This is a genomic window from Citrobacter sp. TBCP-5362, from assembly GCF_005406305.1.
Lineage (GTDB): Bacteria > Pseudomonadota > Gammaproteobacteria > Enterobacterales > Enterobacteriaceae > Citrobacter_B > Citrobacter_B koseri.
This window is the reverse complement of record NZ_CP040234.1, coordinates 2,362,264-3,285,009: the sequence shown is the minus strand read 5'-3', so window position 1 is coordinate 3,285,009 and position 922,746 is coordinate 2,362,264. Positions and strand designations below refer to the sequence as shown.

General features: G+C 54.0%; 858 protein-coding genes, 18 tRNA genes, 1 other RNA gene, 5 pseudogenes, 2 CRISPR repeat arrays, 1 riboswitch and 1 other annotated feature (2 of these 886 cut by a window edge). Of the genes and pseudogenes, 485 read left to right on the top strand and 397 right to left on the bottom strand.

Annotation, left to right across the window (positions count from 1 at the left end; all coding sequences use genetic code 11):
• Together sfbB and FD428_RS15680 are read left to right on the top strand one after the other, a co-directional pair.
• On the top strand, positions 1-732 hold the 3' portion of the coding sequence (gene sfbB / locus FD428_RS15685) for a virulence-associated ABC transporter ATP-binding protein SfbB (protein WP_012133465.1). Its footprint begins 285 nt before the window's first position; 732 of the gene's 1,017 nt are visible here — the last part of the coding sequence; the start codon falls outside the window, past its left edge; the stop codon is at positions 730-732.
• Positions 725-1,384, top strand: coding sequence for a methionine ABC transporter permease (locus tag FD428_RS15680; RefSeq protein WP_012133464.1), 660 nt, complete (start codon positions 725-727; stop codon positions 1,382-1,384). The genes sfbB and FD428_RS15680 overlap by 8 nt, the downstream gene beginning before the upstream one ends.
• Positions 1,385-1,445: 61 nt before the next feature.
• On the opposite strand, the gene mnmH is transcribed toward FD428_RS15680, so the two are convergent.
• The 5 genes from mnmH to ppiB form a co-directional block, all read right to left on the bottom strand.
• Positions 1,446-2,528, bottom strand: coding sequence for a tRNA 2-selenouridine(34) synthase MnmH (gene mnmH / locus FD428_RS15675; RefSeq protein WP_114847730.1), 1,083 nt, complete (start codon positions 2,526-2,528; stop codon positions 1,446-1,448).
• A 99-nt stretch (positions 2,529-2,627) separates the two neighbouring features.
• The gene (gene purK / locus FD428_RS15670; protein WP_012133462.1) at positions 2,628-3,695 is read right to left on the bottom strand and encodes a 5-(carboxyamino)imidazole ribonucleotide synthase; all 1,068 of its coding nucleotides are present in this window, start codon (positions 3,693-3,695) and stop codon (positions 2,628-2,630) included.
• Complete coding sequence (gene purE / locus FD428_RS15665) at positions 3,692-4,201, bottom strand: 5-(carboxyamino)imidazole ribonucleotide mutase (protein ID WP_049011469.1); 510 nt, start codon at positions 4,199-4,201, stop codon at positions 3,692-3,694. The genes purK and purE overlap by 4 nt, the downstream gene beginning before the upstream one ends.
• A 118-nt stretch (positions 4,202-4,319) precedes the next feature.
• Positions 4,320-5,042 carry a UDP-2,3-diacylglucosamine diphosphatase gene (gene lpxH / locus FD428_RS15660; protein WP_114847731.1) on the bottom strand — a complete coding sequence of 241 codons (723 nt, stop codon included), beginning with the start codon at positions 5,040-5,042 and terminating at the stop codon, positions 4,320-4,322.
• Between the two features lie 2 nt (positions 5,043-5,044).
• A complete protein-coding gene (ppiB, locus tag FD428_RS15655; RefSeq protein WP_003021875.1) occupies positions 5,045-5,539 on the bottom strand; it encodes a peptidylprolyl isomerase B in 495 nt (164 codons plus the stop codon).
• 173 nt (positions 5,540-5,712) lie between these two features.
• Between ppiB and cysS the strand changes: the two genes are divergently transcribed.
• A complete protein-coding gene (gene cysS, locus FD428_RS15650; protein WP_058668726.1) occupies positions 5,713-7,098 on the top strand; it encodes a cysteine--tRNA ligase in 1,386 nt (461 codons plus the stop codon).
• Positions 7,099-7,196: 98 nt separating this feature from the next.
• On the opposite strand, the gene ybcJ is transcribed toward cysS, so the two are convergent.
• Positions 7,197-7,409: a ribosome-associated protein YbcJ gene (gene ybcJ / locus FD428_RS15645; RefSeq protein WP_047458327.1), complete on the bottom strand. Its 213-nt coding sequence runs from the start codon at positions 7,407-7,409 to the stop codon at positions 7,197-7,199.
• A 1-nt stretch (position 7,410) separates the two neighbouring features.
• Positions 7,411-8,277 carry a bifunctional methylenetetrahydrofolate dehydrogenase/methenyltetrahydrofolate cyclohydrolase FolD gene (gene folD, locus FD428_RS15640; protein WP_012133456.1) on the bottom strand — a complete coding sequence of 289 codons (867 nt, stop codon included), beginning with the start codon at positions 8,275-8,277 and terminating at the stop codon, positions 7,411-7,413.
• A 576-nt stretch (positions 8,278-8,853) separates the two neighbouring features.
• Here folD and fimA point away from each other — a divergent pair.
• The 6 genes from fimA (at position 8,854) to sfmF (ending at position 14,944) form a co-directional block, all read left to right on the top strand.
• On the top strand, positions 8,854-9,405 hold the full coding sequence (fimA, locus tag FD428_RS15635; RefSeq protein ID WP_024130577.1) for a type 1 fimbrial major subunit FimA: 552 nt from the start codon (positions 8,854-8,856) through the stop codon (positions 9,403-9,405).
• A gap of 75 nt (positions 9,406-9,480) precedes the next feature.
• On the top strand, positions 9,481-10,014 hold the full coding sequence (gene fimI / locus FD428_RS15630) for a type 1 fimbrial protein subunit FimI (RefSeq protein WP_071260125.1): 534 nt from the start codon (positions 9,481-9,483) through the stop codon (positions 10,012-10,014).
• A 44-nt stretch (positions 10,015-10,058) separates the two neighbouring features.
• Positions 10,059-10,751 (top strand): type 1 fimbria chaperone FimC, encoded by a 693-nt coding sequence (gene fimC, locus FD428_RS15625; RefSeq protein ID WP_012133453.1) that lies wholly within the window; start codon positions 10,059-10,061, stop codon positions 10,749-10,751.
• 31 nt (positions 10,752-10,782) lie between these two features.
• Complete coding sequence (locus FD428_RS15620; RefSeq protein ID WP_114847732.1) at positions 10,783-13,395, top strand: fimbrial biogenesis usher protein; 2,613 nt, start codon at positions 10,783-10,785, stop codon at positions 13,393-13,395.
• A gap of 13 nt (positions 13,396-13,408) precedes the next feature.
• Positions 13,409-14,416, top strand: coding sequence for a type 1 fimbria D-mannose specific adhesin FimH (fimH, locus tag FD428_RS15615; protein ID WP_104868971.1), 1,008 nt, complete (start codon positions 13,409-13,411; stop codon positions 14,414-14,416).
• 15 nt (positions 14,417-14,431) lie between these two features.
• The gene (sfmF, locus tag FD428_RS15610) at positions 14,432-14,944 is read left to right on the top strand and encodes a fimbria assembly protein (protein WP_012133450.1); all 513 of its coding nucleotides are present in this window, start codon (positions 14,432-14,434) and stop codon (positions 14,942-14,944) included.
• A gap of 55 nt (positions 14,945-14,999) precedes the next feature.
• On the opposite strand, the gene fimZ is transcribed toward sfmF, so the two are convergent.
• The 4 genes from fimZ to fimW form a co-directional block, all read right to left on the bottom strand.
• Positions 15,000-15,632 (bottom strand): fimbria biosynthesis transcriptional regulator FimZ, encoded by a 633-nt coding sequence (gene fimZ / locus FD428_RS15605; RefSeq protein ID WP_012133449.1) that lies wholly within the window; start codon positions 15,630-15,632, stop codon positions 15,000-15,002.
• A gap of 602 nt (positions 15,633-16,234) precedes the next feature.
• Positions 16,235-16,957 carry a fimbriae Y protein gene (locus tag FD428_RS15600; protein WP_114847733.1) on the bottom strand — a complete coding sequence of 241 codons (723 nt, stop codon included), beginning with the start codon at positions 16,955-16,957 and terminating at the stop codon, positions 16,235-16,237.
• Positions 16,958-16,976: 19 nt separating this feature from the next.
• Positions 16,977-17,702, bottom strand: a complete 726-nt coding sequence (locus FD428_RS15595) for an EAL domain-containing protein (RefSeq protein ID WP_223849118.1) — start codon at positions 17,700-17,702, stop codon at positions 16,977-16,979.
• A 178-nt stretch (positions 17,703-17,880) separates the two neighbouring features.
• Positions 17,881-18,474: a fimbria biosynthesis transcriptional regulator FimW gene (gene fimW, locus FD428_RS15590; RefSeq protein ID WP_047458307.1), complete on the bottom strand. Its 594-nt coding sequence runs from the start codon at positions 18,472-18,474 to the stop codon at positions 17,881-17,883.
• Positions 18,475-18,729: 255 nt separating this feature from the next.
• On the opposite strand from fimW, the gene FD428_RS15580 reads away from it, so the two are divergent.
• Positions 18,730-18,806 (top strand) — tRNA-Arg (locus tag FD428_RS15580).
• Positions 18,807-18,863: 57 nt separating this feature from the next.
• Here the strand turns inward: FD428_RS15580 and FD428_RS15575 are convergent.
• Together FD428_RS15575 and cusR are read right to left on the bottom strand one after the other, a co-directional pair.
• Entirely contained in the window at positions 18,864-20,315 is a 1,452-nt protein-coding gene (locus tag FD428_RS15575; RefSeq protein ID WP_114847735.1) for a Cu(+)/Ag(+) sensor histidine kinase, read from the bottom strand.
• Positions 20,305-20,988: a copper response regulator transcription factor CusR gene (gene cusR / locus FD428_RS15570; protein WP_024130574.1), complete on the bottom strand. Its 684-nt coding sequence runs from the start codon at positions 20,986-20,988 to the stop codon at positions 20,305-20,307. The genes FD428_RS15575 and cusR overlap by 11 nt, the downstream gene beginning before the upstream one ends.
• Positions 20,989-21,182: 194 nt before the next feature.
• On the opposite strand from cusR, the gene FD428_RS15565 reads away from it, so the two are divergent.
• The 5 genes from FD428_RS15565 (at position 21,183) to FD428_RS15545 (ending at position 28,795) form a co-directional block, all read left to right on the top strand.
• Entirely contained in the window at positions 21,183-22,565 is a 1,383-nt protein-coding gene (locus tag FD428_RS15565; protein ID WP_114847736.1) for an efflux transporter outer membrane subunit, read from the top strand.
• A 31-nt stretch (positions 22,566-22,596) separates the two neighbouring features.
• On the top strand, positions 22,597-22,944 hold the full coding sequence (gene cusF / locus FD428_RS15560) for a cation efflux system protein CusF (RefSeq protein ID WP_049011847.1): 348 nt from the start codon (positions 22,597-22,599) through the stop codon (positions 22,942-22,944).
• A gap of 98 nt (positions 22,945-23,042) precedes the next feature.
• Entirely contained in the window at positions 23,043-24,314 is a 1,272-nt protein-coding gene (locus tag FD428_RS15555) for an efflux RND transporter periplasmic adaptor subunit (protein ID WP_123907527.1), read from the top strand.
• A gap of 11 nt (positions 24,315-24,325) precedes the next feature.
• Complete coding sequence (locus tag FD428_RS15550) at positions 24,326-27,472, top strand: CusA/CzcA family heavy metal efflux RND transporter (RefSeq protein ID WP_114847737.1); 3,147 nt, start codon at positions 24,326-24,328, stop codon at positions 27,470-27,472.
• 627 nt (positions 27,473-28,099) lie between these two features.
• On the top strand, positions 28,100-28,795 hold the full coding sequence (locus tag FD428_RS15545) for a flagellar brake protein (protein ID WP_012133436.1): 696 nt from the start codon (positions 28,100-28,102) through the stop codon (positions 28,793-28,795).
• A 64-nt stretch (positions 28,796-28,859) separates the two neighbouring features.
• Here FD428_RS15545 and FD428_RS15540 read toward each other — a convergent pair whose 3' ends face one another.
• Positions 28,860-30,035 (bottom strand): DnaJ family molecular chaperone, encoded by a 1,176-nt coding sequence (locus FD428_RS15540; RefSeq protein WP_114847738.1) that lies wholly within the window; start codon positions 30,033-30,035, stop codon positions 28,860-28,862.
• Positions 30,036-30,442: 407 nt separating this feature from the next.
• On the opposite strand from FD428_RS15540, the gene FD428_RS15535 reads away from it, so the two are divergent.
• The 6 genes from FD428_RS15535 (at position 30,443) to FD428_RS15510 (ending at position 37,738) form a co-directional block, all read left to right on the top strand.
• The gene (locus FD428_RS15535) at positions 30,443-31,528 is read left to right on the top strand and encodes a YncE family protein (protein ID WP_114847739.1); all 1,086 of its coding nucleotides are present in this window, start codon (positions 30,443-30,445) and stop codon (positions 31,526-31,528) included.
• 125 nt (positions 31,529-31,653) lie between these two features.
• On the top strand, positions 31,654-33,048 hold the full coding sequence (pheP, locus tag FD428_RS15530) for a phenylalanine transporter (RefSeq protein WP_049010305.1): 1,395 nt from the start codon (positions 31,654-31,656) through the stop codon (positions 33,046-33,048).
• A gap of 198 nt (positions 33,049-33,246) precedes the next feature.
• Positions 33,247-34,488, top strand: a complete 1,242-nt coding sequence (locus tag FD428_RS15525) for an MFS transporter (RefSeq protein WP_049010302.1) — start codon at positions 33,247-33,249, stop codon at positions 34,486-34,488.
• Positions 34,489-34,503: 15 nt separating this feature from the next.
• Positions 34,504-35,532 (top strand): sugar phosphate isomerase/epimerase, encoded by a 1,029-nt coding sequence (locus FD428_RS15520; protein ID WP_114847740.1) that lies wholly within the window; start codon positions 34,504-34,506, stop codon positions 35,530-35,532.
• Complete coding sequence (locus FD428_RS15515) at positions 35,529-36,680, top strand: Gfo/Idh/MocA family protein (RefSeq protein WP_114847741.1); 1,152 nt, start codon at positions 35,529-35,531, stop codon at positions 36,678-36,680. The genes FD428_RS15520 and FD428_RS15515 overlap by 4 nt, the downstream gene beginning before the upstream one ends.
• Positions 36,681-36,757: 77 nt before the next feature.
• Positions 36,758-37,738: a LacI family DNA-binding transcriptional regulator gene (locus tag FD428_RS15510; RefSeq protein WP_114847742.1), complete on the top strand. Its 981-nt coding sequence runs from the start codon at positions 36,758-36,760 to the stop codon at positions 37,736-37,738.
• Between the two features lie 2 nt (positions 37,739-37,740).
• Here FD428_RS15510 and FD428_RS15505 read toward each other — a convergent pair whose 3' ends face one another.
• The gene (locus tag FD428_RS15505) at positions 37,741-38,985 is read right to left on the bottom strand and encodes a mechanosensitive ion channel family protein (RefSeq protein WP_114847743.1); all 1,245 of its coding nucleotides are present in this window, start codon (positions 38,983-38,985) and stop codon (positions 37,741-37,743) included.
• 74 nt (positions 38,986-39,059) lie between these two features.
• Positions 39,060-40,496 (bottom strand): MFS transporter, encoded by a 1,437-nt coding sequence (locus FD428_RS15500; protein ID WP_114847744.1) that lies wholly within the window; start codon positions 40,494-40,496, stop codon positions 39,060-39,062.
• A gap of 107 nt (positions 40,497-40,603) precedes the next feature.
• Between FD428_RS15500 and FD428_RS15495 the strand changes: the two genes are divergently transcribed.
• Entirely contained in the window at positions 40,604-41,470 is an 867-nt protein-coding gene (locus tag FD428_RS15495; RefSeq protein WP_049010291.1) for a helix-turn-helix transcriptional regulator, read from the top strand.
• A gap of 223 nt (positions 41,471-41,693) precedes the next feature.
• Here FD428_RS15495 and nfsB read toward each other — a convergent pair whose 3' ends face one another.
• The 3 genes from nfsB to FD428_RS15480 form a co-directional block, all read right to left on the bottom strand.
• A complete protein-coding gene (nfsB, locus tag FD428_RS15490) occupies positions 41,694-42,347 on the bottom strand; it encodes an oxygen-insensitive NAD(P)H nitroreductase (RefSeq protein WP_047458272.1) in 654 nt (217 codons plus the stop codon).
• A 120-nt stretch (positions 42,348-42,467) separates the two neighbouring features.
• Positions 42,468-42,836, bottom strand: coding sequence for an MmcQ/YjbR family DNA-binding protein (locus tag FD428_RS15485; protein ID WP_047458270.1), 369 nt, complete (start codon positions 42,834-42,836; stop codon positions 42,468-42,470).
• Positions 42,836-43,417, bottom strand: a complete 582-nt coding sequence (locus FD428_RS15480; RefSeq protein WP_012133421.1) for a TetR/AcrR family transcriptional regulator — start codon at positions 43,415-43,417, stop codon at positions 42,836-42,838. The genes FD428_RS15485 and FD428_RS15480 overlap by 1 nt, the downstream gene beginning before the upstream one ends.
• A 190-nt stretch (positions 43,418-43,607) precedes the next feature.
• On the opposite strand from FD428_RS15480, the gene FD428_RS15475 reads away from it, so the two are divergent.
• Both FD428_RS15475 and FD428_RS15470 read left to right on the top strand, forming a co-directional pair.
• A complete protein-coding gene (locus tag FD428_RS15475) occupies positions 43,608-44,708 on the top strand; it encodes an MBL fold metallo-hydrolase (RefSeq protein ID WP_012133420.1) in 1,101 nt (366 codons plus the stop codon).
• 29 nt (positions 44,709-44,737) lie between these two features.
• The gene (locus tag FD428_RS15470) at positions 44,738-45,079 is read left to right on the top strand and encodes a RamA family antibiotic efflux transcriptional regulator (RefSeq protein WP_024130566.1); all 342 of its coding nucleotides are present in this window, start codon (positions 44,738-44,740) and stop codon (positions 45,077-45,079) included.
• A gap of 36 nt (positions 45,080-45,115) precedes the next feature.
• Here the strand turns inward: FD428_RS15470 and FD428_RS15465 are convergent, their stop codons facing one another.
• Complete coding sequence (locus FD428_RS15465; protein ID WP_114847776.1) at positions 45,116-47,260, bottom strand: TonB-dependent siderophore receptor; 2,145 nt, start codon at positions 47,258-47,260, stop codon at positions 45,116-45,118.
• Between the two features lie 157 nt (positions 47,261-47,417).
• Here FD428_RS15465 and FD428_RS15460 point away from each other — a divergent pair, with 157 nt between their 5' ends.
• Complete coding sequence (locus FD428_RS15460; RefSeq protein ID WP_114847746.1) at positions 47,418-49,043, top strand: alpha/beta hydrolase-fold protein; 1,626 nt, start codon at positions 47,418-47,420, stop codon at positions 49,041-49,043.
• Here FD428_RS15460 and FD428_RS15455 read toward each other — a convergent pair.
• The 5 genes from FD428_RS15455 to betI form a co-directional block, all read right to left on the bottom strand.
• Positions 48,972-49,220: a DUF1158 domain-containing protein gene (locus FD428_RS15455; protein ID WP_114847747.1), complete on the bottom strand. Its 249-nt coding sequence runs from the start codon at positions 49,218-49,220 to the stop codon at positions 48,972-48,974. The genes FD428_RS15460 and FD428_RS15455 overlap by 72 nt on opposite strands.
• A gap of 65 nt (positions 49,221-49,285) precedes the next feature.
• Positions 49,286-50,404, bottom strand: a complete 1,119-nt coding sequence (locus FD428_RS15450; protein WP_110494557.1) for a YbdK family carboxylate-amine ligase — start codon at positions 50,402-50,404, stop codon at positions 49,286-49,288.
• A 106-nt stretch (positions 50,405-50,510) separates the two neighbouring features.
• A complete protein-coding gene (betA, locus tag FD428_RS15445) occupies positions 50,511-52,187 on the bottom strand; it encodes a choline dehydrogenase (protein ID WP_114847748.1) in 1,677 nt (558 codons plus the stop codon).
• A 13-nt stretch (positions 52,188-52,200) separates the two neighbouring features.
• Positions 52,201-53,673 carry a betaine-aldehyde dehydrogenase gene (betB, locus tag FD428_RS15440; RefSeq protein WP_114847749.1) on the bottom strand — a complete coding sequence of 491 codons (1,473 nt, stop codon included), beginning with the start codon at positions 53,671-53,673 and terminating at the stop codon, positions 52,201-52,203.
• A 13-nt stretch (positions 53,674-53,686) separates the two neighbouring features.
• The gene (gene betI / locus FD428_RS15435; protein WP_024130562.1) at positions 53,687-54,280 is read right to left on the bottom strand and encodes a transcriptional regulator BetI; all 594 of its coding nucleotides are present in this window, start codon (positions 54,278-54,280) and stop codon (positions 53,687-53,689) included.
• Positions 54,281-54,562: 282 nt separating this feature from the next.
• Between betI and FD428_RS15430 the strand changes: the two genes are divergently transcribed.
• Positions 54,563-56,596 (top strand): choline transporter, encoded by a 2,034-nt coding sequence (locus FD428_RS15430; RefSeq protein WP_047458253.1) that lies wholly within the window; start codon positions 54,563-54,565, stop codon positions 56,594-56,596.
• 169 nt (positions 56,597-56,765) lie between these two features.
• Here FD428_RS15430 and entD read toward each other — a convergent pair whose 3' ends face one another.
• Positions 56,766-57,419, bottom strand: a complete 654-nt coding sequence (gene entD, locus FD428_RS15425) for an enterobactin synthase subunit EntD (protein ID WP_114847750.1) — start codon at positions 57,417-57,419, stop codon at positions 56,766-56,768.
• Positions 57,420-57,467: 48 nt separating this feature from the next.
• Entirely contained in the window at positions 57,468-59,711 is a 2,244-nt protein-coding gene (locus tag FD428_RS15420) for a TonB-dependent siderophore receptor (protein ID WP_114847751.1), read from the bottom strand.
• A gap of 305 nt (positions 59,712-60,016) precedes the next feature.
• Between FD428_RS15420 and fes the strand changes: the two genes are divergently transcribed.
• The 4 genes from fes to wzz(fepE) all read left to right on the top strand — a co-directional run bounded on the left by fes (position 60,017) and on the right by wzz(fepE) (position 66,749).
• A complete protein-coding gene (gene fes / locus FD428_RS15415) occupies positions 60,017-61,231 on the top strand; it encodes an enterochelin esterase (RefSeq protein ID WP_123907524.1) in 1,215 nt (404 codons plus the stop codon).
• A 29-nt stretch (positions 61,232-61,260) separates the two neighbouring features.
• Positions 61,261-61,479: an MbtH family protein gene (locus tag FD428_RS15410; protein ID WP_058668745.1), complete on the top strand. Its 219-nt coding sequence runs from the start codon at positions 61,261-61,263 to the stop codon at positions 61,477-61,479.
• The gene (gene entF, locus FD428_RS15405) at positions 61,476-65,360 is read left to right on the top strand and encodes an enterobactin non-ribosomal peptide synthetase EntF (RefSeq protein ID WP_114847752.1); all 3,885 of its coding nucleotides are present in this window, start codon (positions 61,476-61,478) and stop codon (positions 65,358-65,360) included. The genes FD428_RS15410 and entF overlap by 4 nt, the downstream gene beginning before the upstream one ends.
• A gap of 252 nt (positions 65,361-65,612) precedes the next feature.
• Positions 65,613-66,749, top strand: coding sequence for an LPS O-antigen length regulator Wzz(fepE) (gene wzz(fepE) / locus FD428_RS15400; RefSeq protein ID WP_047458238.1), 1,137 nt, complete (start codon positions 65,613-65,615; stop codon positions 66,747-66,749).
• A 72-nt stretch (positions 66,750-66,821) separates the two neighbouring features.
• On the opposite strand, the gene fepC is transcribed toward wzz(fepE), so the two are convergent.
• From fepC to fepD, 3 genes are read right to left on the bottom strand one after another with little or no spacing between them, the layout of a single operon-like run.
• Positions 66,822-67,619 carry an iron-enterobactin ABC transporter ATP-binding protein gene (fepC, locus tag FD428_RS15395; protein WP_047458235.1) on the bottom strand — a complete coding sequence of 266 codons (798 nt, stop codon included), beginning with the start codon at positions 67,617-67,619 and terminating at the stop codon, positions 66,822-66,824.
• Entirely contained in the window at positions 67,616-68,608 is a 993-nt protein-coding gene (fepG, locus tag FD428_RS15390; RefSeq protein ID WP_114847753.1) for an iron-enterobactin ABC transporter permease, read from the bottom strand. The genes fepC and fepG overlap by 4 nt, the downstream gene beginning before the upstream one ends.
• On the bottom strand, positions 68,605-69,612 hold the full coding sequence (gene fepD, locus FD428_RS15385; protein WP_012133399.1) for a Fe(3+)-siderophore ABC transporter permease: 1,008 nt from the start codon (positions 69,610-69,612) through the stop codon (positions 68,605-68,607). Before fepD ends, fepG begins: the two co-directional genes overlap by 4 nt.
• A gap of 111 nt (positions 69,613-69,723) precedes the next feature.
• Here fepD and entS point away from each other — a divergent pair, with 111 nt between their 5' ends.
• Positions 69,724-70,974 carry an enterobactin transporter EntS gene (gene entS, locus FD428_RS15380; protein ID WP_071259793.1) on the top strand — a complete coding sequence of 417 codons (1,251 nt, stop codon included), beginning with the start codon at positions 69,724-69,726 and terminating at the stop codon, positions 70,972-70,974.
• A 43-nt stretch (positions 70,975-71,017) separates the two neighbouring features.
• Here the strand turns inward: entS and fepB are convergent, their stop codons facing one another.
• Complete coding sequence (gene fepB / locus FD428_RS15375) at positions 71,018-71,974, bottom strand: Fe2+-enterobactin ABC transporter substrate-binding protein (RefSeq protein ID WP_047458230.1); 957 nt, start codon at positions 71,972-71,974, stop codon at positions 71,018-71,020.
• Between the two features lie 187 nt (positions 71,975-72,161).
• On the opposite strand from fepB, the gene entC reads away from it, so the two are divergent.
• The 7 genes from entC to FD428_RS15340 all read left to right on the top strand — a co-directional run bounded on the left by entC (position 72,162) and on the right by FD428_RS15340 (position 79,538).
• Positions 72,162-73,337, top strand: a complete 1,176-nt coding sequence (gene entC, locus FD428_RS15370; protein ID WP_060815865.1) for an isochorismate synthase EntC — start codon at positions 72,162-72,164, stop codon at positions 73,335-73,337.
• Positions 73,338-73,346: 9 nt separating this feature from the next.
• Positions 73,347-74,957, top strand: coding sequence for a (2,3-dihydroxybenzoyl)adenylate synthase EntE (entE, locus tag FD428_RS15365; protein WP_071259787.1), 1,611 nt, complete (start codon positions 73,347-73,349; stop codon positions 74,955-74,957).
• A 13-nt stretch (positions 74,958-74,970) separates the two neighbouring features.
• Positions 74,971-75,828, top strand: a complete 858-nt coding sequence (locus tag FD428_RS15360; RefSeq protein WP_012133394.1) for an isochorismatase — start codon at positions 74,971-74,973, stop codon at positions 75,826-75,828.
• A complete protein-coding gene (gene entA / locus FD428_RS15355; RefSeq protein WP_012133393.1) occupies positions 75,828-76,583 on the top strand; it encodes a 2,3-dihydro-2,3-dihydroxybenzoate dehydrogenase EntA in 756 nt (251 codons plus the stop codon). The genes FD428_RS15360 and entA overlap by 1 nt, the downstream gene beginning before the upstream one ends.
• Before the next feature lie 2 nt (positions 76,584-76,585).
• Complete coding sequence (gene entH / locus FD428_RS15350; protein WP_012133392.1) at positions 76,586-76,999, top strand: proofreading thioesterase EntH; 414 nt, start codon at positions 76,586-76,588, stop codon at positions 76,997-76,999.
• 175 nt (positions 77,000-77,174) lie between these two features.
• Positions 77,175-79,280 (top strand): pyruvate/proton symporter CstA, encoded by a 2,106-nt coding sequence (gene cstA, locus FD428_RS15345; RefSeq protein WP_012133391.1) that lies wholly within the window; start codon positions 77,175-77,177, stop codon positions 79,278-79,280.
• A gap of 60 nt (positions 79,281-79,340) precedes the next feature.
• Positions 79,341-79,538: a YbdD/YjiX family protein gene (locus tag FD428_RS15340; protein ID WP_012133390.1), complete on the top strand. Its 198-nt coding sequence runs from the start codon at positions 79,341-79,343 to the stop codon at positions 79,536-79,538.
• Between the two features lie 183 nt (positions 79,539-79,721).
• Here FD428_RS15340 and FD428_RS15335 read toward each other — a convergent pair whose 3' ends face one another.
• Positions 79,722-80,810 carry an oxidoreductase gene (locus tag FD428_RS15335; protein ID WP_114847754.1) on the bottom strand — a complete coding sequence of 363 codons (1,089 nt, stop codon included), beginning with the start codon at positions 80,808-80,810 and terminating at the stop codon, positions 79,722-79,724.
• A gap of 130 nt (positions 80,811-80,940) precedes the next feature.
• On the opposite strand from FD428_RS15335, the gene FD428_RS15330 reads away from it, so the two are divergent.
• Positions 80,941-82,101, top strand: coding sequence for a pyridoxal phosphate-dependent aminotransferase (locus tag FD428_RS15330; RefSeq protein WP_024130556.1), 1,161 nt, complete (start codon positions 80,941-80,943; stop codon positions 82,099-82,101).
• Here FD428_RS15330 and FD428_RS15325 read toward each other — a convergent pair whose 3' ends face one another.
• From FD428_RS15325 to dsbG, 4 genes are all read right to left on the bottom strand, one after another.
• Positions 82,102-82,719: a ParB/RepB/Spo0J family partition protein gene (locus FD428_RS15325; protein WP_012133386.1), complete on the bottom strand. Its 618-nt coding sequence runs from the start codon at positions 82,717-82,719 to the stop codon at positions 82,102-82,104.
• Positions 82,692-83,927 carry a phosphoadenosine phosphosulfate reductase gene (locus FD428_RS15320; protein ID WP_071259778.1) on the bottom strand — a complete coding sequence of 412 codons (1,236 nt, stop codon included), beginning with the start codon at positions 83,925-83,927 and terminating at the stop codon, positions 82,692-82,694. Before FD428_RS15320 ends, FD428_RS15325 begins: the two co-directional genes overlap by 28 nt.
• Before the next feature lie 184 nt (positions 83,928-84,111).
• Complete coding sequence (locus tag FD428_RS15315) at positions 84,112-85,014, bottom strand: LysR family transcriptional regulator (protein ID WP_049011612.1); 903 nt, start codon at positions 85,012-85,014, stop codon at positions 84,112-84,114.
• A 213-nt stretch (positions 85,015-85,227) separates the two neighbouring features.
• Positions 85,228-85,974 (bottom strand): thiol:disulfide interchange protein DsbG, encoded by a 747-nt coding sequence (gene dsbG, locus FD428_RS15310; RefSeq protein ID WP_104868933.1) that lies wholly within the window; start codon positions 85,972-85,974, stop codon positions 85,228-85,230.
• 374 nt (positions 85,975-86,348) lie between these two features.
• Between dsbG and ahpC the strand changes: the two genes are divergently transcribed.
• On the top strand, positions 86,349-86,912 hold the full coding sequence (gene ahpC / locus FD428_RS15305) for an alkyl hydroperoxide reductase subunit C (protein WP_012133381.1): 564 nt from the start codon (positions 86,349-86,351) through the stop codon (positions 86,910-86,912).
• Between the two features lie 239 nt (positions 86,913-87,151).
• Positions 87,152-88,717 (top strand): alkyl hydroperoxide reductase subunit F, encoded by a 1,566-nt coding sequence (ahpF, locus tag FD428_RS15300; protein ID WP_012133379.1) that lies wholly within the window; start codon positions 87,152-87,154, stop codon positions 88,715-88,717.
• A 76-nt stretch (positions 88,718-88,793) separates the two neighbouring features.
• On the opposite strand, the gene uspG is transcribed toward ahpF, so the two are convergent.
• The 11 genes and pseudogenes from uspG to citC form a co-directional block, all read right to left on the bottom strand.
• Positions 88,794-89,222: a universal stress protein UspG gene (uspG, locus tag FD428_RS15295; protein WP_024130553.1), complete on the bottom strand. Its 429-nt coding sequence runs from the start codon at positions 89,220-89,222 to the stop codon at positions 88,794-88,796.
• Positions 89,223-89,350: 128 nt separating this feature from the next.
• Positions 89,351-89,440: a small membrane protein YldA gene (gene yldA, locus FD428_RS21925; RefSeq protein WP_272917174.1), complete on the bottom strand. Its 90-nt coding sequence runs from the start codon at positions 89,438-89,440 to the stop codon at positions 89,351-89,353.
• 137 nt (positions 89,441-89,577) lie between these two features.
• Positions 89,578-89,988, bottom strand: coding sequence for a nucleoside diphosphate kinase regulator (gene rnk, locus FD428_RS15290; protein ID WP_012133377.1), 411 nt, complete (start codon positions 89,986-89,988; stop codon positions 89,578-89,580).
• A gap of 218 nt (positions 89,989-90,206) precedes the next feature.
• On the bottom strand, positions 90,207-91,013 hold the full coding sequence (gene rna / locus FD428_RS15285) for a ribonuclease I (protein WP_012133376.1): 807 nt from the start codon (positions 91,011-91,013) through the stop codon (positions 90,207-90,209).
• Between the two features lie 128 nt (positions 91,014-91,141).
• Entirely contained in the window at positions 91,142-92,605 is a 1,464-nt protein-coding gene (citT, locus tag FD428_RS15280) for a citrate/succinate antiporter CitT (RefSeq protein WP_012133375.1), read from the bottom strand.
• A 24-nt stretch (positions 92,606-92,629) separates the two neighbouring features.
• The gene (gene citG / locus FD428_RS15275; protein ID WP_114847755.1) at positions 92,630-93,538 is read right to left on the bottom strand and encodes a triphosphoribosyl-dephospho-CoA synthase CitG; all 909 of its coding nucleotides are present in this window, start codon (positions 93,536-93,538) and stop codon (positions 92,630-92,632) included.
• Positions 93,510-94,061, bottom strand: a complete 552-nt coding sequence (citX, locus tag FD428_RS15270) for a citrate lyase holo-[acyl-carrier protein] synthase (protein WP_012133373.1) — start codon at positions 94,059-94,061, stop codon at positions 93,510-93,512. Before citX ends, citG begins: the two co-directional genes overlap by 29 nt.
• Positions 94,062-94,064: 3 nt before the next feature.
• Positions 94,065-95,597, bottom strand: coding sequence for a citrate lyase subunit alpha (citF, locus tag FD428_RS15265; RefSeq protein ID WP_012133372.1), 1,533 nt, complete (start codon positions 95,595-95,597; stop codon positions 94,065-94,067).
• Positions 95,598-95,606: 9 nt separating this feature from the next.
• Entirely contained in the window at positions 95,607-96,515 is a 909-nt protein-coding gene (locus tag FD428_RS15260; RefSeq protein ID WP_024130551.1) for an aldolase/citrate lyase family protein, read from the bottom strand.
• Positions 96,512-96,808, bottom strand: coding sequence for a citrate lyase acyl carrier protein (gene citD, locus FD428_RS15255; RefSeq protein WP_012133370.1), 297 nt, complete (start codon positions 96,806-96,808; stop codon positions 96,512-96,514). Before citD ends, FD428_RS15260 begins: the two co-directional genes overlap by 4 nt.
• A pseudogene (gene citC / locus FD428_RS15250) lies at positions 96,805-97,880 on the bottom strand ([citrate (pro-3S)-lyase] ligase). Before citC ends, citD begins: the two are co-directional and overlap by 4 nt.
• Before the next feature lie 386 nt (positions 97,881-98,266).
• On the opposite strand from citC, the gene dpiB reads away from it, so the two are divergent.
• A complete protein-coding gene (gene dpiB / locus FD428_RS15245) occupies positions 98,267-99,928 on the top strand; it encodes a sensor histidine kinase DpiB (protein WP_012133368.1) in 1,662 nt (553 codons plus the stop codon).
• Positions 99,897-100,574: a two-component response regulator DpiA gene (gene dpiA, locus FD428_RS15240; protein ID WP_114847756.1), complete on the top strand. Its 678-nt coding sequence runs from the start codon at positions 99,897-99,899 to the stop codon at positions 100,572-100,574. Before dpiB ends, dpiA begins: the two co-directional genes overlap by 32 nt.
• A gap of 276 nt (positions 100,575-100,850) precedes the next feature.
• Here dpiA and dcuC read toward each other — a convergent pair whose 3' ends face one another.
• A complete protein-coding gene (gene dcuC, locus FD428_RS15235; RefSeq protein WP_012133365.1) occupies positions 100,851-102,236 on the bottom strand; it encodes an anaerobic C4-dicarboxylate transporter DcuC in 1,386 nt (461 codons plus the stop codon).
• 459 nt (positions 102,237-102,695) lie between these two features.
• Between dcuC and pagP the strand changes: the two genes are divergently transcribed.
• Both pagP and cspE read left to right on the top strand, forming a co-directional pair.
• Positions 102,696-103,259: a lipid IV(A) palmitoyltransferase PagP gene (gene pagP / locus FD428_RS15230; protein WP_012133363.1), complete on the top strand. Its 564-nt coding sequence runs from the start codon at positions 102,696-102,698 to the stop codon at positions 103,257-103,259.
• Between the two features lie 187 nt (positions 103,260-103,446).
• Positions 103,447-103,656: a transcription antiterminator/RNA stability regulator CspE gene (gene cspE, locus FD428_RS15225; protein WP_000034825.1), complete on the top strand. Its 210-nt coding sequence runs from the start codon at positions 103,447-103,449 to the stop codon at positions 103,654-103,656.
• A 54-nt stretch (positions 103,657-103,710) separates the two neighbouring features.
• On the opposite strand, the gene crcB is transcribed toward cspE, so the two are convergent.
• On the bottom strand, positions 103,711-104,094 hold the full coding sequence (crcB, locus tag FD428_RS15220) for a fluoride efflux transporter CrcB (RefSeq protein WP_024130549.1): 384 nt from the start codon (positions 104,092-104,094) through the stop codon (positions 103,711-103,713).
• A 91-nt stretch (positions 104,095-104,185) separates the two neighbouring features.
• On the opposite strand from crcB, the gene FD428_RS15215 reads away from it, so the two are divergent.
• Positions 104,186-104,974 carry a deaminated glutathione amidase gene (locus tag FD428_RS15215; RefSeq protein WP_071259767.1) on the top strand — a complete coding sequence of 263 codons (789 nt, stop codon included), beginning with the start codon at positions 104,186-104,188 and terminating at the stop codon, positions 104,972-104,974.
• A 129-nt stretch (positions 104,975-105,103) separates the two neighbouring features.
• Complete coding sequence (tatE, locus tag FD428_RS15210) at positions 105,104-105,307, top strand: twin-arginine translocase subunit TatE (RefSeq protein WP_012133359.1); 204 nt, start codon at positions 105,104-105,106, stop codon at positions 105,305-105,307.
• Between the two features lie 100 nt (positions 105,308-105,407).
• On the opposite strand, the gene lipA is transcribed toward tatE, so the two are convergent.
• The 11 genes from lipA to FD428_RS15155 all read right to left on the bottom strand — a co-directional run bounded on the left by lipA (position 105,408) and on the right by FD428_RS15155 (position 116,136).
• The gene (gene lipA, locus FD428_RS15205; RefSeq protein WP_012133358.1) at positions 105,408-106,373 is read right to left on the bottom strand and encodes a lipoyl synthase; all 966 of its coding nucleotides are present in this window, start codon (positions 106,371-106,373) and stop codon (positions 105,408-105,410) included.
• Between the two features lie 187 nt (positions 106,374-106,560).
• On the bottom strand, positions 106,561-107,535 hold the full coding sequence (locus FD428_RS15200; protein WP_047458193.1) for a YbeF family transcriptional regulator: 975 nt from the start codon (positions 107,533-107,535) through the stop codon (positions 106,561-106,563).
• 300 nt (positions 107,536-107,835) lie between these two features.
• A complete protein-coding gene (lipB, locus tag FD428_RS15195; RefSeq protein ID WP_047458192.1) occupies positions 107,836-108,477 on the bottom strand; it encodes a lipoyl(octanoyl) transferase LipB in 642 nt (213 codons plus the stop codon).
• Between the two features lie 97 nt (positions 108,478-108,574).
• Positions 108,575-108,838, bottom strand: coding sequence for a DUF493 family protein YbeD (ybeD, locus tag FD428_RS15190; RefSeq protein WP_000850547.1), 264 nt, complete (start codon positions 108,836-108,838; stop codon positions 108,575-108,577).
• Positions 108,839-108,944: 106 nt separating this feature from the next.
• A complete protein-coding gene (dacA, locus tag FD428_RS15185) occupies positions 108,945-110,156 on the bottom strand; it encodes a D-alanyl-D-alanine carboxypeptidase DacA (protein WP_012133355.1) in 1,212 nt (403 codons plus the stop codon).
• Between the two features lie 139 nt (positions 110,157-110,295).
• Positions 110,296-111,420, bottom strand: a complete 1,125-nt coding sequence (rlpA, locus tag FD428_RS15180) for an endolytic peptidoglycan transglycosylase RlpA (RefSeq protein ID WP_112002164.1) — start codon at positions 111,418-111,420, stop codon at positions 110,296-110,298.
• Positions 111,421-111,430: 10 nt separating this feature from the next.
• Positions 111,431-112,543 carry a peptidoglycan glycosyltransferase MrdB gene (gene mrdB / locus FD428_RS15175; RefSeq protein ID WP_012133352.1) on the bottom strand — a complete coding sequence of 371 codons (1,113 nt, stop codon included), beginning with the start codon at positions 112,541-112,543 and terminating at the stop codon, positions 111,431-111,433.
• Between the two features lie 2 nt (positions 112,544-112,545).
• Positions 112,546-114,447 (bottom strand): peptidoglycan DD-transpeptidase MrdA, encoded by a 1,902-nt coding sequence (gene mrdA, locus FD428_RS15170; protein ID WP_071259763.1) that lies wholly within the window; start codon positions 114,445-114,447, stop codon positions 112,546-112,548.
• A gap of 30 nt (positions 114,448-114,477) precedes the next feature.
• Positions 114,478-114,945 (bottom strand): 23S rRNA (pseudouridine(1915)-N(3))-methyltransferase RlmH, encoded by a 468-nt coding sequence (gene rlmH, locus FD428_RS15165; RefSeq protein ID WP_003022725.1) that lies wholly within the window; start codon positions 114,943-114,945, stop codon positions 114,478-114,480.
• A gap of 3 nt (positions 114,946-114,948) precedes the next feature.
• Positions 114,949-115,266: a ribosome silencing factor gene (gene rsfS, locus FD428_RS15160; protein WP_012133350.1), complete on the bottom strand. Its 318-nt coding sequence runs from the start codon at positions 115,264-115,266 to the stop codon at positions 114,949-114,951.
• A 258-nt stretch (positions 115,267-115,524) separates the two neighbouring features.
• Positions 115,525-116,136, bottom strand: coding sequence for an adenosylcobalamin/alpha-ribazole phosphatase (locus tag FD428_RS15155; RefSeq protein WP_114847757.1), 612 nt, complete (start codon positions 116,134-116,136; stop codon positions 115,525-115,527).
• 94 nt (positions 116,137-116,230) lie between these two features.
• Between FD428_RS15155 and cobD the strand changes: the two genes are divergently transcribed.
• A complete protein-coding gene (gene cobD / locus FD428_RS15150; RefSeq protein ID WP_114847758.1) occupies positions 116,231-117,325 on the top strand; it encodes a threonine-phosphate decarboxylase CobD in 1,095 nt (364 codons plus the stop codon).
• Here cobD and nadD read toward each other — a convergent pair.
• From nadD to leuS, 4 genes are read right to left on the bottom strand one after another with little or no spacing between them, the layout of a single operon-like run.
• Positions 117,300-117,941, bottom strand: a complete 642-nt coding sequence (nadD, locus tag FD428_RS15145) for a nicotinate-nucleotide adenylyltransferase (RefSeq protein WP_114847778.1) — start codon at positions 117,939-117,941, stop codon at positions 117,300-117,302. The two genes, cobD and nadD, sit on opposite strands and share 26 nt — an antisense overlap.
• A gap of 1 nt (position 117,942) precedes the next feature.
• Complete coding sequence (gene holA / locus FD428_RS15140) at positions 117,943-118,974, bottom strand: DNA polymerase III subunit delta (protein ID WP_012133346.1); 1,032 nt, start codon at positions 118,972-118,974, stop codon at positions 117,943-117,945.
• On the bottom strand, positions 118,974-119,567 hold the full coding sequence (lptE, locus tag FD428_RS15135) for an LPS assembly lipoprotein LptE (protein WP_024130546.1): 594 nt from the start codon (positions 119,565-119,567) through the stop codon (positions 118,974-118,976). Before lptE ends, holA begins: the two co-directional genes overlap by 1 nt.
• A gap of 14 nt (positions 119,568-119,581) precedes the next feature.
• Positions 119,582-122,164 (bottom strand): leucine--tRNA ligase, encoded by a 2,583-nt coding sequence (leuS, locus tag FD428_RS15130; protein ID WP_024130545.1) that lies wholly within the window; start codon positions 122,162-122,164, stop codon positions 119,582-119,584.
• 235 nt (positions 122,165-122,399) lie between these two features.
• Here leuS and FD428_RS15125 point away from each other — a divergent pair, with 235 nt between their 5' ends.
• A complete protein-coding gene (locus FD428_RS15125) occupies positions 122,400-122,882 on the top strand; it encodes a zinc ribbon-containing protein (RefSeq protein ID WP_012133343.1) in 483 nt (160 codons plus the stop codon).
• A 93-nt stretch (positions 122,883-122,975) separates the two neighbouring features.
• Here the strand turns inward: FD428_RS15125 and rihA are convergent, their stop codons facing one another.
• The 10 genes from rihA to miaB all read right to left on the bottom strand — a co-directional run bounded on the left by rihA (position 122,976) and on the right by miaB (position 133,306).
• The gene (gene rihA, locus FD428_RS15120; RefSeq protein ID WP_049012057.1) at positions 122,976-123,914 is read right to left on the bottom strand and encodes a pyrimidine-specific ribonucleoside hydrolase RihA; all 939 of its coding nucleotides are present in this window, start codon (positions 123,912-123,914) and stop codon (positions 122,976-122,978) included.
• Positions 123,915-124,030: 116 nt separating this feature from the next.
• Complete coding sequence (gltL, locus tag FD428_RS15115) at positions 124,031-124,756, bottom strand: glutamate/aspartate ABC transporter ATP-binding protein GltL (RefSeq protein ID WP_012133341.1); 726 nt, start codon at positions 124,754-124,756, stop codon at positions 124,031-124,033.
• Entirely contained in the window at positions 124,756-125,430 is a 675-nt protein-coding gene (gene gltK / locus FD428_RS15110) for a glutamate/aspartate ABC transporter permease GltK (protein WP_012133340.1), read from the bottom strand. Before gltK ends, gltL begins: the two co-directional genes overlap by 1 nt.
• Positions 125,430-126,170, bottom strand: a complete 741-nt coding sequence (gene gltJ, locus FD428_RS15105) for a glutamate/aspartate ABC transporter permease GltJ (protein ID WP_012133339.1) — start codon at positions 126,168-126,170, stop codon at positions 125,430-125,432. The genes gltK and gltJ overlap by 1 nt, the downstream gene beginning before the upstream one ends.
• 162 nt (positions 126,171-126,332) lie before the next feature.
• A complete protein-coding gene (locus FD428_RS15100; RefSeq protein WP_047458175.1) occupies positions 126,333-127,241 on the bottom strand; it encodes an amino acid ABC transporter substrate-binding protein in 909 nt (302 codons plus the stop codon).
• Between the two features lie 360 nt (positions 127,242-127,601).
• Positions 127,602-129,140, bottom strand: coding sequence for an apolipoprotein N-acyltransferase (gene lnt, locus FD428_RS15095; RefSeq protein WP_110494537.1), 1,539 nt, complete (start codon positions 129,138-129,140; stop codon positions 127,602-127,604).
• 24 nt (positions 129,141-129,164) lie between these two features.
• Complete coding sequence (corC, locus tag FD428_RS15090; RefSeq protein ID WP_114847779.1) at positions 129,165-130,043, bottom strand: CNNM family magnesium/cobalt transport protein CorC; 879 nt, start codon at positions 130,041-130,043, stop codon at positions 129,165-129,167.
• Positions 130,044-130,127: 84 nt separating this feature from the next.
• On the bottom strand, positions 130,128-130,595 hold the full coding sequence (gene ybeY / locus FD428_RS15085; protein WP_012133335.1) for an rRNA maturation RNase YbeY: 468 nt from the start codon (positions 130,593-130,595) through the stop codon (positions 130,128-130,130).
• Positions 130,592-131,638 (bottom strand): PhoH family protein, encoded by a 1,047-nt coding sequence (locus FD428_RS15080; RefSeq protein WP_012133334.1) that lies wholly within the window; start codon positions 131,636-131,638, stop codon positions 130,592-130,594. The genes ybeY and FD428_RS15080 overlap by 4 nt, the downstream gene beginning before the upstream one ends.
• Positions 131,639-131,881: 243 nt before the next feature.
• Complete coding sequence (gene miaB / locus FD428_RS15075; RefSeq protein WP_024130541.1) at positions 131,882-133,306, bottom strand: tRNA (N6-isopentenyl adenosine(37)-C2)-methylthiotransferase MiaB; 1,425 nt, start codon at positions 133,304-133,306, stop codon at positions 131,882-131,884.
• Positions 133,307-133,451: 145 nt separating this feature from the next.
• Between miaB and ubiF the strand changes: the two genes are divergently transcribed.
• Positions 133,452-134,627: a 3-demethoxyubiquinol 3-hydroxylase gene (gene ubiF, locus FD428_RS15070; RefSeq protein ID WP_114847759.1), complete on the top strand. Its 1,176-nt coding sequence runs from the start codon at positions 133,452-133,454 to the stop codon at positions 134,625-134,627.
• 101 nt (positions 134,628-134,728) lie between these two features.
• Here ubiF and FD428_RS15065 read toward each other — a convergent pair.
• The 12 genes from FD428_RS15065 to nagB all read right to left on the bottom strand — a co-directional run bounded on the left by FD428_RS15065 (position 134,729) and on the right by nagB (position 141,601).
• Positions 134,729-134,803 (bottom strand) — tRNA-Gln (locus tag FD428_RS15065).
• A 43-nt stretch (positions 134,804-134,846) separates the two neighbouring features.
• Positions 134,847-134,921: transfer RNA gene (locus FD428_RS15060), tRNA-Gln, on the bottom strand.
• 6 nt (positions 134,922-134,927) lie between these two features.
• Positions 134,928-135,004 (bottom strand) — tRNA-Met (locus FD428_RS15055).
• A gap of 16 nt (positions 135,005-135,020) precedes the next feature.
• Positions 135,021-135,095, bottom strand: a tRNA-Gln gene (locus FD428_RS15050).
• A 36-nt stretch (positions 135,096-135,131) separates the two neighbouring features.
• A tRNA-Gln gene (locus FD428_RS15045) sits at positions 135,132-135,206 on the bottom strand.
• Positions 135,207-135,229: 23 nt separating this feature from the next.
• A tRNA-Leu gene (locus FD428_RS15040) sits at positions 135,230-135,314 on the bottom strand.
• 8 nt (positions 135,315-135,322) lie between these two features.
• Positions 135,323-135,399 (bottom strand) — tRNA-Met (locus FD428_RS15035).
• 222 nt (positions 135,400-135,621) lie between these two features.
• Entirely contained in the window at positions 135,622-137,286 is a 1,665-nt protein-coding gene (asnB, locus tag FD428_RS15030; protein WP_047458165.1) for an asparagine synthase B, read from the bottom strand.
• A gap of 279 nt (positions 137,287-137,565) precedes the next feature.
• Positions 137,566-138,318 carry a ribonucleotide monophosphatase NagD gene (gene nagD, locus FD428_RS15025; RefSeq protein ID WP_012133329.1) on the bottom strand — a complete coding sequence of 251 codons (753 nt, stop codon included), beginning with the start codon at positions 138,316-138,318 and terminating at the stop codon, positions 137,566-137,568.
• Positions 138,319-138,364: 46 nt separating this feature from the next.
• On the bottom strand, positions 138,365-139,585 hold the full coding sequence (gene nagC, locus FD428_RS15020) for a DNA-binding transcriptional regulator NagC (RefSeq protein ID WP_058668765.1): 1,221 nt from the start codon (positions 139,583-139,585) through the stop codon (positions 138,365-138,367).
• A gap of 8 nt (positions 139,586-139,593) precedes the next feature.
• Positions 139,594-140,742: an N-acetylglucosamine-6-phosphate deacetylase gene (gene nagA, locus FD428_RS15015; protein ID WP_112002170.1), complete on the bottom strand. Its 1,149-nt coding sequence runs from the start codon at positions 140,740-140,742 to the stop codon at positions 139,594-139,596.
• 58 nt (positions 140,743-140,800) lie between these two features.
• Complete coding sequence (gene nagB / locus FD428_RS15010) at positions 140,801-141,601, bottom strand: glucosamine-6-phosphate deaminase (protein ID WP_012133326.1); 801 nt, start codon at positions 141,599-141,601, stop codon at positions 140,801-140,803.
• Between the two features lie 343 nt (positions 141,602-141,944).
• Here nagB and nagE point away from each other — a divergent pair, with 343 nt between their 5' ends.
• The 4 genes from nagE to chiQ all read left to right on the top strand — a co-directional run bounded on the left by nagE (position 141,945) and on the right by chiQ (position 148,116).
• Positions 141,945-143,894 carry a PTS N-acetyl glucosamine transporter subunit IIABC gene (gene nagE / locus FD428_RS15005; RefSeq protein ID WP_012133325.1) on the top strand — a complete coding sequence of 650 codons (1,950 nt, stop codon included), beginning with the start codon at positions 141,945-141,947 and terminating at the stop codon, positions 143,892-143,894.
• Between the two features lie 322 nt (positions 143,895-144,216).
• Positions 144,217-145,884 carry a glutamine--tRNA ligase gene (gene glnS, locus FD428_RS15000; protein ID WP_012133322.1) on the top strand — a complete coding sequence of 556 codons (1,668 nt, stop codon included), beginning with the start codon at positions 144,217-144,219 and terminating at the stop codon, positions 145,882-145,884.
• Positions 145,885-146,327: 443 nt separating this feature from the next.
• A complete protein-coding gene (gene chiP, locus FD428_RS14995; protein WP_012133319.1) occupies positions 146,328-147,734 on the top strand; it encodes a chitoporin in 1,407 nt (468 codons plus the stop codon).
• A gap of 49 nt (positions 147,735-147,783) precedes the next feature.
• Positions 147,784-148,116 (top strand): ChiQ/YbfN family lipoprotein, encoded by a 333-nt coding sequence (gene chiQ / locus FD428_RS14990; protein ID WP_047458156.1) that lies wholly within the window; start codon positions 147,784-147,786, stop codon positions 148,114-148,116.
• 123 nt (positions 148,117-148,239) lie between these two features.
• Here the strand turns inward: chiQ and fur are convergent, their stop codons facing one another.
• From fur to ybfF, 4 genes are all read right to left on the bottom strand, one after another.
• Positions 148,240-148,686 carry a ferric iron uptake transcriptional regulator gene (fur, locus tag FD428_RS14985; RefSeq protein ID WP_007373881.1) on the bottom strand — a complete coding sequence of 149 codons (447 nt, stop codon included), beginning with the start codon at positions 148,684-148,686 and terminating at the stop codon, positions 148,240-148,242.
• A 289-nt stretch (positions 148,687-148,975) separates the two neighbouring features.
• Positions 148,976-149,506 carry a flavodoxin FldA gene (fldA, locus tag FD428_RS14975; protein ID WP_047458152.1) on the bottom strand — a complete coding sequence of 177 codons (531 nt, stop codon included), beginning with the start codon at positions 149,504-149,506 and terminating at the stop codon, positions 148,976-148,978.
• Positions 149,507-149,656: 150 nt separating this feature from the next.
• Complete coding sequence (ybfE, locus tag FD428_RS14970) at positions 149,657-149,950, bottom strand: LexA regulated protein (RefSeq protein WP_012133315.1); 294 nt, start codon at positions 149,948-149,950, stop codon at positions 149,657-149,659.
• A 128-nt stretch (positions 149,951-150,078) separates the two neighbouring features.
• On the bottom strand, positions 150,079-150,852 hold the full coding sequence (gene ybfF, locus FD428_RS14965; RefSeq protein ID WP_049009846.1) for an esterase: 774 nt from the start codon (positions 150,850-150,852) through the stop codon (positions 150,079-150,081).
• A gap of 197 nt (positions 150,853-151,049) precedes the next feature.
• Here ybfF and seqA point away from each other — a divergent pair, with 197 nt between their 5' ends.
• Both seqA and pgm read left to right on the top strand, forming a co-directional pair.
• Complete coding sequence (gene seqA / locus FD428_RS14960; RefSeq protein WP_047458147.1) at positions 151,050-151,595, top strand: replication initiation negative regulator SeqA; 546 nt, start codon at positions 151,050-151,052, stop codon at positions 151,593-151,595.
• Positions 151,596-151,619: 24 nt separating this feature from the next.
• Positions 151,620-153,260, top strand: a complete 1,641-nt coding sequence (gene pgm / locus FD428_RS14955) for a phosphoglucomutase (alpha-D-glucose-1,6-bisphosphate-dependent) (RefSeq protein WP_058668768.1) — start codon at positions 151,620-151,622, stop codon at positions 153,258-153,260.
• 90 nt (positions 153,261-153,350) lie between these two features.
• Here the strand turns inward: pgm and potE are convergent, their stop codons facing one another.
• The 9 genes from potE to kdpF all read right to left on the bottom strand — a co-directional run bounded on the left by potE (position 153,351) and on the right by kdpF (position 165,278).
• Entirely contained in the window at positions 153,351-154,670 is a 1,320-nt protein-coding gene (gene potE / locus FD428_RS14950) for a putrescine-ornithine antiporter (protein WP_058668769.1), read from the bottom strand.
• On the bottom strand, positions 154,667-156,865 hold the full coding sequence (gene speF, locus FD428_RS14945) for an ornithine decarboxylase SpeF (RefSeq protein ID WP_049009856.1): 2,199 nt from the start codon (positions 156,863-156,865) through the stop codon (positions 154,667-154,669). The genes potE and speF overlap by 4 nt, the downstream gene beginning before the upstream one ends.
• Positions 156,866-157,121: 256 nt before the next feature.
• Entirely contained in the window at positions 157,122-157,226 is a 105-nt protein-coding gene (speFL, locus tag FD428_RS14940) for a leader peptide SpeFL (RefSeq protein ID WP_114149115.1), read from the bottom strand.
• Positions 157,227-157,504: 278 nt separating this feature from the next.
• Positions 157,505-158,182: a two-component system response regulator KdpE gene (kdpE, locus tag FD428_RS14930; RefSeq protein WP_012133308.1), complete on the bottom strand. Its 678-nt coding sequence runs from the start codon at positions 158,180-158,182 to the stop codon at positions 157,505-157,507.
• Positions 158,179-160,866, bottom strand: a complete 2,688-nt coding sequence (kdpD, locus tag FD428_RS14925; RefSeq protein ID WP_058668770.1) for a two-component system sensor histidine kinase KdpD — start codon at positions 160,864-160,866, stop codon at positions 158,179-158,181. Before kdpD ends, kdpE begins: the two co-directional genes overlap by 4 nt.
• The gene (gene kdpC / locus FD428_RS14920; RefSeq protein WP_071259733.1) at positions 160,866-161,432 is read right to left on the bottom strand and encodes a potassium-transporting ATPase subunit KdpC; all 567 of its coding nucleotides are present in this window, start codon (positions 161,430-161,432) and stop codon (positions 160,866-160,868) included. Before kdpC ends, kdpD begins: the two co-directional genes overlap by 1 nt.
• 8 nt (positions 161,433-161,440) lie before the next feature.
• Positions 161,441-163,489, bottom strand: a complete 2,049-nt coding sequence (gene kdpB, locus FD428_RS14915) for a potassium-transporting ATPase subunit KdpB (RefSeq protein WP_024130536.1) — start codon at positions 163,487-163,489, stop codon at positions 161,441-161,443.
• A 20-nt stretch (positions 163,490-163,509) separates the two neighbouring features.
• The gene (kdpA, locus tag FD428_RS14910; protein WP_114847760.1) at positions 163,510-165,189 is read right to left on the bottom strand and encodes a potassium-transporting ATPase subunit KdpA; all 1,680 of its coding nucleotides are present in this window, start codon (positions 165,187-165,189) and stop codon (positions 163,510-163,512) included.
• Positions 165,189-165,278 (bottom strand): K(+)-transporting ATPase subunit F, encoded by a 90-nt coding sequence (kdpF, locus tag FD428_RS14905; RefSeq protein ID WP_047458128.1) that lies wholly within the window; start codon positions 165,276-165,278, stop codon positions 165,189-165,191. Before kdpF ends, kdpA begins: the two co-directional genes overlap by 1 nt.
• A 309-nt stretch (positions 165,279-165,587) precedes the next feature.
• On the opposite strand from kdpF, the gene FD428_RS14900 reads away from it, so the two are divergent.
• On the top strand, positions 165,588-165,794 hold the full coding sequence (locus FD428_RS14900; RefSeq protein ID WP_024130535.1) for a YbfA family protein: 207 nt from the start codon (positions 165,588-165,590) through the stop codon (positions 165,792-165,794).
• A 568-nt stretch (positions 165,795-166,362) separates the two neighbouring features.
• Here the strand turns inward: FD428_RS14900 and FD428_RS14895 are convergent.
• Positions 166,363-167,844 (bottom strand): MFS transporter, encoded by a 1,482-nt coding sequence (locus FD428_RS14895; RefSeq protein ID WP_114847761.1) that lies wholly within the window; start codon positions 167,842-167,844, stop codon positions 166,363-166,365.
• Between the two features lie 266 nt (positions 167,845-168,110).
• On the opposite strand from FD428_RS14895, the gene ybgI reads away from it, so the two are divergent.
• The 8 genes from ybgI (at position 168,111) to nei (ending at position 174,443) form a co-directional block, all read left to right on the top strand.
• The gene (gene ybgI / locus FD428_RS14890; RefSeq protein WP_024130534.1) at positions 168,111-168,854 is read left to right on the top strand and encodes a radiation resistance protein YbgI; all 744 of its coding nucleotides are present in this window, start codon (positions 168,111-168,113) and stop codon (positions 168,852-168,854) included.
• 25 nt (positions 168,855-168,879) lie between these two features.
• Positions 168,880-169,536 carry a 5-oxoprolinase subunit PxpB gene (pxpB, locus tag FD428_RS14885; protein ID WP_047458123.1) on the top strand — a complete coding sequence of 219 codons (657 nt, stop codon included), beginning with the start codon at positions 168,880-168,882 and terminating at the stop codon, positions 169,534-169,536.
• Positions 169,530-170,462, top strand: coding sequence for a 5-oxoprolinase subunit PxpC (gene pxpC / locus FD428_RS14880; protein WP_012133297.1), 933 nt, complete (start codon positions 169,530-169,532; stop codon positions 170,460-170,462). The genes pxpB and pxpC overlap by 7 nt, the downstream gene beginning before the upstream one ends.
• Positions 170,452-171,186 carry a 5-oxoprolinase subunit PxpA gene (gene pxpA / locus FD428_RS14875; RefSeq protein ID WP_047458118.1) on the top strand — a complete coding sequence of 245 codons (735 nt, stop codon included), beginning with the start codon at positions 170,452-170,454 and terminating at the stop codon, positions 171,184-171,186. The genes pxpC and pxpA overlap by 11 nt, the downstream gene beginning before the upstream one ends.
• 79 nt (positions 171,187-171,265) lie before the next feature.
• A complete protein-coding gene (locus tag FD428_RS14870; protein ID WP_012133295.1) occupies positions 171,266-171,991 on the top strand; it encodes a DUF969 domain-containing protein in 726 nt (241 codons plus the stop codon).
• Positions 171,988-172,983 (top strand): DUF979 domain-containing protein, encoded by a 996-nt coding sequence (locus tag FD428_RS14865; protein WP_012133294.1) that lies wholly within the window; start codon positions 171,988-171,990, stop codon positions 172,981-172,983. The genes FD428_RS14870 and FD428_RS14865 overlap by 4 nt, the downstream gene beginning before the upstream one ends.
• A gap of 9 nt (positions 172,984-172,992) precedes the next feature.
• Positions 172,993-173,637: a pyroglutamyl-peptidase I gene (gene pcp / locus FD428_RS14860; RefSeq protein WP_114847762.1), complete on the top strand. Its 645-nt coding sequence runs from the start codon at positions 172,993-172,995 to the stop codon at positions 173,635-173,637.
• A gap of 14 nt (positions 173,638-173,651) precedes the next feature.
• Positions 173,652-174,443, top strand: a complete 792-nt coding sequence (nei, locus tag FD428_RS14855) for an endonuclease VIII (protein ID WP_114847763.1) — start codon at positions 173,652-173,654, stop codon at positions 174,441-174,443.
• 67 nt (positions 174,444-174,510) lie between these two features.
• Here the strand turns inward: nei and FD428_RS14850 are convergent, their stop codons facing one another.
• Positions 174,511-175,359 (bottom strand): AraC family transcriptional regulator, encoded by an 849-nt coding sequence (locus FD428_RS14850; RefSeq protein ID WP_058668776.1) that lies wholly within the window; start codon positions 175,357-175,359, stop codon positions 174,511-174,513.
• A gap of 193 nt (positions 175,360-175,552) precedes the next feature.
• On the opposite strand from FD428_RS14850, the gene FD428_RS14845 reads away from it, so the two are divergent.
• From FD428_RS14845 to FD428_RS14830, 4 genes are all read left to right on the top strand, one after another.
• A complete protein-coding gene (locus tag FD428_RS14845; RefSeq protein ID WP_223849119.1) occupies positions 175,553-177,334 on the top strand; it encodes a DUF2264 domain-containing protein in 1,782 nt (593 codons plus the stop codon).
• A gap of 23 nt (positions 177,335-177,357) precedes the next feature.
• Positions 177,358-178,623 carry an oligosaccharide MFS transporter gene (locus FD428_RS14840; protein WP_172958465.1) on the top strand — a complete coding sequence of 422 codons (1,266 nt, stop codon included), beginning with the start codon at positions 177,358-177,360 and terminating at the stop codon, positions 178,621-178,623.
• A 21-nt stretch (positions 178,624-178,644) separates the two neighbouring features.
• Positions 178,645-179,835, top strand: a complete 1,191-nt coding sequence (locus FD428_RS14835; RefSeq protein ID WP_114847765.1) for a glycoside hydrolase family 88 protein — start codon at positions 178,645-178,647, stop codon at positions 179,833-179,835.
• A gap of 81 nt (positions 179,836-179,916) precedes the next feature.
• Positions 179,917-180,708, top strand: a complete 792-nt coding sequence (locus FD428_RS14830) for an oligogalacturonate-specific porin KdgM family protein (protein WP_114847766.1) — start codon at positions 179,917-179,919, stop codon at positions 180,706-180,708.
• A gap of 5 nt (positions 180,709-180,713) precedes the next feature.
• Here FD428_RS14830 and FD428_RS14825 read toward each other — a convergent pair whose 3' ends face one another.
• Together FD428_RS14825 and FD428_RS14820 are read right to left on the bottom strand one after the other, a co-directional pair.
• Positions 180,714-181,763, bottom strand: a complete 1,050-nt coding sequence (locus tag FD428_RS14825; protein ID WP_114847767.1) for an AbrB family transcriptional regulator — start codon at positions 181,761-181,763, stop codon at positions 180,714-180,716.
• A gap of 185 nt (positions 181,764-181,948) precedes the next feature.
• Positions 181,949-183,232 (bottom strand): citrate synthase, encoded by a 1,284-nt coding sequence (locus FD428_RS14820; RefSeq protein WP_012133280.1) that lies wholly within the window; start codon positions 183,230-183,232, stop codon positions 181,949-181,951.
• Positions 183,233-183,928: 696 nt separating this feature from the next.
• Between FD428_RS14820 and sdhC the strand changes: the two genes are divergently transcribed.
• From sdhC to FD428_RS14775, 9 genes are all read left to right on the top strand, one after another.
• The gene (gene sdhC, locus FD428_RS14815) at positions 183,929-184,333 is read left to right on the top strand and encodes a succinate dehydrogenase cytochrome b556 subunit (RefSeq protein ID WP_047458089.1); all 405 of its coding nucleotides are present in this window, start codon (positions 183,929-183,931) and stop codon (positions 184,331-184,333) included.
• Positions 184,327-184,674 (top strand): succinate dehydrogenase membrane anchor subunit, encoded by a 348-nt coding sequence (sdhD, locus tag FD428_RS14810; RefSeq protein WP_012133278.1) that lies wholly within the window; start codon positions 184,327-184,329, stop codon positions 184,672-184,674. Before sdhC ends, sdhD begins: the two co-directional genes overlap by 7 nt.
• Entirely contained in the window at positions 184,674-186,440 is a 1,767-nt protein-coding gene (sdhA, locus tag FD428_RS14805; RefSeq protein WP_012133277.1) for a succinate dehydrogenase flavoprotein subunit, read from the top strand. The genes sdhD and sdhA overlap by 1 nt, the downstream gene beginning before the upstream one ends.
• Before the next feature lie 15 nt (positions 186,441-186,455).
• Positions 186,456-187,172 (top strand): succinate dehydrogenase iron-sulfur subunit SdhB, encoded by a 717-nt coding sequence (gene sdhB / locus FD428_RS14800; protein WP_012133276.1) that lies wholly within the window; start codon positions 186,456-186,458, stop codon positions 187,170-187,172.
• Between the two features lie 293 nt (positions 187,173-187,465).
• Positions 187,466-190,267 carry a 2-oxoglutarate dehydrogenase E1 component gene (gene sucA, locus FD428_RS14795; RefSeq protein ID WP_012133275.1) on the top strand — a complete coding sequence of 934 codons (2,802 nt, stop codon included), beginning with the start codon at positions 187,466-187,468 and terminating at the stop codon, positions 190,265-190,267.
• 14 nt (positions 190,268-190,281) lie between these two features.
• On the top strand, positions 190,282-191,502 hold the full coding sequence (gene odhB / locus FD428_RS14790) for a 2-oxoglutarate dehydrogenase complex dihydrolipoyllysine-residue succinyltransferase (RefSeq protein WP_047458082.1): 1,221 nt from the start codon (positions 190,282-190,284) through the stop codon (positions 191,500-191,502).
• Positions 191,503-191,631: 129 nt separating this feature from the next.
• Positions 191,632-192,798 carry an ADP-forming succinate--CoA ligase subunit beta gene (gene sucC / locus FD428_RS14785; RefSeq protein WP_012133271.1) on the top strand — a complete coding sequence of 389 codons (1,167 nt, stop codon included), beginning with the start codon at positions 191,632-191,634 and terminating at the stop codon, positions 192,796-192,798.
• On the top strand, positions 192,798-193,667 hold the full coding sequence (gene sucD / locus FD428_RS14780; RefSeq protein ID WP_114847768.1) for a succinate--CoA ligase subunit alpha: 870 nt from the start codon (positions 192,798-192,800) through the stop codon (positions 193,665-193,667). The genes sucC and sucD overlap by 1 nt, the downstream gene beginning before the upstream one ends.
• Positions 193,668-194,256: 589 nt before the next feature.
• Positions 194,257-195,165: a LysR family transcriptional regulator gene (locus FD428_RS14775; RefSeq protein WP_024130527.1), complete on the top strand. Its 909-nt coding sequence runs from the start codon at positions 194,257-194,259 to the stop codon at positions 195,163-195,165.
• Between the two features lie 129 nt (positions 195,166-195,294).
• Here FD428_RS14775 and cobO read toward each other — a convergent pair whose 3' ends face one another.
• The 10 genes from cobO to FD428_RS14725 all read right to left on the bottom strand — a co-directional run bounded on the left by cobO (position 195,295) and on the right by FD428_RS14725 (position 206,583).
• Positions 195,295-195,897: a cob(I)yrinic acid a,c-diamide adenosyltransferase gene (gene cobO / locus FD428_RS14770; RefSeq protein WP_012133266.1), complete on the bottom strand. Its 603-nt coding sequence runs from the start codon at positions 195,895-195,897 to the stop codon at positions 195,295-195,297.
• A gap of 9 nt (positions 195,898-195,906) precedes the next feature.
• Positions 195,907-197,559, bottom strand: coding sequence for a class I fumarate hydratase (locus FD428_RS14765; RefSeq protein WP_071259700.1), 1,653 nt, complete (start codon positions 197,557-197,559; stop codon positions 195,907-195,909).
• A gap of 108 nt (positions 197,560-197,667) precedes the next feature.
• Positions 197,668-198,975: a dicarboxylate/amino acid:cation symporter gene (locus tag FD428_RS14760; protein WP_012133264.1), complete on the bottom strand. Its 1,308-nt coding sequence runs from the start codon at positions 198,973-198,975 to the stop codon at positions 197,668-197,670.
• Positions 198,976-199,142: 167 nt separating this feature from the next.
• The gene (locus tag FD428_RS14755; RefSeq protein ID WP_012133262.1) at positions 199,143-199,460 is read right to left on the bottom strand and encodes a DUF4387 domain-containing protein; all 318 of its coding nucleotides are present in this window, start codon (positions 199,458-199,460) and stop codon (positions 199,143-199,145) included.
• Positions 199,457-200,827 carry an acyclic terpene utilization AtuA family protein gene (locus FD428_RS14750; RefSeq protein WP_012133261.1) on the bottom strand — a complete coding sequence of 457 codons (1,371 nt, stop codon included), beginning with the start codon at positions 200,825-200,827 and terminating at the stop codon, positions 199,457-199,459. The genes FD428_RS14755 and FD428_RS14750 overlap by 4 nt, the downstream gene beginning before the upstream one ends.
• A gap of 3 nt (positions 200,828-200,830) precedes the next feature.
• Positions 200,831-202,072 (bottom strand): methylaspartate ammonia-lyase, encoded by a 1,242-nt coding sequence (locus FD428_RS14745; RefSeq protein WP_114847769.1) that lies wholly within the window; start codon positions 202,070-202,072, stop codon positions 200,831-200,833.
• Positions 202,072-203,517: a methylaspartate mutase subunit E gene (locus FD428_RS14740; protein ID WP_012133259.1), complete on the bottom strand. Its 1,446-nt coding sequence runs from the start codon at positions 203,515-203,517 to the stop codon at positions 202,072-202,074. The genes FD428_RS14745 and FD428_RS14740 overlap by 1 nt, the downstream gene beginning before the upstream one ends.
• An 18-nt stretch (positions 203,518-203,535) precedes the next feature.
• Positions 203,536-204,924 (bottom strand): methylaspartate mutase accessory protein GlmL, encoded by a 1,389-nt coding sequence (gene glmL / locus FD428_RS14735; protein WP_112002185.1) that lies wholly within the window; start codon positions 204,922-204,924, stop codon positions 203,536-203,538.
• Positions 204,924-205,373 (bottom strand): methylaspartate mutase subunit S, encoded by a 450-nt coding sequence (gene glmS, locus FD428_RS14730; protein WP_012133257.1) that lies wholly within the window; start codon positions 205,371-205,373, stop codon positions 204,924-204,926. The genes glmL and glmS overlap by 1 nt, the downstream gene beginning before the upstream one ends.
• Positions 205,374-205,863: 490 nt before the next feature.
• On the bottom strand, positions 205,864-206,583 hold the full coding sequence (locus FD428_RS14725; RefSeq protein ID WP_049008346.1) for a GntR family transcriptional regulator: 720 nt from the start codon (positions 206,581-206,583) through the stop codon (positions 205,864-205,866).
• Positions 206,584-206,760: 177 nt separating this feature from the next.
• Between FD428_RS14725 and mngA the strand changes: the two genes are divergently transcribed.
• The 20 genes from mngA (at position 206,761) to pnuC (ending at position 223,939) form a co-directional block, all read left to right on the top strand.
• A complete protein-coding gene (gene mngA / locus FD428_RS14720; protein WP_058669157.1) occupies positions 206,761-208,677 on the top strand; it encodes a PTS 2-O-a-mannosyl-D-glycerate transporter subunit IIABC in 1,917 nt (638 codons plus the stop codon).
• 21 nt (positions 208,678-208,698) lie between these two features.
• A complete protein-coding gene (mngB, locus tag FD428_RS14715) occupies positions 208,699-211,332 on the top strand; it encodes a mannosylglycerate hydrolase (protein ID WP_114847770.1) in 2,634 nt (877 codons plus the stop codon).
• Positions 211,333-212,014: 682 nt separating this feature from the next.
• Entirely contained in the window at positions 212,015-213,583 is a 1,569-nt protein-coding gene (gene cydA, locus FD428_RS14710; RefSeq protein ID WP_024130525.1) for a cytochrome ubiquinol oxidase subunit I, read from the top strand.
• A gap of 15 nt (positions 213,584-213,598) precedes the next feature.
• Positions 213,599-214,738: a cytochrome d ubiquinol oxidase subunit II gene (gene cydB / locus FD428_RS14705; protein ID WP_012133250.1), complete on the top strand. Its 1,140-nt coding sequence runs from the start codon at positions 213,599-213,601 to the stop codon at positions 214,736-214,738.
• A gap of 14 nt (positions 214,739-214,752) precedes the next feature.
• Positions 214,753-214,866 carry a cytochrome bd-I oxidase subunit CydX gene (cydX, locus tag FD428_RS14700; RefSeq protein ID WP_003022970.1) on the top strand — a complete coding sequence of 38 codons (114 nt, stop codon included), beginning with the start codon at positions 214,753-214,755 and terminating at the stop codon, positions 214,864-214,866.
• Positions 214,866-215,159, top strand: coding sequence for a cyd operon protein YbgE (gene ybgE, locus FD428_RS14695; protein WP_012133248.1), 294 nt, complete (start codon positions 214,866-214,868; stop codon positions 215,157-215,159). Before cydX ends, ybgE begins: the two co-directional genes overlap by 1 nt.
• 149 nt (positions 215,160-215,308) lie before the next feature.
• Positions 215,309-215,707: a tol-pal system-associated acyl-CoA thioesterase gene (ybgC, locus tag FD428_RS14690; RefSeq protein ID WP_012133247.1), complete on the top strand. Its 399-nt coding sequence runs from the start codon at positions 215,309-215,311 to the stop codon at positions 215,705-215,707.
• Complete coding sequence (tolQ, locus tag FD428_RS14685) at positions 215,704-216,396, top strand: Tol-Pal system protein TolQ (protein ID WP_024130524.1); 693 nt, start codon at positions 215,704-215,706, stop codon at positions 216,394-216,396. The genes ybgC and tolQ overlap by 4 nt, the downstream gene beginning before the upstream one ends.
• Positions 216,397-216,399: 3 nt before the next feature.
• A complete protein-coding gene (gene tolR / locus FD428_RS14680) occupies positions 216,400-216,828 on the top strand; it encodes a colicin uptake protein TolR (RefSeq protein WP_012133245.1) in 429 nt (142 codons plus the stop codon).
• Between the two features lie 63 nt (positions 216,829-216,891).
• Complete coding sequence (tolA, locus tag FD428_RS14675; protein WP_114847771.1) at positions 216,892-218,118, top strand: cell envelope integrity protein TolA; 1,227 nt, start codon at positions 216,892-216,894, stop codon at positions 218,116-218,118.
• A gap of 132 nt (positions 218,119-218,250) precedes the next feature.
• Positions 218,251-219,543 (top strand): Tol-Pal system beta propeller repeat protein TolB, encoded by a 1,293-nt coding sequence (gene tolB / locus FD428_RS14670; protein ID WP_024130523.1) that lies wholly within the window; start codon positions 218,251-218,253, stop codon positions 219,541-219,543.
• A 34-nt stretch (positions 219,544-219,577) separates the two neighbouring features.
• Positions 219,578-220,096 (top strand): peptidoglycan-associated lipoprotein Pal, encoded by a 519-nt coding sequence (gene pal / locus FD428_RS14665; RefSeq protein ID WP_003022983.1) that lies wholly within the window; start codon positions 219,578-219,580, stop codon positions 220,094-220,096.
• Positions 220,097-220,105: 9 nt separating this feature from the next.
• Complete coding sequence (gene cpoB / locus FD428_RS14660; RefSeq protein WP_012133241.1) at positions 220,106-220,894, top strand: cell division protein CpoB; 789 nt, start codon at positions 220,106-220,108, stop codon at positions 220,892-220,894.
• Between the two features lie 164 nt (positions 220,895-221,058).
• A tRNA-Lys gene (locus FD428_RS14655) sits at positions 221,059-221,134 on the top strand.
• 35 nt (positions 221,135-221,169) lie between these two features.
• Positions 221,170-221,245, top strand: a tRNA-Val gene (locus FD428_RS14650).
• Positions 221,246-221,248: 3 nt separating this feature from the next.
• Positions 221,249-221,324, top strand: a tRNA-Lys gene (locus FD428_RS14645).
• Between the two features lie 146 nt (positions 221,325-221,470).
• A tRNA-Lys gene (locus FD428_RS14640) sits at positions 221,471-221,546 on the top strand.
• Between the two features lie 132 nt (positions 221,547-221,678).
• Positions 221,679-221,754, top strand: a tRNA-Lys gene (locus FD428_RS14635).
• A 397-nt stretch (positions 221,755-222,151) separates the two neighbouring features.
• The gene (gene nadA / locus FD428_RS14630; protein WP_024130522.1) at positions 222,152-223,195 is read left to right on the top strand and encodes a quinolinate synthase NadA; all 1,044 of its coding nucleotides are present in this window, start codon (positions 222,152-222,154) and stop codon (positions 223,193-223,195) included.
• A gap of 24 nt (positions 223,196-223,219) precedes the next feature.
• Complete coding sequence (gene pnuC, locus FD428_RS14625; protein WP_047458055.1) at positions 223,220-223,939, top strand: nicotinamide riboside transporter PnuC; 720 nt, start codon at positions 223,220-223,222, stop codon at positions 223,937-223,939.
• Here pnuC and zitB read toward each other — a convergent pair.
• Positions 223,936-224,877 carry a CDF family zinc transporter ZitB gene (gene zitB / locus FD428_RS14620; RefSeq protein ID WP_114848501.1) on the bottom strand — a complete coding sequence of 314 codons (942 nt, stop codon included), beginning with the start codon at positions 224,875-224,877 and terminating at the stop codon, positions 223,936-223,938. The genes pnuC and zitB overlap by 4 nt on opposite strands.
• Before the next feature lie 112 nt (positions 224,878-224,989).
• Positions 224,990-225,364: a YbgS-like family protein gene (locus FD428_RS14615; protein WP_110494523.1), complete on the bottom strand. Its 375-nt coding sequence runs from the start codon at positions 225,362-225,364 to the stop codon at positions 224,990-224,992.
• Positions 225,365-225,679: 315 nt separating this feature from the next.
• On the opposite strand from FD428_RS14615, the gene aroG reads away from it, so the two are divergent.
• The 5 genes from aroG (at position 225,680) to FD428_RS14590 (ending at position 231,934) form a co-directional block, all read left to right on the top strand.
• A complete protein-coding gene (gene aroG, locus FD428_RS14610; protein ID WP_012133235.1) occupies positions 225,680-226,732 on the top strand; it encodes a 3-deoxy-7-phosphoheptulonate synthase AroG in 1,053 nt (350 codons plus the stop codon).
• Between the two features lie 183 nt (positions 226,733-226,915).
• Positions 226,916-229,084 carry a TonB-dependent siderophore receptor gene (locus FD428_RS14605; RefSeq protein WP_114848500.1) on the top strand — a complete coding sequence of 723 codons (2,169 nt, stop codon included), beginning with the start codon at positions 226,916-226,918 and terminating at the stop codon, positions 229,082-229,084.
• Between the two features lie 11 nt (positions 229,085-229,095).
• A complete protein-coding gene (locus tag FD428_RS14600; protein ID WP_114848499.1) occupies positions 229,096-230,082 on the top strand; it encodes an ABC transporter substrate-binding protein in 987 nt (328 codons plus the stop codon).
• Complete coding sequence (locus tag FD428_RS14595) at positions 230,079-231,161, top strand: iron ABC transporter permease (protein WP_052194398.1); 1,083 nt, start codon at positions 230,079-230,081, stop codon at positions 231,159-231,161. The genes FD428_RS14600 and FD428_RS14595 overlap by 4 nt, the downstream gene beginning before the upstream one ends.
• The gene (locus tag FD428_RS14590; RefSeq protein ID WP_058668799.1) at positions 231,158-231,934 is read left to right on the top strand and encodes an ABC transporter ATP-binding protein; all 777 of its coding nucleotides are present in this window, start codon (positions 231,158-231,160) and stop codon (positions 231,932-231,934) included. Before FD428_RS14595 ends, FD428_RS14590 begins: the two co-directional genes overlap by 4 nt.
• A 102-nt stretch (positions 231,935-232,036) precedes the next feature.
• On the opposite strand, the gene gpmA is transcribed toward FD428_RS14590, so the two are convergent.
• From gpmA to modE, 7 genes are all read right to left on the bottom strand, one after another.
• Complete coding sequence (gpmA, locus tag FD428_RS14580; RefSeq protein ID WP_012133230.1) at positions 232,037-232,789, bottom strand: 2,3-diphosphoglycerate-dependent phosphoglycerate mutase; 753 nt, start codon at positions 232,787-232,789, stop codon at positions 232,037-232,039.
• 221 nt (positions 232,790-233,010) lie between these two features.
• On the bottom strand, positions 233,011-234,051 hold the full coding sequence (gene galM, locus FD428_RS14575) for a galactose-1-epimerase (protein ID WP_060815868.1): 1,041 nt from the start codon (positions 234,049-234,051) through the stop codon (positions 233,011-233,013).
• A complete protein-coding gene (gene galK / locus FD428_RS14570; RefSeq protein WP_047458033.1) occupies positions 234,045-235,193 on the bottom strand; it encodes a galactokinase in 1,149 nt (382 codons plus the stop codon). Before galK ends, galM begins: the two co-directional genes overlap by 7 nt.
• A 3-nt stretch (positions 235,194-235,196) precedes the next feature.
• Positions 235,197-236,243 (bottom strand): galactose-1-phosphate uridylyltransferase, encoded by a 1,047-nt coding sequence (gene galT, locus FD428_RS14565; protein ID WP_104868901.1) that lies wholly within the window; start codon positions 236,241-236,243, stop codon positions 235,197-235,199.
• A gap of 9 nt (positions 236,244-236,252) precedes the next feature.
• Complete coding sequence (gene galE, locus FD428_RS14560) at positions 236,253-237,269, bottom strand: UDP-glucose 4-epimerase GalE (protein ID WP_114848498.1); 1,017 nt, start codon at positions 237,267-237,269, stop codon at positions 236,253-236,255.
• 218 nt (positions 237,270-237,487) lie between these two features.
• Positions 237,488-238,960 carry a molybdate ABC transporter ATP-binding protein ModF gene (gene modF, locus FD428_RS14555; protein ID WP_114848497.1) on the bottom strand — a complete coding sequence of 491 codons (1,473 nt, stop codon included), beginning with the start codon at positions 238,958-238,960 and terminating at the stop codon, positions 237,488-237,490.
• 67 nt (positions 238,961-239,027) lie between these two features.
• Positions 239,028-239,816 (bottom strand): molybdenum-dependent transcriptional regulator, encoded by a 789-nt coding sequence (gene modE / locus FD428_RS14550; protein ID WP_012133223.1) that lies wholly within the window; start codon positions 239,814-239,816, stop codon positions 239,028-239,030.
• A gap of 128 nt (positions 239,817-239,944) precedes the next feature.
• On the opposite strand from modE, the gene FD428_RS14545 reads away from it, so the two are divergent.
• From FD428_RS14545 to modC, 4 genes are all read left to right on the top strand, one after another.
• Positions 239,945-240,094, top strand: coding sequence for an AcrZ family multidrug efflux pump-associated protein (locus FD428_RS14545; protein ID WP_024130518.1), 150 nt, complete (start codon positions 239,945-239,947; stop codon positions 240,092-240,094).
• 240 nt (positions 240,095-240,334) lie between these two features.
• Positions 240,335-241,108 (top strand): molybdate ABC transporter substrate-binding protein, encoded by a 774-nt coding sequence (modA, locus tag FD428_RS14540; RefSeq protein ID WP_012133221.1) that lies wholly within the window; start codon positions 240,335-240,337, stop codon positions 241,106-241,108.
• On the top strand, positions 241,108-241,797 hold the full coding sequence (gene modB / locus FD428_RS14535) for a molybdate ABC transporter permease subunit (RefSeq protein WP_012133220.1): 690 nt from the start codon (positions 241,108-241,110) through the stop codon (positions 241,795-241,797). The genes modA and modB overlap by 1 nt, the downstream gene beginning before the upstream one ends.
• A gap of 2 nt (positions 241,798-241,799) precedes the next feature.
• Positions 241,800-242,858 carry a molybdenum ABC transporter ATP-binding protein ModC gene (modC, locus tag FD428_RS14530; protein WP_012133219.1) on the top strand — a complete coding sequence of 353 codons (1,059 nt, stop codon included), beginning with the start codon at positions 241,800-241,802 and terminating at the stop codon, positions 242,856-242,858.
• Here the strand turns inward: modC and FD428_RS14525 are convergent, their stop codons facing one another.
• Entirely contained in the window at positions 242,859-243,677 is an 819-nt protein-coding gene (locus FD428_RS14525; RefSeq protein WP_012133218.1) for a pyridoxal phosphatase, read from the bottom strand.
• Positions 243,678-243,840: 163 nt separating this feature from the next.
• Between FD428_RS14525 and pgl the strand changes: the two genes are divergently transcribed.
• Positions 243,841-244,836, top strand: coding sequence for a 6-phosphogluconolactonase (gene pgl, locus FD428_RS14520; RefSeq protein WP_024130516.1), 996 nt, complete (start codon positions 243,841-243,843; stop codon positions 244,834-244,836).
• Between the two features lie 59 nt (positions 244,837-244,895).
• On the opposite strand, the gene FD428_RS14515 is transcribed toward pgl, so the two are convergent.
• Positions 244,896-245,834: a LysR family transcriptional regulator gene (locus FD428_RS14515; protein WP_047458020.1), complete on the bottom strand. Its 939-nt coding sequence runs from the start codon at positions 245,832-245,834 to the stop codon at positions 244,896-244,898.
• Positions 245,835-246,032: 198 nt separating this feature from the next.
• On the opposite strand from FD428_RS14515, the gene FD428_RS14510 reads away from it, so the two are divergent.
• The 3 genes from FD428_RS14510 (at position 246,033) to FD428_RS14500 (ending at position 250,950) form a co-directional block, all read left to right on the top strand.
• Positions 246,033-247,088 (top strand): 4-oxalomesaconate tautomerase, encoded by a 1,056-nt coding sequence (locus tag FD428_RS14510; RefSeq protein WP_114848496.1) that lies wholly within the window; start codon positions 246,033-246,035, stop codon positions 247,086-247,088.
• Positions 247,089-247,173: 85 nt separating this feature from the next.
• Positions 247,174-248,607: an anion permease gene (locus tag FD428_RS14505; RefSeq protein ID WP_114848495.1), complete on the top strand. Its 1,434-nt coding sequence runs from the start codon at positions 247,174-247,176 to the stop codon at positions 248,605-248,607.
• Positions 248,608-248,691: 84 nt separating this feature from the next.
• Positions 248,692-250,950 (top strand): hydratase, encoded by a 2,259-nt coding sequence (locus FD428_RS14500; protein WP_114848494.1) that lies wholly within the window; start codon positions 248,692-248,694, stop codon positions 250,948-250,950.
• 72 nt (positions 250,951-251,022) lie between these two features.
• Here FD428_RS14500 and FD428_RS14495 read toward each other — a convergent pair whose 3' ends face one another.
• Positions 251,023-252,306: a putative acyl-CoA thioester hydrolase gene (locus tag FD428_RS14495; protein WP_012133211.1), complete on the bottom strand. Its 1,284-nt coding sequence runs from the start codon at positions 252,304-252,306 to the stop codon at positions 251,023-251,025.
• 231 nt (positions 252,307-252,537) lie between these two features.
• On the opposite strand from FD428_RS14495, the gene hutI reads away from it, so the two are divergent.
• The 5 genes from hutI (at position 252,538) to hutH (ending at position 258,854) form a co-directional block, all read left to right on the top strand.
• Positions 252,538-253,761, top strand: a complete 1,224-nt coding sequence (gene hutI, locus FD428_RS14490) for an imidazolonepropionase (RefSeq protein WP_047463727.1) — start codon at positions 252,538-252,540, stop codon at positions 253,759-253,761.
• On the top strand, positions 253,758-254,699 hold the full coding sequence (gene hutG / locus FD428_RS14485) for a formimidoylglutamase (RefSeq protein ID WP_012133208.1): 942 nt from the start codon (positions 253,758-253,760) through the stop codon (positions 254,697-254,699). The genes hutI and hutG overlap by 4 nt, the downstream gene beginning before the upstream one ends.
• Before the next feature lie 88 nt (positions 254,700-254,787).
• Positions 254,788-255,507, top strand: coding sequence for a histidine utilization repressor (locus FD428_RS14480; RefSeq protein WP_114848493.1), 720 nt, complete (start codon positions 254,788-254,790; stop codon positions 255,505-255,507).
• A gap of 139 nt (positions 255,508-255,646) precedes the next feature.
• Positions 255,647-257,332, top strand: a complete 1,686-nt coding sequence (gene hutU / locus FD428_RS14475) for a urocanate hydratase (RefSeq protein ID WP_012133206.1) — start codon at positions 255,647-255,649, stop codon at positions 257,330-257,332.
• A 1-nt stretch (position 257,333) separates the two neighbouring features.
• Complete coding sequence (gene hutH, locus FD428_RS14470; protein ID WP_012133205.1) at positions 257,334-258,854, top strand: histidine ammonia-lyase; 1,521 nt, start codon at positions 257,334-257,336, stop codon at positions 258,852-258,854.
• Positions 258,855-258,959: 105 nt separating this feature from the next.
• Here the strand turns inward: hutH and FD428_RS14465 are convergent, their stop codons facing one another.
• Together FD428_RS14465 and bioA are read right to left on the bottom strand one after the other, a co-directional pair.
• Positions 258,960-259,436, bottom strand: a complete 477-nt coding sequence (locus FD428_RS14465) for a kinase inhibitor (RefSeq protein ID WP_049010068.1) — start codon at positions 259,434-259,436, stop codon at positions 258,960-258,962.
• Between the two features lie 65 nt (positions 259,437-259,501).
• Positions 259,502-260,791, bottom strand: coding sequence for an adenosylmethionine--8-amino-7-oxononanoate transaminase (gene bioA, locus FD428_RS14460; RefSeq protein WP_114848492.1), 1,290 nt, complete (start codon positions 260,789-260,791; stop codon positions 259,502-259,504).
• Between the two features lie 86 nt (positions 260,792-260,877).
• Here bioA and bioB point away from each other — a divergent pair, with 86 nt between their 5' ends.
• The 5 genes from bioB (at position 260,878) to uvrB (ending at position 267,079) form a co-directional block, all read left to right on the top strand.
• Positions 260,878-261,918 (top strand): biotin synthase BioB, encoded by a 1,041-nt coding sequence (bioB, locus tag FD428_RS14455; protein WP_012133202.1) that lies wholly within the window; start codon positions 260,878-260,880, stop codon positions 261,916-261,918.
• Positions 261,915-263,069 carry an 8-amino-7-oxononanoate synthase gene (gene bioF, locus FD428_RS14450; protein ID WP_012133201.1) on the top strand — a complete coding sequence of 385 codons (1,155 nt, stop codon included), beginning with the start codon at positions 261,915-261,917 and terminating at the stop codon, positions 263,067-263,069. The genes bioB and bioF overlap by 4 nt, the downstream gene beginning before the upstream one ends.
• Entirely contained in the window at positions 263,056-263,811 is a 756-nt protein-coding gene (bioC, locus tag FD428_RS14445; RefSeq protein ID WP_012133200.1) for a malonyl-ACP O-methyltransferase BioC, read from the top strand. The genes bioF and bioC overlap by 14 nt, the downstream gene beginning before the upstream one ends.
• Complete coding sequence (gene bioD / locus FD428_RS14440; RefSeq protein ID WP_012133199.1) at positions 263,804-264,490, top strand: dethiobiotin synthase; 687 nt, start codon at positions 263,804-263,806, stop codon at positions 264,488-264,490. The genes bioC and bioD (FD428_RS14440) overlap by 8 nt, the downstream gene beginning before the upstream one ends.
• Before the next feature lie 567 nt (positions 264,491-265,057).
• Positions 265,058-267,079, top strand: coding sequence for an excinuclease ABC subunit UvrB (uvrB, locus tag FD428_RS14435; RefSeq protein WP_047457991.1), 2,022 nt, complete (start codon positions 265,058-265,060; stop codon positions 267,077-267,079).
• A gap of 104 nt (positions 267,080-267,183) precedes the next feature.
• Here the strand turns inward: uvrB and yvcK are convergent, their stop codons facing one another.
• The gene (gene yvcK, locus FD428_RS14430) at positions 267,184-268,092 is read right to left on the bottom strand and encodes a uridine diphosphate-N-acetylglucosamine-binding protein YvcK (protein ID WP_024130513.1); all 909 of its coding nucleotides are present in this window, start codon (positions 268,090-268,092) and stop codon (positions 267,184-267,186) included.
• Positions 268,093-268,378: 286 nt separating this feature from the next.
• Positions 268,379-268,525: riboswitch (molybdenum cofactor riboswitch) on the top strand.
• Between yvcK and moaA the strand changes: the two genes are divergently transcribed.
• The 6 genes from moaA (at position 268,513) to FD428_RS14400 (ending at position 271,975) form a co-directional block, all read left to right on the top strand.
• Positions 268,513-269,502, top strand: a complete 990-nt coding sequence (gene moaA, locus FD428_RS14425; protein WP_024130512.1) for a GTP 3',8-cyclase MoaA — start codon at positions 268,513-268,515, stop codon at positions 269,500-269,502. Its footprint overlaps the riboswitch before it by 13 nt.
• 24 nt (positions 269,503-269,526) lie before the next feature.
• Complete coding sequence (gene moaB / locus FD428_RS14420) at positions 269,527-270,039, top strand: molybdenum cofactor biosynthesis protein B (RefSeq protein ID WP_047457988.1); 513 nt, start codon at positions 269,527-269,529, stop codon at positions 270,037-270,039.
• A gap of 2 nt (positions 270,040-270,041) precedes the next feature.
• A complete protein-coding gene (gene moaC / locus FD428_RS14415; protein ID WP_012133192.1) occupies positions 270,042-270,527 on the top strand; it encodes a cyclic pyranopterin monophosphate synthase MoaC in 486 nt (161 codons plus the stop codon).
• Positions 270,520-270,765: a molybdopterin synthase sulfur carrier subunit gene (gene moaD, locus FD428_RS14410; protein ID WP_012133191.1), complete on the top strand. Its 246-nt coding sequence runs from the start codon at positions 270,520-270,522 to the stop codon at positions 270,763-270,765. The genes moaC and moaD overlap by 8 nt, the downstream gene beginning before the upstream one ends.
• A gap of 1 nt (position 270,766) precedes the next feature.
• Positions 270,767-271,219: a molybdopterin synthase catalytic subunit MoaE gene (gene moaE, locus FD428_RS14405; RefSeq protein ID WP_058668823.1), complete on the top strand. Its 453-nt coding sequence runs from the start codon at positions 270,767-270,769 to the stop codon at positions 271,217-271,219.
• A 51-nt stretch (positions 271,220-271,270) separates the two neighbouring features.
• Positions 271,271-271,975, top strand: coding sequence for a Bax inhibitor-1/YccA family protein (locus FD428_RS14400; protein WP_024130511.1), 705 nt, complete (start codon positions 271,271-271,273; stop codon positions 271,973-271,975).
• Between the two features lie 79 nt (positions 271,976-272,054).
• Here the strand turns inward: FD428_RS14400 and FD428_RS14395 are convergent, their stop codons facing one another.
• The 3 genes from FD428_RS14395 to FD428_RS14385 are packed head-to-tail and all read right to left on the bottom strand — an operon-like array spanning position 272,055 to position 275,016.
• The gene (locus tag FD428_RS14395; RefSeq protein WP_047457979.1) at positions 272,055-273,017 is read right to left on the bottom strand and encodes a YbhN family protein; all 963 of its coding nucleotides are present in this window, start codon (positions 273,015-273,017) and stop codon (positions 272,055-272,057) included.
• On the bottom strand, positions 273,017-274,258 hold the full coding sequence (gene clsB / locus FD428_RS14390) for a cardiolipin synthase ClsB (RefSeq protein ID WP_012133187.1): 1,242 nt from the start codon (positions 274,256-274,258) through the stop codon (positions 273,017-273,019). Before clsB ends, FD428_RS14395 begins: the two co-directional genes overlap by 1 nt.
• Positions 274,255-275,016, bottom strand: a complete 762-nt coding sequence (locus tag FD428_RS14385; protein WP_114848491.1) for an endonuclease/exonuclease/phosphatase family protein — start codon at positions 275,014-275,016, stop codon at positions 274,255-274,257. Before FD428_RS14385 ends, clsB begins: the two co-directional genes overlap by 4 nt.
• Before the next feature lie 133 nt (positions 275,017-275,149).
• On the opposite strand from FD428_RS14385, the gene FD428_RS14380 reads away from it, so the two are divergent.
• The gene (locus FD428_RS14380) at positions 275,150-275,560 is read left to right on the top strand and encodes a YbhQ family protein (RefSeq protein WP_114848490.1); all 411 of its coding nucleotides are present in this window, start codon (positions 275,150-275,152) and stop codon (positions 275,558-275,560) included.
• On the opposite strand, the gene FD428_RS14375 is transcribed toward FD428_RS14380, so the two are convergent.
• From FD428_RS14375 to cecR, 5 genes are all read right to left on the bottom strand, one after another.
• Positions 275,522-276,628, bottom strand: coding sequence for an ABC transporter permease (locus FD428_RS14375; protein ID WP_104868887.1), 1,107 nt, complete (start codon positions 276,626-276,628; stop codon positions 275,522-275,524). The two genes, FD428_RS14380 and FD428_RS14375, sit on opposite strands and share 39 nt — an antisense overlap.
• Positions 276,629-276,930: 302 nt before the next feature.
• Positions 276,931-278,064, bottom strand: a complete 1,134-nt coding sequence (locus FD428_RS14370) for an ABC transporter permease (protein WP_012133183.1) — start codon at positions 278,062-278,064, stop codon at positions 276,931-276,933.
• A complete protein-coding gene (locus FD428_RS14365; protein WP_012133182.1) occupies positions 278,057-279,793 on the bottom strand; it encodes an ATP-binding cassette domain-containing protein in 1,737 nt (578 codons plus the stop codon). The genes FD428_RS14370 and FD428_RS14365 overlap by 8 nt, the downstream gene beginning before the upstream one ends.
• Entirely contained in the window at positions 279,786-280,781 is a 996-nt protein-coding gene (gene hlyD / locus FD428_RS14360; RefSeq protein WP_012133181.1) for a secretion protein HlyD, read from the bottom strand. The genes FD428_RS14365 and hlyD overlap by 8 nt, the downstream gene beginning before the upstream one ends.
• A complete protein-coding gene (cecR, locus tag FD428_RS14355; RefSeq protein ID WP_071259642.1) occupies positions 280,778-281,455 on the bottom strand; it encodes a transcriptional regulator CecR in 678 nt (225 codons plus the stop codon). The genes hlyD and cecR overlap by 4 nt, the downstream gene beginning before the upstream one ends.
• 229 nt (positions 281,456-281,684) lie before the next feature.
• Between cecR and rhlE the strand changes: the two genes are divergently transcribed.
• Together rhlE and dinG are read left to right on the top strand one after the other, a co-directional pair.
• Entirely contained in the window at positions 281,685-283,043 is a 1,359-nt protein-coding gene (gene rhlE / locus FD428_RS14350; RefSeq protein WP_047457973.1) for an ATP-dependent RNA helicase RhlE, read from the top strand.
• 96 nt (positions 283,044-283,139) lie between these two features.
• The gene (gene dinG / locus FD428_RS14345) at positions 283,140-285,317 is read left to right on the top strand and encodes an ATP-dependent DNA helicase DinG (RefSeq protein ID WP_114848489.1); all 2,178 of its coding nucleotides are present in this window, start codon (positions 283,140-283,142) and stop codon (positions 285,315-285,317) included.
• Here the strand turns inward: dinG and FD428_RS14340 are convergent.
• The 5 genes from FD428_RS14340 to FD428_RS14320 form a co-directional block, all read right to left on the bottom strand.
• Positions 285,304-285,807, bottom strand: coding sequence for a fimbrial protein (locus FD428_RS14340; protein WP_114848504.1), 504 nt, complete (start codon positions 285,805-285,807; stop codon positions 285,304-285,306). The two genes, dinG and FD428_RS14340, sit on opposite strands and share 14 nt — an antisense overlap.
• A 5-nt stretch (positions 285,808-285,812) precedes the next feature.
• Positions 285,813-286,802 carry a fimbrial protein gene (locus FD428_RS14335; RefSeq protein WP_049011137.1) on the bottom strand — a complete coding sequence of 330 codons (990 nt, stop codon included), beginning with the start codon at positions 286,800-286,802 and terminating at the stop codon, positions 285,813-285,815.
• Positions 286,803-286,824: 22 nt separating this feature from the next.
• Positions 286,825-289,368 carry a fimbria/pilus outer membrane usher protein gene (locus FD428_RS14330; RefSeq protein ID WP_114848488.1) on the bottom strand — a complete coding sequence of 848 codons (2,544 nt, stop codon included), beginning with the start codon at positions 289,366-289,368 and terminating at the stop codon, positions 286,825-286,827.
• 30 nt (positions 289,369-289,398) lie between these two features.
• The gene (locus tag FD428_RS14325) at positions 289,399-290,073 is read right to left on the bottom strand and encodes a molecular chaperone (RefSeq protein WP_114848487.1); all 675 of its coding nucleotides are present in this window, start codon (positions 290,071-290,073) and stop codon (positions 289,399-289,401) included.
• Positions 290,074-290,142: 69 nt separating this feature from the next.
• Positions 290,143-290,679, bottom strand: coding sequence for a fimbrial protein (locus FD428_RS14320; RefSeq protein ID WP_047457960.1), 537 nt, complete (start codon positions 290,677-290,679; stop codon positions 290,143-290,145).
• A 253-nt stretch (positions 290,680-290,932) separates the two neighbouring features.
• On the opposite strand from FD428_RS14320, the gene ybiB reads away from it, so the two are divergent.
• Positions 290,933-291,901 (top strand): DNA-binding protein YbiB, encoded by a 969-nt coding sequence (gene ybiB, locus FD428_RS14315; protein ID WP_012133171.1) that lies wholly within the window; start codon positions 290,933-290,935, stop codon positions 291,899-291,901.
• Positions 291,902-292,022: 121 nt separating this feature from the next.
• On the opposite strand, the gene ybiJ is transcribed toward ybiB, so the two are convergent.
• The 3 genes from ybiJ to mcbA form a co-directional block, all read right to left on the bottom strand.
• Positions 292,023-292,283: a DUF1471 family protein YbiJ gene (ybiJ, locus tag FD428_RS14310; RefSeq protein ID WP_012133170.1), complete on the bottom strand. Its 261-nt coding sequence runs from the start codon at positions 292,281-292,283 to the stop codon at positions 292,023-292,025.
• Positions 292,284-292,570: 287 nt separating this feature from the next.
• Positions 292,571-292,837 carry a DksA/TraR family C4-type zinc finger protein gene (locus FD428_RS14305; RefSeq protein WP_047457957.1) on the bottom strand — a complete coding sequence of 89 codons (267 nt, stop codon included), beginning with the start codon at positions 292,835-292,837 and terminating at the stop codon, positions 292,571-292,573.
• Between the two features lie 191 nt (positions 292,838-293,028).
• The gene (mcbA, locus tag FD428_RS14300) at positions 293,029-293,289 is read right to left on the bottom strand and encodes a DUF1471 family periplasmic protein McbA (protein ID WP_012133167.1); all 261 of its coding nucleotides are present in this window, start codon (positions 293,287-293,289) and stop codon (positions 293,029-293,031) included.
• Between the two features lie 287 nt (positions 293,290-293,576).
• On the opposite strand from mcbA, the gene rlmF reads away from it, so the two are divergent.
• The gene (gene rlmF, locus FD428_RS14295) at positions 293,577-294,503 is read left to right on the top strand and encodes a 23S rRNA (adenine(1618)-N(6))-methyltransferase RlmF (protein ID WP_047457955.1); all 927 of its coding nucleotides are present in this window, start codon (positions 293,577-293,579) and stop codon (positions 294,501-294,503) included.
• On the opposite strand, the gene ybiO is transcribed toward rlmF, so the two are convergent.
• The 6 genes from ybiO to rhtA form a co-directional block, all read right to left on the bottom strand.
• Positions 294,500-296,734 carry a mechanosensitive channel protein gene (gene ybiO / locus FD428_RS14290; protein ID WP_071259631.1) on the bottom strand — a complete coding sequence of 745 codons (2,235 nt, stop codon included), beginning with the start codon at positions 296,732-296,734 and terminating at the stop codon, positions 294,500-294,502. The genes rlmF and ybiO overlap by 4 nt on opposite strands.
• Positions 296,735-296,852: 118 nt before the next feature.
• Positions 296,853-297,575: a glutamine ABC transporter ATP-binding protein GlnQ gene (glnQ, locus tag FD428_RS14285; RefSeq protein ID WP_012133163.1), complete on the bottom strand. Its 723-nt coding sequence runs from the start codon at positions 297,573-297,575 to the stop codon at positions 296,853-296,855.
• Positions 297,572-298,231 carry a glutamine ABC transporter permease GlnP gene (gene glnP, locus FD428_RS14280; protein WP_012133162.1) on the bottom strand — a complete coding sequence of 220 codons (660 nt, stop codon included), beginning with the start codon at positions 298,229-298,231 and terminating at the stop codon, positions 297,572-297,574. The genes glnQ and glnP overlap by 4 nt, the downstream gene beginning before the upstream one ends.
• Before the next feature lie 95 nt (positions 298,232-298,326).
• The gene (gene glnH, locus FD428_RS14275) at positions 298,327-299,073 is read right to left on the bottom strand and encodes a glutamine ABC transporter substrate-binding protein GlnH (protein WP_012133160.1); all 747 of its coding nucleotides are present in this window, start codon (positions 299,071-299,073) and stop codon (positions 298,327-298,329) included.
• Positions 299,074-299,437: 364 nt separating this feature from the next.
• On the bottom strand, positions 299,438-299,941 hold the full coding sequence (dps, locus tag FD428_RS14270) for a DNA starvation/stationary phase protection protein Dps (RefSeq protein ID WP_012133159.1): 504 nt from the start codon (positions 299,939-299,941) through the stop codon (positions 299,438-299,440).
• A 305-nt stretch (positions 299,942-300,246) separates the two neighbouring features.
• Positions 300,247-301,131, bottom strand: coding sequence for a threonine/homoserine exporter RhtA (gene rhtA / locus FD428_RS14265; RefSeq protein WP_012133156.1), 885 nt, complete (start codon positions 301,129-301,131; stop codon positions 300,247-300,249).
• 353 nt (positions 301,132-301,484) lie between these two features.
• On the opposite strand from rhtA, the gene ompX reads away from it, so the two are divergent.
• Complete coding sequence (gene ompX / locus FD428_RS14260; RefSeq protein ID WP_012133153.1) at positions 301,485-302,000, top strand: outer membrane protein OmpX; 516 nt, start codon at positions 301,485-301,487, stop codon at positions 301,998-302,000.
• Between the two features lie 151 nt (positions 302,001-302,151).
• Here ompX and FD428_RS14255 read toward each other — a convergent pair whose 3' ends face one another.
• Together FD428_RS14255 and mntS are read right to left on the bottom strand one after the other, a co-directional pair.
• Positions 302,152-303,738 (bottom strand): phosphoethanolamine transferase, encoded by a 1,587-nt coding sequence (locus FD428_RS14255; RefSeq protein ID WP_114848486.1) that lies wholly within the window; start codon positions 303,736-303,738, stop codon positions 302,152-302,154.
• Positions 303,739-304,027: 289 nt separating this feature from the next.
• Complete coding sequence (mntS, locus tag FD428_RS14250) at positions 304,028-304,156, bottom strand: manganase accumulation protein MntS (RefSeq protein ID WP_047457949.1); 129 nt, start codon at positions 304,154-304,156, stop codon at positions 304,028-304,030.
• Between the two features lie 186 nt (positions 304,157-304,342).
• Between mntS and mntR the strand changes: the two genes are divergently transcribed.
• Both mntR and FD428_RS14240 read left to right on the top strand, forming a co-directional pair.
• Positions 304,343-304,816 (top strand): manganese-binding transcriptional regulator MntR, encoded by a 474-nt coding sequence (mntR, locus tag FD428_RS14245; protein ID WP_012133150.1) that lies wholly within the window; start codon positions 304,343-304,345, stop codon positions 304,814-304,816.
• Complete coding sequence (locus FD428_RS14240) at positions 304,813-305,922, top strand: anion transporter (protein ID WP_114848485.1); 1,110 nt, start codon at positions 304,813-304,815, stop codon at positions 305,920-305,922. Before mntR ends, FD428_RS14240 begins: the two co-directional genes overlap by 4 nt.
• Before the next feature lie 80 nt (positions 305,923-306,002).
• On the opposite strand, the gene ldtB is transcribed toward FD428_RS14240, so the two are convergent.
• The gene (gene ldtB, locus FD428_RS14235) at positions 306,003-306,923 is read right to left on the bottom strand and encodes a L,D-transpeptidase (RefSeq protein WP_114848484.1); all 921 of its coding nucleotides are present in this window, start codon (positions 306,921-306,923) and stop codon (positions 306,003-306,005) included.
• 218 nt (positions 306,924-307,141) lie between these two features.
• Between ldtB and FD428_RS14230 the strand changes: the two genes are divergently transcribed.
• Complete coding sequence (locus FD428_RS14230; protein ID WP_047457942.1) at positions 307,142-308,737, top strand: ABC-F family ATPase; 1,596 nt, start codon at positions 307,142-307,144, stop codon at positions 308,735-308,737.
• An 83-nt stretch (positions 308,738-308,820) separates the two neighbouring features.
• On the opposite strand, the gene FD428_RS14220 is transcribed toward FD428_RS14230, so the two are convergent.
• Entirely contained in the window at positions 308,821-311,184 is a 2,364-nt protein-coding gene (locus tag FD428_RS14220; protein WP_137675739.1) for a TIM-barrel domain-containing protein, read from the bottom strand.
• A 17-nt stretch (positions 311,185-311,201) separates the two neighbouring features.
• Entirely contained in the window at positions 311,202-312,503 is a 1,302-nt protein-coding gene (locus FD428_RS14215) for an MFS transporter (RefSeq protein WP_012133145.1), read from the bottom strand.
• A 292-nt stretch (positions 312,504-312,795) separates the two neighbouring features.
• Between FD428_RS14215 and FD428_RS14210 the strand changes: the two genes are divergently transcribed.
• On the top strand, positions 312,796-313,869 hold the full coding sequence (locus FD428_RS14210; protein WP_024130506.1) for a LacI family DNA-binding transcriptional regulator: 1,074 nt from the start codon (positions 312,796-312,798) through the stop codon (positions 313,867-313,869).
• On the opposite strand, the gene FD428_RS14205 is transcribed toward FD428_RS14210, so the two are convergent.
• The 4 genes from FD428_RS14205 to FD428_RS14185 form a co-directional block, all read right to left on the bottom strand.
• On the bottom strand, positions 313,866-315,128 hold the full coding sequence (locus FD428_RS14205) for a DUF1479 domain-containing protein (RefSeq protein ID WP_047457936.1): 1,263 nt from the start codon (positions 315,126-315,128) through the stop codon (positions 313,866-313,868). The two genes, FD428_RS14210 and FD428_RS14205, sit on opposite strands and share 4 nt — an antisense overlap.
• 150 nt (positions 315,129-315,278) lie before the next feature.
• On the bottom strand, positions 315,279-316,094 hold the full coding sequence (locus tag FD428_RS14200) for a Cof-type HAD-IIB family hydrolase (RefSeq protein ID WP_110494504.1): 816 nt from the start codon (positions 316,092-316,094) through the stop codon (positions 315,279-315,281).
• Between the two features lie 165 nt (positions 316,095-316,259).
• Complete coding sequence (locus FD428_RS14190; protein ID WP_114848482.1) at positions 316,260-318,692, bottom strand: glycyl radical protein; 2,433 nt, start codon at positions 318,690-318,692, stop codon at positions 316,260-316,262.
• Positions 318,693-318,696: 4 nt separating this feature from the next.
• A complete protein-coding gene (locus FD428_RS14185) occupies positions 318,697-319,596 on the bottom strand; it encodes a glycyl-radical enzyme activating protein (RefSeq protein ID WP_114848481.1) in 900 nt (299 codons plus the stop codon).
• Between the two features lie 135 nt (positions 319,597-319,731).
• Between FD428_RS14185 and fsa the strand changes: the two genes are divergently transcribed.
• On the top strand, positions 319,732-320,394 hold the full coding sequence (gene fsa, locus FD428_RS14180; protein WP_024130504.1) for a fructose-6-phosphate aldolase: 663 nt from the start codon (positions 319,732-319,734) through the stop codon (positions 320,392-320,394).
• Positions 320,395-320,460: 66 nt separating this feature from the next.
• On the opposite strand, the gene moeB is transcribed toward fsa, so the two are convergent.
• Complete coding sequence (gene moeB / locus FD428_RS14175; RefSeq protein ID WP_012133132.1) at positions 320,461-321,228, bottom strand: molybdopterin-synthase adenylyltransferase MoeB; 768 nt, start codon at positions 321,226-321,228, stop codon at positions 320,461-320,463.
• Positions 321,228-322,463, bottom strand: coding sequence for a molybdopterin molybdotransferase MoeA (gene moeA, locus FD428_RS14170; protein ID WP_012133131.1), 1,236 nt, complete (start codon positions 322,461-322,463; stop codon positions 321,228-321,230). Before moeA ends, moeB begins: the two co-directional genes overlap by 1 nt.
• Positions 322,464-322,668: 205 nt before the next feature.
• On the opposite strand from moeA, the gene iaaA reads away from it, so the two are divergent.
• The 5 genes from iaaA to gsiD all read left to right on the top strand — a co-directional run bounded on the left by iaaA (position 322,669) and on the right by gsiD (position 329,006).
• The gene (gene iaaA, locus FD428_RS14165) at positions 322,669-323,610 is read left to right on the top strand and encodes a beta-aspartyl-peptidase (RefSeq protein ID WP_012133130.1); all 942 of its coding nucleotides are present in this window, start codon (positions 322,669-322,671) and stop codon (positions 323,608-323,610) included.
• A 10-nt stretch (positions 323,611-323,620) separates the two neighbouring features.
• Positions 323,621-325,492, top strand: a complete 1,872-nt coding sequence (gsiA, locus tag FD428_RS14160; RefSeq protein WP_024130503.1) for a glutathione ABC transporter ATP-binding protein GsiA — start codon at positions 323,621-323,623, stop codon at positions 325,490-325,492.
• A 35-nt stretch (positions 325,493-325,527) separates the two neighbouring features.
• On the top strand, positions 325,528-327,066 hold the full coding sequence (gene gsiB, locus FD428_RS14155; protein WP_047457921.1) for a glutathione ABC transporter substrate-binding protein GsiB: 1,539 nt from the start codon (positions 325,528-325,530) through the stop codon (positions 327,064-327,066).
• A gap of 105 nt (positions 327,067-327,171) precedes the next feature.
• Positions 327,172-328,092, top strand: a complete 921-nt coding sequence (gene gsiC / locus FD428_RS14150; RefSeq protein WP_049010826.1) for a glutathione ABC transporter permease GsiC — start codon at positions 327,172-327,174, stop codon at positions 328,090-328,092.
• 2 nt (positions 328,093-328,094) lie between these two features.
• A complete protein-coding gene (gene gsiD, locus FD428_RS14145) occupies positions 328,095-329,006 on the top strand; it encodes a glutathione ABC transporter permease GsiD (protein WP_114848480.1) in 912 nt (303 codons plus the stop codon).
• Positions 329,007-329,116: 110 nt separating this feature from the next.
• Here gsiD and rimO read toward each other — a convergent pair whose 3' ends face one another.
• Positions 329,117-330,442: a 30S ribosomal protein S12 methylthiotransferase RimO gene (gene rimO, locus FD428_RS14140; protein WP_024130502.1), complete on the bottom strand. Its 1,326-nt coding sequence runs from the start codon at positions 330,440-330,442 to the stop codon at positions 329,117-329,119.
• A 231-nt stretch (positions 330,443-330,673) separates the two neighbouring features.
• Here rimO and bssR point away from each other — a divergent pair, with 231 nt between their 5' ends.
• Positions 330,674-331,057: a biofilm formation regulator BssR gene (gene bssR, locus FD428_RS14135; RefSeq protein WP_024130501.1), complete on the top strand. Its 384-nt coding sequence runs from the start codon at positions 330,674-330,676 to the stop codon at positions 331,055-331,057.
• A gap of 103 nt (positions 331,058-331,160) precedes the next feature.
• Positions 331,161-332,276 (top strand): PQQ-dependent sugar dehydrogenase, encoded by a 1,116-nt coding sequence (locus tag FD428_RS14130; RefSeq protein WP_114848479.1) that lies wholly within the window; start codon positions 331,161-331,163, stop codon positions 332,274-332,276.
• Here FD428_RS14130 and FD428_RS14125 read toward each other — a convergent pair.
• The gene (locus FD428_RS14125; protein WP_049008548.1) at positions 332,273-332,899 is read right to left on the bottom strand and encodes a glutathione S-transferase family protein; all 627 of its coding nucleotides are present in this window, start codon (positions 332,897-332,899) and stop codon (positions 332,273-332,275) included. The two genes, FD428_RS14130 and FD428_RS14125, sit on opposite strands and share 4 nt — an antisense overlap.
• Positions 332,900-333,143: 244 nt before the next feature.
• Between FD428_RS14125 and dacC the strand changes: the two genes are divergently transcribed.
• Positions 333,144-334,346: a serine-type D-Ala-D-Ala carboxypeptidase gene (dacC, locus tag FD428_RS14120; protein WP_024130500.1), complete on the top strand. Its 1,203-nt coding sequence runs from the start codon at positions 333,144-333,146 to the stop codon at positions 334,344-334,346.
• A gap of 106 nt (positions 334,347-334,452) precedes the next feature.
• Here dacC and deoR read toward each other — a convergent pair whose 3' ends face one another.
• Both deoR and ybjG read right to left on the bottom strand, forming a co-directional pair.
• A complete protein-coding gene (gene deoR / locus FD428_RS14115) occupies positions 334,453-335,211 on the bottom strand; it encodes a DNA-binding transcriptional repressor DeoR (protein ID WP_058668858.1) in 759 nt (252 codons plus the stop codon).
• A 71-nt stretch (positions 335,212-335,282) separates the two neighbouring features.
• The gene (ybjG, locus tag FD428_RS14110) at positions 335,283-335,891 is read right to left on the bottom strand and encodes an undecaprenyl-diphosphate phosphatase (protein WP_114848478.1); all 609 of its coding nucleotides are present in this window, start codon (positions 335,889-335,891) and stop codon (positions 335,283-335,285) included.
• A 312-nt stretch (positions 335,892-336,203) separates the two neighbouring features.
• On the opposite strand from ybjG, the gene FD428_RS14105 reads away from it, so the two are divergent.
• Positions 336,204-337,436, top strand: a complete 1,233-nt coding sequence (locus FD428_RS14105) for an MFS transporter (RefSeq protein WP_112002218.1) — start codon at positions 336,204-336,206, stop codon at positions 337,434-337,436.
• 38 nt (positions 337,437-337,474) lie between these two features.
• Here the strand turns inward: FD428_RS14105 and FD428_RS14100 are convergent, their stop codons facing one another.
• Both FD428_RS14100 and FD428_RS14095 read right to left on the bottom strand, forming a co-directional pair.
• Positions 337,475-338,290: a Cof-type HAD-IIB family hydrolase gene (locus FD428_RS14100; RefSeq protein WP_012133115.1), complete on the bottom strand. Its 816-nt coding sequence runs from the start codon at positions 338,288-338,290 to the stop codon at positions 337,475-337,477.
• Positions 338,290-339,498 carry an MFS transporter gene (locus FD428_RS14095; protein ID WP_024130499.1) on the bottom strand — a complete coding sequence of 403 codons (1,209 nt, stop codon included), beginning with the start codon at positions 339,496-339,498 and terminating at the stop codon, positions 338,290-338,292. The genes FD428_RS14100 and FD428_RS14095 overlap by 1 nt, the downstream gene beginning before the upstream one ends.
• Positions 339,499-339,584: 86 nt before the next feature.
• Between FD428_RS14095 and FD428_RS14090 the strand changes: the two genes are divergently transcribed.
• Positions 339,585-340,127 carry a TetR/AcrR family transcriptional regulator gene (locus FD428_RS14090; RefSeq protein ID WP_112002220.1) on the top strand — a complete coding sequence of 181 codons (543 nt, stop codon included), beginning with the start codon at positions 339,585-339,587 and terminating at the stop codon, positions 340,125-340,127.
• Positions 340,128-340,294: 167 nt separating this feature from the next.
• Here FD428_RS14090 and FD428_RS14085 read toward each other — a convergent pair whose 3' ends face one another.
• Entirely contained in the window at positions 340,295-341,980 is a 1,686-nt protein-coding gene (locus FD428_RS14085) for an aspartate:alanine antiporter (RefSeq protein ID WP_012133110.1), read from the bottom strand.
• Positions 341,981-342,250: 270 nt separating this feature from the next.
• Here FD428_RS14085 and FD428_RS14080 point away from each other — a divergent pair, with 270 nt between their 5' ends.
• On the top strand, positions 342,251-342,628 hold the full coding sequence (locus FD428_RS14080) for an inner membrane protein YbjM (protein WP_024130498.1): 378 nt from the start codon (positions 342,251-342,253) through the stop codon (positions 342,626-342,628).
• Positions 342,629-342,658: 30 nt separating this feature from the next.
• Here the strand turns inward: FD428_RS14080 and FD428_RS14075 are convergent, their stop codons facing one another.
• On the bottom strand, positions 342,659-342,922 hold the full coding sequence (locus tag FD428_RS14075) for a GrxA family glutaredoxin (protein WP_024130497.1): 264 nt from the start codon (positions 342,920-342,922) through the stop codon (positions 342,659-342,661).
• Positions 342,923-343,093: 171 nt separating this feature from the next.
• On the opposite strand from FD428_RS14075, the gene FD428_RS14070 reads away from it, so the two are divergent.
• From FD428_RS14070 to FD428_RS14015, 12 genes are all read left to right on the top strand, one after another.
• Complete coding sequence (locus FD428_RS14070) at positions 343,094-343,384, top strand: YbjC family protein (RefSeq protein ID WP_104868866.1); 291 nt, start codon at positions 343,094-343,096, stop codon at positions 343,382-343,384.
• Entirely contained in the window at positions 343,368-344,090 is a 723-nt protein-coding gene (nfsA, locus tag FD428_RS14065) for a nitroreductase NfsA (RefSeq protein ID WP_071259591.1), read from the top strand. The genes FD428_RS14070 and nfsA overlap by 17 nt, the downstream gene beginning before the upstream one ends.
• Positions 344,091-344,142: 52 nt before the next feature.
• On the top strand, positions 344,143-345,045 hold the full coding sequence (gene rimK, locus FD428_RS14060; RefSeq protein ID WP_024130496.1) for a 30S ribosomal protein S6--L-glutamate ligase: 903 nt from the start codon (positions 344,143-344,145) through the stop codon (positions 345,043-345,045).
• An 89-nt stretch (positions 345,046-345,134) separates the two neighbouring features.
• Positions 345,135-345,611 carry a YbjN domain-containing protein gene (locus FD428_RS14055; protein WP_047457888.1) on the top strand — a complete coding sequence of 159 codons (477 nt, stop codon included), beginning with the start codon at positions 345,135-345,137 and terminating at the stop codon, positions 345,609-345,611.
• A gap of 417 nt (positions 345,612-346,028) precedes the next feature.
• A complete protein-coding gene (potF, locus tag FD428_RS14050) occupies positions 346,029-347,141 on the top strand; it encodes a spermidine/putrescine ABC transporter substrate-binding protein PotF (protein WP_012133103.1) in 1,113 nt (370 codons plus the stop codon).
• A gap of 97 nt (positions 347,142-347,238) precedes the next feature.
• Entirely contained in the window at positions 347,239-348,372 is a 1,134-nt protein-coding gene (gene potG / locus FD428_RS14045) for a putrescine ABC transporter ATP-binding subunit PotG (RefSeq protein ID WP_114848477.1), read from the top strand.
• Positions 348,373-348,381: 9 nt separating this feature from the next.
• The gene (gene potH, locus FD428_RS14040) at positions 348,382-349,335 is read left to right on the top strand and encodes a putrescine ABC transporter permease PotH (protein ID WP_012133101.1); all 954 of its coding nucleotides are present in this window, start codon (positions 348,382-348,384) and stop codon (positions 349,333-349,335) included.
• Positions 349,332-350,177 (top strand): putrescine ABC transporter permease PotI, encoded by an 846-nt coding sequence (gene potI / locus FD428_RS14035; RefSeq protein ID WP_012133100.1) that lies wholly within the window; start codon positions 349,332-349,334, stop codon positions 350,175-350,177. The genes potH and potI overlap by 4 nt, the downstream gene beginning before the upstream one ends.
• A gap of 60 nt (positions 350,178-350,237) precedes the next feature.
• A complete protein-coding gene (locus tag FD428_RS14030; protein WP_071260108.1) occupies positions 350,238-350,726 on the top strand; it encodes a YbjO family protein in 489 nt (162 codons plus the stop codon).
• 40 nt (positions 350,727-350,766) lie between these two features.
• Complete coding sequence (gene rlmC, locus FD428_RS14025; RefSeq protein WP_114848476.1) at positions 350,767-351,897, top strand: 23S rRNA (uracil(747)-C(5))-methyltransferase RlmC; 1,131 nt, start codon at positions 350,767-350,769, stop codon at positions 351,895-351,897.
• A gap of 132 nt (positions 351,898-352,029) precedes the next feature.
• Positions 352,030-352,737, top strand: coding sequence for a response regulator transcription factor (locus tag FD428_RS14020; protein ID WP_047457883.1), 708 nt, complete (start codon positions 352,030-352,032; stop codon positions 352,735-352,737).
• Complete coding sequence (locus FD428_RS14015) at positions 352,721-354,190, top strand: sensor histidine kinase KdpD (protein WP_114848475.1); 1,470 nt, start codon at positions 352,721-352,723, stop codon at positions 354,188-354,190. Before FD428_RS14020 ends, FD428_RS14015 begins: the two co-directional genes overlap by 17 nt.
• A 37-nt stretch (positions 354,191-354,227) precedes the next feature.
• Here the strand turns inward: FD428_RS14015 and artJ are convergent, their stop codons facing one another.
• The 6 genes from artJ to FD428_RS13985 all read right to left on the bottom strand — a co-directional run bounded on the left by artJ (position 354,228) and on the right by FD428_RS13985 (position 358,999).
• Complete coding sequence (gene artJ / locus FD428_RS14010) at positions 354,228-354,959, bottom strand: arginine ABC transporter substrate-binding protein ArtJ (RefSeq protein ID WP_012133094.1); 732 nt, start codon at positions 354,957-354,959, stop codon at positions 354,228-354,230.
• 263 nt (positions 354,960-355,222) lie between these two features.
• Positions 355,223-355,891 carry an arginine ABC transporter permease ArtM gene (gene artM, locus FD428_RS14005; RefSeq protein ID WP_012133092.1) on the bottom strand — a complete coding sequence of 223 codons (669 nt, stop codon included), beginning with the start codon at positions 355,889-355,891 and terminating at the stop codon, positions 355,223-355,225.
• Positions 355,891-356,607, bottom strand: coding sequence for an arginine ABC transporter permease ArtQ (gene artQ, locus FD428_RS14000; protein ID WP_049009773.1), 717 nt, complete (start codon positions 356,605-356,607; stop codon positions 355,891-355,893). Before artQ ends, artM begins: the two co-directional genes overlap by 1 nt.
• A gap of 6 nt (positions 356,608-356,613) precedes the next feature.
• Positions 356,614-357,345 carry an arginine ABC transporter substrate-binding protein ArtI gene (gene artI, locus FD428_RS13995; RefSeq protein WP_024130494.1) on the bottom strand — a complete coding sequence of 244 codons (732 nt, stop codon included), beginning with the start codon at positions 357,343-357,345 and terminating at the stop codon, positions 356,614-356,616.
• 17 nt (positions 357,346-357,362) lie between these two features.
• A complete protein-coding gene (gene artP / locus FD428_RS13990) occupies positions 357,363-358,091 on the bottom strand; it encodes an arginine ABC transporter ATP-binding protein ArtP (protein WP_024130493.1) in 729 nt (242 codons plus the stop codon).
• Between the two features lie 392 nt (positions 358,092-358,483).
• On the bottom strand, positions 358,484-358,999 hold the full coding sequence (locus FD428_RS13985) for a lipoprotein (protein ID WP_012133088.1): 516 nt from the start codon (positions 358,997-358,999) through the stop codon (positions 358,484-358,486).
• A gap of 127 nt (positions 359,000-359,126) precedes the next feature.
• Here FD428_RS13985 and FD428_RS13980 point away from each other — a divergent pair, with 127 nt between their 5' ends.
• The 3 genes from FD428_RS13980 (at position 359,127) to FD428_RS13970 (ending at position 361,193) form a co-directional block, all read left to right on the top strand.
• The gene (locus FD428_RS13980) at positions 359,127-359,450 is read left to right on the top strand and encodes a heavy metal-binding domain-containing protein (RefSeq protein WP_012133087.1); all 324 of its coding nucleotides are present in this window, start codon (positions 359,127-359,129) and stop codon (positions 359,448-359,450) included.
• Positions 359,447-360,277 (top strand): N-acetylmuramoyl-L-alanine amidase, encoded by an 831-nt coding sequence (locus FD428_RS13975; RefSeq protein WP_114848474.1) that lies wholly within the window; start codon positions 359,447-359,449, stop codon positions 360,275-360,277. The genes FD428_RS13980 and FD428_RS13975 overlap by 4 nt, the downstream gene beginning before the upstream one ends.
• A 292-nt stretch (positions 360,278-360,569) precedes the next feature.
• Positions 360,570-361,193 (top strand): helix-turn-helix domain-containing protein, encoded by a 624-nt coding sequence (locus FD428_RS13970; RefSeq protein ID WP_012133085.1) that lies wholly within the window; start codon positions 360,570-360,572, stop codon positions 361,191-361,193.
• Between the two features lie 85 nt (positions 361,194-361,278).
• Here the strand turns inward: FD428_RS13970 and FD428_RS13965 are convergent, their stop codons facing one another.
• Together FD428_RS13965 and FD428_RS13960 are read right to left on the bottom strand one after the other, a co-directional pair.
• Positions 361,279-361,779: a hypothetical protein gene (locus tag FD428_RS13965; RefSeq protein ID WP_114848473.1), complete on the bottom strand. Its 501-nt coding sequence runs from the start codon at positions 361,777-361,779 to the stop codon at positions 361,279-361,281.
• Entirely contained in the window at positions 361,779-363,356 is a 1,578-nt protein-coding gene (locus FD428_RS13960; RefSeq protein ID WP_114848472.1) for a peptidoglycan-binding domain-containing protein, read from the bottom strand. The genes FD428_RS13965 and FD428_RS13960 overlap by 1 nt, the downstream gene beginning before the upstream one ends.
• Positions 363,357-363,656: 300 nt before the next feature.
• On the opposite strand from FD428_RS13960, the gene gspC reads away from it, so the two are divergent.
• The 15 genes from gspC (at position 363,657) to FD428_RS13885 (ending at position 379,963) form a co-directional block, all read left to right on the top strand.
• Positions 363,657-364,388, top strand: a complete 732-nt coding sequence (gspC, locus tag FD428_RS13955) for a type II secretion system protein GspC (RefSeq protein ID WP_114848471.1) — start codon at positions 363,657-363,659, stop codon at positions 364,386-364,388.
• Positions 364,389-364,401: 13 nt separating this feature from the next.
• Complete coding sequence (gspD, locus tag FD428_RS13950; protein ID WP_114848470.1) at positions 364,402-366,324, top strand: type II secretion system secretin GspD; 1,923 nt, start codon at positions 364,402-364,404, stop codon at positions 366,322-366,324.
• A 14-nt stretch (positions 366,325-366,338) separates the two neighbouring features.
• Positions 366,339-367,817: a type II secretion system ATPase GspE gene (gene gspE / locus FD428_RS13945; RefSeq protein ID WP_114848469.1), complete on the top strand. Its 1,479-nt coding sequence runs from the start codon at positions 366,339-366,341 to the stop codon at positions 367,815-367,817.
• Positions 367,817-369,025, top strand: a complete 1,209-nt coding sequence (gspF, locus tag FD428_RS13940; RefSeq protein WP_104868859.1) for a type II secretion system inner membrane protein GspF — start codon at positions 367,817-367,819, stop codon at positions 369,023-369,025. Before gspE ends, gspF begins: the two co-directional genes overlap by 1 nt.
• Positions 369,026-369,027: 2 nt before the next feature.
• Positions 369,028-369,477: a type II secretion system major pseudopilin GspG gene (gene gspG, locus FD428_RS13935; protein WP_114848468.1), complete on the top strand. Its 450-nt coding sequence runs from the start codon at positions 369,028-369,030 to the stop codon at positions 369,475-369,477.
• Positions 369,477-369,962: a type II secretion system minor pseudopilin GspH gene (gspH, locus tag FD428_RS13930; RefSeq protein WP_012133074.1), complete on the top strand. Its 486-nt coding sequence runs from the start codon at positions 369,477-369,479 to the stop codon at positions 369,960-369,962. The genes gspG and gspH overlap by 1 nt, the downstream gene beginning before the upstream one ends.
• Positions 369,955-370,335: a type II secretion system minor pseudopilin GspI gene (gene gspI, locus FD428_RS13925; RefSeq protein WP_104868858.1), complete on the top strand. Its 381-nt coding sequence runs from the start codon at positions 369,955-369,957 to the stop codon at positions 370,333-370,335. The genes gspH and gspI overlap by 8 nt, the downstream gene beginning before the upstream one ends.
• Positions 370,332-370,997: a type II secretion system minor pseudopilin GspJ gene (gene gspJ / locus FD428_RS13920; protein WP_114848467.1), complete on the top strand. Its 666-nt coding sequence runs from the start codon at positions 370,332-370,334 to the stop codon at positions 370,995-370,997. Before gspI ends, gspJ begins: the two co-directional genes overlap by 4 nt.
• Positions 370,994-372,010, top strand: coding sequence for a type II secretion system minor pseudopilin GspK (gene gspK, locus FD428_RS13915; protein WP_114848466.1), 1,017 nt, complete (start codon positions 370,994-370,996; stop codon positions 372,008-372,010). The genes gspJ and gspK overlap by 4 nt, the downstream gene beginning before the upstream one ends.
• Before the next feature lie 15 nt (positions 372,011-372,025).
• Entirely contained in the window at positions 372,026-373,171 is a 1,146-nt protein-coding gene (gspL, locus tag FD428_RS13910; protein ID WP_114848465.1) for a type II secretion system protein GspL, read from the top strand.
• Entirely contained in the window at positions 373,168-373,653 is a 486-nt protein-coding gene (locus tag FD428_RS13905; RefSeq protein ID WP_012133069.1) for a type II secretion system protein M, read from the top strand. The genes gspL and FD428_RS13905 overlap by 4 nt, the downstream gene beginning before the upstream one ends.
• Positions 373,650-374,447, top strand: a complete 798-nt coding sequence (locus FD428_RS13900) for an A24 family peptidase (RefSeq protein ID WP_114848464.1) — start codon at positions 373,650-373,652, stop codon at positions 374,445-374,447. The genes FD428_RS13905 and FD428_RS13900 overlap by 4 nt, the downstream gene beginning before the upstream one ends.
• A 264-nt stretch (positions 374,448-374,711) precedes the next feature.
• On the top strand, positions 374,712-377,420 hold the full coding sequence (locus tag FD428_RS13895) for a glycosyl hydrolase family 18 protein (RefSeq protein WP_071259541.1): 2,709 nt from the start codon (positions 374,712-374,714) through the stop codon (positions 377,418-377,420).
• A gap of 133 nt (positions 377,421-377,553) precedes the next feature.
• Positions 377,554-377,997, top strand: coding sequence for a type III secretion system invasion protein IagB (gene iagB / locus FD428_RS13890; protein WP_012133066.1), 444 nt, complete (start codon positions 377,554-377,556; stop codon positions 377,995-377,997).
• A gap of 145 nt (positions 377,998-378,142) precedes the next feature.
• Entirely contained in the window at positions 378,143-379,963 is a 1,821-nt protein-coding gene (locus FD428_RS13885; protein ID WP_114848503.1) for a glycoside hydrolase family 19 protein, read from the top strand.
• Between the two features lie 147 nt (positions 379,964-380,110).
• Here the strand turns inward: FD428_RS13885 and FD428_RS13880 are convergent, their stop codons facing one another.
• From FD428_RS13880 to poxB, 4 genes are all read right to left on the bottom strand, one after another.
• Positions 380,111-381,124 carry an NAD(P)-dependent oxidoreductase gene (locus FD428_RS13880; protein ID WP_114848463.1) on the bottom strand — a complete coding sequence of 338 codons (1,014 nt, stop codon included), beginning with the start codon at positions 381,122-381,124 and terminating at the stop codon, positions 380,111-380,113.
• A gap of 98 nt (positions 381,125-381,222) precedes the next feature.
• Positions 381,223-382,653 carry an SDR family oxidoreductase gene (locus tag FD428_RS13875; RefSeq protein WP_114848462.1) on the bottom strand — a complete coding sequence of 477 codons (1,431 nt, stop codon included), beginning with the start codon at positions 382,651-382,653 and terminating at the stop codon, positions 381,223-381,225.
• 10 nt (positions 382,654-382,663) lie between these two features.
• Complete coding sequence (gene ltaE, locus FD428_RS13870) at positions 382,664-383,665, bottom strand: low-specificity L-threonine aldolase (protein ID WP_058668943.1); 1,002 nt, start codon at positions 383,663-383,665, stop codon at positions 382,664-382,666.
• Between the two features lie 38 nt (positions 383,666-383,703).
• Positions 383,704-385,422 carry a ubiquinone-dependent pyruvate dehydrogenase gene (poxB, locus tag FD428_RS13865; protein WP_114848461.1) on the bottom strand — a complete coding sequence of 573 codons (1,719 nt, stop codon included), beginning with the start codon at positions 385,420-385,422 and terminating at the stop codon, positions 383,704-383,706.
• 153 nt (positions 385,423-385,575) lie between these two features.
• Between poxB and FD428_RS13860 the strand changes: the two genes are divergently transcribed.
• A complete protein-coding gene (locus FD428_RS13860; protein WP_024130489.1) occupies positions 385,576-386,010 on the top strand; it encodes a DoxX family protein in 435 nt (144 codons plus the stop codon).
• 89 nt (positions 386,011-386,099) lie between these two features.
• On the opposite strand, the gene hcr is transcribed toward FD428_RS13860, so the two are convergent.
• From hcr to aqpZ, 4 genes are all read right to left on the bottom strand, one after another.
• Complete coding sequence (gene hcr, locus FD428_RS13855) at positions 386,100-387,068, bottom strand: NADH oxidoreductase (RefSeq protein ID WP_114848460.1); 969 nt, start codon at positions 387,066-387,068, stop codon at positions 386,100-386,102.
• An 11-nt stretch (positions 387,069-387,079) separates the two neighbouring features.
• Complete coding sequence (hcp, locus tag FD428_RS13850) at positions 387,080-388,732, bottom strand: hydroxylamine reductase (protein WP_024130487.1); 1,653 nt, start codon at positions 388,730-388,732, stop codon at positions 387,080-387,082.
• A 145-nt stretch (positions 388,733-388,877) separates the two neighbouring features.
• A complete protein-coding gene (locus FD428_RS13845; RefSeq protein WP_012133055.1) occupies positions 388,878-389,777 on the bottom strand; it encodes a lysine exporter LysO family protein in 900 nt (299 codons plus the stop codon).
• 175 nt (positions 389,778-389,952) lie between these two features.
• Positions 389,953-390,648, bottom strand: coding sequence for an aquaporin Z (gene aqpZ, locus FD428_RS13840; protein ID WP_024130486.1), 696 nt, complete (start codon positions 390,646-390,648; stop codon positions 389,953-389,955).
• Positions 390,649-390,938: 290 nt separating this feature from the next.
• Here aqpZ and FD428_RS13835 point away from each other — a divergent pair, with 290 nt between their 5' ends.
• The 3 genes from FD428_RS13835 to macB all read left to right on the top strand — a co-directional run bounded on the left by FD428_RS13835 (position 390,939) and on the right by macB (position 395,804).
• The gene (locus FD428_RS13835; RefSeq protein ID WP_114848459.1) at positions 390,939-392,597 is read left to right on the top strand and encodes an ATP-dependent endonuclease; all 1,659 of its coding nucleotides are present in this window, start codon (positions 390,939-390,941) and stop codon (positions 392,595-392,597) included.
• A 166-nt stretch (positions 392,598-392,763) separates the two neighbouring features.
• Positions 392,764-393,861, top strand: a complete 1,098-nt coding sequence (gene macA / locus FD428_RS13830; protein ID WP_371417097.1) for a macrolide transporter subunit MacA — start codon at positions 392,764-392,766, stop codon at positions 393,859-393,861.
• Positions 393,858-395,804 carry a macrolide ABC transporter ATP-binding protein/permease MacB gene (gene macB, locus FD428_RS13825; RefSeq protein ID WP_047457825.1) on the top strand — a complete coding sequence of 649 codons (1,947 nt, stop codon included), beginning with the start codon at positions 393,858-393,860 and terminating at the stop codon, positions 395,802-395,804. Before macA ends, macB begins: the two co-directional genes overlap by 4 nt.
• 136 nt (positions 395,805-395,940) lie before the next feature.
• On the opposite strand, the gene cspD is transcribed toward macB, so the two are convergent.
• Positions 395,941-396,162 carry a cold shock-like protein CspD gene (gene cspD, locus FD428_RS13820; protein ID WP_000447499.1) on the bottom strand — a complete coding sequence of 74 codons (222 nt, stop codon included), beginning with the start codon at positions 396,160-396,162 and terminating at the stop codon, positions 395,941-395,943.
• A gap of 150 nt (positions 396,163-396,312) precedes the next feature.
• On the opposite strand from cspD, the gene FD428_RS21860 reads away from it, so the two are divergent.
• The 9 genes from FD428_RS21860 to cas6f all read left to right on the top strand — a co-directional run bounded on the left by FD428_RS21860 (position 396,313) and on the right by cas6f (position 409,164).
• Positions 396,313-396,387, top strand: a complete 75-nt coding sequence (locus tag FD428_RS21860) for a hypothetical protein (RefSeq protein WP_213164981.1) — start codon at positions 396,313-396,315, stop codon at positions 396,385-396,387.
• Between the two features lie 98 nt (positions 396,388-396,485).
• Positions 396,486-396,806: an ATP-dependent Clp protease adapter ClpS gene (gene clpS / locus FD428_RS13815; RefSeq protein WP_012133050.1), complete on the top strand. Its 321-nt coding sequence runs from the start codon at positions 396,486-396,488 to the stop codon at positions 396,804-396,806.
• 30 nt (positions 396,807-396,836) lie between these two features.
• Positions 396,837-399,113, top strand: a complete 2,277-nt coding sequence (clpA, locus tag FD428_RS13810) for an ATP-dependent Clp protease ATP-binding subunit ClpA (protein WP_012133049.1) — start codon at positions 396,837-396,839, stop codon at positions 399,111-399,113.
• Positions 399,114-399,354: 241 nt separating this feature from the next.
• A CRISPR array of direct repeats spans positions 399,355-401,007; the repeat unit is 28 nt; unit sequence GTTCACTGCCGTACAGGCAGCTTAGAAA.
• 113 nt (positions 401,008-401,120) lie between these two features.
• Positions 401,121-402,098 carry a type I-F CRISPR-associated endonuclease Cas1f gene (gene cas1f / locus FD428_RS13805; protein ID WP_114848458.1) on the top strand — a complete coding sequence of 326 codons (978 nt, stop codon included), beginning with the start codon at positions 401,121-401,123 and terminating at the stop codon, positions 402,096-402,098.
• Positions 402,095-405,325 carry a type I-F CRISPR-associated helicase Cas3f gene (cas3f, locus tag FD428_RS13800; protein ID WP_114848457.1) on the top strand — a complete coding sequence of 1,077 codons (3,231 nt, stop codon included), beginning with the start codon at positions 402,095-402,097 and terminating at the stop codon, positions 405,323-405,325. Before cas1f ends, cas3f begins: the two co-directional genes overlap by 4 nt.
• 17 nt (positions 405,326-405,342) lie before the next feature.
• Positions 405,343-406,665, top strand: coding sequence for a type I-F CRISPR-associated protein Csy1 (gene csy1 / locus FD428_RS13795; protein WP_114848456.1), 1,323 nt, complete (start codon positions 405,343-405,345; stop codon positions 406,663-406,665).
• Entirely contained in the window at positions 406,653-407,588 is a 936-nt protein-coding gene (csy2, locus tag FD428_RS13790) for a type I-F CRISPR-associated protein Csy2 (protein ID WP_114848455.1), read from the top strand. Before csy1 ends, csy2 begins: the two co-directional genes overlap by 13 nt.
• 10 nt (positions 407,589-407,598) lie before the next feature.
• A complete protein-coding gene (csy3, locus tag FD428_RS13785) occupies positions 407,599-408,600 on the top strand; it encodes a type I-F CRISPR-associated protein Csy3 (protein WP_058668949.1) in 1,002 nt (333 codons plus the stop codon).
• A 9-nt stretch (positions 408,601-408,609) separates the two neighbouring features.
• On the top strand, positions 408,610-409,164 hold the full coding sequence (gene cas6f / locus FD428_RS13780) for a type I-F CRISPR-associated endoribonuclease Cas6/Csy4 (protein WP_049011447.1): 555 nt from the start codon (positions 408,610-408,612) through the stop codon (positions 409,162-409,164).
• Positions 409,165-409,350: 186 nt separating this feature from the next.
• Here the strand turns inward: cas6f and FD428_RS13775 are convergent.
• The 3 genes from FD428_RS13775 to FD428_RS13765 all read right to left on the bottom strand — a co-directional run bounded on the left by FD428_RS13775 (position 409,351) and on the right by FD428_RS13765 (position 411,151).
• Positions 409,351-409,438 (bottom strand) — tRNA-Ser (locus tag FD428_RS13775).
• 147 nt (positions 409,439-409,585) lie between these two features.
• A complete protein-coding gene (locus tag FD428_RS13770) occupies positions 409,586-410,263 on the bottom strand; it encodes an isochorismatase family protein (RefSeq protein ID WP_049011452.1) in 678 nt (225 codons plus the stop codon).
• 21 nt (positions 410,264-410,284) lie between these two features.
• On the bottom strand, positions 410,285-411,151 hold the full coding sequence (locus tag FD428_RS13765; protein WP_114848454.1) for a pirin family protein: 867 nt from the start codon (positions 411,149-411,151) through the stop codon (positions 410,285-410,287).
• 108 nt (positions 411,152-411,259) lie between these two features.
• Between FD428_RS13765 and FD428_RS13760 the strand changes: the two genes are divergently transcribed.
• A complete protein-coding gene (locus FD428_RS13760) occupies positions 411,260-412,171 on the top strand; it encodes a LysR family transcriptional regulator (protein ID WP_058668952.1) in 912 nt (303 codons plus the stop codon).
• 145 nt (positions 412,172-412,316) lie between these two features.
• Positions 412,317-412,644: a CRISPR direct-repeat array (repeat unit 28 nt; unit sequence GTTCACTGCCGTACAGGCAGCTTAGAAA).
• Between the two features lie 140 nt (positions 412,645-412,784).
• Here the strand turns inward: FD428_RS13760 and infA are convergent.
• The 6 genes and pseudogenes from infA to trxB form a co-directional block, all read right to left on the bottom strand.
• Positions 412,785-413,003: a translation initiation factor IF-1 gene (infA, locus tag FD428_RS13755; protein ID WP_001040187.1), complete on the bottom strand. Its 219-nt coding sequence runs from the start codon at positions 413,001-413,003 to the stop codon at positions 412,785-412,787.
• A pseudogene (locus tag FD428_RS13750) lies at positions 412,931-413,287 on the bottom strand (hypothetical protein). Before FD428_RS13750 ends, infA begins: the two are co-directional and overlap by 73 nt.
• Entirely contained in the window at positions 413,288-413,992 is a 705-nt protein-coding gene (gene aat / locus FD428_RS13745) for a leucyl/phenylalanyl-tRNA--protein transferase (protein WP_012133041.1), read from the bottom strand.
• A gap of 44 nt (positions 413,993-414,036) precedes the next feature.
• Positions 414,037-415,758: a cysteine/glutathione ABC transporter ATP-binding protein/permease CydC gene (gene cydC, locus FD428_RS13740; RefSeq protein ID WP_058668953.1), complete on the bottom strand. Its 1,722-nt coding sequence runs from the start codon at positions 415,756-415,758 to the stop codon at positions 414,037-414,039.
• Complete coding sequence (gene cydD, locus FD428_RS13735) at positions 415,759-417,525, bottom strand: cysteine/glutathione ABC transporter permease/ATP-binding protein CydD (protein ID WP_071259507.1); 1,767 nt, start codon at positions 417,523-417,525, stop codon at positions 415,759-415,761. It lies immediately after the preceding gene.
• Between the two features lie 113 nt (positions 417,526-417,638).
• Complete coding sequence (trxB, locus tag FD428_RS13730) at positions 417,639-418,607, bottom strand: thioredoxin-disulfide reductase (RefSeq protein ID WP_049011457.1); 969 nt, start codon at positions 418,605-418,607, stop codon at positions 417,639-417,641.
• 547 nt (positions 418,608-419,154) lie between these two features.
• On the opposite strand from trxB, the gene lrp reads away from it, so the two are divergent.
• From lrp to FD428_RS13690, 8 genes are all read left to right on the top strand, one after another.
• Positions 419,155-419,649: a leucine-responsive transcriptional regulator Lrp gene (gene lrp, locus FD428_RS13725; RefSeq protein WP_000228469.1), complete on the top strand. Its 495-nt coding sequence runs from the start codon at positions 419,155-419,157 to the stop codon at positions 419,647-419,649.
• Positions 419,650-419,726: 77 nt separating this feature from the next.
• Complete coding sequence (ftsK, locus tag FD428_RS13720) at positions 419,727-423,704, top strand: DNA translocase FtsK (RefSeq protein ID WP_371417096.1); 3,978 nt, start codon at positions 419,727-419,729, stop codon at positions 423,702-423,704.
• 122 nt (positions 423,705-423,826) lie between these two features.
• Positions 423,827-424,438 carry an outer membrane lipoprotein chaperone LolA gene (lolA, locus tag FD428_RS13715; RefSeq protein ID WP_024130482.1) on the top strand — a complete coding sequence of 204 codons (612 nt, stop codon included), beginning with the start codon at positions 423,827-423,829 and terminating at the stop codon, positions 424,436-424,438.
• Between the two features lie 10 nt (positions 424,439-424,448).
• Positions 424,449-425,792 carry a replication-associated recombination protein RarA gene (gene rarA, locus FD428_RS13710; RefSeq protein WP_024130481.1) on the top strand — a complete coding sequence of 448 codons (1,344 nt, stop codon included), beginning with the start codon at positions 424,449-424,451 and terminating at the stop codon, positions 425,790-425,792.
• 91 nt (positions 425,793-425,883) lie between these two features.
• On the top strand, positions 425,884-427,176 hold the full coding sequence (gene serS, locus FD428_RS13705; protein WP_012133033.1) for a serine--tRNA ligase: 1,293 nt from the start codon (positions 425,884-425,886) through the stop codon (positions 427,174-427,176).
• Positions 427,177-427,417: 241 nt separating this feature from the next.
• Positions 427,418-429,862 (top strand): dimethylsulfoxide reductase subunit A, encoded by a 2,445-nt coding sequence (gene dmsA, locus FD428_RS13700; protein WP_114848452.1) that lies wholly within the window; start codon positions 427,418-427,420, stop codon positions 429,860-429,862.
• Positions 429,863-429,872: 10 nt separating this feature from the next.
• Positions 429,873-430,490: a dimethylsulfoxide reductase iron-sulfur subunit DmsB gene (dmsB, locus tag FD428_RS13695; protein ID WP_114848451.1), complete on the top strand. Its 618-nt coding sequence runs from the start codon at positions 429,873-429,875 to the stop codon at positions 430,488-430,490.
• A 1-nt stretch (position 430,491) separates the two neighbouring features.
• Positions 430,492-431,355: a dimethyl sulfoxide reductase anchor subunit family protein gene (locus FD428_RS13690; RefSeq protein WP_114848450.1), complete on the top strand. Its 864-nt coding sequence runs from the start codon at positions 430,492-430,494 to the stop codon at positions 431,353-431,355.
• Positions 431,356-431,452: 97 nt separating this feature from the next.
• On the opposite strand, the gene ycaC is transcribed toward FD428_RS13690, so the two are convergent.
• Positions 431,453-432,079 carry an isochorismate family cysteine hydrolase YcaC gene (gene ycaC, locus FD428_RS13685; protein WP_012133028.1) on the bottom strand — a complete coding sequence of 209 codons (627 nt, stop codon included), beginning with the start codon at positions 432,077-432,079 and terminating at the stop codon, positions 431,453-431,455.
• Positions 432,080-432,392: 313 nt separating this feature from the next.
• Between ycaC and FD428_RS13680 the strand changes: the two genes are divergently transcribed.
• The gene (locus FD428_RS13680; RefSeq protein WP_012133025.1) at positions 432,393-433,541 is read left to right on the top strand and encodes an MFS transporter; all 1,149 of its coding nucleotides are present in this window, start codon (positions 432,393-432,395) and stop codon (positions 433,539-433,541) included.
• A 78-nt stretch (positions 433,542-433,619) separates the two neighbouring features.
• Here FD428_RS13680 and pflA read toward each other — a convergent pair whose 3' ends face one another.
• The 3 genes from pflA to FD428_RS13665 form a co-directional block, all read right to left on the bottom strand.
• Entirely contained in the window at positions 433,620-434,417 is a 798-nt protein-coding gene (gene pflA / locus FD428_RS13675) for a pyruvate formate lyase 1-activating protein (protein WP_114647457.1), read from the bottom strand.
• 31 nt (positions 434,418-434,448) lie between these two features.
• The gene (locus FD428_RS13670; protein ID WP_114848449.1) at positions 434,449-435,444 is read right to left on the bottom strand and encodes a tyrosine-type recombinase/integrase; all 996 of its coding nucleotides are present in this window, start codon (positions 435,442-435,444) and stop codon (positions 434,449-434,451) included.
• Positions 435,445-435,510: 66 nt separating this feature from the next.
• On the bottom strand, positions 435,511-435,810 hold the full coding sequence (locus FD428_RS13665) for a helix-turn-helix transcriptional regulator (protein ID WP_114848448.1): 300 nt from the start codon (positions 435,808-435,810) through the stop codon (positions 435,511-435,513).
• 107 nt (positions 435,811-435,917) lie between these two features.
• Between FD428_RS13665 and FD428_RS13660 the strand changes: the two genes are divergently transcribed.
• From FD428_RS13660 to FD428_RS13630, 6 genes are all read left to right on the top strand, one after another.
• A complete protein-coding gene (locus FD428_RS13660) occupies positions 435,918-436,265 on the top strand; it encodes a Cox family DNA-binding protein (protein ID WP_114848447.1) in 348 nt (115 codons plus the stop codon).
• 15 nt (positions 436,266-436,280) lie between these two features.
• The gene (locus FD428_RS13655) at positions 436,281-436,616 is read left to right on the top strand and encodes a hypothetical protein (RefSeq protein WP_114647453.1); all 336 of its coding nucleotides are present in this window, start codon (positions 436,281-436,283) and stop codon (positions 436,614-436,616) included.
• A gap of 9 nt (positions 436,617-436,625) precedes the next feature.
• Positions 436,626-437,195 (top strand): 3'-5' exonuclease, encoded by a 570-nt coding sequence (locus FD428_RS13650; protein ID WP_114848446.1) that lies wholly within the window; start codon positions 436,626-436,628, stop codon positions 437,193-437,195.
• Between the two features lie 259 nt (positions 437,196-437,454).
• Entirely contained in the window at positions 437,455-440,112 is a 2,658-nt protein-coding gene (locus FD428_RS13640) for a toprim domain-containing protein (protein ID WP_114848445.1), read from the top strand.
• Between the two features lie 13 nt (positions 440,113-440,125).
• On the top strand, positions 440,126-440,383 hold the full coding sequence (locus tag FD428_RS13635) for a hypothetical protein (protein WP_114848444.1): 258 nt from the start codon (positions 440,126-440,128) through the stop codon (positions 440,381-440,383).
• A 352-nt stretch (positions 440,384-440,735) separates the two neighbouring features.
• Positions 440,736-440,975, top strand: a complete 240-nt coding sequence (locus tag FD428_RS13630; RefSeq protein WP_114848443.1) for a hypothetical protein — start codon at positions 440,736-440,738, stop codon at positions 440,973-440,975.
• A gap of 91 nt (positions 440,976-441,066) precedes the next feature.
• On the opposite strand, the gene FD428_RS13625 is transcribed toward FD428_RS13630, so the two are convergent.
• From FD428_RS13625 to FD428_RS13615, 3 genes are read right to left on the bottom strand one after another with little or no spacing between them, the layout of a single operon-like run.
• Positions 441,067-441,336 carry an ogr/Delta-like zinc finger family protein gene (locus FD428_RS13625; protein WP_134769555.1) on the bottom strand — a complete coding sequence of 90 codons (270 nt, stop codon included), beginning with the start codon at positions 441,334-441,336 and terminating at the stop codon, positions 441,067-441,069.
• Between the two features lie 53 nt (positions 441,337-441,389).
• A complete protein-coding gene (locus FD428_RS13620) occupies positions 441,390-442,409 on the bottom strand; it encodes a phage portal protein (protein ID WP_114848442.1) in 1,020 nt (339 codons plus the stop codon).
• Positions 442,406-444,190: a terminase large subunit domain-containing protein gene (locus FD428_RS13615; protein WP_114848441.1), complete on the bottom strand. Its 1,785-nt coding sequence runs from the start codon at positions 444,188-444,190 to the stop codon at positions 442,406-442,408. The genes FD428_RS13620 and FD428_RS13615 overlap by 4 nt, the downstream gene beginning before the upstream one ends.
• Before the next feature lie 202 nt (positions 444,191-444,392).
• Between FD428_RS13615 and FD428_RS13610 the strand changes: the two genes are divergently transcribed.
• From FD428_RS13610 to FD428_RS13500, 24 genes are all read left to right on the top strand, one after another.
• A complete protein-coding gene (locus tag FD428_RS13610) occupies positions 444,393-445,229 on the top strand; it encodes a GPO family capsid scaffolding protein (protein WP_114647445.1) in 837 nt (278 codons plus the stop codon).
• A 34-nt stretch (positions 445,230-445,263) separates the two neighbouring features.
• Positions 445,264-446,292, top strand: coding sequence for a phage major capsid protein, P2 family (locus tag FD428_RS13605; RefSeq protein ID WP_114848440.1), 1,029 nt, complete (start codon positions 445,264-445,266; stop codon positions 446,290-446,292).
• A gap of 10 nt (positions 446,293-446,302) precedes the next feature.
• Positions 446,303-447,016 (top strand): phage terminase small subunit, encoded by a 714-nt coding sequence (gene gpM / locus FD428_RS13600; protein WP_114848439.1) that lies wholly within the window; start codon positions 446,303-446,305, stop codon positions 447,014-447,016.
• A gap of 1 nt (position 447,017) precedes the next feature.
• Positions 447,018-447,209, top strand: a complete 192-nt coding sequence (locus FD428_RS13595) for a hypothetical protein (RefSeq protein WP_114848438.1) — start codon at positions 447,018-447,020, stop codon at positions 447,207-447,209.
• 93 nt (positions 447,210-447,302) lie between these two features.
• A complete protein-coding gene (locus tag FD428_RS13590; RefSeq protein ID WP_114647442.1) occupies positions 447,303-447,755 on the top strand; it encodes a head completion/stabilization protein in 453 nt (150 codons plus the stop codon).
• On the top strand, positions 447,752-448,234 hold the full coding sequence (locus FD428_RS13585) for a phage tail protein (protein WP_114848437.1): 483 nt from the start codon (positions 447,752-447,754) through the stop codon (positions 448,232-448,234). The genes FD428_RS13590 and FD428_RS13585 overlap by 4 nt, the downstream gene beginning before the upstream one ends.
• Complete coding sequence (locus FD428_RS13580) at positions 448,231-448,935, top strand: hypothetical protein (protein WP_114848436.1); 705 nt, start codon at positions 448,231-448,233, stop codon at positions 448,933-448,935. Before FD428_RS13585 ends, FD428_RS13580 begins: the two co-directional genes overlap by 4 nt.
• Positions 448,932-450,059, top strand: a complete 1,128-nt coding sequence (locus tag FD428_RS13575; protein WP_114848435.1) for a DUF2586 domain-containing protein — start codon at positions 448,932-448,934, stop codon at positions 450,057-450,059. The genes FD428_RS13580 and FD428_RS13575 overlap by 4 nt, the downstream gene beginning before the upstream one ends.
• Positions 450,056-450,511 carry a phage protein gene (locus tag FD428_RS13570; RefSeq protein WP_114647438.1) on the top strand — a complete coding sequence of 152 codons (456 nt, stop codon included), beginning with the start codon at positions 450,056-450,058 and terminating at the stop codon, positions 450,509-450,511. The genes FD428_RS13575 and FD428_RS13570 overlap by 4 nt, the downstream gene beginning before the upstream one ends.
• 9 nt (positions 450,512-450,520) lie before the next feature.
• Positions 450,521-450,817 (top strand): phage holin family protein, encoded by a 297-nt coding sequence (locus FD428_RS13565; RefSeq protein WP_114647437.1) that lies wholly within the window; start codon positions 450,521-450,523, stop codon positions 450,815-450,817.
• On the top strand, positions 450,814-451,155 hold the full coding sequence (locus tag FD428_RS13560) for a M15 family metallopeptidase (protein ID WP_000175564.1): 342 nt from the start codon (positions 450,814-450,816) through the stop codon (positions 451,153-451,155). The genes FD428_RS13565 and FD428_RS13560 overlap by 4 nt, the downstream gene beginning before the upstream one ends.
• Positions 451,155-451,487, top strand: coding sequence for a hypothetical protein (locus FD428_RS13555; RefSeq protein WP_114647436.1), 333 nt, complete (start codon positions 451,155-451,157; stop codon positions 451,485-451,487). Before FD428_RS13560 ends, FD428_RS13555 begins: the two co-directional genes overlap by 1 nt.
• Positions 451,459-451,647: a hypothetical protein gene (locus FD428_RS21855; RefSeq protein ID WP_114848434.1), complete on the top strand. Its 189-nt coding sequence runs from the start codon at positions 451,459-451,461 to the stop codon at positions 451,645-451,647. Before FD428_RS13555 ends, FD428_RS21855 begins: the two co-directional genes overlap by 29 nt.
• Entirely contained in the window at positions 451,634-451,891 is a 258-nt protein-coding gene (locus FD428_RS13545; protein ID WP_137675738.1) for a putative phage tail assembly chaperone, read from the top strand. Before FD428_RS21855 ends, FD428_RS13545 begins: the two co-directional genes overlap by 14 nt.
• A gap of 50 nt (positions 451,892-451,941) precedes the next feature.
• Entirely contained in the window at positions 451,942-452,082 is a 141-nt protein-coding gene (locus FD428_RS21960; protein WP_371417094.1) for a hypothetical protein, read from the top strand.
• Complete coding sequence (locus tag FD428_RS13540) at positions 452,079-454,043, top strand: phage tail tape measure protein (RefSeq protein WP_114848432.1); 1,965 nt, start codon at positions 452,079-452,081, stop codon at positions 454,041-454,043. Before FD428_RS21960 ends, FD428_RS13540 begins: the two co-directional genes overlap by 4 nt.
• Positions 454,043-454,372, top strand: coding sequence for a DUF2590 family protein (locus FD428_RS13535; protein WP_114647432.1), 330 nt, complete (start codon positions 454,043-454,045; stop codon positions 454,370-454,372). The genes FD428_RS13540 and FD428_RS13535 overlap by 1 nt, the downstream gene beginning before the upstream one ends.
• Positions 454,369-455,553 carry a baseplate J/gp47 family protein gene (locus FD428_RS13530; protein ID WP_114647431.1) on the top strand — a complete coding sequence of 395 codons (1,185 nt, stop codon included), beginning with the start codon at positions 454,369-454,371 and terminating at the stop codon, positions 455,551-455,553. Before FD428_RS13535 ends, FD428_RS13530 begins: the two co-directional genes overlap by 4 nt.
• The gene (locus tag FD428_RS13525; protein WP_114848431.1) at positions 455,546-456,142 is read left to right on the top strand and encodes a phage tail protein; all 597 of its coding nucleotides are present in this window, start codon (positions 455,546-455,548) and stop codon (positions 456,140-456,142) included. Before FD428_RS13530 ends, FD428_RS13525 begins: the two co-directional genes overlap by 8 nt.
• Positions 456,143-456,147: 5 nt before the next feature.
• Positions 456,148-458,028 (top strand): phage tail protein, encoded by a 1,881-nt coding sequence (locus FD428_RS13520; protein ID WP_114848430.1) that lies wholly within the window; start codon positions 456,148-456,150, stop codon positions 458,026-458,028.
• A 13-nt stretch (positions 458,029-458,041) separates the two neighbouring features.
• Complete coding sequence (locus FD428_RS13515; RefSeq protein ID WP_114848429.1) at positions 458,042-458,587, top strand: tail fiber assembly protein; 546 nt, start codon at positions 458,042-458,044, stop codon at positions 458,585-458,587.
• Positions 458,577-459,302 (top strand): hypothetical protein, encoded by a 726-nt coding sequence (locus FD428_RS13510; protein WP_114848428.1) that lies wholly within the window; start codon positions 458,577-458,579, stop codon positions 459,300-459,302. Before FD428_RS13515 ends, FD428_RS13510 begins: the two co-directional genes overlap by 11 nt.
• On the top strand, positions 459,274-459,813 hold the full coding sequence (locus tag FD428_RS13505; RefSeq protein ID WP_114848427.1) for a hypothetical protein: 540 nt from the start codon (positions 459,274-459,276) through the stop codon (positions 459,811-459,813). Before FD428_RS13510 ends, FD428_RS13505 begins: the two co-directional genes overlap by 29 nt.
• A gap of 2 nt (positions 459,814-459,815) precedes the next feature.
• Positions 459,816-461,495: a hypothetical protein gene (locus tag FD428_RS13500; protein WP_114848426.1), complete on the top strand. Its 1,680-nt coding sequence runs from the start codon at positions 459,816-459,818 to the stop codon at positions 461,493-461,495.
• A gap of 1,860 nt (positions 461,496-463,355) precedes the next feature.
• Here the strand turns inward: FD428_RS13500 and pflB are convergent.
• From pflB to ycaO, 3 genes are all read right to left on the bottom strand, one after another.
• Positions 463,356-465,638, bottom strand: coding sequence for a formate C-acetyltransferase (pflB, locus tag FD428_RS13495; RefSeq protein WP_012133023.1), 2,283 nt, complete (start codon positions 465,636-465,638; stop codon positions 463,356-463,358).
• A 51-nt stretch (positions 465,639-465,689) separates the two neighbouring features.
• Positions 465,690-466,550 (bottom strand): formate transporter FocA, encoded by an 861-nt coding sequence (gene focA, locus FD428_RS13490; RefSeq protein ID WP_024130478.1) that lies wholly within the window; start codon positions 466,548-466,550, stop codon positions 465,690-465,692.
• Positions 466,551-466,955: 405 nt separating this feature from the next.
• Positions 466,956-468,716, bottom strand: a complete 1,761-nt coding sequence (gene ycaO, locus FD428_RS13485; protein WP_114848424.1) for a 30S ribosomal protein S12 methylthiotransferase accessory factor YcaO — start codon at positions 468,714-468,716, stop codon at positions 466,956-466,958.
• Positions 468,717-469,125: 409 nt separating this feature from the next.
• On the opposite strand from ycaO, the gene serC reads away from it, so the two are divergent.
• From serC to FD428_RS13425, 12 genes are all read left to right on the top strand, one after another.
• Positions 469,126-470,214 carry a 3-phosphoserine/phosphohydroxythreonine transaminase gene (gene serC / locus FD428_RS13480; RefSeq protein ID WP_012133020.1) on the top strand — a complete coding sequence of 363 codons (1,089 nt, stop codon included), beginning with the start codon at positions 469,126-469,128 and terminating at the stop codon, positions 470,212-470,214.
• A 70-nt stretch (positions 470,215-470,284) separates the two neighbouring features.
• Entirely contained in the window at positions 470,285-471,568 is a 1,284-nt protein-coding gene (gene aroA / locus FD428_RS13475) for a 3-phosphoshikimate 1-carboxyvinyltransferase (protein ID WP_110494422.1), read from the top strand.
• Between the two features lie 181 nt (positions 471,569-471,749).
• Positions 471,750-472,433, top strand: a complete 684-nt coding sequence (cmk, locus tag FD428_RS13470; protein ID WP_012133018.1) for a (d)CMP kinase — start codon at positions 471,750-471,752, stop codon at positions 472,431-472,433.
• A 113-nt stretch (positions 472,434-472,546) separates the two neighbouring features.
• Positions 472,547-474,220, top strand: coding sequence for a 30S ribosomal protein S1 (gene rpsA, locus FD428_RS13465; RefSeq protein ID WP_012133016.1), 1,674 nt, complete (start codon positions 472,547-472,549; stop codon positions 474,218-474,220).
• 157 nt (positions 474,221-474,377) lie between these two features.
• Positions 474,378-474,662, top strand: coding sequence for an integration host factor subunit beta (ihfB, locus tag FD428_RS13460; protein WP_000167332.1), 285 nt, complete (start codon positions 474,378-474,380; stop codon positions 474,660-474,662).
• A 394-nt stretch (positions 474,663-475,056) separates the two neighbouring features.
• A complete protein-coding gene (locus tag FD428_RS13455) occupies positions 475,057-477,321 on the top strand; it encodes a ComEC family protein (RefSeq protein WP_114848423.1) in 2,265 nt (754 codons plus the stop codon).
• A gap of 36 nt (positions 477,322-477,357) precedes the next feature.
• The gene (gene msbA, locus FD428_RS13450; protein WP_012133012.1) at positions 477,358-479,106 is read left to right on the top strand and encodes a lipid A ABC transporter ATP-binding protein/permease MsbA; all 1,749 of its coding nucleotides are present in this window, start codon (positions 477,358-477,360) and stop codon (positions 479,104-479,106) included.
• Entirely contained in the window at positions 479,103-480,080 is a 978-nt protein-coding gene (lpxK, locus tag FD428_RS13445) for a tetraacyldisaccharide 4'-kinase (protein ID WP_114848422.1), read from the top strand. Before msbA ends, lpxK begins: the two co-directional genes overlap by 4 nt.
• A 43-nt stretch (positions 480,081-480,123) precedes the next feature.
• Positions 480,124-481,356 carry a winged helix-turn-helix domain-containing protein gene (locus FD428_RS13440; RefSeq protein WP_114848421.1) on the top strand — a complete coding sequence of 411 codons (1,233 nt, stop codon included), beginning with the start codon at positions 480,124-480,126 and terminating at the stop codon, positions 481,354-481,356.
• 51 nt (positions 481,357-481,407) lie between these two features.
• A complete protein-coding gene (gene ycaR, locus FD428_RS13435; RefSeq protein ID WP_012133009.1) occupies positions 481,408-481,590 on the top strand; it encodes a protein YcaR in 183 nt (60 codons plus the stop codon).
• Complete coding sequence (gene kdsB / locus FD428_RS13430) at positions 481,587-482,333, top strand: 3-deoxy-manno-octulosonate cytidylyltransferase (protein WP_114848420.1); 747 nt, start codon at positions 481,587-481,589, stop codon at positions 482,331-482,333. The genes ycaR and kdsB overlap by 4 nt, the downstream gene beginning before the upstream one ends.
• A 154-nt stretch (positions 482,334-482,487) precedes the next feature.
• A complete protein-coding gene (locus FD428_RS13425) occupies positions 482,488-483,381 on the top strand; it encodes a YcbJ family phosphotransferase (RefSeq protein WP_012133006.1) in 894 nt (297 codons plus the stop codon).
• On the opposite strand, the gene elyC is transcribed toward FD428_RS13425, so the two are convergent.
• On the bottom strand, positions 483,358-484,137 hold the full coding sequence (gene elyC, locus FD428_RS13420; protein ID WP_114848419.1) for an envelope biogenesis factor ElyC: 780 nt from the start codon (positions 484,135-484,137) through the stop codon (positions 483,358-483,360). The two genes, FD428_RS13425 and elyC, sit on opposite strands and share 24 nt — an antisense overlap.
• 135 nt (positions 484,138-484,272) lie before the next feature.
• Between elyC and cmoM the strand changes: the two genes are divergently transcribed.
• The 7 genes from cmoM to FD428_RS13385 all read left to right on the top strand — a co-directional run bounded on the left by cmoM (position 484,273) and on the right by FD428_RS13385 (position 495,072).
• Positions 484,273-485,052 (top strand): tRNA uridine 5-oxyacetic acid(34) methyltransferase CmoM, encoded by a 780-nt coding sequence (cmoM, locus tag FD428_RS13415; protein ID WP_114848418.1) that lies wholly within the window; start codon positions 484,273-484,275, stop codon positions 485,050-485,052.
• Positions 485,053-485,055: 3 nt separating this feature from the next.
• Positions 485,056-486,378, top strand: a complete 1,323-nt coding sequence (gene mukF / locus FD428_RS13410; RefSeq protein ID WP_012133002.1) for a chromosome partition protein MukF — start codon at positions 485,056-485,058, stop codon at positions 486,376-486,378.
• Positions 486,359-487,063 carry a chromosome partition protein MukE gene (gene mukE, locus FD428_RS13405; RefSeq protein WP_024130476.1) on the top strand — a complete coding sequence of 235 codons (705 nt, stop codon included), beginning with the start codon at positions 486,359-486,361 and terminating at the stop codon, positions 487,061-487,063. The genes mukF and mukE overlap by 20 nt, the downstream gene beginning before the upstream one ends.
• Positions 487,063-491,532 carry a chromosome partition protein MukB gene (mukB, locus tag FD428_RS13400; RefSeq protein WP_114848417.1) on the top strand — a complete coding sequence of 1,490 codons (4,470 nt, stop codon included), beginning with the start codon at positions 487,063-487,065 and terminating at the stop codon, positions 491,530-491,532. Before mukE ends, mukB begins: the two co-directional genes overlap by 1 nt.
• Before the next feature lie 272 nt (positions 491,533-491,804).
• Entirely contained in the window at positions 491,805-493,667 is a 1,863-nt protein-coding gene (ldtD, locus tag FD428_RS13395) for a L,D-transpeptidase (protein ID WP_012132999.1), read from the top strand.
• 180 nt (positions 493,668-493,847) lie between these two features.
• Positions 493,848-494,396, top strand: a complete 549-nt coding sequence (locus FD428_RS13390; RefSeq protein ID WP_012132998.1) for a YcbK family protein — start codon at positions 493,848-493,850, stop codon at positions 494,394-494,396.
• Between the two features lie 28 nt (positions 494,397-494,424).
• Positions 494,425-495,072 (top strand): MBL fold metallo-hydrolase, encoded by a 648-nt coding sequence (locus FD428_RS13385; protein WP_114848416.1) that lies wholly within the window; start codon positions 494,425-494,427, stop codon positions 495,070-495,072.
• Between the two features lie 74 nt (positions 495,073-495,146).
• On the opposite strand, the gene aspC is transcribed toward FD428_RS13385, so the two are convergent.
• From aspC to pncB, 4 genes are all read right to left on the bottom strand, one after another.
• On the bottom strand, positions 495,147-496,337 hold the full coding sequence (gene aspC, locus FD428_RS13380; RefSeq protein WP_049009177.1) for an aspartate transaminase: 1,191 nt from the start codon (positions 496,335-496,337) through the stop codon (positions 495,147-495,149).
• Positions 496,338-496,521: 184 nt separating this feature from the next.
• Positions 496,522-497,640 carry a porin OmpF gene (gene ompF / locus FD428_RS13375; protein ID WP_047457749.1) on the bottom strand — a complete coding sequence of 373 codons (1,119 nt, stop codon included), beginning with the start codon at positions 497,638-497,640 and terminating at the stop codon, positions 496,522-496,524.
• 595 nt (positions 497,641-498,235) lie between these two features.
• Positions 498,236-499,636 (bottom strand): asparagine--tRNA ligase, encoded by a 1,401-nt coding sequence (gene asnS, locus FD428_RS13370; protein ID WP_114848414.1) that lies wholly within the window; start codon positions 499,634-499,636, stop codon positions 498,236-498,238.
• Between the two features lie 215 nt (positions 499,637-499,851).
• Positions 499,852-501,054 (bottom strand): nicotinate phosphoribosyltransferase, encoded by a 1,203-nt coding sequence (gene pncB / locus FD428_RS13365; RefSeq protein WP_071258278.1) that lies wholly within the window; start codon positions 501,052-501,054, stop codon positions 499,852-499,854.
• A 685-nt stretch (positions 501,055-501,739) separates the two neighbouring features.
• Here pncB and FD428_RS13360 point away from each other — a divergent pair.
• Both FD428_RS13360 and pepN read left to right on the top strand, forming a co-directional pair.
• The gene (locus FD428_RS13360) at positions 501,740-502,747 is read left to right on the top strand and encodes a Stealth CR1 domain-containing protein (RefSeq protein WP_012132987.1); all 1,008 of its coding nucleotides are present in this window, start codon (positions 501,740-501,742) and stop codon (positions 502,745-502,747) included.
• A gap of 214 nt (positions 502,748-502,961) precedes the next feature.
• On the top strand, positions 502,962-505,574 hold the full coding sequence (gene pepN / locus FD428_RS13355; RefSeq protein ID WP_058668969.1) for an aminopeptidase N: 2,613 nt from the start codon (positions 502,962-502,964) through the stop codon (positions 505,572-505,574).
• A gap of 72 nt (positions 505,575-505,646) precedes the next feature.
• Here the strand turns inward: pepN and ssuB are convergent, their stop codons facing one another.
• From ssuB to ssuE, 5 genes are read right to left on the bottom strand one after another with little or no spacing between them, the layout of a single operon-like run.
• On the bottom strand, positions 505,647-506,414 hold the full coding sequence (gene ssuB / locus FD428_RS13350) for an aliphatic sulfonates ABC transporter ATP-binding protein (RefSeq protein WP_104868832.1): 768 nt from the start codon (positions 506,412-506,414) through the stop codon (positions 505,647-505,649).
• Positions 506,411-507,202, bottom strand: coding sequence for an aliphatic sulfonate ABC transporter permease SsuC (gene ssuC / locus FD428_RS13345; protein ID WP_012132983.1), 792 nt, complete (start codon positions 507,200-507,202; stop codon positions 506,411-506,413). The genes ssuB and ssuC overlap by 4 nt, the downstream gene beginning before the upstream one ends.
• A gap of 11 nt (positions 507,203-507,213) precedes the next feature.
• Positions 507,214-508,359, bottom strand: a complete 1,146-nt coding sequence (gene ssuD, locus FD428_RS13340; RefSeq protein ID WP_114848413.1) for an FMNH2-dependent alkanesulfonate monooxygenase — start codon at positions 508,357-508,359, stop codon at positions 507,214-507,216.
• A complete protein-coding gene (locus tag FD428_RS13335) occupies positions 508,356-509,330 on the bottom strand; it encodes a sulfonate ABC transporter substrate-binding protein (RefSeq protein ID WP_012132981.1) in 975 nt (324 codons plus the stop codon). The genes ssuD and FD428_RS13335 overlap by 4 nt, the downstream gene beginning before the upstream one ends.
• On the bottom strand, positions 509,323-509,898 hold the full coding sequence (ssuE, locus tag FD428_RS13330) for an NADPH-dependent FMN reductase (RefSeq protein ID WP_012132980.1): 576 nt from the start codon (positions 509,896-509,898) through the stop codon (positions 509,323-509,325). The genes FD428_RS13335 and ssuE overlap by 8 nt, the downstream gene beginning before the upstream one ends.
• Positions 509,899-510,141: 243 nt before the next feature.
• On the opposite strand from ssuE, the gene pyrD reads away from it, so the two are divergent.
• Entirely contained in the window at positions 510,142-511,152 is a 1,011-nt protein-coding gene (gene pyrD, locus FD428_RS13320; protein WP_047457733.1) for a quinone-dependent dihydroorotate dehydrogenase, read from the top strand.
• 170 nt (positions 511,153-511,322) lie between these two features.
• Positions 511,323-511,865, top strand: coding sequence for a cell division protein ZapC (gene zapC / locus FD428_RS13315; protein WP_024130474.1), 543 nt, complete (start codon positions 511,323-511,325; stop codon positions 511,863-511,865).
• Here zapC and FD428_RS13310 read toward each other — a convergent pair.
• Positions 511,862-512,971, bottom strand: coding sequence for a YcbX family protein (locus FD428_RS13310; protein ID WP_049009867.1), 1,110 nt, complete (start codon positions 512,969-512,971; stop codon positions 511,862-511,864). The genes zapC and FD428_RS13310 overlap by 4 nt on opposite strands.
• Positions 512,972-513,124: 153 nt before the next feature.
• Between FD428_RS13310 and rlmKL the strand changes: the two genes are divergently transcribed.
• The 6 genes from rlmKL to rmf all read left to right on the top strand — a co-directional run bounded on the left by rlmKL (position 513,125) and on the right by rmf (position 521,050).
• Positions 513,125-515,233 carry a bifunctional 23S rRNA (guanine(2069)-N(7))-methyltransferase RlmK/23S rRNA (guanine(2445)-N(2))-methyltransferase RlmL gene (gene rlmKL, locus FD428_RS13305; RefSeq protein WP_047457726.1) on the top strand — a complete coding sequence of 703 codons (2,109 nt, stop codon included), beginning with the start codon at positions 513,125-513,127 and terminating at the stop codon, positions 515,231-515,233.
• Positions 515,234-515,245: 12 nt separating this feature from the next.
• Positions 515,246-517,153, top strand: a complete 1,908-nt coding sequence (locus FD428_RS13300; RefSeq protein ID WP_024130472.1) for an ABC transporter ATP-binding protein — start codon at positions 515,246-515,248, stop codon at positions 517,151-517,153.
• A gap of 14 nt (positions 517,154-517,167) precedes the next feature.
• On the top strand, positions 517,168-518,421 hold the full coding sequence (gene pqiA, locus FD428_RS13295) for a membrane integrity-associated transporter subunit PqiA (RefSeq protein WP_024130471.1): 1,254 nt from the start codon (positions 517,168-517,170) through the stop codon (positions 518,419-518,421).
• A 4-nt stretch (positions 518,422-518,425) separates the two neighbouring features.
• On the top strand, positions 518,426-520,066 hold the full coding sequence (gene pqiB, locus FD428_RS13290) for an intermembrane transport protein PqiB (protein ID WP_047457720.1): 1,641 nt from the start codon (positions 518,426-518,428) through the stop codon (positions 520,064-520,066).
• Positions 520,063-520,626: a membrane integrity-associated transporter subunit PqiC gene (gene pqiC, locus FD428_RS13285; RefSeq protein WP_012132972.1), complete on the top strand. Its 564-nt coding sequence runs from the start codon at positions 520,063-520,065 to the stop codon at positions 520,624-520,626. The genes pqiB and pqiC overlap by 4 nt, the downstream gene beginning before the upstream one ends.
• A gap of 256 nt (positions 520,627-520,882) precedes the next feature.
• Positions 520,883-521,050, top strand: coding sequence for a ribosome modulation factor (rmf, locus tag FD428_RS13280; RefSeq protein ID WP_012905338.1), 168 nt, complete (start codon positions 520,883-520,885; stop codon positions 521,048-521,050).
• 138 nt (positions 521,051-521,188) lie between these two features.
• Here rmf and fabA read toward each other — a convergent pair whose 3' ends face one another.
• Together fabA and FD428_RS13270 are read right to left on the bottom strand one after the other, a co-directional pair.
• On the bottom strand, positions 521,189-521,707 hold the full coding sequence (fabA, locus tag FD428_RS13275) for a bifunctional 3-hydroxydecanoyl-ACP dehydratase/trans-2-decenoyl-ACP isomerase (protein WP_012132970.1): 519 nt from the start codon (positions 521,705-521,707) through the stop codon (positions 521,189-521,191).
• Positions 521,708-521,775: 68 nt separating this feature from the next.
• A complete protein-coding gene (locus FD428_RS13270) occupies positions 521,776-523,536 on the bottom strand; it encodes a Lon protease family protein (RefSeq protein WP_114848412.1) in 1,761 nt (586 codons plus the stop codon).
• 185 nt (positions 523,537-523,721) lie between these two features.
• Here FD428_RS13270 and matP point away from each other — a divergent pair, with 185 nt between their 5' ends.
• A complete protein-coding gene (gene matP / locus FD428_RS13265) occupies positions 523,722-524,174 on the top strand; it encodes a macrodomain Ter protein MatP (RefSeq protein WP_012132968.1) in 453 nt (150 codons plus the stop codon).
• Positions 524,175-524,248: 74 nt separating this feature from the next.
• Here matP and ompA read toward each other — a convergent pair whose 3' ends face one another.
• Positions 524,249-525,295, bottom strand: coding sequence for a porin OmpA (ompA, locus tag FD428_RS13260; RefSeq protein ID WP_047463714.1), 1,047 nt, complete (start codon positions 525,293-525,295; stop codon positions 524,249-524,251).
• A gap of 355 nt (positions 525,296-525,650) precedes the next feature.
• Entirely contained in the window at positions 525,651-526,160 is a 510-nt protein-coding gene (sulA, locus tag FD428_RS13255) for an SOS-induced cell division inhibitor SulA (RefSeq protein ID WP_012132966.1), read from the bottom strand.
• A 216-nt stretch (positions 526,161-526,376) separates the two neighbouring features.
• On the opposite strand from sulA, the gene FD428_RS13250 reads away from it, so the two are divergent.
• Positions 526,377-527,000: a TfoX/Sxy family DNA transformation protein gene (locus FD428_RS13250; RefSeq protein WP_114848411.1), complete on the top strand. Its 624-nt coding sequence runs from the start codon at positions 526,377-526,379 to the stop codon at positions 526,998-527,000.
• Here FD428_RS13250 and yccS read toward each other — a convergent pair.
• Together yccS and FD428_RS13240 are read right to left on the bottom strand one after the other, a co-directional pair.
• On the bottom strand, positions 526,969-529,116 hold the full coding sequence (yccS, locus tag FD428_RS13245; protein WP_114848502.1) for a YccS family putative transporter: 2,148 nt from the start codon (positions 529,114-529,116) through the stop codon (positions 526,969-526,971). The genes FD428_RS13250 and yccS overlap by 32 nt on opposite strands.
• An 18-nt stretch (positions 529,117-529,134) precedes the next feature.
• Positions 529,135-529,581 (bottom strand): YccF domain-containing protein, encoded by a 447-nt coding sequence (locus tag FD428_RS13240; RefSeq protein ID WP_012132963.1) that lies wholly within the window; start codon positions 529,579-529,581, stop codon positions 529,135-529,137.
• 123 nt (positions 529,582-529,704) lie between these two features.
• Here FD428_RS13240 and helD point away from each other — a divergent pair, with 123 nt between their 5' ends.
• Positions 529,705-531,759, top strand: coding sequence for a DNA helicase IV (gene helD, locus FD428_RS13235; protein WP_114848410.1), 2,055 nt, complete (start codon positions 529,705-529,707; stop codon positions 531,757-531,759).
• Between the two features lie 31 nt (positions 531,760-531,790).
• Here helD and mgsA read toward each other — a convergent pair whose 3' ends face one another.
• Positions 531,791-532,249, bottom strand: coding sequence for a methylglyoxal synthase (mgsA, locus tag FD428_RS13230; RefSeq protein WP_012132960.1), 459 nt, complete (start codon positions 532,247-532,249; stop codon positions 531,791-531,793).
• Between the two features lie 115 nt (positions 532,250-532,364).
• A complete protein-coding gene (locus FD428_RS13225) occupies positions 532,365-533,027 on the bottom strand; it encodes a DUF2057 family protein (protein ID WP_012132958.1) in 663 nt (220 codons plus the stop codon).
• 173 nt (positions 533,028-533,200) lie between these two features.
• Between FD428_RS13225 and FD428_RS13220 the strand changes: the two genes are divergently transcribed.
• Positions 533,201-533,614 (top strand): CoA-binding protein, encoded by a 414-nt coding sequence (locus FD428_RS13220; protein WP_049008447.1) that lies wholly within the window; start codon positions 533,201-533,203, stop codon positions 533,612-533,614.
• Positions 533,615-533,674: 60 nt separating this feature from the next.
• On the opposite strand, the gene hspQ is transcribed toward FD428_RS13220, so the two are convergent.
• Both hspQ and rlmI read right to left on the bottom strand, forming a co-directional pair.
• A complete protein-coding gene (gene hspQ, locus FD428_RS13215) occupies positions 533,675-533,992 on the bottom strand; it encodes a heat shock protein HspQ (protein ID WP_012132956.1) in 318 nt (105 codons plus the stop codon).
• Positions 533,993-534,049: 57 nt separating this feature from the next.
• A complete protein-coding gene (gene rlmI / locus FD428_RS13210; protein ID WP_114848409.1) occupies positions 534,050-535,240 on the bottom strand; it encodes a 23S rRNA (cytosine(1962)-C(5))-methyltransferase RlmI in 1,191 nt (396 codons plus the stop codon).
• A gap of 94 nt (positions 535,241-535,334) precedes the next feature.
• Here rlmI and yccX point away from each other — a divergent pair, with 94 nt between their 5' ends.
• Positions 535,335-535,616, top strand: coding sequence for an acylphosphatase (yccX, locus tag FD428_RS13205; RefSeq protein WP_012132954.1), 282 nt, complete (start codon positions 535,335-535,337; stop codon positions 535,614-535,616).
• On the opposite strand, the gene tusE is transcribed toward yccX, so the two are convergent.
• Positions 535,613-535,942, bottom strand: a complete 330-nt coding sequence (gene tusE, locus FD428_RS13200) for a sulfurtransferase TusE (RefSeq protein WP_012132953.1) — start codon at positions 535,940-535,942, stop codon at positions 535,613-535,615. The two genes, yccX and tusE, sit on opposite strands and share 4 nt — an antisense overlap.
• A gap of 90 nt (positions 535,943-536,032) precedes the next feature.
• The gene (gene yccA, locus FD428_RS13195; RefSeq protein ID WP_012132952.1) at positions 536,033-536,692 is read right to left on the bottom strand and encodes an FtsH protease modulator YccA; all 660 of its coding nucleotides are present in this window, start codon (positions 536,690-536,692) and stop codon (positions 536,033-536,035) included.
• A 369-nt stretch (positions 536,693-537,061) separates the two neighbouring features.
• On the opposite strand from yccA, the gene FD428_RS13190 reads away from it, so the two are divergent.
• Positions 537,062-537,149: transfer RNA gene (locus tag FD428_RS13190), tRNA-Ser, on the top strand.
• 135 nt (positions 537,150-537,284) lie between these two features.
• Here the strand turns inward: FD428_RS13190 and pgtP are convergent.
• Entirely contained in the window at positions 537,285-538,676 is a 1,392-nt protein-coding gene (gene pgtP, locus FD428_RS13185) for a phosphoglycerate transporter PgtP (protein ID WP_104868823.1), read from the bottom strand.
• A 394-nt stretch (positions 538,677-539,070) separates the two neighbouring features.
• Here pgtP and pgtC point away from each other — a divergent pair, with 394 nt between their 5' ends.
• The 7 genes from pgtC (at position 539,071) to FD428_RS13150 (ending at position 548,181) form a co-directional block, all read left to right on the top strand.
• Positions 539,071-540,303 carry a phosphoglycerate transport regulator PgtC gene (gene pgtC, locus FD428_RS13180; protein WP_162790486.1) on the top strand — a complete coding sequence of 411 codons (1,233 nt, stop codon included), beginning with the start codon at positions 539,071-539,073 and terminating at the stop codon, positions 540,301-540,303.
• Positions 540,304-540,314: 11 nt separating this feature from the next.
• Positions 540,315-542,309 (top strand): two-component system sensor histidine kinase PgtB, encoded by a 1,995-nt coding sequence (gene pgtB / locus FD428_RS13175; RefSeq protein WP_371320446.1) that lies wholly within the window; start codon positions 540,315-540,317, stop codon positions 542,307-542,309.
• Positions 542,299-543,546, top strand: coding sequence for a two-component system response regulator PgtA (gene pgtA / locus FD428_RS13170; protein ID WP_047457699.1), 1,248 nt, complete (start codon positions 542,299-542,301; stop codon positions 543,544-543,546). Before pgtB ends, pgtA begins: the two co-directional genes overlap by 11 nt.
• 124 nt (positions 543,547-543,670) lie before the next feature.
• Positions 543,671-544,111: a DUF2946 domain-containing protein gene (locus FD428_RS13165; RefSeq protein WP_114848407.1), complete on the top strand. Its 441-nt coding sequence runs from the start codon at positions 543,671-543,673 to the stop codon at positions 544,109-544,111.
• An 84-nt stretch (positions 544,112-544,195) separates the two neighbouring features.
• A complete protein-coding gene (locus FD428_RS13160) occupies positions 544,196-546,238 on the top strand; it encodes a TonB-dependent copper receptor (RefSeq protein WP_114848406.1) in 2,043 nt (680 codons plus the stop codon).
• 164 nt (positions 546,239-546,402) lie between these two features.
• A complete protein-coding gene (locus tag FD428_RS13155; RefSeq protein ID WP_047457696.1) occupies positions 546,403-546,981 on the top strand; it encodes a PhoP regulatory network YrbL family protein in 579 nt (192 codons plus the stop codon).
• Between the two features lie 93 nt (positions 546,982-547,074).
• Positions 547,075-548,181 carry an acyltransferase gene (locus FD428_RS13150; protein WP_012132941.1) on the top strand — a complete coding sequence of 369 codons (1,107 nt, stop codon included), beginning with the start codon at positions 547,075-547,077 and terminating at the stop codon, positions 548,179-548,181.
• Positions 548,182-548,236: 55 nt separating this feature from the next.
• Here FD428_RS13150 and FD428_RS13145 read toward each other — a convergent pair whose 3' ends face one another.
• The 3 genes from FD428_RS13145 to FD428_RS13135 are packed head-to-tail and all read right to left on the bottom strand — an operon-like array spanning position 548,237 to position 550,946.
• A complete protein-coding gene (locus FD428_RS13145; RefSeq protein ID WP_114848405.1) occupies positions 548,237-549,103 on the bottom strand; it encodes an ABC transporter permease in 867 nt (288 codons plus the stop codon).
• The gene (locus FD428_RS13140) at positions 549,075-549,917 is read right to left on the bottom strand and encodes an ABC transporter ATP-binding protein (RefSeq protein WP_101744364.1); all 843 of its coding nucleotides are present in this window, start codon (positions 549,915-549,917) and stop codon (positions 549,075-549,077) included. Before FD428_RS13140 ends, FD428_RS13145 begins: the two co-directional genes overlap by 29 nt.
• A 21-nt stretch (positions 549,918-549,938) precedes the next feature.
• Positions 549,939-550,946 (bottom strand): ABC transporter substrate-binding protein, encoded by a 1,008-nt coding sequence (locus FD428_RS13135; RefSeq protein ID WP_114848404.1) that lies wholly within the window; start codon positions 550,944-550,946, stop codon positions 549,939-549,941.
• Between the two features lie 242 nt (positions 550,947-551,188).
• Between FD428_RS13135 and FD428_RS13130 the strand changes: the two genes are divergently transcribed.
• The 6 genes from FD428_RS13130 to FD428_RS13105 all read left to right on the top strand — a co-directional run bounded on the left by FD428_RS13130 (position 551,189) and on the right by FD428_RS13105 (position 556,773).
• Positions 551,189-552,211, top strand: a complete 1,023-nt coding sequence (locus tag FD428_RS13130; protein WP_114848403.1) for a malate/lactate/ureidoglycolate dehydrogenase — start codon at positions 551,189-551,191, stop codon at positions 552,209-552,211.
• A 253-nt stretch (positions 552,212-552,464) separates the two neighbouring features.
• Positions 552,465-553,478, top strand: a complete 1,014-nt coding sequence (locus FD428_RS13125; protein WP_114848402.1) for a D-cysteine desulfhydrase — start codon at positions 552,465-552,467, stop codon at positions 553,476-553,478.
• Positions 553,475-554,194: an aspartate/glutamate racemase family protein gene (locus tag FD428_RS13120; RefSeq protein ID WP_012132933.1), complete on the top strand. Its 720-nt coding sequence runs from the start codon at positions 553,475-553,477 to the stop codon at positions 554,192-554,194. The genes FD428_RS13125 and FD428_RS13120 overlap by 4 nt, the downstream gene beginning before the upstream one ends.
• Before the next feature lie 28 nt (positions 554,195-554,222).
• The gene (locus FD428_RS13115) at positions 554,223-555,230 is read left to right on the top strand and encodes a glycine betaine ABC transporter substrate-binding protein (RefSeq protein ID WP_049009338.1); all 1,008 of its coding nucleotides are present in this window, start codon (positions 554,223-554,225) and stop codon (positions 555,228-555,230) included.
• Positions 555,227-555,997: an ABC transporter permease gene (locus FD428_RS13110; RefSeq protein ID WP_047457674.1), complete on the top strand. Its 771-nt coding sequence runs from the start codon at positions 555,227-555,229 to the stop codon at positions 555,995-555,997. The genes FD428_RS13115 and FD428_RS13110 overlap by 4 nt, the downstream gene beginning before the upstream one ends.
• The gene (locus FD428_RS13105; RefSeq protein WP_114848401.1) at positions 555,997-556,773 is read left to right on the top strand and encodes an ABC transporter ATP-binding protein; all 777 of its coding nucleotides are present in this window, start codon (positions 555,997-555,999) and stop codon (positions 556,771-556,773) included. The genes FD428_RS13110 and FD428_RS13105 overlap by 1 nt, the downstream gene beginning before the upstream one ends.
• Positions 556,774-556,806: 33 nt before the next feature.
• Here the strand turns inward: FD428_RS13105 and FD428_RS13100 are convergent, their stop codons facing one another.
• The 3 genes from FD428_RS13100 to cbpA all read right to left on the bottom strand — a co-directional run bounded on the left by FD428_RS13100 (position 556,807) and on the right by cbpA (position 559,371).
• On the bottom strand, positions 556,807-557,913 hold the full coding sequence (locus tag FD428_RS13100) for a 4Fe-4S binding protein (protein ID WP_114848400.1): 1,107 nt from the start codon (positions 557,911-557,913) through the stop codon (positions 556,807-556,809).
• Positions 557,914-558,145: 232 nt separating this feature from the next.
• A complete protein-coding gene (cbpM, locus tag FD428_RS13095) occupies positions 558,146-558,451 on the bottom strand; it encodes a chaperone modulator CbpM (RefSeq protein ID WP_047457663.1) in 306 nt (101 codons plus the stop codon).
• On the bottom strand, positions 558,451-559,371 hold the full coding sequence (cbpA, locus tag FD428_RS13090) for a curved DNA-binding protein (protein ID WP_047457661.1): 921 nt from the start codon (positions 559,369-559,371) through the stop codon (positions 558,451-558,453). The genes cbpM and cbpA overlap by 1 nt, the downstream gene beginning before the upstream one ends.
• Positions 559,372-559,600: 229 nt before the next feature.
• Between cbpA and FD428_RS13085 the strand changes: the two genes are divergently transcribed.
• The 14 genes from FD428_RS13085 to agp all read left to right on the top strand — a co-directional run bounded on the left by FD428_RS13085 (position 559,601) and on the right by agp (position 573,753).
• The gene (locus tag FD428_RS13085) at positions 559,601-559,966 is read left to right on the top strand and encodes a hypothetical protein (protein WP_047457658.1); all 366 of its coding nucleotides are present in this window, start codon (positions 559,601-559,603) and stop codon (positions 559,964-559,966) included.
• A gap of 48 nt (positions 559,967-560,014) precedes the next feature.
• The gene (locus tag FD428_RS13080; RefSeq protein ID WP_114848399.1) at positions 560,015-561,901 is read left to right on the top strand and encodes a protein-disulfide reductase DsbD; all 1,887 of its coding nucleotides are present in this window, start codon (positions 560,015-560,017) and stop codon (positions 561,899-561,901) included.
• Positions 561,898-562,521, top strand: a complete 624-nt coding sequence (locus tag FD428_RS13075; protein WP_114848398.1) for a DsbA family protein — start codon at positions 561,898-561,900, stop codon at positions 562,519-562,521. Before FD428_RS13080 ends, FD428_RS13075 begins: the two co-directional genes overlap by 4 nt.
• Positions 562,511-563,017, top strand: coding sequence for a protein disulfide oxidoreductase (locus FD428_RS13070; protein ID WP_012132917.1), 507 nt, complete (start codon positions 562,511-562,513; stop codon positions 563,015-563,017). Before FD428_RS13075 ends, FD428_RS13070 begins: the two co-directional genes overlap by 11 nt.
• 182 nt (positions 563,018-563,199) lie before the next feature.
• Positions 563,200-564,015 (top strand): Na(+)-translocating NADH-quinone reductase subunit C, encoded by an 816-nt coding sequence (locus tag FD428_RS13065; protein WP_114848397.1) that lies wholly within the window; start codon positions 563,200-563,202, stop codon positions 564,013-564,015.
• A 349-nt stretch (positions 564,016-564,364) separates the two neighbouring features.
• On the top strand, positions 564,365-566,251 hold the full coding sequence (locus FD428_RS13055) for an FTR1 family protein (RefSeq protein ID WP_012132915.1): 1,887 nt from the start codon (positions 564,365-564,367) through the stop codon (positions 566,249-566,251).
• Positions 566,252-566,291: 40 nt separating this feature from the next.
• The gene (locus FD428_RS13050; RefSeq protein ID WP_012132914.1) at positions 566,292-566,819 is read left to right on the top strand and encodes an iron transporter; all 528 of its coding nucleotides are present in this window, start codon (positions 566,292-566,294) and stop codon (positions 566,817-566,819) included.
• Positions 566,820-566,922: 103 nt separating this feature from the next.
• A complete protein-coding gene (locus tag FD428_RS13045) occupies positions 566,923-568,302 on the top strand; it encodes a Fe-S-containing protein (protein WP_000119836.1) in 1,380 nt (459 codons plus the stop codon).
• Between the two features lie 2 nt (positions 568,303-568,304).
• Complete coding sequence (locus FD428_RS13040; protein ID WP_012132913.1) at positions 568,305-569,588, top strand: ABC transporter permease; 1,284 nt, start codon at positions 568,305-568,307, stop codon at positions 569,586-569,588.
• Positions 569,578-570,708 carry an ABC transporter permease gene (locus FD428_RS13035; protein ID WP_012132912.1) on the top strand — a complete coding sequence of 377 codons (1,131 nt, stop codon included), beginning with the start codon at positions 569,578-569,580 and terminating at the stop codon, positions 570,706-570,708. The genes FD428_RS13040 and FD428_RS13035 overlap by 11 nt, the downstream gene beginning before the upstream one ends.
• 4 nt (positions 570,709-570,712) lie before the next feature.
• Positions 570,713-571,408: an ABC transporter ATP-binding protein gene (locus tag FD428_RS13030; RefSeq protein WP_000117262.1), complete on the top strand. Its 696-nt coding sequence runs from the start codon at positions 570,713-570,715 to the stop codon at positions 571,406-571,408.
• Positions 571,395-571,880 carry a TlpA disulfide reductase family protein gene (locus tag FD428_RS13025; protein ID WP_123907509.1) on the top strand — a complete coding sequence of 162 codons (486 nt, stop codon included), beginning with the start codon at positions 571,395-571,397 and terminating at the stop codon, positions 571,878-571,880. The genes FD428_RS13030 and FD428_RS13025 overlap by 14 nt, the downstream gene beginning before the upstream one ends.
• A 24-nt stretch (positions 571,881-571,904) precedes the next feature.
• Positions 571,905-572,390, top strand: a complete 486-nt coding sequence (locus tag FD428_RS13020; RefSeq protein WP_000874189.1) for a hypothetical protein — start codon at positions 571,905-571,907, stop codon at positions 572,388-572,390.
• A 121-nt stretch (positions 572,391-572,511) separates the two neighbouring features.
• Positions 572,512-573,753, top strand: a complete 1,242-nt coding sequence (gene agp / locus FD428_RS13015; RefSeq protein WP_114848394.1) for a bifunctional glucose-1-phosphatase/inositol phosphatase — start codon at positions 572,512-572,514, stop codon at positions 573,751-573,753.
• A gap of 36 nt (positions 573,754-573,789) precedes the next feature.
• Here agp and FD428_RS13010 read toward each other — a convergent pair whose 3' ends face one another.
• Together FD428_RS13010 and wrbA are read right to left on the bottom strand one after the other, a co-directional pair.
• Positions 573,790-574,017 carry a YccJ family protein gene (locus FD428_RS13010; protein WP_047457633.1) on the bottom strand — a complete coding sequence of 76 codons (228 nt, stop codon included), beginning with the start codon at positions 574,015-574,017 and terminating at the stop codon, positions 573,790-573,792.
• Positions 574,018-574,037: 20 nt separating this feature from the next.
• Positions 574,038-574,634, bottom strand: coding sequence for an NAD(P)H:quinone oxidoreductase (gene wrbA, locus FD428_RS13005; RefSeq protein ID WP_047457630.1), 597 nt, complete (start codon positions 574,632-574,634; stop codon positions 574,038-574,040).
• Between the two features lie 385 nt (positions 574,635-575,019).
• On the opposite strand from wrbA, the gene FD428_RS13000 reads away from it, so the two are divergent.
• The gene (locus FD428_RS13000) at positions 575,020-575,193 is read left to right on the top strand and encodes a general stress protein (protein WP_012132907.1); all 174 of its coding nucleotides are present in this window, start codon (positions 575,020-575,022) and stop codon (positions 575,191-575,193) included.
• A 201-nt stretch (positions 575,194-575,394) separates the two neighbouring features.
• Positions 575,395-576,033, top strand: a complete 639-nt coding sequence (rutR, locus tag FD428_RS12995) for an HTH-type transcriptional regulator RutR (RefSeq protein ID WP_012132906.1) — start codon at positions 575,395-575,397, stop codon at positions 576,031-576,033.
• On the opposite strand, the gene FD428_RS12990 is transcribed toward rutR, so the two are convergent.
• Positions 576,030-576,425 (bottom strand): lysozyme inhibitor LprI family protein, encoded by a 396-nt coding sequence (locus FD428_RS12990; protein WP_071258246.1) that lies wholly within the window; start codon positions 576,423-576,425, stop codon positions 576,030-576,032. The genes rutR and FD428_RS12990 overlap by 4 nt on opposite strands.
• Positions 576,426-576,552: 127 nt before the next feature.
• A complete protein-coding gene (putA, locus tag FD428_RS12985) occupies positions 576,553-580,515 on the bottom strand; it encodes a trifunctional transcriptional regulator/proline dehydrogenase/L-glutamate gamma-semialdehyde dehydrogenase (protein ID WP_114848393.1) in 3,963 nt (1,320 codons plus the stop codon).
• Between putA and FD428_RS12980 the strand changes: the two genes are divergently transcribed.
• The 3 genes from FD428_RS12980 to phoH all read left to right on the top strand — a co-directional run bounded on the left by FD428_RS12980 (position 580,514) and on the right by phoH (position 583,797).
• Positions 580,514-580,780 carry a hypothetical protein gene (locus FD428_RS12980; protein ID WP_123907508.1) on the top strand — a complete coding sequence of 89 codons (267 nt, stop codon included), beginning with the start codon at positions 580,514-580,516 and terminating at the stop codon, positions 580,778-580,780. The two genes, putA and FD428_RS12980, sit on opposite strands and share 2 nt — an antisense overlap.
• A 157-nt stretch (positions 580,781-580,937) precedes the next feature.
• Positions 580,938-582,446: a sodium/proline symporter PutP gene (gene putP, locus FD428_RS12975; RefSeq protein WP_114848392.1), complete on the top strand. Its 1,509-nt coding sequence runs from the start codon at positions 580,938-580,940 to the stop codon at positions 582,444-582,446.
• A gap of 562 nt (positions 582,447-583,008) precedes the next feature.
• Positions 583,009-583,797: a phosphate starvation-inducible protein PhoH gene (gene phoH / locus FD428_RS12970; RefSeq protein WP_047457616.1), complete on the top strand. Its 789-nt coding sequence runs from the start codon at positions 583,009-583,011 to the stop codon at positions 583,795-583,797.
• Positions 583,798-584,898: 1,101 nt separating this feature from the next.
• Here the strand turns inward: phoH and FD428_RS12965 are convergent.
• Positions 584,899-584,986: transfer RNA gene (locus FD428_RS12965), tRNA-Ser, on the bottom strand.
• Positions 584,987-585,221: 235 nt separating this feature from the next.
• Between FD428_RS12965 and ghrA the strand changes: the two genes are divergently transcribed.
• From ghrA to FD428_RS12945, 4 genes are all read left to right on the top strand, one after another.
• Complete coding sequence (gene ghrA, locus FD428_RS12960; RefSeq protein ID WP_114848581.1) at positions 585,222-586,160, top strand: glyoxylate/hydroxypyruvate reductase GhrA; 939 nt, start codon at positions 585,222-585,224, stop codon at positions 586,158-586,160.
• 86 nt (positions 586,161-586,246) lie between these two features.
• Entirely contained in the window at positions 586,247-586,984 is a 738-nt protein-coding gene (locus tag FD428_RS12955; protein ID WP_012132897.1) for a phosphatase, read from the top strand.
• A gap of 23 nt (positions 586,985-587,007) precedes the next feature.
• A complete protein-coding gene (locus FD428_RS12950; protein ID WP_012132896.1) occupies positions 587,008-587,562 on the top strand; it encodes a molecular chaperone in 555 nt (184 codons plus the stop codon).
• Between the two features lie 101 nt (positions 587,563-587,663).
• Positions 587,664-588,146 (top strand): DUF1097 domain-containing protein, encoded by a 483-nt coding sequence (locus FD428_RS12945; RefSeq protein WP_114848580.1) that lies wholly within the window; start codon positions 587,664-587,666, stop codon positions 588,144-588,146.
• Between the two features lie 117 nt (positions 588,147-588,263).
• On the opposite strand, the gene csgG is transcribed toward FD428_RS12945, so the two are convergent.
• The 4 genes from csgG to csgD are packed head-to-tail and all read right to left on the bottom strand — an operon-like array spanning position 588,264 to position 590,616.
• Positions 588,264-589,097 carry a curli production assembly/transport protein CsgG gene (gene csgG, locus FD428_RS12940; protein WP_024130452.1) on the bottom strand — a complete coding sequence of 278 codons (834 nt, stop codon included), beginning with the start codon at positions 589,095-589,097 and terminating at the stop codon, positions 588,264-588,266.
• Positions 589,098-589,123: 26 nt separating this feature from the next.
• Positions 589,124-589,540, bottom strand: coding sequence for a curli production assembly/transport protein CsgF (csgF, locus tag FD428_RS12935; RefSeq protein ID WP_012132893.1), 417 nt, complete (start codon positions 589,538-589,540; stop codon positions 589,124-589,126).
• A gap of 25 nt (positions 589,541-589,565) precedes the next feature.
• Positions 589,566-589,961, bottom strand: coding sequence for a curli production assembly/transport protein CsgE (gene csgE / locus FD428_RS12930; protein ID WP_012132892.1), 396 nt, complete (start codon positions 589,959-589,961; stop codon positions 589,566-589,568).
• Between the two features lie 4 nt (positions 589,962-589,965).
• The gene (csgD, locus tag FD428_RS12925; protein ID WP_012132891.1) at positions 589,966-590,616 is read right to left on the bottom strand and encodes a biofilm master transcriptional regulator CsgD; all 651 of its coding nucleotides are present in this window, start codon (positions 590,614-590,616) and stop codon (positions 589,966-589,968) included.
• Between the two features lie 769 nt (positions 590,617-591,385).
• Between csgD and csgB the strand changes: the two genes are divergently transcribed.
• The 6 genes from csgB to FD428_RS12895 all read left to right on the top strand — a co-directional run bounded on the left by csgB (position 591,386) and on the right by FD428_RS12895 (position 595,264).
• Positions 591,386-591,841, top strand: a complete 456-nt coding sequence (csgB, locus tag FD428_RS12920) for a curli minor subunit CsgB (protein WP_047457584.1) — start codon at positions 591,386-591,388, stop codon at positions 591,839-591,841.
• A 40-nt stretch (positions 591,842-591,881) separates the two neighbouring features.
• The gene (gene csgA / locus FD428_RS12915; RefSeq protein ID WP_114848579.1) at positions 591,882-592,337 is read left to right on the top strand and encodes a curli major subunit CsgA; all 456 of its coding nucleotides are present in this window, start codon (positions 591,882-591,884) and stop codon (positions 592,335-592,337) included.
• Between the two features lie 60 nt (positions 592,338-592,397).
• Positions 592,398-592,730 (top strand): curli assembly chaperone CsgC, encoded by a 333-nt coding sequence (gene csgC / locus FD428_RS12910; RefSeq protein WP_024130449.1) that lies wholly within the window; start codon positions 592,398-592,400, stop codon positions 592,728-592,730.
• A 156-nt stretch (positions 592,731-592,886) separates the two neighbouring features.
• Positions 592,887-593,210 (top strand): type 1 fimbrial protein, encoded by a 324-nt coding sequence (locus tag FD428_RS12905; RefSeq protein ID WP_047457582.1) that lies wholly within the window; start codon positions 592,887-592,889, stop codon positions 593,208-593,210.
• Positions 593,211-593,307: 97 nt separating this feature from the next.
• Positions 593,308-593,841, top strand: coding sequence for an O-acetyl-ADP-ribose deacetylase (gene ymdB, locus FD428_RS12900; RefSeq protein ID WP_047457580.1), 534 nt, complete (start codon positions 593,308-593,310; stop codon positions 593,839-593,841).
• Positions 593,834-595,264: a phospholipase D family protein gene (locus FD428_RS12895; protein ID WP_080975442.1), complete on the top strand. Its 1,431-nt coding sequence runs from the start codon at positions 593,834-593,836 to the stop codon at positions 595,262-595,264. Before ymdB ends, FD428_RS12895 begins: the two co-directional genes overlap by 8 nt.
• A gap of 18 nt (positions 595,265-595,282) precedes the next feature.
• Here the strand turns inward: FD428_RS12895 and mdoC are convergent, their stop codons facing one another.
• Complete coding sequence (gene mdoC, locus FD428_RS12890; RefSeq protein ID WP_114848578.1) at positions 595,283-596,443, bottom strand: glucans biosynthesis protein MdoC; 1,161 nt, start codon at positions 596,441-596,443, stop codon at positions 595,283-595,285.
• Between the two features lie 271 nt (positions 596,444-596,714).
• On the opposite strand from mdoC, the gene mdoG reads away from it, so the two are divergent.
• From mdoG to FD428_RS12875, 3 genes are all read left to right on the top strand, one after another.
• Positions 596,715-598,250 (top strand): glucans biosynthesis protein MdoG, encoded by a 1,536-nt coding sequence (gene mdoG, locus FD428_RS12885; RefSeq protein ID WP_077956924.1) that lies wholly within the window; start codon positions 596,715-596,717, stop codon positions 598,248-598,250.
• On the top strand, positions 598,243-600,771 hold the full coding sequence (gene mdoH, locus FD428_RS12880) for a glucans biosynthesis glucosyltransferase MdoH (protein WP_060815905.1): 2,529 nt from the start codon (positions 598,243-598,245) through the stop codon (positions 600,769-600,771). The genes mdoG and mdoH overlap by 8 nt, the downstream gene beginning before the upstream one ends.
• A gap of 124 nt (positions 600,772-600,895) precedes the next feature.
• The gene (locus tag FD428_RS12875; RefSeq protein ID WP_024130446.1) at positions 600,896-601,123 is read left to right on the top strand and encodes a YceK/YidQ family lipoprotein; all 228 of its coding nucleotides are present in this window, start codon (positions 600,896-600,898) and stop codon (positions 601,121-601,123) included.
• Here FD428_RS12875 and FD428_RS12870 read toward each other — a convergent pair whose 3' ends face one another.
• The 3 genes from FD428_RS12870 to FD428_RS12860 form a co-directional block, all read right to left on the bottom strand.
• Entirely contained in the window at positions 601,124-601,498 is a 375-nt protein-coding gene (locus FD428_RS12870) for a MysB family protein (RefSeq protein ID WP_012132878.1), read from the bottom strand.
• An 81-nt stretch (positions 601,499-601,579) separates the two neighbouring features.
• Complete coding sequence (gene mdtG, locus FD428_RS12865) at positions 601,580-602,800, bottom strand: multidrug efflux MFS transporter MdtG (RefSeq protein WP_071258243.1); 1,221 nt, start codon at positions 602,798-602,800, stop codon at positions 601,580-601,582.
• Between the two features lie 163 nt (positions 602,801-602,963).
• Positions 602,964-603,884 (bottom strand): Kdo(2)-lipid IV(A) acyltransferase, encoded by a 921-nt coding sequence (locus FD428_RS12860; RefSeq protein WP_047457570.1) that lies wholly within the window; start codon positions 603,882-603,884, stop codon positions 602,964-602,966.
• Positions 603,885-604,102: 218 nt separating this feature from the next.
• Here FD428_RS12860 and FD428_RS12855 point away from each other — a divergent pair, with 218 nt between their 5' ends.
• On the top strand, positions 604,103-605,155 hold the full coding sequence (locus FD428_RS12855) for a rhodanese-related sulfurtransferase (protein WP_114848577.1): 1,053 nt from the start codon (positions 604,103-604,105) through the stop codon (positions 605,153-605,155).
• A 436-nt stretch (positions 605,156-605,591) separates the two neighbouring features.
• Here the strand turns inward: FD428_RS12855 and FD428_RS12850 are convergent, their stop codons facing one another.
• The 10 genes from FD428_RS12850 to mdtH form a co-directional block, all read right to left on the bottom strand.
• Positions 605,592-606,167, bottom strand: a complete 576-nt coding sequence (locus tag FD428_RS12850; RefSeq protein WP_012132872.1) for a YceI family protein — start codon at positions 606,165-606,167, stop codon at positions 605,592-605,594.
• Positions 606,164-606,736 carry a cytochrome b gene (locus FD428_RS12845; protein ID WP_012132871.1) on the bottom strand — a complete coding sequence of 191 codons (573 nt, stop codon included), beginning with the start codon at positions 606,734-606,736 and terminating at the stop codon, positions 606,164-606,166. The genes FD428_RS12850 and FD428_RS12845 overlap by 4 nt, the downstream gene beginning before the upstream one ends.
• Before the next feature lie 262 nt (positions 606,737-606,998).
• Positions 606,999-607,112 carry a YceO family protein gene (locus tag FD428_RS12840; RefSeq protein ID WP_047457560.1) on the bottom strand — a complete coding sequence of 38 codons (114 nt, stop codon included), beginning with the start codon at positions 607,110-607,112 and terminating at the stop codon, positions 606,999-607,001.
• A gap of 50 nt (positions 607,113-607,162) precedes the next feature.
• Entirely contained in the window at positions 607,163-608,281 is a 1,119-nt protein-coding gene (gene solA, locus FD428_RS12835; protein WP_114848576.1) for an N-methyl-L-tryptophan oxidase, read from the bottom strand.
• A 194-nt stretch (positions 608,282-608,475) separates the two neighbouring features.
• Positions 608,476-608,730, bottom strand: a complete 255-nt coding sequence (gene bssS / locus FD428_RS12830) for a biofilm formation regulator BssS (protein ID WP_012132867.1) — start codon at positions 608,728-608,730, stop codon at positions 608,476-608,478.
• 289 nt (positions 608,731-609,019) lie between these two features.
• Positions 609,020-609,265: a DNA damage-inducible protein I gene (gene dinI / locus FD428_RS12825; protein ID WP_012132864.1), complete on the bottom strand. Its 246-nt coding sequence runs from the start codon at positions 609,263-609,265 to the stop codon at positions 609,020-609,022.
• A gap of 78 nt (positions 609,266-609,343) precedes the next feature.
• Positions 609,344-610,387, bottom strand: coding sequence for a dihydroorotase (pyrC, locus tag FD428_RS12820; RefSeq protein ID WP_058668995.1), 1,044 nt, complete (start codon positions 610,385-610,387; stop codon positions 609,344-609,346).
• A 104-nt stretch (positions 610,388-610,491) separates the two neighbouring features.
• Positions 610,492-611,052: a lipoprotein gene (locus FD428_RS12815; RefSeq protein ID WP_024130445.1), complete on the bottom strand. Its 561-nt coding sequence runs from the start codon at positions 611,050-611,052 to the stop codon at positions 610,492-610,494.
• 122 nt (positions 611,053-611,174) lie between these two features.
• On the bottom strand, positions 611,175-611,822 hold the full coding sequence (gene grxB, locus FD428_RS12810) for a glutaredoxin 2 (RefSeq protein ID WP_024130444.1): 648 nt from the start codon (positions 611,820-611,822) through the stop codon (positions 611,175-611,177).
• 63 nt (positions 611,823-611,885) lie between these two features.
• Entirely contained in the window at positions 611,886-613,094 is a 1,209-nt protein-coding gene (gene mdtH / locus FD428_RS12805; RefSeq protein ID WP_114848575.1) for a multidrug efflux MFS transporter MdtH, read from the bottom strand.
• A 360-nt stretch (positions 613,095-613,454) separates the two neighbouring features.
• On the opposite strand from mdtH, the gene rimJ reads away from it, so the two are divergent.
• From rimJ to murJ, 4 genes are all read left to right on the top strand, one after another.
• A complete protein-coding gene (gene rimJ / locus FD428_RS12800) occupies positions 613,455-614,039 on the top strand; it encodes a ribosomal protein S5-alanine N-acetyltransferase (protein ID WP_024130443.1) in 585 nt (194 codons plus the stop codon).
• Positions 614,040-614,049: 10 nt separating this feature from the next.
• Positions 614,050-614,697 carry a YceH family protein gene (locus FD428_RS12795; protein WP_071258235.1) on the top strand — a complete coding sequence of 216 codons (648 nt, stop codon included), beginning with the start codon at positions 614,050-614,052 and terminating at the stop codon, positions 614,695-614,697.
• A 1-nt stretch (position 614,698) separates the two neighbouring features.
• On the top strand, positions 614,699-615,622 hold the full coding sequence (locus FD428_RS12790) for a Gfo/Idh/MocA family protein (RefSeq protein ID WP_071258234.1): 924 nt from the start codon (positions 614,699-614,701) through the stop codon (positions 615,620-615,622).
• Positions 615,623-615,862: 240 nt separating this feature from the next.
• Positions 615,863-617,398 (top strand): murein biosynthesis integral membrane protein MurJ, encoded by a 1,536-nt coding sequence (murJ, locus tag FD428_RS12785; RefSeq protein ID WP_024130442.1) that lies wholly within the window; start codon positions 615,863-615,865, stop codon positions 617,396-617,398.
• Positions 617,399-617,500: 102 nt separating this feature from the next.
• Here murJ and flgN read toward each other — a convergent pair whose 3' ends face one another.
• The 3 genes from flgN to flgA form a co-directional block, all read right to left on the bottom strand.
• The gene (flgN, locus tag FD428_RS12780) at positions 617,501-617,923 is read right to left on the bottom strand and encodes a flagella biosynthesis chaperone FlgN (protein ID WP_012132851.1); all 423 of its coding nucleotides are present in this window, start codon (positions 617,921-617,923) and stop codon (positions 617,501-617,503) included.
• A 4-nt stretch (positions 617,924-617,927) separates the two neighbouring features.
• Positions 617,928-618,221 carry a flagellar biosynthesis anti-sigma factor FlgM gene (gene flgM, locus FD428_RS12775; protein WP_047457540.1) on the bottom strand — a complete coding sequence of 98 codons (294 nt, stop codon included), beginning with the start codon at positions 618,219-618,221 and terminating at the stop codon, positions 617,928-617,930.
• A 92-nt stretch (positions 618,222-618,313) separates the two neighbouring features.
• The gene (gene flgA, locus FD428_RS12770; RefSeq protein ID WP_012132849.1) at positions 618,314-618,973 is read right to left on the bottom strand and encodes a flagellar basal body P-ring formation chaperone FlgA; all 660 of its coding nucleotides are present in this window, start codon (positions 618,971-618,973) and stop codon (positions 618,314-618,316) included.
• 157 nt (positions 618,974-619,130) lie between these two features.
• On the opposite strand from flgA, the gene flgB reads away from it, so the two are divergent.
• The 11 genes from flgB (at position 619,131) to flgL (ending at position 628,950) form a co-directional block, all read left to right on the top strand.
• Positions 619,131-619,547, top strand: coding sequence for a flagellar basal body rod protein FlgB (gene flgB, locus FD428_RS12765; RefSeq protein WP_012132848.1), 417 nt, complete (start codon positions 619,131-619,133; stop codon positions 619,545-619,547).
• 3 nt (positions 619,548-619,550) lie between these two features.
• Positions 619,551-619,955 (top strand): flagellar basal body rod protein FlgC, encoded by a 405-nt coding sequence (flgC, locus tag FD428_RS12760; RefSeq protein WP_114848574.1) that lies wholly within the window; start codon positions 619,551-619,553, stop codon positions 619,953-619,955.
• Positions 619,956-619,966: 11 nt separating this feature from the next.
• Positions 619,967-620,665: a flagellar hook assembly protein FlgD gene (gene flgD, locus FD428_RS12755; protein ID WP_012132846.1), complete on the top strand. Its 699-nt coding sequence runs from the start codon at positions 619,967-619,969 to the stop codon at positions 620,663-620,665.
• 26 nt (positions 620,666-620,691) lie between these two features.
• On the top strand, positions 620,692-621,897 hold the full coding sequence (gene flgE, locus FD428_RS12750) for a flagellar hook protein FlgE (RefSeq protein ID WP_012132845.1): 1,206 nt from the start codon (positions 620,692-620,694) through the stop codon (positions 621,895-621,897).
• Between the two features lie 20 nt (positions 621,898-621,917).
• Positions 621,918-622,673 carry a flagellar basal-body rod protein FlgF gene (gene flgF / locus FD428_RS12745; protein ID WP_012132844.1) on the top strand — a complete coding sequence of 252 codons (756 nt, stop codon included), beginning with the start codon at positions 621,918-621,920 and terminating at the stop codon, positions 622,671-622,673.
• A gap of 13 nt (positions 622,674-622,686) precedes the next feature.
• On the top strand, positions 622,687-623,469 hold the full coding sequence (flgG, locus tag FD428_RS12740; protein WP_012132843.1) for a flagellar basal-body rod protein FlgG: 783 nt from the start codon (positions 622,687-622,689) through the stop codon (positions 623,467-623,469).
• Positions 623,470-623,523: 54 nt separating this feature from the next.
• Positions 623,524-624,222 carry a flagellar basal body L-ring protein FlgH gene (gene flgH, locus FD428_RS12735; RefSeq protein WP_024130441.1) on the top strand — a complete coding sequence of 233 codons (699 nt, stop codon included), beginning with the start codon at positions 623,524-623,526 and terminating at the stop codon, positions 624,220-624,222.
• 12 nt (positions 624,223-624,234) lie between these two features.
• Positions 624,235-625,332 carry a flagellar basal body P-ring protein FlgI gene (locus FD428_RS12730; RefSeq protein WP_012132841.1) on the top strand — a complete coding sequence of 366 codons (1,098 nt, stop codon included), beginning with the start codon at positions 624,235-624,237 and terminating at the stop codon, positions 625,330-625,332.
• On the top strand, positions 625,332-626,282 hold the full coding sequence (gene flgJ / locus FD428_RS12725) for a flagellar assembly peptidoglycan hydrolase FlgJ (protein ID WP_047457531.1): 951 nt from the start codon (positions 625,332-625,334) through the stop codon (positions 626,280-626,282). Before FD428_RS12730 ends, flgJ begins: the two co-directional genes overlap by 1 nt.
• Before the next feature lie 64 nt (positions 626,283-626,346).
• Positions 626,347-627,981, top strand: a complete 1,635-nt coding sequence (flgK, locus tag FD428_RS12720) for a flagellar hook-associated protein FlgK (RefSeq protein ID WP_047457529.1) — start codon at positions 626,347-626,349, stop codon at positions 627,979-627,981.
• A gap of 15 nt (positions 627,982-627,996) precedes the next feature.
• Entirely contained in the window at positions 627,997-628,950 is a 954-nt protein-coding gene (gene flgL, locus FD428_RS12715; RefSeq protein WP_114848573.1) for a flagellar hook-associated protein FlgL, read from the top strand.
• 163 nt (positions 628,951-629,113) lie between these two features.
• Here the strand turns inward: flgL and rne are convergent, their stop codons facing one another.
• Positions 629,114-632,311, bottom strand: coding sequence for a ribonuclease E (gene rne, locus FD428_RS12710; protein ID WP_114848572.1), 3,198 nt, complete (start codon positions 632,309-632,311; stop codon positions 629,114-629,116).
• A gap of 687 nt (positions 632,312-632,998) precedes the next feature.
• On the opposite strand from rne, the gene rluC reads away from it, so the two are divergent.
• Complete coding sequence (gene rluC / locus FD428_RS12705; RefSeq protein WP_012132836.1) at positions 632,999-633,952, top strand: 23S rRNA pseudouridine(955/2504/2580) synthase RluC; 954 nt, start codon at positions 632,999-633,001, stop codon at positions 633,950-633,952.
• A gap of 162 nt (positions 633,953-634,114) precedes the next feature.
• Here rluC and FD428_RS12700 read toward each other — a convergent pair whose 3' ends face one another.
• On the bottom strand, positions 634,115-634,699 hold the full coding sequence (locus FD428_RS12700) for a nucleoside triphosphate pyrophosphatase (protein ID WP_012132833.1): 585 nt from the start codon (positions 634,697-634,699) through the stop codon (positions 634,115-634,117).
• 198 nt (positions 634,700-634,897) lie between these two features.
• Between FD428_RS12700 and yceD the strand changes: the two genes are divergently transcribed.
• From yceD to ptsG, 14 genes are all read left to right on the top strand, one after another.
• Positions 634,898-635,419, top strand: a complete 522-nt coding sequence (yceD, locus tag FD428_RS12695) for a 23S rRNA accumulation protein YceD (RefSeq protein ID WP_012132832.1) — start codon at positions 634,898-634,900, stop codon at positions 635,417-635,419.
• 16 nt (positions 635,420-635,435) lie between these two features.
• Positions 635,436-635,609, top strand: a complete 174-nt coding sequence (rpmF, locus tag FD428_RS12690) for a 50S ribosomal protein L32 (protein WP_000290727.1) — start codon at positions 635,436-635,438, stop codon at positions 635,607-635,609.
• 79 nt (positions 635,610-635,688) lie between these two features.
• Complete coding sequence (gene plsX / locus FD428_RS12685; protein ID WP_071818860.1) at positions 635,689-636,768, top strand: phosphate acyltransferase PlsX; 1,080 nt, start codon at positions 635,689-635,691, stop codon at positions 636,766-636,768.
• 76 nt (positions 636,769-636,844) lie between these two features.
• Positions 636,845-637,798, top strand: a complete 954-nt coding sequence (gene fabH / locus FD428_RS12680) for a beta-ketoacyl-ACP synthase III (RefSeq protein WP_012132830.1) — start codon at positions 636,845-636,847, stop codon at positions 637,796-637,798.
• Positions 637,799-637,813: 15 nt separating this feature from the next.
• Entirely contained in the window at positions 637,814-638,743 is a 930-nt protein-coding gene (fabD, locus tag FD428_RS12675) for an ACP S-malonyltransferase (RefSeq protein ID WP_114848571.1), read from the top strand.
• 12 nt (positions 638,744-638,755) lie between these two features.
• Positions 638,756-639,490 (top strand): 3-oxoacyl-ACP reductase FabG, encoded by a 735-nt coding sequence (fabG, locus tag FD428_RS12670; protein WP_012132828.1) that lies wholly within the window; start codon positions 638,756-638,758, stop codon positions 639,488-639,490.
• Between the two features lie 151 nt (positions 639,491-639,641).
• The gene (gene acpP / locus FD428_RS12665; protein WP_000103754.1) at positions 639,642-639,878 is read left to right on the top strand and encodes an acyl carrier protein; all 237 of its coding nucleotides are present in this window, start codon (positions 639,642-639,644) and stop codon (positions 639,876-639,878) included.
• 85 nt (positions 639,879-639,963) lie between these two features.
• Positions 639,964-641,205 carry a beta-ketoacyl-ACP synthase II gene (fabF, locus tag FD428_RS12660; RefSeq protein ID WP_058669004.1) on the top strand — a complete coding sequence of 414 codons (1,242 nt, stop codon included), beginning with the start codon at positions 639,964-639,966 and terminating at the stop codon, positions 641,203-641,205.
• A 116-nt stretch (positions 641,206-641,321) separates the two neighbouring features.
• Positions 641,322-642,131, top strand: coding sequence for an aminodeoxychorismate lyase (gene pabC / locus FD428_RS12655; protein ID WP_114848570.1), 810 nt, complete (start codon positions 641,322-641,324; stop codon positions 642,129-642,131).
• Between the two features lie 2 nt (positions 642,132-642,133).
• On the top strand, positions 642,134-643,156 hold the full coding sequence (yceG, locus tag FD428_RS12650) for a cell division protein YceG (protein ID WP_058669006.1): 1,023 nt from the start codon (positions 642,134-642,136) through the stop codon (positions 643,154-643,156).
• Positions 643,146-643,787 (top strand): dTMP kinase, encoded by a 642-nt coding sequence (gene tmk, locus FD428_RS12645; protein ID WP_012132824.1) that lies wholly within the window; start codon positions 643,146-643,148, stop codon positions 643,785-643,787. Before yceG ends, tmk begins: the two co-directional genes overlap by 11 nt.
• Entirely contained in the window at positions 643,784-644,788 is a 1,005-nt protein-coding gene (gene holB, locus FD428_RS12640) for a DNA polymerase III subunit delta' (RefSeq protein WP_114848569.1), read from the top strand. The genes tmk and holB overlap by 4 nt, the downstream gene beginning before the upstream one ends.
• Positions 644,789-644,798: 10 nt before the next feature.
• Positions 644,799-645,596, top strand: a complete 798-nt coding sequence (locus FD428_RS12635; protein WP_114848568.1) for a metal-dependent hydrolase — start codon at positions 644,799-644,801, stop codon at positions 645,594-645,596.
• A 416-nt stretch (positions 645,597-646,012) separates the two neighbouring features.
• On the top strand, positions 646,013-647,446 hold the full coding sequence (ptsG, locus tag FD428_RS12630; RefSeq protein ID WP_114848567.1) for a PTS glucose transporter subunit IIBC: 1,434 nt from the start codon (positions 646,013-646,015) through the stop codon (positions 647,444-647,446).
• 191 nt (positions 647,447-647,637) lie between these two features.
• On the opposite strand, the gene fhuE is transcribed toward ptsG, so the two are convergent.
• Positions 647,638-649,836 (bottom strand): ferric-rhodotorulic acid/ferric-coprogen receptor FhuE, encoded by a 2,199-nt coding sequence (gene fhuE / locus FD428_RS12625; RefSeq protein ID WP_114848585.1) that lies wholly within the window; start codon positions 649,834-649,836, stop codon positions 647,638-647,640.
• 354 nt (positions 649,837-650,190) lie between these two features.
• Here fhuE and hinT point away from each other — a divergent pair, with 354 nt between their 5' ends.
• From hinT to FD428_RS12585, 8 genes are all read left to right on the top strand, one after another.
• Positions 650,191-650,550, top strand: coding sequence for a purine nucleoside phosphoramidase (hinT, locus tag FD428_RS12620; protein WP_047463701.1), 360 nt, complete (start codon positions 650,191-650,193; stop codon positions 650,548-650,550).
• A gap of 2 nt (positions 650,551-650,552) precedes the next feature.
• Entirely contained in the window at positions 650,553-650,927 is a 375-nt protein-coding gene (locus FD428_RS12615) for a YcfL family protein (RefSeq protein WP_049008937.1), read from the top strand.
• Positions 650,928-650,940: 13 nt separating this feature from the next.
• Positions 650,941-651,582, top strand: coding sequence for a penicillin-binding protein activator LpoB (gene lpoB, locus FD428_RS12610; RefSeq protein ID WP_114848566.1), 642 nt, complete (start codon positions 650,941-650,943; stop codon positions 651,580-651,582).
• Complete coding sequence (gene thiK, locus FD428_RS12605) at positions 651,563-652,387, top strand: thiamine kinase (protein ID WP_114848565.1); 825 nt, start codon at positions 651,563-651,565, stop codon at positions 652,385-652,387. The genes lpoB and thiK overlap by 20 nt, the downstream gene beginning before the upstream one ends.
• A 10-nt stretch (positions 652,388-652,397) precedes the next feature.
• The gene (gene nagZ / locus FD428_RS12600) at positions 652,398-653,423 is read left to right on the top strand and encodes a beta-N-acetylhexosaminidase (RefSeq protein ID WP_024130435.1); all 1,026 of its coding nucleotides are present in this window, start codon (positions 652,398-652,400) and stop codon (positions 653,421-653,423) included.
• Between the two features lie 23 nt (positions 653,424-653,446).
• The gene (ycfP, locus tag FD428_RS12595; RefSeq protein WP_012132812.1) at positions 653,447-653,989 is read left to right on the top strand and encodes an alpha/beta hydrolase YcfP; all 543 of its coding nucleotides are present in this window, start codon (positions 653,447-653,449) and stop codon (positions 653,987-653,989) included.
• 247 nt (positions 653,990-654,236) lie between these two features.
• Positions 654,237-655,541, top strand: coding sequence for an NADH-quinone dehydrogenase (gene ndh, locus FD428_RS12590; protein ID WP_024130434.1), 1,305 nt, complete (start codon positions 654,237-654,239; stop codon positions 655,539-655,541).
• A gap of 286 nt (positions 655,542-655,827) precedes the next feature.
• On the top strand, positions 655,828-656,367 hold the full coding sequence (locus FD428_RS12585; RefSeq protein ID WP_024130433.1) for a glycine zipper 2TM domain-containing protein: 540 nt from the start codon (positions 655,828-655,830) through the stop codon (positions 656,365-656,367).
• Between the two features lie 73 nt (positions 656,368-656,440).
• Here the strand turns inward: FD428_RS12585 and comR are convergent, their stop codons facing one another.
• Positions 656,441-657,076 (bottom strand): TetR family copper-responsive transcriptional repressor ComR, encoded by a 636-nt coding sequence (comR, locus tag FD428_RS12580; protein ID WP_114848564.1) that lies wholly within the window; start codon positions 657,074-657,076, stop codon positions 656,441-656,443.
• A 240-nt stretch (positions 657,077-657,316) separates the two neighbouring features.
• Here comR and bhsA point away from each other — a divergent pair, with 240 nt between their 5' ends.
• Positions 657,317-657,574: a multiple stress resistance protein BhsA gene (gene bhsA / locus FD428_RS12575; RefSeq protein ID WP_047457498.1), complete on the top strand. Its 258-nt coding sequence runs from the start codon at positions 657,317-657,319 to the stop codon at positions 657,572-657,574.
• A gap of 79 nt (positions 657,575-657,653) precedes the next feature.
• On the opposite strand, the gene FD428_RS12570 is transcribed toward bhsA, so the two are convergent.
• The 3 genes from FD428_RS12570 to FD428_RS12560 form a co-directional block, all read right to left on the bottom strand.
• On the bottom strand, positions 657,654-658,619 hold the full coding sequence (locus tag FD428_RS12570; RefSeq protein WP_024130431.1) for a L,D-transpeptidase family protein: 966 nt from the start codon (positions 658,617-658,619) through the stop codon (positions 657,654-657,656).
• Positions 658,620-658,908: 289 nt separating this feature from the next.
• Positions 658,909-662,355 (bottom strand): transcription-repair coupling factor, encoded by a 3,447-nt coding sequence (mfd, locus tag FD428_RS12565; protein WP_114848563.1) that lies wholly within the window; start codon positions 662,353-662,355, stop codon positions 658,909-658,911.
• 129 nt (positions 662,356-662,484) lie between these two features.
• On the bottom strand, positions 662,485-663,558 hold the full coding sequence (locus FD428_RS12560; protein ID WP_012132800.1) for an acyltransferase family protein: 1,074 nt from the start codon (positions 663,556-663,558) through the stop codon (positions 662,485-662,487).
• Between the two features lie 261 nt (positions 663,559-663,819).
• Between FD428_RS12560 and lolC the strand changes: the two genes are divergently transcribed.
• The 5 genes from lolC to cobB are packed head-to-tail and all read left to right on the top strand — an operon-like array spanning position 663,820 to position 668,738.
• Entirely contained in the window at positions 663,820-665,019 is a 1,200-nt protein-coding gene (lolC, locus tag FD428_RS12555) for a lipoprotein-releasing ABC transporter permease subunit LolC (RefSeq protein WP_024130430.1), read from the top strand.
• A complete protein-coding gene (gene lolD, locus FD428_RS12550) occupies positions 665,012-665,713 on the top strand; it encodes a lipoprotein-releasing ABC transporter ATP-binding protein LolD (RefSeq protein ID WP_012132798.1) in 702 nt (233 codons plus the stop codon). The genes lolC and lolD overlap by 8 nt, the downstream gene beginning before the upstream one ends.
• A complete protein-coding gene (gene lolE, locus FD428_RS12545; RefSeq protein WP_024130429.1) occupies positions 665,713-666,957 on the top strand; it encodes a lipoprotein-releasing ABC transporter permease subunit LolE in 1,245 nt (414 codons plus the stop codon). Before lolD ends, lolE begins: the two co-directional genes overlap by 1 nt.
• 32 nt (positions 666,958-666,989) lie before the next feature.
• The gene (gene nagK / locus FD428_RS12540) at positions 666,990-667,901 is read left to right on the top strand and encodes an N-acetylglucosamine kinase (RefSeq protein WP_110494339.1); all 912 of its coding nucleotides are present in this window, start codon (positions 666,990-666,992) and stop codon (positions 667,899-667,901) included.
• Positions 667,902-667,916: 15 nt separating this feature from the next.
• A complete protein-coding gene (gene cobB, locus FD428_RS12535) occupies positions 667,917-668,738 on the top strand; it encodes a Sir2 family NAD+-dependent deacetylase (protein WP_047457485.1) in 822 nt (273 codons plus the stop codon).
• Between the two features lie 101 nt (positions 668,739-668,839).
• Here cobB and potD read toward each other — a convergent pair whose 3' ends face one another.
• Genes potD through potA form a run of 4 tightly spaced genes read right to left on the bottom strand, consistent with a single transcriptional unit; the run spans position 668,840 to position 672,664 of the window.
• The gene (gene potD, locus FD428_RS12530; RefSeq protein ID WP_114848562.1) at positions 668,840-669,886 is read right to left on the bottom strand and encodes a spermidine/putrescine ABC transporter substrate-binding protein PotD; all 1,047 of its coding nucleotides are present in this window, start codon (positions 669,884-669,886) and stop codon (positions 668,840-668,842) included.
• 24 nt (positions 669,887-669,910) lie between these two features.
• Complete coding sequence (gene potC / locus FD428_RS12525) at positions 669,911-670,690, bottom strand: spermidine/putrescine ABC transporter permease PotC (protein WP_012132793.1); 780 nt, start codon at positions 670,688-670,690, stop codon at positions 669,911-669,913.
• Complete coding sequence (gene potB, locus FD428_RS12520) at positions 670,687-671,544, bottom strand: spermidine/putrescine ABC transporter permease PotB (RefSeq protein ID WP_047457478.1); 858 nt, start codon at positions 671,542-671,544, stop codon at positions 670,687-670,689. The genes potC and potB overlap by 4 nt, the downstream gene beginning before the upstream one ends.
• Positions 671,528-672,664, bottom strand: coding sequence for a spermidine/putrescine ABC transporter ATP-binding protein PotA (potA, locus tag FD428_RS12515; RefSeq protein WP_012132791.1), 1,137 nt, complete (start codon positions 672,662-672,664; stop codon positions 671,528-671,530). Before potA ends, potB begins: the two co-directional genes overlap by 17 nt.
• A gap of 250 nt (positions 672,665-672,914) precedes the next feature.
• Here potA and pepT point away from each other — a divergent pair, with 250 nt between their 5' ends.
• The gene (pepT, locus tag FD428_RS12510) at positions 672,915-674,141 is read left to right on the top strand and encodes a peptidase T (protein WP_047457474.1); all 1,227 of its coding nucleotides are present in this window, start codon (positions 672,915-672,917) and stop codon (positions 674,139-674,141) included.
• 109 nt (positions 674,142-674,250) lie between these two features.
• On the opposite strand, the gene roxA is transcribed toward pepT, so the two are convergent.
• From roxA to rluE, 8 genes are all read right to left on the bottom strand, one after another.
• Positions 674,251-675,372 carry a [50S ribosomal protein L16]-arginine 3-hydroxylase gene (roxA, locus tag FD428_RS12505; RefSeq protein WP_047457471.1) on the bottom strand — a complete coding sequence of 374 codons (1,122 nt, stop codon included), beginning with the start codon at positions 675,370-675,372 and terminating at the stop codon, positions 674,251-674,253.
• Positions 675,373-675,464: 92 nt separating this feature from the next.
• Positions 675,465-676,928, bottom strand: a complete 1,464-nt coding sequence (gene phoQ, locus FD428_RS12500; protein ID WP_012132787.1) for a two-component system sensor histidine kinase PhoQ — start codon at positions 676,926-676,928, stop codon at positions 675,465-675,467.
• Entirely contained in the window at positions 676,928-677,599 is a 672-nt protein-coding gene (gene phoP, locus FD428_RS12495; RefSeq protein WP_024130426.1) for a two-component system response regulator PhoP, read from the bottom strand. Before phoP ends, phoQ begins: the two co-directional genes overlap by 1 nt.
• A 171-nt stretch (positions 677,600-677,770) precedes the next feature.
• Complete coding sequence (gene purB / locus FD428_RS12490; RefSeq protein WP_012132704.1) at positions 677,771-679,141, bottom strand: adenylosuccinate lyase; 1,371 nt, start codon at positions 679,139-679,141, stop codon at positions 677,771-677,773.
• A 3-nt stretch (positions 679,142-679,144) separates the two neighbouring features.
• Positions 679,145-679,786 carry a high frequency lysogenization protein HflD gene (gene hflD, locus FD428_RS12485; RefSeq protein WP_024130407.1) on the bottom strand — a complete coding sequence of 214 codons (642 nt, stop codon included), beginning with the start codon at positions 679,784-679,786 and terminating at the stop codon, positions 679,145-679,147.
• A gap of 35 nt (positions 679,787-679,821) precedes the next feature.
• The gene (gene mnmA, locus FD428_RS12480) at positions 679,822-680,928 is read right to left on the bottom strand and encodes a tRNA 2-thiouridine(34) synthase MnmA (protein WP_024130406.1); all 1,107 of its coding nucleotides are present in this window, start codon (positions 680,926-680,928) and stop codon (positions 679,822-679,824) included.
• A 54-nt stretch (positions 680,929-680,982) separates the two neighbouring features.
• Positions 680,983-681,444 (bottom strand): NUDIX hydrolase, encoded by a 462-nt coding sequence (locus tag FD428_RS12475; protein WP_047457463.1) that lies wholly within the window; start codon positions 681,442-681,444, stop codon positions 680,983-680,985.
• Positions 681,445-681,453: 9 nt separating this feature from the next.
• Positions 681,454-682,107 (bottom strand): 23S rRNA pseudouridine(2457) synthase RluE, encoded by a 654-nt coding sequence (gene rluE, locus FD428_RS12470; RefSeq protein ID WP_047457460.1) that lies wholly within the window; start codon positions 682,105-682,107, stop codon positions 681,454-681,456.
• A gap of 172 nt (positions 682,108-682,279) precedes the next feature.
• Between rluE and icd the strand changes: the two genes are divergently transcribed.
• The 3 genes from icd to FD428_RS21905 all read left to right on the top strand — a co-directional run bounded on the left by icd (position 682,280) and on the right by FD428_RS21905 (position 685,448).
• Positions 682,280-683,530: an NADP-dependent isocitrate dehydrogenase gene (gene icd, locus FD428_RS12465; protein WP_047457457.1), complete on the top strand. Its 1,251-nt coding sequence runs from the start codon at positions 682,280-682,282 to the stop codon at positions 683,528-683,530.
• 703 nt (positions 683,531-684,233) lie between these two features.
• Positions 684,234-685,193 (top strand): Kdo(2)-lipid IV(A) acyltransferase, encoded by a 960-nt coding sequence (locus FD428_RS12455; protein ID WP_114848561.1) that lies wholly within the window; start codon positions 684,234-684,236, stop codon positions 685,191-685,193.
• 123 nt (positions 685,194-685,316) lie between these two features.
• Complete coding sequence (locus FD428_RS21905) at positions 685,317-685,448, top strand: hypothetical protein (protein ID WP_012132696.1); 132 nt, start codon at positions 685,317-685,319, stop codon at positions 685,446-685,448.
• 666 nt (positions 685,449-686,114) lie between these two features.
• On the opposite strand, the gene uspF is transcribed toward FD428_RS21905, so the two are convergent.
• On the bottom strand, positions 686,115-686,543 hold the full coding sequence (uspF, locus tag FD428_RS12450; RefSeq protein ID WP_012132695.1) for a universal stress protein UspF: 429 nt from the start codon (positions 686,541-686,543) through the stop codon (positions 686,115-686,117).
• A gap of 531 nt (positions 686,544-687,074) precedes the next feature.
• Between uspF and FD428_RS12445 the strand changes: the two genes are divergently transcribed.
• The 7 genes from FD428_RS12445 to FD428_RS12415 all read left to right on the top strand — a co-directional run bounded on the left by FD428_RS12445 (position 687,075) and on the right by FD428_RS12415 (position 693,884).
• Entirely contained in the window at positions 687,075-688,169 is a 1,095-nt protein-coding gene (locus tag FD428_RS12445) for a NapC/NirT family cytochrome c (RefSeq protein WP_114848560.1), read from the top strand.
• 20 nt (positions 688,170-688,189) lie between these two features.
• Positions 688,190-690,634: a trimethylamine-N-oxide reductase 2 gene (locus FD428_RS12440; protein ID WP_114848559.1), complete on the top strand. Its 2,445-nt coding sequence runs from the start codon at positions 688,190-688,192 to the stop codon at positions 690,632-690,634.
• A gap of 136 nt (positions 690,635-690,770) precedes the next feature.
• Positions 690,771-691,421, top strand: coding sequence for a metal-binding protein ZinT (zinT, locus tag FD428_RS12435; protein ID WP_024130401.1), 651 nt, complete (start codon positions 690,771-690,773; stop codon positions 691,419-691,421).
• A gap of 209 nt (positions 691,422-691,630) precedes the next feature.
• Positions 691,631-692,269 carry a leucine efflux protein LeuE gene (gene leuE, locus FD428_RS12430; protein WP_012132690.1) on the top strand — a complete coding sequence of 213 codons (639 nt, stop codon included), beginning with the start codon at positions 691,631-691,633 and terminating at the stop codon, positions 692,267-692,269.
• Positions 692,270-692,455: 186 nt separating this feature from the next.
• Positions 692,456-692,818, top strand: a complete 363-nt coding sequence (yeaR, locus tag FD428_RS12425; protein ID WP_024130400.1) for a DUF1971 domain-containing protein YeaR — start codon at positions 692,456-692,458, stop codon at positions 692,816-692,818.
• A gap of 3 nt (positions 692,819-692,821) precedes the next feature.
• A complete protein-coding gene (locus tag FD428_RS12420; RefSeq protein WP_012132688.1) occupies positions 692,822-693,004 on the top strand; it encodes a DUF1869 domain-containing protein in 183 nt (60 codons plus the stop codon).
• A gap of 232 nt (positions 693,005-693,236) precedes the next feature.
• On the top strand, positions 693,237-693,884 hold the full coding sequence (locus FD428_RS12415) for a hypothetical protein (protein WP_058669016.1): 648 nt from the start codon (positions 693,237-693,239) through the stop codon (positions 693,882-693,884).
• 63 nt (positions 693,885-693,947) lie between these two features.
• Here FD428_RS12415 and fdhF read toward each other — a convergent pair whose 3' ends face one another.
• Positions 693,948-696,095, bottom strand: a complete 2,148-nt coding sequence (fdhF, locus tag FD428_RS12410; protein WP_012132686.1) for a formate dehydrogenase subunit alpha — start codon at positions 696,093-696,095, stop codon at positions 693,948-693,950.
• Positions 696,096-696,561: 466 nt separating this feature from the next.
• On the opposite strand from fdhF, the gene FD428_RS12405 reads away from it, so the two are divergent.
• Positions 696,562-696,810, top strand: coding sequence for a GlsB/YeaQ/YmgE family stress response membrane protein (locus FD428_RS12405; RefSeq protein ID WP_012132684.1), 249 nt, complete (start codon positions 696,562-696,564; stop codon positions 696,808-696,810).
• Positions 696,811-696,949: 139 nt separating this feature from the next.
• Here the strand turns inward: FD428_RS12405 and FD428_RS12395 are convergent, their stop codons facing one another.
• Positions 696,950-697,048, bottom strand: coding sequence for a YoaK family small membrane protein (locus FD428_RS12395; protein WP_024130398.1), 99 nt, complete (start codon positions 697,046-697,048; stop codon positions 696,950-696,952).
• A 170-nt stretch (positions 697,049-697,218) separates the two neighbouring features.
• On the opposite strand from FD428_RS12395, the gene FD428_RS12390 reads away from it, so the two are divergent.
• Positions 697,219-697,473 (top strand): DUF333 domain-containing protein, encoded by a 255-nt coding sequence (locus tag FD428_RS12390; RefSeq protein ID WP_114848558.1) that lies wholly within the window; start codon positions 697,219-697,221, stop codon positions 697,471-697,473.
• Positions 697,474-697,528: 55 nt separating this feature from the next.
• Here FD428_RS12390 and FD428_RS12385 read toward each other — a convergent pair whose 3' ends face one another.
• Positions 697,529-697,876 carry a DUF488 domain-containing protein gene (locus FD428_RS12385; RefSeq protein WP_114848557.1) on the bottom strand — a complete coding sequence of 116 codons (348 nt, stop codon included), beginning with the start codon at positions 697,874-697,876 and terminating at the stop codon, positions 697,529-697,531.
• Positions 697,877-698,093: 217 nt separating this feature from the next.
• Here FD428_RS12385 and FD428_RS12380 point away from each other — a divergent pair, with 217 nt between their 5' ends.
• Positions 698,094-698,801: a CTP synthase gene (locus tag FD428_RS12380; protein ID WP_012132680.1), complete on the top strand. Its 708-nt coding sequence runs from the start codon at positions 698,094-698,096 to the stop codon at positions 698,799-698,801.
• Positions 698,802-698,833: 32 nt separating this feature from the next.
• Here the strand turns inward: FD428_RS12380 and FD428_RS12375 are convergent, their stop codons facing one another.
• A complete protein-coding gene (locus tag FD428_RS12375; RefSeq protein WP_047457440.1) occupies positions 698,834-700,021 on the bottom strand; it encodes a CynX/NimT family MFS transporter in 1,188 nt (395 codons plus the stop codon).
• A 99-nt stretch (positions 700,022-700,120) separates the two neighbouring features.
• Between FD428_RS12375 and FD428_RS12370 the strand changes: the two are divergent.
• Positions 700,121-700,910: pseudogene (locus tag FD428_RS12370) on the top strand (helix-turn-helix transcriptional regulator); the annotation flags it as partial.
• Here FD428_RS12370 and FD428_RS12365 read toward each other — a convergent pair.
• On the bottom strand, positions 700,893-701,339 hold the full coding sequence (locus FD428_RS12365; RefSeq protein ID WP_101744274.1) for a DUF441 domain-containing protein: 447 nt from the start codon (positions 701,337-701,339) through the stop codon (positions 700,893-700,895). The pseudogene FD428_RS12370 and the gene FD428_RS12365 overlap by 18 nt on opposite strands.
• A 209-nt stretch (positions 701,340-701,548) precedes the next feature.
• Here FD428_RS12365 and yoaI point away from each other — a divergent pair, with 209 nt between their 5' ends.
• Complete coding sequence (gene yoaI / locus FD428_RS12360) at positions 701,549-701,653, top strand: small membrane protein YoaI (protein WP_096753847.1); 105 nt, start codon at positions 701,549-701,551, stop codon at positions 701,651-701,653.
• A gap of 4 nt (positions 701,654-701,657) precedes the next feature.
• Here yoaI and FD428_RS12355 read toward each other — a convergent pair whose 3' ends face one another.
• Both FD428_RS12355 and dgcJ read right to left on the bottom strand, forming a co-directional pair.
• Positions 701,658-702,161, bottom strand: coding sequence for a YbaK/prolyl-tRNA synthetase associated domain-containing protein (locus FD428_RS12355; RefSeq protein WP_114848584.1), 504 nt, complete (start codon positions 702,159-702,161; stop codon positions 701,658-701,660).
• Between the two features lie 45 nt (positions 702,162-702,206).
• Complete coding sequence (gene dgcJ / locus FD428_RS12350; RefSeq protein WP_114848556.1) at positions 702,207-703,694, bottom strand: diguanylate cyclase DgcJ; 1,488 nt, start codon at positions 703,692-703,694, stop codon at positions 702,207-702,209.
• A 170-nt stretch (positions 703,695-703,864) separates the two neighbouring features.
• Here dgcJ and FD428_RS12345 point away from each other — a divergent pair, with 170 nt between their 5' ends.
• Positions 703,865-704,635, top strand: coding sequence for a class I SAM-dependent methyltransferase (locus FD428_RS12345; protein ID WP_049008788.1), 771 nt, complete (start codon positions 703,865-703,867; stop codon positions 704,633-704,635).
• A 51-nt stretch (positions 704,636-704,686) separates the two neighbouring features.
• Here the strand turns inward: FD428_RS12345 and FD428_RS12340 are convergent, their stop codons facing one another.
• Both FD428_RS12340 and yeaG read right to left on the bottom strand, forming a co-directional pair.
• The gene (locus FD428_RS12340; RefSeq protein WP_058669020.1) at positions 704,687-705,970 is read right to left on the bottom strand and encodes a YeaH/YhbH family protein; all 1,284 of its coding nucleotides are present in this window, start codon (positions 705,968-705,970) and stop codon (positions 704,687-704,689) included.
• Between the two features lie 204 nt (positions 705,971-706,174).
• Complete coding sequence (gene yeaG / locus FD428_RS12335; RefSeq protein WP_012132672.1) at positions 706,175-708,109, bottom strand: protein kinase YeaG; 1,935 nt, start codon at positions 708,107-708,109, stop codon at positions 706,175-706,177.
• A 432-nt stretch (positions 708,110-708,541) separates the two neighbouring features.
• Here yeaG and FD428_RS12330 point away from each other — a divergent pair, with 432 nt between their 5' ends.
• On the top strand, positions 708,542-709,288 hold the full coding sequence (locus FD428_RS12330) for a MipA/OmpV family protein (protein WP_012132670.1): 747 nt from the start codon (positions 708,542-708,544) through the stop codon (positions 709,286-709,288).
• A gap of 209 nt (positions 709,289-709,497) precedes the next feature.
• Here FD428_RS12330 and FD428_RS12325 read toward each other — a convergent pair whose 3' ends face one another.
• Together FD428_RS12325 and gapA are read right to left on the bottom strand one after the other, a co-directional pair.
• Positions 709,498-710,382, bottom strand: coding sequence for a D-hexose-6-phosphate mutarotase (locus FD428_RS12325; RefSeq protein WP_047457434.1), 885 nt, complete (start codon positions 710,380-710,382; stop codon positions 709,498-709,500).
• An 84-nt stretch (positions 710,383-710,466) separates the two neighbouring features.
• Complete coding sequence (gene gapA / locus FD428_RS12320; protein WP_012132666.1) at positions 710,467-711,462, bottom strand: glyceraldehyde-3-phosphate dehydrogenase; 996 nt, start codon at positions 711,460-711,462, stop codon at positions 710,467-710,469.
• A 341-nt stretch (positions 711,463-711,803) separates the two neighbouring features.
• On the opposite strand from gapA, the gene msrB reads away from it, so the two are divergent.
• Together msrB and FD428_RS12305 are read left to right on the top strand one after the other, a co-directional pair.
• Positions 711,804-712,217: a peptide-methionine (R)-S-oxide reductase MsrB gene (msrB, locus tag FD428_RS12315; RefSeq protein WP_047457431.1), complete on the top strand. Its 414-nt coding sequence runs from the start codon at positions 711,804-711,806 to the stop codon at positions 712,215-712,217.
• A gap of 41 nt (positions 712,218-712,258) precedes the next feature.
• Entirely contained in the window at positions 712,259-712,534 is a 276-nt protein-coding gene (locus FD428_RS12305; RefSeq protein WP_012132664.1) for a YeaC family protein, read from the top strand.
• 103 nt (positions 712,535-712,637) lie between these two features.
• Here FD428_RS12305 and pncA read toward each other — a convergent pair whose 3' ends face one another.
• From pncA to sppA, 3 genes are all read right to left on the bottom strand, one after another.
• Positions 712,638-713,279, bottom strand: coding sequence for a bifunctional nicotinamidase/pyrazinamidase (pncA, locus tag FD428_RS12300; RefSeq protein WP_114848555.1), 642 nt, complete (start codon positions 713,277-713,279; stop codon positions 712,638-712,640).
• A gap of 10 nt (positions 713,280-713,289) precedes the next feature.
• Positions 713,290-714,306 carry an asparaginase gene (ansA, locus tag FD428_RS12295; RefSeq protein WP_071258205.1) on the bottom strand — a complete coding sequence of 339 codons (1,017 nt, stop codon included), beginning with the start codon at positions 714,304-714,306 and terminating at the stop codon, positions 713,290-713,292.
• A 127-nt stretch (positions 714,307-714,433) separates the two neighbouring features.
• The gene (gene sppA / locus FD428_RS12290; protein WP_012132659.1) at positions 714,434-716,290 is read right to left on the bottom strand and encodes a signal peptide peptidase SppA; all 1,857 of its coding nucleotides are present in this window, start codon (positions 716,288-716,290) and stop codon (positions 714,434-714,436) included.
• A 180-nt stretch (positions 716,291-716,470) separates the two neighbouring features.
• On the opposite strand from sppA, the gene FD428_RS12285 reads away from it, so the two are divergent.
• From FD428_RS12285 to topB, 3 genes are all read left to right on the top strand, one after another.
• Positions 716,471-717,022, top strand: a complete 552-nt coding sequence (locus FD428_RS12285; protein WP_012132658.1) for an NAD(P)H nitroreductase — start codon at positions 716,471-716,473, stop codon at positions 717,020-717,022.
• A 160-nt stretch (positions 717,023-717,182) separates the two neighbouring features.
• Positions 717,183-718,226: a selenide, water dikinase SelD gene (gene selD / locus FD428_RS12280; protein ID WP_114848554.1), complete on the top strand. Its 1,044-nt coding sequence runs from the start codon at positions 717,183-717,185 to the stop codon at positions 718,224-718,226.
• Between the two features lie 4 nt (positions 718,227-718,230).
• The gene (gene topB, locus FD428_RS12275) at positions 718,231-720,174 is read left to right on the top strand and encodes a DNA topoisomerase III (protein ID WP_071258202.1); all 1,944 of its coding nucleotides are present in this window, start codon (positions 718,231-718,233) and stop codon (positions 720,172-720,174) included.
• Between the two features lie 102 nt (positions 720,175-720,276).
• Here topB and gdhA read toward each other — a convergent pair whose 3' ends face one another.
• A complete protein-coding gene (gene gdhA / locus FD428_RS12270; protein ID WP_012132655.1) occupies positions 720,277-721,620 on the bottom strand; it encodes an NADP-specific glutamate dehydrogenase in 1,344 nt (447 codons plus the stop codon).
• Between the two features lie 269 nt (positions 721,621-721,889).
• Between gdhA and FD428_RS12265 the strand changes: the two genes are divergently transcribed.
• Positions 721,890-722,132 carry a YnjH family protein gene (locus tag FD428_RS12265; RefSeq protein ID WP_172773950.1) on the top strand — a complete coding sequence of 81 codons (243 nt, stop codon included), beginning with the start codon at positions 721,890-721,892 and terminating at the stop codon, positions 722,130-722,132.
• Here FD428_RS12265 and FD428_RS12260 read toward each other — a convergent pair.
• Positions 722,092-722,505: a pyrimidine (deoxy)nucleoside triphosphate diphosphatase gene (locus FD428_RS12260; protein ID WP_114848583.1), complete on the bottom strand. Its 414-nt coding sequence runs from the start codon at positions 722,503-722,505 to the stop codon at positions 722,092-722,094. The two genes, FD428_RS12265 and FD428_RS12260, sit on opposite strands and share 41 nt — an antisense overlap.
• Before the next feature lie 79 nt (positions 722,506-722,584).
• Between FD428_RS12260 and FD428_RS12255 the strand changes: the two genes are divergently transcribed.
• Positions 722,585-723,154, top strand: a complete 570-nt coding sequence (locus FD428_RS12255; protein ID WP_114848553.1) for a carboxymuconolactone decarboxylase family protein — start codon at positions 722,585-722,587, stop codon at positions 723,152-723,154.
• Positions 723,147-723,782: a CDP-alcohol phosphatidyltransferase family protein gene (locus FD428_RS12250; protein ID WP_012132650.1), complete on the top strand. Its 636-nt coding sequence runs from the start codon at positions 723,147-723,149 to the stop codon at positions 723,780-723,782. The genes FD428_RS12255 and FD428_RS12250 overlap by 8 nt, the downstream gene beginning before the upstream one ends.
• Positions 723,783-723,925: 143 nt before the next feature.
• Here the strand turns inward: FD428_RS12250 and FD428_RS12245 are convergent, their stop codons facing one another.
• The 6 genes from FD428_RS12245 to xthA form a co-directional block, all read right to left on the bottom strand.
• Positions 723,926-725,233, bottom strand: a complete 1,308-nt coding sequence (locus FD428_RS12245) for a sulfurtransferase (RefSeq protein ID WP_114848552.1) — start codon at positions 725,231-725,233, stop codon at positions 723,926-723,928.
• Between the two features lie 87 nt (positions 725,234-725,320).
• Positions 725,321-725,953 carry an ATP-binding cassette domain-containing protein gene (locus tag FD428_RS12240; RefSeq protein ID WP_114848551.1) on the bottom strand — a complete coding sequence of 211 codons (633 nt, stop codon included), beginning with the start codon at positions 725,951-725,953 and terminating at the stop codon, positions 725,321-725,323.
• Positions 725,953-727,488, bottom strand: coding sequence for an ABC transporter permease subunit (locus FD428_RS12235; RefSeq protein WP_114848550.1), 1,536 nt, complete (start codon positions 727,486-727,488; stop codon positions 725,953-725,955). The genes FD428_RS12240 and FD428_RS12235 overlap by 1 nt, the downstream gene beginning before the upstream one ends.
• Positions 727,461-728,624 (bottom strand): ABC transporter substrate-binding protein, encoded by a 1,164-nt coding sequence (locus tag FD428_RS12230; protein ID WP_114848549.1) that lies wholly within the window; start codon positions 728,622-728,624, stop codon positions 727,461-727,463. The genes FD428_RS12235 and FD428_RS12230 overlap by 28 nt, the downstream gene beginning before the upstream one ends.
• Positions 728,625-728,638: 14 nt before the next feature.
• Complete coding sequence (locus FD428_RS12225; protein WP_012132644.1) at positions 728,639-729,313, bottom strand: TVP38/TMEM64 family protein; 675 nt, start codon at positions 729,311-729,313, stop codon at positions 728,639-728,641.
• A gap of 9 nt (positions 729,314-729,322) precedes the next feature.
• Entirely contained in the window at positions 729,323-730,129 is an 807-nt protein-coding gene (gene xthA / locus FD428_RS12220) for an exodeoxyribonuclease III (RefSeq protein ID WP_012132643.1), read from the bottom strand.
• Between the two features lie 445 nt (positions 730,130-730,574).
• Between xthA and FD428_RS12215 the strand changes: the two genes are divergently transcribed.
• From FD428_RS12215 to ves, 7 genes are all read left to right on the top strand, one after another.
• Complete coding sequence (locus FD428_RS12215; protein WP_012132640.1) at positions 730,575-731,795, top strand: aspartate aminotransferase family protein; 1,221 nt, start codon at positions 730,575-730,577, stop codon at positions 731,793-731,795.
• Positions 731,792-732,826: an arginine N-succinyltransferase gene (gene astA, locus FD428_RS12210; RefSeq protein ID WP_012132639.1), complete on the top strand. Its 1,035-nt coding sequence runs from the start codon at positions 731,792-731,794 to the stop codon at positions 732,824-732,826. Before FD428_RS12215 ends, astA begins: the two co-directional genes overlap by 4 nt.
• The gene (gene astD / locus FD428_RS12205) at positions 732,823-734,301 is read left to right on the top strand and encodes a succinylglutamate-semialdehyde dehydrogenase (protein ID WP_071258196.1); all 1,479 of its coding nucleotides are present in this window, start codon (positions 732,823-732,825) and stop codon (positions 734,299-734,301) included. The genes astA and astD overlap by 4 nt, the downstream gene beginning before the upstream one ends.
• Entirely contained in the window at positions 734,298-735,641 is a 1,344-nt protein-coding gene (astB, locus tag FD428_RS12200) for an N-succinylarginine dihydrolase (RefSeq protein ID WP_012132637.1), read from the top strand. The genes astD and astB overlap by 4 nt, the downstream gene beginning before the upstream one ends.
• Positions 735,634-736,602: a succinylglutamate desuccinylase gene (gene astE, locus FD428_RS12195; RefSeq protein WP_114848548.1), complete on the top strand. Its 969-nt coding sequence runs from the start codon at positions 735,634-735,636 to the stop codon at positions 736,600-736,602. The genes astB and astE overlap by 8 nt, the downstream gene beginning before the upstream one ends.
• Before the next feature lie 324 nt (positions 736,603-736,926).
• Positions 736,927-737,415, top strand: coding sequence for an ATP-independent periplasmic protein-refolding chaperone Spy (gene spy, locus FD428_RS12190; protein WP_047457387.1), 489 nt, complete (start codon positions 736,927-736,929; stop codon positions 737,413-737,415).
• Positions 737,416-737,587: 172 nt separating this feature from the next.
• A complete protein-coding gene (gene ves, locus FD428_RS12185) occupies positions 737,588-738,163 on the top strand; it encodes an environmental stress-induced protein Ves (RefSeq protein WP_047457383.1) in 576 nt (191 codons plus the stop codon).
• Between the two features lie 98 nt (positions 738,164-738,261).
• On the opposite strand, the gene nadE is transcribed toward ves, so the two are convergent.
• The gene (gene nadE, locus FD428_RS12180; RefSeq protein WP_114848547.1) at positions 738,262-739,092 is read right to left on the bottom strand and encodes an ammonia-dependent NAD(+) synthetase; all 831 of its coding nucleotides are present in this window, start codon (positions 739,090-739,092) and stop codon (positions 738,262-738,264) included.
• Positions 739,093-739,320: 228 nt separating this feature from the next.
• Here nadE and osmE point away from each other — a divergent pair, with 228 nt between their 5' ends.
• The 8 genes from osmE to cedA all read left to right on the top strand — a co-directional run bounded on the left by osmE (position 739,321) and on the right by cedA (position 745,669).
• The gene (gene osmE, locus FD428_RS12175) at positions 739,321-739,662 is read left to right on the top strand and encodes an osmotically-inducible lipoprotein OsmE (RefSeq protein WP_012132630.1); all 342 of its coding nucleotides are present in this window, start codon (positions 739,321-739,323) and stop codon (positions 739,660-739,662) included.
• 300 nt (positions 739,663-739,962) lie between these two features.
• A complete protein-coding gene (gene chbB, locus FD428_RS12165) occupies positions 739,963-740,283 on the top strand; it encodes a PTS N,N'-diacetylchitobiose transporter subunit IIB (protein ID WP_114848546.1) in 321 nt (106 codons plus the stop codon).
• A gap of 86 nt (positions 740,284-740,369) precedes the next feature.
• Complete coding sequence (chbC, locus tag FD428_RS12160) at positions 740,370-741,728, top strand: PTS N,N'-diacetylchitobiose transporter subunit IIC (protein WP_114848545.1); 1,359 nt, start codon at positions 740,370-740,372, stop codon at positions 741,726-741,728.
• Between the two features lie 50 nt (positions 741,729-741,778).
• Positions 741,779-742,129 carry a PTS N,N'-diacetylchitobiose transporter subunit IIA gene (chbA, locus tag FD428_RS12155; RefSeq protein ID WP_012132627.1) on the top strand — a complete coding sequence of 117 codons (351 nt, stop codon included), beginning with the start codon at positions 741,779-741,781 and terminating at the stop codon, positions 742,127-742,129.
• 7 nt (positions 742,130-742,136) lie between these two features.
• A complete protein-coding gene (gene chbR, locus FD428_RS12150) occupies positions 742,137-742,979 on the top strand; it encodes a transcriptional regulator ChbR (protein ID WP_012132626.1) in 843 nt (280 codons plus the stop codon).
• Between the two features lie 123 nt (positions 742,980-743,102).
• On the top strand, positions 743,103-744,458 hold the full coding sequence (locus FD428_RS12145) for a 6-phospho-beta-glucosidase (RefSeq protein ID WP_114848544.1): 1,356 nt from the start codon (positions 743,103-743,105) through the stop codon (positions 744,456-744,458).
• 12 nt (positions 744,459-744,470) lie between these two features.
• The gene (gene chbG / locus FD428_RS12140) at positions 744,471-745,229 is read left to right on the top strand and encodes a chitin disaccharide deacetylase (protein WP_114848543.1); all 759 of its coding nucleotides are present in this window, start codon (positions 744,471-744,473) and stop codon (positions 745,227-745,229) included.
• Positions 745,230-745,405: 176 nt separating this feature from the next.
• Complete coding sequence (cedA, locus tag FD428_RS12135) at positions 745,406-745,669, top strand: cell division activator CedA (protein ID WP_196050445.1); 264 nt, start codon at positions 745,406-745,408, stop codon at positions 745,667-745,669.
• Positions 745,670-745,718: 49 nt separating this feature from the next.
• Here cedA and tcyP read toward each other — a convergent pair whose 3' ends face one another.
• The 4 genes from tcyP to hxpB all read right to left on the bottom strand — a co-directional run bounded on the left by tcyP (position 745,719) and on the right by hxpB (position 749,509).
• Complete coding sequence (tcyP, locus tag FD428_RS12130) at positions 745,719-747,110, bottom strand: cystine/sulfocysteine:cation symporter (protein ID WP_047457375.1); 1,392 nt, start codon at positions 747,108-747,110, stop codon at positions 745,719-745,721.
• A 132-nt stretch (positions 747,111-747,242) separates the two neighbouring features.
• On the bottom strand, positions 747,243-747,845 hold the full coding sequence (locus FD428_RS12125) for a metal-dependent hydrolase (RefSeq protein WP_077956894.1): 603 nt from the start codon (positions 747,843-747,845) through the stop codon (positions 747,243-747,245).
• Positions 747,846-747,930: 85 nt separating this feature from the next.
• Positions 747,931-748,692, bottom strand: a complete 762-nt coding sequence (gene kduD, locus FD428_RS12120) for a 2-dehydro-3-deoxy-D-gluconate 5-dehydrogenase KduD (RefSeq protein ID WP_047457368.1) — start codon at positions 748,690-748,692, stop codon at positions 747,931-747,933.
• A gap of 148 nt (positions 748,693-748,840) precedes the next feature.
• The gene (gene hxpB / locus FD428_RS12115; protein ID WP_012132618.1) at positions 748,841-749,509 is read right to left on the bottom strand and encodes a hexitol phosphatase HxpB; all 669 of its coding nucleotides are present in this window, start codon (positions 749,507-749,509) and stop codon (positions 748,841-748,843) included.
• Between the two features lie 148 nt (positions 749,510-749,657).
• Between hxpB and FD428_RS12110 the strand changes: the two genes are divergently transcribed.
• On the top strand, positions 749,658-750,194 hold the full coding sequence (locus tag FD428_RS12110; protein WP_012132617.1) for a YniB family protein: 537 nt from the start codon (positions 749,658-749,660) through the stop codon (positions 750,192-750,194).
• A gap of 79 nt (positions 750,195-750,273) precedes the next feature.
• Here the strand turns inward: FD428_RS12110 and FD428_RS12105 are convergent, their stop codons facing one another.
• From FD428_RS12105 to pfkB, 3 genes are all read right to left on the bottom strand, one after another.
• Positions 750,274-751,134 (bottom strand): fructosamine kinase family protein, encoded by an 861-nt coding sequence (locus tag FD428_RS12105; RefSeq protein WP_024130386.1) that lies wholly within the window; start codon positions 751,132-751,134, stop codon positions 750,274-750,276.
• Between the two features lie 110 nt (positions 751,135-751,244).
• Complete coding sequence (gene ghoS, locus FD428_RS12100) at positions 751,245-751,532, bottom strand: type V toxin-antitoxin system endoribonuclease antitoxin GhoS (RefSeq protein ID WP_012132615.1); 288 nt, start codon at positions 751,530-751,532, stop codon at positions 751,245-751,247.
• A gap of 106 nt (positions 751,533-751,638) precedes the next feature.
• Positions 751,639-752,568, bottom strand: coding sequence for a 6-phosphofructokinase II (gene pfkB / locus FD428_RS12095; RefSeq protein WP_049008572.1), 930 nt, complete (start codon positions 752,566-752,568; stop codon positions 751,639-751,641).
• A 287-nt stretch (positions 752,569-752,855) separates the two neighbouring features.
• Between pfkB and FD428_RS12090 the strand changes: the two genes are divergently transcribed.
• Complete coding sequence (locus tag FD428_RS12090) at positions 752,856-753,614, top strand: YdiY family protein (protein ID WP_071258191.1); 759 nt, start codon at positions 752,856-752,858, stop codon at positions 753,612-753,614.
• Between the two features lie 189 nt (positions 753,615-753,803).
• On the opposite strand, the gene yniD is transcribed toward FD428_RS12090, so the two are convergent.
• The gene (gene yniD, locus FD428_RS12085) at positions 753,804-753,911 is read right to left on the bottom strand and encodes a small membrane protein YniD (protein ID WP_096753848.1); all 108 of its coding nucleotides are present in this window, start codon (positions 753,909-753,911) and stop codon (positions 753,804-753,806) included.
• A 304-nt stretch (positions 753,912-754,215) separates the two neighbouring features.
• Between yniD and thrS the strand changes: the two genes are divergently transcribed.
• From thrS to selO, 16 genes are all read left to right on the top strand, one after another.
• Positions 754,216-756,144 (top strand): threonine--tRNA ligase, encoded by a 1,929-nt coding sequence (gene thrS / locus FD428_RS12080; RefSeq protein WP_060816194.1) that lies wholly within the window; start codon positions 754,216-754,218, stop codon positions 756,142-756,144.
• Between the two features lie 3 nt (positions 756,145-756,147).
• Positions 756,148-756,690 carry a translation initiation factor IF-3 gene (gene infC / locus FD428_RS12075; protein WP_047457361.1) on the top strand — a complete coding sequence of 181 codons (543 nt, stop codon included), beginning with the start codon at positions 756,148-756,150 and terminating at the stop codon, positions 756,688-756,690.
• A gap of 96 nt (positions 756,691-756,786) precedes the next feature.
• Positions 756,787-756,984 carry a 50S ribosomal protein L35 gene (gene rpmI, locus FD428_RS12070; protein ID WP_001124225.1) on the top strand — a complete coding sequence of 66 codons (198 nt, stop codon included), beginning with the start codon at positions 756,787-756,789 and terminating at the stop codon, positions 756,982-756,984.
• Positions 756,985-757,102: 118 nt separating this feature from the next.
• Positions 757,103-757,459 (top strand): 50S ribosomal protein L20, encoded by a 357-nt coding sequence (rplT, locus tag FD428_RS12065; RefSeq protein WP_000124850.1) that lies wholly within the window; start codon positions 757,103-757,105, stop codon positions 757,457-757,459.
• Between the two features lie 119 nt (positions 757,460-757,578).
• Positions 757,579-757,702 (top strand) — a sequence feature (Phe leader region).
• A complete protein-coding gene (pheM, locus tag FD428_RS12060; protein WP_001386830.1) occupies positions 757,584-757,628 on the top strand; it encodes a pheST operon leader peptide PheM in 45 nt (14 codons plus the stop codon). Its footprint overlaps the feature before it by 45 nt.
• 62 nt (positions 757,703-757,764) lie before the next feature.
• Entirely contained in the window at positions 757,765-758,748 is a 984-nt protein-coding gene (gene pheS, locus FD428_RS12055; RefSeq protein ID WP_024130384.1) for a phenylalanine--tRNA ligase subunit alpha, read from the top strand.
• Between the two features lie 15 nt (positions 758,749-758,763).
• Positions 758,764-761,151, top strand: coding sequence for a phenylalanine--tRNA ligase subunit beta (gene pheT, locus FD428_RS12050; protein ID WP_104868726.1), 2,388 nt, complete (start codon positions 758,764-758,766; stop codon positions 761,149-761,151).
• Between the two features lie 4 nt (positions 761,152-761,155).
• Positions 761,156-761,455, top strand: a complete 300-nt coding sequence (gene ihfA / locus FD428_RS12045) for an integration host factor subunit alpha (RefSeq protein ID WP_001229266.1) — start codon at positions 761,156-761,158, stop codon at positions 761,453-761,455.
• Positions 761,456-761,555: 100 nt separating this feature from the next.
• Positions 761,556-762,536, top strand: a complete 981-nt coding sequence (gene btuC, locus FD428_RS12040) for a vitamin B12 ABC transporter permease BtuC (protein ID WP_114848542.1) — start codon at positions 761,556-761,558, stop codon at positions 762,534-762,536.
• A gap of 29 nt (positions 762,537-762,565) precedes the next feature.
• A complete protein-coding gene (bla, locus tag FD428_RS12035) occupies positions 762,566-763,444 on the top strand; it encodes a class A beta-lactamase (protein ID WP_048902390.1) in 879 nt (292 codons plus the stop codon).
• A gap of 47 nt (positions 763,445-763,491) precedes the next feature.
• The gene (locus tag FD428_RS12030; protein ID WP_024130381.1) at positions 763,492-764,043 is read left to right on the top strand and encodes a glutathione peroxidase; all 552 of its coding nucleotides are present in this window, start codon (positions 763,492-763,494) and stop codon (positions 764,041-764,043) included.
• Positions 764,043-764,792, top strand: coding sequence for a vitamin B12 ABC transporter ATP-binding protein BtuD (gene btuD, locus FD428_RS12025; protein WP_114848541.1), 750 nt, complete (start codon positions 764,043-764,045; stop codon positions 764,790-764,792). The genes FD428_RS12030 and btuD overlap by 1 nt, the downstream gene beginning before the upstream one ends.
• Before the next feature lie 78 nt (positions 764,793-764,870).
• Positions 764,871-765,335 carry a C40 family peptidase gene (locus tag FD428_RS12020; RefSeq protein ID WP_012132602.1) on the top strand — a complete coding sequence of 155 codons (465 nt, stop codon included), beginning with the start codon at positions 764,871-764,873 and terminating at the stop codon, positions 765,333-765,335.
• Positions 765,336-765,507: 172 nt separating this feature from the next.
• A complete protein-coding gene (locus FD428_RS21735; RefSeq protein ID WP_153257548.1) occupies positions 765,508-765,678 on the top strand; it encodes a hypothetical protein in 171 nt (56 codons plus the stop codon).
• Positions 765,675-766,388, top strand: a complete 714-nt coding sequence (locus tag FD428_RS12015; RefSeq protein ID WP_012132600.1) for an EAL domain-containing protein — start codon at positions 765,675-765,677, stop codon at positions 766,386-766,388. The genes FD428_RS21735 and FD428_RS12015 overlap by 4 nt, the downstream gene beginning before the upstream one ends.
• Before the next feature lie 61 nt (positions 766,389-766,449).
• On the top strand, positions 766,450-767,892 hold the full coding sequence (selO, locus tag FD428_RS12010) for a protein adenylyltransferase SelO (protein WP_114848540.1): 1,443 nt from the start codon (positions 766,450-766,452) through the stop codon (positions 767,890-767,892).
• Positions 767,893-767,895: 3 nt separating this feature from the next.
• On the opposite strand, the gene hemP is transcribed toward selO, so the two are convergent.
• The 3 genes from hemP to ppsR form a co-directional block, all read right to left on the bottom strand.
• Complete coding sequence (hemP, locus tag FD428_RS12005) at positions 767,896-768,087, bottom strand: hemin uptake protein HemP (RefSeq protein ID WP_012132598.1); 192 nt, start codon at positions 768,085-768,087, stop codon at positions 767,896-767,898.
• Positions 768,088-768,240: 153 nt separating this feature from the next.
• Positions 768,241-769,287, bottom strand: a complete 1,047-nt coding sequence (gene aroH / locus FD428_RS12000) for a 3-deoxy-7-phosphoheptulonate synthase AroH (protein ID WP_012132596.1) — start codon at positions 769,285-769,287, stop codon at positions 768,241-768,243.
• A gap of 165 nt (positions 769,288-769,452) precedes the next feature.
• A complete protein-coding gene (ppsR, locus tag FD428_RS11995; RefSeq protein ID WP_012132595.1) occupies positions 769,453-770,286 on the bottom strand; it encodes a posphoenolpyruvate synthetase regulatory kinase/phosphorylase PpsR in 834 nt (277 codons plus the stop codon).
• Positions 770,287-770,621: 335 nt separating this feature from the next.
• Between ppsR and ppsA the strand changes: the two genes are divergently transcribed.
• A complete protein-coding gene (gene ppsA, locus FD428_RS11990) occupies positions 770,622-773,000 on the top strand; it encodes a phosphoenolpyruvate synthase (RefSeq protein WP_012132593.1) in 2,379 nt (792 codons plus the stop codon).
• A gap of 141 nt (positions 773,001-773,141) precedes the next feature.
• Here ppsA and rprA read toward each other — a convergent pair.
• Together rprA and ydiK are read right to left on the bottom strand one after the other, a co-directional pair.
• Positions 773,142-773,249: antisense sRNA RprA (gene rprA / locus FD428_RS11985), an RNA gene on the bottom strand.
• A 191-nt stretch (positions 773,250-773,440) separates the two neighbouring features.
• The gene (ydiK, locus tag FD428_RS11980) at positions 773,441-774,553 is read right to left on the bottom strand and encodes an AI-2E family transporter YdiK (protein WP_047457341.1); all 1,113 of its coding nucleotides are present in this window, start codon (positions 774,551-774,553) and stop codon (positions 773,441-773,443) included.
• Positions 774,554-774,766: 213 nt separating this feature from the next.
• Here ydiK and FD428_RS11975 point away from each other — a divergent pair, with 213 nt between their 5' ends.
• The 3 genes from FD428_RS11975 to FD428_RS11965 all read left to right on the top strand — a co-directional run bounded on the left by FD428_RS11975 (position 774,767) and on the right by FD428_RS11965 (position 778,518).
• Complete coding sequence (locus FD428_RS11975) at positions 774,767-777,823, top strand: FAD-binding and (Fe-S)-binding domain-containing protein (RefSeq protein WP_114848539.1); 3,057 nt, start codon at positions 774,767-774,769, stop codon at positions 777,821-777,823.
• On the top strand, positions 777,820-778,230 hold the full coding sequence (gene menI / locus FD428_RS11970; RefSeq protein ID WP_012132590.1) for a 1,4-dihydroxy-2-naphthoyl-CoA hydrolase: 411 nt from the start codon (positions 777,820-777,822) through the stop codon (positions 778,228-778,230). Before FD428_RS11975 ends, menI begins: the two co-directional genes overlap by 4 nt.
• 99 nt (positions 778,231-778,329) lie before the next feature.
• Positions 778,330-778,518, top strand: a complete 189-nt coding sequence (locus tag FD428_RS11965) for a YdiH family protein (RefSeq protein ID WP_024130379.1) — start codon at positions 778,330-778,332, stop codon at positions 778,516-778,518.
• Between the two features lie 91 nt (positions 778,519-778,609).
• Here the strand turns inward: FD428_RS11965 and FD428_RS11960 are convergent, their stop codons facing one another.
• The gene (locus FD428_RS11960; protein ID WP_012132588.1) at positions 778,610-779,461 is read right to left on the bottom strand and encodes a Vmh family MBL fold metallo-hydrolase; all 852 of its coding nucleotides are present in this window, start codon (positions 779,459-779,461) and stop codon (positions 778,610-778,612) included.
• 125 nt (positions 779,462-779,586) lie between these two features.
• Between FD428_RS11960 and FD428_RS11955 the strand changes: the two genes are divergently transcribed.
• The 8 genes from FD428_RS11955 to FD428_RS11920 all read left to right on the top strand — a co-directional run bounded on the left by FD428_RS11955 (position 779,587) and on the right by FD428_RS11920 (position 787,668).
• A complete protein-coding gene (locus FD428_RS11955) occupies positions 779,587-780,480 on the top strand; it encodes a LysR family transcriptional regulator (RefSeq protein ID WP_114848538.1) in 894 nt (297 codons plus the stop codon).
• Between the two features lie 562 nt (positions 780,481-781,042).
• Positions 781,043-781,411, top strand: coding sequence for a Fe-S cluster assembly scaffold SufA (sufA, locus tag FD428_RS11950; RefSeq protein WP_012132586.1), 369 nt, complete (start codon positions 781,043-781,045; stop codon positions 781,409-781,411).
• Between the two features lie 8 nt (positions 781,412-781,419).
• The gene (gene sufB, locus FD428_RS11945) at positions 781,420-782,907 is read left to right on the top strand and encodes a Fe-S cluster assembly protein SufB (protein WP_012132585.1); all 1,488 of its coding nucleotides are present in this window, start codon (positions 781,420-781,422) and stop codon (positions 782,905-782,907) included.
• Between the two features lie 16 nt (positions 782,908-782,923).
• A complete protein-coding gene (gene sufC, locus FD428_RS11940; RefSeq protein WP_012132584.1) occupies positions 782,924-783,670 on the top strand; it encodes a Fe-S cluster assembly ATPase SufC in 747 nt (248 codons plus the stop codon).
• Entirely contained in the window at positions 783,645-784,916 is a 1,272-nt protein-coding gene (gene sufD / locus FD428_RS11935) for a Fe-S cluster assembly protein SufD (RefSeq protein ID WP_114848537.1), read from the top strand. The genes sufC and sufD overlap by 26 nt, the downstream gene beginning before the upstream one ends.
• Positions 784,913-786,133, top strand: a complete 1,221-nt coding sequence (gene sufS, locus FD428_RS11930; RefSeq protein ID WP_012132582.1) for a cysteine desulfurase SufS — start codon at positions 784,913-784,915, stop codon at positions 786,131-786,133. The genes sufD and sufS overlap by 4 nt, the downstream gene beginning before the upstream one ends.
• A gap of 12 nt (positions 786,134-786,145) precedes the next feature.
• On the top strand, positions 786,146-786,562 hold the full coding sequence (gene sufE, locus FD428_RS11925; protein ID WP_049011812.1) for a cysteine desulfuration protein SufE: 417 nt from the start codon (positions 786,146-786,148) through the stop codon (positions 786,560-786,562).
• A gap of 101 nt (positions 786,563-786,663) precedes the next feature.
• Positions 786,664-787,668, top strand: a complete 1,005-nt coding sequence (locus tag FD428_RS11920; protein WP_114848536.1) for a L,D-transpeptidase family protein — start codon at positions 786,664-786,666, stop codon at positions 787,666-787,668.
• A 68-nt stretch (positions 787,669-787,736) separates the two neighbouring features.
• On the opposite strand, the gene lpp is transcribed toward FD428_RS11920, so the two are convergent.
• The 5 genes from lpp to FD428_RS11900 form a co-directional block, all read right to left on the bottom strand.
• Positions 787,737-787,973 carry a murein lipoprotein Lpp gene (lpp, locus tag FD428_RS11915; protein ID WP_001082307.1) on the bottom strand — a complete coding sequence of 79 codons (237 nt, stop codon included), beginning with the start codon at positions 787,971-787,973 and terminating at the stop codon, positions 787,737-787,739.
• 311 nt (positions 787,974-788,284) lie between these two features.
• Positions 788,285-789,697, bottom strand: coding sequence for a pyruvate kinase PykF (pykF, locus tag FD428_RS11910; protein ID WP_012132579.1), 1,413 nt, complete (start codon positions 789,695-789,697; stop codon positions 788,285-788,287).
• A gap of 7 nt (positions 789,698-789,704) precedes the next feature.
• Positions 789,705-789,899, bottom strand: a complete 195-nt coding sequence (locus FD428_RS21850; RefSeq protein ID WP_244264181.1) for a hypothetical protein — start codon at positions 789,897-789,899, stop codon at positions 789,705-789,707.
• A 174-nt stretch (positions 789,900-790,073) separates the two neighbouring features.
• On the bottom strand, positions 790,074-791,219 hold the full coding sequence (locus tag FD428_RS11905) for a PLP-dependent aspartate aminotransferase family protein (protein ID WP_012132577.1): 1,146 nt from the start codon (positions 791,217-791,219) through the stop codon (positions 790,074-790,076).
• Between the two features lie 9 nt (positions 791,220-791,228).
• On the bottom strand, positions 791,229-792,599 hold the full coding sequence (locus FD428_RS11900) for a cystathionine beta-synthase (protein WP_114848535.1): 1,371 nt from the start codon (positions 792,597-792,599) through the stop codon (positions 791,229-791,231).
• 423 nt (positions 792,600-793,022) lie between these two features.
• Here FD428_RS11900 and FD428_RS11895 point away from each other — a divergent pair, with 423 nt between their 5' ends.
• The 10 genes from FD428_RS11895 to ydhT all read left to right on the top strand — a co-directional run bounded on the left by FD428_RS11895 (position 793,023) and on the right by ydhT (position 802,095).
• Entirely contained in the window at positions 793,023-794,045 is a 1,023-nt protein-coding gene (locus tag FD428_RS11895) for a methionine ABC transporter ATP-binding protein (RefSeq protein ID WP_047457318.1), read from the top strand.
• Positions 794,038-794,706: a methionine ABC transporter permease gene (locus FD428_RS11890; RefSeq protein ID WP_012132573.1), complete on the top strand. Its 669-nt coding sequence runs from the start codon at positions 794,038-794,040 to the stop codon at positions 794,704-794,706. Before FD428_RS11895 ends, FD428_RS11890 begins: the two co-directional genes overlap by 8 nt.
• Positions 794,707-794,727: 21 nt before the next feature.
• Positions 794,728-795,540, top strand: a complete 813-nt coding sequence (locus FD428_RS11885; RefSeq protein WP_114848534.1) for a MetQ/NlpA family ABC transporter substrate-binding protein — start codon at positions 794,728-794,730, stop codon at positions 795,538-795,540.
• A gap of 203 nt (positions 795,541-795,743) precedes the next feature.
• A complete protein-coding gene (gene fumD / locus FD428_RS11880; RefSeq protein ID WP_012132570.1) occupies positions 795,744-795,953 on the top strand; it encodes a fumarate hydratase FumD in 210 nt (69 codons plus the stop codon).
• Positions 795,954-796,360: 407 nt separating this feature from the next.
• The gene (locus tag FD428_RS11875) at positions 796,361-796,987 is read left to right on the top strand and encodes a ferredoxin-like protein (protein ID WP_012132569.1); all 627 of its coding nucleotides are present in this window, start codon (positions 796,361-796,363) and stop codon (positions 796,985-796,987) included.
• 20 nt (positions 796,988-797,007) lie between these two features.
• The gene (locus FD428_RS11870; protein WP_047457312.1) at positions 797,008-799,110 is read left to right on the top strand and encodes an aldehyde ferredoxin oxidoreductase; all 2,103 of its coding nucleotides are present in this window, start codon (positions 797,008-797,010) and stop codon (positions 799,108-799,110) included.
• A 10-nt stretch (positions 799,111-799,120) separates the two neighbouring features.
• A complete protein-coding gene (locus FD428_RS11865) occupies positions 799,121-799,765 on the top strand; it encodes a YdhW family putative oxidoreductase system protein (protein WP_104868717.1) in 645 nt (214 codons plus the stop codon).
• Positions 799,766-799,828: 63 nt separating this feature from the next.
• Entirely contained in the window at positions 799,829-800,497 is a 669-nt protein-coding gene (locus tag FD428_RS11860) for a 4Fe-4S dicluster domain-containing protein (RefSeq protein WP_070518460.1), read from the top strand.
• Positions 800,494-801,279, top strand: coding sequence for a thiosulfate reductase cytochrome B subunit (gene phsC / locus FD428_RS11855; protein ID WP_071258170.1), 786 nt, complete (start codon positions 800,494-800,496; stop codon positions 801,277-801,279). The genes FD428_RS11860 and phsC overlap by 4 nt, the downstream gene beginning before the upstream one ends.
• 3 nt (positions 801,280-801,282) lie before the next feature.
• Positions 801,283-802,095, top strand: coding sequence for a protein YdhT (ydhT, locus tag FD428_RS11850; RefSeq protein ID WP_114848533.1), 813 nt, complete (start codon positions 801,283-801,285; stop codon positions 802,093-802,095).
• Positions 802,096-802,100: 5 nt separating this feature from the next.
• On the opposite strand, the gene FD428_RS11845 is transcribed toward ydhT, so the two are convergent.
• From FD428_RS11845 to FD428_RS11830, 4 genes are read right to left on the bottom strand one after another with little or no spacing between them, the layout of a single operon-like run.
• Complete coding sequence (locus FD428_RS11845; RefSeq protein ID WP_012132563.1) at positions 802,101-802,778, bottom strand: amino acid ABC transporter permease; 678 nt, start codon at positions 802,776-802,778, stop codon at positions 802,101-802,103.
• Positions 802,768-803,547 (bottom strand): amino acid ABC transporter permease, encoded by a 780-nt coding sequence (locus FD428_RS11840; RefSeq protein WP_114848532.1) that lies wholly within the window; start codon positions 803,545-803,547, stop codon positions 802,768-802,770. The genes FD428_RS11845 and FD428_RS11840 overlap by 11 nt, the downstream gene beginning before the upstream one ends.
• The gene (locus FD428_RS11835; protein ID WP_112002403.1) at positions 803,547-804,365 is read right to left on the bottom strand and encodes an amino acid ABC transporter ATP-binding protein; all 819 of its coding nucleotides are present in this window, start codon (positions 804,363-804,365) and stop codon (positions 803,547-803,549) included. Before FD428_RS11835 ends, FD428_RS11840 begins: the two co-directional genes overlap by 1 nt.
• 1 nt (position 804,366) lies before the next feature.
• Positions 804,367-805,200, bottom strand: coding sequence for an ABC transporter substrate-binding protein (locus FD428_RS11830; protein WP_104868715.1), 834 nt, complete (start codon positions 805,198-805,200; stop codon positions 804,367-804,369).
• 304 nt (positions 805,201-805,504) lie between these two features.
• On the opposite strand from FD428_RS11830, the gene FD428_RS11825 reads away from it, so the two are divergent.
• The gene (locus tag FD428_RS11825; protein ID WP_024130375.1) at positions 805,505-805,684 is read left to right on the top strand and encodes a hypothetical protein; all 180 of its coding nucleotides are present in this window, start codon (positions 805,505-805,507) and stop codon (positions 805,682-805,684) included.
• Positions 805,685-805,780: 96 nt separating this feature from the next.
• Here FD428_RS11825 and FD428_RS11820 read toward each other — a convergent pair whose 3' ends face one another.
• On the bottom strand, positions 805,781-805,921 hold the full coding sequence (locus tag FD428_RS11820) for a hypothetical protein (RefSeq protein ID WP_096753850.1): 141 nt from the start codon (positions 805,919-805,921) through the stop codon (positions 805,781-805,783).
• A 135-nt stretch (positions 805,922-806,056) separates the two neighbouring features.
• The gene (locus FD428_RS11815) at positions 806,057-806,959 is read right to left on the bottom strand and encodes an endonuclease/exonuclease/phosphatase family protein (protein WP_110494299.1); all 903 of its coding nucleotides are present in this window, start codon (positions 806,957-806,959) and stop codon (positions 806,057-806,059) included.
• 243 nt (positions 806,960-807,202) lie between these two features.
• On the opposite strand from FD428_RS11815, the gene FD428_RS11810 reads away from it, so the two are divergent.
• Positions 807,203-808,141 (top strand): alpha/beta hydrolase, encoded by a 939-nt coding sequence (locus FD428_RS11810; RefSeq protein ID WP_114848531.1) that lies wholly within the window; start codon positions 807,203-807,205, stop codon positions 808,139-808,141.
• 72 nt (positions 808,142-808,213) lie between these two features.
• Here FD428_RS11810 and FD428_RS11805 read toward each other — a convergent pair whose 3' ends face one another.
• The 4 genes from FD428_RS11805 to mdtK form a co-directional block, all read right to left on the bottom strand.
• Positions 808,214-810,514, bottom strand: coding sequence for a TonB-dependent siderophore receptor (locus tag FD428_RS11805; protein ID WP_049010736.1), 2,301 nt, complete (start codon positions 810,512-810,514; stop codon positions 808,214-808,216).
• Between the two features lie 298 nt (positions 810,515-810,812).
• Positions 810,813-810,889: transfer RNA gene (locus tag FD428_RS11800), tRNA-Val, on the bottom strand.
• 4 nt (positions 810,890-810,893) lie between these two features.
• Positions 810,894-810,970 (bottom strand) — tRNA-Val (locus FD428_RS11795).
• Positions 810,971-811,121: 151 nt separating this feature from the next.
• Entirely contained in the window at positions 811,122-812,495 is a 1,374-nt protein-coding gene (gene mdtK / locus FD428_RS11790; protein WP_047457282.1) for a multidrug efflux MATE transporter MdtK, read from the bottom strand.
• A 217-nt stretch (positions 812,496-812,712) separates the two neighbouring features.
• On the opposite strand from mdtK, the gene FD428_RS11785 reads away from it, so the two are divergent.
• The gene (locus FD428_RS11785) at positions 812,713-813,354 is read left to right on the top strand and encodes a riboflavin synthase (protein ID WP_012132549.1); all 642 of its coding nucleotides are present in this window, start codon (positions 812,713-812,715) and stop codon (positions 813,352-813,354) included.
• 39 nt (positions 813,355-813,393) lie between these two features.
• On the opposite strand, the gene cfa is transcribed toward FD428_RS11785, so the two are convergent.
• On the bottom strand, positions 813,394-814,542 hold the full coding sequence (gene cfa / locus FD428_RS11780) for a cyclopropane fatty acyl phospholipid synthase (protein ID WP_012132548.1): 1,149 nt from the start codon (positions 814,540-814,542) through the stop codon (positions 813,394-813,396).
• Positions 814,543-814,832: 290 nt separating this feature from the next.
• Entirely contained in the window at positions 814,833-816,038 is a 1,206-nt protein-coding gene (punC, locus tag FD428_RS11775) for a purine nucleoside transporter PunC (protein ID WP_114848529.1), read from the bottom strand.
• A gap of 112 nt (positions 816,039-816,150) precedes the next feature.
• Between punC and punR the strand changes: the two genes are divergently transcribed.
• A complete protein-coding gene (gene punR, locus FD428_RS11770) occupies positions 816,151-817,083 on the top strand; it encodes a DNA-binding transcriptional activator PunR (RefSeq protein ID WP_012132545.1) in 933 nt (310 codons plus the stop codon).
• Here the strand turns inward: punR and purR are convergent.
• The gene (gene purR, locus FD428_RS11765; protein WP_012132544.1) at positions 817,080-818,105 is read right to left on the bottom strand and encodes an HTH-type transcriptional repressor PurR; all 1,026 of its coding nucleotides are present in this window, start codon (positions 818,103-818,105) and stop codon (positions 817,080-817,082) included. The two genes, punR and purR, sit on opposite strands and share 4 nt — an antisense overlap.
• A gap of 297 nt (positions 818,106-818,402) precedes the next feature.
• Here purR and FD428_RS11760 point away from each other — a divergent pair, with 297 nt between their 5' ends.
• Positions 818,403-818,492 carry a cytochrome bd-I accessory subunit CydH gene (locus tag FD428_RS11760; RefSeq protein ID WP_096753851.1) on the top strand — a complete coding sequence of 30 codons (90 nt, stop codon included), beginning with the start codon at positions 818,403-818,405 and terminating at the stop codon, positions 818,490-818,492.
• A 174-nt stretch (positions 818,493-818,666) separates the two neighbouring features.
• Positions 818,667-819,833 (top strand): MFS transporter, encoded by a 1,167-nt coding sequence (locus FD428_RS11755; RefSeq protein WP_012132541.1) that lies wholly within the window; start codon positions 818,667-818,669, stop codon positions 819,831-819,833.
• 46 nt (positions 819,834-819,879) lie between these two features.
• Here FD428_RS11755 and sodB read toward each other — a convergent pair whose 3' ends face one another.
• Together sodB and FD428_RS11745 are read right to left on the bottom strand one after the other, a co-directional pair.
• Entirely contained in the window at positions 819,880-820,461 is a 582-nt protein-coding gene (gene sodB / locus FD428_RS11750; protein ID WP_058669061.1) for a superoxide dismutase [Fe], read from the bottom strand.
• A gap of 125 nt (positions 820,462-820,586) precedes the next feature.
• Complete coding sequence (locus FD428_RS11745) at positions 820,587-821,399, bottom strand: C40 family peptidase (RefSeq protein WP_024130372.1); 813 nt, start codon at positions 821,397-821,399, stop codon at positions 820,587-820,589.
• Between the two features lie 337 nt (positions 821,400-821,736).
• On the opposite strand from FD428_RS11745, the gene grxD reads away from it, so the two are divergent.
• On the top strand, positions 821,737-822,084 hold the full coding sequence (grxD, locus tag FD428_RS11740; RefSeq protein ID WP_003832760.1) for a monothiol glutaredoxin 4: 348 nt from the start codon (positions 821,737-821,739) through the stop codon (positions 822,082-822,084).
• A 110-nt stretch (positions 822,085-822,194) separates the two neighbouring features.
• Here grxD and rnt read toward each other — a convergent pair whose 3' ends face one another.
• From rnt to FD428_RS11720, 4 genes are all read right to left on the bottom strand, one after another.
• Positions 822,195-822,842 carry a ribonuclease T gene (rnt, locus tag FD428_RS11735; RefSeq protein WP_047457270.1) on the bottom strand — a complete coding sequence of 216 codons (648 nt, stop codon included), beginning with the start codon at positions 822,840-822,842 and terminating at the stop codon, positions 822,195-822,197.
• A gap of 102 nt (positions 822,843-822,944) precedes the next feature.
• Positions 822,945-823,352 carry a lactoylglutathione lyase gene (gene gloA, locus FD428_RS11730; RefSeq protein WP_024130371.1) on the bottom strand — a complete coding sequence of 136 codons (408 nt, stop codon included), beginning with the start codon at positions 823,350-823,352 and terminating at the stop codon, positions 822,945-822,947.
• Between the two features lie 88 nt (positions 823,353-823,440).
• Positions 823,441-824,538, bottom strand: a complete 1,098-nt coding sequence (locus FD428_RS11725; protein WP_114848528.1) for an alkene reductase — start codon at positions 824,536-824,538, stop codon at positions 823,441-823,443.
• Positions 824,539-824,596: 58 nt separating this feature from the next.
• On the bottom strand, positions 824,597-825,196 hold the full coding sequence (locus FD428_RS11720; protein ID WP_047457263.1) for a TetR/AcrR family transcriptional regulator: 600 nt from the start codon (positions 825,194-825,196) through the stop codon (positions 824,597-824,599).
• A 101-nt stretch (positions 825,197-825,297) separates the two neighbouring features.
• On the opposite strand from FD428_RS11720, the gene FD428_RS11715 reads away from it, so the two are divergent.
• From FD428_RS11715 to sodC, 3 genes are all read left to right on the top strand, one after another.
• Entirely contained in the window at positions 825,298-825,537 is a 240-nt protein-coding gene (locus tag FD428_RS11715; protein WP_114848527.1) for a DUF1289 domain-containing protein, read from the top strand.
• Positions 825,538-825,586: 49 nt separating this feature from the next.
• Positions 825,587-826,483, top strand: coding sequence for an aldo/keto reductase family oxidoreductase (locus tag FD428_RS11710; protein ID WP_012132531.1), 897 nt, complete (start codon positions 825,587-825,589; stop codon positions 826,481-826,483).
• Between the two features lie 79 nt (positions 826,484-826,562).
• Positions 826,563-827,084, top strand: a complete 522-nt coding sequence (gene sodC / locus FD428_RS11705; RefSeq protein ID WP_012132530.1) for a superoxide dismutase [Cu-Zn] SodC — start codon at positions 826,563-826,565, stop codon at positions 827,082-827,084.
• Here sodC and FD428_RS11700 read toward each other — a convergent pair.
• The 3 genes and pseudogenes from FD428_RS11700 to FD428_RS11690 form a co-directional block, all read right to left on the bottom strand.
• A pseudogene (locus FD428_RS11700) lies at positions 827,060-829,100 on the bottom strand (FUSC family protein). The gene sodC and the pseudogene FD428_RS11700 sit on opposite strands and share 25 nt — an antisense overlap.
• A complete protein-coding gene (locus tag FD428_RS11695; protein WP_112002410.1) occupies positions 829,100-829,960 on the bottom strand; it encodes an HlyD family secretion protein in 861 nt (286 codons plus the stop codon). Before FD428_RS11695 ends, FD428_RS11700 begins: the two are co-directional and overlap by 1 nt.
• Before the next feature lie 2 nt (positions 829,961-829,962).
• Positions 829,963-830,199, bottom strand: coding sequence for a DUF1656 domain-containing protein (locus FD428_RS11690; RefSeq protein WP_114848525.1), 237 nt, complete (start codon positions 830,197-830,199; stop codon positions 829,963-829,965).
• Between the two features lie 194 nt (positions 830,200-830,393).
• Here FD428_RS11690 and slyA point away from each other — a divergent pair, with 194 nt between their 5' ends.
• On the top strand, positions 830,394-830,834 hold the full coding sequence (gene slyA, locus FD428_RS11685; RefSeq protein ID WP_012132526.1) for a transcriptional regulator SlyA: 441 nt from the start codon (positions 830,394-830,396) through the stop codon (positions 830,832-830,834).
• Between the two features lie 48 nt (positions 830,835-830,882).
• Here slyA and slyB read toward each other — a convergent pair whose 3' ends face one another.
• Positions 830,883-831,350, bottom strand: a complete 468-nt coding sequence (gene slyB, locus FD428_RS11680) for an outer membrane lipoprotein SlyB (RefSeq protein ID WP_012132525.1) — start codon at positions 831,348-831,350, stop codon at positions 830,883-830,885.
• A 283-nt stretch (positions 831,351-831,633) separates the two neighbouring features.
• On the opposite strand from slyB, the gene anmK reads away from it, so the two are divergent.
• The 5 genes from anmK (at position 831,634) to pdxY (ending at position 836,209) form a co-directional block, all read left to right on the top strand.
• On the top strand, positions 831,634-832,755 hold the full coding sequence (gene anmK, locus FD428_RS11675) for an anhydro-N-acetylmuramic acid kinase (protein WP_058669075.1): 1,122 nt from the start codon (positions 831,634-831,636) through the stop codon (positions 832,753-832,755).
• Between the two features lie 86 nt (positions 832,756-832,841).
• Positions 832,842-833,171: a C-type lysozyme inhibitor gene (mliC, locus tag FD428_RS11670; protein ID WP_012132523.1), complete on the top strand. Its 330-nt coding sequence runs from the start codon at positions 832,842-832,844 to the stop codon at positions 833,169-833,171.
• Between the two features lie 58 nt (positions 833,172-833,229).
• Entirely contained in the window at positions 833,230-833,886 is a 657-nt protein-coding gene (pdxH, locus tag FD428_RS11665; protein WP_049011113.1) for a pyridoxamine 5'-phosphate oxidase, read from the top strand.
• A 126-nt stretch (positions 833,887-834,012) separates the two neighbouring features.
• Positions 834,013-835,287, top strand: a complete 1,275-nt coding sequence (gene tyrS / locus FD428_RS11660; protein WP_114848524.1) for a tyrosine--tRNA ligase — start codon at positions 834,013-834,015, stop codon at positions 835,285-835,287.
• 61 nt (positions 835,288-835,348) lie between these two features.
• Positions 835,349-836,209, top strand: a complete 861-nt coding sequence (gene pdxY, locus FD428_RS11655; protein WP_114848523.1) for a pyridoxal kinase PdxY — start codon at positions 835,349-835,351, stop codon at positions 836,207-836,209.
• A 96-nt stretch (positions 836,210-836,305) separates the two neighbouring features.
• On the opposite strand, the gene gstA is transcribed toward pdxY, so the two are convergent.
• The 12 genes from gstA to blr all read right to left on the bottom strand — a co-directional run bounded on the left by gstA (position 836,306) and on the right by blr (position 846,571).
• Positions 836,306-836,911: a glutathione transferase GstA gene (gene gstA / locus FD428_RS11650; protein ID WP_114848522.1), complete on the bottom strand. Its 606-nt coding sequence runs from the start codon at positions 836,909-836,911 to the stop codon at positions 836,306-836,308.
• A gap of 104 nt (positions 836,912-837,015) precedes the next feature.
• Positions 837,016-838,521, bottom strand: a complete 1,506-nt coding sequence (dtpA, locus tag FD428_RS11645; RefSeq protein WP_047457245.1) for a dipeptide/tripeptide permease DtpA — start codon at positions 838,519-838,521, stop codon at positions 837,016-837,018.
• A gap of 611 nt (positions 838,522-839,132) precedes the next feature.
• Positions 839,133-839,768 (bottom strand): endonuclease III, encoded by a 636-nt coding sequence (gene nth, locus FD428_RS11640; RefSeq protein ID WP_049008478.1) that lies wholly within the window; start codon positions 839,766-839,768, stop codon positions 839,133-839,135.
• Positions 839,768-840,460, bottom strand: a complete 693-nt coding sequence (locus tag FD428_RS11635; RefSeq protein WP_012132516.1) for an electron transport complex subunit E — start codon at positions 840,458-840,460, stop codon at positions 839,768-839,770. The genes nth and FD428_RS11635 overlap by 1 nt, the downstream gene beginning before the upstream one ends.
• 3 nt (positions 840,461-840,463) lie before the next feature.
• Entirely contained in the window at positions 840,464-841,084 is a 621-nt protein-coding gene (gene rsxG, locus FD428_RS11630) for an electron transport complex subunit RsxG (protein ID WP_047457242.1), read from the bottom strand.
• A gap of 9 nt (positions 841,085-841,093) precedes the next feature.
• Complete coding sequence (gene rsxD / locus FD428_RS11625; protein WP_114848521.1) at positions 841,094-842,146, bottom strand: electron transport complex subunit RsxD; 1,053 nt, start codon at positions 842,144-842,146, stop codon at positions 841,094-841,096.
• Positions 842,147-844,165 (bottom strand): electron transport complex subunit RsxC, encoded by a 2,019-nt coding sequence (rsxC, locus tag FD428_RS11620; RefSeq protein WP_114848520.1) that lies wholly within the window; start codon positions 844,163-844,165, stop codon positions 842,147-842,149.
• Complete coding sequence (rsxB, locus tag FD428_RS11615) at positions 844,158-844,736, bottom strand: electron transport complex subunit RsxB (protein WP_012132512.1); 579 nt, start codon at positions 844,734-844,736, stop codon at positions 844,158-844,160. The genes rsxC and rsxB overlap by 8 nt, the downstream gene beginning before the upstream one ends.
• The gene (rsxA, locus tag FD428_RS11610) at positions 844,736-845,317 is read right to left on the bottom strand and encodes an electron transport complex subunit RsxA (RefSeq protein WP_005121199.1); all 582 of its coding nucleotides are present in this window, start codon (positions 845,315-845,317) and stop codon (positions 844,736-844,738) included. The genes rsxB and rsxA overlap by 1 nt, the downstream gene beginning before the upstream one ends.
• A gap of 76 nt (positions 845,318-845,393) precedes the next feature.
• The gene (locus tag FD428_RS11605) at positions 845,394-845,834 is read right to left on the bottom strand and encodes a DUF2569 domain-containing protein (RefSeq protein ID WP_012132511.1); all 441 of its coding nucleotides are present in this window, start codon (positions 845,832-845,834) and stop codon (positions 845,394-845,396) included.
• A gap of 89 nt (positions 845,835-845,923) precedes the next feature.
• Positions 845,924-846,139: a transcription modulator YdgT gene (ydgT, locus tag FD428_RS11600; protein ID WP_024130361.1), complete on the bottom strand. Its 216-nt coding sequence runs from the start codon at positions 846,137-846,139 to the stop codon at positions 845,924-845,926.
• A 306-nt stretch (positions 846,140-846,445) separates the two neighbouring features.
• Positions 846,446-846,571: a division septum protein Blr gene (gene blr, locus FD428_RS11595; RefSeq protein ID WP_048902389.1), complete on the bottom strand. Its 126-nt coding sequence runs from the start codon at positions 846,569-846,571 to the stop codon at positions 846,446-846,448.
• A 245-nt stretch (positions 846,572-846,816) separates the two neighbouring features.
• Between blr and FD428_RS11590 the strand changes: the two genes are divergently transcribed.
• Positions 846,817-847,857: an oxidoreductase gene (locus FD428_RS11590; RefSeq protein ID WP_114848519.1), complete on the top strand. Its 1,041-nt coding sequence runs from the start codon at positions 846,817-846,819 to the stop codon at positions 847,855-847,857.
• Between the two features lie 289 nt (positions 847,858-848,146).
• Here FD428_RS11590 and add read toward each other — a convergent pair whose 3' ends face one another.
• The 3 genes from add to malX form a co-directional block, all read right to left on the bottom strand.
• Positions 848,147-849,148 (bottom strand): adenosine deaminase, encoded by a 1,002-nt coding sequence (gene add / locus FD428_RS11580; RefSeq protein WP_024130358.1) that lies wholly within the window; start codon positions 849,146-849,148, stop codon positions 848,147-848,149.
• A 100-nt stretch (positions 849,149-849,248) separates the two neighbouring features.
• Positions 849,249-850,421: a MalY/PatB family protein gene (locus FD428_RS11575; protein WP_114848517.1), complete on the bottom strand. Its 1,173-nt coding sequence runs from the start codon at positions 850,419-850,421 to the stop codon at positions 849,249-849,251.
• Positions 850,422-850,431: 10 nt separating this feature from the next.
• Positions 850,432-852,024 (bottom strand): maltose/glucose-specific PTS transporter subunit IIBC, encoded by a 1,593-nt coding sequence (gene malX / locus FD428_RS11570; protein WP_012132501.1) that lies wholly within the window; start codon positions 852,022-852,024, stop codon positions 850,432-850,434.
• 176 nt (positions 852,025-852,200) lie between these two features.
• On the opposite strand from malX, the gene FD428_RS11565 reads away from it, so the two are divergent.
• The gene (locus FD428_RS11565; protein WP_012132499.1) at positions 852,201-853,229 is read left to right on the top strand and encodes a Mal regulon transcriptional regulator MalI; all 1,029 of its coding nucleotides are present in this window, start codon (positions 852,201-852,203) and stop codon (positions 853,227-853,229) included.
• 70 nt (positions 853,230-853,299) lie between these two features.
• Here the strand turns inward: FD428_RS11565 and FD428_RS11560 are convergent, their stop codons facing one another.
• Both FD428_RS11560 and manA read right to left on the bottom strand, forming a co-directional pair.
• On the bottom strand, positions 853,300-854,808 hold the full coding sequence (locus FD428_RS11560) for a YdgA family protein (protein WP_114848516.1): 1,509 nt from the start codon (positions 854,806-854,808) through the stop codon (positions 853,300-853,302).
• 102 nt (positions 854,809-854,910) lie between these two features.
• Positions 854,911-856,086 (bottom strand): mannose-6-phosphate isomerase, encoded by a 1,176-nt coding sequence (manA, locus tag FD428_RS11555; protein WP_114848515.1) that lies wholly within the window; start codon positions 856,084-856,086, stop codon positions 854,911-854,913.
• A gap of 261 nt (positions 856,087-856,347) precedes the next feature.
• Here manA and fumB point away from each other — a divergent pair, with 261 nt between their 5' ends.
• Both fumB and fumC read left to right on the top strand, forming a co-directional pair.
• A complete protein-coding gene (gene fumB / locus FD428_RS11550) occupies positions 856,348-857,994 on the top strand; it encodes a class I fumarate hydratase (RefSeq protein WP_012132495.1) in 1,647 nt (548 codons plus the stop codon).
• A gap of 159 nt (positions 857,995-858,153) precedes the next feature.
• Entirely contained in the window at positions 858,154-859,557 is a 1,404-nt protein-coding gene (gene fumC / locus FD428_RS11545) for a class II fumarate hydratase (RefSeq protein ID WP_047457217.1), read from the top strand.
• Here the strand turns inward: fumC and tus are convergent.
• The 3 genes from tus to rstA all read right to left on the bottom strand — a co-directional run bounded on the left by tus (position 859,554) and on the right by rstA (position 862,629).
• Positions 859,554-860,483, bottom strand: coding sequence for a DNA replication terminus site-binding protein (tus, locus tag FD428_RS11540; RefSeq protein WP_049009311.1), 930 nt, complete (start codon positions 860,481-860,483; stop codon positions 859,554-859,556). The two genes, fumC and tus, sit on opposite strands and share 4 nt — an antisense overlap.
• 97 nt (positions 860,484-860,580) lie before the next feature.
• Positions 860,581-861,882 carry a two-component system sensor histidine kinase RstB gene (rstB, locus tag FD428_RS11535; protein ID WP_114848514.1) on the bottom strand — a complete coding sequence of 434 codons (1,302 nt, stop codon included), beginning with the start codon at positions 861,880-861,882 and terminating at the stop codon, positions 860,581-860,583.
• A gap of 12 nt (positions 861,883-861,894) precedes the next feature.
• Positions 861,895-862,629: a two-component system response regulator RstA gene (rstA, locus tag FD428_RS11530; RefSeq protein WP_047463690.1), complete on the bottom strand. Its 735-nt coding sequence runs from the start codon at positions 862,627-862,629 to the stop codon at positions 861,895-861,897.
• Positions 862,630-862,756: 127 nt separating this feature from the next.
• Between rstA and FD428_RS11525 the strand changes: the two genes are divergently transcribed.
• Positions 862,757-863,092, top strand: a complete 336-nt coding sequence (locus FD428_RS11525; protein ID WP_114848513.1) for a GlpM family protein — start codon at positions 862,757-862,759, stop codon at positions 863,090-863,092.
• Here the strand turns inward: FD428_RS11525 and folM are convergent.
• The 3 genes from folM to ydgH form a co-directional block, all read right to left on the bottom strand.
• Positions 863,089-863,811, bottom strand: coding sequence for a dihydromonapterin reductase (gene folM, locus FD428_RS11520; protein WP_047457214.1), 723 nt, complete (start codon positions 863,809-863,811; stop codon positions 863,089-863,091). The genes FD428_RS11525 and folM overlap by 4 nt on opposite strands.
• A gap of 36 nt (positions 863,812-863,847) precedes the next feature.
• On the bottom strand, positions 863,848-865,230 hold the full coding sequence (locus FD428_RS11515; protein WP_012132487.1) for an amino acid permease: 1,383 nt from the start codon (positions 865,228-865,230) through the stop codon (positions 863,848-863,850).
• A gap of 289 nt (positions 865,231-865,519) precedes the next feature.
• Positions 865,520-866,464 carry a DUF1471 family protein YdgH gene (gene ydgH / locus FD428_RS11510; protein ID WP_012132486.1) on the bottom strand — a complete coding sequence of 315 codons (945 nt, stop codon included), beginning with the start codon at positions 866,462-866,464 and terminating at the stop codon, positions 865,520-865,522.
• Between the two features lie 525 nt (positions 866,465-866,989).
• On the opposite strand from ydgH, the gene pntA reads away from it, so the two are divergent.
• Together pntA and pntB are read left to right on the top strand one after the other, a co-directional pair.
• Positions 866,990-868,519 carry a Re/Si-specific NAD(P)(+) transhydrogenase subunit alpha gene (gene pntA / locus FD428_RS11500; protein ID WP_058669169.1) on the top strand — a complete coding sequence of 510 codons (1,530 nt, stop codon included), beginning with the start codon at positions 866,990-866,992 and terminating at the stop codon, positions 868,517-868,519.
• Between the two features lie 10 nt (positions 868,520-868,529).
• Positions 868,530-869,918, top strand: coding sequence for a Re/Si-specific NAD(P)(+) transhydrogenase subunit beta (gene pntB, locus FD428_RS11495; protein ID WP_012132483.1), 1,389 nt, complete (start codon positions 868,530-868,532; stop codon positions 869,916-869,918).
• Between the two features lie 60 nt (positions 869,919-869,978).
• On the opposite strand, the gene FD428_RS11490 is transcribed toward pntB, so the two are convergent.
• Positions 869,979-871,013, bottom strand: a complete 1,035-nt coding sequence (locus tag FD428_RS11490; protein WP_047457210.1) for an AI-2E family transporter — start codon at positions 871,011-871,013, stop codon at positions 869,979-869,981.
• A 421-nt stretch (positions 871,014-871,434) separates the two neighbouring features.
• On the opposite strand from FD428_RS11490, the gene mdtJ reads away from it, so the two are divergent.
• Together mdtJ and mdtI are read left to right on the top strand one after the other, a co-directional pair.
• Positions 871,435-871,797: a multidrug/spermidine efflux SMR transporter subunit MdtJ gene (gene mdtJ, locus FD428_RS11480; protein ID WP_114848512.1), complete on the top strand. Its 363-nt coding sequence runs from the start codon at positions 871,435-871,437 to the stop codon at positions 871,795-871,797.
• On the top strand, positions 871,784-872,113 hold the full coding sequence (gene mdtI, locus FD428_RS11475; RefSeq protein WP_012132478.1) for a multidrug/spermidine efflux SMR transporter subunit MdtI: 330 nt from the start codon (positions 871,784-871,786) through the stop codon (positions 872,111-872,113). The genes mdtJ and mdtI overlap by 14 nt, the downstream gene beginning before the upstream one ends.
• 45 nt (positions 872,114-872,158) lie before the next feature.
• On the opposite strand, the gene FD428_RS11470 is transcribed toward mdtI, so the two are convergent.
• The 3 genes from FD428_RS11470 to FD428_RS11460 all read right to left on the bottom strand — a co-directional run bounded on the left by FD428_RS11470 (position 872,159) and on the right by FD428_RS11460 (position 875,153).
• Positions 872,159-872,977 (bottom strand): serine protease, encoded by an 819-nt coding sequence (locus FD428_RS11470; RefSeq protein WP_114848511.1) that lies wholly within the window; start codon positions 872,975-872,977, stop codon positions 872,159-872,161.
• 270 nt (positions 872,978-873,247) lie between these two features.
• Positions 873,248-873,502 (bottom strand): acid resistance repetitive basic protein Asr, encoded by a 255-nt coding sequence (asr, locus tag FD428_RS11465; protein WP_114848510.1) that lies wholly within the window; start codon positions 873,500-873,502, stop codon positions 873,248-873,250.
• 160 nt (positions 873,503-873,662) lie between these two features.
• Positions 873,663-875,153, bottom strand: a complete 1,491-nt coding sequence (locus FD428_RS11460) for a carboxypeptidase M32 (RefSeq protein WP_114848509.1) — start codon at positions 875,151-875,153, stop codon at positions 873,663-873,665.
• A 175-nt stretch (positions 875,154-875,328) separates the two neighbouring features.
• On the opposite strand from FD428_RS11460, the gene FD428_RS11455 reads away from it, so the two are divergent.
• Positions 875,329-876,018 (top strand): CPBP family intramembrane glutamic endopeptidase, encoded by a 690-nt coding sequence (locus tag FD428_RS11455; RefSeq protein ID WP_114848508.1) that lies wholly within the window; start codon positions 875,329-875,331, stop codon positions 876,016-876,018.
• A 130-nt stretch (positions 876,019-876,148) separates the two neighbouring features.
• On the top strand, positions 876,149-876,244 hold the full coding sequence (locus tag FD428_RS21755; protein ID WP_233609019.1) for a KPN_01571 family protein: 96 nt from the start codon (positions 876,149-876,151) through the stop codon (positions 876,242-876,244).
• A gap of 57 nt (positions 876,245-876,301) precedes the next feature.
• Here FD428_RS21755 and FD428_RS11450 read toward each other — a convergent pair whose 3' ends face one another.
• Entirely contained in the window at positions 876,302-877,555 is a 1,254-nt protein-coding gene (locus FD428_RS11450; protein WP_058669086.1) for an MFS transporter, read from the bottom strand.
• 120 nt (positions 877,556-877,675) lie between these two features.
• Between FD428_RS11450 and FD428_RS11445 the strand changes: the two genes are divergently transcribed.
• The 3 genes from FD428_RS11445 (at position 877,676) to bioD (FD428_RS11435) (ending at position 880,745) form a co-directional block, all read left to right on the top strand.
• A complete protein-coding gene (locus tag FD428_RS11445) occupies positions 877,676-878,575 on the top strand; it encodes a LysR family transcriptional regulator (protein WP_012132468.1) in 900 nt (299 codons plus the stop codon).
• Between the two features lie 128 nt (positions 878,576-878,703).
• The gene (gene mlc / locus FD428_RS11440; protein ID WP_012132466.1) at positions 878,704-879,924 is read left to right on the top strand and encodes a sugar metabolism global transcriptional regulator Mlc; all 1,221 of its coding nucleotides are present in this window, start codon (positions 878,704-878,706) and stop codon (positions 879,922-879,924) included.
• A gap of 125 nt (positions 879,925-880,049) precedes the next feature.
• Positions 880,050-880,745 (top strand): dethiobiotin synthase, encoded by a 696-nt coding sequence (gene bioD, locus FD428_RS11435; protein ID WP_024130350.1) that lies wholly within the window; start codon positions 880,050-880,052, stop codon positions 880,743-880,745.
• Here bioD (FD428_RS11435) and clcB read toward each other — a convergent pair.
• The 11 genes and pseudogenes from clcB to FD428_RS11380 form a co-directional block, all read right to left on the bottom strand.
• Entirely contained in the window at positions 880,701-881,990 is a 1,290-nt protein-coding gene (gene clcB, locus FD428_RS11430) for a voltage-gated ClC-type chloride channel ClcB (protein ID WP_048902388.1), read from the bottom strand. The genes bioD (FD428_RS11435) and clcB overlap by 45 nt on opposite strands.
• Positions 881,991-882,154: 164 nt before the next feature.
• On the bottom strand, positions 882,155-883,303 hold the full coding sequence (gene osmV, locus FD428_RS11425) for an osmoprotectant ABC transporter ATP-binding protein OsmV (protein ID WP_047457187.1): 1,149 nt from the start codon (positions 883,301-883,303) through the stop codon (positions 882,155-882,157).
• Positions 883,303-883,950, bottom strand: coding sequence for an osmoprotectant ABC transporter permease OsmW (osmW, locus tag FD428_RS11420; RefSeq protein WP_012132461.1), 648 nt, complete (start codon positions 883,948-883,950; stop codon positions 883,303-883,305). Before osmW ends, osmV begins: the two co-directional genes overlap by 1 nt.
• Positions 883,951-883,959: 9 nt before the next feature.
• Positions 883,960-884,862 (bottom strand): osmoprotectant ABC transporter substrate-binding protein OsmX, encoded by a 903-nt coding sequence (gene osmX, locus FD428_RS11415; RefSeq protein ID WP_012132460.1) that lies wholly within the window; start codon positions 884,860-884,862, stop codon positions 883,960-883,962.
• Between the two features lie 27 nt (positions 884,863-884,889).
• The gene (osmY, locus tag FD428_RS11410; RefSeq protein WP_012132459.1) at positions 884,890-885,600 is read right to left on the bottom strand and encodes an osmoprotectant ABC transporter permease OsmY; all 711 of its coding nucleotides are present in this window, start codon (positions 885,598-885,600) and stop codon (positions 884,890-884,892) included.
• Between the two features lie 305 nt (positions 885,601-885,905).
• Positions 885,906-886,520 (bottom strand): Tat proofreading chaperone DmsD, encoded by a 615-nt coding sequence (gene dmsD / locus FD428_RS11405; RefSeq protein ID WP_024130349.1) that lies wholly within the window; start codon positions 886,518-886,520, stop codon positions 885,906-885,908.
• Between the two features lie 41 nt (positions 886,521-886,561).
• The gene (locus tag FD428_RS11400; RefSeq protein ID WP_114848507.1) at positions 886,562-887,419 is read right to left on the bottom strand and encodes a dimethyl sulfoxide reductase anchor subunit family protein; all 858 of its coding nucleotides are present in this window, start codon (positions 887,417-887,419) and stop codon (positions 886,562-886,564) included.
• A gap of 1 nt (position 887,420) precedes the next feature.
• Positions 887,421-888,038: a dimethylsulfoxide reductase iron-sulfur subunit DmsB gene (gene dmsB, locus FD428_RS11395; RefSeq protein WP_012132456.1), complete on the bottom strand. Its 618-nt coding sequence runs from the start codon at positions 888,036-888,038 to the stop codon at positions 887,421-887,423.
• Between the two features lie 10 nt (positions 888,039-888,048).
• Positions 888,049-890,484: a selenate/tellurate reductase subunit YnfF gene (gene ynfF / locus FD428_RS11390; protein WP_114848506.1), complete on the bottom strand. Its 2,436-nt coding sequence runs from the start codon at positions 890,482-890,484 to the stop codon at positions 888,049-888,051.
• A gap of 142 nt (positions 890,485-890,626) precedes the next feature.
• Positions 890,627-893,065, bottom strand: a pseudogene (ynfE, locus tag FD428_RS11385) (selenate/tellurate reductase subunit YnfE).
• Positions 893,066-893,236: 171 nt separating this feature from the next.
• Positions 893,237-893,545 (bottom strand): DUF1161 domain-containing protein, encoded by a 309-nt coding sequence (locus tag FD428_RS11380; RefSeq protein WP_012132453.1) that lies wholly within the window; start codon positions 893,543-893,545, stop codon positions 893,237-893,239.
• A gap of 103 nt (positions 893,546-893,648) precedes the next feature.
• Between FD428_RS11380 and FD428_RS11375 the strand changes: the two genes are divergently transcribed.
• Positions 893,649-894,383, top strand: a complete 735-nt coding sequence (locus FD428_RS11375) for a YnfC family lipoprotein (RefSeq protein ID WP_024130347.1) — start codon at positions 893,649-893,651, stop codon at positions 894,381-894,383.
• Positions 894,384-894,387: 4 nt separating this feature from the next.
• Here the strand turns inward: FD428_RS11375 and speG are convergent, their stop codons facing one another.
• Complete coding sequence (gene speG, locus FD428_RS11370; RefSeq protein ID WP_012132451.1) at positions 894,388-894,948, bottom strand: spermidine N1-acetyltransferase; 561 nt, start codon at positions 894,946-894,948, stop codon at positions 894,388-894,390.
• A gap of 34 nt (positions 894,949-894,982) precedes the next feature.
• A complete protein-coding gene (locus FD428_RS11365; RefSeq protein WP_012132450.1) occupies positions 894,983-895,324 on the bottom strand; it encodes a DUF1283 family protein in 342 nt (113 codons plus the stop codon).
• Between the two features lie 145 nt (positions 895,325-895,469).
• Here FD428_RS11365 and FD428_RS11360 point away from each other — a divergent pair, with 145 nt between their 5' ends.
• The 5 genes from FD428_RS11360 (at position 895,470) to FD428_RS11340 (ending at position 901,234) form a co-directional block, all read left to right on the top strand.
• The gene (locus FD428_RS11360) at positions 895,470-895,796 is read left to right on the top strand and encodes a YnfA family protein (protein WP_024130346.1); all 327 of its coding nucleotides are present in this window, start codon (positions 895,470-895,472) and stop codon (positions 895,794-895,796) included.
• Between the two features lie 109 nt (positions 895,797-895,905).
• Positions 895,906-897,120, top strand: a complete 1,215-nt coding sequence (gene rspA / locus FD428_RS11355) for a starvation-sensing protein RspA (protein ID WP_112002428.1) — start codon at positions 895,906-895,908, stop codon at positions 897,118-897,120.
• Positions 897,121-897,133: 13 nt separating this feature from the next.
• Positions 897,134-898,153, top strand: a complete 1,020-nt coding sequence (locus FD428_RS11350) for a Zn-dependent oxidoreductase (protein WP_114848505.1) — start codon at positions 897,134-897,136, stop codon at positions 898,151-898,153.
• Positions 898,154-898,206: 53 nt separating this feature from the next.
• On the top strand, positions 898,207-899,586 hold the full coding sequence (locus tag FD428_RS11345; protein ID WP_012132446.1) for an MFS transporter: 1,380 nt from the start codon (positions 898,207-898,209) through the stop codon (positions 899,584-899,586).
• Between the two features lie 175 nt (positions 899,587-899,761).
• The gene (locus FD428_RS11340) at positions 899,762-901,234 is read left to right on the top strand and encodes a mannitol dehydrogenase family protein (RefSeq protein WP_114847920.1); all 1,473 of its coding nucleotides are present in this window, start codon (positions 899,762-899,764) and stop codon (positions 901,232-901,234) included.
• A 107-nt stretch (positions 901,235-901,341) separates the two neighbouring features.
• Here FD428_RS11340 and FD428_RS11335 read toward each other — a convergent pair whose 3' ends face one another.
• Both FD428_RS11335 and ydfG read right to left on the bottom strand, forming a co-directional pair.
• Positions 901,342-902,028: a GntR family transcriptional regulator gene (locus FD428_RS11335; RefSeq protein ID WP_012132443.1), complete on the bottom strand. Its 687-nt coding sequence runs from the start codon at positions 902,026-902,028 to the stop codon at positions 901,342-901,344.
• 87 nt (positions 902,029-902,115) lie between these two features.
• Positions 902,116-902,862, bottom strand: a complete 747-nt coding sequence (gene ydfG / locus FD428_RS11330; protein ID WP_024130344.1) for a bifunctional NADP-dependent 3-hydroxy acid dehydrogenase/3-hydroxypropionate dehydrogenase YdfG — start codon at positions 902,860-902,862, stop codon at positions 902,116-902,118.
• Positions 902,863-902,999: 137 nt separating this feature from the next.
• On the opposite strand from ydfG, the gene dcp reads away from it, so the two are divergent.
• The 3 genes from dcp (at position 903,000) to FD428_RS11315 (ending at position 907,497) form a co-directional block, all read left to right on the top strand.
• Positions 903,000-905,045 carry a peptidyl-dipeptidase Dcp gene (gene dcp / locus FD428_RS11325; RefSeq protein WP_058669095.1) on the top strand — a complete coding sequence of 682 codons (2,046 nt, stop codon included), beginning with the start codon at positions 903,000-903,002 and terminating at the stop codon, positions 905,043-905,045.
• A 200-nt stretch (positions 905,046-905,245) separates the two neighbouring features.
• Complete coding sequence (locus FD428_RS11320) at positions 905,246-906,424, top strand: serine hydrolase (RefSeq protein WP_060815908.1); 1,179 nt, start codon at positions 905,246-905,248, stop codon at positions 906,422-906,424.
• 182 nt (positions 906,425-906,606) lie between these two features.
• Entirely contained in the window at positions 906,607-907,497 is an 891-nt protein-coding gene (locus FD428_RS11315) for a diguanylate cyclase (protein ID WP_024130343.1), read from the top strand.
• A gap of 332 nt (positions 907,498-907,829) precedes the next feature.
• Here the strand turns inward: FD428_RS11315 and mgtS are convergent, their stop codons facing one another.
• Positions 907,830-907,925, bottom strand: a complete 96-nt coding sequence (gene mgtS / locus FD428_RS11310) for a protein MgtS (RefSeq protein WP_000901367.1) — start codon at positions 907,923-907,925, stop codon at positions 907,830-907,832.
• A gap of 329 nt (positions 907,926-908,254) precedes the next feature.
• On the opposite strand from mgtS, the gene FD428_RS11305 reads away from it, so the two are divergent.
• The 6 genes from FD428_RS11305 to urtE all read left to right on the top strand — a co-directional run bounded on the left by FD428_RS11305 (position 908,255) and on the right by urtE (position 915,090).
• On the top strand, positions 908,255-909,358 hold the full coding sequence (locus tag FD428_RS11305; RefSeq protein WP_114847919.1) for a cobalamin-independent methionine synthase II family protein: 1,104 nt from the start codon (positions 908,255-908,257) through the stop codon (positions 909,356-909,358).
• A 263-nt stretch (positions 909,359-909,621) separates the two neighbouring features.
• Positions 909,622-910,893 (top strand): urea ABC transporter substrate-binding protein, encoded by a 1,272-nt coding sequence (urtA, locus tag FD428_RS11300; protein WP_049009976.1) that lies wholly within the window; start codon positions 909,622-909,624, stop codon positions 910,891-910,893.
• A 44-nt stretch (positions 910,894-910,937) separates the two neighbouring features.
• Positions 910,938-912,512 (top strand): urea ABC transporter permease subunit UrtB, encoded by a 1,575-nt coding sequence (gene urtB, locus FD428_RS11295; RefSeq protein ID WP_114847918.1) that lies wholly within the window; start codon positions 910,938-910,940, stop codon positions 912,510-912,512.
• A complete protein-coding gene (gene urtC, locus FD428_RS11290) occupies positions 912,512-913,585 on the top strand; it encodes an urea ABC transporter permease subunit UrtC (RefSeq protein WP_114847917.1) in 1,074 nt (357 codons plus the stop codon). The genes urtB and urtC overlap by 1 nt, the downstream gene beginning before the upstream one ends.
• A complete protein-coding gene (gene urtD, locus FD428_RS11285) occupies positions 913,585-914,382 on the top strand; it encodes an urea ABC transporter ATP-binding protein UrtD (RefSeq protein WP_024130341.1) in 798 nt (265 codons plus the stop codon). Before urtC ends, urtD begins: the two co-directional genes overlap by 1 nt.
• Before the next feature lie 9 nt (positions 914,383-914,391).
• Complete coding sequence (urtE, locus tag FD428_RS11280) at positions 914,392-915,090, top strand: urea ABC transporter ATP-binding subunit UrtE (protein ID WP_012132431.1); 699 nt, start codon at positions 914,392-914,394, stop codon at positions 915,088-915,090.
• Positions 915,091-915,136: 46 nt separating this feature from the next.
• Here the strand turns inward: urtE and ydeE are convergent, their stop codons facing one another.
• Positions 915,137-916,324: an efflux MFS transporter YdeE gene (gene ydeE / locus FD428_RS11275; RefSeq protein WP_114847916.1), complete on the bottom strand. Its 1,188-nt coding sequence runs from the start codon at positions 916,322-916,324 to the stop codon at positions 915,137-915,139.
• Between the two features lie 195 nt (positions 916,325-916,519).
• Here ydeE and eamA point away from each other — a divergent pair, with 195 nt between their 5' ends.
• Complete coding sequence (gene eamA / locus FD428_RS11270) at positions 916,520-917,419, top strand: O-acetylserine/cysteine exporter (protein WP_114847915.1); 900 nt, start codon at positions 916,520-916,522, stop codon at positions 917,417-917,419.
• Between the two features lie 32 nt (positions 917,420-917,451).
• On the opposite strand, the gene marB is transcribed toward eamA, so the two are convergent.
• From marB to marR, 3 genes are read right to left on the bottom strand one after another with little or no spacing between them, the layout of a single operon-like run.
• Positions 917,452-917,670: a multiple antibiotic resistance protein MarB gene (marB, locus tag FD428_RS11265; RefSeq protein WP_071258310.1), complete on the bottom strand. Its 219-nt coding sequence runs from the start codon at positions 917,668-917,670 to the stop codon at positions 917,452-917,454.
• A gap of 30 nt (positions 917,671-917,700) precedes the next feature.
• A complete protein-coding gene (gene marA, locus FD428_RS11260) occupies positions 917,701-918,084 on the bottom strand; it encodes an MDR efflux pump AcrAB transcriptional activator MarA (protein ID WP_024130339.1) in 384 nt (127 codons plus the stop codon).
• An 18-nt stretch (positions 918,085-918,102) separates the two neighbouring features.
• Positions 918,103-918,537, bottom strand: coding sequence for a multiple antibiotic resistance transcriptional regulator MarR (gene marR / locus FD428_RS11255; protein WP_012132424.1), 435 nt, complete (start codon positions 918,535-918,537; stop codon positions 918,103-918,105).
• A gap of 250 nt (positions 918,538-918,787) precedes the next feature.
• Here marR and FD428_RS11250 point away from each other — a divergent pair, with 250 nt between their 5' ends.
• Positions 918,788-919,453 (top strand): MarC family NAAT transporter, encoded by a 666-nt coding sequence (locus FD428_RS11250; RefSeq protein ID WP_012132423.1) that lies wholly within the window; start codon positions 918,788-918,790, stop codon positions 919,451-919,453.
• Positions 919,454-920,111: 658 nt separating this feature from the next.
• On the opposite strand, the gene FD428_RS11245 is transcribed toward FD428_RS11250, so the two are convergent.
• The 3 genes from FD428_RS11245 to FD428_RS11235 form a co-directional block, all read right to left on the bottom strand.
• Positions 920,112-921,305, bottom strand: coding sequence for a sugar transporter (locus FD428_RS11245; RefSeq protein ID WP_012132421.1), 1,194 nt, complete (start codon positions 921,303-921,305; stop codon positions 920,112-920,114).
• Positions 921,306-921,469: 164 nt separating this feature from the next.
• Positions 921,470-922,414, bottom strand: a complete 945-nt coding sequence (locus tag FD428_RS11240) for an L-lactate dehydrogenase (RefSeq protein WP_024130338.1) — start codon at positions 922,412-922,414, stop codon at positions 921,470-921,472.
• 81 nt (positions 922,415-922,495) lie between these two features.
• On the bottom strand, positions 922,496-922,746 hold the 3' portion of the coding sequence (locus FD428_RS11235) for a LysR family transcriptional regulator (protein WP_047457132.1). It continues 616 nt past the right edge of the window; the window shows 251 of its 867 coding nt (coding positions 617-867); its start codon lies off the right edge, out of view; its stop codon occupies positions 922,496-922,498.

The following is a 922,746-nucleotide window of genomic DNA, read 5'->3' as shown; positions in this document are numbered from 1 at the left end:
CATACCCGCACGGTGGCGCAAAACGTCGCTTTCAGCCTGAAATCCGCCGGATGGGAGCGCAGCAAGATCGCCCCGCGCGTCGCCGAAATTCTGGCGCTGGTCGGGCTGGCGGATAAGGCGAACCGCTTTCCGGTACAGCTTAGCGGCGGTCAAAAGCAGCGAGTGGGGATTGCCCGCGCGATCGCCAACCATCCAGATGTACTGCTCTGCGACGAACCAACTTCCGCGCTGGATCTGGAAACGTCAGCGACCATTCTGGCGCTGCTCAAACAGATTAACGAACAGCTGGGGATCACGATCGTGCTGATCACCCACGAGATGAATGTGATCAAGTCCATCTGCGATCGCGTGGCGGTGATGTCCGGCGGCAAAGTGGTGGAGTCGGGCGACGTGTTTGATGTTTTCGCGCATCCGCAGCACGCCTTCACACAGCAACTGGTGTCGCACACCCTCAATCTGACGTTACCGGAACGTCTGCGCCAGCATCTGCCCGGTCAGTTACTGAAAATTCTGTTTATCGGTGATTCGGCGGAGCAGCCGGTGTTGTCTGATGTGGCGGTGAAGTTCGGCGTAGCGGTGAACATTCTGCACGGCAAAATTGAATATATCGGCGAACGCGCGCTGGGGATTTTAGTGGTGCAACTGACTGCGCCGCACAACCCGTCAGCGGTGGATGCCGCGGTAGCGCATATTCGGCAACGTACTGCGCAGGTGGAGGTGATTCGTGGATGATTTACTGCCGGATTTAACGCTGGCGTTCAATGAAACCTTTCAAATGCTGAGCATTTCAACGGTGCTGGCGGTTGTCGGCGGGCTGCCGCTCGGCTTCCTTATCTTTGTCACCGACCGGAATCTGTTCTGGCAGAATCGCTTCGTGTATCTGGTGAGTTCGGTTCTGGTGAACATTATCCGCTCGGTGCCGTTCGTGATTTTGCTGGTGCTGCTGTTGCCGCTCACGCAATTTTTGCTCGGCAATACCATCGGGCCGATTGCCGCCTCCGTCCCTCTCTCTGTTGCGGCGATAGCGTTCTATGCGCGTCTGGTCGATAGCGCGCTGCGTGAGGTGGATAAAGGGATTATCGAAGCGGCAGAAGCGTTCGGCGCCAGCCCGATGCGCATTATCTGCACCGTACTGCTGCCAGAGGCCAGCGCCGGTCTGCTACGCGGGCTGACCATCACGCTGGTGAGTCTGATTGGCTATTCCGCGATGGCCGGGATTGTCGGTGGCGGCGGGGTCGGCGACCTGGCGATTCGCTACGGTTATTACCGCTACGAAACCCAGGTGATGATTGTCACCGTGGTCGCGTTGATTATTCTGGTGCAGGTTGTACAGATGCTCGGCGACTGGCTGGCGAAACGCGCCGATAAACGCGACAGACATTAGGGCATAATATTTGTAGGCCGGATAAGGCGTTAGCCGCCATCCGGCAGAATGCCCGCAATCGCTAGTTTTGAAGCCACTGTGCAACGTCCTGCCATATGCCGCGAAAGACGATTTTCGCGGCTTTCTTTTCCAGTTGATAGCGATACATCGGATCGTAGTATTCGTTTAGGAGCGGCACCAGCCAGGCCAGATGCCCGTCGGTACTGCCGCTGGCCTGCTGCATGGCCAGCGCAGCGTCTAGTTTTACCGTCAGCTCTTTAAAACGCTGCAAACCAAGGCGGCGCTGAATGGCGGAAAGCCCATGATGCAGATAGTCGCTGTACGCCAGCCAGCCGTCTTCTTCCCCGCAGGCATGGGTGAAGTCGCGATGCATGCGGATAAAATACTCATCGCGCAGCCGCTCCAGACGCAGCTCGAACGGATCGTCCACAACCGCAATGGGTGCCTGCGCCATGCGTTCGCGCAGACATTCGGGCAGATGATTTGCGCCAATCATCCGGCCTTCGTCTTCCAGCACCCACATCTGTAACTCCTGACGGGCGTCGGTTTTCAACATCTCCACGGCGAGGTGGTTTTCAAAACTGGCCTGACTCAGCTGCGGCTTCAGCGTGCGGCCGAATGACGAACCGCGATGATGCGCCAGTCCTTCCAGATCCACGCCGTTCGGCTGCTGTCGAACCAGCTGTGTTTTTCCACTGCCGGTACAGCCGCCAATTAAGATCATGGGTTTTTGTACCAGCGTGTCGGTGATGTGCATGGCCGCCTGGCGGAGCGCTTTGTAGCCGCCCTGGATCAGCGGATAATCCACGCCGGACTCATGTAGCCACTGTTGTACGATATGCGAACGCTGACCGCCGCGCGCGCAGCAGAGATAACCCCGTGGATGTTGAATACAGGCTTTTCGCCAGGCCTCCAGCCGCCGTTGACGCTCGTCGCCGGCAACGAGTTTATGGCCCAACGCCAGTGCCGCTTCCGGCCCCTGGCGTTTGTAACAGGTGCCGACTGCCGCGCGTTCTTCATTATTCATTAAGGGCAGGTTAATCGCAGTGGGCATGGCGCCCTGCGTAAATTCTATCGGCGCGCGAACGTCGATTAAAGGCGTATCGGCCGCCAGAATGGCGCGATAGTCCGTCCCATCGTTCATTGTGGAATCCTGAAAAAAAACAAACGGCAATGACGGGGATTTTACGCGCTGAAGGAGGAGCCGGAAAAGGATAAGATTCCTTTCCCGGCATTTTATGTATTACTTAAGCTTACTTTGCGCCCAGATGATGCCGCTGGCGTATTCCGGCGGCAGCAAGGGAACTAAGGCTTCCAGCGTTGCGCTTAAGCGATCGGTATCGCTGTCGGTCAGGTTCAGGTGGCCCACTTTACGCCCCTCGCGAACCTCTTTGTCGTACCAGTGCAGATGCACCAGCGGCAGTTTCAGCCAGTCGTAATTCAGAGCGCTGCCAATCAGGTTCACCATCACGGACGGGCTGTCCACGACCGGTGACGGTAACGGCAGGCCGGTAATCGCGCGCAGATGCAGCTCAAACTGGCTGATGCTGGCGCCGTTTTGCGTCCAGTGCCCGCTGTTGTGTACCCGCGGCGCCAGTTCGTTGATGAGCAACCCTTCCGGCGTGATAAAACACTCCATCGCCATGACGCCGACATAACCCAGTTCATGCATGATGGCGGAGAGCATGGCTTCCGCCTGTTCCTGCTGTTTCGCGTTGGCCTGCGGGAACGCTACGCTGGTGCGCAGAATCCCGTCCTGGTGCAGGTTGTGCGTCAGCGGGTAGAACACGGTGCTGCCGTCATGGGCGCGTGCGCCGACTAACGACACTTCGCCAGAGAAGTTAATGCCCTGTTCAACAATGCACTCGCCGTAACCGTCGTCCGGGAACTGAGCGGTTTCATCCGCGCGTAAACGCCACTGCCCACGGCCGTCGTAACCGCCAACGCGCCGTTTGACGATAGCCAGTTCGCCCAGACGCGCAAATACGGCGGGCCACTCGTCCCGGCTTGCCAGCAACTGCCAGGGCGCCGTCGCCAGCGAGAGTTTGTCAAAAAGCTGCTTTTGCGTCAGGCGGTCGGCAATAATCGGGAAAACGTCGCGGTTGACGAAAGCCGGGTGGCGCGCCAGTTCGCGGGTCAGCGCGGTTTCCGGCCAGCGTTCGATTTCCGCTGTGATCACGCTTTGTTGAACCGGGACGGCGGTAGGTTCCGCGTCCAGCCCGACAGGCCAGACGGTGATGCCCAACGGTTCGCCCGCCTGACGCAGCATCCGTCCTAACTGGCCGTTACCCAGTACGCAGACCTGCTTCATGCCGCACCTCGTGGGTCGGGATTCTCAAGCACCTCATCGGTCTGGGCTTTACGCCAGTCCGCCAGACGTTGGCGCAGGTCTTTATCGTGTGTCGCCAGAATTTGCGCTGCCAGCAGCGCCGCGTTTGCCGCGCCAGCTTTGCCGATCGCCAGCGTGCCAACCGGAATGCCGCGCGGCATCTGGACGATAGAGTAGAGGCTGTCCACGCCGCTCAGCGCAGCGCTTTGCACCGGCACGCCCAGTACCGGCACCAGCGTTTTTGCCGCAATCATTCCCGGCAGATGCGCCGCGCCGCCAGCACCGGCAATAATCACCTGATAACCTTTCTCTTCGGCGCTTTCGGCGAAGCTGAACAGCTTATCGGGGGTGCGGTGTGCGGAAACCACTTCAACGTGGTGTGGAACGTTCAGGATATCGAAGATTTCGGCGGCAAACTGCATGGTAGCCCAGTCGCTTTTGGACCCCATCACGATGGCGACACGCGCCGGATTATTGCGGGAAGACATGCGTCTTAAAACTCCTGTGGTGCACAACTCTCGGCTTTTGAGGGCACAGAGAATAGCACGGAAATACGACAAGGAAAACGGTTGCGTACCTTATGACGTCGTCAATTCACGGGAGAGGTTAAAACGGGAAATGGAGAAGCTCAACGTCATCCGGCGTGACTTTGACCATCGACCCTTCGCTATGCCAGGCGCCTAAAACAACGCGGAACGCGGGTTTGCCGTTAGCGCTCAGTTCGTGAACGTCCGGGCGATGAGTATGACCATGAATCAGCCATTGCACATGGTGTTTTTCCATTTCGGCCACCACGGCATGTGGATTAACGTCCATGATCTCCAGTGACTTGCTGCTGTTGGCGGCTTTGCTGCCTGCGCGCATTCTGGCGGCAATACGATTGCGGATAAACAGCGGCAGGGCGAGGAACAGCGTCTGTAGCCAGGGTTTGTGAACTTTGGCGCGAAACGCCTGGTAACCGGCATCGTCGGTGCAGAGCGTGTCGCCGTGCATAATCAATACGCGACGACCATAGAGGTCGAGCACCTTTTCCTGCGGCAATAGCGTCATTCCGCTTTCACGGGCAAAGCGTTTGCCGATCAAAAAATCACGGTTGCCGTGAATAAAGAAGCAGGGTACGCCGGAATCTACAACGGCTTTAATGGCTGCGGCCATTTCGCGGTGCAGCGGGTTGGGATCGTCGTCGCCTATCCAGGCTTCGAAAAGGTCGCCAAGAATGTACAGCGCATCGGCCTGGCGCGCGTCACCGGCTAAAAAACGCAGAAAACCGGCGGTGATCGCCGGTTCTTCCGTGCAGAGGTGAAGATCTGCAATAAACAGTGTCGCCACGATTACTCGCTGACGGTCACGTTTTCGATGATAACGTCTTCTTTCGGCACGTCCTGATGCATACCGCTGCGGCCTGTTGATACGCCTTTGATTTTATCAACCACGTCCATGCCTTCCACGACTTCAGCGAATACGCAGTAGCCCCAGCCCTGCATGCTTTCGCCAGAGAAGTTCAGGAAGTCGTTGTCGGCCACGTTGATGAAGAACTGCGCCGTTGCGGAGTGTGGAGCCTGAGTACGCGCCATTGCCAGCGTGCCACGGGTGTTTTTCAGACCGTTGTTGGCTTCGTTTTTGATCGCTTCTTTGGTCGCTTTCTGCTTCATGCCAGGTTCAAAACCGCCGCCCTGAATCATGAAACCGTTAATAACACGGTGGAAAATGGTGTTGTTGTAAAAACCTTCGCGGCAGTAGTCCAGGAAGTTTTTAACTGTTTCAGGCGCTTTGTCATCAAACGTTTTGATTACGATATCGCCGTGATTAGTGTGGAAAGTAACCATTTTTGCATCCTGTTCCGATATAGTGGTGCTTCGACCCCGGTAAGGGTCACATATAGGGGGGTGTTATAGCATAACCGCACGCTGCGATCACCTCGCAAAGTGTGCTGCTTCGATTACGAATAATATGTATCATACGGATATTATTACCCACACACGTCTATACGGAATCTTCGATGTTAAAAATCTTTAATACACTGACGCGCCAAAAAGAGGAATTCAAACCTATTCATGCCGGGGAAGTCGGCATGTACGTGTGTGGTATTACCGTTTACGACCTCTGTCATATCGGTCACGGGCGTACGTTTGTCGCCTTCGACGTCGTCGCGCGCTATTTGCGTTTCCTCGGTTATACGCTGAAGTACGTGCGTAACATTACCGATATCGACGACAAGATCATTAAACGGGCGAACGAAAACGGTGAAAGCTTTGTCGCGCTGGTCGATCGTATGATTGCGGAGATGCACAAAGATTTTGACGCGCTGAATATTCTGCGCCCGGATCTGGAGCCGCGTGCAACGCACCATATCGCCGAAATTATTGAGATCACCGAACAGCTGATCGCCAAAGGTCACGCTTATGTGGCGGACAATGGCGACGTGATGTTCGACGTGCCGACCGACCCGAACTACGGTCAGCTGTCGCGCCAGGATCTGGAACAGCTACAGGCGGGCGCTCGCGTTGACGTCGTTGACGTAAAACACAACCCGATGGATTTCGTGCTGTGGAAGATGTCCAAAGAGGGCGAACCGAGCTGGCCGTCGCCGTGGGGCGCGGGTCGTCCAGGCTGGCACATTGAATGTTCCGCCATGAACTGCAAACAGCTGGGTAACCATTTTGATATTCATGGCGGCGGTTCCGACCTGATGTTCCCGCACCATGAGAACGAAATCGCCCAGTCTACCTGCGCGCACGACGGTGAGTATGTGAACTACTGGATGCACTCCGGCATGGTGATGGTGGATCGTGAGAAGATGTCGAAATCGCTGGGCAACTTCTTTACCGTGCGCGATGTGCTGAAATACTACGACGCGGAAACCGTTCGCTACTTCCTGATGTCCGGCCACTATCGTAGCCAGCTCAACTACAGCGAAGAGAACCTCAAGCAGGCGCGTTCCGCCCTGGAGCGTCTGTACACCGCGCTGCGCGGAACAGACAAAACCGTTGCGCCTGCGGGCGGCGAAGCGTTTGAAGCGCGTTTTGTGGAGGCAATGAACGACGATTTCAACACGCCGGAAGCCTACTCTGTGCTGTTTGATATGGCGCGTGAGGTGAACCGTCTGAAGAGTGAGGATATGGCTGCCGCGAATGCGATGGCGTCACATCTGCGTAAAATTTCCGGCGTGCTGGGGCTGCTGGAGCAGGAGCCGGAAGCGTTCCTGCAAAGCGGAGCGCAGGCGGATGACGGCGAAGTGGCTGAAATCAAAGCGTTAATTCAACAGCGTCTGGATGCGCGTAAAGCCAAAGACTGGGCGGCGGCGGATGCGGCGCGTGACCGTCTGAATGAGATGGGCATCGTGCTGGAAGATGGTCCGCAAGGGACAACCTGGCGCCGTAAATAACGTCATTGCCGGATGGCGGCTAACGCCTTATCCGGCCTACACTGGCATAACCAGTAGGCCGGATAAGACGCGATAGCGTCGCCATCCGGCACTCTGAATCAGGCGACGACGTTAACGCTTTGTCCTGCGAAGCTGACGGTTTGTCCGGCAACAATTTTGCAGCGTTTGCGGGTTTCAACCGCGCCATCAACCTTCACTAAACCTTCTGCAATGGCAATTTTCGCCTGGGCGCCGCTTTCGCTCCAGCCTTCCAGTTTGAGCAGGTCGCACAACTCAACGTGCGGGTGCTTGCCTAAAGAGAATGTTGCCATGTTATTTACCTTGTGGATCGTGATATTCAACGCACGCCTGTAGCGTGTTTTCGATAAGTGTTGCGACCGTCATCGGACCGACGCCGCCCGGCACCGGGGTGATATAGGATGCGCGCGCGGCAGCGTCTTCAAAGACCACATCGCCGACCACTTTACCATTTTCCAGTCGGTTGATTCCGACATCAATCACGATGGCGCCTTCTTTAATCCACTCGCCGGGAATAAATCCGGGTTTGCCGACGGCGACAATCAGCAGATCGGCGTGTTCAACATGGCGACGCAGATCTTTGGTGAAGCGGTGAGTCACGGTCGTTGTGCAGCCTGCCAGCAGCAGTTCCATGCTCATCGGGCGACCGACGATATTCGAGGCGCCGATGACGACGGCATTCAGTCCGAAGGTATCGATGTTGTAACGCTCCAGCAGCGTGACGATGCCGCGCGGCGTACAGGGGCGCAGACGCGGCGCGCGCTGGCACAGACGGCCTACGTTGTAGGGATGGAAACCGTCTACGTCTTTGTCCGGCGCAATGCGTTCCAGCACTTTGACGTTATCGATGCCCGCCGGTAGCGGCAACTGCACCAGAATACCGTCGATAGTGTTGTCGGCGTTAAGCGTATCAATCAGTTCCAGCAGTTCTGCTTCGCTGGTGGTTTCGGGCAGGTCATAGGAGCGGGAGACGAATCCCACCTCTTCACAGGCTTTGCGCTTACTCGCCACATAAATCTGCGAAGCCGGGTTGCTGCCTACCAATACAACGGCCAACCCTGGGGCGCGAAGTCCGGCCGCGACACGCGCCTGAACTTTTTGAGCAACCTCAGAGCGCACCTGCTGCGCAATCGTTTTACCGTCAATAATCTTTGCTGCCATCAGAGAGAGGATTCCGTCTGTTACATTAAGTCGAAGGGGATGTGGCTATTTTGTCAGAAGCGGGGCGCGCTGTCAGTTATCGTTTGCGTCTTTACGTGTGATCGGTGCAGTGACCACTGCGATACGGGCTGCGGCGAGGGGCAAAATCCTGTGGGCAATTAATGAGCAACCTAATCAAAATTAACCTAAAAGAAACAATTCATCACCCTGCTAAAATTAGGGGGAATGCCGCGAAAAACGTGGCGTTAAGTGTGATATTGAACACTTTTATATAAAAAAGGCTTAGACCTGTCCTATATCCCAATAAGAATTTACCTGGGCTAATTAAAGAGATTGAAGGTATTTTTCACTTATTGAAATGTTTAATTTATCCCTGTGACGAATTGTCATATTCGTAAAGATTAATTAGTGAATCTAATGCTCAGGAGAGTTGGGGTAAAAAGGTTAGCTAATTCTCTTTCGATATATATCTTTACAGGATGCAGAGATAATTAGCCTGACATTATTATGTCGATTTTGATTCAAACGGTTCCCGCAGGAAACTGGAGCCGAATGTGCGTAATTCAAGGGAAATCCATGAAACTTAAATTAATGACCTCTTCCGTTATTGCTGGCCTGATGTTTGCTGCTGGTGCGGCTCATGCCGATCCGGTAAGCGTTAGCGGCGGTACGGTTCACTTTGAAGGTGAGCTGGTCAATGCTGCGTGTGCCGTTAGCACGAAATCTGCCGATCAGACCGTGACCCTGGGCCAGTATCGTACCGCCAGCTTTACCGCTGTTGGCGATACCAGCGCACAGATTCCGTTCACCATTGTACTGAATGACTGCGATCCGAGCGTAGCAGCGACCGCTGCCGTTGCGTTCTCTGGTCAGGCTGACGGTACAAACGACAGCCTGCTGGCAGTCGTGTCTGGTGACAATGGCACCACGGCAGGCGGCGTAGGGATCGAAATTCTTGATAACACCTCTTCTCCGCTGAAGCCAGACGGCGCGACCTTCTCTACGGCTCAGGCGCTGGTAGAAGGTAGCAACACGCTGCGTTTCACCGCGCGTTATAAAGCGACTGCTGCGGACACCACGCCGGGTCAGGCTAACGCCGACGCAACCTTCATCATGAAGTACGAATAAACCCACCAGGGATTCAGGGATGTGGCAAGCCTCAATGGATGAGGCGCTATCCGGGGACGATAAGTGATACAGCAGATGATTAGCAAAGGCGTGGCGCTGGTGGGGCTGATTTGCGCGATGCCCGCATTCGCGCATACGGTGATACTGGAGAGCGGTAATCTTCACCTGCGAGGCCAGCTGGTAAACGGCGCCTGCGCGGTGAATTCCGAAAGCCAGGATCTCCGTGTACAGATGGGGCAATACCGCACCAATGTCTTTTCTGGCACCGGGAGTTTCGCCCCGACCAGCATTCCTTTCGTGCTGCGATTAACCGATTGTAGTTCAGAGGTTTATAGCCATGTTGGGATCGCTTTTTCCGGTGTGACTCCCGCAGAAGATCCGCAGGTATTCCTGGCGCGCAGCGACACGGCGGCGACCTCCGGTATTGGTCTGGCATTATTTGATGAAGAACAACGGCAAATCATACCCAATTCCTTGCCGCTTCATTATGCCCCTATTTTAACGCAAGAAATGACATTTCATTTCACGGCTCGCTATCGGGCAATCTCGGAAAATATGACGCCGGGAAGTATTCATTCAGATGTGTGGTTTACGCTGGTTTACCCCTGATTTGTTTTCCGGGCGTTGATAAAACGCAAAAGGTATTTTTTGCCATGCTTAATTATATAAAATCAGGCCTTATTATTTTTATTGCCTTATGGACTTCAATGAGTGCGCAGGCGGCCGGGGGAATTGCATTAGGCGCCACCCGCGTTATTTATCCGGCAGACGCCAAACAGACCTCGCTGGCAATTAGCAACAGCGCATCGAAAGAGCGTTATCTGGTTAATTCATGGATTGAGAACAGCGCCGGCGTCAAAGAAAAATCGTTCGTTGTTACACCGCCGCTGTTTGTCAGCGAACCCAAAAGTGAAAACACGCTGCGTATTATTTATGCCGGACAACCCCTGCCTGCCGATCGGGAGTCTTTGTTCTGGATGAACGTGAAAGCGATACCGTCGGTGGATAAAAACAGCCTTGAAGGCAAAAACGTCCTGCAACTGGCGATCCTGTCGCGCATTAAGCTGTTTGTTCGCCCTGCCAATCTGCCGCAGGTGCAGGAAGACGCGCCAGGAATGCTGCAATTCTCCCGTTCCGGGAACCACCTGAAAATCACCAATCCGTCTGCTTACTATCTCACGCTGGTCAATCTCAAAGTGGGAAATCAGAAGGTTGATAACGTCATGGTCGCGCCGAAGAACAATACCCAGATTCTGCTTCCGGCAGGCGCGCAGGGAAGTGTGACGTTCCAGACGGTAAATGATTACGGTGCGCTGACACCGGCGAAAACGGTTAGCTTGCGCTGATCGGAACGTGTGAAGCCACACTGAGAAAACGATGAAGAAGATAACGTATCTTCCCGGTTCACTGCCGGGGTATACGCCACATCTGACGGGGGTGGCGTTGTCCATATTGGCGGCGCTCTATCCGGCGATAAGTCATGGCGAAAGTTACTTTAACCCGGCTTTTTTGTCGGCAGATGCTGCGTCCGTGGCAGATTTGTCACGTTTTGAGAAAGGCAATCACCAGCCCCCGGGCATCTATCGGGTGGATATCTGGCGCAACGATGAGTTCGTCGCGACCCAGGATATTCGCTTTGAAACCTCGTCGACGAAAACCGGTGAAAAATCAGGCGGATTAATGCCCTGTTTTGATCTGGCGTGGATCAAAAGGCTGGGGGTAAATACCACCGCCTTTCCTGCGCTTGGGCAAAGCCAGGAGGAGACCTGCATCAATTTGCCAGAGGCGATTCCCGGCGCTGAAATCGCTTTTGATTTTTCCTCAATGCGTTTAAATATCAGTCTTCCGCAGGCGTCAATGCTGAACAGCGCGCGCGGGTATATCCCGCCGGAAGAGTGGGATGAAGGGATTCCCGCCGCGCTTATCAACTACAGTTTTACCGGCAGTCGCGGGACGAACAGCGACAGCTATTTTTTAAGCCTGATGAGCGGCCTGAACTATGGCCCGTGGCGGTTGCGTAACAACGGCGCGTGGAGCTATTCCAAAGGCGACGGATACCACTCGCAAAGCTGGAAAAACATCGGCACCTGGGTACAACGCGCCATCATCCCGTTGAAAAGCGAACTGGTGATGGGGGACAGCAACACCGGCAACGACGTGTTTGACAGCGTGGGCTTTCGCGGGGCGCGGCTCTACTCTTCCGACAATATGTACCCTGATAGCCTGCAAGGCTATGCGCCGACCGTGCGTGGGATCGCCCGTACCGCCGCAAAACTGACTATCCGCCAGAACGGCTATGTGATCTATCAGAGCTATGTCTCACCGGGCGCTTTCGCGATCACCGACCTCAACCCAACGTCTTCAAGCGGCGACCTGGACGTGACGGTTGATGAGAAAGACGGCAGTCAGCAGCGCTATACGGTGCCGTACTCCACCGTTCCGCTGTTGCAGCGCGAAGGACGTATGAAGTTCGACCTGGTGGCGGGGGATTTCCGCAGCGGCAATAGCCAGCAATCTTCGCCATTCTTCTTCCAGGGAACGCTGATCGCCGGTCTGCCTGAAGGGTATACCGCTTATGGCGGCACGCAACTGGCTTCGCGCTACAGCTCGGTGGTGCTGGGGGCCGGACGGAACCTGGGCGACTGGGGCGCGGTTTCGGTAGACGTCACCCACGCCCGCAGCCAACTGGCGGATGACAGCACCCACCAGGGGCAGTCGCTGCGTTTCCTGTACGCCAAGTCGTTGAACAACTACGGCACTAACTTCCAGTTACTGGGCTATCGCTATTCCACGCGCGGATTCTACACGCTTGACGATGTGGCGTACCGCAGTATGGAAGGGTACGAGTATGAATATGACAGCGAAGGTAAGCGTCATAAAGTGCCGGTAGTGCAGAGCTATCACAACCTGAACTACAGCAAAAAAGGCCGATTCCAGGTCAACATTTCACAGAATCTGGGGGATTACGGCTCGCTGTATATCTCCGGCAGTCAGCAAACATACTGGAACACGTCGGATGCCAATACCTGGTATCAACTGGGATATGCCAGCGGCTGGCAAGGGATCAGCTACTCCCTTTCCTGGTCGTGGAATGAATCCGTAGGGATTTCCGGCACCGATCGCATTCTGGCATTCAACATGTCGGTTCCGTTCAGCGTGCTCACCGGGCGACGCTACTCGCGCGACAATGCCCTGGATCGCACCTACGCCACCTTTAACGCGAACCGGAACAGCAATGGACAGAACAGCTGGCAGACCGGCATCGGCGGGACATTGTTAGACGGGCGTAACCTGAGCTACAGCGTGAACCAGGGACACAGCAGCACCAATGGCTACAGCGGCAGCGCCAGCGCGAACTGGCAGGCGGCTTACGGGACGCTCGGCGTGGGGTACAACTACGATCGAGACCAGCATGACTACAACTGGCAGCTGTCTGGCGGCGTGGTCGGTCATGCGGACGGCATCACGCTCAGTCAGCCTTTAGGCGATACCAATGTCCTGATTAAAGCGCCAGGCGCCGAAGGGGTGCATATAGAAAACCAGACCGGGGTGCAAACCGACTGGCGCGGATATGCGGTCATGCCTTACGCCACCGTATATCGCTATAACCGTGTCGCGCTGGATACCAACTCAATGGATAACCACACCGATGTGGAGAATAACGTCAGCAGCGTGGTGCCGACGCAAGGGGCGCTGGTACGCGCTGCCTTTGACACGCGAATCGGCGTGCGCGCAATTGTCACCGCAAAACAGGGCGATCGCCCGGTGCCGTTTGGCTCAATTGTGCGCGAAACCGCCAGCGGCGTCACCAGTATGGCGGGCGAGGACGGGCAAATTTATCTGAGCGGACTGCCGCTGAAAGGGGAACTGTTGATTCAGTGGGGAGAGGGAGCGAACGCCCGCTGCGTGGCGCATTATTCCCTGCCTGAAGAGAGCCTGAAGCAGGCGGTGACGCTGCTTAATGCGACCTGTAAACGTCCGTCGTCATGAAAGGTAAGAAAAGATGAAAATGAAATCAGGGTTGTTGCCGGGCGCCATCGCATTATTGCTGGCGAATCCGGCATGGGCGACGGTCTGCCATAACTCGAACGGTACGCCGACCGATGTGTTTTACGATCTGTCGAATGTTTTTACCAGCAGCAATAATCAGGTAGGACAGGTGGTGACGCTGCCGGAGAAATCGGGCTGGGTTGGCGTACAGGCGACGTGTCCTGCTGGTACGAATGTGGATTATACCTTTCGAAGCTATGTGACTGAACTTCCCGTGCAAAGTACGGAAGGGGGATTCCAGTATCTCAAGCTCAATGACTACCTGCTGGGGGCGATGAGTATCACCGACAGCGCTGCCGGATTATTTTATCCGCCCCGTAATTATATTCGCATGGGGACGCACCCCAATGTACCGAAACAAAAGCCCTTCGGCGTGATGGACTCTAAGCTGATCTTTAAACTCAAAGTGATACGGCCTTTTATCAACATGGTGCCGATTCCCCGGCAGACCATGTTCTCGGTGTATGTCACCACCAGCACCGGCGATGCTCTGAGCACGCCGGTTTATACCATCAGCTACAGCGGTAAAGTCGAGGTTCCGCAAAGCTGTGAAGTGAATGCCGGGCAGGTTGTGGAATTTGATTTTGGCGATATCGGCGCCGCGCTGTTCAGCAAAGCCGGGGCGGGAAATCGCCCGGAAGGGGTGACGCCGCAGACAAAAACGGTCGCCATAAAATGTACGAACGTCGCGGCGCAGGCCTATTTGTCGATGCGTCTGGAGGCGGAGAAAATCTCCGGGCAGGCGATGGTCTCTGATAATCCCGACTTAGGCTTTATCGTTTCCGACAGCGGCGGCGTGCCGCTGACGCCTAACAATCTGGCCAGCAAAATTCCATTCCGTCTGGATGACAGCGCCGCCGCCAGCGTGGGGATCCGCGCATGGCCGGTAAGCATCACGGGGAGTAAACCGACGGAAGGGCCTTTTACCGCTCGTGGGTATCTGCGTGTGGATTACGACTAAGGGGAACGCACAGCCATGAGACTTTTGCTGGCTATTTTTTGCAGCGTGTTGCTGAGCCCGCTTTGCCGGGCTGACACCGCTCTGGGCGAGATTAATATTGAACTGCGCGGTAATGTTGTGGACTTCACCTGCACCGCAGTGACCGGTGACAGTAACAAAACGGTTGAGCTGGGCACCTGGCCCACGAAGCAGTTGAAAACCAGCGGCGATACCACCCAGCCCGTGCCTTTCAGTATCAAACTTGAGGGCTGCCCGCCGGGCGCGGCGTCGATGACCTTTTCAGGAACGCCAGCGGCGGGGACGTCGCTGCTGGCGCTGGATGATGCGGTCATGGCGCAAAAAGTGGCCATTGAGATCCGCGACAGCGATCGCAGCAGATTACCGCTTGAGCAAGCCAGCCAGTCGGTAAGCGTTGATGAAAACGGTAATGCTACGCTGACGTTTTATGCGAATTACATTGCGTTGGCCGATGGCGTTCAGCCAGGAGTCGCAAAGGCGGATGCGACTTTTATGATCAATTACAACTGAAGCCCGATCCCGATAACGTACTCCCGAACGATTTCTCGTCGGGAGTCAGCCACGATCACAGCAAGTCGTGTACCTTCGCGTAATCAATAAGCTCAACAATGGTATGCAGGCCGAGTTTCGAAAATATGTTCGCTTTATGCGCGCTGATGGTTTTGTTACTCAGCAAGAGCTGCTCTGCGATTTCTTTATTCGATAAACCGTTGGCGAGATAGCGCAGTACCGTAACCTCCCTGTTTGAGAGCGGCATATCATTGTGCTCACCTTTTCGTGAACTGGTATTACTGATAAAATTTAGCGTCTCTGAAGGAAAAAAAGAATATCCTGATAAGATCATTTTCACTGCGTTATAAATATCATTGAGATCCTTTCTTTTACTGACAAATCCGTTTGCGCCTGCCCGGATAGCTCTCCCGGCATAAAAAGATTCAGATTTAGACGACAAGAAAAGAATTTTGGTATTTTCTTGTATTGATTTGATTCGTTTAAGCAGTGTAAATCCATCTGTACCCGGCAGCTCTATATCCAGGATGACCAGATCCACAGGATATGTGCGCAGATAATCTACCGCGGTACGATTGTCATCGGTTTTCAGGACAACCTGGATATTACTATTCTTTTCGAGAAGCACTTCTATCGACATTCTGACAATAGGGTGTTCGTCCATAATGATAACGGATGCAGGTTTCATTGTTGTATGCCTCAGACTGTTTGCGCGTCTTCCGTTTGCGGATAAGCGTCAGACACTATTAATTATCAAATAGCCAGAATATACCTCACGAACCTGGGAAGTGGTGAAGGTAATACCATCCTTGTTAACTGACTATTTTGCGTAAGAGCAATAAGCGTGGGGAATATCCATTTCGCACCAACAAAAAAGAAAATTCTGATTAACTAAGAATAGGGAGGATTATACCTGGTCTATTTTTTCGGAAAAGGCTTACGGTACACAAATCGGTGCTGGCTGTTAGGATGTTCTGCATGTTTTAGACTGTTTAATAGCGTTTGGTTTTATTCTCTGTTGAATCAATGTTCTGTGGCTAAAAGTATTTTTTTTAAATATAAAAACAACACAAAAGACCAATTGTTTAGTTTCTGTTATGTGATTTTTGGGCGAATTTTCAACGATGAGGCCGTGAGAGCCCGTCAATTGAAGGATTATAGAGAAAGAGGGATTTTCCTATGATACCAGGAATAGTTGTAAATATTAATTTTATGTAAAAAATTTACATTTAGTCAGGCGTTAAAATAAGTAATTTCTTAAAAAATCTTATAGCTTAAGAGGTTAGCGTGTTAAATTAAGTGAAGAGAAGTGACGCTAAGGCGGTGTATCAGATACAGCAAACTGTGTCGATGCGGCAGATCCAACTGAGTAATAAGTTGATTGAGTCGATAGATCACCCGGTGATAAGGCGTATTGAGTAAAAGCGCGATTTCCTTTAAAGACATACCCTGAGATAACGCGGAAATGATCTTCCAGTCAGTATGGCTAAAGGTGCCATCAGTATTTTGAACGGTGGAGGGAGATAATAAGGCGTTACGTAATGATGAGAGATTCTGGCGACGTTGCAGAATATAAAACTTACCGGCTTTTTGCATAAAACGCGTCAGACTAACATCCTTATCCGGCACCAGTAAGTAAACCTGGATATCGCTTCGCTCTCGGATAAGCAGGCGTAATCGCTCAAGCGTTTCGTAGCAGGAGACCGCCAGTCCAGCCATATCAACAATCAATTGTCTGATGCCCGTCTCTTCCAGCCTGCGTGAGGGTGATTCCAGAGAGCTGAACACCGCCGTGCGTTTTCCAGAAAATAAATAGCGATTCAGTGTATATCCGAGATAGTTATCCGTCGTGATAATAACCTGAGAGATTGTATTGTCCGGTAGGGCATAATTGAGACGTTGGGTCAGATATTCCAGACGATCAAATACCTGTGGTTCAAGGTGATGGTAGTGGTGAGTGCAATCGGTATTTCTTAAACGGCGATGTCTTTCTTTGCGAAGTGCGCTGCGCATCCTTTCCCTTTCCGTTTTTCTACTCTTTGTTTTGCAAAAGCGCGGGCCATAAGTATCCCTGGCCTAATTGGGCGCCAGAATGAAAAGCAATTTCTTTTTGCGCATGATTTTCAATACCTTCAATGAGTATGACATCTGCAATGTTATACCCCATAAAAATCACCTGGCGCAGTTTCTGAGGATGCAGAATTAGATCCCAGAACGCATTTTTATCCAGTTTCAGACCACTAAAACGCCAGCGGGCGGCAGCCACTTCTTTGATCAAATTTTCATCGACATCATCCAGCCAGACGGGAATTCCGATAGACTCAACCTGTTTTATTTTTTCATAGAGTTGGGAACGCTGGCGGCTATTAAGTGAAAAAAGCGTTTCTGGGTCCTGGATTTCAAGGATCAGATTGGATGGGCAGGGGGTTACTCCTGAATTAAAAAAATCCAGGTGTAAAAATACCTTCAGCGGTAAATTAAGAAAATAATGTACGCCTTTGGGATAATGCGTAATAGTGGCGACTTGCTGATAAAAATTCGCCACTATTTTTTCTGACGAGAGGTGGCGAAAAAAATGCTCAGTATTGACATGAAAAGGAACCTGAGTCAGAACTTCATAGCCAAAGGTGCGGGCAGAAGATAAATGGACTATCGGCTCAAGCTTTAAAGGATATTCCCAACAAAAAGGACGTTCCTTTTGAGTGCGCAATGTTGCAGAGTCAAGAATATTTCCCTGTAATACCGGGCGAGTTGCCACAAAAACACTCCTGTAGGCATAAAAAATGCCGCCGAATATTTTCGGTTCCTGACGGTTGTGCAATCAGGAAATATGATAAGTGTCATTGTGGCAGTATGCGAAAAATCGCTGTAGATGACGTTACTTAATCATCTGTGAGATATTTCTCAACATGATGGATGGAAAATTGAGAATATGTCTATTCTTGCAGAAAACCCAGGTTAACTCTGATGTAATTTAAGAACTGCTGTTCATTTTTTACGTGCAGTTTCTTCATGATGCTGCGGCGAATTGATTTGGTTTGTTCTTCGCTCAGCGAAAGGAGTACGGCAATTTCGCTTAACCGGTGCCCGCGGGCGACCATCTTTAAAAACTGGCGTTCCAGAATGGAGAAATGGCGAGTCGTACAGTAATGGCAAACAGAAGGGGGAACGCTGCGGCGAAGTGCCCGTTTATGCAGGATAAGCACCATCTTTTTGGTTATCTCATCAACATCGTCCTCCCGATAAATATGCGGCAGCATATAGAGACACGGCCTGAACATAAGTTTGTCTTTATCGTATTCATTACAAATAATGACTCTCTGCTGGTGCCGGGTATGTACCGGTATCTGATAACATCCGGCACTAAACCAGTCTTCATCCAGCGATAAAAATGCGATATCCGCTTTGTCTATATCATCAGCAGGTAGAAATTGAATTTTCTGATGCCACTGATGAGTCAGACGAGTCATGATGATTTTAAGACCGTGTTCGAAATGGCTATTTTGTTCTTTTATGGCGACACTCAGCATAAAAAATATCCTGAACAGCTGGGAAGTGGGGAGGAAATAGTAAGTAAACGCATTAATTTTCTAAATACATTTATCCTTAAAATGCCACTTTATGCAGGCCGAGTTCTTACCAGGTGATTTCCTGGATAGTTGCGTAGCGCCAGAAAAAAATATTCGTACACTTCCTCAGCAACCAGAACAAAAGCCATTGACTCAGCAGGCGCTCACCGTATAATTCACGCGTTTCATCCGCATGAAGCCATCGCTTCACACAGTGCGCCCTTAGCTCAGTTGGATAGAGCAACGGCCTTCTAAGCCGTGGGTCGCAGGTTCGAATCCTGCAGGGCGCGCCAGTCTTTATTCTCGCCTTTCTGTCAGACCCCATTTCGCTGCGTCGTTATCACTGCATTTCAATCGCCATGTTTCGGCAATGTCAGAATAAAGCGCGTTGCGCGCAGATCGGACGTTACGGACACGGTTCCCTGATGGGCGATGACAATTGATTTGACAATCGCCAGCCCAATTCCGCTGCCTTCGCCCTTACGCTGTCGGGAAGGGTCAACCCGGTAGAAGCGGTCAAACAGGCGCGGTAAATGTTCTGGCGCAATGGGGGCGCCGGGGTTTTCAACGGTAATCTGTGCCTGTCTGTCCATTTCTTTGAGCCGCACGGTGACGGCTTCGCCTTTCGGGGTGTAGCGCATGGCGTTAGACAGCAAGTTGCTGAGCGCTCTGCGTAACATGATGGGATCGCCGGATACCCAACACGCGCGTCCTTCAAAATGCAAACGCACTTCGCGTTCTTCTGCCCAGGCTTCAAAAAAGTCGAACACCTTGTGGACTTCATCCGCCAGGTCGAGCGCCTTTTTCTCCGGGATGAGCTGGTTATTGTCGGCCTGAGCCAGAAACAGCATGTCGCTTACCATCTTCGACATACGGCCAAACTCTTCGAGGTTGGAGTAGAGTACGTCTTCCAGCTCTTTTTGGCTGCGGGTCTGGCTTAGCGCAATCTCTGTTTGCGTCACCAGGTTCGTAATCGGGGTGCGAATTTCATGGGCGATATCCGCAGAGAAATTCGACTGGCGGGTAAAAACATCCTCAATGCGTTCAAGCATATGGTTAAACGAGAGCACCAGCCGCTCCAGCTCAATCGGAACGGCCTGCGGGTCAAGACGCACATCAAGGTCTTTCGACGTAATATTTTGAATCCGGCGGCTGACGCTGCGAATCGGTTCATGGCCTTTGTAGACGGCGAACAGCACAATAAAAATGATCATCATGCTAATCAACGAGGCCGTCATAATCAGCTTATTTTTCAGATCGTTAATATAGTGCAGATGGAAGTCGATCGATAACGCCATATAGAGCGTGTAGGCTGGTTGCCCGTCCGCGAGTTGCCCGACCGGCAGGCGAATCATGCGCCATGCGGAATGAGCACCGTGCCCGTTAGCGTGCCTCTTGCTTTGTAAGTCCGGGCTGGACAACAAAAAGACATCGCCGTTACGCGCGCTGCTATCCGGCGTGGCTTTGGCGATAAACTGGCGAAGATCAGGTGAACCGGGAGAGTGAAAAATCGCCCGCTGGTTGGCATCTTCCAGCGAAATGATGACGTTCGAGTAACCGGCGGCAACGTTTTTTAGGATTTCCAGCCGACGCGCTTCCGGTTCGTCGGGATGCGTGAGGATTCGCTCCAGCGTCGCGCTGATCTCTTTCAGGTCATTGATATCCTGCTCGGCAAAATGCACTTTTACGGAGTGAATCATGATCCAGGCAAACGCGAAAAAAGAGGCAATGGTGGCGAGGCTGATGAAAAATGTCAGGCGCGTCGCCAGCGAGAAAGGGCGCTGAAAGCGTTTAGTCACCATCCGGTACCTCAAGCACATAGCCCACGCCACGCACGGTCTGGATGAGTTTCGGTTCGAACTCGTTATCGATTTTCGCGCGCAGCCGTTTAACGGCAACGTCAATCGCGTTGGTATCGCTGTCAAAGTTCATATCCCAGACCTGGGAAGCGATCAGCGAGCGGGGCAAGACTTCTCCCTGGTGGCGGACGAAAAACTCCAGTAGCGTAAACTCTTTACTGGTGAGCGTGATGCGCATGCCGTTGCGGGTCACTTTTCTGCTGACCAGATCGAGCGTCAAATCCGCGACCTGAAACTGACTTTCGACCATCACCGCCGCGCCGCGACGCAGCAGCGTTCTGACGCGAGCCAGTAATTCAGCGAAAGCGAACGGTTTAACCAGATAGTCGTCAGCCCCCAGCTCCAGACCTTTTACCCGGTGTTCAATGGTGCCCAGCGCGGTAAGAAGAAGGATTGGCATGCCTTTGTTGGCGGTGCGCAGCATACGGACAATATCCCAGCCATTCACATCCGGCAGCATGATGTCGAGGATCAGCAGATCGTAATCTCCCGTCATCGCCAGGTGATACCCGTTAAGCCCGTTATCCGCCAGGTCCACCACGAAGCCCGCTTCCGTCAGACCTTTGGTCAGGTATTCACCGGTTTTTTTCTCGTCTTCGACTATCAGAATCTTCATCACGTCTTCCTTCACGCAAAGGTTGGGCGGGTTTTCAATTCTAGAGGAGCAGGATCGGATAGCAATCGGTTATTGGGAAAATGACAACTTTGTCATTTTCCTGTCACGGGCCGAACAGAGTCACTTCGTTAAGGTACAGGGCATAAATTCACATTCACTATATGGTTATCAGTCCCGTTGGGACGAGAAACGCTATGCGCAAATTTAAGCTTCTTACCCTCAGCGTGATGCTTGTTCTGACGGGCTGTTCGCTGGCGCCGGACTATCAGCGGCCCGCGTTGCCGGTGCCGCAACAATTCTCCCTGAGCCAGAATGCGCTGGTTTCTGCGCCTGCGGGGTATCAGGAGACCGGCTGGCGAACCTTTTTTGTTGATGAGCAAGTAAAGTCGCTGATCGGTGAGGCGTTACGCAATAACCGTGACTTGCGCATGGCGACGCTGAAAGTGCAGGAAGCCAGAGCGCAATACCGGGTGACGGATGCCGATCGTTATCCGCAGCTTAATTCCGATGCCAGCGGAAGCTGGGAAGGAAAATTAAAGGGTGACAGCAGCAGTACCCGCGAATATGAAGCCGGGCTGAATCTGAGTTTTGATCTGGACTTTTTTGGCCGGCTGAAAAACATGAGTGAGGCTGACCGACAGAACTATTTTGCCAGCGAAGAAGCGCGCCGGGCAGTGCATATCTTATTAATCTCAAACGTGGCGCAAAGTTATTTTAATCAACGGCTGGCGTACGCGCAGTTGCAAATCGCACAAGAAACGCTGGAAAACTATACACGCTCTTACGCATTTGTAGAAAAGCAGTTGCTGACCGGCAGCACGACCGTTCTGGCGCTGGAACAGGCGCGGGGCGTGATTGAAAGCACCCGCAGCGATATTGCGAAACGACAGGGCGAGCTGGCGCAGGCTAATAATGCGCTGCAATTGCTGTTGGGCACTTATTCTGTGCTGCCGGATGACAGGGCGCGCGATAGCGGAGATATTAAAAACGTGACGCTCCCGCCGTCGCTTTCCTCGCAAATCTTGTTGCAGCGCCCGGATATTATGGAAGCTGAACATTCGTTGATGGCGGCGAATGCCAATATTGGCGCGGCGCGCGCGGCCTTTTTTCCCTCCATTACCCTGACCAGCGGGGTGTCCGGCAGCAGCAGCGATCTCTCCCGTTTATTTAATGCCGCGAGCGGGATGTGGAATTTTATCCCGAAAGTGGAACTGCCGATTTTTAACGCCGGACGTAATCAGGCCAACCTCGATCTGGCGGAAATTCGCCAGCAGCAATCGGTTGTGAATTATGAACAGAAGATCCAGACCGCGTTTAAAGAGGTGGCGGATGCGCTGGCTTTGCGCCAGAGCCTGGCCGACCAGATAACCGCGCAACAGCGTTATCTGAGCTCGCTGCGTATTACGCTGCAACGCGCCAGAGCGCTCTATCAGCATGGCGCGGTCAGCTATATCGAAGTGCTGGATGCGGAGCGCTCTCTGTTTTCAACCCAGCAAACGTTACTCGATCTGAATTACGCCCGACAGGCTAATGAAATTACGCTGTTCACCGCGCTGGGCGGCGGTTGGGTGGAATAAAAATTTATCGTTATTTTCAGGAGAAAGCATGATGAACAATACAGTAAAAGCGGCGATTTTGGGTCTGTTCTCCGCCGTGGTATTTAACGTTCAGGCGAATGAACACCACCACGGCGAGATGATGAATAACGCATCAGCGGCGCAGCCGGAGCAGGTGATTCATTCAACCGGCGTGGTTAAAGCCATCGACAAAGACACGAAAAAAGTGACTATCGATCATGAACCTATTCCGGCGGTCAACTGGCCTGCGATGACGATGCGCTTTACCCTGACCCCGGAAACCCGTTCCGGTGACATTAAACCCGGCGACAAAGTGGCGTTTACTTTCGTTCAGCAGGGCAATCTCTCTTTATTACGCGATATTCAGGTCAGCCAGTAAAGCGTATTCGCTGTCTCTTTGTTCTTGCCCGGGTTTACAGAAGCGCGGGCATATCTCCCGCGTAACTGATCCAGAAAATGGATCGAATGGAAGTCACTATGGCGTCTTTAAAAATAAAAACTACCGCGCTTATTCTCGGCAGTATGATCGTCGGAGGGATTATCTCGGTCGGCGTTTACGCTTATTTTGCGTCTGCGCATCAGCCTGTCGATACTGCGCCTGCCTCCGAAAAGGAGGCCCGTAAGGTTCTGTTCTGGTATGACCCCATGTATCCGAATACGCGCTTTGATAAGCCCGGTAAATCGCCGTTTATGGATATGGATCTGGTGGCGAAATACGCTGACGAAGAGTCAGACACGACCTCTGCGCCAGGCGTGCGTATCGATCCGGTACAGACGCAGAATTTAGGGTTAAAGACGGAGGCTGTCCGCCGTGGGCCGCTGCGCTACGCGCAAACTTTTCCGGCTAACGTCAGTTTCAATGAATACCAGTTTGTGATTATGCAGGCGCGTTCCGCTGGCTTTATCGATAAAGTCTGGCCGCTGACGGTGGGGGATAAAATTAAGAAAGGAACGCCGCTGATCGACCTGACCATTCCTGACTGGGTTGAAGCCCAGAGTGAATATTTACTGCTGCGGGAAACGGGTGGTACGGCAACGCAGGTGGAAGGCATTCTTGAACGACTGCGTCTGGCCGGGATGCCGGAAGAGGATATCCGCCGCTTAGTCTCGACCCGTAAAATTCAAACCCGCTTTACCCTGAAAGCGCCTATTGATGGGGTGATCACCGCGTTCGATCTGCGCGCCGGGATGAATATCGCCAAAGATAACGTGGTGGCGAAAATCCAGGGGATGGACCCGGTGTGGATCAGCGCGGCCGTTCCTGAATCCATCGCATGGCTGATTAAAGATGCCTCGCAGTTCGATATTACCGTGCCCGCGTGGCCGGATAAACGCTTCACCATCAGTAAATGGGCGATTCTGCCAAGCGTGGACGCCACCACCCGTACCCTCCAGTTGCGCTTACAGGTTGATAACCCTGATGAAGCGCTCAAGCCCGGAATGAATGCGTACCTGAAGCTGAAAACGCAAAGCGAACCGATGCTGTTAATCCCGTCTAAAGCATTGATTGATAATGGAACGGAACAGCGGGTGATCGCCGTCGACAACGACGGTCGCTTTGTGCCGAAACAGGTCTCGGTGTTCCATGAATCACAAGGCGTGACGGCGATTCGCGGCGGGCTTGCCGAAGGTGAAAAAGTGGTCTCCAGCGGACTGTTCCTGATTGACTCCGAAGCCAATATCTCCGGCGCGCTGGATCGTATGCGGGCGCAATCTGCTGCGCCCGATCATGCGGCCCATTCACATTGAGGGAATGACAAATGATTGAATGGATTATCCGCCGCTCCGTAGCGAACCGTTTTCTGGTTGTGATGGGGGCGCTGTTCCTCAGCATCTGGGGAACCTGGACCATCATTAACACGCCGGTTGATGCGCTACCTGACCTGTCTGACGTGCAGGTAATTGTGAAAACCAGCTATCCGGGACAGGCGCCGCAGATTGTTGAAAATCAGGTGACCTATCCATTGACGACCACCATGCTGTCAGTGCCAGGCGCGAAGACGGTGCGCGGTTTCTCGCAGTTTGGCGATTCTTACGTGTACGTCATTTTTGAAGATGGCACCGATCCCTACTGGGCGCGTTCTCGCGTGCTGGAGTACCTCAATCAGGTGCAGGGGAAACTGCCTGCGGGCGTCAGCGCGGAAATGGGGCCAGACGCCACCGGCGTCGGCTGGATATTTGAATATGCGCTGGTGGATCGCAGCGGTAAACACGATCTGGCGGAACTGCGCTCTTTACAGGACTGGTTTTTAAAGTATGAGCTGAAAACCATTCCGAATGTGGCGGAAGTGGCCTCGGTCGGCGGCGTGGTGAAAGAGTACCAGGTCGTTATCGACCCGATGAAACTCACGCAGTATGGCATCAGCCTTGCGCAGGTGAAGTCGGCTCTGGATATGTCCAACCAGGAGGCGGGGGGCTCCTCCGTCGAATTGTCAGAAGCGGAATACATGGTGCGCGCCAGCGGCTATTTGCAGACCCTCGATGACTTCAACAACATTGTGCTGAAATCCGGTGAGAACGGCGTTCCGGTGTACCTTCGCGATGTCGCCCGCGTACAGATTGGCCCGGAAATGCGCCGGGGCATTGCTGAACTGAACGGCGAAGGCGAAGTGGCGGGCGGGGTGGTGATCCTGCGTTCCGGTAAAAACGCCCGGGACGTTATTTCCGCCGTGAAGACGAAGCTGGAAACGCTGAAAAGCAGTCTGCCGGAAGGCGTTGACGTCGTGACAACCTACGATCGCAGCCAGCTGATTGACCGCGCTATTGATAACCTCAGCTACAAATTGCTCGAAGAGTTTATTGTGGTTGCGCTGGTCTGCGCGCTGTTCCTGTGGCATGTCCGCTCTGCGCTGGTGGCGATCATTTCGTTGCCGCTGGGCCTCTGTATTGCCTTTATCGTGATGCATTTTCAGGGGCTGAACGCCAATATTATGTCGCTCGGCGGGATCGCCATTGCGGTAGGGGCAATGGTGGATGCCGCGATTGTGATGATCGAAAACGCGCATAAACGGCTGGAGGAGTGGGGGCACCAGCATCCCGGCGACTCGCTGGATAACGAAACGCGCTGGAAGGTTATCACGAACGCCTCGGTGGAAGTGGGCCCGGCGCTGTTTATCAGTCTGCTGATTATTACCCTGTCGTTCATCCCGATTTTTACCCTCGAAGGGCAGGAAGGACGCCTGTTCGGCCCGCTGGCATTCACTAAAACCTATGCGATGGCAGGGGCAGCCTTCCTGGCGATCGTGGTGATCCCGATCCTGATGGGCTACTGGATTCGCGGCAAGATCCCGGCAGAGAGCAGTAATCCGCTTAACCGCTTTTTGATCCGCATTTATCACCCGCTGCTGTTGAAAGTGCTGCACTGGCCGAAGACCACGCTGCTGGTGGCGGTACTTTCGATCCTGACGGTCATCTGGCCGCTTAATAAAGTGGGCGGGGAGTTCTTACCGCAAATTAACGAGGGCGATCTGCTGTATATGCCTTCCACGCTACCGGGGATTTCGGCGGCGCAGGCGGCGGATATGCTGCAAAAAACCGATAAACTGATCATGACGGTGCCGGAAGTGGCGCGCGTGTTCGGCAAAACCGGCAAGGCGGAAACGGCCACCGACTCTGCGCCGCTGGAGATGGTGGAAACGACGATCCAACTGAAACCGCAGGATCAGTGGCGACCGGGAATGACGATGGACAAAATCATCGAAGAACTGGATAAAACGGTGCGCTTACCGGGGCTGGCGAATCTGTGGGTGCCGCCAATCCGTAACCGAATCGACATGTTGTCTACCGGGATAAAAAGCCCGATCGGTATTAAAGTGTCCGGCACCGTGCTGGCTGATATTGATGCCACGGCGGAGCAGATCGAAGAGGTTGCCAGAACCGTACCGGGCGTTGCGTCGGCGCTGGCGGAACGGCTGGAAGGAGGCCGTTACCTCAATATCGACATTCATCGTGAAAAAGCCGCTCGTTACGGGATGACCGTCGGTGATGTACAACTGTTTATTACCTCCGCAGTCGGTGGGGCGATGGTAAGCGAAACCGTGGAGGGGATTGCGCGTTATCCCATTAACCTGCGCTACCCGCAACGCTATCGCGACAGCCCGGAAACCTTACGTCAACTGCCGATTCTGACGCCAATGCAGCAGCAAATTACCCTGGCGGATGTGGCGGACGTGAAGATCGCGCCAGGACCGTCGATGTTAAAAACCGAAAATGCCCGACCTGCAAGCTGGATCTATATTGATGCGCGCGATCGTGACATGGTGTCGGTAGTTAACGATCTGAAAAAAGCGATCGCGGAAAAGGTGCAGTTGAAACCGGGAACCAGCGTGGCGTTTTCCGGGCAGTTTGAGCTGCTTGAACGCGCCAGCCATAAGCTGAAGCTGATGGTGCCGATGACGCTGATGATTATTTTCGTTCTGCTGTATCTGGCGTTTCGTCGGGTGGGAGAAGCGCTGCTGATCATTACCAGCGTTCCTTTCGCCCTGGTCGGCGGGATCTGGTTCCTGTACTGGATGGGCTTTCATTTGTCCGTTGCCACCGGAACAGGATTCATCGCGCTGGCAGGCGTCGCCGCAGAGTTTGGCGTGGTCATGCTGATGTACCTGCGTCATGCGATTGAAGCGGAGCCGTCTCTGGATAATCCACAAACCTTTACGGCAGAGAAACTTGATGAGGCGCTGTACCACGGTGCGGTTCTTCGCGTGCGGCCAAAGGCCATGACCGTGGCGGTGATTATCGCCGGTCTGTTGCCTATTTTATGGGGAACCGGGGCGGGTTCAGAAGTGATGAGCCGTATTGCCGCGCCGATGATTGGCGGTATGATCACCGCGCCGCTGCTGTCGCTATTTATCATTCCGGCGGCGTATAAACTGATGTGGTTGCGCACGCATCAACATAAGCGCTCATAACGTTATACCTGCTGCGCCAGTCGTCCGGCTCGTGGAGTACGCTTCATGGGCCGGATGAGATGCCATAGCGTATTGAACGGTGAATTATGTTTATCTTTTAAAATCAAGTTATTACTGTTGCGTGGTGAATATTTTGTCTTTATCGCCGCAAAGAAAGTAAGCCTTAACAGGTTAATTTATTTTAAGTGTTTCTGCTCAGGTTCATTATTATTTTTTCCCTCCTGACGTTACATTTTTGTTCTCCAGATCTTCTTCAATATTAAAGACGATGCCGCAGTGTAAATTCCACGCATAATGAAAAAATCCGACAGTCTACTCCTTTAGTTTATATTGCAATCCCTCTTTTTTTATTTCAGAATCGCGGCGCGAGCAGCGATGTTATTCCAAATTGTTATAATTTTGAGTTAAATTTGTATTGTGTAGCACATAAGTTACGCTAACTTTAATCATTTATGAATGTTTTTATGTATCAATAAAACGGCAAAAATAGTTAAAAACTTAATTTCTCACGAATTATTTGATCTGGAATCCATTATGGTAATCAAAAGCTAGGGATGGGGGACGATTTTGCGTTTTTCACATAAACGAGAATGAGATGTATCTCGAATAAAAAATAAGGACTTGCTGATGAGTTTTGGATTGATGAAGGATAACAAGTTTGAAATTATCGCTGTTTTCCGTGAAGAGCTACTAAAGAAGACTAAACTAGAGCTTAAATATGCCAACACTAGTGTGGTCACGCAGCTGGAAAAAGTTGATTTTGAACATTTTGTTATCCCTCACCATAAGGATATTGTCACCAAAAAGATCCAAACGTTTATTCTTCACAGTGAAAATGGAATTATAAAATTTAACGCCAGAATTGATCAGGAAATGTCAGACGGCATGGAGAATGCGCTGGCGTATTTCATTCCCGAGATGGTCTTTCTTATACAACGACGCCAGCATCAGCGCTTCTCCTTCCTGAAGGGACACAGTTTCAACTGCTTTGGACGATATAAAAATGGAGAGAATTATTCTTTCAAAATTAAAAATATGTCCAGGGGGGGATGTGCATTAATTGCGCAGGATGCGAATACGCGTTTTCTCTATAAAGATGCCGTCATAAAAGGCGCGTCTCTGGATTTTGAGCAATTCGGCTATTTGCAACTCGACTTAAAAGTGGTGGATGTGGTGATGGTCAATGAATTTGATGCAGAGAATCAGCTGTATTCCTGTTATCAGGTCTCCTGTCGTTTTGATTTTAAAAATTCGCGTGAAGAAGCAGAGATCGAAAGAATCATCATTAGTTTTTTAATGGGCAATAAAGTTCGACGGCTATAAAGGGTAAAGGGTGGTCATGATGATGTTGTGAGCAACGGTATCCCTGCCTCCCTGACGCTCCGCCTTACCCTGCGAGGATCTCTTGTTCCGCATGTTTTACCTGAACTTCCAGCGTATCGCGAATTTCCGCTAATGCGCGCTCCTGCTCGGCAAAGTACGCTTCTTTGTCGGTTACGGATGTGGCAAGACGCCAGGCGTTCTCCGTTTCCAGCTCGCTTATCTCTTTGAGCAGGGCGTTAATTTGCGTTCTGAGTTGCTCTATCTTACTGCGCAGATGGGCAAGATTGTTCAGCCTGTCGCTCGCCAGCATCGGCTCCAGACCGCTTTGCAACTGGGTAAGTAGCGAACGGATCGTGGCCAGGTCGGCATTCTGCCTGGCCTGGTTAAGTTGAACCATCATCTGGTGCGCTTTTTCTTTCAGCTCATCGGCGACCACGTCCGGGTGGCAGAGTCGGCTGGCCTGGCGCCACAGGCGTTTAAGCTCATTACGTTCATCAGCAGAGAGGCGCTGATCGCGCGCATAGCGGTGCTGCGCATCCTGATGCTGCTCCTGATATTCCTCATATTCGTGATCGGCCTCTTCACGCGCCTGTCGGGTTGCGCTGTCATCCTGACGTGAGAAATCATTCTCCAGCTCGCGAATTTCCGCCAGCAGGGAGGTGATAAGTTCCGTCTGCTGCTGAATACGCTCTCTGGTTTCCACCGCTTCCCGGGAGGTTGAGCTAAGGCTTACCCAGTGCTGTTTAAGCTTCACTAACTGATCGATAGCCTGAGAAATATACTGCTGGCAGGACTGATAGTCCTTTTCACGTCGTCTGAGTTCGGCCTCTTGCCTACGCTGCGCGCTGGCGGCCAGCTGTTTGCGCAGCTCCAGAATACGGCCCATGAGCGGGCCAAGGCGCAAGTGATACAAATCGTTGAAGTCGTCGAGGATCTGGATGCGGGCATTGCGTTTGTCGATCAGCTCGCGTAGCTGCGTTTCGAGCGCCTTCAGTTCCAGCTTGCTGGCGGCGATGCCGGGGTCCTGCCACGTCGAGACGGCGCGCTGGGACTGTAACCAGGCGGCAATTTCACGCATCGCGTCGCCGAAACGTCGCTCCTCGATCGCCAGGGCAATGGTGCCGATGGCCACATCCAGAGAGGCGTCTTTCAGGTGCGCAAGTTGCTGATGGATGATCTCCTCATCCTCAAGTTCGATGGCGCTTTTGACGATCTCTAACCGTTTAATGATTTTATTCATGACAGCCGATGCCCGACGTGACTCAAAAACGAGTGACAGATAGTAGATCCGACTCACGCGTTTGAAAATATAGAAAAAAAATTAAAACATATTCTGTGGTGTGTGAAGCCTTTTCGTCCAGAACAATTCATGAAAATTATACGACGTGCCCTGGTATGCCCATCTGGCTTGTACTTCAAACCACCGTTTTGAAATTTCGTCTTTCGGGTGAATTATTCTTGCTTCGCTAAAGAGAATAAGTATAGTTCTCATTCTCTTTATTATTTAATGGCCTGGCGGCGAATGCGCTTACGGTTCGTAAGACTTTCCCTCTCTACACGGATGGTTCATCACGTCACTGCCGCGTGCAAAGGACGTTATCAGGCTTTTTTCACATGGTTCACATTACCCAGGTAAGGATTTCCAAAATGAAAAAGACAACATCCGCGTTGGCCCTGCTGATTGCCGTTGCATTAAGTGGTTGTGCGGCCACTTCCGGTTCTTCAACCCCCGTTGCGCCGCAGGTAACGTCGACGGCGCCAGCCGTTGCGACCGATGTTCAGAAACGTGATTTAGCCGATGGACTGTATGAAATGGCGTTAAGCCCGTCAGGCGATGCGCTTTACGTTGCCAGCGCCGAAGGTTTTAAAGATGTGCAGGGCGGGGTGGTCTACAAACTGGACCCGAAGACGCTGAAAACCATTGGCGCCAGCCACACTGACCTGAAAAACTTCGGTATGGCGATTTCGCCGGACGGTAAAACCGTCTATGTCACCAATTCGCTGGATGGCGGCGTGAGCGCGCTGAATACCGCCGACGGCAAAGTGAAAAACCGTGTGCTCTTCCCGGAACGTAACCCGGAAGGATTCCCGTACGGCGCGCGTCAGGTTCTGCTGCATAACGGCCTGCTGTATATCGGCGCCGTTGCCGATCCGGCGGTGATCTGGGTCGTCGATGCCGACACCCTGAAGTTGAAAACCCGCATCAAAAATACCGGTAAATGGATGACCGGTCTGCACTATTCTGACAGCACGCAGCGTATCTATGCCGCGAATGGCGGCGGTGAAATTCTGGTTATCAATCCTCGCACGCAGCGCGTAGAAAAACGCTGGAAACCGCTGGGTGATAAACCGGCGCTGCTACTGAATATGGCGGAAGATACGCAAACCGGTCGCCTGTTTGTTACCGACAACTCCAAAGCGAAAACCACGCTGGTGCTGGATATCCATACGGGCAAACTCATCAAACAGCTGGATGTGGGTGATTCCTTATCGGTGAAATTCAACCCGAAACGCAATGAACTTTATATTTCTCAGCGTGAGTCCGGGAAGTTGCTCAGCCTCAACGCGACGGATTACAGCGTGAAGAAATCCTGGGATCTGCCGCCGAATCCAAACAGCCTGCTGCTGTCCACCGATGGCCAGACGCTGTATGTCACGGTGAAACAGAAATTCAATAAAGATCACTCGACTGATGCGCCAGACAGCGTGGTGCGTATTGATCTGAACAAATAATAAATAGCGTCGCCTCGGGGCGTCAGGCAGGGATGCCTGGCGCATCCCTGAGGATTGTGCCTTGCGGCAACTATAGCGAAATGTTAAAAGGTGCCCCTTCAATAAAAACGATACAGGGGTAGGGCGTGAAAAACGCGTCAACTGCATCTGGCAACAGTTTGCCTGATGCTGCGTCGAACGGAGAGCCGACGCTTCAACGGGGGTTGCAAAACCGCCATATTCAATTGATTGCGCTGGGCGGCGCAATTGGTACAGGTCTGTTTCTGGGGATTGGCCCCGCCATTCAAATGGCTGGCCCGGCGGTTCTGCTGGGTTACGGCGTCGCCGGAATTATCGCTTTCCTCATCATGCGCCAGCTGGGTGAAATGGTGGTTGAAGAACCCGTTTCCGGCTCTTTCGCGCACTTTGCATACAAATACTGGGGCCCCTTCGCCGGTTTTCTTTCCGGCTGGAACTACTGGGTCATGTTCGTACTGGTCGGAATGGCGGAGCTGACTGCCGCCGGTATCTATATGCAATACTGGCTTCCCGATGTTCCAACCTGGATCTGGGCCGCCGCGTTCTTCATTATCATCAACGCCGTTAACCTCGTGAACGTGCGCCTGTACGGTGAAACGGAGTTCTGGTTTGCGCTAATCAAAGTGCTGGCGATTATCGGCATGATCGGCTTTGGCCTGTGGATGCTCTTTTCTGGTAACGGGGGAGAACATGCCAGTATCGAGAATCTCTGGCGCTACAACGGCTTTTTCGCTACCGGCTGGAACGGGCTGATCCTCTCTCTGGCGGTGATCATGTTCTCTTTCGGCGGGCTTGAGCTTATTGGGATCACCGCCGCTGAAGCGCGCGATCCGCATAAAAGCATTCCAAAAGCGGTGAATCAGGTGGTTTACCGTATTCTGCTGTTTTATATCGGTTCGCTGGTGGTGCTGTTAGCGCTTTATCCGTGGGTGGAAGTGCAATCCAACAGCAGCCCGTTCGTGATGATTTTCCATAATCTCGACAGTAACGTGGTGGCTTCTGCGCTGAACTTTGTCATTCTGGTGGCCTCGCTGTCGGTTTATAACAGTGGCGTCTATTCCAACAGCCGTATGCTGTTCGGTCTTTCCGTTCAGGGAAATGCGCCGAAGTTTTTAACCCGCGTCAGTCGCCGTGGCGTACCGGTGAACTCGTTGGTGCTCTCTGGCGCTATCACCTCGCTGGTGGTACTCATCAACTATCTGCTGCCGCAGAAAGCCTTTGGCTTACTGATGGCGCTGGTGGTCGCCACGCTGCTGCTGAACTGGATTATGATCTGCCTGGCGCACCTGCGTTTTCGCGCGGCGATGCGGCGCAAAGGTCGCGACACGCAGTTCAGGGCGTTGCTGTACCCTGCCGGGAACTACCTGTGCATTGCTTTTCTGGCGATGATTCTGGTTCTGATGTGTACCATTGACGATATGCGCATGTCGGCGATATTGCTGCCGGTATGGATACTGTTCCTGTTCGTTGCCTTTAAATTACTGCGCCGTAAAACCCGTTAATCCTGCTGCCCGGTGGCGTTGCGCTTACCGGGCCTGCACAGCCGCCACCCGCAACATCGTGCGCCGCGCCACGCTTCACCTTTATCGTGACTCTCCTCGCAATTCTTATTTGATCCGCAGGATCTTTGTTTTGTAATCGATTACTTTTCATTTTGAGTTTATTTGTAATCGATTACTTTTTAAAGGTGAGGCAAAAAAATGGTGTCGACAACCGAAAGTAGTGGAAAACAGACCGTACAGTACCGGCTGCTGGTGCCGAGACTGTCGTTAATGATGTTCTTACAGTTCTTCATCTGGGGGAGCTGGTCGGTGACGCTGGGGCTGGTGATGACCCAGTACAACATGTCGCTGCTGATTGGCGATGCGTTTTCCGCCGGGCCGATCGCCTCCATCCTGTCGCCGTTTGTACTGGGGATGCTGGTGGATCGCTTCTTTGCGTCGCAAAAAGTGATGGCGGTGATGCATGTGGCGGGGGCGGCGATTCTGTGGTTTGTGCCGCAGGCGCTGGTGGCGCAAAACGGGGCATTGCTCATCGGGCTGCTGTTTGGCTATACGCTGTGCTACATGCCAACGCTGGCGCTGACCAACAACATCGCCTTTCATAGCCTGTCAGATAAAGATAAAACCTTCCCGGTTGTACGCGTGTTCGGCACGATTGGCTGGATTGTGGCCGGTATTTTTATCGGCGTGACGGGGATTTCCGACACCACCGGGATCTTCACGCTTGCCGCGCTCTGCTCTGTGATTCTGGCGCTCTACAGCCTGACGCTGCCGCACACCCCTGCGCCAGCGAAGGGGTTGCCGGTGAAGATACGCGATCTTTTTTGCGCTGATGCGTTTGCATTACTCAAGACCCGCCACTTCTTTGTGTTCTCGCTTTGCGCGACGTTAATCTCCGTGCCGCTGGGAACTTACTACGCCTATACCGCCTCGTTCCTGGCGGATGCTGGCGTGGGCGATGTCAGCACCGCGATGTCATTCGGCCAGATGTCCGAAATCGTCTTTATGCTGGTGATCCCCTTCCTGTTCCGCCGTCTGGGGGTGAAATACATGCTGCTGATCGGGATGTGCGCCTGGTTTGTCCGTTATGCCTTCTTTGCGCTCGGCATCAGCGAAGAGGGGCGCTTCCTGCTCTATCTCGGTATTTTGCTTCATGGCGTGTGCTATGACTTTTTCTTTGTCGTGGGTTTTATCTATACCGACCGCATTGCCGGAGAAAAGGTGAAGGGGCAGGCGCAAAGTATGATCGTCATGTTTACCTATGGCATCGGTATGCTGCTCGGCTCGCAGATTTCAGGCGCGCTGTACAACCGCCTGGTGGCGGGGCAGGCGGTTCCCCAGGCCTGGGTGACGTTCTGGTGGCTCCCGGCAGTGGCCGCTGCGGTGATTGCCGCGATTTTCCTTTTCGCTTTCAAGTATGACGAGAAAGAGCAGGCGTAATTTTCAGGAGGGGTTATGAGAACCATTAAGGGACCGGGTATTTTTCTGGCGCAGTTTATCGGCAGGCAACCCCCGTTTAATACGCTGGAAGGGCTGGCCGGTTGGGCGGCAGGGCTGGGTTATAAGGCCTTGCAGATCCCCTGCAATCATAAAGCGTTGTTTGATGTTGAACAGGCCGCCGTGAGCCAGACCTACTGTGATGATATTCGCGGGATGCTGGCGGATCACGGCCTGGTCATCAGTGAATTATCGACCCATCTTGAAGGTCAACTGATTGCGGTACACCCGGCCTATGATGAGGCGTTTGCCGGTTTTGCGCCGCCGTCGGTGCGCGGAAACCCGCAGGCGCGACAGGCATGGGCGACGCAGACGTTGCAACAGGCTGCCGCCGCTTCGCAAAAACTGGGGCTGACCGCACATGCCACCTTCTCCGGTTCGCTCGCCTGGCCCTATTTTTACCCCTGGCCGCCGCATAATCGTCAGCGTTTTGACGAGGCGTTCAGCGAACTGGCGCGCCGCTGGCGACCGATTCTCGACTGCTTTGATGAGCATGGCGTGGACGTGTGTTATGAGATTCACCCCAGCGAGGATTTGCACGATGGCGTCACGTTCGAGCGTTTTTTAGCGCTGGTCGACGATCATGCGCGTTGCCATATTCTGTACGATCCCAGCCACCTGCTGCTGCAACAGATGGATTATCTGGGTTTTGTGGATGTGTACCACTCGCGCATTAAAGCGTTTCATGTGAAAGATGCCGAGTATCGCGCCAGCAGCCGTAGCGGCGTATACGGCGGGTATCAACCCTGGATTGAGCGGGCCGGGCGGTTTCGTTCGCCGGGCGACGGACAGGTGGATTTCAAAACGCTGTTCAGCAAGTTCGCCCAATATGATTACCCCGGCTGGGCGGTACTGGAGTGGGAGTGCTGCCTGAAAGAAGCCGCCACCGGCGCGCGTGAGGGCAGTGAATTTATTCGCCGTCATATTATTCCGGTTTCTGAGCATGCGTTTGATGATTTCGCTGCGGGTGATGAGGTACGTAAATGATTCAGGTTGGCATTATCGGAACCGGGTTTATTGGCCCTGCGCATATTGAAGCCTTGCGCCGACCGGGAAACGTATCGGTGGTTGCGCTTTGTGACAGTTCGCTGGAGAAGGCGCAGGAGAAAGCCCGGGCGCTAAACGTTCCGCATGCTTACGGCAGCGTGGAGGCATTACTGGCGCATCCGGGATTGCAGGTGGTACACAATTGCACGCCGAACTATCTTCATGCCGACATTAATCGCCAGGCGTTGCGGGCGGGGTTGTCTGTGTTCTCCGAAAAACCGCTCTGCATGACGCCGGATGAAGCGCGTGAACTGGCCGCACTGGCGGAGCAGGCGGGGGTGGTGCATGGCGTGAGTTTTGTCTACCGGCAGTTTGCGATGGTGCAGCAGGCTGCCAGCATGGTACGCGCCGGGAGCATTGGGCGGCAGTTTTCCGTGCAGGGCAGTTATTTGCAGGACTGGATGCTGCTGGAAACCGACTATAACTGGCGCGTAGACCCCGCGCTTGGCGGGGGCTCACGCGCGGTGGCGGATATCGGTTCACACTGGTGCGACACGGTGCAGTTTGTTACCGGAAATCGGATTGTGGAGGTGATGGCGGATCTTGCCACGGTCTGGCCAACGCGTAAGGCCAGCGTGGAAGGAAACTCGACGTTTACTCAGCCGCTCACGGAACGCCAGTGGGTAGATAAACCGGTCAGCACGGAAGACAGAGGCGCGGTGCTGGTACGTTTTGATGACGGTAGCAAAGGCTGTTTCAGCGTTTCACAGGTGAGCGCCGGGCGGAAAAACCAGCTGACATTTGAGATTAACGGCAGTCACTGTTCGCTGGCCTGGGATCAGGAAGTGCCGCAGCAGCTGTGGATCGGCCACCGGCAGCAGGCGAATCAGATCCTGACGGACGACCCCGGATTAATGAACGCGGATGTGGCTGGCAGCGCGCACTTTCCCGGTGGGCATATTGAGGGCTGGCCGGATGCCTTTAAAAACATGATGCAGCAGTTTTATCTTGCGGTGCAGGCAGGAAAAATGCCCGCGCCGGAGGTGCGTCGTTTTGCCTCGTTCGCGGACGGTGCTGACGTGATGTATATCATTGACGCCATTGTGAAAAGCCATCAACACCAGCGGTGGGTGAGCGTGATGCGGTAAACCTTCGCCCGGTTCGCCGGAGGGCGATTTTATGGTAGCCTCAACACAAAGCGCAAACCGCAGGATGTGTCGCCGTTATGTCTATTCAAAAAATCGCCCAGCTCGCCGGTGTGTCGGTGGCGACGGTATCACGCGTGCTCAATAACAGTGATACCGTCAAAGCCAAAAACCGCGAGCGCGTGCTGCAAGCCATCAAGGAAAGTAACTATCAGCCCAACCTGCTGGCGCGCCAGCTTCGCACCGCGCGCAGCTCAATGATTCTGGTGATGGTTTCAAATATTGCGAACCCTTTTTGCGCTGAAGTGGTGAAGGGCATTGAAGAAGAGGCGGAGAAAAACGGGTATCGCATTCTGCTGTGTAATTCAGGCTCGGATATGGCGCGTTCAAAATCGGCGCTGAAACTGCTCTCGGGGAAAATTGTCGATGGCATTATCACTATGGATGCGTTTTCAAAATTACCGGAGCTGACCACCATGATCGGCGATGCGCCGTGGGTGCAGTGCGCGGAATACGCCGATAAAGGCGCGGTCTCCTGTGTGGGGATCAATGACGTTGATGCCGCACAGTCGGTCATCTTCCATCTGGTCGAAAAGGGGTATCAGCGGATTGCGCTGATCAACCATGATTTAAGCTATAAATATGCGCGTCTGAGGGAGCGGGGGTATAAGGCGGCGCTTCATGCCTGGTCTCTGGATTATCAGGCGGTAGAGTATGCCAGCGAACTGAGTTCCAGCGCCGGAATGGCGGCGATGGACGTTTTGCTGGCGGCAGAAACGCGCCCGGATGCGGTTTTTGCGGTATCGGATACCCTGGCGGCAGGCGCCATGCGCGCCATTGCCAACGCCGGATTGCGCATCCCGCAGGATATCGCCGTCGTGGGTTTTGACGGTACGGAGCTGGCGGAGATGGTCTCCCCGCAACTGACCACTATCGAGCAGCCTTCCCGCGATATTGGCCGTAAAGCGGTCGGGCTGCTGCTGAACCGGATTGAACACCCGGATGCGTCAACCGAAAGGGTGATGATGGACTGGCGCTATATTTCCCGCGCCAGTACCTGATATTAGCGCTGAAACGCCCCGGACAGCGCGCGAATATCGTTTCCTGTAGGGGACTGGTGAATCCGTAAGCCAAACTCTTCGACCACGGCAAAAATGTGGTCGAAAATATCGGCCTGAATACTTTCATATTCCAGCCACACCACGGTATTGGTAAACGCGTAAATCTCAATGGGTAAACCCTGATCGTCCGGCGCAAGCTGGCGTACCATCATGGTCATATCTTTGCGGATACGCGGATGGTGGCGTAAATATTCATTCAGGTAGGCGCGGAAAGTGCCAATATTGGTCATCCGACGATGATTGAGTACGGATTCCGGCGCAGTCTGCTGTTGGTTCCATTCCTGGATTTCCTGATGACGGGTGGTTAAATAGGGCTTTAACAAATGCGCTTTATATAAACGCTGCTGCTCATCCTCATCAAGAAAATGAATGCTGGTGGCGTCGATACTGATGCTGCGTTTAATTCGGCGACCGCCAGAGGCGGACATGCCGCTCCAGTTTTTGAAAGAGTCCGAAACCAGGGACCAGGTGGGGATGGTGGTAATGGTATTATCCCAGTTACGCACTTTCACGGTGGTTAAGCCGATATCGATCACCGCGCCGTCCGCGCCGTATTTCGGCATTTCCAGCCAGTCGCCCAGCTTCAGCATATCGTTCGCTGAAAGCTGTATACCCGCGACCAGACCGAGAATGGGGTCTTTAAACACCAGCATTAAGACGGCGGCCATCGCACCGAGACTGCTAATGAGAATGGCCGGAGACTGACCTATCAGCAGGGAGATCATCAGAATACCGATGATAATGGCGCCGATGAGTTTGATGCCCTGGAATATCCCTTTCAGCGGAAGCTGAGACGCCGCCGGGAATTTTTGCGACAGGTTGAGAATAACATCCAGTAACGAAAAGACGGACAACAGGGCATACATCATGATCCACAGCTGTGCGCAGGTGGTTAATATCTCAGCCGCCTCAGTCCCCTTTTGTAGCCAGAGCACAGCCTGAATATTGACGATAATCCCCTGGAGCGTAAATGCCAGGCGGTGAAATAATTTATTCTGGGTAATGATTTGCAGCCACAGGCGTGAACTGGCGCTGGCGCGCTTTTCAAAGGCTCGCAGCACCACCCAATGCAAAATAATATGCACAATGATGGCAGTGAGAAAAATAATGCCAAAAATCATCACCAGCGAAGTGGTGTGATTCATTTCGATCCCGAGTTCTTCTACCTGAGATATTAATTCCTGCATAACGTCTCCTTTATAAACAGCGGTCTATGATGACCGCTGTGCGGATATTATGCAAATTGCACGATGCAGGTTTGTTATTTTGACACCATACAGGGGCGGGTTGCATTGATATTCAATGCGCGGCGAAACCATAATGTCGCCAGAACCAGACTGAGCATCATGGCAGCTTCGACGGCCAGAAAACCGATCACCGACTGCGTATAATCGCCGTGACTATTGTGTTGCAGATGCAAAAATAACGCCCCCAGCACCGCCGGGCCAAGCCCCAATGTGGCTTGCTGCAACGTGCTTAAAATGGCGCTTCCGGCTCCGGCATCCTGCGTGCTGATATCGCGCATGCCGATACGATAAAAGCTGTTCACGATCAGCGCCTGTCCATAACCTATCAGGGCCGTTGCCGGCGCCAGCGCGAAGGTGGATGTTTGCATACCCGAATGCCAGAAGGTCATCATTAACCCGGCTAAGCCGACTATCTGAATCGCCAGACCCATCAACAGAATACGCCCCATGCTGTAGCGCGCAATCAATCGCGGTGCGTAGCAGGCCGAGATGAAATAGGCCGCGCCGAGGGCGATAAAGCTGTTACCGGATTCCCACGGCGCCATCCCCAGACCCATTTGCAGAGTCAGCGCCATACAGAACATAAAACCTGACCATGCGCTAAAAAACAGCAATGCGATCAGAATGCCGAAGCGGATGCTGGTCAGCCGTAACAGGCGCGGCGGCAGAAGCGGGTGCTGGTGGCGCAGCTCCTGCCGGAGCGCATTTTTACGCATCCACCATCCCAGCGGGAGAATGGCAAATAGCGCCGCCTGAGCCTGCCAGGGCCAGCCGGTTTCTGGCCCCAGCGCCATAGGAAAAAGCAGGCAGCAGAGGATGGCGGCCAGACAGACGGTGCCCAACCAGTCGATGTCGGCGCGGGTTTCGCTGGCCGTTTCGGGAACGTGGCGGCGGCTGAATGCCAGTACCAGAAGGCAGACCGGGACATTAATAAAAAATGCGTTGCGCCAGCCAAGCCCGGCGATATCCGCCGAGACCAGCCAGCCACCGCCCATTTGACCGACGATAAAGGCAATGCCGCCAATACCGCCATACAAACTGATGGCCTTTGCGTGCGCGCTTCCTTTTAGCGTGACGTGAAGCGTGGCGAGAATTTGCGGCACGATCAACGCCGCGCCAGCCCCCTGCAAAATACGGGCGCCCAGCAGCATGTGAATAGAATTCGCCAGACCGCAGAGCAGGGAGGCGACGCCAAAGAATGCGACTCCCCACATAAACAGGCGGCGGCGACCGTAGTTATCGCCGAGCTTGCTCCCCAACGCCAGACAGACCGCGAACGTAATCCCATAGAGGGCGACAATTAACTCCAGTTGCGTCGTTGTCGCCTGTAAAGACCGGGTAATGGATTCCAGGGCGACGTTGGTAATCGATGTATCAATAAGCGGCAGCATTTGGCCTGTCAGCAAGAGCGATAGCCCGGTGCGACTGAGTGAAACGGCTGACGTATTCATGGTAACTCCATTGCGTCATTCAACAGATGGACGTAGCATTACTGAAGAATTAAACGGGTACCAGTTCCTGGTTATACTGGTATTGGTACTACCATGCTGGAGGTAATATGACGGTGATGACGCGACGTGAGCCCACGGTGATGCAACCCGCAGACAACCGGAAGCAGCTCGGCGCATTTTTACGCGCCCGGCGGGAAAGCCTCGATCCGCAACGTATGGGGCTGCCGCGCGTCGGTCGGCGGCGAACGCCCGGTCTGCGCCGCGAAGAGGTGGCGATGCTGGCGGAAGTTGGCGTGACCTGGTACACCTGGCTGGAACAGGGGCGGGAGGTGAATCCCTCTGAGTCGGTACTGGTTGGCGTTGCGAATGCGCTGCAATGCAGCCCGCTGGAAACCCGACACCTGTTTGTACTGGCCGGGCTGACGCCGCCGGAATCGACGCAGATCACCGTGTGCGAGGGGATCAGCGCGGGAACCCGCCGTATGCTTGACAGCCTGATGCCGCAGCCAGCCAGCATTCAGAAACCTAATTTTGATATTGTGGCGTGGAATGAGAGTTTTTGTCGGCTGATGGGCGTGGATTTTGCCACGATCCCGGATGACGATCGCAACTGTATTTACCTCTACCTCACCAACGAAACCTGGCGCAGTCGCATAGAAAACCGCGACGTGCTGCCGACGTTTGTCTCTTATTTCCGTGCGGCAATGGCGGAACACCGTGGCGATCCGGGGTGGGAAAATAAACTGGCGCGCTTTTTCGCCGCATCTTCCGAGTTTGAAGCGTTATGGCATCAGCGTTATGAGGTGCGTGGCGTGGAAAACCAGGTGAAGAATTTTCTCCATCCCCGGTTAGGGCGTTTTAGTTTGCAGCAGATGTACTGGTATTCCGCACCGCGTAACGGCTCCCGGTTGTTGGTGTATTTACCGATGGATGAGGCCGGAGAACAGGCGCTGGCGTGGCTGGATAAGCAGTAAAATGCCCGGTGGCGCTATGCTTACCGGGCCTACAACAACGTGTGCTCCGTAGGCCGGATAAGGCGATATGCCCGGTGGCGCTGCGCTTACCGGGCCTACAATAACGTGTGCTCCGTAGGCCGGATAAGGCGATATGCCCGGTGGCGCTGCGCTTACCGGGCCTACAATAGCGTATGCTCCGTAGGCCGGATAAGGCGCAGCCGCCATCCGGCATAACAAGAAATCAGACTTCCGTCAGGGTGGTTTCCTGCGGCAGGCGGGATTTCGGCAGCGCAGCGTTAAAATCTTCTACGCTGTGATGGCCGACAGGCACCACGACCAGGCTGGTATAACCTTTCTCTTTCAGGCCAAATTCAGCGTCAAGAACCGCGGCGTCGAAGCCTTCAATCGGTACGGCGTCCAGACCCATCGCGGCGACGCCCAGCAGGAAGTTGCCAACGTTCAGGTATACCTGTTTCGCCATCCACTGATCGTCATCTTTCAGGTCGCGGCGGTGCAGATCCGCGAAAAAGCGACGGCCTTTGTTATTTGCCGCTTTGGCTTCCGGCGTGGCAAAACGGCCATCGGCATCTTCCTGATCGACAACGCGATCCAGCCAGGCGTCGTCCATTGCGGTTTTTGCGCAAAACACGACGACATGGGAAGCATCCAGCATTTTGCGCTCGTTAAACACGAAATTACCGGCGGCGGATTTCGCAACGCGCGCTTTCCCTTCTTCGGTACTGGCGACGATGAAATGCCACGGCTGAGAGTTGGTGCTGGAAGGGCTATATTGCAGCAATGTTTTGAGTTTTTCCGCTTCGTCTGCGGTCAGTTGTTTGCTGGGATCGAACGCCTTAGTGGAGTAGCGTTTTAAGGCGACAGAAACGATATCCATAAATACTCCTGATGTTTTTTAATACCCTGCGGGTGCGTTTTCGTGCCAGCAGGGTACAGGGTTAGCGCATAAAAGATAAGAGAGAAAAGTGCGAAAACACTTATCGATATCAACGATAAATCAGGCGGGGCGCAGACGTTTTTGATCTTTTTTAGCCAGACCATCCACCACCAGATTCCAGGAGTCGCCGATCAGGTCGGCAAGCAGCGACGGTGTGATATCGTCTCCTGCGTAAACGGAAATCCAGTGTTTTTTGTTCATGTGGTAACCGGGTTCAATACTGCGGTAAATCTGCTGATTTAACAGGGATTTCTGTGGATCGGATTTCAGGTTCACAAATCGACGGCCGCGTTGTTCTGAAACGATCATGAATATCTTGCCGCCGACTTTAAAGACATCGAACTCCGGGCCGAACGGCCAGCAGTGTTCGGTGAAAGGCAGTTCGAGCGCGATGCGTTTCGCACAACGGTGCAGCGTCTGGCCGTCCATTATTTTTCCTCGCGGGTGAGGGCGCGCCACATCGCTTCAAAACCCAGCGAGATGTACTCATTTGCGTGGGCCGGATCGCGGGCGGCAAATTCCATCGTGGTTTCCGCCAGGGTGAGGAACAGGGCATCGCCAAAGGCACGGTATTCGTCAGACATGAAAATGGGCAGAACCGAGCGATGGCAGAGATCGCGCAGTTCCGGGAACATATCGTCTGCCAGTTGCTCGGTTTCTTTCGTGATTTTCTCACTAACCGCAAGCTGGCGGATGGTGCGGTGCCCGTTAGTGTTGTTCAGGCCCCAGTTGATGTAGCTGTTCCAGATGAAGTGCGTCATGGTTCTGGTGTCGGTGATTGAACGGTCCAGATTCGCCATCATCGACTGGCAGAGATCCTGCTTCAAATGCAGATAAAGCTCGTTGATTAAGTCATCTTTTGTCGCGAAATAGCGAAACAATGTTCCCTCAGCAACACCTGCGTTGCGAGCAATGACGGCGGTGGAGGCGGCAATGCCGGATTGCGCGATCGCTTTTGTTGCGGCTTCCAGTAACGCCAGTTTTTTGTCTTCACTCTTCGGACGAGCCACTACACTTTACCCTTAATGATGTAAAAAACACGATTGAAACACGCTCTTTGCAGCGCCGCAACGGTGAATGTCAAAGATTGAAAATCATCTTGACGAGATTCCTTCGCTTTCTATAATGAGTGCTTACTCACTCATAATCAAGTGACAGTCGCGCAAACCAGCGGAAAGGGGCGCGTTTTCGGATCAGGATATGAAGCGTCTCACAATTTGTGTGGTTGTTATTATGCTTATTGCTTCTACAGCGAGTCTGCCGTTTGTCCTTAACGCCGGGTTTGGTCAGGTGCCGCAGGGCGCTCAACTGAGCCTGGTGGAACAGTCTCCACACTATCGTGATGGACAGTTTCATAATCAATTACCCACTCCCGGTTACACCGGGGATAAGGGGATGCTCGCCGCATGGTGGGAGTTTCTGGTCGCTAAACGTGAAAACGCGCGGCCTGCCCAGCCGTTGCCGCTGGTAAACACCGATCTCGCCAGCGTACCGCGCGATCGGGACACGCTCATCTGGCTGGGCCATTCCTCCTGGTATCTGCAACTGGCGGGAAAACGCATTCTGATCGACCCGGTATTCAGCAGCTATGCGGCGCCGTTTTCGTTTCTGAATAAAGCCTTTGCCGGAGACTACCCCTGGACGGCGCAAAATATGCCGGAGATCGACCTGCTGATCATCTCGCACGATCACTATGACCATCTGGACTACGCCACCATCAAAGCGCTGATGCCGAAGATTAAGCGGGTCATTACGCCGCTGGGTGTGGGATCGCATTTGCGCTACTGGGGCATGAATGGCGGGATTATCGACGAGCGCGACTGGAACCAGTCCGTCAGGATCGATGACGCGCTGCTGATCCACGTCCTGCCCGCGCGCCATTTTTCTGGTCGGGGGCTCAAACGTAACCAGACGCTGTGGGCGAGTTTTATGTTTGAGACGCCTGAGCAGAAGGTTTATTACAGCGGGGACTCCGGTTACGGGCCGCATTTTAAGGCGATTGGAGAACAGTTCGGCTCAGTCGATCTGGCCATCATGGAAAACGGTCAGTACGACCGGGACTGGCGATACATTCACATGATGCCGGAAGAGACCGCGCAGGCGGCGCAGGACCTGCGCGCAAAAGCGATTTTACCCGGTCATGCCGGGCGTTTTGTCCTGGCGAAACACAGTTGGGACGATCCGTATAAACGTCTGGCGCTGGCGAGTCGTCATAAACGCTACCGTCTGCTGACGCCGACGCTGGGTGAACCGGTGATGTTGGCCGATCCGACCCAGCAGTTTACGGCCTGGTGGGAATAAGCGACCATTTTTCGGAGGGGGAGAGCACGATGACCATTTCCGCTCAGGTAATCGACACTATTGTCGAGTGGATTGATGATAATTTAAATCAACCGTTGCGCATTGATGATATTGCCCGCCACGCCGGGTACTCCAAATGGCATCTGCAACGCCTGTTTATGCAGTACAAAGGGGAGAGTCTGGGGCGCTATATCCGGGAGCGTAAGCTGCGGCTGGCGGCGCGTGATTTACGCGATACTGACCAAAGGGTGTATGACATCTGCCTGAAGTACGGTTTTGATTCGCAGCAGACCTTTACGCGGATCTTCACCCGAACCTTTAATCAGCCGCCGGGCGCCTACCGTAAAGAGAATCACAGCCGTACGCACTGAGTTTCCCCGGCAGCGCCTGGCTGCCGGGAATCTTTCTTACCAGGAATAGCTCACTGTTGCCGTAACCGTGCGACCTACGCCATAGAAGCAGGCGGTGTCGCTGGCGCAAGAGGCCACGTATTTCGTATCGGCGATATTATTGACATTAAACTGTACGGCTGCGCCTTTCAGGCTGCTGTTCAGTTCTCCCAGTTCGTAGCTCACCATCGCGTCATACAGATCCACCGCCGGCACTTTAAAGGTGTTTTTCGCATCGCCGTAGCTGGTGCCGATGTAGCGCACGCCCACGCCGGTCGTCAGGCTTTTCAGCGGGCCGCCGGGGAAGGTATAACTGGCGAAGGCGGAAGCCATGTGGGCAGGAATACGGGCAGGCGTTTTCCCTTCCGTACCCGCTACCGTGGTGTTGACGGTTTCCGCATCCGTGTAGGTATACGAGCCAATCAGGTTGACGCTATCCCACAGTGAAGAGTGAATTTCCGCTTCCACGCCTTTGGAACGCACTTCCCCCGCGTTTTCGAACCAGCCCAGCGTGCTGTTGTAAGTGGACACATTGCTCTGTTTGAGATCGTATAACGCCAGCGACATCAGCGTGTTATCCACCGGCTGATACTTCACGCCCACTTCGGTTTGTTTACCGGTAGTGGGTTTAAACGGCGCGCTGCCCGGCGCGCGGTTGGTTTGCAGATTAGGTTCATACGAGGTGCTGTAGCTGATGTACGGCGAGAGGCCGAAATCAAAGGCATACAGCAAGCCGGTACGCCAGGTGAACTTGTTGTCGTTCTGCTGCGTTTTCTCACTGTTGATGTAATCGGTGGTGCGAACTTCCGTCCAGTCATAGCGCCCGGAGAGCAGCAGCTCCCAGTTGTTCCAGCTCATCTGATCCTGCAAATAGAGGCCCATCTGATCGAGGTTCTGCTGTTCGTGGCTGGCGGTGCTGAAGGTGCTTTCATCGACGTTTACGCCATAAACCGGGTGCGTCCAGTCCATATCGTACTGCGAGCCGGAACCGCGCATTAACAGTTGCTTGTCGTTGCTGGACTTGTAATCCAGCCCGCCGAGCAGCGTATGGTTCATCTGCGCGGTCGCAAACTGTGCTTCCAGTTGGTTATCAATGCCAAACTCATTGGTCGTGCGCTCCTCATGCTGGGCGCGACGGCTGAGCAGCGTGCTTTCCGGTTTGCTGTTGAAGTAAACCAGATAGCGGTATTTTTGCTTGATGCTGGCATAGCGGGCGTTCTGGCGGAAGGTCATCATGTCATTGAACTGATGTTCAAACTCATAACCCACCATCGTCTGCTCACGCCATGACTGATCGTAATCAGGATCGCTGACGTTAAAATCGAGCGGAATATATTTTCCGTTAGCGCTGGTGACGGTGCCATAAGCAGGCAGGAAGTTACGGTAGCCCGCATCGGGATCTTTCTGGTAGCTGGTCAGCAGCGTGAAACGGGTCTGATCGTTTGGATACCAGGTGATAGCCGGAGCAATCGCGACGCGCGAATCTTTATAGTCTTCAACCTGGTTATGTTGAGTGCGGGCGATCCCGTTCAGGCGATACAGTACCCGGCCGTCATCGCTCAGCGGGCCGCCGAAATCAAATGCGCCTTCCGCCAGATCGCGATTACCGGTGCTGAACTGAACCTTATGAATCGGTTCGCTGGTGGGGCGTTTGCTGGTCATGCTGATAAGCCCGCCGGGGTTCACCTGGCCAAACAGAACCGAAGCCGGGCCGCGCACCAGCTCTACCCGCTCCAGCAGCCACGGATCAACGGTGCCGGTTTGCGATGACGCCGTTGCGCCAAAGCTCAAACCATCAAGGAATTTAGGAACGTAGCTGAAGCCGCGTACAAACACTTCATCGTTACGGTTGGATGAGCCGCGATACTCCGTAAATGCCCCGGCGGTGTAGCGTAGCGCCTGGGAGACGGAGGTGGCGTCCAGCGCGTCCATCTGGTCGCGGGTAACGACGGAGACGGACTGCGGCGTTTTCACCAGCTCCGCGGAGGTTTTGGTTGCCGACAGGGTTTTGGTCGCCACCATTCCCTTCACCGGCGCAGTGGGTTCCTGGCTGACGCCTTGCGTCACCAGAATGGTCTCCTCCTGCGTTTTGGCAAACGTCGTCGTACTGACGGTCGCCAGGCTGAGAACCCAGAGCTGCATTATCTTGTTATTTTTAAATATCATTTAGCATCCTTTTCTATGCCATACCTGAAATTGTCCGGTCGTCCTGTCAGACAAATGCCGGACTGCCATCCTCATTAAACGCGACAGATGTTATTGCAAATCATTACCATTTGCATTAGCGTTGTTAACAAATTTCATCAGGAAAGCACCGTTAATGAAGATGGCATGGAGTGGTTTGGTGATTGGGCTGGGGACGATGTCGGCTCAGGCGATGCCGTGTTCGACGCCCTCCGTTCAGGGAGAGCAGCAGGGGAAATTTGATGCCAGCGGCGAGATCTGCTTTGTGCTTCCCGCGCTGAGTGAAAATTATGTTTCGGCCACCCTGTCGGGGATTACCGATGCTCGTTTGCTGGACGGTCAGAACCGTCGCATCCGTACTTTACTGGAAGGTGGCCCGGCCGATGGCGAGCATCAGCTGTTGTTTTCGTTGCCGGTACAACAGGCCACCTCGCTGGTGTTGCACGGTAATGAGGGCGCTCGCTGGCGGTTTACATGGCAGATGAAAGAAACCACGCCGCTGCCGAAAATACAGCGCGTCGCTCCCGTCAGCCCAACCTTGCAGCAACTGGAAAAAGCGCTGGCGGTAGGCGCCGGAACCGCCCATTTCTGGCAGGATCTACAGCGCAACGGCACGCCGCTGGTGGAGCCGGTTGACGACAGCCATAAGCGGGTTACGTTTCTGTGGCGCGGTGCGAAGCAGAACGTTTTTATTCTCGGTTCTCCGGCAGGCGATCACGATCCCCTGTTCCGCCTGGGCGATTCCGACGTCTGGTTCCGCAGCTATGTGGTGCCTGCGGATACGGTAATGCAGTACAAACTGGCGCCGGATGTTCCGCTGGTGAACGGTTCGCCGCGCGATCAGCGGCGGGCGATTCTGGTCAGCGCGCAGAGAGATCCGCTTAACCCGCTGACGCTTGGCGAGAAGTATGCCGATCGCTGGAATCAGTTTTCCCTTCTCGATCTGAGTCCCGTGCGGTTTTGCTCTGCGCAAGCTACCGCGCAGCCTGTTCGTTACGGTTCGCTTACGCGCAAAACATTGTTCAGCGAACGTCTGGGCAACAGTCGTGAAATTGCGATTTATCGCCCACACAGCGCGCAACCGGCACGCTGGACGCTGATGCTGTTTGACGGCAAAACGTATCTTGATGATTACCATATCGATCGCGTGCTGGATGGGCTGATCGCGCGCCATCAACTGCCGCCGATAAACGTGGTGTTTATTGATACGCTCGATCACGCCAGACGGGCGAAAGAGCTGCCGCCGAACCCTGATTTTGCCGACTTTATGGCGCATGAATTATTGCCCTGGCTGCGTCAGCAGGGGGTGACCACGCAACGACAAAAAACGGTGCTGGCGGGCTCCAGCTATGGCGGGCTGGCGTCATCCTGGGTCGCGTTGCGCTATCCGCGTCTGTTCGGTAACGTGCTGAGTTTATCCGGTTCGTACTGGTGGGCGCCAAAAGACGAGGAGGCCAGCTGGCTGACGCGTCAGTACCAGAATTCGCCGCGTTATCCTGTCCGCTTCTGGTTGCAGGCCGGCCGCTTTGAAACCAAAGGCCCGGACGGCGGTATTTATCGCAACACGCTGGAATTTGCGCAGGTACTACGTGAAAAAGGCTATCCGGTGAGTTTTCATCCGTGGTCAAGCGGGCACGATTACGCCGCGTGGTGTGAAGCGCTGGTTCACGGTATGCGGGATTTCACCGGCTTAGTCAGCCAGCGAAAACCAGCAACGCCAGATAAAGCGGATCACGAAATATTCGAGAGCGCCAAGCGTTAAAAACCACAGGCAAAACAGCAGGGTGTAAAGCTGGTTGAGATCCATTAAATGGAAGGTCGCAACCAGCTTTTGCGCCAGCACCATGCCCGGCGAGGGCACAGGCAGCAGCAGACAGGAGAGAAAAGCCATCAGCAGGATGCCAGCAGCGGTCATCAACGATTCAAGCGGGTGTTTCATGGCATTGTTAAACTTGAGTTAAAAAGCCATTGTCCGGGATATCGCCGGGTAACGCAAATCGTCGCCTACTGACCCGCCCAGATCTCGCAATGTTTTTTCACCAGCCCAATCAGCGAACCGCCATCCGTCACAAACTCCCGCATCTGCCGCGCTTCATTCAGCCCGTTTTTCACCTGTAGGCGCAGAGCGTTAATGGCGCTGGCGGCGCCGACGTTATCTGCGGAGGAGGCAACATTCTCCAGCAGGCGCAGCGTGTCATCAGACAGCAGGTGATGGTCGCCGGTGTGGACATCGGTCAATGTTCCCTCCAGGCCATACCGACAAGCCTGAAAGCGGTTGAATTTGTACAGCAGATAATCCCGCTCCTGATGCCTGAACGGGCGCTCGGTCAGCAGCCAGTGGGCCGTCGCCTGAATCAGCCCCGCGATATTGACCGCATGAGCAAGGGTCAGAGGCGTATCCATTACCCGAACTTCTACCGTGCCGAAGTGAGGGCTGGGACGGATATCCCAGTGCAGATCTTTGATGCTGTCGATCATGCTGGTGTACGCGAGGCGGCGGAACAGCCCTTCACATTCCTGCCAGTTGCTGGCCCACGGCATCGGGCCGTTATCAGGAAAGCTTGAGAAGATATTCAGCCGGGCGCTGGAAAAACGGGTATCTGACCCTTGCATATACGGCGATGCCGCCGCCAGCGCAATAAAGTGAGGAACAAAGCGCGACAGACCATGCAGGAGGTAGATAGCGTCATCACCGTTCGCGCATCCAATATGGACGTGCTGACCAAATACCGTCGCCTGCTGAATCAGATAACCGAAGTTTTCCAGCGTACGCTGGTAGCGCGCATTGTCGCACACCTCCTGGCGCTGCCACTTTTGAAAAGGGTGCGTGCCCCCGCCGCAGATTTCAAGATGATGGTCTGCGGCAGCCTGCAAAATCACCTGCTGCATGGCGGAGAACTGCGCCGCCGCCTGGTCAATGTTGCGGCAGACTCCCGTCGCCATCTCAAGCATGCTTTCGGTGATATCGTGCTTCACTTCTCCGGCGGTGAGTTGGGATTTGACGGCGTCAATCAGGGTGGAAGAGTCCTGGCTTAAATCGTAACCCGGCGGATTGACCACCTGCATTTCCAGTTCAATTCCCAGCGTAAACGGTTCGGAAACGTGAAAATCGGGTAGCGGCATAACGTTCTCTTTTGTCAGGGCGTTGCGTTGAGTATAGATGTCAGGGAGGAGGAGGGGGGGCGTGGTCTTTTCCCGCTCAGCAGCAGAGCGGGAAAAAGAGGTGGGATTAACGCAGCGGCGGCTGATGCACGGGCGCATCACCTGCGACGTAATAGCTTGCGGTGCTCTTTGCCAGCGGTTCGCGGCCACGAATCGCATCGGCCATCTTCTCGCCGATCATAATGGTGGTGGCGTTCAGGTTGCCGGTGATAATTTGCGGCATAATGGAGGCGTCCACCACGCGCAGATTTTCCACGCCGTGAACCCGGCCTTCGCCGTCGACTACCGCCATTTCGTCGTAACCCATTTTGCAGGTGCCGCAAGGATGAAACGCGGTCTCCGCATGGTCGCGCACAAACGCATCCAGCTGTTCGTCGGTCTGGCACGTAATGCCAGGGCTGATTTCTCGTCCACGGTATTTGTCCAGCGCAGGCTGGTTGATGATTTCACGCGTGATGCGTATGGCATCGCGGAACTCCTGCCAGTCCTGCCCGGTAGACATATAGTTAAACAGAATGGCCGGATGCTCGCGCGGATCGCGCGATTTAATGTGCACATGCCCACGGCTGGGTGAGCGCATCGAACCGACATGGCACTGAAAACCGTGTTCTTTCACCGCATTCGAGCCGTTGTAATTAATCGCCACCGGCAGGAAGTGATACTGAATATTCGGCCAGCTAAACGCTTCGCTGCTGCGGATAAATCCACCTGCCTCAAAATGGTTGCTGGCGCCCACGCCGGTGCCGCCAAATAACCACTCAGCGCCAATTTTCGGCTGGTTCCACCATTGCAACGCCGGGTAGAGAGAGACGGGTTCTTTGCACTCATACTGTAGATACATCTCCAGATGGTCCTGCAAGTTTTCACCCACGCCCGGCAGGTGGTGCACCAGCGGAATATCAAACGCTTTCAGTAGCGATGCGTCACCCACGCCGGAGCGTTGCAGGATTTGCGGCGACGCAATGGCGCCCGCGCACAGCAACACCTCTTTACGCGCCATCGCCCGGGTCGGGATGGTGCTGTCGCCTTCCAGCCACTCAACGCCTGACGCTTTTTTACCTTCGAATAGAATATGGTCGGTCAGCGCATGGGTGATGATGGTCAGATTCGGCCGACCTTTGGCCTGATCGAGATACCCGCGTGCCGTACTGGCGCGTCGTCCTTGCGGCGTCACGGTTCTGTCCATCGGCCCAAACCCCTCCTGCTGATAGCCGTTGAGGTCGTCGGTACGTGGATATCCCGCCTGGACGCCCGCTTCTATCATCGCATGGAACAATGGGTTGTTATTGTGCTTTGGCGTGGCGACGCTTACCGGGCCGTCGCCGCCGTGGTAGTCGTTGGGGCCGATATCACGGGTTTCCGCCTTGCGGTAATAGGGCAGGCAGTTGAGGTAACTCCAGTGTTCGAGGCCTGGCTCCTGCGCCCAGTTGTCGAGATCCATCGCGTTGCCGCGAATGTAACACATGCCGTTAATCAGCGATGAGCCGCCCAGCCCTTTACCACGGCCGCACTCCATGCGGCGGTAGTTCATATGCGGCTCCGGTTCGGTCTCATACGCCCAGTTATAACGTTTACCCTGTAGCGGAAACGCCAGCGCGGCAGGCATCTGGGTGCGGAAATCCGCACGGTAGTCCGGGCCGCCCGCTTCCAGCAGCAACACGGTGGTGTCGCTGTCTTCAGTCAGCCGTGTTGCCAGTACGTTGCCCGCCGAACCGGCGCCAATAATGATGTAGTCAAAATGCAAACAAACCTCCTGGTTAAAATATGGATTGAAACTGACCCATCTCAACCTGGATGGACTTCACCTGGGTGTAGCTTTGCAGCGTCATGATGCCGTTCTCGCGACCAATACCGGAATGCTTGTAGCCGCCGACCGGCATTTCAGCAGGAGATTCCCCCCAGGTATTGATCCAGCAGATCCCCGCTTCAAGCTGGTGGATTGCGCGATGAGCGCGGTTGAGATCGGCTGTCACTACCCCGGCGGCCAGTCCGTAATCGGTGTTATTGGCGCGGCGGATCGCCTCTTCTTCGTTTTCGTAGGTCAGAATGGACATCACCGGGCCGAAAATTTCTTCGCGTACGATGGTCATCTCATCCCGGCAGTCGGTGAATACGGTGGGGGCGACCCAGGCGCCGTTATCAAACGCTTCGCCTTTTAATACGTCGCCGCCGCAAAGCAGCGTTGCGCCTTCCGCTTTTCCGCTGGCGATATAGCGCAGAACGTTGTCGCGATGAGGGAAGCTCACCAGTGGGCCAAAATTGGTTGCCGGGTCAGACAGATCGCCTGCGCGAATGCGGCTTACGCGCGCCAGAATTTTTTGCTCGAAGGCGCTTTTCATGTGCGCCGGAATGAATACGCGCGTGCCGTTGGTGCAGACCTGGCCGGAGCTGAAGAAGTTCGCCATCATGGCGATATCCGCCGCGAGGTCGGGGTCCGCGTCGTCAAAGATAATCAGCGGTGATTTGCCGCCCAGCTCCATCGTCACCTCTTTCAGCGATGAAGCCGCTGAATTGGCCATCACTTTCTTGCCGCTGGCGACGCCGCCGGTGAAGGAGATTTTGGCGATATCAGGATGTTCCGTCAGGAACTGCCCTGTTTCCGCGCCGGTGCCTGGCAGCACGTTGAACACGCCGTCCGGGAGACCGGCTTCGCTGTAGATTTCCGCCAGTTTTAACGCGGTTAGCGGCGTGACTTCACTGGGTTTGAAGATCATGGCATTGCCTGCCGCCAGCGCCGGAGCGGATTTCCACAGGGCGATTTGAATGGGGTAGTTCCATGCGCCGATCCCGGCCACCACGCCCAGCGGCTCGCGACGGGTGTAGACGAATGACGTCTCGCGTAGCGGGATCTGGCTGCCTTCCAGGGCAGGGATCAGCCCGGCGTAATACTCAAGCACGTCAGCGCCGGTGGCGATGTCTACGCTGGCGGTTTCGCTCAGTGGTTTACCGGTATCGAGCGTTTCCAGTTGCGCCAGCTCGTCATTGCGTTCACGCAGAATATCAACTGCCCGACGCAGGATTCGCGAGCGCGCCATTGCGCTCATCGCGGCCCATATTTTTTGCCCGCGCTGCGCGCTTTTCACGGCGCGATCGACATCGTCGCGGCCTGCGGCCTGTACGGTAGCCAGTACCTCGCCGTTAGCGGGATTGATCGTCTCAAAGGTGCGACCGCTGGTAGCGGCAGTATATGCGCCGTCAATATAAAGCTGTTGTTCTGCCATTCGGGGCATGGGTTCTCCTCGGTTAGTCAGTGGCGTTCGGCAAATGCTGACTGATGAAATGGGTGGTCAGCGCCTGAGCGAGACTGAGATTAAACGGTTTTCCGCTCAGCGCGGCGCGTAGCCACAGCCCATCGATAAGCGCCGCCAGGCCATAGCCGGCCTGTTGAGCCTGCTGGCGCGGAAGTTCGCGCCTGAATTCATACACAATGTTTGACAGTAGCCGCTTGCTGGCGACCTGTTGCAGGCGGTAGAGCATCGGCTGATGCATGCTGCTTGCCCAGAATGCGAGCCAGGCTTTCATCGCGGCCTGGCTTATCTGGCTGTCGTCAAAGTTGCCCGCTACGATGGCGCGCAAACGCAATTCTGCGCTGGCCTCTGGAAGGGCATGCAACCGACGCAGGACGGCATAGCGAAGCTGGCTGGTGATGTCGCGCATCGTCGCTTCCAGCAATCCATTTTTATCCTTGAAATAGTGACTGATGATGCCGGTCGACACGCCTGCTCGTCGGGCTATTTGCGCAATGGTCGCGTCATGCATCCCGACTTCATTAATGGCCTCCAGGGTGGCGTCAATCAGTTGCCTGCGACGAAGGGTTTGCATCCCCACTTTGGGCATTTTTATCGCTCCAGTCATCAGTTATGGTTATGTATTAAACCGTTTTTTGATTGGACGTTCAATATAAAATGTGTCTTAATTGTTATCAATTTGGCGGTTAACAGGTAAGGGGAATGTAATGGGATATTAGATAAAATTAATAAAAACAATAGATTGAAAATATCATCATTTCTGTTAATAAGGCTATTTTTGCAAATCTGTTAAAAATGCCATCGCCTTACAGAATCTCAAAAAGTTAGCTGCTCGACAGAGTAGTCACCGTTACTTAATCAGAGGTAATCGATGACGAACCTTGCTCAGAACAGAGAAAAGGACAAAATCAATCCCGTTGTGTTTTATACGTCTGCCGGACTGATTTTGTTGTTTTCCCTGACGACCATTTTTTTTAGTGATTTCTCCGCAGTCTGGATCGGCCGCACGCTGAACTGGGTCTCCAGAACGTTTGGCTGGTACTATCTGCTGGCCGCCACGCTCTATATCGTTTTTGTCATATTCATTGCCTGCTCGCGTTTCGGTTCCGTCAAGCTTGGGCCTGAGCAGTCAAAGCCGGAATTTAGTCTGCTAAGCTGGGCGGCAATGCTTTTCGCCGCCGGGATTGGCATCGACCTGATGTTCTTCTCGGTGGCGGAGCCCGTCACCCAATATATGCAGCCGCCGGAAGGGGCAGGGCAGACCATTGAAGCCGCCCGCCAGTCGATGGTCTGGACGCTGTTTCACTACGGCCTGACCGGTTGGTCGATGTATGCGTTAATGGGGATGGCGCTTGGCTACTTTAGCTATCGCTATAACCTGCCGCTGACCATTCGCTCAGCGCTCTATCCGATCTTCGGTAAGCGCATCAACGGGCCGATTGGGCATAGCGTGGATATTGCCGCGGTTATCGGCACCATCTTTGGTATCGCCACGACGCTGGGGATTGGTGTGGTGCAGCTCAATTACGGTCTGAGCGTGCTGTTTGATATCCCGGATTCAATGGCGGCCAAAGCGGCGCTGATTGTGCTGTCGGTGGTGATCGCCACGATCTCGGTGACTTCTGGCGTGGACAAAGGCATTCGGGTTCTGTCGGAGCTGAATGTGCTGCTGGCGCTGGGGTTGATCCTCTTTGTGCTGTTTATGGGGGACACCTCATTCCTGCTCAATGCGCTGGTGCTGAATGTGGGCGACTACGTTAACCGCTTTATGGGGATGACGTTGAACAGCTTTGCGTTCGACAGGCCGGTTGAGTGGATGAACAACTGGACGCTCTTTTTCTGGGCGTGGTGGGTTGCGTGGTCGCCGTTTGTCGGGTTGTTCCTGGCGCGTATTTCGCGTGGCCGCACCATTCGCCAGTTTGTCTTCGGTACGTTGATTATCCCGTTCACTTTCACCCTGCTGTGGCTGTCGGTGTTTGGCAATAGCGCGCTGTATGAAATCATTCATGGCGATGCCGGTTTTGCCGAGGAAGCGATGGCGCACCCTGAGCGCGGCTTTTATAGCCTGCTGGCGCAGTATCCGGCCTTCACCTTCAGCGCGTCTGTCGCCACAATCACCGGTCTGTTGTTCTACGTGACATCGGCGGACTCCGGTGCGCTGGTGCTGGGCAATTTCACCTCAAAACTGAAAGACATCAACAGCGATGCGCCAGCCTGGCTGCGTGTTTTCTGGTCGGTAGCGATTGGCCTGCTGACGCTGGGGATGCTGATGACCAACGGGATTTCAGCGCTGCAAAACACGACGGTAATCATGGGGCTGCCGTTTAGTTTTGTGATCTTCTTCATTATGGCGGGATTGTATAAATCATTGAAAGTTGAAGATTATCGTCGGGAAAGCGCCAGTCGTCATACCGCGCCGCGTCCGATGGGCGTGCAGGACCGGCTGAGCTGGAAAAAACGACTGTCGCGCCTGATGAACTACCCGGGAACACGCTATACCCGCGAAATGATGGAGAAGGTATGTTTCCCGGCAATGGAAGAGGTCGCCCATGAACTGCAACTGCGCGGCGCATCGGTGGAGCTGAAAAGTATGCCGCCGCAGGAAGGGGAAAACCTTGGTCATCTGGATCTACGGGTTCACATGGGCGATGAGCGCAACTTTATCTATCAGATCTGGCCGCAGCAGTACGCAATCCCCGGCTTTACCTACCGGGCGCGTAGCGGCAAGTCGAGCTATTACCGGCTGGAAACGTTCCTGCTGGAAGGAAGCCAGGGAAATGACCTGATGGACTACAGCAAAGAGCAGGTGATTACGGACATTCTCGATCAGTATGAACGTCATCTGAACTTTATTCATCTGGATCGTGAAGCGCCTGGCAACGGGGTGTTGTTCCCGGGAATGTAAGCGGATCTCACGTTTTCTGAAAATAGTTCCGTCAACCTTGAGGCTAACAACCCGAACACGACAATTCGGCTTGTTAGTCTCTTCTTCGCATGGAGGCGATATATGCTGACGAAATACGCTTTTATGGCAATTTTTGTGCTCCGCAGTCAGCAATGGCTGCGGGCAAATTCTACAGGACGGACGCGCAGAGCGTAATGACCTGACCGTCGTACTCACGCCACGAAATATCCACTGTGCAATCAGCAAGCTGCGGCGAAAACGCCGACGTCATTTGCATGGTTAGATGTGTTTTCGTCACTGAAACGATCCTGGCACTGGCAAAACCCGGTAACGTTGCCGCGCGATCGGAGAACGCTTTATAGACGCTCTCTTTGGCGGAAAACGCCAGGGTTAACGCGAGCGGAAAAGGGAGAGGGCTGCGCTGTAAAACGCGTTGTTCATCGTTATCGACGATACTGCTGGTGAGTTCTGCCGTCGTTTGAGGCGTGAAGATTGCTTCGATATCAACCCCTACCGGAGTGAGGGAGACGACTGCCAGCGCCGTGGCGGCGCTGTGGCTGATACTGCCGAACAGACCTTCCGGCCACAAGGGCTGCCGTTTATCGCCGATAGCGGGTACGGTTTTGTGCCCATATTCAGTCAGAGCATGAAACGCGGCGAGACGTCCCGCTAAATGTTCAGCCTGACGTTTTCGCCCGGCGGGAAGCAGCTGCGCATGGTGCGGCAACCAGAGCAGATCGTGTTCGTGGAAGCTATCGATATCGAACCCGATAAGATGAAGTTTGTGGCGGGAAAAAGAGAGGGGGGTGTAAGTGGTTCGCATGGTTTCTCATAAAAACCCTCTCCCCGTTCAGGGAGAGGGTGGTCGTTATCAGAAGCGCGTGTTAACGCCCATGTACCATGTACGACCCGGCTCGTTGTAGGTGTAAGCACCTGCACCGTACATATAAGCGCCGGTCGTGTCGTTACCCGTGGTCTGGGCATTCCCCGCACGCCATTGACGCTTGTCGAAGACGTTATCCACGCCGCCGGTCAGGCTGACGTTTTTGGTTACGTCCCAGGTCGCGCTCAGGCCGACAATGCTGTACGGGCTAACTTCATCTTTCTCAGAGCCGGTAGCAGGCTGGCCCTTATAGTTGTATTTCTTCGGCTGCTGCTTGCCGTACCAGGTGAAGGTTGACTGCACTGACACATCCTGGTGTACCTGCCAGCTCAGGGTTGAGTTCAGCGTGTACTCCGGGATGATCGACAGACGATCGCCGGTTGTTTTGTTCTTGCTCTGTAGCATGTAGGTAATGTTGTTGGTCCAGTTTATCGCATCGCTGACCGGAATATTCAACGATCCTTCCAGACCTTCTACCACGGCCTTCGGCACGTTTTCCCACTGGTAGATATCGGTTTGCACTTTACCTGAAGAGGTATGGCCGACTGGCGCATAGCCCGCTTCAATCTTATCGCGGTAGTCGTTACGGAACCAGGTCACACCGGCCTGCCAGCCGTCGTGTTTCCACTCAAGACCAATCTCTTTGTTGACGCTGGTTTCCGCTTTCAGGTCATCGTTACCCATCATGTAGCAACCGACGCCATCGGAGCTTGCATAGCAACCCTGGCCTTTGCTGTACAGCAGGTAGTTCGGGTTGGTCTGATAGAGGCTCGGTGCTTTATAGGCACGGGCGATACCCATCTTCAGGGTGAAATCATCGCCCAGCGCCTGCGACAGGTTCAGGGACGGGCTCCAGTTGTTGCCGACGATAGTGTGGTGATCAAAGCGCAGCGCCGGGGTCAGCATGGTGCTGTCAGTTATCTCCATGTTGTTCTCGGCAAACAGGGAGAAGATTTCTGCGGATGAGTACGGACTGCGATCGTCGCTCATGCCTGGAATGGCTCCGCCCTGTTGAGCCTGAGTATTCGAGGCGGAATCCTTCATACGCTGCTGGTTCCACTCAGTACCCAGCGTCAGGTTTTGATTAACGATGAAATCAAGCGGCAGGTTAATTTCACTGTGCAACATCACGTCGGCCAGGTCGGTGTCGGTGAATTCGTCGCTGTTGAACAACCCTTCGAGACCGCCCGCCAGCCCTTCGCCCAGACGCGAGTTGCGGGTGTGCTCATACTGTGCCCAGTTGCTGGTGGTGATACCGTTATCCCAGCCGCCGTTCCAGGTCACTGCGAAGTTCTGGCGATAAATACGGTTAGTCTCTTTACCGTAGTTTTTCTTCACCAGGGCATTGTCGTTATTGGTGTTTTGGGTGTCACCCGCGTAAAGGTTGTTCTGGCGGCTGTAGCCTGCTTCAAACTCCAGCGCCTGCATTGGCGCGAAATCCCAACGTACGACACCATTAATATCTTTGTTTTCAACCCCTTCGCGACCAGCTGGCAGGGTGTTGGCGTAGGCGCCGGTACGCTCAGACTGGTGGCCCTGGTTGATGTCCCAGGCGTCGGCCTGAGTTTTATCCAGGTTGCCGTACATGCGGAAGCTGAATTCGCCGCCCAGCGGGCCGCTCAGGCTAAAGTTGGTGCGCTTGGTGGAACCTTCGTCTTTGTGTTCCGGCGCATTCAGATAGGTGTTCCACGAACCGTGCCACTGATCGTCGAATTTCTTGGTGATGATGTTTACCACGCCGCCCGCTGCGCCGTTGCCGTAACGTGCCGCCGCAGGGCCACGAATCACATCAATGCGTTCGATCATCTCTGGCGGCACCCAACCGGTATCGCCACGGGTGTCACGCTCGCCGCGCCAGCCCAGACGGATGGAGTTGCGGCTGGTCACCGGTTTGCCGTCGATCAGAATCAGGGTGTTTTCCGGGCCCATGCCGCGAATGTCGATCTGGCGGTTGTTGCCGCGCTGGCCGCTGGTTGAGTTACCGGTCAGGTTCACGCCCGGCATGGTGCGGATGATTTCGGCAACGTCGCGAGCGGGAGGATTTTTACGGATTTCGTCGGCGGTGATGGTCGATACGCCCGGTGCCTGGAGGTTCTGCTGGGCGGCGGTGACCACGATGGTGTCTTCATGAAGCGCTGCGCTATCAGTGGTCTCCTCCGCCATAACAGGCAGAGCGACCCCATAAATTCCCAGATTGACCAGTAAGGCCAGGGAATGAATCTTATTGTTCATTGTGTTTCCTGCTTATCTTTATTTAGCCACATGCGCCAAACTCTCGTGGTGAGGTGTTTAGCCTGATGTCGCCCGCATCTGCGAAAGCCATACATTCCAGAAAAAGCACGCAGTGCAGGTTTCAGGTTGTGTTTCTCATTTGAACGTGGCGTCAATGCACGAATGAGAGACCCAGCCTGGGTGGTGAAATAATGTTCGCGCTTCCCACGGCGCGACAATACGCTATTGCAAATGAAAATAGTTATCAATAATATTATCAATATATTTCATCATTAAATAAAAAATTACACAATAAACATGAGGTTATGACGGTGACGGCGTTAACGACAGGAAGTGAGACCTGGTGGCAGTCAAAACACGGTCCCGAATGGGAGCGTGAAACAGACGAAAAATATCGGGTGACTTTCTGGTGGCGCGATCCGCAGGGGACGGAAAGCCGCTCTTCAATTCGCCGCGTATGGGTCTACATTACGGGCGTCACCGACCATCATCAGAATGCGGTTCCGCAATCCATGCAGCGTATTGCGGGCACGGATGTCTGGCGATGGAGCACGACATTAAGCGCCGACTGGCGTGGCAGTTACTGTTTCATCCCTTCTGAACGCGATGATATTTTTGCTTCTCTGGCAGTAGACGAAACGCCTGACAGAACCACGCTGCGTGAAGGCTGGCGTCAGTTATTGCCGCAGGCGATTGCCGATCCTCTTAACCCGGTGAGCTGGAAGGGGGGGCGGGGCCATGCGGTTTCCGCGCTGGAAATGCCTGGCGCGCCAGCACAACCCGGCTGGGATAAGACTGAAAATCCGTCAGCTCCCCCGGTATGTTTGCAATGGCGCAGCGAGCGGCTGGGCAATACGCGTCGCGTGTGGGTGTTCACGACCGGCGACGCCCGGCCTGAACGTCCGCTAGCGATTCTGCTCGACGGGCAGTTTTGGGCGGAAAGCATGCCCGTCTGGCCCGCGCTCACCTCACTGACCCGGCGGCGTCAGCTCCCTCCTGCGGTCTACCTGCTGATTGATGCCATTGATACCCCCCACCGTAGCCGTGAACTGCCCTGCAATGCCGATTTCTGGCTGGCGGTACAACAAGAACTCCTGCCGCTGGTGAAAACCGTTGCGCCATTCAGCGATTGTGCAAAAAGGACGATCGTCGCCGGGCAGAGTTTTGGCGGGCTCTCCTCGCTGTATGCCGGTCTGAACTGGCCTGAACGCTTTGGCTGCGTACTGAGCCAGTCGGGATCGTTCTGGTGGCCGCAGCGCGGCGCAGATCGGGAAGGCGAGATTATTGAACAGCTGAAGGCGGGCACATTGACCGCCAGAGGGTTGCGCATCGTGCTGGAGGCCGGTATCAGAGAGCCGCTTATTTTCCGGGCGAATCAGGCGCTTTACAGCCAACTACACACTACGCAGCAGTCGGTTTTCTGGCGTCAGGTTGACGGCGGACATGATGCGCTTTGCTGGCGTGGCGGATTAATGCAGGGGTTGATGACCCTCTGGCAACCGTTAACCGACACGCTGTAGCTGGCGATTTTCCACGACAGGAGTTGAGTATGGAATTCAGTAATCCCTTCGATAACCCGCAGGGACAATTTTACATTCTGCAAAACCCGCAGCGTCAATTTAGCCTCTGGCCACAGCAGTGTTCTCTCCCTGCGGGCTGGCAGGTGGTGTGCGAACCGCAATCGCAGGCGCTTTGCCAGCAGTGGCTGGATGCGCACTGGACCACGCTAACTCCCGCCCATTACGCCGCTGCGCAGGAGGCTCAATGACCACGCGTTTACCGTTAGTGGCCGCCCAGCCAGGGATCTGGATGGCGGAAAAACTCTCTACGCTGCCTTCCGCCTGGAGCGTGGCGCACTATGTGGAATTACACGGCACGCTGAATGCCCCTCTGCTGGCGCAGGCGGTAGTAACCGGTATGGCGCAAGCGGATACCCTCCGTATGCGATTTACTGAAGATAACGGCGAGGTCTGGCAGTGGGTGGACCCGGCATTCACGTTTGCACAACCCGAGCTTATCGATCTGCGTGACGAGCCCGATCCGCATGCGGCGGCGCTGGCGCGGATGCAGGCCGATCTGCGACAAAATTTACGCGTTGATGGCGGCAAACCGCTGGCGTTCCACCAGTTGATTCAGGTCGATGATACCCGTTGGTACTGGTATCAGCGTTATCACCATCTACTGGTGGATGGCTTCAGTTTCCCGGCGATAACCCGTCAGATCGCGGCGATTTACCGCGCCTGGCAGTGTAACGCCCAGACGCCCGACTCGCCGTTTACGCCATTTGCTGACGTGGTGGAGGAGTATCAGCGTTACCGTGAGAGCGAGGCTTATCAACGCGATGGCGCCTTCTGGGCGGAGCAGCGTCGCCAGTTGCCGCCTCCCGCTTCGCTGTCGGCTGCGCCGCTTCCCGGGCGGGCGGCCAGCGCCGATATTTTGCGTATGAAACTGGATGTGCCCGACGGTGTTTTCCGTCAGCTGGCGGCACGCATGTCTGATATTCAACGTGCGGATTTAGCGCTGGCGCTGGTGGCGCTATGGCTGGGCCGCCTGTGCGGCCGGATGGACTATGCTGCCGGATTTATATTCATGCGGCGTATGGGCTCGGCGGCGTTAACGGCGACCGGCCCGGTACTGAACGTCCTGCCGTTAGGGGTAAGCATTAATGCGGCGGAAACGCTGCCGGAACTGGCGACGCGTCTTGCCGGGCAGATGAAAAAAATGCGTCGCCATCAGCGTTATGACGCCGAACAGATCGTTCGCGACAGCGGCCGCGCGGCGGGTGAAGAACCGCTGTTTGGCCCGGTACTGAACGTGAAGGTCTTTGATTATCAACTGGATATTCCCGGTGTACAGGCGCAAACCCATACGCTGGCGACCGGCCCGGTTAACGATCTTGAACTGGCGCTGTTCCCGGATGAAGAGGGCGGCCTGAGCATTGAAATCTTAGCCAACAAACAGCGCTATGATGAGGCGACGTTATCCTGCCATGCGTCGCGGCTGACGGCGCTGATACGCCAGTTTGCGGGCAATCCGGCGCTGCGCTGCGGCGATGCCGAAATGCTCCTGCCTGCCGAATATGCGCAACTGGCGCAGATTAATGATACGGCGGTAAGCATACCGCTCACGACGCTCAGCGCGCTGGTTGACGAACAGACACGCAAAACGCCGGACGCGCCCGCGCTGGCTGATGCGCGCCATCAGCTCAGTTATCAGGAGATGCGCGAGCAGGTGATCGCCCTGGCGCACCTGCTGCGTGAACGTGGCGTTAAACCGGGCGACAGCGTCGCGGTGGCGTTGCCGCGCTCGGTTTTCCTGACGCTGGCGCTGCACGGCATTGTGGAGGCCGGAGCCGCCTGGCTGCCGTTAGATACGGGGTATCCAGACGATCGTCTGCGAATGATGCTCGAAGACGCGCAGCCGAAATTACTGATCACAACCGCAGAACAACTGCCGCGATTTAACGATATCCCCGGCGTAGAAAGCCTGTGCTACAACGCGCTGCTGCCGACGAACGGCGCTGAATCGCTGGCGTTGTCGTTGCCGCACCATACGGCATACATCATCTTTACATCCGGTTCGACCGGCAGGCCGAAAGGGGTAATGGTCGGGCAAACCGCGATCGTGAATCGCCTGCTGTGGATGCAGGATCACTATCCGTTAACGGCAGAGGATGTGGTCGCACAAAAAACGCCGTGCAGTTTCGATGTTTCGGTGTGGGAGTTCTTCTGGCCGTTTATTGCCGGGGCGAAGCTGGTGATGGCGGAGCCGGACGCGCACCGCGATCCGATTGCCATGCAGCATTTCTTTGCGAAGTATGGTGTGACCACCACCCACTTTGTCCCGTCAATGCTGGCGGCGTTCGTCGCCTCGCTCACCCCTGAATCCGCTCATGAAAGCTGCGCTACGCTACAGCGCGTATTTTGTAGCGGCGAGGCGCTGCCCACCGGGCTGTGCCGCGAGTGGGAACAGTTGACCGGCGCGCCGCTGCACAATCTGTACGGGCCGACGGAAGCGGCGGTGGATGTCAGCTGGTATCCCGCCTGCGGCAAAGAACTGGCGGATGTCACCGGAAACAGCGTGCCGATTGGCTATCCGGTCTGGAATACCGGGCTGCGCATTCTTGATGCGATGATGCGCCCGGTGCCGCCGGGCACCGCGGGTGATTTATACCTGACCGGCATCCAGCTGGCGCAGGGGTATCTGGGGCGCCCGGATCTGACGGCGAGTCGCTTTATTGCCGATCCGTTTATGCCGGGCGAACGCATGTATCGCACCGGAGACGTGGCGCGCTGGCTGGAAAATGGCGCGGTAGAGTACCTTGGCCGCAGCGACGATCAGCTAAAAATTCGTGGTCAGCGCATTGAACTGGGCGAGATTGATCGGGTTATGCAAACGCTGCCGGACGTCGAGCACGCCGTGGCTCACGCCTGCGTGTTTAACCAGGCGGCCGCGACAGGAGGCGATGCCCGCCAACTGGTAGGCTATCTGGTGTCACAATCCGGCTTACCGCTGGATATTCCGGCGCTTCAGGAACGGTTACGCGAGACATTACCGCCGCATATGGTGCCTGTGGTTCTGCTACAGCTTGTGGAACTGCCGCTCAGCGCAAACGGGAAACTGGATCGTAAAGCGCTGCCGATGCCGCAACTGACGCAACGTACGCCGGGGCGCGCGCCCTTACCAGGGACCGAAAAAACGGTGGCTGACGCCTTTGCCGACCTGCTGGGTTGTGAGGTCAATGATGTGGAGGCCGACTTCTTTGCGCTGGGCGGGCATTCGTTACTGGCGATGAAACTCGCCGCGCAGTTGAGCCGCGCGTCCGGGCGTCAGGTGACGCCGGGGCAGGTGATGGTGGCGTCAACCGTTGGTCAGCTTAGCGCGTTGCTGGATTCCGCCGATGACGAGCAATCTCAGCGTCTGGGCTTTGAAACGCTCCTGCCGCTGCGTGAAAGCAGTGGACCAACGTTATTCTGCTTCCATCCGGCGTCCGGTTTTGCCTGGCAGTTTAGCGTGCTGGCTCGTTATCTCAGCCTACACTGGTCGATTACGGGGATTCAGTCGCCAAGGCCTGATGGACCGATGCAAACGGCCACGAATCTGGATGAGGTGTGTGAGCGTCATCTGGAAACGCTGCTGGCGCAGCAGCCGCACGGGCCTTACTACCTGCTGGGGTATTCGCTGGGCGGAACGCTGGCCCAGGGCATTGCGGCGCGCTTGCGTGCGCGTGGCGAAACGGTTGCCTTCCTCGGGCTGCTGGATACCTGGCCGCCGGAAACGCAAAACTGGCAGGAAAAAGAGGCCAATGGTCTGGACCCTGAAGTGTTAGCGGAGATCGCGCGTGAACGCGAAGCGTTCCTTGCTGCGCAACAGGGAAATGCCTCCGGGGAGTTATTCAGCACCATCGAAGGAAACTACGCCGATGCCGTGCGGCTTCTGACAACCGCGCATAGCGTACCGTTCGATGGACGCGCAACGCTGTTTGTCGCGGAGCGTACCCTGCCGGAAGGAATAAGTCCTGAACGCAGCTGGGCGCCGTGGATGGCAGAACTGGATATCTATCGCCAGGATTGCGCCCACGTCGATATTATTTCACCTGCCGCGTTTGAGAATATCGGGCCGATTATTCGCGCATTGCTCGACCAGTAAGCGAAGCGTTCTGACGCCTTTAAAAATCTAATTCTACTGATGCCCATAATAGCTACCAATTATTATGGGCTTTTTATTTGTCTTCAGCATTGATTTAACATAAGTGAAACATAATCAGACGGTTAGTGAAATTCCGAAAGTTGCATGCTACCTGTGGGAACAGGCAAAGAACGTTTCGGATAATTCTGAGATGCTGTTAGAATATTAGAAAGGATGTTTTTATTCATTGGACTCAATGTCAGGTTACACAACATGTCATCACTCAATGTTAAGCAGGAAAAAGATTCGGAATTTACTGGCTATCCGTTAGCGCCGTCAAACAGTAATGAAATTGATTTGTTAAGCCTTGTTGATGTTTTATGGCGGGCGAAAAATCGCATTATTGCGACTGTTTTTGCGTTTGCGCTGGCAGGTATTCTGCTGTCCTTTATTCTGCCGCAGAAATGGACCAGTCGGGCGATTGTCACCCCGGCAGAGGCCGTACAGTGGCAGGAACTGGAAAAAACGCTGACCACATTGCGTGTGCTGAACCTCGACATTAATTTGCAGCGAGACGCCGTCTTTACGCTTTTCATTAAGAAGTTCAGCTCAACATCGCTGCTGGATGAATATCTTCGCGCCTCCCCGTATGTGATGGATCAATTGAAAGGGGCGGATATTGATGAAATGGAACTGCATCGGGCGATTGTTGCGCTCAGTGAAAAGATGAACGCGGTGGATACCAACGCCGGTAAGAAAAACGAGACGTCGTTATTTACCTCGTGGACATTGAGTTTTACTGCGCCAACGAAAGAAGAGGCGCAGAAGGTGCTGGCCGGCTATATCCAGTATGTGTCGGACATCGTCGTGAAAGAGACGCTGGAGAATATTCGTAACCAGTTGGACACCAGAACGCATTTCGAGAAAGAAAAACTGGCGATGGACCGGGTGAGATTGCGCAACCAGCTTGATGCGAACATTCAGCGACTTAATTATTCCCTGGAGATTGCCAACGCCGCCGGGATTAAGAAGCCGGTCTACAGTAATGGTCAGGCGGTAAAAGACGACCCGGATTTCTCTATTTCTCTGGGCGCCGACGGTATTGCGCAAAAATTGCAAATTGAAAAGTCCGTCACGGACGTTGCGGAAATTAACGCTGAAATACGCAATCGCCAGTATTACGTAGAGCAACTGACCGCGATGAATATCAATGATGTGAAATTTATGCCGTTTAAATATCAGCTATCGCCTTCGCTGCCAGTGAAAAAAGACGGCCCGGGCAAAGCGTTGATCGTGATTCTGGCTGCGTTGTTGGGCGGTATGATCGCGTGCGGCGGTGTTCTGCTGCGTCATGCCATGCTGTCCCGTAAACTGGATGATGCGATTCAACTGGAAGAACGGTTAGTCTAAGCACTATCCGGCAAATCGCCCGGTGGCGCTGTCGCTGACCGGGCCTGTATTGTTACCCCTCCGCCATTGAGATTACTTCGGACGACCCAGCGGCACAACCAGCGGCGTTCCGGCGATCGGATCGTCGATGATCGTGCAACGTAATCCATAAATTTTCTCAATAAGATCCGCTGTCACAATCTCCTTTGGCGCTCCCTCTGCGACGATCTTGCCTTCACGTAACGCGATTAAATGCGTGGCGTACCGGCAGGCCTGGTTAAGGTCGTGCAGAACCGCAGCGAGGGTGTAACCTTTCTCGCGATTCAGCTCGCTCAACAGCTCCAGCAGATCGATCTGGTGGCTGATATCCAGCCAGGTCGTCGGTTCATCCAGCAACATGATGGATGTTTCCTGCGCCAGCACCATTGCTATCCATGCTCGCTGCCGCTGCCCGCCTGAAAGCGTGTCCACGCTTTGCGTCGCCAGGTGGGTAATCCCCGTGGCGCGCATCGCACCGGCGACGGCGTCTTCGTCTTCTTTGCGCCAGCGGGTAAACAAAGGCTGATGCGGATAGCGGCCCCGGGCAACCAGCTCCTGTACGGTGATATCGCCCGGCGTGGTGGCGTTTTGCGCCAGCAGGCCGATTCGTCGCGCCACCTCTTTACTGGCGTAGTGCTGAATATGCTCGCCGTCGAGCCAGACGTGGCCATGTACGGGCGACATCAGACGGCTTAGCGTACGCAATAACGTTGATTTGCCGCAGCCATTCGGCCCAATAATGGCAGTGAAGTGACCATCCGGGATAGAAACATTCAGATTCTCCGCGACGGTATACTTGCCATAACCCAACGTTAACTGGTCGCCACGCAAACGGGCTACTGATTCGGTCATTTTTTGCGGGACTCCTGAATTAACAAGACGATAAGGTAAATACCGCCGAGGCTTACGGTGACAACGCCTACCGGAAGCTGGTAAGGCATAAACAGTTGTTGGGCGCACAGGTCGGCGGCCAGCAGCAATAGCGCGCCGCACAATGCGGACTGGGTTAACCCCCAGCGTGCCGTGCCGCTAAGGCGCCGCGCGATGTGCGGCGCAACCAGCGCAATGAAAGATATCGGGCCTGCGAGCGCCGTCGCGGCGGCGGTCAGCACCACGGCGACCAGCATCATCATTAACCGGGAACGTTCAACGCTGACGCCAAGCGCGCAGGCGCTGTCATCACCCATTTCCAGCAAGCGCAGACGACGTACCAGCAATGCGGCACACGCCAGCATCAGAACGATCAGCGGTGCCGAGGGCCACGTTTTGGCCCAGGTCAGTCCGTTGAGCGACCCGGCGTTCCACAATCCGGCGGAGAGGGCCGTTTCTAACGACGCCTGCAACAGCAGCCAGGTGTTGAACGCCACCAGCATGGCGCGCACGCCGATGCCGATAATAATCAGCCGGAAGGTCTCAATGCCGTTGCGCCAGGCAAGCAGCCAGACGATCAGCGAGGTGAGAATCCCGCCAGCCATCGCCGCCATCGCGATCGCCGTCAGGTTCTGGCCAAACAGCACCATTGCCACCAGCACGCCGCTCCAGGCCCCGGTGTTAAAACCCATTACGTCCGGGCTACCCAGCGGGTTGCGCATCAACGACTGAAAAATCGCCCCGCTGACGCCCAACGCGGCGCCAATCAGCAGCGCCATCAGCACACGAGGCAGACGCCATTCGGTCACCACAAGGGTAATGCTGCGCGGGGCGTCTCCCAGTAGCGCATTGATGATTTGCGAGATTTCCAGCGTAACGGCGCCGCTGCGCAGGCTCCACAAGCCGACAGCGATACAGCCGAGCACCAGCAACAGACAACTTATGATCAGGCGGCGGGAAAGGTGCATCATACGGCACCTCCGCGCTGCTTGCGCCGCACGAGGAAAATAAGCACTGGCGCGCCGAGAAAGGCGCTGACAACCGAAACGCGCAATTCACCGGGAACGATGAGTCGCCCGATAATATCGGCAAACAGCAGCAGGGTCGGGGTCGCCAGCAACGTGACCGGCAGCGACCAGCGGTGATCCGCCCCCACCAGCCAGCGGGCCATGTGCGGCATCATCAGACCGATAAACGCGATGGGGCCAACAACCGCCGTCGCGCTGCCGCATAACACGGTAATCACCAGCAGGCCGATGAGCTGGGTACGCGCCACTTTGCTGCCCAGCGCGGTGGCAGTATCGCTACCGAGACTCAGGCTGTTCAGCGCGCGGCTGAGAAACAGCGCGGTAGCACCGGCAATCAACACCGGCACGACAATAACCTTGAGCGTTTGCAGACTGCGAATGTCCAGCGAGCCGGCCTGCCAGAAACGGAGCTGATCGTACACATCCGGGTTCAGCAACGCGATACCGTTGGAAAGCCCCTCCAGCACTGCGCCGAGCGCGACACCCGCCAGCGTGAGGCGAACCGGGCTTAACTGCCCGGCGCCTTGGCTGCCGGTAAAGGCGACAATCAGCGAGGCGACCAGCGCCCCGGCAAACGCCATCAGCAACTGTTCCTGTGGAGAGGAAAAACCAAACAGCGCCGCGCCGAGTACGATCGCGAAACTGGCGCCGGAATTGACGCCGAGAATGCCCGGGTCGGCAAGCGGGTTGCGGGTGAGCGTTTGCATTAACGCCCCGGCGAGCCCCAGTGCGCCGCCAGCCAGCAGGCCAGCCAGCGTGCGCGGCAATCGCGCGTCCAGCACGATGGTGCAGTCAGCGCTTTGGCAGGTGCCGGTAATTGCTTCAAGTACGACGGACGCAGGCAGTGATTTTGCGCCGATAGCCAGACTTAATGCCGTGGCGAGAATAAGTAATAACAACAAGCCGGGCACGGCGATGGCGCGTGCCACGGAAACAGAGCATGACATATCAACTTCCCTGATAATGATAGTAATTATCGTTATCGATCTTATTCGGTTATGTTAGCATGTGCAGCCATTGAATGGATATTTAAAAAAAGTTCGCATTAAGGCGTTGTAATGAATCGACAATCCTGGCTGCTGAATCTCAGCCTGTTGAAGACGCACCCTGCATTTCGCGCTGTCTTCCTCGCCCGTTTTATCTCTATTGTCTCGCTGGGTCTGCTGGGCGTAGCGGTGCCGGTACAGATCCAGATGATGACCCACTCGACGTGGCAGGTTGGTCTGTCGGTGACGCTGACCGGCAGCGCGATGTTTGTTGGCCTGATGGTCGGCGGCGTGCTGGCGGATCGTTATGAACGTAAAAAGGTGATCCTGCTGGCGCGCGGCACCTGCGGTATTGGCTTTATTGGCCTGTGTCTGAACGCGCTGTTGCCGGAACCTTCGCTGCTGGCAATCTATCTGCTCGGTCTGTGGGATGGCTTTTTTGCCTCGCTGGGGGTCACGGCGCTACTGGCGGCGACGCCTGCGCTGGTAGGGCGAGAAAACCTTATGCAGGCCGGGGCGATTACGATGCTGACGGTGCGTCTGGGATCGGTGATTTCACCGATGCTGGGTGGCGTATTGCTGGCTACCGGCGGCGTGGCCTGGAACTACGGTCTGGCGGCGGCAGGAACATTTATCACGCTGCTGCCGTTGCTGAGCCTTCCGGCGCTCCCGCCGCCGCCGCAACCGCGTGAGCATCCGTTGAAATCACTGTTGGCGGCGTTCCGTTTCTTGCTCTCCAGCCCACTCATTGGCGGCATTGCGTTGCTTGGCGGACTTTTGACGATGGCAAGTGCGGTGCGTGTGCTTTATCCGGCGCTGGCGATTAACTGGCACATGTCCGCCGCGCAAATCGGTTTACTTTATGCCGCTATCCCATTGGGGGCGGCTGTTGGCGCGTTAACCAGCGGGCAACTGGCGCACAGCGTTCGCCCTGGACTGTTGATGCTGGCTTCCACCGTAGGGTCGTTCCTGGCGATTGGGTTGTTTGGGCTGATGCCTGTCTGGCTGCTCGGGGTGATCTGTCTGGCGCTGTTCGGCTGGCTCAGCGCGATTAGCTCGTTACTGCAATACACCCTGTTGCAGACGCAAACGCCGGAAGCCATGCTCGGGCGAATCAACGGCCTGTGGACGGCGCAAAACGTGACCGGCGACGCCATCGGCGCAGCGCTGTTGGGCGGGCTGGGCGCCATGATGACGCCGGTTGCGTCAGCGAGCGTGAGCGGGTTTGGGCTGGTGATTGTTGGGTTGTTGTTAATGCTGCTGCTGGGCGAGTTGCGCCGTTTTCGCCAGCCGCCGCCGGTGCCAGATGGCGCACCGCTTTAAAATGCAGGCCGGACAGGGCATTGGCCGCTATCCGGCAAGTAAGTTAAAACAGCGCGGCGAGACGGTTAAGCAGTAACGTTGCGCTGTAGTAGTCCAGACGGAACGTTTCGGTGCCCAGCGCATAAACGCGCTTGTTTTGCACGGCAGGCAGGTGAGCAAGCAGTGGGTTGGCGTAAATAGCGTCGGCATCTTTGCTATCACCGGCAAACAGGAACAGCGCTTCGCCGTTCAGACCTGCCGCCAGGTTTTCCCCGCCAAGCTGGATGATGTCATGACGTTTGCCCTGGCTTTTACTGGTTTGCAGTCCGGCAGGGAGGGGCGCCAGCGTAAAGCCTAACTGTTCCATCAGCTTGCCCTGGGCTGAATCCTGCGTCCACAGGTTGGCGCTGTGTGCGGCAGCGGTGTAGACCAGCGCGCTGACCGGTTGCGGCGGTAATGTGAGCTGTTGTTTAACGGTCGCCAGTTGTTTATCAAATTCCGCGATGCGCACAGCGGCCTGTTTTTCCTGGCCGGTGATCTCGCCCAGTTGCGTCAGCAGAGACTGCCAGCTTTTATCGTCGTAATTGATGATAAGCGTAGGGGCAATAGTAGAAAGCTGATCGTACAGCGCCAGCGCAGAGTCGCCGCCGGTTGCGCTAATCAGAATAAGGTCCGGCATTTGTGCGGCAACGGCTTCAGCGCTTGGTTCGCCGATGTACAGGCGCGCCAGCTTGCGCGCTTTCGCAACGTCGCTCCATTGACGCAGAAATCCCCGATCGTCGGCAAAGCGGTTATTAGGGGTGGTCGCTCCGCTGGCGACAACGGGAGCATCAATCGCCAGCAGCGAGCCCGTCAGGGTCACGCTGGTAGAGACGATACGTTCAGGTTTATGGTCCAGCGTATGCGTGCCGCGGCTGTCGGTGATCTGGCGCGGCCAGTCAGCGGCATGACCTAAAGAAATTCCTGAAATGAAAAGCCCAACCAGTATCAGGGATGTTCTGCAAAGCAGGGGAAGTCTCACGAATCAGCGTCCTGTTATTAATGGAGTTAATGCTTCTCATTTTCATTGTTAGCGGGAAGGGATGCAAGTCTAAGTCGCACATTGTGCTACCCCAAGAGTTGACATGCTGTCTGTTTACTTTTAGGTTAGCGCCCGAAAATATAAATGATAATCATTATTAAAGCCTTTATCATTTTTGGAGGATGATATGGATACGTCACTGGCCGAGGAAGTTCAGCAGAAAATGGCAACGCTCACCCCCGATCGCTTTTTCTTTATGTCGCCGTATCGCAGCTTTACGACGTCAGGATGCTTCGCCCGTTTCGCTGAACCAGCGGTTGACGGGGATTCGTTAGACAGCCCCTTCCAACAAAAATTACAGCAAGCCTTTGCCGACGCCAGAGCGCAGGGTATCGCAAATCCTGTTATGGTCGGCGCTATCCCCTTCGATACCCGCCAGCCATCCTCGCTGTTCATTCCTGAGTCCTGGCAGACCTTCTCCCGACCGGCAAAGCAACAATCCTCGCGTTACTTTACCGGGCATCAGGCACTGAATGTTGTTGATCGTAAAAGTATCCCTGAACAGGAAACGTTTGAAGCGATGGTGGCGCGCGCGGCAGCGCTGACGGCGACGCCTGAAGTCGACAAAGTGGTTCTGTCACGCCTGATTGATATTACGACCGATGCCACCATTGACAGCGGCGCGCTGCTGGAGCGGCTGGTGGCGCAGAATCCGGTGAGTTACAACTTCCATGTGCCTCTGGAGGATGGCGGCGTGCTGCTTGGCGCCAGCCCGGAATTGCTGCTGCGTAAAGAGGGCGAGCGCTTTAGTTCGCTGCCGTTGGCCGGGTCGGCGCGTCGCCAGCCTGATGATGTGCTGGATCGTGAAGCGGGCAACCGACTGCTGGCTTCTGAAAAAGACAGACACGAACATGAGCTGGTCACTCAGGCCATGAAGACGGTGCTGCGCGACCGCAGCAGTGAATTACAGCTGCCCGCATCTCCACAATTGATCACCACCCCGACGTTATGGCATCTCGGTACGCCGTTCGAAGGTAAGGCGAATGCGGAAGAAAATGCCCTGACGCTGGCGTGTCTGCTGCATCCGACGCCTGCGTTGAGCGGTTTCCCGCATCAGGTGGCGAAAAAATTAATTGCTGAACTGGAGCCATTCGATCGTGAACTGTTCGGCGGCATCGTCGGCTGGTGTGACGCTGAAGGAAACGGCGAGTGGGTCGTGACGATTCGTTGCGCGAAGCTGCGACAAAACCAGGTTCGCCTGTTCGCGGGCGCCGGGATTGTGCCTGCTTCCTCTCCGGTCGCGGAGTGGCGCGAGACCGGCGTGAAGCTTTCTACTATGTTGAACGTTTTTGGACTGCATTAAGGAGCGATGATGACCATTCCTTTCACCCGTTGGCCGGAGGAGTTTGCCCGCCGCTATCGTGAAAAAGGGTACTGGCAGGATCTGCCGCTGACCGATATTTTAACCCGCCACGCAGACAGCGATAAAACGGCGGTGATTGATGGCGATCGACACCTGAGCTATCGCGAACTGAACCAGGCGGCGGATAATCTGGCCTGTAGCCTGCGTCGTCAGGGGATCAAACCCGGCGAAACCGCGCTGGTGCAACTGGGCAACGTGGCGGAGCTGTATATCACTTTCTTCGCCCTGCTGAAGCTTGGCGTCGCACCGGTTCTGGCGCTGTTCAGCCATCAACGGACGGAACTTAACGCTTACGCGAAGCAAATTGAACCGGCGCTGGTGATTGCTGACCGCCAGCACGCGCTGTTCACCGGGGACGATTTCCTCAATACGTTTATTGCCGAACACAATTCCGTGCGTGTGGTGCTGTTGCTCAACGATGCGGGTGAACACAACCTGCAAACGGCGATTGACCAGCCTGCGGTTGATTTTACCGCCACGCCATCACCTGCCGATGAGGTGGCTTATTTCCAGCTTTCCGGTGGTACAACCGGAACGCCGAAGCTGATCCCGCGCACCCATAATGATTATTACTACAGCGTGCGCCGCAGCAATGAAATTTGCCACTTTACCGAAGCCACGCGTTTCTTATGCGCGATTCCGGCTGCGCATAACTACGCCATGAGTTCGCCGGGATCGCTGGGCGTCTTTCTGGCCCAGGGAACGGTGGTGCTGGCGGCTGACCCGAGTGCTACGCTCTGTTTCCCGTTAATTGAAAAGCATCAGATTAATTCAACGGCGCTGGTGCCGCCTGCGGTGAGCCTGTGGTTGCAGGCGATTCAGGAGTGGGGCAGCAACGCGCAACTGGCCTCGTTGAAACTGTTGCAGGTAGGCGGCGCGCGGCTTTCAGCGACGCTTGCCGCGCGTATTCCGGCGGAAATCGGCTGTCAGTTGCAGCAGGTATTCGGCATGGCGGAAGGACTGGTGAATTACACCCGTCTGGACGACAGCCCGGAGCGCATCATCAATACTCAGGGTTGCCCGATGTGCCCGGACGATGAGGTCTGGGTGGCTGACGCTGACGGCAATCCGCTGCCGCAGGGGGAAACGGGACGCCTGATGACGCGCGGGCCGTACACGTTTCGCGGCTATTTTAAAAGCCCGGAGCATAACGCCAGCGCGTTTGATGCCAACGGCTTTTACTGCTCCGGCGATCTGATCTCCATTGATCCAGATGGCTATATCACCGTGCAGGGTCGTGAAAAAGATCAGATCAATCGCGGCGGGGAGAAGATCGCCGCTGAAGAGATTGAAAACCTGTTACTGCGCCACCCGGCCGTAATCCATGCCGCGCTGGTCAGCATGGAAGATGAGCTGATGGGGGAAAAAAGCTGCGCCTGGCTGGTGGTGAAAGAGCCGCTTCGCGCGGTACAGGTACGCCGCTTCCTGCGTGAGCAGGGGGTCGCCGAATTCAAATTGCCGGATCGCGTGGAGTGCGTCGAGGCGTTGCCTCTGACCCCGGTCGGTAAAGTCGATAAAAAACAATTACGTCAGTGGCTGGCGTCACGTTCACTGACCTGAAGGAGAAAGAGAGATGGCAATTCCGAAATTGCAGGCGTACGCGCTGCCTGGCGCGCTCGATATTCCGCCCAATAAAGTGAACTGGGCCTTTGAACCTGAACGCGCTGCGCTGTTGATCCACGATATGCAGGATTATTTTGTCAGCTTCTGGGGCGACAACTGCCCGATGATGAAACAGGTGATCGCGAATATCGCCGCCCTGCGTCAGTACTGCAAAGAGCACAACATTCCGGTCTATTACACCGCTCAGCCGAAAGATCAGAGCGATGAAGATCGCGCCCTGTTGAACGATATGTGGGGGCCGGGCCTGACGCGTTCTCCCGAGCAGCAAAAGATTGTCGATGCGCTGGCGCCGGACGAGGCGGACACCGTGCTGGTGAAATGGCGCTACAGCGCGTTTCACCGTTCGCCGCTGGAGCAGATGTTAAAAGAAACCGGGCGTAATCAGCTGATTATCACGGGTGTGTATGCGCACATTGGCTGTATGACTACGGCGACCGACGCTTTCATGCGCGATATCAAGCCGTTTATGGTGGCGGATGCGCTGGCCGATTTCAGCCGTGAAGAACATGTGATGTCGCTTAACTATGTTGCCGGTCGCTCCGGTCGCGTGGTGATGACGCAGGAACTGCTGCCGACGCCGGTTCCGGCGAGCAAAGCGGAGCTGCGGGCGCTGATCCTGCCGCTGCTGGATGAATCCGACGAGCCGCTGGATGATGAAAACCTGATTGATTACGGGCTGGACTCTGTACGTATGATGGCGCTGGCGGCTCGCTGGCGTAAAGTGCATGGCGATATCGACTTCGTGATGCTGGCGAAAAACCCGACGATCGATGCCTGGTGGACGCTGCTTTCCCGTGAGGTGAAGTGATGGCCGGATTGGATTTTAACGGCAAAACCGTCTGGGTGACCGGCGCGGGAAAAGGGATTGGTTATACCACGGCGCTGGCGTTTGTTGCGGCTGGCGCGCAGGTGACGGGATTCGATCGCGAGTTCACGCAGGATGCGTATCCCTTTGCGACCGAAGTGCTGGATGTCGCAGACGCCGCGCAGGTCGCTCAGGTTTGCCAGCGCGTGCTGGCGCAAACCGAACGGCTGGATGTGCTGGTGAATGCCGCCGGGATTTTACGGATGGGGGCGACCGATGCGCTAAGCGCCGAGGACTGGCAGCAGACGTTCGCCGTCAACGTCGGCGGCGCGTTTAACCTCTTCCAGCAGACGATGGCGCAATTTCGTCAGCAGCAGGGCGGGGCGATTGTTACCGTCGCGTCTGATGCGGCGCACACGCCGCGCATTGGCATGAGCGCCTATGGCGCGTCCAAAGCGGCGCTGAAAAGCCTGGCGCTGACCGTTGGGCTGGAGCTGGCGGGCAGCGGCGTTCGCTGTAACGTTGTCTCTCCGGGCTCTACCGATACCGATATGCAGCGCACGCTGTGGGTGAGCGATGATGCGGAACAACAGCGTATTCGTGGCTTTGGCGAACAGTTTAAGCTTGGCATTCCGCTGGGTAAAATCGCGCGTCCGCAGGAAATCGCGAATACCATTTTATTCCTCGCGTCCGATCTGGCCAGCCACATTACGCTACAGGACATTGTGGTTGACGGCGGCTCAACCCTGGGAGCGTAACGATGATCTGGAAACGCCATTTAACGCTTGATGAGCTGAACGCCACCAGTCTGAACACGATGGTGGCGCATCTGGCGATCGTCTATACCCGTCTGGGTGATGACGTGCTGGAGGCGGAAATGCCCGTCGATGCGCGAACGCATCAGCCTTTCGGCTTGTTACACGGCGGCGCTTCGGCGGCGCTGGCGGAGACCCTGGGGTCAATGGCCGGGTATCTGATGACCCGTGACGGCCAGTGCGTGGTGGGAACCGAGCTGAATGCCACGCATCATCGCGCCGTGTCGCAGGGGAAGGTGCGCGGCGTTTGCCAGCCGCTGCATCTGGGCCGGCAAAGCCAGAGCTGGGAAATTGTGATTTTTGACGAGCAGGGACGACGTTGCTGTACCTGCCGCCTGGGGACGGCGGTGATGGGCTAGGCCCAACAAAATGCAATGATGTTGCAGCGTTGACCGGCCAATGAAGTGATCCAGTTAACAATGCAATGTAAATAATCAGTTTTATAGCGTTGTCAGGTTGTTAAAACCAGCAGAGGTGTTATAGAAACAAAATGTAACATCTCTCTGGAACACAACACGCAAACGGACAACAACTATGAACAAATCAGGGAAATACCTCGTCTGGACATTGCTCTCCGTTATGGGAGCATTTGCCCTGGGATATATTGCGTTAAACCGTGGGGAACAGATCAACGCGCTATGGATCGTCGTGGCGTCAGTTTGTGTCTACCTCATTGCCTACCGTTTTTATGGTCTGTATATCGCCAAAAATGTGCTGGCGGTTGACCCGACGCGCATGACGCCTGCGGTGCGTCATAACGATGGTCTGGACTACGTACCTACCGATAAGAAAGTGCTGTTCGGTCACCATTTTGCGGCGATTGCCGGGGCAGGGCCGTTGGTTGGGCCGGTGCTGGCGGCGCAGATGGGGTATCTGCCCGGTATGATCTGGCTGCTTGCCGGGGTTGTGCTGGCAGGCGCGGTGCAGGACTTTATGGTGCTGTTCGTTTCTACCCGTCGTGACGGTCGTTCGCTGGGTGAACTGGTTAAAGAAGAGATGGGCCCAACGGCTGGCGTGATCGCGCTGGTGGCCTGTTTCATGATCATGGTGATTATCCTTGCGGTACTGGCGATGATCGTCGTGAAAGCCCTGACCCACAGCCCGTGGGGGACGTACACCGTTGCGTTCACCATTCCGTTGGCCATTTTTATGGGCGTCTACCTGCGTTACCTGCGTCCGGGACGTATTGGCGAGGTGTCTGTTATTGGTCTGGTGTTCCTTGTCTTTGCCATCATCTCCGGTGGGTGGGTGGCGGAAAGCCCAACCTGGGCGCCGTATTTTGACTTTACCGGCGTACAGTTGACCTGGATGCTGGTGGGCTACGGTTTTGTGGCGGCGGTTCTGCCGGTATGGCTGCTGCTGGCGCCGCGTGATTACCTCTCAACCTTCCTGAAGATTGGTACGATTGTCGGTCTGGCCGTCGGCATTCTGATTATGCGTCCGACGCTGACGATGCCTGCGCTGACCAAATTTGTGGATGGCACCGGCCCGGTGTGGACCGGTAACCTGTTCCCGTTCTTGTTCATCACCATTGCCTGTGGCGCGGTGTCTGGCTTCCATGCGCTGATCTCTTCCGGCACCACGCCGAAGATGCTGGCGAACGAAGGGCAGGCCTGCTTTATCGGCTACGGCGGGATGTTGATGGAATCCTTTGTGGCGATTATGGCGCTGGTTTCCGCATGTATCATCGATCCGGGCGTTTACTTCGCCATGAACAGCCCAATGGCCGTACTGGCGCCAGCCGGAACCGCTGATGTGGTTGCTTCTGCTGCGCAGGTGGTCAGTAGCTGGGGCTTTGCGATTACGCCTGATACGCTGCATCAGATTGCCAACGAAGTGGGCGAACAATCCATTATTTCTCGTGCCGGTGGCGCGCCAACGCTGGCGGTGGGGATGGCCTACATCCTGCACGGGGCGCTGGGCGGTATGATGGATGTGGCGTTCTGGTATCACTTCGCGATTCTGTTTGAAGCCCTGTTCATTCTGACGGCGGTTGATGCCGGTACGCGTGCGGCGCGCTTTATGTTGCAGGATCTGCTGGGCGTGGTCTCTCCGGGTCTGAAACGTACGGATTCACTGCCTGCGAACCTGTTAGCGACGGCGCTGTGCGTGCTGGCGTGGGGATACTTCCTGCACCAGGGTGTGGTGGACCCGTTAGGAGGGATCAACACCCTGTGGCCGCTGTTTGGTATCGCGAACCAGATGCTGGCGGGTATGGCGCTGATGCTCTGCGCGGTTGTACTGTTCAAGATGAAACGTCAGCGTTACGCATGGGTGGCGCTGGTGCCTACCGCCTGGCTGCTGATCTGTACGCTGACCGCAGGCTGGCAGAAAGCGTTTAGCCCGGATACCAAAATTGGTTTCCTGGCGATCGCCAATAAATTCCAGGCGATGATCGACAGTGGCGATATTCCTGCGCAGTACACGCAGTCTCAGCTGGCGCAGCTGGTGTTCAACAACCGTCTGGATGCCGGTCTGACCATCTTCTTCATGGTTGTGGTGGTGGTTCTGGCCCTGTTCTCAATCAAAACTGCGCTGGCAGCGCTGAAAGAGGACAAACCGACGGCGAAAGAAACGCCGTATGAAGCCATGCCGGAAAACGTTGAAGAGATTGTGGCGCAGGCGAAAGGCGCGCACTGATTTTTAAATAAGCGGCCCTCTTCTTAACGGGAGAGGGCATTTGCGTCACAGGTGGTAACGATGTTTGATACGCTTTCTAAGGCCGGGAAATATCTGGGTCAGGCGGCAAAACTGATGATTGGCGTGCCGGACTATGACAACTACGTTGAGCATATGCGCGTGACGCACCCGGATCAGACGCCAATGACTTACGAAGAATTTTTTCGTGAGCGGCAGGATGCGCGTTATGGCGGGAAAGGCGGCGCACGTTGCTGCTGATGTTTTGTGTTGCCCGGTGGCGCTACGCTTACCGGGCCTACGCTGAGTTTTGTGTTGCCCGGTGGCGCTATGCTTACCGGGCCTACGCTGATGTTTTGTGTTGCCCGATGGCGCTATGCTTACCGGGCCTACGGGGTATTTTACAGGCCGGATAAGGCGCAGCCGCCATCCGGCAAGCCGCCGCTAAACCGTAAACGACTCTACCTTTTCAAACGCGGCGCGTAATGTGGCTGGCGTTAACGTCACCGGCAGAAAGTGGATGGATTCGACCGGGCGCAGGGTGTGGGCAATCACGTTATCAATCTCCGCCTGGTTCTGGATATCGACATCCAGCGCCGCCAGCGTGGTGGGCAGACTAAAGCGCTGATAAGCGGCGACAAGCTGCGCCAGTACCTCATCCTGACCCAGCAATGCGCTTTGCACCAGAATGCCATAGGCCACTTTGGTGCCGTGCAGAAACTTCTCGGTTTGCGGCAATACGGTGAGCCCATTATGGACGGCGTGTGCCGCCGCCACACGGGTATAACGCTCGCCAAGACCGCCGACCATGCCGCCCCCGGCAATAATAGCATCCACCACATCGCGAAATGCCTGGGTGAGTTCTCCACGCTCTTTGTCCGCCAGCGCCTGTTCGCTGCTTTCCAGTAGCACATCACGGATCGCCAGCGCGCCGTTAATGCCCAGACGCACGGTAAGCGGTAAGGTTTCTGGCTGTGGCGCTAATACAACGGCTTCGTACCATTTTGCCAGCGTGTCGCCGATGCCGGCCAGCAGATAGGCCTCTGGCGCGCGGAGAATGATTTCCGGTTCTACCAGCACCAGATAATTGGCGTCGTCAAAAATTTCAAAGTGCAGCGCCTGACCGGCATCGTTGTACCAGACCGACAGCGGTGTCCAGGCCGCGCAGGTGGCCGCGATAGTCGGGATCGCCACGAAGGGGAGTTGTAGCCGACGGGCAAGGGCTTTGGCGGTATCAAGCAGCGTGCCGCCGCCGATACCGATCACTACGCGGCGGTCGTCGCCTGCTTTCACGGCCAGTTGTTTCACATCGCTTTCGCTGCAATGGCCGGTAAACGGCAGGTGTCTGGCTCCCGGAAGATCAAACGCATCCGGCAGGTAAGGGCGGGCGGCGGCAATCGCACGTTCGCCATACACCCATACTGCGGCGGAGAGTTGCCCGGCGCTGAAAAAATCCTTCAGTCGGGAGAGGCTGCCGGTATGGGAAAAGTAGTTAGCCGGGCCGGTAACGACGCGGATGTCAGTGTTGCTCATGGTGTGTTGTCCTTGTGGCTGTGCTGTCCGGGAGTTGTTTTTATTTAGACGTCTAAGCGTCTTGATTGCCAAATGCTAACATCGTGTTATAGTGGTTTCAACATCGACATCACCCTCGGGTATGATAACTATGAGTAATAACCCACTGATTCCGCAAAGCAAACTGCCTAATTTAGGCACCACAATCTTTACACAAATGAGCGCCCTGGCGCAGGAGCATCAGGCGATTAACCTGTCGCAGGGATTTCCTGATTTCGATGGCCCGCGCTATCTACAGGAACGTCTGGCCTGGCATGTTGCACAAGGGGCGAATCAATATGCGCCAATGACCGGCGTGCCTGCATTACGCGAAGCCATTGCGGAAAAAACGGCGGCGTTATACGGCTATAAGGCTGATGCCGGGAGCGAGGTGACGGTAACGGCGGGGGCAACGGAAGCGTTGTATGCCGCTATCACCGCGTTGGTTCGTGCGGGAGATGAGGTGATCTGCTTCGATCCCAGCTATGACAGCTACGCGCCAGCCGTTGAACTGTCCGGCGGCGTGCTGAAACGTCTGGCGCTTCAGCCGCCGCAGTTTCGCGTTGACTGGCAGGCATTTGCTGCGTTACTGAGCGAACGTACCCGGCTGGTGATCCTCAATACGCCGCATAACCCGAGCGCGACCGTCTGGCGCAAAGCCGACTTTGAAGCGCTGTGGCAGGCGATTGGCGATCGCGAAATCTATGTATTAAGCGATGAAGTGTATGAGCATATCTGCTTTGCGCCAGAAGGCCATGCCAGCGTACTGGCGCATCCGCAGCTACGTGAGCGTGCTGTCGCGGTCTCGTCATTCGGTAAAACCTTTCATATGACCGGCTGGAAGGTGGGGTACTGCGTAGCGCCAGCGGCGATCAGCGCGGAATTGCGTAAAGTGCATCAGTATCTGACGTTCTGCGTCAACACACCGGCGCAACTGGCGCTGGCCGATATGCTGCGTGCTGAACCGGAACATTACCGCGATTTACCCGCATTTTACCGGAAGAAGCGTGACGTTCTGGTTAATGCCCTGCGTGACAGTCGTCTGGAAATCCTGCCCTGCGAAGGCACCTATTTTCTGCTGGTGGATTACAGTGCGGTATCAGACCTCAATGACGTGGATTTCTGCCAGTGGCTGACCCGGGAAATCGGCGTTGCGGCGATTCCGCTGTCGGTATTTTGCGCCGATCCTTTCCCACATAAACTTATCCGTTTATGTTTTGCCAAGCAGGAATCCACGCTGCTGGCGGCCGCAGAACGCCTGTGTAAATTGTAATTACTTTACGGTCCAGGCTTTGGAGAATCGACGGTCGGCAAAGAGTTCCTGTAGGCCGTTGATTTGTTTCAGACGCAGGACTTCATCTTTATCCATGCCCAGCTCTTTTCCGATTCGCGTCTCGTCCCAGCCCAACAGGGAGAGTTCTCGCACAATTTCCGACATCGCGTGAATCTGATGACGACCTCGGGCGCGGTTGTGACGAATGGTCGCCGCAATTCGTTCATGGCGATTGCGTTCCAGACAGGTGACGGGAAGATAGCCTTTTAACTTTGAGCGTAATGTGGATTTCCCTTTACCGAGTTCGTGACGGTGAAAGCCATCCACGATTTCATATTTTTCTGCCGCCGTTTCTGCAACGACAATAGGCTGCGTGAAGCCATCTACCTCAATAGACTTCAGCAGGAGCCTTTTCTCCGGGGGCGCCACATTGTTTGGGTTGTAATCATTAGGTTCGATTTGTTCGTTTTTTACCCATTGCACGCAGTCTACCGGCTGATCACGAAAGGGGCTGACGCGGTGGATCGCCATCCTGAATTCGTTGATTGCCGCAATTCTCTCTTCTTCGTTCAGCGTGGAGAGAAAGTCGGTTATTTGTTGGGTGAGTCGCTGTTGCATAAAATCCCCCATTCTTTGCGCTTTGCTTTCATGCGTTCATTGTAGCGCTGGTAGTGTTTAGGCTTTGTCGGGCTGAATGAGAGCGCCCGACACCAGTAATCATTGTTCAATAGCACCTTGCAGATACGTCGCCATGAGGGGATATCTTTGGAGCCGATATCGCCTTCCTGCGTTTGTGGAATGTTCTCCATTCCTTTCTTTTTATACCATTGCAGGTAGACCGCGATTTTGTTGCGGTAATGCTCGGCGCTCTGTTCCGGCATGCTGTCCAACAGCAGCATGGCGTAGCTTTGCCAGCTATGGTGCTCGGGTTTCAGTATTTTTCGATGGCCGTAAAAATGGTTATCCTGGCCTGCATATATCCCTCCGCTGCGCACGCCGCTTACCCTGGCGCACATTGCTGCCCAGCGTTCGGGTTCAATGACATGATAGAGCCACAATCCCTGACGTTGCTCCGGGCCGAAAGGTTCGCAGATGCGCATATACCGGAGCGGCACGTTGGCCTGGTACATCAGGTTATAAAGCGGGTTGCAAGGCTGCTTCGTTTTTGCGAACCATGTCCAGATGTCTGCCGTTTTCCAGTCATACATCGGGTAAATATACCAGGTGTGCCCGCCCTGAGCGGCGGTCGTCCAGGGTTTGTCGTCCGCAAAACGCTGTTTGCTCAGGGAGGCGATAGCGACAAACCGATTGTAAGACTCGTCAGCGCGGATGCCGATCAGCATCGCCGCAGGACGCTTTTCTGAAAACCACTCGGCAAAGTCGCGAACAAATTGTTCGAAGGTCATGCCTGGCTGATAAAAAGGAAAGTAAGCCGGATCGGTAATGGCGTCGGCAGGCGGTTGACGCACCCATTCAGCATTCGGGTCCCAGCATTGCCATTCGGGTTGGTATTGCGACAGCGAATTTTGTGTGGTGAGCGGCAGAGCAACCCAGTAAAAATGTTCAATGACATCGGAATATTGTTCGCGTAATGACTGAACATAGTCAATTGTGCAGGAGAATTGCACTTCCCAGTCAATAAATATTACGCAGATCTTCTTCTTTAACTTACGCGCGATTCCGGCGGTAAGGTGCAGCATCAACCCTGAGTCTTTCCCCCCGGAAAATGACACGCAAATACGCGGTAAGGTGGTGAGTGTCCATGTAATGCGCTCTTCCGCAGCTTCCAAAACATTTTGGTCAAGTGGGATTTTATAAACAGACATAATGAGTTCATACCTGAACGGAAAATGGCTATGTGTAGAATACAGAAAAATAATTATATATATTATATGATATAATCAACAGAATGTGCAAGGTTTAAAAAAGCATCCAAAACTTAAATTAATTTTATATTAATTATTTTAATTTTGAATGCTTGTGTCGGCGATGGCCCCGGATGTTTTCGTTTCAGCTATTTTCCGTCATTTTGTTAATGATACTCGTAAAACCTTTGTTATTCAGTGACGTTCGATTATATACCAGGTATAACTGAACTGAAGGTAAATCCTGATCAATATTAACCCGTTGCAGTTTAAGGGTGGAGTGAAAGAAGTCATATATGACTTCAGGAACGATGCCAATTATGTTGGTTTCAGCAATAGTATTAATGATTGCAACCATCGAGTCACTGCGAAACCCAATTTTCCGGCTGGCAAGAAGGGAGTTGACCAGCGACTGGTATTCTTTAACGCCTGGCTCCTCTCCCTGGTATGAGGTAAACGGTTCTTCTAGTATTTGCGCTAATGTACTGGCGTCACTGATTCTGGGGTGATCGGCACGACACACCAGTACGCTTTTGATTGTTTTAAAAGGCGTACAGACAACCGAATGGTTGTTCAGCGGCGTGGTGGTGATCACCATGTCCGCCTTGCGGTATGCCAGCAGGTCTTCTGCTGATTCCGCAGACATCAGGATATCATGATGCTCAATTTCAACGGAAGAATCTTCCATAATAAAATTAATCAGCTTTATTACGTTCATTGCAGTAAGTAGCTGAGGGCTGTAAATGATAAATTTTTTCTTAAGGCTGGAACTATGCATAATATTAATTGTTTGTTCCAGACTATTGAGGTTTTCCTCAAGATGATGATGCAGATTTATACCGGTGACGGTCGGCGTGATGCCTTTTCCTGAACGAATAAATAAAGGATCGTTGAATTGAGTTCGTAATCGTTGCAGAGATTGACTCACGGCTGACGGGGTGATGTACAGCGTTTCCGCCGCTTTACTAATGCTTAAATTCTGGTAGATACACTCAAAAATAATCAGTAAGTTGAGATCGAATTTTTTGAGATCGTAGAGATTAGCCATGTTTTTTTCTTCCTGTTTTGTGACTATTGTCATAACTATATTTGTTATAGTTATGCAACACATCCAATGCTTTACAATAGTGATGTTTGCTAAGCTTAAATTCTCTTTCAATAATACTAAAATAGCATAGCTCAGAATATCTTTGCGAGCGATTTATAATGGAAAAGGAGATTGACAGAAAAACAATGACAATCTCCCCCCTTTAATTTAGGTTTAATGTTCACCCATCATAATGTCCAGCTGCGCTTTTTCCGGTAACCCGACGACCTGCTGTAACATATTTTCTTTATTCATATAGTAAATGGCTGGCGTTGCATTCGCCCCCAGATCGTCCATGAGTTTCTGATGAATATTCAGCATTTTCATCTTATCTTCTGGCAGCGGTGAAGGGATCGCCAGATTGAGTTTACCGCCTGACGCTTCATAGTCATGCCAGGTTTTTGCCGGATCGCGGGTGGATAAGATAGCGGCAGCCGTTGCCGGGCTTTCGGGTTTGATCACGCCCACCAGTAGCGTCCGCAGTTGTACTTTGCCGGATTCGACCCAGGGGCGCGCCTGCTGCCAGAACTGTTTGCAGTAAGGGCAGAAAGGGTCCGCAAAGACATAAAGAATCACCGGCGCCTCTTTTTTGCCGTCCAGAATCCACGACGCTTTTTCCATCCGCTGCCACATTTCTCTGCCGACCGGGGCGTAGATCTCTTTTTCTATCAGCGCATTACTGAGGTTTGCGCCTTTTTCGTCGTACATGTAGCCGGAAATCGCGTGTTTCCCGTCAGGCGTGAGGTAGATGGTCACGCCCATATCCTGGTATTTGCCCAGATAGCCTTTCATTCCGCCGGGGGCGTCAAAAGACTTCAGGATCGTAATTCCCTGTTTTTCTATCGCTTTAACCGGGGCAGGCAGTTCTTCAGCAAAGGCGATGAGCGGGAGCAACGTCAGCAGCAATGTTCGTTTTATCATTATATTTCCTTAAAAATCAGTGCAAAAGGAACATTGACGGCAAAACCTATCACAGTCATAGGTAAGGTCTGCCGTCGGAAGATTGCCCTTTCTTTGGTAGGGTGATGTAATCCTTTCGCTGTTACAGCCTTTGTTAAGGTAATGTAGAGCGCAACACATAGCCAGTTTCACTGGCGCTGAAGTTACCTACGGGTAGTTCAGGTAATGGGGCCGCCTGTAAAGGGGGCCTTTTTACTTTTTGTCGCTAAACGTTCACAACGTTGTCTTGTGTGAGTTGTTAGGTATCGCTGATTGATTTGATAATGCAAACGCATTAGCCCAATCACGGAAAGTTGGTTACTTTACATCTCAACGAAAACACGGAGGAAGTATAGATGTCCTTGATTAATACCAAAATTAAACCTTTCAAAAACCAGGCGTTCAAAAACGGTGAATTCATCGAAGTAACCGAGAAAGATACCGAAGGCCGCTGGAGCGTCTTCTTCTTCTACCCGGCTGACTTCACTTTCGTATGCCCGACCGAACTGGGCGACGTTGCAGATCATTACGATGAATTGCAGAAACTGGGCGTAGACGTTTACTCTGTTTCTACCGACACCCACTTTACTCACAAAGCATGGCACAGCAGCTCTGAAACCATCGCAAAAATCAAATATGCGATGATCGGTGACCCGACTGGCGCCCTGACCCGTAACTTCGACAACATGCGTGAAGACGAAGGTCTGGCTGACCGTGCGACTTTCGTTGTTGACCCGCAGGGTATCATCCAGGCTATCGAAGTTACCGCTGAAGGTATCGGCCGTGACGCATCTGACCTGCTGCGTAAAATCAAAGCGGCTCAGTATGTTGCTGCTCACCCAGGCGAAGTTTGCCCGGCTAAATGGAAAGAAGGCGAAGCGACTCTGGCTCCGTCCCTGGACCTGGTCGGCAAAATCTAAAATTCGCTGCGCCTTTCGCGCTACAGGTGCGTTGGCTGCGCTTTCTCACCCCGGTCACTTACTGATGTAAGCTCCCGGGGATTCATAAGCTTGCCGCCTTCCTGTAACACGAAATACTGGCGAATTAATCCTTAAGCGGGTGCGTCGCACCCGTTTTTTCCAGCACCATCATGCAAGTCGCATTCAGGCTGCCGGTATAAGGCAACTTGCATGATGATGTTTTTAGAGAGGGAAGAATAATGCTCGACACTAACATGAAAACTCAGCTCAAAGCGTATCTTGAGAAACTGACCAGGCCTGTTGAGCTGATTGCCACGCTGGACGACAGCGCTAAATCGGCAGAAATCAAGGAACTGCTGGCTGAAATCGCTGAACTGTCAGAGAAAGTCACATTTAAAGAAGATAACAGCCTGCCGGTGCGCAAGCCTTCTTTCTTGATAGCAAACCCGGGTTCTGACCAGGGGCCGCGCTTTGCGGGTTCTCCGCTGGGGCATGAATTTACCTCGCTGGTGCTGGCGCTGTTGTGGACTGGCGGCCATCCGTCGAAAGAGGCGCAGTCTCTGCTGGAGCAGATCCGCGATATCGACGGCGATTTCGAGTTTGAAACTTATTACTCGCTCTCCTGCCACAACTGCCCTGACGTCGTACAGGCGCTGAACCTGATGGCGGTGCTGAACCCGCGTATCAAACATACCGCGATTGACGGCGGCACATTCCAGAATGAAATCACCGATCGTAATGTGATGGGCGTTCCGGCTGTGTACCTGAACGGTAACGAATTCGGTCAGGGACGTATGACGCTGACGGAAATCGTCGCCAAAGTGGATACCGGCGCAGAAAAACGGGCGGCGGAAGAGCTGAATAAGCGTGACGCTTACGACGTACTGATTGTCGGTTCCGGCCCGGCGGGGGCGGCAGCGGCAGTTTACTCCGCACGTAAAGGCATTCGTACCGGTCTGATGGGCGAGCGTTTTGGCGGTCAGGTGCTGGATACCGTTGATATCGAGAACTATATTTCCGTGCCAAAAACGGAAGGGCAGAAGCTGGCTGGCGCGCTGAAAGCGCACGTTGATGATTACGATGTTGACGTGATCGACAGCCAGAGCGCGAGCAAACTGCTTCCGGCGGCAACGGAAGGGGGCCTGCATCAGATTGAGACCGCTTCCGGCGCGGTGCTGAAAGCCCGCAGCATTATCATTGCCACCGGTGCCAAATGGCGCAACATGAACGTGCCGGGCGAAGATCAGTACCGCACGAAAGGCGTAACCTATTGCCCGCACTGCGACGGCCCGCTGTTTAAAGGCAAACGCGTTGCGGTAATCGGCGGAGGGAACTCCGGCGTGGAAGCGGCGATTGACCTCGCGGGGATCGTTGAGCACGTTACGCTGCTGGAATTTGCGCCAGAAATGAAAGCCGACCAGGTTCTGCAAGATAAAGTGCGTAGCCTGAAAAACGTCGACATTATTCTGAACGCGCAGACAACGGAAGTGAAAGGCGACGGCAGTAAAGTGACGGGGCTGGAATATCGCGATCGCGTAAGCGGCGACATCCACAACGTTGCGCTGTCTGGGATCTTCGTACAGATTGGCTTGCTGCCAAACACCAACTGGCTGGAAGGCGCGATTGAGCGTAACCGTATGGGCGAAATCATCATTGATGGCCGGTGCGAAACCAGCGTGAAGGGCGTATTCGCCGCAGGCGACTGCACCACGGTTCCTTACAAACAGATCATCATCGCGACGGGCGAAGGCGCGAAAGCCTCTCTGAGCGCATTTGATTATCTGATCCGCAGTAAGACGGCATAAAAAGAAAGTAAGACTACACCTGCAATGCAAGAGGCTGCCAATGGCAGCCTCTTTTTTTACGCAACAGCCTTGCGATTTACCGCACAACCAGCACCGGCAACGTAGCATGGCGGACAACGCTGGAGGCGTTAGAACCCAGCAAATGCGTGGTGATAGACGGATTGCGGGAGCCAATGACCACGACGTCCGCATTCAGCTCTTCGCCCAGTTCGTTCACCACATCCCGCACGTTACCAAAGCGGACGTGCTGCTTAATCCGGGAAGGGTCGATACTGAAATGACTCACCATCGTTTGCAGGCGAGTCTCCGCTTCGTGCTGCAAATGCTCCTCAAAACGACGAACGTCGGCGGCAAAGCGGTGCAGACTCAGGCTGGCGGAGCCCGGAAGAACATGCAACAGATGAATGACGCCATCCTGTTGCGCCAGAAACTCTGCGTGGCGCACGGCCTTGTCGCTAAGTTCCATTTCGAAAACATCAACCGGCATAATGATTGTCTTATACATACCCGTTTCTCCCTGTTAACTAATACTGAATTCATTCAAACATATAATAATATTTCTTTCTGGTATCTGCCCGGCACTTTTCATATCACAACGTTTCTTTACGACTGATTGATGCTTATGACCAGAAGCTACCAGCGTCGCTCAAGGTAAAGCACGGCCACGACGATAATCGCCATCATAATAAGAAATGCCAGCGTGATGAAAAGAGCCTCATTCATGACCGTACTCGCGGCAATGAAACGGATTAATTCTGGATGACGGGGAATGGGGGTGAACCAGGAGGAATGGGTGATTTTCGGAAAGAGGATGCAGGGAGCATCCTCTGTGTAAACGGGTGAACGCTTATCCAGATGGTTTAGCGCAGGTAGTCGCCCGCTGCTTCAGGCTGATATTCAAGTTCCAGCACTTCAAGGTGAGTGGACGCCCCGCCAGGCAGGTCCCAGTGAATGGTATCGCCGACGCGCAGGCCCAGCAATGCCGCGCCCACCGGCGCCATTACGGAAAGCTGCGTATTGCTGTCGGTCATATTCGCCGGATACACCAGCGTGCGCACGCGAATCTCGCCATCGCTGAGATTGCGGAATTTCACCCGACTGTTCATGGTGACGACGTCGTGCGGCATGGCTTCCGGCGAGCACATCTGGGCGCGATCCAGCTCCGCATTTAATGCGTCAGCAATGGGTAAACCAGCAAACGCAGGCTGCTCCAACAGGCGGTCGATGCGTTCGGCGTCGAGGTCGTTGATGATAATAGTTGGTCTGGACATTTGTTACTCCATGTCGTCGATGCTGCGAGTGCCGCAGGTAAATAATCCCAAAAGAAAACCCTCACCGTCAGGCGGCGAGGGTTTAGCTTTCATGATAATACTGAGACTTCCCCCTTCTTTGAAGTGATTTAGCTCACATTCGGGGAAATCCTCAATACGGTTGTCTTTGCGTAAATTTTAGTCGCAAGCCGTGATGGTTCTCAAGTTTGTATACCGCCTCAGTAACCCGCTTTGTCAATCACAAACCGCTTCCCGCAATTGCCCGGATGGGGTTGCGATATAAACGAGGAAGCGGAAAGCGGATCGTTAATCCTGGCGGCGTTGAGCGAGAACTGTATTTCTGTCAGATAAGCCGGGTTCCCGTGGCAACTCAGTTTCACCGCCTTCACGTTTTCTTTCCCCCAGCTTTGGGCGACGGCGGCGTCAAACGCGGCGCGGCTGACCCTTTTCCCGTAATTTGCGGCCAGAAAATCGCCCAGCGCGCTGTGTTTTATCTCATGGTTCAGCCGTACCATTGTGCCGAAATAAACGTCTGGATCAAATCCAAAGCAGGCACCGTGCTTGGCGTATTCATAACGTTCCAGGCAGGATTTTCCACCGGCTCCGGGCATGACCGCGCTGAGTTTTGCCGCGCTCTCCAGTGAAAGGCCGGTTTCAGGCGCGGCGCATTTACGGCTGGCGCGCGCTTCCGGCAGATTGGGGATCGGACGAGTCGCGCAGCCAAACCGCATCCAGCGGCGCTCGTCCACGCCACGCGCGGCAACCGATCCCGGCAGACCTGGCCACAGACCGTGGACAGTCAGAAAATCAGCTTTGTTGGGAATCTCTTTCTGCTGACGGCACTCTTCGGGTTCCCGATGATCGCGCTCATGCTGACTTTGACAAAAACCGGTTTGCCAGGAGAGCGCCAGCACATAGCGGTCAAAATCAGCGTACTGTTTTGCCTGAAGTGGCTCAGCGTTAACGTTGAAGAGGGGAAGCAGGAATACCGCCAGGAGAGAACCATAACGCCATGTTGATTTCATGATGGATGCTGAAACTCATACAAATATTGAATACCACCTATTTAACCATAAAAAAAGCCAGTCAGGTTTATCTGACTGGCATGAGAGGGATAACGCGTTAGCCGTCATCCGGCATTATGTGCCGATGTTTAGTTCCACAGCGCCAGAATCGGCCAGCCAACCACCAGCAGCATGGTGATGTAGATAACCCCAAAGATCGCGCCGAGACGCCAGTAATCTTTGGATTTTACATAGCCGCAGCCGTAGATGATGACCCCCGGCCCTGTTGCATACGGCGTCAGGCAGCCCATGATACCGATAGACAGCACCAGCAGAATACAAAGTTGCTCCATCGGAACGCCTGGAATACCTTTACCTATCGCCAGAATGACCGGCAGCATGGTTGCGGTATGTGCGGACAGGCTGGCGAACAGGTAGTGAGCAAAGTAGAACACCAGTACCAGCACAATCACCGTTGCGTTAGGTGAGAAGCCTTCCAGATGGGCGCTCATTGTGGTAGCAAACCAGTCGATAAAGCCCGAACGGGTTAAACCGTTGGCCATGACAACCAGCGTCGCGAGGTTAACAAGGGTGTTCCACGCACTGTTATAACGCGTGATGTCTTTCCACGGCACAACGTGCAGCGCCAGCATCAGGGATACCGCCAGCAGACCGACAGCGGTGGCATCAATCACTTCACCGCCAAATACCCACAGTCCGAGGCTGAGCAACACCAGACCGATCAGCGTCATCTCTTTGCGGGTCAGCGTGCCCATCGTTTTTAACTCTTCGCCAGCCCATGCCGCAACTTCGGCGCTGTGGGTCACTTCGGGTTTGTAGAGTACGTAAGAGAGCCACGGTGCGACGATCAGCAGAATGATCCCTACCGGTAAGAAGCCCAGGAACCACTGCAACCAGCTGATCTGAATACCGGCAATTTTGCTGACAAATTCCAGACCCAGAACGTTAGGCGCCGCGCCGGTCACGAACATGGAAGAACTGAGGCTGGTACTGATGACCATCATCCACATCAAATAACCGCCAATGCGGCGCGCGGAAGGATCGTTTGGAAACGACTTAAACAGCGGCGGCAGGTTCTTGATTACCGGGAATACCGTACCGCCGGTACGCGCGGTGTTGGACGGCGTAAACGGCGCCAGCAGAATATCGATGATGACAATGGCATAACCCAGCGTCAGGGTGCGTTTACCCATGAATTTCACCAGGAAGAGCGCAATACGGCGGCCCAGACCGGTGACTTCATAGCCCAGCGCGAAAATGAATGCGCCGAACACCAGCCAGACGGTGGTGCTGGAGAAGCCCGCCAGCCCCCATTTCAGCGCCTGTTTGCCTGCGTTAAAGGCCGGGTCGGCCAGCTCTGAGGCATCAAATAACAGATAGTTGCTGCCGATAACGCAAATGGTCACCGCGATAAAACTGATTGCGGTGGCCGGAATCGGCTCCAGTATCATCCCGACGATCATCGCCACGAAAACGGCGAAGTAGTGCCATGCCTGAGGGGGCATGCCGTCCGGGACGGGGATCAAAAACATGATGCCCATAACGACTAATGGGGCCAATAACTTCCATATATTATCTTTAGATAAAGACATAAGTGATTCTCCGAAAAGGATCTTTCAATAATTATGTAAATGATTAACTTGCGAAATTTGTGCTAAAAACCAGGTGACGATCAGCAAGTCGGCGCTGCCGCCAGGGCTGAGGTTGCGTGCAATGCACTGCTGATCGAACCGGTGGAGATGTTCAAGATCGGCAGGAGAACGAATGCCTCCTTGCCGTAATAATGTTGTCGCCTGCTGTTGTATCCAGCGCAGGCCTTCCGCGCCGCCGCGTGATGCGACGTTGGTGTCGCCGTTCATTGAGATCAGCAGCAGCAGGGTGTCGAGCAGCGCCAGCTCGGGGTCGTGCCCCTGCGCCAGCAATGCGCGGTAGTGTGGTAAAGCATGGCGGATCACTAACGGGTAACCCGCTTCGGCTTCGCCGCGCGCGCCAGTTAACCCCAGCTGTTGGTACAAGCGTTGACCTGCGGTGAGTTGTTGATTGTTCTGTCGCAGTTCACGCTCGGTCAGACCCCGGCAAAATGTTGCGGCGGTCGAGCAGATGTTTGCAGGTGTGATCGGGGAATGCTGCTGGTGCAGGCGTCCGATGGCGGCGCACAGCAGTCCCAGGGAAAATATGCTGCCTTTATGCGTGTTAACGCCGGCAGTGGCGCGAAACATGTCGGCTTCGCAGGCCATACCTAATGGACGTAGCCCTTTCAGTACATCGTCTGACGGCAGCTGCGCGCAACTCGCGCCATATTCGATAAAACGCGGCAGCCAGCCCTGAATGGCCAGCGCGCTGCGATGGAAATCTTCCAGCGCCATGTCTTTGTGCGCGCCGCAGTTAATGCGATCGACCAGACCCGGCTTGGGAGATAAATTCACCTCAGTCAGCATGGCGCGCCACGCCAGCAGGGCGTACGCGTCAAGCAGCGTCTGAGGAATGGCGGCGGAATCAGTTGATGTGGCTGGAATCGGCATCATGCAGCAGCGCCTCCATGCGAATAAGTAAGTCGGAAAGCGCGTGGGTTTTCCCCCGGGCGCATTCAGCGGCGCTTTGCTCGCACAACAGGCAGCGGCGGGCAGGAAGCGAAAAATGACGGCGGGACAGAATGTCGCCTTCCGGCGTCAGCACATCGATATCCCATAAACGTCCCAGCGGGTGCTGATGCTCAAGCTCGATCGTGGCGAGCTTGAGATCGCGGGCCGGCGCCTCAATGGCGAGGAACCCTTCCGGCCCACTGGCTGAGGCCAGTGCAGCCTGCTCCCTGACAGACCAACCTGCTTTTTTCGCCACGGCGAGCAGGGCGGTTACGCCGTGATTGAAGATTCGGCGAGTAAGCTCGCTGTCTTTAATCGGGCCGGGCGCCACCACGGTAAAGGAGACCAGTGGAGTGAGATGGCGCGTCAGCCAGGCGTGTTGCCGCGCTTGTCTCTCATCACGGCTGACGAGCAGCTCGGGAATGGAAACCGCATGGCGAGTGGCCTGTTCAGGGAGCAGGTGCATGGCTTATTCCTTCACCTGATGAACAACGTCAATGACCGAACCGTCGCGGTAACGCACTACGGCGATGACGCGATCGGTATATTCAATGGCGCGAGGTTGGCCGGTGAGCAACTGCGCACGTTCACGCAGCCATTCAATGGAGACCACTTTCATTCCCGCTTCTTTCAGGCGTTCCGCCAGCTCCGGGCGCGCCGGGTTGACGGCGATGCCGTGGTCGGTCACCAGAATGTCGACGCTGGAGCCAGGCGTTACGCAGGTGAGCACGTTATCGACCAGCGTCGGGATGCGGCCGCGAACCAGCGGTGCGACGATGATTGACAGCGCGGCGGCAACGGCGGTATCGCAGTGACCACCTGACGCGCCGCGCAGTACGCCATCGGAACCGGTCAGCACGTTTACGTTGAACTGGGTATCCACCTCCAGGGCGCTCAGTACCACGACATCCAGACGATCGACCGATGCGCCTTTTGAACCCCAGTTGGCGTACTGGTTGGCGCTGATTTCGATGTGATTCGGGTTGCGGGCCAGCGATTCTGCGGCGTTACGGTCGAAGCTCTGTACGTCCAGTAATTTGCGGATCAGCCCTTTTTCATGCAGGTCGACAATCGTGGCGGTAATGCCGCCCAGCGCGAAATCCGCGTGAATATCGCGGCTGCGCATTTTGTCTTCCAGAAAACGGGTTACTGCCAGAGAGGCGCCGCCGGTTCCGGTTTGCAGAGAGAAGCCTTCCTGGAAATAGCCTGAGTTGGCAATCACGTCTGCCGCGCTGCGGGCAATTAACAGTTCACGCGGGTTGGTGGTCATACGGGTCGCATCTGCGCCAATTTTGTCGGCGTCGCCTACCCGTTCGATCTGCACGATGAGATCCACCTGGTCCTGGGCGATACTGGCTGGATTATGCGGATACGGCAGCAGCGCTTCCGTCAGCAGAACAACCTGGCGGGCGTTTTCGGCATCCACTTTCGCATAGCCCAGCGAACCGCAGCAGGCTTTACCGGTGTAGCCGTTGGCGTTGCCAAACGGATCGCAAGACGGCACGCCGAGGAAGGCCACATCGATATTGAGCTCACCGCTTTGCACCAGATGGACGCGACCGCCGTGGGAGTGGATTTGTACGGGCTCATCCAGCAATCCGCGGGAGATCTCTTCCGCCAGGGGGCCACGCAGACCAGACGTGTAAATTCGGCTCACGACGCCCTGGCGAATATGCCCGACCAGTGGCGCGTGGCAATCGCTCAGCGAACTGGAGGCCAGCGTCAGGTTTTTAAAGCCCATGCTGGCGATGGTGTCCATCACCAGGTTGATCGTCAGGTCGCCGCCACGGAAAGCGTGGTGGAAAGAGATGGTCATTCCATCCTGTAAACCAGAACGGCGGATGGCTTCTTCAAGCGTGGCGCACAGTTTTTTATCGCGCGGTTTTTGCGCCTGTAAATTCAGTTTCGAAGTGCTCTGAAAAGCGGAAAATTCGCTTTCGGCATGGCGACTCCAGGCCGCTACCCGTTCTTGTCGTTGAAGTTGTTCGATTTTCTGCGTCATTTTTTTGCCTTATTCTTCGCGAATGCCGGAAAGTTCTGCACGGGAGAGCACCAGACGGGCGCGTTCAATCACCGGGCTGTCTACCATTTTGCCGTTCAGGGAGACGACGCCGCGGCCTTCACGGGCGGCGGCTTCTGCGGCTTCCACGACCAGACGCGCATGGGCGACTTCTTTAAGCGTCGGGGCATACAGGTTGTGCAGCAGTTCAATCTGGCGTGGGTTGATGAGGGACTTGCCGTCAAAACCCAGCTGTTTGATGTGTGACGCTTCGTGCAGGAAGCCCGCTTCGTTATTGGCATCGGAATAGACGGTATCGAACGCCTGAATGCCTGCGGAGCGTGCCGCCTGTAAAATGGAGCAGCGGGCAAACAGCAGCTCGGTGCCTTCCGGGGAACGTTCGGTACGCAGATTGCGCACATAGTCTTCCGCCCCCAGCGCGATCCCGATGAGACGTTCGGAGGCGTGGGCGATTTCAACGGCGCGGGTAATGCCCAGCGGCGACTCGATTGCGGCCAGCAGCCCGGTGCTGCCGGGTTCACGACCGCAGGTTTGCTCAATGCGCAGGATCTCTTTCTCGATGTCGGTAACATCCTGAGCGGTGTCGGTTTTCGGCAAACGGACAACGTCAGCGCCGCCGCGAACCACCGCTTCAAGGTCGTTAATGCCCCATTCGGAATCCAGCGCATTAACGCGGACAATGGTTTCCACATCACGGTACAGCGGGTGTTGCAGGGCGTGATATACCAGACGGCGAGCGGTATCTTTTTCACGTAGTGCGACGGAATCTTCCAGGTCGAACATCAGCGCATCGGCCGGGTAGATAAACGAGTTGCTGACCATCGCGGCATTTGCGCCGGGGACGAACAGCATGCTGCGGCGGGTGCGGGATTTACGTTGTTGCAGAGAGGCGGAAATCATTGGCGATCCTCCCACGGCAGAGCGGGAATGCCGCTGGCGCGAGCCAGTAACGCTTCCAGCCGCGCGCGCAAAATGCAGTCCAGCGCGCCTTTGTCATCAACATTTAGTTGCACGCCGCGGACGTTATAACGGGCAAGCACATCCAGAATGGTGGCGCGAATGGCGTCGCCAAACTGTTTTTCAACGCTGCTGTTGATTTGCAGGTCAATATCCTGCGTGTCGAGTGGAGCAATGCGAATCATCACATCACCGGACTCAAGTGTGCCAGCGACGGCAGCCTGGTCTATTTTCATTTTTCACCTGTTTCTAATGCGGGGGTCTTTTGGCGGACTACCGCGCTGGACGGGTTACGTTCAACCATGCCTTGCAGATAGTGCAGAGTGGGGTTGGGAACCAGCGGTGCGATAGCCGTGAGATCTTTTTTAACCAGCAACTTGCGCACCCAGGAGGCGGAAATCGGCATCTCCTGGAAACACAGCCGCTCAATTTCCACCAGCTCGATGGGGGGGCGGGAAGCGTTGGCGTCTCCAGCCAGTAGCGCATATCGTGGTTGTACTGGGAGGTGACGGTGCAAAACGGTTCCGTGCCGACAAAACGGTGTGTTACACCCAATGCTGGCGCCAGGTACTGGCGGAAAATCTTCAGGTCGATTTCGGTGTAACAGTGGTTAATGACGCTTTGTTCTTTGATGAAGTAGCACGGAAAGGTCGCACGCGAGATGATGTACTCGGAACCGCGATGCACGGTCAGGCGTGGAATATCCGTTGTTCCTTTGATCACCAGATCAAACCTGTCCTCGTACGGAAAACGCGACGTATCCTCTTTTACCAGGAACAGATGCAGCCAGTCGCACTGTGCGGCGGCCTGTTGGATCAGGTAGCGATGCCCGTTTGTGAAGGGGTTGGCGTTCATGACGATACAGCCGATTTTTTTCCCGTCATGACGCAGTTTCGTTAAGGATTCAGCGTAGCGTTTCAGGCGCGTATTGCTGTTTTCCATGAGCACCATCACGCCAGGCACATCAGCCAGCGTTGAGAAGCCGCACTGTTTAAAGAGCGCTTCGTATTCTGTTTTGGTGTAGATGAAGAGGTGCGTACAGTGCCTTTCGTAGGCGAGGTTGATTAACTCTGTAGCCAGCGTCAGCGCCAGCCCTTCGCCGCGCACGGATTGGCAGATAGCAACGCATTTAATGATATTTCCGGCAATACCGCCGCAGGCAATAAGACGATCATCGCGCGTAACGGTAATAAAAACTTCGACGGTGGTATCTACGCTTAAATCATTCTCTTTCAGAAATTGCGTGATAACCGCCATCTTTTTATTTTCTGAGCGTTTCACTTGCGTGAATACATTATTACCGAACATAGTATTGAGCGTCCTGATGATATATTTTGTTGCCAGTTTTTTGCGTATGTTGTGTGTCGTTGCAACCTGATAACGTTTTGTTTTCAATTGGAGCGGTCGTTGTTTTTATTACGACGTATTTCTTTTTCTCTCTGTTGCCTACATCGTAAGGGGTATTTTGGTGGTAAATTTTGATTTATTTCACAAACACTTAGATGGTTTTTATGTGTTTAATGGTTTTAAGTTTTTTAATTAATTTAATAGCAAATTGCGCGGTGGGTTTTATTTGTTTAATTGATTTAAGGTGGGGAATCTGTAACGATCGCTATTAAATGCACAGCAGAAAGTTAAAACATTTTTATTACATATACGGGAAATGAGACGCTTACGCCAGCGAAGGAATAACAATGCCCGACCCAAAAAATAAAAAACGGTTTCTTTTTTTTCGTCAACTCGCGTTCCCGCTGCGGATTTTTCTGCTCATTCTGGTCGTTTCTGTTTTCATCATCGCCGCGTTAGCCCGCTATTTTTCCGCCAGCTTTGAAGACTATCTGGCATCGCATGTCAGGGATATGGCGATGAACCAGGCAAAGATTATCGCCTCCAACGACAGTATCATCACGGCCGTGAAACACCGGGATTACAGGCGGCTGGCGACCATCGCGGATAAACTACAAAGCGACACCGATTTTGATTATGTGGTCATCGGCGACAAAAACTCGATTCGCCTCTACCATCCTAACCCGGAAAAAATTGGTTACCCGATGCAGTTCACGAAACCCGGCGCGCTGGAGAACGGTGAGAGCTATTTCATCACCGGCAAGGGGTCTATTGGTATGGCAATGCGCGCTAAAACGCCGATATTTGACGACAATGGCAACGTGATCGGCGTGGTTTCCATCGGTTATCTGGTCAGTAAAATTGACAGCTGGCGACTGGATTTTTTACTGCCGATGGCGGGCGTATTCGTTCTGCTGCTGGTGGTGCTTATGCTGCTTTCCTGGTTTTTCGCCGCCCACATTCGCCGCCAGATGCTGGGGATGGAGCCAAAGCAGATTGCGCGCGTTGTGCGCCAGCAGGAGGCATTATTCAGTTCAGTGTATGAAGGATTAATTGCAGTCGACCCGGAAGGGCACATTACCGCCATTAACCGCAACGCGCGAAAAATGCTGGGGCTGCGTTCGCCGGGACGGCAATGGCTGGGTAAGTCGATAGAGACGGTAGTTAATCCTGCGGACTTCTTCACACAGCAGATTGCGGAAAAACGCCAGGATGTGATGGCGAATTTCAATGGGTTGAGCGTTATTGCTAATCGTGAGGCCATTCGCTCCGGGGATGAATTACTGGGGGCGATCATCAGCTTTCGCAGCAAGGATGAAATTTCCACCCTGAACGCCCAACTGACGCAAATAAAACAGTATGTGGAGAGCCTGAGAACGCTGCGTCATGAACACCTGAACTGGATGTCGACGCTCAACGGTCTGCTCCAGATGAAAGAGTATGATCGGGTCAGGGAAATGGTGCAGGGCGAGTCGCAGGCGCAACAGCAACTGATCGATAGTCTACGCAGCGCGTTTGCCGATCGCCAGGTCGCCGGTCTGCTGTTCGGCAAAGTCCAGCGGGCGCGGGAGCTGGGGCTAAAAATGACGATCGTACCCGGGAGTCAGCTGCACCGACTCCCGGAAGGGCTTGATAGCACCGAATTTGCCGCGATTGTCGGCAATCTTCTCGATAACGCGTTTGAAGCCAGTTTGCGTACCCGGGAAGGGAATAACGTCGTTGAACTCTATTTGAGCGACGAAGGGGACGATGTGGTGATTGAAGTTGCCGATCAGGGATGCGGCGTTCCTGAATCTCTGCGCGAAAAAATATTTGAACAGGGTGTCAGCACCCGAACCGATGAACCAGGCGAACATGGCATCGGGCTGTATCTGATTGCAAGTTATGTGGGGCGCTGTGGCGGGGTGATTACGCTGGAAGATAATGATCCCTGTGGCACCTTGTTTTCTCTATTTCTTCCGAAAGTGAAAAAAAACGATGACGGAACCATTAACCCTATTGATCGTTGAGGATGAAACGCTGCTGGCGGAAATGCATGCGGAATATATCCGCCATATTCCCGGTTTCAGCCAGATATGGCTGGCGGGCAATCTGGCGCAGGCCCGTATGATGATCGAACGTTTTAAACCCGGGCTTATTCTGTTGGATAACTATCTGCCGGATGGGAAGGGCATCACGTTGCTGCATGAACTGATGCAGGCGCGCTATCCCGGCGGAATCGTGTTTACCACGGCCGCCAGTGATATGGAAACCGTCTCCGAAGCGGTGCGCTGGGGGGCGTTTGATTATCTGGTGAAGCCGATTGCCTATGAGCGTCTGGGGCAGACGCTTACGCGGTATCAGCAACGCCGGCGTATGCTGGCGGGTAACGATAGCGCCAGCCAACGGCAGATTGACGAGATGTTTAATGCCTATGCGCGAGGGGAGCCAAAAGGTGATTTGCCGACCGGGATTGATGCTCTGACGCTGAATGCCGTGCTGAAGCTGTTTAGCGACCCAGCGACGCGCTATACGGCTGAGACGGTGGCGCAGGCGTTGACGATCAGCCGTACCACATCCCGGCGGTATCTGGAGTATTGCGCCAGTCAGCATTTGATTATTGCCGAGATTATTCACGGAAAAGTGGGCAGACCGCAGCGTATTTACCACGGTTGAATTCGGGATTGACCAATCGCCCGGTGGCGCTGCGCTTACCGGGCCTACGGGTAAGTTTTGTAGGCCGGATAAGGCGTTACGCCGCCACCCGGCCAATCGCCCGGTGGCGCTGCGCTTACCGGGCCTACGGGTAAGTTTTGTAGGCCGGATAAGGCGTTACCGCCGCCATCCGGCGAATCGCCCGGTGGCGCTGTGCTTACCGGGCCTACGGGGAGTTTTGTAGGCCGGATAAGGCGTTACGCCGCCATCCGGCGAATCGTCTACAAATTACTTCGCTTAACCACCCGCCACAGCGGAAGAAGTGCCTGGCACCATCACTTCAGTTGCAATGATGACAACCAGCAGCCCAACCATAACCGGAACGGAAGTACGCTTCACCACTTCAAACGGCGAAATCTTCGCCATCCCTGCCACCGCAACGACGACGCCAGAGACCGGGGAGATCGTGCGCCCCAGATTTGAAGCCTGCAACATGGGAATGGACAGGTAAGCCGGGTTAATACCGGAAGAGTGCGCCAGTTTGGGAATCATTTCGACAAAGGCATAGAAAGGCGCGTTACCGGAACCGGTGGTCATTGCCGCGAGCATGGTCAGGATCACCAGTACCAGCATGAGGATAATACTGGCGGAGCCAAACGAGGTGGCGATAGAGATCAGACTCTGGATGAAACCGATAGTGCTCAGCCCCTGAGCGAATACCCCGGCTGCGACCAGCAGCATCACCACGCCCGCAAATGCGTCAGCCATCCCGCGGTACGCGACTTCCAGACCGGAAAAGACTTTCTGTGTATTGAATCCGCGAATGAACTCCAGCACGGCAGCGAGCAGCATACAGATGACGAGAATAGTAATAATGTGCAGCTGCGGACCCCATTTACCATCAAAAACCAGAACGCCGATAATCGGTGTGAATGGCAGAATGGCGTAAAACGCCGGGGCGGTGGTGGTAATTTCGTTTACATCCAGCATTTCATGGGAGATGTTCTCTTTTTTATCCAGATAACGCTGCCAGAAAAAGTGGGCAATCGCCATACCGATAATGGCGGCAATGGAGATCGGCAGGGTCGTTTTAAAGGCAAAATCAATCAACGGCATCTCAGCCGCTTTTGCCGCCAGAACCACGTCGCCCGAGGTCGGAGAGAGGATGATCGCTGCGGGGGAAGCGCAGATGGCTGCGGCAGCGCCACGGCTGATCCCGACGTTAACCATCACCGGAAAGAGCGTTGCCATCAACAATACGCCAAGCCCGGTTGCCGAAGAGACCGCCAGCGACATCAGGCAGGCGACAAAATAGGCGGCGATCATCAGCAGGTAAGGTGAGTTAATGTATTGCAGCGGTTTGGAGGCCAGTTTTACAACCATGTCGTTTGCGCCGATATGCGTCATGTAGGCGGCGAAACCGCACAGCATCATGATCATCATACCGAGGTCGCCACCACGGCTCATCAACAGAATCTTAATGTATTCAACGATGTCCGTCGCGGTATAGCCGGTACTGGTTTCACTGGCGGGCAGGACTTTATGCCCCATTAACGCGCTGATAATCAGCAGCACCAGGCCGCCCACAAAGAGCACGCCGGTTGCCGAATAACCTTTAATGATGTAGCGCGCTACACCCACAATAACCATAACCCCAATAAGGAGTTCAATAAACGTTAGCATTGTTTCCCCTGTCGCCTGGACGCCCAGAAAGTAAGAATAAAAAAGGAACAGAAAGTGGTGTGAAAATGTGCCGAATAAACCGCTTCCCCTTGCTGATTAAAATCAAGAAAAGGACGGATTAAACGTCCTGTGTTGTTATTTTTTCATGCAGGCAACGAATATGAAATCTCTCAGGTGAAAAATTTACGTAGAAACGTATTTGTTTTGTATTTGTTATTTTTATGGAAATGTAATGTTAATGATGGGGTGGTGTACAGAATTATAACAGGCCAGATTCCCTTTCCTGATGATAAAAAGTTTCAGTAAACGGCGATGATCCGTATGAAATAAACGGGAAATAAGCGGGTTCGTTATTGCAAAGGGGAGTTTTCTGATTTTTCGTTACCTGTTTTTTGTTAAGATTCCATTCAGGTTCGTTTTGCTACGATCGGTATTGAACTCCAGGATGGTAATTAAGTTGTGATTGTCGCTAAAAAATATTTTCTTGTTCTTTCATTTCTCTTTGTGCAATTCGCCCTTCTGCCCCAGGCCTTTTCAGCAGATAAAGGCTGGTTTGATACGCTGAAAGATAATGTGTCGGAAACCTGGCAACAACCCGAGCATTATGATTTGTACGTGCCGGCCATTACCTGGCATGCGCGGTTTGCCTACGATAAAGAAAAAACGGATCGCTACAATGAGCGCCCGTGGGGGGCAGGGTTTGGTCAGTCTCGCTGGGATGATAAAGGCAACTGGCATGGGCTTTACATCATGGCGTTTAAAGACTCCTTCAATAAGTGGGAGCCTATCGGCGGTTACGGTTGGGAAAAAACCTGGCGACCTCTGGCAGATGAAAACTTCCACATGGGGCTGGGATTTACCGCTGGCGCAACGGCGCGTGATAACTGGAAGTACATTCCGGTGCCGGTTCTGTTGCCGTTAGCCTCGATAGGCTACGGTCCGGCAACGTTCCAGATGACCTACATCCCCGGTACGTATAACAACGGTAACGTCTACTTTGCCTGGATGCGTTTCCAGTTTTGATGAGTGATATGCCTTGTTAGTGGTATATAAAATAGCGTTATAAAACAATAGGTAGTACAAAAAATCTAAAAAATAACGCGATATTTATCACTTTTTGGCAAAGTTGGACTGGACAAAATGCACCACAATTGATGTACTGGTACCCGACACAGCATTTGTGTCTATTTTTCATGTAAAGGTAATTTTGATGTCTAAGATTAAAGGTAACGTTAAGTGGTTTAATGAATCCAAAGGATTCGGTTTCATTACTCCGGAAGATGGCAGCAAAGACGTGTTCGTACACTTCTCTGCAATCCAGACTAATGGTTTTAAAACTCTGGCTGAAGGTCAGCGCGTAGAGTTCGAAATCACTAACGGTGCCAAAGGCCCTTCTGCTGCTAACGTAATCGCTCTGTAAGCATACGACAGCAAGAATTCCAAAACCCGCCAACTGGCGGGTTTTTTTATGCCCTTAATGCGCGGTGGATGCCGAAAACAGCCAAAACGCAAGCGCGGTCATGGCAAATGACCCGAGCAGGTTGACCAGTATATTCACCATCGCCCAGCCAAAACGCCCATCCTGGAGCAAAAAAACAACTTCCGCTGAGAAGGTGGAAAACGTGGTCAGGCCGCCGCAAAAACCGGTGGTAATCAATACCTTCCACATCGGATCAATATTCGTCATGCGACTAAATAAGGCGAAGCCCATACCGATGATGAAGGCGCCGATCAAATTCGCCGTCAGGGTGCCGAACGGAATGGACTGATGAAGCGGATTAAACCGCATACTCAACATCCATCTCGCCACGCTTCCTGTACCACCGCCAATAAAAACTGCTAAAAGGAGTTGTAACACTGAATATTCCTGCTATTTGATTGTATATGGGATGAGTGTAACGCCGAATAAACATCTTTGGCGAGTTTAACGAATCTGGTCGGAGGGGAGTATGCTCGTTGCAGCAGGACAATTTGCCGTGGCGTCGGTCTGGGAAAAGAACGCCGAAACATGCGTTTCGTTAATGTCTCAGGCGGCAGAAAATGGCGTTTCCTTACTGGTGTTGCCTGAGGCGCTGCTGGCTCGCGACGATCGCGATCCCGATCTGTCGGTTAAGTCTGCGCAGCTACTGGAGGGCGGATTTTTGCGCTGCTTGCTGCGTGAGAGCGCGCGCAATACGATGACGACAATCCTGACGATTCATGTTCCTTCAACGCCGGGGCGGGCATTCAACATGCAGGTTGCGTTGTGCGGGGGAAAGATTGTTGCGCATTACGCCAAGCTGCATTTGTACGATGCCTTTTCGATTCAGGAGTCCCGCAGCGTTGATGCAGGCGACACCATTGCCCCGCTGCTGGATGTTGAGGGGATCAAAGTTGGGTTAATGACCTGCTATGACCTGCGCTTCCCGGAGTTGGCACTGGCGCTGGCTTTGCAGGGGGCTGACATTCTGGTGCTGCCTGCCGCCTGGGTAAGAGGGGCGCTGAAAGAGCATCACTGGGCGACCTTGCTGGCGGCAAGAGCGCTGGATTCAACCTGCTATATCGTTGCCGCAGGGGAGTGCGGCAACAAAAATATCGGTCAGAGCCGAATCGTCGATCCGTTTGGCGTCACAGTAGCCGCTGCGGCAGAGACTCCGGCGCTGATTATGGCCGAGGTCTCCGCCGAGCGCGTCAGGCAAGTTCGGGCGCAACTTCCCGTTTTACGTAACCGTCGTTTTGCGCCACCGCAATTATTATGATGTTTTTTTAAACTAAGCTTGATTCACCTTGTTACAGATTGCTATTGTGTGCGCGCGTCGAATGACCGTTAATATTCTCAGGTTAATATGGCGCGTTAAGCCGCCTGATTTTAAGTCAAGAAGGTATCTATGGGTGAGATTAGTATTACCAAACTGCTGGTGGTTGCCGCACTGGTCGTTCTGCTGTTTGGTACCAGGAAGTTACGTACGCTGGGCGGAGACCTGGGCACGGCAATTAAAGGTTTCAAAAAGGCGATGAATGATGAAGACGCTGGCGCGAAAAAAGAAGCGGGCGGCGATATTCAGGCTGAGAAACTCTCTCATAAAGAGTGATCATGACGCGAGCAGGATGCTCCTTCATCTGACTCTGAAGAGAAAAAACCCGCGTTTAAGCGGGTTTTTTATGCGTTAAATGTAAGCGAGTATTACTCGATCACTTCACTTCCAGTCCTTTCGCCTGCATGTCTGCATGGTAAGAAGAACGAACAAACGGCCCGCAAGCGGCATGGGTAAAGCCCATCGCCATGGCTTCGGCTTTCATCTCATCGAACTCTTCCGGGCTAACATAACGCTGTACCGGCAGGTGATGGCGGCTTGGCTGTAAATACTGGCCCAGCGTCAGCATGGTGACGCCATGACGGCGCAAGTCGCGCATAACCTCAATGATTTCAGCGTTGGTTTCTCCCAGACCGACCATCAGACCCGATTTGGTTGGGATTTCCGGGTGGGCCTCTTTGAAACGCTCCAGCAGTTTCAGCGACCAGTTGTAATCGGCGCCTGGGCGTACCTGACGATAGACACGCGGTACGTTTTCAAGGTTATGGTTGAACACATCTGGCGGGGTAGCGTTAAGGATCTCCAGTGCGCGATCCATACGGCCACGGAAGTCAGGCACCAGCGTTTCAATTTTAATTGCCGGGCTTTTTTCACGAATCGCGGTAATGCAGTCAGCAAAGTGCTGAGCGCCGCCATCGCGCAGATCATCGCGGTCAACGGAGGTGATAACCACATAGCGTAACGCCATATCCGCAATCGTCTGAGCCAGTTTTAATGGTTCGTTAGTATCCGGGGCGACAGGGCGACCGTGGGCAACGTCACAGAACGGGCAACGGCGGGTACAAATCGCGCCGAGGATCATAAAGGTGGCGGTTCCGTGATTGAAACATTCCGCCAGGTTAGGGCAAGAGGCTTCCTCGCAGACAGAATGCAGGCCATTTTTGCGCATTGCCGCTTTGATGCCCTGGATACGAGTGGAGTCCGCTGGAAGCTTTATTTTCATCCATTCCGGTTTACGCAGCAGGGCTTCGCGCTCTGTTGCCACATTTTTAACCGGGATAAGGGCCATCTTATCGGCATCGCGGTATTTAACACCGCGTTCCATCACAATGGGTTTACTCATAGCGTGCGTGTTCCAGTTGCGAATAACGAAGGAAAGCGTTTCAATTCAAGGGAATGTTGCATTTATCAACTATTTTTGAATTAACTACAGGCAGTATATCATTGAAACGGGCCATAAAGCAGCCTGAGTGGTCGGCAAAATGTAAAATAGTTGTTGTTTTGTGCCATTTGCCCAACATCTCCTGTGACTAAGCAGCAACATCTCCCGTTCGAAACGCATCGCGTATTACATCAATAACATTCTCCAGCACCGGGTCACGCAAGCTTAATTTGTTGTAATGCAGCGAAAAGTCGATTCTCTCATCGCTTAGTGGCGCATAGGGAATGCGCTTGAGCGGCCAGCAACGGCTAAATAAGGTGTAGAACCGGGTGGGCATCATCCCCAGCAGGTCGCTGCTGGCGATGAGTGAGGCAATGGTGAAGATGTTGTAGCTGCTAAAGTTGATTTGTCGTTCAGGGAAGAGGTCCTGGATACGCTGACGCACCAGGCTGAAATTCTGCCCTTCGAGCATCAGCAGAGTATGGTCGACCGCTTTCAGCTTCTCTTCGGTTAGCGGGGCGGAAAGTGAAGGGTGATCCTGGCGACAAACCAGCTCAACAGTATCGGCAAACAGCACATGGTGATGAATGGCCCGACTACTGTAGATATGGGTATCGATGACCAAATCGGTCTGAAACTGGCTGAGCTGGCATTCGGCGTCGCTTACCGGAATGTTGCGTAACAGAAGCTGCGGATACCGGGATTTGATCGCCTGATAGATGGTTGGCATGACTAACGCCCCGATAGAGGGAGGCGTGCCTATCGTGATGGTGCGCTGTTTGTCGTAACTGCCGGTCAGATCCAGCGCGCCCAGAATAGATTCCAGCCCCTGGCTAATATACTCATGCAGATGGGTGGCATAGGCCGTCGGGGTCACGCCCTGGCCTTTACGGATAAATAGCGGGTCGGGAAATATAGCGCGTAATTTTTGAATAGACTGGCTAATAGCGGATGGCGTTAAATTAAGAATTTTCGCAGCATTGACGATGCCTTTATGAACGTATACCGCTTCAAAAATAGTCAAGAGATTAAGGTCAATATTTCTCAGCGTTCTGAAAATTTGAGGTTTGTCTTCTGGCCGTTGCTCGATTAGACGTCGTCCCGGCAGATTATTATCATTCACGCTCTCGCTCCGAATTTATTCACGTTATAAATAATAGTAGGGTTTATATTTATTGCATTTTTGATTTGGCTTAAATATCGCCTGAATGTCAATATCAGTAACAATTTCAACAGGGTAACAAACAGTACATTCGGATTTTAGCCACGGCGAATCCCCTCATTCTGATGGCTGATGAGGTTGCGTCATTGACGGTTTTAGCTTAGGCATAACGAAAATATAGAAACCGGGCGGAGAAGTAAAGCATTCAAGCAATATATAGTTAATGACCCATGAATTGCGTGGGTCATTATATTTTATTGATTAAGCAGGAATATATTCATGAGGTGGATTGTTTAGCAGGGCTAAAATATTGGCCAACAGGCGAGGGGCAATATTATCCGTCGTTGCGTTATTATCCCATTGCGATATTTTCGCCATTTCCATCCCGGCATAACCGCAAGGATTGATGCGTAAGAACGGAGAGAGATCCATATTGACGTTTAATGCCAGACCATGAAAAGAGCAGCCGCGACGGATTCGTAAACCCAGTGAGCAGATCTTTTTTTCTCCCACATAAACTCCGGGCGCATCGGCTCGCGGATGCGCATCAATACCCAGTTCGGCAAGCGTATTGACGACGGTTTGTTCCAGCAGCGTTACCAGCTCCCGCACGCCCAGCTTACGGCGTTTAAGATTCAGCAGAACATACATTACCTGCTGGCCGGGGCCGTGATAGGTGACTTGCCCGCCACGATCGCTCTGGATCACCGGAATATCGCCGGGCATTAATACATGCTCCGCTTTACCGGCCTGACCCTGGGTGAAAACAGGAAAGTGCTCAACTAACCAGATCTCATCGGGCGTGTTTTCATCGCGGGTATCGGTGAATTCGTGCATGGCCTGGGAAACGGGTTCGTAGGGCTGAAGACCGAGCTGGCGGACAAGAATTTTATCCTGATACAAAACGGCATCTCCGTAGAGAATGAACAAAAGAGGGAGAAAAGTATATCACAGCGGGGGAGGATGTTACCCGGGCAACGCCGGGTAACGAACGGATGTATTACAGCACCATACGAACGATATCGATATTACCCAGTTCTTCGTACAGTGTTTCAACCTGCTCGATATGGGTTGCGTTGATGGTGATAGAGACCGAGTGGTAGTTACCTTTGCTGCTCGGTTTTACCGTCGGGGAGTAATCACCTGGCGCATGGCGCTGTACCACTTCAACCACCTGATCAACCAGCTCAGGCAACGCCTGCCCCATTACTTTGTAAGTAAATGGCGTAGGGAATTCAAGCAGTTCGTTAAGTTTGGTTTTCATGTCAGCTCCGGCATTACATCAAAAAATAATAACTCCCACAGCGTGTGGGAGTTATCAGGATACTCAGTATATGGGGATGGAAATCACACTTTCAAGTGCTTAATTTTTAACCAAACCAGTGATGGAACATTAATTTAATGTAATCAATGATTTTGCCGAAGAAGTTACCTTCAGGAATTTCCTGTAGTACCACCAGCGGGCGCTGCTCAATGGTTTTGCCATCCAATTGGAAGTTGATTGTGCCGACGACCTGGTTTTTCTGCAACGGGGCATGCAGTTCCGCCGTGTTCAGCACATAGCTGGCTTTCAGATCTTTCATGCGGCCGCGAGGGATAGTCAGATAGACGTCTTTATCCACACCCAGCGAGGCGCGGTCGGTGTCGCCAAACCAGGCCGGTTCAGAGGCAAACTCTTTCCCGACTTTCAGCGGGTTCACGGTTTCAAAGAAGCGGAAGCCCCAGGTCAGCAGTTTTTTGCTTTCTGTTTCACGACCTTTGTAGGTACGTCCACCCATCACCGCAGAGATCAGGCGCATCTGGCCTTCAGTTGCCGACGCCACGAGGTTGTAGCCTGCTTTATCCGTGTGGCCGGTTTTGATCCCGTCAACGTTCAGGCTGTTGTCCCACAGCAGACCATTGCGGTTTAACTGGCGAATCCCGTTGAAGGTGAACTCTTTTTCTTTGTAGATAGAGTATTCGTTTGGCACATCGCGGATTAACGCCTGGCCGATCAGCGCCATGTCGCGCGCAGAGCTGTATTGTCCATCAGCATCCAGGCCATGAACGGTCTGGAAGTGGGTGTTTTTCAGACCCAGGGCATTCACATAGCTGTTCATCAGCCCGACGAAGGCATCCTGGCTGCCGGCGGCAAAGTCGGCCATCGCCACGCAGGCGTCGTTGCCGGATTGCAGGTTAATACCACGGATTAACTGGGAAACAGGAACTTGCATACCCGGTTTCAGGAACATCAGGGACGAGCCTTTAAATACCGGGTTGCCGGTAGCCCAGGCGTCGTTGCCGATCGTCACCAGATCGGTTTCTTTAAATTTCCCTGCTTTCATCGCCTGGCCGATGACATAGCTGGTCATCATTTTGGTCAGGCTGGCGGGATCGCGGCGCGTATCCGCATTTTGTTCCGCCAGCACTTTGCCGGAGTTGTAGTCGATCAGGATATACGACTCCGCATCGATCTGCGGAACGCCTGGGATCATGGTTTTGATATTCAGGTCATCGGCATGCGCGCTTGTGATAAAGGCGGCGCAAAGAGCCGTGGTGAGCGCCATGCGCTGCATGAAACGAGCGGAAAAAGTGGTCTTCATGGTCTGAACTACGACGTCCGTGATGGAATTAAAAAAAGTGCCCTACTATAGCAAAAGCATAACCGGCAGGCATCTGACTTTCCGCGTGACTTTGTTAATGTCATTTACAGAAATTGACAATTCAGATGCCCTTTGCAGGCTACTGCGCGCTGGCGATAAAGGACTGTAACTGGGCTTCAGATTGCAGACGCTGCTGCAACGCGCTGGCTTCAGTTTTGCTGGCGAATGGCCCAAGCTGAATGCGCCAGACCGCGCCGTTTTGCATCACACGCCCCGGTACGCCAAACTGCTGGCTTAAACGCTGCTGGTACTGCTGCGCGCGCGTTTGATCGCTGACCGCGCCAACCTGAACCACGAAACCGCTGCTTGCGGCGGCCGGAGCTGGAGTCGGCGTCGGGGCAGCGACTGCGCCCTGAGTCGAACCAGGAGCCGTTACCGGCGCGGCGGGTGTCGCTGCGGCGGGCTGTGGCGCGGGCGTTGCTTCGCTGCCTTCGAGCACCCCGGAGGCGAGCGTGGTCGGCGCGCCAAGGAAGCCGCTGCTGTTGACCGGTGCGCCGCTTGGATCATCGCTTTTCAGCGTCGAATTGCTTATCGCTCGGACATCGCCTTGCGGCTGTACCGATTCCGGCGCGGAAGAGACGCTGCCCATGCCGCCGCTTAAATCAGGGCGCGCGGGCAGGGCGTAGGTCTGTTTCGCCACTGTCGTGCAGGCCATGCCTGGCCCTGACAGTGAACCATCCTGCGCAACGATAATGGGATCAACGCGGACTTTGGTGTTATTCGACGTATTCAGACGATCGGCTGCCGCGCGGGAGAGTGAAATCACCCGATCGTTACCGTAAGGGCCGCGATCGTTAATGCGTACCACGATCATCCGGCCATTCGCCAGATTCGTGATTCGCGCATAGCTCGGGATCGGCAGCGTTGGATGCGCAGCGGTGAGCTGCATCGGGTCAAACGCTTCGCCTGATGCGGTCAAATTGCTGCCGGGTTCCGCATCATAAATGGCGGCAAGCCCGGCCTGGCTAAAGCGAGACGGGTCCTGGACAATTTTGTAGCTTCTACCGTCTCGTTGATAATCCTGATTTGCTGTCGGGCTCAGAGGTTCATAACGTGGCTCCGCCCCGCCGATCTCAACAATCGGCCCGTTACACACCGCAGGCTGCGGCGCGACGGCAACCTGCTGCTGACCATCATCACTCGAACACGCCGCGAGTAACATTATTCCTGCCGCGACGCAGACTCCTGGCAACTGCTTACGCATTGCGCACCCCTTACACGCTTTTCGACAACATTTTTCTGTGGGTGTGGATCGACATAACAATCCCGAACCCGGCCATCAGCACTATCAGTGCGGAGCCTCCGTAACTGACCAGCGGGAGTGGAACCCCTACAACGGGCAGAATACCGCTCACCATACCAATATTTACGAAGACATAAACGAATAATATCAACATTAAACCACCGGCCATCACGCGGCCAAAGGTGGTTTGCGCGCGGGCAGCGATCCACAGTCCGCGCATAATCAGCAGAATGTAGAGCGCCAGCAGGATTAATATTCCCACCAGACCTAACTCTTCCGCCAGTACGGCGAAGATAAAGTCGGTGTGGCGTTCGGGTAAAAACTCAAGCTGCGACTGAGTGCCGTGCAGCCAGCCTTTACCGCGCAGGCCGCCGGAGCCAATCGCAATTTTAGACTGGATGATATGATAACCCGCGCCTAAAGGGTCGGTCTCCGGGTCGAGAAGCATCATGACGCGCTGGCGCTGATAATCATGCATCAGGAAGAACCACATGATCGGGATAAACGCGGCAATCAGCACCACCGCAATGCCGATTAAACGCCAGCTCAAACCAGACAAAAACAGCACGAACAGGCCGGAAAGGGCGACCAGAATCGAGGTGCCCAGGTCAGGCTGCGCGGCGACCAGCAGCGTCGGCATAAAAATCAATACCAGCGCGATAGCCGTGTTTTTCAGCGACGGCGGGCAGACATCACGGTTGATAAAGCGCGCCACCATCAGGGGGACGGCGATCTTGGCGATTTCAGAAGGCTGAAAACGGACGATCCCCAGATCCAGCCAGCGTTGCGCTCCTTTGGATATCGCCCCGAAGGCGTCTACCGCCACCAGCAGGATGATGCAGAAAATATAGAGATAGGGCGCCCATCCTTCGTAGACACGAGGCGGGATTTGCGCCATCACCACCATAATGACCAGACCCATCGCGATCTGACCGATTTTTCGCTCCATCATGCCAATATCCTGGCCGCTGGCGCTCCAGATGACTAATGAACTGTAAACCAGCAGCGCCAGCAGAATCAGTAACATCGTGGGATCGATATGGATTTTATCCCAGAATGTTTTTTTGTTCGGATTATCCGTCACGATTATTGGTCCTCCGCCGCTGCAACCGCCGGGTTTTCCGCAGGCAAATTGGTGTTGTTGTCGCCCAACATGATGTGGTCAAGAATCTGACGCATAATTGTACCGACAGCCGGGCCCGCGCCGCCGTTTTCCAGGATCATGGCGACAGCAACCTGGGGATTGTTATACGGCGCGAATGCCGTCATCAGTTTATGGTCGCGTAGTCGTTCAGCAATTTTGTGCGCGTTGTAGGTTTCGTTGGCTTTCAGGCCAAAGACCTGTGCCGTACCAGACTTCGCGGCGATTTTATACGGCGCGCTGGCGAAATATTTATGCGCAGTGCCGTTCGCGCGGTTTGCGACGCCGTACATGCCGTCTTTGGCGATTTCCCAGTAACCGGAGTGAATATCGCCGACAGGCGGTTCGTGCGGCTGTACCCACGGCACCTGTTTGCCATTCTCCGCCGTGCTCATCAGCAGATGCGGCACTTTTACCACCCCGTCGTTAATCAGGATCATCAGCGCCTTGCTCATCTGGATCGGGGTCGCCGTCCAGTAACCCTGGCCGATGCCCACCGGGATGGTATCGCCCTGATACCACGGCTTTTTAAAGCGTTTTTGCTTCCATTCACGGGTTGGCATATTGCCGGAACGCTCTTCAGCCAGATCGATGCCGGTATATTCCCCGTATCCAAATTTGCTCATCCACTCGGAGAGTCGGTCTATCCCCATGTCATAGGCCACCTGGTAGAAGAAGGTATCCGCTGACTCTTCAAGGGATTTGGTGATATTCAGATGACCGTGACCCCATTTTTTCCAGTCACGGTAACGCTTCTCAGAACCCGGCAACTGCCACCATCCGGGGTCGAACAGGCTGGTATTGCGGGTGATCACCCCAGCGCTTAAAGCGGACACCGCGACATACGGTTTAACCGTTGAGGCCGGCGGGTAAACACCTTGCGTCGCCCGGTTAACCAGCGGCGTATTCGGGTCGTTGAGCAACCCTGAGTAATCTTTGCTGGAGATGCCATCCACAAACAGGTTCGGGTCGTAGCTCGGCATGGAAACCAGCGCCAGTACGCCGCCTGTCCGTGGGTCGGTTACGATCACGGCGGCGCGGCTGCCCGCCAGCAGCGTTTCAATATATTGCTGGAGTTTCAGGTCAATTGTGAGATGGATGTCATGCCCGGCCTGCGGCGGCACCTCTTTAAGCTGACGGATGACGCGGCCACGGTTGTTAACTTCAACCTCTTCATAACCCGTCTGGCCGTGCAGCACCTCTTCGTAATAGCGCTCAATCCCCAGCTTGCCTATATCGTGCGTGGCGGCGTAGTTGGCCAGCTTACCGTCTTTATCAAGGCGTTCGACGTCTTTATCGTTAATCTTCGAAACGTAGCCGATGACGTGGGTCAGCGCGGAGTTGTAAGGATAGTAGCGGCGCTTGTAGCCTTTCACTTCCACGCCAGGAAAACGGTACTGGTTGACGGCAAAACGCGCGACCTGCACTTCGGTCAGGTTCGTTTTGACGGGAATAGAGGTAAAACGGTGTGAACGCGCGCGCTCTTTCTTGAACGCGGCAATGTCATCGTCGTTCAAATCGACCACGCTGCGTAACGCATCCAGCGTTTGCTGAACGTTATCGACCTTCTCCGGCATCATTTCTATCTGATAAATAGTGCGGTTGAGGGCGAGAGGGATGCCGTTACGGTCATAGATGATCCCACGGCTGGGGGCGATAGGGACCAGTTTGATGCGGTTTTCGTTTGAGCGGGTCTGGTAATCGGTGAAACGCACGATTTGCAGATTATAAAGGTTGGCGATGAGCACGCCGGTCAGCAGCAAAATACCCAAAAAAGCGACCAGCGCCCGGCGCACGAACAGCGCGGACTCAGCCGTATAGTCGCGAAAAGAATTCTGTAGTTTCATCCGCTGCTTAATCTACTCAAGGCTTAATAATCACTCACGGTGATAAGGGTGGTTGGTGGTAATACTCCACGCCCGGTACAGACTCTCTGCCACCAGCACCCGAACCAGCGGGTGAGGGAGGGTTAACGCAGAAAGTGACCAGCTTTGTTCCGCCGCCGCTTTACAGGCCGGAGACAACCCCTCAGGGCCGCCAATCAGGAGACTGACGTCGCGACCATCCAGCTTCCAGCGCTCCAGCTCAGTCGCCAGCTGCGGCGTGTCCCAGGGTTTCCCTGGGATATCAAGGGTGACGATACGGTTTTTGCCTGCGGCCGCCAGCATCTGCTCACCCTCTTTGTCGAGAATACGTTTAATATCCGCGTTCTTGCCGCGTTTGCCCGCTGGAATTTCGATCAGCTCAAACGGCATGTCTTTCGGAAAACGCCGGAGATACTCCGTAAAACCGGTTTGTACCCAGTCGGGCATTTTCGTACCGACAGCGACAAGTTGAAGCTTCACGCATTAACTCCAGAGTTTTTCCAGTTCATACAGGCGACGGCTCTCTTCCTGCATGACATGGACAATCACATCACCCAGGTCAACGACAATCCAGTCGGCTACGCTTTCACCTTCAACGCCAAGCGGCAACATGCCCGCCGCGCGAGATTCCTGTACAACGTGGTCAGCAATAGACATAACGTGACGGCTGGATGTACCGGTGCAGATAATCATGCAGTCGGTGATACTGGATTTACCCTGAACATCTAAGGTGATGATGTCCTGACCTTTCAGGTCATCAATTTTGTCGATTACAAAATCCTGGAGTGCTTTACCCTGCAAGTTTTCCCCCTGGGTATTACGGATGAATATAAATAAGCCTGTCAGTATACCTGAACCCGAGGCGATGTCGGGACTAATGTCATCAACGGGCGTTTAAAAGTGGGTTATCATCCCATCCCGCACAACAGATTGCATCGCCATTTTTGTAAAACAATTTCTGCAAAGCTCTGAAGGGCGGGAGAAGTCTGGCGCGGAGGATAGCAGCCTGTCAGGGGGTGTCAATGGTCGAAACGCCCCCGAGGAGAAAAAACAGAAATATCACTCGCCGTGATGCCAGACGGCCCGACTGTTTAACACCTTCAGCGTGGCGAAATCTTCACAAAAATCAATGGCGCTCCAGCATCCTTGCTCAACCCTGAAATGCCATAATGAGGCGGCGGGCATGGACAATAATCGCGCGATCATGAGACTCAGAACCCCCTGGTGGCTCACGACCAGCAGGTTTTTATTATCTTTATAATCAGTAAGTTGTGCAATAAAGCGCTCTACGCGTTGTGAGAATGCCTGGAAGCCTTCCCCATTGGTCGGGACGGCGTTCTGCCAGTCGGTACACCAGGCCGCGTAGCTTGCCGCGTCTTCGTGGCTCAGATCGTGGTGATGACGCATCTCCCAGTCGCCAAAAAACATCTCGTTAAGCTCCGGGAACAGGCGCTGCGGTACGTCGCGGTCGTGAAGCACCAGCCGCGCCGTGTGGCGGGCGCGTTCCAGTTCGCTACAGAATACGTTGTCGAAGGGGACATTGCGCAGCAGGTTATTCAACGTTTGCGCCTGGGCTATCCCTTTTTCTGTCAGCGGAGTGGGGGCGTGGCCGCTGTATAATCCGGCTACATTGGCTTCGGTTTCCCCATGACGAACTAACCAGAGTCGCATGTTTTTCCTCGTGATATGTATTCGCGCAAAATATGATATTCACCCTGATTGCGAAGCGCTTTTTCACTAAAATAGACTTTTTATCGGAGGCAAGATGCCTTTACTGAGGAGTGCGCATGGCGGTAACACCCGGGAAGCCGCCGCATTGTTGGGCATCTCGCCTGAACAGTTGCTGGATTTTAGCGCAAATATTAATCCTCTGGGTATGCCAGGGCGCTTAAAACGCGCGCTTATCGACAATCTTACCTGCGCGGAGCGGTATCCTGATGTGGATTATCAGCATCTGCACCAGGCGCTGGCGCAGCACCATCAGATCCCCGCGTCATGGCTCCTGGCCGGAAATGGCGAGACGGAATCCATCTTCACGCTGGTTCACGGGCTGAAGCCGCGTCATGCCATGATCGTCACGCCGGGCTTTGCCGAGTATCGCCGTGCGCTACAGTGGGGCGCGTGTGAGATACATGAATTTGCGCTTCGCGAAGCCGATGGCTGGCAACTCACGGACGCCATTCTGAATGCGCTGACCCCGGATCTGGACTGCCTGTTTCTCTGTACGCCAAATAATCCAACCGGACTCCTGCCTGCCCGCGAACTGTTACTGGCTATTGCGGAACGCTGTAAGACGCAGGGGATCGCGCTGATCCTGGATGAGGCGTTTATCGATTTTATTCCGGGTGAAGAGGGCTTTATTCCGCTGTTGCAGGGCAACCCGCATATCTGGGTGCTGCGTTCGCTCACCAAATTTTACGCCATTCCGGGGCTGCGGCTGGGCTATCTGGTGAACAGCGACGAGCAGGCGGTCGCGCGAATGAGAGCGCAACAGATGCCCTGGTCAATCAACGCGTTTGCGGCGCTGGCCGGAGAGGTTATCTTGCAGGATGCCGCCTATCACCAGGCGACCTGGCAGTGGCTGGCGGAGGAGGGGCAACGCTTCCGTCAGCGGTTACATGCGTTTCCTGAGCTAACGGTTTATCCCGGTCGGGCGAATTATCTTTTATTACGCTGTGAGCGGGAAGGTCTGGATTTGCAACGCGCCTTGCTGGAAAAGCACATTCTGATCCGCAGCTGTGCTAACTATCCGGGGCTTGACGCGCGTTATTACCGGGTGGCGATTCGCAGTCAGGAAGAGAACCGCCGCCTGCTGACGGCGCTGGCGGAAGTCTTTACCGATACAACCCTTGCTGGTTGATGTAGTTCAGGACGGATTCCGGCATGAGATCGTCGCACGGTTCGCCTTTCTCCAGTCGCTCGCGGATAAGGGTGGCGGAGATATTGAACCAGGGCGTTTCAGCCAGATAAATTTTACCCGCCGGGAGCGCGTGCAGATCGTCCGGCGTATGGGTTAAATGGCGCTCCAGCCACTGCTGATGTTGCTCTTTCACCATCTCAAGCGGGTAGCCGGGGCGTCGGCAAACGATCAGGTGAGTATTGTCCAGAATGGTTTCATAGTCATGCCAGGTCGGGAACGTCAGTAAGGAGTCCTGGCCGATGATAAACGCCAGCGGCGCGTCCGGGCCTTGCTCTTCACGCCACTCTTTCAGCGTTTGCGCGGTGTAAGAGGCGGTATCGCGTTTGAGTTCGCGCTCATCCAGGATAAACAGCGGCTTGTCGGCGATAGCCAGCTCAAGCATATATTTACGCTGTGCGCTGGACGCTTCAGGCTGTGGACGATGAGGCGGTACGTTATTGGGCATGACAATCACCCGCGACAGACCAATCAGATTGGCCAGTGTTTCCACGGGCTTGAGATGACCATAATGCACGGGATCAAAGGTGCCGCCGAACAGAGCCTGTAACGATTTCATATCAACCATCAATAAAAACATCTGCCAGCGCTTTGTGGCAGAGAAGAAGAGAAAGCCCCTCCAGCTCAGCCCACACTGACTGTCCATAATCTTGTTTTAGCGTAATTTCCGTCCGCGTCAACAGTTGCACTGCCTGGCGAAGCTGGGTCTGCTGGAGCCGATTCAACGCATCGCCAATCATGCCGCGACGGTTTTGCCATACCCGATGTTTATCAAACAGCGTGCGCAGAGGCGTATGGGCGGATTGCCGTTTAAGGTTAACCAGCATCAGTAATTCGCGTTGCAGGGTGCGCAGCAGGATCACGGGTTCACTGCCTTCAAGGCGCAGTTGCTGCAAAATATGCAGGGCGCGTTTGCTTTTGCCCATCAATAACGCATCCACCCAATGGTATGGCGTAAAGTGCGCCGCGTCGTTGACGGCCTGCTCTACGCGTGGAAGCGTGAGCTTACCGTCAGGCCAGAGGAGTGAAAGCCGCTCCAGCGCCTGCGCCAGCGCCAGCAGGTTGCCTTCGTAGCAATAACACAGCAGCTGATTCGCGGCGTCATCCAGTTGCAAATTATTCTGCTTTGCTCTGGCGGCAACCCAGCGCGGTAGCTGCGCTTGCTCCGGTGTCTGACAGCTTACCTGCACGCCAGTGCCCGCCAGCGAGGTATACCAGGCGGCGTTTTCCTGGGCTTTAGTGAGCTTGTTTCCGCGCACGATCAGCAGCAGGTCGTCATGCAGCAAACCGCTGAGCGTTGCGAGCTGTTCATTGATCGCCGCATTCGGGCCATTTTCCGGTAGCAACAACAGCAGCGTTTGACGGCTGGCAAACAGGCTCATTGCCTGACACTGTGAGAACAGAGTTCCCCAGTCGGTGCTGGTGTCGATCGTAAAGGCGTGGTGTTCTTCGAACCCTTGCGCAGCGGCCGTCAGACGAATAGCGTCCTGGCTTTCCTGCAACAAGAGAGGGTCGTTGCCCAGGAGCAAATACGCCGCGCGCAGCCCTTCATTGAGCTGTGCGCGGAGTTGTTCAGGGTACAACCGGATCATCAGTTACCCAGCGTGGTGGACACGCGTGCCGGGGAAGATGCTGGCGTCGCCGTGGTGTTTTCAGCGGCGTCCGCGTTTTCCTGGGATGACTGAGCATCAGCGACATGGATACTCGGCAGCTTGCGAATCAACTGTTCGGCCGCTTTGTCATACATCTCTTTGATGATCATATCCTGTTCATTATCCTTCGCCAGCGCGGTTTGCGGGTTATCAAAGAATGAACGGTACACTTTCGTGCTGATCGGATAAATATCATGACCCGGGATCAGAACGCTTGCACTGACGCTCATGACCATCTGGTATTCCGCCGTACGGCCATCCTGGAACACGGAGGCGGTATCTTTAGAGATACTGGTCCGGCCAAGGCGCAGTGACGGAACATCCTGGCGCGTTGTATCTTTTTCAAGCAATTCAATATTGTTAAGACGCAGTTGGTTACGTACCGCCCGGCTTAATGGTCCATTCGGATCGCTTGTATCAAGAATCATAGTTTTCATCGTGCTGGGCACCTGCGTAGTGCTACGCAGATGCCAGCCGCACCCGGCGGTGACCAGCACCGCCAGGGATAACAACAATGTTGTCAGATGTCGCACGCTTCCTCCCGCGCTTAGCCAACGACCAAATTGAGGAGTTTACCCGGAACGTAAATCACTTTACGCACGGTAACGCCATCAAGATATTTTGCGACCAAATGTTCCTGGCCAGCACGTTCACGAACCTGTTCTTCAGTGGCGTTCACCGGTACGGTGATTTTGCCACGGACTTTACCGTTCACCTGAACCACAACCAACGTAGAGTCTTCTACCATTGCTTTGTCGTCAGCGACCGGCCACGGCGCGTTATCGATATCGCCTTCGCCTTTCAGCGCTTCCCACAGCGTGAAGCAGGCATGTGGGGTGAACGGGTTGAGCATACGCACGACAGCCAGCAGCGCTTCCTGCATCAGGGCGCGATCCTGCTCGCCTTCCTGCGGCGCTTTCGCCAGTTTGTTCATCAGCTCCATAATCGCAGCAATCGCGGTGTTGAAGGTCTGACGGCGGCCGATATCATCGGTCACTTTCGCGATGGTTTTGTGGACGTCGCGACGCAGCGCTTTCTGATCTTCGCTCAGCGCATCAACGTTCAGTGCCGCAACCTCGCCTTTCGCGGTGTGCTCATAGACCAGTTTCCAGACGCGCTTCAGGAAGCGGTTTGCCCCTTCCACGCCAGATTCCTGCCATTCCAGCGTCATATCGGCCGGAGAAGCAAACATCATGAACAGACGCACGGTGTCCGCGCCGTAACGCTCAACCATTACCTGCGGGTCGATGCCGTTGTTTTTGGACTTGGACATCTTGCTCATGCCGGTGTACACCAGCTCATGGCCCGCCGCGTCTTTCGCCTTAACGATGCGGCCTTTCTCGTCGCGCTCAACGATGGCATCAACCGGGGAAACCCAGTTACGCTCGCCGTTTTCGCCTACATAGTAGAATGCGTCTGCCAGCACCATACCCTGGCACAGCAGCTGTTTCGCCGGTTCGTCAGAGTTCACCATGCCCGCGTCGCGCATCAGCTTGTGGAAGAAGCGGAAGTAGAGCAGGTGCATGATCGCGTGTTCAATACCGCCGATGTAGATATCGACCGGCAGCCAGTAGTTTGCTGCTTCCGGGTCCAGCATCCCTTCGTTGTACTGCGGGCAGGTGTAGCGTGCGTAGTACCAGGAGGACTCCATAAAGGTGTCAAAGGTGTCGGTTTCACGCAGCGCAGGCTGACCGTTAACGGTGGTTTTCGCCCACTCAGGATCGGCTTTGATCGGGCTGGTGATGCCGTCCATGACGACGTCTTCCGGCAGGATGACCGGCAGTTGATCTTCCGGGGTCGGCAGAACGGTGCCGTCTTCCAGAGTCACCATCGGAATCGGCGCGCCCCAGTAACGCTGACGGGAAACGCCCCAGTCGCGCAGACGGTAGTTGACTTTACGCTCGCCGACGCCTTTCGCCGCCAGTTTATCGGCAATCGCGTTGAAGGCGTCTTCAAAGCCCAGACCGTTAAACTCGCCGGAGTTAAACAGTACGCCTTTCTCGGTCAGCGCCTGCTCGGACAGATCCGGTTCAGAGCCGTCAGCCGCCAGGATAACCGGCTTGATGGTCAGGCCATATTTGGTGGCAAATTCGTAGTCGCGCTGATCGTGGCCCGGAACGGCCATGACCGCCCCGGTACCGTATTCCATCAGCACGAAGTTGGCGGCCCATACCGGGATCGCTTCGCCGGTCAGCGGGTGAATGGCTTTAAAACCGGTGTCGACGCCTTTTTTCTCCATCGTCGCCATATCGGCTTCCGCCACTTTGGTGTTGCGGCATTCGTCGATAAAGGCAGCCAGTTCCGGGTTGTTGGCAGCCGCTTTCTGCGCCAGCGGGTGACCTGCGGCGACCGCCAGGTAAGTGGCGCCCATGAACGTGTCTGGACGCGTGGTGTACACCGTCAGCGTATTGTCGTAGCCGTTCACGTCAAAAGTGATCTCGACGCCTTCAGAACGGCCGATCCAGTTGCGCTGCATGGTTTTAACGGTGTCTGGCCAGTGATCCAGTTTATCCAGATCGTTCAGCAGTTCGTCGGCGTAGGCGGTGATCTTAATGAACCACTGCGGGATCTCTTTACGCTCAACTTTGGTGTCGCAGCGCCAGCAGCAGCCGTCGATAACCTGCTCGTTCGCCAGTACGGTCTGGTCGTTCGGGCACCAGTTCACCGCAGAGGTCTTTTTGTACACCAGGCCTTTTTTATACAGTTCGGTGAAGAATTTTTGCTCCCAGCGGTAGTATTCCGGGGTGCAGGTCGCCAGCTCGCGGCTCCAGTCATAGCCGAAGCCCAGCATTTTGAGCTGGTTTTTCATGTAGGCGATGTTGTCATAGGTCCACGGCGCCGGCGCCGTGTTGTTTTTCACCGCCGCGCCTTCAGCAGGCAGACCGAATGCATCCCAGCCGATGGGCTGTAGAACGTTTTTACCCAGCATGCGCTGGTAGCGGGCAATCACATCACCGATGGTGTAGTTACGCACATGGCCCATGTGTAGTCGACCAGAAGGATAGGGAAGCATCGACAGGCAGTAATACTTCTCTTTGCTCTCGTCTTCGGTTACTTCAAAGGTGCGCTTCTCGTCCCAGTGTTGCTGGACTTTTGATTCTATCTCTTCCGGGCGGTATTGCTCTTGCATGGCAGCCAGTGGTCCTGTTTTCATTACGGCTACAAACGTAGCGTTAGATGTGGTGTTTCAGATCCGCATAGCATAGCCCAAACGCCCGCGCCAAAACAGCCTTTCGCGCATTCTGCATTGAATTCCCGCCATGCTAATCCTTGCATGAATTTACACAGTCTGTGGGCGGTCTTGCAAAGCGCGGCGTAAATAACGTCTATTATTATAGACAGTTAACGACCCAGGAGGCGAAGCGATGAACAAGGTTGCTCAATATTACCGTGAACTGGTGACGTCATTAAGCGAACGCCTGCGTAATGGCGAACGCGATATTGACGCGCTGGTGGAACAGGCGCGTCAGAGCGTAATGAAAGCAGGGGAGTTAACGCGAATCGAGGTGGACGAACTGACGCGCGCCGTCAGACGCGACCTGGAAGAGTTCGCCATGAGCTACGAGGAGAGCCAGGAAGAGGAGAGCGACAGCGTCTTTATGCGGGTGATTAAAGAGAGCCTCTGGCAGGAACTGGCGGACATCACCGACAAAACGCAACTGGAGTGGCGCGAAGTGTTCCAGGATCTCAATCACCACGGGGTCTACCACAGCGGCGAGGTGGTTGGCTTGGGCAACCTTGTGTGCGAGAAGTGTCATTACCATTTAGCGGTGTATACGCCGGATGTACTGCCGCTGTGCCCGAAATGCGGCCACGACCAGTTCCAGCGCAGACCGTTTGAGCCGTAATCGGCAGTGCCGGATGGTGACGCGAAGCGTCTTATCCGGCCTACAAATTGTACGCTGATGTAGGCCGGATAAGCGTTAGCGCCATCCGGCTGGTTATGATGCGTAGAACGCCAGCCTCTCCGCCAGCAAATCCACAAAGCCCTGCCGGTCGATATCGACCATGACCGTCGCATTCGGTTTATTGCCCGTCAGGAAGTAATAATCCACGACCGTCATTCCCTGGGTGTATTTCCCCTGAGTCTCCACGCCGACCCAACGTTCAACGGTGGTGAAAAGCTCGGGTTTTAGCAGCCAGGCGATGGTGCAAGGGTCATGCAACGGCGCGCCGGTAAAGCCCCACTTTTCGTCTTTGTGATATTCGAGGAAGAAATCCAGCAGCTCCGCCACGATCGTGGAAACAGGATTGCCTGTCGCCCGGAAACGCTCGGTATCTTCAGCATGAATCTGCGCTTTGTGCGTTACGTCCAGCCCGGCCATCACCACGGGAATCCCTGACTGGAAGACAATCTCTGCCGCCTCGGGGTCGACGTAAATATTGAATTCTGCCGCTGGCGTCCAGTTACCTAATCCCATCGCGCCGCCCATGATCACAATACGGGCGATTTTACGGTGCAATTCTGGATGGCTGTTCAGCAGCAAGGCGACATTGGTTTGCGGCCCGGTGGCGACGATGGTTACCGGTTCCGGGCTTTCGCGCAGGGTTTTCGCCATCAGCTCAACGGCGGTGCAGGTCTGCGGCGCAAATGACGGCTCCGGTAGCGCCGGGCCGTCCAGTCCGCTTTCGCCGTGTACGTTATCGGCGATGATCAGATCGCGCATCAGCGGTTTTATCGCGCCGCCCGCGACAGGAATATCGGTACGCCCCAGTAGCGTCAGCATACGCAATACGTTACGCAGCGTTTTGTCAGGCGTCTGGTTACCGGCGGAAGAGGTGATCGCTTTCACATCCAGTTCAGGCGATGCGAGGGCGAGAACAATTGCGATGGCGTCGTCATGACCTGGATCGCAATCAAAAAGGACTGGAAGTGCCATTGTTGCTCCTTGTAAGTGGTACTTTGTGACAAGGGTAACGCCGGGATGAGTGCGATTCGAGATATGAAGAGATAAAGCGTGATATGGCGCGCACTCTGTCGTGCGCGCCGGGAGGATTAATGCAGGATCTTCGCCAGGAAGTCTTTGGCGCGATCCGATTTCGGGTTGGCGAAGAACTCCTCTTTCGGCGAGTCTTCGACAATTTTTCCCTCGTCCATAAAGATCACCCGATTGGCCACCTTACGGGCAAAGCCCATTTCGTGGGTGACGACCATCATGGTCATCCCTTCGTTTGCCAGCTCGACCATAACGTCCAGCACTTCGTTGATCATTTCAGGATCGAGTGCGGATGTCGGTTCATCAAACAGCATAGCGATAGGGTCCATGCACAGCGCGCGCGCGATTGCCACACGCTGTTGCTGCCCGCCGGAAAGCTGCGCCGGGAACTTATTGGCATGGGCCGAAAGTCCTACGCGCTCAAGTAACTTCTGCGCTTTTTCACGGGCGGGCGCTTTGCCGCGTTTGAGCACTTTCACCTGCGCCAGCGTCAGGTTTTCAATGATCGACAGATGCGGGAACAGTTCAAAATGCTGGAACACCATTCCGACCCGCGAGCGGAGCTTCGCCAGATCCGTTTTTTTGTCATTCACTTTGGTGCCGTCAACGGTGATTTCACCCTGTTGCACCGGTTCCAGTCCGTTCACCGTTTTGATCAGGGTCGATTTACCGGAACCCGACGGGCCGCAGACCACCACCACTTCACCTTTTTTCACTTCCGTGGAGCAGTCGGTCAGCACCTGAAAGTGACCATACCATTTAGAAACATTTTTCAGGGTAATCATTAAACTGTCCTTTTCTTCAAATAGCTGACCAACAACGACGCGCTCAGGCTGATAACAAAGTAGACGGCACCGGCAAACAGGATCATTTCGACCTGCGTACCATCACGCTCGCCAATGGTGGTGGCGGTGCGGAAGAAATCCGCGAGGCTTAACACGTAAACCAGGGAGGTATCCTGGAACAGTACGATACCCTGGGTAAGCAGCAGCGGCACCATCGCACGGAACGCCTGCGGCAGGATGATGAGCTTCATCGACTGCCAGTGGGTCATCCCCAGCGCCAGCGCAGCGCTGGACTGCCCGCGTGAAATGCTCTGAATACCCGCACGGATAATCTCCGAGTAATACGCCGCTTCAAACATGGAAAACGCGACCATCGCTGAAATCAGGCGAATATCCGTTTTGGGCGAAATACCCAGTACGTCCTGCAACAGCCCCGGCACAATCAGGTAGAACCATAGCAGCACCATCACCAGCGGGATGGAGCGGAAAACGTTGACGTAAGCTTTCGCAAACCAGGCGACAGGGGCGAAACTTGAAAGACGCATTACCGCCAGAATGGTGCCCCAGAGAATCCCGATCACCACGGCGGTGACGGTAATTTTCAGGGTGATCACCAGCCCGGCCAGCAAATACGGCATGGAAGGAACGATCGAACTCCAGTCAAACTCGTACATTATTTGCCTCCCATATTGCCAGGCAGGCGGACTTTACGTTCCACCAGATTCATCACCAGCATAATGACGGCATTAATCAGCACGTAGGCCAGCGTAATCGCGGTGAACGACTCCCAGGCGTGGGCGGAGTAATCCAGCAGCTTGCCCGCCTGCGCCGCCATATCCACCAGACCAATGGTCGATGCGATGGCGGAGTTTTTCACCAGGTTCATCATTTCCGAGGTCATCGGCGGGACAATCACCCGATAGGCGTTCGGTAGCAGAACATAGCGATAAGCCTGAGGCAGCGTCAGCCCCATCGCCAGCGCAGCGTTTTTCTGCCCGCGAGGCAGCGACTGAATCGCGGCGCGTACCTGCTCGCAGACGCGCGCAGCGGTAAACAGCCCCAGACAGATCATTGATGAGAGGAAAAATTGAATGTTCGGGTCCAGTTCCGCCTTGAACCACATGCCGATATTTTCCGGCAACAGCTCAGGCACGACCAGATACCAGGTAAAGAACTGAACAATCAGCGGGACGTTACGAAACAGTTCCACGTAAAGCGTCCCCATTCCTGAGAGGAAGCGGTTAGGTACAGTACGTAAAATGCCGAATAACGAGCCGACGAGGAAAGCAATAATCCAGGCGGTGATGGATAACGCGACGGTGACCTGGAAGCCGCTCCAGAGCCAGCCGAGATACGTGGTGTTGCCGAACGGGGCTTGTTGTAAAAAAATCCCCCAGTTCCAGTCTATTGACATAAATCTACTCCAGAAAAAAAAGGGTAGCAGCGCTACCCTCGAAGATTGTTATCCAGCGTTTTGCGGTTTTCAGGCCTGATGGGGAACGACCATCAGGCTTATAGTCTGTCCGTGCTGAATGACAATCGAGAGGGCAAGGAGATCCCGCCCCATTTATTTTAGTTAGTTAAGTGCTTTGTCATTCGGTTCTTTGAACAGCGCCTTCATCTCGTCGGACAGTTCGAAATTCATGTTCAGGTTTTTCGGCGGGATTGGGTTTTTAAACCACTTATCAAACCATTTTTCCGCTTCGCCTGAGGTCTGCACCTGGGCAATCGTGTCATCTACCAGCGTTTTAAACTCAGGATCGTTTTTACGCAGCATACAGCCGTAGGCTTCCTGAGATTGCGGTTTACCGACGATCTCCCAGTTGTCTGGTTTTTTGGCTTTCGCGCGTTCACCCGCCAGCAGGGCATCATCCATCATAAAGGCGACGGCGCGACCGCTTTCCAGCGTACGGAAGGAGTCGCCGTGATCTTTCGCGCTGATAATGCGCATATTCATTTTTTGTTCTTCATTCAGCTTGTGCAGCAGAATTTCAGAGGTGGTACCGGAGGTGACCACGACCGCTTTCCCTTTCAGGTCTGGGAAGTCTTTAATATCGCCGTCTTTTTTCGCCAGCAGACGCGTACCGACGATGAAAATGGTGTCAGAGAACGCAGCTTGTTTCTGGCGTTCGACGTTGTTGGTGGTGGAGCCACACTCAAAGTCGAAGGTTCCGTTTTGCAACAGTGGAATACGGTTCTGGGAGGTAATTGGGATCAGCTTCACCTGTAGGTCAGGTTTGTTAAGCTTTTTCTTCACGGCTTCAACGATGGCGTTGGAGTAGTCCTGTGAATAACCGACCACTTTTTGCTGGTTGTCGTAGTAAGAGAACGGCACGGAGGACTCGCGGTGGCCAACGACGATAATGCCATTCTTCGCGATTTTATCCAGCGTACTGCCCGCCGCCGGCGCGGCGTCTTCCGCGTGTGCCAGACCGGCAGACATTCCCATGACCAGCATTGCTGTGGCTAGCTTACGTAATTGCATATCCAACTCCTTTATCGTCTGCGCCATCGACGCATTGATACCCATTGTGAGTGTTTGTGTTGTTATCGTCTGCAACTTGAGCGTGCAGTGTTATGCGTGTTTGTTAACATTTAGTTTGGCTGAATGTAAAGATTTTGCTGCTTTATTGTTTATTTTTGCGAAGTGCGCCGCACCGTTTAGAGGCAAAAATCTTTCATTGCACTGTTTGGGTGCTACCGATGATCGATATTGGTGCGACCAGGTTGCACATATAGCCAAAACAAGGTTTACCTTGTTTAACAAAGCAATAGGCGTGCCAGAATGGAGGGATATAGCCAGGCCGGGTAAGACGCATCGCGTCTTACCCGGTAATAAGGGAGATTATTTACGACGCTGACGCAGGCTCATCACCACGGCGCCAAAGCCCATCAGCGCGGTGAGCAACCATAACGGCCAGTTGCCGGTACGGGCATAAGGCGTTAAACCACGGGTTGGCGTAACGTGGGTGGTCAACACGTCGCGGGTAAACTGCGGGATCATCGCCTGAATTTCACCCTGCGGGCCAATGACTGCCGTAATGCCGTTGTTGGTGCTGCGCAACAGCGGGCGCGCCAGCTCCAGAGAACGCATTCTCGCCATCTGGAAGTGCTGCCACGGGCCGATAGATTTTCCGAACCAGGCGTCGTTAGAGATGGTCAGCAGATAGTCAGTGTCCGGGCGGAAATTGTCCCGAACCTGTTCACCCAGAATGATTTCGTAGCAAATCGCCGCCGTCAGTTTAAAGCCATGCGCATGCAGCTGTGGCTGTATGTACGGCCCACGGCTGAATGAGGACATCGGCAGGTCAAAGAACGGCGCTAACGGGCGCAGAATCGACTCCAGCGGCACGAACTCGCCAAACGGCACCAGGTGGTTTTTGTTGTAGCGATTGCTGGAATCGTAGCTGTACGGGCTGTCTTTACCCAGCGTGATAATCGTGTTGTAGGTGTCGTAGCGGTTCTGCTTGTTCAGACGCGCATCGACGATGCCGGTAATCAACGTGCTGTTTTTGGATTTCAGCAGATCGTCCATCATGCCGAGAAAACGCTGCTGATTAATCTCCAGATCGGGAATGGCGGACTCTGGCCAGATAATCAGTTGCGATTTACCCATTTCCGGCTGGGTGGCGTCGAGATAGATTTTCAGCGTATTGATAAGCTGACTCTCATCCCACTTCAGTGATTGGGGAATGTCGCCCTGAACCAGCGAGACCTGCGTTGTTTTTTCCGGCTCCAGCGTATACCACTGGATGTAACGCAGCGGGAAGGGCAGGGCAAATAACACCAGCGCGGCGACCAGAGGACGCCAGTTGCGGGTAACTGCCGCCAGCACCAGCAGGCCGCTGACCATCATCAGCAGGAAGTTGATGGCCTCAACGCCCATCACCGGCGCCAGCCCTTTTAGCGGGCCGTCAATCTGGCTATAGCCGAACTGTAGCCACGGGAAGCCGGTCAGTACCCAGCCACGCAGAAACTCGGTGATTTGCCAGACTACGGGGGCGGCGATCGCCACGCGCAGCCAGGTGGTTTTCGGCCACAGACGCGACAGAATACCGGCGAACAGGCCCGTGTAGAGGGAAAGGTATGCGGCAAGCAGCACCACAAGGAAGACGTTTATCGGGCCGGGCATACCGCCGAACTGCGCGATACTGACGTAGACCCAGTTGATGCCGGAGCCAAAGAGTCCCAGCCCCCAGAAGTAGCCGATAGCAGCCGACTGGAGCGGACGGCGGTGTAAGGTTAACGCCTGTAGGCCCATAAGCGAGATAAGCGCGGCGGGCCAGACGTCATACGGAGAAAAAGCCAGCGTTCCGCAGGCGCCGAATAATAACGCCAGCAGCAGGCGAATGCGCTGGCGTTCAATCAGTGAGGCAAATGCCATTTAGTCTTTAGTCCACTTTTGGTTTTATTCGTCCAGTTTAGGCTGGGGCGAGTCATCCGGTATTCTGACATGAACCTGAATAATACGACGGCTGTCGGCCATAGCGACTTTGAACTGGTAACCATCAATGTCAATGGTCTCACCGCGCGCAGGCAGATGACCGAACGACTGCATCACCAGACCGCCAATGGTATCGACCTCTTCATCGCTGAAGCTGGTGCCGAAGGCTTCGTTGAAGTCTTCAATCGGTGCGAGAGCGCGAATGGTCCAGGTGTGGCGACTGAGCTGACGGAAGTCGATATCATCTTCTTCATCATACTCGTCTTCAATTTCACCCACGATCAGTTCGAGAATGTCTTCAATGGTCACCAGACCCGACACCCCGCCAAACTCGTCGATAACGATCGCCATATGGTAACGCTGGGAGCGGAACTCTTTGAGCATGCGGTCAACGCGCTTACTCTCCGGGACAACAACGGCCTGGCGTAACACTTTTTCCATGCTGAAGGCTTCGGCATCGCTGCGCATAAACGGCAGCAGATCCTTCGCCATCAGAATCCCTTCAATGTGATCTTTGTCTTCGCTGATGACCGGGAAACGCGAGTGTGCTGACTCAATGATGACATCAAGGCACTCATCCAGCGTCTGGTTGCGTTTCAGGGTAATCATCTGGGAGCGGGGGATCATGATGTCGCGAACGCGCTGGTCCGCAATGTCCATCACCCCTTCGAGCATATCGCGCGTATCTTCATCGATAAGGTCGTTCTGCCCGGAATCACGGATCAGCGCCAGCAGTTCGTCACGGTTTTTGGGTTCACCGTGGAAAAGTTGGCTCAGTAACAGGGAAAAAAATCCCTTTTTGCTGTTTAACGTGTCACTACTGTGTGAATTGTCGTCGCTCATGGCGTCGTATGGGTTCTCATGTTGGTTAATAGGTCGCTCGTCATGCATATACTTAACGGCTGACGGCATGTTTGTTCATCGTACTTAGTCTTTCTCGGAAATGTACGGGTCCTCATAGCCCAGAGCAAGCATAATCTCTGTTTCGAGGGCTTCCATCTCTTCCGCTTCATCATCTTCGATATGGTCGTAGCCCAGCAAATGCAGGCTGCCGTGCACGACCATATGCGCCCAGTGGGCCTCCAGCGGCTTATCTTGTTCTTTCGCTTCTTGCTCCACTACCTGGCGGCAGATGATCAGATCGCCCAGCAGCGGCATCTCCATACCTGGCGGCGCTTCAAACGGGAAAGAGAGCACGTTGGTTGGCTTATCTTTCCCGCGGTAGGTCAGGTTAAGATCGTGGCTTTCGGCTTCATCCACCAGGCGAATCGTCACTTCTGATTCTTCCTGAAACTGTGGGATCACCGCATTCAGCCACGTCTGAAACTGGCTCTCTTCCGGCAGGCCGGAATGGTCTTCACATGCCAGTTGTAAATCGAGGATCACCTGACTCATTTTTGTTCCTGCTCCTGCGCTTCACGCTTGCGTTCTGCCGCCAGCGCTGCCTTGCGTTTTTGCTCCGCTTCTTCCCAGGCTTCATAGGCGTTAACGATACGGGCAACCACTGGATGGCGCACCACGTCTTCGCTGTGGAAGAAGTTAAAGCTGATCTCTTCGACTTCCGCCAGCACTTCTATCGCATGGCGCAGGCCAGACTTCGTGTTGCGCGGCAGGTCAATCTGCGTGACGTCACCGGTAATAACCGCTTTCGAATTAAAGCCGATACGCGTCAGGAACATCTTCATCTGTTCGATGGTGGTGTTCTGGCTCTCATCGAGAATAATAAAGGCGTCGTTCAGCGTACGACCGCGCATATAGGCCAGCGGCGCGACTTCAATGACGTTGCGCTCAATCAGCTTTTCTACTTTCTCGAAGCCGAGCATCTCAAACAGCGCGTCGTACAGCGGGCGAAGATACGGGTCGACCTTCTGGCTCAGGTCGCCTGGCAGAAAGCCCAGTTTTTCCCCGGCTTCCACCGCCGGACGGGTCAGCAGAATACGACGAATTTCCTGACGCTCAAGAGCGTCCACGGCGGCGGCAACGGCGAGGTAGGTTTTCCCCGTACCGGCAGGGCCAACGCCGAAAGTAATGTCGTGATCGAGAATATTGGCGATGTACTGCGCCTGATTCGGCGTGCGCGGCTTAATCACGCCACGCTTGGTTTTAATATTTATCGCCTTGCCATAGTCAGGAACGCTCTCCGCGCTTTGTTCCAGCACGCGCGCTTCTTTAATCGCAAGGTGGATTTGTTCCGGCTCGATGTCCTGAATCTGACCGCGCATCGGGGCGGTATCGACGTACAGGCTGCGCAGGATATCTACCGCGGCGGTGACGCAAATCGGGCGACCGGTCAGCTTAAAGTGATTGTCACGACGGTTGATCTCGATGCCGAGACGGCGTTCCAGTTGTTTGATGTTGTCGTCAAACGGGCCGCAAAGGCTCAACAGACGGGCGTTGTCTGCGGGCTCAAGGGTAATTTCGCGAGTGTCTATGTTCAAACTGTTCCTCTTATGCCTGAGTTGCCGGAAAATGAAAATTCACCGGCAGATAAGGAAATTATTCACGCCACAGGATAAAGGCGCAAGCATTGCAATGAAGATGGGGGCGTAGGGGGGAATTACAAGGCCTGTCTGTTATTTGCCGGATGGCGGCACAAGTGCCTTATCCGGCCTACGAACCATATTGTGCCGTAGGCCCGATAAGTGCAGCGCCATCGGGCATTTTTTCGCTTTTCAGCAGGATTAAGGCTGGTAAAAACCGACGCCAATCTCGTTTTCTTTACGGGTACGGGCAATGACTGACTCCGGCGTTTCAGCCACGCGCAGCCCCATCTCATCTTCGGTGCGTACAACCTTGCCGCGCAGAGAGTTGGTGTAGACATCGGTGATTTCCACATCCACAAACTTACCGATCATCTCCGGGGTGCCTTCAAAGTTCACCACGCGGTTATTTTCGGTACGGCCTGACAGTTCCATAATGCTCTTACGCGAGGTGCCTTCCACCAGAATACGCTGGACGGTGCCGAGCATCCGACGGCTCCAGGCCATCGCCTGCTGGTTAATACGCTCCTGTAGAATATACAGACGCTGCTTTTTCTCTTCTTCCGGCACATCGTCAACCATATCGGCCGCCGGTGTTCCCGGACGCGCCGAGAAGATAAAGCTGTAGCTCATGTCGAAATTGACGTCGGCAATCAGCTTCATGGTCTGTTCGAAGTCCTGAGTCGTTTCGCCAGGGAAACCAACGATGAAGTCCGAGCTGATTTGAATATCCGGGCGCGCCGCGCGCAGTTTACGGATGATCGCTTTGTACTCCAGCGCCGTGTGGGTACGCCCCATCAGATTCAGTACGCGATCCGCGCCGCTCTGTACCGGCAGGTGCAGGAAGCTCACCAGTTCCGGCGTATCACGGTAAACTTCGATGATGTCGTCGGTGAACTCGATCGGGTGGCTGGTGGTGAAGCGGATGCGATCGATCCCGTCGATGGCGGCAACCAGACGCAGCAGGTCGGCAAAGGAGCCGGTGGTACCGTCGTAGTTTTCACCGCGCCAGGCGTTAACGTTCTGACCGAGCAGGTTGACTTCACGCACGCCCTGAGCGGCAAGCTGGGCGATCTCAAACAGGATGTCGTCAGACGGACGGCTGACCTCTTCACCACGGGTATACGGCACCACACAGTACGTGCAGTATTTATTACACCCTTCCATGATGGAGACAAACGCGGTCGGGCCTTCCGCACGCGGTTCCGGCAGGCGGTCGAACTTCTCGATTTCCGGGAAGCTGATGTCCACCACCGGGCTGCGGTCGCCACGAACGGAGTTGATCATTTCCGGTAAGCGGTGCAGCGTTTGCGGGCCAAAAATAATATCGACATAGTGCGCACGCTGACGGATGTGGTCGCCTTCCTGGGAGGCCACGCAACCGCCGACGCCGATAATCAGGTCCGGGTTCTTCTCTTTTAAGAGCTTCCAGCGGCCTAATTGATGGAAGACTTTTTCCTGAGCCTTCTCGCGGATTGAGCAGGTATTCAGCAGCAGCACATCCGCTTCTTCCGCGACCTCGGTCAGTTGATACCCGTGGGTAGCATCCAGCAGATCGGCCATCTTCGATGAATCGTACTCGTTCATCTGACAGCCCCAGGTTTTAATATGGAGTTTTTTGGTCATCGACTTGCTCTTGCGAAATAGTGGCTGAATTGCAGGGCGCATAGTGTAATGCTTTGGCGCGGTTGTGACCAGTATGACGCTTATCAGCCCTTAGAGGTAAAAAATCCTGTAAACTTGTCTTATCAACGTAACAGGATGAGTGACCATGACAAATCAACCAACGGAAATTGCCATTGTTGGCGGGGGGATGGTCGGCGGCGCGCTGGCGCTGGGACTGGCGCAGCATGGATTTACCGTCACGGTGATTGAACATGCTGAGCCTGCGCCGTTTGTGGCCGATAGCCAGCCTGATGTGCGTATTTCAGCGATCAGCGCGGCGTCGGTGTCGCTGCTTAAAGGCCTGGGCGTCTGGGATGCGGTGCAGGGGATGCGCAGCCATCCGTACCGTCGTCTGGAAACCTGGGAGTGGGAAAACGCCCATGTGGTGTTTGACGCCGCCGAGCTTAAGTTACCGCTGCTTGGCTATATGGTTGAGAATATCGTGCTGCAACAGGCGCTGTGGCAGGCGCTGGACGTGCACCCGAAAGTGATGCTACGCGTACCTGCTTCACTGATTGCGTTGCATCGCCACAATGATCGACATGAGCTGGAGCTGGCGGATGGCGAGCGTCTTACCGCAAAACTGGTGATCGGCGCTGACGGTGCGAACTCGCAGGTACGACAGCTGGCGGGGATTGGCATTCATGCCTGGCAGTATGCTCAGTCCTGCATGCTGATTACCGTACAGTGTGAGAGCGATCCCGGTGACAGCACCTGGCAGCAATTTACGCCAGACGGCCCACGGGCCTTTTTACCGTTGTTCGACAACTGGGCATCGTTGGTGTGGTATGACTCACCAGCGCGTATTCGCCAGTTGCAGAACCTGAGTATGCCGCAGTTGCAGGTGGAAATTATGCAACATTTTCCGTCGCGTCTGGGGGCGGTCACACCGGTTGCGGCAGGCGCTTTTCCGCTGACGCGCCGCCATGCGTTGCAATACGTACAGCCTGGCCTGGCGCTGGTGGGGGATGCGGCGCATACCATTCATCCATTAGCCGGGCAGGGGGTAAACCTGGGGTATCGTGATGTGGATGCGCTGCTGGATGTGTTGATCAGCGCCCGCAGTCATGGCGAAGTCTGGGCCAGTCACCAGGTGCTGAAACGCTATCAGACGCGCCGCATGGCGGATAACTTCATTATGCAAAGCGGAATGGATCTGTTCTATGCCGGTTTCAGCAATAATCTTCAGCCGCTGCGCATTATGCGTAATATTGGATTGATGGCGGCAGAGCGCGCAGGCGTGTTGAAACGTCAGGCCCTGAAATATGCGTTAGGGTTGTAGGATATTCTGTGCCTGATAGCGTTGCGCTTATCAGGCCTACACCGCCCCCCGGCGCGCCAGACAGAAAAGCAAAAAGCTCGCCGAAGCGAGCTTTTTTAATGTGGCTGGGGTACGAGGATTCGAACCTCGGAATGCCGGAATCAGAATCCGGTGCCTTACCGCTTGGCGATACCCCAATGGTTGGGTCTTTGCGTTCGTCATCCGAACGTCTTTCAAATTTGGCTGGGGTACGAGGATTCGAACCTCGGAATGCCGGAATCAGAATCCGGTGCCTTACCGCTTGGCGATACCCCAAAAATTTGGTGGCTACGACGGGATTCGAACCTGTGACCCCATCATTATGAGTGATGTGCTCTAACCAACTGAGCTACGTAGCCAGATTGTTTTCTTCGATGGCTGGGGTACCTGGATTCGAACCAGGGAATGCCGGTATCAAAAACCGGTGCCTTACCGCTTGGCGATACCCCAATGACCGTCGCGGCAATCCGCAAACTCGAAGAAATATGGCTGGGGTACCTGGATTCGAACCAGGGAATGCCGGTATCAAAAACCGGTGCCTTACCGCTTGGCGATACCCCATCCGTGCAACGCGTACTGGTGAATGGTGCGGGAGGCGAGACTTGAACTCGCACACCTTGCGGCGCCAGAACCTAAATCTGGTGCGTCTACCAATTTCGCCACTCCCGCAAAAAAGATGGTGGCTACGACGGGATTCGAACCTGTGACCCCATCATTATGAGTGATGTGCTCTAACCAACTGAGCTACGTAGCCATCTTTTTTCGCGTTACCTTATCGGCGTTGCGGGGCGCATTATGCGTATTGAGCCTTGAAGCGTCAACCTCTTTTTCATTGAAAATGGCCGGAATGTGACTGTTTGGTTAGGTTGCGAACAGCGTGACGCAATATTCGGCAATTATTGGTTATTAATCGTTTTTTGCGGTGAAAAAACGGCGTAAAAAAAGAGCCCCGCAGGACTCTTTTTAACACGATAACTTATTTATAAGCGGACTGGTGTACGCCGACGGCGCGGCCTGATGGATCGTCCATCGTTTTGAACGCCTCATCCCATTCGATGGCCTTCGCAGAAGAACAGGCGACGGACGGGCCGCCTGGCACACATTCTGCTGCGCTGGGTACCGGGAACAACTCTTCGAAGATTTCACGGTACAGGTACGCTTCTTTAGAAGATGGCGTGTTGTACGGGAAACGGAAGCGGGCGGTTTCCAGTTGCTGGTCGGAAATTTGCTCTGCCGCGACCTCTTTCAGCGTGTCGATCCAGCTGTAGCCGACGCCGTCAGAGAACTGCTCTTTTTGACGCCATGCCACGCTTGCGGGCAGGTAGGATTCAAAACATTCACGCAGGATATGTTTCTCCATTTTGCCGTTGCCGCACATTTTGTCTTCCGGGTTGATGCGCATCGCCACATCGAGGAATTTCTTATCCAGGAACGGGACGCGGGCTTCGACGCCCCAGGCAGACATCGCTTTGTTGGCGCGAGCGCAGTCAAACATATGCAGCGCCTGTAGTTTACGCACGGTCTCTTCGTGCAGTTCTTTGGCGTTTGGCGCTTTATGGAAGTAGAGGTAGCCGCCGAACACTTCATCGGAACCTTCGCCGGACAGCACCATTTTGATTCCCATCGCTTTGATTTTACGCGACATTAAATACATCGGCGTCGAGGCGCGAATGGTGGTGACATCGTAAGTTTCGATGTGGTAAATCACGTCGCGAATCGCATCCAGACCTTCCTGCACGGTGAAGTGAATTTCGTGATGCACGGTGCCGAGATGGTTTGCCACTTCCTGCGCGGCTTTCAGATCCGGGGAGCCTTCCAGACCGACAGCAAAGGAGTGCAACTGAGGCCACCAGGCTTCCGAACGTTCCTGATCTTCCACGCGGCGTGCGGCGAATTTCTTGGTGATGGCGGAAATGATGGAGGAATCCAGGCCGCCCGAGAGCAATACGCCGTATGGCACGTCTGACATCAGGTGGCTTTTGACGGACTCTTCCAGCGCCTGACGCAGCACGTTTTTGTCCGTTTCGTTGTCTTTCACTGCGTCGAACTCGAACCAGTCGCGCTGGTAGTACTGACGAATCTCACCGTCTTTGCTCCACAGGTAGCTGCCTGCCGGGAACTCTTTAATCGTGCGGCAGACCGGCACCAGCGCCTTCATTTCAGAGGCGACATAAAAGTTGCCGTGCTCGTCATGACCCATATAAAGCGGGATGATCCCGATGTGGTCGCGACCAATCAGCCAGGCATCCTGTTCGCTGTCGTACAGCGCAAAGGCGAACATACCCTGTAAGTCGTCGAGAAATTCCACCCCTTTTTCCTGGTACAGCGCGAGGATCACTTCACAGTCAGACCCGGTCTGGAACTGATAGCGATCGCCATATTCCGCGCGTAATGCCTGGTGGTTATAAATTTCACCGTTAACGGCCAGCACATGTGTTTTCTTTTCATTGTACAGCGGCTGCGCACCGGCGTTGACGTCGACAATAGACAGACGCTCGTGTGCCAGAATCGCGTTATCGCAGGCGTAAATACCGGACCAGTCTGGGCCGCGATGGCGCATCAAACGTGACAGCTCAAGGGCTTTTTTACGCAGCTCAACCGCGTCTGTTTTGATATCGAATACGCCAAAAATAGAACACATAACCTTCTCCATTAACCCGTTGCGTGGTGCTTTTTTGTGTTTGCTTGTTTATGAAAATGCCGCAAAGCCGCAGGGTTCGCAAGAGATTTGGTGTGATGAAAGCAAAAAATGCAATGGCAGTTGTTGAATGATGAAAAAAGATTACGTAATGAGCGTGTTTATTGATGAATCGATAATTTTATGGCGATTTTATTAAACGATGTTTTTTATCAGGCCTACGATTCGAACAGAACAATATTGTAGGCCTGATAAGCGCAGCGCCATCAGGCTGGGGGGCGTTTAGATAACGTCGATTTCGGCGACGGAAGGATAAATCCAGCTTGGTCTGAACGGCATGTCGTCGATATCGTTGAGCGTTGAGACGCCAGAGAGCACCAGAATGGTTTCCAGACCGGCCTGGAATCCCGCCAGAATATCGGTGCGCAGATTGTCGCCGACGATAACGGTCTCTTCCGAGTGCGCCTGCATTTTGTTTAACGCGGCGCGGATAATCCACGGGCTGGGTTTACCGACGTAAAAAGGCTTACGACCAGAGATTTTTTCAATACCTGCACAGAGCGCGCCGCAGGCCGGATAGAAACCACGACCGTGGGTATCGGGGTTGGTGGCGATGAAACGGGCGCCGTTGGCGACGAAGAAGGCCGCTTTATGCATCATGTCCCAGTTATAGGAACGGGTCTCACCGACAATCACAAAATCGGGATTGACGTCGGTAATGGTAAAACCTGCTTTATACAATTCGTGAATTAGTGCGCCTTCACCGACCACATAGGCTTTCTTGCCTTCCTGACGACGCAGGAAATCGGCGGTGGCCATCGCGGAAGTATAAAAAACGCTATCCGGTACATTAACCCCTGCGGTAGCAAAACGGTTCGCCAGATCCTGGCCGGTCTGCGAAGGGTAATTGGTCAGCAGCACCAGCGGCAGACCTTTTTCCATTACATCCGTCAGAAATTCTGCCGCACCGGGTACGGCAACATTGTCGTGCATCAGCACGCCGTCAATATCACAAATTACATTCTTGATGGTCATGAACTACCCAAAGGATTTAGTCATAATGCGCCACTATAAAAGCTCATTAATTTTCCAGCAAATGTTGCAACAAAATGCCGTTGAGCATGGCGCGTTTCACCAGCGCAAATGCGCCGATGGCGGAGCGGTGATCCAGCGTGGAACGGACAACCGGCAAATTTTTGCGAAACGCTTTCAGCGCCTGTGTGTTGATGCAGCTTTCGATCGCCGGCAGCAGCACTTTATCCGCTTCGGTAATTTCACCGGCAATCACGATTTTTTGCGGATTAAACAGGTTGATAGCGATAGCGATGGTTTTGCCCAGATGACGACCAACGTGTTCAATCACCTCTGCCGCTAAGCTGTCACCTTTATTAGCTGCCTTGCAGATGGTTTTAATCGTGCAGTCGTCCAGCGTAACGCGACTTTGGTAGCCCTGCTTGAGTAAGTGCTGTACGCGTTGTTCAATGGCCGCGTTGGCGGCGATGGTTTCCAGACAGCCAAAATTGCCGCAGTGACAGCGCTCGCCCAGCGGCTCGACCTGAATATGACCGATCTCTCCGACGTTGCCGTTGCGACCAATAAAAATGCGGCCATTTGAGATAATCCCGGCGCCAGTCCCCCGGTGTACGCGCACCAGAATGGAATCTTCGCAATCCTGGCTTGCACCGAAATAGTGCTCGGCCAGCGCCAGACTGCGGATATCGTGACCGACAAAACAGGTTACGTGAAAACGTTTTTCCAGCGCTTCAACTAATCCCCAGTTTTCAACCTGAATATGCGGCATATAGCGGATCACGCCGCTTTCGGGATCGACAAGACCCGGCAGGATCACAGAAATCGCGATTAACTCGCGAAGTTTACGCTGGTTACTGTCGATGAACGTGGTGATGGCATTGAGCAGGGCATGTTCCAGCGTCTCCTGAGTGCGCTCTGGCAGCGGGTAGTGCTCTTCAGCCAGCACTTTACTGCTCAGGTCAAACAGGGTAATGGTTGCGTCATGACGACCCAACCGCACGCCAATAGCATGGAAATTGCGGGTTTCGGTAACGATGGAGATGGCGCGGCGGCCCCCGGTAGAGGCCTGCTGATCAACTTCTTTGATCAGCCCGCGTTCAATGAGTTGACGCGTAATTTTGGTTACGCTGGCGGGAGCAAGCTGGCTTTGCTCGGCAATCTGAATACGCGAGATTGGCCCATGCTGGTCAATCAGGCGGTAAACGGCCGCGCTGTTAAGCTGTTTTACGAGATCAACATTACCTATTTGAGCTTGTCCGCCTGGTGTCATACTTTCTCTTACTCAGTAACGACCTCGTTACCATTAACGATGGTCTTGATGATTTTAAAGTCGTGGGTGAAGGCGGTCAGGTTCGCAACTTTACCCGGCGCGAGGCTGCCGAGCTGCTTATCGACGCCAATCGCGCGCGCAGGGTAGAGCGTTGCCATACGCAGCACTTCATCCAGCGCAATACCGCAATGTTCAACCAGATTACGCACGCCTTCGATCATGGTTAATGATGATCCGCTCAGCGTACCGTTCTCATCCACACACAGTCCATTACGGTAGTATATTGTTTTACCAGCAAAAATGAACTGTTCAATGTTTGCACCCGCCGGGGCGGTTGCATCAGTCACCAGGCAAAGTTTGTCACCTTTCAGACGTTTAGCGTTACGAATGTTGACGTAATCAACATGCAGACCATCCGCGATGATGCCGCAATAAATATCGGCATCGTCAAGAATGGCGCCCGCCAGACCCGGTTCACGGCCCGTAATATACGGCATCGCGTTGAACAAGTGGGTGGCAAAGGTGATCCCTGCGCGGAAACCGGCTTTCGCCTCTTTTAACGTCGCGTTGGAGTGACCAGCTGAAACCACAATGCCCGCCGCCGCCAGTTTGGCGATCACTTCCGCCGGCACCATTTCCGGCGCCAGCGTGACTTTGGTGATCACATCGGCATTATCGCACAGGAAGTCCACCAGCGCAGCGTCAGGTTGGCGGACAAAACTCGGATTATGGGTGCCTTTTTTGACCAGGTTCAGCCACGGACCTTCAAGATGAAGACCTAATGCCTGATTCGGGTATTTCGCCAGGTATTCACGCATGACGCGAATGCCCTGTTTCATCAGATCGTCGCTGGTGGTAATCAGCGTCGGCAGGTAGCTGGTGCAGCCTGATTTCTCATTGGCTTTCTGCATGATTTCCAGCGTTTCGACAGTCACCGCGTCAGCGGTATCGTTGAACTGGACGCCGCCGCAGCCGTTTAATTGCACATCAATAAAACCGGGGGAGAGAATGGCCCCATTCAACGCGCGTTGTTCTATCTCTGGCGGCAGTTCCGCCATTGGACAGATGCGATCAATCAGGCCATTGGCGACAACAATCGCATGGTCATCAAGAATTTCGTGACCGGTAAAAATCCGGCCCTGGGTTAAAGCATACATTCCGACCCCCGATTTCAAAAAATGCCGCCCTGCGTCTGCGTACAGGGCGGAGATAACATTACAGACCTTTAATATTTTCGGCTTCTAACTCGTTGAAATATTTCAGTGTCTTAACTTTCAGTTCCATAGTGGAAGGTTCGTCGCACACCACGACTGCTTTCGGATGCAGTTGCAGACAGCTAATGGTCCACATGTGGTTGACGTTGCCTTCGACAGCCGCCTGTAGCGCCTGCGCTTTCTGATGGCCCAGCACCAGAATCATCACTTCTTCTGCGTCCAGCAGCGTACCCACGCCTACGGTCAGCGCATATTTCGGCACCTGGTTGACGTCGCCGTCAAAGAAGCGGGAGTTTGCCACGCGGGTGTCATGGGTCAGCGTTTTGATACGCGTACGGGAAGCCAGGGAAGAAGCCGGTTCGTTAAACGCGATATGGCCGTCGTTACCTACGCCGCCCATAAACAGGTGAATTTTACCGTAAGAACGGATTTTTTCTTCATAATTACGGCATTCCGCATCGATATCCGGCGCGTTACCGTTGAGCAGGTTAATATTTTCTGCCGGAATATCAACGTGATCGAAGAAATTGCGGTGCATGAAGCTGTGGTAGCTTTCCGGGTGTTCTTTCGGAAGGCCAACATATTCGTCCATGTTGAATGTCACCACATGCTTAAAGCTGACCTGGCCCGCTTTGTGCATTTCGACTAATGCTTTATACGCCGTCAGCGGCGTGCCGCCGGTCGGCAGGCCCAGGACAAACGGGCGATCGGCGGTAGGTTTGAAGGCGTTAATACGGTTAACGATATGGCGAGCAGCCCATTTGCCGACCTGTTCTGCGGACGTCAGGGGGATCAGTCTCATTCTTCACCTCAAAAGTAAAAGTAATAAATTGGCGGATTGAGCATCTGTACGTTAGTAAGCGTAACCTGGATTCGTATGGACAGGCGCTAATCCGTGTTGATTTTTTGAATGATAAAATAAGTTTTCGCAGTTAGCCAGTATAAGGGAGGGTGAATAACGATATTTGGTGATTCAAATCACAAAAAACACGCGTTTAATTTGCGATACGAATTAATTTTTCACACACTCTGAGCGTAGATGAATAATTCATACCGTTGTTGCCAAACATCACGCTTTAACGATTTGTCGCACAATAAAAAAATGGCTTCCAGAAGCCTAATCGGGGTCTCGTAGGGGGAATAAGATGAATATTTTAGGTTTTTTCCAGCGACTGGGTAGGGCGTTACAGCTCCCTATCGCAGTGCTGCCGGTGGCGGCACTGTTGCTGCGATTCGGTCAACCAGATTTACTGAATGTCGCCTTTATCGCGCAGGCGGGCGGGGCGATCTTCGATAACCTCGCACTGATCTTCGCCATCGGTGTGGCATCCAGCTGGTCTAAGGACAGCGCGGGTGCAGCAGCGCTGGCGGGTGCGGTCGGGTACTTCGTACTGACCAAAGCGATGGTGACGATTAACCCGGAAATCAACATGGGCGTCCTGGCGGGTATCATTACCGGTCTGGTGGGCGGCGCCGTTTATAACCGTTGGTCCGGTATCAAACTTCCTGATTTCCTGAGCTTCTTTGGCGGCAAACGTTTTGTGCCGATCGCCACGGGCTTCTTCTGTCTGGTGCTGGCGGCGATTTTCGGTTACGTCTGGCCTCCGGTTCAGCACGCTATTCATGCAGGCGGTGAATGGATTGTCGGCGCGGGCGCGCTGGGCTCCGGTATCTTCGGTTTCATCAACCGTCTGTTGATCCCGACAGGTCTGCATCAGGTGCTGAACACTATCGCCTGGTTCCAGATTGGCGAGTTCACTAACACGGCAGGTACGGTATTCCACGGCGACATCAACCGCTTCTACGCGGGTGACGGCACGGCGGGGATGTTCATGTCCGGCTTCTTCCCGATCATGATGTTCGGTCTGCCGGGTGCGGCGCTGGCGATGTACTTCGCTGCGCCGAAAGCGCGTCGTCCAATGGTTGGCGGTATGTTGCTGTCCGTTGCGATCACCGCGTTCCTGACCGGTGTTACTGAGCCGCTGGAATTCCTGTTCATGTTCCTGGCGCCGTTGCTGTACCTCCTGCACGCAATATTGACCGGTATCAGCCTGTTCATCGCGACGCTGCTGGGTATTCATGCGGGCTTCTCCTTCTCCGCAGGCGCAATTGACTACGTGTTGATGTATAGCCTGCCTGCGGCCAGCAAAAACGTCTGGATGCTGCTGGTGATGGGCGCGGTCTTCTTCGTCATCTACTTCCTGCTGTTCAGCGCGGTAATTCGCGTGTTCAACCTGAAAACGCCAGGTCGTGAAGATAAAGACGACGATATCGTGACTGACGAAGCGAACAGCAACACTGAAGAAGGTATGACCCAACTGGCGACCAACTACATTGCTGCGGTTGGCGGTACGGATAACCTGAAAGCGATCGATGCCTGCATCACCCGTCTGCGTCTGACCGTTGCCGATGCGGCTCGCGTGAGCGATGCGATGTGTAAACGTCTTGGTGCGTCCGGCGTGGTGAAACTGAACAAACAGACCATCCAGGTTATCGTCGGCGCGAAAGCGGAATCTATCGGCGACGAAATGAAGAAAGTGGTGGCGCGTGGCCCGGTTGCGGCAGCGTCTGCTGACAGCGCGCCAGTGACTGCGGCGCCGGCGGCAAAACCGCAGGCGGTTCCTAATGCGGTGACTATCGCGACGCTGGTTTCTCCAGTCACGGGTGACGTGGTTGCGCTGGAACAGGTTCCTGACGAAGCGTTCGCCAGCAAAGCGGTTGGCGACGGCGTGGCGGTGAAACCAACGGATAAAACCGTTGTTTCCCCGGCGGCAGGCACCATTGTGAAAATCTTCAACACCAATCATGCGTTCTGCCTGGAGACTGAAAAAGGCGCGGAAATCGTTGTCCACATGGGGATCGATACCGTTGCGCTGAACGGTCAGGGCTTCAAACGCCTGGTGGAAGAGGGTGCCGAAGTGGTTGCCGGTCAGCCGATCCTGGAAATGGATCTGGAGTTCCTGAACGCCAATGCGCGCTCGATGATTAGCCCGGTGGTTTGCAGCAACATTGACGATTTCAGCGGTCTGGTGATTAAAGCTGAAGGTCAGGTGGTTGCGGGTCAAACGCCACTGTATGAGATTAAAGGCAAATAATCGCTCCTGAGTAGAGTTTGTGCCTGAGCGGCGGGGGGAAACCTCCGCCGCTTTTTTTTGCAGCCTGTAGGCCGGATAAGGTATAGCCGCTATCCGGCAAATGCGCCTGATGGCGCTGTGCTTATCAGGCCTACGGTTCGACACAGTTTGTAGGCCGGATAAGGCGTAGCCGTCATCCGGCAAAGCGCCGTCGCTTTTTTTTACAGCAATCAGCCCCCATATTTTCTTCAAAGCCACTTTTTAAGTAACTAAAGGTTGTCAGTCTGTCCGGCTTATAAGATCATATGCCGTTATACGTTGTTTACGCTTTGAGGAATCCACGATGAGTGAGGCTGAAGCCCGCCCGACTAACTTTATTCGTCAGATCATCGATGAAGATCTGGCCAGTGGTAAGCACACCACAATCCACACCCGTTTTCCGCCGGAGCCGAATGGCTATCTGCACATCGGCCACGCGAAATCCATCTGTCTGAACTTTGGCATCGCGCAAGATTATCAGGGCCTGTGCAACCTGCGTTTCGATGATACCAACCCGGTAAAAGAAGATATCGAGTACGTTGATTCGATCAAAAACGACGTCGAGTGGTTAGGTTTTCACTGGGCTGGCAACGTTTGCTACTCCTCAGATTACTTCGATCAGCTGCATGCGTATGCGGTTGAACTGATCACCAAAGGTCTGGCGTACGTCGATGAGCTGACGCCGGATCAGATCCGCGAATATCGCGGTACGCTGAAAGAGCCGGGTAAAAACAGCCCGTTTCGCGATCGCAGCGTGGAAGAGAACCTGGCGCTGTTTGAAAAAATGCGTACCGGTGGTTTTGAAGAAGGTAAAGCGTGCCTGCGCGCCAAAATTGATATGGCGTCGCCGTTTATCGTGATGCGCGATCCGGTGCTGTACCGCATTAAATTTGCCGAACACCACCAGACCGGCAACAAGTGGTGCATCTACCCGATGTACGACTTTACCCACTGCATCAGCGATGCGCTGGAAGGCATTACGCACTCTCTGTGTACGCTGGAATTCCAGGACAACCGTCGTCTGTACGACTGGGTGCTGGACAACATCACCATCCCGGTTCACCCGCGTCAGTACGAATTCTCGCGCCTGAATCTGGAATATACCGTGATGTCCAAGCGTAAGCTGAACCTGCTGGTGACGGACAAACACGTTGAAGGCTGGGACGATCCGCGTATGCCGACCATTTCTGGCCTGCGTCGTCGTGGCTATACCGCGGCCTCCATCCGTGAATTCTGCAAACGCATCGGCGTTACCAAGCAGGACAACACCATTGAGATGGCGTCGCTGGAGTCCTGCATTCGTGAAGATCTGAACGAAAACGCACCGCGCGCGATGGCGGTTATCGATCCGGTGAAACTGGTTATCGAAAACTACCCGCAGGGCGAAAGCGAAATGGTCACCATGCCGAACCATCCGAACAAACCGGAAATGGGCAGCCGTGAAGTACCGTTTAGCGGTGAGATCTGGATCGATCGTGCTGACTTCCGCGAAGAAGCGAACAAGCAGTACAAGCGTCTGGTGATGGGGAAAGAAGTGCGTCTGCGTAACGCCTATGTGGTGAAAGCTGAGCGCGTGGAGAAGGATGCGGAAGGCAATATCACCACCATCTTCTGTACCTATGATGCGGACACCCTGAGCAAAGATCCGGCCGATGGCCGTAAAGTGAAGGGCGTCATTCACTGGGTAAGCGCGGCACACGCGCTGCCGGTTGAAATTCGTCTGTACGATCGTCTGTTCAGCGTGCCGAACCCGGGGGCCGCAGAGGACTTCCTGTCCGTGATCAACCCTGAATCGCTGGTGATTAAGCAGGGTTACGCGGAACCGTCGTTGCAGAACGCCGTAGCGGGTAAAGCGTATCAGTTTGAGCGTGAAGGCTACTTCTGCCTGGACAGCCGCTACACAACGGCGGATAAACGTGTGTTTAACCGTACCGTAGGTCTGCGCGATACGTGGGCTAAAGCGGGCGAGTAAAGCCACCGCATCACATCACCTTCCAACGCCGCATTTTGCGGCGTTTTTTTATCCTTTCCATTTTGTCATCCCGCTCTCTGTTTGCAGAGCGAATTAATGCCGCCAGGAAAATAATTTCGCAACAAAATAGTTTTGGCATAGTGAATTTATGGAATGAATATCATTTCATGTGAAACCGATTTCATGTGCATGGAAAACAAGACAATTTTAACTTTTGTTCATCTTTTTTAGCGCCTGATGAAAATGTAACAGAAAGCAATGAAATATGTGCGGTTGCTCATACTCTTACATTCTCGTTACAGAAAGAGATTGATAATTCGCGTCGCGAAAAATAGTCTGTTCACTGTAGTCTGCGAGGTTTTTCTCAACGCTACTTTTACATTTTTATTTTTCGCTGTCCGCTTTTGTTCGGCAGCATTTTATACGTCAAAGAGGATTAACACATGCGTACGTTTAGTGGCAAACGTAGTACGCTGGCGCTGGCTATCGCCGGTATTACAGCAATGTCAGGTTTGGTCGTCGTTCCACAGGCTCAGGCCGAAGGCTTTATTGACGATTCCACGTTAACAGGCGGCATCTATTACTGGCAGCGTGAGCGTGACCGTAAAGATGTCACCGACGATGACAAATATAAAACCAACCTTTCACACGCGACCTGGAACGCCAACCTGGATTTCCAGTCTGGTTATGCGGCTGATATGTTCGGTCTGGATATCGCGGCATTTACCGCGATAGAAATGGCGGAAAACGGCGACAGCGGACACCCCAACGAAATCGCCTTCTCGAAAAAGAATAAAGGTTACGATGAAGATTATTCTGGCGATAAGAGCGGGATCAGCCTTTATAAAGCCGCGGCAAAATTTAAGTACGGGCCAACCTGGGCGCGTGCGGGGTATATCCAGCCGACCGGTCAGACGCTGTTAGCGCCGCACTGGAGCTTTATGCCGGGTACTTATCAGGGCGCGGAAGCCGGAGCGAATTTTGACTACGGTGATGCGGGCGCGCTGAGTTTCTCCTATATGTGGGCCAACCAATATAAAGCGCCGTGGCACACCGATGTTGATAAATTCTATCAGGCCGATAAAAAGACCAAAGTGGATTACCTCCACTCTATCGGCGCTAAATACGATTTCAAAAATGACCTCGTGCTGGAAGCGGCATTTGGTCAGTCAGAAGGGTATGTCGACCAGTATTTTGCCAAAGCCAGCTACAAATTTGATTTGGGCGGTAACCCGTTCACCACCAGCTATCAGTTCTATGGTGCGCGCGACAAAGTTGATGATCGCAGCGTAAACGATATTTATGACGGCACCGCCTGGTTGCAGGCGCTGACTTTCGGTTACAAAGTGGCCGAAGTCGTCGATTTGCGCCTGGAAGGGACCTGGGTTAAGGCGGACGGTCAACAAGGTTACTTCCTGCAACGTATGACGCCAACTTACGCATCCTCAAACGGTCGTCTGGATATCTGGTGGGATAACCGCTCAGACTTTAACGCCAACGGCGAAAAAGCCGTCTTCTTCGGTGCGATGTACGATCTGAAAAACTGGAACCTGCCGGGCTGGGCAGTGGGGGCGTCATACGTTTACGCCTGGGACGCGAAGCCATCAACCTGGCAGATTACCCCGGATGCGTACTATGACAAAAACCGTACCATTGAAGAGTCTTCTTACAGCCTTGATGCGGTCTACACCCTACAGGAAGGCCGTGCCAAAGGCACCATGTTTAAACTGCACTTCACGGAATATGACAACCACTCCAACATTCCAAGCTGGGGCGGCGGTTACGGCAACATCTTCCAGGATGAACGTGACGTGAAGTTCATGGTTATCGCTCCGTTCACTATTTTCTGATGCCCGTTGCGGCAGGCGATTTGTCTGCCGCAACGTTGAGGACACTGATATGAAAAAACTGTTACTCATCGCCATGATGGCATCGGGACTGGTGGCCTGCGCGCAGCCAACCGCGCCCAAAGAAGACAGTCAGTTAAAAGAGGCGTACAGCGCCTGCATCAATACGGCGCAAGGTTCGCCAGAGAAAATTGAGGCCTGTCAGAGCGTACTGAACGTGCTGAAGAAAGATGACCAGCACAAGCAGTTTGCTACAGAAGAGAGCGTGCGCGTGCTGGATTATCAGCAGTGCATTCAGGCTACGCGTACGGGGAACGATCAGGCGGTGACCGCCGATTGCGACAAAATCTGGCAGGAAATTCGCAGTAAAAATAGCGCCAAATAAAAGCAGGGCGGGTTAATGGCGGGCGGAGAGAACTCTCCGCCCGTTTGCGTTTTTTAAGGCCGCTACCGGGTCGGAGGCATAAAAAAAGCCAACCGGTCGGTTGGCTTTTTAGCAGGTTTCACATTACTTCGCGTCGTGCGCGTGCTCGTCTTCCCGGCAATCGCCTTCAGCGCAGTGGCCGTAGAGATAGAGGCTGTGGTTCGTCAAACGAATGCCATGCTTAGCCGCAATCTCACGCTGGCGCGCTTCGATAGAATCATCACTGAATTCGATCACTTTGCCACAATCGAGGCAAATAAGGTGATCGTGATGATGCTGTTGGGTCAGCTCAAAAACGGATTTACCGCCTTCAAAGTTGTGGCGGGTTACGATACCGGCGTCATCAAACTGGTTCAGCACGCGGTACACGGTCGCCAGCCCAATCTCTTCACCCATGTCGATCAGACGTTTATATAAATCTTCCGCACTGACGTGATGGTTATCCGGTTCCTGAAGAACTTCCAGAATTTTTAAACGAGGAAGCGTTACTTTCAGGCCAGCCTTCTTTAATGCGGTATTGTTGTCAGTCATGCGGAATCTGTCCTGTTGCTAAACGATTCACTTCAAACAAAGAAGTGACAGAAATTGCACTTGAGATCATGCGTTTCATTATAGAACTGCCACGCCTAAATGAAAACTGCAAGCCTCCGGCAAATATTGTTAATAAAAACGAGGTATCGCCAACAAACACACTGTGCAATACCAGAATAACACCCGGACATTGTACAGGGTCAGGCAAGAAAGTTACAAATTTGTAGCAATTATTTTAATTGGTTTTATCTATTGATGCGACGCAGATGCTTTTCTGCGCCGCACAAAATCAGGCGTTAATGATTTCGTCGAGGTGCAGTTCGCCGGAAATCTGTTTAACCCATTTTTCAACGCGCTCTGCGGTCAGTTCAGGCTGACGGTCTTCGTCGATAGCCAGACCAACAAAGTGATCGTCGTCAGCCAGACCTTTGGACGCTTCAAAATGGTAGCCCGCCGTTGGCCAGTGACCGACGATGGTCGCGCCGCGCGGCTCAATGATGTCGCGGATGGTGCCTAACGCGTCGCAGAAATATTCTGCGTAATCTTCCTGGTCGCCGCAGCCGAACAGCGCCACCAGTTTACCGTTAAAATCAATCTCTTCGAGAGTCGGGAAGAAGTCATCCCAGTCACATTGCGCTTCACCGTAGTACCAGGTCGGGATGCCCAGCAGCAGGATGTCGTACCCTTCCAGGTCCTCTTTGCTGCTTTTCGCAATGTCATGCACATCGGCAACGTCTTTACCAAGCTGTTTTTGAATCATTTTTGCGATATTTTCGGTATTACCGGTGTCGCTGCCGAAAAAGATGCCAGTGATTGCCATGAGTAAAATAACCTCTTGAAACTTATTGAAATGGTGGTGGCGTATTGCCCGCAGATAAGGGCAATCATAGCAGAACAGTCAGGCATGCGGAAACAGCAATCACGCGGGACTGCACTCTGTGCTACATGATTTATGATATTGAGCAGTTTTTCAGACTACGCCCTGGCCGCGCAGCGCTGCCAGTTGAGTCATCAGCATCTCTTCGATGAGTTCGCTACGGCTCATATTGCGGGATTCGGCCAGCTCGTTCAGCGCATCGACAGCCTCAGCGTTGAGTTTCAGTTCGACACGCTTAAGGCCACGTACTTTGTCGCGTTTTAGCTGGTTACGCTTATTAATGCGCAGCTGTTCATCACGCGAAAGCGGATTGGTTTTGGGTCGTCCCGGGCGACGCTCGTGTGCGAACAGATCTAATGTCGTACGGTCCGTTTGTTCTTTGGCCATGATTTTGGTGACTTCGGGGAAACAATCAGCCAGGCGTCTGCCCGGATGGATAGCGCGCCATCATACATCAGCAAGGCAGACACGCCAACGCCCGCGGACGTAATCGCGCGCGGAAGCTGAGTTTTTAATCAGTTGGCCTTATCTGCCAGATAGCGACGAATGGCGCGCAGCACCGCATCGGGTTTTTCCGCGTGAACCCAGTGGCCCGCTCCGGCGATGACGTGCGCCCGCGCCTGAGGGAACTGCGCCAGCAGATCGTGACGATATGCTTCGGTCACATAAGGGGAGTTGCCGCCGGGGATAAACAACGCCGGGCGATCCCAGGCTGGAATGGTCTCCCAGCCCACAATATGTGGATACTGTTCCCACAACACCGGTACGTTAAAGCGCCATTCGCCGTCGATAAACGATTTCAGCAGAAACTGGATGACGCCTTCTTCTTGCAGATGTTGACGCATAACGGTGGCGGCCTGTTGACGGGTTTCGGCGCCCGCGTCGGTGACGGCATTGATGGCGGCGAAGATTTCATCGTGGCGGCGAACGTGGTAATCGACCGGCGCGATGTCGATCGCGACCAACTGGTCAATACGCTCCGGCGCCAGCGCGGTGAGCGCCATTACCGCTTTACCGCCCATAGAGTGGCCGATAAAGGTGGCTTTCTCAATGCCTTCGGCATCAATGGTATCCAGTAAGTCTTGCGCCATTGCCGGGTAGTCCATCACCGGATCGCGAGGGGAGAGACCGTGGTTGCGCATATCAACCTGAATGATATCGTGATCGGTCACCAGGTCGCGCGCCAGCACGCCGAGGTTGTCCAGGCTGCCAAACAAACCGTGAACGAGGACGATGGGAGAATTATTGTGCAGGTTTTGTGCAGTTTGCGCTCGGATATTCAATTTCATGGCAAAGTTCTTTTTTTCGCTCTGTCGGGTTAGGGTATTATGTTGACTATTCTGCCACAGGGCTGCAACAACTACGGTTTACTCCGAGTTTTTCCGTCAGCCAGGTTTGACGCTATCCGCTGTTGGAATTTGCCTTTACACTACGTGCAGGTAATCCCAACGACTTGTATTCAGATAAGACACCGCACTGGATTAAGATGAAAACGATTGAAGTTGATGATGAACTCTATAGCTATATTGCCAGCCACACCAAGCATATTGGCGAGAGCGCATCCGACATTTTACGGCGCATGTTGAAGTTTTCCGCCGTATCACAGCCTGTCACTCCGGCGGCGAAAGAGGTTCGCGTCGCGCAACCTGCTATCGTGGAAGCGAAGCCCGTCAACCCCGTAAAAGATAAAGTCCGCGCCATGCGTGAACTGCTGCTTTCCGACGAGTACGCGGAGCAGAAGAAAGCGGTAAACCGCTTCATGCTGGTGCTGTCTACACTCTACTCACTGGATAATCGCGCGTTTGCCGAAGCAACGGAGTCGTTGCATGGCCGTACGCGCGTCTATTTTGCGGCTGATGAACAAACGCTGCTGAAAAATGGTAATCAAACCAAACCGAAACATGTGCCCGGCACGCCGTATTGGGTGATTACCAACACCAACACCGGCCGTAAATGCAGCATGGTTGAACACATCATGCAGTCAATGCAATTCCCGGCGGAATTGATTGAGAAGGTTTGCGGAACAATTTAATCCTTGCATTAAAAGGACCAGGCAATGGCAATCCACAACCGTGCAGGTCAACCTGCGCAACAGAGTGATTTGATTAACGTCGCCCAACTGACGGCACAGTACTATGTACTGAAACCCGAAGCAGGGAATGCAGAGCACGCCGTGAAGTTCGGTACGTCCGGGCATCGCGGTAGCGCAGGTCGTCATAGTTTTAACGAGCCGCACATCCTGGCGATCGCCCAGGCGATTGCGGAAGAGCGTGCAAAAAACGGTATCACTGGTCCTTGTTATGTGGGCAAAGATACCCACGCGCTGTCTGAACCGGCATTTATCTCTGTACTGGAAGTGCTGGCGGCGAACGGTGTTGATGTCATCGTGCAGGAAAACAATGGTTTCACGCCAACGCCTGCCGTTTCTAACGCTATCCTGGTTCACAATAAAAAAGGCGGCCCGCTGGCTGATGGCATCGTGATCACGCCATCTCACAACCCACCGGAAGACGGCGGTATTAAGTACAACCCGCCAAACGGCGGCCCGGCGGATACCAACGTCACCAAAGTGGTGGAAGACAGGGCCAACGCGCTGTTGGCTGACGGCCTGAAGGGCGTGAAACGTATCTCTCTGGATGCGGCGATGGCCTCAGGCCACGTTAAAGAGCAGGATCTGGTGCAGCCGTTCGTTGAAGGGCTGGCGGATATCGTCGATATGGCGGCGATTCAGAAAGCGGGCCTGACGCTGGGCGTCGATCCGCTGGGCGGTTCCGGTATCGAATACTGGAAGCGTATTGCTAAGCACTACAACCTGAACCTGACTATCGTTAACGATCACGTTGACCAGACGTTCCGCTTTATGCATCTCGACAAAGACGGCGCAATCCGTATGGACTGTTCCTCCGAGTGCGCGATGGCGGGTCTGCTGGCGCTGCGTGATAAGTTCGATCTGGCGTTCGCCAACGACCCGGACTATGACCGCCACGGCATCGTGACTCCGGCAGGGCTGATGAACCCGAACCACTATCTGGCGGTAGCGATCAACTATCTGTTCCAGCACCGTCCGCAGTGGGGCAAAGAGGTGGCGGTCGGTAAAACGCTGGTTTCCTCTGCGATGATCGACCGCGTGGTGAACGATTTGGGGCGTAAACTGGTGGAAGTGCCGGTCGGCTTTAAATGGTTCGTTGACGGTCTGTTCGACGGCAGCTTCGGCTTCGGCGGCGAAGAGAGCGCCGGGGCGTCTTTCCTGCGTTTCGACGGCACGCCGTGGTCTACCGATAAAGACGGCATCATCATGTGCCTGCTGGCGGCGGAAATCACGGCCGTCACCGGGAAGAACCCGCAGGAGCACTACAACGATCTGGCGGCTCGCTTTGGCGCGCCGAGCTATAACCGTTTGCAGGCAAGCGCAACGTCTGCGCAGAAAGCCGCATTGTCTAAGCTCTCTCCAGAAATGGTGAGCGCCAGCACGCTGGCGGGCGATCCGATCACCGCGCGTCTGACGGCGGCGCCGGGTAACGGCGCGTCGATTGGCGGCCTGAAAGTGATGACCGACAACGGCTGGTTCGCCGCGCGGCCTTCTGGTACGGAAGACGCTTATAAGATTTATTGCGAAAGCTTCCTCGGCGAGGAACACCGCAAGCAGATCGAAAAAGAAGCGGTTGAGATTGTCAGCGAAGTGCTGAAAAACGCGTAAGTGCGGTTTGTGTGCCGGGCGGTACTGCATTTGCCCGGCTACAACAACGATCGTAGGCCCGGTAAGCGTTAGCGCCACCGGGCTTTTTTTTTAGCCGTGTTTGTTTTTCAGCTCAAAGCGCGGCGATACCAGTCCATACAGCGTCCAGCCGAGGAAGGTCACGATGGAGCCGTACAGCATCGCTTCTTCACCGGATGAATACAGCGCGTAGAAGCTGTACAGTGCGCCGATGAATGCCACGAAGTTCGCCGTTTTGGCTTTTGACGACGGAACATTTGCCACTTTCTGAATGATCACCAGCGCGGCCATCGACAGAATGTACGGGATAATGTTTGTTACCACCGCCAGGTTAACCAGCACGTTGAACTGGCTGTTCAGCGATGGGCTGATGGTCATCAGCGATAATCCGCTCTGGATAATCACGATGGTCAGCATCCCCTGAACCGGCGCATCCACTTTCGTTACGCGAGAGAAGATTTTCGGGAAATATCCTTCATCCGCCGAGGATTTGAAAACCTGGGCGATAGTGAACTGCCAGCCCAGCAGCGAACCGCAGCAGGACATCACCATCAACGCCATGATCACTTTACCGACTTCCGGGGTAAACATCTGTGCGAACGCCAGACCGAACGGCGCGGTGGAGTTGGCCAGATCCATGTTCGGTACGATCCCGGCAATCACGTTGGTGGAGATGATGTAAATCACCGCCGCGCCCAGCGTACCGCCTAATACCGCAATCGGTACGTTACGCTCCGGGTTTTCCACCACTTCGGCGTTGGCGCAGGCAGATTCCAGACCGAGGAAGGCCCACAGCGTCATCGCAATAGAAGAACCGACGGCGGTGAAGAACGGTACGTGATGCGGGTTCCAGGAGTTGACGTACAGCGTCGGGCTAAACCAGAACCAGCCGATGATGCACAGACCGACAACCGGAATAATCACGCCCCAGACGGTGATACTGCTGATTTGCCCGGTAATGCGCGCGCCGCCGAAGTTGGCGACGGTGCACAGCCACAGCACGCCGATGGTCGCCAGACCGATCTGCACCGGTGACAGCGTGGCGCCGAACAGCTCGGTGCCGTAGCCGACGGCGGAGATGGCGATAGCGACGTTGGCAATCAACAGCGAAACGCCATAGGTGTAGTTCGCCATAAAGTTGCCGGACTTACCAAAGGCATACTCCGCGTAGCCGCCCATACCGCCGGATTTACGGCTGAACATCCCGCATTTGGCGAAAGCCCATGCCAGCGCCATTGAACCAACGGCAGTCACCAGCCACGAGATGATCGAGATGGTGCCGACCTCTGCAAGTTTGGTGGGCAGCATGATAATCCCGGAGCCCATCATATTGACCATTGTCAGGATGGTGAGCTGAACGACGCCCATTTTATTGGATTTGGCTTTACTCATAATTTTTCCCCTTTCAGCAGGGTGTTCTGTGCTTCGCGCGGTTTAATGACGTAGCACCACACCTGTTTACGGCCGTCGTGTTCTTCGATGTAAACGCCCTGTAGTTCAGGCGCAAAGCCCGGCAGCAGGTTGATCCCTTCTTCCAGCGCGCTGAAATAACGCAGCACCGCACCGCCCCAGATTTCACCCGGAACAACGCACAAAACCCCTGGCGGATACGGAAGCGCGCCTTCTGCCGCGATCCGTCCTTCCGCGTCCGGCAGGCGAACCAGTTCGACTTCACCGCGCAGATAGGCGTAGTTGGCGTCCTGCGGGTTCATGCTGACGCGTGGGAAATGGGATTTACGGAACATCTCTTTTTGCAGCTGTTTCACGTTATGGCGTGCGTACAGATCGTGCATCTCCTGGCACAGCTGACGCAGGGTGTAGCCGGCATAACGCGCTTCATGCTGCTTATAAATTGACGGCAGAACGTCAGCCAGCGGCGCATCGGCTTCCAGCAGTTTCTCAAAGCGCACCAGCAGGGCGACGAGTTGCTGCAATTTCGCCATGTCTTCCGCTGGCGTCAGCAGGAACAGGATCGAGTTGAGATCGCATTTTTCCGGCACCACGCCGTTTTCACGCAGGAAGTTGGCAAGGATGGTCGCCGGAACGCCAAAGGTGTCGTATTCGCCGTTGCGCGCATTGATGCCCGGCGTCGTGAGCAGCAGTTTGCACGGATCAACAAAGTACTGGTGTTCGGCGTAGCCTTCGAAGGCATGCCAGTGTTCGCCCGGCACAAAGTGGAAGAAGCGCAGGTCGTTTGCGATCTCCGCCGTGGGGTAAGACTGCCACGGTTTACCGTCGATCAGTTCCGGCACAAACGGACGGATGTGATGGCAGTTATCAAGGATCAGCTTGCGTGCATTGATGCCGTTCGCCACGCAGTCCATCCACATGTTACGGCCACCGACGCCTTCGTGCATTTTGGCGTTGATGTCCAGGGCGGCGAACAGCGGGTAGAACGGGCTGGTGGAGGCGTGCATCATGAACGCGTTATTCATACGTTTATGCGGCACATAGCGAGACTGACCTTTGATATGGCTGTCTTTCTTGTGGATCTGCGAGGTCTGGGAGAAACCGGCCTGCTGTTTGTGAACAGACTGCGTGACCAGGATACCCGGATCGTTCTCGTTCAGGTCCAGCAACAACGGCGAGCAATCGGCCATCATCGGAATAAACTGCTCGTAGCCGACCCATGCGGAGTCAAACAGGATGTAGTCGCACAGATGACCAATCTTATCCACCACCTGACGGGCGTTATAGATGGTGCCGTCGTAGGTGCCTAACTGGATCACCGCCAGGCGGAACGGGCGGGCGTCTTGCGCGCGTTGCGGCGCCACTTCGCTGACCAGTTCACGCAGATAGCCTTCTTCAAAGCAGTGGGCGTCGATCCCGCCGATGAAGCCGTACGGGTTGCGCGCGGTTTCCAGATAAACCGGCGTCGCGCCCGCCTGCAACAGCGCGCCGTGGTGGTTCGATTTGTGGTTATTACGATCGAACAGCACCAGATCGCCTGGGGTCAGCAGCGCGTTAAGTACCACTTTGTTTGACGATGAGGTGCCGTTCAGCACAAAGTAGGTTTTATCGGCGTTGAACACTTTCGCGGCGTGTTGTTGCGCGATGCACGGTGCGCCTTCATGGATAAGCAGATCGCCCATCGCCACGTCGGCATTACACAAATCAGAGCGGAAAAGCGTTTCGCCAAAGTACTCAACAAACTGGTTCCCTGCGGGGTGACGGCGGAAGAATTCACCGCCCTGATGCCCCGGACAGTCAAATGCGCTGTTGCCCTGGTTTACGTAGTCCACCAGCGCCCGGAAGAACGGCGGGCGCAGTTGCGTTTCATAGTGGCTGGCAGCGGTCTCCAGTTGGCGGCCATAGAAGGCGTTACGGGCTTCATTATGTTCGAATACGCCCGAGATCCGCGGCAGATATTCTGCCGGAACGCGCTCTTCATTTTGTGTCGCGATAAACACGGGAATACCGTAGCCCGTCGCATCAATCTCATCGAGTTTACCTCGTTCAATATCATTGATGGATAACACGATAGCGGCAACATCAATGAAATTACTTTCATCAACATTAACGATACTGCGCTGTGTAGAAAAACAATCAGGGCAGGAACGACTGACGGCAATTTTTAATTCAGACATTTTCATCTCTTTATTTTCAGGTAATAGCAGGTCCTCAATTTCTCGAATGAGAAACTGATAGCTCCGGAAAAAAAGCAATACGACGCCACTGATAAATAAATCAGTAAATTGCTTTTTAGAAGATGCAATAAACCCTAACCTTTCCGGTCACAGGTAAAACAGGGTTATGCAGTGTGAGCACCACGAGATACAGGCGTTAGCCTGCGATACAAGGGGTCAGGAAGACCTGTATGCTGGAGTGCCCTTAGTCGAAAGACTAACGGGCATTAAAGAAATGAAAGTCGAAGCTGTTACGGTGAGCAAACATCATAATATGAGTTGTCCGCCTTATATGGGGCATTGTACGGCTATTATTTTCCATTTTGGTTACCTTTACTGGATAAGTGGAAGGTGAGGGTATTTTATCCAGGAAATGAGCCTGATCTGTGAAGAAGATCAATAAAAAACGATCATTTCTAAAATATTTAGTCGTTGTTTATGCATATCACACGATAAGATATCGTATTGTTGTTTATATGTTATTGGTTTGTGTTTTTATATTTTTTAAGGAATGAGCTTACACTGCAAAATACATTATTTGCAGTGTGGTTAATGATAAAAATGATATTTGGGAATTAATTAAAAAAAATGAATAACCATTCATGGCATAAAACGATAACCGATTCCGGTTTCGGTAATGAAATGGCGGGGGCGGGCGGGATCTTTCTCCAGTTTCTGTCGCAGGTGACCCATATAAATACGCAAATAGTGACTGTGCTCGACGGCGTTCGGGCCCCAGACCTGGTTCAACAGCTGGCGCTGGGTGAGCACTTTGCCCGCATTATTCAGCAACACGGCCAGTAAGCGAAACTCAATCGGCGTCAGGTGAATTTCTTCTTCATCACGGTGGACAAGGTGTGCTGCTAAGTCCACTTTTATGCTGGAAAACTGCACGATGGGGTCAGGAGAAGGGCCGCTGGCGTGACGGCGCAGCGCCACGCGTAAGCGCGCCTGTAGTTCGCCAATGCCGAAGGGTTTACTCAGATAGTCATCGGCGCCTGCATCCAGTGCAGTGATTTTATCGCTCTCCTCGCTGCGAGCAGAAAGCACAATCACCGGAATTGCGCTCCATTGTCGCAGGTCGCGAATAAAATCGATGCCGTCGCCGTCAGGCAGGCCAAGATCAAGAATGATGAGATCGGGTTTCCGCGTGGCGGCTTCCAGCAACCCACGGCTTAGCGTCTCTGCTTCGTATACGCGCAGCCCGTCGCTTTCCAGCGCGCTGCGCAGAAAGCGACGAATAGCCTGTTCGTCTTCAACAATCAGAACGTTGGTCACATATCCTCATGAAAATCTTCAAGTTCAGGTGCAGTTTCCTGCGGGAGTGTAACACGGAAACAGGCTCCGCCCTGTGGGCGATTGTGGGCGGAAATCGTTCCACCGTGCACTTCAACAATCGCCTGGCAAATAGCCAGCCCCAGCCCAACGCCCGGTACGGCAGACTCTTTATTTCCCCGGGCAAATTTGTCGAAGATGCTTTTCTCCTGCCCGTCAGGAATGCCGGGGCCATTATCCCAGACGTCAAGCTGAAGATGTTCGTCTTCAACATGGGCATCAATGCCGATCTCCGCCTGTGAACCGGCGTATTTGACGGCGTTTTCCAGAAGGTTGATCAGTACCCGTTCAAACAGCGGGCCGTCAACGTGTACCAGCGTCAGCGGCGCTGGCAGCGACAGGTTAATGGGGTGGGATAGCCCCGGCTCCAGCATTTGCAGGGCGCTGCCGACAACCTCTTCCAGCGTCAGCCACTCTTTTTTAAGATTAAATCCACCGGACTGGATGCGCGCCATATCCAGCAGGTTATTCACCAGCCGGGTGGTGTTGAGTATGTGCTGGCGGATTTCGCTGGCCTGGCGCGCATGTGGCGATCCTTCACTTGCCAAATCCAGGGTTAAAATCTCCGCCTGACCAAACAGCACCGTCAGCGGCGTGCGCAAGTCGTGGGAGAGGGCGGCGAGCAGGGCATTGCGAATGCTCTCGCGCTCGCTGGCGAGTCGGGCCAGCTCTTCACTGGCGGTGAGCGTCAGACGCTCCAGCGCGCTGGCGACCAGCAAGGTGAATGTTTCCAGTAGCCGCTGTTGCTCCGGGATCATCAACTGGCGAAGATTCCCCGGCTCGACCACCACCAGGCCATGCGTTTTATCGGCGCTTTTTAACGGTAAAATTTGATACGGCACGCCGGGCAGGGTATCTGTGCCCGCCCCGGCCGGCTGGCCTTTGTCAAAGCTCCACCGGGCGATGGCGTCATCCCACGGCGTTATGCCCTGCTGGTGGGTCAGCGGCGTCAGCGTGCCGTTTTCATCCGGCAATAACACCTGGCTGCGGGCCTGAAACGTGGAGGCGATAAACTGTTCGCTGGTGGCGGCGATATCCTGCCTGCTTCGCCCCACCGCCAGCGCTTTGGACATCTCGTACAGATGGCGCGTGCGCTGTTCCCGATAGCGGGCAACCCGCGCCTGATAGCGTACGCCCGCCGTCAGGTTACCGATCACCAGCCCCACCGTCAGCATCACGGCGAAGGTCAACAGATACTGCACATCGGAAACGGCAAGCGTGCCGCGAGGAGCAATAAAAAAGAGATCGAAGCTGGCGACATTAATAAAGGTTGCCACTACCGAGGGCCAGCGCCCATAAAACAGAGCGATAATCACCACGCCCAGCAGATACAGCATCACCAGGTTAGCCGCGTCAAAGGCGACCATCCACTGTACGGCGATGACGGTGGTCACTGCGCAAAGGGCGATCGCGACCAGGCAGCCCTGTATCTGCACCCGCCACTTATCTTTGAAGGCACGAGTATCCGGTGTCTGATTCAACGGGCGAGTCGGGGGATCATCAAGGGCGACGACCACCTGATCGAGATCCGGCGCCTGTTTCGCCAGGCGATCGGCAAACGAATCTCTGCGCCACCAGCGTCGCGTTGCCGGACGCCCCAGCACAATTTTGCCGAGGTTATGTTCCCGGGCGTAACGCACAACCGCTTTTTCTTCGGCGGGATCGGAAAGTGTGGCGGTCTCTGCGCCCAGCTCCTGCGCCAGACGCAGGGCGCTCAAGATGGCGCGCCGCTGCTTTTCCGGCAGGCGATGCAGCGCCGGGGTTTCGACATACACCGCGTGCCAGACGCTGCCAAGGCGGGCAGCCAGCCGCGCGGCGGCACGGACCAGTTTTTCACTGCCGGTGTTGTGCCCGATGCACAGCAGAATGGCGTCGCGGGTATGCCACACTTTCTCTTCGCCCGGATGGCTCCGCCAGGCGCGCATTTGATCGTCCACCCGGTCGGCCGTGCGGCGCAGCGCCAGTTCACGCAGGGCGATCAAATTGCCTTTGCGAAAGAAGTGCTCAATGGCGCGTTCAGCCTGACCGGCAATGTACACCTTGCCCTCTTTCAGACGCGCTCGCAGATCGTCAGGCGGCAGGTCGACCAGAACCACCTCGTCGGCGGCATCGAAGAAAGGGTCTGGCACGGTTTCACGAACCTGAATGCCGGTCACGCCGCTGACCACATCGTTGAGGCTTTCCAGGTGCTGGACGTTGACGGTGGTAAAGACGTCAATACCCGCTTCCAGCAGCTCTTCAATATCCTGCCAGCGTTTGGGATGGCGCGAGCCTGGCGCATTGCTGTGCGCCAGTTCGTCCATGAGAATAAGCGCCGGGCGACGGGCCAGCGCCGCGTCAAGATCGAACTCGCTGAGATGGCGTCCGTGACGCGTCTGTCGTTTTAGCGGCAGGATGCTGAGGCCGTCCAGCAGCGCAGCGGTCTCTTTACGCCCGTGGGTTTCCACGACACCCGTCAAAATATCCAGCCCTTGCGCCCGCAGTCGCTGCGCCTCAGCCAGCATCGCCCAGGTTTTCCCGACGCCTGCGCAGGCGCCGAAGAAGATTTTCAGTTTTCCCCGGTGTGGTGCGGCGGTCTGTTCCAGCAGGCGATCGGGGTCAGGGCGTAGCGGTTCTTCATTAACCATCAGAGCTTATCCAGCGCTAAATTGAGTTCCACGATATTGACCACTGGCTGGCCGATAAAACTCACCAGCGGCTTTTGCGTATATTCTGCGACCAACTGCGTCACGGCTTCAACGCTGAGATTTCGCGCTTTGGCGACGCGCGGGATCTGCCACGCCGCCGCTGCTGGCGTCAGGTTATTGTCCAGCCCGCTGGCGGAGGCGGTGAGCAGTTCCACCGGAATCGTCGTGCTGGCGTCCGGGTTAGCGGCCCGCAGCGCCTTCACCCGCTGCTGCAACTGTTTATCCAGCACCGGGTTGCTGACCGCCAGATTACTGCCGCCGGAAGCCATGGGATTATAGGGCATTTCCGCCGTTGCTGACGGGCGTCCCTGAAAATAGCCGTCGGCGGTAAAATTCTGCCCGATAAGCGCAGAGCCGCGCACGAGACTGCCATCAACAATCAGTGAACCGTTAGCCTGATGCGGGAACCACCATTGCCCCAGCGCGGTGGTAAGCAGCGGGTAAATGCCGCCGGTTAGCAGCGTCAGAAACACCAGCGTTGATAATGCAGGACGTAATCCACTCATTATAAACCTCACACCAGACCCAGCAGAGTCAGCAGTAAATCAATCACTTTAATGCCGATAAACGGCACAACCAGACCACCCAGGCCGTAAATCCACAGATTACGGCGCAGCATGGCAGAGGCCGAAAGCGGCTTATAGCTCACCCCTTTCAATGCCAGCGGGATCAGAAAAACGATAATCAACGCATTGAAGATCACCGCGCTGAGGATTGCGGAATCCGGCGAATGCAGACGCATAATGTTCAGCGTATTCAACTGCGGGTACGTCGCGGCAAACGCCGCCGGAATGATGGCGAAATATTTCGCCACGTCATTGGCGATACTGAACGTGGTGAGCGAACCGCGCGTCATCAACATCTGTTTACCGATATGCACCACTTCGATCAGCTTGGTCGGGTTGGAATCCAGATCCACCATGTTACCGGCTTCTTTCGCTGCCTGAGTACCGGAGTTCATCGCCACCGCCACATCAGCCTGCGCCAGCGCCGGTGCATCGTTGGTTCCATCGCCGGTCATCGCCACCAGGCGACCTTCAGCCTGGTACTGGCGGATCAACGCCAGCTTGGCTTCTGGTGTGGCTTCCGCCAGGAAATCATCCACACCGGCTTCGGCGGCAATCGCCGCTGCCGTCAGGCGGTTGTCGCCGGTGATCATCACCGTTTTGATGCCCATTTTGCGCAACTGGGCAAACCGTTCCTTAATCCCGCCTTTGACAATATCTTTCAGCGCGATAACGCCCAGCACGCGGGAACCTTCCACCACCACCAGCGGCGTGGCGCCAAGACGGGCGACGCTATCCACTTTTTGCTCCACGTCAGCGGGGAAGTGACCGCCGCTGGCTTCAACGTGGCGGCGAATGGCGTCCACGGAACCTTTACGGATCATTCGGTTATCAATGTTGATGCCGCTCATCCGGCTTTGCGCGGTAAAGGGAACAAAGGTGGCATGGCGCGACTGCACATCGCGCTCGCGCAGATTAAAACGCTGTTTGGCGAGAATGACGATGCTGCGGCCTTCCGGCGTCTCGTCGGCCAGCGAAGAGAGCTGCGCCGCGTCGGCCAGCGTCTTTTCATCCACGCCCTGAGCGGGCAGAAAGTCCGAGGCCTGACGGTTGCCGAGGGTGATGGTGCCGGTTTTATCCAGCAGCAGCACGTCCACGTCGCCTGCGGCTTCTACCGCCCGCCCACTGGTGGCGATGACGTTTGCTCCCAGCATTCGACTCATCCCGGCGACGCCGATCGCCGAAAGTAATCCGCCGATAGTGGTGGGGATCAGGCAAACCAGCAGGGCGACCAGCACCGTCACGCTGACGGCATGGCCGCCCCAGGCGGAAAAGGGCCAGAGCGTGGCGGTTGCCAGTAAAAAGACAATAGTCAGGGCAATCAGCAGAATGGTCAGCGCGATTTCGTTTGGCGTTTTACGGCGCTGCGCGCCTTCCACCATCGCGATCATCCGGTCAAGGAAGGTTTCGCCGGGATTCACGCTGCATTCGATGACCAGCCAGTCGGAGAGAATACGTGTTCCGCCGGTCACTGAGGCAAAGTCGCCGCCAGATTCACGAATCACCGGCGCGGACTCACCGGTAATGGCGCTTTCGTCCACCGATGCGCCGCCTTCAATGACCTCGCCGTCGCAGGGAATAATATCGCCCGCTTCAACCAGGACGATATCCCCTTTACGCAGCTCATCGGCAGGGAGGCGATCCGCCTGCGCGCCATACTTTGGTTCACGCAGTTTGCGGGCAAATGCCGTTTTCTTCACCCCTTTCAGACTGCTGGCCTGCGCTTTGCTGCGACCTTCCGCCAGCGCTTCGGCAACGTTTGCGAACAGGACGGTAACCCATAGCCAGAGGCTTATCGCGCCAGTAAACCGGGGATTACCTGGCATCTGCCCGGTTGCCATCGCCACCGTGATAAGGGTCGTCAGCAGACTGCCGATCCAGACAATAAACATGACCGGATTGCGCCACTGGGTATGTGGGCTTAATTTTTTCACGGCCTCGATCAGCGCCTGAGCGACCAGGGAGGGCTCGAACAGCGCCAGTTGTTTGCGACTCATCACCATGTACTCCGCTTCGCTCAATATAAAGAGAGGTGTTCAGCAACCGGCCCAAGCGCCAGCGCAGGAATAAAGGTCAGTGCGCCCACCAGCAACACCGTACCGATCAGCAGGCCGACAAACAGCGCGCCGTGCGTCGGCAGTGTGCCGGGGCTGGCCGGCTGGCGCTTTTTACCGACCAGCGATCCGGCAATTGCCATGACCGGGATAATCACCCCGAAGCGACCGACAAACATGCAGAAGGCCAGCAGGCAGTTCCAGAAGGGCGTGTTGGCGTTCAGACCGGCAAAGGCGCTGCCGTTGTTGTTGGCCGCCGAAGAGACGGCGTACAGCACTTCGCTAAAACCGTGTGGGCCGGGGTTGAGCATTCCGCTGCGGCCGGTTTCGGTCATCATCGCCAGCGCCGTACCGAGCAATACCAGCGTCGGGGTAATCAGAATCGCCAGGGCGGTCATTTTCATTTCGCGCACGTCGATTTTTTTACCCAGATATTCTGGCGTGCGGCCAATCATCAGCCCGGCGATAAATACGGCTAACAATACGAACAACAGCATGCCGTACAAACCCGAACCGACGCCGCCAAAAACCACTTCGCCGATTTGCATCAGCCACATTGGCACCATGCCGCCCAGTGCGGTAAAAGAGTCATGCATAGCGATAACCGCCCCGCAGGAGGCCGCCGTGGTCACGACGGCGAACAGGCTGCTGACCAGCACGCCAAAGCGACTCTCTTTGCCTTCCATATTGAGGCTGCTGTCGGCGCCAAACTTCAGCAGATGAGGATTGCCCTGGACTTCCGCCGACATCACCACGGCGACGCAGACCACGAAAATGATCGACATCGCCCACAGCAGCATCTGCCCCTGACGGCGATCGCCTGACGCATCGCCAAAGGCAAAGCAAAGCGCGGCGGGAATCAAAAAGATCGCCAGCATCTGTACCATGTTGGTTAATGCGCTCGGGTTTTCAAACGGATGCGATGAGTTTGCGTTGAAGAACCCGCCGCCGTTGGTGCCGAGCATCTTTATGGCTTCCTGTGAAGCTACCGGCCCCATCGGCAAAAGCTGTTTCACACCTTCAACGCTGGTGAACGGTTGATAGGGCAGCAGGTTTTGCAGTGCGCCCTGCTGGATGAAAAGCAGGGCGATTAACAGGGCGAGCGGCAATAAGATCCACAGCGTAATGCGCACCAAATCCATCCAGGCGTTGCCCAGCGTATCCATGTTCTGGCGCGTAAAGGCGCGGATCAGAGCGAAGATCACTGCGATACCGGTAGCCGCCGACAGGAAATTCTGTACGGTCAGTCCCGCCATCTGGCTGAAGTAGCTTAAGGTGGTTTCCCCGCCGTAGGACTGCCAGTTGGTATTGGTGACAAAACTGATGGCCGTATTGAGCGCCAGATGCCAGGAAAGGCCAGGCAACTGCTGCGGGTTCAGCGGCAGCAGGTTTTGCCCCAGCAGCATCAGAAACAGCACTGTCAGACCCAACAGATTCAGGGTAAGAATGGCCAGCAGATACTGTTTCCAGTCCATTTCCTGCGTCGATATCCCCAACCCGCGCCATAGCAGACGCTCTACGCTGGCGGTGCCTGGCAGGGGAATGTCGTTGATCAGTCGCGCCAGACCCACGCCTAAAGGGCGGGCGAGCACGAACAGGATCAGTAAAAAACTGGCTGTCAGTAAAAATCCCTGGGCCGCCATCAGAATGCCTCCGCATTAATCAGGGCATACACCAGGTAACCCAAAAGTAAGAAAATCAGCATGATGCCGATGATTACGCCTGCACTCACGGTGCACCTCCAGTGGTTTTTCTTCTGATATGCGGAGGGTAATTTTTTGCCTGCAAAGATTTCGCAAAAATCGGCGCGTAGGGTGTAAAAAAAGTATAAAAATGGAAAAGACCATTATTTAACTAATGATTAGTATTAATTTAACTTTTATGTAACTTAATTACAGGGTGAATGTAAATAAAGCTTAAATAGACAAAAATAAGTGGTCGGATGAGTAGTAAAATTACACGCAAAGCGGTACTATTTTCAGCAGATAACCAATTTGACTTTACCGGTGATGATTACCGGCCAGATAAAGGGGAGAAAAGTATGGAACTCTATAAAGAATATCCAGCTCATGTTGTTTTGTTACGCCGCACTCTCGCCGTTGTGGCTGGGGTTCTGGCGCTGCCGGTCATGTTGTTCTGGAAAGACCGTGCTCGTTTTTACAGCTATCTGCATCGCGTCTGGTCGAAAACCAGCGATAAACCGGTGTGGATGGAGCAGGCAGAAAAAGTGACCTGCGATTTCTACTGATATACAGCATCGTCCGAGAAAACCGCCAACAGAAATGTGGCGGTTTTTTTATACGTTATGCCGGATGGCGGCGATGCCTTATTCGGCCTACAGATAGTGCCACACTGTAGGCCCGGTAAGCGTCGCGCCACCGGGCCTAAGAAATGTGGCGGTTTTTTTATACATTATGCCGGATGGCGGCGATGCCTTATCCGGCCTACAGGATAGTGCCACACTGTAGGCCCGGTAAGCGTAGCGCCACCGGGCGTAAGAAATGTGGCGGTTTTTTTTATACATTATGCCGGATGGCGGCGATGCCTTATCCGGCCTACAGGATAGTGCCACACTGTAGGCCCGGTAAGCGTAGCGCCACCGGGCGTAAGAAATGTGGCGGTCGGATGGCGGCGATGCCTTATCCGGCCTACAGGATAGTGCCGCACTGTAGGCCCGGTAAGCGCCGCGCCCCCGGGCGTAAGAAATGTGGCGGTTTTTTTATACGTTATGCCGGATGGCGGCGATACCTTATCCGGCCTACAGGACAGTCACACTGTAGGCCCGGTAAGCGTCGCGCCACCGGGCGTAATGTCATTCAGGACTCAACCGCCAGCGGGCGGTTTCTGAATTTGAGTGACTGATACAGCCAAATCAGCAGTACCAGCGCCACGCAGGCCAGCGCTCCCCAGGTTATCTGGTCGAACACATCGATATAGGCATTGATGGCGTAGTTGATCGCGCCGCTTGCATCAAACGCGCTCTGCGAGGTCTGATCGGCAATGACGCCAGCCAGATAGTTGGCGATCGCGCCGGAGAGCAACATATAGATACCGGTCAGAACGCCCGTCACGCCAGGGATCTCAATACGTGTAATCTGCGACATTGCGACCGGGTCGATGAACAACTCGGCAAAACCCATTACCGCCAACCCTAAGATCATCAGTGGCATAGAAGAGTGACCGTAGGCGGCAGATAACCGGGCGCTTACGGTCAGAATGCAGAATCCGGCGCTCATCAAACCGAGACCCAGGGCGAATTTCCCCCAGATCCGCACGGTACGGTTGCCGCCCATACTCTCCTTAATCAGCCAGGCCAGCACCACGCCGCACAGCATGACCGCGAAGGCATTCACTGACTGGAACATTGCCGTCGGTACTTCGTAACCCAGAATCGTACGGTTCACAAATCGGTCGATGTACAAACTGATGGAGCTGCCGCCCTGTTGAGCGAACGCCCAGAACAACATGCTGAAGAAGGTGAGAACCACAATCAGCCCCAGCTCTTTACGCTGTTTTTGCGTCTGTGCCTGACGGTAGATTTTTGTCAGCACCGCAAGACCAATGACGGTGGCGACAATCAGCGCATAGACCGACCATTCTTTCCAGAACAGCACCGTGATCAGCAGCGGCGCGGCGACCAACAGCACCAGCAGCCAACACCAGTTGGGCAGAACAAACGTCCTGGCGTGCAGCGCGACTTTATTCACCCCAGTGGTGTGGGCGAAATGGCGATTACCGCACAGGAAGATAATTAACCCGGCGATCATGCCGATGGCGGCCAGCGCAAAACCCATCGCCCAGCTGTACTCTTCCTGAACATAACCACAGGCGATAGGGGCAACGATCGAGCCGATATTGCCGGCGGCATACAGCAGTGAGAATCCCCCGTCGCGGCGTGGATCTTCCGGCTTATACAGCTCACCCAACAGGCAACTGATGTTGGATTTGAACAGACCGTAACCGCAGACGATGATCGCCAGCGACAAATAAAGGAAGGTCGGCGCGATTTCACTCGCCCCCAGCACCAGATGCCCAACGGCCATCAAAAATGCTCCCAGCATGACCGCCATGCGATTACCAAGCACTTTATCCGCCAGATACCCGCCGAGAATCGGGGTGACATAGACCAGCGAACAGTAAGCGCTGAACAGCGCATACGCATGGTTATCGTCGTATTTTAGCTGGTTGGTGAGATAGAGAATCAGCAGGGCGCGCATGCCGTAAAAGCTGAAGTATTCCCAAATTTGCAGTGCGACGACGTAATAAATGGCGCGCGGTTGAGAAGATGGTTTATTCATTGTGATTCCGGGATGGATGTCACACCGCAAAAGAAATCCGCGGCGTGAGTGTGTTTCCTTAAAGTTATAACTTCGATACAGATCTGATTATTTTTGCAATATGCTGTCTGATTGCATAAATATACATGAATCAGATCGAGTAAGGGTAAGCATTTTGCGTCTTAAAACGGCGTGATTGTTTCTCAATGTGTCGAAGAAATGGCTATCGACGAAGTGACGGGAGAACGCTATTTTAACGTAGTGCACATATGAAGAAGGGAGCGATGATGAAAAACACCGAACTGGAACAACTGATCAATGAAAAGCTGAACAGCGCGGCCATCAGCGATTACGCGCCGAATGGCTTACAGGTTGAAGGCAAAGAGACGGTGCAAAAAATCGTGACCGGCGTGACGGCAAGCCAGGCCTTACTGGATGAAGCGGTACGCCAGCAGGCTGATGCGGTCATCGTTCATCATGGTTACTTCTGGAAAGGGGAATCTCCGGTCATTCGCGGTATGAAACGCAATCGGCTGAAAACGCTGCTGGCGAATGACATTAACCTCTATGGCTGGCATCTGCCGTTGGATGCGCACCCGGAACTGGGAAACAACGTGCAGCTGGCGGCGCTGCTTGGCATTACCGTGATGGGGGAAATCGAGCCGCTGGTGCCGTGGGGAGAGTTATCAATGCCGGTGCCGGGGCTGGAACTGGCCTCGTGGATTGAAGCGCGCCTGGGACGTAAACCGTTATGGTGCGGCGATACCGGGCCGGAAAAAGTGCAGCGTGTGGCCTGGTGTACCGGTGGCGGGCAAAGTTTTATCGACAGCGCCGCGCGCTTTGGCGTGGATGCGTTTATTACCGGCGAGGTCTCTGAACAAACGATTCACTCCGCCCGCGAACAGGGGCTGCATTTCTATGCCGCCGGACACCACGCCACCGAGCGCGGCGGTATTCGCGCGTTAAGCGAATGGCTGACTGAAAATACGAGTCTGGATGTGACCTTTATTGATATTCCTAATCCGGCATAACGCATAAAACACGAGAGGGACGAAAGTGCAACGAGCGCGTTGTTATCTGTTAGGTGAAACGGCGGTGGTGCTGGAGCTTGAACCGCCGGTCACGCTGGCATCCCAGAAACGCATCTGGCGACTGGCGCAGCGTCTGGTCGATATGCCGAATGTTGTTGAAGCGATTCCGGGTATGAACAATATCACGGTGATCCTGCGCGAGCCGCAGACGCTGGCGCTGGATGCGATTGAACGTTTGCAGCGCTGGTGGGAAGAGAGTGAGGCGCTGGAGCCTGATTCACGCTTTATCGAAATTCCCGTGACCTACGGCGGCGAGGGCGGCCCGGATCTGGCGGAGGTGGCGCGACACAGCGGATTAAGCGAAAAGCAGGTGGTTGAACTGCACGCTTCAGTAGAGTACGTCGTCTGGTTTTTAGGTTTTCAGCCGGGCTTCCCGTATCTCGGGGGCTTACCGGAACAATTACACACGCCAAGACGGGCAGAACCGCGCCTGATTGTTCCGGCGGGTTCCGTGGGGATTGGCGGCCCGCAAACCGGGATTTACCCTCTGCCGACGCCGGGCGGCTGGCAACTAATCGGCCATACGCCGCTGAAGCTGTTCGACCCACAGCGGGATGAGCCCATCCTGTTACGTCCGGGCGACACCATACGCTTTGTCCCGCAGAAGGAGGGGGTATGCTGAACATTATTCGCGCGGGTATGTACACCTCGGTGCAGGATGGGGGACGACACGGCTATCGTCAGTCCGGTATTAGTCATTGCGGCGCGCTGGACAAACCGGCGCTGCATATCGCGAACCTGCTGGTGGGGAATGACGCCAGTGCTCCGGCGCTGGAGATTACGCTCGGCCAACTGGTGGTGGAATTTGAATCCGACGGCTGGTTTGCATTGACCGGCGCCGGGTGCGAGGCCCGTCTGGACGACCAACCGGTCTGGACCGGCTGGCGGCTGCCGGTGAAAGCGGGACAGCGTCTGGCGCTGAAGCGCCCGCTCCACGGAATGCGCAGCTATCTGGCCGTGGCGGGCGGTATTGACGTGCCTGAAGTGATGGGGTCATGCAGCACCGACCTGAAAGTCGGCATTGGCGGGCTGGAAGGGCGTTTGTTAAAAGATGGCGATCGGCTGGCGACAGGAAGGTCAGAACGCCAGTTCAGCGGCCCGCAGGGCGTTAAACAGCTGCTGTGGGGGAACCGGATTCGCGCGTTGCCTGGCCCGGAATACCAGGAGTTTGAAGCGGCCTCGCAGGAGGCGTTCTGGCGCTCGCCGTGGCAGCTTAGCCCGCAAAGTAACCGTATGGGCTATCGTTTGCAGGGGCAACCGCTGAAACGTACCACCGAACGTGAGTTACTGTCGCACGGGCTGCTGCCGGGCGTTATTCAGGTGCCGCATAATGGTCAGCCGATCGTGCTGATGAACGATGCCCAGACCACCGGCGGCTACCCGCGTATCGCCTGCATCATTGAGGCGGATATGTATCATCTGGCGCAGATCCCTCTCGGGCAACCGATCCATTTTGTTCAGTGTACGCTGGAGGAGGCGCTTAAGGCGCGTCACGACCAGCAGCGTTATCTGGAACAGTTAACATGGCGACTCAACGATGAACATTGATCTTAACGCAGACTTAGGAGAAGGGTGCGCCAGCGATGCGGCGTTACTGCAACTGGTGTCATCCGCCAACATCGCCTGCGGATTTCACGCGGGCGATGCGCAAACCATGCTGGCGAGCGTGCGCGAAGCGCTGAAAAACGGTGTAGCGATTGGCGCGCATCCCAGTTTCCCGGATCGGGAAAACTTTGGCCGCACCGCCATGACGTTACCGCCGGAAACCGTCTACGCCCAGACGCTGTACCAGATCGGCGCGCTGGCGGCGATAGCCCGTGCGGAAGGCGGCGTTATGCGTCATGTCAAACCGCACGGTATGTTGTACAACCAGGCGGCGAAAGATCCACAGCTGGCGGATGCCATCGCCAGAGCGGTACATGCCTGCGATCCGTCGCTGATTCTGGTCGGGCTGGCGGGTAGCGAACTGATTCGCGCAGGCGAGCATTATGGCCTGACGACGCGTCAGGAAGTTTTTGCCGATCGGGGGTATCAGGCTGACGGCAGCCTGGTGCCGCGAACCCAGCCGGGCGCGCTGGTAGAAGACGAAGAGCACGCGTTGGCGCAAACGCTGGGCATGGTGGAATCCGGTAGAGTGAAAAGCATTACCGGTGAATGGGCGAACGTTGTGGCGCAAACGGTATGTATTCACGGCGACGGCGAGCACGCACTCGCTTTTGCCCGTCGTTTGCGCGCGGCGTTTGAAGAACGCAGTATCAGGATTATGGCATAACCAATAACCAGGCTGACACAGTGCCCGAAGAGGCGCTGTGCAAATAAAAACAACGCAACACGACTGACAGGAACGGATCATGGGAGACGCAATTTCTCTCTGGCCACTGATGGGTATCGCCGTCATTGTGGCTGGATTTCTTTTACGCTTTAACCCGGTATTAGTGGTCATTATTGCCGGGATCGTTACGGGACTGGCGGCGCAGATGCCGATCGCCACGATCCTCGAAAAACTGGGTGAAGGGTTCCTCAATACCCGTAACCTGCCCTTTATTCTGCTGATTCCGCTGGCGGTTATCGGTCTGCTGGAACGTCACGGGCTTAAAGAGCGCGCGCAGGCGTGGATCGCGAAAATCCGCAGCGCCACGGCAGGACGTCTGCTGATTGTCTATCTGTTTGTCCGCGAAGCGACGGCAGCGCTGGGGCTGACCAGTCTCGGCGGCCATCCGCAAATGGTGCGTCCGTTGCTGGCGCCGATGGCGGAAGGGGCGGCAGAGAAAATACACGGGGAACTGCCAGGCACGGTTCGCTACCGGCTGCGGGCAATGTCAGCAGCCACCGATAACGTCGGGCTGTTTTTTGGCGAAGACATTTTCGTGGCTTTTGGCGCCATCATCTTTATGCACAACTTCATGCTGGAGTCCGGCGGGATTCAGACCGAGCCGCTGCATATTGCGCTGTGGGGGATTCCGACGGCGATCTGCGCTTTTCTGATTCACGGCGCGCGCCTGTGGCGTCTGGACAATTATCTGCAACGTGAGGTGGCGAAAGTCAGCGCGGCGATGAGCAAAGGAGAGGCGAAATGAATTTTCAACAAAGCTATCTCTATTGGCTGGCCGGTGTGGTGCTGTTGATTGTCGCCGTCATGTCGTGGCAGGACAAAGCCAACCCGCGTCGCCTGACGACGGGGTTATTCTGGGGCGTTTATGGCGTACTGTTCCTGCTCGGCGACTGGACTTATCAGCTGGTGGGCGACAAACGCATGGTTAACATCGCCGTCGGTGGGGCGGTGGTGGTGATGGCGCTGATTGCCGGTTTCGGCGGCGTGAAGCTCGGAAGCTATCACCAGCGAACTCGCGAACAGCGTGAGGAAAGCGCCAGTCGTCTGGGCAACCGCCTGTTTTATCCGGCGCTGGCGATCCCGGTGGTCACGGTGATCGGCGTGCTTATGTTCAACCATGTTCCCGGATTGCAGGAGGCGCTGTTCGGGCCGGGCAATCACGCCACGCTGGTGACGCTGTTTTCCATGACTGCGGGGTCATTGATTGGTCTGGGGATGGCGATAAAGATGACGCATGAGAAGGTGCACCAGCCGATTCAGGAAGCGCGTCGTCTGCTGGATTCCATCGGTTGGGCGTTCATTTTGCCGCAGATCCTCGCCACGTTAGGGCTGTTATTTACCGCGGCAGGCGTCGGCAGCGGAATTTCGTATCTCACCCAGGAATATCTTGCTGTCGATAGCCGTTTTATCGCCGTGGCGGTCTACACCATCGGTATGGCGCTACTGACGATGGTGATGGGGAACGCCTTTGCCGCATTCCCGATTGTGACGGCGGGGATTGGGATTCCAATCCTGGTGCTGCAACATGGCGGGAATCCGGCGGTGATGGCGGCAATCGGCATGTTCTCCGGCTACTGCGGAACGCTGATGACGCCGATGGCGGCAAACTTTAATATCGTGCCTGCGGCGCTGCTGGAACTGCCGGATAAAAATGCGGTGATCAAAGCGCAGGTGCCGACCGGTATTGTGCTGCTGTTGGTTAACGTGTTTCTGATGTATTTCCTGATGTTTCTGTAAGGAGGAAGGATGAAGACGGTATTAATCACCGGGTTTGAACCCTTCGGCGGCGAGCAGGTTAACCCTTCCTGGGAAGTGGTCTCGCGTCTCGACAATGCTATCATCGCAGGGTGTCGCGTGGTGGCCCGCCAGCTCCCTTGCGTCTTTGGCGACTCTCTCACCGTGCTGAATGCGGCGATTGACGCGTTATCCCCGGTGCTGGTGATGGCGATAGGGCAGGCCGGAGGGCGTACGGATATTACCGTGGAGCGCGTGGCGATTAATATTGACGATGCGCGTATCCCCGATAATCGCGGCAGGCAGCCAGTTGATGAGCCCATCGTGGCGGAAGGCCCGGCAGCCTGGTTTAGCACGCTGCCGATCAAAGCGATGGTCTCGGCGATGCGTGAAGCGGGGATTCCGGCATCGGTCTCTCAGACCGCAGGCACTTTTGTCTGCAACCACGTAATGTATGGACTGTTGCATAAATTGCGCGATATTCAGGACGTGAAGGGTGGATTTATCCATATTCCTTATCTGCCGGAACAGGCGGCGGCACATCCTGGTGCGCCCAGCATGGCGGCGGAAACGGTGCGTCAGGCGTTGGAAATCGCCATTGTCACAGCGCTTCATGTGGAAACTGACATTGCAGTAACAGGCGGAGCAACTCACTAACAAAGGACAGAACTATGCCTGAAGGCCCGGAGATCCGTCGTGCGGCGGATAACCTGGAGGCGGCGATCAAAGGCAAACCGTTGACGGACGTCTGGTTTGCCTTTTCGCAGTTAAAACCGTATGAATCGCCGCTGATTGGGCAGACGGTCACCCATATCGAAACGCGGGGGAAAGCGTTGCTGACCCACTTTTCGCAGGGGCTGACGCTCTACAGCCATAACCAGTTGTATGGCGTATGGCGAGTAGTGGAGACGGGGAACATCCCGGCAACCACCCGGGTATTACGCGTTAACCTGCAAACGGCGGATAAAACCATTCTGCTTTACAGCGCGTCCGACATTGAAATGTTGACGCCGGAACAGCTCGCCACCCACCCGTTTCTGCAACGCGTCGGGCCGGACGTGCTGGACCCGCGGCTGACGCCCGATGATGTAAAAGCGCGTCTGCTCTCTGCGCGTTTTCGTAATCGTCAGTTTTCCGGGCTGTTGCTGGATCAGGCGTTTCTCGCCGGGCTGGGCAACTATCTGCGTGTGGAAATTCTCTGGCAGGTAGGGCTGACGGGGCAGCATAAGGCGAAAGATCTCAGTGACCAACAGCTGGAGGCGTTATCTCATGTGCTGCTCGATATCCCGCGCCTTTCTTATACCACGCGCGGTCAGGCGGATGAGAACACGCATCACGGCGCGCTGTTTCGCTTTAAGGTGTTCCACCGGGACGGCGAAGCCTGCGAGCGCTGCGGCGGCATTATTGAGAAAACGACGCTCTCCTCGCGCCCGTTCTACTGGTGTCCACACTGCCAGACGTAATTCGTCAACGCGCCGGATGGCGGCTTCGCCTTATCCGGCTTACAGGCCAGACCATCCAGCGTGGAAACTAGGCGGGGGAATACGTTTTGCGATATTGCAACGGCGTTTTACCCATATTCTTGCGAAAACAGGTAATAAACCAGGCGTACTCGGAGAAACCGACCTGTTCGGCAATCTCACGCACTGAGCTGTTGGTGTGCAACAGCAATTCACATGCCTGACGGATACGGCGCATCATCAGATACTCCTGAATGGTGCCGCCCGTTTCCTCGTGAAAGCGGCGTGAGGCATGTCCGCGCGAGCAGCCCATCTCGCGGGCGATATCGTCCAGCGAGCAGCGCTGGTGAAAATGAGTTTCTATCCAACGGATAATGCTGACCGAAAAGGTATTGTATCCCGTCGCCTGCTCCTGATGCGGCAGCAGGCTGATAATCTGCATCACCAGAAATGCGCTGTCGCTGACGCTGAACGTTTTGCTTTTTACCAGCGTTTCAAAACGGCTCAGCAGCGTTTCAATCACCGGCTGTACGTCGCCGACATCAAATACCCGCGCCTTTTCTCCCCGACCGCAGAGCTGACGCAGCAACATTTGCTGACGTGGAAAATCCCGCAGGTACTGCTCAATAATTGAGCCATTAAAATGCAGCGTTGTACGGTGATAAACATTACGATCGTCCTGCTCGACAAACACCTTATGCAGCTTTCCCGGCGGAAAAATAAAAATACGCCCCGGTTTAACGGTGTACTGCTGGTGCTCCATTAGCGCGATGCCAACTCCCTGAGAAACTGACAGGATCTCCACACACTGATGCCAGTGGTAGTAGTTGGCAGGCATATTCTTCATGCGGTTAAAGTAAATCGACTTATCGTTGAGGTTGATATTCTCAAGATAACTGCTGTCTTCCATTCGCTGCATTTCTGCCCGCCCCTCCCGCAATGTGAATAAACTTAAACTTTTATCACTCTAATCGAATTTTTGTCGCTAAAAGAGGATGAATGTTGTTATTCATCACCGACGTTGTCCGAAAATACGACAATTATCACATTTGTCTGTCCGTCTGAATCCTTATTATGCGTCCAACATTTATCAAATGAAACGAGGTTTCATTATGCGAATAAGGCAAGAATACGTCGGACTGGCGCAACAATGGCTGGCGTCAGCCGTCCCCCATTTGAGGCGAGGAAACACGCGTCTGGACGCCGGAGAAACGTCCGCACACTATCCGGCGGATGTCTCCGGAATGGAAGGTTTCTCTCGTCTGTTGTGGCTGCTGGCGCCGTTACTGAGCGGTGGCGAAGCCGATGATTTTCGCGAGACGTTTATCGACGGTATTCGTCACGGCTGCGATCCCGAACACCCTGACTACTGGGGCTCCTTGGCGGATAACGATCAGCGATGCGTCGAAATGGCGGCGTTTGGCCTGGCGCTGGCGTTACCGGGAACGGGGCTTTGGTCAGCGCTCTCTATCGACGAGCAAAACAATCTGGAGCGCTGGTTACGCCAGAGCGCCGACATTCAGATCCCCGATAACAACTGGCATTTCTTCCCGGTGCTGGTGCAGGTGGGGCTTAAGTGCGTCGGGCGGCATTACGACATGATGGTGATTGATAAGCATCTGAATGCCATTGAACCGTTCTGGCTTGGCAACGGCTGGTACGCCGATGGCGCCGGTAAGCCGCGCGACTACTACATCTCCAGCGGGTTTCACTTTTACAGCCTGCTGTACAGCCACTTCATGCAGGATGCTGATCCTGAACGTTGCCTGCGCTATCGTCAGCGCGCGCGTCAGTTCGCGAAAGATTATATCCATTACTTTACCGGTGACGGCAATGCGATCCCCTTTGGCCGTAGCCTGACTTATCGCTTCGTACAGGTCGCATTCTGGAGCGCGGTGGCATATACCGGGCTGGATGTGTTTAGCGTACCGGTTATCAAAGGGCTGATCCTGCGGCATATCGACTGGTGGATGAGCCAACCGTTTATCGGCCCGGATGGTTTGTTCACGCTGGGGTACACATACCCGAATCTGGTGATGACCGAAGATTACAACAGCCCCGGTTCGCCGTACTGGGCATGTAAGGCATTGCTGATTCTGGCGCTGCCGCAAGAGAGTGCGTTCTGGCAGGCGGAACCCGCGCCATTGCCCGCGCTGGAGACGGTTCACCCGATAGCGGAAGCCGGGCAGTTTATTGTTCATGCGGAGGATAACCATCACGTCTGGATGCTGATGTCCGGGCAGTACGATCGCAATAACTTCGTCAATTTCGACGCCAAATACTGCAAGTTCGCCTATTCCAGCCACTTTGGTTTCACCCTTGAACGCGGCGTGTATGGTCTGAACCATGCCGCCTGTGACTCGACGCTGATGTTCAGCGAGCAGGACGGCTACTGGCGCGGGCGTCGCGAGTGCGATGCGGTGGAGATGACGCCAGCGTGGCTTCGAAGCGTCTGGCGCCCCTGGCCGGATGTCAGCGTCACCACCTGGCTTATTCCGCATGAGCAGGGGCATCTCCGGCTACATCGCGTTGTAACCCCACGCACGCTCGACTGCGTGGAAGGCGGATTCGCACTGAATCGCCATCATCGGACGACGACCCGAATGGCAAAAAACGGGCTGACTCTCAGTACCACTTCCGGCGTGTGTCAGATCGAGGATTTGCTGGCTGAACGCCAGCCGCTGGTCGTCACCACCCCGCCGAACAGCAACATTCTGTATGCCTCTCCTGGAGAGATCCCCTGTCTCGGCACGACGCTCACGCCGGGCACTCACTGGCTGGCCTGTAGCGTTAACGCCACGATGTCTCCGTCGCTGCCGCCGCCGGTGGTCATGGCATTCGATCGTGTCAATCAGGTGCTGACGCTGAACTCGAAAACGCTGGAAATAAAATAATTGACGCTGATGCGGAGAAAATAATGATGAACCCTGTTCAGTCGACACGTTCGGCTTACATCAAGCTGAGTCTGTTTGTATTTCTGTTTACCTTTACCTGGGCGGCCAGTTTTGGCCTGTATGCTATCTGGCTGGGGGATAAAGCCGGGCTGGATGGCGTGGAAATCGGCACGGTGTTTGCCGTTAACGGCGTTTTTGCGGTGATTATCAAACCCGTTTACGGCTACATCATGGACAAAATGGGCATGAAAAAACACCTGCTCTATTTTGTCTGTATTGTTTCGGCACTGATGGCGCCGTTTTACATCTGGTGCTATCTGCCGCTGCTGCAAACCCATTTTGTCAGCGGAATGATTGTCGGCGCGCTGTTTTTCAGCCTCGGCTGGTATGCGGGCGTGGCGGCGGAAGAGTCGTATGTTGACCGTTTCAGCCGTCTGTATGACATGGAGTTTGGCCGCATCCGCATGTGGGCGGCGCTGGGCTGGGCGACGGCGTCGTCGTTTTCCGGCTATCTCTACAATATCTCCCCCAAAATCAACTTTGTTATCAGCACCGTTTCCGCGCTGTGCATGTTTGTGGTGCTGCTGACGCTGAAGGTCGATCACTTTGGTCAGGAAGAAAACAACGTTCTGTCGAAAGAGAAGATTGTCATTGGCGATGTGTTCCAGCTGCTGCGTAATAAAAAGTTCTGGACCTTCTCCCTGTATATCGCGGGCGTGGCATGGATGATGTTTATTGCCGAGCAGCAATTCTCTCGCTATTTCGTCACCTTCTTCAGTACCAAAGAGGAAGGAAACGCCATGTTTGGCTATATGAGCACCGCGCAGTCCGCCGCCGAGTTCTTCGGCATGATGCTGGTGCCCGCCATCATTAACCGCATCGGCGCCAAGCAGGGGATGCTCCTGACAGGGCTGGTGATCAGCCTGCGTTTGATTATCTCCGGGTTAACTAACGATCCGCTGATTATCTGCCTGGTGAAACCGCTGTATGGAATTGAAATTGCGCTGATTCTGGTCTCGGTTTTCAAATATATCGCCGAACACTTCGACAAGCGCGTCAACGCCACGATGTATCTGCTGGGTTATCAGGCCATGATTTACGTCGGCTCTATCGTGGTGGCGCCGCCTGCCGGGTATGCCTATCAGAAGATCGGTTTTGAGCACACCTATCTGATTATGGGCATCATCGCGCTGATATTTACCGGGATCTCCGCCATCACGCTATCTCCCTGCTATCAGCATAAAAAAAACACCGCCATCCCTGCCCACGGGCAAGAAGCCATTCATTAAAGTAAAGAAAACGAGAGAATTATGTCTGCAACTATCCGTAAAGAAACGATTGTCCCTGTTGCGCTACAGCGCGGCGAGCGCGCTGCTATCGCGCAGAAAATTCGTCATGCGTTGCCGGTGATTTTGAAGGCTGTTGATCGTAACAGCGCTTATTTCGGCCAGCGTTTTCCCGACGCGGCATGTAAAAACGGTATCTATCCGATTATCGATAATCAGGAGTGGACGACCAGTTTCTGGACCGGGCAACTGTGGCTGGCATGGGAGTGGACAGGGAATGCCGCATATCGTGCGTTAGCCGGGCAGCATGTCCGCTCCTTTGGCGAACGTATCGCAAAGCGCGACCACACTAACCACCACGACCTCGGGTTTCTGTACAGCCTTTCCTGCGTGGCTGCCAGCAAATTGACCGATAACCGGGAGGCAATATATATCGCTCAGCAGGCGGCAGAAGTGTTGATGGAGCGCTATCACGACAAGTGCGGCATTATTCAGGCGTGGGGCGAGCTGGATAACCCGGAACAGCAGGGGAGGATGATCATTGACTGCAATATGAATCTGCCGTTGTTGTATCAGGCCAGCGCGACAACGGGCGACCCGCGCTATGCACAGGCGGCGAAAAGCCATATTGAGCAGGCGCGACGCTATATTGTGCGCGAGGACGGCTCGACGTTTCACACGTACTATATGGATGTTCACACCGGTGAGCCACGTTTTGGCAATACCCATCAGGGGTTCTCCGACGATTCCTGCTGGTCGCGTGGGCAGGCATGGGGCGTGTATGGTTTTCTGCTGAACTACCTCTATACCGGGGATGAGAAACTGCTGGAATTGAGCCAGACGCTGGCAAACTATTTTATTAACCGTTTGCCGGAAGACCTGGTCTGTTACTGGGATCTGGCGCTGACCGATCCCAACAGCGAAAAAGACAGTTCTGCCAGCGCGATTCTCGCCTGCGCCTTGCTGGAGCTGGTAAAACAGCTTCCGGCGACTCATCCCGATCGCGAAAGTTATGAGGCGCTGGCATTGCGAATGATTGAGCGGATGCTCGACGGCTATCTCAATCTGGAGCACAAAGAAGGCGAAGGATTATTAAAACATTCTGTTTATTATTTTAAAGGTAACGTCGGCGTGAATGAATGCTGTGCCTGGGGTGATTATTTCCTGATGGAGGCCATTACCCGCGCAACGTCATGCTGGAATAGTTACTGGTAATATCCCACTCCTCCTGTTGAATAATAATGCTATTCAGTTAGCAGGGGGAGATTTTATCTCTGTTTCTGCAAGGAAAATATAATGCAAAGTAAGAATATGAATACAGCCCTATTAGCGGCTGCACTGGTCATGCCTTCCGCCAGCGTTTTTGCGGACAATAACAGTCATTCAACGACGGTGCCACAGGCAAAAGAAAAACCGTTCACGACGGTTTATTTTGCGCCACGCACACAATATCGTACGGCCAGCGAGCGTTTTTTACAACGACTGATGCTGACAGGCGTGGTGCAGGACCCGAACAGTATTTTCGCCCGAATGTACTGGAGTTTTGAGACGGACTCCGATCTCGGTAAAAATATGGAGCAGTGGAAAAGCAGCTACGAAGAAGCGGAGTTTAACAAGCCGTTCCCGCTGGGCGAGAGCGACTTCTGGCTTGAACCTGGGGTTGTCTTTCATTGGGAGTCCGCCGGTTCGCGTATCGATCCTTACCTCGGCATTGGTTATCACTTTGACCCAACGCTGGGTGCCGTTTTACGCTATCGCTATAATCATCAAAATCACGACAGCCAGACGCTACAGGGCGACTGGGATGACTCTTCGGAACATCGCGTTGATATTTATTTGACCAAATATTTTACGCCAGATTTTTGGGTGCAATATAATCCAACATATTACAGTAAAACGCATGGTGATAAATTTGAATATGCGAATGGTAAAAACCATACGCTGCAACATAATTTTGTTTTTAACTTCCATGCAACGCCGCGTTTTTATCCCTTCTTTGAATTAGGTTATCTGGATGAATATAAAGATGGCGATGACACCAAAAATGAATATCAGATCAGGGTTGGGTTTAAATATAATTTAAATTAAACATTTTATGCCTGCGGCTGTTTCGGCGCATAGGTTGAAATAAAACGGGCAACCGCAGGCCCGGTCAACAAAATGCTGAATAGCCGCAGGGTTTGCATCGCCATAATCAGCGCCATGTCGGCGTTGCTACCGGCGGCGATCACCGCCACGGTATCCAGCCCGCCGGGGCTGGTGGCAAGCCAGGCGGTGATAAAATCAATCTGCATGTAGTGGGCGAGTCCCCAGGCCATCGCCGCGCAAATCGCCATCAGGGCAAAGATGGAGGCCAGAATCTGCGGCAGCGGACGCAGCGCCATAAAAAAGACCTGCCTGTCGAACCCTAATCCGATGCGCCAGCCAATGGCCATATACGCAATCGCCAGCAGCCATTCCGGCAGTTCAATCACGATCATGCCGCCTGCATGAAGCCATGCGCCGACGATCATCGGCGCCAGCATCGTACCGGAAGGAATGCGTAATATGCGCCCGGCGAAGCCTGCAACCGCAGCCAGCAGCAGCGTGCTCCACAGATTGCCGCTCAGCGGCGGGAACCACGCAATCTGCTGGCTGACCGCTTCTGCGCTGTCGCCGAGGATCAGCCGCGTGACCAGCACGGCGGCGCCTGCGACAAACAGTACCCGCAGGTACTGCATAAACGCCACCAGGCGGATATCCGCGCCGTAGTCCTGCGCCATCGCCACCATTGCCGCCGCGCCGCCGGGGGAGGAACCCCATGCGCCGGTATTGCCTGGCAGTGAGCTGTAGCGCACCAGCAGCCAGCCGACCACTGCGCTGGAGAGCAGCGTCACCAGCAGAATGGCTAACACCACCGGCCAGTTCACCGCCAGCGTGGTGAGAATCGAACCAGTAAGGTTTTGCGCAATCATGCAGCCGAGAATGGCCTGCGCTGCGAGAAAAGTGGAGCGGGGGAGTTGCAGCGTAATGCCTTTCAGACTGAATGCGATACCGGCAATCATCGGGCCGAGCAGCAGCGCCGCCGGAAGGTGGATGCAGAGAAAAGCCAGCGAAAGAAGGAGTGATAGCAGGAACAACAAACCCCACTGCAAAACCGGCATCCTGTGCTCCCTGTGTTAATTCTCGTGAAATCTCAATAAATCATAGGGAAAGCGTGATGAGAATAACATAACGGGGGTCAAGAAAAGGTGGGGTTTGCTGTTATTTGCCTGATGGTGGCATAAATGTCTTATCCGGCCTACAAAAGTGAATCATCGTAGGCCGGATAAGATCCGGCGTTTACAGATTAACGCTTAATATCAGACTTGAAATCGCGCTTTTCGTAGCCGGTGTACAGCTGACGCGGACGGGCGATTTTCATGCCTTCGCTGTGCATTTCGTTCCAGTGTGCAATCCAGCCCACTGTACGCGCCATCGCGAAGATCACGGTGAACATGGAGGACGGAATGCCCATCGCTTTCAGAATGATGCCGGAGTAGAAGTCTACGTTCGGGTAGAGTTTCTTCTCGATAAAGTACGGGTCGTTCAGCGCGATGTGTTCCAGCTCCATCGCGACTTCCAGCAGGTCATCTTTGGTGCCCAGCTCTTTCAGAACTTCGTGGCAGGTTTCACGCATGACGGTAGCGCGCGGGTCATAGTTTTTGTAAACACGGTGACCGAAGCCCATCAGGCGGAAAGAATCATTCTTGTCTTTTGCCCGGCGAATAAATTCCGGGATGTGTTTAACAGAGCTGATTTCTACCAGCATTTTCAGCGCCGCTTCGTTCGCGCCGCCATGCGCCGGTCCCCACAGGGAGGCAATGCCCGCCGCGATGCAGGCGAACGGGTTCGCGCCGGAGGAGCCTGCGGTACGGACGGTTGACGTCGATGCGTTCTGTTCGTGATCGGCGTGAAGAATCAGAATGCGATCCATTGCGCGTTCCAGCACCGGGTTAACTTCATAGTTTTCGCACGGTGTGGAGAACATCATGTTCAGGAAGTTGCCGGAATAGGAGAGGTCGTTGCGCGGGTAGACGAACGGTTGACCGATAGAATACTTGTAACACATTGCCGCCATTGTCGGCATTTTGGACAGCAGGCGGAACGCGGCGATTTCACGATGACGCGGATTATTCACATCCATCGAGTCGTGGTAGAACGCAGCCAGCGCGCCGGTGACGCCGCACATAACGGCCATCGGATGCGAGTCGCGGCGAAAACCGTGGAACAGACGGGTAATCTGCTCATGGATCATGGTATGGCGTGTGACGGTGGTTTTGAACTCGTCGTACTCTGCCTGGGTCGGTTTCTCGCCGTACAGCAGGATGTAACATACTTCCAGATAGTTAGACTCGGTAGCCAGTTGGTCAATCGGGAAGCCGCGATGTAACAGAATGCCTTCGTCGCCGTCGATGAAGGTGATTTTGGATTCGCAGGATGCGGTAGAGGTGAAACCTGGATCAAAAGTGAACATCCCCTTTGAGCCGAGACTACGAATATCAATAACGTCTTGACCGAGTGTGCCCTTTAGCACATCCAGTTCAATAGCAGAGTCACCATTTAGGGTGAGTTTTGCTTTTGTATCAGCCATTTACGGTCTCCTTAGCGCCTTATTGCTTAAGACTACTCAGTGAGATTTGCTTCGTTACATAAATCAACCGTTACCAGTTTGTTATTTGGCTCGCCGCTCTGCGAAAGAGGAGAAAACCAGGGTACAGAGCAATGGGCGCTTGCAGGTAAAAACAGTTAACTTATGGCGAATTAGCAACAAATCAACAACTTAGCAATCCGAATTATTAAACCTGACTATCACTAATAACTGTCCTGAATAAATTGGTCAATACCGCCACACTGTTACATAACTTATTAGCAGGTGAAAGAGTGACCCCATAACTTTTGCGCATTATATGCCTTTTCTGGTGTTGTTTGTAACAACTTTGTTTAATGTTTGTCAAATCAGATGATTAAAAATTAAATAAATGTTGTTATCGTGACCTATGTCACTGTTCGGGATAAAACCCGACAAACTATATGTAGGTTAATTGTAATGATTTTGTGAACGTCCTATACTGCCGCCAGGTCTCCGGAATACCCTGCAATCCCGAGCCACCCAGCGTTGTAACGTGTCGTTTTAGCAACTGGAAGCAGTGTTTTACATGACGCGCAGTTATAGAAAGGACGCTGTCTGACCCGCAAGCAGACCGGAGGAAGGAAATCCCGTCGTCTTTCTGGCTACAGGTAGATTCACCCTCTGTACCCGAAGTCCAAAGGGAATAATAAGAACAGCATGTGGGCGTTATTCATGATAAGAAATGTGAAAAAACAAAGACCTGTCAATCTGGATCTGACAACGATCCGGTTCCCAATCACGGCGATAGCGTCCATTCTCCATCGCGTTTCTGGAGTGATCACCTTCGTGGCGGTCGGGATTCTGTTGTGGTTATTGGGCACCAGCCTCTCTTCCCCTGAAGGATTCCAGCAGGCATCCGCCATCATGGGGAGCTTCTTTGTTAAATTTATTATGTGGGGCATCCTCACCGCGCTGGCGTATCACGTCGTGGTCGGTATTCGTCACATGATGATGGATTTTGGCTATCTGGAAGAAACATTCGAAGCGGGTAAACGCTCAGCCAAAATCTCTTTTGTTATCACTGTCGTGCTTTCACTTCTCGCAGGAGTCCTCGTATGGTAAGCAACGCCTCCGCATTAGGACGCAATGGCGTACATGACTTCATCCTGGTCCGTGCTACCGCTATCGTTCTGACCCTCTACATCGTTTATATGGTGGGCTTTTTCGCAATAAGCGGCGAGCTGACCTTTGATGTCTGGAGCGGTTTCTTTTCATCGGCATTCACCAAAGTCTTCACCCTGCTGGCACTTTTCTCCATCTTGATTCATGCCTGGATCGGCATGTGGCAGGTGTTGACCGACTACGTTAAACCTCTGGCCCTGCGCCTTGTGCTACAGCTGGCAATCGTTGTTGCGCTGGTGGTTTACGTCATTTATGGATTTGTTGTGGTGTGGGGTGTGTAATGAAACTGCCAGTCAGAGAATTTGATGCTGTTGTTATTGGCGCAGGCGGCGCAGGTATGCGCGCAGCGCTGCAAATTTCCCAGAGCGGCCAGACCTGTGCGCTGCTCTCCAAAGTCTTCCCAACCCGTTCCCATACCGTATCCGCACAAGGTGGCATCACCGTGGCGCTCGGTAATACCCATGAAGATAACTGGGAATGGCACATGTACGATACCGTAAAAGGATCGGACTACATCGGCGACCAGGACGCGATTGAATATATGTGCAAAACCGGCCCGGAAGCGATTCTGGAACTGGAACACATGGGGCTGCCTTTCTCCCGTCTTGACGATGGCCGTATCTATCAGCGTCCGTTCGGCGGCCAGTCGAAAAACTTCGGCGGCGAACAGGCGGCGCGTACCGCAGCGGCGGCTGACCGTACCGGTCACGCGCTGTTGCACACGCTGTACCAGCAGAACCTGAAAAACCACACCACCATTTTTTCTGAATGGTATGCGCTGGATCTGGTGAAAAACCAGGATGGCGCGGTAGTGGGGTGTACCGCGCTGTGTATCGAAACCGGCGAAGTGGTCTACTTCAAAGCGCGCGCAACCGTGCTGGCGACCGGCGGCGCAGGCCGTATTTACCAGTCCACCACTAACGCTCATATCAACACCGGCGACGGCGTGGGTATGGCGCTGCGTGCCGGTGTACCGGTGCAGGATATGGAAATGTGGCAGTTCCACCCGACCGGCATTGCGGGCGCGGGCGTGCTGGTGACGGAAGGCTGCCGTGGTGAAGGCGGTTATCTGCTGAATAAACATGGCGAGCGCTTTATGGAGCGCTATGCCCCGAACGCGAAGGACCTGGCCGGTCGTGACGTGGTCGCGCGTTCTATTATGATCGAAATCCGTGAAGGTCGCGGCTGCGACGGCCCGTGGGGGCCGCACGCGAAACTGAAGCTCGACCATTTGGGTAAAGAAGTGCTCGAATCCCGTCTGCCGGGTATCCTCGAATTGTCCCGTACCTTTGCGCACGTTGACCCGGTTAAAGAGCCGATCCCGGTTATCCCAACCTGTCACTACATGATGGGCGGTATCCCGACCAAAGTGACCGGTCAGGCGCTGACCGTGAACGAGCAGGGCGAAGACGTGGTGATTCCTGGCCTGTTCGCGGTGGGTGAGATCGCCTGCGTATCCGTACACGGCGCTAACCGTCTGGGCGGCAACTCGCTGCTTGACCTGGTGGTCTTCGGACGTGCTGCCGGTCTGCATTTGCAGGAGTCCATCGCCGAGCAGGGCGCGCTGCGTGACGCCAGCGAGTCTGACATTGAGGCCTCTCTGGAACGTCTCAACCGCTGGAACAACAACCGTGACGGCGAAGATCCGGTGGTTATCCGTAAAGCGTTGCAGGAATGTATGCAGCACAACTTCTCGGTATTCCGTGAAGGCGACGCGATGGCGAAAGGGCTTGAGCAACTGAAGGTGATCCGTGAGCGTCTGAAAAACGCCCGTCTGGATGACACCTCCAGCGAGTTCAACACCCAGCGCGTCGAGTGTCTGGAGCTGGACAACCTGATGGAAACGGCTTACGCAACTGCGGTATCCGCCAACTTCCGTACCGAAAGCCGTGGCGCGCATAGCCGCTTCGACTTCCCGGATCGCGATGATGAAAACTGGCTGTGCCATTCCCTGTATCTGCCAGAGACGGAATCCATGACGCGTCGTAGCGTCAATATGGAACCGAAACTGCGCCCGGCATTCCCGCCGAAGATTCGTACTTACTAATGCGGAGACAGGAAAATGAAACTCGAGTTTTCGATTTATCGCTATAACCCGGATGTTGATGACGCTCCGCGTATGCAGGATTACACCCTGGAAGGCGAAGAAGGGCGTGACATGATGCTGCTGGATGCGCTGATGCAGCTGAAAGAGAAAGATCCCAGCCTCTCTTTCCGTCGCTCATGCCGTGAAGGCGTGTGCGGTTCAGATGGCCTGAACATGAACGGCAAAAACGGCCTGGCGTGTATTACGCCGGTTTCGGCGCTACACCAGCCGGGTAAGAAGATTGTTATCCGTCCGCTGCCCGGTTTACCGGTTATCCGCGATTTGGTGGTAGACATGGGGCAATTCTACGCACAATATGAGAAGATTAAGCCTTACTTATTGAATAATGGGCAAAATCCACCCGCTCGTGAGCATTTACAGATGCCTGAGCAGCGTGAAAAACTCGATGGGCTGTATGAGTGTATTCTTTGTGCGTGCTGTTCAACGTCGTGCCCGTCGTTCTGGTGGAACCCGGATAAGTTTATCGGCCCGGCAGGCCTGTTAGCGGCGTATCGTTTCCTGATCGATAGCCGTGATACCGAGACCGACAGCCGCCTGGAAGACCTGAGCGATGCATTCAGCGTATTCCGCTGTCATAGCATCATGAACTGCGTCAGTGTATGTCCTAAGGGGCTGAACCCGACGCGCGCCATCGGCCATATTAAGTCGATGTTGTTGCAACGCAGTGCGTAAATAATAACGCCGGTAAGCGCAGTAAATGACAGTCCCGTAGGCCGGATAAGACGTTGGCGTCGTCATCCGGCATATATTGCCCGATGGCGCTACGCTTATCAGGTCTACGGGGCCACCACCGGTTTGAAATGCAGGAAACCTTTAAAAACTGCCCTGATGGTTAGACAGTTTCTAAAGGTTCCTTCGCGAGCCGCTACACAGAGAAGAGCTCGCAAGTGAACCCCGGCACGCACAGCAATGTGCGTGGTAGTATCCACGGCGAAGTAAGCATACAGAATGCTTAAGGGATCACGATGCAGAACAGCGCTTTGAAAGCCTGGTTGGACTCTTCTTACCTCTCTGGCGCAAACCAGAGCTGGATAGAACAGCTCTATGAAGACTTCTTAACCGATCCTGACTCGGTAGACGCTAACTGGCGTTCGACGTTCCAGCAGTTACCTGGCACCGGAGTCAAACCGGATCAATTCCATTCAAAAACGCGTGATTATTTCCGTCGTCTGGCGAAGGATGCCTCACGTTACTCTTCTTCGATTTCCGACCCTGACACTAATACGAAGCAGGTCAAAGTCCTGCAACTTATCAACGCTTATCGTTTCCGTGGTCACCAGCATGCGAATCTCGATCCGCTGGGACTGTGGGAACAAGAAAACGTGGCGGATCTGGACCCCTCTTTCCACGATCTGACAGAGGCCGATTTCCAGGAAAGCTTTAACGTAGGTTCTTTTGCGATTGGCAAAGAGACGATGAAGCTGGGCGAACTTATTTCCGCGCTCAAACAAACATACTGCGGCCCGATTGGCGCCGAGTATATGCATATCACCAGCACCGAAGAGAAACGCTGGATTCAGCAGCGTATCGAATCCGGCCGCGCCGCCTTCAGCGCGGAAGAGAAAAAACGCTTCCTCAACGAACTGACCGCCGCCGAAGGGCTGGAGCGTTATCTGGGGGCGAAATTCCCGGGGGCGAAACGCTTCTCGCTGGAAGGCGGCGATGCGTTAATCCCGATGCTCAAAGAGATGATCCGCCATGCGGGCAACAGCGGCACCCGCGAAGTGGTGCTGGGTATGGCGCACCGTGGTCGTCTGAACGTGCTGGTCAACGTGCTGGGTAAAAAACCGCAGGATCTGTTCGACGAATTTGCGGGCAAACATAAAGAGCATCTCGGCACCGGCGACGTGAAGTACCACATGGGCTTCTCGTCTGATATCGAAACCGAAGGCGGTCTGGTTCACCTGGCGCTGGCGTTTAACCCGTCGCACCTGGAAATCGTCAGCCCGGTAGTGATCGGTTCCGTGCGCGCCCGTCTGGATCGTCTGGATGAGCCGAGCAGCAATAAAGTGCTGCCAATCACCATTCACGGCGACGCCGCAGTGACGGGCCAGGGCGTGGTTCAGGAAACCCTGAACATGTCCAAGGCGCGTGGTTACGAAGTGGGCGGTACGGTGCGTATCGTCATCAACAACCAGGTGGGCTTTACCACCTCCAACCCGCTGGATGCGCGTTCCACCCCATACTGCACCGACATCGGCAAGATGGTTCAGGCGCCGATTTTCCACGTTAACGCGGATGACCCGGAAGCGGTGGCTTTCGTTACCCGTCTGGCGCTGGACTTCCGTAACACCTTTAAACGCGATGTCTTCATCGATCTGGTGTGCTACCGCCGTCACGGCCATAACGAAGCCGACGAGCCGAGCGCAACCCAGCCGCTGATGTACCAGAAAATCAAAAAGCATCCGACGCCGCGTAAACTCTACGCCGACAAGCTGGAAGCGGACAAGGTCGCTACGCTGGAAGACGCCACTGAAATGGTCAACCTCTACCGCGATGCGCTGGATGCAGGTGAATGCGTGGTGAAAGAGTGGCGTCCGATGAACATGCACTCCTTCACCTGGTCGCCGTACCTCAACCATGAATGGGATGAGAGCTACCCGAACAAGGTGGAAATGAAGCGTTTGCAGGAACTGGCTAAACGCATCAGCACGGTGCCGGAAGCGGTAGAAATGCAGTCGCGCGTCGCCAAAATTTACGGCGATCGTCAGTCGATGGCCGCTGGCGAGAAGCTGTTCGACTGGGGCGGCGCGGAAACGCTGGCCTACGCCACGCTGGTTGATGAGGGGATTCCGGTGCGTCTGTCCGGTGAGGACTCCGGTCGCGGCACCTTCTTCCACCGTCATGCGGTGATTCATAACCAGGCAAATGGCTCCACGTATACGCCGTTGCAGCACATTCATAACGGTCAGGGCACCTTCCGTGTCTGGGACTCCGTCCTGTCTGAAGAAGCGGTGCTGGCGTTCGAATACGGTTATGCCACCGCTGAACCGCGTACCCTGACCATTTGGGAAGCGCAGTTCGGCGACTTCGCCAACGGCGCGCAGGTGGTGATCGATCAGTTCATCTCCTCCGGCGAGCAGAAATGGGGGCGGATGTGCGGTCTGGTGATGCTGCTGCCGCACGGCTACGAAGGGCAGGGGCCGGAGCACTCCTCCGCGCGTCTGGAACGTTATCTGCAACTTTGCGCTGAGCAGAACATGCAGGTTTGCGTCCCGTCCACCCCGGCGCAGGTTTACCACATGCTGCGTCGTCAGGCGCTGCGCGGTATGCGCCGTCCGCTGGTCGTTATGTCGCCGAAGTCGCTGCTGCGTCATCCGCTGGCGGTCTCCAGCCTGGACGAACTGGCCAACGGCGCCTTCCAGCCAGCGATTGGCGAGGTTGATGAGCTCGATCCGCAAGGCGTGAAGCGCGTGGTGATGTGTTCTGGTAAGGTTTATTACGACCTGCTGGAACAACGCCGTAAAAACGATCAGAAAGATGTCGCCATTGTGCGCATTGAACAGCTCTACCCGTTCCCGCACAAAGCGGTTCAGGAAGCGCTGAAACCGTACGCCCACGTACATGATTTTGTCTGGTGCCAGGAAGAGCCGCTCAACCAGGGCGCATGGTACTGTAGTCAGCATCATTTCCGTGAAGTGATTCCATTTGGGTCTGCTCTGCGTTACGCAGGTCGCCCGGCCTCCGCCTCCCCGGCGGTAGGGTATCTGTCCGTTCACCAGAAACAGCAACAAGATCTGGTTAATGACGCGCTGAACGTCGATTAATTAAAGGATAAATAATGAGTAGCGTAGATATTCTTGTTCCCGACCTGCCTGAGTCCGTAGCGGACGCAACCGTTGCGACCTGGCACAAAAAACCGGGCGATAGTGTCCAGCGTGATGAAGTGCTGGTAGAAATCGAAACTGACAAAGTGGTACTGGAAGTACCGGCATCGGCTGACGGCATTCTGGATGCGGTTCTGGAAGATGAAGGTACGACGGTAACGTCTCGCCAGATCCTGGGTCGCCTGCGTGAAGGCAACAGCTCCGGTAAAGAGACCAGCGCCAAATCCGAAGAGAAAGCGTCTACACCGGCGCAGCGCCAGCAGGCGTCGCTATCCGAGCAGAACAACGATGCCCTCAGCCCGGCGATCCGCCGTCTGTTGGGTGAACACAACCTCGACGCCAGCGCCATCAAAGGCACGGGCGTAGGCGGTCGCATCACGCGCGAAGATGTGGAAAAACATCTGGCGAAGGCACCGGCGAAAGCGGAAGCCAAAGCGCCGGAAGCCGCGCCTGCCGCACAGCCTGCGCTTGGCGCTCGCAGTGAAAAACGCGTCCCGATGACCCGTCTGCGCAAGCGCGTAGCCGAGCGTCTGCTGGAAGCGAAAAACTCCACCGCGATGCTGACCACGTTCAACGAAGTCAACATGAAGCCAATCATGGATCTGCGTAAGCAGTACGGCGACGCGTTTGAAAAACGTCACGGCATTCGTCTGGGCTTCATGTCCTTCTACGTGAAAGCGGTGGTTGAAGCGCTGAAACGCTACCCGGAAGTGAACGCCTCCATTGATGGCGACGACGTGGTGTATCACAACTACTTCGACGTCAGCATGGCGGTTTCCACGCCGCGTGGTCTGGTAACGCCGGTACTGCGTGATGTCGATACCCTCGGCATGGCGGATATCGAGAAGAAAATCAAAGAACTGGCCGTGAAAGGGCGTGACGGTAAGCTGACGGTGGACGATCTGACCGGCGGTAATTTCACCATCACCAACGGTGGCGTGTTCGGCTCGCTGATGTCTACCCCGATCATCAACCCGCCGCAGAGCGCAATCCTCGGCATGCATGCGATCAAAGATCGTCCGATGGCGGTGGATGGCAAGGTTGAGATCCTGCCGATGATGTACCTGGCGCTGTCTTACGATCACCGTCTGATCGATGGTCGTGAATCAGTGGGCTTCCTGGTCGCCATTAAAGAGCTGCTGGAAGATCCGACGCGTCTGCTGCTGGACGTGTAGTCACTTTTTAGTGTCACCTGCCCTGTAGGCCGGATAAGGCGCTGGTGAGATGCCTGATGGCGACGCAGCCGCGTCTAATCAGGCCTACAGGTTTAAAGATAACGATTACCTGAAGGATGGACAGAACACATGAACTTACATGAATATCAGGCAAAACAACTTTTTGCCCGCTATGGCTTACCGGCGCCGGTGGGTTATGCCTGTACTACTCCGCGTGAAGCAGAAGAAGCCGCTTCAAAAATCGGCGCGGGTCCGTGGGTAGTAAAATGTCAGGTTCACGCAGGCGGCCGTGGCAAAGCGGGCGGTGTGAAGGTTGTTAACAGCAAAGAAGAGATTCGCGCGTTTGCGGAACACTGGCTGGGTAAACGCCTCGTGACCTACCAGACAGACGCGAACGGTCAACCGGTCAACCAGATTCTGGTTGAAGCGGCGACCGATATCGATAAAGAGCTGTATCTTGGCGCGGTTGTTGACCGCAGCTCCCGCCGCGTGGTCTTTATGGCCTCCACCGAAGGCGGCGTGGAAATCGAAAAAGTGGCGGAAGAGACCCCGCACCTGATCCACAAAATCGCCCTCGATCCGCTGGCGGGTCCAATGCCGTATCAGGGCCGCGAACTGGCGTTCAAACTGGGTCTGGAAGGTAAGCAGGTTCAGCAATTTACGAAGATCTTTATGGGTCTGGCGACCATTTTCCTTGAGCGCGATCTGGCGCTGATCGAAATCAACCCGCTGGTGATCACTAAGCAGGGCGATCTGATCTGTCTCGACGGCAAATTGGGCGCTGACGGCAACGCGCTGTTCCGCCAGCCGGATCTGCGTGAAATGCGCGACCAGTCTCAGGAAGACCCGCGTGAAGCGCAGGCGGCGCAGTGGGAACTGAACTACGTGGCGCTGGACGGCAACATCGGCTGCATGGTTAACGGCGCAGGTCTGGCGATGGGCACGATGGACATCGTTAAACTGCACGGCGGCGAACCGGCTAACTTCCTCGACGTAGGCGGCGGCGCGACCAAAGAGCGCGTAACCGAAGCGTTCAAAATCATCCTCTCTGACGACAACGTGAAAGCGGTTCTGGTTAACATCTTCGGCGGCATTGTCCGTTGCGACCTGATTGCCGACGGTATCATCGGCGCGGTAGAAGAAGTGGGTGTTAGCGTACCGGTTGTCGTTCGTCTGGAAGGCAACAACGCCGAACTCGGCGCGAAAAAACTGGCTGACAGCGGCCTGAATATTATTGCAGCGAAAAGTCTGACGGATGCAGCTCAGCAGGTTGTTGCCGCAGTGGAGGGGAAATAATGTCTGTTTTAATCGATAAAAACACCAAGGTTATCTGCCAGGGCTTTACCGGTAGCCAGGGGACTTTCCACTCTGAACAGGCGATTGCTTACGGCACGCAGATGGTGGGCGGCGTAACGCCAGGCAAAGGCGGCACCACGCATCTGGGTCTGCCGGTGTTCAATACCGTGCGTGAAGCGGTAGAAGCCACTGGCGCCACCGCAACGGTTATCTACGTTCCGGCGCCGTTCTGTAAAGACTCCATTCTGGAGGCTGTCGACGCGGGCATCAAACTGATTATCACCATCACTGAAGGTATCCCGACGCTGGATATGCTGACCGTGAAAGTCGCGCTTGACGAAGCGGACGTGCGCATGATCGGCCCGAACTGCCCGGGCGTGATCACCCCTGGCGAGTGCAAAATCGGCATCATGCCGGGCCACATCCACAAGCCGGGCAAAGTGGGCATCGTGTCCCGCTCCGGTACGCTGACCTATGAAGCGGTTAAGCAGACCACTGACTACGGTTTCGGCCAGTCCACCTGTGTGGGCATCGGCGGCGACCCGATCCCGGGCTCTAACTTCATCGATATCCTGAAACTGTTCCAGGAAGATCCGCAGACTGAAGCGATCGTGATGATCGGTGAGATCGGCGGTAGCGCGGAAGAAGAGGCGGCGGCATACATCAAAGAACACGTAACCAAGCCGGTTGTCGGTTACATCGCGGGCGTCACCGCGCCGAAAGGCAAGCGTATGGGTCACGCGGGCGCGATTATCGCGGGTGGTAAAGGTACGGCGGATGAGAAATTCGCCGCGCTGGAAGCCGCAGGCGTGAAAACCGTTCGTAGCCTGGCGGATATCGGCGAAGCGCTGAAAGCCGTAATGAAGTAATTCTCAAAAAGCAGCAATAAGGCCCGACTCCTTCGTGCGACAGGGGAATACCTGAAGCGCGAAGGATGCAGGGCTGGTCCGTTTTCGACATGGTTGGTCACCTTCTGGTGACCTTTTTTTTGCCTGTTTTGCCGCTTAACCGTGTTGAAAATAAGCATCTTGCTGCGGTAAACGTTTACCCGCGCTTATTGTTATTAATATCATCCTGCCAGCAGGTAACGAACAGAAAATTATCAGATACATAAACAGTCGCTTTCTGTTATGCCGCGTGTTAAATCCTCCTTAAATAAACCACAAATAATATTGATTCACCTCGCAACATTTTTTCTCCATAAAACAAGTTAACATGAAAAATTATTAAGAACTTATTAGCACTATTTGCCTGTAATTAACCGCGTTTAAATTGTGTTTATTGTCGGGGTTGAGTATTATTGCTTAATATTTAAACACTGGCAGTGTGCGTAAATCATGGAGTGGATCAATGACATTAGCGGAGAAAATAAAATATAACTCTCGGGGATAATCTGGAGGGGTTGCATTAATTTTTTATAAATTAAACTATTTTTGTACGCTGCATATGGAAGACGTTATGAGAGGAAAGATACCCAAGACCGAATTACTGGTGACTTTTGAAGTGGTGGCGCGTCACGAAAGCTATACCCGGGCAGCAGAAGAGTTGGCGTTGACTCAGAGTGCCGTGTTCCGGCAGGTGAATGCGCTGGAGGATTTTTTACATACCTCGTTATTTAACCATGCCAAAAAGCGAATTTTTTTAAATGCAGCCGGTAAGCATTATCTGAGCATTGTTAAAGAAACACTTAACAAACTTGAACGCGATACCAATACGATAATGACCTGGCAACCCACCGTTCAGGTCATTGAGCTGGCGGTGAACCCAACGTTCAGTACCCACTGGCTGATTCCGAATTTACGTGAATTTAATAAAATAAATCCTGACATTATCGTTAATATTCATTCGCTGGCGAATATTGGCGATTTTCTTAACCGTGAGTATGACGCCGCCATTATGCGGGAAGATTTTTGCTCGCCCTGGTCAGAGGTGGAGTATTTATTTGAAGAGGAAATTTTACCCGTATGCAGTGGCAGCCTTTTACCTCAGCCGAATCAAAAACTGACCGTAGAAGAGTTGCTCAATGAATTTCCCCTTTTGCATCAAAGTACGCGCATCAAAGGCTGGCAGGAATGGTTCGCGCTGTCGGATATCAACAGTCCGCTGGTGAATAAAGGCCCGCGCTTTGATTTATTGTCGATGCTGATTGCCGCCGTGCGTTCTAATCTGGGCGTGGCGCTATTGCCCCGGTTTGCGATCCAGCACGATCTGGATAACGGTGAGATGGTGATTCCCTGCGATGTGCCGATGCGTACAGGGAACCGGTTTATTATGACGTGGCGCGAAGAAAAAGCGGAATCCCGGTATTTACAGATCTTCCGTGACTGGCTGCTGCAAAAATCGGTAATCTCAGCGGTGGAGCGCTGATGCCGGATGGCGGCCGGTGGCCTTATCCGGCCTACAAGCGGTGAGGGCTGCGGCCGGTGGCTTTATCCGGCCTACAGGCGGTGAGGGCTGTAGGCCTGATAAGCGCAGCGCCATCAGGCAAAGGCGCGGCTACCAGTCTATCCCCGCCTGCGCCTGAATGCCGCTATCGAATGCATGCTTCACCGGGCGGACTTCGCTGACCGTATCGGCGAGTTCCAGTAACTGCGTATGACACCCGCGACCGGTAACGATCACGCTCTGCTGTTCGGGACGATTCACAATCGCGGCGATCACGTCCTGGGTGTCCAGGTAGTGATAAGCCAGCATGTATGTCAGTTCATCCAGCACCACCAGATCGTAACGCGGATCGGCGAGCATGCGCCTTCCTTCCTGCCAGACGGCTTCCGCCGCCTGTATATCCGCTTCCCGATCCTGCGTCTCCCAGGTAAAACCGGTGCCCATAATGTGAAACTCAACGCCCAGCGGTTGCAGCGTGTTGTATTCACCGTTATCCCACTGACCTTTAATAAATTGCGCGACGCCAACGGTTTTGCCGTGACCGACCGCGCGGGTTGCGGTGCCAAAGGCCGCCGTCGATTTTCCTTTACCGTTCCCGGTGAAAACAATCAGGACTCCTTTCTGTTCCGTGGCCGCCGCCACGCGGGTGTCCACCTGTTCTTTCAGTTTTTGCTGCCGCTGGCGGTGCCTGTCAGTATTGGCTCGCGCTTCCATAAATGCTCCTTAATGTCCTGCCGGACAGGTCGCGCAGCGATGTTGCTGCTCAAACTGGCTGAAGAAGTTATTGCCTTTATCATCCACCAGCACAAAGGCGGGCAGGTTTTTGACCTCCATCATCCACACGGCTTCCATCCCCAGTTCGGGATACTCAAGGCAGCGTAAGCTTTTAACGTACTGCTGCGCCAGAAGCGCGGCGGCGCCGCCAATGCTGCCAAGATTGAAGCCGCCATGCTTGTGGCAGGCTTCGGTCACTTGCTGGCTGCGGTTGCCTTTCGAAAGCATGATCAAACTGCCGCCCGCCGCCTGGAAGGCGTCAACATAGCCGTCCATGCGCCCGCCGGTGGTCGGGCCGAGAGAGCCGCAGGCCTGTTTTTCCGGCGTTTTGGCTGGCCCCGCGTAATAAACAATGTGATTTTTCATGTAGTCCGGCATCGGTTCGCCGTTATCCAGACGCTCTTTAATTTTGGCGTGCGCGATATCGCGGGCGACGACAATCGGGCCGTTCAGCGACAGTCGGGTGCCGACAGGCAGCGTGGAAAGGTTATGCAGGATCTCGCGCAGCGGACGGTTGAGATCGAGCTGTACGGTCTGGGCGCTGTTTTCCACGCGCAGGGATTCAGGAATAAATTTTCCCGGATTGTGTTCGAGTTTTTCCAGCCAGATGCCGCGCTTGTTGATCTTCGCTTTAATATTGCGGTCGGCAGAGCAGGAGAGCGCCATTGCGATGGGGCAGGAACCGCCGTGGCGCGGCAGGCGGATAACGCGGATATCATGAGCGAAATATTTGCCGCCAAACTGTGCTCCGATGCCAAATTCGCGGCTGGCATTGAGCAGGGTTGTTTCCAGCGCTGTGTCGCGAAACGCCTGGCCCAGCTCGTTTCCGCTGGTCGGCAGGGTGTCGTAATATTTGGTTGAGGCCAGCTTCGCCACTTTCAGCGCCTGGTCGGCAGACAATCCGCCAACCACAAAAGCGATATGGTAGGGCGGGCAGGCTGCTGTTCCCAGCGAACGCATTTTTTCGATCAGGAAAGCGGTGAGTTTTTCGGGTTGCAGAATAGATTTGGTTTCCTGAAACAGCGCCGCTTTGTTGGCGGAACCGCCGCCTTTATTGACGAAGAGAAACCGGTATTCGTCACCCGGCGTCGCGCTGATATCAATCTGGGCGGGCAGGTTGGTTTGGGTATTCACCTCGGTGTACATGTCCAGCGGGGCGTTCTGGGAGTAGCGTAAGTTATTTTCCTGGAAAGTGATGTACACGCCTTTGCTCAGGGCTTCGGCATCGTTGCCGCCTGTCCAGACGTGCTGACCTTTGCTCGCCACAATGGTTGCCGTTCCCGTGTCCTGGCAGTTTGGCAGTACGCCTTTCGCCGAGACTTCGGCATTGCGTAACAGTTGCAGCGCGACGTACTTATCATTACTGCTGGCCTGCGGATCGTGCAGGATGCTGGCAATCTGCTTCAGATGCGCGGTGCGCAGGAAAAACGAGGCTTCATAAAATGCCTGTTGGGCCAGCAGAGTCAGCGCTTCAGGCGCGACTTTGATAACCTCTTCACCGTCTAACTCCGTTACCGTAATGTGCTTGTCGCTGAGTAATTCATATTCCGTCGTATCTTTGCTTTGAACAAACGGTTCCTGCCAGACAAATGGTTTAGACATATTAACTTCTCACCTTTAAGTTATTTTTGCCGGACGGCTGTCCGGCCTACAACAATGCGCAAACCGTAGGCCGGATAAGCGTTAGCGCCATCCGGCATCGCTGTGGTATCAGGACATCGCCACTTCTGAGTGTTCGGTTGCCGGGCGCTCCTGTTCCGGGGTTTTGACCGGTGCTTTGCCACGGCAGCCTGCGCCGAAGTGCTCGCCTTCCCAACGACCGACAATCGCCGCACCCATCGCATTACTCATCACGTTGGTGGCAGAACGGCCCATATCGAGGAACGGATCGACGCCCATCAGCAGGATCAGACCGGCTTCTGGAATGTTGAACTGGTTGAGGGTAGCGGCGATAACCACCATTGACGCACGCGGCACGCCTGCCATTCCTTTGGAGGTCAGCATCAGAATCAGCAGCATGGTGATCTGCTCGCCCATGCTCAGTTCAATGTTGCACGCCTGGGCGATAAACACGGTGGCAAACGAGCAGTAGGCCATTGAGCCGACGAGGTTAAAGGAGTAACCGATAGGCAGTACGAAGCTGGCAATCTTGGAAGAGACGCCAAACTTCTCCAGCTTGTCCAGCGTACCAGGGAAAGCCGCTTCCGAGCTGGACGTGGTAAAGGCCAGCAGCGCGGGTTCGAAGATTGCTTTGGTCAGACGACTGATGCACGGCCCGACAATCATTGTTGACAGGCCAATCAGGATCGCCCACAGCATCCCCAGCGTCAGGTAGAACTCGCCCATGAAGATCCCGGCGCTGACCATCACGCCCAGACCGCGTTCAGCAATCAAACCGGAGATGGCGGCAAAGACGGTCAGCGGCGCAAACAGCATCACGTAACCTGTCAGCTTCAGCATGACGTGCACCAGCGAGTCGAGCACTTTAACAATGGCGGCGCCTTTTTCACCAACAGCGGCCAGGCTGCAACCGAGGAAAATGGAGAACACCACAATTTGCAGGATCTCGTTGCGCGCCATCGCATCGATAATGCTGGTGGGCACGGCGTGCGAGATAAAGACTTTCAGCGTGAAGGGTTCAGACTGCACGGCGGCAACCGCGCCTGCGTCGTGTGCCACAAAGTTAATGCCTGCGCCTGGCTGGAACATATTGACGATGACCAGACCCAACGCAATAGACAATAATGAGGCGCAAATAAACAGGAAAAAGGTTTTAGAGAATATACGCCCCAGCGTTTTGGCATCGCCCATTTTGGCGATCCCCACCACTAACGTTGAAATAACCAGGGGGGCAATAATCATTTTTACCATGCGTAAAAATATGGTGGTAAAAATAGAGATGTCCTGGGCGTACGATTTTGCTGTTTCAGCCGATGCCATATTATTAATGGCCACCCCGGCAATCATGCCGAGTATCAGGCCTAATATGATCATTTTGGTTAAACTTATTTTTTTCATGTTTGCTCCATCGGATAATGGTTGGAGAATAATGTGTAGGGCAGCGCATACCCGAACGCAGACAACCGCTCAGGTACGCGCTTGTTATGACCAACCGCATGAATAATCAGGAAAACAGTGATACAGCAAAATCCTGTATCCTGATGGCTGTTGTTGTATTGTTATGACTACAAGTCGAAGGTAATACTTAATAGCGGCGCGTGTTGCTGCGCGCCATAAACATCATTGTCACCAACGTTGCCGGAAATAATATCGCGCGGCATGACAATTTTTACCGCATTTGCCGGATCAAACCAGACAATGCGATGAATAAAATCAGGCTCGACGTTATATAAACGGGCAATAAGCTGCGGCGTTAATTGTTCCGATGCTTTTACCCGCTGATAGTCTTCCCGGGTTTTAAACAAAATATCTAAAACCAGTTCGTACGGTCCGGCGTTTTTGGAACGAATCACCTGCGCCAGTGAGCAAATAGAGTGTTTCATGCCTGAACTCCTTCCGGCGTCACCTGTTCGAGGTGGAAATCAAATTGCAGCGCGTCGCTCGCTTCAATCAGGTGATAGATTGAAAACTCATACACTGGCCCGCTTTGAATATCGGAAGGCGAGAACGGGAAGGCGAGGTTGCCCGCCGTTGCAATCCGGTTTTCATAGCCGTAGTGCAGGAGGGTGGAACGCACCAGCGAACAGACGCTGTTGGCGATATCCTGCGTCGGCGCGACCACGTCGAGTAATATGCCCAGTTCGTGCCCGGCGCTCTGCATCGGTTCGTGATTGCCCATCACCCCGTTCTTACCGTACAGGTGGAACGTCATGCGGATGCTGTCATCATTCAGCGAGAGGTTACGCGCCACGCTGGTCTTCACCTCTTCGAGAATGGTGTCAATGCTGGCAATCATGATCGGGTCGCGGGTCCCGGCGATGGTCAGACAGCGGAAGCCCACCTGACGCGCGCCTTCCAGTTTCAGCGCGTACGGCGTCTCTTCGTGACGGGAACCGCTGACGTAGACCTCGCCCTCGTTGACCGCTTTGAAGCTACACCCTTTCAGATTCAGCACGCCGCCCGGCCCCGGCAGGTAGTACGGATCGGATTTCTCATACAGGGTGTGCGCCGCCGCAGAGGTTTCGGTGAACTTGCGCTTTGGATTGAACGTTTTAAGCGTAAAGCCGTTATCGTCAATGATCCCCATCGCGCAGTCGGAACCGGAACCCGGCGTCGCGGCGATGGCCGCGCACTCAAGGATCTTGCCGCAGTGCAGCGCCAGACCTTCATCAAAGCCCTGCATGATCGGCAGCGCCGCGAAGCAGGCCGGATCGTAAGCGCGTCCGCCCAGCACCACCTGCGCACCGGCTTTCAGCGCCCGCTGGAAAGGTTCGATGCCCATTTGCGCGACGATATAGGTGCTTTGGTCGATCGCGTCGTGGGTCAGTTCCGGGACGAAATCCAGCGCGGTGATTTTGCCGTTATCCAGCGCCTGGTGAACGATCGCTTTATCAACATCTGACGGGATAAGCGCCATCGAAAACGACAGCTTCTCTTCCTGCGCAATCTCAAGGATTATCTGGCGACACCACTCCAGATGCGGCGCCGCGCCGGAGCCTCCGGCAGTGCCGATCACCACCGGGATGTTGTTTTTCACGCCTGCGGTGATCATATAGCGCAGATCGCGTTTCACTCCCGCCCTGTCGGTAAAGGGTTTCCCTGCCCCCAGGTAGTGGGGGCCAGGATCGGAGGAACCGGCGTCAACGGCGATCAGATCCGGCGACTCCTCCATCGCTTTGCGAAAGCTCTCTTCCGGGAAGCCATAGCCCAGAATGGCCGTCGGCGATAAGATCTTAAATGTGCGTGCCATTTCTCAATCCTTTGTCTGCAACAGCGCGATGGTACGGTTCATCTCGTTAAACACGATGTTGAGACCTTCATCGAAGCCCATACCCGGTTTCACCAGCATCCGCATCGGGCGCGCGGCCAGCGCGAGATGTACGCAGGTGCGGGCGCTGATCTCGGTTTCGTTACAGGTGCCGCCCTGATAGGCTTCCATCCCGTGTTTGTTGCAATAGAGCACGGCGTCAACGATGTTATGAATGCCGCCGAGATCCGGGGTTTTGATCTGCACCATGTGGCAACTGCCCGCGTCAGTGAAATCGACGATGTCCTGATAGGTGTTACACCATTCGTCAGCGACAATTTTCACGCCGGAACCGAGGCGGGTCAGCTCTTTGGTGATGGCGGTCAGCAGACGGATCTGATCCGGTTTGTTACCGGCATCCACCGGGCCTTCAATGTACAACGGCAGACCCTGCGCTTCTTTCTCCAGGCTGGCGATGTACTCCGCGCAGCGTACCGGGTCCATATCGAAGATCAGACCGATAGTGCCGTAGACATCAATATGCAGCGTCGGGTGATAGCGTGGGCTGGTGCGCAGGCTCAGGATGCGATCGGACAGCCAGCGTACATACTCACGCAGTTTCTCGCCCTGAAAGCCCAGTTTCTCTTCCACGTTGTTGATCAGCGCATGCGGCAGCACGTCAACGCCTTTGAGGATCATCTTATCGACGGCGATATAGCGATCGTCGCCGCTCTGACCAAATAACGGAATCGCTTCCGGGACGCACGGTAACTGCCATTCATCGCAAACCACTTCTGCTTTCAGACGACCGGACGCCAGCGCGGTGGCGTCGAGCAGCGCCTGCGACAGGCCGTAACGCACGGCGGTGTGCAGCAGATTGCCGTCAATGCGCAGCTTGTCGAAGAAGCGGGCGTTCGGCAGGAACGCATCGACATCACGGCCTTCCAGCAGCGGTTTAATGTGATCGTTCAGGAACGGAATAAAGTGCTCTGCCAGGAACAGCGGGTCACGACCGCCAGCGCCGGAATACTGCACGGCGGCGCAGTCACCGACCGCTACCGCGCCATTTTCCAGAATCAGCTGTACCGAGATGCACTCGCCCGCCTGACGCACAGAGGTAAAGCCGGGCGTGACCGGCGCGCCGGTATAAATGAATCCATCATGACCCGCGCCGTTTTTAATCGCCTGCTGATCGTCGAAATAGAATGAGGAGTAGCCAGCGGTGAAAAGGGCCTGTTTAATTTTCATTATGGTCTTCCTATTAATTGACTGTGGGATACCGCGTTGATGTCATCAACAACCATCTGGAATGAGGGCTTGCGTCCTTCAAAATGGGCGCGCTCAGCGACGTAATCGTGGTGCAGGGCGAGGATATCTTTCGGCAGCGGAACCGCACCGGCTTCAAGGATGCGAATGGCGCCGGAGTTATCGCGAACCGGCAGGATTTTGCCTGCGTTACAGGAGGCTGGGGCGAAAGGGACGTCCAGCACGCCGGCTTCAAAAGCCAGCACCGTGCCGCGCGCCACATCGCCGTTACCCAGCTCAAAGACTTTTTTCAGCACCGCACGGACTTCGCACTTAATCAGTTCGACTTCCTGTTCCACGGCCGCGCACGGCGGGAATTTCTGGTCGCTGACCATATTGAGCATCTGGCGAGAGGCTTTAAGTCCCTGGGCGTTTGCGGCGGCCGTTGGGATACCGAAGGCTTCGTGCGGACTCTTGGTGATCACTTTGGTCGCGCCGGACATACCCGCCACCGCCGCGCCCCAGGAGATAATGGCGAACGCTTTGGATTCATCCTCCGGGAAGCCGCCCATCCACTGGTGGAAGACGGTGCTCAGTTCGTAATCATCAAAGCCGTAGTTCTGGAAATATTCGTGGGACAGTTCGCGCAGTGACTGAATGGCGGCGATATCCTGCGTCAGGCTGCCCACCTGGCCATAGCCGACGGTAATCGACTTCACGCCCTGTTCCAGCGCCAGCAGACCTTCGATGATGGCGACCGCGTGGGACATAAACGGCGGGATCAGCGTGCCGGTCAGCGGGCCGAACGGCTCGCGGTTAATGCGGATGCCGTGCTCTTCATACATTCCCATCAGACGGTCGCAGTACTGCCAGTCGCGGATTGATTTTTCCAGCGTGACGCGCTTGGCGTAAGGAATGTTGTAGGAGATGCCGCCGCCTTCATAGCTGGTGAAGCCGCTGGCCATCGCGATTTCCGCCAGCAGTCGCGCATCCGGTGTACCGTGACGAACCTGAATGGGTTTTTCCAGCGCTTCCGTCATCCGGCGACAGGCAGCAACGCCATGGTTGACAACCGGCAGGCCGTTCAGCTTAGAGGTGCCTGCTTCGATGGATTTTTGAATACCGATCGCCGCTTCTTCGTAACGGTTCAGACGGGTATAGGCATCGATGGTGCTGGGAAGCAGATCGCACTCTTCCTGCAACGTTTTGAGCAGCGCGATGTGTTCATCCATCAGCGCCACGCCCGCGCGCGGCTGGCTGAGCGTTTTGCCTTCCTGATCGGCTTTTAACAGGGCGTGAGAAAAGCGTTTTTTCTCTGGAATGGTTTGCTGATACTTCACGCCATCTTCAAAATTCTCGACGTCCTTGCCGGTATGCCAGGTTTGTAATACCTGATGCCGCTCGGTCATGAATTCGTCATGGGTTAACTTTTTATTTCGGAGTTCCATTCGTAGCTGCCTTAGGTTTTATAGGGTTAAACATTGAATACTGGTGCGAGCGGCGAGCTGCGGGTACAGCCTGGCGACGTTCGCCAGCAGAGGAAGCAAGCCTTTTGAATCGCGGTAATAGTCAAACTGCCCGGGTAAGAGAATGCGTCTGCCGTCATCGTCCAGCTCGCGGTATTTCAACCAGCGATGGATGTCGAACTGACTGGCGCGGGAGAGCCATCCGCCGGAACCGACAACTTTGCGAACGGTGGTGAGGTCGCGCCCCATCTGTAAGTCGACGTTGCCCACGCAGGTGCAGACCTGCTTTTTGGTGCCCGCGTGACGTTCGCTGGCATAACCCACGCACAGTCCTGCCAGCAGGGCGTCGAAGAATTTCTCTTCGCCGCTGCGGGGAAGGTAATCGGGGTGGGAAACCAGGTGGCGCAGATAGCCGTAGAACGCCTCCTGACGCTCAGGCTGTTGGGCAAACACGACGTTTACCATCTCCTGGGTGCTTTCTCCGACCACAAGGGCAGAGACGCGCATCCCGAGATCGCCTTCAACGGTGCGTTTGACGAACGGTTCCGGCACGCCATGCAGCACGGTATCGGGAGAGAGCATATTGGCGCAGGCGGAGTACACGTCGGTGGTGGCGCCGCCCATATCGATCAGCATGAACTCTTTCCATGCGCTGTCGATGTCGCTGATGGCTTTAACCAGCTCGTAGACGGTCCACGGCGTTGGCATCGGCTCTTCGCCGGTTTCGCCAACAATCACGTCCAGCCCTTTGCCTTTCACGATGCGGGACAGGAACAGATCGCAAATGGCCTGGCGGGCGGCATACGGATTCGGGTGATCGAGGTCGGGCAGAATGTTGTCTACCGTGGTCAGATCTTTGTGCCCCAGAATGGCCTGTACCTCATCCTGAATGTCACGGTTTCCGGCATAAATAATCGCGCAATCCAGATTTGAGTTCGCCAGCGCGCGCGCATTCGCCAGACCGTAGCTTTCTTCGCCGCCATCCGTACCGCCGGTAAACAGCAGGATGTCCGGCGGCGAGTTTTCTAACGCCTGGATGTCATGGCGGTTGAGCTTATACGCGTAATATTGCGCGATCTTCGCCCCCGCTGAGTGGGCAGTAACTTTTGCGGATTCCAGCGTGATAGACGGCACCAGCCCCATAGCGGCGACGGCGAGCCCGCCTTTTGCCGATGAGGAGTATTTCAACTGCACTTCGCCGCTTTTCAGCAACGGACGAGCATCGGCGACATTCAGCACCTGATTCAGACTGGCAAAAAAACCGTCTGCCAGATGGTATGTGGTGGTTGGCGTCAGGACATGGTTCACCAGGGTTAACGCATCCCCCTCCCTGGCGAAGAGGGCGGCTTTGGTCCATGTCGAGCCGATATCGACAGAGACGATTTGCATCAGATGGCCTCTTCAAGGCAGCGCTGTTCAACACCATGACGCGGGTTAATGTCTCCGGCCATTAACCGGCACACATCTTCCAGATCGTGACTTGGCGCAAAGACGCGGTTAAAGCCCATCTCTTTAAACTTCGCTTCCACGTCGGCAAAGTCATGTTTACCCACCACCAGATTGCCGCCGACATAGAGCAGAATGTCACCAATACCGCGTTCGATGCAGCGTTCACGTAAACCGAGGCAGTCGATATCGCCGTGGCCGTAAATGGATGACACGACAATCGCATCGGCGCCGGTTTCGATTGCGGCATCAATATATTCATCCTGGCTTACCATGACCCCCAGATTGATTACGCGAAAATCATGGGCAGTAAAAACGCGATCCAAAACTTTATTGCCTACTGCATGGCAGTCAGCACCAATGACGCCAATAACAAGTGTTGATTTTTTCATGAGTAATCCTCTGTAGAGCTGATGAACAAAAGGTAAGAGTCTTCGTTTAATATTGCGCACTCAGGTTTCTGCAACCTTTTAATAGTCATGGAGTGTCTGTGCAGGCGGGAAGGGATGCAATTGATCTATTTTCAAAATATCTTTCTTAAAAATAATGTTCTTAATTAATCATTAGAAGTGTGTTTGTTATCAATGAGTTATTATTGATTTTCCAGCTCTGGTTAATTTAATTGGAACAGGGAGTTAATAAATAATATGCTGTATTTGTGATCGCGGTCTTATTTATTTTTGCAAACGGTTATTGAGAGATAAATATAATATAAAGGCAAAACTGTGAGTTAAATAACGGAACAGAAATGGATGTTTCTATAAGAACACTGCTTATTGTTAATAAAAGGATAAATATGATAATAATTTGTTCTTTCTTACCGGGCGGATTATTTGTGAGCCCGGTAGCATATTGTCACAATACCGTGAACAGAAAACATGATCAGCGCTGTTTTCTGCGCGCGATCAACGTAAATTTATAATCATCGGTATTAAACGCATTACGGCTATATTCAAATACCTGACCGTCTTTCAGGAATCCGCGGGAGACTTTCTCCAGGATCGGTTTGTTTGCGCTGATCGCCAGCGTGCGGCTCATTTCTTCGGTTGGCATGATCGGGATCAGCTCCTGCTCGCTGCGATCAATGACCATCTGCTTCACCTCTTCAATAAAGTGATACTTGGAATTTTCCATCACCTGCCAGGTCAGGTCGGGAAAGAGCGCCAGCGGCATCCATGTCTCTTCGAGGGCGACGGGTTTTTGCTTAATGTAACGCACGCGTTTTACGTGCCAGACCCGGTTGTTCTCCGCCAGTTGTAACTGGTTGCGCAGAAAGTCATCCGCCGGGATCACTTCAAAAACCAAAACGTCACTGTGGGTGTCAACATGGCGATCGGCGAGTTTTTCGTAAAAGCTGGTTAGCTGGTAGATATCGTAATTGACCCGCTCTTCTTTCACATAGGTCCCGCTGCCCTGAATGCTTTCGATGATCTGCTGTTCGGTCAGTTGCTTGAGCGCCTGACGTACCGTGACCCGGCTCACGCCAAACGCATGCTGCAATGCCTGCTCGGTGGGTAACGCGTCGCCTGCTTTCAGTTCGCCACGTTCAATCTGCTCGCGGATTCGGTCAGCAATCTGTCGGTATAACGGTTTTTGGCTCATCTTTTTACTTTTGTATGAATGAATTAATACGACTTCGTTGATTATGCCCGATCAATAGCTCTTGTAAATAATACAAATTAAATACAAATTATTTTGCGTAAGTGAAAATGATCACATAAATGTATTGTTTAATCTGGCACAATTTCTGAAACATACAATGACAGTGTGAGGACTATGATGAACCTGACGACGTTAACCCACCGCGATGCGTTATGCCTGAACGCCCGGTTTGGCAGTCGTGAAGAGGCTATTCACGCGTTAACCCAGCGGCTTGTGCAACTGGGGAAAATTTCAGATTCCGATGCTTACCTTGAAGAAGTCTTTTTGCGTGAAAGCCAGGGGCCAACGGCGTTGGGAGAAGGGCTGGCGGTGCCGCATGGTAAAACGTCGGCGGTTAAAGAAGCGGCATTTGCCGTGGCCACCCTGCGCGAACCCATGATGTGGGAAGGGGTTGACGGGCCGGAAGCGGTGACGCTGATTTTTCTGCTCGCCATTCCGCCAGGCGAAGCGGGAAGCACCCATATGCAGTTGCTGACCGCACTCACCACGCGACTGGCGGATGATGACACCCGCGCGAGGATTCTGGCAGCGACCACGGCGGATGAGCTACTGTCGGCGCTGGACGACCAATATCAGGAAAGCGCTTTTCAGCCCTTACAGGATGCGCCGACCATCGTCTGCGTAACGGCGTGCCCGGCGGGGATTGCGCACACCTATATGGCGGCGGAGTATCTGGAAAAAGCGGGACGCAAACTGGGCGTGAACGTGTATGTGGAAAAGCAGGGCGCTAACGGAATTGAAGGCCGTCTTACCGCACAGCAGCTGAACGCGGCAAAAGCCTGCATTTTCGCCGCAGAGGTGGCGATAAAAGAGAGTGAGCGCTTTGCGGGCATTCCTGCGCTGTCGGTGCCCGTCGCCGAACCTATCCGCCACGCCGAAGCATTGATCCAACAAGCGCTGGCGCTGGAGCCCGTGCAGGGCGATCGCGCGGTTTACCAGGAAACGGCAGCGCCTAAGAGTCTGAAAACGGAGTTAAAACAGGCGCTGTTGAGCGGCATCTCGTTCGCCGTGCCGCTGATTGTCGCCGGGGGAACCGTACTGGCCGTGTCGGTGCTGCTGGCGCAAATGCTCGGCTTGCAGCATCTCTTCGATCAGGAGAACTCCTGGCTGTGGATGTACCGCAAGCTGGGCGGCGGGATGCTCGGCATCCTGATGGTGCCGGTGCTCGCGGCTTATACCGCCTATTCGCTGGCGGATAAACCCGCGCTGGCTCCCGGATTCGCCGCCGGCCTTGCCGCCAATATGATTGGCTCCGGCTTTCTCGGCGCGATCGCGGGTGGCTTGATCGCCGGATATCTGATGCGCTGGGTGAAAAACCATCTTCGCCTGAGCAGCAAATTCAACGGCTTCCTGACCTTCTATCTGTATCCGGTCATCGGCACCTTAGGCGCGGGCAGCCTGATGCTGTTTGTGGTGGGCGAGCCCGTTGCGTGGATCAACAACGCGCTGACCGCCTGGCTTAATGGGCTGAGCGGCGCCAATGCGCTGCTGCTTGGCGCGATTCTCGGCTTTATGTGTTCTTTCGATTTGGGCGGGCCGGTCAATAAAGCGTCTTACGCGTTCTGCCTTGGGGCGATGGCGAACGGCGTCTACGGCCCGTATGCCATTTTCGCCTCGGTCAAAATGGTGTCCGCCTTCACCGTAACGGCATCAACGATGCTGGCGCCGAGGCTGTTCAAAGAGTTTGAGATCGAAACAGGAAAGTCGACCTGGCTACTGGGGCTGGCGGGCATTACGGAAGGGGCAATCCCGATGGCGATTGAAGATCCGCTGCGGGTTATCGGTTCTTTTGTTCTGGGGTCAATGGTGACGGGCGCGATTGTCGGCGCGATGAACATTGGTCTTTCGACGCCGGGCGCAGGCATTTTCTCACTCTTTCTTTTGCATGACGCCGGATACGGCGGTTTCGTCGCCGCCGCAGGCTGGTTTGGCGCAGCGTTAGTGGGGACAGCGATATCGACCACTATCCTGCTGTTCTGGCGTCGTCATGCGGTAAAGCAGGGCAAGTATCTGACTAACAATGTGTTGCCATAAACGAACTAACAGGAAACGAAGATGAAAGCAGTATCTCGCGTTCACATTACGCCGCACATGCACTGGGATCGTGAATGGTATTTCACCACGGAAGCGTCACGTATTTTGCTGGTCAACAATATGGAGGAGATCCTGACCCGCCTGGAGCAGGATGCAGAGTATAAATACTATGTCCTTGACGGGCAGACGGCGGTGCTGGAGGACTATTTCGCCGTCAAAGCGGAAAATAAAGCGCGGGTAAGAAAACTGGTGCAGGCCGGAAAACTGATTATCGGCCCGTGGTATACCCAAACGGATACCACGCTGGTATCCGGGGAGTCGATCGTGCGTAATCTGATGTACGGTATGCGCGACTGCCAGGCGTTTGGCGAACCGATGAAAATTGGCTATCTGCCGGATTCGTTCGGCATGTCGGGGCAGCTTCCGCATATCTATAACGGTTTCGGTATTACCCGCGCCATGTTCTGGCGTGGTTGTTCGGAACGCCATGGCACCGATAAAACCGAGTTTTTATGGCAAAGCGCGGATGGCAGTGAAGTGACGGCGCAGGTGCTGCCGCTGGGCTACGCGATTGGTAAGTACTTACCGGAGGACGAGGCCGGGCTGCGTAAACGTCTCGACAGCTACTTCGATGTGCTGGAGCGCGCGTCGCTGACCAAAGAAATTTTGCTGCCGAATGGCCACGATCAGATGCCGTTGCAGCAAAATATCTTTGCGGTGATGGATAAACTGCGCGAAATCTACCCGCAGCGTAAGTTTGTGATGAGCCGCTTTGAAGAGGTGTTTGAACACATAGAAGCCCGCCGCGAGCAACTTGCCACGCTGAAAGGCGAGTTTATTGATGGCAAATATATGCGCGTTCATCGCACCATTGGTTCGACGCGGATGGACATCAAAATCGCCCATGCGCGCATCGAGAACAAAATCGTCAACATTCTTGAGCCGCTGGCGACGCTGGCCTGGACGCTGGGGTTTGAGTATCACCACGGCCTGCTGGAGAAAATGTGGAAAGAGATTCTGAAGAATCACGCCCACGACAGCATCGGCTGCTGTTGCAGTGACAAAGTACACCGCGAAATTGCCTCCCGTTTCGAGCTGGCTGAGGATATGGCCGACAACCTGATCTGTTTTTATCAGCGCAAAATCGCCGACAACATGCCGCAGAGCGATGCCGACAAACTGGTGCTGTTTAACCTGATGCCGTGGCCGCGTGAAGAGGTGATTAACACCACGGTACGCCTGCGCGCCAGCCAGTTCTCTCTGCGGGATGATCGGGGCAACGCCATTCCTTATTGCATTCGCCATGCCCGGGAGATCGATCCCGGTTTAATTGACCGCCAGATTGTGCATTACGGTAACTACGAGCCGTTTATGGAATTTGATATCCAGATCCAGCAGATTATCCCTTCAATGGGCTATCGCACGCTTTATATCGAACCGAACGCAGCGGGCAATGTGGTGAGCCCGACGGTTTCATCAGACGCGCTGCTGGAGAACGCGTTCTGGCAGATTACGGCGAATGATGACGGTACGCTGAACCTGCGCGATAAAGACAGCGGCGTGCGTTATCAGCGCATACTGGCGCTGGAAGAGGGGTCAGACGATGGCGATGAGTACGATTACTCCCCCGCCAGAGAAGAGTGGCTGCTTACTTCGACGACGGCAAAACCGGAATATGAAGTGATTCATGACGCATGGCAGAGCAGGGTTGTCATTCGCTATACCCTGGCGGTTCCGGCGAATCTTGCCGAACGCAGCGCACGGCAGCGCAACGGAACGTTAGGCGTGGAGATCGCCGTTACCCTGAGCCATAACAGCAGACGCATTGATGTTGAGGTGGCGCTGGATAATCAGGCTGACGATCACCGCGTGCGGGTGTTAATCCCCACGCCGTTCACGACGGATGTTGTGCTGGCGGACACCCAGTTTGGCGCAGTGACGCGTCCGGTACAGGACAGCGCGATGGAAAACTGGCAGGAAGAGGGGTGGAAAGAGGCGCCGGTACCGGTCTGGAATATGCTGAACTATGCGGCGCTTCAGGAAGAGAGAAATGGCCTCGCGCTTTTCACGGAGGGATTACGTGAATTTGAAGTTATCGGCGAAGGGAAGAAAACGTTCGCCTTAACGCTCTTGCGTGGGGTGGGGCTGCTGGGGAAAGAGGATCTACTGCTGCGGCCAGGGCGGCCTTCCGGCATCAAAATGGCGGTGCCGGATTCACAAATGCGCGGAATGCTACGCAGTCGGTTTAGCCTGTTCAGCTATAGCGGAACGCCTTTTAGCGCCGGTGTCGCGCAACAGGCGAAGGCGTGGCTGACGCCTGTTCAGTGCTATAACAAAATTCCCTGGGATGCGATGAAACTCAACAAGGCCGATGTTTGCGTACCGGAACATTACAGCCTGTTAACGATGTCGCCGGTGGGCTGCCTGTTAAGCGCGCTGAAAAAAGCAGAGGATCGCGATGCTGTCATCCTGCGCCTGTACAATCCGTCCGAAACAACCTCATGTGATGCCACCGTTGCCTTCGGCAGAGCCGTTAGCGCATGTACAGAGACCATGATGGATGAACAGGCGTGCCCTGCGAAAGGAGAGGGCGCAAGTGGGGCTGGCCTCTTTCTGCCGGGGCAGTCCCGAACGTTTAGCTACACGCTTGCCTGAATCTCAGACAAACAGATTAAAGCCACGCTTAGCGTGGCTTTATTGTTAACGGAATAATAACAATCCGGTGTTAATTTCAATGGGCTTAAAAGTAAAATATTTGTGACTATTTTCATGGCGAATTGACCCTGTGGAAAATTACGCTGAAGCGTCTACGCTAAATAGTTGCAGACGGCAAAAGAATGTCGTCGATGATAACGTTAAATGAAATGCTGTTTTTTTATATATACCTTTCTATTAGATAACCGCCAACACCCTCAGAGATACATATGCGCAACATTGTTTTCACCGTGTTTACGCATTGTATACACCGTTAACGAATTTTGGTGTTTTTGATTTAAATCAATGTTTAATGCTTGGAAAAAGATGTCAAAACACGATAAATTGTCGCCGATCAAATTGGCCTGAAACTGGTAAATTAGCTATAAATTGATCAATGTCGAAAAATGCAAATTTGACTCAATAAAAACCTGTTTATTGTAGGGATTTTACGGCGTAATATATTTGCGGGATCAATTTAGGTTTTTTATTAACATGTTTGTAACTTTTTATCATTGCTGTTTCCTCTGATGATGAAACGGCAACGGTGAAGGGGAGCAAATAAATTTTATTGGGGCATGCGTGTGACCCTTTCTAACGGGGTTCACTCTCGGAGTCTTCATGCGATGAGCAAGGAGTCATGATGTTAGATATAGTCGAACTGTCGCGCTTACAGTTTGCCTTGACCGCGATGTACCACTTCCTGTTTGTGCCGCTGACGCTCGGTATGGCGTTCCTGCTGGCCATTATGGAAACGGTATACGTCCTTTCCGGCAAACAGATTTATAAAGATATGACCAAGTTCTGGGGCAAGTTGTTTGGTATCAACTTCGCTCTGGGTGTGGCTACCGGTCTGACCATGGAGTTCCAGTTCGGGACTAACTGGTCTTACTATTCCCACTATGTAGGGGATATCTTCGGTGCGCCGCTGGCAATCGAAGGTTTGATGGCCTTCTTCCTCGAATCCACCTTTGTAGGTCTGTTCTTCTTTGGCTGGGACCGTCTGGGCAAAGTCCAGCATATGTGTGTCACCTGGCTGGTGGCGCTGGGTTCCAACCTGTCTGCGCTGTGGATACTTGTGGCGAACGGCTGGATGCAGAACCCTATCGCATCGGATTTCAACTTCGAAACCATGCGTATGGAGATGGTGAGCTTCTCCGAACTGGTGCTTAACCCGGTTGCGCAGGTGAAATTCGTTCACACTGTGGCGTCTGGCTATGTGACCGGTGCAATGTTCATCCTCGGTATCAGTGCTTACTACCTGCTGAAAGGCCGCGACATCGCGTTCGCTAAACGCTCCTTTGCTATCGCCGCCAGCTTCGGTATGGCTGCTGTGCTGTCTGTTATCGTGCTGGGTGACGAATCCGGCTACGAAATGGGCGACGTGCAGAAAACCAAACTCGCCGCGATTGAAGCGGAATGGGAAACCCAGCCAGCGCCTGCTTCCTTCACCCTGTTCGGTATCCCGGATCAGGAGACGCAGGAAAACAAACTGGCTATCCAGATCCCTTACGCGCTGGGTATTATCGCGACTCGCTCCGTCGATACGCCGGTCATCGGTCTGAAAGACCTGATGGTGCAGCATGAAGAACGTATCCGTAGCGGGATGAAAGCCTACGCGCTGCTGGAAGAACTGCGTGCCGGTTCTACCGACCAGGCCGTTCGCGACCAGTTCAATAACGTGAAGAAAGATCTGGGCTACGGTCTGCTGCTTAAACGCTATACGCCGAACGTCACTGACGCGACCGAAGCGCAAATTGAGATGGCGACCAAAGACTCCATCCCACGCGTTGCGCCGCTGTACTTTGCGTTCCGTATCATGGTTGCGTGCGGCTTCCTGCTGCTGGCGATCATCGCGCTCTCCTTCTGGAGCGTCATTCGTAACCGCATCGGTGAGAAAAAATGGCTGCTGCGCGCGGCGCTGTACGGCATCCCGCTGCCGTGGATTGCTGTAGAAGCAGGCTGGTTCGTTGCCGAATATGGTCGTCAGCCGTGGGCGATCGGTGAGGTGCTGCCAACCGCCGTGGCGAACTCGTCACTGACGGTCGGTGACCTGCTGTTCTCCATGATCCTGATTTGCGGCCTGTATACCCTGTTCCTGGTGGCGGAGCTGTACTTAATGTTCAAGTTTGCACGCCGTGGCCCAAGCAGCCTGAAAACCGGTCGCTATCACTTTGAGCAGCCCAATGTGGCCTCTCAGCCGGCACGCTAAGACAGGAGTCGTCAAATGATCGATTATGAAGTATTGCGTTTTATCTGGTGGCTGCTGGTTGGCATTCTGCTGATCGGTTTTGCGGTTACCGATGGCTTCGACATGGGGGTGGGCATGCTCACCCGTTTCCTCGGTCGTAACGACACCGAGCGTCGAATTATGATCAACTCCATCGCCCCGCACTGGGATGGTAACCAGGTGTGGCTGATCACCGCCGGTGGCGCGCTGTTCGCCGCCTGGCCGATGGTTTACGCTGCGGCGTTTTCTGGTTTCTATGTGGCGATGATCCTCGTGCTGGCGTCCTTGTTCTTCCGTCCGGTCGGTTTTGACTACCGTTCCAAGATTGAAGACACCCGCTGGCGCAACATGTGGGACTGGGGCATCTTCGTGGGGAGCTTTGTGCCGCCGCTGGTTATCGGCGTGGCGTTCGGCAACCTGTTACAGGGCGTACCGTTCCATATCGACGAGTATCTGCGTCTGTACTACACCGGTAACTTCTTCCAGTTGCTGAACCCGTTTGGCCTGCTGGCAGGTATCGTCAGCGTAGGGATGATCATTACCCAGGGCGCGACCTATCTGCAAATGCGTACCGTGGGTGAGCTGCACCTGCGTTCCCGCACGACGGCACAGGTAGCCGCGCTGGTTACGCTGGTGTGCTTCGCGCTGGCGGGCGTATGGGTGGTTTACGGTATTGATGGTTATGTCGTGACTTCCGCGATGGATCATCACGCCGCATCTAACCCGCTGACCAAAGAAGTCGCGCGTGAAGCCGGTGCGTGGATGGTGAACTTCAACAGTACGCCGATCCTGTGGCTGGTTCCGGCGCTGGGCGTGGTTCTGCCGCTGCTGACTATCCTGACCTCCCGTATGGAGAAAGGAGCATGGGCATTCCTGTTCTCTTCTCTGACCCTGGCCTGCATCATCCTGACTGCCGGTATCGCAATGTTCCCGTTTGTGATGCCTTCCAGCACCATGATGAATGCGAGCCTGACCATGTGGGATGCGACCTCCAGCCAGAGAACACTGAACCTGATGACCTGGGTTGCGTTGGTGTTTGTACCGATCATTCTGATCTACACCAGCTGGTGTTACTGGAAAATGTTCGGCCGCATCACTAAAGAACATATTGAAAGCAACACCCACTCTCTGTACTAAGTAAGGAGCTAAAAATGTGGTATTTCGCATGGATTCTGGGAACGCTTCTTGCCTGTGCATTTGGGATAATCACTGCGCTGGCGCTTGAGCACGTAGAATCAGGTAAAGCCGGACAAGAAGACAGCTAATGACCAGTATTATCGCAACGTTGTATGCGGTAATGGATAAGCGCCCATTACGGGCGCTTTCCTTTATGCTGGCGTTAGTGTTGGCAGGCTGCATCTTCTGGGACCCGACGCGTTTCGCGGCGAAAACAAGCGAGCTGGAAATCTGGCATGGTTTTCTGCTGATGTGGGCCGTCTGTACGGGCGTGATTCATGGCGTAGGATTTCGTCCTCGCGCCGTTCACTGGCAGGGGATCTTTTGCCCGCTGCTCGCTGATATCGTGCTTATTGTTGGTCTGATTTTCTTCTTCTTTTGAATAAGAAGTATCCTTAAAAATTTATGGGTTTTCATAAGCCCATAAATTTTTACTCTCCCTTAACTTCCCCCCATTCCCAAGCCTCATCCGCGCGCGTATAGTAGCAACGTTTAAAAGCGTTAACTTTTTTTGCATTACCGGGATGTACAGTGAATATATTTCGATGGCCGGTTCGTGTCTATTATGAGGATACCGACGCCGGTGGTGTGGTTTACCACGCCAGTTACGTCGCTTTTTATGAAAGAGCACGCACAGAGATGCTGCGTCATCATCACTTCAGTCAGCAGGTGCTGTTGGCTGAACGGGTTGCCTTCGTGGTGCGTAAAATGACGCTGGAATATTATGCGCCTGCGCGACTCGACGATATGCTCGAAGTCCAAACTGAAATTACGTCAATGCGTGGCACCTCTTTGGTTTTCACGCAACGCATTGTCAACGCAGAGAACAACGTGCTCAACGAAGCGGAAGTTCTGATTGTTTGCGTTGATCCACTCAAAATGAAGCCTCGTGCGCTTCCCAAGTCTATTGTCGCGGAGTTTAAGCAGTGACTGACATGAATATCCTTGATTTGTTCCTGAAGGCAAGCCTTCTGGTTAAACTTATCATGTTGATTTTGATTGGTTTTTCAATCGCATCCTGGGCTATCATCATCCAGCGGACTCGTATTCTTAACGCTGCGGCGCGCGAAGCGGAAGCGTTCGAAGATAAATTCTGGTCTGGAATCGAACTGTCTCGCCTGTATCAGGAGAGCCAGGGGCGTCGTGATAGCCTCGCGGGTTCGGAACAAATCTTCTATAGCGGGTTCAAAGAGTTTGTGCGACTGCATCGTGCAAACAACCATGCGCCGGAAGCGGTTGTTGAGGGGGCGTCCCGTGCGATGCGTATCTCCATGAACCGTGAGCTGGAAACATTAGAGACGCACATTCCTTTCCTCGGCACCGTGGGTTCCATCAGTCCGTATATTGGTCTGTTTGGTACGGTATGGGGGATTATGCACGCGTTTATCGCCCTCGGTGCGGTGAAACAGGCGACGCTGCAAATGGTGGCGCCGGGTATCGCGGAAGCGCTGATTGCAACGGCTATCGGTCTGTTTGCGGCGATTCCAGCGGTTATGGCCTACAACCGTCTGAATCAGCGCGTGAACAAGCTGGAACTGAATTACGACAACTTTATGGAAGAGTTCACCGCCATTCTGCACCGTCAGGCGTTTACCAGTAGCGAGAGCAACAAGGGGTAAGCCATGGCCAGAACGCGTGGACGAGGTCGTCGCGATCTCAAGTCCGAAATCAACATTGTACCGTTGCTCGACGTACTGTTGGTGCTGCTGCTGATTTTCATGGCGACGGCGCCGATCATTACCCAGAGTGTGGAAGTCGATCTGCCGGACGCGACCGAGTCGCAGGCTGTCAGCACCAATGACGATCCGCCGGTCATTATTGAAGTTTCCGGTATTGGGCAATACAGCGTGGTGGTTGAGAAAGACAGGATGGATCAGTTGCCGCCAGAGCAGGTTATTGCCGAAGCGAAAAGTCGCCTGGAATCCAATCCGAAAACGGTCTTCTTAATCGGTGGCGCGAAAGACGTGCCTTACGATGAAATAATTAAAGCGCTGAACTTGTTACACAGTGCGGGCGTGAAATCGGTTGGCTTGATGACGCAGCCTATCTGATCTTCTGCGTCTCCGGGACGTAAAGATAGCAAGTAACAGGCGCACAGTTTTTGGGAACCGAGAGTGTCAAAGGCAACCGAACAAAACGACAAGCTCAAACGGGCGATAATTATTTCAGCGGTACTGCATGTCATCTTATTTGCAGTGCTGATCTGGAGTTCGTTCGATGAGCATATAGAGGCTTCAGCCGGGGGCGGCGGTGGTTCTTCCATCGACGCCGTCATGGTCGATCCCGGCGCAGTTGTTCAGCAGTACGATCGTCAGCAGCAGCAACAGGCGAGCGCGAAGCGTGCGGCGGAACAGCGTGAGAAACAGGCGCAGCAGCAAGCTGAAGAGCTTCGCGAGAAGCAGGCGGCTGAACAGGAACGACTGAAGCAACTTGAGAAAGAACGTTTAGCCGCGCAGGAACAGGCGCGCGAGCAGGCGGAACAGCAGAAACAAGCGGAAGCGGCCGCGAAGAAAGCGCAGGAGCAGCAGAAACAGGCTGAAGAAGCGGCGGCGAAAGCCGCAGCGGATGCGAAAGCGAAAGCGGACGCGCAGGCTAAAGCAGCGGCGGAAGCGCAGAAGAAAGCGGAAGCTGAAGCGGTAAAAGCGGCTGCTGATGCGAAGAAGAAAGCCGAAGCTGAAGCGGCAAAAGCCACCGCCGACGCGAAGAAAAAAGCGGAAGCCGAGGCGGCTAAGCAGGCTCAGACAGAGGCCGCGAAGAAAGCCGCAGCAGAAAAGGCTGCTGCTGAAAAAGCGGCCGCAGAGAAGAAAGCTGCCGCCGACAAAGCCGCCGCTGAGAAAGCGGCAGCAGCAAAAAAAGCTGCTGCTGAGAAGGCTGCTGCCGATAAGAAAGCTGCGGCAGATAAAGCGGCTGCTGCGAAGAAAGCCGCAGCCGAAAAAGCCGCTGCCGCATCTGGCGTCGACGACCTGTTGGGCGATTTAAGCTCCGGTAAGAATGCGCCGAAAACCGGCGGCGGAGCGGCAGGAAGCAATGCTTCTCCTGCGGGGAGTGGTAATACTAAAAACAATGGCGCATCAGGCGCGGATATCAGCAATTATGCCGGGCAGATTAAATCGGCCATTGAAAGTAAGTTTTACGACGCATCGTCCTATGCAGGTAAAACCTGTACGCTGCGTATAAAACTGGCGCCAGACGGCCTGTTGCTGGATATTCAGTCTGAAGGTGGCGATCCCGCGCTTTGTCAGGCAGCGCTTGCTGCGGCCCGACAGGCGAAGATTCCAAAACCACCAAGCCAGGCGGTATACGAAGTGTTTAAAAACGCACCTCTGGACTTTAAACCGTAAGCTAAACTTTCCCCGTCACGACGGGGAAAGAAACGCTACGGGAGTCGCTGGGTTCTGGTAGTTTTGTGTATTTGAGTTTGTTAACATTCTGCTAAATTATCGTGGGCTTTCCGCCCGGATAAGGGAGATATGATGAAGCAGGCATTACGAGTAGCATTTGGTTTCTTAATGCTGTGGGCAGCGGTGCTGCACGCAGAAGTACGTATCGAGATCACCCAGGGGGTGGACTCGGCGCGCCCGATTGGCGTTGTGCCATTCCAGTGGGCAGGGCCGGGAGCTGCGCCTGAAGATATTGGCGGCATCGTTGGCGCTGACCTGCGCAACAGCGGTAAATTCAATCCGTTGGATCGTTCTCGTCTGCCGCAGCAGCCGGGTACGGCGCAAGAAGTTCAGCCGGCGGCATGGTCTGCGCTGGGTATTGATGCGGTTGTTGTCGGCCAGGTGACTCCGAATCCTGACGGTTCCTACAATGTTGCTTATCAGCTGGTTGACACCGGCGGCGCACCGGGTACTGTACTGGCGCAGAACTCTTACAAAGTGAACAAGCAGTGGCTGCGTTATGCTGGCCATACTGCAAGTGATGAAGTGTTTGAGAAGCTGACCGGCATCAAGGGCGCATTCCGCACCCGTATCGCTTACGTAGTGCAGACTAACGGCGGCCAGTTCCCGTATGAACTGCGTGTGTCTGACTACGATGGCTACAACCAGTTCGTGGTTCACCGTTCTCCGCAGCCGCTGATGTCTCCGGCGTGGTCTCCTGACGGCTCTAAACTGGCCTACGTGACCTTCGAAAGCGGTCGTTCTGCGCTGGTTATCCAGACGCTGGCTAACGGGGCTGTGCGTCAGGTTGCGTCGTTCCCGCGTCACAACGGCGCGCCTGCGTTCTCGCCGGATGGCAGCAAACTGGCGTTTGCCCTGTCTAAAACCGGTAGCCTGAACCTGTATGTGATGGACATTGGTTCTGGTCAGATTCGTCAGGTGACGGATGGTCGCAGCAACAACACCGAACCAACGTGGTTCCCGGACAGCCAGAACCTGGCCTTTACCTCTGACCAGGCCGGTCGTCCGCAGGTGTATAAAGTTAACGTGAACGGCGGTGCTCCGCAGCGTATCACCTGGGAAGGTTCGCAAAACCAGGATGCGGATGTGAGCAGCGACGGTAAATTTATGGTAATGGTAAGCTCGGCGAATGGTCAGCAGCACATTGCCAAACAAGATCTGGTAGCGGGTGGCGTACAGGTTCTGTCGTCAACGTTCCTGGATGAAACGCCAAGTCTGGCACCTAACGGCACTATGGTAATCTACAGCTCTTCTCAGGGGATGGGATCCGTGCTGAATTTGGTTTCTACAGATGGGCGTTTCAAGGCGCGTCTTCCGGCAACTGATGGTCAGGTTAAATTCCCTGCCTGGTCGCCGTATCTGTGATAATAATTAATTGATTAGTAAAGGAATCATTGAAATGCAACTGAACAAAGTGCTGAAAGGGCTGATGATCGCTCTGCCTGTTATGGCAATTGCTGCATGTTCTTCCAACAAGAACGCCAGCAATGACGGCAGCGAAGGCATGCTGGGTGCAGGCACTGGTATGGATGCGAACGGCAGCGGCAACATGTCTTCTGAAGAGCAAGCGCGTTTGCAGATGCAGCAATTGCAGCAGAACAACATCGTTTACTTCGATCTGGACAAGTACGATATCCGTTCTGACTTCGCGGCAATGCTGGATGCGCACGCTAACTTCCTGCGTAGCAACCCGTCTTACAAAGTCACCGTAGAAGGTCATGCGGACGAACGTGGTACTCCTGAGTACAACATCTCCCTGGGCGAACGCCGTGCTAACGCTGTTAAGATGTACTTGCAGGGTAAAGGCGTTTCTGCTGACCAGATCTCCATCGTTTCTTACGGTAAAGAAAAACCCGCAGTACTGGGTCACGACGAAGCGGCTTACGCTAAAAACCGTCGCGCCGTACTGGTTTACTAAGAGAATTGCATGAGCAGTAACTTCAGACATCACCTGTTGAGTCTGTCGTTACTGGTTGGCATAGCGGCCCCCTGGGCCGCTTTTGCTCAGGCGCCAATCAGTAGTGTCGGCTCAGGCTCGGTCGAAGACCGCGTCACTCAACTCGAGCGTATTTCGAATGCTCACAGCCAGCTTTTAACCCAACTCCAGCAACAACTCTCTGATAATCAGTCCGATATTGATTCCCTGCGTGGTCAAATCCAGGAAAGCCAGTATCAGCTGAATCAGGTTGTTGAACGACAGAAGCAGATCCTGCTACAGATGGACAGTCTGAGCAGCGGTAGCGCAGCGACGCCGTCGGCGGGCGGCGAGCAAAGCGGGGCGGCAACCGCAACACCTGCGCCTGGCGCGGGCGCGGCGACGTCAGGCGCGCCGGTACAAAGCGGCGACGCCAATACCGATTACAATGCGGCAATTGCTCTGGTGCAGGATAAGTCCCGCCAGGATGATGCGATTGTGGCGTTTCAGAACTTCATCAAAAAATACCCGGACTCAACTTATCAGCCGAATGCCAATTACTGGCTCGGCCAGTTGAATTACAACAAGGGTAAAAAAGATGATGCCGCATTTTATTTTGCCTCGGTAGTCAAAAACTACCCGAAGTCACCAAAAGCGGCTGACGCGATGTACAAAGTCGGCGTCATCATGCAGGACAAAGGCGACGCGGCAAAAGCCAAAGCGGTTTATCAGCAGGTTATCAGTAAATACCCTGGCACTGATGGCGCAAAACAAGCGCAAAAACGTCTTAACGCGATGTAATGCACACCACGCGACCAGAAATCGCGTTATTTCTGGTCTCGTCGTGCGATTCCTAAGCAGTTGAGTGATCTACATCGAAATTTTTGTTGCGCTGAAATCTGAAATCAGTAATATATGCCGCCGTTGCCAGGGGATATCAAACAAACCGAAAGCAGCGCAAAAGTGGGTCGTTAGCTCAGTTGGTAGAGCAGTTGACTTTTAATCAATTGGTCGCAGGTTCGAATCCTGCACGACCCACCACTTTAAAGATGGAAACATCTTACCAGCGTAGTATCGGGTGATTAGCTCAGCTGGGAGAGCACCTCCCTTACAAGGAGGGGGTCGGCGGTTCGATCCCGTCATCACCCACCACTCGGGTCGTTAGCTCAGTTGGTAGAGCAGTTGACTTTTAATCAATTGGTCGCAGGTTCGAATCCTGCACGACCCACCAGTTTTAGCATCACACTCAGATGTTAAGCGTGAAGGATAACGTTGCATCAGCAACGGCCCGTAGGGCGAGGCGAAGCCGAGTCATCCTGCACGACCCACCAATTTAAAAATTGGTGCCGAGTAAAATCTTTCAGGTAACACCCGTATGGGTCGTTAGCTCAGTTGGTAGAGCAGTTGACTTTTAATCAATTGGTCGCAGGTTCGAATCCTGCACGACCCACCAGTTTTAAAGGTGGTTACTGGTAGAGAACGTGAAGGATAACGTTGCGTCAGCAACGGCCCGAAGGGCGAGGCGAAGCCGAGTCATCCTGCACGACCCACCATCCTGAATGATTAAGCAGTAAAATCCCGCAAGGGGTCGTTAGCTCAGTTGGTAGAGCAGTTGACTTTTAATCAATTGGTCGCAGGTTCGAATCCTGCACGACCCACCAATTTTAACATTGCACTCAGATGTTAAACGTGAAGGATAACGTTGCGTCAGCAACGGCCCGAAGGGCGAGGCGAAGCCGAGTCATCCTGCACGACCCACCAATGTAAAAAGGCGCCCTAAAGGCGCCTTTTTGCTATGCGCAGAATTTGTGCCTGATGGCGCTGCGCTTATCAGGCCTACAGCGATACACTCGTTCAGGTCGGATAAGACGTCAGTCGGCGACCCGTAGGCCGGATAAGGCGCTTGCGCCGCCATCCGGCATTATCAAGCGCAATTGTTGTGACTTTTGCCAGCCAATCGGCTATCTTGTTTAGCATATAAAACAAATTTAACCGATTGTGGCGTGGGTTACGCTTTATATCGGTTATTTCGTTAAGCCAGTAAAACGAGAAAGCATGATGAGCGTAATGTTTGACCCGGAAGCCGCAATCTATCCGTTTCCGCCGAAACCGACCCCGCTAAGCGTGGATGAAAAGCAATTCTACCGCGAGAAAATCAAACGTCTGCTGAAAGCGCGCGATGCCGTCATGGTGGCGCACTATTACACCGATCCCGAAATTCAGCAACTGGCTGAAGAAACCGGAGGATGCATTTCCGACTCGCTGGAGATGGCGCGATTTGGCGCGAAACATCCTGCCTCCACGTTGCTGGTCGCTGGCGTCCGTTTTATGGGCGAGACGGCCAAAATTCTCAGCCCGGAAAAAACCATCCTGATGCCGACTCTACAGGCGGAATGCTCGCTGGATCTGGGTTGTCCGATTGACGAATTTAGCGCGTTTTGCGACGCCCACCCGGATCGCACAGTAGTGGTTTACGCCAACACGTCTGCTGCCGTCAAAGCCCGCGCTGACTGGGTTGTTACCTCCAGTATCGCTGTTGAACTGATTGAACATCTGGACAGTCTGGGTGAGAAAATTATCTGGGCGCCGGATCGCCACCTGGGACATTACGTGCAAAAGCAGACCGGCGCGGATGTGCTCTGCTGGCAGGGGGCCTGTATCGTTCATGATGAATTTAAAACCCAGGCGTTGACCCGGATGAAAGGTTTGTACCCGGATGCCGCCGTGCTGGTGCATCCTGAGTCGCCACAATCGATTGTCGATATGGCGGATGCCGTCGGGTCTACCAGCCAGCTGATTAATGCCGCCCGCACGCTGCCGCATAAGCAGCTTATTGTGGCGACCGACCGGGGCATTTTCTATAAAATGCAGCAGGCGGTGCCTGATAAAGAGTTGCTTGAAGCGCCGACAGCCGGAGAAGGGGCGACCTGCCGTAGCTGCGCGCATTGTCCGTGGATGGCGATGAACGGCCTTAAGGCGATTGCTGAGGGGTTAGAGCAGGGCGGGCAGGCCCATGAGATTCACGTTGACCAGGCGTTGCGAGAAGGGGCGCTGCTGCCGCTCAACCGTATGCTGGAATTTGCGGCTACACTACGAGCGTAAAACGTAAAACGCTCTGGGGGAAAGATGGATTTTTTTAGCACACAGAACATTCTGGTTCATATTCCAATTGGCGCTGGCGGTTACGACCTGTCATGGATTGAAGCTGTTGGCACCGTTGCGGGTTTGCTGTGTATCGGGCTTGCCAGCCTGGAAAAGATCAGCAACTATTTTTTCGGCCTGATTAACGTGACGCTATTCGCGATCATCTTTTTTCAGATCCAACTCTACGCCAGCCTGTTGCTTCAGGTATTTTTCTTTGCCGCCAATATTTACGGCTGGTATGCCTGGTCCCGCAAAACAAGCCAGCATGAGATTGAATTGAAAATTCGCTGGCTGCCGCTGCCAAAAGCGCTGGCTTGGCTGGCGGTATGCGTGGTGGCGATAGGCCTGATGACCGCGTATATCGATCCGGTATTTGCTTTCCTGACTCGCGTCGCCGTCAACCTGATGCAGGCGCTGGGATTGTCGGTCGCCGTACCGGAGTTGCAGCCTGATGCCTTCCCGTTCTGGGACTCCTGCATGATGGTGCTGTCGATTGTGGCGATGATCCTGATGACGCGCAAGTACGTCGAAAACTGGCTGCTGTGGGTGATTATCAACGTGATAAGCGTGGTGATCTTCGCACTGCAAGGCGTCTATGCGATGTCGCTGGAGTATCTGATCCTGACCTTCATCGCCCTGAATGGCAGCCGGATGTGGATCAACAGCGCGCGCGAACGAGGCTCACACGCGCTTTCCAGTTAGTGGTGATGGTGCGAATGGCCGGATAGCCCCTGATTCAGGTGGCAGTCCAGCCCGTTGCACGGCTGATATTCCATCTGAATGGTGGCGTGCTCAATCTGGTAATGGTGAATCAGGAAATGCTGGATGCGCGCCAGCAACGCGTCATGATCGTGCGGCGGGATCACCTGCACATGCAGCGTCATCACGGGTTTTTCTCCTATCATCCAGACATGGACGTGATGCACATTGCGTACTTCGGGAATATCCCGGCTGAGATGGCGACGCAACGCCGCGATATCCAGCGAAACCGGCGCGCCTTCCAGTAATTCATTTACGCTGTCTTTTAACAGACGCCAGGCGCTGCGTAACACCAGTATGGAAACCAGGATCGAGAGAATCGGGTCCGCTGGCGTCCAGCCTGTCCAGATGATAATCAGTGCGGCAAAAATGGCGCCGACCGATCCCAGTAAATCCCCCATCACATGCAGCGCGGCGGCACGCACATTGAGGTTTTTTTCTTCATTCCCCCGGTGCAGGAGCCAGAACGCGAACACGTTGGCGAGCAAACCCGCCACTGCGATAGTCATCATCATGCCGCCTGCGACAGGGCGTGGCGTATAGAAGCGCTGAATGGCTTCCCAGACGATTAAAAGGGTAATCACCACTAATGCAATGGCGTTAACAAACGCGGCCAGCGTTGTCAGTCTCAGCCAGCCGAAAGTGTGGCGAATGGTTGGAGGACGCCGGGAAAACTGTACGGCCATCAGAGCGAACAACAGGGCTGCGGCATCGGTAAGCATATGCCCGGCATCGGCCAGCAGCGCCAGCGATCCTGAAAGAATGCCGCCCACCACTTCAACCAGCATAAATCCGGCGGTGACACAAAATGCGAACAGCAACCGACGCGCGTTCTTATCTTCCGGCAGATGCGAAGCAGTATGAGAGTGTGAATGTGCCATCGTGTCATCCCTTTGTTATTTTCATTATTACTGTATGACATCATACAAGTTTTGGGCTGACAAAATAAAAAGGAGAGCGTCAGCTCTCCCGTTACCTGGCCTTTTTTCAGGCTTACTGCGTGGTGCCATCGGTTTTAGTATCAACGTCGTTGTTGATGCCGTCGCCGGTCTCTACTTTCTTATTCACGTCCGGGCAGCGGCCGTCCTTACACATGGTGTTTTTATGCACTTCATCGGAGGTCATGCCGTCGTGGTTCATTGATGAGCCATCCGGGTGAAGCATGGTGCCGCCGGAATTAATCTGGCTGTTGTCCACATTGTTTGGCGCGATGTTTTCGCGGGCGTCAGGGGCGACCTGTCCGGCATCCGCCGAAGAGTTTGCCTGTCCGTTGTTGGACTGCGTATTCGCGTCGGCGGCCAACGCTGCGCCACTGGCAAGGCTGAGTATGGCAGTAAGAAAAAGTGTGGCCAGTTTTGTCATTTTCATAAGATGCTCCTGTTATGGTCGATATGTCGGATAACTCTTCCAACAGTGCATGTGCCAGTAAAATCTCAGAGAGGGGTTAAAGATCCCGCACTGGCGATTTAGCCCAGCAGAGAATCTTGAAAAAACTCACAAAAAGAGTGTTTGCAGTTAAAAATTGTAGGTTAGATCTCGTTTTTCGCTACTTTCTGGCGTTTTTTTTCCTAATTCCAGGATTAGTCCGTTCGAAGTGTAAAAGTCAGTTTACACTTTTTAGCCAAAGAGATAGATTGAAGGGATTGCATTTAATTAGATAAGTATGGCAACACTGGAATAATCATGAATTATCAGAACGACGATTTACGTATTAAAGAGATCAACGAGTTATTACCGCCAGTCGCACTCCTTGAAAAATTTCCCGCTACAGAGAATGCAGCAAACACCGTTGCCCATGCCCGCAAAGCGATTCATAAAATCCTGAAAGGGAATGACGATCGCCTGCTGGTGGTGATTGGGCCGTGCTCAATTCATGATCCGGTTGCCGCCAAAGAGTATGCCGCTCGTTTAATGACGCTGCGTGAAGAGCTAAAAGGCGAGCTTGAAATTGTCATGCGCGTCTATTTTGAAAAACCGCGCACCACGGTGGGCTGGAAAGGGCTGATCAACGATCCGCATATGGATAACAGCTTCCAGATTAACGATGGCCTGCGTATTGCCCGCAAGCTATTGCTCGACATTAACGACAGCGGATTACCTGCTGCGGGTGAGTTCCTTGATATGATCACCCCGCAATACCTGGCGGATCTGATGAGCTGGGGCGCGATTGGCGCACGTACCACGGAGTCTCAGGTACACCGCGAGCTGGCCTCCGGTCTTTCCTGCCCGGTCGGCTTTAAAAATGGCACCGACGGCACCATCAAAGTAGCGATTGACGCCATCAATGCCGCCGGTGCGCCTCACTGCTTCCTCTCCGTCACCAAGTGGGGGCACTCCGCCATTGTGAATACCAGCGGCAACGGCGACTGCCACATTATTCTGCGTGGAGGCAAGGAGCCAAACTACAGCGCGCAACATGTGGCAGAAGTAAAAGAAGGTCTTGCTAAAGCGGGGCTTGCGCCGCAGGTTATGATCGATTTCAGCCATGCGAACTCCTCCAAACAGTTTAAAAAGCAGATGGACGTTTGTGCGGATGTTTGCCAGCAGATTGCGCGTGGCGAAAACGCGATCATTGGCGTGATGGTGGAAAGCCATCTGGTGGAAGGTAATCAGAGCCTGGAAAGCGGCGAACCGCTGACCTATGGTAAGAGCGTTACCGACGCCTGCATCGGCTGGGAAGATACGGATGCGCTGCTGCGTCAGTTGTCGAATGCGGTGAAAGCCCGTCGCGGATAATTCCTCCTGCCAACGCACGTTGCGCAATTGAAAAACCGGCAAATCAGGCCGGTTTTTTTCTACTAACTGTTTGTAATCCAAAAGAGTTAGTTCTTTGTTTAAAAGTTTTGATGTGATCGTGATCAACTTTTTACACTTATATCGGTCGTAATATAAATTTTTACATAACGATTGATAATACAAATGAATAAGCCCACTCAACTGGCAACGCTGTTGCCTCTTCTCATTTCCCTGGCGCCGCACAGCGCACATGCGGCAAACACCTCTGAAGATGAAATTATCGTCACCAGCCAGCCTTCCGCCGATACCACGCATGCCGCTTCCGGCGCTGGATTCAAAACCAATGATATCGATGTCGGGCCGCTGGGCAATAAGGCCTGGGTTGATACACCGTATTCGACCACGACCGTCACCAAAGAGATGATTGAGAACCAGCAGGCGCAAAGCGTGAGCGAACTGCTGAAATACTCGCCCAGCACACAAATGCAGGCGCGCGGCGGCATGGATGTCGGCAGACCGCAGAGCCGGGGGATGCAGGGCAGCGTGGTTGCCAACAGCCGCCTGGATGGGTTGAACATCGTCTCAACCACCGCTTTCCCCGTTGAGATGCTGGAACGCCTGGATGTGCTCAACAGCCTGACCGGCGCGCTGTACGGCCCGGCAAGTCCGGCCGGGCAGTTTAATTTTGTCGCCAAACGCCCAACGGAAGAGACGCTGCGCAAAGTCACTCTGGGTTATCAAAGCCGGAGCGCCTTCACCGGGCATGTTGATTTGGGCGGACACATTGATGATGACAACCGTTTTGGCTATCGCGTGAATGTGCTGAATCAGGAAGGTGAAGGGAATCTGGATGACAGTACGCTGCGCCGTAAGTTGCTTTCCGTGGCGCTGGACTGGAATATTCAGCCAGGCACGCAATTGCAGCTGGATGCCAGCCACTATGAGTTTATTCAAAAAGGCTATCCGGGAAGCTTCAGCTATGGCCCGAACATTAAATTACCTTCCGCCCCCGATCCCAAAGATAAAAATCTGGCGCTCAGCACGGCCGGGAACGATCTGACAACCGACACGGTGAGCACGCGTCTTATTCATTATCTCAATGATGACTGGTCCGTAACGGCAGGCGTTGGCTGGCAGCAGGCGGATCGTGCGATGCGTAACGTATCCAGCAAAATTATCAATAACCAGGGCGATATCAGCCGTTCGCTGAAAGACTCTACTGCCGCAGGACGTTTTCGCGTACTGAGCAATACCGCCACGCTTAACGGTCATGTTGATACCGGTTCTGTCGGGCATGATATTGCGCTCTCGACCACCGGTTATGTCTGGTCGCTGTACAGTGCGAAAGGGACGGGGCCGTCTTATAGCTGGGACACCACCAATATGTACCACCCCTCTGAGATGTACGAAAAGGGCGATGGCAAAATCATAACCGGTGGGGATCGTTATAAATCCAGCGTCAACACGCAACAGAGCATTACCCTTGGGGATACCGTGACTTTCACGCCGAAATGGTCGGCGATGTTCTGCTTGAGCCAGAGCTGGATTCAGTCGCAGAACTACAATAAAAGCGGTCATAAAACCGGCCAGATTGATGAGAACGGTTTAAGCCCGAATGCGGCGTTGATGTATAAAATCACCCCGAATGTGATGGCCTACGTCAGCTATGCGGAGTCGCTGGAACAGGGCGGGACGGCGCCAACCAATAGCGACGTGAAAAATGCCGGGCAAACCCTCGACCCGTATCGCAGCAAACAATATGAGATGGGGCTAAAAGCCGATGTCTCCGGGATGAATCTGGGGGCGGCGCTGTTCCGTCTTGAGCGTCCATTTGCCTATGTCGATCCCGGCGACAATGTCTATAAGGAACAGGGGAACCAGGTCAATAACGGTCTGGAATTGACGGCCTCCGGTAATGTCTGGCAAGGGCTGAATATCTACAGCGGCGTGACGCTCCTCGATCCGAAACTGAAAGATACGGTGAGCGATACCACCAGCGATAAACGGGTGGTAGGCGTACCGAAAGTACAGGCGAACGTGCTGGCGGAGTACAGCTTACCGTCGATGCCGGAATGGGTATACAGCGCTAACGTTCATTATACCGGCAAGCGTGCCGCCAACGATACCAACACCGCATGGGCCAGCAGCTACACCACCTGGGACCTGGGCACCCGCTACACCACGAAAATCAGCAACGTGCCGACCACCTTCCGCGTGGTGGTTAACAACGTGTTCGATAAGCACTACTGGGCATCAATCTTCCCGTCAGGCACCGATGGCGATAACAGTTCACCCAGCGCCTTTATCGGCAGCGGGCGTGAAGTTCGCGCCTCCGTCACGTTTGATTTTTAAAGGATGGAGTCATGACGCTAACCCGCATTTTCCCCGCGCTGGCCTGGCTGGTGGCGGGGAGCCTGTTTGCCGCGCAGCCGCACAGCGATGTGCGCATCGCTTCGCCGTGGCCGGCGCAAAACACCATCATCACCATGCTGGGGTATGGCGATAATATTGTTGGCACGTCGATGATTGCAAAGACGATTCCGCTTTTTCGCCAGAGTCTGCCGCATATTGAGAATGTCGCCGTTGTCAGCGTCAACAGCGGTCACGAACTGGACCCGGAGCAGATCATCTCGCTCGGTACGCAACTGCTGTTTGTGCCGAAATCGATGACGGTGCCGAGGGCGTCGCTGCTCCAGCAGGCAGGGGTGCGCGTACTGGCGTTTGAGGCGAACTCCATGCAGGCGCTGACCGCCAGGGTGCATAAAACAGCGGAGGTGCTGGGGCCGGATGCGCAGGATAAAGCGCAGCGGTATCAGCAGTATTTTGACCGCAATGTGGCGCGGGTAAAGGCGCGCTTAAGCGATCTTCCTGAAGATCAGCGAATGACCCTCTATCACAGCATGGGCAATCCGCTGACCACTTCCGGCAGGCCGTCGCTTAATCAGGACTGGATGGATCTGGCCGGTGCAAAAAACGTCGCCGAGCGCTGGTTTAGCCACAAGCAAAACCGGACGGGGGAAGTCGCTCTTGAGCAGATTGTCGCGGCAAATCCGGCGGTGATTGTCGCCATGAATAAGCGGGATGCGGATGCCATCCTGACTTCTCCCCAGTGGGCGCAGGTGGACGCCGTGATTCATCATCGCGTGTATGTGAACCCGAAAGGGATGTTCTGGTGGTGTCGGGAGACCAGCGAAGAGGCGTTACAATTCCTCTGGCTGGCAAAAACGCTCTACCCGCAGCGCTTTGCCGATGTGGATATGCGCAAGGAGACCCGCCGCTTTTACCAGGACTTCTTTGGCATTACACTCAGCGACGCGCAGATTAGCGATGTGCTCAATCCGCCGAAATGACTCTACAGGTAAGGAACGTTATGTCGCTATCCGCTAATGCTCCGTCGATCGACGATCGCTACCGTCTTGTGGTACGCAAGCGGTTGATGCTGGCGCTGCTGATTATTGCGGCGATAGTCGCCTCGCTGGTGCTGGACTCTACGCTTGGCCCGTCTGGTCTGTCGCTCGGCGAGCTCTGGCAAACGCTGCTGCACCCGGCAAGCGTTAATGCGGGGACGCGCGTTATCGTCTGGGATATCCGTTTACCCTATGCGCTGATGGCGTTACTGGTGGGAATGGCTTTGGGGCTGGCGGGCGCCGAAATGCAGACAATCCTGAACAACCCGCTGGCGAGTCCGTTCACGCTGGGCGTTTCTTCCGCAGCGGCCTTTGGCGCTGCGCTGGCGATCGTGTTGGGTATCGGCATTCCCGGCGTTCCTGCCGCCTGGTTTATTCCCGCGAATGCCTTTGCTTTTGCGCTGCTGTCCGCCCTGCTGCTGGACGGGATTACTCGCTGGACGCGCGTGGCGACCTCTGGCGTGGTGCTGTTCGGTATCGCGCTGGTGTTTACCTTTAATGCGCTGGTGTCGATGATGCAGTTCGTTGCCGATGAGGACACGCTACAGGGGCTGGTGTTCTGGACGATGGGCAGCCTGGCGCGCGCGTCGTGGGAAAAGCTCGGCGTGCTGGCGTTGGTGTTTGCCATTGTGCTGCCGTGGTCGATGCGTAGCGCCTGGCAATTGACGGCGCTACGGTTGGGGGAAGATCGGGCGATGAGTTTTGGCATTGACGTGCGGCGCCTGCGCCTGTCATCGCTGCTGCGCATCAGCCTGCTATCGGCGCTGTCGGTGGCGTTTGTCGGGCCAATCGGTTTTATCGGTCTGGTCGCGCCGCACATTGCGCGAATGCTGTTTGGTGAAGATCACCGGTTCTATCTGCCGGGCAGCGTGTTGACGGGGGGGCTGGTGCTGTCGCTGGCCTCGATCGCGTCGAAGAATATTGTTCCTGGGGTGATCATCCCGGTAGGCATCGTAACGTCGCTGGTGGGTGTGCCATTCTTCCTGAGCATTATTTTGCGCCACCGGGGGAGCATGTCATGAGCGGGTTGATCCTCAAGGGAATAAGCGCCGGTTATCCGAAACATCCGGTTATTCACGATCTCAGCGTGCCTGAGCTGCCGCGCGGTAAAATTACCGTTCTGCTGGGGCCGAACGGCTGCGGGAAATCAACGTTATTACGCGCGCTGGCCGGGCTGAATAAAGCCCGTGGCGAGGTCATGCTGGACGGTGAGAACCTGATGTCGCTGCCGTTTGCCCGGCGTGCGGAAAAGGTGGTGTTTTTACCTCAGTCGCTGCCGCAGGGCGTACATCTGCATGTGCTGGAGTCAATTATCGTGGCGCAGCGGGCGTCCGGCGGGCGGGATGGCGCGAACAGCCACTCGCAGGTGCTGGCAATCCTGGATCAACTCGGCATTGCGCATCTGGCGCTGCACTATCTTGACCAGCTTTCCGGCGGCCAGCGGCAACTGGTGGGGCTGGCGCAGTCGCTGATTCGCTACCCGGAACTTTTGTTGCTGGACGAGCCGCTTAGCGCGCTGGATCTGAACTATCAGTTTCACGTTATGGATCTGATCGCGCGGGAAACGCGGGCGCGCAATATGGTGACGGTTGTGGTGGTGCATGACATTAATATCGCGCTACGCCACAGCGAACATGTGCTGATGCTGAAGGAGGGCAAACTGGTGGCCAGCGGCGCGCCGGAAGCGGTTATTACCGCAGAAAGCCTGGCGGAAGTGTATAACGTTCGGGGTCGTGTGGAACGTTGTTCACAGGGCAGGGCGCAGGTGGTGCTCGACGGGGTTATCGGGGTTTAAGTGCATGTATTGCCGGATGGCGGCTTACGCCTTATCCGGCCTACAGGACGCATATTGCCAACCCGTAGGCCCGATAAGCGAAGCGCCATCAGGCAAATCAGATTACTTCGCTTTACCCTGGTTCGCTACGGCCGCCGCTTTTGCCGCGATCTCGTCAGCGTTACCCAGATAGTAATGTTTGATCGGTTTGAAGTTTTCGTCGAACTCGTACACCAGCGGTACACCGGTCGGGATGTTCAGTTCGAGAATCTCTTCTTCGCTCATGTTATCCAGGTATTTCACCAGCGCACGCAGAGAGTTACCGTGAGCGGCGATGATGATGCGCTCACCGCTTTTCATGCGTGGCAGAATGGTTTCGTTCCAGTAAGGGATCACGCGATCGATGGTCAGCGCGAGGCTTTCAGTCAGCGGCAGCTCTTTCTCGGTCAGTTGCGCATAACGCGGATCGTGGCCCGGGTAACGCTCGTCATCTTTGGTCAGCTCCGGCGGGGTTACGGCAAAACCGCGACGCCACTGTTTAACCTGCTCATCACCGTATTTTTCAGCGGTTTCCGCTTTGTTCAGACCCTGTAGTGCGCCGTAGTGACGTTCGTTCAGCTTCCAGGATTTTTCAACCGGCAGCCAGGCCTGATCCAGTTCGTCCAGGACGTTCCACAGCGTGTGGATGGCACGTTTCAGCACGGAGGTATAAGCAAAATCGAAGCTATAGCCTTCCTCTTTCAGCAGTTTACCTGCCGCTTTTGCTTCACCCACGCCTTTCTCGGACAGGTCAACATCGTACCAACCGGTGAAGCGGTTTTCGTTGTTCCACTGACTTTCGCCGTGACGTACCAGAACCAGCTTAGTTACAGCCATACTCTCACTCCTCAAGCTTTATTGAATGATAATAATTCTCATTATATTGCCGTGACAGGTCAGCGGCAACGCTTACGCATAACCATAGCGAAAATAGTGACGCAGTGTAAGGTTCTTGTGAACCCGGAGTTGCGATTTTGTCTTTGAGTGGTGGGGATTTGAGCAAAGCGACGCGCCACAGGCCCGATAGCTGGCACCATCGGGCCTGTTATGGCTCATCGTCAGGCCGGAATAAACTGATATTCCGTCAGGCTGGCGTACTCGTCGCCGGGATGCAACACGCAGTCAGGTTGCGGCCATTCCGGGTGGTTCGGGCTGTCTGGCAGAAATTCGCTTTCCAGCGCCAGGCCTTGCCAGTCGGCATAAGGTTCAGGCCCGCGCGACGGCGTGCCGCCCAGATAGTTGCCGGAATAGAATTGCAGCGCCGGAGCGGAGGTATAAACCTTCATCTGCAATTTCTCATCCTGCGACCACAGATGTGCGGCTGGCTGGCTGGCATCGCCTTTGGTCTGCAATAAAAAGGCGTGATCGTAACCTTTTACCTTGCGCTGATCGTCATCGGCAAGAAACGCGCTGGCGATGGTTTTTGCGCTGCGGAAGTCGAACGAGGTTCCGGCAACGGATTTCAGCCCGTCGCGTGGAATACCGCTTTCATCAACCGGCAGGTACGTATCAGCCAGAATCTGTAGCTTGTGTTGGCGTACGTCCGACTGCTCGCCGTCCAGGTTAAAGTAGACGTGATTGGTCAGGTTCACCGGGCAGGGCTTATCTACCGTCGCTCGATAGGTGATGGAGATTCGGTTATCGTTGGTGAGACGATACTGCGCGGTGGCGCAGAGATGGCCGGGGAAGCCCTGATCGCCATCGTCAGACGTCAGTGCAAACAGCACCTGACGATCGTTCTGGTTGACTATCTGCCAGCGACGTTTGTCAAAGCCGTCCGGCCCGCCGTGCAGTTGGTTTTCACCCTGGCTCGGCAGCAGGCTGACGGTTTCACCCGCCCAGGTGTAACGGCTGTTGGCAATGCGATTGGCGTAGCGGCCAATCGATGCGCCAAGAAAGGCGGCCTGATCCTGGTAATATTCCGGGCTGGCGCACCCCAGCAACGCTTCACGGACGCTGCCATCGGTTAGCGGGATACGGGCGGAAAGTAGTGTGGCGCCCCAGTCCATCAGCGTGACCACCATCCCTGCATCGTTGCGCAGGGTGAGCAGGCGGTACGGCTGACCATCGGGCGCCAGTGCGGGCGTTTCGTTTAGCACTGTCCGGCTCCTTGTGAGGGTTTGCATACGTAAAACGTTTCTTTGATTCCGGTTTTCGCTTCATACTGCGTGGCCACGGCCTGCTGTACGGCAGGAACCAGCGCTTCCGGGATCAACGCGACGACGCAGCCGCCGAAGCCGCCGCCGGTCATGCGTACGCCGCCTTTATCGCCGATGGTCGCTTTCACAATTTCGACCAGCGTGTCGATCTGCGGGACGGTGATTTCGAAGTCATCGCGCATTGAGGCGTGAGATTCCGCCATCAATTCACCCATGCGTTTCAGGTCGCCTTTCTCCAGCGCGCTGGCGGCTTCAACGGTACGGGCGTTTTCGGTCAGTACGTGGCGAACACGTTTGGCGACAATCGGGTCCAGCTCGCTGGCCACCGCGTTGAACGCCGCAAGGCTGACATCGCGCAACGCCGGTTGCTGGAAGAAACGCGCGCCCGTTTCACACTGCTCGCGGCGGGTATTGTACTCGCTGCCCACCAGCGTACGTTTAAAGTTACTGTTGATGATCACCACCGCCACGCCTTCCGGCATGGAAACCGCTTTCGTACCCAGCGTGCGGCAGTCAATCAGCAGGGCATGATCTTTTTTACCCAGCGCGGAGATCAGCTGATCCATAATGCCGCAGTTGCAGCCGACGAACTGATTCTCCGCTTCCTGGCCGTTGAGCGCGATTTGCGCGCCATCCAGCGGCAGGTGGTACAACTGCTGGAATACGGTGCCGACCGCGACTTCCAGCGACGCAGAAGAACTGAGTCCCGCGCCCTGCGGTACATTGCCGCTGATAACCAGATCCGCGCCGCCAAATGCGTTATTTCGTTTTTGCAGATGCTTCACCACGCCGCGCACGTAGTTTGACCACTGCTGGCTGTCGTGGGTAACGATCGGCGCATCAAGGGAGAATTCATCAACTTGGTTGTCGTAGTCAGCCGCAATCACGCGCACTTTGCGATCGTCACGCGTGGCGCAGCTAATCACCGTCTGGTAGTCGATAGCGCAAGGCAGCACGAAGCCGTCGTTGTAATCGGTGTGCTCGCCGATCAGATTGACGCGACCAGGCGCCTGAATGGTGTGGGTAGCAGGGTAGCCGAAAATTTCTGCAAACAGAGATTGTGTTTTCTCTTTCAGACTCATTATTTAAACTCCTGATTCGCGAAAATGAATGTCGCTGACCGCGCGCAGACGCTCCGCCGCTTGTTCTGCCGTCAGATCGCGCTGGGTCTCCGCCAGCATTTCATAACCGACCATAAATTTACGGACGGTCGCGGAACGCAGCAGCGGTGGATAAAAGTGCGCGTGCAGCTGCCAGTGCCCGTTCTCTTCACCGTTAAACGGCGCGCCGTGCCAGCCCATGGAGTAGGGGAAGGAGCACTGGAACAGGTTGTCATAACGACTGGTCAGCTTTTTCAGCGCCAGCGCCAGGGAGTCGCGCTGATCGTCGGTCAAATCGGTAATGCGCAGCACATGCGCTTTGGGCAGCAGCAGCGTTTCAAACGGCCAGGCCGCCCAGTAAGGCACGACCGCCAGCCAGTGCTCGGTTTCAACCACCGTACGGCTGCCGTCCGCCAGTTCGCGCTGCACATAATCCACCAGCATTGGGGAGTGCTGTTCGGCGAAGTAGGCTTTTTGCAAACGATCTTCACGCTCGGCTTCGTTCGGCAGGAAGCTGTTGGCCCAAATCTGGCCGTGCGGATGCGGGTTGGAGCAGCCCATCGCCGCGCCTTTATTCTCAAAAACCTGCACCCAGGGGTAGGTTTTTCCCAGATCGGCAGTCTGTTCTTGCCAGGTTTTGATGATGTCCGTCAGCGCGGGGAGGCTCAGTTCCGGCAGCGTCTTGCTGTGATCGGGAGAAAAGCAGATCACGCGGCTGGTGCCGCGGGCGCTCTGGCAACGCATTAACGGGTCATGGCTGTCCGGCGCGTCCGGGGTGTCAGACATCAGCGCGGCAAAGTCATTTGTAAAGACATAGGTGCCGGTGTAATCCGGGTTTTTATCTCCGGTTACGCGCGTATTGCCCGCGCACAGGAAGCAGTCCGGGTCATGGGCGGGAAGCGCCTGCTGAGATGGCGTTTCCTGCGCCCCCTGCCAGGGGCGCTTTGCGCGATGCGGTGAAACCAGAATCCACTGTCCGGTTAGCGGGTTAAAACGGCGATGTGGATGATCGACAGGATTAAATTGCGTCATGACATGTCCTTAGTCTGGATATCCCTGCGGATGGCGTGACTGCCAACGCCAGGTGTCCTGCGCCATTTCGTCAAGTGTGCGGGTTACGCGCCAGTCCAGTTCGCGGTCGGCTTTGCTGGCGTCCGCCCAGTAGGCCGGAAGGTCGCCTTCACGGCGTGGGGCAAAATGATAAGCAACGGGTTTACCGCAGGCTTTGCTGAAGGCGTTAACCACATCCAGCACGCTGTTGCCAACACCGGCGCCAAGGTTGTAAATATGCACGCCTTGTTTGCCAGCCAGTTTTTCCATCGCGGTTACGTGGCCGTCGGCAAGATCCATCACATGGATGTAATCGCGCACGCCGGTGCCGTCTTCGGTAGGGTAGTCGTTGCCAAAGACCGCGAGTGATTCGCGACGGCCAACGGCGACCTGGGCGATGTACGGCATCAGGTTGTTAGGAATGCCCTGCGGATCTTCGCCCATATCACCTGACGGATGCGCGCCGACCGGGTTGAAGTAGCGCAGCAGGGCGATGCTCCAGTCCGTCTGCGCTTTTTGCAGGTCGGTCAGGATCTGTTCGACCATCAGTTTACTTTTGCCATATGGGCTCTGCGGCGTGCCGGTCGGGAAACTTTCGACATAAGGAATTTTGGGCTGATCGCCGTAGACGGTGGCGGAGGAGCTGAAGATGAAGTTTTTGACATTGGCGGCGCGCATGGCGCTGATTAAACGCAGCGTACCGTTGACGTTGTTGTCATAGTATTCCAGCGGTTTGGCGACAGATTCGCCCACGGCTTTCAGACCGGCAAAGTGAATGACGGCGTCAATCGCGTGGTCATGCAGAATTTCAGTCATCAGCGCTTCGTTACGAATATCGCCTTCAACGAAAGTTGGGTGCTTACCACTTAATCGCTCGATAACAGGCAGTACGCTGCGCTTACTGTTGCAGAGGTTATCAAGGATGATGACATCGTGACCGTTTTTCAGTAACTGTACACAAGTATGACTTCCAATGTAACCGCTACCACCGGTGACCAGTACTCTCATAATTCGCTCCGTTAAGCCTATGGTATGGAATAACCATAGCATAACAAAGATGCGAAAAGTGTGACATGGAATATATTAGTGGAATCGTTTACACTTCGGTTTTTTCACCCACCGACGACTGTTATTTAATGATAAATCATATGCTTTAAGAATGATTGCGCCTTTTATCTGAAAAAGCAGTGAAAAAAGGGGCGTGGTCGCACGCCCCCAATGAACCGCTAACGCAGCGTCGTCTGTTGGTAGCGGTAACTCTCGCCTTCCGGTACAAACTCCAGCCGATGGGTAATGCAGCCTGGGGCGTCTTCCGCGTGATGGGAGACAAACAGCAACTGCGTTTCTCCCTCGCTAATCAGTACATCGACAAAGCGGCGAACGAGTTGACGATTCAGCGGGTCCAGGCCTTGTAAGGGCTCATCAAGAATCAGCAGCGTAGGGTGTTTGACCAGCGCACGGGCAATCAGCGCCAGCCGTTGTTGCCCCCAGGACAGGCTGTGGAAAGGCGCATCCGCAGTGCGTTTGTCTATTCCCAGAATATCCAGCCATTGCTGCGCCAGCTTGTGCTGCCTGTCGGAAACCGCCTGGTAGATGCCAATCGAGTCAAAGTAACCGGAGAGAATGACATTACGCACCGTGGTGCTGACGCGGTAATCCAGATGCAGGCTGCTGCTGACATAGCCGATATGTTTTTTGATATCCCAGATTGTTTCACCACTCCCGCGACGGCGGCCAAACAACGTCAGGTCGTTGCTGTATCCCTGCGGATGGTCGCCGGTGATTAAACTTAGCAGGGTGGATTTTCCCGCGCCGTTAGGCCCGACAATCTGCCAGTGCTCACCTGGATTCACCTGCCAGCTCAGATGATTAAGAATAGGGCGGTCGTTATAGGAGATGACGCCATCGTTGAGAATAATGCGCGCCGCGCCGTCCGGCAGGGCGTGACGGGCAGAAGGTTCATCCGGCTCGGGCAACTTTACGCCTTCCAGTCGTTCGCTATGCGCGAGTTGGGCAATCAGCGCCCGCTGGAGCAAATCCGCTTTTTCCCCCGTTTCCGTTAACGTGCAGTCGGCAAGGACTCCCGCATACTGAACGAATTCGGGGATCTCATCGAAGCGGTTTAACACCAGCACAAGCGTGTAGCCCGACTGGTGCAGCGTGGCGAGAAGATTCGCCAGTTGCTGGCGGGAGGCGACATCCAGCCCGTCAAACGGCTCATCGAGGATTAATAAATCCGGTTCTGACATCAGCGCCTGACAAAGCAGCGTTTTGCGCGTTTCGCCCGTAGAAAGGTATTTAAAACGTCTGTCGAGCAGAGAAGAAATGCCAAACTGCTGCGCCAGTTCAGCACAGCGGGCGGGATCGCTCACCTCATCCTGAATGATTTCTGCCGTAGTTCGTCCGGTGTCGTCTTCGCCAGGGCTGAGCAGGTCGGTGTTATTGCGCTGCCATTCATCGCTGACCAGTTTTTGCAACTGTTCGAATGAGAGGCGGGTGACGCGCGCGAACTGAGACTGGCGCTCGCCTTTCAGTAGCGTCAGTTCTCCCGCCAGCGCGCGGGCCAGCGCCGATTTCCCGCTTCCATTGGTGCCGACAAAAGCCCAGCTATCCCCCGCCTGCAACGTCAGCGCACTTAACTGAAGCGTTTTTGTGTCGCTCAGGCGAAACGTACCTTGCGAAATATGCAATGATGACATTTTGTATCCCATTTTTTGCAGCGATGAATGACAGGGATACGTGTTCAAAGAACAGATGTCAATGCACTTAGCACAACGTAGCGATAATCACTCTGTCAGCATTAAAATATGCCGTCACGTTAGCACCTTCTTCCAGCGTGGCGGTCTCTTCAACAGGCAGGGTGGCGCATAACGTCTGGCCGTCAGGTAATGTCATGAGGACTTCGCACTGCTCGGCGCCGCGTTCAATATGGCTGATGGTTCCCTGAAGCTGGTTGTCGGCAGCCCGGGCAATCGCCTCGTCCTGGGTAATGCCAACCCACGGCGCTTTCAGCAGGATCAGGACTTCTTTACCTTCATCAAGGCCAAGACGCTCGCCGCTTTGCGCAGTGATGGCGACCTTCAGTCGCGTTTCGCCGTCGGCCAGCAGCACATCGACATGCTGTTGAACCTGATCGTGATCGCGTGCGGTAATGGTGCCGAACCACTGGTTACGGGCGCTGGTTTGCAAAGAGAAACGGGAAATGGCGGCCAGCAGGCTGTCGAGCGGCAGGGCGTCGTCGTCGCTCAGCACGTCGAACGCTTTTTGCTGAATCTGGGCGAGCAAATCGTAAAGCTGGATCAGGCGCTGACCGTAGCGAGTCAGTATCGCGCCGCCGCCGCCTTTGCCGCCCGTTGCGCGCTCGACGAGCGTCTGCTCGCTGAGTTGGTTCATCTCGTTAATGGCATCCCAGGCGCTTTTGTAGCTGATGCCCGCATCTTTCGCCCCCTGGCTGATGGAGCCGGAAAGCGCGATATGCTTGAGCAGCGAAATGCGGCGGGGGTCCGCAAACAATTTTTGTTGAAGTTTGAGTGTAAGGAGGATTTCGGCCTGCATAACAAGATCCTGGCAAAAGGGTTATTGTGACGGAAAACCGCTTCCGCGCAAAGTCGACCGCACAAAAGGGGAGTGCTTTTCTCATTTATGCAGTTAGAATATCAAAAGAATCCTATCTGGAGTTGACCATGTTAGAGTTATTGAAAAGTCTGGTATTCGCCGTAGTCATGGTTCCGGTGGTCATGGCCATCATTCTGGGGCTGATTTACGGTCTGGGTGAAGTGTTCAACATTTTCTCCGGTATCGGTCAGAAAGACCAGTCCAGACAGAACCATTGATTTTTAAACGCCCGCTCAGTCGGGCGTTTTACTTTCTTCGACTTTCAGGCCGCATTTTTGTTGGCTGTGCCTGTGAGTCTCAGCGCAACCCGAAATCCATTGGGTAGCGCCCCTCAAGATCCTGCTTTTCCTGCCGATATTTTCTTTGCGTAACCTCAATTGGGTATCAATAACTTCTGGGAAAAACCTTATTTTCTCGCTATATTTGCGCCTACATAACGACACTCAAAGGAGTTACAGATGGCACGTACATGGTTACGCCTGTTTGCTGGGGCAACATTATCTCTGACTGTTGCCGGACATGCGCTGGCGGATGAAGGGAAAATCACCGTATTCGCGGCGGCTTCGCTGACCAACGCAATGCAGGATATTGCGGTTGAATACAAAAAAGAGAAGAACGTTGACGTTGTCTCTTCATTTGCCTCTTCTTCTACGCTGGCTCGCCAGATTGAAGCGGGAGCGCCAGCGGATCTGTTTATCTCTGCTGACCAGAAATGGATGGATTACGCGGTAGACAAAAAAGCGATTGATACCGCAACGCGTGAAACGCTGCTTGGCAACAGCCTGGTTGTGGTCGCGCCAAAAGCCAGTGAACAGAAAGACATCACCATCGACAGCAAAACCAACTGGACGACTCTGCTGAATGGCGGTCGTCTGGCGGTGGGCGACCCGGAACACGTTCCGGCTGGCATTTATGCAAAAGAAGCGCTGCAAAAACTGGGCGCATGGGATACCCTGGCGCCGAAACTGGCTCCTGCGGAAGACGTGCGTGGCGCACTGGCGCTGGTGGAGCGTAGCGAAGCGCCGCTGGGCATCGTTTACGGTTCTGATGCCGTTGCCAGCAAAGGCGTGAAAGTGGTTGGCACGTTCCCGGAAGATTCCCATAAGAAAGTGGAATACCCGATCGCGATTGTTGATGGACACAAAAACGCAACGGTCAGCGCGTTCTATGACTACCTGAAAGGACCGCAGGCTTCCGAAATCTTTAAACGTTATGGATTTACGACGAAGTAATGATACTGACTGATCCAGAATGGCAGGCCGTTCTACTGAGCCTGAAAGTTTCTTCCCTGGCCGTGTTGTTTAGTCTGCCGTTTGGGATCTTTTTTGCCTGGTTACTTGTGCGATGCAAGTTTCCAGGCAAAGCGTTGCTCGACAGCGTACTGCATCTGCCGCTGGTTTTACCGCCCGTGGTGGTCGGTTATCTGCTGCTTATCGCGATGGGCCGACGCGGATTTATTGGTCAGTGGCTTTATGACTGGTTCGGCATTACCTTTGCCTTTAGCTGGCGAGGCGCCGTGCTGGCGGCGGCGGTGATGTCTTTCCCGTTAATGGTTCGTGCTATTCGTCTGGCGCTTGAAGGGGTTGACATTAAGCTGGAGCAGGCCGCCAGAACGCTGGGCGCAGGACGCTGGCGTGTTTTCCTCACCATTACGCTACCGCTGACATTGCCTGGCATCATCGTCGGGACCGTGCTGGCGTTTGCCCGTTCGCTCGGCGAGTTCGGCGCTACCATCACTTTCGTGTCTAACATTCCGGGTGAAACCCGCACCATTCCTTCCGCGATGTATACCCTGATCCAGACCCCTGGCGGCGAAAGCGCGGCGGCGAGATTGTGCATTATTTCTATTGTGCTGGCGCTGATCTCATTGTTGATTTCGGAATGGCTGGCGCGTATCAGCCGTGAGCGCGCGGGGAGATAAACATGCTGGAACTCAATTTCTCCCAGACGCTGGGTACCCACTGTCTGACGCTCAATGAAACGCTACCTGCCAATGGGATCACCGCTATTTTTGGCGTTTCCGGCGCCGGGAAAACATCGCTGATCAATGCCATCAGCGGACTGACGCGCCCGCAAAAAGGGCGCATTGTGCTCAATGGTCGCGTGCTTAATGATGTTGAAAATGGCATCTGCCTGACGCCGGAAAAACGGCGCGTCGGTTATGTGTTCCAGGATGCCCGACTGTTTCCGCATTACAAAGTGCGTGGCAATCTGCGCTATGGCATGGCGAAAAGCATGGCCGGACAGTTCGACAAGCTGGTGGATTTGCTCGGTATCGAACCTTTGCTGGAGCGTTTGCCTGGCAGCCTTTCCGGCGGGGAAAAACAGCGTGTGGCGATTGGCCGCGCGTTGCTGACCGCGCCGGAGCTACTGTTGCTTGATGAGCCGCTGGCTTCGCTGGATATTCCGCGCAAACGCGAACTGCTGCCGTATCTGCAACGCCTGGCGCGCGAAATTAATATCCCCCTGCTGTACGTCAGCCACTCGCTGGACGAGATTTTACATCTGGCAGACAGAGTCATGGTGCTGGAAAACGGGCAGGTGAAAGCGTTTGGCGCGCTGGAAGAGGTCTGGGGCAGCAGTGTGATGCACCCGTGGCTGCCGAAAGAGCAGCAGAGCAGCATCCTGAAAGTGAGCGTGCTGGAGCATCATCCGCATTATGCAATGACCGCGCTGGCGCTGGGCGATCAGCACCTGTGGGTCAACAAACTGGAAGAGCCGCTGCAAACCGTGCTGCGTATTCGTATTCAGGCCTCGGACGTGTCGCTGGTATTACAGCCACCGATGCAAACCAGTATCCGTAATATCCTGCGGGCAAAAGTGGCAAACTGTTATGACGATAACGGGCAGGTGGAAGTCCAGCTTGAAGTCGGCGGGAAAACGCTGTGGGCGAGAATCAGCCCGTGGGCCAGGGATGAGCTGGGCATCAAACCTGGCCTGTGGCTGTACGCGCAAATCAAGAGTGTTTCAATTACCGCCTGATTACAGCAGGTGGGTATAAATAAACTTCGCAATGCTGTCCGTGGTGTTATCGCCGATCACGATATTCGCCCGTGTTTTCACCGCGTCGTCAGCATTGCCCATCGCGACGCCGGTGCCTGCCGCTTCCAGCATACTGATATCATTGTAGTTATCGCCAAACGCCACCACATTCTCCATCGACCAGCCCTGCGCTTCAATCCATTGGGTAAGGCGCTTCCCTTTGCTGTTCCCTTTACGCGCGATATCCACCTGATCGTGCCAGGACCATTCGCACTCCAGACCCAGCTGATGCTCAACCTGCTGCACGAACTGTTGCAGTTTTGGCAGATTTTCATCGGTCAGCGCGAATTTCCAGACGGCGTTGACGTCGCGTGCCGACTGCGCCAGCGACGGCACCTGAGTAAAGGTCGGACGCTGTTCCGGCGGCAGCGTCTGCGCCCAGTTAGCGGTACGGATCACATGGCCGGTCGGGCGTTCATAAACCATCGCGTCATCAACGTACATCAGACCGTGAATCTGATGCGCATCCAGCAGATCAATCAGTTGCAATGCCTGATCGACAGGCAGCGGATCGGCCTCAAGAACATTTTTTGCTTGATAATCATACAAGTAAGTGCCATTACAGCAAATTGCAGGTGTATCCAGCGCCAGTGCCTGATAAAAAGGATGAATCGCAACGTGATGACGGCCAGTGACGATGATAAGTTGGTAGCCTGCCTCTCTGGCGCGAGAAAGCGCCTCAAGCGAGGAGGGGAGCAATGTTTTTTTCGGCGTCAGTAAGGTGCCGTCTAAATCCAGGGCAATCACACGAGCGGTCATAGGGAGTTCCAGATTAAGGTTGAGAATTTTGCCTGCGGGAATGGTACACCGAGACGGTTGGCCGGACAAAATTCTGAGCGTTAATTCAGCATTCACCGTTAAAAGCGTCTACGTTAAGCTGTATTCCGCAATTGCAGACAGTTGCCATAAGGAAGGAGTAGTCATGAAGCAAACCGTTTATACCGCCAGCCCTGAGAGCCAGCAAATTCACGTCTGGAGCCTGAATCATGACGGCTCGCTGAAGCTGGTGCAGGTGGTTGATGTTCCGGGGCAGGTTCAGCCGATGGTGGTCAGCCCTGATAAGCGCTATCTCTATGTTGGCGTCCGTCCTGAGTTCCGCGTGCTGGCTTACCGTATTGCGCCAGATGACGGCGCGCTGACCTTCGCGGCGGAGTCCGCTCTGCCGGGTAGCCCAACCCATATCTCTACCGATCATCAGGGCCGTTTTGTGTTTGTTGGCTCGTACAATGCCGGTAACGTCAGCGTGACCCGTCTGGATGATGGCCTGCCGGCTGGCGTGGTGGATGTCGTTGAAGGGTTGGAAGGGTGCCACTCAGCGAATATCTCGCCGGATAACCGGACGCTGTGGGTGCCTGCGCTGAAGCAGGATCGCATTTGCCTGTTTACGCTCAGTGACGACGGCAAACTGGTCGCCCAGGAACCGGCGGAAGTCACCACCGTTGAAGGGGCCGGGCCGCGCCATATGGCGTTCCACCCGAACCAGCAATATGCCTACTGTGTGAATGAACTGAACAGCTCTGTTGATGTCTGGGAGCTGAAAGATCCGCACGGCAATATTGAATGCGTGCAGACGCTGGATATGATGCCTGCCGATTTTTCTGACACGCGTTGGGCGGCGGATATCCATATTACGCCGGATGGCCGTCATCTGTATGCCTGCGACCGTACCGCCAGCCTGATTACCGTTTTTAGCGTTTCTGAAGACGGCAGCGTACTGACGAAAGAGGGCTTCCAGCCGACTGAAACGCAGCCGCGCGGCTTTAACGTCGATCATAGCGGTAAGTATCTGATTGCCGCCGGGCAGAAGTCACACCATATTGCGGTGTATGCCATTGCCGGTGAGCAGGGGTTGCTGACGGAGAAAGGCCGTTATGCGGTAGGCCAGGGGCCTATGTGGGTCGTGGTTAACGCGTATTAATATTCCGTGACGTTGTGCCCGGTGGCGCTCGCTTACCGGGCCGTCGGCCGGATACGGCGTTATTGTTGCCGCTGTGGTTCAGCAAAAGGCGTCCACAGCGTGTCTTTATCATCGGCCCAGACATTCAAAAGCAGAGAGAAAAAACGCTCTGCCGGAGGAGAGAGAACGGCGTCTTTGCGCCGGATAATCCCTAACGTGCGTCTGATAACGGGTTCGATCAACGGGATTCCGATAAGCGTGGGATGCACTGTCTGAGGCATTGCCAGCCCCGGCAGCGCAGAAATACCCAGCCCGGCCTCAACCAGCCCAAGCGAGGTCGATAAATGACGAACCTCGTAAAACCAGTCCAGCTTCCAGGGTTTATCCGCCAGATTGTGCTCAATAAGCAGCCTGTTACCGCTGGATGACCGCACGCCAATCAATTTGTAGCCCACCAACTCCTGCCATTCGACCAGTTGCTTACTGGCTAAGGGATGGTTTCGTCGACAGGCCAGAACAAACGGTTCATTCACCAGCGGGGTGAAGTCAATAGCAGAATTTGTGATGCTGTTCATATTTATGCCGAAATCAGCTTCGTTACCCAACACCGATTCCATGCAGTTGTTCGTACCTTTTTCAAGAATTCGTATTTTGATATTGGGGTACAACTCATTAAATTTTCCGATAGCAAGGGGTAAAAAATAGAAAACAGCGGTCGGAATACAGGACAATGTGATCGTGCCGTGGTGATAAGCATTCATTTCGCGAACATTAAAAAGAGCTTCATCCAATTTTCTTATTAATTCTCTGGCTTCCGGTAACAGCATCCTCCCCGCTTTTGTTAATTCTACTTTACGTGTTGTTCTCTCAAAAAGCAGGGTATGTAAATCATCTTCCATCTTTTTTATTCTGCGAGTTAATGCAGGTTGCGTAATGTTAAGTAATTTAGCGGCTTTGTTAAATGATCCTGCCTCTGCCAGTGTGACAAATGCCTTCATACTTGATAATTCGTGTTTCATCATAACTCCAGAAAATAGAATCCAGGGATTCCCTGATTTGCTGCCCCAGGAGAGAAAAACGTAGTTTATATGTAAATTATCCGTCTTGATTAATGCAAATAAATTATCAATCATAAATTTAAAGTCATTAGCCTCTCTATTCTGCGCGTGCAACCATGTCCTCATTAACGCTAATGTTTTTTAATTGAGGGCAATGTTATGAAAAAAATTCCCTGCACGTTGATGCGAGGGGGAACATCCAGAGGGGCGTTTTTATTAGCAGAACACCTTCCTGAGGAGAGACAGCGGCGCGATGCCATATTGATGGCAATTATGGGATCGGGGAATGAGCTGGAAATAGATGGCATTGGCGGCGGTAATCCGTTGACCAGTAAAGTGGCCATTATCCGTCGTTCGGATGACTCAAAAGCAGATATCGACTATTTATTTGCTCAGGTTCTGGTACATGAACACCGCGTTGATACCACGCCGAACTGTGGAAATATGCTTTCCGCGGTAGGCGCATTTGCGATTGAACATGGCTTAATTGAGACTACGCCGCCCGTCACGCGCGTGCGTATACGTAATGTAAATACAAATACGTATATCGAAGCGGACGTGCAGACGCCGGACGGCGCCGTTGAGTACGAAGGCCAGGCAAAAATCGATGGCGTACCGGGAACGGCCGCGCCCGTGGCACTCACGTTTTTGAACGCTGCTGGCGCCAAAACCGGGCAAATTTTTCCGACCGGTCATCGTGTCGATCATTTTGATTCCGTTGCCGTCACCTGTATTGATATGGCGATGCCGGTGGTTATTATCGCTGCCGAAGATGTCGGTAAAACGGGTTATGAATCCCCTGCGGAACTTGATGCCGATACTGAATTATTGCGCCGCATTGAATCCATCCGTTTGCAGGCGGGTAAAGCGATGGGGTTAGGCGACGTCAGCAATATGGTTATTCCTAAACCGGTGCTTATTTCCCCGGCCAGACGGGGTGGGACGATCAATGTGCGCTATTTTATGCCGCACTCCTGCCATAAGGCGCTGGCGATTACTGGTGCCATCGCGCTTGCCAGTAGCTGTGCGACAGACGGGACGGTCGCCCACCGGATGACGCAATTGACGGACTATGGCGATATAAATATCGAACACCCGGGCGGGTGCCTTGATATTCATTTAACAAATGAAGGTAATGAGCCTTCTTCAATACGCGCTTCTGTTATTCGCACAGCAAGAAAGATTTTTGCAGGTGAAGTTTATATTCCTGAATGATGTTGATCTCATTTCGCTGTGATTAAGGAAAATTAAACAATGCCTTTTCTGTATAACGAATACAGATAAATCAGGGTGCAAAAAAATGAATAAAAAATCTATATGGAAGCTAATTATTATATTAGCGATCCCGTGTATTATTGGCTTAATTCCTGCGCCAGCCGGTCTGAGTGAACTCGCCTGGGTTCTCTTTGGCATCTATCTTGCGGCAATCGTGGGGCTGGTGATAAAACCGTTTCCTGAACCCGTCGTATTATTGATTGCCGTCGCGGCATCGATGGTCGTGGTCGGAAATTTAAGTGAAGGGGCGTTTAAAACGACCAGCGTGCTCAGCGGTTATGCCTCTGGAACGACGTGGCTGGTATTTTCTGCGTTTACGTTAAGCGCCGCGTTTGTCACTACTGGCCTGGGCAAACGCATTGCGTATATTCTGATTGGTAAGATTGGGAATACCACGCTGGGGCTGGGCTACGTTACGGTTTTTCTCGATCTGGTTCTCTCTCCGGCAACGCCGTCAAACACGGCGCGCGCAGGCGGCATTGTTTTACCTATCATCAACAGTGTGGCCGTCGCGCTGGGTTCAGAGCCTGAAAAAAGCCCCCGTCGTGTCGGTCATTACTTAATGATGTCCGTGTATATGGTCACGAAAACGACCAGTTATATGTTTTTTACCGCAATGGCAGGGAACATACTGGCGCTGAAAATGATCAATGATATTTGCCATCTGCAATTAAGCTGGGGGGGATGGGCGCTGGCAGCAATGGTGCCGGGTATCATTATGTTTCTGGTGACGCCGCTGGTGATTTATACCATGTACCCGCCGGAAATTAAAAAGGTTGATAATAAGACGATCGCGAAAGCCGGGCTTCAGGATCTCGGGCCAATGAAAGGCCGTGAGAAATTACTGCTGGGTATTTTTGTCCTCGCGCTGTCAGGCTGGATTTTCAGTAAACAACTTGGCGTGGATGAATCAACCGTTGCGATTGTGGTGATGGGCGCGATGTTGTTACTGGGCGTGGTGAGCTGGGATGATGTCGTTAAAAATAAAGGCGGCTGGAATACATTAATCTGGTACGGCGGTATCATTGGCTTAAGCTCTTTATTATCGAAAGTGAAGTTTTTTGACTGGCTGGCTGAACTGTTTAAAAACAATCTCTCTTTTGATAATCATGGTAACGTGGCGTTCTTCGTCATTTTGTTTCTGAGTATTATTGTCCGTTATTTCTTTGCCTCCGGTAGCGCTTATATTGTGGCGATGATGCCGGTATTCGCCATGCTGGCGAATGTCTCTGGTGCGCCATTAATGCTAACCGCGCTGGCCTTATTATTCTCCAACTCTTATGGCGGAATGGTCACGCACTATGGCGGTGCCGCTGGCCCGGTTATTTTCGGGGTCGGTTATAACGATATTAAGTCCTGGTGGCTCGTCGGCGCGGTTCTGACCATTTTAACGTTCCTGGTACATATCACGGTTGGTATCTGGTGGTGGAACATGTTGATTGACTGGAACATGCTGTAATCAACCGTCAGCGTTCATTTTTATTATTAATGACATGGTCTGTTGTCCGTGCATGGAAACATGCACGGCAATGTGGAGTAATGAATGATTAAGTTATATGACAAAGGGATTTATCTCTCCGGTAACAATGAGATAATTGCAGAAGAACAGTATTGCGGTAATGTACAAAAAGAGGAAGCCAAAAAAGGCACCATAGCATGGTCCATTCTTGCGTCTCATAATACGTCAGGAAATATGGATAAACTTAAAATCAAGTTTGATTCGTTAACCTCCCACGATATTACCTATGTAGGCATAATTCAGACCGCGAAAGCGTCCGGGATGGTGCGTTTTCCATTACCTTATGTTCTCACAAACTGTCATAACTCATTATGCGCCGTTGGTGGAACCATTAATGGCGATGATCATCTTTTTGGACTCTCCGCTGCGCAGCGCTATGGCGGTATTTATGTGCCGCCCCATATTGCGGTCATCCACCAATATATGCGCGAGATGATGGCGGGCGGTGGAAAAATGATTTTAGGCTCAGACAGCCACACGCGCTATGGCGCGCTGGGGACGATGGCCGTAGGGGAGGGCGGAGGTGAACTCGTCAAGCAACTGTTGAATGATAGCTGGGATATCGATTATCCGGGCGTCGTGGCGGTATATCTGACGGGAAAACCGGCGCCAGGCGTTGGCCCGCAGGATGTGGCATTAGCCATCATTGGCGCCGTATTTAAAAATGGCTATGTCAAAAATAAGGTCATGGAATTTGTGGGGCCGGGCATTAGCGCAATGTCCACGGATTTCCGTAACAGTGTTGATGTCATGACCACGGAGACGACCTGCCTGAGTTCGGTGTGGCAAACGGATGATGAGACCCGTAGCTGGCTGGCGTTACATGGCCGTGAACCGGATTATCGACAGCTGAATCCGCAGCCAATGGCCTGGTACGATGGCTGTATTTATGTTGATTTGAGCACAATTAAACCGATGATCGCGCTACCTTTCCATCCGAGTAATGTGTATGAAATCGACACGTTAAATGAGAATTTGACGGATATTCTGCACCAGGTAGAAATTGAGTCTGCACGCATGGCCCGTGGGAAAGCCAAAATCTCACTGCTGGATAAAGTTGAGAAGGGGAGATTAAAGGTTCAGCAGGGAATTATTGCCGGATGCTCAGGCGGTAACTATGAGAACGTCATTGCGGCGGCGAATGCGTTGCGCGGTAAATCGTGTGGTAATGAGACGTTCTCACTCGCGGTTTACCCCTCTTCACAGCCTGTATTTATGGATCTGGCGAAAAAAGGCGTGGTGGCCGATTTAACTGGCGCGGGCGCAATCATCAGAACCGCTTTCTGCGGCCCATGCTTTGGCGCTGGCGATACGCCCGTTAACAACGGGCTGAGCATTCGCCACACCACCCGTAACTTCCCGAACCGTGAAGGTTCGAAACCGGGTAATGGTCAAATGTCCGCGGTTGCGCTGATGGATGCGCGTTCTATTGCGGCGACGGCAATAAATGGGGGCTATCTGACCTCCGCCGCTGAACTGGACTGCTGGGAAAACGTTCCTGACTATGCGTTTGATCCCACTCCGTACAAAAACCGTGTCTATCAGGGTTTTGTTAAAGGGGCGACGCAGCAATCGCTCATCTATGGCCCGAATATTAAAGACTGGCCGGCGCTGGGGGCGCTGACGGAAAATATTCTGCTCAAGGTGGCGTCAAAAATTCTTGATGAAGTCACAACGACGGATGAGCTGATTCCGTCCGGGGAGACCTCCTCTTTTCGCTCAAATCCGGTTGGTCTGGCGGAGTTCACCCTGTCACGCCGCGATCCAGACTATGTTGGCCGAAGCAAAGCAACCGCGACGCTGGAAAAACAGCGTCTGGCAGGCGAGGTGAGTGGGCTGGAGCCGGTCTTTGCCCGTATTCGCACAATTGCGGGCCAGGAAACCACCGATCCGTTAGCCACCGGGATTGGCAGCATGATTTATGCCGTTAAGCCGGGAGACGGTTCCGCGCGTGAACAGGCGGCAAGCTGTCAGCGCGTGATTGGCGGTCTGGCGAATATAGCCCAGGAGTATGCGACGAAACGCTACCGTTCGAATGTGATCAACTGGGGAATGTTGCCGTTGCAAATGGCGGGTGATCCTGGGTTTGACGTCGGGGATTATATTTACATTCCTGGCGTCCGTACGGCGCTGGAACAATGCGCAACCACCTTAAAAGGCTATGTGATTCATGACGATGAAATCACGGAAATCAGTCTGTATCTGGAAAGCCTGACCGCCGAGGAACGTGAAATTATCAAAGCGGGAAGTCTGATTAATTTCAATAAAAACCGTCAGATGTAAAAAAAGGTCGTCACGCCCGGCGTGACGACCTTTTCTCTTTTATCTGGCCTGAAGAATAATCGTCAGCAGATATTATTGCTTCGGTTCGGCAACCACTTTACTGCCTAAACCCCGGTTGTTGTATTCCCACATCCGGTTAAAGTTCGTGTCGTTCAGGTTACGCTGTACCTCGTCTTTATCATCCTTCGCGCCAGTATTCCCGGCAAAAGGACGTTTGGAGATAACGGCGTCAGCCCACGGTTTCGCCATATTGAACCCTTCGTTAATCACGCTATCGCGGATAACGACCTGACCGTTGGTGTTGGCATCCACATCCAGCGAACGACCCAGTTGCGCGACGCCATCACCTGCGGCGGTAAAGCGGCTGTTGGTGGCGAGGAAACCGTAATAAATATTCGACAGCGTTGCCGGAGCGAAAACATACGCTTCCTGCTGGGTACGGGAGTTCACCACGCGGAAATCGGTGTTATCGAACACCACTGCGCCGCGACCGGAAACCATATCCACATCCCCTTCAATGTAACTGTTCGTCACCAGCGTGCGTGGTTGGCGATCGTTTTGCAGACGGTTCTGCACGCCGCTGTTGGTCACGAAGAAGGTATTCTGGCGACCCAGAATGTTCACTTTATTAATCTGCACTTTGTCGCCGTCAGTGCGTAAGGCCACTGCCGGATGGTTGCCGGCGTCAACGCTGTCACCGAGATTGTTTTCGATGGTCAGATTTTGTAACTGCAAGCCGTCATTCTGTGACCAGACCACCGCAGAACACATCACGCCAATGCTGGCGCCGCGTTTGCTCTGGCAGTTATCAAACATATACCACGCAGGTTTGCCCGGCATGTATTTACCGCCCGGGTTCACTGAACGACGCCAGTCGGTCGTGCTCATTTCGCCGTCAATCGCCTGGCCGATTTTCACATCAATCGCGTTCTCGCCCGTGCCGTACAGCGTCAGGCTGCCAGGCGCCGCCGGGATATACACGGTTCCCTGATACTCGCCCGGCATAATGGCGATGTACAGACGCTTGCTGCTGCGCTGCGTAATTGCTGCATCTACCGCCGCCTGAATGGTGGTGTGCGTCACGCCTGGCGTGCCAGCCGGGCCGACAACGAAGTCAGGTTGCGCAGGCAGCGTAATGGCGGAAGGCGTCCACGGCGCCGTATTCGGCGTCAGTGACGAGAAATAGTGTGCAGCAACGAAATTCTGCGCTTCGTTCGCTGACAGGATCGGACGCGAGGAGGTTCCTGGCGCGGTCTGATCGGATGGGATTTGATCGGGCGGCGTAGAGCTACAGGCGGTCAGCGTCACGCCAAAAGCCAGTGCCAGCGCCAGACGGGAAACCGAAAATGTGTTCACAGGTTGCTCCGGGCTTTGAAAGTTAAATTAATTCCATTGAAGCCTGCTTTTTTATACTAAGTTGAGCGAAACGGGAAGGTGAAAAGGTAAAAAGTTCTTTTTTAGACGCCGCGCACCCGATGTTCCAGGCAAGTACATCACAAATAAATAACATTCATGGCCTGTAAGATTGACAACCCCGGCAGAATAAAAAATAAATGTATAGACAACCCATGACAAGTGATGAACCCAATGGCGCAACTTTTACCTGATGACACGATCTGGCGGAATGGCCGACTGGCGACGATGGATACTGAACGCGGTAGCCCTTATGGGATGGTGGACGATCATGCGCTTGTCGTCCGCCAGGGCCGGATTCTGGATATTGTGCCTGCGTCGTCGCTCAACGCCGCGCACCGCAATACCGTGGATCTGCAAGGCCGACTGGTCACGCCCGGATTGATTGACTGTCACACCCACCTGATTTTTGGCGGCACGCGCGCCGGGGAGTGGGAGCAGCGGCTTAACGGCGTGTCGTACCAGCAGATCAGCGCGCAGGGCGGCGGTATCAACGCGACCGTCGCCGCGACCCGGACGGCCTCTGAAGATGAACTTTTAACTGTTGCGCGCGCGCGGATGGCGCGATTGCTGCAAGAAGGCGTTACGTTGCTGGAGGTGAAATCCGGCTATGGCCTGAATTTCGCCACGGAAGAGAAAATGTTGCGCGTTGCCGCTGCGCTGGCGCATGAAAACAGGGTGGAAATCAGTCCTACCCTGCTGGCGGCACACGCGACGCCAGCAGAATACCGTGACGATCCCGACGGCTATATCACGCTAGTTTGCGAAAGTATTCTGCCCGGATTATGGGCAAAAGGGCTGTTTGAGTCGGTGGATCTTTTCTGTGAAAGCGTGGGGTTTAACCTGGCGCAGAGTGAGCGGGTATTTCAGGCCGCTCAGGCGTTGGGCATTCCGGTAAAAGGGCACGTTGAGCAGCTCTCCTTGCTGGGGGGCGCGCAACTGGTGAGTCGTTATCAGGGGTTATCCGCCGACCATATTGAGTATCTGGATGAGGCTGGCGTGGCGGCGATGAGTCGCAGCGGCACCGTGGGCGTTCTGCTGCCGGGGGCGTTTTATTTCCTCAAAGAGACGCAGCGCCCGCCGGTGGCGTTGCTCCGCCACTATGGCGTGCCAATGGCGGTTGCAACGGACTTTAACCCCGGCACCAGTCCGTTTATCAGTTTGCATCTGGCGATGAACATGGCCTGCGTACAGTTTGGCTTAACGCCGGAAGAGGCGTGGGCGGGCGTGACGCGGCATGCTGCGCGCGCGCTGGGGCGGCAGACGACGCATGGGCAATTGAAAGCGGGATATGTCGCTGACTTTGCCGTATGGGACGCTGAGCTTCCGGTTGAAATCCTTTATGAACCGGGGCGTAACCCGCTCTGTCACCGTGTATTCAGAGGAGAAGTAACATGACGCAATGGCAACCCGCATCTCCCACGCTCTGGCAGGGGCGTGATGACAGCGCCGAGGCGGCTAACGCGCTGCGTCTCTTTCAGACGGTGACGCGCAGCCCGACGTTTTCTCCCGAAATGTATCGTGAAAAAATCGCCTTGCTCGGCTTTGCCTGTGACGAAGGCGTGAAGCGAAACCAGGGGCGACCTGGCGCCGCTGGCGCGCCGGATGCCCTGCGCCGGGCGCTGGCGAACCTGGCCTCTCACCACGGCCACGATCGGCTGGTGGATTTAGGTAACATTATTGCGCAAGCCCCCGATCTGGAAGGCGCGCAGCAGGCGCTTCGCGATGCGGTACGGCGCTGCCAGCAGGCGGATATGCGCACGTTTGTGCTAGGCGGCGGACATGAAACGGCGTTTGGGCATGGCGCGGGACTGCTTGATGCGTTCCCGCATGCCAGAGTCGGCATTATTAATCTTGATGCGCATCTGGATCTGCGTCGGGCTGACCACGCCACCTCCGGTACGCCGTTTCGCCAGTTGGCGCAATTATGCGATGAACAACAGCGTGAGTTTCATTACGCCTGCTTTGGCGTCAGTCGGGCGGCAAATACGCAGGCGTTATGGGATGAGGCGCAACAACGCGGAGTGACCATCGTAGAAGACGTGGATTGTGATACCGCTCAGGCGCCGTTGGCGCAGGTTATCGACAGCGTGGATAAGATCTACCTGACCATCGATCTTGATGTGCTGCCCGCCTGGGAGATGCCCGCAGTGTCTGCGCCCGCAGCGCTCGGTGTGCCGTTGGCGACGGTGATGCGGCTTGTCGATGCCGTTTGTCGCAGCGGTAAGCTACAGGCGGTGGATATGGTTGAATTTAATCCGCGCTTTGACGATGATGGCAACGCCGCGCGTGTTGCGGCACGCCTCGGCTGGCAAATCGCACACGGGTGGCGTTAATCGCGATGTTTGTCCGGCCCAGAATCGCGTTACAGGCCGGATAATGCCATCCGGCAAATAAAATCATACGCTTAAGGAAGGCTTACGCATGCTCCCATCCCGTTCTGCCCCTGTGCCTTTCTATGAAAAGGTCAAACAGACGATCAGCGACAACATCGCCAGCGGCGTCTGGCGCCCGCATGACCGTATTCCCTCGGAAGCGGAACTGGTGGCGCAATTTGGCTTCAGCCGGATGACAATCAACCGGGCGTTGCGGGAATTAACGGATGAAGGGCTGCTGGTGCGTTTACAGGGCGTCGGCACATTTGTGGCGGAACCGAAAGGGCAGTCCGCACTGTTTGAAATTCGCAGCATTGCCGATGAAATCGTCGCCCGTCACCATCAGCACCGCTGTGAGGTGCTGACGCTGGAACAGACGCAGGCGAATGCGCTTCAGGCCACGGCCCTGAATGTGCGTGAAGGCACGCTGATTTTTCATTCGGTGATGGTGCACTATGAAAACGATCTGCCGGTGCAGATTGAGGATCGCTGTGTGAATGCCGGCGTTGTACCGGATTATCTGGCGCAGGATTACAGTCAGACCACGCCTCATGCATACCTGTCGCTGATCGCCCCGCTAACGGAAGGAGAGCACATTGTGGAAGCCGTGCGCGCCACGGCGGAAGAGTGCGCGCTGCTGAACATTAAGGAGCACGATCCCTGCCTGTTAATTCATCGACGCACCTGGTCTGCGTCGCACATTGTTTCTCACGCTCGCCTGCTTTTCCCCGGTTCTCGCTACCGGTTGCAGGGCCATTTTATGTCCTGAATGACGGCGCGATAAAAAGCGTGATTGCTGACGCAATATAACAAAAATGTATCTCAGTTGTTAAAATCAGCCTTGCGACAAGTTGTATAGACAAGTATATGTTGCTTATCTGTCCGATCATCGTAAGGAGTCTGGTGTCATGCCTCAAAGCAAGTATCGTCAGCAGGATATTCGCGCCCCGAGGGGAACAACCCTGACGGCAAAAAGCTGGTTAACCGAAGCGCCGCTGCGCATGTTAATGAACAACCTCGATCCCGATGTTGCCGAGAATCCGCATGAACTGGTGGTTTATGGCGGCATTGGCCGCGCAGCGCGCGACTGGGAGTGCTATGACGCCATCATCAATGCGCTGACCAAACTGGAGGCCGATGAAACCCTGCTGGTGCAGTCCGGTAAACCGGTCGGCGTGTTTAAGACCCACGAAAACGCGCCGCGTGTCCTGATCGCTAACTCCAACCTGGTGCCGCACTGGGCGACCTGGGAACATTTCAATGAGTTGGACGCCAAAGGGCTGGCGATGTACGGCCAGATGACCGCCGGAAGCTGGATCTATATCGGCAGTCAGGGCATCGTGCAGGGTACCTATGAAACCTTTGTTGAAGCAGGACGGCAGCACTATCAGGGGAATTTGTCCGGGCGCTGGGTACTGACCGCCGGGCTTGGCGGTATGGGCGGCGCGCAGCCGCTGGCCGCGACGCTGGCGGGGGCGTGCTCGCTGAATATCGAATGCCAGCAAAGCCGTATTGATTTCCGTCTGCGTACCCGCTACGTCGATGAACAGGCCACCTCGCTGGACGACGCGCTGGCGCGAATTGAAAAATATACCCGCGAAGGTAAAGCCGTCTCCGTTGCGCTGTGCGCCAACGCGGCGGACGTCGTGCCGGAACTGGTAAAACGCGGCGTTCGCCCGGATCTGGTGACCGACCAGACCAGCGCGCACGATCCGCTGCACGGTTATCTGCCCTCTGGCTGGCGTTGGGAGGAGTATCAGGCGAAAGCGGCGTCAGATCCACAGGGCACGGTACAGGCGGCGAAACGCTCAATGGCGAAGCACGTACAGGCGATGCTGGCGTTCAGTGAAATGGGCGTCCCGACCTTCGATTATGGCAACAATATCCGCCAGATGGCGAAAGAGATGGGCGTAGAGAACGCCTTTGATTTTCCTGGGTTCGTTCCGGCCTATATCCGCCCGCTTTTTTGTCGGGGGATCGGCCCATTCCGTTGGGTGGCGCTTTCCGGCGATCCAGAAGATATTTATAAAACCGATGCCAAAGTCAAAGAGATTGTGGCGGATGACAAACATCTGCATCACTGGCTGGATATGGCGCGCGAACGTATTAACTTCCAGGGCTTACCGGCGCGTATTTGCTGGGTGGGGCTGGCGTGGCGGCAAAAGCTGGGTCTGGCGTTTAACGAAATGGTACGCCGTGGAGAGGTCTCCGCGCCGATCGTCATTGGCCGCGATCATCTGGATTCCGGCTCCGTCGCCAGTCCAAACCGGGAAACGGAAGCGATGCGCGACGGTTCTGATGCGGTATCCGACTGGCCGTTACTGAACGCGCTGCTCAATACCGCCAGCGGTGCGACCTGGGTTTCGCTGCATCATGGCGGCGGCGTCGGCATGGGGTTCTCGCAACATGCCGGAATGGTGATTGTCTGCGACGGCACCGACGAGGCGGCGGCGCGTATCGCCAGAGTGCTGCATAACGATCCGGCGACAGGCGTGATGCGTCATGCTGACGCCGGGTATGAGATTGCGGTTGAATGCGCCGCAGAACAAGGGCTGAACTTGCCGATGATCGCGGCTACTCAAGGAAAACGCTGATATGAATACGCTTACGTTAACGCCGGGTCATCTGAGTTTTGCGCAGCTTCGCGCCGTCTGGCAGCAGCCAGTGCAACTGCGTCTTGATAGCAGCGCGGTTGACGGTATTAATGCCAGCGTCGACTGCGTGAACAATATCGTCGCCGAGGGGCGCACGGCCTACGGTATCAATACCGGTTTTGGTCTGCTGGCGCAGACGCGCATCGCCACGGAGGATCTGCAAAACCTGCAACGTTCGCTGGTGCTCTCCCACGCGGCGGGTATTGGCGAGCCGCTGGACGACGCGATGGTGCGTCTGATCATGGTGCTGAAAATCAATAGCCTGGCGCGTGGTTTCTCGGGCATTCGCCTGAGCGTGATTGAAGCGCTGATTGCGCTGGTTAACGCAGAGGTCTGGCCGCTGATCCCGGCGAAAGGTTCTGTAGGGGCATCGGGCGATCTGGCGCCGCTGGCGCATATGTCGTTGACGCTGCTTGGCGAAGGGAAAGCCCGCTGGCAGGGGGAGTGGCTTCCGGCGAAAGAGGCGTTGAAAAAGGCCGGACTGGAACCGATCACGCTGGCGGCGAAAGAGGGACTGGCGCTGCTGAATGGCACCCAGGCCTCCACCGCCTTTGCGCTGCGTGGGCTGTTCGAAGCGCAGGCGCTGTTCGCCTCTGCGGTGGTCTGCGGGGCGTTAACCACCGAAGCCGTTCTGGGGTCGCGCCGACCGTTTGATGCGCGCATTCATGCCGCGCGCGGTCAGCGTGGGCAGATCGACGCCGCCGGGCTGTTCCGCCACGTTCTGACGGAGACCAGCGCGATAGCACAGTCGCACCATAACTGTGAAAAGGTGCAGGACCCGTACTCGCTGCGTTGTCAGCCGCAGGTGATGGGCGCGTGCCTCACACAACTGCGTCAGGCGATGGAGGTGCTGCTCGTTGAAGCCAACGCCGTTTCGGATAATCCGCTGGTGTTTGCCGAAGAGGGGGATGTGATTTCCGGCGGTAACTTCCATGCCGAACCGGTGGCGATGGCGGCGGATAATCTGGCGCTGGCGATTGCGGAAATCGGCGCGCTGTCGGAAAGGCGTATCGCGCTGATGATGGATAAACATATGTCGCAGTTGCCGCCTTTCCTGGTGAAAAACGGCGGCGTCAACTCCGGTTTTATGATTGCGCAGGTGACCGCTGCGGCGCTGGCCAGCGAGAACAAAGCGCTGGCGCATCCGCACAGCGTGGACAGCCTGCCGACGTCGGCCAATCAGGAAGATCATGTGTCGATGGCGCCCGCTGCGGGTCGGCGACTATGGGAAATGGCGGCAAACACGCGTGGGGTCATTGCGGTAGAGTGGCTGGCGGCCTGTCAGGGTATCGACCTCCGGGAAGGGTTAACCTCAAGCCCGCTGCTGGAGCAGGCGCGAAAAGCGCTGCGCGAGCAGGTGCCGCATTATACTCAGGACCGTTTCTTCGCGCCGGATATTGAGTGCGCGACCGAACTGCTGGCGCGCGGGGACTTGTTCCGGTTATTACCTGATTTCTTGTAAAAAAATGCCGGATGGCGCTGACGCTTATCCGGCCTACGGCGCTGGGTGTCAGGTGCCGCAGGCCGGATAAGACGCTTTAGCGTCGCCATCAGGCAACAACGGCACTTAGCTGAACATTGCGGTAATCGACGCGCTGGCGAGCGAATGGAAATGGACGTTAAAGCCCACCATCGCGCCGCTGGCGCCTGCATCGACATCAATGCGCTCCACATCCAGCGCGTGAACGGTAAAGATGTAGCGGTGCGTTTCCCCTTTCGGCGGAGCTGCGCCGCCGTAGCCTGCTTTACCAAAATCGGTGCGCGTCTGGAGAGTCCCTTCCGGCATCGCCACCAGGCCGGAACCAAACCCTTGCGGCAGTACGCGGGTATCGGCTGGCAGGTTGGCGACAATCCAGTGCCACCAGCCTGAGCCGGTTGGCGCATCGGGATCGTAGCAGGTCACGACAAAGCTTTTCGTACCGGCGGGCACCTCGTCCCAGGCCAGATGCGGGGAGATGTTGTCCCCGTCATAGCCCATGCCGTTAAACACATGGCGATGGGGCAGTTTTTCCCCGTCGCGCAGGTCGTTGCTGATAAGTTTCATACCGCCTCCATTAATCTACTGATTAGCAAGGAAGTGTAGCCAGAACCGCTACAGCTTACCGCTGATTAATGGATAAAAAATGTTTCATTGCGCACAGCGTCGTTCACCGCCTGCGTCAGACGATGCAATTGTTCCGGCTGGATGATATAGGGCGGCATCAGGTAGATCAGTTTACCGAACGGGCGCACCCAGACGCCTTGCCCGACAAAGAAACGCTGTAACGCCGCCATATTGACCGGGTGCGTGGTTTCCACGACGCCGATGGCGCCGAGTACGCGCACGTCAGCGACCCAGGACGATGCGCGCGCGGGCGCTAATTCGCGGCGTAACTGCGTTTCAATCGCCGCCACCTGCTGCTGCCACTCGCCCGTTTCCAGCAGGGAAAGACTGGCGCAAGCCACGGCACATGCCAGCGGATTGCCCATAAAAGTCGGGCCATGCATAAAGCAACCGGCTTCGCCGTTGCTGATGGTTTCAGCGACCAGACGGGTGGTTAGCGTGGCGGAAAGCGTCATCGTACCGCCGGTGATGGCCTTACCGAGACACAAAATATCCGGCGTAATGTCTGCATGTTCGCAGGCAAACAGTTTACCTGTGCGGCCAAATCCGGTGGCGATCTCATCGGCAATCAGCAGAATCCCTTCACGATCGCACATCTTGCGGATGCGGCGAAGCCACTCCGGGTGATACATCCGCATCCCGCCTGCGCCCTGGACAATGGGCTCCAGAATCACCGCCGCAATCTCATGCCGGTGCGCCGCCATCAGGCGGGCAAAGGCCACCATATCCCGCTCGTCCCATTCGCCATCCATCCGGCTTTGCGGGGCGGGGGCAAAGAGGTTTTCCGGCAGATAGCCCTTCCACAGGCTGTGCATTGAGTTATCTGGATCGCATACCGACATCGCGCCGAAGGTGTCTCCGTGATAGCCGTTGCGAAAGGTCAGAAAACGCTGACGAGACTCGCCTTTCGCCTGCCAGTATTGCAGCGCCATTTTCATCGCCACTTCCACCGCCACCGAACCGGAGTCCGCCAGGAACACGCACTCCAGCGCTTGCGGCGTCATCGCCACCAGCTTGCGACACAGGTTGACCGCAGGGGCATGGGTAATGCCGCCAAACATCACATGCGACATGGCGTCAATTTGCGTTTTCATCGCGGCGTTGAGCTGTGGATGGCTGTAACCGTGGATCGCCGCCCACCATGACGACATGCCGTCGATCAGACGGTCGCCGTTGGCCAAAATCAGTTCGCAACCCTCGGCGCGCGCAACCGGATAAACCGGGAGCGGGGAGGTCATGGAGGTATAGGGATGCCAGATATGGCGTTGGTCAAAGGCAAGATCGTCCGTTGTCATAATCGACTTGTAAACCAAATTAAAAACATTTAGGTTTACGAGTCTACACCGAATCAAGAATTAACAACACCCTTTGGAGAGGCCCTATGGCTCACCACCCACGCTGGACATTGTCGCAAGTTACCGAATTATTTAATAAACCGCTGCTGGATCTGCTGTTTGACGCGCAGCAAATCCATCGTCAGCATTTCGATCCGCAACAGGTGCAGGTCAGCACGCTGCTGTCGATTAAAACCGGCGCCTGCCCGGAAGACTGCAAATATTGCCCGCAGAGTTCCCGCTATAAGACGGGGCTGGAAGCGGAACGTCTGATGGAAGTGGAGCAGGTGCTGGACTCCGCGCGCAAAGCGAAGAACGCCGGTTCAACCCGTTTCTGCATGGGCGCGGCATGGAAAAACCCGCACGAGCGCGATATGCCGTATCTGGAACAGATGGTGCAGGGCGTGAAGGCGATGGGGCTGGAAGCCTGTATGACCCTCGGCACGCTCAATGAATCTCAGGCGCAGCGCCTCGCCAACGCCGGGCTGGACTACTACAACCACAACCTGGATACCTCCCCGGAATTTTACGGCAACATCATCACGACCCGCTCGTATCAGGAACGTCTTGATACGCTGGACAAAGTGCGTGAAGCGGGGATTAAAGTCTGCTCTGGCGGTATCGTTGGCTTAGGCGAAACGGTTAAAGATCGCGCCGGGCTGCTGTTGCAACTGGCGAATTTGCCGACCCCGCCGGAAAGCGTGCCGATCAACATGCTGGTGAAGGTCAAAGGTACGCCGCTGGCGGATAATGAGGATGTGGATGCGTTTGATTTCATCCGCACGATCGCTGTCGCGCGCATTATGATGCCAACCTCCTACGTGCGTCTTTCTGCGGGTCGCGAACAGATGAACGAGCAAACGCAGGCGATGTGCTTTATGGCGGGGGCGAACTCCATCTTCTACGGCTGTAAGCTGCTGACCACGCCGAACCCGGAAGAAGACAAAGATCTCCAGCTGTTCCGCAAACTGGGGCTGAACCCGCAGCAAACGTCGGTGCTGGCTGGTGACAACGAACAGCAACAGCGTCTGGAACAGGCGCTGATGACCCCGGATACAGACGACTATTACAACGCGGCAGCAGTATGACCTGGCAGCAAAAAATCGACGATGCGCTTACGGCGCGTCGTTCTGCCGATGCGTTGCGTCGCCGCTATGCGGTGACGCAGGGGGCAGGGCGTTGGCTGGTGGCTAACGAACGCCAGTATCTGAATTTCTCCAGCAATGACTACCTCGGTTTAAGTCACCATCCGCAGATTATTCGCGCCTGGCAACAGGGTGCGGAGCGCTTTGGCGTCGGCAGCGGCGGCTCCGGCCACGTCAGCGGCTACTCCGTGGCGCATCAGGCGCTTGAGGAGGCGCTGGCAGGCTGGCTTGGCTATTCGCGGGCGCTGCTGTTTATCTCTGGCTTTGCGGCGAATCAGGCGGTTATCGCCGCGCTGATGGCGAAAGACGATCGGATTGTCGCGGACCGTCTCAGCCACGCCTCATTGCTGGAAGCGGCAAACCTCAGCCCGGCGACGCTTCGCCGCTTTACCCACAACGATCCTCAACACCTGGCGCGCCTGCTGGACGCCCCGTGCGGCGGGCAGCAACTGGTGGTGACAGAGGGCATATTCAGTATGGACGGCGACGGCGCGCCGCTGGCGGAGATCCACCGTGCCGCACGGCAGCGTAACGCCTGGCTGCTGGTGGATGATGCGCACGGTATTGGCGTTACGGGTGATGAGGGGCGCGGAAGCTGCTGGCGACAGCAGGTCAAACCTGAGCTGCTGATTGTGACGTTTGGCAAAGGTTTTGGCGTCAGCGGGGCGGCGATTCTCTGCTCTGAAAGCGTTGCGGATTATCTGTTGCAGTTTGCCCGCCATCTGATCTACAGCACCAGTATGCCACCGGCCCAGGCGCAGGCGCTGAGCGCGGCGCTGGCGGTGATCCGAAGCCCGGAAGGCGCAGATCGCCGGGAAAAACTGGCTGCGTTAATTCAGCGCTTCCGTTCGGGCGTTAAGGCCAGCGATTTTACGCTGGCAAATTCGCACAGTGCGATTCAGCCGCTGATTGTCGGAGACAATGCGCGCGCGTTACGGCTGGCGGATACTCTGCGGGAGCAGGGATGCTGGGTGAGCGCGATCCGACCGCCTACCGTTCCGGCCGGTACTGCCCGGTTGCGCCTGACGCTCACTCAGGCGCATGAAGCGCAGGATATTGATCGCTTACTGGAGGTGCTGGATGGCGCAGGTTGATAAGCAGGCGATTGCGGCCGCGTTTGGGCGCGCGGCGTCGCATTATGAGCAGCACGCTGAACTGCAACGCCAGAGTGCGGACGCGCTGCTGGCGCTGCTGGCAGGGCGCGAATGTGCGCACGTTCTGGACGCCGGTTGTGGGCCAGGGCGGATGAGCCGCTTCTGGCGAGAGCAGGGATGCGAGGTCACGGCGCTCGATCTCTCGGCGCAAATGCTGGATGAGGCGCGTCGTCAGCAGGCTGCTCACCATTACCTTGCGGCGGATATCGAAGCCATCCCGCTGGCGGCGGCGCGGTTTGATTTGGCATGGAGCAACCTGGCGGTGCAGTGGTGCGGCGACTTGCGCGGCGCGCTAAGCGAACTGTATCGCGTGGTGCGTCCTGGCGGCGTGGTGGCGTTTACCTCGCTGGCGCACGGATCGCTGCCGGAACTGCGTCAGGCCTGGCAGGCGGTAGATAACCGGGGGCATGCCAACCACTTTTTGTCGCCAGAGGCGATCGGCAATGCGATGCACGGCTGGCGCGTCCGTCAGCAGATCCAGGCGATCACCCTGTGGTTTGATGATGCGCTCAGCGCGATGCGTTCGCTTAAAGGCATTGGGGCGACGCATCTGCACGAGGGGCGTGAACCGCGCGTGTTAACGCGTTCGCAGTTGCGACAGTTACAGTTGGCCTGGCCGCAGCAGCAGGGGAAATATCCGCTGACGTATCAGCTTTTTTTGGGAGTCATTGAACGTGATTAAACGGTATTTTGTCACCGGGACGGACACTGAAGTCGGAAAAACGGTCGCCAGTTGCGCCCTGTTACAGGCTGCCGCGCAGAGCGGCTTTCGGACGGCAGGCTACAAGCCCGTGGCGTCGGGCAGCGAGATGACGGCGCAGGGGCTGCGCAATAGCGATGCCCTGGCGCTACAGCGCAACAGCACGCTGACGCTGGCCTATGAAGTGATCAACCCCTACACCTTTGCGGAACCGACCTCGCCGCACATTGTGAGCGCAGAGGAGGGGAGACCCGTTCAGGCCTCGGTGATGTCCGCCGGTTTACGCGCGCTGGAACGCCAGGCCGACTGGGTGTTAGTGGAAGGGGCGGGCGGCTGGTTTACTCCGCTTGGCGAAACGCTGACGTTTGCCGACTGGGTTGCGGCGGAGCACCTGCCGGTGATTCTGGTGGTGGGCGTGAAGCTTGGGTGTATCAATCATGCCATGCTGACGGCGCAGGCCGTGCAGCAAGCCGGGCTGACGCTTGCCGGGTGGGTAGCCAATGACGTGACGCCGCCCGGAAAGCGCCATGCGGAATACATGGCGACGCTAACGCGGGTGATTACGGCTCCTCTGCTGGGCGAAATCCCCTGGCTTTCCGGGAAGGCGGAAAGTGCATCAACAGGACAATATCTCGACCTGACGCGCCTGAAGGCGGTGTAAAACGGGTGAAAATGCGAGCAGGATCTCGCCTGCCGCCCGCGTTTCGTTAGCTGATAAAAATCAAAAAAAAGCGATAATTTTTTTTTAGCCCCTCATCAAGTGGCGTCCGCGCGATTTTGCCAGGCGGCAGTCCATACGGGCTGGACGCAGTTATCCACCATTCCTGTGGATAACCTTGTGTATTAGAGTTAGAAAACACAACGTAAGCGAGAGAAGACGCGGCCTGCGACTAAATTGATGCGAAAGGCGTCTTAAGTAAATAGTGCTTATGAAACAATTTGTTAGATAAAAGCAATGGCTGTAAGGAAAGTGTCACGGGTTGCCACAAATCTTTCATCACACATCTTGACAAGTGTTAAAAAAGTCTTTGGTTTGGGGATAACCGCATCTCACTGGTTTTTTATCTCGTCAGGGTCTACATTTTACGTCGCAATGCCGGGTGTTATCCCTTATTTGAGTAATACCTTAAGTCGCCACTGTTTTTTCATCCAGTATATTTTGCTGGCAATATTAGCGGCTCCGGGTAAAATTAGTGTCCTGCCCGCCCATTCCTTCAGGTAGCTGCCCATGAGTAAACCGTTCAAACTGAATTCCGCTTTTAAACCTTCAGGCGATCAGCCGGAGGCGATACGTCGTCTGGAGGAAGGTCTTGAAGATGGTCTGGCGCACCAGACGCTGTTGGGCGTAACGGGATCAGGGAAAACGTTCACCATCGCCAATGTGATTGCCGATTTACAGCGCCCGACGATGGTGCTTGCGCCCAATAAAACGCTGGCGGCCCAGTTATACGGCGAAATGAAAGAGTTCTTCCCTGACAACGCGGTGGAATATTTCGTCTCTTACTATGACTACTATCAGCCAGAGGCGTATGTGCCCAGCTCCGACACCTTTATCGAAAAAGATGCGTCGGTGAACGAACACATAGAACAGATGCGACTGTCGGCGACCAAGGCGCTGCTTGAGCGGCGGGACGTTGTGGTCGTGGCTTCGGTTTCCGCTATCTACGGTCTGGGCGATCCCGATTTATACCTGAAGATGATGCTGCACCTGACGGTGGGGATGATCATCGATCAGCGCGCTATCCTGCGCCGTCTGGCGGAGTTGCAATATACCCGCAACGATCAGGCCTTCCAGCGCGGCACTTTCCGCGTACGCGGCGAGGTCATCGACATCTTCCCGGCAGAGTCTGACGATATTGCGCTGCGGGTTGAGCTGTTTGACGAAGAGGTTGAACGTCTGTCGCTGTTTGACCCGCTGACCGGGCAGGTTGAATCGACTATCCAGCGCTACACCATCTACCCGAAAACGCACTACGTTACGCCGCGCGAGCGCATCGTACAGGCGATGGAGGAGATCAAAGACGAACTGGTGGACAGACGCAGGATCATGCTGGAAAACAATAAGTTGCTGGAAGAACAGCGCTTAACCCAGCGTACGCAGTTCGATCTGGAAATGATGAACGAGCTGGGATATTGCTCGGGGATTGAAAACTACTCCCGCTACCTTTCCGGGCGCGGGCCTGGCGAGCCGCCGCCGACGCTGTTTGACTATCTGCCAGCCGATGGCCTGTTAGTCGTGGATGAATCTCACGTCACGATTCCGCAAATCGGCGGGATGTTTCGTGGGGACAGGGCGCGCAAAGAGACGCTGGTGGAGTACGGTTTCCGTCTGCCGTCAGCGCTGGATAACCGTCCGCTAAAATTTGAAGAGTTTGAAGCGCTGGCCCCGCAAACCATCTACGTTTCCGCCACGCCGGGCAACTATGAGCTGGAGAAATCCGGCGGCGAGGTGGTGGATCAGGTGGTGCGTCCCACCGGGCTGCTGGACCCGATCATTGAAGTTCGGCCGGTGGCGACGCAGGTTGATGATCTGCTCTCTGAGATCCGCCTGCGGGCGGCGATTAACGAACGTGTGCTGGTGACGACGCTGACCAAGCGAATGGCGGAAGATCTTACCGAATATCTCGAAGAACACGGCGAGCGCGTACGTTACCTGCACTCGGACATCGATACCGTTGAGCGTATGGAAATCATTCGTGATTTGCGTCTGGGCGAGTTTGACGTGCTGGTGGGGATCAACCTGTTGCGAGAAGGGCTGGACATGCCTGAGGTCTCGCTGGTGGCGATTCTGGACGCAGACAAAGAAGGCTTCCTGCGTTCAGAGCGTTCGCTGATTCAGACCATCGGCCGTGCGGCGCGTAACGTCAACGGGAAGGCGATCCTCTATGGCGATAAGATCACCCCGTCGATGGCGAAAGCGATAGGCGAAACCGAACGTCGTCGCGAGAAACAGCAGTTATACAACGAAGAGCACGGTATCGTTCCGCAGGGGCTGAATAAGAAAGTGGTCGATATTCTGGCGTTGGGTCAGAACATCGCGAAAACCAAAGCGAAGGGCAAAGGGAAGTCCCGCGCAGCGGCGAAATCGGGTGTGGTTGAGATGGATATGACGCCGAAAGCGTTGCAGCAGAAAATTCATGAGCTGGAAGGCCAGATGATGCAGCATGCGCAAAACCTGGAGTTTGAAGAAGCCGCAGAGATTCGCGACCAGCTGCATCAGCTACGTGAGCTGTTTATCGCGGCGTCATGACGATGCCGGATGGCGACGTAAAGCGTCTTATCCGGCCTACGGTTGTTCCGCCTGTTGTGTGTAGGCCCGGTAGGCGAAGCGCCACCGGGCAAATCTGAATACGCTTACCCTAACGCCTGTATCGCTTTCTCCAGCGCGTTATGCAGCAGCTGTCGGTCATGGCGATACGGAATATCGCTGGCTTCCAGCACTTCCTGAATCACAATCCGGCCCGTCACCGCCGAGGCATCCACTTTCGGGCCAACCACAATGGCGTCGATAACCTGTTTCCCGACGTATTGCTCCATAATCGCCAGTTTGTCGACAAGCGTTAAGCTGGCGGCGGGCAGACTCAATTCGCGCCCCAGATTACCGATATAGACCATCGGCGCCGGAGTACGGCGCAGCGCCTGCGCCAGCTCATCAAGCAGCAGAATCGGCATCAAACTGGTGTAGAAACTTCCGGGGCCAATCAGAATCAAATCGGCTTCGCTAATGGCCTGCACCGCTTCCCGGGTGGTGGGGACTTTCGGTGACAGCATCAGCTCCTGCGGCGGGGTCGCCAGTTGATCGATATTCACCTCGCCGTATACTTCATGCCCCTGATCGTCGATGGCCATCAGGTCTACCGGCAGCTCCGACATAGGGATTAAATGCGCATCCACCTTCAATAAGTTGCGAATTAAATTTATCGCTTCGAGAGGCCGCACGCTCAGGTGATCCAGCGCCTTTAACATCAGATTTCCGAGGTTATGGCCGGAAAGTTCACCATTACCGCCAAAACGGTACTCAAACATCGCCGACGCGACGCTGGGTTCGGTAATTAACTGGTTCAGACAGTTGCGCATATCGCCCCAGGCGATTCCCCCTTCAGAGCGGCGAATACGGCCTGTGGAACCCCCGTTATCGGTGGTGGTGACAATACCGGTCAGGCGTGAGCCTAATGAAGAGAGTGAAGAGAGAACGCGTCCTAATCCATGCCCTCCGCCGAGAGCGACAACACGATCCAGGTCTGCCAGCGTACGATTGCGCATACAAATTCCTAATATCAGAGGTACTGCGCTACAGTAGCGCAAATAGCGCCTTTTCAGCAATTAGCCAACGAACAACGATGGAAAATAAATCCATCCCCTCTACCTCTTTCGGATAGGGTTAGCCTGATGGCTAACTGATGTATATCAATGCAAAAGTGTGATTTTTGCTTATTCTGTAGCGAAATAGCACGATTATGACGCTATATACATGATTATATAGCGTAAGGTGGGAATGGCAAAAATGCTATTTACACGCTAGTATCGGCATAACCACCTTTTTAAGCGATGCTTAAAAAGACACTCTAGCCTCTACGCCTGTGTCAAATTGATATGGTGTTTTGGCCGTGACAAGCCTCGAAAGAGTTTGCCACCAGGGCGCAGGAAGAAATGACTCCGCCTCCCGTATTTGGAAAGGTGTACATGGCCTCACAACTTACCGATGCTTTCGCACGTAAGTTTTATTACTTACGTCTGTCGATTACTGATGTGTGTAACTTTCGTTGCACATACTGCCTGCCGGATGGCTACAAGCCTGGCGGTGTCACCAATAACGGCTTTCTGACCGTCGATGAAATTCGCCGTGTGACGCGCGCGTTTGCCAGTCTGGGCACCGAAAAAGTGCGCCTTACCGGCGGTGAACCGTCGCTGCGTCGCGACTTTACCGACATCATTGCCGCCGTGCGTGAAAACGACGCGATTCGCCAGATTGCGGTGACCACTAATGGGTATCGTCTGGCGCGTGATGCGGCGAACTGGCGCGACGCGGGTCTGACGGGCATCAACGTCAGCGTCGATAGCCTTGACGCCCGTCAGTTTCACGCCATTACCGGGCAGGATAAATTCCAGCAGGTGATGGCGGGCATTGACGCCGCGTTTGACGCCGGTTTCGCAAAGGTCAAAGTGAACACCGTGTTGATGCGCGATGTGAACCATCATCAACTGGACACCTTTCTCGCCTGGATTCAGGCACGCCCCATTCAACTGCGCTTCATTGAACTGATGGAGACGGGAGAGGGGAGCGAACTCTTTCGTAAACACCATATTTCTGGACAGGTGCTGCGTGATGAACTGCTGCGTCGCGGTTGGATTCATCAGCTGCGCCAGCGCAGCGACGGCCCGGCGCAGGTTTTTTGTCATCCTGACTATGCCGGTGAAATCGGTCTCATCATGCCGTATGAAAAAGATTTCTGCGCCACCTGCAACCGTCTGCGCGTTTCCTCGGTCGGTAAACTCCATCTTTGCCTGTTTGGCGAAGGCGGCGTAAGCCTGCGCGACCTGCTGGAAGACGATGCACAGCAACATGCGCTGGAAGAACGCATTTCAGCCGCGCTGCTGGAGAAAAAGCAGACCCACTTCCTGCACCAGAACAATACCGGTATTACGCAAAATCTATCGTACATAGGCGGTTAACGCCTTAACGGACAAGGAGTTTTTATGAGTCAGGTAAGCGCTGAGTTTATCCCTACCCGCATTGCTATTCTTACGGTTTCCAGTCGTCGCGGCGAAGAAGACGACACTTCCGGTCATTTTCTGCGCGACGCCGCGCTGGAAGCGGGGCATCAGGTCGTGGACAAAGCCATCGTTAAAGAGAACCGCTACGCCATTCGCGCGCAGGTTTCCGCGTGGATCGCCAGCGATGACGTTCAGGTGGTGCTCATCACCGGCGGCACCGGGCTGACCGATGGCGATCAGGCGCCGGAAGCGTTACTGCCGCTCTTTGATCGCGAAGTCGAAGGGTTTGGCGAAGTGTTCCGCATGTTGTCGTTTGAAGAGATTGGCACATCGACCCTGCAATCTCGCGCGGTGGCCGGCGTTGCCAACAAGACGCTGATTTTTGCGATGCCGGGCTCCACAAAAGCGTGCCGCACCGCCTGGGACAACATCATCGCGCCGCAGCTTGATGCTCGCACACGCCCGTGTAACTTCCACCCACATTTGAAGAAATAAGTATGTCGCAACTGACCCATATTAATGCCGCTGGCGAAGCGCACATGGTGGACGTCTCCGCCAAAGCGGAAACCGTACGTGAGGCGCGCGCCGAAGCGTTTGTGACGATGCGCAGTGAAACGCTGGCGATGATTATCGACGGTAGCCACCATAAGGGCGATGTTTTCGCGACCGCGCGTATCGCCGGGATTCAGGCGGCTAAACGTACCTGGGAGCTGATCCCGCTGTGCCATCCGCTGTTGTTGAGTAAGGTCGAAGTGCAATTGCAGGCGGAACCTGAACACAACCGGGTACGCATTGAATCGTTGTGTCGCTTGACGGGGAAAACCGGCGTGGAGATGGAAGCGCTGACTGCCGCTTCCGTGGCGGCATTGACGATCTACGACATGTGCAAAGCGGTGCAAAAGGATATGGTGATTGGCCCGGTGCGTTTGCTGGCGAAAAGCGGCGGTAAGTCTGGCGATTTTAAGGTGGATGCGCATGATTAAGGTTCTGTTTTTCGCTCAGGTGCGTGAACTGGTGGGAACGGATGCGTTAGAGGTCGCCGCCGATTTCCCAACCGTAGAAGCGCTGCGTCAGCATCTGGCGGCGCAAAGCGATCGCTGGGCGCTGGCGCTGGAAGACGGCAAGCTGCTGGCCGCCGTCAATCAGACGCTGGTCAGTTTTGAACATCCGCTGACGGCGGGTGATGAAGTGGCCTTTTTCCCACCGGTGACAGGAGGCTGAGATGGCTGAAACGCGAGTGATCGTTGGCCATGCGCCGTTCAGCGTTGGGGAGGAGTACCCCTGGCTGGCGGAGCGTGATGAAGATGGCGCAGTCGTGACCTTTACCGGTAAAGTCCGCAATCATAATCTGGGCGACAGCGTTAAAGCGCTGACGCTGGAACATTACCCGGGGATGACGGAAAAAGCGCTGGCGGATATCGTGGACGAGGCGCGCTCGCGCTGGCCGCTGGGGCGCGTGACGGTGATCCATCGTATTGGCGAACTGTGGCCGGGCGATGAGATTGTCTTTGTCGGCGTAACCAGCGCGCACCGTAGCAGCGCGTTCGAGGCCGGGCAATTCATTATGGATTATCTGAAAACCCGCGCGCCGTTCTGGAAGCGTGAAGCGACGCCGGAAGGCGAGCGCTGGGTGGAAGCGCGCGATAGCGATCGGCAGGCGGCAAAACGCTGGTAGCAGAATGTGATACCCTTATTCAGGGGTATCACTTTTAATCAGGAGATCATCATGGACCGATTCCCACGATCCGATTCTATCGTACAGACCCGTTCCGGCCTGCAAACGTATATGGCGCAGGTATATGGCTGGATGACGGTTGGGCTGCTGCTGACCGCATTTATCGCCTGGTATGCAGCGAATACGCCTGCGGTGATGATGTTTGTCTTTTCCAGCAAAATCACCTTCTTTGGCTTGATTATCGCCCAGCTTGCGCTGGTTATTGCGCTGTCAGCAATGGTGCAAAAACTTAGCGCCGGGATGGCGACCACGCTGTTTATGCTCTATTCGGCGCTGACGGGCCTGACGCTGTCGAGCATTTTTATCGTTTATACCTATTCGTCTATCGCCAGCACGTTTGTCGTGACCGGCGGGATGTTTGGCGTGATGAGCCTGTATGGCTACACCACGAAACGCGATCTCAGCGGCTGGGGCAGCATGCTGTTTATGGCGCTGATCGGCATTATTCTGGCATCGTTGGTCAACTTCTGGCTCAAAAGCGAAGCGTTGATGTGGGCGGTGACCTATATCGGGGTGGTTGTCTTTGTTGGTCTGACCGCCTATGACACGCAGAAGCTGAAAAACATTGGCGAGCAGATTGATGTTCGTGACAGCTCGACGCTGCGGAAATACTCGATTCTCGGCGCGTTAACGCTGTATCTGGACTTCATCAACCTGTTCCTGATGCTGCTGCGTATTTTCGGTAATCGCCGTTAATTGGCGTGAACGCTGTATCCGGCCTACAGGTTAGGCCGGTAATACACGTTTATAGACCTGATAAGCAGCAAATAACTCGTCACTTCGCTAAGGCTTTCTCGTTTTTCGCCCGCAGCTTCTTTGCCCGACTTTCCAGCAGCAGATAGCAAATCAACGCCAGCAATAGCGGAATAAAATAATAGAGCACACGCCAGGCGAGCAGGGCGGCGATAATGGTGCCTTGCGACGTATGCTCACCCGCCAGCAGCGCCATAAACACGGCCTCCAGAACGCCGATCCCGGCCGGGATATGCACGATCACTCCGGCAATACTGCTCACCAGCAGCACGCCAAGTACAAAGAAATAATTAACGTCTTGCCCCATCAGCAGCCAGATAATGGCACCCATCACCATCCAGTTAGCGCTGGAAATCCCCATCTGCGCGAGGGCGAATTTCCATGACGGAAGCATCAGCTTTTGGCCTTTAATCGTGATATGACGCCGTTTTGCAAAGGCGCAAAACCACAGGTAGACGGCAATCACCAGCAACAACACAATACCGAGAATGCGCAGCGTATTTTCATCGATATACCAGTGGGCCGGGAGTTGCACGACGCCGAAGGTAAAAATAATTCCGCCCAGCAGAATATAGCCCAGCCAGTTGGTGGTAATGCTCAGCGAAAAAATACGCGTGATGGTGCTCCCCGGTAAGCCGAGGCGGGAGTACAGACGGTAGCGCATACCGATTCCGCCGACCCAGGTGCTTAACGTCAGATTGAAGGCGTAACAGATAAACGACACCAGCATGACCTGCCGCTTCGCCAGCTTGTGGCCGCAGTAAAAACGCCCCAGCAGATCGTAGCAGCCGTAAAGAAGGTAGCTGACAATCACCAGCCCAACCGCGCTCAACAGCGCAATCCGGTTGTAATCCCGGATCACTGTCCAGACATCTTCCCAGTTGACCTTTCCGGCATAAATGACCAGCAGGACAATCACCGCGATAAAAAACAGCCAGGTGAGGATCTTTTTCGCCAGCCGCCATCGCGGGTGTGATGTTGACATCAGGGCTTCACCCCCGTGTTTTCCGCTTCGACCCGATCCTGCGTTTCCATCGTCGGTTGAGCGGGCGGTTCAACCTGCGCCAGATGCGGCGTGTGCGCCGGTAGCCAACCAACCAGCGCCGGGAAGTGGCGCAGGAAGTGGAACGCCAGCACGCTTTTGCTCAGATTCCACCAGGTGCGCTTCGGCAGCATAGACTCGTCCACCTGCTTGCAATCATTGGCGATAATGGCGTTCAGGTTGTCGCGCAGCGTCTGGTTAAACGTGCGGTCATGAATAATGACGTTTGCTTCAAGGTTAAGCGACAGACTGAGCGGATCGAGGTTGCTGGAGCCGACGGTCGCCCAGTGATCGTCCATCAACGCCACTTTGCCGTGCAGCGGGCGACGGCGATATTCATAGACATGGACGCCGCCTTTCACCAGATAGTTGTACAGCAGACGCGCGCCGACTTTGACGATGGGCATATCGGGTTCCCCCTGGATCACCAGTTTTACCCGCACGCCGCGTCGGGCGGCTTTGCGCATGGCATGCAGCAGGCGATAGCCGGGAAAGAAATAGGCATTGGCGATAATCACTTCACGTTTCGCCTGCGTAAGCATCTTCAGATAGTGACGTTCAATATCGTTGCGATGTTCATCATTATCGCGCCAGATAAACAGCACCTGCGCTTCGCCGGGTTTCCGGTTTTCTTCGGCGCGATGATGGCGTCGCCACCAGCGGCGCGCGGCGCTTTGCCCCGGCAGGTTTTCCAGCTCAAACTGCAAAATATCCTCCACGACCGGCCCTTCGACGCGAACGGCGTAATCCTGTTTGGCTTCCGGGCCGTAATCGGACATATGTTCTGCGGAGTAATTCAGCCCGCCGACAAACGCGACCCGATCGTCAATAACCACGATTTTACGGTGCATACGGCGAAAGAGGTTGGTGCGCATGCCGAACAGGGGAGGACGCGGATCGTAATAGCGGAAGATTATCCCCGCTGCGGTCAGCTCCCCGACAAACGCCTCGCTAAGGTCGGGTGAGCCGTAGCCGTCTAACAGCACTTCCGCTTTTACGCCGCGTCTGGCCGCTTTAAGCAGCGCCGCGTGTAGCTGCTTACCTACGTCATCTTCAAACCAGATGAAGGTTTCCAGGATGATCCTCTGCTGTGCCTGCGCGATAGCGTCAAACACGGCGGGATAGAACTGGTCGCCGTTTTCCAGTAGCTGAATCTGATTGCCTTCACGCCATCCACATTTCATAGATGTATCTCCGCGCTAAGAGGGGCATGGTCAGATAAATGTCGCCAGTTACGCAACGGCAACGCCGCAGGAGAGCTGGCATTGGCATTCTTGACGTATATACGATCGAGTCGCAGTATCGGCAGCCTGACCGGAAAGGTGCGCGCCGGGCGGCCATGCGCGCGGGTGAAGATCTCCTCCAGCCCCGCAGACGCTTTTAACGGATAGTTGGCTTTCTGCCGCCAGTCGTTGAAATCCCCGGCGACCACCACGGGTTCGGATTCGGGAAGGGCGTTAACCCATTCAACCAGCATATCCAGCTGCGCCTGGCGGTGGCCTTCCCGTAAGCCGAGATGCACGCACATTACATGAATTGGCTGAGCCTGCATCGGCGGAACAATACGGCAATACAGCACGCCGCGTTTTTCACTGCCGCCGACGGAGACATCGCGATTTTCATAGTGTTCAATCGGATAGCGCGACAGCACCGCGTTGCCGTGATGCCCTTCCGGGTAGACGGCATTACGACCATAGGCGAAATCGCTCCACATGGTGTCGGCAAGAAATTCGTAATGAGTGGTATCAGGCCAGTTCTCGACGTGCAGCGGATGAACTTCATGCGCGCCCATCACTTCCTGGAGGCAGACAATATCCGCGCTGACGGTTCTGACGGCGTCGCGCAGCTCCGGCAGAATAAAGCGCTTATTAAAGGCGGTAAAACCCTTATGCGTGTTAATTGTGAGCACTTTGAATGAAAAATTTCGCGTTTGTTGGATCATTTTCTTCCTGTCCGCGTCACTATCCTGATTGAAATAGTGTAGTCGTCGTCACAAAAAGATGCGGTCTTACGGAATTTTCCGTAAAGTTCGGTACTCTGAATAATTAGATAAAAATCCTTCAGGAGAAAAAGCCATGAGGTGGCAACAACGTGTTCGTGTCGCAACGGGTCTTAGTTGCTGGCAGATAATGTTGCATTTACTGGTAGTGGCGCTGCTGGTAATGGGCTGGATGAGCGGCGCTTTAGTCCGTGTCGGCCTGGGATTATGCGTGCTTTATGGCGTGACGGTGCTGCTGATGCTGGCGTTACAACGCCACCACGAACAGCGCTGGCGCGACGTTGCGGATGTGCTGGAAGAGCTGACGACCACCTGGTATTTCGGCGCCGCGATGATTGCTCTGTGGCTGCTGTCCCGCGTACTGCACAACAACCTGCTGCTGGCGCTGGCTGGGCTGGCGATCCTTGCCGGGCCTGCTGTGGTTTCGCTGCTGACGAAGGAGAAAAAGCTACATCACTTTGCGTCTAAACATCGCATACGCCGCTGACCCCGTTGTGGCCGTGATCACCAGTAGCGGCCACAAACTCCCCCAGACGATCTTCAGACTCGCATCTTTCAAATAAATCTGCTTGGTGATGTCCGTAAAATGGCGGATAGGGTTTATCCACGTCAGATTTTGTAGCCATACCGGCATGTTCTCGACCGGAGAAACGTATCCCGATAGCAGGATAGCAGGCATCATAAAGACGAATACGCCGATGAAAGCCTGCTGTTGGGTGGAGCAGAGCGACGAGATTAACAAGCCAAATCCAACCAGCGACAGCCCGTAAATCACCATTGTGAAGTAGAACAGCGCCAGCGAACCGGCAAAGGGGATGTGGTACGCCCAGATGCCAATAGCCAGTACGATCGTGGCCTGAAAAGTGGCGACAATCAGCGCGGGCACCGCTTTACCGATGAAAATTTGCCAGGTGGTGAGAGGGGAAACCAGCAGTTGATCCAGCGTACCCTGTTCGCGCTCGCGGGCAACGGAAAGCGAGGTGACGATCATGACGCCTATCGTGGTGATCATGGCGATCAGAGACGGTACCACAAACCACTTATAGTCCAGATTCGGGTTGTACCAGTTGCGCACCACCAGCTCGCTGTTGTTGGGCTTGGGTTTGCCCTCTGTCAGCTCCTGCTGATAATCCTTGACGATCTGCTGGAGATAATTGGCGGCGATTTGCGCGCTGTTGGAGTTACGGCCATCAAGAATGAGCTGTAGCGGCGCGGGCTGGAGGTTATCCAGGTGACGGGAAAAATCGGCCGGAAAGCGCACCAGCAGCAGCGCTTTTTGCGTGTCGATCGTCGGCTGGATTTCCTGCGGGCTTTTCAGCAGCAGGATATGGGTAAACGCTTTGGCGCGCGCGAACCGTTGCGTCAGCTCGACGGCATGTTTGCCATTATCTTCGTTATAAATGGCAATGGTGGCATTGGTCACTTCCAGCGTGGCGGCAAAGGGAAACAGCAGCACCTGGATCAGCACCGGTAAGATCAGGATCGCGCGGGTCTGCGGCTCGCGTAACAGCGATTGCAGCTCTTTGCGGATTAATGTCCACAGGCGATGAAACATGTTTATCTCCCTTATGCCATGCCGGATGTCGGCGGCGCCTTATCCGGCCTACAAACTTAACGTCTTTGCCGGATGGCGGCGTAAACGCCTTATCCGGCCTACAAACTTAAGGTCTTCGCCGGATGGTGGCGTAAATGCCTTATCCGGCCTACAAACTTAATGTCTTTGTCGGATGGCGGCGTAAACGCCTTATCCGGCCTACAAACTTAATGTCTTTGTCGGATGGCGGCGTAAATGCCTTATCCGGCCTACAAAATATGTGGTCGTAGGCCTGATAAGCGAAGCGCCATCAGGCAGAAAATTTAATCCAGCCGGCGTTTGGTCTTCATCCACGTCAGGCCGATAAACATGGCTGCCGAAGCGATTAAAAATAACGTATTAACGATCAACACAATGGGGATGTTCCCCGCCAGAAACAGGCTTTGCAGGGTGCTGACGAAATAGCGCGCCGGAATAATGTAAGTCACCGCGCGGATGACGGCAGGCATACTGTCTATCTGAAAAATAAAGCCTGACAGCATAATCGACGGTAAAAAAGCGGCGTTCAGCGCGACCTGCGCGGCGTTAAACTGGTTACGGGTAATGGTGGAAATCAGCAGCCCCATTCCCAGCGTACTGAGCAGAAACAGGCTGGTGATAAGAAACAGAATCACCAGCGAGCCGCGCCAGGGCACGCCAAGAATAAACACCGACACCAGCATACACAGCAGCATCGCCAGCATGCCGAGGAAGTAGTAGGGGATCAGTTTGCACAGCAACAACTCTGCGCGCGTCACCTCGGTCGAGAGCAGCGCCTCCATCGTCCCGCGTTCCCACTCGCGCGCAACCACCAGCGAAGTGAGAATGGCGCCAATCACCGTCATGATAATGGTGACTGCGCCGGGAATGATAAAGTGCTGGCTGATGGCCGCCGGGTTAAACCAGTAGCGGGTCTGCACGTCGATCAGCGGTTCAAATTCCTCCCCACGATCTTCAGCCCGCTGCATTTGCCAGATCTGCCAGACCCCCTCCACGTAACCCTGCACGAAGTTGGCGGTGTTCGGTTCGCTGCCGTCGGTGATAACCTGTATCGGCGCGGTGTCATTCTCTCGCGCCATCTTTTGCGCAAAATCGACAGGGATCACCACCAGCCCGCGAATGCGCCCGGCCTGCATTTTCTCAATAAGCTCATGGCGGCTATCGCTGATGGTGGCGTCGATATACGGCGAACCGGTCATAGCGTGGGTGAAATCCAGCGCCTCCTCGCTCTGTTGTTCGAGCAGAATGCCGACCCGCAGCTTGCTGGAGTCGAGGTTAATCCCGTAGCCAAAAATAAACAGCAACAGCAGCGGGATCACCACGGCGATCAGCCAGCTACTGGGATCGCGGATAATCTGACGCGTCTCTTTCACGCACAGCGCGCGTACGCGCCGCCAGGAGAGCAGGGCGTTACTCATGAGTATGCTCCTTATCCCAGTCGTGAATGAGCGTGATAAAGGCCTGCTCCATCGTCGGGTCCGGCGTGTCGTCGTCTGCCGCCTGCGCTTTCAGATCGTCCGGCGTCCCGCTGGCGATCAGCTTGCCGCGATAAACCAGCCCGATACGGTCGCAGTATTCCGCTTCGTCCATAAAGTGGGTGGTGACCATCACCGTGACCCCTTTTTCTACCATGCTGTTGATGTGCAGCCAGAACTCACGGCGGGTGAGGGGATCGACGCCGGAGGTGGGTTCGTCGAGAAACAGAATGTCGGGCTCATGCATCAGCGAACAGGCCAGCGCCAGACGCTGTTTAAAACCGAGCGGCAGCGCATCCGTCGCATGAGAGGCGATGCTTTTCAGGCCGAAGGCTTCGCTCATGCGGGTGATTTTTTCGTTTTGCGCCCGGCCTCGCAGGCCATAAACCCCGGAGAAAAAGCGCAGGTTTTGCTCTACCGTCAGGTTGCCGTACAGGGAAAATTTTTGCGCCATATACCCTAAATGCTGGCGCGCCTTGCCGGAGCTGACTTTCAAATCCATATCCAGCACCAGCGCTTTGCCGGAAGTTGGCACCAGCAAACCGCACATCATCTTGAACGTGGTGGATTTCCCCGCGCCGTTGGGGCCGAGCAGACCGAAGATTTCTCCGCGCTCAACGGCGAAGTTAACGTGGTCGGTGGCGGCGAAGTCGCCGAATTTTTTGGTCAGTTCTTTGGCCTCAATGACCGTCTCACCCGGCGTGCCGTCAACGGTATGCAGGATCGCGCCGAGCGGAGACTCCGACGTACCCGCGCCGCCAAGCAGGTCGATAAAGGCATCTTCAAAGCGCGGCGTGGTGTCGTTAATCGTTATCTCCGGCATCCCTTCGGCCCGGCGGATATCCTCTGCGGTAGCCTCTTTTTTCAGGATCAGCCGTACCGATTTCCCCTGAATCATACCGTCGCTGACCTGCGGCAGTTTCAACGCGCGTTGCAGGAGCTTGCGGTTATTCTCCTGCGGGCTGCTCATTAAGAAACTGCGTCCTGCCATGGTCTGCGTTAGCTTAGTCGGTTCGCCCTGATACAGCAGCTCTCCTTCGTTCATCAGCAGCACGTCGCGACACTGTTCGGCTTCGTCCAGGTATGACGTACTCCACAGGATAAGCATGCCGTCACCCGCCAGTTCATGCACCATTTGCCACAGCTCGCGACGGGAGATGGGGTCAACGCCGACGCCCGGTTCGTCAAGCAGCAGCACTTTCGGCTCGCCGACCAGCGTACAGGCCAGCCCGAGTTTTTGTTTCATCCCGCCCGAGAGCTTGCCTGCCAGCCGTTTGGTGAAGGGGCCGAGGGCGGTAAATTCCAGCAGACGGGCAAACGTTTTTTGCCGTTCTTCGCCCGTTACGCTGCGTAAATCCGCATAGAGATTGAGATTCTCCATCACGGTCAGATCTTCATACAGACCAAATTTTTGCGGCATGTAACCAAGTACCGCATGCAATTCACTGTCGTTTTTGATCGGATCGAACCCGATCACCGACGCGCTGCCGCTATCGGGCTTGAGCAGCCCTGCCAGCATCCGCATCAGCGTGGTTTTGCCTGCGCCATCCGGCCCGACCAGACCCGTGACATAACCGGCGTGGATCGTACAGTCGAGCGGGGCGACCGCCGGTTTTTCCATTCCGGCGAAGCGCTTCACCAGGCCGTTTAACGTAATGACGGCGTCATTCATGCCGCGCCTCGTCGCTGAACGTCAGCGTTACCGGCATTCCCTGGCGCAGCGCATCGTCCGCGTCAGTCACCACAATGCGCAGTCGATAGACCAGGTCTGTGCGCAGATCCGGCGTTTCAACGGTTTTCGGGGTGAATTCAGCGGTCGGCGATACGAAGCCGATTTTGCCGTGGTAAGGCTTGTCAGGGCGGCCATCGGTGTAGAGTAAAATTTCGCGGCCGGGCTGCGCCTGGCTGAGGTTGCGTTCATCCACGTAGGCGCGAACCCATACCGGACGAGTCAGCGACAGCGTCAGCACGGTGCTGCCTGCGTTGAGCATACTGCCGGGCTCTACCGCGCGGGTTAACAGCGTACCGTCAGAGGGGGCGATCAGCGTTGTATCCTGTAAATCGAGTTCTGACTGCGCCAGCTGCGCCTGCGCCTGTTCGAGGCTGGCTTTTGCCTGGGCGATATCCTGCTGGCGGTTACCGGTACGGTACTGGCTCAATTTGTCCTGTGCGGATTTCAGCTGCGCCTGCGCCTGATCGCGGGATGAGCGGGCGTTCTCCAGGTCGTTGGCGGAGATCGTGCGGCTTTTCCACAATCCCTGCTGGCGCTGATAAAAGTTCTGCGCATAGTCAAATGCGGCCTGCGCCTGTTTTACGGCGGCAGCGGCCTGGGCTATCTCTTCATCGCGATACCCCGCGAGCATCAGATCATACTGTGCCTGGGCGACGGAGACGCCTGCTTTAGCCTGCATCAACGCGTTCTCGTACGGGGCTTTATCCAGCACGCCCAATACCTGCCCGGACGTAATGGCGTCGCCTTCGTCAACGGCCAGCGAAGCCAGCCGGCCTCCGACGCGAAAACTCATATTGACGGTGCGAATATCCACATTGCCGTAGAGCGTCAGCCCGTTATCCTGCCGACTCTGATACCACCATGTACCACCGGCAAGCACGGCGGCCAGCGCCGCGACAGCCAGTGCGATAACGACAGGTTTTTTCATTGCTCCTGACTCCTTTGCGTTAAGCCTTGCAGAATGAGATCGATATGACAGGTGATCGTCTGGTAAATCTGTTCTGTTTTCTCTTCATCAAACGTTGACCAGCCGGTACGCAGCAAAATGGTTTCTTTTCCCAGGCGGAAGGCCAGCACTTCGCCCAGCAGCGCGTGCGTGTGGAGAATGGTTTGCGTATCTCCCGGATCGCGGCCGGTATACCCCGCAATCAGGCGCGTCAGATGCGTGTGAAGGGGGTTGAGAACCTGATCGTGTACCCGTTGATAAGCCGCCGTCGGGGAGAGCTGCTCGCGCGAAATAAATTTGCTCAGGTTGACCGTGTCGTCCTGGGTTAACAGCATGATCATATTTTTGCAGGCGCGCAGGATCAGCTCGCGCATTGCGGCGCGATCGGGCTGCGGCTGGGCGAACAGTCGTTCCGCTTCCTCGGCATGAGGGCGAAACTGGGCGCCGATGAAATCAGCTATCCACTGGGCGCAGGCGAGGTATAAATCCTCTTTGGAGCCAAAGTAGTAAGTGATGGCGGCGATATTTTGTCCGGCCTGGGCGGCAATGTCGCGTGTGGTGGCATGGAGGCCGTATTCGCCAAACTGCGCCAGCGCAGCGGCGATAAGCTGGCTTTTGGCCTGTTCGCCTTTCGTCGTCATGGTTGGGGTATTCATCGCGCAACCCAATTCTTAATCAATCGATTGATTAAGATTATGACCGATAATTGTTCTTGTCCAGTGTGGTGGTTTATTTTGTTTTTTCCAGTCACGGGGATAATTTATGCGGTATGTCACAAAAACTGCTACACTCCGCCCCTTCATGACATTGTGGTTTTTGTCATCCCTCTTGTGAGTATCTCCCTGAAAACTACACCGGTAACGGTCGGGGCGGTTCGGAGTAGTTATGTCTTTTGATTCCCTTGGGTTGAATCCTGATATTTTGCGCGCGATTGCCGAGCAGGGTTACCGTGAACCTACCCCTATTCAGCAGCAGGCGATCCCTGCGGTGCTGGAAGGCCGCGACCTGATGGCCAGCGCCCAGACGGGGACGGGTAAAACAGCCGGTTTTACGCTGCCGCTGTTACAACATCTGATCACGCAGCAGCCGCACGCGAAGGGCCGTCGCCCGGTACGCGCGTTGATTCTGACGCCGACCCGTGAGCTGGCGGCGCAAATTGGCGAAAACGTCCGGGATTACAGTAAATACCTGAACATTCGCTCTCTGGTCGTGTTTGGCGGCGTCAGCATTAACCCGCAGATGATGAAACTGCGCGGCGGCGTTGACGTGCTGGTGGCAACGCCGGGGCGTTTGCTCGACCTGGAACATCAAAACGCGGTGAAGCTGGATCAGATTGAGATTCTGGTGCTGGATGAAGCTGACCGTATGCTCGACATGGGCTTTATCCACGATATTCGCCGCGTGCTGGCAAAACTGCCGCCGAAGCGCCAGAACCTGCTGTTCTCCGCCACATTCTCCGATGACATTAAAGCGCTTGCTGAAAAGCTGTTGCATAACCCGCTGGAAATTGAAGTGGCGCGCCGTAATACCGCTTCTGAGCAGGTGACCCAGCACGTTCATTTCGTGGATAAAAAACGCAAGCGCGAACTGTTGTCGCAGATGATTGGCAAAGGCAACTGGCAGCAGGTGCTGGTCTTTACCCGTACCAAACACGGCGCTAACCATCTGGCGGAACAGCTGAATAAAGACGGCATTCGCAGTGCGGCGATCCACGGTAATAAATCTCAGGGCGCGCGTACCCGCGCACTGGCTGATTTCAAATCCGGCGATATCCGTGTCCTGGTGGCGACCGACATCGCGGCGCGCGGGCTGGATATCGAAGAGCTGCCGCATGTGGTGAACTATGAGCTGCCAAACGTCCCGGAAGATTACGTTCACCGTATCGGCCGTACCGGTCGTGCCGCCGCGACCGGCGAAGCGTTATCGCTGGTCTGCGTTGATGAACACAAACTGCTGCGCGATATCGAGAAGCTGCTGAAAAAAGAGATCCCGCGCATCACCACGCCGGGTTATGAACCAGACCCGTCAATTAAAGCGGAGCCGATTCAGAACGGTCGCCAGCAGCAGCGTGGCGGCGGTGGTCGCGGCCGAGGCCAGGGTCAGGGACAGGGCGGAGCAGGCCGTGCCCAGCAACCGCGTCGCAATGATGGCGGGGCGCCGAAAGCCAAACCGCGCAGCGGAGAAGGTAAGCCAGGCGGCGATAAACCGCGTCCGCCGCGCCGCCCGCGCAGACTGGCGGATTAATTGCGAGCCCGGCCGAAAGGTCGGGCTTTTCTTTTTGCGACCCGCGCCAGAAAGTGCCACAATAGTGGCTGTTTATACAGTATTTCAGGTTTTCTCATGGCATTGACCGCTGCGCTTAAAGCGCAAATCGCCGCCTGGTATAAGGCGCTTCAGGAGCAGATCCCCGACTTTATCCCCCGTGCGCCGCAGCGGCAGATGATTGCCGATGTCGCCAAAACGCTGGCGGGTGAAGAAGGGCGTCATCTGGCGATTGAGGCGCCGACCGGGGTCGGGAAAACCCTCTCTTACCTTATTTCCGGTATTGCCATCGCCCGCGAAGAACAAAAAACGCTGGTGGTGAGCACCGCCAACGTGGCGTTGCAGGATCAGATCTACAGCAAAGATCTCCCGCTGCTGCGCAAAATCATTCCTGACTTGCGGTTTACCGCCGCGTTTGGTCGTGGGCGCTACGTTTGCCCGCGTAATCTGGCGGCGCTGGCCAGCAGCGAACCGAATCAACAGGATCTGCTCGCGTTTCTGGATGACGAACTGACGCCGAATAACCAGGAAGAGCAAAAGCGCTGCGCCAGGCTAAAGGGCGATCTTGACAGCTACAAATGGGACGGGTTGCGCGATCATACCGATATCGCCATTGACGACGCGCTCTGGAAGCGCCTGAGCACCGATAAAGCCAGTTGCCTGAACCGCAATTGCCATTACTACCGTGAATGCCCTTTTTTTGTCGCCCGACGGGAAATTCAGGAAGCTGAAGTGGTGGTGGCGAACCATGCGCTGGTGATGGCGGCGATGGAGAGCGAAGCGGTGCTGCCGGAGCCGAAAAATCTTCTGCTGGTGCTGGACGAAGGCCACCATCTGCCGGATGTCGCGCGCGACGCGCTGGAGATGAGCGCTGAGATCTCCGCCCCCTGGTATCGCCTGCAACTGGATCTGTTCACTAAGCTGGTGGCGACCTGCCTGGAACAGTTCCGCCCGAAAACCACGCCGCCGCTGGCGAATCCTGAGCGCCTGAATGCGCACTGCGAAGAGTTGTACGAGCTGATTGCCTCGCTCAACAACATCCTGAATCTGTATATGCCCGCGACGCAGGACGCTGAGCACCGCTTTGCGATGGGCGAGTTACCGGATGAGATCATGGCGATCTGCCAGCGGCTGGCGAAGCTGACGGAAATGCTGCGTGGGCTGGCGGAGCTGTTCCTTAACGATCTCAGCGAGAAAACCGGCTCGCACGATATTGTGCGCCTGCACCGGGTGATTTTGCAGATGAACCGCGCGCTGGGCATGTTTGAGGCGCAAAGCAAGCTCTGGCGGCTGGCGTCGCTGGCGCAGTCTTCCGGTGCGCCGGTCTCGAAGTGGGCCACGCGGGAGGCGCGCGATGGGCAGATACACGTCTGGTTCCACTGTGTGGGCATTCGCGTCAGCGATCAGCTTGAAAGGCTGCTCTGGCGCAGCGTGCCGCATATTATTGTAACGTCGGCGACCCTGCGTTCGCTTAACAGCTTCTCGCGCTTGCAGGAGATGAGCGGCCTGAAGGAGAAAGCGGGCGATCGCTTTGTGGCGCTGGATTCCCCCTTTAATCATGTGGAGCAGGGTAAAATTGTCATTCCGCAGATGCGCTATGAACCGTTGATTGATAACGAAGAGCAGCATATTGCGGAGATGGCGGCCTATTTCCGTCAGGCGCTGGAAAGCAAAAAACACCACGGCATGCTGGTTTTGTTTGCCAGCGGACGGGCGATGCAGCGCTTTCTGGAGCATGTGACCGATTTGCGTCTTTTGCTGCTGGTTCAGGGCGATCAGCCGCGCTATCGCCTGGTGGAACTGCACCGTAAGCGGGTGGCGAACGGCGAGCGCAGCGTGCTGATTGGCCTGCAATCTTTTGCCGAGGGGTTGGATCTGAAAGGCGACCTGCTGACTCAGGTGCATATTCACAAGATTGCGTTTCCTCCCATCGACAGCCCGGTGGTGATCACCGAAGGCGAGTGGCTGAAAAGCCTGAATCGCTACCCGTTTGAAGTGCAGAGCCTGCCAAACGCGTCGTTTAACCTGATCCAGCAGGTGGGCCGTTTGATTCGTAGCCACGGCTGCTGGGGAGAGGTGGTGATTTACGACAAGCGTCTGTTAACCAAAAGCTACGGGCAGCGTTTGCTGAATGCGCTCCCGGTATTTCCGATTGAACGCCCGGAAGTGCCGGAGGTAAAAAAACGCCCGACAAAAGTGGTTGCCGGGCGTAAAAAAAGCATCCGTGCGAAGGGGCGCGCTCCTACTGATAGGTAAACGTGACCTGTATGACGCTATCGAACGAGCCCGCGCTGACGGGCATGGACGTGGCGTAATAGCGGGCGGCTAACGGGAAAGTGGCCGTGTGATCGCTTTGGTTGATCAGCACGTTAAAGCTTGCCTGCGGGGCGATGAGAATATTGTCCTGCCGATCGGCCAGCTCCAGCGCAAGCCCTTTCGCATTGCCGCTGTTGGCAAATTTGGTCGGGTGTACGCTATCGGCCTGTCCGTAAAAAAACGCGTTGGCCAGCGTGAGTGTTTTTGGGCAATGCGTTACTTCCAGGGAAAACGCTTTCCATTCGCCGGTATCGCCTACGTCTTTGAAATCACTCGATGACGCCTGCCCCAAATCGACGGTTAAATCTTTACTGGCGCTGTCCACGGAGCAGGTGTTGGCATAGATGTTACCCACCATTTGCACCTGGATATCATCTGCGCAGGCATATGCCATCAGACCTGCGGTGAGTAAGAAAACCATTTTTTTCATCGCGATCACTTATAGGCCAGCGTAATCGTGGCGACGGTATTTGCCGGGCCTGGCGTAACGTCGTCGCTGATTTGCTCATAGCGGACCTGGAACGGAATATCCAGCGTTTCGTTGGCTTTTGCCTCGCTTTGCGTGTTGACGTAGTTGTCGAAGGTGGCGATATTGCCATCAAACAGCATTCTGACGCCGACGCCGGTCGCCATCCCACTTTGCTGAGTCAGCTTCATCACGCCGGCAAAACCCGATTCGTAGCCATTCGCACTGGTGATCTTCACTTCAGGCTGTACGGTGGAATTACAGTTGACCGTAACGTTAAAATTCTGTGCTGGCATCGAGAGGGTGCCTACTCCCATAAAATCACTGATCGGAAAGTCGCCCAGATTGACGGTCAGGTTTTTCGGTAACACGGAGCAGGTTACGGTTTCGAGATCCACATTGCCGGCATAGGCAATGTGGTTAGGACTCCCGATACCTTCGTGACCAAACACGCCAATCCCAAACTCTGTTTGCGCCTGCACCAGTGTACCGGAGGTCACGTCACTGCCGGTTTTCACCAACTCAAGCGTGACGTTGAAGTTAAATGACTGCTGTCCATCGCTGGATACATAACCGATCGGCGTGCCGCGTGAATCGCACTGTACGCCGCCTGCGCCGCTGATCCGCTGGCCTTGCTCGTTCATCAGCGCGATGCCAACGCCGGGCACCCCGGAGTCGTACACCCCTCTCAGGCCTGGTATCTCAGCGCCTGTTCCGTAATAGCAGGAGACAATTTCCAGACCGCTATCAATACTTTGATCGCACTGTCCGGCAACGTGTACGGTTTGCTCTGTTCCTGGAATGGTCTCACCAATCGCCAGCGTCGTCGGTACGGAAACAGATGCCACGTTGATCATTTTGGGCATATCCGGCGTTGTGCAGGCCGCCTTTGCATGCGGCATAAACAAGGCTGCGCTGGCCAAAATCAGGAGGAAAAAACACTGTTTAATCATTTGCATAATGTTGAGTCTGCATGGTGAATCAATGACACTGCGCGGCAGCGTTAATGATGCTGGTTTTATGTCTCTCATCCGTTAGCGTGTACTCTGCGACGCAGTGTTCGCTGGCATCCTGACCCCACGACACGAAGAGCGTTCCGTGCTGAGGTAAACCGGAGAGATAAGTCTGACCGCCGTTGCCAACAATAAACTCGCTGTCTTTATCGTCGGTGGTGACGGTTGCGCCAAAGGGCAGCGGCTTACCGTTTTGCGTGAGCATCATTAAAACCCTGCTGCCCACGCGGGTGTTAAAACTGGCGCGGACTACCGCGCCGCGCGTTGGGGTTACTATTCGCGCGGCATGGGTTACGTCGGCATCGTCTGGCAGTGTTTCTGTGTCCAGGGCAATCGTGTTGTGGCGGTAGGCTGATACAAATGGCACAACGGTATAGCCGCGAAAATCGGTTTTGACGCCGGTCTGATTGGTAATGTGCGTGCCATGTGTTCCCGGTGCTTTTACCAGCGCGATGGTTTCACCGAGCGGTTGCGTCAGAGTGATGCCGTTGGCGTGCGCCACAACGCCGCCTTGCAGACCCACATTAACGCTCCGTTGATGGCTGTCCTGGCTGACGCCGCCGCTCACTTCGCCATAGGTTCCTTTGTAATCGGCATTCATACTGGTTGAGTTGCCGCTTCCGGTATTGCTCACGCCTTCCTGGATATTCCAGTTCAGGTTGTCTTCGGCCAGAGCAGTACCGTTAAGGCCAATGTTTTGCGTGGCGCCGTCTTGACTGTTGTTCAGGTTGTACGTCGCCCAGGTGTTGTGCATCCAGTGGTCGAGTGGAACCGAAACGCTCAGCGCGAACTGGTTGTCATGGGTAACGGACTCACCGTTTTCATCGCTGTCGCTGGTGTTTTTGTTCATGCTGTAACTCAGGCTATAGCTCACGCCATGCCAGCTGTTGTTGTAGCTGAGGCTCATGGAGGTCATATCCTGGCGCTGGCTCCAGTAGGTCTCTTTGACCAGACTCAGCGTAAAAGACCCCCAGCTCTCGCCGAGCGTCTGATCGACAGTGGCTTCGGTACGCGCGCGGCGCTGCTGCGGGGCGGACCAGTCGCTGGCGCGGGTATAGGACTCCATTGTGTCTTCCAGGGTGTAAAAACCCTTACTGTTATAGCGATACCCGGCCAGGGAAAAGTTGGTGCCTGCGCCTGCAAAATCTTTGCTGTAACGCACGCGCCATGACTGCCCCGTGCTGGCCTGCTGCTGTTTCAGCAATGCTTTGGCCCGCGTGACGTCGACAGAAAACGCGCCTAAATCCCCCAGGTTTTTCCCGGTGCCGATCGCCTGCGACTGGTAATGGCGGCTTTGCTGTACGCCGCCATAGGCGGTAAAACCATAAGGTAGGCCATAGATTGCGCTCCCCTGAGCAAATGGAGTTTGCTCGACGTCTTTGTCATAGGCGCGATAGCGACCGGCAGTTACGCTATAGCGCAGGTTTTTTTCACGCTGCAACACGGGTACGGAGGCGTAGGGCACCACGAAATGGCTTTCGCTGCCGTCCGTCTCTTTGACGGTGACCTGCAAGTCGCCGCTGCTGCCCGTCGGGTAGAGATCGTTAATTTCAAATGCGCCTGGCGCTACGGTGTTCTGATAAATGACGTAGCCGTTCTGACGAACCATCACCAGGGCGTTACTGTGTGCGGTGCCACGGATAATCGGCGCATAGCCTTTTTCGCTATCCGGCAGCATGTCGCTGTCGGAATTGAGTTGTATGCCGGTATAAGGCACGCTGTCGAACACGTCCGCCGGAGAGGCGCTTTGCCCTACCGTGAGATCGCTTTTCATCGCCACGATATCGCGCTGCGCGTAGGTATAAACCGACGAGAATTTCTGCTGTTCGTCATGGCCCGTGACGTTACGATTCCAGGTTGAGTAATTGCGCACGCGCCAGGCGCCGATGTTGAACCCGGGACGCAGGTTGACATACTGGCTGCTGTTATCCTGTTCACCCTGCCGGCGGGCGTCGCTCTGACTGGTGTTGGCGCTGTAGTTCAGTAGACCGGCGGTAATGCCTTCATCGAACGTTTTTGGGTCGATATAACCGCGCGGAATCTGGCCCAGCGCTGACTGGGGAATACTGAGCAATAGCTGCTGGTTGCGCACGCGAAACGTGGCGGAGGCGGCGGGAATGGCGCTTAAATCTGCACATTTTCCTTGTGCCATGAGCTTCGGAAACGCCTTCGTTTTAATGCCGAGACTCTTTAAATCATCCAGGCTGAAACAGGGCTGGAGTGAACGGTTGCCCTTAACATCTTTCTGTAATTTAAATGTGACATCGCGGGTGTCGACTTTATTATTATCAATAAAGATTGATACCTGGTATTTTCCTGGTGCTTGTCCTGGACCTTTTTCATATACCGATAAATCGGTTTTTTCCTGTCGGGGATTATCAATATCCAGGAGCGCCGGGTTAAAATAATCATCTGCCCGCGTTTGCTGCGCAAAACAGAATACTGCCAGGCCACATAGCAGGGGTAGCAGTGTGAATAATTTGCAGGAAAACGGCTTTTTATCGCGGTACATGATTATTTTAATTGCCTGTGCGCCGTTATCTTAATGGACAGGCTTAGACCAGGTTCGGCTGATGCTGCCGTAATCAGTAATAATGGAATAGGTCACGGTGTTACCGTCAGTATTGGCGGGCAGAGCCATGTGGGTTGCCGTTTCAGGTACTGCCCAGGTCGCTTTACTGATTTTATGACCATTAATTATCACGCTCTGGAAATTCATATAAAACGGCGTCGGGTTATTGACGACTAGATCGTGACCTTCACGATGCCATTCCAGTTTGTCAGCAACCTCTTCTGGCTTACCTTTCACGGAGGATGGGCGATACAATAATTTAATACGCGTGTTGATCGCGATTTGCAGGGTATTTACCCCCTCAACGTGTTTTGAGGATGGAATAGCCTTGATATTCAGCCAGTACAGCGATTCACGATCCTCAGGCAGATTGCCACCTGTGCGAATAACCCGCAGAACGTTGTCTTCTTTCGCATTCAGGCGAAACAGCGGCGGCGTAATCAGAAAGGGGGTGTTGCCCGGATTTTTACTGCCGGAATCGACCCAGGATTGTACCAGATAGTCCGTTGAATCTGGGTTTGAAAGACCAAGCGAGGATTCCTTTTTGTCTCCCTGGTAAACAAGACGGGTGCCGTTAATAATAACTCCAGCATGCGCTGTCGCTGCTACCAGAAAAAGAGTGCCCAGTAAATAACCGTGACGCATAAATATTTCTCAGCATGAATAAAAGATATTAGCCCTGAAGAAAGGGCTAATATCTTCGGATGGATAATATCAGTTATAGATAACGGTAAAGGTAGATACGGAATTTGCCGGGCCGGCCGTAACGGCAGCCTGAGTCTGAATATAACGCGCTGCAAATTCCAGATCGTTTACCGTGCTTCCTGCCGTCAGTGGATATTGACGGGAAGGGGTATATAAGCTGACGGGTTGCTCTGACGAGTCGAGCAACTGAATTGCCACACCGGTAGCCGTCTCCGTGTCTGGCGTTAATGCCAGGGTCGTGCTGTTATCCGTATCCGGCGTACCGCCAAAATTAATGGCGGCAGAGGTCACCGTTTCCGGGCAGTCTTTTAGCTGAATATCGAATTTCGTTGGTGTGCTGGTAGAGCCTGCGCCAGAAAATACGGTTTTAGACACTCTGCCCAACTCGACATTTAGCGGATTACTTAACCCATTAACGACCTGACAAGCGGAGTCAATGATTTCACCCGTAAAGTTAATCTGACCTTCGCCATTTGTTGCCGCAAATGCGGATGCGGAACATCCTACTGTTGCAGCGATGAATAAACCTAAAGCAACCTTGTTCATCATAAATCCTGGTGTATAAGTGGTGAAAACCAGCCTGGACGTTTTCACCGTGGACCCTCAATAACTCTTCGCCAGATATTTAATCAGATTGTTTACGGATTAGAATCGTGTATAAAAATCACAAATATTTGAACTAATGCTTGCGTTTTAATAATTACTACAAAAACAGGTGATTGATGGCTGAGATAAAAAACTAACGGCAGGGTCTCCAGAGGGGCTATATTGTTAAAAAAATGTCGCAGTGGAGAATGTCATGGATTATCGCAAAATCATCAAAGAGGTCGGTCGAGGTAAAAATCACGCCCGCGACCTGGATCAGGATACCGCGCGCGGCCTGTATACCCATATGTTGAATGGCGATGTGCCCGAACTGGAAATGGGCGGCGTGTTGATCGCGTTGCGTATTAAAGGGGAAGGAGAAGCGGAGATGCTGGGCTTTTATGAAGCCATGCAGAACCACACGATTACGCTTACGCCGCCGGTCGCCAAACCGATGCCGATTGTCATCCCCAGTTACAACGGGGCGCGCAAACAGGCGAACCTGACGCCGTTGCTGGCGATTCTGCTGCATAAACTGGGCTTTCCGGTGGTGGTACATGGCGTAAGCGAAGATCCGACGCGCGTACTGACGGAGACCATTTTCGAACTGATGGGGATTGCGCCGACGCTGCACGCCGGTCAGGCTCAGGCGAAACTGGATGGACACGAGCCGGTGTTTATTCCTGTTGGTACGCTGTGCCCACCGCTGGAAAAACAGCTGGCAATGCGCTGGCGGCTGGGCGTGCGTAACAGCGCGCACACGCTGGCGAAGTTAGCGACGCCGTTTGCGGAAGATGCCGCCTTGCGGTTGTCCAGCGTCTCGCACCCGGAGTACGTTCCGCGCGTCGCGAAATTTTTTGCCGACATCGGCGGGCGCGGTTTGCTGATGCACGGCACGGAAGGGGAGGTGTATGCCAATCCACAGCGTTGCCCGCAAATCAGCCTGATCGACCGTTCCGGCGTGCAGGTGCTTCAGGATCGCCAGAGCGAGATGCCCGACGAGCCGGTGCCGCTGCCTGCGGCAAAAGACCCGGAAACCACCGCCCGCTGGATTGAGCGCTGCCTGGCGGGAAGCGAGCCGATCCCGGCTTCCCTGAAAATTCAGATGGCGTGCTGCCTGGTGGCTACGGGAGAAGCGGCGACGTTAACGGAAGGGCTTGCGCGGGTAGCGCAGCATTTTTAAACGTCAGGCAAAAAAAAGCCCGTCCAGTGGCGGACGGGCGAACAAGGGTAACACAGGTTCAATGAGGGTTGGAGCAGTGTGTCTGTCGGCAAACAGACGGGTATAACAGAAACGCGTGAAATTATTTGTAGATAACAGCAGTGCCGCTCATTTTGTTGTTGTTGGTTGCGGAAGTGATGCTATAACCGGTTGCGCCGGCAGCTGCCGCTTTCTCAGCCAGTTTCGCTTCCAGGCCATCCAGAGTGGTGGCGCCTTCCGCAGAAACAACACCGATTTTATTCATGCTTTGCGCCTGGGAAGCCGTTACCGGCTCGGCAGCGAAAACGCCAAATGACAGGGTAGACAGAGCGATAGCAGCAACAGCATATTTGATATTTTTCATGATTAATCTCTCGCAGGTTATTCTTGTGTAGTGAGACGTTGTTCCGTCGATGTGATAAGTATCACGGTTTTTTGCGGGAGATAAAATCGAATAGAATTGACGTCATCCATCAAATAATTTGAATGACAAATAACTTATTGATTATTAATAAATTCAAAACATGGATTTACGCTTCTTGCCGTTTCACTTTACAGAAGAGAGAGTAACGGCACATTTTGCCACGCAGAAGGTGAAAAAGCATGAGAGTAAAAGAACATGCTTACGCTGTTGTTTTACGTAAAGAAAAGTTAGCGTAACTGGCTATCTTTCGATCCCCTGCGATTATATCCTGAGAATGTTGCGTTATGTAAATCTTTCTCCTGCTGGCAGGCAATGCATAGCCTTACTCCCGGAACGGCTTTACGCCGCGCTTCCGGGATAGGATCGCCGCACTCTTCACACTCATACAGGCTTTCGCCTTGAGGAATTTCGCCGCGAGCGCGGGCGACAGCATCTTCAATAGTATTGTTGATTTGTTCATTAACGGCGTCGTCGTTCGCCCACCCGGATGCCATATACCGGTTCCTCCCCCTTTATTCCACACGGTAAGTGTAGTGAATATGGGGTCAAAAATCGTACAGTCAATAGCGCAGAAGCAGGCCGGTATATCAGTCAGCGAAAAACATCAGCGAATGAAAAAGACGGGGGAAGTTTTCTATGCTAAGGAAAACTGCATTCGGTGGGAATGCAGTTACCTGGTAGGGGGTTATTTGTAGATAGTGGCAGTGCCATACATTTGGTTATCGCCACCGGCAGAATTGACGACAAAACCTTTGGCGCCTTGTTCACGCGCTTTTTCTGCCAGTTTATTTTCAAGTTCGCTCAGCGTCGTCGCGCCTGTCGCCGAGACGGTCCCGGCGGGTCTGAGCTGGCCTGCTTCTGAGCTGCTAAGCGGCTGCGCGGCGAATGCACTAAAACTCATGCCAGTGAGCAGAGCAGCAGCCAGTACGGTGAGGCATTTTTTCATAACGGCATCCTCTTAGAAACAACAGGTGGTGCCTCATAAGTTTAGGACGTTGATGACGCAAAATTAACGCAAAAAATTGATTATGATGTGCTTGTTTTTTGAACGATGTTTTTTGACGAATATTGACAAATCAATGACATACAGATTATTGATTTTCCAGGATTTTGTCGCTAAGCGCTGCGGAGCGACCCGTGTTCGTCTGCGGTATAAGCGGGCTTTCTCCGTCAGGTTTGTTTACCACGTTGCGTTATGCGAGTATCTTACGCCGCTGCTAAAAGGAGAATGCCATGTCTGCCCAGAAACCGGGATTGCACCCACGTAATCGCCATCATCATCGTTACGATCTCGCGACGTTATGCCAGGTCACGCCAGAACTGGCGCAATTTCTTACCCGTACGCCTGCGGGTGAGCAAAGCGTTGATTTCGCGAATCCTCTGGCAGTTAAGGCGCTCAATAAAGCGCTGCTGGCGTATTTCTATCAGGTGGCAAACTGGGATATTCCCGAAGGCTTTCTGTGCCCGCCGGTGCCAGGCCGCGCCGATTATATTCACCATCTGGCGGATCTGCTGGGCGAAACCACAGGCGCGATTCCGGCGGATGCGAGCGTGCTGGATGTGGGGACAGGAGCGAACTGCATTTACCCGCTTATCGGCGTGCATGAATACGGCTGGCGCTTTACCGGCAGCGAAGTCCATGCGCAGGCGCTGGCCAGCGCCCAGGCGATCATCAGCGGTAACCCAGGCTTAACCCGATCGATTCGTCTGCGTCGGCAGAAAGATCCTGCGGCAATCTTCAACGGCATCATTCATAAGAATGAACAGTATGACGCCACGCTGTGCAATCCGCCGTTCCACGATTCGGCGGCTTCTGCCCGTGCGGGGAGCGAGCGCAAACGTCGCAATCTGGGGCAGGATAAAAACGATGCCCTGAATTTTGGCGGCCAGCAGCAGGAACTCTGGTGCGAAGGCGGGGAAGTGGCGTTTATCAAAACGATGATCGCGGAAAGCCAGGCCTTTGGCCGCCAGGTGATGTGGTTCACCACGTTAGTGTCGCGCGGCGAAAATTTGCCGCCGCTGTACCGCGCGCTGACGGACGTTGGGGCGGTAAAAGTGGTCAAAAAGGAGATGGCCCAGGGGCAAAAGCAGAGCCGCTTTATTGCCTGGACCTTTATGGATGACGATCAGCGTCGCCGTTTTATGGCGCGTAAGCGCTAAAGCGTGGGTTCGCTCGGCGGCAGGGGGTCTGTCGCTGGCGCCTGACCGATCGTCGGTGCGGGCAGTACCTGATACGTTTGCACCGGCGCGCGAACGCCTGCCAGATCAAAATGTTTTTTCACCTGGCTGTCGAGCGCGAAGCGTACCGTCCACTGTTTTAAGGGCAAGGTGGTAAAGGAGACCCGCAGCGTAAAAGCGGTATTGGTCAGCCCGACGATCCCGGAGAATGACGGTTCTCCGATAATCAACCCGCGAATATCTTCCGTCTCCATCACCGCAGCCACCGCGTCCTTCAATGCCTGATTGGCTTTATCCGCATCTTCATGGCGATCCACGTCATAGTTAGCCACGACCGAACCAATGCCGCGCACAAAGTTCGCGAAGGTGGTAATCGAAGACCACGGAATAATGTGGTACGCCCCGGTATCCTGGCGTACGCCTACCGAGCGAATCGACATTCGTTCCACCGTACCGGTCAGCGGGCCGATAGTCACCAGATCGCCGGTATTCATCCCGTTTTCAAACTGGATGAATACGCCGGTAATAATATCTTTCACCAGCGTTTGCGAACCGAACGAAATCGCCAGCCCCAGCGCCCCGGCGCCGGCCAGTAAGGGGGCAATGTTCACGCCAATCTCTGACAGCACGATCATGATAGTGATTGTACTGATGATCACCGCCAGGGCGTTACGAAACAGCGTAAGCAGGGTTCGGGTACGCGCGCTGGGCAAGGGGCGGCCGTGAATATCTGATGCCAGGCGGTTCTCGATCAGGCTGGCGAGGATGGTCCATCCGACCGCAGAGAAAAAGAGGATCAGCGCAATGCGGATCAGAATATCGACGGTTTTTTCTCCCGCGCCGTTGTGCAGCCAGTTCCAGAAGTCGAATAACCCCCAGGCGTTGAGCAACAGCATGATCGCCACGCAAACCGTCAGGATTCGCGCGGCTTTCAGGGCGGTTGACAGCCAGCCGTTCAGCCGTTTTTGCAGCTCAGGGTAGTTGCGCTGCGTAGGGGGCGACAGCGTAATGGTTTTGGCTATCCAGCGTGAGAACATGCCGGAAACAAACGCGGCGACACCGATAATGAGCAGGCTGCGTACCGTCGCGCCCATCATAAACTTCAGGCTATTGCCCGGGTCGAACAATGAGAAGAAAAACAGCACGATAAAATAGGCGCTGGCCAGCCAGTGCCACACCAGCGCGAAGGCGCGAATAAACAGACTGAAAAAGGCCAGCGACCGTTCCGCGAGATTCAGCAGATGCTGGGTGATCTCTTTTTTGTTTTTGAAGATCAGATACAGCGCCCACAGTGTAATGCACAGCATGATGATGACGTTCGCCATCGCGCCGACCTGGACGTTGACCTGGTTGGAGATAATCGGCACGGCGACGATCAGACCATAGCCGATCAGGCTACTGAGCGAACTCAGACGGCGATTCCAGTAGCGCGCGCTGGCGTCCTGAATCGTGAACGGACGCAACTCCGCTACGTTAGGGCAAAAGATCAGACGCAGAATGGCTTTGAAAAACTCAATCAGGGCAAACGCGTTCAGGAACAGACTTTGTTGAAAGGCGATGGTTCGGCTACCGGCGTTCATTCTGTCGCTCAGTATCTGCCCGACAAACAGGGTCAGCGCCAGCAGGAGCAGATCGATGATAAATGCGCCGATAATCATTGCGGGAAGCTGTAGCCAGTTGCTGCGGTCGCGATTTTTTGCGCGCGCCCACTGACCCATTTTGCGATACAGCGGCAGCGCGCAAAGCCGTATCAGCCAGTAAAAGACAAATACCGAAGCTGCCAGCATCAGGAAGTGGGTCAGGGCATTGGTAAATGCCTGCGTGTTAAACGGCTTATGCGGCGAGTCGGTGATGTTACGATAAAGCTGGGCAAAGCGCCCGGAGAGGGCTTCTCCGTAACGCCGGCTGATGTCGGTTACATTCTCCAGCACCGTTTTTTCTTCCGTAACCGTGGGCGGCGTTATCGTGGGGACGGGCTCTGGCGGCGGCGTGGCGGCGACTTTCCGTAGCTGGTCGATGAGCTCCTTGCGAGAGGTCTCGTTTTCCAGCACATCTGCCAGCGCCGCGTAGGCGGCTTTCTTTTGTTCGACATCGGGTTCAGCCGCAGGCGCGGCCTCCTGACTGCCTGAGGCGTCCGTTGTGACGCCGGGGATCGCGACCGCATGCGCGGGGGCGCCCAGCAGTAAAAAGAGGATGAACAGGGTCCGCCGCATGACTCCTCCTGTGAGAAATATAAGCAAAAAGATAAGTATAGATGCTTAAAGGGGAGGGATTTGAAATGGGAGGATTCCGGGGAAACCCTCCCTTCCGGGCGGAAGGGAGGGGCGTGCCTCAGGAAACGTGCTGCAAGAACTCCTGCAAACGCTGGCTGGGCGGATTTTCAATCAGGGTTTGCGGATTACCGTCTTCCGCAATGCGCCCTTTGTCGATGAAGATCAGACGGGAGGCCACTTTCTCGGCAAAGCCGATTTCGTGGGTCACAATGACCATTGTCATCCCTTCTTCCGCCAGATCCTGCATGACTTTCAGCACTTCGTGACGCAGTTCCGGGTCCAGCGCGGAGGTCGGTTCATCAAACAGCATCATTTTCGGCTTCACCGCCAGCGCGCGGGCAATCGCCACACGCTGCTGCTGACCGCCGGAAAGTTCGGAAGGGTAGTGATGCGCGCGCTCTGCCAGCCCGACTTTCGCTAATAACTCTTTGGCCTGCTTTTCAGCATCTTCTTTCTTCGCGCCGCGCACACGCAGCGGCCCGAACATGACGTTTTCCAGCGCCGTCAGATGCGGGAAGAGATAGAACTGCTGGAACACCATGCCGGCTTCCTGACGGATTAACCGCTCATCCACCTTCGGATCGTTCACTTTCAGACCATCAACAATCAACTCGCCGGACGTGATCTCTTCCAGTTTGTTGATGCAGCGCAGTAGAGTGGACTTCCCGGAGCCGGATGGCCCGATGATGACCACCACTTCACCCTGTTTGATGTTCAGATCAATATTGTGCAGCACCTGGGTTGGCCCAAAATGCTTGGAGACGTTTTTAAATTCAATCACAGGATTTTCATCCTTCTTTCCAGACGACGCAGAATGAAGCTCAGTACCAGCGTAATGATCAGATAGAACACCGCAACGGCACTCCAGATTTCCAGCGCGCGGAAGTTACCGGCGATGATTTCCTGCCCCTGACGAGTCAGTTCAGCGACGCCGATAACAATAAACAGCGAGGTATCTTTGATGCTGATAATCCACTGATTACCGAGCGGCGGCAGCATACGGCGCAGCGCGAGCGGTAAAATAACGTGGCGAATGGTTTCGCCGCGAGACAGCCCTAACGCCAGGCCCGCTTCGCGAAAACCTTTGTGGATAGACAGCACCGCACCGCGCGTGATTTCTGCAATGTACGCGCCCGAGTTAATCATGATGGTAACAACGGCGGCGCTGAAGGGATCAATTCGCAGATCGTTAAACGCCATCGGCAACGCGAAGTAGATAAACATCACCTGCACAACGATAGGCGTACCGCGAATCACTTCGATAAAGACCAGCGCAACGTGGTTGGCGATCCAACCACCAAAGGTGCGCGCAAAACCCGCAAGCAACCCGATGACCAGGCCGCCAGCCAGACCAAGGATTGAAATCCACAGGGTCATTTTGGCGCCTTCAATCAACAGCGGGATGGCGGGCCAGATGGCACTCCAGTCAAACTCCATAAATTGTTCCTGTTACCGTGGTGAAAATACTCAAAGGCCTGTACGCCCGGTAAGCGCAAGTGCCACCGGGCGTAACGAGCTAAAATACAGCGTTATTATTTAGGTTCAGTACCGAACCATTTTTTGTAGATTTCGTTATAGGTGCCGTTTTCACGCAGCGTTTTCAGCGCGCCGTTCACTTTCTCACGCAGTTCGTCGCTGCCTTTCGGGAAGGCGATGCCGTATTGCTGCGCTTCCAGAGACTCACCTACCGCTTTGAACTGACCATTGCCCGCGGTTTTGATGAAATAGAGGATGTTTGGCGTATCGTGCAGAACGGCGTCCGCACGGTTGGTGCCCAGTTCCATGTAGGCGTTATCGATGTTCGGGAACTGACGCAGATCTTTGGTTTTGATGTTTGCTTTCGCGTAATCGACAGAACCGGTGCCGCTCTTCACCGCAACCACTTTGCCGTCGAGGTCTTTCACGCTTTTCACATCGTTGTTATTGGCTTTCACCATGACCAACAGACCGCTTTTGTAATAGCCGTCAGAGAAGTCGATCGCTTTTTTACGTTCGTCGGTGATCGTGATGCCTGCCAGCGCCAGGTCGACGTTTTTGGTTTGCAGCGCCGGGATGATGCCGCTGAAATCCATCGGTTTCAGGGTGTAGTCCAGATTCAGCTCTTTCGCGACAGCGGCCCACAGATCCACATCAAAGCCAACGTATTTGTCGCCCTGTTTGAATTCAAACGGAACGAACGCCGTGTCGGTTGCCACGACGAGTTTCTTATCCGCGGCGTGAGAAGACACCGCAAAAGCCAGGGTAAGTGCAGCCAGTGAAACTTTTAATACAGACTTCATAGCATTTCCTTTTATATCCACGGGGCGATCCCCTGCGAGAACATATGGCGTAATGAAAGAATCGTGCCAATTATGCAACTCATTGTTTTAAAAAGAAGGCGTTTCATTTTAATGCACAATAAGCGTGGCAAAACTGACGGATTGCACCGTTTTGGGGCGCTGATTTAGTGCAGACCGAATCAGGTGCAAACGGTATGACTATTTAGCGCAAAAATTGTTGCTAAAACAATCTCTCGTTAACGATTGTGTGAGGTGATTATTACAAATATTTTACTTTACGGCAGGGCGGAAGAAATTTGATGCACTATAAAAGTGCAAAACCCCCGCCGAAGCGAGGGTTCATAGGTCTTACTTATCATGCTGCTTATTCGATGTTGGCTTCGATGAACCACAGGAATTTATCGAGGTCGCGGGAAGCCGCGGTAAAGATATCAGCAGTGTCTTCGTCTTTGGCTTCGCTGATGGCTTTACGGACGTCATTGGCGACAACAGAGTAACGATCCGCCAGCTCTTTCAGGTGATCCTGAACGCTATGGATATCCAGCGGATAGCTTTTCAGCGGTGTTTTGCTGTTAATCACTTGCGTTGTCCCTAATGCCACGCCACCCAGCTGTACGGCACGTTCTGCCATGGTATCAAGGTGGTCGGTCAGCGCTGTACGGAAGCCATCCAGCATCTCATGTACGGCAATAAAGTTAGCACCGCGCATATTCCAGTGAGCCTGCTTAGTGATCAGTGACAGGTCAATGAACTGGATCACCTGACGATTCAGCAACTCAACCGTCGCTTTCTTATCGCTGTCTGATACATCGTTGCGGGTATAAAGCAGATTAGACGCTTTCGTTTTTACCAGTTTAGCGGTACTCATAATCTCATATCCTCTTGATGTTTTGTGTCCCAGGTAATTAACGAAACTAAGTATAGCACCGGTTTTTCATTTTGCTTTTCTGTCTGTGCCTATCACTTTAATAGCGCAGAAAGTGTTTAATATTGAAAACGATTAAAAATCAATATGTTATTAAATTAAGTGTCAGCATGTTAATAATTCTCATTCACTATGAGCGATAAACATAAATAGGTTTGCAGACAGCAGAAAAATAGCGGAGATAATAATAATGAGAAGGATAAAAGCAATATTCTGCATGATTATGCAAATCATGCAGAATTGTAACGTTAATTAATGTCGACTTGCTGAATTTTCGTTTCTCGCCGGATGGTGAGCGTGGACCCCATCGAGGCGGCAATGATGGCGGCCAGGGCCAGAAGCTGCACCAGCGTCAGCGTTTCTCCCAGGAAAATCATCCCCGAAACGGCAGCCAGCGCGGGCTCCATGCTCATCAGCGTCCCAAACGTTCGCGTGGGCAGTCGCGTCAGCGCGATCATTTCCAGCGAGTAGGGCAGCGCCGTTGACAGCACGGCGACAGCCAGACCCAGCGGGAGAATCGACCAGTGCCATAGTGCTTCTCCCGCCTGTAGCGCGCCAACCGGAACGAAAACGATCGCCGCAATGAGCGAGCCTACCGCCACGGTCGCGGGGCCGTGTTCTTCACCCGCCCGCTGCCCGGTCAGAATATAGATAGCCCAGCAGGCGCCTGCGCCGAGCGCCAGCGCGGCACCCGTTAAATCAACATGCGATACGCCCTGACCAAGCGGCAACAGGAACCAGAGTCCAAGCACGGCCAGCACAACCCAGATGAAATCGACAGGCCGTCTGGACGAGAACAGCGCGACCGCCAGCGGCCCGGTGAACTCCAGCGCAACGGCGATGCCGAGCGGCACCGTCTGAATCGACAGGTAAAACAGGTAGTTCATCCCGCCAAGCGACAGACCGTAAAACAGGAGCGGCAGCCGCTGTTCTCTGGCAAAGCGCAGACGCCAGGGCTTAAAGAACGCAATCAGGATTAGCGTGCCTAATGCCAGACGCAGTGCGGTAACGCCCGGCGCCCCGACGAGAGGGAACAGCGATTTCGCCAGCGAGGCTCCGCTCTGAATAGAGGACATCGCAATGAGCAAAACCAAAATAGGCAGCCAGACTGGCTTACGTGACGACCCCGGCATCCTTTCTCCTGTCAATTAATGTCAATAGAAGTAAAAAAGGCAGTGTAATAGAAATAACCTCTGACGGTTGAGTATTCGTTGAAAAAAAATCCCGGAGAATCCGTAAAATATCGATGAATTGATGGATTAATAAACTGCGTAATTAGGAATTATCTGGATGAATGTACCATATTGTGCGCGTAATAATGGTGCGCTTCACCGGAAAAGTGATGTTATTTGAAAGAGATAGCGGGTTATGGAAATGTTCTGTTACACGAAAAGACCCGTTAGACATCGCGAATCGCAAAGAGTTTCTCATCAATTTTTGATATATTTATAACTTAGGATTTACTTGAAGCACATTTGAGGTGGTTATGAAAAAAATTGCATGTCTTTCAGCACTGGCCGCTGTTCTGGCTATTTCCGCAGGTACTGCTGTAGCTGCTACTTCTACCGTTACGGGTGGTTACGCTCAGAGCGATGCTCAGGGCGCAGCGAACAAAATGAACGGTTTTAACCTGAAGTATCGCTACGAGCAGGACAACAACCCGCTGGGCGTAATCGGTTCCTTCACCTACACAGAAAAAGATCGTACTAACGGTGCTGGCGATTACAACAAAACTCAGTACTACGGCCTCACCGCCGGTCCTGCTTACCGTCTGAACGACTGGGCAAGCATCTACGGTGTTGTTGGTGTGGGTTACGGTAAATTCCAGACTGCTGCCACCCCGGCTGACAAACACGACACCAGCGACTACGGTTTCTCCTACGGTGCCGGTTTGCAGTTCAACCCGATCGAAAACGTTGCGCTGGACTTCTCTTATGAGCAGAGCCGTATCCGTAACGTGGACGTCGGCACCTGGATCGCCGGTGTTGGTTACCGCTTCTAATCACTTCGGTGATATGAAAAATCCGCCCCTCGGGGCGGATTTTTTTGTCTGATGTGTAGGCCGGATAAGGTATTTATGCCGCCATCCGGCAATGCCTGATGGCGACGCTGAGGCGTCTTATCAGGTCTACAACATTATCAGGACTACAGGTTTAGCGCTGTTTGGTACTAAAAATATCCGTACCCAGATGGTTGTAATCCACCTTCTGCAACTTGAAGTTGGTGATGAAGACCGGTCCGGCTTTCTGCTCAGAGATAAAACGGTATTTGGTTTTAATCTCTTTCGCGCTGATCCCCGTCCATTGCGAGAAAAAGCCTAAGAAATCATTTGCCGAGCGGCGCGCTTTAATCACGTGATGCGCTTTGTCATCGCTGGAAAGCACCATAAACGGCACCTGAAAATTCTGCTGATACCTGTCGTCATGCGCCAGATACTGCACCTCTTTCCCGCGCTCTTTAAATGCGAGGCCATGATCCGAGAAGTAGACCATAGAGAAGCTGTCGCCGCTGTTACGCAACTGCGCGTACAGTTTTCCCAGTAATGCGTCCGTTTGGGTCATGGTGTACAGGTAGCAAGAGGTCTCTTTCGACTGCACGAAAACGTCGTATTTTCCCTGCGTGCGATCGCAGGCCTGCGGGTGCGAGCCCATCAGGTGCAGCACAATTAACTGCGGCTGCGTGCGTTCTGTCTCCAGTACCTGAGCGGTCATTTTTAACAGCGCATCGTCACGCGTATTCTTGTCGGCTTCGAAGTCTCCGCTTTTCAGGAAGTGCGCTTCATCGGCACGTTTCGCGATGCTGGCGATAGCCGTATCGTATTCGCCGATTTGCCCCTGATTCGAGAACCACCAGGTCTGGAAACCGGCACGGTTGGCCAGCGTCACGAAGTTATCCTGGAATTGCGGCTTGTTGTCGACCACGCGATTGAGCGTTAAACCGAGCGATTTTTGCGTTGAGCCGCTGGCGGCAACGTAATCCATGAAAAAATAACCGTTGGCGGTACTGGCGAACGGGGTGTTATCCCAGTGACCGCCGAATGCGCCCATTGCGTCACGCCGCGCGCTTTCACCGATCACCACCACGTAGGTATGGTATTGGGGCTTAACCGCAGTGACCGTCCAGGTATCCTTCATCCCGGACAGCTTCGCCATCCGCTCTTGCTCCTCAATCACCTCATTGTTGTTGACGATGACATCCTTCACGAAGCGAAAAACCGGGTAGCCGGTGTCTTTTAATTTAAACACGCCGCCCCACGCCAGGTTTTGCACCGGCGCGACAAAAAAGGCGATGATGCTGAACAGCAGACACACGCTGTCCACAACGCGCCAGGCTTTTTTCTCCGTCTCTTGCTTACGGCGAACGGCAATCACGCCCAGTGCAAAGATAAAGAGGCCTACCAGATAGTTGTACCACGGGAAGATGGTCAGGATTTCGGTGGACTCTTCCACGTTGGTCGAATGCAGCGCCAGCAGCGTATTAAAGTTTGGCGAGCCGTAGGCCTGGCCGAACGGAAAATACATGGCGGCGATCAGCGAGCATAGCCCGATCAACACCTTTTGCGCGCGCGGCGCGGTGCGCCAGAGCAACAGCAATAGGCAGGTAAAGGCTGCTGTATAGAACAGGCTAAACGGGTAGCCCGACGCGAGGTTAATCAGCAGCGACTGTAAAAAGTAGAAGCCAGTCCACGGGCTAATGGCCCTGCTGCGGGCAATAAGCGAGTCTTTGAGGGTTAAATTCATATGCCACTATTGCAAAAACGCCATGTGCTCACCCTGGCGTTAAGGGTCAATACCTGCCGGAAAGTGCGTGAAGAGGGGATGGGGTCCGCATCTGCGAGCCGCAATATATGCAGGGCTGCGCAACGATAGAGCGTGTGTATAAGAAGGTCAACTACTACAAGGAAAATGTTTTGCGAAGGGGGCAGCAAAACCGACAAAAAGAAAGGGTATTGAGATAAAACACAGCGCGAGCGCACCTTGATGGCCGCGAAGATGGCGTCAAAATGGAGCGGCGTACCGCGACGCCGCGTTATTTTGACGAGGGCTGATCCTGCTCGGGTTTGCCGTTGATCATGTCACACAGCATGGACAGCAGCATTAACCGTACTTTAAAGGGAGAGTGGCTAAACACGCGCATACACCTCTTAAATTCGTTCATAGAAACCTCCTGACTTTACGATCCCATCGATCCGTGAGGGATGCCTGCATTACATACAGATATAGCACAGGCTATATTATATAGCTATTGCTAAAACGTTAAATTTTTGAGCCTGTGCAACTCTGGTTTACAATGGGCCCACTCCAGCCAGATGCAATTAACGCGTCACAGTAACGAGGAAGCAGAATGAGTCGTCGCGCAGGTACGCCAACAACAAAAAAAGTGACGCAATTAGTGAATGTCGAAGAACACGTCGAAGGGTTCCGCCAGGTCAGGGAAGCGCATCGCCGTGAACTGATCGATGACTACGTTGAGCTGATTTCCGATTTAATTATCGAGGTCGGTGAAGCGCGTCAGGTTGATATGGCGGCGCGACTTGGCGTTTCCCAGCCGACGGTCGCCAAGATGCTCAAGCGTCTGGCGTCGGTAGGGCTTATCGAAATGATCCCCTGGCGCGGGGTATTCCTGACCGCAGAAGGCGAGAAGCTGGCGCAGGAAAGCCGTGAACGCCACCAGATCGTGGAAAACTTTTTACTGGTGCTGGGTGTCAGCCCGGAAATCGCACGCCGCGATGCGGAAGGGATGGAGCACCATGTAAGCCAGGAAACGCTTGAGGCTTTCCGCCTGTTTACGCAAAAGCACGGAACGCCTTCTGAATGAGTTTTCCTTTTCTGCGGGCATTAAGACGCGATCGTTTCCTGCTGTTATTACTCCTTGTCGGGGCCGGACTCAGTCTGTTCGTCCCGTTTACTCCCCGCACCTGGCCGGGTGCAATTGACTGGCACACCATTATTACGCTGAGCGGTTTGATGCTGCTGACCAAAGGCGTTGAGCTGAGCGGATATTTTGATGTGCTGGGCCGCAGAATGGTTCGTCGTTTTAAAACGGAACGCCGTCTGGCAATGTTTATGGTGCTGGCGGCGGCGGTGCTGTCAACGTTCCTGACCAACGATGTGGCGCTGTTTATCGTCGTTCCGCTGACTATTACCCTGAAAAGACTGTGTGCGATTCCGGTAAACCGGCTGATTATCTTTGAGGCGCTGGCGGTCAACGCCGGTTCGCTGCTCACGCCGATTGGCAATCCGCAAAATATTTTGTTGTGGGGGCGTTCTGGTCTTTCATTTGCGGCTTTTGTCTGGCAGATGGCGCCGCTTGCCGCCGTGATGATGCTGACGCTGTTGGTGCTGTGCGGCCTTTGTTTTCCGGGGCAGGCGTTGCAATACCATACCGGTACGCGCGCCCCTGAGTGGCAACCGCGCCTGGTGTGGAGCTGCTCTGGGTTGTATATCGTGTTTCTGACCGCGCTTGAACTGAAGCAGGAACTCTGGGGGCTGGCGATTGTGGCGGCAGGGTTCATCGTCCTGGCGCGCCGCGTGGTACTGAGCGTCGACTGGACGTTACTGCTGGTGTTTATGGTGATGTTTATCGACGTGCATTTATTGATACAGCTACCGGTGTTACAGGGCGTACTGCGCCATGTTGAAACGCTCTCTGCGCCGGGGCTTTGGCTGACTGCGCTCGGTCTGTCGCAGTTTATCAGCAATGTGCCCGCCACGATTTTATTGCTCAACTACGTTCCGCCGACCGCGTTGCTGGCCTGGGCGGTCAATATCGGTGGTTTTGGTTTGCTACCGGGATCGCTGGCGAATCTGATTGCATTGCGGATGGCAAATGATCGGCGTATCTGGTGGCGGTTTCATTGGTATTCGTTGCCGATGCTGCTCTGGGCGGCGCTGGTGGGATATGGATTGTTGCTGCTGAAGTGATGGCCCGATGGCGCTATGCTTATCGGGCCGACGCGGTAGGCCGGGTAAGGCGAGAGTCGCCACCCGGCACATGGCTCTGATCAGTTCAGACGAACCGGCATACCGGAACGGTTCTGAACGGCCTGCTCAACCACAGACTGATCGACATCAGGCTGGCTGGTGACGCTCTGAACGCTTTTGTTCAGGTTAATCGGTACGATCTCGCCGCCTTCGAACTGCGCTTCCGTGGTAGACAGAGGGTTATGGACTTCAATGTAACGGCTGCCATCTGGCTCAGTGGTCGCTTTCACCGGCTCGTCGATAAACTGTACGCGGGTGCCGACCGGCACATTTTCAAACAGGAACTTGATGTCGTCGTTACGCAGACGGACGCAGCCGTGGCTGACGCGCAGGCCGATACCGAAGTTGGCGTTGGTGCCATGAATCGCATACAGACGACCAATGTACAGCGCGTACAGACCCATCGGGTTATCCGGGCCAGCCGGCACGACGGCTGGCAGCGGTTCGCCCGCCGCGCGGTATTCGGCATGCATTTTCGCCGTCGGCGTCCAGGTCGGGCCTGCTTTCTTACGCTCAACTTTCGTTGTCCAGTTGATTGGCGTGTCTTTCCCTAACTGACCGATACCAATCGGCAGGACGATCACCGTGTTGGTGCCTTTCGGGTAGTAGTACAGACGCATTTCCGCACTGTTAATGACAATGCCTTCATGCACGGTGTCCGGCAGGATCAGCTGCTGAGGAATGTTCAGCACCGTACCGCCTTTTGGCAGGAAGGTATCAACACCCGGGTTCGCTTCCAGCATGTTAGACAGCCCCATCTGGTATTCAGCCGCAAAATACTCCAGCGGTTGGGTATTGCCTTCCGGGATAGTGATCACCTGGTTTTGACCAACGACGCGACTGCCATCGGTCGGTAAAGGATAAGTCACCGCTGAGGCGGTGCTGCAAAAGCCAACTACAGCGAGGGTCGCCGCGAAAAACGTTGTTAATTTCATATTCATGTTATGCGAGATTCAGTGCCTGGCAGGCTATTGGGTTGAGAATTCTGTCATGTTGGGAGCGCATTATATGTGCATTCCCGTTAAGTGGGAATTCAGATGTGTACGAAATCACATTTTTTTCCCGTGAGGACAATTTTAGCGGCTTACCGTGAGGCGCGATCTTATTTAAGACTTGTGGCATAATAAGCGGTTTGTCACATATTTTTCAGGATACGCCAGTGTTAGTTTCCAGCAACGTCACCATGCAGTTCGGCAGCAAGCCGCTGTTTGAAAATATTTCCGTCAAATTTGGCGGCGGCAACCGTTACGGCCTGATTGGCGCCAACGGTAGCGGTAAATCCACTTTTATGAAAATCCTCGGCGGCGATCTCGAACCGACGCTGGGCAACGTCTCTCTCGATCCAAACGAGCGTATCGGTAAGCTGCGCCAGGATCAGTTTGCCTTCGAAGAGTTTAGCGTACTCGACACAGTGATCATGGGGCATGTTGAACTGTGGGAAGTAAAACAGGAACGCGACCGCATCTACGCGCTGCCGGAAATGAGTGAAGAAGATGGCTATAAAGTGGCCGATCTGGAAGTGAAATACGGCGAAATGGATGGTTACTCTGCCGAAGCGCGCGCGGGCGAACTGCTGCTGGGCGTGGGTATTCCGGTTGAGCAGCACTACGGCCCGATGAGCGAAGTCGCGCCAGGCTGGAAACTGCGTGTCCTGCTGGCGCAGGCGCTGTTTTCCGACCCCGATATCCTGCTGCTTGATGAACCGACCAACAACCTCGACATCGACACGATCCGTTGGCTGGAGCAGGTACTGAACGAACGTGACAGCACCATGATCATCATTTCGCACGACCGTCACTTCCTGAATATGGTGTGTACGCATATGGCGGATCTGGATTACGGCGAACTGCGCATTTACCCGGGTAACTACGACGAGTATATGACTGCCGCCACCCAGGCGCGTGAACGCCTGCTGGCCGATAACGCCAAGAAAAAGGCGCAGATTGCAGACCTGCAATCTTTCGTCAGCCGCTTTAGCGCTAACGCGTCTAAGTCTCGCCAGGCAACGTCTCGTGCCCGTCAGATTGATAAAATTAAGCTTGATGAGGTGAAGGCCTCCAGCCGTCAGAACCCGTTCATCCGTTTTGAACAGGATAAGAAGCTGTTCCGTAACGCGCTGGAAGTGGAAGCGCTCGCGAAAGGCTTTGATAATGGCCCGCTGTTCAAGGGCGTTAATCTGCTGCTGGAAGTGGGCGAAAAGCTTGCGGTACTCGGGACTAACGGCGTGGGTAAATCCACGTTGCTGAAAACGCTGGTGGGCGATCTGGCGCCGGATAACGGCACCGTGAAATGGTCAGAGAACGCGCGCATTGGGTATTACGCGCAGGATCACGAATATGAGTTCGAAAATGACCTGACGGTGTTTGAATGGATGAGTCAGTGGAAGCAGGAAGGCGATGACGAGCAGGCTGTACGCAGCATTCTTGGCCGTCTGTTGTTCAGCCAGGACGATATCAGAAAACCGGCGAAGGTGCTCTCCGGTGGTGAAAAAGGGCGTATGTTGTTCGGTAAGCTGATGATGCAGAAACCGAATATCCTGGTGATGGACGAACCGACCAACCACCTGGATATGGAATCGATCGAATCGCTGAACATGGCGCTGGAGATGTATCAGGGCACCCTGATTTTCGTTTCTCACGACCGTGAGTTTGTTAGCTCGCTGGCGACGCGCGTGCTGGAAATTACGCCGCAGCGTGTGGTGGACTTCAGCGGCAACTACGAAGATTATCTGCGTAGTAAAGGGATCGACGGCTAAAAAAAAGCCCGGTGGCGCTACGCTTACCGGGCCTACGCTACAGTTTGTAGGCCGGGTAAGGCGAAGCCGCCACCCGGCAATTTTCAGAGCACCCACTCACTCCCTTCAACGCCATTCACCCGCAGCGTACGTTTTTCCCCTACCGGTAACGATACCTTCAACATGTTCCATGCCGGACGATAGTCGCCACGCGCGTTGATTTTCAGGTTGACGGTCGCCCCATCGCACACCATCTCCCACTCCACCCACAGGGCATTGCCCGTCTGATAACCCCAGCTTTCGCCATCGTCTTCAAACAGCAGACCGGACGTTGTCCCCACGCCTTTAACCGGGAACAGTTTCAGTTCGCGGGTATCGTCGCGTTCAGCGCTGACATGGGTGATCCGTTCGCTCAGCGGCAGGCCTGCACCGACGCGTACCAGCAGCGGCAGTTTTTCCAGCGGCGCGTTCAGCGTGATCCACTGGCCCCCAGAGAACCATTCGTGGCTATCGAAATCGTACCAGCCGGTTTCGTTATCCGGCAGCCAGACGCGGCGTTCACGTTGACCGGGTTCCACCACGCTCGCCACCAGAATATCGCGGCCAAGCAGGAAGTCGTCGCACTCTGCGAAGGTTTGCGCGTCGTGCTCGTGGTCGAGGAAAGTGGGGCGCAGCATCGGCTCGTCGTCGGCGTGCGCCTGCCACAGCAGCGTGTAGAAGTAGGGCAGCAGACGGTAACGTAGCTCAATCGCGCTACGAATCGCCGGCGTTACGCCCGGGTACATCCACGGCTCATTCACCGTATGATCGTCATTCCATGAGTGGATGGTAAAGCGAGGGTGCATCACGCCATTCTGTACCCAACGCACGAACAGCTCCGCATCCGGTTTATCGCCAGAGAAACCGCCGACGTCGTGACCCACGTTATACAGCCCGGACAGACTCATCCCCAGCCCCATGCGGGTGTTGTAGCGCAGGGTATCCCAACTGGTGCGGTTATCGCCGCTCCAGGTTTGCACGTAACGCTGCATCCCGGCGCAGCCGGAACGGGAGATCAGGTACGGGCGTTTTTCCGGCGCAAAGCGCTGCTGCGCTTCCAGCGAGGCGCGCATCATTAACAGCGGCATGACCGGGCGAATATGTTTGATGGCGATTTCGCGGCCAAAGCCGTGGCAGCGGGCTTCGCCATCCCACACTTCAAACTCGTTGTTGTCGTTCCAGGTGGAGTCGATCCCCATCTCCAGCAACTGCGTGGTGACGCCTTCCTGCCACCAGGCGACGGTTTGCGGATTGGTGAAATCAAGGTTAGAACCTTCGTCATCCCAGAAACTTGAACGTTCCGGCGCGTCGGTTTCCGAATCACGGATAAATAACCCTCTTTCCGCGACTTCGTTGTAGCGCGGGTGATCCTGCAACAAACACGGTTTAATGTTGGCCGCCAGCTTCAACCCCGCATCGTGGAATGCCTGGGTCATTACTTTCGGCTGCGGCACCTTGTCGTAGTTCCAGTTAAAGACGTAGCGTTTGCCGTTAATGGAGGTGTAGCCAGATGAAAGCTGGAACGAATCGCACGGAATCGCGTGTTCATTGCACAGACGGATAAAGTTCATCAGCTGGTTTTGCGCGTCCGGCGCATCGGTGTAATGCATGGTCGAGCCGCTGTAACCCAGGCTCCACTTCGGCCCGAACAGGGTTTTCCCCGTCAGGCGCACAAAGGCTTTGGTGACATCCAGCACACGCTTGCCGGTAAAGATGTAGTAATCGATATCGCCCGCTTCCGCCTGCCAGCGGCGATAGGCGGTGTGATAGTTGTCGATTTCATTGCCCAGATCCAGCCAGCAGCTGCTCAGGTTGTCGTAAAACAGACCGTAGCTGACGTCATCGCGGCGGGCGATGGTGAATGGAATATGTTTGTACAGCGGATCGGTGCTGACCGCGTTATAGCCCATCGCATCAAGGTTGCGCATCTCATAGCGTTGGCCGTTGCGTTGCAGGTCGCCCGCTTTCTCGCCCAGGCCGTAAAAACGTTCATCTTTACGGCGGCTTAAATAGTGCGCCACGCCGTCGCCGTGAGCGTTCAGCAGATAGGCGCTGGTGGGGCGGTCGTTGACCAGCGGCTGCCAGTCGCCCGCCTCATCGCGATAGTGCCACTCCAGCCACAGCGGCTGGTGGACGGTCACGCGCAGTTGCTCAGTGGCGACAATCAGCGCGCCATCCTGCTGCGTCAGTTGCCAGGCCGGGCAGCTAAAGCCGCTGACATCCTCACGGCTGCGGCCTTCCCACGGCACATCCTGCGCCGGGGCGATACTCCAGGTTCTGTCTAATGCCAGTTCGCCTTTACGTTTGATCAGCACGCGAAACAGATTTTCTTCCAGTACGTACAGGCACAGATGGTGTTGACCATCTACCAGCAGTTCCAGATGATGGGCCGACTGTTTCTCTACAATCCAGTTTTTCAGGGTTTTCATACGCAATACATCCACTATCAGGCGCGCTTGGCGCGACGTTCAGCAATAAATGCCACCAGGAAAACAGCGCCAATCAGGTCAAAGAACCCCATGGCGATAAAGAGCGGGTTAAAGCCGATTTTGTCGGCGGTAACGCCAATTAACAGAGAGAAGAGGAAGCTGGCGATCCACGCCGCAGAGCCGCGCATTCCGTTGACGGTCGCCATCTGGCCTTTATCAAACGACTCCACGACCAGCGCGCTCAGCATGCAGGAGATGATCTGATGACCGAAGCCGCCGATGGAGATCAGCACGATGGTGATATACGGATCGCGGGTAATGGCCACGATGCCGAGAGAAATCATCAGAAACGCGCCGGTCACGGAGCTTGCCACCACGGAGTTAACGCGAGAGCAGCCAAACAGACGGGTATACAGGCGGGTGAGGTAGCCGCTCGCCACGCTGCCGAGATCGGCGGCGAGGAACGGCAGCCAGGCGAACATGGCGATCTGCTTCAGATCCATACCGTGTTCCTTCGCCAGATACAGCGGTACCCAGAAGCTCAGCACCGCCCAGGCCGGTTCTGCCATAAAGGCCGGGATCGCGATACCGTAGAAACGTTTATTTTTCGACACGGTTTTCAGCGCGGTCAGGAAGGGCAGTTTCACGGCCGGAGGCTCGTTATCCTGCTTGATGTACTCCAGCTCCTCTTCACTCAGGTTCGGGTGCTGTTCCGGGTTATGGTAGAACGCCCACCACAGGATCACCCACAGCAGCGCCAGCACGCCGGTAAACATAAATGCACCCTGCCAGCCGAATGAGGCGTGCGCGAAGTAGATGATTGGCGGCGCCAGCATGGCGCCAATTGAGAAGCCGACGCCCGCCCAGCCCGCCGCGACCGGACGCTCTGATTTCGGGAACCATTCGCCGATGGTTTTGGCGTTGGCTGGCGTAGCGGCCGCTTCAGATGCGCCCATAAAGAAGCGCAAAATAGCCAGATGCAGCCAGCTTCCGGCGCCCGCGTGGAAGATACACATCAGCGCCCAGATCCCGGCGCAGACCATAAAGCCAATCTTCAGGCCAATCACATCGATCAGCCAGCCGCACAGGGGCTGGAAAATGGTGTAGGCAATCTGGAACGCGCCGACAATCCAGGAGTATTGCTCGGTGGTGATCCCCAGACTCTCTTTCAGCTCCGGCGCCAGGATACCCAGCGAGTTACGCGTGATGTAGTTAACGGTCACACCCAGTAAGAACAGCACCAGCACATACCAGCGCAAATTTTTGATGACGCGGCGGGTTTTACTCGCGGCGACAGTGTTATTGATGTCCTGACTCATTTCTTTTCTCCACAAGACGGACGGTAGGGGAAATAAACGTTTGGGTGTCACACAAATTTTGTTATCTCATTGAAAGTTATCTTTTTATTTATTCTTAGTTGCTATACAACTAGTATGTAAGTTGTGTGACAAGTTCAGGTTAAGTGAGAAAATGGGCGGGCAATAGTGGATTTTGTGCAAGTTTTCTCATTACTAACGGTATCGCTCTGGCAAGATGGACGTTAAGCCAGTTATTTCCCTGTTTGTGCGTTATGAAAATTTTTTCATTTAGCAAATGGAGCAAGATCACAAAATGGATAAAAGGCTCAAAATCAGCGAAATTGCCGCGCGGACGCAGCTTTCCGTCAGCACCGTCTCCCGCGTGCTGGCGGGGAAGGCAAATACCAGTGAAAAAGCGCGCAACAAAGTGCTGGAGTGCGCGCGGGAGCTGGGCGTCATGGATGGGATGGCGGCAGGCAGGCTGTTGCTGAATAGTCTGGTGGTCTTTGCGCCGCAGCGGGCGTTTGATGAGCGGTCCGACATCTTTTACTACCGCGTGATTCAGAACGTGAGTAAAGGACTGACGGCGTATGAAGTACGGCTGCGTTATTGCGCGCTTGAGGAGCTGGACAGTGACGCGCAGCTTTTCCTCGCGCGGATGAACGAAGCGGAAACGCAGGCGGCGATTTTGTTAGGGATTGACGATCCGCATATTCACGATTTGGCGGTGGACGTGGGGAAACCCTGCGTACTGATTAATTGCCGCGACCAGCGAATGCGTTTGCCAGCCGTTTCGCCCGATCACCGCGCCATTGGCGAACTTGCCGCTGATTATCTTTTTTCAATGGGGCATCGCGACGTGATGACGGTGCTCTGCCTGCGTCGCTACACGATGGAGCTGCGTCTGGCCGGCATTCGCGACGCCTGGCAAACCCATAATCTGAAATTTAACGATAAGCGGGATTTACTGGTATCGCCGAGTTTCAGTGCGAAAGAGGCGGAGCAGCGGGTCAGCGAATGGCTGGCGAATACGCCGGATAAGGCATTGCCGACGGCGTTTTTGGTCGGCGGTGATTTTATGGCGGCGGGCGTCATCAGCGCGTTGCAAAAGCGCGGCCTTCGCGTGCCGCAGGATGTGTCGGTGATGAGTATTGACGGCTTTAATCTGGCGGAAATTCAGGATGTGCCGTTAACAGCAGTACATGTGCCGCGCGATGAGCTGGGGACGGAGGCGGTACATATGCTGCAACAACGTCTGGTTCGTCCGAATGCGCCAATCGGTACGCTGTTGCTGAACGGCACGTTGACGGTGCGGGAGTCGGTGCGGCGGATACGTCCAGGAAAACGACGCACCGCCGTAGAGCGGGAAGGGCTGTATGACGCTTAACTCATGCCCAGCGCGCGTTTTCCGTGAACGTTCAGATCGCTCAGCGTAAAACGGCCTTCCCAGTTTGTTTCGTAATCTTCACGCGGGAAATCGCCTGGCGATGCGCCCGTTTCCAGCGCGGCTTTGACCTTGTGCGCGTAAGCCAGGTTTTTCTCACACATCGGCGCGGCGGGGATGTACATCACGTTCCCCCAGCCTTGCTGATTTTCCACCGGCGCGACGGAGTGGATCACATCGCAATGCCACCAGACGGAGTCCCCGGCCTCCAGTTGCGGAATACTGGTCAATGCCTCAATCAGCAGCGGATGCCATTGTTGCGAAACCGGCAGCACCCGGCCTGGCGCAACGCCGCACAGTTCATCTTCAGGAACGTCATCCAGCAGGGGGCGTAACAGGATATACGCCATCGCTTCTGGAATCGGCACCACATGCAGCAAGCCCTGGCCCGGCAGCATATCTGACAGCGCCGTCCACCCCTGGAAGGTGCGGAAAACCGAGCATTTGGTGGTGTTATCGACCGTATACTCTTCGACTTCGGTACGGTAGGCGGCATGCCAGGGATCGTACTTTTCCAGCTCGCCGTTAAAGATACTGGCGAAAACCCGTTGATAGGCGGGCAGCAGCCAGCGTTCCAGCGCGCCGGAATCGGTATGCGCCCCCAGACCTTTTGAGGTGGTGCCGGGTGGGCGGCGGCGGATGCGATCCGGGTAGATCACGCTGATATCCGGGTTGAACCACTGTCTGCCGTCGCTTTCAAATGTCCACAGCCGATTAAGGAAAGACTGAACGTTCGCCATCTCTTCGCTCTGACGAGCCTGCATCTGCGCCTGCGACCAGTAAATCGGATAAATTTCAGGGCGGGAGGCGGTTAATGTGCCGAAGAAGTTATCGCCGGGACCTTTGTACACCTCATCAAAATGGTTGCGATCCAGATAATCCAGCATGGATTGATCCCATGCCAGCGCCTGTTCCCGCGGGAAATGGCCCTTAATGACCGCGCATCCGCGCCGCTTGATCTGTTCACGCTGCGCTGCCGTGATGGCGCCGGACTGGATATCCGCGTAAGACAGCGCAGGCCAGACGGCATCGCCCTGCGCTTTGAGCGTATTGATTTCCGCCACGCGTGTGGCAATCACCTCGCTGAGCCTGTCAAAAACGCCCTGCACATCACCGAGCTGCGCCCGCAACGCCTGCTTCATCTGCCGGATCGCCGCTTTATGATCGGCCGGTAATGTATCGCTTGTGAAGGTTAAAGCCATAACCACCTCGCATTGACTTTCATTCGAAACTTAAATTAATTACAAATGACAATATAAGTTATAAATAAGTTAATGCAAGTTTAAAAACTTGATGCGGTACGCAGAATGGAAAAGCAGGGGGAAACCGGAGCAGCGCTCCGGTATCTGGAATCAGACGTTAAAAGGCGGGGCGTTATCCAGTACGGCCTGAATCACGTTTAACGCCCCCTGATGGTTGTTATCATCGGTATGATAACGGCTGAGGGCTTTGATGTTGTCTGCGGCGTTCGCCATCGCGAAAGCGTACCGCGCCATTTTCAGCATTTCCGCATCGTTGTCGCTGTCGCCAATCGCCACCACATTTTGCGGCGAAAGATCCCAGCGTTTCAACAGACGGCTGATGCCGTTCGCTTTGTGTAATCCCGGTATGATTAAGTCGATGAAGCCGAAGCCGCTGGTCACGGGTTTCATAATGCCGTCCAGCGACGTATGCAGCGCATCGACCACGAAGGGGATCTGCTGGTCTGGCAGGTTCAGTGAAAACTTAAACAGAACATCGTCAATGTCCTGGTAATCCTTCACGGGTTGCAGACGGTGGTAGTGCTTCGACATCAGCGCCACAAAAGATTCCGGCGCATGTTCGCTGACATAAGCGCTTTTCAGGCCGCAGGCGACAAAATTAAGCTGCTTATCTTTTAACAGCTCGCCAATCACAATACGGGATTCATGCCGGGTCAGTTCGCCATGAAACAGCTGCTTGCCATGCTCATAAACCAGCGCGCCATTTTCCGCGACGAAGGAAATTTCGTCTTTCAGCTCGGGGAAAAAGGAAATGAGTTGGTAATACTGATTGCCGCTGGCGACGACAAATTCGATGCCGCGTTTTTTTAGTTCCTGATACTGCGCCATAAATCGTGCGTGATCGTACTTTTTGGCGTCGTCGAGAAAAGTTCCGTCCATATCAGTGACGATAACTTTAACGGTCATACATTGCTCCTGGGTCACTGCGTTTTGAAACATTCTAATAACAAGGTGACGGGGAGCACAAATTTAATTTCGAATGAAAGTCAGAAAGCCGGGTGGCGGCTTCGCCTTATCCGGCCTACGGGGGAATATGTAGGCCTGGTAATCGAAGCGCCACCGGGCATATTTTTACAACATATGTTCAGTACGGGCGATGATATCGTCCTGCGCATCCGGCGACAGTGCGGTAAAGAAGGCGGAATAACCGGCCACCCTGACCACCAGATCGCGATACTGATCCGGGTGCTTCTTCGCGTCCAGCAGCGTTTCGCGCGACACGATGTTGTACTGAATATGCCAGCCTTTATGCACTTCGAAGAAAGTGCGCAGCAGTATCATCAGCTTCTGCTTGTCGGATTCGTTCTCCAGCGTCGCCGGGTTCAGCTTCTGGTTGAGCAACACGCCGCCGAGAATTGAGCCGGTAGGCAGTTTGCCGACGGAGCCAATAACCGCCGTTGGACCGAGATGGTCAGTACCGGAAGCCGGGCTTGCCCCTTCCGCCAGCGGGGTATGCGCTTTACGGCCATCCGGCGTCGCCATCGTTGCCGCGCCAAACGGTACGTTTGCAGAGATGGACGAGGTTCCGGCGTAATAGTTGCCGCCCGTCGGGCCGCGACCGTAACGCGGGTTGTGATACTGCTTCAGCTCGTCGATATAGGTCTGATAAGTGCGGGCCAGCAGGGTATCGACGGTGTCATCGTCGTTACCGTATTTTGGCGCGCCGTTGATCAGCCGCTGGCGTAACTGTTCATGAGTGAGGCCTTCAAAGTCATCGGCCAGTGCGGCGGCAAGTTGCTGTTGGCCGATAGCCCCCTGTTCAAAGACCAGTTTTTTCACCGCCGCCAGGCTGTTGCCGAGGTTAGCGATACCGACCTGCAAACCGGAAACCCAGTCATATTTCGCGCCGCCTTGTTTGATGCTCTTCGCGCGTTCGATGCAATCATCCACCAGCGCCGAGCAGAGAATGTCATGGACGTTCTCTTCCAGCATGGTGTCGACCACGTACTCGATTTCGATCGATTTGCGCGTGTAGTAGCGAATCTGCGTATCCCAGGAGTCCATCACTTCATCGAAGCTGGTGAAGTTACCGGCGGAGAGCGCCTTTTCCTGCGGCAGGAAGACCTTACCGCTGGTGGCGTCGCGACCGCCTTCCAGCGCTGCCAGCATCACGCGGGCAAAGTTAATGAAGCTCATGCCGGTGCAGCGGTAGCCCCATTTGCCACCCACGGCGGTTTCGATACAGCCGATGGCCGCGTAGTCGTAAGCGTCTTGTGGGTCGATACCGAGTTTAATAAATTCCGGGATAACGATTTCGTCGTTATTGAACGCGGGCATCCCAAAGCCGCAGCGAATAACCTGCACGCAGGCATCGAGGAAGTCGTTGCTCATTCCGGCGTGATAGCGCACGCTGAGGTTCGGCTGGGTGGAACGCAGGCGGCCGCAGGACTCCAGAATAGCGTAAGAGAGCGGATTGACCGCATCCACCGGCTGACCGTTGACCAGACTCTGACCGCCAATGGTGACGTTCTGATACAGCGGGCTGCCCGCAGAGGCTTTGGAGTGAGAGCCGGAGCGGATCTTGTTCACTTCCAGCAGCTTCAGCCAGCAGCTGTGCAGCAGTTCAATCGCGTGTTCGCGATCCAGCGTCTGGTTTTGCTCCACATCACGACGGTAATACGGCCAGAGATACTGATCCATACGTCCAAACGAGACGGAGTGGCCGTTAGACTCGATTTGCAAAATTAACTGGATGAAATAGCACAGTTGCAGCGCCTGCCAGAACGTCTGCGGCGGCTGATGGGCGATGAGATCGCAGTTCTCCGCCATCGCCAGCAGTTCGTCACGGCGACTTTCACGGCTTTCTGTCGCCGCCATCTGACGCGCCAGGTCGGCAAAACGTTTGATGTGCAGGCTGACCGCCTCCAGCACGATATCAATCGCTTTCAGGAACTGCTCGCCGTGCAGGTCTTCCAGTACGGTCAGGTTAATGCGCGAACGGCGTTCCGCCACCTTGTCACGCAGACCATCAAGACCTTTTTCCAGCAGCAACGGGAAGTTTACCGCCAGATGCGCGTCGCCGGAGGTCATGTTGCCCTCGGCTTTAATGATGCCGGTTTCCAGCAGACCTTTTTGCTCATCGGTAAACATGCCGTAGCAGCGGTCCTGTACCGTCTGACCACGCCACCACGGGCACACGGCGTGTAAAACGCGTTTGTTCTCTTCGCTGACCGCAAAACCGGCACCAGGGCGATCGGCCAGATCGTCGATCTCTTTTTCAATCCACGAGACGGTGTATTCCGGGAAGATCGGCGCGGCGCGCACTTCGCTTGCCTGGTTGCCGATAATCAGTTCGTCATGTTTGATCCAGATAGTGCGTTCCGCCAGATGGTGCGCCAGCGCCAGCGCGCGACGAACCGGAATCGGCTTATCCAGATGTTGCTGATACATCTCGGTGTAGTGCTGCGCGCGCTCCGTACATACGGGCGGCTTCACAATGTGCACCAGCGCGGTTTTATGCGCTTTGATGCGGTCGCTGAGCGTATCCAGTTTCAGTGTGGTCATGGGATTATCCTCGTAAAGTCGCGGTTAAACCTTTGCTGCTGGCGTACTGCTGCGCAAAATCAAGCAACGCGGGCGCATCAAGTGGTTTGTCCGGGGCATAGTAGGGCTGACTGAGTAAGTGGTATTTATTGATGCCCAGCGTGTGATAGGGCAGAAAATGGATCTCACCGACGTGCAGTTCGTCGGCGGCAAAATCGGTAATGGCTTTGATCGCCTCTTCATCGGCGTTAAAACCCTGAATGAGCGGCACGCGGATGATCATTCTTTTACCGGCGGCAGCGAGCTTTTTCAGGTTTTCCAGTACGCGAGAAGCGCTGCCATCGGTCCACTGCTTAAACGGCGCCTCGGCAACGTGTTTTAAATCGGCGAGGAACAGATCGACATTCGGCAGGGACGGTTCGATATATTTCCACGGTACGTGCAGACAGGTTTCGACCGCGGTATGGATACCCGCATCATGGCTGGCTTTGAACAACGCGGCGGCCAGTTCCGGCTGCATAAAGGGCTCGCCGCCGGAGAGCGTTATACCGCCGCCGCTGCGATCGTAAAACGGCTTGTCGCGCAGTACGGTGTCCATGATCTCTTCCACGCGCTTTGTTTCGCCGCAGACGGTTAACGCCTGAGTAGGGCAGCAGTGGGTGAGGGCATCCATATGCGCATCGGTCAGTTTTTCGCGATGAATAAGCAGGCCGTTCAGCGCGCGTTCGATCACCTCTGGCGCGGCTTGTGCGCACAGCGTGCACCCGTCAAGGCACAGGCGCGCATCGTATAAGAGATCTCTGGCGCGTGCGCGGCTTTCCGGGTTCTGGCACCAGCGGCAGCCCAGCGAGCAGCCTTTCAGGAAGACAACGGTGCGAATGCCGGGGCCATCATGGGTAGAATAGCGCTGAATATTGAAAATCATAAACGGCCTCTCTTTCTTTCGTATAAAGATTAAATAACTTTCGAATGAAAGTTATGTTGATGCAGGTCAACTCTCAGAGAGGTTTTGTCGTGATAGTCTTAAACTATGCAAAATCTCACAGTTTGAGGAATGGTTATGGAACTCTATCTGGATACGTCTGACGTTGAGGCCGTGAAATCGCTGGCGCGTATATTCCCGCTGGCAGGGGTGACGACGAATCCCAGTATCGTGGCGGCAGGTAAAAAACCGTTGGAGGTGTTACTCCCGGAATTGCACGACGCGATGGGCGGGCAGGGGCGTTTATTCGCTCAGGTGATGGCGAGCACGGCGCAAGGAATGGTCAGCGATGCGCGTAAGCTGCGGGCGATTATTCCTGATATCGTGGTAAAAGTGCCGGTTACAGCCGAAGGACTGGCAGCGATTAAATTGTTGAAAGCGGAAGGTATTCCGACGCTGGGGACGGCGGTTTACGGCGCGGCGCAGGGACTGTTATCCGCGCTGGCGGGCGCCGACTACGTGGCGCCTTACGTTAACCGCGTGGACGCACAGGGCGGGAACGGTATTCAGACGGTTAATGATTTGCAGCAGCTACTGAAAATGCACGCCCCGCACGCCAAAGTGCTGGCGGCCAGTTTTAAAACGCCGCGTCAGGCGCTGGACTGCCTGTTGGCCGGGTGTGAATCCATCACCCTGCCGCTGGATGTCGCGCAGCAGCTTATCAGTTACCCGGCTGTCGATGCCGCAGTAGCGAAGTTTGAGCACGACTGGCAGGGCGCGTTCGGACGAACGTCGCTTTGAGCGACGCGTAGGCGCCATCTGGCAACATGCCCGGGGCGCTGCGCTTGCCGGGCCTACAAACCATCGTCAGCCGCCATCCGGCACCTGTGCTCCGCATACCTCGCAACCCGGATTGCGCATTAATTTCATTTCGCGGAACTGACAGGTCATCGCGTCGTACATCACAATCTTGCCGGATGCGGGTTGACCGTAATGCGCCAGCAATTTGATGGCTTCCATCGCCTGCAATGAACCGATCACCCCTATCAGCGGCGCCATAACGCCCGCTTCCACGCAGGTGAGGGCGTTCTCGCCAAACAGACGGCTCAGACAGCGGTAGCAGGGTTCGCCTTCCTGCCAGGTAAAGACGGTGATCTGTCCTTCCATACGGATGGCGGCGCCGGAAACCAGCGGCACTTTGGCGGCGAAACATCCGGCATTAAGCTGATTACGGATGGCAACATTGTCAGTACAGTCCAGCACCAGATCGTGCCCGGCGATAAGCGCATTCAGCGCCGGTTCGTCCAGCAGGGCGTTGATCGGTGTAAGGGTGATATAAGGGTTGATGCGCGCCAGCGCCTCGCGCGCCGAATCCACCTTCGGCTGCCCGACGGTGGCATCGCTGTGCAGCGTCTGGCGTTGCAGGTTCGACACTGAAACGGTGTCAAAATCGAGCAGCGTGAGCTGCCCAACGCCCGCGCCCGCGAGGTACTGCGTTGCCGCACACCCGAGCCCACCCAGGCCAACGACCAGCACCCGCGCATCCTTTAGCGCTTCCTGTCCTTCAAAATCGAACCCTCGCAGAATGATTTGCCGGTTGTAGCGCATCATCTCCTGGTCGCTGAGTTCCGCCATTACAGGCCTCCAAACAGCGCGTTAAACGGCTCGACTTCCACCCATTCGCCCGCGTCAACGTTGCCGCGATCGCGTTCCAGCACAATAAAACAGTTACCCATGCTAAAGGAGCTGAAAATATGCGAACCCTGGTGTCCCGTGGTGGTGACTTCCAGTTCGCCGTCAGCCGTGCGTTGCAGAATGCCGCGCTGAAAATCAAGACGGCCCGGCGTTTTCTTCAGCCGTGAAGCGGTACGCACGCGCTGACGCGCTGGCAGACCGCTGGCGATATTGCCGCTAAGTTTCGCCAGCAACGGCTGCACGAGCTGATAGAACGTCAGCGCCGCAGAGACCGGGTTGCCCGGCAGACCGCAGAACCAGCTGTTGCTCAGTTTACCGAAGGCGAACGGTTTGCCAGGTTTAATCGCCAGTTTCCAGAACGCGATTTCCCCCAGCTCTTCAAGGATCGTTTTGGTGTAATCCGCCTCGCCCACTGAAACGCCGCCAGAGCTGATAACCACATCGGCCTGGCTGTCGGCTTCGATAAAGGCGGCGCGTAGCTGCTGCGGGTTATCGCGAATGATCCCGAGATTGATCACCTCGCAGCCTAACTGTTCAAGCATCAAGTGTACGGTTAAGCGGTTGGTGTCATAAATTTGCCCGTCGCCCAGCGGCTGACCCGGCAATTGCAGCTCATCGCCGGTGGAGAACAGCGCCACGCGCACTTTGCGCACGACCTGCGCTTCGGCGATGCCCAGCGAAGCCAGTACCGGCAGTTCTGCGGTGGTCAGGCGAGTCCCCGCCGGGAAAACCACGGCGTCATGGGTGATGTCTTCCCCACGGCGGCGGATGTTTTGTCCGTTACGAACGTCAGCGGTAAAGCGGATGCCTTCGTCGGTTTGCTCCGTCTGTTCCTGCATGACCACCGCCTCACACCCCGCAGGCACCGGCGCGCCGGTCATAATGCGGATACAGGCGCCAGCAGGCCATTCCCCCTGGAACGGTTGCCCGGCAAAGGCTTTCCCCGCCACCGGCAGCGGTTGACCAGCGGTCAGATCCGCCAAACGCACCGCGTAACCGTCCATTGCAGCGTTATCGAATCCCGGAACGTCCAGCGGGGAGACCACATCGTTTGCCAGGATGCGGCCAAAACAGTGAACCAGCGGCAGGGTTTCGAATGCCGTGAGTGGCGTAATGCGCGACAACATCTGGGTGAGCGCCGTTTCAAGCGGCATCAGTCCGGCGGTAAATTCCATGAAAACACTCCTGCGAGGCAAAATCGAATCCGTCTATTATGTCAGAAAATGCGGGCAGGCTGTATGCCACCTCAGACTTAGGGGCTGGCCCTTTACCTTTACATGCCGCCTGCATCTTTCTATATTCAAAAATCGAATCAATAACTCACAACAATTCTGATATTTATAGGGAAAGTTGTGTGCCACCGCTAACGGACGACAAATAATGGGCAAAGCAGTCATTGCTATTCACGGCGGCGCAGGCGCAATTACGCGCGCACAGATGAGCCAGGAGCAGGAACAGCGCTATATTCAGGCGCTGTCGGACATCGTCGAAACAGGACAGAAAATGCTGGAGGCGGGCGAAAGCGCGCTGGATGTGGTGACGGAAGCGGTGCGTTTGCTGGAAGAGTGCCCATTATTTAATGCCGGGATCGGCGCGGTTTACACGCGCGACGCCACCCACGAACTGGATGCCTGCGTCATGGACGGCAATACGCTTAACGCAGGCGCTGTCGCTGGCGTTCGCCATTTACGCAACCCGGTGCTGGCCGCCAGGCTGGTGATGGAGCAAAGCCCGCATGTGCTGATGGTGGGGGACGGGGCGGAAGCGTTTGCGGCTTCCCGGGGGATGGAGCGCGTTTCTGCCGATCTTTTCTCCACGCCTGAGCGCTATGCGCAACTGCTGGCGGCGCGTGACGCCGGAGAAACGGTGCTCGACCATAGCGGCGCGCCGTTGGATGAAACCACCAAAATGGGCACCGTGGGCGCGGTGGCGCGGGATCGGTTTGGTAATCTGGCGGCGGCCACGTCGACGGGCGGCATGACGAATAAACTGCCTGGTCGCGTAGGCGACAGCCCGCTGGTCGGGGCTGGGTGTTACGCCAACAACGCCAGCGCGGCGGTTTCCTGTACCGGAACGGGCGAGGTGTTTATCCGCGCATTGGCGGCCTACGATATTGCCGCGCTGATGGACTACGGCGGACTCAGCCTGGCGGAAGCCTGCGAGCGTGTGGTCATGGAGAAATTGCCTGCGCTGGGCGGCAGCGGTGGGCTGATTGCCGTCGATCACGAAGGCAACGTCGCCCTACCTTTTAACAGCGAAGGCATGTATCGCGCCTGGGGATATGCCGGAGATACGCCAACGACGGGGATCTACCGGGAGTGAGGAGCAACAGGTGCCACACAGTCACGAATTAGACGCCAGCGACGTACTGGCGGTCAAAAATTTGAACATTGCGTTCGAGCAGGAGCAGCAACGCGTCAGCGCGGTGCGCAATGTGTCGTTTCGGCTTCAGCGAGGCGAAACGCTGGCGATTGTCGGCGAATCGGGATCGGGGAAATCCGTTACGGCGTTATCGTTGATGCGCCTGATCGAGCAGGCGGGCGGCGACGTTCACTGCGATCAGATGCTGCTTCGGCGGCGTAATCGCCAGGTCATTGAACTGGGAGAACAAAGCGATGCGCAGATGCAGCGCGTGCGCGGCGCGGATATCGCCATGATCTTTCAGGAGCCGATGACCTCGCTTAACCCGGTATTTACCGTGGGCGAGCAGATTGCCGAGTCCATTCGCCTGCATCAGGGGGCGAGCCGCGAAGAGGCAATGGCGGAAGCGAAACGGATGCTTGACCAGGTGCGTATTCCTGAGTCGCAGGCCATCTTATCGCGTTACCCGCATCAGCTTTCCGGCGGGATGCGCCAGCGGGTGATGATCGCGATGGCGTTGTCGTGCCGCCCGGCGGTGCTGATTGCCGATGAACCGACCACCGCGCTGGACGTCACGATTCAGGCGCAGATCCTGCAACTGATCAAAGTGCTGCAACAGGATATGTCGATGGGGGTGATTTTTATCACCCATGACATGGGCGTGGTGGCCGATATTGCCGATCGCGTCCTGGTGATGTATCAGGGCGAAGCGGTGGAAACCGGCAGCGTTGAGCAAATTTTCCACGCGCCGCAGCACCCTTATACCAAAGCGCTGCTGGCCGCCGTGCCGCAATTAGGCGAGATGAGCGGACACGATCTGCCGCGCCGCTTTCCGCTGATTTCACTGAACGATCCCGATCGTGTGGAACCGCAAACTGAGCAGGACACGGTGGTGGCAGGCGATCCGATCCTGCAAGTGCGCAACCTGGTGACGCGTTTCCCGCTGCGCAGCGGCATTCTTAACCGCGTGACCCGTGAAGTGCATGCGGTGGAAAACGTCAGCTTTGATCTCTGGCCTGGCGAAACGCTCTCGCTGGTGGGGGAATCCGGCTGCGGTAAATCGACCACCGGGCGGGCGCTGCTGCGGCTGGTGGAGTCGCAGGCTGGCGAAATTACCTTCAACGGGCGGCGGATCGACACGCTTCCTGCCGGTAAGTTACAGCCGCTACGGCGAGATATTCAGTTTATTTTTCAGGACCCTTACGCTTCGCTCGACCCGCGCCAGACGGTGGGTTACTCCATAATGGAACCATTGCGGGTGCATGGTTTGCTGGAAGGCGAGGCGGCCGCGTCGCGGGTGGCGTGGTTGCTTGAGCGTGTAGGATTGCGCCCGGAACATGCGTGGCGCTATCCGCATGAGTTTTCTGGCGGCCAGCGTCAGCGTATCTGCATCGCCCGCGCGCTGGCGCTGAATCCAAAAGTGATTATCGCCGATGAGTCAGTTTCCGCGCTGGATGTCTCGATTCGCGGGCAGATCATTAATCTGTTGCTCGATTTGCAGCGGGAAATGGGCATCGCGTATCTGTTTATTTCACACGATATGGCGGTAGTGGAGCGCATCAGCCATCGCGTGGCGGTGATGTATCTGGGGCAGATTGTGGAAATCGGCCCCCGCCGGGCGGTGTTTGAAAATCCGCAGCATCCCTATACCCGTAAATTAATGGCGGCAGTACCGGTGGCCGATCCTTCCCGGCACAGGCCGCAGCGTGTGCTGCTGTCGGACGATATCCCCAGCAACATCCGTAAACGTGGGGAGGAGATCGCGCCCGCTCCATTGCAGTTAGTCGGGCCAGGGCATTATGTCGCGCGCCCGCAGGCAGAAAATGCGTTATCGCGTTTATAACATCTCATAAAACAGGCAGGGTTCAGGAGAATAATATGACAACATTTGTAACCCGTAATTGGCTGGTTGCGCTGGGCGTCGCTTCTGCACTGGCGGCATCTCCGGCGTTTGCTGCTAAAGATGTGGTGGTAGCGGTAGGCTCTAATTTCACCACGCTCGATCCGTACGATGCGAACGACACTTTATCGCAGGCGGTGGCGAAGTCGTTTTATCAGGGGCTGTTTGGTCTTGATAAAGACATGAAGCTAAAAAATGTGCTGGCTGAAAGCTACACCGTTTCCGACGATGGCCTGATCTACACCCTGAAGCTGCGCCAGGGGGTAAAATTCCAGGACGGCACCGACTTTAACGCGGCGGCGGTGAAGGCCAACCTCGATCGCGCGAGCGATCCAGAAAACCATCTCAAACGCTACAACCTGTATAAAAACATCGATAAAACCGAAGCGGTCGATCCGACGACGGTAAAAATTACGCTGAAACAACCGTTCTCGGCGTTTATCAATATTCTGGCGCACCCGGCGACGGCGATGATCTCTCCGGCCGCGCTGGAAAAATACGGTAAGGACATTGGCTTCCATCCGGTCGGCACCGGGCCGTATCAGCTGGATACCTGGAACCAGACTGATTTCGTGAAAGTGAAGAAATTTGCGGATTACTGGCAGAAAGGTTTACCTAAACTGGATACGATCACCTGGCGTCCGGTAACGGACAACAACACCCGCGCGGCAATGCTGCAAACCGGGGAAGCGCAATTTGCGTTCCCGATCCCATACGAGCAGGCGACAATTCTGGAGAAAAACAAAAATCTACAGTTGGTTGCCAGCCCGTCGATCATGCAGCGTTACATCAGCATGAACGTGACGCAAAAACCGTTCGATAATCCGAAGGTGCGGGAAGCGCTGAACTACGCCATCAACCGTCAGGCGCTGGTCAAAGTGGCCTTTGCCGGTTATGCGACGCCTGCCACGGGCGTGGTGCCGCCAGCCATTGCGTATGCGCAGAGCTACGCGCCGTGGCCTTACGATCCGGCGAAAGCGCGCGAACTGCTGAAAGAGGCGGGCTATCCGAATGGGTTTAGCACCACGCTGTGGTCGTCTCATAACCACAGCACCGCGCAGAAAGTGCTGCAATTTACGCAACAGCAGCTGGCGCAGGTCGGTATTAAGGCGCAGGTAACGGCGATGGACGCCGGGCAGCGTGCGGCAGAAGTGGAAGGCAAGGGGCAGAAAGAGAGCGGTGTGAGGATGTTCTACACCGGCTGGTCGGCTTCCACGGGGGAGGCGGACTGGGCGTTGTCACCGCTGTTTGCCTCGCAAAACTGGCCGCCAACGCTGTTCAATACTGCGTTCTACAGCAACAAGCAGGTTGATGACGACTTAGCGGCAGCGCTGAAAACCAACGATCCGCAGGAGAAAGCGCGCCTGTATAAAGAGGCGCAGGACACCCTCTGGAAAGAGTCCCCCTGGATTCCGCTGGTGGTGGAGAAACTGGTCTCAGCCCACAGTAAAAATTTGACGGGTTTCTGGATCATGCCGGACACTGGCTTCAGTTTTGATGACGCGGATTTGCAGTAAGCAACGCGCGCCCGATGGTTTTATCCGGCTTGCAGACGCAGTTCGTTGCAGGTCGGATAAGGGATTTACATCGCCATCCGGCAAAAGGTTTGTAAAGGGAGCCTGATGCTTAATTATGTGCTTAAGCGCCTGCTGGGGTTGATTCCGACTCTGTTTATTGTGGCGGTGCTGGTGTTTTTATTTGTTCATCTGTTGCCTGGCGATCCGGCGCGGCTGATTGCCGGGCCGGAGGCTGACGCGCAGGTGATTGAACTGGTGCGACAGCAGCTTGGTCTCGATCGGCCGTTGCATGTCCAGTTCTGGCATTACATGACTAACGTGTTGCAGGGTGATTTCGGCACGTCGATGGTGTCTCGGCGTCCGGTATCGGCAGAGATTGCCAGCCGCTTTATGCCGACGCTGTGGTTGACCATCACCAGTATGGTATGGGCGGTACTGTTCGGGATGACCGCCGGAATTATCGCCGCCGTCTGGCGTAATCGCTGGCCGGACAGACTCAGCATGACGCTGGCGGTAACCGGGATTTCGTTCCCGGCGTTCGCACTGGGGATGCTGCTGATGCAGATATTCTCCGTTGAGCTGGGGTGGTTGCCGACCGTGGGCGCAGATAGCTGGCAGCACTATATTCTTCCCTCCATCACGCTTGGCGCCGCCGTTGCGGCCGTGATGGCGCGCTTTACCCGAGCGTCGTTTGTGGATGTCCTCAGTGAAGACTATATGCGCACCGCGCGCGCGAAAGGGGTCAGCGAAACCTGGGTGGTGCTGAAACACGGTCTGCGTAACGCCATGATCCCGGTTGTGACCATGATGGGGTTGCAGTTTGGCTTTCTGCTCGGCGGTTCGATTGTCGTCGAGAAGGTCTTCAACTGGCCCGGACTGGGGCGGTTGCTGGTTGATTCAGTGGAAATGCGCGACTACCCGGTGATTCAGGCTGAAGTGCTGCTGTTTTCTCTGGAGTTTATTCTTATCAATTTAGTGGTGGATGTGCTTTATGCCGCCATTAACCCGGCTATCAGGTACAAGTAAGGATGCGATTATTTAACTGGCGCCGTCAGGCGGTTTTAGATGCCATGCCGCTGGTCAAACCCGACCGGGTGCGTACGCCGTGGCATGAATTCTGGCGGCGTTTTCGCCGTCAGCATGTGGCGATGATCGCAGGGATATTTGTGCTGTTGCTGATCCTGGTGGCGATATTCGCCCGCTGGCTAACGCCTTTCGATGCGGAAAATTACTTTGATTACGATCGCCTGAATGACGGTCCTTCGGCGGCTCACTGGTTTGGCGTGGACTCGCTGGGGCGGGATATTTTCAGCCGCGTCCTGGTCGGGGCGCAAATTTCGCTGGCGGCAGGCGTTTTCGCCGTCTTTATCGGCGCGGCGCTTGGCACGGTGCTTGGGCTGGTCGCGGGCTATTACGAAGGCTGGTGGGACCGGCTGATTATGCGTATTTGCGATGTGCTGTTCGCGTTTCCGGGCATTCTGTTAGCGATTGCGGTCGTGGCGGTGCTCGGTAGCGGTATTGCGAATGTGATTATCGCCGTTGCCATTTTTTCTATCCCCGCGTTTGCCCGTCTGGTGCGCGGAAACACATTAGTGCTGAAACAGCAGACGTTTATTGAGTCGGCGCACAGTATTGGCGCCAGCGACGCGACGATTTTGTTCAACCATATTTTGCCCGGCACGGTCTCGTCGATCGTGGTCTTTTTCACTATGCGCATCGGGACGTCGATTATTTCTGCGGCAAGCCTGTCGTTTCTGGGGTTAGGCGCGCAGCCGCCAACGCCGGAGTGGGGGGCGATGCTCAATGAAGCGCGGGCGGATATGGTCATCGCGCCGCATGTGGCGATTTTTCCGGCGGTGGCGATTTTCCTGACGGTGCTGGCGTTTAACCTGCTGGGCGACGGGCTGCGCGACGCGCTGGACCCGAAGATTAAGGGGTGAATGTCGAACCGTAGGCCGGATAAGACGCTTCAGCGTCGCCATCAGGCATTGCGCCGGATGGCGGCATAAATGCCTTATCCGCCTACGGGTTTTACGATAATTTGGGCGAATTAAACGCGGCTGCCCCACAGGTCATATTCGTCGGCGTTATCAACTTTCACGCGGATAACGTCGCCGGGTTTAACGTTGGTTTCACCGTTGAGGTAGACCGCGCCGTCGATTTCCGGTGCGTCAGCCATGCTGCGGCCAATCGCGCCTTCTTTGTCAACCTCGTCGATAATGACCAGGATTTCGCGCCCCACTTTCTCTTGCAGACGTTCTGCGGAGATCTGCTGTTGCAGCTGCATAAAGCGGTTCCAGCGCTCTTCTTTCACCTCTTCCGGCACCTGATCCGGCAGCGCGTTCGCGCCAGCGCCTTCGACCGGGCTGTACTTGAAGCAGCCGACGCGATCCAGGCGCGCCTCTTTGAGGAAGTCGAGCAGCATCTGGAAATCGTCTTCCGTCTCGCCAGGGAAACCAACGATAAAGGTCGAACGCAGGGTCAGTTCCGGGCAAATCTCACGCCACTGTTTGATGCGCGCCAGTTGGCGATCGACAGCGCCCGGACGCTTCATCAGTTTGAGAATGCGCGGGCTGGCATGTTGCAGGGGGATATCCAGATACGGCAGGATTTTGCCCTCCGCCATCAGCGGGATCACGTCATCAACGTGCGGATAAGGGTAGACGTAGTGCAGGCGCGTCCAGATGCCCAGTTTTGACAACTGCTCGCAAAGGTCGACCATGCTCGTTTTTACCGGCTCGCCGTTGTGGAAACCGGTGCGGTGCTTCACATCCACGCCGTAAGCGGAGGTATCCTGGGAGATGACGAGGATCTCTTTCACGCCCGCATCGACCAGACGTTTGGCCTCGCTTAACACTTCGCCAATCGGACGGCTGACCAGATCGCCGCGCATGGACGGAATAATGCAGAAGGTGCAGCGATGGTTGCAGCCTTCAGAAATCTTCAGGTAGGCGTAGTGACGCGGGGTCAGCTTAACGCCCTGTTCCGGCACCAGGCTCAGGAACGGGTTGTGCTTTGGTTTTGGTACGTAATGGTGAACGTGTTCCAGAACCTGCTCATAGCTATGCGGCCCGGTGATTTCCAGCACTTTAGGGTGCACTTCACGGATCTGATCGACTTTCGCGCCCAGGCAGCCGGTGACAATCACCTTACCATTTTCAGTCAGCGCTTCACCAATCGCTTCCAGAGACTCCTGTACGGCGCTGTCGATAAAGCCACAGGTATTGACGATCACCATGTCGGCGTCGTCGTAGCTCGGTACGACGTCATAGCCTTCGGTACGCAGTTCAGTCAGGATTCGCTCCGAATCAACCAGGTTTTTCGGGCAGCCCAGGGAAACGAAGCCGATTTTCGGCTGGCGGGTTACATTGCTCATAGCTTAAAAATTGTTCAGTTATTGGAATGGTCAGGGCAGGGATTCTACAGAGATCCGGGCAAAAAATGTATCGCTATCTCATCGCCTGTGCGGGTAAGCGCGCCACGGGGTTTATAGCAAATATGTAAAGTATGTTAATACCGAGTGAATTATTGATCTCAGGCAGCACTTTGTTCAAAAAATGACCATACTATTAAGTTGCAGTATGGTTGGAAAGAGGAGGAACAAGGTATGGTCGTTGACAGACTAAGAACCGAGCTACTTAACAAGCTGATAAACGCCCGAATCGATCTCGCCGCTTATTTGCAGTTAAGAAAGGCGAAAGGCTATATGTCAGTCAGCGAAAGTGATCATCTGCGTGACAACTTTTTTGAACTGAATCGTGGACTTCACGATAAATCACTGCTGCAAGGTCTGCATCTGGATCAGGAAGAATGGAATGCTTTACATCGTGCTGAAGGCGCACTGGCAGCCGCCGCAGTATGTCTCATGAGCGGACACCATGACTGTCCGACGTTTATCGCCGTCAACGCAGAGAAACTTGAAAACTGTCTGACAACATTGACGCTGAGTATCCAGAGCCTGAAAGCGCAATCACCGCTTGAACAGGTCTAAGTCAGGGGGAGGCGACTCCCCCTTTTCGTTAAGTTTTTGTAAAAATCAATCCGCGCTGTCCCTTGCTGACTACGCTTTAACGCAGGGTCATACAGGAGGCGGTATGCGTCGGACACTTTTCTCTGTTGCCTTATTGGCACTGTTTTCTCCCTTCGTGAATGCGGAAACCCCGGCGGTGAAGGTGGAGGTTTTGCAGACCAAACTTGATCACCCCTGGGCGCTGGCTTTTCTGCCGGATAACCGCGGTATGTTGATAACTCTCAGAGGCGGCCAGCTTCGTCACTGGCAGGCGGGTAAAGGGCTTTCCGATCCGATAACGGGCGTGCCGAAGGTCTGGGCGAACGGGCAGGGGGGATTACTGGACGTGGCGCTCGCGCCTGATTTTGAGCAGTCTCGCCGCGTCTGGCTCAGTTTTTCTGAGGCCGATCGCGAGGGGGAAGCCGGAACGGCGGTAGGCTTCGGGCGACTCAGCGATGACCTGAAGCATCTGGAGGAATTCCAGACCGTTTTTCGTCAGATGCCGAAACTCTCAACCGGTAATCATTTCGGCGGACGACTGGTTTTTGACGGCAAAGGCCATCTGTTTATCGGGCTTGGTGAAAATAATCAGCGCCCTACCGCACAGGATCTGGACAAGTTGCAGGGCAAAGTGGTGCGCCTGACCGACCAGGGGAGCGTGCCGCCGGATAATCCCTTTGTGAATCAGACCGGCGCGCGCCCTGAGATCTGGTCGTACGGCATACGTAACCCGCAGGGTATGGCGATAAACCCGTGGAGCGATGCGCTGTGGTTGAATGAGCATGGCCCGCGCGGCGGCGATGAAATCAATATCCCCGAAAAAGGTAAAAATTATGGCTGGCCGCTGGCAACCTGGGGCATCAACTACAGCGGCTTTAAAATCCCGGAAGCGAGAGGTGAAATTGTCGAGGGAACGGAGCAGCCGATCTTCTACTGGAAAAAATCGCCAGCGGTCAGCGGCATGGCGTTTTATAACAGCGACACGTTCCCTCAATGGAAGCAGAAACTGTTTATCGGCGCGCTGAAAGAGCAGGATGTGATTGTCCTGAGCGTTAACGGCGATAAGGTGACGGAGGACGGACGGATTCTGGGCGACAGAGGGAAACGTATTCGCGATGTGCGCGCAGGACCCGACGGTTATTTATATGTCTTAACCGACGAGTCCGATGGAGAACTGCTGAAAGTTAGCCCACGCGCTTAGCTGACCGGGATCATCACCGTTTTACGAAACGCCGGGCGTTCGGTAAGTTGCTGATACCAGCGCTCAAGGTGAGGGCGCGGCGTCCAGCTCAGGCCAACGTTAAACAGGTTGTAGACGAAGGGGGCGATCGCGATATCCGCCGTGCCGAACTCCGCGCCGGAGAACCAGGTCTGGCTGGCCAGCGCCTCATCAAGAATGCCAAACAGGCCGTCGCAGACGTTGGCGCCGGCGTCAATCGCCGCCTGGTCGCGCTGCTCCGGCGGGGTGCGGACTAAACCCATCAGGATCACGCGATGCGCCGGGCTTAACGTCTGGTTTGCCCAGTCCATCCACTTTTCCCCTTCTGCCCGTCTCGCCGGAGAGTCTACCCACAGACGCTTTTGCCCATACTGCGCCGCCAGATAGCGGACGATGGTATTGGACTCCCAGAGCAAAACGTCCGTTTCATCATCGCGCAGCAGCGGCACCAGGCCATTCGGGTTCATCGCCAGATAGTCAGCGTCATGATTCAGCCCGAACTGCCCGCCTGCCAGAATTTGCGTATAAGGCAGCTCCAGTTCGTCGAGCGTCCATCGCACTTTTTTGACGTTGGTTGAGTTATTCCGTCCCCACAGCGTAATCATAGTTACCCCTCAAATTGTTCTGCAATCGGTATCCAACTCGTCCCATGGTGGGATAAAGCTAACATTTACGCAACAGCTTGCAAAAAAATCCTCACGGAGGCAGCGCAGCGTGGCGTTATTGCATAAACTTTAAAAACTTTACCAACTTACGGTTTCTTTAAGTTCGTTAGTGCGTTATTACTCACCGCACTTATAACACGGTGGTATGGCGTGTTTTTTTGGAATGGATACTCGGGTGGCATTTATGACGCAATACTCTTCTTCCCTTCGTAGTCTTGCTGCGGGTTCAGCACTCTTATTCCTTTTTGCGCCGACGTTACAGGCGGCTGAGCAGACAACGGCGCCGCCGAGCGTTGATGCGCGCGCGTGGATTTTAATGGACTATTCCAGCGGCAAGGTGCTGGCGGAAGGCAACGCCGACGAGAAACTGGACCCCGCCAGCCTGACCAAAATTATGACCAGTTACGTCGTCGGGCAGGCGCTGAAGGCTGGAAAAATTCAGCTCACGGATATGGTGACGGTAGGAAAAGACGCCTGGGCCACGGGCAACCCGGCTCTGCGCGGTTCGTCGGTCATGTTCCTTAAGCCCGGAGATCAGGTCTCGGTATCCGATCTCAACAAGGGCGTGATCATCCAGTCGGGTAACGACGCCTGTATTGCGCTTGCGGATTATGTTGCCGGAAGCCAGGAGTCGTTCATTGGTTTGATGAATGGTTACGCGAAAAAACTGGGGCTGACCAACACAACGTTCCAGACGGTTCACGGCCTGGATGCGCCGGGGCAGTTTAGTACCGCGCGTGATATGGCGCTGCTGGGCAAAGCGCTGATCCATGATGTGCCGGAAGAGTACGCCATTCACAAAGAAAAAGAGTTCACTTTCAACAAGATTCGCCAGCCGAACCGTAACCGCCTGCTGTGGAGTTCTAATCTGAACGTTGACGGCATGAAAACCGGGACAACGGCAGGCGCCGGATACAATCTGGTGGCCTCTGCGACTCAGGGAGATATGCGTTTGATCTCCGTCGTGCTGGGGACGAAAACCGATCGCATCCGTTTTAATGAGTCAGAGAAATTGTTGACCTGGGGCTTCCGCTTCTTTGAAACGGTGACACCCATTAAACCTGACGCGACGTTCGTGACTCAGCGCGTCTGGTTTGGGGATAAGAGCGAGGTGAATCTGGGCGCGGGAGAGGCGGGTTCCGTGACGATTCCGCGCGGACAGCTGAAAAACCTGAAGGCCAGCTTTACGCTGACGGAACCGCAGCTGACCGCGCCGTTGAAGAAAGGCCAGGTTGTCGGCACCATCGACTTCCAACTCAACGGAAAGTCCATTGAACAGCGTCCGCTGATGGTGATGGAAAACGTGGAAGAGGGCGGCTTCTTTGGGCGGATATGGGACTTCGTCCTGATGAAATTCCACCAGTGGTTTGGCGGCTGGTTCTCTTAATCGCGGTGACGGTGCCGGATGGCGTTAACGCTTATCCGGCCTACGATACGTGCATATTTGTAGGCCGGATAAGGTGCGGCAGCGCCGCCATTCGGCAAACCTGACATCAATACATCAACGTAATGCGCTGCGCTTTGGCATAATCGACAAACTCATCGTCGGGGCGGCAGTCGCTCACTACCGCATCAAAACGCGTTAATTCGCCCATCCGCGCGGGTCGCACCTTGCCGAATTTACTGTGATCCACCACCAGGACATGGTATTGCGCCATCGACATAGCCCAGTGTTTCACCGGCAGTTCTTCGAGGTTAAAACAGGTTGCCCCTTTGCTGATATGAACGCCTGCGGCGGAATAAAAGGCGATATCAGGGCAGATATTATTCAGGGTTTCCTGAAAATCGAGCGGTTTGAAAATGGCGTTGCTGGCGTGAAATTCCCCGCCGCACAGAATCGCCCGGCACAGCGGTTTTTCCTGGAGCGCCAGAAACGTATTCAGGGAATAACAGACGGCGGTGAAAGGCAATTCGTTATCAATGGCTTCAATGATCCACGGCGTGGTGGTGCCGCAGTCAAAAAAAATCGTCTGATGCGCCTGTACCAGACCGGCGGCCAGCTGCGCGGCGCGGCGCTTCTCTTCAACCAGGCGGGATTTTTGATCGCTCAATAAATAATGGCTGGCGCTGCGGGGTTCCAGAACAATATACCCGCCCAGTAACACGACGGGCGCGCTTTTATTATTCAGGTCGCGACGAATGGTCATCTCCGATACGCCCAGCAGAGTCGCGGCTTCTTTCAGGTGTAATTTATCACTGCGTTTTAGCGCTTGCAGCAATTGACCAATACGCTCGTCGCGTCGTGTTTCCATAATTCCCCTGGACAGTTGAATAAGCACTCTGCACAGTACAGAGCGCTTAATACTACTCTTTTTTCACCAGGTTAGTCACGTACCCAGCCTTTACGAATGGGCAGCGCGAAGCAGACGCGGTAGCACGTTTGTAGGCCGTGGTAGAGAGCAACCCCATATTTTTGCCACAGCATTTGCGTGCTCAGGCAGCCGATCATCCCGACCAGCAAACCGCCGAGCATATCCAGCGGCCAGTGAACGCCGAGGTAAACGCGTGACCAGGCGACCGTCACGGCCAGCGCCATGAGCAGTACGCCAGACCAGACGCGGTGCCAGAATAAAAACGCCAGCGCAAAGGTAAAGACAACGGTGCCGTGGTCGCTCGGGAAGGAGTCATCGGGCGCGTGATGCAGGAAGTTATAGCCGATACGATCGACAAAAGGACGATCGTGCGGGAAAAGATGCCCCATTATCCAGGAGATCGTCAGGCTGATGAGCAGCGCGATACCCATTTTAATCACCAGCTGGCGTTGAGCGCAGACCCGATCGCGCGGCCCCCATAACCAAAGCACAACGGCCTGCAGCGGCACGATGTTAATCAAATCTCTGGCAATGAAAATGGCCAGAGCGATCATCCACTGTGCGGAGTCGGGGGTGGCATTGATTAAGTAAAACAGCGAGTTGTTAAGGTTTTCCAGCATAACATCCAGACTCAGTGCAGTGATTAAACGAAACGACCCTACGTGCTCCGGGTAAGGGCGAGAATACAAAGTGCCGCAACGGGGGGAAAGCGGTATTGTCTTATTTACCTGTAAAATGAGGAAATTTAAGACAATGGCGCGAGCTTATTCGCCATGATAGCGCCAGCAACTTAAATTAACCTTAAAGCAAAAGGTCACGAAGGATGATTATGTAAAAATGTGCGCATTTTGTTTTTAAATCACATAATTCGCTATCTCAGGTAACGTACTTTCATTACACTTTGCGCGATTTTTTATTTGCGAAGAGATTGCATGCAAAACCTTTCACAAACAGGCGTCCGGCTCGGACGTCAGGCACTGCTTTTCCCTCTCTGTCTGGTGCTTTACGAATTTTCTACGTATATCGGCAACGATATGATCCAGCCGGGGATGCTGGCGGTGGTGGAACAGTATCAGGCCGGGATCGACTGGGTTCCGACCTCGATGACTGCCTACCTGGCGGGCGGGATGTTTTTGCAGTGGCTGTTAGGGCCGCTGTCGGATCGTATTGGACGCCGCCCGGTGATGTTAGCGGGCGTGATCTGGTTTATCGTCACCTGCCTTGCCACACTGCTGGCGCAAAACATTGAGCAGTTCACCCTGCTGCGTTTTTTGCAGGGGGTAAGCCTGTGCTTTATTGGCGCCGTGGGGTACGCCGCCATTCAGGAATCCTTTGAAGAAGCGGTGTGTATCAAAATTACGGCGCTAATGGCTAACGTTGCCCTGATTGCGCCGTTGCTGGGGCCGCTGGTGGGCGCCGCCTGGGTGCATGTTCTGCCGTGGGAAGGGATGTTTGTTCTGTTTGCCGTACTGGCGGCGATTGCTTTTGTCGGCTTACAGCGCGCGATGCCGGAGACTGCGACCCGCCTTGGCGAGAAGCTGTCGCTTAAAGAACTGGGGCGGGATTACACGCTGGTGCTGAAAAACGTGCGGTTTGTTGCCGGCGCGCTGGCGCTGGGGTTCGTCAGCCTGCCGCTGCTGGCGTGGATTGCCCAGTCGCCGATCATAATCATCAGCGGTGAGCAGCTCAGCAGCTATGAATATGGCTTGTTGCAGGTTCCTGTCTTTGGCGCGCTGATTGCCGGGAATCTGGTGCTGGCGCGGTTGACCTCCCGGCGAACGGTGCGCGCATTGATTATCATGGGCGGCTGGCCGATTGTGGCGGGATTGCTGATCGCCGCAGCCGCGACGGTGGTCTCTTCCCATGCGTATCTATGGATGACGGCGGGTCTGAGCGTCTACGCCTTTGGCATCGGCGTGGCGAACGCGGGGCTGGTGCGTCTGACCCTGTTTGCCAGCGATATGAGCAAAGGCACGGTTTCTGCGGCGATGGGGATGTTGCAGATGCTGATCTTTACCGTGGGTATTGAAGTGAGCAAGCATGCTTATCTGAGCGGCGGCAACGGCTTATTCAGCCTCTTCAACCTGGCGAACGGCATTCTCTGGCTGCTGTTGATGGTTATCTTCCTGAAAGACAAACGGGTAGGGGATTCACGGGAAGGGTGAGGCCCTCCGGCGCAGCGCCATCAGACCTCAAAGAGGCATTACCCACTGAATGGGGCTTCGTTTTTCAGCACGCGGTCGATAACGTCCAGCACGCCTTCCGCGTTATTCGAGCCCGCCCGATATTTCGCCGCAGAGGCCACCGCCGCTCCGGCGTTTTCCATCGCAAAACTGAAGCCGGCCTGACGCAGCATCTCAATATCATTGCCGCCGTCGCCAAACGTCACGACCTCATCATTGTTAATCCCCCAGCGTTGTTGCAGCAGACGCAAGCCGTTCGCTTTGTGTACGCCGGGAATGATCAAATCGATGCTGCCGTAACCGGTGTGAACCGGCACCATGATATCGCCAATCGCATCATGCAGCGCCGTCTGAACCTGGGGAATACGGTCATCAGTAATGTTGAGGCCGAATTTAAAGAACACGTCATTGATGTTGTCGAAGCTGTCCACGAACTCAAGGCGATGGTAGTACATCGCCGCAACCTGTTTCAGTTCATCGTTGTACTGTTTCAGGGTATAGGCGCTGTTTTTACCGCAGGCGATGATTTCAATATCCGCGCGGGTCAGCAGATGATCGACAACGGCAGCAAAATCCTCTTTCGCCAGTTCGCCGTTGAACACGTCTTCGCCCTCGCTGACCACCCAGCCGCCGTTTTCAGCGACAAAGGCGATTTCGTGGGCGATCTCTGGAAAGAAAGAGATTAACTGGTAATACTGATTACCGCTGGCGACCACAAAGCGGATGCCTTTCTGCTTCATTAGCCGATACTGCGCCATAAACCGGTCGCGATTATAGGTTTTTTGATCGCTCAAAAAGGTGCCGTCCATGTCTACCGCAATTAGCTTGATACCCATTAACTATTCTCCATAACAGATTGAGTGTTTGATGTCGGTTTGGCGACAGCCTTTGCGACAAGAGCGGCAAGGATGACCAGCGCCAGCACAACCAGCATTGCGCTGCGCAAACCATAATGTTCGCCAAGATAGCCCAGCAGCGGCGGCCCCACCAGGAAGGCCAGATAACCGGTTGTCGCCACCACGCTGACGCGGGTTGGCGCGTCCGGGCCGGTATCGCTGGCCGCTGAAATCGTTAGCGGGAAGCCAAGCGACGCCCCAAGCCCCCAGAGAATAACGGAAACGCCCGCGACCCAGGCGCTGTCGACGAAGATAATCAGACCAATACCGAGCGCTCCCATTAGCGCGCTGGCGCGGACTACCGCCACGCGGCTATAACGGTCGATAAACCAGCCGCCGGTAAAGCGCCCGACGGTCATACCGAGCGTAAAGCCCGCATAAATCAGCGAGCCGGACGTTGGGCTGAAGCCGTGACCATCCACCATCAGAAGCGGCAGCCAGTCGTTGGCGGACCCTTCAGCGAAGGCCATCGCCAGTACCACCACGCCGATCAACAGTAGCTGGACATCGCGATAAAAAGGTACGCCTTTTTCCGTTGTGTGGGCGCCGTCGGCGGCGTTTTTCCCCGTGCCGTCGGGAATGGCGCGAATAGCAATAAAAATGGGGACGATCGCGACGAGAGCCGCCAGCAGGATATGAGCGTTGGCAGGGACGTTAAAGGCGGTTAGCGCCATGCCGACGCCAGCGCCAGCCAGCGTACCGAAGCTGTAAAAACCGTGCATCATCGGCAGGACGGTTTTATTCATTTCACGTTCAACCGCCGCCCCTTCGACGTTGATAGCGACTTCGGCGGCGCCAAAGCTGGCGCCGAATACGCCTAAGCCAAGCGCAAAAACCAGCGGAGAAGCGAACCACAGCGCAATGCTGAGGATAACCATCCCCGCAACGGCGCAGGACATGGTGGTCTGAATGACGTTGCGCGTGCCAAATCGTTTTACCAGCCAGGCGGAACACAGAATACCGCTCATCGAACCGATGGAAAGCCCAAACAGCACCGCCCCCATTTCTGCCGTTGATACCGAAAGGATATCGCGAATGGCGGGGGTGCGGGTTGCCCATGAGGCCATCAACAGCCCTGGCAAGAAGAAGAACATAAAAAGCGCCCAGGTCCGGCGCCTTAAGGCTTTACGTGATGAGATGGCGGTCATTGATTCAAACTGAAAAAAAAGAATACAGGGGACAACACTAGCAAGTTTGTGTACATTTGTACACAAACTTGATGAGAGGAAAAGCAGTGCGACGAGCTAACGATCCCCTGCGGCGAGACAAAATCGTTCAGGCCACGCAGGAAGCGATAATAACGCATGGCATTCACGGCGTTACGCACCGCAAAATCGCGGCGATAGCGCAGGTGCCGCTCGGGTCGATGACCTATTATTTTTCGGGAATCGATGAGTTGCTGATCGAGGCGTTAAGCCGATTTACAGCAACAATGTCGCACCAGTTTCAGTCATTCTTTGCCGATGTCACGAACGTTCAGGACGCCTGTCACGCCATTACCGACATGATCTACAGCTCGCTGGTGACCACGCCAGATAATATGGAGCTGATGTACCAGCTGTATGCCTTCGCCAGCCGAAAACCGGCGCTGAAAACGGTGATGCAGAACTGGATGCAGCGCAGTCAGCAAACGCTGGAGCAGTGGTTTGAACCGGTGACCGCCCGCGCGCTGGACGCGTTTATCGAAGGCATGACCCTCCATTTCGTCACCGACAGAGCGCCTTTAACGCGGGACGATATTCTGGTCATGGTGAAGCGTATTGCCGGGCAGGCGTGATTTTCAGGCAACAAAAAACCCATCAACCTTGAACCAAAATGGCGGGGTTGATGGGCTCCACAAATTGGGGACATCAAAGAAAAGCAGTGGCACTAGTTATGACTGACGCCTTGAAGAAAAGTTCTGCTTACCTGCAAAAATTTTTCACTTAAAGGCAAACTTCAGTTTTATCCTAAGCCCGGCCAGATGATGACAATAAGTGTCCCCGCCAGCGTTAACAGAACGTTGGCTATCGCGTAGGTTCCCGCATAGCCTAATGCCGGAATGTTGCTGCGCGCCGTGTCGCTGATGATCTCCATCGCCGGAGCACAGGTGCGCGCGCCCATCATGGCGCCGAAGAGCAGGGCGCGGTTCATACGTAATACATAAGCGCCGAACAGGAAGCAGATAATGACCGGCACCAGGCTCACCACAAGACCGGCAATCAACATTTGCCCGCCGACCGCGCCAAGCCCGTTCCCGATGCCGCTGCCCGCGCTCAGGCCGACGCCGGCCATAAAGACCATCAAACCAAACTCTTTCACCATGTTCAGCGCGCCCTGCGGGATGTACCCGAAGGTGGGGTGGTTAGCTCGCAGGAAACCGAGCATGATCCCGGCGAACAGCAGCCCGGCGGCGTTGCCGATGCCGAAGCTGAAATTACTGAACTGGAAGGTGATCATCCCGATCATCAGGCCGATGATAAAGAAGGCGCAGAAGGCCAGCAGATCGGTTACCTGACTGTGAATCGAGATAAAGCCGATACGGTCCGCGACGGTTTTCACGCGACGCGCATCGCCGCTCACCTGCAAGACGTCGCCTTTATTCAGCACCACGTTGTCGTCGATCGGCATTTCAATCTGGCTGCGGATCACGCGGTTAAGGAAGCAGCCGTGGTCGGTCAGCTTCAACTGGGCGAGACGGCGGCCTACGGCATTGTGGTTTTTCACGACGATCTCTTCGGTCACGATGCGCATGTCGAGCAGGTCGCGGTCGAAGACTTCTTTGCCGTTACGGAAGCTGGGATCCAGCCGGGCGTGTGCATCCGGGTAACCGACCAGGGCAATCTCATCGCCCATCTGCAATACCGCGTCGCCATCCGGGTTCGCCAGAATACCGTTACGGCGGATGCGCTCAATGTAGCAACCGGTCTGACGATAGATACCCAGTTCGCGCAGATTTTTCCCGTCGGCCCAGGCCACCAGTTCCGGGCCGACGCGATAAGCGCGGATGACCGGCAGATAGACCTTGCGGTTGGCGTCGGTATCCAGGCCGCGCTCGCGGGCAATCTGCTGGGCGCTGGTTTGCAAATCCTGATGTTGCAGTTTCGGCAGGTAACGTGCGCCGACAATCAGGCTGACCAGGCCGATGAGGTAGGTCAGCGCGTAGCCCAGGCTCAGGTTGTCCAGCGCGACCGAGAGCTGCGAACTCTCCATACCGGAATGGCGTAACGTGTCGCCTGCGCCGACCAGCACAGGGGTCGAGGTCATGGAGCCCGCCAGCATACCGGCGGTCAGGCCGATATCCCAGCCAAAGAGCTTACCCAGCCCTAATGCGATCAGCAGCGCGCTACCGACCATGACCAGAGCAAGCATCAGGTAATTTTTGCCGTCGCGAAAAAAAATAGAAAAAAAGTTGGGGCCAGCTTCGACGCCGACACAAAAAATAAACAGCATAAAGCCCAGATTTAGTGCATCGGTGTTAATACTAAAGTGCTGCTGCCCTAATAATAGGGAGACCACTAAAACGCCAATGGAATTACCGAGTTGGACTGAACCCAGGCGTAACTTACCCAGACATAGCCCGAGAGCCAGGACCACAAATAATAACAGGATGTAATTCCCATTTAACAAATCTGCGACGTTTATATTCACGGAGACTAACTTCTTGTTTACCAGTAAGCTGTTGAAAGAAATGACAATTTACGCTAATGTTTTTGCCAGAAATTATGAGGCGTCGGCATCGTATCGGCGCTCAAATAAAAGCAGCACAACAATTTAATTCGCTAGTTTAATCTCATTACGTATCAACGGCTATAAGAATCGTGTGGGTGTGTTTTTGGCATGGAATGCCGAACGACTTTATCTGACTGGACGCCTTCGGGCGAAAAAAGTGTTCGATAGAGATAGTGTCAGGAGGAACGATTGAAACATAAACAAGGTTGGGCGGGTGCAATCTGCTGCTTTGTACTCTTTATTGTGGTGTGCCTTTCATTAACGATGCATATGAAAGGGGCATTTCGGGTTGCCGGGCATCCTGAGATTGGGCTGTTGTTTTTTACGTTACCTGGCGCGGTGGCCAGTTTTTTTTCCCATCGCAGAGAAGTCATTAAACCTCTTATCGGCGCCATGCTGGCCGCACCATGTTGTCTGGTTCTGATGCGATTTGTTTTTATGCCTACGCGCTCCGTATGGCAAGAACTGGCGTGGTTGTTCAGTGCGGTGTTCTGGTGTGCGCTCGGCGCGCTTTGCTTTTTATTTATCAGCAGCCTGTTTAGTCAGCGGCGTAAAAAGAACCGATAACGCCCTCCGGGAGAGGGCGTAAAGCAGCGATCAGGCGAACAGGTTCAGATTCTCTTTTGCCCAAGCCTCAAAATCGGTGTAACCGCCGATGTGTTTCTGATCGACAAAAATCTGCGGTACGGTCTCTACCGGTTTACCCACGGTTTTTTCCAGATCCGCTTTGGTAATGCCTTCAGCATGAATATCAATATAGCGATAGTTAAAATCGTCGCGCTCAGTGCTCAGTTTTTCTGCTAACTCTTTCGCACGCACGCAATACGGGCACCCTGGGCGACCAAAAATAACGGTAAACATTGTTTTTTTCCTCGAACTCATAGCCTTGTGACGAATGGCGGCTATGATGCCGTTAAACGACGCGTCTGAAAAGCAGGTTGCGCCTGTTGCTTTGATACCTATAGGCTATATCTGTTAAACACGATAAACCTGAACGCGTTACACTGAGCATCCGTTATCCGGGAGGCCCTTATGCGCTCGATTGGCGCTTTACCCAAAAGCGTGTTGATTCTGGAAATTCTCGGTATGATTTTGCTGGCAGCGGCGTTGCTGTCGCTCAATCAGTACCTCACATTACCCGCGCCGATGAACAGCCCGCTGGCGGTAACGGTGATGATATTTCTCGGTATCCTGCTTATGCTTCCCGCTGCGGTGGCGCTGATGTGGCGGATCGCGCAGCTTATTGCGCCGCAACTGATGACGCGCTCACCCGATTCTTCTTCCCGTTCAGCAAGAGAAAAACCGCATGACTCCAACCATTGATTTAATCCGTGGTCACCGTTCTATTCGTCATTTCACCGATGAGCCGATTTCCGATGCGCAGCGTGAGTCGATTATTGCCGCCGCGCGGGGAACCTCAAGCTCCAGTTTTTTACAGTGCAGTTCCATTATCCGCATTACCGATAAAGCCATGCGCGAAGCGCTGGTGCCCCTGACGGGCGGGCAAAAGCACGTTGCGCAGGCCGCGGAATTCTGGGTTTTCTGCGCTGATTTTAATCGTCACTTACAGATTTGCCCGGACGCGCAGCTCGGGCTGGCGGAACAGCTGCTGCTGGGCACGGTCGATACGGCGATGATGGGGCAAAATGCGCTGACCGCTGCCGAATCCCTGGGGCTGGGCGGCGTCTACATCGGCGGTATCCGCAATCATATTGAAGCGGTTACGGAACAGCTGAAATTACCGAAATATGTCCTGCCGCTGTTTGGGCTGTGCCTCGGCTGGCCTGCGGATAACCCTGGCGTTAAGCCGCGCCTGCCCGCAGAACTGGTGGTGCATGAAAATCACTATCAGCCTGTGGATGCCGCGCTGCTGGCGCAATATGATGAGCAGATCGCGGAGTATTACCTGACCCGCGACAGCAATACGCGCCGCGATACCTGGAGCGATCATATCCGTCGTACCATCATCAAAGAGAATCGCCCGTTTATTCTGGACTATTTGCATAAACAGGGTTGGGCGACGCGCTAACACCCGGTGTATGATACGCAGGCTTTTACCAGGTCTTTTAGAGAGGTGCAGGGTGAAAATTGCCATATTGTCCCGGGACGGAACGCTCTATTCTTGTAAACGCCTGCGCGAAGCGGCGATGAAGCGCGGCCATCTGGTCGAAATACTCGATCCGCTTTCCTGCTATATGAACATCAGCCCGGCGGCCTCTTCTATTCACTATAAAGGCCGCCAGTTGCCGCATTTTGATGCCGTCATCCCCCGTATTGGCTCCGCCATCACGTTTTACGGTACAGCGGCGCTGCGTCAGTTCGAAATGCTGGGTAGCTATCCGCTGAACGAATCCGTGGCGATTACCCGCGCGCGCGATAAACTGCGTTCGCTACAGTTACTGGCCCGGCAGGGGATTGACTTGCCCGTTACTGGCATTGCGCATTCGCCGGATGACACCAGCGATCTGATCGACATGGTCGGCGGCGCGCCGCTGGTGGTAAAACTGGTGGAAGGTACGCAGGGCATTGGCGTGGTGCTGGCGGAAACCCGGCAAGCCGCAGAGAGCGTGATTGATGCGTTTCGTGGCCTCAATGCGCACATTCTGGTGCAGGAGTACATCAAAGAGGCCAGAGGGCGTGACATCCGTTGTCTGGTCGTGGGCGACGAAGTGGTGGCGGCCATTGAGCGGCGGGCAAAAGAGGGCGATTTTCGCTCCAACCTTCATCGCGGCGGTATGGCGAGTATCGCCAGTATCACGCCGCGTGAACGAGAGATCGCGATAAAAGCGGCGCAGACGATGGGGCTGGATGTCGCTGGCGTCGATATTCTGCGCGCGGAGCGTGGGCCGCTGGTCATGGAAGTGAACGCCTCTCCGGGTCTGGAAGGGGTAGAAAAAACGACGGGTGTGGATATCGCCGGGCGAATGATCCAGTGGATCGAGCGTCACGCCACCCCCGAATTTTGCCTTAAAACGGGCGGTTAATCGCAATATCGTTCCCGATCGTGGTATGACGCGGTCTTTTTGCGTAAGCTGTGCCGGTAATTTTTTATCGTAAGAGGTAGCACATTATTATGACATCACTGGTCGTTCCTACTCTGGATACGTTGCGTCAATGGCTCGACGACCTGGGCATGAGTTTTTTTGAATGTGATACCTGTCAGGCGCTGCATTTGCCCCATATGCAAAATTTTGACGGCATTTACGATGCGAAAATCGACCTGGTGGATAACACGGTGCTGTTTTCCGCAATGGCGGAAGTGAGGCCCTCTGCGCTGCTGCCGCTGGCTGCCGATCTGTCGGCAATTAACGCCAGCTCGTTAACGGTGAAAGCGTTCCTGGATATGCAGGATGATAATCTGCCAAAACTGGTGGTTTGCCAGTCTTTATCCGTTATGCGGGGCGTGACGTATGAACAGTTCGAGTGGTTTGTTCGTCAGAGCGAAGAGCAGATTTCTATGGTGATCCTGGAAGCCGGAGCGCATCAGCTGCTGTTCAGCGCAGAAGAAGACGCGCAAAAAAGTAGCGCTGAAAATCATTTTCTTCACTGAAATCTGCGCACATGCAACCTGAAGAATGACGCGTCTAACGCAGTCGCTGCCAGAGCGGCTGCTGTTTGCATTTTTTTATTCTGCCTTTAACCTTTCTTTAAAGAATAATTCACCTCCTTTCCGCCTGTTTCGCTTTATCACATAGACAAAACCTGCATAAAAAATTGATAAAAGGCGTTTTTTAATCTGAGCTATAGCCTCGAACCCTGGCTAAAGTTATTCTTGCGAAGCTTTTACACGTCATCCTTCAGACAACCTCCTGAATGATTTTGTGTATTTATGGCGAGCAATGACGGCAGGGAGAGAGCCCTCTCTTCTGTAACTGTGTCGAGTGACAAAATATGCACGTTTCTTGCATATCTTAGAATGCAACTTTTTTGGTTCGTTTGTTAACGAACTTTCAGAAGGAAAGAGATTATGACCGCCTTAAATAAAAAATGGCTATCGGGTCTGGTTGCGGGTGCTCTGATGGCCGTCTCTGCCAGCACGCTCGCCGCTGAACAAAAAACACTGCATATCTATAACTGGTCTGATTATATCGCCCCGGATACGGTCGCGAACTTTGAAAAAGAGACCGGTATCAAAGTGGTCTATGACGTCTTCGACTCCAACGAGGTACTGGAAGGGAAACTCATGGCCGGGAGCACCGGTTTTGATCTGGTTGTCCCGTCGGCCAGTTTTCTGGAACGCCAGCTCACTGCGGGCGTATTCCAGCCGCTGGATAAAAGCAAACTACCTGGCTGGAAAAACCTCGATCCAGAGCTGTTGAAGCTGGTAGCGAAGCACGATCCTGACAACAAATACGCGATGCCGTATATGTGGGCGACTACCGGTATCGGTTATAACATCGATAAAGTCAAAGCGGTGCTGGGGGCTGACGCACCGGTCGATAGCTGGGATCTGGTGCTGAAACCTGAAAATCTGGAAAAACTTAAAAGCTGCGGCGTCTCCTTCCTTGATGCGCCTGAAGAGGTGTTCGCGACCGTGCTGAACTACCTGGGGAAAGATCCCAACAGCACCAAAGCGGATGACTACACGGGGCCTGCGACCGATCTGTTGCTGAAGCTGCGCCCGAACATTCGTTATTTCCACTCGTCTCAATACATAAACGATCTGGCGAACGGCGATACCTGCGTGGCGATTGGCTGGGCAGGGGACGTATGGCAGGCGGCTAACCGCGCGAAAGAAGCGAAAAACGGCGTGAATATCTCCTTCTCCATTCCGAAAGAGGGGGCGATGGCGTTCTTTGATGTGTTCGCGATGCCTGCTGATGCGAAAAACAAAGAAGAGGCTTATCAGTTCCTCAACTATCTGCTGCGCCCGGACGTGATCGCCCACATTTCCGACCATGTGTTCTACGCCAACGCCAACAAAGAAGCGACGGCGCTGGTCAGCGCTGAAGTGCGTGACAACCCGGGCATTTATCCGCCTGCGGATGTGCGAGCGAAAATGTTCACGCTGAAAGTGCAGGAACCGAAGATCGACCGTGTGCGTACGCGTGCCTGGACGAAGGTGAAAAGCGGTAAATAAGCCGCTGTATCAGAACGTTGCCCGGTGAGGTTTACCGGGCAATGCGCACTTTTATGGTGCGTTTGCACTGATTTTTGTTTATGCCGGAGAGCACCCCGTGAACGACGCAACCCCCCGCCCACAGGCGAAAACCCGTAAAGCGCTGACGCCGCTTCTTGAAATCCGCAACCTGACAAAATCATTTGATGGTCAACACGCCGTGGATGATGTCAGCCTCACCATCTATAAAGGCGAAATATTTGCGCTGCTTGGCGCATCGGGCTGCGGGAAATCCACGCTGCTGCGTATGCTGGCCGGATTTGAACAACCCTCCGCCGGGCAAATCATGCTCGATGGCGTCGATCTGGCGCATGTCCCGCCTTATCTGCGCCCTATCAATATGATGTTTCAGTCTTATGCGCTGTTCCCCCATATGACGGTGGAGCAGAACATTGCGTTTGGGCTGAAGCAGGACAAGCTGTCGAAGGCGGAAATCACCGCGCGCGTGAACGAAATGCTGGGGCTGGTGCATATGCAGGAGTTCGCTAAACGTAAGCCTCATCAGCTTTCCGGCGGCCAGCGTCAGCGTGTGGCGCTGGCGCGTAGCCTGGCGAAACGCCCGAAGCTGTTGCTGCTCGACGAACCGATGGGCGCGCTGGATAAAAAGCTGCGCGACCGGATGCAGCTGGAAGTCGTCGATATTCTTGAGCGCGTTGGCGCGACCTGCGTGATGGTGACGCACGATCAGGAAGAGGCGATGACGATGGCCGGGCGAATTGCGATCATGAACCGTGGGAAATTCGTGCAGATTGGCGAACCGGAAGAGATTTATGAACATCCGACCACCCGCTACAGCGCGGAATTTATCGGTTCTGTGAATGTCTTTGAAGGCCTGCTGAAGGAACGTCAGGATGATGGGCTGGTTATTGATTCGCTGGGGCTGGTGCATCCTCTGAAAGTGGATGCGGATGCGTCCGTTGTCGATAACGTTCCGGTGTATGTCGCGCTGCGCCCGGAAAAAATCATGCTGTGCGACGCGCCGCCAGAAGACGGCTACAACTTTGCCGTGGGTGAAGTGGTGCATATCGCCTACCTCGGCGATTTGTCGATTTATCATGTGCGGTTGAAAAGCGGCCAGATGTTGAGCGCTCAGTTACAGAACGCGCATCGCTATCGCAAAGGGTTGCCGACCTGGGGCGATGAAGTGCGTTTATGCTGGGATGCGGACAGTTGTGTGGTGTTGACGGTTTAAGGAGCGAAAATGAGTACACTTGAACCTCCGGCTCGCGATAAAAAGCCCGGCGGCCTGACGCTGTGGCTGGCGCGGATGCAAATGAAGCATGGGCGTAAGCTGGTCATCGCGGTGCCGTACCTTTGGCTGATCCTGCTTTTCCTGCTGCCGTTTCTGATTGTGTTTAAAATCAGCCTGGCGGAGATGGCGCGGGCGATCCCGCCCTATACCGATCTGATGGCGTGGGCCGACGGGCAGCTATCCCTGACCCTCAACCTGGGAAACTTCCTGCAACTGACGGACGATCCGCTCTATTTTGACGCCTATTTGCAGTCTTTGCAGGTGGCGGGCGTTTCGACTCTCTGCTGTTTGCTGCTGGGGTATCCGCTGGCCTGGGCGGTGGCGCACAGCAGGCCGTCGACGCGTAATATTCTGCTGTTGCTGGTGATCCTGCCGTCCTGGACCTCGTTTTTGATCCGCGTTTACGCCTGGATGGGGATTCTGAAAAATAACGGCGTGCTGAATAACTTCCTGATGTGGCTGGGGGTTATCGATCATCCCCTGACGATTTTGCATACCAATCTGGCGGTGTATATCGGTATTGTCTACGCCTATCTGCCGTTTATGGTGCTGCCGATTTATATCGCGCTGACGCGCATTGACTATTCGCTGGTGGAGGCCTCGCTGGATCTGGGCGCGCGTCCGCTGAAAACCTTCTTTAGCGTCATTGTGCCGTTAACGAAAGGGGGTATTATCGCCGGATCGATGCTGGTGTTTATTCCGGCGGTGGGGGAATTTGTGATCCCGGAACTGCTCGGCGGGCCAGACAGCATTATGATCGGCCGCGTACTGTGGCAGGAGTTCTTCAACAACCGCGACTGGCCGGTGGCCTCTGCGGTGGCTATCATCATGTTATTACTGCTGATTGTACCGATTATCTGGTTCCATAAGCATCAGCAAAAAAGCGAGGGGGAACTCGGATGAATACTTTACCGGTGGTTCGTTCGCCCTGGCGAATTGTTATTCTGGTGCTCGGGTTTACCTTTCTGTATGCGCCGATGCTGATGCTGGTCATCTATTCGTTTAACAGCTCGAAGCTGGTGACCGTCTGGGCGGGATGGTCTACGCGCTGGTATGGCGAGCTGTTCCGGGATAGCGCGATGATAAGCGCCGTCGGCCTGAGTCTCACGATTGCCGCTTGCGCCGCGACAATGGCGGCTATTCTGGGGACGATTGCCGCCGTGGTAATGGTGCGTTTTGGCCGTTTTCGTGGAGCGAATGGCTTTGCGTTTATGATCACCGCGCCGCTGGTTATGCCGGATGTGATTACCGGGCTGTCGCTGTTGCTGCTGTTTGTGGCTCTGGCCCATGCGATCGGCTGGCCCGCAGATCGCGGAATGCTGACAATCTGGCTGGCGCACGTTACCTTCTGTACGGCCTATGTGGCGGTGGTTATTTCATCGCGTCTGCGCGAACTGGATCGCTCGATTGAAGAGGCGGCGATGGATCTTGGCGCGACGCCGTTAAAAGTGTTCTTTGTGATTACGCTGCCGATGATCATGCCTGCGGTGATCTCTGGATGGCTGCTGGCTTTCACGCTGTCGCTGGACGATCTGGTGATCGCCAGTTTTGTCTCTGGCCCGGGGGCGACGACATTGCCGATGCTGGTCTTCTCCAGCGTGCGTATGGGGGTTAACCCGGAGATTAACGCGCTGGCGACCCTTATCCTCGGCGTGGTAGGCATTGTCGGTTTTATCGCCTGGTATCTGATGGCGCGCGCAGAAAAGCAGCGAATGCGTGATATCCAACGTGCAAGACGCGGCTGAAGAAACTAAAATCTGCCAACCTGGCAACACGTTACCGTGGGCAAGCGCGGTAACGTTTTCATGGAAGACGATTCGTTGGGATTTTTTAAGAAATCATCCTCATCACATGCCCGTTTAAATGTACCCACGCTGGTGCAGGTGGCGGCGCTCGCGATTATTTTGATCCGCTGCCTCGATTTGCTGATGATTTTTAACACGCTCGGCATGCGGGGAATGGGGGAGTTTATTCATCGCAGCGTGCAAACCTGGAATCTGACGCTGGTGTTTTTAGGCAGCCTGGCGCTGGTCTTTACTGAAATATATTGCGCGTTTTCGCTGGTGAAAGGGCGCAACTGGGCACGCTGGGTGTACCTGCTCACGCAGGTTATTGCCACAGGCTATCTGTGGGCGGCGTCGCTGGGCTATGGCTACCCGGAACTGTTCAGTATTGCCGGGGAGTCGAAACGCGAAATTTTGCACACGCTGGTGATGCAGAAATTGCCGGACATGCTGGTTCTGATGCTGCTCTTTATCCCTGCGGGCAGCAGGCGGTTCTTCCGTTTGCAATAACGTGTATAATCCTCGCCCCTGGTAATATGAAGGTCTTTGTATGCAGTGCGCACTCTACGACGCCGGTCGCTGTCGATCCTGTCAGTGGATAGTCCAGCCGATCCGCGATCAACTCTCCGCCAAAACCGCCGATCTGAAGGGGCTGCTTGCCGATTTTTCAGTTGAACAGTGGTGTGCGCCGGTCAGCGGCCCGGAACAGGCCTTTCGTAATAAAGCCAAAATGGTGGTCAGCGGCAGCGTGGAAAAGCCGCTGTTAGGCATGTTGCATCGCGATGGCACCCCGGAGGATTTGAGTGACTGTCCGCTCTATCCCGACACGTTTGCTCCCGTTTTTGCCACGCTGAAGCCGTTCATCGCCCGTGCCGGGTTAACGCCTTACAACGTGGCGCGCAAACGCGGCGAGCTGAAATACATCCTGCTGACGGAAAGCCAGTTCGATGGCGGCATGATGCTGCGGTTCGTGCTGCGCTCAGAAACCAAACTGGCGCAGCTGCGCGCGGCGCTGCCGTGGCTACAGGCGCAGTTACCGCAACTGAAGGTTATTACCGCGAATATTCAACCGGTACACATGGCGATTATGGAAGGGGAGACGGAGATCTTCCTGACGGAGCAGCAGGCGCTGGCAGAACGTTTTAACGATGTGCCGCTGTGGATCCGTCCGCAGAGCTTTTTCCAGACCAACCCGGTCGTTGCGAGCCATCTGTATGCGACAGCACGTGACTGGGTGCGTCAGCTGCCTGTTCATCACATGTGGGATCTGTTTTGCGGCGTCGGGGGATTTGGTTTGCACTGCGCCACCCCGGAAATGACGTTGACGGGCATTGAGATCGCACCAGAGGCAATCGCCTGCGCGAAGCAATCCGCCGTGGAACTGGGGCTGACGAATCTTCATTTTCAGGCGCTGGACTCCACCCGATTCGCCACCGCGCAAGGAGAGGTGCCGGAACTGGTGCTGGTGAACCCGCCGCGTCGCGGCATTGGAAAAGTCCTGTGCGACTATCTTAGCCAGATGGCGCCGGAATACATCATCTACTCCAGCTGCAACGCGCAGACGATGGCAAAGGACATTGCCAACTTGCCGGGCTACCGTATTGAGCGTGTTCAGCTTTTCGATATGTTCCCGCATACCGCGCATTATGAAGTGTTAACGCTGTTGACCAAAACACGCTGACCGGTAGGCCGGGTAAAGCGAAGCCGCCGCCTGGCGCAACGTCCGCACAAAGTTCAACAAAATGTGAACTCTTCCCCCCTGTGAAATCGGGTAAGCTTAAGTCATTGGCATTGAGAGAATGAAGGCTTACCCATGAAGCAGATCCTGCTGGTGGAAGATGACCACGACATCGCGGCGCTCCTGCGCCTCAATCTAGAAGACGAAGGCTACGCCATTACTCACCAACCGGATGGGGGTAAGGCGTTACAGTGCCTTGAAACCCAACCCTGGGATGCCGTGATCCTCGACCTGATGCTCCCCAACGTTGACGGTCTGGAGATTTGTCGTCGCATCCGTCAGATGACCCGCTACCTGCCGGTGATTATTATCAGCGCCCGCAGCAGCGAAACGGACCGCATTACCGGGCTGGAAACCGGGGCAGATGATTACCTGGCAAAACCCTTCTCGGTGCAGGAGCTGATCGCGCGCATCAAAGCGCTGTTTCGCCGTCAGCAGGCTATGGGGCAGGCACAGACTGCCGGGCATATTCAGGCTCATGGCCTGACGCTTGATCCGCTGGCGCGTACGGTGCGCCTGCACGGTCAGGACGTGGACCTCACGCCGCGTGAATTTGAGCTGCTGTACTTCTTTGCCCGTCATCCTGGAGAAGTCTTTTCGCGTCTGGCGCTGCTGGAACAGGTCTGGGGCTATCAGCACGAAGGGTATGAGCACACCGTCAACACCCACATTAATCGCCTGCGTATCAAGATTGAAAAAGATGCCGCTGAACCGGAGATTATTCGTACCGTCTGGGGCAAAGGTTACAAATTTGCGGAGCTGAACCATGATGCGGCGCTTTAGCCTGAGCCAGCGGCTGACGCTGCTGTTCATTCTGCTGCTGATGCTCTGCGCCACCGTTGCCTGCGCGGTGCAACTCTACAGCAGTATGCAGTACGGCAACGCGATGGTGCAGCGGCTGTCCGGCGGGCTGGCGCAACAGATTGTGCAGCGTGAACCCATTCTGGATGCGCAGGGCAGGGTTGACCGCAGCGTGCTGAAGCCGCTGTTTGACCGCCTGATGACCTTTAACCCGAGCGTTGAGCTGTATGTCGTCTCTTCTGACGGCGAACTGCTGGCCGATGCCGCGCCGCCGGGCCATATCCAGCGGCAAAAGATCGATATTAGTCCATTGCAAACCTTTCTCAGCGGCGCAGCGATGCCCGTCTATGGCGACGATCCGCGTAGTCAGAGTCAGAAGGTTTTCAGCGTTACCCCTTTACGTCAGGATGGTGAGCTTAAAGGCTATTTGTACATCATCCTGCAAGGCGAAGAGTCAAATGCGCTGGCAGAAATGGCCTGGCATAAAGCACTTTGGAGTACGGTGTTGTGGTCCCTGCTATGGGTGGCGCTGTTCGGCCTGCTGGCGGGGTTACTGATCTGGTACTGGGTGACGCGCCCGGTAAAACGCCTGACGATGGACGTTGCCGGGCTGGAGCAGGACAGCATTACCGCCATCAAACAGCTGGCGGCACAGCAGCCGGAAACCACGGTGAGTGATGAAGTTGCGGTGCTGCGCAATACTTTTATCGAGCTGGCGCGCAAAATCGCCGGTCAGTGGGATCAACTGGCCGACAGCGACCGGCAGCGCCGGGAGTTTATCGCCAATATCTCGCATGACTTACGCACGCCGCTGACGTCATTGCTGGGCTACCTGGAAACGTTATCGCTTAAATCCGCTACGCTGACGCCGCAGGAAACGCAGCAATATCTCGCCACTGCGCTGCGTCAGGGGCACAAGGTGCGGCACCTGTCGCAGCAGCTTTTCGAGCTGGCGCGGCTTGAGCACGGCAGCATTAAACCGCAACTGGAGCGCTTTGCTATTGGTGAGCTGATTCAGGATGTGGCGCAAAAATTCGATCTGACAATAGAGACCCGGCAGTTGCATTTGCAGGTCGATATGCCGCATTCCCTGCCGCTTATCAATGCTGACGTCTCGATGATAGAGCGGGTAGTGACAAATCTGCTGGATAACGCCGTGCGCCATTCGCCGCAGGGGAGCGCTATCCGGCTGAAGGTATGGCAGGAGGAGGCGCAGCTACAGGTAGAGGTCAGCGACAGCGGGCCAGGTATCGACGAAGCGTTGCGTGAACAACTGTTCCAGCGACCATCGGTGCTGGGGCATCAGGCGTCGCGGGAAGATCGCGGAGGGTTAGGGCTGCTGATTGTAAGACGGATGCTGGAACTGCACGGCGGTGGGATCAGGCTGATGGATTCGGTGAGTGGCGCGCGCTTTAGGTTCTTTGTGCCCTTATAGAATTGCCGGATGGCGCTGCGCCATCCGGCAAGGAAGATTACTGCGGGAACCACTGATCGCTGATTTTCTGATAAGTGCCGTCAGCTTTGATTGCCGCCAGCGCGGTGTTCAGTTTTTCCAGCAGCGCTTTATTATCCGGGCGCACAGCGATGCCAAGGCCGGTGCCGAAGTATTGCGGATCGGTCACTTTTTCTGTTGCCGCGCCCAGTTGCGGATTGGTTTTCAGCCACTCATTCACCACGGCGGTATCGCCGAATACGCCATCAATACGGCCATTTTTCAGGTCGATAATCGCATTCTGGTAGCTGTCATAAGCTACGGTTTTCACTTCAGGATGCTTATCTTGCAGGTATTTCTGGTGCGTGGTGCCGTTTTCCATGCCGATACGTTTCCCTTTCAGGTCGGCAAAGGTTTTATAGCTGTCTTTTTTCGCAATCACCAGCGCAGAGTTGGCATAGTAAGGGCTGGTGAACGTCACCTGTTTGCTACGCTCAGGGGTAATATCCATACCAGAGATAACCGCGTCATATTTTTTGAATTTCAGCGCCGGGATCAGGCTGTCAAACGCGTGGTTGGTAAAAGTACAGTCGGCCTGCATTTGTTTGCATAACGCAGTCGCCAGATCGATATCGAAACCGACGATTTTATTGCTCGCATCCAGTGATTCGAACGGCGGGTAAGTAGCGGAAACGCCGAAATTGATTTTATCGGCAGCTGAGGCGCCAGCGGCGAAAGTAGCGAGTAATGCGGCCAGAACTAACTTTTTCATGGTGGAACTCCCGTCTGTCAATCTTATGATTATTCACCGTGTCTGCGGCATGGGTTTACAATGCCATTTAATGAATTTATATGCAATAAAAATGATTAAGTATTTTTGTTATTATAAAAAAAGACGGACAGCTTAGTGGCTTGTCCGCCTTTATGATTTCGTTTTATGCATTTATGTCGATAATTTTGTAGGCTGGATAAGGCGCTTGCGCCATTGCCTGATGGCGACGCTGACGCATCTTATCAGGCCTACATATGATGTTCTTAATTCCTGCGCTCAAACGCCAGCGCTTTACGCTCGATGAGGCGCATCAGCAAGGTTAACAAACCGTTGACGATCAGATAAATCACGCCAGCCGCGCCAAACACCATCACATCGTAGGTACGACCGTACAGCAGCTGGCCGTGGCCCATCACTTCCATCAGCGTAATGGTGTACGCCAGAGACGTACTCTTGAAGACCAGCACCACCTCATTGGAGTAAGAGGAGAGGGCGCGTTTAAACGCGTACGGCAGCAGGATCGCCAGGGTATCTTTTTTGCTCATCCCCAGCGCGCCGCAGGACTGCCACTGGCCTTCCGGGATCGCGCGAATCGCGCCATAGAACAACTGCGTGGTATAGGCCGCGCTGTTGAGCGACAGGGCAAGTAAGGCGCATAGCCACGGCTCGGACAGCAGATGCCAGAGTACCGGGTAATCCTGTAACGACGGGAATTGCCCCGGGCCGTAGTAGATCAGGAAGATTTGCACCAGCAGCGGCGTACCGGTAAACAGCGTAATGTAGCCGCGAACCAGCCATACCAGCACCGGTGTTTTCAGCGTCAGAATGATGGTGAAAATCAGCGCCAGGATCAGCGCGACGATGATAGACGCAACCGTCAGCGTCAGGCTGGTGTGCAGCCCTTTCATCAGTTCAGGTAAATACTCAAACATCAGCCTGGTCTCCGCTCAAAACGTGTCGCGCGCAGGTCAATGCGTTTGAGAATGTACTGACTCACCAGCGTAATCACCAGATAGATAGCCGCAGCCACAATGTACCAGGTGAACGGCTCCTGAGTGCGCGTGGCGATGCTTTTTGTTTGCAGCATCAGATCGTTCACGCTGATAAGGCTGACCAGCGCGGTATCTTTCAGCAATACCAGCCACTGGTTGCCCAGCCCTGGCAGCGCATGACGCCACATTTGCGGCATCACCAGGCGGAAGAAAATCGCGGTTTTTGATAAGCCCAACGCCTGACCAGATTCCCACTGTCCAGACGGAACCGCTTTCAGCGCGCCGCGCAGCGTTTGCGACGCGTATGCCGCATACAGCAACGACAGCGCGATGACGCCGCACAGGAACGGGCTGACGTCGAAGTCTTCAATCTGCATCTGCAACGGGATTTGCACAAACCCCAGGTTGATGGTGAAGCCATCAGACAGCATCAGCAGAAGCTGAGAGGAACCGAAATAGATAAACAGCACCACCAGAATTTCCGGCAGGCCGCGCAGAATCGTGACCAGTGCGGAACCTGTCCAGGCTATCGGGCGCCATTTTACGGACTCCCAGACGGCAAAAATCATAGCGAGGACGAGGCCGATGATCAGCGCACAAACGGCAAGGCCGACGGTCATCCCGGCGGCGCTTGCTAAAGGAAAAAATTCGTTCATCAAGTCTTACTTCTGGAACCATTTGTTGTAGATGGTTTCGTACGTGCCATCTTGCTTCACTTTTTCCAGCGCAGTGTTGAATTTCTGCTGTAGTTCCGTGTTGCCCTGGCGTACCGCGATGCCGAGGCCGGTGCCGAAGTAATCTTTATCGGTCACTTTATCGCCAACCGGCGCCAGCTTCGGATTATCTTTCAGCCATTCAGTGACCACGGCGGTATCGCCGAACACGCCGTCAATACGACCATTTTGCAGATCCAGCTTCGCGTTCTGGTAGCTGTCATAAGGCACGGTGGTGATTTCCGGGTGCTTATCCATGATGAACTTCTGGTGGGTAGTGCCATTCTGTACGCCCACTTTTTTGCCTTTCAGCTGGTCGATGCTGGTGTATTTACCTTGCTGACCGATGAACAGCGCGGAGTTATCATAGTAAGGCGTGGTGAACAGAACCTGCTTTTCACGCTCAGGCGTGATGTCCATACCGGCCATTACCGCGTCGAAACGACGGAACTTCAGGCTTGGGATCAGGCTGTCAAACGCCTGGTTGGTAAAGGTGCAGGTCGCGTCAATCTCTTTACACAGCGCATTGGCCAGATCGACGTCAAAGCCAACGATTTTGTTACTGGCATCCATAGATTCGAACGGAGGGTAGGATGCTTCCGTGGCGAAACGGATGGTTTGAGCTGCTGTAGCGGAAAGGCTAAAGCCTGCAATTAGCGCGGCAATCAGAACTTTTTTCATTGTCATTGTCCCGAATCTTAGTGAGATAAATAGTTTTTAAATGCATCGGTCTGCGGGTTCGCAAAGCAGCTCGCATCCCCTTGCTCGACGATGTGACCGTTTTCCATATAGATCACCCGGCTGGCGGTTTTACGCGCCACTTCTACTTCGTGAGTGACGATCACCTGGGTAATTTTGGTTTCCGCCAGTTCACGAATAATACTGACGATTTGCGCGGTGATTTCCGGGTCCAGCGCGGCGGTTGGCTCGTCAAACAGCAGCACCTGCGGCTCCATCATTAACGCACGGGCGATAGCCACACGCTGTTGCTGACCGCCGGAAAGATGCAGAGGATAGCGATCGCTGTAAGGTTTCAGACGCAGACGTTCCAGCAGCTTCTCGGCACGCGCCAGCGCCTGGTCTTTTGACAGACCCAGCACGCGGCAGGGCGCTTCAATCAGGTTTTGTTGTACCGTGAGATGCGGCCAGAGATTGTATTGCTGAAAAACCATGCCTACGTTCTGGCGCAATTCACGAATCGCCTTATCGGAAGGCGTTTTCGTGAAGTCGAAATGATTTCCTGCGATAGTGAGCGTGCCGGAGCGCGGCATCTCAAGCAGATTGAGTACACGCAGCAGCGAGCTTTTACCCGCTCCGCTTGGGCCAAGTAACACCAGCGTTTCGCCCTGAGGGCAATCCAGCGTGATATCGAACAGCGCCTGATGCGCGCCGTAGAAGCAATTAATGCCGTTTAATTGAATACTCATTGATTCTCGTATGCTGGCAGTCTGATAACTGTACACGTCATCCTTCATGCTGCCTCTTTGTTGGCTGCTGAGTGACTCGTCTCACCCTGAGACTCGCCCTTACGGACCGTTGCTCGCGACGTTCAAATCTGTTCCTGACAGATTTGTCACTCCAGTCACTTGCCGCTTCGACGCATCATGAATGATTTTGTGTATGTTGAGGCCGCAGATAGTACCTTTGACAGAATAGTTATGCAATATTTATGCGTTAAAAGTTAAATGCAAACCGCATTCTTCACTAAACATAGCACAAAATAGCGGGGGCGGTAGGCGGCAAGAATAATTGTCGGCATTCTATGCAGAATGCCAGACAATTTGTGGGGCTTATGATTTATCGACGTTTTGTCGGGTGATCAGCGGTTTTCGACGGACTGGCGCAGCGTACCGGCTGGCGCGTGGACGCTGCCGCCAAGATAACGTACATCATCAATAACCCAGCACTGACCCTCATGGATCATCAGCACTTCGTCGCGCCAGGTCTGGTCGCCTTGCTTCAGCTCCACGCGCAGCGGGATGTTGCGGGCGTCGCGATTAGGAATGGTGGACGCGCTGGCTACGCTGGCGCTATCCGGGAAGGTGGTGCGGCTGGAGAACGGGTCGCTGCTCATCAACTGGCGGTGTTCGCCATCACGGCTGGCGTCAGAGAGCAGTTTTGCCAGGTTGTCGCTTAAGTAAGGGCGAAGGGCGGTAATGTCGTTAGTACGGTTTTGAATGCGGTAGTCATAAAATTGTTGAGCCACGCTGTCCGGCCCGCCTTCTATGCACGACCCGCTGCGCGGGCCATTGTCTTTATAAGCAGGAGTGACGGTTGTGCAGGCACTGAGCAGCAGTGCGCATGGGACGAGCAGAGAGAGTTTGCTGTAGCGCATAGTGATTTCCTTATAAGCGATCTGCCAAAAAGCGATCTACGATAATCAATTATATCTTTTCAATGATAGCGTATCGGTCTGATAATGCGTTTGAGATCGAGTGCTTAGGTAAACAAGGAGATCGGCTATGCAGTTTTCGACAACCCCGACGCTGGAAGGGCAGAACATCGTGGAATATTGCGGTGTGGTAACGGGTGAAGCCATTTTGGGCGCCAACATTTTCCGTGACTTCTTCGCGGGTATTCGCGATATCGTCGGCGGACGTTCGGGTTCCTATGAAAAAGAGTTGCGTAAAGCGCGTGAAATCGCTTTTCAGGAACTGGGCGAACAGGCGAAAGCGCTGGGTGCGGATGCGGTTGTGGGCATTGATATTGACTATGAGACCGTAGGCAAAGACAGCAGTATGCTGATGGTGAGCGTCAGCGGTACGGCGGTAAAAACGCGCCGATGAGACGTCTGCTCTGGCTGGTCGCGTTCGCGCTTCTGTTAACCGGGTGCGCGGGCGAGAAAGGGATTATTGATAAAGACGGGTATCAGCTGGATACCCGTCATCAGGCACAAGCGGCGTACCCGCGCATCAAAATCCTGGTCATCCACTACACGGCGGATGACTTTGATACCTCTCTGGCGACGTTAACGGATAAAAACGTCAGCTCGCACTATTTAATTCCTGCTGTACCGCCGCTTCACCGTGGCAAGCCGCGTATCTGGCAACTGGTGCCAGAGCACGATCTGGCGTGGCACGCGGGCATCAGTTTCTGGCGCGGCGCAACGCGCATCAACGACACGTCTGTTGGTATCGAACTGGAAAATCGCGGCTGGCAAAAGTCGGCGGGAATGAAATACTTCGCCCCGTTTGAACCTGCGCAAATTCAGGCCCTGATCCCACTGGCGAAAGAGATCATTGCCCGCTACGACATTAAGCCGCAAAACGTGGTGGCGCATGCGGATATTGCCCCGCAGCGTAAAGACGATCCTGGCCCTCTGTTCCCCTGGCGCGATCTGGCGGCGCAGGGCATTGGCGCCTGGCCTGATGAACAGCGCGTGACATTTTATCTGGCGGGACGCGCGCCCAATACGCCAGTCGATCCCGCATCATTGCTCGACTTGCTTTCGCGTTATGGTTACGAGGTCAAACCGGAGATGACCGCGCGTGAACAGCAGCGGGTGATCATGGCGTTCCAGATGCATTTCCGCCCGGCGTTATGGAACGGGGTGGCGGATGCGCAAACGCAAGCGATTGCTAATGCGTTACTGGAAAAATATGGACAGAATTAATGGCGCTGGCGTCGTGATAAAAGTCAGTTAACTTGTTTATTTTCATCGAAATTCATTTTGGATAAAAATCAAATTAATCTATGGTTAATTGACTTTAAATTCCCCTCATCTATGATTGATTTTATCAGGAAGATATTTCTTATACGCTAAAAGTCGTGAAACTTAGCGCGCACAATCTTTTTTTTGCTTAATTTTATTTTTAACCAGGTTGAATCAGTGAGTGACATTAAGCTGAGGTTATCACTCGTCGCTTGTCATTAAATTTAAATCAATATTCTTTGAAAGGCATAATATGTTAAGCATTTACGGTAAGAAAATTCGTCCGCATCATGAAATGGAACGTATTATTTCTTTAACGTCAGGTTATAAAGAAAAAACCTTAAAAAAATGGCAGAAAATCACCACCAGTGACTCGGAATATATTCATATTATCGTGAGCGGAGACGTTGAATTTCGCCGTACCTCCGATGAGTTATGTATGTTTACCCTGCAAGGGCAGTGTATCTTTGGGCTGTCTGCCATATTTTATGGTTCTCTGCATATGTATGGGCTTGCTCGTACCAATACCGTCGTGCGCTCAATCAAAAAAGATGAGTTTATGCGCCTGTTGACTGAACACAGTTTATGGCCAGATCTCACCAGGGTGCTGTCATGGTATATTTGTCTGCTTAGCAAACGTGATGATGTTTTGGTTGCCCGTAGCGCTTACTCTGTTATTCGTGAATTTTTAATCGAAATTAATGAGCTGATTATTCACCATAACCGTGACATCAATGTATACGACTATATTCAGGAGTATACGAATTTTGCCCGCAGTACGATCATCAAAATTCTCTCTGATCTTAAAAAAGGAAACTATATCGTCATTGAGAAAAGCCGATTAATGTCGATGACGACCTTGCCAGAAAAATATTAATCACATTTCCCATCGTCTCCTCTTCAGCTAATGAAGCGGAGGCCTTTGGGAGCGCATTAAGGCGTAATGATGTTTTCTTGCGTCATCAGTCATCGGGCGGTTCCGGTATTTTTCCCTGCTGATAGTCCTCTTTTTGCTCCTGTAACGCTTGCAGGAAACGCGCTTTCAACGATGGCGTCTGTTCTTCCGCGCCGGGCAATGCCCGATCCGAGAGATCGCCTTCCGGCGCTTGCCGCCAGTCGCTGTCTTGACTTACCGGCGCTTCATCCTGCAATGGGGGTAACGCCTGGGGAGCAGGGGCCGGTTTGGGTGCTGGCTGTGGGAATGGCTTCGAAATATAAACATAGTGCATCTCAGAAAGCCGGGTATCCGGGTTTTCCATTTTTGTCGGTTTCGGCTCAGGCGTCGGATGATGACAGTTCCAGTAAATATGGGCATACAGTCCGGCAATAATAAACGTGCAGAGGGTCAGCAGCCACATCATGGCGCGGAACAGCACTTTTTGGGGCGCCGGAAGGCGCCAGGCAAAATGGACCGCTTCTCCCGTCGTGAAACTGCGCTGTGCAGCAAGGCAAATGGTGGACATTATTTCGTGTTCCCTTGCGTTTTATGTTCCTGCTTCTGGCTTAGTGTTTGCGCCAGTACGCCCGGAACGCTGTTGGTTGCGCGCATTAACTGCATCAGCGTCTCTTCGCCGGCGATGCCGTCGACATGCAGTCCTGCCTTATCCTGAAATTCACGGGTGCGTTTTGCCAGTTCAGCCGTCCAGCTTCGCGAGTGGGTCAGCGGTTCATTCAACGTCTGGCTTAGCGTTTGATCCAGCCATGCCAGGTCTTTATCGCCGCTGGTCGCGCTAATCTCATCTTTCCCTTGCGGCGTTAAACGATGCAAAAGCGTGTAATTTCCGGTGGCGTGTTGATTAAACCAGTGCCTGCTTACCTGCCAGGTTCGGTTATTGATCAGAAGATCGAGCGACTGTTTATCAACGTGGGCCACGACGGCGTAATTCAGGTGATTACCCGTTTTGATCTCTCCTGCCCACGGATAACCTTCCTGTTCCAGCGCCTGTAAAGACGAATTCCCCTGACGACACATCAGGTTCACTCGCGCTGCGTTCTGGCATAGCGCATCGTTCGCGGAAGCATCATAACCCCACATAAGATAGAGCTGATGCATGGCGTCCGACTGATTCACCACCTCATTTTCAATGGTGGGCATAACAGGCGCAGTCGCCTCAGGCAGCATCTTTTTCCAGCTGGCCGGAACCGGCACTTGTTGCGGCAGGCGAGACGCGATCGCGCCGGAAAAGTACCAGCCGCAGCAGGCGAACAGGACGGAGGCAAACAGCCCTGCGGTTGCCAGGCGTTTACCGCGCGATGTGGGCGGCAGGAGTTCACCGGCAGCCAGGCGTAAATGGCGTGGGGAAACCTGTATCGCCCGCTCGGTCCATGCGGCAAGCAGCGCCAGATGCGCCAGTTTATTGAGTCCGGTCACGCGGCCTTTGGTCAGCGCATGCATTCTGCGCACCCGTGCGGGCGTCAGTGGCGAGGTATCGACGTTTTGTTCGTCCATCTGTGCCCCGACGTAGTCGAGATATTCACGGCAGGTCAGCGAACGTAGCGCAAGGCAGGTATGAACGCGGGGCTGTAAACCAGAATGATCCAGAAGACGGGATTTCTGATCGGGAGAGCCGGTCAGAAGAATCGTGAGCGGGAAGTTCAGCTCTTGCGCCCGCGTCAGCAACATACCCAGAACATCCCAACAATTATCTTTCATGGCCTGTGCCGTGGAGAGGATCAGCAGTTTGCCTTTTTTATTACGCGAAGGCGTTTCCTCATGCCATTGGCGCAAAATGGCATCAATGGCATAAATTTTGTTTTTACCCTCTTTAACGGCAGGGTTCAGTTTATAGAGCAGCGTACTGGCGCTCAGTTTGGGGAAGGCGTTAATGGCCAGCGCAGGTGTGTCGCCGTTACGCAGTTTTTCCACAAAGGCATTGTCTAATTCAGGTTCGTCAGAAAACAGACCGATGATGCCGGGTACGTTGGTTTTTTCCTGCAACAGGGAAAAGATGTCCTGATGATAATGAACGAAAAACTCTCCTGTTCGCCGGGTGAGTTTGCCAAACGGCTGAGCGGAAAATTTAAAATGATGCTGATACATGGTGTCTCGCTGTACTTTCTGGCTTCTGGAAACGTTGCGCTAAAAATAATTGAGCGGGTTTATTCGGGCAAATACCGGACAGGAGAAAATTACTCTGATTATTTTCGCTAACACCAGTAAGTGAAATCGTCAATGTTTTTCTGCAATAAAGTTGCCGGGAAAGCGAGTGGTCGACTTTCTTGCCGCTCATTACTATTTGCCGCACCGATTGGCGCAGCCGGTGCTGCGAAATTTAGCTTTATTAAAGGCATTTAAATAATGAGGATGCAGCTTTTCTCCCGATTGATTGCACCCTGCGTGATGTTTGTTTTACTGATATTCAGCGGGCATCAAGGGTATGTCGTTTTTAAAAACTATAATAAGGTTACAAACAAGTTAAATAACAGAAAAATTAACGTGCGTAAAAATGACGAAAAAGAAAAGTCATTTGCGCTTTTTCAACCTGCCGTCTGGCAGCGAAATACGCCAGCAGCGGTTAAATCGCCGCTCTCTGCCGAGATTGAAGGCATCGTCAGCAGCGATGAAAAATGGCTATCGTTTGCCGTTATTAAAACGCCTGCGGGACAGCAAAGTTATCGCGAAGGCGAAAGCCTCGTGGGAGTGAGTAACGCCTGTATTGAGGAGATCAATAACGACAATGTGGTGGTTAATTATGAAGGTACTACGCAGGTACTGGCATTAAAGAAACCTGATTATTTCAGAGGCAGTGTTGAAAGCGGCCCGCTACAAAAACCGACAAATGATGCCGGTGCAGAGAGCCTGCATCTTAATGATGTCCTGGTGCTAAAACCGTTTATTGAAAAAGGTCGTCTGGAAGGGTACGAAATCAACCCGCGCAATGCTTCGTCTTTCTTTCAGAACAGTGGGCTGGAGAAGGGCGATGTGGTTGTGAAGGTGAACAGTACCGATATGACGAAAGAAGAACAGGCGAAAAGCATCATTGCTGGCTGGTCAAAAATGAAAGAAGCGGCGGTAGTCGTAAGACGTCACGCTCACCTGGAAAATATTCAGGTCAATGTTTTAAACAACTAACAAGTGAATTGCCATGAAGAAATTTCCGTGGGCGTGCGTGGCGCTGACAACTCTGGCGTTATATTCCAGTTCGCTCTTTGCGGCGAATTTTAGCGCCAGCTTTAAAAATACTGATATTCGTGAGTTTATTGATACGGTTGGTCGTAATCTCAATAAAACGATTCTGGTCGATCCGTCGGTACAGGGAACCGTATCGGTTCGGACGTATAACGTCCTGACCGAAGATGAATACTATCAGTTTTTCCTCAGCGTGCTGGATTTGTACGGACTTTCCGTGATTCCGATGGATAACGGCATGGTGAAAGTGGTTCGTTCATCCGTTGCGAGAACCGCGGGAACGCCGATTGCCGACAGCAAAAATCCCGGTAAAGGGGATGAAGTTATTACCCGCGTCGTGCGGATGGAAAATGTACCGGTACGCGAACTGGCGCCGCTGTTGCGCCAGCTGAACGATGCGACCGGTATCGGCAACGTGGTGCACTTTGAGCCGTCGAACGTCCTGCTGCTCACCGGTAAAGCCTCGGTGGTGAACCGCCTGGTCGATCTGGTTCAGCGCGTCGATCGTTCCGGCGTACAGCGGCGCGAAATCGTTCCGCTGCATTACGCCTCCGCGAAGGAACTTTCGGATATGTTGAATAACCTCAACAACGAAGAGCAAAAAGGGCAGAACGCACCGCAACTGGCGACCAAAGTGGTGGCGGATGAGGAGACGAATAGCCTGGTCATTAGCGGCAGCGAAGAAGCGCGGGCGCGTACCCGCACGCTGATAGCGCAGCTTGATCGCGAGCAGAATAACGAGGGGAATACCCGCGTCTTCTACCTGAAATATGCCAATGCCGCCAAAGTGGTGCCGGTGTTAACGGGCATTGGAGAGCAGATGAAGGACAAGCCGGGCGCGGCGAAAAGTAAATCGCCGGTTGCCGCGACCGATCTGAATATTACTGCCGACGAGTCGACAAACTCACTGGTGATCACCGCGCAGCCGAACGTGATGAACTCGCTTGAGAAAGTGATCGACAAGCTGGACATTCGCCGTCCCCAGGTACTGGTGGAAGCCATTATCGCTGAAGTGCAGGATGGCGCCGGAACCGATCTCGGCGTGCAGTGGACGAGCAAACACGGCGGCGTACAGTTTGGCGCAACCGGTCTGCCGATCGGCCAGGTTAAGAACGGGACGATAAAAGGCGTGAATTTTACCGGTATGGCGACAGGTTTCTTTAACGGCGATTTCGGCGCGCTGATGACGGCGCTGTCGACCAACGGCAAAAACGACATTCTCTCCACGCCGAGCGTGGTGACGCTGGATAACAAAGAAGCGTCGTTTAACGTTGGTCAGGATGTGCCGGTGCTTTCTGGTTCGCAGACGACGACGGGCGACAACGTCTTTAACACCGTTGAGCGTAAGACGGTGGGGACGAAGTTGAAGATCCTGCCGCAGATTAATGACGGCGACATGATCCACATGAAGATCGAGCAGGAAGTTTCCAGCGTGGACGCCAGTTCGACGGAGGATTCGTCTTTAGGCCCCACCTTTAACACCCGCACGATCAATAACGAAGTGATGGTTCATAGCGGGCAGACGGTAGTGCTGGGAGGGCTTATCGAAAATGTCACCAAACAGAATGTGTCGAAAGTGCCGCTGCTTGGCGATATTCCTCTGGTGGGGCAACTGTTCCGCTACACCTCGCAGGATACCACCAAACGAAACCTGATGGTCTTTATCCATACCACCGTTCTGCGCGATGACGACAACTACAGCGCCGCGTCGAAAGAGAAATACGACCAGGTGCGCGCGCGCCAGCAGCAGCGTATGGAGGAGAAAAAAATGGGCATCCTGGAGCCGGGTGATAACGCCATTCTGCCCGCGTTCCCGTCGCCCGTAAACACCAGCACTGCTGCGCCAGCCACGGCGTCGCGCAATCCGTTTAAAGAGTAAGCCGGGGGTGTCGCGTGGATGAATTAAGCAAAAATTTGTGCAGCAGCAGCTTCGCAAAAGACAACGGTGTGCTGCTTTATCACAACGACGTATATATCCGTGAGGATGCGCCCGCGTTTGCCCTGCTGGAGATGCGTCGCGTGCTGGGGCGTGCCTTTATGCCGGTAACATTAACGCCAGAAGCGTTTGAAGAGATGCTGGCTAAAATCTGGCAGCAGAATAGCGGTGTTTCGCAGCAGCTGGTTGATGATATGGATGCCAATATCGATCTGATGGCGTTAACCGAGGAGATCCCCGATAACGAGGATTTGCTGGATAACGATGAAAACTCGCCGGTTATCCGTCTGATTAACGCCATTCTTGGCGAGGCGGTGAAGGATGGCGCGTCGGATATCCATATCGAAACCTTTGAGCGCACGCTGAGTATCCGTTTTCGCGTTGATGGCGTGCTGCGTCCTGTATTGCAGCCCGCGCGTAAGCTGGCGCCGCTGCTGGTATCGAGGATTAAGGTGATGTCTAAACTGGATATCGCCGAAAAACGCCTGCCGCAGGACGGTCGCATCTCCCTGCGCATTGGGCGTAAGGCGGTGGATGTGCGTGTCTCAACCATCCCGTCGCAGTATGGCGAGCGGGTGGTCATGCGTCTGCTGGATAAAAGCAACCTGAAGCCGGATATCAATAAGCTGGGGTTGATCGACGAAGAACTGGAACAGCTCAAAGGACTGATTGGCCGCCCGCATGGGATTATCCTGGTGACCGGGCCGACCGGGTCCGGTAAGAGCACGACGCTTTACGCCATCCTCTCGGCGCTAAACGGCCATGAACGCAATATTCTTACCGTTGAAGATCCGATCGAATATGAACTGGAAGGCGTGGGGCAGACGCAGGTTAACCCGCGAGTGGATATGACGTTTGCCCGAGGCCTGCGCGCGATCCTCCGTCAGGACCCGGATGTGGTGATGATCGGTGAAATTCGTGACGGCGAAACCGCGCAGATTGCGGTTCAGGCGTCGCTTACCGGCCATCTGGTCATGTCTACGCTGCATACCAACAGCGCGGCGGGAGCGATTACCCGGTTGCGCGATATGGGGCTGGAGTCGTTTTTAATTGGTTCATCGCTGCTTGGCGTCATTGCCCAGCGTCTGGTTCGTCGGCTGTGTCCTCACTGCCGCGCCGTCAGTCCGCTGGATGATAATGAAAAACCGCTGTTCAGCTTTATGGAGAGCCCCCCCGACGTGATTTATCGCGCCGTGGGGTGTGAACAGTGCCGCCAGAGCGGTTACCAGGGACGCGCCGGTATTCATGAGTTTCTGCTGGTGGACAGCGCGATGCGCCGCGCTATTCATGAAGATAAAGACGAAATGTCGATTGAAACTCAGCTGTTTAAGCAGGCCTACAGCCTGCGGGAAAATGGTTTGTTGAAGGTGATCTCCGGCGTCACCTCGCTGGAGGAAGTGATGCGTGTTACCGCCGAGCGCGGAGGTGACGAATAATGGCCTGGTTCGCATGGACGGCTACGGATGCCGCCGGGAAAACCCGGCGCGGCGCCTTGCAGGCTGAAGGCCCAAAGCAGGTGCGCCAGACGCTGCGCGAACAGAAGCTGATGCCGATCAGCATTACGCTCACCCGCGAGCGCGCCGCCGGAAAGGGGGCTCAGAAAGGCGCAAAACTTTCGACACCGGTGCTCTCAATGTTTACCCGCCAGCTGTCGACGTTGGTTAATGCCGCACTGCCGCTGGAGAGTGCGCTGAAGGCGATTTCTAAGCAGACGGAAGACAAAAAGCTGGCGGTGATGGTCGGTGAGATCCGCGATAAAGTGGTAGAAGGGCACACGCTTTTCGACGCTTTCAGCCAGTTTCCGCGTACTTTCGACAAGCTCTATTGCACGCTGGTGATGGCAGGGGAAAAGACCGGGCATCTCGGCGGCGTGCTGGAAAAGCTGGCTGAATACAACGAACAGCGACAGAAAATGAAAAGCAAGCTGTCGCAGGCGATGGTCTATCCCATCACCCTGACGGTGGTGGCGATTGCGGTTATCTCCATTCTGCTGGTGGCGGTGGTGCCGCAGGTCATCGAACAGTTTGTGCATATGAAGCAGCAGTTGCCCGTCACCACCCGTACCCTGATTGCGGTCAGCGATTTTTTGCAGGCTTACGGAATGGTTATCGGCGGCGGCCTTGTCGGATCGTTTATCGCTTTTAACGCCTGGCTTAAAAAAGAGCGTCATCGTTTTGCATATCACCGCTGGCTGGTGAACCGTTCGCCGCTGAAAAAACTGGTCTGTGCAATAAACAGTGCCCGTTACATCCGCACCCTGAGCATTTTACAAGCCAGTAGCGTGCCGTTGCTGGAAGGTATGTATATCGCGATGGACGGTATTGAGAATCTGTATGCGCGTCAGGTACTGGAACAGGCGGCGGATACCGTGCGTCAGGGCGCGTCATTATATAACGCACTGGAGCAGGCCAGATTATTTCCGCCAACCATGCTTTATATGATTGCTTCTGGCGAAGAGAGCGGCGAACTCGGTTCATTAATGGATCGCGCCGCCGAAAACCAGGAGTCGGCATTACAACATCGCATTACATTAACGCTGTCGGTATTTGAACCGGCGCTGGTGGTGACGATGGCGACGGTGGTTTTATTTATCGTACTGTCAATATTACAACCGCTTCTTCAGCTCAATAATATGGTGGGTTAATTATGTCTGTGAAAAAAAATAGCCTGAAAGGTCAGGCCGGGTTTACTTTGCTCGAATTAATGGTGGTCATCGTTATTCTTGGTGTTCTGGCCAGCATGGTGGTGCCGAATCTGATGGGGAATAAAGAGAAAGCGGATGCGCAAAAAGCGACCAGCGATATTGTCGCACTGGAAGGCTCGCTGGATATGTATAAGCTCGATAACCATCGCTACCCAACCACCGAACAGGGGGTGCAGGCGTTGGTGACGAAGCCGGAGATCGCGCCGATTCCCAACGGCTATCGTGCTGACGGTTATATTCGCCGTCTGCCGCAGGACCCGTGGGGAAATGATTACATTCTGGTTAGCCCTGGCGAACATGGCGCGGTAGATGTTTTCTCCTCCGGCCCGGATGGTGAAGCGAATACCGCCGATGATATAACGAACTGGTCTTTAGATAAAAAAGATAAGTAATGAATAAGCAACGTGGATTTACATTGCTGGAAATTATTCTGGCGCTGGTTATTTTTGCCAGCTGCGCCATGATGGTGGTTTCGACAATACCCTCACGCAGCGGCGCAGATATATTAGGCCAGCAATTACAATCCCTCGTTGAATATGGTTCTGATCGGGCAGTGATGGACGGAAATATAGTCGGGCTGGTGATGACGCCAACGGAATACCAGCTGGTGAAGTGGGCCGGGGAAAACGGCGGGCGTCATTGGGCGCCGCTGACAGCCGGGCGTATTTTCACCCACGGACAGTTTCCTGAAGAGATGCACGTTTCGCTCGCTCCCCAGCGTCTGGCGGCCACGCCTGATGCCGATCCGCAGGTGCTCTTTTTACCGGATGGGGAAATTAGCCGATTCACGCTGACGTTGCAGAGCTATGACAAACAGCACCATTTCCGCGTGGTGTCGCAGGGCGCTTCACCCGTTTTGGTAGAGAACAATGACTAAACCGGAAGCGAAAGAACAGGGCATGACGCTGTTGGAAGTCATGGTGGCGCTGGTGATCTTTTCTACCGCCGCGCTGGCGTTGATGAATTCCGTCTCGCTGAATGTGCGTTTTACGCACGGTCTTGCCGATACGCTACAGGCCAGTTGGGTTGCGGAAAACCAGCTCGCGCAAGCGCAGCTTGCAAAAAGCGTTTTTCCCGACGTCGCTGAAGAAGGCAGTGAAACGATGGGTGGACGCAACTGGAACTGGCGAAAACAGCGGGTGAAAACCGATGACAAGGCGTTTGCCGATGAAGTCCAGGTGTATGCCGAAGGCGAAGAGGGCCAGCCGGTCATCACGCTGCGGGTTGTCCCGCCGAAGGAGCGCAAATGAATACGCCACTCCGTCGCCAGCAAGGTTTTACGCTGCTGGAGATCATGATTGCGCTGACGATTTTTGCCGTGATCAGCACCCTTGCCTGGCAAATCCTTGACGGCGCGATGCGCACCACCACGGCAACGGATGCTGCTGCGACGACGCTTAATCAGCTTCAGCGAGCCTGTAACCTGCTGGAGCGCGATTTCTCTCAGCTCCAGCCGCGCGCGCCGCGCAATGAAACGGATGTGTTCCGTCTGGATCAACATGCCGTTGAGCTGACGACGGTAAGCGGCGTCAGTGGGCAAATTCAGCTGGAACGCGTGCGCTGGCGGCTGGAGGCGCATCGCCTGTGGCGTGATGTCTGGCCTGACATTGATAGTCCGGCTGACGTGAGTCCAGAAGAAGTACCGATTTTAAGCAACGTTAAAGCGATGAAGTGGCGATTCTGGCGACAGGGCTGGCAGACGACATGGGTTGAAACCGCCCATCAGCCGGAAGGCGCCGAACTGACGCTGACGATGGAAAACGGGGATACCTGGCGCTGGGTGTTTATGACGCCGGGAGACATGCCGGAAATCCAGGGAGAAAAGAAAGACGAAAGCGCTGAGGCTGCACAACCCACGCCTGCTGACGTTACGGCATCGGTTCCGCCAGCACGCGGTGGAGAACAGCAATGAACACGCAATCGGCGCAAAAACAGCGCGGCGTCGCGCTGCTGGTGGTGTTGATTTTGCTGGTGATGATGTCAGCGCTGGCGGCAAAGATCGGTCAGCAGTTTTGCCGAAATTTGCAGAAAACCCGCTATCAGGTCAGTCAGCAGCAGCTGCGCTGGGCGATGCAAGGCCAGGCTGCGGCGATAAAAGATCGTCTGCAAACCGACGCCAGCGGTGAGAGCAATGGATTATCGCCAGAAGGCGCGTGGCACGAACCGCTGGAAACTCAGGGTGAGAACTATACCGTCGTGAGCCAGATTGAGGACGCCCAGACCTGCTTTAACGTGAACAGTCTGCTGGCCATTGACCCTGCGCCTCCTGCGGATAGCGCCGCCGCGCAGCCGACAAAGCCGGTGAAAGAGCAGATCGTTGAACAGTTGCTGATCGACAGCGGCATCAGTACGGCAGCGGCGGAAGAGGTTTATCAACAACTGGTGGATTATCTGGACGCTGACAGCACAACCGCAAAAGAGGCTCTGGAAAGCGATGCCTGGGCGGGTGTGACGCCGCAGCGCCTTCCTGCGAATCAGATGATGCGCACCATCAGCGAGATAAAACGGTTGCCGGGTTTTCCGGTGGCGGCATATCCCCGCGTCAGCAAGGTGCTGTGCGCGCTGCCTGATACGGAGAGCAAAGTGGATGTGAATACCCTGAAGCCCGGGCAGGCGCCGCTGTTGTCTGCGCTGTCTGCGGGGACGTTAAGTGAGGATGACGCAGCACGGCTGATTGCCTCGCGCCCGGAAGAAGGGTGGGCGTCGGTTGACGCGTTCAGTAAAACGCTCGAAACAAACTATCCGCAGAGCAAAGCGATCCTCGCGCAGATGCAGGCGTTTGTTGCGGTGAACAGTCACTATTTCCGGGTCGAGAGTACCGGTAATACTGATGATTTAACGCTGCGCGTTGTCAGCCAGATTCATGTCGATCGTGACTCTGGCGAGGTGAGAACCTGGCAACGCCGTTACCGAATGATTGAATAAGAAAAGTCATAGTCTATGAAACAGGTACTTTTTATTCGTCCCGATGCAAACGTGGACGGGAAAATCGAGTGGTGCGTCTCCGGTAGCCAGCAGGTGGCAACGCTGGAAAGTCGGGATGCGCTGAGAACGCTTGCCGTAAATCCCCTGGCGACACGCGTTTGTTTGCTGTTGCCCGCCAGTGAGATGGTGTTCCGTCATTTTACCCTGCCCAAAAAAGGGTTATCGACGGCCTCCACACCGTTTTCATGGCTGGCGGAAGAGACGCTGATCGGCGATGTGGACTCGCTGCACTGGACGGTATTGCGAAAAAAAGGGCGGGAAGTGGATGCCGTGGCCATTGACGCCACCTGCTTTGAGCGCTGGCTTGCGCTGTGCGAAGAGGCCGGACTGAAGGTGATTCAGGTATTGCCGGACGCCGTTCTGCTGCCGGTAAACGAAGGCGGCAGTACGCTGGTTTCCTGTGACGAAAGCTGGTGGCTGCGCTTTCCGCCGTTCGGCGCCTGCGAAGCGGATGCTACGCTGCTGCCGCTGTTGCTGGCGCAAGGCGGCGATGGCGAAGTGCGCTGCTACGGCGAAGCACCTGCGGGTATCGATGTCACTGAACAACTGCCGTGGCAGCATCCGCTGGTATTGATTCAGCCGCAATGGAAAGCGTGTCGCGCCAATATGCTGCATGGCGCATTTGCCGCCTGCGGCAAAGAGGTGGGGCGATTTCGTCATCTGAGGACAGCAATGGCGGTGTCTGCGCTGCTGTCGATGGGGTTGCTGATTGGCCCGCGCGTGGCAATGGCATGGATGTTGGTTCAGCAGGAAAATCAGGTACAGGCCGAGATTGCCCAGGTCGCTCAACACTATTTCCCGAGTCTGCGGCAGAAAACCAATATCAAATACCATTTTGGTCAGAATATTAAAAAACAGAGTAAAGGTATTTTTCTGCAACTTGAGGCGCTGGAACAGGTTAAACAGTCTGTTCCTGCTATTGAGATAAATGAAGTGGAATATGACAACGCGCAGAATGTGTTGACGCTGAACGCGGCCTCGCCGAACGCGCAGGCGCTACAGGATTTCGTTACGCAGGCCACTCCCCATTTTGACTTTGCGTTACAACCGGTTTCGAACCAGTCACCCTATACGGCGATCGTGACGGGGAAATATAAATGAAAGAGCGAATTGCACAATTAAAAGCACGCTATCAAAACTACAGCGATCGCGAGCGTGGTCTTATTACGCTATGTGCGGCGGCGATGTGCTGCGCGGTAATTTATTACGGCGGCATTATTCCGCTGGATCATATGATTCAAAACAGCCAGTCCACGTTAATGCGGCAAAAAGAGACGCTGCGCTGGATGCGGGACGAAATCGATAAAAATCATTTACAGGCGAAAGTCTTAAAAACGAACAACCCGCGAACGGTTATTGAAGAGAGCGCGAAAGAGATCCATCTCGCGTTGTCTGATATTCGTCAGGATGAACGCTCACTCTCTTTTGTTGTTGAACAGGTCAATATTTATGAACTGAAAAACTGGCTACGTGAAGTGAATGTCACGTCCGGCGTTCAGTTGCAAAAAATGGATTTGCGGCCGGTCGATCGTCAAAGCGACGTGAAAGCCAATATTACGCTGAGCTGGAATAAAAACGCATGAATACGATCATGTTGTTTCGGGAAAGCTGGCCGATTGGGTTTTGCATAATGAGCGCCTGTCTGGGCGGGATCCTCGGCAGTTTTCTTGGTGTAGTCAGCGAGCGCGTTCCCGCAATGGTGATGGAAAAGGAAGGGGCGGGGAATTTACTTTTTCCTGCCTCGCACTGCGCGGACTGCGGGCATCAACTGGCCTGGTGGGAAAATATTCCGTTACTGAGCTGGTGCTGCCTGCGCGGTCGTTGCCGCCATTGCCAGTCTGTGATTCCCCTGCGCTTGCTGTTGGTGGAGTTAGCCAGTGCGCTTTTTTTTGCGGCAACGGCGGCGGCGCTCCCTTCCTTTGTCACGCTGATCGCGCTGTGGGTTTTATGGTGCGGTTTGCTGCCGCTCACGATGATTGATGCGAAATATATGCTGTTGCCGGATTGTCTCACGCAGCCGCTGCTGTGGGCTGGGCTGCTGCTGCATTGCGTTTTCCACACGATGCCGTTGGCGAGCGCGTTATATGGCGCCGTTGCGGGGTATCTCATTCTGTGGCTGGTGTACTGGAGTTTTCGCCTGCTGACGGGGCGGGAAGGGCTTGGACAGGGCGATTTTAAGCTACTGGCGGCGCTGGGGGCGTGGTGCGGCTGGCAGGCGTTACCGTTATTAATTCTGGTTGCGGCATTAAGCGGTATTGTTCTGTATGGACTTTTTTACTCTGGCGTAAATAAAGCGGGGCAAATTCCTTTTGGTCCCTGTCTGGCCTTTTCGGGAATGGCGATGTTTATCTTCCAGACATTGCAATTCACATTCTGACGCGGCTGGTCAAGTGTTTTTTTAAATTCTTTCGCCGAGGGAATAAAGGGAACTTATTTATTTTCCAGATTATCATTGTCGCATAAGTCAATAGAATTAATGCTTATGCCATTTTAGGGAGGAGCGTAAAGCGAAATAGATTATTTCATTTTTATAATGGGTTGGTTTCCGTTGTCTTAAATAAATTGCTGTTTGAAATTCGTCCATGCTCTAAGGAATGCATGGCTGTTAAATATTCACGAATAAAATTATCAGGAATTAATAATGAAATTTATGAAGCCTAAATATCTGGCACTTTTTGTGGCAGCAGCGACAAGTCCGGTTTTTGCCGCTGCGCCGGGTACGCCGTCTATTACCAGCGGCAATGATAAATTCGCCATTGTGGAAGTGGATCAGGCTGCGCAGGATTATAACAACCTGGTGAAAGTTCATAACGATGGCGTGGACGTCAAGGTGGAATGGAACGTCTGGAGCGGCGATGCGCCGACCTCCGCGAAAGTGCTGTTGGATGGTAAGACCGTATGGTCTGGCGCAGGTAGCGCTGCCGGTTCTGCGACCTTCAAAGTCAAAAAAGGCGGTCGTTATCAGGAGCAGGTTGAATTATGTAATACCAGCGGGTGTACGAAAAGCGCCAGCAAGCTGATTATTGTGGCGGATACCGACGGTAGCCATCTGCTGCCGCTGAATACCACCATGAAGGAAAACAATAAAACGTTTGCTCAGCATACCGATAAAGTGGTGGGCGCGTACTTCCCGGAATGGGGCGTGTATGGCCGTAATTTCCCGGTGGATAAGATCCCGGCGGCTAACCTGAACCATATCCTGTACGGCTTTATTCCCATTTGCGGCGGCGACGGCATCAATGACAGCCTGAAATCCATCGAAGGTGGCAACAGTTTTGAAGCGCTGAAACGCGCCTGTAATGGCCGACAGGACTATACCGTGGCGATCCACGATCCGTGGGCGGCGTTGCAAAAACCGCAGGCTGGCGTCTCTAACTGGGATGACCCGTATAAAGGCAACTTCGGTCAATTGATGGCGCTGAAAAAAGCGCACCCGGATCTGAAAATCCTGCCATCGGTTGGGGGATGGACGCTTTCCGATCCGTTTTTCCAGATGCATGACAGCGCGATTCGCGCGCGGTTTGTTGCTTCCGTTAAGGATTTCCTGAAGACCTGGAAATTCTTCGACGGCGTAGATATTGACTGGGAATTCCCGGGCGGCGGCGGTCAGAATGAAACGCTGGGCAACCCGCAGCAGGATAAAGCGACCTACACGGCACTGATGCACGATCTGCGCACTATGCTTAACGAACTGTCTGCCGAAACCGGTCGGACTTACGAGTTGACCTCCGCTATCGGTTCCGGTCAGGACAAAATCGAAGACGTGGACTACGCCCAGGCGCAGCAGTATATGGATCACATCTTCCTGATGAGCTACGACTTCTACGGCGGCTGGAGCAACACCGATCTGGGGCACCAGGCGGCGCTGCACGGCGCAGAGTGGAAACCGGACACCAAATACACCACGGAAAATGGCGTCAATGCGTTGCTGGCACAGGGCGTGCAGCCAGGCAAGATCGTGGTGGGCGCGGGGATGTATGGCCGCGGCTGGACTGGCGTGCATGGCTATACCGGCGACAATCCGTTTACCGGTACGGCTACCGGCCCGGTGAAAGGCACCTGGGAGCCGGGCGTGGTTGATTATCGTCAGATTGTTAACGAATACAAAGGCAAACCAGGCTGGGAATACCGTTACGACGCTGCGGCGGAAGCGCCGTATATTTTCAATAAATCCACCGGCGACCTGATTACCTATGAAGACGCCCGTTCTGCGGCGGCGAAAGGTAAATACGTCCTGGCTAACAACCTCGGCGGCCTGTTTTCCTGGTCTATCGACTCTGATAACGGCGACATTCTGAACGCGATGAACGAAAGCTTGCTGGGTGGGGGTTCTACACCGGTTGAGCCGGTTGTGACCAACCATGCGCCAGTCGCGACCGCAGTTGACCAGGTCGTAACCGGCCCGGCGACGGTCACGCTGGACGGTTCTGCCTCTACCGACCCGGATGGCGATGCGATCACCTATAAGTGGACGCAGATCTCCGGTCCGTCCGTAACGCTGAACAAGAGCACCAGCGCGAAAGCGAGCTTTAACGTCGCCGCCGTCTCCAGCAATCAGAATCTGGCGTTCCGTCTGACCGTTACCGATGCGAAAGGTCTGAGTAACGCCATTGACGTTCAGGTTGTGAACAAAGCGCCAAAAGCGAACCAGGCGCCGGTTGTGAATCCGCTGGAAACGGTGTCGCTTGAAGCAGGCGCAACCTACACGCTGAATGCGCAGGCTGCCGATCCTGATGGCGACGCGTTGACCTACGCCTGGAGCGTGCCGGGCGACATGAACGCGACGGGGACGGACACCTCCAGCGTGACCATCACCGCGCCGGAAGTGAGCTCTGCCTCGACTTACACCGTCAGCGTCGTGGTCAGCGATGGTAAAACCAGCGTGCAGTCCAACGTGCAGATTAACGTTACGCCAAAAGCAGCGCCGGTGCCGTCCGACGAAGGGACGACACCGTCTGATGAAGGCACCACGCCATCCGATGAGGGGACGACGCCGTCTGATGAAGGCGCGGCAACCGGCGGTTGCGACAGCCCGGTTGATGCCAATGCCAGCCACTACGCGGCATGGGACGCCAGCAAAATCTACAACAATGGCGATACCGTCAGTTTTGATCACCTGGTGTGGAAAGCGAAGTACTGGACGCAGGGCAATCAGCCAGGCTTTGGTGTGGACGCGTGGGAACTGGTCAGCCAGGTGAAATTCAACTGGCGTTCCGATGTGGTTTACAACGGCGGTGAGACTACCACCTATCAGGGGTCTGTATACCGCGCCAAATGGTGGACGCAGGGTGATAAACCCGGCAACAGCGATGTGTGGGTGAAAGAAGGCGCCGCCGCAGACTGTCAATAATCCTCTTACCTTAATAATGCGGATACGTTATCTATCCGCGAAGGGTAGCCGCCCCTGTCTGGGGGCGGCCATCTCTAAAAAATAATGTGCATAACGAACAAGGAGCAGATCACCCCGACAACCGGATAAAAATATGAAACGTTTAATTTTGTTGTTATTGATGTTAAGTCAAAGCGCGTTTGCCAACTGCTGGGACAGAGCCGCAAATTATTATCATGTTGACCCTTATTTATTATTTGCCATTGCGCAAGTCGAGTCTGGCATGAATCCCTATGCGGTAGGACGAAATCACGACGGGACGAGAGATGTCGGGTTGATGCAAATAAATAGTTCGCATTTTTCAGCGCTGGAACGCCGTGGCATTGATGAGTATCGACTGATGCTGGAACCCTGTACATCTATTATGGTCGGCGCGTCGATCTTATCCGATATGATCAAAGTATATGGTTATAACTGGGAGGCGGTAGGCGCATATAACGCCGGGGTTAAAAAAGAGAATTACCCGCAGCGCATGATTTACGCGCATAAAGTCTGGGAAACATACCAGCGTATAAAAATGACCACGCAATATAAATAAATCCAGCTGCTTTTATTTTTTGAAGAATTCCTGCTGGTGTTCTTCGAAAAGTAAAACCCCAGGTTCTGATGTTTGTTTATTCGTGTTGTTAATGGACAACGCAGAATTTGAATTAATCACTATTGTACATAAAGGAAAAATTGAAATGAGCAAAAGGACATTATTGAGTGTACTCATTGCGGGTGCCTGTGCGGTGCCGTTTATGGCGCAAGCAAATACATTGCAGGCCAGCAGCAGTGAGCCTTACACCATAAAAGCCAGCGATCTGGCGAAAAAGGAGCAGGAGCTGACAAATTTCCCGTTGATGGCTTCGGTGAAAGAGACGATCCAGACGCTGGATAATGCCCAGGTAGAACTCATTGAACCCGGTCGCGCCGCCAACCCGGAAAACGTCAAACGCGTTGAGGGGATCATCAAAGCCAGCGACTGGGAATATCTTTTCCCGCTGCGTGCTAAAGAATATACCTACAGCAATTTCCTGAAAGCAGTCGGCAAATTCCCGGCGCTGTGTAAGACCTATAACGATGGTCGCGACAGTGATGCGATTTGCCGCAAAGAGCTGGCTACGATGTTCGCCCACTTTGCGCAGGAAACCGGCGGCCATGAGAGCTGGCGTCCAGAGGCCGAATGGCGTCAGGCGCTGGTGTATGTGCGTGAAATGGGCTGGAGCGAAGGGCAGAAAGGCGGCTATAACGGCGAATGTAACCCGAGCGTCTGGCAGGGGCAAACCTGGCCGTGCGGCAAAGACAAAGATGGTGAATTCCTGAGTTACTTTGGCCGCGGTGCGAAACAGTTGTCCTATAACTACAACTACGGGCCGTTCTCCGAAGCGATGTATGGCGACGTTCGCACGCTGCTGGATAAACCGGAGCTGGTTGCCGATACCTGGCTGAACCTGGCGAGCGCTATTTTCTTCTTCGCCTACCCGCAGCCGCCGAAACCTAGCATGTTGCAGGTCATCGATGGCACCTGGCAGCCGAACGCGCATGATAAGGCTAACGGTCTGGTGCCCGGCTTTGGCGTCACCACCCAGATTATCAACGGCGGCGTTGAATGCGGCGGCCCGACGGAAATCGCGCAGTCGCAGAACCGTATCAAATACTACAAAGAGTTCGCTAACTACCTGAAAGTACCGGTTCCGGCAGATGAAGTGCTGGGCTGCGCCAACATGAAGCAGTTCGATGAAGGCGGCGCGGGCGCATTGAAGATCTACTGGGAACAAGATTGGGGATGGAGCTCGGATACGCCGGACGGCAAAACCTATGCCTGCCAACTGGTGGGTTATCAGACGCCATTCAGCGCGTTTAAAGAGGGGGATTACACGAAATGTGTACAGCATTTCTACAATGTGAACATCATTAATGATGACGGTTCTTCGACTAAACCGGATGAAGAGCCCGTAACGCCAACACCGGCTGATGATACGCCTGCACCTGCGCCAGTGCCGGATGAAACGCCGACTGAGCCGACCACCGTTAACCATGCACCGGTAGCCCATATCGCAGGGCCGATTGGCGCGGTAGATGCGGGGGCGCAGGTCTCTTTGAGCGCGGAGGGGTCGACTGACGAAGACGGCAACAAACTGACCTACACCTGGCGTGCTCAGGATGGTCAGACCGTGTCTGGCGAAGACAAAGCGGTCGTAACCTTCGCCGCGCCGGAAGCGGCGACCGCTCAGCAGTACGAGGTGAGCCTGACCGTCAGTGATGGTGAATTGAGCAGCACCACCTCTTATCTGCTCAACGTGAAAGCGAAAGCGGCAACGCCATCTCAGGACGACGGCGCTTCGGGTTCGTATCCGGCATGGAGCGCGAACAGCAAGTACAATGCGGGCGATATCGTGAATAACCACGGTAAGCTGTTCCAGTGCAAACCATTCCCGTATAGCGGCTGGTGTAATACGGCGCCGGCCTATTATGAACCCGGCGCGGGTCTGGCATGGTCTGACGCGTGGAGCGCGCTGTAATGACAATATAAAACGACAACGCCTGAAATGCCCGATGGCGCAGGCTTATCGGGCCTGTGGCGGGTGAGTCGTATCTATTGTGCCATCCGGTACAACAATCTGACGGCAACCTGATGGTTGCCGTTTTTTGTGTTCACTGTGCGCCGGTCAGCGCGGTAGCTTGCCGTGATCGCGCAGCCAGGCGGCGGTACGCTCAATGCCTTCATCCAGCGTGACGATGGGCTGATAGCCCAGTTCCTCCTGGGCGCGCGTGGTGTCCAGCGTAAAATCGAAATTCAGCTTGGAAACGCCGTAGTGCGTCAGCGTCGGCTCTTTCGCCGATTTATTGCCGAAACGCTCCATGCTGCGGGCGATCATATCCAGCATCGGATACGGAACCGAACGGATTCGGCAATCAATGTTTAATTCATCAATCAGCTTCTGCACAATGCTGCGCAGCGTCCGGTGTTCGCCATTTGTGATGTTATAGATCCGACCAGAAGGCAGCTTGTCACTGCTTTCCTGGCTTGCCAGCCACATCGCATGGACGGCATTTTCATAATAAGTCATATCCACCAGCGCGCTGCCGCCGTGCGGCAACAGAACGCTGCCGTAGTGGTGCATCATATGCGCCAGACGCGGAATAAAGACTTTATCGTGTGGGCCAAACAGACTTTGCGGGCGCAGGACAGTAAAACGCGTCTGCGGGTTGGCCTGCGCCAGCAGGTTAATCACCTCTTCACCGGCCGCTTTGCTGCGTGCAAATTCGTTGGCGAAGCGGTGAGGGCGAAAATCCTCTTTGATATCGCGATGGTGGTGATAATCAAAATAGAGTGACGGAGAGGAAATATGAATAAAGTTACGTACGCCCCAGGCGACGGCCCATTCGCCGAGGCGTCGGGTGGCGCGGACGTTCGCCAGATCGAAGGCTTCCTGGGTTCCCCACGGCGAGGTGAAACTGGAGCAGTGCCACAGCGTATCAATGCCTGCGAGCATCACTTTTGCCTGCGAAGAGACCAGCTCGGTCAAATCCGCATGGACAAATTCCGCTCCCATTTTTTGCAGCAGCTTGCCCATCGCTTCATTGCGACCGGTAGCTCTGACGCTGATGCCTTTATTGCGCAAAAACTCAACCGCGTTTCGACCTAAGCCGCTGGTGGCGCCGGTAACCAGTACCTTCATATCAATCCACTGTGGTTAATAGAACTTCGTGCGCATTCTTCCGTGAATTACGTCGGTATGCAATGGGAAACATGAAAGAATACAGTATGTTTTTATGATTAATCTGTGATTTGTTCTGCAAGCCGGGTAATTCGCTTTGCCATACCCCGGAAAATAAAGAGATGCGCCGGGATCATCAGCAGCCAGTAGAAAAGGCCTGGCATCCCGTGCGGGTGCCACCAGGCGCGCACGTCAATTTGCCGGTGATCGCCTTTATCTTCAAGGGTAAAGCTCAGACGGCCAAGACCCGGCGCTTTCATGCCAAACAGTAAGGTCAGCTGCTTTTCCGGCTCGACAATGATGACTTTCCAGCTGTCCACCGTGTCGCCGGTCTGAAGAAGCGCGTGTTCAGGTCGGCCTTTTGCCAGCCGATGTCCCACCAGCAGATCCATTGCCGCACGCGTTTTCCAGAGAATATTGCCAAAGAAATAGCCTTCTTTGCCGCCGAGACGGTTGATCACCTGCCACAGGGCTTTCCGGCTGGCGGAGGTTTTAACCGTGAATCCGGCCTGTTTGGCAAAATAGCCATACTCTGGTCGCCAGCGGGCAAACGCCTGGGCGTCGTATCCCCAGTCGCTGGAGTTGACCAGTTTTTCTTCCTCCTTCAGCGTGCGACGCACGGCATCGTCAAAGGAGATGAGCGTCTGGGGGACCAACGCCCGCAGTTCGGTATCATCGGCCAGCAGGTCATGTTTCAGCCCCTGGATCAGCGCTTTTGCCGTGGTCGGCGGAACGGACGTAATGACATTTAAAAACCAGACTGAAATCCAGCGGGTCGGAAAAGGGATGGGGATCAGCAGGCGATGTTTGCCGCTGACGGCCATAAAGTGCTTGAACTGCTCCTGATAGCTTAAGACCTGCGGCCCGGCGGCTTCGAGAACCCGGTGCTCGCAGGCAGGGTGATCCAGCAACGCCACCAGATAGTGCAGCAAATTTTCCAGCGCGATGGGCGTGGTTCGGGAGCGCACCCAGCGAGGTGGCGTCAGCACCGGCAGGTTGTAGACCATATCGCGCATCACTTCGAAGGCGGCTGAACCTGCGCCGACGATAATGCCGGCGCGCAGTTCAGTCACCGGCACGCCGGATTCGCGCAGCGTCTCCGCAGTTAACTGCCGGGCGCGCAAATGGTCAGACTGCTCATGTTTCGGCGCCTGCAACGAACTGAGGAATATGAGCTGTTTGACCGGTACTTCACGCAGCGCATCGCGCACGTTCATCGCAACCTGGCGCTCATGGGCAATAAAATCGCCGCCTTCGCCCATGCCATGCACCAGATAATAGACGGTGTCGACCTCGCGGAGCAGCGCGGGCAGATTATCCGGCCAGTTGAGATCGACTTTATGACAACTGACGTTAGCCAGTTGCTGTTTTTCCAGCCGTTCAATGCGACGTGCCGCCGCCAGAATCTGATGCCCTTGCGCGCTGAGCGCCCGCACCAGATGTTGACCAATGTAACCACTGGCGCCAAGAACCAAAATACGTTGCGGCACGTCCGTCTCCTTAGCGGGTTAAAAAGGCGCGCCAGTGGGCGGCGACTTCAGCAAGCTGTTCACGCGATACGTCCAGATGCGTCACCAGACGCACGATTGGCGACGCGTTGATCAGCACGTCACGCGCCTTCATGTATTCGCCCAGCGCCGCTGCGTTCTCTTCACCAACGCGGACAAACAGCATATTGGTGTCGTGACGCATAACATCCGCACCAGCTTCACGCAGTTGCTCCGCCATCCAGGCCGCGTTGTCGTGATCGTCCTGTAAACGTGCGACGTTATTTTTCAACGCGTACAGCCCGGCGGCCGCCAGAATGCCGGCCTGACGCATACCGCCGCCGGTCATTTTGCGCCAGCGGATGGCGCGCTTAATGTAGTCCTGGTTGCCGACTAACAGTGAGCCTACCGGCGTCCCCAGACCTTTTGACAGGCAAATGGTGAATGAGTCGCAGTATTGAGTAATGTCTTTCAGTTCGCAGCCGTAGGCGACGACCGCGTTAAAAATACGCGCGCCGTCAACGTGTAACGCCAGACCGCGCTCGCGGGTAAATTCCCACGCCTGTTTTAAATATTCGCGCGGCAGCACTTTACCGTTGTGGGTGTTTTCCAGACTGAGTAAGCGAGTGCGGGCAAAATGGATATCATCCGCCTTGATCTTCGCGGCGACCTTATCCAGCGGCAACGTACCGTCTGCGGCGGCATCAATGGGCTGCGGTTGAATGCTGCCCAGCACCGCCGCGCCGCCTGCCTCGTACAGATAGTTATGCGCGCCCTGACCGGCGATATACTCTTCGCCGCGTTCACAGTGGCTGAGCAGAGCGACCAGGTTAGCCTGAGTGCCGGTGGGTAAAAAAATCGCCGCGTCTTTGCCGGAAAGCTCAGCGGCGTATTGCTGGAGGGCGTTGACAGTTGGGTCATCTCCGTACACGTCGTCCCCGACCGGGGCGGCCATCATTTCTTCGAGCATGGCACGACTTGGCCGGGTGACGGTATCACTACGTAAATCGATCATTGCACATCCCTATAGTTTAAAAGGCGATGTGCATTGTTTTACCTTAGCCAGTTGGTTTTCGCCAGTTCGATCACTTCATCACCGCGCCCGCTGATGATCGCACGCAGCATATACAGGCTAAACCCTTTGGCCTGCTCCAGTTTGATTTGCGGCGGAATGGCCAGTTCTTCTTTCGCCACGACCACATCGACCAGTACCGGGCCGTCGATAGACAGCGCGCGTTGCAGCGCCTCGTCGACGTCGGCGGCTTTTTCAACGCGGAGCCCTGTAATGCCGCAGGCTTCAGCGATGCGGGCGAAGTTCGTGTCGTGCAGTTCGGTGCCGTCGGTGAGGTAGCCGCCCGCTTTCATCTCCATTGCCACAAAGCCCAGCACGCTGTTGTTGAAAACAACAATTTTTACCGGCAGCTTCATCTGTACGAAAGAGAGGAAATCGCCCATTAGCATACTGAATCCCCCGTCGCCGCACATGGCGATCACCTGACGGCCCGGTTCGGTGGCCTGGGCGCCTAACGCCTGCGGCATGGCATTGGCCATTGAACCGTGGTTAAACGATCCCAGCAGACGGCGCTTACCGTTCATTTTCAGATAACGCGCCGCCCATACGGTCGGCGTGCCGACGTCGCAGGTAAAGATGGCGTCATCTGCGGCGAAATGGCTGATCTGCTGCGCCAGATATTGCGGGTGAATCGCTTTCTCGCTCGGTTTGGCTAAATCATCCAGCCCTTTGCGCGCGTCGCGATAGTGCTCCAGTGCTTTATCAAGGAATTTACGATCGGTTTTTTCTTCCAGCATCGGCAATAACGCTGCGAGCGTGGAGCGAATATCGCCGACCAGCGCCATATCGACTTTACTGTGCGCGCCAATGCTTGCCGGGTTGATATCGATTTGAATGATTTTGGCGTCGGTCGGGTAAAAGGCGCGATAGGGAAACTGGGTGCCGAGCAGGATCAGGGTGTCAGCATTCATCATCGTATGGAAACCGGATGAGAAGCCGATCAATCCCGTCATGCCCACATCGTAAGGGTTGTCGTACTCTACATGCTCTTTGCCGCGCAGCGCATGAACAATTGGCGCTTTAATTTTGGCGGCGAATTCCACCAGCTCTTTATGCGCGCCCGCGCAGCCGCTGCCACACATCAGGGCGATATTGCTGGAGTAACGTAATAGCTGTGCCAGTTTTTTCAGCTCTTCTTCGGCCGGGGTCACGATCGGCAGCGGGGCATGATACCAGTGGGTGCTGGCGCTTTCCGGCGCCGGTTTCAGCGCAACGTCGCCCGGCAGCACCACGACGGAGACGCCACGGTTAAGCACCGCCTTACGCATGGCGATCGCCAGTACCTGCGGGATCTGCTCCGGGGTGGAAACCAGCTCGCAATAGTGGCTGCATTCGCGAAACAGCTCTTGTGGGTGGGTCTCCTGAAAGTAGCCGCTGCCGATTTCGCTGGAAGGAATGTGGGCGGCGATAGCCAGAACCGGGACGTGATTACGGTGGCAATCGAACAGACCGTTAATCAAATGCAGGTTGCCAGGCCCGCATGAACCCGCGCACACCGCCAGTTCACCGGTGAGTTGCGCTTCCGCGCCAGCAGCAAAGGCGGCGACCTCTTCATGGCGCGTCGACATCCAGTCAATCGTCCCCATCCGGTTCAGGCTGTCGCTCAGGCCATTCAGGGAGTCGCCCGTCACGCCCCAGATACGTTTCACGCCAGCCTGTTCAAGTGTTTTTGCAATGTAAGCGGCAACGGTTTGTTTCATGGTTTTCCATCTCCTGTAATGTGATACCGGTTACAAGTTTAGATGAAGATAATCGTTACGCTTTGTCATCCCCCCTTATTTTCAGCAGCTATATTTCAACCGACAGAACGCGTAATTTAATGGCAAACCAGCCGGAACCAGGAGTCAATTCAGATGGTTACAACGTTATTAAATGCAGTGAACCGTATGCTGACGCATGAAGATTTTGGCAAGTTTCTGTTACGCCTCGCGGTAGGGGGGCTGATGCTGTTTCACGGCCTGCATAAACTGTTCGACGGTATTGATGGCATTAGCAATATGCTGATTGCAAAAGGATTGCCCGGGTTTATCGCCTATGGCGTGCTGGTGGGCGAGGTGATTGCGCCTTGCCTGATTGTGCTGGGTATTCTTACGCGTCCTGCCGCGCTGGTGCTGGCATTGACGATGGTGGTGGCGTGGTTAATGGTCGGCACCGGGAAAACCTGGCAACTGGATGCCGTCGGCGCATGGGCGATAGAAAGTTTAGTTTATTTCTTTATTGGCGCGCTGGCGGTGGCGTTTCTGGGGGCGGGGCGGTTCTCTGTTGCGGGAAATTCGGCCTGGCGGTGAAGAATTGCCGGATGGCGGCGTAAATGCCTTACCCGGCCTGCCGAAAAATGGCAGGCCGGGTAAGCGAAGCGTCATCCGGCAATGAGAGCTTATGCCAGAACTAAATCGCCCTGCGGATGGCAGGAGCAGGCCAGTACATAACCGTCGGCGATTTCCGCATCGGTCAGCGTCATGGTGCTGCTGACCGTATATTCACCGGAAACCACTTTGGTTTTGCAGCAGCCGCACACGCCAGCACGACATGCCACGGTCACCGGAACTTTATTGCTTTCCAGCGCGTCCAGCAGCGTGGTGCCGACAGGCGCGTAAAACTCCTGCGCCGGTTGCAGTTTGGTGAACTTCAGACCCTCCGTTGCCGCTTCGGCAACTGGCGTAAAGAACTTCTCTTTAAAGAAGCGCGTTACGCCGAGCGCTTTCACTTCCTGCTCAACCATGTCCATATACGGCGCCGGGCCGCAGGTCATGACGGTGCGCGATGCCAGGTCCGGCACGTTTTTCAGTAACGCAGTGGTCAGGCGACCCGCCACGAAACCGTGGGTCGCATTGTTCTCCGCCACCAGCGTGACCGGGTACTGACGCCATTCCTCAGCGAAAATCACATCCTGCGGCGAACGCACGTTGAAGATCACCTGCACATCTGCCTGCGGGCGGTATTTTGCCAGCCAGCGACGCATCGACATAATTGGCGTGACGCCGCAACCGGCCGCCAGCATCAGGAACTTGTCTTCGGCTTTGTCTTCACAGATAAAGTCGCCCATCGCATCGGACAGCCAGATATAATCGCCGCGTTTCACCTCGCGGGTTAACCACTGTGAACCTGCGCCTTCATCAATGCGACGGATCGTCAGCGTAATGTACTCGCTCACGCCCGGCGTGGAAGAAATGGTGTAGGCCCGCAGCGTATCCGCAGAGTTGCGAACGCTGACCAGTGCATACTGACCGGCACGGTACGGATAGTGATCGTGACACAGTAATGAGAGAGTCCACACATCCGGGGTTTCCTGATGGATGTGATGTACCTGCATCCGCCACGGACACTGAGTGGTTGGCATCGTCATTCTAAAACTCCTTACGCGCTCAACAGTTGCTGCATATCTTCTTCAACGGTGGTGACCTGACGCAGGCCAAATTTCTCGTTGAGGACAGCCAGCAGATCCGGGGTGAAGAAACCTGGCGCAGTCGGCCCGGTCACGATGTTTTTCACGCCCAGAGACAACAGCGTCAGCAGGATGACGATCGCTTTCTGTTCGAACCAGGAGAGCACCAGAGACAGCGGCAGGTCGTTCACGCCACAGCCCAGTTTTTCTGCCAGCGTGACGGCCAGAATGATGGCGGAGTAAGCGTCGTTACACTGACCGGCGTCAACCAGACGCGGCAGACCTTCGATGTCGCCGAATTCCAGTTTGTTGAAGCGGTATTTACCACAGGCCAGCGTCAGAATCAGGCAGTCATCCGGTACGCTGGTCGCGAAATCGGTGAAGTAGTTACGTTCGCCACGCGCGCCGTCACAGCCGCCCACCAGGAAGATGTGACGCAGTTTTTCGCGGCTGACCAGGTCGATCAGGCTGTCTGCTGCGCCCAGCAGCGTCTGGCGACCGAAACCAACGGTGATCAGATGCGGGATTTCGCTGTACGGGAAGCCTGCCATCTGCTGCGCCTGGGCGATAACCGGAGAGAAATCTTCGCCTTCCAGATGGTTTACGCCCGGCCAACCGACGATGCTGCGCGTCCAGATACGGTCGTCATACGCGCCAACGGTCGGGTCGATGATGCAGTTAGAGGTCATCACGATAGGGCCAGGGAAGCGGGCGAATTCAACCTGCTGGTTCTGCCAGCCGCTGCCGTAGTTACCGACCAGGTGTTTGAATTTACGCAGTTCCGGGTAACCGTGCGCGGGCAGCATTTCACCGTGGGTATAGACGTTCACGCCAGTCCCTTCGGTCTGCTCCAGCAGGTTGTACAGATCTTTCAGGTCGTGACCGGAGATCAGGATGCACTTACCTTCAACCGCTTTCACGTTAACCTGAGTCGGGGTCGGGTGGCCGTATTTGGTGGTTTCACCGGCATCCAGGATGCTCATCACTTTGAAGTTCATCTGGCCGATTTCCATAGAACATTCCAGCAGAGCGTTCATATCGGAAGGCCAGGTGCCCAGCCACGCCATGATTTTGTGGTACTGCGCGTAGATGTCGTTGTCATACTGACCCAGAACGTGGGCGTGCTCCATGTACGCTGCCGCACCTTTCAGGCCATACAGGCAAAGCAGACGCAGGCCGAGGATGTTCTCGCCAATAGCGGCTTTGTCTTTGTTCGGGGTGAACTCGGCGGCCTGACGTTGCAAATCGCCCAGATCGTCGCTGACCAGTTGCAGGTCGGCCATCGGATTGTTTACCGTAGCGCTTGCATCGATGTTCTGGCACTGCGCTTTCAGCGATTCGCGCAGGGCGATCGCTTCACGGGCATAGCCGACGATACGCGGAGAATCGAAGTTAACGTTGGTCAGGGTGGAGAAAAATGCACGCGGGGCAAAGTTGTCAACGTCATGATCGATGATGCCATATTCACGGGCTTTAGCAGCCCATGCAGACAGACCTTGCAGGGACGCAATCAGCAGATCCTGGAGATCGGACGTTTCCGCTGTTTTACCGCACATACCCTGCGCGTAGGAGCAGCCGTTCCCCGCCGGAGTACGGATGGTTTGTTCACATTGCACACAAAACATGGTCACACCTTTTTTAAAGTTATATTTAATATACATGTTTAAGGTTATGCCTGCGCGCAAAGGGATAAAAGTGATTTCTTACATAATTTACAGGGAGATTGATTTAGCGCAATTTTGGCGGCAGGGTTCTACCGCCAGGGAGGTATCAGGCTGAGAAAAAGGCCATCAGGATCGGCACCAGCAGGCTGAGGATAAAACCGTGAACGATGGCGGCAGGCACCATCTCCAGACCGCCTGTACGCTGAAGCACCGGCAACGTGAAGTCCATCGACGTGGCGCCGCATAACCCTAACGCGGTGGAGCGACTGCGACGAACCAGACCGGGGATCAGCATAATCGCTATCAGCTCGCGCGCCAGATCGTTAAAGAAAGCGGCGCTGCCAATTACCGGGCCGAACGATTCGGTCAATAAAATGCCGGACAGGGAATACCAGCCGAAACCCGATGCCATAGCCAGCGCGGTTTTGATCGGCAGGCCGAGAATGAGCGCATTGATGACTCCGCCGAGCATAGAGCTGGCGACCACCACCACGGCGACAATCATCCCCCGGCGATTCAGCACAATCTGTTTTAAGGTCATGCCATTGTTTCGCAACTGAATGCCGATCAGGAATAATAAGAAGATCAGCGTATATTCGCTGGCTTCCGTAGCGTGTTTGAGAAATGCCAGCCCGCTGAGGCCAAGCAGAAAACCCAGCACCACGACGCCGCATAATTTAAGTGACTCAAGCGCCATCGCGATACGTGAAGGTAATTTCTCCTGCTGGTGGTTGTGTCGCCACGGTAGCGAACGTTCCAGCCAGAATAATGCCGCGATGTTGCACAGCAAAATAACAGTAATACTGACAGCGGAATAATGAAAAATAGCGAGCAAATTACTGGCGAGATTATCCAGGAACGCCAGGCTGATCCCCATAAAAAAGAGAATGACGTAGACGATCCAGCTTAACAGCCGGTTGATCAGTTTTAATGCGGCCTGATGCTGAAGCGGAATGAGGTAGCCCACAATCAGTGGAACCAAAATGATTAAAAGTCCTGAAAACATGAACAACCGGGTCCTTTATATGCGAGACAGCGCAATGACACTACCCAATAAAGGCGGTCAGGTAAAGGAGCAAAAAAAAACCGGGTGGCGTTAACGCTTACCCGGCCTGCTTATTGTACTGTACCGCAGGTCGGGTAAGGCGTAGTCGCCACCCGACACCACGGACTTCACTCAATTAATCGCGTTTTTCAAGCAGCGTGCGGTACAGCACGCCACCCAGAATACCGCCGATAATCGGCATCACCCAGAACAGCCACAGTTGTTGTAATGCCCAACCGCCCTGGAAGATCGCAACCGCGGTGCTGCGCGCCGGGTTCACAGAGGTGTTGGTGACCGGAATACTGATCAGGTGAATCAGGGTTAACGCCAGACCAATGGCGATTGGGGCAAAACCCGCCGGGGCGTGTTTGTCCGTCGCGCCATGAATGACCAGCAGGAAACCGGCGGTCAGCACGATTTCAATGACGATGGCGGAAAGCATGGAATAACCGCCAGGGGAATGTTCGCCGTAACCGTTAGAGGCAAAACCGCTGGCAGCGGCATCAAAGCCTGCTTTACCGCTGGCAATCAGATACAGCACCGCCGCGGCAATAATACCGCCGACAACCTGAGCGATAATATAGCCAATGACCTCTTTTGCCGGAAAACGACCGCCAGCCCATAAACCTAATGTCACTGCCGGGTTAAAATGTCCGCCGGAAATATGACCTACGGCAAATGCCATTGTCAGTACGGTCAGACCAAAAGCCAGCGCGACACCCGCAAAACCAATTCCCAGTTCAGGGAATGCCGCAGCCAGAACGGCGCTTCCGCAGCCACCGAAAACGAGCCAGAATGTACCGAAACATTCGGCTGCTAATTTTCTAAACATAACCACCTCAAATAATAAAATTAACCACATTGAATATGCGGCTGTTTTTTTATCGTCATAAAAGGGTGACGACATAATGCAGGAAACTGTATTTTAAGAACGAACGTCACCCAATCACCAGTTAAAAAAATTCAGTTAGTTTGATTTAGGGCAATGTGGTGTGAATCCTTGTTCTGATTTGTCTTAATAAAGAGTGTAGTGCACGGACTTAATGCTGCAATTATCACGCCATGCAACGGATTTTGTCGTTATACTGCGGAAAGGATAAGTTGTTCATTTCTGGAGGATACATGATTCTCGAACGCGTTGAGATTGTGGGTTTTCGCGGGATCAATCGATTATCGTTGATGCTGGAGCAAAACAACGTGCTGATTGGGGAGAACGCGTGGGGGAAATCCAGCCTGCTGGATGCCTTAACTTTGCTGCTGTCGCCAGAATCGGAACTGTATCATTTCATCCGCGAGGATTTCTGGTTTCCCCCCGGAGATATTCAGGGACGTGAACATCATCTGCATATTATCCTCACTTTCCGTGAATCTCAGCCAGGCCGCCATCGGGTGCGTCGATACCGCCCGCTGGAGGCATGCTGGTCTCCCTGTCAGGATGGTTTTCACCGTATTTTCTACCGCCTGGAGGGGGAGAGCGCGGCAGATGGCAGCGTGATGACGCTGCGCAGCTTCCTTGATGGCGACGGCCACCCGCTACCGGTCGATGATATTAATCGCCAGGCACACCATCTCATTCGTTTGATGCCGGTACTGCGCCTGCGCGATGCGCGCTTTATGCGACGCATCCGTAACGGTACGGTGCCCGATGTTCCCGATGTTGAAGTTACCGCCTGCCAGTTGGACTTTCTGGCGCGAGAGCTGGCGACCCGTCCGCAGAATTTAACGGACGGGCAGATCCGCCAGGGGCTTTCGGCGATGGTACAGCTGCTGGAGCACTACTTTTCCGAGCAAGGCGCGGGGCAATCCCGTCATCGGTTGATGCGTCGCCGTTCGAACAACGAGCAGCGTAGCTGGCGCTATCTGGACATTATTAACCGGATGATCGACAAACCCGGCGGCCGAACGCATCGCGTGATCCTGCTGGGGCTGTTCTCCACGCTGTTACAGGCGAAAGGGACGCTGCGGCTGGATAAAGATGCCCGACCATTATTATTGGTTGAAGACCCGGAAACGCGTCTGCATCCAATTATGCTGTCGGTGGCATGGCAGTTGTTGAATCTTTTACCGCTGCAACGTGTGGCAACGACCAATTCCGGCGAGCTGCTGTCGCTGACGCCTGTGGAGCACGTTGTCCGTCTGGTGCGTGAATCTTCACGGGTCGCGGCCTGGCGACTGGAGCCTGGCGGGCTGAGCGCGGAAGATGGTCGCCGCATCGCCTTTCATATTCGTTTTAACCGGGCCTCGTCGCTGTTTTCCCGCTGCTGGCTGCTGGTGGAAGGCGAAACGGAAACCTGGGTTATCAACGAACTGGCGCGCCAGTGTGGGCACCACTTCGATGCCGAAGGGATTAAAGTGATCGAATTCGCCCAGTCTGGCCTGAGACCGCTGGTAAAATTCGCCCGCCGGATGGGGATTGAGTGGCATGTGCTGGTGGATGGCGACGAAGCCGGGAAAAAATATGCCGCAACGGTGCGCGGTTTGCTGAATAACGACCGGGAAGAAGAGCGTGAGCACCTGACGGCATTGCCTGCTCTGGATATGGAACATTTTATGTATCGGTCAGGATTTGCTGATGTCTTTCATCGGGTGGCGCAAATACCGGAAAACGTCCCGATGAATATGCGGAAAATTATCTCGAAGGCGATCCACCGCTCGTCAAAGCCTGATTTAGCCATTGAAGTGGCGATGGAGGCAGGGCGACGCGGCGTTGACGCGGTGCCGACGCTGTTCAAAAAAATGTTCTCCCGCGTACTCTGGCTGGCGCGCGGGAGAGCGGATTAGCGGCGAAACAGCCGCGACATCTGTGGCGGAATGCAGTCCAGCAATGGATAGCGACGGCGATATTCGGCGCGTTTTTCAGTGTTTGTTTATTTACCGTTAAGGTTTATCTTCCCACTCTGGTGGATATCTCGGGGAATGTTGGATCGTTATGAAGCTCAAGGGAAAAATGAAAAAGCGCTATCTTCTCATCGCCCTCATTATCATCGTGGCGATGTTTACGCTCTGGCGAACGTTAAATGCGCCGTTACCCCACTATCAAACGCTGATTGTCCGTCCGGGCGACCTCCAGCAGAGCGTGCTGGCGACGGGGAAACTGGATGCGCTGCGCAAAGTGGATGTTGGGGCGCAGGTCAGCGGCCAGCTTAAAACGCTGTCGGTCGCAATTGGCGACAAGGTGAAAAAAGATCAGCTGCTTGGCGTTATCGATCCTGAACAAGCGGAAAACCAGATCAAAGAGGTGGAAGCCACGCTGATGGAATTACGCGCTCAGCGCCGACAGGCTGAAGCCGAGTGGAAACTGGCGCGCGTCACCCTGTCACGCCAGCAACAGCTGGCGAAAACCCAGGCGATTTCGCGACAGGAACTGGATACGGCCGCGACGGAAATGGCCGTCAAACAGGCGCAGATCGGCACGATTGACGCGCAGATTAAACGTAATCAGGCTTCTCTTGATACGGCAAAAACCAACCTGGATTACACCCGCATTGTCGCCCCGATGGCAGGCGAGGTGACGCAAATCACCACCTTGCAGGGACAGACGGTGATTGCCGCTCAACAGGCGCCAAATATCCTGACGCTGGCGGATATGAGCACCATGCTGGTGAAGGCGCAGGTTTCCGAAGCGGACGTTATTCACCTGCGTCCCGGACAAAAAGCCTGGTTTACCGTGCTGGGCGACCCTCAGACCCGCTATGAAGGCGCGCTGAAAGATGTCCTGCCCACGCCTGAAAAAGTGAACGACGCTATTTTCTATTACGCGCGTTTTGAAGTTCCTAACCCGAAAGGGATTTTGCGCCTGGACATGACCGCACAGGTGCATATTCAGCTCACGGACATTAAAAACGTGTTGACGATTCCGCTGGCGGCGCTTGGCGACCCGGTCGGCAACAACCGCTACAAAGTCACGCTGTTGCGTAACGGCGAAACCCGTGAACGCGAGGTGTCGATTGGCGCGCGTAACGATACCGACGTGGAGATCGTCAAGGGACTGGAAGAGGGCGATGAGGTGGTGATCAGCGAGAGCAAACCTGGAGCCGCGCAATGACGGCATTGCTTGAACTGAGCAATATTCGCCGTAGCTATCCGTCAGGTGAAGAACAGGTCGAGGTGCTGAAGGGCATCTCCCTGCAAATTCATGCCGGAGAGATGGTGGCGATTGTCGGCGCGTCCGGCTCCGGTAAATCGACCCTGATGAATATCCTCGGCTGTCTGGATAAACCCACCAGCGGCACCTATCGGATTGCGGGGCGGGATGTCTCTACGCTCGACAGCGACGCGCTGGCGCAACTCCGCCGCGAACATTTTGGTTTTATCTTCCAGCGTTATCATTTGCTCTCACATCTGACGGCGGCGCAAAACGTTGAGGTGCCCGCCGTTTATGCCGGTACGGAGCGCAAACGACGGCTGGAGCGGGCCGAAGAGTTGCTGCAACGGCTGGGGCTGGGCGATCGGGTGGATTATCAGCCTTCGCAGCTCTCCGGCGGGCAACAGCAGCGGGTGAGTATTGCGCGCGCGTTGATGAACGGCGGGCAGGTGATCCTCGCCGATGAACCGACGGGGGCGCTCGACAGCCATTCCGGCGATGAAGTGATGGCGATTCTGCATCAACTGCGCGATCGGGGGCATACGGTCATTATCGTGACCCACGACCCGCAGGTTGCCGCTCAGGCCGAACGGGTGATTGAAATCCACGATGGCGAGATCGTGCGTAATCCGCCGTCGCAGAAAACGCAAGCGGGGCAAGGCATCGCAGAGCCCGTCGTCAAAACGGCCTCCGGCTGGAGCCAGTTTGTCAGCGGATTTCGTGAGGCGCTCACGATGGCGTGGCTGGCGATGGCCGCCAATAAAATGCGCACCTTGCTCACCATGCTGGGGATTATTATCGGGATTGCGTCGGTGGTGTCGATCGTGGTGGTCGGCGATGCGGCAAAACAGATGGTGCTGGCGGATATTCGCGCTATTGGCACCAATACTATCGATATTTATCCCGGTAAAGACTTCGGCGACGACGATCCGCAATATCAGCAGGCGCTGAAATATGACGATTTGAACGCGATTCAGAAGCAGCCGTGGGTAACGTCCGCGACGCCTGCCGTATCGCAAAATCTGCGGCTTCGCTATGGCAACATCGACGTGGCCGCCAGCGCCAATGGCGTCAGCGGCGACTATTTTAACGTCTACGGCATGACCTTTAGCGAGGGGAACACGTTCAACAGAGAGCAGTTGAATGGCCGGGCACAGGTGGTGGTGCTCGACAGCAACACGCGGCGTCAACTTTTCCCCAATAAAGCGAAAGTGGTGGGCGAAGTGATCCTGGTCGGTAATATGCCTGCAACGGTGATCGGCGTGGCCGAAGAGAAACAGTCTATGTTCGGCAGCAGTAAGATCCTCCGCGTCTGGCTGCCGTACAGCACGATGTCCGGGCGGGTGATGGGGCAGTCATGGCTGAATTCCATCACCGTTCGGGTGAAAGAGGGATTTGACAGCGCGCAGGCTGAGCAGCAGCTTACCCGCCTGCTGACGCTGCGCCACGGGAAGAAGGATTTCTTTACCTGGAATATGGACGGCGTCTTGAAAACCGCCGAAAAGACCACACGTACTCTTCAACTGTTCCTGACGCTGGTTGCGGTTATCTCACTGGTGGTAGGGGGGATTGGCGTAATGAACATTATGCTGGTTTCCGTCACTGAACGAACCCGGGAGATCGGTATCCGTATGGCGGTAGGCGCGCGCGCCAGCGATGTGCTGCAACAGTTCTTAATTGAAGCGGTGCTGGTGTGTCTGGTCGGCGGCGCGTTGGGGATCGGGCTGTCGATGTTGATCGCCTTTACGCTACAGATGTTTTTACCCGGCTGGGAAATCGGCTTCTCGCCCGTCGCGCTCCTGACGGCGTTCTTGTGCTCGACGTTTACCGGGATACTGTTTGGCTGGTTGCCCGCACGTAATGCGGCACGACTCGATCCGGTAGATGCGCTGGCGCGGGAGTGAATCTTGCCGGATGTTTGTCCGCCGGGTAAGGCGCGTCAGCGTCGCTATTCGGCAAAAAGCAATGGCGCAGAAATAAAAATGCCAGCCGATCGGGCTGGCATTTTGACTGCGGGATGTACACAATGAGACAGAAGAGCTATGCAACGGCTTCTGCTTCGATGGGCACGATGACACTGGCGTGATTGCCTTTTGGCCCCTGGTGGACATCAAACCGGACAGACTGCCCGGCTTTAAGCGTTCTGTAACCATCCATTTGAATGGTGGAGTAATGGGCGAAAATATCTTCGCCGCCGCCTTCAGGGCAGATGAAACCAAACCCTTTGGCATTGTTGAACCACTTTACAGTACCCGTTTCCATGCTTCGACATCCTTCGTAAATCTTATATAAGTAAGATGGAATGAACCGGTGGCGGAGTGGGGGCTGTTCAAAACCTCGCCAACTCTCGAAACTACAATTTAGAGAAATCAGGCGGGGCGTCAAGCGCCAGGCGGGGTGGATGGGGTAAAAATGAATCAAAAATTTGAAGCAGTTAACGCTATTGCCGGTAATGTGACAGATGTCGCGGATGACAGAGATAGATGATAGTTATCTATTAATTGGGGTAGATTGATTGCGTGCATAGGCTCTTGTCAGCGGCAGTACGTTCTGCCGGTAACCGTAACCGAAGATGACGACTGACAATGGGTAAGACGAACGATTGGCTGGATTTTGACCAGCTGGCGGAAGATAAGGTGCGCGACGCGCTAAAACCGCCATCTATGTATAAAGTGATATTAGTCAATGATGATTACACTCCAATGGAGTTTGTTATTGACGTGTTACAAAAATTCTTTTCTTATGATGTAGAACGTGCAACGCAACTGATGCTTGCGGTTCACTATCAAGGTAAAGCTATCTGCGGCGTATTTACCGCCGAGGTTGCGGAGACCAAAGTGGCGATGGTGAACAAGTATGCGAGGGAGAACGAGCATCCGTTGCTGTGTACGCTGGAAAAAGCCTGAATGCAGGCGTAAAAATTGGGGGAGGTGCCTATGCTCAATCAAGAACTGGAACTCAGTTTAAACATGGCTTTCGCCAGAGCGCGCGAGCACCGACATGAGTTTATGACCGTCGAGCACTTGTTACTGGCGTTGCTCAGTAACCCATCGGCCCGCGAAGCGCTGGAAGCGTGCTCCGTGGATTTGGTGGCGCTCCGTCAGGAACTTGAAGCCTTCATTGAACAAACCACACCCGTACTGCCTGCCAGCGAAGAAGAGCGCGACACACAGCCGACGTTGAGTTTTCAGCGCGTGCTGCAACGTGCGGTCTTTCACGTTCAGTCCTCCGGGCGCAGTGAGGTAACTGGCGCGAATGTGCTGGTGGCTATCTTCAGCGAACAGGAATCCCAGGCGGCCTATCTGCTGCGTAAGCATGAAGTCAGCCGCCTCGACGTGGTGAACTTTATTTCTCATGGGACGCGAAAGGACGAGCCGAGTCAGTCTTCTGACCCCGGCAATCAGCCAAATAGCGAAGAACAAGTTGGCGGGGAGGAACGTATGGAGAACTTCACGACTAACCTTAACCAGCTTGCTCGCGTGGGCGGAATCGATCCGCTGATTGGTCGTGAAAAAGAGCTGGAGCGTGCCATTCAGGTGCTGTGTCGCCGCCGGAAAAATAACCCGCTGCTGGTGGGTGAGTCCGGCGTCGGTAAGACGGCGATTGCCGAAGGTCTGGCCTGGCGTATTGTCCAGGGCGATGTGCCGGAAGTGATGGCGGATTGCACCCTCTACTCGCTGGATATCGGCTCGCTGCTGGCGGGCACCAAGTATCGCGGCGATTTCGAAAAACGTTTTAAAGCGCTGCTCAAACAGCTGGAACAGGACACCAACAGCATCCTGTTTATTGATGAGATCCACACCATTATCGGTGCGGGTGCGGCGTCGGGCGGCCAGGTGGATGCCGCAAACCTGATTAAACCGCTGCTCTCCAGCGGTAAGATCCGCGTGATTGGTTCCACGACGTATCAGGAATTCAGCAACATTTTCGAGAAAGACCGCGCGTTAGCGCGTCGCTTCCAGAAAATTGATATCACTGAGCCGTCCGTGGATGAGACTGTGCAGATCATCAACGGCCTGAAACCGAAGTACGAAGCGCACCACGATGTTCGCTACACGGCGAAAGCGGTGCGTGCGGCGGTAGAGCTGGCGGTGAAATACATCAACGACCGTCATCTGCCGGATAAGGCGATTGACGTCATCGACGAAGCCGGTGCGCGTGCTCGTCTGATGCCGGTCAGCAAGCGCAAGAAAACCGTCAACGTGGCGGATATTGAGTCCGTTGTGGCGCGCATCGCGCGTATTCCTGAGAAGAGCGTCTCGCAGAGCGATCGCGATACGCTGAAAAACCTCGGCGACCGCCTGAAAATGCTGGTCTTCGGGCAGGATAAGGCAATTGAAGCGCTGACCGAAGCGATCAAAATGAGCCGTGCGGGTCTCGGTCATGAACATAAACCTGTCGGTTCGTTCCTGTTCGCGGGGCCTACCGGGGTAGGGAAAACCGAGGTAACGGTACAGCTCTCCAAAGCGCTGGGTATTGAGCTGCTGCGGTTTGATATGTCCGAGTATATGGAACGCCACACCGTAAGCCGCCTGATCGGCGCGCCTCCAGGATATGTCGGTTTCGACCAGGGCGGTCTGCTGACCGATGCGGTTATCAAACATCCGCATGCGGTTCTGCTGCTGGATGAAATTGAGAAGGCGCATCCAGATGTCTTTAACCTGCTGTTGCAGGTGATGGACAACGGCACGCTGACGGACAACAACGGGCGTAAAGCGGATTTCCGCAACGTGGTGCTGGTGATGACCACCAACGCCGGTGTGCGTGAAACTGAGCGTAAATCGATTGGCCTCATCCATCAGGACAACAGTACGGACGCGATGGGTGAAATCAAGAAAGTGTTTACGCCGGAGTTCCGTAACCGTCTCGACAACATTATCTGGTTCGATCACCTGTCTACTGAAGTGATCCATCAGGTTGTCGATAAGTTTATTGTCGAGTTGCAGGTTCAACTGGATCAGAAAGGCGTTTCCCTGGAAGTGAGTCAGGAAGCGCGTGACTGGCTGGCTGAGAAAGGCTATGACCGCGCGATGGGCGCACGTCCAATGACGCGCGTCGTCCAGGACAACCTGAAAAAACCGTTGGCAAACGAGCTGCTGTTCGGTTCGCTGGTTGGCGGCGGCCAGGTGACCGTTGCTCTGGATAAAGAGAAAAATGAGCTGACGTATGGCTTCCAGAGTGCGCAAAAGCACAAACCGGAAGCCGCGCATTAATCTCGTAACCGGTAAAATCTGAACGCCAGTCGCGTTCAGATAAACTCGCTAAAATCCGTAATCTCTTTTGAGGTTACGGATTTTTTTGCCGTCATGCCCCGGATACCTGGAAACCCTTTTTTTGAGTGTTTTTTTAACGCTATGATTTTTATGTGTTTATATTAGGTGGCGATAAAAGGGTATTTAATCATTTCGTTGATATTTTTCTTTATTAACACCATGATAGCGACGAACTGCTTCAGTTCACTGCCGTACAGGCAGCTTAGAAAAAGAACGATGAACCTGTAAGTGATCGTGATGAGGTTCACTGCCGTACAGGCAGCTTAGAAACAGCGCGCCACTCCCTTCACGGCACCACGAAAGTTCACTGCCGTACAGGCAGCTTAGAAACTGAGCCACCGCTACGGTAAACCCCTGTCGGATGTTCACTGCCGTACAGGCAGCTTAGAAAGCGACAGGTTCAGAACCTGCTGGGATGCGACTGTTCACTGCCGTACAGGCAGCTTAGAAAACGTCATTTTGTTCAATCTCGATTTCCCTGATGTTCACTGCCGTACAGGCAGCTTAGAAAGGGTATTATTAATGTGCTTGAGAGAGTTCCTTGTTCACTGCCGTACAGGCAGCTTAGAAAGCCGGGCGGCTGGCATTCATCAACCCGCTCACCGTTCACTGCCGTACAGGCAGCTTAGAAATGGAAGCCGCAGGCAAATTCCCAAAACGCTGGGTTCACTGCCGTACAGGCAGCTTAGAAACAATAGGCACGAGAACGGCGCACCATTCGATATGTTCACTGCCGTACAGGCAGCTTAGAAATCTAATGTGTGGACACAATGTGGACATTCCACGTTCACTGCCGTACAGGCAGCTTAGAAATTTGATGGTTTGCCCGCGCATATCAGGAATAAGTTCACTGCCGTACAGGCAGCTTAGAAAAGTACGTAGGTTCGTCTGAGTGGATGCCGGAAGTTCACTGCCGTACAGGCAGCTTAGAAAACAGCCAGAAAATGGCATTTATGGAACGCTATGTTCACTGCCGTACAGGCAGCTTAGAAAAGTGACTGCCCACGGAAACAATCATAACTTGAGTTCACTGCCGTACAGGCAGCTTAGAAAAGTTATCGCCCGACAGTTTGGCGCCAGCATCGGTTCACTGCCGTACAGGCAGCTTAGAAATGGTAATTAGCACGTAATGCATTAGCCGAAGCGTTCACTGCCGTACAGGCAGCTTAGAAATGAGGTGATATATCCGATTAATGGTTGGAAATGTTCACTGCCGTACAGGCAGCTTAGAAAAGGTACAGAGTAAGTCGGCATCGGCCGGGCACAGTTCACTGCCGTACAGGCAGCTTAGAAATTAAGGCGATACACGCAGCCGCCGATAGTTCCGTTCACTGCCGTACAGGCAGCTTAGAAATGTCCCGGGGCAGTGGATTGCGTGCAGTAAAGGTTCACTGCCGTACAGGCAGCTTAGAAACCACACCGAGCGGATTTTGCCAACAATGGCAGGTTCACTGCCGTACAGGCAGCTTAGAAAAGCGACAAGCCGACAGAAGATGATATTTGGGCGTTCACTGCCGTACAGGCAGCTTAGAAACAAACGGGAAAGTCGATAAAATTATCGAGCTTGTTCACTGCCGTACAGGCAGCTTAGAAAGTATCGCCGACTGCGTCCCGATGCGGGAGAAAGTTCACTGCCGTACAGGCAGCTTAGAAAGCAACTCAGGATGATCCTTGTTCCGGGTTCACGTTCACTGCCGTACAGGCAGCTTAGAAAAAGAATACGGCGCATCATCGGCGTGAAATCCGGTTCACTGCCGTACAGGCAGCTTAGAAACGACGCGGAAGATCATAAAATCGCGTGCCGCTGTTCACTGCCGTACAGGCAGCTACCACACCACAAATGTAATTATTTATTTTGAAAGCTCTTTTGTTGATTTTTATCATTTCATCTGCCGGAGCCTCATCAGTACTATCGATAACACATAAAATGACGGGGTTTAAATAGATATGTCTGCAAATTCAATTATGCCTTCGGATTTAAAAACCATTCTGCACTCTAAACGCGCCAATATATATTATCTTGAAAAGTGCCGTGTGCAGGTAAATGGTGGGCGAGTTGAATACATTACGAGTGCAGGTAATGAATCATATTACTGGAATATTCCTGTCGCGAATACTACGGCAGTGATGCTGGGTATGGGCACGTCAGTGTCACAGGCGGCGATGCGGGAGTTTGCAAGGGCTGGCGTGATGGTTGGCTTCTGTGGCACTGATGGTACGCCGCTTTATTCCGCAAATGAAGTTGATATTGATGTGTCATGGCTGTCACCGCAAAGTGAATATCGACCGACTGAATATTTACAGCATTGGGTCTCTTTCTGGTTTAAAGAAGAAAAAAGACTGATTGCGGCAAAGATGTTTCAGAAAATAAGATTGCAGCAAATAGAAAAATATTGGTTAGCTCCATCATCACAGAAAATATTTCAGCCAGACCGGGAACGATTAAATGATATTATCACGCGCGCGGATGCGTCTATGGCGCAAGCAGAGGATCATACTCATTTAATGCTCAAAGAGGCGCAATTAACAAAATCGCTGTATAAACTGGTGAGCCAGACCGTTGGATATGGCGATTTTACCCGAGCAAAACGGGGCGGTGGTCTGGATATGGCGAATCGGTTTCTGGATCAGGGTAATTATCTGGCATACGGATTAGCGGCTGTTGCGGCATGGGTTACAGGGCTCCCACACGGTCTGGCGGTTATGCACGGTAAAACGCGTCGCGGCGGCCTGGTCTTTGATTTGGCCGATCTTATCAAAGACGCGCTTGTCATGCCGCAAGCGTTTATCGCGGCAATGGAGGGGGAGGATGCACAGGCGTTCCGCCAGCGCTGTATTAATAGATTTCAGCAGTCTGATGCTTTAGATTTAATGATCACCACGCTTCAGGACACGGCGCGACAGCTGGCTGAGGATAGCGAATGAATGTGCTGATTATCTCTCGCTGCACCAAACGCGCTCGCGAGGAGAGTTGCCGTATACTCGATCAGTTTGCTGAGCGAACGGGAGACGCGGCCTGGCAAACCATCATCACCTTAGAAGGCGTTAACACGCTGCGCCGTTTATTACGGAAAACCGCAAGGCGTAATACTGCGGTTGCCTGCCACTGGTTGAAGAAAAACGGGCAAATGGAATTGCTATGGATTGTCGGCAATATACGTCGTTTTAATGCGCAAGGGCGTGTTCCTACCAACCGAACCACACAAACGCTTATCACGAACAACGATGAACATCGGTGGCGATGTGCGGAAAGCATTGCGCTGTTAGCAGCGATTGCGGGCTTGTTTCATGATTTTGGTAAGGCAGGGTTCTGTTTTCAGGAAAGCCTGACGAAAAAAACAGCTAAAAGTTATCAACCTTATCGCCATGAATGGGTTTCGGTACGCCTGTTTCAGGCGTTTGTCGGTGAGCAACATGATGAACAGTGGCTGGCAAAACTCGGTGAGTTGTCTGCGGATGACGACGCTGAACTTCTGGCTCGATTGCGCAAGGATAACCCCTGCTATTCTGACAGCCCTTTTCGTACGCTTCCACCGCTTGCCAGCGTCGTCGCCTGGCTAATTTTGTCTCATCACCGTCTTCCTGAAAACCTGCGTGGCGACAACGAGCTGGAGGGATGTCAGAGCTGGCTTGAAAATCAGCTTAATGCAGACTGGAACGCCGTGAATCATATAAAAGAAGGGTGGCGAGACGTCGATTTTCGCAATGTCTGGGTTTTTCCATCAGGCACGCCTGTACAAAGTCGCGTCTGGCGGGAGAAAGCTCGTCAGATCTCCCGACGCGCTAAGAATGCTGCGGCATTAAAACAGTGGGGACAGATGGATCAACTGTTCACGCTGCATATGGCGCGTTTTTGTCTGATGCTGGCCGATCACTTCTACTCTTCCAGCCATCCTCACCCAACGTGGCAAGATCCTGATTATTGTGTATGGGCAAACAGCGATCGGAAAAATGGCACGCTAAAACAACGGGTTGATGAGCATCTGACTGGTGTCGCGCATCACGCATTGCTTCTGGGGAGACAACTGGCGCGTGTGCGTTCGTCGCTTCCGGCGATTGCAAGGCATAAAGGTTTTCGTGAGCGTTCGGGTAATCCGCTTTATCACTGGCAAAATAAAGCCTGGGATGTAGCTGTCGCGCTGCGTGAGAGGAGTCGGGAAGAAGGGTTTTTCGGCGTCAATATGGCCTCGACGGGCTGCGGGAAGACGCTTGCCAATGCACGAATAATGTATGCGCTGGCTGATGAGCAGGAAGGCTGTCGCTTCACCGTGGCAATGGGGTTACGCACGCTGACGCTGCAAACCGGCGATGCGTTGCGTAATCGACTGAAGCTGGACGACGATGACCTGGCGGTACTGATTGGCTCGGGTGCGGTGAAACAGTTGTGGCAGAAGGAAAAAGAACCGGAACCAGACAGGGATAGCGCCTCGGCAAAGGCCTTGTCTGAAGAACAGCAATATGTTCATTATGAAGGCAGTGTGCAAACGGGGGCGCTGGAAAAATGGTTGAGCGGCGACAGGAAATTGTCGGCGTTAGTCAGTGCCCCTGTTTTAGTGACAACCCTCGATCATTTGATTTCGGCGACGGAAGGTGTGCGTGGCGGGAAGCAGCTACCGGCGATGTTGCGTTTGCTGACCAGCGATCTGGTGCTGGATGAACCTGATGATTTTGATATTGCCGATCTGCATGCCGTTTGCCGCCTGATGAACTGGGCCGGGATGCTGGGAACCCGCGTGCTGCTCTCGTCGGCAACGCTGCCGCCGGATCTTATCCAGGCAATGTTTGCCGCCTGGCTTGCCGGGCGCAAAATATGGCAGGCGTCCTGCGGCGCGTCAGAGAAACCGATGAATATTTGCTGCGCATGGTTCGATGAAAAAGGCGCGAAGGTGGAGCACATCGCGGATGGACGCAGCTTTAGCATTGCGCATAAAACATTTGTTGAGCAGCGGGCGGCAATGCTGGCGGCAAAACCTCGTCTGCACTTTGGGCGTATTTCGCCCGTATCTCCGGCGTCGCCAGAGGTGAGCGATGTCATTACCTGCGTGGCCCGCGCCGTGCATACGGAAATGCAGGTTTTACATCACGCGCATAAAGAGACGCATCCCGGTGGTAAGACCGTGTCATTGGGTTTAGTCAGGTTCGCGAATATCGATCCGCTGGTCGCTGTCGCAAAAGCGTTAATGGCGATCCCTTCGCCGCAGGATGTCTGTATCCATTATTGTGTCTACCATGCCCGGCACCCGCTGGCGGTGCGTTCAGCCATCGAAAAATGTCTGGATAGCGCATTTACTCGCCATCAGCCCGATACGCTCTGGCAACATCCAGATATTGCAAAAGCCCTCAATCTCCGCCCGGAGAAGCATCACCTTTTTGTCGTGTTAGGGACTTCCGTCATGGAGGTTGGCAGGGACTGGGACAGCAGTTGGGGCATCATCGAACCCAGCTCTATGCGATCCATTATTCAGTTCGCCGGGCGTATACAGCGCCATCGACGCGTCGTTCCAGAGAACGAAAACCTGGTGATTCTCAGCAGTAATATTAAAGCGCTGAGAAAGCGCTCCCCCGCGTTTTGTAAGCCGGGATTTGAAAATAAGGATCATCCATTAGCCAGTCACGACCTGCGTGAATTACTACCACCGCAGGATTATCAGACGATCACTGCATTGCCACGTATTTTGCCTGCAAATGGTGAAAATAAACTGGCGGAACTGGAGCACATGCGGCTCAGGGAAGAATTACTCAGCAGTAAGAGCCGGCAGATTATTGCCGCAAACTGGTGGCGTAAACCGCTCACCTGGAATGCCTGGCTACAGCGTAAGACACCGTTTCGTCAGTCGCAGCCGGAAGCCAGATTTTTTCTGCATATGGAAGAGGAAGAGAGCGAGCCTTATTTCGCATTTCATACCGAAAACGGCAACATCAAGGCTTCCGATAAATTTGTTCTTCAGGACATTGAGTATGCAGAGGGAACAGACCATTGGGGATGTACGGACTACCGCCAGGTGTTGCTGGCGTTGGCCGATGCCCAACAGACTGAGATTAACCGCGTAGGTGAAATTTTCGGTGAGATCAGCGTACCTGTAAATGAAGAGGATGTGACGAGCGACTGGCGTTACCACCCGTGGTTGGGTGTTTACAGGGATATTAATTAAGAACGTCGGGAGCAGTTATGACAACTGAAGCACTGACCCATTTTATTACCGATTACATTGCCTCGCGAAGGCAGCCAAAGCTGGAAGCCTTTGAAAAAGAGGCTGCAAAGCGACTGGCGCAGGGAGAAGATGCCAGTACCATCGCCCTGGAACGTCAGACGCTTGAGGCACGCTATCAACCGCAAAATTGGTTGACGGATGCGGCAAGGCGAGCAGAGCAAATTAGCCTGGTGACGCATGCGGCTAAATTTACCCACGGGGATTCAAAAAGCAGCAGCATATATCGCGATACCGTGGGTGAAGAGGGGTATTTAAGCACTGCGTCGCTTAAGAACCTCCCGACGGATGCCGTTGGAAATGCCGCCGCGCTTGACGTCGCGAAATTGTTGCAAACCGACGTCGAGGGTGACTCGCTGCTGGCTTGTCTGAAGCGGGGTGAACATCAACCGCTTCACGCCTTTGCTGAGAATGACGCTCAACTGACGCAGTGGGTGGAAGGGTTTAATCGTGCGTTAACGCCCACTCAGCCGGCATCGCATAAACTCGCTAAACAGGTCTATTTCCCCGTAGGCAATGATTACCATCTGTTGTGTCCGTTGTTTGCTACCTCGCTGGCGCAGGTGTTGCATGAAAAACTAGTCGCACCTCGCTTTGGAGAAGAGGCGAAAGCGGTACGCGATGCGCACAAAGCGGGTAAATGGCATCCGCATCCCGATGTTCGTTATCCAGACATGGCTGAAATGCATTTTGGCGGTACCAAGCCACAGAATATTTCTGCGTTGAACAGCGCGCGCGGTGGGCGTATCTGGCTGCTGTCGTCGCAGCCGCCTCAATGGCTGAATCTGGATAAAGCGCCGCAAAATATGCTCAATCTCTTTGCGTTGCGCGGCGCGTTTAATCGGGCCGCGTCAGGTATTGTTTCCCGTATGGTGTTTCTGCTGAAAGAAAATACTGAGAAGAATAATCACGCTATTCGCAATGCGCGAGCAGCGTATGTTGATGAGCTTATCGACCTTCTTTTCATGCATGCCGCCACTTTCCAGCAGGCGTCCTGGCAAGGCTGGACGCGAAATAATACCGATCTCCTCCTCCATCAGCAGCTTTGGCTCGATCCCTGGCGCGGCCAGACGGATGAAACTTTCCGTCTTGAACGTGACAAAGATGACTGGCAAATAAGCGTTGCGGATGATTTCGCACGCTGGCTGAACTATCGGCTTAATAAGGCGCGTCTGGATGTGGGGCTTGTTGAGCGCCGGGAATGGCGGACGCAATCGCTGTTTCGCCAGCGGATGCGGGAAATGGAAGCGATTTTGCGGGAGGCGCTGAAATGCGTTATCTGATTTTATTGCCCCATATCCGTATTGAAAATGCGAATGCCGTTGCCGGGTTAACCTGGGGTTTTCCGGCGATAAGCCATTTTCTGGGGTACGTGCATGCGCTTTCCCGTAAAGTGCGCGCCACGCATGGCGTGCATTTTGATGGCTGCGCGGTGATCAGCCATCATTCTCATGTTCAGGCATATTCCTCGGGGCGTGACTATCAGTTTGCGCTTACGCGTAACCCTTTGACTAAAGAAGGGAAAACGGCCTCGTTCAATGAAGAAGGAAGAATGCACCTTACCGTCTCCCTGGTGATTGAGTGCCAGGGTGAAATCGTGAATGGCGAATACGGCAAAGAGGCGTTTTGTTCGCAGTTGAAAATGCTGTGTCAGAGCCAAAAGCTGGCGGGCGGAAGTATTGTCAGTCTGCGCGATCCGCAGGTATTTCCTGCGCCGGATGATGAAAAACAGCTCCGTCAGATCCTCTGGCGGCTGATGCCGGGTTTTGCTCTTTGCGACCGCAGCGAATGGCTGACAACGCATTATCACCAGCGTCGGCAACAACAGCCGGAAAGCACATTACTGGATGCCTGGTTAGATTTTGCCGCAATCCAGTACCGCGCTATACCACCGGAAGAGGGGGGCAACGCTCAATGGGAATATCAGCCTAAGCCGATGCCTGGTTATCTGGTGCCGCTGATGTGCGGCTATCAGCGTATTTCTCCGCTTTATTCCCCCGGAGAGGTTGCCAGTGCGCGCGATAATTCGACGCCGTTTGCGTTTACCGAGGCGGTGTATGGCGTAGGAGAATGGCGTGGGTTGCATCGTGTTACGGATATTCAGCCGCTTCTCTGGCGCTACCGCACAACCGACACGGGCTACTATTGCTCTGCAATGCCTGTCGCAGACGACTTTACGTTTAACGAAGACGACGATTTAGAATAAGGACATGACTATGGCAAAGGCTCCTGTATCTGTAAAAACCGCTTCTGTACTGGCATTTGAGCGCAAACTCGCTACGTCCGATGCGATGATGTATGCGGGTAACTGGCAAAGCGATCATTGGCAACCGATTGAAATTCAGGAAAAGGCGGTTCGAGGAACGATTTCCAATCGGCTGAAAAATGCGATTTCCAGCGATCCGGCGAAGCTGGATGCGGAAATTCAAAAAGCAAACCTGCAACGTGTGGATATTGCGGCCTTACCGGCAGATGCCGACACCTTGAAAGTGGTGTTTACGCTGCGCGTATTGGGTAATTTATCTACGCCATCGGTATGTAATGATATGGCATACCAGGATGCGCTTCAGCAGGTTATTGATGGCTATATCAATGAGTATGGATTTGGTGAACTGGCGCGCAGGTACGCCACGAATCTGGCAAACGGACGTTTCCTGTGGCGCAACCGCATTGGCGCTGAGCAGATCCAGGTGAATGTCGCGGCCAGTGGGCAGGAATGGATTTTTAACAGTCACAACTATTCCCTGCGTGAGTTTGAGCAGGAAGATGCTTCGCTGAGCCAACTGGCGGCGATAATCGAAAAAGGATTAAGCGGTCAGGAATGGGTCATGCTGACTGTCGAAGCGCAGGTGCGTCTGGGCGCCGGGCAGGAGGTTTTTCCTTCGCAGGAACTGGTGCTGGACAGTAACAGCAGTAAAAGCAGGGTGTTATACCAGGTCAGTGGTGTTGCGGGCATTCACTCGCAGAAAATCGGCAACGCTTTGCGTACCGTCGATACGTGGCACCCAAAAGTAGAAGAATTGGGCGCGATTGCGGTAGAACCCTATGGCTCAGTAACCAGTCGTGGCGTAGCGTGTCGCCAGCCGAAGGATAAAATGGATTTTTATACCTTACTGGATAACTGGGTCACTAAGGGTATGAAACCGGATGCCGCTCAGCAGCATTATGTGATGGCGGTACTGGTTCGCGGCGGCGTATTTGGTGAGAAAAGCGAATAAGGAGCGATGATGGATCACTATTTTGATCTCCGTGTCCTGCCAGACCCCGAATTTAATACTGAAATGCTGATGGCGGCGTTATTTGCCAAACTGCATCGTGCGTTAGGCGCAAGGGGAAAGGGGGATATTGGCGTTAGCTTCCCCCAGTTTGGCGTGACGCCAGGATCGTGCTTGCGTCTTCATGGTTCGTTATTGGCGTTACAGGAACTTGAGGCCGGTTCATGGCGCAAGGGGCTGAATGATTATTGCCAGTGTATGGCGATAACGCCTGTTCCGGCTGTAAAAGGCTGGCGCACGGTGAGTCGGGTGCAGGTGAAAAGCAGTCCACAACGGTTATTGCGGCGTTCCGTCAGGAAGGGATGGTTAACGGAAGAGCAGGCGCAGCAGCGCCTGGTGGAGTCAACCGAACAGCATAGCGATTTGCCTTACCTGAACGTTAAGAGCTTGTCGAATCAGCAACAATTTCGGGTGTTTATTCGCCACGGTGAACTGCGTTCTGAACCTGTTAGCGGGACATTCACAAGCTATGGATTAAGTTCTACGGCGACCATTCCCTGGTTCTGAGAAGCCTGATGGCGCTTCGCTTATCAGGCCTACAGAGCTCCACTCGTAGGCCGGATAAGGCGTGTGCGCCGCTATCCGGCCTACGAGTGGAGCTCTGTAGGCCGGATAAGGCGTGTGCGCCGCTATCCGGCGATGTGCAATAGGCGAAAAAAAGCCCGTACTTTCGTACGCGCTCTTTTCTGAATATGGCGGTGAGGGGGGGATTCGAACCCCCGATACGTTGCCGTATACACACTTTCCAGGCGTGCTCCTTCAGCCACTCGGACACCTCACCATATTGTATTGCTGCCTGACCGCTTGGGGGGCAACGGGGCGCTACTATAGGGAGTTGCGCCAAAACGGTCAAGCAGAATTTACGCTTTAATTATCGTTTGGTTACGCAATGAACATATTCCCTGCCCTGGGGGAGCAGGGAATACGATTAGCGCTGTGAATCCAGTATCTCACCGTTTTTCACCACTTCCTGCGCTTTGCTGTAACTCTCGATCAACAACTGATATGCCGGGAACACTTTGGTGTAGACCTCAGCCCACTCTGCTGCGTCTTCACGGTTCCAGGTGCTCTGCAACTCGGAAGCCACTGCGGCGGTATCCATCGGTACGACGCCAGCCTGAACAACGCGTGCCAGCGTGATCTCCTGGGCCATTTTGCTGTAGGTGCCGGAAGCATCAATGACAGCAAACACTTTATAACCTTCCGCGACTGCGCTAATCGCCGGGAATGCCATGCAAACGCTGGTAATCGTGCCGGCGATAATCAGCGTTTTACGGCCGGTCGCTTTTACCGCCTGGACGAAATCAGCGTTATCCCAGGCGTTGATCTCGCCTTTGCGGGCAATATACTGCGCGTGCGGTGCATTGGCGTGGATCTCCGGGATCAGCGGGCCGTTCGGTCCCTGCGGTACAGATGCCGTCGTAATGACCGGCATCTTCGACAAGGTCGCCATTTTGGCCAGCGCGGCCGCACGGGCGCGTAATTCAGGCATCGGCATATCGCCAACGGTCTGGAAAAGCCCGCTCTGGTGGTCGATTAACAGCATAACGGAATCGTTAACGTCAATTACCGGGCGCAAACCATTAAAATTAGCAGGACTGGACATATTGTGTACTCCTCAATGTTTTCAGATTTGGCCAAAACGGCCGGAGTTGAAATCGCGTACGGCTTCTGCGATTTCTTGTTTTGTGTTCATGACAAATGGGCCGTAACCGACAATAGGCTCATTCAGCGGCTCGCCCGACAACAGCAGAACGCTGGCATCGCTACTGGCTTCGAGATACAGGTTTTCACCTTCCTGGCTTAACACCACCAGTTGCGCTTCATTTACCGGTGTTGTGCCATTCACCGTAATACTTCCTTTCAGGACGACCAGCGCGGTGCTCCACCCTTCAGCGACGGGCAGCGTAAGATGACGATCGCGTTGCAGGCGCATATCCCAGACATTCAACGGCGAGAAGGTATGCGCCGGGCCTTGCACATCCTGATAGCGGCCCGCAATAATGCGCGCGGTTCCGGCTTCGTCAGGCAGCGTTACGGCAGGGATGAGATCGCTGCTGATGCTTTGATAACCCGGCACCGCCATTTTGTCTTTCGCGGGCAGGTTCACCCACAGTTGCACCATTTCCAGCTCGCCTCCCTGTTGGGTAAAGGCTGAAGAATGAAACTCTTCATGCAAAATGCCTGCGCCTGCGGTCATCCACTGCACATCGCCAGGGCCGATGACGCCGCCGCGGCCTGTTGAATCGCGGTGCTCAACTTCGCCGCTGTAAACAATCGTGACGGTTTCAAAACCGCGATGCGGGTGTTCTCCCACTCCACGTTTTTCGTTTTCGGCGCCAGGGGAAAAGGTATGCGGCCCGGCATAGTCCAGCAGCAGGAACGGGCTTAACTGCTCTGCATGGGACTGATAAGAGAATAGCGAACGAACCGGAAATCCATCGCCAACCCAGTGCGGGCGAGGTGCGGTATAGACGCCTGTAATCTGTTTCATGGTGGTCTCCTCGGTGGCGTTGTCTTGATGTAAATAAGCTTATATCTATGACAATGATCTGAGTAGTCGCTAAAATAGACCTTACCGTTCTATAAACAGGACAATGTAATGACAAAACCGGATCTCAATGATTTTGCGTGGTTTGTTCATGTCGTCGAGGAGGGGGGATTTGCGGCGGCAGGGCGAGCGCTGGATGAACCAAAGTCAAAGCTTAGCCGACGTATTGCGCAACTGGAGGAACGGCTGGGCGTTCGCCTTATTCAACGAACCACGCGGCAATTTAATGTCACTGAAGTCGGGCAGACCTTTTATGAACATTGTAAGGCAATGCTGGTGGAAGCACAGGCGGCGCAGGATGCGATAGCCGCCTTACAGGTCGAGCCGCGCGGCATTGTAAAACTGACATGTCCAGTGACGTTGCTACATGTTCATATCGGCCCAATGCTGGCGAAGTTTATGGCGCGTTATCCCGATGTGTCGTTACAACTTGAAGCAACCAACCGCCGTGTTGACGTGGTTGGCGAGGGCATTGACGTTGCAATTCGCGTCCGGCCGCGTCCTTTTGAAGACAGCGATCTGGTGATGCGCGTGCTGGCGGACAGGGGGCACCGTTTGTTTGCCAGCCCGACATTGGTACAGCGTATGGGGAATCCTTCTTCGCCAGCAGAACTGCATCACTGGCCCGGACTGAGCCTGGCTTCAGGTAAACATATCCACCGCTGGGAACTCTTTGGTCCACAGGGCGCGCGTGCTGAAGTTCACTTTACACCGCGTTTGATCACTACAGACATGCTGGCGCTGCGTGAAGCGGCCGTTGCGGGCGTCGGCCTCGTTCAGTTACCTGTTTTAATGGTGAAAGACCAACTGGCTGCGGGGGAGCTGGTTGCCTTGCTGGAAGGATGGGAACCCAGAAGAGAGGTGATTCATGCGGTATTCCCGTCCCGCCGTGGATTGCTGCCGTCCGTACGCGCACTGGTGGATTTTTTGACAGAAGAGTATGCGCGGATGGTGGAAGATTAAAACAGAGCGCAATATACCCCTTTTTATTTTATGTTACTAACTTATTGATTTTATTTTATATATACAACTTGGGTGAAAAAGGGTCTGACAGGAAGACGTTGCGTTTTTCTTCAATAAATCAACGTGATTGTCTGATATTATTCCTGTTCACTGCCGTACAGGCAGCTTAGAAACGCCTTGAACCTCAATTCTTGTCCAGTTTCCAGTTCACTGCCGTACAGGCAGCTTAGAAAGCAGTATAAATATCAGCGGGACATGATACAGCGTTCACTGCCGTACAGGCAGCTTAGAAAATAGCAGCGAGGCGCTCCAGTTCTCCGGCAGCGTTCACTGCCGTACAGGCAGCTTAGAAAATGCTCGCGTACTGGTTCGTGGCGATATCGCCGTTCACTGCCGTACAGGCAGCTTAGAAAAAGTTGATCACCGTTGTTCGCCGTAGCGTTTCGTTCACTGCCGTACAGGCAGTTCAGTATTGAATGTAGAAGGAAGGGACGCTGCGGGGAATAAAAATAACGTTAATTCGCATCAACGGTATTCATGCAGGAAAGGGACAACAAAAAGGCCGGATAAACCGACCTTTTTTTATCTTTACGCCACCCGGGCGTGAAAACAATCAGCGACTACGGAAGACAATGCGGCCTTTGCTCAGGTCGTACGGGGTCAGTTCAACAGTCACTTTGTCGCCCGTCAGGATGCGGATGTAGTTTTTACGCATTTTACCGGAGATGTGTGCAGTAACCACGTGACCGTTTTCTAATTCTACGCGGAACATGGTATTAGGTAACGTTTCGAGAACGGTACCCTGCATTTCAATATTGTCTTCTTTGGCCATCTAATCCTCTGGGGTATCACTACCGTAATTTGAACCGGCAAGATAATGCCGAAGTTCTTTAAATAAGTAAAGATTTGCGCGTTTAAAACGCAGCAAATCAGGTTTGGCGCATTACTCCGAAAAACACGGCAAAGCCGCACTTGAAGCGCAACGTATAAGGGAGCGATGAGATAAACGATGGGCGTTACCTGACGCGAACGGTTCCTTAACGGCGGCGGGGTAATGGGCATAACCTGCTCTGCGGCACAATTATAACACCCTGACAAAAAATGTGCCGAAAACATTCACGCCTGAGGTGAAAATAACGTGCGCGGCACCCAGAAATGACCCGGTAATCGCTGTTGCCGTAATGATCCCAGATGCTCAAGGTATTGCCTGCGGGGAATTTCGACAGCGCCAAGCGATGCCGTGTGGCTATTCAGCACCTGGCAGTCGATTAATTTTCCACCCTGACGAATAAATTCAGCGCAAAAAACAAGCAGCGCGGTTTTGGAGGCGTTCTCCTGGCGACTGAACATCGATTCGCCGCAAAACAGGGTGCCTTGCGAAACGCCATACATGCCGCCGACGAGCGCGTTGTGTCGCCATACTTCGATGGAATGCGCATGCCCCAGCTCATGTAAGCGGTGATACGCTTCCACCACATCGCGCGTGATCCAGGTTCCTTCGTCACGATCGTTGGCGCAGCCTTCAATAACCTGACCAAACGCATAATTAAGCGTGACGCGATAGGGCGATCGTTTGTGAAAACGCTTCATGCTGCGGCTGATGTGTAATGTTTCAGGCTGCAAAATAGCGCGAGGATCGGGTGACCACCAAAGAATCGGGTCGCCCGGTGAAAACCACGGGAAAATACCCCGCTGATAGGCCATCAATAAGCGGGCAGGGCTGAGATCGCCACCAAGCGCCAATAAACCATTGGGTTCACGTAACGCGCCTTCCGGCGAGGGGAAGGCGATTGAGTGGCGAGAAAGCTGAACCAGGCGCATGACCGCAGAACTCCAGTACGCAAGTCGGATCGTTCAATAATAGCTTACAGACGTTGCTTAAACTGGTAATAACGACCCTGCCTGGCTAACAGATCTGCGTGATTACCTTGCTCAATAATTTGTCCGTTGTCCATCACTATTATTTGATCAAAACGCGACAGCCCGCGCAGACGGTGCGTGACCATTAAAACGGTTTTCCCGCGCATAACCTCTGCCAGCAATTCAAGCATCTGGCTTTCGGTTGTCGCGTCCAGCCCCTCAGTGGGTTCATCGAGCAGCATGAGCGGCGCATCGTGCAGCAGGGCACGGGCGATAGCCAGACGACGAAGCTCGCCGCCTGACAGCTGACGTCCGCCTTCGCCTAGCCAGCTGTTAAGTCCGCCATCCTCCAGCAGCTTTTCCAGCCCGACACGGCGCAGCATCTCTGAGAGCGTATCGTCGTTTGCGTCTGGCGCTGCCAGCAGCAGGTTGTCACGCAATGTGGCGCTGAACAGGTGTACTCGCTGCGACACCACGCTAATGGTGCGACGCAGGGCCGCTTCATCCAGCGTTGAAATTGGTTGATCGTTAAGCAGAATATCGCCGCTCTGCGGGTCCCAGGCGCGGGTGAGCAGTTGCAGCAATGTCGATTTCCCGCAGCCGGTGCGTCCGAGAATAGCGATATGTTCTCCGGGCGCGACTTGCAGAGAAAGGGCATCCAGCGCTTTTTGCGGCTGCTCCGGGTAACTGAATGAAACGTCACGCAGCGTCAGCGTTACCTGCCGGGGAGCCGCTGCTTCGCCATCCGGGAAGGTCACTTCAGGCTGCTGCTCGGTCAGTTCGGTAATACGCAGCGCAGAGGCGATGACCTGGCCAAGATGTTGAAACGCGCCGGTAACGGGGGCAAGCGCTTCAAATGCCGCCAGCGCGCAAAAGACAAACAGCGCTATCAGCGCGCCAGGCTGGCTGTTATCGCCGACGCCGCCGGAAGCCATCCATAACATCAGCATTACCGCCAGTGCGCCAATAAGCAGCATTAAGGCCTGGGATAGCGCCGTTAATTCAGACTGACGTCGCTGGGCTTCATGCCACTGTAATTCCGTGGCTTCCATTTGCGCCCGATAGCGCGAGCTGGCGCCAAATATAGTCAGTTCCGCCTGACCCTGTAGCCAGGCGGTTAACTGCTGGCGATACTGACCGCGTAAATGGGTTAAGTTCTGCCCGGTGCTTTTTCCGGCGCGATAGAAGAGCGGCGGCATAATAAACAGCGTCAGCAGCATAATGCCGCCCAGCGTAATCGCAAGGGTGAAATCGAGAACACTCAGCCCCAGCGTGACCACCATAATCACCACAAACGCGCCAACCAGCGGAGAGATAACGCGCAGGTAGAGGTGATCCAGCGTGTCGACATCGGCGACGACGCGGTTCAGCAGCTCGCCCTGACGATAGCGGGCAAGGCCAGCAGGGGAGAGCGGCAGCAGCTTGCTGAACGTATGAATACGCAAATGTTGCAATACGCGGAAGGTGGCGTCATGGCTGACCAGACGCTCGAAATACCGGCCCGCAGTACGGGTGATCGCCGCACCGCGTACGCCAGCAGCCGGCAGCATGTAGTTAAAGCTATAGATACCCGCCACACCGACTACGGCTGAAGCGGAGAGGAACCAGCCAGAGAGCGTCAGCAAACCGATACTGGCCAGTAGCGTGACGATGGCCAGAATAATACCGAGCGTTAACATCCACTTATGACGTTTATACAGCGTCAGATACGGTAGCAAGGCGCGCATTTAAATGTCCTCCTGACGATGAGCCAATAGTGTCGCAAACGCGCCGTTGGCGCTGCTGAGTTGGGCATAATCACCTTGCTCGATGATCTGCCCATCCTGCATAACCCAGATCACGTCCCAGTCGGCAAGATCTTCTAACTGATGCGTTACCATCAGCGTGGTCTGGCGTTTTGATGCGGCATTCAGCGCCTGCATTACACGCTGTTCGCTGTGGGCATCCAGACTGGCGGCGGGTTCATCCAGCAACAACAATTTGCAGGGATTCAGCAGGGCGCGGGCAACCGCAACCCGCTGCGCCTGACCGACGGAAAGGCGACCCGCGTGATCGCCAGTCGGCGTGTCTACACCTTGCGGCAGCAGAGGTAAAAACTCACTGACCCAGGCGCTGTCGAGAGCCGCCTGTAACGCTTGTTCACTGGCATCCGGGCGGGCAAGCAGGACGTTTTCACGGAGCGTGCCTGCCGGTAATTGTGGGTTTTGCCCCACCCAGGAGAGATGTTTTCGCCAGGATTCCGGGGATAAATCACGAAGTTCAACGCCGTTAATGCACAGGGAGCCCTGATAAGAGAGAAAGCCAGACAGCGCGTTTAACAGTGAACTCTTTCCTGAACCGCTGCGACCAACCAGTACGGCGCGCTGGCCTGCGGCCAGTGTGAAATTCAGCGGTCCGGCAAGCGGTTTACCTTCCGGCGAGGTAATTATCAGATCCTGCGCTTCAAGGGTTACCGGTTCTTTCCCGGAAAGTTCGACATCACCGCGTTCCGGGTGAGCGAGAGGCGTTTCCATAAAGGTTTTCAGGCTGTCAGCCGCACCTACCGCCTGCGCTTTGGCATGGTAAAAGGTGCCCAGATCGCGCAGTGGCTGGAAAAACTCCGGCGCCAGAATCAGCGCCAGGAAGCCGGCGGCAAGCGTGACGCCTGTCCCGTAATGGCCGAAATTAAGTTCGCCGAGGTAGGAGAAACCGAAATAAACCGCGACCAGCGCAATGGACAGCGACGTGAAGAACTCCAGTACCCCGGAGGATAAAAAGGCGAGACGCAGGACTTCCATTGTGCGCTGGCGAAAATCTTGTGAAGCGACACGAATGCTTTCCGTTTCTGCTTCACCGCGCCCGAAGATGCGCAGCGTCTCCATACCGCGTAAGCGGTCGAGGAAATGCCCGCTCAGGCGGGCAAGCGCCTGGAAATTACGGCGGTTAGCGTCGGCGGCGCCCATTCCCACCATCGCCATAAATAATGGGATCAGCGGTGCGGTGCCGAGCAAAATCAGCGCGGCGGCCCAGTTTGACGGGAAAATCGCCGCCACAATCAACAAGGGAACGCAGACAGCAAGCGCCATTTGCGGCAGATAGCGGGCATAGTAATCATGCATATCGTCAATCTGCTCCAGCACCAGCGTCGCCCAGCTACCAGCCGGTTTACCCTGAATCCAGGCTGGCCCTGCCTGTTGCAGGCGATCCAGCACCTGGCGGCGGATCTCAAATCGGATATGCTGCCCGGCATGAAAACCCACCCGCTCGCGCAGCCAGACCACCCAGGCGCGCAGGACAAACACCAACATCAGTACGATGAAGGGGAGCAGGAGGGCTTCGCGGGGAATATTGTCCATGATCATATGCTGGAGAATGCGAGCCATGATCCAGGCCTGAGCGACAATCAGTACGCCACTCACGAAACCCAACAGGCGTGAAATGTTCAGCCAACGTTGGGAAATTACACTTTGCTGTTTTAACCAGCGGGTCAATTCTTTTTGACGGGTTTTATTCATTGCACGCTTAGCAGGTGAGTTATCGGAATTTTTGGCACGGCAATGTTACAACGGGGCAAAAATAAAGGCGACTTATAGTCGCCTTTTTTACTTTTGTTACTGATTTGTAAAAACTATTTGCACGCGTCAGCCAGACCGTCAAGGTAGCGTTCAGCGTCCAGCGCCGCCATGCAACCTGTGCCCGCTGAGGTGATTGCCTGACGATAAATATGGTCCATCACGTCGCCTGCGGCGAACACGCCGGGAACGCTGGTCTGCGTGGCGTTACCGTGGATGCCGGACTGGACTTTGATATAGCCGTTTTCCAGTTCAAGCTGACCTTCAAAAATCGCGGTGTTCGGGCTGTGGCCGATGGCGACAAACAGGCCTGCAACGTCAAGGGATTCGATGTTGTCCGGGTTTTGCGTATCACGCAGACGCAAACCGGTAACGCCCATCTGATCGCCGGTCACCTCTTCCAGAGTGCGGTGGGTATGCAGCACGATGTTGCCGTTTTCCACTTTATCCATCAGGCGCTTGATCAGAATTTTTTCGGCGCGGAAGCCGTCGCGACGGTGAATCAAATGCACTTCAGCGGCGATGTTCGCCAGGTATAACGCTTCTTCAACCGCCGTGTTGCCGCCGCCGATGACCGCGACCTTCTGGTTGCGATAGAAGAAACCGTCGCAGGTGGCGCAGGCAGACACGCCACGGCCTTTAAACGCTTCTTCAGACGGCAGGCCGAGGTAGCGTGCGGAAGCGCCGGTTGCGATGATCAGCGCATCGCAGGTGTATTCGCCGCTGTCGCCGGTCAGACGGAAAGGACGGTTTTGCAGATCCACGCTATTGATGTGATCGAAGATGATTTCAGTATCAAATTTCGTCGCATGTTCGTGCATGCGCTCCATCAACAGCGGGCCGGTCAGATCGTTCGGATCGCCAGGCCAGTTTTCCACTTCCGTCGTGGTGGTCAGTTGACCGCCTTTCTCCATACCGGTAACCAGAACCGGTTGCAGGTTTGCGCGCGCAGCGTAGACCGCAGCGGTATATCCCGCCGGTCCAGAACCCAGGATAAGCAGTTTACTGTGTTTGGTCGTGCCCATGAGATCCCCATAGTTGTTGGCAGACAATGGGCAGGATTGTAGGGAATTTGCAGACGTAAAAAAAGAGTATAGCGATTTTGTTAACAATATGTGTAATAGCAGGAACCGATGAATGGGCGGATTTAGGGCTGCGATATAACGCTTTCTACTTAAAATCGGCCAGTTATAAGGTGATAAAATGACGATTTAGCGCCGCTCTTAATGAATAACTGGCATGTTGTACTAAAAATCGATGTTTTGCTTTGACAATCCCCTGCTGTTTTGCGAAAACATCTTCTGGAAGAAAAAAACAGTGTTATGTGTGTGCTGCATAATCATGCATATAAGCACCATGTTTACCGGGCTAGTGAAATCTACGCATGGCGTGGACAGACGCCATTCGTGATGTCGATAGCTGCCATCCGGCAACGGTCTTCTCACCATAGGCCCTGGCATTGCGCGCCGTTAATCCCTCTGGGTTCGGTCTATTGTGATGGGCATCGACTCTGAACAGTGATGTTAGTAGAGTCAGGCAGGAGTAGGGAAGGAATACAGAGAGACAATAATAATGGTAGATAGCAAGAAGCGCCCTGGCAAAGATCTCGACCGTATCGATCGTAACATTCTTAATGAGTTGCAAAAGGATGGGCGTATTTCTAACGTCGAGCTTTCTAAACGAGTGGGACTTTCACCGACGCCTTGCCTTGAGCGTGTCCGTCGGCTGGAAAGACAGGGTTTTATTCAGGGCTATACGGCGCTGTTAAACCCGCATTATCTGGATGCATCACTTCTGGTTTTTGTTGAGATTACTCTGAATCGTGGCGCTCCAGATGTGTTTGAACAATTTAACGCCGCAGTACAAAAACTTGAAGAAATTCAAGAGTGTCATTTAGTTTCCGGTGATTTCGACTACCTGTTGAAAACACGCGTGCCGGATATGTCAGCGTACCGTAAGCTGCTGGGTGAAACCCTGCTGCGTCTGCCTGGCGTGAATGACACACGTACTTACGTGGTAATGGAAGAAGTCAAACAGAGCAATCGTCTGGTAATTAAGACGCGCTAACACGGAACAGGTGCAAAATCGACGTAGTTTGATTACACTCCTGTTAATCCATACAGCAACAGTGCCGGGGCAACCCGGTGCTGTTGTCCGTTTTAGCATCGGGCAGGAAAAGCCCGAAACCTGGAGAGCCTTTTTTGAGCCAGGAATACACTGAAGACAAAGAAGTCACATTGAAAAAGTTAAGCAGCGGGCGCCGACTTCTGGAAGCGTTGCTGATCCTTATTGCCCTTTTTGCCGTCTGGTTGATGGCAGCCTTACTTAGCTTTAACCCTTCAGATCCCAGTTGGTCGCAAACCGCATGGCATGAGCCTATCCATAATTTGGGCGGCGCGCCGGGCGCATGGCTGGCTGACACGCTGTTCTTTATCTTTGGCGTGATGGCCTACACCATCCCGGTGATTATCGTTGGCGGCTGCTGGTTTGCCTGGCGGCACCAGAGCAACGACGATTACATCGACTATTTTGCCGTGTCGCTGCGCATTATCGGCGTCCTGGCGTTGATTCTTACCTCCTGCGGATTAGCCGCAATTAATGCTGATGATATCTGGTACTTCGCGTCTGGCGGCGTCATTGGCAGCCTGTTAAGCACCACGCTTCAGCCTCTGCTGCACAGCAGCGGGGGAACGATTACGCTGCTGTGCGTCTGGGCAGCCGGTCTGACGCTCTTCACCGGCTGGTCCTGGGTGAGCATTGCAGAAAAACTGGGTGGCTGGCTGCTGAATATTCTCACCTTCGCCAGCAACCGTACTCGCCGCGATGACACCTGGGTCGATGACGACGAGTATGAAGATGATGACGAATACGAAGAAGATGAAGCGGTGGGCGCACAGCGCGAATCCCGACGTGCGCGCATCCTTCGTGGCGCCCTGGCGCGCCGTAAGCGGCTGGCAGAGAAGTTCAGCAATCCGCGTGGGCGACACACGGATGCGGCGCTTTTCTCCGGCAAGCGTATGGATGATGAAGACGATATCGAATACAGCGCGCGTGGCGTGGCTGCCGATCCTGATGATGTGCTGTTCTCCGGCCATCGTGCGACGCAGCCGGAATATGAGGAATACGATCCTCTGCTGAATGGGCATTCGGTCACGGAGCCTGTTGCCTCCGCTGCTGCGGCGACAACGGCAACGCAAGCCTGGGCGGCGCCTGTTGATCCGGTTATGTCTGCACCGTCGGTGCCGGGTGCTGAAGCCGCGTCTGCGCAACCGGTGGTGGAATGGCAGCCTGTTCCGGGGCCGCAAACCGGCGAACCGGTCATTGCGCCCGCGCCGGAAAGTTATCCGCCGCAACCACAATATGCGCAGCCGCAAGCGCCACATCATGAACCGTGGCAGCAGCCTGCGCCGACCGAGCCGCAAGCGCAGTATTACGCTGAACACGCGTATGAACAGCCTGTGCCGCAGGAACCTGCGGCGGAACAACCCTGGCATCCTGAGCCGGTTTATCCGCAAGAGCCTGTTTATCAACACGAGCCGACTTTCGAGCCGCAGCCGGCTTACCCGCAGGAACCGGTTCAGGATACGTATTATCAGCAGCAGCCCGCTGTTGAGCCGCCGTCTGCGGTGGAGCCTGAGCCTGTAGCAGAAGAAATTAAACCCGCCCGTCCGCCGCTCTACTACTTTGAAGAAGTGGAAGAGAAACGCGCGCGTGAGCGTGAGCAACTGGCTGCATGGTATCAGCCGATTCCTGAGCCAGCGAAAGCGCCGGAGCCGGTTAAACCATCGGTACCGACAGCAGCTTCTGTGCCGCCTGTTGAATCCGTTGCCGCGGTTGCGCCGTTGGCGGCAGGCGTCAAAGATGCAACGCTGGCCGCAGGAGCGGCGGCATCCGCTGCACCTGCGTTTAGCCCGGTAAGCGGTGGTGCGCCACGCCCACAGGTTAAAGAGGGGATTGGCCCGCAACTGCCTCGCCCTAACCGCGTTCGCGTTCCGACCCGCCGTGAGCTGGCCTCGTATGGCATAAAATTACCGTCTCAGCGTATCGCGGAAGAGAAAGCGCGTGCGGCGGGGCGTCATCAGTATGATGCCGAAACGCAGTATAGCGATGATGAAATTGATGAGATGCAGCAGGATGAGCTGGCACGTCAGTTCGCCCAGTCTCAGCAGCATCGTTATGGTTCCGAATATCAACATGATGCTCCTCAGGCAGAAGATGAGGATGCAGCAGAAGCTGAACTGGCTCGCCAGTTTGCCTCTTCACAGCAGCAGCGCTATGCCGGGGAACAGCCTGCGGGAGCCCATCCGTTCTCGCTGGATGATTTTGAATTCTCGCCGATGAAAGCGCTGGTGGATGAAGGCCCGCATGAGCCGTTGTTTACTCCCGGTGTGATGCCTGAGCAGCCTGTTGCGCCGCAGCCACAGTATCAGCAGCCGCAACAGCCCGTCGCGCCGCAGCAACCGTATCAACAGCCGCAGCAGCCGGTTGCACCGCAGCAACCGTATCAACAACCGCAGCAGCCGGTTGTGCCGCAGCAACTGTATCAACAACCGCAACAACCGGCCGCGCCACAGCCGCAGGAAAGCCTGATCCATCCGTTGTTGATGCGTAATGGCGACAGTCGTCCGTTGCAGAAACCTACCACGCCGTTGCCGTCGCTGGATCTGCTGACGCCGCCGCCGAGCGCAGTGGAACCGGTCGATACTTTCGCGCTGGAACAAATGGCACGCCTGGTCGAAGCGCGTCTGGCGGATTTCCGCATTAAAGCTGATGTGGTGAACTATTCCCCAGGGCCTGTTATTACCCGTTTTGAGCTGAATCTGGCGCCGGGCGTGAAAGCCGCGCGTATTTCTAACCTGTCACGCGATCTCGCGCGTTCACTGTCAACCGTTGCGGTACGCGTGGTAGAAGTGATTCCTGGTAAGCCTTACGTGGGCCTCGAACTGCCGAACAAAAAACGTCAGACCGTCTACCTGCGTGAAGTGCTGGATAACGCTAAATTCCGCGAGAATCCGTCGCCGCTCACCGTGGTGCTGGGTAAAGATATCGCTGGCGATCCGGTTGTGGCCGATCTGGCGAAAATGCCTCATCTGCTGGTTGCGGGGACGACGGGTTCCGGTAAATCGGTTGGGGTCAATGCCATGATCCTCAGCATGCTGTATAAAGCGCAGCCAGAAGATGTGCGTTTCATCATGATTGACCCGAAAATGCTGGAACTTTCGGTCTATGAAGGCATTCCGCATCTGCTGACCGAAGTGGTCACGGATATGAAAGACGCCGCCAACGCACTGCGCTGGAGCGTTAATGAAATGGAACGCCGCTATAAGCTGATGTCGGCGCTTGGCGTGCGTAATCTGGCAGGCTATAACGAGAAAATTGCCGAAGCGGCACGGATGGGGCGTCCGATTCCAGACCCGTACTGGAAGCCGGGCGACAGCATGGATGCCCAGCATCCGGTGCTGGAAAAACTGCCGTATATCGTGGTTCTGGTCGATGAATTCGCCGATCTGATGATGACCGTCGGTAAGAAAGTTGAAGAGCTGATTGCGCGTCTGGCGCAGAAAGCGCGTGCCGCAGGTATTCACCTGGTGCTGGCGACTCAGCGCCCGTCGGTTGACGTTATTACCGGTCTGATTAAGGCCAACATTCCGACGCGTATCGCCTTTACCGTATCCAGTAAGATCGACTCACGCACGATCCTCGATCAGGGCGGCGCGGAATCCCTGCTGGGGATGGGGGATATGCTTTATTCCGGCCCGAACTCGACCATGCCGGTACGTGTTCATGGCGCGTTTGTCCGCGACCAGGAAGTGCATGCGGTGGTGCAGGACTGGAAAGCGCGTGGTCGCCCGCAATACATTGATGGCATCACCTCGGATAGCGAAAGCGAAGGGGGCGGCGGCGGCTTTGACGGCGGCGAGGAGCTGGATCCGTTATTCGATCAGGCGGTGAGCTTTGTGACCGAAAAACGCAAAGCGTCCATTTCTGGCGTTCAGCGTCAGTTCCGTATCGGTTACAACCGTGCGGCACGTATTGTCGAGCAGATGGAAGCCCAAGGCATTGTCAGCGAACAAGGCCATAACGGGAACCGCGAGGTGCTGGCGCCACCGCCGTTCGAATGATTGCAAAGATCGGTAAATAAATAAGAATTCAGTATTTTCTTCTTTCCTCATGCTGATTTTTGGCCTGGAATAGAGAGCAGAGGGAACTCCCCATCGGGAGTGACGTATTTTGAGGAATAATGATGAAAAAAATCGCAATCACCTGCGCATTACTCTCCGGCTTTGTGGTGAGCAGCGTATGGGCGGATGCCGCCAGCGATCTGAAAAGCCGTCTGGATAAAGTCAGCAGCTTCCACGCCAGCTTTACACAAAAAGTGACTGACGGCAGCGGCGCCGCCGTTCAGGAAGGCCAGGGCGACTTATGGGTTAAGCGTCCTAATCTGTTTAACTGGCATATGACGCAGCCCGACGAGAGCATTCTGGTCTCTGACGGGAAAACGCTATGGTTCTTTAACCCGTTTGTCGAGCAGGCAACGGCGACCTGGTTAAAAGATGCGACGGGCAATACGCCGTTTATGCTGATAGCCCGCAACCAGTCCAGCGACTGGCAGCAGTACAACATCAAACAAAATGGCGATGACTTTGTGCTGACGCCAAAAAGCAGTAGCGGTAACCTGAAACAGTTCACCATTAATGTGGGTCGTGACGGGACTATTCATCAGTTCAGCGCAGTGGAACAAGACGATCAGCGCAGCAGCTATCAGCTGAAATCTCAGCAGAATAGCGCTGTCGATGCATCAAAATTTACCTTTACTCCGCCGCAAGGTGTAACGGTAGACGACCAACGTAAGTAGAGGCGCATGAGTGAGCAATCTGTCGCTCGATTTTTCTGATAATACCTTTCAGCCACTGGCCGCGCGTATGCGGCCAGAAAATTTAGCGCAGTATATTGGTCAGCAGCATCTGCTGGCTGCGGGTAAGCCTTTGCCTCGTGCAATTGAGGCCGGGCACCTGCACTCGATGATTTTGTGGGGGCCGCCCGGTACGGGCAAAACCACGCTGGCCGAAGTGATTGCCCGCTATGCCAATGCTGACGTCGAACGCATTTCCGCCGTGACTTCTGGCGTAAAAGAGATCCGTGAAGCCATTGAACGCGCCCGCCAGAACCGTAATGCCGGGCGCCGCACTATTCTGTTTGTCGATGAAGTCCATCGCTTCAACAAGAGCCAGCAGGATGCGTTTCTGCCGCATATCGAAGACGGCACGATTACGTTTATTGGCGCGACGACCGAAAACCCGTCCTTCGAGCTGAACTCGGCTTTGCTGTCACGCGCCCGCGTGTATCTCCTCAAATCCTTAACGACTGAAGATATTGAGCAGGTGCTGAATCAGGCGATGGATGACAAAGCGCGTGGTTATGGCGGCCAGGATATCGTTCTGCCGGACGAGACGCGCCGGGCGATCGCCGAACTGGTGAACGGAGATGCGCGTCGGGCGTTAAATACGCTGGAAATGATGGCAGACATGGCGGAAGTGGATGACAGCGGTAAGCGAGTATTATTGCCCGCATTACTGACCGAAATCGCCGGGGAGCGCAGCGCGCGCTTTGATAATAAAGGCGATCGCTTTTACGATCTCATCTCCGCATTGCATAAATCGGTGCGTGGCAGCGCCCCGGACGCGGCGCTTTACTGGTATGCCCGGATCATTACCGCTGGCGGCGACCCGCTGTATGTCGCCCGACGTTGCCTGGCGATTGCTTCTGAAGACGTCGGCAATGCCGATCCTCGCGCAATGCAGGTGGCGATTTCTGCGTGGGATTGCTTTACCCGTGTTGGCCCTGCGGAAGGGGAACGGGCGATAGCCCAGGCGATTGTTTATCTGGCCTGTGCGCCGAAAAGTAACGCGGTTTATACCGCGTTCAAAGCGGCGCTGGCCGATGCCCGTGAACGCCCGGATTATGATGTGCCTGTGCATCTGCGCAATGCGCCGACGAAACTGATGAAAGAAATGGGCTATGGCCAGGAATACCGCTACGCGCATGATGAGCCAAACGCCTACGCCGCAGGCGAGGTTTATTTCCCGCCGGAAATAGCGCAAACACGCTATTATCATCCCACAAACAGGGGGCTTGAAGGCAAGATTGGCGAAAAGCTCGCCTGGCTGGCTGAACAGGATCAAAATAGCCCCACAAAACGCTACCGTTAGCGCGATCGTTGCGGTAATGTTGGCACTGTATCCCTGTGACTGCAGGCTGTGGTCACGTTTCCTATTTTAATTCGATAAGCACAGGATAAGCATGCTCGATCCCAATCTGCTGCGTAATGAGCCAGACGCAGTCGCTGAAAAACTGGCACGCCGGGGCTTTAAGCTGGATGTAGATAAGCTGCGCGCTCTTGAAGAGCGTCGTAAAGTTTTGCAGGTCAACACGGAAAACCTGCAAGCAGAGCGTAACTCTCGATCGAAATCCATCGGCCAGGCGAAAGCGCGCGGGGAAGATATCGAGCCTTTACGTCTGGAAGTGAACAAGCTGGGCGAAGAGCTGGATGCGGCAAAAGCCGAGCTGGAGAGCTTACAGGCTGAAATTCGCGATATCGCGCTGACCATTCCTAACTTACCGGCTGATGATGTACCGGTAGGTAAAGATGAAAACGACAACGTTGAAGTCAGCCGTTGGGGAACCCCGCGTGAGTTTGATTTCGACGTCCGCGATCATGTGACGCTGGGTGAAATGCACGCCGGTCTCGACTTCGCGGCTGCGGTTAAACTGACCGGTTCTCGTTTTGTGGTAATGAAAGGGCAGATTGCCCGTATGCACCGCGCGCTGTCGCAGTTCATGCTGGATCTGCACACTGAACAGCATGGTTACAGTGAAAACTACGTGCCGTATCTGGTGAACCACGACACGCTGTACGGTACAGGGCAGTTGCCGAAATTTGCGGGCGATCTGTTCCATACTCGCCCGCTGGAAGAAGAGGCTGACAGCAGCAACTATGCGCTGATCCCGACGGCGGAAGTGCCGCTGACTAACCTGGTGCGTGATGAAATCATCGACGAAGATGCGTTGCCGATCAAAATGACTGCGCATACGCCATGCTTCCGTTCTGAAGCGGGTTCTTACGGTCGTGACACGCGCGGTCTGATCCGTATGCACCAGTTCGATAAAGTTGAGATGGTGCAGATTGTGCGTCCAGAAGAGTCAATGGATGCGCTGGAAGAGATGACCGGCCATGCTGAGAAAGTGCTTCAGTTGCTGGGTCTGCCGTACCGTAAAATCGTTCTGTGTACTGGTGACATGGGCTTTGGCGCATGTAAAACCTACGATCTCGAAGTATGGATCCCGGCGCAGAACACCTATCGTGAAATCTCTTCCTGCTCGAACGTATGGGATTTCCAGGCGCGTCGTATGCAGGCACGCTGCCGCAGTAAGTCCGACAAGAAAACCCGTCTGGTTCATACCCTGAACGGTTCCGGTCTGGCGGTTGGGCGTACTTTAGTTGCCGTGATGGAAAACTACCAGCAGGCTGATGGCCGCATCGAAGTTCCAGAAGTATTACGTCCGTATATGAACGGACTGGAATATATCGGCTAATCCCCGCTTCTCTCTGCTTAAAAAGCGCCTCCGGGCGCTTTTTTTTATGCCTGTTTGACACCGGACAAGAATGGTTACCCCTTTGGGGGTAATACTACCTTCGAATGAAGATTAGCATTTATCGCTGATTTTTCTCATATTCATTATATACAAAACTATATAGCGATTTATTCGCTGTATAAATAACTACATAACGAAGTGTCTGGCTTTTATCAATCGTGAGCAAGCAAAGTGAGTCATCATGAAAACGAATATCCCCGATGCTGTACTGGCAGCTGAGGTAACTCGTCGAGGCCTGGTAAAAACGACAGCAATAGGCGGACTGGCAATCGCCAGTAGCGCATTGACTCTGCCATTTACCCGGATCGCCAATGCGGCTGACGCTATCAGCCCCAGCGCATCCAGCGAAAAAATTATCTGGAGCGCTTGCACCGTTAACTGTGGAAGCCGCTGCCCGCTGCGCATGCATGTGGTGGACGGTGAAATCAAATATGTTGAAACGGACAATACGGGCGATGATAACTATGACGGTCTGCATCAGATTCGCGCCTGTCTGCGCGGGCGTTCTATGCGCCGCCGGGTTTATAACCCCGATCGTCTGAAGTATCCAATGAAGCGCGTTGGCAAGCGTGGTGAAGGTAAGTTTGAGCGCATCAGCTGGGATGAAGCCTATGACATTATCACCACCAATATGCAGCGTCTTATCAAAGACTACGGCAATGAATCCATCTATTTAAACTATGGTACGGGTACGCTTGGCGGCACGATGACGCGCTCCTGGCCGCCAGGAAAAACACTGGTTGCCCGGCTGATGAACTGCTGCGGCGGTTACCTCAACCACTACGGCGATTACTCATCCGCGCAAATTGCCGCCGGGTTAAATTACACCTACGGCGGCTGGGCGGACGGTAATAGTCCTTCCGACATTGAAAATAGTAAGCTGGTTGTGCTGTTTGGTAACAATCCGGGGGAAACCCGTATGAGCGGCGGCGGGGTAACCTATTACCTCGAACAGGCACGGCAAAAATCAAACGCGCGGATGATTATTATCGATCCGCGTTATACCGATACCGGCGCGGGTCGTGAGGATGAGTGGATTCCGATTCGCCCGGGTACGGATGCGGCGCTGGTAAATGCGCTGGCATACGTCATGATCACCGAAGATATGGTCGATCAGCCGTTCCTCGACAAATACTGCGTGGGTTATGACGAAAAAACCTTACCCGCCAGCGCGCCGAAAAATGGTCACTACAAAGCCTATATTCTGGGACAGGGTAGAGATGGTATTGCGAAGACGCCAGAGTGGGCGTCGCAGATCACCGGTATCCCGGCGGTGCGCATTGTAAAACTGGCGCGTGAAATCGGTAGCGCCAAACCCGCTTACATCAGCCAGGGTTGGGGGCCGCAGCGTCATGCCAACGGCGAAATCGTTACTCGCGCAATCTCTATGCTGGCGATCCTGACCGGCAACGTCGGCATTAACGGCGGCAACAGCGGTGCGCGTGAGGGATCTTACGATTTGCCGTTTGAGCGTATGCCAACGCTGGAAAACCCGGTCGAGACCAGCATTTCGATGTTCTTATGGACCGATGCCATTGAGCGCGGGCCGGAAATGACGGCGCTGCGTGACGGGGTTCGCGGCAAAGATAAACTCGACGTTCCCATCAAAATGATCTGGAACTATGCCGGTAACTGCCTGATTAACCAGCATTCCGAAATTAACCGTACGCATGAAATTTTGCAGGATGACAAGAAGTGCGAAATGATCGTCGTTATCGACTGTCATATGACCTCTTCAGCGAAATATGCCGATATTCTGCTGCCGGACTGCACCGCTTCTGAGCAGATGGACTTCGCGCTGGATGCCTCCTGCGGGAACATGTCCTACGTTATTTTCACCGATCAGGCCATTAAACCGCGCTTTGAGTGCAAGACTATCTATCAGATGACCAGTGAGCTGGCGAAGCGTCTCGGCGTGGAGCAGCAGTTTACCGAAGGGCGTACGCAAGAAGAGTGGATGCGTCATCTGTACGAACAGTCGCGTCAGGCGATTCCCGAACTGCCGACATTTGAAGCATTCCGCAAGCAGGGCATCTTTAAGCAGCGCGACCCTGAAGGTCATCACGTTGCCTATAAAGCCTTCCGTGACGATCCGCAGGCGAACCCGCTGACAACGCCGTCGGGCAAAATCGAAATCTATTCGCAGGCGCTGGCAGAGATTGCGGCAACCTGGGAACTGCCGGAAGGCGATGTGATCGATCCGTTGCCGATCTATACGCCGGGCTTCGAAAACTACAGCGATCCGTTGACCAAAGACTATCCGTTGCAATTAACGGGCTTCCACTACAAATCTCGCGTGCACTCTACCTATGGCAACGTGGACGTTCTGAAAGCTTCCTGCCGCCAGGAGATGTGGATTAACCCGATGGACGCGCAAAAACGCGGCATCAGCAACGGCGACAAAGTGCGTATCTTCAACGGTCGCGGCGAGTTGCATATTGAGGCGAAAGTGACGCCGCGCATGATGCCGGGCGTCGTTGCGTTGGGCGAAGGCGCCTGGTATGACCCGGATGCAAAACGCGTGGATCAGGGGGGATGTATTAACGTCCTGACGACCCAGCGTCCTTCTCCTCTCGCTAAGGGGAATCCGTCCCATACGAACCTCGTTCAGGTTGAGAAGGTATAAGGAGTAACCGATGACAACCCAATATGGATTTTTTATTGACTCCAGTCGTTGCACCGGTTGCAAAACCTGCGAACTGGCCTGCAAAGACTACAAAGATTTAACCCCGGACGTCAGCTTCCGCCGCATCTATGAATATGCGGGCGGCGACTGGCAGGAGGATAACGGCGTCTGGCACCAGAACGTCTTTGCCTACTATCTCTCCATTTCCTGCAACCACTGCGAAGACCCGGCCTGCACGAAAGTGTGCCCGAGCGGCGCGATGCACAAACGCGAGGACGGTTTTGTGGTGGTGGATGAGGACGTCTGCATCGGCTGTCGCTACTGCCATATGGCCTGCCCGTACGGTGCGCCGCAGTACAACGCCGCCAAAGGCCACATGACCAAATGCGACGGCTGTCATGACCGCGTTGCCGACGGCAAAAAGCCGATCTGCGTCGAGTCCTGCCCGCTGCGCGCGCTGGACTTTGGCCCGATAGAAGAGTTGCGGAAGAAACATGGCACGCTGGCGGCCGTTGCGCCGCTGCCGGGCGCGCACTTCACCAGACCGAACATTGTGATTAAACCCAACGCCAACAGCCGCTCGACCGGGGATACCACGGGTTATCTGGCAAATCCGAAGGAGGTGTAAGATGGGAAGTGGATGGCATGAATGGCCGCTGATGATCTTCACGGTTTTTGGTCAGTGCGTGGTCGGCGGTTTTATCGTTCTGGCTCTGGCGCTGATGAAAGGCGAGTTGCGTACCGAATCTCAACAGCGAGTGCTGACCGGCATGTTTGCTCTGTGGGTGCTAATGGGAATTGGCTTCATCGCGTCTATGCTGCATCTGGGGTCGCCAATGCGCGCCTTCAATTCGCTGAACCGCGTGGGCTCGTCGGCATTGAGTAATGAAATTGCCAGCGGCTCGCTCTTTTTTGCCGTCGGCGGGATCGGCTGGTTACTGGCGGTGCTGAAAAAGCTCTCTCCGGCGCTGCGTAATCTCTGGCTGGTTGTGACGATCGTGCTGGGCGTTATCTTTGTCTGGATGATGGTGCGCGTGTATAACAGCATTGATACCGTACCGACCTGGTACAGCATCTGGACGCCGCTGGGCTTCTTCCTGACGCTGTTTATGGGGGGGCCGTTGCTGGGTTATCTGCTGCTGCGTATTGCGGGCATCGATGGCTGGGCGATGCGTCTGCTGCCCGTAATTTCAGTCCTCGCACTGGTGGTCAGCGCCATTATGTCAGTGATGCAGGGAGCGGAGCTGGCGACGATTCATAGCTCCATCCAGCAGGCTTCTGCGCTCGTACCGGATTATGGTTCGCTGATGGCCTGGCGTATTGTGGTGCTGGTCGTGGCACTGTGCTGCTGGATTGTGCCGCAGTTGAAAGGTTATCAACCTGCGGTTCCGCTGCTGTCGGTGGCGTTTATCCTGCTGCTGGTGGGGGAACTGATTGGTCGCGGCGTATTCTACGGGCTCCATATGACCGTGGGAATGGCGGTGGCGAGTTAATCCATAATATGCCGGATGGCGGCTCGCGCCTTATCAGGCCTACGGATCGTGTAGGCCTGATAAGCGAAGCGCCATCAGACAATATGTCCCTGGTCTTTTACTTCTGCTTAGTTAACGTGTCGTAGCTGGTCATCAGATTGCGATAATCAGGAATGTGATTAGAGAACAGCGTCGCCAGACCTTCGATATCATTACGCCAGTCGCGGTGTAACTCACACGCCACGCCAAACCATGTCATTAATTGCGCGCCAGCCTGCGACATGCGATCCCAGGCGGAGTGACGGGTAATTTCATTAAAGGTGCCTGATGCATCGGTCACGACAAACACATCGAACCCTTCTTCAATCGCAGAGAGGGCGGGGAAGGCCACGCACACTTCCGTGACAACCCCCGCAATGATGAGCTGCTTCTTACCTGTCGCCTTAACGGCTTTCACGAAATCTTCATTGTCCCACGCGTTGATGTTTCCGGGGCGTGCAATGTAGGGGGCATCGGGGAACTGTGCTTTCAATTCCGGCACCAACGGCCCGTTTGGCCCCGTTTCGAAACTGGTGGTAAGGATGGTGGGGAGGTTGAAGTATTTGGCTAAATCGCCAAGTGCGAGAACGTTATTTTTGAATTTGTCAGGATCGATGTCTCGTACAAGAGACAGCAGCCCCGCCTGGTGATCAACTAAAAGAACCGCAGCATCATTTTTATCGAGACGAACGTAAGGCTTAGTCATTATCTTCTCCTGATGAGAGTTAGCGTTACATCAAAAGCCATTCCGGTGTGTTGTCTTCCCCAAAAGCATAGACCGGAAAAATGATGTTGCAGGAACCATGAAATTTTTCGACTGAACGAAACGCGGCAGTTTTGTTTTAGGTCAATTAAAACAATAACATGATGTTTATCGGATGCTGCTCTTTCATGCCATGAATCAGTATTTCAAATCGAAGGGCGGGAAAGCGCGTAATGCCGCGATTCGGGTAGATTGACAATGTTTTTGTTGGTGGCATGATGCGCATGAAATTTGAACTTCCTCACGGTTTTTATCCATGTCCATCTATACCCGGCCCGTCATGCTTTTGCTGTGCGGCCTGCTTTTGTTGACCCTGGCGATCGCAGTATTAAACACGCTCGTCCCCTTGTGGCTTGCCCAGGAAAGCCTGGCAACCTGGCAGGTCGGTATGGTCAGTTCGTCCTACTTTACCGGGAATCTGGTTGGGACGTTGCTTACCGGGTATTTAATCAAGCGCCTGGGATTTAACCGCAGCTACTATATTGCCTCGCTCATTTTTGCGGCGGGTTGCGTAGGGCTGGGCATGATGATTGGTTTCTGGAGCTGGCTGGCCTGGCGCTTTGTTGCCGGCGTGGGCTGCGCCATGATTTGGGTCGTGGTGGAAAGCGCTTTGATGTGCAGCGGAACATCCCGTAATCGTGGGCGGTTACTGGCTGCGTACATGATGGTCTATTACGTGGGAACGTTTTTGGGGCAACTGCTGGTCAGTAAAGTTCCGACAGAATTAATGAGCGTTCTGCCGTGGGTAACCGGCATGATTCTGGCGGGCATTTTGCCGCTGCTCTTTACCCGTATCCTGAACCAGCAGTCGGAAGAACACGATACGACGCCGATTACGTCAATGCTGAGACTGCGTCAGGCGCGGTTAGGTGTAAACGGATGCATTATTTCCGGGATTGTACTGGGATCGCTGTATGGCCTGATGCCGCTGTACCTTAATCATCAGGGGATTAGCAATGCGAGCATCGGTTTCTGGATGGCCGTGCTGGTGAGCGCCGGTATTTTAGGCCAATGGCCGATTGGTCGTCTGGCCGATAAGTTTGGTCGTCTTCTGGTGCTGCGTGTACAGGTCTTCGTGGTGATCCTCGGCAGTATTGCCATGCTGACTCAGGCTGCGATGGCGCCCGCCTTATTCATTCTGGGGGCGGCAGGCTTTACGCTCTATCCCGTCGCGATGGCCTGGGCTTGTGAAAAGGTAGAACGTCATCAGCTTGTGGCAATGAACCAGGCGTTGCTGCTCAGCTATACCGTAGGCAGCCTGCTTGGGCCGTCATTTACCGCGATGCTGATGCAGAATTACTCTGATAATCTGTTGTTTATTATGATTGCCAGCGTCTCGTTTGTTTATTTGCTTATGCTGCTGCGCAACGCAGGACATACGCCGACTCCTGTGGCGCACGTTTAATTTATGTGATCAGGTATGAAGTCTGTAGGCCGGATAAGACGCTTTCGCGTCGCCATCCGGCGATACTGATAAAATAACTCAGTACATCACTTTATGACCGTACTGCTCAAGAATACCTTTTACGCGCTCCATGGTTTCTTTCTTCGGCGGTTTAACGCCATCAAGCTTGTATTCTTCGCCCATTGCGACCCATTTGTGTTTGCCTAACTCGTGATAGGGCAGCAGTTCGATTTTTTCAACGTTGCCCATATCGCGGGTGAATTCGCCCAAACGGTGTGCGGAGTCGTCATCGTCAGACCAGCCCGGCACCACAACGTAGCGAATCCAGGTCTTAATGCCTTTTGCGGAGATGTATTTGGCGAACTCCAGCGTGCGATGGTTGGATACGCCAACCAGATTCTGATGAATCTCGTCATTCATCTGCTTCAGGTCAAGCATCACCAGGTCGGTGACTTCCAGCAGTTCATCGATGACCGGATCGTAGCGGCGAACAAAGCCGTTGGTATCAAGACAGGTATGGATGCTTTCTTTCTTACAGGCGCGGAACCAGTCGCGAACAAACTCAGCCTGTAAGATCGCTTCGCCGCCGGAAGCCGTTACGCCGCCGCCGGATGCGTTCATAAAGTGGCGGTAGGTGACGACCTCTTTCATCAGATCTTCAACGGTAACTTCTTTGCCGCCATGCGTATCCCAGGTGTCGCGGTTATGGCAATACAGGCAGCGCATCAGACAGCCCTGGAAGAACGTAATAAAGCGGATGCCCGGGCCGTCAACGGTGCCACAGGATTCAAAGGAGTGAATGCGACCAATAACTGACTTGTTAGTGTCAGTGCTGGCCTTGTTTTCTGTTTCAATACAAATGGTTAAATTACTCATATCGCTTCAACTAGCTCTAAATAACTCGGGTTCATGGACACTTTCTGGACATTCTGGCCACCGGGTTAAGGGTGACTGCGTCCTGTAAAAAATCAGGAGCAAAGTGCGCGTAGATCATAGTTTGCTGGATGTTTGAATGCCCCAGAATGCGCTGCAATGTAATTATATTACCTCCATTCATCATAAAATGTGTGGCAAATGTATGCCGCATTACATGCACCGCTTGTCCGCGTGGCAAATCTGGTTTCACTTCCTTCAGTACCCGGCGTACCGTTCTGTAGTTCGCATCGAACAACAGCCCACTGGCTTTAACTTTTATACGGGTTGCCAGCTCCTCAGAGATGGGAACGGAGCGCTGCTTTCCGTTTTTGGTTTTCATGAACGTCACCATATTTTTGATGACATGTGCAGACCTTAAACGGGATACCTCTCCCCAGCGGCCACCGGTGGCAAGGCAGATAAGGGCAATATTCAGTTCATCTCCATCCAGCCTGGACAGGAGTTGCGGAATTTCCTCTTCTGTCAGGAAAGCCATCTCCGCCTGTTCTTCTTTCAGGCGTTTAACTTCCCGCATAGGGTTAGCGCTATGGAACTCGCCAGCGTCAATTAACTTAGTGAACAGGCCACTTAAAATAGCAATGTGCCTGTTAACACTGACAGGCTTCAGTCCTTCATTCATCAGGGTCACGCGATAATCCGTGATGGATTTTTTGGTTAACTGATCCGCCCTGTGAACGCCCATTTCTCCAAATTTTTGAAGGATTGCTGTGAGTCGTCCTTTTTCGATCTCACCTCTTGCGTGGGATTTGCCGTGATATAGCCACCACAATTCCAGTAGTTCGGTGAGTTTCCTTCTGTCTGCTGGCTTCTCTATCCAGTCTTTGTTGTGATAGTTCACCAGAACGTGACGCTCAAACGCCTGCGCCTCGCCTTTAGTGCTAAATTTTCGCCTGATGCGTTTTCCGTTTGCACCTTGCGGTCTTACGTCCACTTCATATCGACCATCATCGAGCTTTTTAATCGACATACGTCAGCTCTCCGGTCAAATTACAATCGTTTTTAACTTCCTGATTAAGATAATCTTTTAGGATGGTTAGCCAGTTTTCTCGTCTGAGTGGGGTAATGTTGTTTTTTCTTGCCCAAAGTGTGCGAGAGCCGGAGCAATTTGCCCGGTAGAGGGGTCTGTTTCATCAAATAGAAACCAGTCACGGTACTTTCTGAAACGTGGGTGTTTCAGCAGTTTCATACCCGCATCGAGAGGCATCTTAGATTTTCCCGATTCATATCCATGATAGGTGTAGTAATTAATTCCAATTAAATCAGCTAGTTCCTTCGCTTTTAGACGCTCGGATTCACGAATGAGTTTTAGTTTCTCACTTTGTTCACTTGACATATTTTTGCTAATCTCCAATTATGTGTGTTAGTAGACATTTGATTGCACTCTAACTAGCTCAAATTGACTCTAGTTGGTGTTCGGCAAATCTTGGTGAGGATATCAAAATGAGTGTCAGATCAGAAACAATTGGCGAGAAGGCACAGCAAATCGCAGAGGCTGGAAAAAATGGGCGATCAGCTATTCAGTTGGCTGAAAAACCATCAGACCTTCTCTCTAAAGAAGGGTTTGCGCTGTATATCGGTAAAACGCCGCGCGCAGTTGCTGAGATGGCAAAGGCCGGTAAATTACCCGCCTTTTATATGACTGATCCCCTTAAGCCAGGTGGAAACGCAGAACTTTGGATTAATCGCCGTGAGTGGGATAAACATGCTGCTAATTTAGTCGATGAAGCCCCGACAGACTGGCACGACTGGAAAAATCGTATTAGCCACAGTAAATCCAGTGGTAAATAATTAATTGGGGGAACGATGAAAGCTAAATACGCTACTCTTATTCGTAACCTGTTGCAGAGTTACCATGCTCAGGCAACGGCTATTGATAAAGAAAGTTACTCTGTCCATAGCGATGGAATCCAGTTGATGGAGTTAAAACTGCAACTGGCTAAATGCCTTGAGGGAATATCTTCAACGGCGCGTTTTAATAATGATGCAGACGATTTCGACGAGCTTCATAAAATTACCCTTATGGCATTTAAGGGGGATATTCCGACCGAAAATAATATCCCTGCGCTGTCTTCATTGGCGTCAGGTTCGATAAGAAAAAATAGTTCTAATCTGAAAACACTTACCGCAGTTCAACGTTAAGGAACCGACATGAAACATTTAATGATTGACCTCGAAACTATGGATAACAAACCGACTTCCGCGATTGCTTCTATCGGTGCTGTATTCTTTGACCCTGAAACTGGCGAAATGGGTGAGCAGTTTTATCAACGTGTCAGCCTGGGCAGTTGTGTAGGCCACGGTCTCACTATGGGGTCAGAAACCGTATTATGGTGGATGCGTCAGGATGCCGAAGCGCGTAGCGAGCTGCTTAATGATTATTGCCTGGACTTGCCTCTGGCTTTAGCGAATCTGGAAGCCTTTATTACTGAGCATTCTGACCCATCTAAAGTGCAGGTATGGGGGAATGGTGCGGCGTTCGACAATGTTATTTTACGTAATGCATCAGAGAAATGCGGGTTTGCCGATCCACTTTGGTACTACTGGAATGACCGTGATGTAAGAACGGTTGTTGAACTGTCAAAAACGCTTGGGCTGAATGTCCGTAGTATTATTAAGTTTGAAGGCGTTAAACATCACGCTTTATATGATGCTATTCATCAGGCTAAAGTTGTCTCTTATGTCTGGATGTATCTCGTTAAAATAGCCAGTGTGAAATAACTATGCTGACAGTGACCTCTCATGCAAGCGAAAGTGTCATATGTAAGGCATTTTCTGTGTTGACGGAATATTACAGTGGCAAAAAGATATATCAGGTTATAAAACCACATCATTATTTTTCGGTGCGTATTTCTTATCGGTGGCGACTGTTGAGTAAAGATAAGGGGCAACACTGGGAATTAATGACGCATGAGCGATATAACAAACAGTACAGAATATAATTTTTGCCATTTTACACACATTCAATTCTGGATTATTTATGAACGCAACGATACAACAGGACGTTGTGCGACGCCTTGTCCGTGACTTCGAATTTAAAGAACGGGATAAATATTTACAGCAGGGCAAATGCCCTGCCTGTCATAAGCGCGAATTATTTACCAGCATTGAAAAGCCCTGGATTCTCAAGTGTGGCCGCGAAAATAATTGCGGCCATCAAACTGTTGTTAAAGAGCTGTATCCAGACATTTTTGAAGACTGGTCAAAGCGGTACCAGGCCACAGAAGATAACCCTCATGCGGTAGCTGAGGCGTATCTGCGTGAAGCTCGGGGACTGGATACCGAACCGCTGAAAGGTTGCTTTACCCAGGGGGCATTTGCCAAAGACAACATGGGTTCGGCAACGGTCAGATTTAAGCTGGCCTGTGGTGCGACGTGGGAGCGCATCATTGACCAGCCGCAGCGCTTCGGTAAGCAGAAAGCGAACATCAGAGGCAGTTACGTTGGCCACTGGTGGGTTCCGCCGTCCGTGAACCTGCTGGAAGTGAATGAAATTTGGATCACTGAAGGTATATTCAACGCGCTGAGCCTGTGCCAGGCGGGTTTACCCGCAGTGGCCACACTGAGCAGTAACAATTACCCACTGGCGGCGCTGGATACACTGGCTAAAGAACTGGGCGAAAAAACCCGTCCACGCCTGGTATGGGCGTTTGATGGCGACAAAGCCGGCATTAAGCACACGCTGGCCTTTGCCGCTCGCAGTGAGGACGCCGGCTGGAAAGTTCGTGCGGCGCAACCGGTGAAATCATCTTCCAGTCTGGACTGGAACGACCTGCTGTTACGTGGACGGTTCAGCAAATCGGACATCAAAAACTATCGCTACTATGGCGATCTCCTGCTGGCGAAAAGCCCGACAGAAAAAGCGTTGCTCATGCATCAACATAATGAGTGGCATTCGTTCTATTTTGAGCATAACTCCCGCATGTACTGGTTTGAGCTGGATCTGGACAGGTATATGCGAGCCTATGAGCGCATCACCAATACCGGAACCGAAGTGGTGATGGAGTGGGAGGCCAAAGAACGGGCGGTTAAAGAGTCTGGTGGAGTGACGGAAATCGCCAACTGCTGGCTGACACCTCTCTACTTCCAGCGCTCTGAACCTACGGACGAGTCCTGGTATTACGTGAAGGTCAATATGCCGAACCGACCGGCTGTGAAAGATACTTTCACGGCTAATCAGCTCACAAGTTCCGCAGAGTTCAAAAAGCGGCTGCTGCATATCGCGAAAGGGGCAGTGTACACCGGCAGTACCAAACAGCTGGATAAATTCATCCAGATGCGCCTCCCCGAAATCAAAGAGGTCAGGACGCAGAATTTCATCGGCTACAACAAGGATTATGCCGCATGGCTGTTTAACCGTGTGGCCGTTTGCGATGGCCGACTGTACGAAATGAATGATGAAGACTACTTCGAGATCAACAGTGCCAGCGTTAAGAGTTTGAGCCTTACACCGTCGCTGGATCTGAATCCTAATCTGAAAGAGTTTACCACTGGCTGGATAGACGATATCTGGACAGCCTTTGGGGAAAAAGGGTATGTGGCGCTGGCGTTCTGGCTGGGGTCACTTTTTGCCGAGCAAATCCGGGAGCGTGACAAGTCTTTCCCGTTCCTTGAAATCGTTGGTGAGCCGGGGACAGGTAAATCAACGTTGATTGAATTTCTGTGGAAGCTCGCCGGCCGTGAAGAATATGAAGGTTTTGACCCGTCAAAATCGACTGCCGCCGCGCGCGGCCGTAACTTTGCACAGGTCGGTAACTTGCCGGTGGTCTTAATCGAAGGCGATCGTACTACGGATAATGCTAAACAACGGGCTTTTGACTGGGACGAACTGAAATCTCTGTATAACGGCCGAGCCTCCCGCGCCGTGGGTATCAAGTCAAATAATAATGAGACTTACGAACCGCCGTTCAGAGGCAGCATTGTGATCGCACAGAATGCCGATACTGACGGCAGCAAGGCGTTTCTTGAACGAATCATTCACATCTACACCGATAAGCGCGGCCAGTCTATCCACACGCGCCATGCAGCGGAACGGCTTGAACAACTCCCGGTTAGTCAGGTCTCCGGGTTCACGCTGCTGGCTACCATGCGCGAAAAAGAAATCATGGAAACGTTTGGCAGGGGCTACGAGCGCGCCCGTAATGAGCTGGAGTCTAACGCCAACATTCGGCATATCCGTATCGCGAAAAATCATGCGCAACTGGTTGGTTTGCTTGAGGCGCTGGCGCTGGTCGTCCCTGTGCCGGTTGAACGGATCGAGAAGACCCGCCAGGCGATAACAATGCTGGCTGAAGAGCGTTGTCAGGCGCTCAAAAAGGATCACCCGATGGTTCAGGAGTTCTGGGAGCTGTTTGATTACCTGGACGAACTGGCGCCATACGGTATCAACCATTCATCTGATGAAAATGAAATCGCGGTCAACTTCAACCATCTGGAGGAAGTCGCCGCAGCTCACCGGCAGCGCATCCCGTTTACGCTAACGGAAATCAAAAAACTCCTTAAGAACGGTAATGAACGCCGTTTTATCGACACGAAAACCACACGTAGTGCGGTGAGTGAGCGTCATAACCGTGGCAAAGGTGATATGCAGCGAATGCCTGAAACGTTCCGCTGCTGGATATTCAGCCGTGAAAAATGAGAGGGAAGTGAAAATGGAAGTTTGGGTAAAAATGTACGAAGTTGATCGCCGGCAGGTGCTGATTGAAAAAGTGTCTGGTGATGATGGTGAACCGGGAATTGCCTGTCGCTGGAAAACCGGCGCGGATTGTGATGTTTCTACGGAACTGAGCGTTTTCTTCACTATGTCAGATGATGCCAAAAACAGAGAGTTGCGTGACCGAGTATTTGAAAAGGCAGGTGAAGAATGGATTAAGCATGTATTCAATGCTCCGTTCCACTTTCCGCTCTGAAAGGTCGGATATGTCAGAGTCATTATTATTGTGGGCTGCTTCTCTTGTTCTGGCGTTACTTTCAGAGGCAGTGAGAAGGACAGACCACTCTCTGGTCACGTTGTTATGTGTCCTTTTGGCCTGTGCTGTAGGTTACGGCCTCGCCATATTCTCATTTATTAATGTAATTCGCGGAATCTGAGAGAGAAGGGCGCAGGGGCAGTACAAGCCCCTGCAACGCTCTTACGGGACGGTTGTGTATAAGAAAATGCTGAAAAAATTAGCCAGTGATTGTAACATTAGCTAAAACAGCCAGTTATCAATAAACACCACGTCTGCACCGCAGGATGCAAGAAACAAAACTGAGGAACCAATGACCTGTTTAGTCTCCCTTGTTGTATATATTTTGGGCTTTGTTGCTATGTTTTACTATTCGGCGCGGCGTGATGTGGAGTGCGATCTTGAGCAGAACCCGAGGGAAGCATTTCTCTTTGCCTTATTCTGGCCACTGCTTATCTTGTTTCTTGCCGTTTTTATTCTTGTTGAAAAAATAGCCAGTCTGGTATGCGTAGCTTATCGTTACTGTTATTCAAAGGTACTGGGAAAAGACTAATATATGACCAGTTGCAGACCGGCAGATAATGAAATTGTTCAGGTTTTGCACAATGACAGGAATAAAAAAGCACCGGTAACGGTGCTTTTTGCTATGCGGCCAGGCTGGCTTCAAGTAAATCCAGCGTCATTTGTTTTTGTTCCGGCGATAATGAGTTGATGATGGTCTGTAGCATCATGTTGCCGGTTTTAGCGCTGGGGCTGAGTGTATGAGAAAACGTCAGATTCAGAACGAACGTATGCCCGCACTCAACATCCGAACACGCGCAATAAATATCTGAAATATGCGGGTGTTTGGGATTTGTCTTCCTTATTACTGCTTTCGCCCCGCATTCAGGGCATTTAACATTCAGTACCCGCATTTCCCTCGCTCCGTCAATCAGAAAACGTCGATATTTTAACCTGTTTGAGGACATTAATCACCTTCCAGCTCACTGTCTTTCAGGAAATTAAGGTACAGGTGGGGCGGTACATCACTTTCTTGCTCTACTGCGGCGGTGAACATACGCTGAATGGGTAAAATCTCCGCCTTGCGGTAGGTTTTGGCCGCTTTCTCAATATCTCCCATCACTGCGCCGTTCGTCGGGATAATCCCCGCCAGCCCTGCCGGGAAGCGATGCGCGGTCAGGACGTCCTGGGCGCTGATGCTCTTGATGTTCTGAAACTCATCTTTGGCGCTGATATCGCCAATCGGGATAAATTTGATGCCGTCTGGATTGCCTTTGGGGATGTTCACAAACATGGTGCTGAAGTTCCCGATCCCCTTAGACTGTTCCAGCTTGCTGATAATCTCTTCTTCCACTTCGTCGGTCATGTTCGGGTCATTGGAATAGATAATGCCCCCGGTGTGTGCGCCGTTGTGATAATAGCGGCGGCGGAAGATTGTCGCTTCACCGTTCAGCATCGCGGAATGAATGCCGCTGATGTAGTCCGGCAGGCCGTAGATCGCCTGCTGCGGATCGTACTGCTTCAGGAAGATAATATCCTCTGGCGTGTAAATCATGGGTTCCGCCTGTTGCAGTACGACGAACTCTCCCGTTTTGCGCTGTCGGGTGTACAGTGCCGGCAGCGGATACAGCGCGATTACGTCACCCCAGCCGTTACGCACTTTCAGAATGGCCACATCACCGAAGGTCAGCCAGTCAAATACGGCTGCGCCAAGCTGTTCATGCGTCAGACCGCCGTCCTTATAGTTGGCCGTCACCATGTTGCGGCGGGCATACAGCACGCCGCCGTGCTGTGCGTTCAGGTTAACCAGTTGTGCCAGTGCCAGACGGTCAATCGGGAGCGTCCAGTGTTCCGCCTCATTGTCATACCATACGTCTGTGTAGTTTGTACCGGTGGTCAGGATGGGTTCTGGTTTACCCAGGCTGATAAGGCTCATATGACGCGGTTTTGGGGCGCTGCGGCGCTCCCTGAATTTGCGTTTCTTCATGCTGCTTTCCCTAAGTTTCCCCAGCGGGATTTACGCTGGTTTCCGTAATTGAGTGGTTCATTGTCGATAGCGTGGGCGATAGCCCAGAAACTGTCTGCGTGGCCGGTTTCAGCGGTACGATCGGCGACAAATGTCATAGCGTTGCCGCTGGCCGTGGACGTGCGACGGATGGTCATAAAGCTGGCGGCAATTTCGGTTTTCTCCTTATCCCATTCCACGCGGCCGTCTTCGATAACGTCGATCATCTTCATCACAAGGCGATTTTTTGTCTCGACGCCGTAGCGGATTGCGACAGCCTGGCGCATGGCAAAGTGCTGAACATCTTCAAATACACCGCTACCCAACCCGGTGATATCTATGCCGATGTAGGTCATGTTGTACTGGCCAAACAGCTTCTTAATCTGTGCCGCCTGCCATTTCCAGTTCATCCCTTGCCAGTGAAAAACGCGCAGCACGCGAAACTTTTCGACGGCCAGTATCGGCGGCGCGATAATCACAAATGTGGATGTGTCGCCGCTGCGGGCGGGGTCATAGCCCGCCCATACCTCACGATTGCCGAACGGCCGGGGCAGGTTTTCGTCGTGATCTTCCCAGGTGGCAGGATCTACACAACAGCGCTCTACATGTGAGAATGAGAACACGCTGTCTTTGCTGTCCACGAACACGCACATATAGAGCATGTTGAAGGCGTCGCGGTTGTAGCGGTTGCGTAGTGTCTCGATGCTGGCGAGGTTATAGCCGCCTGCGATCGCGTCTTCCATCGTGATGATGTAGCGCCACTGGCCGTCAGGGCAGATTCGTCCGCCGTCGCGCAGCTCTTTGTCTGTCGGAAAGACTGCTCTCGCACGCTTTTTGTCGCCGCGTTTCCACTCTTCCCCCGTCCAGAACGGGTACGCCTGATGGGTCTTGCTGCTGGGCGTGGAAAAGTAAGTGGTACGCCATTTATCAATCGTGGCCATCGCACTTGCCACTTCGTTCAGTTTGGCGAAGTTCGGTACCCAGAAATATTCATCGCAGTAAAGATGGCCGTTGTAGGACTGCGCGGTATTCTTGTTGGTGGACAGAAAGCGCAGCTCCGCGCCGTTGGACAGGCGGATGGGGTTGCCGGTGAGTTCTACTCCGAAATGTTGTTCGGCAATATTCACAATGTAGCTGCGGAAGACTTCCGCCTGGGCTTTCGATGCAGAGAGGAAGATTTGCGGATCACCGGTCATGACCGCGCTTTCAAAAGCCTCTATCGAAAAGTACCAGGTCGCGCCAATCTGGCGGCTTTTAAGTATATTTCTGACCTGCTGGTGAAGATTGGCACGCAGGTGTTTCTGGTAGCCGAAAAGATGCTCCAGCGCGAACCGGTCAAAATCTTCCTGAGTAAGCCCGCTGATATCATTCTTTTTATACTTACCGCGTTTACGGGGCTTATCATCGCCACCAGACTGTCGGGATGCCGGCGCATCATTTTCACTGTATTTAATTTCTGCCAGCTTTTCCTGGTGTTTATTATGCTGCGCGCGCAGTTTCACAAGATGCGCCACGAGACTGTCCAGCTCGCGCAGCTCCAGCTCCGATTTTCCTTCACGCAGAGTCAGCGTCTGTACTCGACGGTTTAAGGCATCTTCTGTTGATTCGTGGCTTAGTAATTCCGCCCAGCAATATTTCTCCGCCCAGTAATAGACAATACGTCTGTTTGGCAGATTAAGTTCGCTTGCTATTTCCTGCGGGGTATAGCGTTTTAAATATAGCGCCCTCGCAACGCCTTTTAATTCTTCACTGTATTTTGCCATTGGCTTCCTTGCCCGTTTCTCCACCTTATAGATGACTGTGAATCCTGCATGGGTGAATTATTCAGTAATTTGGCTCATTTTTTTTGAAAAGAAATCGGGAATATTCGGTGAAGGCCTTATATCCGAATTTTTACAAAATGAAGTGAATGCGGCAGTTAATTTTATTGGTGATACTAAAAACCGCAGCAGGAAGGGAGGCAATATGTCAGGTTCACAACTGGCAACAAACTGGATTTGTATCGCTACTGCGGGTGAAACGGTTGATAAACGTACCATTGAAGAACAATGGTTACTGGATGCTGCTGAGTTATACGACCCCAATTTATATACCGCGCTGTTGTGGCCGGAGCATACCCGTAATTTCGGGAATATGGGGGAAGTGCTGGAAGTAAAAGCCGAGCGGGATGATGAAGATATTCTTCGTTTATATGCCCGCCTTTGTCCTGCTATTTCATTGCTACAGGCAAACGCGAAAGGGCAGCTTTTATTTTTATCACCGGAGTTTACACCGGACGGGAATTTCAGAAATACCGGGAAAACCTATCTCGAGGGGCTGGCTATTACCGACAGTCCGGCTGGTGTAAGCACGACACGGCTACGTTTCAGCCGCACAAAGGGAAAACGCATCGGGCCATATAAGCCGCTGGCGTTTGACGAAGTAAGGGAATTTAAAAAGGAAAAGGGAATGTCACAGGCAAAAAAAGGCTGGCGTCATTTTTTCAGCATTGAAGAACCGGAGCAGACGCCCGATCAGGATAAAACGCCATCTGATGCCATGCAGGCGCTGGCGGAGGCGCTGGATGCTATTGAGAAGCGTGTTTCAGCTATTGAAAGCCGTCTCGATACTGCTGAAGAAGCGGTGTCCGATGTGCAGGACGATGTGGACACCGTGAAAGATGTGGTGGATACCGAAGATTTCGCGCGTCTGGTTGGCAATCTGCCGGAACTGGTGAAGAACTTCAGCAAGCTGAATAACAAAGTTACCCAGTTGCCGGACAAGAAATTCAGCAAGGGCAAAAAAGGCTTCAATTTCCTGTAAGGGATAACACTAATTTTCTTTAAGGATAAAGAATATGCAATTGAATGCAAAAGCCCGTCAGTTTCTGCGTCAGTACCACATCGGGCTGCGTGAATCCTACGGTGCTACTGATGGCGACCGTTGGTTTGCGCTGACCGACCCGAAAGAAACCCAGCTGCGCAATGCGCTGATGGAGCAGTCTGACTTTCTGAATCTGATCACCGTTGCTGATGTTGACCAGTTACAGGGGCAGGTTGTGCCGGTTGGCAGTTCTGGCCTGTATACCGGGCGCGTACTGGATGGCCGCTTCCGTAAGAAAGTAGGCGTGAGCGGTAATGATTACAAGCTGGTCGAAACAGATTCCTGTGCCGCACTGACCTGGCAACTGCTTTCTGTCTGGGCGAATGCCGGCGATGAAGGTGAGTTCTTCCAGCGCGTGCAGGAATTTACTAACCAGTCATTTGCGCTGGATATGCTGCGTATCGGCTTTAACGGGAAAACCATTGCGGAAACCACGGACGCCGAGCAGAACCCGAACGGCGAAGATGTGAACAAGGGCTGGCACCAGATCGTTAAAGAGTGGAAGGATGGCCAGCAGATCATCACCGATGCGGTTGTGCTCGATGGCGACGGTAAAGGTGATTATGTGTCACTCGATGCGATGGCATCCGACCTTATCAACGCCAAAATCCCGGCACAGTTCCGCAATGACCCGCGTCTTGTGGTGCTTGTCGGTGCTGACCTTGTGGCGGCTGAATCTTTCCGCCTGTACCAGAAAGCGGATAAGCCGACTGAGAAGATCGCCGCGCAGCTGCTGTCTGACAGTATCGCTGGCCGTACGGCTTACGTCCCGCCGTTTATGCCGGGCAAACGTATGATCGTCACCACGCTGCCGAACCTGCATATCTACACCCAGCGCGGTACGCGCCAGCGTAAGGCGGAGTTTGTTGAAGACCGTAAACAGTACGAAAACAAATACCTGCGTAATGAAGGTTATGCGGTTGAGTATCCTGAACTGTACGCCGCGTTTGATGAAAGTGCGGTAACTATCGGGGCACCGGTCACGCCTCCGGCAGGGGAGTAAAGGGGATTTTATGCAACTGTCACCGGCACAGCGTCACAGCGCACGAATTGAAGCGGAGCGGTTACTGCGACAGCAGCAGTCTCTGGACACGGAAACCAGCCTGCATATTCAGATTGTTGCGCTGGAGAAGGATGTGGCAGCGGCCGCAGCGATTGAGAGCCGTGCTGAACGCATTGAATTTAAGCGTGATGTGCTGTTACCGCGCTGGATGCCTACCGCCCAGACCTGGCTGGACGGTGACAGTGTGCAGCAGAATCCTGTTTTTGCCTGGTGTGTCGTCTGGCTGTTTGATACAGGCCAGTTTGATCAGGCGCTGGACTGGGCGGATGTGGCAATCCAACGGGGGCAGGAAACCCCGGCCGCGTTCGGCAGTACGTTCCCGGTGTTTGTGGCGGATACGGTGTTGTCCTGGGCGGAATCGGAAGCCGTGCAGGGGCATGATTTAGATCCGTATTTCAGCCGCACGCTGGAAAACGTGATGCAGCACTGGAATGTGTATGAGGTCATTAAGGCCAAATACCTGAAGTTTGCCGGTCTGCACCTGCTGCGCGATGAAAACGGAGAGCCACGCGCAGCGGCAACGGAAGACAGGGAAGTATTGCTCCGGGCTAAGGAACTGCTGGAGCTGGCGAAGGGATTCGACCCTAAATGTGGTGTCGGCACGATGTTGCAGCGTATTGCTGCACGTCTGCGGGCGCTGGAGAAAGAGACTACGGGAGTTTGATATGTCGTTTAAGCATGAGTTAGGACAGGTTGTTGAAGTTTCCATTAGCGGTGAAGAGGGGCATATCAAAGCCCGCGCGGAATATACCAACAGCTGCAACCAGTATCTGATCCACTACCAGACTGCTGACGGCCGCGCATCTGATGCGTGGTTTGAAGAAGGCGAGATTCAGGCCGCAAAACGCGGCGCATAAGGCTACCGACCCGAAAGCGGGCGCGGTGGAGGGGATCGCATAAGCGTGTCGCCCGTGGAAACCGGCCTGCCCGCTTTTTTTCGGAGAAACAGGATGTTCAGCGGAACCTCTATTGATTTTGATGATGCCATTCTGACGAATGACGGCTTCTGGCCAGACCTGAGCGTGAAGGATTTTCAGTCCCAGCGCACCATTCCGGCCGATATCGATGCGGCCACCATTCGCCAGGCGCTGCTGACCGCAGCCGGCGAAATCAATGATGATCTGATCAAGGTGGCCGCAAAATATCAGGGCGATGGTCATGCCAGCGCCGGGGCGGTTCCGGGGGTGGAAATCGACGGCGAAAACCTGCTGTGTGCTCGTTACCGTAAGGCGGTATATGCCCGTGCCAAAGCTGATCTGATGGGGGAGTTTGCGTCCATTGGGCGGCGCGAGAGCCATCCGGGGCAGGAGAGCGACGAAACCCGTTCCAGCCTGATTGCCGAATCCACACTGACGGTAAGGCGTATCAAGGGACTTAAACGTATTACGGTGGCCATGATATGAGCCAGCTTAAGCAACTGACCGATTTCCTCATTGCGAACATGCCAAAGCGGGCAATGCAGGGATTTGACAGCCAGATGGACGAAATCACGTTCATTCCGGCACAGCGGGATAACGGGCTGGGTCAGTATCGCCTTGCCATCATCCGCTACAACGCCGTCCTGACATGGGAGCGTTATCCGTACCGCGAGTACGATCCCAAAATCCTGATGGCGCTGTTTATGTCCTGGCTGACGGAGGATGAGCGGGGGCTGCTGGAGGAAACCGGCATTGACAGCGAGCTGCCGGAGTTCGATATCGAGACTATCGACCAGGAGACCGCCATCATGGTGGTGACGCTGCCGATGGCGGAAGAACTGAATATGGTTCCCGATCCCAAAGGTGAAATCCCCTTCGATGGTCAGCGCTGGCGACTGGCTGAGCCGGATATCTGGACGGCGGAGGAAGTGACCATTATCCCGCTCACTGAGGGGCAAAAATGATTCGGGGAGAGCTGAATCAGGAGCAGTTCCGGCAGCTTCAGGCGGCGCTGGCCAGCCTGGAGTTACCGCCACCGAAGCGCCGCCGCCTGTTGTGGCGTATGGCTAAATACGGTGTGGAAGCTGCCTCTAAGCGCAATGTGCGTAATCAGCAGTCCCCGGACGGGGATAAGTGGCCGGCAAGGCAGACACGGCGTAAGGGCAAGATGCTGCGCAATATGCCAAAACTTATCCGCATCCGGGAGATGCCGGAAACCGAGTCGGTCAGGCTGTATCTTGCCGGCGGTCATTATCGCAATGCTAAAGGTAATTTGCCTGCCGGCGTCGTGGGCTATGTCCAGCAAAACGGAATGAGTGTCACCGTTAACCGTAAGCAGGTAGCAGGCCGTGAGCAGGGGGATAAACCCGCCTCACTGCGACAGGCGAAACGCCTGCGCAAAGCCGGGTACAAAGTCAGGCGTGGCAAGCGCTGGCGTAAACCCGGATATAAGGAAATACAGGAAAAAATGACCGCCCGTCAGGCTGGTCTGCTTATCCGGGTACTGGAGGATAAGCCGGTCAAAACGGCCTGGCAGATTGATTTACCTGCCAGGGCGTTTCTGGGGATTGGTCAGGAAGATTTTAACAAAGCGCTGGCGCGACAGCTTCAGGCTGTCGGGTTCGGTCTGGATGTTAACGCGCAGGATATCAGGGGGAGATCATGACCTGGCCAACTGTAACCGTGAACCAGGTAAACCAGCTGCTGGGCGAAACCAATGAGGTGGAGCGCACGCTGCTGTTTATCGGTACCGGTTCAACGAATGTAGGGAAGACGCTGGCCGTCAACGCGCAGAGCGATTTTGATGCGTTGCTGGGCGAGGGTGACAGCCCGTTAAAGAGTGATGTACTGGCCGCGCTGGCTAATGCCGGCCAGAACTGGTGGGGATTTGTCCATGTGCTGGCCGCAGACAGCGAGCCGGATGCCTGGGTGGCAGCGGTTAAAGCTGCACAGGTGTCCTGTTCGGTTGAAGGGGTGGTGCTGTCGGATGATGTATCCGCTAAAGCGACCATTAACCAGGCGGCAACGCTGCGATCGGAACTGGCGGCAAAATACGGGCGCTGGGTGTGGTTCATCCTGGCCGTGCAGGGAATGCAGGAGGAAGAAGCCCAGGCGGATTACCTGACCCGTGTGTCTGCCATTCAGGATGGTATTGCAGAGAAGGCGGTGCAACTGGTTCCGCGTTTGTGGGGAAATGAGCCGGGTGTGCTGGCTGGTCGTCTGTGCAGTCGTGCCGTGACTATCGCAGACAGTCCTGCCCGTGTGAAAACCGGGGCGCTGCTTAATCTGGGCAGTGATGAAATGCCGGTTGATGGTACCGGGGCGGTACTGGAGCTGGCCACGCTTCAGGCACTGGAAGCCCAGCGCTTTAGTGTGCCGATGTGGTACCCGGATTATGACGGTTTTTACTGGGCTGACGGGCGAACGCTGGATGTGGAAGGCGGCGATTACCAGTCGATTGAAACCCTGCGTGTTGCCGATAAAGCCGCGCGTCGTGTGCGTTTGCTGGCTATCGGCAAAATTGCCGACCGTTCGCTTAACAGCACACCGGGTAGTATTGCCGCACACCAGACGCTGTTTGCGCGTCCGTTGCGTGAAATGTCCACGGCCGCAAACATTAACGGCGTGTCCTTCCCGGGCGAGGTGAAGCCGCCGCAGGATGGCGATATTACGATCGTCTGGAAGAACAAAAAGGCCGTAGATATTTACATTGTGGTGCGTACGTATGAAGTACCGCTGCAAATCACGATCAGCCTGTTGCTGGATGCCAGCCTGGAGGCAAACTCATGACCAGACGAATTTCCGGCATGTCCTTCGACTTCTATATGGATGGCGAGCTGGTACATGCGGAGAAGATTTCGCTCGATATTACCGACAATACCGCCGCTGCGCAGACGCGCGGCGTGCCAGACGGCTGGGTGGATGGCGACGTGTCCGCAGAAGGTGAGCTGGAGCTGGCTACCAAAGCGCTGGTTTCCATTAAAGCCCGGGCGCAGTCTGCCGGGTCGTGGCGTGGAATTCCTGAGCTGGATTTTCTTTTCTATGCCAAAGCCGGCAACGAAGAAACCAAAGTGGAGGCGTTCGGCTGCAAGCTGCTGCTGAACAACCTTCTGGATCTCGATCCCAAAGGCGGGGCGCTGTCCACGCGAAAAATTAAGTTTCTCGTGACCAGTCCCAAATTTATCAATATTGACGGCATTCCGTATCTGGAAGCGGAAGCCACGGAAAATCTGATCGGATAAGAGGCAGGGATGCAGGATTACGAAAAGGGATTTATTGCGCTTGTTGTCATGGGGGCGCTGATTGCACTGGGTAAGCTGCTGAACAGCGATGAGCCGATCACCATTCGTCTGGTTGCAGGTCGCGTTATTGTCGGCAGCGGGTTGACGCTGGTCGCCGGAGTGGCGTTGTACTTTGTCCCGGATATCCATCCTCTGGCCATCGCCGGTTTTGGTTCCAGTCTGGGTATCCTCGGGCAGAACGTCGTGGAAGCATGGCTGCGCAAGCGGGCTTTTTCAGGGATTTTTGATAAAAGGGCAGGGAAATGACACTGAGCGAAAAGCAACAACGGTTTACTTCGATGATTGCGTTGTTAATCCAGTATGCCAACGCCAACGGGATGTGGCTGACCTTCGGTGAGGCGTACCGTACACCGGAACAGGCTGCACTGAACGCGAAGAAAGGCAGCGGCATTTCCAACAGTCTGCACACCTTGCGTCTGGCCGTTGATTTTAATCTGTTCGTGAAGGGAGAGTACAAAACCCGCACGGAAGATTATCTGCCACTGGGTGAATACTGGGAATCGCTGGGTGGTTCGTGGGGAGGGCGCTTCAAATCCCGTCCTGACGGTAATCACTTCAGTCTGGAACACAACGGGGTTCGCTGATGGACAGAACGGTGGCGGGAGTTCTGTTGCTGGTCGCGCTGGCGTTTGCCAGCGGCTGGACAGTGGCCGGATGGCAGCGGGACAGTATTGATCTGACCATCCGTGATACCGCCGCCGCTACTGGCAAGGAGCTTGCTGGTATTGCCAGTTCATCCAGTCGCCGGCTGGAAGAAAAGCTGGAGGCGATAAAGGAGGTGCAACCGCGTGAAATTCGTACCGAAGTGGTTAAGCCGGTGTTTACCAACGTGTGTATGTCTGATGATTTTGTCCGCATGTACAACGAGGCCGCAGCCGGTACCGAACGTGCGTTATCAGGAAAATCTGCTGACTAAATGCGTCACGCAGCTGCCGCGCCTGAGAGGCATTCAGGGTAAAGACGCGGCGGATATTTTAACAGTTTACCTTGATCTGTACGGTCAGTGTGCCGCACGACATAACCAGCTTGTTGATGAAATTAATTTAAGAGAGAGTGTTATTTATGGAAAAGATTAATCTTACTGTTTGTGGTCAGGATATTACCTTTGAGCCTAACCAGACGGCCTATAATAAGTTAATTAATGAAATGGCGATGGATAATAAAGTTGTGCCAGCGCACAATTATCTGACGCGTATTGTTGCGGCGGAAAGCAAAGAAGCGCTGGCTGATATTTTAAAACGTCCCGGCGCTGCGCTTCAGCTTGTGAGTAAAGTTAACGAACTTTACGCGCCAGAACTGGAAATTGAAGTAAAAAACTAACAAGACGAGTCCAGGCTATTGAAGAGAATGGACTCGAACAGTATTTAATATTGCGTCGTCATTATCTCCCGCATGGAGAAGATACCGTGGATGATATTTCCGCTGCTGTCTGGCTGGATAATCGTCACTGGGAATATATGCGTATTGCAGTGGCTAACGGAATTAACACTGCTTTTAAAGGCACGGAATGAAACAATTAGATTTTACATTAAGCCTGATTGATAAACTGACCCGCCCGTTAAAACAGGCTCAGGGCAGCGTCACAGGTTTTGCGGAAAAATCAAAAGCGTCCTTTATGCGTATTGGCGGCGGTGTGCTGGCGCTGGCAGGTACCGGAATGGCAATCAAAGGCGCGTTATCGCCTGCTCTGGAAATGTACGATGCGCTGAATGATGCCGCCGCCAAAGGGATTGACGATACATCGCTGAAAACCGTGCAGCGTGACGCACTGCGATTCAGCATGACCTACGGCGCCAGCGCGGTGGAGTTCGTGAAGTCAACGGAAGACATTAACGCCTCCATTGCCGGCCTGAGCAGTACCGAGTTACCGAAAGTGACGAAGGTCGCCAATACGCTGGCTTTTGCCATGAAATCCACCGCCGCCGAAACAACGGAGTTTATGGGGCAGATGTACGGCAACTTTTCCGCTGAAGCGACAAGGCTTGGGAAAGTCCCCTTTGCCGAACAGCTGGCGGGAAAGATGGTGTACATGCGCAAAACCTTCGGTACCGAGATGGGAGCCATCAAAGACCTGATGGAAGGTGCGCGAGGCGTCGGGACTAACTACGGTGTCGGGATGGACGAACAGCTGGCGGTGCTGGGGCAACTGCAACGCACGCTGGGAACGGAGGCCAGTAGCGCCTACGAGGGCTTTATGACCGGCGCGATTGATGGCGCTAAAAAGCTCGGACTTTCGTTTACCGACGTGAACGGCAAAATGCTGTCAATGCCGGACATGCTGACGAAGCTCCAGAACAAGTACGGCAAAAGCCTGGATGGCAACCTGAAAGCGCAGGCGGAGCTGGATGCCGCCTTTGGTGACAGTTCCGCCGTGGTCAAACAGCTGTATGGCAACGTTGCCTTACTGCAACGCAATATCACTGAGCTGGGCGGTGCTGACGGACTGAAGCGCACGCAGGAAATGGCGGCAAAAATGGTGAAGCCGTGGGATCGCTTTGTGCAAATCCTGAAAGCCATTCAGACGGTGATTGGCCTGACGTTGATCCCCGTTCTGTATCCGGTACTGAACCGGCTGGCCGATATGGGGCAGACCTTCGCGCGCTGGATGCAGATGTTTCCCAATATCGCGCGCGTTATCGGCTATGCATCCATGACGTTGCTGGGCTTTGCCGCCGTGGGGGCGACAGCAAATATCGTAATGGGTGTTTCTGCATTCATCATAACGGGGCTGACTGGTATCTGGCGTTTGCTGGTTGCAGTCGTGAAGTCTTACACCGTGGTTGTCTGGCTTGCGCAGAAAGCGGTTTTAGCCTGGAACATTGTGCTGAAAACCCTGCGGGGCGCTCTGCTGGCGGTACGCATGGTCGCGATACTGGCAGGCATCAGTATCAACCTGATGAGCTGGCCGGTGCTGTTGGTCATCGGTGCGATTGCCGCGCTGGTTGTGGGCTGTTACCTGCTGGTTAAACACTGGGATGCCATCAAAGCCGCTGTGATGGACAGCGCCGCCTTTAAGGCTGCGGCGGACGTGGTGAAGTGGCTGGCCGGTGTGTTTACTTCAGCATGGGATTCCGTCATCGCCGGCTGGAACAGCTTCATTGCGTTGCTCTACGGGTTTTCTCCGTCAAAGGCGTTGGGCGGCATGGCCAGCGGTATTGTGACGATGTTTGATAACGTCTGGCAGACCATCAAAGGCGGGTTCCTGAAGTCCTGGAACTGGATCGTTGAAAAGCTCAACAAGATACCCGGCGTCAGTATTTCAATGGCCAGTGAAGGCCAGCCGGCGCTGACGGGCAATACTCTTTCCACTGGCGGAGAATTAAAAGGCATTGAACGGGGCGGTATCAGCAGCACTATCAGCAAAAATTCAAAGTCGGTAACGGATAACAGCAAAAACATTGGCGAAGTGCATTTCCATAGCGAACAGCCATTTACGCCGGGTCTGCTAATGGAATGGCAGGAGCTTAATTAATGAGTGATTTACTTTATATCGACCTGCTTATTGAAGGGCGTAACTTCGTACTTAATACGGGTAGTGAACCTGAGCTGTGTAATAACCGTAAAAGTATCGGGCAGGATGTTGTTCATTCAATTATCGAAAGTGGCCTCGCTACGCAATTAATTGCCGAGCGCAGCCCGACTTTACGCGCGGATATTTTTACCCAACTGGAACTGCTGGTTGAAAGTGACGATCGCATTGTGCCGGGTACGGTAGAAATCAGCGAGGAAAGCGCTAAACGTCTGTGGGTGACAGCCGGTACGTATGATTTTGGCAGTATTACTTATCAGGTGAACTTATGACGGAAAAGCCGCAGGTCGATTTTGAAGAGGTGGTAAAAGCCAGCGGGATGCCGACCACGGAAGAAGAGGTGCGTACCCGTTTTAATACCGTTGTGGCCGATGAAGGGCTGATTACTAATACGTCCCGCATGTCGCCGTTCTGGCGGCTGATTACTGCGATTGTAACCGCGCCGGTGATGTGGCTGAAGGATGCGCTGGTTGCGGTAGTAATGCCTGGTATGTTTGTGGCCACCGCCACCGGCCAGATGCTGCGCCTGCTGGCCTGGGCGGTGAACGTCACGCCAAAACCGGCCAGCGCGGCCGAGGGTGTGATCCGTTTCTTCAAGGAGGATGTCAAGCAGGTGGTGACGGTGAAAGCCGGCACGGTAGTACAGACGGAGCGTATCAACGGGAAAGTCTACGCATTATCCACCGTTGCGGATGTGACGATCCCTTCCGGTACCGCCAGTTCATTGCTGGCCGTGAAAGCGACGGGAACGGGGGGCGCATATAACCTTGCGCCGGGATACTACCGTATTTTGCCGGTGGCGGTGGATGGTATCAGCCACGTTGCCAGTGAAGAAAACTGGCTGACTGTGCCGGGAGCTGACGAGGAGAGCGACGACGAACTGCGCGAACGCTGCCGCAATCAGTTTAACCTGGTTGGCAACTATCACACCGATGCGGTTTACCGCTCGATGATTGCCGGCGTGGCCGGCCTGAGCATTGACAGGATTTTCTTTGAGCATGACGCACCGCGCGGGCCTGGTACCGCGAACGCGTATCTTCTGCTGGACAGCGGGGTTGCGTCCGACCCTTTTATTGATGCCGTCAACGACTATATCAACACGCAGGGACATCATGGCCACGGCGATGATATGCAGTGTTTCGCCATGCCGGAAACCCGCCACGATCTGGCTGTCACGGTCTTTGTCAAAAACCTGAGCAATATCGAGCAGGAGCAGCGTGACAGCCTGAAAAAAGGGGTTGAAAACCTTGTGCGTTGTGCCTTTCGTGAGAATACGGACTATGACGTGAAGAAGACATGGCCATACTCGCGTTTTTCCTTCTCACAACTGGGGCGGGAGATCCATAAGACGTTCCCGGATGCGGATTCGCTGGAGTTTTCGCTGAAAGATATCACCAGTGAACTGAGTGTACCGAGACTTAACGTGCTGACAGTGGAATTACAGGATGAATGATTTTCTGAAAAAACTGGCCAGCATGGTGCTGCCGTCATGGATGGACAAGGGCGAGCCGCAAAAGCTCCTGAAAGCGGCGAAAACCTTCTGGGCGGACGTTTACAGCTGGATTACGTGGCCGCTGCGCCAGTTTGATCCGCTGACCTGCAATGAGGCGATACTGAGTCTTATTGCCTGGGACAGAGATATCAGCCGTTTTAACGGCGAACCGCTGAAACTGTTTCGCCGGCGCGTTGCTTACGCTTTTGTGAATGCAGCCGACGCTGGTTCTGTTGAGGGGTTTATTAACATTTTTGACCGGCTGGGGATTGGCTACGTCGAACTGATAGAGCGCCAGCCGGGGATTGACTGGGACGTGATACTGGTTCGCGTCACCGACGGTCAGATATCGGATAACACCGAGTTGATGATCCAGATTATCCGACAATACGGCCGTACATGCCGGCGCTATCAGTTTGAGGTCATCACCTCCGAAAATTTATCCATCCGGGCAGGATGGGATCAGGGTGAATATGTTGTTTATCCGGCGAGGATTGCCGGCACCGAAACCAGCAGCGCAACATTCAGCGCGAGCTTACAGGGAGAGTAATTTTTATGTCACAGACGGCGATAACGCTGGCATTTGAGCAGTGGAAAGCGCAGCAGGCTGCAACGGGTGAGCCTGTCCTGCTCGACGAGTTTGTTTTCGCGCTGGTTCCGGGGCTTGACCCGGATTTACCTGTCGATCGCAGCGAAACATTGCCACCGGCCGCGCAGATTGTTCATCGTGAACCCGTCACCCGTAAAGGGGTGGTAAATGAAAATGCTGTTGTGCATTCGGCGGTGCTGGGTGCGGATGTGGGCGATTTCTCCTTCAACTGGATCGGGCTGACAAATAAGGCCACCGGCACGCTGGCTATGATCGTACATGCCCCTGAACAGCAGAAGCTGAAGACGAAAGAAGGGCAGCAGGGCAACGTTCTGACCCGTTCTTTCCTCATGGAGTTTACTGGCGCACAGACTGAAACGGCCATTAACACGCCGGCTGAGACATGGCAGATTGACTTCACCGCCCGGATGGCGGGGATGGATGAGCGTCAGCGGCTGGAAAATACCGACCTTTACGGGACTGCGGCTTTCTTCGGTGATGGCTGGCTGGTTGGTAAAACCGGCAATCAGTTTTTTGTTACCAAAGGCGCGGGATATGTGGCGGGGCTGCGGGCGGTGCTGGCAGCGAACCAGAACATCACAGTAACAACAAAGCCTGTCAAAATCTGGCTGGATGTATGCTGGACGGGAGCACTGACCAGTGTCTGGGCTGTGCAAAGCAAAGTTACAGTAGCTGCTAACCTGTCAGACTACGAGCAGAACGGCGTGAAGCATTACGTTTTTGCGCTGGCCAGCATTGACGCCAACGGGAATATCACAGATTTGCGGCCAAAAGGCACCCTGGGAGAACAACAGGCAAATAGTGATTTTGTCCGTAAAGATAAAAACCTTTCTGATATTAACGATAAAGCAAAGTCATTATCAAATATCGGTGGCGTCCCGAAAACAACAGAAATTAATGGTTATCAATTATCTGATGATATTGATTTATCGTTTAATGATGTTGGTGCAATGCCTGTCGAAGTTAACGGAGTTATCAGGGATGGCGCGACGATGGCAGCAGCAAATAAGGGGGGATGGTGGCGCGTTGTTGTTACGAATCCTGCTGCTATGTCAGATTTTCCTGCGCGTCCGAATGGTACAAAGCTGTATGGCTATGGATATATGTTTGTCATGTTGAGCGAAAACTCATGGCTTCAGCACTATTATTCACATCGTGGCGAAGTCGCTATTCGGCAGGAATGGACAACGGGGCCAACTACAGATGTGGAGTGGAATATTGATTACAATCCCGCGAATAAACCCACTGCTGGCGATGTTGGGGCGCTTCCTGTATCAGGTGGTGAAGTGCAGGGGCCGGTGACGGTAAAAAGAAATAATGCCGCAATTACTATTAAGAATGCGTCACCTAACTTATCTCTTTATATGCTGGGTGTTGATGAAAATGGAGGTAATCTTTTCTATGTTGGACGGGGCGGGGCTGGCTATGCTGTCGCACTATATAATTATAAAGGTAGCAATGGCATAAATTTAAATGAAGATGGCTCAATTTTAATCAGCTTGCCAGCCGGAAAAAATGTAACAACAAACAGGCAATTTGTGCCATTGGACTACGGTAATTTTGATTTACGTTACCAGGCAAAAGGGAATTACACGCCCTCAGGAGAGGCTTATACAAAGGCGCAGTCTGATTCACGCTATTTGCAGGGGATTCGTGTAAGCGCAACTCAGGTTCGTGAATTTCGAGATGGTGGTGGTTATTCGTCAAATGACGCGGCGTTTGCGACTGCAATTGCAATGGTAGGCGGAAGTTCAAACGTTGGTTCTCTGCTTGTCAGGTATCTCCAGCGGAATATTAACGGCACCTGGGTAAATGTAGCTACGTAATCAGGGGAATAAAATGCAGCATCTTAAAAATTTAAAAAAATATACTCCAGACGACGCATATAATTTGTTCTTAATGGATGAGCATGGCGCAGAGTTTTTTATCTCTGACGATGGTCGGGACTGGTACGAATCACAAGCCGCTTTTCTTCCTGATACATTGAAAGTGGCATATGACGAAGCGGGAATTATTCGTTGTATCAGCAATGATGTGACAGCTATTTACCCGCGAGATTTTAGCATTGTGGAAGTTAAAGCCACGGCAAAAAATAAAATGGCGGATATTTCAGGAGAATGGGTATTTAAAGACGGAAAAATCCAGCCGCGCCAGTATTCGCAAAATGAATTAGTCGAACGGGCGGAGGCAAAGAAAACTGAATTATTGTCAGCCGCAGCCGCTGCAATCGCGCCGTTGCAGGATGCGGTAGATATTGGGGAGGCAACGGAAGAAGAATCCGCGCTTTTACTGGAATGGAAAAAGTACCGGGTTCTGCTTAATCGCATTAAGCCAGTCGATGCGCCAGATATTGCCTGGCCGGAGGTACCAGAAAGTGTGGCGTGAAGCGCGTCTGGCATTTGATGATTCGGTTGCGGCGCTGAATTGCTCCATCGTGCCGGCGCATCCGTGGGTTTATGGTCTTGGGCAGCAGACAGAGAATGGCGCATATCTTAGCCCTGTTAACGCCATTTCTTATCTGGCTGAAAAGCTGGCAGGTACAGGCGGAAACGCTGATGTGGTCATTATGATGGTTGCCGGCCAGACGCATGACAGCTTTATGAGCAGCCTTAGCCAGTTGGTTGATGTTTTTCCGGCACCGGCGTTTACCCAGGTAAAACGCCTGGCACTTTCAGCCGCAGAACTGGCGATGGAAAAGATGCAAATCCCGGCAAAATACAGTGCCGGACTGGCTGATGCACTTCCTCTGTCAGTACCGACCAACAGGGCAGCGCTTGCGGCAGCGGCAATCAAAAAAGCGCAGGAAGAAGCGGCTGCGGTGGTGGATATCGGGGCGCTTCAGAAACAACTGGACGACTTTGCCCGCCTGCGCGATGGCCTGCTGAGTGATATCGCTAACGATCTGGCTGAGTTGCAGGGAAAAAGTGCAAGGGCGTGGGTATTTACCGCCAGTGGCGATTTATCCACCACTATTCTGGATCTGGTAAAAGGCATCCCGTTGCAATCAGCGATCTACACTGCGGCGATGATGCTGACTGGTGACAACCTCGACGGCATAAAAGGAATGATACATGACCTCGAACCCGACGCTGGCGCTTAACGGAGAGGCGATCCAGCTGAAAAACATGCGCGTAACGATAACGCAGCAGTTTCAGGACAAAGACCAGTCCGGGCAGACCAGCTCTACAACGAAGTCCGAGCAGGGCATGAAGGGTAAAGAGCTGCGCGTATCCGGCGAGGTTCCTTTCAAAAATAAAGAGATATTGCGCCGCATCTTTGAGCTGGCCAGCGCTACTGATGCCAGCGGCCAGCGCCAGAAGTATCGCGTCGCCCATGAGCAGGCGCGTGCCGTCAATTTTCGTGAAGCCACCTTCACCGGCACGCTCGATGCTCCCCAGTTGGACGGGAAAATGTCATGGCTGGTGACATTTACGCTGACCGAGCATATCAGCGTCCAGGAAAAACGCGAGGCGAGGGCGAGCAGTAAATCAACGGCGAAAAAGCAGGGAGGCGCTGCCGGCAGCGCTGGTCAGTCAGCTGATGAAGATGATGAGAAAATGACGTGGTTTGAGCGCAAAGTTCTGAAACCCGTCAACGATGCGCTGGGGTAAGGATGAAACCGATAAAACGCCTGTACCTGTCAACTGATGAGGTGCATCTTGCTGATGCCAGCCTGGTACTGGAACTGAACAGCTGCGGCCGGGGGTTTATTACGGCCGAAACTGACCAGGACTATACCGGCAAGCTGGTACGTCTTGATGTCGGGTATACCGACCTTCTCTTGCGGTGGTTTACGGGGTATGTGGAACGATCACAGCCGGCAGATAACGGCTTTCAGCGGCTTTTTGTTCGTGAGCTGGTTGGCGTGTTTGAACGTCTGTGGCCATGTTCACTTCAGCACCCGACGCTGCGTAGCGTCGCCGGCTGGCTGGAAGAGAACAGCGGCCTTACGGTGACGGTACCCGATGCCGATTACGCGGATAAACCGATCCCCCACTTTACCCACAGCGGCAGCGGGTATCAGCTGCTGAATAATCTGGGTAAAGCCTTTGGTATCACGGATTACATCTGGTACCAGTTGCCTGATGGCGGGCTGTATGTGGGAGGCGCGGAAAAGTCACTCTTTGCCGGCAAGCCGGTGGATATTCCGGCCGAATTTAGCCAGGGGGCTGCTGGCGGCAATACCATGACATTACCGGTTGTCCAGAGCCTGCGGCCGGGGGTTGAAATGAACGGCGAGCGTGTAACAAAGGTTCACCTGACTAATGACACGATGGCCGTTACCTGGACGCCGCGTAACCGGGCAACAGGCCAGCCATTGCAGAAATCGCCAGTACAGCGGCAGATTGAAAGCCATTTCCCGGAGCTGGCGTCCGGGTTGCATTTGCCAAAGTTCGCCCGCGTCATTGCACCGACAGAAGCTGTTAAAAGCGGGAATTTTTCAGATCCGTTCCGTCCGCGCTATGCCGTGGACGTGCAACTGCTTGACGCAGACGGAAAGCCCGACGCACAGACGCCAGTGTATTCTGCTGTTCCACTTCCGGTACCGATGGCCGGTAATGATTCCGGCATGTATCAGTTCCCACCGGAAGGAACTCTGGTAGAAGTGGCGTTTACCGATGGGCGCCCGGATAAACCTTTTATCCGCCAGACTGTGCCGGATGGTACCAGCCTGCCTGATATCAAACCCGGCGAGCAGCTCCAGCAGCAGCGGGCTGAAGTCTCCCAGCGCGTGACGCAGGCAGGGGACTGGGTACGACAGACTGACCAGACAATTAGTGAAACATCGATGGCCAGAACCGTTAAGGCCGATACTGAAAACAGGGAGCTGGTAAGCCGCGACACGACCATTAAGGCCACGGATAAAACCAGCGTTATCGGCACATCCACGCTGATGGCCGGAGCCATTCAGCAGGTCAGCACTGGCAAGTTTAGCCAGGCGATTCAGGGTAGCCGGCTGGCCACTATCGGCGGTAGCGATGAAATGGCCGTGACCGAAAACGTCACCGTTACGATCGGGAAGAACCTGACGGAGCAGATTGGCCAGATTCGAAAAAGCGTTGCGGCCGTACAACAGCAGATTATCGCGCCGGTGGTGTGGATCGGTTCCGGCAGCATTAACGTGGCACAACTGATGCTGGATACACTTGATGTGGTAAAGCAGCTGGCTGAACTGACGGCCAGCCATACGCACAGCAACACGGGCGCACCAATGAACGCCGGCGACATTCGCGGCACCGGCACACAAGCCGGCATGCTGAACGATAAATACTCCCCTGTAATCGGTAAGTAAAACACCCTTCCCACCCGCTCACTGTAGCGGGTTTTTTGTACACATCCCAAACGTCGCAGAACGCTTTCAGAGCGTCGCTTTATCACGCCTGAACAAATCCATTCCCTCATTCAGCGCAGCGGCGCACGCTTGCGCCTGCGCATCCTGACGGCGGCGAAATAACGGCGGAAGTGACGAAAACGGCGCTACACCGCACCCGCCTGCGGTTTTCGTGTAGAAAATGATTTCAGTTTTTCCGGGGGTACAATACACCTCGGCAGACCGCGCCAGCGCTGGGGCTTTGACGACCGATCGCTAACTGAAATGTGTGAAACAGATTTCAAAGATTTCAGTTTTTTGGCGATTGTCGGCAGCTTGCGGAAGAAGGTAAAGCCTTGCGCCATGCGGGATGAGGTGTGATTACGTGATTTTTTACGTAACAGTCACCGCAGGATCACGTACATGGAGACGTGTAGCAAACCCTTGACTGGCGCGGTCTGGAGCAAAGCAGAGGTTAAGTGCAGAACTGAAATATGTTTCACAGAATGATATGGGGCTTGTAGATGCCTGCTGAGGCTTATATAGGCTAATGAAGTTTGCAACATCCGTTCCCAGTGAGTACACTTGTCCCTGTTAGTGGATGTGTACGCGCTTCGGTTGAGGCTCCACAACCAATCAGTACGAAATGAAAGAACCCAACCTCACCAGTTGGGTTTTTTCATTTCTGCCCTCTCTGACTTAATCCTTTGAATTTCTTTCCTGTCTCCCTATAATCCGTGTCGTTAGTGGTAGCGCGTTCCGACACGTCGCGGGCATGTGACAATATGTTCAAGCCCTGGCTGAATTACGAGTGGTGTCGGTTCAGAGCCTCAACCGGAGCGCGTACACATCCACTAACAATGTGCCCCTGCGAACCAGGCAGTGTGAAGGCTTTAGCAGTGGTATCGCGCTCCTCTACAGGAGCAACGTGGTGAAGGGATTTTTACAAATCGCTGTCATCGCTCTAAAGGCGCTGGTCGCCTTGATTGAGCTGATTCTGGCCTGCTTACCGTAAGCAGTCAGGAAACGTAACTAAGGCCACCGGCTCACCCCCGGTGGCCTTTAACATTTCTGTCTCCACCCACCGTTCTATCTCCTGTTTACACAGATACACATCACTAACATTCATACCAACATAACTACCAACAAATCAGGGGGATTTTTAGCCAGTCCTGAAGTTTTTAAAATTTGAGGGGGGGCATCGGAAAACCGTCACAAACATCACAAGGTTTTAAAAAGTTATATATGTTAATGATATATAATAAAAAATTAGCATATAGGAAACCATCACAAAACCATCACAAGAGCATCACAGTGTGACGGTTTAAAAACATCACATATCTGTTTCATAACCTACTGAATTTATTGGGTGTGACGTTTTATGTTACGTTTTGTGATGGTTTTACCGTCACAACTTTTATGTAATTAATTCAAGGTGATATCGACTGTTTTTATAGGGTGTGATGGTTGTGACGGTTTTCCGATGGCCGACTTAAATATGTGAGCGGGGGTGTTAACAATTATGCAAACAAAAAAAGCCCCTGAGATCGGGGCTTTTGTCGTTGATGTGGTCAATATGTGGACGTGCTTTGAAATAATTCCTTTTATTTCATTACGTTATGTCTTATAGAGAGTCACCAATAACTGACATTGCGGTGTTTCTCCAGATGTGGCCCATCCGGGGCCGTGTTAGTGCACAGTTATTAACTGTGTCGAGTCTGTTTTGGCAGTCATCCATTGAGTATAGATAGCTGGCGAAAGAGACTTAGTTGTTAAAAAGGCCCCACTTACGTGGAGCCTTTATTGTACGCTTTTTACAGTACGATTTCAGTCAAAACCCAATTACATGGTCTGAGTGAAGGTACGAGTAATAACGTCCTGCTGTTGTTCTTTAGTCAGGGAGTTAAAACGTACTGCGTAACCTGATACACGGATGGTCAGCTGCGGATATTTTTCCGGGTGTTCCATCGCGTCCAGCAGCATTTCACGGTTCATCACGTTCACGTTCAGGTGCTGACCACCTTCGATGGACGCTTCGTGGTGGAAGTAACCATCCATCAGACCCGCCAGGTTGGTTTTACGTACTTCGTCGTCTTTACCCAGAGCGTTCGGAACGATAGAGAAGGTGTAAGAGATACCATCTTTAGCGTAAGCAAACGGCAGTTTTGCAACGGAGGTCAGAGAGGCAACAGCACCTTTCTGGTCACGGCCGTGCATTGGGTTAGCACCCGGTCCGAACGGCGCGCCAGCACGACGACCGTCTGGGGTGTTACCGGTTTTCTTACCATACACAACGTTAGAAGTGATGGTCAGAACAGACTGAGTCGGGATAGCGCCACGGTAAGTGGTCAGTTTCTGAATTTTCTTCATGAAACGTTCTACCAGGTCAACCGCCATGTCATCAACGCGAGAGTCGTTGTTACCAAACTGCGGGTATTCGCCTTCGATTTCGAAGTCTACAGCCAGGCCGTCTTCGTCACGAATCGGTTTAACTTTCGCATATTTGATTGCAGACAGGGAGTCAGCAGCAACGGACAGACCTGCGATACCACACGCCATGGTGCGGATAACGTCACGGTCGTGCAGCGCCATCAGAGAGGCTTCGTAGCTGTACTTGTCGTGCATGTAGTGGATAACGTTCAGCGCGGTGACATACTGTTTAGCCAGCCAGTCCATGAAGTGATCCATGCGGTCCATCACTTCGTCGAAGTTCAGAACGTCGCCTTTGATCGGTTCAGATTTAGGACCAACCTGCATTTTCAGTTTTTCATCAACGCCGCCGTTGATTGCGTACAGCATGGTTTTCGCCAGGTTTGCACGCGCACCGAAGAACTGCATTTGTTTACCAACAACCATCGGGCTTACGCAGCAAGCGATAGCGTAGTCATCGTTGTTGAAGTCTGGGCGCATCAGGTCATCGTTCTCGTATTGCAGAGAAGAGGTGTCGATGGACACTTTAGCGGCGAATTTCTTGAAGTTCAGCGGCAGTTTTTCAGACCACAGAACGGTGATGTTCGGCTCAGGAGACGGACCCATGGTGTACAGGGTGTTCAGGAAGCGGAAGCTGTTTTTGGTAACCAGAGTACGGCCGTCAACGCCCATACCGCCGATAGATTCAGTTGCCCAAATCGGGTCGCCAGAGAACAGTTCATCGTATTCCGGCGTACGCAGGAAGCGAACCATACGCAGTTTCATGACCAGGTGGTCAATCATTTCCTGTGCGTCTTGTTCGGTGATTTTGCCTGCTTTGATATCACGTTCGATGTACGCATCCAGGAAGGTGGATACGCGACCGAAGGACATTGCTGCGCCGTTCTGAGACTTAACAGCGGCCAGGTAGCCGAAGTAGGTCCACTGGATAGCTTCCTGAGCGTTGGTAGCCGGACCAGAGATATCGCAGCCGTATTTAGCCGCCATCTCTTTGATCTGACCCAGCGCGCGGTGCTGTTCAGCAATTTCTTCACGCAGACGGATAGTCGCTTCCAGGTTTACGCCGTTTTCCAGGTCAGACTGCAAAGAGACGAACTGGGCGTATTTGTCTTTCATCAGGAAGTCGATACCGTACAGCGCAACGCGACGGTAGTCACCGATGATACGGCCACGGCCATACGCATCCGGCAGACCAGTCAGAACACCGGATTTACGGCAGTTCAGAATGTCTTTGGTATAAACATCGAATACGCCCTGGTTGTGGGTTTTGCGGTATTCGGTGAAGATTTTTTTCAGCATCGGGTCCAGCTCGCGATTGTACGCTTTGCAGGAACCTTCAACCATTTTGATACCACCGAACGGGATGATCGCACGTTTCAGCGGAGCTTCAGTTTGCAGACCAACGATTTTCTCAAGCGCTTTATTGATGTAGCCAGCGTCGTGAGAAGTGATGGTAGAAGCAACGGAGGTGTCAAAGTCAACAGGCGCGTGAGTGCGGTTTTCCTGTTTAACGCCTTCCATTACGCTGTCCCACAGTGCAGTGGTCGCATTCGTCGCGCCAGCCAGGAAGGACTCATCACCCTCGTACGGAGTGTAGTTTTTCTGAATGAAGTCACGGACGTTTACTTCATTCTGCCAGTCACCTTTGGTAAAACCTTCCCAGGCTGTGGCTAACTTTTCATTAAGCTCGGACATGTAACACCTACCTTCTTAAGTGGATTTTTTATTTACTGCGTATAACGCTCATCAGCAATGATGATCGTCGCCACGCAGGTAAATGACCCAGTATGTCAACCCGACCAATAAACCGCCGCCGATAATGTTACCGATTGTGACCGGAATCAGGTTATCGGTGATGAAATTCATCACGGTCAGGTGAGAAAAACTTTCCGGACTGGAGCCCACTGCGGCCCAGAATTCCGGTGTGGCGAAGTCACGGATTACAATCCCCATCGGAATCATAAACATGTTTGCGATGCTGTGCTCAAAACCGCTGGCAACAAACATGGCGACGGGCAATACCATGATAAACGCTTTGTCCATCAGGCTACGACCCGAGTAGCTCATCCACACGGCCAGGCAAACCATCAGGTTAGCCAGGATACCCAGGCAGACAGCTTCAATAAAAGTATGATGCATCTTGTGGTCGGCGGTTTGCAGGACGTTAAGCCCCCATCCGCCGTTGGCGGTCATATACTCGCCGGAAAGCCACATCAACAACACAAAGAGCAGACAACCGATCAGGTTACCAAAATAAACGTTGAGCCAGTTTTTTGCCAGTTGGCCCCATGTGATTCGGCCGCTCGCTTTCGCGACAACAATCAGCACTGTTGATGTGAAAAGATCTGCGCCGCAGATAACACAGAGAATCAGCCCCAGCGAGAAGCAGATGCCTCCAACCAGTTTCGCCATACCAAAAGGCATTGTGCCTGTACCGGTTGTGGCGGTGATATAGAAAACAAAGGCAATGGAAATGAACACACCCGCGGTAATCGCCAGATAGAAAGTCTTCAGCGGATGTTTCGTTGCTTTATAGACACCTGCCTCTTCGGCCACTTTGGCCATTGCAGCAGGGAGTAATAGATCAAAAGGGTTGTCAGCTTTCACACTAACTCTCTCTTTATTAAGTCGGCGACGAGATACTAACAAAGCATTATAGATGAGAATTTGATATAGATCATATCTCGCCTGGCTTATAGGCCCGCAAGATGCGTGGTTTTTACGCGATTGCGGTGTAAATATTTGATTATCCAAATAAAAATAAATTTTAAAAATTATAAAGTGAGTTGAATTTTTTCGCTGAGCCTCCCCGATGGCAGTTAATTAAAATGGAGTAATTGGCAAATAAAGTAACACCAGCACATTAATATCTGTAATATCAACTACCAATATTTAACCTTGTTATTACATTTATTTTCGTTTGCCAAAAAAATAAAAAAACAGGGCGCATAAAGCGCCCCGTAATATAGCTCAGTCGATTGTTTAAACCTACCTACAGTAGGTTATTCGCTTCTATTTTGACCAGTGAGCGGCCTTGGCGCGCTGCAATTTCTCATAGGCTTTCAGCAGAGACTGATGTGAGGCGAAAGCATGCAGATCGCTATCAACCGCTTGCAGCCCATAAAATGCCGCTTCGCCACTCAGTGCCGCGCTGGCCGCTTCAACAGCTTCGGCGCCATACATCCGAACGAAAGCATTCAGGTATTGCAGCGGTTCGCGGTCTTCTTCCTGCGCCAGAAGCAGCAGCGTTTGCAGACAGCGGTAGTAGTTCGCACGTTCAGCGCTAAAGATGGAGGCGTTGAATTCCATCGTCCACTCTGTCCAGATCAGCGCCTGCTCCAGATCGCCGCCAGCCAGCGCCAGCATTGCTTTAAGCTCACCGATGCGCAGGGTATACCAGCCATTATCCGGGCCTGTCGCCAGACCAAGTAACTCGCGCACGCGGGTAAAGTCATCAAAGCCTTCTTCATCTAATTGTTCAATCAGATTGAGGTAAGCCTCTTTCTCCCATGCGCTGCCCGGCAGGGCAAGGAGGGTTTCGCGCAGATGGCTTCCCATGCTGTTGTTGGCGAGCCACAGATCTTCTGCCGGATAAATATCAGACATGCCCGGCACAATAATGCGGCAGGCATAAACGCCGAGGTGCTCATAGTCGGCAATATAGACCTCTTTATCTTCCGCATTGAAGATTGCCATCAGCGTGGCGAACTCTTCTTCCGTGGTGCCGGAGAAACTCCAGTCAGCAAACGGATAGTCGGCATCCTGCTTGAACAGATCCCAGGAGATCAAACCGCTGGAGTCAATGAAGTGCGTCTCAAGGTTAGTATGTTCAGCCACTTCTTCGTCGTCGAACGTTGGCGGGGTAAAGACATCAAGATCTTTCAGCCCACGGCCCTGCAACAGCTCGGTGACGGTACGCTCCAGCGCAACGCCGAAATCAGGATGCGCGCCGAAGGAGGCGAAGCAGGTGCCGTTGGCCGGGTTGAACAGGACGACGCAGATAACCGGATACTGACCGCCCAGCGAGCCGTCATAAGCGAAGATTGGGAAACCTTCCGCCTCCAGCTTAGCGATGGCCTCTACCACTGCCGGGTAGCGTGCCAGCACATCGGCTGGAATTTCCGGCAGGCTAATGCTTTCGGCGATGATGCGGTTTTTAACATGACGTTCGAACACTTCAGACAAACCCTGCACACGCGCTTCGTTGCGGGTGTTACCGGCCGACATTCCGTTGGAAACGTACAGGTTGCCGATAATGTTCATCGGAATATACACGGTGTGATTATCAGACTGGCGGGTAAACGGCAGGCCGCAGATACCGCGATCTTCGTTACCGGATTGCAGATCGATAAGCATGCTTCCGGCCAGCTCGTTTTCCGGGTCGTAGAACGCGCGCAGACGGTCATCCAGTAACCCTTCCGGCAGGGCGTCGTCATCGGTTAGCGGGAACCATTTTTCATTCGGATAATGCACGAACGGGCCATTGGCGATGGTTTCACCCAGCCAGAAATCGGCGAAGAAATAGTTGGTGGACAGACGCTCAAAATATTCACCCAGCGCGGAAGCCAGCGCGGCTTTTTTGGTTGCGCCTTTGCCGTTGGTAAAGCACAACGCGCACTCTTTGTCGCGAATATGCACCGACCAGACGTTAGGCACCGGATTCAGCCAGGAGGCCTCTTCAATATGAAAACCGAGGTCGAGCAGTTTTTGCTGGAAGCGAGCGATGGAATCTTCCAGGGCGGCGTCTTTGCCGAGGATAAATGTTTGCGTCATGAAAATCACTTTTGTCGTACGGAAAGCGCGCAATGATACGGGTTTTATGTTGACGGCGCTATCGCCGCCGCCCCGGCAGCGTAAATAAAAGTGCGTAGTAGCGTCGTTCCTGTGAATGCCGGGGATCGTCAATGACGCCCGCGAGGCGCAAATCCAGAATGGTCGAAGGCCAGCCGGGTAAAACGGGCTACCTGACAGCGAATCTATCGGTTTTATGTCGTCAATCCGATAGATTCTGTTGTGTGACGTAGCGCGCATTTTTGGCCTGATGAGTTTTACCCATTGCGGCGCGTGTCACTGAATGATAAAACCGATATCCACAGGAATAACTTATACCCAATATCCGTCGTCCTGCCTTGCGCAGACGTTCGGGTGTTGAGGCGATAATAACGCAACGTGGTGAGGGGAAATGGCTCAGGTCTTCAATTTTAGTTCAGGTCCGGCAATGCTACCGGCGGAAGTGCTTAAACTGGCTCAACAGGATCTGCGTGACTGGCACGGTCTTGGCACGTCAGTAATGGAAATTAGCCACCGCGGCAAAGAATTTATCCAGGTCGCAGAGGAAGCGGAACAGGATTTTCGCGATCTCCTCAGCATCCCCTCCAACTACAAAGTATTGTTCTGCCACGGCGGCGGCCGTGGGCAGTTTGCGGCAATTCCGTTAAATATTCTGGGCGATAAAACGTCGGCGGATTACGTTGATGCCGGTTACTGGGCGGCCAGCGCCATCAAAGAAGCGAAAAAATACTGTTCGCCAAACGTGATTGACGCCAAAGTCACGGTTGACGGTCTGCGTGCGGTCAAACCGATGAGCGAGTGGCAGCTTTCTGATAACGCCGCTTACGTTCATTATTGCCCGAACGAGACTATCGACGGCATCGCAATTGATGAAACGCCGAATTTTGGTTCGGATGTCGTTGTGGCTGCGGATTTCTCATCCACAATTCTTTCCGCGCCGCTGGATGTGTCGCGTTATGGCGTGATCTACGCCGGGGCGCAGAAAAACATCGGCCCGGCGGGGCTGACAATTGTGATTGTGCGTGAAGATCTGTTAGGTAAAGCGAACATCGCTTGCCCGTCTATCCTTGATTACACCGTGCTGAACGACAACGACTCGATGTTCAATACCCCGCCGACCTTTGCCTGGTATCTTTCTGGCCTGGTGTTCAAATGGCTGAAAGCGCAGGGCGGCGTTGCGGCGATGAACAAAATCAATCAGCAAAAAGCGGAACTGCTGTATGGCGTGATTGATAACAGTGATTTCTACCGTAACGATGTGGCGAAATCGAATCGTTCACGTATGAACGTGCCTTTCCAGCTAGCGGACAGCGCGCTTGATAAAGTCTTCCTGGAGGAATCTTTCGCTGCGGGTTTGCATGCGCTGAAAGGTCATCGCGTGGTGGGCGGAATGCGCGCCTCTATCTATAACGCAATGCCGCTTGAAGGCGTGAAGGCGTTGACGGATTTCATGGTCGATTTCGAGCGTCGCCACGGCTAATTCGTTTTCTTTTTTCATCCCCACAGCCAGCCTGTGGGGTTTTTATTTCTGTTTTTGAGAGTTGAGTTTCATGGAATCCCTGACGTTACAACCCATCGCGCGGGTCGATGGCACCATCAATCTGCCTGGCTCCAAGAGTGTTTCGAATCGCGCTTTGTTACTGGCGGCATTAGCAAGCGGCACCACTGTTCTGACAAACCTGCTGGACAGCGATGATGTTCGCCATATGCTGAACGCGCTGAGTGCGTTGGGGGTCAGTTATACCCTTTCCGCCGACCGTACCCGCTGTGAAATTACCGGGCAGGGCGGCGTATTACATGCCGAAGGCGCGCTGGAACTGTTCCTGGGCAATGCGGGAACGGCGATGCGTCCGCTTGCCGCCGCGCTGTGCCTGGGGGCAAATGATATCGTGCTGACCGGTGAGCCTCGCATGAAAGAGCGCCCGATCGGTCATCTGGTCGATGCGCTGCGTCAGGGCGGTGCGAAGATTGATTATCTGGAGCAGGAAAACTATCCGCCTCTGCGTCTGCGCGGCGGTTTTAGCGGCGGTCACGTTGAGGTTGATGGCAGCGTCTCCAGTCAGTTCCTCACCGCGCTGCTGATGACCGCGCCGCTTGCGCCGCAGGATACGACGATCGCAATTAAAGGCGATCTGGTGTCCAAACCGTATATCGACATCACGCTGAACCTGATGAAAACATTCGGCGTTGAGGTTGAGAACCAGAATTACCAGCGTTTTGTGGTGAAAGGGGAGCAGCAGTATCATTCACCGGGTCAATATCTGGTGGAAGGCGACGCGTCATCCGCTTCTTATTTCCTTGCCGCTGGCGCCATTAAAGGCGGAACGGTAAAAGTGACGGGGATTGGCCGCAACAGTATGCAGGGCGATATCCGCTTTGCCGATGTACTGGAGAAGATGGGCGCCACCATCACCTGGGGCGATGACTTCATTGCCTGTACGCGCGGTGAACTGAACGCTGTGGATATGGACATGAACCATATCCCGGATGCGGCGATGACCATCGCCACGGCGGCGTTGTTTGCTAAAGGCACCACCACGCTGCGTAATATCTATAACTGGCGTGTAAAAGAGACTGACCGCCTGTTTGCGATGGCGACGGAACTGCGTAAAGTCGGCGCTGAAGTAGAAGAGGGGCATGATTTCATTCGTATCACGCCACCGGCTCAGTTGCAGTTTGCCGAAATCGGCACCTATAACGATCACCGTATGGCGATGTGTTTCTCGCTGGTTGCGTTGTCGGATACGCCGGTGACGATTCTCGATCCGAAATGTACCGCTAAAACCTTCCCGGATTACTTCGAACAACTGGCGCGTATTAGTACGCCTGCCTGATAAAAGTAAAACATTGTCATCTTTTGGGCTGGCTCTTCGCCAGCCCGCTATAATTGCGCAAATCTTCCTCATCTGATGACAGACAAAATGGGTTTTTGCATACAAAGATAACGATTGTGAGCGTTGGCGCGTATAATGCGCGGCGTTCACGTTAACGGTATGCCTGTTTAAGGAGAAAAAGATGACGGCAATTGCCCCGGTAATTACCATTGATGGCCCAAGCGGTGCAGGTAAAGGCACCTTGTGCAAGGCAATGGCGGAAGCATTGCAATGGCATCTGCTGGACTCGGGCGCGATTTATCGTGTACTGGCGCTGGCGGCCTTACATCATCATGTTGATGTCACCTCTGAAGACGCTCTTGTACCGCTTGCGTCTCATCTGGATGTTCGTTTTGTCTCAACCAATGGCAATCTGGAAGTCATTCTGGAAGGGGAAGATGTGAGCGGGGAAATCCGCACGCAAGAAGTCGCGAACGCGGCATCTCAGGTCGCTGCATTCCCGCGCGTGCGCGAAGCGCTTTTGCGCCGCCAGCGTGCGTTTCGCGATGCGCCAGGGTTGATTGCCGATGGCCGCGACATGGGAACGGTGGTATTCCCTGATGCGCCAGTAAAAATTTTCCTGGATGCGTCTTCTGAAGAACGCGCTCACCGCCGTATGCTACAGTTGCAGGAGAAGGGCTTTAGTGTTAACTTTGAACGCCTTTTGGCCGAGATAAAGGAACGTGACGACCGCGATCGTAATCGCGCTGTCGCGCCATTGGTTCCTGCTGCCGATGCTTTAGTTCTGGATTCTACCCGATTAAGCATTGAGCAAGTGATTGAAAAAGCGTTACAATACGCGCGCCAAAAACTGGCACTCGCTTAAGTGCGACCGAATTTGTAGTACCCCCGCTGCAATGGATTGACAGTGGGTATGTGAAACAACCCCATCCGGCATGGAGCCAGGTGGACGTTAAATATGAAACCTGAAGATTAAACATGACTGAATCTTTTGCTCAACTCTTTGAAGAGTCCTTAAAAGAAATCGAAACCCGCCCGGGTTCCATCGTTCGCGGCGTTGTTGTTGCTATTGATAAAGATATCGTACTGGTTGACGCTGGTCTGAAATCTGAATCCGCCATTCCGGCTGAGCAGTTCAAAAACGCCCAGGGCGAACTGGAAATCCAGGTTGGCGACGAAGTTGACGTTGCTCTGGATGCAGTAGAAGACGGCTTCGGCGAAACCCTGCTGTCCCGTGAAAAAGCGAAACGTCACGAAGCCTGGATCACGCTGGAAAAAGCTTACGAAGATGCTGAAACTGTTACCGGTGTTATCAACGGCAAAGTTAAGGGCGGCTTCACTGTTGAGCTGAACGGTATTCGTGCGTTCCTGCCAGGTTCCCTGGTAGACGTTCGTCCGGTGCGCGACACGCTGCACCTGGAAGGCAAAGAGCTTGAATTCAAAGTCATCAAGCTGGATCAGAAGCGCAACAACGTTGTGGTTTCCCGTCGTGCCGTTATCGAATCCGAAAACAGCGCAGAACGCGATCAGCTGCTGGAAAACCTGCAAGAAGGCATGGAAGTTAAAGGTATCGTTAAGAACCTCACTGACTACGGTGCATTCGTTGATCTGGGTGGCGTTGACGGCCTGCTGCACATCACCGACATGGCATGGAAACGCGTTAAGCATCCGAGCGAAATCGTAAACGTTGGCGACGAAATCACTGTTAAAGTGCTGAAGTTCGACCGCGAGCGTACTCGTGTATCTCTGGGCCTGAAACAGCTGGGCGAAGATCCGTGGGTAGCTATCGCTAAGCGTTATCCAGAAGGTACCAAACTGACTGGTCGCGTGACCAACCTGACCGACTACGGCTGCTTCGTTGAAATCGAAGAAGGCGTTGAAGGCCTGGTTCACGTTTCCGAAATGGATTGGACCAACAAAAACATCCACCCGTCCAAAGTTGTTAACGTTGGCGATGTAGTGGAAGTTATGGTTCTGGATATCGACGAAGAACGTCGTCGTATCTCCCTGGGTCTGAAACAGTGCAAATCCAACCCGTGGCAGCAGTTTGCGGAAACCCACAACAAGGGCGACCGTGTTGAAGGTAAAATCAAGTCTATCACTGACTTCGGTATCTTCATCGGCCTGGACGGCGGCATCGACGGCCTGGTTCACCTGTCTGACATCTCCTGGAACGTTGCAGGCGAAGAAGCAGTTCGTGAATACAAAAAAGGCGACGAAATCGCAGCAGTTGTTCTGCAAGTTGACGCAGAGCGTGAGCGTATCTCCCTGGGCGTTAAACAGCTCGCAGAAGATCCGTTCAACAACTGGGTTGCTCTGAACAAGAAAGGCGCTATCGTAACCGGTAAAGTTACTGCTGTTGACGCTAAAGGCGCAACCGTAGAACTGGCTGACGGCGTTGAAGGTTACCTGCGTGCTTCTGAAGCATCCCGTGACCGCGTTGAAGATGCGACTCTGGTTCTGAGCGTTGGCGACGAAGTTGAAGCTAAATTCACCGGCGTTGATCGTAAAAACCGCGCAATCAGCCTGTCTGTTCGTGCGAAAGACGAAGCTGACGAGAAAGATGCAATCGCAACTGTTAACAAACAGGAAGATGCAAACTTCTCCAACAACGCAATGGCTGAAGCTTTCAAAGCAGCTAAAGGCGAGTAATTCTCTGAAACTTCGGGTGTTTTATCCCGAAGTTTGATGAGTTTACTTGACAGATTACAAGATTCGTCCTGTAATCAAGCACTAAGGGCGGCTACGGCCGCCCTTAATCAATGCAATAACAGCAGCAGCCAATTTGCTTACAGGAACCGGAGGAATCATGACCAAGTCAGAATTGATTGAAAGACTTGCAACCCAGCAATCTCACATTCCCGCGAAAGCGGTTGAAGATGCAGTAAAAGAGATGCTGGAACATATGGCCTCGACTCTTGCGCAGGGCGAGCGTATTGAAATCCGCGGTTTCGGCAGCTTTTCTTTGCACTACCGCGCACCTCGTACCGGACGTAACCCGAAGACTGGCGATAAAGTAGAACTGGAAGGAAAGTATGTTCCGCACTTTAAGCCGGGTAAAGAACTGCGCGACCGCGCCAATATTTACGGTTAAGTTTTAACGAAAAACTTGATCCAGAAAAAAGCACCTGAAAGGTGCTTTTTTCATTTCTGTATTCCGACAGGAAAAGAGACTTTAACGCCACCATCTGGCATAAACCTACGCCTGATGGCGCTACGCTTATCAGGCCTACAGATATGTTCCCGTGACTCCGTAGGCCGGATAAGACGCTTCGCGTCGCCATCCGGTACAAAGTAGCGCCTGATGGCGCTACACTCATCAGATCTACAGATACGTGCTCGTAGGCGTAACTGGAAAACCTCTCGCATTTTTATGTGCATCTTGCATTCCCAACGCGAAAACCACGGAATTTGCGCCGAATAACCACAAATTGTCGCCAGACAAACGTTAGCTAAATCTGCACACTTCCTGTAACAGGGAGGTGTCTATGAAAATAACAACGGTCAGCGTGTGTGCATTATGCGGAATTCTTCCGCTAATATTCTTACCTGTACTTCCCGGTTCGTTGTGTCTCATTGGCATATTTTGTTTTGCCTGCGCGCTGTCCTTTGTTCCATATAAATATACGCAGTACGCCCGCTTGACACTGCTGTTTTTTCTCTGGGGAATACTTGCTGCAAAGCAAGCCGTCTGGCCGGGTAATACCTTGCCTGGCGCAACACAGGAAACCGTGGTGCAAATTACGGCGACCGATCATGCCACCACACATTACGGGCAAATTACCCATGTACAGGGGAAACGCCTGTTTCCCTCGGTGGGCGTTGTTCTTTATGGGCAATATTTGCCCGGCGAGGTGTGTGCAGGTCAACGTTGGGCGATGAAGCTAAAAGTCCGTGCCGTGCATGGTCAGCTTAATGAGGGGGGATTTGATAGCCAGCGTTATGCGCTCACGCAACATCAGCCTCTGAGCGGCCGGTTTCTGCATGCGACGATCATTGAATCGTCATGTAGTTTACGCGCGCGTTATCTTGCCTCCCTCAATACCACGCTGGCGCGCTACCCCTGGCAGCAGGTTATCCTGGCATTAGGCATGGGCGAGCGTTTATCAGTATCGCAAGAGGTCAAAAATATTATGCGCGATACTGGTACGGCGCACCTGATGGCCATTTCAGGGTTGCATATCGCCTTTGCCGCACTGCTGGCCGGAGGATTGATTCGTGGCGCGCAATTTTTACTTCCCACCCGCTGGATTCACTGGCAAACGCCGTTAGTGGGAGGGATTGTGTGCGCGACGTTTTATGCCTGGCTCACGGGGTTACAACCCCCCGCGTTGCGTACGGTTGTGGCGCTGGCGGCGTGGGGATTACTGAAGCTGAGCGGTCGACAATGGAGCGGTTGGGAGGTCTGGTTCTGCTGCCTGGCGGCAATAGTGATTGCCGATCCGATTGCTGTTCTGTCGCAAAGTCTGTGGCTTTCGGCCTTTGCCGTCGCAGCGCTTATTTTCTGGTATCAGTGGTTTCCTGTACCAGCTTGGGCGTTGCCTCGGGCAGGGAAAGTCGCGTTGGATCTCGTTCACTTACAGTTGGGCATTACGCTTCTGCTCTTACCTGTGCAAATAGCGCTTTTTCATGGTGTAAGTGTGACCTCTTTTCTGGCGAATCTGTTTGCTGTCCCTTTGGTTACATTTATCTCTGTACCACTGATACTGGCGGGAATGATCGGCCATTTGATCGGGCCGCTGATGGCTGAAGAAGGTCTCTGGGCGCTGGCTGACGCCTCTCTGGACGTGTTGTTCCGGGCGCTGAAAAGTCTGCCGGAAGGGTGGATTAATATTGATTATCGCTGGCAATACCTGTCTTTGGCTCCCTGGTTAACGCTTATGGCGTGGCGATTGAATGTCTGGCGAACTTACCCGGTGATCTGTTTGTCTGGCGTGTTGCTGTTGAGCTGGCCGTTATGGCGTACGCCGCGCACGGAGGCGTGGCAGGTTCATATGCTGGATGTCGGACAGGGGCTGGCGATGGTTATCGCGCATAACGGGAAAGCGATACTTTATGATACGGGACGCGCCTGGCCGGATGGCGATAGCGCACAGCAGCTCATCATTCCCTGGCTACGCTGGCACAATCTGGAACCTGAGGGGATTATCCTGAGCCATGAACATCTGGATCATCGGGGTGGCCTGTCATCATTACAGAAGACGTGGCCTTCGCTCTGGATACGAAGCCCATTAGGCTGGAAGGGCCATCTGCCGTGCTTTCGTGCGGAGCAGTGGACGTGGCAGGGGCTATCCTTCAGCGCACACTGGCCGATTAAAGGAAACAGGGAAAAGGGCAACAACCATTCCTGCGTGGTTAAAGTGGATGACGGAAAGCAGAGTATTTTGCTGACGGGCGATATTGAATCTCCGGCTGAACAAAAAATGCTAAGTCGTTATTGGCGGCATTTGCAGGCGACAATTATTCAGGTTCCGCATCATGGCAGTAATACATCGTCGTCATTAGCGTTAATTCAACGGGTTGAGGGCCTGGCCGCGCTGGCGTCGGCATCGCGCTACAACGCCTGGCATCTGCCTTCCTGGAAGGTACAACAGCGCTATCAACAACAAGGTTATCAGTGGCTGGATACCCCGCATCAGGGGCAAATTTCGGTGGACTTTTCCCCGCAAGGCTGGCGCATACGAGGTTTACGGGAGCAAATTTTACCTCGTTGGTATCATCAGTGGTTTGGCGTGTCAGAGGATAACGGGTAGAATATGCGGCTATTTCAACAAATGCTGGTTTTTTGAATGCATAACGATAAAGATCTCTCTACGTGGCAGACGTTCCGCCGACTGTGGCCTACCATTGCGCCTTTCAAAACTGGGCTGATCGTGGCGGGTGTCGCGTTGATCCTCAATGCGGCCAGCGATGCTTTTATGTTATCGCTCCTCAAACCATTGCTGGACGATGGTTTTGGTAAAACAGATCGATCGGTGCTGCTTTGGATGCCGCTGGTGGTTATTGGCCTGATGATATTACGTGGTATCACCAGCTATATTTCCAGCTACTGTATTTCATGGGTATCGGGCAAAGTGGTGATGACCATGCGCCGTCGTCTGTTTGGTCATATGATGGGGATGCCTGTTGCATTCTTTGATAAACAATCAACGGGGACACTGCTTTCTCGTATTACCTATGACTCAGAACAGGTTGCGTCATCGTCTTCCGGGGCGTTGATTACGGTCGTGCGTGAAGGTGCATCGATCATCGCTTTGTTTATCATGATGTTCTATAACAGCTGGCAACTGTCGATCATTCTGGTCATTCTGGCGCCCGTTGTGTCTATTGCGATTCGCGTGGTATCGAAGCGTTTTCGTAGCATCAGTAAAAACATGCAGAACACGATGGGGCAGGTGACCACCAGTGCAGAGCAGATGCTGAAAGGCCACAAAGAAGTGCTTATCTTTGGCGGTCAGGAAGTTGAAACGAAGCGTTTTGACAAAGTCAGCAATAAAATGCGTCTGCAAGGGATGAAAATGGTGTCTGCATCATCCATCTCTGATCCGATCATTCAGCTGATCGCGTCTCTGGCGCTGGCCTTTGTTCTCTATGCGGCTAGCTTCCCGAGCGTAATGGACAGCCTGACTGCGGGTACGATTACCGTCGTATTCTCATCAATGATTGCCCTGATGCGTCCTCTGAAATCGCTGACCAACGTCAATGCGCAGTTCCAGCGTGGTATGGCGGCATGCCAGACGCTGTTTGCTATTCTGGATAGCGAGCAAGAGAAAGATGAAGGCAAACGCGTAATTGAACGTTCGACAGGCGATCTGGAATTCCGCAATGTGACCTTTACCTATCCGGGGCGTGAAACGCCTGCGCTGCGCAATATCAATCTGCATATTCCGGCGGGTAAGACGGTTGCACTGGTCGGGCGTTCCGGTTCAGGTAAATCAACCATTGCCAGTCTGATCACGCGCTTCTACGACATCAATGAAGGGAATATCCTGATGGATGGACACGATCTGCGTGAATATACCCTGTCTTCATTGCGTAATCAGGTCGCGCTGGTTTCGCAGAATGTGCACCTGTTTAACGATACGGTTGCGAACAACATCGCCTATGCGCGTACTGAAGAGTACAGCCGCGAGCAAATTGAAGAAGCGGCGCGTATGGCGTATGCCATGGACTTTATCAGCAAGATGGATGACGGTCTGGATACGGTTATCGGCGAGAACGGCGTACTGCTTTCCGGTGGCCAGCGTCAGCGTATCGCGATTGCCCGTGCGTTGCTGCGTGACAGCCCAATCCTGATTCTGGATGAAGCCACTTCTGCGCTGGACACCGAATCCGAACGCGCGATTCAGTCCGCGCTGGATGAGTTGCAGAAAAACCGTACTTCGCTGGTTATCGCGCACCGTCTTTCAACGATTGAACAAGCTGATGAAATTGTCGTGGTGGAAGACGGGATTATTGTTGAGCGTGGAACCCATCGCGAATTGCTGGAGCAGCGCGGTGTGTATTCGCAACTGCATAAAATGCAATTTGGCCAATGATCGCCCGCATCTGGTCTGGTGAATCGCCCCTGTGGCGTCTGTTGCTCCCACTCTCCTGGCTGTATGGCCTGGTGAGTGGGGGGATTCGCCTGTGCTACCGGCTGGGAATTAAACGCGCCTGGCGTGCGCCGGTGCCAGTTGTTGTCGTCGGGAACCTTACGGCGGGGGGCAACGGAAAAACGCCGGTCGTTATCTGGCTGGTCGAGCAACTGCAACAGCGCGGCATTCGCGTGGGGGTTGTTTCGCGGGGGTATGGCGGTAAAGCGGCGTCTTATCCGCTGTTGCTTACTCCACAAACGTCCTCTGCGGAAGCGGGTGATGAGCCGGTACTGATCTATCAACGAACCGGCGCGCCTGTTGCTGTCTCGCCGGTTCGCTCAGACGCAGTAAAAGCGATTCTCGCGCGTCACGATGTACAAATTATCGTGACGGATGACGGGCTACAGCATTATCGTCTGGCGCGCGATATTGAAATCGTTGTCATCGACGGCGTGCGTCGGTTTGGCAATGGCTGGTGGTTGCCCGCAGGGCCGATGCGTGAGCGTGCCAGCCGGCTTAAATCGGTAGATGCGGTGATCGTCAACGGCGGCGTTGCCAGACCAGGAGAAATTCCGATGCAGCTGGCACCAGAGCTGGCGGTCAATTTATGCACCGGTGAGCGCCGTCATGTCGCGGAGTTAAGCAACATTGTCGCGATGGCGGGGATTGGCCATCCTCCACGTTTCTTTGCTACGCTCGAAGCGTGTGGGGCGTCGCTACAGAAATGCGTTCCGTTGGCCGATCATCAGTCTCTCGCCTTTAACGATGTGAAGGCGTTAGTAACCGACGGGCAAACGCTGGTCATGACGGAAAAAGATGCCGTTAAATGCCGGGGATTTGCCGAGGACAACTGGTGGTATTTACCTGTAGACGCGCGTTTGTCGGGTGAACAACCCGACGCACTGCTTGAACAACTCATCTCGCTGGCTAGCTAGCACAAATTGATGTGGCGGCAGCGAACGATTCCCGGAGTTATACATGTCGTTGCCGCATCTCTCTCTTACGGATGTTCGTCATCTCCATCTTGCTGCGCAAGGTTTGCTGAAAAAGCCCCGCCGTCAGGCATTGCCTGCGGATATTCTCGCGACGATTTCGCGCATGTCTTTATTGCAAATCGATACGATCAACGTTGTGGCGCGCAGCCCCTATCTGGTGCTGTTTAGCCGCCTGGGCCACTACCCGCAACAGTGGCTGGACGACTCGTTGTCGCGTGGCGAACTCATGGAATACTGGGCGCATGAGGCCTGTTTCTTACCGCGTAGCGACTTTACGCTAATTCGTCACCGTATGCTGGCACCTGAGAAGATGGGCTGGAAGTACAAAGCATCGTGGATGCAGGAACATGCCGATGAGATCGCGCAGTTGATCCAGCATATTCACCATAACGGCCCTGTGCGCTCAGCGGATTTTGCGCATCCACGCAAAGGCGCCAGTGGATGGTGGGAATGGAAGCCGCATAAGCGCCATCTTGAAGGATTGTTCACTGCCGGGAAAGTCATGGTTGTAGAACGGCGCAACTTTCAGCGCGTGTATGACCTGACGCAACGCGTGATGCCGCACTGGGACGATAAACGCGATTTACTGTCGCAGGCAGAAGCAGAAATCGCCATGCTGGATAATAGCGCGCGCAGTCTGGGGATTTTTCGCGAGCAGTGGCTGGCGGATTACTATCGCCTGCGGCGACCTGAAGTGAAAACGTGGCGTGATATCCGCGCTGAACAAGGGCAACTGGTTCCCGTTCAGGCCGACAGGCTGGGGGCAATGTGGCTACACGCCGATCTGTTGCCGCTACTGGAGCAGGCGCTGAACAATAAGCTCACCGCTACGCATAGCGCGGTTTTATCCCCTTTTGATCCCGTCGTCTGGGACCGGAAACGGGCAGAGCAGTTGTTCGATTTTAGCTACCGCCTGGAATGCTATACCCCGGCGCCTAAACGCCAGTACGGCTATTTTGTTTTGCCGCTGCTGCATCGGGGGCAGTTGGTTGGGCGTATGGATGCCAAAATGCATCGCAAAACGGGCGTGCTGGAAGTCATCTCGCTCTGGTTGCAGGAGGGGGTTAAACCGGGCCCGACGCTGCAAAAAGGGCTGTTGCAGGCGATTAATGCGTTCGCTCGCTGGCAACAGGCCAGCCGCGTCACGCTAGGGAACTGCCCATCCGGCTTGTTTGCAGAAAATCGTCATGGCTGGGAAATAGACGCGGTCTCATAAACGATTATGTTAATATTGATGGATTCACAATCCGGTCCATCTGGAGGAACTATGGATCATCGTCTACTTGAAATCATTGCCTGCCCGGTATGCAACGGCAAACTCTGGTATAACCAGGAAAAACAAGAACTGATTTGCAAACTGGATAACCTGGCTTTCCCATTGCGCGATGGCATTCCGGTATTGCTGGAAACGGAAGCGCGTTCCATTACTGCTGATGAGAGTAAATCATGAGTTTTGTGGTCATTATTCCCGCTCGTTTTTCGTCCACGCGTCTGCCCGGTAAGCCTTTACTGGATATCAACGGCAAACCGATGATCGTGCATGTTCTGGAACGCGCGCGCGAATCTGGCGCTGAACGCATTATTGTCGCGACGGACCATGAAGATGTCGCTCGCGCGGTAGAAGCGGCGGGTGGAGAAGTCTGCATGACGCGCGCTGACCATCAGTCCGGGACGGAGCGTCTGGCGGAAGTCGTTGAAAAATGCGGTTTTAGCGACGATACCGTTATTGTGAACGTGCAGGGCGATGAACCGATGATCCCGGCGGTGATTATTCGTCAGGTGGCGGAAAACCTGGCGCAGCGCCAGGTTGGTATGGCGACGCTGGCGGCACCGATTCACGGTGCTGAAGAAGCCTTTAATCCTAATGCAGTGAAAGTTGTGCTGGACGCTGAAGGCTATGCGCTTTATTTCTCGCGTGCGGCGATCCCCTGGGATCGCGATCGTTTTGCGAAAAGCCTTGAGACCGTGGGCGACACGTTCCTGCGCCATCTGGGAATTTACGGCTATCGCGCCGGGTTTATTCGCCGCTACGTGAACTGGCAGCCCAGCCCGCTTGAGCATATTGAGATGCTGGAGCAGCTTCGTGTGCTGTGGTATGGCGAAAAAATCCATGTTGCCGTCGCCAAAGAAGTCCCGGGAACGGGCGTTGATACAGCCGAAGATCTTGAGCGCGTTCGCGCCGAAATGCGCTGATATCCGCTATCGCACTCCTCTCACAAATGGGAGGAGTGTCGTATCGTTACGATTTTCCCTTCATTTTTCTTTTCATCAATTGATCTCATCCGGGTGACATCTGTCCATACGGCGCTCATTATAAAAGCAGTGGCGTTTATGAGGGCAATCTGAAATGGAACAGCTGCGAGCCGAACTGAGTCATCTGCTGGGCGAAAAACTCAGCCGTATAGAGTGCGTGAGTGAAAAGGCGGATACGGCCTTGTGGTCGCTGTACGACAGTCAGGGAAACCCGATGCCGCTGATGGCGAGAAGTTTTACGACCCCCGGCGTGGCGCAGCAACTGGCATGGAAAACGACCATGCTGGCGCGTAGCGGCACGGTACGCATGCCGGTTGTCTATGGCGTGATGACGCATGAGGAACACCCCGGGCCTGATGTCCTGCTGCTGGAGCGTCTGCGTGGCGTCTCTGTGGAAGCGCCCGCCCGCACGCCTGAGCGCTGGGAGCAGTTGAAGGATCAGATTGTAGAAGGGTTGTTAGCCTGGCATCGGCAGGACAGCCGGGGTTGCGTGGGCGCGGTGGATCATACGCAGGAAAATATCTGGCCGTCCTGGTATCGACAGCGTGTTGAAGTGCTATGGACGACGTTAAACCAGTTCAACAACACCGGGTTAACTATGCAGGATAAACGCATTCTGTTTCGTACCCGGGAGTGCCTGCCTGCGCTGTTTGAAGGATTTAATGATAATTGCGTGCTCATCCACGGCAATTTTAGCCTGCGCAGTATGCTGAAAGACGCCCGCAGCGATCAGCTTCTGGCGATGGTGGGGCCTGGCGTTATGCTGTGGGCGCCACGAGAGTATGAACTGTTCCGGCTGATGGACAATGCGCTGGCGGAAGGGCTGCTCTGGCATTATCTGCAACACGCGCCAGTGGCGGAATCGTTCATCTGGCGGCGTTGGCTTTATGTGTTATGGGACGAAGTCGCGCAGCTGGTCAATACCGGGCGTTTTAGCCGCTCCAACTTTGACCTCGCGACAAAATCACTGCTGCCCTGGCTCGCCTGACGCGCCTTTCAGCCACTGCCAGATGCGCCCCAGCGTTTCATAACCGGCGCGATCGCTATGCATCAACCATACCGGGGAGGGAATTGCTCGCTCCCACGGATTTAACGGTGAACCTATCGCCAGTTGATTGGCGGGCGCAGGCAGCGGATGTAACCCAACATGCTGGAAGAAGATCATGGCGCGCGGTAAGTGGGAGGCGGAAGTGACCAGCAGGAAAGGGGCATCGCCGATGGCCTGTTTCACTGCTTCCGCCTCTTCTTCGGTATCTTTTGGCTGATCCAGCGTAATGATGTCGCTACGTGGCACACCCAGCGATTGTGCCACTCTTGCGCCCGCTTCTGCCGTACTCACGCGATTGGTTTTTGCCGCCGCGCCCGTAAAGATCAGTTTCGATCCCGGATTGGCCAGCCAGAGGCGTACGCCTTCGTTCAGACGTGGGAGGCTGTTATTGATCAGATTCGAACTGGGCGCCCACTGGGGGTTCCAGGTGTAGCCGCCGCCCAGCACCACGATATAGTCTACTTTTTGCGTTCCCTGCCAGGTGGGGTAACTGTCTTCAATCGGTTTGAGTAAACGGTCAGCAACAGGTTGCAGGCTTAACAGAAATATTGCCAGCCATCCCAGGCTGATAAACGCCTTCCCGGTTTTCTGAAAGCGGCTAAACCATACCAGCGCCAGCCCCACGCCCATGATGAGCAGCATAAAGGGAAGCGGCAGCAACAGACCGCCAGTCACTTTCTTCAGAGTAAAAAGCATCCTTTTTGGTTCCTTTTTTGACCATACAGCAGGGGATCAGCAGGGATATTACACCAGACAGGTTAAATATCGCCGCGACTATGACAAAATAGCTTCTTTTTAAAAGCACACCTGAGCCAGCCTGTGGAGAGTCCGATGCGGGACCGCAATTTTGATGACATTGCTGAAAAGTTTTCCCGTAACATCTACGGAACCACCAAAGGACAGCTGCGACAGGCGATTCTGTGGCAGGATCTTGATCGGTTGCTGGCGGAATTCGGCGAGCGAAAACTGCACATCCTGGATGCTGGCGGCGGAGAGGGGCAAACGGCCATCAAAATGGCGGAGCGTGGGCATCAGGTTACATTGTGCGATCTGTCCGGCGAGATGATCGCGCGTGCGCAGCAGGCGGCAGAAGCAAAAGGTGTGAGCGGAAACATGCATTTTATACAATGCGCTGTTCAGGATGTCGCTTCGCATTTGGAAACCTCCGCTGATCTGATATTGTTTCATGCTGTGCTGGAGTGGGTGGCGGAACCGGTCGGCGTGTTAGAGGCGATTTGGTCAGTTTTGCGTCCCGGCGGAGCACTGTCGTTAATGTTCTACAATGCTAACGGCCTGTTGATGCATAACATGGTGGCAGGGAACTTTGACTATGTGCAGGTAGGGATGCCAAAACGCAAAAAGCGTACGCTTTCGCCAGACTATCCACGTAAACCCGAGCAGGTTTATCAGTGGCTGGAAGATATTGGCTGGCAGATTACCGGTAAGACCGGCGTACGCGTATTTCATGATTATCTGCGTGAGAAGCATCAACAGCGTGACTGCTATGAGATGTTAGTTGAATTAGAAACGCGTTATTGCCGCCAGGAGCCGTATATTAGCCTTGGCCGCTACATTCATGTCACCGCGCGCAAACCGCAGATGCAAGGATAACTTATGAGTGAATTTTCCCAGACAGTCCCCGAACTGGTTGCCTGGGCCAGAAAAAATGACTTTTCCATCTCTCTGCCGGTAGACCGACTTTCGTTCCTGCTGGCGGTAGCCACGCTGAACGGCGAGCGCCTGGACGGGGAGATGAGTGAAGGCGAACTGGTGGATGCGTTCCGCCATGTCAGTGATGCGTTTGAGCAAACCAGCGAAACCATCGGCGTGCGCGCCAACAACGCGATCAACGATATGGTACGTCAACGTCTGCTGAACCGCTTTACCAGCGAGCAAGCGGAAGGCAACGCCATTTATCGCCTGACGCCGCTCGGGATTGGCATTACCGATTATTACATCCGCCAGCGTGAGTTTTCCACGTTGCGCCTTTCCATGCAGCTATCCATTGTCGCGGGTGAACTGAAGCGGGCGGCGGATGCGGCAGATGAGGGCGGCGACGAATTTCACTGGCATCGCAACGTTTATGCGCCGCTGAAATATTCGGTCGCGGAAATTTTCGACAGCATCGACCTGACCCAGCGCATCATGGATGAGCAGCAGCAGCAGGTAAAAGACGACATTGCGCAGTTGCTGAACAAAGACTGGCGCGCGGCAATTTCGAGTTGCGAACTGCTGCTTTCTGAAACATCCGGCACGCTGCGTGAGTTACAGGATACGCTCGAAGCAGCTGGCGATAAATTGCAGGCCAATCTGTTACGCATCCAGGACGCCACGATGGCGCATGACGACCTGCATTTTGTGGATCGTCTGGTGTTCGATCTGCAAAGCAAACTCGACCGCATTATTAGCTGGGGTCAGCAATCCATCGACCTGTGGATTGGCTATGATCGACACGTACACAAATTTATCCGTACCGCGATTGATATGGATAAAAACCGCGTCTTTGCCCAGCGACTGCGCCAATCCATCCAGGGCTATTTTGATGAGCCGTGGGCGCTGACCTATGCCAACGCCGATCGTCTGCTGGATATGCGCGATGAAGAGATGGCGCTGCGCGATGAAGAGGTGACCGGCGAACTGCCGCCGGACCTGGAATATGAAGAATTTAACGAGATCCGCGAACAACTGGCGGCGATCATCGAAGAACAGCTGGCTATCTATAAATCCAGACAAGCCCCACTGGATCTCGGCCTAGTAGTGCGCGAATATCTGGCGCAATACCCACGAGCGCGTCACTTCGACGTGGCGCGTATTGTTATCGATCAGGCGGTACGTCTTGGCGTAGCGCAAGCAGACTTCACCGGACTGCCAGCCAAATGGCAGCCGATTAATGATTACGGAGCCAAGGTACAGGCGCATGTCATTGACAAATATTGAACAAGTGATGCCGGTTAAGCTGGCGCAGGCGCTGGCAAACCCGTTATTTCCGGCGCTGGATAGCGCATTACGCTCCGGCAGACATATCGGTCTGGATGAGCTGGATAATCATGCCTTCCTGATGGATTTCCAGGAGTATCTGGAAGAGTTTTACAGTCGCTATAACGTCGAACTGATTCGCGCGCCGGAGGGTTTTTTCTACCTGCGCCCGCGTTCCACGACGATTATCCCGCGCTCCGTCTTGTCTGAACTGGACATGATGGTGGGTAAAATCCTCTGTTACCTCTATCTCAGCCCGGAGCGGTTGGCAAATGAGGGGATTTTTACCCAGCAGGAACTGTACGATGAGCTGCTCGCCCTGACAGACGAAGCCAAATTGCTGAAACTGGTCAACAACCGCTCAACGGGGTCTGACGTGGATCGTCAGAAACTACAGGAGAAGGTGCGCTCGTCGTTAAACCGTCTGCGTCGCTTAGGGATGGTGTGGTTTATGGGCCATGACAGCAGCAAATTCCGCATCACGGAATCGGTGTTCCGCTTTGGCGCGGATGTGCGTACCGGTGACGATCCGCGTGAAGCGCAGCGTCGCTTAATCCGCGATGGGGAAGCCATGCCGGTTGAAAATCACCTGCAACTCAACGATGAGACCGAAGAGAATCAGCCGGACAGTGGAGAGGAAGAATAATGATTGAACGCGGTAAATTTCGCTCACTAACGCTGATTAACTGGAACGGCTTTTTTGCCCGCACCTTTGACCTCGATGAGCTGGTCACCACGCTGTCCGGCGGGAACGGCGCCGGTAAATCCACCACGATGGCGGCGTTCGTCACGGCGCTGATCCCGGACTTAACCTTACTGCATTTCCGTAACACCACGGAAGCCGGGGCCACCAGCGGATCGCGCGATAAAGGCCTGCACGGTAAGCTGAAAGCGGGCGTCTGTTATTCCATGCTCGACGTCCTCAATTCCCGCCATCAGCGTGTTGTGGTGGGCGTGCGTTTGCAGCAGGTCGCCGGACGCGATCGCAAAGTTGATATCAAACCGTTTGCCATTCAGGGCTTGCCGATGTCGGTGCAGCCGACGCAGCTGGTGACCGAAACGCTGAACGAGCGCCAGGCGCGCGTGTTGACCCTCGCGGAGCTGAAAGAGAAGCTCGATGCGATGGAAGGCGTGCAGTTTAAGCAGTTTAACTCGATCACCGATTATCACTCGCTGATGTTCGATCTGGGCATCATTGCCCGCCGTCTGCGTTCTGCGTCCGATCGCAGCAAGTTCTATCGTCTGATTGAAGCCTCGCTGTACGGCGGGATCTCCAGCGCGATTACCCGTTCCCTGCGTGACTACCTGCTGCCGGAAAATAGCGGCGTGCGTAAAGCGTTCCAGGATATGGAAGCCGCGCTGCGTGAAAACCGTATGACGCTGGAAGCGATCCGCGTAACCCAGTCGGATCGTGACCTGTTCAAGCATTTGATTAGCGAAGCCACTAACTACGTGGCGGCGGACTACATGCGCCACGCCAACGAACGCCGGGTTCATCTGGATAAAGCGCTGGAGTTTCGTCGCGAGCTGTACACATCGCGTAAGCAACTGGCGGCGGAACAGTACAAACACGTCGACATGGCGCGTGAACTGGGCGAGCACAACGGTGCGGAAGGGGATCTGGAAGCGGATTACCAGGCCGCCAGCGACCACCTGAACCTGGTGCAGACCGCGCTGCGCCAGCAGGAGAAGATCGAGCGCTACGAAGCGGATCTCGATGAGCTGCAAATTCGTCTCGAAGAGCAAAATGAAGTGGTGGCTGAAGCCGCCGACATGCAGGAAGAGAACGAAGCCCGTGCGGAAGCCGCCGAGCTGGAAGTGGATGAACTGAAAAGCCAACTGGCGGACTATCAGCAGGCGCTGGACGTGCAGCAGACGCGCGCGATTCAGTACAACCAGGCGATCCAGGCGCTCGACCGCGCCAAAGCGCTTTGTCATCTGCCTGACCTGACGGCGGACAGCGCCGCAGAATGGCTGGAAACGTTCCAGGCGAAAGAGCAGGAAGCAACGGAAAAACTGCTTTCGCTGGAACAGAAAATGAGCGTGGCGCAAACCGCGCACAGTCAGTTTGAACAGGCATATCAGCTGGTGGCCGCCATTAATGGCCCGCTGGCGCGTAATGAAGCCTGGAGTGTGGCGCGCGACCTGCTGCGCGAAGGCGTGGAACAGCGTCACCTGGCGGAGCAGGTTCAGCCGCTGCGTATGCGTCTGAGTGAGCTGGAACAGCGCTTGCGCGAACAGCAGGAAGCTGAACGCCTGCTGGCGGAATTCTGTAAACGTCAGGGCAAACATTTCGACATTGATGAGCTGGAAGCGCTGCACCAGGAGCTGGAAGCCCGCATCGCTGCCCTGTCGGATAGCGTTTCTAACGCCCATGAACAGCGTATGACGCTGCGTCAGGAGCAGGAGCAACTCCAGTCCCGCATTCAGCACTTAATGCAGCGCGCCCCGATCTGGCTGGCGGCGCAAAACAGTCTGAATCAGCTGTGCGAACAGAGCGGCGAAGAGTTTACCTCCAGCCAGGAGGTAACCGAGTATCTGCAACAGTTGCTGGAGCGCGAGCGTGAAGCGATTGTAGAGCGTGACGAAGTTGGCGCGCGTAAGAACGCGGTTGACGAAGAGATTGAACGTTTAAGCCAGCCGGGTGGCTCGGAAGACTCGCGTCTGAACGCGCTGGCGGAGCGTTTTGGCGGCGTGTTGCTGTCGGAAATCTATGATGACGTCAGCTTCGAAGACGCGCCGTACTTCTCCGCGCTGTACGGCCCGTCCCGTCATGCTATCGTGGTGCCGGATCTGTCGCTGATCGCCGAACAGCTTGAAGGGCTGACGGATTGCCCGGAAGATCTCTATTTCATCGAAGGGGACCCGCAGTCGTTCGATGACAGCGTCTTCAGCGTTGATGAGCTGGAAAACGCGGTGGTGGTGAAAACCGCCGAGCGTCAGTGGCGTTATTCCCGTTTCCCGACGGTGCCGATCTTTGGTCGCGCCGCGCGTGAAAACCGTATTGAAAGTCTGCATGCTGAGCGCGAAGGGCTGTCTGAACGCTTTGCGACGTTGTCCTTCGACGTGCAGAAAACTCAGCGTCTGCATCAGGCGTTCAGTCGTTTTATCGGCAGCCATCTGGCGGTCGCGTTTGAGGCCGACCCGGAAGCGGAAATTCGCCAATTGAATGGCCGTCGCGTTGAACTGGAACGCGCGCTGGCTACGCATGAAAACGACAACCAGCAGCAGCGTATTCAGTTTGAACAGGCGAAAGAGGGCGTCTCCGCTCTGAACCGCTTACTGCCGCGCCTGAACCTGCTGACGGACGACACGCTGGCTGACCGCGTGGATGAAATTCAGGAACGTCTGGATGATGCGCAGGAAGCGGCGCGTTTTATACAGCAACACGGTAATCAGTTAGCCAAACTGGAGCCGATCGTCTCGGTTCTGCAAAACGATCCCGAACAGTTTGAGCAACTGAAAGAAGATTACGCATACTCCCAGCAAACGCAGCGGGATGCGCGTCAGCAGGCTTTTGCGCTGACGGAGGTCGTACAGCGTCGGGCGCACTTCAGCTATTCCGACTCGGCCGAAATGCTGAGCGGCAACAGCGATCTGAACGAAAAACTGCGCCAGCGTCTGGAACAGGCGGAAGCCGAGCGTACCCGTGCCCGTGAAGCGTTACGCGGTCATGCCGCGCAACTCAGCCAGTACAATCAGGTTCTGGCCTCACTGAAAAGCTCGTATGACACCAAGAAAGAGCTGCTGGGCGACCTGCAACGTGAATTACAGGATATCGGCGTGCGCGCCGACAGCGGTTCGGAAGAGCGCGCGCGTATCCGCCGTGACGAACTGCATACGCAACTGAGCAATAACCGCTCACGTCGTAACCAGCTGGAAAAAGCGCTGACCTTCTGTGAAGCGGAGATGGATAACCTGACCCGCAGACTGCGCAAACTGGAACGCGATTATCATGAAATGCGCGAGCAGGTAGTCACCGCGAAAGCCGGGTGGTGCGCGGTGATGCGGATGGTGAAAGATAACGGGGTAGAGCGCCGTTTGCATCGTCGCGAGTTGGCTTATCTGTCGGCAGATGAACTTCGCTCCATGTCGGATAAGGCGTTGGGTGCGTTGCGTCTGGCGGTGGCGGATAACGAACACCTGCGTGATGTATTACGTATGTCGGAAGATCCAAAACGACCGGAACGTAAGATCCAGTTCTTCGTGGCGGTTTACCAGCATCTGCGGGAGCGTATTCGCCAGGATATCATCCGTACCGATGACCCGGTTGAGGCCATCGAGCAGATGGAAATTGAGTTGAGTCGCCTGACGGAAGAGCTGACCTCCCGCGAACAGAAGCTGGCGATCAGCTCGCGCAGCGTGGCGAACATTATTCGTAAGACGATTCAGCGCGAACAAAACCGTATTCGTATGCTGAACCAGGGGCTACAAAACGTCTCGTTCGGTCAGGTGAACAGCGTGCGTCTCAACGTTAACGTGCGGGAAACGCATGCGACCTTGCTGGATGTTCTTTCCGAACAGCATGAGCAGCATCAGGATCTGTTTAACAGCAACCGCCTGACCTTCTCTGAAGCGCTGGCGAAGCTGTATCAGCGCCTGAATCCGCAGATTGATATGGGGCAGCGTACGCCGCAGACCATTGGCGAGGAGCTGCTGGATTACCGTAACTATCTGGAGATGGAAGTCGAGGTCAACCGTGGTTCAGACGGCTGGCTGCGTGCGGAGTCCGGCGCGCTGTCTACCGGTGAAGCGATTGGTACCGGGATGTCCATTCTGGTGATGGTAGTACAAAGCTGGGAAGACGAAGGCCGCCGTTTGCGCGGAAAAGATATCTCCCCATGCCGCCTGCTGTTCCTTGATGAGGCTGCGCGTCTGGATGCGCGTTCCATCGCGACGCTGTTCGAACTGTGCGAACGTCTGCAAATGCAGCTTATCATCGCTGCGCCGGAAAACATCAGCCCTGAGAAAGGCACCACCTATAAGCTGGTGCGTAAGGTTTTCCACAATACCGAACACGTTCATGTGGTCGGACTGCGTGGCTTCGCCCCACAACTGCCGGAGACGCTACCTGGCACCGGCACCGAAGATGCTTCGTCGCAGGCCGCCGGGTAAGTAAGATGAAGACGGCCTTCGCGCCGTCTTTTTTCATCATAAAATCGATCAATAGAAGTCTGAAAAGCACCTTACACCAGGTGCTTTTTCTTTAAACTTCTTTACATTAGGTTAGGCAAAACCTTTTTGATGTTTATATACTGAAGGTAAGCCTGACGAGTAAGCAGGCTTGCTCGTCATACTTCAGAAGGTATTGGCGTTTTCAGGTTTTTACCCAATGTGAGCGGGCAACCTGGCTATTCAAAGTATGATAAAGAAACAGGGGGCAAGGGATGTTGCTTAACAAAATTTGTAGTCGTCGGCTATCGGCAATCAGTTTATGCCTGGCCGTAACATTTGCTCCACTGTTCAGTGTGCAGGCCGATGAGCCTGAAATGATTCCTGGCGACAGCTCTGCGACCGTCAGCGAACAGCCTACCGCGTTGTCACAGCCGCAAGCGCAATCGCCTGCGACAGCGGTAATGGCGGGGATTCAGCCGCTGCCGGAGGGGATCTCTGCGGAGAAAGCCCGGGCTGAATTACAATCGCAACTTCCTTCTGGTTATACGCCGGTTTATCTGAATCAACTGGAACTGCTGTATGCCGCCCGCGATATGCAACCAATGTGGGAAAATCGCGATGCGGTGAAAGCGTTTCAGCAGCAGCTGGCGGAAGTGGCCATCGCCGGGTTCCAGCCGCAATTTACCACTTGGGTCGCGCTGCTGACCGACCCGTCAGTCACCGGTCTGGCGCGAGATGCTGTTTTATCCGACGCCATGATGGGCTATCTCCATTTCATCGCCAATATTCCCGTAAAAGGGACGCGCTGGCTGTACAGCGACAAACCTTATGCGCTGGCAACACCGCCGCTTTCGGTGATCAACCAGTGGCAGATTGCGCTGGACAACGGTCAACTGACGACGTTTGTCGCCAGCCTTGCGCCACAGCATCCGCAATACGCCGCGCTGCATGATTCACTGAAAAAGCTGGTTAGCGACGCTCGCCCCTGGCCGCAGTTGACCAGTACCGCGACGTTGCGTCCTGGTCAGTGGAGCAATGATGTGCCTGCGCTGCGTGAGATTTTACAGCGCACCGGTATGCTGGAAGGCGGGCCTAAGATAGCGCTCCCGGGGGATGACGTGGCGGCCGATGTGGTTGTCAGCCCTTCCGCCGTCGCAGTGGAGCCTGCCGCCGTGAAACCTGTCGCCCGGCAATCCACTCAGCGCAGCCAACCCGCTCCGGCAGTCCGTGCGGCTTATGATCGTGAGCTTGTTGATGCGGTGAAACGTTTTCAGACCTGGCAAGGACTGGGGGCGGATGGCGCTGTCGGCCCGGCGACGCGCGAATGGCTGAATGTGACGCCTGCGCAACGTGCGGGGGTGCTGGCGCTGAATATTCAGCGTTTGCGTTTACTGCCAGGAGAATTATCAACGGGCATTATGGTCAATATTCCGGCCTATTCGCTGGTTTATTACCAGAACGGCAACCAGGTGTTGGCTTCCCGGGTGATTGTTGGCCGCCCCGATCGGAAAACGCCAATGATGAGCAGCGCGCTTAATAACGTGGTGGTGAATCCGCCCTGGAATGTGCCGCCAACACTGGCCCGAAAAGATATTCTGCCCAAAGTCTGGAATGATCCGGGGTATCTGGAACGCCACGGTTATACCGTTATGCGCGGCTGGAACAGCAAAGAGACGATTAACCCGTGGCAGGTGGACTGGTCGACCATTACGCCATCGAACCTGCCGTTCCGCTTCCAGCAGGCGCCGGGCGCGCACAACTCGCTGGGGCGTTACAAATTTAATATGCCAAGTTCAGACGCGATTTATCTGCACGATACGCCGAATCACAATCTGTTCCAGAAAGATACGCGAGCGCTCAGTTCCGGTTGCGTGCGTGTGAATAAGGCCTCTGAGCTGGCAAATATGCTGCTTCAGGATGCAGGCTGGAACGATACGCGGATTTCGGATGCGCTGAAGCAAGGTGATACCCGGTACGTCAACATCCGCCAGAATATTCCGGTGAATCTGTATTACCTGACGGCGTTTGTGGGAGCAGACGGACGCACTCAGTATCGTACAGATATTTACAATTATGATCTGACTGCGCGATCCAGCGCACAAATTGTGTCAAAAGCAGAACAATTAATCAGGTAAATGAAGAAGTTCTGATAAATCTGTTGTCGTAATATTGGTCATCGGCAGGGCTGATTCGCTGCAAGCCCCGCCGTTGCTGGGGATGGGCCACCTTGACGTCGGCTTTTTTGCCAGTTAAGGTGCCCCTCGTGCGCCAGAAGTGCATATTAACGAAAACATTTACCTGTAGACCTGATTATCATGGACAAATTTGACGCTAATCGCCGCAAGTTGCTGGCGTTTGGTGGCGTTGCTCTCGGCGCCGCCATCTTGCCTACGCCAGCATTTGCCACACTCTCCACCCCACGTCCGCGTATTTTGACACTGAACAACCTCCATACCGGAGAGTCAATTAAAGCGGAGTTTTTCGACGGAAGAGCCTATATTCAGGATGAATTAGCAAAACTAAACCATTTTTTCCGTGATTTTCGCGCGAATAAAGTGAAAGCCATCGACCCAGGATTGTTCGATCAGCTCTTCCGCCTGCAAGGCCTTTTAGGCACCCGTAAGCCCGTACAGCTCATCTCGGGTTACCGCTCACTGGATACCAATAACGAACTGCGTGCGCACAGTCGTGGAGTGGCGAAAAAAAGCTACCACACGAAAGGGCAGGCGATGGATTTCCATATTGAAGGCGTTTCGTTAAGTAATATTCGCAAAGCTGCGTTATCTATGCGCGCAGGTGGTGTAGGATACTACCCACGCAGTAACTTTGTGCATATTGACACCGGGCCGGCACGGCACTGGTGATCCGCAGACTTAACGAAACAGGAGCAGTATGAACTATCGTATTATTCCGGTCACCGCATTCTCCCAGAACTGTTCATTGATCTGGTGTGAGCAAACCCGTCTGGCCGCGCTGGTCGATCCCGGCGGCGACGCACAGACCATCAAACAGGAAGTGGACGCCAGCGGCGTGACGTTGATGCAGATCCTGCTTACGCACGGTCATCTCGATCATGTTGGCGTGGCGGCGGAACTGGCGAAGCATTATGGCGTGCCAGTGATCGGCCCGGAAAAAGAAGATGAGTTCTGGCTACAGGGTTTACCGGCGCAAAGTCGCATGTTTGGTCTGGAAGAGTGTCAGCCGTTGACGCCTGACCGTTGGCTGAATGAGGGAGATCGTATTAGCGTAGGGAATGTGACTTTACAGGTGTTGCATTGTCCTGGGCATACGCCGGGCCATATTGTCTTCTTTGATGAGTCTTCACGGCTACTGATTTCCGGTGACGTGATCTTCAAAGGCGGCGTTGGGCGCAGCGATTTCCCGCGTGGCGATCACGCTCAGCTGATTGATTCGATCAAGCGTAAATTATTGCCGTTGGGCGATGATGTGACGTTTATTTCGGGTCATGGGCCGATGTCGACGCTTGGTCATGAGCGACTGCATAACCCGTTCCTGCAAGATGAAATGCCGGTCTGGTAAATTTCTTGTCCGGCCTGCAATGGGAAACCACTGTAGGCCGGGTAAGCGCCAGGCACTACCTGGCGCTATGATACTTACAGTACGGCGACAATGGCTTCGCACAGCGGAGCCATGTTATCCGGCGTCATTCCAGCCACGTTGACGCGACCAGAAGCCACCGCATATACGCCAAACTCTTCACGCAGACGCAGTACCTGCTCTTTCGTCAGGCCGCTGAATGAGAACATGCCATTCTGTTTGGTGATAAAGCTGAAATCGCGATCTGCGCCTTTTTCCTGCAACGTATTGACGAACAACAGACGCATGCGCTGAATACGCTGGCGCATATCGGTCAGTTCTTGTTCCCAGATAGCACGCAGGGCATCATTGCTCAGGATAGTCGCTACAACGGATGCGCCGTGTGCCGGAGGGTTAGAGTAGTTGGCGCGAATGGCGGATTTCATCTGGCTGAATGCGCGGTCAACGGTTTCCGCATCTGTGGCAACCAGCGTACAGGCACCGACACGCTCGTTATACAGGCCAAAGTTTTTAGAGTAGGAACTGGCGACGATCAGCTCTTTATGCAGCGCTGCGAACGCACGCAGACCTTCCGCGTCCTCTTCCAGACCGCGAGCAAAACCCTGATAGGCGAAGTCAAACAGCGGCAGCCAGCCTTTTTCGACAGAAAGCTGAGCCAGCGTTTGCCACTGTTCCAGCGTCGGATCGATACCGGTTGGGTTATGGCAGCAGCCATGGAACAGAACGACGTCACCAGCCTGCGCGTTATTGAGGCTTGCCAGCAAGGCATCGAAATCAAGCGCGTGGTTTTCTGCATCGTAATAAGCGTATTCGCACACTTCCAGACCGGCGGAATTAAACACGCCCTTATGGTTTGGCCAGCTTGGATTACTTACCCACACGCGTTTTACCGCCGTATTTTTTGCCAGGAAGTCCGCGGCAACACGGAGCGCGCCAGTACCGCCTGGCGTTTGCGCGGTGCGAGCGCGTTTGTCATTGATCAGCGCGCTACCTTTGCCAAACAGTAATTCCTGCGTGCAACGGCCGAATTCTGGAATACCATCAATACCGAGATAGTTTTTGGTGGTTTCATTTTCCAGTAAATACTGCTCGGCTTTTTTAACGCTGGTTAACACCGGCGTTTTGCCTGTCTCATCTTTATAGACACCGATACCAAGGTTAATTTTTCCGGGACGGTCATCGACACGAAACAGATCGGCCAGGCCCAGAATAGGGTCGGCAGGGGCGGCGGTAATGTTCTCAAACATGACGAGGTTCCATTGTGGTTACAGAAGGGAAATCCGTAATCAGGTTAACGGCAGATTTACAAAATGCCAACTGTTAGTGACAAAAAGCCTGAGTGTTTTTTTAAGACGCCAGATTTTGCTGGCAGACATAAAAAAACAGGACCGAAGTCCTGTTTTTTAGGCATTTAACAAAGAGGTCTGCTGATTAGAACTGGTAAACGATACCTACAGCAACCGTGTCGTCAGAGCCTACGCCCAGTTTGTTGTCAGAATCAATCTGGTTGATGATGTAGTCAACATAGGTGGACATGTTTTTGTTGAAGTAGTAAGTCGCGCCAACTTCTACGTAGTTGACCAGATCTTCGCTACCCACGCCTTCAACGTTTTTGGCTTTGGACTTGGTGTAAGCGATGGACGGACGCAGACCGAAGTCGAACTGATACTGAGCAACTAACAGGATGTCCTGAGTTTTGTTGGCGAAGCCGCCGTCGATAGCCGTGGCGTTACGGGTTTCACCGTAGTTGGCTGCCAGGTAGATATTGTTGGCGTCGTATTTCAGACCAGTAGCCCACTGCTCAGCGGTTTTACCACGACCAGCAAGGCGAGAATCTTGCTGAGCGTTGGTGCGGTCAGCGGCACCGTAAGCACCAACGATACCAAAGCCTTCGAATTCATAGCTCAGAGATGCACCCCAGCCGTCGCCGTTAGAGCGCTGTACGTCGCTGAAGTTACTGGAATCGTCTGCGTTAACAACGTAGTTGCTTGCGCGCTCGTTTTTGCCCAGATACTGAACGCCGAAGTTCAGGCCGTCAACCAGACCGAAGAAGTTGGAGTTACGGTAGGTTGCCACACCGCCAACACGGCCAACGAAGAAGTTATCGCTGTATGCAGTGTCACCACCAAATTCTGGCAGCATATCGGTGTAGCCCAGTGCATCGTAAACGATACCGTAGTTACGACCGTAGTCCAGAGAACCCGCATCGCCGAGTTTCAGACCCGCGAATGCCAGACGGGTTTTGTTGCCTTTCTGAGAGTCAGAACCACCTTCGGATCTGTTACCGCTGAACTGGTATTCCCACTGGCCGTAACCGGTCAGTTGATCGTTAATCTGGGTTTCACCTTTAAAACCCAGACGTGCATAGGTCTGGTCGCCATCACCGCCGTAGCTGTTTTTGCCGTTGTCTTTAGAGAAGTAGTGCAGACCTACCGCTTTACCGTAGAGGTCCAGTTTATTGCCATCTTTGTTATACACTTCGGCTGCGTTTGCGGCGCCAGCTGCCAGCAGGGCAGGGATTACCACTGCCAGGATATTACGCTTCATCATTATTTATTACCCTCATTGGTTTTTATATGACACCTGCCACTGCCGCCAATAAATTCTGTCAATAAAAATTTACGGAACTATTGATGAGAGTTTGGTGTCTTTATGTGTCTGACAAGCATCTTTCCATTCAAACCACCGTTTCGCTACCGTGAAAGTGCTACAAAGATAAAGAATTAGTTTCAAAAAGAAAAAATATGTAACTAAATATTTTATTTTTGACGCTTTGTGAACGACTTCAAATTTCAGGCCAATTTCAGCCACCATTTCCCATTTTTATTTCTATTTATATGATTTCCTTATGTTTAATTTTTCTAAACATAGCACTTACTGCAAATGTGATTGAACGAGGGTGTGATTGATAACTTTTTTCAGACGTCTGGAATGCCGTGCGATTGATTAAAAATTATGCTATCAGGTGAGGAAAAACTAATCCGCAATGATCGGAGGGATTATTTTTTGTACTGAGATGTTGCAATGAAATATCAGGTAACAGGAAGGGAGAACTGAGGGGCTTGTTTTTAGATTTGTTTACTTCTTATCCATAAAACTTGACATTCTGAGAGAGAAAAAGGCCAGCAAAGCTGGCCTTTTAAAATCAGAAACTGGCGTTACGTGGAGTACGCGGGAACGGAATCACATCACGAACGTTTTGCACGCCAGTGACATAAGCGATCAGACGTTCGAAGCCGAGACCGAAACCTGAATGCGGAACAGTACCGTAGCGGCGCAGATCGCGATACCACCAGTAATCTTCTTTATTCAGGCCCATTTCCGCCATACGGGCATCCAGTACGTCCAGACGCTCTTCACGCTGGGAACCCCCAATGATTTCACCAATGCCCGGCGCCAGAACATCCATTGCCGCCACGGTTTTACCGTCTTCGTTAAGGCGCATATAAAACGCTTTAATGTCTTTCGGGTAGTTTTTCACTACCACTGGCGCTTTAAAGTGCTCTTCTGCCAGATAGCGTTCGTGCTCAGAGGAGAGATCCACACCCCAGTAAACCGGGTTTTCGAATTTCCTACCGCAGTTTTCCAGAATTGTGACCGCATCGGTGTAATCAACCTGGGCGAAGTCCGCATCAATAAAATGTTCCAGACGAGAAATCGCATCTTTATCGACACGCTCGGCGAAGAATTTCATATCATCCGCGCGTTCAGCCAGTACGGCTTTGAAGACATATTTCAGCATCGCTTCGGCAAGGCCAGCTACGTCATTCAGGTTGGCAAAGGCGACTTCCGGCTCCAGCATCCAGAACTCAGCCAGGTGGCGGCTGGTGTTGGAGTTTTCTGCACGGAATGTAGGGCCAAAGGTATAGATTTTGGACAGGGCGCACGCATAGGTTTCGCCGTTCAACTGGCCGGATACGGTCAGGAAGGACTCTTTACCGAAGAAGTCTTTATCAAAATCGACTTTGCCCTGGTCGTTACGCGGCAGGTTTTCCAGATCCAATGTTGATACACGGAACATTTCACCCGCGCCTTCGGTATCGGAGGCGGTAATCAACGGCGTCGAAACCCAGAAGAAACCCTGCTCGTCAAAGAAACGGTGCAGCGCTTGCGCCAGCGTATGGCGCACACGCGCGACTGCGCCAATCATATTGGTGCGCGGACGCAGGTGCGCGACTTCACGCAGATATTCGATACTGTGGCGTTTTGCCGCCATCGGATAGGTATCAGGATCTTCAACCCAACCGGTTACTTCAACCGTGGTGGCCTGAATTTCAAAACTTTGCCCTTGTCCCGGAGACGCAACGACTTTACCCGTGACGATAACCGAGCAGCCGGTTGTCAGACGCAATACGTCTTCATTGTAATTGGGCAGAGAATTATTAATGACAGCCTGTACAGGATCAAAGCAGGAACCGTCATAAACGGCGAGGAAGGAGATGCCAGCTTTTGAATCTCGGCGGGTACGCACCCATCCGCGCACGGTGACTTCGCTGTCAACGGCTACGCGGCCCTGGAGTACGTCGGCTACAGGCACAACGCTCATAATATTCTCTCTGTTAATAGTCGGAAAAAATAAACACTTGTCCACCCTGCTTGGGGGGATACCTATGTTACCTGGCATCTGCAATCAGACAAGCAGAATTCGCAGCTGGAACGAAAGATTTCGGAAATAAACATGAAAAGGGAAGCAAAGTCGCGATAAGACGCGCTTTCTGTCGACCGGATAGCGGCGCAAGCGCGTTATCCGGCCAACAATGATTAACTGGCTTTCTTTATATGAGGAAGGTCAAAAGCTTTACGTAATGCACGCACAAAAGCTTTGTCATGACAGATTGTTTTCCCCGGGCTGTCTGACAATTTGGCGACCGGTTTGCCGTTACATTCCACCAGCTTGATGACAATATTGAGCGGCTTCACCTGCGGGATATCGCAGGTCAGACGGGTGCCAATACCAAAGCTCAACTGCACGCGTGAAGAGAAGTGACGATAGAGATCGACTGCTTTCTTCAGATCGAGGTTATCTGAGAAGACCAGCGTCTTACTCAGCGGGTCAATGCCCAGCTTCTGGTAATGGGCGATGGCTTTTTCACCCCATTCAACCGGATCGCCAGAATCGTGGCGTAAGCCCTGATAACGCGTGGCAAATTCGGTGCCGAAGTCGCGTAAGAAAGCGTCCATCGTGATGCAGTCCGTCAGCGCGATACCGAGCTGGTTAGGGTATTCATTCAGCCAGGCGGCGAGAGCTGCGCGCTGGCTGGTCGCCAGATCCGGGCTGATTTGCTGATGTGCCTGGAACCATTCATGCGCCTGAGTGCCCATAGGCGTAAGCGACAGCCGACGGGCGAGATCGTAGTTACTGGTGCCGACAAACCACGGTTCCTGCTGAAGGCGTTTGACGATGGCCTGCTGCACTTCGCGAGAGAAACGGCGACGGGTGCCGAAATCCATCAGATGGAAGCGGGACATATCGAGATCGGCGGTTAATGCAGAGAAATCGACGAGTTTACTTTCCAGCGCATCAAGCGCCTGCGCCACACCCATTTCCGGCGAGCGGTAACGGTGCACCAGTTCGCTGATCACCGCCAACAGCGGGACTTCCCACATGATGACTTCGCGCCACGGACCGGTTAAGCGGATGTTTAGCTTCCCGTTATCGTTGGTCACGCAGACCTGTTCCGGGTTATAGCGGAAGTCACGTAACCAGTTGAGATAATCAGCTTTAAAGAAGGGCAGGCCGGAGAGCCACTGGAACTCGTCCTCCTGAAGTTGCAGGTGTTGCATTGCATTCACCTGCTCGCGAATAGCGTCGGCGTAAATACCGAGCAGGTCGTCACCACGGCAACGAAATTCAGCCGCTACATGCACATCATAGTAGTGGTGAAAAACGGCTTGCTGCATATGCAACTTATAAGCGTCTGTATCCAGCAACGAGTGCAGAACAGGAGAAGCGAATTGTGTCATAGGTGCGCAGTAGCATCCTCTCACGGGAGCGTTTAGTACAATAAACAACTAAGAAAACCGCTGGAGTATACCTTGTTTAGCGATTTATTGAACCCCGATCACAACATAAGCTGTCTTTGCGGTCGAGTGCATTTCGTGCCGCGTGTTATGAAAATGTAGAACGTATGCTATTAACTCTTTGAATTTAATCACTGTTAGCCCCCGATGCCGCGCCCCGAGGGGCTGGTGGAGACAATGTTCATCCCGCCCCCAATAATCAAATTGATCAGATCGTGAAATATCGACGCGTAAGAATCATCTCATCGTTTATTTTTTCTTCAAAAATCATTCTGCATTACCGGATAACAGGGCGATTCTATGACTTCTGTCCTTGATTTCATCTGAATCCGTCATGTATCATTTTCGCGATAAAGTATCGCAGAGCCTGTTCGAACCCAGGAAAACCCTCTATTACCTGGGCTTATCAATATTGAATCTTTATTCTCAAAGGCTTAAAGGGTATGAAAACGTGCCCGGCTGATGCTTTTATTACCTGATTATTTATGCGCGACTCACCGCTCCGGCGAGTTCATCGTCAGGCAATTTAACCGTGCTCATCTTGTTTGCCTTTGCCTTGATGGGGTTAAAAATAGCCTTTCGGACTTGTTATATTTTATGAGCGCAATGATTATTTGAGATAAAAACGATGAGTGATATTGATTTTGTTGTTTTATGGGTTGATTCAACCGATGTAGCCTGGCAAGAAAAGTTTACTGAGTTCAAAGGAAAAGGTAGCCACGGTGAGAGAGCCGTCCACCCTGCGCGGTTCAGGGATATGGGTATCTTTAAATATTGGTTCAGATGTGTCGAAAAATATGCGCCATGGGTCAGAAAAGTACATTTGGTTACCTGTGGACAAATTCCGTCATGGATCAATGTAGAACATGAAAAATTGAACATTGTTTTTCATGATGAGTTTATTCCGTCTGAATATTTACCAACGTTTAACTCTAATACGATAGAGCTAAATCTTCATCGGATAAAAGATCTCAGTAATAAATTTGTTTTATTTAATGACGATACGTTCATTACCTCTCCTTTGCGGGAAGATTTTTATTTTGATAATGGCTATCCTAATGACTTCCTCATCATAAAAAAACAATCACCTAAAAATAAAGACGAGATCATAATGAGGTCGTCAGAATTTCTTAATGTCAGTGTTTTAAATACGCATATTAATAAAAAAACAATAATCAAAGAAAACAGACGTAAATACTATAGCTTACGTTATAAAAAAGGTCTGTTGAAAAATTTTATGAACCGCCGTGCAAGTTATTTTGAAGGCTTCTACGGTAAGCATCTTCCGCAGCCATTCCTGAAAAGTACATTCACTGAGATATGGCAGGCCGAAGAGGAGTTGTTGAAAAAATCATCAAGCAAAAGGTTCAGAGAGCCATTATGTTTAACGCAGTATTTATTCAGGTACTGGCAACTGGCCCACGGTAACTTTAATCCTAAGAACCCGGAAGGGCGTGGAGTATATTTCAATTTGTCGTCCAGTAACATAAACGAGGCCATCAAGACGCTGTCAAATGGCACCGCGCAGGCCTGTTTTAATGACACTGAAAAGTTACACGATTTTGAAAAGGTAACGACTACGCTAAGAAATGCCTTTGAAATGAGGCTTGGTCATAAATCAAGTTTTGAGATTTAAGCCTGTGGTTCTCATTGTACTGGCGATGTGACGTTTTCATTTGGCTGGCGGGCGCCTGAACGGCCTCCGTGATTTTAAACGTGATGCCTTTATGTTATAAAAATGTAGCAAAAAGAGTGTTTGTGTCTGAAAAGATGAACATTCTGCATAGCGCGATTTCGACAACAGGAATAGACTGGAGTCGGGACTCTACAAAAGATGCTAAAGGTTTTTTATGACACAACAGCCACAAGCCAAATACCGTCACGACTACCGTGCCCCGGATTACCAGATTACTGACATTGATTTGACCTTTGACCTGGATGCTGAGAAAACCGTCGTTACAGCACTGAGTCAGGCTGTCCGTCATGGCGCATCTGACGCGCCCCTTCGCCTGAGCGGTGAAGATCTGCGACTGGTATCCCTCCATGTAAACGATGCGCCGTGGACTGACTACAAAGAAGAAGAGGGCGAGCTGGTGATCGGCAGCCTGCCCGAGCGCTTTACTCTGCGCATTGTGAATGAGATCAGCCCGGCGGCGAACACGGCGCTGGAAGGCCTGTACCAGTCAGGCGACGCGCTGTGTACGCAGTGTGAAGCGGAAGGTTTCCGCCACATAACCTGGTATCTCGACCGCCCGGATGTGCTGGCGCGTTTTACCACCAAAATCATCGCCGATAAATCCAGATATCCGTTCCTGCTTTCCAACGGCAACCGTATTGCGCAGGGTGAACTGGATAATGGCCGTCACTGGGTGCAGTGGCAGGATCCGTTCCCGAAACCCTGCTACCTGTTTGCGCTGGTGGCGGGCGATTTCGATGTACTGCGCGATACCTTCATCACGCGTTCTGGCCGGGAGGTGGCGCTGGAACTGTACGTTGATCGCGGCAATCTGGACCGTGCGCCGTGGGCGATGACCTCGCTGAAAAATTCCATGAAATGGGATGAAGAGCGTTTCGGCCTGGAGTATGACCTCGACATCTACATGATCGTGGCGGTGGACTTCTTCAATATGGGCGCGATGGAGAATAAAGGTTTGAACGTCTTTAACTCCAAATATGTGCTGGCCCGCACCGATACGGCGACCGACAAAGATTATCTCGACATTGAGCGCGTTATTGGTCACGAATATTTCCACAACTGGACGGGTAACCGCGTTACCTGTCGCGACTGGTTCCAGTTGAGTCTGAAAGAAGGCCTGACCGTTTTCCGCGACCAGGAATTCAGTTCCGATCTCGGCTCCCGCGCGGTGAACCGCATCAGCAACGTGCGCACCATGCGCGGTCTGCAATTTGCTGAGGACGCGAGCCCAATGGCGCATCCTATCCGCCCGGATAAGGTCATTGAGATGAACAACTTCTACACCCTGACCGTCTACGAGAAGGGCGCGGAAGTGATTCGCATGATCCACACGCTGCTGGGCGAAACGAATTTCCAGAAAGGGATGCAGCTTTATTTTGAGCGTCATGACGGCAGCGCCGCTACCTGTGATGACTTTGTGCAGGCGATGGAGGATGCGTCGAATGTCGATTTGTCTCACTTCCGCCGCTGGTACAGCCAGTCCGGCACGCCGGTTGTCAGCGTACGGGACGACTATAACCCGGAAACGGAACAGTACACGTTGACCATTAGTCAGCGTACGCCTGCGACGGCGGATCAGGCAGAAAAGCAAGCGCTGCATATTCCGTTCGCGATTGAGCTGTACGACAACGAAGGCAACGTTATTCCGTTGCAGAAGGGCGGTCATCCGGTCAATTCCGTGTTGAACGTGACCCAGGCGGAGCAAACCTTTGTCTTTGACAATGTGTATTTCCAGCCGGTGCCAGCACTGCTGTGCGAATTCTCCGCGCCGGTGAAACTGGAGTACAAATGGAGCGATCAACAACTGACGTTCCTGATGCGTCATTCGCGCAATGACTTCTCACGTTGGGACGCGGCGCAAAGCCTGTTGGCGACGTATATTAAGCTGAACGTTGCGCGCCACCAGCAGGGGCAGCCGCTGTCGCTGCCGGTACATGTGGCGGATGCCTTCCGGGCGGTTCTGCTGGATGAGAAAATCGATCCGGCGCTGGCGGCGGAAATTCTGACGTTGCCTTCGGTGAATGAGATCGCGGAACTGTTCGAGATCATCGATCCGCTGGCGATTGCCGAAGTCCGCGAAGCGTTGACCCGCACTCTGGCGGCGGAACTGGCAGACGAGTTCCTGGCAATCTATAACGCGAATCATCTTGATGAGTACCGTGTTGAACACGCCGACATTGGCAAGCGTACGCTACGCAATGCCTGCCTGCGCTTCCTGGCCTTTGGTGAAACCCACCTGGCGGATACGCTGGTGAGCAAGCAGTACCATGAAGCCAATAATATGACCGATGCGCTGGCGGCGCTGTCGGCGGCGGTCGCGGCGCAATTGCCGTGCCGTGACGCGTTGATGCAGGAGTATGATGATAAGTGGCATCAGGACGGACTGGTCATGGATAAATGGTTTATCCTGCAATCCACCAGCCCGGCGGATAACGTGCTGGAAACGGTGCGTGGCCTCCTGAAGCATCGTTCTTTCAGTATGAGCAACCCGAACCGTATTCGTTCGTTGATTGGCGCATTTGCCGGGAGCAATCCGGCGGCGTTTCATGCTGAAGACGGCAGCGGCTATCAGTTCCTGGTCGAAATGCTGACGGACCTCAACAGCCGTAACCCACAGGTGGCATCACGCCTGATTGAACCGCTGATTCGTCTGAAACGTTACGATGCGAAGCGCCAGGAAAAAATGCGCGCCGCGCTGGAGCAACTGAAAGGGCTGGAAAACCTCTCTGGCGATCTGTTCGAGAAGATTACCAAAGCGTTAGCCTGATAATATTGCCGGATGCGTCCGGCCTACCATTTACGTGTAGGCCGGATAAGCAACAGTGCCATCCGGCATTTTTTAACCGTGCTTGCGTAGCAGAGCCTCATTTTCGCCACGTTGCATCACCCGACCCAACACTTCCGCTTCCAGTTCCGCTAAACGTACCGTCCCCAGGCGGCGCGGCCTTGCGATATCCACCGTCAAGTCCAGACCAATTTTCCCGTCCTCGATCAACAGAACCCGATCGGCCATCGCCACGGCCTCGCTGACGTCATGCGTGACCAGTAGCACTGTAAAACCGTGTTCTTGCCATAACGAGACGATCAAATCCTGCATTTCCAGCCGGGTCAGGGCATCCAGCGCGCCGAGAGGTTCATCCAGCAGCAGTAATCCCGGCCGGTGGATCAGCGCGCGGGCCAGCGCGACACGCTGTTTCTGCCCGCCGGACAGCGCCGCAGGCCACTCCGCAGCCCGGTTTTCGAGACCGACCGCCGCCAGCGCCTGACGCGCCGCATCCCGCCAGCCGCCTTTCAGACCCAATCCAACATTATCGATCACCGACTTCCACGGCAGCAGGCGCGCATCCTGGAACATCATACGCGTGTCGTCCTGGATCTCGGCCAGCGGCGTTGTTCCGGCAAGCAATTCGCCAGCCGTAGGGGATTCCAGACCGGCCAGCAGACGCAGCAGCGTACTTTTCCCGCCACCGCTGCGTCCAACCACCGCCACAAATTGCCCGGCGGGAATATGCAGATCCAACTGGTTCAGCACCGTGTTGTCAGCATATTGTTTGGTTACCGCGTTGAGCAGTAGCGGCGTTCCCTGATTAAGACGAGCGGTATTCATACGGTTGCCTCTTTCGTGTAATAAGCAGGATTCCAGCGCAGCCAGACGCGCTCTAACAGCTGCGCGCTGACGTCGGCGAGTTTACCGAGCAGGGCATACAAAATAATCGCGACCACGACGATGTCCGTTTGCAGGAATTCCCTGGCGTTCATCGCCAGATAGCCGATCCCGGCGTTCGCCGAAATGGTTTCCGCCACAATCAGCGTCAGCCACATCAACCCGAGCGCAAAACGGACGCCAACCATAATAGAGGGCAGGGCGCCGGGGAGGATCACATGCACAAACAGCGGGAAGCCGGATAAGCCATAGCTGCGAGCCATCTCCACCAGACCCCGATCGATATTACGAATCCCATGCCAGGTATTGATATAAATCGGAAACAGCGTTCCCAGCGCCACGAGAAAAATCTTCGCGCTTTCATCAATCCCGAACCATAAAATCACCAGCGGGATCAGCGCCAGGTGCGGCACGTTACGCAGCATTTGTACTGAAGTATCCAGCAGACGTTCTCCCCACCGCGACAAACCGCTGATCAGCCCCAGCGTCAGACCGATAGAACCGCCAATTGAAAAGCCGATGAAAGCGCGCCACGAACTAATGGCCAGGTGCTGCCAGAGTTCGCCGCTGGCGGAGAGTGTCCAGAATGCCGCGATCACCCCTTCGGGAGAGGGGAGTATGCGGGTTGACAACCAGCCCATCGAAGAGGCTATTTGCCAGACCGCCACGATGCCCACCGGTAAAAACCAGGGGGCAACGCGCAATAACCATTTGTTTGTGGGCGTTGCCATTGGCGTACTCCTTAACTCTGCGCGGCTTTACGGGGGATAAATTCATTGGCAACCGCTTCGCCTTGCTGATGCAGAGGCTGCGGCTGCGGAATTTCCGGGATGGCGACGTCCAGATGCGGGAACAGCAGTTCGCCCACGTTGTAGGCTTCTTCCAGATGCGGATAACCGGAGAGCACAAAACTGTCGATACCCAGCGCCGCGTACTCATTAATACGTGCGGCGACGGTCGGGCCATCACCCACCAGGGCGGTTCCCGCGCCGCCGCGCACCAGCCCGACGCCTGCCCACAAGTTAGGGCTGATCTCCAGTTGATCACGCTTACCGTTATGCAGCGCGGCCATCCGGTGCTGACCGACAGAATCCGTTCTGGCGAATGCGGCTTGTGCTTTGGCGATCGTATCGTCATCCAGGTGAGCAATCAGGCGATCGGCCGCACGCCAGGCCTCTTCATTGGTTTCACGCACAATGACGTGCAGGCGGATGCCGAAACGGATTTTACGCCCGCGAGCCGCCGCTTTGGCGCGTACCTGTTCAATTTTCTCTTTTACCTGCGCAGGCGGTTCGCCCCAGGTAAGATAGAGATCGACCTGCTCAGCGGCGAGATCCTGTGCGACATCCGATGAACCGCCAAAATAGAGCGGTGGATACGGTTGCTGAATGGCAGGGAAGAACAGTTTTGCGCCACGAACATGAATATGTTTACCGTTGAAGTCCACCGTCTCGCCTTGCAGCAGGCGTCGCCATACCTGCGTAAATTCGGATGAGGCTTCATAGCGTTCGGTGTGGTCAAGGAAGACGCCGTCACCGGCCAGCTCCTGCGGATCGCTACCGGTAACCAGATTAAACAGCGCGCGGCCATTGGAGAGTCTGTCCAGCGTTGCGGCCTGACGGGCGGCAACCGTTGGCGACGTGACGCTTGGGCGCAGGGCGACCAGGAATTTCAGTCGCTGTGTGACCGGAATCATTGAGGCGGCAACCAGCCAGGCGTCTTCGCAGGAACGCCCGGTTGGGATCAATACGCCTGTAAAGCCCAGGCGGTCCGCCGTTTGCGCGATTTGTTGCAGGTAACTGTGATCGACCGGGCGCGAGCCTGCTTCGGTTCCCAGATAATGCCCGTCACCGTGGGTAGGTAAAAACCAGAACATATTCAGGCTCATAATTTTGCTCCTTCTTGTTGAGTGGGCTGCCAGATACGCTGGCGAATATCAATTTTTTTCGGCACCAGACGGTTGTCGTAAAACAGATCGGCGGTTTGCTGCTGCAAGGTTGCGACAGAGGCGCTCACCGGCGTAATGGTGGTTGGCGGGCGATGATCCAGATAGGTGGCAATCACCGGTTCAGGCAATCCCATCGTTTTTGCCAGCAGGGTGATACTTTGTTCACGCTGGCTTATCGTTAACGCATCGGCCTGGCTGAAGGTGTCCAGAACGCCCTGAATGAAGCTGCCGTTCTTTTCGGCATAAGGGCGCGCCGCCAGATAGAACGAACCGGTTTGTTTCAGGTCGGTCCCGTCTTTCAGGACGCGAACGCCACCCTGCAACAGCGCAGCGGAATAGTAAGGGTCCCAGATTGCCCACGCATCGACATTCCCCTGCTGGAATGCGGCGCGGGCGTCTGCTGGCGTCAGGTATGTGGCCTGGATATCGGTAAATTTAAGTCCGGCCTGTTGCAGTGCGCGCAACAGCAGATTGTGCGAACTGGAACCTTTCTGGAAGGCGACTTTGTGTCCTTTCAGATCCGCGACGGTTTTTATCGGACTGTTTTCAGGGACGAGAATGACCTCGGCTTTTGGTTTGGGAGGCTCAACGCCAACATAAACCAGGTCCGCCCCGGCAGCCTGCGCAAAAATAGGGGGGATATCGCCGGTACTGCCGAGATCGATACTGCCGACATTCAATGCCTCCAGCATTTGCGGGCCCGCCGGGAACTCAACCCAGGAGATTTTGGTTTGCGGGTAACGCTTCTCCAGCAGTTGGTGGCTTTTCGCCAGCACCATACTGATGCTGCCTTTCTGATAGCCGATGCGCAGTGCGTCAGGCGCTGACTCTGCCGCGTGTGACCAGGCCGAAAGCGAGAGCAATCCGGCCAGCGCCAGCCATTGAGGACGATGTCTGAAAAATTTAAACATGGGCAACGCCTCGTGGTGAATGAATGACGGGAACCGGCACATCGCGGCGGTGCAACGCTTGCCAGAATGTTTCAAGCGCGCTGTCAAGGCGATGTTGTAAATTAGGGGTGAACTGCGGTTTATGCTGGTAATCAATCACCTGGGAATCGTCGGCAAATACGCCGTGCAGGATCTCTTGTGCTTTCAGCGCGCTCAGCACCGGCTTGAGCGCGTAGTCAACGGCCAGTAAATGGGCGACAGTACCGCCGGTTGCCAGCGGTAATACGGCTTTGCCTTCCAGCGCTCGTTCAGGAAGCAGGTCGAGCAACGTTTTTAACGCCCCGGAATAGGCGGCTTTATAAACCGGCGTTGCGACGATCAGTCCGTCTGCATCCTGTAATTGTTCAATAAATGTTTTTAACGCCGGGCTGTCGAAACGCGCATATAGCAAGTCTTCGGGGTCAAAGTTATGCAAATTCCAGTGGCTGACTTCGACGTCCAGACTGTTCAGTTTTTCCCGGGAATATTCCAGTAACGCACTGGAACGAGAGGGAAAGCGTGGGCTTCCCGCCAGAGTGATGACGCGCATAATCTCAACCTCCCCTTATAACCAATTATTCGATTTTCATTAACATTGATAACAATTTGTGCAGTCTGACAGAGAGATTTTGTTTACCGAAATGATTTATGCGGGATAGAAAAGTTGGAAATTGAATAAAAAGAGGACAACAAGGAAAACGATTGCTATTTATTGCCGCAAGTCAATTCCCTTTTCGCTGGATATCGCACATAATACGCCCCCGGTCTGCACACCGGGAATCCAGGAGAGTTCATGTACTACCCCTTCGTTCGTAAAGCCCTTTTTCAGCTCGATCCAGAGCGCGCTCATGAATTTACGTTTCAGCAATTACGCCGTGTAACAGGCACGCCGCTGGAAGCGCTTGTCCGACAGAAAGTCCCTGCGAAGCCAGTAAGCTGCATGGGGCTGACATTTAAGAATCCGCTCGGCCTTGCTGCGGGTCTGGATAAGGACGGAGAGTGCATCGACGCTCTGGGCGCAATGGGATTCGGATCGATTGAGATCGGAACCGTGACGCCGCGCCCTCAGCCTGGTAACGATAAGCCGCGCCTTTTCCGCCTGGTTGATGCCGAAGGGTTGATCAACCGGATGGGCTTTAATAATTTGGGCGTTGATAACCTGGTAGAGAATGTCAAAAAAGCGCATTTCGACGGTATCCTCGGAATTAATATCGGCAAAAATAAAGATACGCCGGTAGAGAATGGCAAAGATGACTATCTGATTTGTATGGAAAAAATCTATGCATATGCCGGTTATATCGCCATTAATATCTCTTCGCCAAATACCCCAGGGTTACGTACGCTACAATATGGCGAGGCGCTGGATGATTTGCTGACGGCAATTAAAAATAAGCAAAATGATCTCCAGACGATCCACCATAAATATGTTCCGATCGCGGTAAAGATCGCCCCGGATCTTTCTGAGGACGAATTGATCCAGGTGGCCGACAGTTTAGTTCGCCATAATATTGATGGTGTGATTGCGACAAATACGACGCTCGATCGTTCTCTGGTTCAGGGAATGAAAAATTGCGATGAAGCGGGTGGTTTAAGCGGTCGACCATTACAGTTAAAAAGTACAGAAATTATTCGCCGACTGTCCCAGGAATTGAAAGGACAGTTACCGATTATTGGCGTCGGCGGGATAGATTCTGTCATCGCGGCGCGTGAGAAGATGGCTGCTGGCGCTACGCTGGTACAAATTTATTCCGGCTTTATTTTTAAAGGCCCGCAACTGATTAAAGAAATCGTTACCCATATTTGATTCTTTTCTCTCATTATCAGACAACCAGGGCTTTATTTCCGGCCCTGGTTGTTTTATATTCCTTCATTGTTGCTTATTTAAACATTTTAGGCTTTGCTTATTAAGGTAATAAACGAAGCGGTGAAAAAGGACATTTTTGCAACAGGGTGATGGAAACGGGAGAGAGTACAATGCGAATTAAACCTGACGATAACTGGCGCTGGTATTATGATGAAGAGCATGACCGAATGATGCTCGATTTAGCCAATGGCATGTTATTTCGCTCGCGCTTTGCTCGCAAAATGCTCACGCCGGATGCATTTTCGCCGTCTGGTTTTTGTGTCGATGACGCCGCGCTCTATTTCTCTTTTGAAGAAAAATGTCGCGACCTCGAATTATCGAAAGAACAAAAAGCGGAACTGGTGCTCAATGCGCTGGTGGCGATCCGTTATCTGAAACCACAGATGCCAAAAAGCTGGCATTTTGTCGCACACGGCGAGATCTGGACGCCAACGGTGGGTGATGCCGCCTGCGTGTGGCTTAGCGACACCGAAGAGCAGGTGAATTTACTGGTGGTTGAGCCGGGTGAAAACGCGGCGCTGTGCCTGCTGGCCCAGCCCGGTGTCGTCGTGGCTGGACGCACTATGCAGCTCGGCGATGCGATTAAGATCATGAACGACAGACTGAAGCCGCAACAGCGACTCGCCAGCTTCAGCCTTGAACAAGCGGTTTAATTTCCCAGCCTGAGCGCGGTTTTTGGCACGCAGCTACAGCTAAGAATCGTTCCGTCATCGTTAATCGCTGATTTTTTCAGCGGACTCACTTCGCCTTCCAGCAGCGTTATCCGGCAACTGCCGCAGATCCCGGCCCGACATGAATAAGGGATGCGGATACCCTGATTCTCCAGTTGTTCAAGCAGCACCTGTTGGTTATTCCCACGAAAGGTTTGCCCCTGCCAGTCGATAGTGACTGTTGTATCAGGCTGTTTTTCCGGCGCCACCGCATCATCAGAATTTGCGGCGCCATAAGGTTTGGCGGGGGCGGTTGCGAGAATGTCAACCTCATCGCCTACGCGAATGACGCCGCTGTTACGCGCAATCAGGTTCTGCCCGAAATCAACATCGCCGTTGTCCTGCGCCGTGCGAAAGGTTTGCAAGGTTGCCAGCGGCTCACCCGTTGGGTGCTTTTGCCCTTTCTCAGGGCTGACGGTGGTGAAAATACAACGGCTGCACGGTTTTGCGACATCAAAGATGACGTCGCCGATACGAATGACTTTCCAGGTGTCTTCTTCCCAGGGCGCCGCGCCGGAAACGACCAGATTGGGACGAAACTGTTCTATTTTCACGCCAGCCGGGCAACGCTGCTGTAAGTCGCGCAGTGAGGCTTCGTTGGCCAGCAGAAAGGGATAACCATCGGCAAATGACAACGGCACGTCGTCGCGGCGTTTGACTCTACGCGTAAGTTGGGGGCCGACCCAGCGTAATTGCACGTCACGGGAAAAGAATCCGCTTAACCACTGATTTATCGCGTCCGGGGCGATACGGGCAGTAAAATGGTTTCCCCAGACTTCGGTTGGCGCATCCTGCGCGGCGAAATCAGCAAAGCGCACCACCACGCTGCTGCCATCCGGGGCGCTAAGATGTAATCCGTCGTGTAGCGGAGAAGGCGTAAAGCGCACCATTTGCGGAAACTGGCGGGCGGTAATAAAGGTGCCATCAGGTTCAGTAACCATAAAGATACGATCGAAAGCCAAGCCACTGATGTCTGCCAGCGCATGCGTCAGGCCGATGCCGCGCATCGATTTGACCGGATGAATAAAAAGCCGGGTTAACGTCACCACTGTACAGCCCTCGAACGAAAATAAGCTTTCAATCTTATGACATGAGCGCCAGATTAGCTATATAAGCCCCATCCTTCACGCTTGTCGCTGCGAGGCAACGCGAAAGATTTTGTGTATAATGCGCAGCAATTTTCTTAGAGTAAAAGTGACAATATGAATTCTCTGTTTGCCAGTACGGCCCGCGGGCTGGAAGAGCTGTTAAAAACTGAACTTGAAAACCTGGGCGCTGCGGATTGCCAGGTGGTTCAGGGTGGTGTCCATTTTCAGGGCGACACGCGGCTTGTGTACCAGAGTTTAATGTGGAGCCGCCTGGCCTCGCGCATTATGCTGCCGATGGGAGAGTGCAAGGTCTACAGCGATTTAGACCTGTACCTCGGCGTGCAGGCAATCAACTGGACAGAGATTTTTAATCCAGATGCCACCTTTGCCGTGCATTTTAGTGGGCTGAACGACACCATTCGCAACAGCCAGTATGGTGCGATGAAAGTAAAGGATGCGATTGTTGATGCGTTCACGCGTAAAAACCTGCCGCGTCCTAATGTCGATCGTGAATCTCCAGATATTCGCGTTAACGTCTGGCTGAACAAAGACACTGCCAGCATTGCCCTCGATCTGAGCGGCGATGGTCTGCACCTGCGCGGCTATCGCGATCGTACCGGTCTGGCGCCAATTAAAGAGACGCTGGCGGCGGCCATCGTGATGCGTTCCGGCTGGCAGCCGGGAACGCCGCTGCTCGACCCGATGTGTGGTTCCGGTACGCTGCTGATCGAGGCTGCAATGTGGGCGACCGATCGCGCGCCGGGTCTGCATCGTGGTCACTGGGGCTTTAGCGGCTGGGCGCAGCATGATGAGGCTATCTGGCAGGAAGTCAAAGCAGAAGCGCAAACCCGCGCCCGTAAAGGGCTTGCGGAATATAGCTCGCATTTTTATGGTTCTGACAGCGATGCCCGCGTGATTGAACGTGCGCGCAGCAACGCCCGTCGCGCAGGCATTGGTGAGTTGATTACCTTCGAGGTAAGAGATGTCGCCCAACTGAGCAATCCGCTGCCGAAAGGGCCGTACGGTACGGTAATCAGCAACCCGCCGTATGGTGAGCGTCTGGACAGCGAACCGGCGCTGATTGCGCTGCACAGCCTGCTGGGGCGCACCATGAAAAATCAGTTCGGCGGCTGGAGCCTGTCGCTGTTCAGCGCCTCGCCGGATCTGCTGAACTGCCTGCAACTGCGCGCGGATAAGCAATTCAAAGCCAAAAACGGCCCGCTGGACTGCGTGCAGAAAAACTATCATCTGGCGGAAAAAACGCCAGACAGCAAGCCTGCGACGGTGGCGGAAGATTACGCCAACCGCCTGCGAAAAAATATTAAGAAGCTGGAGAAATGGGCGCGCCAGGAAGGGATCGAATGCTATCGCCTGTATGATGCCGATCTGCCGGAATACAATGTGGCGGTCGATCGCTACGGCGAGTGGGTGGTGATTCAGGAATATGCGCCGCCGAAAACGGTTGATGCGCAGAAAGCGCGTCAGCGTCTGTTCGACATCATCGCCGCCACGCTGTTGGTACTGGAGATTGCGCCGAATAAACTGGTGTTAAAAACTCGTGAGCGCCAGAAAGGCAAAAGCCAGTATCAAAAGATGAACGAGAAAGGTGAGTTCATTGAAGTCAGCGAATATAACGCGCGTTTATGGGTTAACCTGACCGACTATCTTGATACCGGTCTGTTCCTCGATCACCGTATTGCGCGCCGGATGCTGGGTCAGATGAGCAAAGGCAAAGATTTCCTTAACCTGTTCTCCTATACCGGCAGCGCCAGCGTACATGCGGGGCTGGGCGGCGCACGCAGCACCACTACGGTGGACATGTCGCGTACCTATCTGGAGTGGGCTGAACGCAACCTGCGTCTGAACGGGCTGAGCGGCCGTGCGCACCGCCTGATTCAGGCCGACTGCCTGGGCTGGCTGCGTGAGGCGAATGAACAGTTCGATCTGATTTTTATCGATCCGCCGACGTTCTCCAACTCAAAACGGATGGACGAGTCGTTTGATGTGCAGCGCGATCACCTGGTGTTAATGAAAGATCTGAAACGTCTGCTGCGCAAAGGCGGCACGATCATGTTCTCCAACAACAAACGCGGATTCCGTATGGATCTGGACGGCCTGGCGGCGCTGGGACTGAAAGCACAAGAAATTACGCAAAAAACGCTTTCTCAGGACTTTGCCCGTAATCGTCAGATCCACAACTGCTGGCTGATTACCGCAGCCTGAAAGGAAAAGTAAATGTCATTAATCAGTATGCATGGCGCATGGCTGTCGTTTAGCGACGCGCCGCTTCTCGATAACGCAGAGCTGCATATCGAGGATAACGAACGCGTGTGCCTGGTGGGCCGTAATGGCGCCGGGAAGTCAACGCTGATGAAGATCCTCAACCGCGAACAGGGACTGGATGACGGACGCATCATTTATGAGCAGGATCTGATCGTCGCGCGTCTGCAACAGGATCCGCCGCGTAATGTCGAAGGCAGCGTTTATGATTTTGTTGCGGAAGGGATCGAGGAGCAGGCTGAATATCTGAAACGTTACCACGATATTTCCCGCCTGGTGATGACCGACCCCAGCGATAAAAATCTCAATGAGATGGCGCGGGTGCAGGAACAGCTAGACCACCACAACCTGTGGCAACTGGAAAACCGTATTAATGAAGTGCTGGCGCAGCTTGGACTCGATCCTAACGCGGCGCTCTCTTCGCTTTCCGGCGGCTGGCTGCGTAAAGCGGCGCTGGGCAGGGCGTTGGTCAGCAACCCTCGCGTATTGTTGCTGGATGAGCCGACCAACCACCTGGATATTGAAACGATCGACTGGCTGGAAACGTTCCTGAAATCTTTCAACGGGACGATTATTTTCATTTCTCACGACCGTTCATTTATTCGCAATATGGCTACCCGCATTGTCGATCTCGATCGCGGCAAACTGGTTTCTTATCCGGGAGATTACGATCAGTATCTGCTGGAGAAAGAAGAAGCCCTGCGCGTGGAAGAGTTACAGAATGCCGAGTTCGATCGCAAACTGGCGCAGGAAGAAGTCTGGATCCGCCAGGGTATTAAAGCGCGCCGTACCCGCAATGAAGGTCGCGTACGCGCCCTGAAAGCGATGCGCCGCGAGCGTAGCGAACGCCGTGAAGTGATGGGGACGGCGAAGATGCAGGTCGAAGAAGCGGCCCGCTCCGGCAAGATTGTTTTCGAGATGGAAAACGTCAGCTATCAGGTTGACGGCAAGCAGCTGGTAAACGATTTCTCCGCGCAGGTGCAGCGTGCCGACAAGATTGCTTTAATTGGCCCTAACGGCTGCGGGAAAACCACGTTGCTGAAACTGATGCTGGGTCAGCTTCAGGCGGACAGCGGACGTATTCATGTCGGCACGAAGCTGGAAGTGGCTTATTTCGATCAGCATCGCGCGGAACTGGATCCCGATAAAACCGTAATGGATAACCTTGCTGAAGGTAAGCAAGAGGTGCTGGTTAACGGTAAGCCGCGTCATGTGCTGGGCTATCTTCAGGACTTCCTGTTCCATCCCAAGCGCGCCATGACGCCGGTTCGCGCCCTGTCTGGCGGAGAACGTAACCGCCTCTTACTGGCGCGTTTGTTCCTGAAACCCAGCAATTTGCTGATTCTTGATGAACCGACCAACGATCTGGACGTTGAAACGCTGGAACTGCTGGAAGAGTTGATTGACGGCTATCAGGGAACTGTCCTGCTGGTGAGCCATGACCGTCAGTTTGTGGATAACACCGTGACCGAGTGCTGGATCTTCGAGGGCGGCGGTAAGATTGGTCGCTATGTCGGCGGATATCATGATGCGCGTGGTCAGCAGGAACAGCATCTGGCGTTTAAACAACCCGTCGTCAAGAAAACTGAGGAAGTGGTTGCCCCGAAAGCAGAAATTGTAAAGCGCGGCAGTAACAAACTAAGCTATAAACTGCAACGCGAACTGGAACAGCTCCCCCAGTTACTGGAAGAGCTGGAGGCCAAACTGGAAGCGTTGCAGGCGCAGGTGGCGGATGCCGCCTTTTTCAGCCAACCGCATGATCATACGCAAAAAGTTCTGGCCGATTTGAGTCACGCAGAGCAGGAACTTGAACAAGCCTTTGAGCGCTGGGAGTATCTTGAAGCCTTGAAGAATGGCGCATAATTAAAGGAGCGCATATGTGCGAACATCATCATGCTGCTAAGCACATTTTATGCTCGCAATGTGACATGCTGGTGGCGTTGCCCCACCTTGAGCATGGGCAGAAAGCGGCATGTCCAAGATGTGGCACAACGCTGACGACCGAGTGGGACGCGCCAAGGCAGCGTCCTACCGCCTATTCGTTAGTGGCGTTGTTTATGCTGCTGCTTTCCAATCTTTTCCCTTTCGTAAATATGAACGTCGCGGGTGTGAGGAGCGAAGTTACGCTGCTTGAAATCCCCGGCGTCATGTTTTCGGAAAATTACGCCAGCCTTGGCACCTTCTTTTTGCTGTTTGTCCAGCTGGTTCCGGCTTTTTGTCTGGTGACGATATTATTGCTTGTGAATCGCGTCGAATTGCCGCTACGTGTGAAAAAGGTTCTGGCGCGCGTGCTGTTCCAGCTAAAAACCTGGGGGATGGCGGAGATCTTCCTCGCAGGCGTGCTGGTCAGTTTTGTTAAGCTGATGGCTTACGGGGATATCGGAGTTGGAAGCAGTTTTATTCCGTGGTGTTTTTTCTGCATCCTGCAATTGCGCGCGTTTCAGTGCGTCGATCGCCGTTGGTTATGGGACGATATTACGCCGATGCCTGTGCTGGCGCAGCCGCTGAAACCTGGCGTTACCGGCATCCGCCAGGGACTGCGTTCCTGCTCCTGTTGTACGGCCATTCTCCCGGAGAATGAATTAGTGTGTCCGCGCTGTCATGCAAAGGGTCATGTGCGACGCAAAAACAGCCTGCAATGGACGCTGGCCCTGTTATTTACGTCGATCATGCTTTATCTGCCCGCGAATATCATGCCGATCATGATCACCGATTTATTGGGATCAAAGATGCCTTCTACGATCCTCGCCGGGGTCGTTTTGCTCTGGAGTGAAGGGTCTTATCCGGTGGCGGCGGTTATTTTTATTGCCAGTATTATGGTGCCAACGCTAAAAATGATTGCGATTGCCTGGCTGTGCTGGGATGCGAAAGGGCATGGCAAACGCGACAGTGAAAGAATGCACCTGATTTATGAGGTGGTGGAATTTGTTGGCCGCTGGTCAATGATTGATGTGTTTGTAATTGCCGTACTCTCTGCGCTGGTGCGCATGGGGGGGTTAATGAATATTTATCCAGCGATGGGTGCATTGATGTTTGCTTTAGTCGTCATTATGACAATGTTTTCTGCGATGACCTTTGATCCGCGTCTGTCGTGGGATCGTGAACCTGAACCAGGCCATGAGGAGTCCTGACAGTATGGAATCTAAAAATGGGGAAGCCAAAGTGCAGAAGGTAAAAAACTGGTCTCCCGTGTGGATATTCCCTATCGTCACTGCGCTGATTGGGGCATGGGTGCTGTTTTATCACTACAGCCATCAGGGGCCTGAAGTCACCTTGATCACCACGAATGCTGAAGGTATTGAAGGCGGTAAGACCACCATCAAGAGCCGTAGCGTGGATGTGGGGGTGGTGGAAAGCGCGACGCTGACCGACGATCTTACGCATGTAGAGATCAAGGCCAGACTGCATTCCGGCATGGAAAAACTGCTGCACAAAGATTCGGTCTTTTGGGTGGTGAAACCGCAGGTCGGGCGTGAAGGGATCAGCGGCTTAGGCACGTTGCTGTCCGGGGCATATATTGAGTTGCAGCCGGGGACGAAAGGTAACAGGCTGGAGGATTACCAGTTGCTGGATTCCCCACCTCTGGCGCCGCCAGATGCGAAAGGCATCCGCGTTATTCTTGACAGCAAAAAAGCCGGGCAGCTCAGTCCGGGCGATCCGGTGCTTTTCCGTGGCTACCGCGTTGGCTCGGTTGAAACCAGCACCTTTGATCCGCAAAAACGCTCCATCAGCTATCAACTCTTCATTAATGCGCCAAACGATCGCCTGGTGACCAGCAACGTCCGTTTCTGGAAGGACAGCGGTATTGCGGTGGATCTGACTTCCGCTGGTATGCGGGTTGAAATGGGATCGCTAAGCACGTTGTTTGGCGGTGGCGTGAGCTTTGACGTGCCGGAAGGGCTTGAACTGGGGCAGCCGGTTGCGGAAAAAACTGCTTTCAGCCTGTATGACGATCAGCGAAGCATTCAGGATTCGCTGTATACCGACCACATCGACTATCTGATGTTCTTCAAAGATTCGATTCGCGGCCTGCAACCGGGCGCACCGCTGGAGTTTCGCGGGATTCGCCTGGGGACGGTCAGCAAAGTGCCTTTCTTTGCGCCGAATATGCGTCAGGTGTTTAACACTGACTACCGTATTCCGGTGCTGGTACGCATTGAGCCGGAACGCCTGAAAGCACAATTGGGCGAAGAGACGGATGTTGGCGCGCATCTGGCCGAACTGCTCAAACGCGGCCTGCGCGGTTCACTGAAAACGGGCAATCTGGTGACTGGCGCGCTGTATGTTGATCTGGACTTCTATCCGAAAGAGCCGCCAATTACGGGCATTCATGAGTTTAACGGTTATCAGATCATCCCGACGGTAAGCGGCGGTCTGGCGCAAATCCAGCAGCGTCTGATGGAAGCGCTGGATAAAATTAATAACCTGCCGCTGAACCCGATGATTCAACAGGCGACCAATACGCTGTCGGAAAGCCAGCGGACGATGAAGCATCTGCAAACCACGCTGGATAATATGAACAAGATTACCTCCAGCCAGTCGATGCAGCAGCTTCCGGCGGATATGCAGAACACCTTGCGCGAACTGAACCGCAGCATGCAGGGCTTCCAGCCAGGCTCCGCGGCGTATAACAAGATGGTGGCGGATATGCAGCGTCTTGATCAGGTTCTCCGTGAACTGCAACCGGTATTGAAAACGCTGAACGAAAAGAGCAACGCGCTGGTATTTGAAGCGAAGGACAAGAAAGATCCAGAGCCGAAGAGGGCGAAACAATGAAAAAGTGGCTAGTGGTGATGATGGCGTTCTGGTTAACGTCATGTAGCAGTAGCGGAGAAAACAAGAGCTACTACCAGCTACCCGTCGCGCAAGGGGGCGTACAGAGTACGGCAAGCCAGGGAAACCGCTTATTGTGGGTGGAACAGGTTTCGGTGCCGGACTACCTGGCGGGCAACGGCGTGGTGTATCAAACCAGTGATGTGCAGTACGTGATTGCGAGTAACAATCTTTGGGCCAGCCCGCTGGACCAGCAGTTGCGCAATACGCTGGTGGCGAATCTGAGCGCCCAGCTTCCGGGCTGGGTGGTTGCCTCACAGCCGCTGGGCAGCGTGCAGGATACGCTTAACGTGACGGTGACGGGATTTCATGGCCGTTACGATGGCAAAGTTATCGTAAGTGGGGAGTGGCTACTGAACCATCAGGGGCAGTTGATTAAGCGCCCATTCCACATCGAAACCGCGCAGCAGCAGGACGGGTATGACGAAATGGTCAAGGTGCTGGCAGCCGCCTGGAATCAGGAAGCCGCCGCTATCGCTCAGGCGCTGAAGCAAATACCATAAGTTAAAAATATTGTAAATTTAACCGCTTTCGGCACGTCGCCGGGGGCGGTTTTTTTGTTTTTCTGCCCGGTGAAAATAGCTGTTCTGGCTCACAATTTTTGTACAAATGATTTATTGAGTAGCTCACAAATATGACAATGGCGTGAATTTTGCGCATTGACGGGACAACTTTTTCGCGGTATTCGTTTACTGTGATTGCACATTTCGTAATCACTGTTTTCTTTTCCACCAGACATGAAGATGAGGGAAACGAGGCATGAAGAGACAAAAACGAGATCGCCTGGAACGGGCACATCAACGTGGATATCAGGCCGGCATTGCCGGACGCTCAAAAGAAATGTGTCCCTATCAGACGCTGAATCAGAGGTCGCACTGGCTGGGAGGTTGGCGAGAAGCCATGGCGGACAGGGTAGTAATGGCCTGATTCTGTCTCTTTAGAAAAAAGAAACCTCCGCAGTGCGGAGGTTTCGCCTTTTTACAGGCAGGTCAGATAACGTGGTTACGCTGCCATCCGGCACGCCGTGCTTGTGGCAACGCTTATCAGACCTGGAAATGTCCGCGATCAGAACGCTGACGTGTCCTGGAACAGACCTACTTTCAGGTCGTTGGCGGTGTAGATCAGACGGCCATCAACCAGAACTTCGCCATCCGCCAGACCCATGATCAGACGACGGTTAACGATACGTTTGAAGTGAATACGGTAGGTCACTTTCTTCGCGCTTGGCAGAACCTGACCGGTAAATTTCACTTCACCTACGCCCAGCGCACGGCCTTTACCTTCGCCGCCAAGCCAGCCGAGATAGAATCCAACCAACTGCCACATTGCGTCCAGACCCAGGCAGCCCGGCATAACCGGATCGCCGATAAAGTGGCATCCGAAGAACCAGAGATCTGGATTGATATCCAGCTCAGCTTCAACATAACCTTTGTCGAAGTTACCGCCAGTCTCTGTCATTTTGATGACACGGTCCATCATCAGCATGTTTGGTGCCGGCAGTTGTGGGCCTTTAGCGCCAAACAGTTCACCGCGACCAGAGGCAAGAAGGTCTTCTTTTGTATAGGATTCGCGTTTATCTACCATGTTCTCTGTAAGCCTTATTTTATTGAAGCACGCAGGATAGCTAACACGTGTACGCTGAACAAGTCCGATCAGTTCGGTATAAACCAGTTTAGCCAACGTAGCGGCCAGGGAAAACGATGACGTCCTTCCTGTTGTGTAGCCTGGGCAATACGTTCCTGGATGGTCTGCATCAATGTTGTCTGACCTTCGCCATCCCACACCAGATTAAGCAGAAGCGGCAGTGCGTCTGTTACGTCGTCTACTGCCCAGATGCTGAATTTCTCTTCTTCCACGGCCTGCAACAGCGCAGGCTGGAGGCTGAGGTGTCTTACGTTAGCTGCCGGAATAATAACGCCTTGTTTACCCGTCAGTTCACGCTGCTGACAAATTGTGAAAAAGCCTTCAATTTTTTCGTTCAGGCCGCCAACAGGCTGAGCGCGTCCAAACTGATCGACGGAACCGGTAATCGCGATATTTTGATTAACCGGCACATTGGACAGAGCGCTGATCAATGCGCACAGTTCTGCCATTGAGGCGCTGTCGCCATCCACTTCACTATAGGACTGTTCAAAGGTCAGCGAGGCGGAGAACGGGATTTGCTGTTCAAGCTGTAGTTCCGACATCAGGAAAGCCTGCATGATCATCATCCCCTTGGCATGAATGTTACCGCCAAGCTCGGCTTTTCGCTCGATGTCCGTGAATTCACCGTCGCCAATATGAACGACGCAGCTGATACGTGAAGGCTCGCCAAACGCGCGCGGATGGCCGGGAAATTCAATGACGGAAAGGGCGTTAATCTGACCAATGCGCTCGCCTTCCGTTTCAATCAGGATCTGCTCTTGCAGGATTTCGTCCTGCATGCGCTCCGCAAGATAGCCTTCACGCCATTCGCGTTGGGCAAGCATCAGGGCGAGCTGTTCGGCGCTGCATGTCCCGTCCTGGCACAACGGCGCAGCTTCTCTGAACTGGCGGGAAATCCATAGCGGACACAGTGGAAGCGTGTCCTGTTCTCCCGTGTAGCGAACGGCTTCGCGTACCAACACTTGCCAGGCATCAGGCGTTGGCGAGGGCAGATTATTGCGTTTAAGCGTGTGCTGAACCCACTGACACCACTGGGTCATGGTTTCGGCATCCACTATTTGCAGATTATCTTCAAATTCGCTGTAAATTGCCTGTTCAGCCAGTTCCGGCTCCATTTCCTGGAAGTCGGCTAACGATTCACGTTCGCCGACCAACACGACTTTCAGCTTGAGCGGCATAGACGGTACAGAGACCGGCAACGGACGCGACTCGTCAAACGCGACCCAGTCGAATCGGTTATGGCTGACAATCGCCTTCAGACGCATCCACAGCAACGGCTGCGCCAGAAGGGTGCGTAAGGAGATCACCAGAACGCCGCCGTTAGCCTGATGCACCAGACCCGGTTGCAGCGTAATTTCGCCGTTAAACTGGCGCAGACAGCCAAACAGCTGTTCGGCTTCAACCCAGTCAGCGCTGACAACCTGCGCCGACGTGGCAAAATTGTCTTCTGCTTTTTCTGCTGCGCGATAACGGATGGTGTGGCCCGAAATTTCGTAATGGCCCCCGGTCAGCTGACCGGCATCGGCTTGCAACGTTCTGGCCGCATCAGAAAGGAGAGTGAGATACTCGGGCTCTTCCGGCGCTTTCGCCAGCATAAAAGAGGACGACGCCCAGGGCTGGAGAAGTTGTTCCAGCGCAAATTGCAGTCGCGGTTGAGTATCGCTGAGTAGGGTGGCGCTTTCGTCAGTAACGTGTGGCTGTGCAAATATTTCCTGATAACTGTCGGTATCAGGAACCAGATCACGCCATGCAAGTTTCGTAATGGTCAAAGTTGAGGTTTTTTAGTCTGTTGTAAAAAACGCGATTATACCGTAACAGGCAACGCTGCACACGCGGAAAGCGAATGTAAACGTGCAGGACGACGCGTGAGAGTTCACAGGCTGGATATTCTTTTCTTCAGATGCCCAAAAAACTGATATTCTGATAGGAGTTACACGGTAACGTTGAGAGCGCAATGAAATATCAACAACTTGAAAACCTTGAAAGCGGCTGGAAATGGAAGTATCTGGTGAAGAAGCACCGCGAAGGGGAGTTGATTACCCGGTACGTGGAAGCCAGTGCTGCCAAAGAAGCCGTTGATTTGTTGCTAACCCTCGAAAATGAACCGGTTCGGGTAAATGCCTGGATTGAAGAGCATATGAATCCTGCGCTGTTAAACCGTATGAAGCAGACCATACGAGCACGGCGTAAACGACACTTTAATGCCGAGCATCAACATACGCGCAAGAAGTCTATCGATCTGGAGTTTATTGTCTGGCAGCGTCTGGCGGGACTCGCGCAGCGACGTGGCAAAACGCTTTCAGAAACGATTGTGCAGTTGATTGAGGATGCGGAACATAAAGAGAAATACGCCAGCAAGATGTCGACCCTGAAGCAGGATTTGCAGGCATTACTGGGGAAAGAGTAGCGGTTTGTTTCTTCTTTCTTCTGGTTTCAGACGAAAAAAACCCCGCAGTGCGGGGTTTTTTATTAGACGGGAACTTAAGCCTGCGGCTGAGTTACAACGTCTTTAACGCCTTTAACTTCGATCTCAACGCGACGATCCGGGGCCAGGCAGTCGATCAGTGCAGCGCGAGCTTTCACGTTGTCACAGGTGTTGCCAGTAACCGGGTTGGATTCGCCCATACCGCGTGCGGAGATTTTGTCAGCCGGGATACCTTTGGAGATCAGGTAATCAACAACAGACTGAGCACGTTTTTCGGACAGACCCTGGTTGTAAGCGTCGGAACCGATACGGTCAGTGAAGCCCAGAACCACGACGGAACCGTCTTTCGGGTCCAGGTTGCTCAGCTGGCTGTACATCTGATCCAGAGCCTGCTGGCCTTCTGGTTTCAGCGTTGCTTTGTTGAAGTTGAACAGAACGTCAGACTTCAGAGTGAAGTGCTTGGTCTGTACTTCTGGAGCCGGTGCCGGAGCTGGAGCAACCGGAGCTGCTTCTTCCTGCTGGCCGAAACGGTAGGAAACACCAACGCTCAGCAGGCCGTTATCTGGACGACCGCCAACGGTGTTTGCGTCGCCGATGTTGTTAGTCCACTGGTATTCCAGACGGGTAGCGATGTCACGCGTTACAGCGTACTCTACGCCACCAGCGAATACTGGGGAAACACCGGTATCGTGATCTTTGAAGCCAGTGTTGTTCTGAGCGTCTGCGCGCCAAACCATACCACCCAGACGGGTGTAGACATCCAGATCGTCAGTGATCGGATAACCCAGTTTAGCAGTCAGCTGAACGCCCTGAGCTTTGAATGCACCGTTTTGAGTGTTGCCTTTGTATGGCATACGACCTAACCAGTCGTAACCCATTTCAAAACCAACGTACGGGTTTACCTGATAACCACCGAACGCACCGGCACCCAGTTGGCTTTCATGGGTCGGGCCGTTGTTGTCGATCTGGTTGTTGCCAACATCATGGAACTGAGACCAGCCCAGTTTGGCACCAGTGTACCAGGTGTTATCTTTCGGAGCGGCCTGCGCTACGGTAGCGAAACCAGCCAGTGCCACTGCAATCGCGATAGCTGTCTTTTTCATTTTTTGCGCCTCGTTATCATCCAAAATACGCCATGAATATCTCCAACGAGATAACACGGTTAAATCCTTCACCGGGGGATCAGCTCAATAGTTACTCTACCGATATCTGCGGCTTATGCCGAGCACCCCTGGCGATGTAAAGTCTACAACGTAGTTGAAAACTTACAAGTGTGAACTCCGTCAGGCATATGAAAAAAAAAGGCTTGTATACATAATATTTAACATTTCCTGCTGAGAAATCGCTCAGCGAAAATCGCGGAAACCGCTTCTGACAAGCATTCACACACAAAAAGTATTAAGCTTCAGAGCAGATGAAAGAGCAGAAAAAAAATTCCAGGATAAATCCTAATTTCACTCAATGATATAAATTTGAGTGAATTTTTAGCCCGGAATGGTGTCTCGTGGCATGAGCGTGTGCGCTCACAGGACGCATGATAAATCCCATCGCATTTCCCTCATCTGCTGCTTGCGCAAGCCGGGTGTGTTCTTCTTCGCTAAGCTCATCCGCCAGCCAGCCGATAACGACGCTGTAGTTGCCCGTCCGCAATGCGCGAATCATCGACTCCAGCGTATGGCATGGAGAAAGTTGGCTGATCTGCATCACTTTTGTTAAAGGCAGCCCCGCAGATTGAACCCATTCCCGGCTCAGCTTTTGTTGCGGCGTCAGCCAGAGCTGCCAGCGTGATTGCTGACCTAATTGTTGCAGCAGCGGTAAAAGCAGTAATTGCGTCATCATGGGCTGGTCCTCGCGATAGACCACTTCGCTAATAAGCCCGGCGGTGGTGTTCTCTGAAGAGACGCGCGCAATGCTGCCCGCAGTGGAAGAGAACAACGAAGAACGATTTGCATAGCCTGAAGTGTACATAATCAATCCAGCCCTGTGAGTTACTGTATGGATATACAGTAACCCTGCCGCCAATAAAGATCAACCCTATTTTCGGAAACAGACTCGCAATTTTTATCTGTTGTCGCCGTAAAAATGAAATTCATCTTGCTCACTGAGAATAAGTTGCCTATTTTCGTCATTAACGGATCTGTTACTGCAAATCATTCTTTTACTTTATGATTTAAAAGGGATTTTATGAAATTACGTTCCTATGACAAGATCTATAAATCGCAAGAATATTTAGCCTCTCTGGGCACGGTTCACTATCGTTCGCTGTTTGGTAGCTACAGCCTGACAATCGAGGATACGGTGTTTGCGATGGTGGCTGAGGGAGAACTATACCTGCGCGCCTGTGAGCAAAGCGTCGCGTACTGCGTGAAGCATTCCCCCGTCTGGTTAACATTTATGAAACGTGGCCGTCCCGTTATGTTGAATTATTACCGGGTGGATGAAAGCTTATGGCGCGATCAACAACAACTGGTGCTTTTATCTCAGTATTCGCTGGATGCTGCCATAAAAGAAAAACGTACCCGTTTTTCACAACGTCGATTGAAGAATCTGCCAAACGTGACGTTTCATCTGGAGAACCTTCTGCATGAGGCCGGAATTAATGATGAAAACACATTGCGGATACTCGGCGCAAAAATGTGTTGGCTGCGGCTAAGAGAGAGCAATAAGCTGCTGACGGTGAAAATTCTCTATGCGTTAGAAGGGGCGATCGTTGGCGTACATGAAGCGGCGCTCCCGGCGGTACGCCGCCAGGAGCTTGCTGAGTGGGCGCAGTCGCTTACGCCGGAGCGCCAGAAGGCGACGGCGTGATTTGCCGCTGTAAACGACCAATCTCAGGCAGTAATGCAATGAGCAGGCCGACTTGTTGCACCACCAGGGGTTCTTTACTGTCTGGTTTTGGCTCCAGGTGCTGAATCCGATCTTTCAGGCTTGCCAGCTCCTGGTGAACGCGCTGTTCATCGGCGGGTTGATGGTGAAGCGCATCATCGACATAACACACTGCATCATCCAGCAGCGCCAGGACATCCGGGTTGGTGAGCTGTTCGCGATGCGCGCCCAGAGCAGAGATATAGCTGGTAAAGGTATGATTGAGGCAGAGTAACCGGAACGCCGCCTCACGAGTTTCGGCAGTGACGTCGGGCTCGCTGGACATATTCGACACCACCGAGGCCAGCTCGGCATCGCGGTTGTGGGCGTCACGGCGGGCAATGCGGTAGGCCAGCCGGTTATCCCGCCCCTGATGATACTGCTCAAGGATCGCGTCCAGGTAGCGGCAGTTCGCATCCGTGGCCCGTTGCAGGACACACGGCAGGTTACGAAAGCGCCAGTCGGGCCAGATAAAGCTGACGGCGGCCCACGCGATCGCACAGCCGATCAGCGTATCGATCACGCGCGGTAAGGCAACTTCGAAGCCTTCACCCAGCAGGTTAAAACAGAGTAGCACCAGCAGGGTGATGAACATCGTCGCATGGGCATACTGTACGTTTCGAAAAGCAAAAAACAGTACGCCGGTGATGACCAGCAGTATCAACTGGCCTTCAAGCGAGGGGACAAACCACAAGATTGGTATACCAATGGCGACGCCGACCAGCGTCCCGATGACCCTCAGCGCCAGCCGGTGCCGCGTGGCGTTATAGTTAGGCTGGCAGACGAACAGGCTGGTGAGCAGGATCCAGTAACCGTGAGTCATGCCGGTAATCTGGATCAGCGCGTAACCGACGCAGAGCACCAGCGACATACGCACCGCGTGGCGAAATAACGCTGAATCGGGGGTGAAGTTACGGCTCAGACGTAGCCAGATATCGCTGAATCCGTGAGGACTGTCGTCGGCAAGCAGATTTTCTGATTCGCTGCGCGGCATTGCCTGCGCCTGCTCGGATTCAATCGTCGCCAGTTGCGCATCAATCGCCCGCAGATTGGACAACAAAAAGCCCAGTGTTTTGAGTAAGTCAGAGGATGCTCCAGCGGCGCGCATACGTTCAAGCGCCGCATCAATATGGGTAAATGCGCGTTCAAAGTGTGGATCATGCTGATAAGGCGTACGCAGTAATATACAGCGTGAGAGCTGCATACAGGCTTGCCCCTGCATCGACATCAGGCGCTGGAAACGGAACATCACGTCGCTGTGGCGGAAATGATCGCGCAACGTCTGATACTGAATATGCGATGAGCTTGCACGCTCGTGAATATCCTGCGCGACAAAATAGTAGTGCAACGTGCGACGGGTTCCCCGTTGCCCCCGGTCGCCGCGTAAGCGGGTAAGAAGAGAGACTTTTGTCTGATTCAGCGTCGCCATCAGTTGTCCGTTGGCCAGCGCTAAATCATACAGCGGCGCCTGGCTTTCATCCTCGATATCCGGGTCAAACAAGCGCGACTTCAACTCCAGGTAGCGTGCCAGCTGTTCGTAGCTGCGCGCCAGATTATCCTGCAAGGGGCGAATCGGGAAGAGCAGATGCCCGGTCAGCGTCAGCAGGTTGTACCATACGGCGCCAGCAAGGAGCAGAATGGGCTGTTGATACCACTGGTCGTAAAGCGAGGTGCCCAGCATCGTGTAAATAGCGATAAGCAGCGCCCCGAAAGCAATGGTGGCGTAACGCTGCCCTAAACCGCCGAGCAGAATAAATCCGCTGGTAGAGAGCGTTAATCCAATTGCGAACAGCCACGGCCAGGGAAAGAGCAGTTCCACGGAAGCGGAGGCGATAAAAAAACAGATTAATGTGATGATTAAATTGCGCAGACGCCCGGTGAGACGGTCATCCAGATCGGTCAGGGCGGCGGCGACCATACCGAGCGTTAACGGTATGGTGAGTTTGACATCGCCCAGCCACCAGGGCAGGGCCGTTGTGCCGCACAGCGCGATAAAAATGCGAACGTAATACAGCCAGGTGCTGTTCCAGGTATAGCGTTTGAGCAAGGGGCTTAACATAAAGGCCATCAGTCCTGATTACTCAAAGCGGCGACGCGCACTGGCTTCACGTGCCGCGCGAGCTGTCTCTACGGAAACCACGCGACGTCCTACCGGCCAGAGCGCAATGGCGGCGATTTTAAAATTCGCGATGCCGACGGGAATGCCGATGATCGTAATGCATTGCGCAATGCCGGAGGCGATGTGCATCAGGCAGAGCCACCAGCCAAAGACGATCAGCCAGAAAACATTGAGTACCGTACCGCCGGTATTCAACAGCGTGCTTTTCCCTGCCGGGTTCAGCTCGTCAACATGAACGGCCTCATTGCCGTAGGGAAGCAGCGAAAGTTTTGTAATCTCCCAACATGAGCGGGTTAACGGTAATGTGAAAATGAGCACGATGCTGACGAGCGTGGCCAGCAGCCAGGCCAGAGTGGTGGCAAAACCACCCAATACAAAATTTAAAATATTCAGAACAGTACGCATAAACCCTCGGCTAACTCTGGTTTTCTGTGATTGCAGGCAATTGTAACGTTTTTTTGGGCTGGAGCACGTTTTCTCTGGCGGTTACACTGACAAGAAATACTCTTCGTCTGGATTCGCTGAGTCATGGAACTGAAAGCAACTTCTCTTGGAAAACGTCTGGCGCAACACCCGTACGATCGGGCCGTTATTCTCAATGCCGGTATTAAAGTCTCGGGCGATCGCCATGAGTATCTTATTCCATTCAATCAGTTACTGGCTATTCATTGTAAACGGGGACTGGTGTGGGGGGAGCTTGAGTTTGTCCTCCCGGATGACAAAGTGGTGCGTCTGCACGGTACTGAATGGGCAGAGACGCAGCGTTTTCATCACTACCTGGATGCGCACTGGCAGCGCTGGAGCCAGGAGATGAGCGAGGTGGCGGCCCGGGTTTTACAGGAACAACGGGATCTTATTGCCGAGCGAACCGGAGAAAAACGGTGGTTAACGCGCGAGCAAACGTCAGGATTACAGCAACACATTCGCCGCGCTTTTGCTGCGTTACCGCTGCCGGTTAATCGCCTGGAGGAGTTCGAGAACTGCCGCGATGCCTGGCGTAGCTGTCTGGCATGGTTGAACGATATCGAGGGATGCCGCCAGCAGCATAACCAGGCCTATACCGAGGTGATGCTGACGGAATATGCTGACTTCTTCCAGAACATTGAGTCCTCGCCGCTGAATCTGGCGCAGGCCAGAGCCGTGGTCAATGGTGAACATTCTTTGCTGGTGCTTGCGGGAGCCGGGAGCGGTAAGACGTCTGTGCTGGTCGCGCGCGCAGGCTGGCTGTTAGCCAGGGGGGAAGCGGCGGCTGAGCAAATTCTGCTGCTGGCCTTTGGCCGCAAGGCCGCAGAAGAGATGGACGAACGCATTCGTGAAAGATTGCATACGGACGCGATCGCCGCCCGTACGTTCCACGCCCTGGCGCTGCATATCATTCAGCAGGGGAGTAAGAAAGTCCCGACCATCAGCAAACTGGAAAACGACGCTGCCGCGCGACATAAACTGTTCATCAAGACCTGGCGTCAGCAGTGCAGCGAGAAAAAAGCGCAGGCGAAAGGGTGGCGGCAGTGGCTGGAAGAGGAAATGCAATGGCCGCTGCCTGAGGGCAATTTCTGGGATGATGAAAAGCTACAGCGCCGTCTGGCCTCCCGGCTGGACCGTTGGGTGAGCCTGATGCGAATGCATGGCGGCGCTCAGGCTGAGATGATCGCCAGCGCGCCTGAAGAGATTCGCGATCTGTTCAGTAAGCGCATCAAATTGATGGCGCCGTTGCTGAAAGCGTGGAAAGGCGCGCTGAAAGAGGAGAACGCCGTCGATTTCTCCGGGCTTATCCACCAGGCGATCGTTATCCTGGAAAAGGGGCGTTTTATCAGTCCCTGGAAACATATTCTGGTGGACGAATTTCAGGATATCTCCCCGCAGCGTGCGGCATTGCTGGCGGCGCTGCGCAAACAAAATTCGCATACCACGCTGTTTGCCGTTGGCGATGACTGGCAGGCGATTTACCGTTTCAGCGGGGCGCAGCTCTCTTTAACGACCGCGTTTCATCACTCTTTTGGCGAAGGCGATCGCTGTGACCTCGACACAACCTACCGTTTTAACGGGCGCATTGGCGAAATCGCCAATCGTTTTATCCAGCAGAATCCGCATCAGCTCAAAAAGCCGCTTAACAGTCTGACGGCGGGCGATAAGAAAGCGGTAACGTTACTGGATGAAAACCAGCTGGATGCCTTGCTGGATAAGCTTTCAGGATATGCGAAAGAGGATGAGCGCATTCTGGTGCTGGCGCGCTACCACCATCTGAAGCCAGCCAGTCTTGAAAAAGCGGCGACCCGCTGGCCTAAGCTGCAACTGGATTTTATGACCATCCATGCCAGTAAGGGCCAGCAGGCTGACTATGTGATTATTGTCGGGCTACAGGAAGGCAGTGATGGTTTCCCGGCGCCTGCGCGCGAGTCGATTATGGAAGAAGCATTACTGCCGCAGGTGGAGGATTTCCCGGATGCGGAAGAGCGGCGACTGCTGTATGTGGCGCTGACGCGCGCCCGGCATCGGGTCTGGTTGTTATTTAACAAAGAGAATCCGTCGCGCTTTGTGGACGATCTTAAGCATCTGGACGTGCCGGTGGCGAGGAAGCCTTAAGAGCAGGCGGCTTGTGCCGCCTGTGGGAGCGTTATTTCAGGCGTTCAGCCAGGTAACGTTGATAATCCGGGATCAGGATATCCACGGCATCGTTAAAATGGGGAGACTGGACAATAAAGTCAGCCGTAGACGCGTTGGTGGCGACCGGAATGTTCCACACCGTAGCCAGACGCAGGAGCGCCTTCACATCTGGATCGTGCGGAACGGCATTGAGCGGGTCCCAGAAGAAAATCAGCACATCAATCTTCCCTTCAGAGATCAGGGCGCCGACCTGCTGATCGCCGCCCATCGGGCCGCTCAGCATTGCGTTAACGTTCATACCCGTGGCGCGTTGAATTAAGTTTCCGGTTGTGCCTGTGGCATAAAGCTCGTGCTTTTCCAGCAGCGGCTGGTGGCGTTCCACCCAGCTCATTAACATCTGTTTGCAGTGGTCGTGCGCCACCAGAGCAATGTGTTTGCGCGCAGGCAAGGTGCGAGTCGTCAGTTCCATAGTTCAATTCCGTAGTTAACCTTGCTACAGAGTACTGGAAGCGCTTGACGCTGCAAGAGAAAGACGAAAAAAATGCGCGCCGACTCGTCATACTCGCCAGCGTCGACATAAAATGTCAGGAGGGCGGTTGTTTTTCCGCCCATTGCAGGAAGTTATTACGCGTTTGCGGATCGGCTTGTTTGAACCAGTATTTGAGTCGCTGCTCCGTGAGTGCCTGAGACTGCGGCGGAACGGCGTCCAGCTCAGAGATCCCGGAAAGCAGCGTGCTGTCATCGGCCATCATCGTGGCGAACTGCGGCAAGGAGGCGCGTTTATCGGCTTTGTTGTAGCGCTCGGTTTCGGTTTCGTAATCAATGATTTTGGCGGTCGAGGTGATTGCCAGAATATCCAGTTTGACCGGAATCGGCATTGCGTCGCCGTCCAGCAGTTCCAGACGCGGCGTGGTGGAAAAATGCGCGGCTTCTCGTTCGGTTTCCAGATGCGGAAGATGAAAATTGACCTGGCTGATGAGTTGCGTGTTAAAGCTGATCACCAGCGGGGGAGAAATGTAGAGTCGTTCCTCGTGGCTGGACAGGCGAATGGTTTTCTCAACGCGAAACACAAGCTGATGCGGGCCATTGTCCAGTTCGATGCTGTCCGCGCCGCGCAGCAATGAACTGGAGACTTTTTTGCCGTCTAACACTAAAAGGTCAATGTCATTTGAAAGACGAAGGGTCGTGGCAAAGGCGGTTACCGGCAAATACAGAACGAATAACATGGTGATAATGCCGGTTTTCATAGGGTTCTCCTGTCCAAAAACCGCCCGGTTAATAATGTATCAAAATTTTTCGCTAATCATGTTTACTAACATATAGACATATTTTTAGCTTTTGCTCTCATACGTCCGTATGGGATGAATGGTTGCAATGTCAGGTTTGTCGTACACTTTGCAAAACAGCCTGGAGAAAGATGATGAAAGAGACCGATATCGCTGGCATTTTGACGTCCACGCGTACCATCGCGCTGGTGGGGGCAAGTGATAAGCCCGAGCGCCCAAGTTACCGTGTGATGAAATATTTACTCGACCAGGGCTACCACGTTATTCCTGTCTCGCCGAAGGTGGCCGGAACCACGTTGTTGGGGCAGAAAGGCTATGCGAAGCTGACGGACATACCGGAAAGGGTCGATATGGTTGATGTCTTCCGTAATTCAGAAGCCGCATGGGGCGTCGCGCAGGAAGCTATCGCCATTGGCGCGAGGACCTTATGGATGCAACTGGGCGTAATTAATGAGCAGGCCGCCGTGCTGGCGCGAAATGCGGGATTGAAAGTCGTGATGGATCGCTGTCCGGCAATAGAGATTCCGCGTTTAGGGCTGGCGAAATAAGGGCTCAGACATAGCGTGTAAGCCCGATAAGCGTCGCGCTATCGGGCATTTTACGTTGAATCAGTTGCGCAGACGCGGCGCTTGCAGCTGTTTGCGAATAGTGCGCGCCAGTTCATCCATCGAGGGTTGCTCGGGATGCTCATCTTGCGTTTCACTGCTTAACTGGGCTTCAGCCAGATAGGTATGTACAGGCTGGCCTTCATCATCTTCCATCACCACGTGATACCAGGGAGCGGCGCGAAGTTCGTCGTTAACCGCCAGCTCATCAGGTGACGGTTCATCAAGCGAATATTCCGGGTCGATATCCACGACCACTCCGAGGTAACCTAACAGGGAATGGCGGACCTGCTGGCCGATACCGAATTTGCTGGCAATCATAGTCACCTCCCGGGAAATAGATACTCTCAATATGAGGGTAACATTCCACTTTTCAAGTTACATGACGCGACAGGCAAACCCTTTCAGATACAGCCCTTCCGGGTAGGTAGCGATCACCGGATGATCGGCAGCCTGACGGAACTGCTCTATAAATTGTACATCACGACCGGCATCTATTGCGGCATCTGCAATGATTTTCTGAAATAAATCTGTGGTCATCAGGCCGGAACAGGAGAACGTCAACAGCACGCCGCCCGGATTCAACAACTGGATAGCCAGCATGTTGATATCTTTATAGCCGCGACAGGCCCCCATCAGCTGGCTTTTATTTTCGACGAACTTCGGTGGGTCCATCACGATGACGTCGAATTTCTCTCCACGATCGCGATAGGTGCGCAGCAGTTTGAACACATCGTCACGCACAAACTCGGCTTTGCTCAGCTCCAGTTTGTTCAGCTCAACGTTTTGCTTCGCGATATCCAGCGCTTCCTGCGATGTATCAACGCTCACCACCTGACGGCAACCGCCCATCAGTGCCGACACGGCAAAACCGCCGGTATAGGAGAAGCAGTTCAGCACGCGCTGGTTTTCCACATAGCGACGCGTCGCCAGGCGGCTGTCACGCTGATCGAGGTAATAGCCTGTCTTATGACCCCCCTGAATATCCACCAGCAGCTTCATGCCATGCTCTTCAATGGGCAGCAGGGCCGGCGGCAGTTCGCCGGTGACGGACCCCTGGGTGAGTTCCATTCCCTCTTTTTTACGCACGGCGACGTCGCTGCGGTCGTAGATCGCACATTCGGGATACTGCGTTTGCAATGCGCTGATCAGCGCGGCGCGTTGATATTCCGCACCTGCGCTCAATAGTTGCAGAACCAGGAAGTTACCGAAGCGGTCGATAGTGATGCCCGGCAAACCATCGGATTCACCGGCGATCAGACGGTAGCTGTCCAGCCCGTCTTTTTTCGCCAGCCAGTCGCGCCACTGTTGCGCCTGGTGCAGACGACGAGTGAAGAACGCAATGTCGATGGATTCCGCCTGATCGAATGTCCAGACGCGTGCACGAATTTGCGAGGCGGGAGAATAGGCGCCGCGCGCTAACCATTTACCCTGATGGTCAACAATATCGATGGTTTCACCGAGGCTGGCTTTACCTTCCATTCGGGCTACGGCACCGGAAAAGACCCACGGATGGCGACGAAGTAAAGATTTTTCGCGCCCTTTGGCTAACACTAAACGTACACTCATAATTTGCTATTCTGTCGAATCAAAGAAATGGGCGCCATTGTCCTGAGTTTTGCGAGGATTTGCAACGCGCCCCGCGATGATAAGGAGCACAACAATGTCGAAAGTTTGCATAATCGCCTGGGTACACGGTCGGGTTCAGGGCGTTGGTTTTCGCTATACCACGCAGCATGAAGCGCAGCGTCTGGGGCTGACGGGCTATGCGCGCAATCTGGATGATGGAAGCGTGGAGGTGGTGGCCTGTGGCGAAAGTGAACAGGTGGACAAACTGATGAAGTGGCTGAAGGATGGCGGGCCGCGTAGCGCCAGGGTAGACAGGGTTCTGAGTGAGCCACATCGCCCTGGCGAGGAGTTAACAGGTTTCCGTATCCGCTATTAAATACATTTCACCGGTTTAGGCAGGCCAGCAATCTTCGTTGCCTGCTTTGCCGGGCCTTTCGGAAACAGGCGATACAGGTAGCGGCTGTTGCCTTTTTCTTCGCCAAACTTATTCGCCATTGCTTTCACCAGCATACGGATGGCCGGAGACGTATTAAACTCCAGGTAGAAATCACGCACAAAACGCACCACTTCCCAGTGTTCAGGAGAGAGGGTAATACCTTCCTTTTCAGCAATCGCGACTGCCAGAGGCTCGCTCCATTCCGCCGTCTCTTTTAAATAGCCTTCGCTATCCGTACTGATTTCTTTGCCTTCAAAGATCAACATAAATTCTTCACAGCGTTAGTCAAACTGGCGCCAGTTTACCAAAAAACAAAGCCCCGCATAAGCGGGGCCTGGTTAATGCGTTCTTATATCTTAATCGCGGCTGGCGAAGCCCAGAATGCTCAGCAGGCTGACGAAGATATTGTACAGCGAGACGTACAGGCTGACCGTTGCGCGAATGTAGTTCGTCTCACCGCCACGGATGATGTTGCTGGTCTCGAACAGGATTGCCCCGGAAGAGATCAGGATAAACACCGCACTGATGGCCAGATGCAGCGCAGGCAGTTGCAGGAAGATATTCGCAACCATGCCAATCAGCACCACAACGATACCCGCCATCAGCATACCGCCCAGGAAGGACATGTCTTTACGCGTTGTCAGGACATAAGCGGAGCAGCAGAAGAAGACCAGTGCCGTACCGCCCAGCGCCATGCCGATAACATCGCCCATACCCGCTGAGAGGTAGGCGTTGAGAATCGGGCCAAGAATGTAGCCCAGGAAGCCGGTAAAGGCGAACGCCGACAGGATACCGGTGGGTTTATTCGCCGTTTTATAGGTCAGGAACATCAGACCGTACATGCCTACCAGCGTCAGAATGAGACCCGGAGACGGCAGCATCAGTACCGTACTGGCGGTGGCGGTGATCGCAGAGAACGCCAGCGTCAGGCTCAGCAGGAAATAGGTATTGCGCAGCACTTTATGGGTGCTGAGTAGCGATGTGCGGTCGCGTGAAGAAGTAATAATACGATCCATGAGTCACTCTCTTATGACAGATGTAGTTAGCGAAAGAGGATAATAAAACCGCTGATAATCACACAGCGGTTTTACCCATCTTTACGCATTTGATCTCTAACAGGTTAAGCATGTTATTTCAGGCGTTGTCGCGAAACTCACCCGACATAAAACGTGACGGGGGAGAAGAGGCGGCAGTAAAGGTTGATGATGAGCGCATAATAAAAGAGGCGCAACGGAACATTTGCCGCCGGGCCTCTTTTTATGCTGAATAAATGGTCAATTTGTTGTTATTTCAGTCTATTAACAGCTTTTTGACTGTTTTTCAGGCAAACGAACACATTCGGGCTTTACACGGCGCATCGGGATGTTTATAGTGCGCCTCATTCAGGAAGTGTGGCCGAGCGGTTGAAGGCACCGGTCTTGAAAACCGGCGACCCGAAAGGGTTCCAGAGTTCGAATCTCTGCGCTTCCGCCAGATTAAACAAGGGGTTACCGAAAGGTAGCCCCTTTGTTTTTGTGTCAAAAAATATCGTATCCCGCTTCTTTCAGATCATGCCGAACCCCGGATAACAAAAGCTATCCGGGGTTTTCTTTTCCCTGGTGTGGGTGATTATTGTGCGTCGGCCAGTGTTAAAGGGGCGTCTTCCTGCTGAGTGTTCTTACGCTGTTGCTCAAGTTCCAGCGCACCGCGATGAGAGAGATAGCAGAACAGAATGCAGCAGACGATCCCGCCCATCAGCAGATAGAAACCGCCGTGCCAGCCCATTTTATCCACCATCACGCCAAACAGACTGGTGCCTAACGAGGCGCCAAAGATGTAGCTCATAAATCCGCGTAAGCCAACGGCTGAACCTACGGCAAAGCTGGGAACAATTTCCATCGTCTGGACGGAGGCCAGAAACTGCGGGACATAAATCAGGCAGCCAACAATCGCCGCGAAAACCGTCACCATCAGCAGAGATTCACTTTTCCAGTAACCGATCAGGCAGACGAAGATCAGCGCCATACAGATCATGGCTAACGGCATCCGACGCCCTTTGAACAGTTTGTCGGAGAGCCAGCCGGCCAGCAGGGTAGAAGGAATGGCCGCCCATTCAAAAAACAGGAAGGCGACGCTCATCTGTTCCTTGGAAAAATGTTTCACCGTCAGCAGGTAGATAGGCAACCAGCTGATCATGCCGAAGCGCACCATATAGACGAACACGTCCACAAGGGAGACATACCAGGCGTTTTTGTTACGCAGCACGTACGTGCAGAAGATCTGGAATGCGCTCATGTTCTCCGGCGCTTTTACGGCGTGTCTGGTCTTCAGCACCACTTTCTCTTCCGGCATCATCTCTTCCAGCGCAGGCAGGCCCTCCTCACGCGGCGAGCCTTTACCAAGCAGCAGTACAATCAGGGCGAAAACCACCGCCACGCAGGCCGGAACAATGTAGCTGGCGCTCTGCCAGTGTTCACTGCCGAGGATTGCAAACGCGGCACCTACGATCGGGGCGACAATCCCGCCGCCAACGTTATGCGAAATATTCCAGAACGCCCCCACACGTCCACGCTCCCGACGCGGGAACCAGTTAGCGATAGTGATAAAAGAGGGGCCGACGCCCATCCCCTGAAACAGGCCGTTCAGGACAACCAGCGCAGCGAAGATCCAGAATGCGGTACTGAAACCCAATCCGACGTTTACGATAGCGCACAGCACCAGGCCGCAGGCCATAAAGACTTTCGGGCTGGCTTTATCTGCGAGGCTGCTCATGACGCCTTTGCTGATTCCGTACGCAATGAGCATACAGCTGCTGAGCAAACCGATCTGCGTGGCGCTCAGGTCTAACTGTTCTTTCAGGTAAGGCGTGGATAATGTGAAGTTATTGCGCACAATATAGTACGCCAGATAGCCCAGAAATACGCTAAGCAGCGCCTGCATACGGTATCGACCATAAGTTGCCTGAATTTTCTCAGCAGGAACTTTATTTGCCGATGGCCCTGTTTTAAATATTGATAACATGTCGTCACCTGTATTTTATATTGGTATGAACATCAGGAGTATTCGGCATGAAGAGTGAAATAAGCGGCGATGAAACTCAAGTGGATGAAATGTGTCAAAATTGACTCAAAATTATGAATTGAAAGGTTATTTTTGACACGTTTTGAATGATTGAAATACGGCGTAATTAATCAGACGCTGAATTTATGTCTGGCTTGTGCGGATATTAACAAATTCCACATTCATTATCTGGTAATCTTTACTGGTATTTTCGGATGCCAGCACGAATATTTTTACGATAGTGGTTATTCATCCGCTAATCGTCACAAACGGGTAAGTTTTGTCTCAACGCTATTTTTTCGATATCTCAATATTTATGAACGGGATCACAAACATGTTTCTTCGTCGGGGCGGGATGGTTCGCAAAACGTTCGCGTTGCTGCTGCTGACCGCGTTGTTCAGACTCTGTGCGGCGCAAAGCAATGAACTGGTGATGGCGACAACATTTTCCCCCAGCGCCACCGCGTGGATTATCCAGCGCTGGCAGACGGAGCCGGGGTCGGTGATGATCCGCACGCTCAATCGCACCAGCGCCTCGCTGGAACAGTTGCTTGATACGGCAAATGCGGAAAACGTTGATCTGATTCTGACCTCGTCGCCGATGTTGCTTCAGCATCTTCAGGAACATCAAAAACTGGCACCGTTCAACGGTGCGCCGTCAGTCAGTCAACATCTGGTGCCGGAATCGATCCGTTCAACCTCCGTTGCCGTGGCTATATCGGGATTCGGTTTGCTGATTAATCGCTCGACGCTGACTGCACGGCATCTGCCTTCGCCAACGGACTGGGACGACCTGACCGATCCCAGATATCAGGGGGCGCTGCTGATGAGCAGCCCATCGCGCTCGGATACCAACCACCTGATGGTGGAGGCGCTGTTGCAACAAAAAGGCTGGTCGCAGGGATGGGAAACGTTGTTGGCGAGTGCGGGAAACCTCGTGACGATTTCATCACGCAGCTTTGGCGTGGCGGATAAAATAAAAAGCGGGCTGGGCGTGGCCGGCCCGGTGATTGATAACTATGCCAATCTGTTGCTGAACGATCCTCATCTGGCCTTTACCTACTTTCCGCAGTCGGCCGTTTCGCCTACCTATGTTGCGGTACTCAAAAACAGCCAGCATGCCAGCGAAGCGCGGCGTTTTATTCGCTATCTGCTAAGCCCGGAAGGGCAGCGGATCCTCGCTGACGCCAATACGGGGAAATATCCGGTTACGCCGCTGGCGGCAGGAAACCCACGGGCAGCGCAACAGGCGGTGCTGATGAATCAACCGCCGTTAAATTATCGGCTGATCCTGAAACGTCAGCGTCTGGTTCAGCGTATGTTTGATACGGCAATCAGCTTTCGTCTCGCCCAGTTGAAAGATGCCTGGCGAGCGCTGCACAGCGCGGAAGCCCGTCTTAAGCGTCCGTTGCCTGAAATACGCGCGCTGTTAACCCGTGTGCCGGTCGATCCGGCAAGCAGCGAAGATGAAGCCTGGCTGGCGCAGTTTGACAATAAGAGCTTTGCGGAGCAGCAAATGATGGAGTGGCAGATCTGGTTTCTCAACAACCAGCGTCAGGCGATCAATAAACTGGAAGAACTGAAATGAAGGGCGGGTCAATGCTGCAACGTCTGCGGCAAATCAGCATCAGCAGCAGTTTACGGGGCGCTTTCCTGATGGGGGCGCTGCTGACGCTGATAGTCAGCAGCGTCAGCCTCTATTCATGGCATGAGCAAAGCTCGCAAATACGCTATTCGCTGGATGAGTATTTTCCCCGCATCCATTCTGCTTTTCTGATTGAAGGGAATCTCAATCTGGTGGTGGATCAGTTGAATGAGTTTTTGCTGGCGCCGAACACTACGGTGCGCCTGCAACTGCGCAACCAGATTATTCAGCATCTGGATAAAATCGAGCGGCTGAGCCAGGGGCTGTCACCCGCAGAACGCCAGCAGCTGGCGGTGATTTTGCAGGACAGCCGCGCGCTGCTGTCGGAACTGGATCGCGTGCTCTACAACATGTTTCTGGTACGTGAAAAGGTGGGTGAGCTGTCTGCGCGTATTGACTGGCTGCACGATGATTTCACCACCGAACTGAATTCTCTGGTGCAGGATTTCACCTGGCAACAGGGAACGCTGCTGGATCAGATTGAAGCCCGGCAAGGCGATGCGGCGCAGTATCTGAAACGCTCCCGTGAAGTACAGAACGAGCAGCAGCAGGTCTATACGCTGGCGCGCATCGAGAATCAAATTGTTGACGACCTGCGCGACAGGCTCAATGAACTGAAGTCTGGAAATGATGATGGAATGCTGGTTGAGACGCATATCCGCTATCTCGAAAACCTGAAAAAAACGGCGGATGAAAATATTCGTGCGCTGAATGACTGGCCGAGCACGATCACCCTGCGACAAACCATTGATGAACTGCTGGAAATTGGCATGGTGAAAAATAAAATGCCGGACACCATGCGCGACTATGTCGCCGCGCAAAAAGCGTTAGTGGATGCCAGTCGCGCCAGAGAAGCGACGCTGGGGCGCTTCAGGACGCTGCTTGAGGCCCAGCTTGGCAGCAGTCACCAGCAAATGCAGATGTTTAATCAGCGTATGGAGCAGATTGTCCGCGTTAGCGGCGGGTTGATTCTGGTGGCGACGCTGCTGGCGCTGCTGCTGGCGTGGGTGTTGAACCATTATTTTATCCGTTCGCGGCTGGTGAAACGCTTTACCGCGCTGAATCAGGCGGTGGTTCAGATTGGTTTAGGGCGGACGGATGCCACGATTCCGGTGTATGGGCGGGATGAGCTGGGGCGTATTGCGGGTTTGCTTCGCCACACGCTGGGGCAGCTTAACGCGCAAAAACAGCAACTTGAGCAGGAGATCGCCGAGCGAAAAGCGATTGAGGCCGATCTGCGCGCCACCCAGGACGAGCTGATCCAGACGGCAAAACTGGCGGTGGTCGGGCAGACGATGACCACGCTGGCGCATGAGATCAACCAGCCGCTGAATGCGCTGTCGATGTATCTGTTTACGGCGGGGCGGGCAATTGAACAGGGGCAGACGGAGCAGGCGCGAACGACGTTAAGCAAAGCGGAAGGGCTGATTAACCGCATTGACGCGATTATCCGCTCGCTGCGCCAGTTTACCCGTCGTGCTGAACTGGAAACGCCGCTGCATCCGGTTGATTTGCGCCAGACGTTTACGGCGGCGTGGGAACTGCTGGCGATGCGCCATAAGCCTCAGCAGGGGGCGCTCGCGATACCGGATGAAACCGTTTGGGTCAGCGGTGATGAAGTACGCATCCAGCAGGTGCTGGTGAACGTGCTGGCGAATGCGCTCGACGCCTGCCCGAACGCGGCGGCAATTACGGTGAGCTGGCAAATTCAGGGCGATACGCTGTGCGTGTTGATTGCCGACAATGGCCCCGGCTGGCCTGCGGCCTTGCTACCCTCATTACTGAAGCCGTTTACGACCAGTAAAGATGTGGGGCTGGGCATTGGGCTTTCGATTTGTGTTTCGCTGATGACGCAAATGGAAGGCGCGTTGCGCCTGGCGTCCACGTTGACGCGAAATGCCTGCGTGGTGCTGCAATTCAATGTGACGGATGTAAAAGATGTTGAGTAATGAATGTTCGATTCTGCTGATTGATGATGACGCCGATGTGCTTGATGCCTATACACAGCTGCTTGAGCAGGCGGGTTATCACGTCTGTGTCTGCAATAATCCCTTTGATGCGCGGGAGTGGGTGCAGAAGGACTGGCCCGGTATCGTGTTGAGCGATGTCTGCATGCCTGGCTGCTCCGGCATCGATTTGATGACGTTGTTTCATCAGGATGACGAGCAGCTGCCGATTCTGCTTATCACCGGACATGGCGACGTGCCTATGGCGGTGGATGCGGTGAAAAAAGGGGCCTGGGATTTCCTGCAAAAGCCGGTAGACCCGGGCAAGTTACTCTCGCTGGTTGAGGCGGCGTTACGCCATAGGCAATCGGTGATAGCGCGTCGCCAGTACTGCCAGCAGAAGTTGCAGGTTGAGCTAATTGGGCGCAGCCAATGGACGCATCAGTATCGTCAGCGCTTACAGCAACTGGCAGAAACGGATATTGCGGTCTGGCTTTACGGCGAACCGGGAACCGGCCGCATGACCGGCGCGCGCTATTTGCATCAGCTGGGGCGTAACGCCGGGGGCCCTTTTATTTACTGCGAACTGACCCCTGCCAGTGCCCAAAAACTTAATGAGCTTATCGCGCAGGTTCAGGGCGGGACGCTGGTATTAAGTCACCCTGAGAATCTGACCCGTGAACAGCAGCATCAACTGGTGCAGTTGCAGAGTCTGGAGCGGCGGCCTTTTCGCCTGATCGGTATCGGCAACGCTTCGCTGGTGGAGCTGGCGGCCAGCAACCAGATTGTGGCGGAGCTTTATTACTGTTTCGCCATGACGCAAATCGCCTGTCAGCCCCTGTCACAGCGACCTGATGATATCGGGCCGTTGTTCCATCACTATTTGCAGAAAGCCTGTCAGCGGCTGAATCATCCGGTGCCGGAGGTGGATAACGACCTGCTGAAGGGAATGATGCGCCGGGTGTGGCCGAACAACGTCCGTGAACTGGCGAACGCCGCCGAACTGTTTGCCGTGGGGGTATTGCCGCTCGCGGAAACGGCGAATCCACAGATGCACGTCGGTGAGCCGACGCCGCTTGACCAGCGGGTTGAAGACGTTGAACGGCAGATCATCACCGAAGCGCTGAATATCCATCAGGGGCGCATTAACGAAGTGGCAGAGTACCTGCAAATTCCCCGTAAAAAGCTCTATCTCAGAATGAAGAAATATGGCCTGAGTAAAGAACACTATAAGTTTTAGCGAGGTCAGGGGAGCGAGATGTGATGTGTGGGGCTATGAATCACCTGTTCCCCTGTAATTAGTTGTGATATTGCGAATGTAAATCAGTTACAATCTGACAAACACCTCAACTCCGGGTAACGTTTTGCACGGGCGAACGCGAATCAACCGAATAACAGCATGGCTGGCATTATTTGCCGTCGCCATGTTGTTTATTGCGCCCGTTATTTCAAAATCAATTGCCCGCCAGGCCGACTGTGAGCACTCGTCGCACTCAATGGTGATGATGTCGTCAGACTCGCACCATGACATGGCGGCTTCTACGCCGTGTGAGACTTCTCTTTTGGTCGCTCACCAGATGATGTCCGGCAAAGCGATGTCGCCCGTGGAAGAGATCGTCTGCGGGTACTGCCAGTTGCTGGTACATCTGCCGTTTGTCCAGTTTGCGCTGGTGTTCTTGCTCTGGCTGTTGCTGCTGTTTGTTATCTGTTGTTCGGTACGGCCATTACACCTTTCCGTTATCTTCCGCCCGTGGGCGCCTCAGCGCGCTCGCGCGCCGCCTGCTGTATTTCCGTTTTCGTTTTAAACAATAAAAAAACAGACATTGCGTAGCGTTTTGCCCTTTTGACGGGCAATGCGTCGTTGCGCCTGAAAAACAGTAAGGAATGTTATGAAACGGCAATACTTCGGGCTTACTCCTCTGGCTTCTCTGGTCCTGATCGCGCTGACCGCAAAGGCGGCGTGGGCAAGCGAACAGCACGATCATGCAAAAATGGCGGATGATTCGGTAATGATTGTGACCGCGCCGGTCGCTTCTCCGCTGGAAATAGTCACGTCGCCAAAAACGCCTCGTCAGCCCGTTCCCGCCAGCGATGGCTCTGATTATCTGAAAACGATCCCTGGGTTCTCGCAAATTCGCAATGGCGGGACAAACGGCGATCCGGTCTTTCGCGGGATGTTCGGCTCTCGTCTGCGAATTTTGACCGATAACGGCGAAATGCCGGGAGCCTGCCCGGCACGTATGGATGCGCCGAGTTCTTATATCTCCCCGGAAAGTTTTGATGTGCTAACCCTGATAAAGGGGCCGGAAACCGTGCTCTGGGGGCCGGGCAACTCTGCGGGAACCCTCCGCTTTGACCGGGAACAGCCGCGTTTTGATAAACCCGGTATTCAGGGGACGGCCAGCGTCCTTGCCGCCTCGAATAACCGCTGGGATGAAAATGCGGACATCAGCCTGGGAAGTGAGGACGGCTATTTGCGGCTTATCGGCAACAAATCCCGGGCGGGTGACTACAAAGATGGCAATGGCGACCGCGTGCCGTCGAAATGGGATAAATGGAACGGCGATATGGCGCTGGGCTGGACGCCAGACAAAGACACGCTGCTGGAAATGACGGCGGGTAAAGGCGACGGTGAAGCCCGCTATGCCGGGCGCAGTATGGACGGCTCCCGCTTCAGGCGTGAAAGCCTGGGGATGCGGTTTGAGAAATCCGGCATCGGCGAGGTATTTGATAAGTTAGAAGCGAATATCTACTACAACTATGCGAATCACGTTATGGATAACTACTCGCTGCGCGCTCCCGGCATGAATATGTCAGGAAGCATGGGTTCGGCAATGGAACACGGTTCTGCCATGCATTCGATGAGTATGCCAATGGCAATGCAGCTGGATCGCCGTACCGTTGGCGGACGGATGATGGGAACGTGGTTGTGGTCAGACTATGAGTTACGCAGCGGCGTTGATACGCAACTGAGCACGCATCGCAGTAAAGACGATGACCGCTGGGACAAAGATGCCCGTTTTCACGACTATGGTTTATTCAGTGAATTGACTTGGCTTGCGACGGAGCAAAGCAAAGTGACAGGCGGCGCGCGTCTTGATCGCGTGCTGGTGGACAATTTCACTGACACCGGCTCCTCGCAGCGCACGGATCTACTACCGGCCGGGTTTGTGCGCGTTGAGCATAACCTGACGGAGATGCCCGTGATGTTTTACGCGGGGATCGGCTATACCGAGCGTTTCCCCGACTACTGGGAGCTTTTTTCTCCCACTTATGGCCCTGGCGGGTCGGCAGATGTTTTCGATAACGTCAAAACGGAAAAGACGACTCAGCTTGATATTGGCGCGCAGTATACCGGTAAGCGTCTTAACGGCTGGGTTTCTGCCTATATTGGCCGGGTTAATGATTTTATTCTGTTCCGTTACGACCCTCATCATCCCCGTATAAGTCAGGTTGATAACGTCAATGCGACCATCATGGGGGGAGAAGCGGGCATCGGCTATCAATTGACCGAAACATGGAAAACCGATGCCAGCCTTGCTTATTCCTGGGGGCGAAATACCGATGACCATCAGCCATTGCCGCAGATACCGCCGCTTGAAGCGCGCCTGGGTCTGACATGGGAACGCGGCGACTGGAGCAGTACCGGTCTGCTGCGTCTGGTCAGCAGCCAGCATCGCGTCGCGATTAACGAAGGGAACGTCGTGGGTAAAGATTTTGATAGCAGCGCGGGGTTCGCCATCTTCTCCGCGAATGCGGCCTACCGGCTGAACAAGTCTGTGAAACTCAGCGCGGGCGTTGATAACCTGTTTGATAAAGCCTACAGCGAACATCTGAACCTTGCCGGTAACAGCAGCTTTGGTTACTCCGCGAATACGTCAGTGAATGAACCGGGAAGAACATTCTGGGGAAAAGTGAACGTGACGTTTTGATAGCCTTCCGGCGGACGTGAACCGTCCGCCGACTTTATGACTCATTGACCTGCCGTTTAGGTTATTAACATTAAACTGTCTCGGCTGTAACCAGGACATGACGTAACGCCATCTCTTCGTTTGCATGGGTCAGTCTGTTTTTTTCTTTTATGAGTCAACACTGTATGAAAAAGCTTACCTTGACCGAAAATGATTTACTGGCCAGAGGGAACGATCGTTACGTCTTTCAGCATCCGCACAATCATCAACTACTGATCAAAGTCGTCATCCCGACCATTCCCAAATATAAAAGTAAGCTTCGTGAAGTCTATCGGGACGTCAAAGAGTGCAAGCCGCGCGACGAAACCGACTCGCTCTTCATCCAGAAAATTGAAGGGCTAGTGGAGACAGATAAAGGGATTGGGCAGGTTATCGTCAAAGAGCATGACGAACAGGGCAACATTGCCAGAACATTGTATGACCTTGCAAAGCACAACGAACTGGACGCGGAGAAATTCAGTAAACTCAACGCTTTTTTAGCGTGGTTTATTCATACAGACGTCATTATCAACTCGCTGCATTGCAAAAATATTGTTTATGCCTGGGATGATGCTCGTCAGGAGTACCGCTTCAAAGTTATTGACGGCTTTGGGGATAAGACGCTCTTTCAACTGAGCAAGTTCTGGAGCGTTATACGGGATAAAAACAAACTTAAGTGCCTCAGAAGGATGCTGAGGGATCTGCAAAGTATCACGCAAGCGTAATCTACACGTTATCCTTGAACAGGCCTGGTCATTTTCCCAGTATGCAACCGGACCTTTGTCATGTTGTCTGCTGGCTTGTTAACAAGAAAGAGTATGCAAACAACACGTAATTATTTTTTTGATATTCTCCGTATTCTGGCTGTACTGCTGGTTGTCACCTCGCATTACAGCTACATGTTCGATACCAGTACCGTGTTGACGTTCCCGCGCGAATACCTGACCGGAGGAATAGGGCGGCTGGGCGTCTCTTTCTTCTTCATGATATCCGGCGCGCTGGCTTACCTGTCGCTGCGTAAATACTCTGTACAGGAGTATTACCTGAAACGCGTCTATTCGATCCTGCTTCCCTACAACATCGCTTATTTCTCAATGGCGATCTTGTTCCTCATCCTGAGCGTGTTTTTCCTCTATCCAGGCAATCCGCTGGCTGACGTGCTCGCCGGGAAGCGTGCATTTCACTCGCTGCTGCCTTCCGTTCTCGGGTTTGACCATTATCTGCACGGTGTCTACGACATCAATACCGCGTACTTCACCGGAGAGTGGTTTATTGGCTGTATTATCCTGCTGTACGCCGTTTCTCCGGTGATCTACTGGGCCATTGTCCGTTTTCCGGTCTGTACGATGCTGGCGGCGGTCGTCGTTACGCTACTGGCATATGATAAAAGCATCGTGAACCCTTACTGGTCAGCACAGGTTCGGGTGAGCGATTTTACCTTCGGGATGCTGTTCATACACTTTCAGCCGTGGTTCACGCGCTACCGTCTTCAGGCGGCGTCAGTCAGCTTGCTGCTGGTGGTGACCGGGGTGATTGTGGCGCATATCGATCAGCTACCGGTTCGGGAAGTGCTGTTTCCTCTGAAACCCTCAAGCCTGCTGTTTGCTGCGGCCTTCCTCTTCATTCTGCTGGCGGGATACCCGCTGATTCATCCCCTGTTTAATCTGGATCGCTTCCGGCAGGGGTTATCCAGCCTGGCGTCGCGGGCCTACATTATTATGCTGTTGCAGCATGTGGTGGTGATATTTGTCAGCGCCAATATCGATATGTCGGTACTGAATGCGACCCAGGCGGTGATGCTGTATTTTGGGATTCTGATTTGCATCGAAAGGCTGTCGTCTTTCATGAAACCGCTATCGGTAAAGTGTGAGCAGGTCTTGATCGCCAGAACGCCGTGGCTACGAGAAAAGCAAAAAGGGAACTAAGACCATTTCGCGCTAAGCCGGACAACGTCCGGCTGCAAAGAACGCGGGGGAGGGGTTAACGCTGCATCCCCCAGCGTTTCACCGTGATCTTTTCCAGACTGGCGAATACCACGCCTTCCACCAGCAGGCCAATCGCGATTACCGTTAACAGTCCTGCAAATACCCGGTCGGTGAACAGCTCATTGCGATTCTGGAAGATATACCAGCCCAGGCCTCCTTCGCCGCTGGACGCGCCAAATACCAGTTCGGCGGCAATCAACGTGCGCCAGGCGAACGCCCAGCCGATCTTGAGCCCGGACAGGATAGCGGGCAACGATGCCGGAATAAGAATCGTGATCACATAGCGTGGCCCGCTGAGGCCGTAGTTGCGCCCCGCCATGCGTAGCGTTTCCGGTACGCTGCTAAAGCCGGACCAGGTATTCAGCGCGATTGGCCACATCACTGAATGTATCAGCACAAATATCAGGCTGGCATTCCCCAGACCAAACCACAGCAAAGCCAGCGGCAGCAGCGCAATTGCTGGCAGCGGATTTAGCATCGCGGTTAATGTGCTGAGCAGATCGCGGCCAAACTGGGTGGTCACGGCCAGCGCGCTGGCAATCAGCGCCAGCGCGCTGCCTGCCAGATACCCTTTCAACAGGGTACTGAGTGAGTTGACGACTTTTTCCGGCAGTTCGCCATTGCGCATGTCTTCGCTAAACGCCTGCAACGTCTGAAGTACTCCGGGCAACATCAGATCGTTTTGCTGGATTCGCGCGGCGATCTCCCATAGCGCCAGCACCAGGGCGACAATCAGACACTTGCGCAGCCACGTCTGATTCCACAGGCGCTGGTTTAAAGGCAGCGGCGTTTCCACCGGCAGATTGCGCAGCGGCGGTAATTCGCGTTCGAATTCAGGACGAATGTACGGTGGCTGGGACATACTCTGGCTCCTCGCCGGATGAGTGAGACGGACTGTTCCCGATTGTCGGGAATAACAGATGGTGAATATGACGCGCAGCGTGCTGAAACGCCTCGCTGCCGAAATCATTAAGCGTGAACTGATGACAGTTAAGCTCCGCCCTGACGCGCCCTGGATGCGGCGAAAGCACCAGGATACGGCTGCCCACCACCAGCGCCTCTTCAATCGAATGGGTGACGAACAGCAGGGTAAAGCGCTCTTCTTCCCAGAGCGCAAGCAGTTCTTCCTGCATTGTGCGTCGGGTCAGCGCATCCAGCGCGGCAAAGGGCTCGTCCATCAGCAGGATGCGTGGTTTCATCGCCAGCGCCCGCGCAATGGCGACGCGCTGCTTCATCCCGCCGGAGAGCATATGGGGCATAGCGTCGGCAAATTCTGCCAGCCCGACTTTGTGGAGAAAATGCAGCGCCGTCTCTTTTGCTTGTGAACGACTGGCTTTCCGGCTGGCCAGCAGAGGAAACATGACGTTTTCCAGCACGGTTTTCCACGGCGGCAGTTGGTCAAACTCCTGGAATACCATCATGCGTTCCGGGCCGGGAGCGCTAACCGGCGTTCCCGCAAGTGAAATGTGGCCGCTGCGCGGAGCGAGAAAACCGCCTGTAGCTTTCAACAGGCTTGATTTCCCGCAGCCTGACGGCCCAAGCAAAATAAAGCGGTCGCCAGGCCAGACATCAAAACTGACATCATGCGTCGCGCGCACTTGCCGTTCACGGGTACGGTATTCAATATCAACATTGCTGACCTGTAGCAGCGGGCCGTCGATTTGCTGAGTGACCATCAGAGCCTCCGGTGTCGCGGTTTAACTGCCTGGGTTTTCCCATGCTTCGTTAAAGAAATAGTCTTTCCAGGAGTCGGCCTTATTTTTCAGTACGCCAAGCTCATGGAGTTTTTCGGCATATACGCCAGTACGCTCAGGGAAAACCGTAAAGCTGATTTCTGGATCGTTAACAATTTTTTGTACCAGCGGTAAGGGCAGCCGTGATTTCTCGACGCGAATATACGTTTCGGCAGCCGCATTTTTGTCACGGTTAATGATATTTGCGGCTTCACTGAGGGCGCGATAAAACGCTTTATAGGTTTTTGGATTTTCATCATGGAATTTCTGGGTGGTATAGAGAACATTAAATGTCGCCTGCCCACCCAGCACATCATAGGAACTGAGCACTTTATGCACGTTGCTGTGCTCCAGCGCCTGATACTGAAACGGCGGGCTGGAAAAATGCGTGGTAATTTCCGAGCCACCGGCAATTAAGGCCGCGCTGGCGTCCGGGTGCGGTAAACTGACGCTAATTTTATCGAAGCGTTTGAAGTCCTGGTCGCCATATAATTTCGCCGTCTCGATTTGTAATGTACGAGACTGAAAACCGACCCCAGCCGCCGGAACGGCAATACGGTCTTTTTCGGTCAGATCTTTAATGCTTTTTACCGCCGGGTTATTACTCAATAAATAATTGGGCATCGATCCCAGCGAGGCTATCGCTTTCACATTTTGCTTACCTTTGGTGCGATCCCATAGGGTGAGTACCGGGGGAACGCCTGCTGACGCAACGTCCAGAGCGCCAGAGAGCAACGCTTCATTCATCCCGGTTGCGCCTGAAATCGTGCGCCACTCTACCTTGATATCCAGCCCCTCTTTTTGCCCCTCTTTTTCGATAAGCTGCTGGTCTCGCACCACATCAAGAATTAAATAACCGATGCCAAATTGCTGCGCGATACTAATGTTCCCTTCCGCAAATGCCGACTGGCTGACTCCGCCAAGGGTGGAAAACGCCAGCGTCCAGGCAAATACCCTGTTTCTTTTATTCATATCTGTTCCCCAGAAAGGTGTTTCTCAGCAAAAAATCATGGGCAGAGGCGAGAGGGAAAGGAAATGATTTAAATGGCAATGAATATCAGGAAAATGAATAACGATATTCATGGTGTGTTAGTTAATAAGCGGAAAAGCTTAGTCATTATTCATGGTTATGTAACAAATACATCCTCGCTATAGTCGGACTCACCTCTTTAATAGCCCTTGCCATTGCAGGGGCAATGTCCGTGAGTAGAATCATGCCATTATTTTCACATCATCACTTACGTTCGCTTTTACAACGCTATCTGGTACGGGCGGGTACGGGATCTGATATCGCGCAAAAAGTAGCGGATAACCTGGTTGAATCCTCACTAAAAGGCCACGACTCGCATGGCGTGACTCTGTTGCCTCGCTATATACGGGCCATTCTGGCGGGAGATTTGAACCCTGGCGCCACGCTGACCACCTTGTCTGATGCCGGGCCGATTGTCTCTTTTGATGGGGGACATGGCTTCGGCCAGGCGTTGGGCGAACAGGCCATGAGCGTGGGTATTGAGCGTGTGCGCCAGTTTGGGGTAGCAATAATTGGCTTGTCTAATACCCACCATCTTGGGCGGATCGGCGCATGGGCAGAGCAGGTGGCGAGCGCCGGGCTGGTCTCGATCCATTTTGCTAACGTGGCGGCGCCGTCGGCCGTGTTGCCGTTCGATGGGCTGCGCGCCAGGCTTGGTACAAACCCCTTTTGCGTGGGCGTACCGCTACAGAACCGCCCTCCGGTTATCCTTGATTTCGCGACCAGCGCCATTGCGGGCAATAAAGCGCGCATCGCCTGGAATGAAGGGCGCGCCATCCCGGCAGGATGCGCGGTAGATGCGAACGGGCAACCCACGACCGACCCTGCCGCATTAATGACTGAGCCGCTCGGCGCTTTGCTGCCTTTTGGCGGCCATAAAGGCGCGGGATTGTCGCTAATATGTAGCTTACTCGGCGCTGCGCTGACCGGCGGCGAGACCGAAAGCCAGCAGATTCCGCCGCGTGCCGGAATCATCAACAATATGCTGTCGATTCTATTTGACCCCGCGCGGTTAGGCGAGGAGGAACATTACTCACAGGCGCTGTTAGCGCAGGTTGACTGGGTTCGTAGCGGGCAGGAAGGGCGCGATGTGCAGATCCCCGGAGAACCGGAATTGCGCGCGTATGCCCGGCGCCAGGAAGAGGGCATCTGGATTGATGACGTCAGCTGGCAGGCGTTTGTCGCCCTGGAAGCATTAAATACCTGAGCGTGCCTGCGCACCAAAAGACATATTTGGTTATTTGTTTAAACGGATCGGCATGATGGTCAGTTAATGAATGCTGGCGAATAAATAAAGCGATCGTTTTTTGTTTTATCTTTTTTCCTCATATCCATAGCTGAAAAACTTGGTAAGCCGCGAGTGAGAAAATCAATATAGTCATTCTTATATTCCACGAATCTTTCTTACTCTCGCTGCCGAATTTTAATGTGCGGCGTCGTTATTCTTTACAGGAGTTATTATGCATCTGGCGCGTTTTCCCCGGCTTCATTTTGGCCATTTCCCGACTCCACTGGAGCCCCTCACTCAACTTTCACGCTTGCTGGGGGGGCCAAATATCTGGATAAAACGAGACGATTGCACCGGCCTTGCCACTGGCGGCAATAAAACCCGCAAACTTGAGTTTTTGCTCGGCGACGCCCAGGCAAAACAGGCGGATATTATCATTACCCAGGGCGCCACGCAGTCTAACCATGTGCGTCAGACCGTCGCGGCGGCGGCCAGACTGGGTCTGGAAGCGCATATTTTTCTCGAACAACGCGTCACGACGCTGGGTGATGAGTATCAGCAATCCGGCAGTGTGCTGCTGGACGGTTTGCTCGGCGGCAAAGTTATTGCCCATTTGCCTGGTGGTACGGATATGCAGCAGGCAATGGAGCATCATGCGGAAAGCCTGCGTGCGCAGGGCCATACCCCTTATGTCATCCCCGGTGGCGGTTCGAACGCAATCGGGGCGCTGGGTTACGTATCCTGCGCGGAAGAGTTGCTTTGGCAGTCCAGCCAGTTACGGCTGCGTATCGATCATATCGTCCATGCCACCGGCAGCGCAGGCACGCAGGCTGGCCTGATTGCGGGTTTAACCGCCACGCACAGCGGCATTCCTCTCCTCGGGATTAGCGTACGCGCCCCGCGTGATAAACAGGAACACAACGTCTGGCGTCTGGCGCAGCAGACCCGGGAACTGCTCGGCGTGCCGGGTGAATTGCCGCGTGAGGCGGTGGTCGCCAACAGTGATTATGTGGGCGAAGGCTATGGTCTGCCCACCGAGGGGATGCTTGAAGCGCTGCAACTGCTGGCGCAGCACGAGGGGATTCTGCTCGACCCTGTCTATTCCGGTAAAGGCATGGCCGGATTGATTGATCTGATCCGTCAAGGCCATTTCCGCAAGGATGAGAATGTGGTGTTTATCCATACGGGAGGAAGCGCGGGTCTGTTTGGCTATCGTCAGGTCATCGCAGATTCTTTGTCATCATGAGCACACCTTTTCTGCTGGGGATTCTTGGCGGTATGGGGCCGCTGGCGACGCTTGATTTGATGCATAAATTGCTGCGCGCAACGCCCGCCAGCAGCGATCAACAGCAAATTCCCCATGTGGTGTGGAATGTGCCGCAAATTGCGGATCGCCAACAGGCGCTGGCGGGAACGGGGCCTTCGCCGTTGCCGCAGCTCTTGCTCGGTGTGGAACAGCTGAACCGCGCGGGCGCCAGCCACATTGTGATCGCCTGTAATACGGCGCACCACTGGTATGAGGCGCTGGCGCAGCACAGCGACGCGCCGTTGCTGCATATTGTGGACGCCACGCTGGCGGTATTTGAAGGGAAAGAGAAGCCCCGCCGGGTCGGGCTTATCGCCACGCAGGGCACGCTGGATGCCGGTTGGTTCCAGCACGGTTTCGCCTCTATGGGGATTGAAAGCGTGCAGCCGACGCCAGAGGAGCTGCGGCAGTGGTTTGTGCCGGGGTGCTATGCGGTAAAACGCGGCGAACTGCGTACCGGCGGTGAGCTGCTGAGTTTACAGGCTCAGGCATTGCGCGATCGCGGCGCAGAGAGGCTGGTGCTGGCCTGCACGGAAGTGCCGGTTGCGCTGGCGGAGGTGACATCCCCGCATTTAGCCGTGTCGATTGATCCCGCAGAAGCGCTGGCGCAACAGTGTGCCCGGTTATGGTTAACGCAGCGCGAAGCATGGCATTAATAACGTTATTATTTAAAGGATAAATTAAATGAAAAAAAGTCTCTGCGTATTACTTGCAGCGGGTGGCCTGTGGGTCAATACCAGCTTTGCCGAAACCCCCGCAGAAGTCCGCGTGGCATACAGCGGCGGTTCTCAGGTGCTGATGCTGGCAAAAGCCGATGGTTCTCTGGATAACGCTTTACACAGCAAGGTCAAATGGGTGCAATTTGCGTCCGGTGCGGATGCGTTAAATTATTTTGCCAGTAACGCGATTGATATTGCCAATTTCGGCTCCAGCCCGGCAACGGCAGGCATTGTCAGAAAACTGCCGGTGGAGATTGTCGGCGTCTCCGGGGTGATTGCCAGCTACGAGCGTTTAATTGGTAAAGACGGCATTACCCGTATTAACGATATTGAAGGCAAACGCGTAGCCTATCCGCCAAACTCGACGGCGCAATATGCGCTTGAAGCCGCCATCAGCGTTAACCATCTCGATCGCAGCAAAATAACCTTATTGCCGCTGCGTCCGGCGGAAATGGTCGCGGCCTGGAAACGCGGCGATATCGACGCGGGCTATGTCTGGGCGCCGTTTGCTCAGGAACTTGAAGCCTCCGGCGGGCATCAGGTATTCGCGACCAAAGATCTGCAAAAGGACGGCTACCTGATTTACAACAACTACGTCGTGCGTAAAGCCTTTGCCGAACAGTATCCGCAAACCGTCAGCGCGTTCCTGCGCGTTCATCAGGAAAAAGTTGATGAGTTTAAGAAAGACCCGGAACGCGCGGCGGCGATTGTGGCGAAAGAGGTGGGCGCGCCGGTGACGACTGCCGTGAATACGTTGGGTGGGCTGGAATACCCAACCCTGACGCAGCAGGGTACGGCGGACTGGCTTGGCAATGGAACCCAGACGACTGACAGCGGTATTGGTAAAGCGCTGACCAAAACCTCTGACTTCCTGGCGGGGATTGGCGAGATCCGCAAACGTGATATCCCGGCGAACTGGGACAGCGCCATTAACTCCCGCTACATCCGTGACGCGGCGGTAGCAGCGCAATGAGATTGAGTTATCACATCGCCATCAGCGTCGTTTCGGTGGCTATTTTCTTTATCGTCTGGCAAGTGGCGACGATGCGGCAATGGGTGGACCCGCTGCTGCTGCCGTCGCTACAGGATATCGGTCTGACAACCGAAGAGCTGTTGGCTGATGGTTATCGTCAGGTGCCGTTGTGGGAGCATGTCGCAGTCAGCCTGGCCCGGGCCTTAAGCGCTTTTTCTGTGGCAATTATCATCGGCATCCCCCTGGGGTTGCTGATGGGGTTGTCGGAAGGTCTGGCGGCGGTACTGAATCCGTTCGTGCAGTTTTTGCGCCCGCTACCCAAGATTGCGCTTATTCCGCTGGCGGTCGTCTGGCTGGGGATCGGTGAGGCGTCGAAGTTCTTTCTGATCTTCATCGCCACCTTCCTGAGCGTGGTCGTGGGGGCATCTGCTGCGGTCGATCGTATTGGCCGCTCACGCATTCGTGTGGCGCAAACGCTCGGCGCGTCGCGCAAACAGATTTTTCTGCGCGTGGTGTTGCCGGATGCGCTGCCGGAACTGTTTACCACGGTCAGGCTGTCGATAGGGATCGGCTGGACATCGCTCATCGCGGCGGAAATGGTGGCGGCCAGTTCGGGTCTCGGCTGGATGGTGATTAACGCCAGCTCGTATCTGCGAACCGATATCGTGATGCTGGGGATCCTGCTGCTCGGCGGTATCGGCTATTTACTGGATTTATTGCTGCTGGGGCTGCAACGCTTTTTTGTGCCCTGGGCGGGGAAAGAGTAATGAGTGCTATTACACTGGAAAACGTATCGCTCTCTTTTGCGGCAAAACCGCAGCCGTTCACGGTGCTGGACGATATCAGCCTGTCTCTGGAGAAAGGAGAATTTGTTGTTCTGCTGGGGCCGTCCGGCTGCGGGAAGTCCACGATCCTGAATCTGGTCGCCGGATTCAACAAGCCGGATCGCGGGCGCGTGGCGGCAGGCGGAAAGACAGTGAAACTGCCAGGGCCAGACCGGGGAATGATCTTCCAGCAGCCAAATTTGTTTCCCTGGCTGTCGGTACTGGAAAACGTCACCTTTGGCCCACGGCTGGGGAAATACCACAAAGATGAGGTCAACGCCCTGGCGCTGGACTGGCTGACGCGGGTAGGGCTGAAAGGCTTTGAACATCATGCGCCCTGGCAACTCTCCGGCGGGATGAAACAACGCGTAGCGCTGGCCCGCGCCTGGCTGCCGGAGCCGGAGGTGTTGCTACTTGATGAACCGTTCGGCGCGCTGGATGCGCAAACGCGTCTGATGATGCAGGAACTCCTGCGCGATGCCTGGCTTGCCACCGGCACCACGCTGCTGTTTGTGACTCACGACGTAGAAGAGGCGCTGTTCCTGGCCGATCGTATTCTGATTATGTCGGCGAAGCCTGGAAAAATCGTTGAGGAGGTCATCCTGCCTTTTGGCCGCGAACGCGATATCGAAACCCTGGCTGAACACCCGGCTTACAGTGGGATCAAACATCACGTACTGCACCGGGTGCGCCAGGAGGCAAAGCGCCATTTAGGATGAAAACACCGCCAGCGTGGGCGCGTTATTTCTTAACTAATGCCCAATCATCCTCGCCTGGGGAATTAAGCGGAAGTAAAGATGCTCCGGCACCGGGCTATCCCAGGCGCCGGCATACATCGCAATCGCGATAGCGGCAAAAAGTATCCCGAGTATCAATATTGTCATGGCGACACCCGAGAGTGCGGCCTGTCGCCATAACGGTTTTATCGCCTCGCGGTTTCCTTCCGGCGCGCCAGAAGGCGTGCGTAGTGAAAAGTTGAGCGTCGAGGCAACCGGGCAGGACTCCACGCAGGTCATGCAGCCTGTGCATTCAACGGTTCTGACCTGAATCAGCGTGTCTACCGGGATACGGGAGGGACAATTTTGAGCGCACTTTCCACAATCAATACAGCTGTCGGCATTGCGGCGGATTTTAAAGGGAGAAAAAAACGAAAACAGACCGAGCAGAGCGCCGTAAGGGCACAGATAACGACACCAGAAATGACGAATAAATAAGCTGGCGACGGCGAAAAATATGACGCAGATAAGCGTGGTTGTTCCAATATTGCGGAAAAAATCGAGCATTTTAACGTCGATAATAATGCCATAAGCTGACATCAGGAACATCTGAATACCCTGTGCAGGCATGGATAACGCGATATAAAGAAAAAAGCTCAATAACAGATATTTCAGACCGCGCAGGGGAATATCCAGCCAGCGGGGCAGGGTAATCGACGGCCCAAAGAGCGTTTCTCCGAGTTTGCCGATCAGCTCTGACAACGCGCCAACAGGGCACAGCCATGAGCAAAAAGATTTTTTTAGCAGCAGGCTGATGACGATAAATGCAACCAGAAGCAGCATGGAGGCGGCGTGAACAGGAGGGAGCAAACCGGTTTCCCAGGTGTATCGGATGTTCATCAAACCGGCGACAGGAAGCCAGCCTTCAATACCACCGGGTCTGGGGACATAAACGCTGGCGGCGGCAGTTTCGTAATACCGGATCCAAAAATAGAATGTGATGCCAATATAAATATTGATCAGCAGGAGCAGAAATTGTGTCGCCCTGCGCCAGGTCGATGCATTTCGCCAGTCATTCCACGGCAATTTACCGCCGATGGTGCCTGGTCGACGCTGCCAGCGCGTTCTTTTCATCCCACCCATGATCTTTATTTCCCTGTGAACATGTATTCAGAATGCCACTATGCTACGGCGGTTCCCGGGGGCAGGAATTGATTTATATCGGATTAACGGCTTTTGCCACGGAATAATGACGATGGATGTCGAAGTACCTATAAAGGATTATATTAAGGAGCGTGAAGGTGAAATGTTTTTTTACCGTATCGCGGTGATAAAAATAAGGGGGCGGGCAGTGTGCCAACCCCCGTTTATTATTTTATGGGTGTTTGATAAAGCGGGAAAGACGCTGTATCAGCAAGCGGTTTTCCTGGCGTAGCCGGTCGTTTTCTTCCAGCAAGGTCAGCGTCATTGCGATGCCCGGCCAGTCCAGCGCCAGCTCCTGGCGCAAGCGTAAAGCACGCTGCACGACGATCGCCGCATGATCGTCAAATAGCCAGGATGCGGTTTCGTTCTCGCAGGGCTCGATCACCCCAAGCCCGACAATTTCGTTAAGCTCTTCCTCCGAAACCCCGGTATGTAGGCAAAATTCGGTAATTGTAAAGGTGACGGTTACGTTAGCCATTATGCTTTCCCCCACTCTTTGCGTGGATCAAAGGAGGACTGCGCGTCCGCCAGTTGCTGCCACAGGGCTGTGGCACTGTCGTCGGGTTTCGGCGGCATCACGATTTTGATCACAGCGTACAGATCGCCCGTGTGTTTTTTACTGACCAGGCCTTTGCCTCTGATGCGCAGGCGCTGCCCGGCCTGACTGCCTGGCGGGATGGTCAGCAGAATCTTCTCTTTTAGCGTTGGTACGGCGACCTTCGCGCCCAGCGCGGCCTCCCATGGGGCGAGAGGAACCACAATCTCCAGATCCTGATTGACGATATCAAACAGAGGATGCGGCGCGATATGAATCACTAACCACAGATCGCCATTCGGCCCGCCGTTTTCCCCCGGCGTTCCCTGGCCTTTCAGACGAATGCGCTGGCCGTTGCCAACGCCTGCGGGAATTTTCACATTCAGCGTTTTAGGGATCTCACGCTCCACAAGACCGAACGCGTTATACACCGGCAAGTTATAGCTGATTGTACGGCTGTGTTCGGCAAGGGTTTCCTCCAGGAACACCGCCACTTCAATCTCAATATCGTGGCCGCGCGTCGCCTGACGCTGGCGGGATTGTCGGCCGTGTTGCCCAAAGATGGACGAGAAAATGTCGTCAAAATCTTCGGCGTTATAACTCTGGCCTTCGCCCTGCTGGAACTGTCGGTTGAACTGCGGATCGTTGCGATGTTGCCACAACTGGTCGTATTCGGCGCGGCGCTGTTCATCACTCAGCACTTCCCATGCTTCCGCCACCTCTTTAAAGCGGGCTTCGGCATCAGGCTCTTTGCTGACATCAGGATGGTATTTGCGGGCCAGTCGGCGGTAGGCGGTCTTGATAGTCTTGAGATCGTCCGTCGGTTTCACACCCATAATGGCGTAATAATCCTTTAATTCCATAGCGTTATCTCGCGTAAATCAATACATACGGCAGGGAATCCCCGGAAAAGTCATCGTTGTTAAGTGTAGGGTAAACCCGAAAGATGCGTATGAAAACAGCAAAATCATTATTAAAACTAATGCGTTTCGCCTGTAATGAGCGGGGCGACGCCGACATAACTTTACAGCGCAAAGGTTGCTAAAACCTTGTCAGTGGCTAAGATAACTCGCGTCAATCAGTGAGGATGTCATGGCGAAACGTCAACAACTGGGATGGTGGTTCCTCTGCCTGGCATGTGTTGTGGTGATAGTGTGCACCGCGCAGCGCATGGCGGGTCTGCACGCCTTGCAGATGGCGCCAGCCGCGACGGCGGTCGTCACTCAGGCGGATAGCTCGTCTGCTGATGATGCCTCGCCCGTGACGCCATGCGAACTCAGCGCGAAATCATTGCTTGCCGCGCCGCCCGTGCTGTTTGAAGGGGCGATTCTCGCGCTGTGTCTGTTATTGTCCCTGCTGGCGCCCGTACGCGCCGTACGCCTGCCATTCTTTCCACCGCGAGCAATCTCGCCTCCCACACTCAGAGTCCATCTACGCTTCTGCGTATTCCGTGAATGACAGTCTGGCCGTTGCTGACTGTTAATTACCTGTTCACGGAGAAAAAATATGATCACTGTTTTCAGGCAGACTTTGTGCTGTCTGTTATTGCTATGGCTGCCCGTCTCGTGGGCGGCAGAAAGCGGCTGGCTGCGCTCGCCGGATAACGACCATGCCAGCGTCCGCCTGCGCGCGGACACGTCCCCGGAAGGCGAAACCCGGCTACTGTTGGATGTAAAACTGGAGGACGGCTGGAAAACCTACTGGCGTTCGCCGGGGGAAGGGGGCGTGGCGCCCGCCATTGCCTGGAAAGAAAATATGCCTGCGGTTGACTGGTTCTGGCCGACGCCGTCGCGCTTTGACGTCGCCGGTATGACCACTCAGGGTTATCACCACCGCGTGACCTTCCCGATGGCGGTTCGCGGTCCGTCACCCGCGATGCTCAGCGGTGTGCTGACCTTGTCCACTTGCAGCAATGTCTGCCTGTTGACCGATTACCCCTTTACCCTCAAACCTTCGGCGCATGACCCGGCGTTCGCGCATGACTATGCCCAGGCGATGGGGCAGATCCCGCTCTCCCGGGGGCTGACGCAGACGCTCAGCGTGGGCGCTCGTCCTGGTGCGCTGGTGGTTGAAGCCACGCGTGCCGGAGGCTGGTCATCGCCAGCATTGTTTCTCGACGCTGTTGATAACGCTGATTTTGGCAAGCCGCAACTGCGTGTTGAGGGTGAAAAACTGCTGGCGACGGTTCCTGTCAGCGACGGCTGGGGAGAAGGGGCGCCCGATTTGCGTGGTCAAACGGTCACGCTGGTACTGGCGAATGACGGCGTGGCTCAGGAAAGTACCCTGGCGATCGGCAGTACGACGGCAAAAATGGCCGATAGCGCCGAACTGCCGCTCTGGCAGGTGATGTTGATGGCGTTGGCGGGTGGGTTGATTCTCAACCTGATGCCCTGCGTGCTGCCCGTACTGGGGATGAAGCTCGGCTCGATTCTGCTCGTCGAAGAGAAAAGTCGTCAGCGGATACGGCGGCAGTTTCTGGCGTCGGTTGCCGGGATTATTGCCTCTTTTATGGCGCTGGCGATGCTAATGACCGTTCTGCGGCTGACCCATCAGGCGCTCGGGTGGGGCATTCAGTTCCAGAGCCCGTGGTTTATCGGGTTTATGGTGCTGGTGATGTTGATCTTCAGCGCCAGCCTGTTCGGGCTGTTTGAATTCCGTCTGCCTTCCGCGATGACAACCCGACTTGCCACCCACGGCGGCAACGGGATGGCCGGTCATTTCTGGCAGGGCGCGTTTGCCACGCTGCTGGCGACGCCGTGCAGCGCGCCGTTTCTCGGGACGGCCGTTGCGGTGGCGTTGACGGCCTCCTTCCCGGTGTTATGGGGGCTGTTTCTGGCGCTCGGGGTGGGGATGAGCCTGCCGTGGCTGTTTGTCGCGCTACGCCCTAGTCTGGCGCTGCGCCTGCCGCGTCCCGGACGCTGGATGAACGGATTGCGGCGCGTACTGGGCGTTATGATGCTCGGTTCGGCAATCTGGCTGGCGACGCTTCTGCTGCCGCATCTGGGATACGCGACAGGCAGCCCGGTGAAAGAGCGCGTCGTCTGGCAGCCGTTGAGTGAACAGGCGATCCAGGACGCGCTTGCGCAGCACAAACGCGTATTCATTGACGTTACCGCTGAGTGGTGCATTACCTGCAAGGTCAATAAGTACAACGTGTTACAGCGAGAAGAGATACAGGATGCGCTGCAACAGCCGGATGTTGTCGCATTGCGCGGCGACTGGACGCTACCTGCGGATGACATCACCGACTTTTTGAAAAAACGCGGCCAGGTGGCTGTGCCGTTTAACCAGATTTATGGCCCCGGTTTACCGCAGGGTCAGTCATTGCCCACGTTGCTGACGCGCGATGCGGTGCTGCAAACGTTGCGCGATGCGAAAGGAGTTACGCCATGAAATATCTGATGATTATGCTGTTAGCGTTGTTTACCGGTCTGAGCGTGGCGAAAGAACCCGCGCCGTTTACGCCGGAGCAGGAAAAGCAAATTGAAGCGCTGATCCAGGAAGCGCTGTTTAACGATCCTGCCAGCCCACGGATAGGCGCGGAGAAGGCGACGCTGACGCTCGTCAACTTTACGGACTACAACTGCCCGTACTGCAAGCAGCTTGATCCGTTGCTGGAGAAGATCGTGCAAAAGTATCCGCAGGTCGCGGTAGTGATTAAGCCGCTGCCGTTTAAGGGCGAAAGCTCGGTACTGTCGGCGCGTACCGCGTTAACCACCTGGCGTGAGCGCCCGCAGCAGTTTTTAGCGCTACATGAGAAACTGATGCAGAAAAAGGGCTACCACACCGCCGCCAGTATTAAACAGGCGCAGGAAAAGTCCGCCGCCACGCCGGTTACGCTGGATGAGAAAAGCATGGAGACGTTGAGCACCAATCTGCAACTTGCCCGGCTGGTTGGCGTTCAGGGGACGCCGGCAACCATCATTGGCGACGAGATGATCCCCGGCGCGGTATCGTGGGAGACCCTTGAGGCGGTGGTGAAAGAAAAACTGGCGGTGGCCCATGCTCAGTAAACTGCGCCGCTGGCTGCGTGAAGGCGCGATCTTGCTGGTTCTGCTGGCTGGCGTGATAATCCTGCTGGATGTCTGGCGTTCTCCGCAGATGCCGGCCATGTTTGACAGCACGCCGCTGCATACGCTGGACGGGGAAACCGTAACGCTGGCGTCGATCAGTGAAGAGCGCCCGGTGCTGCTCTACTTCTGGGCGAGCTGGTGCGGTATCTGCCGTTTCACTACGCCGGATGTCGCCCGTTTGCAGTCGGAAGGGGAGAACGTCATGACCATCGCGCTGCGTTCCGGTAATGACGGGGAGGTTTCCCGCTGGTTATCGCGTAAAGGGGTGACGTTCCCCGTCGTGAATGATAGCGGCGGTGAGATATCACGAAACTGGGAAATCAGCGTCACGCCAACGTTGGTAGTGGTGTCGAAGGGGCAGGTGGTAACCACGACCAGCGGCTGGACCAGCTACTGGGGCATGAAGTTACGTCTGTGGCGGGCAGCCATGTTTTGATAGCGTGCCGGGGAAACCCGGCATTTTTTAACCTATTGTCAGGATGTGTAAAACGAGCGGAGAGCGTGTTTTCTGTTATTTTTACTGCTTTTTTACTGACGCCAGTTATTATTTTTTACCGCTGCCTGACGTTGCAAACCTGAATTGATAATGGCATATCTGTTTTAATTGAATGAAAGTCTGTGATACGTTCAGGCGATTTTTTCGATTTCCATTTTGACAGGGATAACAATTCAATGCGCAAGGGTAAAATTATTGTTGCATCAATGATGGTGCTTTGTGTCCTTATTTTTGTTGCGGCGGCAGCATGGTTTATGCTGTTCCAGGGAGAAATGACGGAGCCGACAGGGGAGGAAAAACAGGCGGCGATTTTACACGCAGCGGGCCTGATGAAATCAGAGGCCCAGGATAAAAAATCAGTCGAAACGCTCTATCATCGTTATATTATTCAACGCCATGTTAATTTAGATTCCGGCGAGCTGGTGGCTGACAGCAGTGCGGACGCCGCACGTCAGAAGTGTGAAAAACTCGCCCCTGAACGCGACCCAGCGCAGGTTCGTCAGCGCTGTACGGTGGCGGATGTGTTCTTTGTGAAAGATAAAAATAATGAAATTCAGCAGGTTATCATTCCGGTTACCGGTAAGGGCGCGAAATCCATGATGCATGCGTTTCTTGCTCTGGGGCTGGACGGTCGTACGGTGAGAAATCTGTATTATTATCAGCAACGGGAAACGCCGTTTCTGGGGGCTAGGGTGGAAGACGCCAGCTGGCGCAAACAGTGGCCAGGGAAACGATTATTAGATAACAGCGGACATCCTGCATTGAAAATAGTACAGGATAAACCTGAACATGCCGATGAATATACCGTTGACGGTATTTCCGGTGCGACGTTGACATCAACCGGCGTTGAGAAAAGTATTAACTACTGGATGGGGCCGCAGGGATATGGTCAATTCTTACAGCGTCTTGCCAGCGATCGAAATAACCTTAATCTTTGAATATTGCTGTACGCAATAACGCGTTTTATTTCTGCCTGCCGACAATGAATAACATCACTGTCGGCAGGGGGATTTATTCCTCTGTTACCGCGCCTGCCTTGCCGTTAATTCCATGAGGAAAACAGGGAGATAACGTCCCTTTTATCAACGCATAATGTGTGTGTTCATCACGATTTGATGAAATAAGTTTACATAACTTGTCGTCTGCTGACATTTTTATGATCCAGGTCATGTACAACGCGACAAAAAGATATAATGATAATAATTATCATTTGTATTCTTTGGCGGTGTGCACGTGCGTAACTTCCGTAACTCTTTGTTGGTTACTCTCTTTGGCTTGTTTATAAGCATGAGTGTCTGGGCGTCGACGAATTATGCGCCTTTGATTGAAGATATCGAACAACGTCTTGATAAAACAGCGGAACTTTATCAGCAACAGCATACCGACGAGGCGCGCCGCACGGTACAAATGGCCTATTTCGAGGTGTTCGAGAACCTGGAAGGGCCGATCCGCATCAACATTTCCGCGCGCAAAAGTTACGAGATGGAGAGCGCATTCGGCGAGATCCGTCGGATGATTGGCGAGAAAAAACCGCTCGCTGACGTTCAGGCGCGCATTGACTGGCTGAAAGCCGCACTGCGCGAAGTGGAACCGGTGCTGGATGGCGGACATCGTCTGGTGGCCGAAGAGCAGCACAACGCGCTGTCCAGAGACGACATTGCCGTTCACTGGCAGGAGAGTTTCAGGACGATCGACGATCTGCTGGCGCAGGCGGTCACTGAATATCAGGCCGGGAACTACAGCGTTGCCAGTCAGCACGTTCAACAGGCGCACTATCAGGGCTTTAAAAACTCTGAGATGGAGATGTCCCTCAGACAAAACCGTTCTGCAAAAGATGCCGCCGCCATTAACCAACAATTCTCATCCCTGATTGCGCTGACCGCGCAACCTGACCATCTCAACGATGTCTCTTATCAGGTCACTACGCTGCTACAGGATATCGAGGATATCTTACCCGGCTTGCCAACTACCCGTGACGATCAGCAGGTTGCCGCAGCGCAAAGCGCAGACAACATTCCGGCGGCGGACGAGGGAAATAACCGTACCGACTGGGCTGAGGTGACGACGGGCATTAACCAGAGCATTCAGGACGCGATAGCGCGCTATCAGGGCGGCGATGCGAAGAATGCGATTCTGGATATCCAGGATACCTACTTCGACCGCTTCGAAGCCAGCGGCATGGAAAACAAAATCGGCTCTCGCGATTCGGCATTTAAAACCACGCTGGAGGCGTATTTTACCCGCCTGGTCAGTCTGATGAAGGCCGGTCAGCCGGTTGAGCGCCTGAATGCAGAGGCCAGCGCGCTGGCGCAGGATCTGCAAAAAGCCGTGACGATGCTGGGCGAAGGCGAAGAAACCCAGTGGAGTCTGCTGCTCTATAGTCTGATGATCATCGTGCGCGAGGGGCTGGAAGCGCTGCTGATTGTGGCGGCAATCGTGGCTTACATGGTGAAAAACAACCATCAGGATAAGCTGCCGCTTATTCGCCAGTCGGTAATTGTGGCGCTGATCGCCAGCGTCATCACCGCCGCTATCTTCCAGATGCTGTTTACTAACTCCGGCGCCAGCCGTGAACTGCTGGAAGGCATAACGATGCTGATTGCCGTCGTGATGCTGTTCTTTATGAGTTACTGGCTGCTGTCCAAAGTGGAAGCGCGCCACTGGAAAGCCTGGCTGGAAGGCAAACTGTCTCATTCCCTGTCGCGAGGCTCTTTGGTCGGACTATGGCTGACCAGCTTCCTGGCGGTGTACCGCGAAGGGGCGGAAACGGTGCTGTTCTATTACGCTCTGATTGGCGATGCAAACACGGTATCCGGCCATATGGCGATTGGCGCCGGTTTTGTGATTGGCTGCGTGGTGCTGCTGCTCGCCTGGCTGGTGATGCGTTACTCAGTGGTGCGCCTGCCGCTGAAACCCTTCTTTATGTTTACCGGCAGTTTCATGTATCTGATGGCCTTCGTCTTTGCGGGCAAAGGCGTTCTGGAACTGGTGGAAGGCAAACTGTTCCAGCCTACGTTGATTAACGGCTTCCCTGAAATCAGCTGGCTGGGGATTTATCCCTACGTGGAAACGTTGTTACCGCAGGTCGTATTGCTGCTCGCGGCGCTGGTGGCGCTGTGGGTGATGCGGCGCAAAAGCGCGGTTCCCGGGGAGACGATAAAAAATAACCCATAATCGTTGTATAGCCGTTGTTTTAGACGAGAGGATACGTTTGATGACCATGAAGAAAACCCTGATTGCCAGCGCAGTGATGGCCAGCATTTTCACTGCGCCAGCCGCGTTTGCTTTTAAAGAGTACCCGGCAGGCGAGCCTGTCACCATGAATGAAATGGAGCTGGCGGCCGTTTACCTGCAACCGATTGATATGGAACCGCGCGGCATGGGCTTACCGGCAGCAAAAGCCGATGTTCACCTTGAAGCGGATATCCACGCTGTAGAAGGCAATAAAAACGGTTTTGGCGCAGGGGAATGGATCCCGTACCTGACCATCAGCTACACCCTGGTCAACAACGACACGGGCGAAAAACAGGAAGGCACCTTCATGCCGATGGTTGCCAGCGACGGCCCGCACTATGGCGCGAACATCAAAATGATGGGCGTGGGCAACTATAAAGTGACCTACCACATTGAACCGCCGTCAAAAGCCGGGATGCATCGCCATACTGACAGCGAAACAGGCGTAGGCCGCTGGTGGAAACCGTTTGATGTGAGCTACGAGTTTAAATATGTCGGTCTGAACTAAAACCGACTAACCAACGCGCCAGGAGGATTCCCCCTTCTGGCGCGTTGGTCAGACCGATCATATGCCCGTCGCTTAATTCAACCCGCCGTACAGAGTCGAAGTTATGAGTTACTTTTTCGTCACGACGCTACAGGTCTTTTTCTGCATTGCGCTTCTTTCCGGTGTTCTCTGGAGTCGAAACGATCCTCCCTCTTTACGTCCACTGACCTGGACGCTGCTGACCGGGCTGATTGCCGGCGTACTGGCGGGACTGTTTATTCACGGCAGCCAACCGGTACAACTGCTGCTGGTTGGGGCGGAGGTCATGGTATCGCTGCTGTTTGTCCTCAGTTTCTGGTGGGCTTCAACGCGTATCCGCTATCTGTGGCAGGGGATTCTGATTTTTGGTGCTGCCCGCCATTGGGCGCTGGACCCTAATCTGGGCGGGTTGACCAGTACGCATGTGCTGAATACTGACCTGCTGTTAAACCTGACGGCCGTCGTTCTCGCTTTTGCGATCCTCTGTCTGGCGGGCGTACTCTGCGCGATGCTGCTGCGGCGTATTCGCGGCCTGTACTGGCCGTTAACGCTGATTCTGCTGGTGATGATCTGGCTGCCGTTGAGCGGCAACCTGCTGCTGTTGCTGATGAAATTACAGGTTGTTCCGCTGGGTAAATCACTGCTGAGCTTCGTGGCGAAAGTCACAAATAACACGGCGCTGTATAACTGGGCGGGAGCCGCGCTGCTGCTGGCCCTGGCGCTGTGCTGGCTTCCGGCGCTGTTGCGGGCTTTTCGACAGACGCGGGAAACCGAAGAACCGATCGCTCACCGTCTGGCGCTGGCGCAGCGTCGCAACGCTTTGCGGCTGTGGCTGGTCACAATCGGTTGCGCGGTGGTCGTTATCGCAGGCCAGCTGTGGTGGGATAAAGTGGCCTCGCAGCCGCCGCAACTCTCTGAAGCCGTGCCCGTAACGCTGGGGAGCGATGGCATGGTGCGCCTGCCGGTCGAACAGCTTCGTGACGGTAAACTGCATCGTTTCGTCTGGGTGGCGGACGATGGCAAAGCGGTGCGCTTCTTCGTGATTAACCGCTATCCCGACAAGCTGCGTTTTGGCGTGGTGTTCGACGCCTGCCTGCTGTGCGGCGATCAGGGTTATGTCATGGAGGGCAATCAGGTCATCTGCGTCGCCTGCGGAGTGCATATTTTTATTCCGTCTATCGGCAAGGCCGGTGGCTGTAACCCGGTGCCGATTGAAAACTGGCACAATGATGAAAAAGAGCTGGTGATCCCCGGTAAAGAACTGGCGACAGGGGTGAACTACTTCTCGACGGTCATGACTATTAAAGTGACCGATCCGGTCGATGGTTCAACGTTGACTAATACCTCAGCCGATTACAAATACAGCTATGGCGGCAAGACCTGGTTCTTCTCGTCAGAGGCTAACTATGAACGCTTCCGTGAAACGCCGGAGCAGTTTGTTCCTGCCGACATGAGGGAGGAATAATCATGCTGTGGCGGATGTTACGACAATCCTGGGGGCGCAATTTACGCCGCAAAGTGCTGGCGATAATCACCGTTTTTCTGGCCTCCAGCCTGATCTCGGCGCTGCTGGCGGTGTCCATTGATATCGGCGACAAAATGTCCAGAGAGCTGAAGTCTTATGGTGCGAACATTTTGATTGAACCCGCCGGACAGGCTGCGCTGCCCGCGCTGTTTAGTGAGAGCAGTAATCCGCTTTCCGGTCAGGATTTTCTTGATGAAGCCGAGCTGCCGAACATCAAAGATATCTTCTGGCGAAACAACATTGTCGGGTTTGCGCCGATGCTCGGCGGCGAAGCCAGCGTGGAGGGAGAACCGGTGCGGATTCTGGGCACCTTCTTCAGTCAGCCAGTGGATATTCCTGATGAAGAGGGATATGAGACGGGGCAGAAAACGGTCAGCCCTTACTGGCAGGTGACCGGCGACTGGCCGCAGGAACCGGCAGGCGCAGAGCCGCAGACCTTAGTCGGGCACGCGCTGGCGCGGCAAATGGGCTGGAAACCCGGTGATAAGCTGACATTACGTACCGAAGGCGAAGCGGTGCAGGTCACCGTCAGCGGTATCCTCTCCAGCGGCGGCGATGAAGATAACCAACTGGTGATGCCGCTAAGCACGGTACAGCACCTGCTGGGGCTACCCGGAAAAGTGCAGGCGATTCGCGTCTCGGCGCTGACGGTGCCGGAAAACGAACTGTCCCGCCGCGCGCGGGAAAACCTGGACGCGCTCAATGCCGAAGAGTACGACCTCTGGTATTGCACGGCCTATGTGTCGTCGATCGCGCATCAGCTGGAAGAGGCGATTTCCGGTGCGGAAGTGCGCCCGGTATGGCAGGTCGCGGCGTCCGAAGGGGTGGTGATCGATAAAATTCAGCTGCTGATGGCGGTCGTTACCGTCGCGGCGCTGGCGGCTTCCGCAATGGGGATCGCCTCGCTGATGACCAGCACCATTATGGAACGCGCCAAAGAGATCGGTTTGATGAAAGCGCTGGGTGCGCGACAGTGGCAAATCATGCTGCTGTTCTACCTGGAAGCGGCGTCCAGCGGGCTGGCTGGCGGCGCGCTGGGATGTATTGCCGGGTGGGGGCTGGCGAAAGCGATTGGCGTCATGCTCTTCGACGCGCCGCTTAATTTTGCCTGGATTGTGGTGCCGTGCGTACTGGTGATTGCGGTACTGATTGCGTTGATCGGCACCTGGTTCCCGGCCCGGCGGATTGCCCGACTGTATCCTGTGGAGGTGCTGTATGGCCGCTAAACGTACCATGCTCTGGCTGCTGGTGTGGCGGGCGCTGCGTCTGCGTTTTCAGCGGGTCAGCGTGGTGTTTGCCGCGCTGATGGTGGGGGCGACCATCGTGACGGCGCTTTCTGCCGTCTGGTTCGACATTAACACCAAAATGAGCGAAGAACTGCGCACCTTCGGCGCGAATTTTTACATCGGGCCGGGGCACGGTTCCAGTATGCCGCAGCAGGAGTTGCAGAGCATTCTCGATCAGGCGCCGCAGGGGCTGGTGCATGGCGCCAGTCCGTGGTTGTACGGCATGGCGCGCACCGAGCTGGAAAAAGTGGTGATGGTTGGCGTGTGGTTCGAGTCGCTGCAAAAACTGGTGCCGTACTGGCAGGTCACCGGTAGCTGGATTGGCGTCAGTTTTGACGACCGTAACGCGATGATCGGCGTCAAACTGGCGGAACGCCTCAACGTGCAGCCGGGCGACAGCATCACGCTGGTGGATCACAATCAGCGTAAGAATTTGCAGATTAAAGGCATTGTGGAGTCTGGCGATGCGACGGACAACATGCTGATCGTCAGCCTCGACGTGGCGCAGGCCTGGCTGCATCAGCCGGGCAAAATCAGCCACGGCTTGCTGAGCGTCAGTAACGATGTCGGCCAGGTGGAGAGCTACGCCAGCCGGTTGCAGGCGCAGTATCCTGATCTGGAGATTCGTCCGGTGCGTAAGGTCTCTGCTTCCGAAGGGCAGGTGCTGGATAAAATTAAAGGTCTGATGGGGCTGGTCTCGATCGTGATTCTGGCGCTCTCTTCGCTGTGCGTGAATACCACGCTGATGGCGATTGTCGGCGAGCGGGCGCGCGAGTTTGCGCTGCAAAAAGCGCTTGGTTCCAGCAACGGCGATATCGTGCGGCAAATTCTGCTGGAAACCAGCATCATCGCGCTGGCGGCGGTGGCGTGCGGCTGGGTGCTGGGATATTTGCTGGCGCAACTGTTGGGATTAACGGTGTTTAATGCCGCCATTTCGCTGCGTTTGCCGGTGTTGCCCATTACTCTGGTGTTGTCTTTACTGGTCGCCATTCTGGCGGCGATTGTTCCGGTGCGACGCGCGGTAAGCGTCGAGCCTGCTAAAGTGCTGAAAGGAGAGTAGCGCCATGTCCGTTACGCATATCCCTCAGGTGGCGATCGAAACCCGCCACTTATACAAACGGTTCGGTGACGTTACCGCCCTGGATGACATTAATCTGCGCATTGCGCAGGGTGAATTTGTCGCCATTATGGGCGCTTCTGGTTCTGGTAAAACCACGCTGATGAATATTCTGACGTGCCTTGATACGGCGACGGAAGGGCAGGTGTTTCTTGATGGCACCGATGCCGCCGCGCTGGATGAAGAGGGGCGCCGTCGCTTTCGCGCCGAGAAAATCGGCCTGGTATTTCAGCAGTTCCATTTGATCCCGTTCTTAACTGCGCTGGAAAACATCATGCTCGCCCAGCATTACCACAGCGTGGTGGATGAAGCGGCGGCGAGGAAGGTGCTGGAACAGGTAGGGCTTGGGCATCGTGTGACGCACCTGCCGAGCCAGCTTTCCGGTGGTGAGCAGCAGCGTGTGTGTATCGCCCGGGCGCTGGTCAACGAACCGCCGGTTATTTTCGCGGATGAACCGACGGGCAACCTGGATGAAGAGAATGAGCAGCGGGTGCTGGATCTGCTCACCGATCTGCATCGTCAGGGGCGCACGATTGTGATGGTGACGCACAACCCTGCGCTTGGGCAGTTTGCCGACCGTATTCTGCGGCTGCAACACGGTAAATATCTGGGTGAGGAGGCCAATCAACATGCGCTGGCATAATGTGCTGTTACTCGCGGCGGCGATCCTGATAAGCGGGTGTAAAGAAGAAAAGCTGGCGGTCGGGGAACCGGCCCCGGCGTTGGCGGCGTTTGACCTGCAAGGCCAGGAGTCAGGCCTTGAACGCTGGCAAGGAAAGGCGGTGTACCTGAATTTTTGGTCTGCGGGATGCGGGGGGTGTCTGGCGGAAATGGACACGCTGGAAGCGCTGAGCAAAAAATGGGGCGATAAAGTGGTGGTTGTGGCGGTCAATACCGACCCTGAAACGGTCAGGATCAACGATCTGCTGGCAAAACATCAGATAACCTATCCGGTGGTGCGCGATCAGCTCAACATTACCCAGGAACGTTATCAGGTGATCGGCACGCCGACCTCCGTACTGATTGACCCCGAAGGACGCGTTCTGGAGCTACACCAGGGTATGCGTAAGCCGCCTGAGTTAGAGGCCACGTTTGCGCGCCTGGCGGCGCGATGAACGACGCGTACGGAGAGATACCCAATGGCATTTATCTGGAACGACGAAAGCCTTGCGATTCTGCGGGAAAACGCGGGCATCCTCACAACCGAGCAGATAGCGCAACTGCTTCACACTAATATTACCGCCGTGCGGAATATGGCCTATCGGCTGAAACTGAGCCTTCGGGTGACGGCGTATAATCACCGACGCATAGCGCAGGTTCAGGCGCTTTATGCCTCTGAGACGTTGAGTCTCAAAGAGATCGCGGCGAAAACGGGGCTGACGGCCAGTACCGTGCAATATATCGTGTACGTGAAATCAAAAAATAAGCCCTACGCCACCACGGAATATGTCTCTTTTGAAACGGAGAACGCCGTTCATTACCGCGTGCAAAAAGAATTTGTCGATACGGAACGTTCCCTGCTGGACAACATCTCTGATAACACGCGATTTCGTGAACTGTATCTGACGGACGGCACTTTTTATTGCGCCCGCAATATTAAGTATGAGGTTTTTATCTCGGAGTAACCGGAACACGCTGACCTGCCGGTTATCTTCTGGAATCTCCCGTTTTGCGAAACCGTTCCCGGAAAAATGTCATATTTCTGTCACACTCTATGAGGATTGATAACAACAAGAGGTTGTAGGGATGAAAAAATTGATACTCGCCGCCGCTGTGGCAGGGGCTGTTTTATTGTCGTCCGCCGCGCAAGCGCAGACAACGCCGGAAGGTTATCAACTGCAACAAGTGTTGATGATGAGCCGACACAACTTGCGCGCGCCGTTGGCCAATAATGGCAGCGTGCTGGAGCAGTCCACGCCGAATCAGTGGCCGGAGTGGGATGTGCCCGGCGGGCAGCTCACCACGAAAGGCGGTGTGCTGGAAATTTATATGGGCCACTACATGCGAGAATGGCTGGCGGAGCAGGGGATGGTCACGTCAGGTGAATGCCCGACGCCGGACACGGTATATACCTATGCCAACAGTCTGCAACGCACCGTTGCGACGGCACAATTCTTTATCACCGGCGCTTTCCCTGGGTGCGACATTCCGGTACATCATCAGGAAAAAATGGGCACGATGGACCCAACGTTTAATCCGGTGATCACCGATGACTCTGCGGCGTTTAGCCAGAAAGCGGTGCAGGCGATGGAAAAAGAGCGCAGCCAGATGCAGCTTGATGACAGCTATCAACTGCTGACGCAGATGACGGACTACAAAGATTCACCGTCCTGCAAAGAAAAACAGCAGTGTTCGCTGACCGAAGCCAAAGACGCCTTTAGCGCGAAGTATCAGGAGGAGCCTGGCGTTTCGGGGCCGCTGAAAGTCGGCAATTCGCTGGTGGATGCGTTTACGCTGCAATACTACGAAGGCTTCCCGATGGATCAGGTCGCCTGGGGCGAGATTAAATCCGATCAGCAGTGGAAAGTTCTGTCAAAGCTGAAGAACGGGTATCAGGACAGCCTGTTTACCTCGGGTGAAGTGGCGCGCAACGTCGCCAAACCGTTGGTCAAATATATTGATAAAGCGCTGGTGACTGACCGTAGCAGCGCGCCGAAAATTACCGTTCTGGTGGGGCATGACTCGAATATTGCTTCGCTGCTGACGGCGCTGGATTTCAAACCTTACCAGCTGCACGATCAGTACGAACGCACCCCGATTGGCGGCAAGATTGTGTTCCAGCGCTGGCATGACAGCAAAGGCAATCGCGACCTGATGAAAATCGAATATGTGTATCAGAGCTCGCAGCAGTTGCGTAACGCGGACGTCCTGACGCTGAAATCACCGGCGCAGCGCGTCACGCTGGAACTGGCGGGATGCCCGATAGACGCAAACGGCTTCTGTCCTCTTGATAAGTTCGATAACGTGTTGAACAGCGCGGCAAAATAGCAGAGGTTCTCCCCCGCGCAGGCGGGGGAGAAAAGGTCAGACATTTTTACGTTCGATGGTTTGTTCGCCCCAAAATAGCGAATCTTTATCCGTCTTCTCAAAGGCTTTAAGCAACACTTCGTCGCTGCCTTCCTCCCAAATTTTTTCAGCCAGTTTCTCGTCATACTTCGCGACTTCAAAAATGGCTTCGGCTATTTCTGGTGATGTATTACGCAGACTTGCCCATTCGCCGACGTGATGAGCCTTCGCTTCTTGAGTTGGCATTCGAATCCTCCTGTTGAAGATTAGCCGTTGAGTTTTACTGCCAGACCTGCAACATATTCACCCTGATAGCGAGCGATAGAAAGTTCTTCCTGGCTTGGCTGGCGTGAACCATCGCCCCCGGCAATTGTGGTGGCGCCGTATGGCGTACCGCCGCGAACCTGCGAGACGTCAAACAGTTCCTGCGCGGCGTAACCGATAGGGACAATCACCATGCCGTGGTGAGCCAGCGTGGTCCAGGTTGAGGTAATGGTTTGTTCCTGACCGCCGCCGGTGCCTGTCGAGCTGAATACGCTGGCGAGTTTTCCATACAGCGCGCCGGATGCCCACAAACCGCCCGTCTGGTCCAGGAAGGTGCGCATCTGGCCTGACATATTGCCAAAGCGCGTCGGCGTACCAAAAATGATGGCGTCGTAATCAGGCAGTTCCTGTGGGGTTGCGACTGGTGCGTTTTGTGTTTTACCTCCGGCCTTTGCGAAGATTTCAGGCTGCATCGTTTCCGGTACGCGTTTGATAATGACTTCTGCGCCGTCCACTTTGTTTGCCCCTTCCGCCACCGCATGCGCCATAGTTTCGATGTGTCCGTACATGGAATAATAAAGCACCAGAATTTTTGCCATTTTGCACTACTCCTCGAGTTAACCGTGTCCGTAGCGATTCGCTACCTCTATTTAAAGATATGACGTCCTGGAGAGAGTGCAAATATCACAACCATTTCTTTGATTTATAACAAGATTTATCAGCGTCGTTTTTGTTGCAAAATGATACATTTTTCGCCGTTCGGATTTCTTTAACCATAAGAGAGGCTTATTGATTTCCTGGGGGGATTATTCCTGTCCCCCTGACGAACCTGTTGCAGAATATTACGATTTACTGGTCAGCCGGGGTAACTTCGCTAAGCTTAGTTCCGCGTGGCAATAATTGTGGCGTCTGCCATATGCCGCGTGAGGAGATCTTCCTCAACACCGATGCAATATGATGTCTAATCTATGACGGAGGTCAGTAATGGCAAACCATCGGGGCGGTTCCGGTAATTTTGCGGAAGACCGCGAAAGAGCATCAGAAGCAGGTCGTAAAGGTGGCCAGCACAGCGGGGGCAACTTTAAGAATGACCCGCAGCGTGCATCAGAAGCAGGCAAAAAAGGGGGCAAAAGCAGTCACGGTAACCGTAACAGCTAGCCTGTAAGTTAACGCCATAATGTTTAGCGCATACCGCTGGTAAACGTTATGATGCCACCGCCGCCGGTTCCTCCGGCGGTTTTTTTGTCCGTAAGATTGAAGTGTCGCCGCAGGCGACGCAAACTAAGCGTCCTGACGTTCAAAAAGAAAAAAGCGCCGTTGCCACGGTATCCTGGCGGCAATAAAACAAGGAGAGGGCGCATGGTTCAACGCGCAGAGAAAAAAACAGGTAAACGTTCACAGGCCGTCAGCGCCAAGCGCCAGGCGATTTTAACCGCTGCATTAAACACGTTTTCCCAGTACGGTATTCATGGTTCACGTCTGGAGCAGGTGGCTGAGCAGGCGGGAGTGTCCAAAACCAATTTGCTCTATTATTACCCGTCGAAAGAGGCGCTTTATGTCGCCGTACTGCGGCAAATCCTTGATATCTGGCTGGCGCCGTTAAAGGCTTTTCGCGAGGATTTCGCGCCGCTGGTAGCGATCAAAGAGTACATTCGTCTTAAACTGGAGGTCTCCCGTGATTATCCGCAGGCTTCCCGGCTTTTTTGCATGGAGATGCTGGCGGGCGCGCCGTTGCTGATGGAAGAACTGACCGGGGATTTGAAGGCGCTGATTGACGAAAAATCGGCATTGATTGCCGGATGGGTAAACAGTGGAAAACTGGCGCCCGTCGATCCGCATCACCTGATCTTTATGATTTGGGCTTCAACGCAGCATTACGCCGATTTTGCGCCTCAGGTCGAAGCGGTAACGGGCGCAACGTTGCGTGATGAAGCCTTTTTCAATCAAACGGTCGAAAGCGTACAGCGGATGATTATTGAAGGCATTCGCGTACGTTAACCGGCAGGCGGCAACGGACAGCTCAAATCGCCTTCCTCACATTGCAGCAGCGAAGCTAAAAACGCTTCGCGTTCGTCCGTTTTGTCCGTCATGCACTGGCTGGCGATCATCGGCTGTATACTGCCGCCTTCCGTGCCGGAACTGACCAGCGCGCAGTCGGCGTCCCGTAGGGCAATCCAGGCGATTTGCGCTTTTTTCAGCAAGTCACGCTGCGGCGGTTCGGCGCGTTTTAGCGCATTCTGGTACGTCTCATTGAGTTTTTTATCGGCGGTTTGAAATTGCGCGGCGGCGCAGGTGTTCATCTCCATTTGCGTGCTGGCGTTGGCGCAGTCATCGGCCAGTGCCGGAGCGCTGAGTAGCAGCGCAGCGCATGTGAATATAATTCGCTTCATACTTCCCTCTGGCTCTAAAACATTGCCGGATGGCGGCTTTGCCTGATCCGGCCTACAAATGTGTTTTGTAGGCCCGGTGAGCCGTAGCGCCACCGGGCATTTTCCAAAGCCTTAATTAACCACAGCCTTAACCAATTGTCATCAGGCTGGCGTTACCACCTGCCGCAGCGGTGTTAACGCTGAGCGAGCGTTCGATATACAGACGCTCCAGCAGGATATTGGTTTCACCACGGGCAAAGCCCTGTACCGACACGATCGCGCCGTCACGGGCGGCTACCGCCTCGCACAGCGCCCGTAGCTGATCGGAATCGCCGTGGAAGATCACCGCATCGAACGGCTGCGAAGTCAGCGTGTCCGCTTTCGCAAACTGAATACGTTCACAAACCGCAGCGGGCAGGCGCTTCGCCAGTTCGCGATGGAAGGCATCGTCCGGCCACAAAATCAGACTCCCGACCGCTGTCACGGCGGCGACCTGCACCAGAGCGTCCTGCTCGTCATCAGCCAGACACAATACGCGTTCACGCGGCAGTAACGTCCAGGTATTGCGCTCACCGGTAGGGCCAGGCAGCAAACGCTGGGTTCCGGCCTGCGCCAGCTCGCTAAACTGCTGACAGAGCGTATGCAAAGCCGGGCGATCCGCCGCCCACTCGGTCAGCGCGTTAAGCGGCTGAGTCAGCGCGGCTTTAAGCTGGGCATCTACCGGGTAGTCCGCATCCTGACGGGCAAGCGTTATGCCCAGCGCGTTTTCCGGGCGATTTGCCAACAGACGGTAGAGATAGAGCGGACCGCCCGCTTTCGGCCCGGTGCCGGACAAGCCTTCGCCGCCAAATGGCTGGACGCCCACGACCGCGCCGACCATATTACGGTTGACGTACAGGTTGCCTGCGTGCGCTGAACCGGTGACCTGCGCAATGGTCTCGTCAATTCGGGTATGTACGCCCAGCGTCAGACCGTAGCCGGAGGCGTTGATCTGCGCAATCAGTTCGGGAAGGTGATTACGCGTGTAACGCACCACATGCAGCACCGGCCCGAAGATCTCTTTTTGCAACTCATCAAAACTTTCCAGCTCAATCAGCGTTGGCGGAACAAAGGTGCCGGTTTGCCATTCGCGCGCATCATCGCTGTTCTCACGTACGGCCTGGAATACCGGACGACCTTTCGTACGCATCGCCTGAATATGGCGCTCAATATTGGTTTTGGCTTCGTTATCGATAACCGGGCCAATGTCGGTGGTCAGACGGCCCGGATTGCCCATGCGGCATTCCGCCATTGCCCCGCGCAGCATTTTCAGGGTGTGGTCGGCGATATCATCCTGCAAGCACAGTATGCGCAGCGCCGAGCAGCGCTGCCCGGCGCTGTCAAACGCAGATGCCAGCACATCCACAACCACCTGTTCGGTAAGGGCGGAGGAGTCCACGATCATGGCGTTCATCCCGCCGGTTTCCGCAATCAGCGGAATCGGGCGACCCTGCGCATCCAGACGGGTGGCGATGTTACGCTGCAATAAGCTGGCGACTTCGGTCGAGCCGGTAAACATCACGCCGCGTACGCGCTCATCGGAGGTTAACTGCGCCCCAACGGTTTCACCCTGGCCGGGCAGCAACTGCACTACGCCCGGCGGAACACCAGCTTCCAGTAAGATGGCGATGCCCTGAGCGGCAATCAGCGGCGTTTGTTCCGCCGGTTTCGCCAGGACGCTGTTGCCCGCCGCCAGCGCAGCGGCAATTTGTCCGGTGAAGATGGCCAGCGGGAAGTTCCACGGGCTGATACAAACGACCGGGCCTAAAGGACGATGCGTTTCGTTATCAAAGTCATCGCGTACCTGCCCGGCGTAGTAGTGGAGGAAATCCACCGCTTCGCGTACTTCTGCAATGGCATTACTGAAGGTTTTCCCGGCTTCGCGTACCAGAATGCCAATCAGCTGCTGCATTTGGCCTTCCATTAATACCGCCGCGCGTTGCAGGATGGCGGCGCGTTCCTGCGGTGGCGTCGCGAACCAGATAGGGGCGTTGTTAACCGCATTTTGCAGCGCTTGTTCAACGTCCGTAGCGCTGGCTTCGCGCACGTAGCCGACGATGTCTTTCGGCTCTGCCGGGTTGATCACCGGCGTCATCTCTCCGTCAGCGACCGGCTGTTCCAGCATCGGTTTGGCCTGCCATTTTTGCAGCGCATTATTCAACAGGGCGGAGGAGAGGGAAGCCAGACGGTGTTCGTTCGCCAGATCCAACCCGCCGGAGTTTTCCCGGCCTTGTCCGTAGAGGTCGCGAGGCAGCGGGATTTTCGGATGCGGCAAGCCGGTTTGCCCTTCTTGCTGCGCCAGTTTTTCCACGGCTTCCACCGGGTCAGCGACCAGTTCATCCAGCGGCAGCGTGGCGTCGGCAATACGGTTAACGAAGGAGGTGTTGGCGCCGTTTTCCAGCAGGCGGCGCACCAGATATGCCAGCAGCGTTTCATGCGTGCCGACCGGGGCATAAATACGACACGGACGGTTGAGTTTGCCATCCGCCACTTTACCGGTGACCTGCTCGTACAGCGGTTCGCCCATGCCGTGCAGACACTGGAATTCATACTGGCCCGGATAGTAGTTCTGCCCCGCCAGTTGATAAATCGCCGCCAGAGTATGGGCGTTATGGGTCGCAAACTGCGGGTAAATCAGATTCGGTACGGCGAGCAGTTTTTTCGCGCAGGCCAGATAAGAAACGTCGGTATAGACCTTGCGGGTGTAAACCGGGTATCCCTCCAGTCCGTCCATTTGGGCGCGTTTGATTTCACTGTCCCAGTACGCGCCTTTCACCAGGCGGATCATCAGGCGGCGACGGCTGCGCGTGGCGAGATCGATCAGATAATCAATCACAAACGGGCAGCGTTTCTGATAAGCCTGAATCACGAAACCGATGCCGTTCCAGCCAGCCAGTTCCGGCTCAAAACAAAGTTTTTCCAGCAGGTCGAGGGAGATTTCCAGACGGTCAGCTTCTTCGGCGTCGATGTTGATGCCGATATCATACTGACGCGCCAGCAGCGTCAGGGATTTCAAGCGCGGATACAGCTCCTCCATCACACGGTCATACTGCGCGCGGCTGTAGCGCGGGTGCAGGGCGGAAAGCTTGATGGAGATCCCCGGCCCTTCATAAATTCCGCGTCCGTTAGACGCTTTGCCAATGGCGTGAATAGCCTGCTGATACGAAACCATATAAGCCTGCGCATCGGCGGCGGTCAGCGCCGCTTCGCCTAACATATCGTAGGAGTAGCGGAAGCCCTTGTCTTCCAGCTTACGCGCATTCGCCAGCGCTTCGGCGATGGTTTCGCCGGTGACGAACTGCTCGCCCATCAGGCGCATTGCCATGTCCACGCCTTTGCGGATCAGCGGCTCGCCGCTCTTACCGATAATCCGGTTCAGCGAGCGAGAGAGACTGGCTTCGTTGTGGGTAGAGACCAGCTTGCCGGTAAACAACAGACCCCAGGTGGCGGCATTAACAAACAGCGACGGGCTGCGGCCAATATGCGACTGCCAGTTGCCGTTGCTGATTTTGTCGCGGATGAGCGCGTCACGCGTCGCTTTATCCGGGATACGCAGCAGCGCTTCCGCAAGGCACATCAGCGCGACGCCTTCCTGCGAGGAGAGGGAGAACTCCTGCAACAGCCCCTGTACCATCCCGGCGCGGCCGCTGGCCGTTTTCTGGTTACGCAGTTTCTCCGCCAGTTGATAGGCCAGCTTGTGGGCCTGCTCAGCCACCGGCTGCGGCAGACGCGCCTGCTCCATTAACATCGGCACCGCATCGGTTTCGGCGCGACGGTAAGCTGCGGTAATCGCGGCGCGGGAGACCGACTGAGGCAGGATCTGCTCGGCAAACTCAAGGAAAGGCTGGTGGTTTTCTTCCTGCTGTGCGGTTGACTCATCGCCTTCATTGGCGGCGCCAGCCAGCAGGGCGGGCAACTCCGGTAACGCCTCGTCGCTTTCCAGTTTTTCCAGATAATTAAAGATTGCCTGTTTGATCAGCCAGTGTGGGGTGCGATCAATTCGTGTTGCTGCTGTTTTAATACGTTCGCGCGTCGCGTCGTCCAGCTTAACCCCCATCGTGGTGGTTCCCATGCCGTCTACTCCTGTTGTTCTGATATGTGCTGCTGATAGTTATCGAGAAATATCCACCATGTTGCAACTTTGTGCAACCTCGTTAAATGTGACCTGCCTTGCAAGCTTAAAAATGAATGAAATGTTAAAAGAAGAGACGCTTCTGGATGGGATAAAAACAATAACCAAATCTTTTTCTCTGCGGCAGTTAACACTTTTGAAAGGTGCAACCTTAAAAAATGTGAGAGAGTGCAACCTGGAGAAAAATAGTATCCCACCCGAATAAAATTTGATGTAAATGATGTGTTAAATCGATTGTGAATGACCACCGCTTCCGGCAGGATACGGTCGCCCTGGTAAACATAAACACCATTGCCACGTTCCGGCAGGGTATAAAACGGCAGCTCTTATTATTGCCGGCACATAAAATCTGGAGACTTTTGATGGCTATTAGCACACCGATGTTGGTGACGTTTTGTGTCTATATCTTTGGCATGATATTGATAGGGTTTATTGCATGGCGTTCGACCAAAAACTTTGATGACTATATTCTCGGCGGCCGCAGCCTTGGGCCGTTTGTGACGGCATTATCCGCTGGCGCATCTGATATGAGCGGCTGGCTGCTGATGGGGCTGCCGGGGGCGATTTTCCTGTCGGGGATTTCTGAAAGCTGGATCGCGATTGGTCTGACGTTAGGGGCATGGATTAACTGGAAACTGGTGGCGGGACGTTTACGCGTCCACACTGAATTTAATGATAACGCCCTGACTCTGCCGGATTATTTTACCGGGCGTTTTGAAGATAAAAGTCGCGTTCTGCGCATTATCTCTGCCCTGGTTATCCTGCTGTTTTTCACCATTTATTGCGCATCGGGGATTGTGGCAGGGGCGCGTCTGTTTGAAAGCACCTTTGGCATGAGCTATGAAACCGCGCTGTGGGCGGGGGCGGCAGCCACCATTATCTACACCTTTATTGGCGGCTTCCTGGCCGTGAGCTGGACCGACACCGTCCAGGCCAGCCTGATGATTTTCGCCCTGATTCTGACGCCTGTTATGGTGATCATCAGCGTCGGCGGTTTTGGTGACTCCCTGGAAGTGATCAAACAAAAGAGCATTGAGAATGTGGATATGCTCAAGGGGCTGAACTTTGTCGCCATTATCTCCCTGATGGGCTGGGGGCTGGGCTACTTTGGTCAACCGCATATTCTGGCGCGCTTTATGGCGGCGGATTCTCATCACAGCATCGTGCACGCGCGTCGCATCAGTATGAGCTGGATGATCCTGTGTCTGGCGGGGTCGGTGGCTGTCGGCTTCTTCGGTATTGCTTACTTTAACAATAACCCGGCACTGGCCGGGGCGGTGAACCAGAACTCGGAGCGCGTGTTCATTGAACTGGCGCAAATCCTGTTCAACCCGTGGATTGCCGGTATTCTGCTGTCCGCTATTCTCGCGGCGGTGATGTCGACGTTGAGCTGCCAGCTGCTGGTGTGCTCCAGCGCGATTACCGAAGATTTGTATAAAGCCTTCTTGCGTAAAGGCGCGAGCCAGAAAGAGCTGGTATGGGTAGGGCGCATTATGGTGCTGGTGGTTGCGCTGGTGTCTATCGCGCTGGCTGCTAACCCTGAAAACCGCGTGCTCGGTCTGGTGAGCTATGCGTGGGCGGGCTTCGGCGCGGCGTTTGGCCCGGTCGTGCTGTTCTCGGTGATGTGGTCGCGTATGACCCGTAACGGCGCGCTGGCCGGAATGGTTATCGGGGCGCTGACGGTTATTGTCTGGAAACAGTTTGGCTGGCTGGATCTGTACGAAATCATCCCTGGCTTCATCTTCGGCAGCATCGGGATTGTGGTCTTTAGCCTGCTGGGCAAAGCGCCGTCGTCGGCTATGCAAGAACGTTTTGCGAAAGCGGATGCGTATTACCACTCCGCACCGCCGTCGCGTTTACAGGCAGAGTAATCTGACCGCTGCCCGTTTACTTTCATCGCCCGCCATGCGCGGGCTTTTTATTCAGAATTGTGGCGTGTTTCTCTGTATGTCGATGAATGAAAGTATTAATTTTTACTATGAGCGTTCAGGTGAAATAATTTTGTAATATCTCTGTAAGAGACTATTGCCAGTGCAAAGGGGAACTTTAGTTAATGCATGGTAAATATGTTGTTGCATTAATGATAAATTATGTTGTACTAATACGTAATAGCGGTAGTTCCCGGCAGTGATGACACTTTTCACTATGGAGATCGCGAATGGTAAGGTCCTGTACTGGACACGTTTTTCGCAGTAACAGCAATAACTTATGCGGATGCCTCTCCTCCGGTAGCCCTGTCGTCACCGCTAAATTCCTCTCACTTCCTCTTTTTATCCCTGTTACTGACGCCGTATTCGGTGCGCGTAGCCGTGTAGGGCGTCTTTTCAAAAAGCAAGCAATGGCTTACAAGGAAGCCAACCCTCAGATGTTTGTGCGCATAATCGTGCCGCCAACGGCGCGTGTGATGTATACCAACAACTCAAGGTGCTATCCATGGGAAGACAAAAAGCAGTGATCAAAGCTCGTCGTGAAGCAAAACGTGTGCTGAGACGGGATTCGCGTAGCCACAAACAACGTGAAGAAGAATCGGTCACCTCGCTTGTGCAGATGAGCGGCGTAGAAGCGATAGGCATGGCGCGTGATAGCCGTGACGCCACACCAATCGTAGCGCGAAATGAGGCTCAGGAGCACTACCTGAATGCTATCGAGAGTAAACAACTGATCTTCGCCACTGGCGAAGCCGGGTGTGGAAAAACCTGGATCAGTGCGGCAAAAGCAGCAGAGGCCCTGATACATAAAGATGTAGACAGGATTATTGTTACCCGTCCGGTTTTGCAGGCCGATGAAGATCTCGGCTTCTTACCAGGCGATATATCCGAGAAGTTCGCGCCTTATTTCCGGCCCGTCTATGACGTACTGGTGAAACGCCTGGGCGCGTCTTTTATGCAATACTGCCTGCGGCCTGAGATTGGTAAGGTGGAAATCGCGCCGTTCGCCTATATGCGCGGACGTACATTTGAAAATGCAGTCGTCATTCTTGACGAGGCTCAGAATGTGACTGCTGCGCAAATGAAGATGTTCTTAACGCGCCTCGGGGAGAACGTGACGGTTATCGTAAATGGCGACATTACCCAGTGCGATTTACCGACTCATGTTCAATCAGGGTTAAGTGATGCGTTAGCTCGCTTTGAAGAAGATGAGATGATAGGTATTGTCCGTTTCCATAAAGACGACTGCGTGCGTTCGGCATTGTGCCAACGAACCCTTCATGCCTATAACTGAAGCGTCGTCAGATCTCATAGCCCGGGAAACCGGGCTTTGTTTTTTGTAGGCCGGATAAGGCGCTTGCGCTGCCATCCGGCGATGTGCGGGAGCCCGGTGGCGCTAACGCTTACCGGTCCTGGGATGTTCTTGTAGGCCGGATAAGGCGCTTGCGCCGCCATCCGGGGATGTGCAGGTGCCCGGTAGCGCTAACGCTTACCGGTCCTGGGATGTTTTTGTAGGCCGGATAAGGCGCTTGCGCTGCCATCCGGCGATGTGCGGGAGCCCGGTGGCGCTAACGCTTACCGGGCCTACGGTGTTCTTGTCAGCCGGATAGCATGTGCAATAGGCAAAAAAAGCCCGTACTTTCGTACGAGCTCTTTTTCTGAATATGGCGGTGAGGGGGGGATTGACTCGCTTCGCTCGCCCTGCGGGCAGCCCGCTCTCTGCGTTCGCAGTCTGTCCAACTGGCTGCCGCCAGTTGTCGAACCCCGGTCGTGGGTTCTCATCCCCCCACAGCGCGTGCAATAGGCAAAAAAAAGCCCGTACTTTAGTACGAGCTCTTTTTCCGAATATGGCGGTGAGGGGGGGATTGACTCGCTTCGCTCGCTCTGCGGGCAGCCCGTTCTCTGCGTTCGCGGTCTGTCCAACTGGCTGCCGCCAGTTGTCGAACCCCGGTCGTGGGTTCTCATCCCCCCACAGCGCGTGCAACATGCAAAAAAAGCCCGTACTTTCGTACGAGCTCTTTTTCTGAATATGGCGGTGAGGGGGGGATTGACTCGCTTCGCTCGCCCTGCGGGCAGCCCGCTCTCTGCGTTCGCAGTCTGTCCAACTGGCTGCCGCCAGTTGTCGAACCCCGGTCGTGGGTTCTCATCCCCCCACAGCGCGTGCAATAGGCAAAAAAAAGCCCGTACTTTAGTACGAGCTCTTTTTCCGAATATGGCGGTGAGGGGGGGATTGACTCGCTTCGCTCGCTCTGCGGGCAGCCCGTTCTCTGCGTTCGCGGTCTGTCCAACTGGCTGCCGCCAGTTGTCGAACCCCGGTCGTGGGTTCTCATCCCCCCACAGCGCGTGCAACATGCAAAAAAAGCCCGTACTTTCGTACGAGCTCTTTTTCTGAATATGGCGGTGAGGGGGGGATTCGAACCCCCGATACGTTGCCGTATACACACTTTCCAGGCGTGCTCCTTCAGCCACTCGGACACCTCACCATATTGTCGTTCCAGTGTTGCTGGAACGGGCGCTAATTTAGGGAAATACGCCCCCGGCGTCAATCACCTTTTCTAAAAAATCGTGCAATTACACAAACTTCAATCAACATGCAGTTTAAATAAGCGGAAACTGCTTTTTTTGCCAGCATCTCTAAATTTGTTATGCTGATGATCCCTATGAAAATGATGATAATAAGTGCGAGTAAATTCCGCACAACAACACTCAGGAGTCAACATGGAGATAATGTTCTATCACCCGACCTTCGATACGGCCTGGTGGCTTAACGCTTTGGCAAAGGCGATTCCCGGCGCGAATATTCGTGAATGGAAACCCGGTGATAACGAACCTGCGGATTATGCGCTCGTGTGGCATCCGCCGGTGGAGATGCTCGAAGGACGGAAGCTAAAAGCCGTATTTGCGCTTGGCGCAGGTGTGGATTCCATTCTGAGTAAGCTCAAAGCGCACCCGGAAATGCTGGATGCCTCTATCCCGCTGTTCCGCCTGGAAGATACCGGCATGGGCCTGCAAATGCAGGAGTATGCCGTGAGCCAGGTGCTGCATTGGTTCCGCCGTTTCGATGATTATCAGGCGCTGAAAAACCAGTCAACATGGCAGCCGCTGCCGGAATATGATCGCGATGAGTTCACCGTCGGTATTATGGGGGCAGGGGTGCTGGGCGCCAAAGTCGCTGAAGCGCTCCAGGCATGGGGATTCCCGCTTCGCTGCTGGAGCCGTAGCCGTAAATCCTGGCCTGGCGTAGAGAGTTTTGCGGGAGCTGAGGAGTTAGGCGCATTCCTGAATCAAACAAGGGTGCTGATCAACCTGCTGCCAAATACGGCGGAGACGGTGGGCATTATTAATTCCGGCTTGCTCAATCAGTTACGGGATGGCGCTTACCTGCTTAACCTGGCGCGCGGCGTGCATGTTAATGAGGACGATCTGCTTGCCGCGTTGAATAGCGAAAAACTCAAAGGGGCGATGCTGGATGTTTTCAGCCGCGAGCCGTTGCCAAAAGAGAGTCCGCTCTGGCAACACCCTCGCGTGGCGATGACGCCGCACATTGCCGCCGTCACCCGCCCGGCGGAAGCCGTGGACTATATTTCGCGCACCATTGCGCATCTGGAGCGCGGCGAATCCGTGACGGGTCAGGTCGATCGCGTTCGCGGCTACTGATGACAACCCGGTTAGCGCCGGGTTTCGACTAATAAATGGCGACGATACCTGCTATCCTTGTCGGAAAACGACTACAGGAGTGAGTTATGTATCCCGTTGACTTGCATATGCATACCGTCGCCAGCACCCACGCATACAGTACCTTGCACGATTATATTGCCGAAGCGAAACGCAAAGGTATTAAGCTCTTTGCCATTACCGATCACGGCCCGGATATGGCCGATGCCCCGCATCACTGGCACTTTATCAACATGCGTATCTGGCCGCGTCTGGTTGACGGGGTGGGCATTCTTCGCGGTATTGAAGCCAACATCAAGAATATTGATGGCGAGATTGACTGCACGGGCCCGATGCTGAACTCGCTGGATGTGATTATCGCCGGTTTCCATGAACCGGTTTTCGCGCCGCACGATAAAGAGACCAATACCCAGGCGATGATTGCCGCAATGGCCAGCGGAAATGTGCATATTATCAGCCATCCGGGCAACCCAAAGTATCCTGTCGATATCACCGCGATTGCGCAGGCGGCGGCTAAATACCAGGTGGCGCTGGAAATCAATAACTCGTCATTCCTGCATTCGCGCAAAGGCAGTGAAGATAATTGCCGCGCGGTGGCCGCAGCCGTGCGTGACGCTGGCGGATGGGTAGCGTTAGGGTCGGATTCCCATACTGCGTTTACACTCGGTGAATTTGCCGAATGCCGGAAGATCCTGGATGAAGTGGATTTCCCGGAAGAACGCGTTTTAAACGTTTCGCCAGGACGCTTACTGAGATTTCTGGAATCGCGCGGTATGGCGCCGATCCCGGAGTTTGCTGAACTTTAATTGCTGATAACTGGAATATATCAATGAATGAGTTTTCTATCCTGTGTCGTGTGCTGGGATCGCTGTATTACCGCCAACCGCAGGACCCTCTGCTGGTTCCTCTGTTTACGCTGATCCGCGAGGGTAAATTGTCGGCAAGCTGGCCGCTGGAGCAGGATGAGCTTCTGGCGCGGTTGCAAAAAAGTTGCGACATGACCCAACTGGCGGCGGACTACAATGCGCTGTTTGTCGGCGACGAGTGCGCCGTGTCGCCTTATCGCAGCGCCTGGGTGGAAGGGGCGAAGGAATCCGATGTTCGCGCGTTTCTTTCCGCTCGCGGTATGCCGTTGGCGGATACCCCTGCCGACCATATCGGTACGCTGCTGCTGGCCGCCTCCTGGCTGGAGGATCAGTCTGCTGAAGATGAGAGCGAAGCGCTGGAAACGCTGTTTATTGAATACCTGCTTCCCTGGTGCGGTACTTTCCTTGGCAAAGTGGAAGCCCATGCCGCGACGCCATTCTGGCGTACGATGGCGCCGTTGACGCGCGATGCGATCGGCGCAATGTGGGATGAGTTACAGGAAGGCGCTGAAGAGTAAATGTGATCATAGTCACCCTGTTGTGCAACGTGATTAATTGCCTTGCATAAAATGTGTGCGTGATCTCATTCGTATGCCGCTTTTCTGCTATGATGCGTGGCATGAACATACTTATCTCCATTGCAATCACAACGGGCATTCTCTCCGGTATCTGGGGATGGGTGGCCGTTTCCCTTGGCCTGCTCAGTTGGGCGGGTTTTCTGGGCTGTACGGCCTATTTCGCCTGTCCGCAGGGCGGCCTGAAAGGGTTATTGATTTCTGCATGTACGCTCCTGAGCGGCGTGGTGTGGGCGCTGGTGATTATTCACGGCAGCGCGCTGGCTCCGCATCTGGAGATCGTCAGTTACGTCATGACGGGAATCGTCGCGTTTTTGATGTGCGTTCAGGCGAAGCAGCTGTTGCTTTCTTTTGTGCCTGGCACCTTTATCGGCGCATGCGCGACGTTTGCAGGGCAGGGGGACTGGCGACTGGTTTTGCCTTCGCTGGCGCTGGGACTCGTGTTTGGCTATGCGATGAAAAATAGCGGGCTGTGGCTGGCGTCTCGTCGGGTAAGAGAGTCTTCGCCGACGGCGGTCAGCAAATAAAAAAGCGTGAGGTTTCCCCCACGCTCATATGATGTCAATCCTGATGGCGCAAACTTATCCTGCCTGCTGTAGGCCCGATAAGCCTGCGCCATCGGGCATTCTACGGTTGGCGAAATATCAGGATTCCGGCGGTACGGACATGTGGCGGTATTTCACCAGAATGTCGTTCTGACGCTCCGCTTTGTTCTGCAAATCCCACAGGCCGCGATCGATCCCGTCGTTAATCAGGAAGATAACGCCCGTTTCAATCGCTGACATCAGACACAGCATCACCGGTTCATTAGAGGTGTAGCCGATTTCACCTTCCAGCAGTCGCTGGTAATCAATAAAGCGGAACACCCCGGCCTGCACTTCATAGGAAAGGATGGTCTTGCTGGTATTGACCGAAGAGAGGATCTCGCCGGTGCTGACGTTAACCACGCGCAGGTTTACCGCAATCTGGTCAAGCTGATACTGCGTATCCGCACCGATACCGAAGTACCGCGCACCGACCCCGCCTGACTTCACGTTGCTTTCGTAACCGATAATCGACCCTTCCACCATGATATTCGCGGCGGTGAGGGACTGAAGCGGGATTCGGTTATTGATAGCCACCGTGCCGTTTTCCTGCGCTGCACGAATAATTTTGCGTTCGTTCAGCAGGTTTTGCAGTCCCTGACGCTCCAGCGGGATAAACCAGCGGGAGTCTTTCAGCGCGGTTACCAGCATCGCGGTGGCGCTCTGCGGAACGGCAGTCGAGAAGTTACTCGCCGGATAAGGTTTAAACTGGCCCGTTTCATCCTGAATATTATAAACCGAGACAAAAATCTTACCCGTTGGCATCGGCAGGTGCGTCAAATCTTTATAGCTTTGCGCACGAGGCATTAATGTCGGTTTCGCGGCTTCTTTAGGCGGGGCGGTTAAGCATCCGCTCAGTAAACATACTGCAACCAAAATAAGTAAGCGCTGCATGATTATTGTCCTTTGGTAGCTGGGGCTTAGAAATCGGTTGACTGTGTTTGCAAACCTGACACTTCAATCGTCGAGGTTTTCCCGGTTTTCCTGTCCGTGACATTAAGTCGCAGTTGCCCATCCCGGTTGGCGATATCAATGATAAAATCATTGGTCACCATTCTGCCTGGTTTGCCGGTGTTAATATTCGTCAGCAATCCGCCAAGGATTTGCGATTGAATAGCTTGCGTAAAGTTATCCAGTGCAGACGGGGTTTCAATCCCGAAGTCGTCGTAATAACTTGGGTCCTTATAAGAGTTTTGTGCCTGAGCGCTATTTAATAAAAATGCGCCGTTATTTGGGTTTCCACCAAAATTAGGATTTCGGAACTGGAATGTCATATTTCCGGCCCAACTTAATGGTGAAATAAGCATGAGCATAACTACTGCATGTTTGACACGCATGGCAGCCTCCAGACTAAATCATATTTTAGAATTCATCGCGCGCTAAATCACTCGTGCTTAATAGCGTTTGATCTATTTGCCGACGATTTAATGCTTCTTCAGTTTGCGCCAGCGCGAAGTCAACGGTTCGCTCGAAGTCTCTTTTCGTTGGGAATAAAAAAGTCTGGAATATAACGTCCTGATTTACCGTTATCGTAATCCAACTTCCCCAACGCGCACTGGGTCTTTCATTGATGGTCAAATTGCCTGTGTACTCACTTTCCCATTTGTCGCTGAAGGCGCGATAAAAATTGTGGCCGACTGATGAGACGGTATGGTCAGTTAAGAGTCCGGGAACTTCCACTTCAACTTCCGCAGCGTGAAGATTCCCTGCGGCAAGCAGTAATTCTGCTGCCACAATCCAGGTCAGATAGCGTTTCATGGCTTTATCGCCTGAGGTTATCGTTTGCCCACGAGACCGCCTGAGTACGGTTTTTAACAGCTATCTTTTTGAAAAGATTATAAAGATGTGTTTTTACCGTATTCTCGCTGATAAAAAGCGAGCGGGCGATTTCAATGTTTGAGGCGCCGATTCGCAGTTTATTGAGGATCTCTTTTTCACGATGAGTGAGAAGCGCTGATTCCGTGCTGTTGTAACGGTAGTTCCCTGAATGGGTGATCAGGTAACTGGCCAGCTTTTGCGAAAAATAGCATTCGCCTCGCAGGATCCCCTGCAAGCCGTTAACGACACGTTCTTCATCCTCCGTTGCGTAAAACACGCCATTGATATGTGGCCAGTTTTCAATATCACGGAAGGGATAGTCGTCGGGAGTGTTCAACAATAACGTCTTGATATTGTTGTTTTTCCGACTCAAATTGTCTTGCCAGTAATGGATAATTTTTTTATCCGCTTCCATCATATCCAGTAAAACAATGCAACTGGCGGATATATCATCCAGAGAACGTTGAATATTATGTAGTTTTCCGGTAACAGCCAGTGATTGCTTTAAATGCTGCAATAATGCAGTGGCCTGTAAAGATGGTTTTGTGATCAACAATAATGTATGACCATGAATACTATGGACTTCATTAAACATGATGAAACCCCACTTTTTTTAGTCGCACATCTGACAGCTGCCTCAGCTAAAATACGAGGCACCAGAAGTACTGACAGATGTTGCACTGCTGTGTGTAGAAATAAAACATCGACCCAAAAAGGGTAAAAATATTAAAACAGATGGACTACAACTGATTTCAATCTAGTCATTACAAACCTTAAAGCAAGTGTTAAACTTGTAACAAAATGTAAAATTATATATTCATATGTTAATGTGTGGATTTTTTAGAGATTAGATTTGATAGAAAAGTTGTACATGTTGCTGTTATTGCATAGATTTAAAAAATCATACAAATTATAATAACTTATTGATTTTAAATCATAATTTAAAATTATTTTTGAGTTTGTCTGACAAGTTAATTTTAAAACGTTCGACTCAGGGCCGCCTGGACATTTTTAGTGAGAAAAAAATGATGTTTGTCACGAGTTGTGACGGCGATGCAGTGTGATGCCCGGAGAAACGCATAATGATATGCAGAAAACGGTTTTTCCCTCTCACTGGCAGAAATGTTTAGCCCGCTACAGATAAGAAAATAAATTTTTCGTAAATAACAGTGGAGTCAACAGTGAATTAGCACTTTGGTGTGACGCTGAATATCAAAATACCACTCGCGGGTGAGTTATTTAAAATGTTTCCACGGACATACTCTTCATCGTAACGCGGCGTTAACAAAAAACGAATCGCGTTAACAGTCAAATTGAAATGCTTTTAAATTAACGTAATTTACGACCAGGTCCAGGGTGACAACATGAAAAACAAATTGTTATTTATGATGTTAACAATACTGGGTGCGCCTGGGATTGCAGCCGCGACAAGTTATGATCTGGCAAATGCGGAATATAATTTTGCGGTAAATGAATTAAGCAAGTCTTCATTTAATCAGGCAGCCATTATTGGTCAAAAGGGCACTTATAATAGTGCAAAAACACGCCAGGACGGCTCAAAACTTTTATCCGTTATTTCACAAGAAGGCGGAAATAACCGAGCGAAGATTGACCAGTCAGGAGCTTATAACCTTGCATATATTGATCAGGCGGGTTACGCCAATGATGCAAGTATATCGCAAGGCTCTTATGGTAATACTGCAATGATTATTCAGAAAGGTTCTGGTAATAAAGCAGATATTACGCAGTACGGTACGCAAAAAACAGCAGTTGTAGTGCAGAGACAGTCGCGCATGGCTATTCGCGTTACGCAACGTTAATACCATGACGACTTTTAAATCAATCCGATGGGGGTTTACCATGAAACTTTTAAAAGTGGCAGCATTCGCAGCAATCGTAGTTTCTGGCAGTGCTCTGGCAGGTGTTGTTCCGCAGTGGGGCGGTGGCGGCGGTCATAATAATGGCGGTAATAATTCCGGCCCTGAATCTACCCTGAGTATTTTCCAGTACGGTAGCGCAAACTCTGCTCTTGCTCTGCAAAGCGATGCTCGTAAATCAGATCTGTCCATCAAACAATATGGTCATGGTAACGGCGCAGACGTAGGCCAGGGCGCTGACAACAGCGGCATTGACCTGACCCAGAATGGGTACAGAAACAGCGCGACTATCGATCAGTGGAATGCCAAAAACTCTGGTATCGTTGTGAGCCAGTTTGGTGGCCGCAACGGCGCGCTGGTTAACCAGACTGCGTCCGACTCCCATGTATCGGTTACTCAGGTCGGCTTCGGCAACAACGCCACGGCTAACCAGTACTGATTCAGGTCGGGTACTCATAATAAACAGGGCGAAAGCCCTGTTTTTTTTCGTGAGGATATGATGAATACGCTATTACTCCTTGCCGCGCTCTCCAGCCAGATTACATTTAATACCACGCAACAAGGTGAAATTTACACCATTGTCCCCCAGGTTACGCTCAGCAAACCCTGCGTGTGCGAAGTCCAAATTTTTGCCGTTCGTGATGGGAAAGGAGGGCAAAGCCGTACACAGCAGAAAACAACCCTTTCTTTGCCCGCTAATCAACCCATTGATTTAACGAAACTCAGTTTAAATATTTCCCCGGAGGACTCGGTAAAAATTATCGTTACCGTTTCCGACGGGCAGTCGTTGCATTTGTCGCAGCAATGGCCATCTCCTGAGAAGTCATCTTAATCATTTGATTTATTTAGTGATTGTTTGTGGCAGGGGATGGATTACTGTTCTATGAATTATAGAGAGGCAACAACGTCGTTTCCGTTCACCGCGAGCGTCGCAGTGGAAGGAAAACTCCGATCCTTCAAGTATGATTGATCATTGAGGAGCTATTGTATGTTTGCGTTGTGTTCGAAAAATATCCTCGGAGCAGGCCTTGGCGTCTGCATTCTCTTTTCTTCCTCTGTTACAGCTCAACAAATCACTACCGGCGGCGTTATTCATTTTCGTGGTCAGATTGTCGAACCTCCTTGTGAGGTCAGTGCCCGGCAGCAAAATATTGACATGACATGCGTGAATAATGGCCAGATGAAAACTAACCGTTTTACCCTGCAACAGGTTACAACCGCCCCGCAAAGCCTTCGACAAATTGCATCCGTGAGAGTCAACTATCTCGATCCGCAACAACGTCTGGCAATTATGAGTATTGAATACCAATAAACGCATCTGTCAGAGATAAAATCGTTCGATTAAAAAACGCGATTTCATTGAAAGCCCTGCTGTACACTTAGGCTATAGGTTAAGGTAAGGGGGATCTATGAAATCGCGTATTCATGTACAACATGGCGACATAACCCAGCTCACGGTAGATGTGATTGTTAATGCCGCCAACGCTTCATTACTGGGGGGCGGTGGCGTTGACGGTGCGATTCATCGTGCAGCGGGTCCGGCGCTACTGGAAGCCTGCAAAAAAGTCAGGCAGCAGCAGGGCGAGTGCCCGGCAGGACACGCGGTCATCACTCTGGCTGGCAATCTGCCGGCGAAAGCAGTGATTCATACGGTGGGGCCCGTCTGGCGTGGCGGCGATCACAACGAATCCCAGCTCCTGGAAGATGCCTATTTCAACAGTTTGCAACTGGTGCTGGCCAATGGCTACCGGTCTGTCGCGTTTCCGGCGATCAGCACCGGCGCTTACGGCTACCCACGCCCCGCCGCAGCAGAGATCGCGGTCAATACGGTTGCGGATTTTCTTGCCCGCCACGCGCTACCTGAGCAGGTATACTTTGTCTGTTATGATGAAGAAACTGCCCGACTTTACGAGCGATTACTGACCCAACAAGGTGATGAGTGAGTTGACCCGACTTGAGCGCGCTGTTACCCCGCTGTGTGAACGTCATCCCGGCGAATGCGGCATTCTCGCCCTGGATGACAGCCTGGATGCCTTTGCCGCACGCTATCGATTAACAGAAATGGCTGAGCGCACCCTGGATGTGCAGTATTACATCTGGGAGGACGACATGTCCGGGCGCCTGCTGTTTTCGATATTATTGGCGGCGGCAAAGCGCGGCGTTCATGTTCGCCTGCTGCTGGATGATAACAACACGCCGGGGCTTGATGATACGCTGCAACTGCTGGATAGCCACCCCAATATCGAAGTGCGCCTGTTTAATCCTTTCTCTTTTCGTATGCTGCGCGCGCTGGGGTATTTAACCGACTTTGCCCGGCTTAATCGGCGTATGCATAATAAAAGCTATACGGCAGATGGCGCAGTCACCATTGTCGGCGGGCGGAATATTGGCGATGCCTATTTTGGCGCAGGTGAAGAGCCGCTGTTTTCCGATCTCGACGTGATGGCGATTGGCCCTGTCGTAAAAGACGTGGCGGATGATTTTGAACGTTACTGGCACTGCAAATCGGTGTCAACGCTGCAAAAAGTGTTGTCGCTGTCTGAGCAGGAAATCACCCGACGCATTGACTTACCGGATTCCTGGTACAACGATGACATTACGCGCCGCTATTTGCATAAGCTGAAAACCAGTCACTTTATGTCCCATCTTGATCGCGGCGCTTTACCACTGATATGGGCGAAAACCCGTCTGCTCAGCGACGATCCTTTAAAAGGCGAGGGGAAAGCGCAGCGTCATTCGCTTCTGCCGCAACGCCTGTTCGATGTGATGGGGTCGCCAACGGAACGTATCGACATTATTTCCGCCTATTTTGTTCCCACCCGGGCGGGCGTCGCGCAACTGCTGCAACTGGTGAGAAAAGGGGTCAGGATCGCGATTCTTACCAATTCACTGGCGGCGAACGATGTGGCGGTCGTCCATGCGGGCTATGCGCGGTGGCGTAAAAAACTTCTGCGCTACGGCATTGAGCTCTATGAGCTTAAACCCACTAACGGGCATGCGGCTGAACTTCACGATCGTGGTTTAACCGGTAACTCAGGCTCCAGCCTGCATGCGAAGACCTTCAGCATTGACGGGAATAAGGTTTTTATCGGTTCGCTCAATTTCGATCCCCGATCGACGTTACTCAATACCGAAATGGGGTTTGTGATTGAAAGCGAAACGCTGGCAACGCTGATTCATAACCGTTTTATGCAGAGCCAGCGTGATGACGCCTGGCAACTGCGGCTGGATCGTTGGGGAAGGATTAACTGGGTTGATCGCCACCTGCGTGACGAGGTGGTATTGAAAAAAGAACCCGCCACAGGATTCTGGAAGCGGGTTCTGGTGCGACTGGCGTCTGTCTTGCCCGTCGAATGGCTGCTTTAACGCCCTTCAGCGGACAGCTTAACTGGCGACAGCCTTGCTGTTATCACGTTTAACCGCGGGTTTGCCCGAAAATAAAAATTTCAGTACGGGAACCCGTAAATGCAGTTCATACAGGACCAGCGCAATACCGATAACAAAGACCAGCCCGCATAAAAAGCCCAGCAGATTCGACGTAATATGCGGCGTAATATACGCGCCGAAAAACAGCGTTAGTGGATGATGCACCAGATAGATGAAAAGCGATGCATTCACAAAATAGGTGACGCGAGCGGACTGGAAATTAAGTAAACGGTGGCCCAGCGAAAAGACCACGTTAACCATCCACAATCCCATCAGCATGGTAATGACGTATTCTGTTTCATACATCCAGGCATCGCCGCTGCCATAACGCTGGTTCAGCAGGTAGGCAACGAAGGCGAGCGCCGCAGCCAGCGTGCATCCGCGTGACGGTACGGTAAACAGCGATTTCAGCGCCGGGTTGATGAATGCCAGCGCGCCCAGGATAAAGAAAGGGAGATAAAACAGCGTTTGCATGACGACGAAATTGAACATGCCATCGCTAAGAATAGAGGGATAAATGATAAAAATGGCGCGTCTCAGCGCGGCGTAACCGACGCCAAGGATAAAGAAGATAAGCGTCAATTTGGTCATCGAAACGGCGGCGAATAACGGCTTCGTTGTGCGTTCCGCGCTTTTTTTGATTTGGCTGAATGCCCACATGCTCAGGGTTGTTAATACAACAAGCACTAATAAAAACCACAGATGAGAAATTAATTCCCAGGCCAGCGTATTGTATTTCTCATACAAAGAAAGCGTGTGCCAGTTCTCGGTTTTTCCTTTGACAAATTGCAGCATGATAAATTGCGGCAAGGTGAGTAAAGGAATGGCCGTCAGCATAGGAATACCTACGCGTTCAACACGCACTTTCCACCAGCGTTTTAATGGATAACGCAGGAATAACATGTACGAAAAATAACCGGAAATAACAAAAAAGACCTGCATGCGAAATGCGTGGACAAAATCGTTAAACAGGGTCAGCCACCATGAGGGCTCTGCGCTGTTGATATGCCAGGTATGGCTTGAATAGATCAACGAGATATGAAAGGGGATCCCCAACAACATCAGCCAGGCGCGGATGGAGTCAAGAAAATATTCACGCTGTGGAGGTACTGGATTCATAGATAGATACATATTCTCAGACTTTTCGTCTTATCCCTGGGACGAATAATGTTTACATTCGGGGGCAACCCTACACGAAGTCCAACAACCTGTCTCCAGGATAAGCACGCAAAGTGAAAACAGGAGCAAAACCTGCTTAATCCATGAGCCAGCGCGCTGAACAAAGCCGGGATTCAGTTGTCGGATTGCCTGATTATCCATTAAAATGGATCGGATCGATATAAGCACACAAAGGGGGAAGTGCTTACTTATTATGAAACATAAACGACAAATGATGAAAATGCGTTGGTTGGGCGCGGCGGTAATGTTAACGCTGTACACATCGTCGAGTTGGGCGTTCACCATCGATGATGTTGCAAAACAAGCTCAATCCTTAGCCGGTAAAGGCTATGAGGCGCCGAAAAGTAACTTGCCCTCCGTTTTCCGCGACATGAAATATGCGGACTATCAGCAGATCCAGTTTAACCGTGATAAAGCGTACTGGAGCAATATCAAGACCCCATTCAAACTCGAGTTCTACCACCAGGGTATGTACTTCGACACACCGGTCAGGATCAACGAAGTTACCGCGACGACGGTAAAAAGAATCAAATACAACCCGGACTATTTCAATTTTGGCGATGTTCAGCATGATAAAGACACCGTCAAAGACCTCGGCTTCGCCGGGTTCAAAGTGCTGTACCCGATCAACAGCAAAGACAAAAACGATGAAATCGTCAGCATGCTCGGTGCCAGCTATTTCCGCGTCATTGGCGCAGGCCAGGTCTATGGTCTTTCCGCGCGTGGTCTGGCGATTGATACCGCGCTGCCTTCCGGTGAGGAATTTCCCCGCTTTCGCGAGTTCTGGATTGAGCGTCCAAAACCGACTGACAAACGTTTGACCATCTATGCGTTGCTCGATTCCCCGCGTGCGACCGGGGCATACCGCTTCGTCATCATCCCTGGGCGTGACACCGTGGTGGACGTTCAGTCGAAAGTCTACCTGCGTGATAAAGTCGGTAAACTGGGCGTTGCGCCGTTAACCAGCATGTTCCTGTTTGGGCCGAACCAGCCGTCTCCGGCAACCAACTATCGCCCGGAATTGCACGACTCTAACGGGTTGTCTATCCATGCGGGCAACGGTGAATGGATCTGGCGCCCGCTGAATAACCCGAAACATCTTGCGGTGAGCAGCTATGCGATGGAAAACCCGCAAGGGTTCGGCTTGCTGCAACGCGGCCGCCAGTTCTCGCGCTTTGAAGATTTAGACGATCGTTACGACCTGCGCCCAAGCGCCTGGATCACGCCGAAAGGCGAGTGGGGCAAAGGGAAAATCGAACTGGTGGAAATTCCGACCAACGATGAAACTAACGATAACATCGTGGCCTACTGGACGCCGGATCAACTGCCTGAAGCAGGCAAAGAGATGAACTTCAAGTACACCATGACGTTTACCCGCGATGAAGAGAAACTTCATGCGCCGGAGAATGCCTGGGTTCAGCAGACGCGTCGCTCTACGGGCGATGTCAAACAGTCTAACCTGATTCGCCAGCCTGACGGCACCATCGCCTTCGTCGTGGATTTTGTCGGCACAGATATGAAAAAGCTGCCGCAGGATACCCCTGTCACGGCGCAAACCAGTATTGGCGATAACGGTGAAATCGTTGAGAACTCAGTGCGTTATAACCCGGTGACGAAAGGCTGGCGTTTGACGCTGCGCGTAAAAGTGAAAGACGCGAAGAAAACCACTGAAATGCGTGCTGCGTTGGTGAATGCCGATCAGCCGTTGAGTGAAACCTGGAGCTACCAGTTACCTGCCAATGAATAAGACAACTGAGTATATTGACGCAATGCCGCTTTCAGACAGTGAGAAAGCGGCGCTGCCGAAAACGGACATCCGCGCCGTCCATGAGGCGCTGGATGTTGAGCATCGAGCTTACTCGCGAGAAGACGATTCACCGCAGGGATCTGTTAAAGCGCGCCTTGAGCAGGCCTGGCCGGATTCGCTGGCCGAAGGGCAACTGATTAAGGATGATGAGGGACGCGATCAGTTGCAGGCAATGCCGAAAGCGACGCGTTCTTCTATGTTCCCCGATCCCTGGCGCACCAACCCGCTGGGTCGTTTCTGGGATCGCTTGCGCGGCCGGGACGTGACGCCGCGTTATCTCTCCCGCCTGACGAAAGAAGAGCAGGAGAACGAGCAAAAATGGCGTACCGTCGGGACAATCCGCCGCTACATCCTGTTGCTGCTGACGCTGGCGCAGACGGTGGTTGCGACCTGGTATATGAAGACCATTCTTCCTTATCAGGGCTGGGCGCTCATTAATCCTGCCGACATGATCGGGCAGGATCTGTGGGTCTCCTTTATGCAACTGCTGCCGTATGTGCTGCAAACCGGCATCCTGATCCTGTTCGCCGTGCTGTTCTGCTGGGTGTCTGCGGGGTTCTGGACCGCGCTTATGGGCTTCCTGCAACTGCTGATTGGCCGCGATAAATACAGTATTTCGGCGTCAACGGTGGGAAATGAGCCGCTGAATCCAGAGCACCGTACCGCGTTGATTATGCCTATCTGCAACGAGGACGTTGACCGCGTGTTCGCGGGGCTACGCGCTACGTGGGAATCGGTTAAAGCCACTGGCAACGCAGCACATTTCGACGTCTATATCCTGAGCGATAGCTACAACCCCGATATCTGCGTGGCGGAACAAAAAGCGTGGATGGAGCTGATTGCTGAAGTGCAGGGCGAAGGACAGATTTTCTATCGCCGTCGCCGCCGTCGTGTGAAGCGCAAAAGCGGCAATATCGATGACTTCTGCCGTCGCTGGGGCAACCAGTACAGCTACATGGTGGTGCTGGACGCTGACTCGGTGATGACCGGCGAGTGTCTGAGCGGCCTGGTGCGTCTGATGGAAGCGAACCCGAATGCCGGGATCATCCAGTCGTCGCCGAAAGCGTCCGGTATGGATACGCTGTATGCGCGTTGCCAGCAGTTTGCTACCCGCGTGTACGGCCCGCTGTTTACCGCCGGGCTGCACTTCTGGCAGTTAGGCGAATCGCATTACTGGGGCCACAACGCGATTATTCGCGTGAAGCCATTCATCGAACACTGTGCGCTTGCGCCGCTGCCGGGCGAAGGATCGTTCGCGGGTTCCATCCTCTCGCATGACTTCGTGGAAGCGGCGTTAATGCGTCGTGCAGGGTGGGGCGTCTGGATTGCCTACGACCTGCCGGGTTCGTATGAAGAACTGCCGCCGAACCTGCTGGATGAACTTAAGCGTGACCGCCGCTGGTGTCATGGCAACCTGATGAACTTCCGCCTGTTCCTGGTGAAAGGAATGCACCCGGTTCACCGTGCGGTGTTCCTGACGGGGGTTATGTCTTACCTGTCGGCGCCGCTGTGGTTCATGTTCCTGGCGCTTTCCACCGCCTTGCAGGTGGTTCATGCGTTGACTGAACCGCAATACTTCCTGCAACCGCGCCAGCTGTTCCCGGTCTGGCCGCAGTGGCGCCCCGAACTGGCGATTGCGCTGTTTGCATCCACGATGGTGCTGCTGTTCCTGCCGAAGCTGCTGAGTATTATGCTCATCTGGTGTAAGGGCACAAAAGAGTATGGCGGATTTGTGCGCGTAACGCTGTCGCTGCTGCTGGAAGTGCTGTTCTCTGTGCTGCTGGCGCCGGTACGCATGTTGTTCCACACGGTGTTTGTGGTGAGCGCATTCCTCGGCTGGGAAGTGGTCTGGAATTCACCGCAGCGTGACGATGACTCTACTCCGTGGGGTGAAGCCTTCATGCGTCACGGTTCCCAGCTGCTGCTCGGCCTGGTATGGGCGGTTGGCATGGCCTGGCTGGATTTACGTTTCCTGTTCTGGCTGGCGCCGATTGTCTTCTCGCTGATCCTGTCGCCGTTTGTGTCCGTGGTTTCCAGCCGTTCAACGGTAGGCTTGCGCACCAAACGCTGGAAGCTGTTCCTCATCCCGGAAGAGTATTCCCCGCCGCAGGTGCTGGTGGATACTGACAAATACCTGGCGATGAACCGCAATCGCACGCTGGATGATGGTTTTATGCACGCGGTGTTTAATCCGTCGTTTAACGCGCTGGCTACGGCGATGGCTACGGCCCGTCACCGCGCCAGTAAGGTGCTGGAGATTGCGCGCGACCGCCATGTGGAGCAGGCGCTGAATGAAACGCCGGAAAAACTGAATCGCGACCGCCGTCTGGTGTTGTTGAGCGATCCGGTGACGATGGCGCGTTTACACTATCGCGTCTGGAATTCACCGGAAAGATACTCATCGTGGGTTAACTACTATCAGGGTATCAACCTGAACCCACTGGCGTTGCAGAAGAAGTAAGCCGTAGCGGTCTGATAAACGTGGCGTTTATCAGGCCGACAAATATGCGCTGACAATTATCTGAAAATACCGGCCTACTGCCGGTATTTTTTTATACTGAACAAAACGACGAATGAGGTATCCGGTGCGAATAATCGTGGTTGGCGTAATGGCGCTACTTCTGAGTGGGTGCGGCAGCATCATTAGCAGGACGATCCCCGGACAAGGGCACGGCAATCAATACTATCCCGGCGTGCAGTGGGATGTTCGGGATTCCGCGTGGCGCTATGTCACGGTTCTCGATCTGCCGTTTTCACTGGTTTTTGATACGCTGCTGCTGCCGCTGGATATACACCACGGCCCTTATGAGTAGTTAACGCTCATCCCACTCATCCGCCGCAGTCTGGCCTTCTTCGGTATCCAGAGGCGGCTCGAGCTGAAATTCACCGTCATCCCACTCATGCAGAGTGTTCTCTTCCAGCCACTCCTGACGAATCTCTATCTCATCATAATCGCCGTCAAAGACGCTTTGCGCCGCTTCGCCACTCAGCATTGGCAGACATTCGCCTTCTTCGCCTTCATCGGCAAAAAACTCGGCTTGCCACATGATGTCGCCATCCTGTAGCACGTATTTCTGGATATTGAGTTGTTGAACATTGGCTTCATCTTGTTCGAGTTCCGGGTTGTCAGCCAGAAACTCTTCACGGGCTGCATCAATGGCTTCTTCCAGCGTGGCGTACATAGTCATCACTGTCTCCCTTTGATTTGATGAGGTATTCAGGGAAAGAATAGCTGATTCTCCGGTTTTGCAAGTATGAAAGCGCAAAAATCATTTTGCCGCGAGGGTCTCTCTGCGCCGCCGCAGGCTGTTCCACGAATAAATTGCGTTGAACAACACGACGCCTGCGGTGACGCAAAACACGGCGCGAAAACCGTAGCTGGCAGAAATAGCCGCCCCCATTAACGGGCCTGTGACGTTGCCAATATCGCGAAATGACTGGTTGTAACTGAAGATGCGCCCGGCGATCTGATTGCTGGCGTTATAGACCAGCAGAGTCTGTACGGCAGGGAGCAGGGCGCCGTCCGCCGCGCCAAGTAAAAAGCGCAGCACGCCAAGCTGCCAGGGCGTTTGTACGAATGACATCGGGATCAGCAGCAGGACAGAGATAATCAGGGCGGTAATCAGGATCTTTTCGGGGCCAATGCGATCTCCCAGTTTGCCGAGCCGGGGCGCGCTGAGCAACGCCGCCACGCCGGGCACCGAGGCGATCATTCCGCTGATAAATGCGATATTGCTGACGTTACCGGCTAGCTCTCGCACATATAACGTCAGAATAGGCGCGATCGATCCGGTTGCAACCTGAATGATCAGCGTGGTGACGAACAGACTCAAAACCAGCTTTGGGTTTTTTAGTGAGCCAACGACCTCCCGGACGTGCAACATCTCCTTTTTGCTGACAGGCTGAAAACGCTCGCGAATAAAAAAGAGCGTCAGTAAGAAACAGACCAACAGCACGCTGGCGGTGATGAAAAAGACAGGGCGTAATCCGTACTGGTCGGCAAGCAATCCGCCCGCCAGAGGGCCGAGCAACGCGCCGCTGACGCCGCCCGTAGAAAGCGTTCCTAACGCCCAGCCGCTCTTATTACGTGGCACCTGAGTGGCGATAAGCGCATTTGCGTTTGGCACAAATCCGCCGAGCAGACCTAACAATGCGCGCAGGATCAGAAACTGCCAGATGTTCTGCGCCAGCCCCATCAGCAGCATAACCATCGCCATGCCGAGGGCTGAGCGCAGCAGCATGATCTTTCGCCCTTTGCGATCGGCCAGCCCGCCCCAAAAAGGCGAGGCAATAGCGGAAAACAGGAAGGTGATACTGAAAACCAGCCCCGACCACATATTCAGCGCGCTGTGGCCCGTTACGCCGAGCTGCTCAACGTAGAGGGGTAAAAATGGCATCACCAGGCTAAACGCCGCGCCGGTCAAAAAACAGCCCAGCCAGGCTACGGTGAGATTGCGTTTCCAGTTTATGGGGACATCAGAGGGTGACATAGCGATCCGCAGTGTGATGCGCTGTTTGCGCTATCATCAGAATAAAAATAAGGCAATACTCTCTTATTATGCGCCTGCCTGCTGAGGGCGGCAATGTGAGTAGCTTTTAAAGCTAAAAGAGGCGATGAGAAGGTGCAACCGTCGCCCGGCTGCACCTGATGAATCAGTAACGGGAAGGCATACCTTCAGGACGCGTTTTGAAACGGCGGTGCAACCACATGTATTGCTCGGGCGCCATCATGATGCATTTCTCTACGATCGTGTTCATCCAGGCCGCGGTGGTTTCGGCGTCATCCAGCGGTGGTGAGCATTCCGGCGGCAGGAGAATCAGCTCATAGCCTTTGCCATCGGGTTTACGACGCGGAACAAACGGCACCAGACAGGCGTTGGACATCCGGGAGAGCATCCAGGTTCCTGACGTGGTGGCGGCCTGTTCCACGGCAAACAGCGGGACAAACACGCTGGCGCGCGGGCCATAGTCATGGTCCGGCGCATACCAGACCACTTCACCTTTTTTCAGCGCTTTGATCATGCCTTTCAGGTCTTTGCGATCGAGCATCGACTTGTTGGAGCGCATACGTCCCCAGGTCTGTAGCCAGTCGAGCAACGGATTGTCATTCGGACGATAAACGCCAATGCCAGGCTGTTGCAAACCAAACTGGCGCGCGCCCAGCTCCAGCGTCAGAAAGTGCAGGCCAACCAGCAGAATCCCTCGCTCCCGGGCCTGAACGTCGCGGATATGCTCAACGCCGCTGACATCTGTCCAGCGTGAAATACGGCGGTCGGACCAGAACCAGGCCATGCCGGTTTCCATCACGCCCATCCCGACAGACTCGAAGTTCTTCACCACCATCTGGTGGCGTTCTTGCTCGCTCATCTGCGGAAAACACAATTCAAGATTACGATAGGCGATGCGGGCGCGGCGCTTCATAAAACGCAACGCCAGGCGTCCCATTGCACAACCCAGTTTGTAAATCACCGGGTAGGGCAATTGCACGACCAACCAAAGAGCACCAATACCCAGCCAGGTTAACCAATAACGTGGATGCAGTAGCGCAACGGAGAACTTAGGTAAATTCGTCATCTCTATCCTGTCTGTAAACGAGCAATTCCCTGTATTGTCGCATTTTTTCGTGTACAGCAAAAATTTGTGGTTGGAGAACGACGATAAAAGCGGCAATTGTTGTTAATTTCTTAGTATGAAGAATGAAATGTAGCGCAAAATGTGTGGATGTAAATTGGCGATGTTTGCTTTATGATGCCGCCCGATTTCATTTTTACTGATTGCAGGATACGTACACCATGCCAGTGTTACACAACCGCATTTCGAACGATGCGCTTAAAGCCCGGATGTTAGCTGAAACGGAGCCGCGCACGACCATCTCTTTTTATAAATATTTCACGATCGTCGATCCGCAGAGCACGCGCGACGCGTTGTACCAGATGTTTACCTCGCTGAATGTTTTTGGTCGCGTTTATCTGGCGCGTGAAGGCATTAACGCACAGATCAGCGTGCCGCAAAGTCAGGTCGCGGCGTTTCGTGAGCAGCTGTATGCGTTTGATCCCGCATTAAACGGCTTGCGTCTGAATATTGCGCTGGACGATGACGGTAAGTCCTTCTGGGTGCTGCGTATGAAAGTACGCGAGCGGATTGTGGCCGATGGTATCGACGATCCGAATTTTGATGCCAGCGACGTTGGCGAGTACCTGAAAGCGGCGGAAGTGAACGCCATGCTGGACGATCCTGATGCCGTGTTTATCGACATGCGTAACCACTACGAATATGAAGTGGGACATTTCGAAAATGCGCTGGAAATTCCGGCTGATACGTTCCGCGAGCAGTTGCCGAAAGCTGTTGAAATGATGCAGGAGCATAGAGACAAGAAAATCGTCATGTATTGTACGGGCGGTATTCGTTGTGAAAAAGCCAGCGCCTGGATGAAGCATAACGGTTTTAACAAAGTGTGGCACATTGAGGGCGGCATCATTGAGTACGCGCGTAAGGCGCGCGAGCAGGGACTGCCGGTGCGTTTCATTGGTAAGAACTTTGTGTTTGATGAGCGCATGGGAGAGCGGATCTCTGATGAGGTTATTGCGCATTGTCACCAGTGCGGCACACCGTGCGACAGCCATACCAACTGTAAAAATGATGGTTGCCATCTGCTGTTTATTCAGTGCCCGGCTTGCGCCGAGAAGTTTAAAGGCTGCTGTAGCGAGCTGTGCTGTGAAGAGAGCAGTTTGCCGGAAGAGGAACAGCGCCGTCGCCGCGCTGGCCGTGAGAATGGCAATAAAATCTTCAATAAATCGCGTGGCCGCCTGAATACCCAACTGGGCATTCCCGACCCGGCGGAATAACGTAGCGCCATCCTCCATTGTGCCCGGTGGCGCTTTGCTTACCGGGCCTACAATGTGTGCTGAAGGCGACGCTGTCATCCGGCATTGCGCCCGGTGGCGCTTTGCTTACCGGGCCTACAATGTGTGCTGAAGGCGACGCTGTCATCCGGCATTGCGCCCGGTGGCGCTTTGCTTACCGGGCCTACAATGTGTGCTGAAGGCGACGCTGTCATCCGGCATTACGCCCGGTGGCGCTTTGCTTACCGGGCCTGCAATGTGTGCTGAAGGCGACGCTGTCATCCGGCATTGCGCCCGGTGGCGCTCCGCTTACCGGGCCTACAATATGTGCTGAAGGCGACGCTGTCATCCGGCATTACGCCCGGTGGCGCTTTGCTTACCGGGCCTACAATATGTGTTGCTGTAGGCCGGATAAGGCGAAGCCGCCATCCGGCATTCGTTACTTCTGCTGTACGCCTTCCACCGAGATAATCAGATCGACTTCCTGCGATGCAGGGCCGAGGTCGGTGGTGATGTTGAAGTCTTTCAGCTTAATTTTACCTTCCGCTTCAAAGCCCGCGCGCTTCCCGCCCCACGGATCGTCACCCTGGCCGATCAGCTTCGCTTCCAGCGTGACCGGTTTGGTGACGCCATTGAGCGTCAGGTCGCCGGTGATATCCAGCTCGTCGCCATCTTTTTTCACGCTGGTCGAGGTAAACGTCGCCTGCGGGAATTTCGCCACGTTCAGGAAATCAGCGCTACGCAGGTGCTTATCACGCTCCGCATGGTTGGTATCAACGCTGTTGGTGTTAATGGTGACGTTCACTTTATCCGCAGCCGGATTTTTTTCATCGAAGGTAAATGTCCCGTCGAAATCTTTGAACGTCCCGTACAGCCAGCTGTAACCCAGGTGCTGGATACGGAAGTTAACGAAGGCGTGTTGTCCCTCTTTATCAATTTTATAGTCTGCCGCGATTGCAGAACCAGTGGTGAATAACAGGGAAGCAAAAGTCAGTCCCAGCAGGCTTTTTTTCATTTTTCAACTCCATAGTCAGGCGACGATCTCCCCAGCATACGCTTTAGGGTGTCGTCTTTATCGATGAAATGGTGCTTCAGGGCCATTAGCCCATGCAGAACAGACAGAATCACAACGCTCCAGGCCAGCCACAGGTGCAGGCTACCGGCAAGATCGGCCTGAGCGCCCGCGTCGGCCAGCGTGGCGGGCACGTCAAACCACCCAAACACGCTGATCGGTTTGCCGTCGGCGGTTGAGATCAGATAGCCGCTGATCACAATGGCGAAGAGCAGAAGATACAGCGCAAGGTGGCCCACCGCCGCACCCAGACGGGTCAGGCGTGAATAGCTTTTCAGCGCCTTTGGCGGTGGTGAGACGAAACGCCAGAAAACACGTATAACCAGCCCCATCATTAGCAGGATGCCGATACTTTTATGCAATTCCGGCGCCTGGTGATACCAGCCATCGTAATAGCTGAGCGTCACCATCCATAAACCCAGGGCAAACATGCCGTATACAACAATGGCGACCAGCCAGTGAAGCAATACAGAAATGGCGCCATAGCGCTGAGGAGTATTTTTGAATTGCATAAACACACCAATGGATATTTCAGGAGAGAATGAAAATGACCTGTTAGAGACATTAATGCAACTAATAAATAACAATCCTGGCGATATTTATTTTTATTTCAATAAAATTGATTGAATTTGTCATTGTGCGTCAGAAGATTCGAGGTGATTAGCGGTTTTATCTATATGGGGCAGGAGGGCGGGAGGTTTCTTATTGGTCAAATTATTACAATGAAAGTTAGAGTAATCTCAGGTTTTGTCAATTTTTGTCAGCTGAAATAAATTAAAAGAACATGATATAAATAATGTCCATGATGGCCAGCAGCGACCATAAAATAACGTAGAGCATAAAATGCTCACGAATATTATTGATCAGATAGTGAAAAATACGACGCACAGCCTGACTCCTCAAAAAGAAACGGCCCCGTTTGCGAGGCCATTGGGTCATTATTGCGTAAAGCGGTTCAGTTTGAATGGCGTCAGGTCAAAAGCCGGCGATTTACCCTGTGCGAAATCGGCGGCAATCTCGCCCAATACCGAGGCGAACTTAAAGCCGTGGCCGCTCAGACCGGTGACGATCAGCGTATTATCATGTCCCGGTAATGTATCGATAATAAAATCTTCATCCGGGGAATTATCATAGGTACAGGCGGCGCCGTTCAGGCAGCAGCCAATGCCGGGCAGGATAGTGCGCAGGAAGGGGAACGCTTCGGAACCATCGCTGGCGACGGCGGCAAACGGCTTGCGCTCTTCCGGTGAGTGAATCAACTGACCACCGTTGTGTTTTCCTATTTTTAATGCGTCGTTTTCGGCGGGAAAACCGTAATACTGATCGCCGTTCGGGAGTTCTCCAGTGAACGCCGGGAAGTTATTTTTCATGCTGTAGCGCCCGTCAGCCTGATACCAGGCAAAAACTTTACGAACGGGTTGGATGGGGAGTTCCGGCACCAGCGCCTGTACCCATGTACCGGCACTGATCAGCACTTTCTTCGCGCGGTATTCGCCGTCAGCGGTTTCAACGGTAACGCCGTCGTTATCGTGGTGAAGGGCAGTGACGGGGCAGTTAAAGAGTTGCGCGCAGCCAGCCTCTTCGGCAAGGCGAATCCAGGTTTTGATCGCCAGTTCACTGCGCAGAAAACCGGAGTCCGTTTCGAACAGGCCAATGTAGTTGTCAGGGACGCGAATTTCAGGCCAGCGCGCCATGATGGCGGCGGCATCCAGTTGCTCAACGTTTAACTGCCATTGCTGTGCGCTATGCGCCACGTTCGCCAGAAATGGCGAGTCCGCCGGGCCGAGGTTTATGACGCCGGAGCGGACGAAGATGGGATCTTCATTATGCGTTGAAAGCTCTTCCCATAACGTTTGCGCACGCAGCACCAGAGGAACGTATTTCTCACCCTCGCCATAAGCGTGGCGGATTAACCGGGTATCGCCGTGATGGCTGCCCTGTTGATGTGGCGGCATATGGGCATCTGTCATCAGAACCTTCAGTCCGGCGCGAGTGGCATAATATCCGGCTGCGGCGCCGACGGAACCGCTGCCAATAATGATTAAGTCGTATTTCATCAGCTTCTCTCTGCTATCGCGATTATTGCAGGGTAAATAAGTGAATTGAGATATACAAGTTATACTCGTCATGCTTTCGGATTGCCGTCGCGGCGGCGCGTTTGTCGGCCGACTTTCTGTCAATGGAATTATTGAGAGTATGAAACGATAAAGGCACCTTTTAAGGTGCCTTTGGGTGGAGGGGGCGCGTCACGTTAATGACGGCGATACTCATTTTCCTGGTAATCGCCAGATTCAATTTTGGCGATGCCTGCTTCTAATATCGAAATAAATTGTCTGGCAACATCGGTGGTTAACCAGAGCGTCTGACCAACTTCAGTCCCATCAGGGTCAGGGCGATTCGGGGTCTGGTAGTGCAAACGCAACATCAGCGCATCATAGCTGTCAACGGTGCTGATGTCCCATCCTACAAGCGGATGAGTCTGAATGACTTCATTATTCTTTTCCATTATGCCCCCTAATACGTGTTACAAGACAACGGTTTTCGAGGTTCAATGCGTGTTTTTTTCTGAAGCAACTTCAGTATATCAATAAATAAGGCTATTCACTGGAAATTTAAAGGGTGACAGAATAAATTTCTTCTTTTTAAGAATTATGTGCACAATAAAACAGCATGTTATTCATATTTTTTTGGCATGTTGTGCAGTTATTTTGAGTAATGGATTAAAAAGCGACCAGTTGCGCAAATAAAAAAGCCGGGGCGACCCGGCAAAAACGAACATTACTGCATATCATTTTTTATTCATTGACGAACCAGTCATCCGCGCTTTCCCAGGTTTCCTGTAGGATTTCGCTGATGCGTTCTTTATCCTCTTTTGTCGCGCCAATGACCGACAAATTGTTGGCTGCGGCATAACGGACGACAACATTGCCCGCGTTATCTGGAAAAGAGTGATGGATACGGCGGGAGAGTTCACCGGCCAGCGCGTCAATCGCGCCAGCAGGCAAAGGTGACGTTTTCGCTATAGTGACTTCAATACGCATAATGGCCCCCTGTTGAATATACTGTGTATTTATACAGTTAACCTTTCCGGCTTACAACAGGTGGCCACATTTTTTTTATTATTTTACTGACCAGCGTACGCGCTCGCCGCCGAGGAAGGGCACCAGTGAGTCATCGGCAAGCGTGATGCTTTCCGGGACGAGCTGCTCTTCGCGTACCAGTTCAACGTAGGTTTCATTGACCGGCAGGCCGTAGAACCGTGGCCCATTGAGTGAGCAGAACGCTTCAAAATGCGCGAGGGCGTTCATCTCTTCAAAGACCGTAGCGTAGCTGCCAAGCGCCGTCGGGGCATTAAAGCAGCCTGCGCAGCCGCAGCTGGTTTCTTTCCGATGACGGGCGTGCGGCGCGGAGTCGGTACCGAGGAAGGCGCGGCTAAATCCGCTGGCGACCAGTTCACGCAAGGCCTGCTGGTGGACGTTACGTTTGAGGATCGGCAGGCAATACAGATGCGGGCGAATTCCGCCGACCAGCATATGGTTGCGATTAAACAGCAGATGCTGTGGCGTGATGGTGGCGGCTAACAGCTCGTTGCCGTCGCGAACGTACTCTGCGGCATCTTTGGTGGTAATGTGCTCAAACACGACCTTCAACGCCGTCAGACGCTGGCGCAGCGGCTCCATCACCGTTTCAATAAACCGTGCTTCGCGGTCAAAAATATCGATATCAGCATGGGTAACTTCGCCGTGTACCAGCAACGGCATGCCGAGTTTTTCCATGCGCTCCAGTACCGGCATGATCGTATCGACAGAGGTGACGCCGTGGCTGGAGTTGGTGGTCGCGTTGGCCGGATAGAGTTTTGCTGCGGTAAAGACGCCTTCGCGGAATCCGCGCTCAAGCTCATCAGGATCAAGCGTATCCGTTAAGTAGCAGGTCATCAGTGGGGTAAAGTCATGCCCGGCAGGAACGGCATCAAGAATGCGCTGGCGGTATGCGATGGCCGCATCGACCGTCGTAACAGGCGGCGCCAGGTTCGGCATCACTATCGCGCGGCCATAAATTTCACTGGTGTAAGGCACGACAGTTTTTAACATGTCGCCATCGCGAAGGTGAACGTGCCAGTCGTCTGGGCGGCGGATCTTTAAAACCTGGGATGGTGCAGTCATTAATATGCTCCGGCTGGGGGATAGTCATTTTTGCCGGAAACCAAGGATAAGCGGAAACGTTTTCGTTTGCACGAAAAAAAAGGGCGCAAATGCGCCCTGGTGCGTTAGTCGGTGAACGGGATGATGATTTCGCCCGGTTTAACCTCTATGCCTTTGGCATATTTTTTCGCCAGCGCTTCGCCTTTGCTGCTGTCTTCACGCAAAACGTAGGCCGGTTGCTGATTAAAATAATTACGCAACGACTGATTCAGGTAAGGCATCAGCGTTTGCAGCACCGATTGCATTTTTTCCGGCGTTACGGTTGCATCCACCACTTCCATTTCTTGCAGATAAATCGCGCCTTTTTCTTTGTTAAAGACCGGTAGCGCTTTCAGCTTCAGTTTCATGGTGGCTTTCTGGCTGCCAAACAGGGAGCTCATATCCAGGTTCGCATCACCGGTTAGCGTGACTTTGTTGGGCTCTTCCCGGCCAATCTGGCTGCTGAGATTCGTCAGTACAATATGCGCATCCGCGATGCCCGGTAAGCCAATGTCTTTGGAAAAATTATTCCGTTTTTCAAGCGCCTGATTAATTTCTTGCTCGCTTACCGTGTACTGCGTGAGTTGGTTGCAGCCAACCAACAGGCCGCTAACCAACAATGCAGCGGCAAAGACAATCTTTTTCATGGGGTTCCTCAACATGATGCCCGTGTCGTAATCCTGACACAAAGCAGCATGTGGCACCAGCACGCCGCGCACCAGCAGAAAAAACTGAAAGGGTGGCGGCATGGCGCCTCCACCCACAAACATTAGAGGGCCATAGACGATAACAGGTTGATTTGCGTCTGTTTTGCCATGTTATCACGGTAATCAGCGACCCGGGTTGGCCAGTTTATGCCTGCGACCAGCGTCAGGTTACGTAATAACGGGAACAGATGAATATCGTCTTCAGACAGTTCACCGTTCACGGCATTAGGCTGCACAATCAATTTATCCAGCGCGCGCAGATCGTCGCTGATGTTTTTGATGAGCCCACTGGAATGCGCCAGATTTTCGCCAAAGTCGCCAATCATGGCCTCTTTTTTCTCAGTGAAGTATTTCCGCGCCGACGGCGTGGAAAACTCATCAAATGCCGATTTTGCGAAACGCGGAAGGAGCAGGCGATTGGCGTAACCGTTAACTTTGCGTAGCCACTCATCAATCGCGGGGTTCTGTTTTCCGATCAGCAAGGGTTTGCCGTCAAGGTTGTCCACATAATGGACGATATCCATACTTTCGGGCAGATAACGGCTGTCGTCCTTTTGCAGAATGGGCGCCATTTTTTTGCCGATCATGCGGGTGGGCGTTGCGTCGTCGTCGTTTGCCAGGACGTTTAGCTCAACGGGAATATTTTTCAGGCCGAAAATCATGCGGGCTTTGATGCAGAAAGGGCAGTGATCGTAAATATAAAGCTTCACGTTTCTCCTCCATTTAACTGTCGGTTCTCTTTCAGTATGGAGGAGATGAAAGCAGGTATCAAATCAGGCGCCTGGCTCCAGCATGCCGCGTGGCGTCCGTTTGTGGCTGAATTGCCAGCCGAGCGCAAGAAAGGTCATGATTCCGATTACCCCAAGCATCATCCAGGGCAGTTCAGGCTGTTGCAGCGCTTTCCCCATATCGAACAACCATCCTCCGCCGATATACCCTATCGCGCCGCCAATGGCTAAACCCAGTCGACTGAAGCCCATATAGCTGCCGCGCGCCCGCGCATCGGACAGCGAGGCGCTGAGCGTTTCACGCGCCGGTTCTGCAATGACCGAACCGATATAGAACGTGCAAATGAGCGTGAAGAGCTGCTGTAAATTACCGACCAGCCCGACAGGCAACATACTGAGCGACATCAGCAGCAGTCCGGCCATCAGGCGGTGCTCCAGGCGAAAACGTTTCTCGCTCCAGCGGGCGATTGGGTAGAGCAGCGTCAGTGAGAGGCAGGCTTCGATCGCATACATCCACTTGACGGCGGACGGTGATCCCGCGATGTCATTGACCATGATGGGCAGCATCAGCATCACCTGTACGGCCAGCATGTAGTATCCCGCCAGGGTCAGTACGTAAGTCACGAACCGTTTGTCTGCCATGACGCGCCCCATGCCCTCGCGTACCGGGATTTTCACCGTTGACAGCTTCCACGCCGGAAGCAGCCAGGCGTTAAACGCGGCGCACAAAACGAACAGTACCGCCCCTGTCGCGCATACCAGACGAAAGTCATACTGCAACAACCAGCTACCCAATAGCGCGCCAGTCACGGCACCCGCGCTGTCCTGCATCATCAACAGCGAAAAGAAACGACCGCGTTGTTCAGGGCGAATCAGCTTGACGACCAGTGCAGAGCGCGGCGGATCGAAAAGGGTGCCGCCAAGCCCGGAAAGAAAGCAGGAAAACCAGAGCAGCCAGGGCTCATGGGCGATCCCCATCGTCGCGAATCCGGCTGCGCGCATAAGCATCCCGGTAACAATCATTGGCTTCGCGCCAAAACGGTCGGCAATCGCGCCGCCAAAAATGCCCAGCCCTTGCTGGATGAACTGGCGCAGGCCGAGCGCAATGCCGACCATCAATGCCGCCCAGCCCATCTGGTCGACAAAGCGAATGGAGATCAGTGGAAACACCACGAAAAAGCCTAATACGACCAGCATATTATCGATGAGCAGGAAATATTTACCCAGGTTCCTGGCCTGCGAGACACGCGACATTTCCCCTCCCGGGAAAGACACTCGTCATCCTTCACGTCGCAGGCGCGTCGGCGGCGTTCGCGCTCCCCGGCCACGTATTTCTGTGCGCTTTCAGGGAGTGACTCGCTTGCCGCCGTCCTGCAACTCGAATTCTGTTGAGTTTAAAAGGTGAGCACCTTCTATTCTGCGGTGTCGGCGCGTTTTTTCCCACCTTTGCCGGGACAATATTTTTTTATCAAAAGTCCATCTTGATAGAGAGTTTTCATCAAAATGTGTGAATAAGCCAAAAAATGACGATTTGCACTTTTCACAGAGCGTACAGGCGCAGGTATAGTAACGTTATCAGGGTGTGAAGACGTTACGGGAAGGAGTAGGTATAGAATGTTTGGCTATCGCAGTAACGTGCCAAAAGTACGCTTAACAACCGACCGTCTGGTTGTGCGTTTAGTACATGAGCGTGATGCCTGGCGTCTGGCCGATTATTACGCGGAAAATCGTCATTTTTTAAAACCCTGGGAACCCGTTCGTGATGAAAGCCACTGCTATCCTTCGGGCTGGCAGGCGCGTCTGAGCATGATCGCCGAGTTTCATAAACAGGGTTCAGCGTTCTATTTCGCGCTGCTCGACCCGGAAGAGAAAGAGATCATCGGCGTGGCCAATTTTTCTAACGTGGTGCGTGGCTCATTCCACGCCTGTTATCTGGGATACTCCATCGCACAAAAGTGGCAGGGGCAGGGGCTGATGTATGAGGCCTTAACCTCGGCGATTCGCTATATGCAGCGTACGCAACATATTCACCGTATTATGGCGAACTATATGCCGCATAATAAGCGCAGCGGCGACTTACTGGCGCGACTCGGCTTTGAAAAAGAAGGGTATGCGAAAGATTACCTGTTGATTGACGGACAGTGGCGCGATCATGTGCTGACGGCGTTGACGACGACTGAATGGACCCCCGGTCGCTAAGGAGAGGACGATGAAATACGAACTAACCGCCACTGAAGCGCGAGTGATTGGCTGCCTGCTGGAAAAACAGGTGACAACGCCGGAGCAGTACCCGCTCTCGGTTAACGGCGTGGTTACCGCCTGCAATCAAAAAACCAACCGTGAACCGGTAATGAACTTATCGGAACATGAGGTGCAGGAACAGCTTGATAACTTAGTGAAACGCCATTTTCTGCGAACGGTGAGCGGCTTCGGCAATCGCGTCACCAAATATGAACAGCGCTTCTGCAACTCCGAGTTTGGCAATCTTAAACTGAGTCCGGCGGAGGTGGCGCTGATCGCTACGCTGCTGCTGCGCGGCGCCCAGACGCCAGGTGAACTGCGCAGCCGTGCATCCCGCATGTATGAATTCAGCGATATGGCGGAAGTGGAATCGACGCTGGAACAGCTTGCCGCCCGTGACGATGGCCCTTACGTAGTGCGCCTGGCGCGCGAAGCGGGTAAGCGTGAAAGCCGGTATATGCACCTGTTTTGCGGCGAAGTCGATGAGCCGGTGAGTTCAGATGACGCGCCGCAGGCGGCGTCGGGCGATCTGCATGCGCGCGTTGAGGCGCTGGAAGGCGAAGTCGCGGAGCTGAAACAGCGCCTTGATTCGCTCCTGGCGCACCTGGGAGACTAACGTGAAAAAATTACGTATCGGTGTTGTTGGGTTAGGGGGGATCGCCCAAAAAGCCTGGTTGCCCGTGCTGGGCGCATCCGGCGACTGGACGCTACAGGGGGCCTGGTCTCCTTCGCGGGATAAGGCGCTGCGCATTTGTGAAAGCTGGCGGATGCCGTACGTTGAGTCGTTGCCAGCGCTGGCGTCAACCTGTGACGCCATTTTCGTCCACTCCAGTACGGCGACGCATTATGAGGTGGTGAGCGAACTGCTCAATGCCGGGATTCATGTCTGCGTCGATAAACCACTGGCGGAAAACCTGCGCGATGCGGAACGGCTGGTGGCGTTGGCCGCGCGCAAAAATTTGACGCTAATGGTCGGGTTTAACCGACGCTTCGCTCCGCTCTACCGTGATCTGAAAGCGCAACTGGGCGCCGCCGCTTCTGTCCGTATGGATAAACACCGGACGGACAGCGTCGGGCCGCATGATTTGCGTTTCACGCTGCTGGATGACTACCTGCACGTTGTGGACACCGCGCTGTGGCTGACGGACGGCAAGGCGCAACTGAACGGCGGCACGTTGCAGACCAACGATCTTGGCGAGATGCTGTATGCCGAACACCATTTTTCGACGGATCAGTTGCAAATCACCACCAGTATGCACCGTCGCGCCGGGAGTCAGCGTGAATGTGTGCGGGCGGTGACGGACGGCGGCCTGTTTGATGTAACGGATATGCGCGAATGGCGCGAGGAACGCGGCCAGGGCGTGGTGCATAAACCCATTCCGGGCTGGCAGACAACCCAGGAACAACGTGGATTTGCCGGATGCGCCCGTCATTTTATTGAATGCGTGCAAAATCAGACGGTTCCTGAAACGGCGGGCGAACAGGCGATTCTGGCGCAGCGCGTCGTAGAGAAACTCTGGCGCGAGGCAATGAGCGAATAACGCCCTGTAACATCTGGCTGTAGTAATTCATCATAATCCAGGTACTATATGCCAACTCAAAATAACACCTCTTTCTGACAGAGAATGATGGCAAACCGTGGATCGTTCTGTCGGCCTGATAAGACGTTTTTACGTGGTTATCAGGCACAACGATATTGCCGGATGGCGGCGTAAACGCCTTTATCCGGCCTGCGGTCGGCCATGCAAGGGTTTTGCTCCAGGGTCTGGAATACAACACTGATGAATTTATTAAAATCGCTGGCTGCCGTCAGCTCGATGACCATGTTTTCGCGCGTGCTTGGTTTTGCGCGTGACGCGATTGTCGCCAGAATTTTTGGCGCAGGGATGGCGACCGACGCCTTTTTCGTGGCATTCAAGTTACCGAATCTGTTGCGGCGCATTTTTGCCGAAGGGGCATTTTCCCAGGCGTTTGTGCCGATCCTTGCAGAATACAAGAGCAAGCAGGGCGAAGAGGCGACCCGGGTTTTTGTCGCCTATGTCTCCGGCCTGCTGACCCTGGCGTTAGCCGTGGTGACGGTGGCCGGTATGCTCGCCGCGCCGTGGGTGATCATGGTAACCGCGCCGGGTTTTGCCGATACCGCCGATAAATTCGCCCTGACCACCAAACTGCTGCAAATTACCTTTCCGTATATTCTGCTGATTTCGCTGGCCTCGCTGGCGGGCGCGATCCTCAACACCTGGAACCGTTTCTCGATTCCTGCGTTTGCGCCCACATTTCTGAACATCAGTATGATCGGCTTTGCGCTGTTTGCCGCGCCGTATTTTAATCCTCCCGTACTGGCGCTGGCCTGGGCGGTGACGGTGGGCGGCGTGCTGCAACTGGTTTACCAGCTTCCTCATCTGAAGAAAATTGGGATGCTGGTATTGCCGCGCATCAATTTTCGTGACGCAGGCGCGATGCGCGTTGTGAAGCAAATGGGCCCGGCGATCCTCGGCGTTTCGGTAAGCCAGATATCTCTGATCATCAACACCATTTTCGCCTCGTTTCTGGCTTCCGGTTCGGTCTCCTGGATGTATTATGCTGACCGACTGATGGAGTTTCCGTCAGGGGTTCTGGGCGTGGCGCTGGGCACCATTTTGCTGCCTTCGCTGTCTAAAAGTTTTGCCAGCGGCAATCATGATGAGTATTGCCGTCTGATGGACTGGGGGCTGCGTCTGTGTTTTCTGCTGGCGTTGCCGAGCGCCGTCGCGCTGGGCATTCTGGCCAAACCGCTGACGGTATCGCTGTTCCAGTACGGCAAATTCACCGCCTTTGATGCGTCGATGACCCAGCGCGCGCTGGTGGCCTATTCCGTTGGTCTGATCGGCTTAATCGTGGTGAAAGTTTTGGCTCCGGGATTTTACTCGCGCCAGGATATCAAAACGCCGGTCAGAATCGCCATTGTGACGCTGATCATGACTCAGTTGATGAACCTGGCGTTTATCGGGCCGTTGAAGCATGCCGGTCTGTCGCTGTCTATTGGTCTGGCGGCGTGTCTGAATGCGTCGCTGCTGTACTGGCAACTGCGCAAACAGAAAATCTTTACTCCGCAGCCGGGCTGGACGTGGTTCCTGACCCGCCTGGTGATTTCCGTGCTGGTGATGTCCGCCGCGCTGGTTGGCATGTTGCATATTATGCCTGAGTGGTCAGAAGGGACGATGCTGTGGCGTCTGGCCCGACTGATGGCGGTTGTGGTTGTGGGGATTGCCGCCTATTTCGCCGCGCTGGCGGTGTTGGGCTTTAAAGTGAAGGAATTTACTCGCCGGACGGCATAGAGCCTCTATCCGGCCAATCGCCCGGTGGCGCTGTCGCTTACCGGGCCTACGAGTTGTTCTGTAGTCGTGTAGGCCGGATAAGGCGTAGCCGCCATCCGGCAATCAGATAGAGATTTTTTTCCCGCCACGGTGGGGAGAGGCGGTTTGACCGTTCGCGCCATATAGCGTCGGTTCCTGATGCGGTTTCAGCATGTCGAGCGCCTGATGATTCCGTTCAATCTGCCCTTCCAGCAGCCAACCATTATGTTGGTTGAGATCGCGTAAATGCTGCGTTTTTTCCGTAATCGCCTGCCAGCGTCTGGCGACATCATCATTAACGTTACGCTGCGCATCTTGTTCAAGACGGCGCTGCTGCTCCAGATAATCCAGCGTCGCCAGTAAAGAGCTTTTTTCTTCTGTAATACGCTGTAACTGGCTACCGTTAATGTGACCTACGGAGAGCTGCTGCTGCTCGGCATCCATCACCTTTTTCAGGTCATTGAGGACAGCCGTCATATGATCCAGAATTTCTGACAGACGAGTCATACGCTTATTTACTCTGTAAGTAGCTCTGCGCCTCGCGGATCAGCGAGTCTGCAATTTTACCGGTGTCCATCTTCAACTCACCGTTACGAATCGCCGTTTTCAGGGTTTCCACGCGCTCCATATTGATATCGCCGGTGCCGGGTTGCATCAGTTTCGCCTGAGCATCGCTTAACTTCACACTGGTACTGGTCGTGGTTGACGCTTTTTCCTGACGCGCTTTTTGTACCGGCGCATCGCTGGTTTCGCGCGGTTGGACAGTGCTAACGGGCTTCAAAGGTGAGGTACGGTCAATGCTCATTTATTTATCCTCATCGAGGGGTTACGCTGTAGCAGCCAGCTATCATCATTGGTTGATTATTTATCGGCAGCCACTACAAAATCTTTAACTCATTATAGATTAATAAGAATATTCCCATCAGGATCGACGGTTCCACTCACGACCTGGCCTGACAACATGCGTACGCGCGCGTTTTGCGCGACGGCGGCATTGTTCAGTGCCTGGCCTTCCGCATTGACGCTAAATCCGTCGCCGTTCGCCACCACCAGAACGCGCTGACCGGCTTTTATCCGCCATGCCTGGCGCAACATACTGAGCTGTATTGGCTGCCCGGGAACGAGGTCGCGCAAGCTGACAGCGTCCTGAATCTGGTTGATGTCCAGGACGGTTCGCGGGGGAAGCTGATCCAGCCGTCCGCGTTTTAGCGTGATGTTAGCCGGGCCAAGCGCACCGCCACGGGCGACGGGGGCCGCGGCAACAACGTAATTCCCCGTTGCCTGTACATTTACCTGTAGGTAGCGCTTTTCGTTCGCGCAGCGCGCCAGTACGTTCACATGCCCCCATAACTTCGCACTTCCGGTTACGCTCAGCGCGGGCTGTTCGCAATTCGGCAACAGATTGGGCGACGTGCGGATCGTGACGACGACGTCATCGCTGAACCCTGCCAGACGCTGAGAAAACCAGTCCGTTAACTGGGCATTCAGATCCTGAGCCATCGTCAGGGGGCTGAACAGCAGCGCCAGCAGCGCTATTCCACGTTTTAACGTTTGCATCGTCACTTCCCGCCAGTTTAAGCAATGACAGGATTCTACCTGCGTACCACAAGCATCAACGCAACAAATAGCGACGCATTTTGCGTTTATTCCGGCGATAACGCGCGCGTGATGGGATTTAAGCTGTCGGCTGAATTTTGTCATTTGCGGAGGAGATATGCTCGATAAGCTCGATGCCGCCTTACGTTTTCAACAGGAAGCGCTGAATCTGCGCGCTCAACGCCAGGAGGTGTTGGCCGCCAATATCGCTAACGCCGACACCCCTGGGTATCAGGCGCGTGATATGGATTTCGCCAGCGAACTCAAAAAAGTCATGGTGCGTGGCCGGGAAGAAACCGGTGGGATCGCGTTGAAGCTCACCTCTGCACAACACATTCCGGCCCAGACCGTCGCGTCTCCTTCGGTGGATCTGCTCTACCGTATTCCTGACCAGCCGTCCCTTGATGGCAATACCGTCGATATGGACCGCGAGCGTACGCAGTTTGCGGATAACAGTCTGAAATACCAGACGGGCCTCACCGTGTTGGGTGGACAAATCAAAGGCATGATGAATGTGCTACAGGGAGGAAACTAATTCGTGGCGCTGTTAAACATTTTTGATATTGCCGGGTCGGCGCTCACCGCGCAGTCCAAACGTCTTAACGTGGCGGCCAGTAACCTGGCGAACGCCGATAGCGTCACCGGGCCGGACGGTCAGCCGTATCGCGCTAAACAGGTGGTCTTTCAGGTAGACGCGGCGCCAGGGGCGGCAACCGGTGGGGTAAAAGTGGCGGACGTCATTGAAAGTCAGGCGCCGGACAAACTGGTGTATGAGCCTAGCAACCCGCTGGCGGACGCCAATGGGTACGTAAAAATGCCTAATGTGGACGTGGTCGGTGAAATGGTCAACACCATGTCAGCCTCGCGCAGCTATCAGGCAAACGTCGAAGTTCTTAATACCGTGAAAAGCATGATGCTTAAAACGCTGACATTAGGCCAGTAAAGGAGGCGCGTATGTCTATTGCCGTAAATATGAATGACTCGACCAACTCGGGAGTCGCATCCACCAGCAGTGGCAGTTCGCTGACGGGAAGCAGCGCAAGTGATTTACAAAGCAGCTTCCTGACATTGCTGGTCGCGCAGTTGAAGAATCAGGACCCGACCAACCCACTGCAAAACAACGAGCTGACCACGCAACTGGCGCAGATCAGCACCGTTAGCGGAATTGAAAAACTGAACACCACGCTGGGCGCGATTTCCGGGCAGATCGACAACAGCCAGTCGCTACAGGCCAGCACCCTGATTGGTCATGGCGTCATGATCCCCGGCACCACCATTCTGGCCGGTACGGGCACCGAAGAGGGCGCGACCATCACCACGACGCCGTTTGGCGTGGAGTTGCAGCAGGCAGCGGATAAAGTCACCGCCACCATTACCGACAAAGACGGCAAGGTGGTGCGCACGATCAATATCGGCGAGCTGAAGGCTGGCGTTCATACCTTTACCTGGGACGGTACGTTGGAGGATGGCACAAGCGCGCCAAACGGTTCCTATAACGTCGCGATCGCCGCCAGCAACGGCAGTACGCAGCTTGTGGCGCAACCGCTTCAGTTTGCGCTGGTTCAGGGGGTTATCCGCAACAGTAGCGGCAATACCCTGGATTTAGGGACCTACGGAACCACCACACTCGACGAAGTACGGCAAATCATTTAAGCCTTTACACTTATCAGGAGTAAGTCATGGCCTTTTCTCAAGCGGTCAGCGGTCTGAACGCAGCAGCGACCAACCTCGATGTTATTGGTAATAACATCGCCAACTCCGCCACCTACGGGTTTAAATCCGGTACGGCGTCTTTTGCTGATATGTTCGCGGGCTCCAAAGTGGGCCTGGGCGTTAAAGTCGCCGGGATTACCCAGGACTTTACCGACGGCACTACCACCAACACCGGGCGTGGCCTGGATGTTGCGATTAGCCAGAACGGTTTCTTCCGTCTGGTAGACAGCAACGGCTCCGTTTTCTACAGTCGTAACGGTCAGTTCAAACTGGATGAGAACCGCAATCTGGTTAACATGCAGGGGCTGCAACTGACCGGCTATCCGGCAACCGGAACGCCGCCGACGATCCAGCAGGGTGCCAACCCAGGCCCGATCACCATCCCGAACACCCTGATGGCCGCGAAGGCAACCACCACGGCGTCTATGCAGATCAACCTTAACTCCAGCGATGAACTGCCGTCGAAAACGCCGTTTGATCCGAGCGATGCGGATTCCTACAACAAAAAGGGTACCGTTACCGTTTTTGACAGTCAGGGTAACGCCCATGATGTGAATGTGTTCTTTGTTAAGACGCAGGACAACACCTGGGAAGTTCACACCATGGACAGCAGCGATCCAACTGCGACGCCGACGTTGTCTACCACGATGGAATTCAATGAAAACGGGATGCTGGTTTCTGGCGGTTCCGCCAATATCGTCACTGGCGCAATTAATGGTGCGGACCCAGCCTCTTTCTCCCTGAGCTTCCTGAATTCCATGCAGCAGAACACCGGTGCGAACAACATCGTCGCGACCAACCAGAACGGCTATAAGCCGGGCGATCTGGTGAGCTATCAGATCAACGATGACGGCACCGTAGTGGGTAACTATTCCAACGAACAAACGCAGGTTCTGGGGCAGATCGTGCTGGCTAACTTCGCCAACAATGAAGGTCTGGCTTCTCAGGGCGATAACGTCTGGGCGGCGACGCAGGCTTCAGGCGTTGCGCTGCTTGGTACGGCGGGTACGGGTAACTTCGGTAAGTTGACCAACGGCGCGCTGGAATCCTCAAACGTGGATTTGAGTAAAGAGCTGGTGAATATGATCGTCGCGCAGCGTAACTATCAGTCAAACGCGCAGACCATCAAAACCCAGGATCAGATCCTCAACACCCTGGTTAACCTGCGCTAAGCGCCTGACGGGATGGCTTAATGGATCACGCAATATATACCGCCATGGGCGCGGCCAGTCAGACGCTTAATCAACAAGCGGTGACGGCCAGCAACCTGGCGAACGCCTCCACGCCGGGTTTTCGTGCGCAACTTAATGCGTTGCGCGCGGTGCCGGTGGAAGGTCTCTCTTTACCGACGCGTACGCTGGTGGCTGCGTCCACGCCGGGAGCCGATATGACGCCCGGGCAGATGGATTACACCTCGCGCCCGCTGGATGTGGCGCTGCAACAGGATGGCTGGCTGGTTGTTCAGACCGCTGATGGTAACGAGGGATACACCCGTAACGGCAGCATTCAGGTAGACCCGACCGGGCAACTGACAATTCAGGGGCATCCGGTTATCGGTGAAGCCGGGCCGATTGCCGTTCCTGAAGGTTCAGAAATCACCATCGCGGCAGACGGGACTATCTCTGCGCTTAACCCTGGCGATCCGGCCAATACCGTCGCACCGGTAGGACGTCTGAAGCTGGTGAAGGCGCTTGGCAGCGAAGTGCAACGCGGCGATGACGGTATGTTCCGTTTAAGCGCGGCGACACAGGCTGCGCGTGGCCCGGTGTTACAGGCTGACCCGTCCATTCGCGTGATGTCTGGCGTACTGGAGGGCAGTAACGTGAATGCGGTGTCCGCCATGAGCGATATGATCGCTAACGCCCGCCGTTTTGAAATGCAGATGAAGGTTATCAGCAGCGTGGATGACAATGCCGGGCGCGCTAACCAACTGCTGTCGATGAGTTAATACAGGACATTTTATGATCAGTTCATTATGGATCGCCAAAACCGGCCTGGACGCGCAGCAAACCAACATGGATGTGATTGCCAACAACCTGGCAAACGTCAGCACCAATGGTTTTAAGCGTCAACGTGCGGTGTTTGAAGACCTGCTGTACCAGACGATTCGTCAGCCTGGCGCGCAGTCGTCAGAACAGACGACCTTACCTTCTGGTCTGCAAATCGGTACGGGCGTTCGCCCGGTCGCCACCGAGCGTCTGCATAGTCAGGGCAACCTGTCTCAGACCAACAACAGTAAAGATGTCGCCATCAAAGGGCAGGGCTTCTTCCAGGTGATGCTGCCGGATGGCACTTCTGCTTATACCCGTGACGGTTCTTTCCAGGTGGATCAGAACGGTCAACTGGTCACGGCGGGCGGCTTCCAGGTACAGCCTGCGATCACCATTCCGGCGAACTCGCTGAGCATCACCGTGGGTCGCGATGGCGTGGTAAGCGTAACTCAGCAGGGGCAGGCCGCGCCGGTACAGGTGGGGCAGCTTAACCTGACTACGTTCATGAACGATACGGGTCTGGAAAGCATTGGTGAAAACCTGTACACCGAAACGCAATCCTCGGGTGCGCCAAATGAGAGTACGCCAGGGCTTAACGGTGCGGGTCTGCTGTATCAGGGCTATGTCGAAACCTCTAACGTAAACGTGGCGGAAGAACTGGTGAATATGATCCAGGTTCAGCGCGCTTACGAAATTAACAGCAAAGCGGTATCGACTACCGATCAGATGCTGCAAAAACTGACGCAACTCTAAGTGTCGTCCGGTGAGGGAAACCTCACCGGCACACTGATTTTGAAGATGAAGGCAATGCAAAAATACGCTGCGCACCATTACCCGATTATGGCCCTGCTGGTGGTTTCACTGACAGGATGTGCCTGGATACCTTCCACACCGCTCGTGCAGGGCGCGACCACTGCACAGCCCATACCGGGCCCGACTCCGGTGGCGAATGGTTCCATTTTTCAGTCTGCGCAGCCGATCAACTATGGCTATCAGCCGCTGTTTGAAGACCGACGTCCACGCAATATCGGCGATACGCTGACGATTGTATTGCAGGAAAACGTCAGCGCCAGTAAGAGCTCCTCCGCCAATGCCAGCCGTGACGGTAAAACCAACTTCGGCTTTGATACGGTTCCTCGTTATTTGCAGGGATTGTTCGGCAACGCGCGTGCAGATATGGAAGCCTCTGGCGGGAACTCCTTCAACGGTAAAGGCGGCGCGAACGCCAGCAATACCTTTAGCGGCACGCTGACCGTAACCGTCGATCAGGTACTGGCAAATGGCAATTTACACGTCGTGGGTGAAAAACAGATCGCCATTAATCAGGGCACTGAGTTCATCCGCTTCTCCGGGGTCGTGAACCCACGCACCATCAGCGGCAGCAACTCCGTTCCGTCAACACAGGTTGCGGATGCGCGCATTGAATATGTCGGCAACGGCTATATCAACGAGGCGCAAAATATGGGTTGGCTGCAACGTTTCTTCCTTAACTTGTCGCCGATGTAAGCGAGGTCTCCAGTGTTTAAATCTCTTGTTGGAATTGTACTGATACTGGCAACCACCCTGGCGCATGCCGATCGTATTCGGGATCTGACCAGCGTGCAGGGGGTGCGGGAAAACTCGCTGATTGGTTACGGGCTGGTGGTCGGCCTGGACGGGACGGGCGACCAGACGACCCAGACGCCCTTTACCACCCAGACGCTGAATAACATGCTGTCTCAGTTGGGGATCACCGTCCCGACGGGCACCAATATGCAGTTGAAAAACGTTGCGGCGGTAATGGTCACGGCGCAATTTCCGGCATTCGGTCGCCAGGGGCAAACGATCGACGTGGTGGTGTCCTCAATGGGGAACGCGAAAAGTCTGCGCGGCGGTACATTGCTGATGACGCCGCTGAAAGGGGTCGATAGCCAGGTGTATGCCCTGGCGCAGGGAAATATTTTAGTCGGCGGCGCAGGGGCGTCTGCGGGCGGCAGCAGCGTGCAGGTTAACCAGCTCAATGGCGGGCGTATCACCAATGGCGCAATCATTGAACGCGAGCTGCCCAGCCAGTTTGGCGGCGGAAATACCCTCAATCTGCAACTGAACAATGAAGACTTCGCAATGGCGCAGCAGATCACTGACACCATCAACCGCGCTCGTGGCTATGGCAGTGCAACCGCGCTGGATGCGCGCACGATTCAGGTTCGCGTACCCAGCGGCAACAGCTCGCAGGTACGCTTCCTGGCGGATATCCAGAATCTGGAGGTGAACGTCACACCACAGGACGCGAAGGTGGTGATTAACTCCCGTACCGGTTCCGTGGTGATGAACCGTGAAGTGACGCTGGACAGTTGCGCCGTCGCGCAGGGCAATTTGTCCGTAACGGTGAATCGCCAGGCGAACGTCAGCCAGCCGGACACGCCGTTTGGCGGGGGGCAGACGGTCGTTACGCCACAAACGCAGATTGATTTACGTCAGAGCGGCGGTTCGCTGCAAAGCGTCCGTTCCAGCGCCAACCTGAACAATGTCGTCCGCGCGCTGAATGCGCTGGGCGCCACGCCGATGGATCTGATGTCCATCCTGCAATCCATGCAGAGCGCGGGTTGTCTGCGCGCCAAACTGGAAATTATCTGATGATTGGTGACAGCAAACTGTTGGCCAGCGCGGCCTGGGATGCGCAATCGCTCAATGAGCTGAAAGCCAAAGCGGGGCAAGATCCGGCGGCGAATATCCGCCCGGTCGCGCGTCAGGTTGAAGGGATGTTTGTGCAGATGATGCTGAAAAGCATGCGTGAAGCGCTGCCGAAAGACGGCATATTCAGCAGCGATCAAACGCGACTGTACACCAGCATGTATGACCAGCAGATTGCGCAGCAGATGACCGCCGGTAAAGGGTTGGGACTGGCGGAGATGATGGTCAGGCAGATGACCGAGGGGCAGACGCAGCCTGCGGAAGAAGCGCCGCAGGTGCCAATGAAGTTCCCTCTGGAAACGGTGACCAGCTATCAAAATCAGGCGCTGACGCAGCTGGTGCGTAAGGCGATGCCAAAAGCGCCGGAAAATAATGATGAGCCGCTGTCCGGCGACAGCAAAGACTTCCTGGCCCAGCTTTCGCTTCCGGCACGCCTGGCAAGTGAACAAAGCGGCGTGCCGCATCATCTGATTCTGGCGCAGGCGGCGCTGGAGTCGGGATGGGGTCAGCGACAGATCCGCCGTGAAAATGGTGAGCCGAGCTTTAACCTGTTTGGCATTAAGGCCTCGTCCAACTGGAAGGGGCCGGTAACAGAGATCACCACCACCGAATATGAGAACGGCGAAGCGAAGAAGGTAAAAGCGAAATTCCGCGTTTACAGCTCCTATCTGGAGGCGCTATCGGATTATGTGGGGCTGCTGACCCGTAACCCGCGCTATGCCGCGGTGACCGCCGCGTCTACCGCTGAACAGGGCGCACAGGCGTTACAAAATGCCGGTTATGCAACCGATCCTGACTATGCGCGTAAATTAACCAGCATGATTCAACAGCTGAAATCCATGAGCGACAAGGTGAGCAAAACGTACAGCGCGAATCTCGACAATCTCTTTTAAATAGCTCAAGTCCAGGAACCCGCTGCCGATAATAACCAGTATTGAAGGATTACAAGGAACCTCCATGTCCAGCTTAATTAACAACGCCATGAGCGGACTTAGCGCAGCCCAGTCTGCGTTAAATACTGCCAGTAATAACATCTCCAGCTATAACGTTGCCGGATACACCCGACAGACGACGATTATGGCGCAGGCCAACAGTACGCTGGGAGCGGGCGGTTGGGTCGGTAATGGCGTCTACGTTTCTGGCGTACAGCGTGAGTATGATTCTTTTATTACCAATCAGTTACGCGCGGCGCAGAATCAGAGCAGTGGTTTGACCGTGCGGTATGAGCAAATGTCGAAAATTGATAACCTGCTCTCCAGTACCACCAGCTCGATTTCGACCTCTCTGCAAGGTTTCTTCACCAGCCTGCAAACGCTGGTCAGCAACGCGGAAGACCCGGCGGCGCGTCAGGCGCTTATCGGTAAAGCCGACGGCCTGGTAAACCAGTTTAAAACGACCGATCAGTACCTGCGCGATCAGGATAAGCAGGTCAATATCGCCATTGGCTCCAGCGTTGAGCAGATCAACAATTACGCGAAGCAAATCGCCAGCCTGAACGATCAGATTTCCCGTCTGACCGGGGTGGGCGCGGGCGCTTCACCGAACGATCTTCTCGACCAACGCGACCAACTGGTGAGTGAGCTGAACCAGATTGTCGGTGTGGAAGTTAGCGTCCAGGACGGCGGCACCTATAACCTGACGATGGCGAATGGCTATACCCTCGTGCAGGGCAGCAGCGCCCGTCAACTGGCCGCGGTGCCGTCCAGCGCCGATCCGTCACGCACCACGGTCGCCTATGTTGATGCGACTGCCGGAAACATTGAAATCCCGGAAAAATTGCTCAATAGCGGCTCGCTTGGCGGGTTGCTGACGTTCCGCTCTCAGGATCTGGATCAGACTCGCAATACCCTCAACCAGCTGGCGCTGGCCTTTGCCGAAGCGTTTAATGCCCAGCATAAACAGGGATATGATGCCAATGGCGATCAGGGCGAGGACTTCTTTTCCATCGGTAAACCGTCCGTATTGAGTAATGCGAAAAATACGGGTAGCGGAACCTTGTCTGCGGAAGTCACCGACAGTTCCGCGGTACAGGCTACCAATTATAAGCTGGTATTTGATGGTCAGGACTGGCAGGTCACGCGCTTGTCAGACAACACCAGCTTTAAGGCGGTTGAAACCAACGGGAAACTGACGTTTGACGGGCTGGAAGTGACGGTCGGGGCAGGGGCAAATGCGAATGACAGCTTTACCCTGAAACCGGTCAGCGATGCCATTGTGAACATGAACGTGCTGGTGACCGATGAATCCAAAATTGCGATGGCTTCCGATCCCGATGCGGGTGGGAGCGATAACCGTAACGGTCAGGCGCTGCTGGATTTACAAACCCAGAAAACGGTAGGCAATAAGTCCTTTAATGATGCTTATGCGACGATGGTCAGCGATGTGGGGAACAAAACCGCCACGTTGAAAACCAGCAGCACGGCGCAGGGCAATGTTGTGACGCAGTTGTACAACCAGCAGCAATCGATTTCCGGCGTTAACCTTGATGAAGAATACGGCAACCTGCAACGCTATCAGCAGTACTACCTGGCAAACGCTCAGGTGCTGCAAACCGCGAATACGCTGTTTGATGCGCTGTTGGGCATTCGCTAAGGGAGAGGAGGATAAATGCGTATCAGTACCCAGATGATGTACCAGCAGAATATGCGTGGTATCACCAATTCCCAGGCTGAATGGATGAAGTACGGTGAGCAGATGTCCACCGGTAAGCGCGTGATTAATCCGTCTGACGATCCTATTGCCGCTTCTCAGGCTATCGTACTCGCTCAGGCCCAGGCTCAGAACAGTCAGTATGCGCTGGCACGTACCTTTGCCACTCAGAAAGTGTCGCTGGAAGAAAACGTGCTAAGTCAGGTGACAGCTGCAATTCAAACTGCGCAGGAAAAAATCGTTTACGCCGCTAACGGCACCTTAAGCGATGATGACCGCGCCTCGCTGGCGAGCGATCTACAGGGGGTTCGCGATCAGTTAATGAACCTGGCCAACAGCACCGACGGCAACGGTCGTTACATTTTCGCAGGCTATAAAACTGAAAAAGCGCCGTTTGATCAGGCAAATGGCGACTATAGCGGTGGCACTGAAAACATCACCCAGCAGGTTGATGCTTCGCGTACGATGGTGATTGGTCATACGGGCGATCAGATTTTTAATCGTATTACCAGTAATGCCGTACCGGAACCCGACAACAGCGCTTCAGAAACCAGCCTGTTTGCGATGCTGGATACGGCCATTGCAGCGCTGAAAACGCCGGTTGCTGACGATGATGTGAAGAAGGCGGAAGCTGCTGCGGCGATTGATAAAACAAACCGTGGCCTGAAAAACTCCCTTAATAACGTCCTGACCGTTCGTGCGGAACTGGGAACGCAATTGAGTGAGCTGGATTCTCTGGATTCATTGGGAAGCGAGCGCGCGCTGGGTCAGGCACAGCAGATGAGCGATCTGGTCGATGTGGACTGGAACGCGGCCATCTCGTCGTATGTAATGCAACAGGCTGCGTTACAGGCGTCCTATAAAGCGTTTAGCGATATGCAAGGAATGTCTCTGTTTCAGTTGAACAGATAGCACATGTTTTGAAACATATCATGAAACTGGGTATGTTTTGTCTGCCCGCTCCCTTCACCCCGGAGCGGGCATTTTTTTGCCCGGAAAACAGATAACGGGCACCGATTGCAGGTACAAAAAAGCCGACCCGCAGGTCGGCTTTATCTTTAACATCGCGTTCAGCTTATTCTACAGGCTGCGGGCGCGTGGCTGGTGCGGCGGCCTGATGCGTTGCGCTATGACCACCTGCCGCACCTTTACCTTCAAAGATGAAGGCAGGGCGCTGCCAGTCGCTTTGATGTGGCGCTTCCGGGACATATTCCGGCGCAGGCGCGCGGGTCATCGGCGCACTGGCGTGGCTGACGGATTTCTCCCCGGTTGTTACCGCGCTTTCTGACACGGTTTCAGCAACGGCGACGGCGACAGGCGCAGCGACAATCTCTTCCGGTTCAGCGGCAACATCGACAGGTTCAACCGTTTCTGTAACGATCTCTTCCGGTTCGGCGATGACAACGTCAGCGGATTCTTCAGCCGTCGTGGTTTCCTGAACGTCAGCGACAGGTTCCGCTTGCGCAGCGACTTCCTGCGCAACAGGGACGTCAGCCTCTGCAATCACCTGAGGTTGTTCTTCAACCGGGGTGGCAATCACTTCAGGATGCGTTGTTTCCACAGTAGCGGGCTGAGGTTCAGCGACAACGGTTTCAGTTTGAGCCGGTGCGTCTACAACCTGTTCGGCTGCGGCAGCGACGACCTGCGGCTCTACTGCAACCGGCTGAGCTTGTACGGTCTCTTCTTCGCGCTGTGCTTCAACCTGCGTATCCTGAGGACGGGCGACAGGGTAGCGAATCCACACTTTGCCAGACGCCATTTCCGGTGAAGCGCAAGCGACGGTTAACGGCATTGGCGATTGAAGCGGGTAACGCTCATCGCGGTAGCGACGACGACGCTGGCCGCTGACGCGCAGGTGGCGAGGAGAACGACGGGAGCGACGCGGCATTCCTGCGTTATCACGCGCTTCGCCGTTTTCTTCCTGCTCTGCTGGCGCAACGTCTGCGATCGCTGGCAGGTCGACTTTCGCCAGTTCAGTACGCTGAGCAGGCGCGCTTTGCGTAGCAGGCTGGGTGGCGACAGCGTCTTCGACGACTGGCGTTGCGACAGCTTCTGCTTCAGAGGTTGCGGAGTCTGTGTAACGAACTTTCTGGCTCAGCTGACGCTGTTTACGGCGAGGCTGCGCCTGACGAACGCGTTCTTCCTGTTCCGTCTCCTGAGCCGGTTGCTCATCCAGATTCAGCGCCTTGACTTCTTGCTGTGCCTGACGTTTTTCATCGTTGCGACGACGGTTGCGTTCACGACGCGGCGTCTGCTGCTCGTCACCGGACTTCGCCTTATCGGCAACGTCGTTAGACTGCTGGCGGTTGTCACGCGCTTCTGCGTTCTGCTGCTGCGCCTGACGACGGTTACGACGGTTGTCATCACGGTTTTCACCGCCTTCAGCGCGGTTGTCGCGATTATCACGGTTGTCACGGCGATCGTTACGGTCGCGGCGATTATTCTGGCGAGACTTACGACGATCCTGCTGACGCTCCGGTTTTTCCTCTGCTTTCGGTGCAGGTTGTTCAACCGGCTTAGCGACTTCGCTGCCGCTGAACATGTTTTTCAGCGCGCCGAAGAAGCGGGTAAGCAGACCTGGTTGTGCAGGCGCAGTGGCAACGGCTTTCGGTGCTGCCGTCGCTGCTTTCACCGCAGGTTCTGCTGGCGTCGGCGCAGGCGGCACTTCCGGCATCGCGAAGGTCGCCAGTGCTGGTTGTTCAGGGCGTTTACGCTCGGCGTACTCTTCTTCAGAAGGTAACGCCATCGCTTCTTCATGCAGTTTCGGCAGCATGTAGCTCAGGGTTGGCGTTTCTTCCCCTTTACGTACGCGCAAAACGGAGTAGTGCGGCGTTTCCATCTGATCGTTTGGTACGATCACGCAGCGCACGCCATCCTGGCGAGTCTCAATAGCATTAACCGCGGTGCGCTTTTCGTTAAGCAGGTAAGAGGCGATCGGGACCGGAACAATGGCGTGAACTTCCTGGGTATTCTCTTTCAGCGCTTCTTCTTCAATCAGACGCAGAATAGACAGGGAGAGCGATTCGTTGTCGCGTACGGTGCCGGTGCCGCTACAGCGTGGGCAGACGTGATGGCTGGACTCGCCCAGAGACGGGCTGAGACGCTGGCGGGACATCTCCAGCAGGCCAAAACGAGAAATATGGCTAATCTGGATACGCGCACGATCCTGACGTACCGCTTCGCGCAGACGGTTTTCCACAGCGCGCTGGTGGCGTACTGGCGTCATGTCGATGAAGTCGATAACGATCAGGCCACCGAGGTCGCGCAAGCGCAACTGGCGAGCAATTTCATCGGCTGCTTCCAGGTTTGTGTTAAACGCGGTTTCTTCGATATCGCCGCCGCGTGTGGCACGCGCGGAGTTAATATCAATCGCGGTTAACGCTTCGGTTGTGTCAATAACGATAGAGCCGCCGGAAGGCAGACGCACTTCACGCTGGAAGGCGGATTCAATTTGCGACTCGATCTGGTAGTGGCTGAACAGCGGAATCTCGCCGGTATAAAGCTTAATCTTGCTGCTGAAATCCGGGCGACCCAACGCCGCGATGTGCTGGCGCGCCAGCTCAAGCACTTTCGGATTATCGATAAGAATTTCGCCGATATCCTGACGTAAGTAGTCACGGAATGCGCGGACGATAACGTTGCTTTCCTGATGGATCAGGAATGGAGCAGGGCGGCTTTCAGCGGCTTTCTGAATCGCTTCCCAGTGTTTCAGGCGGAAGCTCAGGTCCCACTGCAACGCTTCGGCGGATTTGCCGACGCCTGCGGTACGCACGATAAGCCCCATGCCGTCAGGCAGTTCGAGGCTTGCCAGCGCTTCTTTTAATTCGGTGCGATCGTCGCCTTCAATGCGACGGGAGATGCCGCCCGCGCGCGGGTTGTTCGGCATTAAAACCAGATAGCTCCCTGCCAGACTGATAAACGTCGTCAGCGCAGCGCCTTTGTTGCCGCGTTCTTCTTTATCAATCTGAACAATCACTTCCTGACCTTCGCGCAACACATCTTTAATGTTTGGACGGCCGTGGGCGTTGTAGTTGGCGGGGAAATATTCGCGGGCAATTTCTTTTAACGGGAGGAAACCGTGACGTTCAGCGCCGTAATCAACAAAAGCCGCTTCCAGACTCGGTTCGATACGGGTAATTTTGCCTTTATAGATGTTCGCTTTTTTCTGCTCGTGTCCTGGACTCTCAATGTCCAGGTCGTACAGGCGCTGCCCATCTACAAGGGCAACACGCAACTCTTCCTGCTGAGTTGCGTTGATTAACATTCTTTTCATCGTAACTTACTCATTATTCTTACATTGACGACTAAGCTGCGGGCATAGTAATGCCTTTCCGGGTGTGAACCGATGGCCTCGTGTCTATTCGCGTCGCCAACCTCACGGTTATCGTCTGCTCAAAGAGGCGCAGAGTGTCGGTTGCCTGTATTTCATACGGAAATACAGCGCAATTATCAGGGGAACAGCCTGGGAGTTACTCTCCAGAGAAGATTCCATTATGTTCATCGTCTTTCACGCCGCAGATGCGTTGGCTTCATCTGCTCACCCGGGCATAAGCTCCTGGGGATTCCCAGATTTGCCGCCTTTCTGCAACGCGTAGTACATAGAACATATACCGGTAAGGACTGCAACCCGCAGCCCGCTAACTGCCTGAAAAATCAATACGTCTTACGCCATTGCTGCGTTGATGATCTGTCTGGCAAAATGGGTCATTCCGTAAAATTTCTTGTTTTAACAAGGTTCGACACGGAAACGGTTACATTATTCCACTGCTAACCTTGTTATAGCAAGATGACTTTTACCATTTATCACCCGGTTACTCACAGTTTTTTCACTTCCTCATGGCGATTGGTTTAATAACCAGCAAATTGGTCATGTTGAACGTGAGTAACAGGATATAGAAGTAAATATAAGCATAGAAAAATGAGTGGCGCTAATCCTTATGGCTATTTAGAATCGGCCCCCATGAAAACTGAGACTCCATCCGTAAAAATAGTTGCCATTACTGCCGACGAAGCGGGGCAACGCATCGATAACTTTTTGCGCACGCAACTCAAAGGCGTACCGAAAAGCATGATTTACCGCATTTTGCGTAAAGGTGAAGTGCGGGTGAACAAAAAACGCATCAAACCGGAATATAAGCTCGAAGCCGGGGATGAAGTGCGTATTCCGCCGGTGCGCGTCGCCGAACGCGAAGAAGAGGCCGTTTCGCCGCATCTGCAAAAAGTGGCGGCGCTGGCCGATGTCATTTTGTATGAAGATGACCATATCCTGGTGCTGAACAAACCTTCCGGCACGGCGGTACATGGCGGAAGCGGGTTGAGCTTCGGCGTTATCGAAGGGCTGCGCGCGTTGCGGCCAGAAGCGCGTTTCCTGGAACTGGTGCATCGTCTTGACCGCGATACCTCTGGCGTACTGCTGGTTGCGAAAAAACGCTCAGCGCTGCGTTCTTTGCATGAGCAACTGCGTGAGAAGGGGATGCAGAAAGATTATCTGGCGCTGGTTCGCGGCCAGTGGCAGTCGCATGTTAAATCGGTACAGGCGCCTTTATTAAAGAATATTTTGCAAAGCGGCGAACGTATTGTACGTGTGAGTCAGGAAGGAAAACCCTCCGAAACGCGCTTTAAAGTTGAAGAGCGCTATGCGTTTGCGACGCTGGTGCGCTGTAGCCCGGTGACGGGACGTACGCATCAGATTCGTGTGCATACGCTGCATGCGGGCCATCCGATCGCGTTTGACGATCGTTACGGCGATCGCGAATTTGATAAGCAGCTTGCGGGAACGGGGCTGTCACGGCTTTTTCTGCACGCGGCAGCGCTGAAGTTTACTCATCCGGGGACTGGCGAGGTGATGCGTATCGAAGCGCCGATGGATAACCAACTCAAGCATTGCCTTCAGGTGTTACGTAACAAAGCCTGATGCGCGTTGCGATATTATCGCGCTAAACCTGTAGGCCGGATAAGACGTTTACGTCATCATCCGGCATCTTTACGCCTGATGGCGCTGTGCTTATCAGGCCTACGGGCATTGCTCCGCTGTGGGCCTGATAAGATGTTTTAGCGTCGCCATCAGACGCATCCACTATGCCATCAGCGGGTTCATCTCTTCCCGACGCAGCATCTGGCACAGCGCAATTAGCGGTAGCCCAATAAGCGTATTGGGATCTCGCCCCTCCAGGCGCTCGAAAAGGGCAATGCCAAGACCTTCGCTTTTAAAACTTCCGGCACAATGCAATGGACGCTCTTTGCGGACATAGTCCTCTATTTCCGTTTCGCTTAAATGGCGGAAATGCACATCAAACGGTTCGACTTCCGTTTGTAAATGTCCGGTTGCAGAATTATAAAGCGCCAGTCCGGTATAAAACGTCACAATATTACCGCTGGCTTTGGTTAATTGCTGGCGCGCTTTTTCTTCGGTTAACGGTTTGCCGGTAATTTCGCCATCCAGAACGCAAATTTGATCGGAGCCAATAATCAGATGATCGGGGAAACGGTGGGCGAGCGATTGCGCTTTCGCCTGTGCGAGGCGAGAGACCAAATGGCGCGGCGCTTCGCCAGACATGGGCGTTTCGTCAACCTCGGGAGCCGCGCACTCGAAAGGGATCGCCAGTTTTTCGAGCAGCGCGCGACGCCAGGGAGAGGTAGAAGCAAGGATGAGACGGGGCATATTTTTTTCCCTCAGATATAGCGTATTAATGAGAGCCATCTTAAACTATGCTCTTCGTCCTTCAAGCATGACATACAGTCACGGTTTGAGCGAAAATAAGTCTGTAACCCGCAATGTGTGCGAATTATTGGCAAAAGGCAACCGCAGGCTGCCTTTTTCTTTGACTCTATGACGTTACAAAGTTAATATGCGCGCCCTATGCAAAAGGTAAAATTACCCCTGACTCTTGATCCGGTTCGTACGGCTCAAAAACGCCTCGATTATGAAGGTATCTATACTTCTGATCTGGTAGAGCGCGTCGCCGATTCTGTAGTCAGTGTGGACAGTGATGTGGAATGCTCCATGTCGTTCGCTATCGATAACCAACGTCTTGCCGTTATTACGGGTGATGCGAAGGTGACGGTATCGCTCGAATGCCAGCGTTGCGGGAAGCCGTTTACCCATCAGGTTCACACAACGTATTGTTTTAGTCCGGTTCGTTCTGACGAACAGGCTGAAGCACTCCCGGAAGCGTATGAGCCGATTGAGGTTAACGAATTCGGTGAAATCGATCTGCTTGCAATGGTTGAAGATGAAATCATCCTCTCCTTGCCGGTAGTTCCGGTGCATGATTCTGAACACTGTGAAGTGTCCGAGGCGGACATGGTCTTTGGTGAATTGCCTGATGAAGCGCAAAAACCAAACCCATTTGCCGTATTAGCCAGCTTAAAGCGTAAGTAATTGAGGAGTAAGGTCCATGGCCGTACAACAGAATAAACCAACCCGTTCCAAACGTGGCATGCGTCGTTCTCATGACGCTCTGACCGCAGTCACCAGCCTGTCTGTAGACAAAACTTCTGGTGAAAAACACCTGCGTCACCACATCACTGCCGACGGTTACTACCGCGGCCGTAAGGTCATCGCTAAGTAATCACGCGCAAGCGTGATGAAGCTTAGTGAGGATTTCCCCGCGTAAGCGGGGAAACACCAAACCAGGCAGCGACGATACCTTGACACGTCTAACCCTGGCGTTAGATGTCATGGGGGGAGATTTCGGCCCTTCCGTGACAGTGCCTGCAGCACTGCAGGCACTGAATTCTAATTCGCAACTCACACTTCTTTTAGTCGGGGATCCCGATACCATCACGCCATTACTTGCCAAAGCTGACTTTGAACAACGTTCGCGTCTGCAGATTATCCCTGCACAGTCAGTTATTGCCAGTGATGCCCGGCCTTCGCAGGCTATCCGCGCCAGTCGCGGCAGCTCAATGCGTGTGGCCCTGGAGCTCGTGAAAGAAGGTCGAGCCGAAGCCTGTGTGAGCGCCGGTAATACGGGCGCGCTCATGGGACTTGCGAAATTATTGCTCAAACCCCTTGAGGGCATTGAGCGTCCTGCGTTGATGACGGTTTTACCGCATCAGCAGAAAGGAAAAACGGTGGTGCTGGATTTAGGCGCCAACGTCGATTGTGACAGTACCATGTTGGTGCAGTTTGCCGTGATGGGGTCCGTGATGGCGGAAGAGGTGATTGGGATAACCAATCCCCGCGTGGCGTTGCTCAATATTGGTGAAGAAGAAACCAAAGGTCTCGACAGTATTCGTGATGCCTCTGCGTTGCTCAAAACAGTCCCTTCCATCAATTACATTGGTTATCTTGAAGCCAATGAATTATTGACGGGAAAAACTGATGTGCTGGTATGTGACGGATTTACAGGTAATGTCACATTAAAGACAATGGAAGGGGTTGTCAGGATGTTCCTTTCACTGCTGAAATCTCAGGGTGAGAGTAAAAAACGGTCGTGGTGGCTGCTGTTATTAAAACGTTGGTTACAAAAAAGCCTGACGAGGCGATTCAGTCACCTCAACCCCGACCAGTATAATGGCGCCTGTCTGTTAGGATTGCGTGGCACGGTGATTAAAAGTCATGGTGCGGCCAATCAGCGAGCATTTGCCGTCGCGATTGAACAGGCAGTGCAGGCGGTGCAGCGACAAGTTCCTCAGCGAATTGCCGCTCGCCTGGAATCTGTATACCCAGCCGGATTCGAACTGTTGGAAGGTGGCAAAAACGGACACTCACGGGTGCACAATTAACGGTGTAACCTGAGCGCAACCAACATACCAGCAGTTTGCACGCGGTGGTATATAACCGAAAAGTGACTGAGCGTACATGTATACAAAGATTATTGGTACTGGCAGCTATCTGCCTGAACAAGTGCGTACTAACGCCGATTTGGAAAAGATGGTAGAGACGTCTGACGAGTGGATTGTCACGCGTACAGGCATCCGTGAACGCCATATTGCAGCGCCAAACGAAACAGTCGCGACGATGGGCTATACAGCCGCAAACCGCGCGCTTGAAATGGCGGGCATCGATAAAGACCAGATTGGCTTGATTGTGGTGGCGACCACGTCAGCAACACATGCTTTCCCAAGCGCAGCATGCCAGATTCAGAGCATGTTGGGCATTAAAGGCTGCCCGGCGTTTGACGTTGCAGCGGCCTGCGCCGGTTTTACCTACGCGTTAAGCGTTGCCGATCAGTATGTAAAATCAGGCGCCGTTAAATATGCGCTGGTCATCGGTTCCGATGTCCTGGCGCGCACCTGCGATCCCACCGATCGCGGGACGATCATTATCTTTGGTGACGGCGCGGGTGCAGCGGTTCTGAGCGCATCCGAAGAACCAGGCATTATTTCGACGCATCTTCATGCAGACGGCAGCTACGGTGAGTTGCTGACGCTGCCAAACGCCGATCGCGTCAATCCAGAAAATCCGATTTATCTGACGATGGCGGGCAACGAGGTGTTTAAAGTGGCGGTAACTGAACTGGCACACATCGTTGACGAGACGCTGGCGGCGAATAATCTGGATCGTTCCGCTCTGGACTGGCTGGTTCCGCACCAGGCTAACCTGCGCATCATCAGCGCGACAGCGAAAAAGCTGGGTATGTCGATGGATAATGTGGTGGTTACGCTGGACAGACACGGCAACACCTCTGCGGCCTCTGTGCCGTGCGCGCTGGACGAAGCTGTGCGCGACGGGCGGATTAAAGCCGGGCAGTTGGTATTGCTTGAGGCCTTCGGGGGGGGATTCACCTGGGGCTCCGCGCTGGTTCGTTTCTAGTATAAGGATTTAAACATGACGCAATTTGCTTTTGTGTTCCCGGGGCAGGGTTCCCAGACGGTTGGGATGTTGTCTGAAATGGCAGCCAGCTACCCGATCGTAGAAGAAACCTTTGCTGAAGCTTCTGCGACGCTGGGTTATGATCTGTGGGCGCTGACGCAGCAAGGGCCTGCGGAAGAACTGAATAAGACCTGGCAGACTCAGCCAGCATTGCTGGCCGCTTCCGTTGCGCTGTATCGCGTATGGCAGCAGCAGGGCGGTAAAGCGCCTGCGCTGATGGCGGGACACAGCCTGGGGGAATACTCCGCGCTGGTATGTGCTGGCGTCATCGATTTCGCCGACGCGGTTCGTCTGGTTGAACTGCGCGGCAAGTTCATGCAGGAAGCTGTGCCGGAAGGCACCGGCGCAATGGCGGCGATCATCGGTCTGGATGATGCATCCATCGCCAAAGCGTGTGAAGAGGCGGCTGAAGGCCAGGTGGTTTCTCCGGTGAACTTTAACTCTCCGGGCCAGGTGGTTATCGCCGGGCATAAAGACGCGGTTGAACGTGCGGGCGCAGCCTGTAAAGCCGCTGGCGCAAAACGTGCGCTGCCGCTGCCGGTAAGCGTGCCGTCACACTGTGCGCTGATGAAACCTGCGGCAGATAAGCTGGCGGTTGAATTAGCGAAAATCACCTTCAATGCCCCGACCGTACCGGTTGTGAATAACGTTGACGTGAAGTGTGAAACCGACGCTAACGCTATCCGTGATGCGCTGGTACGCCAGCTGTACAACCCGGTGCAGTGGACGAAGAGTGTAGAATTTATCGCAGCACAAGGTGTTGAACACCTTTATGAAGTGGGTCCAGGTAAAGTCCTCACTGGTCTGACTAAACGTATTGTTGACACCCTGACGGCCTCGGCGCTAAACGAACCGGCGGCACTGTCAGCGGCGCTTGAGCAATAAAAGAGGAAAACCATGAGTTTTGAAGGAAAAGTCGCGCTGGTTACCGGTGCAAGCCGTGGCATTGGCCGCGCAATTGCTGAGACGCTCGTTGCCCGTGGCGCGAAAGTCATCGGTACTGCTACCAGCGAAAATGGCGCTCAGGCCATTAGCGAATACTTAGGTGCGAACGGTAAAGGTCTGATGTTGAATGTGACCGATCCGGCATCTATTGAATCTGTTCTGGAAAATATTCGCGCAGAATTTGGTGAAGTTGATATCCTGGTCAATAATGCCGGTATCACTCGCGATAATCTGCTGATGCGAATGAAAGATGATGAGTGGAACGACATTCTCGAAACCAATCTGTCATCTGTTTTCCGTCTGTCAAAAGCGGTAATGCGCGCTATGATGAAAAAACGTCATGGACGTATTATCACTATCGGTTCTGTGGTTGGTACCATGGGAAATGCGGGTCAGGCCAACTACGCTGCGGCGAAAGCGGGTCTGATTGGCTTCAGTAAATCACTGGCGCGTGAAGTTGCGTCGCGTGGGATTACTGTCAATGTTGTGGCTCCGGGCTTTATTGAAACGGACATGACGCGTGCGCTGTCTGATGATCAGCGTGCGGGTATTCTGGCGCAGGTTCCTGCGGGCCGCCTCGGCGGCGCTCAGGAAATCGCCAGTGCGGTTGCATTTTTAGCCTCTGACGAAGCAAGTTACATCACTGGTGAGACTCTGCACGTCAACGGCGGAATGTATATGGTTTAACCACGAAAAATATTTGCGTTATTGTTGGTCTTGGCCTCAAAATAACGTAAAATCGTGGTAAGAACTGCCGGGATTTAGTTGCAAATTTTTCAACATTTTATACACTACGAAAACCATCGCGAAAGCGAGTTTTGATAGGAAATTTAAGAGTATGAGCACTATCGAAGAACGCGTTAAGAAAATTATCGGCGAGCAGCTGGGCGTTAAGCAGGAAGAAGTTACCAACAATGCTTCTTTCGTTGAAGACCTGGGCGCAGATTCTCTTGACACCGTTGAGCTGGTAATGGCTCTGGAAGAAGAGTTTGATACTGAGATTCCGGACGAAGAAGCTGAGAAAATCACCACCGTTCAGGCTGCCATTGATTATATCAACGGCCACCAGGCGTAAGTGAACATCTCCAGGCGGTCATTCGACCGCCTGAGTTTTATCTTTTTGTCCCACTAGAATCATTTTCCCTCCCTGGAGGACAAACGTGTCTAAGCGTCGTGTAGTTGTGACCGGACTGGGCATGTTGTCTCCTGTCGGCAATACCGTAGAGTCTACCTGGAAAGCTCTCCTTGCCGGTCAGAGTGGCATCAGCCTGATCGACCATTTCGATACTAGCGCCTATGCAACGAAATTTGCTGGCTTAGTAAAGGATTTTAACTGTGACGATATCATATCGCGCAAAGAACAGCGCAAGATGGATGCCTTCATTCAATATGGAATTGTCGCTGGCGTTCAGGCCATGCAGGATTCTGGCCTTGAAGTAACGGAAGAGAACGCAGCCCGTATTGGCGCCGCTATCGGCTCTGGTATCGGCGGTCTCGGACTGATCGAAGAAAACCACAGTTCCCTGGTGAACGGTGGGCCGCGTAAGATCAGCCCGTTCTTTGTTCCGTCGACGATTGTTAACATGGTGGCAGGTCACCTGACCATCATGTACGGCCTGCGTGGGCCAAGCATCTCTATCGCTACCGCCTGCACCTCAGGCGTACATAACATCGGTCATGCCGCGCGTATCATTGCATACGGCGATGCGGACGCGATGGTAGCGGGTGGTGCGGAAAAAGCCAGTACGCCGCTGGGTGTCGGTGGCTTTGGCGCAGCGCGTGCGCTGTCTACACGTAATGATAACCCGCAAGCGGCCAGCCGCCCGTGGGATAAAGAGCGTGACGGCTTTGTTCTCGGCGATGGCGCGGGCATGGTGGTACTGGAAGAGTACGAACATGCAAAAGCGCGCGGCGCGAAAATTTATGCCGAAATCGTTGGCTTCGGGATGAGCAGCGATGCTTATCACATGACGTCACCGCCGGAAAACGGCGCGGGCGCCGCGCTGGCGATGGTCAATGCGCTGCGTGATGCGGCCATTGAGCCGGGTCAGATTGGTTACGTCAATGCCCACGGTACGTCTACACCGGCAGGCGATAAAGCGGAAACTCAGGCGGTAAAATCTGTCTTTGGCGATGCGGCAAGCCGTGTGCTGGTCAGCTCGACGAAATCCATGACGGGTCACTTGCTGGGTGCTGCGGGCGCGGTAGAGTCCATTTTCTCTATCCTGGCGCTGCGCGACCAGGCTGTTCCGCCAACCATCAACCTGGATAACCCGGATGAAGGTTGCGACCTGGACTTTGTGCCTCACGAAGCTCGTCAGGTTAACGGAATGGAGTATACGCTGTGTAACTCCTTCGGCTTTGGTGGTACTAACGGCTCGTTGATCTTCAAAAAGGTCTAAGTCGTTCCACCAGAGAGTAAAAAGGTCCGCTTGTCGGGCCTTTTTTATTCAGCTTTCTTCCCTTGTCCTGTGTTAACCATCCTGCCACACTAATCGACCACGAATAAGGAGCCACTATGTTCTTAATTAATGGCCGTGAACAGGATTCTCTTGCCGCAAGCGATCGCGCGACGCAGTTTGGCGATGGCTGTTTCACTACTGCGCGAATCCGTGACGGTAGAATTTGCCTCCTGACCGCACACCTTCGCCGTTTGCAGGATGCCTGCGAAAAACTGCTGCTTCCCTTCAGTCAATGGACGGAACTGCAACACGAAATGACGGCGATGGCAGCAGGCCAGAACAGTGGCGTACTGAAAGTTATTCTGAGTCGTGGCAGCGGCGGCAGGGGCTACAGCCCGTCAAACTGTCGTGCGGCCACGCGAATTTTATCCGTTTCTCCTTATCCCACTCATTATGAACGCTGGCGTACGGAAGGTATTACGCTGGCGCTAAGCCCCGTACGGCTGGGGCGTAACCCTATGATTGCGGGTATAAAACACCTTAACCGGCTGGAACAGGTACTGATCCGGTCTCATCTTGAGCAGACAAACGCCGATGAAGCGCTGGTTCTTGACAGCGAGGGATGGGTTACGGAATGCTGTGCGGCTAATTTGTTCTGGCGTAAAGAGAATGTGGTGTATACGCCGCGCCTGGATCAGGCGGGGGTAAACGGCATTATGCGACAATTTTGTTTACAGTCGCTGGCACAATCGCCTTTCCAGGTTGTCGAAGTGTATGCCGGGGAGGACGCGCTTATGCAGGCCGATGAGATGGTTATCTGCAATGCGTTGATGCCCGTGATTCCCGTGCGCGCCTGTGGCGATAAACTGATGTTTGCACGTTCATTGTTCGATTTTTTAGCCCCACTTTGTGAGCACCCGAATTAGTCATGAAAAGAATGTTACGCTTTTTCCTTCTGCTGGTCGTTGTGTTGGGCATTGCCGCTGGCGCAGGAATGTGGAAAGTGCGCCAACTGGCCGACAGTCCCTTGTTAATAAAAGAAGAGACGATCTTTACCCTGAAGGCCGGAACCGGGCGTCTGGCATTAGGCGATCAACTCTACGCCGACAAGATTATCAATCGGCCGCGCGTGTTTCAGTGGTTGTTGCGCGTTGAACCTGAATTATCAAACTTTAAAGCGGGCACCTATCGTTTAACGCCTGACATGACCGTACGGGAGATGCTGAAACTGCTGGAAAGCGGTAAAGAAGCACAGTTCCCGCTACGTCTGGTCGAAGGGATGCGCCTGAGCGATTACCTGAATCAGTTGCGGAATGCGCCTTATATTCAGCATACGCTTAGCGATGACCGCTACGAAACCGTCGCGCAGGCGCTGAAGCTGGAGACCCCGGAGTGGCTTGAAGGCTGGTTCTGGCCGGACACCTGGATGTATACCGCCAACACCACCGATGTCGCGCTTCTGAAGCGTGCGCATCAAAAGATGGTTAAAGCGGTAGATGACGTCTGGGAAGGGCGCGCGGAAGGGCTGCCTTATAAAGATAAGAATCAACTGGTGACGATGGCGTCTATTATCGAGAAAGAGACGGCCGTCGCCAGCGAACGCGATCAGGTGGCATCGGTCTTTATTAACCGTCTGCGTATTGGTATGCGTTTGCAGACCGATCCGACCGTGATTTACGGCATGGGGGCGAGTTATAATGGTAAGCTGTCGCGTGCGGCGCTGGAAACGCCGACGGCGTATAACACCTATACCATCACCGGGTTGCCGCCAGGTCCTATCGCCATGCCTGGCGAAGCCTCTTTGAAAGCCGCCGCGCATCCGGCGAAAACGCCGTACCTCTATTTTGTGGCTGACGGAAAGGGCGGTCACACGTTTAACACCAATCTTGCCAGCCATAACCGGTCAGTGCAGGACTACCTGAAAGTGCTTAAGGAAAAAAATGGGCAGTAACTATATCGTCATCGAAGGCCTGGAAGGCGCCGGAAAAACCACCGCGCGTAACGTGGTGGTGGAGACACTTGAGCAACTGGGTATTCACGACATGATTTTTACGCGTGAGCCGGGCGGCACCCAGCTTGCAGAGAAATTAAGAAGTCTGGTGCTGGACATCAAATCGGTGGGTGATGAAACGATCACGGATAAAGCTGAAGTGCTGATGTTTTATGCCGCGCGAGTGCAACTGGTGGAAACCGTTATCAAGCCTGCGCTGGCGAAAGGAACGTGGGTCATTGGCGATCGCCATGACCTGTCCACTCAGGCCTACCAGGGTGGCGGCCGTGGGATCGATCAGACAATGCTGGCGACGCTGCGTGATGCTGTATTGGGCGACTTCCGTCCTGACCTGACCCTGTATCTGGATGTGACGCCGGAGGTTGGCTTAAAACGCGCGCGCGCGCGCGGCGAACTTGACCGCATTGAGCAGGAGTCTCTGGATTTCTTCAATCGCACGCGTGCCCGCTACCTTGAGCTGGCCGCCAGCGATGCCAGCATTCGCACCATTGATGCGACTCAGCCGCTGGAGGCTGTGATGAACGATATTCGCACAACCGTAACGGCCTGGATCAAGGAGCAGGGTGCATGAAATGGTATCCGTGGTTACGGCCAGACTTTGAAAAACTGGTAGCAAGCTATCAGGCGGGTCGGGGCCACCATGCGTTACTGATTCAGGCGTTGCCCGGAATGGGGGATGATGCGCTGATTTATGCCCTCAGTCGTTATTTGCTGTGCCAGCAACCGGAAGGGCATAAAAGCTGCGGGCGCTGTCGTGGCTGCCAGTTAATGCAGGCGGGTACGCATCCTGACTATTATTCGCTGTTGCCGGAAAAGGGAAAAAGCACCCTTGGCGTGGACGCGGTACGCGACGTGGGCGAGAAGCTGTACGAACATTCTCGACTTGGCGGCGCGAAAGTCGTGTTGATCCCGGATGCGGCCCTGCTGACTGATGCCGCGGCGAATGCCTTATTAAAGACGCTGGAAGAGCCGCCGGAGCAAACCTGGTTCTTCCTTGCCAGCCGTGAACCGGCACGCCTGCTGGCGACTTTACGCAGCCGCTGCCGTCTGCATCATCTTGCGCCGCCATCTGAACAATACGCTGTTTCATGGCTTTCTCGTGAAGTGACAATGTCACAAGAGACGTTGCTGGCGGCGCTGCGCCTGAGCGCAGGGGCTCCCGGCGCCGCTCTGGCGTTGTTGCAGGCCGACAGCTGGGCGCATCGTAACGCGCTTTGCGAAGCGCTGGCGAATACGCTGCAATCCGGCGATTGGTATATCCTTCTGTTGGTGTTGAATCACGAACAGGCCGCCGTACGTTTACACTGGCTGGCGACGCTGCTTATGGATGCCCTTAAATACCGGTATGGCGCTTCCAGTCTGACAAATCAGGATGCCGGAACGCTGGTGGCGTCGATAGCTGAACGGTTATCCGTCGCACGCATCCAGGCCATACTCAGCGATGTCTGCCATTGTCGCGAACAGCTGATTAACGTGACCGGATTAAACCGCGAACTGGTATTAACCGATCTTATTCTCCGCATAGAGCATTACCTGCAACCAGGCGCCGTGTTGCCTGTTTCCCATCTTTGAGAGAGACATTATGTTTTTAGTCGACTCACACTGCCATCTTGATGGCCTGGATTATCAATCTCTGCATAAGGACGTGGATGACGTGCTGGCAAAAGCCGCCGTGCGCGAGGTGAAGTTCTGCCTGGCGGTGGCGACAACCCTGCCCGGATACCGGAGTATGCGCGAACTGGTTGGCGAGCGGGATAACGTTGTGTTTTCCTGCGGCGTACACCCGTTAAACCAGGATGAAACATACGATGTGGAAGACCTGCGTCGCTTTGCCGCTGAAGAAGGCGTGGTGGCCATGGGGGAGACCGGGCTGGATTATTTTTATACGCCGGAAACAAAAGTTCGCCAGCAAGAATCCTTCATTAACCATATTCAGATTGGCCGTGAATTAAATAAACCCGTGATTGTGCATACCCGTGACGCACGCGCCGATACGCTGGCGATTTTGCGCGAAGAAAAAGTGACGGATTGCGGTGGCGTACTACACTGTTTTACAGAGGACAGGGAGACGGCGGGTAAATTATTGGATCTTGGGTTTTATATCTCTTTTTCCGGGATCGTGACCTTCCGCAACGCCGAGCAGTTACGTGATGCCGCCCGCTATGTTCCTCTGGATCGTCTGCTGGTTGAGACGGACTCCCCTTATCTTGCTCCGGTGCCACATCGTGGTAAAGAGAACCAGCCTGCAATGGTTCGCGATGTTGCAGAGTATATGGCCGTATTGAAGGGTGTTGCCGTTGAAGAACTGGCGCAGGCAACCACTGAAAACTTTGCCCGCCTGTTCCACATCGACGCTTCTCGCCTGCAATCAACCCGTTAACTGAGTTTTTTTAAATCTCGTAATTAATATTCAAAGCGAGTAAAGTTCACCGCCACAAAATGGGCGGTGAATGAGCGAATTGTAACATTCAGACACTCATTTTGTCAGAATGTGATGGTTTTATGGCTGTCTGGAGCTGAAACGTGATAGCCGTCAAACAAAACCGAGCTTATTTATTTTACTCTGTGTAATAAATAAAGGGCGCTTAGATGCCCTGTCCACGGCGAGGTTCTCCCCCCTCGCCAATGCGTGAAAACGTAGAATACACAAAATCATTCAGGCTGCATCAGGGCGGCAAGTGAGTGAATTGCAGGAGCTTACTTGAGTAAGTGACTGGGATGAACGAGCGCAGCCAACGCTGAGGCGGTTTGAAGGATGAAGTGTATAAGCACAAATACTCAGGAGCACTCCTAATTATGTTTAAGAATGCATTTGCTAACCTGCAAAAGGTCGGTAAATCGCTGATGCTACCGGTATCCGTACTGCCTATCGCAGGTATCCTGCTGGGCGTCGGTTCCGCTAACTTCAGCTGGCTGCCAGCCGTTGTGTCGCACGTTATGGCAGAAGCAGGCGGTTCTGTTTTTGCAAATATGCCGCTGATTTTCGCCATTGGTGTCGCACTGGGCTTCACCAACAACGACGGCGTTTCGGCTCTGGCCTCGGTTGTCGCTTACGGCATCATGGTCAAAACCATGGCCGTGGTTGCGCCGCTGGTTCTGCATTTACCTGCTGAAGAAATCGCAGCAAAACACCTGGCGGATACTGGTGTTCTCGGGGGGATTATCTCCGGTGCGATTGCAGCGTACATGTTCAACCGCTTCTACCGTATCAAATTGCCTGAGTATCTGGGCTTCTTTGCGGGTAAACGCTTTGTGCCGATCATTTCTGGTCTGGCTGCCATCTTCACCGGCGTGATCCTGTCCTTCATTTGGCCGCCGATCGGGACGGCTATCCAGACGTTCTCTCAGTGGGCTGCTTACCAGAACCCGGTTGTGGCGTTCGGTATCTATGGCTTCATTGAGCGCTGCCTGGTGCCGTTTGGTCTGCACCATATCTGGAACGTTCCTTTCCAGATGCAGATCGGTGAATACACCAACGCAGCAGGTCAGGTGTTCCACGGCGACATTCCTCGCTATATGGCGGGCGACCCGACTGCGGGCAAACTGTCCGGCGGCTTCCTGTTCAAAATGTACGGTCTGCCTGCTGCGGCTATCGCGATCTGGCACTCTGCTAAACCGGAAAACCGCGCGAAAGTGGGCGGTATCATGATCTCCGCAGCGTTGACCTCGTTCCTGACCGGTATCACCGAGCCGATCGAGTTCTCCTTCATGTTCGTTGCGCCGATTCTGTACGTTATCCACGCGATTCTGGCAGGTCTGGCATTCCCGATCTGTATCCTGCTGGGTATGCGTGACGGTACATCGTTCTCGCACGGTCTGATCGACTTCATCGTTCTGTCTGGCAACAGCAGCAAACTGTGGCTGTTCCCGATTGTTGGTGCAGGTTATGCGATTATTTACTACACCGTCTTCCGTGTGCTGATTAAAGCGCTGGATCTGAAAACGCCGGGTCGTGAAGACGCGAGCGAAGACAGAAAAGTGGGCGCAACCAGTGAAATGGCTCCGGCCCTGATCGCCGCGTTTGGTGGTAAAGAGAACATCACTAACCTCGACGCATGTATCACCCGTCTGCGCGTTAGCGTCGCTGACGTTGCTAAAGTGGATCAGGCTGGCCTGAAGACGCTTGGTGCAGCTGGTGTCGTCGTCGCAGGTTCCGGCGTTCAGGCCATTTTCGGTACGAAATCCGATAACCTGAAAACGGAAATGGATGAATACATCCGCAATAGCTAAGCAGTAAGACGTTGGGGAGAACTAAGGCAGCCAAATGGCTGCCTTTTTTACGCTGTGTTGCCGGATGGCGCGTGGCTTATCCGGCCTACGGTTATAGCACAGTTGTAGGCCTGATAAGGCGTTAGCCGCCATCAGGCTTGCGAGAACGTAAAAAAGGGAGCCAGATGGCTCCCTTCTCGTCAGTAACGTTATCAGAACTGATAGCTTGCAGTAATGCTGACGTTACGTGGTTCGCCGTAGACAATAGAACCATCGATATTGGTGTCGTAGGTTTTGTCTAACAGGTTGTTAATGTTGCCCTGTACGGCGAAGTTTTTGGTTACCTGGTAGCGAGTGAACAGATCCACTAACGCATAGCTGCCTTGTTCCGCGCGCCATGTGCCGTATGGTGTGACAGTGTCGCTGCCGTGAACACGGTTCTGCCAGTTAACGCCACCGCCGACGGTCAACTCAGGCATGACTGGCAGACGGTAGCTGGTAAACAACTTCACGGTTGTACGTGGCAAGTTCGGATTCACCGCATTTCCCTCGTTATCTTCCGCGATAAAGCGCGTTGCCCCGAAGGTCATCTGCCAGTTGTCGGTGATAGCGCCGTTAATTTCGAATTCAACGCCTTTGCTGACGGTTCCATCTACCGCTTTATACGCTGTGTCGCCGTTACTACCTGAAATCGGTCTACCGGTCGACTGGCCGACGTTATCTTGCTCAATACGGAAGACCGACAATGTGGTGGTCAGGCGGCTGTTCATCCAGTCAGATTTCAAGCCCACTTCATAGTTGTTACCCGTAATAGGGGCGAGATATTTACCCGAGCTATCACGATAGTTCTGTGGCTGGAAGATGGAAGTATAGCTGGCGTAGGCAGACCAGTTATCATCAATGTCATACACCAGTCCGGCATATGGCGTGGTATGGTTTTTCTCCATCCGGTAAGTCAGCGTGTCGATACTCCAGTTGGTGTAGCGAGCGCCGATGATCAGATGCAACGGATCGGCCAGCGAAATGCGGGTCGCTGCATAGAGCGATTTCATGTGCGTGGTATCATCCTGGGCAATGGTTTGTTGACCCCAGTTTGTTTCCGGGAAGTTACCGTCGTAGTTGTAGAAATTGCCCAGTTCATCCGGGAATACGTTCGCCCAGGTATTCATATAGCGGTTATTCTGTTTGCTGTAGCTTCCACCGATCATCAGGTTATGCTGACGGCCAAACAGGTCGTAGCCTCCATCGGCGAAAAGATCGACAGCATCGACTTTACGTTTGCCGCTGTTCCAGCCCGTACCGCCAATGTAACCGTACTCTGGTCCGTAGTTGGCGTAAGGGCCAACCAGCATACCGGTGTCTTTATTGACATAGGCATCCAGGTACATCATTTTACTGTCGAATTTGATTTCAGAATGTGTGGCGTTGAGCGTTGCCTGCCAGGTATCCGCAAAACGCTGCTTCAGCGTGACAAAGACCTTATTAAACTCTTTATCGTTGTAAGCCCAGTCTGGAGCGGTACTGCGCGAGCGGTCATATTTGTTGGTGCTGCCATCCGTATTCCAGCGAGGTAAACCGCCCCAGGTCGGGCTGTTAACGTCGATGCGTTGATATTCATACCCGGCGGAAAGGCTGGTTGTGCTCCCCAGATCGGCATCGATAATGCCGGAGAAGAATGTTTTCTCGCTGTTATAACGATCCAGCCATGAGTCATTGTTCTGATAACCCGCAACAATCCGCGCACGTACGTTACCGTCTTCTGTCAGCGGGCTTTGTAAATCGGTTACGTAACGCTGTTTGTTCCAGCTTCCATATTCCGCAGACACATTACCTTTGAATTCACGGCTGGTGGCATGTTTGCGGATCATATTGATAGACGCGGAAGGGTTGCCGGTTCCGGTCATTAATCCATTTGCGCCGCGTACGACTTCCACACGTTCAAACAGGGCCGTGTCAGAAAGGGCATCGCCAAGATTCCAGCGTGATTCAAAATAGGTGGGGATGCCATCGACCATGTAGTTGTCGATGAGGAAACCGCGTGAGTAGTAGAGGTTGCGGTCGGAGTCTGACTGGCTTCTGCTGATACCCAGTGTGCTGTCCATCACATCGCCAAGGGTTTGTAATTGCTGATCAGCCATGCGTTGCTGGCTGATGATACTGACAGACTGAGGAATATCGCGCTGCGCCATCTGCATTTTAGTGCCAGCGGTTGTCGTTTTAACGTTGTAGTCCTGTTCTTCATCGCTGGACGTGTCGGCTTGTGATGCGCTATCAACAACGATTGTTTCTTCTGTTGTGGTAGCGGCGAAGCTGGTGGAAGGCATCAATGCCATAGCGATGCAGGCTGCCAGCAGTGTGGGAACTGCGGCAGGCTGACGCTGCTCATCCTGGGTGTGTGTTGTGAAAGACATCGAAAAACCCCTAATAATGATGAACGTTAAGTTCAAACCATGAAATGGCATGGCGAACCCTTTTAATTTTCTAACCATCAAATGCGCATGAAAATGCAAATGCGAAATATACGCACTTGCATTAATGCTGTAAACAGATGTTACGGGTGAAAATGAAATCTTGTTTCAGTGCTATGAGGTGCAGAGAGAAGAGGGAAATGAGTATAAGCGCAGCAACTGACAGATTTTTTGCTTAATAAATCGTGGGTTAAAGTTGAAAGAGCGTGAGTAACTCGCTCATACTCTATACTCGCAGTGTGGCTCGGCGTAGCATGGCGCAACGTTATGGCTAATTTTGAAAAAAGGAAAAATGTCGTGGCAGAAGAAACTATATTCAGCAAAATTATCCGTCGTGAAATCCCCTCGGATATCGTTTACCAGGATGAACTGGTTACCGCATTTCGCGATATTTCGCCGCAGGCGCCCACGCACATTCTGATCATCCCGAATACCCTGATCCCAACGGTTAATGATGTCACGGCGGAGCACGAACAGGCGCTGGGCCGTATGATCACCGTCGCGGCAAAAATTGCCGGGCAGGAAGGCATTGCCGAAGACGGCTACCGCCTGATCATGAATACTAACCGTCATGGCGGGCAGGAGGTTTATCACATTCATATGCACCTGCTGGGCGGGCGTGCGCTGGGGCCGATGCTGGCGCATAAAGGCCTCTGACAATGACCAGAGGATGCCTTGCGATATCACTGGCCTTACTGTTGCTTGTGGGTTGTCGTTCACACCCTGAAATTCCGGTCAGTGATGAACAGACACTGGTGATGGAGTCAACGCTGCTGGCGGCCGGTATCACGGCGGAAGCGCCTGCGTTGACGACGTCCGATATTCAGCCTTCTGCATCCTCACGCCTCTATAACGAAAGGCAAGAACCCGTTACCGTGCATTATCGGTTTTACTGGTATGACGCCAGAGGGCTGGAAATGCATCCTCTGGAAGCGCCACGCAGCGTGACTATCCCGGCGCGTTCGTCGGTCACGCTGTATGGCAGCGCCAATTATCTGGGGGCGCATAAGGTTAGACTTTATCTTTATTTGTAAGGGGTGAATTTTGATGACGAAAATGAATCGCTACGCACTGGTGGCCGCGCTGGCGATATTTCTCTCCGGTTGTGTGGGGCAACGTGAACCCGCACCGGTTGATGAAGTCAAACCGGCGCCGGAACAGCCAACTGAGCCGCAGCAGCCTGTGCCGGTCGTGCCATCGGTGCCGACGATCCCGCAGCAGCCGGGCCCGATTGAACACGAAGACCAGACCGCACAGCCTGCGCCGCGCGTGCGCCATTATGACTGGAACAGCGCGATGCAGCCGATGGTCGGAAAAATGCTCCAGGCTGATGGCGTAACGGCGGGTAATGTACTGCTGGTCGATAGCGTAAATAACCGCACCAACGGTTCGCTCAACGCGGGCGAGGCCACAGAGACTTTACGTAATGCGCTGGCGAATAACGGTAAATTTACGCTGGTTTCCGCGCAGCAACTGGCGATGGCGAAGCAGCAACTGGGTTTATCACCGCAGGACAGCCTCGGTACGCGCAGTAAAGCGATTGGCATCGCCCGTAACGTAGGGGCGCAATATGTGCTCTATTCCAGCGCGGCGGGTAACGTCAATGCGCCATCGCTGCAAATGCAGTTAATGCTGGTACAAACTGGCGAGATAATCTGGTCAGGTAAAGGTGCAGTCCAGCAACAATAATCTACTGACGCGCGACGACGTTTTGTCGCGCTACTTCCCGCAATATCATCCCGTCGCCGCCTGCCACAACGGATTAAGCGGCGGGAGTTGCATCATTGAACATGACGCCCGCCGTCTGGTGCTCCGTTGCCATCATGATCCCTTCGCGCCTGAATCTGATTTTTTGCGTCAGTATCACGCGTTGTCACGTTTACCGGAAACCCTTGCCCCCAGACCGCGTTTTTATATTCCCGGCTGGATGGCGGTGGACTATTTGCAGGGAGAGGTAAAATCTGGATTACCGGATACCGACGAACTGGCGGGCTTACTGTATCATCTGCATCAACAACCGCGTTTTGGCTGGCGTATTTCGCTGTTACCGCTGCTTATGCGCTACTGGCAGGGGAGCGATCCGGCACGCAGGACGCCGTACTGGCTACGGATGCTAAAACGGCTGCGAGCGGCGCGGGAACCTCGTCCGCTGCGTCTGGCGCCTTTGCATATGGATGTCCACGGCGATAACCTGGTACAGACGGCATCGGGGCTACGGTTGATTGACTGGGAATACGCCGGGGACGGCGATATCGCTCTGGAGCTGGCCGCCGTATGGGTAGAGGATGAGCGGCAGCATCAACGGCTGGTGGCATCCTATGCCGCCGTTGCGCATATCTGTCCGCAAACGCTATGGCGGCAGGTCAGGTTATGGCGCCCCTGGGTAATGATGCTGAAAGCCGGATGGTTTGAATACCGTTGGCAGCAAACCGGCGAACAACAATTTATCAGGCTGGCCGACGACGCCTGGCGGCAGCTGAAAAAGAAAGGATAAGGAGAGCAGTGTGGGTCCAGTAATGTTGGATGTCGAAGGGTTTGAGCTGGACGCAGAAGAGCGCGAGATTCTGGCCCATCCGCTGGTGGGGGGGCTGATCCTCTTTACGCGTAATTATCATGACCCGGAGCAGCTGCGCGAGTTAGTCCGCCAGATTCGGGCGGCTTCGCGCAATCATCTGGTGGTGGCGGTTGACCAGGAAGGCGGACGCGTACAGCGTTTTCGTGAAGGTTTTACCCGCCTGCCAGCCGCACAATCTTTTGCTGCGCTGCACGGGCTGGAAGAAGGGGGCAAACTGGCGCAGGATGCCGGGTGGCTAATGGCCAGCGAGATGATCGCGATGGACATTGATATCAGTTTCGCGCCGGTGCTGGATGTCGGGCATATCAGCGCAGCAATTGGCGAGCGTTCTTACCATGCCGATCCGCTTAAAGCTCTGGCAATGGCGACGCGTTTTATCGACGGGATGCATGCTGCCGGAATGAAAACCACCGGTAAGCACTTCCCCGGACACGGGGCAGTCACTGCCGATTCGCACAAAGAAACGCCAACCGATCCGCGTCCTGAGGCGGAAATTCGCGCCAGGGATATGTCGGTGTTCCGTTCGCTAATCACCGGGAACAAACTTGATGCGATTATGCCGGCGCACGTCATATACAGCGATGTCGATCCGCGTCCGGCGAGTGGTTCACCGCACTGGCTGAAAACGGTGCTGCGTGAGGAACTTGGTTTTGATGGCGTGATTTTCTCCGATGACCTGTCGATGGAGGGGGCGGCGATTATGGGGAGCTACGCAGAGCGCGGGCAGGCGTCGCTGGATGCGGGTTGCGATATGATCCTAGTCTGTAATAATCGTAAAGGAGCGGTCAGCGTGTTAGATAATCTGTCGCCGATCAATGCAGAACGTGTTACGCGTTTGTATCATAAAGGTTCATTTTCGCGTCAGGAGTTGATGGACTCCGCACGCTGGAAAACGGTCAGCGCCCAGCTTAACCAGTTGCATGAACGCTGGCAGGAAGAAAAAGCAGGTCATTAACCCGAGTTTTGTGTGAGGATGCGATGATTATCTATTTACACGGTTTTGACTCCAACAGTCCGGGTAACCACGAGAAAGTGTTGCAGCTACAGTTTATTGATTCGGATGTCAGACTGATCAGCTATAGCACACGGCATCCCAAACATGACATGCAGCATCTGCTGAAAGAAGTAGACAAAATGTTGCAACTGAATGTGGACGATCGGCCATTAATTTGTGGCGTAGGACTGGGTGGGTATTGGGCGGAGCGGATTGGCTTCCTGTGCGACATACGCCAGGTGGTATTCAACCCTAATCTGTTCCCCTATGAGAACATGGAAGGCAAAATCGACCGCCCGGAAGAGTATGCCGATATCGCAACGAAATGCGTCACCAATTTCCGCGAAAAAAACCGCGATCGCTGCCTGGTGATCCTGTCCCGGCATGATGAAGCGCTGGACAGCCATCGTTCGGCAAAAGAGCTGCATCATTTCTATGAAATTGTCTGGGACGAAGAGCAGACCCATAAATTTAAGAATATCTCTCCTCATTTACAGCGGATAAAAGCGTTTAAAACGTTAGGCTAAGCCGTTGTAACCCGATAACCCCCCTCAGAAACCAGCCTTCGGGCTGGTTTTTTTATGAGCATTCAGGCAGGGTTGTCTATCTTTTCAGCGAGAAAACTTGATGTACATCAATTTTGGTATGACCAATGCACCGTTCGTGTTATTCTCACTAGCGAAGTCACTTTGCATTACCGTAACTTGTTGTTAATTAAAGGCTATATTTATAACTTTTACTTAACAATTGGTTAATAAATTTAAGGGGGTCACGTTGACTACACCATTGAAAAAGATCGTGATTGTCGGCGGCGGTGCTGGCGGGCTTGAAATGGCGACTCAGTTGGGTAAAAAACTGGGTCGTAAGAAAAAGGCAAAAATCACGCTGGTGGACAGAAACCACAGCCATCTGTGGAAGCCGTTGCTGCATGAAGTGGCGACCGGTTCACTGGACGAAGGCGTGGACGCTCTGAGCTACCTGGCGCATGCGCGTAATCATGGTTTCCAGTTCCAGTTGGGTTCGGTTATGGATATCGATCGTGAAGCGAAAACGATCACCATTGCGGAACTGCGTGACGAGAAAGGGGAACTGCTGGTTCCTGAGCGTAAAATCGCGTACGACACCCTGGTGATGGCGCTGGGCAGCACCTCTAACGACTTCAACACCCCTGGCGTTAAAGAACACTGTATTTTCCTGGACAACCCGCATCAGGCGCGTCGCTTCCATCAGGAAATGCTGAACCTGTTCCTGAAATACTCTTCCAGCATGGGTGTTAGCGGTAAGGTCAACATTGCGATTGTCGGTGGCGGCGCAACGGGCGTGGAGCTTTCTGCGGAACTGCATAACGCTGTGAAACAGCTGCACAGCTACGGCTACAAAGGCCTGACTAACGAAGCGCTGAACGTGACGCTGGTTGAAGCCGGTGAGCGTATTCTGCCTGCGCTGCCGCCGCGTATTTCCGCTGCGGCGCATAGCGAACTGACCAAACTGGGCGTACGCGTACTGACTCAGACGATGGTGACCAGCGCAGACGAAGGCGGCCTGCACACGAAAGATGGCGAACACATCAAAGCTGACCTGATGGTGTGGGCGGCAGGGATTAAAGCGCCTGATTTCCTGAAAGATATTGGCGGGCTGGAAACTAACCGCATCAACCAGTTAGTGGTTGAACCGACGCTGCAAACCACCCGTGACCCGGATGTTTATGCCATCGGCGACTGTGCTTCCTGCGCACGTCCTGAAGGGGGCTTTGTGCCGCCGCGCGCTCAGGCCGCGCATCAGATGGCAAGCTGCGCACTGAATAATATTCTGGCGCAGATGAAAGGCAAACCGATGAAAGACTACGTTTATAAAGATCACGGTTCGCTGGTATCGCTCTCTAATTTCTCGACTGTCGGCAGCCTGATGGGGAACCTGATGCGCGGTTCAATGATGGTGGAAGGGCGTATTGCGCGTTTTGTTTACATTTCGCTTTACCGTATGCACCAGATTGCGCTGCACGGTTACTTTAAAACCGGGTTAATGATGTTAGTAGGCAGCATTAACCGTGTGATTCGCCCGCGTCTGAAACTGCATTAATCCTTACCGTATCGCCTGATGGCGCTTCGCTTATCAGGCCTACGGCTCGCACTGCATGTAGGCCGGATAAGGCCACCGGCCGCCATCCGGCATCAGCCCTCACCGTCTGTAGGTCGGATAAGGCCACCGGCCGCCATCCGGCAATTTAATCGCGCCATCTGCTTCAGAGTTCTCTGAATCGTGTCTGTTTGCCGCATAACCCCGCACTTTTCATCCTCTTTCTGATTTGCTTAACCCCACTGCTGGTTGCAAAATTGTTACTAATAGCAAAAAAGGAGGAATTCCCGTGAATAAATCAATGTTGGCGGGTATAGGGATTGGCGTAGCTGCTGCGCTGGGTGTGGCGGCGGTGGCCAGTCTGAACGTTTTTGACCGTAGCCCGAAATATGCGCAAGTCGTATCAGCCACACCTATAAAAGAAACCGTCAAAACACCGCGTCAGGAATGCCGCAACGTGACGGTCACGCACCGCAAACCTGTTCAGGACGAAAATCGCATTGCCGGTTCGGTGCTTGGCGCGGTTGCTGGCGGCGTGATTGGTCATCAGTTCGGCGGTGGTCGTGGTAAAGATGTGGCGACCGTCGTTGGGGCGCTGGGCGGAGGGTACGCCGGTAACCAAATCCAGGGATCAATGCAGGAAAATGACACCTACACCTCTACGCAGCAGCGTTGTAAAACGGTGTATGACAAGTCAGAGAAAATGCTGGGCTATGACGTCACTTACAAGATTGGCGATCAGCAGGGGAAAATCCGCATGGATAAAGATCCCGGAACGCAAATCCCGCTGGATAATAACGGTCAATTGATTCTGAATAACGACGCGTAAAAAAAGCTGTACTCTGCACGTTAGCCCCTCATTCGCTCAGGCTGAGGGGCTTTTTTTATCAGACGGTCAGGCGCTAAGCCTTCAGCATCTCCGGCCACAGCCGTAGGGTGGTGCGGGTTATCTGCATCAGCTTGTCAAACGTCGCGCCTTCACGCGCGCTGATCGACATTCCTTGTAAAATACAGTTCAGATATTCCGCCAGCGTTTGTGGATTGCTGTGCGCCGGAATTTCACCGCGCTCCTGCCGCTGGCGCAAAAACTGGGTCAGCGTCTGCTCCTGCATTGCGTGGCGGGATTTCACCGTATGGGCGATTTCACGGGAGGAGGCGGCCAGTGTGGCGGACGTGTTGATCATAAAGCACCCGGCAGGGGTGTCTTTACTGGTGAAGCATGTCGCGACGGCGGTGAAATAGTCTTCCAGCGCAGACTCAACGCTTTTTTCTTCACAAAAGAGTTGGGCCTCATGCTTTGCCGCAAAGCGGCTGATATAGCGATCCAGCACTGCGCGGAACAACCCTTCCTTGTTCGTAAATTCTGCGTACAGCGTGGGCGCTTTTGCGCCGGTCGCTTCCACGAGGTCGGCGAGCGATGTTGCTTCATAGCCGTGCTGCCAGAAGAGTGTCATGGCCTTGTCAAGCGCGGCTTCCCTGTCGAACACTTTTGGTCGGCCACGGCTTTTTTTTACGCAACCTGTCGAGTCAGTTGTCATGATGCCGTTGTACCTTGTTGGGTTTGTTGAACAACCATTATAAAAATAATCCCGCTCAGTCTCCAGCGCATTCAGAAGAAAAATAATTCACCTGTATTGATATGAAAAATAAGTTCTTTTTAATTTAAATAATGATCGTTATAAAAAAATGTTGACGTGTGACCTGGATCACATCTATGATTTACCTATCGATCGTTAAGTAAATATTTCGACACCGTTCATCTGCTAAAGGTCACTATCATGAAAAACGTAAAAACCCTCATTGCTGCCGCTGTACTGAGTTCACTCTCTTTCGCAAGTTTCGCTGCTGTTGAAGTTCAGGCGACGCCAGTAGATCAACAGAAAGTGGGCACCATTTCCGCAACCGCCGGGACTAACCTGGGATCTCTGGAAGATCAACTGGCGCAAAAAGCGGATGAAATGGGCGCGAAATCTTTCCGCATTACTTCGGTAACCGGTCCTAACACCCTCCACGGGACTGCGGTTATCTACAAATAAGCATTAACCCTCATTAATGCCACTGCTACTGCCACAAAAAAGCCCCGCTGTCTGAGCGGGGCTTTTTTATTATCCGACGTTACATCGACTGCTGCGTTATCCCGGGATGGCGGGTGACATCGACCGGCATTCCTGAACGCACTTCCATAACATGCTCCATAACGGCGGCATCGGTCTGTGCGGCATCTTTGAAAGCCTGCATTTGACCGTTCAATACGATCGGCAATATCTGCGGATCGTCATCAATATTCTTCGATAACGGCTGGTGGACTTCTACCAGGCGCATGCCGCCAGGTTCAACGGACGCTTTGATCGGCGTATTAATAATGTTGACCTTCGTACCCGGCGTGACCTGACGGAACAGCGTCTCAATATCACCGTCACGCAGGCGAATACAACCGGAACTGACGCGCATCCCGATACCGAAATCAGCATTCGTGCCGTGCAGCAAATAGACGCCGCCATAAGCCGCTAAGCGGATCGCATGATGGCCCATTGGGTTATCCGGCCCGGCGGGAACCACGGCAGGGAGGTCTATTCCCTGAGCCTTGTAACGGGCGCGGATATTCGCCGTAGGTGTCCAGGTTGGGTTCGCGCGCTTATCCGAGACGGTAGTGACCATCGTTGGCGTCAGCGTATCGCCACCCAGTTGACCGATACCGATCGGATACACGGTCACCGAATTTTTTCCGGGAGGATAGTAATACAGACGCAATTCGGCGAGGTTAATCACAATACCTTCGCGTGGCGCGTCCGGCAGTAAGGTTTGCAGAGGGATGGTCAGAACGCTGCCCGCGCGGGGAACGTAAGGATCAACGCCCGGGTTTGCCTGTAGCAACGCTAAAAAACCGACATTGTATTTTTTAGCAATCGCCTCCAGCGAGCCGCCGTTGTTTTCGACAACGTGAAATGTATTCTCGCCCACCAGTTTGCTGCCGGGAGGAGGAAGCGGCCAGGTGTTCGCCTGCGCCGGTATCGCCAGCGCTACGGACGCGGCGAGCGTAAAAAACGCCAGCCAGCGGGAAAGTCGCATGTTATTCATTATCATCACAAATCAAATGGTTATTGTAATAAATTGAGTCAATGATCATTATGGCGGGTTGTCATGTCTTGAAGTGCAAGAGAAGTGCAAAGTGTTGTAAATGTGGGCGAAAACGCGGGGATGGCAGAGGGCATTACGCCCGGTGGCGCTGCGCTTACCGGGCCTACAGGGTATGCTTCTCGTAGGCCGGATAAGGCGATGTGCCCGGTGGCGCTGCGCTTACCGGGCCTACAGGGTATGCTTCCCGTAGGCCGGATAAGGCGCTTGCGCCGCCATCCGGCGTCGTAGGGCGTTACGCCGCCGCGTTTTCTTCCAGTTGCGTCATAAACTGGCGCACCCAGTCCATACGCGTTTTACGCTCCGCCAGATCCTGAATAAACTTCAGGCGTGTCGGGCCGTCGAGGCGGAAGTGCTGCGGTTGTTTTTGCAACAGACCAATCAGCCAGGTTGGGTTAACGTGATTTTTCTCGGCAAACTCGATCGTACCGCCTTTCTCGTTGCCTTCCAGTTTTCGAATGCCCAGCTTCTGCGCCTGTTGGCGCAGACGCGCGATATCCAGCAGATTGCGCGCCGGGTCAGGCAGCAGTCCGAAACGGTCGATCAGCTCTACCTTGAGCTCCTCCAGCTCGTTTTCGTTTTTCGCACTGGCAATGCGTTTATAGAACGACAGACGCGTATTCACATCCGGGATAAAATCATCCGGCAGCAGCGACGGCATACGCAGTTCGACTTCCGTCTGCTGGCTGGTGAGGTCTTCCAGCGACGGCTCACGTCCGGCTTTCAGCGCATCCACGGCGTTCTCCAGCAGCTCCATATACAGCGAGAAGCCGATGGTCTCCATCTGCCCGCTCTGATCTTCGCCAAGCAGCTCGCCAGCGCCGCGAATTTCGAGGTCGTGGGTCGCCAGCGCAAAACCAGCGCCCAAATCCTCCAGCGAGGCAATGGCTTCCAGACGTTTTTGCGCGTCGGTCGTCATCGCTTTTGGATGCGGCGTCAGCAGCCAGGCATACGCCTGATGGTGTGAACGTCCAACGCGACCACGTAGCTGGTGGAGCTGCGCCAGGCCGAAATGGTCGGCGCGTTCAATGATGATCGTGTTCGCGGTTGGAATATCAATACCGGTTTCGATAATGGTGGTACACACCAGAACGTTAAAGCGCTGGTGGTGGAAGTCGTTCATAACACGCTCAAGTTCGCGCTCGCGCATCTGCCCGTGACCAATCGCGATGCGGGCTTCCGGCACCAGTTCCGCCAGTCGGTCCGCGGCTTTCTGGATATTCTCCACGTCGTTATACAGATAATACACCTGGCCGCCGCGCAGAACTTCACGCAGGATAGCCTCGCGCACCACCAGGTTGTCATATTCGCGGACGAAGGTTTTTACCGCCAGACGACGGGCGGGCGGTGTGGCAATGATCGACAGATCGCGCATACCGCTCATCGCCATGTTGAGCGTACGAGGGATTGGCGTTGCCGTCAGCGTCAGAATATCAACGTCGGCGCGCATTGCCTTGATGCGCTCTTTATGCCGCACGCCGAAACGGTGCTCTTCATCGACAATCAGCAAGCCCAAATCTTTTAATTTCACATCGCTTTGCAGCAGCTTATGAGTGCCGATCAGAATGTCGATTTTCCCCTCAGCGACCTGCTCAAGGATCTGCGCTTGCTCTTTGGCGCTACGGAAACGGGAGAGCATTTCGATGCGCACCGGCCAGTTGGCGAAGCGGTCGCGGAAGTTATCGAAATGCTGTTGCGCCAGCAGGGTGGTAGGCACCAGCACCGCGACCTGTTTGTGGTTTTCCACCGCCAGGAACGCGGCGCGCATCGCCACTTCGGTTTTCCCGAAGCCGACGTCGCCGCACACCAGACGATCCATTGCCAGCGGTTGGCACATATCGCTCAGGACGGCGTTAATGGCCTGCGCCTGGTCTGGCGTGGTCTCGAACGGGAAGCTGTCGCAGAACAGTTGATACTGCTCGCGATCGTGCTTAAAGGCGAAACCTTCTTTTGCCGCGCGCTGGGCGTAAATATCCAGTAGCTCTGCCGCCACGTCGCGCACTTTCTCCGCGGCTTTCTGTCGGGCGCGAGACCAGGCGTCGCCGCCCAGTTTATGCAGCGGCGCGTTCTCTTCGGCGCCTCCGGCATAGCGGCTGATGAGATGTAAAGATGACACCGGTACGTACAGTCTGGCGTCGTTGGCGTAGGTGAGCATCAGGTACTCGCCCTTGATGCCGCCGGCTTCCAGCGTCGTCATACCCGCATAACGCCCCACACCATGCTCAAGGTGTACCACCGGCTGGCCAGGATGCAGTTCCGCCAGGTTGCGGATCAGCGTGTCGGGGTTAATCGTGCGACGTGAGTCCTGACGGCGACGCGCAACGCGTTCACCCAGCAAATCGCTCTCGCAAATAAGCGCCAGATTACGCTGCGTATCAATGAAGCCATGCTCCGCAGCGCCAATCATCAGGTAACGTCCGGCGTCGAGCGCCTCATCCAGGCGCAAAATTCGTTTGGGTGAAATTTTAATACGGGCGAGCAGTTCCCCGAGCGCTTCGCGGCGGCCTTCGCTTTCTACGGAGAAAATGACCGGCCCGTTGAAGGATTCAAGAAATCTACGCAGCGCGTCCAGCGGCGCTTTTTGCTGCGCCTGTACCGCCAGATCCGGCAGTTTCTGGAAACCCAGATTGGTATTCGCCGCCTTACCTGGCAGATGTTCGGTTTTTAACTGTACGCGGGGCCAGCGTTTGAGTTCGGAGAACAGCTCATCGACCCGCAGCCACAGGGATTCTGGCGGCAAAAGCGGGCGCATAGGATCGACGCCACGGTTTTCAAAACGCGCCAGGGTATCGGCCTGGAAGCGTTCAGCGCTGTTTTCCAGCGCGCCGGTATTCACCAGCAGCGTGTTCGCCGGGAAGTAGCTGAACAGAGGCGGCAGCGGCTCGTTGAAGAACAGCGGCTGCCAGTATTCGATCCCGGCAGGCAGCGTGCCTTTACTGACCTGCTGGTAAATATGCTCGGCGTCGCGTTTAACTTCAAATGTGTCACGCCACTGGCTGCGGAACAGCTCGATGGCCGTTTTATCGGTCGGAAATTCATGCGCGGGCAGCAAATTGATGGCGTCGACTTCTTCCAGCGTACGCTGGGTATCGGCATCAAACAGGCGCAAACTGTCGATTTCATCATCAAAAAAATCAAGACGATAGGGCTGTTCGCTGCCCATCGGAAACAGATCCAGCAGCGCGCCGCGAGTGGCGTATTCACCGTGTTCCATGACCTGATCAACATGGCGATAGCCCGCGCTATCCAGCTGTGCGCGCAGGGCGTCGCGCGACAAACGCTGACCCTTTTTCATCACCAGGGCGTGGCCGTGCAAATAACTGTGCGGGCAAACGCGCTGCATCAGCGTATTTACCGGAACAATCAATACGCCGCGCTGCATTGACGGCAACTGGTAAAGCGTGGACAGGCGTGAAGAGATGATTTCCTGGTGTGGGGAAAAGCTGTCGTAAGGGAGCGTTTCCCAGTCCGCCAGATTCATCACCAGTTGGTCGGTGAACTGGCGAACTTCGTCATGCAGGCGCAGGGCGTTTTGCATGTCAGGTGCAATAAGCACGATTGGGCCAGCATGGCGCTCGGCAATCTCCGCCACCAGCGTGGCGCAGGCGGCGCCGGTAAGCTCACCCAACTGGCGCTGATCGCCGGGTTTGGTTGGCAGAGTATAACGTTGTTGTTCAGGCATAGTGGTTGCAGGATCTCTATTGGGTATACACCACACTATGGGGGCATATCACTGATAAGCAATGCTCTTTATTATCCGTGATCGTTTCTCTTTAGCAAATTGATTCGCCCCCGGGAGGGGGCGAAAAGATTAACGCGAATAGCTGGTAACGGCAGGGAGAGAAGGCGGAGAGAAGAAGAGATCGGCAAACAGGCGTTGCGAAATTTTTCGGACGGTAAGGCCCGTCAGCGTGCAAATCAGCAGACTGGCAAAGGGGTAAACCAACAGCAGAGCAAACTCAAGCTGCGGCGACCATGCCGCGCCGTTGATTTTCGGAATCAACGTTAAGCTGAACGCTTCGACCAGGATACGGTGGGTTGTATAGATAGCAATAGTGTTTGAGCCGATGACATTCAACAGGCTGGAAGAACGCATGCCGAAGCGCTGCTCATACTGATAGAAAAGCTTCATGATCAGCACAATCGACACCAGTGAGAGCAGCAGGGATACATTAGCCAGCCAGGCGATGACGGCGAGCAGCGCAATGCCCGCAAACGCGATAGCATAACGACGCAGTGGGACATGCTTAATCCACTCCATCAGCGTGGCGCCAAACCAGGCGCCGAGGCTGTAGTAAGGCAGGTTGCGGATCACGCTGTTCATTCCCCACCACGGCGTCGGCACGAAGTTTATCGTCACGCTCAGCAGTACAAACAGTACGAACAGTGGTTTTGCCCATTGGCTGAAGACTTTACACAGCACAAAATAGACAACCAGCGCATACAGATACCAGAGGCTGGTGCTGGCCGTCAGCATTCCGTGAATAAACTCGCCGACAGACCCGGCATAAGCGGCGTTGGAGGCATTGTTGATGTCGCGTTCGGGCGCCAGCCAGTGGTTGAGCCAGCTAAGCGCCAGCCATTGCGCCACTCCCCAGAGCGCCAGTACCCAGACAATGCTCCAGATCCGTTTATCAATACAGGTTCCCCAGGGCACGCTGTCAATATAGCGGCGGATCAGATACCCGGAAATAAAGAAAAACACTGGCATGCGAAACGGCGCCAGATAGAGGTTAAAGTAGATCCAGCATTTCGTCAGGATCTCCGATAACGGATACTGGAAAGCGGTCAGGTGGGGATAGAACGTAATCACAGAGTGATAAATGACCACCAGGCAGATGCATAACCCTTTGATTTGGTTGATCCACAATTCTTTTTGTTTCATCAGGACGGCGTACTCGTGTTATTCAACATAGCCTGTGATCCTGCGGGCGGGGATCGGTGTTGTAATGCGTAACATTCTGTATTTTATTTTTTTAAGATAAAGATCAGGGTCAAGGGTGAGTATCAAGGCAGGTATCTTCAGGAAGTTGATTTCTTGATACTTTTCAGAATTACGCTGACGAACACTTACGGTTCAGTCATTTACCCATTCCGCTTTCGCTTATATACTCAGGGCTTTGCTAACAGCAACCAGACGGATTTCATGTACCAACCTGTCGCTCTATTTATTGGCCTGCGTTATATGCGTGGGCGTGCAGCAGATCGTTTCGGTCGTTTCGTCTCCTGGCTTTCCACCATTGGCATTACTCTCGGGGTGATGGCGCTGGTCACGGTATTGTCGGTGATGAATGGTTTTGAACGTGAACTGCAAAACAACATCCTTGGCCTGATGCCGCAGGCAATTCTCTCGTCTGAGCAGGGCTCCCTTAATCCACAGCAGATACCCGAAAAAGCGGTTACGTTAAATGGCGTCAACCGTATCGCACCGCTTACCACGGGAGATGTCGTGCTGCAAAGCGCGCGTAGTGTCGCCGTGGGCGTGATGCTGGGTATCGACCCGGCGCAAAAAGATCCTTTAACGCCGTATCTGGTCAATGTGAAGCAAACCTCTCTTGAACCGGGCAAGTATAATGTCATCCTCGGCGAGCAGCTTGCCGGGCAGTTGGGCGTCAATCGCGGCGATCAAATTCGCGTGATGGTGCCTTCCGCCAGCCAGTTCACGCCAATGGGACGGCTGCCGAGCCAGCGCCTGTTTACGGTGATTGGCACCTTCGCGGCGAACAGCGAAGTGGATGGCTACCAGATGCTGACCAATATTCAGGACGCGTCGCGCCTGATGCGCTACCCGGCGGGCAATATCACCGGCTGGCGCTTGTGGCTCAATGAGCCGCTGAAGGTGGATACCCTCAGCCAGCAGACGCTGCCGGAGGGGACGAAATGGCAGGACTGGCGTGAGCGAAAAGGTGAACTGTTCCAGGCCGTGCGCATGGAAAAAAACATGATGGGTTTGCTGTTAAGCCTGATCGTCGCCGTGGCGGCGTTTAATATTATTACTTCGTTAGGTTTGATGGTGATGGAGAAGCAGGGCGAAGTGGCTATTTTACAAACCCAGGGGCTGACGCCGCGCCAGATCATGATGGTGTTTATGGTTCAGGGCGCCAGCGCCGGGATTATCGGCGCGCTGCTGGGGGCAGTGCTGGGCGCATTGCTGGCCAGCCAACTGAATAACCTGATGCCGATCATTGGCGCATTCCTAGATGGCGCTGCGCTGCCGGTGGCGATTGAACCGCTACAGGTTGTTGTTATTGCGCTGGTGGCGATGGCCATCGCGTTATTGTCCACGCTGTATCCTTCCTGGCGCGCTGCCGCCACCCAACCCGCTGAGGCTTTACGTTATGAATAAGATCCTGTTGCAATGCGACAACCTGTGCAAACGCTATCAGGAAGGCTCCGTGCAAACCGACGTGCTGCACGATGTCAGCTTCAGCATTGGCGAAGGCGAAATGATGGCGATTGTCGGCAGCTCCGGCTCCGGGAAAAGTACGCTTCTGCACCTGCTGGGCGGCCTGGATACGCCGACGTCGGGCGATGTCATTTTTAGCGGCCAGCCGATGAGCAAACTCTCGTCGGCGGCGAAAGCGGAACTGCGCAACCAGAAGCTTGGCTTTATTTATCAGTTCCATCACCTGCTGCCGGATTTCACCGCGCTGGAAAACGTCGCGATGCCGCTGCTGATCGGCAAGAAAAAACCGGCTGAAATTACCGAGCGGGCGCGTGAAATGTTGCAGGCGGTGGGGCTGGATCACCGTGCTAACCATCGTCCATCCGAACTTTCCGGCGGCGAGCGTCAGCGTGTCGCCATCGCCCGAGCGCTGGTCAACAATCCGCGCCTGGTGCTGGCGGATGAACCGACCGGCAACCTGGATGCGCGCAATGCCGACAGTATTTTCCAGCTTCTGGGTGAACTCAATCGCGCTCAGGGAACGGCGTTTCTGGTGGTGACTCACGATTTGCAGCTGGCGAAGCGAATGAGCCGTCAGCTTGAAATGCGCGACGGTCTGCTGACGGCAGAACTGAGCCTGATGGGAGCTGAGTAATGGCTTCGCCTTTATCGTTATTGATCGGCTTGCGCTTTAGTCGTGGTCGTCGACGCGGCGGTATGGTGTCGCTGATTTCCGTTATCTCGACTATCGGCATCGCGCTGGGCGTGGCGGTACTGATTGTCGGTTTAAGCGCGATGAACGGTTTTGAGCGCGAGCTGAACAACCGTATTCTGGCCGTGGTGCCGCATGGTGAAATTGAAGCGGTGAATCAGCCGTGGACTCACTGGCGCGAAGCGCTGGAAAAAGTGCAGCACGTACAGGGGATTGCAGCGGCAGCGCCCTATATCAACTTTACCGGGCTGGTGGAGAGCGGGGCGAATCTGCGCGCAATCCAGGTGAAGGGCGTGGACCCGAAACAGGAACAGCGCTTGAGCGCGCTGCCGTCGTTTGTGCAAAACCATGCCTGGGATAACTTCAGGGCGGGCGAGCAGCAGATCATCATTGGCAAGGGCGTTGCCGATGCGCTGAAAGTGAAGCAGGGCGACTGGGTGTCGATCATGATCCCCAATGCCAGCGCCGATCATAAATTGCAGCAGCCTAAGCGAGTGCGTCTGCATGTGACGGGGATTCTGCAACTGAGCGGTCAGCTCGATCACAGCTTTGCCATGATCCCTATGGAAGACGCGCAGCAGTACCTGGATATGGGGGCCAGCGTGTCCGGCATCGCGATTAAGGTCAACGATGTCTTTAACGCCAATAAATTGGTACGGGACGCTGGCGAAGTGACCGACAGTTACGTTTACATTAAGAGCTGGATCGGTACTTACGGCTATATGTACCATGATATTCAGATGATCCGCGCTATCATGTATCTGGCGATGGTGCTGGTGATCGGCGTGGCCTGCTTCAACATCGTTTCGACGCTGGTGATGGCGGTAAAAGATAAGAGCGGCGATATCGCGGTATTAAGAACCTTAGGGGCGAAAGATGGCCTAATCCGCGCCATTTTCGTCTGGTATGGGCTGCTGGCGGGTCTGCTCGGCAGTCTGTGCGGCGTGGCGATTGGCGTGGTCGTCTCATTGCAACTGACCCCTATTATCGAAGGCATCGAAAAGCTGATAGGGCATCAGTTCCTTTCTGGAGACATCTATTTTATCGACTTCCTGCCATCCGAATTACACTGGCTGGACGTTATTTACGTACTGGTTACGGCATTGTTGCTGAGCTTGTTGGCGAGCTGGTATCCGGCGCGACGCGCCAGCAATATTGACCCCGCGAGAGTGTTAAGCGGCCAGTAGTCGCAGTACATAAGAACAAGGAGCGGTGCGTGATGTATTACGGGTTTGACATTGGCGGGACAAAAATTGCCTTAGGCGTGTTTGATAACGAGCGACGTTTGCGCTGGGAAAAACGCGTACCGACGCCACGCGAAGGCTATGAGGCTTTTTTAACGGCGGTCTGCGATCTGGTGGCGGAAGCCGACCAGCGGTTTGACGTAAAAGGTTCCGTGGGCATTGGTATTCCCGGGATGCCGGAAACGGAAGACGGAACGCTGTATGCCGCCAATGTTCCGGCCGCCAGCGGTAAACCGCTCCGCGCCGATCTCAGCGCCCGGCTGGATCGTGATGTTCGCCTGGATAACGACGCGAACTGCTTTGCACTGTCGGAAGCCTGGGATGATGAGTTCACGCAGTATCCGCTGGTCATGGGGCTTATCCTCGGGACGGGCGTAGGCGGCGGACTGGTGCTCAACGGTAAGCCGATCACCGGTCGCAGCTATATTACCGGCGAGTTTGGTCATATGCGTCTGCCTGTCGATGCGCTCACCCTGATGGGGTTCGATTTTCCTCTGCGTCGCTGCGGCTGCGGTCAACTGGGCTGCATCGAAAATTATCTTTCCGGCCGCGGGTTTGCGTGGCTGTATCAGCATTACTATCATCAACCTCTACAGGCGCCGGAGATTATTGCTTTGTGGGAGCAAGGTGATGAACGCGCGCGTGCGCATGTTGAACGTTACCTGGATTTACTGGCGGTCTGCCTGGGGAATATCCTCACGATCGTCGATCCCGATCTGGTGGTGATTGGGGGAGGATTATCAAACTTCACTGCTATAACAACGCAACTGGCAGACAGGTTGCCACGTCATCTCCTTCCTGTTGCTCGTGTACCGCGTATTGAACGGGCGCGACACGGTGATGCGGGCGGGATGCGCGGCGCTGCCTTCTTACATCTTACCGATTAATCAAAAGAGGTTGTTATGCAGTCGCGTCGGGCTCATCGATTAAGCCGTTTTCGTAAAAACAAACGCCATTTGCGTGAACGCCTGCGTCAGCGAATCTTTTTCAGAGACAGAGTGGTGCCGGAAATGATGGAAAAACCAAGAGTATTAGTTCTTACTGGAGCGGGAATCTCTGCCGAATCCGGCATTCGTACATTTCGCGCCGCTGATGGTCTCTGGGAAGAACATCGGGTTGAGGATGTGGCGACCCCGGAAGGGTTTGCCCGCGATCCAGAACTGGTTCAGTCATTTTACAACGCTCGCCGTCAGCAGTTGCAGCGGCCTGAGATTCAGCCCAACCCGGCGCATGTCGCTCTGGCAAAACTGGAAGAGGCGCTGGGCGATCGTTTCCTGCTGGTGACGCAAAATATCGATAATCTGCATGAACGCGCGGGCAACAAGAATATCATCCACATGCACGGCGAGCTGTTGAAAGTGCGCTGCTCCCAGAGCGGGCAAATTCTGGACTGGACGGGCGATGTGACTTCAGACGATAAGTGCCACTGCTGCCAGTTCCCGGCTTCGCTTCGCCCGCACGTCGTGTGGTTTGGTGAAATGCCGCTTGGCATGGATGAGATCTATATGGCGCTGGCGATGGCGGATGTGTTTATCGCTATCGGAACATCCGGGCATGTTTATCCGGCTGCCGGGTTTGTGCATGAGGCTCGCCTGCACGGCGCGCATACGGTCGAGCTAAATCTTGAACCAAGCCAGGTCGGCAGCGAGTTTGAAGAGAAATATTATGGCCCGGCAAGCCAGGTCGTACCGGCGTTTATTGAGAAATTATTGAAAGGACTGTGATTTTTTTGCCGGATGGCGGCGAATGCCTTATCCGGCCTACGGTTCGCATTTGTCCAGGCCCGATAAGCGCAGCGCTATCGGGCATTTTTTACAACGCTGAATTAGCGTCCCGCTTTCAGCTTCTGATAATACTCTTCATAGATAGCACTGGCGGAACCCACATCGTTCTGCCATTCCCCTTTATTGATGGTGTCGGCATCAGGGTAGAGTGATTTATCATTTGCCACTTCAGGACTTAACAGCTTACGTGCGGCCAGGTTCGGCGTCGGATAACCGATGGTTTCCGCCACTTCTTTCGCCACATCCGGGCGCAACAGGAAGTTGATCAGCTTCAGCGCGCCTTCTTTGTTTTTGGCGTTCGCCGGAATAGAAAGGCTGTCCATCCAGAAAATACCGCCTTCTTTCGGCCAGATAACCTCAAGCGGCGTCCCTGCCTGACGTGCAACGTACGCAGAACCGTTCCACACCATCCCCAGGTTGACTTCGCCTTCCATATACGGGTTAGCCGGGTTGTCGGAGTTGAACGCCGCCACGTTTGGCATCAGTTTTTTCAGTTCGCTATACGCCGCTTCAATCTCTTTAGGATCGGTGGTGTTGCCGGAGTAACCCAGCTTACGTAGCGCCATCTGGAACACTTCACGCGCATCGTCAGTCAGCAGCAGGCTGCCTTTATACTCAGGCTTCCACAGGTCAGCCCAACTGGTGACGGTTTTCGGGTCAATTTCGTCGCTGTTAACGCCAATTGCCGTTGCGCCCCAGATATACGGGATGGAGTAGTCGTTATTCGGGTCAAACGGTTTGTTGAGCATTTCAGGATCGAGGTTGTGGAAGTTGGTTAACTTCGTTTTGTCGATCTTCTGGATCATGCCCTCTTTACGCATTTTATCGACGTAATAGGTGGAAGGCACCACCAGGTCGTAGGCGCCGTCTTTATACGTTTTCAGCTTGGCATACATGGTTTCATTCGACTCGTAGGTCGAATAGATAACCTTAATGCCCGTCTCTTTAGTGAACTGTTCCAGCAGTCCTGGTGGAACATACTCGGTCCAGTTGTAGAAATAGAGCGTGTTGTTGTCATCAGCGTGAGCGGCGCTCATGCCCAGTGCCAGAGCACCCGCCGCGAGCAGGTGGCGTGACCATTTTTTCATTTAACGTCCCCTGAATAGTGGGCCTCAACGGCCCTTGGTTTTATCACGAGCAATAAGCTGGCTGGCGATGACCATAACCAGCGACAGAACCAACAAAATCGTTGCCAGCGCATTAACTTCCGGTGAAACGCCGACTTTTACCATTGAGTAAATTTTCAATGGCAGAATCTCATAGCCAGGCCCGGTGACGAATGACGAAACCACCACGTCATCCATCGACAGGGTGAAACTGAGCAACCAGCCAGCCGCGACCGCAGGCATGGCCAGCGGCAGAATGATCTTACGCAAAATCGTGACTTCACTGGCTCCCAGGTCTTTTGCCGCTTCCAGCATCCGCACGTCAAACCCTTTCAGGCGCGAGTAAACGGTAACGACCACGAAGGGCAGGCAAAAGGTGATATGCGAAAACAGCAACGACCAGAAGCCCAACTGGATGCCGAGCAGCATAAACAGCACCAGCAGTGAAATCGCCATTACAATATCCGGCGACATCATGACGACGAACAGCATGCCGCTGACAAACGGTTTACCGCGAAAACGATAGCGATACAGCGCCACTGCCGTTAGCGAGCCGATGATCGTGGCAAAGGTGGCCGAGAACACCGCCATCGTCAGCGAGTGCTGTGCCGCCTGCAACAGGCTGTCGTTATTCATCAGCAGGCTGTACCAGTTGGTGGTAAAACCCTGCCAGTTGATGCCAAAGCGCGAACTGTTAAAGGAGTTCACAATCAAGATGATGATTGGAATATACAGGTACGCGTAGATAGCGGTCATAAAACCGCCACGAAGCAGTCGACCGATCATTCGAGTTCCACCTTCTTATTCAGCAGCCGCGATGCGCGCCAGTAAACCAGCAGCATCAGGCCCATCACAATCGTCAGCGTAATGCTGGTGGCTGCGCCAAACGGCCAGTCGCGAATGTTCAGGAACTGAACCTTAATAACGTTACCAATCAGCAGGTTCTTTGCTCCACCCATCAGGTCAGAGACATAGAACAGCCCCATCGCCGGCAGCATCACCAGCAGACACCCGGCGATGATCCCCGGCATGGTCAGTGGAATAATAATGCGAATAAAGGTCTGCAATTTACTGGCGCCCAGATCGCGGGCGGCCTCCAGCAGCGGCTTATCCAGTTTTTCAATGCTGGAGTAGAGCGGCATTACCATAAACGGCAGCAGGATATAGACCAGACCGATAATGACCGCGCCCGGCGTGAACATGATGCGGATCGGGGTGTCAATCACACCCAGCCACAGCAGGAACTCGTTGAGATAGCCCTTGGTGCTGAGAAAAATTTTCAGGCCGTAAATACGGATCAGCGAGTTAGTCCAGAACGGCACGATCAGCAAAAACAGCAGCAGCGGACGCACTTTTTCCGGCAGTTTCGCCAGAAACCAGGCAAAGGGATAGCCGAGCACCAGGCAGGCGAAGGTGGCGATGAGTGCCATATTGAGGGAATGCAGCAATACCTCAAAATAGAGCGGATCGAGCAAACGAGCGTAGTTATCCAGCGTAAAGACCATTTTGACGAAGTTCGCGTCATCACGGGTCAAAAAGCTGGTACCAATAATCATCAGGTTGGGCAGAAAGACAAACAACACAAGCCAACCAACGACAGTGACAATCACCACATTCTGGAATTTACTTGTGTTCTTCATCAGCCAGTACGACCTCCCAGCTTTCTACCCAGTTAATGGCCATTTTTTGGTCGAGAGAGTGGTCGAAGTCAGGATCGTCTTCATTGAAGAATTCGCTGACCATCACCATTTTGCCATTTTCCAGTTCGACGACGGACTCCAGCGTCATGCCTTTGTAGTTGCGCTCGCGTACGTAGCCAATGAGACCTTCAATGTGGTTATCATCGTTAATTTCATCAACGCGCAGATCTTCCGGGCGTAACAGTACGTTCAGTTTCTGACCAGGAACGACGGCAAAGTTAACATAAATATTGCACTCGCGTCCTTCTACATTGGCGCGTACGCGTTGTTCGTCCAGACGTTCAATTACCGTGGCGTTAAACATGTTGATTTCGCCAATGAATCCGGCGACGAACAGGTTTTTCGGCTCCTCATAGATTTCTCGCGGCGTGCCGTCCTGCTCAATAATGCCGTCGCGCATCACCACGATACGGTCAGACATGGTCAGCGCTTCTTCCTGATCGTGCGTAACGAACACAAAAGTGATGCCCAGCTTACGCTGCAACGCTTTCAGTTCGTTCTGCATCTGCTTTCGCAGCTTGTAATCCAGCGCGGAGAGGGATTCATCCAGCAGCAATAAACGCGGTTTATTGACGACGGCGCGGGCGATGGCCACACGCTGCTGCTGCCCGCCGGAAAGCTGATGCGGCTTTCGCTGCGCAAACTCTTCCAGTTGCACCATGCGCAGAGCGTCGGTGACGCGAGGGGTAATCTCGGCGGCGGGGGTTTTCTGCATGCGTAAACCGAAAGCCACATTTTCAAATACGGTCATGTGGGGGAATAACGCATAGCTTTGAAAGACGGTGTTCACATAGCGGTGTTCCGCTGGAACGTCGGTGATGTCCTGGTTATCCAACATGATATGACCGGCATCAACATTTTCCAGACCGGCAATCAGGCGCAGAACGGTTGTTTTACCGCAGCCAGAGGGGCCAAGCAGCGTGAGGAATTCGCCGTTATTGATGGTCAGATTCAGATTAGAAATGACCTCTTTTCCGTCGAAGCTTTTGCGAATTCCCGCCAGTTGTACCAGCGGTGAAAGCGAACGCGGTTGTTTATTCAATTTTTTACTCTGTCCCATGTAGACGCAACGGATGGCTGACCGATGCGGGGTTTGTGGTTAACCACCTTGGTGACTCTTAATGAGGGCGGTCATTCTACGGCAAACCGCTAAAATCGCCAATCCTTGTTGCGAATTACTGGCTTAGCTTTATAGTCAGAAAAAGTGTCTACGCGAAATATTCTCGTTTGCAGGGATAAAAGTGACCTGACGCAATATTTGTCTTTTCTTGCTTATTAATAATGTTGTCACGAAAAGTGAGGGTGACTGCATGGATAAACTACTTGAGCGTTTTTTACACTACGTGTCGCTGGATACCCAATCAAAGGCGGGCGTACGGCAAGTGCCCAGCACTGAGGGCCAGTGGAAATTATTACATTTGCTCAAACAACAGCTTGAAGAAATGGGGCTGGTGAACGTCACGTTAAGTGACAAAGGGACCGTCATGGCGACGCTGCCAGCCAACGTTGCTGGCGATATCCCCGCGATTGGTTTTATCTCTCATGTGGATACCTCACCTGATTTCAGCGGTAAAAATGTGAATCCGCAGATTGTGGAAAACTACCGTGGTGGCGATATTGCGCTAGGGATCGGCGATGAGGTGCTGTCGCCGGTGATGTTCCCGGTTCTGCATCAACTGCTGGGGCAGACGCTGATCACCACTGACGGGAAAACGCTGCTGGGCGCTGACGACAAAGCGGGCGTGGCGGAAATCATGACCGCGCTGGCGGTACTGAAACAGAAAGACATTCCGCACGGTGATATTCGCGTGGCTTTTACGCCGGATGAAGAGGTCGGAAAAGGGGCGAAACATTTTGACGTTGAGGCTTTCGGCGCGCAGTGGGCTTATACCGTTGATGGCGGCGGCGTAGGGGAGCTGGAGTTTGAAAACTTCAATGCGGCCTCCGTGAATATCAAAATCGTGGGCAATAACGTACACCCCGGTACGGCGAAGGGCGTGATGGTGAATGCGCTGTCGCTGGCGGCGCGTATTCATGCCGAGGTTCCGGCGGATGAGAGCCCGGAGACGACTGAAGGCTATGAAGGCTTCTACCATCTGGCGAGTATGAAAGGCACCGTTGATCGTGCGGATATGCACTACATCATTCGCGATTTCGACCGCAAACAGTTTGAAGCCCGCAAGCGCAAAATGATGGAGATCGCTAAAAAGGTCGGGAAGGGACTGCACCCGGACTGCTACATTGAGCTGGTGATCGAAGACAGCTATTACAATATGCGCGAGAAAGTGGTCGAACATCCACATATTCTCGATATTGCACAGCAGGCAATGCGTGACTGCGATATTGTGCCGGATATGAAGCCGATCCGTGGCGGCACTGACGGCGCCCAGCTTTCGTTTATGGGCTTACCGTGCCCGAACCTCTTTACCGGCGGCTATAACTATCATGGCAAGCATGAGTTTGTGACGCTGGAAGGGATGGAGAAAGCGGTGCAGGTGATTGTGCGTATTGCGGAGCTAACTGCGAAGCAGCAGTAATGGTGTCGTGGTGTAATGGCGCCGGATGGCGCTTCGCTTATCAGGCCTACCGTTCGTAGGCCTGATAAAACGTGTTAGCGTTGCCATCAGGCTCAATCGCAATAACTTATTACCCTTCAAAGAACCAGTACCCGCTGTTGACCAGCGCGGCCAGCATTGCGAGGAACGACGGGTCTTCCAGCGCATCGCCAAAATTCTCGGCGGTCAGCACGATGTGACTGGAGAGCGCCTCCAGCGCCGGGCGGTGTGGAGAATCAATCTTCTCACCGTTGGCGTAGACCTCATCGCCAATGCGCAGGACGCGTAAGCCGCCCAGACGCACCAGCACATCGCCTTGTTTCAGCGCATCATAGATCTCATCCGGCTGATACGGCGGTTCCGGCGGCGCGATGTCCAGTTCGTGACGAGACTGGGAGATAAATTCGCCAAACCACTGTTTAAAGTGTTCAGGCTGATTGATCAGGTCGAGCATCATTTCACGCAGCTTGTCCATCTCCTGCGGCAGAACGTCGGCAGGATGCTCGCGCGGCGGGATATCCGGGTCGCTGTAATAGGTGCTGCCCAGCTCGCGTTGCAGAACGTAGTCGGCAAAACCGCTGATCAGTTCACGCGTATTCGGCGCGCGGAAACCAACCGAGTAGTTCATCGCGTTTTCCAGCGCGTAGCCTTCGTGCGGGAATCCGGGTGGGATATACAGAATATCGCCGGGCTCCAGCTCTTCATCAATGATGGCTTCAAAAGGATCGACCTGGAGTAGATCCGGGTGAGGGCAATGCTGCTTCAGTTGCAGCTTCTCGCCTACGCGCCAGCGGCGGCGACCGGTTCCCTGAATGATAAAGACATCGTACTGATCCAGATGCGGACCCACGCCGCCGCCAGGGACGGAAAAGGAGATCATCAGATCGTCAATACGCCAGTCTGGCAACGCGCGGAAAGGGCGCATCAGCGCAGCGGTAGGTTCATGCCAGTGGTTTACGGCCTGAACCAGCAGCGACCAGTTGTTCTCGCCGAGGTGGTCGTAACTCTCGAACGGGCCGTGGCTGACCTGCCATTTACCATCCTGATGACTGACCAGACGGCTATCGACTTCGCTTTCCATCGCCAGTCCCGCCAGTTCGTCAGGGGAGAGCGGATCAATGAAGTTGTTGAACCCACGTTTTAACACCACCGGGCGTTTTTGCCAGTGGCGTTCAAGAAATTCGGGCCAGTTAAGTGTTAATTGATATTCCATGTTGATTATCCGCAGGCTGGTATCTGACACCGATTATAACGGATGCTTAACGACATGCGGTGAAGAACATATATAAATATTACACGCCAGCGTCATTCATCGCGCTGAATCGGGTGCTGGCGACCAAAAATCACCTCCATCCGCGCTCCGCCGAGCAAACTGTCACCGGCGACGATCTTCCCTTCATATTGCTCAGTGATCTCACGGGCGACCGCCAGCCCCACGCCTTGCCCTGGTCGCAGGGTGTCAATGCGCTGACCGCGATCGAAAACCACATCACGCTTGCTTTGCGGAATGCCCGGGCCGTCGTCTTCTACCAGAATATGCAGATGCTCATCGGTCTGCCGGGCTGAAATTTCAACAAACTCCAGGCAGTATTTACAGGCGTTATCCAGCACGTTGCCCATCACTTCAACAAAGTCATTCTGCTCGCCGACGAAGCTGATTTCCGGCGAAATATCGAGGCTAATGTTGACCCCTTTACGCTGATACACTTTATTGAGCGCGCAGGTGAGATTGTCCAGTAACGGCGCTACGGGGTGCAGCTCGCGACTGAGTAACACGCCGCTTCCGCGCATGCTGGCTCGATGCAGGTAATAACCGATCTGCTGGGATATACGGCTGATCTGTTCCAGCATGACCGGTTCGGCGTCGCTGACGCTCATTTTTTCGCTGCGCATTGAACGCAGGGTGCTCTGCAATACCGCCAGCGGCGTTTTCAGACTATGGGTGAGGTCGGTTAACGTGGTGCGGTATTTATCATAACGCTCACGTTCGCTCTTCAGCAGCCGGTTGAGGTTGCGCACCAGGCTGGTCAGTTCCCGCGTGGTTTCCGGGTTGAGCATTTCGCGGTGGTGTTCTTCCAGCTCACGCACTTCACGCGCCAGCGCTTCGATAGGGCGTAAACTCCACCACGCGGCGACCCAGAGCAACGGGATGACTAACAGCAGGTTTGCCGCCAGAACATAAATAAACCAGCTCCAGACCATATACGAGCGTTTCAGCTCGATGGGGATAGTATCGACAACCACTATCGTCAGTTGCGGCATCCGCGCGGTAGCCGGATAGACATTCACCGCCACGGAGTGGGTCATTTCCGCATCGTCGTCATCTTCCCGCACCTCTTTGAGCTGCTGTTGGGCGGAATGATCTTCACTCAGCAACGTGCTGGTGGCGTCGACATCGGCTTCAATTTCATGAAAACCGTTGGCTTTCAGCCATTCCGGCTGGATACGTTTCTCCAGCCAGGGAACGTTGCGCTGCGCCCATAACAACTTGCCGTTCTCATCATAGATCAGTGTCATCGTGGGGCTTTGCATATCGAGATTTTCCGGGATCTCGATATTGATTTTATTGTTTTGCCATGACGCGAGGGTGTAGAAAAGGTTGCTCTCACCGCGTAACAGGCGAAAGGTTGTCTTATCAAAACTGACGCTGTAGCCAACCAGCGCGACCATGCCGTAGGCCAGAGAGAGCACCAGCACAACGCCTGCCGTCGCCAGCAGAAAGCGCAGGCGCAGCGATAAAGGAAAAAGATGACGCAGTAATTTATTCATTAGCGCAGTTCGAACAGGTATCCCTGACCACGGACGGTGGTAATCACATCATCAGGATATCGCGCCTGAATTTTTTTGCGTAAGCGCCCCATCAATACATCAATGGTATGGCTTTCACGCAGTTCCGCATCCGGGTAGAGCTGTAGCATCAACGAATCTTTACTGACGACTTTGCCATTATTGCGGATCAGCGTTTCCATAATGGTGTATTCAAACGCCGTCAGTTTTATCACTTCATCATTTACGGACAATTCACGGCGGGAGAGATCCACCTGAAAAGGCGGAATAGAGATAACCTGCGAGGCCAGACCGCTGTTGCGGCGCATTAACGCCTGCATACGCGCGACCACTTCTTCAATATGAAACGGTTTTGTCACATAGTCGTCGGCGCCGGCGCTCAGCACTTCCACTTTATCCTGCCAGCCTTCACGGGCGGTTAATACCAGAACAGGAAGGGAAACGTCATTGCTGCGCCAGCGGCGGATCAGCGAAAGCCCGTCTTCATCCGGGAGGCCTAAATCGACGATGGCGATGTCCGGCAGATGCTCGTTAAGATAATAATCGGCTTCCTTTGCATCTTCTGCGTCATCAACCTGGTGCCCCAAATCCTGTAATTGAACCTTCAGGTGGTGGCGTAATAAGGCATTATCTTCGACAACCAGTACGCGCATCATCTTTTCTCCCTAAATTAACGGTATTAGTAGTTTAACGCTGATTATGTTGCGGCGGGGATAAACATTTCGTAAACCGGGGGGAGAGTTATGCCGGATGAGTCTCCGGCATTGGGGGCGCTGAATATCGGCCGGATAAGATGCGTTAGCATCGCTATCCGGCAGGGGGGATTACTTCAGCTCGTCAACCATAGTGATGGCGCGACCAATATAGTTGGCCGGGGTCATCGCCTTCAGGCGCGTTTTCTCTTCTTCCGGCAGGGCCAGACTGTCGATAAACTGCTTCATGCCTTCGGCGTCAACACGTTTGCCGCGCGTTAACTCTTTCAGCTTCTCGTACGGTTTCTCAATGCCATAGCGGCGCATTACGGTCTGGATCGGCTCTGCCAGCACTTCCCAGTTGTGATCCAGTTCATCCAGCAGACGATCGCGGTTCACTTCCAGTTTGCTTACGCCTTTCAGGGTGGACTGATACGCGATCAACGCATAGCCAATACCGACGCCCAGGTTACGCAGCACGGTGGAGTCCGTCAGGTCGCGCTGCCAGCGGGAAACCGGCAGTTTGCTTGCCAGGTGTTGCAGTACGGCGTTAGCCAGGCCCAGGTTGCCTTCGGAGTTTTCGAAGTCAATCGGGTTAACCTTGTGCGGCATGGTGGAAGAACCAATTTCACCCGCGATGGTTCTCTGTTTGAAGTGGTTGAGCGCGATATAACCCCAGACGTCGCGATCGAAGTCAATCAGGATGGTGTTAAAGCGCGCGACGCAGTCAAACAGCTCTGCGATGTAGTCATGCGGTTCAATCTGTGTGGTGTACGGGTTCCACTGAATACCCAGCGACGTCACAAACTCTTCGCTGAAATGGTGCCAGTCCACTTCCGGGTAAGCGGCAATGTGGGCGTTATAGTTACCGACCGCGCCGTTGATTTTACCAAGGATTTCCACCTGGTTTAACTGGCGGAACTGGCGTTCCATACGGTAAGCCACGTTAGCCATCTCTTTCCCCATCGTGGACGGCGTAGCCGGTTGACCGTGGGTACGGGAGAGCAGGGGAATGTCGCGATACTGAACGGACAGATCTTTTACTGCGTCGATCAACTGACGCCAGTACGGCAGGATCACTTCGTCGCGCGCGGTTTTCAGCATCAGCGCATGAGACAGGTTGTTGATGTCTTCAGAAGTACAGGCGAAGTGGATGAACTCTGAAACCGCATGCAGTTCCGGGATATCCGCCACTTTTTCTTTCAGGAAATACTCAACAGCCTTCACGTCGTGGTTCGTCGTGCGCTCAATGGTTTTGATACGCGCGGCATCTTCTTCATTGAAGTTCGCGACGATCGTATCCAGGAAACCGTTTGCGTCGGCAGCAAAAGCAGGAACTTCCTTGATCGCTGCGTGCGCGGCCAGTTTTTGCAGCCAGCGTACTTCAACCTGTACACGGAATTTCAGCAAACCGTATTCGCTGAAAATCCCGCGCAGCGCGCTGACTTTATCGCCGTAGCGTCCATCGACAGGGGAAACGGCGGTCAGTGAGGATAATTCCATAGATCACAACTCCGGGGTTAAATGAGCAAGAATTTGTTTTGCCTGAGTGGTCAGGCGATTACGAGAAAACATTAATTGCAGGCGGCCACCGCCGACCTGGTGCCAGAGCACTGCGGCACGGATACCGGCCAGAAGCGAGGCGCGAACTTTTGCCTGCACCTGCGGGCTTTGCAGCACGGCGGGTGAGCCCGTCACCTGAATGCGCGGCCCCAGCGGGCTGATGACATCGACATAAATACCGGCCATCGCGCTCATCAGCGTTTCTGATTGCAGGTCAAAATGGTCAAGCTGACGCTGTAAGCCGTTAATGCGCTCGCCCAGCATGTCCAGCGCGCCTTTGGCGGCTGACAGTTTGCGCTCCAGCACCATCAGGCTCAGCGTATAGCGCGTCAGCTCTGCGTTCAGCCCCTGGCGGCTACTGGCATTCAGGACGCCGAGCAGGGTTTCCAGACCGAGGCGAAGGTTCGCTTCGCTGCCGCCGAATACGCCCAGCGTAGAGCTGGGGTTCATATCGATAACGCTGTTCAGTGAAACGTGTAGCGCATCGGCATCACAGTGCCCCTGGTGCGCCAGCTGTTGCACCAGGCGTGCTGACTGGCAAATGCCTGCCAGTGCGAGGGTGATGTCATAATAATTCTTTGCCACGATCACTGCTTCCTTGTATCAGTTATAGAGAATAATTATACCGGCAGGGGCAGGCGCTGCTCGATAATACCGCCGCCGAGGCACACTTCTCCGTTATAAAAGACAGCCGACTGACCCGGCGTTACTGCGGCTACCGGCTCATCAAAAATCACTTCAATGCGTTCGTCATCCAGCGCTTTCACGGTGCACGGAATGTCGGTCTGGCGGTAGCGGGTTTTCACCGTGCAGCGCAGGGTGCCGCTAAACGGTTCGCGATCGACCCAGTGAAGCTGTTGGGCAATCAGGCCGACGGACATCAGACGTGGATGCTCATGACCCTGAGCGACAACCAGAATGTTGTTCTCGACATCTTTATCGACCACGTACCACGGATCTTCGGTGCCTTCTTTGGTGCCGCCGATACCCAGACCTTTACGTTGGCCCAGCGTGTGGTACATCAGCCCCTGGTGCTGACCGATTTCGTCGCCGTCTACGGTGATGATTTTTCCTGGCTGCGCCGGGAGATAGCGACCGAGGAACTCGCGGAATTTACGTTCGCCGATAAAGCAGATGCCGGTAGAGTCTTTTTTCTTCGCGGTGATCAGACCGAGGTCTTCGGCAATTTTGCGTACCTGCGGTTTTTCCAGCTCACCGACCGGGAACAGGCTTTGGGCGATCTGCTCATGGCCGAGTGTGTAAAGGAAGTAGCTCTGATCTTTGTTACCGTCGAGCCCGCGCAGCAGGCGGCTTTTGCCGTCCACATCCGCGCGACGGACGTAGTGACCGGTGGCGATATAATCAGCGCCCAGATCTTCAGCGGCAAATTCGAGGAAGGCTTTAAATTTGATCTCTTTATTACACAGAATATCCGGGTTCGGCGTGCGGCCCGCTTTGTACTCTTCCAGGAAGAGTTCAAAAACGTTGTCCCAGTATTCTGCGGCAAAGTTTACGGTATGCAGTTCAATGCCAAGTTTGTCGCAAACGGCCTGCGCATCAGCCAGGTCGGCTGCCGCTGTGCAATATTCCTCACCGTCGTCCTCTTCCCAGTTCTTCATGAACAGGCCTTCTACCTGGTAGCCCTGTTGTTGCAACAGCCAGGCGGAAACGGAGGAGTCGACACCGCCGGACATGCCGACGATCACTTTTTTTGGGCTTTCTGACATTGGAATACTCACGACATTGAACTTCAAGGCGGCGTATTCTATCACGCAGCCCTTTTACTTGACACCCTCTGTAAACGGCCAGTTAAATTCGCCGATGATCGCCAGCGGATAACGTTGCCCGTTCTGCCAGCAACGAATGCTCTCGGCAACCAGCGGCGAACGCAGGTTGGGGGCGTTGAGGATCGCGTCGGCGCTGACCCAGCGACAGCAGTCAATGTCGTTGTCGTGAGGTTCAGTGGCGCACATCCTGGCAAGCTCAATGGAAAACAGGAAACGCAGGAACGGCGTGTTGTCCGGTGCGATCCATTGATGCAGACGAATAAAGTGCTGGGGTTGCGCGGTAATCCCTGTCTCTTCCCAGAGTTCGCGCGCGGCGGCTTCCACCAGCGTTTCGTCAGCTTCCAGGTGTCCGGCTGGCTGATTCCAGAGCGCTTTGCCGTTAATGGTCTCTTCCACCACGAGGAATTGACCTTCTGCATGGACGATGCAGGCGACGGTGACGTGCGGTTTGAACATGGTTTTTCCTTAATCGGTAGCGTCTCGCCATTCGCCGTTGGCAAGATTATCCAGCGTGTAGTTGCCCATTGCGTAGCGGATCAGTCGCAGCGTAGGGTAGCCGACGTGCGCCGTCATACGCCGTACCTGACGGTTACGGCCTTCATATAAGGTCACTTTGAGCCAGCGGGTGGGAATACTTTTTCGTTCGCGAATCGGCGGCGTTCTCGGCCACAGCCATTCGGGTTCGTCCACTACCTCAATGCCCGCAGGCAGAGTGGGGCCATCATTGAGCGTCACGCCATTGCGCAGGGCTTCCAGCGCTTCTGCGGTGGGTTCGCCTTCAACCTGAACGTAATAAATTTTACCGGTACGTTTGCCGGGTTGCGTCAGACGAGCCTGCAATGCGCCATCGTTGGTGAGCACCAGAAGACCTTCGCTGTCCCTGTCCAGACGACCTGCTGCGTAGACGCCCTGGACAGGAATATAGTCTTTTAATGTGCTGCGCCCGGCCTCATCCGTAAATTGCGGCAAAACATCGTAAGGTTTATTGAACAAAACCACGCGTTTTGGCTGGTTTTCTTTCCGCCGCTTAGTGACTTGTCGTGAGCTGAATCGCTCAACCCGGTGATTTCTAAAAGAAGTTTTTTGCATGGTATTTTCAGGGCTTATCAATTGCCGCATTATAGCCTAATAACGAGTGTCTTTCATGGCAGCAAACAATAGGGTAGTATTGACACGCTCATTACAAATCATTAACAAAAAAGTTGCTCTAATGCATCCGTGTCGCAGGACGCAAACGCACATGCAGCGTGATGACAGACGAGCAAACCAGAAGCGCTCGAAGGAGAGGTGAATGGAAAGCAAAGTAGTTGTTCCGGCGGAAGGTAAGAAGATCACCCTGCAAAACGGCAAACTCAACGTTCCTGAAAATCCGATTATCCCGTTCATTGAAGGCGACGGTATCGGTGTTGATGTAACCCCAGCCATGCTCAAAGTGGTCGATGCCGCTGTCGAGAAAGCCTATAAAGGCGAGCGTAAAATCTCCTGGATGGAAATTTACACCGGTGAAAAATCCACTCAGGTTTATGGCCAGGATGTCTGGCTGCCTGCTGAAACCCTGGATCTGATTCGTGATTACCGCGTGGCCATCAAAGGCCCTCTGACTACCCCGGTCGGCGGCGGTATTCGTTCCCTGAACGTGGCGCTGCGTCAGGAACTCGACCTGTACGTGTGTCTGCGTCCGGTTCGTTACTATCAGGGCACCCCAAGCCCGGTTAAACACCCTGAACTGACCGACATGGTCATCTTCCGCGAAAACGCTGAAGATATTTATGCAGGTATCGAATGGAAAGCCGACTCTGCGGATGCCGAGAAAGTGATCAAATTCCTGCGTGAAGAGATGGGCGTGAAGAAAATTCGCTTCCCTGAACACTGTGGTATCGGTATTAAGCCGTGTTCCGAAGAAGGGACCAAACGTCTGGTGCGTGCGGCGATTGAATATGCCATCGCTAACGACCGTGATTCTGTGACCCTGGTTCACAAAGGCAACATCATGAAGTTCACCGAAGGCGCGTTTAAAGACTGGGGCTACCAGTTAGCGCGTGATGAATTCGGCGGTGAGCTGATCGACGGCGGCCCGTGGGTCAAAATCAAGAACCCGAACACCGGCAAAGAGATCGTGATTAAAGACGTGATCGCCGATGCGTTCCTGCAACAGATCCTGCTGCGTCCGGCTGAGTACGACGTGATTGCCTGTATGAACCTGAACGGCGACTACATCTCTGACGCCCTGGCTGCGCAGGTTGGTGGTATCGGTATCGCGCCGGGCGCGAACATCGGTGACGAGTGCGCGCTGTTTGAAGCGACTCACGGTACTGCGCCGAAGTACGCGGGCCAGGATAAAGTTAACCCGGGCTCCATCATTCTGTCTGCTGAGATGATGCTGCGCCACATGCAGTGGTTCGAAGCCGCAGATCTGATCGTCAAAGGGATGGAAGGCGCGATTGCCGCGAAGACTGTCACTTACGATTTCGAACGTCTGATGGAAGGCGCTAAGCTGCTGAAATGTTCAGAGTTTGGCGACGCGATCATCGCAAATATGTAATCCAGTTTCTGGGTTAAACAAGAACGGGAGCCTGAGGGTTCCCGTTTTTTATTATTAGCATTCGAACTCGTTTTTTGAATGTCGAATTCGCAGAGGATTAAGACGATACTTCGCAAGTCTCCAGACGGGGAAGATGCGCATCTGCCAGTGGCTCAGACGTTTAGCCCATCAGCGAATATGGCTACGGAGCATTGTGCAAAACGGGCATGAACAACCTGGAACGGGTGAAGCATCACAGGTTCCCAAAAATGTTGTCTGCGGCTCAGTACCATGCTGACTGTAAAAACTTCCCAGAATCTTACTTTCGAGTGTGCGAACGTTATCAGGAGCCGTACCGGGTACTACGTTGGGCGGCGATTTGAATGCCAGGCAACTGAACGACGAGGCAGCCAGTGATATGGCGAATATGTTTCTGACTTTCATCTGATGATTACCCTTCTCACTAAAAGTTATGTAATAACATAACCTCAACTGTGCTTAATGAATAGACCTGAAATTGTCCGATCGGTCACGTGGCGGCGAAAAGGTAATGACGTTTTTACGACCTCGCGGTGAGCAGGGGATAAGTCGCAAAAAATGACAAAACGACTTTTTCGTCTTTTTATAGACTTTTTGTGCTAACCGGGGCTTTAGTTTTCCCCTCTTTGTAATAGTCAGATAGCTAACACCGCAGTTATCAGTAAACCGGAACGTATTTTACTCAATGACGAGACTCCCAACATTTTCATTCGCTTTTTTTCATCCTCGCTACTGGCTGCTATGGCTGGGTATTTTCTTCTTACGATGTGCTGTTTTGCTGCCTTATCCCATTCTGCTCAGGCTTGGCGCTTGTCTGGGGAGAGTGGCCATGCGCGCATTGCCTCGCAGGGTAACAATAGCCCGTCGCAACCTGGAACTTTGCTTTAAGGCGTTACCTGTGAAGGAGCGTGAGAAATTACTGATTAAAAATTTTGAGTCGGTAGGCATGGGGGTACTTGAAACCGGTATCGCCTGGTTCTGGTCAGACAGGCGTTTACGCAAATGGTTTACGGTTACGGGTTATGAACATATGGAAAGTGCGCGAGCTGAAAATAAAGGCGTGCTTCTCATCGGTATGCACTTTCTTACTCTTGAACTTGGGGCGCGCATATTTGGGATGCTCAATCCGGGCATTGGCGTATACAGGCCGAACAATAACGCGCTGTATGACTGGTTGCAGACGCGAGGACGTCTTCGCTCAAATAAAACCATGCTCGATCGCTATGATTTAAAAGGCATGATACGAGTGCTCAAACAAGGTGAGATTGTCTGGTATGCACCTGATCATGACTATGGCGCTCGTAACAGCGTGTTTGTTCCTTTTTTTGATGTTCCCGATGCGGCGACTACCGCAGGCAGTTACATGCTCGTCAGAAGCGCGCGACCGGCGGTTGTACCTTTTGTTCCCCGACGCCGAGCGGATGGAAGAGGGTACGAGCTGATCATCCTCCCGGATATCGGCCATGAACTGTATGACGAGGGCAAGGAAACCGTTGCGACCAGAATGAATCGGGCGATTGAACGCGCAATCAGCCTGGCTCCTGAACAATATATGTGGCTACACCGTCGCTTTAAGACCCGACCAGCAGGCAAGCCGGCCTTGTATGGGAAGAAGGAAAACGCGATTGAGAGTAACGGCGAATAGCTCGTTTCCTGGTTTCAAACCGCCTCCGGGCGGTTACTGGTCAATAATGCCGTCATAAACCTGTCATGTGTTCGTGCTATTGGGAATTTAGTCATTCATTTTCTGCGGTCAGGGGAGGTGAAAATGGGTACGGAACATGAACGCATTCGGTCAGTATTAACGGGGCTGCTTATCGCGCTGCTGATGCTGCTTGTCATGGCCGGGTGGCCTTATCTTGTGCGTATGATCTCCGGTTATATCGCCGGGTATCTGTAAATATGCACCTGAGGATAAACAAGAACGGGAACCTGTCAGTTCCCGTTTTTTCATGTCAGTAGAATGGCGTGTTGTGAGAGTGACGACTCTGCACCTGCAATCACCAGCCAGGTAGCGTACCCCCGACACTCCACTCTTCGGAGCCAAAATCGGGTTTCTCGCCCCGGATCACACGGTTTCTTTCTTCTTTTGTCGGTTTATGGGTGGCGGCGCGGCTGGGAAGTTTCCCGGGAGTTTTTACGCAGCCGAATCCCTGACAAATTGGGCTGGCGGAAGAGGGCGCGGGTTGTACTTCTGAGTCGACACAAGCCGTCAACAATACGATTGAAATCGTGCCGGCAACTCTCTTTATGTTCATAAATATCCTTTTAATGTTTAACGACTCACATGCTCTTTTCCCTGAGAGCATGAATACTCTGGCAAAAAAAGCCCGCAACAGAGTGCGGGCAAAATCATACTGGAAGCAATGTGAGCAATGTCGTGCTTTCAATACCTGTATTAGGCGCTAAGGTATTTACAGCAAGAGAATGATAACCATTATCATTTAATGATTCAACCATTCGTTTTATAAGGCTGTTTTTATCGGGAGTCATTCATCAGAAAACAGGTGTGATACAAGAACGGGAGCCTGTTGGCTCCCGTTTTCGCCAGGGTTAGCGAGTGGTATTAGCGTACAACCAGAACAGGGCAGTTTGCATGGCGAACAACGGCCGCAGCAGTTGAACCCAGCAGATAGGTGCTGAAACCCGGTTGATGCGACGCAATGATAATCAGGTCGGCTTCTACCGCATCCGCCAGTTTGAGGATCTGATCTTTGGGCGGGCCGTAGACAACATGGGACTGGCTCCTGCCCTCGGGGATATTGAATTGTTTAACAATTTCCTCCAGTTTGACGGCGGCCTTTGACTGAAGACCGCTTCTATCCGGGAACTCGCTGGAGTAGGCCAGACCCAGTGAGGCATAGAATGGGACAGAAGGTATTACGGCCAAAAAATGCACCTTTGCGGTTTTAGCATGCGCCTCAACCTGCGGGATGATCTGACGGGTCAAGCTGGCTTCTGAGATATCAATCGGCACCAGAATAGAACGATACATATTCACCACCTCCTGTTTGTTTTATCTCCACCTTAAGTGTACTGGACTTATCGGTTGTATAAGAAGTAATCAGATCAAAGTCATGTGAACGAATCCGCAAGTCGTAAGAATGTAGACACAAAACGTCCACCAGAAGGTGTTACCGACATGATGGCTGTCAGGACAATGATTTTTACCGTGAATATCGTTATGAAGCAGTAATGGGTTCCGTTTTACTTTATTTCATTGTATATTTATTTATATAACGACGGAATATTTTCTCTCTCTTGAATCGCCATTTTAATTATTTGAAACTTTCTCCTGACATTTAATTTAATACTGGTTTAAATATCTATACAATACAGTGTAACTCACTGTGTTTTAATGATTTTATACTCATATATTCCGTTGCTGTGTAATCTGCGATCCCCTTCAAATTTACTTGCATGCTAATTCTTATTCACATCCTCGCTTGATGGATATCAATAATTAACCTGCTCAGTCTAATTATTGTCTACCTCTAAAAGGGTAGTTGTCTGATGAGAATGAAGAATGAGAAAAATAAATAAAACCATTTTATGGACGATGCTGCTTTGCATCGTTCTTGGCGCAGTAATTGTTTTAGCGGGGCAATGGACGTTACATAAAACATCGAGCACTGAATTTTGTCTGTCTTGCCATACGATGCAGGCGCCTTATGAGGAGTATACGGGCTCGGTTCACTTCCAGAATCAGAAGGGGATTCGTGCGGAATGCGCGGATTGCCATATCCCGGAGGGCGGGGTGGATTACCTGGTAGCCAAGCTCCTTGCCTCGAAAGATGTCTATCATCAGTTCATCACCAAAAAAATCGACACGCCAGAGAAGTTTGAAGAACATCGTCTGGAGATGGCGCAAACCGTTTGGGCGCAGTTGAAAGCCAGCGACTCCGCAACCTGTCGTAGCTGTCATAGCATGGATGCGATGGATATTGACGCGCAAAGCGCTGATGCCCGCAAAATGCACCAAATGGGCATTCAGGAAAAACAAACCTGTATTGATTGCCACAAAGGCGTCGCCCACTTCCCACCCGAAATAACAATGGACGACAGCGCCCTCAAAGCGCTTGAGGCCCAGTCTGCATCCACCCCCGCATCTGCAAAAACGCTCTATGCCGTAAGCAATACCGCACTTGGCGATCTGGCAACCGTCTATCCGGCCACGCAAATGCATGTCCTGAAATCGACGGAAACGTCACGGCTGGTGGAGATTCGCGGGAGCCAGATGCAGGGGAGTGAGCAGGTTATTTACTACGCGGCAGGCCAGCGGTTGATCCTTGCCAGTCTGAGTGAGAAAGGGCAGCAATCACTCAACATTCTCTCTGACTGGAAAAAAGATGATTACGGTAACGCGTGGCGGGATGTGGCGCTACAGGGCGAGTGGAGCGGCTCCGCGCTCGCCAGCCGCGAACCGATGTGGGACTACGCGCGCAAACTCGACAATGTGTACTGCGCAGGCTGCCATGCGCCGATTCCTGCGAAGCATTTTACCCTCAATGCCTGGCCCTCTGTGGCGAAAGGGATGGGGGCTCGTACCAACATCAGTGAAAACGAACTGGATATCCTGAGCCGTTACTTCCAGTACAACGCGAAAGACATGCATGAATAGTGATAATACCAGGAGAAATCATGAAACTCACAAGACGTGACTTTATCAAGACGGCTGGAGCGGCAACCGGGACTATGGCGATTTCTTCGGTGATCCCAATGCCTGCCTGGGCCGAAAACCAAAATGGCGGCGCCATCCTGACTGCCGCACGTTGGGGGGCCGTATATGTGGAGGTTAAAGACGGCAAAGTTGTCTCTTCAAAAGGCGCATTACCTAAAACCATACCGAACTCATTGCAGCAAACCGCGCCGGATCAGGTACATACCAACGTCCGTGTAAAATACCCAATGGTGCGTAAAAGCTATCTGGAAAATCCAGGTAAAGCGGACGGTAAACGGGGAAGCGATCCCTTTGTGCGGGTGAGCTGGGAACAGGCGCTGAAACTCATTCATGAGCAGCATAGCCGTATTCGTAGCAGCTATGGCCCGTCCTCCATTTTTGCGGGTTCCTATGGCTGGCGCTCCAGCGGCGTCTTGCATAAAGCGCAAACGTTGCTGCAACGCTATATGAGTATGGCCGGGGGATATGCAGGCCATACCGGGGATTATTCCACCGGGGCGGCGCAGGTTATCATGCCATATGTTGTGGGATCGGTTGAGGTATACGAACAACAGACGACATGGCCGATGGTGCTTGAGCACAGCCAGGTGGTGGTGCTGTGGGGGATGAACCCGCTCAACACGTTAAAAATTGCCTGGAGCAGTACGGATGAACAAGGGCTTGAGTATTTTAATCTGCTGAAGAAATCGGGAAAAACCGTTATCGCGATCGACCCAATGCGCTCAGAAACCATTGAGTTTTTTGGCGACAATGCAACGTGGATCGCCCCGCATATGGGAACTGACGTGGCGATGATGCTGGGGATTGCGCATACGCTGGTGAAAAAAGAGCGTCACGATAAAGCGTTCCTGGAAAAATACACCACCGGTTATCCGCAGTTTGAAGAGTATCTGCTCGGCAAGAGCGACAACGTTGAGAAAACCGCTGAATGGGCATCCGGTGTCTGTGGCGTACCCGCAGAACAGATTGAGAAACTGGCGGAAATTTTTGCCAGCAACCAAACCATGCTGATGGCGGGCTGGGGGATTCAACGTCAGCAATACGGTGAGCAAAAACACTGGATGCTGGTGACGCTGGCCGCGATGCTGGGGCAAATTGGGACGGAAGGCGGCGGTTTCGGTTTCTCCTATCACTATTCCAACGGCGGGAACCCGACGCGTACCGGTGGTGTACTGCCTGCGATATCGGCGCAAATTGAGGGGGGATCGTCGGCAGGGAACGACTGGGCGGTATCGGATGCGGTGGTGAACCTGCCTGTGGCGCGAATTGTGGAGGCGCTGGAAAACCCGGGAGGAAAATATCAGCATAATGGTAAAGAGCAGACCTTCCCGGATATCAAAATGATCTGGTGGGCAGGCGGCGCGAACTTTACCCATCATCAGGATACCAACCGCTTAATCAAAGCGTGGCAGAAGCCCGAGCTGGTGGTGATTTCCGAGTGTTACTGGACGGCGGCGGCGAAACATGCCGATATTGTTCTCCCGATCACCACATCGTTTGAACGTAACGATCTCACGATGACCGGAGACTACAGCAACCAGCATCTGGTGCCCATGAAGCAGGTGATTGCGCCGCAGTTTGAGGCCCGTAATGACTTTGACGTCTTTGCTGATTTAGCTGAGATGCTCAAACCCGGCGGCAAAGCGGTCTATACCGAAGGTAAAGATGAGATGGCGTGGCTGAAGCAATTCTACGACGCCGCGCAAAAGGCGGCTCGCGCTCAACGTGTGGCAATGCCTCAGTTCAATGCGTTCTGGCAGCAGAATAAGCTGATTGAAATGCGCGAGAACGAAAAGAACAACAAGTATGTGCGTTATGCCGATTTCCGCCATGATCCGGTCATGAATGCGCTCGGTACGCCAAGCGGTAAGATCGAGATCTATTCAAAAACCATTGAAGGTTATCACTACAAAGACTGTCCGCCTCATGCTTCATGGATTGAACCGGATGAGTGGAAAGGGTCTGCGGATAAGGATCAGCTACAGTTGCTGACCGCCCATCCGGCACACCGTCTGCACAGTCAGTTGAACTATGCGTCGTTGCGAAAAGAGTATGCCATTGCCGATCGCGAGCCGGTGACGATTCATCCAGATGATGCGAAGGCAAGGGGAATTGTCGAGGGCGACCTGGTACGTGTATGGAATGGTCGTGGTCAGGTTCTGGTCGGGGCGCACGTCAGCGACGGGATCAAGCCGGGGATCATCTGTATCCATGAAGGCGCCTGGCCTGATATCGAGAATGGCATCTGTAAAAACGGCGGCGCCAACGTGCTGACGGCGGACATCCCGACGTCAAGACTGGCGAACGGCTGCGCGGGGAATACGACCCTGGTATACGCAGAGAAATTTACCGGCGAAGCCCCGACGCTCACGGTATTTGATGAGCCAGAGATTGTCACTCTGTAACGCCGGGGACTGTTAGTTTGTCGGAATAAGCGGGAGCCTGTGTGCTCCCGTTTTTTATGCTTCTCATTCAGAGTTGAATTAATGATGATGTTATATTATAACATTCCATCTTTACGCACTGATTGAGGGTGATATTTTGGCGATTCATTTTGAAAAATTAGCAGTAGCTCTGGGAATGCTTCTGGTTAGTGGACACGCGCTTGCGCATGGGCACCATTCACATGGCGCACCGCTAACGGAGATGGAGCAAAAGGCGGCAGAAGGCGTTTTTGACGATAAAAACGTGAAGGACAGGGCGCTAACGGACTGGGACGGTATGTGGCAGTCTGTTTATCCGTATCTGGTAAGCGGGGAGCTTGATCCGGTATTTAAAAAGAAAGCGGAGAAAGATAACAGCAAAACGGCCGAGGAGATTAAGGCCTATTACCGTAAAGGCTACGCCACCAATGTGGATACTATCGGCATTGAGAATGGCGTCATGGAATTTCACACCGGTAATCAGGTTGAGTCCTGCCAATACGATTATGCCGGACACAAAATCCTGACCTACGCATCCGGTAAAAAAGGCGTTCGCTATCTGTTTGAGTGTAAAGATGCGAAGAGCAACGCGCCTAAATATGTGCAGTTCAGCGATCATATTATCGCGCCGCGTAAGTCGAGCCATTTCCATATCTTTATGGGGAACACTTCCCAGCAGGCATTGCTTGAAGAAATGGATAACTGGCCAACCTATTATCCGTACCAGCTGAAGGCCGAAGAGGTCGTCGACGAGATGTTGCACCACTAAGATGTTGTTATTATGGCGGGCCCGGCAGGACCCGCCATCGTGTTGTGACGGCGTCCCAAAAGAGCGATATCTGTCATAAGTAGGGCGCCTTTGCCGGTAAATATCATGATATAACGCAACGCTATGATTTCCCTTCCCATCATTCAGTTCATTCGTTAGCATATTGTTTCGCAGTAAAGCGTATCTGTTTTTTTCAGGAAGAGGTTAACGTGTTCGCAGAGTATGGAGTTCTGAACTACTGGACGTATCTGGTTGGGGCCATTTTTATCGTGCTGGTGCCGGGGCCTAATACGATATTTGTGCTGAAAAACAGCGTCGGGCGAGGGATGAAAGGCGGGTATCTCGCCGCCAGCGGGGTGTTCATTGGCGATGCGGTGCTGATGTTTCTGGCGTACGCGGGCGTCGCAACATTAATAAAAACAACGCCGGTGCTGTTTAATATCGTTCGTTATCTCGGCGCTTTTTATCTGCTGTATCTTGGTGCGAAGATTCTTTACGCCACGCTCAAATCGAAAGGGAGCGAAGTGGCGCATGATGAGGTTCCGTTTGGCGCAATCTTTAAACGTGCCTTAATTCTGAGCCTGACCAATCCCAAAGCCATCCTTTTTTACGTTTCATTTTTCGTCCAGTTTATTGACGTCAATGCGCCACACGCGGGGCTGTCATTTTTTATCCTGGCGACAACGCTTGAAGTGGTGAGCTTTTTCTATCTGAGCTTCCTGATTATTTCGGGCGCTTTTGTAACGCAGTACATTCGCACGAAAAAGAAACTGGCGAAGGTGGGGAATTCCCTTATCGGTTTGATTTTCGTTGGTTTTGCCGCACGTCTGGCGACGCTTCAGTCATAACGCCATCAGGCCCGCGCACTCTGTGGGCCTTCCGTTTTTACTTTTTACTTAAAGATGATGCTCACCGCCACGCGCGACGGAAAAAAATAACCAATAAATGGTATTTAAAACACATCTTATGAGGCGTACCCTTTTTACAGCAGCGATTCAGTAAGATCGCTGGTTGTTACTGGAAGAGGGAATAAAATGCTTCAAATTCCACAAAATCATATCCATACACGCTCCACTCCGTTCTGGAATAAAGACACCGCGCCAGCCGGAATTTTCGAACGCCACCTTGATAAAGGAACCCGACCAGGGGTTTATCCTCGCCTGTCGGTTATGCAGGGGGCGGTCAAATATCTCGGATACGCAGATGAACACAGCCCGGAACCGGAAAAAGTGATGATCATTGAAGCCGGTCAGTTCGGCGTTTTTCCCCCGGAAAAATGGCACAACATCGAAGTGATGAGCGACGATACCTACTTTAACATCGACTTTTTTGTTGCCCCGGAAGTGCTGATGGAAAGCGCCAGCCAACGAAAAGTCATTCATACCGGGAAGGAGTAAATTATGGGCAAAGCGACCTATACCGTTACCGTAACCAATAACAGCAACGGTGTTTCAGTTGATTATGAAACTGAAGCGCCGATGACACTGCTGGTCCCGGACGTTGCGGCAGAAGTGGTGAAAGATCTGGTGAACACCGTGCGCTCATACGACACCGAAAACGAGCACGACGTTTGCGGCTGGTGATCCCGTTCGGGAAGCCTGCGACCGCGATTTTTTAACCGTTACGCTAAACCGCACAGCGCTATCACGACGCTGGGCGGTTTTTTTTTCGCCTGATATCAGCATGTACCTGACAACTGAAATTAATTGAAAAGAAATATTAAGGAAACCTTAAGAACATCGCATTGTTTGTTAATGCTCTGGCATTCATAAAATATATGATTGAGCATCAAACACTGAACAGAAAATGACCACCATGAAATTTGATACTCGATTAACCTCGTCGGCTCTCGTCCTTGCGCTTGTTGCGTTGGTTATTCCTTTCACTGCGAACTGGCACGTACCTCTGCTAAATGGCGTCGTGGTGTTATGGATTGAAAATGGGCAGGCGCTATGGCTACTGTTTGGTGCGCTATTTACCGCCTGGTATATCAGGCCGTTGTCTCGCCCTGACGGCGCAAAGCAGTTTTGGCTTTGGGCGGTGGTGTGGTGGCTGGTGTTATTAGGGCGAAGCACCAGCTGGGGGCGCGACTATTTTCCTGATCATCCCAAAATGATCTTCCGGGGGATCTCCGTCGTCCTGATCGCCGCGCTTGTGCTTCCGGTATTGATCTCAAAGACTTTGCGCCAGGAAATTGCGCGTCGGCTGCGTGAAGAATCCCTGCCGCTGTGGTTGCTAACTGTTACTGCCTGCGCGTTTTTAATTTCCGATACGGTGGAGCATCATCGGTTACTGGCGCCGCTGTTCCTGCACAGTAAGCAATACACCGATTTGATTGAAGAACTGTACGAATTGCCGTTCATGATCGGGCTTTTTTTGGTTACGCTGACGTTTATGAAACGCGATAAACAAGATGAATATATTGCGTTGCAGACGGCGGAACCACAGCATGCGGAATATTGAGGTTCGCTGATGAAAACGCCCGGGTTCCTTTTCCCGAACCCGGGCTAACAGGCACAACGCGGCTTATGCAATTGCCTCGCATAAACGCGACTTCATATCGCTGTACGATTGGGCAGCATGGTTTTCCGCCCAGCGCTGATCGGTAATGGCTTCGACCTTCACGGCGCAGTATTTGGTTTCAGGCGTTTTCGAAATCGGATCAAGATTATCCTGAGTCAGTTCGTTACAGGCGCCTATCCACCATTGATAGGTCATATAGACCGTTCCCTGGTTAATGCGATCTGAAACATCGGCCCGGCTGATGACTTTACCGCGACGTGAGCTCACCCACACCAGTTCGCGATGACGAATCCCCAGTTTTTCCGCATCGTTCGTGTTGATTTGCACGTTGCCAGGTTCATCTGCCAGCGCCTGTAGCGCAGCGCAGTTGCCGGTCATTGAGCGGCAGGAATAGTGTCCCACTTCGCGAACGGTACAGAGCACCATCGGGAACGCATCATCAGGAACTTCCGCCGGAGCCCGCCACGGCGCGGCGAATAACTTGCCTTTGCCGCTGGGCGTATCAAACTGACTATGTGCGTAAAGATACGGCGTACCGGGGTGATCAAGGTCCGGGCACGGCCACTGCACATGCCCCATATCGCCCATTTTCTCCCAAGTGACGCCGTAGAAAAGCGGACACAGTTCGCGCATCTCATCCCAGATGTGCTGGTTACTTTCATAATGCATCGGGTAGCCCATTTCGGTCGCCAGCAGACTGATAATCTCCCAGTCGCGCTTCACATCTCCGGTGGGGTCGATGGCTTTTTCAAACCGCTGGAAGCCTCGGTCGGCACAGGTGAAGACGCCGCCGTGTTCGCCCCATGAGGTCGCGGGCAGGAGAACATCCGCCATTTCTGCCGTTTTGGTCATGAAAATATCCTGCACCACGATAAAGTCCAGCGCCTCGAAACCGGCCCGCACCAGCCCCAGGTCGGCCTCGGTTTGCAGCGGATCTTCCCCCATGATGTAGTAGGCTTTAATTTTGCCTTCCATCGCCAGGTGCGGCACCTCGGTAATACGCGTGCCGACTTTGTCATCCATCAGGCTGGCATCGATTCCCCAGGCTTGCGCGAATTTCTCTCTGGCGGCTGCATCCGTCACGTCCTGGTATCCGGGGAACTGGTTAGGCAGAACGCCCATATCGCACGCTCCCTGGACGTTGTTCTGACCGCGTACCGGGCCGACGCCGACGTCAGGACGTCCCAGATTGCCCGTCAGCAGCGCCAGGCTCGACAAACCGCGCACGACGTCGACAGCCTGGCCAAACTGGGTCACGCCCATTCCCCACATGACCGTGGCGGAAGGGGCGGCGGCGAACGTTCGCATCGCCTGACGCACCTGCTGGGCAGGGACGCCGGTTAAATGTTCGACGGATTCCGGGGCGTAATCTTTTACGGTCTCCCGGTAGGCCTCCAGTCCTTCCGTGTGCTTTTGTACGTACTCCGTGTCGTAAAGGTGTTCATCAAGCAGAACGTAGCCAAAGGCGTTAACCAGCGCCATATTGCAACCGTTGTTCAGTTGCAGGTGCTGATCGGCAATACGGGCGGTCTCAATGCGCCGGGGATCGCACACAATAATTTTGGCGCCGTTCTGCCTGGCCTTAATGACTCTGCGCGCGACAATAGGGTGAGAGTCTGCGCAGTTATAGCCGAAAATCAGCAGGCATTTGGAGTTCTCTATATCGCTGATGGAGTTACTCATCGCCCCATTACCCAGCGTCTCCTGCAACCCGGCGACGGAAGGGCCGTGGCATACGCGGGCGCAGCAATCGACATTGTTGGTATTGAGTACGGCGCGGGCGAATTTCTGCATGACGTAGTTGGTTTCATTCCCTGTCCCACGGGAAGAGCCCGTCGTCATAATGGCGCGGGGCCCAAAGGTTTCTTTAATGGCGGATAAGCGTTGTGCGGTATAGCGGATCGCTTCATCCCAACTGACGGGGGTAAATTTTCCGCCTTTTTGATAGCGGATCATCGGGCGGGTCAGACGTGGCGTCAGAAGCCGCGTGTCGTTAAGGAAGTCCCAGCCATAGTAGCCTTTCAGGCATAACTGGTTCTGGTTGGTTACACCCTCTGCGCCTTCGGCACGGATAATTTTGTTATTTTCAACAACAAGCTTGAGCTTGCACCCGGCCCCACAGTACGGGCACACACTGGTGATTTTTTTCATCAATAACAGACCTGTTAAAAGCTGAAATAGCGCGAATTGTAGTCGAAGCCGACGCGCGACATGGCGCTGGCTTCGGTTTGTCGTAGCGACGGGCTGTTAAAGCACAAACCGTGCCAGAAACAGAAACTCAGACGCGGCGGGGCTTGTCTGCGAAAAGATGAAGAAAATGACAGGGGATTCGTCATAAATGACGAGTAAACGTCAAAAAAAAGCCCGCACTCAGTGAGGCGGGCAAAAATACTGGAAGCAATGTGAGCAATGTCGTACTGAATACCTGAGTGATTTGCTCAACTATTCAGTAATGAGAAAGATAATCTTTATCATCTAAACTTGCAACCCCAACTTTTATGGGAGTAAAGAAAAAATAATAAAAGTGACATTTATCACAAATTTCAATTCTCTGATGATGTGCTATTCTTTTTAACGGCGAGTAAACCGCTAACGTACAAACATAAGTGAGGAAAAAATGGGCATTATTTCATGGATTATCTTTGGGCTTATTGCAGGTATTCTGGCGAAGTGGATTATGCCTGGTAAGGATGGCGGCGGATTCTTCATGACGATCATCCTGGGGATCGTCGGTGCCGTGGTAGGGGGATGGATCAGCACGTTCTTCGGGTTTGGCAAAGTTGACGGCTTCAACTTTGGCAGCTTTGCCGTAGCGGTTATCGGCGCGATTGTCGTTCTGTTTATCTACAGAAAAATCAAAAGTTAAGCGAAGTAGTTCGTAAGACTAAAAGGCTACCGTTGGTGGCCTTTATTATTTTGATAAGCCCGTTACCACCAGCCCAGGTTGGTTCCTGCCACCGCGATAATCGCAATGCCAATCATGATGAGCGTCGTTTTCTTCATCGTTACGCCCCCGGCGTGGCGTAGCCGCCGATGAAAAACCATGCCAAAAAAGTCACCGCCGTGATGAAAATTACGACAGGAAAAATAATGCCTAATTTCATGCTATCACCCGTTCTCGTTATAGGAAGACGAGCAAGGATAGCAGGGCGTCGTGCGTGACAAAAGATGTTTTAACGTCACGCTTTTCATTCTGATACGCATCGCAAGAAAACATGGAGATACAACGGCAGGCGGGTTAACCTGTCGGGGTGTAATGTTAACGGGAGTTCATATGAGATTCATGTTTGTCGCGCTGCCGTGCGCGTTGGCGCTCTCCGCCTGTTCGTCGTCATCCCAGCCCGAGGCGCCGAAACCTCCGCAGATAGGTATGGCAAACCCGGCTGCCGTCTATTGCGAACAGAAGGGCGGTACGCGAGTGCCCGTTCAAAGCCCGCAAGGGGTACGCACGGAATGCAAACTGCCCGGCGGAGAAGTGATCGAAGAGTGGGATCTCTGGCGCAGAGATCATCCTGCCAGCGATAAGTGATACCTGGCGCATCGCTTTGCGCGTGCGCCGTGTTTTTGCGGATTTTGTGTGCGAATCACAATCCGCGTAGCCAGTCGGCCAGGACAAGTGCGTGGTTCTGCTCTGTGTTCTTTGCCGCATATAGCAGGGTCAGCGTCTGCTGGCGGGCAATGTCCGCCAGCCGTTTACCTTCTTGCTTCTGTTGGTCGAGTTCACTCCGGTATTGCGCAGTAAAGTTCTTGAAATCAATCACTTCAGAGTGAAAGGCCTTGCGTAATTCAGATGAAGGCGTCAGCGTTTTATCCCACTCGTCAAAGGCCAGCTCGGTTTTTTTGACCCCTCGCGGCCACAGCCTGTCAACCAGTACACGGTAGCCGTCGCTTTTTTCTGCCGGGTCGTAGACGCGTTTACACTGAATTTTCATCCTTTTCTCTCCTCAATCCAGGCCATGACTTCATTAATCTGATTGCCGGAAAATCGTGCCGCGTCATGCTGACGTAGCAGGCTGTTTCTGAAACGTAGAACGTCATCACTATAGCACTTCGAACCTCCTCAATTTAAGGGATTGTGATAACAGTAAAAGATCGGTAGTCTGAGGTTCCTTATGTTGTCCCTCATTGCATTGACATAAGGAACGCCTCATGGAACTTTCCCCTGTTAAAGACACGCTACGTATTGCGCTGGTGGGTGATTACAACCCCGATATCGTGGCGCACCAGGCCATACCCCTTGCTATTGATGATGCGGCCGCCGTGCTGGAGTTAATGGCGGACTATGACTGGCTGACGACGCCCGACATCAATAGTGACGAAGATTTGGTGGGCTATGATGCCATCTGGGTTGTTCCCGGCAGTCCCTATAAAAATACCGAAGGGGCATTGATTGCTATTCGCTATGCCCGTGAAAACAGCATTCCTTTTCTGGGAACCTGCGGCGGATTCCAGCACGCGATCCTCGAGTATGCCCGCAACGTGCTGGGCTGGCGCGATGCGGCGCACGCCGAAACTGATGCTTCCGGTCGGATGGTTATCGCCCCGTTGAGCTGCTCGCTGGTGGAAAAAACGGATGATATCGAACTGAGGGCGAATACGCTGGTCGCCAAAGCCTACGGGCAGGACGTTATCTCCGAAGGGTATCACTGCAACTACGGGGTATCAGAGGATTTTGCCGCTGAACTTGAGAATGGCGATTTGCGGGTTACCGGGTGGGATGAGGCGGGAGACATCCGTGCCGTGGAACTGGTAACGCATCCCTTTTTCGTTGGTACGCTTTTTCAGCATGAACGTGGCGCGCTGGCGGGAAAACCCGTTCCCCTGGTGCAGGCGATGCTGCGAGCCGCACGGGGATAAAAACAAGGGCAGGTCAATGCCTGCCCGTTCGGTTATTTTGCTGCGATCTCCCGATCGCGTCCGGCATAAAGGCCGAATATCGCCATCGCGACCGCCAGAACCGCCACACCAATTAGCGGAATGTGCCAGTCGCCGTTGGCATCATGAATCTTACCCATCAATGGCGGCCCACATGCCGCCAGCAGATAGCCGACAGATTGCGCCATGCCCGAAAGCGCCGCCGCCTGGTGCGCGGAACTGGCGCGCAGCCCGATAAACGTCAGACCCAAAATCATCGTCGCGCCAGAGCCAAACCCAAACAGAATCGTCCACAGCACCGCCTGCTCCGGCACAAACCAGAATCCGGCCGCGCCGAGAGCGCACATGAGCGATACCAGCGCGGCAATACTGCGCTGATCCTTGAATCGGTGCAGGATGAGCGGAATCAACAGTCCCGGCGCAGCCGTCGCCAGTTGCAGCAGGCCGTGTAGCGATCCGGCCTGCGCTTCACTGTAGCCGTGGCTGATTAAAATCGCGGGTAGCCAGCCGATGATAACGTAATAGATAAGCGAGTTAATGCCGAGGAATAAGGTGACTTGCCAGGCGAGGGAGGATCGCCAGATGCCGCGTGAGTGTAGCGCGCGGGAGCTGCTCAGGTTGGCGGTAGCCGTGTTGCGCCACTGCGGCAGCCAGATAAGAAAGGCCAGCAGGGGAAACAGCATCAGCATTAACAGCGCGCCGCGCCAGCCAAAGCCATGCAACGCCAGCGGTACGACCATTGCCGAACCCACCGCCGCTGCGGCGCCCATCGTCAATGAATAGGCGCCGGTCAGTTTTGCCACATGCTGTGAGTAATCGCGTTTAATCAGCCCGGGGAGCAGCACGTTTCCCAGCGCGATACCGCAACCAATAATGGCTGTGCCGGTAAACAGGAAGCTGGCAGAAGGCAGCGAACGTACGGCAATACCGAAGCAAATCAACAGCATGGCGGCAAACAGGCTACGTTCCATGCCGAACCGGCGCGCAATGTTTGCCGCCAGCGGAGAGACCAGCGCGAAAGCCAGCAAGGGAAGCGTGGTCAGGAGGCCCGTTTGTGCGGTAGTTAGCCCGTAATCCGCACGAATCGTCTCCAGTAACGGCGCAGCGCCAGTGAAGGTAACGCGCAGCGTCGTCGCAATCATCAGAATACCGGCAATCAGTAATGCACCGTTTTTGCCGCGTAATGAAGGGGAAATAGTCATTGTTTTCTCATATCAACAGGCGAGGCGATACCTTACCGTTTTTACTCTCTGGATCAATCAAGCTAAAATGACAGTTTATCGCTAAAATCGGACAATATGATGATTGGCCTGAGACTGGATGGCTACGAGCCTGACCTTCACCATGATGCGGCTGTGGCCTTTTGCATTCGCGCTCGCGAAGATGAGCTTTTCAGTCCGCTGCATCACCATCGAAAAGGGCAACTGATCCTGGCGCTGCATGGCGCTATTACCTGCGAGGTAGAAAGCGCCATGTGGATGGTGCCACCACAGTATGCGGTATGGGTTCCCGGCGAAATTCCCCACAGTAACCACGTCACGGCGGGGGCGGAATTATGTTTTCTGTTTATTGAGCCGGATGCGGTTGTGATGCCGGATCGCTGCTGTACGCTAAAAATAACGCCATTGTGCCGGGAGCTGATTCTGGCGCTTGCCGCGAGAACGGATATTCAGCGTACCGAGCCAATGACGCAGCGCCTGACACAGGTCTTGTTTGATGAGCTTCCGCAGCAACCACAGGAGCAGATGCAGCTTCCGGTCTCCGGGCATCCCAAAATACGTCAAATGGTGGAGACGATGGCGCGTGAACCAGCCCGCTGGCAAACGCTGGGACAGTGGGCGAGCCTGTTCGCCATGAGCGAACGCAATCTTGCCCGACTGGTGGTAAAGGAAACCGGCCTGAGCTTTCGTCGCTGGCGTCACCAGTTGCAGCTTATTCTGGCGTTGCAGGCGTTGATTGACGGACACAGCGTGCAGCACGTCGCCCAAACGCTGGGTTATGATTCAACGACCGCGTTTATCACCATGTTTAAAAAGGGGCTGGGGCAAACGCCAGGCCGTTATCTGGCCGGGCTTACTGCTTCCCAATAATCAGCGACACCAGGCCTGCGGCAATGAGCGGGCCGACCGGCACGCCCCGGAACAGCGCGACGCCCAGTACCGTCCCCACCAGTAAACCCGCGACCAGCTGTGGCTGGCTTCCCATCAGCGTAACGCCGCGCCCGCCCAGCCAGGAAACAAAGATGCCAATGGCGATGGCAACCAGTGATTTCCAGTTGACGAAGGAGTGAATGAGCGTAGAGGGAGGCAGCGAACCGCTGGCGATCGGCGCCATGACGCCGATAGTCAGGATAATGATCCCGACGGTCAGCCCCTGTTTCTCAATCCACGGGAAAAACGTATTGAGTGGGGTAACGCGGACAATGATCAACACCAGAATTGAAACGGCGACAGTGGTGTTATGGCTGATAAAGCCCAGCGCTGCCAGTCCAAGCAGGATCAGCAGAGTGACATCAAACATCGTGGTTTCCTTGCCAGAGAAAGATAAGCCTGCTTACTGTACGCGCAAATACGTGAGTGAACAGGCTTTTTTATCAATAACGGCACATTTTCAGGCGAATGCCTGAGGAGAATTTTCCGGGCAGGCCAGGCTTGCTGTCATTAAATTGCCATTAATTCGATTTATCAATAACAGGTGAGCCGTTTTCTCTGTCGCAACGGGGTGAAACCATGAACGATCATATGCTGATTGAAACGCTGATCATTACCTCATCATTTTTCGCTATTGCCGCGGTGATTGTGATTTCCGTACTGGTGCTGGAAAGACGTTTCTGAGCCGTTATTGCGCTCGGCGAAAGTTGACCAGTTCAGGCTGCGCAATGCGCAGGTAATCGTCGGTATTCATAATGACCGATTTTTCCAGTACGCCGGCGTTAAACGCGATTTCGTTAAAGCGCTCGAACAACAGCGGATCGGCCACCAGCTTCAGGTTAGGGTGGAAGCTAAAAGGGGGAATCGCGCCAAAGACGCAGCCGGTCAGCGCATCCACCTCGGCAGGGCTGGCAAGCGAAGCTCTTAGTCCGCCGAGATGGTTTGCGAGTTGGGCGAGATCGGCCTGCAGGTCAGCGGAAAGGATCGCCAGGACATGTTGATTGACGCCATTGCCTTTCACTTTACACACCAGCGCTTTTGCCCCCTGGCCTAGTGCGGTGCCGCGAATTTCCGAAACCGCTTCGCACTTACCGACCGCCTCGTGACTGAGTACACGATAAGTGGCGCCTTCCTGCGATAAAAGGGTAATCAAACGCTGGTGAGCCGTGATCCCCTTAGCGACTTCATTCATCATTCACTCCCAATATTGCGATGAAGTTTTAACGGCAAAAGGGTATCACAAACGTGCATGATTTTGTTGTTTGTTGAGATAGAGTTGCTCATCAGAGGCCTTGTATGCGTCCTGGATCGTATCCTCAGGCTGCATATGATAAAGTCCAGCGGAAAAACTAATCACCTTATCTGGCGCGATGATTCGCAACTTATTGGCAATACGCTCAGGTAAAGTTGTTGCCGGTACAACTGAATCGATAAGAATTACACAAAATTCATCACCTCCCAATCTTATTGCGTAATCAGTTTTACGCACCGATGCTTCAATGGCTTTTGCCAGCAATGTAATTGTGCGATCGCCTTCCTGATGCCCCTGCGTGTCGTTAATGACTTTCAACCTATCCAGATCGATGGCGATAAACGTCACGGAGGTGCCTGTGTTGACCAGTCGCTGCAAACGCTGTTCAAGCTGCGGTGTCAGGATCTTACGGTTATAGAGGCCGGTCATCGCATCGCTGATATTTTCACGATTGACATTATGGTAAAGGCGAAAATGCATTCTGACCATGTTCAGTAACGTAGCGGTAACGAGCAGGTAAAAGGCGAACAGTTTCCATGATGAGACAATAAAATACAGGATGTCGAGAGATAATGTGACACGGATTCCGCCTGGCAGGTCGTGAACATAATTAACATAATTAAAGAGGTTATTTTCGCTCTGATGGACAATGATTTTTTTCTCTGAATTCAGGTCGAACAGAGTCGCGTCCAGATAGCGCCAGACCAGTGGACGATCCTGAGTGTAAAAAATATTCTTCAGGTTATCCTGGTTAATATCCACCATTACTATGCCTTTTAACTTTCCATGTAGATAAACGGGAGTTAAAAAACTCATCACATTTTTTTCCGTAAGATCGTCCTGATAAATGCTTGAGAGCACTGTTCGCCCTGTGAATTGACCATCAATATCGTTACGGTTGATTCCCAGCGTTCCTTTTCGCAGAAAAGACCAGTGGTGCATAAAAAATTGTCTGGAGTCAATCAGGTTATAAAAATAGACGTAGCGTTTTTTAATATCCAGATAGTAGTGGAATTTATCTTCTACAGTGCCCAGCCCTTTACCATAATCCTTCTGGTTACGATTCGCGGCCACCGCCTGATCAAAAGCGAACAACAGAGGAGCGTCGTCAGCTACGATCGCGCAGTTTGCCTCGGCGGTTTGCAGTGTTCCATGTAGCGATGGGTTATTATGAGTGGTGAGATTGATGCCGTGGGTATTGCGACCTGTTTCAAATCCGCGGCATAACGCATATTGTTGTTCATCGGATGGTGGTGCTTTGGGCTCCGTGAACGTGCGCATTAGATGAGCTGCAATGCTCTGATTCTGGTACTTGTCATACAAAAATGAAGAGTCTGCCTTTTCGATGATGTAGCCCATATAGGCATTCATCGCCCTGTCACTGGCGATCAATTCATAAGCCAGAAAAGAGGACGTCAGTACAATGACGCTTGCGGAGATAAAGAGCCTGAGCGCTTTATGATGCAATTTCATGATGAATAACAGTTTTCAAAGGGCGACGCTTCAGTTTATCACAGTGGCGATGTTCTCTCTAACAGCGCCTTCGTCCTCTTTTGTGTTGTGAAATAAAAATCATTCTCATACTTCCCCTTTTCCTCTTAATGTTGTATTTATAATGCAACTTATCAGGAAGGAGGTGCGCGATGAGTGCGAATGAAAAAGCGGGCCATACATTTTTAGCAAGCCTGGGCAAAACCCGTCTGCGTCCGGGCGGCATTGAGGCGACGGAGTGGCTGTTCAGCCAGTCTCAGCTGACGCCGGGCAGCCAGGTGCTGGAAGTGGCATGCAATATGGCGACGACCGCCATTGAGTTGGTGCAACGTTTTGGTTGTTCGGTCTACGCCATCGATATGGATAAAAACGCGCTGGCAAACGCGCGGAACAATGTCGCGGCGCACGGGCTGGAAAATCACATCCATGTCATGGCCGCCAATGCCAACAGCTTACCCTTTGCCGATAACAGTTTCGATGTCGTGATTAACGAGGCCATGCTCACCATGTATGCCGACAAAGCGAAAGCAAAGCTGATCGGTGAATATTATCGGGTTCTGAAGCCGGGTGGCCGTCTCTTAACGCACGATATTATGCTGACCAGCCAGAAGCTGGCGGAAGGTGAGCAGAACCAGCTTCAGCATGTGGTGAAATCGAATGTAAGCCCGATGACCAAACAAGGCTGGCGCGATCTGTTGCTGGATTCCGGGTTTGAGCAGGTTTTACAGCAGAACGGTGAAATGTCGCTGATGTCTCCGCGAGGGTTGATTCGCGATGAAGGGCTGAAAGGGGCGCTTAAAATTGTTTATAACGGGCTGTGCATTCGTGACAATCGCAGCCGTTTTATCAAGATGTTTCGCTTCTTTAAATCACAGCGCCATCAGTTGAATTACATTGCCTGCTGTTCGGTTAAGGGGAAATAAAGAAAAGCCAGAACAGGGTTCTGGCTTTTTACTGACCTGACGGACTGATTTCTAGTCTTTACTTGTCGTACTTTGTTTCTGGAACAGTTCACGGAAGACCGGATAGATATCATCCTGGTCGCGGATATGCTGCATCGCAAAGTTATCAAAGGTCGATTGCAGATGCTCATATTCGCGCCATAAGGTCTGGTGGGCGCGGCGGGTGATTTCGATATAGCTGTAATAGCGCACCACCGGCAGCAGTTTTTTCGCCAGAATCTCATGACACAGCGGAGAGTCATCTGCCCAGTTATCGCCATCCGAAGCCTGCGCCGCGTAGATATTCCACTGCGCCGGGTCGTAGCGATCTTTCACTACCTCATCCATCAATTTCAGGGCGCTGGAGACGATAGTGCCCCCGGTTTCCTGGGAGTAGAAGAACTCATGCTCATCCACCTCTTTTGCCTGCGTATGGTGGCGGATATAGACCACTTCAACGTTCTTATAGGTTCGGCTGAGGAACAGGTAGAGCAGGATATAAAAACGTTTGGCCATATCTTTGGTGGCCTGATCCATCGAGCCGGATACGTCCATCAGGCAGAACATCACGGCCTGGCTGGAAGGGTCAGGGCGCTTTTCATAATTTTTGTAGCGTAAATCAAAGGTGTCGATAAAGGGGACACGGTCGATTTTTGCCCGCAGTTCGGCAATCTCTTTACGTAGCCGCTCCTCTTCCAGCAACTGCGCGGGTTCGCTTTTGGTGATGATGTCCAGGTCGTCCTCAAGCGCGCGTAGCTCCCGACGTTTACCCGCAGTCATCGCCGTGCGGCGCGCCAGAGAGTTTTGCAGGGAACGCACCACGCTGATGTTGGCCGGAACGCCGTTGGAGGTAAAACCCGCGCGGTGGGTTTTATACTCAGTAAGCTGCCGTTGCTGATTTTTTTTCAGGTTAGGCAGCGCTAAATCTTCAAAGAGCAGATCCAGATACTCATCTTTGGAAATCTGAAAGACGAATTCATCCTGACCCTCACCATCCTGACTGGCCTGGCCTTGCCCACTCCCGGAACCACCGCCGCCACCTTGTGGACGCTCAATGCGATCGTTCTGTACGAAATGATCGTTGCCGGGGTGTACGCGATGGCGCAAGCCGCCCCGTCCCTGATGAAACATCGGTTCGCTGATGTCATCCGTCGGGATTGAAACGGACTCGCCGCTCTCTACATCGGTCACCGAACGTTTATTAATGGCCTCGGAGATCGACTGTTTAATTTGCGCTTTATAACGGCGTAAGAAGCGCTGGCGATTCACCATGCTCTTGTTTTTACCGTTAAGACGCCGGTCAATAAACCAGGTCATAAGCCCCCCGTACTGCATTTGCCAACTTACGCTTCATCCTTCAAGTTGTCTCTGCGTTGGCTGTATTCGCTCACCCCAGTCACGTACTTATGTACGCTCCTGGGGATTCACTCATTTGCCGCCTTGATACCTCTTGAATGATTTCGCGTACAAAAGAATTGTTGGCCCGGTAAACGGATAAAATTTTCCGGGCCATTTATGCTGTTAAGACGATTTCCGTACGCGCAGATACCATTCGCACAGCAGGCGAACCTGCTTACGGGTATAACCTTTCTCCATCATGCGGTCGACAAAATCGTCGTGTTTTTTCTGCTCGTCGGTTGAGGTTTTCGCGTTAAACGAAATCACCGGCAGCAGCTCCTCGGTATTCGAGAACATTTTCTTCTCAATAACCGTGCGCAGTTTTTCGTAACTGGTCCAGTTTGGATTGCGACCGCTGTTATTCGCTCTGGCACGCAGAACGAAGTTGACGATCTCGTTACGGAAATCTTTCGGGTTGCTGATGCCCGCCGGTTTTTCGATTTTCTCCAGTTCAGCGTTCAGTGACTCGCGGTCAAAGAGCTGGCCGGTATCCGGGTCACGGTATTCCTGATCCTGAATCCAGAAATCCGCATAGGTGACATAACGATCAAAAATGTTCTGTCCGTACTCGGAATAGGATTCCAGATAGGCGGTCTGGATCTCTTTGCCAATAAACTCGGCGTATTTCGGGATCAGATAACCCTTCAGGAACTCCAGATAACGCTCAGCCAGCTCCTGCGGGAACTGTTCGCGCTCGATCTGCTGCTCCAGTACGTAGAACAGATGCACCGGGTTGGCGGCCACTTCGGCATGGTCAAAGTTAAACACGCGGGAGAGGATCTTAAACGCGAAACGCGTGGACAGACCGTTCATCCCTTCATCGACGCCGGCGTAATCCCGGTATTCCTGATAGGACTTCGCTTTCGGGTCGGTATCTTTCAGGCTTTCGCCATCATAGACGCGCATTTTCGAGTAGATGCTCGAGTTTTCTGGCTCTTTCAGACGAGAAAGAATCGAGAAGCGCGACAGGGTTTCCAGCGTACCCGGCGCGCATGGCGCATGAGTCAGCTCACTGTGATTCAGCAGCTTCTCGTAGATTTTGATCTCTTCGGAAATGCGTAAGCAATACGGCACCTTCACGATGTAAACACGGTCGAGGAAGGCTTCGTTATTTTTGTTGTTGCGGAAAGTCACCCATTCGGATTCGTTCGAGTGGGCAAGAATAATGCCGTTAAACGGCAGGGCGGAGATACCTTCCGTCCCGTTGTAGTTACCTTCCTGAGTGGCGGTCAGCAGCGGATGCAGCACTTTAATCGGTGCTTTAAACATCTCGACGAACTCCATGATCCCCTGGTTAGCGCGGCACAGCGCGCCGGAATAGCCATAGGCATCCGGGTCGTTTTGCGCGTGGTGTTCGAGTTTACGAATATCCACCTTGCCGACCAGCGCGGAAATATCCTGGTTGTTTTCATCGCCGGGTTCTGTTTTGGCGATAGCAATCTGTTCCAGAATGGACGGCCAGACTTTGATGACGCGGAATTTGGTAATATCCCCGCCGAACTCATGCAGACGTTTTGCGGCCCACGGCGACATAATGGTGCCGAGATAGCGGCGCGGAATGCCGTACTCTTTTTCCAGAATCTGCGCGTCCTCCTGCGGATTAAACAGGCATAACGGGTGATCGTTTACCGGACTACGCTCACCGTTGGCGCTCAGAACATAAATAGGCACATGCTGCATCAAAGATTTCAGTCGCTCGGCCAGCGACGATTTACCGCCCCCTACAGGCCCCAACAGATACAGGATCTGTTTCTTCTCTTCCAGCCCCTGAGCCGCGTGTTTCAGATAAGAGACAATCTGTTCAATCGCGTCTTCCATGCCGTAAAACTCTTCGAATGCGGGATAGCGAGCGATGACCCGGTTCGAAAAGAGTCGAGAAAGTCGAGGTTCCTGGGCAGTATCGACCATGACAGGCTCACCAATAGCCATCAGTAGCCGCTCTGCCGCGTTGGCATAAGCACTGCGATCTTGCCGACAAGTGGTAAGAAACTCCTGCAGTGTGAACTCTTCGTCCTTGGCAGCTTCATAGCGCTGGCGATAGTGATCGAATATATTCATGGTATGCCGTCCTTTCGTTTTTTAGCACATGGTAAGAGCCGTTCATATGAATAGTAGAGGCTCCCGGAAGAGGTAACTGAACGACGTCTCTACTGATAAACAGCAACTCTCATGCCACAACGCTGAGCAAGAGATCAACGTGCCCGGTGATACACCTTCTTAAAATTAAGCGTAGATGGCATTTGCAAAACTTGCCTGTGCGCATAAATGAATTTCAATGGCATATCAATAACTCATCCGCTAAAAGTGCATGGTTATGTAAAGAAAAGAGATGAAAGTCATCCCGCGTTCATCCGACTGCAAGCAAACTGTCATCCACTATTGAGAAATTAACCGGTTACAGAGAGTGAAACGAATAAGTAAAATAGTTGGGTTGAAACGTATTGGCAGTTACACTTTTGGCGCTAAACATTTGAATAAGGAATATGGATTGTGACCAAACTCAAACTTCTGGCATTTGGCGTGCTTATCGCCACATCAGCTGGCGTAGCGCAAGCTGAAAACGACTTGACGCTGGGCGCTGGCGTTGGTGTGGTTGAACATCCTTACAAAGATTACGATGCTGATGTGTATCCGGTGCCGGTTATCAACTATGAAAGTGATAACTTCTGGTTCCGGGGGCTGGGCGGCGGATACTACCTGTGGAACGACAAAGCGGATAAATTGTCGATTACCGCGTACTGGTCTCCGCTGTACTTTAAGCCGGGCGACAGCGACGATCGCCGACTGCGCGAACTCGACAAGCGTAAGAGCACCATGATGGCGGGCCTGTCTTACATCCACAATACCGAATACGGTTTCCTGCGCACCACGCTGGCGGGCGATACGCTGGATAACAGCAACGGCATCGTGTGGGATCTGGCCTGGTTGTACCGCTATACCAATGGCGCGCTGACGCTGACGCCGGGTATTGGCGTGCAGTGGAACAGCGAAAACCAGAATGAATACTACTATGGCGTTTCGCGCAAAGAGTCCTCGCGCAGCGGCCTGCGTAGCTACGATCCAGAAAGCGGCTGGAACCCGTACCTGGAAATCAGCGCTAACTACAACTTCCTCGGGGACTGGAGCGTTTACGGTACAGCGCGTTATACCCGTTTGTCGGATGAAGTGACCGACAGCCCGATGGTTGATAAATCCTGGACCGGCCTGATCTCAACCGGGATCACCTATAAGTTCTGATTGTGCATTTTTACAGTGCAATTCGTGCATCAAAACAGGGCGCTTGCGCTCTGTTTTGCTTTACGGTGGTGCATTGATGGGGAGGATGCGATGACAGGACGTGGTACATGGGTGAGAATGCCAGCGCAGAGATGTACGCAGACAGCTGCTCCGACAGGTTGCAGGCCGGATAAGATGCGTCAGCATCGTCATCCGGCATCAGTCAACCCTTAACGTTTTGCGACGCGAATTGTTTGCACCAGGCGAGACGGTTTTTCTTCGCTGGCTTTTTGCGGCGCGGTGGCGTAAGCCGTTTCCACACAGACAAAGGTTTTGTAGCCATCATCCGGCATGTCGCCCATGCTGGCGGCGAGTGCCGGGCCAGGGTTCCATCCCACAACGTTAATGTTGTGATGGTGGATGACGTCAATGTTGCGGTTCAGCGCATCATCATGGATAACGCTACAGGCTTCCGGGTTCAGGTAAACGCGGTCAGTACGATCCGGGAACGTCTGGACGCCGTCTGCCAGCACATCTTCTTTGGCGTCGTTCACTTTATCAATGAAACGGTCGCCAAGGCCGCTGACCTTAACTGCGGCGATATCGCCGACGTTAAAGTAGGTGTGCAGGGCAGACGTGGTTTCGAATTCGCCGTGGGCCTCCAGTTCGATCTCACAGGTTTTACCCACTTTGAAGCGCGCAAGCAGGGTGAAATCGTGCGGCCAGTACTGGCGAGTCGCCTCACTGCTCTGTAGTTCAAATGTCAGTACCGCGCCGTTGTCGTCTTCGTTGTGGGCTTTCAGCGCCCACGGCAGGTTACGGGCAAAGCCGTGAGACGGCAGACCCTGCTGCGCAGAGGGGCCAAACCACGGCCAGCAGATCGGTACGCCGCCACGCAGCGCAACGCCTGTTTTAAACGGCGTGTTGTTGCTCAGCCACAGCACTTCTTCGGCGCCTGCTGGTTTCCAGGAGAGCAAATGTGCGCCCTGGAGTGCAAAAGACGCCTTAACTTGCGGGTGATCGACGACGATCACGTCAAGCTCGTCGAGCTGGCGGCGGGAGAGGACAGGGGTAATTTGTTCGATGACCGGGAGAGCGAAAATTGTGTTAATCATGATGCAATCCTTGGAGTTGAAAACTCTTAGCCATAAAAAAAGGCGACCGAAGGTCGCCTTTTGGGATCAATTTCTCATCTCAACTTATTTGGAGATGTGAGCAATCAGATCCAGAACTTTGTTGGAGTAGCCGGTTTCGTTGTCGTACCAGGAGACCAGTTTCACGAAGTTGTCGTTCAGCGCGATACCTGCTTTAGCATCGAACACGGAAGTGCACACTTCGCCGTTGAAATCGGTAGATACTACGTCGTCTTCGGTGTAACCCAGAACGCCTTTCATCGGGCCTTCGGAAGCAGCTTTGATCGCTTTCTTAATGTCTTCGTAAGAAGCCGCTTTTTCCAGACGAACGGTCAGGTCAACAACGGATACGTTCGGAGTCGGAACGCGGAACGCCATACCAGTCAGTTTGCCGTTCAGTTCCGGCAGCACTTTACCTACCGCTTTAGCAGCACCGGTAGAGGACGGGATGATATTCTGAGCTGCGCCACGGCCGCCGCGCCAGTCTTTGTGAGACGGGCCGTCAACGGTTTTCTGAGTAGCGGTGGTCGCGTGAACGGTGGTCATCAGACCTTCGATGATGCCGAAGTTGTCGTTGATAACTTTAGCCAGCGGCGCCAGGCAGTTGGTGGTGCAGGATGCGTTGGAAACGATGTCCTGGCCTTCGTATTTGTCAAAGTTAGCGCCTTTAACAAACATCGGAGTGTTGTCTTTGGACGGGCCCGTCAGAACCACTTTTTTCGCGCCAGCAGTGATGTGCTTACGTGCGGTTTCGTCAGTCAGGAAGATACCGGTAGCTTCAGCAACTACGTCAACACCAACTTCGTCCCATTTCAGGTTAGCCGGATCACGTTCAGCGGTAACACGGATTTTTTTACCGTTAACGATCAGATGACCGTCTTTCACTTCAACGGTGCCATCGAAACGACCGTGAGTGGAGTCATATTTCAGCATGTAAGCCATGTATTCAGCGTCTAACAGATCGTTGATTGCAACAATCTCAATGTCAGAACGTTTCTGAGCAGCACGGAAAACAATGCGACCGATACGGCCAAAACCGTTGATACCTACTTTGATAGTCATATATTCCACCAGCTATTTGTTAGTGAATAAAAGGTTGCCTGTAAAATTACAAAAACCTTACGCAGCGTCAAGCGGAATCGTGTCAATCATTGCGACAAATCAATCCTCTGTACAAGCTTTGCACGGCTGACTCGCCTCACTCTTCCTTTCGGCTTGAAACCACATGGGGGCGGCGCCCCGAATTTTAAAGGGCAACTGAGATAAAAACGTGATTCCGATCACGATTCATAAGCTGCCATTTCGCAAGGATCAAGTTTAGAACAAAAGTTCACACTGGGGTGTTAATGTTTTGTTAGAATCGGTCACGCAATGTGAGTATGGCTAAAGCGAGATGTGAGCAAATGGCTAATCAACCCTCTGCGGAAGATCTGAAAAAAAAGTTGTCCGAAATGCAATTCTACGTGACGCAGAATCACGGTACAGAACCGCCATTTACCGGGCGTTTGCTGCATAATAAGCGTGATGGCGTCTACCACTGTCTGGTCTGCGACGCGCCGCTGTTTCATTCCCAAACCAAGTATGATTCCGGCTGCGGCTGGCCGAGCTTTTACGAGCCGGTCAGTGAAGAATCTATCCGTTACATTAAGGATTTTTCCCACGGGATGCAGCGTATAGAAATTCGCTGCGGCAACTGTGATGCGCACCTGGGACATGTCTTTTCGGATGGCCCACAGCCGACGGGTGAGCGTTATTGCGTCAATTCGGCCTCATTAAGCTTCACCGATGATGAAAACGGCGAACAAACTAAGGGCTGAAAAAACGATTCAGCAAATTATTCCACAGGAGCGGACTTATCATGAATCTTGATGAGATGATCGACAGCATGACGCCGGAAGTTTATCAGCGCTTATCTACCGCCGTTGAGCTGGGAAAATGGCCGGACGGCGTTGCGCTGACGCCGGAGCAAAAAGAGAACAGCATGCAACTGGTGATGCTCTGGCAGGCGCGGCACAATACCGACGCGCAGCATATGACCATTGATACCAACGGTCAGATGGTGATGAAAAGTAAGCAGCAGTTGAAAGAGGATTTTGGCATTGCGCCAAAATCGATTGCAACGCTGAAACTGTAATGTAGCTTTTTTGTTGGTAGCCTGATGGCGCTTCGCTTATCAGGCCTACAAAGCAATGACCGGTAGGCCTGATAAGCGAAGCGCCATCAGGCAGTAAGAACACCTAACCCTGCGTCTCTTCCCAGTCAGCCAGCGTATACAGCGTGGCGCCGGCGGCCGCCATCTCCATAAAGGCGTGCGCGCTGTCCTGCGGTTGAATATTCACACCACGGCAGCCGTCGGTAATCACATTCACCGTATAACCCAGTTGCAGCGCATCCAGCACGGAAAACTTCACGCAGTAATCGGTCGCCAGCCCCATCACGATCAGCGTCTGTACGCCGTTCTCCCGAAGCCAGGCGTCCAGGGCGGTTTTCTGGCGGCGTCCGTTATCAAAAAAGGCGCTGTAGCTGTCCACCTGCGGATTCTCGCCTTTATGGAAAACCGCGTCGATGGCGTTCTGCCTGAGCAGGGGATGCAGGGCCGCGCCGTCGCTATTTTGTACGCAGTGATCGGGCCAGAAGGTTTGCGCTAAACCGTCCAGTTGTCCCTGGCTGTAGGGTTGCGCCTGATGCTGGCTGGCGAAACTGCCGTGTCCGGCAGGATGCCAGTCCTGGCTGGCGATCACCGCGTCGCCGCGCGCTTTACACCAGGCGATAAGACGGTTTGCTACATCCACGGTGCTGTCGCCTTCAGGGACGGCCAGTGCGCCGCCGGCACAAAAATCATTCTGCAAATCAACCAGCAGTAAGGCCCGGGTCGTCATGAAAAGTTCCTTATTCGTCTGGCGTCAGTTCACCGCGCAGATTTTGCGTCATCGCGGTACGAATGGTCTGTGTATCCAGATTCTGGCTTAACAAGTAGTGCAGCTTAGTCAGCGTTGCTTCAACGGTCATATCCGCGCCGCCGATCACGCCCGCATGCGCCAGCGCGTTGCCGGTGGCATACCCACCCATATTCACCTTGCCAGACATGCATTGCGTCAGGTTAACCACCACGATACCGCGTGAACTCGCATCCTCCAGTTCTTTGAGGAACTCTTTGTTCTGCGGCGCGTTGCCGACGCCGTAAGAACGCAGGATCAGCGCTTTTACCGGCTGGCGCAGGAAGTTACGCACCACTTCGGCAGAAATTCCCGGATAAATGGTGACGACGCCAATAGGCTGCGGCGTGATTGGGTGAACAATCAGCTCGCCTTCGCCGTGCGGCGCGGGCGGCGTACCTAAGCGACGGATATGAATTCCGGCTTCCAGCAGCGGCTGAAGGTTGGGGGAGGCGAACGCGTCAAAGCCATCGGCATGCGCTTTTGTCGTGCGGTTGCCGCGAAACAGCCGATTATTGAAAAAGAGGGTAACTTCATTGATGGGGTAATTCGCGGCGACATACAGGGCATTCAGCAGATTAATCTGCCCATCGGAGCGCAGTTCCGCCAGCGGAATTTGTGACCCTGTCACAATTACCGGCTTACCCAGATTCTCCAGCATGAAGGAGAGCGCCGAGGCGGTAAACGCCATCGTGTCAGTGCCGTGGAGGATGACAAAGCCGTCATAGTCGGCGTAACGTGCTTTGATGTCTTCTGCGATATGCTGCCAGTCTTCCGGCGTCATATCGGATGAGTCCATCAGCGGGGCATATTCATGAATGGTGAAGTCCGGCATTTCCGGGCGGTGAAATTCGGGCATCAGCGCCAGCTGGCGCTGGAGATGGCCTGATACCGGAATGTAACCCTGTTCCGAGCGCTGCATACCAATCGTACCGCCGGTATAGGCAACGTAAATCGATTTCTTCTGCATGGCAATGTTCTTACGAAGTGAAGTCTCTTATATTGCCGGAGGCGGTTGCGCCTTATCCGGCCTACAAATTACGCGAAACTCGTAGGCCGGATAAGATGCGATAGCATCGCCATCCGGCAATGGTAATTTAGCGCACGTTCGCGCAGGTCAGGCAGAACGCATAACGGTTTTGCGGATCGTTAAAGGCAGCCAGTTTATCACTCTCTGCTTTTACCGCGCTGGCGGCTGTCGCCAGCGGCGCCGGGAGCATCGCCTGAATGGCTTCCGGCAGCATTGCGCGCACGGAGCCGGACATGCTGTCCATGATTCTGTCGAAGAATGTCGGTTCATCCTGATAATACTCAAGATGCCATTGCTTCAGTTTAGCCAGCTCTGCGGCTTTGGCGATGGCGTCGTCAAAGTCACCCAGACTGTCTACCAGACCATTCGCTTTTGCATCCTGACCGGTCCAGACATGCCCCTGCGCGATTTTATCAATCTGCGCCGGGGTGCTCTTACGCGCATCGGCAACCAGCGTGATAAAGCGTTTGTAGCCATTCTCAATGCTGAGCTGCATCATCTGCTGCACTTCAGGCGGCAGCGATTTGGTGACAGAAACGTCCGCCAGCGGCGAGGTGGCGACGCCATCGGTATGCACGCCGATCGAATCCAGGCTGTTCTCAACGGTGTTGATAACGCCAAAGATGCCGATTGAGCCTGTCAGGGTGCTCGGGTTCGCCACAATGTAGCTTGCCGGGGTGGAGATCCAGTAACCGCCGGATGCCGCCATTCCGCCCATCGACACCACAACCGGCTTGCCTGCGGCTTTCGCAGCGGCCAGTTCGGCGCGAATGACTTCAGAGGCGCTGACGCTGCCGCCGGGGCTGTTTACGCGCAGTACAATCGCTTTCACTTTCGGGTCCAGGCGCGCATCGCGGATTTGCGACGCTGTCGTGTCGCCGCCGACGTTGCCCGGTGTTTCTTCACCGTCCATAATCGCGCCATTGGCGAACACGACGCCGATACCGTCGCCGGTATCCGCAGGCGTTTTCAGCGAATAATCGTAATAGCTGATGGCCCGATAGTTGTTTTCTGCTTTGCTCCAGCCAAACTGTTTGGTCAGCGCTTTTTCCACTTCGGCGTTAGACGCCAGCGCATCCACCAGTTTGTTGTCGAGCGCGTATTTCGCGGTATCGCCATCCACTTTGCTCAGCCCGTCGAGCATCGCCTGCGCGCCAGGGAAGACCTGCTGCGCGGGGATCTGACGGTTCGCCGCAACGGTGTTCAGGTAGTTTTGCCACAGCTCGCCAATCCAGCGGCTGTCCGCTTCGCGCGCGGCAGGCGACATATCATCGCGGATAAACGGTTCCACTGCGGATTTATAAGTGCCGACGCGGAAGACGTGCGTGGAGACCTTCAGCTTATCCAGCAAAGATTTGTAATACAGGCCGTTGGTTGCGAAGCCGTGCAGATCGACCGTACCCTGCGGAGAAAGCCAGATTTTATTGGCGAAGCTCGCCAGGTAATATTGCCCCTGACTGTAGCTGTCGCCTACGGCAAAGACCGGCTTGCCGCTATCGCGAAATTCGCGCAGCGCTTTCCCGATGTACTGCATGGAAGGCTGATCGGCGCCCGCGAAGTTTTTCAGATCCATCACGATGCCGGTGATATTGCGATCGTCTTTCGCCTGACGAATGGTGTTGACGATATCAAACAGTGAGTTTTCTTGCAGGCGGTCAGAGCTGGCGCCAAACAGCTGTCGGCCAATGACGCCCAGGCGGTTGGTGCTGGACGGTTTATCGACGATCACGCCGGAAATATCCAACAGCAGCGCGCCGCGTGCAGTTTGTTGGCTGGTGTTGCCATCGCTAAGCTGCATCCAGATACCGACGCCCACCAGAACCAGAAAGATGAAGAACAGGTTGAGCACCAGTTCCCGGACGAAATTCAGCAGTCGCCATGTCCACTTAAAAAATCCGGCAATAAATCGCCACAGGGTTCGCATGTATTCTCCCTACCAGATTAACATTCCGCTATCTCCGTCATACTCAGAGAGAAAGCGTATAAGATGTGGGTATCGTAATGACCAGGCAGGCACTTGTCAGCAGGAATCACTGCCTGTGCTGTAACTAAATCCCCTCTCGTGTTAATTTTGTGAATAAATATCATTGCTGGAGTTAACCAAATGGACGCACTCGAATTACTTGTAAACCGTCGTAGCGCCTCTCGTCTGGCCGAGCCCGCGCCTGCGGGTGAACAGTTACAAAATATTCTGCGCGCGGGCATGCGCGTACCCGATCACAAATCCCTGCAACCCTGGCGTTTTTTTGTGATTGAAGGTGAGGGGCGTGAGCGCTTCAGCGCTGTTCTGGAGCAGGGCGCCATTGCGGCGGAAGGCGATGAGAAAGCGATAGAGAAAGCGCGCACCGCGCCATTTCGCGCGCCGCTGATCATCACGGTGGTGGCGAAATGCGAGGAGAACCACAAAGTGCCGCTGTGGGAGCAGGAGATGTCAGCAGGATGTGCGGTTATGGCGATGCAGATGGCGGCGATTGCGCAAGGCTTCAACGGCATCTGGCGCAGCGGCGCGTTAACCGAAAGCCCGGTGGTTCGCGAGGCGTTCGGCTGTCGCGCACAGGATAAAATTGTGGGCTTCCTCTATCTGGGCACGCCGCAGCTGAAAGCGTCAACGACCATCAGCGTACCGGACCCGACGCCTTTCGTGACGTATTTCTAAGCGTCATGGCCCCGGCAGGCGGCTTTTTCGATGAGCGCCTGCCGATTATTCGGCAAAACTGTCTGGATTATGAGCAAAGACGCCGGAATTCAGACACTCTCTCTTACCACGTCATGGAATGAGCGCTACCATAGCCCGATTGCAATGACAGGAGATGTCCATGAGCGAGCACGCTATTCGTTTAACGCAATACAGCCACGGAGCCGGTTGCGGTTGTAAAATTTCCCCTAAAGTGTTGGAAACCATCCTGCACAGCGAGCAGGCGAAGTTTGTCGACCCGAACCTGCTTGTGGGCAATGAAACCCGCGATGACGCGGCGGTATACGACCTGGGTAATGGCACCAGTATCATCAGCACCACCGACTTCTTTATGCCGATTGTCGATAATCCGTTTGATTTTGGCCGTATTGCGGCGACCAACGCCATCAGCGATATCTTCGCGATGGGCGGCAAACCGATTATGGCGATCGCCATTCTGGGCTGGCCCATCAACAAACTGTCGCCGGAAATTGCCCGGGAAGTCACCGAAGGCGGGCGTTTTGCCTGTCGTCAGGCGGGTATTGCGCTGGCGGGCGGGCACTCTATCGACGCGCCTGAGCCCATCTTCGGTCTGGCTGTCACCGGCGTGGTGCCGACCGAGCGCGTGAAGAAAAACAGCACCGCGCAGGCCGGATGCAAACTGTTCCTCACCAAGCCGCTGGGCATTGGCGTGTTGACCACCGCCGAGAAAAAATCACTGCTCAAGCCGGAACATCAGGGGCTGGCGACAGAAGTGATGTGCCGGATGAACATTGCGGGGGCGTCGTTTGCCCATATCGACGGCGTGAAAGCGATGACCGACGTGACCGGTTTTGGTCTGCTGGGGCACCTTAGCGAAATGTGCCAGGGCGCAGGCGTGCAGGCGCAGATCTGCTATCAGGACATTCCAAAACTGCCGGGCGTCGAAGAGTACATTAAACTTGGCGCAGTGCCGGGGGGGACGGAACGTAATTTCGCCAGCTATGGCCATCTGATGGGCGACATGCCGCGCGAGGTGCGTGATCTGCTGTGCGATCCGCAAACGTCTGGCGGCCTGCTGCTGGCGGTCACGCCGGAAGCGGTAGAGGAAGTGAAAGTCACCGCGGCGGAGTTTGGTATTGAACTGACGGCGATTGGTGAACTGGTTGACGCCCGTGGCGGTCGCGCCATGGTAGAGATCCGTTAATTCGATGCGGTTGTTTATTGCCGAAAAGCCGAGTCTGGGCCGCGCCATTGCGGATGTGCTGCCAAAGCCGCACCGCAAAGGCGACGGCTTTATCGAATGCGGGAATGGACAGGTGGTGACCTGGTGCATCGGCCATCTGCTTGAACAGGCGCAGCCGGACGCGTATGACGGTCGTTATGCGCGCTGGAATCTGGCCGATCTGCCGATTGTGCCGGAAAAGTGGCAGCTCCAGCCGCGTCCTTCCGTGATGAAGCAGCTCAATGTCATTAAGCGCTTTTTACATGACGCAAGCGAAGTGATTCACGCGGGAGACCCGGATCGCGAAGGGCAGCTGCTGGTGGACGAGGTGCTGGATTATCTGCAACTGTCCCCGGAAAAACGCCAGCAGGTGCAGCGTTGTCTGATCAACGATCTTAACCCGCAGGCGGTGGAGCGTGCGATTTCCCGGCTGCGCGCCAACAGTGAATTTGTGCCGCTGTGCGTCTCCGCGCTGGCGCGTGCGCGCGCCGACTGGCTGTACGGCATTAACATGACCCGCGCGTATACCCTTCTCGGGCGCAACGCGGGCTACCAGGGCGTGCTCTCGGTAGGGCGTGTTCAGACACCGGTTCTCGGGCTGGTGGTTCGCCGCGATGAAGAGATCGAGAACTTCGTCGCCAAAGATTTCTTTGAAGTGAAAGCGCATATCGTCACGCCAGCTGAGGAGCGGTTTACCGCCATCTGGCAACCCAGTGAAGCGTGCGAACCGTATCAGGATGAAGAGGGGCGTTTGCTGCATCGTCCGCTGGCGGAGCATGTGGTGAATCGTATTAACGGTCAGCCCGCGATCGTCACCAGCTATAACGATAAACGGGAATCAGAATCTGCTCCGCTGCCGTTTTCGCTGTCGGCGTTGCAGATTGAAGCGGCAAAACGCTTTGGCCTGAGCGCGCAGAACGTGCTTGATATCTGCCAGAAGTTGTACGAAACCCACAAATTAATTACCTATCCGCGTTCCGACTGCCGCTATCTGCCGGAAGAGCATTTTGCCGGACGCCATGCGGTGATGAACGCCATTGGCGTGCATGCTGCGGATTTGTTGCCGCAGCCGGTGGTTGACCCGGACACGCGAAACCGCTGCTGGGATGATAAAAAAGTCGACGCTCACCACGCGATCATCCCGACTGCGCGCAGTTCATCAATTTCCCTCAGCGACAATGAAGCGAAGGTGTACAACCTGATCGCACGCCAGTACCTGATGCAATTCTGCCCGGACGCGGTATTTCGCAAATGCGTCATTGAACTGGAGATTGCGAAGGGGAAATTCGTCGCCAAAGCGCGTTTTCTGGCGGAGGCCGGATGGCGAACGCTGTTGGGCAATAAAGAGCGTGATGAAGAGAACGACGGCACGCCGTTACCGGTGGTGGCGAAAGACGACGAGCTACTGTGCGAAAAGGGGGAGGTCGTTGAGCGTCAGACCCAGCCGCCACGCCATTTTACCGATGCTACGCTGCTGTCCGCCATGACCGGGATTGCCCGTTTCGTGCAGGATAAAGATCTGAAAAAGATCCTGCGAGCGACCGACGGACTGGGAACCGAAGCGACGCGCGCGGGCATTATCGAACTGCTGTTCAGGCGCGGATTCCTGACCAAGAAAGGGCGTTACATTCATTCAACGGATGCCGGGAAGGCCCTGATTCACTCGTTACCGGAGATGGCTGCCCGACCGGATATGACGGCGCACTGGGAGTCTGTCCTGACGCAAATCAGTGAAAAGCAGTGCCGCTATCAGGATTTTATGCAGCCGCTGGTCGGCACGCTGTTTCAGTTGATCGATCAGGCTAAACGCACGCCGGTACGTCAATTCCGGGGCATTGTTGCGCCAGGCGGTGGCGGCGAGAAGAAAAAGAGCGCGCCTCGTAAGCGAGCGGCGAAAAAAAGCCCGCCGTCAGAAGAGGCGAGCGTATAACGCACAGGCCGGATAAGGCACTTACGCCGCCATCTGGCAATGCCTGATGGCGCTGCGCTTATCAGGCCTACAACGCTTATCAGGCCTGCATGCCACGGAAAATTAAATCACACCCTGCGCCAGCATCGCGTCGGCCACTTTGACGAAGCCTGCGATGTTCGCCCCGCGAACATAGTTGGTATGTTTGTTTTCGCCGCCGTATTCCACGCAGGCATGATGAATATCCAGCATGATGTGGTGCAGACGCGCATCCACTTTCTCGGCTTTCCAGCTCATTCGCGCGGCGTTCTGCGCCATCTCCAGACCGGAGGTCGCCACGCCGCCTGCGTTGGCCGCTTTACCCGGCGCGAACAGCACGCCGGCTTCGAGGAACAGATCAGTGGCTTCAATGGTGGTTGGCATATTGGCGCCTTCCGCCACCGCTTTCACGCCGTTGGCGATCAGCACGCGCGCGGCGTCCACGTCGAGTTCGTTCTGCGTTGCGCACGGCAGGGCGATATCAACCGGCACTGACCACGGCTGTTTGCCTTCCATATAAGGCAGGCCAAACTCGCGGGCGTAGTCCGCCACGCGCCCGTCACGGCTGGCTTTGATTTCGCACAGGCGCGCCAGTTTTTCTTCGGTGAAGCCGCTCTCATCAACGACGGTGCCGCTGGAGTCCGAAGCCGTCACCACACGAGCGCCGAACGCCATTGCTTTCTCGATAGCGTACTGCGCCACGTTGCCGGAACCGGACACCGCCACACGCATACCCTCAAAACCCAGACCGTGGCGTTTGAGCATCGCTTCGGTAAAGTACACCAGGCCATAACCGGTGGCTTCCGGGCGAATCAGGCTACCGCCAAACGAGAGGCCTTTCCCGGTGAACACGCAGGCGCTGTTGTTGGAGAGCTTACGCATCATGCCGGCCATAAAGCCCACTTCACGTCCGCCCACGCCGATATCGCCAGCAGGTACGTCAGTGTCTGGCCCTAAATGGCGATAGAGCTCTGTCATCAGCGCCTGACAGAAACGCATCACTTCGCCTTCGCTCTTGCCTTTAGGATCGAAATCGCTGCCGCCTTTACCGCCGCCCATCGGCAGCGTGGTCAGCGCATTTTTAAACGTCTGCTCGAAGCCGAGGAATTTCAGGATCGAGAGGTTAACGGAAGGATGGAAACGCATCCCGCCCTTATACGGGCCGATGGCGGAATTAAACTGTACGCGCCAGGCACGGTTAACCTGCACCTGGTTACGATCGTCCACCCACACCACGCGGAACTGGATCACGCGTTCTGGCTCAACCAAACGTTCCAGCAATGACATCTGACGATAACGAGGATTTTGCTCAAGGAAAGGCCACAGCGTGGTCATTACTTCACGAACGGCCTGCGCGAACTCGGTCTGATTGGGGTCACGCTGTTGAACATGGTTTAGAAACGACTCCAGAGAACATGTCTGATCCATAGATATAAGAACCTCTTATGTATTGATATGGTTATATTTATAATGTTGTGTTTCGTGTTTATGCAGTTTTTGACTATACCACCAGCAGTGTGACGGTAAGCAAGAAAAAAAAATGGCGTGCCAGGGAAATTAATAACGGCGCGCGCGTCATAATAAAAAGCGATGGATGGAGTGGCTAAAGTTTCAGTCGCTTACGACCGTTATACTGAAGGTAGGCTTCATAACAAGGAAACGCTATGCATCGTTTATTTATCGCGGCAGCAGCGGCGATGGTCTCTTTTGCCGCGCTGGCGAATCAGCATTATCGCCCGGATGTGGAGGTTAACGTCCCGCCCGAAGTGTTCAGCTCCAGCGGGCAGCGTGCGCAGCCCTGCAATCAGTGCTGCGTCTACCAGGATCAAAACTATTCGGAAGGGGCGGTGATTAAAGCCGAAGGCGTGCTGCTGCAATGCCAGCGTGACGAAAAAACGCTCAGTACGAATCCGTTGGTCTGGCGTCGCGTAAAGCCATAAACGCCTCTAACAGCGGAATGTCCGCAGGCGCAAGCGGGTAACGCAGCGCCTCTTTTGGTGAACACCAGATCATGTTCTGGTGATAATGCGCGGTGACGGCGCCGGTAAACGCCGGGACGTGCCAGGCGTGCAGATGGATCAGCCGGCCAGAGACTTCGCGCTGATGGCTGGCGATATAGCGCCCGACAACCGCCTCAATACCCAACTCTTCACGCAGTTCGCGAATCAACGCCTGAGGCTGTGTCTCACTGGACTCCACTTTGCCTCCGGCAAACTCCCACATACCCGGCTGATCGGCGTGTTCCGGGCGTTGAGCTAGCAATATGTTGTCGTCACGCTCAATGATTGCGGCGACGACATCAATGGTTTTCATCATATTCATCAAGGTTCAACAACGGAAAGTGACATACTATCCTTATCTTTGCGTGACCTAAAGTCTTCAGGAGCAAGCGTTGAACGATCCACAACCCTGGGTTAGCCCATTGACCCATATCCCTTCCAGTCTGAAACCTCTCGTCGCTACGCAGAAAAAACATTACGGCGACGTTCTGCACCCCACGCGCTGGTGGGGGCGAATGCCGTTTCTGTTCTGGCTGGTGGCGCTGTTTGTCGGGTTTCTGGAACGTAAGCGCGCGCGGGTAACGCCGGTGATGCGCGCGTTGTTGATGACGCGCGTTTCGCAGGTGTGCCATTGCGCCTTCTGTGTGGATGCCAACAGTTTACGTCTGGCCGAACGGAGTGGGGCGCTGGATAAAGTACAGGCCGTTGCCGGGTGGCAATCGTCCACGCTGTTCAGCGAGGAGGAGCGTGTCGCACTGGCTTATGCCGAGGCCGTGACCGCCACGCCGCCGCAGGTTGATGAGGCGCTCAAGGCGATGATGAAACGCTATTTTACTGACGACGCGATTACCGAAATGACGGCGCTGATCGCCTTTCAGAACCTGTCGGCGCGTTTTAATGCCGCGCTGGATATTCCTTCGCAAGGGCTGTGTGACGCATTGAAAGGAGCGCCACATGTTTGATCGGCATCTGCACCCACGGGTTAAACCGCTCCTGCACCGCTGTGCTGCGTATCTCGATAAACCGGCGATCACCCCGGACGGCCTGACGCTGTTTGGATTTGCCATTGGCGTGCTGGCGCTGCCGTTTCTGGCGCTGGGTTGGTATCTGGCCGCGCTGGCGGCCATTGTGCTGAATCGCCTGTTCGACGGGCTGGATGGCGCGCTGGCGCGGCGCAGAGGGTTAACCGATGCGGGGGGATTTCTTGATATCACCCTCGATTTTCTGTTTTACGCGCTGGTTCCGTTTGGCTTTATTCTGGCCGCACCGGAACAAAACGCGCTGGCAGGGGGCTGGCTGCTGTTTGCGTTTATCGGTACGGGCAGCAGTTTTCTGGCGTTTGCGGCGCTGGCGGCGAAGCATCAGATTGATAATCCGGGCTATGCGCACAAATCGTTTTACTATCTGGGCGGGTTGACCGAGGGCACCGAGACAATATTGCTTTTTGTTCTGGGCTGCCTGTTTCCGCGTTATTTTCCCGTTCTGGCGTGGGTATTTGGCGCGTTGTGCTGGATGACCACCCTGACAAGGGTCTGGAGTGGCTACCTGACGCTGAAGGTTATCCGGCCTGGAAAAAGATCCTCCCTGTAGGCCTGATAAGCGTAGCGCCATCAGGCATCAGTATGGCACAGCGCTTTCCCGTAGGCCTGATAAGCGTAGCGCCATCAGGCATCAGTATGGCACGGCGCTTTCCCGTAGGCCTGATAAGCGCAGCGCCATCAGGCGCATTATGTCTACTTACTGCTGTCCGGGTCGCGCTCGCCGGTGGACACCGGATTTTTCGGATCGCTGCTCCATTCGTACCAACCGCCGTCATACACGGCGACGTTTTTCCAGCCCATCGCCCGCGCGTACATAAACGTTTCGGAGGCGCGCCAGCCGGTGCCGCAATAGAAGGCAACGTGCTGATCTGGCAGGATATCCCACTGCTTCCACATGGCGGCGATATCCTCTGCGCTACGCATGGTGCCGTCCGGGTTATGGAAATCCTCCATATGCGTGGAGTCGCTGCCCGCATGTCCCCAGCGCGCGCCGGCAATTTCGCCTTTTGGCTTGATATAGCTGTATCCGCTGGTGGTGCCGATAAATTCCGGCCAGGAACGGATGCTGACCAGCGATGCGTCCTGACGGTGCAGCAGGGCGCGGGCCTGTTCCATATCCAGCATTAACTGCGGCTGCGCCGGGATCGCCACGCCAAAGTCGGGTTCCGGCTTCACGTCAGCCGGCATGCCGCGTTCAACCGGCAGACCCGCATCGGACCAGGTTTGCCAGCCGCCGTCGAGCAGACGAACGTCCTTCACGCCCGCATAGAGCATAATCTGCGCAACGCGCGCCGCAGCGTACACGTCGCGGCCATACAGAATAACCGTCGTGTCATGGCGAATACCGTGTTTCGCCAGCATCGCTTTCAACTGCGCGTCAGAGACTTTATTCCACAGCGGTTCGCTTTCCACCTCATTGGTGTCGATGTATCCGGCGCCGGGAATGTGGCTGAGCAGATAATATTTCGGCGCGCCCCAGCCTGCTTCAATCACCTTCCAGTCTCCCGCCGGTTTAGCCGTAACCGGCTGGTTTTGTTGAAGGGCATGCAACCACTGTGGGTATGCTAATTGCTCGAAGTGAGGGAGCTTTTGCAGTCGGGAAGGATCGGTCAGTGCATCGCTCAGCGTAGCAATCTGGCTGAAGCCTGCCTTCTGTAAACGTGATTTCACCGCCTGTACGCCACTGTCATTGCCATACAGCGCCAGCGGGGCGTCTTTCCTGAGCTGATGCCGTTGCAGCCAGGCGGCGAGCTGCTCGTCGCTCATTTTATCGAGCCAGGAGGCTGACAGATTCAGTGCGGAAGGTTCGTGACCGGAAGGGCCATTAAGGGTTTGCGGCCAGCCGTTGTAAAAAGCGCTCTGGCGCGTATCAATCGCGGCGCCCTGTTTTTGCTGTAGCTGGCTGAAGGTAAGCGACTGCGCCATATCAGCAGCCCAGGAGGAAGCGCAGGCGAGTCCTGAAGCCAGTGCCAGCGCGGTCATTTGAGAAACACGTTTCATCGAATAGCCCGACGTTAAAATAAGAGGGCGCCATTCTCTGCTGGCTGGCAGGGAAAAACTTTGCGTTAACGCAGTTTGTCGGCATATTCACGCCCACGCCTCCATCTGGAGTACCGTGCCGCCGGGAGGGACATCCTGGATATCGTGCGTCACCTGTACCACCGGAATGTTTTGTTGCCGTACTTCGGCAAAGACCCATCGGCGGAAGGCGTCGCGGCGCCCGGCGTCCAGTCGGCTGAACGGCTCATCCAGCAATAATGCCTGCGGTTGCGCCAGCAGCGCGCGAAGCAGGGCCACCCTGGCGCGCTGGCCGCCGGACAATGACGCCGGATCGCGGTGGCTGAACCCGTCCAGCCCGGCGCGCTCAAGAGCATGTCGCACTTCCGTTTGTCTGGCCGCCCCTTTTATCGCGGCAGGCAGCGCCAGCAGTAGGTTCTGCCCGACGCTGAAATGGTCAAACAGCAGGGCATCCTGAAACAAAATACCGATTTGACGTTGCGCGGTGGGGAGCGTATCGATGCGTCGTTCGTTGAGCCAGAGCTCGCCGGAGGCCTGAAACTGAGACGGCAGTGCGCCGACCATCCACGAAAACAGCGAAGACTTTCCGCTACCGGAAGGCCCCATTAACGTGACAACGTCACCTTTTTTGACCTGAAAGGCGACCTGATTCAATAAGCGGTGATTGCCCTGGCGCAGCGTGAGATGTTGAACGATGAGCATTAGCGGAGTCCTTGACGATAGTGGCCAATGACGCGTGAACATAGCGCCGTCAGCGCGAAAACCAGCAGGGGTAACAGCAGTTGCCATAGCGCCTGCGATGCAAGAATTGTGGTACTGCCGCCGCTGCTGAGCGCCACGGCTTCTGTGGTGAGCGTAGGATAGCGTCCGGCGCCCAGCCAGAGTGTCGGCATATATTGGGCGATGCTGACGGAAAAGCCTACCGCGAAGGCAAACAATGCGGGGCGCAGTAAAAGTGGGCACTTGATGCGCCAGAAGATACGAACCCGCGTCCAGCCCAGCGTTTGCGCGATCAGCACCAGCCGTGGGTCAATGCGCTGCCAGGCGGGTTTGAGGACGAATAACATCCACGGGATAACCCATAGCAGGTGCCCCCAGATAACGGTAGCGTACTGGCCGTCTTGCCCGGTGAGCAGCGCCAGGGTGTATTGCCCGGCGACCAACGGCAGCGCAGGCAGCAATATTGGCAGCCAGACCCAGCGGTGCCCGGTTTGCGGCCCCCATTCCAGCCATAAGAACAGCGTCATCAACCCCAGCACGGCGGACGCCAGCCCCATTTGCAGGCTGTTCACCAGCGCTTCGCGGTTCACCGACGCGGGTTCAGCCATACAAGCCAGCAGCGCCACGCATAGTATGCCGCTTAACGGCAGCGTTAGCGCCAACGTTTTTCCGCTTCTGCCTGATAAGCGCTGGCGGCGAAGACCGTTGATGGCAGGAAGGGTACGTTGCCATCCCCGCCAGATGAGATAGCCGAACAGAGCAAAAAGCATAAGCAACGCCACGAGCAGTAAACTGGCGAGAGCGCCTTTGGCCTGTTGGTCGGCGTCGCCCTGGCTCAGCCATTGCCAGCTTAACACTGCCAGCGTAGGTGGATTGCCCGGCCCCAGAATCATCGCGACATCCACTGCCGATAATGACCAGGCGACAATCGCCAGCATCACCGCGCCTAATCCTGGCGCAACGGCGGGTAACAGCAGCCAGCTCAGGCATTGCAGACGGCTGTAGCCCAGGGTATCCAGCACGATGACCTGCTGTGAAAGCTGTTTTTCACTTAATAATGCCGACAGGACCCAGAGCAGAAAGGCGCTCTCTTTGACGGCCAGCGTGAGCCCAAGCCCGATGCCATAGCGATCCATCTGCGGCGTGAGCGAGGGGAAAAGGCGATAAAGCATCCCGCCTTCGGCAAAAAGCAGCAGGGCGCTGGCGGCAAAGGCCACATGGGGAATGGCCAGTAGCCAGGGGAGGCGGGCGCAAAGACGCGCCCATTTTGCGCCAGGCCACAACGCGACGACGATCGTCAGCGCAATAGCCAGCGCGCCGGTTGCCGCCAGGGTGACGGAGACCAGCGTTGCCCGCAGCGCCTGCGGGAGTTGCGGATCGCTAAACAGCGCCAGCCAGTGCGTAGCGGAGAGCGCGGGCGTGATAAGCGTGAATGCGGCAGGAACCAGCGGCAGCCAGATGACCGCCATCACGCCCCAGACTAGCAGGGTTACTGCGTACCGTAGCGGCGTAGCCATGCCTGTTCCAGCGCGTTCACCCATGCGGCATGCGGTTCCGCCAGCGTAGGCGGCAACCCGTCAGGAATGCGCGACCGTAACGCTTCCCGCTGCCCGGCGGGCAGCTTATGCGGGTCAAGCACGGAAGGATCGCCCCAGAACGCCGGATCGGCTTTGCGCAACTGCGCGTCGGGGGAGAGCAGGAAATTGGCAACCACCTTTGCGCCTGCGCTGGCGCGGGCGTTCGCCGGGATCGTGACAAAATGCACGTTGCCAATCATGCCTTGTGAAAAACCGAAACTGTAGCTGGTTTTGGGCAGTTCGCCGCTGGCGATCTTTTGCTGCGCATGAGCGGGATTAAACGTCAGAGACAGGCGCAGCGAACCGGCTTGCAGCAGCGCGTCCATCCGGGCGGGAGAGGGAGGGAAGTCTTTTCCCTTCCGCCACAGGCTGGGATGCAGCGCATCGAGGTATGCCCATAGCGGCGCGGTGACGGAATCGAACGTCGCGTCATCCGGCGCGACCTTGAGCGCATCCGGTTGAGGGGTTAACGCCAGTAACAGCTGTTCCAGAAACGCCGGCCCGGTAAAATCCGGCGGTCGTGGGTAGGTGACAGTACCGGGATGGGCTTTCGCAAAAGCGAGTAGCGCCTGCGGGCTTTGCGGCGGCTGTGGCGTAATATCCCGGTTAGCAATGAAGGTTAACTGCGCGCCGCCCCAGGGTGACTCCGCCCCTTGCGTCGGCATGGAAAAATCCTCGCGTACCGGTTTGCGCGTATCGACATAGCGCCAGTTTGGCAGCGTTTCCACCCAGTGGGTTTGCAGCAGTCCGGCTTCTTTCAGCGTGCGGAAGTTCTCGCCATTTACCCACAGCAGATCGACGGAACCATCGGTTTTACGCCCGGCGGCGGACTCTGTCTGAATGCGTTTCACGGCATCGGCGGCATCCGCAAGCCGGACAATCCTGAGGTTAATGGCGTAATGCGTTTTCATCTCGCCGCTGACCCAGTCGAGATACTGATTAACGGCATTGTCGCCGCCCCAGGCGTTAAACCAGACGGTCTGACCTTTGGCTTCATCTTTCACCGCCTGCCAGTTTTCGACGGCTTGCACATGGCCCGTCAACAGCAGACCCGCCAGTAATAGAGTACGACGCATGATCGCTCCTGAAATTAGGATCGTAAAAAACGCTTAACCAGCCAACGGGAGGCCAGTGGTAACAGCCCCAGCAGGGCAAAGGCCGCCAGCATACCGGGGGAAATGATGTCGCGTATTGATGTCAACTGGCTGAGCTGGCGTCCGGCGTTGAGATAAATCACCGTTGCCGGAAACATGCCCGCCTGACTGATCCACCAGTATTGACGTACGCGGATTGACGTCAACCCGGCGAGTAAATTAACGAGAACAAAGGGGAACAGCGGCATTACGCGCAGCGCAAACAGATAAAAGGCGCCGTCGCGCGCCATGCCATGATTTACGGTTTGCATCTGGCGTGCGAACCGGCGGGAGATCCACTCCCGCAACAAGTAGCGGCTGGCCAGCATGGCGAGCGTAGCGCCGAGGGTTGACGCGAAGGAGACCAGCAGCGTTCCTTGCCAGAGTCCGAATAGCGCGCCGCCGAGCAGCGTCAGCAGCGCAGCGCCGGGAATCGATAAGGCCGCCACCAGCGTATAGACCAGAAAATAGAGACCGGCGCTCAGGAATGGCGACTGTTGCTGCCAGGCCGCCAGCATCGTGTGATAGCGTTTCAGGGTATCAAGGGAGAGAAAACCGGGGGGCAAAGCCCACACCACCCCGGCGATGCAGATGATTAAAAAACCTGAGAGCAGTCGTTTTTTCGCGTTCACCTGCGTTTATCAGACCCGGAATTTTGCCCAGACGGGCGCATGGTCGGACGGTTTTTCCATGCTGCGGATTTCATAGTCAATACCGGTTTCAACGCAGTGTTCGGCCAGCGGATTGCTCGCCAGCAGCAGGTCGATGCGCAGCCCCCGGTTGTCGTCGAAACCTTTTGAGCGGTAATCAAACCATGAAAATTTATCGACCGTTTCCGGGTGCGCGTGACGGAAGGTATCCACCAGCCCCCAGTTAATCAGGCGATCCATCCACTCGCGCTCTTCCGGCAGGAAGGAGCACTTACCGGTACGCAGCCAGCGTTTGCGGTTCTCTTCGCCAATGCCGATATCCAGATCGGTTGGGCTGATATTCATATCCCCCATGATCAGCACCGGATTGTCGCGTTTCAGTTCGTTGTCCAGGTAGTTTTGCAGGTTCTGATAAAACTGCGCTTTTGCCGGAAATTTCAGCGGGTGGTCACGGCTTTCGCCCTGCGGGAAATAACCGTTAATGACGGTGATACTGCCCAGCGGCGACGGGATTTCCGCCATGATGATACGGCGCTGCGCCTCTTCGCCGTCGTCGGGAAAACCACGGCGCACAGAAACAGGCGTCTCTTTGGTCAGTAGCGCGACGCCGTAATGGCCTTTCTGTCCGTGATAGAAGACGTTATAGCCGAGCTTTGCTACCTCTTCGAGAGGAAACATATCGTCGTGAACTTTTGTCTCCTGCAAGCCGATCACGTCAGGCTGGTGCTTGTCGACAATGGCTGACAGTTGATGAGGTCGGGCGCGCAGGCCGTTGATATTAAAAGAGACAAATTTCATAGTCGCTGCCACTTTGCAAGGTGAATAGTGCAAGGATGGTAGCAGAAATTAGACGGGCTGACTGCCACTTGTCGCGCGAATCAAACGATAACTGCCAATGGTCTTAACGATGGAGCAAAAACTGCACTGTTTCAGGGCGGAGTGCGTCATAACGATGCAATAATTTCCGATAAATTTCGTCTACGATCACAATTCCAGAATTATATTTGGCGACTGAATAATATTTCGATTTTTCCTCTTATTTGTTCTTTTCTTCGCAAATATATTCACTTTTTATGCAGCAATAGTGAATGCCGGCGGGTTGTAACCCGTTGATTTTTCGTTTCTAAAACCGGTTTATGCATTTTTTCCTCTGGCTGGCACGAACAGTGCAATCTACATTTACAGCGCAAACACTCATTTTATTAACATATAAATAACCTTTTATTTACCGGAAGAGGTCGCTATGTCTCTGTCAATTACGCGTGAAAATTTTGATGAATGGATGATGCCGGTCTATGCCCCGGCACCTTTTATTCCGGTTCGTGGAGAAGGCTCACGCCTGTGGGATCAGCAGGGGAAAGAGTATATCGACTTCGCCGGGGGAATTGCGGTGAATGCGCTCGGCCATGCGCACCCGGCTTTACGCGAGGCGCTGAATGAGCAGGCGAGCAAATTCTGGCATACCGGAAATGGCTACACCAATGAGCCGGTGCTGCGACTGGCGAAGATGCTGATTGACGCCACCTTTGCTGAACGCGTCTTCTTCTGTAACTCCGGCGCGGAGGCCAACGAAGCGGCGCTGAAACTGGCGCGTAAGTATGCGCACGATCGTTTTGGCACGCATAAAAGCGGGATTGTGGCATTCAAAAATGCCTTTCATGGCCGCACGCTGTTTACCGTCAGCGCAGGCGGGCAGCCTGCGTATTCACAGGATTTCGCTCCGCTGCCGCCGGATATCCGCCATGCCGTGTATAACGATCTCAACGCGGCCAGCGAACTGATTGATGACACGACATGCGCGGTGATCGTGGAGCCCATGCAGGGCGAAGGGGGCGTGCTCCCGGCCACGAAAGCATTCTTACAGGGGCTGCGCGAATTGTGCGACCGACACAATGCCTTGCTGATTTTTGATGAAGTACAGACGGGGGTTGGGCGTACCGGCGAGCTGTATGCCTACATGCATTATGGCGTCACCCCCGATCTGCTCACCACTGCGAAAGCGCTGGGCGGCGGTTTCCCCATCGGGGCGCTGTTGGCCACTGAAAAATGCGCCAGCGTGATGACGGTAGGCACTCACGGAACCACCTACGGTGGCAACCCGCTGGCTTCTGCGGTGGCGGGAAAGCTGCTGGAAATCGTCAATACGCCGGAAATGCTGAACGGCGTTAAGCAACGCCATGACGGGTTTGTCGAACGCCTGAACGCCATAAATGAACGCTTCGGATTGTTCAGTGAAATTCGTGGACTGGGGCTGCTTATTGGCTGTGTTCTGGAGGCTGAGTTTGCCGGAAAAGCTAAACTTATTTCACAGGAAGCCGCAAAAGCCGGAGTGATGGTGCTGATTGCGGGCGCTAACGTGGTGCGTTTCGCACCTGCGTTAAACGTCAGCAAAGAGGAAGTGGCAACCGGGCTGGATCGCTTTGCGCTGGCCTGTGAACGCATCAAAGCAGGAGGTTCGTCATGATGGTGATCCGCCCCGTCGAACGACGTGATGTCAGTGCGTTGATGCAGCTTGCCAGTAAAACCGGCGGCGGCCTGACCTCTCTGCCAGCAGATGAAGCGACGCTGACGTCGCGTATTGAGCGCGCGCTAAAAACGTGGCGTGGCGAACTGCCGAAAAGCGAACAGGGTTACGTGTTCGTGCTGGAGGACAGCGATACGGGAAGCGTTGCGGGAATTTGTGCGATTGAGGTGGCCGTGGGGTTGAACGATCCCTGGTACAACTATCGCGTTGGCACGCTGGTGCATGCTTCTAAAGAGCTGAATGTCTATAACGCGCTGCCGACGCTGTTCCTCAGTAACGATCACACCGGGAGCAGCGAACTGTGCACGCTGTTCCTCGACCCAGACTGGCGTAAAGAGGGCAACGGCTATTTACTCTCTAAATCACGCTTTATGTTTATGGCGGCGTTTCGCGACAAATTTAATGAAAAGGTTGTGGCGGAAATGCGTGGCGTGATCGACGAACACGGCTACTCGCCGTTCTGGGAAAGCCTGGGAGAACGCTTTTTTTCCATGGAATTCAGCCGGGCAGACTATTTATGCGGCACCGGGCAGAAGGCGTTTATTGCTGAACTGATGCCGAAGCACCCTATCTACACCCATTTCTTATCGGAAGAAGCCCAGGCGGTGATTGGCGAAGTACATCCGCAAACGGCGCCGGCCAGAACGGTACTGGAGAAAGAAGGTTTCCGCTACCGCAACTATATCGACATTTTCGACGGCGGCCCGACGCTGGAGTGCGACATTGATCGGGTTCGGGCAATCCGTAAAAGCCGCCTGCTGGACGTGGTGGAAGGCCAGCCCGCGCCGGGCGAGTTTCCGGCGTGTCTGGTCGCCAATGAAAATTATCATCACTTTCGCGCCATGCTGATTCGCACCGACCCGGATACGCAACGTCTGGTGCTGACTGCGGCGCAACTTGATGCGCTCAAATGCCACGCGGGAGATCGCGTTCGTCTGGTACGTCTTTGCGCTGAGGAGAAAACCGCATGACTTTATGGATAAATGGCGACTGGGTAACTGGTCAGGGGGAGCGCCGGGTCAAAACGAATCCGGTGAATGGCGAAGTGCTCTGGCAGGGCAGCGACGCGGATGCGACACAGGTCGCTGAGGCAGGGCGTGCGGCGCGTGCGGCGTTTCCGGCCTGGGCCAGGCTGCCTTTCGCCGCGCGACAGGCCATCGTGGAAAAATTTGCCGCCTTGCTGGAGGTTCATAAAGCGGAGTTGACGGCAATCATTGCGCGAGAAACCGGGAAGCCTCGCTGGGAAGCGGCGACGGAAGTGACGGCGATGATCAATAAAATCGCTATCTCGGTGAAGGCATACCATGCCCGGACGGGAGAACAACAAAGCGAATTGCCGGACGGGGCGGCGACATTGCGCCATCGTCCGCATGGCGTGCTGGCGGTGTTTGGCCCATACAATTTTCCCGGCCATTTACCCAACGGCCATATCGTTCCGGCGCTGCTGGCCGGAAATACCCTGATTTTTAAACCGAGCGAGCTAACGCCGTGGACTGGCGAAGCGGTGATGAAACTGTGGCAACAGGCGGGGTTGCCGCCTGGCGTACTCAACCTGGTGCAAGGAGGGCGCGAAACGGGACAGGCGCTCAGCGCGCTGGACGCGCTTGACGGCCTGCTCTTTACCGGCAGCGCGAATACGGGGTATCAGTTGCACCGTCAGTTATCCGGGCAACCGGAAAAAATCCTGGCGCTGGAAATGGGAGGGAATAACCCGCTCATCATTGAGAATCCAGAGGACATTGATGCGGCGGTACACCTCACGATTCAGTCGGCGTTTGTCACCGCCGGACAGCGCTGCACCTGCGCCCGCCGTTTGCTGGTGAAACGCGGGGAACAGGGCGATGCGTTTCTGGCGCGCCTGCTGGAGGTGAGTCAGCGTTTAACGCCGGGTGAGTGGGATGATGAACCGCAGCCGTTTATCGGCGGGCTGATTTCCGAACCGGCTGCGCGTCATGTGTATGAGGCCTGGCAGCGTCTTGAGGCGATGGGCGGACGAACGCTGCTGGCCCCACGTATGCTGAAAGCGGGAACGTCCTTGTTAACGCCGGGCATTATCGAAATGACCGGCGTGAAGCAGGTCCCGGATGACGAGGTGTTTGGCCCGTTATTGAGCGTCTGGCGCTATGAGCGCTTTGATGAAGCCATTCGTATGGCGAATAACACCCGCTTCGGTTTGTCGTGCGGGCTGGTGTCTCCCGATCGTAAGCAGTTCGACCAGCTACTGCTGGAGGCGCGTGCGGGTATTGTTAACTGGAACAAACCGCTGACCGGAGCGGCCAGCACGGCGCCGTTTGGCGGCGTTGGCGCGTCGGGGAACCATCGCCCCAGCGCCTGGTATGCGGCAGATTATTGCGCCTGGCCGATGGCGAGCCTGGAATCGCCGACGCTTGTACTGCCCGATTCGCTCAGTCCGGGGCTGGACTTCTCTCGCGAGGAACCGGTATGAAAGCGCATGAAGTGAATTTTGACGGCCTGGTGGGGTTAACCCACCACTATGCCGGGCTGTCCTTTGGTAACGAGGCGTCGATACAGCACCGCTTTCAGGTGTCGAATCCCCGCCTGGCGGCGAAGCAGGGCTTACTCAAGATGAAAGCGCTGGCGGATGCGGGGTTCCCTCAGGCGGTCATCCCTCCGCACGAGCGGCCGTTTATTCCCGTGCTTCGTCAGCTAGGTTTTAGCGGGCAGGACGAGCAGGTGCTGGAGAAGGTGGCGCGCCAGGCACCTCACTGGCTCTCCAGCGTCAGCTCCGCTTCGCCGATGTGGGTGGCGAATGCGGCGACGGTATGTCCTTCAGCGGACGCGCTTGACGGCAAAGTGCATCTGACGGTGGCGAACCTGAACAACAAATTTCACCGCGCGCTGGAGGCGCCGACCACGGCGTCTTTGTTGCGGGCCATCTTCCGCGACGCGCAGTTTTTCGCAGTGCACGACGCGCTGCCGCAGGTGGCGCTGCTGGGGGATGAAGGCGCTGCCAACCATAACCGGCTCGGCGGTGATTATGGCGCGCCGGGCATTCAGCTGTTTGTCTATGGGCGTGAAGAGGGCGTTGACACGCGTCCGGTGCGCTATCCGGCGCGGCAAACCCGCGAGGCCAGTGAAGCGGTGGCGCGTCTTAACCAGGTGAATCCGCATCAGGTTATCTTTGCCCGGCAGAACCCAGACGTTATCGATCTCGGCGTATTCCACAACGATGTGATTGCGGTGTCGAACCGCCAGGTGCTGTTCTGCCATGAACAGGCGTTCGCAAAGCAGGGCGAGCTGATGCGCCAGCTCCGGTCGCGCGTGGCGGGATTTATGCCGCTTGAGGTGCCTGCCCGGGAGGTTTCCGTGCAGGATGCCGTCGCCACGTACCTGTTTAATAGTCAGCTTTTAAGCCGCGATGACGGCTCGATGGTGCTGGTTCTGCCGCAGGAGTGCCGGGAACATGCCGGTGTGTGGCGGTATCTGAACGCGTTGCTGGCGGCTGATAACCCCATCAGCGATCTGCGCGTGTTCGACCTGCGCGAAAGTATGGCGAACGGCGGCGGCCCGGCCTGTTTACGCTTGCGCGTGGTATTGACCGAGGATGAGCTGCGGGCGGTGAATCCGGCGGTGATGATGAACGATACCCTGTTCAGCACGCTCAATGACTGGGTGGATCGCTATTATCGCGACCGCCTCACCGCCGCCGATCTGGCCGATCCGCAATTGCTGCGTGAAGGGCGGGAGGCGCTTGATACGCTGACGCAACTGCTTAACCTGGGATCGGTGTATCCCTTCCAGCAGGAGGGGGCAGGGAATGGATAACTTTCTGGCGCAGACGCTGGCAGGAATATCCCCCGATATTACGCAAGGGGAAACGGAGAGCTTTCACTGGCGCTGGCAGATGCCTGGTGTGCTTGAACTTACGCCTGCCGTTGAGGTTGACCGCGCTCTGGTGCTCTCTGCGGGCATCCACGGCAATGAAACGGCGCCTGTGGAAATGCTGGACGCACTCCTTTCGGCGCTGTTTGAAGGGAAAATCCCCCTGCGCTGGCGATTGCTGGTGATTCTGGGGAATCCTCCGGCGCTGGCCGAGGGGGTACGCTATTGCCATAGCGATATGAACCGTATGTTCGGCGGGCGCTGGCAGATGTTCGAGGAGAGCGGGGAAACGCTGCGCGCCCGCGAGCTGGAACAGCTGCTGGAGGATTTTTATTCCCGCCGCAAAACGCGGATACGCTGGCATCTCGATCTGCATACTGCGATTCGCGGCTCCCGCCACGTTCGGTTTGGCGTCTTGCCGCAACGGTCGATCCCCTGGGATGAACACTTTTTGTCATGGCTGGGGGCGGCAGGGCTGGAGGCGCTGGTTTTTCATCAAACGCCGGGCGGCACCTTTACGCATTTTAGCTGTGAGCATTTTGGCGCGTTGTCCTGCACGCTGGAGCTGGGCAAAGCGCTGCCGTTTGGGCACAACGATCTGACGCAATTTACCCCTACCGCGCAGGCGCTGGCGACGTTGCTGGCGGGAGAAAAGCCGATGGAAGGGGGAATAAGGCCGGTTCGCTATCGCGTGGTGGCGCAAATTACACGCCGCAGCGATGCGTTTGTTCTCTATATGGATAACCAGACGCTGAATTTCACGCCGTTCAAAGAAGGAACGCTACTGGCGCAGGATGGCGATGAGCAGGTGAGCGTTACCCATGATGTTGAATATGTTCTCTTTCCTAACCCTAATGTGGCCTGTGGTTTACGTGCTGGCCTGATGCTGGAAAAACTCGCGTAATTATTTTCCCCCTCAGGCGAACGTCTGAGGGTCTTATTTTTGTGTGCTATCGCGATTTATTACGGATTAATCCTGGTAAACTGCTTTATTAATAGTCACTGGTCAGGTATAGTTCTTCATATTCCCTGCAAAATCATCCAGTTGTAATAAAATATTGCAACTCTCCTCGATTTATTCTTTTTTTCTTCATAATTGACGAAAAATTGTTTTTTACACTTTCATTGTTTTACCGTTGCTCTGACTAATTGACGATTAAGGCGGTAAAGTTTATCTCGTCAACACGGCGCTACGCCGAAAGAATAACTGAAAGGAAGGACATAGATTATGCGTAAATTAACTGCACTGTTTGTTGCCTCTACCCTGGCGCTGGGCGCTGCGAACCTGGCTCACGCGGCTGATACCACTACCGCTGCTCCGGCAGATGCGAAGCCGATGATGCACCACAAAGGCAAATTCGGTCCGCATCATGACATGATGTTCAAAGATTTGAACCTGACCGACGCGCAGAAACAGCAAATCCGCGACATTATGAAAGGTCAGCGTGACCAGATGAAACGTCCACCGCTGGAAGAGCGCCGCGCAATGCACGATATCATCGCCAGCGACAGCTTCGATAAGGCGAAAGCTGAAGCGCAGATTGCGAAGATGGAAGAACAGCGCAAAGCCAATATGCTGGCGCACATGGAAACGCAGAATAAGATCTACAATATTCTGACGCCGGAACAGAAAAAACAGTTTAATGCCAATTTTGAGAAGCGTCTGACAGAACGTCCGGCGCCGGAAGGTAAAATGCCAACACCACCTGCTGAGTAATCCCTCAGCGTTACGCTAACGCATTCAAGACCGCCGGTCCTGTTCACAACATCTCTTCTCGATGTGGACAGGATCGGCGGTTTTTCTTTTCTTCTCGTTAAGGTAAATCTTCACTGCTGCCGATAACAACAATGTGCCATATTATGGCGCTGCGTCCTTCTCGGGAGTGATAATGGAATACTTTGATATCCGTAAAATGCCGGTAAACCTCTGGCGCAATGGTGCGGGCGAAACGCGCGAGATTTGTTGTTTTCCTCCGGCGACGCGGGATTTTCACTGGCGCGCCAGTATTGCGTCTATCGCCGGGAACGGGGAGTTTTCCCTTTTTCCTGGCGTGGAGCGCGTTATTACGTTACTGGAAGGCGGAGAGGTGATGCTGGAAGGCGTGAATACGTTTACCCATACCCTCAAGCGACATCAGCCGTTCACGTTTGCAGGCGATAGCGTTGTGAAAGCCACGCTGTCGGAAGGGCAAATGTCGATGGATCTCAATATCATGACCCGACGCGATCGCTGTAAGGCGAAGGTCAGGGTTGCCGATCGCACGTTTACGACCTTCGGTTCGCGCGGTGGCGTTGTGTTTGTTATTAGCGGCGCCTGGCAACTGGGAGACAAGCTCCTGACCGCCGATCAGGGCGCCTGCTGGCATGACGGGAAACACACGTTACGGTTGTTGAAGCCAGAAGGACAGCTGTTGTTTAGCGAGATTACGTGGTTGCCGGGTTATACGCCGGACACCGTCCAGTAAGTGCAACAGGACAGCGCCCGATGGCGCTTCGCTTATCGGGCCTACGGGAGTTATGCAGTGATGTAGGCCGGATAAGACGGTACGTCGCCATCCGGCGATTATGATATCTTCCAGAAATCGTCAAACACCGTAATGGGTGTGCGACGCTTGTGTTCCGTTCGGATATACCAACCTTCGATGATTTTCGCGACGCTGGCATCCAGCGTTTTCCCTTCCAGATAATCATCAATGTTGTCATAGGTGACGCCAAGCGCCGCTTCGTCCGGCAGAGAAGGGCGATCGTCTTCGAGATCCGCCGTTGGCGCTTTCTTATATAAATGTTCCGGGCAACCCAACGCGGCGAGCAGCTGTTTTCCCTGGCGCTTGTTCAGACGGAAAAGCGGGTTAATATCGGTACCGCCATCGCCATATTTAGTGAAGAAGCCCGTCACCGCTTCGGCGGCATGATCGGTGCCGACCACCACACCGTGGGTCATTCCGGCGATACTGTACTGTGCCTTCATGCGTTCGCGGGCTTTTTCGTTGCCGCGAACAAAATCGCTTAATTCAATGCCTGCTTCACGCAACGCCTGCTCGCTGGCCAGAACGGCGCCTTTAATATTGACGGTCAGGACTCTGTCCGGCTGAATAAACGCGATCGCATCCTGACAATCCTGCTCGTCGGCCTGCACGCCGAATGGCAGACGCACGGCAATAAATTGCAGGGCGTCGTTCCCTGTCTCTTCACGCAGTTCAGTAATTGCGGTCTGGCACAATTTGCCCGTCAGCGTCGAATCCTGCCCTCCGCTGATACCCAGTACCAGGGATTTCAGGAAGGGATATGTTTTCAGGTACGCTTTCAGGAAATCTACGCTGCGGCGAATTTCCTCTTCTGCATTAATGTGCGGTTTTGCGCCAAGCGCCCGGATTATCTCTTGCTGTAGCGTCATTTAACCCCTCCGAAGATTTTCAGAATAAATATACTGCGTTAAAGCTAACGCTTTGCTCTCTAAACGACAAGACTCCACGGCCTGAGTGGCGCAATTTACGGCATTAAAACGACATCGTTTTGTTTAATTGGAATTTTCTGAAAGATTTGTTGCATCGATTGTGGGCTTGAAAAAAGCCCTGATGTATTCCAGGCTTATATAACACGCTGATAAACAAGAGGACGGAAAATGAACAAGAATATAGCAGGAATTCTGAGTGCAGCGGCGGTAATGACTATGCTGGCAGGGTGTACGGCGTACGATCGTACAAAAGACCAATTTGTCCAGCCTGTAGTAAAAGATGTGAAAAAAGGGATGAGCCGGTCGCAGGTTGAGCAGATTGCCGGTAAGCCTTCATCTGAAGTGAGCATGATTCATGCGCGCGGTACTTGCCAGACCTACATCCTGGGTCAACGTGATGGTAAAGCTGAAACCTATTTTGTCGCGCTGGATGACACTGGTCATGTGATTAACTCCGGCTACCAGAGCTGTGCAGAGTATGACACCGATCCGCAGGCTCCGAAGCAGTAACAACTGTATATTGCCTGAGCATATGTATGAACCGGCCTGTGTGCCGGTTTTTTTGTTCCTGGGATAATCTTATTTATTGTCGCGAAATATTTGCCTGAAATGTGAGAGGGGTCATAACACCAGGTCAATGAGAGACAATTTTGTTAGTCAAAGAAATACCATCCGCCAGTTCTATCCCGTATACTCATTTCAGCCACCTAAAAAAGTAAATTCGGTTACGCAAGTTGTCCAGTGCATGGATGCAGGTTAAGGCTTGCGGAATGGCTGGCTAACAGATAATCGCATATGAGGATCGTTTTTATGGAAAAGAAACACATTTATCTGTTTTGTTCTGCGGGCATGTCGACTTCTTTACTGGTATCGAAGATGCGCGCTCAGGCTGAGAAATATGAAGTGCCGGTTATTATTGAAGCATTTCCTGAGACGCTGGCAGGAGAAAAAGGTCTTGCAGCGGATGTCGTGTTATTAGGCCCGCAAATTGCTTATATGTTACCCGAAATTCAACGTTTGTTACCCAACAAACCTGTGGAAGTGATTGACTCGCTGCTGTACGGCAAAGTCGATGGTTTAGGCGTGCTTAAGGCTGCTGTCGCAGCAATTAAAAAAGCCGCTGCAAATTAATTTTTTGTTTTAATTTTTCCCGTCAAAGAGTTATTTCATAAACATTCACCGCAATATTTTATTGCGGTATTTAAGGGTATTTTTCTATGAGTAACGTCATTGCTTTACTTGAAAAGGTACTCCTTCCTTTTGCTGTTAAAATAGGAAAGCAGCCGCACGTTAATGCAATCAAAAACGGCTTTATTCGCTTAATGCCGTTAACCCTTGCGGGGGCCATGTTTGTATTAATCAACAACGTTTTCCTGAGCTTTGGGGAGGGGTCGTTTTTTTATTCTTTAGGCATTCGGCTTGATGCTTCCACCATTGAAACATTGAATGGCTTAAAAGGCATTGGCGGAAACGTCTATAACGGTACGCTCGGTATTATGTCGTTAATGGCGCCGTTCTTTATCGGAATGGCGCTGGCGGAAGAGCGTAAAGTTGATGCGCTGGCGGCGGGGCTGTTATCCGTGGCGGCCTTTATGACCGTTACGCCATATAGCGTAGGCGAAGCTTATGCGGTTGGCGCGAACTGGCTGGGCGGTGCGAATATTATCTCCGGTATTATTATCGGTCTGGTCGTGGCGGAAATGTTTACCTTTATTGTGCGCCGCAACTGGGTCATTAGATTACCGGACAGCGTCCCGGCGTCGGTTTCCCGTTCATTCTCGGCGTTAATTCCTGGCTTTATTATTCTCTCCATTATGGGGATCATTGCGTGGGCGCTGGCGAACTACGGTTCTAACTTCCACCAGATCATTATGGATACCATTTCTACGCCGCTGGCATCGCTGGGCAGCGTGGTCGGCTGGGCCTATGTGCTGTTTGTTCCGCTGCTGTGGTTCTTTGGTATTCACGGCTCGTTGGCATTGACCGCGCTGGACAGCGGTATTATGACCCCGTGGGCGCTGGAAAACATCGCCATCTATCAGCAGTTTGGTTCCGTGGATGCGGCGCTGGAAGCCGGGAAGACGTTCCACGTCTGGGCGAAACCGATGCTCGATTCCTATATTTTCCTCGGAGGGAGTGGCGCGACGCTGGGTCTGATTATCGCTATCTTCCTGGCCTCGCGTCGTGCGGATTACCGCCAGGTAGCAAAACTGGCGCTGCCGTCCGGTATCTTCCAGATTAACGAACCGATTCTGTTCGGCCTGCCGATTATTATGAACCCGGTGATGTTTATCCCGTTCATTCTGGTTCAGCCGATTCTGGCCGCCATTACGCTGATTGCGTATTACCTGGGGATTATCCCGCCGATTACCAACATCGCGCCGTGGACGATGCCAACCGGTCTGGGAGCGTTCTTTAACACCAACGGCAGCGTTGCCGCTCTGCTGGTCGCACTGTTCAACCTGGGCGTCGCGACGCTGATTTATCTGCCTTTCGTGGTTGTCGCCAACAAAGCGCAGAATGCAATTGAGCAAGAAGAAAGCGAAGAAGAAATCGCTAACGCACTGAAATTTTAAATTTAATCCGGCATGGTCTCCCCATGCCGGGCTGAACCAGAGGAAAACGTATGTTGGATCTCGAAAACGTAGCGGGTACGCCGTCAGAGGCTGAAGAACTCGAAGAAGTGGTGATGGGGCTTATCATCAACTCCGGTCAGGCGCGCAGCCTGGCTTATGCGGCGCTGAAACAGGCCAAGCAGGGTGATTTTGCTGCGGCAAAAACGATGATGGAGCAGTCGCGGATGGCGCTCAATGAAGCGCATCTCGTGCAGACGAAACTGATTGAAGGCGATCAGGGCGAAGGTAAAATGAAAGTCAGCCTGGTGCTGGTTCATGCTCAGGATCACCTGATGACGTCGATGTTAGCGCGGGAACTGGTTACAGAGTTAATCGAGCTTCACGAGAAGCTGGAACAGTGAGGAATAAATGATGCAGCTACAGGTTAACGCACCGGAGATCGCCACCGCTCGTGAGCAACAGCTTTTTAACGGCAAGAATTTCCATGTGTTTATCTATAACAAAACTGAGAGCATCAGTGGGCTGCATCAGCATGATTATTATGAATTTACCCTGGTGTTAACGGGGCGCTACTATCAGGAAATCAACGGTAAACGTGTGCTGCTGGAGCGTGGTGATTTCGTGTTTATCCCGTTGGGATCGCACCACCAGAGTTTCTATGAGTTCGGCGCCACGCGTATTCTTAACGTTGGTATCAGTAAGCGTTTTTTTGAACAACACTATCATCCTTTATTACCGTTTTGTTTTGTTGCGTCTCAGGTATACCGGGTCAACAGCGCTTTTCTGACTTATATTGAAACGGTTATCGCGTCGCTGAACTTCCGGGGAAACGGGTTAGATGAGTTTGTAGAAGTGGTCACCTTCTACATCATTAACCGGCTGCGCCATCACCGTGAAGAGCAGGTGATTGACGATATTCCGCAATGGCTGAAAGCGACCGTGGAGACAATGCACGACAAAACGCAGTTTGGTGAAAACGCGCTGGAAAATATGGTGCACCTGTCCGCAAAATCTCAGGAGTATCTGACCCGCGCAACGCAGCGTTATTACAGCAAAACGCCAATGCAGATTATTAATGAGATCCGTATTAATTTTGCGAAAAAACAGCTGGAAATGACCAACTACTCCGTAACGGATATAGCGTATGAGGCGGGTTACAGTAGCCCAAGTCTGTTTATTAAAACGTTTAAAAAGCTGACCTCATTTACACCGAACAGTTATCGTAAAAAATTAACTGAATTTAATCAGTAAACAATATTGACCTGACAACACGATTTTATCGCTTGCCCTGAATAGCGCGGGACGCCCGCGCCATACCTGACGAACGGGCAGAGCGTAATACACGCCAGTGTTTTTACACTGAAGGGAGAAAGTATGAGCCAGAAATTAAAAGTCGTCACGATTGGTGGCGGGAGCAGCTACACCCCTGAATTACTGGAAGGTTTTATTAAGCGTTATCATGAATTGCCGGTTTCTGAATTATGGCTGGTGGATGTTGAAGACGGAAAAGAGAAGCTGGATATTATTTTTGACCTCTGCCAGCGCATGATCGACAAAGCTGGTGTCCCGCTGAAATTATACAAAACGCTGGATCGTCGCGAGGCTTTGCAAGGGGCGGATTTCGTCACTACGCAACTGCGCGTGGGCCAGCTGAAGGCCCGTGAACAGGATGAGCGCATTCCGCTAAGTCACGGGTATCTGGGGCAAGAGACCAACGGCGCAGGCGGCCTGTTCAAAGGGCTGCGCACCATCCCGGTTATCTTTGATATCGTGAAAGATGTCGAAGAACTGTGCCCGAACGCGTGGGTCATTAACTTCACTAACCCGGCAGGCATGGTGACAGAAGCGGTTTATCGCCACACCCGCTTTAAGAAATTCATCGGCGTATGCAATATCCCCGTGGGGATGAAAATGTTCATCCATGACGTGCTGGCATTGCAAGACAGTGACGATCTGTCGATCGACCTGTTTGGCCTCAATCACATGGTGTTTATTAAAGACGTGCTGGTAAATGGCGAATCACGCTTTGCTGAACTGCTGGATGGCGTGGCGTCCGGGCAGTTAAAAGCGTCAACGGTGAAAAATATTTTTGACCTGCCGTTTAGCGAAGGGCTTATTCGCTCGCTGAATATGCTGCCGTGCTCCTACCTGCTTTACTACTTCAAGCAAAAAGAGATGCTGGCGATTGAAATGGGCGAATACTATAAAGGCGGTGCGCGCGCTCAGGTGGTGCAGAAGGTTGAGAAACAGCTCTTCGAGCTTTATAAAAATCCAGAGCTGAATATCAAACCGAAAGAGCTGGAGCAGCGCGGTGGGGCTTACTATTCCGACGCCGCATGTGAAGTGATTAACGCTATCTATAACGATAAGCAGACGGAACACTACGTTAATATCCCGCATCATGGTCATGTGGATAATATCCCTGCTGACTGGGCGGTGGAGATGACCTGCACATTAGGGCGGAATGGGGCGACGCCGCACCCGCGCATCACGCATTTCGATGAAAAAGTGCTGGGCCTCATCTATACCATCAAAGGGTTTGAAGTCGCAGCCAGTAAGGCGGCGCTGAGCGGCGAGTTCAATGATGTGCTGTTAGCGCTTAACCTGAGCCCGCTGGTGCACTCCGATCGCGATGCGGAAACCCTGGCGCGGGAGTTGATTCTGGCCCACGAGAAGTGGCTGCCGAATTTTGCGGAATGCATCGAGAAACTCAAAGGCGCACAACACTAACAGAGGTTGGGTATGGAACGCTTATTGATTGTGAATGCGGATGATTTTGGCCTGAGCAAGGGACAAAACTACGGCATTGTCGAGGCTTGTCGGAATGGCGTTGTGACGTCCACAACGGCGCTGGTCAATGGTGACGCCATCGACCATGCGGCGCAGCTGTGCCGTGACGTGCCGAAACTGGCGGTGGGGATGCATTTTGTGCTCACCTTAGGGAAGCCGCTGACGGCGATGCCGGGCCTGACGCGTGAAGGGCTGCTGGGAAAATGGATCTGGCAAATGGCCGAGGAAGAGACCTTGCCGCTGGATGAAATTTCGCATGAGCTGGAGTGTCAGTATCAGCGTTTTATCGACCTTTTTGGCCGTGAGCCAACGCATCTGGACAGTCATCACCATGTGCATATGTTCCCGCAAATTTTTCCCATTGTGGCACAGTTTGCGGCAGAACGCGGCGTTGCTCTGCGTATCGATCGTCAGTCGGTGCTTAATGCTGACGATCTGCCGGTAGCGTTACGTAGCTCGCAGGGATTTAGCAGCGAGTTTTACGGCGACGCTATTTCAGAAGCGCTATTTCTTCGGGTGCTGGATGCCTCTGCTGACAGAGGCGAAAAGTCACTGGAAGTGATGTGTCATCCGGCGTTTATCGACAATATCATCCGTCAGAGCGCCTATTGTTACCCCCGCTTGACTGAGCTTGACGTGCTGACGTCTGCGTCGCTGAAGTATGCGATTGCGGAACGCGGGTATCGTCTCGGCAGTTTTCTTGATGTCTGACTCCTGAGTTTGCGGCGCATTGCTGCGCCGCATTTTTTATGCCGTCAGCCTGACGGCGCTTGTTTTACCCGCCCGTGACCAGACGCGGTGCGTCGCCATCAGCGTAAACCGCACATGCAAGGCGGGACGAACGGGGGCAAAATCAGCTAAGATAGTGTTTTTCTGATTTTTAGCATTTGCCTTTAGTGAAACAACTGATGATGAAACCTCTTCGCCAACAAAATCGCCCGGTTATCAGCTATGTTCCACGCGTGGAGCCCGCGCCGCCAGAACATGCGATAAAAATGGACGCGTTTCGTGACGTATGGATACTGCGCGGAAAGTATGTCGCCTTTATCTTAATGGGGGAGGCATTTCAGCGATCGCCTGCATTTACCGTTCCTGAGTCGGCGCAGCGATGGGCGAATCAGGTTCGCCAGGAAAATGAGATAGCCGAATAATTCGCATAAAAAAACCGCCTGATTAAGGCGGTTTTTTCATCACGCGGGATCAATGATGTGCCAGTTCGGCATCGTCTTCACTGTCCAGAAGGGTTTTGTCCGTCTGCTTCAGCCACTGGCTGGTCAGCGTACCGGCAGTCATTGAGCCGCTCACGTTCAGCGCGGTACGCCCCATATCGATCAGCGGTTCAACGGAAATCAGCAGCGCGACCAGCGTGACCGGCAGGCCCATCGCAGGCAGGACGATCAGCGCAGCGAAGGTGGCGCCGCCGCCGACGCCCGCGACACCGGCAGAGCTGACGGTCACAATACCGACCAGGGTGGCAATCCAGACCGGATCAAGCGGGTTAATACCGACAGTTGGCGCAACCATCACCGCCAGCATAGCCGGGTACAGGCCTGCACAACCATTCTGACCAATCGTCGCGCCAAAAGAGGCGGAGAAGCTGGCGATGGATTCCGGTACGCCCAGACGACGCGTTTGCGCTTCCACGTTCAGCGGAATGGACGCGGCGCTGGAGCGGCTGGTAAAGGCGAACGTCAGAACCGGCCATACTTTACGGAAATATTTCAGCGGGCTGACGCCGTTGACGCCCAGCAGGATACCGTGCACCACAAACATGATGATCAGGCCAAGATAAGACGCGACCACGAAGCTACCCAGTTTGATGATGTCCTGTAGGTTAGACCCTGCGACGACTTTGGTCATCAGCGCCAGTACGCCATATGGCGTCAGTTGCATTACCAGGCGCACCAGCTTCATCACCCAGCTTTGCAGGGTATCGATAGCGATTAGCACGCGTTCGCCTTTCGGCGCGTCGTCTTTCAGCAGTTTCAGCGCCGCGACGCCGAGGAATGCCGCGAAGATCACCACGCTGATGATGGAAGTCGGGTTTGCGCCGGTCAGGTCAGCAAACGGGTTTTTCGGCACAAACGACAGCACCAGTTGCGGCACGCTGAGGTCGGCGACTTTGCCAACATAGTTGGTTTCGATGGCGTTCAGACGCGCGGTTTCCGCGCCGCCCTGCACCAGACCTTCCGCCGTCAGACCGAACAGGTTGGTGACCAGTACACCCACCAGTGCGGCAATCAGGGTAGTGAAAAGCAGCGTGCCAATGGTCAGAAAGCTGATCTTACCCAACTGAGACGCGTTATGCAGACGCGCAACGGCACTGAGAATAGACGCGAAGACCAGCGGCATGACGATCATTTGCAGCAGTTGTACATAGCCGTTGCCGACGATGTTGAACCACTGAACGGAGTCTTTTAGTACCGGGCTGTCAGACCCGTAAACGGTGTGCAGGGCGAGACCGAAGATCACGCCCATCACCAGACCGACCAGCACTTTTTTTGCCAGACTCCACTGTTTGTGGCGAGTTTGCGCCAGCACGAACAGCAGTGCAACGAACACCACGATGTTCGCGATTAATGGAAAATTCATCCCCGTTCTCCTGATTTTTTTATACGTATCGCCGTGTGACAGCGATCCTGTTGGCGCAAGGTTAGCAGAACTGTGACCGACCTCTTATATTCAAATGGAATTGTTTATGCCAAAAATGACATTTATGCTGGTTTACTCAGCAATCTGGTGATTTATAAAGCGATCGAACTGCATTTGCAGCATATTAATCATCTGCGACGACCAACGCACTGCACTGTTTTCGGGCATTGTCTGCGGCATCCAGATAGCCCACACGAATAACGCCATGCATAAAAAACGCTCCAGTTGATTGCCTTTTTGCGGAACGAGGATCGGTAGACGGAAGCGCCAGCGGCAGGGCCAGAGCAGGGGAACGCCCGCCGGGGTCAGCATATCGGCCAGAATATGGCTTAAATAACCGAGCACCATTCCTTGCAGGGCATCGGCCGGAATAATCCAGCTCTCCGGCACTTTCAGGTAGAAAAGGGCAAGCATAGCGAACACGGCGAACAGGCTGTGCGTAAACCCGCGATGGCCGAACGCGCGCGCGACAGGTTTTGATATCCATTTCAGACGCTGGCCAAGAAATGATTTTGGATGATCAATATCGGGCAGCAGGCAGGTCAGGATGGCCGAAGGGACAATATGCCACCAGTCGCCCTGAGCGAGAACCGGCGTCAATTCCGCATTTTTGGCAAACACTGCGCAGGCAATGGAAAAAAGAAGGTGGCCTTCCGCCGTCATGATAAAACCCAATAAACTGTCAATTCATACAGTATAGGGTTTTTATACAGTAGGCGGAAGAGGTGACGTTGTAACTCTATGTCACAAATGACATGAATTAGCGCGCCAGCCAGCCGCCATCGACGGCGAGGGTATAGCCGTGAACGTAATCAGACGCCGAAGAAGCGAGAAAGACAACCGGGCCTTGCAGATCGGCAGGTGTGCCCCAGCGTCCGGCCGGAATGCGGTCAACAATCTCTTTGCTGCGTGCGGCGTCATCCCGCAGCTGTTGCGTATTGTTCGTCGCCATATAACCGGGAGCGATGGCGTTCACGTTGATGTGATGTTCCGCCCATTCGTTCGCCAGCAACCGCGTGATACCCAATACGCCGCTTTTCGACGCGGTATAAGAAGGAACGCGAATGCCGCCCTGGAATGAAAGCATTGAGGCGATATTAATAATCTTCCCGCCATCACCTTGCTTCAGGAATTGCCGTGCGACGGCCTGAGAGAGAAAGAACACGGATTTGAGATTCAAATTCATCACATCGTCCCAGTCTTTCTCGCTAAACGACAGCGCGTCTTCGCGGCGGATCGTCCCGGCGTTGTTCACCAGAATGTCAATTCGGCCAAACTGTTCGACCGTTTGCGCGACAATAGCCGGGATAGCGCGTTGCTGGCTCAGGTCGGCCTGGATCGCCATAAAACGGCGTCCGAGCGCCGCCACTTTTGCTGCCGTATCGTGGGGGACTTTGCGATTAACGCCGACGATGTCGCAGCCTGCTTCCGCCAGCGCCAGCGTCATACCCTGCCCAAGCCCGGTATCGCATCCGGTCACTATCGCGACTTTACCTGCAAGACTAAACGCATCCAGAATCATGTTCACCTCGGCTATCGGTTTTTATCAGTTTTTTGCCCTGAGAAAAGGATAGAAGAGGCGGTGAAGGAATACAATAAAAAATGAAACAGTGTTTTATAAAGCAGATGTGCGTAGCAAAACGGGCAATGTCGCCACCGCCCGTCGCTATTTAACCGCGCAGATGCGCTGCGGTCAGTTCAGCCAGCGAAGTCAGTTTGACGTTGGCAAGGGCAAAGCGCGGGTCGTGCTGGCCTTCTTCCGCCGGAACAACAATTGAGCGCATTCGCGCCGCTTTTGAGGCGACCATGCCGTTGACGGAGTCTTCCAGCGCAACGCAGGTTAACGGGTCAACGCCCAGTTTGGCCGCGCAATCGAGGTATACCTGCGGATGCGGCTTGCTGTAAGGCAGTTTTTCCGCAGAGGCCAGGGCATCGAAACTTTCACGCAGATCAAACATGGTCAACACCTTTTCCAGCATATGCAGGGGGGAAGCGGAGGCCAGACCGACCATTAACCCCTGAGATTTGCACAGCGCGACCGCTTCGCGCACGCCGGGGAGCAGCGGGCGAGTTTCTTCAACCAGTGAAATGGCGCGGGTAATGATTCGGTCGGTAACCGCCTGACGGTCTGGCCCATTCCACGGTTGTTGGGCGTACCAGAGGTCAACAACCATATCGATGCGTAAACCCAGCGTATCCGGGAGTTCATGGCGGCGGGTAATATCTACGCCTAAACTTGCCATGACCTCCAGTTCAGCTTGATCCCAAAGCGGTTCGGAATCGATCAGTAGTCCATCCATATCGAAAATTGCAGCAAGAATCTGACGCGGGGTTGACATTACAACCTCTCCTTTTGAGGTGAAAACACAATGGATTAAGCGCTTATTATGGCTAATGACGTATCATAGCGCCTTTAAAGAACAGGCGAAATTGGTTATCAGCAGGTAGACTTAGGCCAAAACGACGCGTCTTTATCAAGGGGAACTCATGACGTATCAACAAGCTGGACGCATTGCTGTCTTAAAAAGGATTCTGGGATGGGTGATTTTTATCCCCGCGCTTATTTCCACACTGGTTTCATTGCTGAAGTTTATGTATGAGCACAGCGAAAAGCAGGAAGGGATTAACGCGGTGATGCTTGATTTTACTCACGTTATGATTGATATGATGCGGGCGAATACCGCGTTCCTGAACCTGTTCTGGTATAACTCGCCGACACCGGATTTTCAACACAGTCTGAACATTGTTTTCTGGGTGATTTTTGTGTTGATTTTCGTTGGCCTGGCATTGCAGGACTCAGGCGCCAGGATGAGCCGCCAGGCGCGTTTTCTTCGCGAAGGGGTTGAAGATCAGCTTATTCTGGAAAAAGCGAAAGGCAGCGAGGGGTTGTCACGCGAGCAAATTGAGTCGCGCATCGTGGTTCCGCATCACACGATCTTCTTACAGTTTTTCCCGCTTTATATCCTGCCGGTGATTATCATCGTGTTGGGCTACGTTTTCTTTTCGCTTCTTGGATTTGTGTAGCAATGAAAAATGCCCGATAGCGCTTCGCTTATCGGGCCTGTGGTTCAGTGCATCTGTAAGCTGTCATTCGGCACAATAGCTATGCCGCCAGCAACCTTTCCATCGCTTTTTGCGCCACCACCAGGTGTTGCCCGCCAAACAGTCTCGCCCGATTGAGCAGGGTATAGAGCTGATAAATCGGCTGGCGATCCAGAAAATCCAGCGGTAGCGGAGAAACAGACTGGTAGCCATCATAGATCTGCGGGGGTTGGTCGGTATGCAGCGGCAGCATGGCCAGATCGCACTCCCTGTCGCCCCAGTAACAGGCGGGATCGAAAATATAGGGGCCATCAGGCCCAAGCGCGCAGTTTCCTGACCATAAATCGCCGTGCAGCAGCGAAGGCTGCGGCTGATGCGAGGCCAGACGCTGCTGAACATGCTCAACGATCGCATCGATATTGCCAAATGCGATGCCTTTTTCTGCCGCCAGTTCAAGCTGCCAGCCAATGCGTTGTTCGGCAAAAAATGTTGACCAGCGTCGTTGCCAGGCATTGGGTTGAGGCGTGGTGGAAAGGGCGTTATCAAAATCAAGGCCAAACTGGGGCTGGTCGCTCCATTCATGTAAATGGGCAAGTTGCTGACCGAGGATAAAGGCGTTGTGGGCATCCAGAGGACGGGGAGGGAGATAATCCATCACCAGAAAACTGTAGTCTCTGTCTGAGCCCTGCGCCCAGACTTTCGGGACGGTGACGGTTTTACTGCGGGAAAGCAGCTCCAGTTGGTCAGCTTCCGCCGTAAAGCCGGGAAGGAGCTCTCTTTCATCACATTTGACGAAAAAATCGCGTCCCGCATAGCGTAAATGCCATGCGGCATGGATCTCTCCGCCGGGCAGTTCATTACGCAGTTCGATTTCGCCTTCACCTAATTGCTCGCTTAAAAGACGACTGATAGCCTGCCACATGATGTCTCTCCCCATGTTGTCTGCCAGATCATAAGGTTAGCGCATAAATGCGGTGAAAAAACACGAGCTAACGCACACCGTAGACGCGTTTTTGCACAATGGCACTGATATTATCGGTCTTTAGTCCACTCCTCCCATGTCATGACCGATATTTCTGGTTTCTTATCTAAAGCGCTTTCCGCCAGCCCGGCGGTAAGCGCGGCGATCTCATCTTCGCTCAGGGCGCTGATAAAACCAAATGTGTTGGTACCCAGTTCATGTACATGCCCTTGCTCGTCGGTCATGGTGAGCAGAAAACCGCACCGCGTCAGATGGTTGTTCAACTCGTTAATTTCTGTCAGCGAGTCTTCATGAAATTTCACGGTTATGACATAGCGGATGACATCACCACTGGCCATAAATCACCTCTTTGTAATCACATGATTTTTTAGCATAGTCGGTTAATTCGTATGCTGATAGCTTTGCCGCTGAAACCCCCTCGTAATAAGGAGGGGGATGGCCCGATCACTGAGAAAGCCAGGCGTAGATTTTCTGCGTATCGTCCCGGGAACACAGACGTGTTCCTTGATTCAACGTCGCCGCGCTGCCTGCCGAGACGCCGAAACGCACCATCTCTTCCAGCGAGGCGTTTTCCGCCAGTTTTAGCGTCATTGCGCCAACCATGCTGTCGCCCGCGCCGACGGTACTTTGACTTCTGACGGGAGGGGGAACAACCTGGACGCAGCTTTCGCTATCTACCGCCAGCGCCCCCTGCGGCCCCAGAGAAACAACGACGCGGCGCGCTTTGCCGCTCTTCACGATTTCCTGCGCCGCTTTGCGCACATCGTCAGGCTGCGTGAGTTCGCGATTGACCAGCGCGCTCAGCTCTTTTTGGTTCGGTTTGACCAGTTCAATATTGCCGAGAGATAACGCCGCGTTGAGCGCATCGCCCGAACTATCAATAATGCAGCGGATGCCCTGTTTCTGCGCGGCGGCAATAAGCTGCGTCAGTTTTTCCAGCTTGACGCCGGGCGGCAGACTCCCGCTGATGACCAAAATGGCGCCGGATTCGATCTCCAGAACCTGTTCTTCAATCTGGCGAAATTCGTCATCGTCGAGTGCGGCGCCGGGCATGACAAAGCGATATTGCTCCCCGCTGGACTCCACATGAACATGCAGGTTTTGTCGCGTCCAGTCTTTGGCATCGATGGTGACGACGGGGACGTTTTCATCGGCCAGAAGTGCGACCAGATGTTCGCCGGTCGCGCCGCCAGCGGGGAAAATCGCGGTTGCGGTTCCGCCAAGATGGGCAATCGCGCGGGCAACGTTGATTCCGCCGCCGCCGGGTTCAAAAACGGGTGATGAACAGCGAAGTTTCCCTTCGGGATAGAGTTGTGGGGTGATTGTTGCGCTATCGAGAGAGGGCGCAAGTGTTAACGTATAGATACGTATCATCTTTACCTCCTGTTAGGCTGACTTCAGTCTGGCACTGAATGCCCGGAAAGGGAAGTAATTAACAATATGATTTACTGGATATTTATTTAAAATTACCGGGAGAAAGATATATAAATAAATATCTGCTTTGGGAACTCTCTTATTCAAAAAATGAAATAAGAATTCATTGCTATGTTATTCGAGCCTTTTTATAATTTGTTACCTTTCCTGGATCGTTTGTCATTGATCCTTATGAAAGTTTCCGGGACCGTAACGGTCTCTTTTTTTGTTGTACGGACTCTTTATAAATGAAGCTTTTGAAGACAGTACCCGCTGCATTAATGTTGGCAGGGGGCGTATTTGCGTCAATGCATGCCGCTGCTGATGATTCCGTTTTTACTGTCATGGATGATCCCGCCACTGCGAAGAAACCCTTCGAAGGTAACCTGAATGCGGGCTACCTTGCTCAGTCAGGCAACACGAAAAGTTCTTCTTTAACGGCTGACACCACGATGACCTGGTACGGTGCAACCACCGCCTGGTCGCTGTGGGGGAATGCCAGCAATACATCCTCCAACGATGAGCGCTCTTCGGAGAAATACGCGGTAGGCGGCCGTAGCCGTTTCAATATGACCGACTACGATTACCTGTTTGGCCAGGCAAGCTGGCTGACAGACCGTTACAACGGTTATCGTGAGCGTGACACACTGACCGCCGGTTATGGCCGTCAGTTCCTCAACGGGCCGGTGCACAGCTTCCGTTTTGAATTCGGTCCTGGCGTACGCTATGACGAACATACCGATGGAAAAACCGAGACCCAACCGCTGGGCTACGCTTCCGGTAGCTACGCCTGGCAGATGACGGATAACACCAAATTTACGCAGGGCGTGTCCGTTTTCGGCGCTGAAGATACCACCCTCAACTCAGAGACGGCGTTGAATGTCGCGATCAACGAGCATTTTGGTTTAAAGGTGGCTTATAACCTGACCTGGAACTCCGAACCGCCCGCAACGGCGCCGGAACATACCGATCGCCGCACGACGATATCGTTAGGGTATAAGATGTAATCGCCTGCCGGGTTGTTTTAAACACGACCCGGCTTTTTAAATTAGCGTTTTTATCGCGATTGCGCGCTAAGTGAAATTATATTTATATTTTCCGTGGCGAATGCCATTCATAAAAACGCGTTGAACGTGCATATTATTGATGTTTTCTATTCATTCGCAGGAATTAACTTTCGGCGAACGCTTCGGATATTAGCCCCAAATCATCGCCGCCCAGCGGAGCAGCAACATTGCGCCGCAAATGAGGAGCAATACGACAACCATCTTCCAGTGTTTTTTGGCAAAGCGGTTTGTTGGCATTTTCTCTCTTCCTGTCAAAATCGGACTGATGCTCCCAGTGTAACAAAAGCGATGGCGCGTCAGGGAATTGATTTACATCATACAGTTCGGCGTGATTGCGGCTTTGATCGGCAGTCAATGCCGTGTACACTGTCAAGCGGTGTTATCAAAAAACGGGTGTAGGTCCAGTCTTGCCATTCAGGCGGGCCGTGACATATTTCGCAGAGTGAAGCGGGAATCAGCCCATAACTTTTTGATAATTTTAAATATTGAAACTTTGTATGTGATCTTTCGTGTGGGTCACCACTGCAAATAAGGATATAACATGCCTGTTATTACTCTTCCTGATGGCAGCCAACGCCATTACGACCACGCTGTAAGCCCCATGGATGTTGCGCTGGACATTGGTCCAGGACTGGCGAAAGCCTGTATCGCAGGTCGCGTTAATGGCGAACTGGTTGACGCGTCCGATCTCATTGAACACGACGCTCAGCTGGCAATCATCACCGCGAAAGATGAAGAAGGTCTGGAGATCATTCGTCACTCCTGTGCGCACCTGTTAGGGCACGCGATTAAACAACTTTGGCCGAACACCAAAATGGCTATCGGTCCGGTTGTCGATAACGGTTTTTACTATGATATTGATCTCGACCGTACGTTAACCCAGGAAGATGTCGACGCGCTCGAAAAACGGATGCACGAGCTTGCTGAGAAAAACTACGACGTCATTAAGAAGAAAGTGAGCTGGCACGAAGCGCGTGAAACCTTCGTGAAGCGTGGCGAAACCTATAAGGTTTCTATTCTTGATGAGAATATTGCGCATGATGACAAGCCGGGCTTGTATCATCATGAAGAATATGTCGATATGTGCCGTGGCCCGCACGTGCCGAACATGCGTTTCTGCCATCACTTCAAACTGATGAAAACCGCAGGGGCATACTGGCGTGGCGACAGCAACAACAAGATGCTGCAACGTATTTATGGTACGGCGTGGGCGGATAAAAAATCCCTGAACGCCTATCTGCAACGCCTTGAAGAAGCCGCCAAGCGCGACCACCGTAAAATCGGTAAGCAGCTTGACCTGTATCATATGCAGGAAGAAGCGCCAGGTATGGTGTTCTGGCATAACGACGGCTGGACTATCTTCCGTGAACTGGAAGTCTTTGTGCGTTCTAAGCTCAAAGAATATCAGTATCAGGAAGTTAAAGGCCCGTTCATGATGGACCGTGTGCTGTGGGAAAAAACCGGGCACTGGGAAAACTACAAAGATGCGATGTTCACTACCTCTTCAGAGAACCGTGAATACTGCATCAAGCCGATGAACTGCCCGGGCCACGTGCAGATCTTCAACCAGGGTCTGAAGTCCTACCGCGATCTGCCGCTGCGTATGGCGGAATTCGGTAGCTGCCACCGTAACGAACCGTCAGGCGCCTTGCATGGCCTGATGCGCGTACGTGGCTTCACCCAGGATGATGCGCATATCTTCTGTACTGAAGAACAGATTCGCGATGAAGTGAACGCCTGTATTCGTATGGTCTACGATATGTACAGCACCTTTGGCTTCGAGAAGATCGTCGTCAAACTTTCCACTCGCCCCGAAAAACGTATCGGTAGCGATGAAATGTGGGATCGTGCTGAGGCGGATCTGGCCGTTGCGCTGGAAGAAAACAACATCCCGTTTGAGTATCAACTGGGTGAGGGCGCATTCTACGGTCCGAAAATTGAATTTACCCTGTATGACTGCCTCGATCGTGCATGGCAGTGCGGTACGGTACAGCTGGACTTCTCTCTGCCGTCTCGTCTGAACGCCTCTTATGTTGGCGAAAACAACGAGCGTCAGGTGCCGGTGATGATTCACCGCGCGATTCTTGGGTCAATGGAACGTTTCATCGGTATCCTGACTGAAGAGTTCGCGGGCTTCTTCCCGACCTGGCTTGCGCCGGTTCAGGTAGTGGTGATGAACATTACCGATACTCAGTCTGAATACGTTAACGAATTGACGCAGAAACTACAAAATGCGGGCATTCGTGTAAAAGCAGACTTGAGAAATGAGAAGATAGGCTTTAAAATCCGCGAGCACACTTTACGTCGTGTCCCTTACATGTTGGTCTGTGGCGACAAAGAGGTAGAAGCAGGCAAAGTAGCCGTGCGTACCCGTCGTGGCAAAGACTTGGGCAGCCTGGACGTAAATGAAGTTATCGAGAAGCTGCAACAAGAGATTCGCAGCCGCAGTCTTCAACAACTGGAGGAATAAAGTATTAAAGGCGGAAAACGAGTTCAAACGGCGCGTCCTAACCGTATCAATGGCGAAATTCGCGCCCAGGAAGTTCGCTTAACAGGTCTGGAAGGCGAGCAGCTTGGTATTGTGAGTCTGAGAGAAGCTCTGGAAAAAGCTGAAGAAGCTGGAGTAGACTTAGTCGAAATCAGCCCTAACGCCGAGCCGCCGGTTTGTCGTATAATGGATTACGGCAAATTCCTCTATGAAAAGAGTAAGTCTTCTAAGGAACAGAAGAAAAAGCAAAAAGTTATCCAGGTTAAGGAAATTAAATTCCGTCCTGGTACAGATGAAGGCGACTATCAGGTAAAACTCCGCAGCCTGATTCGCTTTCTCGAAGAGGGCGATAAGGCCAAGATCACGCTGCGTTTCCGCGGTCGTGAGATGGCCCACCAACAGATCGGTATGGAAGTGCTTAATCGCGTGAAAGAAGATCTGGCTGAACTGGCAGTTGTCGAATCCTTCCCTACGAAGATCGAAGGCCGTCAGATGATTATGGTGCTCGCTCCTAAGAAGAAACAGTAAGGCCTTCAAGTAGCAATTCCTGTGGAGCCTTCGGGCTTCACAGATTTTGTTCGCCTGGGTTTCGTTTATTAACAATGCGAAGTGGAAGTTATTAAAATGCCAAAAATTAAGACCGTACGCGGTGCTGCTAAGCGCTTCAAAAAAACCGGTAAAGGTGGTTTTAAGCACAAGCACGCTAACCTGCGTCATATTCTGACCAAAAAAGCGACCAAGCGTAAACGTCACCTGCGCCCGAAAGCCATGGTTTCCAAAGGCGATCTGGGTCTGGTAATCGCGTGCCTGCCGTACGCATAAGCCGTTAACGTTTTTTTTAACTTTTTTATGCCCAATAGATTTCGCATGTCGCAAGGCGGTTAACGCCGCGAAAATGTGAAAGATGAAGGGCGAATCAGAATAGATACAGGAGAGCACTATGGCTCGCGTAAAACGTGGTGTAATTGCACGCGCACGTCACAAGAAAATTTTGAAACAAGCCAAAGGCTACTACGGTGCGCGTTCTCGCGTATACCGCGTTGCCTTCCAGGCAGTTATCAAAGCTGGTCAGTATGCTTACCGTGACCGTCGTCAACGTAAGCGTCAGTTCCGTCAACTGTGGATTGCGCGTATCAACGCAGCAGCACGTCAGAACGGTATTTCTTACAGCAAATTCATCAACGGCCTGAAAAAAGCCTCTGTTGAAATCGACCGTAAGATCCTGGCTGACATCGCAGTATTCGACAAAGTAGCGTTCACCGCTCTGGTTGAAAAAGCGAAAGCAGCTCTGGCATAAGCCAGTGAAAAGAGGGAGCCTGGCTCCCTCTCTTTTATTTGTAGTGCAATCAATCAGTTGACAATTTATCCGTAACCCTTTTCAATAAAGGTTGTCCGGTTTTACCACACAAGGTAACGCAAGCATGAATGCTGCTATTTTCCGCTTCTTTTTTTACTTTAGCACCTGACTCCAGGAGGCTAGCGCGTGAAAGAAGAAACGAAAAACAGCGCGAAAAAGCCTCCTGATGGAGGCTTTTTTTGTACCTGAAATCGAGAGATTAAGTCCAACGAACCGGTGTCTTCACCGACACAATGAGGAAAACCATGTCACATCTCGCAGAGCTGGTTGCCAGTGCGAAGGCAGCCATTAACCAGGCGTCAGATGTTGCCGCGTTAGACAATGTACGCGTCGAATATTTGGGCAAGAAAGGGCATTTAACCCTTCAGATGACGACCCTGCGTGAATTGCCGCCAGAAGAGCGTCCGGCAGCCGGCGCGGTTATCAATGAAGCAAAAGAGCAGGTACAACAAGCGCTGAACGCGCGCAAAGCGGATTTAGAAAACGCGGCGCTGAATGCACGTCTGGCGGCGGAAACCATCGACGTTTCTCTGCCTGGGCGTCGTATTGAGAACGGTGGTCTGCATCCGGTAACACGTACCATTGATCGTATTGAAAGTTTCTTCGGTGAGCTTGGTTTTACCGTGGCGACTGGCCCGGAGATCGAAGACGATTACCACAACTTCGATGCGCTGAACATTCCAGGCCATCACCCGGCCCGCGCTGACCACGACACTTTCTGGTTTGATGCCACCCGTCTGCTGCGTACGCAGACTTCCGGCGTGCAGATTCGTACCATGAAAGAACAGCAGCCGCCGATCCGTATTATTGCGCCGGGCCGAGTGTACCGTAACGACTACGATCAAACGCACACCCCGATGTTCCATCAGATGGAAGGGCTGATTGTTGACACCAACATCAGCTTCACCAACCTGAAAGGCACGCTGCACGACTTCCTGCGTAACTTCTTTGAAGAAGACCTGCAAATCCGTTTCCGTCCTTCTTACTTCCCGTTCACGGAACCGTCCGCAGAAGTGGATGTAATGGGCAAAAACGGCAAATGGCTGGAAGTGCTGGGTTGCGGGATGGTGCATCCGAACGTTCTGCGCAACGTGGGCATCGACCCGGAAATCTACTCTGGCTTCGCGTTTGGTATGGGGATGGAGCGTCTGACCATGCTGCGTTATGGCGTGACCGATCTGCGCTCATTCTTCGAAAACGATCTGCGTTTCCTCAAACAGTTTAAATAAAGGCAGGGTAAAACAATGAAATTCAGTGAACTGTGGTTACGCGAATGGGTGAACCCGGCAATCGACAGCGATGCGCTGTCGGATCAGATTACGATGGCGGGCCTGGAAGTGGATGGCGTTGACGCCGTCGCCGGTGAGTTCAACGGCGTGGTTGTGGGTGAAGTGGTGGAGTGCGGCCAGCACCCGAACGCAGATAAACTGCGCGTTACGAAAGTGAACGTGGGCGGCGAACGCCTGCTGGATATCGTCTGTGGCGCGCCTAACTGCCGTCAGGGGCTGAAAGTAGCCGTTGCAACTATCGGCGCGGTTCTGCCGGGCGATTTCAAAATCAAAGCCGCTAAACTGCGCGGCGAGCCGTCGGAAGGGATGCTGTGCTCCTTCTCCGAACTGGGGATTTCCGACGACCATAGCGGCATCATCGAATTGCCGGCGGATGCGCCGATCGGAACCGATATCCGCGAATACCTGAAGCTTGACGATAACACCATTGAAATCAGCGTGACGCCGAACCGCGCCGACTGCTTAGGGATCATCGGTGTGGCGCGTGATGTCGCTGTCCTGAACAAAATCGCGCTGGTTGAGCCGGAGATCGCACCTGTTGCAGCCACCATCAATGACACGCTGCCGATCGCGGTTGAAGCGCCGGATGCCTGCCCGCGTTACCTGGGGCGCGTGGTGAAAGGCATTAATGTTAAAGCGCCTACGCCGCTGTGGATGAAAGAGAAGCTGCGTCGCTGCGGCATTCGTTCCATTGATGCTGTCGTTGACGTCACCAACTATGTACTGCTTGAACTGGGTCAGCCGATGCATGCCTTTGACAAAGACCGTATTGAAGGCGGTATTGTCGTGCGTATGGCCAAAGAGGGCGAAACCCTGGTGCTGCTGGACGGCACAGAAGCGAAGCTGAGCACCGATACGCTGGTGATCGCGGATCACCACAAAGCGCTGGCGATGGGCGGTATCTTTGGCGGCGAGCATTCCGGCGTGAATGAGGAAACGCAAAACGTGCTGCTGGAATGCGCGTTCTTTAGCCCGCTGTCTATTACCGGTCGTGCGCGTCGCCACGGTCTGCATACCGATGCTTCCCACCGCTATGAGCGTGGTGTGGATCCGGCGTTGCAGTACAAAGCAATGGAGCGCGCCACCCGCCTGTTGATCGACATTTGCGGCGGCGAAGCCGGTCCGGTTATCGACGTCACGAATGACGCCACGCTGCCGAAACGCGCGACCATTACGCTTCGTCGTAGCAAGCTGGATCGTCTGATCGGGCATCATATTGCCGATGAGCAGGTGAGCGATATTCTGCGTCGTCTGGGCTGCGAAGTGACTGAAGGTCAGGACGAGTGGAAAGCGGTCGCGCCGAGCTGGCGTTTCGACATGGAGATTGAAGAAGATCTGGTCGAAGAAGTGGCCCGCGTGTATGGCTATAACAACATTCCTGATGAGCCGATTCAGGCGGGTTTAATCATGGGGACTCACCGTGAAGCCAACTTGTCGCTGAAGCGTGTGAAAACCATGCTCAATGACAAAGGCTACCAGGAAGTGATCACCTATAGCTTTGTCGATCCGAAGGTTCAGCAACTGCTGCATCCGGGCGAAGAAGCGCTGTTGCTGCCAAGCCCGATCTCCATTGAGATGTCGGCGATGCGTCTCTCTCTGTGGACCGGCCTGCTGTCAACGGTGGTCTATAACCAGAACCGTCAGCAGAACCGCGTGCGTATCTTTGAAACCGGTCTGCGTTTCGTGCCGGATACCCAGGCAAATCTGGGCATTCGTCAGGATTTGATGCTGGCAGGGGTGATTTGCGGCAACCGTTATGACGAGCACTGGAATCTGGCGAAAGAGACCGTTGATTTCTATGATCTGAAAGGCGATCTGGAAGCGGTGCTGGATCTCACCGGCAAACTGGCCGACATTCAGTTCAGGGCGGAAGCGAATCCGGCGCTGCATCCTGGGCAGTCCGCGGCGATTTATCTGAAAGGTGAACGCATTGGTTTTATTGGGGTTGTTCATCCTGAGCTGGAACGTAAACTGGATCTGAACGGTCGCACTCTGGTGTTTGAACTGGAGTGGAATAAGCTCGCAGACCGCGTGGTGCCTCAGGCGCGCGAGATTTCGCGCTTCCCGGCTAACCGTCGCGACATCGCGGTGGTGGTCGCAGAAAACGTTCCCGCAGCGGATATTTTATCCGAGTGTAAGAAAGTTGGCGTAAATCAGGTAGTTGGCGTAAACTTATTTGACGTGTACCGCGGTAAGGGTGTTGCGGAGGGTTATAAGAGCCTCGCTATCAGCCTGATCCTTCAGGATACCAGCCGTACACTCGAAGAAGAGGAGATTGCCGCTACCGTCGCCAAATGTGTAGAGGCATTAAAAGAGCGATTCCAGGCATCATTGAGGGATTGAACCTATGGCGCTTACAAAAGCTGAAATGTCAGAATATCTGTTTGATAAGCTTGGGCTTAGCAAGCGGGATGCCAAAGAACTGGTCGAGCTGTTTTTCGAGGAGATTCGTCGTGCTCTGGAAAACGGTGAGCAGGTGAAACTCTCTGGTTTTGGTAACTTCGATCTGCGTGATAAGAATCAACGTCCGGGACGTAACCCGAAAACGGGCGAAGATATTCCCATTACAGCACGGCGCGTGGTGACCTTCAGACCCGGACAGAAGTTGAAAAGCCGGGTTGAAAACGCTTCGCCCAAAGAAGAGTAATCTGATCTAACTAAAAAGGCCGCTTTGCGGCCTTTTTTCTTTCCTGTGATGGTTACGCACCGTAAAATCAACATCATCCCTTTTCAGCTGAATGGAAAACATGCTGACTTTTGCCTGCCAACAACAGCGCCGCAATGTGCGCTGGTTATCCAGTCTGTCGGTGCTTATGTTGCTGGCAGTGGTATTAAGCCTGTGCGCCGGAGATCAGTGGATAGGCCCTGGCGACTGGTTCAGCGCCCGTGGTGAACTGTTTGTCTGGCAGATACGACTCCCTCGCACGCTTGCTGTTTTGCTGGTAGGCGCCGCGCTGGCGCTGTCAGGCGCGGTAATGCAGGCGTTATTTGAAAACCCGCTTGCCGAGCCCGGATTGCTTGGCGTCTCCAACGGCGCTGGCGTGGGCCTTATTGCCGCGGTGCTACTGGGGCAAGGTCAGTTACCCGGCTGGGCGCTGGGGTTTTGCGCCATTGCCGGCGCGCTTATCATCACACTTATTCTCCTGCGATTTGCCCGTCGACATTTATCAACCAGCCGCCTGCTGCTGGCGGGCGTTGCGCTTGGCATTATTTGCAGCGCGATGATGACGTGGGCCATCTATTTTTCAACCTCCTTCGACCTGCGTCAGTTGATGTACTGGATGATGGGAGGATTCGGCGGGGTGGACTGGCAGCAGGCCTGGCTGATGATTGCCCTGATCCCGGTTTCACTCTGGATTTGCTGCCAGTCGCAGCCGATGAATATTCTGGCGCTGGGCGAAACGTCCGCGCGTCAGCTGGGGCTGCCGCTGTGGTTCTGGCGCAATTTGCTGGTGGTCGCTACGGGCTGGATGGTCGGCGTTAGCGTTGCGCTCGCGGGTTCGATTGGGTTTATCGGCCTGGTGATCCCACATATCTTACGGCTTTGCGGTCTGAGCGATCATCGCGCTTTGCTGCCGGGCTGTGCGCTGGCGGGGGCGATAGCTCTGCTGCTGGCGGATGTCATCGCCCGTCTGGCGCTGGCGTCGGCGGAACTGCCTATCGGCGTAGTGACGGCGACGATGGGGGCGCCGGTCTTCATCTGGCTATTATTAAAATCCAGGCGCTAGCCAAAATGAGAAATGAGGAAGTCATTAGTATGTGGCAACGGATGAAATGGGGTCTGTGTGTGCTGGCGGCACTCAGCGGTTCTGCGATGGCCGCACCGCTGACGGCGCAATACGTGTCGGCTATCGCGATGCAGGAAGAACAGCGTCTTCATGCCCGGATTGGCATTGCGGTACTTGATACGGCGACCAACAGTATCACCCATTACCGGGGAGAAGAACGGTTCCCGTTAAACAGTACGCACAAGCCGCTGTTATGCGCAGCGTTATTACGCGAAGTCGACAGGAAGGCGCTGGCGCTTTCTGCTTCAACGCAGTTTGAACCCTCACAACTGGTGGAGTATTCGCCGATTACTGAAAAACATGTGGCGCCAGACGCCATGAGCTGGGCGCAATTGTGCAGCGCGGCGGTAAGCTACAGCGATAACACGGCCGCCAATCTCATCGCCAGGAAGCTCAACGGGCCGCAGGCCGTCACGCAGTTTTTGCGTGATTCGGGGGATACAATAACCCGCCTCGATCGCTATGAGCCTGAACTGAACAGCGCCATTCCCGGCGATGAACGCGACTCCACGACGCCTGTCGCGATAGCGCAGACGCTCAATACGCTACTGCTGGGGAACGTGTTGCAGCCATCCTCAAGAGAGCAGCTTATGCAGTGGATGCGGGACGACAAAGTGGCTGACGGTCTGCTGCGTTCTGTCTTGCCGGACGGCTGGAAAATCGCGGATAAAACCGGGGCGGGCGATAACGGCTCGCGTTCTATTGTCAGCGTTGTCTGGCCGACATCACAAAAACCTCTGCTCGTGGTTATCTATATTACACAAACTCCGGCGACAATGGCGCAGCGTGACGCCGCGATTGTCCGCATCGGGGAGTCGCTGTTTTCAACACTCGCAGTCTATGATTAAAAGCTGATATTTGATCACTCACATCCGCCTGTTATATGGGAGACGCTATGCAAGATACCATTCTCAACACTGAAGTGACGACGATCGACGGGGATGTCACCACGCTTGAGAAGTACGCCGGAAACGTACTGCTGGTGGTTAATGTGGCCTCGAAATGTGGCTTAACGCCACAATACGAACAGCTGGAGAATATTCAGAAAGCCTGGGCCGATCAGGGCTTTACGGTGTTAGGTTTTCCCTGCAACCAGTTTCTTGGTCAGGAACCTGGCACTGAAGAGGAGATTAAAACCTATTGCAGCACCACCTGGGGCGTCACATTCCCGATGTTCAGCAAGGTTGACGTCAATGGTGAGAACCGCCATCCACTGTATCAGAAGTTGATTGCCGCAGCGCCTGCCGCCGTTGCGCCGGAAGGTAGCGGTTTCTATGAGCGCATGGCGAGTAAAGGCCGCGCGCCGCTTTACCCGGACGATATTTTGTGGAACTTTGAGAAGTTTTTAATCGGCAGGGATGGACAGGTCGTACAGCGTTTCTCACCGGACATGACGCCTGAAGATCCGGGGATGGTGGAAAGTATCAAAATCGCGTTGGCAAAATAATGATCTCGTTGATGCAGTTACAGGATGTTGCCGAAACGACGCGTCTGGGGCCGCTTTCCGGCGACGTTAAGCCTGGCGAGATTCTTCACCTCGTGGGGCCGAATGGGGCAGGGAAAAGTACGCTGCTGGCGCGTATGGCGGGCTTAACCTTCGGGGAAGGCACTGTCATATTCGACGGCGCGTCGCTGGAGACATGGCCTGCGGCGAAACTGGCTCAACATCGGGCCTATCTCGCGCAGCAGCAGAATCCCCCATTTTCAATGCCGGTCTGGCATTTCCTGATGCTGCATCAACCTGATAAAACGCAAACGAACCTGCTGAATGACGTTGCGCAGGCGCTTGGGCTGAGCGACAAGCTGGGGCGGAGCGCGAATCAACTCTCCGGCGGCGAGTGGCAGCGTGTACGTCTGGCGGCGGTGATATTGCAAATTCACCCTCACGCTAACCCGCACGGGCAGCTTCTGCTACTGGATGAACCGATGAACAGTCTGGACGTTGCGCAACAAAACGCGCTGGATAGGCTGTTGAGCCAGCTATGCAGCCAGGGTATCGCCATCGTGATGAGCAGCCATGACCTTAACCATACTCTGCGCCACGCGCATCGCGCCTGGTTGCTGAAACAGGGGAAATTGATCGCCAGCGGGCGGCGTGACGAGGTGCTGACGCCGCCAAACCTGGCCCGGGCATACGGCATGAACTTCCGTCGGCTGGACGTTGAAGGCCACAGAATGCTCATATCAACCACTTAAGTTAAATGGGTTCTTGAAAAACACATAATTTCCACGCTAAATAGAAGCAAGAATAAAAAGATAGAGGATTCGTCCTGAATGCGCTTTTGGCTTCTTCTTATCGCAGCACTGTTTTTGGCAGGGTGTAGCAGCCATCGTGCGCCAGCACCTAACGCCAGGCTTTCGGATTCCATTATGGTTATCGCGGGCCTGAACGATCAGCTACAGTCCTGGAGAGGTACACCGTATCGCTATGGCGGAATGAGCCGTAGCGGGGTGGACTGCTCGGGATTTGTGTTGATGACGATGCGCGACAAATTTGATTTACAACTGCCGCGTGAAACGCGCCAACAGTCAAAAATTGGTACGGAAATCGACAAAGATGAACTGCTGCCCGGCGACCTGGTCTTTTTTAAAACCGGATCGGGGGAAAGTGGTTTGCACGTCGGCATTTATGATACCAACAATCAATTTATTCATGCGTCTACCAGCCGCGGCGTGATGCGCTCATCGCTCGACAATGTCTACTGGCGGAAAAATTTCTGGCAGGCGAGACGTATTTAATGCTATCGATGGTAAAGCGGATACCCAGCGGCCGCTTCATCATCTATATTTAAGAAATTGATTTCTCATTGTCTGAATGCCAGGGCTATCGTGAGTTATCAGAAATAGTTTTAACCCTACATTTTGCAAAAGTATTTTTAGTCAAAATGATTTATCCGGTGTCTTGCGGAAAATGCAAAACTGGATATTGGTTTATAATCGAGATAAGCTAAAAAAAGGACCCGGTTTACCGGCTAAAAAGGAAAAAATGAAAGCACCTCCAGTCGTATCAGAAATGACATCTTTCTTCGTTCTTTCTTACAGGATGCCGGATTACACCCATGCAGCGGGGCTGGCACAATGATTGTTTCACTGGATAACTTTTATCATTCTCACCTTTATTTTGTTCCTGCCCGAACCGAGAAAGAGAAACTCGTCGGCCTGGAGATTGTTGCAAACTTTGTCACTGAAGACGGTAATGTCCGTATGCCGACGGAGCTGGTCATGCCGCGCCTGTCAGCAGAAGAACAGCGTTGTCTGTTCGAAGAAAAACTCGCATTGCTGGAAACGTGCCAACATTTTTTTATTCAACATAAACTTATTGCCTGGATTAATTTAACGCCAGCCGTCGTCGCATCATTATTATCGGACGGCGAGTTTGTATCCCATGTAAGGCGCTTTCCATTTTTGGAACTGATGATTAATGAGAATTATCCTGAATTAAGTCTCGGGAAAGAGAATCAAATTCTGGCTGAGTTAGCCGGACGATTTCCCCTCATCCTTGCCAATTTCGGCGCTGGCGATACATCGATAAAAGCGATCTTTGATGGTCTCTTCAAACGCGTCGCGCTGGATAAAAACTTTGTCCAGCAAAGATCCGCAAGTCTTTCTTTTGAACCCTTTATGCAGGCTATTATTTCGCAGATATCACCGTGCTGTGATTCGATAATGATTGCGGGTATTGATACTGAAGAGATGCTGGCGCGGATATCATCAATGGGATTTAGCGCGCTGCAAGGATGTTTATGGCCTGCCGTGCCAGCGAGCCAGGTTACGACGCTGGTTCAGGGATAACCTTTTTATTTGCTGGTGTTTAAGCGGGTATTAACCGTCTACACTACAGGCAGGAGGCTCTATGACCCTGTCTTTTACATCCCGCTGGCGTGACGAACTGCCAGCCACATATACAGCACTTTCTCCAACTCCTCTGAGTCATGCCCGCCTGATTTGGCATAACGATGCGCTGGCGCAGCAGCTGGCGATACCACCTTCGTTGTTTGATATGGAAAACGGCGCAGGCGTGTGGGGTGGCGAGTCATTACTGCCCGGCATGTCGCCTTTGGCTCAGGTTTATAGCGGCCATCAGTTTGGCGTCTGGGCCGGCCAGCTCGGTGATGGACGCGGTATTCTGTTAGGCGAACAACTGCTGGCGGACGGCAGTACGCTTGACTGGCACCTGAAAGGCGCCGGACTAACGCCATACTCCCGCATGGGCGACGGGCGAGCAGTGCTGCGCTCAACGATCCGTGAAAGTCTGGCCAGCGAGGCGATGCACTATCTTGGCATCCCCACAACGCGGGCGCTGTCTATCGTCACCAGCGACACGCCTGTTTATAGGGAAACAGTTGAATCCGGCGCGATGCTCATGCGTCTGGCGCAAAGCCATATGCGTTTCGGTCATTTCGAACATTTTTACTATCGGCGTGAGCCGGATAAAGTCCGTCAGCTGGCCGATTTTGCGATTCGCCATTACTGGCCGCAATTTCAGGCGGAAGAGGACAAGTATGCGCTCTGGTTCCGGGACGTTGTGGCGCGCACGGCGAGGTTGATTGCTGACTGGCAAACGGTAGGTTTTGCGCATGGCGTGATGAACACCGATAACATGTCTGTACTGGGGCTGACGATAGATTATGGTCCTTTCGGTTTCCTGGATGATTATCAGCCAGGGTTTATCTGTAACCACTCCGATCACCAGGGGCGCTATAGCTTCGATAATCAACCGGCTGTCGGATTGTGGAATCTGCAACGCCTGGCGCAAACCCTGTCGCCGTTTATGCCGGTCGATACGCTGAATGATGCGCTGGATGGCTATCAGCTGGCGCTGCTCACGCGCTACGGGCAGCGCATGCGGCAAAAACTGGGCTTCTTTACCGAGCAAAAAGAGGACAATGCGCTTCTCAACGAGCTTTTCGCCCTGATGGCGCGCGAAGGCAGCGATTATAGCCGAACGTTCCGTATGTTGAGTCAGACTGAGCAACAGAGCGCGGCATCGCCGCTGCGTGACGAATTTATCGATCGCGCGGCCTTTGACGGTTGGTTCAGCCATTACCGGGCGCGTTTACAGCAGGAGCAGGTGGATGACGCAACGCGTCAACAGCACATGCAGCGCGTGAATCCTGCGGTGGTGCTGCGCAACTGGCTGGCGCAACGCGCGATAGCCAGTGCTGAGCAGGGGGATATGGGCGAATTACATCAACTGCATCAGGTTCTGCGCGACCCCTTTACCGACAGAGATGACGATTATGTCAACCGTCCGCCGGACTGGGGTAAACGGCTGGAAGTCAGTTGCTCAAGCTGATTGCTACTTGGTCAACAGCAACTTACCTGCCTGCGTCTTGCGCAGCAGGTATTCCTGGCCGTCATGATCGATGATGACTTTGCCTTCAGGGCCTAACAATGTCTGGCTGCTGATACGCCGCTCGGCAGCAGGGGAAGGGGGCACGCTGTCTCTTTCCTTAAAATGAAGTAACTCAATGTCGTCCATAAGTGGCATATCGCTAATTAATAATAATCAGTTTAACAATGATTATTATTATCAATATTGTGTATGGCGACAGCAAGTGTTAATTCTGGTAGCAAATCAGGCGAGTGGGGAATGCGTGGAGGGGAAAGAAGCGCGCCCATCCCCGCGAGGATGGGCATGATGTCAAAAACGGCTATCAACCGCTGAGGCAAGTTTTTCTAACAGTAATTCAGTATCTTCCCAGTTCAGGCAAGGGTCGGTAATGGACTGACCGTACACCAGCGGCTGACCGCTGACGATTTTCTGCGTACCTTCACGCAGGAAACTTTCGGCCATGATCCCGGCAATTGCGGTAGAACCGTTACGGATTTGCTGGCAGATATCATCACAAACTTCTAACTGGCGGCGATGCTGCTTCTGGCAGTTACCGTGGCTGAAGTCCACCACCAGGTGTTCCGGCAGACCAAACTCATGCAGCGTATCGCAGGCGGCAGCGATGTCTTCCGCGTGGTAATTCGGTTTTTTACCGCCGCGCATGATGATATGGCCGTACGGGTTCCCGCTGGTCTGATAAATCGTCATCTGGCCTGTTTTATCCGGCGAGAGGAACATATGGCTGGCGCGCGACGCGCGAATCGCATCAACGGCGATGCGCGTGTTGCCATCTGTCCCGTTTTTAAACCCAACCGGGCAGGAGAGCGCGGAAGCCATTTCACGGTGAATCTGGCTTTCCGTCGTGCGCGCGCCAATGGCGCCCCAGCTGATCAAATCGGCAATAAACTGGCCGGTGACCATGTCGAGAAATTCGGTGGCGGTGGGGACACCCAGCTCATTGACCTGCAACAGCAGCTTGCGCGCCAGTTCGAGGCCATGATTTACGCGGTAACTGCCATTTAAATCGGGATCGGAGATGAGGCCTTTCCAGCCCACAACCGTGCGCGGTTTTTCAAAATAGGTGCGCATAACGATTTCCAGACGCGCCTGATGCGTGTTGCGCAACGTTTGCAAGCGCGTTGCGTATTCCATCGCAGCGTCCAGATCGTGAATTGAGCAGGGGCCGATGATCACCAGCAGGCGGCGATCTTCACCATTTAATATTTTTTCAATCCGGCGTCGGGAGTCAGTAACGTGGCTGGCGACGGAGGATGATACAGGATGACGTAGCGCTAGCTCAGCAGGGGTGACCAGGCTGTCAATACGCGCGGTACGCAGTTCGTCGGTTCTGTTCATTACAAGTCTCAGAAATTTGTTGCTTCAACGGCAGGACTACCGGGAAGTGATGGGCATCACAATAACACACTTCAACCTTCACCTGCTGATTTCAAATGCGAGGCATTTCACACCTCGCAAGCAGAGCGGCATGATAGCAAAAAATTGAACTCTTGCACTAGTTTGTTAGTACATTCGACGATTCAGCCCCATGATGTCGAGAATCTTGGTGGCAATTTCTTCTACCGAATAGTTAGTACTGTTCAGGCAAGGGATCTGATTTTTACGGTAGAGCGCTTCAACTTCCGCAACCTCCATCCGGCACTGGCGTAGCGATGCGTAGCGGCTGTTTTCACGGCGTTCCTCGCGGATTGCCGCCAGGCGTTCCGGGTCAATGGTCAGGCCAAAAAGCTTATGCTGTAGCGGTTTAAGCGACGTCGGCAACACCAGGTTATCCATATCGTCAGCAATAAAGGGGTAGTTCGCCGCCCGGATGCCAAACTGCATCGCCAGATAGAGGCTGGTCGGCGTTTTGCCGCAGCGTGAAACCCCCAGCAGGATCACCTGCGCCTGATCCAGATTGCGCAAGGAGATCCCATCGTCGTGCGCAAGGGTATAGTCGATTGCCGCGATACGCGCGTCATACTTGTTGAGGTTCCCGGGGTTAAGCCCGTGGGTGCGATGCGCGATTGGCGTTGGGTCGAGCTTCATTTCCTGCTGTAGCGGCGCCACCAGCGCCTGCACGATGTCCTGACAGAACCCTTCGCTTTGTAAGATGATGGCGCGAATTTCCGGCAGAACAATCGAATAGAACACCAGCGGACGCACGCCGGTTTGCTGATAAATCGCGTCGATCTGATCTTTCACGGCCCTGGCGCGACTCTCGTTTTCAACGAACGGCAGCGTAATGCTGCTGATGGTCACAGGGAATTGCGACATCACCGCATGACCCAAAACCTCGGCGGTGATGGCCGTACCATCGGAAATATAAAAAACATGGCGATCAACAACATTATCCATTTTGTTTATCCTGAGGAGCAAACATAATTATCTGAAAGCATAAATTAAAATTTGCCAGAAGCGTATATCACGATGCTTATTTTATAAAATGAAACGCTATTTTTATATTAAGTGAAAAGTGCATTTCATTTTTCGGAACTTATGTTTATACCGACAGTTTTTGGGGAGATCGCCCGTCGCCCGCGGGTTTGCGCAAATGCGTAAACAATCTGAAAAAATAAAAAATAAATCTGCTTGAACGATTCACCGTTTTTTTCAGGGGTTTAAATATGCAAAGATAAATACGCAATAATGTAGTTTCTAAACTCGTTCATTTATCACAAAAGGATTGTTCGATGTCCAACAATGGCTCGTCACCGCTGGTGCTTTGGTATAACCAACTCGGCATGAATGATGTAGACAGAGTTGGGGGCAAAAATGCCTCCCTGGGTGAAATGATTACTAACCTTTCCGGTATGGGTGTTTCCGTACCGAATGGTTTTGCAACGACCGCCGATGCGTTTAACCAGTTTCTGGATCAAAGCGGCGTAAACCAGCGTATTTATGAACTGCTGGATCAAACGGATATTGACGATGTCACCGCGCTGGCGAAGGCCGGCGCGCAGATCCGCCAGTGGATTATCGACACTCCTTTCCAGCCAGAGCTGGAAAACGCTATTCGCGATGCCTATGCACAGCTCTCTGCGGATGATGCGCAGGCGTCTTTCGCCGTGCGCTCGTCCGCAACGGCTGAAGACATGCCGGATGCCTCTTTCGCCGGCCAGCAGGAAACCTTCCTCAACGTGCAGGGTTTCGATGCGGTGCTGGTGGCGGTGAAACATGTTTTTGCTTCGCTGTTTAATGACCGCGCTATCTCTTATCGCGTTCACCAGGGGTATGACCATCGCGGCGTCGCGCTCTCCGCTGGCGTACAGCGGATGGTGCGCTCCGACCTGGCCTCGTCCGGGGTTATGTTCTCTATTGATACCGAGTCCGGTTTCGATCAGGTGGTGTTTATCACTTCAGCCTGGGGTCTGGGCGAGATGGTGGTGCAGGGCGCAGTTAACCCGGATGAATTCTATGTGCATAAACCGACGCTGGCGGCGAATCGCCCGGCGATCGTTCGTCGCACGATGGGGTCGAAAAAAATCCGAATGGTTTACGCGCCAACCCAGGAGCACGGCAAGCAGGTCAAAATTGAAGATGTGCCGCAGGAACAGCGCGACATCTTCTCGCTGACCAACGAAGAAGTGCAGGAACTGGCGAAACAGGCCGTACAGATTGAGAAACACTACGGTCGCCCGATGGATATCGAATGGGCGAAAGACGGCCATACCGGCAAACTGTTTATTGTACAGGCTCGCCCGGAAACCGTCCGTTCTCGTGGTCAGGTAATGGAGCGCTACACGCTGCATGCGCAGGGGAAAGTGGTCGCGGAAGGCCGCGCCATCGGACATCGCATTGGCGCGGGGGCGGTTAAAGTCATCCACGACATTAGCGAAATGAACCGTATCCAGCCTGGCGACGTGCTGGTGACTGACATGACCGACCCGGACTGGGAACCGATCATGAAGAAAGCGGCGGCCATCGTGACCAACCGTGGCGGTCGTACCTGCCACGCGGCCATTATTGCCCGTGAGCTGGGGATTCCGGCGGTTGTCGGCTGCGGCGACGCGACGGAACGCATGAAGGATGATGAAAACGTCACCGTTTCTTGCGCCGAAGGCGATACCGGCTATGTCTATGCAGACCTGCTCGACTTCAGCGTCAAAAGTTCAAGCGTGGATACCATGCCCGATCTGCCGTTGAAAGTCATGATGAACGTCGGTAACCCGGATCGCGCCTTTGACTTCGCCTGCCTGCCAAATGAAGGTGTTGGCCTGGCGCGTCTCGAATTTATTATCAACCGAATGATTGGCGTGCATCCTCGCGCACTGCTGGAATTTGATGACCAGGACGCGAAACTGCAAAACGAAATCCGCGAGATGATGAAAGGCTTCGATTCACCGCGTGAGTTCTATGTTGGTCGTCTGACAGAGGGCATTGCGACGCTGGGCGCGGCATTTTATCCGAAACGCGTTATCGTGCGTCTGTCGGATTTCAAATCGAACGAATACGCCAACCTGGTGGGCGGCGAGCGTTACGAACCCGATGAAGAGAACCCGATGCTGGGCTTCCGTGGCGCCGGTCGCTATGTCTCCGACAGTTTCCGCGATTGCTTCGCGCTGGAATGTGAAGCGGTGAAACGCGTGCGCAACGATATGGGACTGACCAACGTGGAGATCATGATCCCGTTCGTACGTACCGTTGAGCAGGCGAAAGCGGTAGTTGACGAGCTGGCGCGTCAGGGGCTGAAACGGGGTGAGAACGGGCTGAAGATCATCATGATGTGTGAGATTCCGTCCAACGCCCTGCTGGCTGAACAATTCCTGGAGCATTTTGACGGCTTCTCGATTGGTTCTAACGACATGACGCAGCTGGCGCTGGGTCTGGATCGCGACTCCGGCGTGGTTTCTGAACTGTTCGATGAGCGCAACGAGGCGGTGAAAGCGCTGCTGTCGATGGCGATCCGCGCGGCGAAGAAACAAGGCAAGTATGTCGGCATCTGTGGTCAGGGGCCGTCCGATCACGAGGACTTCGCCGCCTGGCTGATGGAAGAGGGAATCGACAGCCTGTCGCTGAACCCGGACACCGTCGTACAGACCTGGTTGAGTCTGGCTGAACTGAAAAAATAAGCGTCAGCGCTGATTCTAATCCGCAACGGCTCCCGTAAAAAGGAGCCGTTTTTTTTTGCGATGCGCGCTATCCCGCCCGACGTCATGCGTGGGCATATCAGAATTGTTGGCGGTGGAGAAAAGGGGTGTGAGGGCAGGCACTTAAAAAAAGGCCCATCGTGGGAGATGGGCAAAGACTACACACAGCAATTCGTTGTTTCACTCAGGGGATTTCCATGCTTATAAATCAAGGCGTTGATTTATAACCGTGCCCTAATAGTAGGCGTGGAGATTTTTTGCGTCGATCAGATTCGTCCCAATAGTTTAAAAACTATGAAGAATTTGCGACGTAAATGAATTACGTAAGGAGGATTACGCCATAAGGCAGGTTGGTCAGGATGCTAATTGATGAGCAATGCTAAAGTATCGGCCGACCGAACGCGTCGATCGGCCGATGGGGTTTATTTATGGCTGTCCTCAATCTCCCCCAGTTCTTCGAGGAGTTCGTCAGGGTCGTTTCCCGGCGCGGGCACTTCATGCACCCATGCGGAGAACAGACGCCAGGAAACCGCCAGCAATACCGGACCGATAAACAGACCGATCATTCCAAAGGCAATCAGCCCGCCGATAACGCCAGAGAGAATCAGGATCAGCGGCAGATCTGCGCCCATACGAATCAATACCGGGCGAATCACGTTATCCAGCGTTCCGACCACGCAGCTCCACACCAGCAGTACCGTGCCCCAGGTCGTATCGCCCGTCCAGTACAGCCAAATGATTGCCGGGATTAACACCGGTAACGGCCCCAGTTGCACCAGGCAGGAGAGGATCATGACGACCGTCAGCAGCGTTGCGTAAGGCACGCCGGAAATGGCGAGGCCAATCCCGCCGAGAATTGCCTGAACCAGCGCGGTGACAACCACACCCAATGCAACGGCGCGGATGGCCTGGGCCGCCAGTAGCACGGCGGCATCACCGCGTTTCGCGGCCAGACGACTGGCGAAGTGGCGGATGCCCAATGCCACCTGTTCGCCGCGCCAGTACAGCAGGGCGCTGAACAGCAGCATCAGACCACAGTGCATCATAAAGCGACCGATATGCGCGGCCTGACCCACAAACCAGGTCGTGGTGGTGCCAATATAAGGACGCACTTTCGCCATGATCGCCGTGCCGCCCATATCCAGCAGGTTGTGCCACCCGGCATACAATTTGGCGCCAATCAGCGGAATACTGTTTAACCAGGCCAGGTCGGGCAATGTCATGTCGCCGGCGGTGACGGCGTGGATGAGCGGGCCGCTACCGTCCACGATACTGTTGACCAGCAGGGCGATGGGAATAATGAACAGCAGAACCAACAACAGCGTCATAACCAGAACGGCCAGAGAACGGCGGCCCCAGAGTATTTTCTGTAAACGTAACAAAACGGGCCAGGTCGCAATAACGATCGTTCCCGCCCATGCAAAACCAAGGACAAAGGGACGCACAATCCACAAGCAGGCCACGATCATGATGGCTAAAAACAGCACCGACAGCAGCACTTGCGCGATATCCCTGGGCTGACGAAGATTTACCATAAATACCTTTTCACCTTTTCTGTGCGTCAGAACGTTGACGCGACGCGAACACGCGAACCTTACCCCATAATGATGAGCAATTTCAGCGGTTTTTAACAGGCGGATTCTGCCTGTAATTCTGCTGGGCGTGTAAGAAAAAAATGTGATACAACAAACAGAGCAACACGCAAACGATTAAATTCACAATACAGACCGCAGGAAAGGGTCACTATAATGATTCCACAGATTTCTCAGGCACCTGGCGTCGTTCAGCTGGTGCTCAATTTTTTGCAGGCGCTGGAGCAGCAAGGGTTTACCGGCGATACGGCAACGAATTACGCCGATCGTCTGACAATGTCGACAGATAACAGTATCTATCAGCTTCTTCCTGATGCTGTGGTTTTCCCGCGTTCAACGGCGGATGTGGCGCTTATCGCCCGTCTGGCGGCAGAGTCGCGCTTCGCCTCATTGATTTTTACCCCGCGCGGCGGCGGCACCGGCACCAATGGTCAGGCGCTGAACCAGGGCATTATCGTTGATATGTCCCGCTATATGAGCCGCATTATTGAAATTAACCCGGAAGAGGGCTGGGTGCGGGTCGAAGCCGGGGTGATCAAAGATCAACTCAATCAGTATCTGAAGCCGTATGGCTACTTCTTTGCCCCGGAGCTTTCGACCAGCAACCGTGCGACCCTCGGGGGGATGATTAATACCGATGCGTCCGGTCAGGGGTCGTTAGTTTACGGTAAGACATCCGATCATGTGCTGGGCGTTCGCGCGGTATTGCTGGGTGGCGATATTCTGGATACCCAGGCAATGCCGGTCGAACTTGCGGAAACGCTCGGTAAAAGCAACACCGCGATCGGTCGCATCTATAACACCGTATACCAGCGTTGTCGGGAAAACCGACAGCTGATTATTGATAAGTTTCCCAGACTCAACCGCTTCTTAACGGGCTACGACTTACGCCATGTCTTTAACGATGAGATGACGGAGTTCGACTTAACGCGCGTGCTGACCGGTTCTGAAGGCACGCTGGCGTTTATCACGGAAGCGCGTCTGGATATTACTCCGCTGCCTAAAGTTCGCCGTCTGGTGAACGTCAAATATGACTCTTTTGATTCCGCGTTGCGTAACGCGCCCTTTATGGTCGAAGCGCGGGCGCTCTCGGTGGAAACCGTCGATTCTAAAGTGCTTAATCTGGCGCGGGAGGACATCGTCTGGCACTCCGTCAGTGAGCTGATTACCGATGTGCCTGATAAAGAGATGCTGGGCCTGAACATCGTCGAGTTCGCCGGGGATGACGAAGCGGCTATTGATGCTCAGGTGAGCGCCTTGTGCCAGCGTCTGGATGAGCTGATTGCTCGCCAGGAAGCCGGAGTGATCGGCTGGCAGCTGTGCGCGGAGCTGGCGGGCGTGGAGCGTATCTATGCCATGCGGAAAAAAGCGGTTGGTCTGTTGGGTAATGCCAAAGGCGCGGCCAAACCGATTCCGTTTGCGGAAGATACCTGTGTGCCGCCGGAACATCTGGCCGACTATATTGCTGAATTCCGCGCGCTGCTCGACGGTCATGGCTTAAGTTATGGCATGTTCGGGCATGTTGATGCCGGGGTGCTGCACGTCAGACCCGCGCTGGATATGTGCGATCCGCAACAGGAAATTCTGATGAAGAGTCTTTCCGATGATGTGGTGGCGCTCACCGCGAAATATGGCGGTCTGCTGTGGGGCGAGCACGGCAAAGGTTTTCGTGCTGAATATAGCCCGGCGTTTTTTGGCGAGCAGCTTTATGGCGAACTACGCAAAGTGAAGGCGGCGTTCGACCCGCAAAACCGCCTGAACCCCGGAAAAATTTGTCCGCCGGAAGGCATTGATGCGCCGATGATGAAGGTCGATGCGGTGAAACGCGGTACTTACGATCGGCAGATTCCACTGGCGGTGCGTCAGGTCTGGCGCGGGGCGATGGAGTGTAACGGCAATGGCCTGTGCTTCAACTTTGACGCCAAAAGTCCGATGTGCCCGTCAATGAAAATCAGCCTGAATCGCATTCACTCTCCCAAAGGGCGTGCGACGCTGGTGCGTGAATGGTTGCGCCTGCTGGCCGACCGTGGGGTTGATCCGCTACAGCTGGAAAAAGAGCTGCCGGAAAAACGCGCCAGTCTGCGGACGTTAATTGCCCGTACCCGCAACAGTTGGCACGCTCGTAAAGGCGAATATGATTTCTCCCATGAGGTGAAGGAGGCGATGTCGGGTTGCCTGGCGTGCAAAGCCTGCTCGACACAATGTCCGATTAAAATAGACGTGCCGGAGTTCCGCTCACGCTTCCTGGCGCTTTACCACACGCGCTACCTGCGTCCGCTGCGCGATCATATGGTGGCGACGGTCGAAAGCTATGCGCCATTAATGGCGCGGGCGCCGAAAACCTTTAACTTCTTTCTCAATCAGCCGTTGGTGCGAAACCTCGCGAAGAAACATATCGGCATGGTGGATTTACCGCTACTTTCGACGCCGTCGCTGCAACAGCAAATGGTCGGGCACCGTTCCGCCAATATGACGCTGGAGCAGCTTGAACTCCTGAGTCAGGAGCAAAAAGAGCGTACGGTGCTGGTGGTGCAGGACCCGTTTACCAGTTACTACGATGCGCAGGTGGTGGCGGATTTTATCCGGCTGGTGGAAAAGCTCGGCATTCAGCCTGTATTGCTGCCGTTCTCGCCAAATGGCAAGGCCCAGCACATCAAAGGGTTCCTTAACCGATTTGCGAAGACGGCGAAGAAAACGGCCGAATTTCTCAATCGGGTGGCGCAGCTGCGTATCCCGATGGTCGGTGTCGACCCGGCGCTGGTGCTTTGCTATCGTGATGAATACAAACAAACCCTCGGTGAACAGCGTGGTGATTTCCACGTACAGCTGGTGAATGAGTGGCTGCCGACGGTGCTGGCGTCCCGACAGCCTCTTGCCGTGAGCGGTGAGCCCTGGTATTTCTTTGGGCATTGTACCGAAGTGACGGCATTGCCTGGCGCACCGGCGCAGTGGGCGGCCATTTTTGCGCGCTTAGGGGCGAAGCTGGAGAGCGTCAGCGTAGGCTGCTGCGGCATGGCGGGTACTTACGGCCATGAAGTGAAAAATCATGAAAATTCGCTGGGGATCTATGCGCTGTCGTGGCAACAGGCGATGGCGCGACTGCCGCGCAATCGCTGCCTGGCGACCGGTTACTCTTGCCGCAGCCAGGTAAAACGCGTTGAAGGCACCGGGGTTCGCCATCCATTACAGGCACTACTGGAGATTATTGGATGATCTGGAAACGTAAAGTCACGCTCGAAGCGCTGAACGCTCTGGGCGAAGGGAACATGGTGGGGCTACTGGATATTCGCTTTGAGCATATTAGCGACGATACGCTGGAAGCAACGATGCCGGTGGATAGCCGTACAAAGCAACCTTTTGGTCTGCTACACGGCGGCGCGTCCGTTGTGCTGGCTGAAAGTATCGGCTCGGTTGCGGGCTATCTGTGCACGCAGGGCGAACAGAAAGTCGTGGGGCTGGAGGTGAATGCCAACCACGTTCGCTCAGCGCGCGAAGGGCGCGTCAGAGGGGTGTGCAAAGCGCTGCATACCGGCTCTCGTCATCAGGTCTGGCAGATCGATATTTTTGATGAGCAGGGACGGTTGTGCTGTTCTTCACGTCTGACAACTGCCGTTGTGTGACGTTGTCACAAAATATCTTTATCGCTGACTGCTTTTGGTCAAAATGTGTGCAGAAAAAAGTGTTATACTGTGCACGTTTTGAACATAAGCGAGGATGATATGTCTACCGATTTAGACCCAACCCAACTGGCAATTGAATTTTTACGCCGTGATAAAACCGAGCTTTCTCCAGCCCAGTATTTGAAGCGCTTAAAACAATTAGAGCTGGAATTTGCCGATTTACTCACGCTCTCTTCCTCTGAGCTAAAAGAAGAGATTTACTTTGCCTGGCGTCTGGGCGTTCATTGATTCCGCACTGTTTTATCGCTCGGTGAATTAACACTAACAGAAAACCCCGACACGCTCTGCCGGGGTTATTTTTTGGGCTATGAGCGGCGGTTTACCACTTCATTTCACCGGTATTCACTTTCGCACTCAGCGTCAGGGAACTTTCGTCAGCGAGGCCAGGCCAGGCGGCGGTCATCGTTTTGATGACATACTCTGACCCTTTTTTCGCCTCAAGCGCTTGCTCAAAGGATTGCAGGTAATCCTGCGTGAAGCGTATAGCGGCGTCGCCTGCTGGACGCTCACCGATATAGTGACCCGGAATCACCTGGGTCGGCTGCAAACTGTGCATCTCTGTCAACACATGACGCCAGGCCGCACGCTGCTCAGGAGACTGGGTATCCGCCGTCCAGACATGGATACCGGATGCGATTCCCGTTCCGCCAAGTATTGCGCGGTTCGCCGGGACCCAGACGTAAGCGGCGTAATCGTTCGGGTGGCGCAGTTCCAGCGTTTCCCCATCAATCGTAAATTGTGTCTCGGTGGTTGCCTGCGGGATGGTGAGCGCCGCTGGCGCGCCATCTTTCATTTGCGGGCCCCAGTATTGCAGTTTGGCGTCTTTCGTTGCGCGAATGTGTTCCACCACATGCGGCGTCGCCAGAACTTTCACGTTCGGGAAGGCTTTTACAATCGGTTCCAGACCAAAATAGAAATCTGGATCGCCGGAGGTAATCACGATGGCTTTCAGCGACTTGCCGCTCTTTTTAATCATTTCGACCAGCTTTTCCCCGTCTTTGGTACTGAACTGCGCGTCGAATAAAATGGCTTCTTTAGGGCCAGAGACCAGCGTGGAAGAGACCGGGAAAATCGCGTTTTCCTGCGGATTATAGACGTCGAGTTGCAGCGGGGCGGCGAACAATGGCGCGCTAGTCAGCGACAGCAGAAGTGCCAGCGTTTTGATTTTCATTCTGAGTGACCTTATCGGCAGATGATGTTGATTTATTTACATGGCTTATTTTAAGCAAATCTCGATCTGTTAAAATTCCTCTATCAGGACATGCTGAGTTTCATAAAACGATCGGATGGAAGGTTATGGACAGAGTGATGGCGGCAACGGTGTTTAACCATATCTGCGATTTGGGTAGCCTGAGCGCGGCTGCGCGCGCATTAGGGATCTCCAGGCCGATGGTGAGCCGTTATCTGGATGAAATGGAGAAATGGGCCGGAGCCAGACTTATTCATCGTTCGTCGCGCCGCCTGACGATCACGCCTGCCGGAGAAGACGCGTTGATGAAAACGCGAACGCTGGCGCGGCTTTCCCTGGATATTGCGAGGGCGACCGGGCGAGAGGTGCCGTCCGGCACGTTGCGCGTCGCCTGCGCCCATTTCACCGCGATGCATATTCTTGCCCCGATGCTGCCCGCTTTTTTAGCGCGTTACCCTGAATTGCGCATTGAAGTGGAGATTAATAATCAGCCTGTCAGTTTAGTGGGGGAGCGTATTGATGTGGCGATACGCATTACCGATAACCCTGAGCCAGGGACAATTGCGCGTCGGCTTGGTGACTGTGAGTCTGTGCTCTGCGCGTCTCCTGACTATCTGCATCGCTATGGCACGCCGCAGACGCCGGAGGCGCTGGCGCAACACAATTGCCTCTATTACAGCGGATTTGCTGGAAAATCCTGGCATTTTCTGGATGAGCAGGGAGAACCGATCTCTGTTGCGATCAAGGGCAACCTGAGCGCCGGAATCTCTTCGCTTTTGTGTGAAGCGGCGCTGGCAGGGATGGGGATTGCGCTGGTGCCGGAAAAAGAGGCGCGAGAGGGGCTGGCGCAGGAGAAACTGGTTCGCTTGTTGCCCCATCTACAACCGCGGCAATTGGCCGTATACGGTTTATACCTTTCCCGTGAGCATCAGCCCGCCGCGCTACGCCTGTTTCTTGAGGCGGTGCAGGGCGCGATGCGCGACGGTGAAGCCTGTTCCTGACGCAGCATAAGGCGTATAAAAATTGTGCAGAAAGCAAGATCTGTTAAATACGCGATGCAAACTTATGAGAATATTCTTACACCCCTTCAAGAGCTAAGCCTGAAATGAGTGCCGGAGATAAGCGCCGGGTGGGGCAACGAACGATCGGTGTTATGCATACAACACCGATCGTTCGTTGTTAATTACTCCGTTCTTTCCGTTCTTTCTTTTTCACGTTAGTGGATTTGCTAATCCGACGGCTGTTTGAGCTATTGTTTAGCACCGTCATCGTCCGCTTTTGACCCCCATTTTTATTGATAACCCTATCTCAAAAATAGGCATTTTCGATACATATTTAATTTTTTAACCTGCCGCGCTGTTTACTCTTCTTAAATGCTTTATCTATCAATGTATTGAATAAAATAATCCATCACTGATAACCCTCGAAACAGGGTCTATGCTTAGTAAAAGTGGTCAAAAAGGGCGGTTAACCCGAATGACCCTTCTGTCAGAGGGTTGAAGTGATAATCATTATCACTAACATGGTGTTATGCCCTGGTGGCTTATTACACGAGGTGGACCTATGGAATTGCATTCAGGAACATTTAATCCAGACGATTTTGCATGGCGTGGCCTGACGCTAACGCCTGAGGCGGCGGCGCATATTCGTGACCTGGTCGCGAAGCAACCCGGTATGCTTGGCGTACGTTTAGGCGTGAAGCAGACGGGGTGCGCGGGATTTGGTTACGTGCTGGATACCGTCAGCGAGCCGGAAAAGGACGATCTGTTGTTTGAAACGGAGGGCGCGAGGTTGTACGTGCCGCTTCAGGCCATGCCGTTTATTGACGGGACAGAGGTCGATTATGTGCGCGAAGGATTAAACCAGTTATTTAAATTTCATAACCCGAAAGCCCAGAACGAATGCGGCTGTGGCGAAAGCTTCGGGGTATAGGCGGTACTATGTCTCGTAATACTGAAGCAACTGACGATGTCAAAACCTGGACCGGTGGTCCACTGAATTATAAAGAAGGCTTCTTCACCCAGTTACAGACTGACGAGCTGGCAAAAGGCATCAGCGAAGAGGTCGTGCGTGCGATTTCCGCCAAGAGAAATGAGCCGGAGTGGATGCTGGAGTTTCGCCTTAATGCGTACAAAGCCTGGCTTGAAATGGAAGAGCCGCACTGGCTGAAAGCGCACTACGATAAGCTGAATTATCAGGATTACAGTTATTACTCTGCGCCATCGTGCGGTAACTGCGATGAGACGTGCGCGTCAGAACCGGGTGCAGTACAGCAAACCGGTGCGAATGCGTTTCTCAGCAAAGAGGTGGAAGACGCCTTCGAACAGCTTGGCGTACCGGTACGTGAGGGTAAAGAGGTGGCGGTGGATGCCATTTTCGACTCCGTTTCCGTTGCCACCACCTACCGGGAAAAGCTGGCGGAACAGGGCATCATCTTCTGTTCGTTTGGCGAGGCGATTCACGATCACCCTGAGCTGGTGAAGAAATATCTGGGCACCGTGGTGCCGGGTAATGACAACTTTTTTGCTGCGCTGAACGCTGCGGTAGCGTCTGACGGCACCTTCATTTATGTGCCGAAAGGCGTTCGTTGCCCGATGGAGCTGTCGACCTATTTCCGAATCAACGCGGAAAAAACAGGGCAGTTCGAACGCACCATTCTGGTGGCGGATGAGGGCAGCTACGTCAGCTACATCGAAGGGTGTTCTGCGCCAGTGCGCGACAGCTACCAGCTGCACGCGGCGGTGGTAGAGGTGATCATCCACAAAGATGCCGAAGTAAAATATTCCACCGTGCAAAACTGGTTCCCCGGCGATAACAACACCGGCGGGATACTGAACTTCGTCACCAAGCGCGCGCTGTGCGAAGGTGAAAACAGCAAGATGTCGTGGACGCAGTCCGAAACGGGGTCGGCCATCACCTGGAAATACCCGAGCTGCATTCTGCGCGGCGATAACTCCATCGGTGAGTTTTACTCTGTGGCGCTGACCAGCGGTCATCAGCAGGCCGACACCGGCACCAAAATGATCCACATCGGTAAGAACACCAAATCGACCATTATTTCAAAAGGGATCTCCGCCGGGAATAGCCAGAACAGCTATCGCGGGCTGGTGAAGATCATGCCGACGGCAACCAACGCCCGTAACTTTACCCAGTGCGACTCAATGCTGATTGGCGCGGACTGCGGCGCGCACACCTTCCCGTATGTCGAGTGTCGTAATAACAGCGCCCAGCTTGAGCACGAGGCGACGACGTCGCGGATCGGTGAAGATCAGCTCTTTTACTGCCTGCAACGCGGCATCAGCGAAGAGGATGCCATCTCGATGATTGTTAATGGCTTCTGTAAAGACGTCTTCTCTGAACTGCCGCTGGAATTTGCCGTTGAAGCGCAAAAATTGCTGGCAATCAGCCTTGAACACAGCGTCGGTTAAGTATTAAGGAAAGCACATGTTAAGCATTAAAGATTTACAGGTCAGTGTGGAAGATAAAGCGATTCTGCGCGGTCTGGACCTCGACGTCAGACCCGGAGAAGTGCATGCCATTATGGGGCCGAACGGTTCCGGGAAGAGTACGCTTTCCGCGACGCTGGCGGGCCGTGAAGATTATGAAGTGGTTGGCGGCTCTGTCGAATTTAAAGGCAAAGATTTACTGGAACTGTCGCCAGAGGATCGGGCGGGCGAAGGCATCTTTATGGCGTTCCAGTATCCGGTAGAAATTCCTGGCGTCAGCAACCAGTTTTTCCTGCAAACAGCGCTGAATGCCGTGCGCAGCTATCGTGGTCAGGAGTCGCTGGATCGTTTTGATTTTCAGGATCTGATGGAAGAGAAAATCGCGCTTTTGAAGATGCCGGAAGATTTGCTGACCCGTTCGGTGAACGTGGGCTTCTCCGGCGGTGAGAAGAAACGTAACGATATTCTGCAAATGGCGGTGCTGGAGCCGGAACTGTGCATCCTTGATGAGTCTGACTCCGGGCTGGATATTGATGCGCTGAAAATTGTCGCGGAAGGCGTCAACTCGCTGCGTGACGGTAAACGATCATTCATTATCGTGACGCACTATCAGCGTATTCTGGACTACATCAAACCTGATTACGTCCACGTCCTGTATCAGGGGCGGATTGTGAAGTCCGGCGATTTCACTCTGGTCAAACAACTGGAGGAGCAAGGATATGGCTGGCTTACCGAACAGCAGTAACGCGCTGCAACAATGGCACCATCTGTTTGAGGCGCAGGGCGAATCCCGCTCGGCGCACGCGCAGCAGCATTTACAACAGATGCTGCGCCTGGGGCTGCCGACGCGTAAGCATGAAAACTGGAAATACACGCCGCTGGAAGGGTTGGTCAGTAGCCAGTTTGTCAGCCGTTTTGCCGAGGTTACTCAGGAACAGCGCGACGCGCTGGCGCTGGATATCGACGCTGTGCGTCTGGTGTTTGTTGACGGCCAGTTCAGCCCGCAGCTTAGCGACAGCGCTACAGCCAGCGGTTTCGACATTGCGATCAACGACGAACGTCAGGCGCTGGGCGCACCGGTTCAGCCGGAGGTTTTCCTGCATCTGACGGAAAGCCTGGCGCAGAGCGTGACGCACATCAGCGTTAAGCGCAACCAGCGGCCCTCTAAGCCGTTGCTGCTGATGCACATCACGCAGGGGTTGGAAGGCGATGAGGTCAACACTGCGCACTACCGCCACCACCTGGAACTGGCGGAAGGGGCAGAGGCAACGGTGATAGAGCACTATGTCAGCCTTAACGCGGCACGGCACTTTACCGGGGCGCGTCTGACCATGAACGTGGCGGCGAATGCGCATCTGCACCACATCAAACTGGCGTTTGAAAACCCGGTGAGCCATCACTTTGCCCATAACGACATTCTGCTGGCGGCGGATGCAAGCGCGCACAGCCACAGTTTCCTGTTGGGCGATGCCGTGCTGCGACATAACACCAGCACCCAGTTAAACGGTGAAAACACCACGCTGCGGATTAACAGCCTGGCGATGCCGGTGAAAAACGAAGTGTGTGATACCCGTACGTGGCTGGAGCACAACAAGGGTTACTGCAACAGTCGTCAGTTGCATAAAACCATTGTCAGCGATAAAGGTCGGGCGGTATTCAATGGCTTGATCAACGTGGCGCAGCACGCCATTAAAACCGACGGACAAATGACCAATAACAATCTGCTGCTCGGTAAACTTGCCGAGGTGGACACCAAACCGCAGCTGGAGATTTACGCCGATGACGTGAAATGCAGCCACGGGGCGACGGTAGGACGGATTGATGACGAGCAGATGTTCTACCTGCGTTCACGCGGGATTGGAGAGCAGGATGCCAGACAGATGATTCTCTACGCGTTTGCCGCTGAGTTGACGGAAGCCCTCGGCGATGACGCGCTTAAACAACAGGTGCTGGCGCGAATAGGGCTTCGCCTGCCGGGAGGCATAGCATGACATTTCCCATCGAAAAAGTGCGGGCTGATTTTCCCGTCCTGACGCGTGAAGTCAACGGGCTGCCGTTGGCGTATCTGGATAGCGCGGCCAGTGCGCAAAAGCCCAACCAGGTGATTGACGCTGAGGCGGAGTTTTACCGTCATGGCTATGCGGCGGTGCACCGGGGCATCCATACGCTGAGCGCGCAGGCCACCGAGAAGATGGAAAATGTGCGTAAACAGGCATCGCTGTTCATTAACGCCCGTTCAGCGGAAGAGCTGGTGTTCGTGCGCGGGACGACAGAGGGCATCAACCTTGTTGCCAACAGCTGGGGGCCGGAGAATGTTCGGGCTGGCGATAACATCATCATCAGCGAGATGGAGCACCACGCCAATATCGTCCCCTGGCAGATGCTGTGCGCGCGTACAGGGGCGGAACTGCGCGTCATTCCGCTCAATACGGACGGCACGTTGCAGCTGGATACGCTCCCGTCGCTGTTTGATGAGCGTACCCGACTGCTGGCTATCGCGCATGTGTCGAACGTGCTGGGAACGGAAAACCCGCTTCCTGAAATGATCGCGCTGGCGCATCAGTATGGCGCGAAAGTGCTGGTCGATGGCGCGCAGGCGGTAATGCACCATGCGGTGGATGTTCAGGCGCTGGATTGTGATTTTTACGTTTTCTCCGGGCATAAGCTGTATGGCCCCACCGGTATCGGCGTGCTGTATGTCCGGGAAGAACTGCTTCAGGATATGCCGCCGTGGGAAGGCGGCGGTTCGATGATTGCGACCGTTAGTCTGACGGAAGGGACGACCTGGACCAAAGCGCCCTGGCGTTTTGAGGCGGGGACGCCGAACACGGGCGGAATTATCGGCCTTGGCGCCGCCATTGAATACGTTTGCGCGTTAGGGCTGGCGGAAATCAGCGAATATGAACAAAACCTGATGCACTATGCGCTGGAACAGCTGGCGGACGTGCCGGAGTTGACGCTATATGGCCCGGCTAACCGGCTGGGGGTCATCGCCTTTAATCTGGGCAAACACCACGCCTATGACGTGGGCAGCTTCCTCGACAATTACGGTATTGCCGTACGAACCGGCCATCACTGCGCAATGCCGCTGATGACGTATTACAACGTTCCCGCCATGTGCCGGGCGTCGATAGCAATGTATAACACCCATGAAGAAGTGGATCGTCTGGCAACCGGGCTAAAACGTATTCATCGCTTACTGGGATAACAGGGAGACGCTATGGCTGCGCTACCAGATAAAGAAAGATTGCTGCGTAATTTTCAGCGTTGCGCCAATTGGGAAGAAAAGTATCTGTACATTATTGAACTGGGGCAGCGTCTGGCGGAATTAAATGAGCAGGATCGTCGCCCGGAAAATAGTATTCAGGGATGTCAGAGTCAGGTATGGATTGTTATGCGTCAGAACGCTGACGGCGTTATTGAATTGCAGGGCGACAGCGATGCAGCAATAGTAAAAGGGTTAATTGCCATCGTCTTCATTTTGTATCATCAGATGACGCCACAGGATATTGTGAATTTTGATGTGCGGCCGTGGTTTGAAAAAATGGCGCTGACGCAACATCTCACGCCCTCCCGTTCACAAGGACTGGAAGCAATGATTCGCGCGATCCGCGCCAGAGCCGCAACTCTTAGCTAAACTGAAAAGACGTAGAACGCCAGATGGCGTACAGTTCTACGTGACTCGTAGGCCGGATAAGGCATTTAACCGCCATCCGGCAAAACGCCAGGGGGGTGGATATGAAACGTGCGTCTCTCATTGCAGTTACACTTTTCGGCGCTTACAGCGCATTTCAGGCGGCCTGGGCAGTGGATTACCCCTTGCCGTCAGTAAACAGTCGCCTTGTCGGGCAGAATCAAACCTATACCGTGCAAGCGGGGGATAAAAACTTACAGGCGATTGCCCGGCGTTTTGATACGGCCGCAATGTTGATCCTGGAGGCAAATAATACCATCGCGCCGGTCCCTAAACCGGGGACGCCGATTATCATTCCATCTCAACTGTTATTACCCGATGCGCCGCGTGAAGGCATTATTGTGAACCTGGCGGAGTTACGACTCTATTATTTCCCGCCGGGTGAAAATAGTGTTCAGGTTTACCCTATCGGTATTGGTTTAGAGGGGCTGGAAACGCCGGTAATGGCGACGCGCGTCGGGCAAAAAATCCCGAATCCGACCTGGACGCCGACGGCAGGTATCCGCAAACGCTCGCTTGAACGCGGCATTACGCTGCCGCCGGTGGTGCCCGCCGGGCCAAATAACCCGTTAGGACGCTTCGCCCTGCGCCTGGCATACGGCAACGGTGAGTATCTCATTCACGGCACCAATGCCCCGGACAGCGTCGGGTTACGCGTCAGTTCCGGCTGTATTCGGATGAACGCGCCAGACATTAAAGCTCTGTTTGCGCAGGTCAGAACGGGAACGCCGGTACGGGTGATTAACGAACCGGTGAAATTCGCCGTGGAACCAAATGGAATGCGTTACGTTGAAGTACATCGCCCGCTGTCGCCTGAAGAGGAGCAAAACGTACAGACGATGCCGTATGTGCTGCCAGCAGGCTTTACGCAGTTTAAGGCGACTCAGGAGGTGGATGAGCGTCTGGTGGAAAACGCGCTGTATCGCCGGGCGGGATATCCAGTTGCCGTTACATCAGGGCAGGCGCCGGTAGCTTCTGGTCGCTCAGTGGTGGAGTCCGCGCAAAACAGCCAACCCGGAAGCGGCGTTGAAACCCAGGCAACGCAGTAGCAGAGAAGGGAAAACACAGGCAAAAAAAATGGCGCACAATGTGCGCCATTTTTATTACACAGGTACTATTACTTACGGTATTTAGTAGCCTGGTTGTCCAGACGCTGGTTAGCGCGAGCTGCGTCGTCTTTAGCAGCCTGAACGTCGGAACGCATTGCGTTCACGTCGTTGCTCAGCTGGTCAACTTTAGCGTTCAGAGTCTGAACGTCAGAAGACAGCTGATCGATTTTAGCGTTGCTGGAGCAACCAGCCAGCAGAGTAGAACCCAGGATTACCGCGCCCAGTACCAGTTTAGTACGATTCATTATTAATACCCTCTAGATTGAGTTAATCTCCATGTAGCGTTACAAGTATTACACAAACTTTTTTAGGTTGAGAATATTTTTTTGACGGGAATGCACTTATTTTTGATCGTTCGCTCAAAGAAGCATCGAATTGAGCTAAAATGGCTAAAAAACCGAGTGAAAACAGAATCCTTCCATCGGATTCGTCTTAGATAATCTGCGATTAGATAGTGAAATCCGATTTGATTTTTTATTAAGAGTGGCTATCGATTAAATAAAAAAAGCGCCGCGAGGGCGCTTTTTATTCAGAAAATTAATTCACACAGGAATTATTACAGGACGTGAACAGATGCGGTGTTGGTCGTGCCGCTCGGTACCAGCGCGCCGGAAACCATGACCACAACGTCGCCTTTCTGGCCCAGACCGCTCTGTAGAGCGACTTCTTTACCCAGACGGTAGAAGTCGTCAGTAGAGTTAATTTCTTTCACCAGCTGCGGCACAATGCCTTTGCTCAGCACCAGCTGACGCGCGGTCACTTCGTTGGTGGTCAGCGCCAGGATGGTAGCGTCCGGGAAGTATTTACGCACTGCGCGAGCAGATTTACCGCCCTGAGTTGCAACGACAATGACCGGCGCTTCCAGTTTTTCGGCAGTTTCAACCGCGCCGCGGCACACCGCTTCGGTGATGCGCAGTTTACGGCTGTCGTTATTGAAGTCCAGACGGCTGGTCATCACGCGGTCAGTACGCTCGCAGATGGTCGCCATGATGGTGACGGCTTCCAGCGGGTATTTTCCTTTTGCGGATTCGCCGGACAGCATCACTGCGTCGGTGCCGTCGAGGATGGCGTTCGCCACGTCGCCAGCTTCTGCGCGGGTCGGACGCGGGTTCTTGATCATGGAATCCAGCATCTGGGTCGCGGTGATAACGACTTTACGTGCGCGGATACATTTTTCGATGATCATCTTCTGCGCGAAGATAACTTCTTCAACCGGGATCTCAACGCCCATGTCGCCACGAGCAACCATGATGCCGTCAGACGCTTCGAGGATCTCATCGAAGTTGTTCAGGCCTTCCTGGTTTTCGATCTTGGAGATGATCTGGATGTTCTCGCCGCCGTGCGCTTTCAGGTGCTCACGGATTTCAACAACGTCAGAACGCTTACGGATAAAGGACGCGGCAACAAAGTCAACGCCTTGTTCGCAGCCGAAGATCAGATCCTGTTTGTCTTTTTCAGCCAGTGCTGGCAGCGCGATGGAAACGCCCGGCAGGTTAACGCCTTTGTTTTCGCCCAGGTCGCCGTTGTTCAGCACTTTACAGATAACCTTGTTACCTTCGATCGCGGTGACTTCCATGCCGATCAGACCATCGTCAACCAGTACGGTGTTGCCTACGGACAGGTCAGAAGTGAAACCTTCATAAGTGACGGCAACCATTTCGCTGTTGCCGATAACGGATTTGTCCGTTGTGAAAGTGAAGGTCTGGCCCGCTTTCAGGGAGACGTCATTACCACCTTCCAGCTTAATGGTACGGATTTCCGGGCCTTTGGTATCGAGCAGGATTGCGGCTTTTTTACCGGTTTTGCTCATTACGTTGCGCAAATTCTTGATGCGCTGACCGTGTTCTGCATAGTCACCGTGAGAGAAGTTCAGACGCATAACGTTCATGCCTGCGTCCAGCATTTTGGTTAACATCTCTTCAGATTCGGTTTTCGGACCGATGGTGCAAACAATTTTCGTCTTTTTCATGACAGTCTTAGTCTTTAAGTTGAGAAGGATATGGAAATCTGGCTTCAGGGGCGCACGGCCTTGAAGCTAAACCTGTGTTGCGAAAGTGGTGTTGCCTCGCTCTAAGGATAGGTGACATCGAAAGAGCGTGCAGAGGAATGTGTGCTCGTGTTTCAGCCCAACGGGATGGCGTGTTTTTTAGTCGTTGAGTTTTGCAGTCCAATGCGCTGAAACCATTCAAGAGACAATTGGCGCGCATTATACGCTGAAATTTACACAAAAGGAAAATGAAAACAGCGTTTCAAAAAACATCTGTGCAGATTCACAACAAATTGTTATTAAAGCGTTAATTATGATCCTTGCGTTGTGCCGCCCGGGAAAGGGCGGCGTTGCGCAACTACCCGGCGAGCGCCTGAGCTAAATCGTCCTGCAAATCCTGAACATCTTCAATGCCCACTGACAGGCGAATCAATTGCGGAGTGATGCCATTCGCCAGACGCTGCTCAAGCGGAATAGAGGCGTGAGTCATGGTAAACGGCTGGCTGACGAGGCTTTCAACACCGCCCAGGCTTTCCGCCAGGGTGAATAATTTCAGCCGTGTGATAACGTCAGTGGCGCGCTGGTCATCGCCTTTTATGACGATGGAGATCATCCCGCCGAACTGTGACATCTGCTGGCGCGCAAGGGCATGCTGAGGATGCGACGCCAGCCCCGGATACCAGACGTGTTCTACCGCCGGATGTTTTTCCAGCCATTGCGCCAGCGTCAGCGCATTGCCGCTGTGCCGCTCAATTCGCAAGGCCAGCGTGCGAATACCGCGTAATGTCAGAAAACTGCTAAATGGGTCCAGTACGCCGCCGACGGCGTTTTGCAGATAACCCAGCTGTTGTGCGAGCGCCGGGTTGTCCCCGACGACCGCCAGTCCGGCGACGACGTCTGAATGGCCGTTCAGGTATTTCGTCGCGGAATGCACCACGATATCGAACCCCAGATCAAGAGGACGATGGATCAACGGCGAAGCGAAGGTGTTATCGGCCACGCTGATAAGCTGGTGGCGACGCGCGATATCGGCAATGGCCGCCAGATCGGCCAGTTTTAGTAACGGATTTGTCGGCGTTTCTACCCAGATCATGCGGGTATCAGGACGAATCGCGGCTTCAATACCGGCCAGATCGTCAGGTTTTACCCAGCTAACCTGTAGTCCGGCGCTGCGACGGCGCACATTTTCAATCAGTCGATAGGTGCCGCCATAGACATCGTCAATCGCCACCAGATGGCTGTCTTTATCGAGAAGTTCAAGCACGGTAGCGATGCCCGCCAGACCGGACGCGAAGGCATAACCTTGCGTACCGCCTTCCAGCTCGGCAATGGCGGTTTCCAGCGCATGGCGCGTTGGGTTGCCGCTGCGTGAATATTCATATCCGGTATGCTGACCCGGCGCGGGTTGCGCAAACGTCGATGTCGCATAAATCGGCGGCATAACGGCGCCGTGCGCGTCAGAAAAGGTTCCGCTATGGACGCTAAGTGTGGAATACGATTTCATGAGAGTTCCTTATTTATCCAGGCGGTTGCGCCAGTGGGTGAGCACATCGCTACGGGTGACCAGACCGAGGAACTGGTCGTTGTCGACAATCACAGCCACCTGGCCGCGATCAAAAATAGGTTTCAGCGCGCTTTCCGGTTCGCGTTTATCAAGCCGGACTACCTCGCGCGTCATTGCTTCTTTTACCGGGAGGGAAAAACGCGGGTTATCGCCCTGAATATGCGTAATCAGGTCCCATTCGTCGATAATGCCGATAAGCTGATCCTCCTGAAGAACCGGCAACTGCGAAATATCGTACAGGCGCATACGCGCCAGCACGGTCGCCAGCGTATCGTCCGGCGCGGCGGTCACGGTTGCCCCTTCGTCATGACGTAAGGCGATGAAGTCGCTCAGATCGCCAGCCTGTGGCCGGGTGATGAGCCCTTGCTGGCGCATCCAGTCATCGTTAAACATTTTCGAGAGATACTTGTTGCCGCTATCGCAGGCGAAGGTCGCCACGCGCTTTGGCTGCGTCTGCGCCTGGCAGTAGCGCAGGGCGGCGGCGAGCAGCGTACCGGTCGATGAACCGGCAAGGATGCCTTCGGTTCTGAGCAACTCGCGCGCCGTGGCGAAGGCGTCTTTATCGCTGATGCGAAAGGCCTGTAAAACGGATTCGATGTGGGCGAGCGGCGGAATAAAGTCCTCGCCAATCCCTTCAACCAGCCAGGAACCGGCGGTGCCGAATGTGCCTGTCTCGACCTGATCGGCAAGGATTGAACCGGCGGGGTCGGCCAGCACGAACTCCGTGTGCGGGGAGTGTTCGCGAAACCATGCCTGTAAACCGCCCAGCGTGCCGCCGGAACCGACGCCGACCACGATGGCGTCAATGCGGCCATCCATCTGGGCAAACAATTCGGGGGCGGTGGTGGAAGCATGCGCCAGCGGGTTCGCGGCGTTGTTGAACTGATCAATATAGAAGGCGCCGGGTGTCTCCTGCGCCAGACGGCGTGCGTAATCCTGATAATAGGCCGGATGACCTTTGTTGACGTCTGAGCGGGTTAATACCACCTGTGCGCCAAGCGCGCGTAAATGGAAGATCTTCTCACGGCTCATTTTGTCCGGCACGACCAGCGTCAGGGCATAACCTTTTTGCGCGGCGATCAGCGCCAGCCCCAGCCCGGTGTTGCCCGCCGTCGCTTCAATAATCGTGCCGCCGGGTTTTAGCAGCCCCTGTCTTTCCGCTTCATTGATCATAGAAAGCGCGACGCGATCTTTAATCGAACCGCCCGGATTCTGGTTCTCCAGTTTCAAAAAGAGTTCGCTTACGCCGCTATTCAGCTTATGCAACTGAAGCAGCGGCGTATTGCCAATCAGTTCCGTTACGGAGTGAAACGTTGTCATGGTGAATATCCGTCAGTGAATAACATGACGAAATAATAGGGTTGCCAAAATGCACGCCTAAAGAATGTTTGTCTGTGAATAAGAACAGAATGGAATATAAAACGCTATTTGGATGGCAGGACGTTTAGCCGTGCAGTCGTCTGGCAGTGTTGATGGCCGAATGACCCTGTTTTTGTCGATTAATTCAACAGTTTACGCTGCTCGCGTTAAGGATAATGCCGCTCCCTGCATAAAGGTTGCCGAAATTGTACTAAAGCCATTTTCCCGCGCTGCGCCTCTCTTATTCCTTGCGGATATATCAAATTCCTTTTTGGTCATTTAAAAGCAGAAACACCCTGATTACACTCGTTTGGACATCCATACTGCTAAACAGCTAAAAGCACTGGCAGGATAACCATAAGCAGCAGCGGATACGATAACGATATGATCGTCCTGAAAAATATTTCGAAAGTTTTTACGCCCGGCAAGCTGTCTATTACCGCAGTGGATAACGTTAATCTGACGGTTGAACAGGGACAAATTTACGGGATTATTGGCTACAGCGGCGCCGGAAAGAGTACGTTGATTCGTTTGCTGAACGGTCTGGAAAAACCGACCGTGGGCAGCGTGACCATCAATGGTCATGATATTTCAGCGGCGACAGGAGAGTCCCTGCGCCAGGCGCGGCTGAAAATCAGCATGGTGTTTCAGCACTTCAATTTGCTGTGGTCGCGTACCGTCAGCGAAAACATCGCTTTTTCTATGCAAATCGCGGGCGCGCCAAAAGCAAAAATCAAGGCGCGGGTGGCGGAGCTGATCGACCTGGTGGGATTAACCGGGCGTGAGAATGCTTACCCATCCCAACTGAGCGGCGGGCAAAAGCAGCGTGTGGGGATTGCCCGTGCGCTGGCAAATAACCCGGATGTGCTGCTCTGCGACGAGGCGACTTCCGCGCTGGACCCGCAAACCACCGATCAGATTCTGGATCTGCTGCTCGATATTAATCGCCGCTTCCAGCTCACGATTGTGCTTATTACCCACGAGATGCATGTGGTGCGCAAAATCTGCGATCGCGTTGCGGTGATGGAAAACGGCAGAGTGGTGGAGGAAGGCGATGTGCTGAACGTCTTTACTCATCCGCAACAGCCGATTACCCGGCAGTTTGTCCGCCAGGTAAGTCAGTATGCCGAAGAGGAGGCGTTTAACCCGCAGCTGGCGAGCGAGCTGGGCGGGACGGTGATTAAGCTGACCTTCACCGGGCACAGTACGCATCAGCCGATCGTAGGGGAGCTTACCCTGCGTTACGGCCTGCCTTTCAATATCTTACACGGCAAGATGACGCAAACCGCACATGGCGTGTTTGGCCAACTGTGGCTGCACGTCGTGGCGACGGAAGAACAACTGAATAATATTCTGGCGGATTTGCGGCAGAGCGATATTGAAGGTGAGGTAGTACAACATGGTTGAGAATCTGTTTCCCCATCTGAAATGGGAACAACTTTTTGCGGCAACGCAGGAAACGCTCTATATGACGGCGCTTTCCGGTATCGCGACGTTTGTGCTGGGGATTGTTCTGGGGCTGGCGCTGTTTTTGACTGCGCGCGGCGGGCTGTTTCAGAACCGCACGCTGTATAGCGTCATTTCGCTGGTGGTGAATATTTTTCGCTCGATCCCGTTCATCATTTTGATCGTCTTGCTGATCCCGTTTACCAAAGCGCTGGTCGGCACCATTCTCGGGGCGAACGCTGCGCTGCCGGCGCTGATTGTCGGGGCTGCGCCGTTTTATGCGCGTCTGGTTGAAATCGCACTGCGCGAGGTTGACAGAGGCGTGATTGAAGCCACGCGTTCGATGGGCGCACGTCTCAGCACACTTATTTTTCGGGTTTTACTGCCTGAATCATCACCCGCACTGGTGTCCGGGATCACCGTGACGCTGATTGCGCTGGTCAGTTACAGCGCGATGGCCGGAGTGATTGGGGCAGGCGGTTTAGGGAACCTGGCTTATCTGGAAGGATTCCAGCGCAACCACAACGACGTCACGCTGGTGGCGACGGTGACTATCCTGATCATCGTCTTCATTATCCAGTTCTGCGGCGATGTGATCACCTCTCTGTTAGATAAACGCTAATAAAATACGGAAACCATTATCATGAAAAAATCACTGACATTACTCGCCGCAGCAACCTTAAGCGCCCTGAGCTTCGCCTCCTGGGCGGATACGCTGACCGTTGGCGCCTCTAACGTACCGCATGCGGAAATCCTTGAGCAGGCGAAACCGATTCTGGCGAAACAGGGGATCGATCTGGAGATTAAACCTTTCCAGGATTACATTCTGCCGAATACCGCGCTGGCCGGTCGTGAAATCGACGCCAACTACTTCCAGCATATCCCGTACCTGAATAGCGTGCTGAAAGATCATGCAGGTGATAAAACCTATGATTTCGTCAGCGCCGGGGCGATTCATATTGAGCCGATCGGCATCTACTCTAAAAAATACAAATCGCTGAAAGATCTGCCGGAAGGCGGCAGGATCATTATGCGTGACGCGGTCTCTGAAGAGGGACGTATTCTGTCGATTTTTGAAAAAGAGGGCGTGATCAAATTGAAGCCGGACGTGGATAAGGTCAGCGCGCGCATCAGCGACATCGTGGATAACCCGAAAAAACTGAAGTTCCTGCCGAACGTGGAAGCGGCGCTGTTACCACAGATGCACAACAACGATGAAGGCGATGCGGTGGTGATTAACGCCAACTACGCTATCGACGCAGGTCTGGACCCGGTTAACGATCCGATCGCCGTTGAGAGCGGAGAAAACAATCCGTACGCCAACATCATTACCGTACACCGTGGCGACGAGAAGAAAAAAGACATCGTGGCGCTGGTTGACGTTCTGCACTCAAAAGAGATTCAGGACTGGATCCGCACGAAGTACAAAGGCGCGGTGATTCCGGTCAATAACTAATACCACGTAGTTCCGGATAGCGTGACGCTTATCCGGCCTATAAAAGAGCCTGGCCGAACGGGTGAGCAAGTTACAGAGTGTGAGGTGACGGATATTGGTTAAGTTGAATAGTCACTCTGTTTATTTGTTTGATTTATTTGAGTTTTGTCTTCATCGTTAGAGTGATATATGCTGTTTGTTTGTGCTGGCGATGAGAGACAATAATGGGAAACCTGACAAAAGACGACGAACTGTACCGTGAGATGTGCAGAGTGGTTGGCAAAGTGGTTCTGGAGATGCGCGACCTGGGGCAAGAGCCAAAGCATATCGTGATTGCGGGAGTGTTACGAACCGCCATGGCGAACCAGCGACTCCAGCGCAGCGAACTTGAAAAACAGGCGATGGAAACGGTTATCAAAGCCCTGGCAGGATAATTCTTTCAGGGATGGCGCTCGCTTCGTCATCCCTTATTCCCGGTATTTAAATTCTTCACCTTGTAAATAATCAGATATCGCGTTTATATTAATATCGATATGTATATTAATATATAACGAAGGCGATTGATATTAATAATGGGAACGAGGTCACATTATTAATTATTAATAGGTTGCCGTGTTTTATATCCTCTAAATGATAATAAATATCACTCCGCTTTTATTATTTCACTTCCGGTTTTTAATTGATAACGATCAAAGTTAATAGCACTGAATAACCACATTATTTATGTGCCTAACTCTTTAGGATTAGTCTATTTGTATTTAATGATATGACGTATGCGATCCGGTTAGGGCAAAACATCGGGTGTTGTCAGCACTGTGTTTGCGAAGAGGATGCGAAATAAATGAACCAGGTCGAACGTCCAATATTAGATTTTGGCTTAACGCGGCTCGAATTTCTGCGTATATCAGGAAAGGGTCTGGCAGGATTAACTATCGCTCCCGCGCTGCTGTCACTTTTTGGCTGCAAACAGGAAGACGTTGATAGCGGTACGGTAGGACTGATAAACACGCCCAAAGGGGTCTTAGTGACTCAACGCGCCCGCTGCACAGGCTGCCATCGCTGCGAAATCTCCTGCACCAATTACAACGATGGCGCCGTGGGCTCGTTCTTCTCCCGCATTAAGATTCACCGTAATTACTTCTTTGGCGACAATGGCGTCGGCTCCGGCGGCGGTCTGTACGGCGATTTAAACTACACCGCAGATACCTGTCGCCAGTGTAAGGACCCGCAGTGCATGAAGGTCTGCCCAATCGGCGCAATTACCTGGAAACAGGACGATGGCTGCATCGCGGTTGATCATAAGCGATGTATTGGCTGTAGCGCCTGTACCACTGCCTGCCCCTGGATGATGGCTACCGTAAACAGCGAAACGAAAAAATCGTCAAAATGTGTTTTATGCGGCGAGTGCGCCAGCGCCTGTCCAACAGGGGCGCTGAAAGTTATCGAGTGGAAAGATATTACTGTTTGAATCTTGCAAAGGAAAACATTATGGCTAACGGTTGGACAGGTAATATATTACGGGTCAATCTTACAACAGGCGATATTACCCTCGAAGATTCCAGTAAATATAAAAAATTTGTCGGCGGAATGGGGTTCGGCTACAAAATTATGTATGACGAAGTCCCGCCTGGCACGAAACCTTTCGATGAAGGAAATAAACTGGTATTTGCCACCGGCCCGCTGACCGGATCTGGCGCGCCCTGTAGTTCCCGCGTCAATATCACTTCGCTCTCTACGTTTACTAAAGGTAATTTGGTTGTCGATGCGCATATGGGCGGCTTCTTTGCGGCACAAATGAAATTTGCCGGGTACGACGCGATTATTATTGAGGGTAAATCCGCTTCGCCTGTGTGGATCAATATTAAAGATGACAAGGTCAGCCTCGAAAAAGCAGATTTTCTGTGGGGCAAAGGGACGCGCGCCACGACCGAAGAGATCTGCCGTATGACCAGCCCGGAGACCTGCGTGGCGGCCATTGGTCAGGCGGGTGAAAACCTGGTGCCGCTCTCCTGTATGCTCAACAGCCGTAACCACAGCGGCGGGGCGGGAACCGGCGCGGTGATGGGGTCGAAAAATCTCAAGGCCATTGCCGTTGAGGGCACCAAAGGGGTCAATATTGCCGATCGCAAAGAGATGAAGCGGCTGAATGACTACATGATGACGGAGCTGATTGGCGCCAATAATAATCATGTTGTGCCGAGCACCCCGCAGGCATGGGCGGAATTTTCCTCACCGGCCTCGCGCTGGACGGCGCGTAAAGGCTTGTTCTGGGGGGCCGCAGAGGGCGGGCCTGTTGAAACCGGCGAGATCCCGCCGGGTAATCAAAATACGGTCGGCTTTCGCACCTATAAATCCGTGTTTGACTTAGGTCCGGCGGCTGAAAAATACACCGTGAAAATGAGCGGTTGCCACTCATGCCCGATCCGCTGCATGTCGCAGCTCAATATTCCACGGGTAAAGGATTTTGGCGTACCGAGCACCGGGGGGAATACCTGCGTGGCAAACTTTGTCCATACCACGATCTTCCCGCACGGCCCGAAAGATTTTGACGACAAGGACGATGGCCGCGTTATCGGCAATCTGATCGGCCTGAACCTGTTTGACGACTACGGTATCTGGTGTAACTACGGGCAGTTGCACCGTGACTTCACGTATTGCTACAGCAAAGGCGTGTTCAAGCGCGTGCTTCCGGCTGAGGAATATGCGGAGATCCGCTGGGATCAACTGGAAGCGGGCGATCCCAACTTTATCAAGGATTTCTACTATCGCCTGGCGCATCGCAAAGGAGAGTTGAGCCATCTTGCGGATGGTTCATACGCTATTGCCGAGCGCTGGAATCTGGGTGAGGAATACTGGGCGTACGATAAAAACAAACTGTGGTCGCCGTTTGGCTATCCGGTACACCATGCTAACGAAGCGTCGGCGCAGGTGGGGGCAATTACCAACTGCATGTTTAACCGTGACTGCATGACCCACACCCACATCAACTTTATTGGTTCTGGTTTACCGCTGAAGCTACAGCGAGAGGTCGCGGCGGAACTGTTTGGTTCTGAAGACGCCTACGATGAGACTAAAAATTACACGCCGATCAACGCGGCGAAAATCAAGTATGCCAAATGGACGCTGCTCAAAGTTTGCCTGCATAACGCCGTGACGCTGTGCAACTGGGTCTGGCCGATGACCGTTTCGCCGTTAAAGAGCCGAAATTATCGTGGGGATCTGGACCTGGAAGCGAAATTTTTCCAGGCGGTGACCGGGGATGAAACCACCCAGGCGAGCCTTGATTTAGCCGCAGAACGTATTTTCACGCTCCATCGCGCCTATACCGTCAAACTGATGCAGACCAAAGATATGCGCAATGAACACGATCTCATCTGTTCGTGGGTTTTTGACAAGGATCCCAACATTCCGGTGTTCACTGAAGGGACTGACAAAATGGATCGTGACGATATGCGTGAATCCCTGACGCTCTTTTATACCGAGATGGGCTGGGACCCTGAACTGGGATGCCCGACGCGAGAAACGTTGCATCGCCTCGGTCTTGAGGATGTCGCCGCCGATCTGGCCGCGCAGAATCTGCTGCCAGCGTAAGGAAGGTGAGATGAGTCATTCAGAGGGCGAACACTCCACGCCTGAGGTGGATATTGAAAAGCGGCAGTGGCTGCAAGGCTTACATCAGCATGAAAGGCGAGTGGATGAACCGGCGCCTCCCGCGAGTCCGGCAGAGATCATGGCGGAGTTCATCCGCCAGCATTCTGCTTCAGGCCAGCTGGTGGCTCGCGCGCTTTTCCTGCAACCGCCGTATTCAGTGGAGGAAGAGGCGTTAATGCCGCTGCTGGAGACGCTGCTTCAGAGCGAGACAGGGGCGGATATCGCCTGCGTACAGGGTGCTCAGGATGATTATTACTACTCGACGCAAACCATGACCGCTAACTATGCCGACATGTGTGTGCAGGTGGTGGAGAACGATATTTGCCGGGCTATCGCACAGGCGGTGCGTTTTGATTGCCAGACCTATCCGCGACCCTACAAGGTCGCCATGCTGGAACAACCGCCATACCGCTTTGCGCCGCAGCAAATAGAGACAGCCCTTGCCGCGATCGACACGCACCCGGATTACGCGGATATTCGCCGTGTGGCGTCGTCCAACGACGTGCCGTATCTGTTTAGCGAACGTTTTATGAGCTACGGCAAGGCATATGGCTTATGCGAATGGCTTGAGGTTGAGCAGTTTCAGAATCCCTGATTGTTCAGGGTGATGTCATGGAAAGCGTGGGCGATCGCTGCCACCGGATTAGAGGATAACCAGATGTCCTTCACTCGACGAAAATTTGTGCTTGGTATGGGGACGGTGATTTTTTTCAGCGGGCCCGGCCAAAATTTGTTAGCGAACACGAAGAATAGCAAAGCGGTGCGTTATGCCATGATTCATGACGAATCCCGGTGTAACGGCTGCAATCTCTGCGCCCGGGCGTGTCGCAAGACCAACCACGTTCCGGCTCAGGGCAGTCGTTTATCCATCGCGCATATTCCTGTTTCGGATAATGAAAACGAAACCGTTTATCACTATTTCCGCCAGTCCTGCCAGCACTGTGAAGATGCGCCCTGTATTGATGTTTGCCCGACCGGCGCCTCCTGGCGTGATGAGCGCGGTATTGTGCGGGTAGACGAATCGCGCTGTATCGGCTGTAGCTACTGTATAGGCGCTTGTCCGTATCAGGTGCGTTATCTCAATCCACAAACCAAAGTGGCGGATAAATGCGACTTTTGTGCCGAATCTCGCCTGGCAAAGGGGTTCCCGCCGATTTGCGTGAATGCTTGCCCGGAGCACGCATTGATTTTTGGTCGTGAAGACAGCCCGGAAATTCAGACCTGGCTGAAGGAGAACAAATTCTATCAACACCAACTCGCAGGCGCCGGAAAACCGCATCTGTATCGCCGGTTCGGTCAACATTTGATTAAAAAGGAAAATGTATGAACGCGTCGCAGAATGCTGAACAGTTCCATGCCCAACTGGCGAACTATGTCCCCGTGTTTTCTCCCGAATACTGGCCTGTCTGGTTAGTCATCGCCGGACTGATGCTGGCAGCGATGTGGCTGGTGTTGGGGCTGCATGCCATGCTGCGGTTTCGCGCCGCCAACAAAGCCGCGGCCGGTCACGGTGAAAAGGTTTACCTGTACTCAAAAGCGGTGAGATTGTGGCACTGGTCGAACGCGCTACTGTTTGTGCTCCTGCTCGGCAGCGGGCTGATCAATCATTTCTCGCTGGTTGGCGCGTCGGTGATGAAGAGCCTGCTGACGGTGCATGAGATCTGTGGTTTTCTGCTGCTGGCGTGTTGGCTGGGTTTTGTTTTGATCAACATGCTGGGCGGCAACGGACACCATTATATTATTCGCCGCGAGGGCTGGATTGGCCGAGCGATGAAGCAGACCCGCTTCTATCTGTTCGGCATTATGCAGGGTGAGGAACATCCGTTTCCCGCCACCACACAGTCTAAATTCAACCCGTTACAGCAGGTCGCTTATCTCGGGGTGATGTACGGCCTGGTGCCGCTGTTGCTGATAACCGGACTACTGTCGCTTTATCCGCAGGCGGCGGGCGATCTGTTCCCCGGCGTGCGTTACTGGCTGTTGCAGGCGCATTTCGCGCTGGCGATCGTTAGCCTCTTTTTTATCTTCGGTCATCTTTACCTTTGCACGACAGGTCGTACGCCCGGTGAGACCTTCCGCTGCATGGTTGATGGCTATCATCGGCACTAACGGATGATCATTACGCGAGAGGATTTACGTACCTGGCGAGTCGGGCCCGTCATGTATCGTTGGTTTGTCCGTCGCTTTCCGAATGGCGGCAGCTACGCCGACGTGCATCGGGCGCTGAGCAGTGAAGGCTATCTCGACTGGGCAAATAGCCTGGTGGAATATGCCTGGTCGCGCTGGCTGGATGAGGAGAGCTTTGCGCGTCAGGATATCAGCGCGATGGACAGCCTGGTGAGTGCGCAATCGCACCACGGTAATAGCGAACACATTGCCTGCGCGGACGATAACGTTCATCTGGGATGTGCGGGCGATAACGTCAAAATTGCCAGCGTGGGGTACGCTTCGCAGATTGCCAGCGCGGGGTACTGCGCGCGCATTGGCAGCGCAGGCTACAACACGCATATAGGTTGTTCCGGCGATCGCGCGCGGGTGGCGGTGGCAGGGAACTCAACCCGCGTAAGCTGCGCCGGTGACGGGAGTCGTATTGCCAGTGCGGGAATGCGGGTGCGCATCAGCACGCTGGGTGACAGGAGCAATATTGCCAGCAATGGCGATCTGGCACAGGTTGTCAGCTTTGGCGCCAATGCCAGAATTGCCAACAGCGGAGAGAATGTTCATCTCGTTACCAGCGGTGACAATGCGGTCATCGCCAGCACCGGGCACGTTGACTCCCTGATACTGGGGCCCGGCGGCTGTGCCGCGCTGGCGTATCACGATGGCGAACGTACCCGTTTCGCCGTTGCCATTGAAGGCGAGAACAACATACGCGCCGGGGTAAAATATCGCCTCAACGAACAACATCAGTTTGTTGAGTGTTGAGCCGTTTATCGGATGGCAAATCGTCGACGGGTGAATCTCTCCAGGCCAAAACAGAGCAGGTAATAGACCAGTCCGGTAAAGATAAAAATGGCCGCCGGGTAAATCTGTACCCGGTTATTCACCTGACCGGCGACGGTAGTCAGTTCAGGAACATTAACAATAAACGCCAGCGACGTGTCTTTCAGCAGGCCGATAAAAATGCCGGTCAATGACGGCATTACATTGCGTAGCACCTGGGGAAGCAGAATGAGCCATAATGCCTGAAACGGGCGAAATCCCTGCACTACCGAGGCGTCGTACTGCCCGGCAGGAAGCGCGTTTATGCCAGCATAAACGGAGTGCATCACCGATGCCGCAGTAAACCAGGCCAGCGCCAGCGTGACGGTAACGGCGCCGGGAAGATCGCTTCCGGTAAGCATTGGCAGCAAATACCACATCCAGAAGATCACGAAGATCAGCGGAATGCCGCGAATAAATTCCGCCCAGAGAAACAGCCCATTACGGATAACGCCCGGAAATCGCCAGGCAAGACAGGCGAGAACCACCCCGCCGGGAAGCGCCAGCACGCCAGCACCCAGCGCCATCAACAATGTGAGAAGCACGCCGCCGGGTTGACCATCAGCAGCGCGTCCCCACAGCAGGTAATCCAGATTGTCGGTAATGACCGAAATATTAGCGATCATGGTGTGGACTCCTGAGGCTGAAAATACGCGTTTTGGGTTTCACTCTTTTGGCCGGGGCGGGGTTTAGCCGCGCCAGTAGCAGACCCAATACAATGCCGGTCAGCAAATAGAGCGCGGTGCCGACGGCAAAGGCTTCCAGAGCATGGGCGTTATAGCTTTCAATTTGTCGCACCTGATAGGTCAGTTCGGCAAAGCCGATACCGCTGGCAAGCGATGAGAGTTTCATCAGGTTAAGGTATTGCCCCACGATGGGTTGCCAGGCGTTTGCCAGCCCTTGGGGGAGCAGAATATGGCGGAGGGTCGTCCACGCGGAAAAACCTTGCGATACCGCGGCCTCTCGCTGCCCGGCGGATACCGCCTGCAACCCCGAGGCGATCTCCTCAACCAGGAAGGCCGATGTGAATACCCCCAGCCCCCATGCGGAGCAGAGGAATTCTGGCGTCAGCCACCAGACATCGCCAGGCAGGATCGACCAAAAATGGTCGGTATTAACGAAATCAATCACGCCACGGGGCAGAAAATTCCACGCTGCGAAGTACCAGAACATCAACTGCACGAGCAGAGGCGTATTGCGAAACAGCGAGACCCAGGCGGCGACCAGATGGCGACCGAATGCGTTGCCGGAGAGACGTAGCGCGAGCAGGATAATCGCCAGCAGTGTCGATAGCAAAACGCCTGCCAGCGTGACCCAGAGCGTGGTCAAAAAACCCGAGATGACCCATTGCAGAGGTTGCCCGCTCAGCACCCCCTGCCAGTCCAGAGTAAGCATTATAACGATGACTCCTGGTGTAACGGATCGAGCACTTTCTTCAGGAAGCGCTGGGTTCTGGGGTGCTGCGGACGGGTAAAAAATACTTCCGGCGAGGCGACTTCCAGAATATCGCCGCCATCGATAAACACGACACGGTCGGCAATTTCGCGCGCGAAGTGCATCTCGTGCGTAACGACGATCATGGTGATCCCGCTGTGGGCAAGGTTCTTCATGACCTGTAAGACTTCGCCGATCATTTCCGGGTCCAGCGCGGATGTTGGTTCATCAAAAAGGATAATTTGCGGAGAGGAGGCCAGCGCGCGGGCAATGGCGACGCGCTGCTGCTGTCCACCAGAGAGCTGGGCGGCAAATGCGTCGGCTTTTTCAGCCAGACCCACCTGGTCCAGCAACTCGCGGGCTCGCTGCCGGGCGGCCTCTTTATTCCAGCCATGCACATATTCCAGCGCCAGCGTAATGTTCTGCTGCGCCGTCAGATGGGCGTAAAGGTTGAATTGCTGGAATACGAATCCGATGCGGCTGCGTAACTGGCGCAGCGCTGCGCCCTTGAGCTGACCAATGGGCTTATCATCGATAAAAATATCGCCGCCGCTTAATGACTCAAGCTGGTTGATGAGTCGAATAAGCGTGGATTTTCCCGAACCGGATGGCCCAAGGATGGTAACGACTTCTCCGGGTTCCACCGTCAGATTGACACCGTTTAATACCCGGTGCCCGTCGTACTGTTTGATCACATCGCGCAGTTCAACGCGCGCCTGACGCAAATGCGTAAAATCCGCAGCCGAAGCTGCGGAGCGGGTAAACAAACCTGAGAGCATATTACTTCGCTTCTATTTTAAAGGCGCGCGGCTGTGGATTTTTGGTTTCGGGGCCGAACCAGACGTCATAGATTTTAGCCGCCTGTCCGGTGGCCTCGAGCTTCAGCAGTTCATCGTTCACCGCCTTTAACAGCGCGGGTTCGCCTTTTTTCACCCCGACGCCGATTTCCTCTTTGCTCAGCAGGTCGGGTAGGATTTTAAAGTTGGCTTTGTCCGGCGCCCCGCTTAACAGGCCCGCCAGAATGGTGCTGTCCTGGGTGATCGCCTGAACGTTGCCATTACGCAGCGCGGTCAGCGCCAGCGGGATATCATCATAGGCCAGCACGCGGGATTGCGGGAAACGCTGGTGCAGCGCCTGTTCCCCCGTTGTTCCTTTCACCGCGCCAATTCGCGCGCGGCTGTACTCATCCAGCTTGTCGGGGGAGGTCGCCGGAACCAGGAATTGTTGCCCGGTGACAAAATAGGGAACGGAAAAGTCGATAACCTGGGCGCGCTCCGGGGTGATGGTAATATCCGCGACGATCAGATCGGCCTTACCCGATTGCAGTAACGGGATACGGTTGGCTGGGTTGGTGGCGACCAGTTCCAGTTTGACTCCCAACGATTTGGCCAGCGCTTCGGCAAAATCAACGTCGTAGCCAACGATTTTATGCGTTTGCGGATCGACGGAGCCAAACGGCGGGTTCGCATCGAACGTGGCCACTTTCACTACGCCGGCAGCTTTAATATCCGCCAGTTGATCGGCCTGGGCGGGTAATGCGGCAATACCGGATGCGAATAGCGCACTTAATGCCAGTAATGTTTTTTTAGTGCTGTGAATTGTCGTTGCCATCATCTTCTTTGATATCCCTGTAGAGACGCTAAATAATTCATGTCGCGGTCAAAAAGGCCGCTACATTCGCGACATGATTGGGTTTGTCTTTTTACGCTCCCACAACTCGCCGTCGTCACCAAATAAGAAAAGATTCTTATCTATATACAAAAAGATATTAGTAAAACAGATGTTAATAGTCGGTGAATTAAAATGGGATGGTCTAATGCAATAAATGCACAAGGATGGCAGGATTTCGTATTTCATTTTTTCACGCGAATGCGCTGCAATAAAACGCATCCAGCATACAGACAGAGGGGCGGAGAAGATGAATGGGTTTAAACGTCTTTGGCATACTGTGGTGAAGGCACGTCCACAGACCCGACAGTACGATGCGGAGCCTCATCTTCAGCGTATTGTTGAGTCTGTTCTTCCTGTCGCCAGCCTGTATGGCGTGGATATCGCCAACATTGATCCGGAGTGGTTCCGTGATAAAACAGAACGCTGAACATCGACAAACGCGCGAGGCATACTGGAACGAAATCTGCGCGCTTTCTGCGGCTTAATCCTGAATAAAAAAACCGGCATCACGCCGGTTCTGTCGTTATATTTTGCAGGCATCGCCGCAGTCATCATCCGCAATAACCGCCTGGGCTTTTTTATCTGCGTCTTCCACACGTTCAGCGTTACGCTCTTGCGCTTCCTCCAGTCCGTCAAAGACCAGATTGTCGAGATCAATATCCATCAATCACCTGTTTAGTTCAGTGTTTGCCAGCTTTCCAGTATAGGGCAAAATCTGTGATTGATGCACCTTGCGCTATTGGCGATCGGTGCGGTTGCCAGCAGGGAAAGTGGAAATCCCGCCATCCCTGCCAATAGGTTACTGCTCGGTGAGTTCCATATCCGCGATAAAGGGGAGATGATCGCTTGCCGACGACCAGGTGAAAGCAGGGGAGTTATGCGGAATGTCTATTTTCTTCACATCCCATTTTTGCCCCTTGAAAGTGAAGATGTGGTCAATATCAATCGCCGGGTTAACCGCAGGCCATGTACGATAATCCGTCCCCTGTTTCTCAACCGGATTAAAGAAATAGCCAATTTCTTTTAACGGCTGTTCGTCACGGGTAGAGTTGAAATCGCCAGCCAGAATTTTTATTGAAGAGGCGATATCTTTAAAATCGGATGACGCATCGCCAATACTGACATCCAGCAGATGGCGGACTTGCTCAATTCGCATGGTGGGATCTTTTTGCCAGTCAAGGTGGGTAACCATGACCAGTACCGGCGTATCGAAACCTGGAACCTCAATTTGCGCCAGTAATGCTACCCGTTGTTCTGCATCGCCTGAGGGTAAATTGATAACCTGAGTATGCTGAATTTTGTATTTCGATAAAATGCCGAGCCCGTATTCACCACCGTCAAAATCCAGCGCCTTACCAAAGGCATAGTGGTAGTTATTTGCATCGGCGATCGTTTTCAATTGATCAATCTTTTGGCTTCTTGCGGTTTTATTATCAACCTCTGGAACCGCAATGATATCGGCTGCAATTTTTTTGATAGCGGCGTTAAGCGACGTAAAATCAGCTACATTTTCGGACGCTTCATTTTTGCCGATGTTATAGGTCGCAATTCTTAAATGAGGCTTGTTGTTTTCATAAATCTTATCCGGGACACCGCCTTTCTGAACGGCGAGAATTTCATTACCGGCAAGTTTTTCACTGGCTATAGCGTGTGTGGAAAGGCAGCTTAGCGCGAGGAATGTCAGTGTAAAGATGTTTTTCATAACGAATAGAGGCCTTGTTTATTTGCTGTTGTCGCCACTATAACGCGCATAAAAATAGGTTACTGTGAGACTTTGCACAAACTTATATTGTTTTGCGAAATAAGTGATTAAAGTACATTCACCAGAATTTTAAATGTGAATGAAGGCCGTAACGGTTTACTTGACCCGCAGAGCCTTTCGGGTAACTGTATGTAATGTTGTAAAAATCTGAATTTCACCTGTAAAAAAAGGAATAGCGAAGAGATGTATGGCCGTGAGTATCGAAACGGGTGTCGTCGCATGGCGCCGTTTTTAGCAATCTCTTGCATTACTCTGCTGTATGGCGCGAAAGGGTATGCCAGGCCGGATATGGAGCCGCTGGGACCGAATATCGCCGATCGGGGTTCCGCGTTTTACCATTTCAGGGTTGAAAATTTCGACTCCGCCGACGGAAAAAGGCATTACAAGGTCTGGACTGGCATTCCTGATAAAACGCCGCCAGCGTCGGGTTATCCGGTTCTGTATATGCTGGATGGCAACGCGGTGATGGACCGCCTGACGGAGGACTTGCTGAAACAACTGGCGGAAAAAACGCCCCCCGTTATTGTCGCCATCGGCTACCAGACCCACTTACCCTTTGATCTGAACGGCAGAGCCTATGATTATACGCCCGCGCTGGAAGTGAAAAGCGGGGCGGAGGGACGCTACCGTCGACCGGGTGGCGGCAGTGGGGACTTCCGTCGACTGCTGGAGACGCGTATCGCGCCGCAAACGGAACAAGGACTCAACATCGATCCTGAACGACGCGGCGTATGGGGACACTCCTACGGCGGCTTATTCGTCCTTGATTCGTGGCTGTCGTCGTCATTTTTTCGGTTTTACTACAGCGCCAGCCCATCGCTGGGAAGAGACAATTCCTCGTTGTTAACCCGGTTAACCACAATGGATGCCGCGAAAAATTGCCATAAGCGTTTATTTTTCATGGAAGGTTCCGCTTCACCGGGGAAAAACGCGCAGACTCCGGTTTCCGATATCCTGAATAAAACCCGCGACGCCGTTTCCGCCCTGCAAAAAGACGGGCTTGCGGTTGCCTGGTGGAATTACCCGGGGTTGACGCACGGGCCGATGTTCACCGCCTCTTTTCAGAGTGCATTACTGAATATGAGCGCGGAGGAGACTCCCGGGGCAGCGCGCTGCGATTAACCGGGCAGTGAGTGAAGAGGGCGGCGGGAAGCCGCCCTTAGCCATTACGCTATGATGCGAGTCTGGTGGTCGTCAGAAGTGTAGCCCCACCTGCATGTAGTAGGTGCGGCCAGGTTCGTTATAGGTGTTCGCACCGGCTCCCCACAGATACGCTCCCGTGGTGGCGTTACCGGTGGTCTGGGCATTCCCTTCACGGAAGTGGCGCTTGTCGAACAGGTTATCGATCCCTGCGGTCACATCCACATATTTCGTCACCGCGTAAGTCGCACTCATGCCCACCAGCGCATAAGGCGATACCTGTCGGGTTTCGCTGCCCGAAGTGGGGTTCCCTTGATAAGTGTATTTTTTCGGTTTCTGGCGGCCATACCACGTCAGCGTACCCTGCACCGACAGATCGTTAGCGGCCTGCCACTCCAGCGTTGAGTTGATGGTGTATTTGGGAATAACCGACAGGTAATCTCCACTCTTCTTATTCTTGTTCTCGATGATATAGGTGAAGTTATTTTTCATCTTCAGCGTATCGGCGAGCGGGAAATTGAACGTCCCTTCCAGCCCCTGAACGACGGCTTTTGGCACGTTTTCCCATTGATAAATATTTGCGGAGGTGGCTTTGCCCGCAACCGAGTCACCGGCTGCAATCTTGTCATGGTAGTCGTTGCGATACCAGGTCAGCCCGGCCTGCACTTCATCATGATTATATTCAATCCCTACCTCTTTATTGACGCTGGTTTCTGCTTTTAGATCGCGGTTGCCTTGCAGATAGCAGGCGCCGCCGCCGTAGCATCCCTGGCCTTTACTGAACAACAGGTAATTGGGGTTGGTCTGATACAGATTTGGTGCTTTCCATGCGCGGGCAATACCCAGTTTTAACGTGAAGTCACCGCCCAGTTCCTGGGAGAGGTTCAGTGACGGACTCCAGTTACTGCCGCTAATACTCTGGTGGTTGAAGCGAATGGCAGGGGTCAGACGGGTGCTGTCCGTCAGTTCAAGGTTATCTTCCGCAAAGATGCCGTAAATATCCGCTGAGCTGTATTTGCTGCGCCCGGTATCGGCAATCCCCGGAACCGAGCCTCCGCCGGTGGTGGATTCGGTATTCGACGACGGATCTTTCATCGCCTGGTGGTTAAATTCCGCGCCAAAGGTCAGCGTCTGGCTAACCCACAGGTCAAGCGGGATATTCACTTCCGAGTGCAGGTTGGTGTCATACAACGAAATGGTCGAGAACCCTTCATTTGACGGGCTGAAAATCCCCGAGATGCCGCCAGAGAGGCCTTCATTGAGGCGGGTATTACGCGTTTTTTCAAACTGCACATAGTTATTGGTGGTGACGCCGCTGTCCCAGGCGCCGGTATATTTCAGGCTGAGCGTCTGGCGGTAGAGAACGTTTGTTTCTTTGCCATAATATTTTTTTACCAGCGCGTTGCTGTTGGTGTTTTGCGTATCACCGGCATACAGGTTGCCGTGGCGACTGTAGCCGGCCCCCAGTTCCAGCGCCTGCATCGGCATAAATTCCCAGCGCAGAGCTGAATTGATGTCTTTATTGATAAAACCTTCACGGCCAGCGGGGTAGCTACCGGCATAAGAACCGATACGCGGGGTCGTGTGGTTTTCGTTGATATCCTGGGCATCAGCCTGCGTTTTATTCCAGTTACCGTAGACTCGCAGGGTCAGATTATCCGCCAGCGCGCCGCTTAAACTGCCGTTATAGCGTTTGGTGCTGCCTTCGGATTTGTGCTGTGGAAAGTTGTAATAGGTATTTAAACTGCCGTGCCATTCGTCCGTCGCCGGTTTGGTGATGATATTGACGACCCCGCCCATTGCGCCACTGCCGTACATCGCGGCGGCCGGGCCACGGATGACCTCAATGCGCTCGATCATTTCTGGCGGCACCCAGTTGGTGTCGCCACGGGTATCGCGCTCATCGCTCCAGCCATAGCGCACCGAGTTGCGGCTGGAGACAGGCATACCGTCAATCAGAATCAGAGTGTTCTCCGGCCCCATGCCGCGGATATCAATCTGGCGGTTATTCCCGCGTTGTCCGCTGTTAGAGTTCCCGGTGAGATTGACGCCCGGCATGGTGCGAATGATCTCAGCGACGTCGCGCTGTATTGGCCGTTTTTTAATGGCCTCGCTGTCAATGATAGAGACGCCGGGGGCCTGGAGCGTCTGTTCTTTGGCCGTCACGACCATGGTTTCGCCGCTGTTTATTTCTTTGTCGCGGGCAGCCTGTTTCTCCGGTGGGTTACTGGCGTTTGTTTGTTCTGCTTTCTGGTTTGCCGCTGTTTTGATGTCGTCAGCCTGTACCGCAGGAATCGCCAGACTCCCTGCAATAAGCGAACTCAAAAGCGATAATTTATATGCCTTTTTTATCATGATATTAATCACTTGCCATTGTTAAAAGAGAAATTGCGTGAAATAACTTATTAGCAATATTTCTCATTTGCAACACAATAATGATTATCATTTACATTTTTAGTCGTGCGAGCGCGCTGCCGTTAGCGGCAATTTCAGGTTATTAAATAGAATAAAATCAGTAAGATAATTAATATCAGGGCAGCAGGCGTGAAGGGACAGTTGCGGTTGTTGGTCTGTACAACGGTCAAACCATGAATTCAGGAAAGATTTGTGGGAACAATGTGCTGTGTGAACAGTGTGCTGTGTGGATAAAGAATGGTGCGTCTGAATGGACTCGAACCATCGACCCCCACCATGTCAAGGTGGTGCTCTAACCAACTGAGCTACAGACGCAGGATGGTGCGTTCAATTGGACTCGAACCAACGACCCCCACCATGTCAAGGTGGTGCTCTAACCAACTGAGCTATGAACGCAATGTTGCAGATGACAACGGGGACGAATATTAGCGGCAGAGCCGGAATGAGGCAAGAGGGAAAACGTAATTTTCTTCCTGATTTCACTCGATTGCAGAGGAAACGCGCAAAATGTCGAGAGAATAGCCGCCGTCCGGCGGCTATTGCTGATTTATCGCGCAGCGCGCTGCAAAATAATCGCTGATGACTGGCGTTGCAGGTATCGCATACGCAGCATCATCATAATAGCCGCAGACGTCAGGCCGATAATAAAGCCCATCCAGAACCCGGCCGGTCCCATGCGATCCACCACCAGATCGGTCAGCGCGAGGATATAACCGCTCGGTAATCCCAGCACCCAGTAAGCTGTAAAGGTAATAAAGAAAATCGACCGCGTATCTTTATAACCACGCAAAATACCGCTGCCGATAACCTGGATCGAATCGGAAATTTGATACACCGCCGCCAGCAGCATCAGTTGCGCGGCGAGCGTGACCACTTCAGGATTGTCGTTATAGAGCAGGGCGATAGGCTCACGTAACGTCACGGTAAAAATTGCGGTGATAACGGCCATGCAAACCCCGACGCCCAGTCCGGTTCTGGCGGCTGTCTGGGCATCCAGCGTTGAGCCCTGGCCAAGTCGATAGCCCACGCGGATGGTAACCGCAGCCGCCAGCGACATCGGCAATACGAACATCAGCGAACTGAAGTTCAGGGCAATCTGGTGGCCTGCGACATCCACAATACCCAGCGGTGAAACCAACAGCGCCACCACGGCAAACAGGGTGACTTCAAAAAACAGCGCCAGGGCGATCGGCAAACCTAGCTGTACCAGACGTTTCACGACCGCCGTATCCGGCTTGCTGAATCCGCGCTCGTTGCGGATATCGCGCATTGAACGCGCACGTTTCACATACGAGGCCATCGCGATAAACATCACCCAATAGACCGCCGCCGTGGCAACGCCGCAGCCCACGCCGCCGAGTTCCGGCATACCGAAGTGGCCATAGATGAATATATAGTTCACCGGAATGTTGACCAGCAGGCCAAGGAAGCCCATGACCATGCCGGGTTTGGTTTTTGCCAGACCTTCGCACTGGTTACGCGCAACCTGAAAGAACAGGTATCCCGGCGCGCCCCACAGGAGCGCGCGAAGATAGCCCACGGCTTTATCCGCCAGCGCAGGATCAATGTTATGCATAGAACGGATAATGTATCCGGCATTCCATAGCACAAACATAATGAGAACGGACACACAGCCCGCCAGCCAGAAGCCTTGTCGCACCTGGTGAGCGATGCGTTCGCGGCGGCCAGAGCCGTTGAGCTGCGCGATAACCGGGGTTAGAGCCAGTAACAGCCCATGACCAAACAGAATGGCGGGCAGCCAGATAGATGTGCCGATAGCGACGGCAGCCATATCCGTGGCGCTGTACCCGCCAGCCATCACGGTATCGACGAATCCCATCGCGGTTTGGGCGATTTGCGCAAGAATCACCGGTATTGCCAGAGCTAATAACTGACGCGCTTCACTGATATACTTCTGCACGTATACACCTATTATTTGTTGTTATTTGAGAGACTAAAAAAGCCGCCTTAAATGGCAGCAAGAAGAAAATGCAGGGGAAATTTCAGTCTATTGTAGCGAGGAATACGTAATTCTCCAGTGAAAAAACAGGTGCTTTTAGCGCTTTGCTGGCAACCTGATTTTCCACCTGCTATTGTGCTGGGCAGAGATGTATTAACTGATTTCAGGAGTTGCAGGTATGTTTACAGGTATTGTGCAGGGCACCGCGAAACTGGTGTCGATTGATGAAAAACCGAATTTCCGCACGCATGTCGTGGAATTACCTGAACACATGCTGGACGCGCTGGAGACTGGCGCATCGGTGGCGCACAACGGCTGTTGCCTGACCGTCACTGAAATAAACGGTAATCAGATCAGCTTTGACCTGATGAAAGAGACGTTACGCATTACCAATCTTGGCGATCTGAGCGTCGGCGATCTCGTTAACGTGGAGCGTGCGGCGAAATTCAGCGATGAGATTGGCGGGCATTTAATGTCGGGTCACATTATGACCACGGCTGAAATTTCGAAAATTCTGACCTCTGAGAATAATCGTCAGGTCTGGTTTAAAGTTCAGGACCCGCAGCTGATGAAATATATCCTGTATAAGGGATTCATCGGCATCGATGGCATCAGTCTGACGGTAGGGGAAGTGACGCCAACGCGCTTTTGCGTTCATCTGATCCCGGAGACGCTGGAACGCACCACGCTGGGTAAGAAAAAACTGGGCGCTCGCGTCAATATCGAAATTGATCCGCAAACCCAGGCGGTTGTTGACACCGTCGAGCGCGTGCTGGCGGCACGGGAAAGCGCGGCGAATCTGCATGCAGGCGACGCGTAACCCGACGTAAAAACCCCCGCAGCGCGGGGGTTATCAGGATTAGCGGGGAATACGCAGGCCGTGTTCGACGCCGCGAGAAAAAACCACCTGCCATAGCTGTATATCACGGGCGCGAAACGCCCCGGCGCATGCATTCAGATAATAACTGAACATGCGTTTAAACCGTTCGGTGTAATTATCTGCAATTTCCGGCCAGCCGTTGATAAAGCGAGAATACCAGGCCATCAGGGTGGTGTCGTAATCTGCGCCAAAGTTGTGCCAGTCTTCCATCACGAAATGCGATTCGCTGGCATTCGCAATCTGGCGAACAGACGGCAGGCACCCGTTCGGGAAAATATACTTATTGATCCACGGGTCGACATTATTATCCGTCTTTTTGGAACCGATAGTGTGGAGCAGGAAAATACCGTCCGGTTTCAAATTACGGTCGACCACTTCAAAATAGGTTTTATAGTTCTTCGGCCCGACGTGTTCAAACATACCAACGGACACAATGCGATCAAACTGATCGTTAAGGTCGCGGTAATCCTGTAGCCGAATAGAAACGTCCAGACCTGCGCAACGTTCCTGGGCCATCTTTTGCTGCTCGGCGGAAATCGTGACGCCAACGACGCTGACGTCATAATTGGACGCCATAAACTGGGACAAGCCACCCCAGCCGCATCCGATATCCAGCACGCGCATACCCGGCTGCAACTGTAGTTTTTCACAAATGAGCTTCAGCTTCGCTTGCTGGGCGGATTCCAGTGTGTCGGCATCTTTCCAGTAAGCGCAGGAATATTGCATATACGGGTCGAGCATGCGGGAGAAAAGATCGTTGCCGAGATCGTAATGTTCTTTCCCGACTATCCAGGCGCGTTTTTTACTTTGTAAGTTGAACAGGCGTGCGCCCGCGATACGCAGCGTATCTTTGAAATGGTGGGGGAGTTGGTTTTCGAGCCCGGCTCGTAAGACTTTACTAAAAAACATGTCCAGTCGGTCGCATTCCCACCAGCCATCCATATAACTTTCACCTAACCCCAGCGATCCTTCCTGTAATACACGTTTGAAAAAATCGGGGTTTTTAACACGAATATCCGCTGGGGCAGTGCCATTGATGGCGATACCCGCACGGCCCAGCAATTCGTTGGTGATACGATACCAGTCATCATCTGGTACGCTGACTTCTTCTATACACGATGAACTCATAGCTTCTCCATCACTTGGTCGGTGATCAGAACCTTAAAACAGCGTAGACGCTTTTTGGGCTTTGTGAGAAATCTCACGGAATAATTCCGCGAGTCTATTATCCGACGTAGAACAGAGGAAGGGAGGAACCCTTACCGAAAAGGCCATCCGTGGTGAAACGGGAACGCTCCGGTTCCCGTTAACGCATAATAATTATCGTAATATTAACAACCGAAATTTAGTATAGGCCTCAAAATTCGATGATACAACCGAAAATTGTTAGCGAGCTAATTACCTGTTGTTGAACATTTTTAGTGAGATTCGCTGTGCGCAACTTCGGTGTTTGCTGCGCGCGTGGCCGGTTCCTGCGCCTGAAGTTGCAGCCAGTATCCCAGCGCCGCCAGAGCCACCGTCGACAGCATTACGCTGGTGGTGGTAAGCAGCGGCGTGCTGATCAGCCACGAAACGACCAGGCTTGCCAGGAAACACAGACCCAGTTGCAGCGTGTTCTGTAAGGCTGCTGCGCGTCCGGTCGCTTGTGGGAAGGGGCGCAGCGCCTGGGCGACCACGATAGGGTAGATCGCGCCGTTCGCGATAGCCATCACACAGAATGGAATCAGGATCTCTGTCAGCGAAACATGGCTGATGAAGCTGGCGCCCCAGGTGGCGACCACGCTCAGCGCATAGAGAACCAGTAACCAGGGCAACAGCTGTTGACCCTGCCATTTTTGCAGCGCCGCGCGGCAACCGTAACCGCCCACCAGGAACGCGATGGTCTGCGGTACATAACTCAGGCCAATTACCGCCGGGCTATAGCCCATTTCGCTGAGGATAAACGGGGAACCCGTCAGCCAGGCAAAAAAGCTGGCGGAGCAGGCGGCGTAAATCAGGACGTTGCCGCGATAAGTTTGTGAACGCAGCAGGCTGGCGAAGGTCAGTTTTTCCTGGCTGTGGTCATGTGCTTTTGTTGTTGGCTTTAAGCGTAAGGCGGGCAGCATCAATATCAGCGTAATGATGAACAGCGTGGCAAAAATGGCCTGCCAGGAAAAATGCGTCAGGATCCAACTGCCGAGTAAAGGCGCAAGGGCGGGCGATAAACCGACCAGCGGCATAATGGTGGCGAAGATGCGATTAATTTTTTGCGTTGGATAATAATCCGTCACCAGCGCCTGCCAGATCACCGTAGCGGCACAAACCCCCACCGCCTGAATAAAACGCAGTACCAGCAGCCCGGTAGCGCTTTCGACCCACATCATCCCCAGACTGCCCAGCGCAAAGATGGAGAGACCCAGCAGCAAAATGGGTTTACGCCCGTAACGGTCTGACAGCGGCCCCCACAGCAGTTGCGCGACGGCGAAACCGGCCAGGAACAGACTGAGACTGGCGCTGACAGCCGCCGCCGGTGTTTGCAGGTCGGCCTGAATTGCCGCGAACGCGGGCAGATACATATCTGTTGCCAGAAAGCCCAGCACGCTGAGACCCGCCAGCCAGACTAAAAAACCTTTTCCGGGTTGCATAATTGTTTCTCTTTTCCAGAAGTAAGACATTGCCGCTGAGTGTAGGGAGTGAAATTCTGCTTGTGAAACGCTAATATTTGGCTACTGGATTCAAAATTTTTGCAGGCAGAATATGTGGTCAGAATATTCACTCGAAGTGGTTGATGCCGTTGCCCGTAATGGCAGTTTTAGTTCTGCGGCGCAGGAGTTGCACCGCGTGCCTTCTGCGGTGAGCTACACCGTCCGTCAACTGGAAGAGTGGCTGGCGGTGCCGCTTTTCGAACGACGCCATCGGGATGTTGAACTGACCCCCGCCGGGGCATGGTTTTTAAAGGAAGGGCGCTCTGTTATCAAAAAAATGCAGATCACCCGGCAGCAGTGCCAGCAGATAGCCAACGGCTGGCGGGGTCAACTGGCGATTGCGGTCGACAATATTGTTAAGCCGGAGCGCACCCGGCAGATGATTGTTGATTTTTATCGTCATTTTGATGATGTGGAATTGCTGGTCTTTCAGGAGGTATTTAACGGCGTCTGGGATGCGCTGTCGGACGGGCGCGTGGAGCTGGCTATCGGCGCGACGCAGGCCATTCCGGTTGGGGGACGCTACACCTTTCGCGATATGGGGATGCTGAGCTGGAGCTGCGTGGTCGCCCGCCATCATCCGCTGGCGTCAATGGCTGGCCCGCTCAGTGACGATACGTTGCGCAACTGGCCGTCGCTGGTCCGGGAGGATACCTCGCGTACGCTTCCGAAGCGCATCACCTGGCTGCTGGATAACCAAAAACGCGTGGTGGTGCCGGACTGGGAATCTTCAGCGACCTGCCTCTCAGCGGGACTGTGTGTGGGAATGGTGCCGACCCACTTTGCTAAGCCGTGGATCGACAGCGGGAAATGGGTGGCGCTACAGCTTGAGAATCCGTTTCCTGATGCGGCGTGCTGTCTGACGTGGCAGCAGAACGACACGTCGCCCGCGCTGGCCTGGCTACTGGACTATCTGGGCGACAGCGAAACGCTGAATAAAGAGTGGTTACGGGAGCCGGAAGAGGCTCCCGCAGAAGGGGATTAACGGCGATAGTCGCGGAACGGGCCATCGGCGACAGAGCGACGCTCAATCAGACGCGGATGCACCTCAATGGACTGCGATTCTTCGCGTTTGTTGACGATACGGTCAAGCAGCATATTGAAGGCCGTTTCACCCAGAGAATCTTTCGGCTGGTGAATCGTCGTCAGCGCAGGCGTAAAGTAACGCGCGTTGCGCACGTTGTCGTAGCCGATGACCGAGATATCCTGCGGTACGCGCAGCCCCATCTCGTCAGCGGCGCACAACGCGCCCATCGCCATAATGTCGCCACCGCAGAATACGGCCGTCGGGCGGTGAGACTGGGAGATCATTTGCTGCATTGCGCGGTAGCCTGATTCCGGCTCGAAATCACCCTGAACGATCCAGTTTTCCGGTACGTTTATCAGCGCTTCTTCCATCGCTTTCATAAAGCCAGCCAGACGACCTGCGCCGGTGTTGCGTTCCATTGGGCCGGGAATCACGCCAATTTCACGGTGCCCGCGTTCAACCAGATAACGACCGGCCATATAGCCGCCTGCAAAGGCGTTATCAATGACCGTATCGGTAAAGTCCGCTTTGGCTTCGCCCCAGTCCATCACCACCATCGGGATATGGCGATACTCTTCAAGCATAGAGAGCAGGGACTCAGGGTATTCGGAACACATGACCAGCAGGCCATCCACGCGTTTTTGCGCCATCATGGAGAGGTACGCGCGCTGTTTTTCCAGGTTGTTCCAGGCGTTGCCCAGAATCAGCGTATATCCTTTCTGGAAGCAGTTCTTTTCAACGGCTTCGATAATTTCAGCAAAATAGGCGGCTTCGCTGCTGGTCGCCAGCAAACCAATCGATTTGGTGTGGTTAACCTTCAGGCTGCGGGCAACCGCGCTGGGAGAGTAGTGCAACTCTTTAATGGCTGCCCATACCGCGTTGCGCGTCTCTTCCGCAACGAAGCGCGTTTTGTTAATTACGTGTGATACGGTTGTAGTGGAAACGTTTGCTCGCTTCGCCACATCTTTAATTGTTGCCATTACATCTCACTCCAGACCATATCCTGAACTCCTGAAAATACTGTAAGTAAACGTTTGCCTTTACACACCTTGATCGCAACGTCAGGGTTGCGGCACGCCGGGAAAACGACACGGAACATCAGGAAGGGGGCAATGGCCGGTACGCTAATCAAGTAAGCGTGGAATTTTGTCTGATCTTGACGAAAAGGGGAAGAGTTAAAAGCGCTTATCAATATAAATCATGGGAGATTTTTGCATTCAAGTGTGTAAAAATGCGCAATATCACTTTTTGTGTGGGAATAAAAAGGAGAAAACTTGATGAGCACCGATCTGAAATTTTCGTTAGTGACCACCATTATTGTGCTGGGCCTGATTGTCGCAGGCGGTCTGACTGCCGCACTGAACTGATTTACCTCTGAGGGAGAGCATTCTCCCTCTGTCTTTCCTCTCTCTTCTTCCTCATTTTTAACCAAATCGTAAAAGTCTTTTGCTATTTTGCTTACTTTATTAGTTTTGTGATTGATGTCATGCTTTTGACTCTTTTGCGTGCCCCGTGACGGCACGAAGCTGCGGAGTCGATGTATGAAAATAAATTATCCCTTACTGGCGCTGGCAATTGGCGCATTTGGTATTGGAACCACCGAGTTCTCTCCGATGGGCTTGTTGCCCGTTATCGCTCGCGGCGTGGATGTCTCGATTCCTGCGGCCGGAATGCTAATCAGCGCGTATGCCGTTGGTGTGATGGTCGGCGCGCCGTTGATGACGCTGCTGCTTTCCCATCGCGCACGTCGTAATGCGCTTATTTTTTTGATGGCGATTTTTACCCTCGGAAATGTGCTGTCGGCCATCTCGCCGGATTACACTACGTTGATGCTGTCGCGGATTCTGACCAGCCTGAATCACGGCGCTTTCTTCGGTCTGGGGTCGGTGGTGGCGGCCAGCGTCGTACCCAAACATAAACAGGCCAGCGCGGTCGCCACCATGTTTATGGGGCTGACGATCGCCAATATTGGCGGTGTTCCTGCGGCGACCTGGCTGGGGGAAACCATTGGCTGGCGTATGTCCTTCATGGCGACGGCGGGGCTGGGCGTAATTTCAATGATTAGCCTCTTTTTCTCGTTGCCGAAAGGCGGGGCGGGAGAGCGCCCTGAGGTGCGCAAAGAGCTGGCGGTGCTGTTGCGACCACAGGTGTTATCGGCATTACTGACCACCGTTCTGGGCGCAGGCGCGATGTTTACGCTCTATACCTATATCGCCCCGGTGCTGCACAGCATTACGCATGCAACGCCTGCTTTCGTTACCGGGATGCTGGTACTGATTGGCGTTGGCTTTTCTATCGGCAACTACCTGGGGGGAAAACTGGCGGATCGTTCGGTTAACGGCACCCTGAAAGGATTTTTGCTGCTGCTGATGGTGATTATGCTGGCGATCCCGTTCCTGGCGCGCAATGAAGTGGGTGCTGCTATCAGCATGGTGGTATGGGGGGCGGCGACATTCGCGGTGGTTCCGCCTTTACAAATGCGCGTTATGCGGGTTGCCAGCGAAGCGCCAGGCCTCTCTTCATCGGTCAATATCGGTGCCTTTAATCTCGGTAATGCGCTTGGCGCAGCGGCGGGGGGCGCAGTGATTTCCGGTGGTTTGGGCTACAGCTTCGTACCGGTGATGGGGGCGATTGTGGCAGGGCTTGCGCTGTTGCTGGTCTTTGTCTCTGCGCGCAGACAGCCTGAAGACGTTTGCGTGGCGAACTAAGCGCAGCATTAAAACGCAGAAGGGACTCCCTTCTGCGTTATTCTCTTTATGCCGCGAAGTTTTTCGCCACAAACTCCCAGTTTACCAGCGCCCAGAAGTGCTCCAGGTAGCCAGGACGGGCATTGCGGTAGTCGATATAGTAGGCATGTTCCCACACATCCACGGTCATCAACGGCGTGGCGTCGGTGGTCAGCGGCGTACCGGCATTCGACGTAGAGACGATAGCCAGTTTCCCATCCGTCCCTTTAACCAGCCAGGTCCAGCCGGAACCGAAGTTCTTAATTGCGGCGTCGGTGAACTGTGCTTTGAAATCGGCAAAGCTGCCGAAGGACGCGACAATGGCGTCAGCCAGTTTACCCGTTGGTTCGCCGCCAGCATCAGGCGCCAGGCAGTTCCAGTAGAAGGTGTGGTTCCAGACCTGTGCCGCGTTATTGAAGACGCCGCCTTCAGCGCTGCGAACGATCTCTTCCAGTGATTTCCCCTCAAACGGCGTGCCTTTGATCAGGTTGTTAAGGTTGGTCACATAGGTCTGATGATGTTTGCCGTAATGATATTCCAGCGTCTCAGCAGAAATGTGTGGTGCAAGAGCATCTTTGGCATACGGTAATGCAGGTAATTCAAACGACATTGCTTCTCTCCTTATATTTATATTAGGTGCGCACAATAACCTTATTGTACGTAAGGATAGGGTAGCAAATTGAAAGGTGATACAAAAGAAGAACTTACCCTGTAGCCATACTACAGGGTAACGTTTTATCGAATGGTTTTCGGCGTCATGACCCGGCGTGCGCCCACGTAATGGCGCTGCCAGTAATCTTCGCTAAGAGAGGTAATCTGTATTTCCTGACCGCTGCGCGGAGACTGAATAAATTTGCCGTTGCCAACGTAAACGCCAACGTGATCGGCAGTACCGCGACCCTGAGTACGGAAGAACACGAGATCGCCATTTTTCAGTTCGCCACGTTCAATCGGCGCGGCATCACGCAAATGGTACATTTCATTTGCAGTACGCGGGATGCGGAATTTCACCAGATCCTTATACGCGTAATAAACCAGACCGCTGCAATCAAAACCGGTTCGTGGAGACGTTCCGCCCCAACGATACGGTTTGCCAATCTGATTCATTAATTTATTCATCGCCGTGTTGGTGGCTTTCTGCATTTTCGCTTTATGCGCATCGGCAATGGCAAGCGGGGCGCCTTTTACTTTGACACAATGCGGCTTACGACCCTTGCGCGGCGTACATTTTTCCGTCCAGGTTACGGCGGCGGTTTGTGTGGTGGCGGGTTTGCTACGACGGCTTGCGGTTTTGCTGGTTTTCGCAGGGGAGGCAATGCGTTTTTTCGATGTGGAGGCCGTTTTACTTTGGGTTTTACTCACGGCTTTTTTTGCAGTCTTCGTTTTTTTCTTGCTGGTCGCGGTGTTCTTCTGCTTATCTGCCGTTTTCGTGACATGCGCGGCAGGCGTCGCCCTGGCTTGCCGGGAAGCATGCGCCATTGACGTAAAAGGGAGCGTGGTAAAAAGCAAAGCACAGAGCGTGATCGAGATCCGGTTTATCCGCGCCACTGAGCAATCCTCTGGTTAAGGGCAGGTCGAATTCATGCCTGCGTATGATTTACAAAACGCATCGATTCTAATCTATAAAATCCCCGGAAGTTAATAGCTTTTGTCATCTAAAATCGCGTTTCGTTATTGAGTGCAAAAAAAAGCAGCAACAAAAGCGGAAACGGGTCAACAGATAAACAATTCCATACTGTTTAAGTGGATAAGAGATATTTAGAATGCAACTTCAGGCTTCAGACGATAAAATAGTAAAGCGTGATGAAAATGTTATTTTCCGTTGCCAGCCTGACCCGCTACAATGTCAGACTACTGCCGTAAAGAAGTTTAAGGAAGCAAGACAATGAGCACCACTATCGAAAAAATCCAGCGCCAGATCGCTGAAAACCCGATTCTCCTGTACATGAAAGGCTCTCCAAAACTGCCAAGCTGCGGTTTTTCCGCGCAGGCTGTTCAGGCGCTTTCTGCCTGTGGTGAACGTTTTGCCTATGTCGATATTCTGCAAAACCCGGACATCCGCGCCGAGCTGCCGAAATATGCAAACTGGCCGACCTTCCCGCAACTGTGGGTGGACGGTGAGCTGGTTGGCGGCTGCGATATCTTAATTGAAATGTACCAGCGCGGTGAGTTGCAGCAGTTGATCAAAGAAACTGCGGCAAAATACAAAACCGAAGAGCCTGACGCTGAGTAATTCAGCCGAAATAAAAAAGCGACCATCTGGTCGCTTTTTTTTTGCTGAAAACGCGGTTGCCTGATGGCGCGTCGCTTATCAGGACGCGCGGGCACCGCCACCCGACACGATTATGCCTCTTCTGGTACCGGCAACGGCCAGCCGCCAAGACGCTTCCAGCGGTTAACGATTTCGCAAAACAGAACGGCCGTTCGTTCGGTGTCGTATAGCGCAGAGTGCGCCTGCGTTCCATCAAACGCCATTCCCGCCGCCAGACACGCTTTTGACAGCACGGTCTGTCCCAGCGCCAGGCCGCTCAGGGCCGCAGTGTCAAAGGTCACGAAGGGGTGGAAGGGGTTACGTTTCAGCGAAGCGCGCTCAGCGGCGGCCATCATAAAACTGTGATCGAACGTGGCGTTATGGGCGACCATGATCGCACGATTGCAACCGCTGTCTTTAATTCCCTTGCGCACCATTTTGAAAATAGCATGCAGCGCATCGTACTCGCTGACCGCGCCGCGCAGCGGGTTAGAAGGATCGATTCCGTTAAAGGCAAGCGCTTCGGGCTGTAAGTTTGCGCCTTCGAACGGCTCAACATGGAAATGCAGCGTCGTGTCCGGCATCAGCCAGCCTTGTTCATCCATTTTCAGCGTGATGGCGGCAACCTCAAGCAGCGCATCGGTTTTGGCATTGAATCCCGCCGTTTCGACATCAATGACGACAGGATAAAAACCACGAAAACGGTCGCACAGACCGGAAAGTTGAGCGTTATCGGACATCTGGGTCTCTTAATACGGAAAAATTGCAGCGCGCATTATGGCAAATTTTACGCTGAGATGCAGTAAAACAACGGGCACAGAGAGTCTGCGCCCGGCGGGAGATTAGTTGCCCAGACCGCGACCGGCGTCTTTGGCTTCAATCAGTTCAATTTTGTAGCCATCAGGATCTTCAACAAACGCGATGACGGTGGAGCCGCCTTTTACCGGACCCGCTTCACGCGTGACGTTACCACCGTTCTGGCGAATGCGCTCGCAGGCTTCGGCAGCATTGTCGACGCTCAGGGCGATATGGCCATAGGCCGTGCCCAGCTCGTACTTATCAACGCCCCAGTTGTAAGTTAACTCGATCACCGCTTCTTCGCTTTCCGGGCCGTAACCCACGAATGCCAGAGAGTATTTGTATTCCGGGTTTTCGCTGGTGCGCAGCAGCTTCATGCCCAGTACGTTGGTGTAGAATTCGATGGAACGCTGCAAGTCGCCAACACGCAGCATGGTATGAAGTAAACGCATCTTTTTCCCCTCAAAAGTGCTGAATGGTCAATACATTCAAAATGTTGTTCTAGTATAGCGGCGTTTTTACGCCGCTACCAACGCAGGATTACAGGGTAGGATAGTCCGTGTAACCTTCAGCGCCGCCGCCGTAGAAGCTTTCTGCGCGTTGTGGATTCAGTTCTGCTTTGCGTTGCAGACGAGCTACCAGGTCCGGGTTAGCGATATACGCCCGGCCAAACGCGACGGCGTCGATCAGGCCCTTATTGAGCAGGTCTTCCGCTTTTTCCGGCGTATAGGCGCCTGCGCCAATGATCGGGCCGTGGAAGCGGGCGCGAACTTTCTCACGGAAGGCGTCAGTATACGGTTCGCCGCCAGCCCAGTCAGGTTCGGACATGTGCAGATAGGCAATGCCGCGTTTACCCAGTTCCTCAATCAGATAGAGCGCATCGGCTTCTTCATTCGGGCCATTGTCGACATTCTGGAATGTGCCGATAGGGGAAACACGGATACCAATTCGATCTGCCCCCCATTCCTGAATACCGGCATCGACGACTTCCAGCACCAGACGCGCGCGGTTCTCAACGCTACCGCCGTACTGGTCAGTACGATGGTTTGACGTCGGGGAAAGAAACTGGTGCAGCAGATAGCCGTGGGCGGAATGCAGTTCTACCAGGTCGAAACCGGCTTCACGCGCATTGGCGATAGCCTGACGGAAATCGTTGACGATGCCTGGGATCTCGTCGGTTTCCAGCGCGCGCGGTATTGAGGTGTCGACACGAATGGCCTGGCCGTTTTCATCGCGCAGCGAGGTACGGGTGCCAGCGCCGATCGCAGACGCGGAGACAGGGGGCTGTCCGCCGGGTTGCAGGCTGGAATGAGAGATTCGACCGGTATGCCAGAGTTGAACAGCAATGTGCCCCTGTTCGGCATGAACGCCAGCGGTAATTTTTTTCCATGCCTCGATCTGCTCCGCGCTGTGCAGACCCGGCGCGCCCGCATAGCCTTTCGCCTGTGCGGAGATCTGCGTCGCTTCACTGATGATTAGCCCGGCGCTGGCGCGTTGACGATAATACTCGGCCATTAACGGGGTGGGAATGTCGCCCGGTTCAATGCTGCGCAAACGCGTCAGAGGGGCCATGAACACACGGTTTGCTGCCGTAATTGCGCCCACTTTCAGCGGGGTAAACAGTTTCTCAGATGACATAATGGCTCCTGGTATAAGTAGACCGGTCGTCTAGTGATAAGGAAAATAAAAACGCCCGTTAAGCCGCAGGCGTTGCGATAATCGTTTTTACATGTGCCAGCGCGCTTTCAAGCGGGGCGGCACTGCGAGAAATTTTGGCGTGCAGATTCGCGCCTAACCACAGCGCATACAGGATCTGCGCCTGTTGCAGCGGCTCGCCAGCAAAAGAGAGACAGCGGGCTTCGCGTCCTTTTTCCAGCGCTTGCGCTAACAGCGTAATAATATGCCGCGCGCCTTTGTCCATCGCAGTGCGCATATCTTCTGAGAGATCGCACACTTCGGCGGACAGCTTTACGGTCAAACAGCCGCTGATAGTGCCTTGCTGGCAAAACTGATTCAGGGTTTCCTGATAGTAAGCCAGAATGCGGTCACGGTAGTTGCCCGCTCCGGCGTCAAAATGCGTTGCCAGCCGCTGATGATATCCGGCGTAATGCCGTTCCAGCATGGCGACGCCAAATGCTTCTTTGGAACGAAAATAGTGATAAAACGACCCCTTCGGCACTTCGGCGGTTTTGAGCAGCTCGCTCAATCCCATTCCGGTGAAGCCACGCTGCATACAAAGCTGCTCGCCGGTAGCCAGAAGATGTTCGCGGGTATCATGTTCAGTCTGTTTGTTCATGCCGTTGAGTGTAATAGACCAATCGGTCTAATGCAAGTCAGGTTGCCAGAAAGCCAGTTAGCGTCTTCAATAAGCATAAGTGCTTTCGTTGAGGAGAGAGTGTGGCCGAGCAGTTAGAGTTTTTTCCCGTCCCAAGCCCGTGCCGGGGGATCTGTCAGTCGGATGAGCGCGGATTTTGTCGCGGCTGTCTGCGCAGTCGGGATGAGCGTTTCGACTGGCAAAAAATGAGCGACGCCGAGAAGCAGGACGTGTTGCGGCTTTGTCGTCAGCGTCTTATGCGCAAATTACGCGCAAACAAACCGAACCCGCAGGAAGAACCTCAACAACCCTCACTCTTTTGAAACCGTAATTGCGTATACTCGCTAAACATCTATATATGAGGAAGCGGTTATGGTTCAGCGTATCACTATTGCCCCGCAAGGCCCGGAATTTTCGCGCTTCGTGATGGGTTACTGGCGTCTGATGGACTGGAATATGTCTGCGCGTCAGCTGGTCAGCTTTATTGAAGAGCATCTTGATCTGGGCGTCACGACCGTTGACCATGCGGATATCTACGGCGGTTATCAATGTGAGGCCGCGTTTGGCGAAGCGTTGAAACTGGCGCCGCACCTGCGTGAGCGGATGCAGATCGTAACGAAGTGTGGTATCGCCACGACCGCCCGGGCTGAAAATGTACTCGGCCATTACATCACTGACCGCGACCACATTGTCGCCAGCGCTGAACAGTCCCTGAAAAATCTGGCGACCGACCGTCTTGATCTGCTGCTCATCCATCGTCCCGACCCGCTAATGGATGCGGACGACGTCGCGGAAGCATTCCAGCATCTCCACCAGAGCGGAAAAGTGCGCCACTTTGGCGTCTCTAACTTTACCCCCGCCCAGTTTACGCTACTGCAATCGCGTCTGCCGTTTACCCTTGCCACGAACCAGGTTGAGATTTCACCGGTTCATCAGCCGCTGCTACTGGACGGTACGCTGGATCAGCTACAGCAACTGCGTATTCGACCGATGGCGTGGTCCTGTCTTGGCGGCGGTCGTCTGTTTAATGATGATGAATTCGCGCCGCTGCGCAACGAACTCGCCGCGATTGCGGAAGAGCTGAACGCGACCACGATTGAGCAGGTGGTATATGCGTGGATTTTACGCCTGCCGTCTCAGCCGTTGCCGATTATCGGTTCCGGTAAAATTGAGCGCGTACGTGCAGCGATTGAGGCGGAGTCTCTGACGATGTCGCGTCAGCAATGGTTCCGTATCCGCAAAGCGGCGTTAGGTTACGACGTGCCGTAATGCTCCGTTTTCGGCTTTCCGTTCAAAATTGTGTCACTGGTTTACACTTAACCGGGTAAACACATTTGACGGAGGTCTTATGAAGCGTTTGAGTCTGGCAATGTTAACCCTGCTGGCCTGTGCGGGTGCACAGGCCGCCAGTGAAGAAGTGACGATGAATCTGGTGACTTCGCAAGGCGTCGGGCAGTCGATTGGCAGCGTAACTATTGCCGAAACGGATAAAGGGCTGGAGTTTACTCCCGATCTGAAAGCGTTGCCGCCGGGTGAACATGGTTTTCATATCCATGCTAATGGCAGTTGCCAGCCTGCGATTAAAGAGGGTAAAGCCTCGGCGGCAGAAGCGGCGGGCGGGCATTTCGACCCGCACAATACCGGGAAGCACGAGGGGCCGGAAGGCGCCGGGCATATGGGCGATCTTCCCGTGCTGGTGGTCAATAATGACGGGATAGCCACCACGCCTGTTACTGCGCCGCGCCTGAAATCTCTTGATGAAATCAAAGATAAAGCGCTGATGATCCACGTCGGCGGCGATAACATGTCCGATCAGCCGAAACCGCTTGGCGGTGGTGGCGAGCGTTACGCCTGCGGCGTCATCAAATAGTCAGGACGTCAGTGAACCCTGCGGCGGCGCTTGCTCAAGCTGTGACAGCGAGCAGTGTAATCGCCAGATGAGCGCCGCCAGTTCCTGAGCCGCAGGTTGATGATGATGCGACAGCGTGTTGCAAATACGCTGTAGCTCCTGGAGCGTGGCCGCCAGCGGTCGTTGCTGTACGCCGCGCTCGCTCATCACGTCGCGCAACAAGGCAATACAGATATCCCGGACGCGCGAAAGCGGGTCGGAGCGGGTTTCCCAGGCACGCAGTTGCCACACCACATGTGAACAATTCAGCAGTACCACTCCCCAGCGTAACAGCCAGCGTCGCGCCAGCGCATCCTGGCTATTGCTGAGTTGACTGACGTGATGATAGGTCAGCGATTCAAACTCATTCTCGCTGTGTGATGGATGACGACTGAGCTGATCGACAAAATCTCTGCGCAATGCGCGGATATGGCGACGGCTTTTGCGGGCATCCGAACCCGGACGCAGGATCGCAAACGCCAGCCACGACAGCGCGACCCCGGCAATTTTAGCCGTATTGTCATTAAGAAAATCAGCAAAGTCATACACGGGGGGATTGGTGACGGCGATAAACGATCCCATAAAAACGATCAACTGCCCCCAAAGCCCGGCGAGTTTCGGCATTTGTAGCTTCAGCAGTTGCATCGTGGCCAGCAAAGGAAACAGAAACAGCAAAAACTGCCAGAGATCGGTTATCTGCACCATCAAGCCGAATTTGACGACGAAGCTGAACAACGAGAGCAGAATCAGCGTGCGCATCAATAAAGAGAGTGATTTAAACGGCGTGGCGACGGCGGAATAGAGCACGCAACTGATGGCCGCCAGCGTTAACGCCCCTGAACCGGATTCCCATTGTGAACCGATACTCCACGCGCCAATCACCATGAGGGTGGTAAATGTGCGCAATCCGCTCCATATCGCTTCGGCGTTGTCCGTATGGCGGGCCAGACCGGGGCTGCGCGTTACTTTGATCTCATCGACTGCGGCGCCGTTTTCCAGCAACCGTAGCTGATAGCTGCTGTGTAAGTAGAGCTGGCAGAAATAGCGCAATCGCTGCCAGAAGGCGACGTGGCGGTAATCTTGTCGGTTTTTTGGATGTAGCGGGGCGATAATGCGCGCGACGGTATAACTGTCGGTACGCGGATTAGCCAGCGCGGCCAGCAGTTGTTCAATCACATCGCGGGTCTGCTCCGGCGGGTTGGGCCAGTTCAGCAACATCCTGCGGAGGCTGGAAATGACGCTGGTCAGGCGAAGCTGCTGATGCAACAGAGCGTTAAGCAGCGCGTTCTGGCGACGAAAACGGTAGTGACTCCAGAATGCCTGAATGCGCAGCAGGTTCATCGTCAGAATTTGGCCGATAACCCCTTCATGGGCGGAACGTATCGCATCGGTGGTTTCCGGCTGCCAGAGCAGGCTGGCGTGCTCCAGCAGCCGTGCGTGCATATTTTTCAGCGCGGTCAACAGCGCCGTGCCGTCAGAGGTGCTGGGCAGGATCATCATCATCATGCCGCCGCAAAGAATACCGACGATCACCTCGCAGACCCTGGCCTGGGCGATATCCCACAACTGTGTGACCTCGATGATGTTGACCATGGGAAAGGCGATGATGGCGGCCGTGTAACCCGCCAACTGGAAGGCGTAGGCGACGTTATTGGTGAAATGGGCGCAGGCCCAGGTGCAAAAGCCAATCCAGGCCGCCATGCTTAATAAAAAGAGCCAGGGTTCGTTTAGCGTGTGACCTGCGATGATGAGCGCGGCGGTGGCGCCAAGTAAACTCCCGGCAATACGCCCCAGACTTTTACTGATCACGCCGCCTACTGTCGGAAAACTTACCACGGCGGCAGAGGTCATTGCCCAGTATGGCTCATCCAGATTGATGTAGTAGGCGAACGTCAGCGCCAGGCACATGGCGAGGGTATTGCGCAATGCATAGCGCCATTGCCCAGAGGTTGCTTTGAACCAGGGCGTATCGCGCCAGGTCAGGTGAGGGAACTTCATTAGCGTTGACCGATAGCCACGCTGCATGTTGTGCCCGAAACCAGCGTGACATCATGGGGTAACGCATCAAATTCGATACGCACCGGTACGCGCTGCGCCAGACGAACCCAGGGAACGTTAGGTTTAATGTCAGGGACCAGGCCGGAATCGCTCTCCACGCTTTGATCATAAATCGCCCGGCCAATACTGGCGACGTGACCCTGTAACTTTACGTTGCCGCTGTAGAGGGTGATCTGCGCCGGAGCGCCTTCGCGAATATGGCGCAGTTTCGTCTCTTCGAAATATCCCATGACGTAGAACGAGTGGCTGTCGACCAGCGCAAACAGCGGTTGGCCGGTGGAGGCGTAATCCCCCGTGCGCGTTGAGAGGTTTGTCACCCAGCCCGCGACCGGCGCGCGAACGTCGGTCTGGGCTAATTGCCATTGCGCCTGTTTTAATGACGCTTCCGCCGCTTCGACGCTGGCCTGCATCGCTTTAACGTTCAGGTTTGCGGTGTCCATATCTTCGGCAGAGATGTAATTTTGTGATAAATGGCGACGCCGGTTGGCTTCATTATTGGCTTTCGCTAAATCGGAGCGGGCTTTAGCCAGTTCTGCCTGCGCATTAAGCTCAGCGATGTGAAAAGGTGTCTTATCAATAGAAAAGAGCAGATCGCCTGCATTCACGAACTGGTTATCTTTTATATTGAGTTCGGTGATGCTGCCGGAGACCTGAGGCGTAATGCTCACCTGTTCCGCCCGTACTTTACCGTCGCGCGTCCACGGAGACTGCATGTAGTAATTCCATAGCCACCAACCGGCCAGAACCGCGATGGCCGCAACCACAATCGTTGAAAAGTATTTCATTGTTTTAAGCGACATAATCACCACGCAATCAGCAAAATAAGGCTCAGGCACACGCAAAGTGCAAATATCGACAGTTCCATCAGCAGGGGATGCCAGATTTCACCCGAGTAAATCCAGTCGCGTAGCAGGCGATGCGCCAGCAGCCAGATAACAAATCCAAGCGCGAATGCTTTGAAAAGCGGAGGGAAATAGACAGATGCGCCGATCACCAGATCTTGTAGGGGCAATCCTGTTGCAGTGGGTATAAACGTCACAAGCAAGAATCCTTTGCGTTAAACAGCGTTGCTATAGGTTTAGTAAAAACCGAGGTACAGCACGTCTTTTCCGCATAATGTCTGAAAAAATGTCTACCTGTAAGCAAATTTAGCAATACATTTGTTTTGAGCATATAAATGCTGCACACTATTCTAAAATCAGTATAATATCTTAGCAAGCTAATTATAAGGAGATGAAATTGGAATCGCCACTAGGTTCTGATCTGGCACGGTTGGTGCGCATTTGGCGTGCTCTGATTGACCATCGCCTGAAACCTCTGGAGTTGACGCAGACACACTGGGTAACGCTGCATAATATTCACCAACTTCCGCCGGATCAGTCGCAAATACAGTTAGCCAAAGCGATTGGCATTGAACAACCGTCTCTGGTGCGTACGTTGGATCAGCTTGAAGACAAAGGGCTTATCTCACGACAAACCTGCGCCAGCGATCGTCGCGCCAAGCGAATTAAGCTGACGGAGAAGGCGGAACCGCTCATCACAGAGATGGAAGCCGTGATCAATAAAACGCGTGGAGAGATTCTGGAAGGGATTTCGCCGCAGGAACTTGAGCTGTTAATTAAGCTGATTGCGAAACTTGAGCACAATATTATTGAGTTGCAGTCTCAGAACTAAGACCAGAAGAAAGGCGTGTGGCCAGAGGCTGACCACACGTCTGTTGGATTAGCGCGGAGAAACAGTAACCTGGCTGCCGTTGCTGGCCAGAACAACACGCTGACCTGCGGAGAAACGGGTATCGCCCTGTTTCTGTACGACCATGATGGTGTTGCCGTCATCTTTACGGATTTCCAGTTCCACACCCTGAGTTTTGTTCATCGCGCCCTGGACGCCTTGTCCCGCTACGCCGCCTGCGACTGCGCCAGCGGCCGTCGCCAGTGAACGACCCGTCCCGCCACCGATGGTATTACCGAGGAAACCACCGAGCACTGCACCACCGATAGCGCCGATCACGTTGGAGTCATCACCGCCCTGGATTTGCACCGGACGGACGTTAACGACAGTGCCGTATGTGACATTCTGCACTTGTTTCGCCTCGGACGCGGTATAGACATCACCGGACAGGCTATCGTTATTCACACAACCCGCTAAAGATAAGCCCATCAGTGAAACGATCAGCACACGTTTAATCATCTATAAATCTCCTGTTCACCATGAAACGCCACAAAGCATCCCTCATGGTTAAATTATATGGCATATACGACCGTAAAGGCACATGTTCTGCTGGAACAATGTGAAAATCATAATCAGATTTGGGTTAACCAAGTATAAACGAATCATCCATGAGATTTATCAGAACAGAGTGTCAGCGTCTGCATCGAAGGGTAAAAATGCTTAATGAAGCATGGTATTAGCAGAAACTTTGTGGTTGAGTGGTAGCGCTAAAATCATGCTTAACACGCTAAAAGGAAGATGTATGAAATCGGGCCGTTTTATCGGCGTTATGTCTGGAACCAGCCTTGATGGCGTCGATGTTGTGCTGGCGGCAATTGATGAAACGATGGTCGCACAGCAGGCGAGCCTGACCTGGCCCATCCCCGTTCATCTTAAACAAGCCATTCTGGATATTTGCCAGGGGCAACAACTCACGCTTTCCCAGTTTGGCCAGTTGGATACGCAGCTCGGGCAGCTTTTTGCCGACGCGGTGAACGCGCTGCTGGCGCAGGAAAAACTGCGGCCGCGGGATATTGTCGCCATCGGCTGTCATGGTCAGACGGTCTGGCATGAACCTACCGGCGCTGCACCGCATACCTTACAAATCGGTGATAACAACCAAATTGTCGCGCGAACCGGGATAACGGTTGTCGGTGATTTTCGTCGTCGCGATATTGCGCTGGGCGGGCAAGGCGCGCCGCTGGTTCCCGCGTTTCACCAGGCGCTGCTGGCGCACCCGACAGAGCGTCGGATGGTGCTGAACATTGGCGGTATCGCCAACCTGTCTTTGCTCATACCGGGTCAACCGGTAAGAGGGTACGATACCGGGCCAGGCAATATGCTCATGGATGCCTGGATCTGGCGGCAGTGCGCTAAGCCTTATGATAAAGACGCGCAATGGGCCAGCGAAGGGAAAGTGATAATTCCGCTGCTGCAAAATATGTTGAGCGATCCCTATTTTTCAGCGCCCGCGCCGAAAAGCACCGGGCGTGAGTATTTCAACTATGGCTGGATAGAACGCCACCTTTCGGCCTTTCCTGGCCTCGCTCCCCGTGATATTCAGGCAACGCTGGCTGAGCTGACCGCAGTGACAATTTCTGAACAGGTTCTGTTAAGCGGCGGCTGCGAGCGGCTGATGGTGTGCGGCGGCGGGAGTCGTAACCCTTTGCTGATGGCGCGTCTGGCCGGGTTGCTGCCGGGCACGGAAGTTACCAGCACGGATGAAGCCGGGATCAGTGGCGATGATATGGAAGCGCTGGCGTTTGCCTGGCTGGCGTGGCGCACGCTCGCCGGGTTGCCGGGGAACCTCCCTTCGGTGACGGGGGCCACAGAATCCAGCATTCTGGGGGCCATTTTCCCGGCGAACCCACGAACTCAGAGTTAACTGAATTTTTCCGGGCCTGTCTGCCGTTAAACTGAAAGGGTTAGGAAGGGCGTATTTGCCCTTCGGACCAGGAAAGTCTTCGGGATATGTCTATGAAAAAACTGCTCATTGTATGTCTGCCTGTGCTCCTGAGCGGTTGTAGCGTCTACAACCAATTGCTTGAGCGTATGCAAACGGACACGCTGGAATATCAGTGTGATGAAAAACCGCTTACCGTAAAAATGAACAATACCCGGCAAGAGGTGAATTTTGTTTACGACAATAAACTGCTGAACCTCAAACAGGGCATGTCTGCGTCGGGAGCACGTTACACGGACGGCATCTACGTCTTTTGGTCAAAAGGCGATGGCGCAACGGTCTATAAACGCGACAGAATTGTGCTGAATAACTGCCAGTTACAAAACCCGAAGCGTTGAGATTTTCACCTGGGCGGCGCACAATAGCGCCACCCACTGACAATCCGTAGCGAACACCATGTCTGATAACGACGAATTGCAGCAAATCGCGCATCTGCGCCGTGAATACACCAGAGGCGGCCTGCGTCGCCACGATCTTCCCGCTGAACCGTTAACCCTTTTCGAACGCTGGCTGGGTCAGGCATGTGATGCCAGACTGGCGGACCCGACCGCGATGGTGGTCGCCACCGTCGATGAAAACGGCCAGCCTTATCAACGCATTGTGCTGCTTAAACATTACGATGAAAAAGGGATGGTGTTTTACACCAACCTGGGCAGCCGTAAGGCGCATCACCTCGAAAATAATCCGCGTATCAGTCTGTTGTTCCCGTGGCATATGCTGGAACGGCAGGTGATGGTGACTGGCAAAGCGGAACGCCTTTCCACGCTTGAAGTGGTGAAATACTTCCACAGCCGCCCGCGCGACAGCCAGATTGGCGCCTGGGTGTCTAAACAATCCAGCCGAATCTCTGCGCGCGGCATTCTGGAAAGCAAGTTTCTTGAGCTAAAGCAGAAGTTCCAGCAAGGGGAAGTCCCGTTGCCCAGCTTCTGGGGCGGATTCCGCGTCAATATTGAACAGATGGAGTTCTGGCAGGGCGGCGAACACCGTTTACACGACCGCTTTTTATACCAGCGCGAAAACAACGCGTGGAAAATTGACCGGCTTGCTCCTTAAACCCCGAAATTTGTTGTGTTAAGCGCTAGCGCTGCGTGCGTCAGCGCTTTATTCTATATACCTTTCGCGTCTGGCGAAAAGTCGTGTACCGGCAAAGGTGCAGTCGTTTTATACATGGAGATTTTGATGGCAAGCAGTAACTTGATTAAACAATTGCAAGAGCGGGGGCTGGTGGCCCAGGTAACGGACGAGGAAGCGTTAGCAGAGCGACTGGCGCAAGGCCCGATCGCGCTCTATTGCGGCTTCGACCCTACCGCTGACAGCTTGCATTTGGGGCATCTTGTTCCATTGTTATGCCTGAAACGCTTCCAGCAGGCAGGTCACAAGCCTGTTGCGCTGGTAGGTGGCGCGACCGGTCTGATTGGCGACCCGAGCTTTAAAGCCGCTGAGCGTAAACTGAACACCGAAGAGACTGTGCAGGAGTGGGTGGATAAAATCCGCAAGCAGGTTGCACCGTTCCTCGATTTTGACTGTGGTGACAATTCCGCCATTGCCGCGAATAACTACGACTGGTTTGGCGGCATGAATGTGCTGACCTTCCTGCGCGACATCGGCAAGCACTTCTCCGTCAATCAGATGATCAACAAAGAAGCGGTGAAGCAACGTCTGAACCGTGACGATCAGGGCATCTCCTTTACCGAGTTCTCCTATAACCTGTTACAGGGTTATGACTTTGCCTGCCTGAATAAACTGCACGGCGTTACGCTGCAAATTGGCGGCTCTGACCAGTGGGGCAACATCACCTCCGGTATCGATCTAACCCGTCGTCTGCATCAGAACCAGGTGTTCGGCCTGACCGTACCGCTGATCACCAAAGCAGATGGCACCAAGTTTGGTAAAACCGAAGGCGGCGCGGTATGGCTGGATCCGAAAAAGACCAGTCCGTACAAGTTCTACCAGTTCTGGATCAACACCGCAGATGCTGACGTGTACCGCTTCCTGAAATTCTTCACCTTCATGGACATTGCCGAGATCAATGCGCTGGAAGAAGAAGATAAGCACAGCGGTAAAGCGCCGCGTGCCCAGTATGTGCTGGCAGAGCAGGTCACGCGCCTGGTGCATGGCGAAGATGGTCTGGTTGCGGCGAAACGTATCACTGAAAGCCTGTTCAACGGTAATCTGAGCGATCTCAGCGAAGCCGATTTCGAACAACTGGCTCAGGATGGCGTGCCGATGATCGAGATGGAAAAAGGCGCCGATCTGATGCAGGCGCTGGTGGATTCCGAACTGCAACCGTCTCGTGGTCAGGCACGTAAAACCATCGCCTCTAATGCGGTGACCATCAACGGTGAAAAACAGTCAGACCCGGAATATTTCTTCCAGGACAGCGACATTTTATTCGGGCGCTACACGCTGTTGCGCCGTGGTAAAAAGAATTACTGTCTGATTTGCTGGAAATAATAAAAAGTCAGCAGGGGCGTGGGAAACCACGCCCCTTTATTATTTTAGGGTTATGGTAAACATGAAGAATATCCTCGCCATCCAGTCGCATGTTGTGTTCGGCCATGCGGGCAACAGTGCTGCTGAATTTCCGATGCGCCGTCTTGGCGCAAATGTCTGGCCGCTGAATACCGTTCAGTTTTCTAACCACACGCAGTATGGCAAGTGGGCAGGGTGTGTTATGCCGCCCGAACATTTGACTGAAATTGTTCAGGGTATTGCGGATATTGATAAACTTCAGACGTGCGATGCGGTTCTTAGCGGCTATCTGGGTTCCGCAGAGCAGGGTGAGCATATTCTGGGGATTGTCCGTAAAGTAAAAGCGGCGAATCCACAGGCGAAATATTTCTGCGATCCGGTTATGGGTCATCCTGAAAAAGGGTGCATCGTGGCGCCTGGCGTCGCTGAGTTCCACGTTCGCCATGCGCTCCCGGCCAGCGACATTATCGCGCCCAATCTGGTGGAGCTGGAAATTCTCTGTGAACATGCGGTCAATAATGTTAATGAAGCTGTACTGGCTGCCAGGGAGCTGATTGCTGAAGGGCCGCAAGTCGTGCTGGTTAAACATCTCGCCCGGGCAGGATACAGCCCCGACCGCTTTGAGATGTTGCTGGTGACGGCGGATGAAGCCTGGCATATTAGCCGTCCGCTTGTTGATTTCGGGATGCGTCAGCCGGTGGGTGTCGGGGATGTGACCAGCGGTTTGTTGCTGGTAAAACTGTTGCAGGGCGCAACGTTGCAGCAAGCGCTTGAACACGTTACTGCGGCAGTATATGAAATTATGATCGCCACGAAAAATATGCAGGAATACGAGTTGCAGGTGGTGGCCGCGCAGGATCGCATTGCTAAACCTGAACACTATTTCAGCGCGACGCAGCTGTGAGTTTTACCGAAGCGCCCGGTGGTGCTAACGCTTACCGGGCCTACGGGTTGTTTTACAGGCCGGATAAGGCGTAGCCGCCATCCGGCGCAACAACCATTAGTTCAAACCTTCCGCCTTCAGCGCCGCCGCCACGCAGGGGCGTTCAGCGACCCGCGCCATATAAACGTCGATATGGCTTAATCCTTCCATATTCAGCTTCACCGCTTTCGCCCAACGCAACACGGTAAAAAGGTAGGCATCTGCGATCGTGAAACGCTGGCCGCAAAGACACTGGCCTTCCTGGAGCGCGTCATTCACGTAGCGCAATTTTTTCTCCAGCTGCGTACGGACAATCGGTTTATATTCCTCTGGCGTATCCGGGCGGAAGAGTGGCGTAAAACCTTTGTGCAGCTCCGTGGCAATATAGTTGAGCCATTCCAGCGTCTTGTAGCGGGAGATGGTGCCTGTCGGTGCCAACAGCTGACGATCGGGCACGCTATCTGCCAGATATTGCATAATCGCAACGCCTTCGGTCAGTAAGGTGCCATCGTCCAGCAGCAGAGCCGGAACCTGTCCTTTTGGGTTTACCGCGAAATAATCATCGCCGTTTTCCAGACGCTTTTTCGCCAGATCAACGCCATCCAGCGTGAAGTCAATACCGCTTTCCCGCAGGGTGATGTGAGAAGCAAGAGAACAGGCGCCCGGTTTGTAGAACAGTTTCATCGGTAACTCCTTTTTGCTGAGGTTTAACGTATGGTAGTGCGGCATCAGGCAAAAAAAAAGCCGCTAACGCACGTTAGCGGCCTGAATATCAGTTTCCCTGAAAATTACGCGGTAGCGGTTTTGGCTGCCTTCGCGTTTTCTTCATCATCCTGAGTCATGCGATTCAGTTTCGGCGCGGTGATGAGCATCAGCGCGGCGATAACCGCAGTGGCGACACCGATTTGCAGGAATACGCGACCGTAAACTTCCAGAGACATCAGCGGGTCAGTAACGTTTTCCGGCACCGCCATCATGCCAGCCACGTAGCCACCAATCAGGTTGGCGCCCGCCGTAGTCAGGAACCAGCTACCCATGATGAAGCCCATCAGACGCTGTGGAACCAGTTGGGCAACCATTGCCAGACCCAGGCCGGAGATCATCAGTTCACCGATACTTTGCAGACCGTAGCTGAGGATGAGCCAGTTAACAGACACAATGCCTGCATCTGTAGCGAATTTCGCGCCCAGCGGCAGAACGAGGAACGCGCCAGAGCACAGAACCATACCGATAGCGAATTTGGTCGGCATCGGCAGCGTATCACCCATCTTGTTATAGATGGCCGCCAGAATCGGGCTGCCAATGATGATCCAGAACGGGTTCAGCGCCTGATACTGCTCCGGTTCAACCGCGATACCGAGGATTGTGTGTTCAACGTTACGGATTGCGAAGAAGTTCAGTGACGTCGGCATCTGGCTGTACAGCACAAAGAAGATAATCGCTTCCAGCATCAGGATGAATGCGACGATCATTTTACGACGTGCCGCGCCCTGCATCGCGAACGCTTCTTTACCAAAGATAATCACGATACCCAGAGCGATCACGCCCAGAACCATACGTGCAATGCCCTGGTTGTGCAGCAGCCAGGTCGCGATAGCGATCAGCACGATAACGCCTGCGATAGTCGCCAGCAATTTACCGAAATGTACCGCTTCGAAGTCTGGTTTTGAGCCGTAATCTTTAACCCAACTGCGGCAGAACAGGAAGTTAACCACCGTGATGAGCATACCGACGAAGCTCAGGGCAAACGCCACACTCCAGCCGAATTTTGCGGCAAGCCACGGCGTCGCCAGCATAGAGAAGAAGGAACCGATGTTGATGGACATGTAGTACATGGTGAATGCACCGTCCAGACGCGGGTCATCTTTGGCATAGCAGGTCGACAGCAGAGAAGACGGGTTCGCTTTGAACAGACCGTTACCTACGGCAATGGTCGCCATCCCCATATAGACGATCGCAACATCATGACCGGACCAGGCGACCAGGCCATAACCAATCGCCAGTACGATAGCACCCAGCAGAATGACGCGTTTGGTGCCCAGAACTTTATCCCCTAACCAGCCGCCAATGGCGACCAGACCATACACCAGGGCGCTAAAGGAAGAGAAAAGGGTGATGGAATCCGCTTCTGACATACCCAGTTGTTTAACCAGGTAGACGGCCATAATTCCTTGCAGGCCGTAATAACCAAAACGCTCCCATAACTCAATAGAGAAAATGAGATAGAACGATTTCGGTTGTTTGAAAGCGTTCAAACTGACGCTTTCAGTTGGTTTATTGTTTGCAGTAGACACTTTTACCTCTTTTTTTACATCCCATATTAACGGGGGTGTTCTGGCGCGTGATGAGTCAAGTTCATCCGTCCGATTGTTATAGTGGGAGGGGAAACGGCAAGTAATGTTCACTATCTTTCCCTTCCATACAAGGGGTTTGTAATACTCTGTTACATATATCTTGCATGGTGGAATCATCGGGACTGAGAAATGTTATGTAGCGTTAAATTTCTTCATTTGTAAAATGGCAGTTTTTTACACTACAGGGAGGGGCGAAAAAGCGGATGATGGCGATATGTTCTGCTATTTGAGGTTTAAAGTAGTGATATAGGCCATTATCTTAAAAATAGCCAGTGTAATGTTTTGTATTGAAAAGGCATCATCAGGTCATCTGGTTGTAATTTTAACCGTATTTGATAAAAAATTTTACACGAAGTTATCAATGTGATCTGGATCACGTATAGATAGAAATTTCAGTTTCTAAAAAAACGATTAACCTGGTGAAGTGTTAAATCAAAAGAACATTGCATTAAGAAAGCGAAGTAGGCCGGTATCATAGTCGGGTAAACAGGTGAACCGAAGTGGATAACAAATTGTTATACGTCGGGGCGTACGGCGTCGCCCCTGGCGCATCAGATATCGACTTTCTCTTTGTATTCGCAAAGATCTTCAATAATGCAGGAGCCGCAGCGTGGTTTACGGGCAATGCAGGTGTAGCGGCCATGCAGAATTAACCAGTGGTGGCAATCGACTTTAAATTCCGCTGGAACGACCTTGAGCAGTTTTTCTTCCACCTGCTCGACATTTTTACCGGGGGCGAACTGTGTCCGGTTACAGACGCGGAAAATATGCGTATCGACGGCGATAGTTGGCCAGCCAAATGCGGTATTGAGCACCACGTTGGCTGTTTTACGCCCGACGCCGGGCAGCGCTTCCAGAGCCGCCCGATCCTCTGGAACCTCGCCATTGTGCAGTTCAAGCAACATCCGGCAGGTCTTAATCACATTCTCCGCTTTGCTGTTGAACAGGCCGATAGTCTTGATATACGACTTTACGCCCTCGACGCCAAGCTCCAGCATGGCCGCCGGGGTATTGGCGACGGGATAAAGCTTTGCGGTCGCTTTATTCACGCTGACGTCCGTGGCCTGTGCTGACAGCAATACGGCGATGAGTAACTCAAACGGCGAGGTGAAATTTAACTCCGTTGTGGGGTGCGGATTGTTGTCACGCAGGCGCGTTAATATTTCCAGTCGTTTTGTTTTGTTCATTACACATTCCCTGTTTCACCTGACGGAAGCTCAGCGGCAACGGCTTCGGCGCGGCGTTTTTTCATTTTCTCGTCAATAAGGTACTTCACGGCCAGCATCAGCCCCAGACCAATAAAAGCGCCGGGCGGCAGCATCGCCAGCAGGAAAGGCGAGTCGGTATGAAAAATCTCCACGCGCAGCACTTTCGCCCAGTCGCCCAGCAGACCGTCAGCGCCATCAAACAACGTGCCATTGCCGATGATTTCACGCATGGAGCCGAGGACAAACATGGCACCGGTCGCTCCCATGCCAATGGAGAAACCGTCCAGCGCGGACAGCGCCGGGCCTTTTTTCGCGGCAAAAGCCTCTGCGCGCCCCACAACGATGCAGTTGGTCACAATCAGCGGAATGAAGATCCCCAGCGACTGATACAAACCGAAGGCATAAGCGTTGATCAGCATCTGTACTGCACTGACCACGGACGCGATGATCATTACGTAGATTGGGATGCGGATTTCCGCTGGCGTCCAGCGGCGCAGGGCGGAAATTGTCAGGTTGGTCAGCGTCAACACCAGCGTGGTGGCGAGGCCGAGGCCTAATGCATTCGTGGCGGTGGAGGTCACAGCCAGTAGCGGGCACATGCCAAGCAGCTGTACAAGCGCTGAGTTGTTTTTCCACAAGCCCTGAACGATAACGTCTTTAATTTCGCTCATGGTTTATTCTCCACAGGCGGTAAGTTGAGGAAGTTGCGCCGGTAAGGTCTGCGCGTACAGGCCCGCACGCTTCACCGCGTTGACCACTGCCCGGGGGGTAATGGTTGCGCCGGTAAACTGGTCAAAATCACCGCCGTCTTTTTTCACGGCCCAGTGAGCATCGTTCTCAGCGCCGATGGTCTTCCCGCTGAAGTGGGTGATCCAGTCGGATAAGCGCAGCTCAATTTTATCGCCCAGGCCAGGCGTCTCATGATGTTCTGTCACGCGTGTACCCAGCACCGTGCCGCTGAAATCAGCGCCAACCAGGAGCTGTATGGCGCCAGAATAGCCGTCCGGCGCCGTGGCTTCAAGAATGGCGGCGACGGGCTTATCGTCCTGACGGGCGATATAGATGCGGTGCGCACCTTTGCCCAGCGCCGGAGCATTCACCAGAAAGCAGCTGTCCTGCAAGGTATTATTGTAGCGATCGGCAGGCAGAACCTGATCAAATAACGCTTTTTGCTGGAGAACCGCCTGTTCGGCAATCGTCGATTTAGTGACCAGGTTAATGGCCGCCGTCAGTCCCGTCGAGCCTGCGGCAAACAGCGCCAGCGTGATACCGTGTTTACGAATCGTTTTCAGCATGGGGTGTCCTTAGCGATGCCCGTAGACGCGAGGTCGGGTGTAGTAATCAATCAAAGGCACCGTGATATTCGCCAACAGTACAGCGAACGCCACACCGTCCGGGTATCCCCCGAAACTGCGAATCAACCACACTAACAAACCCGCCAGCGCGCCAAAAATCAGACGACCACGATTGGTTGTCGAGGCGGTGACGGGATCGGTCAGAATAAAGAACGCGCCCAGCATTGTCGCGCCAGAGAGCAGATGCAACTGCGGAGACGCCAGTGAATCCCCGGCGAATGCCCATCCCAGAGAGGAGCAGACAGCCAGCGTCACTAAAAAGCTGACCGGAATGTGCCAGCGGATCGCTTTTTGCCAGAGCAGCCACACGCCGCCAATAAGCCAGGCGATGTTTACCCACTGCCAGCCCGCACCGGCCAGCATGCCGCTGTAGATGGGGTACTGCATAATCTGTTCAACGGCGTGCCCGGCATGTAACGAGGTTTTGAACGTATCGAGCGGCGTAGCCTGGCTGATGCCGTCAATGCCCATGCGTAACGTATTCATGTCGCCGCCGCTGGCGGTGTGTCCGGTGAAGATGACCTGCAACGCATCCAGAAGGCCTGGCGCCGTTGCGGCGATGTCATGCGGCGGGAGCCAGCTTGTCATCTGTACCGGGAATGAAATCAACAAAACGACATAACCAATCATCGCTGGGTTGAATGGGTTTTGCCCCAGACCGCCGTAAAGCTGCTTGGCGATAATGACGGCAAATACGGTGCCCAATACCACCATCCACCACGGGGCGAGAGGCGGTATGCTCACAGCGAGCAGCAAACCGGTCAGCAATGCTGAATTGTCTTTTAAGATAGCGGCGATCGGCTGTTTACGCAGTTGAAGCACGGCGGCTTCTGCGGCCAGCGCGCTGACTGCGGCCAGTATAATCTGGAACAATGTGCCCCAACCGAAAAACCATAGCTGAGTGGCAATCCCCGGCAGCGCGGCGATTAACACCAGCATCATGATACGCGATGTCTGGCGCTGGTTATGGGTATAAGGCGAGCTTGCGATTCTGAATACCATTTATTCCTCGTTAACAACCTGCTGCTGTGCTGCTTTTTTTGCCTGAACGCGGGCAATTGCCGCTTCGACAGCGGCTTTACGCGGGTCGACCGGTTCGGTAGGTTCCGCAGCGGCCTGCTGTTCCTGCTTGCGTGCTTTGGCGCGGGCAATTGCCGCTTCGACGGCGGCTTTGCGCGGGTCGACCGGTTCGGCGGGTTCCGCAGCGGCCTGCTGTTCCTGCTTACGCGCTTTGGCGCGGGCGATTGCCGCTTCGACGGCAGCTTTACGCGGGTCGACCGGCTCGGCGGGTTCCGCAGCGGCCTGCTGTTCCTGCTTGCGCGCTTTGGCGCGGGCGATTGCCGCTTCGACAGCGGCTTTGCGCGGGTCGACCGGCTCGGCGGGTTCCGCAGCGGCGTTCTCCGTCTGCCTGGCGCGCGCCTGCGCTTTACGCGCTTCACGGGCAGCAATAACCGCGCTGTTATCCGGCTTCTCTCCCGCGTTGATGACAACAGGCTGAGTCGCCTGTGCCTGTTTCTCTTTTACGCGCGCCAGCGCTGCGGCGATGGCATCCTGATCTTTTGCCGCAGGTTGTGCGGCCGCATTTTTATGGCGCTCAAGGCGTGCGGCTTTCTCACGCTCCAGTCGCGCCTGTCTGGCCTCAAAACGCGCTTTCGCTTCAGCCGCGCGTTTTTCTTCTTGCGCGATCGCGTAAATCTCCGCTTTTTCCTGACGGAAATACTGCACAAGCGGAATGCTGCTGGGGCATACCCAGGCGCAAGCGCCGCACTCAATGCAGTCGGCAATGTTATGCGCGGTGGCTTTATCGTGCTGTTGGCCTTTGCTGAACCAGTACAACTGCTGGGGCAACAAATCGGCGGGACAGGCATCGGCACAGGCGCTACAGCGGATACAACCTTGCTCTTCCGGCGTTTCGCCCATTTCCGTAGCGGAAGGCGCGAGAAGGCAGTTAGTGATCTTCACAACGGGAACATCAAGCCAGGGCAGGGTAAAGCCCATCAGCGGGCCGCCCATAATCACCATTTGATCGGCTGAAGAACAGAAGCCCGCATCATTAAGCAGGTGGCTGACAGGTGTCCCCAGCCTGGCCCAGACGTTACCGGGACGGCTGACGGACTCTCCGGTCAAGGTCACAACGCGCTCGGTGATCGGTTCCCCGTCAATCACTGCGCGTTTGACGGCATAAGCCGTACCAACGTTTTGCATCAGCACGCCGATATCAGAAGAGCGGCCGCCGTGCGGAACCTGTTTCCCGGTCAGGATCTGGGTAAGTTGTTTTGCGCCGCCGGAAGGGTATTTCGTTGGGATAACGCGTAACGCGATATCATGCGCATCGGCCAGAACGGCACGCAGCATTGAAATGGCCTGCGGCTTGTTATCTTCGATGCCTATCAGGACCTCACGCGGTTGCAGAATATGGGCAAGGATACGGATGCCTTCCACCACCTGCGCGGCGCAATCCTGCATTAAGCGGTCATCAGCGGTGATATAGGGTTCACACTCCGCCGCGTTGATGATCAGCGTTTCAATCTTATCGCCGCCGCCCTGTAATTTGACGCCGGTCGGGAACCCCGCGCCGCCGAGTCCGGCAACGCCGAACTGGTGAATCCGGGTAATTAGCTCTTCGCGACTGCGGCGCTGATAATCCGCCCAGCCGTCGCGTTCGATCCAGCGATCTTCGCCATCGGCATCAATCATCACGCTAAGCTCAGCCAGGGCCGACGGGTGCGCGGTAGAGTGGGGCGCAATCGCGATAACTTTCCCGGACGTCGGCGCATGGACGGGCAGCATGCGGCCGCGACCACGGGTCAGCGGCTGGCCTCGCAGGACGCGATCGCCCACGTTAACGCACAGCTCGCCCTCAGCGCCAATATGCTGCTTAAGAGGAATGATAAAGCGCGGCGCCAGTGGAACCTGTCGCAGAGGCGTACCGTTTGACTGGGTTTTCATTTCCGGCGGATGAATGCCGCCATCGAAATCCCAGATTTTATCTTTTCTGAATGCAGAGAATAACTTAAGCATGCTGTTCCACGGGAATGATACGAACGGGGATGGTGTTCAAATCCCACTTCCAACTGTCAGGTGTTTCCGCTACCGGGCGTAATTCAATGCATTGCGTCGGGCACGGGTCAACGCACAGGTTACAGCCGGTGCAGAGATCGCTCATGACCGTATGCATCGCGCGCGTGGCGCCCACAATGGCATCCACCGGGCATGCCTGAATACATTTAGTGCAGCCGATGCAATTGTTTTCATCGATGACCGCCAGCATACGCACTGGCGCAACTTCTTGTTCATCACCATCGATAGGTTGCGGATCGACGTTCAGTAACGTTGCGATTTTCAACATTACCGCTTCGCCGCCCGGCGCACAGCGGTTAATTTTTTCACCCTGACTACCGATGGCTTCAGCATAAGGGCGGCAGCCAGGATAGCCGCACTGCCCACACTGGCTCTGCGGTAAAATTTCGTCGATTTTTTCGACAACGGGATCGTCTTCCACGGCAAACCGGCGGGAGGCATACCCCAGGATGGCGCCGAATGCCAGGCCCAGCAGGCTCACGGCGACTACGGCAATCCAGATAGCATTCATTACAACTTCACCAAACCACTAAAGCCCATAAAGGCCAGAGACATTAAACCTGCGGTAATCAGCGCAATCGCGTTACCGCGAAAAGGGGCAGGGACGTCTGCCACGGCGAGGCGCTCGCGAATCGCCGCGAACAGCACCATCACCAGAGAGAAGCCGACGGCGGCGGAGAAACCGTACAACGCCGACTGCAAAAAATTATGACCGAGGTTAATGTTCAACAGCGCCACGCCAAGCACCGCGCAGTTGGTGGTGATGAGCGGCAGGAAGATCCCCAGCAGACGGTACAATGCCGGACTGGTTTTACGCACCACCATCTCAGTAAATTGCACTACCACCGCGATGACCAGAATAAACGCCAGCGTCCGCAGGTAGATGAGATCGAGCGGAATCAAAATCCAGGTGTCAATCAGCCAGGCGCAGATAGACGCCAGCGTCATCACAAACGTGGTGGCGAGCCCCATACCCATTGCGGTTTCCAGCTTTTTGGAAACCCCCATAAACGGGCAGAGACCCAGAAACTTGACCAGTACAAAGTTATTGACCAGTACAGTTCCGACAAAGAGCAGCAGGTAATCAGTCATTTTTCGGCCTGAAATAAAAAAGCCGCCTATTATCTGTCAATCTACAGCAGGCGACAACAGGTTAACTGTAAGGGTATTACGGGTTCACAAACGTTGCTTTAACGCGCGCCGAACGTTTGAAATAGGGTACGATCAGCGCGGCCGCCAGTAACGGGAACAACAGCTGGCGAACCGCAAACGCGTCTGAGACTGGCGAAAAGGCAAAGGCTTTAATTGCCAGCAAGACCGACACCAGCAGCCAGATAATATAATGTTTAGGCACGCAGTGGCGGCGCTTGAAGAAGGCGATGGTCAACCATAAGGTGTAATACCACATTGCGATGGCGGTAATAAACGAAACGCCCCACAACAACAGGTTGCCGGTACTTTGCTCACTGAGCATATGGAATGTCTGCGGCGTAGCCAGCGCAGTAGCATAGAGCAATAACGCGAGCGAGGCGCTCAGCAACGCGACTAACAGCCAGGCCAGTGGGCCAAGCAACCAGCCCCCGATGCGTTGTGCCGGTGTTGTGGTCATATCTTCTCCAGATTTGCCAGCGCGAACAGGCAGACTATTTCATTTTGGGGCCAGTATTATAAAGCTTTTAACGCCGATCGCTACTTTCTTTATTGTACGTAATGCCAGACTGATTTTGGCACCTGACCGACATCATACAGACGACCGCCCGAGACCAGTTCCGCGCGACGATGATCTGCGGCGCGATACATATTGATGATCTCCCGATCGTCAGAGAGGGTGTAGTTAAGGTGATCAAACAGTTTTTCCAGGCTCTCAAGCGAACTGATTTTGCGGAATTTTAATAAATAATCCTGAACTGTCATAAATAGCGATCCATATTAAACAAATAACACCAACGGAGTAGTGAATATAAAAATAAACAAAACGACACCGGAAAGAATAATCGGCGCGCAAGGGTAAATAAGCGTATTCTTACGTGTCATGAATCAGGTGGGCAGAGCACCTGCCGGAAGGGTAACGCGCTTCATGACAACTGGCAATAAGCGTGCGGCCAGCAGACGGCATATTTCGCTTTTTTTGCCGCTTTTCATCTTTTCCTGATTTTTCTGGCTGTAAACCGAAACCATTTCTGACGATATGTAGCTATGCCGCAACTGGCCAGGACACGCTTATTTTTTCTGAACGGAGGCCGTCGGTTCAGGGGGCTGGTAATTATCGATATGGCTGGCGACGCCTAAGAGGATCACTGAGACAACGAGAACAATCCAACCGGTTAATTCAATAAGGCGATTCATTACTGACGACATTTTTTTGCTTTGATTTATCCATAAACACAGGATGCAAATGTTACTCATCAATAAATAAGACGGCAAGGGTGTCGGGAACGATTTCAGCGACTTTTTCGCAGCAGGAGAGCCCAAAGTCACTGATGTTTGACTTAAGTTAAGCAACAACCTTTATAACCTGGCGGTTATTAAACTATTGTGAGTGGTTAAGGGATAGTGTGAAATGACTCCGTTCTGACATGAGAGGCAAAGACATGAGTGACAACATCCGGGTAGGGCTAATTGGTTATGGTTATGCCAGCAAGACTTTCCATGCGCCCTTAATCGTGGGGACGCCGGGTCTGGAACTGGCGGCGGTTTCCAGTAGTGATGAAACAAAAGTGAAGGCGGACTGGCCTTCTGTGGCGGTTGTCTCAGAGCCTAAGCATCTTTTTAACGATCCGAATATCGACCTTATCGTCATTCCTACGCCCAACGACACCCATTTTCCGTTGGCGAAAGCCGCGCTTGAAGCGGGAAAACATGTGGTTGTGGATAAACCCTTTGCCGTGACACTGTCACAAGCCCGTGAACTCGACGCCCTGGCGCGCAGCCTGGGACGCGTGCTTTCTGTGTTCCATAACCGCCGTTGGGACAGTGATTTCCTGACGCTGAAAGGATTGCTGGCCGATGGCGTTCTGGGGGAAGTGGCTTACTTTGAATCCCATTTCGACCGTTTCCGCCCGCAGGTACGCGATCGCTGGCGCGAACAGGGCGGCCCTGGCAGCGGTATCTGGTACGATCTGGCGCCGCATCTGCTGGATCAGGCGATCAATCTGTTCGGTTTGCCGGTCAGCATGACGGTGGATCTGGCGCAGCTTCGTCCTGGCGCGCAGTCGACGGATTATTTCCACGCGATATTATCCTACCCGCAGCGTCGGGTGATTCTGCACGGTACGATGCTGGCGGCGGCAGAATCAGCACGTTATATCGTGCATGGCTCACGCGGTAGTTACGTGAAATATGGCCTCGATCCACAAGAGGAGAGGCTGAAAAACGGTGAGCGATTGCCGCAGGAAGACTGGGGTTACGACATGCGTGACGGCGTGTTGACGCGTGTGGAAGGCGAAGACCGTGTGGAAGAGACCTGGCTGACGGTGCCGGGTAATTATCCGGCTTATTATGCGGGCATCCGTGACGCGTTGAATGGCAACGGTGAAAACCCGGTTCCGGCGAGCCAGGCGATCCAGATTATGGAGTTGATTGAGCTGGGGATTGAATCAGCGAAGCATCGCTCTACGCTGTGCCTCGCGTGATAACGGTGTACTCTTCTGGCGCCGGGTGTTGCCGGATGGCGGCGTAAACGCCTTATCCGGCCTACGGTTGTGTCGTTGCAGGACTGATAAGCGCAGCGCCATCAGGCGTAGGTGTTGCCGGATGGCGGCGTAAACGCCTTATCAGGCCTACAGTTGTGCAGTTGTAGGCCTGATAAGCGTAGCGCCATCAGGCGTTGGGTGCTGCCGGATGGCGGCGTAAACGCCTTATCCGGCCTACGGTTGTGCAGTTACAGGACTGATAAGCGCAGCGCCATCAGGCTTTGCGTGCTTAAACCGCTGCGACTTTCTCACGCAATGCGCGTTTTTCCGCTTTGCTTAAAAACGCCATTTCCAGGCCATTGATCTGCGCCTGACGAATCTGCTCGCGGGTTAATCCTGCCGCTGGCGCCGCTACCGTGTATTCGTGAATAATATCCACACCCTGTACCGCGGGATCATCCGTATTCAAACTTGCCAGCACGCCATGCTCAAGGAACGTTTTCAGCGGATGCGCAGCCAGCGAGGCAACGGTGCTGGTCTGGATATTAGACGTCAGACAGGATTCGATACCGATTCGCTGCTCGACCAGAAAATCCATCAGCGCGCGATCTTCCACGGCCTTCACGCCATGACCGATACGTTCGGCGCCCAGTTCGCGAATGGCCTGCCAGATGCTCTCCGGGCCCGCCGCTTCGCCAGCATGTACGGTAATATGCCAGCCCGCATCACGCGCGCGGTTAAAGTGAGAGAGGAACAGACTGCCCGGGAAGCCAAGTTCATCGCCCGCTAAGTCAAGCGCGGTAATGTGATCGCGGTGCGCCAGCAGCGCTTCCAGTTCCTGCTGACAGGCAGCCTCGCCGAAAGTACGGCTCATGATGCCGATCAGACGAGCTTCAACGCCAAAAGTCTGGCACCCTTCACGTACGCCAGCGATGACCGCTTCGACCACGCCTGCCACAGGCAACTGGTGCGTCATCGCCATATAACCCGGAGAAAAACGCAGCTCGACATAATGCAGGCCGTTGCGGGCGGCATCTTCAATATTTTCAAAGGCCACGCGACGACAGGCATCCAGCGACGCCAGAACTTTAACGCCCCAGTCGAGCTTTGCCAGAAAACTGACCAGGTCAGGCTCCGTTGAGGTGATCTGCACATGCGGAATGAGCGCGTCAAGCGTTTGTGCCGGAAGGGCTAAATTGAACTGGCGGCCAAGATCAAGAATAGTTTGGGCACGAATGTTGCCATCAAGGTGGCGATGAACGTCAGTTAACGGAAGGGAAGTATCAATCATGGTCGCACTCTTTTTTAATATAAAAGTGCTCGCCATTATAAAAATAAAACGGGCGTAAAATCTATGTTGCGCAATAAATAATTTTATTGCGCAATCATTGTCAGCGTATAGCGCGGATCGCGTTGATCAGCCCGTTAACGCCTTTTTCGAGCTTCGAACGTGGACAACCGGCATTAAGACGAACAAACCCGCGACCTTCTTCGCCATAAGTATACCCAGGCATGATGGCCACTTTCTGCTGATGAATCAGCGCATCCTGTAAGGCGTGGTCGTCAATATTTAGCGCTCGCAGATCAATCCAGGCCAGATAGGTCGATTGCGGAACCTGCCAGTTTAGCGTCGGGAACGCGGTGTTTAACGCATGTGCGATATAATTCAGGTTATCAGCAAGATACTCGCGCAGGGCATCCAGCCACGGCGCGCCCTGTTGATAAGCGGCAATATGCGCGCTAAGCGCCAGAACGGCGGGTGACGACAGCCCGTCACGCCCCTTCAATACGCTGAGGTAACGATTGCGGCTTTCCTCATCGCCGATGAGCCCGTAGGCGCCGGTCAGCGCCGGAATGTTGAAGCTTTTTGACCCGGAGGTCAGCAGCGCCCAACTACCACGCGCCACATTGCTCCAGGGGATATGCGGCTGCGCGCCCCATACCATATCCATGTGGATTTCATCGGAGATGACCCGCACGCCGTGACGATGGCATAGCTCAGCCATCGTCTCCAGTTCATCGCGCGTCCATACCTTTCCGGTAGGGTTCTGCGGGCTGCACAGCAGGAGAATTTTACTCTCTGGCCGGGCGAGCACCGCGTCCAGCGCGTCCATATCGCAGTGCCAGCCGTCCGCGTTTTTCTGTAGCGCAACCGGCATGACGGTGCGCTGGTTGCCTTCGATGGCGTTATAGAACGCATCGTAAGCGGGGGTGTGAATCACCACCCCTTCACCGACGGATGACCACTGGCGGATCAGCTCCGACACCATGTAGATCACGGAGGGGCCGTACACGATCGACTGTGGGTCGATCGTAGTGTGGTGACGGGTTGCGAACCAGTGGGCGATCGCCCCTAAAAACTCATCGTTTTTCCAGCGGCTGTAACCCAGCACGCCGTGCGCCAGACGCTGGTTGATGGCCTCCAGGATGCACGGCGCGGTAGCGAAATCCATATCCGAGATCGTAAACGGGAGCAGGTCAGGGGCGCCAAAGCGATCGGCGACATAATCCCACTGCGTGCACCACGTACCGTGACGATCCACCACCTTTGAAAAATCGAACATATCGTTGTCCTTATGCCTCAACCGTGTTCATCAGACCTGCCATTTCATCCTTAACGGACTGTACCTGAGGGCCAATAACCACCTGTAAGTTATGTTGATTCAGCTGTACTACGCCGATAGCGCGATTGTCCTTCAGCGCCTGTACATTCACAAGCGACATATCCTTCACCGACAGGCGCAGACGGGTAATGCAGTTATCCAGGCTGACGATATTTTCACTGCCGCCAAGCGCGGCCAGAATCGCCGGGACGTTATAGCCTGATTTCCCTGGCGCGCCCGCCATGACTTTTTCAATATTGCTGGCGATTTCGGTATCGCGGCCCGGCGTTTTCAGATTAAAGCGCGTAATAGCGAAACGGAAGATGACGTAGTACACCGCGAACCAGATGGCGGCGACCACCGGAACCAGATACCACTTGGTTGACAGACCGTGCAGGATCCCGAATACCACAAAGTCGATGATGTTGCCGTCGGTGTTGCCGATGGTGACGCCGAGGATCGCCATGATGGTGAATCCCAGACCTGTCAGCAGGGCGTGAATCACATACAGCACAGGCGCGACGAACAGGAACAGGAATTCCAGCGGCTCTGTGGTACCGCCAACGACACAGGCGATAAGGCCAGAAATCAGCAGCCCCTTAATTTTGTGACGATTTTCAGGACGCGCGCAGTGGTACATCGCCAACGCAGCGCCCGGCAAGCCGCCGAGGAAGGCAGGCATTTTCCCCTGAGACAGGAAGCGGGTCGCACTTTCAGAGAAGCCGTGCGTTGTCGGGCAGCTCAGCTGCGCCTGGAAAATGGTCAACGCGCCGCTCACGCTATGGCCGCAGACTTCCTGCGTACCGCCCGCTTCGGTAAAGCGAATCAACGCGACCAGAATGTGGTGCAGGCCGAACGGCAGCAGCAGGCGCTCACCCGTACCAAAGATCATCGGACCGAAATCACCCGCGCTATTGATAATGTGGCCCAGACCGCTGATGCCCATTGCAAAAACAGGCCATACCAGCGGAATGACCAGCCCGACCAGTCCCATCACCACGGAAGAGACGATCGGCACGAAACGCGTACCGCCAAAGAAAGCCAGCGCATCGGGCAGACGAATATTGTGGAAACGCTCATGCAGCATCCAGACAACGATACCGGCGATCACCGCCCCCAGAATCCCCGTGTCGATAGACTGAATCCCGAGGATATTCTGTACGTTATTGGCTTTCAGAATGGCGGCGTCAGTCGTCGGCAGAATGCCTTTCGCCGTTAACCAGAAGTTCACGGCAAGGTTCATTACGGCGTAACCGACGAAACCGGCAAACGCGGCGACACCTTTGTTTTCACGCGCCAGACCGAGCGGAATCGCGATACAAAACATCACCGGGAGGAAGCTAAAAGCGAACGAGCCGACTTTACTCATCCAGGTAAAGATGGCCTGTAGCACCGGGTTGCCCAGCGCCGGGAGCAGGGTGACGACATCGTGGCTGCTTAACGAACTGCCGATCCCCAGCATGATCCCGCAGAAAGAGAGCAGCGCCACGGGCAGCATAAACGTTTTACCCAACTGCTGGAAAAATTCCCATAATGTTATTTTTGGTGTTGTCTTCGTCGTCATCTAACGACTCCTCGTGAAAAAGAAGGCTGTGGTCAATTATTTGAGCGAGAAGATAAAACGTTTTACCTAATTTTAGTGCGGCGCAAATCACATTATCGAACGATAATAAAGCGTATAAATATAAGTGATTGATAAAACGTTTTATCTGTCACGTTATCAGGGAGCTTTCTTTTTTCATGGCTATAGCCAAAAAAACCACCATCCATGATGTCGCGTTGGCGGCTGGCGTCTCCGTCAGTACCGTCTCATTAGTGCTCAGTGGCAAAGGGCGGATTTCGTCAGCCACCGGCGAGCGGGTTAACGCGGCGATTGAACAGCTGGGCTTTGTGCGTAACCGCCAGGCATCGGCGCTTCGCGGTGGGCAGAGCGGCGTCATTGGGCTGATTGTGCGCGATCTGTCTGCGCCTTTTTATGCGGAACTCACGGCCGGGTTGACAGAGGCGCTGGAAGCGCAGGGGCGCATGGTCTTTTTGTTGCACGGCGGTCAGGATGGCGAACAACTGAGTCAGCGCTTCGCTATGCTCCTTAATCAGGGGGTGGATGGCGTGGTGATCGCCGGAGCGGCGGGTAACAGCGATGCGCTCCGGGAACGGGCAGAAGAAAAAGGGATTCCGGTGGTGTTTGCCTCGCGCGCCAGTTATCTGGAAGAGGTGGATACTGTCCGGCCGGATAACATGCAGGCGGCGCAGCTACTGACGGAACATCTGATTCGCCTTGGGCATCAGCGGATCGCGTGGCTGGGAGGGCAAAGCTCCTCATTAACGCGCGCGGAGCGCGTCGGCGGCTATTGCGCGACGCTGCTGAAGTTTGGGTTGCCTTTTCACAGCGACTGGGTGCTGGAGTGCGCATCCAGCCAGAAGCAGGCCGCCGAAGCCATTACCGCATTACTGCGGCATAACCCGACCATCAGCGCAGTGGTGTGCTACAACGAAACCATTGCGATGGGAGCATGGTTTGGCCTGATGAAAGCGGGGCGTCAGAGTGGTGAAATTGGCGTTGATCGCTATTTTGAACAACAGATCTCGCTGGCGGCGTTTGCTGATGTGGCGGAAAACGCGCTGGACGATCTGCCGATCATCTGGGCCAGCACGCCAGCCCGCGAAATTGGCTATACCCTTGCGGAGCGCATCCTGCAACGGATTGGTCATGAAGAGAGCCATTCGCGCAGCCAGACCATTTCCGCTCGTCTGGTGACGCAAAAATAGCGTGGCGGGACAGGTGTTTGAATAGCGGCCCGACGGGAAAATCCCGCCGGGCGCGGGACGTACAGAAAACTTACTGCTGAGGAATCGCCGGAGCGTCCGGCACGGAGAGCGCAGGCATACCAAACATGCCGACAAACTCTTCCAGCGTCATTTTTTGCCCGTTGAGCGTTACCTGACCATTGGCATACTGTAGGTTGGTGGCAATGGTATTATCCTGCAACGTGGTGATGCGGAACATTTGCCCCATCGCGGCTAACCCTTTGACTTGTTGATTCGCCAGCTTATCGGCATCTTCCTGCTGATAACCTTCCAGTCTGGCGACCTGGGTCATAAACTCAACGGCCATATCCATCGGGATCGTCAGCTTCGCATCGAGAGATTTAACGGAACGATCCACTTCCTGAGTCAGCGTTTGCGGTTCTTCAGTGGTCGCGGCCGGATCTTTCAGGAACAAGGAGAGGTTCAGCGCGGTCTCGCCTTTAGCGTTTTTCCAGCTTAACGGCGCGACGGTAATCACCGGTTCGCCCTTCATCAGCAGCGGCAGGGCGCCAAAGAACGCTTCGGTCACTTTCTCCTGATAAAGCTCAGGATTTTGCACCACCTCGGGTTGCGTCATCAGCGCCTGAGTCTGAGCGTTATACTGGCGGCTAAACTGGTGCCAGGCTTCGCCATCGATCTGTCCCACTTTCAGCGTCAGCTTGCCGCTACCCAGATCCTGATTCTGCACTTTAAGGCTGTTCAGCGAGTAATCCAGCTGGCTATTGATAGTTTTGCCGTCGTTGACGAGATCGGACTTACCGTCGATCACCATGCCTTCCAGCACGGCCATCTCTTTACCTTCTACCGATACCGTCATTTTTTCCAGCGACAGCGTCTGGTTGCCAATACGCTCGCCGAAGCTGGCCAGGGTGCTGGAACCGTCGGTTTTCAGGTTATTAAAAGTAATCTGGACTTTCTGGTTATATTCGTTGACGGCATCCACCAGGCCGCTTTGCGCTTCGCCTGACAGTGAAACAACATTGCCGTCTTTATCGGCATTCAGCTGAAATTCCCCGCCGCTAAAGGCGACTTTTTCACCGTTATTTTCATAATTCAACGGATTGAGGGAGATATCTGAGCGGGTATCGCCGCCATAACCAATCCGGGAATTAATCTCGACCGGCGTCTCGCCCTTTGCGATATCAAACAACGGTCTGGTGACGTCGTTGTTGACCAGGGTCGTCTTCACTGAGGCCATCGCAGGGATAAGGTTAAACGATTTCAACTGTGTGAACGGGAAAGGGCCATGATCCACCGCTTCGTTCAGTACGACGTTTTGTCCTGGTTTCAGCCAGGGGTTTTCCTTGCCTTCGACAGGCTTCGCCACCAGCTGTAACTGGCTGCTGAAAATGCCGCGCTGGTAGTTTTGATAGCTCAGCTCAATGGCGGCTTCAGGCGCCGTGCGTTTAAGCTGCTCATTTGCCTGATTCACCATCTGTGCGAGATGCGTTTCCAGTTTTTTCCCGGTGTACCAGGCCCCGCCTGTCCAGACTACGCCCAGGGCGACGATCACACCTGTAGCTACCAGCGATTTTTTCATATCGATTATCCATAAAAATGAAACCAGGCGGATTAAACCGCCTGGAGAAGTTGTGAGCCTTTAACTAGCTTAGCAAGAGTTGTTAAAAAATTCAGTATGTTGCTACAGCTTGTTGTAAACCCTGGCCAAACGGCCCACGCCGCTGGCGTTGACCGGAGACTCATCAGCGCCGATAAACGCGGATTCGCCGGGTTTCAGCACCAGACGCTGCTCGCCCTTGCTCAGCACCGCTTCGCCTTCCACGCAGAACAGAATGGCGGCGCTCTGCTGGCTGATGGCCGTTTCCTGAGCGGAGAGGTCATGCAGCGAAAACGCGAAATCTTCCACCGGAATTGGGAAGTCCAGTTCCGCACCGTGTTTTACCAGCGTTGTCAGCAGCTGATCCGCTGGTTTGGCAACGAATTTGACGTTCGCGACCAGTTCAGGAATGTCGATATATTTCGGCGTCAGCCCGGCGCGCAGGACGTTATCGGAGTTCGCCATCACTTCCAGCGCCACACCCTGCAAATAGGCATGAGGCGTTTCGGCAAACAGGAACATGGCTTCGCCAGGGTTCAGCTTGACCACGTTCAGCAGCAGTGGAGAGAAGAGGCCGCTGTCATCCGGGTAAAATTCGGATATGACGCGGATCGTCTGCCACGGTTCACCCTGTTGGCTGTTCAGCGCCGCTTTCAGCACCGCCAGCGCGCGGGATTTTTCATCGCCCTGCATATTGAGCAGGCTGGCGAACAGTTGGCTCAGGCGTTCGGCATTCGGCTCTTGCAGGAAGTGGGCAATGGCGGTATGCGCGCCGGAAACAGGTTGCAGCAGGGAGACAATCTCAGAGAACTCGCGGAATGCGTTCATCGCCAGGAAAGGCGTCAGGGCAAAGACCAGTTCAGGCTTGTGGTTCGGATCTTTATAGTTACGCTCGGCGGCATCCATCGGAATACCGGCCGCATTCTCTTTCGCGAAACCAATTTCTGAGTTGTGTTTATTCGGATGAACCTGGATGGAAAGCGGCTGCGCGGCACACAGCACTTTAAACAGGAAGGGCAGCTCGCCAAAACGTTTTGCGACAGACTCGCCCAGCAGTGTGGCTTTATCGTGCTCAATCACGTCGCGTAACGAGACGGCTTTCCCGTCAGCGCCTTCAATTCGGGAGCTGCTCTTGGGATGGGCGCCCATCCAGAGCTCTGCCATTGGCTGCTGAGACGGATTCGCAATGCCGTAGAGTTCCGTTAACGCAGTTTTACTACCCCATGCATAGTTTTGCACTGAGTTGATGAGTTTTTGCATTATCAAGCCCTGTTTCAATATGGAAATTAATTCGCGTATTAAACCAAGAAACCCGCGGGAAGTAACCTCTGCGCGCAAAAAGTCGTACTTGTCTCAGTTTTTGTTAAAAAATTGTGTAGGATAGTGTAACTCGCTTTTTACACCCTGACGCATTCGGGTTGCAGGACAATAACATGTCTGCCGCTGGAGGCGTGACGGGTAAGCAGGGCAATGGAACATCTGCCCAGAGAATAACCAGACCGAGCAGTAAGTGAGAGAACAATGTCGAACAAACCCTTCCATTATCAGGCTCCTTTTCCCCTCAAAAAGGACGATACCGAATATTACCTGCTGACCAGTGAACACGTTTCCGTTGCCGAATTTGAAGGGCAGGAAGTGCTTAAGGTCGCTCCTGAAGCGCTGACGCTGATGGCGCGTCAGGCATTCCACGATGCTTCGTTTATGCTGCGCCCTGCGCATCAACAGCAGGTCGCTGATATCCTGCGCGACCCGGACGCCAGCGAAAACGATAAATATGTCGCGCTGCAATTCCTGCGCAATTCGGACATTGCCGCAAAAGGGATTTTACCAACCTGCCAGGACACCGGTACGGCCATTATCGTTGGCAAAAAAGGCCAGCGCGTCTGGACTGGCGGCGGTGATGAGGCTGCGCTGGCGCGCGGCGTTTATAACACTTACATCGAAGATAACCTGCGCTATTCGCAAAATGCCCCGCTGGATATGTATAAAGAGGTCAATACCGGCACCAACCTGCCCGCGCAGATTGATCTCTACAGCGTTGATGGCGATGAATACAAATTCCTGTGTATCGCCAAAGGCGGCGGTTCCGCCAACAAAACCTATCTGTATCAGGAAACCAAAGCGCTGCTGACGCCGGGCAAACTGAAAAATTACCTGGTCGATAAAATGCGCACACTGGGGACAGCGGCCTGTCCTCCGTATCACATCGCCTTCGTGATCGGCGGGACGTCGGCGGAAGCAACGCTGAAAACGGTTAAGCTGGCCTCCGCAAAATACTATGACGAACTGCCGACGGAAGGGAACGAACACGGTCAGGCATTCCGCGACGTGGAGCTGGAAAAAGAGTTGCTGACGGAAGCGCAGAATCTCGGGTTAGGCGCTCAGTTCGGCGGTAAATATTTTGCCCATGATATCCGCGTCATTCGTTTACCGCGTCACGGCGCGTCCTGTCCGGTCGGGATGGGCGTCTCCTGCTCTGCGGATCGCAACATTAAAGCGAAGATCAACCGCAAAGGTATCTGGATCGAGAAACTGGAACATAATCCGGGTAAATATATTCCCGAAGAATTGCGCCAGGCAGGCGAAGGCGAGGCGGTTCGCGTTGACCTCAACCAGCCAATGAAAGCGATCCTGCAACAGTTGTCGCAGTATCCGGTTTCAACTCGTCTGTCGCTGAACGGGACGATTATTGTGGGGCGTGATATCGCGCACGCCAAACTGAAAGAACGGATGGACCGTGGCGAAGGGTTGCCGCAGTATGTTAAAGATCATCCGATCTACTACGCGGGTCCGGCAAAAACGCCTGAAGGATACGCGTCCGGTTCGCTGGGGCCAACGACCGCAGGGCGTATGGACTCTTACGTCGATCAGCTTCAGTCGCAGGGCGGCAGTATGATTATGCTGGCCAAAGGCAACCGTAGCCAACAGGTGACCGATGCCTGCCATAAACACGGCGGCTTCTATCTGGGCAGCATTGGCGGGCCTGCCGCCGTGCTGGCGCAGGGCAGCATCAGGAGTCTGGAATGCGTGGAATACCCTGAACTGGGGATGGAAGCGATCTGGAAAATTGAAGTGGAAGATTTTCCGGCCTTTATCCTGGTGGATGATAAAGGCAATGATTTCTTCCAGCAAATTCAAACTTCGCAGTGCACGCGCTGCGTGAAGTAAGACAATAAAAAGGTACATTTGCAGGCCGGGTAAGGCGCTGTGCCGCCCGGCATTTCAGAAGCGCACAAAGCGCCATGCAGTATTTATGAAGCAATCAATACTTAATCCTGACAGGTGTGTGAGCATGTCCTCAACTTCATTGTTAACAAGGAGAAAGTAATGACGACGGTACGCTGCGAGAAAGATTCGATGGGCGGGATTGATGTTCCGGCAGATAAACTTTGGGGAGCGCAAACCCAACGATCGCTGGAGCATTTTCGTATCTCCACGGAGAAAATGCCCGTCTCGCTGATCCATGCGCTGGCGCTGACCAAGCGTGCGGCAGCCAAAGTTAACGAGGACTTAGGGCTGCTGTCGGCGGAAAAAGCCTCCGCCATTATGCAGGCGGCTGATGAAGTGCTGGCCGATAAACATCCCGACGAATTTCCGCTGGCGATCTGGCAGACCGGGTCGGGCACGCAAAGCAACATGAACATGAACGAAGTGCTGGCGAACCGCGCGAGCGAACTGCTGGGTGGCGTTCGCGGCATGGAACGCAAAGTTCACCCGAACGATGATGTCAATAAAAGCCAAAGTTCGAACGACGTCTTCCCGACCGCGATGCACGTTGCGGCGCTGCTGGCGCTACGCAAGCATCTCATCCCGCAGCTTAATGTCCTGACTGATACGCTGCGCAAAAAGTCCCATGCGTTTGCCGACATTGTGAAAATTGGCCGCACGCACTTGCAGGATGCGACGCCGCTGACGCTCGGTCAGGAAATTTCCGGCTGGGTGGCGATGCTGGAGCACAATCTCAAACATATTGAAAATAGCCTGCCGCATGTGGCGGAGCTGGCGCTGGGCGGCACGGCGGTGGGCACAGGGTTGAACACTCATCCTGAATATGCCCGCCGCGTGGCGGATGAGCTGGCGGTGATCACCTGCGCGCCATTTGTGACGGCGCCGAACAAGTTTGAAGCACTGGCGACCTGTGATGCGCTGGTTCATGCGCACGGCGCGCTAAAAGGGCTGGCGGCGTCGCTGATGAAAATCGCCAATGACGTTCGCTGGCTGGCCTCTGGCCCTCGATGCGGCATTGGTGAAATTGCCATTCCTGAGAACGAGCCGGGCAGTTCGATTATGCCAGGCAAAGTGAACCCGACCCAGTGCGAGGCGCTGACCATGCTCTGCTGTCAGGTGATGGGCAACGATGTGGCTATCAATATGGGCGGGGCGTCGGGAAACTTCGAGCTTAACGTCTATCGCCCGATGGTTATCCATAATTTCCTGCAATCGGTACGCCTGCTGGCGGATGGGATGGAAAGCTTTAATGCGCACTGTGCGGTCGGTATTGAGCCAAACCGTGAGCGTATTAATCAACTGCTCAATGAATCGCTGATGCTGGTCACCGCGCTTAACACGCACATCGGCTATGACAAAGCGGCGGAGATCGCCAAAAAAGCGCACAAGGAAGGGCTGACCTTAAAAGCCTCCGCCCTGGCGCTGGGGTATCTCACTGAAGCCGAGTTTGATAGCTGGGTGCGCCCGGAACTGATGGTGGGCAGCATGAAGCCAGGCCGTTAATCCGCCACATACAGGTGCAACCGGGGGATGATAAGTCGCAACGGTTGCGCCTGAGGCTTAAAGCGGTGCTGAACATTGTCCGCATCGTAATTCAGTAGTTCGCCGATATCCGGCACGGTCATGCCTTTATCGGTATTGATCAGCGCGATAAGCGGCGTCGGGCAGGCGTGCTGAACCTGTTTCTGCTGCCCTTTGTACCAGACGCGGGCAATCGGCTGTACCTTCACCGGTCTTTTAATCTTCAGCCGCGCCTGTTGCGGCAGGGCGGCGATATCCTGATATTCGCGCTCCAGCCTGGCCTGCCACTCTTCGCGCGTCCAGGGATGCACGCTGCGCGGCGTGTTCAGGCTTTTCTCCAGTTGCGCCAGCACCTCATCCCGGCGCAGATTCTTAATAATGTGCTTGTTGGCCCAGCCAAAACGGAGGGTGGCGGGATTCTTGATCACCGTTAACGCGCGGTAGGCATTCAACGTGATAAGACCGGGCAGATGGCGATGCACCCACTCAAAACGCGCCGCTGACGGCAATCCTGACTCCACCGTCACAATACGCTCAAATGTCGTTTTTAACTGATTGATGTGCTGGATCTGGTTTTCCAGCGCGACCTGCGTGGCATCATCAACCTGATAGCACAATACGCCGGGCAGGCGAACCGCCGCTTTGCTGCTGCGATTTTCAGACTGTTGCTGAATAAACAGGTGGCGATAGTGGCGCAGCGCCAGCGATTCGGCCTCTTTTCCCAGATGCTGCTCCACCGCAATGGTCGCCAGAGGGTTGTGCTCCGCCTCTTTGGTTACTTCGGGAAGGGAGAAGACGCGGGCAATCAGCAGCGGTTGCTGTTCGAGATTTTCTGTCAGGGTTGCCAGCGCGTGTTCTGTCTGGCGAAAAGTACCATTCAGGCGTTCGACAAGATCGTAACGGGCCATATCACCACCATTTCAGTGTCGCAGAAAGAAGGATATTAGTTACAACATACTTACTGTATATCACATCATACCCGCCCTGACCATCGTGCGCTATGCGTCAGGCAGGGGGAAATTCGGGGATGTTGTGCCAGACGGGCCAGTTGAAGGTGAATCTGGCGCCGCCCAGTTCACTTTCGCGACAGTTTACCGTTCCGCCCATCGCCAGGGCGATGGAGCGCACGATGGCTAATCCCAGCCCGCAGCCTCCGGTAGCGCGGTCGCGGCTGGGATCGAGGCGCACAAAGGGTTCGAACACATGTTCGCGCGCGTCTGGCGCGATGCCGGGGCCGTCGTCTTCAACAATCAGGGTCGCCTGATTGCCGCTTAATAACAGGCTGGCCTGAACGGTGGAATGGGAATAACGCAGCGCGTTATTGAGCAGATTATCCAGCACACGCTCCATTAGCCGCATATCCAGCGCGCCGTAATCGCCAGGCGTAAGATGGCTGAGCCGCACCGTGCGTCCGGGGTTGACGCTCTGTACGTCTTCCAGGTGGCTCGCCAGCCACACGGGGAGGTCGGGAACGGTGAGCGTTAACGCAGTCTGCGGCCTGTCCAGCCGCGCATAGGTCAGTAACTCTTCGATTAACGCTTCCAGTTGGCCGATATCGCGATTCAGCGCCTGCGACTCCTGTGCGCTGAGATTTTCACTCATCTCCAGCCGGTAACGCAGACGCACCAGCGGTGTACGCAGTTCGTGGGCGATGCCGTCAATAAGCTGTTTTTTACTGGCGATCAGCGCGTTGATGTTATCTGCCATCTGGTTAAAGGCAATGCCGAGACGTTCAAAACTGGAACCGTTGTCAAAGTGAAGGCGCTCTGCGAGGTGCCCTTCGCCAAAACGCTGAGCGGCGGCCTCCAGGCGCAGCATCTCCTGCCAGTGCGGGCGCATCCAGATAAACACCGGAAAGGCGAGGGAGATGGCGATAAAGGCCATCAGCGCGATATCCAGTAGCCGCATCTGGTGAAGAAAATAGAGATAAGGAACCGGCCCGACGGCCAGCACGTAATGGCTGCGGGGGATGCGCTGGATAAACGTATACTGATCGTCCAGCGCGACGATGTCGCCTTCGCGCAGACGCTGTGTGGTAAGCGCGTCGAGTTTGTATTTATTGAGCGGCTCTACGCGCAAATCGAAAGAGAGATTAAGATCCATCTCTTTGAGGGTTTTCCCCCAGTCGCGCGGAGGGATCTCCCGCAATTCGCTGCGCATTAAATACAGCGAGCTTTTCATCAAATCATCCAGCGACTGTCTGCCTGCGCGTTCTGCGGTGAACTTATACACCAGCCCGACCAACAGGGTCATGACCAGAAAGCAGACAAACAGCAGCAGATAAAACTGAACGAACAGTTTTTTCATTGATGCACCCGGTTAATCACGCTGACTCTCTTCCCACGCATGGGGGGCAAACAGATACCCTTTGTTGCGAACCGTTTTGATTCGATAGGGCTCGGTGGCGTTATCCTGCAATTTCTTACGCAGCCTTGAGATAGCGACATCCACGCTGCGGTCCATGCCGTCGTAGCTGACGCCGCGCAAGTTTTTCAGCAGCGCGTCGCGATCCATAATCTGCCCGGCATGGGTTGCCAGTTCCCAGAGTAATTCGAAATCGGCGGTGGAAAGCGAAACCGGTTCGCCGGAGAGCGCGACTGAACGATTGACCGGGTCAATAATCAACGCGCCAAAACGCAGCGTTTTATGCGGGGTCATCGCCGTATCCTGAATGCCTTTTGCCTGCGCGCTGAGTTCATTCTGCCGTAAATGCAGGCGCAGACGGGCGAGGAGCACGGCAGGGGGCGTGGTTTTCAGGATGTAGTCACAGGCGCCCATTTCCAGCGCCAGGATGTGGTTCATGTCGCTGTCCAGTGAGGTCAGCAGGACAATCGGCCCTTGCCAGCGGCCTCGCAAATCGCGGCAAATGGTCATACCGTCTTTGCCCGGCAGCATGATATCCAGTAACACCAGCTCGGGTTGCGTGCGAAGGATCGTCTCTTCAGCCAGATCGCCGCGAGGTTCAATCAGCACCTCAATATCGTGTTTCGCCAGATAAGCGGCAATCAGCGAGCCAACTTCAGGGTCATCCTCAACAAATACGATGGTGTTCATAACGTTCATTACGCGGAGAAAACGCCAACATACACCGCCTCCGTTTTCCCTTCCATTAATCTTTTCTAAACGAGAGCGCTTCCGTTATGCTACAGCCTCAATGTTATTGATGTGTTAAGGCATCGAAATGGGACTCGTGATAAAAGCCGCGCTGGGTGCGCTGGTGGTGGTATTGATTGGTTTGCTGGCAAAAACAAAAAATTACTATATCGCCGGATTAATTCCGCTTTTTCCGACATTTGCACTGATTGCCCACTATATTGTCGCCAGCGAGCGCGGAATTGACGCGTTACGCACGACCATTATATTCAGTATGTGGTCGATCATCCCTTATTTTGTCTACCTCGCCACGCTTTGGTATTTCACCGGTTTTCTGCGTTTGCCCGTTGCGCTCGGCGGGGCGGTGGTGTGCTGGGGCCTGAGCGCATGGCTGCTGATATTTTGCTGGATCAAACTGCATTAACGCAGGTGCCGGCCGCCATCCACGGCGAAACTGCGGCCGGTAACGAAGCAACTGGTGAGAAGATAATCCACCAGGTCGATTACCTCTTTCTCGCCGGGCGCTGTCTTCATCAGGGATTTATTGAGCGCCTGCTGACGGTACTCGGCGTCGTCGTTTTCGTTAAACAGGATCAGCGACGGGGCGATGGCGTTGACTTTCACTTCCGGGGCCAGTTTGCGGGCAAAGGAGCGGGTCATATTATCCAGCGCTGCTTTACTGGCGGCATAGGCGATGTGTTTGTCGCTGCCGCGTTCCACAACATAGTCCGTAAAATGGATGATATCGGTGGCCGCATGTCCGTGGCCGCGCAACAGTCTTTCCAGCGCATGGTTTAACAGATAGGGCGTATTGACGTGAATCTGCATCATGCATGCCAGCACGTCAGAGAGCGGGGTGCCAGGCGCCTCGGCCATCCAGGCGCTGGCGTTATGCAAAATAGCCCGCAGGCCTGGCGTATGGGTTTTTATCTTCTCAGCAAATGCCAGGACGCCGTCATCGGTGGAAAAATCGGCCTGAATGCACAGCGCGCCCGCTTGCGTCAGGCCGTCGATGGCCGGATAGTGCGTCCGGTAGCTGACAATCACCGGCTGTTTTTGATTGAGAAAGTGCCACGCGAGCGCGAGACCGATGCGGCGGCCTCCTCCCGTGATAAGGATGGGCAAGGGCTGGTTTTTACCCATTGTAGTCTCCTTTGGCATCAAACAATGGGGCGACGATTACCCCACCAACATCCACGTAGCCGGAACAGCGGCGATGAGTAGCAGACCGATCAACATCACTTCCTGACGATTCAGGACATTATCGTGCGTATGCGTCTTGCGTGCGTAGAGGAAAACTAACAATCCCGGCGCATACAGCACCACCGACAGCAACAGGTGCATCGGGCCGGACGCATACAATAACCATAAGCCATAAATGCAGGCCCCGACACCTACCGCCTGATGAAGAGGGCGCGCGGCGATTTTCAGCAGGAACGCGCCGACCAGGAAATAGGGTACCAGAATCATCTCTGAAGCAATCGTCAACAGCGTGTTGTAATCCGAACCTGTGAGCCAGATCAGCACCAGGCAGATCTGAACGCACGCGTTGGTGAGCCACAGCGAAGCCGATGGCGCGCCTTGCGCATTCTGGCGGGCGAAAATGCGTGGGAAGGCTTTATGCGTTGAGGCCAGAAACGGCACTTCTGCCGCCATAATGGTCCAGCTCAGATAAGCGCCGCAGACTGAAACGATAAGACCCGCCGCGATAATGATTTCGCCCCACGGCCCCATCATTTTCACCATCAAACCCGCCATTGACGGATTGCGAATCTCCGCCAGTTCCGGGCGGGCGACGACGCCTAAAGAGAGCAGCGTCACCAGCAGGTAGACGCCCAATGCGGCGAGAACCGCCAGCAGCGTCGCACGTCCGACATCACGCTTATTTCTCGCCCGGGCGGAGACGACAACCGCGCCTTCCACGCCGATAAACACCCACAGCGTGATGAGCATCGTGTTTTTAACCTGCTCCCAGACGGGAACGCCCAGCGCCAGACCGGTGAAATCCAGGCTGAACGTATCGAGCTTAAACATGATGATAGCCAGGACGATGAACAACCCCAGCGGCAACAGCTTCGCCAGCGTTGCGACCAGGTTGATGCTGGCAGCGGTTTGCACACCGCGCAGCACCAGGAAGTGCACCACCCAAAGCAGTACCGACGCGCCGATGATGGACTGCCAGGTGTTGCCGTCGCCAAACAGGCGGAGTTCCGGCGTATCGGTAAAGAAGCTCAGGGCAGAAAAAACGATAACCAGATAAGAGACGTTGGCGATAACGGCACAGAGCCAGTATCCCCAGGCGGAGCAGAAACCGATCAGTTCGCCGAAACCTTCGCGCGCGTAGGTGAAAATCCCGCCATCCAGTTCCGGGCGAACGCGCGTCAGGATCAGCATAGCGAAAGCCAGCAGCAGTATCCCGACGCCCGTAATCGCCCAGCCAATCAGCAGCGCTGCCGGGCTGGCCACCGCCGCCATGTTCTGTGGCAGACTAAACACACCTGCGCCAAGCATTGAGCTTAAAACCAGCGCGGTCAGCGCGCTCAGTCCCAGTTTCTTTTCCATCGGTATCCAGTTATAAAAACGAGAGTGGGAGAATAATTATTTTGGCAAAACGCATAAAAATGGTGAAAGCCACTAAGGCGCGGGATTTTACGGAGAGAAGAGACCGCATGCAATGATCTCTGAAACATTTGTGACTAAAAATGCTAAAGGCGGGTAGATTTCACATAGGGCAGCATCGTATTGGCGCCTGATGGCGCTACGCTCATCAGGCCTACTAACACGTAGGCCGGATAAGATGCCTGGTCTCGCCATCAGGCGTTATGACAACACCGGATGGCGGGAGCGTACTTTACTTATACAGGTCGGCGCTGATCGTCATGTTGTTACCACGTTCCTGCCACTGGCGGGTAATGTGATAATATTTCGCGCCTTTCTTCGCCGCACGCTTGGCAACCTGGTAGGAGACTTCCGTCATGTTGCCGTAGTTGCCGGTGAATTTGATGCTGTCAAACGGCACCATCATCGCAGCGGTCGCTTTGTTCAGCTCTTCGACTTTCGTTCCGTCAGGCAGAGTGACAGTGTAACGTCCACCTTTTGAGGATTGCGTTTCGAAGAAGCGTCCGACTTCAGCGCTTGGAGAAGCGGTCGTCGCGACGCCCGGAATCTCCACTTTCTTCGCTGCTTCACCGCCGGCGGCCAGCGCTGCGCGACCCGCATCGGAATCAGCAGGAATAACGTCCGGGCTCTGGACGACGCGTTTCTTCGCATCTTCTTTATAGATAAACGCGGTAATACGCTGGTTGCCGCCCTGGTTGGCATCGACCTGACGCACAATGTAGAACGAGTAGGCGCCTTTCGCTTTTGCAGCTTTGGTGATGGCGTCATTCACTTCCGGCTGGCTACGGTAGAAACCCTGCACCGTTACGGTGTCGTAAGGTTCCAGCAGCACGGCCTGATCTTTCGGTAATTCGACGATACCGTTAATTACACGGTTTTGAGGCGCGTCGGATTTTGGCGCGTCTGATTTATAAACGTCAGCCACGACACGCCAGTTACCGCTGTTGCCAAAATCGGACGTATCAACAACATAAAAAGAGGCTGCACCTTCTTTATCTGCGCGGCGGGATACGGCATTTACCGCATCGCCAATGGCATTAAAACGCCCGGTGACCACAATGCGGTCATAAGGTTTTAGTGCTGCCGCTTGCTCCGGCGTCAGTTCTGTCGCTGCATTTACGGAAAAAGCAGTCGCAGAAAGCAGTGCGGACGCCAGGAGAGTGTTCTTAAGCTTCATAAAAATAATCCTTCGCCTTGCGCAAACCAGGTACTGGTATTGTTATTGACTAGAAACGTGGCTGATTATTGCATTTAAACCCTGCAAATGTCTGCGTCATTTTTCACTCATCGTACCGCCTGAAGTGACAAGAATGATAACATTTGGTGATATGTCTAAAAAACAGGCGCTTGACCGGCAAAACTGATAAAGCATACGCATTTTATAAGTTAATTTAATGTTAAACGATTGAATGTCGATGGCGCTAAATCATGTTTTGCCGCTTCGCTTGAGCGAATTATCGGTCACTGAAGGTGATTTCAAGGTCATTATTCCTGTTTGTGGGCTGAATCATTCATATTTTGCAAATTTCATAATAAATACTGTTTTTTGGCGCTAGATCACAGGCGCTATTTTCAGTAGGTTATAGAGAGTTTGTTACTGTTTTATTTTTCCGGGGTAGCACTTACCTCTTACGCAGGCGTGCGTATGCATCCTGCGATCACTGACAAACCATCATCAAAAAAACCGATGGAAGGGAACATTATGCGAATTGGCATACCAAAAGAGCGGTTAACCAATGAAACCCGAGTCGCAGCAACGCCAAAAACGGTTGAGCAACTGCTGAAACTGGGTTTTACCGTCGCGGTTGAAAGCGGCGCGGGTCAACTGGCAAGTTTTGACGATAAGGCATTTACAGAAGCGGGCGCAGAAATTGTAGAGGGAAATGCGGTCTGGCAGTCAGAGATCATCCTGAAGGTCAATGCGCCGGAAGACGATGAAATTCCTTTACTGAATGCGGGCACGACGCTGGTGAGTTTCCTCTGGCCGGCGCAGAATCCTGAGCTATTGCAAAAACTCGCGGAACGCAATGTAACCGTGATGGCGATGGACTCCGTGCCGCGTATTTCGCGCGCGCAGTCGCTGGATGCCCTGAGCTCAATGGCCAACATCGCCGGTTATCGCGCGATTGTGGAAGCCGCACATGAATTTGGTCGTTTCTTTACCGGGCAAATTACCGCTGCGGGCAAAGTGCCGCCAGCGAAAGTGATGGTGATTGGCGCGGGCGTCGCAGGTCTGGCGGCCATTGGCGCGGCAAACAGCCTTGGCGCCATTGTACGTGCGTTTGATACCCGTCCAGAGGTAAAAGAACAGGTTCAGAGTATGGGCGCTGAATTCCTCGAACTGGATTTTAAAGAGGAAGCGGGCAGCGGCGATGGCTATGCCAAAGTGATGTCCGAAGCGTTTATTAAAGCGGAAATGGAACTCTTTGCCGCGCAGGCGAAAGAGGTCGATATTATCGTCACGACCGCGCTAATCCCGGGTAAACCTGCGCCGACGCTGATCACGCGCGAGATGGTTGATTCCATGAAGTCCGGCAGCGTGATTGTCGATCTGGCTGCGCAAAACGGCGGTAACTGTGAATACACCGTCGCCGGTCAGGTGACCACGACCGACAATGGCGTGAAGGTTATCGGTTACACCGATCTGCCGGGTCGTCTGCCGACGCAATCCTCCCAGCTTTACGGCACCAACCTGGTCAACTTGCTCAAACTGCTGTGCAAAGAGAAAGACGGCAATATCGACGTCGACTTTGACGACGTGGTTGTGCGTGGCGTAACGGTCGTACGTGACGGTGAAATTACCTGGCCCGCGCCGCCGATTCAGGTGTCTGCTCAGCCGCAGGCTGCGCCGCAAGCGGCTCCAGCGCCGAAAGAAGCGGAAAAACCGGCTTCACCGTGGCGTAAATATGCGCTGATGGCGCTGGCGATCGTTCTGTTTGGTTGGCTGGCTGACGTGGCGCCGAAAGAGTTCCTCGGCCACTTCACCGTTTTCGCACTTGCTTGCGTGGTGGGTTACTACGTGGTGTGGAACGTTTCGCACGCGCTGCATACGCCGTTGATGTCTGTGACTAACGCCATCTCAGGGATTATCGTTGTCGGGGCATTGTTACAGATTGGCCAGGGAGGCTGGGTGAGTTTCCTGAGCTTTATCGCGGTGCTTATCGCCAGCATTAATATTTTCGGTGGCTTCACCGTGACTCAGCGTATGCTGAAAATGTTCAGGAAAAACTAAGGGGTAACACATGTCTGGAGGATTAGTTACAGCTGCATACATTGTTGCCGCGATCCTGTTTATCTTCAGTCTGGCCGGGCTCTCTAAGCATGAGACGTCCCGACAGGGTAACAACTTTGGTATCGCCGGGATGGCGATTGCGCTGGTGGCGACGATCTTTGGCCCGGATACCGGCAACGTTGCCTGGATTCTGGTGGCGATGATTATCGGTGGGGCGATCGGTATCCGTCTGGCGAAACGCGTTGAAATGACCGAAATGCCGGAGCTGGTGGCGATTCTGCACAGCTTTGTCGGCCTGGCGGCGGTGCTGGTGGGCTTTAACAGCTACCTGTACCACGAGGCGGGTCTGGAACCGATTCTGGTGAATATTCACCTGACGGAAGTGTTCCTCGGCATCTTCATTGGCGCGGTTACCTTCACCGGTTCCGTGGTGGCGTTTGGCAAGCTGTGCGGTAAGATTTCGTCCAAACCGCTGATGCTGCCGAATCGTCACAAAATGAACCTGGCGGCGCTGGTGGTTTCTTTCCTGCTGCTGGTGGTGTTTGTACGTACCGAAAGCGTTGGCTTGCAGGTTCTGGCGCTGCTGGTGATGACCATTATTGCGCTGGCTTTCGGCTGGCACCTGGTGGCGTCCATTGGCGGGGCGGATATGCCGGTTGTGGTATCCATGCTGAACTCCTATTCCGGTTGGGCAGCGGCGGCGGCAGGCTTTATGCTGGGCAACGACCTGCTGATCGTCACCGGCGCGCTGGTCGGTTCTTCGGGTGCGATTCTGTCTTACATCATGTGTAAGGCGATGAACCGCTCTTTCATCAGCGTTATCGCGGGTGGTTTCGGCAGCGATGGATCTTCTACTGGCGACGATCAGGTCGCGGGCGAGCACCGTGAGATCACGGCGGAAGACACGGCTGACATGCTGAAAAATTCGCACTCGGTCATCATTACCCCTGGCTATGGCATGGCGGTTGCGCAGGCGCAGTACCCGGTGGCGGAAATCACCGAGAAACTGCGCGCGCGCGGTATCAAGGTGCGTTTTGGCATCCACCCGGTTGCGGGGCGTTTGCCTGGTCACATGAACGTACTGCTGGCGGAAGCGAAAGTGCCGTATGACATCGTGCTGGAAATGGACGAAATCAACGACGACTTCGCTGACACCGATACGGTGCTGGTTATCGGCGCGAACGACACGGTGAACCCGGCGGCGCAGGACGATCCGCGTAGCCCGATTGCCGGTATGCCGGTTCTGGAAGTCTGGAAAGCGCAAAACGTTATCGTGTTTAAACGCTCGATGAATACCGGCTATGCCGGGGTGCAGAACCCGCTGTTCTTTAAAGACAACACGCATATGCTGTTTGGCGATGCGAAAGCCAGCGTGGATGCGATTCTGAAAGCGCTTTAATCTTTACTGGCGCAAGTCATAAAACGGCCTCTCAGGAGGCCGTTTTTACATCTGAAGAGATCAGGTTTTATTCAAATCACTGAGCAGGACGGCAATGCTTTGCCCGCCGGAGGTTTGCTCCAGCGCGATTTTAACGATGATCGTCAACGGCACGGAAAGCAGCATGCCGACAGGGCCTAATAACCACCCCCAGAAGATCAGGGAGAGAAAAACCACCAGCGTGGAAAGGCCCAATCCACGCCCCATGATGCGGGGCTCAAGGATGTTCCCGAACACCAGATTGATAATCAGATACCCCGTCAGCACCACCAGCGCGTCATAAAGACCACTGAACACCAGAACCTGCGCAATAGGCGGGATTGCGGCCAGAACCGAGCCAATATTGGGGATATAGTTAAGCGCGAAAGCCAGCAGTCCCCAGACGAATGCGAAACGAACTTCCAGCAGCGCCAGCATTCCCCAGACCACAACGCCCGTGATAATGCTGATCGCCGTTTTCAGCACCAGATAATGCGATACGCTGTCGATTGCGCGCTGAATCGCGGCCATACCTTCAACCGGCCTGGCCATCATCTGCTGGAGTTTACCGGGCAATTGCGGAACTTCCAGCAGCATAAAGACCACGGTTAACAAGAGCAGGAAAATGGATGACATGGCGTTAGACAGCTGCGCCAGCAAATTTGTCACCAGCGTCATGGCGGCGTTAGGGTCGATATATTTTACCAGCTCATCCACCGAGACGCCGATACCCAGGCGCTGTAGCCACGGTTCAATGTTTTTCAGCGGCACAACCAATGATGAGCGGTATTGTGGCAGCGTGCGGGCTAACTCATTTAGCGATGTGCCGAGATAGGCCAGCAGCAACACCATGCCCATCACGATAATCCCGATCAGTATCGATACGGCCAAAACGCGCGGGATGCGAAGCCTGACCATGCGCTGCACCAGCGGGCTCAGTACCACCGCAATAAATAACGCCAGAATAAACGGCACAATAATATCGGCAGCGAAGCGAATACCGGTGAGAATGATGACCAGCATTCCCAGCATGATTACGAGTTTCAGGCCGTTAAGCGTGATGATCGGTTTTGCCATGATAATTCCTGAATTTTTGTTCTTACTCTTTATAATAATGTGATTTTTGTCGGGCTGTGCTAACAAAAATCAAACGGCGCGGGTAAAGAAGTGAAAAGGTTTTGAGTTAATTCTAAGGCTGTGGTACAAATCAGACGTGTTTAACTACCGAGGACAATTTTCATCCGCGATGACGAGAAGCAACACTGCGGATAATTGTAATATTATGGACAATATGTTCAGGACGTTTTTTTCTACACAGACCGTACTTCTTCGCACTTCTTCCTCTTTCCTGCTTGCTGGTGAGCAGCACTGGCGCAACGCGCTTTAGTCCCTTACTTCTGCCTGAGCTGGCGCTACGCGCCTGGCTAATTCATTTTATTTTTTGGTTTGCTGCATGCAGCAGGCCCGAAGGACTATATTCTCAAGCAGGAGAAGCACCATGTTTTACTGGATTTTATTAGCCCTTGCCATTGCGTCTGAAATTACCGGAACGCTGTCGATGAAATGGGCAAGCGTAAGCAATGGCAACACGGGTTTTATTTTAATGCTGGTCATGATTACGCTGTCGTATATTTTTCTCTCTTTTGCCGTAAAAAAAATTGCGCTTGGCGTGGCGTATGCCTTGTGGGAAGGCATCGGTATTTTATTTATTACGCTGTTTAGCGTGCTGTTATTTGACGAAGCCTTATCGGCCATGAAAATTGCGGGTCTGGTTACGCTGGTATTCGGGATCGCGCTGATCAAATCGGGTACGCGCAAGCCAGTAAACGCCGCGAAGGAGGCGACGCATGCCGCAGTTTGAGTGGGTTCATGCCGCGTGGCTGGCGATGGCGATCGTTCTGGAAATCGTCGCTAACGTGTTCCTGAAGTTTTCTGACGGCTTTCGTCGCAAGTTCTATGGCATTCTGTCGCTGGCCGCAGTGCTGGCGGCCTTCAGCGCGCTCTCTCAGGCGGTAAAAGGCATTGATCTTTCGGTGGCATATGCGTTGTGGGGCGGATTTGGTATCGCCGCCACGCTGGCAGCCGGGTGGGTGCTTTTTGGACAGCGTCTGAACAACAAAGGCTGGGTAGGCGTGGTATTGCTGCTTATCGGCATGATCATGATAAAACTGGCCTGACAGCTATGCTGCCCGTTACGGCGGGCAGCGCACGGGAACCATCATCTATTCCTGAGCCAGCGCTTCCAGCTTGTCGCGAAAGCCGGTGACGGAAATCGCGCGGTTGTCAGCCCGCCAGCGATCTTTTGCCGCCGGAGCGGAACTTTGTACGCCAATCAACTGCCAGCCAGCGTCGGTATGCAGCATTAACGGAGAACCGCTGTCGCCGGGCAGCGTGTCGCACTGGTGAGAGAGCACCGCGTTTTGCGCCCAGCCGGTAATCAGGCAATCCTGATGCGAGTAAAGCGTATCAAGATGATCTTCCGGGTAACCTGACTGCGTCACTTTGCGGTCGGCGGTTTTCAGGGCAGCGGTTAGCGCGGCTTTATCGCCTTCAAATAAGGGCAGTGGGGTAATGCCGGACGGCGGATAACGCAACACAATCAAACCAAAATCCCACGGCGCGGCGGCCGGAGGGACAATCCAGCCATCGCCATCAGGCTTTAAGCGCTTTTCCAGCGACGGATCGACCCGACCTTCAATACCGTGAATTTCATAACGCCAGAGACCTTTTTGCGATACGAAACGCAAAGCCACGGCTTTATCTGGCTTTCCCTTCGGCGGCGTTAACAAGCAGTGTCCGGCGGTGAGCGCCAGATGAGATGAAATGAGCGTGGCGGTACACAGGTTGCCGCTGGCGGTTTCCAGTTGACCAATAGCGTCCCACGGCGACTGCGTCGGATCTTCAACCTTGACCCGATCGTCATGGTCAAAAAATAACGTTTTGGCTTCACGGGTATCCGTGGTGGTATCAGCCTCATCCGCATGAGCAACAACAGGGGAAAGACAAATTACGCCCAGTAATACCGCAATGGTTTTATGCATATCACACTCTGTGTGGGTAATTATGATTATTAAAAGCAAACCCTCAGTGAATACTATAGACGTGACGGCAGGAAAGTGGGAGTAAAATCAGATAACTACATTCAGGAAATATAAAAATGCGTGGCAATAAGGGCGCATAATATAAGCATGGTGAGAATCAACTCAAAGCGGTAACGAAACACGTTAACCCTCCGAAGAAACGGCGCTAAACCCGATGATTTAGTGCCGTGTGTTATGGCGCGGGGGAGCGCCATAGAACTCGCCAGTACCTTATGCCGCCGGTTTAGCTGCCGGTTTAGCCGCAGTATGTTTTACCGCTTTTTTGGTGTGTTTTTTCGCTGCCTGCGCTTTTTGTTCAGGCGCTTTCTGAGCCGCTGCTTTGTGGTGTTTTTTGTGATGCGTGGTTTTTGCCGGTGCGGTTTTAGCGGGTGCCGCAGCCGTCGTGGACGTTGCCGTTTCAGCAGCAAATGCAGCAGAAGACAGACCCATAGCAGCGGCAACAACCAGAGCTAATACTTTTTTCATTCTGATACCCTCGATTTGGTTTTTTATTCAACCCCACTGCGGGGCCGGTGAAATCACTATATCGCTGTAAATCGAGGGCTTCCGTGAGTCATTGGTATCGGTGTGTAACGGTATGTACAACCGGCCCGACAGATTGACGCTATCGGGCAAACAAGAGACATCATGACAAATAGCGTGATTCCAGATGCGCCCGGAAGTAACGGCTGCTCAACGGTTCTCCGGTGGCCTGAGCGATCAGCTGCGCGGTAGTAAAGCGACTGCCGTGCTGCCAGATATTTTGTCGCAGCCAATCAAACAAGGCGCTGAGATCGCCTTGCGCAATCTGATTATGCAGATCCGGCAATGCGCGACGGGCAGCGCTAAACAGCTGTGCGGCATACATGGCGCCCAGCGTATAAGACGGGAAGTAGCCAAAGCCGCCGTCGGTCCAGTGGATGTCCTGCATACAGCCGTTACGGTAATCTCCCGCGGTTGACAGCCCCAGCCAGGCCTGCATTTTTTCATCCCACAGCGCGGGAATATCATCCACTTCGATGTCGCCGTTAATCAGCGCCTGTTCAATGTCATAGCGCAAGATAACATGGACAGGATAACTCACTTCGTCGGCATCCACGCGGATAAAGCCCGGTTTCACCCGCTGATTCCAGGCAATGAAATTCGCTTCTTCAAAAGCGGGCTGATCGCCAAAATGACGTTTAACGGCGGGAATGAGCCGTTTGAGGAATGCCGTGCTGCGACCCAGTTGCATCTCGAAAAACAGACTCTGGGATTCATGGATGGCCGTGGAGCGGGCAAACGCGATCGGCTGACCCTGCCAGGCGTGGGGCAGATTCTGTTCATAGCGGGCGTGCCCCGTTTCGTGGATCACGCCAAAGAGCGCGCTGAGTAATTCATTTTCATCATAGCGCGTGGTGATGCGCACATCTTCCGGCACGCCGCCGCAAAACGGGTGGGCGCTGATGTCCAGCCGACCGGCGTTAAAATCAAACCCTAACTGCGACATGGTTTCCAGTCCCAGTTCACGCTGTAGCGCTGTCGGGAACGGGCCGACCGGCGCAATCAGCGGCTGATGCGACTGTTTTGACACCGCGCGGTTTAACAGATCGGGAAGCCAGGTTTTGACATCCGCAAACAGAACATCCAGTTGGGCGCTGGTCATATCGGGCTCAAAAATATCCAGCAGGGCATCGTAGGGCGAACATCCTTTAGCTTCGGCGCGAAGTTTTGCCTCTTCACGGCTGTATTTCACAACCTCTTTCAGATTCTGCGCAAATCCTTGCCAGTCATTCGCCGGACGCTGACTCCGCCATGCGTGTTCACACCGGCTCCCCGCCAGCGATTTCGCCTCCACCAGTGACTCAGGCAGCAGGGCCGCCTGATGGTGCCGCCTCGCCATTTCACGCAGGTTCGCCTGCTCAACATCGTTCAAATCTTCCTGCCCGGCGGCGGCTATCCACTGCGCAACCTTCGGGTCAGTCAGTAACTGATGTTCCAGCACGTTCAGCTCGGCCAGCGCTTCGCCTCGCGCGGTGCTTCCACCGGGAGGCATCATGGTGAACATATCCCAACTGGCGATAGCGGAGAGATGCGAAAAGCGGGAGAGGCGCTGGAAAGTGCGGGTGAGTTGTTGGTAGTGGCTCTTGTTGGACATTGTTGTGTTCCCGTCGTGTTCTGCGAATGTGAGGAGTTTACCCTGATTCATACATGTTTATGCGCTGATGGCAACGATGGCAGAAATGTTGGTAGGTTGTAAGTGATAATGATACTTCTTATCATAAATGGCGGTGTCGTGAAGCACACTGGTGAAATATTAACAGGGAACAGGGATGCAACAGGAAATCAATAACGCCTATATTGTCAGGACAAAAGCAGTGTCAGGCTGTTTTTCTATGTTTATGCTGATGTTTGGTATTACATTTACGCCACTGTTTTTTACCCGCAGTGCGCAATTAATGGAAAGTGGGTTACTTTTACCGCTGATGTTTGTGCTGGAGTTTTTTATTCTGGTCCCGCTGTATTATCTCTTTTTTAGAAAAAGAGACGGTCTGGGAAAAGGCACATTGAGCGCAAAGTGGTTTGTTATTTTGTTTGGCGCCATTCTGATCATCCAGTTTCTTTTACCTGCTATGTTGGGGATGAGAAAAACAGAAGCGTGGGTCATGACGCAGGTTTCATTGCATAACTACACTTTCTGGCTGACCAACCTGTCACTGATTTTCCTCGTCCCGGTCTACGAGGAAATCGTCTTCAGAGGGTGTCTGTTCAACGCCTTTCAGTACTGGTTCAATGATAAGGTGTGGGCGACGTCGCTTGCCGTTTCAACGCTGTTTGCGCTGATGCATACGCAGTACGCCGATATCAGAACATTATTGATGTTATTTTTAATATCGCAGGTGCTTATTGTCGCCAGAGTCAAATCTAAAGGGTTATTAATGCCTGTTACCCTGCATATATTAATGAATGCGACGGTGATCGGAATACAATATGGCTTTCAGGTCTTATTATCCTCCGGGTGATATTTACGGCATTCGGAAGTGATATCGTCAGTGTTGCCCACCATTACAGGTAGTTTTATCTTCCGGTCTCGCTTTTGGCTATCGCGCGGGGTAAAGTCAAACCTCAACAATAAAAATAAATACACACAGCATGATGAATCCAATTATCTGGGTTATCTTTGCTCTTCTGGCACTGGATGCCGTCAGGGAATTGATGGGGGCTTCTTCCATCCTGGGATTGTGGTAATCCAAAGCGCTGGTTGAGCTGTAAAGAATGCCCGGGCTCGACCCGGGCTTCTCTTTATCAAACGCGCAGACGATGATGCAGGCGGGAGCCAACCAGCAGCGCCAGAAGCAGCATCAGCGCGATAAACCCGCCGACACCGTTCCAGCCGTAGCTGTGCCAGAATACCCCGCCTAACGTCCCGGCAATGCTGGAACCCAGGTAATAGCTGAAGAGATACAGGGAAGATGCCTGGCCTTTGGCGCGTTTCGCGCGTGGGCCAATCCAGCTGCTTGCCACCGAATGCGCGGCAAAGAATCCGGCGGAGAAGAGCAGCATTCCGGCAAAAATCAGCCATAGCGACGTGAACAGCGTCATTAATAGCCCGAACAACATCACGCCGGTTGAGAACAACATCACCGGGCCGCGACCATAACGCGTCGTCATAGCGCCTGCTTTAGGCGAACTCCAGGTGCCCGTCAGGTAAGCCACCGATAAAAGCCCCACAATGGCCTGGCTGAGTTCCCAGGGCGAAAGCATCAACCGATAGCCGATATAGTTAAATAGCGTGACAAACGACCCCATTAACAAAAAGCCTTCTGCGAATAACAGCGGCAGGCCCCTGTCGCGCCAGTGAAGGCGGAAGTTGATGAACAGCGTTTTGGGGCGTAATGAAGTCGGTCGGAAATGGCGGGATTCCGGCAAGATTTTCCAGAACATCAATGCGGACGCCAGCGCGAAACAGCCGATCGCCGCCAGTGCGATGCGCCAGTTAAAAAAGTCGGTAAATACGCCGCTGATCAGACGCCCGCTCATGCCGCCAATCGAGTTGCCGCTAATGTACAACCCCATTGAGAAGGCGACGAAACTAGGATGGATCTCTTCACTTAAATAGGTCATGCCTACCGCAGCGACGCCGCTCAACGACAGGCCAATCAGCGCGCGCATGATTAAAATGCCATGCCAACTGGTCATCATGGTGGAAAGCAGCGTACAGCAGGAGGCCAGCAGTAGCGCCGTCACCATTACAGGTTTGCGGCCGATCGCGTCGGACAACGGGCCGGTAAACAGCAGCCCGATGGCTAACATGCCGGTGGAGATGGAAAGCGAGATACTGCTGCTGGCGGGAGAGACGCCAAATTCATGGGACAACACAGGCAGTATCGGTTGTACGCAATAGAGAAGGGCGAACGTCGCCAGCCCGGCGGAGAATAGCGCTAGCGTAACGCGCATAAACTGGGATGTACCACGTTTTATATATTGAACCGGCTGGGAAATAATGTGTTCATCAACATCGCTCGCCGTTGCGGTGTCGACAGCAGTAATACGACTCACTTGAAATCCTTGCTCAACATCCCCGTGATTATGGTGACGGGTATGACCTCAGTGCTAAGAGTAGGAAAATCAAAATATTCTGTCTAATATATTAATAATCTCAAATAATATTTATAAAATATGAATATTGAACTTCGTCATCTACGTTACTTTGTGGCGGTTGCGGAAGAGTTGCATTTTGGCCGGGCGGCTGCGCGGCTGAACATCTCTCAACCCCCGCTAAGCCAGCAGATCCAGACCCTTGAGCAGCAGATTGGCGCACGGCTGCTGGCGCGAACCAACCGGAGCGTTGCGCTGACGGCGGCGGGTAAGCAGTTTCTGGCAGACAGTCGGCAGATCCTTGGGCTGGTGAATGAGGCCGCCGCCCGCGCGGAACGCTTGCATCAGGGGGAGACCGGCGAGCTGCGCATTGGCTTCACCTCATCCGCGCCGTTTATTAAAGCCGTCTCGGATACGCTGTCTCTGTTTCGCCAGGACTACCCGGATGTGCATATGCAGACCCGTGAAATGAACACCCGCGAGCAGATTGCGCCGCTTAATGAAGGCGCGCTGGATATGGGGTTACTGCGCAATACCTCATTGCCGGATACGCTGGACTGGGAAGTGATTCTGCATGAACCGCTGCTGGCGATGATCCCCCGTGAACATCCGCTGGCGCAAAAGCCGGTCGTGACGCTGGCGGAGCTGGCGAAAGAACCGTTTGTCTTTTTTGATCCGCATGTCGGAACGGGGTTGTATGACGATATTCTCGGCCTGATGCGCCGTTACCATCTCACTCCGGCGATCACTCAGGAGGTTGGAGAGGCGATGACGATTATCGGGCTGGTAGCCGCAGGGCTGGGGGTGTCGATCCTGCCCGCCTCGTTTAAGCGGGTACAGCTTGATGAAATGCGTTGGGTGCCCATTGCCGAAGCGGATGCCGTGTCGGAAATGTGGCTGGTATGGCCGAAACATCATGAACAAAGTCACGCTGCGCAACGATTTCGCCATCAACTTTTAACGGCCGCAAAGCGCGCTTAATTTAGTTTAAAAAGGGATGAAAATGTGCAGTAAATCACACGGCTAAGTAAAAAGTTGACGACAACTATTGAAGTCATTCACCATAGCCCACAGATTATTTCGGAGCGCGAAAATAAAGGGAGTCAGAGGTGGTTGCTGATAGTCAGCCAGGGCATATCGATCAAATCAAGCAGACCAATGCTGGCGCGGTATATCGCCTGATTGATCAGCTGGGCCCCGTGTCGCGAATTGATCTTTCTCGTCTGGCGCAACTGGCGCCTGCCAGTATCACTAAAATTGTTCGCGAAATGCTCGAAGCGCATTTAGTTCAGGAGCTGGAGATCAAAGAGGCGGGAAGCCGAGGTCGCCCGGCGGTCGGGCTGGTGGTGGAAACCGAGGCCTGGCACTATTTGTCTATTCGTATCAGCCGTGGCGAGATTTTTCTCGCCCTGCGTGACCTGAGCAGCAAGCTGGTGGTGGAGGAGTGCCTTGAGCTACCGCTGGTTTCTGAGACTCCGCTGCTTGAACGCATCATTTTTATGGTCGATCAGTTTTTTATCCGTCACCAGCAAAAACTCGAACGCCTGACCTCTATCGCCATCACCTTACCCGGTATTATTGATACTGAGAATGGCATTGTGCACCGCATGCCGTTTTACGACGATGTCAAAGAGATGCCGTTGGGGGAAACCCTCGAACACCACACCGGCGTACCGGTCTATATTCAGCATGATATCAGCGCCTGGACGATGGCTGAGGCGCTTTTTGGCGCATCGCGCGGCGCGCGTGATGTTATTCAGGTGGTGATTGATCACAACGTTGGGGCTGGCGTGATTACCGACGGCCACTTACTGCATGCGGGCAGCAGCAGTCTGGTGGAGATCGGCCATACGCAGGTCGACCCCTACGGTAAACGTTGTTACTGCGGGAACCACGGCTGTCTGGAAACGATCGCCAGCGTGGACAGCGTGCTTGAACTGGCGCAGCTGCGACTCAATCAGTCGATGAGTTCTTCGCTGCACGGGCAGCCGCTGACGGTAGATTCGCTGTGCCAGGCGGCGGTGCAGGGGGATTTGCTGGCGAAAGATATCATTAGCGGCGTCGGGATGCATGTTGGCCGCATTCTGGCGATCATGGTGAATTTATTTAATCCGCAAAAAATTCTGATCGGTTCGCCGCTGAGCAAAGCGGCGGAAATCCTTTTTCCGGCAATTGCGGACAGCATCCGTCAACAGGCGCTGCCGGCGTATAGCAAGCATATCGCCGTTGAAAGCACGCAGTTTTCCAATCAAGGGACGATGGCGGGCGCCGCACTGGTAAAAGACGCGATGTATAACGGTTCTTTGTTGATTCGTCTATTACAGGGTTAACATTTTTTAACTGTCGTACGAAAATTTGCGCTAACGCAAGCTGATCGCGATTGTCATACCTTAGACTTTCTCCACTGTATTATTTTCCTGGCTTATATTTTCGAAGCATAACGGTGGAGTTAGTGATGCTGAAGCGTTTCTTTATTACAGGTACAGACACTTCTGTTGGGAAGACAGTGGTTTCCCGCGCATTACTACAAGCGTTAGCGTCAGGGAACAAAAGCGTCGCAGGTTATAAACCCGTTGCGAAAGGCAGCAAAGAGACGCCGGAAGGCATGCGCAATAAAGATGCGCTGGTGTTGCAGAGCGTCTCTTCTATTGAGCTGCCTTATGAGGCGATCAATCCGATTGCGCTGAGCGAAGACGAAAGCAGCGTGGCGCATAGCTGTCCGATCAATTACACCCTGTTATCTAACGGGCTTGCCAGCCTGAGCGAAAAGGTTGACCACGTCGTGGTGGAAGGCACCGGCGGCTGGCGCAGCCTGATGAACGACCTGCGTCCGTTATCTGAATGGGTCGTGCAGGAGCAGTTACCGGTGTTGATGGTGGTGGGGATTCAGGAAGGCTGCATTAACCATGCGCTGCTGACCGCACAGGCTATCGCCAATGACGGATTACCGCTGATCGGCTGGGTGGCGAACCGCATCAATCCCGGGCTGGCGCATTATGCCGAAATCATTGATGTGTTAAGCAAAAAACTGCCTGCGCCGCTGATTGGCGAACTGCCTTATTTGCCGCGTGCCGAACAACGCGAGCTGGGGCAATATATCCGTCTGTCAATGCTCGGCAGTGTGCTGTCGGTAGACCGAGTCCTCGCGTAACGTTCGCGATAAGACCGACGCCACCACGCAGGCAATCAGTAATCCGGGGAGTAGCCGATACTCCCCGGTCATTTCACAGATCATCAGCGTCGACATCATCGGCGCGTGTGTTGTTGCCGCCAGCAGCGTCGCCATTCCTGTTAATCCCAGCAATATTGCCATCTCATCCGCTCCCGGAAGCCAGAATCCCCACATCCGACCGTATAACATACCAATCGACAAGCCGATGAACAGCGTGGGGGTAAAGACGCCGCCGGGCGCACCGGAACCGCTGCTGGCGAGTACGGCGAGTAATTTGCAGATGAAGATCCCGGCGATCACGGAGAGCAGCGGCGGGGAGAGCAAAAATGACTGCACGACGCTGTAGCCATTTCCCCAGACGGCCGGCGTCAGCAGGGATAGTAAGCCAACGATGAATCCGCCCAGCGCCAGTTGCCACGGAGGCGATAATTTCAGCCGAATAAAACCGTTATGAGTGGTGGTCATTAACCACATAAACAGCGGCCCGCAGACGCCAGCCACCAGCCCGGTGCTGATAATCATCGCATATTCCCGCACATGTAAATCCAGTGACAGGTGAACCGTATAGAGCAGGGCATTACCGCCGCTGAGCAAATGGGTGGTCAGTAATGCCACGACGGCGGAAATCACAACGGGGCCCAGCGACGCCAGCATCAGCGTGCCAAACAGGATTTCCGCGATAAAGAGGCTGCCCGCCAGCGGGGCGTGATACGCGCTGGCCATCCCTGCCGCAGCGCCGCAGGCGATCCACAATTTCCACTCTTCACGCGGGGTGCAACGCTGAGCAAAACAGGATGCCGCCAGCGCTGCCAGTAAGATCATGGCCCCTTCGCGCCCGATGGCGCTACCGCTGGCGACGACCAGCAGCGAAGCAAGGGACTTCACCAGACTTGCCCCGTAATCGAATTGCCCATCTGTTTGCAGGGCTTCCATGTAGTCGGTGGGGGCATGGGGGCGTTGTTGATTCATTTTCTGCCAGCCCCAGAGCAGCGCACCTGCCGCGAGGCCGCCTACGGCGGGGGTGATCAGTCGTCGCCAGGGAGAAAGGTTTGTCGCGGCATTCACCAGGCTTCCCGTATCGTTACGTAAAAAAAGCCATTCCAGCACCAGCATGGCGTGACGAAACCCGGCTACCGCCAGTGCGGCAAGGATGCCAATTATTGTCGCGATTAACAGGCGGCGAAACATCGCTCGCAGGTCAGGGTATGTATGTAGGCGGTGCATGGGCAGACCACACAGGCATTTTCAGGAGTGTCTATTTTGCGGGTAAACAGCGCGGGACGCAAAAGCACTGCGTGCGCAGGGGGAACTGCCCGATGGCGCTTCGCTTACCGGCCCGACAAGAATGTGCTCCGTAGGCCAGGTAAAGCGTAGCTGCCATCCGGCGTTTAGCTACTTTCGTGAATATTCAGCGCCCGACGGGTGCGGCCTGAACTGAGATAATCGGCAATGTAATCCTGCGAGATTTCGCCGTTATAGCGTCCTTCCTCATCGACAATGGGCATCCAACTGGTGTTACTCTCGTACAGTTTCGACAGCACAATACGCAGGTTGTCTTCCGCTTTTCCGGTGACGCGAAACGGGTGGATTATATCCGCGCAGGTGCCGTTGGCGTTCCTGGCTTCACGACGCTTCACAAAGCCAAGCGGCTTGCCGTCGCTGTCGACAACGGTGATCGCGCGAATATCATTATCGTCCATGATGCCGAACGCCTCTGCCAGCGAGGTGGCGGTGCGGGCGGTCAGGGTGGGTTGTTGGTCGGTTACGTCGCCCGCCGAAACCAGCAGAAGACGTTTTAGCGTACGATCCTGACCGACAAATGAGCCGACGAATTCATTCGCCGGTTTTGCCAGCAATTCATCCGGGCTGGCGCACTGTATAATGCGGCCCTGGCGGAATACGGCAATCCTGTCGCCCAGTTTCAGCGCTTCATCGATATCATGGCTGACCAGCATCACCGTCTTTTTCAGCGCCCGCTGCATATCAAGAAACTGATTCTGAATCACCTCGCGGTTAATCGGGTCTACCGCACCGAAAGGTTCATCCATCAACAGCACCGGGGGATCGGCCGCCAGCGCACGGATCACGCCGATGCGCTGTTGTTGACCGCCTGACATCTCTTTCGGATAGCGATGCAGAAACTTTTTCGCATCCATTGCCACCATGTCCATTAACTCTTCCGCGCGACGTTTGCAGCGGGTTTTATCCCAGCCCAGCATACGCGGGACAACCGTGATGTTCTCTTCGATGGTCATGTTGGGAAACAGGCCAATTTGCTGGATCACGTAGCCAATGTTGCGCCGTAGCGTGACGGTATCCATCGCACTGGTGTTTTGTCCGTTAATGAAAATATTGCCGCTGCTGGGCGCGATCAGCCGGTTGATCATCTTCAGGGTGGTGGTCTTGCCGCAGCCTGACGGCCCAAGCAGCACGCACATTTCACCTTCCGGCACGTTCAGATTGATGTTATCAACGGCGTTAAGCGGTTGGCCGTTCTTCTGTGAAAAGCGTTTGGTGAGGTTTTCCAGTTTTATCATTATCGTATCCCCTTAGGTGTCAGTACGACTTGCAGGCGATGCAGCAACCAGTCGAGCACAATGGCCAACAGACAAATCATCAGCGCACCGGCGATTAACATGCGGATGTCACTCCCGCCGATGCCGTTCAGTAACAGTAACCCCAGGCCGCCAGCGCCAATAACGGCGGCGATGGCCATCACGCCGATATTCATGACGACGGCAGTGCGAATCCCGCCAAAAATCACCGGCAGGGCCATCGGAATTTCTACCCAGCGCAGACGCTGCCAGAACGTCATGCCAATTCCGCGTCCCGCTTCGCGCAAGCCCGGCGGTAAACTGTCGAGCGCGGTGTGCGTGTTGCGCACAATCGGCAGCAACGAGTAAAGAAAAACGGCGGTAATTGCGGGAAGGGCGCCAATCCCCTGACCGATCAGCGAAAACAGCGGGATCATCAAACCAAATAATGCGATGGACGGGATAGTGAGCAGCAGCGTCGCCGCCCCTAACACCGGCGTAGCCAGCCATTTATGACGAACAATCAGAATGCCCAGCGGCACGCCAATGATAATCGCCAGACCGACGGCCAGCGCAACCAGCCACAAATGCTGAAGAGTGAGGCTCGTCAGATAACCCGCGTTATCCATCATGTAATGAATCGTATCCATAAGCGCTCCTTACAGCAGACCTTTTTGTTGCAGGAATGTGCGCGCAACCTGCTGGGGTGACTGGTGATCGATGTCGACCTGCGCATTAAGCGTCGAGATGACGTCGTTATTGAGCAGCCCGGAAAGGGTATTCAGCGCATCATCCAGCCCCGGATGGGCATCCAGTATCTCTTTACGGACGACAGGCGTGACAGCGTAACCTGGGAAGAAGCCTTTATCATCTTCCAGCACCTTGAGGTCAAAACCCTTCACCCGGCCATCCGTGGTGTACACCAGACCGGCGTCCACAAAGCCGTCGCGCACGGCGTTATAGACCAGACCCGGGTCCATTTGCCGAATCTGCGGACGGTCAAGCTGCATCTGGTAGGCATCCTGCAACGGCTTCATCCCGTCGCTGCGCCCGGAAAACTCAAGGTCGAGACCTAACATCCAGTTATTGTCAGGGTCGGTCTGGCGGATGTGTTCGATTTTCGCCACCATTTCCGACAGGGTGTTGATGTTCTCTGCTTCGGCGCGTTTGCGCTGCATGGCGAACGCGTAGGTGTTATTCATATTCGCCGGGTTTAGCCATACCAGTCCGAGCTTCGCATCCAGGCGTTTGACGGTATCGTAGGATTCCTGCGGGCTCATCCGTTTATCAATGTGGTTAAAAATGATCAGGGACGTGCCGGTGTATTCCCAGGTGATATCAATCTGCTTATTCACCATGGCATTACGTGAAATCACCGCCGCAATGTTGGTGCGCGGCTGAACCTGAAAACCCTTTTTTTGCAGGTACTGCACGGTCATGGCGGAAAGGATGTGTTGTTCGGTAAAACCTTTGGTTGCAAGGATCAACGGGGCCGCCTGAGCCTGTCCGGTAACGAGCAACGCGGCGGCAAGCCATCCCAGCAGATGTTTTTTTAATGTCATTCAGCGCTCCTTATTCTTATCGTTGTATCAGGCCGTATGCGGACTGAGGATGCGGCCAAGCAGGGCAAGCAGGCTGTCGAGAATCAGCGCCACCAGAGCGGTTGCCGTTGCGCCCAGAATCAGCGTCGGGAAGTCATTGAGGTAAATGCCGGGGAAAATCAGCTCGCCGTAGCTGCTGGCCCCAATCAGGAACGCCAGCGGGGCCGTACCCACATTAATCGCCGTCGCGATCCGAATCCCTGCAAGCATCACCGGCCAGGCATTGGGCAGCTCAACCTGACGCAGACGCTGCCATTTCGTCATACCGATGCCGTTTGCGGCTTCAATCAGGGAGGCGGGAACAGAACAAAGCCCGGCGTAGGTATTGCGCACGACGGGAAGGAGCGAGGCGAGGAACAGCGCGAAAATCGCCGGAACGTCGCCAATGCCGATAATCACCATCGCCAGTGCCAGCACGGCCAGAGGCGGCAGAGTATTGCCTACATTAAAGAGCTGCATTACGTATTCGGCGAATCCTTTGGCTGCCGGACGGCTCAGTAAAATGCCGCTGGGAATACCGATAACTAAGGCGAAGAACATGGAGGTAAAGACGAGGAGTAAATGCTGTTTGCCCAAATAAAGCAGATCAACCTGACGCGCTTTAATGGTTTCCAGACCCACTCCCCAGACCAGCAGCGCCAGCACAAGAGCGATCGCGCCAGTAAACCCGAGCACGCGTTTTAACGTAAAGGTGTGCATTGCGGTGTGTCTCCCTGTTTGCATGCGTTATGGCAACGAAAGAGACGTTGCGTGTTGTTATGCCATGTAGCGGCAGGGTGTTTTGAGCTATAGCAACACGTCGGGAAGGATTCCAGCGAGACAGGTATTTAAATTAGCAGGCTATGCATGCCCGTTGCTCATTTGCCCTTACAGGGCGAAGGATGTGCGCGAATGTGAAGAATTATCTTAAAAATGGAAAGTTAAAGTGACGCTGTCACTTATTGATAAGAGGAAACAACCGGTTTTTGACGATAAAGGCAGGGCGCGCCCTGCCTGAAAAAGCGTTAGCGAAACAGCGGTTTTACGGCGACGGGGATCAGCAACTGAGATTGCCACTGCGCCAGCGTTTGCTGTGCCAGCTCACCTGCCGCCTGGTAAAATGGATGGTTTGCGCCTTCGATGAAAACCGCCAGGAAGCGCGCAGACCACGGTAACAGATGCCAGGCCAGCAGTTGTTCGCATTCGCTATGACGGCCATTTTCCGCAAGCCAGGCAGCCAACAGCAGCAGGGAACCAAAATGATCTTCCGGTTCATTTTGCTGGATCTCAAACTGGATGCCGTTGTCCCGCATCCACTGGCGTAATGCCAGCGTAGATTCGCCAAACAACACGCTTTCACGGTCCAGCCAGACCGATCCCCAGGGAGGCGACGGAAGCGCCCAGGGACCGACAAACAGACGTTGCCAGGCTTGCGGGAGCGGCTCCTCGATGTCGGCCTGAAAAACCGCCGCAATCGGCGCCAGAACCTCCGGTGAAAGTGGCCACTGCGCCTGCCAGCCGTCGGTTTTTAACGCTGAAACCAACGGGGCGGCTTCGGTACTGTCTGGCGCATAATAAAACAACGCGCCCAGCACGCGTGCAGCCATAGAAAAATCGTCACGTTGTGAAAAAGAAGTCATGAAACCATCCTGAAAGGTGCGGGTTTCCCCGCACGCGTAAGTTAACCTGCAATGGCCATTCCGACGGTCATATGCAGGCCGTAAAACAATCCGCGACCTATGATTTCGCCGCCAAGCACCAGGATTAACCCCAGCAACAATCCGGCGACGTGCGGTTCTTTGCGGCGCACTAACGGGCATATCCAGCAACCCAGCCCGGCAGCAAGTAGCACTACGCGCCAGACCTGTAAGCGGCCATAGTCTGGAACCAGCGCGCTCGCCTGTTGCACGGAGCTGTGGATCGCCCCAAGCGACATGCCTTGCATGATGATTACGGCCGCGCAGACTAACAGTGCCAGCACGCTGATGCTTGCGAACGTCGTGCCGTTGAATCTGGCGCGCGCGGCGCGCAATATCAGCGCCGCAAATAGCGGCCCGCTCAGGAACACCGTCAGGAAGAACGCCAGCGTCGTGTAGCCATTATACCAGGTAGGAACGGTATCGATCTGATAGACTCGCGTCATTGCCCAGACAAATACCACCCCGAGTACCATGCTGACCAGCAGCCAGATTTTGCCCAGTGCTTCCGGCATTTTGCCGAGCACAGCCACCAGCCACCAGAAACCGCCTACGGCAAAAAAGACAGAGCCAGCGGCAATTTCATTACTCAGCGCGGAAGCGCCTACCCGGTTAAGCGAGTTAAACGCGCGGAACGGCGAGCCGAGGTGCATGATCGACGCCAGAAAACCCAGCCCCATGACGACCCATAAAAAGAACATGCCGCGCACAATACGCTGTCTGCTGGCCGCATCGTCTTTCGCCGCAAACCAGCCCAGACCGCTGACAATCAATGCGCCGACAACGCATTGACCGAACACCGTAAACAGCACCAGCGGCCATTCATGCCATCCATTTCCCATTTTATACCTCCTTCGGATTTGCCAGATAACCCGTGGTATCCCCGGTCGGGCGGCTGTTAGCGTTGGGTTTAATCACAATGTTCGGTCTGGTGAAGTGCGCACCCGGCAGCGGCGCAACGGCCGCCAGCGTGCCATGTTTCTTCCGCAGCTCTTCTATCGGGCCAAAGTCCAGCGCGCGCAGCGGGCAGGACTCGACGCAGATCGGTTTTTTGCCGTCGGCAACGCGGTCATGACAGCCGTCGCATTTGGTCATGTGGCCTTTGGCGGCGTTGTACTGCGGCGCACCGTACGGGCAGGCCATATGGCAGTAGCGACAGCCGATGCAGACGTCCTCATCCACCACCACAAAACCGTCCTCGCGTTTGTGCATCGCGCCGCTCGGGCATACTTTCGTGCAGGCCGGGTCTTCGCAGTGGTTGCAGGAGATGGAGAGATAGTAGGCAAAGACGTTCTGGTGCCAGACGCCGTTATCCTCCTGCCAGTCGCCGCCCGCATATTCATAGATGCGGCGGAAACTGACGTCCGGGGTTAAATCTTTGTAGTCTTTGCAGGCCAGTTCGCAGGTTTTGCAACCGGTGCAACGACTGGAGTCAATAAAAAATCCATATTGGGTTGTCATCGGTTACTCCTTATACCTTCTCAACCTGAACGAGATTGCTGTGAGACGGGTTCCCCTTCGCCAGCGGAGAAGGACGATGTGATGTCAGAATGTTGATGGAACCGCCGTGATCGACCTGGTCGCCAAACATATCCGCCTTGAGCCAGGCGCCTTGTCCGATGGCGGTAACGCCCGGCAAAATGCGTGGCGTGACTTTTGCCGGGATCAGCATCTGCCCGTTATTGTTAAATACGCGCACCGTGTCGCCCTGCTTGATGTTGCGCGTTTTCGCGTCAATGGGGTTAATCCAGATCTCTTGCGGGCACGCTTGCTGCAACACATCAATATTGCCGTAGCTGGAGTGGGTGCGGGCTTTATAGTGGAAGCCGGTCAATTGCAGCGGATAGGTTATTCGGATGGGATCGTCCCAGCCATCAAACCCTGGCGCATAGGCGGGTAGCGGATGAACGATCTCATCGTTTTCCAGCTCCCAGGTGTCGGCGATGGTCGCCAGCCGCTCGGAGTAGATTTCAATCTTCCCTGATGGCGTTTTCAGCGGACTGGAGGCAGGATCTTCACGGAATGCGCGGAAGGCGACATAGTGTTCCTCCGGGCATTTTTTCTTGAAGATGCCGGTGGTTTTCATCTCTTCGTAGTCCGGCATTTCCGGGTTACGCGCTTTGGTTTTGGCATGCAGGTATTTCACCCACTCATGCTGGGTACGGCCTTCCGTAAATGTCTGGTAGACGTCCGGGCCGAGGCGTCTGGCGATTTCGCTCAGCGTCCAGTAGATCGGCTTTCTTTCAAATTTTGGTGAGGTGGCCGGTTGCCCCAGGATGACATAACCCATGTTGCCTGCGGATTCGTGCGAAATAAGATCTTCCTGTTCCGTTGGCATCAGGTCCGGCAGCAGAATGTCGCAGTATTTGGCGGACGCCGTCATGAAGTGCTCAATCCCGACGATCATTTCGCACTTGCTGTCGTCCTGTAATACGTCATGGGTGTGGGCGATGTTGCCATGCTGGTTAATCAGCGTATTGCTGGCGTAGCACCACATAAATTTGATCGGGACATCAAGTTTATCTTTACCGCGCACGCCGTCGCGTGTGGCGGTCATTTCCGCGCCATGATCGATGGCGTCTGTCCAGGTAAAAACGGAGATCTGCGTTTTTACCGGGTTATCCAGCATAGAAAACCACTCTACGCCGAGGTCCCAGGTGCCTTCACGCACGCCGGAGTTGCCGCCGTTGATCCCGACGTTGCCGGTCAGGATAGAGAGCATGGCGATCGCGCGCGCAGTCTGTTCGCCATTGGAGTGACGCTGCGGCCCCCAGCCCTGACAGATATATGCCGGTTTTGCCGAGCCGATTTCCCGTGCCAGCTGGATGATTTTTTCCGCCGGGATACTGGTGATATGCGTGGCCCATTCCGGTGTTTTGGCAATACCGTCCGGGCCATCGCCCAGAATATAGGCTTTATAGTGCGCATTACGCGGCGCGCTGGCGGGTAAGGTCGTTTCGTCGTAACCGACGCAGTATTTATCGAGGAAAGGTTTGTCGATCAGATTTTCGGTGATGAGTACCCAGGCGATCCCCGCCGCCAGCGCGGCATCAGTACCGGGACGAATAGGGAGCCATTCATCTTCGCGACCCGCCGCCGTATCGTTATAACGCGGATCGATGACGATCATTCTGGCGTTGGAGCGTTCGCGAGCCTGTTCCACATAGTAGGTCACGCCGCCGCCGCTCATGCGCGTTTCTGCCGGGTTGTTGCCGAACATTACCACCAGTTTACTGTTGGCGATGTCATCCGGGCTGTTGCCGTCATTCGTGCCGAACATATAACTCATTGCGGCGCTGATTTGTGCGGTACTGTAGCTGCCGTAACGGCTGAGATAACCGCCGCATGAGTTCATCAGACGATAAGGCACGTTGGAGTTCGTGATGTTCCCGCCATCCACGCCGGTGCCATACAGCACATGTACGGCTTCGTTGCCGTAGTCTTTCAGAATACGCTTCAGGTTGTCGCCAATGGTATCCAGCGCTTCGTCCCAACTGATACGTTCAAATTTGCCTTCGCCGCGTTTACCGACGCGTTTCATCGGGTATTTAAGGCGATCCGGGTGATTCATGCGGCGACGGATCGAGCGTCCGCGCAGGCAGGCCCGCACCTGATGATTGCCGTAGACGTCATCGTCGGTGGTGTCGGACTCGACCCAGTACACCGCATCATCTTTCACATGCAGCCGTAGCAGACAGCGACTCCCGCAGTTGACGGTACAGGAACTCCAGACCGCTTTTTCTTCCACTGGCGCAGGCGAAAGGCCGTCAGCGGCGCGGGCGATTCGGGAGAAAGGAAGCGTGAAGGCGCTACTGGCGAGCGCGAGACCACTAATGGCGGATGTTTTCACCAGACTACGACGGCTGATAGTGGCCGTCATGAGCGCCTCAGGCGTGGTGATTTTCATAGTTACTCACTTTGCTTATTGATTAAAAAAAAGAAACGCGATTTATAAAATTTGTTTTTACAGGACGTTGGTTTGTTCGCATGACCGATGGACGTGCGAACACATCCCCCGAAACGCCTGTAATCGTTTCAGGGGATGGGGGTTACACCTTCTCGATTTCGACCAGATTGGTGTGCTGCGGATTTCCTTTCGCCAGCGGAGAGGGGCGCTGCGTCGTTAACGTATTCACGCAGGCGCCATGATCGATGCGGTCGCCTGACATATCGGCATCGTGCCAGGCGCCCTGGCCCATCGCGCTCACGCCGGGGAGAATGCGTGGCGTGACTTTCGCCGGAATGCGGACTTCGCCGCGATCGTTAAATACCCGCACCATATCCCCGTTGGCGATACCGCGTTTTTGCGCATCCACGGGGTTAATCCAGACTTCCTGACGGCAGGCGGATTTGAGAACATCAATGTTGCCGTAAGAGGAGTGTGTGCGTGATTTATAATGAAAACCAAAGAGTTGCAGTGGGAATACGCTGCGCTTAGGATCGTCCCATCCTTCGAACGTTGAGGCATAAATGGGAAGCGGGCTGATGACGTCGCCTTTTTCCAGCTCCCAGGTTTGGGCGATTTTAGCCAGGCGGCTGGAGTAAATTTCTATCTTGCCGGACGGCGTTTTCAGCGGGTTTGCCTGTGGGTCTTCACGGAATTTTTTATAGGCCACGAAATGGCCGTTGGGATCTTTACGCTTGTAGATCCCCATTTTTTTCAGCTCGTCATAGCCCGGTAACTCCGGGTCTTTAGCCAGCATTTTGGCGTACAGATATTGCAGCCACTGTTCCTGGGTTCGCCCCTCGGTAAACCTCTGGTGCACGTCCGGGCCCAGCCGCTTCGCGACTTCGCTCATTATCCAGTAAATGGGCTTACGCTCGAATTTAGGGGCGGTCGCGGGCTGGATGAAGATTAAATAGCCCATATTGCCCGCATAGTCGTTAGGAATGATGTCTTCCTGTTCGACCGTCATCAGGTCCGGCAACAGAATATCGGCGTATTTCGCGGAGGAGGTCATAAAGTTGTCGATGACCACGATCATTTCGCACTTCGATTCGTCTTGCAGGATCGCGTGTGTTTTATTGATATCCGAATGCTGGTTGGTGATGGTATTGCCCGCGTAATTCCAGATGAACTTGATCGGCACATCCAGCTTTTCTTTACCGCGCACGCCGTCGCGCAGGGCGGTCATTTCCGGGCCGCGGGCAATGGCGTCCGTCCAGGTAAACACGGAGATCTGCGTTTTTACCGGGTTTTCCGGTAACGGCATGCGTTCAATGGTGATGGTGTAGGTGGATTCGCGCGCGCCGCTGTTCCCGCCGTGAATACCGACATTGCCCGTCAGAATCGGCAGCATCGCAATCGCGCGTGCGGTGAGTTCACCGTTCGCCTGACGCTGCGGGCCCCATCCCTGACAAATACAGGCCGGTTTAGCCGCGCCAATTTCTCTGGCGAGCTTAATGATGCGATCCGCCGGAATACCGGTAATACGCGACGCCCACTCAGGCGTTTTGGCCGTGCCGTCTTCGCCCTGGCCCAGAATATAGGCTTTATAGTGGCCATTCGCTGGCGCATCGGCCGGTAGCGTTTTTTCGTCGTAACCCACGCAGTAGTTGTCGAGGAAAGGCTGGTCGACAAGATCTTCGGTGATGAGCACCCAGGCCAGTCCGGCGACCAGCGCGGCATCGGTGCCGGGACGAATAGGTATCCATTCGTCTTCACGTCCAGCCGCGGTATCGGTATAGCGTGGATCGATAACGATCATGCGCGCATTTGAGCGTTCCCTGGCCTGTTCCAGGAACTAGGTAATTCCGCCGCCGCTCATACGGGTTTCTGCCGGGTTATTACCGAACATCACCACCAGTTTGGTGTTTTCGATATCGGAGGTGCTGTTACCCTCGTTCGAACCATAGGTGTAGGGCATGGCCGCCGCGATTTGCGCGGTGCTGTAGGTGCCATAGTGGCTAAGAAAACCGCCGTAACAGTTCATCAGGCGGGCCACCAGAGAGGCATAAGGCGAGGAGCGGGTGATGTTGCCGCCGACGATACCGGAGGTGTAGTTAATGTACACCGCCTCGTTACCGTATTTATCGACCGTGTTTTTCAGGCTGTTGCTGATGGTATCCAGCGCTTCTTCCCAACTGATGCGCTCAAATTTTCCTTCGCCGCGTTTGCCTGTGCGTTTCATCGGGTAGTTGAGGCGATCAGGATGGTTAATTCGCCGACGGATTGAACGTCCGCGCAGGCAGGCGCGCACCTGGTGATTGCCATAGACATCTTCGCCGGTGTTGTCGGTTTCCACCCACCAGACTTCATCATCTTTGACGTGGAGACGCAGGGCGCAGCGGCTACCGCAGTTGACCGAACATGCTCCCCAGACCACTTTGTCTTTAGCGGGCTGGATTGCCTGCTGCACGGCAGCCGCCGCGGTACGCATCCCGAAAGGCAAGGAGAACCCTCCGGCAGCGAGCGCCAGCGATCCTATCGCGGTGGATTTCACTAACGTCCTGCGGCTGATGCCTCCCTGTTGTTCAACATCGGACATAATTCACTCCATTATAGTTATCGTTATATAATTATGTTTATAACGAAATTAATAGGATACTAATGAAAGAGTGATTTTAACCCCTTATAGGTAGGGGTTATTAATCCATGTCAAAATTGAGGGAATCTTTCTAAGAGGGAGTAAGAGCCTGGTATATCAGGCTCTTATCTGTTATTGAGGTTCGACAGCATGCCCGTCCTGAGAAGGACTGGTACTGGCAGGAGCGTTTCCGCTGCTGGTGCGGGTATACAAAATTTTATGGGTATCGTTTGCACAGTGGCCTACGACCTGGGAATCGGGCTGATCCGCCTGGTCATTAGGAACAATAGTTAACGTAAAACTGGACTCCGCCACACCATTGTTAATGATGCGCTGTTCGATGTCGCTTTTGACTCTTTCACATGACTCCGGCGCCGCCAGTACCTGCGGGGAGGCGACGATGAGCAGACACGCTGCAATTCCTGCTGAGATTTTCATCATTCACTCCTTTTATGAACACGATAATGAAAGCTTAGCATTTCTAGTGTAAACAACTGTATTTGCTAATATGATTGAGAATCATCTCCTTATCCTGGTGAATAACGTGAAGAAACAGACCCTGGTGAGCTTTCTGTGTGTGCTGCTTGTTGGATGTGATAACGCCACTGTTCTGGTCTCCTTTACCCCGGAAATGGCCAGCTTTTCCAATGAGTTCGATTTTGACCCGTTGCGCGGCCCGGTTAAAGATTTCAGCCAGACGTTGATGAACGACAAAGGGGAAGTGACGAAGCGCATCAGCGGAACGCTTTCGCAGGAAGGCTGCTTTGATACGCTGGAACTGCACGATCTGGAAAACAATACCGGGTTGGCGTTGGTACTGGATGCAAACTACTACCGCGATGCCGAGACGATGGAGAAAAGAGTGCGCTTGCAGGGGAAATGCCAGTTGGCGGAGTTGCCCTCGGCAGGCGTGGTCTGGGATACGGACGATAACGGTTTTGTTGTTTCCGCAACGGGAAGAGAGACGAAGGTACAATACCGCTATGATGCGGAAGGGTATCCGTTGGGTAAGACCACCATCAGTAAAGACAAAACGTTATCTATTGATGCAAAACCGTCGGCGGACCCGCTTAAAAAGCTCGACTATACGGCGGTCAGTCTGCTGAACGATCGCCCGTTAGGCAATGTGAAGCAGACGTGTGAATATGATAATTACGCCAATCCGATCAACTGCCAGCTTGTGATCGTTGATGAAAGCGTCGAACCCGCCGTTGCGCGGAGCTATACCATTAAAAATACGATTGATTATTACCCGGCTGCGTCTGACACAGCCGGGTAGCGGCTTACTGTGCGGTAGGCTTCAGCAGGCTTGAGCCAGGTGTTTTGTGATCGTCCAGATATTGCTGCTGGAAAATGCACATACGAATGGTGTTGCGGTATTGGCCATTGATAAAGAACTCATGAATCAGTTCACCTTCAACCATAAAACCTAACTTACGGTAAATGTGAATGGCTTTTTCGTTTTCTTTATCAACGATCAGATACAGCTTATAAAGGTTGAGTACGGTGAATCCGTAGTCCATCGCCAGCTTCGCTGCGCGCGAAGCCAGCCCTTTTCCCTGGTATTCCGGCGAGATGATGATTTGAAATTCAGCCCGGCGGTGAACGTGATTAATTTCTACCAGTTCGACCAGACCGGCTTTTTCGCCGTTGCACTCCACGACAAAGCGCCGTTCGCTCTGGTCATGAATGTGCTTATCATACAGGTCAGACAGCTCGACAAACGCTTCGTACGGCTCTTCAAACCAGTAACGCATTACGCTGGCGTTGTTATCAAGCTGGTGGACGAATCGTAAATCTTCGCGCTCCAGCGGGCGCAACTTAACACTGTTGGCGTGGGTCATTTTGTGTCCTTACCGTCTGTCGCTCAACGCACTGTTATGGCGCAACGGTACGGCCAGTACGACGATCCAGGCAACGCAGCGTATTCGGTTCCCAGTACGCGTTAAGGTTGGCGCTCTGCTCGCACTTGTCGCGGTTATCAAACGCGGCGTCGGCTTTGTCCCACTCTTTCTCCGTGCGCGTGTTCACTTTCTGGCGCAGGCTGCGGGTATCATTCCATTGTTCCTTTTCCATGGCTGCGTGTTGGCGGCTTTGCGCGCTGTCTCCAGATTCAATGATCAGTTTGCTGGTATTCGCGAATGCGGAGGTGGTATACACGACAGCACCCAGCGCAAGCATTGCCGTCAGGCACAGGCGTTTGCTAAGTGTATTGTTCATGGTTAATTCCTTTCATGATAGAGGGATAAAACTTGTTTAAATTCTACACCATTCCTGGCGCAGGGCATACCCATCCTGCGGGTATGGATACGAAGGCGCTATTCTGGCGTATCATGCTTAAACCTGACGTAACGCAATGATGATGATGCTAAAAACAACACTTCTTTTTTTCATGACCGCACTGTGCGAAATCGTGGGCTGTTTTCTGCCCTGGCTATGGTTGAAGCGGGGCGCAACGGCCTGGCTGCTGGTTCCGGCGGGAGTCTCACTGGCGTTATTCGTCTGGCTGCTGACGTTGCACCCGGCCGCCAGCGGCCGCGTCTATGCGGCTTATGGCGGGGTCTATGTCTGTACTGCGCTGTTATGGTTACGCTTTGTTGACGGCGTCAGACTCAGTCTTTATGACTGGTCAGGCGCACTGATCGCACTCTGTGGAATGCTGATTATCGTTGCCGGGTGGGGGCGCGCTTAAGCGCCTTATTTTGTGATCGATGAGCGATTTTTTGATCATTATACTTGTATGGTAGTAGTTCAGGTGTATAAATTTCCTGCATCGCACAGAAGAGATGTAAGGAACAACAATGAAGATTGTAGGGGCTGAAGTTTTTGTCACATGTCCGGGACGTAACTTTGTCACGCTGAAAATCACCACCGAGGACGGTATCACCGGCCTGGGCGACGCTACCCTGAATGGCCGTGAGCTGTCGGTGGCATCCTATCTGAAAGATCACCTTTGCCCGCAGCTTATTGGCCGCGATGCGCACCGTATCGAAGATATCTGGCAGTTCTTTTATAAAGGCGCCTACTGGCGTCGCGGGCCGGTCACGATGTCTGCCATTTCAGCCGTTGACATGGCGCTGTGGGATATCAAAGCGAAAGCCGCCAACATGCCGCTGTATCAGTTGCTGGGCGGCGCATCCCGCGAAGGCGTGATGGTCTATTGCCACACGACGGGTCACACCATCGATGATGTGCTGGAAGATTATGCGCGTCACAAAGAGATGGGGTTTAAAGCGATTCGCGTGCAGTGCGGCGTGCCGGGTATGCAAACCACCTACGGCATGTCTAAAGGCAAAGGCCTGGCCTACGAACCCGCTACGAAAGGCCAGTGGCCGGAAGAGCAACTCTGGTCAACCGAGAAATACCTCGATTTCACGCCGAAACTGTTTGACGCCGTACGTGCTGAATTTGGTTTTGAAGAGCATTTGCTTCACGACATGCACCACCGCCTGACGCCGATTGAAGCCGCCCGTTTTGGTAAGCGCGTTGAGGATTATCGTCTGTTCTGGATGGAAGACCCGACGCCTGCGGAAAACCAGGAATGCTTCCGTCTGATTCGTCAGCATACGGTGACGCCGATTGCCGTCGGGGAAGTGTTCAACAGCATCTGGGACTGCAAGCAGCTCATTGAAGAGCAACTGATTGACTATATCCGCACCACCATTACCCATGCCGGCGGCATTACGGGGATGCGCCGCATTGCGGATTTTGCCTCGCTTTACCAGGTGCGCACGGGGTCTCATGGGCCTTCTGATTTGTCGCCGGTTTGCATGGCCGCAGCGCTTCACTTTGATCTGTGGGTGCCTAACTTTGGCGTTCAGGAATACATGGGGTACTCCGAACAAATGCTTGATGTCTTCCCGCATAGCTGGACGTTCGATAACGGCTATATGCACCCAGGCGACAAGCCGGGTCTTGGTATTGAGTTTGATGAAAAACTGGCGGCGAAATATCCGTATGACCCTGCGTATTTGCCGGTCGCCCGTCTGGAAGATGGCACGTTGTGGAACTGGTAAGGAGTGATATGACATGAAAAGTATAGTGATTGAAAAACCTGACACGCTGGTTTTAGCGGAGCGTCCTATCCCTGAGCCTGCGGCCGGGGACGTTCGGGTTAAAGTGAAACTGGCGGGGATCTGCGGTTCTGATAGCCATATCTATCGTGGGCATAATCCTTTTGCAAAGTATCCGCGTGTTATCGGGCATGAATTTTTTGGTGTGATTGACGCCGTGGGCGAAGGTGTTAGCCACGCCAGAGTGGGGGAACGCGTATCGGTCGATCCCGTCATCAGTTGCGGGCATTGCTATCCCTGTTCAATAGGCAAGCCCAATGTATGTACCTCGCTGGTTGTTCTGGGCGTACACCGCGACGGCGGGTTTAGTGAATATGCGGTCGTTCCGGCGAAAAACGCGTTTACGATCCCGGATGCCATTGCTGATAAGCACGCGGTGATGGTTGAACCTTTCACCATTGCGGCGAACGTTACCGGGCAGGTTAATCCGACAGAGAACGATATTGCGCTGATTTATGGCGCAGGGCCGATGGGACTGACGACGGTTCAGGCGCTGAAGGGCGTTTATAACGTTAAAGAGGTGATTGTTGCCGATCGTATTGATGAACGACTGGAGATGGCGAAAGAAAGCGGTGCCGACTGGGTTATCAATAATGGACAGCAATCTCTGCAAGATTTCCTGGACGAAAAAGGGTTAAAACCGACGCTGATCGTCGATGCGGCGTGTCATCCGTCTATTTTACAAGAAGCCATCTCGCTGGCGTCGCCCGCCGCGCGCATTGTACTGATGGGGTTCTCCAGCGAACCTTGCCAGATTGTGCAGCAGGGGATTACCGGCAAGGAGCTGTCAATTTATTCCTCCCGTCTGAATGCGAATAAATTCCCGGTCGTTATTGGCTGGCTGGAAAAAGGTCTGATCGATCCCGATAAGCTCGTCACGCATACGTTTAATTACCACCATGTCACTGACGCGATTGAATTGTTTGAGAAAGACCAACGGCACTGCTGCAAGGTTTTACTCACATTCTCTGAATAATATTAATAAATGCGAGAGAGTGGTACGCATCTTACCTCTTAGAGATTGCCAATATGACTCAACAAAAACATGAACGGTCAACAAAAGATTTAATCAGAGCTGCCGTATCCGGTTGGCTGGGAACCGCCCTTGAATTTATGGATTTCCAGTTATATTCTCTGGGCGCTGCATTAGTTTTCCATGAAATATTTTTCCCGGAACAGTCCGCCGCAATGGCGCTTATTCTGGCGATGGGAACCTATGGCGCAGGATATATCGCACGTATTGTCGGCGCGTTTATTTTCGGCAAAATGGGCGACAGTATTGGGCGTAAAAAAGTCTTGTTTATCACTATCACCATGATGGGGATTTGTACAACCCTCATTGGGGTTCTGCCGACCTATGCGCAAATTGGTATATTTGCGCCTGTTTTACTGGTGACGTTACGTATTGTTCAGGGGTTAGGCGCCGGGGCGGAGATCTCCGGGGCAGGAACGATGCTGGCTGAGTATGCGCCTAAAGGGAAACGCGGCATTATTTCCTCGCTTGTCGCAATGGGAACAAACTGCGGTACGCTGAGCGCAACGGCAATCTGGGCAGTGATGTTCTTTGCGCTTGACAGAGAACAGCTTCTGGCCTGGGGATGGCGTATCCCATTCCTGGCGAGCGTTGTTGTCATGATCTTCGCTATCTGGCTGCGTATGAACCTCAAAGAAAGCCCGGTATTTGAAAAGGTCAATGAAAGCGAAAATGCGCCGGCGTTAAATAACGCATCAGAAAACACATTGGGTGCCATGTTTAGCAGTAAATCCTTCTGGCTGGCAACCGGTTTACGTTTCGGTCAGGCGGGCAATTCTGGGTTAATTCAGACATTCCTTGCAGGATATTTAGTGCAGACGTTATTATTCAATAAGGCGATTCCTACCGACGCGTTAATGATTAGCTCTGTTATTGGTTTTATTACTATTCCACTTTTAGGGTGGTTATCTGATAAATATGGTCGTCGTCTGCCTTATATTTTATTGAATATATCTGCGATTATTCTTGCGTACCCGATGTTGTCTATCATCGTGGATAAAACCTATAGCCCTGGCGTGATTATGACCGCGCTTATTGTTATTCATAACTTTGCCGTGCTGGGTCTCTTCGCGCTGGAAAACATTACGATGGCCGAGATGTTTGGTTCGCGTAATCGCTTTACCCGGATGGCGATTTCAAAAGAAGCCGGTGGCTTAGTCGCCGTTGGATTTGGTCCTGTACTGGCAGGTATTTTCTGTAATATGACCGATTCCTGGTTGCCTATATTAGCGATGATCATTGCCTATTCTCTTATCGGCTTAATTTCAGCGATTTTGATGCCGGAAGTGAGAGATCGCGATCTGAGCGTGCTGGAGGATGCAGCGGACCTAAAGGCGGCAAGTAGCGTTCAGGGGTCGGCAACGCAGGTAGGGTAACGTCGCACAGGGCATGACCGGAATGGACAGGGAATGTTGAATTTCGGTCATGTTGTCACATAACTTTAAAATGATGTCATACCAATTGCAAAAAGCTTAATTCAAATCAAATCATACAACCCTACAGGCGTTACTCTGAGACAGTCCTGAATTCATTCATACAATAGGTCATACCATGCAAAACAAGCTCTTAACGGCTAAGGCTTCGCTTCCTCATTACGATCGCGCCAGACTGGTTCCTCGCATTGTGCATTTGGGCTTTGGCGCATTCCATCGCGCGCATCAGGGTGTCTACGCAGATATCCTCGCGGCGGAACACAACAGCGACTGGGGATATTGTGAAGTCAACCTGATTGGCGGCGAGCAGCAGATTGCCGACCTGAAACAGCAAGACAACCTGTATACCGTGGCGGAAATGTCAGCGGATGCCTGGACCGCAAGGGTTGTTGGGGTGGTAAAAAACGCGCTGCACGCGCAGGTTGACGGTCTGGAAACCGTCCTGGCCGCCATGTGCGAGCCGCAGGTGGCGATTGTTTCCCTGACGATTACAGAAAAAGGGTACTGCCACTCTCCGGCGACCGGTCAGTTGATGCTGGATCACCCGATGATCGCCGCCGATCTGCAAAACCCGCAGCAGCCGAAGTCCGCGCCTGGCGTGGTGGTGGAAGCGCTGACGCGTCGTAAAGCGGCTGGCCTGGCGCCATTTACCGTGATGTCCTGCGATAACATGCCTGAAAATGGACACGTCATGCGCAATGTGGTTACTGCCTATGCCCGTGCGGTAGATGCAGAGCTGGCCGCGTGGATTGAGCAACATGTGACGTTCCCGTCCACGATGGTTGATCGTATTGTACCGGCGGTGACGGCTGACACGCTGGATAAGATCGAACAGTTAACCGGCGTACGCGATCCTGCGGGTGTGGCGTGTGAACCGTTCCGCCAGTGGGTGATTGAGGATAATTTTGTCGCGGGTCGCCCTGAATGGGAAAAAGCGGGCGCTGAACTGGTGGCAGATGTTATCCCGTTCGAAGAGATGAAACTGCGTATGCTTAATGGCAGTCACTCATTCCTGGCGTACCTCGGGTATCTGGCGGGCTATCAGCACATTAATGACTGCATGGAAGATGAAAATTACCGCCTGGCCGCGCATGCGTTGATGTTGCAGGAACAGGCGCCGACGCTGAAAGTGAAGGGGGTGGATCTGAAGCGTTATGCCGATTTGCTGATCGCGCGCTACAGCAACCCGGCGTTGCGTCACCGTACCTGGCAAATTGCGATGGACGGTAGCCAGAAACTGCCGCAGCGTATGCTGGACTCCGTTCGCTGGCATATCGCGCATAACAGCCATTTCGACCTGCTGGCCTTAGGCGTGGCGGGCTGGATGCGTTACGTTGGCGGCGTTGATGAGCAGGGGAATCCGATTGAAATTAGCGATCCGCTGCTGCCGGTTATTCAGCAAGCGGTTCAGGGCAGTGAAGAAGGGGAAAGTCGCGTTCAGGCGCTGCTGGCCATCGATGCGATTTTTGGTAATGAATTGCCGCACGTTGAGCTGTTTACGAATAAGGTGAAAGAAGCGTATCTGTCGCTGCTTGCCAACGGCGCGAAAGCAACCGTTGCAAAATATGCGGCGAATATCGCATCAGCGTAATCTCTGCGTGGTTGTAGGCCGGATAAGGCCTGCAACGTTCAACATCATTGACTATTGTAGGCCGGATAAGGCGGTTACGCCGCCATCCGGCTTGTTTGTCAGCGGGATTACTCTTCGCTGAACCAGTCGCTGTTTTCCTGGCGGATAAGCTGAACGGACTCGCCAATCTCCTGTAGATGCACAGTCATTGCGCGTTCCACCGCGTCGGCGTCATGCTTTTCCAGGGCGGCAAAAATATCATGATGCTGGCGCAGCAACATTTCAGGCGGCGACACATGATCCAGACTCATATAACGCACGCGGTCGATGGTGGCTTTAATATTTTCAACCGTATCCCACGCCAGCTGGCAATCGGCAATTAATGCCAGTTTCTGGTGAAATTCATCATCAAGCTGGAAGAAATCGTTGAGCTGCTTGCGGTCAATGGCGATCCGCTGCTGGTGAAGGTTCTGCTCCAGCTGATAGCATTGGCTGTCGGTGATCATCAACGCCGCGCGACGAACGACCGCACATTCGATGGCCTGTCGGACAAAGCACCCATTCTGCACCTGCGATAATGAAATCTTATTCACATAGCTGCCGCGCTGAGGGCGGATTTGAATCAAACCGTTTTCCGCCAGCTTAATAAACGCTTCACGTACAGGCTGGCGCGACACGTTAAAGCGCACGGAAACCTCTTTCTCGGAAAGCGGTGTGCCTGGCGCAATCAGACAGTGCACGATGTCACGTCGGAGAATGCGGTAAATTTGCTGATTTACAGGCTGCGTAGGATTGAGTTGGGTTTCAACGGTCATTCATTCTTACTTTTTAGAGAGTTAACCAGAATACTCTACCACTTTTTTGTCACTATCTATACCCGACCCGCAGGCCGGGTATAAAAATTAACCCCGATGAACGCTCAGTCCGGCAAAAGACTGCGTAACCGGCATCATTTCCAGCGTATTAATGTTCACATGCGCAGGCAGATTAGCGACCCACCATACCGCTTCTGTGACATCATCCGGCGTGAGCGCGGTTGTGTTCTCGTAGGTTTTACCCGCTTTGTCGTCATCGCCTTTAAAGCGGACGTTAGAAAACTCCGTGCCGCCGACCAGACCGGGTTCAATATCGGTAACGCGTACCGCCGTACCGTGTAAATCCGTGCGCAGATTCAGACTGAACTGGCGCACAAACGCTTTGGTTGCGCCATATACGTTGCCACCCGCGTATGGCCAGCTACCTGCGGTAGAGCCAATATTGATGATGTGGCCGCGATTGCGCTCCACCATGCCAGGCAGAACCGCGCGGGTCATGTAAATAAGACCTTTGTTGTTCGTGTCGATCATGGTTTCCCAGTCTTCCACGCTGGCTTTATGCGCGGGCTCAAGCCCCAGCGCCAGCCCGGCGTTGTTGACCAGCACATCAATGTTGCGCCATTCTGCGGGTAATGACGCCAGCATATCTTCAATGGATGCACGGTTACGCACATCTAAACGAGCGATAAACAGATTGTCGCCCAGCTCATCTTTCAATTCTTGCAGGCGTTCCTGGCGACGGCCAGTGGCAATCACTTTGTGTCCATTCTCAATAAAACGACGTGTAATGCATTCGCCGAAACCTGCGGTCGCACCGGTGACTAAAACGATCATCTCACTGTTCCTCAACGCTTTTTGTGTTGTATTACCATAGCACGCCATCTCTGTTCAGGGGTAATCCTCGTTAATGGGATTGCGGTCATTTCAAGGGAGACCTACTCTAATGAACAAATCGTTTGCAGGAGTGAAAAATGTCGTTAACGAATCCATTCTTTAGCCAGAGCGTATTGCCTTACCAGGCCCCGCGTTTTGATCTGATTGAAGACCGCCATTACCGCCCGGCGTTTGACGAAGGGATGCGGCAAAAGCGCGCTGAAATTGATGCGATTGTCCAAAACCCGCAGGCGCCTGATTTTGAGAACACGTATCTGGCGCTGGAGCAAAGCGGCGCCTTGCTCACCCGTGTGACAAGCGTGTTTTTCGCCATGACAGCGGCGCATACCAATGACGAATTACAGCGCCTTGATGAAGCCTTTTCCGCTGAACTGGCGGCGTTGGCAAATGATATTTATCTCAACAGTACGCTCTTTGCGCGTGTGGATGCGGTCTGGCGACAGCGGGAGACGCTGGCGCTGGATGCCGAGTCGTTGCGTCTTATGGAGGTTATCCACCAGCATTTTGTACTTTCCGGCGCGCAGCTTGGCGATGACGATAAAGCGCAGCTCAGGAGCCTGAATACCGAATCCGCCACGCTGACCAGCCAGTTTAATCAGCGGCTGTTGGCGGCGAATAAATCCGGTGGGATGGTGGTTGATTATCGCCATCAACTGGACGGATTGAGTCAGGAGGAGGTCGCTCTTGCCGCTGATGCCGCCAGGGAAAAAGGGCTGGCGGATCGCTGGCTTATTCCGCTTCTCAATACCACACAACAACCGACACTGGCCGTTTTACGCGATCGTCAGACCCGTGAAAATCTGTTTAACGCCGCATGGACTCGTGCGGAAAAGAACGACGCCAACGACACGCGTGCGATTGTTCAGCGTCTGGTGGACATCCGTACCCGGCAGGCAACATTACTCGGGTTTGCCAGTTATGCCGCCTGGAAAACCGCCGATCAGATGGCGAAAACGCCTGACGCGGCGCTCGCTTTTATGCGTGCCATTGTCCCGGCCGCGCGTCAGCGCGCGCTGGATGAGCAGGCTGAGATCCAGAAAGTGATCGATGATGAGCAGGGAGGATTCACGACCCAGGCGTGGGACTGGGCGTACTATGCTGAGCAGGTACGCCGTGGAAAATACGCGCTGGATGAAGCGCAGCTCAAACCTTACTTTGCGTTAGATACGGTACTGAACGACGGTGTGTTCTGGACGGCAAACCAGCTGTTCGGCATTAAGTTTATCGAGCGCTTTGATATCCCGGTTTACCATCCTGATGTGCGCGTCTGGGAAATTTTCGATCATGATGGCGTCGGCCTGGCGTTGTTTTATGGTGACTTCTTTGCCCGTGAGTCAAAAAGCGGCGGCGCATGGATGGGCAATTTTATTGAACAATCCACGCTTAACGAAACCAGACCGGTTATCTACAACGTCTGTAATTACCAGAAGCCAGCGGCAGGGCAGCCCGCATTGCTGCTTTGGGATGATGTGATCACCTTGTTCCATGAATTTGGTCATACGCTGCACGGCCTGTTTGCGACACAGCGCTATGCGACGCTGTCGGGGACGAACACCCCGCGCGATTTTGTCGAATTTCCTTCGCAGATTAATGAGCACTGGGCGAGTCATCCGCAGGTGTTCGAACGCTATGCGCGCCACGTCGGGACGGGTGAAAAAATGCCCGAAGCGTTGCAGGAAAAAATGCGGCGGGCAAGCCTGTTTAACAAAGGCTATGACATGACGGAACTGCTCAGCGCCGCATTGCTGGATATGCGCTGGCACAGTCTTGAAACCTTTTCGGCATCGCAGTCGGTCGATCTCTTTGAACAGCAGGCGCTGGCGGCGGAAGAACTCGATCTTCCGGCAGTGCCGCCGCGCTACCGGAGCAGCTATTTCGCCCATATTTTCGGTGGCGGGTATGCGGCAGGTTATTACGCCTATTTGTGGACGCAAATGCTGGCGGACGACGGCTACCAGTGGTTTGTTGAACAGGGAGGGTTAACGCGTGAGAACGGACAGCGTTTCCGTGATGCCATCTTGTCACGCGGCAACAGTACGGATCTGGAACGTCTCTACCCGGCGTGGCGTGGTCATGAACCGCGTATCGAACCCATGTTAAAACACCGGGGTTTAGACCGCTAAGCGCAAGGACGCTGCCTGAATGTTTATCAGGTAACGCTCTGATTTTTTGTCAATGTTAAGTAAGCTGCCGGGATACTGGTGTACAATGCGGGCTTCTTTTTATCCGGGGCCCCTGTTTTCATGTGTTCGTATTCTCTTCCGCTTTTCTCTTTGTTTGAGAAAAAACCTGTTGTGTCTGTGAATCAGAACTGATGCGAACAATGAAAATTAAACACCAGATGCTCTGCGTATCCTTATTTGCGCTCATCGGGTGTGGCAACAGCACGCTTTCACAGCTGGATATGCCTGCGCAAAAAAGCGCGCAAGTTGTGGTGGGATACTACGGACGCGGTATTGATCCGATGATTCGGCAATATATGCGGGAAAAAGAGGTGACTGGCGTCGTTGTTGCTGTTATTCAGAATAATGGCCCGGCAGAATTTCACAGTTACGGGATAACCGATGATAAAAATCGTTATCCCATCACGCCAGATACGCTGTTCGCTTTAGGCTCGCTGAGTAAAGGCGTGACGGCAGAAGTGACGACGATGCTGGTGGATGAAGGGGTGTTTAACTGGACGGATACACTGGAAACGTTGCTTCCACAGAATACGCCTTTAAGCCCTGACGCTAAAAATATTACGCTCCTCCAGTTGGTGACTCACACTTCCGGTTTACCCCGGCAGCCTATGGATTTGCTGACGCTGGAAAACTTAATGCGCTATTTCAGTAACGGCGAGAACTTTTATACGCAGCTGGACAGCGACGCCGTGCTGGGTTATCTCAGTGATTTTACTGCGCCGGACGCGCGCGTTCCGCAGTATTCCAACATCGGCTACGCCATCCTGGGGTATATTTTGCAGCGCAGAACGGGAGAGCCGATCCAGGCGCTGGCGCAACGCATGATATTTGAACCGCTGGCGATGACAAACAGCAGTTATACGCCCACCTTATTGAAGGCATACCCGCGAAGAGCGCTGGGCCATGCTGGCGATCAGCCTAAGCTCATTACCCGTGGTCATCTGACGCCAGACTGGGTTTTTAACAAAAATATGATGGGGGCGGCCAGTTTATACAGTAGCGCCCGCGATCTGGCTAATTATGCCCGCGCGCATTTTACATCCACAACCGTTTCGGCCATCGATCGGGCTTTTGCTGAAGCCACACAGACTTATTATTATCGACAGAAAGAAGCAGCGAATATTGCGTGGGTGAGTGATGAGTTTTCTGCGCAAAAGATCACCTATCAGGTCGGATATATTGGTGGGTATTCCAGCTATATTGGGTTTGATAAAAGAAATCGCAACGCGGTAGTGGTTTTGCAAAATAGTTTCAACTGGAGTAATTATATCGGTCAGACGATCCTGACTCGCCTGGCGCAGCAGGGGAAGGGCGATTAAAGATGTTAAGTGCATTGCAAATATTCCAGGATTATTCACTTTTTTCCTTTATTACCACTTTAAAATCATAGCGTTATAGATTCTCCATTTCCTGGTTCGGCCTTCTATTAATAAATTGACATAAATTTGCTTTTGTACCGCTAGACTACGGTACATCAAGGATGTATGCCCAAGGAGTGGCAATGATTAAAAAAACGATAGAAATCGATACCATCTTGTTAGATCTGAACCAGTCTATTGATGCCCACTATCAGTGGCTGGTGAAAATGTTTCGTTGCACAGTGTCTGGCGATGTCAATCAACCCGATATTTTCGATATCAATTCTCACTGTCTGTGTCAGTTCAGCCAATGGCTAAATAATCATCCGGTACACGAACCTGAAGAAAAGGGCTTTGTTATCAAGATTATTATTGCTCATGAACACATGCACACACGAGGTCGGGAATTACTGCGGGCGATCGCGGAAAAACGTTCGGAAGATCACCATTTTGACCGTTTTCAGGAAGCGTTATTAGCATTTACCTCGGCGGTGATGGACTACAAAATATATCTGCTCAATATTCGCAGTAATATGGATATATTAACCGGATTACCCGGGCGCAGAGTCCTTGATGAATCTTTCGATCGTCAGCTTATTGATGCACAACCGCTTAATTTATATTTGCTGCTTTTTGATATTGACCGCTTTAAATTGGTCAATGACAACTATGGTCATCTGGTCGGTGATAGCGTGCTGCGCACCCTGGCGTCGAATTTATCCGTCTGGACGCGCTACGATGAAACGCCTTACCGCTATGGCGGGGAGGAGTTTGTGATTATCATCCGTACAAAAACGGATGAACAGGCCTGTCGGGCAGGGTTACGTATCTGCCAGCTAGTGGCGGATAATCCGATTAACTACCCTGATGGAGAACTTTCGATAACGGTAACTGCGGGCATTACCCAGGCGCAGCAGGGAGAACCGCTGGATGTCGTCATCGGACGCGCAGACAGGGCAATGTACCGGGGTAAACAAACCGGAAGGAATCGCTGCATGTTTATGGACAAAGATCAGCAAATCACGCGTGTGTAGCATGAGCCGAACGGCACGCTCTTTACATAACCGGTTATTCACTGACATAAGTGTGCAAAGGGATGGAAGCGCGAAACGCCGGTTTTGCTGGTTTAGTTCTATGTTGTTTAACCTTCATTGATATTGTCTGTGTCAGGATGGTAAACGATCCGTTATCTGCGCAGGGAATTGCCTGATAACGCATAAGGTAAAAACACAAATCTATCCATGCAAGCATTCACCGCTGGTTTATCCGGCGGTTTTTTTTGTCTGTCTGCCGGGCGGGTAAAAAAATGGCCCCTTGTGCAGTTACGCTACAAGGGGCCTTGTCGGTGAGGAGCTATCTCCGTTCATTAATCATCCCATTTATGACTGAAATACGCGGCCAGAAAACCAGAAAATAAAATAATTCCCAGAACGGCCATGAAAACGTTCATATTACCCAGCATATAATGCCTCCTTTTATTTGTGTGTTTCCTCTCTTACCTTAATTCACCTCATGAGCACCCATAGTAGCAGATTAAATCTAAACAAATGCTGAATTAGGTGATTATTTCAACGTTAACGTCAGGATTTTTCCGGTATGGGATTTCAGACTATGAAAAAGCATCACAAAACGATGAGGCAATGTGAATTTATTTCAAGGGTGATGAATTTTTCTCGGTTGTCAGTGAGCAGGTTGCATGTCATTTTTAGACGCATAGCCATCCAGAAGTCTAAACTTCAAATAATAAATTATCACGTCAGGCAACTAACGCCGGGTGAATGAGGAGATCACATGCAAAAACAACAGGCCCCGTTTCGCGCAGACATCGTCGGCAGTTTTTTACGCCCGGACGCGATCAAACAAGCTCGTTTGCAATTCGCATGCGGCGAGATAACGGCGCAACAATTGCGCGCGGTAGAAGATGACGCTATCCGCACCGTTGTGGAGCAGCAGTGTGCCTGCGGGCTGCATGTCGTCACGGATGGCGAGTTTCGCCGCGCCTGGTGGCATTTTGATTTCTTCGATGGACTGCAAGGCGTTGAACGCTATGACGCTGAGAAGGGGATCCAGTTTAATGGCGTGCAGACAAAAGCGCACGGCGTGCGCGTTACCGGAAAACTGGGATTTGGCGATCACCCTATGCTGGAAGACTTCCGCTATCTGAAAAGCATTAGCGGCGCAGCCGAGCCCAAAATGACCATTCCATCCCCCAGCGTGCTGCATTTCCGTGGCGGGCGCAAAGATATCGATGCTACCGTTTATCCGCATCTGGACGCTTATTTCGATGATTTAGCTACCACCTGGCGCGATGCGATTCATGCTTTTTATGAAGCAGGCTGTCGTTATCTGCAATTGGATGACACCGTCTGGGCTTACTTGTGCTCCGACCAGCAACGTCAGCAGATTCGTGAGCGGGGTGACGATCCTGACGAGCTGGCGCAGATTTATGCCCGCGTGATTAACCGTGCGCTGGAGGATAAACCAGCCGATCTGACGGTCGGGCTGCATGTTTGCAGGGGAAATTTCCGTTCGACGTGGATCTCTGAAGGGGGCTATGAACCGGTGGCGGAAGTGTTGTTCGGCACGGTGAACGTTGATGCGTTTTTCCTGGAATATGATAACGATCGCTCCGGTGATTTCGCGCCGCTGCGCTTTGTTCGACCCGGACGTCAGCAGGTGGTTCTGGGACTGGTGACCACGAAAAACGGCGAGCTGGAAAACCCGGAAGGGGTGAAAGCCCGCTTGCAGGAGGCAGAGCGCTATGTCGCAAAAGAGCAGATCTGCCTTAGCCCACAGTGCGGATTTGCCTCCACGGAAGAGGGGAATACGCTGACGGAAGCCCAGCAATGGGGCAAAGTACGCCTCATCACCGAAATCGCCAGTCAGGTCTGGTAAGTTTCCTCTCTTTGTTACACAGCGTTGCACATTCGTAATGCAACGCTGTTTCATTCTGGATCATTTTCCTCGTTGTATTTCCCGCCTTGTGGTTTCCGATTTTCTTGTTTCAGCCCTGTTGCCGGTTAATAAATTGATATTTATAGACATTTAAAAATCTGGCACCGATTTTGCCTTATCACTTCTGAACATCCTTAATTTGCACCATTTGCCCGTCCGGTTGCACCGGGACTTCCAGCAAGCTTAATTTCAGGAGTGAAACTATGCAGCGTCGTACATTATTAAAAGCCTTTGCACTGTCCGCCTCGGTGGTTGCGATGGGGCTGAGCTTTAGCGTTCAGGCGGCCGATACGATTAAGGTCGGCATCATGCATTCGCTATCCGGCACGATGGCCATTTCGGAAACCCCACTTAAAGATATGGCGTTGATGACGATTGATGAGATCAATGCTAAAGGCGGCGTGCTGGGCAAAAAGCTGGAACCGGTGGTGGTTGACCCGGCCTCAAACTGGCCGTTGTTTGCAGAGAAATCGCGTCAGCTGCTGAGCCAGGATAAAGTCGCGGTCGTGTTTGGCTGCTGGACGTCGGTATCGCGTAAATCGGTGTTGCCGGTATTTGAAGAGTTAAACGGGCTGCTGTTTTACCCTGTGCAATACGAAGGGGAAGAGTTATCACCGAATGTTTTCTATACCGGCGCAGCGCCAAATCAGCAGGCTATTCCGGCTGTTGAATATCTGATGAGTGAAGACGGCGGCAGCGCGAAACGCTTTTTCCTGCTGGGAACCGATTATGTCTATCCTCGTACCACCAATAAGATCCTTCGCGCCTGGCTGCATGCCAAAGGCGTCGAGGATAAAGATATTGAAGAGGTGTATACCCCGTTCGGACACAGCGATTACCAGACTATCGTCGCCAATATCAAAAAATTCTCTGCGGGCGGCAAAACGGCGGTGGTCTCTACCATTAACGGCGACTCAAATGTTCCGTTCTACAAAGAGCTGGCGAATCAGGGGATAAAAGCGACAGACGTGCCGGTCGTGGCATTCTCGGTCGGTGAAGAGGAGTTGCGCGGTATCGATACCAGACCGCTGGTGGGCAACCTGGCGGCGTGGAACTATTTTGAATCTGTCGACAACCCCACTAACCAGAAATTCGTTGCGGATTACCGGGCATACGCCAAAGCGCATAAGCTGCCGAATGCCGACACCGTCGTGACCAACGATCCGATGGAAGCGACCTATGTGGGCCTGCATATGTGGGCGCAGGCAGTAGAAAAAGCCGGTACGACCGACGTCGATAAAGTCCGCGAGGCGATGGCGGGGCAATCCTTCGCTGCGCCGTCTGGCTTTACTCTGACGATGGACGCCACCAACCACCATCTGCATAAACCCGTCATGATTGGCGAAATTGAAGATAACGGCCAGTTCAATGTGGTATGGCAAACCGACGAACCGGTTCGCGCCCAGCCCTGGAGCCCGTTTATAGCCGGTAACGATAAAAAATCAGACCAGCCTGTTAAAACCGCCAGCAACTGATCTTTTGCCCTCCTGAGGGAGGGCACATTCTGGAGAACACTTTCATGAAAGCCATGCGCTTTATTCGGGGTGCGTTGCTAATGACGTGGCTGGTGCCGTGGATCGTGCAGGCAACCGATGCCGATGTGTTTGTTGGCGCCAGCCGGGCGCAACAGGCGACGTTATTAGAACAATGGGCCATCACGCCTGAGGCGCAGCGTTTGCCTTTGTTGAACGCATTAGCGCGTGAGAATGTGCTGACTGATAGCGCAAAACACGCTTTCATTCGGCAGGGTACGCAGGTTCTGCCGCTTGGCGCTGTCGCCGCGCCCGATGGCGAACTGAAAAAGGTTCGTCTGACTAACCGTCTGCGAAACCTGGTCAGCGGGGCGTTAGCCACGCATCAACTATTAAGTGACAATGTCACGGAAAGAGCCGCTGCCGCCAGCCTGTTACAGCGGGAGGCTACGCCCGCGATGCTACCGCTTTTACAGCAGCGGCTGGCGCAGGAAACGGAAAGCGAAGTGACATCACGTCTGGAGATTGCGCTGGCTAACCTGCAACTGGTGAATCCTTCCGCTGACGTCCGGCGTCAGGCGATTGTCTTACTGGGGCAGTCGGGCGACCCGGAAACGCAATCACGCCTGCAACCCTTTACGGATGCTGAACATGAACCGGATGCGCGTGTTCGCGAGGCCGCGACAGAAAGTCTGAACGCAATCGCGCAGCGGATGGTGATTGGCGATCTCCTGGGGCAGGCGTTTATGGGGCTGTCGCTGGGATCGATTCTGTTGCTGGCGGCCCTGGGGCTGGCGATCACCTATGGATTACTGGGCGTAATCAATATGGCGCACGGTGAAATGCTGATGCTTGGCGCGTACAGCACATGGATGGTTCAGCAGTTTATGGGGCAGTTCATGCCACAGTGGCTGGCGTTTTATCCCGTTGTGGCGTTGCCGGTTGCTTTCCTGATCGCCGCCGGAACTGGAATGGCGCTGGAGCGCGGCATTATTCGCCATCTTTATGGTCGTCCTCTCGAAACGCTGCTGGCGACCTGGGGGATTAGCCTGATGCTGATCCAACTGGTACGCATGACCTTTGGCGCGCAAAACCTGGAGGTTGCCAACCCTGCGTGGCTTTCTGGCGGGGTGCAGGTCTATGCCAACCTGACGTTGCCCTGGAACCGTATCGTGGTGCTGGGGTTCGCCATGCTGGTGCTGTTTTTCACCTGGCTATTGCTGAATAAAACCCGCCTCGGGATGCGCGTTCGCGCGGTAACGCAGAACCGCAGTATGGCGGCGTGTTGCGGCGTGCCGACGGGGCGCGTGGACATGCTGGCGTTTGGCCTCGGGTCGGGGATCGCCGGATTGGGCGGCGTGGCCTTGTCACAACTGGGCAACGTCGGGCCGGAACTGGGGCAGGGATATATTATTGATTCATTTTTAGTGGTGGTGCTCGGTGGCGTCGGACAACTGGCGGGAAGCGTGGCCGCCGCATTTGGGTTGGGTATCTTCAATAAGATTCTGGAACCGCAAATGGGCGCGGTGCTGGGCAAAATCGTCATTCTGATTGCGATCGTTCTGTTTATCCAGAAACGGCCTCAGGGATTGTTTGCGCTGAAAGGGAGGGTTATTGATTAATGACCATGCCAATGACATTAACACTGGCGCGTAGAGCGCCGCGTACTGTCCAGGTTTTTGGCCTCTGCCTGCTGGCGGCGCTGCTGATTCTGCCTTTTCTGGCGCTGCTGCCTGCGGAACACCCGCTGGCTGTCCCGGTCTGGGTGTTAACGCTGGCCGGGAAGATCCTCTGTTACGCCATTGTCGCTGTGGCGCTGGATCTGGTGTGGGGGTATGCCGGGATGCTGTCGCTGGGGCACGGTATTTTCTTCGCGCTGGGCGGGTATGCGATGGGAATGTATCTGATGCGTCAGGCCTCTGGCGACGGACTTCCCGCGTTTATGTCTTTCCTCTCCTGGAGTGAATTACCGTGGTTCTGGTGGGGAACGCAGCACTTCGCCTGGGCAATGCTGCTGGTCGTGCTGGTTCCGGGACTGCTGGCGCTGGTGTTCGGCTATTTTGCCTTTCGCTCAAAAATCAAAGGCGTCTATTTTTCCATTATGACCCAGGCGCTGACGTTCGCAGGCATGCTGCTGTTTTTCCGTAACGAAACCGGGTTTGGCGGCAATAACGGGTTTACGGGGTTTACCACGTTGCTGGGCTTCCCTGTTGCGGCGACCTCCACGCGCGTAGCGCTGTTTCTCGCGACCGTCATATTACTGGTGCTGGCGCTGTGGCTGGGATATCTCCTTGCGCGCAGTAAGTTTGGCCGCGTTCTGACCGCCGTGCGCGATGCGGAAAATCGCCTGATGTTTTGTGGGTACGATCCGCGTGGCTTCAAACTGCTGGTATGGACGCTCTCCGCTGTTCTGTGCGGTCTGGCGGGCGCTCTGTACGTTCCTCAGGTCGGCATCATTAACCCCAGCGAAATGTCGCCGACCAACTCTATTGAAGCGGCTATCTGGGTCGCGCTGGGCGGTCGCGGTACCTTAATTGGCCCGGTGTTTGGCGCTGTGCTGGTGAACGGCGCTAAAAGTCTGTTTACGGTGATTATGCCGGAGTACTGGCAGCTGTTTCTCGGCCTGATCTTTATTGGCGTTACGCTGTTTTTACCGCGCGGCGTCATTGGTCTGTTTCGCAAAGGAGAAAAATGATGCAACCGGATGACGGACTTTTTACCCGCCAGTTGCCGGGGGATCGTTTTCGCGATCAAACAGACCCGGTTCTGCAACTGGAAGGGATCAATGTCAATTTTGACGGCTTCCAGGCGCTGACGGATTTAACCCTGAACATTGGCGTAGGGGAATTGCGCTGCGTTATTGGCCCTAATGGCGCCGGAAAAACCACCTTAATGGATGTGATTACCGGTAAAACCCGGCCGCAAAGCGGACGCGCGATTTACGATCAGTCCACGGACTTAACTTCGCTCGATCCTATCGCGATTGCCCGCCAGGGCATTGGGCGTAAATTTCAGAAACCGACCGTGTTTGAGGCCCTGACGGTGGAGGAGAATCTGGAACTGGCGATGAAAGAGGATAAATCCGTCTGGGCCACGTTAAGAGCGCGCCTCTCGGGCGAGCAGCGGGATCGCATTGACGAGATGCTCGGGCTATTGCGCCTGGGCGCGGAGCGTGGGCGTCGCGCCGGGCTGCTTTCGCACGGACAAAAGCAGTTTCTGGAAATCGGTATGCTGCTGGTACAGGAGCCGCATCTGCTGCTACTGGATGAACCTGCGGCGGGGATGACGGACGCGGAAACGGAGTATACCGCCGAGCTGTTTCGCACTCTGGCGGGGAAACACTCGCTGATGGTGGTGGAGCATGACATGGGGTTTGTCGAAACCATTGCCGACCATGTTACCGTTTTGCATCAGGGGCGCGTGCTGGCGGAAGGGAGCCTGCGCGACGTCCAGGCCAATGAACAGGTTATTGAAGTTTACCTCGGGCGATAGGGAGGACGGATGTTACAGGTGAATGAACTGAATCAATATTACGGCGGCAGTCATATCCTGCGCGGGGTAAGTTTTGAGGCCCGCATTGGCGAAGTAACCTGTTTGCTTGGGCGTAACGGCGTGGGAAAAACCACCTTACTGAAGTGTCTGATGGGGTTAATCCCGGCACGCACCGGCAATGTGATCTGGCAGGGGAAGAACATCACCCAGCGTAAACCGCATCAGCGCGTGCGGGCTGGTGTCGCCTATGTGCCGCAAGGGCGGGAGATTTTTCCTCGCCTGACGGTAGAGGAAAACCTGCTGTTGGGGCTGTCGCGTTTTTCCGCCCGCGATGCAAAACAGGTGCCGGATGATATTTACGCGCTTTTCCCGGTGCTTAAAGAGATGAAGCACCGGCGAGGGGGCGATCTTTCTGGGGGGCAACAGCAGCAGCTGGCAATTGGCCGGGCGCTGGCCTGCCGTCCTCAGCTGTTAATTCTGGATGAACCGACCGAAGGGATACAGCCGTCAGTGATCAAAGAGATTGGGCAGGTGATTTCACATCTGGCGCGTCAGGGGGATATGGCGATTTTGCTGGTGGAGCAGTTCTATGATTTTGCTGCCCAACTGGCGGATCACTACTTATTGATGTCGCGGGGAAGCATTATTCAGAGCGGCAGGGGCGAGAATATGGAAGCGGAGGGCGTCCGCGGGCTGGTCGCGATCTGAGTTCCGGGACTGCACCGGACGTTATCCGGCACAGTCTGGCGTGCCGTCAGCACATTGCGGGCTGCCCCCAGGGTCTGGCCCGCATCCCTTTTAGCATTAGCGCCCAGGCAAGAATAATCGCAACGATCAGCACCGCAAACAGGGACCAGGGGGGCAAGGTGGTGAGGATCACGCCGCTGACCAGCGGGTTGACCGCCGCGCCGAGCCAGCCAAGCGACTGCGCTGAGAAGTAGCTTGCTTTCATCCCCGCCGGAGCAATGTTATCGATCAGCATATATTCGCCCGGGGCATAAATAACCTCGCCAATGGTAAATACGGCGGCGGAGAGCCCCCAGAGCAGCAGGCTGTTTCCTGAAATCATAAAACCAACCAGCCCAGCCACAAAACAGATTGTGCCGGCCGCCATCGAGGGTCTGATATTTGCGGTCGTTAACCGACGACCTACGGCATATTGCAGACTGACGACAATCGCCGCGTTGACGGGGAGTACGACAGCCACCACTTTTTCGGCAAAATTACCGTTCGCGACGACCATGACATACTGGGAAATACATGAGGCGAACGCGCCGCTGACAAATGACGCCAGGAAGGCCGAGAGGGTAAACCAGAGCAGGGCTTTATCGCGTAACAGCACCGATGGCGACCAGACTGACGCCGTTGTTCCTTCAACGGGCGTCTCTGCGCGCTTCACCCAGGTCTGGATAAACACCAGCGGGAAAGCAGAGCAAATGGCCGCAAGCCAGAACGGCAGGTTGATGCTTTGCATGACCAGCAGGGTGCCAAGCGGCGGCCCGACGGTCCAGCCAATATTGAGCACGGTATAGTTGAGGGAAAATATTTTGCTCCTGGTTGTGGCGGAAAGATTGTCGGCAAACCAGGCTTTCAACACGGTGGCAAAGACGGAGTAGGCGCAGTTTATCAGGGCGAAAAGCAGCACCACCAGCGTGACGCTGTGTACCTGGGGGATGGCGATAAAGCCCAGCAAGAACGCCGAAATTGCCAGAAGCATATAGCGCTTTTTATCGAACTTATCCGCGAGGATGCCGAAACCCAGGCTGAAAATCACGCCGATGGTTAACGCTACCGTCATGGCATAGCCGATCAGATCGACGCTCAGATCGTACTGGCGGTTAAGATAGATCGTCATGAACGGAAGCGTGGCGCCGCGCCCAATGGTCAATAACAGTGATGAGGCGAGTAAAGCGAGGGTGGAGCGTCTCAGCGTTGTGTTCATTTTCCTGCCCGACAATGCGTTTCATTATATTTATTGGTGATTTAAAGCAATAGCACGGCAAAAGTGTGATGTATACCCGGGATGTTGTTCGAAAGTGCTCGTCCCGCCCTACCTGAATTAATGATCTGTTCCGGGGCGATGATTTCCGTTAACTTAACTTGTTTACAAAAATTTAATATTTGCAGGGGCCGTGGTATGTCGCGTAAAGACGGGTTATTGGCGTTACTGGTCGTGGTGGTGTGGGGGCTTAACTTTGTCGTCATCAAAGTCGGGCTGCACAATATGCCGCCGCTGATGCTGGCGGGATTACGTTTTTTGCTGGTCGCGTTTCCGGCCATCTTCTTCGTTGCGCGCCCGAAAATCCCGCTGTCGCTGTTACTCGGCTACGGCCTGACCATCAGTTTTGGTCAATTCGCGTTTCTCTTTTGTGCGATTAAATTCGGAATGCCTACCGGGCTGGCGTCACTGGTGCTACAGGCGCAGGCGTTTTTTACCATCGTACTGGGCGCGTTTGCGTTCGGCGAGCGCTTGCAGGGCAAACAGGTGGCCGGTATCGCGCTGGCGGTGTTTGGCGTTCTGCTGCTGATAGAAGCCAGCCTCAATGGGCAACATATTGCGATGCTCGGGTTTATGTTAACGCTGGCGGCGGCGTTCTGCTGGGCGTGCGGGAATATTTTCAATAAGAAGATCATGCAACATGCCACTCGCCCGGCGGTGATGTCGCTGGTGGTCTGGAGTGCGCTGATCCCGATTATTCCCTTCTTTCTGGCCTCTTTGATTCTGGACGGTTCTGCGCAGATGGTTCAGAGCCTGATCGCGATTGATATGACGACGATTTTATCGCTGGTGTATCTGGCGTTTGTCGCCACGATTGTCGGTTACGGGATCTGGGGAACGTTGCTCGGACGCTATGAAACCTGGCGCGTGGCTCCGCTGTCTTTGCTGGTGCCGGTCGTGGGGTTGGCCAGCGCGGCCGTGTTGCTCAATGAGACGCTTACCGGGTTACAGTTTCTTGGCGCGGTGCTGATTATGGCGGGTTTGTACATCAACGTGTTTGGTTTTCGGCTGCGCAAAGCGGCGCAGGTAAGGGGATAAAAAAAGCCCCGCAGTGGCGGGGCAAAAACGAATTACAGGCTGTGTCCGTTGTAATACGGTACGCCTAATTCGTCGGATTTATCGCTTCCCGCACCCATATGATTGAAATCGAATGGCGACTGGTCATGCGCAGACGGCATGACCATCGCATCGCGATTATTTTGTGTTCCAGGTTGTGCGGTTTGCTCCGCAATGCTTTGGCCAGAGACGACAAGCAGCACAGCCAGCATTGCGGAAGACAGAGATTTCATGATTTCCTCGATTACGTCATTAACAGGCGATTAGCAATTACAATGGTTGAGTGGATGCAAATACCGGGATTCGCCATGCATATTGGTAATACGGTACTTATGCGGTGGAACGTCGAAATAGTTTTTAAATGTCCGGGTCAGCGTCTGCTGTGACTCAAAGCCATAACGTTCCGCCAGGTACAGGATCGGTTCGTTACTTTCTTTTAATTTCTGGGCTATTTCAGTCATTTTGCGACTGCGGATGTACTGGCCTAATGAGTGACCGGTCTCTTTTTTAAACATCCGTTGCAGGTGCCATTTGGAGTAACCTGAACGCTCTGACACTTTTTCCAGTGAGAGCGGCGATTCCAGGTTATCTTCGATCCAGTCCAAAATGCTATGAATGGTAATAGCGTCAGTATTGCGTCTGGACATCGTCATACCTCTTTCTGTTTACGGCAGGATTTTCTTAAGCAAAAGCTCAAGTGTTGCCACTTCATCCGCCGTTAAGTTTTTTGTTAGTTCCTGGTGCAGGTCTTGTCCTACTAACTGATGACATTGTTCACAAATTGCCGCGCCGTGTTCGGTGAGTTTCACCAGCACGCCGCGTTTGTCATGTGGATTTGGCAGTCTTTCGATCCAGCCTTTACAGACCAGCCGATCAAGCATGCGCGTCAATGCGCCGAGATCGACAGACAGCACTTTCTTCAGCTCGACCGGGGTAATGCATACCGCGCAACGGATAGAACAGAGCACCTTAAACTGCGATGCGGTGATATCCAGCGGCGACAGATAGTCGTTCAACAGACGATCTTTTTTCTGATTGACCATGTAGATCAAGCGACCCAGCGGGATGATTTCGTTGAATAGGTCACTGGTGCTTTTCACAATGGTTGCCCCGGCAAGTAGTTAGTCACGGCAGATACTATTGCCCAGGCAAATATAAGTCAATCGAATGAATAAGGGGATGCCACGATTTGCTAAAACGCGTCAGTGCAGGGGCTGCATCACGGGGTAATTTATTAATAATAATTACTGGTTATGCTTATTCGACATAATGAATGCTTAATGGCGAAACGCCGCGTTTTCCCTTTATACTTGCCGCTTACAACGAGCTTGATGGGGAAGAGATGGCATTATGATGGATTTGTTTAAAGCGATAGGGCTTGGGCTGGTTGTCCTGCTGCCTTTGGCGAACCCGCTAACCACGGTGGCGTTGTTTTTAGGCCTGGCCGGTAATATGAACAGCGCGGAGCGTAACCGTCAGTCGCTGATGGCCTCCGTGTATGTGTTCGCCATCATGATGGTTGCGTATTACGCCGGTCAACTGGTGATGAACACCTTTGGAATTTCCATCCCCGGTTTGCGCATTGCGGGTGGGCTGATTGTCGCCTTTATCGGCTTTCGGATGTTGTTCCCGCAGCAGAAGGCGCACGAATCGCCGGAGGCGAAAAGCAAGTCAGAAGAGCTGGAGGATGAGCCTTCTGCCAATATCGCTTTTGTTCCGCTGGCGATGCCGAGCACCGCAGGGCCGGGGACGATCGCGATGATCATCAGTTCGGCCTCTACCGTACGTCACGGCGTCGATTTTCCCGGCTGGGTTATTCTGGTGGCGCCACCGCTTATTTTTCTGGCGGTGTCAGTGATTCTGTGGGGTTCTCTGCGCAGCTCAGGGGCGATTATGCGTCTGGTCGGCAAGGGGGGAATTGAAGCTATTTCCCGGCTGATGGGCTTCTTACTGGTCTGTATGGGCGTGCAGTTTATCATTAACGGCGTGCTGGAAATTATTAAGACTTACCATTAAGTGACATGTGTTGCCCTGAAAAAATAAAAACCACCGTTGGTAGCGGTGGTTTTTATTTTTGAAGCCAGTCATTAATTCAGGAAAGGCTTCAGCACTTATAAAAAGTGCGATAAACCAAACTTAACACGCGCATTATCTTACGCCACATCAGGCCATCATACAAATCTAACCGTTAATGATTACATCGCTAAGCCGTCTTATATTCGGTGCTGAATTATTTATGTTTTTATATACACCCTGTGAATTAATGTATAAAAATCATTGTGTTGATGCGTTTTTCGGGGAAGGTTATACTGCGCAGGTGTGTTGATTATCGTTTTACTGGCTTTTGCTCCTGTGCAAAAAAAGTTTCTAAGTCCTGGCTTACGGGGTGGTACCTGCGAGCGCCTGGGCCAGGAATGCGATAAACCAAACTTAACACACTTGATCTTCGGTGGACGGGCAAGGAGAGGCTAAGCCGGAGTAATCGCATTCCTCTTTAAGAGGAAGAAAGCGTGGTGAATATCTTAAGCACGATTATTGTGGTTCTTGAGTTCATCGTTGCATCATTGCAACTGATCTTATCGTTCATTAAGTAACATTGATAAGAAACGAGTAAAGGGCCAGAACTTACCTGCTCTGGCCCTTTATAAAAAAGTCATTTTATTGGGGTTTTACTTCAATGCTGCGGCTGCTCTTCCAGCGAAACAGGCCAGCGGCGAAAGATAATGATCGACCATACCAGCGCCGCCAGGGCTGGCACTGCGCCAACGTAGCCAATAGTGGACATCGACCAGTGTAAACTCACCTGATTCCCCACCAATGCGCCAGCGCCAATGCCAATATTAAAAATGCCTGAGAACAGCGCCATTGCCACATCGGTGGCGTCCGGCGCCAGTGCCAGGACTTTCACCTGCATCCCCAGGCCTATCACCATAATGGCGATGCCCCAGAAAATACTCAGCACGGCAAGATGGCTTTCGCTGTCTGCTGCGGGCAGCAGGAGCATCAGGCAAATCACCAGCAGCATAATGGCAATGCTGATAAGCGGCGAGGCGTACTGATTACCCAGTTTGCCGAATACCACGCTGCCGATAATCCCGGCGCCGCCGAGGATCAGCAGTAATACCGTGGCAAAGTTTGCGCTCAGACCCGCCACCGTTTGTACAAACGGTTCAATATAGCTGTATGCCGTATAGTGTGCGGTGACCACCACGACCGTCAGTAAATAAATACTCATTAGCGCCGGGCGACGGAACAGCAGCGGCAGGCTTTTTAGTGACCCAGAATGTTCGCTGGGCAATTTCGGCAGCAGTTTGATCAGGCATACCAGCGTGATTAACGCCCCTATACCAATGGCGAAGAACGTTGTTCGCCAGCCGAAGTATTGACCAACGATACGCCCGATAGGCAGCCCCAACACCATCGCCAGCGCGGTTCCGGTGGCGATCAGACTCAGTGCCTGCGCACGTTTGCCTGGCGGCGCAAGGCGAATGGCCAGCGAAGCGGTAATAGACCAGAAGACGGCGTGTGCAAATGCGATCCCGATGCGGCTGATTACCAGCACGGTAAAATTCCATGCCAGGAAGGAGAGCACATGGCTGGCAATGAAGAGAACAAACAGGCAGATTAGCAGTTTACGCCGCTCAACCTGACTGGTCAGCAACATAAAGGGCAACGACATCAGCGCCACAACCCAGGCATAGATCGTCAGCATAATCCCGACCTGCGCGGTCGGCATAGCAAAGCTCCGGGCGATGTCCGACAGTAAGCCAACAGGGACAAACTCTGTGGTATTGAAAATAAAAGCGGCAATAGCAAGCGTAACTACCCGTAGCCACGCGACCTTGCGGGAAACAGTGTTTGTTGTCATAAGAGTAAATCGGGTTAGTTGCGAAAAGGCGAGGTCACGATCTTAAAACGTTTGCTGGCGAAAATACAATCATTTTGTGATGTATGTCTCATTATCGTTGATGAGCCGATTGATGAAACAAACGAAATAGCGTCCGGGTATGGAAATCATCCCGGACACCGTATTCAGGGGAGTTTTGCGATATTCGCTTTGATGACTTCGGCGGAGTATCTGAATTTCGCCAGCTCATCATCGGCTAACTGTAATTCGATAATTTGTTGAACACCGCTTTGAGTCAGCACCGCCGGTACGCCGATGGCGACGCCGTCAACGCCGTATTCCCCCTCCAGTACGCAGGAGATGGCCAGCGCCCGATGGCTTCCGGTGAAGACGTTCCGGCAAATTTCCGCAATGGTTCCGGCAATACCATATTCAGTGCAGCCCTTGCGGTTATAGATTTCAAACCCATGTTTGCGCACTTTTTCCGCCATCGCCTCGACGTCCAGGATTTTACCCGTACGGCGTTGATAAACATCCGCAATCGGAGAACCGTAGACGGAGGAGTGGGACCAGACCGGGAATTGCGTATCGCCATGCTCTCCCAGAATAAAGGCATCGATGCTTTGCGCGCCGATATCCAGTTCCTGCGCCAGCGCGCGCCGTAAACGGGTGGTGTCCAGCCAGACGCCGGTGCCGATTACCTGGCTGCGCGGCAGGCCTGATAGCGTCCATACCTGCCAGGTAATGATATCGCAAGGATTGGTGGCAATAAGAAAGATGCCGTTAAAGCCGCCATCCATCATTTCCGGCACGATCTTTTGGACGATCCGCGCAGTGTTGTTCAGCTCATCAAGCCGTGTTTGCCCTGGTTTTAATGCGCCGCCGGAAACGGTAATCACGGCGATATCGACATCGGCGCATTCATGCGCCTCCCGGGTGGAAATGGTCATCATCCCCGGCATGTAGGCCGCTGCATCGGCGAGATCCAAAGCATGGCCTTCCGAACGATCTCTGTTCAAATCGACCAGAATCAGTTCTTCACAAATATTCTGATTGAGCAGAGCGTAAGCTGCTGATGCGCCAACATTACCTGCCCCAATGATCATCACTTTACGCGCTTTGGTGTTCATGACTGTTCCATATCCGTTTTCGTCTTGCGCAGTATAAAACGCTTCTCCCGGCAGGCGTAGCCCCAAACCCATAGGATAATGCTATGGCTGCGAGGACGGATTCAGCAGGGCGATAAACGCGTCCAGTTGACGGGTCATTGCCCCGCGACGCCACACAAGCCAGGTGTCCAGCCATCGCCACTCTTCGCTCAACGGCCAGGCTTCAACCTGATGATGCCCGGGCATACTTTCCAGCATGGTACGAGGGATCAGCGCGATGCCCGCTCCGGCGATAACGCACGCCAGCATGCCGTGGTACGACTCCATTTCATGAATGGTGCCGGGCATCGCGC

Excerpts from the sequence above, each read along its gene's own strand:
- btuD (WP_114848541.1), top strand. The coding sequence starts at position 764,043 with ATGATCTCGTTGATGCAGTTACAGGATGTTGCCGAAACGACGCGTCTG.
- tyrS (WP_114848524.1), top strand. The coding sequence starts at position 834,013 with ATGGCAAGCAGTAACTTGATTAAACAATTGCAAGAGCGGGGGCTGGTG.
- yvcK (WP_024130513.1), bottom strand. The coding sequence starts at position 268,092 with ATGCGCAATCGTACGCTGGCAGACCTGGATCGTGTTGTCGCTCTCGGC.
- FD428_RS15360 (WP_012133394.1), top strand. The coding sequence starts at position 74,971 with ATGGCAATTCCGAAATTGCAGGCGTACGCGCTGCCTGGCGCGCTCGAT.
- sdhA (WP_012133277.1), top strand. The coding sequence starts at position 184,674 with ATGAAACTGCCAGTCAGAGAATTTGATGCTGTTGTTATTGGCGCAGGC.
- sufD (WP_114848537.1), top strand. The coding sequence starts at position 783,645 with ATGGCTGGCTTACCGAACAGCAGTAACGCGCTGCAACAATGGCACCAT.
- ppiB (WP_003021875.1), bottom strand. The coding sequence starts at position 5,539 with ATGGTTACTTTCCACACTAATCACGGCGATATCGTAATCAAAACGTTT.
- hutH (WP_012133205.1), top strand. The coding sequence starts at position 257,334 with ATGAATACGCTTACGTTAACGCCGGGTCATCTGAGTTTTGCGCAGCTT.
- FD428_RS11905 (WP_012132577.1), bottom strand. The coding sequence starts at position 791,219 with ATGAAATCGTATTCCACACTTAGCGTCCATAGCGGAACCTTTTCTGAC.
- folM (WP_047457214.1), bottom strand. The coding sequence starts at position 863,811 with ATGGGTAAAAACCAGCCCTTGCCCATCCTTATCACGGGAGGAGGCCGC.
- FD428_RS13595 (WP_114848438.1), top strand. The coding sequence starts at position 447,018 with ATGTCGTTTAAGCATGAGTTAGGACAGGTTGTTGAAGTTTCCATTAGC.
- acpP (WP_000103754.1), top strand. The coding sequence starts at position 639,642 with ATGAGCACTATCGAAGAACGCGTTAAGAAAATTATCGGCGAGCAGCTG.
- aroH (WP_012132596.1), bottom strand. The coding sequence starts at position 769,287 with ATGAACAGAACCGACGAACTGCGTACCGCGCGTATTGACAGCCTGGTC.
- fimC (WP_012133453.1), top strand. The coding sequence starts at position 10,059 with ATGCTTAATTATATAAAATCAGGCCTTATTATTTTTATTGCCTTATGG.
- gspK (WP_114848466.1), top strand. The coding sequence starts at position 370,994 with ATGAACACGCAATCGGCGCAAAAACAGCGCGGCGTCGCGCTGCTGGTG.
- FD428_RS13080 (WP_114848399.1), top strand. The coding sequence starts at position 560,015 with ATGATCACTGTTTTCAGGCAGACTTTGTGCTGTCTGTTATTGCTATGG.
- fes (WP_123907524.1), top strand. The coding sequence starts at position 60,017 with ATGACGGTGACGGCGTTAACGACAGGAAGTGAGACCTGGTGGCAGTCA.
- FD428_RS12380 (WP_012132680.1), top strand. The coding sequence starts at position 698,094 with ATGGAACTTTCCCCTGTTAAAGACACGCTACGTATTGCGCTGGTGGGT.
- sdhD (WP_012133278.1), top strand. The coding sequence starts at position 184,327 with ATGGTAAGCAACGCCTCCGCATTAGGACGCAATGGCGTACATGACTTC.
- FD428_RS11805 (WP_049010736.1), bottom strand. The coding sequence starts at position 810,514 with ATGATAAAAAAGGCATATAAATTATCGCTTTTGAGTTCGCTTATTGCA.
- FD428_RS15410 (WP_058668745.1), top strand. The coding sequence starts at position 61,261 with ATGGAATTCAGTAATCCCTTCGATAACCCGCAGGGACAATTTTACATT.
- icd (WP_047457457.1), top strand. The coding sequence starts at position 682,280 with ATGGAAAGCAAAGTAGTTGTTCCGGCGGAAGGTAAGAAGATCACCCTG.
- FD428_RS12455 (WP_114848561.1), top strand. The coding sequence starts at position 684,234 with ATGACGAGACTCCCAACATTTTCATTCGCTTTTTTTCATCCTCGCTAC.
- selD (WP_114848554.1), top strand. The coding sequence starts at position 717,183 with ATGAGCGAGCACGCTATTCGTTTAACGCAATACAGCCACGGAGCCGGT.
- ssuD (WP_114848413.1), bottom strand. The coding sequence starts at position 508,359 with ATGAGCCTGAATATGTTCTGGTTTTTACCTACCCACGGTGACGGGCAT.
- FD428_RS11350 (WP_114848505.1), top strand. The coding sequence starts at position 897,134 with ATGAAAAGTATAGTGATTGAAAAACCTGACACGCTGGTTTTAGCGGAG.
- pflB (WP_012133023.1), bottom strand. The coding sequence starts at position 465,638 with ATGTCCGAGCTTAATGAAAAGTTAGCCACAGCCTGGGAAGGTTTTACC.
- cpoB (WP_012133241.1), top strand. The coding sequence starts at position 220,106 with ATGAGCAGTAACTTCAGACATCACCTGTTGAGTCTGTCGTTACTGGTT.
- FD428_RS13150 (WP_012132941.1), top strand. The coding sequence starts at position 547,075 with ATGCAAACAACACGTAATTATTTTTTTGATATTCTCCGTATTCTGGCT.
- FD428_RS13545 (WP_137675738.1), top strand. The coding sequence starts at position 451,634 with ATGGAAAAGATTAATCTTACTGTTTGTGGTCAGGATATTACCTTTGAG.
- pqiA (WP_024130471.1), top strand. The coding sequence starts at position 517,168 with ATGTGCGAACATCATCATGCTGCTAAGCACATTTTATGCTCGCAATGT.
- csgF (WP_012132893.1), bottom strand. The coding sequence starts at position 589,540 with ATGCGTGTCAAACATGCAGTAGTTATGCTCATGCTTATTTCACCATTA.
- FD428_RS12235 (WP_114848550.1), bottom strand. The coding sequence starts at position 727,488 with ATGGCTACGCCGCTACGGTACGCAGTAACCCTGCTAGTCTGGGGCGTG.
- sucD (WP_114847768.1), top strand. The coding sequence starts at position 192,798 with ATGTCTGTTTTAATCGATAAAAACACCAAGGTTATCTGCCAGGGCTTT.
- FD428_RS11960 (WP_012132588.1), bottom strand. The coding sequence starts at position 779,461 with ATGAAAATCAAAACGCTGGCACTTCTGCTGTCGCTGACTAGCGCGCCA.
- FD428_RS11635 (WP_012132516.1), bottom strand. The coding sequence starts at position 840,460 with ATGAGCGAAATTAAAGACGTTATCGTTCAGGGCTTGTGGAAAAACAAC.
- fur (WP_007373881.1), bottom strand. The coding sequence starts at position 148,686 with ATGACTGACAACAATACCGCATTAAAGAAGGCTGGCCTGAAAGTAACG.
- FD428_RS13050 (WP_012132914.1), top strand. The coding sequence starts at position 566,292 with ATGACCATGAAGAAAACCCTGATTGCCAGCGCAGTGATGGCCAGCATT.
- mngA (WP_058669157.1), top strand. The coding sequence starts at position 206,761 with ATGAACCTGACGACGTTAACCCACCGCGATGCGTTATGCCTGAACGCC.
- phsC (WP_071258170.1), top strand. The coding sequence starts at position 800,494 with ATGAACGCGTCGCAGAATGCTGAACAGTTCCATGCCCAACTGGCGAAC.
- FD428_RS15260 (WP_024130551.1), bottom strand. The coding sequence starts at position 96,515 with ATGATTTCCGCCTCTCTGCAACAACGTAAATCCCGCACCCGCCGCAGC.
- FD428_RS14320 (WP_047457960.1), bottom strand. The coding sequence starts at position 290,679 with ATGAACAAGGTTGCTTTAGGTTTATTCATCGCTGCAACAGTAGGATGT.
- seqA (WP_047458147.1), top strand. The coding sequence starts at position 151,050 with ATGAAAACGATTGAAGTTGATGATGAACTCTATAGCTATATTGCCAGC.
- FD428_RS14220 (WP_137675739.1), bottom strand. The coding sequence starts at position 311,184 with ATGAAAACCCTGAAAAACTGGATTGTAGAGAAACAGTCGGCCCATCAT.
- uspG (WP_024130553.1), bottom strand. The coding sequence starts at position 89,222 with ATGTATAAGACAATCATTATGCCGGTTGATGTTTTCGAAATGGAACTT.
- FD428_RS13300 (WP_024130472.1), top strand. The coding sequence starts at position 515,246 with ATGTCATTAATCAGTATGCATGGCGCATGGCTGTCGTTTAGCGACGCG.
- odhB (WP_047458082.1), top strand. The coding sequence starts at position 190,282 with ATGAGTAGCGTAGATATTCTTGTTCCCGACCTGCCTGAGTCCGTAGCG.
- FD428_RS12440 (WP_114848559.1), top strand. The coding sequence starts at position 688,190 with ATGAAACTCACAAGACGTGACTTTATCAAGACGGCTGGAGCGGCAACC.
- pykF (WP_012132579.1), bottom strand. The coding sequence starts at position 789,697 with ATGAAAAAGACGAAAATTGTTTGCACCATCGGTCCGAAAACCGAATCT.
- FD428_RS12850 (WP_012132872.1), bottom strand. The coding sequence starts at position 606,167 with ATGAAAAAAAGCCTGCTGGGACTGACTTTTGCTTCCCTGTTATTCACC.
- wrbA (WP_047457630.1), bottom strand. The coding sequence starts at position 574,634 with ATGGCAAAAATTCTGGTGCTTTATTATTCCATGTACGGACACATCGAA.
- FD428_RS15340 (WP_012133390.1), top strand. The coding sequence starts at position 79,341 with ATGTTTGATACGCTTTCTAAGGCCGGGAAATATCTGGGTCAGGCGGCA.
- sodC (WP_012132530.1), top strand. The coding sequence starts at position 826,563 with ATGAAGCGTTTGAGTCTGGCAATGTTAACCCTGCTGGCCTGTGCGGGT.
- ahpF (WP_012133379.1), top strand. The coding sequence starts at position 87,152 with ATGCTCGACACTAACATGAAAACTCAGCTCAAAGCGTATCTTGAGAAA.
- FD428_RS12020 (WP_012132602.1), top strand. The coding sequence starts at position 764,871 with ATGCGCTTTTGGCTTCTTCTTATCGCAGCACTGTTTTTGGCAGGGTGT.
- dps (WP_012133159.1), bottom strand. The coding sequence starts at position 299,941 with ATGAGTACCGCTAAACTGGTAAAAACGAAAGCGTCTAATCTGCTTTAT.
- FD428_RS12415 (WP_058669016.1), top strand. The coding sequence starts at position 693,237 with ATGAAATTTGATACTCGATTAACCTCGTCGGCTCTCGTCCTTGCGCTT.
- FD428_RS11865 (WP_104868717.1), top strand. The coding sequence starts at position 799,121 with ATGAGTCATTCAGAGGGCGAACACTCCACGCCTGAGGTGGATATTGAA.
- FD428_RS15510 (WP_114847742.1), top strand. The coding sequence starts at position 36,758 with ATGTCTATTCAAAAAATCGCCCAGCTCGCCGGTGTGTCGGTGGCGACG.
- osmE (WP_012132630.1), top strand. The coding sequence starts at position 739,321 with ATGAACAAGAATATAGCAGGAATTCTGAGTGCAGCGGCGGTAATGACT.
- moaD (WP_012133191.1), top strand. The coding sequence starts at position 270,520 with ATGATTAAGGTTCTGTTTTTCGCTCAGGTGCGTGAACTGGTGGGAACG.
- pdxH (WP_049011113.1), top strand. The coding sequence starts at position 833,230 with ATGTCTGATAACGACGAATTGCAGCAAATCGCGCATCTGCGCCGTGAA.
- FD428_RS12980 (WP_123907508.1), top strand. The coding sequence starts at position 580,514 with ATGCCGTCTACTCCTGTTGTTCTGATATGTGCTGCTGATAGTTATCGA.
- ppsA (WP_012132593.1), top strand. The coding sequence starts at position 770,622 with ATGTCCAACAATGGCTCGTCACCGCTGGTGCTTTGGTATAACCAACTC.
- FD428_RS12030 (WP_024130381.1), top strand. The coding sequence starts at position 763,492 with ATGCAAGATACCATTCTCAACACTGAAGTGACGACGATCGACGGGGAT.
- tolR (WP_012133245.1), top strand. The coding sequence starts at position 216,400 with ATGGCCAGAACGCGTGGACGAGGTCGTCGCGATCTCAAGTCCGAAATC.
- rstB (WP_114848514.1), bottom strand. The coding sequence starts at position 861,882 with ATGAAAAAACTGTTCGTTCAGTTTTATCTGCTGCTGTTTGTCTGCTTT.
- pncB (WP_071258278.1), bottom strand. The coding sequence starts at position 501,054 with ATGACACAATTCGCTTCTCCTGTTCTGCACTCGTTGCTGGATACAGAC.
- FD428_RS15335 (WP_114847754.1), bottom strand. The coding sequence starts at position 80,810 with ATGAGCAACACTGACATCCGCGTCGTTACCGGCCCGGCTAACTACTTT.
- FD428_RS15325 (WP_012133386.1), bottom strand. The coding sequence starts at position 82,719 with ATGCAACAGCGACTCACCCAACAAATAACCGACTTTCTCTCCACGCTG.
- ybfF (WP_049009846.1), bottom strand. The coding sequence starts at position 150,852 with ATGAAATTGAATATCCGAGCGCAAACTGCACAAAACCTGCACAATAAT.
- chbA (WP_012132627.1), top strand. The coding sequence starts at position 741,779 with ATGTTGGATCTCGAAAACGTAGCGGGTACGCCGTCAGAGGCTGAAGAA.
- btuC (WP_114848542.1), top strand. The coding sequence starts at position 761,556 with ATGCTGACTTTTGCCTGCCAACAACAGCGCCGCAATGTGCGCTGGTTA.
- dpiB (WP_012133368.1), top strand. The coding sequence starts at position 98,267 with ATGCCCGACCCAAAAAATAAAAAACGGTTTCTTTTTTTTCGTCAACTC.
- kdpC (WP_071259733.1), bottom strand. The coding sequence starts at position 161,432 with ATGAGTGGATTACGTCCTGCATTATCAACGCTGGTGTTTCTGACGCTG.
- FD428_RS13900 (WP_114848464.1), top strand. The coding sequence starts at position 373,650 with ATGAATACGATCATGTTGTTTCGGGAAAGCTGGCCGATTGGGTTTTGC.
- potB (WP_047457478.1), bottom strand. The coding sequence starts at position 671,544 with ATGAAGAACACAAGTAAATTCCAGAATGTGGTGATTGTCACTGTCGTT.
- FD428_RS13580 (WP_114848436.1), top strand. The coding sequence starts at position 448,231 with ATGATTCGGGGAGAGCTGAATCAGGAGCAGTTCCGGCAGCTTCAGGCG.
- FD428_RS11605 (WP_012132511.1), bottom strand. The coding sequence starts at position 845,834 with ATGACCACAACACCGGCACAACGCATCGGGGGCTGGTTGCTTGGCCCA.
- rmf (WP_012905338.1), top strand. The coding sequence starts at position 520,883 with ATGAAGAGACAAAAACGAGATCGCCTGGAACGGGCACATCAACGTGGA.
- ybiJ (WP_012133170.1), bottom strand. The coding sequence starts at position 292,283 with ATGAAAAATATCAAATATGCTGTTGCTGCTATCGCTCTGTCTACCCTG.
- FD428_RS14515 (WP_047458020.1), bottom strand. The coding sequence starts at position 245,834 with ATGAAACACGAATTATCAAGTATGAAGGCATTTGTCACACTGGCAGAG.
- FD428_RS13085 (WP_047457658.1), top strand. The coding sequence starts at position 559,601 with ATGGCGAAACGTCAACAACTGGGATGGTGGTTCCTCTGCCTGGCATGT.
- gsiB (WP_047457921.1), top strand. The coding sequence starts at position 325,528 with ATGACAACATTTGTAACCCGTAATTGGCTGGTTGCGCTGGGCGTCGCT.
- FD428_RS13845 (WP_012133055.1), bottom strand. The coding sequence starts at position 389,777 with ATGTTTTCAGGACTTTTAATCATTTTGGTTCCACTGATTGTGGGCTAC.
- FD428_RS13885 (WP_114848503.1), top strand. The coding sequence starts at position 378,143 with ATGAGCAAAAGGACATTATTGAGTGTACTCATTGCGGGTGCCTGTGCG.
- solA (WP_114848576.1), bottom strand. The coding sequence starts at position 608,281 with ATGAAATACGACTTAATCATTATTGGCAGCGGTTCCGTCGGCGCCGCA.
- FD428_RS13130 (WP_114848403.1), top strand. The coding sequence starts at position 551,189 with ATGCCATTATTTTCACATCATCACTTACGTTCGCTTTTACAACGCTAT.
- FD428_RS12265 (WP_172773950.1), top strand. The coding sequence starts at position 721,890 with ATGGTCTCTTTTGCCGCGCTGGCGAATCAGCATTATCGCCCGGATGTG.
- ybgI (WP_024130534.1), top strand. The coding sequence starts at position 168,111 with ATGAAAAACACCGAACTGGAACAACTGATCAATGAAAAGCTGAACAGC.
- rsxC (WP_114848520.1), bottom strand. The coding sequence starts at position 844,165 with ATGCTTAAGTTATTCTCTGCATTCAGAAAAGATAAAATCTGGGATTTC.
- csgB (WP_047457584.1), top strand. The coding sequence starts at position 591,386 with ATGAAAAACAAATTGTTATTTATGATGTTAACAATACTGGGTGCGCCT.
- ybgE (WP_012133248.1), top strand. The coding sequence starts at position 214,866 with ATGACCAGTATTATCGCAACGTTGTATGCGGTAATGGATAAGCGCCCA.
- FD428_RS11900 (WP_114848535.1), bottom strand. The coding sequence starts at position 792,599 with ATGACAACGTTTCACTCCGTAACGGAACTGATTGGCAATACGCCGCTG.
- FD428_RS12105 (WP_024130386.1), bottom strand. The coding sequence starts at position 751,134 with ATGTGGCAGGCTATCAGTCGTCTTTTAAGCGAGCAATTAGGTGAAGGC.
- FD428_RS12955 (WP_012132897.1), top strand. The coding sequence starts at position 586,247 with ATGTATCCCGTTGACTTGCATATGCATACCGTCGCCAGCACCCACGCA.
- FD428_RS15540 (WP_114847738.1), bottom strand. The coding sequence starts at position 30,035 with ATGAATAAAATCATTAAACGGTTAGAGATCGTCAAAAGCGCCATCGAA.
- FD428_RS14365 (WP_012133182.1), bottom strand. The coding sequence starts at position 279,793 with ATGAATGACGCCGTCATTACGTTAAACGGCCTGGTGAAGCGCTTCGCC.
- yceD (WP_012132832.1), top strand. The coding sequence starts at position 634,898 with ATGCAAAAGGTAAAATTACCCCTGACTCTTGATCCGGTTCGTACGGCT.
- FD428_RS13555 (WP_114647436.1), top strand. The coding sequence starts at position 451,155 with ATGGACAGAACGGTGGCGGGAGTTCTGTTGCTGGTCGCGCTGGCGTTT.
- FD428_RS15600 (WP_114847733.1), bottom strand. The coding sequence starts at position 16,957 with ATGCGCAGCGCACTTCGCAAAGAAAGACATCGCCGTTTAAGAAATACC.
- sucC (WP_012133271.1), top strand. The coding sequence starts at position 191,632 with ATGAACTTACATGAATATCAGGCAAAACAACTTTTTGCCCGCTATGGC.
- FD428_RS13605 (WP_114848440.1), top strand. The coding sequence starts at position 445,264 with ATGCAATTGAATGCAAAAGCCCGTCAGTTTCTGCGTCAGTACCACATC.
- bssS (WP_012132867.1), bottom strand. The coding sequence starts at position 608,730 with ATGGAAAAGAATAATGAAGTCATTCAGACTCATCCGCTTGTAGGATGG.
- FD428_RS12110 (WP_012132617.1), top strand. The coding sequence starts at position 749,658 with ATGACGTATCAACAAGCTGGACGCATTGCTGTCTTAAAAAGGATTCTG.
- sppA (WP_012132659.1), bottom strand. The coding sequence starts at position 716,290 with ATGCGAACCCTGTGGCGATTTATTGCCGGATTTTTTAAGTGGACATGG.
- FD428_RS12445 (WP_114848560.1), top strand. The coding sequence starts at position 687,075 with ATGAGAAAAATAAATAAAACCATTTTATGGACGATGCTGCTTTGCATC.
- ymdB (WP_047457580.1), top strand. The coding sequence starts at position 593,308 with ATGAAATCGCGTATTCATGTACAACATGGCGACATAACCCAGCTCACG.
- mnmH (WP_114847730.1), bottom strand. The coding sequence starts at position 2,528 with ATGAACGATGGGACGGACTATCGCGCCATTCTGGCGGCCGATACGCCT.
- rlpA (WP_112002164.1), bottom strand. The coding sequence starts at position 111,420 with ATGCGTAAGCAGTTGCCAGGAGTCTGCGTCGCGGCAGGAATAATGTTA.
- manA (WP_114848515.1), bottom strand. The coding sequence starts at position 856,086 with ATGCAAAAACTCATCAACTCAGTGCAAAACTATGCATGGGGTAGTAAA.
- FD428_RS13220 (WP_049008447.1), top strand. The coding sequence starts at position 533,201 with ATGAAAGAGACCGATATCGCTGGCATTTTGACGTCCACGCGTACCATC.
- mdtG (WP_071258243.1), bottom strand. The coding sequence starts at position 602,800 with ATGTCACCCTCTGATGTCCCCATAAACTGGAAACGCAATCTCACCGTA.
- gspG (WP_114848468.1), top strand. The coding sequence starts at position 369,028 with ATGTCTGTGAAAAAAAATAGCCTGAAAGGTCAGGCCGGGTTTACTTTG.
- fumD (WP_012132570.1), top strand. The coding sequence starts at position 795,744 with ATGGGAAACCTGACAAAAGACGACGAACTGTACCGTGAGATGTGCAGA.
- FD428_RS15125 (WP_012133343.1), top strand. The coding sequence starts at position 122,400 with ATGAACAAGGTTGCTCAATATTACCGTGAACTGGTGACGTCATTAAGC.
- FD428_RS13110 (WP_047457674.1), top strand. The coding sequence starts at position 555,227 with ATGAGATTGAGTTATCACATCGCCATCAGCGTCGTTTCGGTGGCTATT.
- purR (WP_012132544.1), bottom strand. The coding sequence starts at position 818,105 with ATGGCAACAATTAAAGATGTGGCGAAGCGAGCAAACGTTTCCACTACA.
- punC (WP_114848529.1), bottom strand. The coding sequence starts at position 816,038 with ATGCAACCCGGAAAAGGTTTTTTAGTCTGGCTGGCGGGTCTCAGCGTG.
- FD428_RS13610 (WP_114647445.1), top strand. The coding sequence starts at position 444,393 with ATGTCAGGTTCACAACTGGCAACAAACTGGATTTGTATCGCTACTGCG.
- FD428_RS14825 (WP_114847767.1), bottom strand. The coding sequence starts at position 181,763 with ATGCCGGTTTTGCAGTGGGGTTTGTTGTTCCTGCTATCACTCCTTCTT.
- FD428_RS14015 (WP_114848475.1), top strand. The coding sequence starts at position 352,721 with ATGATGCGGCGCTTTAGCCTGAGCCAGCGGCTGACGCTGCTGTTCATT.
- dinG (WP_114848489.1), top strand. The coding sequence starts at position 283,140 with ATGGCATTGACCGCTGCGCTTAAAGCGCAAATCGCCGCCTGGTATAAG.
- pepT (WP_047457474.1), top strand. The coding sequence starts at position 672,915 with ATGGATAAACTACTTGAGCGTTTTTTACACTACGTGTCGCTGGATACC.
- pncA (WP_114848555.1), bottom strand. The coding sequence starts at position 713,279 with ATGACGACCCGGGCCTTACTGCTGGTTGATTTGCAGAATGATTTTTGT.
- speFL (WP_114149115.1), bottom strand. The coding sequence starts at position 157,226 with ATGGAAAATAATAGCCGTACAATGCCCCATATAAGGCGGACAACTCAT.
- flgL (WP_114848573.1), top strand. The coding sequence starts at position 627,997 with ATGCGTATCAGTACCCAGATGATGTACCAGCAGAATATGCGTGGTATC.
- flgG (WP_012132843.1), top strand. The coding sequence starts at position 622,687 with ATGATCAGTTCATTATGGATCGCCAAAACCGGCCTGGACGCGCAGCAA.
- FD428_RS13635 (WP_114848444.1), top strand. The coding sequence starts at position 440,126 with ATGGAAGTTTGGGTAAAAATGTACGAAGTTGATCGCCGGCAGGTGCTG.
- FD428_RS13100 (WP_114848400.1), bottom strand. The coding sequence starts at position 557,913 with ATGGGTGGGATGAAAAGAACGCGCTGGCAGCGTCGACCAGGCACCATC.
- csgE (WP_012132892.1), bottom strand. The coding sequence starts at position 589,961 with ATGAAACGCTATCTGACCTGGATTGTGGCAGCAGAATTACTGCTTGCC.
- dacC (WP_024130500.1), top strand. The coding sequence starts at position 333,144 with ATGACGCAATACTCTTCTTCCCTTCGTAGTCTTGCTGCGGGTTCAGCA.
- FD428_RS13975 (WP_114848474.1), top strand. The coding sequence starts at position 359,447 with ATGAGACGTCTGCTCTGGCTGGTCGCGTTCGCGCTTCTGTTAACCGGG.
- FD428_RS12560 (WP_012132800.1), bottom strand. The coding sequence starts at position 663,558 with ATGAAACAAAAAGAATTGTGGATCAACCAAATCAAAGGGTTATGCATC.
- ycaC (WP_012133028.1), bottom strand. The coding sequence starts at position 432,079 with ATGACTAAGCCTTACGTTCGTCTCGATAAAAATGATGCTGCGGTTCTT.
- ssuC (WP_012132983.1), bottom strand. The coding sequence starts at position 507,202 with ATGGCAACGCCCACAAACAAATGGTTATTGCGCGTTGCCCCCTGGTTT.
- dgcJ (WP_114848556.1), bottom strand. The coding sequence starts at position 703,694 with ATGAAATTGCATCATAAAGCGCTCAGGCTCTTTATCTCCGCAAGCGTC.
- nth (WP_049008478.1), bottom strand. The coding sequence starts at position 839,768 with ATGAACAAAACAAAACGACTGGAAATATTAACGCGCCTGCGTGACAAC.
- FD428_RS11785 (WP_012132549.1), top strand. The coding sequence starts at position 812,713 with ATGTTTACAGGTATTGTGCAGGGCACCGCGAAACTGGTGTCGATTGAT.
- FD428_RS13570 (WP_114647438.1), top strand. The coding sequence starts at position 450,056 with ATGACCAGACGAATTTCCGGCATGTCCTTCGACTTCTATATGGATGGC.
- artJ (WP_012133094.1), bottom strand. The coding sequence starts at position 354,959 with ATGAAAAAGTTAGTTCTGGCCGCATTACTCGCTACTTTCGCCGCTGGC.
- fabG (WP_012132828.1), top strand. The coding sequence starts at position 638,756 with ATGAGTTTTGAAGGAAAAGTCGCGCTGGTTACCGGTGCAAGCCGTGGC.
- FD428_RS12090 (WP_071258191.1), top strand. The coding sequence starts at position 752,856 with ATGAAGCTTTTGAAGACAGTACCCGCTGCATTAATGTTGGCAGGGGGC.
- rstA (WP_047463690.1), bottom strand. The coding sequence starts at position 862,629 with ATGAACACCATCGTATTTGTTGAGGATGACCCTGAAGTTGGCTCGCTG.
- modF (WP_114848497.1), bottom strand. The coding sequence starts at position 238,960 with ATGTCATCATTGCATATTTCGCAAGGTACGTTTCGCCTGAGCGACACA.
- FD428_RS13125 (WP_114848402.1), top strand. The coding sequence starts at position 552,465 with ATGCATCTGGCGCGTTTTCCCCGGCTTCATTTTGGCCATTTCCCGACT.
- FD428_RS14125 (WP_049008548.1), bottom strand. The coding sequence starts at position 332,899 with ATGATTACGCTGTGGGGACGGAATAACTCAACCAACGTCAAAAAAGTG.
- pyrD (WP_047457733.1), top strand. The coding sequence starts at position 510,142 with ATGTACTACCCCTTCGTTCGTAAAGCCCTTTTTCAGCTCGATCCAGAG.
- rpsA (WP_012133016.1), top strand. The coding sequence starts at position 472,547 with ATGACTGAATCTTTTGCTCAACTCTTTGAAGAGTCCTTAAAAGAAATC.
- sufA (WP_012132586.1), top strand. The coding sequence starts at position 781,043 with ATGGAATTGCATTCAGGAACATTTAATCCAGACGATTTTGCATGGCGT.
- nfsA (WP_071259591.1), top strand. The coding sequence starts at position 343,368 with ATGACTCCAACCATTGATTTAATCCGTGGTCACCGTTCTATTCGTCAT.
- ltaE (WP_058668943.1), bottom strand. The coding sequence starts at position 383,665 with ATGATCGATTTACGTAGTGATACCGTCACCCGGCCAAGTCGTGCCATG.
- FD428_RS15455 (WP_114847747.1), bottom strand. The coding sequence starts at position 49,220 with ATGAAACACCCGCTTGAATCGTTGATGACCGCTGCTGGCATCCTGCTG.
- zapC (WP_024130474.1), top strand. The coding sequence starts at position 511,323 with ATGCGAATTAAACCTGACGATAACTGGCGCTGGTATTATGATGAAGAG.
- FD428_RS14325 (WP_114848487.1), bottom strand. The coding sequence starts at position 290,073 with ATGCGTCACGGTTATTTACTGGGCACTCTTTTTCTGGTAGCAGCGACA.
- cmk (WP_012133018.1), top strand. The coding sequence starts at position 471,750 with ATGACGGCAATTGCCCCGGTAATTACCATTGATGGCCCAAGCGGTGCA.
- asnS (WP_114848414.1), bottom strand. The coding sequence starts at position 499,636 with ATGAGCGTTGTGCCTGTAGCCGACGTACTCCAGGGCCGCGTAGCCGTT.
- mdtI (WP_012132478.1), top strand. The coding sequence starts at position 871,784 with ATGCCGCAGTTTGAGTGGGTTCATGCCGCGTGGCTGGCGATGGCGATC.
- FD428_RS13880 (WP_114848463.1), bottom strand. The coding sequence starts at position 381,124 with ATGAAGGTACTGGTTACCGGCGCCACCAGCGGCTTAGGTCGAAACGCG.
- lolD (WP_012132798.1), top strand. The coding sequence starts at position 665,012 with ATGAATAAGATCCTGTTGCAATGCGACAACCTGTGCAAACGCTATCAG.
- asr (WP_114848510.1), bottom strand. The coding sequence starts at position 873,502 with ATGAAAAAAGTATTAGCTCTGGTTGTTGCCGCTGCTATGGGTCTGTCT.
- FD428_RS13160 (WP_114848406.1), top strand. The coding sequence starts at position 544,196 with ATGAAACGGCAATACTTCGGGCTTACTCCTCTGGCTTCTCTGGTCCTG.
- moeB (WP_012133132.1), bottom strand. The coding sequence starts at position 321,228 with ATGGCGGAACTCAGCGACCAGGAGATGATGCGCTACAACCGGCAAATC.
- nadE (WP_114848547.1), bottom strand. The coding sequence starts at position 739,092 with ATGACGCTACAGCAAGAGATAATCCGGGCGCTTGGCGCAAAACCGCAC.
- FD428_RS14095 (WP_024130499.1), bottom strand. The coding sequence starts at position 339,498 with ATGACCGCCATCTCATCACGTAAAGCCTTAAGGCGCCGGACCTGGGCG.
- yccS (WP_114848502.1), bottom strand. The coding sequence starts at position 529,116 with ATGTTAAGCCCCTTGCTCAAACGCTATACCTGGAACAGCACCTGGCTG.
- FD428_RS11895 (WP_047457318.1), top strand. The coding sequence starts at position 793,023 with ATGATCGTCCTGAAAAATATTTCGAAAGTTTTTACGCCCGGCAAGCTG.
- FD428_RS11965 (WP_024130379.1), top strand. The coding sequence starts at position 778,330 with ATGTCTACCGATTTAGACCCAACCCAACTGGCAATTGAATTTTTACGC.
- FD428_RS13145 (WP_114848405.1), bottom strand. The coding sequence starts at position 549,103 with ATGTCCCAGCCACCGTACATTCGTCCTGAATTCGAACGCGAATTACCG.
- mcbA (WP_012133167.1), bottom strand. The coding sequence starts at position 293,289 with ATGAAAAAATGCCTCACCGTACTGGCTGCTGCTCTGCTCACTGGCATG.
- chiQ (WP_047458156.1), top strand. The coding sequence starts at position 147,784 with ATGAAAAAACTGTTACTCATCGCCATGATGGCATCGGGACTGGTGGCC.
- hemP (WP_012132598.1), bottom strand. The coding sequence starts at position 768,087 with ATGCCACTTATGGACGACATTGAGTTACTTCATTTTAAGGAAAGAGAC.
- blr (WP_048902389.1), bottom strand. The coding sequence starts at position 846,571 with ATGAATCGCCTTATTGAATTAACCGGTTGGATTGTTCTCGTTGTCTCA.
- FD428_RS11820 (WP_096753850.1), bottom strand. The coding sequence starts at position 805,921 with ATGGATATTGATCTCGACAATCTGGTCTTTGACGGACTGGAGGAAGCG.
- bioF (WP_012133201.1), top strand. The coding sequence starts at position 261,915 with ATGACCTGGCAGCAAAAAATCGACGATGCGCTTACGGCGCGTCGTTCT.
- gspH (WP_012133074.1), top strand. The coding sequence starts at position 369,477 with ATGAATAAGCAACGTGGATTTACATTGCTGGAAATTATTCTGGCGCTG.
- ghoS (WP_012132615.1), bottom strand. The coding sequence starts at position 751,532 with ATGGCCAGTGGTGATGTCATCCGCTATGTCATAACCGTGAAATTTCAT.
- FD428_RS13070 (WP_012132917.1), top strand. The coding sequence starts at position 562,511 with ATGCTCAGTAAACTGCGCCGCTGGCTGCGTGAAGGCGCGATCTTGCTG.
- mukE (WP_024130476.1), top strand. The coding sequence starts at position 486,359 with ATGTCATTGACAAATATTGAACAAGTGATGCCGGTTAAGCTGGCGCAG.
- speG (WP_012132451.1), bottom strand. The coding sequence starts at position 894,948 with ATGACCCACGCCAACAGTGTTAAGTTGCGCCCGCTGGAGCGCGAAGAT.
- FD428_RS15545 (WP_012133436.1), top strand. The coding sequence starts at position 28,100 with ATGAGTTTTGGATTGATGAAGGATAACAAGTTTGAAATTATCGCTGTT.
- ssuE (WP_012132980.1), bottom strand. The coding sequence starts at position 509,898 with ATGCGCGTCATCACTCTGGCGGGAAGCCCACGCTTTCCCTCTCGTTCC.
- kduD (WP_047457368.1), bottom strand. The coding sequence starts at position 748,692 with ATGATTCTGGATGCGTTTAGTCTTGCAGGTAAAGTCGCGATAGTGACC.
- FD428_RS15565 (WP_114847736.1), top strand. The coding sequence starts at position 21,183 with ATGCGCAAATTTAAGCTTCTTACCCTCAGCGTGATGCTTGTTCTGACG.
- fumB (WP_012132495.1), top strand. The coding sequence starts at position 856,348 with ATGTCGAACAAACCCTTCCATTATCAGGCTCCTTTTCCCCTCAAAAAG.
- ihfB (WP_000167332.1), top strand. The coding sequence starts at position 474,378 with ATGACCAAGTCAGAATTGATTGAAAGACTTGCAACCCAGCAATCTCAC.
- potH (WP_012133101.1), top strand. The coding sequence starts at position 348,382 with ATGAGTACACTTGAACCTCCGGCTCGCGATAAAAAGCCCGGCGGCCTG.
- FD428_RS12635 (WP_114848568.1), top strand. The coding sequence starts at position 644,799 with ATGTTTTTAGTCGACTCACACTGCCATCTTGATGGCCTGGATTATCAA.
- ompF (WP_047457749.1), bottom strand. The coding sequence starts at position 497,640 with ATGATGAAGCGTAATATCCTGGCAGTGGTAATCCCTGCCCTGCTGGCA.
- add (WP_024130358.1), bottom strand. The coding sequence starts at position 849,148 with ATGATTGATACTTCCCTTCCGTTAACTGACGTTCATCGCCACCTTGAT.
- hutG (WP_012133208.1), top strand. The coding sequence starts at position 253,758 with ATGACGCAATGGCAACCCGCATCTCCCACGCTCTGGCAGGGGCGTGAT.
- mliC (WP_012132523.1), top strand. The coding sequence starts at position 832,842 with ATGTCTATGAAAAAACTGCTCATTGTATGTCTGCCTGTGCTCCTGAGC.
- FD428_RS11445 (WP_012132468.1), top strand. The coding sequence starts at position 877,676 with ATGAATATTGAACTTCGTCATCTACGTTACTTTGTGGCGGTTGCGGAA.
- galT (WP_104868901.1), bottom strand. The coding sequence starts at position 236,243 with ATGACGCAATTTAATCCTGTCGATCATCCACATCGCCGTTTTAACCCG.
- rne (WP_114848572.1), bottom strand. The coding sequence starts at position 632,311 with ATGAAAAGAATGTTAATCAACGCAACTCAGCAGGAAGAGTTGCGTGTT.
- gltJ (WP_012133339.1), bottom strand. The coding sequence starts at position 126,170 with ATGTCAATAGACTGGAACTGGGGGATTTTTTTACAACAAGCCCCGTTC.
- spy (WP_047457387.1), top strand. The coding sequence starts at position 736,927 with ATGCGTAAATTAACTGCACTGTTTGTTGCCTCTACCCTGGCGCTGGGC.
- FD428_RS14760 (WP_012133264.1), bottom strand. The coding sequence starts at position 198,975 with ATGAAAAAAATAAGTTTAACCAAAATGATCATATTAGGCCTGATACTC.
- FD428_RS13360 (WP_012132987.1), top strand. The coding sequence starts at position 501,740 with ATGAGTGATATTGATTTTGTTGTTTTATGGGTTGATTCAACCGATGTA.
- agp (WP_114848394.1), top strand. The coding sequence starts at position 572,512 with ATGAAAAAATTGATACTCGCCGCCGCTGTGGCAGGGGCTGTTTTATTG.
- artI (WP_024130494.1), bottom strand. The coding sequence starts at position 357,345 with ATGAAAAAAGTTCTGATTGCCGCGCTAATTGCAGGCTTTAGCCTTTCC.
- cecR (WP_071259642.1), bottom strand. The coding sequence starts at position 281,455 with ATGAATACCCCAACCATGACGACGAAAGGCGAACAGGCCAAAAGCCAG.
- FD428_RS14200 (WP_110494504.1), bottom strand. The coding sequence starts at position 316,094 with ATGACCGTTAAAGTTATCGTCACTGATATGGACGGAACTTTTCTCGAC.
- yeaR (WP_024130400.1), top strand. The coding sequence starts at position 692,456 with ATGCTTCAAATTCCACAAAATCATATCCATACACGCTCCACTCCGTTC.
- elyC (WP_114848419.1), bottom strand. The coding sequence starts at position 484,137 with ATGCTTTTTACTCTGAAGAAAGTGACTGGCGGTCTGTTGCTGCCGCTT.
- FD428_RS12325 (WP_047457434.1), bottom strand. The coding sequence starts at position 710,382 with ATGATTAACACAATTTTCGCTCTCCCGGTCATCGAACAAATTACCCCT.
- FD428_RS14480 (WP_114848493.1), top strand. The coding sequence starts at position 254,788 with ATGCTCCCATCCCGTTCTGCCCCTGTGCCTTTCTATGAAAAGGTCAAA.
- FD428_RS13530 (WP_114647431.1), top strand. The coding sequence starts at position 454,369 with ATGACGGAAAAGCCGCAGGTCGATTTTGAAGAGGTGGTAAAAGCCAGC.
- yniD (WP_096753848.1), bottom strand. The coding sequence starts at position 753,911 with ATGCCAACAAACCGCTTTGCCAAAAAACACTGGAAGATGGTTGTCGTA.
- entS (WP_071259793.1), top strand. The coding sequence starts at position 69,724 with ATGAATCGACAATCCTGGCTGCTGAATCTCAGCCTGTTGAAGACGCAC.
- FD428_RS15520 (WP_114847740.1), top strand. The coding sequence starts at position 34,504 with ATGAGAACCATTAAGGGACCGGGTATTTTTCTGGCGCAGTTTATCGGC.
- ompA (WP_047463714.1), bottom strand. The coding sequence starts at position 525,295 with ATGAAAAAGACAGCTATCGCGATTGCAGTGGCACTGGCTGGTTTCGCT.
- pntB (WP_012132483.1), top strand. The coding sequence starts at position 868,530 with ATGTCTGGAGGATTAGTTACAGCTGCATACATTGTTGCCGCGATCCTG.
- clpS (WP_012133050.1), top strand. The coding sequence starts at position 396,486 with ATGGGTAAGACGAACGATTGGCTGGATTTTGACCAGCTGGCGGAAGAT.
- FD428_RS13960 (WP_114848472.1), bottom strand. The coding sequence starts at position 363,356 with ATGTATCAGCATCATTTTAAATTTTCCGCTCAGCCGTTTGGCAAACTC.
- dmsA (WP_114848452.1), top strand. The coding sequence starts at position 427,418 with ATGAAAACGAATATCCCCGATGCTGTACTGGCAGCTGAGGTAACTCGT.
- zitB (WP_114848501.1), bottom strand. The coding sequence starts at position 224,877 with ATGGCACATTCACACTCTCATACTGCTTCGCATCTGCCGGAAGATAAG.
- chiP (WP_012133319.1), top strand. The coding sequence starts at position 146,328 with ATGCGTACGTTTAGTGGCAAACGTAGTACGCTGGCGCTGGCTATCGCC.
- fimA (WP_024130577.1), top strand. The coding sequence starts at position 8,854 with ATGAAACTTAAATTAATGACCTCTTCCGTTATTGCTGGCCTGATGTTT.
- FD428_RS13565 (WP_114647437.1), top strand. The coding sequence starts at position 450,521 with ATGCAGGATTACGAAAAGGGATTTATTGCGCTTGTTGTCATGGGGGCG.
- rsxG (WP_047457242.1), bottom strand. The coding sequence starts at position 841,084 with ATGCTGAAAACGATTCGTAAACACGGTATCACGCTGGCGCTGTTTGCC.
- ybeD (WP_000850547.1), bottom strand. The coding sequence starts at position 108,838 with ATGAAAACCAAACTTAACGAACTGCTTGAATTCCCTACGCCATTTACT.
- artQ (WP_049009773.1), bottom strand. The coding sequence starts at position 356,607 with ATGAACGAATTTTTTCCTTTAGCAAGCGCCGCCGGGATGACCGTCGGC.
- sufB (WP_012132585.1), top strand. The coding sequence starts at position 781,420 with ATGTCTCGTAATACTGAAGCAACTGACGATGTCAAAACCTGGACCGGT.
- FD428_RS14615 (WP_110494523.1), bottom strand. The coding sequence starts at position 225,364 with ATGAAAATGACAAAACTGGCCACACTTTTTCTTACTGCCATACTCAGC.
- entF (WP_114847752.1), top strand. The coding sequence starts at position 61,476 with ATGACCACGCGTTTACCGTTAGTGGCCGCCCAGCCAGGGATCTGGATG.
- FD428_RS11885 (WP_114848534.1), top strand. The coding sequence starts at position 794,728 with ATGAAAAAATCACTGACATTACTCGCCGCAGCAACCTTAAGCGCCCTG.
- FD428_RS11490 (WP_047457210.1), bottom strand. The coding sequence starts at position 871,013 with ATGGCAAAACCGATCATCACGCTTAACGGCCTGAAACTCGTAATCATG.
- csgD (WP_012132891.1), bottom strand. The coding sequence starts at position 590,616 with ATGTTTAATGAAGTCCATAGTATTCATGGTCATACATTATTGTTGATC.
- glnS (WP_012133322.1), top strand. The coding sequence starts at position 144,217 with ATGAGTGAGGCTGAAGCCCGCCCGACTAACTTTATTCGTCAGATCATC.
- gspF (WP_104868859.1), top strand. The coding sequence starts at position 367,817 with ATGGCCTGGTTCGCATGGACGGCTACGGATGCCGCCGGGAAAACCCGG.
- sdhB (WP_012133276.1), top strand. The coding sequence starts at position 186,456 with ATGAAACTCGAGTTTTCGATTTATCGCTATAACCCGGATGTTGATGAC.
- ydiK (WP_047457341.1), bottom strand. The coding sequence starts at position 774,553 with ATGGTAAATCTTCGTCAGCCCAGGGATATCGCGCAAGTGCTGCTGTCG.
- nagD (WP_012133329.1), bottom strand. The coding sequence starts at position 138,318 with ATGACCATCAAGAATGTAATTTGTGATATTGACGGCGTGCTGATGCAC.
- modA (WP_012133221.1), top strand. The coding sequence starts at position 240,335 with ATGGCACGTACATGGTTACGCCTGTTTGCTGGGGCAACATTATCTCTG.
- ssuB (WP_104868832.1), bottom strand. The coding sequence starts at position 506,414 with ATGAATACCGCTCGTCTTAATCAGGGAACGCCGCTACTGCTCAACGCG.
- dcuC (WP_012133365.1), bottom strand. The coding sequence starts at position 102,236 with ATGCTAACGTTTATTGAACTCCTTATTGGGGTTATGGTTATTGTGGGT.
- cas1f (WP_114848458.1), top strand. The coding sequence starts at position 401,121 with ATGTCTGCAAATTCAATTATGCCTTCGGATTTAAAAACCATTCTGCAC.
- FD428_RS13135 (WP_114848404.1), bottom strand. The coding sequence starts at position 550,946 with ATGAATAAAAGAAACAGGGTATTTGCCTGGACGCTGGCGTTTTCCACC.
- FD428_RS11305 (WP_114847919.1), top strand. The coding sequence starts at position 908,255 with ATGCAAAAACAACAGGCCCCGTTTCGCGCAGACATCGTCGGCAGTTTT.
- FD428_RS15315 (WP_049011612.1), bottom strand. The coding sequence starts at position 85,014 with ATGGCTAATCTCTACGATCTCAAAAAATTCGATCTCAACTTACTGATT.
- osmW (WP_012132461.1), bottom strand. The coding sequence starts at position 883,950 with ATGGATACGATTCATTACATGATGGATAACGCGGGTTATCTGACGAGC.
- FD428_RS13985 (WP_012133088.1), bottom strand. The coding sequence starts at position 358,999 with ATGCGCTACAGCAAACTCTCTCTGCTCGTCCCATGCGCACTGCTGCTC.
- flgE (WP_012132845.1), top strand. The coding sequence starts at position 620,692 with ATGGCCTTTTCTCAAGCGGTCAGCGGTCTGAACGCAGCAGCGACCAAC.
- pyrC (WP_058668995.1), bottom strand. The coding sequence starts at position 610,387 with ATGACTGCACCATCCCAGGTTTTAAAGATCCGCCGCCCAGACGACTGG.
- serS (WP_012133033.1), top strand. The coding sequence starts at position 425,884 with ATGCTCGATCCCAATCTGCTGCGTAATGAGCCAGACGCAGTCGCTGAA.
- rlmI (WP_114848409.1), bottom strand. The coding sequence starts at position 535,240 with ATGAGTGTACGTTTAGTGTTAGCCAAAGGGCGCGAAAAATCTTTACTT.
- betI (WP_024130562.1), bottom strand. The coding sequence starts at position 54,280 with ATGCCCAAAGTGGGGATGCAAACCCTTCGTCGCAGGCAACTGATTGAC.
- cobD (WP_114847758.1), top strand. The coding sequence starts at position 116,231 with ATGCCTTTACTGAGGAGTGCGCATGGCGGTAACACCCGGGAAGCCGCC.
- iaaA (WP_012133130.1), top strand. The coding sequence starts at position 322,669 with ATGGGCAAAGCAGTCATTGCTATTCACGGCGGCGCAGGCGCAATTACG.
- pepN (WP_058668969.1), top strand. The coding sequence starts at position 502,962 with ATGACACAACAGCCACAAGCCAAATACCGTCACGACTACCGTGCCCCG.
- rimJ (WP_024130443.1), top strand. The coding sequence starts at position 613,455 with ATGTTTGGCTATCGCAGTAACGTGCCAAAAGTACGCTTAACAACCGAC.
- moaA (WP_024130512.1), top strand. The coding sequence starts at position 268,513 with ATGGCCTCACAACTTACCGATGCTTTCGCACGTAAGTTTTATTACTTA.
- tus (WP_049009311.1), bottom strand. The coding sequence starts at position 860,483 with ATGGCCCGTTACGATCTTGTCGAACGCCTGAATGGTACTTTTCGCCAG.
- pheS (WP_024130384.1), top strand. The coding sequence starts at position 757,765 with ATGTCACATCTCGCAGAGCTGGTTGCCAGTGCGAAGGCAGCCATTAAC.
- FD428_RS13250 (WP_114848411.1), top strand. The coding sequence starts at position 526,377 with ATGAAATTACGTTCCTATGACAAGATCTATAAATCGCAAGAATATTTA.
- FD428_RS14375 (WP_104868887.1), bottom strand. The coding sequence starts at position 276,628 with ATGTTTCATCGCCTGTGGACATTAATCCGCAAAGAGCTGCAATCGCTG.
- astD (WP_071258196.1), top strand. The coding sequence starts at position 732,823 with ATGACTTTATGGATAAATGGCGACTGGGTAACTGGTCAGGGGGAGCGC.
- yldA (WP_272917174.1), bottom strand. The coding sequence starts at position 89,440 with ATGAATGAGGCTCTTTTCATCACGCTGGCATTTCTTATTATGATGGCG.
- gapA (WP_012132666.1), bottom strand. The coding sequence starts at position 711,462 with ATGACTATCAAAGTAGGTATCAACGGTTTTGGCCGTATCGGTCGCATT.
- FD428_RS13690 (WP_114848450.1), top strand. The coding sequence starts at position 430,492 with ATGGGAAGTGGATGGCATGAATGGCCGCTGATGATCTTCACGGTTTTT.
- flgA (WP_012132849.1), bottom strand. The coding sequence starts at position 618,973 with ATGCAAACGTTAAAACGTGGAATAGCGCTGCTGGCGCTGCTGTTCAGC.
- cas6f (WP_049011447.1), top strand. The coding sequence starts at position 408,610 with ATGGATCACTATTTTGATCTCCGTGTCCTGCCAGACCCCGAATTTAAT.
- FD428_RS11335 (WP_012132443.1), bottom strand. The coding sequence starts at position 902,028 with ATGACCGTTGAAACCCAACTCAATCCTACGCAGCCTGTAAATCAGCAA.
- helD (WP_114848410.1), top strand. The coding sequence starts at position 529,705 with ATGGAACTGAAAGCAACTTCTCTTGGAAAACGTCTGGCGCAACACCCG.
- FD428_RS13030 (WP_000117262.1), top strand. The coding sequence starts at position 570,713 with ATGTCCGTTACGCATATCCCTCAGGTGGCGATCGAAACCCGCCACTTA.
- malX (WP_012132501.1), bottom strand. The coding sequence starts at position 852,024 with ATGACGACGAAGACAACACCAAAAATAACATTATGGGAATTTTTCCAG.
- tolB (WP_024130523.1), top strand. The coding sequence starts at position 218,251 with ATGAAGCAGGCATTACGAGTAGCATTTGGTTTCTTAATGCTGTGGGCA.
- FD428_RS13770 (WP_049011452.1), bottom strand. The coding sequence starts at position 410,263 with ATGTCCAGTCCTGCTAATTTTAATGGTTTGCGCCCGGTAATTGACGTT.
- FD428_RS12215 (WP_012132640.1), top strand. The coding sequence starts at position 730,575 with ATGTCTCTGTCAATTACGCGTGAAAATTTTGATGAATGGATGATGCCG.
- eamA (WP_114847915.1), top strand. The coding sequence starts at position 916,520 with ATGTCGCGTAAAGACGGGTTATTGGCGTTACTGGTCGTGGTGGTGTGG.
- gspJ (WP_114848467.1), top strand. The coding sequence starts at position 370,332 with ATGAATACGCCACTCCGTCGCCAGCAAGGTTTTACGCTGCTGGAGATC.
- FD428_RS14600 (WP_114848499.1), top strand. The coding sequence starts at position 229,096 with ATGACGCTAACCCGCATTTTCCCCGCGCTGGCCTGGCTGGTGGCGGGG.
- FD428_RS14750 (WP_012133261.1), bottom strand. The coding sequence starts at position 200,827 with ATGGCACGCACATTTAAGATCTTATCGCCGACGGCCATTCTGGGCTAT.
- FD428_RS13670 (WP_114848449.1), bottom strand. The coding sequence starts at position 435,444 with ATGTCGATTAAAAAGCTCGATGATGGTCGATATGAAGTGGACGTAAGA.
- FD428_RS14775 (WP_024130527.1), top strand. The coding sequence starts at position 194,257 with ATGAGAGGAAAGATACCCAAGACCGAATTACTGGTGACTTTTGAAGTG.
- gdhA (WP_012132655.1), bottom strand. The coding sequence starts at position 721,620 with ATGGATCAGACATGTTCTCTGGAGTCGTTTCTAAACCATGTTCAACAG.
- corC (WP_114847779.1), bottom strand. The coding sequence starts at position 130,043 with ATGAGCGACGACAATTCACACAGTAGTGACACGTTAAACAGCAAAAAG.
- FD428_RS11460 (WP_114848509.1), bottom strand. The coding sequence starts at position 875,153 with ATGTCCAACAAGAGCCACTACCAACAACTCACCCGCACTTTCCAGCGC.
- FD428_RS13655 (WP_114647453.1), top strand. The coding sequence starts at position 436,281 with ATGAAAGCTAAATACGCTACTCTTATTCGTAACCTGTTGCAGAGTTAC.
- FD428_RS11845 (WP_012132563.1), bottom strand. The coding sequence starts at position 802,778 with ATGATCGCTAATATTTCGGTCATTACCGACAATCTGGATTACCTGCTG.
- urtA (WP_049009976.1), top strand. The coding sequence starts at position 909,622 with ATGCAGCGTCGTACATTATTAAAAGCCTTTGCACTGTCCGCCTCGGTG.
- holB (WP_114848569.1), top strand. The coding sequence starts at position 643,784 with ATGAAATGGTATCCGTGGTTACGGCCAGACTTTGAAAAACTGGTAGCA.
- yccX (WP_012132954.1), top strand. The coding sequence starts at position 535,335 with ATGTCGAAAGTTTGCATAATCGCCTGGGTACACGGTCGGGTTCAGGGC.
- cfa (WP_012132548.1), bottom strand. The coding sequence starts at position 814,542 with ATGAGTTCATCGTGTATAGAAGAAGTCAGCGTACCAGATGATGACTGG.
- ldtD (WP_012132999.1), top strand. The coding sequence starts at position 491,805 with ATGTTGCTTAACAAAATTTGTAGTCGTCGGCTATCGGCAATCAGTTTA.
- pgtB (WP_371320446.1), top strand. The coding sequence starts at position 540,315 with ATGCTGCAACGTCTGCGGCAAATCAGCATCAGCAGCAGTTTACGGGGC.
- dinI (WP_012132864.1), bottom strand. The coding sequence starts at position 609,265 with ATGCGTATTGAAGTCACTATAGCGAAAACGTCACCTTTGCCTGCTGGC.
- sodB (WP_058669061.1), bottom strand. The coding sequence starts at position 820,461 with ATGTCGTTTGAATTACCTGCATTACCGTATGCCAAAGATGCTCTTGCA.
- FD428_RS13505 (WP_114848427.1), top strand. The coding sequence starts at position 459,274 with ATGACCTCGAACCCGACGCTGGCGCTTAACGGAGAGGCGATCCAGCTG.
- galE (WP_114848498.1), bottom strand. The coding sequence starts at position 237,269 with ATGAGAGTACTGGTCACCGGTGGTAGCGGTTACATTGGAAGTCATACT.
- punR (WP_012132545.1), top strand. The coding sequence starts at position 816,151 with ATGTGGTCAGAATATTCACTCGAAGTGGTTGATGCCGTTGCCCGTAAT.
- marA (WP_024130339.1), bottom strand. The coding sequence starts at position 918,084 with ATGTCCAGACGCAATACTGACGCTATTACCATTCATAGCATTTTGGAC.
- matP (WP_012132968.1), top strand. The coding sequence starts at position 523,722 with ATGAAATATCAACAACTTGAAAACCTTGAAAGCGGCTGGAAATGGAAG.
- mdoC (WP_114848578.1), bottom strand. The coding sequence starts at position 596,443 with ATGAATCCAGTACCTCCACAGCGTGAATATTTTCTTGACTCCATCCGC.
- cydB (WP_012133250.1), top strand. The coding sequence starts at position 213,599 with ATGATCGATTATGAAGTATTGCGTTTTATCTGGTGGCTGCTGGTTGGC.
- urtB (WP_114847918.1), top strand. The coding sequence starts at position 910,938 with ATGAAAGCCATGCGCTTTATTCGGGGTGCGTTGCTAATGACGTGGCTG.
- aspC (WP_049009177.1), bottom strand. The coding sequence starts at position 496,337 with ATGTTTGAGAACATTACCGCCGCCCCTGCCGACCCTATTCTGGGCCTG.
- slyA (WP_012132526.1), top strand. The coding sequence starts at position 830,394 with ATGAAATTGGAATCGCCACTAGGTTCTGATCTGGCACGGTTGGTGCGC.
- cydD (WP_071259507.1), bottom strand. The coding sequence starts at position 417,525 with ATGAATAAAACCCGTCAAAAAGAATTGACCCGCTGGTTAAAACAGCAA.
- astA (WP_012132639.1), top strand. The coding sequence starts at position 731,792 with ATGATGGTGATCCGCCCCGTCGAACGACGTGATGTCAGTGCGTTGATG.
- rna (WP_012133376.1), bottom strand. The coding sequence starts at position 91,013 with ATGAAATCAACATGGCGTTATGGTTCTCTCCTGGCGGTATTCCTGCTT.
- FD428_RS11340 (WP_114847920.1), top strand. The coding sequence starts at position 899,762 with ATGCAAAACAAGCTCTTAACGGCTAAGGCTTCGCTTCCTCATTACGAT.
- artP (WP_024130493.1), bottom strand. The coding sequence starts at position 358,091 with ATGAGTATTCAATTAAACGGCATTAATTGCTTCTACGGCGCGCATCAG.
- FD428_RS14850 (WP_058668776.1), bottom strand. The coding sequence starts at position 175,359 with ATGCAGCGAATGGAAGACAGCAGTTATCTTGAGAATATCAACCTCAAC.
- astE (WP_114848548.1), top strand. The coding sequence starts at position 735,634 with ATGGATAACTTTCTGGCGCAGACGCTGGCAGGAATATCCCCCGATATT.
- kdpD (WP_058668770.1), bottom strand. The coding sequence starts at position 160,866 with ATGGTTAATGAAGAACCGCTACGCCCTGACCCCGATCGCCTGCTGGAA.
- uspF (WP_012132695.1), bottom strand. The coding sequence starts at position 686,543 with ATGTATCGTTCTATTCTGGTGCCGATTGATATCTCAGAAGCCAGCTTG.
- ybfE (WP_012133315.1), bottom strand. The coding sequence starts at position 149,950 with ATGGCCAAAGAACAAACGGACCGTACGACATTAGATCTGTTCGCACAC.
- FD428_RS15555 (WP_123907527.1), top strand. The coding sequence starts at position 23,043 with ATGGCGTCTTTAAAAATAAAAACTACCGCGCTTATTCTCGGCAGTATG.
- FD428_RS13965 (WP_114848473.1), bottom strand. The coding sequence starts at position 361,779 with ATGTCCACCATTTGCCTTGCTGCACAGCGCAGTTTCACGACGGGAGAA.
- lpp (WP_001082307.1), bottom strand. The coding sequence starts at position 787,973 with ATGAATCGTACTAAACTGGTACTGGGCGCGGTAATCCTGGGTTCTACT.
- gspD (WP_114848470.1), top strand. The coding sequence starts at position 364,402 with ATGAAGAAATTTCCGTGGGCGTGCGTGGCGCTGACAACTCTGGCGTTA.
- FD428_RS11875 (WP_012132569.1), top strand. The coding sequence starts at position 796,361 with ATGAACCAGGTCGAACGTCCAATATTAGATTTTGGCTTAACGCGGCTC.
- clsB (WP_012133187.1), bottom strand. The coding sequence starts at position 274,258 with ATGAAATGTGGATGGCGTGAAGGCAATCAGATTCAGCTACTGGAAAAC.
- FD428_RS14755 (WP_012133262.1), bottom strand. The coding sequence starts at position 199,460 with ATGAAACACTCTATTTGCTCACTGGCGCAGGTGATTCGTTCCAAAAAC.
- FD428_RS13025 (WP_123907509.1), top strand. The coding sequence starts at position 571,395 with ATGCGCTGGCATAATGTGCTGTTACTCGCGGCGGCGATCCTGATAAGC.
- csy1 (WP_114848456.1), top strand. The coding sequence starts at position 405,343 with ATGACAACTGAAGCACTGACCCATTTTATTACCGATTACATTGCCTCG.
- FD428_RS11590 (WP_114848519.1), top strand. The coding sequence starts at position 846,817 with ATGAGTGACAACATCCGGGTAGGGCTAATTGGTTATGGTTATGCCAGC.
- potA (WP_012132791.1), bottom strand. The coding sequence starts at position 672,664 with ATGGGACAGAGTAAAAAATTGAATAAACAACCGCGTTCGCTTTCACCG.
- galK (WP_047458033.1), bottom strand. The coding sequence starts at position 235,193 with ATGAGTCTGAAAGAGAAAACACAATCTCTGTTTGCAGAAATTTTCGGC.
- tatE (WP_012133359.1), top strand. The coding sequence starts at position 105,104 with ATGGGTGAGATTAGTATTACCAAACTGCTGGTGGTTGCCGCACTGGTC.
- FD428_RS14545 (WP_024130518.1), top strand. The coding sequence starts at position 239,945 with ATGTTAGAGTTATTGAAAAGTCTGGTATTCGCCGTAGTCATGGTTCCG.
- FD428_RS11315 (WP_024130343.1), top strand. The coding sequence starts at position 906,607 with ATGATTAAAAAAACGATAGAAATCGATACCATCTTGTTAGATCTGAAC.
- fdhF (WP_012132686.1), bottom strand. The coding sequence starts at position 696,095 with ATGAAAAAAATCACCAGTGTGTGCCCGTACTGTGGGGCCGGGTGCAAG.
- aat (WP_012133041.1), bottom strand. The coding sequence starts at position 413,992 with ATGCGCCTGGTTCAGCTTTCTCGCCACTCAATCGCCTTCCCCTCGCCG.
- pal (WP_003022983.1), top strand. The coding sequence starts at position 219,578 with ATGCAACTGAACAAAGTGCTGAAAGGGCTGATGATCGCTCTGCCTGTT.
- FD428_RS11955 (WP_114848538.1), top strand. The coding sequence starts at position 779,587 with ATGGACAGAGTGATGGCGGCAACGGTGTTTAACCATATCTGCGATTTG.
- infA (WP_001040187.1), bottom strand. The coding sequence starts at position 413,003 with ATGGCCAAAGAAGACAATATTGAAATGCAGGGTACCGTTCTCGAAACG.
- purK (WP_012133462.1), bottom strand. The coding sequence starts at position 3,695 with ATGAAGCAGGTCTGCGTACTGGGTAACGGCCAGTTAGGACGGATGCTG.
- FD428_RS14830 (WP_114847766.1), top strand. The coding sequence starts at position 179,917 with ATGCAAAGTAAGAATATGAATACAGCCCTATTAGCGGCTGCACTGGTC.
- sufS (WP_012132582.1), top strand. The coding sequence starts at position 784,913 with ATGACATTTCCCATCGAAAAAGTGCGGGCTGATTTTCCCGTCCTGACG.
- phoH (WP_047457616.1), top strand. The coding sequence starts at position 583,009 with ATGGGAAGACAAAAAGCAGTGATCAAAGCTCGTCGTGAAGCAAAACGT.
- FD428_RS14500 (WP_114848494.1), top strand. The coding sequence starts at position 248,692 with ATGATTAAGTTATATGACAAAGGGATTTATCTCTCCGGTAACAATGAG.
- FD428_RS12230 (WP_114848549.1), bottom strand. The coding sequence starts at position 728,624 with ATGCGTCGTACTCTATTACTGGCGGGTCTGCTGTTGACGGGCCATGTG.
- FD428_RS13020 (WP_000874189.1), top strand. The coding sequence starts at position 571,905 with ATGGCATTTATCTGGAACGACGAAAGCCTTGCGATTCTGCGGGAAAAC.
- sufE (WP_049011812.1), top strand. The coding sequence starts at position 786,146 with ATGGCTGCGCTACCAGATAAAGAAAGATTGCTGCGTAATTTTCAGCGT.
- FD428_RS12405 (WP_012132684.1), top strand. The coding sequence starts at position 696,562 with ATGGGCATTATTTCATGGATTATCTTTGGGCTTATTGCAGGTATTCTG.
- FD428_RS14240 (WP_114848485.1), top strand. The coding sequence starts at position 304,813 with ATGAGTTTTCCTTTTCTGCGGGCATTAAGACGCGATCGTTTCCTGCTG.
- FD428_RS11815 (WP_110494299.1), bottom strand. The coding sequence starts at position 806,959 with ATGAAAAACATCTTTACACTGACATTCCTCGCGCTAAGCTGCCTTTCC.
- FD428_RS14900 (WP_024130535.1), top strand. The coding sequence starts at position 165,588 with ATGGAACTCTATAAAGAATATCCAGCTCATGTTGTTTTGTTACGCCGC.
- marB (WP_071258310.1), bottom strand. The coding sequence starts at position 917,670 with ATGAAATCTCTGTCTTCCGCAATGCTGGCTGTGCTGCTTGTCGTCTCT.
- kdsB (WP_114848420.1), top strand. The coding sequence starts at position 481,587 with ATGAGTTTTGTGGTCATTATTCCCGCTCGTTTTTCGTCCACGCGTCTG.
- betB (WP_114847749.1), bottom strand. The coding sequence starts at position 53,673 with ATGCCCCGAATGGCAGAACAACAGCTTTATATTGACGGCGCATATACT.
- FD428_RS11840 (WP_114848532.1), bottom strand. The coding sequence starts at position 803,547 with ATGCTTACTCTGGACTGGCAGGGGGTGCTGAGCGGGCAACCTCTGCAA.
- FD428_RS15330 (WP_024130556.1), top strand. The coding sequence starts at position 80,941 with ATGAGTAATAACCCACTGATTCCGCAAAGCAAACTGCCTAATTTAGGC.
- lrp (WP_000228469.1), top strand. The coding sequence starts at position 419,155 with ATGGTAGATAGCAAGAAGCGCCCTGGCAAAGATCTCGACCGTATCGAT.
- mrdA (WP_071259763.1), bottom strand. The coding sequence starts at position 114,447 with ATGAAACTACAGAATTCTTTTCGCGACTATACGGCTGAGTCCGCGCTG.
- glmS (WP_012133257.1), bottom strand. The coding sequence starts at position 205,373 with ATGAAAAAATCAACACTTGTTATTGGCGTCATTGGTGCTGACTGCCAT.
- FD428_RS14820 (WP_012133280.1), bottom strand. The coding sequence starts at position 183,232 with ATGGCTGATACAAAAGCAAAACTCACCCTAAATGGTGACTCTGCTATT.
- FD428_RS13760 (WP_058668952.1), top strand. The coding sequence starts at position 411,260 with ATGACAAAACCGGATCTCAATGATTTTGCGTGGTTTGTTCATGTCGTC.
- fepG (WP_114847753.1), bottom strand. The coding sequence starts at position 68,608 with ATGATGCACCTTTCCCGCCGCCTGATCATAAGTTGTCTGTTGCTGGTG.
- FD428_RS13895 (WP_071259541.1), top strand. The coding sequence starts at position 374,712 with ATGAAATTTATGAAGCCTAAATATCTGGCACTTTTTGTGGCAGCAGCG.
- FD428_RS13040 (WP_012132913.1), top strand. The coding sequence starts at position 568,305 with ATGCTGTGGCGGATGTTACGACAATCCTGGGGGCGCAATTTACGCCGC.
- cspD (WP_000447499.1), bottom strand. The coding sequence starts at position 396,162 with ATGGAAACGGGTACTGTAAAGTGGTTCAACAATGCCAAAGGGTTTGGT.
- FD428_RS13385 (WP_114848416.1), top strand. The coding sequence starts at position 494,425 with ATGAACTATCGTATTATTCCGGTCACCGCATTCTCCCAGAACTGTTCA.
- xthA (WP_012132643.1), bottom strand. The coding sequence starts at position 730,129 with ATGAAATTTGTCTCTTTTAATATCAACGGCCTGCGCGCCCGACCTCAT.
- fimW (WP_047458307.1), bottom strand. The coding sequence starts at position 18,474 with ATGCTGAGTGTCGCCATAAAAGAACAAAATAGCCATTTCGAACACGGT.
- FD428_RS13455 (WP_114848423.1), top strand. The coding sequence starts at position 475,057 with ATGAAAATAACAACGGTCAGCGTGTGTGCATTATGCGGAATTCTTCCG.
- cydX (WP_003022970.1), top strand. The coding sequence starts at position 214,753 with ATGTGGTATTTCGCATGGATTCTGGGAACGCTTCTTGCCTGTGCATTT.
- FD428_RS11710 (WP_012132531.1), top strand. The coding sequence starts at position 825,587 with ATGGTTCAGCGTATCACTATTGCCCCGCAAGGCCCGGAATTTTCGCGC.
- FD428_RS12385 (WP_114848557.1), bottom strand. The coding sequence starts at position 697,876 with ATGAAAATTCAGTGTAAACGCGTCTACGACCCGGCAGAAAAAAGCGAC.
- FD428_RS12390 (WP_114848558.1), top strand. The coding sequence starts at position 697,219 with ATGAGATTCATGTTTGTCGCGCTGCCGTGCGCGTTGGCGCTCTCCGCC.
- pfkB (WP_049008572.1), bottom strand. The coding sequence starts at position 752,568 with ATGATACGTATCTATACGTTAACACTTGCGCCCTCTCTCGATAGCGCA.
- FD428_RS11250 (WP_012132423.1), top strand. The coding sequence starts at position 918,788 with ATGATGGATTTGTTTAAAGCGATAGGGCTTGGGCTGGTTGTCCTGCTG.
- gsiD (WP_114848480.1), top strand. The coding sequence starts at position 328,095 with ATGCGATTATTTAACTGGCGCCGTCAGGCGGTTTTAGATGCCATGCCG.
- FD428_RS15575 (WP_114847735.1), bottom strand. The coding sequence starts at position 20,315 with ATGGTGACTAAACGCTTTCAGCGCCCTTTCTCGCTGGCGACGCGCCTG.
- ubiF (WP_114847759.1), top strand. The coding sequence starts at position 133,452 with ATGACAAATCAACCAACGGAAATTGCCATTGTTGGCGGGGGGATGGTC.
- FD428_RS14400 (WP_024130511.1), top strand. The coding sequence starts at position 271,271 with ATGGACCGATTCCCACGATCCGATTCTATCGTACAGACCCGTTCCGGC.
- anmK (WP_058669075.1), top strand. The coding sequence starts at position 831,634 with ATGAAATCGGGCCGTTTTATCGGCGTTATGTCTGGAACCAGCCTTGAT.
- cstA (WP_012133391.1), top strand. The coding sequence starts at position 77,175 with ATGAACAAATCAGGGAAATACCTCGTCTGGACATTGCTCTCCGTTATG.
- FD428_RS14740 (WP_012133259.1), bottom strand. The coding sequence starts at position 203,517 with ATGGAACTCCGAAATAAAAAGTTAACCCATGACGAATTCATGACCGAG.
- rsxB (WP_012132512.1), bottom strand. The coding sequence starts at position 844,736 with ATGAATGCTATCTGGATTGCCGTAGTCGCCGTGAGCCTGCTGGGCCTG.
- FD428_RS14725 (WP_049008346.1), bottom strand. The coding sequence starts at position 206,583 with ATGAGCCAAAAACCGTTATACCGACAGATTGCTGACCGAATCCGCGAG.
- FD428_RS14590 (WP_058668799.1), top strand. The coding sequence starts at position 231,158 with ATGAGCGGGTTGATCCTCAAGGGAATAAGCGCCGGTTATCCGAAACAT.
- poxB (WP_114848461.1), bottom strand. The coding sequence starts at position 385,422 with ATGAAACAAACCGTTGCCGCTTACATTGCAAAAACACTTGAACAGGCT.
- FD428_RS14865 (WP_012133294.1), top strand. The coding sequence starts at position 171,988 with ATGAATTTTCAACAAAGCTATCTCTATTGGCTGGCCGGTGTGGTGCTG.
- macB (WP_047457825.1), top strand. The coding sequence starts at position 393,858 with ATGACGGCATTGCTTGAACTGAGCAATATTCGCCGTAGCTATCCGTCA.
- bioB (WP_012133202.1), top strand. The coding sequence starts at position 260,878 with ATGGCTCACCACCCACGCTGGACATTGTCGCAAGTTACCGAATTATTT.
- FD428_RS13035 (WP_012132912.1), top strand. The coding sequence starts at position 569,578 with ATGGCCGCTAAACGTACCATGCTCTGGCTGCTGGTGTGGCGGGCGCTG.
- bioA (WP_114848492.1), bottom strand. The coding sequence starts at position 260,791 with ATGACAACGGACGATCTTGCCTTTGACCAACGCCATATCTGGCATCCC.
- FD428_RS15100 (WP_047458175.1), bottom strand. The coding sequence starts at position 127,241 with ATGCAATTACGTAAGCTAGCCACAGCAATGCTGGTCATGGGAATGTCT.
- aqpZ (WP_024130486.1), bottom strand. The coding sequence starts at position 390,648 with ATGTTTAGAAAATTAGCAGCCGAATGTTTCGGTACATTCTGGCTCGTT.
- FD428_RS14190 (WP_114848482.1), bottom strand. The coding sequence starts at position 318,692 with ATGACCACACTGAAACTGGATACGCTCAGCGACCGCATCAAAGCGCAT.
- FD428_RS13860 (WP_024130489.1), top strand. The coding sequence starts at position 385,576 with ATGGTTACAACGTTATTAAATGCAGTGAACCGTATGCTGACGCATGAA.
- pxpC (WP_012133297.1), top strand. The coding sequence starts at position 169,530 with ATGCTGAACATTATTCGCGCGGGTATGTACACCTCGGTGCAGGATGGG.
- FD428_RS13540 (WP_114848432.1), top strand. The coding sequence starts at position 452,079 with ATGAAACAATTAGATTTTACATTAAGCCTGATTGATAAACTGACCCGC.
- FD428_RS15420 (WP_114847751.1), bottom strand. The coding sequence starts at position 59,711 with ATGAACAATAAGATTCATTCCCTGGCCTTACTGGTCAATCTGGGAATT.
- gspI (WP_104868858.1), top strand. The coding sequence starts at position 369,955 with ATGACTAAACCGGAAGCGAAAGAACAGGGCATGACGCTGTTGGAAGTC.
- lipA (WP_012133358.1), bottom strand. The coding sequence starts at position 106,373 with ATGAGTAAACCCATTGTGATGGAACGCGGTGTTAAATACCGCGATGCC.
- citD (WP_012133370.1), bottom strand. The coding sequence starts at position 96,808 with ATGAAAATAGACCAGGCTGCCGTCGCTGGCACACTTGAGTCCGGTGAT.
- FD428_RS13055 (WP_012132915.1), top strand. The coding sequence starts at position 564,365 with ATGAGTGTCTGGGCGTCGACGAATTATGCGCCTTTGATTGAAGATATC.
- fepC (WP_047458235.1), bottom strand. The coding sequence starts at position 67,619 with ATGACCGAATCAGTAGCCCGTTTGCGTGGCGACCAGTTAACGTTGGGT.
- pnuC (WP_047458055.1), top strand. The coding sequence starts at position 223,220 with ATGGATTTTTTTAGCACACAGAACATTCTGGTTCATATTCCAATTGGC.
- FD428_RS11810 (WP_114848531.1), top strand. The coding sequence starts at position 807,203 with ATGTATGGCCGTGAGTATCGAAACGGGTGTCGTCGCATGGCGCCGTTT.
- FD428_RS12815 (WP_024130445.1), bottom strand. The coding sequence starts at position 611,052 with ATGAAAAAGATTGTCTTTGCCGCTGCATTGTTGGTTAGCGGCCTGTTG.
- FD428_RS11870 (WP_047457312.1), top strand. The coding sequence starts at position 797,008 with ATGGCTAACGGTTGGACAGGTAATATATTACGGGTCAATCTTACAACA.
- mgtS (WP_000901367.1), bottom strand. The coding sequence starts at position 907,925 with ATGCTGGGTAATATGAACGTTTTCATGGCCGTTCTGGGAATTATTTTA.
- FD428_RS12475 (WP_047457463.1), bottom strand. The coding sequence starts at position 681,444 with ATGTTCAAACCGCACGTCACCGTCGCCTGCATCGTCCATGCAGAAGGT.
- FD428_RS11345 (WP_012132446.1), top strand. The coding sequence starts at position 898,207 with ATGACTCAACAAAAACATGAACGGTCAACAAAAGATTTAATCAGAGCT.
- FD428_RS14370 (WP_012133183.1), bottom strand. The coding sequence starts at position 278,064 with ATGAGTAACGCCCTGCTCTCCTGGCGGCGCGTACGCGCGCTGTGCGTG.
- FD428_RS14330 (WP_114848488.1), bottom strand. The coding sequence starts at position 289,368 with ATGTACCGCGATAAAAAGCCGTTTTCCTGCAAATTATTCACACTGCTA.
- osmX (WP_012132460.1), bottom strand. The coding sequence starts at position 884,862 with ATGACATTAAAAAAACATCTGCTGGGATGGCTTGCCGCCGCGTTGCTC.
- FD428_RS14105 (WP_112002218.1), top strand. The coding sequence starts at position 336,204 with ATGCAAAACCTTTCACAAACAGGCGTCCGGCTCGGACGTCAGGCACTG.
- lpxK (WP_114848422.1), top strand. The coding sequence starts at position 479,103 with ATGATCGCCCGCATCTGGTCTGGTGAATCGCCCCTGTGGCGTCTGTTG.
- gspC (WP_114848471.1), top strand. The coding sequence starts at position 363,657 with ATGTTTGTTTTACTGATATTCAGCGGGCATCAAGGGTATGTCGTTTTT.
- FD428_RS12375 (WP_047457440.1), bottom strand. The coding sequence starts at position 700,021 with ATGACTATTTCCCCTTCATTACGCGGCAAAAACGGTGCATTACTGATT.
- FD428_RS12845 (WP_012132871.1), bottom strand. The coding sequence starts at position 606,736 with ATGCAATTCAAAAATACTCCTCAGCGCTATGGCGCCATTTCTGTATTG.
- FD428_RS13665 (WP_114848448.1), bottom strand. The coding sequence starts at position 435,810 with ATGTCAAGTGAACAAAGTGAGAAACTAAAACTCATTCGTGAATCCGAG.
- fimI (WP_071260125.1), top strand. The coding sequence starts at position 9,481 with ATGATTAGCAAAGGCGTGGCGCTGGTGGGGCTGATTTGCGCGATGCCC.
- FD428_RS13010 (WP_047457633.1), bottom strand. The coding sequence starts at position 574,017 with ATGCCAACTCAAGAAGCGAAGGCTCATCACGTCGGCGAATGGGCAAGT.
- FD428_RS15155 (WP_114847757.1), bottom strand. The coding sequence starts at position 116,136 with ATGCGACTCTGGTTAGTTCGTCATGGGGAAACCGAAGCCAATGTAGCC.
- moaC (WP_012133192.1), top strand. The coding sequence starts at position 270,042 with ATGTCGCAACTGACCCATATTAATGCCGCTGGCGAAGCGCACATGGTG.
- entE (WP_071259787.1), top strand. The coding sequence starts at position 73,347 with ATGACCATTCCTTTCACCCGTTGGCCGGAGGAGTTTGCCCGCCGCTAT.
- FD428_RS12305 (WP_012132664.1), top strand. The coding sequence starts at position 712,259 with ATGAATCTTGATGAGATGATCGACAGCATGACGCCGGAAGTTTATCAG.
- FD428_RS12615 (WP_049008937.1), top strand. The coding sequence starts at position 650,553 with ATGACCAGAGGATGCCTTGCGATATCACTGGCCTTACTGTTGCTTGTG.
- flgF (WP_012132844.1), top strand. The coding sequence starts at position 621,918 with ATGGATCACGCAATATATACCGCCATGGGCGCGGCCAGTCAGACGCTT.
- FD428_RS13970 (WP_012133085.1), top strand. The coding sequence starts at position 360,570 with ATGTTAAGCATTTACGGTAAGAAAATTCGTCCGCATCATGAAATGGAA.
- fabD (WP_114848571.1), top strand. The coding sequence starts at position 637,814 with ATGACGCAATTTGCTTTTGTGTTCCCGGGGCAGGGTTCCCAGACGGTT.
- ycfP (WP_012132812.1), top strand. The coding sequence starts at position 653,447 with ATGATTATCTATTTACACGGTTTTGACTCCAACAGTCCGGGTAACCAC.
- citG (WP_114847755.1), bottom strand. The coding sequence starts at position 93,538 with ATGATGCCGATTCCAGCCACATCAACTGATTCCGCCGCCATTCCTCAG.
- rimO (WP_024130502.1), bottom strand. The coding sequence starts at position 330,442 with ATGAGCAATGTAACCCGCCAGCCGAAAATCGGCTTCGTTTCCCTGGGC.
- FD428_RS11470 (WP_114848511.1), bottom strand. The coding sequence starts at position 872,977 with ATGCATAAAACCATTGCGGTATTACTGGGCGTAATTTGTCTTTCCCCT.
- FD428_RS13625 (WP_134769555.1), bottom strand. The coding sequence starts at position 441,336 with ATGCGGGTACTGAATGTTAAATGCCCTGAATGCGGGGCGAAAGCAGTA.
- pgm (WP_058668768.1), top strand. The coding sequence starts at position 151,620 with ATGGCAATCCACAACCGTGCAGGTCAACCTGCGCAACAGAGTGATTTG.
- FD428_RS13620 (WP_114848442.1), bottom strand. The coding sequence starts at position 442,409 with ATGAAGAAACGCAAATTCAGGGAGCGCCGCAGCGCCCCAAAACCGCGT.
- FD428_RS15495 (WP_049010291.1), top strand. The coding sequence starts at position 40,604 with ATGACGGTGATGACGCGACGTGAGCCCACGGTGATGCAACCCGCAGAC.
- FD428_RS12345 (WP_049008788.1), top strand. The coding sequence starts at position 703,865 with ATGAGTGCGAATGAAAAAGCGGGCCATACATTTTTAGCAAGCCTGGGC.
- purE (WP_049011469.1), bottom strand. The coding sequence starts at position 4,201 with ATGTCTTCCCGCAATAATCCGGCGCGTGTCGCCATCGTGATGGGGTCC.
- FD428_RS11400 (WP_114848507.1), bottom strand. The coding sequence starts at position 887,419 with ATGGGAAATGGATGGCATGAATGGCCGCTGGTGCTGTTTACGGTGTTC.
- FD428_RS15320 (WP_071259778.1), bottom strand. The coding sequence starts at position 83,927 with ATGTCTGTTTATAAAATCCCACTTGACCAAAATGTTTTGGAAGCTGCG.
- rlmC (WP_114848476.1), top strand. The coding sequence starts at position 350,767 with ATGCAGTGCGCACTCTACGACGCCGGTCGCTGTCGATCCTGTCAGTGG.
- rlmKL (WP_047457726.1), top strand. The coding sequence starts at position 513,125 with ATGAATTCTCTGTTTGCCAGTACGGCCCGCGGGCTGGAAGAGCTGTTA.
- deoR (WP_058668858.1), bottom strand. The coding sequence starts at position 335,211 with ATGGAAACACGACGCGACGAGCGTATTGGTCAATTGCTGCAAGCGCTA.
- FD428_RS12260 (WP_114848583.1), bottom strand. The coding sequence starts at position 722,505 with ATGAAAACCATTGATGTCGTCGCCGCAATCATTGAGCGTGACGACAAC.
- modB (WP_012133220.1), top strand. The coding sequence starts at position 241,108 with ATGATACTGACTGATCCAGAATGGCAGGCCGTTCTACTGAGCCTGAAA.
- FD428_RS13585 (WP_114848437.1), top strand. The coding sequence starts at position 447,752 with ATGAGCCAGCTTAAGCAACTGACCGATTTCCTCATTGCGAACATGCCA.
- fldA (WP_047458152.1), bottom strand. The coding sequence starts at position 149,506 with ATGGCAATCACTGGCATCTTTTTCGGCAGCGACACCGGTAATACCGAA.
- tcyP (WP_047457375.1), bottom strand. The coding sequence starts at position 747,110 with ATGAATTTTCCATTAATCGCGAACATCGTGGTGTTCGTTGCACTGCTG.
- cusF (WP_049011847.1), top strand. The coding sequence starts at position 22,597 with ATGAACAATACAGTAAAAGCGGCGATTTTGGGTCTGTTCTCCGCCGTG.
- FD428_RS13075 (WP_114848398.1), top strand. The coding sequence starts at position 561,898 with ATGAAATATCTGATGATTATGCTGTTAGCGTTGTTTACCGGTCTGAGC.
- cbpM (WP_047457663.1), bottom strand. The coding sequence starts at position 558,451 with ATGGCTAACGTAACCGTCACCTTTACAATTACCGAATTTTGCCTACAT.
- FD428_RS12895 (WP_080975442.1), top strand. The coding sequence starts at position 593,834 with ATGAGTGAGTTGACCCGACTTGAGCGCGCTGTTACCCCGCTGTGTGAA.
- cmoM (WP_114848418.1), top strand. The coding sequence starts at position 484,273 with ATGCGGGACCGCAATTTTGATGACATTGCTGAAAAGTTTTCCCGTAAC.
- urtD (WP_024130341.1), top strand. The coding sequence starts at position 913,585 with ATGCAACCGGATGACGGACTTTTTACCCGCCAGTTGCCGGGGGATCGT.
- FD428_RS14185 (WP_114848481.1), bottom strand. The coding sequence starts at position 319,596 with ATGATTTTCAATATTCAGCGCTATTCTACCCATGATGGCCCCGGCATT.
- putA (WP_114848393.1), bottom strand. The coding sequence starts at position 580,515 with ATGGGAACCACCACGATGGGGGTTAAGCTGGACGACGCGACGCGCGAA.
- ycaO (WP_114848424.1), bottom strand. The coding sequence starts at position 468,716 with ATGACGCAAACATTTATCCTCGGCAAAGACGCCGCCCTGGAAGATTCC.
- FD428_RS14605 (WP_114848500.1), top strand. The coding sequence starts at position 226,916 with ATGAATAAGCCCACTCAACTGGCAACGCTGTTGCCTCTTCTCATTTCC.
- rspA (WP_112002428.1), top strand. The coding sequence starts at position 895,906 with ATGAAGATTGTAGGGGCTGAAGTTTTTGTCACATGTCCGGGACGTAAC.
- clcB (WP_048902388.1), bottom strand. The coding sequence starts at position 881,990 with ATGCACCGCCTACATACATACCCTGACCTGCGAGCGATGTTTCGCCGC.
- ldtB (WP_114848484.1), bottom strand. The coding sequence starts at position 306,923 with ATGAATATGAAATTAACAACGTTTTTCGCGGCGACCCTCGCTGTAGTT.
- mntR (WP_012133150.1), top strand. The coding sequence starts at position 304,343 with ATGAGTCGTCGCGCAGGTACGCCAACAACAAAAAAAGTGACGCAATTA.
- FD428_RS13980 (WP_012133087.1), top strand. The coding sequence starts at position 359,127 with ATGCAGTTTTCGACAACCCCGACGCTGGAAGGGCAGAACATCGTGGAA.
- potI (WP_012133100.1), top strand. The coding sequence starts at position 349,332 with ATGAATACTTTACCGGTGGTTCGTTCGCCCTGGCGAATTGTTATTCTG.
- hutU (WP_012133206.1), top strand. The coding sequence starts at position 255,647 with ATGCCTCAAAGCAAGTATCGTCAGCAGGATATTCGCGCCCCGAGGGGA.
- csgA (WP_114848579.1), top strand. The coding sequence starts at position 591,882 with ATGAAACTTTTAAAAGTGGCAGCATTCGCAGCAATCGTAGTTTCTGGC.
- pcp (WP_114847762.1), top strand. The coding sequence starts at position 172,993 with ATGAAGACGGTATTAATCACCGGGTTTGAACCCTTCGGCGGCGAGCAG.
- mgsA (WP_012132960.1), bottom strand. The coding sequence starts at position 532,249 with ATGGAACTGACGACTCGCACCTTGCCTGCGCGCAAACACATTGCTCTG.
- bssR (WP_024130501.1), top strand. The coding sequence starts at position 330,674 with ATGGTCGTTGACAGACTAAGAACCGAGCTACTTAACAAGCTGATAAAC.
- ves (WP_047457383.1), top strand. The coding sequence starts at position 737,588 with ATGGAATACTTTGATATCCGTAAAATGCCGGTAAACCTCTGGCGCAAT.
- mdoG (WP_077956924.1), top strand. The coding sequence starts at position 596,715 with ATGATGAAAATGCGTTGGTTGGGCGCGGCGGTAATGTTAACGCTGTAC.
- roxA (WP_047457471.1), bottom strand. The coding sequence starts at position 675,372 with ATGGAATATCAATTAACACTTAACTGGCCCGAATTTCTTGAACGCCAC.
- fimH (WP_104868971.1), top strand. The coding sequence starts at position 13,409 with ATGAAAATGAAATCAGGGTTGTTGCCGGGCGCCATCGCATTATTGCTG.
- rluC (WP_012132836.1), top strand. The coding sequence starts at position 632,999 with ATGAAAACTGAGACTCCATCCGTAAAAATAGTTGCCATTACTGCCGAC.
- rlmF (WP_047457955.1), top strand. The coding sequence starts at position 293,577 with ATGTCTGCCCAGAAACCGGGATTGCACCCACGTAATCGCCATCATCAT.
- hxpB (WP_012132618.1), bottom strand. The coding sequence starts at position 749,509 with ATGTCAACCCCGCGTCAGATTCTTGCTGCAATTTTCGATATGGATGGA.
- lpoB (WP_114848566.1), top strand. The coding sequence starts at position 650,941 with ATGACGAAAATGAATCGCTACGCACTGGTGGCCGCGCTGGCGATATTT.
- ycaR (WP_012133009.1), top strand. The coding sequence starts at position 481,408 with ATGGATCATCGTCTACTTGAAATCATTGCCTGCCCGGTATGCAACGGC.
- fimZ (WP_012133449.1), bottom strand. The coding sequence starts at position 15,632 with ATGAAACCTGCATCCGTTATCATTATGGACGAACACCCTATTGTCAGA.
- FD428_RS13225 (WP_012132958.1), bottom strand. The coding sequence starts at position 533,027 with ATGAAAACCGGCATTATCACCATGTTATTCGTTCTGTATTTGCCGGTA.
- FD428_RS13140 (WP_101744364.1), bottom strand. The coding sequence starts at position 549,917 with ATGGTCACTCAGCAAATCGACGGCCCGCTGCTACAGGTCAGCAATGTT.
- fabA (WP_012132970.1), bottom strand. The coding sequence starts at position 521,707 with ATGGTAGATAAACGCGAATCCTATACAAAAGAAGACCTTCTTGCCTCT.
- FD428_RS21755 (WP_233609019.1), top strand. The coding sequence starts at position 876,149 with ATGATGAATCCAATTATCTGGGTTATCTTTGCTCTTCTGGCACTGGAT.
- rplT (WP_000124850.1), top strand. The coding sequence starts at position 757,103 with ATGGCTCGCGTAAAACGTGGTGTAATTGCACGCGCACGTCACAAGAAA.
- thrS (WP_060816194.1), top strand. The coding sequence starts at position 754,216 with ATGCCTGTTATTACTCTTCCTGATGGCAGCCAACGCCATTACGACCAC.
- FD428_RS11525 (WP_114848513.1), top strand. The coding sequence starts at position 862,757 with ATGGGACTCGTGATAAAAGCCGCGCTGGGTGCGCTGGTGGTGGTATTG.
- lolA (WP_024130482.1), top strand. The coding sequence starts at position 423,827 with ATGAAAAAAATCGCAATCACCTGCGCATTACTCTCCGGCTTTGTGGTG.
- trxB (WP_049011457.1), bottom strand. The coding sequence starts at position 418,607 with ATGGGCACGACCAAACACAGTAAACTGCTTATCCTGGGTTCTGGACCG.
- glnH (WP_012133160.1), bottom strand. The coding sequence starts at position 299,073 with ATGAAGTCTGTATTAAAAGTTTCACTGGCTGCACTTACCCTGGCTTTT.
- FD428_RS13000 (WP_012132907.1), top strand. The coding sequence starts at position 575,020 with ATGGCAAACCATCGGGGCGGTTCCGGTAATTTTGCGGAAGACCGCGAA.
- FD428_RS12285 (WP_012132658.1), top strand. The coding sequence starts at position 716,471 with ATGGACGCACTCGAATTACTTGTAAACCGTCGTAGCGCCTCTCGTCTG.
- mdtJ (WP_114848512.1), top strand. The coding sequence starts at position 871,435 with ATGTTTTACTGGATTTTATTAGCCCTTGCCATTGCGTCTGAAATTACC.
- ynfF (WP_114848506.1), bottom strand. The coding sequence starts at position 890,484 with ATGAAAATCACCACGCCTGAGGCGCTCATGACGGCCACTATCAGCCGT.
- aroG (WP_012133235.1), top strand. The coding sequence starts at position 225,680 with ATGAATTATCAGAACGACGATTTACGTATTAAAGAGATCAACGAGTTA.
- modE (WP_012133223.1), bottom strand. The coding sequence starts at position 239,816 with ATGCAGGCCGAAATCCTCCTTACACTCAAACTTCAACAAAAATTGTTT.
- dsbG (WP_104868933.1), bottom strand. The coding sequence starts at position 85,974 with ATGATAAAACGAACATTGCTGCTGACGTTGCTCCCGCTCATCGCCTTT.
- cydA (WP_024130525.1), top strand. The coding sequence starts at position 212,015 with ATGTTAGATATAGTCGAACTGTCGCGCTTACAGTTTGCCTTGACCGCG.
- FD428_RS15485 (WP_047458270.1), bottom strand. The coding sequence starts at position 42,836 with ATGGACGGCCAGACGCTGCACCGTTGTGCGAAACGCATCGCGCTCGAA.
- flgJ (WP_047457531.1), top strand. The coding sequence starts at position 625,332 with ATGATTGGTGACAGCAAACTGTTGGCCAGCGCGGCCTGGGATGCGCAA.
- rnk (WP_012133377.1), bottom strand. The coding sequence starts at position 89,988 with ATGTCCAGACCAACTATTATCATCAACGACCTCGACGCCGAACGCATC.
- FD428_RS15525 (WP_049010302.1), top strand. The coding sequence starts at position 33,247 with ATGGTGTCGACAACCGAAAGTAGTGGAAAACAGACCGTACAGTACCGG.
- nagE (WP_012133325.1), top strand. The coding sequence starts at position 141,945 with ATGAATATTTTAGGTTTTTTCCAGCGACTGGGTAGGGCGTTACAGCTC.
- chbB (WP_114848546.1), top strand. The coding sequence starts at position 739,963 with ATGGAAAAGAAACACATTTATCTGTTTTGTTCTGCGGGCATGTCGACT.
- FD428_RS12015 (WP_012132600.1), top strand. The coding sequence starts at position 765,675 with ATGATTGTTTCACTGGATAACTTTTATCATTCTCACCTTTATTTTGTT.
- phoQ (WP_012132787.1), bottom strand. The coding sequence starts at position 676,928 with ATGAATAAATTACTGCGTCATCTTTTTCCTTTATCGCTGCGCCTGCGC.
- FD428_RS11860 (WP_070518460.1), top strand. The coding sequence starts at position 799,829 with ATGTCCTTCACTCGACGAAAATTTGTGCTTGGTATGGGGACGGTGATT.
- hspQ (WP_012132956.1), bottom strand. The coding sequence starts at position 533,992 with ATGATTGCCAGCAAATTCGGTATCGGCCAGCAGGTCCGCCATTCCCTG.
- fsa (WP_024130504.1), top strand. The coding sequence starts at position 319,732 with ATGGAACTCTATCTGGATACGTCTGACGTTGAGGCCGTGAAATCGCTG.
- FD428_RS11245 (WP_012132421.1), bottom strand. The coding sequence starts at position 921,305 with ATGACAACAAACACTGTTTCCCGCAAGGTCGCGTGGCTACGGGTAGTT.
- FD428_RS12905 (WP_047457582.1), top strand. The coding sequence starts at position 592,887 with ATGTTTGCGTTGTGTTCGAAAAATATCCTCGGAGCAGGCCTTGGCGTC.
- FD428_RS12240 (WP_114848551.1), bottom strand. The coding sequence starts at position 725,953 with ATGCTCATCGTTCAACATCTCACGCTGCGCCAGGGCAATCACCGCTTA.
- holA (WP_012133346.1), bottom strand. The coding sequence starts at position 118,974 with ATGATCCGGTTGTACCCTGAACAACTCCGCGCACAGCTCAATGAAGGG.
- FD428_RS11360 (WP_024130346.1), top strand. The coding sequence starts at position 895,470 with ATGCTAAAAACAACACTTCTTTTTTTCATGACCGCACTGTGCGAAATC.
- FD428_RS12945 (WP_114848580.1), top strand. The coding sequence starts at position 587,664 with ATGAACATACTTATCTCCATTGCAATCACAACGGGCATTCTCTCCGGT.
- mnmA (WP_024130406.1), bottom strand. The coding sequence starts at position 680,928 with ATGTCAGAAAGCCCAAAAAAAGTGATCGTCGGCATGTCCGGCGGTGTC.
- uvrB (WP_047457991.1), top strand. The coding sequence starts at position 265,058 with ATGAGTAAACCGTTCAAACTGAATTCCGCTTTTAAACCTTCAGGCGAT.
- osmY (WP_012132459.1), bottom strand. The coding sequence starts at position 885,600 with ATGCACACCTTTACGTTAAAACGCGTGCTCGGGTTTACTGGCGCGATC.
- hcp (WP_024130487.1), bottom strand. The coding sequence starts at position 388,732 with ATGTTTTGTGTGCAATGTGAACAAACCATCCGTACTCCGGCGGGGAAC.
- astB (WP_012132637.1), top strand. The coding sequence starts at position 734,298 with ATGAAAGCGCATGAAGTGAATTTTGACGGCCTGGTGGGGTTAACCCAC.
- FD428_RS11975 (WP_114848539.1), top strand. The coding sequence starts at position 774,767 with ATGATTCCACAGATTTCTCAGGCACCTGGCGTCGTTCAGCTGGTGCTC.
- entC (WP_060815865.1), top strand. The coding sequence starts at position 72,162 with ATGGATACGTCACTGGCCGAGGAAGTTCAGCAGAAAATGGCAACGCTC.
- FD428_RS12250 (WP_012132650.1), top strand. The coding sequence starts at position 723,147 with ATGTTTGATCGGCATCTGCACCCACGGGTTAAACCGCTCCTGCACCGC.
- sufC (WP_012132584.1), top strand. The coding sequence starts at position 782,924 with ATGTTAAGCATTAAAGATTTACAGGTCAGTGTGGAAGATAAAGCGATT.
- FD428_RS12860 (WP_047457570.1), bottom strand. The coding sequence starts at position 603,884 with ATGACGAATTTACCTAAGTTCTCCGTTGCGCTACTGCATCCACGTTAT.
- FD428_RS14870 (WP_012133295.1), top strand. The coding sequence starts at position 171,266 with ATGGGAGACGCAATTTCTCTCTGGCCACTGATGGGTATCGCCGTCATT.
- FD428_RS13765 (WP_114848454.1), bottom strand. The coding sequence starts at position 411,151 with ATGAAACAGATTACAGGCGTCTATACCGCACCTCGCCCGCACTGGGTT.
- yeaG (WP_012132672.1), bottom strand. The coding sequence starts at position 708,109 with ATGAATATATTCGATCACTATCGCCAGCGCTATGAAGCTGCCAAGGAC.
- dacA (WP_012133355.1), bottom strand. The coding sequence starts at position 110,156 with ATGAAGACCACTTTTTCCGCTCGTTTCATGCAGCGCATGGCGCTCACC.
- dmsD (WP_024130349.1), bottom strand. The coding sequence starts at position 886,520 with ATGACTTCTTTTTCACAACGTGACGATTTTTCTATGGCTGCACGCGTG.
- tmk (WP_012132824.1), top strand. The coding sequence starts at position 643,146 with ATGGGCAGTAACTATATCGTCATCGAAGGCCTGGAAGGCGCCGGAAAA.
- lolC (WP_024130430.1), top strand. The coding sequence starts at position 663,820 with ATGTACCAACCTGTCGCTCTATTTATTGGCCTGCGTTATATGCGTGGG.
- ppsR (WP_012132595.1), bottom strand. The coding sequence starts at position 770,286 with ATGGATAATGTTGTTGATCGCCATGTTTTTTATATTTCCGATGGTACG.
- leuS (WP_024130545.1), bottom strand. The coding sequence starts at position 122,164 with ATGCAAGAGCAATACCGCCCGGAAGAGATAGAATCAAAAGTCCAGCAA.
- FD428_RS12990 (WP_071258246.1), bottom strand. The coding sequence starts at position 576,425 with ATGAAGCGAATTATATTCACATGCGCTGCGCTGCTACTCAGCGCTCCG.
- murJ (WP_024130442.1), top strand. The coding sequence starts at position 615,863 with ATGAATTTATTAAAATCGCTGGCTGCCGTCAGCTCGATGACCATGTTT.
- FD428_RS11455 (WP_114848508.1), top strand. The coding sequence starts at position 875,329 with ATGCAACAGGAAATCAATAACGCCTATATTGTCAGGACAAAAGCAGTG.
- iagB (WP_012133066.1), top strand. The coding sequence starts at position 377,554 with ATGAAACGTTTAATTTTGTTGTTATTGATGTTAAGTCAAAGCGCGTTT.
- moaE (WP_058668823.1), top strand. The coding sequence starts at position 270,767 with ATGGCTGAAACGCGAGTGATCGTTGGCCATGCGCCGTTCAGCGTTGGG.
- nagC (WP_058668765.1), bottom strand. The coding sequence starts at position 139,585 with ATGACACCAGGCGGACAAGCTCAAATAGGTAATGTTGATCTCGTAAAA.
- ptsG (WP_114848567.1), top strand. The coding sequence starts at position 646,013 with ATGTTTAAGAATGCATTTGCTAACCTGCAAAAGGTCGGTAAATCGCTG.
- FD428_RS13155 (WP_047457696.1), top strand. The coding sequence starts at position 546,403 with ATGAAAAAGCTTACCTTGACCGAAAATGATTTACTGGCCAGAGGGAAC.
- FD428_RS11560 (WP_114848516.1), bottom strand. The coding sequence starts at position 854,808 with ATGAAAAAATCGCTGGTAGCTACAGGTGTGATCGTCGCCCTGGGCGTA.
- FD428_RS14210 (WP_024130506.1), top strand. The coding sequence starts at position 312,796 with ATGGATAAAAGGCTCAAAATCAGCGAAATTGCCGCGCGGACGCAGCTT.
- FD428_RS14335 (WP_049011137.1), bottom strand. The coding sequence starts at position 286,802 with ATGCAAATGATTAAACAGTGTTTTTTCCTCCTGATTTTGGCCAGCGCA.
- mfd (WP_114848563.1), bottom strand. The coding sequence starts at position 662,355 with ATGCCTGAACAACAACGTTATACTCTGCCAACCAAACCCGGCGATCAG.
- fepD (WP_012133399.1), bottom strand. The coding sequence starts at position 69,612 with ATGTCATGCTCTGTTTCCGTGGCACGCGCCATCGCCGTGCCCGGCTTG.
- rpmI (WP_001124225.1), top strand. The coding sequence starts at position 756,787 with ATGCCAAAAATTAAGACCGTACGCGGTGCTGCTAAGCGCTTCAAAAAA.
- sulA (WP_012132966.1), bottom strand. The coding sequence starts at position 526,160 with ATGTACACTTCAGGCTATGCAAATCGTTCTTCGTTGTTCTCTTCCACT.
- FD428_RS21735 (WP_153257548.1), top strand. The coding sequence starts at position 765,508 with ATGCAAAACTGGATATTGGTTTATAATCGAGATAAGCTAAAAAAAGGA.
- FD428_RS15550 (WP_114847737.1), top strand. The coding sequence starts at position 24,326 with ATGATTGAATGGATTATCCGCCGCTCCGTAGCGAACCGTTTTCTGGTT.
- glnP (WP_012133162.1), bottom strand. The coding sequence starts at position 298,231 with ATGGAGTTTGACTGGAGTGCCATCTGGCCCGCCATCCCGCTGTTGATT.
- urtE (WP_012132431.1), top strand. The coding sequence starts at position 914,392 with ATGTTACAGGTGAATGAACTGAATCAATATTACGGCGGCAGTCATATC.
- FD428_RS15515 (WP_114847741.1), top strand. The coding sequence starts at position 35,529 with ATGATTCAGGTTGGCATTATCGGAACCGGGTTTATTGGCCCTGCGCAT.
- lolE (WP_024130429.1), top strand. The coding sequence starts at position 665,713 with ATGGCTTCGCCTTTATCGTTATTGATCGGCTTGCGCTTTAGTCGTGGT.
- chbG (WP_114848543.1), top strand. The coding sequence starts at position 744,471 with ATGGAACGCTTATTGATTGTGAATGCGGATGATTTTGGCCTGAGCAAG.
- cobO (WP_012133266.1), bottom strand. The coding sequence starts at position 195,897 with ATGGAAGCGCGAGCCAATACTGACAGGCACCGCCAGCGGCAGCAAAAA.
- pgtA (WP_047457699.1), top strand. The coding sequence starts at position 542,299 with ATGTTGAGTAATGAATGTTCGATTCTGCTGATTGATGATGACGCCGAT.
- FD428_RS11825 (WP_024130375.1), top strand. The coding sequence starts at position 805,505 with ATGAATGGGTTTAAACGTCTTTGGCATACTGTGGTGAAGGCACGTCCA.
- flgK (WP_047457529.1), top strand. The coding sequence starts at position 626,347 with ATGTCCAGCTTAATTAACAACGCCATGAGCGGACTTAGCGCAGCCCAG.
- selO (WP_114848540.1), top strand. The coding sequence starts at position 766,450 with ATGACCCTGTCTTTTACATCCCGCTGGCGTGACGAACTGCCAGCCACA.
- FD428_RS14030 (WP_071260108.1), top strand. The coding sequence starts at position 350,238 with ATGGAAGACGATTCGTTGGGATTTTTTAAGAAATCATCCTCATCACAT.
- asnB (WP_047458165.1), bottom strand. The coding sequence starts at position 137,286 with ATGTGTTCTATTTTTGGCGTATTCGATATCAAAACAGACGCGGTTGAG.
- rhtA (WP_012133156.1), bottom strand. The coding sequence starts at position 301,131 with ATGCCGGGGTCGTCACGTAAGCCAGTCTGGCTGCCTATTTTGGTTTTG.
- FD428_RS13525 (WP_114848431.1), top strand. The coding sequence starts at position 455,546 with ATGAATGATTTTCTGAAAAAACTGGCCAGCATGGTGCTGCCGTCATGG.
- FD428_RS11760 (WP_096753851.1), top strand. The coding sequence starts at position 818,403 with ATGAGCACCGATCTGAAATTTTCGTTAGTGACCACCATTATTGTGCTG.
- menI (WP_012132590.1), top strand. The coding sequence starts at position 777,820 with ATGATCTGGAAACGTAAAGTCACGCTCGAAGCGCTGAACGCTCTGGGC.
- topB (WP_071258202.1), top strand. The coding sequence starts at position 718,231 with ATGCGGTTGTTTATTGCCGAAAAGCCGAGTCTGGGCCGCGCCATTGCG.
- FD428_RS15505 (WP_114847743.1), bottom strand. The coding sequence starts at position 38,985 with ATGCAGGAATTAATATCTCAGGTAGAAGAACTCGGGATCGAAATGAAT.
- hutI (WP_047463727.1), top strand. The coding sequence starts at position 252,538 with ATGGCGCAACTTTTACCTGATGACACGATCTGGCGGAATGGCCGACTG.
- chbR (WP_012132626.1), top strand. The coding sequence starts at position 742,137 with ATGATGCAGCTACAGGTTAACGCACCGGAGATCGCCACCGCTCGTGAG.
- FD428_RS14020 (WP_047457883.1), top strand. The coding sequence starts at position 352,030 with ATGAAGCAGATCCTGCTGGTGGAAGATGACCACGACATCGCGGCGCTC.
- FD428_RS11720 (WP_047457263.1), bottom strand. The coding sequence starts at position 825,196 with ATGAACAAACAGACTGAACATGATACCCGCGAACATCTTCTGGCTACC.
- mntS (WP_047457949.1), bottom strand. The coding sequence starts at position 304,156 with ATGAACGAATTTAAGAGGTGTATGCGCGTGTTTAGCCACTCTCCCTTT.
- aroA (WP_110494422.1), top strand. The coding sequence starts at position 470,285 with ATGGAATCCCTGACGTTACAACCCATCGCGCGGGTCGATGGCACCATC.
- nagK (WP_110494339.1), top strand. The coding sequence starts at position 666,990 with ATGTATTACGGGTTTGACATTGGCGGGACAAAAATTGCCTTAGGCGTG.
- FD428_RS14505 (WP_114848495.1), top strand. The coding sequence starts at position 247,174 with ATGAATAAAAAATCTATATGGAAGCTAATTATTATATTAGCGATCCCG.
- kdpA (WP_114847760.1), bottom strand. The coding sequence starts at position 165,189 with ATGGCGGCCCAGGGATTTTTACTGACAGCCAGTTTTTTACTGATCCTG.
- FD428_RS15500 (WP_114847744.1), bottom strand. The coding sequence starts at position 40,496 with ATGAATACGTCAGCCGTTTCACTCAGTCGCACCGGGCTATCGCTCTTG.
- FD428_RS14510 (WP_114848496.1), top strand. The coding sequence starts at position 246,033 with ATGAAAAAAATTCCCTGCACGTTGATGCGAGGGGGAACATCCAGAGGG.
- FD428_RS15430 (WP_047458253.1), top strand. The coding sequence starts at position 54,563 with ATGACGAACCTTGCTCAGAACAGAGAAAAGGACAAAATCAATCCCGTT.
- putP (WP_114848392.1), top strand. The coding sequence starts at position 580,938 with ATGGCTATTAGCACACCGATGTTGGTGACGTTTTGTGTCTATATCTTT.
- mdoH (WP_060815905.1), top strand. The coding sequence starts at position 598,243 with ATGAATAAGACAACTGAGTATATTGACGCAATGCCGCTTTCAGACAGT.
- rpmF (WP_000290727.1), top strand. The coding sequence starts at position 635,436 with ATGGCCGTACAACAGAATAAACCAACCCGTTCCAAACGTGGCATGCGT.
- dmsB (WP_012132456.1), bottom strand. The coding sequence starts at position 888,038 with ATGACAACCCAATATGGATTTTTTATTGACTCCAGTCGTTGCACCGGT.
- ydgT (WP_024130361.1), bottom strand. The coding sequence starts at position 846,139 with ATGACAGTTCAGGATTATTTATTAAAATTCCGCAAAATCAGTTCGCTT.
- comR (WP_114848564.1), bottom strand. The coding sequence starts at position 657,076 with ATGACAACTGACTCGACAGGTTGCGTAAAAAAAAGCCGTGGCCGACCA.
- ydhT (WP_114848533.1), top strand. The coding sequence starts at position 801,283 with ATGATCATTACGCGAGAGGATTTACGTACCTGGCGAGTCGGGCCCGTC.
- sucA (WP_012133275.1), top strand. The coding sequence starts at position 187,466 with ATGCAGAACAGCGCTTTGAAAGCCTGGTTGGACTCTTCTTACCTCTCT.
- flgH (WP_024130441.1), top strand. The coding sequence starts at position 623,524 with ATGCAAAAATACGCTGCGCACCATTACCCGATTATGGCCCTGCTGGTG.
- FD428_RS12950 (WP_012132896.1), top strand. The coding sequence starts at position 587,008 with ATGAATGAGTTTTCTATCCTGTGTCGTGTGCTGGGATCGCTGTATTAC.
- FD428_RS12145 (WP_114848544.1), top strand. The coding sequence starts at position 743,103 with ATGAGCCAGAAATTAAAAGTCGTCACGATTGGTGGCGGGAGCAGCTAC.
- pheT (WP_104868726.1), top strand. The coding sequence starts at position 758,764 with ATGAAATTCAGTGAACTGTGGTTACGCGAATGGGTGAACCCGGCAATC.
- potD (WP_114848562.1), bottom strand. The coding sequence starts at position 669,886 with ATGAAAAAATGGTCACGCCACCTGCTCGCGGCGGGTGCTCTGGCACTG.
- FD428_RS14465 (WP_049010068.1), bottom strand. The coding sequence starts at position 259,436 with ATGAAACTTATCAGCAACGACCTGCGCGACGGGGAAAAACTGCCCCAT.
- gltL (WP_012133341.1), bottom strand. The coding sequence starts at position 124,756 with ATGATTACCCTGAAAAATGTTTCTAAATGGTATGGTCACTTTCAGGTG.
- FD428_RS14845 (WP_223849119.1), top strand. The coding sequence starts at position 175,553 with ATGCGAATAAGGCAAGAATACGTCGGACTGGCGCAACAATGGCTGGCG.
- FD428_RS14075 (WP_024130497.1), bottom strand. The coding sequence starts at position 342,922 with ATGTTTACCGTTATTTTTGGTCGCCCAGGGTGCCCGTATTGCGTGCGT.
- ompX (WP_012133153.1), top strand. The coding sequence starts at position 301,485 with ATGAAAAAAATTGCATGTCTTTCAGCACTGGCCGCTGTTCTGGCTATT.
- citX (WP_012133373.1), bottom strand. The coding sequence starts at position 94,061 with ATGCACCTGCTCCCTGAACAGGCCACTCGCCATGCGGTTTCCATTCCC.
- FD428_RS14305 (WP_047457957.1), bottom strand. The coding sequence starts at position 292,837 with ATGGCATCCGGGTGGGCGAACGACGACGCCGTTAATGAACAAATCAAC.
- rhlE (WP_047457973.1), top strand. The coding sequence starts at position 281,685 with ATGTCTTTTGATTCCCTTGGGTTGAATCCTGATATTTTGCGCGCGATT.
- msrB (WP_047457431.1), top strand. The coding sequence starts at position 711,804 with ATGGCTAATCAACCCTCTGCGGAAGATCTGAAAAAAAAGTTGTCCGAA.
- FD428_RS14395 (WP_047457979.1), bottom strand. The coding sequence starts at position 273,017 with ATGTCAACATCACACCCGCGATGGCGGCTGGCGAAAAAGATCCTCACC.
- FD428_RS13680 (WP_012133025.1), top strand. The coding sequence starts at position 432,393 with ATGTCCATCTATACCCGGCCCGTCATGCTTTTGCTGTGCGGCCTGCTT.
- fumC (WP_047457217.1), top strand. The coding sequence starts at position 858,154 with ATGACGACGGTACGCTGCGAGAAAGATTCGATGGGCGGGATTGATGTT.
- FD428_RS12395 (WP_024130398.1), bottom strand. The coding sequence starts at position 697,048 with ATGAAATTAGGCATTATTTTTCCTGTCGTAATTTTCATCACGGCGGTG.
- citT (WP_012133375.1), bottom strand. The coding sequence starts at position 92,605 with ATGTCTTTATCTAAAGATAATATATGGAAGTTATTGGCCCCATTAGTC.
- nfsB (WP_047458272.1), bottom strand. The coding sequence starts at position 42,347 with ATGGATATCGTTTCTGTCGCCTTAAAACGCTACTCCACTAAGGCGTTC.
- miaB (WP_024130541.1), bottom strand. The coding sequence starts at position 133,306 with ATGACCAAAAAACTCCATATTAAAACCTGGGGCTGTCAGATGAACGAG.
- rnt (WP_047457270.1), bottom strand. The coding sequence starts at position 822,842 with ATGTCCGATAACGCTCAACTTTCCGGTCTGTGCGACCGTTTTCGTGGT.
- ydgH (WP_012132486.1), bottom strand. The coding sequence starts at position 866,464 with ATGAAGCTTAAGAACACTCTCCTGGCGTCCGCACTGCTTTCTGCGACT.
- FD428_RS14205 (WP_047457936.1), bottom strand. The coding sequence starts at position 315,128 with ATGGCTTTAACCTTCACAAGCGATACATTACCGGCCGATCATAAAGCG.
- cydC (WP_058668953.1), bottom strand. The coding sequence starts at position 415,758 with ATGCGCGCCTTGCTACCGTATCTGACGCTGTATAAACGTCATAAGTGG.
- modC (WP_012133219.1), top strand. The coding sequence starts at position 241,800 with ATGCTGGAACTCAATTTCTCCCAGACGCTGGGTACCCACTGTCTGACG.
- FD428_RS11380 (WP_012132453.1), bottom strand. The coding sequence starts at position 893,545 with ATGATGAAAATCTCAGCAGGAATTGCAGCGTGTCTGCTCATCGTCGCC.
- FD428_RS11320 (WP_060815908.1), top strand. The coding sequence starts at position 905,246 with ATGAAAATTAAACACCAGATGCTCTGCGTATCCTTATTTGCGCTCATC.
- FD428_RS14745 (WP_114847769.1), bottom strand. The coding sequence starts at position 202,072 with ATGAAAATTAAACAGGCCCTTTTCACCGCTGGCTACTCCTCATTCTAT.
- bhsA (WP_047457498.1), top strand. The coding sequence starts at position 657,317 with ATGAAAAACGTAAAAACCCTCATTGCTGCCGCTGTACTGAGTTCACTC.
- rihA (WP_049012057.1), bottom strand. The coding sequence starts at position 123,914 with ATGGCACTTCCAGTCCTTTTTGATTGCGATCCAGGTCATGACGACGCC.
- moeA (WP_012133131.1), bottom strand. The coding sequence starts at position 322,463 with ATGGAATTTACCGCCGGACTGATGCCGCTTGAAACGGCGCTCACCCAG.
- FD428_RS13590 (WP_114647442.1), top strand. The coding sequence starts at position 447,303 with ATGTTCAGCGGAACCTCTATTGATTTTGATGATGCCATTCTGACGAAT.
- FD428_RS13515 (WP_114848429.1), top strand. The coding sequence starts at position 458,042 with ATGCAGCATCTTAAAAATTTAAAAAAATATACTCCAGACGACGCATAT.
- FD428_RS12420 (WP_012132688.1), top strand. The coding sequence starts at position 692,822 with ATGGGCAAAGCGACCTATACCGTTACCGTAACCAATAACAGCAACGGT.
- artM (WP_012133092.1), bottom strand. The coding sequence starts at position 355,891 with ATGTTTGAGTATTTACCTGAACTGATGAAAGGGCTGCACACCAGCCTG.
- grxD (WP_003832760.1), top strand. The coding sequence starts at position 821,737 with ATGAGCACCACTATCGAAAAAATCCAGCGCCAGATCGCTGAAAACCCG.
- csgG (WP_024130452.1), bottom strand. The coding sequence starts at position 589,097 with ATGCAGCGCTTACTTATTTTGGTTGCAGTATGTTTACTGAGCGGATGC.
- potC (WP_012132793.1), bottom strand. The coding sequence starts at position 670,690 with ATGATCGGTCGACTGCTTCGTGGCGGTTTTATGACCGCTATCTACGCG.
- csy3 (WP_058668949.1), top strand. The coding sequence starts at position 407,599 with ATGGCAAAGGCTCCTGTATCTGTAAAAACCGCTTCTGTACTGGCATTT.
- pqiC (WP_012132972.1), top strand. The coding sequence starts at position 520,063 with ATGAAAAAGTGGCTAGTGGTGATGATGGCGTTCTGGTTAACGTCATGT.
- clpA (WP_012133049.1), top strand. The coding sequence starts at position 396,837 with ATGCTCAATCAAGAACTGGAACTCAGTTTAAACATGGCTTTCGCCAGA.
- pflA (WP_114647457.1), bottom strand. The coding sequence starts at position 434,417 with ATGAGTAATTTAACCATTTGTATTGAAACAGAAAACAAGGCCAGCACT.
- mukF (WP_012133002.1), top strand. The coding sequence starts at position 485,056 with ATGAGTGAATTTTCCCAGACAGTCCCCGAACTGGTTGCCTGGGCCAGA.
- FD428_RS12855 (WP_114848577.1), top strand. The coding sequence starts at position 604,103 with ATGCCAGTGTTACACAACCGCATTTCGAACGATGCGCTTAAAGCCCGG.
- yccA (WP_012132952.1), bottom strand. The coding sequence starts at position 536,692 with ATGGATCGTATTATTACTTCTTCACGCGACCGCACATCGCTACTCAGC.
- rluE (WP_047457460.1), bottom strand. The coding sequence starts at position 682,107 with ATGCGGCAATTGATAAGCCCTGAAAATACCATGCAAAAAACTTCTTTT.
- FD428_RS13105 (WP_114848401.1), top strand. The coding sequence starts at position 555,997 with ATGAGTGCTATTACACTGGAAAACGTATCGCTCTCTTTTGCGGCAAAA.
- ydeE (WP_114847916.1), bottom strand. The coding sequence starts at position 916,324 with ATGAACACAACGCTGAGACGCTCCACCCTCGCTTTACTCGCCTCATCA.
- gltK (WP_012133340.1), bottom strand. The coding sequence starts at position 125,430 with ATGTACGAGTTTGACTGGAGTTCGATCGTTCCTTCCATGCCGTATTTG.
- FD428_RS14895 (WP_114847761.1), bottom strand. The coding sequence starts at position 167,844 with ATGAATAAACCATCTTCTCAACCGCGCGCCATTTATTACGTCGTCGCA.
- FD428_RS11565 (WP_012132499.1), top strand. The coding sequence starts at position 852,201 with ATGGCTATAGCCAAAAAAACCACCATCCATGATGTCGCGTTGGCGGCT.
- fabH (WP_012132830.1), top strand. The coding sequence starts at position 636,845 with ATGTATACAAAGATTATTGGTACTGGCAGCTATCTGCCTGAACAAGTG.
- ghrA (WP_114848581.1), top strand. The coding sequence starts at position 585,222 with ATGGAGATAATGTTCTATCACCCGACCTTCGATACGGCCTGGTGGCTT.
- ansA (WP_071258205.1), bottom strand. The coding sequence starts at position 714,306 with ATGCAGAAGAAATCGATTTACGTTGCCTATACCGGCGGTACGATTGGT.
- FD428_RS14070 (WP_104868866.1), top strand. The coding sequence starts at position 343,094 with ATGCGCTCGATTGGCGCTTTACCCAAAAGCGTGTTGATTCTGGAAATT.
- FD428_RS12245 (WP_114848552.1), bottom strand. The coding sequence starts at position 725,233 with ATGAAACGTGTTTCTCAAATGACCGCGCTGGCACTGGCTTCAGGACTC.
- entA (WP_012133393.1), top strand. The coding sequence starts at position 75,828 with ATGGCCGGATTGGATTTTAACGGCAAAACCGTCTGGGTGACCGGCGCG.
- yoaI (WP_096753847.1), top strand. The coding sequence starts at position 701,549 with ATGAACGATCATATGCTGATTGAAACGCTGATCATTACCTCATCATTT.
- FD428_RS13520 (WP_114848430.1), top strand. The coding sequence starts at position 456,148 with ATGTCACAGACGGCGATAACGCTGGCATTTGAGCAGTGGAAAGCGCAG.
- slyB (WP_012132525.1), bottom strand. The coding sequence starts at position 831,350 with ATGATTAAACGTGTGCTGATCGTTTCACTGATGGGCTTATCTTTAGCG.
- FD428_RS15475 (WP_012133420.1), top strand. The coding sequence starts at position 43,608 with ATGAAGCGTCTCACAATTTGTGTGGTTGTTATTATGCTTATTGCTTCT.
- ahpC (WP_012133381.1), top strand. The coding sequence starts at position 86,349 with ATGTCCTTGATTAATACCAAAATTAAACCTTTCAAAAACCAGGCGTTC.
- hcr (WP_114848460.1), bottom strand. The coding sequence starts at position 387,068 with ATGACGATGCCAACCACTCAGTGTCCGTGGCGGATGCAGGTACATCAC.
- FD428_RS11365 (WP_012132450.1), bottom strand. The coding sequence starts at position 895,324 with ATGAACAATACACTTAGCAAACGCCTGTGCCTGACGGCAATGCTTGCG.
- nagB (WP_012133326.1), bottom strand. The coding sequence starts at position 141,601 with ATGAGACTGATCCCCCTGACGTCCGCAGAACAGGTCGGCAAATGGGCT.
- FD428_RS13575 (WP_114848435.1), top strand. The coding sequence starts at position 448,932 with ATGACCTGGCCAACTGTAACCGTGAACCAGGTAAACCAGCTGCTGGGC.
- rsxA (WP_005121199.1), bottom strand. The coding sequence starts at position 845,317 with ATGACTGATTACCTGCTGCTCTTTGTCGGAACTGTACTGGTCAATAAC.
- FD428_RS13045 (WP_000119836.1), top strand. The coding sequence starts at position 566,923 with ATGAGTTACTTTTTCGTCACGACGCTACAGGTCTTTTTCTGCATTGCG.
- FD428_RS15470 (WP_024130566.1), top strand. The coding sequence starts at position 44,738 with ATGACCATTTCCGCTCAGGTAATCGACACTATTGTCGAGTGGATTGAT.
- flgD (WP_012132846.1), top strand. The coding sequence starts at position 619,967 with ATGTCTATTGCCGTAAATATGAATGACTCGACCAACTCGGGAGTCGCA.
- FD428_RS15450 (WP_110494557.1), bottom strand. The coding sequence starts at position 50,404 with ATGCCGCTACCCGATTTTCACGTTTCCGAACCGTTTACGCTGGGAATT.
- FD428_RS11725 (WP_114848528.1), bottom strand. The coding sequence starts at position 824,538 with ATGTCATCTGAGAAACTGTTTACCCCGCTGAAAGTGGGCGCAATTACG.
- tusE (WP_012132953.1), bottom strand. The coding sequence starts at position 535,942 with ATGTTGATCTTTGAAGGCAAAGAAATCAGTACGGATAGCGAAGGCTAT.
- FD428_RS12355 (WP_114848584.1), bottom strand. The coding sequence starts at position 702,161 with ATGAATGAAGTCGCTAAGGGGATCACGGCTCACCAGCGTTTGATTACC.
- nadD (WP_114847778.1), bottom strand. The coding sequence starts at position 117,941 with ATGAAATCGTTACAGGCTCTGTTCGGCGGCACCTTTGATCCCGTGCAT.
- FD428_RS14840 (WP_172958465.1), top strand. The coding sequence starts at position 177,358 with ATGATGAACCCTGTTCAGTCGACACGTTCGGCTTACATCAAGCTGAGT.
- mdtH (WP_114848575.1), bottom strand. The coding sequence starts at position 613,094 with ATGTCGCGTGTCTCGCAGGCCAGGAACCTGGGTAAATATTTCCTGCTC.
- FD428_RS14380 (WP_114848490.1), top strand. The coding sequence starts at position 275,150 with ATGAGGTGGCAACAACGTGTTCGTGTCGCAACGGGTCTTAGTTGCTGG.
- FD428_RS13500 (WP_114848426.1), top strand. The coding sequence starts at position 459,816 with ATGAAACCGATAAAACGCCTGTACCTGTCAACTGATGAGGTGCATCTT.
- macA (WP_371417097.1), top strand. The coding sequence starts at position 392,764 with ATGAAAAAGCGCTATCTTCTCATCGCCCTCATTATCATCGTGGCGATG.
- FD428_RS21905 (WP_012132696.1), top strand. The coding sequence starts at position 685,317 with ATGGGTACGGAACATGAACGCATTCGGTCAGTATTAACGGGGCTGCTT.
- bla (WP_048902390.1), top strand. The coding sequence starts at position 762,566 with ATGTGGCAACGGATGAAATGGGGTCTGTGTGTGCTGGCGGCACTCAGC.
- dpiA (WP_114847756.1), top strand. The coding sequence starts at position 99,897 with ATGACGGAACCATTAACCCTATTGATCGTTGAGGATGAAACGCTGCTG.
- FD428_RS14130 (WP_114848479.1), top strand. The coding sequence starts at position 331,161 with ATGCGTCGGACACTTTTCTCTGTTGCCTTATTGGCACTGTTTTCTCCC.
- pgtP (WP_104868823.1), bottom strand. The coding sequence starts at position 538,676 with ATGTTATCAATATTTAAAACAGGGCCATCGGCAAATAAAGTTCCTGCT.
- FD428_RS14595 (WP_052194398.1), top strand. The coding sequence starts at position 230,079 with ATGACTCTACAGGTAAGGAACGTTATGTCGCTATCCGCTAATGCTCCG.
- ydfG (WP_024130344.1), bottom strand. The coding sequence starts at position 902,862 with ATGATCGTTTTAGTCACCGGTGCGACCGCAGGTTTCGGCGAATGCATT.
- pxpA (WP_047458118.1), top strand. The coding sequence starts at position 170,452 with ATGAACATTGATCTTAACGCAGACTTAGGAGAAGGGTGCGCCAGCGAT.
- FD428_RS14525 (WP_012133218.1), bottom strand. The coding sequence starts at position 243,677 with ATGACCGCTCGTGTGATTGCCCTGGATTTAGACGGCACCTTACTGACG.
- gloA (WP_024130371.1), bottom strand. The coding sequence starts at position 823,352 with ATGCGTTTACTTCATACCATGCTGCGTGTTGGCGACTTGCAGCGTTCC.
- FD428_RS15215 (WP_071259767.1), top strand. The coding sequence starts at position 104,186 with ATGCTCGTTGCAGCAGGACAATTTGCCGTGGCGTCGGTCTGGGAAAAG.
- moaB (WP_047457988.1), top strand. The coding sequence starts at position 269,527 with ATGAGTCAGGTAAGCGCTGAGTTTATCCCTACCCGCATTGCTATTCTT.
- cobB (WP_047457485.1), top strand. The coding sequence starts at position 667,917 with ATGCAGTCGCGTCGGGCTCATCGATTAAGCCGTTTTCGTAAAAACAAA.
- FD428_RS11890 (WP_012132573.1), top strand. The coding sequence starts at position 794,038 with ATGGTTGAGAATCTGTTTCCCCATCTGAAATGGGAACAACTTTTTGCG.
- rsxD (WP_114848521.1), bottom strand. The coding sequence starts at position 842,146 with ATGGTATTCAGAATCGCAAGCTCGCCTTATACCCATAACCAGCGCCAG.
- pabC (WP_114848570.1), top strand. The coding sequence starts at position 641,322 with ATGTTCTTAATTAATGGCCGTGAACAGGATTCTCTTGCCGCAAGCGAT.
- entD (WP_114847750.1), bottom strand. The coding sequence starts at position 57,419 with ATGCGAACCACTTACACCCCCCTCTCTTTTTCCCGCCACAAACTTCAT.
- flgB (WP_012132848.1), top strand. The coding sequence starts at position 619,131 with ATGCTCGATAAGCTCGATGCCGCCTTACGTTTTCAACAGGAAGCGCTG.
- FD428_RS12340 (WP_058669020.1), bottom strand. The coding sequence starts at position 705,970 with ATGACCTGGTTTATTGACCGGCGTCTTAACGGTAAAAACAAGAGCATG.
- FD428_RS13425 (WP_012133006.1), top strand. The coding sequence starts at position 482,488 with ATGGAACAGCTGCGAGCCGAACTGAGTCATCTGCTGGGCGAAAAACTC.
- FD428_RS14765 (WP_071259700.1), bottom strand. The coding sequence starts at position 197,559 with ATGTCTAAACCATTTGTCTGGCAGGAACCGTTTGTTCAAAGCAAAGAT.
- phoP (WP_024130426.1), bottom strand. The coding sequence starts at position 677,599 with ATGCGCGTACTGGTTGTCGAAGATAATGCCTTATTACGCCACCACCTG.
- FD428_RS11695 (WP_112002410.1), bottom strand. The coding sequence starts at position 829,960 with ATGTCGCTTAAAACAATGAAATACTTTTCAACGATTGTGGTTGCGGCC.
- FD428_RS13905 (WP_012133069.1), top strand. The coding sequence starts at position 373,168 with ATGAAAGAGCGAATTGCACAATTAAAAGCACGCTATCAAAACTACAGC.
- FD428_RS13640 (WP_114848445.1), top strand. The coding sequence starts at position 437,455 with ATGAACGCAACGATACAACAGGACGTTGTGCGACGCCTTGTCCGTGAC.
- pqiB (WP_047457720.1), top strand. The coding sequence starts at position 518,426 with ATGGAATCTAAAAATGGGGAAGCCAAAGTGCAGAAGGTAAAAAACTGG.
- FD428_RS13390 (WP_012132998.1), top strand. The coding sequence starts at position 493,848 with ATGGACAAATTTGACGCTAATCGCCGCAAGTTGCTGGCGTTTGGTGGC.
- gpmA (WP_012133230.1), bottom strand. The coding sequence starts at position 232,789 with ATGGCTGTAACTAAGCTGGTTCTGGTACGTCACGGCGAAAGTCAGTGG.
- chbC (WP_114848545.1), top strand. The coding sequence starts at position 740,370 with ATGAGTAACGTCATTGCTTTACTTGAAAAGGTACTCCTTCCTTTTGCT.
- folD (WP_012133456.1), bottom strand. The coding sequence starts at position 8,277 with ATGGCAGCAAAGATTATTGACGGTAAAACGATTGCGCAGCAGGTGCGC.
- FD428_RS13560 (WP_000175564.1), top strand. The coding sequence starts at position 450,814 with ATGACACTGAGCGAAAAGCAACAACGGTTTACTTCGATGATTGCGTTG.
- FD428_RS15620 (WP_114847732.1), top strand. The coding sequence starts at position 10,783 with ATGAAGAAGATAACGTATCTTCCCGGTTCACTGCCGGGGTATACGCCA.
- FD428_RS14100 (WP_012133115.1), bottom strand. The coding sequence starts at position 338,290 with ATGGGTATCAAGCTAATTGCGGTAGACATGGACGGCACCTTTTTGAGC.
- serC (WP_012133020.1), top strand. The coding sequence starts at position 469,126 with ATGGCTCAGGTCTTCAATTTTAGTTCAGGTCCGGCAATGCTACCGGCG.
- ybiO (WP_071259631.1), bottom strand. The coding sequence starts at position 296,734 with ATGCGGCGGACCCTGTTCATCCTCTTTTTACTGCTGGGCGCCCCCGCG.
- fhuE (WP_114848585.1), bottom strand. The coding sequence starts at position 649,836 with ATGTCTTTCACAACACACACCCAGGATGAGCAGCGTCAGCCTGCCGCA.
- glmL (WP_112002185.1), bottom strand. The coding sequence starts at position 204,924 with ATGCAAATCGTCTCTGTCGATATCGGCTCGACATGGACCAAAGCCGCC.
- dcp (WP_058669095.1), top strand. The coding sequence starts at position 903,000 with ATGTCGTTAACGAATCCATTCTTTAGCCAGAGCGTATTGCCTTACCAG.
- FD428_RS11830 (WP_104868715.1), bottom strand. The coding sequence starts at position 805,200 with ATGATGGCAACGACAATTCACAGCACTAAAAAAACATTACTGGCATTA.
- rutR (WP_012132906.1), top strand. The coding sequence starts at position 575,395 with ATGGTTCAACGCGCAGAGAAAAAAACAGGTAAACGTTCACAGGCCGTC.
- pgtC (WP_162790486.1), top strand. The coding sequence starts at position 539,071 with ATGGTTCGCAAAACGTTCGCGTTGCTGCTGCTGACCGCGTTGTTCAGA.
- FD428_RS13650 (WP_114848446.1), top strand. The coding sequence starts at position 436,626 with ATGAAACATTTAATGATTGACCTCGAAACTATGGATAACAAACCGACT.
- mukB (WP_114848417.1), top strand. The coding sequence starts at position 487,063 with ATGATTGAACGCGGTAAATTTCGCTCACTAACGCTGATTAACTGGAAC.
- FD428_RS13440 (WP_114848421.1), top strand. The coding sequence starts at position 480,124 with ATGTCGTTGCCGCATCTCTCTCTTACGGATGTTCGTCATCTCCATCTT.
- sfmF (WP_012133450.1), top strand. The coding sequence starts at position 14,432 with ATGAGACTTTTGCTGGCTATTTTTTGCAGCGTGTTGCTGAGCCCGCTT.
- FD428_RS13240 (WP_012132963.1), bottom strand. The coding sequence starts at position 529,581 with ATGCGTACTGTTCTGAATATTTTAAATTTTGTATTGGGTGGTTTTGCC.
- msbA (WP_012133012.1), top strand. The coding sequence starts at position 477,358 with ATGCATAACGATAAAGATCTCTCTACGTGGCAGACGTTCCGCCGACTG.
- ihfA (WP_001229266.1), top strand. The coding sequence starts at position 761,156 with ATGGCGCTTACAAAAGCTGAAATGTCAGAATATCTGTTTGATAAGCTT.
- ybiB (WP_012133171.1), top strand. The coding sequence starts at position 290,933 with ATGGATTATCGCAAAATCATCAAAGAGGTCGGTCGAGGTAAAAATCAC.
- pgl (WP_024130516.1), top strand. The coding sequence starts at position 243,841 with ATGAAGCAAACCGTTTATACCGCCAGCCCTGAGAGCCAGCAAATTCAC.
- gspL (WP_114848465.1), top strand. The coding sequence starts at position 372,026 with ATGAAACAGGTACTTTTTATTCGTCCCGATGCAAACGTGGACGGGAAA.
- csgC (WP_024130449.1), top strand. The coding sequence starts at position 592,398 with ATGAATACGCTATTACTCCTTGCCGCGCTCTCCAGCCAGATTACATTT.
- yceG (WP_058669006.1), top strand. The coding sequence starts at position 642,134 with ATGAAAAGAATGTTACGCTTTTTCCTTCTGCTGGTCGTTGTGTTGGGC.
- FD428_RS12795 (WP_071258235.1), top strand. The coding sequence starts at position 614,050 with ATGAAATACGAACTAACCGCCACTGAAGCGCGAGTGATTGGCTGCCTG.
- FD428_RS13115 (WP_049009338.1), top strand. The coding sequence starts at position 554,223 with ATGAAAAAAAGTCTCTGCGTATTACTTGCAGCGGGTGGCCTGTGGGTC.
- mngB (WP_114847770.1), top strand. The coding sequence starts at position 208,699 with ATGAAAGCAGTATCTCGCGTTCACATTACGCCGCACATGCACTGGGAT.
- cas3f (WP_114848457.1), top strand. The coding sequence starts at position 402,095 with ATGAATGTGCTGATTATCTCTCGCTGCACCAAACGCGCTCGCGAGGAG.
- nagA (WP_112002170.1), bottom strand. The coding sequence starts at position 140,742 with ATGTATGCTTTAACCCAGGGCCGGATTTTTACCGGTCACGAAATTCTT.
- FD428_RS13835 (WP_114848459.1), top strand. The coding sequence starts at position 390,939 with ATGATTCTCGAACGCGTTGAGATTGTGGGTTTTCGCGGGATCAATCGA.
- FD428_RS11920 (WP_114848536.1), top strand. The coding sequence starts at position 786,664 with ATGAAACGTGCGTCTCTCATTGCAGTTACACTTTTCGGCGCTTACAGC.
- FD428_RS14055 (WP_047457888.1), top strand. The coding sequence starts at position 345,135 with ATGACATCACTGGTCGTTCCTACTCTGGATACGTTGCGTCAATGGCTC.
- ybeY (WP_012133335.1), bottom strand. The coding sequence starts at position 130,595 with ATGAGTCAGGTGATCCTCGATTTACAACTGGCATGTGAAGACCATTCC.
- lnt (WP_110494537.1), bottom strand. The coding sequence starts at position 129,140 with ATGGCATTTGCCTCACTGATTGAACGCCAGCGCATTCGCCTGCTGCTG.
- kdpB (WP_024130536.1), bottom strand. The coding sequence starts at position 163,489 with ATGAGTCGCAAACAACTGGCGCTGTTCGAGCCCTCCCTGGTCGCTCAG.
- cbpA (WP_047457661.1), bottom strand. The coding sequence starts at position 559,371 with ATGGAATTAAAGGATTATTACGCCATTATGGGTGTGAAACCGACGGAC.
- ybjG (WP_114848478.1), bottom strand. The coding sequence starts at position 335,891 with ATGCTGGAAAACCTTAACAACTCGCTGTTTTACTTAATCAATGCCACC.
- flgM (WP_047457540.1), bottom strand. The coding sequence starts at position 618,221 with ATGAGCATTGACCGTACCTCACCTTTGAAGCCCGTTAGCACTGTCCAA.
- urtC (WP_114847917.1), top strand. The coding sequence starts at position 912,512 with ATGACCATGCCAATGACATTAACACTGGCGCGTAGAGCGCCGCGTACT.
- FD428_RS11515 (WP_012132487.1), bottom strand. The coding sequence starts at position 865,230 with ATGGAAAAGAAACTGGGACTGAGCGCGCTGACCGCGCTGGTTTTAAGC.
- FD428_RS11240 (WP_024130338.1), bottom strand. The coding sequence starts at position 922,414 with ATGAACACCAAAGCGCGTAAAGTGATGATCATTGGGGCAGGTAATGTT.
- csy2 (WP_114848455.1), top strand. The coding sequence starts at position 406,653 with ATGCGTTATCTGATTTTATTGCCCCATATCCGTATTGAAAATGCGAAT.
- flgN (WP_012132851.1), bottom strand. The coding sequence starts at position 617,923 with ATGACTCGTCTGTCAGAAATTCTGGATCATATGACGGCTGTCCTCAAT.
- sdhC (WP_047458089.1), top strand. The coding sequence starts at position 183,929 with ATGTGGGCGTTATTCATGATAAGAAATGTGAAAAAACAAAGACCTGTC.
- gstA (WP_114848522.1), bottom strand. The coding sequence starts at position 836,911 with ATGAAACTGTTCTACAAACCGGGCGCCTGTTCTCTTGCTTCTCACATC.
- FD428_RS13615 (WP_114848441.1), bottom strand. The coding sequence starts at position 444,190 with ATGGCAAAATACAGTGAAGAATTAAAAGGCGTTGCGAGGGCGCTATAT.
- FD428_RS14340 (WP_114848504.1), bottom strand. The coding sequence starts at position 285,807 with ATGAAAAAAATGGTTTTCTTACTCACCGCAGGTCTGATGGCATATGCC.
- osmV (WP_047457187.1), bottom strand. The coding sequence starts at position 883,303 with ATGATAAAACTGGAAAACCTCACCAAACGCTTTTCACAGAAGAACGGC.
- FD428_RS13120 (WP_012132933.1), top strand. The coding sequence starts at position 553,475 with ATGAGCACACCTTTTCTGCTGGGGATTCTTGGCGGTATGGGGCCGCTG.
- FD428_RS14385 (WP_114848491.1), bottom strand. The coding sequence starts at position 275,016 with ATGATCCAACAAACGCGAAATTTTTCATTCAAAGTGCTCACAATTAAC.
- FD428_RS11835 (WP_112002403.1), bottom strand. The coding sequence starts at position 804,365 with ATGCTCTCAGGTTTGTTTACCCGCTCCGCAGCTTCGGCTGCGGATTTT.
- dmsB (WP_114848451.1), top strand. The coding sequence starts at position 429,873 with ATGACAACCCAATATGGATTTTTTATTGACTCCAGTCGTTGCACCGGT.
- cusR (WP_024130574.1), bottom strand. The coding sequence starts at position 20,988 with ATGAAGATTCTGATAGTCGAAGACGAGAAAAAAACCGGTGAATACCTG.
- potE (WP_058668769.1), bottom strand. The coding sequence starts at position 154,670 with ATGAGTAAAGCCAAATCCAATAAAATGGGCGTCGTTCAGCTCACCATC.
- bioC (WP_012133200.1), top strand. The coding sequence starts at position 263,056 with ATGGCGCAGGTTGATAAGCAGGCGATTGCGGCCGCGTTTGGGCGCGCG.
- cysS (WP_058668726.1), top strand. The coding sequence starts at position 5,713 with ATGTTAAAAATCTTTAATACACTGACGCGCCAAAAAGAGGAATTCAAA.
- FD428_RS13660 (WP_114848447.1), top strand. The coding sequence starts at position 435,918 with ATGAGTGTCAGATCAGAAACAATTGGCGAGAAGGCACAGCAAATCGCA.
- FD428_RS12870 (WP_012132878.1), bottom strand. The coding sequence starts at position 601,498 with ATGACTATGTACGCCACGCTGGAAGAAGCCATTGATGCAGCCCGTGAA.
- gsiC (WP_049010826.1), top strand. The coding sequence starts at position 327,172 with ATGCTTAATTATGTGCTTAAGCGCCTGCTGGGGTTGATTCCGACTCTG.
- FD428_RS14255 (WP_114848486.1), bottom strand. The coding sequence starts at position 303,738 with ATGAATTTAACCCTCAAAGACTCGCTTATTGCCCGCAGCAGGGCCATT.
- cspE (WP_000034825.1), top strand. The coding sequence starts at position 103,447 with ATGTCTAAGATTAAAGGTAACGTTAAGTGGTTTAATGAATCCAAAGGA.
- nadA (WP_024130522.1), top strand. The coding sequence starts at position 222,152 with ATGAGCGTAATGTTTGACCCGGAAGCCGCAATCTATCCGTTTCCGCCG.
- FD428_RS12365 (WP_101744274.1), bottom strand. The coding sequence starts at position 701,339 with ATGTTTGATGTCACTCTGCTGATCCTGCTTGGACTGGCAGCGCTGGGC.
- pntA (WP_058669169.1), top strand. The coding sequence starts at position 866,990 with ATGCGAATTGGCATACCAAAAGAGCGGTTAACCAATGAAACCCGAGTC.
- citF (WP_012133372.1), bottom strand. The coding sequence starts at position 95,597 with ATGACGCAGAAAATCGAACAACTTCAACGACAAGAACGGGTAGCGGCC.
- FD428_RS13630 (WP_114848443.1), top strand. The coding sequence starts at position 440,736 with ATGACCTGTTTAGTCTCCCTTGTTGTATATATTTTGGGCTTTGTTGCT.
- FD428_RS13335 (WP_012132981.1), bottom strand. The coding sequence starts at position 509,330 with ATGTTTAAATTTTTCAGACATCGTCCTCAATGGCTGGCGCTGGCCGGA.
- bioD (WP_024130350.1), top strand. The coding sequence starts at position 880,050 with ATGCTGAAGCGTTTCTTTATTACAGGTACAGACACTTCTGTTGGGAAG.
- potF (WP_012133103.1), top strand. The coding sequence starts at position 346,029 with ATGACCGCCTTAAATAAAAAATGGCTATCGGGTCTGGTTGCGGGTGCT.
- hlyD (WP_012133181.1), bottom strand. The coding sequence starts at position 280,781 with ATGAAAAAACCTGTCGTTATCGCACTGGCTGTCGCGGCGCTGGCCGCC.
- FD428_RS14835 (WP_114847765.1), top strand. The coding sequence starts at position 178,645 with ATGTCTGCAACTATCCGTAAAGAAACGATTGTCCCTGTTGCGCTACAG.
- pdxY (WP_114848523.1), top strand. The coding sequence starts at position 835,349 with ATGAAGAATATCCTCGCCATCCAGTCGCATGTTGTGTTCGGCCATGCG.
- entH (WP_012133392.1), top strand. The coding sequence starts at position 76,586 with ATGATCTGGAAACGCCATTTAACGCTTGATGAGCTGAACGCCACCAGT.
- FD428_RS15535 (WP_114847739.1), top strand. The coding sequence starts at position 30,443 with ATGAAAAAGACAACATCCGCGTTGGCCCTGCTGATTGCCGTTGCATTA.
- FD428_RS11575 (WP_114848517.1), bottom strand. The coding sequence starts at position 850,421 with ATGTTCGATTTTTCAAAGGTGGTGGATCGTCACGGTACGTGGTGCACG.
- FD428_RS13535 (WP_114647432.1), top strand. The coding sequence starts at position 454,043 with ATGAGTGATTTACTTTATATCGACCTGCTTATTGAAGGGCGTAACTTC.
- purB (WP_012132704.1), bottom strand. The coding sequence starts at position 679,141 with ATGGAATTATCCTCACTGACCGCCGTTTCCCCTGTCGATGGACGCTAC.
- FD428_RS14215 (WP_012133145.1), bottom strand. The coding sequence starts at position 312,503 with ATGAGTCAGGACATCAATAACACTGTCGCCGCGAGTAAAACCCGCCGC.
- ybcJ (WP_047458327.1), bottom strand. The coding sequence starts at position 7,409 with ATGGCAACATTCTCTTTAGGCAAGCACCCGCACGTTGAGTTGTGCGAC.
- speF (WP_049009856.1), bottom strand. The coding sequence starts at position 156,865 with ATGTCTGAATTAAAAATTGCCGTCAGTCGTTCCTGCCCTGATTGTTTT.
- FD428_RS11755 (WP_012132541.1), top strand. The coding sequence starts at position 818,667 with ATGAAAATAAATTATCCCTTACTGGCGCTGGCAATTGGCGCATTTGGT.
- gpM (WP_114848439.1), top strand. The coding sequence starts at position 446,303 with ATGCAACTGTCACCGGCACAGCGTCACAGCGCACGAATTGAAGCGGAG.
- FD428_RS15460 (WP_114847746.1), top strand. The coding sequence starts at position 47,418 with ATGAAGATGGCATGGAGTGGTTTGGTGATTGGGCTGGGGACGATGTCG.
- nei (WP_114847763.1), top strand. The coding sequence starts at position 173,652 with ATGCCTGAAGGCCCGGAGATCCGTCGTGCGGCGGATAACCTGGAGGCG.
- FD428_RS12700 (WP_012132833.1), bottom strand. The coding sequence starts at position 634,699 with ATGCCCCGTCTCATCCTTGCTTCTACCTCTCCCTGGCGTCGCGCGCTG.